Origin of the sequence: Acinetobacter sp. Tol 5, from assembly GCF_019702905.1 — a bacterium.
In the GTDB taxonomy this organism is placed as follows: Bacteria; Pseudomonadota; Gammaproteobacteria; order Pseudomonadales; family Moraxellaceae; genus Acinetobacter; species Acinetobacter bereziniae.
On the sequence record NZ_AP024708.1, the window covers coordinates 3861372 to 4681789 of the forward strand.

Annotated in this window: 735 protein-coding genes, 17 tRNA genes, 9 rRNA genes, 12 pseudogenes, 2 riboswitches and 2 other annotated features (1 of these 777 only partly in view); of the genes and pseudogenes, 295 read left to right on the plus strand and 478 right to left on the minus strand. The window is 38.7% G+C overall.

The features are described from left to right. From TOL5_RS17885 to TOL5_RS17915, 7 genes and pseudogenes are all read left to right on the plus strand, one after another. Nucleotides 1–1100, plus strand: partial view of an MFS transporter gene (locus tag TOL5_RS17885; protein WP_228153663.1) — the 3' portion only. Its footprint begins 280 nt before the window's first position; the window shows 1100 of its 1380 coding nt (coding positions 281–1380); its start codon lies off the left edge, out of view; the stop codon is at nt 1098–1100. Between the two features lie 10 nt (nt 1101–1110). Continuing rightward, on the plus strand, nt 1111–1881 hold the full coding sequence (locus TOL5_RS17890) for an SDR family NAD(P)-dependent oxidoreductase (RefSeq protein WP_151780817.1): 771 nt from the start codon (nt 1111–1113) through the stop codon (nt 1879–1881). Nucleotides 1882–1967: 86 nt separating this feature from the next. After that, nucleotides 1968–2717 (plus strand): annotated as a pseudogene (locus tag TOL5_RS17895) (SDR family NAD(P)-dependent oxidoreductase). 19 nt (nt 2718–2736) lie between these two features. Then, nucleotides 2737–3033: a hypothetical protein gene (locus TOL5_RS17900; protein ID WP_151780815.1), complete on the plus strand. Its 297-nt coding sequence runs from the start codon at nt 2737–2739 to the stop codon at nt 3031–3033. Between the two features lie 2 nt (nt 3034–3035). Continuing rightward, nucleotides 3036–4004 (plus strand): CobW family GTP-binding protein, encoded by a 969-nt coding sequence (locus TOL5_RS17905; RefSeq protein WP_151780814.1) that lies wholly within the window; start codon nt 3036–3038, stop codon nt 4002–4004. Nucleotides 4005–4270: 266 nt separating this feature from the next. Continuing rightward, nucleotides 4271–5500, plus strand: a complete 1230-nt coding sequence (locus TOL5_RS17910; protein WP_151780813.1) for a carbohydrate porin — start codon at nt 4271–4273, stop codon at nt 5498–5500. A 229-nt stretch (nt 5501–5729) separates the two neighbouring features. Continuing rightward, nucleotides 5730–6920: an ABC transporter substrate-binding protein gene (locus TOL5_RS17915; RefSeq protein ID WP_005030992.1), complete on the plus strand. Its 1191-nt coding sequence runs from the start codon at nt 5730–5732 to the stop codon at nt 6918–6920. 27 nt (nt 6921–6947) lie between these two features. Here the strand turns inward: TOL5_RS17915 and TOL5_RS17920 are convergent, their stop codons facing one another. From TOL5_RS17920 to TOL5_RS17960, 9 genes are all read right to left on the minus strand, one after another. After that, the gene (locus TOL5_RS17920; RefSeq protein WP_005030994.1) at nt 6948–7952 is read right to left on the minus strand and encodes a GntR family transcriptional regulator; all 1005 of its coding nucleotides are present in this window, start codon (nt 7950–7952) and stop codon (nt 6948–6950) included. Nucleotides 7953–8232: 280 nt separating this feature from the next. Next, nucleotides 8233–9549, minus strand: coding sequence for a carbohydrate porin (locus tag TOL5_RS17925; RefSeq protein WP_151780812.1), 1317 nt, complete (start codon nt 9547–9549; stop codon nt 8233–8235). A 90-nt stretch (nt 9550–9639) separates the two neighbouring features. Further along, a complete protein-coding gene (fucP, locus tag TOL5_RS17930) occupies nt 9640–10869 on the minus strand; it encodes an L-fucose:H+ symporter permease (RefSeq protein ID WP_121775385.1) in 1230 nt (409 codons plus the stop codon). 25 nt (nt 10870–10894) lie between these two features. After that, nucleotides 10895–11230, minus strand: a complete 336-nt coding sequence (locus tag TOL5_RS17935; RefSeq protein WP_151780811.1) for an L-rhamnose mutarotase — start codon at nt 11228–11230, stop codon at nt 10895–10897. Between the two features lie 29 nt (nt 11231–11259). Next, nucleotides 11260–12042: an SDR family oxidoreductase gene (locus TOL5_RS17940; protein WP_009585736.1), complete on the minus strand. Its 783-nt coding sequence runs from the start codon at nt 12040–12042 to the stop codon at nt 11260–11262. A 35-nt stretch (nt 12043–12077) separates the two neighbouring features. Continuing rightward, on the minus strand, nt 12078–12902 hold the full coding sequence (locus TOL5_RS17945) for an amidohydrolase family protein (protein WP_009585657.1): 825 nt from the start codon (nt 12900–12902) through the stop codon (nt 12078–12080). A 234-nt stretch (nt 12903–13136) separates the two neighbouring features. Then, nucleotides 13137–14414, minus strand: a complete 1278-nt coding sequence (locus TOL5_RS17950; protein WP_151780810.1) for an L-fuconate dehydratase — start codon at nt 14412–14414, stop codon at nt 13137–13139. 113 nt (nt 14415–14527) lie between these two features. Beyond that, complete coding sequence (locus tag TOL5_RS17955; RefSeq protein WP_121775382.1) at nt 14528–15370, minus strand: fumarylacetoacetate hydrolase family protein; 843 nt, start codon at nt 15368–15370, stop codon at nt 14528–14530. 26 nt (nt 15371–15396) lie between these two features. Continuing rightward, entirely contained in the window at nt 15397–16149 is a 753-nt protein-coding gene (locus TOL5_RS17960) for an SDR family oxidoreductase (protein WP_009585768.1), read from the minus strand. A 128-nt stretch (nt 16150–16277) separates the two neighbouring features. Between TOL5_RS17960 and TOL5_RS17965 the strand changes: the two genes are divergently transcribed. Continuing rightward, on the plus strand, nt 16278–17000 hold the full coding sequence (locus tag TOL5_RS17965) for a FadR/GntR family transcriptional regulator (RefSeq protein WP_004818986.1): 723 nt from the start codon (nt 16278–16280) through the stop codon (nt 16998–17000). Nucleotides 17001–17182: 182 nt separating this feature from the next. Here the strand turns inward: TOL5_RS17965 and TOL5_RS17970 are convergent, their stop codons facing one another. From TOL5_RS17970 to TOL5_RS17990, 5 genes are all read right to left on the minus strand, one after another. Continuing rightward, nucleotides 17183–18445, minus strand: a complete 1263-nt coding sequence (locus TOL5_RS17970) for a carbohydrate porin (protein WP_151780809.1) — start codon at nt 18443–18445, stop codon at nt 17183–17185. A gap of 158 nt (nt 18446–18603) precedes the next feature. After that, the gene (locus TOL5_RS17975) at nt 18604–19608 is read right to left on the minus strand and encodes a transketolase family protein (RefSeq protein ID WP_121775380.1); all 1005 of its coding nucleotides are present in this window, start codon (nt 19606–19608) and stop codon (nt 18604–18606) included. A gap of 13 nt (nt 19609–19621) precedes the next feature. Next, complete coding sequence (locus TOL5_RS17980) at nt 19622–20467, minus strand: transketolase (RefSeq protein ID WP_042089559.1); 846 nt, start codon at nt 20465–20467, stop codon at nt 19622–19624. 15 nt (nt 20468–20482) lie between these two features. Further along, complete coding sequence (locus tag TOL5_RS17985; protein WP_198114668.1) at nt 20483–21781, minus strand: MFS transporter; 1299 nt, start codon at nt 21779–21781, stop codon at nt 20483–20485. A gap of 83 nt (nt 21782–21864) precedes the next feature. Beyond that, on the minus strand, nt 21865–22614 hold the full coding sequence (locus TOL5_RS17990; protein ID WP_121775378.1) for an SDR family NAD(P)-dependent oxidoreductase: 750 nt from the start codon (nt 22612–22614) through the stop codon (nt 21865–21867). Between the two features lie 180 nt (nt 22615–22794). Here TOL5_RS17990 and TOL5_RS17995 point away from each other — a divergent pair, with 180 nt between their 5' ends. Beyond that, on the plus strand, nt 22795–23676 hold the full coding sequence (locus TOL5_RS17995; RefSeq protein ID WP_085947562.1) for a LysR substrate-binding domain-containing protein: 882 nt from the start codon (nt 22795–22797) through the stop codon (nt 23674–23676). Between the two features lie 238 nt (nt 23677–23914). Then, nucleotides 23915–24919 (plus strand): tRNA dihydrouridine(20/20a) synthase DusA, encoded by a 1005-nt coding sequence (gene dusA, locus TOL5_RS18000; RefSeq protein ID WP_151780807.1) that lies wholly within the window; start codon nt 23915–23917, stop codon nt 24917–24919. Between the two features lie 75 nt (nt 24920–24994). Here the strand turns inward: dusA and TOL5_RS18005 are convergent, their stop codons facing one another. Further along, nucleotides 24995–25885, minus strand: coding sequence for a LysR family transcriptional regulator (locus tag TOL5_RS18005; protein WP_005031057.1), 891 nt, complete (start codon nt 25883–25885; stop codon nt 24995–24997). A gap of 101 nt (nt 25886–25986) precedes the next feature. Here TOL5_RS18005 and TOL5_RS18010 point away from each other — a divergent pair, with 101 nt between their 5' ends. Continuing rightward, nucleotides 25987–26124, plus strand: a complete 138-nt coding sequence (locus TOL5_RS18010) for a hypothetical protein (protein WP_004827656.1) — start codon at nt 25987–25989, stop codon at nt 26122–26124. Nucleotides 26125–26301: 177 nt separating this feature from the next. On the opposite strand, the gene TOL5_RS18015 is transcribed toward TOL5_RS18010, so the two are convergent. The 22 genes from TOL5_RS18015 to pilG form a co-directional block, all read right to left on the minus strand. Continuing rightward, on the minus strand, nt 26302–26811 hold the full coding sequence (locus TOL5_RS18015; RefSeq protein WP_058967264.1) for a hypothetical protein: 510 nt from the start codon (nt 26809–26811) through the stop codon (nt 26302–26304). A 76-nt stretch (nt 26812–26887) separates the two neighbouring features. Continuing rightward, nucleotides 26888–27997, minus strand: coding sequence for a DUF695 domain-containing protein (locus tag TOL5_RS18020; RefSeq protein ID WP_121775101.1), 1110 nt, complete (start codon nt 27995–27997; stop codon nt 26888–26890). A 558-nt stretch (nt 27998–28555) separates the two neighbouring features. Continuing rightward, on the minus strand, nt 28556–29326 hold the full coding sequence (locus TOL5_RS18025) for a ThiF family adenylyltransferase (protein WP_046761446.1): 771 nt from the start codon (nt 29324–29326) through the stop codon (nt 28556–28558). A 133-nt stretch (nt 29327–29459) separates the two neighbouring features. Then, a complete protein-coding gene (acnA, locus tag TOL5_RS18030) occupies nt 29460–32216 on the minus strand; it encodes an aconitate hydratase AcnA (protein WP_151780806.1) in 2757 nt (918 codons plus the stop codon). 214 nt (nt 32217–32430) lie between these two features. Continuing rightward, nucleotides 32431–33255, minus strand: coding sequence for a TatD family hydrolase (locus TOL5_RS18035; protein ID WP_199995607.1), 825 nt, complete (start codon nt 33253–33255; stop codon nt 32431–32433). Continuing rightward, entirely contained in the window at nt 33255–34223 is a 969-nt protein-coding gene (locus TOL5_RS18040) for an RsiV family protein (RefSeq protein ID WP_005031063.1), read from the minus strand. The genes TOL5_RS18035 and TOL5_RS18040 overlap by 1 nt, the downstream gene beginning before the upstream one ends. A 263-nt stretch (nt 34224–34486) precedes the next feature. Next, entirely contained in the window at nt 34487–35245 is a 759-nt protein-coding gene (locus TOL5_RS18045; RefSeq protein WP_151780819.1) for a hypothetical protein, read from the minus strand. Nucleotides 35246–35394: 149 nt separating this feature from the next. Further along, nucleotides 35395–36984, minus strand: coding sequence for a peptide chain release factor 3 (locus tag TOL5_RS18050; RefSeq protein WP_004827642.1), 1590 nt, complete (start codon nt 36982–36984; stop codon nt 35395–35397). Nucleotides 36985–37302: 318 nt separating this feature from the next. Then, entirely contained in the window at nt 37303–37917 is a 615-nt protein-coding gene (locus TOL5_RS18055) for a MarC family protein (protein ID WP_004827639.1), read from the minus strand. 560 nt (nt 37918–38477) lie between these two features. Next, nucleotides 38478–39053, minus strand: a complete 576-nt coding sequence (locus TOL5_RS18060) for a fimbrial protein (protein ID WP_151781687.1) — start codon at nt 39051–39053, stop codon at nt 38478–38480. Nucleotides 39054–39062: 9 nt separating this feature from the next. Continuing rightward, nucleotides 39063–40088 carry a fimbrial protein gene (locus tag TOL5_RS18065; protein ID WP_151781686.1) on the minus strand — a complete coding sequence of 342 codons (1026 nt, stop codon included), beginning with the start codon at nt 40086–40088 and terminating at the stop codon, nt 39063–39065. Between the two features lie 13 nt (nt 40089–40101). Further along, nucleotides 40102–42714 carry a fimbria/pilus outer membrane usher protein gene (locus tag TOL5_RS18070; protein ID WP_151781685.1) on the minus strand — a complete coding sequence of 871 codons (2613 nt, stop codon included), beginning with the start codon at nt 42712–42714 and terminating at the stop codon, nt 40102–40104. A 28-nt stretch (nt 42715–42742) separates the two neighbouring features. After that, entirely contained in the window at nt 42743–43444 is a 702-nt protein-coding gene (locus tag TOL5_RS18075; protein ID WP_151781684.1) for a fimbria/pilus periplasmic chaperone, read from the minus strand. Nucleotides 43445–43463: 19 nt separating this feature from the next. Then, entirely contained in the window at nt 43464–43961 is a 498-nt protein-coding gene (locus TOL5_RS18080) for a hypothetical protein (protein WP_119386286.1), read from the minus strand. A 53-nt stretch (nt 43962–44014) separates the two neighbouring features. After that, complete coding sequence (fimA, locus tag TOL5_RS18085) at nt 44015–44551, minus strand: type 1 fimbrial major subunit FimA (protein WP_009585666.1); 537 nt, start codon at nt 44549–44551, stop codon at nt 44015–44017. A 397-nt stretch (nt 44552–44948) separates the two neighbouring features. After that, nucleotides 44949–47012, minus strand: a complete 2064-nt coding sequence (locus TOL5_RS18090) for an EAL domain-containing protein (RefSeq protein WP_042086134.1) — start codon at nt 47010–47012, stop codon at nt 44949–44951. A 954-nt stretch (nt 47013–47966) separates the two neighbouring features. Then, entirely contained in the window at nt 47967–48434 is a 468-nt protein-coding gene (locus tag TOL5_RS18095; protein ID WP_009586246.1) for a hypothetical protein, read from the minus strand. A gap of 8 nt (nt 48435–48442) precedes the next feature. Further along, nucleotides 48443–52936: an Hpt domain-containing protein gene (locus TOL5_RS18100; RefSeq protein ID WP_151781311.1), complete on the minus strand. Its 4494-nt coding sequence runs from the start codon at nt 52934–52936 to the stop codon at nt 48443–48445. Between the two features lie 144 nt (nt 52937–53080). Beyond that, nucleotides 53081–55150 carry a methyl-accepting chemotaxis protein gene (locus TOL5_RS18105; RefSeq protein ID WP_004827618.1) on the minus strand — a complete coding sequence of 690 codons (2070 nt, stop codon included), beginning with the start codon at nt 55148–55150 and terminating at the stop codon, nt 53081–53083. A gap of 42 nt (nt 55151–55192) precedes the next feature. Next, a complete protein-coding gene (locus TOL5_RS18110) occupies nt 55193–55729 on the minus strand; it encodes a chemotaxis protein CheW (RefSeq protein WP_004827616.1) in 537 nt (178 codons plus the stop codon). A 3-nt stretch (nt 55730–55732) separates the two neighbouring features. Beyond that, nucleotides 55733–56101, minus strand: a complete 369-nt coding sequence (locus TOL5_RS18115; RefSeq protein ID WP_004827615.1) for a response regulator — start codon at nt 56099–56101, stop codon at nt 55733–55735. Nucleotides 56102–56121: 20 nt separating this feature from the next. Continuing rightward, complete coding sequence (gene pilG, locus TOL5_RS18120) at nt 56122–56505, minus strand: twitching motility response regulator PilG (protein WP_004827613.1); 384 nt, start codon at nt 56503–56505, stop codon at nt 56122–56124. A 284-nt stretch (nt 56506–56789) separates the two neighbouring features. On the opposite strand from pilG, the gene TOL5_RS18125 reads away from it, so the two are divergent. Next, a complete protein-coding gene (locus TOL5_RS18125) occupies nt 56790–57431 on the plus strand; it encodes a hypothetical protein (protein ID WP_171496514.1) in 642 nt (213 codons plus the stop codon). A 248-nt stretch (nt 57432–57679) separates the two neighbouring features. Continuing rightward, nucleotides 57680–59410: a proline--tRNA ligase gene (locus TOL5_RS18130; RefSeq protein ID WP_151781310.1), complete on the plus strand. Its 1731-nt coding sequence runs from the start codon at nt 57680–57682 to the stop codon at nt 59408–59410. Between the two features lie 427 nt (nt 59411–59837). Here the strand turns inward: TOL5_RS18130 and TOL5_RS18135 are convergent, their stop codons facing one another. From TOL5_RS18135 to TOL5_RS18180, 10 genes are all read right to left on the minus strand, one after another. Next, nucleotides 59838–60797: a DUF6160 family protein gene (locus tag TOL5_RS18135; RefSeq protein WP_151779752.1), complete on the minus strand. Its 960-nt coding sequence runs from the start codon at nt 60795–60797 to the stop codon at nt 59838–59840. 95 nt (nt 60798–60892) lie between these two features. Then, complete coding sequence (locus TOL5_RS18140; RefSeq protein WP_151781309.1) at nt 60893–63355, minus strand: DUF6160 family protein; 2463 nt, start codon at nt 63353–63355, stop codon at nt 60893–60895. 25 nt (nt 63356–63380) lie between these two features. Beyond that, nucleotides 63381–64133: a DUF6160 family protein gene (locus tag TOL5_RS18145; RefSeq protein WP_046761320.1), complete on the minus strand. Its 753-nt coding sequence runs from the start codon at nt 64131–64133 to the stop codon at nt 63381–63383. A gap of 16 nt (nt 64134–64149) precedes the next feature. Continuing rightward, complete coding sequence (locus tag TOL5_RS18150) at nt 64150–65706, minus strand: hypothetical protein (RefSeq protein ID WP_121773912.1); 1557 nt, start codon at nt 65704–65706, stop codon at nt 64150–64152. A 252-nt stretch (nt 65707–65958) separates the two neighbouring features. Next, on the minus strand, nt 65959–67329 hold the full coding sequence (locus TOL5_RS18155; RefSeq protein ID WP_121773911.1) for a hypothetical protein: 1371 nt from the start codon (nt 67327–67329) through the stop codon (nt 65959–65961). 931 nt (nt 67330–68260) lie between these two features. Beyond that, entirely contained in the window at nt 68261–69715 is a 1455-nt protein-coding gene (locus tag TOL5_RS18160; protein ID WP_004827597.1) for a hypothetical protein, read from the minus strand. 575 nt (nt 69716–70290) lie between these two features. Then, the gene (locus TOL5_RS18165) at nt 70291–71754 is read right to left on the minus strand and encodes a hypothetical protein (RefSeq protein WP_151781307.1); all 1464 of its coding nucleotides are present in this window, start codon (nt 71752–71754) and stop codon (nt 70291–70293) included. 576 nt (nt 71755–72330) lie between these two features. Further along, nucleotides 72331–73677 (minus strand): hypothetical protein, encoded by a 1347-nt coding sequence (locus TOL5_RS18170; RefSeq protein ID WP_046761317.1) that lies wholly within the window; start codon nt 73675–73677, stop codon nt 72331–72333. Nucleotides 73678–74027: 350 nt separating this feature from the next. After that, nucleotides 74028–74597, minus strand: a complete 570-nt coding sequence (dcd, locus tag TOL5_RS18175) for a dCTP deaminase (RefSeq protein WP_004827590.1) — start codon at nt 74595–74597, stop codon at nt 74028–74030. A 134-nt stretch (nt 74598–74731) separates the two neighbouring features. Beyond that, the gene (locus TOL5_RS18180) at nt 74732–75325 is read right to left on the minus strand and encodes a LysE family translocator (RefSeq protein ID WP_004827589.1); all 594 of its coding nucleotides are present in this window, start codon (nt 75323–75325) and stop codon (nt 74732–74734) included. A gap of 455 nt (nt 75326–75780) precedes the next feature. Here TOL5_RS18180 and TOL5_RS18185 point away from each other — a divergent pair, with 455 nt between their 5' ends. After that, nucleotides 75781–76326: a DUF2062 domain-containing protein gene (locus TOL5_RS18185; protein ID WP_004827587.1), complete on the plus strand. Its 546-nt coding sequence runs from the start codon at nt 75781–75783 to the stop codon at nt 76324–76326. A 24-nt stretch (nt 76327–76350) separates the two neighbouring features. On the opposite strand, the gene TOL5_RS18190 is transcribed toward TOL5_RS18185, so the two are convergent. Together TOL5_RS18190 and apbC are read right to left on the minus strand one after the other, a co-directional pair. Continuing rightward, nucleotides 76351–77226 (minus strand): 5'-methylthioadenosine/S-adenosylhomocysteine nucleosidase, encoded by an 876-nt coding sequence (locus TOL5_RS18190; RefSeq protein WP_042086114.1) that lies wholly within the window; start codon nt 77224–77226, stop codon nt 76351–76353. Nucleotides 77227–78235: 1009 nt separating this feature from the next. After that, nucleotides 78236–79489, minus strand: a complete 1254-nt coding sequence (apbC, locus tag TOL5_RS18195) for an iron-sulfur cluster carrier protein ApbC (protein ID WP_139422559.1) — start codon at nt 79487–79489, stop codon at nt 78236–78238. Between the two features lie 306 nt (nt 79490–79795). Here apbC and TOL5_RS18200 point away from each other — a divergent pair, with 306 nt between their 5' ends. Continuing rightward, on the plus strand, nt 79796–80095 hold the full coding sequence (locus TOL5_RS18200; protein ID WP_151781697.1) for a hypothetical protein: 300 nt from the start codon (nt 79796–79798) through the stop codon (nt 80093–80095). A gap of 44 nt (nt 80096–80139) precedes the next feature. Here TOL5_RS18200 and TOL5_RS18205 read toward each other — a convergent pair whose 3' ends face one another. Then, nucleotides 80140–80337 (minus strand): hypothetical protein, encoded by a 198-nt coding sequence (locus TOL5_RS18205; RefSeq protein WP_004827580.1) that lies wholly within the window; start codon nt 80335–80337, stop codon nt 80140–80142. 195 nt (nt 80338–80532) lie between these two features. Between TOL5_RS18205 and TOL5_RS18210 the strand changes: the two genes are divergently transcribed. Then, nucleotides 80533–80748 carry a DUF6500 family protein gene (locus TOL5_RS18210; protein ID WP_151712882.1) on the plus strand — a complete coding sequence of 72 codons (216 nt, stop codon included), beginning with the start codon at nt 80533–80535 and terminating at the stop codon, nt 80746–80748. Between the two features lie 16 nt (nt 80749–80764). Here TOL5_RS18210 and TOL5_RS18215 read toward each other — a convergent pair whose 3' ends face one another. Next, nucleotides 80765–81061, minus strand: coding sequence for a putative quinol monooxygenase (locus TOL5_RS18215; RefSeq protein ID WP_004827576.1), 297 nt, complete (start codon nt 81059–81061; stop codon nt 80765–80767). Between the two features lie 62 nt (nt 81062–81123). Between TOL5_RS18215 and TOL5_RS18220 the strand changes: the two genes are divergently transcribed. Next, complete coding sequence (locus TOL5_RS18220; RefSeq protein ID WP_199980745.1) at nt 81124–81345, plus strand: hypothetical protein; 222 nt, start codon at nt 81124–81126, stop codon at nt 81343–81345. Between the two features lie 130 nt (nt 81346–81475). Here TOL5_RS18220 and TOL5_RS22545 read toward each other — a convergent pair whose 3' ends face one another. Both TOL5_RS22545 and TOL5_RS18230 read right to left on the minus strand, forming a co-directional pair. After that, nucleotides 81476–81715 carry a hypothetical protein gene (locus TOL5_RS22545; RefSeq protein WP_227560644.1) on the minus strand — a complete coding sequence of 80 codons (240 nt, stop codon included), beginning with the start codon at nt 81713–81715 and terminating at the stop codon, nt 81476–81478. A 102-nt stretch (nt 81716–81817) separates the two neighbouring features. Beyond that, nucleotides 81818–82618: a hypothetical protein gene (locus TOL5_RS18230; protein ID WP_121775821.1), complete on the minus strand. Its 801-nt coding sequence runs from the start codon at nt 82616–82618 to the stop codon at nt 81818–81820. Between the two features lie 179 nt (nt 82619–82797). Between TOL5_RS18230 and metG the strand changes: the two genes are divergently transcribed. The 3 genes from metG to TOL5_RS18245 all read left to right on the plus strand — a co-directional run bounded on the left by metG (nt 82798) and on the right by TOL5_RS18245 (nt 86540). Beyond that, on the plus strand, nt 82798–84855 hold the full coding sequence (metG, locus tag TOL5_RS18235) for a methionine--tRNA ligase (protein WP_121775816.1): 2058 nt from the start codon (nt 82798–82800) through the stop codon (nt 84853–84855). A 263-nt stretch (nt 84856–85118) separates the two neighbouring features. After that, a complete protein-coding gene (locus tag TOL5_RS22745) occupies nt 85119–85547 on the plus strand; it encodes a hypothetical protein (RefSeq protein ID WP_228740297.1) in 429 nt (142 codons plus the stop codon). A gap of 15 nt (nt 85548–85562) precedes the next feature. Beyond that, nucleotides 85563–86540: an MBL fold metallo-hydrolase gene (locus TOL5_RS18245; RefSeq protein ID WP_121775815.1), complete on the plus strand. Its 978-nt coding sequence runs from the start codon at nt 85563–85565 to the stop codon at nt 86538–86540. 144 nt (nt 86541–86684) lie between these two features. Here TOL5_RS18245 and rrf (TOL5_RS18250) read toward each other — a convergent pair. The 5 genes from rrf (TOL5_RS18250) to TOL5_RS18270 form a co-directional block, all read right to left on the minus strand. Further along, a 5S ribosomal RNA gene (gene rrf, locus TOL5_RS18250) occupies nt 86685–86799 on the minus strand. A 170-nt stretch (nt 86800–86969) separates the two neighbouring features. Beyond that, nucleotides 86970–89860, minus strand: a 23S ribosomal RNA gene (locus tag TOL5_RS18255). A gap of 414 nt (nt 89861–90274) precedes the next feature. Next, nucleotides 90275–90350 (minus strand) — tRNA-Ala (locus tag TOL5_RS18260). A gap of 44 nt (nt 90351–90394) precedes the next feature. After that, a tRNA-Ile gene (locus TOL5_RS18265) sits at nt 90395–90471 on the minus strand. Nucleotides 90472–90530: 59 nt separating this feature from the next. Beyond that, nucleotides 90531–92069 (minus strand): 16S ribosomal RNA (locus TOL5_RS18270). Together the 16S, 23S and 5S rRNA genes with 2 tRNA genes alongside form the textbook arrangement of a ribosomal RNA operon. A 541-nt stretch (nt 92070–92610) precedes the next feature. Here TOL5_RS18270 and TOL5_RS18275 point away from each other — a divergent pair. The 6 genes from TOL5_RS18275 to TOL5_RS18300 all read left to right on the plus strand — a co-directional run bounded on the left by TOL5_RS18275 (nt 92611) and on the right by TOL5_RS18300 (nt 97168). After that, nucleotides 92611–93549 (plus strand): VacJ family lipoprotein, encoded by a 939-nt coding sequence (locus TOL5_RS18275; protein WP_005033791.1) that lies wholly within the window; start codon nt 92611–92613, stop codon nt 93547–93549. A gap of 124 nt (nt 93550–93673) precedes the next feature. Continuing rightward, on the plus strand, nt 93674–94642 hold the full coding sequence (gene gigA, locus TOL5_RS18280) for an RsbU family protein phosphatase GigA (RefSeq protein WP_005033793.1): 969 nt from the start codon (nt 93674–93676) through the stop codon (nt 94640–94642). 113 nt (nt 94643–94755) lie between these two features. Next, nucleotides 94756–95280 carry an anti-anti-sigma factor GigB gene (gigB, locus tag TOL5_RS18285; RefSeq protein ID WP_009586265.1) on the plus strand — a complete coding sequence of 175 codons (525 nt, stop codon included), beginning with the start codon at nt 94756–94758 and terminating at the stop codon, nt 95278–95280. 33 nt (nt 95281–95313) lie between these two features. Beyond that, nucleotides 95314–96138, plus strand: coding sequence for a carbon-nitrogen hydrolase family protein (locus TOL5_RS18290; RefSeq protein WP_005033796.1), 825 nt, complete (start codon nt 95314–95316; stop codon nt 96136–96138). 79 nt (nt 96139–96217) lie between these two features. Beyond that, complete coding sequence (locus TOL5_RS18295) at nt 96218–96655, plus strand: MarR family winged helix-turn-helix transcriptional regulator (RefSeq protein WP_005033798.1); 438 nt, start codon at nt 96218–96220, stop codon at nt 96653–96655. A gap of 87 nt (nt 96656–96742) precedes the next feature. Continuing rightward, entirely contained in the window at nt 96743–97168 is a 426-nt protein-coding gene (locus tag TOL5_RS18300; protein WP_005033801.1) for an organic hydroperoxide resistance protein, read from the plus strand. 167 nt (nt 97169–97335) lie between these two features. Here TOL5_RS18300 and gspE read toward each other — a convergent pair whose 3' ends face one another. After that, the gene (gene gspE, locus TOL5_RS18305) at nt 97336–98823 is read right to left on the minus strand and encodes a type II secretion system ATPase GspE (RefSeq protein ID WP_046759937.1); all 1488 of its coding nucleotides are present in this window, start codon (nt 98821–98823) and stop codon (nt 97336–97338) included. 111 nt (nt 98824–98934) lie between these two features. Here gspE and TOL5_RS18310 point away from each other — a divergent pair, with 111 nt between their 5' ends. The 4 genes from TOL5_RS18310 to TOL5_RS18325 all read left to right on the plus strand — a co-directional run bounded on the left by TOL5_RS18310 (nt 98935) and on the right by TOL5_RS18325 (nt 102303). Next, nucleotides 98935–99756, plus strand: coding sequence for a hypothetical protein (locus TOL5_RS18310; RefSeq protein WP_004824948.1), 822 nt, complete (start codon nt 98935–98937; stop codon nt 99754–99756). 15 nt (nt 99757–99771) lie between these two features. Further along, on the plus strand, nt 99772–100707 hold the full coding sequence (locus TOL5_RS18315; protein WP_046759938.1) for a mechanosensitive ion channel family protein: 936 nt from the start codon (nt 99772–99774) through the stop codon (nt 100705–100707). Nucleotides 100708–100833: 126 nt separating this feature from the next. Further along, nucleotides 100834–101274, plus strand: a complete 441-nt coding sequence (locus TOL5_RS18320; RefSeq protein WP_004824950.1) for a VOC family protein — start codon at nt 100834–100836, stop codon at nt 101272–101274. 408 nt (nt 101275–101682) lie between these two features. After that, nucleotides 101683–102303 carry a rhomboid family intramembrane serine protease gene (locus TOL5_RS18325; protein ID WP_004824951.1) on the plus strand — a complete coding sequence of 207 codons (621 nt, stop codon included), beginning with the start codon at nt 101683–101685 and terminating at the stop codon, nt 102301–102303. A gap of 41 nt (nt 102304–102344) precedes the next feature. Here the strand turns inward: TOL5_RS18325 and TOL5_RS18330 are convergent, their stop codons facing one another. The 9 genes from TOL5_RS18330 to TOL5_RS18370 form a co-directional block, all read right to left on the minus strand. Continuing rightward, nucleotides 102345–102698, minus strand: coding sequence for a DMT family transporter (locus tag TOL5_RS18330; protein WP_004824952.1), 354 nt, complete (start codon nt 102696–102698; stop codon nt 102345–102347). A 126-nt stretch (nt 102699–102824) separates the two neighbouring features. Then, nucleotides 102825–103691: a 4,5-DOPA dioxygenase extradiol gene (gene ygiD, locus TOL5_RS18335; protein ID WP_046759939.1), complete on the minus strand. Its 867-nt coding sequence runs from the start codon at nt 103689–103691 to the stop codon at nt 102825–102827. A gap of 223 nt (nt 103692–103914) precedes the next feature. Next, a complete protein-coding gene (locus TOL5_RS18340) occupies nt 103915–104400 on the minus strand; it encodes a DUF934 domain-containing protein (protein WP_004824955.1) in 486 nt (161 codons plus the stop codon). Further along, nucleotides 104393–106036 carry a nitrite/sulfite reductase gene (locus tag TOL5_RS18345; RefSeq protein ID WP_004824956.1) on the minus strand — a complete coding sequence of 548 codons (1644 nt, stop codon included), beginning with the start codon at nt 106034–106036 and terminating at the stop codon, nt 104393–104395. The genes TOL5_RS18340 and TOL5_RS18345 overlap by 8 nt, the downstream gene beginning before the upstream one ends. Nucleotides 106037–106383: 347 nt before the next feature. Beyond that, the gene (locus TOL5_RS18350; protein WP_004824957.1) at nt 106384–106578 is read right to left on the minus strand and encodes a hypothetical protein; all 195 of its coding nucleotides are present in this window, start codon (nt 106576–106578) and stop codon (nt 106384–106386) included. Nucleotides 106579–106778: 200 nt separating this feature from the next. Further along, nucleotides 106779–107309: a DUF1543 domain-containing protein gene (locus TOL5_RS18355; RefSeq protein ID WP_004824958.1), complete on the minus strand. Its 531-nt coding sequence runs from the start codon at nt 107307–107309 to the stop codon at nt 106779–106781. A 17-nt stretch (nt 107310–107326) separates the two neighbouring features. After that, nucleotides 107327–108046 (minus strand): CPBP family intramembrane glutamic endopeptidase, encoded by a 720-nt coding sequence (locus TOL5_RS18360; RefSeq protein ID WP_151780503.1) that lies wholly within the window; start codon nt 108044–108046, stop codon nt 107327–107329. Nucleotides 108047–108180: 134 nt separating this feature from the next. After that, the gene (gene trpB / locus TOL5_RS18365; RefSeq protein WP_004824961.1) at nt 108181–109422 is read right to left on the minus strand and encodes a tryptophan synthase subunit beta; all 1242 of its coding nucleotides are present in this window, start codon (nt 109420–109422) and stop codon (nt 108181–108183) included. Next, on the minus strand, nt 109406–110056 hold the full coding sequence (locus TOL5_RS18370; protein ID WP_005033821.1) for a phosphoribosylanthranilate isomerase: 651 nt from the start codon (nt 110054–110056) through the stop codon (nt 109406–109408). Before TOL5_RS18370 ends, trpB begins: the two co-directional genes overlap by 17 nt. 142 nt (nt 110057–110198) lie before the next feature. After that, nucleotides 110199–110406, plus strand: a riboswitch (cobalamin riboswitch). Between the two features lie 35 nt (nt 110407–110441). Here TOL5_RS18370 and TOL5_RS18375 point away from each other — a divergent pair. The 8 genes from TOL5_RS18375 (at nt 110442) to TOL5_RS18410 (ending at nt 119023) form a co-directional block, all read left to right on the plus strand. Continuing rightward, nucleotides 110442–112322: a TonB-dependent receptor plug domain-containing protein gene (locus TOL5_RS18375; RefSeq protein ID WP_151780504.1), complete on the plus strand. Its 1881-nt coding sequence runs from the start codon at nt 110442–110444 to the stop codon at nt 112320–112322. A 107-nt stretch (nt 112323–112429) separates the two neighbouring features. Continuing rightward, complete coding sequence (locus tag TOL5_RS18380) at nt 112430–113008, plus strand: cob(I)yrinic acid a,c-diamide adenosyltransferase (RefSeq protein WP_042090351.1); 579 nt, start codon at nt 112430–112432, stop codon at nt 113006–113008. Between the two features lie 176 nt (nt 113009–113184). Continuing rightward, entirely contained in the window at nt 113185–113907 is a 723-nt protein-coding gene (locus TOL5_RS18385; RefSeq protein ID WP_151780505.1) for a glycerophosphodiester phosphodiesterase, read from the plus strand. An 821-nt stretch (nt 113908–114728) separates the two neighbouring features. Further along, nucleotides 114729–115892, plus strand: a complete 1164-nt coding sequence (locus TOL5_RS18390; RefSeq protein WP_004824966.1) for an acyl-CoA desaturase — start codon at nt 114729–114731, stop codon at nt 115890–115892. 109 nt (nt 115893–116001) lie between these two features. Next, nucleotides 116002–116331 carry a DHCW motif cupin fold protein gene (locus tag TOL5_RS18395; RefSeq protein ID WP_042090346.1) on the plus strand — a complete coding sequence of 110 codons (330 nt, stop codon included), beginning with the start codon at nt 116002–116004 and terminating at the stop codon, nt 116329–116331. 78 nt (nt 116332–116409) lie between these two features. After that, nucleotides 116410–117867 carry a protein adenylyltransferase SelO gene (locus TOL5_RS18400; RefSeq protein WP_151779327.1) on the plus strand — a complete coding sequence of 486 codons (1458 nt, stop codon included), beginning with the start codon at nt 116410–116412 and terminating at the stop codon, nt 117865–117867. 154 nt (nt 117868–118021) lie between these two features. Continuing rightward, the gene (locus tag TOL5_RS18405; protein WP_004824970.1) at nt 118022–118621 is read left to right on the plus strand and encodes a L,D-transpeptidase family protein; all 600 of its coding nucleotides are present in this window, start codon (nt 118022–118024) and stop codon (nt 118619–118621) included. Nucleotides 118622–118642: 21 nt separating this feature from the next. Continuing rightward, entirely contained in the window at nt 118643–119023 is a 381-nt protein-coding gene (locus TOL5_RS18410) for an MmcQ/YjbR family DNA-binding protein (RefSeq protein ID WP_151780506.1), read from the plus strand. 203 nt (nt 119024–119226) lie between these two features. Here TOL5_RS18410 and TOL5_RS18415 read toward each other — a convergent pair whose 3' ends face one another. Together TOL5_RS18415 and baeS are read right to left on the minus strand one after the other, a co-directional pair. After that, a complete protein-coding gene (locus TOL5_RS18415; protein ID WP_004824972.1) occupies nt 119227–119913 on the minus strand; it encodes a response regulator in 687 nt (228 codons plus the stop codon). 15 nt (nt 119914–119928) lie between these two features. Continuing rightward, on the minus strand, nt 119929–121662 hold the full coding sequence (gene baeS, locus TOL5_RS18420; protein WP_151780507.1) for a sensor histidine kinase efflux regulator BaeS: 1734 nt from the start codon (nt 121660–121662) through the stop codon (nt 119929–119931). A gap of 138 nt (nt 121663–121800) precedes the next feature. Here baeS and TOL5_RS18425 point away from each other — a divergent pair, with 138 nt between their 5' ends. Then, nucleotides 121801–122421, plus strand: a complete 621-nt coding sequence (locus TOL5_RS18425; RefSeq protein WP_151713245.1) for a hypothetical protein — start codon at nt 121801–121803, stop codon at nt 122419–122421. A 324-nt stretch (nt 122422–122745) separates the two neighbouring features. Here TOL5_RS18425 and yjgA read toward each other — a convergent pair whose 3' ends face one another. The 9 genes from yjgA to mazG all read right to left on the minus strand — a co-directional run bounded on the left by yjgA (nt 122746) and on the right by mazG (nt 129564). Further along, nucleotides 122746–123285, minus strand: coding sequence for a ribosome biogenesis factor YjgA (yjgA, locus tag TOL5_RS18430; protein ID WP_151780508.1), 540 nt, complete (start codon nt 123283–123285; stop codon nt 122746–122748). Between the two features lie 2 nt (nt 123286–123287). Next, nucleotides 123288–123557: an HPr family phosphocarrier protein gene (locus tag TOL5_RS18435; protein ID WP_004824976.1), complete on the minus strand. Its 270-nt coding sequence runs from the start codon at nt 123555–123557 to the stop codon at nt 123288–123290. Continuing rightward, a complete protein-coding gene (gene rapZ, locus TOL5_RS18440) occupies nt 123554–124405 on the minus strand; it encodes an RNase adapter RapZ (protein WP_009584383.1) in 852 nt (283 codons plus the stop codon). Before rapZ ends, TOL5_RS18435 begins: the two co-directional genes overlap by 4 nt. Nucleotides 124406–124430: 25 nt before the next feature. Further along, nucleotides 124431–125276 (minus strand): pantoate--beta-alanine ligase, encoded by an 846-nt coding sequence (gene panC / locus TOL5_RS18445; RefSeq protein ID WP_151780509.1) that lies wholly within the window; start codon nt 125274–125276, stop codon nt 124431–124433. 3 nt (nt 125277–125279) lie between these two features. Continuing rightward, the gene (panB, locus tag TOL5_RS18450; RefSeq protein WP_058971743.1) at nt 125280–126089 is read right to left on the minus strand and encodes a 3-methyl-2-oxobutanoate hydroxymethyltransferase; all 810 of its coding nucleotides are present in this window, start codon (nt 126087–126089) and stop codon (nt 125280–125282) included. Between the two features lie 45 nt (nt 126090–126134). Then, nucleotides 126135–126620 carry a 2-amino-4-hydroxy-6-hydroxymethyldihydropteridine diphosphokinase gene (folK, locus tag TOL5_RS18455; RefSeq protein ID WP_009584386.1) on the minus strand — a complete coding sequence of 162 codons (486 nt, stop codon included), beginning with the start codon at nt 126618–126620 and terminating at the stop codon, nt 126135–126137. Then, on the minus strand, nt 126617–128107 hold the full coding sequence (gene pcnB, locus TOL5_RS18460; protein ID WP_004824981.1) for a polynucleotide adenylyltransferase PcnB: 1491 nt from the start codon (nt 128105–128107) through the stop codon (nt 126617–126619). Before pcnB ends, folK begins: the two co-directional genes overlap by 4 nt. A 211-nt stretch (nt 128108–128318) precedes the next feature. Next, entirely contained in the window at nt 128319–128792 is a 474-nt protein-coding gene (locus TOL5_RS18465) for a ComEA family DNA-binding protein (protein ID WP_151780510.1), read from the minus strand. Between the two features lie 7 nt (nt 128793–128799). Continuing rightward, nucleotides 128800–129564 (minus strand): nucleoside triphosphate pyrophosphohydrolase, encoded by a 765-nt coding sequence (gene mazG / locus TOL5_RS18470; protein ID WP_221260560.1) that lies wholly within the window; start codon nt 129562–129564, stop codon nt 128800–128802. A gap of 106 nt (nt 129565–129670) precedes the next feature. Here mazG and TOL5_RS18475 point away from each other — a divergent pair, with 106 nt between their 5' ends. After that, nucleotides 129671–130444: an SDR family oxidoreductase gene (locus tag TOL5_RS18475; RefSeq protein WP_151780512.1), complete on the plus strand. Its 774-nt coding sequence runs from the start codon at nt 129671–129673 to the stop codon at nt 130442–130444. Between the two features lie 199 nt (nt 130445–130643). Next, nucleotides 130644–131018: a hypothetical protein gene (locus tag TOL5_RS18480; RefSeq protein ID WP_151780513.1), complete on the plus strand. Its 375-nt coding sequence runs from the start codon at nt 130644–130646 to the stop codon at nt 131016–131018. 88 nt (nt 131019–131106) lie between these two features. On the opposite strand, the gene TOL5_RS18485 is transcribed toward TOL5_RS18480, so the two are convergent. Genes TOL5_RS18485 through cysM form a run of 4 tightly spaced genes read right to left on the minus strand, consistent with a single transcriptional unit; the run spans nt 131107 to nt 136642 of the window. Further along, complete coding sequence (locus tag TOL5_RS18485) at nt 131107–133413, minus strand: RelA/SpoT family protein (RefSeq protein ID WP_004824987.1); 2307 nt, start codon at nt 133411–133413, stop codon at nt 131107–131109. Between the two features lie 27 nt (nt 133414–133440). Further along, nucleotides 133441–134835, minus strand: a complete 1395-nt coding sequence (gene rlmD, locus TOL5_RS18490; protein ID WP_121774712.1) for a 23S rRNA (uracil(1939)-C(5))-methyltransferase RlmD — start codon at nt 134833–134835, stop codon at nt 133441–133443. Nucleotides 134836–134843: 8 nt separating this feature from the next. Beyond that, on the minus strand, nt 134844–135665 hold the full coding sequence (locus TOL5_RS18495; protein ID WP_005033866.1) for a 3'-5' exonuclease: 822 nt from the start codon (nt 135663–135665) through the stop codon (nt 134844–134846). Nucleotides 135666–135721: 56 nt separating this feature from the next. Next, entirely contained in the window at nt 135722–136642 is a 921-nt protein-coding gene (gene cysM / locus TOL5_RS18500; RefSeq protein WP_221260562.1) for a cysteine synthase CysM, read from the minus strand. A gap of 314 nt (nt 136643–136956) precedes the next feature. Here cysM and TOL5_RS18505 point away from each other — a divergent pair, with 314 nt between their 5' ends. The 5 genes from TOL5_RS18505 (at nt 136957) to rsfS (ending at nt 143073) form a co-directional block, all read left to right on the plus strand. Continuing rightward, complete coding sequence (locus tag TOL5_RS18505) at nt 136957–139761, plus strand: ATP-binding protein (protein ID WP_151780514.1); 2805 nt, start codon at nt 136957–136959, stop codon at nt 139759–139761. A gap of 220 nt (nt 139762–139981) precedes the next feature. Further along, on the plus strand, nt 139982–140770 hold the full coding sequence (locus tag TOL5_RS18510) for a crotonase/enoyl-CoA hydratase family protein (RefSeq protein WP_005033870.1): 789 nt from the start codon (nt 139982–139984) through the stop codon (nt 140768–140770). Nucleotides 140771–140808: 38 nt separating this feature from the next. Beyond that, nucleotides 140809–141678, plus strand: coding sequence for an NAD(P)-dependent oxidoreductase (locus TOL5_RS18515; RefSeq protein WP_151780515.1), 870 nt, complete (start codon nt 140809–140811; stop codon nt 141676–141678). 97 nt (nt 141679–141775) lie between these two features. Continuing rightward, entirely contained in the window at nt 141776–142570 is a 795-nt protein-coding gene (locus tag TOL5_RS18520; protein WP_151780516.1) for a hydroxypyruvate isomerase family protein, read from the plus strand. Between the two features lie 101 nt (nt 142571–142671). Continuing rightward, nucleotides 142672–143073, plus strand: coding sequence for a ribosome silencing factor (gene rsfS / locus TOL5_RS18525; RefSeq protein ID WP_009584388.1), 402 nt, complete (start codon nt 142672–142674; stop codon nt 143071–143073). A 535-nt stretch (nt 143074–143608) separates the two neighbouring features. Here rsfS and TOL5_RS18530 read toward each other — a convergent pair. From TOL5_RS18530 to TOL5_RS18625, 20 genes are all read right to left on the minus strand, one after another. Then, nucleotides 143609–144832 carry an ammonium transporter gene (locus TOL5_RS18530; RefSeq protein ID WP_151780517.1) on the minus strand — a complete coding sequence of 408 codons (1224 nt, stop codon included), beginning with the start codon at nt 144830–144832 and terminating at the stop codon, nt 143609–143611. A 335-nt stretch (nt 144833–145167) separates the two neighbouring features. Next, a complete protein-coding gene (locus tag TOL5_RS18535) occupies nt 145168–145815 on the minus strand; it encodes a 4'-phosphopantetheinyl transferase family protein (RefSeq protein WP_046759951.1) in 648 nt (215 codons plus the stop codon). Between the two features lie 83 nt (nt 145816–145898). After that, nucleotides 145899–147308: a ribosome biogenesis GTPase Der gene (gene der, locus TOL5_RS18540; RefSeq protein ID WP_151780518.1), complete on the minus strand. Its 1410-nt coding sequence runs from the start codon at nt 147306–147308 to the stop codon at nt 145899–145901. A gap of 184 nt (nt 147309–147492) precedes the next feature. After that, nucleotides 147493–148641, minus strand: coding sequence for an outer membrane protein assembly factor BamB (bamB, locus tag TOL5_RS18545; RefSeq protein WP_100884483.1), 1149 nt, complete (start codon nt 148639–148641; stop codon nt 147493–147495). Continuing rightward, nucleotides 148641–149342 (minus strand): YfgM family protein, encoded by a 702-nt coding sequence (locus tag TOL5_RS18550; protein ID WP_004825005.1) that lies wholly within the window; start codon nt 149340–149342, stop codon nt 148641–148643. The genes bamB and TOL5_RS18550 overlap by 1 nt, the downstream gene beginning before the upstream one ends. Nucleotides 149343–149372: 30 nt before the next feature. Beyond that, the gene (gene hisS / locus TOL5_RS18555; RefSeq protein WP_042090326.1) at nt 149373–150668 is read right to left on the minus strand and encodes a histidine--tRNA ligase; all 1296 of its coding nucleotides are present in this window, start codon (nt 150666–150668) and stop codon (nt 149373–149375) included. After that, complete coding sequence (ispG, locus tag TOL5_RS18560; RefSeq protein WP_042090325.1) at nt 150665–151780, minus strand: flavodoxin-dependent (E)-4-hydroxy-3-methylbut-2-enyl-diphosphate synthase; 1116 nt, start codon at nt 151778–151780, stop codon at nt 150665–150667. Before ispG ends, hisS begins: the two co-directional genes overlap by 4 nt. Before the next feature lie 21 nt (nt 151781–151801). Continuing rightward, the gene (locus tag TOL5_RS18565) at nt 151802–152590 is read right to left on the minus strand and encodes a helix-turn-helix domain-containing protein (RefSeq protein ID WP_004825011.1); all 789 of its coding nucleotides are present in this window, start codon (nt 152588–152590) and stop codon (nt 151802–151804) included. Next, on the minus strand, nt 152581–153384 hold the full coding sequence (gene pilW / locus TOL5_RS18570; RefSeq protein ID WP_004825013.1) for a type IV pilus biogenesis/stability protein PilW: 804 nt from the start codon (nt 153382–153384) through the stop codon (nt 152581–152583). Before pilW ends, TOL5_RS18565 begins: the two co-directional genes overlap by 10 nt. Before the next feature lie 59 nt (nt 153385–153443). Beyond that, on the minus strand, nt 153444–154694 hold the full coding sequence (rlmN, locus tag TOL5_RS18575; RefSeq protein ID WP_151780519.1) for a 23S rRNA (adenine(2503)-C(2))-methyltransferase RlmN: 1251 nt from the start codon (nt 154692–154694) through the stop codon (nt 153444–153446). A 176-nt stretch (nt 154695–154870) separates the two neighbouring features. Then, nucleotides 154871–155302, minus strand: a complete 432-nt coding sequence (ndk, locus tag TOL5_RS18580; protein ID WP_004725878.1) for a nucleoside-diphosphate kinase — start codon at nt 155300–155302, stop codon at nt 154871–154873. Between the two features lie 142 nt (nt 155303–155444). Continuing rightward, nucleotides 155445–155645 (minus strand): Fe-S cluster assembly protein IscX, encoded by a 201-nt coding sequence (gene iscX, locus TOL5_RS18585; RefSeq protein WP_004725877.1) that lies wholly within the window; start codon nt 155643–155645, stop codon nt 155445–155447. 173 nt (nt 155646–155818) lie between these two features. Next, the gene (locus tag TOL5_RS18590; RefSeq protein WP_151780520.1) at nt 155819–156370 is read right to left on the minus strand and encodes a phosphatase PAP2 family protein; all 552 of its coding nucleotides are present in this window, start codon (nt 156368–156370) and stop codon (nt 155819–155821) included. Nucleotides 156371–156400: 30 nt separating this feature from the next. Next, on the minus strand, nt 156401–157687 hold the full coding sequence (locus TOL5_RS18595) for a glycosyltransferase family 4 protein (protein WP_151780521.1): 1287 nt from the start codon (nt 157685–157687) through the stop codon (nt 156401–156403). 86 nt (nt 157688–157773) lie between these two features. Continuing rightward, complete coding sequence (locus tag TOL5_RS18600) at nt 157774–158610, minus strand: XAC2610-related protein (RefSeq protein WP_151780522.1); 837 nt, start codon at nt 158608–158610, stop codon at nt 157774–157776. A 68-nt stretch (nt 158611–158678) separates the two neighbouring features. After that, nucleotides 158679–159602, minus strand: a complete 924-nt coding sequence (locus TOL5_RS18605; RefSeq protein ID WP_221260563.1) for a hypothetical protein — start codon at nt 159600–159602, stop codon at nt 158679–158681. A gap of 57 nt (nt 159603–159659) precedes the next feature. After that, nucleotides 159660–160676, minus strand: a complete 1017-nt coding sequence (ilvC, locus tag TOL5_RS18610; RefSeq protein WP_004825025.1) for a ketol-acid reductoisomerase — start codon at nt 160674–160676, stop codon at nt 159660–159662. Nucleotides 160677–160823: 147 nt separating this feature from the next. Then, nucleotides 160824–161315 (minus strand): acetolactate synthase small subunit, encoded by a 492-nt coding sequence (gene ilvN, locus TOL5_RS18615; protein WP_004825027.1) that lies wholly within the window; start codon nt 161313–161315, stop codon nt 160824–160826. Continuing rightward, on the minus strand, nt 161312–163039 hold the full coding sequence (locus TOL5_RS18620; protein ID WP_010591029.1) for an acetolactate synthase 3 large subunit: 1728 nt from the start codon (nt 163037–163039) through the stop codon (nt 161312–161314). Before TOL5_RS18620 ends, ilvN begins: the two co-directional genes overlap by 4 nt. Before the next feature lie 1132 nt (nt 163040–164171). Next, nucleotides 164172–164819 carry a TetR/AcrR family transcriptional regulator gene (locus TOL5_RS18625; RefSeq protein ID WP_121774439.1) on the minus strand — a complete coding sequence of 216 codons (648 nt, stop codon included), beginning with the start codon at nt 164817–164819 and terminating at the stop codon, nt 164172–164174. A gap of 51 nt (nt 164820–164870) precedes the next feature. Between TOL5_RS18625 and TOL5_RS18630 the strand changes: the two genes are divergently transcribed. From TOL5_RS18630 to TOL5_RS18665, 8 genes are all read left to right on the plus strand, one after another. Then, nucleotides 164871–165422, plus strand: coding sequence for a hypothetical protein (locus TOL5_RS18630; RefSeq protein WP_151780524.1), 552 nt, complete (start codon nt 164871–164873; stop codon nt 165420–165422). Between the two features lie 371 nt (nt 165423–165793). Beyond that, nucleotides 165794–166180 (plus strand): DUF4124 domain-containing protein, encoded by a 387-nt coding sequence (locus TOL5_RS18635; protein WP_005033900.1) that lies wholly within the window; start codon nt 165794–165796, stop codon nt 166178–166180. 121 nt (nt 166181–166301) lie between these two features. Next, entirely contained in the window at nt 166302–168938 is a 2637-nt protein-coding gene (gene leuS / locus TOL5_RS18640; protein WP_198114648.1) for a leucine--tRNA ligase, read from the plus strand. A gap of 212 nt (nt 168939–169150) precedes the next feature. After that, nucleotides 169151–169684 carry an LPS assembly lipoprotein LptE gene (gene lptE, locus TOL5_RS18645; protein ID WP_004825039.1) on the plus strand — a complete coding sequence of 178 codons (534 nt, stop codon included), beginning with the start codon at nt 169151–169153 and terminating at the stop codon, nt 169682–169684. A 4-nt stretch (nt 169685–169688) separates the two neighbouring features. Further along, nucleotides 169689–170681, plus strand: a complete 993-nt coding sequence (gene holA / locus TOL5_RS18650; RefSeq protein ID WP_151780526.1) for a DNA polymerase III subunit delta — start codon at nt 169689–169691, stop codon at nt 170679–170681. A 120-nt stretch (nt 170682–170801) separates the two neighbouring features. Further along, on the plus strand, nt 170802–172160 hold the full coding sequence (locus TOL5_RS18655) for a MacA family efflux pump subunit (protein WP_139420702.1): 1359 nt from the start codon (nt 170802–170804) through the stop codon (nt 172158–172160). Nucleotides 172161–172162: 2 nt separating this feature from the next. After that, nucleotides 172163–174151 (plus strand): MacB family efflux pump subunit, encoded by a 1989-nt coding sequence (locus TOL5_RS18660; RefSeq protein ID WP_009584406.1) that lies wholly within the window; start codon nt 172163–172165, stop codon nt 174149–174151. Nucleotides 174152–174173: 22 nt separating this feature from the next. Continuing rightward, a complete protein-coding gene (locus TOL5_RS18665; RefSeq protein WP_151780527.1) occupies nt 174174–175577 on the plus strand; it encodes an efflux transporter outer membrane subunit in 1404 nt (467 codons plus the stop codon). 36 nt (nt 175578–175613) lie between these two features. Here the strand turns inward: TOL5_RS18665 and TOL5_RS18670 are convergent, their stop codons facing one another. The 4 genes from TOL5_RS18670 to TOL5_RS18685 all read right to left on the minus strand — a co-directional run bounded on the left by TOL5_RS18670 (nt 175614) and on the right by TOL5_RS18685 (nt 179733). Continuing rightward, the gene (locus tag TOL5_RS18670) at nt 175614–176621 is read right to left on the minus strand and encodes a DUF6708 domain-containing protein (RefSeq protein ID WP_198114649.1); all 1008 of its coding nucleotides are present in this window, start codon (nt 176619–176621) and stop codon (nt 175614–175616) included. A 92-nt stretch (nt 176622–176713) separates the two neighbouring features. Continuing rightward, complete coding sequence (locus tag TOL5_RS18675; protein WP_151780591.1) at nt 176714–177703, minus strand: hypothetical protein; 990 nt, start codon at nt 177701–177703, stop codon at nt 176714–176716. A gap of 25 nt (nt 177704–177728) precedes the next feature. Then, nucleotides 177729–178673 carry a DUF6708 domain-containing protein gene (locus tag TOL5_RS18680; RefSeq protein WP_151780529.1) on the minus strand — a complete coding sequence of 315 codons (945 nt, stop codon included), beginning with the start codon at nt 178671–178673 and terminating at the stop codon, nt 177729–177731. 76 nt (nt 178674–178749) lie between these two features. Beyond that, entirely contained in the window at nt 178750–179733 is a 984-nt protein-coding gene (locus TOL5_RS18685; RefSeq protein ID WP_009584364.1) for a hypothetical protein, read from the minus strand. 164 nt (nt 179734–179897) lie between these two features. Between TOL5_RS18685 and TOL5_RS18690 the strand changes: the two genes are divergently transcribed. Next, nucleotides 179898–180857, plus strand: a complete 960-nt coding sequence (locus TOL5_RS18690) for an SUMF1/EgtB/PvdO family nonheme iron enzyme (RefSeq protein ID WP_221260730.1) — start codon at nt 179898–179900, stop codon at nt 180855–180857. A gap of 126 nt (nt 180858–180983) precedes the next feature. Beyond that, complete coding sequence (locus TOL5_RS18695; RefSeq protein ID WP_049044658.1) at nt 180984–181946, plus strand: formylglycine-generating enzyme family protein; 963 nt, start codon at nt 180984–180986, stop codon at nt 181944–181946. 127 nt (nt 181947–182073) lie between these two features. Here the strand turns inward: TOL5_RS18695 and TOL5_RS18700 are convergent, their stop codons facing one another. The 5 genes from TOL5_RS18700 to orn form a co-directional block, all read right to left on the minus strand. Beyond that, complete coding sequence (locus tag TOL5_RS18700) at nt 182074–185040, minus strand: hypothetical protein (RefSeq protein WP_151780530.1); 2967 nt, start codon at nt 185038–185040, stop codon at nt 182074–182076. A 3-nt stretch (nt 185041–185043) separates the two neighbouring features. Then, nucleotides 185044–187830, minus strand: a complete 2787-nt coding sequence (locus tag TOL5_RS18705) for a type VI secretion system Vgr family protein (protein ID WP_151780531.1) — start codon at nt 187828–187830, stop codon at nt 185044–185046. 173 nt (nt 187831–188003) lie between these two features. Next, complete coding sequence (locus TOL5_RS18710; RefSeq protein WP_005033929.1) at nt 188004–188807, minus strand: enoyl-ACP reductase FabI; 804 nt, start codon at nt 188805–188807, stop codon at nt 188004–188006. 158 nt (nt 188808–188965) lie between these two features. After that, a complete protein-coding gene (locus tag TOL5_RS18715; RefSeq protein ID WP_005033931.1) occupies nt 188966–189700 on the minus strand; it encodes a Bax inhibitor-1/YccA family membrane protein in 735 nt (244 codons plus the stop codon). A gap of 1024 nt (nt 189701–190724) precedes the next feature. Further along, nucleotides 190725–191282, minus strand: coding sequence for an oligoribonuclease (gene orn / locus TOL5_RS18720; protein ID WP_009586958.1), 558 nt, complete (start codon nt 191280–191282; stop codon nt 190725–190727). A 124-nt stretch (nt 191283–191406) separates the two neighbouring features. On the opposite strand from orn, the gene rsgA reads away from it, so the two are divergent. The 5 genes from rsgA (at nt 191407) to TOL5_RS18745 (ending at nt 194351) form a co-directional block, all read left to right on the plus strand. Continuing rightward, nucleotides 191407–192465 (plus strand): ribosome small subunit-dependent GTPase A, encoded by a 1059-nt coding sequence (gene rsgA, locus TOL5_RS18725; protein ID WP_151780532.1) that lies wholly within the window; start codon nt 191407–191409, stop codon nt 192463–192465. Between the two features lie 91 nt (nt 192466–192556). Next, nucleotides 192557–192967 carry a rhodanese-like domain-containing protein gene (locus TOL5_RS18730; RefSeq protein WP_004825084.1) on the plus strand — a complete coding sequence of 137 codons (411 nt, stop codon included), beginning with the start codon at nt 192557–192559 and terminating at the stop codon, nt 192965–192967. A gap of 16 nt (nt 192968–192983) precedes the next feature. Further along, on the plus strand, nt 192984–193241 hold the full coding sequence (grxC, locus tag TOL5_RS18735; RefSeq protein ID WP_004825086.1) for a glutaredoxin 3: 258 nt from the start codon (nt 192984–192986) through the stop codon (nt 193239–193241). Between the two features lie 32 nt (nt 193242–193273). Next, a complete protein-coding gene (gene secB / locus TOL5_RS18740; RefSeq protein WP_004825088.1) occupies nt 193274–193732 on the plus strand; it encodes a protein-export chaperone SecB in 459 nt (152 codons plus the stop codon). A gap of 145 nt (nt 193733–193877) precedes the next feature. Then, a complete protein-coding gene (locus TOL5_RS18745) occupies nt 193878–194351 on the plus strand; it encodes a DUF4184 family protein (RefSeq protein WP_200150091.1) in 474 nt (157 codons plus the stop codon). Nucleotides 194352–194363: 12 nt separating this feature from the next. On the opposite strand, the gene TOL5_RS18750 is transcribed toward TOL5_RS18745, so the two are convergent. The 6 genes from TOL5_RS18750 to coaBC form a co-directional block, all read right to left on the minus strand. Further along, nucleotides 194364–194981, minus strand: a complete 618-nt coding sequence (locus tag TOL5_RS18750) for an alpha-ketoglutarate-dependent dioxygenase AlkB family protein (RefSeq protein WP_151780533.1) — start codon at nt 194979–194981, stop codon at nt 194364–194366. Next, on the minus strand, nt 194968–195213 hold the full coding sequence (locus TOL5_RS18755; RefSeq protein ID WP_009586966.1) for an Ada metal-binding domain-containing protein: 246 nt from the start codon (nt 195211–195213) through the stop codon (nt 194968–194970). Before TOL5_RS18755 ends, TOL5_RS18750 begins: the two co-directional genes overlap by 14 nt. Before the next feature lie 3 nt (nt 195214–195216). Then, nucleotides 195217–195954, minus strand: coding sequence for a 2OG-Fe(II) oxygenase (locus TOL5_RS18760; RefSeq protein ID WP_151778946.1), 738 nt, complete (start codon nt 195952–195954; stop codon nt 195217–195219). Beyond that, a complete protein-coding gene (locus TOL5_RS18765; RefSeq protein ID WP_151780535.1) occupies nt 195941–196792 on the minus strand; it encodes a bifunctional transcriptional activator/DNA repair enzyme AdaA in 852 nt (283 codons plus the stop codon). Before TOL5_RS18765 ends, TOL5_RS18760 begins: the two co-directional genes overlap by 14 nt. Before the next feature lie 380 nt (nt 196793–197172). Beyond that, nucleotides 197173–197547 (minus strand): cytochrome b562, encoded by a 375-nt coding sequence (locus TOL5_RS18770; RefSeq protein ID WP_004825098.1) that lies wholly within the window; start codon nt 197545–197547, stop codon nt 197173–197175. 164 nt (nt 197548–197711) lie between these two features. Beyond that, nucleotides 197712–198977: a bifunctional phosphopantothenoylcysteine decarboxylase/phosphopantothenate--cysteine ligase CoaBC gene (gene coaBC, locus TOL5_RS18775; RefSeq protein ID WP_005033953.1), complete on the minus strand. Its 1266-nt coding sequence runs from the start codon at nt 198975–198977 to the stop codon at nt 197712–197714. Between the two features lie 102 nt (nt 198978–199079). Between coaBC and radC the strand changes: the two genes are divergently transcribed. The 4 genes from radC (at nt 199080) to TOL5_RS18795 (ending at nt 201736) form a co-directional block, all read left to right on the plus strand. Continuing rightward, nucleotides 199080–199814, plus strand: a complete 735-nt coding sequence (gene radC, locus TOL5_RS18780; protein WP_034707928.1) for a RadC family protein — start codon at nt 199080–199082, stop codon at nt 199812–199814. Nucleotides 199815–199852: 38 nt separating this feature from the next. Further along, nucleotides 199853–200764, plus strand: a complete 912-nt coding sequence (locus tag TOL5_RS18785) for a bestrophin family protein (RefSeq protein ID WP_004825105.1) — start codon at nt 199853–199855, stop codon at nt 200762–200764. A 98-nt stretch (nt 200765–200862) separates the two neighbouring features. Next, complete coding sequence (locus TOL5_RS18790) at nt 200863–201147, plus strand: antibiotic biosynthesis monooxygenase family protein (RefSeq protein ID WP_199935673.1); 285 nt, start codon at nt 200863–200865, stop codon at nt 201145–201147. Nucleotides 201148–201253: 106 nt separating this feature from the next. Then, complete coding sequence (locus TOL5_RS18795; RefSeq protein WP_174760887.1) at nt 201254–201736, plus strand: ankyrin repeat domain-containing protein; 483 nt, start codon at nt 201254–201256, stop codon at nt 201734–201736. A gap of 76 nt (nt 201737–201812) precedes the next feature. Here the strand turns inward: TOL5_RS18795 and TOL5_RS18800 are convergent, their stop codons facing one another. After that, complete coding sequence (locus tag TOL5_RS18800; protein ID WP_221260565.1) at nt 201813–202694, minus strand: energy transducer TonB; 882 nt, start codon at nt 202692–202694, stop codon at nt 201813–201815. Nucleotides 202695–202924: 230 nt separating this feature from the next. Between TOL5_RS18800 and TOL5_RS18805 the strand changes: the two genes are divergently transcribed. The 6 genes from TOL5_RS18805 to TOL5_RS18830 all read left to right on the plus strand — a co-directional run bounded on the left by TOL5_RS18805 (nt 202925) and on the right by TOL5_RS18830 (nt 207854). Next, on the plus strand, nt 202925–203611 hold the full coding sequence (locus tag TOL5_RS18805) for a hypothetical protein (protein ID WP_005033958.1): 687 nt from the start codon (nt 202925–202927) through the stop codon (nt 203609–203611). A 151-nt stretch (nt 203612–203762) separates the two neighbouring features. Then, entirely contained in the window at nt 203763–204470 is a 708-nt protein-coding gene (locus tag TOL5_RS18810; protein ID WP_009586948.1) for a DUF3108 domain-containing protein, read from the plus strand. A gap of 103 nt (nt 204471–204573) precedes the next feature. Further along, nucleotides 204574–205149, plus strand: a complete 576-nt coding sequence (locus TOL5_RS18815; protein WP_004825120.1) for a xanthine phosphoribosyltransferase — start codon at nt 204574–204576, stop codon at nt 205147–205149. Between the two features lie 151 nt (nt 205150–205300). Beyond that, on the plus strand, nt 205301–206164 hold the full coding sequence (locus TOL5_RS18820) for an acyl-CoA thioesterase (RefSeq protein WP_009586967.1): 864 nt from the start codon (nt 205301–205303) through the stop codon (nt 206162–206164). Between the two features lie 232 nt (nt 206165–206396). After that, nucleotides 206397–206759: a hypothetical protein gene (locus tag TOL5_RS18825; protein WP_042090293.1), complete on the plus strand. Its 363-nt coding sequence runs from the start codon at nt 206397–206399 to the stop codon at nt 206757–206759. A gap of 156 nt (nt 206760–206915) precedes the next feature. Next, nucleotides 206916–207854, plus strand: coding sequence for an NTF2 fold immunity protein (locus tag TOL5_RS18830; protein WP_009586964.1), 939 nt, complete (start codon nt 206916–206918; stop codon nt 207852–207854). A gap of 274 nt (nt 207855–208128) precedes the next feature. Here the strand turns inward: TOL5_RS18830 and wrbA are convergent, their stop codons facing one another. Further along, nucleotides 208129–208722 carry an NAD(P)H:quinone oxidoreductase gene (gene wrbA, locus TOL5_RS18835; protein WP_221260567.1) on the minus strand — a complete coding sequence of 198 codons (594 nt, stop codon included), beginning with the start codon at nt 208720–208722 and terminating at the stop codon, nt 208129–208131. A gap of 118 nt (nt 208723–208840) precedes the next feature. Between wrbA and TOL5_RS18840 the strand changes: the two genes are divergently transcribed. Then, entirely contained in the window at nt 208841–210085 is a 1245-nt protein-coding gene (locus TOL5_RS18840; protein WP_004825126.1) for a YihY family inner membrane protein, read from the plus strand. Nucleotides 210086–210175: 90 nt separating this feature from the next. Here the strand turns inward: TOL5_RS18840 and TOL5_RS18845 are convergent, their stop codons facing one another. Then, nucleotides 210176–211117, minus strand: a complete 942-nt coding sequence (locus TOL5_RS18845) for a DMT family transporter (RefSeq protein ID WP_151713278.1) — start codon at nt 211115–211117, stop codon at nt 210176–210178. Nucleotides 211118–211263: 146 nt separating this feature from the next. Here TOL5_RS18845 and TOL5_RS18850 point away from each other — a divergent pair, with 146 nt between their 5' ends. Continuing rightward, the gene (locus TOL5_RS18850) at nt 211264–212037 is read left to right on the plus strand and encodes an AraC family transcriptional regulator (RefSeq protein ID WP_100884458.1); all 774 of its coding nucleotides are present in this window, start codon (nt 211264–211266) and stop codon (nt 212035–212037) included. Nucleotides 212038–212141: 104 nt separating this feature from the next. On the opposite strand, the gene TOL5_RS18855 is transcribed toward TOL5_RS18850, so the two are convergent. The 6 genes from TOL5_RS18855 to TOL5_RS18880 form a co-directional block, all read right to left on the minus strand. Continuing rightward, nucleotides 212142–213242 carry a type VI immunity family protein gene (locus TOL5_RS18855; RefSeq protein WP_199995748.1) on the minus strand — a complete coding sequence of 367 codons (1101 nt, stop codon included), beginning with the start codon at nt 213240–213242 and terminating at the stop codon, nt 212142–212144. A 17-nt stretch (nt 213243–213259) separates the two neighbouring features. Next, a complete protein-coding gene (locus TOL5_RS18860; protein ID WP_199980086.1) occupies nt 213260–214360 on the minus strand; it encodes a type VI immunity family protein in 1101 nt (366 codons plus the stop codon). Between the two features lie 12 nt (nt 214361–214372). Then, on the minus strand, nt 214373–215110 hold the full coding sequence (locus tag TOL5_RS18865) for a VRR-NUC domain-containing protein (protein ID WP_139421529.1): 738 nt from the start codon (nt 215108–215110) through the stop codon (nt 214373–214375). Continuing rightward, nucleotides 215103–215636 carry a PAAR domain-containing protein gene (locus tag TOL5_RS18870; RefSeq protein WP_199995747.1) on the minus strand — a complete coding sequence of 178 codons (534 nt, stop codon included), beginning with the start codon at nt 215634–215636 and terminating at the stop codon, nt 215103–215105. The genes TOL5_RS18865 and TOL5_RS18870 overlap by 8 nt, the downstream gene beginning before the upstream one ends. A 240-nt stretch (nt 215637–215876) precedes the next feature. After that, nucleotides 215877–216515, minus strand: coding sequence for a fumarylacetoacetate hydrolase family protein (locus TOL5_RS18875; RefSeq protein ID WP_005033976.1), 639 nt, complete (start codon nt 216513–216515; stop codon nt 215877–215879). Between the two features lie 45 nt (nt 216516–216560). Further along, nucleotides 216561–217061, minus strand: coding sequence for a YcxB family protein (locus TOL5_RS18880; RefSeq protein WP_004825133.1), 501 nt, complete (start codon nt 217059–217061; stop codon nt 216561–216563). Nucleotides 217062–217249: 188 nt separating this feature from the next. On the opposite strand from TOL5_RS18880, the gene TOL5_RS18885 reads away from it, so the two are divergent. Next, nucleotides 217250–218539, plus strand: coding sequence for an SRPBCC family protein (locus TOL5_RS18885; RefSeq protein WP_221260568.1), 1290 nt, complete (start codon nt 217250–217252; stop codon nt 218537–218539). 23 nt (nt 218540–218562) lie between these two features. Here TOL5_RS18885 and TOL5_RS18890 read toward each other — a convergent pair whose 3' ends face one another. From TOL5_RS18890 to TOL5_RS18900, 3 genes are all read right to left on the minus strand, one after another. Further along, entirely contained in the window at nt 218563–219348 is a 786-nt protein-coding gene (locus TOL5_RS18890; RefSeq protein ID WP_221260569.1) for a hypothetical protein, read from the minus strand. A gap of 98 nt (nt 219349–219446) precedes the next feature. Beyond that, nucleotides 219447–219523: transfer RNA gene (locus tag TOL5_RS18895), tRNA-Arg, on the minus strand. Between the two features lie 122 nt (nt 219524–219645). Beyond that, on the minus strand, nt 219646–220914 hold the full coding sequence (locus TOL5_RS18900) for an MFS transporter (RefSeq protein ID WP_221260570.1): 1269 nt from the start codon (nt 220912–220914) through the stop codon (nt 219646–219648). 104 nt (nt 220915–221018) lie between these two features. On the opposite strand from TOL5_RS18900, the gene TOL5_RS18905 reads away from it, so the two are divergent. Then, complete coding sequence (locus TOL5_RS18905) at nt 221019–221456, plus strand: winged helix-turn-helix transcriptional regulator (protein ID WP_042086930.1); 438 nt, start codon at nt 221019–221021, stop codon at nt 221454–221456. Between the two features lie 65 nt (nt 221457–221521). Here the strand turns inward: TOL5_RS18905 and TOL5_RS18910 are convergent, their stop codons facing one another. The 10 genes from TOL5_RS18910 to TOL5_RS18955 all read right to left on the minus strand — a co-directional run bounded on the left by TOL5_RS18910 (nt 221522) and on the right by TOL5_RS18955 (nt 227472). After that, a complete protein-coding gene (locus TOL5_RS18910) occupies nt 221522–222388 on the minus strand; it encodes a cysteine ABC transporter substrate-binding protein (RefSeq protein WP_221260572.1) in 867 nt (288 codons plus the stop codon). 60 nt (nt 222389–222448) lie between these two features. Next, complete coding sequence (locus tag TOL5_RS18915) at nt 222449–223354, minus strand: cysteine ABC transporter substrate-binding protein (protein ID WP_221260573.1); 906 nt, start codon at nt 223352–223354, stop codon at nt 222449–222451. 31 nt (nt 223355–223385) lie between these two features. Beyond that, nucleotides 223386–224117 carry an amino acid ABC transporter ATP-binding protein gene (locus TOL5_RS18920; protein ID WP_151780546.1) on the minus strand — a complete coding sequence of 244 codons (732 nt, stop codon included), beginning with the start codon at nt 224115–224117 and terminating at the stop codon, nt 223386–223388. Then, the gene (locus TOL5_RS18925; protein ID WP_005033993.1) at nt 224114–224785 is read right to left on the minus strand and encodes an amino acid ABC transporter permease; all 672 of its coding nucleotides are present in this window, start codon (nt 224783–224785) and stop codon (nt 224114–224116) included. Before TOL5_RS18925 ends, TOL5_RS18920 begins: the two co-directional genes overlap by 4 nt. After that, nucleotides 224775–225434, minus strand: a complete 660-nt coding sequence (locus TOL5_RS18930; protein WP_151780547.1) for an amino acid ABC transporter permease — start codon at nt 225432–225434, stop codon at nt 224775–224777. The genes TOL5_RS18925 and TOL5_RS18930 overlap by 11 nt, the downstream gene beginning before the upstream one ends. 197 nt (nt 225435–225631) lie before the next feature. Then, on the minus strand, nt 225632–225829 hold the full coding sequence (locus TOL5_RS18935) for a hypothetical protein (protein WP_004825146.1): 198 nt from the start codon (nt 225827–225829) through the stop codon (nt 225632–225634). A gap of 778 nt (nt 225830–226607) precedes the next feature. Continuing rightward, on the minus strand, nt 226608–227069 hold the full coding sequence (locus TOL5_RS18940; RefSeq protein ID WP_005034002.1) for a hypothetical protein: 462 nt from the start codon (nt 227067–227069) through the stop codon (nt 226608–226610). 97 nt (nt 227070–227166) lie between these two features. Further along, a tRNA-Arg gene (locus TOL5_RS18945) sits at nt 227167–227243 on the minus strand. 47 nt (nt 227244–227290) lie between these two features. Further along, nucleotides 227291–227367, minus strand: a tRNA-Arg gene (locus TOL5_RS18950). A gap of 15 nt (nt 227368–227382) precedes the next feature. After that, nucleotides 227383–227472: transfer RNA gene (locus TOL5_RS18955), tRNA-Ser, on the minus strand. 264 nt (nt 227473–227736) lie between these two features. On the opposite strand from TOL5_RS18955, the gene rnr reads away from it, so the two are divergent. Further along, the gene (gene rnr, locus TOL5_RS18960) at nt 227737–230181 is read left to right on the plus strand and encodes a ribonuclease R (RefSeq protein ID WP_198114574.1); all 2445 of its coding nucleotides are present in this window, start codon (nt 227737–227739) and stop codon (nt 230179–230181) included. A 56-nt stretch (nt 230182–230237) separates the two neighbouring features. Here rnr and TOL5_RS18965 read toward each other — a convergent pair whose 3' ends face one another. Then, nucleotides 230238–231044 (minus strand): barstar family protein, encoded by an 807-nt coding sequence (locus TOL5_RS18965; RefSeq protein WP_004825151.1) that lies wholly within the window; start codon nt 231042–231044, stop codon nt 230238–230240. 59 nt (nt 231045–231103) lie between these two features. Here TOL5_RS18965 and TOL5_RS18970 point away from each other — a divergent pair, with 59 nt between their 5' ends. The 4 genes from TOL5_RS18970 to TOL5_RS18985 all read left to right on the plus strand — a co-directional run bounded on the left by TOL5_RS18970 (nt 231104) and on the right by TOL5_RS18985 (nt 234564). Then, the gene (locus tag TOL5_RS18970) at nt 231104–231730 is read left to right on the plus strand and encodes a hypothetical protein (RefSeq protein ID WP_042086944.1); all 627 of its coding nucleotides are present in this window, start codon (nt 231104–231106) and stop codon (nt 231728–231730) included. Between the two features lie 92 nt (nt 231731–231822). Next, nucleotides 231823–233850 (plus strand): M3 family metallopeptidase, encoded by a 2028-nt coding sequence (locus tag TOL5_RS18975; RefSeq protein WP_042086946.1) that lies wholly within the window; start codon nt 231823–231825, stop codon nt 233848–233850. Nucleotides 233851–233904: 54 nt separating this feature from the next. After that, nucleotides 233905–234114, plus strand: coding sequence for a YheV family putative zinc ribbon protein (locus TOL5_RS18980; RefSeq protein WP_171496526.1), 210 nt, complete (start codon nt 233905–233907; stop codon nt 234112–234114). Nucleotides 234115–234129: 15 nt separating this feature from the next. After that, nucleotides 234130–234564 carry a hypothetical protein gene (locus TOL5_RS18985; protein ID WP_009586049.1) on the plus strand — a complete coding sequence of 145 codons (435 nt, stop codon included), beginning with the start codon at nt 234130–234132 and terminating at the stop codon, nt 234562–234564. Between the two features lie 67 nt (nt 234565–234631). On the opposite strand, the gene TOL5_RS18990 is transcribed toward TOL5_RS18985, so the two are convergent. Then, nucleotides 234632–235552 (minus strand): DMT family transporter, encoded by a 921-nt coding sequence (locus TOL5_RS18990; RefSeq protein WP_139420091.1) that lies wholly within the window; start codon nt 235550–235552, stop codon nt 234632–234634. A gap of 162 nt (nt 235553–235714) precedes the next feature. On the opposite strand from TOL5_RS18990, the gene TOL5_RS18995 reads away from it, so the two are divergent. Continuing rightward, nucleotides 235715–236494 (plus strand): AraC family transcriptional regulator, encoded by a 780-nt coding sequence (locus TOL5_RS18995; RefSeq protein WP_151781602.1) that lies wholly within the window; start codon nt 235715–235717, stop codon nt 236492–236494. 168 nt (nt 236495–236662) lie between these two features. On the opposite strand, the gene TOL5_RS19000 is transcribed toward TOL5_RS18995, so the two are convergent. The 6 genes from TOL5_RS19000 to TOL5_RS19025 form a co-directional block, all read right to left on the minus strand. Further along, nucleotides 236663–238861: a TRAP transporter large permease subunit gene (locus TOL5_RS19000; RefSeq protein ID WP_004825161.1), complete on the minus strand. Its 2199-nt coding sequence runs from the start codon at nt 238859–238861 to the stop codon at nt 236663–236665. A 327-nt stretch (nt 238862–239188) separates the two neighbouring features. Next, nucleotides 239189–239767: a rhombosortase gene (gene rrtA, locus TOL5_RS19005; protein WP_151781603.1), complete on the minus strand. Its 579-nt coding sequence runs from the start codon at nt 239765–239767 to the stop codon at nt 239189–239191. 75 nt (nt 239768–239842) lie between these two features. Then, nucleotides 239843–240931 carry a hypothetical protein gene (locus TOL5_RS19010; RefSeq protein WP_151781604.1) on the minus strand — a complete coding sequence of 363 codons (1089 nt, stop codon included), beginning with the start codon at nt 240929–240931 and terminating at the stop codon, nt 239843–239845. Nucleotides 240932–241147: 216 nt separating this feature from the next. Further along, nucleotides 241148–241303 (minus strand): hypothetical protein, encoded by a 156-nt coding sequence (locus TOL5_RS19015; protein WP_004825168.1) that lies wholly within the window; start codon nt 241301–241303, stop codon nt 241148–241150. Nucleotides 241304–241505: 202 nt separating this feature from the next. Beyond that, nucleotides 241506–241904 (minus strand): hypothetical protein, encoded by a 399-nt coding sequence (locus TOL5_RS19020; protein ID WP_009586036.1) that lies wholly within the window; start codon nt 241902–241904, stop codon nt 241506–241508. Continuing rightward, nucleotides 241897–242154 (minus strand): succinate dehydrogenase assembly factor 2, encoded by a 258-nt coding sequence (locus TOL5_RS19025; RefSeq protein WP_151781202.1) that lies wholly within the window; start codon nt 242152–242154, stop codon nt 241897–241899. The genes TOL5_RS19020 and TOL5_RS19025 overlap by 8 nt, the downstream gene beginning before the upstream one ends. A 180-nt stretch (nt 242155–242334) precedes the next feature. Between TOL5_RS19025 and TOL5_RS19030 the strand changes: the two genes are divergently transcribed. Next, nucleotides 242335–243507 carry an acyl-CoA dehydrogenase family protein gene (locus TOL5_RS19030; protein WP_151781203.1) on the plus strand — a complete coding sequence of 391 codons (1173 nt, stop codon included), beginning with the start codon at nt 242335–242337 and terminating at the stop codon, nt 243505–243507. A 116-nt stretch (nt 243508–243623) separates the two neighbouring features. On the opposite strand, the gene TOL5_RS19035 is transcribed toward TOL5_RS19030, so the two are convergent. From TOL5_RS19035 to TOL5_RS19180, 30 genes and pseudogenes are all read right to left on the minus strand, one after another. Further along, nucleotides 243624–245117 carry a flavin-containing monooxygenase gene (locus TOL5_RS19035; protein WP_009586044.1) on the minus strand — a complete coding sequence of 498 codons (1494 nt, stop codon included), beginning with the start codon at nt 245115–245117 and terminating at the stop codon, nt 243624–243626. Between the two features lie 201 nt (nt 245118–245318). Continuing rightward, the gene (gene rplQ / locus TOL5_RS19040; RefSeq protein ID WP_004281488.1) at nt 245319–245684 is read right to left on the minus strand and encodes a 50S ribosomal protein L17; all 366 of its coding nucleotides are present in this window, start codon (nt 245682–245684) and stop codon (nt 245319–245321) included. 18 nt (nt 245685–245702) lie between these two features. Further along, nucleotides 245703–246710: a DNA-directed RNA polymerase subunit alpha gene (locus TOL5_RS19045; protein WP_004650465.1), complete on the minus strand. Its 1008-nt coding sequence runs from the start codon at nt 246708–246710 to the stop codon at nt 245703–245705. Nucleotides 246711–246727: 17 nt separating this feature from the next. Then, a complete protein-coding gene (gene rpsD, locus TOL5_RS19050) occupies nt 246728–247351 on the minus strand; it encodes a 30S ribosomal protein S4 (protein WP_004825175.1) in 624 nt (207 codons plus the stop codon). A 12-nt stretch (nt 247352–247363) separates the two neighbouring features. Then, on the minus strand, nt 247364–247750 hold the full coding sequence (gene rpsK / locus TOL5_RS19055; protein WP_001040166.1) for a 30S ribosomal protein S11: 387 nt from the start codon (nt 247748–247750) through the stop codon (nt 247364–247366). Between the two features lie 19 nt (nt 247751–247769). Then, the gene (rpsM, locus tag TOL5_RS19060; protein WP_004825176.1) at nt 247770–248126 is read right to left on the minus strand and encodes a 30S ribosomal protein S13; all 357 of its coding nucleotides are present in this window, start codon (nt 248124–248126) and stop codon (nt 247770–247772) included. 107 nt (nt 248127–248233) lie between these two features. Beyond that, complete coding sequence (rpmJ, locus tag TOL5_RS19065) at nt 248234–248350, minus strand: 50S ribosomal protein L36 (RefSeq protein ID WP_000867907.1); 117 nt, start codon at nt 248348–248350, stop codon at nt 248234–248236. Nucleotides 248351–248371: 21 nt separating this feature from the next. Further along, nucleotides 248372–249691, minus strand: a complete 1320-nt coding sequence (secY, locus tag TOL5_RS19070) for a preprotein translocase subunit SecY (protein WP_171064902.1) — start codon at nt 249689–249691, stop codon at nt 248372–248374. A gap of 45 nt (nt 249692–249736) precedes the next feature. Further along, on the minus strand, nt 249737–250177 hold the full coding sequence (gene rplO, locus TOL5_RS19075) for a 50S ribosomal protein L15 (RefSeq protein WP_004825179.1): 441 nt from the start codon (nt 250175–250177) through the stop codon (nt 249737–249739). A 3-nt stretch (nt 250178–250180) separates the two neighbouring features. Beyond that, entirely contained in the window at nt 250181–250357 is a 177-nt protein-coding gene (gene rpmD, locus TOL5_RS19080) for a 50S ribosomal protein L30 (protein ID WP_004825182.1), read from the minus strand. Between the two features lie 6 nt (nt 250358–250363). After that, a complete protein-coding gene (rpsE, locus tag TOL5_RS19085) occupies nt 250364–250861 on the minus strand; it encodes a 30S ribosomal protein S5 (protein WP_004825184.1) in 498 nt (165 codons plus the stop codon). 2 nt (nt 250862–250863) lie between these two features. After that, nucleotides 250864–251214 (minus strand): 50S ribosomal protein L18, encoded by a 351-nt coding sequence (gene rplR / locus TOL5_RS19090; protein WP_004725713.1) that lies wholly within the window; start codon nt 251212–251214, stop codon nt 250864–250866. Between the two features lie 14 nt (nt 251215–251228). After that, nucleotides 251229–251762 carry a 50S ribosomal protein L6 gene (rplF, locus tag TOL5_RS19095; protein WP_004725711.1) on the minus strand — a complete coding sequence of 178 codons (534 nt, stop codon included), beginning with the start codon at nt 251760–251762 and terminating at the stop codon, nt 251229–251231. Between the two features lie 13 nt (nt 251763–251775). Next, complete coding sequence (rpsH, locus tag TOL5_RS19100; RefSeq protein ID WP_004725709.1) at nt 251776–252171, minus strand: 30S ribosomal protein S8; 396 nt, start codon at nt 252169–252171, stop codon at nt 251776–251778. Nucleotides 252172–252184: 13 nt separating this feature from the next. After that, nucleotides 252185–252490, minus strand: coding sequence for a 30S ribosomal protein S14 (gene rpsN / locus TOL5_RS19105; RefSeq protein WP_004825185.1), 306 nt, complete (start codon nt 252488–252490; stop codon nt 252185–252187). Between the two features lie 9 nt (nt 252491–252499). Beyond that, on the minus strand, nt 252500–253036 hold the full coding sequence (rplE, locus tag TOL5_RS19110) for a 50S ribosomal protein L5 (protein ID WP_004825186.1): 537 nt from the start codon (nt 253034–253036) through the stop codon (nt 252500–252502). Nucleotides 253037–253052: 16 nt separating this feature from the next. Next, the gene (gene rplX / locus TOL5_RS19115) at nt 253053–253370 is read right to left on the minus strand and encodes a 50S ribosomal protein L24 (protein WP_004825187.1); all 318 of its coding nucleotides are present in this window, start codon (nt 253368–253370) and stop codon (nt 253053–253055) included. A gap of 11 nt (nt 253371–253381) precedes the next feature. Continuing rightward, nucleotides 253382–253750: a 50S ribosomal protein L14 gene (gene rplN / locus TOL5_RS19120; protein ID WP_004725701.1), complete on the minus strand. Its 369-nt coding sequence runs from the start codon at nt 253748–253750 to the stop codon at nt 253382–253384. Nucleotides 253751–253842: 92 nt separating this feature from the next. Continuing rightward, entirely contained in the window at nt 253843–254100 is a 258-nt protein-coding gene (rpsQ, locus tag TOL5_RS19125) for a 30S ribosomal protein S17 (RefSeq protein WP_004725698.1), read from the minus strand. Then, complete coding sequence (rpmC, locus tag TOL5_RS19130; RefSeq protein ID WP_004825188.1) at nt 254097–254294, minus strand: 50S ribosomal protein L29; 198 nt, start codon at nt 254292–254294, stop codon at nt 254097–254099. Before rpmC ends, rpsQ begins: the two co-directional genes overlap by 4 nt. Next, complete coding sequence (rplP, locus tag TOL5_RS19135; RefSeq protein ID WP_004825189.1) at nt 254294–254707, minus strand: 50S ribosomal protein L16; 414 nt, start codon at nt 254705–254707, stop codon at nt 254294–254296. The genes rpmC and rplP overlap by 1 nt, the downstream gene beginning before the upstream one ends. Next, nucleotides 254647–255463, minus strand: a pseudogene (rpsC, locus tag TOL5_RS19140) (30S ribosomal protein S3). Before rpsC ends, rplP begins: the two are co-directional and overlap by 61 nt. 1 nt (nt 255464) lies before the next feature. Continuing rightward, nucleotides 255465–255794: a 50S ribosomal protein L22 gene (gene rplV, locus TOL5_RS19145; RefSeq protein WP_001982638.1), complete on the minus strand. Its 330-nt coding sequence runs from the start codon at nt 255792–255794 to the stop codon at nt 255465–255467. Nucleotides 255795–255805: 11 nt separating this feature from the next. Then, nucleotides 255806–256081, minus strand: a complete 276-nt coding sequence (rpsS, locus tag TOL5_RS19150) for a 30S ribosomal protein S19 (RefSeq protein ID WP_004281508.1) — start codon at nt 256079–256081, stop codon at nt 255806–255808. 19 nt (nt 256082–256100) lie between these two features. Further along, entirely contained in the window at nt 256101–256925 is an 825-nt protein-coding gene (gene rplB / locus TOL5_RS19155; protein ID WP_004825191.1) for a 50S ribosomal protein L2, read from the minus strand. A gap of 11 nt (nt 256926–256936) precedes the next feature. Beyond that, a complete protein-coding gene (gene rplW / locus TOL5_RS19160) occupies nt 256937–257257 on the minus strand; it encodes a 50S ribosomal protein L23 (protein ID WP_004825192.1) in 321 nt (106 codons plus the stop codon). Further along, complete coding sequence (gene rplD, locus TOL5_RS19165) at nt 257254–257856, minus strand: 50S ribosomal protein L4 (protein ID WP_004816870.1); 603 nt, start codon at nt 257854–257856, stop codon at nt 257254–257256. The genes rplW and rplD overlap by 4 nt, the downstream gene beginning before the upstream one ends. Nucleotides 257857–257867: 11 nt before the next feature. After that, the gene (gene rplC, locus TOL5_RS19170; RefSeq protein ID WP_004825193.1) at nt 257868–258506 is read right to left on the minus strand and encodes a 50S ribosomal protein L3; all 639 of its coding nucleotides are present in this window, start codon (nt 258504–258506) and stop codon (nt 257868–257870) included. A gap of 59 nt (nt 258507–258565) precedes the next feature. Next, nucleotides 258566–258877, minus strand: coding sequence for a 30S ribosomal protein S10 (rpsJ, locus tag TOL5_RS19175; protein WP_004725677.1), 312 nt, complete (start codon nt 258875–258877; stop codon nt 258566–258568). 274 nt (nt 258878–259151) lie between these two features. Continuing rightward, a complete protein-coding gene (locus TOL5_RS19180; protein ID WP_004825194.1) occupies nt 259152–259877 on the minus strand; it encodes a type 1 glutamine amidotransferase in 726 nt (241 codons plus the stop codon). Nucleotides 259878–260057: 180 nt separating this feature from the next. On the opposite strand from TOL5_RS19180, the gene TOL5_RS19185 reads away from it, so the two are divergent. The 7 genes from TOL5_RS19185 to TOL5_RS19215 all read left to right on the plus strand — a co-directional run bounded on the left by TOL5_RS19185 (nt 260058) and on the right by TOL5_RS19215 (nt 267176). Beyond that, nucleotides 260058–261248, plus strand: coding sequence for a PLP-dependent transferase (locus TOL5_RS19185; RefSeq protein WP_151781204.1), 1191 nt, complete (start codon nt 260058–260060; stop codon nt 261246–261248). Between the two features lie 192 nt (nt 261249–261440). Beyond that, the gene (locus TOL5_RS19190) at nt 261441–263000 is read left to right on the plus strand and encodes a helicase HerA-like domain-containing protein (protein WP_221260575.1); all 1560 of its coding nucleotides are present in this window, start codon (nt 261441–261443) and stop codon (nt 262998–263000) included. 290 nt (nt 263001–263290) lie between these two features. Then, nucleotides 263291–264052, plus strand: a complete 762-nt coding sequence (locus TOL5_RS19195; protein WP_151781205.1) for a globin domain-containing protein — start codon at nt 263291–263293, stop codon at nt 264050–264052. Nucleotides 264053–264215: 163 nt separating this feature from the next. After that, a complete protein-coding gene (locus tag TOL5_RS19200) occupies nt 264216–264563 on the plus strand; it encodes a hypothetical protein (RefSeq protein ID WP_004825198.1) in 348 nt (115 codons plus the stop codon). Between the two features lie 73 nt (nt 264564–264636). Continuing rightward, nucleotides 264637–265077 (plus strand): RrF2 family transcriptional regulator, encoded by a 441-nt coding sequence (locus TOL5_RS19205; RefSeq protein ID WP_004825199.1) that lies wholly within the window; start codon nt 264637–264639, stop codon nt 265075–265077. 155 nt (nt 265078–265232) lie between these two features. Next, nucleotides 265233–266087: a ribosome biogenesis GTP-binding protein YihA/YsxC gene (gene yihA / locus TOL5_RS19210; RefSeq protein WP_004825201.1), complete on the plus strand. Its 855-nt coding sequence runs from the start codon at nt 265233–265235 to the stop codon at nt 266085–266087. Between the two features lie 141 nt (nt 266088–266228). Beyond that, on the plus strand, nt 266229–267176 hold the full coding sequence (locus tag TOL5_RS19215) for a metal-dependent hydrolase (RefSeq protein ID WP_004825204.1): 948 nt from the start codon (nt 266229–266231) through the stop codon (nt 267174–267176). Between the two features lie 112 nt (nt 267177–267288). Here TOL5_RS19215 and TOL5_RS19220 read toward each other — a convergent pair whose 3' ends face one another. Together TOL5_RS19220 and TOL5_RS19225 are read right to left on the minus strand one after the other, a co-directional pair. Then, nucleotides 267289–268527, minus strand: coding sequence for a dicarboxylate/amino acid:cation symporter (locus TOL5_RS19220; protein ID WP_010590770.1), 1239 nt, complete (start codon nt 268525–268527; stop codon nt 267289–267291). 156 nt (nt 268528–268683) lie between these two features. Continuing rightward, nucleotides 268684–269559 carry an acyl-CoA thioesterase gene (locus tag TOL5_RS19225; RefSeq protein ID WP_005034152.1) on the minus strand — a complete coding sequence of 292 codons (876 nt, stop codon included), beginning with the start codon at nt 269557–269559 and terminating at the stop codon, nt 268684–268686. 290 nt (nt 269560–269849) lie between these two features. Here TOL5_RS19225 and plsB point away from each other — a divergent pair, with 290 nt between their 5' ends. Next, nucleotides 269850–272435 (plus strand): glycerol-3-phosphate 1-O-acyltransferase PlsB, encoded by a 2586-nt coding sequence (gene plsB, locus TOL5_RS19230; protein ID WP_009586070.1) that lies wholly within the window; start codon nt 269850–269852, stop codon nt 272433–272435. A gap of 512 nt (nt 272436–272947) precedes the next feature. Here the strand turns inward: plsB and TOL5_RS19235 are convergent. Further along, nucleotides 272948–273724: an NAD(P)H-binding protein gene (locus TOL5_RS19235; RefSeq protein WP_151778930.1), complete on the minus strand. Its 777-nt coding sequence runs from the start codon at nt 273722–273724 to the stop codon at nt 272948–272950. 46 nt (nt 273725–273770) lie between these two features. On the opposite strand from TOL5_RS19235, the gene recG reads away from it, so the two are divergent. Both recG and TOL5_RS19245 read left to right on the plus strand, forming a co-directional pair. Next, nucleotides 273771–275816: an ATP-dependent DNA helicase RecG gene (gene recG, locus TOL5_RS19240; protein WP_151778929.1), complete on the plus strand. Its 2046-nt coding sequence runs from the start codon at nt 273771–273773 to the stop codon at nt 275814–275816. 175 nt (nt 275817–275991) lie between these two features. Continuing rightward, on the plus strand, nt 275992–276633 hold the full coding sequence (locus tag TOL5_RS19245; RefSeq protein ID WP_151781207.1) for a ComF family protein: 642 nt from the start codon (nt 275992–275994) through the stop codon (nt 276631–276633). Nucleotides 276634–276678: 45 nt separating this feature from the next. Here TOL5_RS19245 and TOL5_RS19250 read toward each other — a convergent pair whose 3' ends face one another. Then, nucleotides 276679–277074, minus strand: coding sequence for an NUDIX hydrolase (locus TOL5_RS19250; RefSeq protein WP_010590771.1), 396 nt, complete (start codon nt 277072–277074; stop codon nt 276679–276681). Between the two features lie 120 nt (nt 277075–277194). Next, on the minus strand, nt 277195–277791 hold the full coding sequence (locus TOL5_RS19255; RefSeq protein WP_009586053.1) for a TIGR00730 family Rossman fold protein: 597 nt from the start codon (nt 277789–277791) through the stop codon (nt 277195–277197). 158 nt (nt 277792–277949) lie between these two features. Here TOL5_RS19255 and TOL5_RS19260 point away from each other — a divergent pair, with 158 nt between their 5' ends. Next, entirely contained in the window at nt 277950–278963 is a 1014-nt protein-coding gene (locus TOL5_RS19260) for a magnesium and cobalt transport protein CorA (protein WP_004825220.1), read from the plus strand. Between the two features lie 119 nt (nt 278964–279082). Here TOL5_RS19260 and TOL5_RS19265 read toward each other — a convergent pair whose 3' ends face one another. The 8 genes from TOL5_RS19265 to dxs form a co-directional block, all read right to left on the minus strand. After that, nucleotides 279083–279370 (minus strand): hypothetical protein, encoded by a 288-nt coding sequence (locus TOL5_RS19265; protein WP_004825222.1) that lies wholly within the window; start codon nt 279368–279370, stop codon nt 279083–279085. A gap of 34 nt (nt 279371–279404) precedes the next feature. Beyond that, a complete protein-coding gene (locus tag TOL5_RS19270) occupies nt 279405–280028 on the minus strand; it encodes an MlaC/ttg2D family ABC transporter substrate-binding protein (RefSeq protein WP_005034162.1) in 624 nt (207 codons plus the stop codon). Nucleotides 280029–280048: 20 nt separating this feature from the next. Then, complete coding sequence (locus tag TOL5_RS19275; protein ID WP_004825227.1) at nt 280049–280726, minus strand: outer membrane lipid asymmetry maintenance protein MlaD; 678 nt, start codon at nt 280724–280726, stop codon at nt 280049–280051. Further along, complete coding sequence (gene mlaE, locus TOL5_RS19280) at nt 280726–281505, minus strand: lipid asymmetry maintenance ABC transporter permease subunit MlaE (protein ID WP_004725633.1); 780 nt, start codon at nt 281503–281505, stop codon at nt 280726–280728. The genes TOL5_RS19275 and mlaE overlap by 1 nt, the downstream gene beginning before the upstream one ends. After that, nucleotides 281502–282320: an ABC transporter ATP-binding protein gene (locus tag TOL5_RS19285; protein WP_004825229.1), complete on the minus strand. Its 819-nt coding sequence runs from the start codon at nt 282318–282320 to the stop codon at nt 281502–281504. Before TOL5_RS19285 ends, mlaE begins: the two co-directional genes overlap by 4 nt. A 428-nt stretch (nt 282321–282748) precedes the next feature. After that, nucleotides 282749–284617, minus strand: coding sequence for a DEAD/DEAH box helicase (locus TOL5_RS19290; protein WP_009586057.1), 1869 nt, complete (start codon nt 284615–284617; stop codon nt 282749–282751). 479 nt (nt 284618–285096) lie between these two features. Then, nucleotides 285097–285927: an inositol monophosphatase family protein gene (locus TOL5_RS19295; protein WP_004825232.1), complete on the minus strand. Its 831-nt coding sequence runs from the start codon at nt 285925–285927 to the stop codon at nt 285097–285099. Nucleotides 285928–286057: 130 nt separating this feature from the next. After that, nucleotides 286058–287962 (minus strand): 1-deoxy-D-xylulose-5-phosphate synthase, encoded by a 1905-nt coding sequence (gene dxs / locus TOL5_RS19300; RefSeq protein WP_005034172.1) that lies wholly within the window; start codon nt 287960–287962, stop codon nt 286058–286060. A gap of 317 nt (nt 287963–288279) precedes the next feature. Between dxs and ribA the strand changes: the two genes are divergently transcribed. Further along, nucleotides 288280–288882: a GTP cyclohydrolase II gene (gene ribA, locus TOL5_RS19305; protein ID WP_121774010.1), complete on the plus strand. Its 603-nt coding sequence runs from the start codon at nt 288280–288282 to the stop codon at nt 288880–288882. Between the two features lie 194 nt (nt 288883–289076). Here ribA and hemN read toward each other — a convergent pair whose 3' ends face one another. Further along, complete coding sequence (gene hemN, locus TOL5_RS19310) at nt 289077–290441, minus strand: oxygen-independent coproporphyrinogen III oxidase (RefSeq protein ID WP_042089465.1); 1365 nt, start codon at nt 290439–290441, stop codon at nt 289077–289079. Nucleotides 290442–290717: 276 nt separating this feature from the next. Between hemN and hemF the strand changes: the two genes are divergently transcribed. The 3 genes from hemF to aroE all read left to right on the plus strand — a co-directional run bounded on the left by hemF (nt 290718) and on the right by aroE (nt 293049). After that, a complete protein-coding gene (gene hemF, locus TOL5_RS19315) occupies nt 290718–291659 on the plus strand; it encodes an oxygen-dependent coproporphyrinogen oxidase (protein WP_121773993.1) in 942 nt (313 codons plus the stop codon). A 238-nt stretch (nt 291660–291897) separates the two neighbouring features. Then, on the plus strand, nt 291898–292104 hold the full coding sequence (locus TOL5_RS19320; RefSeq protein ID WP_004825243.1) for a hypothetical protein: 207 nt from the start codon (nt 291898–291900) through the stop codon (nt 292102–292104). Nucleotides 292105–292260: 156 nt separating this feature from the next. After that, a complete protein-coding gene (gene aroE, locus TOL5_RS19325) occupies nt 292261–293049 on the plus strand; it encodes a shikimate dehydrogenase (RefSeq protein ID WP_005034179.1) in 789 nt (262 codons plus the stop codon). Between the two features lie 105 nt (nt 293050–293154). Here the strand turns inward: aroE and TOL5_RS19330 are convergent, their stop codons facing one another. After that, complete coding sequence (locus tag TOL5_RS19330; RefSeq protein WP_151781100.1) at nt 293155–295536, minus strand: hypothetical protein; 2382 nt, start codon at nt 295534–295536, stop codon at nt 293155–293157. A 232-nt stretch (nt 295537–295768) separates the two neighbouring features. Here TOL5_RS19330 and TOL5_RS19335 point away from each other — a divergent pair, with 232 nt between their 5' ends. After that, nucleotides 295769–297592 (plus strand): acyl-CoA dehydrogenase C-terminal domain-containing protein, encoded by a 1824-nt coding sequence (locus TOL5_RS19335; protein ID WP_004825249.1) that lies wholly within the window; start codon nt 295769–295771, stop codon nt 297590–297592. Nucleotides 297593–298343: 751 nt separating this feature from the next. Here TOL5_RS19335 and TOL5_RS19340 read toward each other — a convergent pair. Both TOL5_RS19340 and hemW read right to left on the minus strand, forming a co-directional pair. Beyond that, a complete protein-coding gene (locus TOL5_RS19340) occupies nt 298344–298829 on the minus strand; it encodes a hypothetical protein (protein ID WP_139420406.1) in 486 nt (161 codons plus the stop codon). Nucleotides 298830–298917: 88 nt separating this feature from the next. Continuing rightward, nucleotides 298918–300114 carry a radical SAM family heme chaperone HemW gene (gene hemW, locus TOL5_RS19345; protein WP_005034189.1) on the minus strand — a complete coding sequence of 399 codons (1197 nt, stop codon included), beginning with the start codon at nt 300112–300114 and terminating at the stop codon, nt 298918–298920. Nucleotides 300115–300192: 78 nt separating this feature from the next. Here hemW and TOL5_RS19350 point away from each other — a divergent pair, with 78 nt between their 5' ends. After that, nucleotides 300193–300654, plus strand: a complete 462-nt coding sequence (locus TOL5_RS19350; RefSeq protein ID WP_005034196.1) for a DMT family transporter — start codon at nt 300193–300195, stop codon at nt 300652–300654. Between the two features lie 43 nt (nt 300655–300697). Continuing rightward, a complete protein-coding gene (locus tag TOL5_RS19355) occupies nt 300698–302053 on the plus strand; it encodes an MATE family efflux transporter (RefSeq protein ID WP_139420408.1) in 1356 nt (451 codons plus the stop codon). A 162-nt stretch (nt 302054–302215) separates the two neighbouring features. On the opposite strand, the gene TOL5_RS19360 is transcribed toward TOL5_RS19355, so the two are convergent. Next, nucleotides 302216–302431 (minus strand): DUF1737 domain-containing protein, encoded by a 216-nt coding sequence (locus TOL5_RS19360; protein WP_009584954.1) that lies wholly within the window; start codon nt 302429–302431, stop codon nt 302216–302218. A 199-nt stretch (nt 302432–302630) separates the two neighbouring features. On the opposite strand from TOL5_RS19360, the gene TOL5_RS19365 reads away from it, so the two are divergent. Next, nucleotides 302631–303929, plus strand: coding sequence for an ABC1 kinase family protein (locus TOL5_RS19365; RefSeq protein ID WP_139420410.1), 1299 nt, complete (start codon nt 302631–302633; stop codon nt 303927–303929). A gap of 299 nt (nt 303930–304228) precedes the next feature. Beyond that, nucleotides 304229–304477: a type B 50S ribosomal protein L31 gene (locus tag TOL5_RS19370; RefSeq protein WP_005034202.1), complete on the plus strand. Its 249-nt coding sequence runs from the start codon at nt 304229–304231 to the stop codon at nt 304475–304477. 93 nt (nt 304478–304570) lie between these two features. Here the strand turns inward: TOL5_RS19370 and crcB are convergent, their stop codons facing one another. After that, a complete protein-coding gene (gene crcB / locus TOL5_RS19375) occupies nt 304571–304951 on the minus strand; it encodes a fluoride efflux transporter CrcB (protein ID WP_005034204.1) in 381 nt (126 codons plus the stop codon). 118 nt (nt 304952–305069) lie between these two features. After that, nucleotides 305070–305909 (minus strand): DUF2071 domain-containing protein, encoded by an 840-nt coding sequence (locus TOL5_RS19380; RefSeq protein WP_151781102.1) that lies wholly within the window; start codon nt 305907–305909, stop codon nt 305070–305072. Nucleotides 305910–306076: 167 nt separating this feature from the next. Between TOL5_RS19380 and TOL5_RS19385 the strand changes: the two genes are divergently transcribed. Then, nucleotides 306077–306778 carry an IS1-like element ISPa14 family transposase gene (locus tag TOL5_RS19385; RefSeq protein WP_005157712.1) on the plus strand — a complete coding sequence of 234 codons (702 nt, stop codon included), beginning with the start codon at nt 306077–306079 and terminating at the stop codon, nt 306776–306778. 73 nt (nt 306779–306851) lie between these two features. Next, on the plus strand, nt 306852–307184 hold the full coding sequence (locus tag TOL5_RS19390) for a HopJ type III effector protein (RefSeq protein WP_151781103.1): 333 nt from the start codon (nt 306852–306854) through the stop codon (nt 307182–307184). A 94-nt stretch (nt 307185–307278) separates the two neighbouring features. Here TOL5_RS19390 and TOL5_RS19395 read toward each other — a convergent pair whose 3' ends face one another. From TOL5_RS19395 to TOL5_RS19405, 3 genes are all read right to left on the minus strand, one after another. After that, nucleotides 307279–307689 (minus strand): GFA family protein, encoded by a 411-nt coding sequence (locus tag TOL5_RS19395; protein WP_046760894.1) that lies wholly within the window; start codon nt 307687–307689, stop codon nt 307279–307281. Between the two features lie 87 nt (nt 307690–307776). Beyond that, nucleotides 307777–308985 (minus strand): TIGR03862 family flavoprotein, encoded by a 1209-nt coding sequence (locus TOL5_RS19400; RefSeq protein ID WP_058967628.1) that lies wholly within the window; start codon nt 308983–308985, stop codon nt 307777–307779. After that, nucleotides 308975–309637: an SAM-dependent methyltransferase gene (locus TOL5_RS19405; RefSeq protein WP_171064878.1), complete on the minus strand. Its 663-nt coding sequence runs from the start codon at nt 309635–309637 to the stop codon at nt 308975–308977. Before TOL5_RS19405 ends, TOL5_RS19400 begins: the two co-directional genes overlap by 11 nt. A 73-nt stretch (nt 309638–309710) precedes the next feature. Here TOL5_RS19405 and TOL5_RS19410 point away from each other — a divergent pair, with 73 nt between their 5' ends. Further along, nucleotides 309711–309902, plus strand: a complete 192-nt coding sequence (locus tag TOL5_RS19410) for a DNA gyrase inhibitor YacG (protein ID WP_042089482.1) — start codon at nt 309711–309713, stop codon at nt 309900–309902. Between the two features lie 4 nt (nt 309903–309906). On the opposite strand, the gene TOL5_RS19415 is transcribed toward TOL5_RS19410, so the two are convergent. From TOL5_RS19415 to pqqA, 6 genes are all read right to left on the minus strand, one after another. Beyond that, nucleotides 309907–310962 (minus strand): dipeptidase, encoded by a 1056-nt coding sequence (locus TOL5_RS19415; RefSeq protein ID WP_221260576.1) that lies wholly within the window; start codon nt 310960–310962, stop codon nt 309907–309909. Nucleotides 310963–310981: 19 nt separating this feature from the next. After that, complete coding sequence (gene pqqE, locus TOL5_RS19420) at nt 310982–312130, minus strand: pyrroloquinoline quinone biosynthesis protein PqqE (RefSeq protein WP_221260578.1); 1149 nt, start codon at nt 312128–312130, stop codon at nt 310982–310984. Beyond that, nucleotides 312127–312411 (minus strand): pyrroloquinoline quinone biosynthesis peptide chaperone PqqD, encoded by a 285-nt coding sequence (pqqD, locus tag TOL5_RS19425; RefSeq protein WP_005034218.1) that lies wholly within the window; start codon nt 312409–312411, stop codon nt 312127–312129. The genes pqqE and pqqD overlap by 4 nt, the downstream gene beginning before the upstream one ends. Continuing rightward, a complete protein-coding gene (pqqC, locus tag TOL5_RS19430) occupies nt 312408–313166 on the minus strand; it encodes a pyrroloquinoline-quinone synthase PqqC (RefSeq protein WP_005034221.1) in 759 nt (252 codons plus the stop codon). Before pqqC ends, pqqD begins: the two co-directional genes overlap by 4 nt. A gap of 11 nt (nt 313167–313177) precedes the next feature. Then, complete coding sequence (pqqB, locus tag TOL5_RS19435) at nt 313178–314089, minus strand: pyrroloquinoline quinone biosynthesis protein PqqB (RefSeq protein WP_009584942.1); 912 nt, start codon at nt 314087–314089, stop codon at nt 313178–313180. Nucleotides 314090–314168: 79 nt separating this feature from the next. Then, nucleotides 314169–314243, minus strand: coding sequence for a pyrroloquinoline quinone precursor peptide PqqA (pqqA, locus tag TOL5_RS19440; protein WP_009584944.1), 75 nt, complete (start codon nt 314241–314243; stop codon nt 314169–314171). 414 nt (nt 314244–314657) lie between these two features. Between pqqA and TOL5_RS19445 the strand changes: the two genes are divergently transcribed. Then, complete coding sequence (locus TOL5_RS19445) at nt 314658–314840, plus strand: hypothetical protein (protein ID WP_005034225.1); 183 nt, start codon at nt 314658–314660, stop codon at nt 314838–314840. A 106-nt stretch (nt 314841–314946) separates the two neighbouring features. Here TOL5_RS19445 and TOL5_RS19450 read toward each other — a convergent pair whose 3' ends face one another. The 5 genes from TOL5_RS19450 to TOL5_RS19470 all read right to left on the minus strand — a co-directional run bounded on the left by TOL5_RS19450 (nt 314947) and on the right by TOL5_RS19470 (nt 319407). After that, entirely contained in the window at nt 314947–315591 is a 645-nt protein-coding gene (locus tag TOL5_RS19450) for an MBL fold metallo-hydrolase (RefSeq protein ID WP_004825281.1), read from the minus strand. Nucleotides 315592–315637: 46 nt separating this feature from the next. Beyond that, nucleotides 315638–316648, minus strand: a complete 1011-nt coding sequence (gene hemH / locus TOL5_RS19455; RefSeq protein WP_100884419.1) for a ferrochelatase — start codon at nt 316646–316648, stop codon at nt 315638–315640. 98 nt (nt 316649–316746) lie between these two features. Continuing rightward, nucleotides 316747–317763 (minus strand): DUF4062 domain-containing protein, encoded by a 1017-nt coding sequence (locus tag TOL5_RS19460; protein ID WP_004825284.1) that lies wholly within the window; start codon nt 317761–317763, stop codon nt 316747–316749. 106 nt (nt 317764–317869) lie between these two features. Then, the gene (gene murI, locus TOL5_RS19465; RefSeq protein WP_151713316.1) at nt 317870–318748 is read right to left on the minus strand and encodes a glutamate racemase; all 879 of its coding nucleotides are present in this window, start codon (nt 318746–318748) and stop codon (nt 317870–317872) included. Nucleotides 318749–318795: 47 nt separating this feature from the next. Continuing rightward, nucleotides 318796–319407 carry a DUF1285 domain-containing protein gene (locus TOL5_RS19470; protein WP_009584945.1) on the minus strand — a complete coding sequence of 204 codons (612 nt, stop codon included), beginning with the start codon at nt 319405–319407 and terminating at the stop codon, nt 318796–318798. Between the two features lie 203 nt (nt 319408–319610). Here TOL5_RS19470 and TOL5_RS19475 point away from each other — a divergent pair, with 203 nt between their 5' ends. Beyond that, nucleotides 319611–321323: an electron transfer flavoprotein-ubiquinone oxidoreductase gene (locus TOL5_RS19475; RefSeq protein ID WP_005034233.1), complete on the plus strand. Its 1713-nt coding sequence runs from the start codon at nt 319611–319613 to the stop codon at nt 321321–321323. Nucleotides 321324–321433: 110 nt separating this feature from the next. On the opposite strand, the gene TOL5_RS19480 is transcribed toward TOL5_RS19475, so the two are convergent. From TOL5_RS19480 to tusA, 4 genes are all read right to left on the minus strand, one after another. Next, a complete protein-coding gene (locus tag TOL5_RS19480; RefSeq protein ID WP_121773984.1) occupies nt 321434–322336 on the minus strand; it encodes a hypothetical protein in 903 nt (300 codons plus the stop codon). 13 nt (nt 322337–322349) lie between these two features. Continuing rightward, complete coding sequence (locus tag TOL5_RS19485; protein ID WP_121773983.1) at nt 322350–323549, minus strand: DUF2515 family protein; 1200 nt, start codon at nt 323547–323549, stop codon at nt 322350–322352. Then, on the minus strand, nt 323546–326383 hold the full coding sequence (locus TOL5_RS19490; RefSeq protein ID WP_221260579.1) for a type VI secretion system Vgr family protein: 2838 nt from the start codon (nt 326381–326383) through the stop codon (nt 323546–323548). Before TOL5_RS19490 ends, TOL5_RS19485 begins: the two co-directional genes overlap by 4 nt. Nucleotides 326384–326784: 401 nt before the next feature. Further along, nucleotides 326785–327042: a sulfurtransferase TusA gene (tusA, locus tag TOL5_RS19495; protein WP_121775446.1), complete on the minus strand. Its 258-nt coding sequence runs from the start codon at nt 327040–327042 to the stop codon at nt 326785–326787. A 191-nt stretch (nt 327043–327233) separates the two neighbouring features. Here tusA and TOL5_RS19500 point away from each other — a divergent pair, with 191 nt between their 5' ends. Continuing rightward, the gene (locus TOL5_RS19500; RefSeq protein WP_004825299.1) at nt 327234–328073 is read left to right on the plus strand and encodes an HlyC/CorC family transporter; all 840 of its coding nucleotides are present in this window, start codon (nt 327234–327236) and stop codon (nt 328071–328073) included. Beyond that, the gene (gene lnt / locus TOL5_RS19505) at nt 328070–329629 is read left to right on the plus strand and encodes an apolipoprotein N-acyltransferase (RefSeq protein ID WP_121775447.1); all 1560 of its coding nucleotides are present in this window, start codon (nt 328070–328072) and stop codon (nt 329627–329629) included. The genes TOL5_RS19500 and lnt overlap by 4 nt, the downstream gene beginning before the upstream one ends. A gap of 77 nt (nt 329630–329706) precedes the next feature. On the opposite strand, the gene TOL5_RS19510 is transcribed toward lnt, so the two are convergent. Beyond that, entirely contained in the window at nt 329707–330045 is a 339-nt protein-coding gene (locus TOL5_RS19510) for a tRNA-binding protein (RefSeq protein ID WP_121775448.1), read from the minus strand. Between the two features lie 695 nt (nt 330046–330740). On the opposite strand from TOL5_RS19510, the gene TOL5_RS19515 reads away from it, so the two are divergent. Beyond that, nucleotides 330741–331004 (plus strand): DUF2798 domain-containing protein, encoded by a 264-nt coding sequence (locus TOL5_RS19515; protein WP_121775449.1) that lies wholly within the window; start codon nt 330741–330743, stop codon nt 331002–331004. Nucleotides 331005–331089: 85 nt separating this feature from the next. Here the strand turns inward: TOL5_RS19515 and TOL5_RS19520 are convergent, their stop codons facing one another. From TOL5_RS19520 to gspF, 3 genes are all read right to left on the minus strand, one after another. After that, nucleotides 331090–331425 carry a hypothetical protein gene (locus TOL5_RS19520; RefSeq protein WP_004825308.1) on the minus strand — a complete coding sequence of 112 codons (336 nt, stop codon included), beginning with the start codon at nt 331423–331425 and terminating at the stop codon, nt 331090–331092. A 281-nt stretch (nt 331426–331706) separates the two neighbouring features. Then, complete coding sequence (gene gspG, locus TOL5_RS19525; RefSeq protein WP_004825310.1) at nt 331707–332144, minus strand: type II secretion system major pseudopilin GspG; 438 nt, start codon at nt 332142–332144, stop codon at nt 331707–331709. A 35-nt stretch (nt 332145–332179) separates the two neighbouring features. Further along, nucleotides 332180–333385, minus strand: a complete 1206-nt coding sequence (gene gspF, locus TOL5_RS19530) for a type II secretion system inner membrane protein GspF (RefSeq protein ID WP_221260580.1) — start codon at nt 333383–333385, stop codon at nt 332180–332182. Between the two features lie 168 nt (nt 333386–333553). Between gspF and TOL5_RS19535 the strand changes: the two genes are divergently transcribed. The 7 genes from TOL5_RS19535 to TOL5_RS19565 all read left to right on the plus strand — a co-directional run bounded on the left by TOL5_RS19535 (nt 333554) and on the right by TOL5_RS19565 (nt 341714). After that, a complete protein-coding gene (locus tag TOL5_RS19535) occupies nt 333554–335779 on the plus strand; it encodes a primosomal protein N' (protein WP_151780662.1) in 2226 nt (741 codons plus the stop codon). 479 nt (nt 335780–336258) lie between these two features. Further along, complete coding sequence (locus tag TOL5_RS19540) at nt 336259–338154, plus strand: monovalent cation:proton antiporter-2 (CPA2) family protein (protein ID WP_221260582.1); 1896 nt, start codon at nt 336259–336261, stop codon at nt 338152–338154. An 83-nt stretch (nt 338155–338237) separates the two neighbouring features. After that, a complete protein-coding gene (locus TOL5_RS19545; protein WP_004825322.1) occupies nt 338238–339113 on the plus strand; it encodes an Hsp33 family molecular chaperone HslO in 876 nt (291 codons plus the stop codon). Nucleotides 339114–339238: 125 nt separating this feature from the next. Next, nucleotides 339239–339688, plus strand: coding sequence for a DUF2147 domain-containing protein (locus TOL5_RS19550; protein WP_058970997.1), 450 nt, complete (start codon nt 339239–339241; stop codon nt 339686–339688). Nucleotides 339689–339977: 289 nt separating this feature from the next. After that, complete coding sequence (locus TOL5_RS19555) at nt 339978–340946, plus strand: DnaJ C-terminal domain-containing protein (protein ID WP_004825326.1); 969 nt, start codon at nt 339978–339980, stop codon at nt 340944–340946. Between the two features lie 40 nt (nt 340947–340986). Further along, a complete protein-coding gene (locus tag TOL5_RS19560) occupies nt 340987–341325 on the plus strand; it encodes a chaperone modulator CbpM (protein ID WP_009587211.1) in 339 nt (112 codons plus the stop codon). Nucleotides 341326–341444: 119 nt separating this feature from the next. Continuing rightward, nucleotides 341445–341714 (plus strand): YdcH family protein, encoded by a 270-nt coding sequence (locus tag TOL5_RS19565; protein ID WP_004825328.1) that lies wholly within the window; start codon nt 341445–341447, stop codon nt 341712–341714. A gap of 7 nt (nt 341715–341721) precedes the next feature. Here TOL5_RS19565 and TOL5_RS19570 read toward each other — a convergent pair whose 3' ends face one another. The 3 genes from TOL5_RS19570 to rpsO form a co-directional block, all read right to left on the minus strand. After that, complete coding sequence (locus TOL5_RS19570) at nt 341722–342945, minus strand: magnesium transporter CorA family protein (protein ID WP_121775451.1); 1224 nt, start codon at nt 342943–342945, stop codon at nt 341722–341724. A 147-nt stretch (nt 342946–343092) separates the two neighbouring features. Continuing rightward, a complete protein-coding gene (gene pnp / locus TOL5_RS19575) occupies nt 343093–345180 on the minus strand; it encodes a polyribonucleotide nucleotidyltransferase (protein WP_171428672.1) in 2088 nt (695 codons plus the stop codon). Nucleotides 345181–345435: 255 nt separating this feature from the next. Next, nucleotides 345436–345705 carry a 30S ribosomal protein S15 gene (gene rpsO / locus TOL5_RS19580; RefSeq protein WP_004725514.1) on the minus strand — a complete coding sequence of 90 codons (270 nt, stop codon included), beginning with the start codon at nt 345703–345705 and terminating at the stop codon, nt 345436–345438. A gap of 282 nt (nt 345706–345987) precedes the next feature. On the opposite strand from rpsO, the gene TOL5_RS19585 reads away from it, so the two are divergent. Beyond that, nucleotides 345988–347286: a serine hydrolase domain-containing protein gene (locus TOL5_RS19585; RefSeq protein ID WP_100884402.1), complete on the plus strand. Its 1299-nt coding sequence runs from the start codon at nt 345988–345990 to the stop codon at nt 347284–347286. Nucleotides 347287–347953: 667 nt separating this feature from the next. On the opposite strand, the gene recD is transcribed toward TOL5_RS19585, so the two are convergent. From recD to TOL5_RS19600, 3 genes are all read right to left on the minus strand, one after another. Further along, nucleotides 347954–349699, minus strand: a complete 1746-nt coding sequence (gene recD, locus TOL5_RS19590) for an exodeoxyribonuclease V subunit alpha (RefSeq protein ID WP_199934825.1) — start codon at nt 349697–349699, stop codon at nt 347954–347956. A gap of 87 nt (nt 349700–349786) precedes the next feature. Continuing rightward, nucleotides 349787–353581, minus strand: coding sequence for a UvrD-helicase domain-containing protein (locus tag TOL5_RS19595; RefSeq protein WP_162987724.1), 3795 nt, complete (start codon nt 353579–353581; stop codon nt 349787–349789). Then, nucleotides 353581–357306 (minus strand): exodeoxyribonuclease V subunit gamma, encoded by a 3726-nt coding sequence (locus TOL5_RS19600; protein ID WP_121775455.1) that lies wholly within the window; start codon nt 357304–357306, stop codon nt 353581–353583. The genes TOL5_RS19595 and TOL5_RS19600 overlap by 1 nt, the downstream gene beginning before the upstream one ends. 184 nt (nt 357307–357490) lie before the next feature. Between TOL5_RS19600 and TOL5_RS19605 the strand changes: the two genes are divergently transcribed. Continuing rightward, nucleotides 357491–358003, plus strand: a complete 513-nt coding sequence (locus TOL5_RS19605; RefSeq protein ID WP_004825336.1) for a hypothetical protein — start codon at nt 357491–357493, stop codon at nt 358001–358003. A 351-nt stretch (nt 358004–358354) separates the two neighbouring features. Here the strand turns inward: TOL5_RS19605 and TOL5_RS19610 are convergent, their stop codons facing one another. Continuing rightward, the gene (locus TOL5_RS19610) at nt 358355–358699 is read right to left on the minus strand and encodes a hypothetical protein (RefSeq protein ID WP_009587189.1); all 345 of its coding nucleotides are present in this window, start codon (nt 358697–358699) and stop codon (nt 358355–358357) included. Nucleotides 358700–358721: 22 nt separating this feature from the next. Continuing rightward, entirely contained in the window at nt 358722–360140 is a 1419-nt protein-coding gene (locus TOL5_RS19615; RefSeq protein WP_005034278.1) for a polyphosphate--AMP phosphotransferase, read from the minus strand. Between the two features lie 201 nt (nt 360141–360341). Between TOL5_RS19615 and TOL5_RS19620 the strand changes: the two genes are divergently transcribed. The 7 genes from TOL5_RS19620 (at nt 360342) to hisIE (ending at nt 368705) form a co-directional block, all read left to right on the plus strand. Beyond that, nucleotides 360342–361049, plus strand: coding sequence for an FFLEELY motif protein (locus TOL5_RS19620; RefSeq protein WP_042089076.1), 708 nt, complete (start codon nt 360342–360344; stop codon nt 361047–361049). 153 nt (nt 361050–361202) lie between these two features. Next, a complete protein-coding gene (gene ubiE, locus TOL5_RS19625) occupies nt 361203–362147 on the plus strand; it encodes a bifunctional demethylmenaquinone methyltransferase/2-methoxy-6-polyprenyl-1,4-benzoquinol methylase UbiE (protein ID WP_005034279.1) in 945 nt (314 codons plus the stop codon). A gap of 31 nt (nt 362148–362178) precedes the next feature. Further along, the gene (locus TOL5_RS19630; RefSeq protein WP_121774355.1) at nt 362179–362850 is read left to right on the plus strand and encodes a ubiquinone biosynthesis accessory factor UbiJ; all 672 of its coding nucleotides are present in this window, start codon (nt 362179–362181) and stop codon (nt 362848–362850) included. Nucleotides 362851–362853: 3 nt separating this feature from the next. After that, nucleotides 362854–364473, plus strand: coding sequence for an ABC1 kinase family protein (locus TOL5_RS19635; RefSeq protein WP_121774354.1), 1620 nt, complete (start codon nt 362854–362856; stop codon nt 364471–364473). Between the two features lie 131 nt (nt 364474–364604). After that, nucleotides 364605–365687 carry a patatin-like phospholipase family protein gene (locus TOL5_RS19640; protein ID WP_221260583.1) on the plus strand — a complete coding sequence of 361 codons (1083 nt, stop codon included), beginning with the start codon at nt 364605–364607 and terminating at the stop codon, nt 365685–365687. A gap of 474 nt (nt 365688–366161) precedes the next feature. Further along, nucleotides 366162–367451 carry an FAD-dependent oxidoreductase gene (locus TOL5_RS19645; protein ID WP_121774358.1) on the plus strand — a complete coding sequence of 430 codons (1290 nt, stop codon included), beginning with the start codon at nt 366162–366164 and terminating at the stop codon, nt 367449–367451. A gap of 468 nt (nt 367452–367919) precedes the next feature. Beyond that, nucleotides 367920–368705: a bifunctional phosphoribosyl-AMP cyclohydrolase/phosphoribosyl-ATP diphosphatase HisIE gene (gene hisIE, locus TOL5_RS19650; protein ID WP_046760394.1), complete on the plus strand. Its 786-nt coding sequence runs from the start codon at nt 367920–367922 to the stop codon at nt 368703–368705. Nucleotides 368706–368850: 145 nt separating this feature from the next. Here hisIE and TOL5_RS19655 read toward each other — a convergent pair whose 3' ends face one another. Then, a complete protein-coding gene (locus tag TOL5_RS19655; RefSeq protein ID WP_046760393.1) occupies nt 368851–370839 on the minus strand; it encodes a PhoX family protein in 1989 nt (662 codons plus the stop codon). A gap of 282 nt (nt 370840–371121) precedes the next feature. Between TOL5_RS19655 and TOL5_RS19660 the strand changes: the two genes are divergently transcribed. The 9 genes from TOL5_RS19660 (at nt 371122) to TOL5_RS19700 (ending at nt 381606) form a co-directional block, all read left to right on the plus strand. Next, nucleotides 371122–372615, plus strand: coding sequence for a UvrD-helicase domain-containing protein (locus TOL5_RS19660; RefSeq protein WP_004825357.1), 1494 nt, complete (start codon nt 371122–371124; stop codon nt 372613–372615). 92 nt (nt 372616–372707) lie between these two features. Further along, complete coding sequence (locus TOL5_RS19665) at nt 372708–374081, plus strand: AAA family ATPase (RefSeq protein ID WP_121774353.1); 1374 nt, start codon at nt 372708–372710, stop codon at nt 374079–374081. A 449-nt stretch (nt 374082–374530) separates the two neighbouring features. Next, nucleotides 374531–377368 (plus strand): monovalent cation/H+ antiporter subunit A, encoded by a 2838-nt coding sequence (locus tag TOL5_RS19670; protein ID WP_121774352.1) that lies wholly within the window; start codon nt 374531–374533, stop codon nt 377366–377368. A gap of 3 nt (nt 377369–377371) precedes the next feature. Continuing rightward, the gene (locus TOL5_RS19675; RefSeq protein ID WP_004825361.1) at nt 377372–377737 is read left to right on the plus strand and encodes a Na+/H+ antiporter subunit C; all 366 of its coding nucleotides are present in this window, start codon (nt 377372–377374) and stop codon (nt 377735–377737) included. Then, nucleotides 377737–379536 (plus strand): monovalent cation/H+ antiporter subunit D, encoded by a 1800-nt coding sequence (locus TOL5_RS19680; RefSeq protein WP_004825363.1) that lies wholly within the window; start codon nt 377737–377739, stop codon nt 379534–379536. The genes TOL5_RS19675 and TOL5_RS19680 overlap by 1 nt, the downstream gene beginning before the upstream one ends. After that, nucleotides 379537–380058 (plus strand): Na+/H+ antiporter subunit E, encoded by a 522-nt coding sequence (locus TOL5_RS19685; RefSeq protein ID WP_005034327.1) that lies wholly within the window; start codon nt 379537–379539, stop codon nt 380056–380058. Continuing rightward, nucleotides 380055–380330, plus strand: a complete 276-nt coding sequence (locus TOL5_RS19690; RefSeq protein ID WP_121774351.1) for a monovalent cation/H+ antiporter subunit F — start codon at nt 380055–380057, stop codon at nt 380328–380330. The genes TOL5_RS19685 and TOL5_RS19690 overlap by 4 nt, the downstream gene beginning before the upstream one ends. A 23-nt stretch (nt 380331–380353) precedes the next feature. Continuing rightward, entirely contained in the window at nt 380354–380734 is a 381-nt protein-coding gene (locus TOL5_RS19695; RefSeq protein WP_121774357.1) for a Na+/H+ antiporter subunit G, read from the plus strand. Between the two features lie 245 nt (nt 380735–380979). Next, nucleotides 380980–381606, plus strand: a complete 627-nt coding sequence (locus TOL5_RS19700) for a riboflavin synthase (RefSeq protein WP_004825370.1) — start codon at nt 380980–380982, stop codon at nt 381604–381606. Between the two features lie 45 nt (nt 381607–381651). On the opposite strand, the gene TOL5_RS19705 is transcribed toward TOL5_RS19700, so the two are convergent. The 11 genes from TOL5_RS19705 to TOL5_RS19750 form a co-directional block, all read right to left on the minus strand. Beyond that, entirely contained in the window at nt 381652–382542 is an 891-nt protein-coding gene (locus TOL5_RS19705; RefSeq protein WP_004825372.1) for a metal-dependent hydrolase, read from the minus strand. Nucleotides 382543–382842: 300 nt separating this feature from the next. After that, nucleotides 382843–384264 (minus strand): FAD-dependent oxidoreductase, encoded by a 1422-nt coding sequence (locus tag TOL5_RS19710; protein WP_004825375.1) that lies wholly within the window; start codon nt 384262–384264, stop codon nt 382843–382845. Nucleotides 384265–384353: 89 nt separating this feature from the next. Next, nucleotides 384354–388829: a glutamate synthase large subunit gene (gene gltB / locus TOL5_RS19715; protein ID WP_009587183.1), complete on the minus strand. Its 4476-nt coding sequence runs from the start codon at nt 388827–388829 to the stop codon at nt 384354–384356. 424 nt (nt 388830–389253) lie between these two features. Beyond that, complete coding sequence (locus TOL5_RS19720; protein WP_121774350.1) at nt 389254–390123, minus strand: hypothetical protein; 870 nt, start codon at nt 390121–390123, stop codon at nt 389254–389256. Between the two features lie 18 nt (nt 390124–390141). Next, the gene (gene aroB, locus TOL5_RS19725; RefSeq protein ID WP_004825381.1) at nt 390142–391221 is read right to left on the minus strand and encodes a 3-dehydroquinate synthase; all 1080 of its coding nucleotides are present in this window, start codon (nt 391219–391221) and stop codon (nt 390142–390144) included. Nucleotides 391222–391257: 36 nt separating this feature from the next. Then, nucleotides 391258–391800 carry a shikimate kinase AroK gene (aroK, locus tag TOL5_RS22555; protein WP_004825383.1) on the minus strand — a complete coding sequence of 181 codons (543 nt, stop codon included), beginning with the start codon at nt 391798–391800 and terminating at the stop codon, nt 391258–391260. Nucleotides 391801–391836: 36 nt separating this feature from the next. After that, a complete protein-coding gene (gene pilQ / locus TOL5_RS19730) occupies nt 391837–394008 on the minus strand; it encodes a type IV pilus secretin PilQ (RefSeq protein WP_121774349.1) in 2172 nt (723 codons plus the stop codon). A 20-nt stretch (nt 394009–394028) separates the two neighbouring features. Further along, nucleotides 394029–394559 (minus strand): pilus assembly protein PilP, encoded by a 531-nt coding sequence (locus TOL5_RS19735; RefSeq protein ID WP_005034344.1) that lies wholly within the window; start codon nt 394557–394559, stop codon nt 394029–394031. Further along, on the minus strand, nt 394556–395308 hold the full coding sequence (locus TOL5_RS19740) for a type 4a pilus biogenesis protein PilO (RefSeq protein WP_121774348.1): 753 nt from the start codon (nt 395306–395308) through the stop codon (nt 394556–394558). The genes TOL5_RS19735 and TOL5_RS19740 overlap by 4 nt, the downstream gene beginning before the upstream one ends. Beyond that, the gene (locus TOL5_RS19745; protein ID WP_004825390.1) at nt 395305–395946 is read right to left on the minus strand and encodes a PilN domain-containing protein; all 642 of its coding nucleotides are present in this window, start codon (nt 395944–395946) and stop codon (nt 395305–395307) included. Before TOL5_RS19745 ends, TOL5_RS19740 begins: the two co-directional genes overlap by 4 nt. Continuing rightward, nucleotides 395946–397004, minus strand: coding sequence for a pilus assembly protein PilM (locus tag TOL5_RS19750; RefSeq protein WP_005034346.1), 1059 nt, complete (start codon nt 397002–397004; stop codon nt 395946–395948). Before TOL5_RS19750 ends, TOL5_RS19745 begins: the two co-directional genes overlap by 1 nt. Before the next feature lie 163 nt (nt 397005–397167). Here TOL5_RS19750 and ponA point away from each other — a divergent pair, with 163 nt between their 5' ends. Continuing rightward, entirely contained in the window at nt 397168–399708 is a 2541-nt protein-coding gene (gene ponA / locus TOL5_RS19755; protein ID WP_042089092.1) for a penicillin-binding protein PBP1a, read from the plus strand. 59 nt (nt 399709–399767) lie between these two features. On the opposite strand, the gene TOL5_RS19760 is transcribed toward ponA, so the two are convergent. The 10 genes from TOL5_RS19760 to TOL5_RS19805 all read right to left on the minus strand — a co-directional run bounded on the left by TOL5_RS19760 (nt 399768) and on the right by TOL5_RS19805 (nt 410879). After that, the gene (locus TOL5_RS19760) at nt 399768–400571 is read right to left on the minus strand and encodes a putative RNA methyltransferase (protein WP_221260585.1); all 804 of its coding nucleotides are present in this window, start codon (nt 400569–400571) and stop codon (nt 399768–399770) included. Nucleotides 400572–400644: 73 nt separating this feature from the next. Continuing rightward, a complete protein-coding gene (gene mraY, locus TOL5_RS19765; RefSeq protein WP_004825397.1) occupies nt 400645–401763 on the minus strand; it encodes a phospho-N-acetylmuramoyl-pentapeptide-transferase in 1119 nt (372 codons plus the stop codon). After that, nucleotides 401763–403172, minus strand: coding sequence for a UDP-N-acetylmuramoyl-tripeptide--D-alanyl-D-alanine ligase (locus TOL5_RS19770; protein ID WP_121774347.1), 1410 nt, complete (start codon nt 403170–403172; stop codon nt 401763–401765). Before TOL5_RS19770 ends, mraY begins: the two co-directional genes overlap by 1 nt. A 9-nt stretch (nt 403173–403181) precedes the next feature. After that, on the minus strand, nt 403182–404690 hold the full coding sequence (locus TOL5_RS19775; protein ID WP_121774346.1) for a UDP-N-acetylmuramoyl-L-alanyl-D-glutamate--2,6-diaminopimelate ligase: 1509 nt from the start codon (nt 404688–404690) through the stop codon (nt 403182–403184). Nucleotides 404691–404697: 7 nt separating this feature from the next. After that, nucleotides 404698–406533, minus strand: a complete 1836-nt coding sequence (gene ftsI / locus TOL5_RS19780; RefSeq protein WP_121774345.1) for a penicillin-binding protein PBP3 — start codon at nt 406531–406533, stop codon at nt 404698–404700. A 9-nt stretch (nt 406534–406542) separates the two neighbouring features. Further along, complete coding sequence (locus TOL5_RS19785; RefSeq protein ID WP_004825406.1) at nt 406543–406875, minus strand: cell division protein FtsL; 333 nt, start codon at nt 406873–406875, stop codon at nt 406543–406545. Then, the gene (rsmH, locus tag TOL5_RS19790; RefSeq protein WP_121774344.1) at nt 406875–407798 is read right to left on the minus strand and encodes a 16S rRNA (cytosine(1402)-N(4))-methyltransferase RsmH; all 924 of its coding nucleotides are present in this window, start codon (nt 407796–407798) and stop codon (nt 406875–406877) included. The genes TOL5_RS19785 and rsmH overlap by 1 nt, the downstream gene beginning before the upstream one ends. 170 nt (nt 407799–407968) lie before the next feature. Continuing rightward, nucleotides 407969–408406, minus strand: coding sequence for a GNAT family N-acetyltransferase (locus tag TOL5_RS19795; protein ID WP_121774343.1), 438 nt, complete (start codon nt 408404–408406; stop codon nt 407969–407971). Nucleotides 408407–408502: 96 nt separating this feature from the next. After that, nucleotides 408503–409519, minus strand: a complete 1017-nt coding sequence (locus tag TOL5_RS19800; protein ID WP_221260586.1) for a sulfate ABC transporter substrate-binding protein — start codon at nt 409517–409519, stop codon at nt 408503–408505. Nucleotides 409520–409886: 367 nt separating this feature from the next. Then, entirely contained in the window at nt 409887–410879 is a 993-nt protein-coding gene (locus TOL5_RS19805) for a sulfate ABC transporter substrate-binding protein (RefSeq protein ID WP_121774342.1), read from the minus strand. A gap of 376 nt (nt 410880–411255) precedes the next feature. Between TOL5_RS19805 and TOL5_RS19810 the strand changes: the two genes are divergently transcribed. From TOL5_RS19810 to TOL5_RS19825, 4 genes are all read left to right on the plus strand, one after another. Next, entirely contained in the window at nt 411256–411567 is a 312-nt protein-coding gene (locus TOL5_RS19810; protein WP_121774341.1) for a DUF4179 domain-containing protein, read from the plus strand. A gap of 138 nt (nt 411568–411705) precedes the next feature. Next, entirely contained in the window at nt 411706–413214 is a 1509-nt protein-coding gene (gene gltX, locus TOL5_RS19815; protein ID WP_042089107.1) for a glutamate--tRNA ligase, read from the plus strand. Nucleotides 413215–413272: 58 nt separating this feature from the next. Continuing rightward, nucleotides 413273–413348, plus strand: a tRNA-Ala gene (locus TOL5_RS19820). 26 nt (nt 413349–413374) lie between these two features. Beyond that, nucleotides 413375–413450 (plus strand) — tRNA-Glu (locus TOL5_RS19825). 159 nt (nt 413451–413609) lie between these two features. Here TOL5_RS19825 and TOL5_RS19830 read toward each other — a convergent pair. The 4 genes from TOL5_RS19830 to TOL5_RS19845 are packed head-to-tail and all read right to left on the minus strand — an operon-like array spanning nt 413610 to nt 417195. Further along, a complete protein-coding gene (locus TOL5_RS19830; RefSeq protein ID WP_121774340.1) occupies nt 413610–414692 on the minus strand; it encodes a type VI immunity family protein in 1083 nt (360 codons plus the stop codon). A gap of 27 nt (nt 414693–414719) precedes the next feature. Further along, nucleotides 414720–415802, minus strand: a complete 1083-nt coding sequence (locus tag TOL5_RS19835; RefSeq protein ID WP_121774339.1) for a type VI immunity family protein — start codon at nt 415800–415802, stop codon at nt 414720–414722. Between the two features lie 13 nt (nt 415803–415815). Then, complete coding sequence (locus tag TOL5_RS19840; RefSeq protein WP_198261029.1) at nt 415816–416790, minus strand: hypothetical protein; 975 nt, start codon at nt 416788–416790, stop codon at nt 415816–415818. Between the two features lie 9 nt (nt 416791–416799). Then, on the minus strand, nt 416800–417195 hold the full coding sequence (locus tag TOL5_RS19845; protein ID WP_121774337.1) for a hypothetical protein: 396 nt from the start codon (nt 417193–417195) through the stop codon (nt 416800–416802). 76 nt (nt 417196–417271) lie between these two features. On the opposite strand from TOL5_RS19845, the gene TOL5_RS19850 reads away from it, so the two are divergent. Next, nucleotides 417272–417967 (plus strand): hypothetical protein, encoded by a 696-nt coding sequence (locus TOL5_RS19850; RefSeq protein ID WP_005034370.1) that lies wholly within the window; start codon nt 417272–417274, stop codon nt 417965–417967. 294 nt (nt 417968–418261) lie between these two features. Then, entirely contained in the window at nt 418262–418603 is a 342-nt protein-coding gene (locus TOL5_RS19855) for a hypothetical protein (protein WP_004825419.1), read from the plus strand. A gap of 39 nt (nt 418604–418642) precedes the next feature. Here TOL5_RS19855 and TOL5_RS19860 read toward each other — a convergent pair whose 3' ends face one another. Continuing rightward, nucleotides 418643–419596, minus strand: coding sequence for a cation diffusion facilitator family transporter (locus TOL5_RS19860; protein WP_121774336.1), 954 nt, complete (start codon nt 419594–419596; stop codon nt 418643–418645). 149 nt (nt 419597–419745) lie between these two features. Between TOL5_RS19860 and TOL5_RS19865 the strand changes: the two genes are divergently transcribed. Further along, nucleotides 419746–420546 carry a DUF4198 domain-containing protein gene (locus tag TOL5_RS19865; RefSeq protein WP_121774335.1) on the plus strand — a complete coding sequence of 267 codons (801 nt, stop codon included), beginning with the start codon at nt 419746–419748 and terminating at the stop codon, nt 420544–420546. A 72-nt stretch (nt 420547–420618) separates the two neighbouring features. On the opposite strand, the gene TOL5_RS19870 is transcribed toward TOL5_RS19865, so the two are convergent. From TOL5_RS19870 to TOL5_RS19885, 4 genes are read right to left on the minus strand one after another with little or no spacing between them, the layout of a single operon-like run. After that, nucleotides 420619–423801 carry an efflux RND transporter permease subunit gene (locus TOL5_RS19870; RefSeq protein ID WP_058968307.1) on the minus strand — a complete coding sequence of 1061 codons (3183 nt, stop codon included), beginning with the start codon at nt 423799–423801 and terminating at the stop codon, nt 420619–420621. Beyond that, a complete protein-coding gene (locus TOL5_RS19875) occupies nt 423791–425068 on the minus strand; it encodes an efflux RND transporter periplasmic adaptor subunit (protein ID WP_004825432.1) in 1278 nt (425 codons plus the stop codon). The genes TOL5_RS19870 and TOL5_RS19875 overlap by 11 nt, the downstream gene beginning before the upstream one ends. Before the next feature lies 1 nt (nt 425069). Next, nucleotides 425070–426434: a TolC family protein gene (locus tag TOL5_RS19880; RefSeq protein WP_121774334.1), complete on the minus strand. Its 1365-nt coding sequence runs from the start codon at nt 426432–426434 to the stop codon at nt 425070–425072. Between the two features lie 57 nt (nt 426435–426491). Continuing rightward, on the minus strand, nt 426492–426920 hold the full coding sequence (locus TOL5_RS19885) for a cation transporter (protein WP_227543976.1): 429 nt from the start codon (nt 426918–426920) through the stop codon (nt 426492–426494). Nucleotides 426921–427227: 307 nt separating this feature from the next. On the opposite strand from TOL5_RS19885, the gene TOL5_RS19890 reads away from it, so the two are divergent. Beyond that, entirely contained in the window at nt 427228–427581 is a 354-nt protein-coding gene (locus TOL5_RS19890) for an SEL1-like repeat protein (protein ID WP_004825435.1), read from the plus strand. A gap of 359 nt (nt 427582–427940) precedes the next feature. Continuing rightward, entirely contained in the window at nt 427941–428828 is an 888-nt protein-coding gene (locus TOL5_RS19895) for an SDR family NAD(P)-dependent oxidoreductase (RefSeq protein ID WP_004825436.1), read from the plus strand. A gap of 2 nt (nt 428829–428830) precedes the next feature. Here the strand turns inward: TOL5_RS19895 and TOL5_RS19900 are convergent, their stop codons facing one another. Next, entirely contained in the window at nt 428831–429727 is an 897-nt protein-coding gene (locus TOL5_RS19900; RefSeq protein ID WP_121774332.1) for a LysR family transcriptional regulator, read from the minus strand. A 105-nt stretch (nt 429728–429832) separates the two neighbouring features. Here TOL5_RS19900 and TOL5_RS19905 point away from each other — a divergent pair, with 105 nt between their 5' ends. Beyond that, complete coding sequence (locus tag TOL5_RS19905) at nt 429833–430588, plus strand: SDR family oxidoreductase (RefSeq protein ID WP_058968299.1); 756 nt, start codon at nt 429833–429835, stop codon at nt 430586–430588. 46 nt (nt 430589–430634) lie between these two features. Here TOL5_RS19905 and TOL5_RS19910 read toward each other — a convergent pair whose 3' ends face one another. Beyond that, a complete protein-coding gene (locus tag TOL5_RS19910; RefSeq protein ID WP_058968296.1) occupies nt 430635–431726 on the minus strand; it encodes an SDR family oxidoreductase in 1092 nt (363 codons plus the stop codon). Nucleotides 431727–431824: 98 nt separating this feature from the next. On the opposite strand from TOL5_RS19910, the gene TOL5_RS19915 reads away from it, so the two are divergent. Further along, complete coding sequence (locus TOL5_RS19915) at nt 431825–432202, plus strand: MerR family transcriptional regulator (protein ID WP_005034381.1); 378 nt, start codon at nt 431825–431827, stop codon at nt 432200–432202. Between the two features lie 47 nt (nt 432203–432249). Here TOL5_RS19915 and TOL5_RS19920 read toward each other — a convergent pair whose 3' ends face one another. Together TOL5_RS19920 and TOL5_RS19925 are read right to left on the minus strand one after the other, a co-directional pair. Continuing rightward, nucleotides 432250–434622, minus strand: a complete 2373-nt coding sequence (locus TOL5_RS19920; RefSeq protein ID WP_009584348.1) for a Tex family protein — start codon at nt 434620–434622, stop codon at nt 432250–432252. 108 nt (nt 434623–434730) lie between these two features. Continuing rightward, nucleotides 434731–435177, minus strand: a complete 447-nt coding sequence (locus TOL5_RS19925; protein WP_058968292.1) for a carboxypeptidase-like regulatory domain-containing protein — start codon at nt 435175–435177, stop codon at nt 434731–434733. 156 nt (nt 435178–435333) lie between these two features. On the opposite strand from TOL5_RS19925, the gene ompR reads away from it, so the two are divergent. From ompR to TOL5_RS19940, 3 genes are all read left to right on the plus strand, one after another. Next, nucleotides 435334–436098 carry a two-component system response regulator OmpR gene (gene ompR / locus TOL5_RS19930; RefSeq protein ID WP_004825449.1) on the plus strand — a complete coding sequence of 255 codons (765 nt, stop codon included), beginning with the start codon at nt 435334–435336 and terminating at the stop codon, nt 436096–436098. 704 nt (nt 436099–436802) lie between these two features. Further along, complete coding sequence (locus tag TOL5_RS19935; protein WP_005034388.1) at nt 436803–438263, plus strand: ATP-binding protein; 1461 nt, start codon at nt 436803–436805, stop codon at nt 438261–438263. Between the two features lie 205 nt (nt 438264–438468). After that, nucleotides 438469–439989 carry an acetyl-CoA hydrolase/transferase family protein gene (locus TOL5_RS19940; protein ID WP_004825459.1) on the plus strand — a complete coding sequence of 507 codons (1521 nt, stop codon included), beginning with the start codon at nt 438469–438471 and terminating at the stop codon, nt 439987–439989. A 151-nt stretch (nt 439990–440140) separates the two neighbouring features. On the opposite strand, the gene TOL5_RS19945 is transcribed toward TOL5_RS19940, so the two are convergent. After that, nucleotides 440141–441775 carry a GMC family oxidoreductase gene (locus TOL5_RS19945; RefSeq protein WP_121774331.1) on the minus strand — a complete coding sequence of 545 codons (1635 nt, stop codon included), beginning with the start codon at nt 441773–441775 and terminating at the stop codon, nt 440141–440143. Nucleotides 441776–441987: 212 nt separating this feature from the next. On the opposite strand from TOL5_RS19945, the gene TOL5_RS19950 reads away from it, so the two are divergent. Beyond that, the gene (locus tag TOL5_RS19950; protein ID WP_004825465.1) at nt 441988–442407 is read left to right on the plus strand and encodes a GNAT family acetyltransferase; all 420 of its coding nucleotides are present in this window, start codon (nt 441988–441990) and stop codon (nt 442405–442407) included. Nucleotides 442408–442541: 134 nt separating this feature from the next. On the opposite strand, the gene TOL5_RS19955 is transcribed toward TOL5_RS19950, so the two are convergent. The 5 genes from TOL5_RS19955 to TOL5_RS19975 all read right to left on the minus strand — a co-directional run bounded on the left by TOL5_RS19955 (nt 442542) and on the right by TOL5_RS19975 (nt 445833). Beyond that, on the minus strand, nt 442542–443801 hold the full coding sequence (locus TOL5_RS19955) for an OmpP1/FadL family transporter (protein WP_121774330.1): 1260 nt from the start codon (nt 443799–443801) through the stop codon (nt 442542–442544). Between the two features lie 86 nt (nt 443802–443887). Beyond that, complete coding sequence (locus TOL5_RS19960) at nt 443888–444649, minus strand: class I SAM-dependent methyltransferase (protein ID WP_042089132.1); 762 nt, start codon at nt 444647–444649, stop codon at nt 443888–443890. A gap of 203 nt (nt 444650–444852) precedes the next feature. Then, nucleotides 444853–444928, minus strand: a tRNA-Phe gene (locus tag TOL5_RS19965). A 133-nt stretch (nt 444929–445061) separates the two neighbouring features. After that, nucleotides 445062–445137: transfer RNA gene (locus TOL5_RS19970), tRNA-Phe, on the minus strand. A gap of 318 nt (nt 445138–445455) precedes the next feature. Continuing rightward, nucleotides 445456–445833, minus strand: coding sequence for a GNAT family N-acetyltransferase (locus tag TOL5_RS19975; protein WP_005034402.1), 378 nt, complete (start codon nt 445831–445833; stop codon nt 445456–445458). A gap of 102 nt (nt 445834–445935) precedes the next feature. On the opposite strand from TOL5_RS19975, the gene hisB reads away from it, so the two are divergent. The 4 genes from hisB to TOL5_RS19995 all read left to right on the plus strand — a co-directional run bounded on the left by hisB (nt 445936) and on the right by TOL5_RS19995 (nt 448819). Beyond that, a complete protein-coding gene (gene hisB / locus TOL5_RS19980) occupies nt 445936–446529 on the plus strand; it encodes an imidazoleglycerol-phosphate dehydratase HisB (protein ID WP_004825477.1) in 594 nt (197 codons plus the stop codon). After that, nucleotides 446529–447146, plus strand: a complete 618-nt coding sequence (hisH, locus tag TOL5_RS19985; protein WP_004825479.1) for an imidazole glycerol phosphate synthase subunit HisH — start codon at nt 446529–446531, stop codon at nt 447144–447146. Before hisB ends, hisH begins: the two co-directional genes overlap by 1 nt. A 435-nt stretch (nt 447147–447581) precedes the next feature. Further along, nucleotides 447582–448133 carry a DUF805 domain-containing protein gene (locus TOL5_RS19990; protein WP_121774329.1) on the plus strand — a complete coding sequence of 184 codons (552 nt, stop codon included), beginning with the start codon at nt 447582–447584 and terminating at the stop codon, nt 448131–448133. 152 nt (nt 448134–448285) lie between these two features. Continuing rightward, on the plus strand, nt 448286–448819 hold the full coding sequence (locus TOL5_RS19995; protein WP_004825481.1) for a DUF805 domain-containing protein: 534 nt from the start codon (nt 448286–448288) through the stop codon (nt 448817–448819). On the opposite strand, the gene TOL5_RS20000 is transcribed toward TOL5_RS19995, so the two are convergent. After that, on the minus strand, nt 448816–449217 hold the full coding sequence (locus tag TOL5_RS20000; RefSeq protein WP_058968287.1) for a transcriptional regulator: 402 nt from the start codon (nt 449215–449217) through the stop codon (nt 448816–448818). The genes TOL5_RS19995 and TOL5_RS20000 overlap by 4 nt on opposite strands. Before the next feature lie 167 nt (nt 449218–449384). Between TOL5_RS20000 and TOL5_RS20005 the strand changes: the two genes are divergently transcribed. After that, on the plus strand, nt 449385–450047 hold the full coding sequence (locus TOL5_RS20005; protein ID WP_221260588.1) for a 3'-5' exonuclease: 663 nt from the start codon (nt 449385–449387) through the stop codon (nt 450045–450047). Between the two features lie 75 nt (nt 450048–450122). Next, nucleotides 450123–450854: a 1-(5-phosphoribosyl)-5-[(5-phosphoribosylamino)methylideneamino]imidazole-4-carboxamide isomerase gene (gene hisA / locus TOL5_RS20010; RefSeq protein ID WP_121774328.1), complete on the plus strand. Its 732-nt coding sequence runs from the start codon at nt 450123–450125 to the stop codon at nt 450852–450854. Between the two features lie 67 nt (nt 450855–450921). On the opposite strand, the gene TOL5_RS20015 is transcribed toward hisA, so the two are convergent. Further along, nucleotides 450922–451215: an antibiotic biosynthesis monooxygenase family protein gene (locus TOL5_RS20015; protein WP_004825489.1), complete on the minus strand. Its 294-nt coding sequence runs from the start codon at nt 451213–451215 to the stop codon at nt 450922–450924. Between the two features lie 155 nt (nt 451216–451370). On the opposite strand from TOL5_RS20015, the gene TOL5_RS20020 reads away from it, so the two are divergent. Beyond that, nucleotides 451371–452291 carry a DMT family transporter gene (locus tag TOL5_RS20020; RefSeq protein WP_121774327.1) on the plus strand — a complete coding sequence of 307 codons (921 nt, stop codon included), beginning with the start codon at nt 451371–451373 and terminating at the stop codon, nt 452289–452291. A gap of 66 nt (nt 452292–452357) precedes the next feature. Here the strand turns inward: TOL5_RS20020 and TOL5_RS20025 are convergent, their stop codons facing one another. Genes TOL5_RS20025 through TOL5_RS20035 form a run of 3 tightly spaced genes read right to left on the minus strand, consistent with a single transcriptional unit; the run spans nt 452358 to nt 454390 of the window. After that, the gene (locus TOL5_RS20025; protein ID WP_035299960.1) at nt 452358–452750 is read right to left on the minus strand and encodes a DUF4870 family protein; all 393 of its coding nucleotides are present in this window, start codon (nt 452748–452750) and stop codon (nt 452358–452360) included. 34 nt (nt 452751–452784) lie between these two features. Then, nucleotides 452785–453420, minus strand: coding sequence for a DUF1294 domain-containing protein (locus TOL5_RS20030; protein ID WP_121774326.1), 636 nt, complete (start codon nt 453418–453420; stop codon nt 452785–452787). Nucleotides 453421–453439: 19 nt separating this feature from the next. Next, nucleotides 453440–454390 (minus strand): homoserine kinase, encoded by a 951-nt coding sequence (locus TOL5_RS20035; RefSeq protein ID WP_121774325.1) that lies wholly within the window; start codon nt 454388–454390, stop codon nt 453440–453442. A gap of 114 nt (nt 454391–454504) precedes the next feature. Here TOL5_RS20035 and hisF point away from each other — a divergent pair, with 114 nt between their 5' ends. Further along, nucleotides 454505–455263 (plus strand): imidazole glycerol phosphate synthase subunit HisF, encoded by a 759-nt coding sequence (gene hisF / locus TOL5_RS20040; RefSeq protein WP_004825500.1) that lies wholly within the window; start codon nt 454505–454507, stop codon nt 455261–455263. Between the two features lie 567 nt (nt 455264–455830). Beyond that, on the plus strand, nt 455831–456190 hold the full coding sequence (locus tag TOL5_RS20045; RefSeq protein ID WP_121774324.1) for a tetratricopeptide repeat protein: 360 nt from the start codon (nt 455831–455833) through the stop codon (nt 456188–456190). A 42-nt stretch (nt 456191–456232) separates the two neighbouring features. Here TOL5_RS20045 and ettA read toward each other — a convergent pair whose 3' ends face one another. After that, the gene (gene ettA / locus TOL5_RS20050) at nt 456233–457894 is read right to left on the minus strand and encodes an energy-dependent translational throttle protein EttA (protein WP_004825504.1); all 1662 of its coding nucleotides are present in this window, start codon (nt 457892–457894) and stop codon (nt 456233–456235) included. A 588-nt stretch (nt 457895–458482) separates the two neighbouring features. Then, nucleotides 458483–460060 carry an esterase-like activity of phytase family protein gene (locus TOL5_RS20055; RefSeq protein ID WP_121774323.1) on the minus strand — a complete coding sequence of 526 codons (1578 nt, stop codon included), beginning with the start codon at nt 460058–460060 and terminating at the stop codon, nt 458483–458485. 236 nt (nt 460061–460296) lie between these two features. Here TOL5_RS20055 and TOL5_RS20060 point away from each other — a divergent pair, with 236 nt between their 5' ends. After that, nucleotides 460297–461574 (plus strand): O-acetylhomoserine aminocarboxypropyltransferase/cysteine synthase family protein, encoded by a 1278-nt coding sequence (locus TOL5_RS20060; protein ID WP_121774322.1) that lies wholly within the window; start codon nt 460297–460299, stop codon nt 461572–461574. 93 nt (nt 461575–461667) lie between these two features. Here TOL5_RS20060 and phoU read toward each other — a convergent pair whose 3' ends face one another. Next, nucleotides 461668–462390, minus strand: a complete 723-nt coding sequence (phoU, locus tag TOL5_RS20065) for a phosphate signaling complex protein PhoU (protein WP_009584000.1) — start codon at nt 462388–462390, stop codon at nt 461668–461670. Between the two features lie 387 nt (nt 462391–462777). Between phoU and TOL5_RS20070 the strand changes: the two genes are divergently transcribed. The 7 genes from TOL5_RS20070 (at nt 462778) to gluQRS (ending at nt 470371) form a co-directional block, all read left to right on the plus strand. Further along, entirely contained in the window at nt 462778–463857 is a 1080-nt protein-coding gene (locus tag TOL5_RS20070) for a hypothetical protein (protein ID WP_121774321.1), read from the plus strand. 66 nt (nt 463858–463923) lie between these two features. Beyond that, nucleotides 463924–464979, plus strand: a complete 1056-nt coding sequence (locus TOL5_RS20075) for a hypothetical protein (RefSeq protein WP_199934821.1) — start codon at nt 463924–463926, stop codon at nt 464977–464979. 53 nt (nt 464980–465032) lie between these two features. Then, nucleotides 465033–465166: riboswitch (TPP riboswitch) on the plus strand. A gap of 136 nt (nt 465167–465302) precedes the next feature. After that, entirely contained in the window at nt 465303–467198 is a 1896-nt protein-coding gene (gene thiC, locus TOL5_RS20080; RefSeq protein WP_004825518.1) for a phosphomethylpyrimidine synthase ThiC, read from the plus strand. Nucleotides 467199–467272: 74 nt separating this feature from the next. Continuing rightward, nucleotides 467273–467893, plus strand: coding sequence for an NUDIX domain-containing protein (locus TOL5_RS20085; protein ID WP_004825520.1), 621 nt, complete (start codon nt 467273–467275; stop codon nt 467891–467893). A 9-nt stretch (nt 467894–467902) separates the two neighbouring features. Next, entirely contained in the window at nt 467903–468712 is an 810-nt protein-coding gene (cpdA, locus tag TOL5_RS20090) for a 3',5'-cyclic-AMP phosphodiesterase (protein WP_121774319.1), read from the plus strand. Nucleotides 468713–468920: 208 nt separating this feature from the next. Beyond that, a complete protein-coding gene (gene dksA, locus TOL5_RS20095; RefSeq protein WP_004825526.1) occupies nt 468921–469448 on the plus strand; it encodes an RNA polymerase-binding protein DksA in 528 nt (175 codons plus the stop codon). 5 nt (nt 469449–469453) lie between these two features. Continuing rightward, entirely contained in the window at nt 469454–470371 is a 918-nt protein-coding gene (gene gluQRS, locus TOL5_RS20100; RefSeq protein WP_058968273.1) for a tRNA glutamyl-Q(34) synthetase GluQRS, read from the plus strand. A 107-nt stretch (nt 470372–470478) separates the two neighbouring features. Here the strand turns inward: gluQRS and ftsW are convergent, their stop codons facing one another. From ftsW to glnK, 9 genes are all read right to left on the minus strand, one after another. Further along, nucleotides 470479–471675 (minus strand): putative lipid II flippase FtsW, encoded by a 1197-nt coding sequence (ftsW, locus tag TOL5_RS20105; RefSeq protein WP_121774318.1) that lies wholly within the window; start codon nt 471673–471675, stop codon nt 470479–470481. A 23-nt stretch (nt 471676–471698) separates the two neighbouring features. After that, complete coding sequence (murD, locus tag TOL5_RS20110; protein ID WP_121774317.1) at nt 471699–473045, minus strand: UDP-N-acetylmuramoyl-L-alanine--D-glutamate ligase; 1347 nt, start codon at nt 473043–473045, stop codon at nt 471699–471701. 249 nt (nt 473046–473294) lie between these two features. After that, a complete protein-coding gene (locus TOL5_RS20115) occupies nt 473295–473840 on the minus strand; it encodes a VTT domain-containing protein (RefSeq protein ID WP_004825534.1) in 546 nt (181 codons plus the stop codon). Between the two features lie 110 nt (nt 473841–473950). Continuing rightward, complete coding sequence (locus tag TOL5_RS20120; RefSeq protein WP_005034441.1) at nt 473951–474610, minus strand: riboflavin synthase; 660 nt, start codon at nt 474608–474610, stop codon at nt 473951–473953. Between the two features lie 94 nt (nt 474611–474704). Then, nucleotides 474705–476009, minus strand: a complete 1305-nt coding sequence (locus TOL5_RS20125) for a DNA adenine methylase (RefSeq protein ID WP_004825539.1) — start codon at nt 476007–476009, stop codon at nt 474705–474707. Next, on the minus strand, nt 476006–477118 hold the full coding sequence (gene ribD / locus TOL5_RS20130; protein WP_058968272.1) for a bifunctional diaminohydroxyphosphoribosylaminopyrimidine deaminase/5-amino-6-(5-phosphoribosylamino)uracil reductase RibD: 1113 nt from the start codon (nt 477116–477118) through the stop codon (nt 476006–476008). The genes TOL5_RS20125 and ribD overlap by 4 nt, the downstream gene beginning before the upstream one ends. A 32-nt stretch (nt 477119–477150) precedes the next feature. Beyond that, nucleotides 477151–477615 (minus strand): transcriptional regulator NrdR, encoded by a 465-nt coding sequence (gene nrdR, locus TOL5_RS20135; RefSeq protein WP_004825545.1) that lies wholly within the window; start codon nt 477613–477615, stop codon nt 477151–477153. 160 nt (nt 477616–477775) lie between these two features. Continuing rightward, entirely contained in the window at nt 477776–479179 is a 1404-nt protein-coding gene (locus tag TOL5_RS20140) for an ammonium transporter (protein WP_046759775.1), read from the minus strand. Between the two features lie 67 nt (nt 479180–479246). Next, on the minus strand, nt 479247–479585 hold the full coding sequence (glnK, locus tag TOL5_RS20145; protein ID WP_004725283.1) for a P-II family nitrogen regulator: 339 nt from the start codon (nt 479583–479585) through the stop codon (nt 479247–479249). Nucleotides 479586–479876: 291 nt separating this feature from the next. Between glnK and TOL5_RS20150 the strand changes: the two genes are divergently transcribed. From TOL5_RS20150 to TOL5_RS20180, 7 genes and pseudogenes are all read left to right on the plus strand, one after another. Next, nucleotides 479877–480104: an accessory factor UbiK family protein gene (locus TOL5_RS20150; RefSeq protein ID WP_004825547.1), complete on the plus strand. Its 228-nt coding sequence runs from the start codon at nt 479877–479879 to the stop codon at nt 480102–480104. Between the two features lie 71 nt (nt 480105–480175). Next, nucleotides 480176–481075 (plus strand): annotated as a pseudogene (locus TOL5_RS20155) (YifB family Mg chelatase-like AAA ATPase); the annotation flags it as partial. 144 nt (nt 481076–481219) lie between these two features. Then, nucleotides 481220–483586: a hypothetical protein gene (locus TOL5_RS20160; protein ID WP_221260589.1), complete on the plus strand. Its 2367-nt coding sequence runs from the start codon at nt 481220–481222 to the stop codon at nt 483584–483586. After that, a complete protein-coding gene (locus TOL5_RS20165) occupies nt 483586–485886 on the plus strand; it encodes a hypothetical protein (protein ID WP_221260591.1) in 2301 nt (766 codons plus the stop codon). Before TOL5_RS20160 ends, TOL5_RS20165 begins: the two co-directional genes overlap by 1 nt. Nucleotide 485887: 1 nt before the next feature. Beyond that, nucleotides 485888–486373: a hypothetical protein gene (locus TOL5_RS20170; RefSeq protein ID WP_221260593.1), complete on the plus strand. Its 486-nt coding sequence runs from the start codon at nt 485888–485890 to the stop codon at nt 486371–486373. Next, entirely contained in the window at nt 486366–487739 is a 1374-nt protein-coding gene (locus TOL5_RS20175) for a tyrosine-type recombinase/integrase (protein ID WP_221260594.1), read from the plus strand. The genes TOL5_RS20170 and TOL5_RS20175 overlap by 8 nt, the downstream gene beginning before the upstream one ends. Nucleotides 487740–487794: 55 nt before the next feature. Next, a complete protein-coding gene (locus tag TOL5_RS20180; RefSeq protein ID WP_221260595.1) occupies nt 487795–488505 on the plus strand; it encodes a type I restriction enzyme HsdR N-terminal domain-containing protein in 711 nt (236 codons plus the stop codon). A 259-nt stretch (nt 488506–488764) separates the two neighbouring features. Here TOL5_RS20180 and TOL5_RS20185 read toward each other — a convergent pair whose 3' ends face one another. The 4 genes from TOL5_RS20185 to TOL5_RS20200 all read right to left on the minus strand — a co-directional run bounded on the left by TOL5_RS20185 (nt 488765) and on the right by TOL5_RS20200 (nt 496775). Then, on the minus strand, nt 488765–491017 hold the full coding sequence (locus TOL5_RS20185) for a DEAD/DEAH box helicase (RefSeq protein WP_228740299.1): 2253 nt from the start codon (nt 491015–491017) through the stop codon (nt 488765–488767). Beyond that, nucleotides 490989–492284, minus strand: a complete 1296-nt coding sequence (locus TOL5_RS20190; RefSeq protein ID WP_221260596.1) for an ATP-binding protein — start codon at nt 492282–492284, stop codon at nt 490989–490991. The genes TOL5_RS20185 and TOL5_RS20190 overlap by 29 nt, the downstream gene beginning before the upstream one ends. Further along, nucleotides 492281–495445, minus strand: a complete 3165-nt coding sequence (locus TOL5_RS20195) for a TerB N-terminal domain-containing protein (RefSeq protein WP_221260597.1) — start codon at nt 495443–495445, stop codon at nt 492281–492283. The genes TOL5_RS20190 and TOL5_RS20195 overlap by 4 nt, the downstream gene beginning before the upstream one ends. A 110-nt stretch (nt 495446–495555) precedes the next feature. Then, nucleotides 495556–496775 (minus strand): IS3 family transposase gene (locus TOL5_RS20200; protein ID WP_221260599.1). Its coding sequence is split into 2 segments (ribosomal slippage): nt 495556–496499 and nt 496499–496775, totalling 1221 coding nucleotides; the frame shifts between segments, so codons are not numbered across the junction. After that, nucleotides 496381–496500, minus strand: a sequence feature (AL1L pseudoknot). (Overlaps the previous gene by 120 nt.) Nucleotides 496776–496827: 52 nt before the next feature. Between TOL5_RS20200 and TOL5_RS20205 the strand changes: the two genes are divergently transcribed. From TOL5_RS20205 to TOL5_RS20225, 5 genes and pseudogenes are all read left to right on the plus strand, one after another. Further along, nucleotides 496828–498024 (plus strand): hypothetical protein, encoded by a 1197-nt coding sequence (locus TOL5_RS20205; protein ID WP_228740300.1) that lies wholly within the window; start codon nt 496828–496830, stop codon nt 498022–498024. Between the two features lie 13 nt (nt 498025–498037). Continuing rightward, nucleotides 498038–498709 (plus strand): gamma-mobile-trio protein GmtX, encoded by a 672-nt coding sequence (gene gmtX, locus TOL5_RS20210; protein ID WP_221260600.1) that lies wholly within the window; start codon nt 498038–498040, stop codon nt 498707–498709. Between the two features lie 128 nt (nt 498710–498837). Then, entirely contained in the window at nt 498838–500556 is a 1719-nt protein-coding gene (locus TOL5_RS20215; RefSeq protein WP_221260602.1) for a hypothetical protein, read from the plus strand. A gap of 389 nt (nt 500557–500945) precedes the next feature. Next, nucleotides 500946–501968: an adenosine deaminase gene (gene add, locus TOL5_RS20220; RefSeq protein ID WP_221260603.1), complete on the plus strand. Its 1023-nt coding sequence runs from the start codon at nt 500946–500948 to the stop codon at nt 501966–501968. Nucleotides 501969–502138: 170 nt separating this feature from the next. Continuing rightward, a pseudogene (locus tag TOL5_RS20225) lies at nt 502139–503418 on the plus strand (hypothetical protein); the annotation flags it as partial. Nucleotides 503419–503487: 69 nt separating this feature from the next. Here TOL5_RS20225 and TOL5_RS22560 read toward each other — a convergent pair. From TOL5_RS22560 to TOL5_RS20290, 14 genes and pseudogenes are all read right to left on the minus strand, one after another. Beyond that, nucleotides 503488–503618 (minus strand): annotated as a pseudogene (locus TOL5_RS22560) (IS5/IS1182 family transposase); the annotation flags it as partial. Between the two features lie 9 nt (nt 503619–503627). Then, nucleotides 503628–503714, minus strand: a pseudogene (locus TOL5_RS20230) (IS982 family transposase); the annotation flags it as partial. A gap of 353 nt (nt 503715–504067) precedes the next feature. Next, nucleotides 504068–504688, minus strand: coding sequence for a response regulator transcription factor (locus tag TOL5_RS20235; RefSeq protein WP_221260604.1), 621 nt, complete (start codon nt 504686–504688; stop codon nt 504068–504070). Next, on the minus strand, nt 504685–507624 hold the full coding sequence (locus TOL5_RS20240; RefSeq protein WP_221260606.1) for an ATP-binding protein: 2940 nt from the start codon (nt 507622–507624) through the stop codon (nt 504685–504687). Before TOL5_RS20240 ends, TOL5_RS20235 begins: the two co-directional genes overlap by 4 nt. Before the next feature lie 249 nt (nt 507625–507873). Continuing rightward, nucleotides 507874–508896 carry a 4-hydroxy-2-oxovalerate aldolase gene (dmpG, locus tag TOL5_RS20245; protein WP_221260608.1) on the minus strand — a complete coding sequence of 341 codons (1023 nt, stop codon included), beginning with the start codon at nt 508894–508896 and terminating at the stop codon, nt 507874–507876. 10 nt (nt 508897–508906) lie between these two features. After that, entirely contained in the window at nt 508907–509857 is a 951-nt protein-coding gene (locus TOL5_RS20250) for an acetaldehyde dehydrogenase (acetylating) (RefSeq protein ID WP_087013808.1), read from the minus strand. Between the two features lie 108 nt (nt 509858–509965). Next, entirely contained in the window at nt 509966–510757 is a 792-nt protein-coding gene (gene todJ / locus TOL5_RS20255; protein ID WP_221260610.1) for a toluene degradation hydratase TodJ, read from the minus strand. Between the two features lie 120 nt (nt 510758–510877). Next, a complete protein-coding gene (gene bphC / locus TOL5_RS20260; protein WP_221260611.1) occupies nt 510878–511753 on the minus strand; it encodes a biphenyl-2,3-diol 1,2-dioxygenase in 876 nt (291 codons plus the stop codon). Nucleotides 511754–511768: 15 nt separating this feature from the next. Beyond that, nucleotides 511769–512569 (minus strand): cis-2,3-dihydrobiphenyl-2,3-diol dehydrogenase, encoded by an 801-nt coding sequence (gene bphB, locus TOL5_RS20265; protein ID WP_267461062.1) that lies wholly within the window; start codon nt 512567–512569, stop codon nt 511769–511771. A gap of 23 nt (nt 512570–512592) precedes the next feature. Next, nucleotides 512593–513825 (minus strand): NAD(P)/FAD-dependent oxidoreductase, encoded by a 1233-nt coding sequence (locus tag TOL5_RS20270; RefSeq protein WP_221260613.1) that lies wholly within the window; start codon nt 513823–513825, stop codon nt 512593–512595. Next, nucleotides 513825–514148 (minus strand): non-heme iron oxygenase ferredoxin subunit, encoded by a 324-nt coding sequence (locus TOL5_RS20275; protein WP_221260614.1) that lies wholly within the window; start codon nt 514146–514148, stop codon nt 513825–513827. Before TOL5_RS20275 ends, TOL5_RS20270 begins: the two co-directional genes overlap by 1 nt. An 8-nt stretch (nt 514149–514156) precedes the next feature. Then, a complete protein-coding gene (locus TOL5_RS20280; RefSeq protein WP_221260615.1) occupies nt 514157–514720 on the minus strand; it encodes an aromatic-ring-hydroxylating dioxygenase subunit beta in 564 nt (187 codons plus the stop codon). 130 nt (nt 514721–514850) lie between these two features. Beyond that, nucleotides 514851–516203, minus strand: coding sequence for an aromatic ring-hydroxylating dioxygenase subunit alpha (locus TOL5_RS20285; RefSeq protein ID WP_221260616.1), 1353 nt, complete (start codon nt 516201–516203; stop codon nt 514851–514853). An 88-nt stretch (nt 516204–516291) separates the two neighbouring features. Further along, nucleotides 516292–517122 carry an alpha/beta fold hydrolase gene (locus tag TOL5_RS20290; protein ID WP_221260617.1) on the minus strand — a complete coding sequence of 277 codons (831 nt, stop codon included), beginning with the start codon at nt 517120–517122 and terminating at the stop codon, nt 516292–516294. A 609-nt stretch (nt 517123–517731) separates the two neighbouring features. Here TOL5_RS20290 and tnpC point away from each other — a divergent pair. Beyond that, nucleotides 517732–518475: pseudogene (gene tnpC, locus TOL5_RS20295) on the plus strand (IS66 family transposase); the annotation flags it as partial. A gap of 150 nt (nt 518476–518625) precedes the next feature. On the opposite strand, the gene TOL5_RS20300 reads toward tnpC, so the two are convergent. Beyond that, on the minus strand, nt 518626–519963 hold the full coding sequence (locus TOL5_RS20300) for an OmpP1/FadL family transporter (protein ID WP_228740301.1): 1338 nt from the start codon (nt 519961–519963) through the stop codon (nt 518626–518628). A gap of 956 nt (nt 519964–520919) precedes the next feature. Here TOL5_RS20300 and TOL5_RS20305 point away from each other — a divergent pair. Continuing rightward, nucleotides 520920–521577, plus strand: a pseudogene (locus tag TOL5_RS20305) (IS5-like element ISAba31 family transposase); the annotation flags it as partial. A gap of 274 nt (nt 521578–521851) precedes the next feature. Continuing rightward, nucleotides 521852–522175: a helix-turn-helix domain-containing protein gene (locus tag TOL5_RS20310; RefSeq protein WP_221260618.1), complete on the plus strand. Its 324-nt coding sequence runs from the start codon at nt 521852–521854 to the stop codon at nt 522173–522175. Nucleotides 522176–522383: 208 nt separating this feature from the next. On the opposite strand, the gene ltrA is transcribed toward TOL5_RS20310, so the two are convergent. From ltrA to TOL5_RS20375, 13 genes and pseudogenes are all read right to left on the minus strand, one after another. Then, the gene (ltrA, locus tag TOL5_RS20315; RefSeq protein ID WP_004826931.1) at nt 522384–523625 is read right to left on the minus strand and encodes a group II intron reverse transcriptase/maturase; all 1242 of its coding nucleotides are present in this window, start codon (nt 523623–523625) and stop codon (nt 522384–522386) included. Between the two features lie 504 nt (nt 523626–524129). Continuing rightward, a pseudogene (locus TOL5_RS20320) lies at nt 524130–524872 on the minus strand (IS3 family transposase); the annotation flags it as partial. Continuing rightward, nucleotides 524481–524597: a sequence feature (AL1L pseudoknot), on the minus strand. It overlaps the preceding pseudogene by 117 nt. A gap of 12 nt (nt 524873–524884) precedes the next feature. Next, on the minus strand, nt 524885–525328 hold the full coding sequence (locus TOL5_RS20325; protein ID WP_221260619.1) for a hypothetical protein: 444 nt from the start codon (nt 525326–525328) through the stop codon (nt 524885–524887). A 293-nt stretch (nt 525329–525621) separates the two neighbouring features. Next, nucleotides 525622–525975 (minus strand): annotated as a pseudogene (locus tag TOL5_RS20330) (transposase); the annotation flags it as partial. A gap of 44 nt (nt 525976–526019) precedes the next feature. Beyond that, nucleotides 526020–526760, minus strand: a complete 741-nt coding sequence (locus tag TOL5_RS20335; protein WP_221260620.1) for a M48 family metallopeptidase — start codon at nt 526758–526760, stop codon at nt 526020–526022. A gap of 1 nt (nt 526761) precedes the next feature. Continuing rightward, entirely contained in the window at nt 526762–530043 is a 3282-nt protein-coding gene (locus tag TOL5_RS20340; RefSeq protein ID WP_221260621.1) for a type I restriction endonuclease subunit R, read from the minus strand. A 39-nt stretch (nt 530044–530082) separates the two neighbouring features. Next, nucleotides 530083–531438 (minus strand): anti-phage deoxyguanosine triphosphatase, encoded by a 1356-nt coding sequence (locus TOL5_RS20345; protein ID WP_221260622.1) that lies wholly within the window; start codon nt 531436–531438, stop codon nt 530083–530085. Between the two features lie 60 nt (nt 531439–531498). Beyond that, nucleotides 531499–532443: an endonuclease NucS domain-containing protein gene (locus TOL5_RS20350; protein ID WP_221260623.1), complete on the minus strand. Its 945-nt coding sequence runs from the start codon at nt 532441–532443 to the stop codon at nt 531499–531501. Continuing rightward, the gene (locus tag TOL5_RS20355; protein ID WP_221260624.1) at nt 532443–533660 is read right to left on the minus strand and encodes a restriction endonuclease subunit S; all 1218 of its coding nucleotides are present in this window, start codon (nt 533658–533660) and stop codon (nt 532443–532445) included. Before TOL5_RS20355 ends, TOL5_RS20350 begins: the two co-directional genes overlap by 1 nt. Next, nucleotides 533650–535173, minus strand: coding sequence for a type I restriction-modification system subunit M (locus TOL5_RS20360; RefSeq protein WP_221260625.1), 1524 nt, complete (start codon nt 535171–535173; stop codon nt 533650–533652). The genes TOL5_RS20355 and TOL5_RS20360 overlap by 11 nt, the downstream gene beginning before the upstream one ends. After that, nucleotides 535173–535793, minus strand: coding sequence for a restriction endonuclease subunit S (locus TOL5_RS20365; RefSeq protein ID WP_221260626.1), 621 nt, complete (start codon nt 535791–535793; stop codon nt 535173–535175). Before TOL5_RS20365 ends, TOL5_RS20360 begins: the two co-directional genes overlap by 1 nt. Nucleotides 535794–535839: 46 nt before the next feature. Next, nucleotides 535840–536127: a hypothetical protein gene (locus tag TOL5_RS20370; RefSeq protein WP_221260627.1), complete on the minus strand. Its 288-nt coding sequence runs from the start codon at nt 536125–536127 to the stop codon at nt 535840–535842. Nucleotides 536128–536392: 265 nt separating this feature from the next. Next, nucleotides 536393–536599 carry a helix-turn-helix domain-containing protein gene (locus TOL5_RS20375; RefSeq protein ID WP_168542752.1) on the minus strand — a complete coding sequence of 69 codons (207 nt, stop codon included), beginning with the start codon at nt 536597–536599 and terminating at the stop codon, nt 536393–536395. A 96-nt stretch (nt 536600–536695) separates the two neighbouring features. Here TOL5_RS20375 and TOL5_RS22565 point away from each other — a divergent pair, with 96 nt between their 5' ends. After that, nucleotides 536696–537007, plus strand: a complete 312-nt coding sequence (locus tag TOL5_RS22565; protein WP_228740302.1) for a hypothetical protein — start codon at nt 536696–536698, stop codon at nt 537005–537007. Between the two features lie 498 nt (nt 537008–537505). Here TOL5_RS22565 and TOL5_RS20385 read toward each other — a convergent pair whose 3' ends face one another. Then, nucleotides 537506–538012 (minus strand): hypothetical protein, encoded by a 507-nt coding sequence (locus TOL5_RS20385; protein ID WP_178905429.1) that lies wholly within the window; start codon nt 538010–538012, stop codon nt 537506–537508. Between the two features lie 252 nt (nt 538013–538264). Here TOL5_RS20385 and TOL5_RS20390 point away from each other — a divergent pair, with 252 nt between their 5' ends. From TOL5_RS20390 to TOL5_RS20400, 3 genes are all read left to right on the plus strand, one after another. After that, complete coding sequence (locus TOL5_RS20390; protein WP_176538074.1) at nt 538265–538585, plus strand: helix-turn-helix domain-containing protein; 321 nt, start codon at nt 538265–538267, stop codon at nt 538583–538585. 370 nt (nt 538586–538955) lie between these two features. Next, complete coding sequence (locus tag TOL5_RS20395; protein ID WP_221260618.1) at nt 538956–539279, plus strand: helix-turn-helix domain-containing protein; 324 nt, start codon at nt 538956–538958, stop codon at nt 539277–539279. Between the two features lie 41 nt (nt 539280–539320). Continuing rightward, nucleotides 539321–539710 carry a transposase family protein gene (locus TOL5_RS20400; RefSeq protein WP_079270576.1) on the plus strand — a complete coding sequence of 130 codons (390 nt, stop codon included), beginning with the start codon at nt 539321–539323 and terminating at the stop codon, nt 539708–539710. Between the two features lie 12 nt (nt 539711–539722). Here the strand turns inward: TOL5_RS20400 and TOL5_RS20405 are convergent, their stop codons facing one another. After that, the gene (locus TOL5_RS20405; protein WP_228740303.1) at nt 539723–540271 is read right to left on the minus strand and encodes an Eco57I restriction-modification methylase domain-containing protein; all 549 of its coding nucleotides are present in this window, start codon (nt 540269–540271) and stop codon (nt 539723–539725) included. A 192-nt stretch (nt 540272–540463) separates the two neighbouring features. On the opposite strand from TOL5_RS20405, the gene TOL5_RS20410 reads away from it, so the two are divergent. Further along, nucleotides 540464–541608, plus strand: a protein-coding gene (locus TOL5_RS20410) for an IS3 family transposase (protein ID WP_085944219.1) whose coding sequence is annotated in 2 segments (ribosomal slippage) — nt 540464–540728 and nt 540728–541608 — 1146 coding nt in all. Because the reading frame shifts where the segments join, the coding sequence is not laid out codon by codon here. 343 nt (nt 541609–541951) lie between these two features. Next, nucleotides 541952–542542, plus strand: a pseudogene (locus tag TOL5_RS20415) (ATP-binding protein); the annotation flags it as partial. A gap of 37 nt (nt 542543–542579) precedes the next feature. Here the strand turns inward: TOL5_RS20415 and TOL5_RS20420 are convergent. The 5 genes from TOL5_RS20420 to TOL5_RS22630 are packed head-to-tail and all read right to left on the minus strand — an operon-like array spanning nt 542580 to nt 545328. Continuing rightward, complete coding sequence (locus tag TOL5_RS20420) at nt 542580–543446, minus strand: hypothetical protein (protein ID WP_046759773.1); 867 nt, start codon at nt 543444–543446, stop codon at nt 542580–542582. Between the two features lie 9 nt (nt 543447–543455). Continuing rightward, nucleotides 543456–544274, minus strand: coding sequence for a Tox-REase-5 domain-containing protein (locus TOL5_RS20425; protein WP_121774405.1), 819 nt, complete (start codon nt 544272–544274; stop codon nt 543456–543458). Continuing rightward, the gene (locus tag TOL5_RS20430; protein ID WP_058968269.1) at nt 544274–544660 is read right to left on the minus strand and encodes a hypothetical protein; all 387 of its coding nucleotides are present in this window, start codon (nt 544658–544660) and stop codon (nt 544274–544276) included. Before TOL5_RS20430 ends, TOL5_RS20425 begins: the two co-directional genes overlap by 1 nt. Continuing rightward, nucleotides 544653–545117 (minus strand): DUF4123 domain-containing protein, encoded by a 465-nt coding sequence (locus tag TOL5_RS20435; protein WP_221260628.1) that lies wholly within the window; start codon nt 545115–545117, stop codon nt 544653–544655. The genes TOL5_RS20430 and TOL5_RS20435 overlap by 8 nt, the downstream gene beginning before the upstream one ends. Nucleotides 545118–545121: 4 nt before the next feature. Beyond that, nucleotides 545122–545328: a hypothetical protein gene (locus TOL5_RS22630; RefSeq protein ID WP_046759769.1), complete on the minus strand. Its 207-nt coding sequence runs from the start codon at nt 545326–545328 to the stop codon at nt 545122–545124. A 72-nt stretch (nt 545329–545400) separates the two neighbouring features. On the opposite strand from TOL5_RS22630, the gene TOL5_RS20445 reads away from it, so the two are divergent. Then, complete coding sequence (locus tag TOL5_RS20445; protein ID WP_046759768.1) at nt 545401–546039, plus strand: hypothetical protein; 639 nt, start codon at nt 545401–545403, stop codon at nt 546037–546039. A gap of 125 nt (nt 546040–546164) precedes the next feature. Continuing rightward, nucleotides 546165–546674, plus strand: coding sequence for a GNAT family N-acetyltransferase (locus TOL5_RS20450; RefSeq protein WP_046759778.1), 510 nt, complete (start codon nt 546165–546167; stop codon nt 546672–546674). A 63-nt stretch (nt 546675–546737) separates the two neighbouring features. On the opposite strand, the gene TOL5_RS20455 is transcribed toward TOL5_RS20450, so the two are convergent. Further along, entirely contained in the window at nt 546738–547508 is a 771-nt protein-coding gene (locus TOL5_RS20455; protein ID WP_046759767.1) for a TorF family putative porin, read from the minus strand. A gap of 498 nt (nt 547509–548006) precedes the next feature. Further along, a complete protein-coding gene (locus TOL5_RS20460; RefSeq protein ID WP_121775863.1) occupies nt 548007–548777 on the minus strand; it encodes a TorF family putative porin in 771 nt (256 codons plus the stop codon). Nucleotides 548778–549086: 309 nt separating this feature from the next. Between TOL5_RS20460 and TOL5_RS20465 the strand changes: the two genes are divergently transcribed. Next, nucleotides 549087–550388, plus strand: coding sequence for an OprD family outer membrane porin (locus tag TOL5_RS20465; protein WP_058968262.1), 1302 nt, complete (start codon nt 549087–549089; stop codon nt 550386–550388). A 100-nt stretch (nt 550389–550488) separates the two neighbouring features. On the opposite strand, the gene ppa is transcribed toward TOL5_RS20465, so the two are convergent. After that, nucleotides 550489–551013, minus strand: coding sequence for an inorganic diphosphatase (gene ppa, locus TOL5_RS20470; RefSeq protein ID WP_004825594.1), 525 nt, complete (start codon nt 551011–551013; stop codon nt 550489–550491). A 121-nt stretch (nt 551014–551134) separates the two neighbouring features. After that, nucleotides 551135–551533 carry an MAPEG family protein gene (locus TOL5_RS20475; protein WP_004825596.1) on the minus strand — a complete coding sequence of 133 codons (399 nt, stop codon included), beginning with the start codon at nt 551531–551533 and terminating at the stop codon, nt 551135–551137. 67 nt (nt 551534–551600) lie between these two features. On the opposite strand from TOL5_RS20475, the gene TOL5_RS20480 reads away from it, so the two are divergent. Continuing rightward, nucleotides 551601–552029 (plus strand): hypothetical protein, encoded by a 429-nt coding sequence (locus tag TOL5_RS20480; RefSeq protein ID WP_227543966.1) that lies wholly within the window; start codon nt 551601–551603, stop codon nt 552027–552029. Nucleotides 552030–552105: 76 nt separating this feature from the next. Here the strand turns inward: TOL5_RS20480 and TOL5_RS20485 are convergent, their stop codons facing one another. The 8 genes and pseudogenes from TOL5_RS20485 to TOL5_RS20515 form a co-directional block, all read right to left on the minus strand. Next, complete coding sequence (locus TOL5_RS20485) at nt 552106–553779, minus strand: long-chain-fatty-acid--CoA ligase (protein ID WP_005034492.1); 1674 nt, start codon at nt 553777–553779, stop codon at nt 552106–552108. Nucleotides 553780–553928: 149 nt separating this feature from the next. Continuing rightward, on the minus strand, nt 553929–556148 hold the full coding sequence (gene parC, locus TOL5_RS20490; RefSeq protein ID WP_009584021.1) for a DNA topoisomerase IV subunit A: 2220 nt from the start codon (nt 556146–556148) through the stop codon (nt 553929–553931). Between the two features lie 247 nt (nt 556149–556395). Further along, a complete protein-coding gene (locus TOL5_RS20495; protein ID WP_227543967.1) occupies nt 556396–556614 on the minus strand; it encodes a hypothetical protein in 219 nt (72 codons plus the stop codon). A gap of 265 nt (nt 556615–556879) precedes the next feature. After that, nucleotides 556880–558199, minus strand: a complete 1320-nt coding sequence (locus TOL5_RS20500; protein ID WP_121774161.1) for an MFS transporter — start codon at nt 558197–558199, stop codon at nt 556880–556882. 48 nt (nt 558200–558247) lie between these two features. Continuing rightward, a pseudogene (locus TOL5_RS22575) lies at nt 558248–558406 on the minus strand (N-acetyltransferase); the annotation flags it as partial. A 155-nt stretch (nt 558407–558561) separates the two neighbouring features. Continuing rightward, entirely contained in the window at nt 558562–559206 is a 645-nt protein-coding gene (locus TOL5_RS20505; RefSeq protein WP_009583997.1) for a trimeric intracellular cation channel family protein, read from the minus strand. Nucleotides 559207–559267: 61 nt separating this feature from the next. Continuing rightward, nucleotides 559268–559735 carry a YchJ family protein gene (locus TOL5_RS20510; protein ID WP_009583990.1) on the minus strand — a complete coding sequence of 156 codons (468 nt, stop codon included), beginning with the start codon at nt 559733–559735 and terminating at the stop codon, nt 559268–559270. 392 nt (nt 559736–560127) lie between these two features. Next, nucleotides 560128–561708, minus strand: coding sequence for a TerC family protein (locus TOL5_RS20515; RefSeq protein WP_004825615.1), 1581 nt, complete (start codon nt 561706–561708; stop codon nt 560128–560130). Between the two features lie 437 nt (nt 561709–562145). Between TOL5_RS20515 and TOL5_RS20520 the strand changes: the two genes are divergently transcribed. Continuing rightward, nucleotides 562146–562781, plus strand: coding sequence for a TIGR00730 family Rossman fold protein (locus TOL5_RS20520; protein ID WP_004825617.1), 636 nt, complete (start codon nt 562146–562148; stop codon nt 562779–562781). Between the two features lie 163 nt (nt 562782–562944). Here TOL5_RS20520 and TOL5_RS20525 read toward each other — a convergent pair whose 3' ends face one another. Together TOL5_RS20525 and TOL5_RS20530 are read right to left on the minus strand one after the other, a co-directional pair. Next, nucleotides 562945–563286, minus strand: a complete 342-nt coding sequence (locus TOL5_RS20525) for a GlpM family protein (RefSeq protein ID WP_005034503.1) — start codon at nt 563284–563286, stop codon at nt 562945–562947. Nucleotides 563287–563395: 109 nt separating this feature from the next. Continuing rightward, a complete protein-coding gene (locus TOL5_RS20530; protein ID WP_058968248.1) occupies nt 563396–564163 on the minus strand; it encodes a hypothetical protein in 768 nt (255 codons plus the stop codon). 455 nt (nt 564164–564618) lie between these two features. Here TOL5_RS20530 and uvrA point away from each other — a divergent pair, with 455 nt between their 5' ends. Together uvrA and TOL5_RS20540 are read left to right on the plus strand one after the other, a co-directional pair. Next, nucleotides 564619–567450, plus strand: a complete 2832-nt coding sequence (gene uvrA, locus TOL5_RS20535) for an excinuclease ABC subunit UvrA (RefSeq protein ID WP_009584019.1) — start codon at nt 564619–564621, stop codon at nt 567448–567450. 301 nt (nt 567451–567751) lie between these two features. After that, nucleotides 567752–568327: a hypothetical protein gene (locus TOL5_RS20540; RefSeq protein WP_121774163.1), complete on the plus strand. Its 576-nt coding sequence runs from the start codon at nt 567752–567754 to the stop codon at nt 568325–568327. A gap of 15 nt (nt 568328–568342) precedes the next feature. On the opposite strand, the gene TOL5_RS20545 is transcribed toward TOL5_RS20540, so the two are convergent. Both TOL5_RS20545 and blaOXA read right to left on the minus strand, forming a co-directional pair. After that, nucleotides 568343–570058 carry a GGDEF domain-containing protein gene (locus TOL5_RS20545; RefSeq protein ID WP_121774164.1) on the minus strand — a complete coding sequence of 572 codons (1716 nt, stop codon included), beginning with the start codon at nt 570056–570058 and terminating at the stop codon, nt 568343–568345. Nucleotides 570059–570339: 281 nt separating this feature from the next. Beyond that, a complete protein-coding gene (gene blaOXA / locus TOL5_RS20550; protein ID WP_227543968.1) occupies nt 570340–571158 on the minus strand; it encodes an OXA-229 family carbapenem-hydrolyzing class D beta-lactamase in 819 nt (272 codons plus the stop codon). A 904-nt stretch (nt 571159–572062) separates the two neighbouring features. Here blaOXA and omp33-36 point away from each other — a divergent pair. Then, a complete protein-coding gene (omp33-36, locus tag TOL5_RS20555; protein WP_121774166.1) occupies nt 572063–572947 on the plus strand; it encodes a porin Omp33-36 in 885 nt (294 codons plus the stop codon). Nucleotides 572948–573016: 69 nt separating this feature from the next. On the opposite strand, the gene TOL5_RS20560 is transcribed toward omp33-36, so the two are convergent. The 4 genes from TOL5_RS20560 to TOL5_RS20575 form a co-directional block, all read right to left on the minus strand. Further along, entirely contained in the window at nt 573017–574984 is a 1968-nt protein-coding gene (locus tag TOL5_RS20560) for a BCCT family transporter (RefSeq protein ID WP_004825635.1), read from the minus strand. Nucleotides 574985–575153: 169 nt separating this feature from the next. Continuing rightward, the gene (locus TOL5_RS20565) at nt 575154–575831 is read right to left on the minus strand and encodes an ion channel (RefSeq protein ID WP_004825636.1); all 678 of its coding nucleotides are present in this window, start codon (nt 575829–575831) and stop codon (nt 575154–575156) included. Nucleotides 575832–576101: 270 nt separating this feature from the next. After that, complete coding sequence (locus TOL5_RS20570; RefSeq protein ID WP_004825638.1) at nt 576102–577817, minus strand: cation acetate symporter; 1716 nt, start codon at nt 577815–577817, stop codon at nt 576102–576104. A 1-nt stretch (nt 577818) separates the two neighbouring features. Continuing rightward, a complete protein-coding gene (locus TOL5_RS20575) occupies nt 577819–578151 on the minus strand; it encodes a DUF485 domain-containing protein (protein ID WP_004825640.1) in 333 nt (110 codons plus the stop codon). 186 nt (nt 578152–578337) lie between these two features. Between TOL5_RS20575 and TOL5_RS20580 the strand changes: the two genes are divergently transcribed. Together TOL5_RS20580 and TOL5_RS20585 are read left to right on the plus strand one after the other, a co-directional pair. Continuing rightward, entirely contained in the window at nt 578338–581829 is a 3492-nt protein-coding gene (locus tag TOL5_RS20580) for a PAS domain-containing hybrid sensor histidine kinase/response regulator (protein WP_121774167.1), read from the plus strand. A gap of 417 nt (nt 581830–582246) precedes the next feature. Beyond that, entirely contained in the window at nt 582247–583014 is a 768-nt protein-coding gene (locus tag TOL5_RS20585; protein ID WP_005034522.1) for a hypothetical protein, read from the plus strand. 98 nt (nt 583015–583112) lie between these two features. Here the strand turns inward: TOL5_RS20585 and TOL5_RS20590 are convergent, their stop codons facing one another. The 9 genes from TOL5_RS20590 to TOL5_RS20630 form a co-directional block, all read right to left on the minus strand. Continuing rightward, the gene (locus TOL5_RS20590; protein WP_121774168.1) at nt 583113–584357 is read right to left on the minus strand and encodes an esterase-like activity of phytase family protein; all 1245 of its coding nucleotides are present in this window, start codon (nt 584355–584357) and stop codon (nt 583113–583115) included. 104 nt (nt 584358–584461) lie between these two features. Next, nucleotides 584462–584857: a tautomerase family protein gene (locus tag TOL5_RS20595; protein WP_004825647.1), complete on the minus strand. Its 396-nt coding sequence runs from the start codon at nt 584855–584857 to the stop codon at nt 584462–584464. A gap of 170 nt (nt 584858–585027) precedes the next feature. Further along, nucleotides 585028–586191, minus strand: coding sequence for a PQQ-dependent sugar dehydrogenase (locus TOL5_RS20600; protein WP_121774169.1), 1164 nt, complete (start codon nt 586189–586191; stop codon nt 585028–585030). Between the two features lie 449 nt (nt 586192–586640). Then, nucleotides 586641–587459 carry a hypothetical protein gene (locus TOL5_RS20605; protein ID WP_058968238.1) on the minus strand — a complete coding sequence of 273 codons (819 nt, stop codon included), beginning with the start codon at nt 587457–587459 and terminating at the stop codon, nt 586641–586643. Nucleotides 587460–587655: 196 nt separating this feature from the next. Beyond that, a 5S ribosomal RNA gene (rrf, locus tag TOL5_RS20610) occupies nt 587656–587770 on the minus strand. A gap of 170 nt (nt 587771–587940) precedes the next feature. Then, nucleotides 587941–590831 (minus strand): 23S ribosomal RNA (locus tag TOL5_RS20615). Between the two features lie 357 nt (nt 590832–591188). Further along, nucleotides 591189–591264, minus strand: a tRNA-Ala gene (locus TOL5_RS20620). 44 nt (nt 591265–591308) lie between these two features. Beyond that, a tRNA-Ile gene (locus TOL5_RS20625) sits at nt 591309–591385 on the minus strand. 59 nt (nt 591386–591444) lie between these two features. Next, nucleotides 591445–592983: ribosomal RNA gene (locus TOL5_RS20630) — 16S ribosomal RNA — on the minus strand. A gap of 167 nt (nt 592984–593150) precedes the next feature. On the opposite strand from TOL5_RS20630, the gene TOL5_RS20635 reads away from it, so the two are divergent. Beyond that, entirely contained in the window at nt 593151–593477 is a 327-nt protein-coding gene (locus TOL5_RS20635) for a hypothetical protein (protein WP_005034533.1), read from the plus strand. Between the two features lie 235 nt (nt 593478–593712). Here TOL5_RS20635 and TOL5_RS20640 read toward each other — a convergent pair whose 3' ends face one another. Then, nucleotides 593713–594339, minus strand: coding sequence for a TetR/AcrR family transcriptional regulator (locus tag TOL5_RS20640; protein WP_046759674.1), 627 nt, complete (start codon nt 594337–594339; stop codon nt 593713–593715). A gap of 86 nt (nt 594340–594425) precedes the next feature. On the opposite strand from TOL5_RS20640, the gene TOL5_RS20645 reads away from it, so the two are divergent. After that, nucleotides 594426–595637, plus strand: coding sequence for an oxygenase MpaB family protein (locus TOL5_RS20645; protein WP_046759675.1), 1212 nt, complete (start codon nt 594426–594428; stop codon nt 595635–595637). Between the two features lie 24 nt (nt 595638–595661). Here the strand turns inward: TOL5_RS20645 and TOL5_RS20650 are convergent, their stop codons facing one another. The 5 genes from TOL5_RS20650 to def form a co-directional block, all read right to left on the minus strand. Then, nucleotides 595662–596831 (minus strand): hypothetical protein, encoded by a 1170-nt coding sequence (locus TOL5_RS20650; protein WP_121775801.1) that lies wholly within the window; start codon nt 596829–596831, stop codon nt 595662–595664. 94 nt (nt 596832–596925) lie between these two features. Beyond that, on the minus strand, nt 596926–597168 hold the full coding sequence (locus TOL5_RS20655; protein ID WP_121775802.1) for a DUF4199 domain-containing protein: 243 nt from the start codon (nt 597166–597168) through the stop codon (nt 596926–596928). A gap of 25 nt (nt 597169–597193) precedes the next feature. Continuing rightward, nucleotides 597194–599272 (minus strand): TonB-dependent copper receptor, encoded by a 2079-nt coding sequence (locus tag TOL5_RS20660; protein WP_121775803.1) that lies wholly within the window; start codon nt 599270–599272, stop codon nt 597194–597196. An 82-nt stretch (nt 599273–599354) separates the two neighbouring features. Further along, nucleotides 599355–599858, minus strand: coding sequence for a DUF2946 family protein (locus tag TOL5_RS20665; RefSeq protein WP_370469256.1), 504 nt, complete (start codon nt 599856–599858; stop codon nt 599355–599357). A gap of 68 nt (nt 599859–599926) precedes the next feature. Then, nucleotides 599927–600457 carry a peptide deformylase gene (gene def / locus TOL5_RS20670; protein ID WP_004831951.1) on the minus strand — a complete coding sequence of 177 codons (531 nt, stop codon included), beginning with the start codon at nt 600455–600457 and terminating at the stop codon, nt 599927–599929. Between the two features lie 122 nt (nt 600458–600579). Here def and TOL5_RS20675 point away from each other — a divergent pair, with 122 nt between their 5' ends. The 3 genes from TOL5_RS20675 to TOL5_RS20685 are packed head-to-tail and all read left to right on the plus strand — an operon-like array spanning nt 600580 to nt 603499. Then, complete coding sequence (locus tag TOL5_RS20675; RefSeq protein WP_004831953.1) at nt 600580–601731, plus strand: LysM peptidoglycan-binding domain-containing protein; 1152 nt, start codon at nt 600580–600582, stop codon at nt 601729–601731. Nucleotides 601732–601754: 23 nt separating this feature from the next. Continuing rightward, on the plus strand, nt 601755–602882 hold the full coding sequence (gene dprA / locus TOL5_RS20680) for a DNA-processing protein DprA (protein WP_058968562.1): 1128 nt from the start codon (nt 601755–601757) through the stop codon (nt 602880–602882). Between the two features lie 47 nt (nt 602883–602929). After that, on the plus strand, nt 602930–603499 hold the full coding sequence (locus TOL5_RS20685; RefSeq protein WP_058968564.1) for an L-threonylcarbamoyladenylate synthase: 570 nt from the start codon (nt 602930–602932) through the stop codon (nt 603497–603499). 430 nt (nt 603500–603929) lie between these two features. On the opposite strand, the gene TOL5_RS20690 is transcribed toward TOL5_RS20685, so the two are convergent. Both TOL5_RS20690 and TOL5_RS20695 read right to left on the minus strand, forming a co-directional pair. After that, a complete protein-coding gene (locus tag TOL5_RS20690; RefSeq protein ID WP_004831959.1) occupies nt 603930–604829 on the minus strand; it encodes a DMT family transporter in 900 nt (299 codons plus the stop codon). Between the two features lie 156 nt (nt 604830–604985). After that, entirely contained in the window at nt 604986–605630 is a 645-nt protein-coding gene (locus TOL5_RS20695) for a TetR/AcrR family transcriptional regulator (protein ID WP_121775804.1), read from the minus strand. 140 nt (nt 605631–605770) lie between these two features. Here TOL5_RS20695 and TOL5_RS20700 point away from each other — a divergent pair, with 140 nt between their 5' ends. From TOL5_RS20700 to TOL5_RS20720, 5 genes are all read left to right on the plus strand, one after another. Continuing rightward, nucleotides 605771–607015, plus strand: coding sequence for an MFS transporter (locus TOL5_RS20700; protein ID WP_121775805.1), 1245 nt, complete (start codon nt 605771–605773; stop codon nt 607013–607015). Between the two features lie 11 nt (nt 607016–607026). Beyond that, nucleotides 607027–607773: a helix-turn-helix domain-containing protein gene (locus tag TOL5_RS20705; RefSeq protein ID WP_005034555.1), complete on the plus strand. Its 747-nt coding sequence runs from the start codon at nt 607027–607029 to the stop codon at nt 607771–607773. Between the two features lie 183 nt (nt 607774–607956). Then, nucleotides 607957–608481: a hypothetical protein gene (locus tag TOL5_RS20710; protein WP_004831968.1), complete on the plus strand. Its 525-nt coding sequence runs from the start codon at nt 607957–607959 to the stop codon at nt 608479–608481. Nucleotides 608482–608634: 153 nt separating this feature from the next. Next, on the plus strand, nt 608635–609180 hold the full coding sequence (locus TOL5_RS20715) for a glutathione peroxidase (RefSeq protein ID WP_042086255.1): 546 nt from the start codon (nt 608635–608637) through the stop codon (nt 609178–609180). 277 nt (nt 609181–609457) lie between these two features. After that, nucleotides 609458–610066, plus strand: a complete 609-nt coding sequence (locus TOL5_RS20720; RefSeq protein WP_121774076.1) for a hypothetical protein — start codon at nt 609458–609460, stop codon at nt 610064–610066. Between the two features lie 21 nt (nt 610067–610087). On the opposite strand, the gene TOL5_RS20725 is transcribed toward TOL5_RS20720, so the two are convergent. Beyond that, nucleotides 610088–610552, minus strand: coding sequence for a hypothetical protein (locus TOL5_RS20725; RefSeq protein WP_004831975.1), 465 nt, complete (start codon nt 610550–610552; stop codon nt 610088–610090). Between the two features lie 94 nt (nt 610553–610646). Here TOL5_RS20725 and TOL5_RS20730 point away from each other — a divergent pair, with 94 nt between their 5' ends. Beyond that, nucleotides 610647–611090 (plus strand): ATP-binding protein, encoded by a 444-nt coding sequence (locus tag TOL5_RS20730; RefSeq protein WP_121774075.1) that lies wholly within the window; start codon nt 610647–610649, stop codon nt 611088–611090. Between the two features lie 4 nt (nt 611091–611094). Here TOL5_RS20730 and TOL5_RS20735 read toward each other — a convergent pair whose 3' ends face one another. Beyond that, nucleotides 611095–611394 (minus strand): hypothetical protein, encoded by a 300-nt coding sequence (locus TOL5_RS20735; protein ID WP_121774081.1) that lies wholly within the window; start codon nt 611392–611394, stop codon nt 611095–611097. A 96-nt stretch (nt 611395–611490) separates the two neighbouring features. Here TOL5_RS20735 and TOL5_RS20740 point away from each other — a divergent pair, with 96 nt between their 5' ends. After that, complete coding sequence (locus TOL5_RS20740; RefSeq protein WP_042086250.1) at nt 611491–612267, plus strand: tRNA(His) guanylyltransferase Thg1 family protein; 777 nt, start codon at nt 611491–611493, stop codon at nt 612265–612267. Nucleotides 612268–612457: 190 nt separating this feature from the next. Here the strand turns inward: TOL5_RS20740 and TOL5_RS20745 are convergent, their stop codons facing one another. The 10 genes from TOL5_RS20745 to TOL5_RS20790 all read right to left on the minus strand — a co-directional run bounded on the left by TOL5_RS20745 (nt 612458) and on the right by TOL5_RS20790 (nt 620665). After that, nucleotides 612458–612877, minus strand: coding sequence for a F0F1 ATP synthase subunit epsilon (locus tag TOL5_RS20745; protein ID WP_004831982.1), 420 nt, complete (start codon nt 612875–612877; stop codon nt 612458–612460). Nucleotides 612878–612904: 27 nt separating this feature from the next. Beyond that, entirely contained in the window at nt 612905–614299 is a 1395-nt protein-coding gene (atpD, locus tag TOL5_RS20750) for a F0F1 ATP synthase subunit beta (RefSeq protein WP_004831984.1), read from the minus strand. A 26-nt stretch (nt 614300–614325) separates the two neighbouring features. Continuing rightward, entirely contained in the window at nt 614326–615195 is an 870-nt protein-coding gene (gene atpG, locus TOL5_RS20755; protein ID WP_004831987.1) for a F0F1 ATP synthase subunit gamma, read from the minus strand. Nucleotides 615196–615283: 88 nt separating this feature from the next. Continuing rightward, nucleotides 615284–616828 (minus strand): F0F1 ATP synthase subunit alpha, encoded by a 1545-nt coding sequence (gene atpA, locus TOL5_RS20760; RefSeq protein ID WP_004831988.1) that lies wholly within the window; start codon nt 616826–616828, stop codon nt 615284–615286. A gap of 58 nt (nt 616829–616886) precedes the next feature. Beyond that, nucleotides 616887–617423, minus strand: coding sequence for a F0F1 ATP synthase subunit delta (locus tag TOL5_RS20765; protein ID WP_004831989.1), 537 nt, complete (start codon nt 617421–617423; stop codon nt 616887–616889). An 11-nt stretch (nt 617424–617434) separates the two neighbouring features. Next, entirely contained in the window at nt 617435–617905 is a 471-nt protein-coding gene (locus tag TOL5_RS20770; protein ID WP_004831990.1) for a F0F1 ATP synthase subunit B, read from the minus strand. 39 nt (nt 617906–617944) lie between these two features. Continuing rightward, a complete protein-coding gene (gene atpE / locus TOL5_RS20775) occupies nt 617945–618190 on the minus strand; it encodes a F0F1 ATP synthase subunit C (RefSeq protein ID WP_000424060.1) in 246 nt (81 codons plus the stop codon). Nucleotides 618191–618273: 83 nt separating this feature from the next. Then, nucleotides 618274–619149: a F0F1 ATP synthase subunit A gene (atpB, locus tag TOL5_RS20780; RefSeq protein WP_004831991.1), complete on the minus strand. Its 876-nt coding sequence runs from the start codon at nt 619147–619149 to the stop codon at nt 618274–618276. A gap of 103 nt (nt 619150–619252) precedes the next feature. Continuing rightward, nucleotides 619253–619651: an ATP synthase subunit I gene (locus tag TOL5_RS20785; protein WP_005034576.1), complete on the minus strand. Its 399-nt coding sequence runs from the start codon at nt 619649–619651 to the stop codon at nt 619253–619255. A gap of 171 nt (nt 619652–619822) precedes the next feature. Further along, nucleotides 619823–620665, minus strand: a complete 843-nt coding sequence (locus tag TOL5_RS20790; RefSeq protein WP_004831993.1) for a metal ABC transporter substrate-binding protein — start codon at nt 620663–620665, stop codon at nt 619823–619825. Nucleotides 620666–620802: 137 nt separating this feature from the next. Here TOL5_RS20790 and TOL5_RS20795 point away from each other — a divergent pair, with 137 nt between their 5' ends. Genes TOL5_RS20795 through znuB form a run of 3 tightly spaced genes read left to right on the plus strand, consistent with a single transcriptional unit; the run spans nt 620803 to nt 622874 of the window. Next, nucleotides 620803–621300: a transcriptional repressor gene (locus tag TOL5_RS20795; RefSeq protein ID WP_004831994.1), complete on the plus strand. Its 498-nt coding sequence runs from the start codon at nt 620803–620805 to the stop codon at nt 621298–621300. Then, nucleotides 621273–622073, plus strand: a complete 801-nt coding sequence (znuC, locus tag TOL5_RS20800) for a zinc ABC transporter ATP-binding protein ZnuC (RefSeq protein ID WP_121774074.1) — start codon at nt 621273–621275, stop codon at nt 622071–622073. Before TOL5_RS20795 ends, znuC begins: the two co-directional genes overlap by 28 nt. 3 nt (nt 622074–622076) lie before the next feature. Further along, nucleotides 622077–622874: a zinc ABC transporter permease subunit ZnuB gene (znuB, locus tag TOL5_RS20805; protein ID WP_005034582.1), complete on the plus strand. Its 798-nt coding sequence runs from the start codon at nt 622077–622079 to the stop codon at nt 622872–622874. Nucleotides 622875–622924: 50 nt separating this feature from the next. On the opposite strand, the gene TOL5_RS20810 is transcribed toward znuB, so the two are convergent. Both TOL5_RS20810 and TOL5_RS20815 read right to left on the minus strand, forming a co-directional pair. After that, nucleotides 622925–623545, minus strand: a complete 621-nt coding sequence (locus tag TOL5_RS20810) for a LysE family translocator (RefSeq protein ID WP_005034584.1) — start codon at nt 623543–623545, stop codon at nt 622925–622927. A gap of 71 nt (nt 623546–623616) precedes the next feature. Beyond that, complete coding sequence (locus TOL5_RS20815; protein ID WP_121774073.1) at nt 623617–624237, minus strand: LysE family transporter; 621 nt, start codon at nt 624235–624237, stop codon at nt 623617–623619. A gap of 161 nt (nt 624238–624398) precedes the next feature. Here TOL5_RS20815 and TOL5_RS20820 point away from each other — a divergent pair, with 161 nt between their 5' ends. Next, on the plus strand, nt 624399–625319 hold the full coding sequence (locus tag TOL5_RS20820) for a Dyp-type peroxidase (RefSeq protein ID WP_005034588.1): 921 nt from the start codon (nt 624399–624401) through the stop codon (nt 625317–625319). Nucleotides 625320–625393: 74 nt separating this feature from the next. Here the strand turns inward: TOL5_RS20820 and TOL5_RS20825 are convergent, their stop codons facing one another. The 7 genes from TOL5_RS20825 to TOL5_RS20860 form a co-directional block, all read right to left on the minus strand. Then, entirely contained in the window at nt 625394–625768 is a 375-nt protein-coding gene (locus tag TOL5_RS20825; RefSeq protein WP_121774071.1) for a lysozyme inhibitor LprI family protein, read from the minus strand. Between the two features lie 144 nt (nt 625769–625912). Further along, entirely contained in the window at nt 625913–626794 is an 882-nt protein-coding gene (locus TOL5_RS22580; protein ID WP_227543962.1) for a hypothetical protein, read from the minus strand. A gap of 431 nt (nt 626795–627225) precedes the next feature. After that, a complete protein-coding gene (locus TOL5_RS20840; protein WP_121774070.1) occupies nt 627226–627864 on the minus strand; it encodes a hypothetical protein in 639 nt (212 codons plus the stop codon). Between the two features lie 9 nt (nt 627865–627873). Beyond that, a complete protein-coding gene (locus TOL5_RS20845) occupies nt 627874–630258 on the minus strand; it encodes a hypothetical protein (RefSeq protein WP_005034600.1) in 2385 nt (794 codons plus the stop codon). Then, a complete protein-coding gene (locus TOL5_RS20850) occupies nt 630255–630740 on the minus strand; it encodes a hypothetical protein (protein WP_121774069.1) in 486 nt (161 codons plus the stop codon). The genes TOL5_RS20845 and TOL5_RS20850 overlap by 4 nt, the downstream gene beginning before the upstream one ends. 9 nt (nt 630741–630749) lie before the next feature. Continuing rightward, nucleotides 630750–634139, minus strand: a complete 3390-nt coding sequence (locus TOL5_RS20855; RefSeq protein ID WP_121774068.1) for a type VI secretion system Vgr family protein — start codon at nt 634137–634139, stop codon at nt 630750–630752. A 226-nt stretch (nt 634140–634365) separates the two neighbouring features. Next, a complete protein-coding gene (locus tag TOL5_RS20860; RefSeq protein WP_005034606.1) occupies nt 634366–636063 on the minus strand; it encodes an NAD-dependent malic enzyme in 1698 nt (565 codons plus the stop codon). A 325-nt stretch (nt 636064–636388) separates the two neighbouring features. On the opposite strand from TOL5_RS20860, the gene TOL5_RS20865 reads away from it, so the two are divergent. Then, nucleotides 636389–636982, plus strand: coding sequence for a hypothetical protein (locus TOL5_RS20865; RefSeq protein WP_004832007.1), 594 nt, complete (start codon nt 636389–636391; stop codon nt 636980–636982). Between the two features lie 13 nt (nt 636983–636995). Here TOL5_RS20865 and TOL5_RS20870 read toward each other — a convergent pair whose 3' ends face one another. Next, nucleotides 636996–637265 (minus strand): DUF2798 domain-containing protein, encoded by a 270-nt coding sequence (locus tag TOL5_RS20870; RefSeq protein ID WP_121774067.1) that lies wholly within the window; start codon nt 637263–637265, stop codon nt 636996–636998. A gap of 57 nt (nt 637266–637322) precedes the next feature. Beyond that, nucleotides 637323–637745 carry a hypothetical protein gene (locus tag TOL5_RS20875; protein ID WP_227543961.1) on the minus strand — a complete coding sequence of 141 codons (423 nt, stop codon included), beginning with the start codon at nt 637743–637745 and terminating at the stop codon, nt 637323–637325. A gap of 698 nt (nt 637746–638443) precedes the next feature. Here TOL5_RS20875 and argS point away from each other — a divergent pair. The 7 genes from argS (at nt 638444) to TOL5_RS20910 (ending at nt 646061) form a co-directional block, all read left to right on the plus strand. Continuing rightward, on the plus strand, nt 638444–640234 hold the full coding sequence (gene argS / locus TOL5_RS20880; protein WP_005034609.1) for an arginine--tRNA ligase: 1791 nt from the start codon (nt 638444–638446) through the stop codon (nt 640232–640234). 88 nt (nt 640235–640322) lie between these two features. Then, the gene (locus tag TOL5_RS20885) at nt 640323–640922 is read left to right on the plus strand and encodes an SPOR domain-containing protein (protein WP_046759693.1); all 600 of its coding nucleotides are present in this window, start codon (nt 640323–640325) and stop codon (nt 640920–640922) included. 720 nt (nt 640923–641642) lie between these two features. After that, nucleotides 641643–642362, plus strand: coding sequence for a two-component system response regulator CreB (creB, locus tag TOL5_RS20890; RefSeq protein ID WP_121774065.1), 720 nt, complete (start codon nt 641643–641645; stop codon nt 642360–642362). A 3-nt stretch (nt 642363–642365) separates the two neighbouring features. Further along, the gene (gene creC / locus TOL5_RS20895; protein ID WP_121774064.1) at nt 642366–643826 is read left to right on the plus strand and encodes a two-component system sensor histidine kinase CreC; all 1461 of its coding nucleotides are present in this window, start codon (nt 642366–642368) and stop codon (nt 643824–643826) included. Between the two features lie 116 nt (nt 643827–643942). Next, entirely contained in the window at nt 643943–645355 is a 1413-nt protein-coding gene (creD, locus tag TOL5_RS20900) for a cell envelope integrity protein CreD (RefSeq protein WP_221260629.1), read from the plus strand. Nucleotides 645356–645420: 65 nt separating this feature from the next. Next, complete coding sequence (locus TOL5_RS20905; protein ID WP_004832020.1) at nt 645421–645630, plus strand: hypothetical protein; 210 nt, start codon at nt 645421–645423, stop codon at nt 645628–645630. Between the two features lie 68 nt (nt 645631–645698). Next, on the plus strand, nt 645699–646061 hold the full coding sequence (locus tag TOL5_RS20910; protein WP_121774062.1) for a RidA family protein: 363 nt from the start codon (nt 645699–645701) through the stop codon (nt 646059–646061). A gap of 48 nt (nt 646062–646109) precedes the next feature. On the opposite strand, the gene TOL5_RS20915 is transcribed toward TOL5_RS20910, so the two are convergent. The 4 genes from TOL5_RS20915 to TOL5_RS20930 form a co-directional block, all read right to left on the minus strand. After that, nucleotides 646110–646634, minus strand: coding sequence for a DUF2726 domain-containing protein (locus TOL5_RS20915; protein ID WP_004832023.1), 525 nt, complete (start codon nt 646632–646634; stop codon nt 646110–646112). Nucleotides 646635–647054: 420 nt separating this feature from the next. Then, nucleotides 647055–649454, minus strand: coding sequence for a YgiQ family radical SAM protein (locus TOL5_RS20920; RefSeq protein ID WP_121774079.1), 2400 nt, complete (start codon nt 649452–649454; stop codon nt 647055–647057). Between the two features lie 216 nt (nt 649455–649670). Continuing rightward, on the minus strand, nt 649671–650909 hold the full coding sequence (locus TOL5_RS20925; protein WP_005034625.1) for an MFS transporter: 1239 nt from the start codon (nt 650907–650909) through the stop codon (nt 649671–649673). Nucleotides 650910–651144: 235 nt separating this feature from the next. Beyond that, nucleotides 651145–651798: a response regulator gene (locus TOL5_RS20930; protein ID WP_004832028.1), complete on the minus strand. Its 654-nt coding sequence runs from the start codon at nt 651796–651798 to the stop codon at nt 651145–651147. A 377-nt stretch (nt 651799–652175) separates the two neighbouring features. On the opposite strand from TOL5_RS20930, the gene msuE reads away from it, so the two are divergent. From msuE to ampC, 3 genes are all read left to right on the plus strand, one after another. Then, complete coding sequence (gene msuE, locus TOL5_RS20935) at nt 652176–652913, plus strand: FMN reductase (RefSeq protein ID WP_004832030.1); 738 nt, start codon at nt 652176–652178, stop codon at nt 652911–652913. Nucleotides 652914–652958: 45 nt separating this feature from the next. Continuing rightward, complete coding sequence (sfnG, locus tag TOL5_RS20940) at nt 652959–654077, plus strand: dimethylsulfone monooxygenase SfnG (RefSeq protein WP_009585143.1); 1119 nt, start codon at nt 652959–652961, stop codon at nt 654075–654077. Nucleotides 654078–654386: 309 nt separating this feature from the next. After that, a complete protein-coding gene (gene ampC, locus TOL5_RS20945) occupies nt 654387–655559 on the plus strand; it encodes a class C beta-lactamase (protein ID WP_121774061.1) in 1173 nt (390 codons plus the stop codon). A gap of 526 nt (nt 655560–656085) precedes the next feature. On the opposite strand, the gene TOL5_RS20950 is transcribed toward ampC, so the two are convergent. Then, a complete protein-coding gene (locus tag TOL5_RS20950; RefSeq protein WP_121774060.1) occupies nt 656086–657270 on the minus strand; it encodes an acyl-CoA dehydrogenase family protein in 1185 nt (394 codons plus the stop codon). 169 nt (nt 657271–657439) lie between these two features. Then, a complete protein-coding gene (gene acs / locus TOL5_RS20955; protein ID WP_009585117.1) occupies nt 657440–659383 on the minus strand; it encodes an acetate--CoA ligase in 1944 nt (647 codons plus the stop codon). A gap of 293 nt (nt 659384–659676) precedes the next feature. Between acs and TOL5_RS20960 the strand changes: the two genes are divergently transcribed. Together TOL5_RS20960 and TOL5_RS20965 are read left to right on the plus strand one after the other, a co-directional pair. Next, on the plus strand, nt 659677–660258 hold the full coding sequence (locus TOL5_RS20960; protein ID WP_121774078.1) for a DUF805 domain-containing protein: 582 nt from the start codon (nt 659677–659679) through the stop codon (nt 660256–660258). Between the two features lie 123 nt (nt 660259–660381). Beyond that, nucleotides 660382–661386 (plus strand): mechanosensitive ion channel family protein, encoded by a 1005-nt coding sequence (locus TOL5_RS20965; RefSeq protein ID WP_004832039.1) that lies wholly within the window; start codon nt 660382–660384, stop codon nt 661384–661386. Here TOL5_RS20965 and TOL5_RS20970 read toward each other — a convergent pair. The 5 genes from TOL5_RS20970 to prfB all read right to left on the minus strand — a co-directional run bounded on the left by TOL5_RS20970 (nt 661369) and on the right by prfB (nt 666414). Then, nucleotides 661369–662082, minus strand: coding sequence for a 16S rRNA (uracil(1498)-N(3))-methyltransferase (locus tag TOL5_RS20970; protein WP_121774059.1), 714 nt, complete (start codon nt 662080–662082; stop codon nt 661369–661371). The genes TOL5_RS20965 and TOL5_RS20970 overlap by 18 nt on opposite strands. A gap of 71 nt (nt 662083–662153) precedes the next feature. Further along, a complete protein-coding gene (locus TOL5_RS20975; protein WP_162987664.1) occupies nt 662154–663434 on the minus strand; it encodes a 3-deoxy-D-manno-octulosonic acid transferase in 1281 nt (426 codons plus the stop codon). 349 nt (nt 663435–663783) lie between these two features. Next, nucleotides 663784–664842 carry an alkene reductase gene (locus TOL5_RS20980; RefSeq protein ID WP_121774057.1) on the minus strand — a complete coding sequence of 353 codons (1059 nt, stop codon included), beginning with the start codon at nt 664840–664842 and terminating at the stop codon, nt 663784–663786. A 36-nt stretch (nt 664843–664878) separates the two neighbouring features. Further along, nucleotides 664879–665178, minus strand: a complete 300-nt coding sequence (locus TOL5_RS20985; protein WP_009585144.1) for an ArsR/SmtB family transcription factor — start codon at nt 665176–665178, stop codon at nt 664879–664881. A gap of 140 nt (nt 665179–665318) precedes the next feature. Then, a protein-coding gene (gene prfB, locus TOL5_RS20990; protein WP_100250478.1) for a peptide chain release factor 2 occupies nt 665319–666414 on the minus strand; the annotation gives its coding sequence in 2 pieces (ribosomal slippage) (nt 665319–666341 and nt 666343–666414; 1095 coding nt in all). A gap of 484 nt (nt 666415–666898) precedes the next feature. Between prfB and TOL5_RS20995 the strand changes: the two genes are divergently transcribed. Continuing rightward, nucleotides 666899–667666, plus strand: a complete 768-nt coding sequence (locus TOL5_RS20995; RefSeq protein ID WP_009585116.1) for a putative porin — start codon at nt 666899–666901, stop codon at nt 667664–667666. Nucleotides 667667–667749: 83 nt separating this feature from the next. On the opposite strand, the gene TOL5_RS21000 is transcribed toward TOL5_RS20995, so the two are convergent. From TOL5_RS21000 to TOL5_RS21015, 4 genes are all read right to left on the minus strand, one after another. Further along, nucleotides 667750–668670: a restriction endonuclease gene (locus TOL5_RS21000; protein WP_046760499.1), complete on the minus strand. Its 921-nt coding sequence runs from the start codon at nt 668668–668670 to the stop codon at nt 667750–667752. A 393-nt stretch (nt 668671–669063) separates the two neighbouring features. After that, entirely contained in the window at nt 669064–670632 is a 1569-nt protein-coding gene (gene guaA, locus TOL5_RS21005; protein WP_004832057.1) for a glutamine-hydrolyzing GMP synthase, read from the minus strand. A 120-nt stretch (nt 670633–670752) separates the two neighbouring features. Then, nucleotides 670753–671379, minus strand: a complete 627-nt coding sequence (locus TOL5_RS21010) for a hypothetical protein (RefSeq protein ID WP_121774056.1) — start codon at nt 671377–671379, stop codon at nt 670753–670755. Between the two features lie 116 nt (nt 671380–671495). Continuing rightward, on the minus strand, nt 671496–671912 hold the full coding sequence (locus tag TOL5_RS21015; protein ID WP_009585111.1) for a DoxX family protein: 417 nt from the start codon (nt 671910–671912) through the stop codon (nt 671496–671498). A gap of 196 nt (nt 671913–672108) precedes the next feature. Here TOL5_RS21015 and TOL5_RS21020 point away from each other — a divergent pair, with 196 nt between their 5' ends. Next, on the plus strand, nt 672109–672759 hold the full coding sequence (locus tag TOL5_RS21020; protein WP_004832063.1) for a DedA family protein: 651 nt from the start codon (nt 672109–672111) through the stop codon (nt 672757–672759). A gap of 73 nt (nt 672760–672832) precedes the next feature. Here the strand turns inward: TOL5_RS21020 and TOL5_RS21025 are convergent, their stop codons facing one another. From TOL5_RS21025 to TOL5_RS21040, 4 genes are all read right to left on the minus strand, one after another. Continuing rightward, nucleotides 672833–673246: a hypothetical protein gene (locus TOL5_RS21025; protein WP_121774055.1), complete on the minus strand. Its 414-nt coding sequence runs from the start codon at nt 673244–673246 to the stop codon at nt 672833–672835. A 13-nt stretch (nt 673247–673259) separates the two neighbouring features. Further along, nucleotides 673260–674096, minus strand: a complete 837-nt coding sequence (locus TOL5_RS21030; RefSeq protein ID WP_005034655.1) for a ParA family protein — start codon at nt 674094–674096, stop codon at nt 673260–673262. A gap of 84 nt (nt 674097–674180) precedes the next feature. After that, the gene (locus tag TOL5_RS21035; protein WP_121774054.1) at nt 674181–674573 is read right to left on the minus strand and encodes a SirB2 family protein; all 393 of its coding nucleotides are present in this window, start codon (nt 674571–674573) and stop codon (nt 674181–674183) included. Nucleotides 674574–674591: 18 nt separating this feature from the next. Continuing rightward, a complete protein-coding gene (locus TOL5_RS21040; RefSeq protein WP_004832071.1) occupies nt 674592–674900 on the minus strand; it encodes a BolA family protein in 309 nt (102 codons plus the stop codon). A gap of 217 nt (nt 674901–675117) precedes the next feature. On the opposite strand from TOL5_RS21040, the gene TOL5_RS21045 reads away from it, so the two are divergent. The 11 genes from TOL5_RS21045 (at nt 675118) to TOL5_RS21095 (ending at nt 686677) form a co-directional block, all read left to right on the plus strand. Continuing rightward, nucleotides 675118–675190, plus strand: a tRNA-Gly gene (locus tag TOL5_RS21045). Between the two features lie 47 nt (nt 675191–675237). Continuing rightward, nucleotides 675238–675313 (plus strand) — tRNA-Gly (locus tag TOL5_RS21050). Nucleotides 675314–675359: 46 nt separating this feature from the next. Continuing rightward, a tRNA-Gly gene (locus TOL5_RS21055) sits at nt 675360–675435 on the plus strand. 892 nt (nt 675436–676327) lie between these two features. After that, nucleotides 676328–677080 carry a class II aldolase/adducin family protein gene (locus TOL5_RS21060; protein WP_005034660.1) on the plus strand — a complete coding sequence of 251 codons (753 nt, stop codon included), beginning with the start codon at nt 676328–676330 and terminating at the stop codon, nt 677078–677080. A 6-nt stretch (nt 677081–677086) separates the two neighbouring features. Continuing rightward, nucleotides 677087–677998: a C-terminal binding protein gene (locus TOL5_RS21065; RefSeq protein ID WP_009585126.1), complete on the plus strand. Its 912-nt coding sequence runs from the start codon at nt 677087–677089 to the stop codon at nt 677996–677998. Between the two features lie 21 nt (nt 677999–678019). Next, entirely contained in the window at nt 678020–679531 is a 1512-nt protein-coding gene (locus TOL5_RS21070) for a sodium:solute symporter (protein ID WP_121774053.1), read from the plus strand. Nucleotides 679532–679572: 41 nt separating this feature from the next. Then, nucleotides 679573–680535 carry an agmatinase gene (gene speB, locus TOL5_RS21075; RefSeq protein ID WP_139420649.1) on the plus strand — a complete coding sequence of 321 codons (963 nt, stop codon included), beginning with the start codon at nt 679573–679575 and terminating at the stop codon, nt 680533–680535. Between the two features lie 720 nt (nt 680536–681255). After that, nucleotides 681256–682410: an iron-containing alcohol dehydrogenase gene (locus TOL5_RS21080; protein ID WP_046760490.1), complete on the plus strand. Its 1155-nt coding sequence runs from the start codon at nt 681256–681258 to the stop codon at nt 682408–682410. A 2-nt stretch (nt 682411–682412) separates the two neighbouring features. Further along, a complete protein-coding gene (locus TOL5_RS21085; protein ID WP_227543960.1) occupies nt 682413–683849 on the plus strand; it encodes a sigma-54 interaction domain-containing protein in 1437 nt (478 codons plus the stop codon). A gap of 6 nt (nt 683850–683855) precedes the next feature. After that, complete coding sequence (locus TOL5_RS21090) at nt 683856–685313, plus strand: NAD-dependent succinate-semialdehyde dehydrogenase (protein ID WP_058968618.1); 1458 nt, start codon at nt 683856–683858, stop codon at nt 685311–685313. 26 nt (nt 685314–685339) lie between these two features. Next, entirely contained in the window at nt 685340–686677 is a 1338-nt protein-coding gene (locus tag TOL5_RS21095; RefSeq protein ID WP_005034674.1) for an MFS transporter, read from the plus strand. A gap of 207 nt (nt 686678–686884) precedes the next feature. On the opposite strand, the gene TOL5_RS21100 is transcribed toward TOL5_RS21095, so the two are convergent. The 3 genes from TOL5_RS21100 to TOL5_RS21110 are packed head-to-tail and all read right to left on the minus strand — an operon-like array spanning nt 686885 to nt 691829. Continuing rightward, on the minus strand, nt 686885–688147 hold the full coding sequence (locus TOL5_RS21100; protein WP_227544151.1) for an HlyD family type I secretion periplasmic adaptor subunit: 1263 nt from the start codon (nt 688145–688147) through the stop codon (nt 686885–686887). Next, nucleotides 688144–690279 carry a type I secretion system permease/ATPase gene (locus tag TOL5_RS21105; protein WP_005033558.1) on the minus strand — a complete coding sequence of 712 codons (2136 nt, stop codon included), beginning with the start codon at nt 690277–690279 and terminating at the stop codon, nt 688144–688146. Before TOL5_RS21105 ends, TOL5_RS21100 begins: the two co-directional genes overlap by 4 nt. Then, nucleotides 690276–691829, minus strand: coding sequence for a TolC family protein (locus TOL5_RS21110; RefSeq protein WP_221260630.1), 1554 nt, complete (start codon nt 691827–691829; stop codon nt 690276–690278). Before TOL5_RS21110 ends, TOL5_RS21105 begins: the two co-directional genes overlap by 4 nt. Before the next feature lie 414 nt (nt 691830–692243). On the opposite strand from TOL5_RS21110, the gene TOL5_RS21115 reads away from it, so the two are divergent. Further along, nucleotides 692244–693614, plus strand: a complete 1371-nt coding sequence (locus TOL5_RS21115; RefSeq protein ID WP_121775786.1) for a phosphomannomutase CpsG — start codon at nt 692244–692246, stop codon at nt 693612–693614. 53 nt (nt 693615–693667) lie between these two features. Here the strand turns inward: TOL5_RS21115 and galE are convergent, their stop codons facing one another. The 15 genes from galE to rfbB are packed head-to-tail and all read right to left on the minus strand — an operon-like array spanning nt 693668 to nt 709319. Next, nucleotides 693668–694687 (minus strand): UDP-glucose 4-epimerase GalE, encoded by a 1020-nt coding sequence (galE, locus tag TOL5_RS21120; protein WP_121775785.1) that lies wholly within the window; start codon nt 694685–694687, stop codon nt 693668–693670. A 10-nt stretch (nt 694688–694697) separates the two neighbouring features. Beyond that, the gene (pgi, locus tag TOL5_RS21125) at nt 694698–696308 is read right to left on the minus strand and encodes a glucose-6-phosphate isomerase (protein ID WP_392390147.1); all 1611 of its coding nucleotides are present in this window, start codon (nt 696306–696308) and stop codon (nt 694698–694700) included. Nucleotides 696309–696325: 17 nt separating this feature from the next. After that, nucleotides 696326–697585, minus strand: a complete 1260-nt coding sequence (locus TOL5_RS21130; protein ID WP_042089251.1) for a UDP binding domain-containing protein — start codon at nt 697583–697585, stop codon at nt 696326–696328. A 15-nt stretch (nt 697586–697600) separates the two neighbouring features. Then, nucleotides 697601–698476, minus strand: a complete 876-nt coding sequence (gene galU / locus TOL5_RS21135; protein WP_121775784.1) for a UTP--glucose-1-phosphate uridylyltransferase GalU — start codon at nt 698474–698476, stop codon at nt 697601–697603. Between the two features lie 24 nt (nt 698477–698500). Then, nucleotides 698501–699121, minus strand: coding sequence for a sugar transferase (locus TOL5_RS21140; protein WP_046760484.1), 621 nt, complete (start codon nt 699119–699121; stop codon nt 698501–698503). Beyond that, complete coding sequence (locus TOL5_RS21145) at nt 699105–700268, minus strand: glycosyltransferase family 4 protein (protein WP_227544188.1); 1164 nt, start codon at nt 700266–700268, stop codon at nt 699105–699107. Before TOL5_RS21145 ends, TOL5_RS21140 begins: the two co-directional genes overlap by 17 nt. A 14-nt stretch (nt 700269–700282) precedes the next feature. After that, nucleotides 700283–701353, minus strand: coding sequence for an EpsG family protein (locus tag TOL5_RS21150; RefSeq protein WP_199935042.1), 1071 nt, complete (start codon nt 701351–701353; stop codon nt 700283–700285). A 9-nt stretch (nt 701354–701362) separates the two neighbouring features. Then, nucleotides 701363–702241 carry a glycosyl transferase gene (locus TOL5_RS21155; protein ID WP_121773931.1) on the minus strand — a complete coding sequence of 293 codons (879 nt, stop codon included), beginning with the start codon at nt 702239–702241 and terminating at the stop codon, nt 701363–701365. A 1-nt stretch (nt 702242) separates the two neighbouring features. Then, nucleotides 702243–703115, minus strand: a complete 873-nt coding sequence (locus TOL5_RS21160; RefSeq protein WP_121773932.1) for a glycosyltransferase family 2 protein — start codon at nt 703113–703115, stop codon at nt 702243–702245. Then, nucleotides 703112–704374 (minus strand): O-antigen translocase, encoded by a 1263-nt coding sequence (locus tag TOL5_RS21165; RefSeq protein ID WP_121773933.1) that lies wholly within the window; start codon nt 704372–704374, stop codon nt 703112–703114. The genes TOL5_RS21160 and TOL5_RS21165 overlap by 4 nt, the downstream gene beginning before the upstream one ends. Then, on the minus strand, nt 704375–705490 hold the full coding sequence (locus tag TOL5_RS21170) for a DegT/DnrJ/EryC1/StrS family aminotransferase (RefSeq protein ID WP_121773934.1): 1116 nt from the start codon (nt 705488–705490) through the stop codon (nt 704375–704377). Next, nucleotides 705487–706530, minus strand: coding sequence for an acyltransferase family protein (locus TOL5_RS21175; protein WP_121773935.1), 1044 nt, complete (start codon nt 706528–706530; stop codon nt 705487–705489). The genes TOL5_RS21170 and TOL5_RS21175 overlap by 4 nt, the downstream gene beginning before the upstream one ends. After that, entirely contained in the window at nt 706523–707386 is an 864-nt protein-coding gene (locus tag TOL5_RS21180) for a WxcM-like domain-containing protein (protein WP_121773936.1), read from the minus strand. The genes TOL5_RS21175 and TOL5_RS21180 overlap by 8 nt, the downstream gene beginning before the upstream one ends. Nucleotides 707387–707388: 2 nt before the next feature. Beyond that, nucleotides 707389–708261, minus strand: coding sequence for a glucose-1-phosphate thymidylyltransferase RfbA (rfbA, locus tag TOL5_RS21185; protein WP_121773937.1), 873 nt, complete (start codon nt 708259–708261; stop codon nt 707389–707391). Beyond that, nucleotides 708261–709319, minus strand: a complete 1059-nt coding sequence (gene rfbB / locus TOL5_RS21190; RefSeq protein WP_121773938.1) for a dTDP-glucose 4,6-dehydratase — start codon at nt 709317–709319, stop codon at nt 708261–708263. Before rfbB ends, rfbA begins: the two co-directional genes overlap by 1 nt. Nucleotides 709320–709706: 387 nt before the next feature. On the opposite strand from rfbB, the gene TOL5_RS21195 reads away from it, so the two are divergent. The 5 genes from TOL5_RS21195 (at nt 709707) to TOL5_RS21215 (ending at nt 715097) form a co-directional block, all read left to right on the plus strand. After that, entirely contained in the window at nt 709707–710810 is a 1104-nt protein-coding gene (locus TOL5_RS21195; protein WP_121773939.1) for a polysaccharide biosynthesis/export family protein, read from the plus strand. Between the two features lie 4 nt (nt 710811–710814). After that, nucleotides 710815–711243, plus strand: coding sequence for a low molecular weight protein-tyrosine-phosphatase (locus tag TOL5_RS21200; RefSeq protein ID WP_121773940.1), 429 nt, complete (start codon nt 710815–710817; stop codon nt 711241–711243). Between the two features lie 21 nt (nt 711244–711264). Further along, on the plus strand, nt 711265–713460 hold the full coding sequence (locus TOL5_RS21205; protein ID WP_121773941.1) for a polysaccharide biosynthesis tyrosine autokinase: 2196 nt from the start codon (nt 711265–711267) through the stop codon (nt 713458–713460). Nucleotides 713461–713649: 189 nt separating this feature from the next. Next, nucleotides 713650–714360, plus strand: coding sequence for an FKBP-type peptidyl-prolyl cis-trans isomerase (locus TOL5_RS21210; RefSeq protein WP_009584312.1), 711 nt, complete (start codon nt 713650–713652; stop codon nt 714358–714360). A gap of 47 nt (nt 714361–714407) precedes the next feature. Then, nucleotides 714408–715097: an FKBP-type peptidyl-prolyl cis-trans isomerase gene (locus TOL5_RS21215; RefSeq protein WP_004832160.1), complete on the plus strand. Its 690-nt coding sequence runs from the start codon at nt 714408–714410 to the stop codon at nt 715095–715097. Between the two features lie 74 nt (nt 715098–715171). Here the strand turns inward: TOL5_RS21215 and murJ are convergent, their stop codons facing one another. Both murJ and ampD read right to left on the minus strand, forming a co-directional pair. Beyond that, nucleotides 715172–716722, minus strand: coding sequence for a murein biosynthesis integral membrane protein MurJ (murJ, locus tag TOL5_RS21220; RefSeq protein ID WP_171428626.1), 1551 nt, complete (start codon nt 716720–716722; stop codon nt 715172–715174). A gap of 81 nt (nt 716723–716803) precedes the next feature. Next, nucleotides 716804–717385, minus strand: coding sequence for a 1,6-anhydro-N-acetylmuramyl-L-alanine amidase AmpD (gene ampD, locus TOL5_RS21225; protein WP_121773943.1), 582 nt, complete (start codon nt 717383–717385; stop codon nt 716804–716806). A gap of 153 nt (nt 717386–717538) precedes the next feature. Between ampD and nadC the strand changes: the two genes are divergently transcribed. The 3 genes from nadC to TOL5_RS21240 all read left to right on the plus strand — a co-directional run bounded on the left by nadC (nt 717539) and on the right by TOL5_RS21240 (nt 721743). Further along, nucleotides 717539–718384 carry a carboxylating nicotinate-nucleotide diphosphorylase gene (gene nadC, locus TOL5_RS21230; protein ID WP_046760466.1) on the plus strand — a complete coding sequence of 282 codons (846 nt, stop codon included), beginning with the start codon at nt 717539–717541 and terminating at the stop codon, nt 718382–718384. Between the two features lie 148 nt (nt 718385–718532). Continuing rightward, nucleotides 718533–719696: a tetratricopeptide repeat protein gene (locus TOL5_RS21235; RefSeq protein WP_121773944.1), complete on the plus strand. Its 1164-nt coding sequence runs from the start codon at nt 718533–718535 to the stop codon at nt 719694–719696. A gap of 172 nt (nt 719697–719868) precedes the next feature. Continuing rightward, a complete protein-coding gene (locus TOL5_RS21240; RefSeq protein WP_121773945.1) occupies nt 719869–721743 on the plus strand; it encodes an LTA synthase family protein in 1875 nt (624 codons plus the stop codon). 8 nt (nt 721744–721751) lie between these two features. Here TOL5_RS21240 and TOL5_RS21245 read toward each other — a convergent pair whose 3' ends face one another. The 5 genes from TOL5_RS21245 to TOL5_RS21260 form a co-directional block, all read right to left on the minus strand. After that, nucleotides 721752–721913: a hypothetical protein gene (locus TOL5_RS21245; protein ID WP_162987657.1), complete on the minus strand. Its 162-nt coding sequence runs from the start codon at nt 721911–721913 to the stop codon at nt 721752–721754. Nucleotides 721914–722151: 238 nt separating this feature from the next. Beyond that, nucleotides 722152–724332, minus strand: coding sequence for a phosphocholine-specific phospholipase C (locus TOL5_RS21250; RefSeq protein ID WP_121773946.1), 2181 nt, complete (start codon nt 724330–724332; stop codon nt 722152–722154). A 21-nt stretch (nt 724333–724353) separates the two neighbouring features. Next, nucleotides 724354–724482, minus strand: a complete 129-nt coding sequence (locus TOL5_RS22635; protein WP_257790579.1) for a hypothetical protein — start codon at nt 724480–724482, stop codon at nt 724354–724356. 168 nt (nt 724483–724650) lie between these two features. Further along, nucleotides 724651–725367, minus strand: coding sequence for a ribonuclease PH (rph, locus tag TOL5_RS21255; protein ID WP_005034744.1), 717 nt, complete (start codon nt 725365–725367; stop codon nt 724651–724653). 184 nt (nt 725368–725551) lie between these two features. Beyond that, a complete protein-coding gene (locus TOL5_RS21260; RefSeq protein WP_121773947.1) occupies nt 725552–726688 on the minus strand; it encodes a Bcr/CflA family efflux MFS transporter in 1137 nt (378 codons plus the stop codon). 103 nt (nt 726689–726791) lie between these two features. On the opposite strand from TOL5_RS21260, the gene TOL5_RS21265 reads away from it, so the two are divergent. Continuing rightward, entirely contained in the window at nt 726792–727562 is a 771-nt protein-coding gene (locus tag TOL5_RS21265; RefSeq protein WP_121773948.1) for an AraC family transcriptional regulator, read from the plus strand. 119 nt (nt 727563–727681) lie between these two features. On the opposite strand, the gene TOL5_RS21270 is transcribed toward TOL5_RS21265, so the two are convergent. Both TOL5_RS21270 and TOL5_RS21275 read right to left on the minus strand, forming a co-directional pair. After that, nucleotides 727682–728821 (minus strand): fatty acid desaturase family protein, encoded by a 1140-nt coding sequence (locus tag TOL5_RS21270; protein WP_121773949.1) that lies wholly within the window; start codon nt 728819–728821, stop codon nt 727682–727684. A gap of 119 nt (nt 728822–728940) precedes the next feature. After that, a complete protein-coding gene (locus TOL5_RS21275; RefSeq protein WP_121773950.1) occupies nt 728941–729963 on the minus strand; it encodes a flavin reductase family protein in 1023 nt (340 codons plus the stop codon). Between the two features lie 174 nt (nt 729964–730137). On the opposite strand from TOL5_RS21275, the gene TOL5_RS21280 reads away from it, so the two are divergent. The 3 genes from TOL5_RS21280 to TOL5_RS21290 all read left to right on the plus strand — a co-directional run bounded on the left by TOL5_RS21280 (nt 730138) and on the right by TOL5_RS21290 (nt 732923). Beyond that, nucleotides 730138–730782 carry a TetR family transcriptional regulator gene (locus tag TOL5_RS21280; RefSeq protein ID WP_004832185.1) on the plus strand — a complete coding sequence of 215 codons (645 nt, stop codon included), beginning with the start codon at nt 730138–730140 and terminating at the stop codon, nt 730780–730782. An 89-nt stretch (nt 730783–730871) separates the two neighbouring features. Next, a complete protein-coding gene (locus TOL5_RS21285; protein ID WP_121773951.1) occupies nt 730872–731453 on the plus strand; it encodes a TetR/AcrR family transcriptional regulator in 582 nt (193 codons plus the stop codon). A 258-nt stretch (nt 731454–731711) separates the two neighbouring features. After that, complete coding sequence (locus TOL5_RS21290; RefSeq protein ID WP_221260631.1) at nt 731712–732923, plus strand: MFS transporter; 1212 nt, start codon at nt 731712–731714, stop codon at nt 732921–732923. Nucleotides 732924–732990: 67 nt separating this feature from the next. Here the strand turns inward: TOL5_RS21290 and TOL5_RS21295 are convergent, their stop codons facing one another. Then, entirely contained in the window at nt 732991–733608 is a 618-nt protein-coding gene (locus TOL5_RS21295; protein WP_009584327.1) for a thiol:disulfide interchange protein DsbA/DsbL, read from the minus strand. Between the two features lie 448 nt (nt 733609–734056). Between TOL5_RS21295 and ubiG the strand changes: the two genes are divergently transcribed. The 14 genes from ubiG to TOL5_RS21365 all read left to right on the plus strand — a co-directional run bounded on the left by ubiG (nt 734057) and on the right by TOL5_RS21365 (nt 746577). Beyond that, nucleotides 734057–734770 (plus strand): bifunctional 2-polyprenyl-6-hydroxyphenol methylase/3-demethylubiquinol 3-O-methyltransferase UbiG, encoded by a 714-nt coding sequence (gene ubiG, locus TOL5_RS21300; protein ID WP_046760456.1) that lies wholly within the window; start codon nt 734057–734059, stop codon nt 734768–734770. Further along, a complete protein-coding gene (locus TOL5_RS21305) occupies nt 734767–735441 on the plus strand; it encodes an HAD family hydrolase (protein WP_162987658.1) in 675 nt (224 codons plus the stop codon). Before ubiG ends, TOL5_RS21305 begins: the two co-directional genes overlap by 4 nt. 127 nt (nt 735442–735568) lie before the next feature. Continuing rightward, nucleotides 735569–736315: a YciK family oxidoreductase gene (locus TOL5_RS21310; RefSeq protein WP_004832201.1), complete on the plus strand. Its 747-nt coding sequence runs from the start codon at nt 735569–735571 to the stop codon at nt 736313–736315. A gap of 204 nt (nt 736316–736519) precedes the next feature. After that, a complete protein-coding gene (locus TOL5_RS21315) occupies nt 736520–736675 on the plus strand; it encodes a hypothetical protein (protein WP_004832203.1) in 156 nt (51 codons plus the stop codon). Between the two features lie 279 nt (nt 736676–736954). Further along, entirely contained in the window at nt 736955–737350 is a 396-nt protein-coding gene (locus tag TOL5_RS21320; RefSeq protein WP_004832208.1) for an RcnB family protein, read from the plus strand. 218 nt (nt 737351–737568) lie between these two features. Then, nucleotides 737569–737865 (plus strand): RcnB family protein, encoded by a 297-nt coding sequence (locus TOL5_RS21325; protein ID WP_005034756.1) that lies wholly within the window; start codon nt 737569–737571, stop codon nt 737863–737865. A 365-nt stretch (nt 737866–738230) separates the two neighbouring features. Further along, the gene (locus tag TOL5_RS21330) at nt 738231–738593 is read left to right on the plus strand and encodes an RcnB family protein (protein WP_121773954.1); all 363 of its coding nucleotides are present in this window, start codon (nt 738231–738233) and stop codon (nt 738591–738593) included. A gap of 376 nt (nt 738594–738969) precedes the next feature. After that, the gene (argA, locus tag TOL5_RS21335) at nt 738970–740325 is read left to right on the plus strand and encodes an amino-acid N-acetyltransferase (protein WP_121773955.1); all 1356 of its coding nucleotides are present in this window, start codon (nt 738970–738972) and stop codon (nt 740323–740325) included. Between the two features lie 329 nt (nt 740326–740654). After that, the gene (locus TOL5_RS21340; protein WP_005034761.1) at nt 740655–741614 is read left to right on the plus strand and encodes a sulfonate ABC transporter substrate-binding protein; all 960 of its coding nucleotides are present in this window, start codon (nt 740655–740657) and stop codon (nt 741612–741614) included. Between the two features lie 93 nt (nt 741615–741707). Then, a complete protein-coding gene (locus tag TOL5_RS21345) occupies nt 741708–742640 on the plus strand; it encodes a sulfonate ABC transporter substrate-binding protein (protein ID WP_227543953.1) in 933 nt (310 codons plus the stop codon). 28 nt (nt 742641–742668) lie between these two features. Next, entirely contained in the window at nt 742669–743838 is a 1170-nt protein-coding gene (gene ssuD / locus TOL5_RS21350; RefSeq protein ID WP_005034766.1) for an FMNH2-dependent alkanesulfonate monooxygenase, read from the plus strand. Next, nucleotides 743835–744656, plus strand: a complete 822-nt coding sequence (gene ssuC / locus TOL5_RS21355; RefSeq protein WP_121773958.1) for an aliphatic sulfonate ABC transporter permease SsuC — start codon at nt 743835–743837, stop codon at nt 744654–744656. Before ssuD ends, ssuC begins: the two co-directional genes overlap by 4 nt. Before the next feature lie 9 nt (nt 744657–744665). Continuing rightward, nucleotides 744666–745463 (plus strand): ATP-binding cassette domain-containing protein, encoded by a 798-nt coding sequence (locus TOL5_RS21360; protein WP_004832226.1) that lies wholly within the window; start codon nt 744666–744668, stop codon nt 745461–745463. 499 nt (nt 745464–745962) lie between these two features. After that, nucleotides 745963–746577 (plus strand): TetR/AcrR family transcriptional regulator, encoded by a 615-nt coding sequence (locus tag TOL5_RS21365; protein WP_004832227.1) that lies wholly within the window; start codon nt 745963–745965, stop codon nt 746575–746577. 103 nt (nt 746578–746680) lie between these two features. Here the strand turns inward: TOL5_RS21365 and TOL5_RS21370 are convergent, their stop codons facing one another. After that, the gene (locus tag TOL5_RS21370) at nt 746681–747247 is read right to left on the minus strand and encodes a 5'-nucleosidase (protein ID WP_005034771.1); all 567 of its coding nucleotides are present in this window, start codon (nt 747245–747247) and stop codon (nt 746681–746683) included. A 177-nt stretch (nt 747248–747424) separates the two neighbouring features. Here TOL5_RS21370 and TOL5_RS21375 point away from each other — a divergent pair, with 177 nt between their 5' ends. Further along, nucleotides 747425–747967 carry an NADPH-dependent FMN reductase gene (locus TOL5_RS21375; RefSeq protein WP_009584269.1) on the plus strand — a complete coding sequence of 181 codons (543 nt, stop codon included), beginning with the start codon at nt 747425–747427 and terminating at the stop codon, nt 747965–747967. A gap of 228 nt (nt 747968–748195) precedes the next feature. On the opposite strand, the gene TOL5_RS21380 is transcribed toward TOL5_RS21375, so the two are convergent. The 12 genes from TOL5_RS21380 to TOL5_RS21435 form a co-directional block, all read right to left on the minus strand. Further along, a complete protein-coding gene (locus TOL5_RS21380) occupies nt 748196–748462 on the minus strand; it encodes a PAAR domain-containing protein (RefSeq protein WP_004832234.1) in 267 nt (88 codons plus the stop codon). A 39-nt stretch (nt 748463–748501) separates the two neighbouring features. Continuing rightward, on the minus strand, nt 748502–749266 hold the full coding sequence (locus tag TOL5_RS21385) for an OmpA family protein (RefSeq protein ID WP_009584266.1): 765 nt from the start codon (nt 749264–749266) through the stop codon (nt 748502–748504). A gap of 4 nt (nt 749267–749270) precedes the next feature. Further along, a complete protein-coding gene (tagF, locus tag TOL5_RS21390; RefSeq protein ID WP_004832239.1) occupies nt 749271–750230 on the minus strand; it encodes a type VI secretion system-associated protein TagF in 960 nt (319 codons plus the stop codon). A 34-nt stretch (nt 750231–750264) separates the two neighbouring features. After that, a complete protein-coding gene (gene tssM / locus TOL5_RS21395; protein WP_009584318.1) occupies nt 750265–754134 on the minus strand; it encodes a type VI secretion system membrane subunit TssM in 3870 nt (1289 codons plus the stop codon). Nucleotides 754135–754168: 34 nt separating this feature from the next. Continuing rightward, entirely contained in the window at nt 754169–755554 is a 1386-nt protein-coding gene (locus TOL5_RS21400) for a hypothetical protein (RefSeq protein WP_121773960.1), read from the minus strand. Next, nucleotides 755555–756547, minus strand: a complete 993-nt coding sequence (gene tssG, locus TOL5_RS21405) for a type VI secretion system baseplate subunit TssG (protein WP_004832247.1) — start codon at nt 756545–756547, stop codon at nt 755555–755557. It abuts the gene before it with no gap. Then, nucleotides 756511–758319, minus strand: coding sequence for a type VI secretion system baseplate subunit TssF (gene tssF, locus TOL5_RS21410; protein ID WP_121773961.1), 1809 nt, complete (start codon nt 758317–758319; stop codon nt 756511–756513). Before tssF ends, tssG begins: the two co-directional genes overlap by 37 nt. A 15-nt stretch (nt 758320–758334) precedes the next feature. Next, the gene (gene tssE / locus TOL5_RS21415) at nt 758335–758808 is read right to left on the minus strand and encodes a type VI secretion system baseplate subunit TssE (protein WP_004832251.1); all 474 of its coding nucleotides are present in this window, start codon (nt 758806–758808) and stop codon (nt 758335–758337) included. Nucleotides 758809–758873: 65 nt separating this feature from the next. Further along, nucleotides 758874–759377 carry an Hcp family type VI secretion system effector gene (locus tag TOL5_RS21420; RefSeq protein WP_004723558.1) on the minus strand — a complete coding sequence of 168 codons (504 nt, stop codon included), beginning with the start codon at nt 759375–759377 and terminating at the stop codon, nt 758874–758876. 47 nt (nt 759378–759424) lie between these two features. Continuing rightward, nucleotides 759425–760906: a type VI secretion system contractile sheath large subunit gene (gene tssC / locus TOL5_RS21425; RefSeq protein WP_004832253.1), complete on the minus strand. Its 1482-nt coding sequence runs from the start codon at nt 760904–760906 to the stop codon at nt 759425–759427. After that, a complete protein-coding gene (gene tssB / locus TOL5_RS21430) occupies nt 760899–761408 on the minus strand; it encodes a type VI secretion system contractile sheath small subunit (RefSeq protein ID WP_004832255.1) in 510 nt (169 codons plus the stop codon). The genes tssC and tssB overlap by 8 nt, the downstream gene beginning before the upstream one ends. Before the next feature lie 30 nt (nt 761409–761438). Next, nucleotides 761439–761981 (minus strand): hypothetical protein, encoded by a 543-nt coding sequence (locus TOL5_RS21435; RefSeq protein WP_227543952.1) that lies wholly within the window; start codon nt 761979–761981, stop codon nt 761439–761441. A 475-nt stretch (nt 761982–762456) separates the two neighbouring features. Between TOL5_RS21435 and tssH the strand changes: the two genes are divergently transcribed. The 6 genes from tssH to TOL5_RS21465 are packed head-to-tail and all read left to right on the plus strand — an operon-like array spanning nt 762457 to nt 770018. Then, entirely contained in the window at nt 762457–765135 is a 2679-nt protein-coding gene (gene tssH, locus TOL5_RS21440; RefSeq protein ID WP_121775834.1) for a type VI secretion system ATPase TssH, read from the plus strand. Between the two features lie 17 nt (nt 765136–765152). After that, entirely contained in the window at nt 765153–766262 is a 1110-nt protein-coding gene (tssA, locus tag TOL5_RS21445; protein ID WP_004832260.1) for a type VI secretion system protein TssA, read from the plus strand. A 6-nt stretch (nt 766263–766268) separates the two neighbouring features. Next, nucleotides 766269–767633: a type VI secretion system baseplate subunit TssK gene (gene tssK / locus TOL5_RS21450; protein ID WP_004832262.1), complete on the plus strand. Its 1365-nt coding sequence runs from the start codon at nt 766269–766271 to the stop codon at nt 767631–767633. 12 nt (nt 767634–767645) lie between these two features. Then, a complete protein-coding gene (gene icmH, locus TOL5_RS21455; protein WP_004832265.1) occupies nt 767646–768449 on the plus strand; it encodes a type IVB secretion system protein IcmH/DotU in 804 nt (267 codons plus the stop codon). Nucleotides 768450–768459: 10 nt separating this feature from the next. Next, nucleotides 768460–769038 (plus strand): hypothetical protein, encoded by a 579-nt coding sequence (locus TOL5_RS21460; protein WP_009584306.1) that lies wholly within the window; start codon nt 768460–768462, stop codon nt 769036–769038. Further along, nucleotides 769035–770018 (plus strand): M15 family metallopeptidase, encoded by a 984-nt coding sequence (locus TOL5_RS21465; RefSeq protein WP_004832269.1) that lies wholly within the window; start codon nt 769035–769037, stop codon nt 770016–770018. The genes TOL5_RS21460 and TOL5_RS21465 overlap by 4 nt, the downstream gene beginning before the upstream one ends. Before the next feature lie 247 nt (nt 770019–770265). On the opposite strand, the gene TOL5_RS21470 is transcribed toward TOL5_RS21465, so the two are convergent. The 12 genes from TOL5_RS21470 to tauA form a co-directional block, all read right to left on the minus strand. Continuing rightward, nucleotides 770266–770577 carry an ankyrin repeat domain-containing protein gene (locus TOL5_RS21470; RefSeq protein ID WP_058971885.1) on the minus strand — a complete coding sequence of 104 codons (312 nt, stop codon included), beginning with the start codon at nt 770575–770577 and terminating at the stop codon, nt 770266–770268. 351 nt (nt 770578–770928) lie between these two features. After that, nucleotides 770929–771043 (minus strand): 5S ribosomal RNA (rrf, locus tag TOL5_RS21475). Nucleotides 771044–771210: 167 nt separating this feature from the next. Further along, nucleotides 771211–774101, minus strand: a 23S ribosomal RNA gene (locus TOL5_RS21480). Between the two features lie 414 nt (nt 774102–774515). Then, nucleotides 774516–774591: transfer RNA gene (locus TOL5_RS21485), tRNA-Ala, on the minus strand. Nucleotides 774592–774635: 44 nt separating this feature from the next. After that, nucleotides 774636–774712: transfer RNA gene (locus TOL5_RS21490), tRNA-Ile, on the minus strand. A 59-nt stretch (nt 774713–774771) separates the two neighbouring features. Beyond that, nucleotides 774772–776310: ribosomal RNA gene (locus tag TOL5_RS21495) — 16S ribosomal RNA — on the minus strand. A gap of 561 nt (nt 776311–776871) precedes the next feature. Continuing rightward, nucleotides 776872–778995 carry an AAA family ATPase gene (locus tag TOL5_RS21500; RefSeq protein ID WP_121774966.1) on the minus strand — a complete coding sequence of 708 codons (2124 nt, stop codon included), beginning with the start codon at nt 778993–778995 and terminating at the stop codon, nt 776872–776874. A 615-nt stretch (nt 778996–779610) separates the two neighbouring features. Next, a complete protein-coding gene (locus TOL5_RS21505; RefSeq protein WP_042088872.1) occupies nt 779611–781512 on the minus strand; it encodes a 5'-nucleotidase C-terminal domain-containing protein in 1902 nt (633 codons plus the stop codon). 305 nt (nt 781513–781817) lie between these two features. Next, nucleotides 781818–782681, minus strand: a complete 864-nt coding sequence (gene tauD / locus TOL5_RS21510) for a taurine dioxygenase (protein ID WP_042088918.1) — start codon at nt 782679–782681, stop codon at nt 781818–781820. 134 nt (nt 782682–782815) lie between these two features. After that, a complete protein-coding gene (gene tauC / locus TOL5_RS21515; RefSeq protein ID WP_009584743.1) occupies nt 782816–783655 on the minus strand; it encodes a taurine ABC transporter permease TauC in 840 nt (279 codons plus the stop codon). Nucleotides 783656–783657: 2 nt separating this feature from the next. Then, on the minus strand, nt 783658–784479 hold the full coding sequence (tauB, locus tag TOL5_RS21520; protein ID WP_042088874.1) for a taurine ABC transporter ATP-binding subunit: 822 nt from the start codon (nt 784477–784479) through the stop codon (nt 783658–783660). A gap of 18 nt (nt 784480–784497) precedes the next feature. Further along, nucleotides 784498–785487, minus strand: a complete 990-nt coding sequence (tauA, locus tag TOL5_RS21525; RefSeq protein WP_121774967.1) for a taurine ABC transporter substrate-binding protein — start codon at nt 785485–785487, stop codon at nt 784498–784500. 358 nt (nt 785488–785845) lie between these two features. Here tauA and TOL5_RS21530 point away from each other — a divergent pair, with 358 nt between their 5' ends. Further along, the gene (locus TOL5_RS21530; protein ID WP_005034890.1) at nt 785846–786853 is read left to right on the plus strand and encodes a putative solute-binding protein; all 1008 of its coding nucleotides are present in this window, start codon (nt 785846–785848) and stop codon (nt 786851–786853) included. A gap of 79 nt (nt 786854–786932) precedes the next feature. Here TOL5_RS21530 and TOL5_RS21535 read toward each other — a convergent pair whose 3' ends face one another. After that, nucleotides 786933–787199: a hypothetical protein gene (locus tag TOL5_RS21535; protein WP_005034888.1), complete on the minus strand. Its 267-nt coding sequence runs from the start codon at nt 787197–787199 to the stop codon at nt 786933–786935. A gap of 825 nt (nt 787200–788024) precedes the next feature. On the opposite strand from TOL5_RS21535, the gene grpE reads away from it, so the two are divergent. The 6 genes from grpE (at nt 788025) to TOL5_RS21565 (ending at nt 792637) form a co-directional block, all read left to right on the plus strand. Continuing rightward, nucleotides 788025–788564, plus strand: a complete 540-nt coding sequence (gene grpE, locus TOL5_RS21540; RefSeq protein WP_005034886.1) for a nucleotide exchange factor GrpE — start codon at nt 788025–788027, stop codon at nt 788562–788564. A 166-nt stretch (nt 788565–788730) separates the two neighbouring features. Next, the gene (gene dnaK, locus TOL5_RS21545) at nt 788731–790674 is read left to right on the plus strand and encodes a molecular chaperone DnaK (protein ID WP_005034883.1); all 1944 of its coding nucleotides are present in this window, start codon (nt 788731–788733) and stop codon (nt 790672–790674) included. Between the two features lie 209 nt (nt 790675–790883). Beyond that, nucleotides 790884–791255, plus strand: a complete 372-nt coding sequence (locus TOL5_RS21550; protein WP_228134813.1) for a MerR family transcriptional regulator — start codon at nt 790884–790886, stop codon at nt 791253–791255. 50 nt (nt 791256–791305) lie between these two features. After that, nucleotides 791306–791602: a putative quinol monooxygenase gene (locus TOL5_RS21555; protein ID WP_009584737.1), complete on the plus strand. Its 297-nt coding sequence runs from the start codon at nt 791306–791308 to the stop codon at nt 791600–791602. Between the two features lie 103 nt (nt 791603–791705). Then, a complete protein-coding gene (locus tag TOL5_RS21560) occupies nt 791706–792122 on the plus strand; it encodes a hypothetical protein (protein WP_009584741.1) in 417 nt (138 codons plus the stop codon). 2 nt (nt 792123–792124) lie between these two features. Beyond that, nucleotides 792125–792637 carry a hypothetical protein gene (locus TOL5_RS21565; RefSeq protein WP_121774968.1) on the plus strand — a complete coding sequence of 171 codons (513 nt, stop codon included), beginning with the start codon at nt 792125–792127 and terminating at the stop codon, nt 792635–792637. A 10-nt stretch (nt 792638–792647) separates the two neighbouring features. Here TOL5_RS21565 and TOL5_RS21570 read toward each other — a convergent pair whose 3' ends face one another. Continuing rightward, complete coding sequence (locus TOL5_RS21570; RefSeq protein WP_227544029.1) at nt 792648–793133, minus strand: hypothetical protein; 486 nt, start codon at nt 793131–793133, stop codon at nt 792648–792650. Between the two features lie 177 nt (nt 793134–793310). Between TOL5_RS21570 and TOL5_RS21575 the strand changes: the two genes are divergently transcribed. Both TOL5_RS21575 and TOL5_RS21580 read left to right on the plus strand, forming a co-directional pair. After that, on the plus strand, nt 793311–794231 hold the full coding sequence (locus tag TOL5_RS21575; RefSeq protein WP_121774970.1) for a matrixin family metalloprotease: 921 nt from the start codon (nt 793311–793313) through the stop codon (nt 794229–794231). 111 nt (nt 794232–794342) lie between these two features. After that, on the plus strand, nt 794343–794726 hold the full coding sequence (locus tag TOL5_RS21580; protein WP_010590990.1) for a hypothetical protein: 384 nt from the start codon (nt 794343–794345) through the stop codon (nt 794724–794726). A 71-nt stretch (nt 794727–794797) separates the two neighbouring features. On the opposite strand, the gene TOL5_RS21585 is transcribed toward TOL5_RS21580, so the two are convergent. The 5 genes from TOL5_RS21585 to TOL5_RS21605 form a co-directional block, all read right to left on the minus strand. Next, entirely contained in the window at nt 794798–796087 is a 1290-nt protein-coding gene (locus tag TOL5_RS21585; protein WP_121774971.1) for a lytic murein transglycosylase, read from the minus strand. Between the two features lie 627 nt (nt 796088–796714). Next, on the minus strand, nt 796715–797836 hold the full coding sequence (locus TOL5_RS21590) for a 5-(carboxyamino)imidazole ribonucleotide synthase (protein ID WP_009584727.1): 1122 nt from the start codon (nt 797834–797836) through the stop codon (nt 796715–796717). A 15-nt stretch (nt 797837–797851) separates the two neighbouring features. After that, a complete protein-coding gene (gene purE, locus TOL5_RS21595; RefSeq protein ID WP_004718991.1) occupies nt 797852–798364 on the minus strand; it encodes a 5-(carboxyamino)imidazole ribonucleotide mutase in 513 nt (170 codons plus the stop codon). A 291-nt stretch (nt 798365–798655) separates the two neighbouring features. Beyond that, the gene (locus tag TOL5_RS21600) at nt 798656–799000 is read right to left on the minus strand and encodes a DMT family protein (RefSeq protein WP_004824031.1); all 345 of its coding nucleotides are present in this window, start codon (nt 798998–799000) and stop codon (nt 798656–798658) included. A gap of 65 nt (nt 799001–799065) precedes the next feature. Next, entirely contained in the window at nt 799066–799635 is a 570-nt protein-coding gene (locus TOL5_RS21605) for a hypothetical protein (RefSeq protein ID WP_121774972.1), read from the minus strand. A gap of 205 nt (nt 799636–799840) precedes the next feature. Between TOL5_RS21605 and mpl the strand changes: the two genes are divergently transcribed. Beyond that, nucleotides 799841–801208, plus strand: a complete 1368-nt coding sequence (gene mpl / locus TOL5_RS21610) for a UDP-N-acetylmuramate:L-alanyl-gamma-D-glutamyl-meso-diaminopimelate ligase (RefSeq protein ID WP_005034862.1) — start codon at nt 799841–799843, stop codon at nt 801206–801208. A gap of 44 nt (nt 801209–801252) precedes the next feature. Here mpl and TOL5_RS21615 read toward each other — a convergent pair whose 3' ends face one another. The 3 genes from TOL5_RS21615 to TOL5_RS21625 all read right to left on the minus strand — a co-directional run bounded on the left by TOL5_RS21615 (nt 801253) and on the right by TOL5_RS21625 (nt 802319). Further along, nucleotides 801253–801627, minus strand: coding sequence for a hypothetical protein (locus TOL5_RS21615; protein ID WP_058971384.1), 375 nt, complete (start codon nt 801625–801627; stop codon nt 801253–801255). A gap of 66 nt (nt 801628–801693) precedes the next feature. Continuing rightward, on the minus strand, nt 801694–801978 hold the full coding sequence (locus TOL5_RS21620; protein ID WP_121774973.1) for a GNAT family N-acetyltransferase: 285 nt from the start codon (nt 801976–801978) through the stop codon (nt 801694–801696). Nucleotides 801979–802031: 53 nt separating this feature from the next. Next, nucleotides 802032–802319 (minus strand): GNAT family N-acetyltransferase, encoded by a 288-nt coding sequence (locus TOL5_RS21625; protein ID WP_004824024.1) that lies wholly within the window; start codon nt 802317–802319, stop codon nt 802032–802034. A gap of 174 nt (nt 802320–802493) precedes the next feature. On the opposite strand from TOL5_RS21625, the gene TOL5_RS21630 reads away from it, so the two are divergent. After that, nucleotides 802494–803702 carry a sugar transporter gene (locus TOL5_RS21630; RefSeq protein WP_121774974.1) on the plus strand — a complete coding sequence of 403 codons (1209 nt, stop codon included), beginning with the start codon at nt 802494–802496 and terminating at the stop codon, nt 803700–803702. 106 nt (nt 803703–803808) lie between these two features. Here TOL5_RS21630 and TOL5_RS22640 read toward each other — a convergent pair whose 3' ends face one another. Beyond that, nucleotides 803809–803934 (minus strand): hypothetical protein, encoded by a 126-nt coding sequence (locus TOL5_RS22640; RefSeq protein ID WP_009584758.1) that lies wholly within the window; start codon nt 803932–803934, stop codon nt 803809–803811. On the opposite strand from TOL5_RS22640, the gene TOL5_RS21635 reads away from it, so the two are divergent. Both TOL5_RS21635 and TOL5_RS21640 read left to right on the plus strand, forming a co-directional pair. After that, the gene (locus TOL5_RS21635; RefSeq protein WP_042088891.1) at nt 803933–804472 is read left to right on the plus strand and encodes a cysteine hydrolase family protein; all 540 of its coding nucleotides are present in this window, start codon (nt 803933–803935) and stop codon (nt 804470–804472) included. The two genes, TOL5_RS22640 and TOL5_RS21635, sit on opposite strands and share 2 nt — an antisense overlap. 289 nt (nt 804473–804761) lie before the next feature. Next, entirely contained in the window at nt 804762–805727 is a 966-nt protein-coding gene (locus TOL5_RS21640) for a TerC family protein (RefSeq protein ID WP_004824018.1), read from the plus strand. 120 nt (nt 805728–805847) lie between these two features. Here TOL5_RS21640 and TOL5_RS21645 read toward each other — a convergent pair whose 3' ends face one another. Then, nucleotides 805848–806432, minus strand: a complete 585-nt coding sequence (locus tag TOL5_RS21645; protein WP_121774975.1) for a nucleotidyltransferase family protein — start codon at nt 806430–806432, stop codon at nt 805848–805850. Nucleotides 806433–806648: 216 nt separating this feature from the next. Here TOL5_RS21645 and TOL5_RS21650 point away from each other — a divergent pair, with 216 nt between their 5' ends. Then, nucleotides 806649–807029 carry a hypothetical protein gene (locus TOL5_RS21650; RefSeq protein WP_004824014.1) on the plus strand — a complete coding sequence of 127 codons (381 nt, stop codon included), beginning with the start codon at nt 806649–806651 and terminating at the stop codon, nt 807027–807029. Between the two features lie 34 nt (nt 807030–807063). After that, complete coding sequence (locus tag TOL5_RS21655) at nt 807064–808224, plus strand: glutathionylspermidine synthase family protein (protein ID WP_042088893.1); 1161 nt, start codon at nt 807064–807066, stop codon at nt 808222–808224. A gap of 140 nt (nt 808225–808364) precedes the next feature. On the opposite strand, the gene TOL5_RS21660 is transcribed toward TOL5_RS21655, so the two are convergent. Then, a complete protein-coding gene (locus TOL5_RS21660) occupies nt 808365–808838 on the minus strand; it encodes a hypothetical protein (RefSeq protein ID WP_004824006.1) in 474 nt (157 codons plus the stop codon). 221 nt (nt 808839–809059) lie between these two features. Here TOL5_RS21660 and guaD point away from each other — a divergent pair, with 221 nt between their 5' ends. From guaD to TOL5_RS21675, 3 genes are all read left to right on the plus strand, one after another. Further along, nucleotides 809060–810376 (plus strand): guanine deaminase, encoded by a 1317-nt coding sequence (gene guaD / locus TOL5_RS21665; protein WP_042088895.1) that lies wholly within the window; start codon nt 809060–809062, stop codon nt 810374–810376. A 252-nt stretch (nt 810377–810628) separates the two neighbouring features. After that, nucleotides 810629–811156 carry a hypoxanthine phosphoribosyltransferase gene (gene hpt, locus TOL5_RS21670; RefSeq protein ID WP_005034840.1) on the plus strand — a complete coding sequence of 176 codons (528 nt, stop codon included), beginning with the start codon at nt 810629–810631 and terminating at the stop codon, nt 811154–811156. Nucleotides 811157–811357: 201 nt separating this feature from the next. Then, nucleotides 811358–811609 carry a GlsB/YeaQ/YmgE family stress response membrane protein gene (locus tag TOL5_RS21675; RefSeq protein ID WP_004824000.1) on the plus strand — a complete coding sequence of 84 codons (252 nt, stop codon included), beginning with the start codon at nt 811358–811360 and terminating at the stop codon, nt 811607–811609. Nucleotides 811610–811675: 66 nt separating this feature from the next. Here the strand turns inward: TOL5_RS21675 and TOL5_RS21680 are convergent, their stop codons facing one another. Then, nucleotides 811676–812377 carry a DsbC family protein gene (locus tag TOL5_RS21680; protein WP_004823998.1) on the minus strand — a complete coding sequence of 234 codons (702 nt, stop codon included), beginning with the start codon at nt 812375–812377 and terminating at the stop codon, nt 811676–811678. Between the two features lie 138 nt (nt 812378–812515). After that, nucleotides 812516–813511 carry a CDF family Co(II)/Ni(II) efflux transporter DmeF gene (gene dmeF, locus TOL5_RS21685; RefSeq protein WP_221260632.1) on the minus strand — a complete coding sequence of 332 codons (996 nt, stop codon included), beginning with the start codon at nt 813509–813511 and terminating at the stop codon, nt 812516–812518. A gap of 87 nt (nt 813512–813598) precedes the next feature. Here dmeF and TOL5_RS21690 point away from each other — a divergent pair, with 87 nt between their 5' ends. Together TOL5_RS21690 and TOL5_RS21695 are read left to right on the plus strand one after the other, a co-directional pair. Further along, nucleotides 813599–813865 carry a metal/formaldehyde-sensitive transcriptional repressor gene (locus TOL5_RS21690; RefSeq protein ID WP_004823994.1) on the plus strand — a complete coding sequence of 89 codons (267 nt, stop codon included), beginning with the start codon at nt 813599–813601 and terminating at the stop codon, nt 813863–813865. A gap of 163 nt (nt 813866–814028) precedes the next feature. Beyond that, nucleotides 814029–815216, plus strand: coding sequence for an MFS transporter (locus TOL5_RS21695; protein WP_121774977.1), 1188 nt, complete (start codon nt 814029–814031; stop codon nt 815214–815216). 18 nt (nt 815217–815234) lie between these two features. Here the strand turns inward: TOL5_RS21695 and TOL5_RS21700 are convergent, their stop codons facing one another. The 6 genes from TOL5_RS21700 to rpmH form a co-directional block, all read right to left on the minus strand. After that, nucleotides 815235–815597: a NirD/YgiW/YdeI family stress tolerance protein gene (locus TOL5_RS21700; RefSeq protein WP_042088900.1), complete on the minus strand. Its 363-nt coding sequence runs from the start codon at nt 815595–815597 to the stop codon at nt 815235–815237. Nucleotides 815598–815731: 134 nt separating this feature from the next. Then, a complete protein-coding gene (gene mnmE, locus TOL5_RS21705; RefSeq protein ID WP_046759640.1) occupies nt 815732–817096 on the minus strand; it encodes a tRNA uridine-5-carboxymethylaminomethyl(34) synthesis GTPase MnmE in 1365 nt (454 codons plus the stop codon). 89 nt (nt 817097–817185) lie between these two features. Beyond that, nucleotides 817186–818922 carry a membrane protein insertase YidC gene (gene yidC / locus TOL5_RS21710; protein WP_004823987.1) on the minus strand — a complete coding sequence of 579 codons (1737 nt, stop codon included), beginning with the start codon at nt 818920–818922 and terminating at the stop codon, nt 817186–817188. 5 nt (nt 818923–818927) lie between these two features. Beyond that, the gene (yidD, locus tag TOL5_RS21715; protein ID WP_005034824.1) at nt 818928–819248 is read right to left on the minus strand and encodes a membrane protein insertion efficiency factor YidD; all 321 of its coding nucleotides are present in this window, start codon (nt 819246–819248) and stop codon (nt 818928–818930) included. Nucleotides 819249–819257: 9 nt separating this feature from the next. Continuing rightward, complete coding sequence (rnpA, locus tag TOL5_RS21720) at nt 819258–819650, minus strand: ribonuclease P protein component (protein ID WP_004823984.1); 393 nt, start codon at nt 819648–819650, stop codon at nt 819258–819260. Nucleotides 819651–819683: 33 nt separating this feature from the next. Then, nucleotides 819684–819818 (minus strand): 50S ribosomal protein L34, encoded by a 135-nt coding sequence (gene rpmH / locus TOL5_RS21725; RefSeq protein WP_000831329.1) that lies wholly within the window; start codon nt 819816–819818, stop codon nt 819684–819686. Nucleotides 819819–820418 lie beyond the last annotated feature (600 nt).

An 820418-nucleotide genomic window follows, 5' to 3' on the forward strand; every position in this document is an offset into this window, starting at 1 on the left:
GACCAATTGTAGATCGTATTGGTCGGCGTAAAGGGATTATTTTCACCATGACAGGTACAGCAATCGCTACAGCGATGACCGCCATGGCAGGAGTTGGAAAAAGCTCACTAGTTGCCATTCGTTCTGTTGCTGGTCTGGGTTATGCCGAAGAAGGGGTAAATGCAACTTATCTCACCGAAATGTATGCCACTTCAAAAGATGAAAAGTTTCAAAAACGTAAAGGCTTTATCTACTCTTTGGTGCAAAGTGGCTGGCCTGTAGGGGCATTACTTGCAGCAGCATTGACTGCAATTTTACTTCCTTATGTGGGTTGGCAAGGTTGTTTTATTTTTGCTGCTATTCCAGCATTTATCATTGCTTTTCTAGCCAGAAATTTAAAAGAAAGTCCCCAGTTTCAAGTTGTGCAAAAAATTAATCAACTGAAACAGTCTGGCGAAAATGAACAAGCAGATCAATTGGCTCGTCAGTACCATTTAGATGACCCAGAACAACAAAAAGTGGGCGTGATGGCTGCTTTTAAAGGTTCGGCATTACGCCCAACATTAGTACTAAGTTTAGCGATTTTGCTGAACTGGTCTGCCATCCAAGTCTTTAGTGTATTGGGAACATCTGTGTTGGTGAATGTTCACAACTTGTCTTTTCAAAACTCCTTAATCATTTTGATTCTCTCGAATCTGATCGGTTTTGTTGGCTATTTGGTTCACGGTTGGTTAGGAGATCGTATTGGTCGTCGTAATACTGTTGCCATGGGTTGGATGTGTGGTGGTGTGGCGTTCTATGCCATGATCGTTGCTTCTCATGACCTTGTCACAGTGGTCGCCCTTTATAGTGTTGGTTTATTTTTCTTAACAGGTCCTTACTCTGCAATGTTGTTTTTTATGGGGGAATCTTTTCCAACACGCATACGCGCAACGGGTGGCGCAATTGTGCATGCGATGGGACCGATCGGTGCAATTTTAGCTGGTGCAGGTATCACCAGTATTCTCACTGGTGGTGGAGCTTGGGCAAGTGCGGCAATTTGGTTTGGTGCCCTACCTTGCTTCTTGTCTGGTTTGGTCATGCTTATGGCACGCCATGTAAAACCTGAAGATGTGAAATAAGGAAATGAGCATGACTTTAAACAATACTCCCGTAGCATTTATTACTGGAGCTGCCAGTGGGATTGGACAAGCTTTGGCTGTTGCATATGCAAAACAGAATATTCGAGTTGTTGGCGGTTATTTTGAGAAAGATCCACATGCCCCAAACATCACCGAACAACTGGTCAAAGAAGTAGGCGGACAATGTGTCATGGTTGCAGTAGATGTGACCGATACTGAGTCTGTACAAAGCGCAGTACAAAGTGCAATAACACATTTTGGGCGCTTAGATTATGCGATTGCCAATGCAGGTTTGTTACGTCAAAGCCCAATCATTGACATGACAGATCAAGCATGGAATGAAATGTTAAATGTTGATTTAACTGGTGTAATGCGTACCTTCCGTGCAGCAAGTCTATACATGCAAAGTTCAGGTGCAATGGTTGCCATTTCCTCTATCGCAGGGGGTGTTTATGGTTGGCAAGCACATAGCCATTATGCTGCTGCCAAAGCAGGTATCCCTGGCTTATGTAGATCTTTGGCTGTTGAATTGGCACCTAGAGGAATTCGTTGTAATGCGGTTATTCCCGGTTTGATTGAAACCCCACAATCCTTAGATGCGCAAAATTCTCTTGGTCCTGAAGGTTTAAAACTTGCTGGACAGAAAATTCCCTTAGGACGTGTCGGTCGTGCCGATGAAGTTGCCAAACTGGTTCGCTTCTTAACCAGTGATGATGCCAGCTATATCACAGGACAAAGCATTATTGTTGATGGTGGGCTAACCATTCGTTGGCCTGATTAATCAACAATCCCCTACTCATATGTTGAACAAGCTTGATTTTGAAATTTATTGATGAGGTCAAGCTGTTCTTTTTATTGGAAGAATACATGAAACCATTAAATGAATGTCGTGTTGTGGTGACGGGAGCCGCCAGTGGTATTGGTGCTGCGATTGCACAAGCATTTGCTAAGCAAAATAGCCGTTTGGTGTTATGCGATTTAAATGCTGAAGGTCTAGAACAAATTGCCCAGCGCTGCCGCCAATTTGATACGTAAGTGACCACCATTATCGCAGATCTGGGCACTGAACAAGGTGCGCATCAAACTGTGGATTGCTGTGTAAAAACCTATGGTGGAATAGATGTTTTAGTCAATAACGCAGGCATTTTAACCCAAGCCCCGTGTACAGAACTCAGCAAGAAAATGTGGGACGACATGCTTCGTATTGACTTAACCAGTGTGTTTTTAACCAGTCAACGGGCATTACCTCATATGATCAAGCAAAAATGGGGGCGTATTATTAATATTTCCTCCCAACTTGGAATTAAAGGCGGGATTGAACTGGCACATTATTGCGCAGCCAAAGCCGGTGTAATCGGTTTTACCAAATCTTTAGCACAGGAAGTCGCTAAAGATAATGTATTGGTCAATGCAATAGCACCGGGTCCAATCGCCACACCACTGGTCGATGGTATTAGCCAAAGCTGGAAAGATGAAAAAGCCAGACAATTACCTTTGGGGCGTTTTGGAACAGCTGAAGAAATTACGCCAACCGTAATTTTATTGGCGTCGGATCCTGGCGGTAATTTGTACGTGGGTCAGACACTCGGACCAAACAGTGGCGATGTGATGCCTTAATCAATGGAGTAATGGTGCAATGTGTGGATTATGTGGATTGATAGGTGAACAACAGGATTGGACAGACAGCCTAAGATCTGATCTGCCTAGACGGCGAGAGCGTTTACGTAAAATTAAAATGCTTAATCACATTACTGCACCCTATCGCTTATCAATTGCTGACTTTCAGGGCGTGAATTATCTAATTCAGACACCTACCGGCAAACAAAGTATTGCCAATGGGCTTGATCAATTATGGAACGGAATCCAGCAATTAACGGGGCAAAAAATAGATGTTCTTGATCCTCGACTGTTATCACATTTAGAGGCTTTATAAATATGACGATACCTGTGCATATTGTGACTGGTTTTTTAGGCAGTGGAAAAACCACGTTGATAAAAAAACTACTGACACAAACACAAAATGATAGCACGATCGTTTTAATTAATGAATTGGGTGAAGTCGGTATTGATCATCTGTTGGTACAAACAGTCGCTGAGAATACCTATTTGCTCACCAATGGTTGTATGTGTTGCAGTGTTTTAACCGATTTAAAAGATAGCTTGTTAAAACTCTTACAACAACGTAAACAGGGAGAGATTTCAGATTTTAAGCGTGTCATTATTGAAACCACAGGTTTAGCTAATCCAGCAGCGATTTTAAATACAATTCATCATGATACACATATTAAAAATCAGTTTTATGTACATGGCTTAAGTACGGTTGTTGATGCCGAGTTAGGTCATTTACAGGCTAGGTTGCATCCAGAATGGTTAACCCAAGTCGTTGCTGCACATCAGATTATTTTGAGTAAGACTGATCGGGTTGACCTTTCAACACAACAGCTTTTATCTGAGAAAATCCAACAGCTTCACCCTGAAGTGAATATTCAATCCATCAATCAAATTGATTGCGTTGATGACATTTTTTCTCAAGATTTAGCGCAGCAACAACATCTTTCACGACCGCAATTTTTTCTAAAAACTCAACAAGACCAGCATGCAATGACTCAAAGTTGCGTGCTGGAATGGACAACAAAACTGGATTGGATGGTATTCGGACTATGGATAAATCTATTACTTAAACAATATGGTGAAAATATTCTACGGATAAAAGGGATTTTAAACTTAACTGAATTTGACCAACCTGTTTTGATTCACGGCGTACAACACTGTTTATACCCACCAGAGCATTTAGCCCAATGGCCGTGGGAAGATCGCTATTCGCGTATTGTCATGATCGTGAGGCATGTTGATCTTGAACAGATAAAAAAGTCATTTCAAATTTTTATGGAAAAGCTGAACTAAGTTAATTACGAAAACCGTCAAACTTCTGTGTTTTTAAAACATGGAACAGGATTTCTATGCCTAGATTTAACTAAAAATATTTTCTCAGACTTCAATTTTTAAATTTTTTATGAGGATTTATCACAACTTGCAAAGATAAATACAGCAATGATCAAGGAGTCATCATGGACTAAAACAATTCATAAAGTAGGGATACTGAACGTTTAAATCTTCTGTTTTTTTTATCGAGAAAAGAACATGAGTTACTCAAAAATAAGGTGCAAAAAATGAAAAAAATCGTATGGGCAATTACATTCGCAGGATTATCATCAACATCATCAATTTATGCAAAAAATGCTTTTGCAAGTGACAGCCCATGGATGTTGGGCGATGGACAAGGTCAACGTACAGCTTTAATTGAAAAAGGCTATGATTTTGGCATAAGTTATACGGGTCAAGGTGCAACCGTACTTGATACCCAAATCAGTAGTGAAAAAGACTCGGCTTATGCAGATCAATGGAGCTTTTTGGGAAATTTTGACTTAAATAAAATTTTGGATTGGAACGATACTGAAGCGTTGATCAATATTACTTATCGCTCAGGTCAGCAAGTTGAAAATAAGTCACAGGTGTTGTCTCCACATATCAGTCAAGTTCAAGAAGTGTATGGTCGAGGACAAACATGGCGTTTAACGGACTTATGGATTAAAAAGAAATTCTTCGACCAGAAGTTAGACGTAAAAATCGGACGATTTGGTGAAGGAGAAGACTTTGCCAGTTTTGATTGTGAATTTCAAAATCTTGCTCTATGTGCAGGTCAAATTGGACATTGGTCAGGAGATCAATGGTATAACGGTCCTGTAAGCCAATGGGCAACTCGTGTTAAATGGAATATCTCTCCAAATTTATCAGCGCAAGTTGGTGTCTATGAATACAATCCTCAAAATCTAAAAAGAAGCAAAGGCTTTAACCTGAGTACAGATGGTTCCAAGGGCGCACTGCTTCCAATAGAGCTGATTTGGAAACCTGAAAATTTAATTCAAAACTTGGCTGGTGAATATCGTTTAGGTTATTACTACAGCACAGCTGATGTAACAAACGTGCAAATCCAAAACGATCGTAAAGAACATAAGAACGGGACTTGGATTTCAGCCAAGCAACAGTTAACAAGCCATGCTGGCGATGTAAACCGAGGTTTAACATTGATGGGACAAGTTGCTGTTTATGACAATAAAACCAGTATTTTTAATGATGCAGAAACACTTGCTGTGACTTATAAAGGTCTATTTGATCAGCGTAAACAAGATGAAATTGGGCTAGGTATATCACGAATTGCTGTCGACAGTCGGCAAAATCCCCATTTGAATAACGAGATCAATGCTGAATTGTATTATAGTCTGCTCGCAACACCGTGGCTTAAAGTGCGCCCCAACCTGCAATATATTGACCGTATTGGCGCAAATAAAAATCAGGGTGATGCCTGGGTAGCTGGGTTAAAGTTTAATCTAAACTTTTAACATGGCTTCAACAGCACTCCACCAAGTTAAAACGTAGTGACTTGTATACACTACGTTTTAACTTAAAGCTAAGTTATAGTCAGCAAAAGCCTGTCATTTACAAAAAAGTAAAATCAGCATATACAATACTTAAGCTTGATCATGATGATCAGTTCTAAGGGTTTTAAATCATAATTTTGGTTTAAAGACAACGTTTGTAATGGTCGTTTGTCCCTAAAAAAGCAGGATAATGCATACTTTGAAAACATCATCTAAACCGACTTTAAGGGTCTTAGGTACTTCAGTCACCCTAATTGAAGCAATAAGAAAACAAGCTGAAATAGATCTTGGTTTTGATATTGAATATCAAATTCACGACCCTCAAACCGCACAACGTATTGCAGTATTAAATCCAGATCAATATGACCTTTATGATCAATGGTTCCATAATATTGATTTTGTTTGGCCAGTCAGGTCCATTCAGCCCATAGAAATTAAGAAAATTCACCGCTGGGATGAAGTCAATGATTTAGCAAAGAAAGGAACTTTACTTGCTGATCAACCGTTGGCAAAAGGTGGCGTTCCAAGTCAACGATTATATGTACAAAAAGATGGTACGTTGAGTAGTCAGGAATCTGAATATATCAGCATGCTTCCCCTTACCCACAATGTAGACAGTTTTATTTATTTTCCAAAATTTTTACCTAAAAACTTACATGATCAACCCGAAAGTTGGGCATGGCTATTAGAGCAAAATTGGAATGGTTGTGTCACGGTACAAAACGATGCTGCGATTGGTGCACTCGATTTAGCAATGGCAGTACAGGGTTCGGGTCAATTGCAGTTTAAAGATATAGGTAATTTATCTTTATCTGAAATTGATCAATTGACTTCAATCTTACTTGAGCTTAAACAGCAACAACATTTCAAAGATTTTTGGGCTGATGATGCACATGCTTATAATTTAATTGTCGATCAAAATATTCATATCGGCAGTTTATGGTACCCCGCACTGATCAAATTACTAAAAGCAAAACGAGATTTTAAAATTGCAAAACCTGTAGAAGGATACCGTGCTTGGTTTGGCGGATTGGCATTATCTCGAAATTTGCAGGGGCAAATGAAAGATCATGCTTATGCGTATCTCAACTGGTGGCTTGATGGTTGGGCAGGTGCCATGATGGCAAGACAAGGCATGTATATTTCCAATCCACTGCGAGCACGAGAATATTTAAGCTCGGCTGAATGGGATTTTTGGTATATGGGTAAACCTGCTGCAGAAGCGTTAATGGGAATTGATCAACAACCTTTAATTAAAAAAGGCATGCTACGCCAAGGCGGTTCCTATATAGAAAGAATGGGGCATATCGGAGTCTGGAATTCTGTCATGGATGAACACAACTACTTAGTCAGAAAATGGAAAAACTTGATGCAACACTAGGCTAGGATTGCTATTCCATTTAAATGATTAGGAAATTCTTTCTAGATACGGAGGAATATTCGGTTCAGGAATAATTGAAAAGACTTTTAAATATTCAACCGAACGCTTTTTTGCATTAATCAAATGCTTTTCTAAATATTCCAAGCCTTGATCTATCGAGCCACACAACAAGGCTTCTAGAATTGCGTTATGTTCTTCTAACATCAACTCATAATTGCTCAGATGAATCGCATCATGGATCACTCGGCTAATCAAAATAGAGCTCTGCGCATTGTATAAAATATTTGCCATTTTCTGATTATGCCACTTGATATTGCACAAGGTTTGATGCAGATCAGCTTCAATCTGTTGGATCAATGAGGCATTCACATCCTGTTTATGGGTTTGTGCATAGCGAATACGATTTAACATCTGCTGAATATCGTCATAAGAAATATGATGAATATTGGCTTTTAGCGCCAATGGTTCAAGAATTAAGCGCAGTTCATAGTTTTCGATTACGCTTTGTGCAGTTAATGGACCAGCAAGCCAATCTCCGTATGCCTCTTTTTCGACTAAGCCTTGTAAATGTAGACTTTTTAATGCCTCACGTACAACATTGCGCCCCACATTAAAATGCTCAGCAATGCGCTGTTCATCAAGTCGATAGTGTCCATGTAAAATAATATAAGATATGCATTGATACAGCTCATCATAGACTTTATCGCTTAATAAACGGGTATCAATAATGTCCTCATCAGATGCCAGCCCCAATAATTCTCGAGTGATCTCCAGTCTAATCGGTTCAATATCATTTGATTGTTCTGGGTTGACCAAATAACCTCGACCTTCAAAACGTGAAATTAATTGTTGATCAAATAAAAGTTGTAATGCCTTACGAACAGGAACACGGCTGGTATTAAAAATATTCGAGAGCGGTCCTTCTAACAGAACAACGCCAGTAGAAAGCGTATGACTGCGAATCACATTTTGCAAAGTCTCAAAAATACTTTGATAGCGTGAATTTGCCTGAGAAAATGTTTGAGCCGTCATAACAGGATATACAATTTAAAATGGACTGGAATCTAGTAAATCATAATTTACACCAATAATGATCAAGCTAGACAATGTGATCAAAACAATTTTAGAAAACAATGACTCAGATTCAATTGGCTTTCATGTTATATCTTAAAAAGGTCAATATAGCCAAATATAAAAATTCATATGGCGTAACAAAAGAAAAAGTTACCTATTTTAATCACAACCCGACAACGCTATGATTCAAGGTAACTTTTCTATTTTCAATAACAACAAAATTTAAAGTAGTGCAGCATTAGAAATTCATATTAAATTTCACGCCACCTACCCATGCATCACCATAGGCTTTATTGGCACCAATATTTTTGACATATTGAATATTTGGACGCACTGTTAACCAAGGAGCGGCTTTTAAGCCATAATAAATTTCTGCATCCAACTCATCATCAAACTTTTCATTGTTGACTTTGCCTTTAAACTTTATTGCATCTGTATTTACACCAATCCTCGCTAAACCAATTCCAATTTCATCGCTTGGGCGAGCATCAAATAATCCCTTGTAGACCACTGCAATATTTTGCGCATCACTATAGGCACTGGTTTTATCATCATAAAATGTCGCTTGTCCCATCAAGGTCAAACCACGAGATTCATCGCCATGGTGACGAGTCAATTGCTGCTTTGCTGAAAGCCAAGCCGCCCATTTATGATTATCAGCATCAAACTTTTGGGAAATTCCCGGAACTGAATAATCCACCTGTACATTCTGTGTGTCCACAGTACTGGTAAAGTAACCAAGTCGGTATTCTCCCGGTAAACTTAAATTTGCACTGGTTTTTTTCGGTTGCCAGACAATTTCCAATGGAATCACAGCACCATCTGAACCATCAGTACTTAAATTAAAACCATCACTTGCCGTAGTCGCATTGGCGTTAACAGTATTGCGTTCATATATTCCCATTTGAACGGCTAATTCTGGATGAATATTGTATTTAACTCGCCCTGCCCATTGGCTCACAGGACCGTTGTACCATTGATCTCCAGCCCAGTTTGCAACCTGACCACCACATAAAGCAAGGTTTTGAAATTCACAATCAAATCCAGCAAAGTCTTCACCAATACCAAAGCGTCCCAACTTGATATCCAAACGCTGATCAACAAATTTCTTTTTAAGCCATAGGTCTGTTAAACGCCAAGTTTGACCTCGACCATATACTTCTTGCGTCTGGTTAAATTGTGGCGCCATGACATCGGCTTCGGTATTGAGTGCTTTTCCACCACGATGGGTGATGACAATTTTTGCTTCTGTATCACGCCACCCCAATATCTTATTTAAATCAAAGTTTGCACCAAAAGCCCATTGATCTGCATAAGCATTGCCCTTGCCATCACGATCAGCATTCATAACACCTGCAAACTCACCTGTATACCCCACATTAAAGTCATAGCCTTGATCTTTTAACTGGGTTCTTTTACCGTTCCAATCTCCAAACATCCATGGGCTATCTACACGAAAAGCATCTGCTGCGATTGCAGCGTTCATCGTTAACCCACTTGATAATGCAATGATTGTGAGTTGTACTTTTCTACGACTTCCATTTTGAATTTTCATGATATTGTCCTTAATGATCTTATCTTCGCCCTTATGATTAAATGGCGGTTTTCTCTTATTTATCGCGTTCAATGCGATAAAATTCGGTTATTAATTGACTTGTGCCAGTGTGATTTTTTGGTAGCTTTTCGCATAAAAAATTACGATTAGGAAGCAGATCAATGGCAATACATAGGCAATGTGTGTTCCATAGTGATCAGCCAATTTCCCCATGAAAAAAGGCATAATCGCACCGCCCACAATCGCCATGATCATAAATGAGCTGCCGATTTTTGTTTTAGAACCGAGATTCTTAACACCCATCGCAAAAATGGTCGGGAACATAATCGACATAAAGAAGAAGATGCCAATCGCTGCAATCACTGAAATATATTCAGCGCCAGATAAAATCACGACACACAGCACACTGTTAATTACGGCATAAATCAACAACAAATGATTCGCGGAGATTTTCGACATGATGCCAGTACTGACAAATCGCCCGATCAAAAAAGCCAGCATGGCAATAGATAAGAAATATGCGCCTTGTTGGCTTGAGCTCTGTGGCCAAGTTTCGACCACCAAGTTAATAAAAAATGCACCCACGCCAACCTGTGCTGCGACATAGAAAAACAGCGTAATAACACCAAATTTAAATTCTGAATGTGACCACATCGATGCACTATTATTTTGAAGATTGGCTGCATCCAATTTCGCTTCGTTTTCACGTAGATCAGGTAGTTTTGCTTTAGCAAAAAATACAATCAAAACAATAACAATTGCAGCAATACCGACATAGGTATAGGTCACAGCATCAAAACTTGCAGCACTGTTACCTTCTACCGAATTAAAGAAAAATAAACCTCCAATCAACGGACCAAAAAATTGTCCCAAGCCATTAAAAGACTGAGATAAATTAAGCCGCTGTTCAGCAGTCGACGGATCCCCCAATGCAGATGAATAAGGGTTTGCAGCCGTTTCCAAACATCCTAATCCTAGAGCCAGTACAAATAATGCAAATAAGAAAAAGCTAAATGTCATCATATTAGCCGCAGGAACAAAGAGCAGCGCCCCGATTGCATAAAGGGAAAGACCGAGAATAATCCCTGCTTTATAGCCTCTTTTTTCAATAAATAAACCTGCAGGTAGAGCAATCACAAAATAGGCACCAAAATAAGCAGCCTGAATCAGCCCCGATTGTGCTTTAGAAATATGCAAAGCTTCCTGAAAATGTTTATTTAAAACATCGACCAAACCATACGACAATCCCCACATAAAGAAGAGTGTCGTGACCAATATCAACCCCATCCTAAATTGGGGTTCTGTAATTTTTGCCTTCATGGCTGAATTCCTTATATCATTCGGATTATTGTTTTAGATCAAATATTTTTTCCATTTCGATCCATTTTTCACCAGGTTTTGCACTTGGCAGTACTTGCTGGTACTGCGACATCAAAGTTTCCCACTCAAGATTTTTCGGTTCTGAATCCGCAACACTTTGTGCTAGGTCAGCGTCATAATCGTCAGTGGTGTCCATAATCATAAAAAGGCGATTTTCGACTTGCCAAATCTGCATATCCAGCACACCACGATTGCGAATATTGGTGATGATTTCTGGCCATACTTTTTGATGATACTGTTGATATTGCTGGATCTTTTCAGCATCGTTCACAAGGTCTAAAGCCAAACAATAGCGTTTCATCTTTCGCTCCAGTTTTCGGCATATCTGTCTTAATCTTGATCTAAGGCACGATCTAAATGGGTATAACCGCCATCAACATATAAAAGTTGTCCAGTTGTATGCGATGAACGATCAGACAGTAAAAATACCGTGGTATTTGCAATTTCATGGGTCGTCGTCATACGATGACCAAACGGAATATTTTGGGTAATTTGTGCTAATTTCTGGGTCGGGTTATCAAAGCTATCCACCCAACGTTGATACAGTGGTGTCATGACTTCAGCAGGTAAAACCGCATTGACCCTCACCCCATCATCTTTAAATTGCGCAGCCCACTCTCGTGTCAAAGCCAATCGACCACCATTTGCTGCTGCATAACCACTGGTATGTCCCTGCCCTGTGACTGCAACTTTAGAGCCTATATTGACGATGCTGCCTTTGCTTTGTTTGAGATGCGGTATGCAAAAGTGCGCCATTGTAAAATAATGAATCAGGTTTTTATCTAAGGACTGTCTAAACGCATCAATACTGTCTTCAAGTCCGACATTGTCATTTATTCCAGCATTGTTGACTAAGCCATCTAGACGTCCATATAAATCAATAACCTTCTGAACGTTTTCTTGGCAGGCTTTTTCGTCGGTCAAGTCCAGTTGATGAAAGGAGTAATTTGCCTGCGTTTCCTGTAAAGATGCTTCGAATTCTGAACTCAGAGCTGAACGACCAAAAATGGCAACCGTTGCACCCTCTTGTGCCAGTAATAATGAAATTGCCCCACCAATTCCGGCACCACCACCTGTAACGATAAAGACTTTATTTTTGAGGTGTAAATCCATCTTTCTGATCTCCTATATTTAAAATCTTTTAAATTTCATAGCTTATATAAACGTTTAGGTGTATCTGTTTCGACCTGTTTACGTTCTGAGTCACTCCAGTTGCGTGTCCATTCATCCCAAAATGCCAACAATGTGTCATAGCGATGGGTCGCAAAAGACACAGGCCAATCTGATCCCCAAAGCAAGCGTTCAGGACCAAAGAGTTCTAAGGCAATATCAAGGTGGGCTTGAAAATCTTGTGCTTTGCAGTGTGCACCCGCCTCTGTCACCAAACCTGAAATTTTGCAGTTCACATGTTTTAATGCGGCTAATTCTTTCATGTTCTTTTTCCACACAGTAAAACCATCACTGGAATAGATCTGTGGCTTGGCTAAATGATCAATCACCAACGCATATTGATCATGTCGTTGGGAAAATTTTACGGCTGCATCCAAATCTTTCTGATGAATCAAAACACCATAAAGCAACTCAGCTTGCTGAATTTTTTCTACGCCCAGATTAAATTGGTGGTTGTTCAACATATAGGCTGTAGGATCAGGCTCATCTTGAAGCATGTGACGAAAGCCTTTTATCCGCTTATTTTGTTTGAATTTTTCCAACTGCATTTCAGCGTCTTTTTTAAAATCAAACCATGCCACAATGCCTTTGATAATCGAATGTTGCTCTGCCAGTCCATTCAGATATTCATTTTCCTCCCAAGACGGTCTTGCCTGAACAGCGATCAAACCTTCTATTCTGGCAGGCAATTGCACGAACAAATCTTCAGGAGACATGTCTTTTGCAATGGCGCTTAAGTCATCCGTCATCCAAGGGAATTCAACTGGATTGTATTTCCAAAAATGAATATGGCTATCAATCACTTATATACTCCTTGTGGCTTTATGCAGTTTCATTCTTTTCTCAATGGATGAACTGTAAAATCATCCTTAAAAACTCATCCACGATAAAACCACAAATCAGCGCGTTTTACTTTGTGAATCATGTCCTGTGATACTAGAGTCTAACTCTCGTGTATCAGGCTGGCTGATCTCACCGTATTTGCATGCTACATTTCTTTAGCATGAATCACTTTTGTCACTGAAAAATTCAGCCTATCAGCCCTTAAATCTATATTTCTCAATAGATGCTGGTTTCATTTCAATTGAGAAGCCTGCGAGAGTTGGAGGCATATAAGCTGCATTTTGAATCACACAAGGATCGATAAAGTGCTCATGCAAATGGTCCACGTATTCTGTGACACGACCTTCTTTGGAGGTTGAGAACCATAAATAATCAATCATAGAAAGATGCTGAACATATTCACACAGCCCTACACCACCTGCATGCGGACAAACTTTGAGTTTGTACTTTGCTGCAATGAGTAATACTGCTAGCACTTCATTGATTCCACCCATGCGACAAGCATCAATTTGAACAATATCAATCGCTTCACGCATAATAAATTGTTTAAACATGATGCGATTCTGGCACATTTCACCTGTCGCCACTTGAATCGGCTGAATCGCAAATCGGATTGCACGATGCGCTTCGACATCATCGGGTGAAGTCGGTTCCTCAATAAACCATGGATTGGAAAATGCCAGTTGCTTCACCCACTCAATAGCTTGCTCACGTTCCCAAATCTGATTGGCATCAATCATTAAGTGACGATCAGGACCAATGATCTCACGTGCAATTTTGACCCGACGTTTATCTTCCTCAACATCGCGACCTACTTTTAATTTGATATAGTTAAAGCCTTCATCCACAGCCTCTTGGCAAAGTCGCGCAAGTTTTTCATCGCTATACCCCAACCATCCTGCTGAAGTCGTATAACAAGGATAACCTTCTTCAAGTAAAGTTTTCTCACGTTGCGCTTTACCAATTTCATTCGACTTTAATAAGTCCAAAGCTTCATCAGGCGTGATACAGTCGGTTAAATAACGAAAATCAATACAGTTTACTAATTGTTCAGGAGTCATATCTGCAACCAGTTTCCAAACCGGTTTAGCTTCAGTTTTTGCCCATAAATCCCAAATCGCATTTACCACTGCGCCAGTCGCTAGATGCATCGCCCCCTTGTCTGGTCCAATCCAACGGAGTTGACTATCTGAAGTTAAATGTCGCCACATCAAGGCAGGATTTTTCTTAATCTCATCAATATCTAGACCAACCACAAGATGGCGCATCGCTTCAATTGCTGCACAGCAGATTTCATTACCACGACCAATGGTAAATGTGAGACCGTGTCCTGTCAGCGCTGGACGATCCGTTTTTAAGATGACATAGGCAGCTGAATAATCTGGATCTGGATTCATCGCATCTGAACCATCCAACTGCTGTGAAGTGGGGAAACGAATATCCAATACTTCTAAATCCGTTATCTTTAACATTCCTATTCCTTTTTAAATGCTGAGCTTTTTTAAAGACAAGTCTTCCTAAGGCATCGAATTTAAATGCCTTGTTTGTGTTACTTAAAAATTAAATCTATTCAGATAAATCTGGCTTATTCAGCATTCACAACTTTCTGTCGTTGTTCGCCTAATCCCTCAATACCCAATCGCATCACTTGCCCTGCTTTTAAATACACAGGTGGCTTTTGCCCAAGCCCTACACCAGGTGGCGTACCCGTAGAGATCACATCACCGGCCTGTAAACTCATAAACTGGCTTAAATAACTCACAATGGTGGGTATATCAAAAATCATGGTATTGGTATTGCCATCTTGATAACGATGACCATCCACCTCTAACCAAATTTTTAACTGATGTGGATTTTCGATCTCATCCTTGGTCACGAGCCATGGACCTGTTGGACCAAAAGTGTCGCAACCTTTGCCTTTGTCCCAAGTCCCTGTACCTTCAAGCTGAAATGCGCGCTCTGAAACGTCATTAATCACACAATAACCTGCAACATAGTCCATTGCCTGTTCTTTACTGATATAACGACCGTCTTTAGCAATAACGACACCCAACTCAACTTCCCAATCGGTTTTGAATGAATGCTTTGGAATTTCCACATCATCATTTGGTCCAACCACTGCACTGGTCCATTTATTGAAAACCACTGGTTCAGCAGGAACTTCTGCACCTGTTTCCGCAGCATGATCAGAATAATTCAAACCAATACAGATAAATTTACCAATATTACCCACACATGCACCAAGGCGCACATTCTCGGCAACCAAAGGCAGGCTCGATAGATCCAAATTTCGAATCTTATCTAACTCGGTGGCGAGCACCTGACCATTGATGTCTTGAACCACTGAAGACAAATCCCGAATTTGTCCCTGTGGGTCTAAGATTCCTGGCTTTTCTTGTCCTTTTACACCATATCTTAATAATTTCATTGTTCTATCCTAGATCTGTTTGAAAATTAATTTGACCAACCACCATCAATCATATTGATGGTTCCGGTTGTGAATGAGGATTCATCACTTGCCAAATAAAGCGCTAATGCAGCTATTTCTTCCGCTTTACCAACTCTTCCCATCGGTTGGCGAGCAACAAACTGAGCATAGACTTCATCAATGGTTTTATTTTGCTCTTTGGCTTGGGTTTCAATACGATCATGTAGTGATGGAGAGTCTACAGTTCCCGGACAGATCGCATTGCAACGAATCCCTTGACCGATAAAATCTGCTGCGATCGATTTGGTCATACCAATAACTGCAGCTTTAGTGACACTATAAGAAAAGCGATTCGGTACACCTTTAATACTTGATGCCGCAGATGACATATTGATGATTGAGGCATTGGCACTTTTTAACATTGTGGGTAAAAAAGCCTGAATCATGTGGTACATCGAATCGACATTCATCGTAAAAGCACGCTGCCATTGTGTTTCATCACATTCTAAGATTGAACCTGCAGGAACCCAACCAGCACAATTGAACAACACATCAACTTGCTGATATTTTTTTGAAAATTCAATAATTTGCTGACGATTAGTAATATCTAAATATTCCACTTGAATATTGTCAGAATGGCTTTTGAGTTCTTCAAGCAGTTCTAAATTAATGTCCGTAGCAATGACCTTTGCGCCTTCTTTTGCAAAGCTTAATGCAGTGGCTCTACCAATTCCCTGAGCAGCTGCTGTAATCACACACGTTTTATTTATCAATCTCATTCCTTCGTCCCTGCTTTTTACTTTATACTATGGTAAATGCTAAATTGACTAGACCAATTAATTGGTCTAGTCAATTTAATTGATCAAAAGTGTTTTGGCAAGACCAATTTTTATAAAAGTTGAAATTTATGACTCAAACTCGTCTCTATCAAAATATCTTTAATAAGATTCAAGATGATATAAAGAATGGAATTTATCAGTTAGGTTCAAAGTTACCGCCTGAACGAGATCTTGCGCAGCAGTTAGGTGTAAGTCGTACCTCAGTACGTGAAGCAATCATTGCGCTTGAAGTGAATGGAATTGTTGAAGTAAAACTGGGGAGTGGTGTCTATGTCATTAAAGATCAACAAGATCAGGATTTAGAACAAACGGGTTTTAATACCAATATACATCCTTTGCTGATTCCTCATTTAAAAGAAGATTCCGCAGTTACGCCATTTGAAGTCTTAGAAGCCCGTTTGCAGATTGAGCCCTATCTTGCAGAACTGGCAGCAAAGCATCGTACGGATGAACAATTAGAAGAGATTAAAGAAGCATTTTTTATGAATGTTCGAGATAATCTGGAACATTCTAGCGAGCATATTGGTGATCGTTTATTTCATATTCGTATTGCTGAAGCGAGTCAAAATAGCGCTTTTTCTTTTTTTCTGAAATATTTGCTCGGGAAACAATATACCGAGCTGTTCAGTCGTATGCGTAGTTTATATACCCCTGAAGATATGCCATTAAGATCTCAGCATGAACATCAAGAAATCATGGCAGCAATTCAGAGCCAAGATGGAGCAGCGGCATATAAAGCCATGCAAAAACATTTGCAGAATGTCATCAATATCTTTTCAAGGAAGGTTTAGGTTAAATATACTGATACTTGCGTAAGGCTATGTTACATAAAGCCTTTAAAGATAAAGTTTTTCCTAAGTTAATTAAATTTAAAATCACTAAAGACCTCATTAATTTAATTCTCCAAACGATTTAATACGCTGCTGTTCTTAGCAAAACCTAAAAACAGCTTTTTAAATGGGTGAAGGTATTTTTAAAAAATAATTTTCGAGCTTAAGCCCAGCACTAAAGCATTATCAACATAATTCGTTGCTCCAGGATTGATTACATATTGAATATTAGGTCTAAGCATCAACCACTTCATTGGGAAATATGAATAGTTCAACTCAATATTATATTCAGCATCTTTATTAATGCCTTGGCGTGTTTGACTGTAACGATCACTAACATCAACTCTATTTACAGCAAAACCAACAATATCATTAGGATGATTATTTAAAAGTCCAACATATTTCAAACCAATTTGTTGCATATTTTCAACTTTGTTAGTGGTTTGATCATGAAAACTGAAGTTCATAAAAGTATACAGCCCTTGCTGAATTGAGTTTTTTGAGGTTAATTGTTGTTCTACAACACCCCACATCCCATATGTGTGAGATTCAGGCTCTCCTGTTACGATGTCTTTTTGGTTTTTGAGATCGTCAGCTGTATTATAAAATGCACCTATACGATAAATTCCAGCTAAGTTATTAATCATCTGTTTAGGCTGCCAGACAAGCTCAATAGGCATATTGACACCATCGACATCTTTTGTATCCAAATTCCACCCTTCACTTTCTTCCAAGTTTTTTGGGTTATATTCGAATACACCAAATTGTATAAAGACCTCAGGGTTAAAACTATATTTAGACATTACAGCCCATTGGCTTACAGGTGCATTAATCCATTTACTGCCTTGCCATTTCCCCATTTGTGCACCGCAAAAGGAATTATTTTGAAAGTCGCAAGACATCACATTGAAATAGGTTCCCATGGCAAAACGCCCAACTCGAATACTAGTAGCTGCGTTACTGAATTTTTTTTCGATCGAGAGTTCTGCAAGCCTTGTACCCGAATTACCTCGACCATAATTTGCCTGTACATTGGCCAATTGTGATGCTTGCGGATCAGAAATCTGTTCTACTGATACGCTCTGCCCTTGTCTTGCCATAATTAATGCTCGAACACTTACCCCCTCCAAATTTATCAATTTTTCTAAATCCAAAGTTGAACCGAGTGAAAATTGACTAACATAAGTCGGGGCTTGTCTTGGTTTATATCCACCATCAGCTAAATAAGCAATGTCGAGATTTAAGCCACTATCAAATTTAATCCCTTCATTCTCTAGCTGGGTTCTTGAACCATTCCAATCCCCAGTCAAATTTGTTCGATTCACATCGAATAAGTTCTCAGCAAAACAAGCTGTATTTGTTCCAATAAATACACCAAGGAGACATAAAAAATTACTTTTGTTCATTGCACAATCCCTGCAAATTTTGAATATAAGTTTTCCTAAACAGCTAATTAAATAAGCTATTTTGAACAGTTAAATGGCTTAAAAGTGGTAGGATAAAATTAGGGCATGGCTAGACTCCTGTCGTACACCATGCTCAATTCACTAACAGTTGGACTCTCTTAGGTTAAGTGATTTTTGATTTTTGCTTTAACTGCTTCTGTAGAAATACCATAACGATCATGTAGTGTGGGTAATGCGCCTGCCTCTAAAAATGCATCAGGTAAACCAATCATATCAAAACGTGGATGTTGCCCATTTCTTAATAGTAAGGTTCCAACTGCTTCACCTAACCCCCCAACTACAGAATGATTTTCAGCAGTAAGTACAGACCGTCCTCCTTTTGCAACTTCTGCTAAAATCGTTTCTTCATCAAGAGGCTTGATGGTTGGAACATGTAGAACTGAAACCTCAATTCCCTCTTTTTCAAGCTCTTCAGCGGCCTCAAGCGCACGCATAGTCAGTAATCCAGTAGAGATAATCAAGAGATCTTTACCTGGCTTAATGACTTGGGCCTTACATAATTTAAATTGGTAGTTATATTTATCCAATACCAATGGAACTTGACCACGTAACAAGCGCATATAAACAGGACCTTGATGAGCAGCAATCTGTGGAATAGCCTGCTCAATTTCCAAGGCATCACATGGATCAATGATCATTAGATTTGGCATTCCACGGAAAATGGCAATATCTTCTGTTGCTTGGTGACTTGGTCCATATCCTGTAGTTAAACCAGGAAGGGCTGCTACAATTTTCACATTCAGATTATCTTCGGCAATCGCCATACAAATAAAATCGTAAGCTCGACGTGAAGCAAATACAGCATAAGTCGTGGCAAAAGGAACAAAGCCTTCTCGAGCTAATCCAGCAGCAGCACTCATCAGGAGTTGTTCTGCCATTCCCATTTGAAAGAACTTGTGTGGATTTTGATTCGCGAAAATATGTAGATCTGTATATTTAGATAGGTCTGCTGATAATCCAACAATATCATCACGCTCTTTCGCTAGCGCATTTAAAGCATGTCCAAATGGTGCAGGCTTGGTTGGTTGCCCTTCTACAGCAATCGAAGCAATCATGGCAGACGTTTTTAATTTTTTCTTAGGAGAGTTCGCTAATTGGCTCATGGATCTAAACTCCTTATTTGCCGTAATGAGTTAATATATTTAAAGCTTCATCCCATTCGCGTTCATCTACCCGAATAAAATGTGTTTTTTCTCGGCTTTCCAAAAAGGAAACACCTTTACCCATTTTGGTATCGCAAATGATGACTCTCGGGCTTATACCTTTATAATTTCTTGCATTATCAAAAGCTTCGAGTAAAGCTTTCATGTCATTACCATCTACGCGCTGTGTATACCAACCAAAAGACTGCCAACGATCTACAATCGGTTCAAAAGCTAGAATTTCACTTGAATGCCCATCGGCTTGCTGATTATTCACATCAATAATTGCAATTAGATTATCTAATTTCCAATGTGAAGCCGACATGACAGCTTCCCATGTAGAGCCCTCATTGAGCTCACCGTCTGAGAGGAAGTTATAAACAAAAGATTCTGATTTCTTTTGCTTTAATCCGAGGCAAGCGCCTACCGCAATGCCTAAACCATGACCCAATGAACCACCTGTGATTTCCATACCAGGGGTATACGTTGCCATGCCTGACATAGGTAAACGACTGTCATCAGAACCATACGTTTCTAGTTCTTCTAATGGAATAACTTTTGCTTCGATCAAAGCAGCATATAAAGCAATGGCATAATGACCTATTGAAAGATAAAAGCGGTCTCGTCCTTCCCACTCAGGATTCTCAGGCTGATATTTCATTGCATGAAAATAAGAAACTGCAAGTAGATCAGCTGCACCTAAGGCCTGTCCAACATAACCTTGGCCCTGTACTTGTCCCATACGTAATGCATGTTGACGAATGTTATATGCTCGTTGCTGTAGTTCAGCAATACGAGCTTTTTTATTAATATTTGACATAATTAACTTCTCTTATTAACGATTAACCAGTTTTGCTGGAACGCGCAGTACTAGGCTAGCTCCGACAACTAAGACTGCTGTAATTAAGAACATACCTATGGCATTCGAACCTGTATTAGTGGTAATCCATCCGATGAGAAACGGAGAACAAAATCCAGCGAGATTGGCAAAACTATTGATTCCAGCAATACCAGCAGCAGCTGAAACACCACCTAAAAAGTTTGTTGGCAACATCCAAAATAAAGAAGATGCGGTGAGTACTCCTGATGCCGCAATACATAAACAAATCAACGATAAAATTAGATTTGAAGCAAACAATGTTGCAAATGTCAGTGCAACGGCACCAGTACACATTGGAATAATTAAATGCCAGCGACGCTCTCTAAAGTGATCTCCGCTACGACCTGCTAACAGCATTACAACTATGGCACACATATAAGGTAGACTGGTCAACAAGCCAATATGCCAGTTGTCACTAATACCCGAGTTACGAATTAATGTCGGCAACCAGAAAGTAATTGCATATTGTCCCATTACGACACAAAAGTAGATTCCAGCTAGTAACCACAAGCGTTTATCACTAATGAAGTCTTTAATACTGCTATGCCCTTCTTTCTGTTGATTATCTTGAGCAATTTCTTGTTGGACTAAATTCTTTTCAGCACTCGTTAACCAATGTGCATCTTGAACAGAATCTTTTAGAACTGCGAGGACTAACAAACCAACAACCACTGTAGGTATAGCTTCAAGCACAAACATCCATTGCCAGCCATGCCATCCTTGCACATTGTTCATTTGATCCATGATTAAGCCAGACAAAGGGCCGCCAATCATTCCAGAAATGGGAATTGCAATAAACCACAGCACAGTCATACGGGCCCGACGATAAGATGGGAACCAATATGTAAGATAAAGTAATAAACCTGGTGCTAATCCAGCTTCAGCAACACCAAGTAAGAAGCGTAAGGTATAGAATTGCCACTCTGTTTCAACAAATGCAAAACAGCCTGACAAAATACCCCATGTAATCATGATTCGGGCAATCCAATGTCGAGCACCAACTTTATGCAGCACAATATTGCTAGGTACTTCACATAAGAAATATCCTATAAAGAAAATACCTGCGCCAAGTCCATAAACAGCTTCACTAAACTGTAAATCACTCATCATTTGAAGTTTGGCAAAACCAACATTTACACGATCTAAGTAAGCACAAAAATAACAAAGCATTAAAAATGGCATCAGCCGAAATGCAATTTTTCGATATGCAGATTTACGAATAGCATCTGTATCAGATGAAAATACGGTATCCATCATGCGAGTCCCTTTACATTTGACCACAATATCCTCTCGTGACCATGTCTCTATTTTAAATTTTCTAATACTAATACTGAGTTTTAGTGAATCAGCATTCCGCCATTTACGTCTAGAGTTACACCTGTTAAATAGGCTGATAGATCACTAGCTAAAAATAACGCTGCATTAGCAACATCTTGTGCTTTACCTAAGCGACCCAGTGGAATGCCTGTAAGAATGTCATGAAGACGATCATCATTCATTAAACCACCCGTAATGTCTGTTTGAATAAGACCTGGTGTAAGTGAGTTGACACGAATATTATCTGCACCAAACTCGCGAGCCATCGCTTTAGCTAAACCTAAAACCCCTGCTTTGGCAGCGCTGTAGTGTGGACCACCAAAAATACCACCACCTCGTTGTGCCGAAACGGATGATAAGCACACGATACTTCCTCCACCGTTTTCTTTCATTGCGGGAATTACAGCCTGAGACATAATAAGCGTTCCACGCAGACTGACATCCAAAATACGGTCATAATCATTACGTTTGATATCTAATGTCTTTACAGGTTGGGTAATGCCTGCATTATTGACCAAAATATCAATTTTTCCGTAGTATTGAAGAGCTTGTTCCACAGCAGCGTGTGCTTGTTCTTCATTTGCAACATTTGCTGCTAGACCTAAATGACCTTCGCCCAATGCTTTAGCTGCATGCTGGCTTTGCGCAATATCTAGATCAACAATAATGACTTTGGCTCCTTGCTGTGCAAAGATTTCTGCTGTTGCACGACCAATACCACGTTCAGATGCTGCACCTGTGATTAACGCTACTTTTCCTTGTAGTAACATGTATATTCCTCTTTTCTTCAACATATTCATTCATCGCTAGATTCTCTTTTTTCACAGTGAGCAGCAATAAGGTTAAACTCAACTAGGCATGAATTTTATTCATGCCTATGATATTTTTAGTTGAGATATGAAAGAAAAATGGAATTTTAAATGAATAATACTGAAAAAAATTACAATCAAATGCCTGCAATAAAAACTTTACAAGCATTTGAGCAAACTGCTCGCTTAGGGAATGTGGCAAAGGCAGCAGAGATCCTGAACCTTACGCCCTCTGCTATCAGTCATCAAATCGCAAAACTAGAAGAAATGATTGGTCAAAGCTTATTTATAAGAGGTGCACGAGGAGTGACTTTAACGCCTTCTGGTGAGCGTTATTATCAAGATGTAACCGCTATCTTGCATAATCTGATGTTAGCGACTGAACAAGCATCGGATAACAGTCCAAAAGATAGTTTATACATCCATTCTTCACCAAGCTTTGGACTTCTGTGGTTACTGCCAAGATTGGAATCATTTAAAGAACTATATCCTCTCATTCAGGTGAATTTATCTTGCTCTTATGAAAACCTTCATTTCACACGAGATAAAATTGATATTGATATTCGTCATGGTATTCCGAATTGGACAGGAGTCGAAATTAGAACAGTTCGAAGTGAAAAATTAGAAGTTCTTGCCTCCCCCAAATTACTTGAGCGCAGCCCAGTTTCTAAGCCTAAAGAGTTACTAAAAAAAGAATTAATTTTATCGAAGTCCACTCTCGTTACATGGCCCCAATGGTTTGCACATCAAGGGTTAAGCATTCCTGAATTTCCTTATACTTTTAGTTTTGATCGCTCATACATGTCACTTGAAGCTGCAACTCATGGGCTTGGATTCGTCCTAGAAAGCAATTTACTTACCCAAAATTATCTAGATTCAGGAAAACTTGTCAAAGTCTTTCCTGATGACTTCTCCGTACCAATATCTGCCCACCATTTAGTTTATCCACGTACCCATGAGAACATTCTCAAAGTGAACCATTTTTTAAACTGGATTGGTGACGAAATCATTAAAGATAAGTAATAAGCAGAGAATCTACTCTAGATAGATAATAATCAAATAACCATCTATCACTAGAGAACTTCGATTCGTACCCTTTAATAAATCCCCATAGAACCTACTTTGTCACGCCTAAAAATCACTATCAGAATCAAAATTTTAATTAGATTTACAAATGCTATCTTTTGAATATGACTATAGATTTTAAAATAAAGCACGTATAATCCGCACTCTGCTTTTTTCATCTTTTCAGGTTTACTTTATGTCTGAGCTCCAATCTCTAACTCCCCGTATTTCGGTCGCTCCGATGATGGATTGGACAACTCGTGACTATCGTTTTTTTGCACGTTTGTTTAATCCAAACATCATTCTGTATACAGAAATGGTCACCACAGGTGCCATTATCTATGGTGGGGCAAATCGTCATTTGGACTATAACCATGAAGAACATCCAATTGTTCTACAACTCGGTGGCTCAAACCCAAAAGAACTTGCTACCTGTAGCAAAATGGCGCAAGACTGGGGCTATGATGAAATCAATTTAAATGTGGGCTGTCCAAGCGACCGTGTACAAAATAACAAAATTGGCGCCTGCCTGATGGCTGAACCAGATTTAGTCGCTGAGTGTATCGCTGAAATGCGTAATGCAGTTGATATACCCGTCACGGTAAAACATCGAATCGGGATTGATGACATGCAATCTTATGAGGAAATGCTAAATTTTGTCGATACTGTAGCAAAAACTGGATGCAATAACTTTATTGTGCATGCACGTATTGCATTACTTCAAGGCTTGTCACCAAAAGAAAATCGAGACATTCCCCCACTCCGTTATGAAGATGTATATCGCTTAAAACAAGATCGTCCTGAGTTGCTGATCGAAATCAATGGTGGGGTTAAAACCTTTGCTGAAACTCAAGAACATTTAAAACATGTCGATGGGGTCATGATTGGTCGTGAGGCTTATCATAATCCATATCTATTGGCAGAGTTGGGACAGCTTTGGAATTTAGATTTACCTGATCGCTTTGAAATTATGGATCAAATGTTGCCTTATATTGCCAAACGGATGCAAGAAGGTGCACCGCTGTCAATTATTACCCGTCACATTCTCGGGTTATTTCAAAACCTGCCAGGTGCTCGTAAATGGCGTCAAGCCCTAAGTGGTGGAAATGCCAAAACATTTGCTGATGTTGAACATGCCATTGTCAATATTAAAGAAGCAATGAAACGGACTGAAGACTATATTCGAGAGCAATCCGTATAATTCAACTGATCACAATCATCAAAAATTAAGTCCATATTAAACGATGTGCTGTTCAAGTACATCGTTTATCAATGCTCACTGTTGAAAGCATTTGACTAATTCTTTGGCGCATTTCACCACTGCATCATCAGCATGACTGTTCCATGCCATAAAAACATCAGAGGAAGCCTGTTCAATATCCAAAGCAATCAACCTGACTTGCTCAGGCACTATATTTTTGAATTCAGCAGGAACGATACAAATCCCTATATTTGCAGCAACCAATTGCAATTGCGAAACTTTTCGAGATTGAACTCGGGCTTTTTTAGGTGCAAAACCAGCACTTAAACAAATATTAGACACCAAATAACTCAGCCCACCACGTTCTGCATGAGGTGTTGACACAAAGTCTTCATCTTCTAATTGTTGAATTTTGACCGTAGTTGCTTTTGCTAAATGATGATCTTGATGAACAGCAACATATAGAGGTTCATCATATAATTGAACAGCGCTTAATCCATCCATACTATTTAGAATCGGTGGGCGAAAAAACCCAATATCAATATTGCCTTTCAATAATTCAAGGACCTGATCCTCAGAAGATAAATTATTGATTTCAAAATTAATACTTTGTTGTTTAGCGACTTGATCAAATAACTGAACTTTTTCTAAACTCATGCTGATGGTGCTTGAGTGTGCGACTTTAATTAAACGGTGTAGACCACTTGAGATTTCTCTTGCATTTTCAATAATATGATTGAGGTTTAACAAATTGTTTTTCACTTGCAGATAGAAAAACTGCCCAGCTTTGGTCAATTTTATTTTCTTGTCACTGCGATCAAAAATTTCAAATCCAATTTCCTCTTCTAATAGTTTGATCTGCCGACTTAATGCTGACTGAGCAATAAATAATTTTTCAGCTGCCGCAATAAACCCGCCTTCTTCAACGATTCTAATCAAATAATTAAATTGCTTGAGTGTGGTCATATTCATCTCAAAATTAGATCAATCATGCTTTTTTCTATATTAGATTAGATTTAAAAACATCACTAGACTGAATTTAAGTAAAGTATCTAGGCAGAAAAACGATGAGTATTTCTAAGCAAATCCTGATTTTTATCAGTATCGTTGGCATTTTTCTTTTATTGAGTTGCTTTGATCGTTTTATCTCTGCACAAACAGGGCAAGCAGTCGAACCATCAGCGTTTATTTATTTACAAGACTAAACTGACCATCGTTATTAAAGTAGCAACTTAAGTGCTTATCGTTTGTGAATACTGATAAATCCTTATTCAAATTCAACCATCGATGAGTAGACCATCCATCAGAACAGACATGATTTGATTTAGATTTACAAACAACTTTTATATGTATTCATATCAATATGTACTGGGCATGTTATCCTATAAACGTGTACAGGATTTCACTAAAGAATACTTTTCTATATCAGTCAAACATTCTGTTTTATTATTTTTTAGATCATATTGATAGGCAATATACTTGCCAGCAAGGTGTTCACTCACAAAATGATCATTTTTAAAATAGGCTTTGATCATACATGTGTGTAAATCATTCATTGCATACACTTTTATATGCTCAACATATTGTGTTTGCTGCACAATATTTAGATTCCAATTGAGTAGTTGATTCATTCTCTTTAATTCATCTTGCTTGATCACATGTTGTATATTGTTAAAATTACATGTTTTTACCACAGCATTCGGCTGCTGCTTGACTGACCAAATCAGCACTAGCCTGATATCATCCATTGCTTTACGCGCTTCATTCAACTGGCTGGCTGCTTGAAAGTGGAGAACAGTTGCATAACAACCGTACCCTATACCCACGATCACCAAGATGAACAGTATGATCTGACCAAGATTAAATTGTAAATGATTTACCCATCTAAACATGGTTATTCAACATCCATATTTTATAGATTAACCCCGAAACCGCTGTCATCAGTATTTCACGGCATAAATATTTAATTTATCGACCAAATTTATTCAGACTACGCCAATACTTATCTTTAAAAATACTCACATCGATGTCGAAGTCTTTGTGATACTTTTCAATAATTTGATCAATCACTTTGGACGGTTTTCTAAAATCCTTACAAGCGAAATACATGCTTCTTAAATGATCACCTGTTTCACGACCAATATTTAAATAACCATCGACATCTTTTAGCTCAGCCAATAGTGCTTGTTCTATATTTTCAAGTTGCTCATAGACTTGGGCTGGTGGCATACCATTCGAATTTTGACCATCATAAGGTACCTCTACGATCATCATCCACGGATGAGAAGCTTTTTGTTCCCATGTTAATAAAGTACGGTTTAAAATCGCAATGAGTGGTAGACCTTGGTTATTTTCCCCCTCCAAACTGATGTATTCATCCTCATCTGTATTGGAACGTGTGACTTTATCTAAACGCGAGATTTCACTGTTTTTTAAAATTAAAATATTTTTTAAATTGCCGATAGGCATCAATTCTTTTTCAGCATCTTGTTTCGACTGGACAGACACCTGATCCAGTTTGGTGATTGCATCGTATTCACCCAAATAATTATCTAAGAAAATATAAACTGCTTGTAAAAATTCACCTTTTTGCGCTTCATTATATTGATCATGCACAACGACTAAATCAATTTCATCTGGATATTCTGCAAGATCTCTTAAATAAAAAGATAAGGTGTCTTGACTAAATTCATGTCCATGCATCGCAATACTGGTTTGATGAATGTCACTTGCGGGTTTCAATGCGGTAAATTTCCAGCCCGCAATTTCTGGTGCAGCAGCCACCAGTTCCTCAACAAATATAATATTAGCAATCACTCCATCTGGCGTCAGTATCAACTCAGCAGTTTCTGGATCAGACATTCCGGTAAGAAAAAAAATCCCAGCATGTACTTTGGCTAATTCAGGCGATAATCGATCAAAAAAATCTTGTTCAATCGTGTCTCGATTCATCTCATCGACAATTCGATGAAAATGCTGTTGATGTTGCTGAAACCATTGCCAAAATTCAACATAACGGTTTTGATTATTTTGTATCGCTTGTTGTTTATTGCCAAATAGTTTCTTAAAAATGCTCATTTTGATTATTCTCTATTATTGCTTATGAATCAGGTTAATTTAACTCAATTCATCTCGTTTTTAAATGTGCTCAAGCAATAATGAAGCAAAATTAACAATTAACCTGAGTTCGATGCAATCAAATCTTCAAACAATTGAAAAATCATAAATATCTGCGGAGTCTTGCTGAGTTTTCATGCAATTTTAGGATGAGGAGCGGAGCTCCGCAAGCGCAACTATCAATAGCATTTCATTTCTCTTGATCAATAAAATGAAAGCAATCAATAGATTGTTTGATGATCTACAGCTTGCACTGCCACGCTTTACTTCTAAAGTTTAAATTCTTTTGCGTAGGCAATGCCTCACTTTTCAGAGATGAAAAGTGACAAAAATCTTTCGTTGGGTGAGAGGTACGTCCTGAACCTCCACCCAACGGCGACATCCATGTCGCCTCTCGATAGCAAGACCATCGATGATTCAAAAGGGCGAAATAAATGAATCATCGAAATCACTTGTATGAATAATCAGCCAGTTTAACGATATAATCTTTCATCAAGAATTTTTATCAAACTCACGTAATTACTTTATTGGTCGAATACGATCCAATTTTTTTAATACTTCTGCAACAGCAACCATCGCAAAACTAGAAGTTACCACTACAGCCGAGCCATAACCACCACAGCGCAAACCTGCACTTGCACATACATCTGCACTGGAAAATGGATTATCTATCGAATAAACACATGTAATACCGAACTTTTCTTTTGGCTTTTTACAAATACCTTTGGCACGTAACTGACTACGTAATTTTGCAAGCATAGGATCTTGTTCTGTTTTAGATAAGTCAGCAACACGGATTTTTAAAGGGTCTAACTTACCACCTGCCCCACCTGAAACAATCAGGGGAATTTTATTAAAACGACAATGCAACATCAGCGCAAATTTTGCTTTTACATCATCGATGCAGTCTAAAATAATATCAGGAGTCTTTTCTAAAATTTCTTTGACATTTTCAGGGCTGAGATAATCATCTATCAAATTGATCTTGATTCGTGGATTGATCGAACGGCAACGTTCAGCCATGACTTCAATCTTTTCCATCCCTAAAGTTGAACTCATCGCGGGCAATTGGCGGTTGATATTTGAAGCAGCGACTGAATCCATATCGACCAGTGTTAGCTCTCCAACACCCGTTCTGGCTAAGGCTTCCACAGCCCATGAACCAACCCCACCTATGCCAATCACCATCACATGACTTTTTTCATAATGACTAAACGCATCGTCTCCATAAATCTTGGCAACACCAGCAAAACGGCGTTCATATTCATCATCAGTAGAATGGTCAGTCATGTTCAGCATCAACTCAAAAATACCGCATTATTTTACTCATTTCTCGACAATGTGTCTTGCCTAGATGCAATAAAAAAAGCCCTGTACCGTATACAGGGCTTGGAGAACTGAAAAATTATGTGGAAGCGTTCAACTAGGAAGCAATTAAGTTTCGTAATACATAATGCAAGATACCACCTGCTTTAAAGTATTCCACTTCATTCAAGGTATCAATACGGCATAACACTTTGAAACGATCTTGTGAACCATCTGCACGTTTAACTTCCACATCTAAGCTTTGATGCGGTTGTATATCATCCGATAAGCCATAAATCGACAGTTGCTCATGACCTGTTAAATTTAACGACTGACGGGTTTGCCCATCCACAAACTGTAAAGGAAGTACCCCCATACCGACTAAATTTGAACGATGAATCCGTTCAAAACTCTCGGTAATTACCGCTTTCACCCCCAAAAGGTTGGTTCCTTTGGCTGCCCAGTCTCGTGAAGAACCTGTACCATATTCCTTACCTGCAATAATCACCAAAGGTGTCGAATCCTGTTGATATTTCATTGCAGCATCATAGATCGCCAATTTTTCACCTGTTGGGATATACAGTGTGTTGCCACCTTCCTCACCATTCAACATTTCATTTTTAATACGAATATTGGCGAATGTTCCACGCATCATAACTTCATGATTACCACGACGTGAGCCATATGAATTGAAGTCTTTTTGATCCACACCTTGCGCTTCTAGGTAACGCCCCGCTGGGCTGTCTTTCTTGATATTCCCCGCAGGAGAAATATGGTCTGTAGTGACTGAGTCACCAAGAACGGCCAAGATATTGGCATTGAGAATATCTTGAATTGGCTTCGTGGGTTGATCAATGCCTTCAAAGAATGGAGGATGACGAATATAAGTCGATTGTTCATCCCATTCATAGGTTTCAGAATCAGGGATTTGAATTGCTTGCCATTTTTCATCACCATCAAAAACTGCCGCATATTCTTTATGGAACATCTGCGTATTCACTTTTTGCAACACAGCATCAATTTCAATCTGAGTCGGCCAAATATCTTTTAGATAAATTGGTTTGCCTTGTGGGTCAACGCCTAATGCTGTGGTGGTAATATCACTGCGTATCGTGCCCAATAGCCCAAACGCCACAACCAATGGTGGGGAAGCCAACCAGTTGGTTTTCACCAATGGATGCACACGTCCTTCAAAGTTTCGGTTTCCTGAAAGCACGGATGCCACATTGAGGTCATAACATTGAATTGCATCTTCAATCGGCTGAGGCAAAGGTCCAGAGTTACCAATACAGGTTGTACAACCGTAACCCACAAGGTTATAGCCCAACTGGTCTAAATATGACAGCAATCCTGCCGCCTCTAAATAATCCGTCACGACTTTAGAGCCCGGTGCTAAAGAACTTTTAACCCACGGCTTACGTTGCAAGCCTTTCTCTATAGCCTTTTTGGCTAATAAGCCTGCTGCTAACATTACACTTGGGTTAGATGTATTGGTACATGACGTAATTGCAGAAATCACCACATCACCATCGGTCAATGGATAACGTTTACCATCAATGACACAATGCGGCTCTTCATTTTGTAATGCAGATTGTTTTGAATCGATGGCTGTGCCAGCACCACCCTCATTCACCAAGCGTTCTTTCTCAATTTTGGCAGGTTTAAGGTCTAATTCCATCAATGCACTAAAGGTTTTTGGAATATCAGGTAATACGACACGATCCTGCGGACGTTTTGGTCCTGCAACACTGGCTTCAACTGTATTCATGTCCAATGCCAAAGTATCGGTAAATACAGGTTCATCTCCAGTATTACGCCACAATCCTTGTTCTTTACAGTAAGCTTCTACCAGTGCAATCCGATCATCTTGTCGGCCTGTTAATCTTAAATAGCCAAGTGTGATTTCATCAATGGGGAAAAAGCCACAAGTTGCTCCATATTCAGGTGCCATATTGGCAATGGTTGCTCGATCAGCAAGCGGTAGATCTGCAAGACCGTCACCGTAAAATTCGACAAATTTACCAACCACGCCTTTTTTGCGTAGCATTTGAGTAATGGTTAATACCAAATCGGTTGCTGTGATTCCCTCTCTTAACTTGCCTGTTAATTTAAAACCAATCACTTCAGGAATCAGCATCGAAATCGGTTGCCCCAACATTGCTGCTTCAGCTTCGATGCCTCCAACACCCCAGCCCAATACACCTAAACCATTGATCATGGTGGTATGTGAGTCAGTCCCGACCAAAGTGTCTGGAAAAGCATAGCTTTCACCATCACTGTCACCTAACCAAACAGCCTGCGCCAAATACTCTAGATTAACTTGATGGCAGATCCCAGTGCCCGGTGGAACAACACTAAAATTATCAAAGGATGACTGCCCCCAACGTAAAAATTGATAACGCTCACCATTACGTTGCATTTCAATTTCAACATTCTCATCAAAGGCTTGGTCTGTTCCAAAATGATCCACCATTACCGAATGGTCAATCACCAAATCTACAGGAGATAAAGGATTAATTATATTTGGATCTTTATGCGCCGCCTGAACAGCAGCACGCATTGCAGCTAAATCGACAACAGCAGGAACACCAGTGAAATCCTGCATTAATACCCGTGCTGGTCGATACTGAATTTCTTGATCTGATGTTTTCGCTTTCTGCCAATCTACAATTGCCTGAATATCACTTCGCTTTACGGTGAGATCATCTTCAAATCTCAGTAAATTTTCCAACAGTACTTTGAGTGATTTCGGTAGTTTTGAAAGATCACCTAATTCAGATTGGGCTTGTTTCAAACTAAAAATTTTATATGTTGAATTCCCGACATTTAAGTTCTGTAGCGAATTCAAACTATTTATACGACCATACTTTGCCATTGAGTGAACCTCCAGCTTGGCGTTAATTTCTTATTGAGCTACTTGGAGTACTTCTTTCAATCTAAGACAAATATTTATTTTAGGTGTTGTGAATTGGTTATTTTTATTCAATTTATGCGATCAAATGCAACAACGATTGACCAGTGATCTCTCCCCATCTACTCAAGATATTTTGAGTGGATATAGACCGAGCCTTGGCAAATTTAACTTATGATCAAACCTTTTCCATCCTCAAGCATGTCAAAGTGTTGTTCCACAAAATATCTGCCAATGGTCCAGGCTCTATCGCTAAAGACTCAGCTAAGCCTGCCAAAACATAGGGTAAATTGACGGGTGTATTGCGGGTTCGATGCTCTGTAGATGTCTGACAACACAAAGGCGTCATATCTGGACAGTCTGTTTCTAAAACAAGGTGCTCAGCTCCTACTGCCTGTACCACAGCATGGAGCTTTTTGGCATTTGGCTGAGTAATTTGCCCTGTAACCCCAATTTTAAATCCTAATTTGATCAATGCCTTGGCCTCTTCTACGCCGCCACTGAAAGCATGAGCAATTCCGCCATTTTGAAACTGGTGTTGCTTCAACATCGTAAGTACATCCGCATGTGATTTACGAATATGTAAAAGAATCGGCAAATCAAATTGTTGGGCCAGTTCAATCTGTGCTGAAAAGAATGCTTTTTGCTTGTCCAAAATTTCAGGCTGTTTATGTTGTTTGAGAAAGGTATCTAAACCAATCTCTCCAACAGCAATACACTGTTCTGTTTGAAGAATCTGTTCGAGTGCATTGAGATGAGTTAAATCATGTTGCTCAATATAAAAAGGATGCAACCCGGGCGCTAGATGGCTACGGGGTGTATTCTTTAACTGGTTTAGCGCATGTTGAGTTTGGATCAAATCTTGAAAACGAGACTGTAAAAAACCAATTAAAACCAGATGTTCAACCCCAGCCAGTTTTGCTTGGTACGCCAACGCCTCTCGATCCTGATCAAAATCAGGAACATCGAAATGGGTATGGGTATCAAACAGTCTCAAAGACATTATGATTTCGTTTTGTTGTCTGCCACTGGCGCAGAACTGTTCGGTTGATCGACTTGCATTTCTGCAGGGAAATATTGCGGTTTTAAAATTCCTTTTAATTGATCATAAGGAATGGTTAAGCGTGGCAAGCCCACCACATATGGTCCAATGTCATATTCACCATATTGCAAAATTAGACCTTGTTTACCTAGATAGAAATTATCAGATAATTGAAATTTCCACGCTTGTTCATACTCATTCACATTATCAGCAAGTTTTGAATCGATAACCCAAACTTTAAAAGCATCATGAGCGAGTTTTTCAAATTTTGCTTTTTGATTTGCTTCTATGATTTGATTCAAGTTGACTTGCTTTTTACTGACCAAATCAAAATTAAAATAAGTTTGTGCAGATGATCCATGCGCACCACCTAAGTAGCTACTGCTATTTAATACAACAGTGGCTAAAGGCTTGTCAGAATTTAATATTTTAGGGCTTAAACTAATTGTGATCTGACCACTTGCACCCAATGTCTTAAGTTCTTTATCCAATGCCAAGAATGAATTTGTATAAGGTTGAACACGATCCTGTAATTGTTGCGTTGGAGTCTTGTCTGTGTTGACTTCACTGGCTGAAGCTTGTGAACTGGCTTGCTGTTGATCCGCAACTTTTTTACTCAACTGTGCAATATCCAACATTTTATCCAGATTGTCCAAAATCGCTTGATCAATCACTTTATCTACAAAGGGCTGGTTACTTTGCAATCGTTCAATTGAAAATTCAGGGCATGTATTTCCATCACACTCAGGTAAGTTTAATTTTAATTTGGCTCGATCGCCTTGCAATAACAGTGACGTATCTGGAACTTGAGACGCAGCAGTTTGATCGACAGCTGACTCTACTTTTTTAGAGTCTGGTTTTTGACACGCTGTTAATCCCAAGGTGATTAACAAAATTGAAAGTGCTAAGGTATTTTTTTGATTCAACATTTCACAAACCTATCCAACGATCCAAGCCAAGATTTTTTCAATCTTTATAGAAGATAGCCTATTCTTCTCTGGCTCAATCCTCAATCAAAATTTGTATCAAAATTGAAGCGTTATTATCATGATCAGCTTGCTGATTGAATGTTTAAACCTCATCATCAATGCAGCATACAATCTCGACGTATCGTTCCTCTTAAAGAATATTCAATCTCAACAAATAGTCTGTAGAATCCTATTGTTGATGATCAGCATGGACTACATCGATATTAAAACATACGTTGAAATACTTCAGCTTTCAGTATTTTTTGGGTTTGTTCTTTGCTTAAATAAATATCTAACTGAGTGCCATCTTCTACAATCTCATTGGCGCGATAATGTAAGCCCACGCCTTCTCCATCAAAGAACCAATCTGCCTGCCCCCAATACAGCTTTTTCGGCGCATGTTTTTTCACATCTGTATTTTGCTTTTCTAACCATGCTGCATATTTTTCTTGCACCCAACGATTCAGTTGATTTTGTTGATCTGCTTGAATGACATCTAAAATACTTAAACTTTTTTTCAACTTACGGTCTGCAACGAAAAAGTATTGACGTTCTTGAATACTAACATCCGCTTGTAGTGAATTGACTGCAACTTGCAGTAAAACATATTGATTACGTTGTGATGCCATTCGGGTCTGCATATGTAATTCAAACGCTTTGTTTTTCGGAAACTCTTCTTGCCATGCATCTGATTTTTTGACAAAAGCATTGATCGCTTGCTGTAAAGTCATGTTCTGCTTTAAATCAATTTGTGCTTGAATCACAGTCGCCTGATTATTGCTAATCCATTGGTTTAACCAAGCATCTTGAGTTTTAATCGTTTGAATGTCGATTTCGATGCAATTCTTTTTCTCACAAAACGGCAAAGCATAATCTGCTTTGGTTTCTTGAATATTTAAATACGGTAAAACTTCTGCGGCTTCTTGTTTGGGTTGTAATATTGAACCGTCTTTATCTTGATCTTTTTTTGAATCACATGCCATCAAAACCAAAGTACTTAAACAAAATACCGTGATTATTTTTTTTGAATATTGCACCGCATAAATCCCTTTGGACAAAAAGCATTGTATTTTGATACAAAAACAGCTTCACTAGGAAGCTGTTTTTACATTTTGCAATAAGTTAGCTGAACTTAATGTTCACGCGTTGCACGGAACTGAATATCAGGATAACGCTCTTGCATCAGCTGTAGATTCACACGACTAGGTGCAAGATAAGTTAAGTGACCACCGCCATCAACTGAAAGCTGGTCATGTGCTTTTTTCTTAAATTCATTGAATTTCTTTTCATCATCACATGAAACCCAACGCACGGTATTGATATTCACAGGTTCATAAATACAATCCACTTTGTATTCTTCTTTCAATCGATATGCAACCACATCAAACTGAAGCACTCCCACAGCACCTACAATCAAATCATTATTGATTTGGGGCATAAACACTTGTGTTGCGCCCTCTTCAGAAAGTTCTTTCAAACCTTTTTGAAGCTGTTTAGATTTTAATGGATCTTTTAAACGTACACGGCGGAACATTTCTGGTGCAAAGTGCGGAATACCCGTAAAATGAAGGTTTTCGCCTGAGGTAAAGGTATCACCGATTTGAATCGTACCGTGGTTATGCAGACCAATGATATCTCCCGGCCATGCCTCTTCAAGTTGCTCACGCTCACCGGCAAGAAAGGTTAAAGCATCACTGATACGTACATCTTTACCAATACGCACATGATTCATTTTCAAACCTTTCTCATATTTTCCTGAGCAGATTCGCATAAATGCAATTCGGTCACGATGCTTCGGATCCATATTGGCTTGAATTTTAAAAACAAAACCACTGAAGCCTTCCTCTGTTGCTTCAACAGTACGTTCATGTGTTGGATGTGCTTTCGGTTCGGGTGCCCATTGAATAAATGCATCAAGCACATGATCAACGGCAAAGTTTCCTAAAGCTGTACCAAACAATACAGGGGTTTGTCGTCCTGCCAAAAACTCTGCTGGATCAAGCGGATCATTCGCCATTTTGACCAGTTCTAAAGACTCTTCAAAAGAAGCAAAAGCAAGATCACCCACTTTGTCACGAATATCTGGATAGTCATAGCCATCACGAATTTCAATATCTGTAATGGTTGAACCAAAGCCAGCTTTATAAAGATAAAGCTTATCTTCGAGAATATTGTAGACACCCGCAAAATCACGCCCCATACCCAAAGGCCAAGTGATTGGCACACAACGGATTTTGAGAACATTTTCAATTTCATCAAGTAGTTCTAATGGTTCACGAATTTCACGGTCCATTTTGTTGACGAATGAAATAATCGGTGTGTCGCGCATACGACACACTTCCATTAATTTAATGGTACGTTCTTCGACACCTTTTGCACCGTCAATCACCATCAATGCAGAGTCAACCGCAGTTAAAGTACGGTATGTATCTTCCGAGAAGTCTTCATGCCCTGGGGTATCCAGCAAGTTAATGACATGCTTTTTATAAGGAAACTGCATCACAGACGTGGTAATCGAAATCCCACGTTCTTTTTCCATTTCCATCCAGTCCGATGTCGCAGCACGGTCTGATTTACGGCTTTTTACCATTCCTGCAACCTGAATTGCTTTACCCCATAACAACAGTTTTTCTGTCATTGTGGTTTTACCAGCATCGGGGTGGGAAATAATCGCGAAAGTCCTACGCGCTGCTACTTCTGTAGCCAACTGTTCTTTAAACATAAAAAATCTACAATAGGTGCACAGTTACGTACACATTGAGAAATATGTACCTGAACTGAAAAATGAGAAATCAAAAATTGGCAATATTGTATCAGATTTCATTGCTATTTTAACGCTTGTTAATCAGGCTTAATTTATCTGTACATAGCCGTTAAAAAGTTGTATCAAGATTAAAATAAGAATGTGGAGGATATTTGAAAAACAGTCAACTTTGCACAGCATACTCAAAAACCAATCTGCGGTTAAAACTGCTTTAGTCTCTTTTCATCAAGAGAATCTGATCCGTGTATAAAATAGATTGAATAGAAGATTTTTTAACTAATATTTATTCATCAATCCAATGATTCCATTGGCAATCATATCAATTGCAATAGTGCCTATTAAAAGTGCAGATAAACGTCCAACAATATCAAAATAACGATCAATATATTTGGCATGACTATAGCGCAGATGATCATGACCAAATTTCATAATCATTAAAATGCCACAGCTGATAAATAAAGTGAATGCAATCAAGAGAGCTGATTCAACGAAAGACATACTGACACCAGTGACTACAGCCGCACTAATTGTACCTGGACCAATCATGAAAGGCATCGCCATCGTACTTGCCAAATGTGCTGGCGTTCCTCTCATCTCTCCAATCGTATCCGCACCTTGGAAAACAAAACGATAACCGATCACCAAGAAAATCAGTCCACCAAAAATCTGAAAGGATTCAAAACGAACATTTAAATAAGAACTAAAAATTGCTTCGCCACCCCATGCGAACAGTAAAAAAACTACATAAGCAATCAATGCCCCTTGGGCTAAGCTTTTATTAAACACCTTCGTTTCAGTATGTCGAATCATCCCAATCATATAGATGCTCATTAGAAAAGGATTGAGCAAGGAGAAAAATAAAGCAAAAGAATGGATATAGTTTGAAAACATAAGAACTTTCCATTAAATAATTCAAAAAATATAGGGTTAAATAAAGTGTAATGCCCGATCTTCATAAATTTTGTCGGACTCATTATTTAAAATTGTAAACTTATCTAGGATTCATTCACTTATAAAACATAAAAAGATAAAAAATTGTAACTATACAGGTACTGGTTTCAGTCATCAGATTGGTTTTCGTTTAGCATGATCAAAACCGACAATTCAAAACGAACCATGTAGCGCTGAGATGCCTTACCTTTAAAAAATTTCAATATTATGATTTTATTTATTTTTTAAGCGTGGTTATACTAAATATTAAACTCATCAAAATTACAATAACGTCTAATCTCACAACTTTTAGAATTTAGTTATCGATCAAAACTTTCTCTCATAGCCTATCAGCAAGATCATCAATCTAGGTGTAAATATTTATAGCAAAAGATCAACTTATTTTGAATGAGCAAGTTGATCCAAATCAGTTATCTGAGTGAGTAAAAGATTTGATGACTATGCTGTTTTATTGCGCCCTATAAAAACATTGAAGAATCAAATATTTTACTGTGCTTTTTTTATTGATAGTCTATCCAAAATTCAGCATAGGCATTGGCAAAACCTGGTGTTGCAGGCGCATCCGTTGCAATATAATTGGCATAAAATACTACTGAGGCATTGCCATTCGCATCCACTAAAAAAGGACGACTTTTACTAGAAATGTCATTTGGAAATCTATTTGTTTTTGTAATTGGAACGCGATTACGATTAGAATCTGTTAACTCGATCGCAACATGCTGTGCAGTTGATGTTGCATTAGGATTACTTAAAGCCAAAAGTTGATTATTCACAGGGTTCTGTTCACCCATAAACGTAAACCTGACTTCTGCTCCCGCAGGGCATTGAACCAAATTAAATGGAATCGCGACACGTGGACCTTTATCTCCAGGTGTTTTGAGTTGACGTGTAGAATTTAATCCCATATCGACTATTTTATGCGCCTGACTCTCCTCAACACCACAGGTTGAATTTGTCGCATTACCTTTTAAAGTAAAGTTATAGGTTCCCAAATCAGCGTGTGCATAACTGTACAGACCAATATTCACCATAATCAGACAAGCCGTACGATAAAGATTTTGCTTTAATATATTCATCATCAGCCCCTAGTCAAAATCTATTCGGAAATAGCCACGTGCCTGAAAAGGTCCAGCTGCAGGTTGATTTCCAGTGACACTGACTGGCCATGCTTTCACCACGATATTGGCAGGATTGGTATTGTTGAAATGAATTTTACTGTTGATATTATTAGGAATCAGTACATTGTCATTTTGGTCTGACATTTTAAAACCAATATCAGGATTATTAGACACAATAATATCATTGGCAGGTCCACCAACTCTGTCCGTTTGGACTCGTACAGTTAATGGTGCATTATCACTAATAAAATTATTGCACTTCACTGACAAAGGCATATTGGCTTTCGGGATACCATTAATTTTGTTGCCTATACCTGCATTTTTAAAGCTATAGGTTGGAATATTTCCAAAATCAACAATTGATTCAACATCATCATTAATAATACAGTTTTGAGGGACAATCACTCGCCCTCTTAGATGTAAAGTTTGTTTTGCACCATTGATGAGTGCAGAACCATACGGAGCAGCATTATCGCCGACATAGAAGTCAGCCAATGGAATGTCAATATCCGTAAATCCAACAAAGGGCTTGGAAATTCTCATGGTTACTGTAAATTGTGTATTTCCAGTATGTGTAGCAGTGCCACAGCGTTCAGATGGAAAACCAAAGCGTGAATTTTGAGCGGGTACATTAATATTGGTCCCATTATAGGTATATCGAACAGAGGCTTGTAAATAATCATTCACTTGCATATAGCTTTTTCCGCCAATGATGACTCGAGGTCCTGTGTAGTAGGCAGTCATATAAATAGGAATAGAAGCACCTGTGAGCGTGGTACCGTTATCACAATGGGTCGTCCAAGGATCACCATTTACACTGACTGTCAGAACTGAATCAAATGTCATCCCTGTTGAATTATTTGCAGGATCGGTAAACGTATAGGTACCAAAGTCCGCATATAAATTTTTGTTGTGTTCTTCACGCCACCAGCCTGCTGAAACATCCATCGCAGTCAGAATTAATAGAGTTGAAGCAAGTAATTGGTTTTTCATCAATATTCTCCTGTTACTTACATTCAACATCAAACTGTTGTACTGCAAGGCTTAAGTCAGCAGTGCTAATATCATAATCTGCAACACATTTTTGTTCGTTTGCGTCGCCCCAAGTTACTTCAAGCACACCTTTAAGCGGTAAGCCAGTCATATAAACTTGCCCTGACTCTGCCGCCATACCTACGGTTTTGCTCGCAGTGACCGTCACATTACTGGCATAAGGGATCGGTTGCCCTTGATATTTGATATCAACTAAAGCACGCACACCAATACTGGTATCAAATGTTGCGCGGCTGATTGCACCACGAATTGGCACAACATTATTAACATTGCTGTTGATTTCTAAATTTGAATCAAAACTGTTTGAATCCAATGCCACACGATTTAAACGATATTCAGAGGCATACGGCAAGATTGCATAACCACGCCAATCGGTTTTAACCCCATTATAGTTTTCAACTTTGACCCCTTTAGCACCAGGAGCTTTGACTAAAATACTGGTATCACCAAGAATCTGACCAAAGGTCAATCCATCTTTATGCAGCAACATGCCACCACTTGCACTATAGCTAAAGCGATTATTGTTTCCATCATAGCTATAACCTGCACCTACATTGCCATAAGTTCCGTTATAGCCCACATTAATGGCGCCTGCTGAACCTTGTTCAGTGACATAACCTTGGCGAATGCTATAACTCAAATTGCGGTCTTTCAATAAAGTGCCGCTAATTCCAGTCTGATAAGAATTATTGCCATCTGAATTTTGTGTGGTCGATACTGTTGCATAGGTATTCGCCCAAGGGTTATCACGGAAATTCGCTTTAGAACGCAGACGACCGAGCGGAAAAGATGCATTAGCGGTATAAAGTGTATTTACTTTGTCCAGTTGTGAAAACATGTTGCGGCTGACACCGAGCGAATAGCTTATGCCATTCCATGCACCATTGTAGCCAGCCTGTATCCATTCATCTTTTTTGGCAGTTCCCCAATAACTTTGCTGGTTTGCTGCAAAGTAAAGTGAACCATAACGCCCCATTGAGTGCGAAATGTTGGCTTGCAAACGACCTTTTTTAGCATGGTTCAGATCATAGCCATTGGCAATGATACCTACATTTGCCAAATTGCCGTCCTGAGTTTCAGCCTCACTATAGTTTTCACTCATTTGCCCGTAAAAGACATCATTGAGTGTATAGAAGCCACGCGTTGAATAGCGATAACCCAAAAGCTGAAAACTTGTTCCTGAGCGCAGTAAAGATTTAGAGTAGAGGAAACGCATCGATTGACCACGGTGCTTGGAACCATCGACCAACTCACTGTTTGCATGCGTTAAATCGAAAGAAAAAGCGCCAAACTGTCCCATGTTACTGCCAAAGCCGAGTAAAGTGCTTTGATAGTTCGAGGACAGTTGAGTCCCGCCATAAATCGAAAGCCCCTTTGGTAATCCATGTACAACAGTCGCTTGCACAACATTTTCATTTTCTCTGTTGTTACGAGAACCATTGCGGAATTCACCCGCTAAAACACTATAACGTGTACGCCCTTCGCGTTGTAAAATCGGTAGACTTGAATATGGCACAAGATAAGTTTGGATCGAACCATCACTTTCTTCAATGGATACCTGTAAGTCACCACTACCAAAAGCAGGGTTCAAGTCCTGAATTAAGAAAGGACCAGGAGCGACATTGATTTGGTAAACAATATTATTATTTTGTCGAATCACCACTTTGGCATTGGTTTTAGCAACCCCACGCACATTCGGTGCATAACCCTGTTGGCTATCAGGATACATGGCATCGGCAGTAGATAACTCGGCTCCACGATAACTGAAGCTATCAAAAATACTGCCTTCGCTCGCACCATCACCAATTCTAAGTTGGCTTTTGATTGGAATCAGTGTTTTTTGCACATAAGTATTGAGATTGGTCCACTCATGCGTACTCAAGTTATTATTAGAACTGTAATTAAAACTGCCAGAATGACGTAATTGCCATGAACCTAAATTCATGCCACTGTCTACACTGATATATAGACCATTTCCTGCGGTAACTGAACCAGAGTTGTTATATCCTGACATCCGGTAATTTAAAAACATCGCATTGATGCCTTCATCCCATTGTTCTGGTGGAATATATCCGCGCACCTGATTTTTTAACGAGATTTGTGGTAAATCAATATAGAGTTTTTGCTTACTAAACTGAAAGCGACTATTTGCACCATTGATCAATTGACTGATGTCTAAACATTGTGGATTTGACGATGCCAATAGCTCAGGATAAGCCGCCATATTTACCCCAAAACTTTCTAATAGTTTAAGGTCTAAACAAGGCATTAACCCTGTTGCATCTGCAGTATTTTGTTTTTCCACAAACTGAATATCACGAGTAACCACATATTCATCATTGGCATAAATCTCAACCCGATAAACGCCTGGTAATTGTTGTGGTGAACTTTGTAATTTGGTCAAGTCTGCAATTTGCGCATTCGACAAACCATCAGTTAAAAAGGCAGTATTAAATACTTGCTCTGCATGCGCGTTTTCTACGCATGCAGCACTGACCGCCATCGCCGATGCAATACACATTGGCAATACTTTCATTTTTGCATACATCGGTTTATTCGGCATCATCACTCAAGTACCTATACAACACATATTATTAATTTAGGTTTATTTCTACTTTTGGTGTCACACCACCATAGTCATTCACAGTTTGATAACTCAGCTTGTTTCCTGAGGTTTTTGAAATTTTTGTTTTTTCAAATGGTGCAGCCATCACGCTATCTAACTTGGTCTCATTCAGCACCAAATTGACAAATGAGATGTGATAAGGAGATTGGTTATCCACCTCGACCCCATCTGCAGTTTTTACAAATTTGACTTTTGTAAGCGCGTCTTCAGGCGCGATCTTTAATTTTTCTGGACGAACAAACAGCTTGATTCGTGACAGTACAGCAAGCTGTAAAATGTTCTTTTCCGCAAGAACTTCTTTGTCTACAGATGGAATTGATTTTACATTTAACCAAAAAACTGACTCACGATCTTGTGGCAAATCTTTTACTAAGTTTACAATTCTCAAAGTATTTTCTGTTGCTGGCTCTGCCACAAATAAAGGTGGCGTCACCAAAAAGTTTTTAACTTTTTCTTCTTTTTTATTTTCAACCCATGAGTTAATCAGATAGCGATCTTTTTTACTGTGGTTGATCACAGATAGAGAAACTTGCTTGGCTTCCATCGGATAAATCACACGTGTTGCACCTAAAGATACCCCACCAATCGCCTTACCTTCAGCATATGAAAAGGAAGCTAGGCATGATAAAGCCACACCCAATACACCGTTTTTAAACATGCTTAAATTCATATCAATATTCCAAAACAACTTATGGATAAAAAACAGAAATCAAAATATTTTTACTATTTTCAGTCGACTGACCATTGAGCTTCGATAAAGGCAATACAACTATTTCATCAATATTTGTTAGTTCAGGCTCTTGAGTCATATTTGTGACTTCGTGAGCGACCTGAGACAATGTTGATCGTTGATATACATTTGAATGATGCAAATTCATGCCAGGCATCAAATAAAATGTTTGTTCAGGCAACGCCAATGAGTCAGAGATAAGATGACTGTTGTTGGCATCTTTCAAAGCAATGGCGAGGTTGTAATAAACCGTTGAAGAGCAATTTGAAACATTCAATTCTAAATGAGACTCAGTTTCACGATTTTCACCAAACTTGAAGTTGCTTTTCTGGGCAAATAAACAGCTTGGATTTACTAAGGAACCACTAAAATGGGCTCTTCCACCAAATACATAACTGTCTGCAAAAGCACTTTGAAATAAAAACATCCCAACCAGTACAGTTAAATATTTGTTCATATGAAATCAGCCCATTCAGTGTGATTTATTCAAATCAAGATTTGAATGAATACTTAGTTATAGTTCACAACAAAAGTTGCATCAGCATTTGCTTTACCTGGTGTAGATGCACCAGTCGCTACATAACGTGCTGTAAATGGGAAAGTGTTTGTACCATCAATAATTGCTTTTTCTGTAGAGAAATCAGAACCATCTACAGCCAAAATTTTAGATGCATAATCTGTGATTTCGATACCAACATTTGTTGCAGCAGGTGCGTTACCGCCACCACCGTTTACAGCCAATAATTTATTGTTTGTGCTTACAGTTTGACCATTGAATGCAAAAGAAACACCGTTAGTTACAAGAGAAGCATCACAGTCAACCAATTGAATGTTGAATGGAACTGGACCTGATTTGTCACCAGCTACAGCTAAACGTGCAGTACGGTGTTGACCCAAATCTACAGTTTGATCCGCTGTATCTGTGCTTACTGCACATGCAGCATTCACTAATTCACCAACAAAATGAACTGTTCCACCGCTTACAGGTGCAGCGAATGAAGCTGATGAAGCAATTAAAGTAGCAGCAAGAAGACCTAATTTTTTCATGAAATAACCCTTTCAAAAGAGAAAACAAATTATGTTTAAGGTTTATTGTGATTACTGATACATATTCTTTTAACTTCAATCATCTAGCTTTGATTAAAATTTCATTTATTTTATCTAAACAAATTGAGATATATCTTGTTTTAATAAAATTATGAGACAGTCATCACATAAACTAAGCAGATTGTAGACGTTGAGTTACTATTAAGAAAAATGATTTTTACTCAAGATGATTGCTGAGTTTTTTGCATAGATATATAAAAAGTTATTTTTTTCAATATATTACATTTGTTATTTTTTGATCAAAAATACTTAACTTTATCAATTTAAATATTTAATTTGATTTTTTGCGAAATAAAATGGTGATGTGAATAACGCAGAAACAACCACTGTTGGCTATTTATGGAGAGTGATAATTGGCTTCTAAACGATCGACAGGCAATGGCATTCCTAAAAGATAGCCTTGTAATTGTTGACAACCTAGACGTTTAAGAATTTGCGCTTGTTGTTCAGTTTCGACACCTTCTGCGGTGACGACCAAGCCTAAACGAATTGCCAGATGAATAATACTTTCTAAAATAATTTGTTCTTTTGATCCTTCACACAGATTTCGAATAAACTCACGATCTATTTTTAATTCATCTACAGGTAAATCTTTTAAATATAAAAAACTGGAATGCCCTGTTCCAAAGTCATCAATCGCCAGTTTAATCCCTAAATTTCTAAGTTTTTCAAAAGTTTGAATACTATCATCGATATGATGCATCGCTGTAGACTCAGTAATTTCGATAATTAAATTTCCATGTTTGACATGATATTTCTGTATTAACTTTTCTAAATTTCCAATCAGATGCTTATGTTCAAATTGCACCGCGGATAAATTAACAGCAACAGGACAAAAGGCATAATTCTTTTGTTCCCACTGTTGAATCTGCATACAGGCTTGTTCTAAAGCCCAATAGCCCATACGAATAATCAAGCCTGTCTGTTCAGCGCCACCAATAAACATACTGGGTGCTAATAATCCTAAACTTGGATGTTTCCAACGAATCAGTGCTTCAACACCACAAATACGATAATCAGCGGTAAACTTTGGTTGATAAAATAGGATAAATTGTTGTTCTTCAACTGCTTTGTATAAATCATTAATCAATTTAGATTGACTTCGATTGTGATGCTGCTGGTCCAAAGAGCAGCTATACACACTATAGGTATTTCGCCCCTGTTCTTTGGATTGCATCATTGCGGAATCCGCATTAATCAATAAATCTTGTAAATTTTGTCCGTGATCTGGAAAAAAGACGATGCCTATGCTTGCTGAAATATTGATTTCTTTACCCGAAATTTGAAAACTATCCTGGATTTTTTGTAAGAATAATTCAGCAATATGCTCGGCTTGAATACGGCTTGAATCTTCAAGAATCAGGATAAATTCATCACCACCAATACGAATCAGCTTTTGTCCTTCAGTCAATAATGGATATAAACGTTGAGCGAACTTCACCAGCAGTTCATCACCAATATGATGACCAAAGGCATCATTCACAGACTTAAAACGATCAAGATCAATAAAAACAAAGGCTATTTTTGTTGCTGTTTCCTTATAATCTAGAAATAATGCATCCGTATATTCAACTAAAAAAAGACGATTAGGTAACTTCGTGAGATTATCTTGAAGTGCCAATCCTTCAAGCTCTTTATTGGCTTGTATTAATTGTAAACTGCGTTCTTCTAATCTTCGTTCTAAAATTGCCACACAAAAGGCAGAAACAAGAATCAAACTTGCCACAAAAATAATAGTGAACAACAAAACACCTTGCCCTTCGTTCAACTGATTTTCAAAATGATTGACATGCGTTGACGAAAACGTTGCCGCCGCCATACCCGTATAGTGCATCCCTACAATGCTCAGTGCAATCATGATGGATACGGCGGCTTTATACAACAGCTTATGACTAAAGGTATTTTTATACTTAAATGCCAGCCAAAACGATAATCCCGAACCACTGATTGCAATCGTCACAGAGAGTATGACTAAAATTGGATGATAATAAATTTGCTGGTTTGGAATTTCCAACCCCATCATGCCGACATAATGCATGCCGGCAATCCCCAATCCCATCAGTAAAGCGCCTAAAATTAAACGCGGAAGGGGTAATGTGTCCTGTGTTGTTAACCAAACTGCAAATATTGAAGCCAATGTTGCAATAATATAAGAGATTACAGTGAGTGTTAGATCAAAAGTGTGATTTTCTGGTAAATGGCAAGCCAACATTCCGACAAAATGCATCGCCCAAATGGCAAATCCAAGTGCCATACCACTTAAACAGATAATTACTTTTTGAATACGCGCCGCATGAGGTGTAAAAATGAGTTGTTCTAATGAAATAGCAATGTAACAGATAATCACTGCAATGCACGCAGAACCTATTACGAGACTACTATCATAACTCATATAACTCATAAATTTTTTCTTCCAGTAGTCAACCTATTATTGTTATAAGAAACCCCAATGTTTTACGACGTATAATGGCAAAAAGGTTCACTTTTTAAGAACTCTAATATTTCTTAAAATATCACTATCCTATTGAAGGTCAAGTTATTTTTCTTAAAATTATCAAGCTAATTTTGAAATAGTTGATTAAGTTAGAGCTTATTTTGTGGAATTAAAGAAAGATCAAAGAATTAAAACAGTTTAGTGTGATTAGCATCCCTTTTTTAAACGAAAAAAATAGAGTAACGATGAAAAAACCTCTTAAAATTCACAAATCAGGTCAATGGATCGTAAAACCTGTATATATTGAATTGTTATTGTCCAGATTTAAATTTGACTTGCGCTAATATAACCTGAGTTCGATAAAAATCCTTGATGAAAGATTATATCGTTAAACTGGCTGATTATTCATACAAGTGATTTCGATGATTCATTTATTTCGCCCTTTTGAATCATCGATGGTCTTGCTATCGAGAGGCGACATGGATGTCGCCATGTTGAGCGGGGGTATGAGGATGTACCCCTCGCTCAACGAAAGATTTTTGTCACTTTTCATCTCTGAAAAGTGAAGCATCGCCTACGCAAAACAATTTAAACTTTAGAAGTAAAGCGTGGCAGTGCAAGCTTTAGATCATCAAACAATCTATTGATCGCTTTCATTTTATTGATCAAGAGAAATGAAACGCTATTGTTAGTTGCGCTTGCGGAGCTCCGCTCCTCATCCCAAAATTGGATAAAAAAGCAGCAAAACCCCATAGAGATTTATTATTTTTCAATGAGTTGAAGATTTAATTACCTCAAACTCAGGTTAATACAGTCAAATCTGTTGAAAAATAAATATATAAAAAGAGAAAACCGAGCAACACATATCGCTCGGTTTTAAATGAAATAGCGTTAACTTTTAGCATGCAACATTTCAGTAAGTCACTCAGCTTTTTTTAACCCAACCTCTAGCTGAATTTGATCTAAGTCTGGAACATGGTAACGAACATTACCTATTTTGACATATTGAAAAATGGTTTTGTCTTCAACAGCGTCTTCAACATCCACCACCTCAGAAATACGTAAACGAATAGAGTTCGGCATTTCATTGCACATTAAAGCAAAACGATCATCCGCCTCTTCACCCTCAATAATCAAGGCAACTCCCAAAGCCTTTCGGGGATCACTGACACTAAAGGTGGGTAATTTCTTTTCATGCCATTCCACTACAGGCACGTGAATTGGACTGTTCTGCGCAGACAGCACCACATTCTGTGGCAACAACATCGGGTCTTTGCCATAACAATTAATAATATAAGCATCAATAAACCCTGTAGACACCGTAATCAGATGTTGCAGTTCCTGCGTACTGATTTTATCAAGCGCAGATTTTTCGATATTTCCTGCCATGAGCGCTCCTATTTAACCGTCAACAAAGCATCAATATTGGCTAATAAATCAGCCTCTTGGAATGGTTTACCCATATAGTTTGTCACACCCAAGCTGAATGCACGTTCGCGATGTTTTTCACCTGTTCGTGAGGTAATCATAATAATTGGCAAGTCACGATGAATTTCATGATGGCGAACCAAATTGGTCACCTCAAATCCATCCATTCGTGGCATTTCAATATCGAGCAACATCAGATCTGGTTTGACATTTTCAAGTTGCTCAATCGCATCAACACCGTCTTTAGCCGTAATCACATCAAAACCTTGACGTTCCAATAAACGTGACGTTACTTTACGCACTGTCACCGAGTCATCCACAATCATAATCAGACGACGTTGATCGCGATGACGTTGTTTATCTTGTTGTAAATATTCTGCACCACCACGACTTGAACCCTGAACTTGTCGCGCAATATTTTGCCCATCAAGAATCAAACAAACTTGACCATCACCGAGAATCGTTGCACCTGCAATCGCATTAATTGCCGCAAATTGCTTCCCAATCGGTTTTACCACAATTTGAGAACGCGAACCAATTAACTGATCAACCAGAATCGCGACAGATTGACCTAAGCTCCCTTTAATCAATAACACAGGTAATGAATGTGCAAAGCCATGTAAACGTGGCGTCACCTGATTGGCTGTAAACTCACCAAGATAACGCAATTTATAACTTTGGTAATCTATATCGAAATAGTCATTTTGAGTTTCGAAATACTCTTCCAGAGCGGCTGGGGAAATTCGCACAATACGATCAATTTGCGATAATGGCACAGCAAACTGTTGATCACCGACTTTCACCATCAATGCATCACTCACAGCAACTGTTGTTGGCACACGGATGGTAAAAGTAGAGCCATGCCCCAGTTCAGAACTTACACTGACCTGTCCACCTAACGATTTAATTTCACTTTGAACCACATCCAGTCCAACACCGCGTCCAGAAATCTGGGTGACTTGTTGTGCTGTGCTAAAACCAGGATGGAAAATAAATTGTAAAATTTCTTCTGGTTCTAAATGCTGATCTGATTTAATCAAGCCTTTTTCAATGGCTTTATCACGGATAATTGCAGGATCGATTCCTTTACCATCATCTTTAAAGGACACCAAAACATCGGTACCTTGGCGACTAATATTCAAGTCGATTCGACCAGTCAATGGCTTGCCAGCTTTTTGTCGCTGCTCTGTATCTTCGATCCCGTGGTCGATGGCATTACGCAACATATGCTCTAATGGAGATACTAATTTCTCCAAAATATTACGATCTAATTCACCTTCCGTATTATTCACCAACAGTTCGGTAGGCTTATTGACCGTCGAGGCTGTTTGGCGTACCAAACGCTGTAATCGTGGTAATAAACGAGAGAAAGGAACAAGTCGGGTACGCATCAGGCTTTCTTGAATTTCAGCTTGAATACGTGACTGTTGCAATAATAAGCCTTCAGTATCACGAATTTTCTCTGCTAAGGTGGTTTTAAAGTCCACCAAGTCGGATGCAGATTCAGCAAGCGATTTAGACAATTGATTCAAGGATGAATATTGGTCCATTTCCAATGGGTCAAAGTCCGCATAGCGCGCACTTAAATCCCCATGTTTAGCAATAATTTGACTTTCCAACTCGCCTTCCATTCGACGAAGCTGATCTGCCAAACGTTGAATCGCAAGCTCCATATCGGTCAATGTATTTCCCAATTGACCCAAATCCATTTCAATACGCGAACGGTTGATGGCATTTTCACCAGAAAGATCGATCATCTTCTCAACCAAATCCGCAGAGATACGAATCATCTCATTATTGGTTTCAGTTTTTTCAGAAAGATCCCATTCACCCAACATAGATGGTGGTTCAGTTCCATCTCCTTGAACAAACTCATTATTGGTCTGTTCAAAAATCAAATTGGTTCGAGATAATTTTTCTGGAAGCTGAGCAGAAACATCGACATATTGCATACGGTTTAAATTTAACTTCAAACCATCAAAATTATCGTAACTCTGTTTGAAAATTGCTGCATCTAACCAGTGAAAAGCACTTTCCAATAAACCGTCATAGACATTGGAATTAAAGTTGTGCTGACCAAATTGTTCAAATGCATTTTCAAGCTCATAAGCAATATCCGCAACACCTTCCAATTTCACCATTTTTGCACCGCCTTTTAAGCTGTGTGCAATACGTTGCAATTGAAGTAGTAAACTACGGTTACTTCGTTGATCAAACCATTGATTCAAGATATTTAACCCATCATCAATCAGCTCACGAGCTTCCTCAATGAAGGTTTCTTGAGCAACACGTTCGGCGTCATCCAAGTCATGTACTTGAATCTGTTCAACGAATGGCTCAGCTTGTTCAAGCGTTGCTTGCTGCTGATCTGCAGAAATAACATCAAATTCTGGAGTAACAGACTCGTCAACTAAAACAATCTCATCTTGGGCTTTTTCAGCTATCTCAACATTCGTATCATGCAAGAATTGCTGTTGATCAATATGCTGTAAAACCTCAAGAATGTGTGTTGCAGGATAATCAATAGATTTTTCACGAATCAACTGAATACGATCTGCGACATCATCTTGAATCAAACGAATAGATTGAATAACTTGTGGTCCAGCTTTGAGCTGACCTTTAATCACGCGCTCATAAATTGTTTCGAGTTCATGAGCAATTAAACCAATATGCGTCGCCTGAACCATATTTGCGCCACCTTTTAAAGTGTGCAAATAGCGCATTAAATTATTGAGTGCAGTGGTATCATCTGGATGACTTGACCATGTATTTAGGTCATGATCCATACCTACCAACAGCTCATCTGCCTCCTCAATAAAAATATCAAGAACGTCAGCATCAAACTCACGCTGACTTTGCGCAGAATCTATATTTTGCTTATCGAGATTAATTTGAGTTAAGACATAATGATTACCTGTCTCAACAGCGTTAATATCAGATACAGCTACTACCGCATGTTGAACTGCTGGCTCAATGCTTGGTTCAGCAATTTGAATCTGGTCTACATCAATTTCTTGATGTACATAATCATGAAGCTCATCCAAAATCGCCTGAGTTGCACCACTCAAGCTGACACGCTGACCAGATGCCAAGGTATCAAATAAATGAATGAATTCTTGATGTGCTTTAGAGAATATTTCGAAAGCATAATCCGTATTCAACAAATCAGGCTTGGCAATAATCTGTGTATATCCGTCTTTGAGTGCAAGACTGAAATCATGAATACCTTGTGACGCACGATTGTCGGTATGATCGACGAGGATCTGAGCCTGTTGAATCAGTTGTTGGAAATATTCTGGATATTCAACTTGAGCGCGTTTATCAAACTCGAATTCAGCATCCAACAATAGATCAATTTCCAAATCGACCAATTGAGTCACTAAACCTGCTTGTGACTGATGATCTTGTTGATATTGATGTTGGAAATCATAACGCTCCCAAGCATCATTAAATTTTTGATAAATCTGGGCTAATTGCGTATCTTGATCACCGGTTTGCTTGAGTACATGCAAATAATCACTGACGAATTCAGCATAATAAGTCAATAGGGCGTTTTCATTTTTAGAAGACTCCGTATCTTCTTGGACCAACACTTTAAACAAATGCTCAACTTTACCACTTGCTTCAAATACATCCTGAATATGCGCCATAGAAGAACTTCCGCGCAAAGTATGTAATGCCCGAATCAAGCGATTATATTGTTCCGGTGTATGTTGCTCTAAATGCAAAAAGTCTTTGATCGTTGCCAGATGTTCTTCCGACTCTTCAACAAAAATCGTCAGGGTTTCAGAGATTAAACTTTCATCCGAAGTCGGCGTTGTTTCCACAGCAGATTCATCAATTTGAATCAGGTCTGCCACTGCATGCTCTTCGGCATTTTCGTGGTTTGCCATAGCTGCTACTGTTTCTATATGCTCTACAAGTGGCTCGCTATCAGCAATTTCTAAACCCGTCAGCACATTCTCATGATTGAGGGTATGCGCAAGTGACAGTAGATCCGCCAAAGCAGGTTCTAAACTCTGTTTCTGCTGTAATTGTTGCCCCAAATACACCAATGGTGCCAAATCTAAATGATGTGGTTGTTTATTTAAAAACTCAGCATACAATTTGAACTTATACACATTAAATACAGCACTGACATATTGTTGAATTTCAGTACTTAATTCCAAGTTTTTTGCAATTACACGATTTAATGTATCTTCAACAGTCCAAGCCAACTCACCTGAACGCTTTGCCCCCACCATACGTCCAGAGCCTTTAAGGGTATGGAAATAGCGACGTACATTCACCAATTCCTTATCTTTGGACTCATCATTTAGCCATTGATCAAGAGAAGCTTGCAACTGTTCAAAAATTTCTTCAAGTTCTTCTACAAAAATTTCTAAAATCTCATCATCCTGATCAAGATAAGCATCTTCAGGTAAAGTGACGTGTTCAACTAAATGTTTTAATATTTCTTTCATAGCTCAGGCTTCTATGTTAGTTCCCGATTTTGGGACTAAAACCTTTCAAAATACAGTCAAGCTGAATGGCTTTAGAAGGCTTTTCACTGTGCGCAATCACTACCGTTTTAGTGTAGAAATTGCGCATATCAAGTCTCAATCGTTTTAGTCTGGTAATTTAAAGTCAGAAACTGATTGACGTAATGAATCCGCCATACTTGCCAATTCAGATACCGAACGTGCTGTATCAAACGTTGCACCCGTAGTTTGCGAAGTAATTTCTTGTACAACATTCATCGTATTGGCAATATGACCTGCTGATGCAGACTGCAATTTCGCTGATTCAGAAATACTTTCAATTAAACCTGCCAAGTTACTCGATACTGTTTGAATTTCACCCAAGGCAACACCCGCATCTTTTGCAAGGTTCGCACCACGCACAACCTCAGAAGTGGTTTGTTCCATTGAAATTACGGCTTCGTTGGTATCGGTCTGAATGGTTTTTACCAATGTTTCAATCTGCTTGGTCGCTGATGCTGAACGTTCTGCAAGACGTTGTACCTCATCCGCTACCACGGCGAAACCACGACCTGCTTCACCTGCCATAGATGCCTGAATTGCAGCGTTTAATGCCAAGATGTTGGTTTGGTCAGCAATATCGTTAATCAGCGAGACAATGTTACCAATCTCTTGAGAGGATTCACCCAAACGTTTGATACGCTTTGATGTTTCTTGAATCTGCTCACGAATCGTATCCATCCCCTCAATTGAACGGTTTACAACATCTGCACCATTTGACGCGATTTGTACTGAACGTTGTGCTACCTCTGCTGATTCGGCAGCATTGGCAGATACGTGGTCAATTGATTGTGCAATTTCATTAATCGCTGTAGATGCACCCGCAATCTCTTGCGCCTGATGCTCAGATGCCTCAGCCAACTGGTTGGTAATTTGTTGAGTATTCTGGGTATATTGTGCAACTTCTTGAGAAGTCTCATTGATTCGCGATACAAGATCACGTAATTGGTCAATCGCAAAGTTAATCGAATCAGCAATTGCACCTGTAAAGTCTTCAGATACCGTTGCATACGAACTCAAGTCACCATCTGCCAAATCGGCAATTTCATCCAATAAACGTAAAATCGCATTTTGGTTACGGTCATATTCGTCTTGTAAACGCATTACACGTACTTTATCTGACTCACTACGTAAACCAATCAATTTAAATACAGCAAATAAGAATGCGCCTAAAGCAAACAATAAGATTAAGGCGGGTAAAATTGTACCTACACCTGTATTTACTGAAAGTCGATCTAAGCCTTTTAATAAATTATCAGATTCTGCAAAGATATTTGATGAAGCTTGGCGAACTTTAAAAATTTGATCAGAGTTCTTCAATACTGAAGTCGATGCCAATTGCACAATTTCATTATAATCTGATTTGATACTTTCTAAAGATTCACGCAATTCAGGCTTGTCAATACGAGTTACACCCAAATCTGCATTACCATTTAATTGCGCATTTAAGTATGTTCCGAAAGTTTCAGTATCGGCATTAAAGTCTTCTGCAGAAGCACGCGTATTATCTGACCCGCCGAGTACTGAACCAATTGAACGTAAAATACGTTCTGCAAGGAATACTTGGTTTTTCGCGATTACAACCTGTGTACTTGGCATGTTATCACGTGCCATTTGGTCAACCATTAAGTTATATTCAGCCTGCATGCCAGGAATCACATCTGCAACGGCGATATTGGTGTCATATAACTGGTTAATGATTTTTTGATGGGTCGCAATCATATCAATATCAGCAGAAACCTGATTCCAGGTTTTTTCAACCCCTTCAACTGCTTTTGAAGATGCATGAATATCTTTCACAATATCCAAGTTTTCTTTAAATTTCTTTTGTGATGCCACTAAAGCATTGATCGATTCTTTTGACCCTGAAGCTGTTGCTTCTGTTGCTTGACGCGATAATGTTTGAGATAAAAGTTTTAATTCACCCAAACTACGAGTTAAGTCGTTATTTCGAGGAACTGTATAGAATAAAACCAAAAGTAAAATAATCGCAACGATGATGCTGACAATCGCCATTTGAATAAATGGTTTTGATTTGTCACTTTCCCCAAATAACTTTGCAAACTCATCAATTTTCGATTTGGTTTTTGTTAATACGCCCGGACTACTTTTTTGAGCAGTATCCCCTGTATTTTTCTTTTTTAGTTTAAAGCCCATTCAGCTTCTCCCGATTCGCTTAACTCTAATTAGGCGTCAAAGCTAGTTTATAAATTTTTCTGATGCGTTCATGTATTGAGGATCATTCAACAAACGACTGAATAAGAATATGTTCCAAGCTTGGTTGTGCTGTTGGAAATATCCTTGACAATAAGTTTGAAGCTTTTCTTCCAGTTGATTATTTTTAGAAAAAAAGCTTTTTTTATTAAAATGTTGAATCCCCAAAACCTGATCTACGACCAGACCAACATAATGGTCATTATGACTAATACATAAGACTTTTTGAGTAGGTAGAAATTGGCTTCTTTGCCCCGTTAAATAAAAAGCCAAATCGGAAACCGACAATAACCGTCCGCGAATATTCGCTAAACCTTTTACCCAGCCCTGAACATTGGGAACTGGTGTATATTTTGGCGGATAAATAACTTCCGAAACTTCCCCCAATGGAGCAACAAAATATTGCCCCATCATTTCAAATGCAATGCCTGACCATCGGTTTACTTCACTTTCATTGTCAGCGTAATTTTTATTTCCTCGCTTAGACAATCGAAGTAATTCGATAAATCCATTTGCTGCCATACATTATCCTGCTTGCAGATGCTGCTTGATTGTGCTGATCAGCTGATTTTCATCAATTGGTTTTGTTAGATAATCACAAGCACCCTGACGTTTGCCCCACACACGGTCAGTTTCTTGATCTTTGGTACTTACAATCACAATTGGAATATGCTTCGTTGTTGCACCACGAGCAATTTGACGAGTTGCTTGGAAGCCATTGACCCCAGGCATGACCACATCCATCAATACAAGATCTGGTAACTCGGCTTGTGCGATGGTTATCCCATCTGCACCGTTGGTTGCTTCAATCACCTCAAATCCATGTTTAGCCAAGATTTCTTTAAATCTAAACATTTCAGTTGGTGAATCATCAACGATTAAAATTTTTGTCATTCTTTCCCCCAAATTAACCGTTATGCACTCACATGGTTGCGAATTGCATTCAATAATTCATCTTTACTAAATGGTTTGGTTAAATATTCATCAGAACCGACAACTCGACCCTTTGCTTGATCAAATAAGCCATCTTTGCTTGATAGCATAATGACTGGAATATTTTGATAATTTTGAGAATTTTTAATCAATGCACAGGTTTGATAACCATCCAAACGAGGCATCATAATATCAACAAAAACGATATCTGGATTAGCTTCAGCAATCTTAGACAAGGCTTCAAAACCATCTACCGCAGTAACTACTTCACAACCTTCTCTTTGTAATAATGTTTCAGCAGTACGACGAATGGTTTTAGAATCATCGATCACCATGACTTTAAGATTTTGAAATTTATCGTCCATTTAATGCCCCTTTCCGTAAGCTTGGAATGAATTGTGCTGTACAGATTTATTTTTACAATTAATCATGGTTTTTTAACATATATTAACTCACTTTATCAATGAACATTTCTTGTCATAAATCTCACTTCAAATAAAAAAACACAGTAAAGCTCACATAAAAAAAAATATTCTGTATTTTTTTAGAACTTAATTGTTTATTAAAATTTTGTAACCACATAAAATGATCAAAGATCGTTTTTAAAATCATATAACTGACTTTATTTTTTGGGGATGGCAGACTTCGAATGGATAGAATAATCTATTACCAAAATACAGACTCAAAAACAAAAAAAATACGCTGTTTGACCTTGGCAATGAGTTTGATCACCTGTAGTGCGTTGGCATATGCAGATGTATCGCAACCTAGAGCGGCTTGGTATCGATATTATGATAAAAATGGGGTCGCAAATATTAGTACCTCTGTCACGCCTGCACACATCAAAAATGGCTATGAAGCACTTGATCGCAATATGCAGGTGATTAGACGCAATCAAGCCTACAACGTTGAAAAGGATCTGCAACAGTCGACCTTACGTGCCTCTGAAGTGCGTAAATTAGAACAAGATGCTCGTCTTAAACGTGCTTATGGAAACTCATCCGTTGCCATCAATAAACGCAATGAGCTTCTCAACAACTTAAAACAGCAAATAGCATTACAAAATCAAAATCTTAAGCAATTACAAAGTGATCGAATCATATTAAAAAGACAGGAAATGGAATATTATAGAAAAGGTAATACCGTACCGTCTACGCTTAAAGATCGAATCAAATACAATGCAGAAAATATAGATAAAACAAAAGGCTACATTGAAAATTTACAAAATAATTATCGCAGTACACAAAGCAAGTATGACGATGTTATTAATCGGCTCAAAAAATTTGAATAATCAACTTTTAAATCAAAAAAAATTCATGTTCTCTATTGAAAAAATCTCAACAAAGACCAAAGCTATTTATATTTTCACTCAACTTTTTAAGTTTGAACCTCATACAATAACCATGAATAACACATCGCATATCATCTGGTCTTTGTATTTCAGCCCAATCGGACATTAAAAATCTTCAGCTAATTTTTTATCGTATTATTTTATCGTATAATCTTCCCTTTAAATCTAAAAATTTTAGGACAGTTTCCATGCGCGCGAGTCGCTTTTTGTTTGCTACGTTGAGAGAAACCCCAAACGATGCTGAGGTCATTTCACATCAGTTGATGTTACGTGCGGGGATGATTCGTAAGTTGGCTTCAGGTTTATACACTTGGTTGCCGATGGGTGTACGTGTACTCAATAAAGTTGAAGCAATTGTACGTGAGGAAATGAATCGCGCAGGCTCATTGGAAACGCTCATGCCCGTAACACAACCTGCTTCACTTTGGGAAGAATCAGGTCGATATGTGCAATATGGTCCTGAACTTTTACGGTTTAAAGATCGTCATACCAACGATTTTGTGCTCGGTCCAACTCATGAAGAAGTGATTACTGATTTAGCACGCAATGAGCTAAAAAGTTATAAGCAACTTCCGATGAATTTCTACCAAATTCAAACCAAATTCCGTGATGAGATTCGCCCTCGTTTTGGTGTGATGCGTTCACGTGAATTTATTATGAAAGATGCATATTCTTTTCATGTCGACCAAGCGTCACTACAAGAAACATATGATGTCATGTATGACACATACTGCCGAATCTTTACACGCTTGGGTTTAAATTTCCGTCCTGTTCAAGCGGATACTGGCTCGATTGGTGGTTCTGGCTCACATGAGTTCCATGTACTTGCATCAAGTGGTGAGGATGATATCGCATTCTCTACCGAATCAGATTTCGCAGCTAATGTTGAAATGGCTGAAGCAATCTTGGTCGGTGAACGTGCTGCACCAAAACAACAATTTACGATTGTCGATACGCCGAATCAAAAAACCATTGCAGATGTTTCTGCCTTTTTAAATACAGATCCAGCCCATTCTGTTAAAGCTTTATTGGTACAAGGCGTTGCAGATGAAAAAGGTCATGTTCCAGTAGTTGCATTGTTCTTACGTGGCGATCATGAGCTCAATGAAATCAAAGCTGAAAAGCACCCTCTGATTGCTGCACCATTGACTTTTGCGACTGACGAACAATTAAAAGTATTGGATTTGACAGCTGGATTCTGCGGTCCTCAAGGATTGGTGGAAAAAGGCATAGCAGTCATTGTTGATCGTGCCGCTTCAGTGCTTTCTGACTTTGTTGCTGGTGCAAACGAAGTTGATAAACATGCTATTGGTGTAAACTGGGAACGTGATGCTCAGTTTACTGAAGTGTTTGACTTACGCAATGTTGTAGAAGGTGATCCTTCTCCAGATGGTCATGGCACCATCATGATCAAACGTGGTATTGAAGTTGGTCATATTTTCCAATTAGGCAAAAAATATTCTGAAGCTTTGGGCTGTAAAGTTCTCGGTGATGATGGCAAATCATTAGTGGTGACTATGGGATGTTATGGTATTGGCGTAACACGTGTAGTTGCCTCTGCAATAGAGCAAAACTTTGATGACAAAGGGATCATTTGGCCTACGGCGATCGCACCTTTTGAAGTTGCTATTGTTCCAATGAATGCTCAAAAATCACCACGTACACTTGAAGCTGCTGAAGCACTGTATAATGAATTGCAAACAGCAGGTTATGATGTATTGCTTGATGATCGCAATGAACGCCCTGGTGTTAAATTCTCTGATTTAGAGTTGACTGGTATCCCTCATCGTATCGTAATTGGTGAGAAAGGTTTGGATGCTGGTACTTTCGAATATAAAGGTCGTAGAGATGCAGAATCTGTTGATTTAAGCAAAGCAGACCTGTTGGCTAAATTAGCGAAATATAGCCAAAGCGCCTGATTATTCATACAAGTGATTTTGATGTTAATCATTGATGTCAAATGAGATTTATGATTTTCAGATGATTCATTTATTTTGTCCTCTTGAATCATCGATGGTCTTGCTATCGTGAAGCGACATGGATGTCGCTATGTTGAGCGGGGGTATAGGATGTACCCCTCGCTCAACAGAAGATTTTTGTCACTTTTCATCTCTGAAAAGTGAGTTAATGCCTACGCAAAACAATTTAAACTTTAGAGATAAAGCGTGGCCTTGCAAGCTTTAGATCATTAAACAATATATTTATCGCATTCATTTTATTGATCAAGAGAAATGATATTCTACTGTATGAATTTTTCGACAGGTTGGCTATAGTTTTGCCACACCATGAAAAAACCCGCAGATTAATTTGTGCGGGTTTTTTATTTAATCATGTTTTAACTCATCGCTATAAGCCATTAATTTTCACTTTTAAATCTGTAACAGATGTCCCAATCGCACCAAAGTTCCCCATCGAACCATTCTGAAGACCATTAAAAACAGTCGCTGCACTTGCACCGCTCGTTCCCATGATCATCTGATTGATTCCAAGATCAAATTTACTCGACTCACCCGTATTGCCAAACACAAAGCCACTTGACTCCACACCCGCATAGAAACCATTTAACGAGAAACCATTGGTTTTATCTGTGCCTGTCAGTTGAAAATTAAAATTTGCGCCTACATCACTATCATCCGATAAAAGTGCAATGGCACAACCAGTTCCTGTACCACAAATCGACTGAATTGCTCCACCAAAAGCAATCATACGACCTTGAGGCGCATTGCCGAGCTGTAAATTCATCGTTGGTTTTGATGCTGCAAAGTTAATGTCAATGCCGTTGTCCATTTTTAATATTTTAATGACATCGCTCTTTTCTGAAGTACCTGTGAAAATAGATTGATAGCCTGCTGGACCCGAAGATGAATTTGCACCTGCCAAGTAAAGCGCAAAAGGGGAAACCTTTATCCCTGTAATATTACTTCCAAAACTGAGACCAATATTGGCAAAAGGCTTACCTGTTGAACCACTGATCGCCCCTCCATCAGTATCCATCACAACATTCATCGTTGACGAATTAGAAGCACCTAAGAAGCTTACATTCATGCTCTGATCTGCAAGTGTTCCAGCACTTTTACCTGCAACAACAAGCGATGCTTTATTTGTATCATTCACAGTTGAACCTAAGCCATCACGATCAATAATAGACAGTTGATTTACTTGGACTTTGCTAATATTTATACCAACATCAATCCCTGCCTGACCCGTTGTTTGAGAAAGACCTTGATCATCCAGTGGCTGCATTGCCATTGCAACTGGACTCAATACCAATAATGATATACACCCTAGCTTGTTGTTTTTCTTCATTATCCTAATCCTTAGGAAACTTTATATATTGCCGACCACATCACAGTTTAGTTTGAAATTTTTGGTGATGGAAGAACAACCCGACCAATAACCGATCAATTTCGAGGAATAATATTCAGCTCACTACTTAATCGACCACCTGTTAAGGCGATTTCACCTAAACGTGCGCCAGAAACCAAGGCACCTGAAGCTGCTGGAGGATAAAAGTTTAAATCTCTTGCTCTAAATACACCATTTACAGACTGTGTTGGATTAAATTGTAGACTGGCATTGAATCCAACCTGCCCTGTTCCAGTATTTGAATTCTTACTGATCACAATCGCATTGTTAAAACGAATATCTCCTGTCAAATTATCTAAGCCCAATGAAGAACCGTTGACAGGATCACTGATCTGAATAGTATTATTGGTATTGGCTAACTTCAAATCACCCACTACATTCAGACGGTTCCCAGTACCATCATCTTTGATTTCACTATTCGGAATCAAAGATAAATCCATATCTCCACCAAAGCGAAGTTTCAAACCGAAGAGCACATCATCGCTTTTCGCAAAATTATTGGTATCTGAAGCACTTTTATTACCACATGCAACCGAGGTTGTTGCTAAACCTAGTGCGCATGATTTATATGTAGTTCCAGGCAAATATCCACCAGCAACTTCTGCTGCCATCACCACCAGCATATTTTTTAAGCTTAGGTTTAAACTTCCATTTTCTACACCAACGCTACCATTCCCTTTGAGCAGCATGTCGATATTTCGTAACCCCATATAATAATCAGTAGGTTGACCATTTCTCAGTCCACCATCAATGACCAATATTGAAGTGGTATTGTTACCGATCTTATTCGCTCCATTTTTATCTACACCTTCCGTTGTTAACCCTAATGAAAAACCAAGCCGAGCAGTTTGACCAGAACCTGCTATTTTATTTTGTGTACCATCAACTGAATAAGAATAAACTTTATCTGCATCCACAGTAGTGCCATACATCGCTAAGTTTGCATTTAGATTATAAAATGGTAGTGCCAATCCCCATTGGTTATTCAGCCCATTGTCTGTAAATAAATTATTTGCCGCTACACCAGCACTTGTAGTAAATCGCCCTCTTCTAGAAAAAGATTGAAATGCCGCATTTCGAATTGAGGTCATCACGCTATAAGGACGATTCCCAGCAGTTAATGTTGTATAAACATCTTGCTTATAGTCATTCAAGCTGGTTAATGACTGACCGTTACCAAAACTTGAAGATTGGAATGTAGAGTTAACGGGCAAAGTGACTTGTTTAGAATCCATAAGATTTAAAAATACACTTCCAGTGTCAAAAGATGCACGACTTCCTTTTTGTAAACCAGTTAGATTTCCAAATTCAAATCCATAGCTATTTAGTCCAGCACCACCTATTTCTAAAGTTGTCGCATCAGCACCACCTGAAAGCATGCTATCACCATCTTTAGTGAAATCAGTTTTCATACGAAATGCAATACCAGAACCGCCAACAATATCTTTTCCAGTATCTATACCTGATGAATTCACAGCAGAGCCTATTAAGCTGCTTGCATTTTGTACACCACGGAACTGAAGTGAACTGTTAACCATCCGCCCACTGGCACCAACACGAATTAAACCTTTTGCACCTGAGGGAGTATTATACTGATCCACTGCATAAACAGATGTTGCTGAAGGGTTGGCTCCCTTATTATTCAACATAATCTCAAGATTTAGACCTGCATTGGATGTTGTTGTACCATTTCCATATGAACCTGTATTCATAAATCCCGACTTAGTCGAAGCAGGATCAACAACGCGACCTAAATCGGCATAACCATAAGTTGCATCTGGTGTTTGAGTACTTCCAGCAATGTTTGATCCCGAATTGGTTTGTAATTTAAAGCCTTCAGCAGCATCAATAAACATAAAACCATTTGCATTAAAATTAAAATTAAAATTCTTTAAAATTAGCTGATTTAATTGATTTATTGCACTGGTTTGACCCAAATAGATATTGGCATTTTGCAAACCTAAAGCCAGCGTACCTTGGTCATTTTTACCAAGCAATCCATTGGTTGTTTTTAATCCAATACTGGTATTCGATGCTGTTTGAACAGCTAATGTACCAATCTTTGCACTACAGCGTGCTCCACTTGGATCACTATCACACACTCGGAAAGAGTCTACTGTTAATAACATAGGTGAAAGTGATACATCTAGATTCACGCCTGTTTTACCACTCACTGTGCCCATATTGAGTTTTACATTGGCTTTTAATGGGTCTGTAGAAGTATTACTTTGCTGAATCTTAACCGTATCTGCGGTTGCTGTAAGGGCTTGACTTGTCGCATCTGTTTCAGCTCGCCCAGCCTGATCTGTCCAATATAGTGTTTGAATGTTGGCTTCTTTTAATGTGGCTTCTATATTCACACCATCTTGACCATTCACATTTCGCAGATCACCATCATCCAAAGCTTGAAGTGCATAAGCAGGTACATGCATTGCCAATAAGCTGAATGCCAATGTATTTAAAATAAATCCTTTTCGCTGTTCTTGTTTTATTTTCATCCCTAAACCCTCAGACTTATTTCACTTAGCAACGCTTGTTCATACTTGAATCACAGCTAAACATCATTAACTTTCCCTGAAGTGCAAGATTGCCATTCATCTGCATACCCATAAACCCAGTTTCACGCCCTGTATCATAATTGTTCGCAGTAGAACCATTTGGACCTGTTGTTTGGGCTTTAGCAGCATATTTATTCAGTTTTAGATAACCATATTGAGCTGCGGTTGCACCCAATGAGTTTTCAGTAACTGTTCCATCTGGATTGGTTATACTGGTAAATGCATCCTTTTCTATGGAAAGTGAATTAAATCCAAAATTACGAATTTGAATGGGTTTATCTGCATCAAAAGATAATTGAAACGCAGGTTTTATCATTTGTTGGTTTGCAATATTCTTATAGACCAAATCCGCACCATCTAAACCTAACTTCTGGATATTAATCGTTCCTTGAATACCCTTAAATACCACCCAAAGTTTATTTCCACTGACACTATTTGCAGCACCACCTGAATCTACATAACGGTTATTGACTGAAAGTGCTAAACGACAAAACTCTAAATTTGCACAAATTCCACCAACACCATTATCAAACTTATAGGCATTATTTGTTTGATAATATGAATCGTTGGCATTGATCTGATTCAGTACTAACTTGAGTGATAAGTCTGCCCCAGCCTGACCTTCAACGTGTTGCAAGTCTGAATCAGATAAAGGTTCCATTGCCACAGCATAAACACTCAACATACTGGTTAAAATAAGAAGTACACTTTTCTTCATCATATTTCTCCTTATTTTATAAGCCCTTGGTTGTTATTTTCATATGTTGAATCAGCATACCATCAATGACTGCGGAACCTAAATTATTTTGGGCATTTGAAGTTGATGCATTACTCAATTGATTAAATGAAATTCCGACAGCACCCGCACTTTTGTCAGCAAGCAAAGTTTTTCCAGCATCTGGGCTATAGACCGTACCAATACTGATACTGCTATGTGTCGCTGAACTTCCTTGATAACCCGAAATTGAGCTTGAACCACAATTATAAACATTACATGTAGAGCCTTTATAGGACGAATCAGCGCCTGTATAGTCTGTATATATTTGTTTATAAATTGATTCTTTATTTGGGATTCGAGCTAGCTCTAAACTAAAGTTTGTACCATCAGAACCAAGAATTAAAGGCTGATATAATGAACCCAATACTAAATTCGTATTCAGGTTATAAATATAAATACCTTCCTTATCTGAGAAAGTTGGAGCCAGTCCACCATTGATCGCTGGAGTCGATAAAATATCTTGGGCTGTACCTGTGGTACAACCATTCAAATTTCCAACGCCACACTCTTGCGTGCTTAATCTCAAAACTCGATTCATCAAATTCGCAGGCATTGCCCAAGAATTTGCTGCAGATGTTCCTAACAATTTAGAACCATCCCCGCTATTTAAGCGTATAACTCCAGCCAACCCTAAGGTATTGTTATAGAAGGCACTCATTCCCCCTGTATTGGTTGCACCACCGAGTGTCTGGAATAATTGAATTTTACTTCCATTCAGTCCAAAACCGTTAAATACACCTTGTAATCGAATACGATTTGCCCGACCTGTGGTTGTTGAACTAAACCCTTCACCTAAGTTAAATTGGTTCGCATCTTGATCTGGTTTACTTTGATCACGTACAAAAGCATCTGCCCATAAAGCAAGTTTAAGATTATATGCATCTTCTCCACCTGCATCATTTACAAAAGGCTTCGTCGTTACGGTTTTGTTATCCGAAGCAAATGTATATAAATTTTCATACAACGGTGCTTCAAAATTTAAATAGGTTACAGAGCCACTACTGGTACCAAAATCAGGAATATTTGAATCTGTTTTTACGTTGAATATCCATGGGTTTGTTGCCGTTCCCCAACTTCGAATCGCTGCATTTGCCACACCATTGGTTTGTCCTGAATCTAAGCGAAGGTTGGCATTATTGGTTGCATTTCTAGACAATGCTAAACCATATAAATATAAATCAGCCTTACCCACAGAGTGATCACTTGAGTTCACAGTACCATCTTTATTTGTATCTTGCACAAGAGATGACAATGGACCTACTGGCACATAATAGATATAACCAGTATCCAGACTACGATTGGTCAGAATTGTATCTTGTGACTGGTTTGCTCCAGCTCCCTGAAACACCATATAAGCATTTGTAGGTAATAAAGCGATGCCTTCACCAGTCGTATCACTTAATTTTTCATCAGACATTGCTTCCAAAGCGAAGCTAGATTGGGCGATGACTAAGCCAATAAAAGCTGCCAAAACAGTTTTATGAAATTTTGCCGTATAATTGAGTGTAGTCATCTATGACCTTCCTGTGTTATACGATGCTCCGCACCATATTTTATTTTATTTCTGTAATCCCTACGTCACTGTATAAAATAGTCTTTCCTTGCCTATACAGTTTTGTTATCTATATCACACTTTATCTTATGCAATATTTTTTATTATGCCAAAGACTTTTATGTAAAATATATGACTTTCCGATAAACGTTTAAAATAAAAAAGCAACAGTAAACTTCCATACTGTTGCTTTTAATCAGCTAAATAATTTAACTAACAGAATTTTAAAGAGCCATAGCAATTCGAAACGATATTCTGAGTTGCTAATGGTAAATCTTTTAAACTAATCGACACACTACTTCCATTTAAATTAATAGGAGTCAATGTTTTTTCAATCCCAGTACCAAATAGCGCTTTAATCCCATCTCCACTATTCACATAAATTTTATATTCAGGCTCTTGAAGTTTTAGCCCAAGAATAGTTGCAAATTGTGGATATACTGAAGAAATATCAATATTTTCTTTGGGCGATATATCGCCCAAATTGATTGGATCTTGCATAGAGAGCCACCATCCCTTGGAAGCCTGTTCTTTTGCACCAGGCCATTGTATTGTTTTCTGCTGCAAGGCTAAATACACTGGACTATTAATTGGTAAATTATGTATATACCCTAACCCTTCACTAAAATTAATATTTGCTGTTAAACCTGATAAAGTTGTATTTAATTTAATAAATGTATCTCTCACGCAAACAAGAAAAATCACACAAACAGAATTATTTAAACTCACACCCAATTGTCCAGAATTTGATGTAATCGGTATATCTGGTATATTGGCTTTAGCCATAACATCCGCAGACTTCAAGCGATTGCCTTGTACAACAGCACCATTTACAGTAAAGGGAGCAACCATTGATGGAATCTTCAAACCAGTATTTGAACCCGATGTACCTTTTCCATAACCTGCTTGTAAACCCACATTAGGTCCACATCCAGAAGTACATAATATAGATAAGATATCAACATTTGCAGTGGTAGATACCGTTTCTCCTGATTTCAATCCAAAGACACCATCTTTTGTAGTTGCATTCCCATATCCATTTACAACCATGTAACCAGATAATGTATTGATTCCGTTTGGCACATCATTATTTGTTCCCACCGTCAATAGACCCAAAGCCTTTTCAGCACTTAGGCGCAACCCAATTATTTCTCTTTGCGATGCTGATTGAGGGTTTTTTATAGCAAACTCTAAAAAAGGATTCGTAAGTTTTGCAGAGGATGATACTCTTTCGTTATTCGTATTACCAAAGCCACTTAAACTTAAATTATCTATATCAATATCACAATCATTTGCACCATTTACACCACCACAACCCAACTGCAATTTACGGATATTTGCATTTATTTCTAATTCTGCTTCTAAGCCTAATTTATAAAAGCCTATGTTAGTATCACCATTGACGCGTTTCGCTTCAAGATTAGTTGCATCAGTGGGTGCAATATAAGACAAGCTCATCAATGCTTGACCAGTAGTTTCAGAAAGCTGTTCATCTGACATACTTTGCAAATGAGTAAAATCAGCATGAGTGACCGCCATACCGAGAGACAGAAATGTCAAACATAAGATTTTTATTTTAAACATGAACATCTCCTTATCCTTAGATTATGCTCAGAATTGTCATACTCTATTTTTTAATTAGCCAAGTTTTATTTAAGAAAAACTTTATAAATTTAAATCCCTTAGCACATTAAAAAGTTTTTTTAGTTTTCAATTGAAAATCACATTTTGTGTAAATTATCACAATTATTTAAAATTAAGCTATATTTCCGACAAAATGCTAATACTTTTAAAATAAGCTTCCCACATGTAAACAACAATTAAAACCAAGAATAAAATTATTTTTATCAAAATAAATCAACAGTTTAAAGTTAAAACCTTAAATAAAATAATTTAATCTATACCTTAAACACCCTAAAGAATTATGACTTACTCAAATTTTTAGCAAAATACATGATTTATTATATTATCTTTACAATAATATTTGTAAAAAGTCCTCTATTAAATTAGCATTTAGTCTTAAAATTCACCTCACTCTAGCAACATGAAGGGTAAGAAAGAACTTTTTCAATTTCACTATGATTCAATTTTCACTTTTTATTGATTTTCAAAAATTCAAATAAAAACGTAATACTTATAAGAATATTTAACCAAGGCATGCACCTACCTACTCTGTATTTTATTCATATCAACATAAGCTATTAAACATTGGAAGATTTGATAAAGCCAAAATTAGAAATTTAATAATCAAAAATAGTTTTTCTTATTATGGATAAATACAGGAATATTAGATCAAAAATATCAAATAAAATTCTTAGTTTTTAAAATCACAACATACTTTTATATTTGATATACCACCTATAAAATGATAAAAATCAATGACAAAAATTTAAAGATCAAAATATGTTTTGACCTGTTCAATTATCTAAACTCAATTCATAGAAGAAAGTTAAATAACAGGATAAAGAAATAGGGATCTACTCAATTATCTTTACAAATGCGTATCCAGAGAAGCTTAGCAAAATTTTAGTGAACCATAGCAATTTGGTACAAAATCTTGCCCCTTTAGCCTTAAATTTGAAAGATTCATCTGTAAAGGAGAAACTCCAGACAAATTTACATTTCCTAGATTCGCACTGATTCCATTACCAATTAAAACACCTAATAGATCAGAGGTCGTTGCAGGGTTTGATTGTAAGTAGCTCCCTGCCTTTTGCGCAAATTGCCCTAGAAGTGGCTCAATGGATAATCTATCTGTAGGCTCTACCACACCAATTGAAACTGGATCTTGCAATGCTAACCACCAACCGCGCTCAGCCAAGTTTGCACTTTCAGAACCTGGCCATAGTATTTTTATTTGTTGCAAACTCAATGAAACAGGCGAATCAATTTTTAGATTATGTATAAAACCTAAGCTTTCAGAAAAGTTAACTTTAGCCTTAGCACCGCTCACAGTTCCAGACATACGAATATTTGAAAATTGACGCCCATTCCATGCGATTATACAGGTCGGAAGGAATGTTAAATTTTGACAACCTGTTACAGCAGCATTTACTGGTGAACCAGCGGTATAAACAGCTGTTGTTGTACCAAAGATATTACTTTCTACCCTACCTGCTGGTGGAAAATTTGCACCAGTTCCTAAATTAATTGTTGGGATACTCACTTCTGCTGAAAGTTCTGCCGATGTTTTACGATTCCCCACAACTATTAATTGTTGAGTTTCAAAAGGTAATTTATTCATTTCTGGTATACTAAATCCTCCCCCATTTGTAATAAAACTAGCATTAGCTAATCCTAACGCTACAAGATTTCCTTTTATTTGATATTTGGATAAATCCATGTATTGTGCTGCTGTATTTGCATATCCTTTGACTTTACTTTGTTCAGCCACTGAATCACCTATTCCCGACTGAACTTTCATATAACCACTTAAACTATTTATTCCATTTGCTTGATTAGAATTTTCCAGCCCAGCTGTTAATAACCCAACAGCCCTTTCAGCACTTAAACGTAAACCAACAATTTCTCTTTGTGATGCAGATTGTGGATTTTTTATAGCAAACTCAATAAACGGGTTAGTTAATTTAGCACTTGAAGAAGTTCTACCTATCCGAGTATCGGCTATACCACTCAAACTTAGGTTATCAATATCAATATCGCATCCACCTGCACCATTTACGCCACCACAACCCAATTGGAGTTTTTTAATGTTTGCATTAAGCTCTAGTTCAGCCTCTAAACCTAATTTATAAAATCCAATATTTTTATCTCCGCCTAGCCTTTTTGATTCAAGATTAGTGACATCAGTAGGTCCTATATAAGATAAACTCATGAGTGCTTGTCCTGTTGTTTCAGCCAATTGTGCATCAGACATATGCTGCAGCGTCGTAGACTCTGCATATACAGCAGGCATGCTAAAAACACTTAAAGAAAAAAACGTGATGTACAAAGGCTTAAACGTGAACATTTCTTCATCCTTAAACTATGTTCAAAATTTCTTGAGCCCTATTTTTTTATTTAAAGCAAAAACCTAATCTTAAAAATTAATAAAATTAAGCTTTTAGCTTAGAAATGTATATATAGAGCTATATTGTTTATTAGCATTATTATAACAATTATTTAATTAATCTTAACTTAATAACAAAAATGTAATTTAAAAATGGGGAAATAATTTAAATTTAATTGATCTTAAAAAGCGCATAATCCCATCAATCATGAGAAAATTAAATTAAAAATCAATAACAAATATAAAGCACTTAAACTTAACAGTAATCCTTTCAAATTACACTCATTTTAAAATTATTTTATATATTTACTTAACTTTAAAAGAGTTAAAACTGGTAAAGCACTTCCAAACACCCTGGATACGGTGTATTTCTAAACAGCTTTATTGCACAAAATATAAGTCGTTAATTTTAGTTATTTTACGCCCATCGCGAATTAAATATTCTTTTAAAATTATATACTTAAAAGATACAACAAAACCAAATCATCACCTTAAAGTTATAACATAACAGTTAAGCTATTATTGCTAAAATTAATTTAACAAAATTTTAATGAACCATAGCAATTGGGTGTCAAATTTTGATTTACTAACTGTAGATTGGCTAAGGTCAGTTTTACTGGATTAGCAAGCGTTGCATCATTCAAGTCAACCACGATTGGTTTAGGCGTTGTCAATGTTAGACCAATAATTGCACCAATAGCAGCACCTGCAGGAACCTTTACCCTATTTTCTTCTTTTAATAATTCTGTAGTCATTAAACCAGCTACCTGCGGTAACACATTTGTAATATCTACTTCTTGAGTTGCTTTTAAATAACCTAATTGCACTGGTTCTGCGAAAGACATCCACCATCCTTTTTTTGCAACATCACTGTTAAGCATCTCTGCAATTGTTTTACCAGTCATATCATTTGAATCTACATAATTTCCAGGCCAAAGTAAGGCTTGCTGTTGTAAACTTAGATATCCACCAGAACCTGTGAGCGGTATATTATGAAACATGCTTAATGCTTGATTAAAAGTAATATCCATATTTAAATTTTGTACAGCCGATCCATTTGCCAATTTAATTTTAGACTGTGAAGCACAAAATATAAAAACACATATCGAAGGGAAATTAACTTTGAGTTGATTCAGTGGACCACTATCCAATGCGATTGAATCAATTTTTGTTGAAATTCCCTTAACACTTGCATTATCCAATCGACTTCCATTAACCTGAAACTCAGGTATTGAAAATGCTGCTTTCAATGAAGGGAGAGTAATGCCCTGAGTATCTGGGCTATTGGGTTGCGAAGTAAATGTTCTGTTACTTCCCAATGCACTGAGCAAACCTTGAATCTGATGATTTGCCTGATTCCCGAACACAGTTGCTTTTGTCGAAGCTTCACCTGAAGTTGCTGCAATACGCATAAAACCACTCAGTGACTGAATCCCATCTGTGGAAGTTGGAGTAATTCCATTGATTAAACCTGCAGTCAGAAGTCCTGTAATTTTTTCAGCACTAAAACGTAAACCAACTATTTCACGAGTCGATGCTGAATTTGAGTTTTTTACAGCAAACTCCATAAATGGATTAGTCAATTGAGCACTTGTAGATGCCCGACCTGCTGCCCCAAAATCTGGAGGGTTGCCACTTGATGGATTATAATTTGCTGGTAATCCGCTGAGTGAAAGATTCTTTATATCTATATCGCATTGTCCTGCGCCATTTATTCCACCACAACCGAGTTGCAAATTTCTGATATTTGCATTTAAATCCATATCAACTTCAAGCCCAAGCTTGTAAAACCCAATATTGGAACCACTACTATATTTATTCATCAGATTGGTTGAGTCGTTTGGTGCTATATAAGACAAACTCATCAATGCCTGCCCCGTTGTCTCACCCAACTGCTCATCAGTCAAACGGTGTAAAGTCAAAGATTCAGCATATAAAATAGATGTACTAAAAACACTGAAAGAAAAAAGAGTAAAGTACAAAGGCTTAAATGTGAACATTTTTTCTATCCTTAGATGATGTCCAAAATTATTCAGCTCTAACTTTTAACAATTCAGTATCATTTTAAATAAAATCAATATTTCGATCTCATTAAAATTGATTTAACTCAGAGCTCTGCTAATTAATTTAAGCTATCATATTTTTATTTAGTAAATATTAAGAATTAAAAAAATGTAATTTTTTTGAAAGCCTATAGACATTGATTGTTTAAGATATAAATTCTTATCGTAAAACAAAGAACTTTTTTAAATTATTAACAATTAAATCTAATAAAAACAGCATTTATTTTATTTATTATTTTCATAAAAATATCACTAAACAGTATCAAAAAAAACTCTAAATTCATATCTTAGTGATTTACTATAATAAAAAATATTTATTATTTTTTCTAAACACTACAGTCATCATACTGAACAAAACTCTCTTAAAAATGACAATAAAAAACGCTATAAATTTAGTCAATTCAAATTTTATTATCTGGATGATGCTAAAGACATCAGTAGAAGTTTAATTTTTTAAACTTTCTAAAAATTAGAAAAATACACTCCCCTAAACAAATTTAGAAGAGCCTGCTGTTAACAGAATGTCATATTTCCATAACAATTACGATATGGCTGTTCCAATAATGTAATATTCCCATCTCTCGCATTTGAACTAGACGCAATATTACTGACGAGACTACTTACTTTATCTGAAATATTGAGTGTAAAAGCATCCTGAAGATACATACTCCAACCTTTACTCACAGCCGCAGCATAATCTGGATATTGTAAATTCTGTCCAGATAGGGCTATACCAAAAGTATTAGAATTCACATCTATTTGATGCACATTACTTAAGTTATAAGGCATTTGATAAGTACTTAGACCAGAAACTGTGGTACCTAAACCTGTCGCCAACTGTTGTTTAATGTAGTCAGAGATCCCTCCTCTTAATACCGGTAAAAGTGCATTACCAATATTAGCACCAAAAGATCCAGAGCAAATACCAATAATCCTTACACAGGAGTTGCTTGTATTTAATTCAAGTGCAGAAGTTGTTGAAGTACCATTCATGATATCATCGACCACTGCACTTAAATCTAAACCTTGTATTTTCGCCTGAGTTACACGATTTCCAATAACAGAAACCGCTAGACCATTTCGACTCACAGTTGAATAGTTTGCAGTAATTTCACTATATTTTACTGAAGCCAAACCTATATTTAATATTGTTGCATCATCCAATCCTAAAAAGGCACTCGGTGTCGATATTGCATTTGTATTCCATGTATTTGATCTTACAGGTGAAACATTCGTTTCACCTTGCATTGTGAGATTTGCTTTTCCAGTAAAATAACCACTAAATGTGTTTAGACTACCAATCGATAACGGTCCTTCAGCCTTTTCAGCGCCAATACGAATGCCAACCACTTCTCGTGTTGAGGCACTGTTGGGATTTTTAATTGCAAATTGAAAATATGGATTTGTTAAAACAAAATCCTTCATATTTACCTGATTACTGATCGAGTTATTACTATCAAGACCAGCGGGTTGCTTAGGATTTGTTGTTGCAGTTGTAATACAATAGCCTGATGCCCCTACAATACAACCAAAAGAGACATTATCTAAATCCAAGTCACAAGAACCACTTCCGTTGCTGCCTCCACATCCTAATTGAAGCTTTTTTATGTTCGCATTTAATTCAACTGTTGCTTCAAGACCTAATTTATAAAAGCCAACACTACTATCACCTCCAGCACGACGAGCCTCTAAATTTGTTGTATCTGTAGGTGCTAAATAACTCAGACTCATCAACGCCTGACCGGTCGTTTCTGACAATTGTTGATCTGAAAGTGGCTGTAGAGTTGCAGCATAACTTGAAGCCATAGTTAAGCCACTGAATACAAGTAATGCAACATTGAGATATTTAAACTGGGACATAGCGCTTCCATCCTGAGCAAAGCTTGACCTTATTTGTTATTACTACGCTAAATAATCATTCAAATCCGATATGAATAACACAATATAAATCACATTATATTTAGCATATATTTAATGATTTCATTTGTAGCACAGATCAAAGTTTATACCGAGAAAATATTTGTATATTCCGATAAAAATCATTACTTTAAAATAATTTAATAGACATTTAAATTATTCTTAACTTTATATTTTAATTATTAAAAATCGAAGATTTAAATAAAATTATATATCACATTACATTTCTTATATTGATCATTTTAAACATAAAAAAAGCAAGTATTTCACTTGCTTTTTAAACTGATTCTCTTTTAGGTCTTAGGTAAAGTGACCCCTGTTTGACCTTGGTATTTACCACCACGGTCTTTATAAGATGTTTCACAAACTTCATCCGATTCGAAGAATAACATCTGAGCAACACCTTCACCTGCATAAATACGAGCTGGTAAATTGGTTGTATTGGAAAATTCTAATGTCACATGACCTTCCCACTCAGGTTCAAGAGGTGTGACGTTGACAATAATCCCACAGCGAGCGTAAGTTGATTTTCCTAAACAAACAGTTAAAACATTGCGAGGAATTCGGAAATATTCGACTGTACGTGCTAAAGCAAAAGAGTTTGGTGGAATAATACAAACATCAGATTCAATATCGATAAAACTACGATCATCGAAATTTTTAGGGTCTACAATTGCAGAATGTACATTTGTAAAGACTTTAAATTCACGTGCACAGCGGACATCATAACCATAGCTTGAAACACCATAAGAAATTAGCTTCTCACCCTGTTCATCATAACGAACTTGGTTTTCTGCATACGGTTCAATCATACCGTGTTTTTCGCTCATTTCGCGAATCCAACGATCAGACTTAATGGCCATTTATTTCTATCCCAAAACTGTGCTGTTTACTGCGCTGTACTTTAACTGAAATTGCTTTTGAAAGGAATGTTTCTTGCGAAATAGCTTTGCTTCAGTCTGTAAGCAAAATCCACAGCCTTTCACGAGGAACTACCTTATAAACTTAAAAGAGCAGAATAACTGAGTGGTACGGTGAAGCTGACTAAAACCAAAGAAGCTGTTCTTTGCATATTACGTTGATTTAACCAAGTGACTTTATTACTACAGATCACTGAACCGATAAATGTCCAAAAGAATGCAATCGGGATAATCAACAATAAAAATACCAGCATATGAGAGGTATAAGCTGAAGTGTTCTGCCAGACATAAGTTGGAAAAATTGCTGAAGCAAAAAGCAAGGCTTTAGGATTTAACAGCGTTGCTACAAATAGCTCCCGCGCACGAATTGTTGCTTGACTAAAGTCTTCGTCTTGATTCGCTGTACGCCATAACTTTAAAGCTAGAAATAAGATATAACCAGCACTGAATAATTTCAGAATAACGGGCACACTTGGGAACTGCTTAGATACAGTTCCAATGATTAATCCCCAAACAGAAATGGAGATAAAATATCCTAGCGCTTCTGCTGGAATTAAAGGGAGAGATTTTCGAATTCCAACTTGGATTCCAGAAGATGCTAAAAGCGTATTGGTTGGTCCTGGGGTTAAAAGAATCGTCACCACCAGACCGATAAAAAACCATGAAATCATTAAATGACCTCATCTATCAATTGACCGCAGATTAAATCTTTTGATTCAGATTGGCAAAAAAAGAATTGTAAGAGAACATATGAATATGGATAGCAAAATACAAAAATAGTTTTTATTTTCAGTACATTATAATATTATATCACCAAAAGACTGTTAAGTCATTTCATCATTAGTTGTTCCTTTAATAATCATATTTTCATTATTATATTCCAAATATTATCTTTTAAATCAGTATGTTCTATAAAATAAAGTGAACCGGTTCACAAAATAACTTATTAAAATGGAGCGCAGTGAATGTGTTGACCGAATATGACTGATTTTAAGCAAATTTTCAGCTTTAATGTCTATTATTCAATCAAAACCTCCCTTCACTATTTTAGGTATTTTGTCCGAAAGGTTGTTGTTTTTCTCTACATTGATGCACAATAGTAGCCTTTCTTTCATTTTTTAATTTTATGGCAAAGCATTTTTTTCAGTCTTGGCTTCCCTCCCCCGAGCGGGTCAATAATTTGAAATTTATGAAGATTTTTGGTGATAAAGCCTTAAGTCCTCAGCTTTGGTACGTCAATCGAAAGTCAATTTCTAAGGCAATGTTTATTGGTACATTCTGGGGAATTTTACCCATTCCGTTTCATACATTGTTGATCATTTTTTCTGTGTTATTGTTTGAAGCCAATCTTCCAATTGGTTTAATTTTGGCTTGGATTATGAATCCAATCACTATTGTTCCCATTTTGATTTTTGCATTTTGGATTGGCTCTAAAATTTATCATGTGCATATGATCAACAAAGAGATGCTACTGGGCGTTTTCCATCAAATCATCCATTGGATTAAAAACTTTGGGCATGGTCATATTGATTTTAGTTTGGCAAAAATTTTAGCCACAGGGCTTTTTATTGAGGCACTGGTCTGTGCATCTTTGCTTTTTATTGTGACACGTATTTACTGGCGTTGGAGTGTGGTTAAAAAATGGAATGATCGTAAGAATCACCCACTTTAAAACCGCTTCCGACAGGATTGATTGTTATTTCAAAGCCGCTTGTTTTGCTTTCATATATTCAACCACGACATCTAAAACATAGTGCTGGCATGCTTCACCTGTGCCTGCATCGTATGCGCCACCATTGGTAATGTTATTTGATAGCACTCGAATACCCAAAAAAGGGACTTTAAATTGACTGGCAATTTGTGCAACAGAGGCAGCTTCCATTTCTTCAACCGATGTAGCATAGTTTTTATGGAAAAATGCAATTCGATCTAATTCATTATTCCACACATCAGCTGAACCGATGGTACCTTCAACAACATTACCCTGTGTATAATTATTCTGAGCACGATGAGCTGCTGTTAAAAGCTCAGCATCCGCTTCGAACTTCCGAATCGCAATCGGCTCTGGATCAGATTCATCATCAGGTAGTACATCAAAGGCTTCGTTCCATTCTAAAGCGTTTGAACCTTCTCCCAACGCTTTTTTAGGGGTCCTGAAAGCACCAATATTTGTTGTATATCGTCCCAAAACAATATCATAAACTTTGAGCTCTGGATCATGCCCGCCCGATGTCCCTTGGTTAATAATCGCAATAGGCTTATACCGCTCAATTGCGATTGCAGTTGCAGCTGCCGCATTACTCATTCCCATTCGGGTTTTAGAGATAATCACGGGATAGCCCTGATAAGTCCCTTTCCAAAACTTCCATCCCCCCACAGTTTCAACAGTCGCATTGGTCAATTTTGCTGCCATTTGCTCAGACTCAACAGGTAATGCGCCTTGAATTACAATGGGTTGTAAAGCTTTCTGAGTATCGCTATTTTGACTTATATTGTGTGAATCATTATTACACGCTGCCAATAGCAGGGAACCGCACATGCCAATAGCATGGATTATTTTTTTGAATTGCATCATTTGCTCAACAGCTTAAATAAGAACTGGATATTTAAGCAATGAATATACCAATTCCACAAATTTCATTTTTTATATCAAAATTAAAGTATATATGATTTGAATATGTTGGCTATGATTGAAATTAATTCAGCACGATTTTAATCAATTCAGAATGACCTGAAGATAAATCAGCATTTCCCCCTTACCAATCGTCAATTAATTTAATGACATCTTTATCTAACAATTCAATTTTGGTTTTACATTGCCAAAATCTAAGTTCACCAGTGATAGTGAAATGTTAATTAACCTGAGTTCGATAAAAATCCTTGATGAAAGATGATATAGCCAAACCGCCTGATTATTCATACAAGTGATTTGGATGATTCATTTATTTTGTACTTTTGAATCATAGATGGTCTTGCTATCGTGAGGCGACATGGATGTCGCCATGTTGAGCGGGGGTATGAGGATGTACCCCTCGCTCAACGAAAGATTTTTGTCACTTTTCATCTCTGAAAAGTGAAGCATCGCCTACGCAAAACAATTTAAACTTTAGAAGTAAAGAGTGGCAGTGCAAGCTTTAGATCATCAAACAATCTATTGTTCGCTTTCATTTTATTGATCAAGAGAAATGAAACGCTATTGATGGTTGCGCTTGCGGAGCTCCGCTCCTCATCCTAAAATTTGATGAAAACGCAGCAAGACTCCATAGAGATTTATTATTTTTCAATGAGTTGAAGATTTAATTACATCGAACTCAGGTTAATTACAGATTCAAAATCTGAAAGTATCTTTCCAGCATCTTGCTAATTTGTACCACTCTCCCCCCCATCCTTGGCAGTAATCACCTAATCTTTTTTGGCAATAATAAAAACGAGTAGCACTATTAACATCACCATTGGCAGTATTGGCGAGACTAATAAAAACCTTATTATCGAGTAAGTTAAAATATTTCATTGACTTGTCCTCATTCGCCTTTCTTGAATTAAATGGTAAATATCAAGAAAGGCGATCGTATAGAATAAATTTAGAAAATTCGATGTGGATCTTTTTCTACTCGAGGCAAAGCCTTGGCAATTTTTTCCGCAATCAACATATAACTCTCTGCTGCTGCATCTCCCGCAATAACAGAAGGATGACCAGCATCGGCATTTTCTCGAATTTGTACATTTAAAGGTAATCGACCAAGCAATGGAATAGCATATTGCTCAGACAAACGATCACCACCACCCGTACCAAAAATTTGCTCTTCATGACCACAATTCGAACAAATGTGTGTCGACATATTTTCAATCACACCCATCACAGGGATTTGAACTTTATTAAAGAGTTCAATGCCCTTTACTGCATCCATTAAAGCTACATTTTGTGGTGTTGTTACAATCACCGCACCTGTCACAGGAATACGCTGTGCAAGGGTCAATTGGATATCACCTGTACCAGGTGGCATATCAATCACAAGTACATCAAGGTCAGGCCATAAGGCTTGATTAAAAAGTTGCATCAATGCCCCTGTAGCTTTCGCACCACGCCATGCAACGGGGGTATTTTCCTTACCAATTAAATGCCCGATTGAAAGAACTGCCATCCCGTGCGCTTCAAGTGGAACGAAGTTTTCACCTTCAATTTTGGGTGTTTGTCCAGCATTGCCCAACATCGTTGGAATACTTGGACCATAAATATCAGCATCTAAAACACCCACTTTTAATCCTAATTTGTTGAGTGCGAGCGCAATATTTACAGTAGTTGTCGATTTTCCTACGCCACCTTTACCCGATGAGATCAAAATGACATTTTGTATACGTGGATGTTTAGGAATGTCCCGTTGTTGTGGTGCAGCTTTCTGAATCGGTGGATTATTAGGATCAACTTCTGCTGGGGCAGGCTTTGATGAAGCATCAACAACAGGCGGTAATGTATGACTTTCTGCTTTGGGTTGGCTAGAACAACTATGCCCTGCTTTTCCATGTTGTTCGCTTGAGCAGCTTGAGTCATGCTGAATTTTTTGCTGAATCACATGCATGTTTAATTCTTGAATACCACATTTTTCTAAAGCATCGGCAAGATCATCATGGATTTTTTGCAAGTCATCCGCTTCATTGGGATATGTATTGATCGTAAGCTGTAATACTCGTCCAACAACATTCACTTGAGTAATACGATCCTTTAAAGCGTTGTTCGAGTTTGGCAACATATAATTTTGCAAAACGGATTGGACTTCTTCCTCTTTCACCTCCTGCGCGGGAGAAAAAACTGATTTAAGTGAAGAAAGCCAAGACATAGATTTGCTCCAAGTTTGCAAATACAACAAATACTGAAACTATAGTTTAACTGTAAATTGAGCTGAGGGTAAGCAAAGTTCTATTCAGCTTTTTGAATGTCTTTATTAATCCTACTGATTTAGTCGGAATTTATTGGTAAAACTTCATTTCTAACCTATATTCAGTACTTTTATAATCTTTAATGGTCAGTGCAATCTCATCAATCTAAATTGGTAACGTTTTTAATAGATCATTTTCATACAAAATGCGTAAAAAAACGGCTATAGTGATGCTTCTGATCTTAATAATAACAAGGCTTACCGTTAATGAAACTTCGCCATGCTTTGATGCTATCTTTATTTATTTCTAGTTCTGTGATTGCGGGAACATCTACCAATACTGTAAGAACCATTTCTGGGCAACTCATTTCTATAGGTGATAGTTATGCAGATATGAGCACACGGATTGCTCAGTCTCCAATCTCAATGCACACCTACGAAAAGAAAGAAGGGAAAACGACCGTCACTGTCTCAAATTATATTTATGAAATTGATCAGATTTATTATACATTTACAGTTATTGAAAATCACATTCGCCATATTGAATGGACACGTAAAGACCTATAATAGGAAAAGCCTCTGAAGAAAACTTTCCTCAAAGGCTTTTTTACTTAACTCTTATCACTCTCGTCATCTTTTTTATGTTTTAAATCATTGACCTTTTGCTCACCTTTCAATAAGGTTTCTTTGGCTTTATGTTTTAAATCATCAGCGACCTTTTCCGCACCCAATTTTGCTTCTTTTGCCTTTAACTTTACATCATCAATTACTTCAGAAGCTTTATTCTTTAAATCGTCTAAGTTAGTCATCTGTCGTTCCTATTTTGATTAAGTTACTTAACAGTTATAGCAACAGAATCGAGATAAAACGTCAAAAACTGCATTTCAGAAACAATTCACCCACAGAATGTAGCGATGTATCTTTTTGTTTCAAAATGAATAAAATAGTCACAACAGCTAAATCCATATAAAGAATTCAATCTAATGGATACATCGAGATTATTTATGCAACAAGCCATCAAAGAAAAAATTATTCGAATATGTAATGAAAAAATTGCCAAAAAGGGTGATCAAGTCGGGCTATCCTTTTATGCTTTTTTCGCGAATAAAAATGATGATCCAGAAACATTAATGCAAGTCGCAGAATGGTGGATTAAAACCCATCAGCTTGATCACTTTGAAAAAGCGAGCAAAATTAAACAAATGATAGAAAACGAATAATAGGTGCTTTAGCATTTTAAAATAGTTCTTGGTAATGCTGCATATGCGTAAAAATACCTTCTTGTCTTGCATATTGGTCAATCAAAGGCACTAATCTCTGAAAATGTGCTGATTGGACATGAGCATCTAATGCAGCTCGATCTACCCATTCTTCAATAAAAACAAAATGACCTGTATTACGTAAATCATGGTACAAGTCATAAGCAATACAGCCCTGTTCTTGTTTCGTCTTGTCAATTAATTCTTGATATAAAGGCAAAACAAGATCAATTTTATCTATTTGAATAAAGTCTTCAGCAATGAGTTTAAGCATCAATCAGTTCTAAATGACAATAATGACTTGCAACATAGCATAGAAAACAAACTGAATGGACAATGATGATTGACCATCTTTCTAATTTTATAAAAAAACATTTAAAAAAATTCAACAACATGAATAATAAAGATCAAAAAAAATTATTTTTTAGCACAGATATTTCTTCAAATGATTTTATCTTGATTAAGCATTACCTTTTTAGATATATTCTAGACAAATATAAATATAATGTATTTCCAGCCATTAAGCCTATAAAAATAGGAATTAACAACAAGGCATAAGCAATACATAAATATGCCAACATTTCGAGAAAACGATATAGAGTTCCCTCTAAACATAAAATCAAAAAGAGACAACTTAAAATGAGCAGGAAAATAAATATAGTCACTTTAAACATTTGAGCAGTTTCAATCACTGCTTAGGCTTTTTTAGAATGTTAAAAATCAGAAGGTAGCTAAAGAATGCCAATAAAAATAGCAATGGTGTGAGATACAAAAGCACTTCCATACCACGACTTGGGTTTCGCTCAGAAGCGATACCAAAAAAATCGCCCTGATAGAAATATAATGACATGCTGAATGGAACAACCAAACTTAAAACAGCGCTAAGACTGGCAGCCGCGGAAACCATATATAAAGACCAAGACCGCATCCTGTTCTCCTTTTCCGATCTTGGCATCAGTGTCTAAAACATAAATGTAAAATATTTGATTCTTCGGTGAAATTTAAGTGAAGTTTTTGATATTTTCCTTGCTTAGGATTTTAATGAGCTCATAAAACTTACAGCGCTAAATAACCAAATAAACAATACAAAGCTACGCCCCTGATTAAAATGGCTCAACTCTGTACCATGCAAAATATTGTGACGTGTCATACTCACGGTTGAACTATTGTCCATTTTGTATGCCGCAAGCTCTAAAAAATAATGATTCAATTCATTGGCAATTTTGACCTTATGCCATAAACTCTTGATCTCATGACCTTTTAAACCTGGCACAATTTTATAAACATCAATAAATTTAGTGTCCTGTTGTTTTAAATACCCATTTTGAAGTAAAACTGCTGTCAGTAAACCTTCTAATTGTGCATATAGCAAAGGTATACATCCTGCATAAAGTTCTAATTCATAGAGTTTAAAACTTTGTGCTAATACAGCTTTGTATTGAGCTTTTGACTCACCAATATCTAATAGCTCAAAAGCATCTAGCAAGCTGCTTTGAAAAAACTCAGTATTGATCACATCCAAAAGATTAAATTCTGAAATCTCTTTAGCCTCATGAATGAGTTGCCAAAAATATAAAAGGTTTAATGCATCATTAGCAACCTTCGCATCCACAGGTTGATCTAATTGATCTGCAAGTACATCGAAATATTTTTCTTCTTGCGCCATATCTCTGAGCGTCTGAATTAAAAACTGATGCTCATCCTCAGAAATATCGTCTAGATACTGTTGTGCTTGTTTTAAAATATTTTTTTCAAACTGTGCTTTGGTTTTTTGATTTTGTGCAATACGAATTACAGGTTGATCATCATCAAAATCATCTTCATCAATCATTACTTTATTACTCATGAGCATGCTTCAATCGTTGATTCTATAATAATAAATCGTTGGGTATATGAATATGATTAAAAATCCACATTTCAAAAGAATTCACCTATTCAGTTGTGCATCTTGATAGCAATTACGTTAAAATCAACACCCTTGCCTTAACTTTGAGAAAGAGAGTTATATCCGTGCGAAATATCTTAGTCACTAACGCCCTTCCATACGCAAATGGTCCTATTCATATGGGTCATCTACTCGGCTACATCCAAGCAGATATCTGGGTTCGTGCCATGCGTGCAATGGGTCATGATGTGACTTATGTATGTGCGGATGATGCTCATGGTACAGCCATTATGCTTCGCGCTGAGGCGAATGGAATTACCCCTGAAGAACAAATTGCCAATGTTCAGAAAGAACATATTCGTGATTTCGATGGTTTTGGTGTGCATTTTGATCACTATGATTCAACCAATAGTGATGAAAATAAGGCTCGCTCTGAAGAAATTTATATCAAAAACCGTGAAGCAGGAAATATCGCGATTCGTCCTGTAACACAATTATTTGATCCTGAAAAAAGCATGTTTCTTTCAGATCGATTTATTAAAGGCACATGCCCAAAATGTAAAGCTGAAGATCAGTATGGCGACTCATGTGAAGTCTGTGGAACCACATACAATGCAACAGAATTGTTGAATCCACGCTCAACTTTAAGTGGTGCGACACCTGTTGAAAAATCATCTGATCATTACTTTTTCAAACTGCCTAATTTTGCAGAATATTTACAAAAATGGACGCGTGACGAAGGTCGTCTACCTGTATCTATCGCAAATAAATTAGATGAATGGTTTGATAATGGTTTAAACGACTGGGATATTTCTCGTGACGCTCCATATTTCGGTTTTGAAATACCCGATGCACCTAATAAATACTTCTATGTATGGGTTGATGCACCCATTGGCTATATGTCGAGTTTTGAAAATTACATCAAAACCAAGCGACCAGAATTAAATTTTGATGCATTTTGGAAAAAAGATTCTAAAAATGAGGTGTATCACTTCATTGGTAAAGATATTGTTTATTTCCATGCGCTGTTCTGGCCTGCAATGCTTGAAGGTGCAAATTACCGCACTCCTACAGGTCTATTCGTAAATGGTTTCTTAACTGTGAATGGTCAGAAGATGTCAAAGTCTCGCGGTACCTTCATCAAAGCTGAAACCTATTTACAGCATTTGAATCCAGAATATTTACGTTATTACTTTGCTTCCAAACTGTCTGATAAGGTTGAAGATTCTGACTTAAATCTTGATGATTTCGTACAGAAAGTGAACTCAGATTTGGTCGGTAAAGTAGTCAATATTGCCAGTCGTTGTGCAAAATTCATTAACACCAAATTTGACAATACCTTATCAAAGACCTGTACAGAGACTGCTTTAATTCAAGGCTTTATCGATGCTGGTGATTCAATTGCCAAAGCTTATGAAGCACGTGAATTTTCTACTGCCATTCGTGAAATCATGGCACTTGCTGATCGTGCAAATCAGTATATTGATGAGAAAAAACCTTGGGCTTTGGCAAAAATCGAAGGTGAAGAACAACAAGTTCATGATGTCTGTTCAGTGGGTATTAACCTGTTCCGCCAATTAGCTGTTTATCTCGCACCTGTTTTGCCAACGCTTGCCCAACAAGTCCAAGATTTCTTAAAACTGGATCGTTTTGATTTTGCTTCACGTCAAAATATCTTAACAGCACATGAAATTTCACAATTCCAACCATTGATGCAACGTGTAGACCCTAAAGCGGTAGCTGCTATGGTTGATGCATCTAAAGACTCTTTGACTTCTGCGGCTGAACCAGCAAAAGTTGAAAAGAAAAAAGAGAAGAAAGTTGAGAAAAAGCCTGAACCTAAAGTGGGTGAAGCTGAAATTATTGGTATTGAAGACTTTATCAAAGTTGATCTCCGTGTCGCAGAAGTTGTAGACGCTGCCCATGTTGAAGGATCAGATAAATTACTCCAACTGACCTTAAATGTTGGCGAAGCAGAACCACGTAATGTATTCAGTGGAATCCGTGAATTCTATGCACCAGAAGATTTAAAAGGGAAATTGGTCGTGATGGTTGCTAACCTCGCTCCACGTAAAATGCGCTTTGGTATTTCCAATGGAATGGTGCTTGCTGCTGGAAATGGTGAAGGTGTTTGGGTCATTTCACCTGAATCTGGTGCAAAAGCTGGTGACAAAGTCTCATAATTAGCAATCCAATGATTTTTGAAAGGCTTCTTCGGAAGCCTTTTTTATGTTATGTTCAAGAATAAAATCAAGATAAAGCTCATAATATGGCAATTACAAAAACCAGCCTTTCACAAAAAGCTAAATGGCAAAGTTCAGCATTTGTCATTTGGGGACCATTTATTGGAACTTTGATTATTGCAATCACATTTCATAGCCATATTATGTTCGGTGATCCAATACGATTTTTAAAAGGTCTCATTACGCCCTCGATCATATTTCCAATGATTGGAGGACTATTCTTAATTACACCGTTTGGTTATTTACTTGGCATTATTCCTGCAATAATCATTCAATTATTATTCCAACATTTCTTTGCCAGAAAGCTCGCTCAAATCCCCTTAATGCGATGCATAATCTATGGCGCAATGTTAGGATTAATGCTTTCACCCTTTATCCTTATTCTTTCCATACTCACTCCATCACCTATATTCACATTTAGTTATCTGCAATTTATTCTCATCCTTCCCACAACCTTAATTTGTACTATTATTGAATGGAAAAGAATCCAAAAAAAAGGCAAATCAACTGAAGCACTCACACCAACACTTTTGAGAATCATAAAAAATTCGCTTACAAAAGCAGAATTTTTTTCATCAATAAAAAGCTCAGCGACAGATCAATCCATGCTACAAAATAATTCATTAAATTAATATTGAACATACCCAATGAAAAATATTGTCCAATCTTTGTCAGTACTCTGCGTTTGTTTATTTCCACTTGCATCAAAGGCAGATGTTCAAAAAACTTTACCGATTATTGAGCAACAGCCGCAAGTTTCTGGTTTTTACCAACACCAAGTTGGTGATACACAAATTACAGCCTTACTAGATGGCACAAATTTTATGTCGCCTACACTCTTTAAAGATATTTCATCAGACAAAGTTCAAGAAATTTTAAAAAAGTACCACGCTGATCAAGCAAAAGGTGTACAAACCTCAGTCAATGCTTTTCTGGTTAATACTGGAAAGTCTTTAGTTTTAGTTGATAGTGGTACTGCGGATTGTTTTGGTACTCACTTAGGCTCTGTACTGAAAAATCTGAAAGCTTCAGGCTATCAACCAGAACAAGTTAATACCATTTTACTCACGCATTTACATCCTGATCATTCCTGTGGTGTCAGTAAAAATGGTATCGCTAATTTCCCCAATGCCACCATTTATGTCTCAGAAAGAGAAGCGAGTTATTGGCTAAATCCAAAACAAGCTGAAAAAATAGCGCAAAATAAGCGCCAAAATTATGTTGCTACTGTAGAGAAAATTAAAGCTGCTCTTGCACCTTATCAAGCGAAACAGCAATTTAAAACCTTTAAACTCGGTGACAAAATCAATGGCTTTGAAGTGATCAACACTGCTGGTCATACACCAGGCCATTTCAGCTATAAACTCAAAACTACAGATGAAGATGTTATCTTTATTGGTGATATTGTGCATTCTCACACTGTTCAATTTGATAGACCAGAAACAGCGATCGAATATGATATTGATCCTAAAATGGCTGTACAAACACGTTTAAAACAATTTACAGACTATGCTAAAAATGGACAAACTATAGCAGCACCTCACTTACCTTTTCCAGGCATTGGTCATATCTACTCAGCAGATGGGAAAAGCTATCAATGGATTCCAATCCACTTTAAAGACTGACTTATTTTTGCTTTAACGGCAATTGATATAAGCTCTACCACAAGGTAGTGCTTTTATTTCTCTTCTTAATTTTTTCTCATTTCTATCTTTTCTTTACACATAAAAAAACACCCTCAACTTAGTTGAGGGTGTTTTAGAATTAAAAGCTGGCGATGACTTACTCTCACATGGGTAACCCCACACTACCATCAGCGCTAAGAGGTTTCACTTCTGAGTTCGGGAAGGGATCAGGTGGTTCACTCTTGCTATTGTCGCCAGCAAACTGTTATGGACTTTTTCGGGTCTTATGGGTATGCCTTACTTTGTTCCAAATGAGTTTAACAGAAGAACATTTGAGTTGGTTATTTTAACTAGCTTTACAACTAAATCAAGTTTCTTTGATCTTTTATGAATCAAATGATGCTTCATATACAACTGCTTGGGTGTTGTATAGTCAAGCCTCACGAGCAATTAGTATTGGTCAGCTTCATGCGTCACCGCACTTCCACATCCAACCTATCAACGTCGTAGTCTTCAACGGCTCTTTAGAGGACATAAAGTCCTAGGGAAATCTTATCTTGAGGTAGGCTTCCCGCTTAGATGCTTTCAGCGGTTATCCCTTCCGAACATAGCTACCCGGCGATGCGACTGGCGTCACAACCGGTACACCAGAGGTTCGTCCACTCTGGTCCTCTCGTACTAGGAGCAGATCCTCTCAAATTTCCAACGCCCACGGTAGATAGGGACCGAACTGTCTCACGACGTTCTAAACCCAGCTCGCGTACCTCTTTAAATGGCGAACAGCCATACCCTTGGGACCTGCTTCAGCCCCAGGATGAGATGAGCCGACATCGAGGTGCCAAACACCGCCGTCGATATGAACTCTTGGGCGGTATCAGCCTGTTATCCCCAGAGTACCTTTTATCCGTTGAGCGATGGCCCTTCCATACAGAACCACCGGATCACTAAGACCTACTTTCGTACCTGCTCGACTTGTGGGTCTCGCAGTTAAGCGCGCTTTTGCCTTTATACTCTACGCGTGATTTCCGACCACGCTGAGCGCACCTTCGTACTCCTCCGTTACTCTTTAGGAGGAGACCGCCCCAGTCAAACTACCCACCAGACATGGTCCTCGTCCCGGATAACGGGACAGAGTTAGAACCTCAATATTACCAGGGTGGTATTTCAAGGATGGCTCCATAGCAACTGGCGTCGCTACTTCTAAGCCTCCCACCTATCCTACACAAGTAAGATCAAAGTTCAATGTCAAGCTGCAGTAAAGGTTCACGGGGTCTTTCCGTCTAGCCGCGGGTACACCGCATCTTCACGGCGATTTCGATTTCACTGAGCCTCTGCTGGAGACAGCGCCCCCATCATTATGCCATTCGTGCAGGTCGGAACTTACCCGACAAGGAATTTCGCTACCTTAGGACCGTTATAGTTACGGCCGCCGTTTACTGGGGCTTCGATCAAGAGCTTCGCTTACGCTAACCCCATCAATTAACCTTCCAGCACCGGGCAGGCATCACACCCTATACGTCCACTTTCGTGTTTGCAGAGTGCTATGTTTTTAATAAACAGTTGCAGGGGCCTGGTTTCTGTGGCTGCCAATAGCTCAAGGAGCAAGTCCTATCACCGTCAGCAGCGTACCTTCTCCCGAAGTTACGGTACCATTTTGCCTAGTTCCTTCAGCAGAGTTCTCTCAAGCGCTTTGGTCTACTCGACCTGACCACCTGTGTCGGTTTCGGGTACGATTCCTGTGTAACTGAAGCTTAGAGACTTTTCCTGGAAGCATAGTATCAGCCACTTCACGAGTAAACTCGCTTGCTATCAGTTCTCAGCATAGAGCACCCCGGATTTGCCTAAGATGCATGCCTACAACCTTTCACCTGGACAACCAACGCCAGGCTGACTTAACTTTCTCCGTCCTCTCATCGCATTACACAGAAGTATTGGAATATTAACCAATTTCCCATCGACTACGCCTCTCGGCCTCGCCTTAGGGGTCGACTCACCCAGCCCCGATTAACGTTGGACTGGAACCCTTGGTCTTTCAGCGAACGGGTTTTTCACCCGTTTTGTCGTTACTCACGTCAGCATTCGCACTTCTGATACCTCCAGCATGCTTCTCAACACACCTTCATCGGCTTACAGAACGCTCCCCTACCACGTATACAATGTATACATCCGCAGCTTCGGCATATAGTTTTAGCCCCGTTACATCTTCCGCGCAGGCCGACTCGACTAGTGAGCTATTACGCTTTCTTTAAAGGGTGGCTGCTTCTAAGCCAACCTCCTAGCTGTCTATGCCTTCCCACATCGTTTCCCACTTAACTATAATTTTGGGGCCTTAGCTGGCGGTCTGGATTGTTTTCCTCTTGACTACGGACGTTAGCACCCGCAGTCTGTCTCCCGGATAGTACTCATAGGTATTCGGAGTTTGCATCGGTTTGGTAAGTCGGGATGACCCCCTAGCCGAAACAGTGCTCTACCCCCTATGGTATTCGTCCGAGGCGCTACCTAAATAGCTTTCGGGGAGAACCAGCTATCACCGAGTTTGATTAGCCTTTCACCCCTATCCACAAGTCATCCCCTGGCTTTTCAACGACAGTGGGTTCGGTCCTCCAGTTAGTGTTACCCAACCTTCAACCTGCTCATGGATAGATCACCCGGTTTCGGGTCTATACCCAGCAACTAAACGCCCTATTAAGACTCGATTTCTCTACGGCTCCCCTATACGGTTAACCTTGCTACTGAATATAAGTCGCTGACCCATTATACAAAAGGTACGCAGTCACCAAACAAGTTGGCTCCCACTGCTTGTATGCATGCGGTTTCAGGATCTATTTCACTCCCCTCACAGGGGTTCTTTTCGCCTTTCCCTCACGGTACTGGTTCACTATCGGTCAGTCAGGAGTATTTAGCCTTGGAGGATGGTCCCCCCATATTCAGACAAGGTTTCACGTGCCTCGCCCTACTCGTCATCATTATATGTGCACTTTCGTGTACGGGACTATCACCCTCTACGGTAGCACTTCCCAGAGCTTTCCGCTAATACACATATAACTTAATGGGCTGATCCCCGTTCGCTCGCCGCTACTGAGGGAATCTCAATTGATTTCTTTTCCTAAGGGTACTGAGATGTTTCACTTCCCCTCGTTCGCCTCGCATGACTATGTATTCATCATGCGATACCTACCTTATGGTAAGTGGGTTTCCCCATTCAGAAATCTCCGGATCACAGGATATTTGCCGCCTCCCCGAAGCTTATCGCAGGCTATTACGTCTTTCTTCGCCTCTGACTGCCAAGGCATCCACCACATGCACTTAATTACTTGACTATACAACCCCAAACAGTCGTTAATCCCTACAAGGAGGATCAACAATGTGGATTTAACCACTTCTATTTGTTGCTTGTGAACTTAATCACTGTACAGCTTCAATTTAATTCATATACCAAAACGCTTGATTCAGTTTTATCGCTAGTTCTCATTTCACTCCACATTAACAATTGCTTGTTAAGCTTCATAAAACGAGTTAAACAATTATTTCAACTCAAATATATTCTGTTAATGATTCTCTACCGCCTCGTCAGCAAGTAGTTCACTGTGATAAATCACAGAAGTTAATAAACTCTATAAACTTCAGTTCATTAATTTCTATAATCAATTTCATCTTTCAAATGGATGCCTGCGCGAAGCACAGCTTCTTGCTTAAATTTTCGGACAAAGCGTTGCTTTGTTTTCCCTCAAATTTGGTGGAGACTAGGAGAGTCGAACTCCTGACCTCCTGCGTGCAAAGCAGGCGCTCTACCAACTAAGCTAAGTCCCCAGCTTAAGATCTTAATATATCTGCTCTTCTGTGTTCAGTAGACTTGGTGGGTCTGACAAGACTTGAACTTGTGACCCCACGCTTATCAAGCGTGTGCTCTAACCAACTGAGCTACAGACCCTCAGATACATCAATGAAGAACAACTTGTTGTGGATTCTTACCAATCGTCAATCTTTCGTTAAGGAGGTGATCCAGCCGCAGGTTCCCCTACGGCTACCTTGTTACGACTTCACCCCAGTCATCGGCCACACCGTGGTAAGCGTCCTCCTTACGGTTAGACTACCTACTTCTGGTGCAACAAACTCCCATGGTGTGACGGGCGGTGTGTACAAGGCCCGGGAACGTATTCACCGCGGCATTCTGATCCGCGATTACTAGCGATTCCGACTTCATGGAGTCGAGTTGCAGACTCCAATCCGGACTACGATCGGCTTTTTGAGATTAGCATCCTATCGCTAGGTAGCAACCCTTTGTACCGACCATTGTAGCACGTGTGTAGCCCTGGTCGTAAGGGCCATGATGACTTGACGTCGTCCCCGCCTTCCTCCAGTTTGTCACTGGCAGTATCCTTAAAGTTCCCATCCGAAATGCTGGCAAGTAAGGAAAAGGGTTGCGCTCGTTGCGGGACTTAACCCAACATCTCACGACACGAGCTGACGACAGCCATGCAGCACCTGTATGTAAGTTCCCGAAGGCACCAATCCATCTCTGGAAAGTTCTTACTATGTCAAGACCAGGTAAGGTTCTTCGCGTTGCATCGAATTAAACCACATGCTCCACCGCTTGTGCGGGCCCCCGTCAATTCATTTGAGTTTTAGTCTTGCGACCGTACTCCCCAGGCGGTCTACTTATCGCGTTAGCTGCGCCACTAAAGTCTCAAAGACCCCAACGGCTAGTAGACATCGTTTACGGCATGGACTACCAGGGTATCTAATCCTGTTTGCTCCCCATGCTTTCGTACCTCAGCGTCAGTATTAGGCCAGATGGCTGCCTTCGCCATCGGTATTCCTCCAGATCTCTACGCATTTCACCGCTACACCTGGAATTCTACCATCCTCTCCCATACTCTAGCTTCCCAGTATCGAATGCAATTCCCAAGTTAAGCTCGGGGATTTCACATCCGACTTAAAAAGCCGCCTACGCACGCTTTACGCCCAGTAAATCCGATTAACGCTCGCACCCTCTGTATTACCGCGGCTGCTGGCACAGAGTTAGCCGGTGCTTATTCTGCGAGTAACGTCCACTCATCTTGGGTATTAACCAAAAGAGCCTCCTCCTCGCTTAAAGTGCTTTACAACCATAAGGCCTTCTTCACACACGCGGCATGGCTGGATCAGGGTTCCCCCCATTGTCCAATATTCCCCACTGCTGCCTCCCGTAGGAGTCTGGGCCGTGTCTCAGTCCCAGTGTGGCGGATCATCCTCTCAGACCCGCTACAGATCGTCGCCTTGGTAGGCCTTTACCCCACCAACTAGCTAATCCGACTTAGGCTCATCTATTAACGCAAGGTCACAAGTGATCCCCTGCTTTCCCCCGTAGGGCGTATGCGGTATTAGCATCCCTTTCGAGATGTTGTCCCCCATTAATAGGCAGATTCCTAAGTATTACTCACCCGTCCGCCGCTAGGTCAGTTACCGAAGCAACTTCCCCCGCTCGACTTGCATGTGTTAAGCCTGCCGCCAGCGTTCAATCTGAGCCATGATCAAACTCTTCAGTTAAAATCATTAGTGACTTAAGGTCACAATTCTGGCTCATCAATGTACTGACAAATTCTCTCAAATAAACTTCGAGTAATTTAAACCAATCAATCAATGATAATATTTCGATCAATCAATCAGTAAAAATCCACACAAGTTGTTCTTCATATTCTCTTAATGATCTTCTTCATGCTTCGTCAGCATCAAGCTAGGTCGGCTATATTACTCTCTATCTCTAGAAAGTCAACTGGGATTTCAAATTATTTTTTAAACTTCCTTTCTAAAACTCAACTTAATCAATTCAACCAAGTCATTGTTTTATCAGAAGTTTTAATCTTCATCACCGCCGATGGATGTGCATTCTACAGCATTCCTAACCTAACACAACCCCCTTTTTTAATTATTTCATTTGTTTGTACAAATATTATCCATTAATCAAATTTATTCACACTTTTTAATCAAATTTGCTTTAATACATATGCAACAACTACTGTTAGAATACGAAAGTGTCTTTAATAATATTATCGACCATTTTTACTATAAGCATATTTCAAGGAATTCTATGCGTCCTTATCACGTACTTTGGGCTTGTTTACTCAGCATTGGTCTGACGAGCCATGTATTTGCTCAAGAAGAATTATCTACCCAAGAAAATTCTGACAATGCTGTTGACTCTGTTTCAGCTGATAAGTTGTCTCAAGAGAATTCTTCTGATCCAGCAATGTCTAAGCACCCAAGAATTGAAGCACTTAAAGAGCTCAAAAACATTACAAAAAATGATTTAAAAGTAAATGCAAATGCTGCTCAACCAGATGCTGTAAAAGATCCCCTACAACCGTTAAACCGCGAAATTTATGCATTTAACGATATGATTGACCGTAATGTCGCTCGACCAGTCGCCATTCAATATAAGCAAAAAGTTCCTGAAGATGTACGCTCTTCATATAGTCTGTTTCGTAAAAATTTAAGCGAGCCGTGGAATGCGGTTAATCAGCTTGCTCAAGGTCGTTTTAAGCGTGCAGCTAAATCATTGGGTCGTTTTACACTGAATACTGTTACTTCTTTAGGTCTAGCAGATCCTGCAACTCGTTTAGGTTTATCGACTGAAGAAGAAAGTCTAGGCATTACACTTGGCTATTATGGTGTACCGAGTGGTCCTTATCTCATGTTACCTGTCTTAGGACCAAGTACACTTCGCCACTCTGTGGATTACGTTGCTGAAAGCTATGCAAACCCGATTAGCTATCCAATGGATGATAACAATCAAACAGGTTTAATTTGGGGAAATCGTGTTTTAGGCGGGATCAATACACGCTCAAAACTATTAGATGTGGAAAATGTATTGCAAGGTGATCGCTATTCAGCAATCCGTGATATTTATTTACAGCGCCTTGCTTTCCAAATCGCAGAGAAAAAAGGCGGTGGTGCAGAAGCTGTTTCTTTTGTTGATGATGACGATGATGATACTGATGATTCATCTGATACAGGCACAAACAAATAATCACAATATTTTGTTAAACTTATTTGCTAGTAATCTCTTTAGTTTTACTAGCAATGTGGTGTTATCTATAGTAAATCTAGTGGGTATCGCTTTTTATATTGATTAAGGATCATTCATTTCTTCTATGTATTTCATTCAACCCAGTCGCCAGATTTCAAGTTTAGAGCACGTATTAAATACGCTTCCAAGCTTGCAGATGATTACCATTGAAGAGATTCATCTTTATGATCCAACCAGAATCGCGATTGCAGATGTACATGATTTTTTAGAATATCAATGGGCACTGCCAACGATTGTCATTGCACAAGAGAATGAAGGTGCTGAGCTTTCCCTAGCATGGGAACTTGGTGCGCTTGCTGGTTGGATATGGACCAAGCTTCCTAGCAACCTTGAAGGTTCGCTCTTTAAGATAGATGCCCAATATAAACGAAACCAAGATAGTCGCGATCTACCCTCTGCTGCAGAATTACAAAAAAAACTCCTCCCCAATCCAATAGACCTGCAAAACTATAAAGTTGAAACCCTTTTTCAGCCTTCAGCTTACTTGTCTGGTGACTGGTATGATTACTGGAAAATCAGTGATAAAGAAATCATGTTCTATTTGGCGGATGTCTCCGGTCATGGCGTAACCAGCTCTTTGTTGACTTCATGGATGGCAGCTTTTCACGGGCGTTCAAAAACACCAAGAGAGTTAATTAAGAAACTGAATGGAATGCTTGTACAAGAGAATATTGAAAAACACATCACTATGCTGGCAGGAATTCTCAACATTGAGACACATACATTAAAGTGGTCAAGTGCGGGGCACTATCCTCCCCCTATTATTTTTGAACCCAATCAAGCTCCTCGTGTTTTAAATACCAGTAGCTTTCCTTTAGGACTTACAGAAGACTTAGAGGTTGAAGAATTTGAATGTACTTTAAATAAGCATGCGCGGTTCATTATTTGTTCTGATGGTGCACTTGAACCTTTTTCTGGTGGTTTGAATGAACAATTCGCTCAATTGGTCTATCATTTGCAAAATCAATCATTCCGCGCGCCAGATCACGTCGCAGATGACATTGCCATCCTCAGTCTTCGCAGAATGAATTAACATTATAATCAAATACATATAACTAATTAGACTATTAACTGATATGCAAACGCTTGAGTATAGACTTGCGCTATGTGATAATTTTCCTATCCTTCTCTGCAAATGGCATTTATATGTCAACAGGTCATGTTGAATATGCAAGCTTGAATGGAACGCATATTTTCAAACTTATTGGTGAAGTGCGAGCCCAATCTTGTATTAGTTTAGACAAACTTTTGGCAAGGATTGAACAACAGAAAAACGTCATTGGCGCAATTGTTGATTTAACCCAAACCACATTTATTGATAGTACTGTTCTTGGAATACTTGCGAAACTTGGTTTAAAGTTAAAACAAGTACACCACATCCAAGCAGTCATGCTATCCACAAATCCAGACATTACCACTCTAGCCAATAGCATGGGCTTAGGGCAGGTGTTTGTCATTTTAAATTATTGTGGTGACCCTAAAGTATGTACTAATGCTTTGATTGACGACAATGTGAATCACAGCACCATGTTGTGTACCGTTCTCGATGCACACAAAACGTTAATGAAGCTCAACGAAAACAATCAAAATATGTTCGAGCCATTAGTGAAACAACTTGAAAAGCAGCAAGATACTATGGAATGTGTATCTTCAGATCAGCAAAACGCTTAATCTTTTCAAAATTGTTATGATTAGGGATAGCACATGACTTTACTTTCTGTTGTTCAAATGAATTCTCAAAATGACATTGAAGCTAACTTCAGTGTGATTGAGTCATTGGTGCAACAAAGTAAAGCTGATGGTGCATCTTTGATTGTTTTCCCAGAAAACTTTGTCTGTTTCGCGGCTGGAAAACAACGAGAAACTGCGACACGCTTTGAAGATATTCAAAAGCGTTTAGAGCATTTAGCACATCGTTATCAAATATGGATAGTTGCCGGTACATTACCGTGCCCGTTCCGTCCAGATGGCTCTATCATTGAAGATGGTCGTGTACGTACAGTAAGCTTATGTATTAGCCCTGAACGTACTGAGGCGCGTTATGACAAAATTCACTTGTTTGATGTGCAAGTGGGCGATGCTGTTGGTGGCTATCAAGAATCAAAATTCTTTGAACCAGGCAATGATGTTGTGGTTGCAAAAACACCTTTTGGCAATATCGGCTTGATGGTGTGCTATGACCTACGCTTTCCTGAACTTGCACTGATACTTCGCTCCGAAGGTGCAAATCTTTTAACAGCGCCTGCTGCATTTACTTATACCACAGGTCAAATGCATTGGCAGTTATTACTGCAAGCTCGTGCGATGGACAGTCAATGTCAAGTTTTAGGTGCTGCTCAACAAGGTTGGCACGGTGAGAAACGCCAAACTTGGGGCCATGCTGGGGCAACCAATAGCCGAGGTCAAATTTTGGCAATGTCAAATCAGGAAGGCGCTCAACTGCTGACTGTACCTTTTGATTTAGCTGAACAAGATGCTGTTCGTGCATCAATGCCACTGATACAACATCGCCGATTGATTACTCTCTAATATTTTCCCAAATGACTTTATTTTATGAATATGACAAACAGCGTTATACTCAGTATGAGTCATATCTTTTGAGACAAGCATGCAACAAGACTATTCACATTTAAATCTTGATCATCAAGTTTGCTTTCTTGTTTATTCTACGAACTTGGCACTCAATCAACTGTACCGAAAAATACTTGCACCATTGGGCTTAACTTACCCACAATACTTAGTCATGCTCGTGCTTTGGGAAAAAGATGGTGTAACTGTCTCTGAAATAGGTGAAAAGCTGTTTTTAGAATCCTCTACGCTAACCCCTTTGCTTAAAAAATTACAAAGTCATGGTTTACTTAATAGGGAACGTTCGACCCTTGATGAACGTCAAGTGATCATTAGCCTAACTGAAGAAGGACAGCAATTAAAATTAAAAGCCGTTGATATCCCACTTCAAATCGCTCAAGCCAGTGAATGTAATTTAGACACATTGACCGAGCTTAAAGAGCTCCTTTCAACTTTACGCGACAACATTTCAAAATAATTTTTTATTAAATTTTACACAAACACTACTTGTTTAAATATTTATATCGTATACGATATATTTGAACACAATCAAAGGAAGCATCCAATGTCTTTAGAAAAAGTGGTTTATACAGCACATGCAAAAGCAACAGGTGGTCGTGATGGTCGTGCAACATCATCAGATGGAATTTTAGATGTTAAACTCGCTGTTCCAAAAGAAATGGGCGGTGCTGGTGGTGGAACCAATCCAGAACAACTTTTTGCAGCAGGTTATTCAGCTTGTTTTTTAGGTGCGATGAAATTTGTTGCGAATCGTGATCATTTAAAAATTACCCCAGATGTATATATCGAAGGTGATGTCGGTATTGGTCCTATTCCTACTGGCTTTGGTATTCAAGTGACGTTAAACATTCATTTAGAAGGTTTAGAGCAAGAAGAAGCACAGAAATTAGTCGATGCTGCTCATATTGTTTGCCCATATTCAAATGCGACTCGTGGCAATATTGATGTGACATTGAATGTGATTGTTTAATGTTATGCCCCCTACTTAATTAAAAGTGGAATTTTTTTTTTTTAAGTAGGGGCGCACTGTTTTATTTCTCGTTGAACTTTATGAACGAGATAGAATTAATTGCTACTCCAGCCACACACTCAGTAAAGCGAAAAAAAATTCCAATTATACAACCAAGTCAACTCTAACTATTCAGCTGCCTCATTGGTCACACGTAATACTTCTTCCATGGTCGTTTTACCCGCCAATACTTTACGTAAACCATCATCACGAATTGAACCCGCATCTCTACGTGCATATTCTTCAAGTTCGTACTCAGCTGCATTGCCATGAATTAAACGACGCATTTGCTCATCAATCGGTACAATTTCATAAATTGCAGTACGTCCTGTAAAACCCGTATGTGAACAATAATCACAACCGTTTGGCACAGGTAGTTTCAGATCCGATTCTAAACTCACAGGTTTAAATACATCTTTTTCAAAATCATCTGCTTCACGCCATGTATGGCAATGAGAACATAAAGTCCGTACCAAGCGTTGTGCAATCACACCAATTAATGAACTGGATAATAAGAAGGGTTCAATTCCCATATCTTTCAAACGTGTTACCGCACCAATTGCAGTGTTGGTATGGAGTGTAGATAAAACCAAATGACCTGTTAAAGAGGCTTGAACTGCAATTTCTGCGGTTTCTAAGTCACGAATTTCCCCCACCATCACAACATCAGGATCTTGGCGAAGCATCGCTTTCAGCGCACGCGCAAAAGTCATATCCACTTTGGTGTTAACTTGGGTTTGTCCAATACCTTCAAGTTGATATTCGATTGGATCTTCAGCGGTCAGAATATTTTTTGAACCATCATTTAAGTCAGAAAGTGCGGCATATAAAGTTGTTGTTTTACCAGAACCTGTTGGTCCCGTAACCAAAATAATGCCGTGTGGACGGTGAACCAATTGAGTCAAGCGATCATAGTCGTTTTTCATCAGTCCCAAATGCGTCATGTTTAAACGTCCAGCCTGCTTATCCAGCAAACGCATCACCACACGCTCACCATGAGATGATGGCAGTGTGGATACACGAACATCCACCTCACGCCCAGCAAGACGTAAAGAAATACGACCATCTTGCGGAATACGCTTCTCAGCAATGTCCAGTTTTGCCATCACCTTGATACGTGATACCAACAACGGTGCAAGCTCTCGACGTGGTTGTACAATCTCACGCAACTGACCATCAACACGTAATCGCACAGATAATTTCTTTTCAAATGCTTCAATATGAATATCAGATGCGCCCACACGAATGGCTTCTGACAATAAGGCATTGATGAGTCGGACAATAGGTGCATCATCCTCCTGATCCATCAAATCTTCCATTTCAGGGACTTGATCGGCAAGGCTTAATAAGTCGGGATGATCTTCCAAGCCAGCTGCGACTTGTTGTGACTCACCTGTTTCACCTGCATAGCTTGAACTGAGCATTTGATTAAATTCAGTTTCATTGCATAATTGATGTTGTGCAACGCGACCAAGATAACGACGTGCTTCCTGAATCGCAATTTGTGCGGTATCCTGACGACGAACAATAAAAACTTGATCACCTTCATAACGCAACAGCACTCCATGCCGTTTTGCAAAACTATATGGTATTTGTAATTGTTTAAGAACTTGCATTACAACTTATATTAATCATTTAAATTGCTTTGAGTGTACTCTATGCACATGACAGCGTGAAGTCTGTTTGTTAAAGATTTGATGATGATTTTATGAATAGGATGAACACTTTTGTCTAAAAAGAAAGACCATCTTGAACCAGAACTCCCTGACTTAAAATGGTGGGGAGAACAAAATTTTGAATTGAACCAATCCAAAGCATGGCAATTTGGTTCAATGATGATGCGCATTACACGTGGTTTACAAGAATGGCGTTTAGAATACTATCGCCCACACTTCCAGTACGACTATGAACAGCAATGGCATAAAATTCATGATGTGAATTTTGGTTTTCCTGAACCCGTGCATGTTGAGCGCTACATGTTTAGAGAAACCCACAAAACATTTCAGCTAATGCCCCGATTGGCTGACCGTTCTGTAGTTATTCGTCCTGTCGATCCTATTTATATTCCAGCAGGACAACGTGGTACGCTTTATATCAGTACCCCCTTATGGATTTCAGGCTTTGTTCAGGCACAGAAAGAGCCACTATTTGATATTCCTGTGATTTTGCCTAAGGATACATGGTTTGGCCCAGATCACCGTACAGGTGAAATGTGTTATGCGACCTCAGTCGATGGTCGTACAGAATTGAATTTATTGCGCCCCCGTGCTTTTCGTGCTGTTACCCCGATTGATTTTCACAATGTCAGCAGTCATCAATTACGCTTTGATCGGATGAATGTGCCTGTTCCTGCATTGCCTTTATTTTATAGTGAAAGTACAGGTCGTCTATGGACCTCACAAATTAAGGTCATTTATGAAGGCAATGATCGCCCAGCTCGCGTTAGAATTGAAAATCGTACCCCACCACTGGCTGGAGAAGTGATTTATGTTCATCCACCACGTTCACCGGGTGGCGCATTATTTAACATGTTTGATTCATTTTTCTAAGGGATGAGGTAAACAATGGCTCAATCCAATATTCCCAAAGATATCGCGGACAGCTTAAAAGGCATTTTCACCAATGTAAATTTAGATCGTTTAAGTGAAATTGCCGTTGCACTGATTCTCTGCTTTGTTGGCTTTGTACTGGCGCGTGTTATTTCCAATACTTTTATTCGAACTATAGGTGCACGTTTTAATGCACATCAACGTTTGGTGTGGCGTAGAGGTATTTTTTATTTTATTTTCTTGCTGTTTGTAATTGCCAGTTTAAAAGAAGCAGGATTTAAACTCAGTGTATTTTTAGGTGCAGCAGGGATTTTGACCGTAGCACTGGGTTTCGCCTCACAAACCTCAGCATCTAACTTGATCAGTGGATTATTTTTAATCGGTGAAGGTTCTTTTGAAGTCGGTGATACAATCCAAATCACCCTCATTCGTGGGCATACGATTGAAGGTGAAGTGATTTCGATTGACCTTTTGTCTGTGAAACTTTTAACCATGGACAATGTTTATGTACGCCTACCCAATGAGCAACTGATTCGGGCACCAGTCCATAATCTATCAAAATTCCCGATACGACGATTGTCGATCACGGTAGCAATTAATTTTAATGAAAATATTAACAAAGTCCGTGAAGTATTGATTGAGGTCGCCAACGATTACCCATTGGTTTTGGCAGATCCTAAACCACGTGTAACTGTATCCGCGTTTGGTGAATCATCCATTGAAATTTTATTTGCACTTTGGTGTATGCAAGCCAACTATCTACAAGTTAAAGATGAAATTCATGAGCTGATCCGTAATCGTTTTGTCGAAAATCAAATTGAGATTCCTGTGCCTAAAATTGGTTTTGTGGATCGTCCAAATCCAAATGAACCACTGCAAGATGCAGACATTGATGGATATGCCAATCAACAAGATTTAAAGTTAGAGCAAAAACAAGATAAACAGCTTTAAAGCTCAATGGACAGATGAATCCTTGGTATCAAGCATTCATCTGTCCAATTACAAAACCTTCATCAATTTTTAAACAATGAGCTGATAAATTAGTCACTTCAAAACAACAAAATGGACACAAGCACAATGCAACTCAATCATTATTTAAATTTTGAAGGTCAAACAGAAGCCGCTTTTAACTTTTATAAGTCGGTTTTTGGTGGAGATTTCTCTTTTTTAAAGCGCTATTCAGAATTGCCTGATGTCCAAGTCCCTGAACAAGAGAAAAATTATATTTTGCACGTTTCTTTGCCCATTAATGACTTTACTGTATTGATGGGCTCGGATACAACTGAACAGTTCTGTGCACCAAATAGTGCTCCATTCAGCAAAGGAACTAATCATTATATTTCGATTAATTTAGAAGCACATGAAGCGGATGAAGCTCAACGATTATTTACAGCACTCTCTGCCAATGGTCAGATTGAAATGGCTTTGGATAAAACGTTTTGGGGTGCTCTATATGGCGCTTTCACAGATCAGTTTGGTATTCGATGGATGGTAAACTGCCAACTCAATGAAGTTTAGGGGCTGTGGACATTTCATAAATGGCTTGCGTTGTAAGTTAAAATTGAGCAGGCATGAGGAGTATACTCCGCAAGGAAATGAAGAGAATAGCGAGACTATTTTTAAGTTTCATAACGTAGCCTGAGATAATTTTAACCACAACCCTGAGCAAGAACAAAGCACTGCTTTGTTTGCAGCGCAAGGCGCAGCAGGGACTAGCGTGTTTTTTGTCGCTTCGTCGTTACGAACTACACATTTAGAATGACTAAATTTCGTATTTCGCGCCTAGAATCGCCTAAAAAACACACCTAGTCGCAAACATAGACGAATTGCCCACAGCCCCTAATCATCTCATTAAAATATAGCCTATTGATTCGACATGATATAGGCTATAGTTCACTCAAGAAAACGACATCATTTATAACAAATATGATCACAGGGCTTACCCATACACTTCTGATTATTCTCATCACGATTGCAATTTCTATCATTGCTTGGCAACAACGCCATGTCATGAATCGTTTGATTTTCAATATTTCAGCAATTAAGCATGGTCAATATGATCGCTTTTTAACACATGGTTTCATCCACAATGATGGTATGCATTTATTCTTTAATATGTTTACCTTGTATTTCTTTGGACGAAATATTGAATGGTTTTTCCGTGGTTATTTAAGTGGTATGGGCTTTGTCTTATTTTATTGTAGCGCCATCATTATTGCTGCTATTCCAAGCTATTTGCATCATCGGAATTTAAACTCTTATCGAAGTTTAGGCGCCTCAGGTGCTGTCAATGCAGTACTGTTTAGTTCGATCTTATTTAATCCTTGGGGCATGATCTATATCTATATTTTACCTGTTCCCGCAATTATTTTTGGAACAATATATTTGTGCTATAGCATGTATGCGATTCGTTCTGGGCATTCACCACTGATTGACCATCGTGCTCATATTACTGGTGCAATCTATGGTTTCTTATTCCCATTACTTTTAGAACCTTCTCTGGGCACAGCATTTTTTTATAAGTTTATTAATTCACCACTTTTTTAAATTTTGCATTCACCCACTGATGTCTAAGCTATGGTTAAGCTTTAGACATCAATATTGGAAAATTGCGCAATAATTGTGAGACCAACAGTAATAAAAGCAATCCCGACCCAGCCAGCAAAATCAATATTTTGACCTAAAAATGTCTTGGCTAATAACGCAGTGGCAATCACCCCAAGCCCAGACCATAAAACATATAGAATTCCAGCTTGCATAAATTTCAACGCATAAGCCGCACATGCAAAAGAAATGATATACAAAACTAGAGCGATGCCTTGATCAAATTTATTGACCAAACCATTGCCTTTAGCAGAATAAAATGTGGATAGAACATCAGTCGCAATTGCGATTAACAACCAAAATACCCCAGGATTAATTTTTGCAAGTAAGAAAGACATTGTCGTTTTAGTTCAAATCATCATCGGCAAATTTTATCTTGAGTAAACCTCAACAACCAGTAGAATCTTTGAATAAATAAAAAGGTGAATCCCTCGATTCACCTTTTTTGGTTTGAATTTTAAAAACTATGCTTGATCCAACCTAAATGATGTCATGGTCAAAGAACCTGCTACGGCTTGATCATTAAAAATACTCAGCTGATCATTTTCTTCCTGTAAACCTAAAGCATATAACATTGGATAATAGTGATCGGGTGTTGGAATCGACAATAAAAATTCAGGACCCTGCTTTTGCCAATCAATCAATGCTTGATGATTATGACTTAACAAAAAATTCTTCATTTTTGCATCTGCTTCTAAAGCCCAATCATAACCAAAGTGACCATCAAATTTGTCAAAAGCAACTTTTCTAAGGTTATGGACCAAATTACCACTCGCAACAATCAAAACACCTTTACGGCGCAATTGAGCTAATTCTTTTGCCAAATCATAATGATATTGTGCATCCTGACTGTAGTCGATACTCAACTGTACGACGGGAATATTGGCTTGTGGAAATACATGACATAACACCGCCCATGTTCCATGATCCAAGCCCCACGTATGATCATGATGAACTTCAACACGATGAATCGCAGCAGTTGTTTCTTCAATCAGTGCCTTATTTCCAGAAGCAGGATATTGCATATCAAATAGTGCCTGAGGAAAGCCACCAAAATCATGAATCGTTTTTGGTTGTTGCATGGCAGTAACTGCTGTAACACCCTGTGTAAGCCAATGTGCAGAAATACATAAAATTGCTGTCGGTTGTGTCTCCATTTCAGCACCAATACGATTCCACGAACGTGTAAAATCATTGGTTTGAATGGCATTCATTGGAGAACCATGCCCAAGAAACAATACAGGCATGACTTCAGTATTCGGTAAAGTTGCATTCCAACCTTTGAGTAACGATAAATCACCTGTTGTTTGATTGAGCATTTTATTCACCATAATAAATCTTTATTTCATTATGTGATCTTTCAATTCGGTAAAACAGCGACTTTTACAGCATACAACATTGCAAAAATGCAACGATCAATTTAAATTCCTGATTTAACTTTGAACATAGTTTTAGTCGGCATGAAAGCATTCATGTTTAATAATTCGACCAATCATCCAGAAAAAAGCCGAACATATGTTCGGCTTTCTAATTCAAAATCAATGCTTAAAATAATCAAGCGCCGGTTTGATAATGCGCTTTCGGTACTGCTGTAGAGGCTTGATAAGGGTGAGTAAAATCACCTAAACCAGCAGCAGCTTCTTGAATATCTTTACCTTCTTTAATTACAAAGGTATCAAAACCTGAACGCTTCATATAATTCAAAACGTCTTTAAATACATCACCAGTTGCACGAAGCTCACCTTGGTAACCTTGGCGACGCAATAATGCTGCAAAGGAATAACCACGACCATCATTAAACCCTGCAAAATCAATAAAGATTGCATCTAACTGATCAAGCGGAAACTGGTTAGTTTCTGGCGAAGCATCCACAGTGATCAATAGCGCTTTTTTACCTGTTACATTGGCAAGCTGATCCAACTGTTCAACAGTCAACAATACATCACCTTGAGGTAACACACCATCCTCACCAATAATTTGATAAGTATTGTCTGCAATAGAGCCATCTTTAGAGAGGACTTGAAGTGCGGTATTAAGCATATGCACGCTCCTTAAATGGTTTAATGCCGACACGGCGGTAAGTTTCAATAAATGCTTCACCTTCATTACGAAGATCAAGGTAAGTATTTAAAATTTCATCAATAATATCAGGTACAGCTTCCGCAGCAAATGATGGTCCTAAAATGTCACCAATTGAAGCATCGTGGTCTGCGTTTCCGCCCAAAGTAATTTGATAGAATTCCGCACCTTTTTTATCTACACCTAAAATACCGATATTACCGACATGGTGGTGACCACAAGCATTCATACAACCTGAAATATTCAAGTCAATATGACCTAAATTATAAACTGTATCTAAATCATCAAAACGGCGTGTAATCGCTTCAGAAATTGGAATTGATTTCGCATTCGCCAAAGAACAGAAGTCACCACCCGGACAGCAAATAATATCGGTAATAAAGCCAATATGTGCACGAGCCAAATTGTTCTTTTCAAGAACTTGCCACAATTCAAATAAATCTTTTTGCGGAACATCCACCAATGAAATATTTTGTTCGTGCGTAGTACGCAACTCGCCAAAAGTATATTTGTCTGCAAGATCTGCAATCAAATTCATTTCTTCAACAGTCATATCACCCGGTGCAATACCTGCACGTTTGAGTGAAATGGTGACAATACGATAACCAGCCACTTTATGTGCATTGGTATTGATATTGAACCAATGCTTGAATTTTGGATATTCAGCAAATAAGGCACTAAAGTCTTCATCCGCATAATCTTGATAATCAAACGGCATGAATTCTTGATCTAATTTTTCTAAGATCTCGGGTTGTACTTTCAATGTTTTGATGGTTTCTGCAAACTCAGCTTCCACTTTTTCAGCAAACACTTCAGGTGTTAATGCTTTCACCAAAATTTTAATACGTGCTTTGTATTTATTGTCACGGCGTCCATGTAAGTTATATACACGAAGTACTGCTTCCAAATATGCAATTAAATCTTCACGTGGTAACCATTCACGAATCATCGAACCAATGATCGGCGTACGTCCTAAACCGCCACCAACTTTGATTTTATAACCCAATTCACCCGCTTCATTGCGAGTTAAATACACACCGATATCATGGAATGAAGTTGCAGCACGATCAATTTCTTCAAGTGCAGACACTGCAATTTTGAATTTACGTGGTAAGAATGCAAATTCAGGATGGAATGTCGACCATTGACGAATCAATTCACAAGTTGGGCGTGGGTCGGCAATTTCTCCAGCCACAACGCCAGCATATTGATCTGTAGTTGTATTACGAATACAGTTTCCTGAGGTTTGAATGGCATGCATTTGAACAGAAGCAAGACCTTCAAGCATATCAGGAACGTTTTCCAGTGCAGGCCAGTTAAACTGAATATTCTGACGTGTTGAAACATGCGCATAGCCACGGTCGTATTCTTTAGCAAGTTCAGCAACTTTGCGCAATTGTTTAGAATTCATTAAACCGTAAGGTACAGCGATACGTAGCATTGGCGCATAACGCTGCACGTATAAACCATTTTGTAAGCGTAAAGGACGATACTCATCTTCAGTGAGTTTTCCAGCTAAATAACGTTCCGTTTGATCACGGAATTGTGCAACACGTTCGTTGATCAGTTGCTGATCAAAATCAGTATATAAATACATGGCGTACAGCTAGTAGTTTCATTATAACGATGGACAATATAACGAGTATTGATCTATCAAAGAAATGCTTTTTTTCCATATTTTATAGCGGTTTTATTGATAAGCATCCTCCAGGGATTGAATTGGCAAGACTTCGCTTAATATCCTCAGCGTTATAATGCATTTGATGTTTTTCTTCATTACTTATCTTTATTTAAGATAATAAAAAAAGAGCATAGATGCTATGCCCTTTTTAACTGATTGAAGACTTATTAAAAGAGGATTAACCATGAAGCAATTTAAATACTTGAGTTAAACACATGATCATCTCTTGGATTCACTCGTAGATAAAGATTTAAAGAGCTAATTTAGGATTGGTCATCCGAGCTTTGCTGTTCAGTATCATTTTCCAGTTTATTTTCAGCAATTTTTGCAGCTTCATATCCTGCAAATGCACCTGCCGCTTTTTCTAAAAATCCAGCATCAGGATCTAATTTATCAACACCTTGCTCAGCAATTACAGCACCTGCAATTTTACCCAATTCATCTAATAATCCGCTCATTGCATACACTCCACAGTGTTTTGTTTGAGTTCTCATTGTATTCAGTCTCATGTTCAACATTGCGGAGACTATGTTGTATAAGCAACAGGCTTATGCGTAAGTACTGCAAAGAATTATATTGTTTATTGCTAATTAAGCCACTGTTAATCTTCTAAGGCTGAAATACTGCGCCATTTCGATGAATCAAATCGCGTTTATTGTTAAATCGTCAAGTAGGTATTTTCCCACGTACTTTCACAGAATTGACTTAAATCTGTTTTCGTATCTACTTCAATCAATTCAACATAGCGACCATGTACATGATCAATGGCAATACAATCATCGATATCTAAAACTCGATCTGTGTGCTGCTTTTGCCAATGGTTGGCAAAATGCTGTTTGCCCTTGCTTTTTGCTTCACTGGCATCTTGGGCGACAACAAGAACATAACGATGCAACTCGCCAAACTCATTTACATCGTAGCCACCTAGGTTAATTAACCACAACTTAGCGTCTAATAGATTCGGTTGAGCATCACTAAAACGGATCTGATATGTCTTATTTTCAAACTCAATGACTTGTAGCTTTTGCCAAGCATCAATATGCAAACCTTGTTGTTCACCAAACCACGCATTTTTTAATTGAGGATAAATTTCTTCAAGTGTGTCTCCAACAGCCAAAACGACATCATGGACTTCCGTATTGGCACGTGCATGGCGACCACCCAACATAACGATAAATAAACTAGACATATGCAACAACTAAATAACTAAGTGAATGTTTGAATAAGTTTTAATAGTAAAATCCCACCCACAGATAATACCGCATTATTGAGAAAATGAATGAGCAACACATGCCATATATTTCTTGTGCATAAGTAGATCAAGTTTAAAAATAATCCTGCACTCATAAAGCTGATTGTTGCGACTAGGTTCCCATCAAAATTATGAAAATGAATCAAACCAAATAAAATCGAATTCAGCATGATCAAAATCATGCGCCATAACCACGGCTGAATAAATAGTTTTTGTAATAAGGTATAGCGGAATACGATATCTTCTAAAAGTGCAGTAAATAAAGGTCCAAAGCTGATGAGTAGCAAACTCAGAAAAGCAATTTGTTCAGGATCAATAAATGGTCTTTGTTCGTGACTTTCATACAAAGGAAGAAATTGACGTGTGAGTGAGATAATCACTTGTAAGCATATTGCGCCCACCACAACCAATATACTTGAATGCCAAAAAGCCTGTTGATATTTTTTCCAATGCCTAAACAACATATCCTTATATAAGCAGCACACTAAAATAAACAGTACGCCTCTTAAAATAGTATCGCCCAAACTGACAGCTATCGAGATTCCAAATATTTTTTCTAAAATAAGACCATTTATAACAATCAATGGGAGAATAGAAACGGCAAAAGTGTCTTTCCATCCCCAGATAATTTTTTCAGGGAAGTTTTCAGCCCGAATTTTTTGTAAAAAATGCATAACCAACATGATCTTTTATTTTTAGTAGATTTTGCGCAAAAGAGCGCAAATTCCAAATACTGTGTATAGGGTGCTTACCATCAAGATATAAAAAAGCCCCTTATAAAAGAGGCTTTCCAAATAAAAATGATGAATTACATTTCCACCATTTCCACACCATCAATACGCGCCACAGTCATTAAATCTTTATCACCACGACCTGATACAGTTGCGATAATAATTTGATCTTTTGACATCGTTGGTGCCAGCTTAGTGACATAAGCCATCGCATGTGAACTTTCCAATGCAGGAATAATTCCTTCAATATGGGTCAAATCACGGAAACCTTGTAAAGCTTCTGTATCGTTAATTGGCACATAATTTACACGATGCATATCTTTCAAGAAACTATGTTCAGGTCCTACACCTGGATAGTCCAAACCAGCTGAAATTGAATGTGTTTCAATAATTTGACCTTGTTCATCGGACATTAAGTAAGTTCGGTTACCATGTAGAACGCCAACGTGACCTGCATTAAGTGGTGCTGAATGTTTACCTGTTTCTACACCTAGACCTGCAGCTTCAACGCCATACATTTTCACATCTGGATCATTTAAGAATGGGTAGAACAAGCCCATCGCATTTGAACCACCACCCACACATGCAACCAAGGCATCAGGTAAACGACCTGCCTGCTGTTGAATTTGTTGACGTGCTTCACGACCTATAATCGACTGAAAATCACGTACCAATTGTGGATACGGATGCGGACCTGCAACTGTACCAATGACATAATAAGTTGAGTCAACATTGGTGACCCAATCTCGCATTGCTTCGTTCATGGCATCTTTTAATGTTTTAGAGCCACTTTCTACAGGAACAACAGTTGCTCCGAGCAAACGCATACGATAGACATTCATCGCCTGACGTTTAACATCTTCAGCACCCATAAAGACAACGCATTCGAGACCTAAACGTGCTGCGATGGTTGCTGTTGCAACACCATGTTGCCCCGCACCTGTTTCTGCAATAATACGTTTCTTTCCAGAAAGCTTCGCCAATAATGCCTGACCGATGGTATTGTTGACCTTGTGCGAGCCTGTATGATTCAAGTCTTCACGTTTAAGATAAATCTGCGCACCACCCAACTCTTTCGACCATCGTTCAGCATAATACAAAGGACTAGGGCGTCCTACATAATAAGCGAGATCACGGTCGAATTCTGCCAAAAACTGAGCATCATCTTTCATACGGAAATAGAGCTTCTCTAAATCCTCTAAAGCTGCCATTAAAGTTTCTGACACAAAACGTCCGCCATGGATACCAAAATGCCCGTTTTGATCTGGGAATTGGGTATAGTCAATCACACTATTTTGTTGATTACTTTGCTGATCCACGTTGGACTCCTTGCATAAATCGTTCTACGAGTTGTTGGTCTTTAATACCTTTTGCGGACTCTACGCCTCCGCTCACATCGACTGCATAGGCTTGAGTCGTTTGTATGGCGTTTTCAACATTTTCAGGCTTTAAACCACCTGCCAAAATCAAAGGAATATCAAGTTTAGGGAATTGCGACCAATCAAAACTGTGCCCTGTTCCCCCTTTCAATTCAGGATGCCATGCATCTAAAAGCATAGCACTCGCGCCTGCCTGTTGGTATGGTCGAATTGTCGTAATAATTGCTGAATTGTCTGCGTCAGGTTTGATCTGAATTGCTTTATACCAACGACGCTTATTATATTGGGCAATCTGTTGGCATTGTTGTGCAGTTTCATCCCCATGAAATTGAATAATATCTAAAGGGACAGATGCTAAGACTAGTGCAATATCTTCTGCACTAGCATTCACAAACAAGCCCACAATACTGATATAGGGTGGAATGAGTTGCGCGAGTTGTTGTGCTTGTTCAATTGTCACGTAACGTGGGCTGGGTTCATAAAACACAAAACCAATCGCATCCACACCTGCATTTACGGCAGCATGAATATCCTGTGGTCGTGTAATTCCACAAATTTTGGCACGGGTACGCATAGTTTTGAACTCGAATTTGTTTAGATCAAACTGATTTTTTCAATATTTTGGACAAATCATTGTAAAGCAAATTCCTTCACTTGCGTTAAAGTTATATAGGATTATCTGTTTTACATTGTTTATACACTTAACAAACTTTATACTGCACACAAATGCAACAAGTCTAGCTTTAGGCTTTGGGAAGTTGGTGAAAATCCAACACTGCCCCCGCAACGGTAAAATGAAAATATTATTCTTTATAAGTCTCATGGCTTACACCACTGCAATGTTTTGTGGGAAGGTGGAATAATCTGAATTGTTTTAGATTCTATATTTAAGTCCGGATACCAGCTTGTTGTGCCCTTTAACTCAATCATTCACGGGGAGTGGATGTATGGAGCATATCATGTCTGTTATTTTTAAACCTACTGCACTTGTAGGTGCTGTCGCTATTGCGATGGGGCTATCTTCTACTGTATTTGCTGAAACGTCGTCAAATTCAGAAGCGAATTCTAAGCTGAATACAATTGTTGTCACTGCTACACGCTCAGAAGAAAAGATTGAAAATGTACCTGCCCGTATTTCAATTATAGAACCACAGATACTTGAACAATCTCCAATTGCAGAACTACCGCATTTACTCATGAGTGATGCTTCTATTGATATGATGCAATATGGTGGTTATGGTCAAGCTGCGTCTATCTTTACACGTGGTACAAATTCGACTCATACATTAGTACTGCGTGATGGTGTTCGTTTAAATACAGGTTCTGCCGGTTCTGCTTCATTGGCTTTTATTGATACAACAGATATTAAACAAATTGAAGTATTAAAAGGACCAGCATCAGTTTTATATGGAACTGATGCAATTGGTGGTGTTGTACAACTGATTTCAAAAACGCCTGAAAAAACTGGTGCTTTCATCACTGGTGAAATAGGCGAACAAAATACTTATAAATCTGTGGTTGGTGCAGATCTGGCTGAAAACGGCTTTTATGCACAAATTCGTGGGCAACGTTTAGAATCTGATGGCACTCAAGTTACAGATTTTAAAAATACCAATGTAAAAACAGGCTCATATGATCAAAAAGGCTTAAGTGCAAAATTTGGTGTTGAAAAAGAACAGTATGCTGCTTCAGTCGACTATTCACAAAACCAAGGTACAGCAACTTATATTGATGGTATTAATGATGCGAATTGGAATTTAATTGGTTTAAAAAATCTCTCTCAAGATTTTAAAAATGAAATCATCAACATTAAAGGTCGTGTGAACGTTAATGATAGTGTATCTGTTAATGCGCGTTTGTCTCAATTTAAAGATGATTTAGAGCAAAATGAATCACATGATGCTATCTATAACACAACCAAAGAAGCTGAACTTTATAGTAAGTGGCAATTTACACCAAGTCAGAATATTTTAGCTGGCGTAGCCACTAAAAATATAAAATCTGATGTCCTTTCAGGTAGTGGTGCTTACGGAGTTGATTATAATAAAAATGTTGACAGTACTGGCTATTTTGTACAGCATCAATATCAATCAAATAAATTACACACTCAATTAGGTTTACGTGTAGAAGATCACGAAACATTTGGCACACATACAGTTGGGCAAGCAGCAGCTCGCTACCAAATTTTACCTGCAACAAGTATTTATACCAATATTGGTACAGCATTTCGTGCTCCAACGAACAATGATCTCTATGCACTCAGTTGGGGTGGAAACCCTAATTTGAAACCTGAAGAAAGTGTATCCTATGAGATTGGTTTAGATCAAAAAATTACCGATCAATTAAGTTTAGGACTATCTGCATATCGTAATGAAGTTGATGATTTGATCACTTATGTTACAGATCCAGTTACATATGAAGGCAGATTATACAATGTCAAAAAAGCAACTTTTACGGGTGGTGAATTCAATCTAGATTGGGCAAATGATGAATTATTTACTCATCTTTCTTATGCTTATGTACAACCAAAAGACAAAGAGACAGATCAAGATTTGAGTCGTCGTTCGCGTCAAAGTCTAACACTAACAGCTGGTTTACAAAACGAGGTGTATGGGATAAGTACATCGCTTTCTGCTAAATCTAGACCTAAAAACAGTACAATTTCAGGCTATGCTACTGTCGATGTAAATGCCTTTTGGAATGTGAATCCCAATATAAAACTATTTACAAACATCCAAAATATTGGCGACGTCCAATACAAAACCACTTCATATAGTAATGGTTATTACTATATCAACGGTGGTCGTCTTGCATCAGCAGGGGTAACTTTCCGTTACTAAAAGCTAGACTCAAAAAAATATCTAAAACAGCGCAGTTTATGGATAATGTTTTGACCGACATTATCCTTTTTTATTCTTTAGCTTTTCATTTTATCTAGGACAAAATCATGGGACATCGCTTAAGTAAAATTTACACCCGTACAGGTGATTCGGGAACCACTGGATTAGGAGATGGCTCTCGTGTACCTAAAGATGACTTACGTATTACCGCTTTAGGTGATGTGGATGAACTCAATTCGATCGTAGGTGTATTACGTTCACAAATCTCAATCAGTGATATTACGGATAAAGCCCATTGGGACAAATCGCTCAGTTTAGTTCAACACTGGCTGTTTGATTTGGGGGGTGAAGTCTGTATTCCCAACTACAACTTGCTGCAACCTGTTTGTGTGGAATTTCTTGAAAATGAAATTGATAAAATGAATGAAGATTTGCCGATGCTAAAAGAGTTTATTCTCCCTTCAGGCACCTTGGCATGTAGTTATGCTCATCAAGCACGTGCAGTATGTCGTCGTGCTGAACGTAGCCTCATGACTGTACACAGTCGTGATCAAAATATTCAAGCCACAGCCTTACAATTACTCAATCGTTTGTCCGATTGGCTCTTTGTTGCCTCACGTACATTACAACGTGCAGAAGGTGGTAGTGAAGTACTTTGGCAAAAGAACATCAACGATACAATTTAACTATCTTTGACCATTCATCTATGATTTTTTGACAGTATGATCATGTTTAGTCCTACTGAAAGAATAGGACTAAACACAAATTTCCAGTTAAAGATTAAAGTTTCATCATCAGTCAAAATAATCTAATGGTTAGGCTTCTATGATGAGATCGATGATCTGAATATCGAGTTTATTCTATGAGAATTATCGGACATCGTGGTGCACGTGGCGAAGCACCTGAAAACACCTTGGGTGGCTTTCAATATATTCATGACTTAGGTATCCGTGCGGTTGAGTTTGATGTGCGACAATTAAAAGATGATGAACTCATTATCATGCATGACGATAATTTCTTAAGAACCACAGGAATTGATCAACCACTTTACCCTTTAGACAGCGCACAACTCGCATCGTTTAACCAAGCCAATATCTGGATGGATTGGGAAAAACAAATGACACCGACTTTGAGGCAAAGTTTAAATATCATGCATGATTTTGAACATATTGAAGTTGAAGTAAAGGCTGTTGAAACCGTACAAGATGCTGAAAAGCTCACTGTTGAATTACAGAAACAGCTCAAAGATTTTAAACATACGGCGGTCATTACCAGTTTTGACTTAAAAATACACCACGCTTTACAGCAACAAAAATCAGAATTTAAACGTGGTTTACTCATTGAAGAGGACATTCAGGAACAAGCCATTGAACAGGCATTAGAACTGGGTTGTTGCCAAATTGGCTGGATGAATCAGTTGGCAAGCGATGCAATAGTTCAAGCGACTCAAGCAGCAGGTTTGAATATCAGCGTTTGGACAGTGAATGATATTCAACGTGCTCAACATTTACGTGATTTAGGCATCCAAGGGTTAATTACTGATTTTCCAAAACTGATGCAAAATGGATTAAGTCAATTGCAATAATTTAAAATAACCTGAGTTCGATAAAAATCCTTGATAAAAGATGATACAGCCAAACCGCCTGATTATTCATACAAGTGATTTGGATGATTCATTTATTTTGTACTTTTGATTCATAGATGGTCTTGCTATCGTGAAGCGACATGGATGTCGCCATGTTGAGCGGGGGTATGAGGATGTACCCCTCGCTCAACGAAAGATTTTTGTCACTTTTCATCTCTGAAAAGTGAGGCATCGCCGACGCAAAACAATTTAAACTTTAGCACTAAAGTGTGGCAGTGCAAGCTTTAGATCATCAAACAATCTATTGATCGCTTTCATTTTATTGATCAAGATAAATGAAACGCTATTGATGATTGCGCTTGCGGAGCTCCGCTCCTCATCCTAAAATTTGATGAAAACGCAGCAAGCCCCCATAAAGATTTATTATTTTTCAATGAGTTGAAGATTTAATTACATCGAACTCAGGTTAAAATAAATTGAGTCGCATAAAATCGGATTTTCTTTACAGTGTTGGAAGTGATTTAACTCAAAACTTTTGTGCATTCAATCACGACCAAGTATGAAGTTGTGGCACTTATTCTGGGTAAAATTTTTTACGCACTTTTGACAATCAAGTACGACTTTTTAATCATTCATTTTTTTCGATCAAATCGCTAAAATCTGTGTTTTATTCTGTTACTGTTTTATACAATACAGATGTACACTAATACTAGTGAACATCTGTTCGCTCATGATACTATTCGTGAAAGTATAGCCTAGAAAAATGCTGAAGCTATGCGTTTAACTTTACCTAATGAAGGTTCTTAGGAGTGCTGTTGGAGATGAATGCTCCCCTACCCAAAGCCCCAATAAATTGGATCGGTGTTTTTGCTCTGGTATTTTTACCACTTGTGGCATTAATTGCGATTCCATTGTATGCCTACCATCATGATTTTAGTATGGCAGCTTGGATTAGTTTATTCGTTTTACTCGGTCTCAGTAGTTTAGGCATTACTGCGGGTTATCATCGCTTGTGGGCACACCGTGCTTATGAAGCGACTCTACCTCTTAAAATTATTCTGATGATTATGGGAACATTTGCTGTTCAAAACAGTATTTTGTTCTGGGCTTCAGGTCACCGTACTCATCACCGTCATGTCGATGATGTTGATCAAGATCCATATTCAATTAACAATGGCTTTTGGTATGCACACATTGGCTGGATGTTACGTAACTATCCTGCTGCTGAATCAAACTATAAAAATGCACCAGATTTGTTAAATGATAAAGTGGTGATGTTCCAAGACAAATATTACATTCCATTGGTCATTGCAGTTCACGCAGCTATTCTCCTTCCATTGGGTTGGGCTGTAGGTGACATGTGGGGCGTATTGCTCTTAGGTGGTTTACTCCGCTTAATCATCAGCCACCATGTAACCTTCTTTATTAACTCTTTATGTCATATGTGGGGCAAACGTCCTTATACAGATGAAAATACTGCACGTGATAACTTCCTGCTTGCCATTGCGACATGGGGTGAGGGTTATCATAACTACCACCATATTTTCCAATACGATTATCGTAATGGCGTGAAATGGTGGCAATATGACCCGACGAAATGGTTGATTTGGTCATGCTCTAAAATTGGTTTAGCAAAAAATCTTCGTCGTATTCCGAGCTTTAATATTAAAAAAGCAGAATTAGCAATGAAGTTTAAATATGCTGAACAGGACTTAGCAATTTACGGTCACAATGTAAATGCTGACATTTTAGCAATGAAACAAAAAGTCTCTCAAGAATATGAAGCTTTCACCCATACATTAAACGATTGGGCAGCTTTAAAAGAGCAAGAGTTACAAGCTAAAAAAGCCTCGGTTGCGGAAAAAATTCACCAAATGGATGTCAAACTTAAAGTTGATTTTCAGTTGGTTGAGCAAAAATTGGCTTTCCACCGTGAGCGTTTAGAAACATTGATGCGCGGTATTAAAAAGAACGTTGTTTCTTAATCTATCGATCATCAAATCAGTAAAAATCCACATAAATAGAAAAGCTCCAACTGGAGCTTTTCTTTTGCCTAATTTTTATAACCATCTAAATCTAAACCGAGCAACTGACATGCAGATCAATAATATCCCTTTTGGCATCACCAACTGGACAGAGATTCCGACCACCCGTCACCAAGGTGAACAAGGTTTTGCACTTTGGCGAACTCAACAATTTGATCAAATTCGTGTTCGAATGGTCGAGTACTCAGCAGGATATTTAGCAGATCACTGGTGCTTGAAAGGTCATATCCTTTTTTGTTTAGAGGGTGAGTTATATACAGAACTTGAAGATGGACGTACATTTACTTTAACCGCTGGTATGAGTTATCAAGTTGCAGATCAAGCGGAAGCACATCGTTCTTCAACCACATCAGGCGCAAAGTTATTTATTGTCGACTAAATTAGTCAACATTCTCCCACAGCATTAAAATTTTGCTATATTGATCAAGTCATGATTTATCCAGTGCGATCAACTGTTATGTACTTCAATCCTCGTTATCCCACGTTGAATTCAAAACTATACCATGAGCAAATGCCCAACCCGCTCAAAGGTGCAAAAGCAGGACATTTTAATCTTGCACTCGCTGATGAATTACAATGGTCGGATGAAGAAAAAGCACAGTGGGTGGAGATTTGCAGTGGACAAAAAACATTCCCAGAATTCCATCCTTTAGCGATGGTCTATGCAGGACATCAGTTTGGTCAATGGGCTGGACAATTGGGGGATGGGCGAGGTTTGTTGATTGCACAAATTCTCAATCGTCATCATCAAACCATTGATCTGCATTTAAAAGGCGCAGGCTCTACGCCCTACTCTCGCATGGGCGATGGACGAGCTGTACTTCGCTCAGTCATTCGTGAGTATTTGGCAGGTCATGCCTTAAATTCGCTTGGTGTCCCATCAAGTAATGCGGTAGGTTTTACCTCATCAACTCAAGGTGTTCAGCGAGAGAAGCTTGAACTTGGTGCAATGATGTTACGTACATCAGATTGTCACATTCGTTTAGGGCATTTTGAATGGATCAACCAATACCAACCTGACCTATTGCCAGAATTCACCCAAAAATGTATCGAATGGCATTATCCTGAGTGTTTGGAGCTTCAGCAAGCTGGCACTGAAAATCATATCTTGGCTTTTGCACGCAAAGTGATTCAAAATACAGCCATCATGATTGCCAAGTGGCAACTAGTTGGCTTTGCGCATGGGGTGATGAATACTGATAATTTAAATATTACAGGTTCAACTCTCGATTTTGGTCCTTATGGTTTTATGGAACGATTCCGTCCAAACTGGATCAATAACCACAGTGATTACAATGGACGTTACACTTATCAAAACCAACCCAGTATCGCACATTGGAACTTATGGAATTGGTTAAATCATTTAATTCCACTTGCTCAACCTGAAACAAAAGAAAAATTTAAACAGGATTTGGTCGAATGCTTAGAAGATTTTGAACCTACCTTTCTTAAGCACTATACAGATGGGCTATGTCAAAAACTTGGACTTCCAAACTTTCACAAAGACAGCTTTGACTGCGGTATGAGCTTTTTAAAAATTTTACAAAGCGAACAGCTTGACTATACCGATAGCTTTATACGTTTACAAAATAAGCAGTATGAAGCCATTCAAGATGATTGCCTAGATCGCCGTCAATTTGAATTATTTTTGACTCAATATGAAAGTATTCGTGAACATCAAGATTTAGATGCATTGGATGCTAATATGAAACTTGCCAATCCAGTTTATATCTTAAGAAATCATATGGCTCAAAAAGCCATTGAACTAGCTGAGCGTGATGATTTTTCTGAAGTTGATCGTTTATTTAAGTTACTCAGCCAACCTTTTACACGTCAAACTGATTTAGAAACCGCTGCAGATTTGGCTCCTTTAGCAAGTGATTTACCTGAAGTTATGGTGAGTTGCTCATCTTAGATATGTTTAGAGTGTCATACTTACCCACAATTTCTGTGGATAACCATGTGTTTATCCACAGGATAAATCCACAATCACAATTCAACTACAGCTTCCCAGTTTAACTTGGGTAAAATTTGGACAATACATTGCTTTACAACATCCGTAATTTAAAATGAATAAAAAATATCTCTTTTCAATTTTTGCTATTTTCATTGTGATGATCGCTGGTGGATGGTTCTATCAAAAATATAATCAATTTATTCCAACAGCAAATGCTGCCATACATGTCAAAAATTTATCACAGCAAGACATCACCCTTATTCGTCAAAACACTCCGATTACAGAGGTTAAAGTTTATAAGTCTGCTCGCATTGTCCAATTGATGCACCATGATCAAAAAATTCAAAGCTATCCAATGCGCTTAGGTTTTACCCCCCAAGGTCATAAAGTACAAGAAGGTGATGGAAAAACACCTGAGGGACAATATATTTTAGATTGGCGCAATCCGAATAGTGCCTTTTATAAATCTCTGCATGTGTCTTATCCAAACCAGCAAGATCTCGCACAAGCCAAACAGCTGGGTGTTTCCGCGGGTGGTGATATTATGATTCACGGTTCTGCAACCACTTCACAAATCGAGAAAATGCCGAGTTTAATGAACTATTTACCTCGAAATGACTGGACATGGGGCTGTATTGCCGTTAGAAATGTTGATATGGATGAAATCTGGAAACTGGTGGATGATGGAACCATGATTCGCATTTACCCATAATTGAATTAAAAAGAGAACATAATGACTAGTGAAGAAATCCGAACTTTAGCATTTAAGATTGCGTCACATTTGCCTAAATCCGAACTTGACTATCCTTTTGGTGAGGATGTTCCTGTTTTTAAAGTGATGGGAAAAATGTTTATGTTAGGCTCTGAACTGCATGGCAAAAAACTGATTAATTTAAAAGTTGAACCTGATCATAGCGAAATGTTGAGAGATCTCTACCCCTCGATTCAGGTGGGCTACCATATGAATAAACGTCATTGGATTTCAGTCTATGAAGGCGAACAGATCAGTGCTGATCTGATTCAAGACTTGGTTGAAGGCTCTTATGAGCTTGTGAGCAAGAGCCTGACCAAAGCCCAAAAGCAGGTATTGGCGGTTTATCAACACATTAAATAATTAGCGGGCTTTGGATCGCACATTAGATCAACAGAGCTAACCTCTATCTATTCACGATTCAGTCAAAATTAGAATGTATCAATAAATATAAAGTTATATGTTTATTTTTCAAACATAACTTTTTACATTTATAAACATTTACCCACAATATCTGTGGATAAACCTGTGTTTATCCACAACGATGAACTTAAAATGTCGAAAACTTAATCTTCTGGATATTCAAAACGATAGCCTACACCATAAACAGCTTGTACCCATTCATGACGATTTCCAGTTTCCGCTGCTTCAGATATTTTACGACGTAAGTTCTTGATATGACTATCAATAACACGGTCGGCAACATCAAAACTATCTGGGTTAATATGGTCTAAAAGTTGCGCTCTAGAATAGACTTGCCCCAAATGTTCGAGGAAAAGCTCTAAAAGACGAAACTCAGTTGGTGTTAAATTCAACGATTTTTGTTGATACCAGATGCGTTGTTGTGCTTTATCAATCCGGAATAAATCATTGGCTTCAGGTTCAGCTTTACGTTCTAAACGACGTAACACAGCTTGTACACGTGCAACCAATTCCTTAGGGCTAAATGGCTTACAAACGTAGTCATCAGCACCCATATTTAAGCCCAACACACGGTCAATTTCTTCAGTACGTGCTGTGACCATAATGATCGGCAGATCGGTTTGTTCACGAACTTTACGACAGATCGTGAGACCATCCATACGAGGAACCATCAAGTCCAAAACCATGAGGCTTGGCTTACGTTGTTGAAAGCTTTCATAGGCTTCTTGACCATCATGAAACATACTGACTTCAAAGCCTGCCGCTTCTAGATAATCCCGCACCAATTGCGCAAGTTCAACTTCATCTTCTACCAGCATGATATGTTTCATGTTGTGCTATTCCTTTTAAACTTTCGTATGTTTTGAAAATGTCAATTTGCAACGCAAACCGCCTAAAGGTGAATGATCAAAAGTTAATTGTCCACCCAGTGCTTGCGCAATTTTACCAGATAAAGCCAAGCCTAATCCTGTGCCACCTGTACTACGCGTACGTGAATCATCAACACGATAGAATCGCTCTCCTAAACGTGCAATCTGTTCATCACTCAAACCAAGCGGGCTGTCATCCACAATCACACTCCAAGATTCAGCGTCATGTTCAGTATGTACCTGAACTTCACCACCCGCTTCAGTATAACGAATACTATTCCCCAGTAAGTTGACCATAATTTGCTTAAAACGATCTATATCTAATTGTAATTTCGCCCCCTCACCTGTTGCTGAGACATTGAGATTGGCTTGTTCAAACTTTGGTTTAAAATTATCAATCTCTTGCAAAACCACAGACCACGGATCAACTTCTGCAAAATAACATTTTAATTGCTGTGCTTCTGCCTGTGCTAAATCAGCCAAATCTTGAGTGAGTTTTTTCAAACTCGTCACCTGACGCAACATCGCAGCAAAATGTTCAGGTGTAGGTTTACGAATACCATCCTGCATGGCTTCAATTTGTGCTTGTAATACAGCCAATGGTGTTTTTAATTCGTGTGAAGTATCTGCAACCCATTGTCGACGAGAGGTTTCATGCTGATCTAGAATCACTGCCAATTGATTTAATTCTGTAGATAAATCACCAAGCTCATCATTTCGTTTAATTGCAACTTGATGCTGGAAATTACCTTTGGTGAGTTCACGCGTGCCATTAAGTAAGCGTTGAATTGGCGTTTTAAAATAGGTCGCTAAAAGTAATGCTGCAACCAAACTCGACAAAAATGTAAAAATATAGATCAGCACCAAATAGCGTTTTTGGCTACTAAAGAAATTGATGCTCGAAGCATCATCTTCATCCAAAACAGGTTTAAGTCCTAAGTAACCTACCACTTGTTCATTGACGATAATTGGGCGATAAGAGACTTGATCATCTGAAGGCTCACCCAATACAAACTGATGTTTGGCATCATATAAAGAAAGACGTGAACTCAATCCTAAACGGTCTGGCATGGATACAAACATCTTCTTGCCATTTTTTGGACTAACCATACGCATTGGATCACGCATAGACGATTCTTTTCCTTCAGCAGGAGGGTTTTCGTGACCTCCCGCGATATGTCCTTTGTCCATCGGGGGCTTAGCTTTGCGATCAGAAGGTTTAAATAAGTTTTGATTTGAACTGAGCGGAAATTTCAAACCTTCAAAAGGTTGATAGGCTGAAGGCAAGTTTTCTTCAAGAATTTTTATTTCTTCTTTGTCTAATTGGGATTTTGGCGTAGCACCTTCGGTCTGCCCCAAAGTTGCCATCATCGTATGTTCTTTAAAATAACGTTGCTGCAAAGCAATATCGTACTGACGACGTAACCACCACCGCGATAACTTGTCGTAATCATCTGGTGCAGCATCACCTTCGATTTGTAAAATTTGCGCCTGAACTGCATTGCCCCAGTCTTGATATACACCATAAACATCTGCCAAATTCTCAATCAAATGATCAAGTTTTTGCATTTCGACATCAGCAACATATCTGGCAAAGTTTTTCTGCATGGTCCAATGCAATACACTCAAACTCACTGTCGTGATGACTAATGTCGTCAACAACACAGTGAGAAATAAACGTAAAGCGATGGGGACTCGGCGGATTTTCAAAACTGATCTCTCGTTTTTCTTCTCATTTCAACATTGTACCCAACACTTGCTTAAAATACTCTCCATTGTTTCTACATCATTATTATTTAATCTTTACTGTATCCACAAATATACAGAACATTCATTGGAGTAGTAACAATGAAAATGATCACAAAAATCACATTATTGTCAGCAAGTATTCTAAGTATGGGGGCTTTAACTGCCTGTCAATCTAATCCAGGTCCCAAAGACGGTCCAGAAGGTCGTCCAATGATGCATGGCGGACATCATAAAATGTCACCTGAGCAACGTGAAGAAATGAAAAAAATGCGTGCGCAACATAAAGAGATGCGCCAGCAAATGCAAAAAGCCTGTGACGGTAAAGCGATTGGTCAAACTGTTCAGGTCAAAGCTGGTGAACAAAGTATTGATGGAACATGTAATATTGTATTCAAAGCTGATCGTAAAGCGATGAAAGAAATGAAACATGATTTCCGTCGTGATGGAGAAGATCGTGGACGTATGATGCGTCACGATGGACCACGTATGAAAGATATGACAGAAGAACAGCGTGCTCAAATTCAGCAGGAATTTGCGCAAAAACGCGCAGAGCGTAAAGCACAATGGGATGCAATCCAAAAATCTTGTGCTGGACAGACTAATGGAAAAGCCATTCAAGTGAAAATCGGTGATAAAACTTTAGCTGGTCAATGCGTTGTGAAATTTCAACCCGATTTTAAAGCAGACCGTGCAATGCCGACCATGCCACCTAAAGTATAAAAGATATGTGGGATAAGACGGCATAACTTGTTGATTATCCCGATCATAAAACCTGAATCTCAGCACTGAGATTCAGGTTTTGTTTTATAGACAAAGCGAAAACGCCTGATTTTTCATACAAGTGATTTGATTTCAATCATTCAACAATATATTCATCACATTAATTTTATTGATCAAGAGAAATTGTTTTTACGGTATGAGCTTTTCATCAGATTGGCTATATAAATACCCCCTAATGGATTTTTCCTCGAAGCATCAGTCATATTTCATCTCTCATAAAAAAAACGATCCTTTCGGATCGTTTGTTCTATTTTAGCGATTCAATTACTTTGAATTGTCTGAAATCAATGCCACTTGTTGAGCGTAATTTAACAACTTCAGTTTTGAAGCTGCTAATTCTTCAGCAGAAGCCTGACGCGTAATATCACGGTGAATGCGTAATACATGCTGACGTAAGGAATGCCCTTCTGCCGCATTATAAGACTTACAAAACTCTTTAATTGCAGCGTCACGTTGTTCAATCATACGTTCAACCCAACGATCAAGCTGTGCGAGCTTTTTAACGCCTTGTTTTGGCGTTAAATACGATAAAATTACAGCTTCATCTTCATTACGCAAAAGCTTTCCAATGCGTTGAAATTGACGACGACGGGCTTCAAAAGATGTAATCAACTGCACATCCAATAAAGCCTCAATTAAGCGCTCTTCAACAGGTAAAGATTGAATTTGTTTTTTTGACAACTCAGCGAGTTGCTCACCTAAAGCAGCCATACGTTGTACAGCTTTTTTCTGTTCGGTTTTACTTGCACGCCCTTCTAAAGACTCAAAATCATCTTCAGTAAAACGTTGCGGACGACGTGCCACGATTATTCTGCCTCGTAAAATTTATCTGCAAAAAGTGCTTGAACTTCAGACAAAGCTTTTTCTTCATCTACACCGTCAATCACTAAACGCAAGGTTGTTCCTTTACCAGCTCCCAGCATAAGTAAAGAAAGGATATTCTTGGCATCAACCAACTTGTCACCTTTCCCAATTTGAATAGAACATTTAAATTTGGTAGTGACTTCGATGAGTTTTCCAGATGCACGCGCATGTAACCCTAATTTATTAATTACGTCAACAGTTGTGTCAATCATGACCAGTGCTTCATTTCTCTATGTAATACTTGAATGGTCCATTTCGACTCAAGAGCCTTTTTCAACCGATCCACAATATAAACCGAACGATGTTGACCGCCCGTACAGCCAATTGACACTGTAATATAGTGACGATGACCTTCCGCAAAAGCAGGCAACCACTTATTTAAAAACTGATAGATGTCTTGATACATCTCATTTGCTTGCTCGCTGGCTTCTAAAAAATTACGCACAGGTTCATCCAAACCCGAATATTTACGCAACTCTAAATCCCAATGTGGATTAGGCAAATGCCTTACATCAAAAACAAAATCTGCATCTAATGGAATACCATGTTTATATCCAAAAGATTGCAAAATTAAAATTAGTTTATCGGACTGTCCCAGTTTGGACAATAAGGTATCTTTTAAATCATGTACACTTTTGTCAGTGGTATCAATATGTACTGTTGCCCGCAGTTGAATCGGCAACAATAGATTTTTTTCTTCTTGGATACATTCATTTAAACTTTGAAAACGATTTGAAAGCGGATGAGGACGTCGAGATGCACTAAAACGTGAAATTAACTCCTGATCACGGGTCGTTAAATAAATAACATCTACACTGCCATGTTTTTGTATTTGTTGAAAAACATCATCAAAACCTTGTAAATCTTCTTTTGCACTACGAACATCTACACCTAGCGCTAATAATTCTAAATTATTTTCTCGGTCAAGTTTTTCAACAATTTCAGGAAGCAATGCCAGAGGCAAATTATCAATACAGTAATAACCCAAATCTTCCAGTACCTGCAAAGCAGAGGATTTACCTGAACCAGATTGTCCTGTCACGATAAGTATACGCTTCATGGCATAGCGATCCTAAAAGCAAAGTTTATGCAGAATATTTCACTTGTAAATTGTCAATCAGACGGGTTTTGCCTAATTTCGCTGCAACAAACAATACAACATCTTGGTCGAACTGTTCAACTTTTTGTAAGGTTGGGCTACGTGCTTCAACATAATCCACCACTAATCCTGCATCAGTCAGACTTTGACGAATCTGTTGAAGCACGTTTACAAGTGTTTTACCCGCATGTAGATCATCTGCAGCAGTTGTTAAAGAATTAAAGATAACAGGAGCTGTTTGGCGTTCCTGCTCAGATAAATATCCATTACGAGAACTTAAAGCTAAACCATCTTCAGCACGAGCAATCGGTACACCAATCACTTCAATCGGCATATTCAAATCACGAACCAACTGTTTAATCACAGCCAATTGTTGATAATCTTTTTGCCCAAAGAATGCAAAATTGGGTTGTACAATATTGAATAGCTTGGTGACCACAACAGCAACGCCATCAAAATGACCTGGACGTTGTAAACCACATAAATCATCTGAAATTTCACCAACACTAATATTGGTCAATCGTGGATATTTACCATACATTTGCTCAACAGATGGCGCAAAAACAATATCGCATCCCACTTCAGCCAATAAGTGGCTGTCATGCTCTAATGTGCGAGGATAGTTATCAAAGTCTTCATTTGGTCCGAATTGGATCGGATTGACAAAAATACTAACTACCACCACATCACACAACTTACGTGCTTCACGAACCAGATTTAAATGACCTTCATGTAAATTCCCCATCGTTGGTACAAAACCAATGATTTTACGCGCTGATCGAGCAGGATTCAGTGATGCTGATAATCCTTGAATGGTCGTTTCTGTTTTCATCTTTTACAGCTCTACTTGGAAAGTATGTTCTTTCGAAGGGAAAGATTTGTCTTGCACAGCAAGATGATATGCTTTGAATGCATCTACAATTGCTGTTTCACCTGTTTGCTCTGTCATAAAGTTGCGTACAAAACGTGCCACTTTTCCAAAAGTCAAACCCAACATATCTTGCACAACCAATACCTGACCATCTGTATCAGCACCAGCACCAATACCAATTACAGGGACATGTGGGAATAATTCAGCAATTTCTTTACCCATTTGTGCCGGAACACATTCGAGCAGTAATATTGCCGCACCAGCTTCAACCACAGCTTTACAGTCTGCAATCAATTGATCTGCAGCTTCACGTGTTTTTGCCTGAAGTTTATAACCACCGAAAACATGTACCGATTGAGGTGTTAAACCTAAGTGTACACATACCGGAATACCATTTCGTGTCAGCACTTGTACAGTTTCTGAAAGCCAAGCACCACCCTCAATTTTAACCATTTGCGCGCCTGCTTGCATGACAGTTTTAGCATTCACTAAAGCATCATTGAGCGTTGCATAACTCATAAATGGGAGGTCACATAAAATAAAGGCATGCTGATTCGCACGACGTACAGCGGCAGTATGATATGCCATATCCGCGACCGTAACAGGCAAGGTTGAATCATGCCCTTGAATGGTCATCCCTAAAGAATCGCCAATTAAAATAGTATCAATTTCGGCAACTTCCATACCTTTTGCCATACTTGCATCGTAGCAAGTCAAGCATGAAAATTTACGACCCTGAGTTTTAAATTGTCTTAAATCACTTAGACTGATCATGACGATATCCTCTATCAATGAGAGTTCTTTAGCACATCCAACAGTTCAGCCTGCCCAACCTTGATCAGCCAAAACAGTCAATGTTGAATGTTGCACAAGTTCTAGGTTTTGTAATGATTGTCCGTTTACCTTTAACTCAGTATCCAAGTCTAATAAAGGAATCACCACAAAATCACGCTGCAAAATACCAACATGTGGTACTGTGAGTCGCTCATTTATAATGTTTTTTTCAGCATAAAGCAAAAGATCTAAATCCAAAGTCCGCTCACCCCAATGGCGTAAACGCACTCGACCTGATTCATTTTCAATCCGTTGCAACTCATTTAATAAATCTAATGGCGCTAAATGGGTTAACAATTGGGCAACTGCATTGTGGTAATGCGGTTGATCTTGTGGACCCATGGGTGGGCTGTGGTAAAGCTTGGAAACCTTCACCTCACCCAATTGTTTTAACTGCTCAACAGCTTCACGCAAAATCTGTTCTGAATCACCCAAATTACTGCCTAAACCAATATAGGTTTTATTCATCATTGCGTTGGTCCAAAGATCACTTTGCTCAAATCACGTTGTACACGTCTACGCTTGGTGATCGGGTGATCCGCTGTAATTTCACCTTTGTTGACTGCTGCTCTGCTGTCATTTCTGCTTTTAAAATCATGTGATGCTGCAGATGGTGTATGGCTAGCATTGGCTTTTTGACGAGAACGGCGACTACGTGACTCTTGTTCTTTGACTAGCGGTTCAATCTCGGTTGAAACAGTTTTCACTTCTTCAACAACAGGAGATTCAGCTAACTTTTTACGGCTTTTAGCTCGTTGGCGATTATAACTACTGATTGCACGCTCTTTTTCATCACTAGACATGGTTTGGTAAGCTTCCCACCAAGCCCCCATACCGTTGGTCGTCGAATCACCAGACTTTTCTCTTAACAGTAAAAAGTCAAATCCAGCACGGAAACGCGCATGCCCTGACAGCGCTTCAATTTGTTGCGGTTTTGGATTTAACAGACGTGTCTGCATTTCCCAAACCTCACGGATAAACGTCTCCGCAAATCGAGGGATAATGGTCCGCGTCGCTTGTCGTTTTAAAACATCCAAACCTGCTTGTGCACGGGCTTCTGCCGCAACTACACCTTTAGCCTGATAAAAATCACAACGTGCTAAAAAATTGTTCCAAAGTAACACGGCATAGAAAAAAGCAGGATTGATGGTTTTGCCAATTTGAATTCGCTGGTCAGTATTTTTTGCTGCACGCTCCATAAATTGAGTAATTTCAGGGCTAATATCAGCAAATAATTGTTTCCAAATACCAAACTCGATCAACATTGGCATGACACGATGTAAATGTCCCATCGTGAATAGTTTTTGTGATTCATCGTATAAACGGTGTGGAGAAACATCACGCAAGAGCTGAGTCATCTCTTGGGTAAAAATTTTTAAAATTTTAGGATCGATACTGAAATTTAATTTTGCCGCAAAACGCAATGTACGCAACATACGTACAGGATCTTCTTCAAAACGTAGAGTCGGATCACCCAATAATCTTAAAGTTTTGGTTTTTATATCATCAATGGCATTACAAAAATCAAGCACTTCACCCTTACGTGGCTGATAATACATCGCATTGATAGAAAAATCGCGACGTGCAAAATCTTGCTCGATGGTTCCCCAGTTATTATCACGCAGAATCATGCCTTGAGCCGAAGTGATCGCTTTCTTGGGTGGGGCACGAAATGTTGCGACTTCAATCAATTCACGACCAGAATAGACATGTGCCAATTCAAAACGTCGACCGATAATTCGACAACGACGACCGAAAACTTCTTTGACTTGCGATGGCGTTGCATTGGTCACAGCATCGAAGTCTTTCGGATTTAAGCCGAGCATTAAATCACGCACACCTCCACCGACTATATAAGCCTCATAGCCAGCTTTGGTTAAAGAATCAATAACATCTAAAATGGAAGAAGGTAATTGAGCGGTGGATAATCCACACTTTGACGCACGCAAAGTTTGCAAAAGACACTGTCTCCTACGTCAGGACGTAAAAATCATAATTGTGCTAATCATATCGCTTACACAGCTAAAGGGCAATTTGATTCTCGCAATCTTGCATTGAAATTGTGATCCTTAAATGATTGATCTCAATTTTAAGCTTGCATGTTTTTTAACAATACTTTGTGTCAGATCAATGACGCTTTGATCCACGTTAGGAATTCAGTTCTACGCATCATAATCCAAGTTGGCTTCGATTTTTCTCATAAAGTGAAGGACCAATCCCTTTGACATTCTTTAGCTCTTCCACATTTTTAAACTTTCCGTACTGATTTCGATAATCAATAATGGCTTGTGCTTTCTTTGCACCAACCCCACTTAACTGCTGTAATTGCATGACATTGGCACTGTTCAAATTTATTTTTGGACTGGAAGCGGATGGAACCTGTGCTGAAGAAGCCTGTCCTTTTCTTCCCAAATGAGTTTGGGAAGGCTGGATATTGGGGCGTGAAAGATAGTAATTGTCATCTACTTTTTTTAACTGAGCATCTTGTGCTTGTTGCTCAGCTTTCCATTTTAAATAAGCCTGATCAAATTTCTGTGCATGCGACATCACGGTCATACCCAATAAAACTAAGTATAACCCACTCAAAAACACAGATTTATTTAATTTAACTATACAATTTATCACATATTTAAAACGACTCATGATGTTCCTAATGTTGTAATTTTTGCTTTGCTTCATCCCATAATTGATCCATTTCAGTCAAAGTCACTTCTTCTATTTTTTTGTTTTTAGAATTGATTTGTTCTTCAATATAAGCAAAGCGTGATTTAAATTTAAAAATGGTAGTTAAAAGTGCCATTTCGCTCGAGATATTCAGTTTACGCCCAACATTGATTAAATAAAATAAACAATCACCAAATTCTTCGATAATTTTTTCAGACTCTCCCGCTTGCACGGCTTCTTCAAACTCAGCCAACTCCTCTCTGACCTTGTCATAAGCTTGCGCAACATCGGGGAAATCGAACCCCACTTTTGCCACATTTTTTTGAATATTTTCTGCCTGAGTCAACGCTGGTCCATGTTTTACCGTATCTAATCGGGATTGAACTTTACCCTGCTTTTCCTGTTTTTTTATTTCTTGCCATAATGACGATACTTGTTCTGGGGTTAAATTTTCAAATTTTTGCTTTTGGAATACATGTGGATGACGTCTAATTAATTTCTGACAAATTGCATCAACCACGTCGTTAAAATCAAATGCACCTTGTTCACTGTACATTTGTGACTGAAAAACGACTTGGAGTAATAAATCCCCCAATTCATTTTTAATCTCATCAATATTTCCAGAACGCACAGCCTCTTCGACTTCATAAGCTTCTTCAATCGCAAATTGAGTTAGGCTTTCTGGGGTTTGTTCACGATCCCAAGGACACTCTGTACGTAACTGTTTCATGATGGCTAATAACTGTTCCATTTTATGTCCTTTAAGATCAATAACAAATGACGGTACAACGCTTGTTGTTGCGAATATTTTATGTTCAACTCTTTGCAATTAAAAAATAAAATTGAAGGATGTTGTAATGAGCCAAAGTATATTCATTAGTGGAGCAGCACAAGGCATTGGGGCTGCAATCGCACGTCTATTCTACCAACAAGGTTACCAAGTTGGTATTTATGATATCAATGAAGTACAGGCTCAGGCATTAGCAGATCAATTGGGTCATAACGCCAAAGCTGGAAAATTGGATGTTCGTGATTATGCACAATGGCAAAAAGCATTAGCTGAATTTTCTGAGTGGGCTCAAGGCTTAAATATTTTAGTCAATAATGCGGGCATTCTTTATTCAGGTGATTTTGAAAAAACAGACATTCAAGCACATCAGAGAACGATTGATATCAATGTGAATGGCGTACTCAATGGTTGCCATGCTGCATTTCCCTACCTTAAAGAAGCTAAATTTGCTCGTGTCATCAACCTTTCTTCAGCATCAGCCATCTATGGTCAGGCTGATTTAGTTTCTTATTCTGCCAGTAAATTTGCGGTACGTGGCATTACAGAAGGTTTAGATATCGAATGGCAAAAATATGGCATTCGTGTACTTGATGTCATGCCACTCTTTGTTCAGACGGCGATGGTCAAGGATATGGATGCTGGTGCGATTCAAAATATTGGTGTTAGTCTTTCTCCGCAAGATGTTGCAGAACAGGTATTTGCTCAAGTGAAAGCCAAAGGTACACTTTTCACAGCAACACATCGCCCAGTGGGATTAAAGACCAAGGTCATGTTTACACTTTCTGCGATTAGCCCTCAAATTGTGAATCGATTTGCCAATTTATTATTAAGTAAAAAGTGAATTATTTATTTTACTGAATAACAATTTCATAGCCCTAAAACAAGAGTACCTCCACCAAAAGGAATAAAATAATCTTTTAAAAAATAATAACATATTCACATTAAAAGTTTTGTGTTTTAAGGTTCATGACGGCTTTGTAATCATTTTTTTGATGAATTTGATTTATAGTTTTATTTCCAATGTATATATGGAATAAACAATGAAAAAAATATTGCTAACAATGATTATACTTATTGTACCTTCTTTCACAATGGCTGCTCTAATCAGCACGTCTGAGCTTAAAAATATGGATTGTGATGCACTTGCTGTCGAAAAAGCCAATGCAAATCGTGTATTAACCTCTTCAAATAGTAATGCAGCAACGAAAACGATTAGTAAATGGGCGAGTCTTGCAAGTAGTGCTTTAAGTTCTTTTGGTGGGGATTCTGAAGTTGCAACAAAGGCGGGAGGTTTTGCCAATAAGGTGGCAAATCAATCAGAAGCTGAACAAAAAGATGCACAACTTTTTGCAGATGCTCAAGCCAATGTTGAAAATATCTCAATTTACCAAAAATCAAAAAAATGTAATCTTTAAGTATATGAGGTATTTTAAATAAAAAAACTCGCATTTTAGCGAGTTTTTTTATGGCTTCAATGAGTGAGTCTAATCAATGCAATCCTGTTTAGTTCCCTTGAACCAAACGGCGTGCACTGATAATACCTGGTTGTTGCTCCAAACGAGCGAGCAAGCGAGACAATTGCGCCAAGCCTTTGACCTCAATCAATAATTTCATATTCGCAATACCATCTGCTTCTGAAATCGTATTGACTTGGCGAATATTGATTTGGTCAGAGAAGATCACTTGAGTCAAATCTTTGAGTAAACCACGACGATCATAGGCTTCTACAACGATTTGAACACTTTGCCCACGCGTTGGTTGCATTTCCCAATCCGCTTCGACTGCACGGTCAGGTTCTAACTTGATCATCCGCATATAATCAGGGCAAGCAACTTTATGAATACTTACACCACGATTTAAGGTGATATAACCTGCAATCGACTCACCATGAACAGGTTGGCAACATTGCGCAATGTGCAATTCAACATTATCCAAACCATCAATTAAAATACCATGTGCAGACAACGTATGGCTTGCGCGTGGATTTAATGTAGGTTTCAGTACAAGTTCTGGTTCATCCTGATCCAAATGCATATGGCGGTTGACTTGATTAATCAACGCATGAAGACTGATATCACCACTGACCAGTGAAACCAAAATATCATCACCAGATTTCACATTGAAGTGATTGCAGTAATCACTCAGATCAATACTTTTTGGATGAATCGCTAAACGTGAAAGCTCTTTATTTAACAACTCACGTCCAACTTCCAAGTTCTTACTACGATCTTGTTGTCTAAACCAATGACGAAGTTTATCTCGTGCACGAGCAGTCTTGATATAGCCCAATGAATTGACCAACCAATCACGGTTTGGCTCACGGTCTTTTTTGGTTAAAATCTCAACCTGTTCGCCCGTTTTCAAGGTATAAGTCAATGGTACATAACGTTGATTTACCCGTGCTGCATAGCACTTGTTCCCGACTTCTGTATGTACATGATAGGCAAAATCAAGCACTGTAGAGCCACGGGGTAACTCTTTAATGTCTCCATCACGGCTGAAGACATAGATCTTTTCAAAACCCTCAAAATCTTGGATTTGTTCAAAATCTTCAGTTTCATCTTCATTTGGATGTGCACTGGTTTCAGTCCGTTCCTGATAATGTTCCAATACCGCACGTAAAGAATGTAGACGATGATTAAATGAATAATCTGTCGTTTTAGAACCTTCTTTATAATTGAAATGTGAACATACCCCAAGTTCCGCTTCTTCATGCATTTCTTTGGTACGAATTTGAATTTCCAAAGATTTGTTTTCAGCAATTACCGCCGTATGCAATGAGCGATAACCATTGGCTTTCGGATTGGTAATATAGTCATCAAATTGATGTGGGATATGACGCCAAATTTGATGAACGATGCCCAAGGCGTGATAACACTCAGCAACCGATTTGACCAACACCCGTAAAGCACGAATATCATAGAGCTGATCAAAGCTTAGATTTTTACTCTTCATCTTCCGATAAATTGAGTAAATATGTTTCACCCGCCCTGATATTTCAGCTTCAATATCATGGTCAGCCAGTTCACTTTTAAGTTTTTCCACCACGAATTGAATATATTGCTCTCGTTCTAAACGCTTTTCATTCAGTAATGAGGCAATTTCTTTATAGCGTTCAGGTGCCAGATAACGGAAAGCGAGATCTTCCAACTCCCACTTTAACTGAGCAATCCCCAGACGATGCGCCAATGGAGAGTAGATGGTTAAAATCTCTCGTGCAACACGCTCTTGGCGTTCTTTAGAAGAATGTGCCAATTCACGAAGTGCAAAAGTACGTTCAGCCAATTTAATCAACACCACACGCACATCTTCTGTGACAGAAATCAGCATCTTATAAATGCCTGTCAAATGCTCACGTTGATTGTTATTAAAATGGTCTTCTAAACGTTTATTTTTTTCAATCAGTTCAGACAGTTTACCCATTGCCAAAGTGCCTTTGACAAGATTGTAAACCTGTTCCCCACACTGCTGCTGAATTTCCTCTAAAGTGGTGAGATCTTCACGTACACTACGATAGAGTACTGCTGCTGCCAGTGTGTCTTCATCTACATGCAAGTGTGCAAGAATATCTGCCATTCCAATACCCGTAGCAAAGGTATTGGTTCGTGAATTTACTGTGGTCGCCAATTCTTTTTGTAATACTAATTGTGCAACTTCTTCTAACTGTTTTAGTTCAGCACCGTCTAAAATTCCACGCACCCGATCTAGCCAAGTTGCTAGAGCTTGTTGCGCTTCATCGGCATGCTCTACAGTCGCTTCCTCTGATAGCTCATTGAGCTGATCAGGAAGTTGCTCACGTACTGTGACCATACCCTACTCCTCTAACTCTATATTTCATTATAAATCGTTTATCTCTAGTTTCTTTTCAAATAAAGCGATGGATTCAACATGTCCAGTATGTGTAAACATGTCCATTACACCTGCCTTTTTTAGCTGATAACCGTGTTGCACCAAAATCCCTGCATCCCTCGCTAAAGTCGCTGGATTACACGATACATAAACGATTCTTTTCGCACCAAATTTAGGGAGATAATGCATAACCTGCTCAGCTCCCGCACGAGGTGGGTCAATCAATAATGCATCAAATCCTTGATTTGCCCAAGAATAATGCGAAAAGTCTTTTGTTAAATCTTGTGAATAGAATTTAACATTGCTGATACGATTATTCAGTGCGTTTTCTGTACCACGCGTCACCATCGCCTCACTTCCCTCCACCGCAACCACTTTGCCTGTGTCACCCACACATTTTGCAAGCGGAAGAGAAAAATTACCTAATCCACAAAAAAGATCTAAAACTTTTTCACCTTGCTTTAACTCAAGCAAATCACATGCCAGTTTGACCATTTGCGGATTTACTGTCGGATTGACTTGGGTAAAATCGGTAGGATTAAACGCAAAATCAACATCAAAATCATTTAAGCGATAATGTAAATACATCGCTGCATCAACATCATCGACCCGATGGACACTTTCAACCCCTGCTGGTTGCAAATACAACTGCCATTGCTTCTGTAACGCATATTGTTGCAATAGGTTGACATCATGCTGTTTTAATTTTTCAGTATGGCGAACCAGTAAAGAAATTTCACAATCCCCTTTGGCTAATTCTATATGACCGATACTGCTTTTGCCTTTTAGACTTTGGAGTAATGCCTTAATTTCAGGTAAGGCTTGATCCAGTTGAAGGTCTAAGATTTTACAGGTCTGGATTTCAGTGAGATGGTTGCTTTGAGCTTCCCGAAAGCCCATCAATAATTTATTTTGTTTGGGCAAAAACCGTACACCAATCCGTGCTTTATGACGATAATCGACACGTGTAGAGCGCAGTGGTGACAACCATTGCGCTGGCTCTAAACCTGCAAAATGACTGAGATGGGATTTTAACACATCCTGTTTTAAGCGAATTTGCTCATCAGGATGAATGTGTTGCATATTACATCCACCACAAGTCCCGAAATGCGGGCAAATGGGTTCAATACGATAAGGGTTTGGCTTACCCAATAATTCAATACTGTCAGCTTCTTCAAGTTTTGAAACCTGACGTGTGATTTGAGCTTTAACGGTTTCACCAGGCAATGCGTAGCGAATAAAAACTTTTTTACCTTGTTTTTCCGTTGGGTGGGAAAACTCTGCCCCGTAATGTGCAATCCCTCGCCCCTCATGTGACAATCGTTCAACTTTAAAAACATATTGAGGAAGTTGAGATGGTCGAGGTTTGGCTCTATGCTTCAAAAGAATACCTAATTGGGTGTGGAGGAAAAATCTGCCTGAGTAAATTCAGTAAGTTGTGACATTTCACGCCAAACATTTAAAAACTCATGTTGCTGAGGTTGTCCTTGTAAATAATGAATCGAAGCTTGAACCCACAAACGGTGATCTTGCAAAGTGATCTGTCCTTTTAACAAGGACCAACGCAAATAAATCAACCAGGTATTTAAAACATCACCCTCGCAATAACTGGTCAATTTTAGCCATTGCTGGGTCTTCACATATTCAGGGACAAAATAACCTGAGATACCACGTTTGCCGGGATAACCTAGCAAATGCGCAACATCATCCAATTTCTGAAAATGACGCCCATTAAACATCGCCATCACATCCATTAAATCAACATGACGGTTGTGGTATCGATTCTGGTAGTTATTATACCTTTTTTGCGTGTCAATCTCACCTTGATCGAACAAACTTGGTGCAGATAATCCGTGATACATCGAACGGAATAAAATCACAGGTAAATCAAACTGTGAGCCATTCCAACTCACCAAAGTCGGATGACGCTTATCAAAAATAGATAAAAATTTTTGTAAAATTTCGGCTTCGGTATAATGTTCTCGGCTAAATGAAAAGAGCTTCATCGCCCCATTTTCATCAATCCATAAACCTGAAATGCAGACAATTTCATGCAAAGCCAAACGTTGAAAATCCATACCAGATTCTTGACGGCGTAACTTGGCAAGTGCTTGCTCTAAATCATCTTCAGCTAAGTCCAATCCATACAAATGCGCCCCAGATTTGAGATCTGTTAGGGTTTCAATATCAAAAACTAAAACAGGAAGACGCATATAACTTACTCAATTACTCTCTAGTGATCATGAAATCATGGATCGACTTAAAACCATTATTCATCATCTTCAACAGAGAATAAACCTGTAGATAAATAACGATCACCACGATCACACACGATACATACAATCACCGCATCTGGATTTTCTTCTGCAATTTTTACTGAAGCCCACACTGCCCCACCAGAAGATGTTCCTGCGCTAATACCTTCCTGACGTGCTAAACGGCGAGCCGTTTTTTCCGCTTCAATTTGCGGAATATCCATAATTTGATCAACACGCTTTGGATCAAAAATCGTCGGTAAATATTCTTGAGGCCAACGACGAATCCCTGCAATATTTGAACCTTCAGAAGGCTGCAAACCAATAATTTGAATCTCTGGATTTTGTTCTTTTAAATATTTTGAAATACCCATAATCGTGCCTGTAGTTCCCATAGAACTCACGAAATGGGTAATTTTGCCACCTGTTTGTTGCCAAATTTCGGGACCGGTGGTCAGATAATGCGCTTCGACATTATCAGGATTACCAAATTGATTGAGAACCAAACCCAAACCTTCAGTTTGCATTTGTAGAGCCATATCTCGTGCAGCTTCCATATTCGGTGCTTCAATCAATTCTGCACCATAAGCACGCATTGCGTCCTTACGTTCCTGACTTGAATTCCCCGGCATGATTAACTTCATTATATAACCACGCATGGCAGCCACCATTGCCAATGCAATCCCTGTATTTCCGCTTGTCGCTTCGATCAACGTATCGCCTGGTTTGATTTGACCACGTTGTTCAGCTTTCATAATCATGTTATATGCTGGGCGATCTTTTACCGAACCTGCAGGGTTATTCCCTTCCAGTTTAGCCAATACTGTTGCTTGAGTATGACTTGCCAAACGCTGTAGACGTACTAATGGTGTTTTCCCAACATAGTGATCTAACAAAAATTCGTCGGCTAAGAAATCAGGTTGTGTGTTACTCATGGACTGCACCTATATTGAGGTGGGCATATTGTATGAAAAAATAAATGTCACTGCACATCTTTCCATTTGATTTTTACGAGAATGATCAAACAAACCCCATTCTAAACAATTCAGTTAAAACCAAGAAAAAATTTGTTTATCTAATAAAATTAGATAGATATAAAAAAAACATCAAGACTTAGAATTAGAAGTGATAAGGTTATCTCTAAAACAGCATAGCTGGAACGTAATTTGCAAGATTTTTAATCATATTGTCATGCAGGATCATTAAAGCATGTTAATATCTTGCGCATGGTCAATGAGTTGCTGGAACCATGTCGAATTTCAATAAAAAGCTCTTTAAACGTTTAAAACTCAATCACGCTTATGGTCAACTCATCGCGTTAATTTTCGTGCCGATCATGATTTTGGCATGTGTCGGAACAGCGCTTGTACTTTCCGAAACATCTGCAGCTGCAAAGTCTAAACAACGCTTTCAAGCCATTGCAATATTGAGCCGTTATCAATACACCGCGGAACAACTCACCGCAGTGATGGAGAAAAGTCCACTACAGCACACCAAAGCTGAAAATATTCTACAAAAAATATTTAATGAAAAACATTTGCTCAGTGCGGCGATCTTAGATGGAAACAATGTCAATCATTTAAGTGTCGGTTATCAAAATCAGCGTGAATGGCCCAAAATACCTAAAACAGGAACATTTTTTGGACCTATTCATAATAAGTACAACAATATTTATGGAATCAAACTCAATCCAATCAATAATGCGCAAAATATGTGGTTAGTGATTGAATTAGATAATCAACCTTTAGAAATCTCACATTATCGCGTCATGATTGTTTTGATTACGACTGCGCTACTGACATTGCTTTTGCTTTTATTGTGTTTGAATTTTTATTCACGTCGCTGGATCGCCCCGATGTACGAAATTCGGATGCAATTACAACGTTTAAATGCCGATACTCTTGATCAACACATGGTGATTAACAGTACAGGTGAGTTACGTTTGTTACAACGTGACATTGCCAATGTGGTTAAACGACTGCATTTCAGCTTTTTAGAACTTAAAGAACATACCGAACAAACAGAAGATGATTTAAGACGTACTTTAGACACCTTAGAAGTTCAAAACATCACCTATAAACAAGCACGCGATCAGGCAATTTCTTCAAATCAGGCAAAATCCGTATTTCTTGCAAACATCAGCCATGAATTAAGAACACCATTGAACAGTATTGACGGTTTCATTCATCTGATGCTACGTCAGGATAATCTGAGCAATGATCAAAGTTTGTATTTACAAACCATTCGAAAATCTTCTGCACATTTATTGGCATTGATTAATGATGTGCTCGATTTTTCTAAAATTGATGCGGGTAAATTAGAGTTAGAAACAGCACCATTCGATCTTGAAGAAGCGATTTTCGATGTGATGGATATGTTGTCGCCATTAGCCGCGCAAAAACATATTGAAATGGCATTCTATTTTGCCGATAACGTGCCAAAACATGTGATTGGTGATGCTTTACGCTTTAAGCAAGTCCTGACCAATTTAATTTCCAATGCGATTAAATTTACTCCTGATGGTGAAATTATTGTTCGTGCGCGTATGGAACATGATGATATTGGGCAATGCTTATTACATTTCAGCGTACAAGACAGTGGTATTGGGCTGAGTGGTACAGACCGTAAAAAACTATTTGAATCATTCTCGCAAGGTGATGCATCTGTTACTCGTCAATTTGGTGGTACAGGTTTAGGGTTGGCAATTTCTAAACAATTGGTTCACTTGATGCATGGTCAGATTGGTTTTGAAGATAATCAAGAGCGTGCGCCTACAGAAAAAGGCTCAACATTCTGGTTTACCGCGATGTTGACGACCAATGAAAATGAAGAGATAGTCCATCCATCATTTAAAGATTTAAATGTGGTGTCCTTCTTGGCACATCCAGCCACAGCCAATGTTTTACGACACTATTTAGAAAATTATCAAGTTCAGCACACTGAGGCACAATCAATTTTAGATTTGTTCAGCCGTCTAAATAGCTTAGAAAAAAATATTGAAAATACGTGGTTAATCGTTGATCACAGTGGCGATACTGAAGCATTATTGAAAGAGATTCGTGGTCGTTATCAAGGACATCTGGCTGTTTATGGTTATCAGATGTCGCTCGACCCGAATATGCTAAATGAATATATGGCGCGTCCATTATACCAACCACTTAGCCGTAGCTCAGTGATTCAACTACTCAGTAACAAACCAATCTTTGAACAAGAACAACATAAAGACTTTAAAGGTCAAGACTTACATATCTTGGCGGTTGATGATCATTTACCGAACTTAATTGTACTGGAAGCACTCCTCGGTGAATTGAATGTAAAAACCACCAAGGCGCAAAGTGGTCAAGAAGCGCTCACCATTATTCAGCAAGCTGTTGAACAAGGCTCAAAACCATTCGATTTAATCTTTATGGACATTCAAATGCCTGTTATGTCAGGCATTGATACCACACGAGCGATTCGATCATTAGAATCGACTTTAGATGGCATGCGTATGCCAATTATTGCCTTAACTGCTCATGCATTAGCAGATGAAAAACAGAAATTACTTAAAGTTGGCATGGATGACTATGTCACCAAACCGATTCAAATCGAACAAATTATTCAAATCTTAACCAATTGGACATCGGATAAATTTATCCAACATCAAACACCTGTTGAAAATACAATTTATATTGAGGCTTTTGATACAGACATTCTCGATTGGAAACAAAGTCTTGCCCTCGCAGCCAACAAAGAGGATCTTGCACAAGATCTTTTAAAAATGCTGGTCGACAGTTTCCCAACTGAACTGGATGAAATTTCACAGCTGATCGAGCTTGAGGACTTCCCTCAGCTTGAACATGTATTACACCGTTTATATGGTGCGACCCGTTATGTTGGCACACCAAAATTGCAGAGAGTTACAGGTGATTTTGAACAATTTATCTCAACCTTACGCAAAGAACGTCGCAAGGCAGATGAGGCATTCATTCAGGATGTGATGCAACGTTTGGATGATTTGCAATTGGTGATTCATGAAGTCGAAACTGCGGCGCAGCAAATCTTAGTAAATTAATTTCTATATCAGTCGCCCATGATTACCAAGTAGCTATAAATCATCTGCTATCGAATTTCTAATGCCGAATAAATGTAGAGATATATCGTTCATCTAAATGATGCTTAATCAAGCTTAGAATTCAGCATTGACTTCCGCTTTAACTTTCTGTGACTGTACTGTCATGTAACTCTTCCATCCACATGCTATGCTGATGACCAAGGAAAAATGAGTCAAGATCATGGCACTATTACATATAGAAAAAAACAATGGTATCGCAACAGTTACATTAAATCGCCCAGATAAACGCAACGCCATGAGCTTTGCTTTACTGCGTGAACTCGTCAAAGTCGCAGAGAAAATTAAAAAAGATCGCAGCATTCGAGTAGTGATTTTGACAGGCGCAGCCAATGTATTTAGTGCAGGGATTGATTTAGCTGATTTAAATAGTCCTAAAAATACTGCATTTGCAGCTTGGGAATTGATTAAACCGGGGCAAAGCCTGTTCCAAAAAGCATTCCTAATTTGGCAAGAATTGCCTGTTCCTGTCATCGCCGCCATTGAAGGATTTTGCTTTGGTGCGGGAATGCAACTGGCTTTAGCTGCTGATATTCGTATTGCGCATCCAGAGACTAAAATGTCAATCATGGAAAGTCGTTGGGGGCTTGTACCAGATATGGGGCTTACACGTTCTATCAAAGGCGTAATCGGCATCGATTTAGCCAAAGAGCTTACACTGACTGCACGTATTTTTGATGGACATTATGCCAAAGAAATTGGTTTGGTTACGCATCTAAGCACCTCACCCTTAGAAAAAGCCCAAGCCATTGCTGAAGAAATGTTACAACGCTCTCCTGATGCTTTGATGGCTGCCAAACGTGTTTTAGATGCCATGGAGCACCAGCCTAAAAAAGCGCTACGTTTAGAAAAGATTTGGCAGTTAAAATTACTTCTAGGAAAAAACAGTCAAATTGCGCGTAAAAAAGACAAGAATCCTGAAGTACAATTCTTACCACGCCAATATAAATAGTTTAAAAACATTTCTGTACAAGGCTTGGGAACAATAAGATGAATTTTGATCGTAACAGTAAAATTGCATTTCTTGGTATGGGCTTGATGGGAAGTCGCATGGCAGCTCGATTAATTCAGGCTGGATTTGATGTGGCAGTATGGAATCGCACAGCAACAGCATGTGAACCCCTGATTGATATGGGTGCGCATACTCTAGAGTTCGGTCAAATTGCAGACTACCCCATTATTTTGACCTGCCTCGCGGATGACCAAGCCGTTCAACAGGTTTACCAACACATTGAACCTTACTTACGCGCTCAACAAGTTATTGTGGATTTTTCAAGTTTATCTGTGGTAGTCACCAAACAACTTGCAAGTCAGGCAGCAAACAAACAGGTGATTTGGATTGACTCACCTGTTTCGGGTGGTACGGCAGGTGCAGAAAATGGTACGTTGGTGATTTTCGCAGGGGGGCATCGCGAAACCATCCAAGACTTGAGTTTGGTTTATAACGTTCTTTCGCAAAGAGTGACTTGCATGGGGGAAACGGGCACAGGACAAGCAACCAAAATATGTAATCAATTGATCGTTGCTGCAAACAGTACACTGATTGCGGAAGCCGTTGCACTTGCTGGTCAGGCGGATGTTGATACTACTCTGCTTGCACCTGCATTAGCTGGTGGATTTGCAGACTCTAAACCCTTTCAAATTCTTGCGCCACGTATGGCGAGTCATACCTTTGAACCCGTACAATGGAAAGTGCAAACCTTATCCAAAGATCTCAATAATGCCGTTCAATTAGCCCAACAATTTGGTTTAGACATTCCTGTTGCTCAACGCGCCTTAGACCAGTTGCACAGCCACCAAAGCCGGGGTTTTGCAGAAGCAGATCTTGCTACAGTCATTCACCAAGTCGAGAAAATTTAGGCATATAGGCGCTTTACTTCATACAGAAATAAGTTGAAAAATAATCTATTGCCGTCTACATTGAAGATAAAAGCCAAGAAGAGCACGGAAGATTGCCATGACTAAACTCGCAGTAAACCTATCGATGATTTTTACTGAAGTTCCACTCATTGAACGCTTTGCTTTGGCACATTGCCACGGCTTTCAACATGTAGAAATTCAATTTCCCTATGAATTGAGTATTGAAGAAATTCAAGCACAATTGGAACAATATGATTTGCATATCTGTCTCATCAACGCACCTGCCGGAGATTTGATGCAAGGCGGTAATGGACTTGCAGGCGTACCCGGTAAAGAACTTGAGTTTCACCAAGCTTTAGAACAAGCACTCGAATATGCCGATGCACTGAATGTTCCAAACATCAATATATTGGCAGGTAAACAACCTGAAGATGCAGATTTACTGCCATGTTTAAACACTTTAGCAAACAACCTCAAACTGGCATGCCATATGTTGTCTGAATACGATATTCAACCAGTTTTTGAAATGATCAATGGAACAGACATGCCTCGCTTTCTGGTACAGAATATTGCCCAAGCCCAAGAAATGCTTGAGGCAGTGCAACACCCTGCTTTAAAAATGCAGTTTGACTGCTACCATATGGCGATGATGGGCGAAGATGTTCTTTCTGCTTTGCAAGAAAATATTGACTGGATTGGGCATATTCAATTTGCAGATTGCCCAGGGCGACATGAACCAGACACTGCACAGATTGATTATTCATCCATTTTTTCATGGTTAAAACAAAGTCATTACACAGGTTTTATTGCGGCAGAATACAAGCCACAATCTCATTCGAATCAATCTTTTGCATGGAAAGAAAAATACTTTTCAAACAATCATAGCTATTAATTGAACAATATCTTGCATCATTATTGGCACTGAATAATTGTATTTTTTAGCCAAAAGCGCTATATTAGAAGATGAGATATTTTCTGGAAAATATACCTTATATGAATTTAGAACCATCGCCCAGCGCTTCTAATTCTCACGAACTTGCAATGAACACTCAAAATCAAGACGTACAGACCTGTTTAAATGTCGTACAAGAAGCTCTACTTGATGTAAAAGCCAAAGATATTATTCAACTTGATGTAAGCAAAATCAGTAATGTAGCAGATGCTATTGTTATTGCGAGCGGAACATCAACTCGTCATGTTAAAGCCCTTGCTGATAATGTTGCTGATGAAGCACGTAAAGCAGGTTTTCGCCCAATTGGTGTTGAGGGTGAAAGAGATGCTGAATGGATCCTTATTGATCTCGGTGTTGTGGTTGTGCATGTAATGCTTCCAACAGCACGTAAATTTTACGATTTAGAAAGTTTATGGCGTGCAACACCTGAAAGTGTAGCCTAAACTTTTTCTGAACTTGTAAAAATAGAAAAAGCGACTTTATGTCGCTTTTTTTGCATCTATAACCTTCATTAATAAGCGCTAGTCGATGTATTAAACCCCATAAGATACTATAAATTTTTTCTTGATCTCTCACATCAGTGCAATGAATCTATTATCAAATGATCTAAAGCGTTCATTGTCACACTTTAGCTCTAAAGTTTAAATAAATTTGCTTAGGCAATATCTTACTTTGCTTCACCCATTTTTTGCTTTACTCTTTTTTGGCTTTACTCATTTTTTAACCACATTGTTGAGCAGCAAACACAATTAAGCTTTGCTTTTGTTCATATACTTTGCTTTATGTTCATATACTCAGTTTGACGTTACAACATCTATGTCGCCTCACCATAGAAAGATTATCAATGATTTAAAAGTACGCAATAAATGAATCACTTATGATTTTAGCAATCTTTACAAAAGTATAAAGCCGATTGAATATGAATGATTGAAATCAAATCATGCATATCAATCATCAGGCAGTTTGAGCATAAGGGTCTTAAATCTGAGCTTTAAATCTTGAATTGATGCTACAAATCAGCTTAAAAACTAGGAATGCAACGCCAAAGCTCCAAATAAAATTCACACCAATTCCCATAATTTGATCCAGTACGCTGGCTCTATGAGTGAGTTGAATGTTTGGATTGTTACTCAATGATACTGCCAAAGTTCCCCAAATGCCGCATATTCCATGTACCACGACAACTTCGCGAATATGTTTTGAAGCGATCCAACGGGTCAACAAATGAGGTAGATAGTTTGTCAATGCACCTGAAACCAAACCAATAATCAATGCTGATGAAAAGCCCACCAAACCACAACTGGCGGTAATTGCAACCAAACCACCTAATGCAGCTTTGATCAATTCAGCCCATGAAATGATTTTATTATTCATCAACAAAGTTAAAGCCCAAGAAGCCAGCATTGCACCAAATAAAGCGGCAAAAGCATTGACGACAATCAAACCAATATCAATACGGTATGTCGAAATATAAACAATATTTAAGCCCGACCACGCTAACCAAAGAATAAAACCCGCCAAAGCCAAGGATAAAATTTTGTAATCTTCAAAGATTAAGTCTTTCTTAGAAATTTCCTGCTTATCATTTGATTTGGAGGTGAAATATCCCGCCAAGACAATCCATGCCGCAGTTGAATGTACTACAGTTGAGCCAGCAAAATCGATAAAACCTAAGGCTTTTAGCCAACCACCACCAAAAGCAATATTTCCCCAAACCCAACTACTGAAAAATGGAAAAATAACCCCTGCGATCATAAAGCCGACAATCCAGTTGACCCATAAAGAAGTTCTATTTGGAATAACTCTTCCAACGACAGTGGTTATCGTGGTTGCCATCAGCATATAGAAAAATAAAAGATTCCAATGCCACCCCCGTAACATGGCACTAAGATAATTGACTGAATCCACCACATCAACATGAAATATTTTGGAACACACCAAACTAAAAAACAGTGTGCCTAAAATCGCTGAAATATAATTCACAATCAGTGCATAAACGGATTTTTGGGTATTTTCATAACCACCTTCAACAACAGCAAAACCTGCTTGCATCAAGATGACAAATACACCGCCAAGGAATAGAAGTTTATAATTTGTAATAAGATTAAAAGCAGCAATGTCACTTTCTATCGCGGAAGCAAATGCAAAATTTGGGCAAACAAATATGAGAAAAATTAAACTGAGGAGATATTTTAATTGCACACATTGACCCTAATGTATTGATCATTTATTACTCTAAATTCACAATAATTAATATTTCAGAGACTTGCTTTTGATTTAATTTATCAAGTATAGAGAATTTCCAGAATAAATAAACTCTTTTTTAAGAAATTATCACGACTTATCGGCTTGAGGATCTTTATATATTTTAGATGATATTGATAATATTCAATTTGCTTGGTGATTTGCAAAAACCAGTCCTTGACTCACACAAACAAACATCAAAATTTCTGTCTATAATGCAGTGTATATTCAAGAAAATAGATGTATTCCTCTTATTCAACCATTCAATTGAGTCAGTGCTTTTGAGTCGTATTTTAATCATGCTGAATAATTTCAATTTGTGGAAAAGCAAAACCTTTGCAGGATAATTCTGAACGCCACGCAACCGTAAGCATGACCCGACTGAGATTAAAATTCTGATAGGCAAAACTGCCTAATAATGGATGAGTACATAATCCCCCATCATTTATACGATGCACATGCGTATTAAGCTCATTTAAACTTAAACGAATCCCCAAGCCCGAAGCTTTTAAAATCGCTTCTTTGGTTGTCCAGACTTTAAACCAAAATACTGGATCAAAATCTAACGACTGCCAAGTCTGATATTCTTCAGGATGAAAAGCATGTTTTGCCAGTGCTTCAAAACGCACTTTACGATCTAAATCTTCGACATCCACCCCTAAATCATGCATGTGTTGGCTACTTGCCAATGCATAATGTTGCTGGCTGTGCGAATGATTCACGTGAAACTTTGGATAATCAATTAAGTATGGTTTGCCAAATTCAGTCTGAGCAAAACTGGGGTTTGTGATTTCTTTGCATAACAAATCAGAGATCAATTGATTACGGTATGCATAAATAGCATGTTTGAGTTCTTGAATTTGGCTTTTACGATCAGGTGATTGAAAAGTGGGAAGAATATTTTGAATAGAATTAAGGTCAAGCCGAATAGTACGATTCACAATATATTCCAAAGATTTTTTCTTAGTTTAAATCAAAAAAACCCAAAGATCACTTTGGGTTTTTATCAACATAGAGGACTGTATTAACGGCTAAATTTTTTCTCAGCCTTTTTAAACTTTTGAATATAACGACGGCGACGTGCTGCTGTACGTTCATCCACTTGGGTTTTACGCCCTTCGAATGGGTTTTCTGAAGTTTTAAAGTCAATACGAACAGGTGTTCCTTCAAGCTTATAGACTTTACGGAAAACATTTTCAAGATAACGGCGATAATCTGCTGGTGTCTTATCCACTTTGTTACCGTGAATCACAATCGTTGGTGGATTTTGCCCACCCATATGCGCATAACGCATTTTAATGCGTTTACCACTAATCATTGGTGGTTGATGTGCATCAGTCGCATCATTCAAAATTTGAGTCAATTTTGCAGGTGAGACTTTCAAATGAGAAGAATCATAAGCACGATGGATAGATGGATAAAGCTCCCCCACACCTGTGCCATGCAAAGCAGAAATTAAATGGATTTTTGCCCAAGGAATAAAATCAAAACGACGTTCAACATCTAATTTACATTGTTTCCGGTCATATTCGGTCATGTTATCCCATTTATTAATGGCAATTACCATCGCACGACCAGCTTCAAGTGCATAACCAATTAAATGCAAATCTTGTTCAACAATCCCTTCACGCGCATCAACCACCACCACAACAACATGTGCATCTTTCATGGCTTGTAGCGTTTTCACAACTGAGAATTTCTCAATCATTTCATCTACTTTACCTTTACGGCGCACCCCTGCCGTATCAATCAAGGTATATTTGCGCCCATCACGTTCAAAAGGAATATAGATTGAATCTCGCGTTGTACCTGGTTGGTCAAAAGCCACCACACGCTCTTCACCCAATAAACGGTTGACCAGTGTTGATTTACCCACATTTGGGCGACCAATAATTGCTAAGCGTAAACCTGTGGCTTGATCATGCTCACCTTCATTTTCATCTTCAGGAATATCCGTTAGGACGTCTTCAAGCATTTGTTGAACACCACGCCCATGACTTGCAGCCACTTGCAAAGGCTCGCCCATGCCCAACTTATAGAATTCAACTAAAGCAGCTTCCGCATGGACACCATCGACTTTATTGGCAACCAAATACACTTTTTTGCCAAGCGTACGTAACTCGCGTGCAATCTGCTCATCTGAAGCCAATAAACCTGCGCGCGCATCCACGACAAAAATAATAATATCCGCTTCATTTATCGCAGTTTTTGATTGTTCTGCCATATATGAATCGATACCGCCTTCATTTTCACCAATACCCCCAGTATCGACAACAATGAAAGATTTATTTTGATACGTTGCATCACCATATTTGCGGTCACGGGTTAGACCTGCAAAGTCAGCAACAAGTGCATCACGGCTCTTGGTAATCTGGTTGAATAACGTTGATTTGCCGACGTTTGGACGACCAATGAGCGCAATTACGGGTTTCATAAAATAACCTTTATTCAAGATCAGCCAGTATGACTGGTCTGAACATCAGAAATGTATAGGAAGAAAAGTAGGAAAAACCTAAAATAAAAACACGGGGTATTGATTTGCAATCACCCCGTGCATGAAATTCTTACGGATGGCTCTATTTTAGCACAAGACTAAAAAAATAGAGAATCCTAATCAGTTAACGACTTTGCCAAATACTTAAAGCACCTTTACGTGTCGAAACATAGAGCTGATTATCAATCACTCTTAAGGTACGGACTTCACCACTGGTTTTAGCGCGTCCCAGTGTAGTTCCACTGTTGAGATCAATTTGATGCAAATAACCATCCAAATCACCAACGACAAGATTTGAGCCGAGTAGCACAGGATTACTCAGGTTACGATTTAGCAATTGCTCATTTTTCCAGATTTCTTGCCCAGTAATCAAATCATACGCAATAATTTGACCGTCTGTTTGTGACACGATGACTTTACCATCTGTCACTTCTGGACGATTGATACTGCTTGAATTTTCACTCCACAAAATACGTTGTGTCGCTAAATCAAGCACAGTAACTTGCCCTTGAAAACTTGTTGTTACGACATACTGCCCAGAAACCACAGGTTCACTATCAACATCAATTAAACGTTGAATATCCGAACGCCCTTCTGAAACGGCAACGCGACGTTGTAAGCGAGGCACACCTGCAAGACTATCAATTGCGAAAAGGTAGCCTGTAGATGTTCCTATAAGCACTGTACGCGGATCCAAACTTACTGGGGCAGCTTGACCACGTAAGCTCAACGAAGCATTTGGTAATTTGTAGGTCCAGACTTGTTGACCTGACTCAACATCTAACGCATAGACAGTGCCATCATTTGCAACCACGATTACTCGACCAGATTGGATCAATGCTGAACTAATGATTGCGCCCGATAACTGTGTAGACCATTTGGTTGCACCCGTAGCTTGATCTAAAGCAAAGATGCGCCCTTTTTGATTGCCCACAATCACCACACCGTCAGCAGCTTCAACACCTGAGCTTAGACCTTCTTTGGTCACTTTAGCTTCCCATAGGCGTTGTTTGCCTTTATAGGCTGACACCTCACCTTTTGGATCTAAAGCAAATACGACACCATTGTCCGTATCCAAACGAAGACGCAGTGCATCTTCACTGCTGGTCGACGAAACACTGGTCGAAAAAACTTGAACCAAGCTTGATGCTTGTGCAACTTTAGGGAGTGGATTCGGCTTAATCTTAACTTCTTTCGTCTTATTGCTTGAACAGCCGATTAAAGCGATTGATAAGATTGCTAAAGCAAAAGGTATTTTAAAGTTTCTATCCATTAAGACTCATCCACTTGTGTTGCTAAAATTGGGCGCTCAAGATCAGGATCTTCTACTAATACGCCAACACTTTCGAGTTTAATTTGTAAAATTTGTCGTTCTTGCTTACGCTCAACAACTGCATTCCATGCTGCTTGATACGATTTTTTGGCATTTTCAGTATCATTTTTTGCTACATAAATGTCGCCTTTCATCTCATCAGCACTGGCTTGAAATGCAGGATCATTCACAGCTGACAAGGTTTTTAAAGCATCATCAAACTTTTTTTGCGCCAATTGCGCATCAGCCAATTTGATTTTTACAACTTGTAACAAACCAGCATCTTTAATTTTGGAATTTTCGACTTTTTTCAACTCACGCTCAGCCAAGGCATAATCATTTTTATCATAAGCAAGTTTTGCCATGATAATTTGAGCCTGAATCGCCTGCACTGAATCTGGATTGTCTTTCACAATTTTATCTGCGGATGACACCAATGCAGCCGTAACTTTGGCATCACCATTGGCTGCTCTTGCCTCATCCATCAATTGTTGAATTTTAGCTGTTTGGTTTTGATTTTCAGCCAAAGTTTTCTTTTGCCAATATTCCCAACCGAAAAAGGCAATCAATGCAATGAGCACACCAGTGACCATAGCCGAGCCATATTTTTTAAAGAATGACTTCACACTATCCAGTTGTTCTTCATCAGTCATTGCGCTCATTTGACTCCCCTTTTCCTTATGATTATCGGCTTATTTTGACGAAAGTTTTTCAATGAAAAACGGTACTATTTCAGACACCTGAATTTCATGTTGTTCAGCTGTAGCAAGTTCTTTAACTAAAACTTGCTGTGCTTCAGCTTCACGTTCACCAAAGATCAATGCATAGATCGCACCAGACTGGTCTGCTTTCTTCATTTGACTCTTCATAGAACCTTGTGAACCTGTTTTTAAACGGATTGCACTGTTTGCCGTTTCGATTTGATCTCGCATTTGCTCAGCCAGAACCAGAGCCTGCCCTTGTGTCGCCGGGTCAGAAAGCAAAAACAGCTCACACTCACGCGTTGGAGTATTGTCTTCAACTTGCTCAAGCAACAACAATAAACGTTCCATCCCCATGGCGAAACCCACAGCTGGCACAGATTGATCCGGCTTACCTTTAAGCTGCCCAACCAAACCATCGTAACGACCACCTGCGCAGACAGTTCCTTGAGAACCCAAATGCGTTGTGGTCCACTCAAATACTGTTTTATTGTAATAATCTAAACCACGTACCAGTTTTTGATTGATTACAAAACTAATTCCAGCATCCGTTAAATACTGTTGTAACTGGGCAAAATGATTCAAACTGTCTTCTTTCAAGAAATCATGCAACTTTGGCGCATTTTCAAGAATTTGTTGGGTACGCGCATCTTTTGAATCTAAGATACGTAAAGGATTAGTGGTCAAACGGCGTTGTGAATCTTCATCCAAGTCTGCTTGATGAGCTGTCAAAAACTCAACCAATGCTGCACGATACTCGGCACGCTCATCAGATTCACCCAAAGTATTCAACTCAAGTTGAACTTTATCTGCAACCCCCATGCGCTTCCACAAACGTGCAGTCATGAGAATCAGTTCAGCATCTTGATCTGGCGTTGCCACACCAAAAGTTTCAACACCAAATTGGTGGAATTGGCGATAGCGTCCTTTTTGAGGTTTCTCATAACGGAACATTGGACCCACATACCAAACACGTGGATTCGCACCACGCAACAAGTTATGCTCCAACATCGCACGCACACAACCCGCAGTCCCTTCTGGACGCAATGTTAAAGATTCAGGTGGATTACCTTTATCCAGAAATGTATACATTTCCTTTTCAACGATGTCAGTTGCATCACCAATTGAACGTTTAAACAAATGGGTATGTTCAACGATCGGCAAACGGATTTGCTGATAACCATAAGCATCCATAAGTGATGCTAAATGTTGCTCAAGACGTCTCCATGCAGCAGTTTGCGTTGGAAGAACATCGTTAAAACCTTTAATTGCGACAATTGAACTCATGATGAACTACGGATAATCTCTTTAGCTTTAGCTTTTTCAAGCTCTTGAACACGTTGACGAACCATCGTTTCGATTTCATCAACCAACTGATTTGTATCTATTAAATGACTCTTTTCGCCATTACGATACACGAGTGAACGAGGACTTGCACCGACAATACCAATATCAGCTTCTTTGGCTTCACCCGGACCATTGACTTTACACCCAATGACAGATACATCCATCGGAGTACGAATATCTTCCAAACGTTCTTCAAGAGTCTGCATGACCTTAATCACGTTAAATTCTTGACGTGAACAACTTGGACAGGCAATAAAATTGATCCCATTTGAACGAAGACTCAATGATTTTAAAATATCAAAACCAATTTTAACTTCTTCTTCAGGCTCTGCTGCCAATGAAATACGCATGGTGTCACCAATGCCTTCCATCAACAAACCACCTAAGGCAATCGCAGATTTCACAGAACCTGTACGATATACCCCTGCTTCAGTCACACCCAAATGCAGTGGGTTATCAATCTGTGCAGATAATAAACGATAAGCATCCATTGTCAAAAATACATTTGACGCTTTTACCGACACTTTAAATTCTTGAAAATCCAAACGATCCAAGATATCAATATGACGCATCGCAGACTCAAGCAAAGCTTGTCCTGTTGGCTCACCATATTTCTTTTGAATATCTTTCTCTAAAGATCCAGCATTGACCCCAATACGCATCGAAATATCATGATGACGTGCCGCAGCCACAACCTCACGAATTTTGGCTTCAGAACCAATATTGCCAGGGTTGATACGCAAACAATCTGCACCCATATCAGCGACTTTCAAAGCAATCTTGTAATCGAAATGAATGTCCGCCACCAAAGGAACGGTAACACGCTTACGAATTTCACCAAAAGCTTCGGCAGCTTCCATCGTCGGTACTGAAACACGCATGATATCAGCGCCCACATCTGCACAGCGTTGAATCTGCGCAACCGTTGCATCAACATCACATGTTTCAGTATTGGTCATACTTTGAATACTGATCGGGGCATCACCACCGACATACACCGAACCCACACGTATTTTACGTGTTGGACGACGCTTGATTGGATTCTCAATCATGATCTTATCTACTCTTGCCCATTAACGTGACAAACGGAATTCTGCTTTTCCGTTCACTGTATATGGAGACAATGAAATCTGTTCATTATTAAGGCTTAATGACACAGCAGTTGCATCATCGAGTCGAATTTGGAATGGTGACTGACCACTCAGTGTTAATGTCGCAGATTGACGACCAGTTGCCAAAACTTTCCCTGTGCTGTCCACAATATGCACAGAAGTTGGATGGCTAAAATTCAACACCATTTGGTCACCAGAAGTCGCAGTTGCATTGTTTAAGTTCAATACCTCTACTTCAGACTCTTGTGGTTTAGCATCAGTGTCATTGCTTTTACTTGATGTAAACTTTTGAATTCCTGCGATCAAAGCCCAAATCACTGCAATCGCAACAATGGCAATCAAAGCACGCTTCAACCATTTTTTATTACGATCGCTGTTTGAACCCGGAAGCTTACCCATGATCTTGATCGGAGAATTGTTCAATGCATGGTTCGGCAAAAGCCCTGTATCATTTTGATAAATTTCATCAAAACGTTGAATGATGACAGTTGCATCAACACCCAAAAACTTCGCATATGAACGATAATAGCCTTTAATAAAAGTCGCTTCTGGCAAAGATTTATATTCATCTTGCTCTAATGCTTGTAAGGTTTTTACAGGCATTTTCAGCTCTTTTGCAACATCTTGAATGTCTAGGTTCTTCGAGACTCGAATTTGACGCAAGTACTCACCTGGACGTTGAACATTTCCTAAGCCATTAGATGCTACGTTTGAACCTGTAGGTTGCTGTGAATTAGGATTTACTTCCATACGGCCTCAGTACTGTACTGTAATTGCAGATAACGTTGATATTCTTTACTGTCAGGGAATAATGCCCGCAACTGGTTCACCAGTACTTGCATTCCCATCTGGTCATTATTGGCACGTGCAATACGTAAACCAATCCAGAGTGCTCTTGCGCCCTGTTTGTCCTGACCTACTAAACGAACATATTGTTCATAGAGTTGACTTGCTTGCGCATTTTTTTGTTGCAAATAGAAAATCTCAGACAACTCTACCAAAGAAATGATCGAATCGCGATTGACTTGTAGGGCATTTTTGAATGCTTTTTCGGCATTTGCTGTATCACCAACTTTTAAATATACCCGCCCCAAATTTTCTAAAGCCTTATAACGCTGGTCGTATCCAAGAGATGCGCCTGCAATACTCAATTGCTCAATCGCATCATTATAACGCTCGCTAACAAATAAATATGTTCCATAATTATTACGAGCCTGCGCATTTTTCGAATCACTGGAAATCGCACGCTTAAAATAGCCATCCGCTTTTTCCATGCTGATCTTACTACCTTCTTGTTGTAGTAAAACCCCCATCATCATATTGGCAGCTGAATCTCGTGAATCTGTTTCAAGGGCTTGATCAAGTGCACGTTTGGCTGCATCCAGATCGCCTGATCGAATATACTCCGCAGCTAACTGGGTACGAACTTTGACGGCTTTCTCAGGATCTTTTTTTATAATTGTGTCTGAGTTTGTCGTTTGACAACCCTGTACCACCAATGCAGATAAACCAATTGCCAATATTACAACTGCTTTTTGATACATCGATTTTCTCAAAGTCAGCCCCTGATTCATTGTTGATATAAATCTATGTCTACAGATCTTTAACCTTGTGAACGTATAATTTCACCACGTTCAGCCACTTTCTTTTTCCACTGTTCAGCACGACGTGTACGGTCTGCAACCTGCCCCACCAATTGTCCACAAGCCGCATCAATATCATCTCCACGTGTCTGACGAATCGTACACACAAAACCTGCATCAGACAAAGTTTTTTGGAAAGAAATAATTCGATTTCGGCTTGAACGCCCATAAGGCGCATGTGGAAATGGGTTAAATGGTATTAAATTAATTTTGCTTGGTAAGTTTTTCAGCAATTTAATCATTTGTTGTGCATGTTCAGGTTGATCGTTCACACCATCCAACATCACATATTCAATCGTCACATGCTTGCGTGAACTTTCATTACCATCTTTGGCAATATAACGCTGACATGCAGCAATCAATTGCGCCAAAGGATATTTCTTATTGATTGGTACCAATTCATTACGCAATTCATCATTCGGTGCGTGTAAGGAAATTGCCAAAGCAACATCAATATCTTGTGCCAATTGGTCAATTTTCGGAACAACACCTGATGTCGATAATGTGACACGGCGTTTTGACATTCCGTAAGCAAAATCATCCAGCATGATATTCATCGAACTCAAAACTGCATCATAGTTCAACAGTGGTTCGCCCATTCCCATCATAACCACATTGGTCACAGAACGTTCGCGCTCTGCGACTGGTACATCTTCCATATAAGAATAGTTCGCCATCCACAATTGCCCAATGATTTCATCTGGCAATAAATCACGCTGAAAACCCTGCTTACCTGTTGAACAGAATGAACAGTCAAGCGCACAGCCGACTTGTGAAGAAATACATAAGGTTTTACGTGACCCCGTCTTATCCTCAGCAGGAATCAACACGGTTTCTACCAGTGAACCTGCACCATCGCCCACACGGAAAACCCATTTACGTGTGCCGTCTTTTGAATAGTTGCGATGAACAACCTCTGGTGCCTTAATTTCGCAAATTCGTTCTAATTTTTCTCGAAGTTTGCCTGAAATATTGGTCATTTCAGCAAAATCAGTGACAAAAAACTGATGAATCCATTTCATTACTTGCCCAGCACGGAATTTTTTCTCCCCCATTTCTTCGAAGAATTTTTCCAATTGCGGACGTGACATGCCAAGTAAATTCACTTTCTGTGCATGTACAGACTGAACACGGTCAGCCTGTACTGTATGTGACGATGCAGGCTGCTGTTCATCTAAATTTAACGATGAAGCGACAACTTCAGAACTCATGGGGATTACCTAAATCATGCCGTATAATGAAAAATATTGATCAGCATTTAATCAATAAAAACAACAAAAATAAAAAAACCAGACAAGCAGTATATCACCTATCTGGTTTCGGGTCTGTTATCAATTCATAAATCGAAGATTTATTGGATAAGAAAATAGACCCTAAATACGTCGAATTAACGAGTACGTGGACAAACTTCAGTTTGAGCGAAGAAGTAGTTTACTTCACGATCAGCAGATGCAACTGAGTCAGAACCGTGAGCAGCATTTTCATCGATGCTTACAGCGAAATCAGCACGGATTGTACCAGGAGCAGCTTCTTTAGGGTTTGTTGCACCAAGAATTTCACGGTGAGCAAGAACAGCGTTTTCACCTTCAAGAACAGATACAACTACTGGACCAGAAGTCATGAATGCAACTAAATCACCAAAGAAACCACGTTCTTTATGCTCAGCATAGAAACCTTCAGCTTCAGCTTTAGAAAGGTGTTTCATTTTAGTCGCAACGATTTTAAGACCAGCTTTTTCGAAACGAGCAAAGATGTCACCGATGTGGTTTTTAGCAACTGCATCTGGTTTTACGATAGATAAAGTACGTTCAATAGCCATGATTGGCTCCTTAAGTCAATTTGACACGAAATTTTTGGCGCATTATACCGAATAATGAATAATTTTCCGCTTTTAATCTGTAAAAAAATTGGATTTTTCGATGTGTAGTGAGATTCCACCATTGAATTACATCGAGAAGCGATTAATTTGCTTCATCAATCCATGCCATTTGAATAGCTTCCAACAAACCTTCTGTCGATTTTGTTGGATCATCACTAAACTCTGGCAAAGCACAAATCCAAGCATGCATATCGGTAAAACGCACCCATTGTGGATCCACATCTGGGTGCGCTTCACTGAGTTCAATTGCGATGTCAATCGTGTCTGTCCAACGTAAGCCCATGCTCATGTTCCTTTGCTTTATTTAATCCTGCTACTTTACCAAATCTTAGGGGCTGTGGACAATTCGTCTATATTTGCGACTAGGTGTAGACCATCATTCAAAATTAAAACCTTGATGATCAAAATCATCTGATTCTTTAAAAATCAAGTTACACACCACCAATAAATAAACCATCATAGAATAACTCCTAAATAAGGCGCAGTTAAAACAATCAAGCTTGCGACACTTGCACCAATCAGTGCCCCAACAATCACATCACTTGGATAATGCAAGCCCAAAACCATTCGTGACAGCGCAATCAACACAGTGAAAGGTGTCATGATAAATAACATCAGGGGTTGGATATAGCCAAAAACAATCGTTGCCATCACAGCATGTAGTGTATGACCTGATGGAAAACTAAAATGATCCAAAGGGCGCTCACCTAAAATAATCACCTGATGGACTTGATAAGGTCGCGGGCGAACTGTTTTATGTTTTAGAAATTTATAAATCCCCGTTCCTAACAGACCAGCAACCACGACATAGAGCAATTGCAGTCCATACATCCAGCCTTTTTGCAACAATACCAGCATTAACATTGCGCACCAAAAAGCACCATCACCTAGACGACTAATGGTTTTAAAAAACGTTGCAACACTTTGCGTATGCGATAAGTTATTGAGATATAAGCAACCTCTAAGATCGAGATCGAGCATTTTTATTTTGGTATTTTTAAAATTCATTTTCACTCTCCTCTCATTATTTGAGATGAACTAGGTCAGCCGTTTTGCATACTGCGTAACCTGATATAGTGCTTCTTCGAATTGATGAACTGGATGTTGCCATCCGATGCTTTGAACATCTTGCATGGCTTGTTGCCCCATGCGTTTCAGCATGTTGTTATCTGGAATTTGCAACACATGTTGTGTTAACTGTTGAATATCGCCAATTGAACATAACCAACCTGTTTGAGTGTGTTTGCCATGAAGTTGGGCACAGGCATAATCATAGGCAATAATCGGTAAGCCACTTGCCATCGCCTCAATGACCACATTACCAAATGTTTCGACTTGGCTGGCAAATACAAAAACATTGGCACTTGCATAAGCTTCAGCAAGTTGCGTGCCACTTAGGCTACCCATGAAAATCACATGTTCTGCACCTGGCATTTTTTCTAATCGGCTACGATCAGGACCATCTCCCACCAACACCAATTTGACTTGACGCTGTGATTGCTTACGTAACGCCGAATAAGCATCAATTACCACATTAACTTCTTTTTCCGAAGATAAACGCCCAACATAAATCAACACCGTAGTGTTTTCATCTGCGCCCCACTGCTGTCTAAGCTGTGCTGAATAACGTTGTGAAGAAAACCGATCTGTATCAATCCCCCTGCCTACGACGACCAATGGGCAGGTCACACCAAATTCACGTAAAGCGATTTCAGTGTCACGGCTGGGAACACAGGTCAGTTGTGTTGCATTATGAAACCATCTCAAATAACTTTGAATCGGCTTGACCAAGAATGCCAAATCAAAGAAACGACTAAACTCTTGGAATTGTGAATGAAAGCCACTTGAAACGGGGATACGTCGTGTTTTTGCAGCGTGTAATGCTGTAAATCCTAATGGTCCTTCAGTCACGATATGCACGACATCGGGTGTAAATGCTGAAATCGCTTGAGAAACTTTGAGGAATTGTGGCCAACCGAACTTCATATCTGGATATTTTGGAATTGACTGCCCATTCACCAAGCATTCTTTATTGGGAACGAAATCATAGCATTGCGCTTTTTGCTCAGGACGAATAAGCAGAATTTTATGCCCTTGATTTTGCAACCCCCTACACAGTTGCATCAAAGATAAAGCAACACCATTAATTTCTGGTGGCCATGTTTCAGTCACGATTGCAATTTTGAGACGAGGTCGAGATAAATCACGAATAAGGTCATCATTATTCGTTGTCGTTTTCTTGTTGTTTGGGTTGAAATAATACTGAATATTATCGGGAAAATCTTGTTGTTTAAATTGCAAGGTGTTCGCGAACGGTTTATTCATACGATACCTAATCTGTTCATTTTTTTAACAGATTAGGTTATTTTCTTGACAATTTAATGATTATTTTATGACAGTTTTTTGACCAATTACTGATCGCCTTTCACGCGAATGAGTAGACCGTTTTCCACTTGGTAAACTTGTCGATTGCCAAAGTCAATCTGTTGCTTTTCACCATGCAGGTTCGGAAAGCCTGCAATCTTTTCCAGTTGTGGAGAACGCTGAAACTGTTGAGTTTTTGGATTATACATCCAATAAATATAGCGTTTATCCTCTACTGTGCGCCCTTGAGATAAGTCAGAAACAATCACATCATAATAACCATCAAAATTGATATCCATATAACCGACACTGTTTGGATAGCCTGTAAACCCAGTAAGGCTTTGCACGACAGTATTGTTGTTTTTATTCAATACATCTACACGTTTTAAAGTTTTGCCAAATGGGCTATTGGCATCGTCCTGACCATAGAATTTAAAGATAAAAACTGGTTTATTCACGACCTTAAAAGCAGGTTCAAATTGTATGGATTGCCTAGCTGTTTTGCCTGCTTCTAAAAGTGTAGCTTTAAACAATCCGCTATTTGCATTCAGCACACCTGTCAGTTGATACTTGCCAACAGTCGTGTTATCTGCTTCTGAAGCCAGTGATTTTAGATCTAACTGATCGCCTTTTTGAGTTCCTTTAAAGTCTATCGTTGTACCATTCATTAAATCAGTAAGTACACCATGCGGATGTGCAATCCCTGCATAAAGGTTCATATAATAACGACCTTCACCTGATTTAAGCATACGCTGCATCGACACACGCACACCACTCAATGGCTTTAAACTGGTATTTGCCTGTACAGAAGTAGACTGAGTTTCAGCATAACTAAAACATGAAATAGACAAAGTCATCATAGTGAGAAAAAGTTTAAATTTCATGATTCAAAACCATATTCAACGATAATCAATAATGTGCAATCTATCACAAAAAATTAAAAGAATTAGCACTATTTTATTAGTTTTTTTATTTTTCTAACTCTCTTATTCATTCGATAATCACTCCAAATTTTATAATTAAGCCAGCATAAAATACCAAGACTTGCCAAAGATAATATAATCCCCGTATACTTATCTACAACTTTTTCTTTATTATATACACTAGGCTTCATTTTATAAAAACCTTCGACATTCTCTATTTCCTTCTTTGTATTTTTGTTTATTATTATTACCTTAGAGTCTTTCACATCTAAATCTAACAATTCATTTTTATCATTATAAAAATTATAAATATATCCCCCTCTTATTCCATCACAATACATAGCTATACCAATTCCCATATATACTAAAAGAAATATGTTTGAAATTATTGCAATTAAAAATTTTTTCTTACCTCTTTTCCCTTCAGAATTATTCGGCAAGTTATTTTTTCTATCTACTTTATAAAAATTATGAATTCTAGTTTTAATTTCAATTTCATCAAAAATTTTATCTTTTAAATCATCACCACCTTTAATCGAAATTAGTGCATCAAAATAAAACCCTTCTTCTTTTTTCCAAAGCCCTAAGTTCAACAACAATTTATTTCTTTCAAAAGTATACCCCACTTCCATATCTTCTGTTTTTGCACGAATATTAAAAGCATGCCATAGCCCATTATCAGGTAAAGATAATATTATTGGCTTTTCAAAATCTGTTTTATTAATATCATTATTACCTGAGTTTATTAAAAAACCAGTTACCAAGATAAGATCGTTCGAAACATCATCATTTTTGTAAAAAACAATTAGTTCTGATGATGCTTTACTTAAATTAGCCAACAGAGTAGAGCTTTCTGTAATTAATTGAATTTTTGTTCTAAAAATAGCTTTCCAAGCCAAAAAGATACTTATCACACCAAATATTATTGTTAATATTAAACTTATTAAGTCCATAAAAAACCCTCGCTTACGCAAGGGTTTTTTATAGCACAAAATCAGCTAATTAAGAAATTAGTTCTTTTCTTTATCAACGATTTTGTTCGCTTGAATCCAAGGCATCATTGCACGTAACTTAGAACCTGTTACTTCGATACCGTGCGCTGCATTTTGACGACGGCGAGCAGTCATTGATGGATAGTTCAACGCACCTTCTTGAATGAACATCTTCGCATATTCACCAGATTGGATACGTTTAAGCGCATTACGCATCGCTTCACGTGATTGCTCGTTGATCACTTCAACACCAGTCACATATTCACCATATTCAGCATTGTTTGATACTGAATAGTTCATGTCTGCGATACCGCCTTCGAACATCAAATCAACGATTAATTTAAGTTCGTGTAAGCATTCGAAATAAGCCATTTCTGGTGCATAACCCGCTTCAACAAGCGTTTCATAACCCATTTTAACCAATTCAACCGCACCACCACAAAGAACTGCTTGCTCACCGAATAAGTCAGTTTCAGTTTCTTCACGGAATGAAGTTTCGATGATTCCTGTACGACCACCACCTACGCCAGAAGCATAAGAAAGTGCAACATTACGTGCATTACCAGAAGCATCTTGATGGATAGCGATCAAATCAGGAACACCTGAACCACGTTGGAACTCTGAACGTACAGTGTGACCAGGCGCTTTTGGTGCAACCATGATTACATCTAAATCTTTACGCGGAACAACTTGGTTATAAAGAACAGAGAAACCATGAGCAAATGCCAAAGTTGCGCCTTCTTTGATGTTTGGTTCAATCACATCACGATAAAGTTGTGATTGGAACTCATCCGGCGTCAAAATCATGACTAAATCAGCTTGAGCAACAGCAGCTGGAACTTCAGCAACTTTAAGACCTGCATTCTCAGCTTTTTTCCAAGAAGTTGAACCAGCACGTAAACCAACAGTAACGTCTACACCTGAATCTTTAAGGTTAAGCGCATGTGCGTGACCTTGTGAACCGTAGCCAATGATCGCTACTTTTTTACCTTGGATGATAGATAAGTCGCAGTCTTTATCATAAAAAATTTGCATTGCTGTCTCCGCTATAATGCTGTGTTTCCTCTTCTTATCCTGAAGATTTTTGTTTGGAATCTTCTAGTCTAAGTCCCTCTTCTATTCCGAGAAGAGGTTATACATGAGGGAATAAAAAATCAAATAATTAATTAAGGGTTGAATAAATTACAGTGAAAGAACTTTTTCACCGCGAGCAATACCTGATACGCCAGAACGAACCACTTCTAAAATTGTGTTCTCTGCAAGCGCATCAATAAAGCCGTCAATTTTTTCTGTTGTACCCGCAATCTGAATGGTATAAGTCGTTGGTGTTACATCGACAATTTGCGCACGGAAAATATCCGCAGTGCGTTTGATCTCAGCACGTGCAGAACCTAATGCTTTGACTTTAATCAGCATCAGTTCACGCTCAATGTGCGCACCCTCAGACAGATCAACAACCTTAACCACCTCAACCAATTTGTTGAGTTGCTTGGTAATCTGCTCGATCTTGTGATCATCACCATAAGTCGTCAATGTCAAACGCGACATGGTTGGATCTTCAGTTGGTGCTACATTTAAAGTTTCGATGTTGTAGTTACGTTGAGAAAACAACCCCACCAAACGAGAAAGCGCACCAGCTTCGTTTTCAACGAGTACAGAAATAATATGTCTCATTCAGTACGCTCCCCTTTAGACAACCACATATCTTTCATTGACTGACCTGCAATCAGCATTGGATATACATGCTCTGTACGGTCAACCATGACATTGATAAACACACATTTATCGTCGATCGCCATTGCTTCCTGAAGCTTAGATTCAAGCTCATCTGCATGGTCAATCTGGATACCAACATGTCCGTATGCTTCCATAAGTTTTGGAAAATCAGGTAATGATTCAACATAAGAACTTGAATGACGACCTTCATAGTTCATATCTTGCCACTGCTTAACCATTCCTAAAGCACGGTTATTTAAGCAAAGAATTTTCACATTTAAGCCGTATTGCTTACATGTAGAAAGCTCTTGGATACACATCTGAATAGATGCTTCACCTGTAATACACACCACCTGTTGATCTGGGAATGCCAATTTTGCCGCCATTGCATAAGGCAAACCTACACCCATTGTCCCCAAACCACCTGAGTTAATCCATTGGCGTGGACGTGTGTACTTATAATACAAGGCACCAAACATTTGATGCTGACCGACGTCAGAGGTAATGATCGCTTGACTATTGGTAATCTTATCCAATGCTTCAACCACTTGTTGTGGCTTCATCACACCATCTTGACCTGCTTCATACTTCAAACCATGAACTTTGCGCCATTCATTGATTTGTGTCCACCAATCTGCAATCGCTTCTGGATTTGGCTTTGAAACATTCATTTGCTTCAACTGAACCAACATCTCTTGAAGTACAGGCTCTACCGCACCCACGATTGGAATATGCGCCATAATTGTTTTCGAAATGGTCGCAGGGTCAATATCAATATGAATGACTTTAGCATTTGGACAGAATTTAGCAGGATTGTTGGTTACACGGTCATCAAAACGTGCGCCGATTGCTAAAATAACGTCCGCATTTGCCATGGTCATATTGGCTTCGTAAGTACCATGCATTCCGAGCATGCCTACGAATTGCGGATCATTTCCAGAAAAAGCACCTAACCCCATCAAGGTATTGGTCACTGGATAATTTAATAAATGCGCCAATTCCGTGAGTAATTCAGAAGCATTTCCCTGAACCACACCACCACCCGTATAAATCACTGGGCGCTTTGCATTCACCAATTCATCAATTGCTTTACGAATTTGACCTGAATGACCTCGATGCGGAGGCTGGTAAGAACGCATTTTTACTTTTTCAGGATATTCATACGCAAATTTTTCTGCAGGATTGGTCGCATCCTTTGGAATATCAACAACAACAGGACCCGGACGTCCAGAAGAAGCGATATAAAATGCTTTTTTAATTATTGCAGGAATTTCACTTGCATGACGCACTTGGAAACTATGTTTTACGATTGGACGAGAAATCCCCACCATATCTGTTTCTTGGAATGCGTCTTCACCAATCAGATGGCTTGCAACCTGTCCAGACAAAATCACCATTGGGATTGAGTCCATATAAGCTGTGGCGATTGGTGTTACGGTATTGGTTGCGCCAGGTCCAGAAGTGACCAGTACGACACCTGTTTTACCTGTCACGCGTGAGTATGCATCTGCCATGTGACCAGCAGCTTGCTCATGACGCACGAGGTAATGATTAATTTTATCTTGTTTAAATAGCGCATCATAAATATGTAATACTGCGCCGCCTGGGTATCCAAAAACATGTTCAACGCCTTCGTCCGCCAATGCACGAACAAGCATTTCACCACCAGATAAAAGTTCCAACGTATTCACCCTAATCTTTTTTCCACAGCACTATGGGAGACATAGACTGTGTTTCATTCATTGATTGTGCGCTCTGTTATAGCACACATATTGACTCGTTTTTGCAGCAATAAAAAAATAAATCGTCACGCAACCGTGTGGGCTGTATGAATCACTGAAATATGTTGGGATAAACATGTTTCGGTATTGGTCATTTTCTCGGCTTAGAGAAAATGTTATTGCTTGCTTTGATACTTTTATTCGAAGGGTGATCGAAAAAAACATCTGAAACTTGAGCAAGCATTTTTGTAGTTTTAGCGAACAAAGTCAAGGTTTCTCATAAGGTTTTTATTGATTATTTACCAACCGTTTATTTTTAAAACTATTCCTTTTTTTTAAGTGTATTATAAATAAAATTTCAATCACTTATAACTCAATAAAATTGCAAAAGAATTATTTTAAAACTTATATTTTTGTATGGAAAATACCCTATCACCAAATAACGATGGTTTTGTAAAATTGATATAAAAATTCATTCAGGTACACTATTTTTTTCTAGCCAAAATGATAATGATCAAAATACTGTAAAACTTCACTTAAAGTATTTATTACATTCCGATCAATAACGTTTTTGATATATCGCTAAATAATATGATTAACCTGAGTTCGATAAAAATCCTTGATGAAAGATGATACAGTCAAACCGCCTGATTATTCATACAAGTGATTTGGATGATTCATTTATTTTGTACTTTTTGAATCATCGATGGTCTTGCTATCGTGAGGCGACATGGATGTCGCCATGTTGAGCGGGGGTATGAGGATATACCCCTCGCTCAACGAAAGATTTTTGTCACTTTTCATCTCTGAAAAGTGAGGCATCGCCTACGCAAAAGAATTTAAACTTTAGCACTAAAGCGTGGCAGTGCAAGCTTTAGATTATCAAACAATCTATTGATCGCCTTCATTTTATTGATCAAGAGAAATGAAACTATATTGATGGTTGCGCTTACGGAGCTTCGCTCCTCATGCCAAAACAAGTATGGCGAGCCGCAGGCTGATCCAAAATCGGATAAAAATCCAGCAAAACCCCACATAGATTTATTATTTTTCAATAAGTTGAAGATTTAATTGCATCAAATTCACGTTATGATTACATTTCAGACAAATGTTTGACAAAAAAATCTAATATTTCCTCCACTGTCTGTTCTGTTGTTTGTTGTGCTATCCCCCATTCTGGGAAATGACCATCCACCATCATTCTTGCTAAACCATACACCAATGCACGAGCTGTTATGATTGCCAATGCCTGATTATGTTCATCCATCTGCTCACCAAACGCATCTCTTAACAATTGTTGCATCAAATGACGAATGTTCGTATTGCTGGATATTAACTTGTCGGAACTCTCATAATCGATGAGTGAACGATCACTGATAATACGAAAGTGTACAGGGTAAGTTGCCGCCCACTTTAGATAGCTCCGACCAATAGTGGCGAAACGTACCAATGGCGGTTGCTCCTCTACTGCGTGCATCATTTGTTGCACTTCTAGCTCTAAGCGCTCTGTTGCCTGTTCAGCTACAGCTGTAAGTAATGCAGTACGAGTTGCAAAATGACGAAAAGGTGCAGCTGGAGACACACCTGCACGTTTAGCGGTCTCACGTACACTCAGTTTCTCCACCCCTTGTTCATCAATCAATTGTACTGCAGCTTCAATTAAAGCTTCACGTAAGTGACCATGATGATAAGTAGTACGTGTATTTGATACAGCTGACTTATCTGAAGACGATTGAGTCATAACTCTCCTCTATTGCAATTCGTTGCGGTTATACGATATGCTATTTTCACAATGTATGCACCGATTACATTAAAATTCCAACTCAACAAAAACAACGGTAAGCCTATGTATTTTTTTAAAACATTACTCTCTACGTCCACTCTTTTTTATTCACTCGCACTATACGTTGGGTCAATCAATCCAGCAATGGCGCAACCCAAACCAACAACACCTCAAGTTGAATCTGCCAAATTACAGATTGTATGGCCTATTCCTCACTCAGTAATCCCTTTAGGCAATGACTCTGAGCGTGCGATCGGAGTCATCGTAAGTAGTAATTTCAAATTGTTACCTGCGGGGCAGTGTGGCAATGATTCACATTGTGGTCATATTCATATGAAGATTGATCCGAAAGGTGATAGCTGTAATTTACCCAACCGTTCGTATAACAGTATGAACAGTGATTTTGGAGGTCCACTTATCAAAGCCAACTTTGGCGCCTGCACTGAACCTGCTGGAGAACATACAATAGGTGTATTGCTCGCCAATGATCAACACCAACCTGTTCTGATAGACGGAAAACCAGTAATAGCAACGGTCCAAGTTAAAACAACTCTGCCATGAATAGAAATTAAAAGATGACGATAGCAAAATATAGTTTCAGTCAAGATCACATTTATTGAATATCAAGATGATATACAATGATTTTAATGATAAAAAACCATGGCTTTTATTCAAAAGAGAAATAAAAATTTAGTGTTGGGTGAGGACGATATTCTATGGCACCCAACACTAAACCTCGTGTTTCCGTATAAGAGAACACAGATATAACCCAATAAAATTGCAAAAGAATTATTTTAAAACTTATATTTTTGTATAAAATAAATACAATTTAAAAAATATCCAGATCAAGCTAAAACAATCCATTGTATATTAGACGCTATAACTATTTCTAGCTTTAGTCTGCATAAAAATTGACGCAAAGGTTCTGCACCATGAAACAACACCAACGCTTTACACACACAGTTTTTGTATCGACCATTTTTGCTTTGTTGTCTGTGACTGCTGCAACCAGTCATGCAAAACAGTATTATAAGTGGGTCGACAGTAACGGCTCTACCCATTACACCACGACGCCACCACCTAAAAATGCACGCAATAAAACTAAAGTCGACACTTATGGTTATCGTGGAACGCCTTCACCGACCAACCAACCTACAGCCCAACAGACAGCCCCACAAAACAATCCATCCAATACGCAGCAAAATGCTCCTCAAAATGGACAACCTGTAAATAATGTTCCTGTCGTGAATCCACCACAGCTACAACAACCTACAGTGATTCCACAAAATAATACCAATAGCGATTCAACGCTTCGCTAGTTCAATTAAGAACAAAATTGCAAGTTTTTCATATTTAAAAACGCGCAAAATTCACTTTTAGGTGTATTTTGCGCTATGCTGTGCAACACAGTTTTTTAACCATTGTTCTCAAAATACGTTTATGACTACTCATATTGATCCTGAATATCAAGCTAGTGCGATTGAACCTCAAGTCCAGAAAGACTGGGAAGATCGTAAATCGTTTAAAGTTGCCGACACTGTAGAAGGTCCACGTCGTTATATCCTCTCGATGTTCCCTTATCCAAGTGGCAAACTGCATATGGGTCATGTGCGGAACTATACGATTGGCGATGTGATTAGTCGTTTTCACCGTCTCAAGGGTGAAACTGTCCTGCAACCTATGGGTTGGGATGCTTTTGGTTTGCCTGCTGAAAATGCAGCAATTGCACATCAAGTTGCGCCTGCAAAATGGACGTTTGAAAACATCGCATATATGCGCGACCAATTGAAAAAACTTGGTTTGTCTGTTGATTGGGACCGTGAATTTGCAACATGTACACCAGAATATTATCACTGGGAACAATGGTTATTTGTCCAACTGTATAAAAAAGGACTGATTTATCGCAAACTCTCTACAGTAAACTGGGATCCAGTTGACCAGACTGTTCTTGCCAATGAGCAAGTTGAAAACGGTCGTGGCTGGCGCTCAGGTGCATTGGTAGAAAAGCGTGATATTCCAATGTACTACTTCCGCATCACAGACTATGCGCAAGAACTCTTAGATGATCTCGACACACTAAAAGACGGTTGGCCACAACAAGTATTGACCATGCAGCGTAACTGGATTGGTCGTTCAACGGGTATGGACATCACCTTCCCGTCTGCGAACCCAGAAGTTTATGCCGATGGTTTGACGGTTTATACCACACGTGCTGACACGCTCATGGGTGTAACCTATGTTGCAGTTGCAGCTGAACATCCAATGGCGTTGAAAGCTGCCGCGATCCAATCAGAAGCTGGACAGCCTGAACTTGCTGCATTTATTGAAGAATGTCGCATGGGTTCAGTGGCAGAAGCAGACTTGGCAACCGCTGAAAAGAAAGGCATGGCAACAGGCTTATCGGTGAAGCATCCTGTGACTGGTGAAGAAATTCCAGTCTGGATTGCCAACTATGTATTGATGTCCTACGGCTCAGGTGCAGTCATGGCTGTTCCTGCGCACGATGAACGTGACTTTGAGTTTGCCAATAAATTTAATTTGCCAATTAAACAAGTCATCGATGCCAAAGGTGCAGATGATGCCGAATATTCTGCATCAGCGTGGCAAGAGTGGTACGGTTCTAAAGAAGGTAAATTGGTTAATTCTGGCGAATTTGATGGCTTAACATTCCAAGCCGCTTTTGACGCTTTCCTTACAAAATTAGAACCACAATCATTGGCAAGTTCTAAAGTTCAATTCCGTTTACGTGATTGGGGTGTTTCTCGTCAACGTTACTGGGGTTGCCCAATTCCAATGATTAACTGTGACAAGTGTGGTCAAGTCACTGTTCCTGAAGACCAACTCCCTGTTGTTCTTCCGACAGATGTGGTACCAGATGGTTCAGGTAATCCCTTAAATAAAATGCCTGAATTCTATCAAACAAAATGTCCAAGCTGTGGTGGTGATGCCCGTCGTGAAACGGATACTTTGGATACATTCGTTGAATCCTCTTGGTACTATGCGCGTTATGCTTCTCCTGATTTTACTGGTGGTATGGTAAAACCTGAAGCTGCACAGTCATGGTTGCCAGTGAACCAGTATATTGGCGGTGTAGAACATGCCATTCTTCATCTTCTTTATGCACGTTTCTTCCATAAGTTAATGCGTGATGAAGGTGTGGTTCAAGGCAACGAACCATTCACCAACTTACTCACTCAAGGCATGGTCTTGGCGGACACATTCTACCGTGAAGCTGAAAGTGGTAAAAAAACCTGGTTCAACCCTGCGGATATTGAGTTAGAAAAAGACGAAAAAGGTCGCATACTTTCTGCTAAATATAATGGCGATGGACAAGAAGTTGTCATTGGTGGGCAAGAAAAAATGTCGAAGTCAAAAAATAACGGCATCGATCCACAAGCAATTATTGACCAATACGGCGCAGATACTGCCCGCGTATTTATGATGTTTGCTGCGCCACCTGATCAATCATTGGAATGGTCGGATGCAGGTGTTGAAGGGGCAAACCGTTTCTTAAAACGTGTTTGGCGTTTGGTAGCTGGGTTCCTTGAAAAAGGCAATACTGCAACTGCGATTGATGCAGCTAAACTTTCAACAGAAGCACAAGATTTACGTCGTAAAACTCACGAAACCATTCAAAAGGTAGGTGATGATATTGAACGTCGTCATGCATTCAATACAGCCATTGCAGCATTGATGGAATTACTCAATGCCAGCAATAAGTTTGAAGCAAAAGATGACAATGATGTCGCTGTTGAACGTGAAGCGATTATTACCCTATTGACCTTGCTTGCACCTTTTGCACCACACTTAAGTCAAACTTTATTGGCTGAGTTTAATGTTGACTTGACTTCGGTCTTGTTCCCGACTGTGGATGAGTCAGCACTCACTCGTAATACACAAACTATTGTGGTTCAGGTAAATGGTAAGCTTCGTGGTAAGTTAGAAGTGTCTGTAGATGCATCAAAAGATGAGTTATTGACCTTAGCGAAAGCACTTCCAGAAGTTCAACAGTTCTTGACGGGTCCAACCAAGAAAGAAATTGTTGTGCCGAATAAATTAGTGAATTTGGTGGTTTAAAAAGCTTTTAAGCCTCCCTTTCTAAAAGAGAGGTTTGGAGGGATTTTATGAAAAAATCTCCCCTAACCCCTCTTTAAAAAGAGGGGGACTTAATGCGATAAACAAAACCCAAACAAAGCCCGTTGTCATTCAACGGGCTTTGATTCTAAAATGTGGTCAATTTATCAAGATTAAATATTTCATATTTTAATGAAATATCATGAGGACAAAGCATGCATTTGGTTCAACGTGTTGCAGCAGTTGTATTAACTTTGGGTCTGAGTGCGGGCTTAGTCGGTTGTGGCTTTCATTTAAAGGGAACCAATACTCAAGCAACGCCTTTGGTTTATACCAAATTACAGTTGGTTCTACCTGAAAATACAGAAGATCTTGAGAAAAAACTCAGTGTTTATTTGACTGCAACGGGTGTCCAACTCAGTAATGCGAATGATGCCTATGTGTTACGTGTACTCAGTTACAAACCTGTACGCCATGAGCTCAATGGTAAATTGGTTGAAACCTTACTGCGTCTCACTGTAACTTTCCAGATTGAGGACAAACAAGGAAATCCAATTACAGAACCTCGTACATTGACTGCCTCTCGTAGTTATCAATATGATGTTGCGACAGTCAATACCGATGACCAACAATATAAATATTTAAGCCAAATTTTGATTGATGACATCGCTCAACAAATGTCTCGTCAAATTGCAGCCAACCGCTTACCGAAAGCTAGAAATATTACCACCCAACCAGTAGCACAATAAACTTATGAAACTTGACTATTTACAAGCCCTTAAACGTGTTGATGAAGCGCGCGGTGTTTGGATTTTACATGGTCAAGAGCCACTGTTAGAGCAAAATTTGCTTGATGCATTAAGAAAAAGCTGGGCAAAGCATGAAATTGAAAGACAGCGTCATGATTTAAATAGTGTTTCAGACTGGAAAAATGTTTTTAATGCTTTAAACAGCCTGTCTTTATTTTCACAACATCTCGCACTTGAAGTGCATGGCAATATCAAGCCAGATGCCAATGGATTAAAACAACTCAAACAATATATTCAACATAACGAACACAATTTACTTGTAATCGTGATGCCAAAGCAGGATTCAAGTAGTTTAAAATCTGCTTTCTTCCAAACGGTTGAAGCCAACGGTGTAGTTGTTGCATTGACGGCGAATTACCCACAAGACCGTCAGCGCATCTTGGTAATTGAAGCAGAACAACTTGGTATTCAACTCAATCAAGATGCATGGGTATGGCTTGAACAACATCATGAACACAATTTATTGGCTGCTAAAAACAGTTTAATGCGTGTTGCAGATACATTCCCCGATCAAAAACAGATTGAAATCGACCATTTACAACAATGCTTACAAGATCAATCCCGCTACAGCACTTTTGATTTAAGCGATGCATTGATCGCTGGAAATTTAGCTTTAGCCATTAAGATTTTCCAATATCTTTTGGAGTCTGGAGAACCTGATAGTTTAATTTTATGGACCATTAGTAAAGAAATGCGTCTTTTGATGCAATTGTATGAACAGCCACAAAATGCTTTACAACTTGGCATTTGGAAAACAAAAATTTCTTTGTACCAACAAGCACTTAGACGTTTAAATCCACAATCGTTTTTAACATGGTCGACACTTTTATTACGCATTGATGCGGCAATTAAAGGGCTTAGTCAAGAAAAACCCGAACATATCATTCAACAATGTATTGCAGAGTTGTGTGGAAAGTCTTTATTTATCAATGCTTAATTTTTAAGCATAAAGATCAACTAGAATAATTCTCATTTCTATTTATTATAAAAAATTCACGCTTTATCCTTAATTCATCATTATAATTTGATCAATTTTTCTCTCAGTCTCATTATTGCTATGCCAAAAATAAAACCAGCCAAAGCCATTTTTATAGCGGCCTGTGTAGCGATCGTCGCAGCAATCGCATGGTACACATTAAAACCAAAAAATACACAGCCTCAGTATATTACTGCTGAAGTAACCCGTGGAGATATTGAAGATTCTGTACTTGCAACAGGCGACTTGGAAGCAACCAAAATGGTCAGTGTGGGTGCACAGGTTTCTGGTCAGGTCAAAAAAATGTATGTAAAGCTGGGAGATCAAGTCAAACAAGGACAATTGATCGCACAAATTGATTCTGTACGACAAACCAACGATTTAAAAACAGCAGAAGCAAGTATTAAAAACCAACAGGCACAATTGACCACAAAACAAGCCACTTTAGCCAAGGCTGAAGCTGAATATAATCGTCAGAAGAATATGTATGCACAAGATGCGACATCTAAGGCTGATTACGACAGTGCGTTGGCTGCGTTTAAGACAGCACAAGCCGATATTGCATCGATGAATGCGCAAATTGAACAATCTAAACTGACACTGGCAACCTCACAAGAAAACTTAGGCTATACCCGTATTGTTGCGCCGATGGATGGTACTGTGGTTGCAATTGTGACTGAAGAAGGTCAAACCGTTAACGCGAATCAAAGCGCTCCAACGATTGTGAAGCTTGCTAAACTTGACACCATGACCATCAAAGCCCAAGTATCAGAAGCTGATGTCATGAAAGTTCAGGAAGGTCAAAAAGTTTATTTCACAACACTGGGAGACAGTGAGAAAAAACGTTATGCAACACTACGTCAAGTAGAGCCTGCACCTGAATCAATCAATACAGAAACAACCAGCAATTCTTCATCATCGTCATCAAGCACTGCGATTTATTATAATGCGCTCTTCGATGTGCCAAATGATGATGGCAAGTTGCGTATTGATATGACAGCTCAGGTTTATATTATTTTAGCGGAAGCTAAAAATGCTTTGACTGTTCCTGCAGCTGCACTTCAAGCTTCAAATCGCCCACAACGCGCCAATAAATCAAATGGTCAATCTGCTGCAAATTCAAATCGCCCTGCTTCTTCTGCTCAAGGTCAAACCCATAAAGAGGGACAAAATGCAGCTGATCGCCCAGAGCGTCTTGAGTTAACCGCAGATGAGAAAGCTTTGCTAGATCAAGGTAAAGCATCCGTTGCAATCGTTCGTGTTTTACAGGCTGATGGCAGTGCCAAACGTAAACAAGTATTAATTGGTTTAAATAACCGTGTTACAGCAGAAGTGTTACGTGGCTTAAATGAAGGTGATCAAGTGATTCTCGCCGATGGTTCAGACACGTCGAATGATTCTGCAAAACGTAGCAACAGAAATGGCCCAATGAGACTCTAAGCATGGATCAGAACAATCATCAGATCAAACCTCTACTCGAGGTTAGTAATCTGATACGTGAGTTCCCTGCGGGTGAATCCACTATTCAGATTTTAAAAAGTATTAATTTAAAGATTTATCCGGGTGAGTTGGTTGCCATCGTTGGTCAGTCTGGTTCTGGTAAATCGACCTTGATGAATATTTTGGGTTGTCTGGATCAGCCAACATCGGGAAGCTATCAGGTAAATGGGCGTGAAACCCGTAAACTTGAACCTGATGAGCTGGCTCAGTTACGTCGTGAGTATTTTGGCTTTATCTTCCAGCGCTATCACTTATTGGGTGATTTGAATGCTGCTGGAAACGTCGAAGTCCCTGCAATTTATGCAGGTATGGACCCCACCGTTCGTCAAAAGCGCTCGCATGAAATCCTGACTGATCTTGGACTTGGTGAAAAAACTGAAAACCGTCCAAATCAACTTTCAGGCGGTCAGCAACAGCGTGTTTCGATTGCCCGTGCCTTGATGAATGGTGGTGATGTTATTCTTGCCGATGAGCCAACAGGCGCATTGGATAAAAATAGCGGTATTGAAGTGATGCGCATCTTGCGCGAGCTAAATGCCAAAGGTCATACCATCATTTTGGTTACACATGATATGAATGTCGCAAAAAATGCGACACGTATTATTGAAATCAGTGACGGGAATATTATTGCAGATAAGCCTAATGTTCCAGAACATGACGATGTGATTGAGGTTGTTGCAGATGCAGAGCCCAAATCCAGTCGAAAAAAATCATCTCGTTGGCGTTCAGCACTAGATCGTTTTGCCGAAGCTTTCCGTATGGCTTTGCTCGCAATGAATGCACATCGTATGCGTACTTTCCTGACCATGTTGGGGATCATTATCGGGATTGCATCCGTGGTGTCTGTCGTTGCACTCGGAAATGGCTCACAAAAACAAATTTTGGAAAACATCAGCAGTTTAGGTACCAATACTATTACGGTCTTTCAGGGTCGAGGCTTTGGTGACAACTCAAAGACAGCTCAATTTAAAACCCTTGTGCCCGCAGATGCTGATGCACTATCTGAACAGCCCTATGTAGAAGCAGTTAGCCCAACAGTGAACAGTAGCGTTACAGCGCGATTTAAAGATACCGAAGCAGCAGCCACCGTAAATGGTGTAAGTGCAGACTTCTTCACTGTAAGAGGTTTAGAGTTTGTCGCAGGTCAACCTTTTGACAAACAAAGTGTGACTCAACGTGCGCAGGATGTCGTGATTGACTCGAACACCAAAAAGACATTCTTTGCTGATGGCACTGACCCGTTAGGACAAGTGATTTTATTGGGCAGTGTTCCGAGTCGAATCATCGGAGTCATTGATGCACAACAAGGCTTTATGAGTTCTGATAGCCTAAATGTCTATCTCCCTTACTCAACCGTGATGAGTCGCATGTTAGGGCAGTCTAATGTACGTAGCATCATTGTTCGTGTCAAAGACACCTACCCGACCGCTGTGGCTGAAAATGCCATTTTAAGCTTGTTAGAACAGCGCCACGGTGCACAAGATGTCTTTACACAAAACTCTGACAGTATCCGTCAAACTATTGAACAAACCACCCAAACCATGACCTTATTGGTGTCTGCAATTGCAGTGATTTCGCTTGTGGTGGGTGGAATCGGCGTAATGAATATTATGCTGGTTTCCGTGACTGAACGTACTCAGGAAATTGGGGTCCGTATGGCGGTGGGTGCACGACAAAGCGATATTCTACAACAGTTTCTGATTGAAGCGATTTTGGTGTGTATTTTAGGCGGAATATTAGGTGTCTTACTTTCATTAGGTATTGGACAGTTGATCGGACATATTGCCAAAGGCAGTTTCCAAATGGCGTATTCAAGTACTTCGATCATCGCAGCATTTGTATGTTCAACTTTGATTGGTGTGGTGTTTGGATTTATCCCAGCACGAAATGCCGCGCAGTTGAATCCTGTCGATGCACTTTCACGTGAATAACCGAAGAATAAGGAAAATATTAATGCAAATGAATTTAAGCAAACTTGCAACAGCCTTGATTCTTGGAAGCTCACTGGTGGGATGTGCTGCTGTGGTAAAAACCCCGTATGAAGCACCTGCGGTACAAATCCCCAATGGTTTTGCTTATGGCAAAGCAAAATCTCAACAAGTTCAAGCTGATCTTTATGCAGACCAATGGTGGACTTTATTTGGCGATAAGCAACTTAATCAATTGGTCAATCAAGTGATTGAACGAAATGCTGATTTGGCTGTCGCAGGGATTAATTTACAAACTGCACGATTAAGAGCTGGGTTAGCACGTGATCAACAAGGACCACGTGTCAATTCAAATGTTTCAACTGGACATAGCTTTGATCTCAACTCGGGCGATGATGCTGCCAAAGGTCTATCACTCAGTGCTGGCGTAAGTTATGAAGTCGATTTATTTGGTAAATTGGCGCGTCAGACTGAAGCCTCTAAATGGGAGTCTTTAGCCACTGAACAAGACTTGCAAGCGACTGGGCAAACCTTAATTGGTACAACTGCAAACTTATACTGGCAATTGGGTTACTTAAATGAACGCTATAGCTCTGCACAACAAAGCTTAGCCTCTACCCAAAAAACCTATGAATTGGTGCGCACCCAATACCGTGCAGGTGCTGTTTCAGGGCTGGATTTAACCCAAGCTGAGCAGTCTGTACAAAGCCAAAAAGCAAGTTTAAGTCAGATTGAACAACAGCGTGTTGAAGCACGTACTGCTTTGGCTGTGTTATTGCAGATTCCAGTACAACAGTTGAATATTCAAGAACCTCAACAGTTGCCACGGATTCGTTTACCTGAAATTGCGGCAGGCTTGCCCGCAGATATTTTGTCACGTCGTCCAGATTTGAGGGCTGCTGAATTACGTTTACGTGAGTCTTTAGCCACCAAAGATGCGACCAAAGCAAGTTATTATCCATCTATTAGCTTGACTGGAAATCTAGGTTCGACCAGCACCTCTCTGACCAATTTACTGAAAAATCCTGCGCTTACTTTAGGTGCAAGTCTAAGCTTACCGTTTTTACAATATAACGATATGCAAAAGAATTTAAAAATCAGTGAATTGGACTATGAAAAAGCCATCGTTCAATACCGCAATACCCTATATCAAGCTTTTGCAGACACGGAAAATGCGTTATCGAATCGAACTGAATTAGATAAACAAGTTGCACTACAACAAAAGAATCTTGAACTTGCGGAAAAAACTGAACGTTTGACTGATATTCGTTATCGTAATGGTGCGATTGCTTTAAAAAATCTTTTGGATGCCCAGGAAACAACACGTAGCGCTCGTTTGGCTTTGGTACAAACCAAACAAAGCCAGTACAACGCTTATGTGACGTTGATGCAAGCTTTAGGTGGTAGTCCGATTCAGCAGATGCCATAAAAACTTATTGAGATAAGAAAGTCCTTCGGGGCTTTTTTATTTGATTATTTTTCCAAAAGTATCGAGTTGGTATGTTGTCGAAGCATCAACAACATAGGGGTCTTTAGCATCAACCTGACATTCATTTTCAACTTGTTGAGACCATTTCGGTTGTTTATCAGCACGAATAAATTTATTGCGCGTTGCACCTAAAATTTTAATCATTGCCCTTGAGTAGAATGATCGAATTTCACTTTGATAATCTAATGCAACAATTTCCTTACTGGCTTCTAAAGACTCAGGCTGTGCTTCAATATTTAAACAATAGCTTAATTTCTCAGGTACTAAACGAGGACTCGTTTCTACTGTATGTTTATTAAAATAAAGCTTTTCAGGTCCGTTATTCATATACTCTTTAATAAACTGCCATATTTCTAGCGTTTCTTGCTTTTTATGCTTACTCAGTGCAAAAGCAAAGGTGTAAGTAATCAAGCCATTGTTATCCTTGATAAACCCCTTGATCTCCCAAAAAGTGCCCTCGTAGCCTCCCAGTCGATGATTTAAAATAAAGTCAATCTTCTCCCAATTCTCTGAAAAGATTTGACCACTGACATCATAAACATAGACTTTTTGATTTTTTCTATTGAAGCGGATTGGATAATAGTTATAGCCTAATTTTTCATACTTTTTAAAATTTTGATAACCTTTGTAAAAAACATAAAAAATAAAAGAAAATAAAATATGCATTGGAGAAAAAACGACGATGAAGCCGAGTAAACTTTCAGCATCACGAATTACTGTTATATAAAAAAATATGAGCCAAACAATCAAAATAACTGGAACTGCTATAAAAAGAACTCCAAGCAAATTAAAATAGGAATTACCTTTTAAAAAGAAGCTGTTATTTACACATTCCATATAGGTAGAGTTCATTTTTACAAAGTGATAGCCATGAAACACACTTGATTTATAAGCTATTTTCTTCGAAAGAATATTTTGCTTTTCTTTAGGTGTTAGGTACCTAGCATTGTTATACACTGGATATTGTAATGTACCATTAAGCATATTTGACCTATTCAATATGGTTTAAGATAAAATCACCTTCTCGTGCTTTATCTGCTATCTTTAGTTTTAAACTGAATATGTATAAAGCTTCATTATTCATGCTGCTTCTCTTTCACACTAAAAAAACCAAATTTCAAATTGTCTTTTGCTGTCACACTATAGGGATCATTTTCATCTACAACATGCTCCTTTTTCAGCGTTTCACTCCAATAAAATGGCTTAGAAAAAACAACTGTAATTCGTCGCCCAAAGAAACGTAAAAATTCAGGTACAGCAAAAATAAGTGCATAGAGTGGTGTCTGAAAATGATTGATAAACACGGTTTGCCAACTTTGCTTCAAGGATTCTTTTTTCTCTTGAATATCATAACAATAGGTTAATTTACTTTTATAATCTTGCTCAGGGTCGTCTATCCCCTTTCTGTAGTACAACGGTTCAGGTCCCTGTTCTACATAAGTTTTGATAAATAATAAAAAGCCTTCTATATAGTCTTTATGAATATTCGGTGTACCCAGCTGTATATCATGTTTTATCACTTCACCGTCAAGGATATAGGCATGTAACTCATACAATGGTAGCCCAACGACACCTTGTGATTGAACAATATCAAAATACAAATCATCTAATAAAAACTGAGTAGCGTTGTTCTCATCGGAACATATGGTCATGGTCTTTTTTTGTCTATTGATTAAGACAGGAAAATAAAGGGGCTTTAAAAAATCGAATTTAAAAAAAGAAAGGAACATCGTAATAAATATATAAAGAGCACTGAATATTACAATTATTGCACTGGTGTATATGACAAATACCTCATCCTCTACACCATCTTTTAAAAAAAATATGCTGAGATAAATAGTTAAAGTTAAAATAGGAAGTGCGACAAGGAGAAAAATTGTTACGATCTTTCCCTTCCAAGCATAATTTTTATTAGTGAATTCAATAAAGTTAGAGTTCATCTGAACAACTGAAAAATTATGATTGATCACTCGTTTCAGTTCAAAAGTATCAAGTTTAAAAAGCTGATACTTCTTTACACGTTTTCCAACTTGTGTACGAGGATCGAAATACCATGGATTTTTCAACAAAAAGACCACTCCCCAATAAAATTCATTTATCCTTTATTTCAAATTCTTTAAACTCATAATTATCACGATAAGTGATTTCTTCTTCTCGAATTTTATCCATTTCATTGGCTTTAACCACATCTGAATGCCACACTGGTAGAGGTTTAATTCTTAAGAAAATTCGTCTTGCAATCAAATTACAAAGGTCAAATGGAAATGCAAAATAGCTCGGTAATGGATTATTGAAATACACACATCTAAAAGATCTCCATGTATCTTGAATACTTTCTTTTGAACCCACCATACGTTGACAAAAGGTTAATTGTTTCAAAGGATCAATTGTTCCATACATAGGATGTGGATGCGGTTTTAGTTCGTCCATACCATGTTGCATATAATGACAAATAAAGCTCCATAACCCCAGTGATGCACCATTGCCTATTTTAGGAAAACCGATCAAGAATGTATCTTTTAAAATACCATCTTCAATGATATGCGCTCGAAGTTCATAAATTGGCATTCCTCCTAAGCCTTGCGATGTTCCTAAAGCATAAGTTACATCTAACCAATGCTTTTCTAAATATTCTTGTCCATTGATATAGAAATACACTTTTTGAGTGTTGCGATTAAAAATAATTGGTCGGCAAATGGGTCTTCCTTTATCATATTTAAAAATTGGATAAAAACAAAAAAAAACAATTACGAAAATCAAGAAAGAAATATAAAAAACATCAATATAAAGAATTGAGAATAATAAAAATATGATAGGAGAAAAAATAAAAAAAATACTGAAACTTTTCCCTAATCTTGCATAATATTGGTCAATCAATTCAATATAATCATGATTCATTCTTAAAAAAGACCAGTTATGATTTAAATCATGTCGATCTTGCAACGTTAAAACGTTTTCTATATCCGCTACATCTATAGGAATATTTTTCTTAAATTCATCATAACCAAAATAGTAGTTTTTTTCTTTTATATTCATTTTTATAGCGTCAGCCGAGACTTAGGCTGCCTCCCCATCTCCAGTAAACGTTAAACACAATGTGTATGAAGTCTGATTATTCATGTTGCTTCTCTTTCACACTAAAAAAACCAAACTTTAAATTGTCTTTTGCTGTCACACTATAGGGATCATTTTCATCTACAACATGCTCCTTTTTTAGTGCTTCACTCCAATAAAATGGCTTTGAAAAAACAACGGTGATTCGTCGTCCAAAGAACCTTACAAATTCAGGTACAGCAAAAATAAGCGCATAGAGTGGTGTCTGAAAATGATTGATAAACACGGTTTGCCAACTTTGCTTCAAGGATTCTTTTTTCTCTTGAATATCATAGCAATAGGTTAATTTACTTTTATAATCTTGCTCAGGGTCGTCTATCCCTTCTCTGTAGTACAAGGGTTCAGGTCCCTGCTCTACATAAGTTTTGATAAATAATAAAAAGCCTTCTATATAGTCTTTATGGATATTCGGTATGCCTAACTGTATATCATGTTTTATCACTTCACCATCAAGTATATAGGCATGTAACTCATACAAAGGTAGTCCAACGATACCTTGTGATTGAACAATATCAAAATAAAGATCACTTAATTGTAATCGCAGAAATTCGTTATTTTCATGAAAAGTTACTACTTTGTTCTTCCTATTTAGCATTATCGAATTGTATAAAGGCTTAAAAAGTTCCTTACTTATCAGGGGGTGAAGCATCGTTATAAGAATGTATAAGCTTGCAATAAAAATAGATATTGCCCCAAACCACATAATGTAATCTATTTCACCATAATCAAAAAAAATCATATATATGAAGAAAATACTCATTACAAGCACAGGAATGCCGATTAGAAAAGAATAGATAAATGACTTCCCAATCCAAATATATTCTTTATTAATAAACTCTATAAATGAAGAATTCATCTGCACAACCGAAAAATTATGATTGATCACTCGTTTCAGTTCAAAAGTATCAATTTTAAAAAGCTGATATTTCTTTACACGCTCTCCAACTTTTGTACGAGGAACGAAATACCATGGATTTTTCATTTTAAACCTATTTATTTAGTACAATCCAAGTTACTCAACAACGCTAATATCATTAAAATATAAGCATTTAAAGACTCAATTCAGTTTTTAATAAGTCTTCTTTATAACATGCCAATTATCAGTTAGGATAAAAACTAAAATATTGATAGTCTTATTTAAAAATGATGAAACACAATATAATTGCTATTTTACTCTCCACTTTAGCCTTATCTGCTTGTGCAAAAACCACCAATGAGACGCATAGCAATTCAACAGCTCAAAAGACCAATGAAAAAAACGATCTTGAGTTACAACAAAGAATTAAAACATTGGTGGAGAAAACCAAAAAGAATATGATTTTTGTACAAGGTGGTACGTTTATGATGGGTGACTTCGGTGAACTCGTCAATAAAGGAAAATTACCTTTTGATGGCGATGCTCATAGTAAACCTTTACATAAAGTCACTTTAGATAGTTATAGCCTAAATGCCTATAAGTCCAGTTATGAAGACTTAGACACTTATAGTGCAGCAACAGGACAGCCTAAAGTTATGGATGATCCAGATATCATTGATAAGAGATATAAAGATGCTGCCGCTGGACTCAATTGGTATCAAGCCCGTGATTACTGCCAATGGTTAGGCAAACAATTAAATGTACCTATGGACTTACCAACTGAAGCACAATGGGAATATGCTGCTCGTAACCGCGGTCAACAAGTGGTCTATCCCACCGATAATGGTAAACTAGAATATGGTAAAAACTTTAATAGTTATCAACAACAAAAAGATTTCTCGCGTAAGGTTTCAGGGGATGCCATCATTTTAGTTTCTCAATTAGGTGCGTACCAACCTACTCCATTAGGTTTTTACGACTTAATCAATGAAAACTTAGAATGGGTTGCTGACTGGTATGCACCTGATTATTATTCTAAATCATCAGAAAAAAATCCTAAGGGACCTGAAACAGGTACAGCTAAAGTCCTTAGAAGTACCAATACCAGGGATGAATATATGATTCGAACTGCTTTTGGCTTTACTTTTTCAAGAATGTTTAAAGAACCCGATTTAAAAGGTCATGACTTTGAAGATTATTATAGGACCTCAGTGAGATGTGTTGCTAATAGTCCTAAACCTTTATTTTAATTAATTATTATTATACAAACGCCAAACCCCTTTAACCTTTATATTTTTTAACAGAATCAAACTTTATATTGTACAGATTATCAGTTAGGATAAAAACTAAAATATTGATAGTCTTATTTAAAAATGATGAAACACAATATAATTGCTATTTTACTCTCCACTTTAGCCTTATCTGCTTGTGCAAAAACCACCAATGAGACGCATAGCAACTCAACAGCTCAAAAGACCAATGAAAAAAACGATCTTGAGTTACAACAAAGAATTAAAAAATTGGTGGAGAAAACCAAAAAGAATATGATTTTTGTACAAGGTGGTACGTTTATGATGGGTGACTTCGGTGAACTCGTCAATAAAGGAAAATTACCTTTTGATGGTGATGCTCATAGTAAACCTTTACATAAAGTCACTTTAGATAGTTATAGCCTAAATGCCTATAAGTCCAGTTATGAAGACTTAGATACTTATAGTGCAGCAACAGGGAAGCCTAAAGTTATGAATGATCCAGATTTGCAAGATTTACGATATAAAGATGCTGCCGCTGGACTCAATTGGTATCAAGCGCGTGATTACTGCCAATGGTTAGGCAAACAATTAAATGTACCTATGGACTTACCAACCGAAGCGCAGTGGGAATATGCTGCTCGTAACCGCGGCCAACAAGTGGTTTATCCCACCGATAATGGTAAAGTAGAATATGGTAAAAACTTTAATAGTTATGAACAACAACAAGCATTCACAGAAACTGTTGCAGAGAACTCGATAATACTCATCACTCAACTTGGCGCTCATCAGCCTACTCCATTAGGTTTTTACGACTTAATCAATGAAAACTTAGAATGGGTCGCTGACTGGTATGCACCTGACTATTATTCTAAATCACCTGAAAAAAATCCCAAAGGACCTGAAACAGGTACGGCTAAGGTCCTTAGAAGTACAAATGCAAAAGATGAATATATGATTCGGACTGCTTTTGGCTTTACTTTTTCAAGAATGTTTAAAGAACCTGGCTTAAAAGGAAAGGATTTTTCTCGCTATTACACTACTTCAGTCCGATGTGCTGCCAATAGTCCAACGCCTATACAAAAATAGAATACCTATGACCCCATTAGTTTAAAGTCTAAGCTCATATTTTTTATTCAGTGAAATTTTAAATTTCATTTTTAACCATAAAACGGATCTTAGGAAATATTTATTATGCCCTAAGATCCTTAATATTTTACGTTAAATATGTATCGTTATCAGGTTCTGAGAATAATGGTTTATCGTTAGCACTCGCCAAATATAGAATTTCATTATTTTCATCATATCCCTGCATAATTTTGACTTGTTTAAAAATACTGTCATCCTGATTATAAGCAATTTGTGGTAAAGGCCATGTCTTAATTCCTTCCAAACTTGTTCTTGCTTCTATAAAGTCTTTAATCCATTTATTGGTAGGTCCTGTATATTTGGTATTGTTATTTAGAGCCAAAACAATATTTTCTATTTGAAACCGCACCAAGTTTAAACCACTGGCTAAAAAATTAATAATATGTCTTTCAAGGTTTTTTGTATTTCCAGTACTTTTTTTACCTTGCTGATTGACTCTTTCTATAATATTTCGCCATTCATTTACATGCAGTGTTGATTTAAAAATATTAACAATAGCTGTTTTTCGTTGATCCAAATAATGAATCCCATCCCAATCTATAGCTGGGAAATCATCATAATGTGCCCAACGAGTATTCCAATGACATAGAGAATATACCAAGATCCCTTTGGAGTTGGGTGTTAAACCGATCAATGACTGTAAATTATTATTTATATTTTGAGCGCATGCCAATTTGGCTTCTTCAGATTTAATTGTTGCTGTCCATTTTCTAAAGTCTTGGCTTACATCACCGAGAAAATCTGATATATTATTTAACTGGGTAGAATATTTTTTTAAAATTGTATAATCATTATTTGCGGCAAGCATCGCAAAAAGTTGTGATAATTGCTCAAATAAATCAGTAGCAATATAAGCCAAATGCATAAAGCCCATTTTCAGTAAATTCTTTTTGATAAACAGCATTAAAGATACTAAATCTTTAGGATTTACCTCCAAATCAACCGCGCCTTTTGCCCCAATCCCATAACACAAATGGGCAGCCAACTTGATCCTGATCGAACCATTCGTGTGAATGTACATATAAAAATTAAATTCTGCTCCTGCACCACCACTCACGCCAGCAGTAACGGCTGCTTTTGCTAATGTTTCAAACTTAGGCTCTCCACTTGATTCACGAGGGTTTCCATTCGCATTAAACCACTGCAATTCAACTTTTGGAGTAAGCGCTAATTGGGCGCCAGCAAAGGCTTTTACTTCTACTTGAGCTTTATTTAGCACATCAGGAGGTATATCTTCATTACTTTTGACTTCTACTTTTAAGCCTTTTACTGCATCCACTGCATCTTTCATCGACTTTTTAGGATCATGTGAAATTGCTTGTAGTTTTTGATAGCCTGCAACGTTACCAATCGCGACACTCGTTTGACCTGCAATTGCTAGATTTGCACCTGCAAATCCTTGTAATGCGGCACCAGCAACAACTCGAATTGTCGCAATGGGATCGCCACCATCAAAAACAATACTCCAACCGTATTTAGATGGCCAAAAAAAGTCCCAATTTGCTCGTCCCTCAAATAATACAAATTTTGCAGCCGCCTTTGCTTCAGCTTTACCATGTAAATGTTCCTTAGACAAGTTAAGCGTAGCCTCTGTACCATTTGTACCTACAAATCTCATCCACTGCGCATCTACTGTGAGTTCATCATTTTCACTCATCATATTGTATTGGTTAGAATACTCTCCTCCCACACGTCCCAACACTGGTAAATACAAATCTCGAATGCTTTTTTCATCCGCTGATTTTGATTTGTAACTTGCTAATTCAACACCTACACCATTTATAAATTTTTTTAAACTATCATTAAACTCTCGAGGATTCGATGTGTTTATTTCCTCTGTCCCTTCTCTAGCATTTGTACTTGTATCACTGGTTATCTTGATTTTAGTTGTGCTTTTATTTATTCGTTGAGTTCTTAATTCTTCGATTCTACGTTTATTGGCATATCTTCTTAAGATATTTGGATTACCATTTGAGTTTCCACTTGCTTCAATCACAAGTACTTCTTGGATTTCTGCACTGTTTTTAAACTCTCCATTAATTTTGTCTAGGGCGTCCTTTTTTGCGATACCCAGTCTTTCTTCAATTTTTTTTATGTCAGTTGGATTTCTTGCTTCAAGTTGTAACTCTAAATCTTTTTTATTTTTATAAATTGAAGATATAGATTTCTCAAAATCTTTAGTTAACTTATCGAACGGCTTAAAAACATCCATCGGTAAAATATAAATTTCATTGGTTTTTGGTACAATAATTATCGGTAATGTTGTTTTAGCACCTAAACTCGCTGTATAAGTTTCTTTAGGATTTGTAGTCGTGCTACTTAGCTTAATTTCAAAAGGATGAAAATTCCCTTTAGTTGAAGTCACTAGTGGTACCATTAATGGAGATTTAAATTTAATTCCATTCAAATCAAATTCAATATAAGTTTTATGATCCGTATATAACAGATTTGATATTGATTTTTCATTCAATACACTGGATTTAATTTGTTTTGATGAGGCATCCAATCTTTCATTTTTTTCATTAAATATTCGATAACCACCTTTAGGAAAATACTTTATTTGCCCTCCTACTCTCATAAAAACCTGATACAAAATAAAAGCTTTCTGTAAAACATCAATTCGTTTTTCTACAACAATCGTCTCTTTCTTGTTTACTTTTAAATCACCAGATTTATTAAAAACTGGTCTCGTACTGATATAACTATAACTTTCCGATTTTATTCTATAAACACCATTTTTATCATCTTTAGTTATGGGCTTCTTACTATCAAGCCAAATAGTAACTTCCGCAGTCAAATAAGCATCAAAATATACTGCTCTCGTTTCTCCTTTGCTATTGGTTGAAAAGGAGTCCTGTAGTAGTACATTTGGACCAATTGTACTTAAATTTTTAACTATTAATTTATAGTTTATTCCAGAAAGCACATTACCTACATTATCTTTTACAACCAAAATGAGTTTATTATTTTTTGGCTGTATATTTGCTTTAAAAATATCGCCATTTTGATTATTTTTTAATAAAAAATTTTCCACAATCTATTCCTTTATTTTTAAATTATAGCTATTAATATTTTCATCTTCTATATAAATAGAGATATTTTCAGGAGATGGTGTTGTTACTTTTTGTGTTTTACCCTGACTATCCGTAACACCCTGAATAACATCACCATTCTGCAGTATCATTAAATACTTTTTATTCGCTAATGGATTTCCAAGTAAGTCTTTAGCTTCATAGGTTAAATAACAAGGCGTTTCTTTGAATTCACGAGATTTCATTTCAACCTTTGCACCACTAGTAAACTTCTGCTGCCCAGATTTCACTTCAAATAATCCACCAGTCGTTGCAAATACACCTGAACCATTGAGCTTCACTTCCGAGCCATCACCAATCAGCTTGATTTCTTTCGGACTGATAATATAAATCGTATCTTCTGTGGAAATGATTTGAATGCCTTTGCGTGCAATCAAATCAGCACCATCACCCTGTGCTTGAATCTCTACTTTCCCCTTGCCAGCATAAAGTCTTGCACCTTCCTGTGCTGCAAATAGGCTGATCTTTGAACTGGCATGTCCCACCAAGGATTTTTGTGTGCTTAGATTAATGCTTCCGCCTGCACTATGACTGATTTGCCCATCCGCAGAGAGGTGGATGTCTTCATTGCTTGATAGTGCAATTGAATTTGGTGAAGCCAGCATCATTACTGCGGACTTAAATGCATCCGCTTTTTTCGGATCTTGTTGAGCCAGTGTATTGATAAACCCTTTGATTCGTTCTAAGACCTCTAAAGGATCAGTCTGTTGGTTCTTGGCAACTTCACTTAAGGCTTTGGCATTGTTCAGGCTACTTTCTAGCTGACTTTTGGCTTCGGTTGTATCTAGATGATTACCTGATGCGCCATCTTGTGCATGGGTACTCAGCAGTAAGCCTTGACCTGCACGTACCGCACCCCATTGATCCGTTCTTAGCTCAAAGCCTTCTCCTCGCCCTTCGCTGCTATCTGTCTCTTTTGGATGACTGAGGTTTCCAAGATTGAGTTGAGTTGCACCATGACTGCTGTGTAACTGACTGCTGATCTGGTTGGTGGTATCGTCAAATCTCAGTTGGTTATAGCCACTACCCTGATATTCCTTACTTTTGATCCCTGCCAATTTCTTGGTATCGGGCAACTTGCCTTTGTCATCAAACTTGCTCGGGCTGCGTTGCGCTTCATGAATTCGACCCACCACAAATGGTCTGTCAATGTTGCCATCAAAGAAGTCGATGACAACAATCTCCCCAATCCTCGGTAGGAAGCGAGCTCCATAACCTTCGCCTGCCCATGGGGTCAAGACATCAACCCAAGCTGAGTCAGTATCATTGTTATTCGCGCCTGCGCCACCATCATGACTGTGGTCTTCATTGCGGGTAAAGAGGAAGCGAACCTTGATGCGTCCCCATTCATCCACATGGATTTCTTCTCCACTTGGACCAACCACTCTCGCTCGCATTGGATGGACTGCGGGTCTTTGAGTTAAGGGATTATATTCAGGAACAACCGTAATATTACGTCGTTGTAGCACCAACTGATTCGCTTGGCGTTCTTCGTTGTTGTTTACGGTGAGATGGGGGCGTTGCCAATCACTTTGTTTTAACAAAGTTTCGACTTGATGGCTCAAGTCTTTGGGTAAATTATTTTGGTTATAAAAGTTTTTGGAGATGATCAAGAACTGCTGATCGGCAGAATCTTTTAGCTCTAGACTTGGATGTTGGTCAAGCTCAAAGTGATAACCAACCTGCGCATCTCGTACCGTCGATATTGCCGTGAATTGTTTGGCTTGGGCATCGTAGTAGTTGCTGAGGTTTTGGTTAAAGCGTTCGATCTGACTGTTGCCCGATGGCGTTGCACCATCTTCCCCATTCAGATCAGGAATCCATGCAGGGCTAAAGTGCCATACTTGTTCTAAGCCAAGACTGGCGTTATCGTACTGGTCACTGTGCTGATATTTGCTTTGTACATTGCCTGCACCTTCTTCGGTTTCAAGAATATCGGCTTGCCAACGGTGGATATGTACCGATGTCGGTTGAAGGGAGCGTTGTCCTGTAAAATTGATAATCGAATCGCTAGTCTCTATAGCCGAACTTCGATGAAAGCGGATCGTGCGTCGTTCTAAACTTTCGTATTGAGTATTGTCATCAATCAATCGAAGCTTTTGAGGCTGGATGGGTTCATTAAAATGAGAGACTTTAAGCTGTGCTTCATCAATTAAACTCGTCACACCTTCCGATGCTAGAAGCCTTTGAATAAGATCTATATCTCGTTCATTATTCTGCATAATGAGTGGTCGAATATCATAGTCTTTGGTCAGCCCAGTTTTATCTAAACTCAAACTAGCAGCAAACAGCGGACTTCTTTGTTGCCATTCTTTATGAAGTATTTCAACAACTTGAATCACCGACTTATTCAGAAAAACTCTACTATTACGGCGTTTATGCCACAGTGACGTTGCATCCTCAAGTTTGAGCTTATAGACCGTCAGTGCGCCATCACTTTGTCCTTGTGCAGCTTCGGTAATGATGCCTGTGGTACGGAACAATTGTCCTCGGTCGGTGACTTGGTCGATTGCAGCTTGGCAACCGATAAATTGTTTGAGTGGAATATTTGCAGATGTTGCAAGACAGATCAGTTCCACAGACACGCCTTGATTGATGGCATGTTGTCCATCAATGCGTTGCAAGAACACTTGGGCAGTCAAATCAGGATTGCTAAACTGAATGTGCAAAGCTCTTTTTTGAGCGGTTAATCCAAGTTGTTCTAAAGCCGAAAATATATTGGCAAAATTCATTTTCTTATCTAACTTAAAATAATATTAATATTTATCTATATTTAATCAAAAAAAACGATTGAATCCTAGTTTATTGATCGGTTAATTTTTAAGAAATTGTAAAAAAACCTCAATATTCATATTTTAATATTGAGGTTTATGTTTTGAATTCAGTCAGTTAAATATACTTAACTTTATTCGCTATCCATCATGGATTGGCTCATACCCACAGTATTGAAACCTGCATCGACATACAAGATTTCACCTGTAATACCATTTGCCCAAGGTGAACATAAGAACAATGCCGCATTACCAACATCTTCAATTGTCACATTGCGTTTCAGTGGTGCTATTTTTTCATTGGCATCTAACATCTTACGGAAAGACTTAATCCCTGATGCCGCTAGAGTACGGATTGGACCTGCTGAAATCGCATTTACACGAATTCCTTCTGCACCTAGACTCGAAGCCAAGTAACGTACACCTGCTTCTAAAGATGCTTTTGCCATACCCATCACGTTGTAGTTTGGCATCACAGACTCAGAACCTTGGTAGGTCAAAGTCAGTAAACATCCTTGGCGAGCAAGCAATAAAGGTTTCGCAGCACGTGCCATTGCCACAAAGCTATAAGCACTGATGTCATGTGCAATTTTAAAGCCTTCGCGGTCAGTTACGTCCGTAAAATCACCATCCAGCGTATGCGCAGGTGCAAAGCCGATAGAGTGGACAACACCATCCAAACCATCCCAATGTTTTGCCAGTTCAGCAAAAGCATGGTCAATTTCTGCATCTACAGCAACATCACAAGGAAAAACCAGCGTTGAACCAAATTGTTCTGCAAACTCATCCACACGTTTTTTTAATTTATCATTTGGGTAAGTAAATGCGAGTTCTGCACCTTCACGGTGTAATGCCTGAGCAATACCAAATGCAATGGATAATTTACTTGCAATACCCGCGATTAAAAAGCGTTTACCTGCCAATAGTCCTTGTGCCATGAAATTCTCACTTGATTAATTTTGTAAGCATAATGCCAAGTCTTGGCTCAGAACTAAATTGCATAATGCATCTTTTTTTAAAAGTTTAGTAAAAATATAAAAAAACGCACTGTAAAAAGTGCGTCTTTATCAAATCTATTTTGCTCGATCAGTAATGATTAATCATCACCTTGCAATAAGCTCAATAAACGTAGGAATGAATAGTACATCCAAACCAAAGTTGCCAATAAAGCAATACCACATAACCATTCATATGATTTAGGCGCACGTTGTGCAGCAGCAGATTCAATCAAATCAAAGTCAAGGATCAAATTAAGTGAAGCAATCACTGCAACAAATGCAGCAAAACCAATACCTAACAGGTTACTTTCAAATAAGAACGGAATGCTTGAACCAAATGCCAAACGCATGATGAATTGCACCACAAACACCAAACCAATGGCGATGGACGCTGAAATCACAACCGATTTAAATTTTTCAGTTGCACGGATAATTTGGAATTTATATAAACCAAACATCACCAAAGTTGTGACAAAAGTTGCCAAAAGCGCTTGTAAAGGAATACCTGGGAACTTCAATTGGAAGATGACGGAAACACCACCTAAAAATGCACCTTCAAAGAATGCATAAGGAATCGCCAACACACGTGCTGTATTCGGTTTAAATGTCGCAATTAAACCTAAAATCAAACCACCAATTGCACCAACCATTGTAGCAGCGTATGCAATTCCTACATTCATGGTGCTAAAGCTATAAAAGAAAATTCCAACACCTAATACCGCAGCAATCACAGTCAATAAAATAGACTTTTGAATTGCGCCTTGTATGGTCATTGGCTGTTCATAATCCGCATACGTTTCCGCACGCGTTAAAATTGGGTTATTACTTTGCATAGTCAATCTCTTTGTAATAATTCAAATATAAAAGGATATTAAAACGTTTTTTATGCAAACAATTTGAACTGCTTGCTCTTTTTTGTAACGAGTTGTCAGAAGACATCGATTTCAGTATAGCTTAAAAAATTAAAATTCATAGTAAAAAAGAGATTAAAAATTCCCTTGTTTCAATCTGATATATACCTATATATCAGTTTATATCTAACAATTGAAAGATGAATAAACTTGTTATAAATAAATGATTAGATGAGTTTAAACTCGATAAAGCCCAATCCATGATGTGACTGAACGTATTTTAGTAAAGCCATGTGATCTCCTCACATATTGCAGATAACCTTTCCGAGTCTCATGTTTTATCAAGATTTTTAGATCAAACTCAGCTTATTTAAACTTTAACAATAAAGCGGGGGCATTAAAAGCTTTATATTATTCAACAAAATGTTCGTAGCATTGATTTTATTGATCTATTGAAATTATATTTTACTGTATAATTTTTCAACAGATTGACTGTAACTTACACGAGCGATCTTGAGATTGAAATTTTATATCAACGATGTAGGTATAACTTGACTGAATAAACCAAGCCAATATAGTCAGACGATGTCGCTATCGCGGTTGGCGGCATGGATGCCGCCGTCGGTCAAGGGCGATATGGAAATCCCCTTTGACCGAAAAAAGATTTTTGCTATCTTTTCGTCTCTGAAAAGTAAAACATCGCCTACGCAAATCTATTTAAACTTTAACAATAAAGCGGGGGCATTAAAAGCTTTATATTATTCAACAAAATGTTCGTAGCATTGATTTTATTGATCTATTGAAATTATATCTTACTGTATAAGTTTTCAACAGATTGACTGTAACTTACACGAGCGATGTCGAGATTGAAATTTTATATTATCCAAGTAGGCATAGAATAGAGCCAATATAAATATAGTCAGATGATGATGCTCTTTGAATACCAAAGAGCAACAGCAACAAACTTAGGGGGAGTACCCTAGCCGATCATCTCACTCAAACTGGCTTAATCTTTATTCTCAATAAAGAAATATTGACGGTAGTATTTTAATTCTGCGATTGAGTCGCGAATATCATCCATCGCCAAATGTGATGCATTTTTCTTAAGACCACTCATAATTTCTGGTCTCCAGCGTTTTGCCAACTCTTTAACAGACGATACATCCAAATTACGATAATGGAAAAATTGCTCAAGCTCTGGCATTAAACGATGCATAAAGCGACGATCTTGGCAGATTGAATTACCACACATCGGTGATGATTTCGGACTGACCCATTTCTTTAAAAATTCTAAGGTTTGTTGTTCCGCATCTTGCGCTGTGAGTTTACTGCGACGTACACGTTCGATCAAACCTGACTGACCATGTTGTTTGGTATTCCACTCATCCATTGCATTGAGAATAATATCTGATTGATGCACTGCAAGTACCGGACCTTCCGCCAAAATATTTAAATGGTCATCTGTCACAATGGTTGCGATTTCAATGATCTTGTCATTATCAGTATCTAGACCTGTCATCTCGAGGTCAATCCAAATTAAGCGGGTATCCAGTGTACTGCTCATAGAGTCAATCTTATTAGGTCAATAAAAAAATGAATAGTAGCAAATTTCTTACTTCTGCGCTGTAATTCATTCGCTCATCATGGTATTTTTGCCTTCTCATTTTCAAGGTTTTTTTAGGACATGAATGGCTTTAATTCGTAAACGTCGTTTGACTGAACAGCAGCAACGCCGCATTCAGAAACAACATAAAACACGTCAAGAAGAAATCGACACTTCCAACGACCTAGAAGGTCTGGTTGTTCAGCATTATGGACGACAACTCGAAGTACAAGCCCTTTCTACACCCGCTCAACATCCACAAAAACCTATTGTTCAAGCAGGCGAACCTGAACCCTTTTGGAAACCAATTGAAATCGGCAGTGTCTGGCGTTGTCATACCCGTACCAATCTTGAATTGTTGGTCACAGGGGATAAAGTTAAATGGCAGGCAGACCCCAATACCGGTTTAGGTATTATCACAGCTATTCACCCGAGAACATCACTGTTAACTCGCCCAGACCGTTACCACAAGGTCAAACCTGTGGCAGCCAATATCAGCTTGATCGTGATTGTTTTTGCGCCTTTACCAGAACCTGCACCTACCTTAATTGATCGTTATTTGGTGGCTTGTGCAGATGCCAATATTCCTGTGCTGTTGGTTTTGAACAAATCCGACTTACTCAAAGACAGTGACCCAATTTTAGATCTCATCAAAGAGTATCAAGACTTGGGCTATGAAGTGTTGATCACACAGTCTGAAGGTGATATTAGCGAACCGAAGCAACGTTTAGACAATGAAACCGTCGCTTTTGTAGGTCAATCGGGTGTAGGCAAAAGTACATTGATTAATGTTATTGTTCCCGATGCAGAACAGAAAACCAACATCATTTCTGAAAACTCAGCACTTGGACAACACACGACAACATCAACACGTTTAATTCGCTTTGGTGAAAATGGTGCATTGATTGACTCACCAGGAATCCGTGAGTTTGGACTGTGGCATCTAAGCCTCGAAAAAATTGATGCTGGTTTTCCCGAAATCTCCAACTTGATTGGACATTGTCAATATCGTAATTGCACGCATACCCATGAAAAGCAATGTGCGGTTAAAAAAGCAGTGGATGATGGTCAAATTCTAGCCAGACGTCTGGAAAGTTATTTGCGCTTAATTGAAGAAATCACTGATGCGCAACAAAAAAATTAAATTTCTTCTGCGATAACCTTGAAGCGGTGATTTTGATCACCATATATATACGCTATACTCGACGCAGTTTTTGATTGTAATTAGGTGACTTGTGGAACGTTGGTTTGAGTTTATGGGGAATCACCCCTTCTTATTTGGTATTTTAGGGGCACTCATTGTCTTGTTCTTTATTTTTGAAGGACAACGTAGTGGTCGTAAAATTTCACCACAATCCCTTGGTATTTTGGTGAAAGCCAAAAATGCAATGCTGATTGATTTACGTGATGCGAAAGATTTTCGCGAAGGTCATGTCAGTGGTAGCCGCAATATTCCCTACAGCCAAATTGCCAGTCATATTGAAGAATTGAAAACTGCAGATCGCCCTTTAGTCTTTATCTGTAACTTAGGTCAAGTGGCAGGTAGTGCCTTGCAACAAGTCGGTCATGCAGACAGTTATCGTCTAGATGGTGGTATTAGTAACTGGAAAGCCCAAGGCTTGCCATTAGTTAAAGCTAAAAAATAAGCTTAAGGAGCTCAACATGTCTGCTGAAGTAAAAGTTTATTCAACAACTTTCTGCCCATACTGTGTACGTGCAAAATCTCTGCTTGAGCGTAAAGGTGTTGCTTTTACCGAAATTAATCTCGATCAAGAAGCACCTGAGGTTAAGACTGAGCTAATCCAGCAAACCAAGCACCGTACTGTGCCACAGATTTTTATTAATAATGAATTCATCGGTGGTTTCGACCAGCTTTATGCTTTAGAAAAAGCGGGCAAACTCGATGAATTACTTGCGTAATTAATCACTTCTTAAAATTTAAGGAATAAAGAATGAGTGAAGAACAACAAGCTCAACCACAACTAGCTTTAGAACGTATTTATACAAAAGACATTTCTTTTGAAGTGCCTGGCGCTCAAGTTTTTACGAAAGAATGGCAACCTGAATTAAACATCAACTTGTCTTCTGCTGCTGAAAAAGTTGATGCAACACACTTTGAAGTATCGTTAAAAGTCGTGGTTCAAGCAAACAATGCAGGTGATACAGCATTTATCGTGGATGTTACACAATCAGGTATTTTCTTGATTGATGGTATCGAAGAAGATCGTCTTCCTTACATCTTAGGTGCATACTGCCCGAACATTTTATTCCCATTCTTACGTGAAGCTGTGAACGATCTTGTGACTAAAGGTAGCTTCCCACAATTACTTCTTACGCCAATCAATTTTGATGCTGAGTTCGAAGCAAATATGGAGCGCGCTCAAGCCGCTGCTGCTGAAGGTCAAGCTTAATTTCTTAGATTTTAAGTTTGAAAAGACCGCTTTGTGCGGTCTTTTTTATTGCCGAATCAGTAAAATAAAGTTCACTCAAATTTCACAAAATTTGATCATGGCATTTTTTATACTTTAAAAATCAAAATACGACGACAAATCACCTATGCCCATTACCCCCTTACATTTAGGTTTAGGTACAACGTGTAAAGGAATCGGAAATCATCGCTTTAGCTTACTGATTTTTTCGGGTATTCAAGTCCTGATGGATATCGAACCCTTGCTTGGTATGATTTTGGGCTGGAATACTTTACATCTTTATACCCACAATTTAATCGGTGCCTTATTGATTGCTTTAATCGCAATTCCCATAGGCAAAGTGATGAGTGAGTTTGTCTTGCGCAGACTACTCAAACAAAAAAATTGGCAAATCACATGGCGAGTGGCAACTCTCAGTGCACTGACAGGCAGTTTTAGTCACATTCTTTTAGATGGTTTGATGCATGCAGACATGTACCCTTTTTATCCCTTCAGTCAAACTCAATTTCTGCTAAATTTAATTCCCTACCCTTTTATTTTTTATGGTTGTTTTATTGGCTTTATCTTTGGCGGCATCCTGTTTCTGCTGCATGAAAAATAACAACAAAAATTTTTATACACCCGTCTCAACAATCGTTCTAAAGGTCAAATTAATCCGAGCAGTGTGGACTTTTTTGGTCGGTGGCAAGCGATGCAACCAATGGGTTTGTGTGGTGTCTTTCATGATCAGTAAACTGCCATTTTCGAGAAAAATCTCAACTTTTTCTTGGCTATTTTTATGTTTAAAGGCAAATTTTCGGACTGCTCCAAAGCTTAAAGATGCGATCGTACCATTCCTTTTTAGATCTGTTTCACCATCACTGTGCCAAGCCATTCCCTCTTTGCCTGTGTGGTAAAGATTAAGCAGACAGGAATTAAATGTTTCACCTGTAATCCGTTCAATCTGCTGTTTAAGTTCCAGTAATTGCTTTGTCCACGGCAAGGCGTACTTTGATGTGTTGGAATAGGTATATTCATAAGGCTGATTGCCATACCATGCCACTTTACGTTTGGTGATGATCTTTTTGCCAAAAATAATCGCTTGATCATTTTTCCATTCAATCGTCTTTAACAGTTGCTCAAAATAAGCGTGCGCCACAGGTTCTTGCATAATGGTTCCAAAATAATGAACCACGCCATCATATGGAAGCAAGTTTTGATTTTGCTCAGGTTTAAATTCAAATTGTTGCATTTTTCCACTTCAAATAGGCTGATTTCATACAGTGTCCACATGGTCGATATTGCAATGCTAAAGCTTCCGCTTCACTACTAAAGAATACTCGATTGTTTTTTAACATCCGTTTACCAGAGGCGCAGTCTAGACGTCCATAAATTCTTAGTTTTTGGTTGCCCGCAAATAAAATTTCAGCATTTTTAAGCTTGCTATATAACGCTAATCTCTCTATTTCACTATGCTGAATCATGCTTTAACTCACTGCATCATGAAAAATAATACCTAAACTAAAACGCTCTCCTTCAGTTAACTGACTTACACCATGCTTCATATTGACCCGATAGTAACCATGCGTACCTTTCTTGGGTCTAAAGTGTGTGGTCAAAAGTAAAACGTCTCCCTTGTTCGGTTGTATCACCATTGCTTTGGACTGTGCACGAGGAATTTGCTCTGTCAGTACCAGCTCACCGCCCTTAAAATCAGCATTGGCTTGATTGAGACAAATCACCATTTGAATCGGAAAATAAACCTCACCATAGAGATCTTGATGTAAGGTATTAAAACCATGTTGTTGATAATGCAAAATCAATACAGTCGCTTTGTTTTGACCCGCTTGCTGACATTGCTGTAAAAATGCTTCATGTGATGTTGGATATTGCCGATTGATGTTTAAATTCGCAAACCAAGCATTGGCGAGCGGAACGAGGTGGGAGTAAAACTGTGTACGCAGCAATTGCAATAAATTGGGTAAAGGGTGACGAAAATATTTATATTCACCCTCGCCAAAACGATAGCGTTGCATATTGACAGTTTTACGGTATAAATCTTCATGGTGATAATGTGCTTTGATTAATTCACAAAGCTCATCGGATAAAAAATTCTCAATGTGTGAATAACCTTGCTGATTGAGTTGCTCATGGATTATCGTCCAGTCCAAATGCTTAATTTTCTCGCTCAGGACTTGAGCCTGTTGAATATTAAATGTCGACATGTGTTTGAACACCTTCCCAACCAATCATCGCCATTTTTCGACTTTTACCCCAATGATATTCACCGAGTACGCCTGTGGCTTGAATGACTCGATGACAGGGGATTAAGAATGCCACGGGGTTGTGCCCCACTGCCGTACCCACTGCACGAGAGGCTTTAGGATTTCCCACTTGTTCAGCTAAATCACCATAGGTGGTTAATTGTCCCATTGGAATTTTAAGTAAACTTTCCCAGACTTTTAGCTGAAAATCAGTCCCTTTTAAATGAAGTTTAATTTGTCCTAATGGCTGATTCTCAGATGAAAAATCAGATGAAAAAATTGCCAAAGCATGCTCATGGAGTACATCTGCTTGTTGATAAAATTGAGCATTGGGGAATTTTTCGAGCATTGCAGCAAAACTTTCCTGCTCGTTGTCCACAAAGGACATAAAGCAAATGCCTTTCGCTGTAGATGCCACCAAAACAGTTCCAAATGGACTTTCAGCATATTGATAATGGATCGTTAAATCTTCACCACCACGCTTATATTCAGCCGGCGTCATCCCTTCTATTTGTATAAATAAGTCATGCAAACGACTGGTACTGGAAAGCCCAGTATCATAAGCCGCATCAAATACCGAATGATCTTGCTTTAATAATGTTTTGGCATGTTCCAAGCTAATATATTGCAAGAATTTTTTAGGGCTGGTTCCCGCCCATTCAGTAAATAAGCGTTGAAAATGAGCAGGGCTTAAATGAATATGTGCCGCCACTTCATCAAGATTGGGCTGTGCTTTAAAGTTGTGCTGAATATAGGTTATGGCTTTTGCAATACGTGCAAAGTGATTTTGCTGTTGCATCACATGTCTCCTGATCTTCTCGTTATAACTTAACAAAGATAAAGTGATGAACAAATCCGAATCATGCTGAGTTTAGTGATTCAATATCGTTTAAAAATCACCATACAATAAAAAACCGTTAGTCATTAAACTAGCGGCTTTTTAAATGGATAAATCTATTCTTCGAAATTGCGTTAGTCAAAAAAACAAGTCGTTTATACACAAGCGATATAAATTTACCTGATTCTCTGTCGTGATGAGCTATCACTACACGTAAATTATAAAGTGTGGCATTGCAAGCTTTATAACCATATGGATCACGTTAATGAACGTATATAAATATATGATCTATAATTTTGACTTATTTATAAATCATCTAAATGCATAGTTCCGCAGTAAGACTATTGATAGATCTTATGACCTTGATCACGAATTTCAGCAATTTTTTTGCCTTCCATTTTGGCATGATCTAAATGTCCACCTTTGACTAAGGCTTGCGTTTTATCAATCTGTGCAATCAATTGATCATAAAGTTGTGTTGAGCTTGGCGCACTGGCATCACCACGACCTTTCAGTTTAACTTTTTTTGCATCTGTTGCAGCCGCACGCATGTTGTCTAGTGCTTTATTGGCTTCTGCTGGATTTGTGGTTTGATTAAATGCTTTATAGTTTTTACCCAATGCCTGCATATTCTGTTGCAGAGTTGCTGCAAAACTCATTGAACTCAAACTCAAAGCAGACATCATCATTACGGTGGCTAAAGTTTTTTTGATCATTGTGATCTTCCTTAAAACTGTGGCTATTGTGAATTATCAACGGGAATGAAAGTACAGCTATTATCCATATTCAACATTAAACATAGTTTAAAACCACAAAAAATAGCAAATAAAAAATGCAACGAAATCGTTGCATTTTTATATTTAAAACCGACCAAGAAAATCTATACAGGCTCAATTTTGTGATTTAAAGCATCGTGAATCGCTTCAACCAACTGTTGAGCAATTTCTTGTTTAGATGCTTTTTCCAAGTCTCGCTTTTCCATTTGATATTGCTCAGCAAAAAACACCGTCATTGCATTTTGATCTGAAGCAAAACCAATATCTGCACGTGAAACATCATTACATGCAATCATATCGAGTTTTTTTGCTACTAGCTTTCCTGCTGCATACTCTTCAACATTGCGTGTTTCAGCAGCAAAACCCACCATAAATGGACGCTTGGACTGTTGTGCAATCGTCGCCACAATATCAGGATTTTTAACTAGAGAAACATTGAGTTCATCACCTGCTTTCTTGATCTTATGCTCAGCAACTTCAGCCACACGATAGTCCGCAACAGCAGCAGTTGCGATGAAAACATCACAACCTTCTTCGAGTTGATGCATGCTCTCATCCAGCATCTTGATTGCTGAAGAGACATTGATACGACGCACACCATTCGGGGTATCTAAACTAACTGGTCCTGCCAATAAGGTGACTTTTGCTCCTGCTGAATAACATGCAGCTGCAATTGCAAAACCCATTTTTCCTGTACTGTGGTTGGAAATATAACGGACGGGGTCAATTGCTTCACGTGTTGGTCCTGCGGTAATCACCACACGCTTTCCTGCCAATAAGCCAAATTTTTCCGCAATCGCACGTTGTGCCTGATGGAAATAATTTTTAACCTGTTCTGCGAGATCTTCTGGTTCAGGCATACGCCCTAAGCCAACATCACCACAAGCTTGAGAGCCTGCTTCTGGCATGATCACATGCACACCATCTTCAACCAATGTATTTAAATTACGTTGAGTAGGTTTGGCAGCCCACATCTGTTGGTTCATTGCAGGGGCAACCCAAACAGGTGCTTTTGTTGCCAGATAAAGCGTACTGAGTAAATCATCTGCCAATCCCGCAGCAAATTTTGCAATCGTGTCACAACTGGCTGGCGCAACCAAAACCAGATCTGCCCAACGTGCTAATTCAATATGTCCCATCCCTGCTTCTGCTTCAGGATCTAATAATTCTGTATGAACGGGGTTACCTGACAATGCCTGAAAAGTCAGCGGTGTAATAAATGCTTGTGCACCATGCGTCATCACCACACGGACATTAAAACCGTAATCCTTTAAACGGCGTACAAGGATGGCACTTTTATAGGCAGCAATACCGCCAGTGACAGCAAGAATAATATTTTTATTAGAAAACACACTGAGATCGAAACTCACGATCAGGCTACCTTTCTGTTGCAGTGGCGCTCACAATAGCATTAAATAGTCTATCTCCCAAGCAGTTATCGGGAGAAAAATGAAAAGTACAATAAATTAAAAATGTGGAAAACCATGAACCATTCAATCAAACAATGGCCCGAACAAGAACGCCCACGTGAAAGATTACTCTTGCAAGGGGCACACAGTTTATCCGATGCCGAACTTTTGGCAATCTTCCTTCGTTCAGGCTCTAAACAGCACTCTGCGGTCGAATTATCACGCATATTGATTCAGCATTTTGGACATTTAAATGCAGTCTTTGATGCCTCTTTAGAAGAGCTTCGTCAGTTCCATGGGATTGCAGAAACTAAATATTCGCAACTGATGGCAGTTAAAGAATTAGGTCGTCGCTATCTTAAACATCAACTCCAACAAGGTATGGACTTAAGTCGTTCTGATTTAATTCGAGATTATTTACGTTATGAATTGATTGGAGAACAACAAGAAGTCTTTGCTGTGCTTTGTTTAGATAGCCAATTACGCAAGTTAAGCTTTAAAAAGTTATTTTTTGGTTCTATCAATTACTGCAACATTTCGATCAATCAATTATTACGCCATGCCATACAAAAACAGGCGACGTTTATTGTCATTGCCCATAATCATCCTAAAGGTTTAGCAAAACCTTCACGTGAAGATTACGATCTAACTCAGCAAATATTCAAAGCCTGTCAACTGCTTGAAATAGAATTATTAGATCATATGATCATCGCCGCTGAACAAAGCTATTCCTTTACTGAACATGGACTCATCAAATCTAAAACTTTCCCTGCAAATAAGATTGACAAGTATCCTTGAAGCGGTGAAGATCACTAAAAAATTATAGACTTAAAAACATGATTGTCCGCGATCAAAACGATACTCTTAAATTACTCCTGTCTTGGCGTGGTACGATTCTGCCAAAAGTGTTACCACCGCTAGGTTTTGTGATGCTCATCTCTGCCATCGTAGGTGGAATTGAATATACTGATTTATATCGTTTTCCTGAGCTTCCTCTGGTCGGTTTTACCCTTATCGGGGTTGTCCTGTCTATTTTTTTAGGCTTTAAAAACACAGCATGTTATGACCGTTGGTGGGAAGCCCGTAAGCTTTGGGGAATGTTGATTGCAAATGCGCGTCACTTTGACCGTGACTGTCGTATTTTTCCGCAAGGTCGTCGCGAAAGAATTATTCAACATGTCATTGTTTTTGCAAACTTATTGAGAGATCGCTTACGACATCAAACTGCCAATCCCGATGCTCTGGTCGAAACTAGTGGTATGAGTCCTCAAGCATTAACCCAACTCTACCAACAGACCAATGCACCGCAATACACCCTGAGTCTAATTCAATGGGAACTGATGCAAGCTTTGAAAGAAGGTGAGATTTCAGACATCATCTACACCCAGCTCAATGAGCATGTTAATGAACTCAGTTTGGTACAAACAGGTTGTGATCGTATTGCTACGACACCTTTACCATTTGCCTATTCAGTTTTATTAAATCGAACTGTCTATTTTTTCTGCTTTATGCTTCCATTTAGCTTAGGTTCATTATTGGGTTTAGCCACACCGTTATTGGTGGGCATTTTGGCGTATACATTTCTCGGCTTAGATGCTTTAAGTACTGAGATTGAAGAACCTTTTGGTACTCAAAGCAATGATTTACCACTCGACTCGATGGTTCGTATGATTGAAATTGAACTGCTCGGAACCCTAGGTAAACCTACCCCGCCACCAATTCAAGCACAGGATCATAATTTACTTTAATGCAGAATCGCTTGAGAACTGATCTTAAGTAACTCAAGCATGCTTCCAAGCGGATTCAACATCGAATGATGTCCGTGATATAGAGCTAGGGATAAAATATGAAATATGTGGTTATTTTTAAAGCTCAGGTCAATGTACTTGATCAGACCTATATTCAAACCGCACAGCATTTACGAGAAAAAGCGCTGAATCAATTTAACTGTCAAAAATTTGAATCAATTTGCGAAAATGACTTTGAAATTGCGCTTTCCTATTGGAACTCACTTGAAGATATCCAAGCGTGGCATAAAGATGCAGAACATCAAGCAGCTCAAAGGATTGGCAAGCTGCAGTGGTATAAAAACTTTCGTGTCGAAATTTGTGAAATCACAAGATCGTATTAACATCTGTTGACACTTCACAGATGCTTGCGACAGCTGAAATATCGACAATCTCTTCATAAAACGCTTAAAATTGGCAGACCAAATATAATTATAAAAGGACTTTGCTATGTCAGAATTATTCCAACTGATTTTACACGGCGAAAGCAATGCTGCTTTAGGAAAACTCACCCCTGAAACCCTCAATCAACAGCTTGATGGTTCATCATTGCTGATGTATGCCTTGCAACATCAACAAGATGACATTGCGCTCAAACTAATTGAGCTTGGCATTGATGTAAATTTGCAAAATAATCAAGGACAAACAGCATTACATTTGATAGCTGTTTATAAAAATAATATCGGTATTGCTCGCGCAATCATCGAACATGGCGCAGACTTGTCACTGCAAGATCATTCAGGAAATATTTCGCTTTGGACTGCTATTTTTAATGCTCAACAACACTATGATCTGGTCAAGCTATTACTGGAAAATGGTGCTGATTTAAACAGCAAAAATCGCTCTGCGAAAAGCCCTTATGATTTGGCATTGTTGATGAAATTTCCAGAAGGTATCAGCTTGGTGCAACAGTACCAAATTCATTCTTTGTAGTCAGTCGACTTCAGCAGATTTTTAAGCTGCGAGCGCATTGATTGAACTAGGCAAGATCAAGGTTTTGCTAAGCGCTCTAATGGACTTCAAATTCTGACTCAGCGGGATCGAAACGCCACGTTCTGACAATTCGTAGCTCAGAAATATCTTTCATTTTTGCATCAAAACGACCAAATGGAGCACCCTTACGTACTGAATTTTTAGCGGCTTCATCTAAAATGGCATGACCTGAACTTTCGATCAAACGAATTGCGCGTATTCCCCCTTCATTATTCAGAATCACCATTAAACGAACTTCACCTGAAAGGCGCTGTTGCTTAGCAAGATCAGGATAATAGCGGTTGCCATACATTTCGACTTTTTGACGGAATTTATCCAAATAACCAGCCGATGCATCTTGTTTCGCTTGAATGCCATCTAAGGTTTTAATTTTTTGTTGTTTACTAAAATTTTGCTGCTTCTGTAAATATTGTGCTTCTAAGCTCGCCACCATCGCAGCTTTGGCTTGCATTTGGCTTTGTAATTCTTCCATTGCCTTTTTTCGATCGTTTTGTTCAGCTTGCTTTTGCCAACTTAAAACGGTCATCAGCACTTTTTCTTCAAATTTTAATTCACGTTTTTGCTGTATTTGCTCTAAAGCTTCAAGCTGTTGATCTCCTGCACTTTTATCTTCAGCCTGTGCTGGCATATCAGAGGACATCCGATGTTCTTTACGAAAGGTTCCAGAACCTTGTTGATCTGCTTGTGCAAGGAAATCAGCATCTTTGACTTTATCTTCACTTGGGCGAATACTGACAGCAATTTCTTTTGTCGCAGTATTATTTTCTTGCGGCATACCAAATTGCACAGATAAAAATAACCCGTGGACAATTACAGCAATTGAAACTGCCCCGACAAATAATGCATCTTGCCACCAGTACCCAGTATGTTGCGTATTGGCAAATAATTTTTTTATCATGACATTAATCCGACAAAATTCCCCAATTGCCAAATTTAAAATTTATTAAAATAAGTTTAGTCTTACATTATTCACAAACTTTGTGACTGACTTAATGAAAGTAAAAACGTAATTTTAAAACACTCAAAATGGTGCAATGTTTTTTGCTAAACTGCAATCTTTAGACTTGATTTTTTTTAATCATCGACAAGTTTATCGCCTAAAAGTGATGATGATTTGGGACCATACTTATGCCGACGCTACTTTCTAACATTGTTAAACGTATTCGACAAGTATACCAAAAAGCCGAAGGTTTTATAGAAGAAGAACGCGAATTTCCACTCTCTCAAGTATTTTTAAATGCAACGTTTAAACGTTATGTGACTGACAATGTCAAAATTCTTGAAGATTTACATGCCGACTTGCATGATGATTGGTTAAGACTTTATGCAACACTGAATGTTAAAGGCATGCATTTGGTATTGTCTGTCGATCTTAAATTAGTTCAAATGGAAATGAACAAAGATATGCAACTGATTGTTTTTGAACAAATCAGCAACACCCAAGTCATCGAAGCAAAGTATCCTAATATTTGGTACAAAATGGGCGTAAATTGTGCATTGTTCTTCTATCAAAAGGTACTAAAAAAAGATCCTTTGGGCATGATCTTAGAAAAATTTGATGTCATTCGCGTGAAGGATGAATTATTACATTTAGACCTTAACCGATGGTTAGGTAAAAACCGCTCTATTATGGACACTTTAAATAAAGTTCATGTTAATCATGCCGAACTTCGTGAAACAGAGTTGGTGGTGATTGGGAATGTCAATCTCACAGCCATATTCAGTAATTTTAGAGAAGATGATGACCGCATGGTTGACTTAGAAGAAGAGGATTATATCGACGATAAGGTCACCCCCATCGAGCAAAAAAGCTAAATCGTTCATTTTGGGTCAAATTTCAAGTCAAACCGAGCAAAACCAATACATAAATTCACAGGATTTGAAATAAAGTGAATATTTTCTCCCCAATTACATTGCATAATAGATGCTATAACTCACAGATACTTTTAAATGCATAGGACATTTAATGATGGCAAAAACGTTATTTAAAACATTCAGCACAGCAGCCGGTATTTCTACTGCAATGTTATTGGTTGGATTTTCAAGCAATGCTCTTGCCATGAGTCCATTCCAAGCCAGCTATCAATTTGCTTATAATGGCAAAAATCTAGGCTCTGCTACCCGTACTTTAAGTCAAAATGGCAACAATTGGACTTATGTATTTGCTGCCAAAGCGGCTGCAATTGCATCAGCAAGCGAAACCAGTCGTTTTACTTTTAGCAATGGTCAAATTAATTCCAATAGTTTTAGTCGTACCAGTAAAGTGTTGGTACATAACGACACGATGACCATTAACTTCAATCCAAGTAATAAGACCATCAATACCAAGAAAAAAGATCAAGCACGATCTTTCCCTTGGAAAGCGGGTGCTTTGGATGAACTCAATGCTGAATTACAAGTACGTGAAGACTTAAAAGGTTCTGGTTTAAAATCGAGCTATCTGATCGCTGATGCTAAGGGGCTTGACGCTCGTCGTTTTGTAAAACAAGGTACTGAGTCAATTAAAACCCCAGCGGGAACGTACAATACCATCAAAGTGGTACTCACTCATGATAATGGGGAAAAAAGCTCAATCTTCTGGTTAGCACCACAATTGGACTATTTACCTGTAAAAATGTCGCATGTAGATGGTAAGACCTCTTATAACTTAACCCTGACCAGTTACAAAAAGTAAGAGATTTTTCACCTTTTGGTCAATTTGAGCTTGCATTTTTTTTGGTGCTTTTTAAAATACGCCTTTGCTTTAAAAAGCACCTTGCCTCTAGAGGATTCTCCCTGTGCACGCACTAGAACAGAAAATCTTAGCTGAAGGTATCGTTCTATCTGATCAAGTTCTGAAAGTCGATTCTTTCTTAAACCACCAAATTGACCCTGCCATGATGCAACTGATTGGTCAGGAATTTGCTCGCCTCTTTAAAGATGCGGGTATTACCAAAATCATTACAATTGAAGCGTCAGGTATTGCTCCTGCTGTAATGGCTGGTTTGGAGCTTGGTGTACCTGTTATTTTTGCACGCAAATATCAATCTTTAACCCTTAAAGATGATTTATATCGTTCAAAAGTATTCTCTTTTACAAAACAAATTGAAAGTACCATTGCGATTTCTAAAAAGCATATTACTAAAGGCGATAAAGCTTTAGTCATTGATGATTTCTTAGCCAATGGTCAAGCTGCTTTAGGTCTTGCTGACTTAATTCATCAGGCTGAAGCAGAGGTGGTTGGCATCGGGATCGTGATTGAGAAATCATTCCAACCCGGTCGTCAACTGTTGCTAGATAAAGGTTACCGTGTTGAATCTTTGGCACGTGTTGAATCTTTGGCAAATGGTACTGTTACTTTTGTAAAAGACTAAGACTGTTAGCTTAAGCTTTTATCTTAAAATTGAGCGCTCTATGCGCTCTTTTTTATCGCTTATAAAAAAGTGCTCAGGTCTTTTTAACCATTCTTTTCCTTGTTTTTTTATTCTATATTCTTCAAATAATGATACGCTCAGGCAATTATAGATGAGATCACTCACCCAAGAATTCATTGATCTATTGAATGTAAAACAACTGGATAGCTACTTATTTCAAGGACAAAATACACAACTCTTTGGTTCACACTTGATGGGAGGACAATTGGTTGCACAGGCTTTGATTGCTGCATCAAAAACCACTGATCGTCCTGCACACTCCTTACATGCATATTTTATTCGTAGTGGTCGTACAGATTTACCCATTTTATTTAAAGTGGAAAATTTACGAGATGGCAAAAGCTTTGCCACTCGACAAGTGAATGCATGGCAAGCTGGTCATATTATATTTTCAGCGATGATTTCATTTGCACTGATTGAAACTGGTTTAAATAATCACATTGAAGCACCAAATTATCCTCTACCCGATCATCTTTTATCAGAACAACAGCATAAGCAGTTGATCTATAAGGATGTGCCTAAAGCTGCTCAGGATATGTTTATGCGTCAGTTTTTCGTTAAAGTACATCCAGTACAACCCTTTAATCCATTTAAACCCGTCAAATCAGAAACCCGCTATGCCGAATATATGCAAACTTTTCACAGAATCCCTGCAGAGTTCGATCTTCCCATGATTCATCAAGCAATTGTTGCTTATTATTCCGACTATAATCTGTTGACCACATCACTCAGACCGCATGGTGTAAGTTATGCAAATGGCGGAGTTCGCAGTGCAAGTCTAGATCACAGTATTTATTTTCATTCAGCGTTTAGGGTTGATGAATGGTTGTTGTATGACATGGATGCGACTGTTTCCAGTCAATCTAGAGGGCTGAATTTTGGGCGAATCTGGCAAGCTGGAAAATTAGTCTGCAGCGTCACCCAAGAGAGTTTAATGCGTGTTAAATCACGATAAAAAATCACATAGCATCATGTAAGCTTTTGATTTAATCGCTTAAACTTATATTCATATTTAAACTTTTCTCTCCAACGTCTTCACATAAAATATAAAGAATCTACATTATATTCAGATACAATCGAATCAAGTCTCATGATCAGCATCGCAAAACAGCTGTCGTGAAAATGAGTGAAATATTAACTATAACTTAGCGAAGACAAATGGACTTTGTTGAGTGAGTAAACAATCAATGACTGATGAACAAACAGTAACTTGCCCAAAATGTGGCTCGACAGACTTAACACGACGTGATCATGAACAGCTTTTAGGCAAAGCAGGAAGTGTCTTGCTAACCTCTGCAGGTGCAGCAGCAGGTACGGTAGGCGGAGCAGCGTCAGGGGCTTCTATTGGTGCTGCAATCGGCACGGTCGCTGGACCTTTGGGTGTGATTGTTGGCGGAACTGTAGGTACATTTGTGGGGGCAATCAGTGTAGGTATTACTGGTGGATTTTTAGGAAATCGCTTTGGTAAAAAAGCTGGTGTGATTGTCGATCAAAATATTTTCTTTGATTATCAATGCCAAAAATGCAAATATCGTTTTAACGTGAATTAATACGATTTTAGATATTCATATAAAAAATAACGCTCTTTTCAATGATGGTTTTCATCACATAGAGCGTTATTTGCTTAACATTTCAAATTATCATATTTACACATAATTAAAATTTCGGAATCTTTGTGTTCTAGATTCAGAGGAAAGTTATAAAAAATGCACATTAAAATTGAGCAACTTAAGCCATCCTCAACAACATTGGCATTCGAAAATCATCAGTTTTCAGATGAGGAAATTGAATATATTTTACAATGTAAACGCTTGTTGGGACTGTCTTTTAAACAATGTATTCTTTCAGAACATCATTTCGAAAAAATTGCACAACTTCCGAAATTGGTTAATCTAAATTTTGAAAATACCCAAGTTTCTGATGCCTCCCTAACCCACATCTCACAAATTCAAAGTTTAAATTACTTATTTATTGTGAACTCAAAATTGACTGGGGAAGGTTTTAAATCTTTTGCAAATCATAAAAAGCTGGATTGCATTTGGGCTTGCAATACTCAGGTGAATGATCAAACCTTACAATACTTTCTTAATATCCCAAAACTTTCGACATTATTATTACATGATACTCGAGTGAGTTTTGATGGTTTAATGACTTTAGCACAACATCCTAAATTACGGGTGTTTGCTAATTTGTTTAGTACCGCACAAATTGCCGAATTCGAACAAACCCAGCGTGATTTACAAAAGACAAATAAGCAATATTTTAGTCATACTCAAGTTGAAGAGGCTAAAGCTAAACTGATCAGTTTCTTTGACATGATGAATCAATGGGAAGCTTATGCTGAAAAAATTGGTTTTTGCGATGAACTTCAACAAAAGTGTCGGCAGATTTTTCAGCAATATTGTACAGATAAGCCCCGTTTTGGCTATCGTCCTGATGGCTTACACTATTCACATGCACCTAATTTCAGTTATACCGATGAAATCATGATAGATGTTGATCATGCGAGTAAAAAGAAGCTCTATATTTTTACTCATGACCGATTAAAAGGGCAAAATCGCTATACCTTAATTCTCATCGATGGAGAATGGCGTATTGACGAAAAACATCATTTTTCAGGTGGTTGGAAAAAATATGGACTGTAATCTATAAGTTATTTTTCGCTCCAATTTTCAATAATCAACAAAAATACCAAAGGCTTGAGTCATGATTGATATCACTAATCCAGTGTTTAAAAATTGAATCTTCCAAGATGCTATAGGCATCTCAACACACAAAATCACTTTAAATATTTTTGGCGGGAAATGTATTGGAAACATTCTGTCGATCTTGACCTGTATAAATGAACAATACACACCAACAAGATGGTTTAGGTACGATGGAAGTTTTTCACCTCCATCGTATCTATCCACCTGCAACTTATATACTTAGTTTTTTTACTACTTCCCCTAAACGCTTGCCCTGCTCAGTACATAATAATTTTTCATCTGTACTCAAACTTTGGTCATGGCGTGGTCCACTGACATGACTCACCCCATAAGGTGTACCACCAGATTTGGTATTTGATAATGCGGGATGAGCATTGGTCAATCCCATAATCATCATTCCGTGATGAAATAACGGCGGTAACATGGTCAGTAATGTACTTTCCTGTCCACCGTGCATTGAACCTGATGAGGTAAAGACACAAGCAGGTTTATTGTGCAAAGCACCGTTTAACCAGAGACTGGTAGTTTGGTCCCAAAAATATTTCATTTCAGAAGCCATATTTCCAAAGCGTGTTGGAGAGCCAAGCGCCAAGCCTGCACAGTTTTGTAAATCTTCCAAACTACAATAAATATCGCCTTTTTCTGGAATACTCGGTTGTGCTTGTTGAACCACCGTTGAAAGATGAGGAACTGTGCGAATTTTTACCGCCGTTCCGGTTGCTTCGATACCATTGGCAATCAAGTGTGCCATTTCTTTGGTAGATCCATATTTGCTATAGTAAAGTACGAGAACATAGGCTTGCATAAGTGTGGGTTGATAATAGCTAAGACAATAAAACTATACGGTATTTTTCGGCTTTTTTGGGTAAGCTTAATAAATGAAACTGAAAGATATGCCGAAAAATAATTGAGATCAGAGATATATGTTTGAATTAATTAAAAAATTACCCTTCTATCAAAAAACTTGGTTTCAATTCATTCTTTTTGTAATACGTCGTTTTGAAGCAGATCGTTGTCGTGATCAAGCAGGATCACTGACCTATACCACTTTATTTGCGGTTGTCCCCATGTTGACAGTGTTCTTGGTCATCATTTCGTCGATTAAGGCGCTAGAACCTGCCAGACAACAACTCCAGCAGATGATTTACAGTAATTTTCTACCTAAAACCAGTATTGCTTTTGATAAAGCCTTTAATGTGTTTACAGAGAATTCAAGCAATTTAACCGTAATCGGGGTATTGTTTTTATTCATCACAACCGTGCTGATGCTGACCAGTATTGAAAGTGTGTTCAACCGTATTTGGCGCGTCAAAGAAACACGTAATGGCATCATAGGCTTTATGCGCTATTGGACGATTATTTCCTTAGGACCAATTTTGTTGGGCAGTGCCTTTGTGATTTCGTCTACATTGGCGTCAATGAATGTACTCAGTAATAACTTTGCGGGCTATGAAGTAGATGGTACAGCCTTATTTGCAGTGATCTCTTTTGCACTCACCACTTTAGGATTTTTTATTTTATATTGGACGATTCCCAATCGTAGCGTTCCAATCAAGGCAGCTGCTATCGCTGGAGTATTTGGCGCTGTTGCTTTTGAATTACTAAAAAATCTATTTGGTTTTGTGATGACCAATTTCACCAGCTATACCTTAGTCTACGGGGCATTTGCTGCTGTACCAATTTTCCTGTTATGGATATTTTTATCTTGGAATATCGTCTTATTGGGTGTGGAAATTAGTTATGCCTTAACTGCTTTTCATACAGGCAAGATTCAGACGCGCCACCCTGTACTGATGATGTTGGACATCTTGGAATTATTCTATAAAAAGCAAAAAACAGGACAAGTGGTCACGGATACTGAAGCTCTCGATATTTTAGGTCGTGGTGAAATTGGACGCTGGCCTCTTTACGTGCAGCTTTTAGAAAAGCAGAATTTGGTTAAACGCACAGATAACAACGAGTATGTATTGGTCAGAAATTTAGATGAAATCGATTTTTGGTCTTTCTATACTTCACTGCCTTATACTTTGCCGCGTCGTAAAGACGTCGAACATGTTCATGATGATGATGTGTGGATGAAACATATTGGTCCAACACTGATTGAGTCTGATGAATATTTGGCAGCCAAATTATCTATTCCACTTTCAACGATTTTAGATGATAAATAATTGAAATAAGTCACTGGCGCTAAGCATTTTCCATTCACTGATCAGTCGGTGGCAATAAAAAATGCTTAGCCTTTTGCGATTGAAATACTGTTATTCAGACCACTCATTGGTCTTTACTTGAGAATAGAATTTCTTTTCAATCCAATGATGTAAGCTGACAATCATTACGCCCAACATGACCATTGCCGCACCAAAAAGAAAATTTAATTCAATCTGTTCATTCAGAAAAAGTACACCAAATAACATTCCAAAAATCGGAGTAAGAAAAGAAAATACCCCCAAGCGATTAGCCAAGTAATTTCGAAGTAGCCAAAACCACAACATAAAACTGATAAACGACACCACAATGGTATGGAAAATCAGACTCCCAATAGCTAAACCTGTCCAATGAATTTCAGCTTGCCCCATCAGAAAAGCCAAAGGCAATAGCAATACACAGCCACCAACCAATTGATAGAATAAAGTTTGTATCGGATGCGCATCCGATAACTGAGTCAAACGCAAAGAAATCGTGGTCAGAGCCCAAAGTAAGCCCGCAAGCAAAGCGAGAAAATCACCAAACAAAGTATTAGAAATCATCGCTTGTGTAGCAGTGCTGTGTACTTCTTCCCGACCTAAAAAGGTCACCACGATACCTAAAAATGCAATAAAAATTCCCACCCATTGCAACATGGAGAGTCGCTCTGCAGGAAGTTTCCAATGTAAACCCAATGCTACAAAGATAGGTGCGGTATAGAGTAAAACTACGGTATGAGATGCAGAAGTATACCTAAGTGCTTCTGCTACGAGGAAAAACTCCGCTGAAAATAAAAATGCAACCCACATGCCTGGAAATAAATATTGTTTAGACCATAGCGTTGTCCCTTTTTGTCGCTGTATTAAGGGATAGACTAAAATTGCAGAAAGTCCTGAGCGAATGGCAATTTGCATCATGGGTGAAATATCTGCTGCTGCCAATTTAAGTACGACTTGTTGTAGACCCCAAATCATACATAATCCAACCATCAAAGCAGATGCTTTGCGATCCAGCATTTTGCGCGTATCCACGATATTGCACTCGAACTCAAGAGAATAGTTACACTATATTCCTGTCTGTTTTATAGAATATAATTCAAAGTAGACAAAGCATCATCTAATTCAGGCAATTTATCGTGGTCATAAGAAAAACAGCCCATGCAATGCATTTTACTCAACTCACGACCAATGATGAGATTATTGCCCCGCTTTGGCTTATTTTTCGACATGATCCTGCACAATCTATTTATCCTCAACACGGGCATGCTTGGGGAGAATTTATTTATGCATTCAATGGTGTTATGGAAGTGAATATTCATCAGATGAATTATATTACTCCACCACCTTATGGGGTTTGGTTACCTCCAAATACCCAACATAGTGGATTAAACAGGACCTCTGTTTCACATGCCACCTTATATATACATGAGTCACTTTGTCATGCCCTACCGCAACAAGCAGGGATTCTTTTAACCTCTCCGCTTGTTTCCGCCATTTTACAGCATCTCAAACAGCATTCACTTCAAGAGACAGAACCTGAATATTTAAGATTATTACAAGTCTTATTGGATCAACTTCAACATGCAGAACTCATTGGCAGCTATTTACCACACACAGACCATCATGCGCTTAAGCAAATTTTAGATTTCTTACATGCCCATCCCGCTGATCAAAGCACCTTGGAAAGCTTGGCTAAACGAATCAATATGACTGAGCGGACTTTAGCGCGACTCAGTCAAAAGGAACTTGCAATGTCTTTGAATGAATGGCGACAACGCCTCAAAGTCATGAAAGCCATGTCTTTGCTGAATGAAGGTCGAACTGTAGAAAGTATTGCTTTAGATCTAGGTTATGCCAATGCCTCTGCATTTATTAATATGTTTAAACGTTGGATGATGCTCACACCAGATCAGTTTAGAAAATTATTTGATCATTAGACCGTTTTAGTAATAAATTGAAATGGTCAATCTACTGAATATAATGATCAGTTAATTGAAAATAAAAACGTTTTAATAAATTAAAAAATTTCGACATATGCTAATCAACTCCAATCCACTCGCCTATCTAAAAAGGCATATTTAGAAATCAATTTAGCTTCTTGTTGCAATTTCCCAAAATAATCCAACTTTTCTGCTTCTTCGATATCAAAGCGTTTCATCCATGCTTCTGCGCGATAGCCAGTAATCAAAGGATTTTCATCATTATTATGATTTCCCCGATGTAAACTTCCAATTTTTTCAACACGTAACGGTTTTAGAACTCGATTTAACAATACATAGGGAGCAGGTAATGGGTCTTCTTCAACAAAGCCATTTAGAGCTAAATTTCCTGCCTGAATAACGATCCCTGTGCCATAGTCATAACCAATAAACCAATTCATGGGCAATTCACTATTGAGCGCTTGTTCTTCCTTGATCGGATTAAACCATTCATAATTAATTGCTGTTAACCAACTCACGGTTTTTATTCCATTCAGTAGATTGTCTGACTCAAGATAAGGATTACCCACATCCATTGCCCACCATTTTCGAGATAAGTAGGCTTCCGTTGGTTCATTTTTATCATCTCGAATTCGTGAAATGATACATGCGTAACCAGCATAACCATGCTTGGCTTTTAGGCGATTTGCAAATTTAATAAATAACTCAATAAAAATTTTCGTGTTTTCTTCTACCCATTCAATGGGCATAGAAAATGTTAAGGTACTTTGATAAGTACCATTTATGATTTGCCATTTACTCGCACCACTTGCATTAAACTCCCATGGTCCAGTTGCAAATTTCTCTTTACCACTGATATATATAAAATTAAAAGCTTTCATTGGACTATAGTTTTTTAAGCTCTCCCGAATAGGCTTGGCATCACTAAAAGCAATATTCTCTCTTTCCCCTTTTGGCGGTTCATCCTGCCATAACCATGTTAAATGATCTTTGGCATAAGCTTGATAATCATCAAAACATTGGGCAATCGCTTCTCGCATGTCATCACTAAAGCCCTCTTTAAAATATAAAACTGCACGAATTGCAGGTATTGCACCCACATAATCTTCAGGACCACCTTTGGCAAAAAGCCCTCCACCAATCGCACCTTGTTCTTGTTGCTCAGCCCACAGTTTATATTCTTCTTCAGTTTTAAAATACATATGATAAACAGATTATCCTACCAATCTACTCGCCTATCTAAAAAGGCATATTTAGAAATCAATTTAGCTTCTTGTTGCAATTTCCCAAAATAATCCAACTTTTCTGCTTCTTCGATATCAAAGCGTTTCATCCATGCTTCTGCGCGATAACCAGTAATCAAAGGATTTTCTTCATTATTATGATTCCCATAGTGTATTGCTCGAATCTTTTCAACACGTAACGGTTTTAGAACTCGATTTAACAATACATAGGGAGCAGGTAATGGGTCTTCTTCAACAAAGCCATTTAGAGCTAAATTTCCTGCCTGAATGACGATCCCTGTGCCATAGTCATAGCCAATAAACCAACTCATGGGCAATTCACTATTGAGTGCTTGTTCTTCCTTGATCGGGTTAAACCATTCATAATTAATTGCTGTTAACCAACTCACAGTTTTAATTCCATTTAATAGATAATTAGATGTGATAATGGGGTCACCCACATCCATTGCCCACCATTTTCGAGATAAGTAGGCTTCCGTTGGTTCATTTTTATCATCTCGAATTTGAGAGAGAATACAGGCATAGCCAGCATAACCATGCTTGGCTTTTAAGCGATTTGCAAATTTAATAAATAACTCAATAAAAATTTTCGTGTTTTCTTCTACCCATTCTATAGGCATAGAAAATGTTAAGGTACTTTGATAAGTACCATTTATGATTTGCCATTTACTCTTACCACTAAAACGAAACTCCCATGGTCCAGTTGCGAATTTCTCTTTACCACTGGTATATAAGAAACCCAGTGATTTCATTGGACTATAAAATTTAAAAATCTCACGTATGGGTTTTACATTTTTAAATTCTGTGCTATCAGAACCTGCTCCTTTGGGTGGTTCATCCAACCACAGCCATGTTAAATGGTCTTTGGCATAAGTTTGATAATCATCAAAGCATTGGGCAATCGCTTCTCGCATATCATCACTAAAGCCCTCTTTAAAATATAAAACTGCACGAATTGCAGGTATTGCACCCACATAATCTTCAGGACCACCTTTGGCAAAAAGCCCTCCGCCAATTGCACCTTGTTGTTGTTGCTCAGCCCACAGTTTATATTCTTCTTCAGTTTTTAAATACATTGCATTCTCCGTTTACCAAGCAGGCTGAGGTGAAGGTTTAGGTGATGGAAATCGAGGAAGTTTTGGAAGTTTGCCTTTTCTTAATTGAATTGCAGCAGCAATCAGTCCAGCAGCCCAAGTTACAAACTCGACAACCGTTGAGGTTTTACCATTCTCATCATCATTCCCGCAGTCACATTCATCTGGATCTAACTTTTTTAGTTTATTAGGATCACCAGCTACTTTGATATAATCTTCTCTTTGATCCTTGCTATAAGTATCTTTAAATTTTATTTCAACAACATGTTTGATATTGTCTTGGGTCGGGGGAAGATTAGGATCTTTCACAATCACCACATCAGGACGACGCACCATACCCTGCCCCTTTTCAAAAGAATAACCTTTTTCAACTTCCCAATACTTTTTAATCCAACCTGGAAGATAAGGGTGTACTTTGGTGATTATTCCTTTTTCCATAATTGGTGCGGGCGGATTCCGATGCATATCATAATTCACTTCTGCTTTGTAAGGGCTTTGATAATTTAAAAATTTATCCAGCTCTCCTAAACGTTCTGATACGCAAGCTTGGTATTGATTGGTTTCTTTCTTTTTTCCTTTGTTGGGATTGACTTCACAATAACAAATCGCCTTACAAATCACTTTTTTATCTTGAAGATCTAAGGCATCGCTGATAATAGCAACGACTTTAATCGTCGGATTTTGAGAGGGTCCTGTCGTTAAAATCCCTTGCGGTTTTCCTTGATCAGCCATTGTCTAATTCATCCACTAAATTAAGATGAATTTCCTCTTCGGAAGGCGTATAGATCCAATCGGTAAAACCTCGGTCATCACTTGCATAAATCGTCGTTGTACCATCTCCCATCGTCACACGAACTCGACGATTCGCTATAGGTTCACCAGTGTTTTGATCAACCAATTGAAAACGCCCTTGATGGTCTTGTGGTGGTGGGACTGTTTCCTCACCCTCATCATTTGGATTGCCCATTAACTGAGAACCAAAGGGTGAACTGGGCTCAACAACCACCTGAAATGAGCTTGGCAGTAATTTTGCGCCACAGGCAGTTTTCATTCCAACTAAAGCAACTTGAGTATCATCAGGAAGAATAAAATTAGGTGCACCTTCGGCTATTGGAAAAATGCCTTTACACTTAGGACAAGCGACCATATAACCTTTGCCTGCCATCCCTATACCATTTATTGATATTGTTGGATGACCATGCAAAACAACGCCACCATGATCAGTTTTACAGCCTTGGACAATAATCGGCTTATTCATAACTCTGCTCTTATAATTTAATTTTATTAAAATGATTTATATTTAAATATAAACAATAGTAGTCAATATACTGAATATTGAATCAAAAAAATAGGGCTTTTGTAATTTTCAACAAACCAAAACAAGAAATTTATCTTAAAAATTCAAGTATTTAAAAGAGACAAATAAGAATCACATTCAACAAAAAACCCATTGTTTAGTCAGGTATAAACAATGGGTTTAATGTTGGTGATTGCTTTTTTATTTTACAAAGGTTTTCCAAACAAAATCTTGACTTTGACCATGTAATGTCATCGAAAGTTGATCCCCTGAAGCCAAGGCAGCGACCCCTGCTGGCGTTCCTGTCATGATGACATCACCCGGTTCTAAACAGAACACTTGATTAATATCTGCAAGTAAATAAGCAATATCAAAAATCAACAGTGAGGTATCTCCCTTTTGTCGAACTTGATCATTTACAGCAAATTCAAACTTTACTGCCGACCAGTCTTTGACTTCATCTACACTAACCCAATCCGCCAACACACATGAACCATCAAATGCTTTAGCGCGCTCCCACGGTTGACCTTTTTTCTTTAAATCATCCTGTAAATCACGCAACGTCAGATCCAAACCTAAAGTCACAGCACCAATTGCATCTAAAACTTTGTCTAGATTGGTCTCAGCTTTGAGGGGTTGATCTATACGTAAAGCCAGTTCACACTCATGATGGCAATTTCCCCATGCTTCATTCCACGAAATACCCTCTTGTAATGAAATCAGACTACTAGGTGGTTTGATAAATAAGACTGGACGGTCTGGAATTGCATTTCCTAATTCTGCTGCATGTGCTGCATAACTACGACCTACACACACAATTTTAGATGGACGTGTACTCATATTGTTCCCTTCTTATTGATCACCGTTAAAAACTGTTCAGTCTAATTACTTTTTGAATGTATTAATAAAAATGCTTTGATCTGTGGGTGTTGCAAAAGCACGTTTTGGTACAATCACCACAGTACGATTTTTTAATTCAATCATATAAGTGAGTTTGCCTTCTGCAAATTTCTGTACATCTGAATAATGATGCACTTGTTTCGGTCGCCCACTACTGAATAATTCCATATAATCTTGGAACAGTTCAATGCCTTGCTCACTCTTACCAAATTGGTACTTTACAAACTGGCGTTTAAACATCATCGGTAAAAACCAATAGCGCATCAACATCTGTAAAATTAAGAAAAAAGCACCCAAGCAAACGTAATATTTACCCACACCATCCAAACCAAGATAAATACCCCATACAATGATCCCAATACTGACCAAAGGGGTAAGCAATTGGCTGATTTGTTTTTTTCCAAATGTCGCCAGTTTAAAACCATCTTGAGATTCTTCTAGATTAAGATAATAACGTGCAGATAATGCAGGCTGAGTGTCTGACATAGTTGCTTCAATATAAATATTTTAGGATGCCAAGATATTACACCAGATTAGAGCCTGATAGACCGATTTTCGTCACGTTTTACACAACAGTTCTACTTTTCTCAGCCAAACCCTTTTTAATAACCATAAGACAAAGATCGTCTAAATTGGATGAAGATCACCAAAATAAAGTTTGCAAAGGAACCGCAATGAAGCATGTTTATGTGAATATCAGTTTGATTATTTTGCTTGGAATAAACCAAAATAGTGTTGCAAAATTAGTAGCATGGACAGAAAACATTCCAAGTGCATTAAAACCTTTTGACCAAAATGCACAACAAATTGCTGCAATTGCACAAGATAATATTTTAATTTATCCCCATCCTGCCATTAAAACGGCGTTACCAACCTTGACCAAAAATCAACAACCGATTGCTCATTTTTCTACAGCGGCAATCGTTGTTCCTGTAAGCAGTCAAGACGTTGCAAAAACGTTAAGCAATTACAGCCAATATGTCGGATTATTTCCTACTTTAAAATCAGCAAAAGTCATGGAAACCGTAGGTCAAGTCAGTCAACTGAAATATCGTATTTCAATCCCTACACCGATCCCTGTTTTAAATTTTAACGAAGATGTTATCTTACAACATCAACTCGGAACAAACAGTGTTTCAACACTGGTGATTGATGGTCCTATTCCTTATGCAGCAGGGAAATTTGAATGGTTTAGTTTAGGCGAGAATAAAACCTTAATTACCCTAACACAGTGGGGAGATTTAAATCGGCCGCAAGGATTTTTATTTAAGAAGATTTTAAATGCATTTCCTGAAGTCAAACTTGCCATTCCGAATGGTTCAAGTGCATTTGTCTTGGAGGCATTAAAAAATAAGTTTTCAACGAAAAAGATAACCGCATTAAACGCAGGTCAACTGCCTAGTCCTCAATTGAGCACAGCTCAAATCAATAAAATTGTTCAAGTGAGTGCCAATGCTCAACAACCTGTGAGCCTGATATTAAATCCTGTCACAGTTCCTTATACGCATGGTCGTGAAGTTCTACGCTTTACCACCACTTACCAATATATCAATGCAACACCACAACAGTTACAGCGTTGGACTCAACCGATGTCTTATAAAGAAATTTTTCCAAGACAAATCACAAATATAAAAACAACACCTAGTACTCAACAAGGTCAAGATGCGGAATTTAAAGTCAGTGTAGGTTTAGGTGTGATCAGTATTCCTTTTGATTTTAAGATGCATTTTAGCTACCCCAAAGCGACTGAAAATAACTTCTACGCCAATGGAGGAGATTTGCGTTATCTCAAAGGTCAAATTCAGTTCTTACCTCAAGGCAATGACACTTTATTAAAGATGACCACAACCATCAAAATCGATGAAAAAGCACCATTTTTACTCAAAGCAGCACGTAGCTTACCCTATCATGAAATGTTACCTGCATTAGGGGCAAATGCTATTTTTGCTCAGAAAGTGAAATAATCGGTGTTGCTTGCTATCCCTCATCAATGGGCAATATTTTTAATGGTCGATCCGATATTGAAAAGCAAATAAAGCGGGATTGCCACAATATCCCCGACTAAGGTCACAGGAGTGAGTGCAATCTTCTGTAAAAGGGTTTTCCCATGTAGAGAATAATGTGTTTTACCACTTGTATAGATCTCAATCGGATAATTATGGCTAAAGTGCTGAAATTTCATTTTGTTCATTTCAGCATTTAGACCCACAATATGCCCCACCAATCCAATTTTTCTACGATAGAACTCAGTGTTTTCTTGACCATATTCATATTGACTCAAATTCAACCGAGATAATTGCTGCTGCTCATTTTGGGTTAAATTGTTTTTAGCATAATACAGTTCAATATCAGCACTGAATTTAACCTGTTGTAAATGCTTATCGTCATCGATTTGAGGTAGTAAAGATAATCCAAAATATTCTTCATTTGAACGAACAGGTCTAATTCGCCAATATTTTGGGTCTAAATCAGATTGAATGGTCTCTAAAATTTCCTGATTCCCAATATCAATCATATAAGCATATTTTTGCCCAATCACAATTAAAGATGTGTCCAGATTTTTTATATCAACATTGGTTTTTGAAGAGGAACTTTCTTTTAAGTAGGCAAAGCCAACAATTTGATCCTGATCTACAGTGACTCTATCTGCATGACTAGAAACTACTTTACCTGTGGCTAGCGTTCCAGAATCACTATTATTCCATAAAATTGCTGTACATCCACTCAACAGCGTAACAACAACCATCAGCAAAAATAAAGATTTTTTATACATCAAAACACTGACCTTATTTTTTGTTATCCTTGTCATTGTGACATTTTTTAGGCACAAAAAAACCGCAATGAAGCGGTTTTTTCAATATTTTATCAAGTTGGTGCGCTCAGAGAGATTCGAACTCCCGACCCCTTAGTTCGTAGCCAAGTGCTCTATCCAGCTGAGCTATGAGCGCGACGTCTTGATGGGACGCATTATACGCCTTTTCAGTTTTTTGTTAAGTGCTATTTATCCCGTTATGATCTAAGTGTCTAGTATTTGGGCTATTGCTTTCTAAGTAGCTAAAAAGCAGTCGCTTTAAGTTTTAGCAATCGACCGAAGCATACTTTTTTGCCATTCAACAACGATCCCTCGGGTTAAATACCAAAATAAATATCCAACTAAACTCAATATTCCGCCAGCCAAACACACGGCTGACCATCCCCAATAACTATATAAAGTTGTTGCTAAGATTGAACCGATAGAACTGCCCAATGCATAAAACAACATATACGCCCCCACCAAACGCCCATGTAACTGAATGTCTGCTTGAAAGATTAAACTTTGGTTAATCACATGTACGGCTTGAATGGCAACATCCAACAAGACAATACCCAAAATAAATATCCAAATTGAAAAATACAAACTGCTCAACACCCACCACGAAATGATCATGAGTAAAAATGCAAATTGGGTGACCTGTTGTGCATAACCGCGGTCTGCCAATCCCCCTACACGAATCGCCATTACTGCTCCGATCGCACCAATCGCACCCAACCAGCCGATTAAACGATGTGAATATTCAAACGGCGGGATAGATAAAGGAAAAACTAAAGCATTCCAAAAAAGATTTAAATTGATAAAAATAATCAAAGCCAATAGACCACGAATTTGTAAAACACGATGACGATATAGTTGTTCAAATACTGAAAATATAATCTGTAAGTAACTGGGCTTTTTAGATGATGCAATACCTTGAAAAGTCATCGGTAGAAATTTCCATAACAGCATACAGGTCATGCTCATACAGATGAGTGAAAATACATAAGTTCCTTGCCACCCGAACCAGTCGGCTAAAGTTCCAGCCACAACTCTGGATAACAGTATACCCAACAACACGCCAGCTTGAACCATACCCACTACTTTTCCACGTGCTTCAGCAGGTGCTAATACTGATGCGTATACAATTAGCCCTTGAGTCATTGCTGTTCCCAGCATTCCCACAAGCAAAATACTCGCAAATAGAGCAACAATATGCGTTGAAACAATCAATAAAACCAGTGACACACACAAGCTCAGTATTTGCAACAATATCAATCGCTTTGGTTGTAATAAATCACCTAAAGGCACAATAAAAATCAACGCAATGATTGAGCCTATTTGAGTCAATGAAACAATGAGACCTGCCCATGAGTAAGACAATTTAAAATCTTGAGCAAACAAATCCAGTAAAGGCTGGGCATAATAAACATTTGCCACACTCAACCCAGCAGCACATGCCAATAAAATCACCAAAGCCTGTGGCAGTGTTGAGAAATTTTCTTGATGGGCTTTTATTTGTTGCGCTTGGATCGTCTTATTTTTCATTTCATATCAACCTGGTTTTAATTTACAACCAGATTAAAAATACTTAAACTTGTTTTAAATTGCAACTGGTTTTATAGTCTTAGTTTTGATGACGTGTAAATAAAATGAATCAAGAAAAATACCAAGCCTGCCCTGTGGCTCGTTCAGTACAGTTGATTGGAGATCGTTGGGTCTTACTGATTATTAGAGACGCTTTTGATGGTCTTAAGCGTTTTAGCGATTTTCAAAAAAATTTAAATGTTGCCAAAAACATTTTGTCCGATCGTTTGACCAAATTAGTTGATGCGCAAATTCTTAAAACTCAACCTGCTTCAGATGGCTCTGCTTATTTAGAATATGCATTAACAGAACAAGGCATTGCCTTATTTCCAATTGTGGTTGCATTCAGACAATGGGGCGAACAATTTTTATTTGATCACAATCAACCCCACTCTATTTTGATAGATCAACATACTGGAGAGGAGTTGGCACTTATGCAACCCATGACAAAACAAGGAAAGCAGATTCTTGCACAAGATACTTTGGTCAAAAAAATCTCTTAGTTGCAAAATGCTTCCCTTGTACTCAACGTGCTAAGCTTTTTCAGTCGTAGAACCTGATGATGGCATTACTCCACCAGCAAATCTTTTGGATTGATGCTGTCGCTATAGACAGGTTTGAGTGTTTTCTCATAGGCTTGTTGGATTACACCTGCCTTAGATAATTTTTCGAGGTCTTGATTTAACCAATCTAAAAGTGCTTTGTCGCCCTTTTTCACAGCAGGTGCAATTAAATCATGCTGACCTAAGCTGGTAATACCTACTGTATAATTTGGGTTCTCTTTTGCCCAAGCCAAAACCAATAAATTATCATGAGCCAGTGCAACACCTCGACCATCTTTCAACGCGTCAAAAGTTTCTGTATTTTGCTCATATTTCTGTAATTTAATTTCAGGATGGGATTTAGAGAAAAATGAATCTGCTGTAGTGCCTTTATTGACCAACAAGGTTTGCCCTTTTAATTGAGCCAGATCTGTAATCGGCTTGGCTTTAGGTGAGACCACTCCCAAAGAAACCTTTAAATAAGGTTTAGCAAAATCGACCACTTCCTGACGCTCAGGTGTCACAGTGAAATTGGCAAAAATAATATCCACTTTATTGGCTTTTAAATATTCAACACGATTGGCTGCCTCAGTTAAAACAAACTGAACTTTATTTTCATCCCCCAATAAGTCTTTGGCAACATGCTTGGCAATTTCCACGTCGAAGCCTTGATTTTTACCTTGTGCATCGAGATAACCAAAAGGTGGTTTATCACTAAATACACCTATACGAACCACCCCATTTTTCTTAATCTGTTCAATACTGTTTGTCGCTGTTTGCTCAGGTTCAGCCGTTTTTTCAGTGCTTGCGGTATTTTTATTACACGCCACCAAACCCAAGCTCAATACGGATGCCGCCAGTAAATGAGTGAACTGTTTAAGTGATATATTCATTTCATTATCCTCTGTTCTATTTTGATATTTAAGCGATCGTTATTGTGATGTTTCGTTCAACTATGATTTCGGTGTGACATCCAAAAAGACTTTGGAATCTACGGTTGTGCCATAAACGGGTTGTAAGGTTTGATCGTAAATTTTCTGAATTTCGCCCGTTTTTTGTAAGCTTAAAATTTCATGATTCAACCAAGCTAAAAGTTGCGTATCACCTTTTTTTACGGCTGGTGCAATAAAATCTTGGTTTCCAATTTGTTGAATCCCCGCAGTAAATGTTGGGTTTTCCGATGCCCATGCCAAGGCATAAGTGCTGTCTTGCGAAATAGCATCACCACGACCATCTTTTAGGGCATTAAATGCATCGGTATTTTGCTCAAACTTCAATAATTTAATTTTTGGATAGTTCTTGGTGAAATAAATATCAGAAGTTGAACCTTTATTGACGATCAAGGTTTTACCATCGAGCTGGTGAATATCTGTAATCAGCTTAGCTTTAGGCGATACGATACCCAAAGCTGCTTTTAAATAAGGCTGAGCAAAGTCGACCACTTGTTTACGCTCAGGTGTGACTGAAAAACTCGCAAATACGGCATCCACTTTACCTGATTTTAAGAATTCCACACGGTTTGCAGCCTCAGTCACCACAAGTTCAATTTTATTTTCATCCCCAAGCAGATCTTTGGTCACTCTTTTTGCTAAAGCGATATCAAAACCTTGTGGTTTACCCGTACTGTCCACATAACCAAATGGTGGATTATCGGCAAAAACGGCAACTCGAAAAAATCCTTTCTGCTTGATCTTTTCTAAAGATTGATCCTTTTGTTGATCCTGCGTGATCGATTGCTGTGATTCTGATGAGGGACTACAAGCAGTCATTATTCCCACACATAGTGCGATACCCAATGTTCGAACAGCCGTGGAAATTTTTAAAAAATTCGGAGATTGTGTTAAATAAGATAAAGCCATACTTCCTCGTTATTATTTCTAAATCGATTTGCTAATAATTCAACATATTTAAAAATGCTTTCGCACGTTCAGTTTGTGGCTGCTGAAAAAACTGTTCAGGTGTGGCTTGTTCTATAATTTTACCTTTGTCCATGAAGATAATACGATCTGCGACTTTTCGAGCAAACGACATTTCATGTGTCACGATCAACATGGTCATTCCCTCATGGGCAAGTTTCAGTACCACATCTAAAACCTCTCGCACCATTTCTGGATCTAAAGCCGCTGTAATCTCATCCAGTAAAATCACTTGGGGTTGCATGACTAAAGAGCGCACTATTGCTATACGTTGTTTTTGACCACCCGAAAGTTGTCGTGGATAATCCTGCTTGCGATCATATAATCCGACCCGCTTTAATAATTCATCCGCAACCTTTTCTGCTTCTATACGAAGACGTTTCTGAACTTTTAAGGGTCCTAACAGAATGTTATCAATCACATTCATATGTCCAAAAAGTTCGTAGTTTTGAAACACCATGCCAATTTTTTGACGTACATCAACCCATGGTATATCCTGCCCTAACACCCCCGAACCCTCTAAATAGATCTGACCGCCTTGGATTTTTTCCAAGCCATTAATACAGCGCAACAAAGTGCTTTTTCCACATCCTGAAGGACCCAGAACCACCACAACTTCACCTTGTTTTACGTCCAAATCTATGCCTTGTAAAATATGACTTTCTGCAAATGATTTCTGTAATTGTTGTATAGATAACAAAGTCATCGTGACTCCCAAACTTTTTCTAAATGTGTTGCCAAACGAGATAAGGGATAGCAAATCAGGAAATATAAAAAGAAGATCAAACCATAGATCCACAGCGAGGCATTGGGTACAACCAACAGCGAGTTTTCAATAATTTGTTGACCCACTTTGATCACTTCCACCACCCCGATCAGGACAGCCAAGGAGCTGGTTTTGATCATACGGGTAAACAAATTGATTGCACCAGGCGTAACACGTTTAAGGCTCAATGGAAAAACCACAAAACTCAAAGTTTGTATTGGGCTCAAACCCAGTGCATAGGCAGCATCCTTTTGATGCTGATCAATAGAGGTGATTGCCGCTCGGACCAAATCACCCATTTCAGCAGTTCCCCACAAAACAAAAACAACAATGCAAACCAACACTGCTGACCATTGCCAGTTAAACCATGTTGCAAAACCAAAGTAGAAAACAAACAGTAAAACCAGAATCGGGATAATGCGTATCGCCTCTAAGTACAGACGACAAATTGCTTTAATCAGAATATTTTTTGAGGTCATGATCACCCCCAAAACAGTGCCAAAAATTGCCGAGAAAAATACAGAAATGAAGGCGATTTTGGCAGTAACCCATAGCCCTTCAAACAACCGAACAAGGTGGCTTGTTTGAAAGAGATAATCAAACTCCATGGCTTGCCCTCCGACTACGGTATTCCAGATAACTGGTAAGAATAGAGACAGGCAATAAAATAATCAGATAGGACATGATCAGCAGAAACAATGCTTCTGTGGTCTTATAGTCCATACCAATCAAGTCTTTGGTGACAAATAGTAATTCAACCACGGCGATTGCACTGACGACCGAACTTTCTTTAATCAGAAATAAACAGTTTGCCCCAATTGCAGGAATCGAAACGGATAGGGCTTGGGGGAAAACAACATATTGAAAGACTTGCACTCGATTCAGACCAATACTTTCACCTGAATCAATTTGCCCTTGGACAACTGATTGCAATCCTGCCCGAAACGCTTCCGCCATATAGCTTCCACCTAAGAAGGTCAAACCGATCACACCACAGGTAAATCCATCGATTTTGATTCCTAATTTGGGTAAACCGTAATAAAGGAAAAAAAGCTGAATTAATAAGGGGGTATTGCGAGATAGCTCAATATAGACTTTGGCTATTTTGTCGAATACACGTACTTGATAAGTCATCAAAATACTGCATATTAAACCCACCAAGATGGCGAGAATAATGCTGATGATTGAGATTTTAAGTGTCGTCAGGGTTGCCGAAACAAACTGAGGCATCACACTATAGATATATTGCCAATTCAAAGAAATCGTCCAGAATAATTATTTTATGCAATGTGCTAAAGCAGAAAAAATGATTTTGAACCATCTTACAGCGATATTTTTTTCTAAATAAATATGATTATCAGATAAGCTTTTCGATAAATATAATGGTCCTTCGTTGATTTTTTATAGAGAATATCGGGGACAATGAGAACAATAAAGCACAAGATTCGAAGTGATTAATCCACGTTCACCAACTCCAATTGCTCCATACATGCGGTACAAAAAATCACAGACTCATTGTCCAAGCTTTGAATTTGCAGTTCATAGACAAAGCCTGTCAAGGTTCGATTACAGCCATCACATTGCTGTAAATTAAAATGGCAAATGAAATCCACATGCTCATAGATATAGTATCCGTCTGTATATGCTGTCATGTGATCCCTTCAAAGCCAATATTCTGGTTGTTATTTTAAAGTTTTTAGCTCGGAAATTGGGCTTAGACAACTTGCTTCGCGACAAGAATAGACGTGTAGATTTAAATGCAATTAGAGGTGTACACTTTACTTAACTTTTATAGTTTTATTAATTAAATAACTCTTAGCCACTATATTAAAAATGAGCTGTTGTATTACTTTGTATTTTTCAAATAGTCCTTCTCCTAAATGTGATTTCAATAATGTTAGTGCGCTTGGCTTTGCATCAAAAATTTAATTCCTTTATTTTGGTTAGCACTCTTTTCTAAAGAAAATATCCATCTTTACGAATCTCAAATAGAGGGTAAATATTCATATTATTAACTATAAAACAACTACTTGTATACTATTTATAATTTTCAGAAATATTTTGGGACAGGGATCCACTTTAGTTATGAAGCACTACAGCTTTCCCAATTATTTCTAGATTTCTTAAAAAGTCAAAGTCAAGAATATGTAATTCTTGACTTGATGATTTATTTGCGATGGTGGAAGAATCAGATACTCAAAATGTGTACTCGATTTTAATCAAAATGTTAAATTTTTATCCTCAACTCCTAAAAAATCCTAACCTAAAAAAGGTTAAAGCTTACTCTCACTTAGCGCTTTCTGTTGAACTATATTTAGAAGAGAATATGCGAAATGATTTAGATGCTGATGTGGTCCAATTTGTTAACATTGAATCATAAAAGATAAATCAAAAACCTAAAAACAAACTCAAAGAATTTCTTTTAATAAACTATAAAAAATTATTAAAATCATAATCATATTCTTCTATTTCTTCCATTGTCCAAATATGACCATCTAATTTATCCACACTGATCCCTGCACCCGCTTTTTCCTCAAATAAATGAGACAACGGAAATCGCCAAACAACAGGAGAATCCATTCCCATAAAACTCGTTTTAGTTATGTGATAATTTTCCAAATCTATTGCTTTTAATGCATATTCAAATGCTTGATCTATTGATAAATTTGCCTGATCTCGATACTGAATTGGAACATTATAAATTTGCATTTTCCGTTTTCGGAATTCTGTAATAAAATTTACTAGTGTTATACGGCGAACATTAACATTCAAATATCCTTGATAACTTTTCTCTGGGTCATATGTAAAATGTGGTTCCAAGATATGTAAATATTCTAGAGGTGAATAATCATCCAAAATATGAGGAATATATAAGTCACAAATTTTCTGCATAGATAATTTTCTTAAGTTATTTTTTTTAGTTTATCAAATTACAGACACAAAAAAACCGCAATGAAGCGGTTGATTTACCATCCGAAGATGTTCAAGTTGGTGCGCTCAGAGAGATTCGAACTCCCGACCCCTTAGTTCGTAGCCAAGTGCTCTATCCAGCTGAGCTATGAGCGCAATACTTGTGTTGCCTAAAGGCATTCGTTACATGTTGATTAACTTATTGGTGCGCTCAGAGAGATTCGAACTCCCGACCCCTTAGTTCGTAGCCAAGTGCTCTATCCAGCTGAGCTATGAGCGCGTCATAAGTAATCGTTGGCGGTGAGAGAGGGATTCGAACCCTCGATACAGTTACCCGTATGCATCCTTAGCAGGGATGTGGTTTCAGCCACTCACCCATCTCACCGTAACGAGCCGCCATAATACAAAGTTAAACCCGATTCGGCAAGTGATGATATTAAAAAAAATAGAGAAATTTACTCAATTAAATACTTTTTAAGCGTTTTTCATCATTTTGTTGTTTTTTTATGCTGCAAAATATTCATCATCTTAAAAAACATGCCCAATTTCTAAAAAAACCAAATTAAAAACACAATATTGCAATCAATTACGTGCAGTATTGCACGGTATGTCTTATGCTAATCCTATCTTCTGACTAGAAACCAAATACATCATGAAAAATTGGGTCGATCCTGAAGCCAAAGCTGAAGCTGAGCGTTACGACAATCCCATTCCAAGTCGTACACTGATCTTAGAAATCATTGAGCAAAAACAAGAAGCATTATCACATGCCGATCTTGTAGAACTGTTTGAAATTGTCGATCAAAAAAGTATAGATGCTTTAAGCCATCGTTTAAGTGCAATGGTACGTGATGGTCAGTTGATGAAAGATGGTTTTAAGTATCAACTCATGGCAGATCAACCGACCCTTGATGCCACAGTTTATGTCAATGCAAAAGGCTTAGGGGTTGCCAGTCTGGATGGTAAAAAAGATGAATACCTGCTACCTGAGCGTGAATTACGCCAAGTCTTTCATGGTGACCGAGTAAAAGTTCAGCAAACCTCTGTAGACCGTAAAGGTAAAGCTTGGGGATATATCACCGAAGTGACTCAACGCCGAGTGAAGCAATTGATTGGTAAAGTTGCAGAATTTGATGGTGAGTACTTTATACAACCTGCCAATCCTAATGCACACCAACCCATTACCTTAGAAAAAGAACTCATTGAGCATGCCAAAGCCAAAGTGGGTGATGCTTTACGTGTAGAAATTGATGACTATCCTACTCGGGACGAATTTGCGACAGGTCATGTGATTCAGTCCATGGCGGATAAAGCAGATACTGAAATTATCATCCCACAAACCATTTTAGAATATGGTTTACCTTATGAATTCCCAGAAGAAGTCATCAAAGAGGCTGAAGCTTATAAAGAACCTTCAGCAAAAGATCGACAAGGACGTATAGATTTACGTGATTTACCTTTAGTCACCATTGATGGTGAAGATGCTCGCGATTTTGATGATGCCGTTTATGCTGAAAAGCGTGCAGGTGGTGGTTATCGTGTAGTCGTGGCTATTGCCGATGTCAGCCATTATGTGCGAATCGGTCAACCTTTAGATGATGAAGCACAAGAGCGTGGTACATCCGTATATTTCCCTCACTATGTATTGCCGATGTTGCCTGAAGCGTTATCAAATGGGTTATGTTCTTTAAATCCACACGTTGATCGTTTATGTATGGTCTGTGATTTAAATCTCAGCCGTGCAGGTCGGGTAACTAAATTTGAATTCTACCCATCGGTGATGCATTCAAAAGCAAGATTGACATACACTCAAGTTGCACAATACTTAGATGGCGACAGCAATGCGATTCCTGAAGATCGTGATGTGCGTAAATCTGTCAATACACTTTACCAATTATATGAAACATTAAAAGGTTTACGTGCACAGCGTCATGCAATGGAATTTGAAACCGTTGAAACGTATATGACCTTTGATGAATTAGGTGGAATTAAAGAGATTTTACCGCGCACTCGAAATGTTGCACATAAATTGATTGAAGAATGTATGTTGCTCGCCAACGTTGCAGCAGCAGAATATTGTTTAAAAAATGAAGTCCCTATGCTGTACCGTGTGCATGAAGCACCAGAGTTTTCACGCATTCAAAAAGTCAAAGACTTTGTCAAATTACTTGGTCTTAAATTCCCTGATCAGCCGACACAGGCGGACTATCAAGCTGTTATTGAAGCGACCAAAGATCGTATTGATGCGCCAAGTATCCATGCAGTGTTGTTACGTTCAATGATGCAAGCTTATTATGGACCAAAAAATGTAGGTCACTATGGTTTGGCTTATGAAGCATATACTCATTTTACCTCACCAATTCGTCGCTACCCTGACCTACTCCTTCATCGTGCCATTAAAGCCAGTTTAACCAATAAAAAGTATCCACTTTCAGGTGCAGCGTTAGAAGATGCAGGTGAACATTTCTCTGCAACTGAACGTCGTGCAGATGAAGCTTCTCGTTCTGTTACTTCATGGTTGAAATGTCACTATATGCAACAGCATTTGGGTGAAGAGTTTGTTGGTGTAATCAGCGCAACGGCTGAGTTTGGATTATTCATCACCTTAAAAGACTTGTATGTCGATGGTATGGTGCATGTGAGTCAGTTAGGCGATGACTATTTTGTTTACGATCAAATGAGTCAAACTTTAATTGGACAGAACCGTGGACAAGTTTTTGGTCTAGGTGATGAAGTGAAGATTAAGGTTGCTGGCGTCAATCTGGATGAGCGCAAGATTGATTTTGAGTTGTTGCAACAACTGTCTCATGCAGGTCGTGCAATTCGCAGTCGTGCTCCACGTGTGGCAAAACCAACAGCAAAAGAAGAGGTTTTCTCTGAGCGTCCAAACAAGGCTAAATCTGAATCTGATCGTTCAAATGTCAGTGAAGATGGAGAACGCCCCATTCGAAAGAAAAAAGCCAAAGGAAAACCCAGCTCTTACAGTAAAAAATCTGGAAAAAGTACTTCAACAAAGTCTGAAGCAAAGACTAAAGATAAAGTGAAGAAAAAGGTAAAAAAGAAAAAGTCGAATGCGAAAGCAAAGTCTGAGTAATTTTGACTTACTGTAAAATCAGAGAGCTTCGGCTCTCTTTTTTTATAATTAGAGTTTTAAATTTGAATTTTTAAAATGGCATCCTCTTTGAGTAGCTCAACCAAATAATTTAAATCATCAAGGCAATTAAAATTCAGCTCGGAACTTTTAAAATTCTTCCAAGTAATATTTAATGGTCTACAAATAGGTCTTAAATTTTCTTCTGTTAAACAATCACTTAAAGCTGATGTGCTATATCCCATATAACCCAAAATACCACAAACTTGTTCCCCAATATAACAATAAAGATCACTTTCCGAATGTATGTAGTTTCCATCTAAAATAATATGGCTAACTTTTGAAATGTTTTCATTTATGTGTTGATTGCAATTAACTTTATAAGCAACTTTTAACCAACAATCTTTTTCAAACTCATTCAACCGAAACCATTGTTTTATAAATACTTTATTTTCAGCATATTTTTTTAAAAATTGATTTTGTTTTAAGAAAAATGCAGTTTTTTCATTTAATGATGGCTCCTCGTATTCTTCATCCCCATCATGAGTAAAGTCATAAACGATCAGGTCAGAATTCGTATAATTAAACTCATAAGAAAATTGTAAATCGTTAGAAAATTCTTTATCACCCACACTCAATTCATACATCAAAACAAAGGAAAGATGGTCTATTTTTCTACGTCTTTTCAGTAAATGCAGCTCATCCATTTCAACTAACATTTTAGAATTTATGCAATTTTTAAAAATAATTTTATTTCCTGTTAATTCAAATTCATAAACCTCTATCAAATAAATGTGTTGCTCTTCTGGCTCTTGGTCTGGATCAAAACTTACTACTTTTAATAAATACTTTTCTTGTACCATCATGGATTTTCCTTGTTTTATAATCTATCCATAGCAACTCAAATAACTCTAGTAATAACACTATGAAAATTAAAAATATACTGTTCCTATCAATACAATTGCTCAGCTGTGTAGCTTCTGCTGAAACCATCACCTTTAAAACTCAAACGATTCCTTCAAAATACACAAACTTTTCAGGAACTATTCCTTTTATCCAAGGCAAAGACTTTGAAAAAATCAATCAACAGATCCAGCAAGAACTTTTAGCAGATGAAACGTCTCGAATTGATTTTAATTCAGAGCAGGTTTATCAAGATCACGATTATTTAAGTATTCATATCCATTTAGAGATTGAAGGTGGTCGAAGTTATTATCGTGAAAAATACTATGTGATCGATTTAAAAAAGAAACAATTCGTGACTTTGCCACAAATACTCAAAAAATATCAATTGTCCGCAAGTCAAATTTCAAGCGAAATTGCCAAACAACTTGATCCATGTATTGAGCAACAAAAATCAGCAATCGCTGAGAATTGTGACAGCGCAGATCTGCAATATCTATATCGAGACTATGCAGAAGATCGAAAGATCATTGATCTAAAAAAAGCAGATGGTTTTTATCTGAACAAAGATATTTTAGGCATTAGTTTCGATGCTGGACCGTTTTCTGTACCTTTTGAATACAACATCAAAACCAAACAGTTAGACTAAGCACTGTGTTAATTTTATTGTTATACCTTGATTTCGCCACTTAAAAGCCCTACATCTATCTATAACTTTAGAATTGATATGGCATAAAGCATATGACATTAGAAAAGGCAACTTTGCCTATCCCCCAATTTGATCAAATCACCTTAGATCAACTTCAACACAATATTGAACAAGCCATTCAAAATGGTCAAAACTTTTTAAATGAATTGACTCAAGTTCCTGAAACGATTCAGCAACAACTTAAAGTGATTGAAACGGTAGATACACTTGAAAACAACATGAGTGAATCTTGGGGAATTTTGTCACACCTCAATGCGGTCATGAACAATGCCGAAACACGCGAAGTGTATCAAGCCTTATTACCAAGCCTCAGCGAATACTACACTCAGCTTGGTCAACATGTTGCTTTGTTCCAGACCTATCAAAATGTCTATGACAATAGTATTTTTGCTGACTTATCAGCAGCTCAACAGAGTGCAATTAAACTCGCGCTTCGAGACTTTAAGCTTTCAGGTGTCGCTTTAGAAGGTCAAGCCAAAAAACGCTATGCTGAAATTTCAGCACGTCTATCACAACTCTCGTCAGACTTTTCAAATCATGTTTTAGACTCGACCCAAGCATATAGTAAAGTTTTAACGACAGAACAGTTAAAAGGTTTACCGCAAAGTAGCATCGAATTGCTCAAACAATATGGACAGCAACGTGAGTTAGACCAACCTGTTGCTACTTTAGATATTCCATCCTATTTGGCGATCATGACCTATGCTGATGATCGGGCTTTGCGTGAAGAGCTTTACCATGCCTACGTAACACGTGCATCTGATCAAGCAATTGACACACAGTTTGACAATGCGCCGGTCATGGTTGAAATCCTGAGCTTACGTCAGGAGATGGCAAAGCTTTTAGGTTTTGACAATTATGCTGAATATTCACTTGCATCAAAAATGGCACCCGATGTTGCCACTGTAGATCAATTTCTTGTGGATTTAGCAGAACATGCGCGCACTCCAGCATTAAAAGAAGTTGATGAACTCAAAGCCATCGCCCAACAAGATGGTATCGATGAACTGAAAGCCTGGGACAGTACCTATTATTCTGAGAAACTTAAAGTTCAACAGTTCAATCTTTCTCAAGAAGATTTAAAACCTTACTTTCCTGCACCTAAAGTCATTCAAGGCTTATTCAATATTGTAAAACGCTTGTATGGTATCCAAGTGATTGAGCGTGAAGCTCCACTTTGGCATAAAGATGCACACTACTATGAGCTAGAAGATCAAGGGACTGTAATAGGTGGATTCTATTTTGACCTTTATGCCCGCAATGGTAAACGTGGTGGTGCATGGATGAGTGGCTTCCGGTCACGTATGCAAACCGAAACAGGTTTACAAAAACCAATTTGCTATATGGTTGGAAATTTCACCCCTCCTGTAGGTAATCAACCTGCGTTATTAACACATGATGAAGTGAATACCTTATTCCATGAGTTTGGTCATGGCTTACATCACATGTTAACCGAAGTGGATAATATCGCAGTTGCAGGAACACACGGTGTGGCTTGGGATGCAGTTGAATTACCAAGTCAATTTATGGAGTTTTGGACTTGGGACCGTGAAAGTTTAGCTTTAATCAGTGAACATATCGAATCTAAAGATACACTGCCCGATCACCTGCTTAAAGCATTGTTGGATGCACGTTTCTTCCAATCAGGTATGCAAACGTTACGTCAAATCGAATTTGCTTTATTTGACTTAACCATTCACAAGCTCACTCCTGCACTGAATGCAGAACAGATCCAAGCGACTTTAGATGATATTCGACATAAATATGCAGTGTTAGCGACTGCACCTTATAACCGTTTCCAAAATGGGTTCAGTCATATTTTTGCAGGAGGTTATGCTGCAGGCTATTATTCCTACAAATGGGCTGAAGTTTTAGCCAGTGATGCTTTTGACCGTTTTGAAAATGAAGGTGTTTTTAACACCCAGACTGGACAAGAATTTCGTAAGGCAATTCTTGCAGTTGGCGGAAAAGATACAGCACTTGACGCATTTATCAATTTCCGTGGTCGTGAGCCAAAAATAGATGCATTATTGCGTCATCAAGGTTGGACGAATAGCTAAAAAAACGCTTAAACTAACGGTCAAAATTGTTTAAAGTGTGGTGGGTGTATGAATATTAAACGTCGTTTCATTGCTGGTGCAAAATGTCCGAAATGTGAAGCGATGGATCGTATTGTAATGCTCACCCAAGGCGATGCTGAATGGATTGAATGTATCGAGTGTCGTTACTCTGAAAATCGCCCTACTCATGTAGATGCGCCTGAAGAGCCAACCATACCTGATGAAATTGGGGTGATTCAATTCAAGCCTCGCTCTTCAAAATAAATTGGATCTTATAAAATGTATGTAGAAGAAAGAAATAATTCAAAATTAATGTGGATCATTGCAGGTGGCTTAATAGCGGTTATTTTATTAATTGCAGGTTTTTTCTGGTTGAATCATTCATCTGAAACGGCACAAAATAATGAGCAAATTCATCAAACTGCACCTGCCAAAAAAGTACCAGAAACTGCTCCAGTTACCGCACAGCCCGCTGAGCAAAGCACTTCTGCAACCAATGTGGAATTAGTCAACGAAACGATTTTAAAAGATAAAGTCCCAGAGAATGCCAGTTTGGCAAAAGAGGAAGTTGCCAAGTTAGAAGACATTCAAAAACAATTGGATGATCAACAGCAGAACCTCACCTCTCAACATGCGGATGCAGATCAATTGATTAAGTTGAAAGAAGAGCAAATTAAAATATTAGAACAACAACTTGCTGCTCAAAAACAATAAAGTGGTGGATTCATAAAAGCCTAAACAAACACACTGTTTAGGCTTTTTTATGGTCAATAAAATACATTTAAAGTGAGTCGAGTGACTGTTTATTTCGTTTGCCCCATTGAATCGGTTTTTGCATCATTTGTGCCAATAAAATTCCACACAATGTCAGACCACCACCAACCAAATGGAAAACTTGTAGCTGTTCTCCGAGCAACGCCACTGCAATTAAAGCAGTAAAAATCGGCAATAAATTCATAAAAATACTATTCTTATTCGGTCCTAAATGCCTTACCCCCTCAATCCATAAATAAGACAACAAAATAGACGAGAAAATGCTGGCATATAAAATTAAAGGAATGGTGTGTTGATTCAACTGCATTTGAGAAGCAGGTAAAAAAATGAAAAAAGGTAAAACATATAGGATTGCAAAAGTAGACATCACAAAATTTGCTTGCCACGCAGGGATCGGCATTTTCCAACGCTTTAACAGAACGCCATATAGCGCATAACCGATTGATGCAATAAGCATTAATGCATCACCAAGATGCATACCTTGAGTAAACACCTGAGCAATATGTCCATGACTCAATAAGTACAAAATACCATAAAAAGACAATAAGCCCCCAATCACCAAACCATAACTCACCTGATCTTTTAAAATCCAAGTACTTAAAATAATTGTCAATAAGGGAATCAGCGCTGTGACAATCGACATATTGGTTGCGGTCGTGGTAGCAGCAGCCTGATAAGATAAAAACTGAAATAATGAGACTGATAGAAAACCACCTAAAGCCAAGTGCTTCCAATATTGAGCAATGACTTTACGATTTTTCCATGTCGGAATCAGAACAAAAGTACTCATCACAGCCAATGCAAAGACCAAACGATAAAATGTAATCGCTATCGGTGAAATTGCATGGCTCGCCATTTTGGACACAATGACATTTCCAGCCCAAAACAAAATGGCAAACAAGGGATAGAAATATGCTTTTTGGAACATAAGCTTCTGCCTATACAGAAAGAAGCAATCATGTTAAAAAATATTGATTTCGAGTTTGTACGACAAAATGACAAAAATTATCGAGAAAAGGACATTTTATTTATGATAGGCACAGGGTCATGTTGAAAATAAAACCAAACATTCAAATATGGAGGTAGGTCGTTGGGCAATAATTACGATCATGGATTTTTAGATTATCCTGTATATGCATTTACTGAAAACTATAGTCACGGTCATGTAGAAGATTGGCACAGCCATGATCGAGTTCAGCTCATTCATACGCTTACGGGTGTAATTCGAGTACAAACCACAGAGGGAACTTGGGTTACACCTCCTGGACGTGGTGTATGGATTCCTGCCTATCAGCTTCATGCCTTGCACATCAGTGGTGATGTACAAGCCTATGGCGTATTTATCGAGCCTGATGCACGTGATCAATTGGTGAATCATTGTCGTGTCGTGAGTATTTCTCCCCTGCTCAAAGAGTTGATTCGTCATGCCATGCAGATTCAAAGCCCAATTCAGCCACACACTCGAGAGCAGCGATTACTTGAGTTGATTTTAGATGAAGTGGCTCTACTAAATGTACTGCCTTTTAACTTACCCGAACCGCAAAATATTAAACTGCAAAAACTCTGCGTTGCTATTAAAAATGATCTGGCTCAGGATTGGAGCTTAGCGCATGCCGCAGCACTTTTGCATATCAGCCCCAAAACCCTTACACGACATTTTCAAAAAGAAACCCAAATGCATTTTAGTCATTGGGTTCGCCAAGCCCGCTTGATGCAAGCAATGATTGATCTCGCAATGAATAAGTCAATTTTCAATGTTGCTTTAGATTTAGGTTATGACAGTGCAAGTGCTTTTAGTGCCATGTTTAAACGAGAGACCAGTTTAACGCCCAGTGAATATATTCAACAATTTCAGTCTGACTCACTCTAAACACGGTCATCAAGTTTTAGCACAATCATCGACATATCAACTACAGCTATTTATAAATGTTCGCTTTAACTTTTTTGCTCAAATATATCAACACTTAAAAGCTGTAATTTCTCCACATAAAACATACCATCAAAAAAAGCGCCCTAAGGCGCTTTTTAATTGTGGTCATTACTTCGCACTATACCAATCAAATAGATTAAATAAGTAAGGTGCATAGGTCACGATCATTAAGGCAGAGAACAAGACCACGATTGGTAAGATCCAACGCTCATAACGATAGTAGAAGCTGGTATATTTTGCTTTCGCTTCAGCGTCAGCGGCGGCGACTTCAGCATCGCCCACAGAGAGCCTCGTCAGCAAATGATTCAGTGCAACTGGTGGCGTCACATAACCGAACTCGAATGCAACCAATACAATCATCCAGAAGTGGATTGGATGGATACCATTATCAAATGCAACTGGCGCAATCGTTGCAGCAACCAGAATCACCGCACCGAATGGATCTGTTGTCATCCCGATCATTGCAAGCAATAACGCCATAAAGCCAAGCGTTACCAAGATACTGCCCAGATGCGTTGGAACCATGGTCACGATTTCGCTACGCTCAATCAAACCACCCACACTCGCAGACAATGCCATCAGGATAATCAGCGCACCAATATGTCCTACACTCTCAGAAGTCGCAAAACGAATCGCACTGCGGAAACCACGCTTAGTTTCTGCGGTATCTCCATGCTCACGTAAGTACTCTGAATTCTTTTCATGTTCCAGCGCAAGTGCTTTATTCGGATTTTCTGGAATTGGTAATTTATTGCCAAATAATTTATCAAACAAGATAAATGCCAACAGCATGATTGGAAGAATAACAGGTGCAGTAAACTCATCCATTTGCGTGTCTAAACCGAACTTATAGAAGCCGATCACAACTGCAACAATCAAAATATATGGGATCACAGGTAAAAATGCGCGCAACATACCTGGAACTGCAACTTTTGGTGAGTTAATGCGGAATTTATTCTCTGCAAGGAACAATGACACCCCAAGGAAAATAAATGCAGTTAACCAGAATACATAGATACCGTGATCAAATAACTCATCAGAAGTGACATGGCGGCTATCAAGCATCGAAATTAAAATCACCAACAGACATGGACGTAATACCACACCCAATGAACCTGACATTGCTGAAACAGCCAATGCATATTGACGGCGTGCACCAGAATTCCATACTTCTTTATAGATGATCGCACCCGCGGCAACAACGAAGATACCCGATGCGCCAGTATAGGCTGTAGGAATTGCAGCACCAATCAAAATGATCCAAGTCAATGTTTCTGGCGCCAAGTTCCAAGGGCGTAAAATCGCCAAGAACAAGTCCATGACTCGGGTTTGAGTCAGTAACATCCCCGCCCAAATGAACAGCGCTAAGTTCAGGAAGATATTAGAGAACTCAGTCAATAAGCCAAGGTAAATCCCTTGTCCCATTGGATAGTCCATAAAGAATGTAAAGGCAATACCCGTTACAATCGCCATGAAGGCATATAAAGGAATGCTGAGCAGTGCTAGTCCAAAATTCCCACCTTCTTCGGCTGTTTCAGGTGTGCGGAATAATTTATACAGGCTAATCACGGTGAGGACGGTAAATAGAATCATCCACAACCAGTAGACACCGATGGTTTCCAGTGTAGATTCTACACCTGAGTTTTGTACGGAACGATACTGGCTAATTACCGAGAAACTGAGCAATGCATTACCAAGCACCATTGCAACGTTATAAACTTTAAAATCAAGTTTGGTTCGTGCAGGGCGTAAACCAATATGATGCATTTTTAATGATGCTGTGATTGCAGCAATCACTACCATCAAAATTAAAATCAGGACGCGATGTTCAGAGCCCCATTTCAATATCCAGAAAAAGCCCGTTTCCATTGAACGATAAGTACGAATGGATGGATGATCTTCCATATGCTTCATTGACTTATCATAGAACGCATATTTTTGTTCACAATCAGTCTGGGCTGAAACAAATGACGCTCGGACATCCGCCTCAGGTGTTAACCCGAAAAACGCAGCATCAGGATCACTGGCTTCCTGTTGCATTTTTTCTTTTACCAGCTTATCGATGTCTAGATTGCGATCACATGAAGGTTGTTTTGGTTCGGCACGTAAAAAGGAATATTGCATTCCTATTTTTTCGTCTCCATACAGGCGTTCGCCTAAACGGAGCATTTGCCCATGGATCATATCCCCTGTCCCAATAATCAAGGTCAGCAGGAGTAGAATAAGGATGGAAAAGGTTGAGAACCACTCATTCCAGAGATAACTGAGTAGACCTAATCCCGATCTATTATTTACAGGTTCTTGCATTGTTATTCCAGTTTTAAAACCACTATGCAATTGCTTGCATAACTTATCTTTATTATTAGGTCAGAGGTAAAATCCTTTACCAATACCCATTCCTATCGGTACATCTTAAATTTGCCGTAATTTTCCTAGAAAAAACATGACAAAGATTAATTTTTTTGGCGACCTTTTTGTCAACTCACCTCTAAATTTATAATTTAATATGAGAAAAAATCAGTGTTTATCTATTATTCTTACTAAAATACGCTGAATGCCTGAAGAATCAAGAACAAAAGCAGATCAAAATTAATCAATTGTAAGAAGTTAATATTTTTGTCTCCCCTTACAATATTACTTATTCTTTAAAACATTAAAATGAAAAACCAAAGTTAAAATTGAACAAATACAGCCAAAAATGACACCTAGTAAATGAGCCTGCGTCAATACAGGATGACCAATCAATTGTTCTGTTTGTAGAGCGCCAAAGTGATATTCCCAAGCTATTTTTCCAAGGATGAGTAAGAGTAGTAATACAGCAAATTTACGTTCCTGTGGTTGTTGCAAACTCACAATTGCACAAAAAATAAATAAACCATGCAAAACACCCGACAAGCCTGCATAAGCGAAAATCTGAGGATAAAATAGATAGAAACAAAGACTGAGTAAAGGTGATAAAACCAGCAATAATAAAATTAAGACTTTTTGTTGAATGTTGGGAAATAGCAAAGGGAGACATGCCAAAGCCAACACATTTAAGCCATAATGAATCCATCCCACATGTACCCAATGCCCTGTCCACCAACGCCAAGGTTGAGTCAGAAATAAGTCTGATTGATAAATCAAGGCATTTTGAAAAAGCTGAAGAACTGCAAAAAAAGTGATGTTTAAACCAATAAACCAAAAATTCTCATTATGCTTCTGTTGGACCATACGACACCATAAAAAAGAAGAGCTATTGCTCTTCTTTGATTCTAACCAATCTATTCATTAGAAAGAAAATGAATGTTATGGATTATTTGCGGGTTCTTCTGTAGATGGAGCAGGATCTTCTGTTGGCGCAGGTAAGTCATTGAATAACTCGTCATCACCAGAGGAAGCTTGTTCATCCCAGAAAGTAGACATACCATCATCTGGCGCACGTACACCTGTATTTTCAGTCCAGTAACGATCTGCGATACCTTGGATCATCTGACCAGCCATACCATCTAACAATCTAAATTCAGGGTTAACAGGCTTATCATCAGCACGAGATGCAGCATAAGCTTTTAACGCAGATCGCAATTTTGTGTCATCACCGCTGGCTTGTGCAGCCACAGCATTCATTGCAAATGCCAAACGAACGCCTTTTTGTTCTGCAATTTGCATAGATTGTTGTAAGGTTTGTGTCGGATCTGGCTTACCATCTCCTGCACCTGGTAACAAGATCCAAATTACAGCACGGGTCGCCATTGGCGCACCCCAGAATTTGTTATTGTCTAAACATGTCATACCACGTTCAACAATTGCAGCAATATCTTTAGGCACATTCACTGCACCGCCAGAGTTAATATCATTGGTCATAGCCTGCAAGCCACTCAGTAAACCAATGAGATAGATGGTTTGATCTAAGTCCTTACGCATGGTTGGACAAGAGTCACCCAAGGTATATTTATATTTGGCTTGCCAACGTTCTGCAAATAACTGATAACCCGTGTATTGGCGTTCTGCTGCCAATGCTGCCCAGCGCTTTTGTTCTACACGCGCATCTTGCGCTTCTGTGACTTTACCGTCTTTGGAAGCACGTAAATATCTGAGTTCAGCATCCAAGGCGCGATTTTCTGCACACATTCCCGCAGCGGAATAGAGTAATACTGCCATACGGGTTGGATCTGCCCCCATATCTTTAGTTGCCATGATTGCTGGAGTTAATGCATTGCCAGAGTTACACGCCATATCAGTATCATTTCCCGCCAAAATTGGTGGAACGATATGCTTTTCACTAAATCCAAGTGCAACATTGGCACCTGATTTAACGACATATGAGCATCCTGATAATACAGACGAAGCAATCACAGCGGTCAGCATCAATTGACCAAATTTACGGGCCTTAGACATACTCCTGTCCTCTATATAATTGTGTTTATATCCTTTTTAAATAACAATATCAGATGCATTCTCTGAATAAAAGAGTAATTGCTCTAATTCTATCTGAACAATTTGACAGACTTCCTTGTGTATTCAATTGACCTGATCTTTTTTTTATAGAAATTTTAGGCAAAAAAAAGTAGCATTGCGACGGTTCAGCACATGCTACTTATTAAAAGGTAAACTCTATTGAGAGAGCTTATTGGTTTTAAACTTACTCGCGTTAACTTTGTTATCGTGAGCCTTTTCAATCTGTTCCCTCAGCATAGTTCCTAGTCTTCCAAATATAATTGCAAGCATGATTGCAACCACTAAGAACCAAAACGTATGAATTTCACCCATTTGGAAATTCCTCCTCGCTGTTGGTATTTTTAATTTACAGGTAGAAGTATGTTTTTGAAGAGATAATTGTCAGACAATTGCTGAATTGCACAATTTTTTATCCTTTTGGTCTAACAATGTGAACTAGATTGCCATTTTTTTAATTAAGAAATTGTTTTATCAGGATTAAATTTAACTTTAAAAATTTATATTTGTTAGACAATTATTGAAGTTTGACCCGAGATTTCAAAGATTTCCACGCCAAAATACTCATTTGATCCTGCCAAATAATCAAATTTGCATGTTTTTTTTCATTAAAATACACCACAACATAAAAACTATGATCAATCATGTGTTTGATCTGCACATGCTGTGCTTGTTGTAAATCCGTATATTGAATCACCCATTCAGCTAAATCCAATTGTGCCAAACTTTTTACCTGCCGATGTTTTCTCAACCATTTTAAACTGAGTAATCCCAACAACAGTAACAACAAACACAACCAAATATTCAAAATTTTCAGCCACAGAATAAACATCAATGCTAGGCATAAAAGCTGAAAACCCAGTGCAATCCGACTGGGTCTTAATTCATATCGCTGATGTTGACTTGATTCAGCCATGAACATAATGTTTTAACTTATTGATCAATACTCTTAACTCTGAACGTGGTGGTTCAGAAACCTCCATAAACCAATCGAGTAGGTCTGGATCTTCTTGATCAACCAATTCTTTAAATAAGGCTTTTTCTTGTGCATCCGCTTGTAAGTAATATTGTTTTACATAAGGGTCAAAATAAACATCAATCTCTTTTAGACCACGACGTGCGCGATAAATCACCTTACGCTCTTCTAAACTCATTTCTTCTGACATTTTTTACCCCAATGATTCAGTTCTGGCTTAGTTTACCTTATTCAACATTAATTTCGCGCTAAATTCTTTGAAATGACCAAATTCATCATTTAAAAATAAGTTTTGAGCATTCATCTCATTGCGGCAATTCGACATTTCACCTAATTTCAACTCACTAAAACTCATATGGATATTATAAAAATGCAATCAGGTGCAATTCGACCTCTAAGCAATATGTTGCCACGCCAATTATTTAATTCAGATCACGAGGCTTTTCGTGAAACTGTACGAAAATTTTATGAAAAAGAAGTTGTACCGAATATTGCAAAGTATGAGCAACAACAACATGTCGACCGTGACTTGTGGAATAAGGCTGGTGAACTGGGTTTACTTTGTGCAACCATGCCTGAAGAATATGGTGGTTATGGAGTTGATCGCCTATACAGCATGATCTTAATTGAAGAACAAGCCTATGCGATGGATTCTTCAACTGGCTTTTCTCTACATTCAGATATCGTTGCCAACTATATCAATAATTTTGGTAATGAAGCGCAAAAGAAACATTGGTTGCCTAAAATGGCATCTGGTGAAACCGTCACTGCAATTGCAATGACTGAACCGGGTACTGGATCTGACTTGCAAGGTGTTCGCACTACAGCCGTTCTGGATGGTGATGAATATGTCATCAATGGTTCTAAGATCTTTATTACCAATGGTTATCTTTGTGATATGGCAATTGTGGTCTGTAAAACAGGCAATTCTGATAAAGGTTCGGCAAACCTATCCTTAATTATCGTTGAAGCAGACCGTGCTGGATTTACCAAAGGCAAACCCCTCAATAAAATTGGGATGAAAGGTCAAGACACTTGTGAATTGTTCTTTGAAGATGTGCGAGTCCCGAAAAAAAACCTTTTGGGTATGGAAGGTATGGGCTTCATCATGCTCATGAAAGAGTTGGCTTGGGAACGTATGTTGGTGGCAATTATTTGTCAGGCGGGTGCAGAAGCCGCACTGGCGCATACCGTTCAATATACCAAAGACCGTAAAGCCTTTGGTAAACCGATTGGTGCATTTCAGAATACCCGTTTCAAACTTGCAGAAATGCGCACAGAAATTGATTTCTGCCGTGCTTATCTTGATCGTTGTATGGAATTACAACTTCAAGGAAGCTTAGGGGTCGATGCTGCAGCAGCGGCAAAATATAAAATTTCTGAACTATTTTCAAATGTTGTCGATGAATGTCTACAATTGCATGGTGGCTATGGTTATATGATGGAATATCCAATTGCTCGTGCATATATTGATAATCGTGCAAATCGGATTTATGCAGGAACCAATGAAATTATGAAAGAACTCATTTCACGCTCCTTATAATTGAAATGTTCTAATCAAGGAGCTTCGGCTCCTTTTTCTATAGCCAAGCTTTTTATAATTAAATTTTATCATCACATAAAAAAGGAGCTTACGCTCCTTTTTATTTCCAAATTAAATTAGGAAACCAGTTTAGGCTTTTTTGCTGCTTGCGCTTCCCGTTTGTGAAACTTTAAAACCCCATCATCAAACTTGGCATTTTTAAGCTCTTTACGATCTGCAAGATAATTATTGGTCACTTTCCAAGGCGCATGTTTACCTTGTTTTGGCATAACATCCGCAGCACGTGCGATATAGCCCGAGCTTAAGCTACCCATCACAGTATCTTCCATTAACTCTGTTGCATCACCTTGAGGAATCACTTCATCATAGCCTTTCTTGTCCATATAATTGACCAGACGACAGATATATTCTGCTGCAATATCAACTTTCAATGTCCATGATGCGTTGATATAACCAATAATCATCGCCATGTTTGGCACATCGCTGACCATCACACCCTGATACAACATATGTTGAGAAGTATTCATTGGCTTATTATCAATAGTAGCTTTAATACCACCTAAAATTTGAATTTCTAAACCTGTTGCTGAAACAATGATGTCTGCATCTAAATGCTTACCAGACTTGAGCTGAATACCTGTTTCAGTGATTCTTTCTATATGATCGGTTTCCACACTGGCTTTACCCGAACGTAAGGTTTTAAATAAATCACTGTCTGGAACAACACATAGACGTTGATCCCAAGGATTATAACTAGGTGTAAAATGCTTAATATCTGTTGTTGAGCCTTTTAACTGACGTTCAATTCGATTCAGTAAAAAACTTCTAACAATTTTTGGTTGGCTCTGTGCCAAAGCATATAAACCACGTTGAATGCCAATGTTACGTGCGCGAGTCAATTTATAGGCAATATCTTCTGGTAAAACTTTACGCATCTTGTCATAAACAAAATCAATTGATGGAATAGACGCAACATAAGTCGGTGAGCGTTGTAACATGGTCACATGACCTGCTCCACCTTTAGCCATTGCAGGAACTAAAGTAATGGCAGTTGCCCCACTACCAATAATCACTACTTTTTTACCTGTGTAATCTAAGTTTTCTGGCCAAAATTGTGGATTAACGAATTCACCTTTAAAATCATTTTTACCTGGATAGTCGGGTTGATACCCTTGATCGTAATTATAATAACCTGTACAGCCAACTACGAAGTTTGCGACCCAAGTTTGTAATTTTTGATTTTCATCTTCAATTTCTACAATCCATTTTTTAATTGAAGAATCATAATTTGCAGTACGCACACGATGATTAAAATGAATTTTATCTTTTAACTTAAACTCTTCAACAACTTCTGCAACATAACCTTTGATTGATGCGCCATCAGCTAATACATTGGCTTTTTGCCATGGTTTAAAATTAAAACCAAATGTAGACATATCTGAGTCAGAGCGAATACCAGGATATTTAAATAAATCCCACGTACCACCGAAGCTTGCACGACGTTCAATAATTTCAAATGAACGTTGTGGCGAGTTTTTAGAAAGATGTGCAGCAACACCGATACCAGAGATACCTGCGCCAACGATAAGAATATCAACTTGCTTTTCCATGTTCTTTTTATAACCTTTTTAAGAGTACATTTTTATTAAAGCATAAATTTGACAATACGCAATGTCAAGTTTGAATTTTTCTGACGAAATTTATGTCAATTGAGGACAAATTTAAAAAATTGTCTAACAATACAGGCACAAAAAAAGGTCGGTGAGACACCGACCTTTTTCGAACAACCGATTGTTCTATGACGTAAGTAATTAGTTTACTTCACGATCCACAAGCTCTACATAAGCCATCGGCGCAGCATCACCTGCACGGAAACCAGCTTTAAGAACACGTAGATAACCGCCGTTACGTTCTTTGTAACGAGGGCCAAGAACGGTAAATAATTTACCAACTGTTGCTGCTGAACGAGTACGAGCAAACGCTAAACGACGGTTTGCTACAGTATCGTTTTTAGCTAAAGTGATTAAAGGCTCAGCTACACGACGTAACTCTTTTGCTTTAGGCACAGTCGTTTTGATTAACTCGTGCTCAAACAAAGAATTCGCCATGTTTTGGAACATCGCTTTACGATGGCTGCTGGTACGGCCTAATTTCACACCACTATTACGATGACGCATGGTGATAGTCCTACTTAATTAACGGCTACGATAGGCGAAACGATCGTCCATACGGAGACTAGCTGGTGGCCAGTTCTCTAAACGCATGCCGAGCTGTAAGCCCTTAGAAGCCAGAACATCTTTGATCTCAGTAAGCGATTTCTTACCAAGGTTAGGAGTTTTAAGCAACTCAACCTCAGTACGCTGTACTAGATCACCAATGTAGTAAATATTTTCTGCTTTCAAACAGTTAGCAGAACGAACAGTAAGCTCTAGATCATCAACTGGACGAAGCAAGATTGGATCAACTTCTTCACGTGGCTCTTGAGCAACTGGAGCTTGATCTTTCTGAAGATCAACAAAAATTGCAATTTGTTGTTGCAAGATTGTTGCCGCTTTGCGGATCGCTTCTTCAGGATCTACTGTTCCATTTGTTTCAAGATCAATGATCAGCTTATCAAGGTCAGTACGTTGTTCCACACGAGCGTTTTCAACTGTGTAAGACACACGTTTGATTGGGCTATAAGAAGCATCTAACTGTAGACGACCTACAGGACGCGTTTCACCTTCAGGGAAACGTGAGTCAGAAGTTTCATAACCACGACCTTGAGAAACTTTCAAGCGCATTTTTAATGAGCCTGAAGCACTTAAAGTACCGATCAAATGTTCAGGGTTAACCACTTCAACATTATGCGGTAAGCGAAGATCAGCAGCAGTTACATCGCCAGGACCTTGCTTTTCCAATGTTAAATATGCTTCGTTTTGATCGAACAGCTTAATAGACAATCCTTTTAGGTTCAGCAAGAGCTCGACGATGTCCTGCTGCAAGCCTTCTAAAGTACTGTACTCGTGCTCGACACCCTCTATTTCAACTTCTACCACAGCAGCGCCAGGTAAAGAAGACAATAGGATGCGACGTAAAGCATTACCAAGAGTATGACCGAAGCCACGCTCTAATGGTTCAAGAATCACTTTTGCCGAGGTCCCGCTTGCCGCTTCGACCTTGATCGCTTGCGGAGTTAGAAACTCGTTTGCAGTACGCGTCATTATTGCTACCTCAAGGATTATTTAGAATACAATTCTACAATCAAGCTTTCGTTGATTTCAGCAGGTAAATCAGAACGATCAGGTGCAGCTTTAAATGTACCTTCAAGTTTTGAATGATCTACGTCAATCCAAGCAGCTGTGCCACGTTGAGCAGCTAATTCAATTGCGTTTTTGATACGTAATTGTTGTTTAGCGCTTTCGTGAACTGCAATCACGTCACCCGCTTTAACTTGGATAGACGCGATGTTAACACGACGACCATTTAAAGTGATTGAACGGTGAGATACCAGCTGACGAGCTTCTGCACGTGTAGAACCAAAACCCATGCGATAAACAACGTTATCGAGGCGGCTTTCAAGCAATTTCAACAAGTTTTCACCAGTTGCGCCTTTAACACGAGCAGCTTCTTTGTAGTAATTACTAAATTGACGCTCTAAAACACCGTACATACGACGTACTTTTTGTTTTTCACGTAATTGTAGTGAATACTCAGATTGTTTAGCACGGCTTTGGCCATGTTGACCAGGAGCTTTAGCAGATTTTTTTGTTTTGACGTCAAAAGGTTTAACGCCAGATTTTAATTGCAGGTCTGTCCCTTCGCGGCGAGAGAGTTTGCATTTTGGACCAATATAACGAGCCATGAATGTTTCTCCTTACACGCGACGTTTTTTAGGTGGACGGCAACCGTTGTGCGGAATCGGAGTCACATCGGTAATGCTGTTAATTTTATAACCCACTGCACCTAATGCACGAACCGCAGATTCACGACCTGGACCAGGACCTTTAACAAGGACGTCCAAGTTTTTCAAACCGTAATCTAAAGCAGCTTTACCAGCAACTTCAGCAGCTACCTGAGCAGCAAACGGAGTTGATTTACGTGATCCACGGAAGCCTTGTCCACCTGAAGTAGCCCAAGCCAATGCATTACCTTGACGATCAGTAATCGTAACAATGGTGTTATTAAAAGAAGCGTGAATGTGTGCAACACCTTCAGAGACGGTACGGGTGACCTTCTTGCGTGTGCGAGTATCTTTAGCCATCTTTTAGCTTCCAGAAATCTTATTTCTTAATAGGTTTGCGCGGACCTTTACGGGTACGTGCGTTAGTTTTGGTGCGTTGTCCACGAACAGGCAAGCTGCGACGATGACGAAGACCGCGGTAGCAGCCTAAATCCATTAAACGTTTAATGTTCATGGAAATTTCGCGACGTAAGTCACCTTCGGTAGGAACCTTAGCAACTTCAGCACGAATCGCATCAAGCTGAGCGTCATCTAATTCACGGATTTTAGTCGTAGTTGCAATACCAGCAGCAGCTAAGATGCTCTTAGCAGTGTGGCGACCAATACCAAAAATATACGTGAGAGAGATAACAGCATGCTTGTTATCCGGAATGTTTACACCGGCAATACGAGCCATTCAAATTTCTCCAAAAAGGCAGTAGAGATAATCAACCGCCCCACAAAAATCTTGAGGGGCGGATAATAACCTAATTAGCCTACTGAAATCAACAGGTCTTAATTAAATTAACCTTGACGCTGCTTATGACGAGGTTCTGCGCTGCAAATTACGCGAATAACCCCATTACGACGGATAACTTTACAGCTACCACAAATTTTCTTTACAGAAGCTTGTACTTTCATGATGAAACCTTCTAAGTGCGCTTATCCCTTAGGATGAGCAGTCGTTTTTCTCATTAACGATTGATTGTCATATTGATGCGAAGTGAGATGGGCTTGAAGCTGAGCCATAAAGTCCATCACAACCACAACCACGATAAGCAATGAGGTACCACCCAAATGGAATGGAATACCGAAAGAGCTTTGTAAAATCATCGGCATTAAACAGATGACCGTGATATAGATTGCACCAATAAACGTCAAACGATTAAGAATATGATCTAAGTAACGAGCAGTTTGCTCACCTGGGCGAATACCAGGTACGTAAGCTCCACTGCGTTTCAAGTTCTCTGATACTTCTTTCGGGCTAAATACAAGCGCCGTATAGAAATAACAGAAAAAGATAATTAACGCACCGAAGAGCACTAAATACAACGGTTGTCCAGGCGATAATACCAATGCCAAATCTTGTAGGCTACGTTTTACAATTCCTGCATTTGGATCAGCACTGCCTAACCATTGTCCTAAACTTGCAGGGAACAACAATAACGAACTTGCGAAAATTGCTGGAATTACCCCTGCCATGTTGATTTTCAATGGCAAATGCGTTTGCTGTGCAGTAAATACACGACGACCTTGCTGTTTTTGTGCATAGTTTACAGGTATGCGACGTTGAGCTTTCTCAATAAACACAATTGCGGCTAAAACAGCAACTGATAGCAATCCAAATACAGCCAAACCAATAAGACTGGATTGACCATTATCTACCGAAGTAAATGCTTGAATCACTAAGTTCGGTAAACCAGCAACAATACCTGCAAAGATAATCATTGAGATACCGTTACCGACACCACGTTCAGTAATCTGCTCACCTAACCACATCAGGAACATAGTACCTGCAACCAACGATGTTAGTGCTGGAACGTAAAAAGCCAGTCCAGAAGTCAAAGTAATCCCTTGACTAATCAGACCAGCACACATCCCGATACCTTGAACCAATGCAAGCAATAGAGTGCCGTAACGCGTATATTGATTGATCTTACGCTTACCTTGCTCGCCTTCTTTCTTCAATGCTTCTAACGAAGGAACCACTGTAGACATTAACTGCACAATAATGGATGCAGAAATGTATGGCATGATCCCTAACGCAAGAATGGACATTCGTTCTAATGCTCCACCCGAGAACATATTAAACAAACCTAAGAAAGTACCTTCATTAGCTTTGAAAAAACGTTCTAGAGCAACATTATCAATACCTGGCAGCGGAATATGCGCTCCTAGTCGAAAGACCACCAATGCGCCAATCAAGAACATTAATCGGCGAATAATTTCACGGTATTTCACGTGAAATGGCTGACCTTTCATCATGTTAACATGACCTGTAGAACTAGGAGACATAGTCACTCGCGATTACTCCTCGACTTTACCGCCAGCAGCTTCAACAGCAGCTTTAGCGCCTTTAGTCAATGCAACACCTTGAACAGTGAATGCACGAGTGATTTCACCAGAAAGAACGACACGAGCACGTATCATATCTTTACGTACTACATTCGCAGCTTTCAAAGTTTCAAGTGAAACGATATCACCTTCAACTTTAGCAAGTTCAGACAAACGTACTTCAGCAGTTTTCAAAGCCAATTGGCTTGTGAAACCGAATTTAGGTAAACGACGATATAACGCAGTTTGACCACCTTCAAAGCCTGGACGAACGCCACCGCTTTTACGTGATTTTTGACCTTTGACACCACGGCCACCAGTCTTACCAACGCCAGAACCGATACCACGGCCTAAACGACGGTTTTCACGTTTTGCACCTTCAGCAGGTGCAAGCTCATTTAAACGCAGAGTCATGGCTTATTCCTCTACACTAACCATATAGTAGACTTTGTTGATCATACCACGGTTAGAAGGAGTATCTACCACTTCTACTGTATGACCAATACGACGCAGACCTAAACCTTGTAGGCAAAGTTTGTGATTTTTCAAACGATGCGAAGAAGATTTAGTCTGGGTAACTTTAATCGTTTTCATGATTGATTACCCTAAAATTTGTTCTACTGAAAGACCACGTTTCGCAGCAACTTTCTCAGGAGAAGTCATATCACGCAAACCGTTAAAAGTCGCGTTTACAACGTTAGCTGCGTTAGTAGAACCATAGCACTTCGTCAATACGTTACGTACACCAGCAGCTTCTAAAACCGCACGCATAGAACCACCAGCGATTACGCCAGTACCTTCTGATGCAGGTTGCATGTAAACACGGCTAGCGCCATGACGAGCATTAATAGGATGTTGTACAGTACCATCAACAAGATCAACAGTGATCATGTTGCGGCGTGCAGCTTCAAGTGCTTTAGAAATAGCAGCTGGAACTTCACGCGCTTTACCGCGACCAAAACCTACACGACCATTACCATCACCCACAACAGTTAATGCTGTGAAAGAGAAGATACGACCACCCTTAACAACTTTGGCTACACGATCAACGGCAACCAGCTTTTCAACAAGACCTTCGTTTTGTTCAACTTTAGCCATGATTAGAACTCCAAGCCGTTTTCACGAGCAGCATCAGCCAAGGCTTTGATACGACCATGATATTTAAAACCAGAACGGTCAAATGCAACTTTAGTTACACCAGCAGCTTTTGCACGTTCTGCGATTAAAGCACCTACTTTAGTAGCTGAATCTACATTACCAGTAGTTCCGCTACGTAAAGATGCATCCAAAGTAGAAGCTTGCGCTAATACTTTGCCACCATCTGCAGAAATAACTTGAGCATAGATGTGACGCGGCGTGCGGTTTACACACAAACGAGTCGCACCCAATGCACGAATGTGCAAGCGTGTGCTTTTCGCACGACGCAAACGGGATTGTTTCTTTTCGTTCATAAGAACCTCGCGCCTTATTTCTTCTTAGCTTCTTTACGAAGTACAACTTCGTCAGAATAACGAACACCTTTACCTTTATAAGGCTCTGGCGGACGATAACCACGGATTTCTGCAGCAACTTGACCTAACAATTGCTTGTTAGCTGATTTCAAAATGATTTCAGTAGCAGTCGGAGTTTCAGCAGTTACACCTTCTGGAAGAGCGTAATCGATTGGATGAGAATAACCAAGGTTAAGGTTTACAACAGTACCTTTAACCGCAGCTTTATAACCAACACCGATCAGTTGTAACTTACGTTCGAAGCCTTCGTTAACACCTTTAACAAGGTTATTAAGAACAGCGCGAGCAGTACCAGCTTGCATCCAAGAATCACGAGATTCTTTAACTGGAGCAATATGAAGTTGACCTTCTTCCTGTTTAAGCTCGACCAGCGCATGCAGGTTGAAAGACAACGTACCTTTGCTGCCTTTCACTTCGACCTGCCGGCCGTTCTGAGTAACTGCTACACCGTTAGGTACAGTTACTGGGGCTTTAGCCACACGAGACATGAGGAATCACCTATTAAGAAACAAAAGCAATAACTTCACCACCAACGCCCGCAGCACGTGCAGCGCGATCAGTCATGATGCCTTTGCTTGTAGAAACAATTGCAATACCTAAACCTTGCTTAACGCTCGGAAGTGCATCTTTACCGCGATACTGACGTAGACCTGGACGGCTTACGCGCTTCACAGTTTCGATAACTGGTTTGCCTTCAAAATATTTTAAAGTAATTGTCAAAGTAGCTTTGCCTTCAAGATCAGCAACTTCTACATTTGAAATGTAACCTTCTTGTTGAAGTACGTTTGCAATTGCAACTTTCAACTTAGAATTAGGCATAGAAACAGTTTGTTTCTTTGCCATTTGTGCGTTACGAACACGAGTTAACATGTCGGCAACGGTATCTTGCATACTCATTTATAGTCGCTCCTTACCAGCTTGCCTTAACAACGCCCGGTACATCACCTTGCATTACTGTGTCACGTAATTTGTTACGGCTTAAACCGAACTTACGGAAGTAACCATGAGGACGACCAGTTAAACCACAACGGTTACGAAGACGTACTGGAGACGCATTACGTGGTAATGCTTGTAACTTCATCATCGCTTCGAAACGTTCTTCATCAGAAGCATTTACGTTTGCAATTGTTGCTTTTAATTCAGCACGTTTTGCAGCGTATTTAGCAACTGTAGCTTCGCGTTTCAATTCGCGATTAATCATACCTTTCTTAGCCATATCGACCTCTTATTTGAACGGGAAGCCGAATGCACGGATTAGCGCACGGCCTTCGTCATCGGTGCGAGCAGTCGTAGTGATAGTAATATCCATACCACGAATACGATCGATCTTATCAAAATCGATTTCAGGGAACATGATTTGTTCCTTGAGACCCATTGAGTAGTTACCACGACCATCGAATGATTTCGCAGAAAAACCGCGGAAGTCACGAATACGAGGAATCGCAATAGAGATCAAACGATCTAAGAATTCGTACATTTGTTCGCCGCGTAAAGTTACTTTACAACCAATCGGCCAACCATCACGGATTTTAAAACCAGCGATTGATTTACGCGCTAATGTAAGAACTGGTTTTTGACCAGCAATAGCTTGCATATCCGCCAAAGCGCCATCTAACAATTTCTTGTCAGCTGAAGCCGCACCAACACCCATGTTGATGGTGATTTTAGTGATGCGAGGAATCTCCATCACATTAGCCAAACCAAGTTCTTCTTTTAACTTAGCTCGGATTTCGTCGTTATAACGTGTTTTAAGTCTGGCCATAGCCTATTTCAACCTATTACTTCGCTACCGCCACTGATTCACCATTTGATTTGTAAACGCGAGTTTTCACGCCTTCAATCACTTGGTAACCAACACGGTCAGCCTTTTGGGTTGTAGCATTTAAAATTGCCACGTTTGAAATATGAAGCGAAGCTTCTTGTGTAACGATAGCGCCTTCAGCACCTGTTGCACGGTTCGGCTTTTGATGCTTCTTAACTAAATTAAGGCCTTCAACCTTAACTTGGTCATTTGAAACAGACAAAACAGTACCCTGTTTGCCTTTTTCTTTACCTGCGATCACAATTACTTGATCGCCTTTTCTAATCTTAGCCATGATTGCCTCTATTATAGAACTTCAGGAGCCAATGAAATGATTTTCATGAACTGTTCAGTACGAAGTTCACGAGTCACTGGTCCGAAAATACGAGTGGCAATCGGAGCCTTGTTGTTGTTCAAGATAACTGCAGCATTATCATCGAAACGGATCACAGAACCGTCTGGACGACGAATACCGAATTTAGTACGAACTACAACTGCATTCATCACGTCGCCTTTTTTAACACGGCCACGCGGAATTGCTTCTTTTACAGTAACTTTAATAATGTCGCCAACAGAAGCATAACGACGATGTGAACCACCAAGTACTTTAATACATTGTACGCGGCGAGCACCACTGTTGTCTGCTACGTCTAGCATACTTTCGGTCTGAATCATTGCCCTACTCCAAAACCGAGCATCACCGGTCGCAATTTCGAAAGGCTCAAAGAGTACTCGAAATTGACCGATGATGCAACAAGAACGTCTAATTACTCAGCAGCTGCTTCAATAACTTCCACTAAAGTCCAAGCTTTAGTTTTTGAAATTGGGCGGCTTTCTTTAATGGTTACAACATCACCAGTTTTAGCAGTGTTGTTCTCATCATGAGCGTGTAATTTTGTTGAACGGCGGATTGATTTGCCATACAACGGGTGTTGAACGCGGCGTTCGATAAGTACAACAATAGACTTGTCCATTTTGTCGCTTACTACTTTGCCTGTTAACGTGCGAACTGTTTGCTCACTCATTGTGCGTTCCCCTGTTTTTCGGTAAGGAGGGTCTTGATACGAGCAATAGTCTTACGAGTTAACGCAACTTCATGCGATTTACCCAATTGACCTGTTGCTTTCGCCATACGAAGACGGAATTGGTTCAACTGTTGCTCATCAAGCAAAGCTGTCAACTCTTCTACCGACTTTTCACGTAGATCTTTAGTTTTCATTACATCACCGTCTTAGTAACGATAGTGGTTTTAAATGGAAGCTTAGCAGCTGCAAGCGTAAACGCTTCGCGTGCCAATTCTTCACTAACACCATCCATTTCGTACAAGATCTTACCTGGTTTGATTTGGCAAACCCAGTATTCCACAGAACCTTTACCTTTACCCATACGAACTTCTAATGGCTTTTCAGTAATTGGTTTGTCTGGGAAAACACGGATAAAGATCTTACCACCACGTTTAACACGACGGCTAATTGTACGACGCGCAGCTTCAATTTGACGCGCAGTCATTTGACCACGTTCAATAGATTTAAGTGCGATTGTACCGAAAGATACTGTGCTACCACGATGCGCTAGACCAGTGTTACGGCCTTTTTGCACCTTACGGAATTTAGTACGTTTAGGTTGCAACATGGATTATTCTCCTTTTTCAGCAGAACGATCATTGCGACGACCACGACGCTCTTGACCTTCACCACGACCGCGACCGCGTTTAGCTGGACGTTCTTCAGCAGGAGCAGGGTTCATGACTTGTTTCATGCCACCTAAGATCTCACCACGGAAAATCCAAACTTTAACACCAATCGTACCGTAAGTAGTTTCAGCACGCATAGTTGCATAGTCGATATCAGCACGAAGTGTATGCAAAGGTACACGACCTTCACGATACCATTCAGTACGTGCAATCTCTGCACCGCCTAAACGACCAGAAACTTCAACTTTGATACCTTTAGCACCAGCACGCATCGTATTTTGAACCGCACGCTTCATAGCACGACGGAACATTACACGTTTCTCTAATTGAGAAGCGATTGCTTCAGCAACTAAACGAGCGTCTAAATCTGGGCGATCGATTTCGTTGATGCTTACTTGCGCTGGAACACCCATAATAGTGGTGAGTTCACGCTGTAATTTTTCAATGTCTTCGCCTTTTTTACCGATCACGATACCTGGACGAGCAGTGCTAATTGTTACTTTAGCAGCGCCTGTAGGACGTTCGATAAGAATATTGCTGATCATCGCGCTTTTAAGTTTTTTAGTTAAAAACTCACGAACTTGAAGATCTTTAAGCAAATATTCAGCGTATTGTTTCGGACTCGCATACCAGTTGGCGTTATGACGTTTTACAACACCAAGGCGGATACCGATTGGATGAACCTTCTGACCCATATCAAACCCCTACCTTAACGGTAATGTGACAAGTACGCTTAGTAATACGATCTGCACGGCCTTTAGCACGTGGCATAATACGTTTAAGGCTCATGCCTTCATCAACGTAAATCGTAGATACTTTAAGATCGTCAACATCTAAACTGTTATTGTGTTCAGCGTTTGCAATCGCAGATTCCAAAGCTTTTTTAACTAAAACTGCAGCTTTTTTGTTGCTGAAGTTCAAGATATTTAAAGCATGCGCAACAGATTTGCCGCGAATTAGGTCTGCAACCAAACGTGCTTTTTGTGCCGAGATAGCGGCACCGCGTAATTTAGCAGTTACTTCCATCATAGCACCTATTAACGTTTAGACTTCTTGTCAACACCGTGACCACGATAGGTACGAGTTGGCGCGAATTCACCTAATTTATGACCAACCATATGTTCAGATACGATCACTGGAACATGGTTACGGCCATTGTGTACAGAAATTGTTAAACCAACAAAATCCGGGAGGATCATCGAACGACGCGACCAAGTTTTGATCGGCTTACGGTTATTAGCCGCGATTGCCGCTTCAACCTTAGCGAACAAGTGCGCATCGACGAATGGGCCTTTTTTCAGAGAACGAGGCATTGTCAGATTCCTTTACTTGTTACTTAACGCGACGGTCGCGAATGATCATCTTAGTCGTACGCTTATTGGTACGAGTCTTGTACCCTTTAGCTTTTTGACCCCATGGGCTTACAGGTTGAATACCTTTGTTACGCCCTTCACCACCACCATGTGGATGGTCTACTGGGTTCATCGCCATACCACGAACGGTAGGACGAACGCCACGCCAGCGTGCAGCACCTGCTTTACCAAGTGAACGAAGGTTGCTTTCTGAGTTAGATACTTCACCTAACACAGCACGACATTCAACGTGTACTTTACGCATTTCGCCTGAACGAAGACGAATGATTGCGTAAGAACCGTCACGACCTAACAACTGAGCAGAAGTACCAGCTGAACGCACTAATTGTGCACCTTTACCGATTTTAAGCTCGATGTTATGTAGTGTAGAACCGATAGGCATGTTACGAAGTGGTAAGCAGTTACCTGGACGAATTGGAGCATCGTTACCAGACTGTACTTTATCACCAGCACGTAAACCTTTAGCAGCGATAATATAACGACGCTCACCGTCAGCATATTTCAATAAAGCAATATGAGATGTACGGTTAGGATCGTATTCAATACGCTCAACTACAGCAGGAATGCCATCTTTGTTACGTTTAAAGTCAACGATACGGTAGTGTTGTTTATGACCACCACCAACGTGACGAGTAGTAATGTGACCGTTGTTATTACGACCACCAGTACGTTTTTTAGCTTCAACCAACGGTGCATAAGGCGCGCCTTTGTGAAGGTGATCATGAACCACTTTCTCTACAAAGCGACGTCCTGGAGACGTTGGCTTACATTTTTGAATCGGCATAATTTTCGTCCTTATTCCGCTGCGCTTTCAGCGGTATCGCCCAAGTCAGCCATTTCAACATCTTGGCCAGCTTTCAGGGTGACGTATGCTTTCTTAACATCAGAACGACGTCCTAATGTACGACCAAAGCGCTTAGTCTTACCTTTAGTGATAGTCGTGTTAACTTTAACAACTTCTACACCAAATAATTGTTCTACTGCTTTTTTGATTTCAAGCTTGTTTGCATCAAGTGCAACTTTAAATACTTGAACACCAGCAGTTTCACCTAAAACTTGTGCTTTTTCTGAGAATACAGGTCCTTTTAGGACTTGATAGATACGTTCGTTGTTCATCCGAGTTCTACCTCAATTTTCTTAGCAGCAGCAACAGACATAACAACTTTATCGAACGCAATCAAACCAACAGGATCGATCCCAGCAGCATCAACCACATCAACGTGTGGAAGGTTACGTGCAGCTAAGTATAGATTTTCATCTACAGCTTCAGTAACGATTAATGCGCGAGTAGCGTTCAAGCCGTTTAGTTTTGCAAGCAATTCTTTAGTTTTTGGAGCTTCAACTGCAAACTCTTCAACCAATACAAGACGATCTTGGCGAACAAGTTCAGCTAAGATACATTGCATTGCACCGCGGTACATTTTACGGTTAACTTTTTGAGACCAATCTTGTGGACGAGCAGCAAAAGTTTTACCACCACCAACCCAGATTGGGCTACGAATAGAACCAGCACGAGCGCGACCAGTACCTTTTTGACGGAATGGTTTTTTACCACCGCCAGAAACGTCTGCGCGTGACTTCTGAGCTTTAGAACCTTGACGACCACCAGCTAAATAAGCTGTAACAACTTGGTGTACAAGAGCTTCATTAAATTCACGTCCGAAAGCAACTTCAGACAATTCAACAGCAGAGCCGGAAACAGTTTTTAAATTCACGTTATTTCCCCTCAGGCCTTGATCGTAGGACGAACGATAACGTCGCCACCAGTAGCACCAGGAATCGCACCTTTAACAACAAGAACTGAACGTTCTGCGTCAATAGATACAATCTCAAGACCTTGTACAGTTACGCGATCATCACCTAAGTGACCAGGCATTTTTTTACCTTTGAACACGCGACCAGGAGTCTGGTTTTGACCTGTAGAACCGATTACACGGTGAGATACAGAGTTACCATGTGTAGCATCTTGCGTACGGAAGTTCCAACGCTTAACACCACCTTGGAAACCTTTACCTTTTGATTGACCAGTAACATCAACAACTTGACCTACTGTGAACAAATCAACACCGATAGTTCCACCAACTTCACGACCTTCAAGATCAGCTTCTGCAACGCGGAATTCTTTAACCAAACGACCAGCAGCAACACCAGCTTTCGCAAAGTGACCTTTTTGAGCGTTAGTTACGCGAGATTCGCGACGTTCACCAGTAGTGATTTGAATCGCTTGATAACCATCAGTTTCAAGCGTTTTGATTTGAGTGATACGGTTAGGATCAACCTCAATCACTGTTACAGGCACAGAAACACCAGCATCTGTAAAGATACGTGTCATACCGCACTTGCGACCGACTAAACCAATAGCCATGTGCATAAACCTCTAAAAAAGCGGCTTAATTAACTTAGAGCGTTAATTAACCGAAAGCCTTAACCCAATGCGATCTGAACATCAACACCAGCTGCAAGATCCAACTTCATCAATGCATCTACAGTTTTGTCTGTAGGTTGAACGATGTCGATCAAACGTTTATATGTGCGGATTTCATATTGGTCACGCGCATCTTTGTTCACGTGTGGTGATGTCAAAACGTTAAAACGTTCGATGCGAGTAGGCATCGGAATTGGACCACAAACTTGTGCGCCAGTACGTTTTGCTGTTTCTACGATCTCTTGAGAAGATTGATCAATTAAACGATGATCAAAAGACTTAAGACGGATACGAATTCTCTGGTTAGACATACCAGTTAACTCCAAGCCAAATATATAAAGAATCACCCTTGACGCATCTCACCCCACTAAATAAGGCAAGTGTCAAAGGCAGTGAAAATCACTAAGGTCGTGATCGATGCCACGACTGTAACGATCTGAATGACTTTCTTCGCCATTCATCCCTTCATATCGAAGGGTCGCCCATTATAACGATTGTTTAACGCTTAAGCAAATAAATTTAGATTTTTTTCGCAGTATTCCAATATTGGTAAAGAAATAAAATGTTTAAGATTTAAACAAAGGTTTAAACCCTTAAAACATAGTCAATTGCATGATTCAGCAACTGGTTTCCAATGACATAATCTGCGTTTGGCGTTTTTTTCAAATTGGAGAGTGACTGATTATGTATATCGCTAAATACCATGCCTTCCTCTTCATGCTCGATAAATATGTTTAAGCTATGCGGTGTAATTTCTGGATGAAACTGGAAACCCAAAACATTTTTACCAATTTGATAGAGTTGATTTGGACATGCTTGATTTTCTGCCAAACGAATCGCACCTTTAGGAATATCAAAAGTCTCACTATGCCACTGCATGACACTGATTTGCTCAGGAAGTTGAAAGTATTCTGCTGGCACATGATCACTTTTGTTGACAAAAGTCCAGCCTAACTCTTGCACATTATTACGGCGCACATTTGCACCAAGTGCATTAGCAATTAACTGCCCACCCAAGCACAAGCCAATTGCCGGTTTCTCAGATGCCAAATAACGTCTAATCCAGCGTTTTTCCACTTTTAACCAAGGAAAGTTTGCTTCATCATTTACACTCATTTCCCCACCCATAATAATGAGCAAATCCACATCATTGACATGAGGTAATGCATCTATATCTAATGCTGAATCTGTCGGTAAAGCAAAAAACTCTGTTGCAGTAATTTCGGCACCCATTGCCTTTAAATATTCATAGCAACTACCAAAGCCTTCACCTGCAATATGTTGAAAATAATGCACTTTAAGTTTTTTCATGTTATCACCTATTCTTGTTGTATCGACTACGCTACAAATCAAAAAACACAGTTCAACAAATGCAAAAATGAAGCCAATATCAGTTTTATTTATTATTTTTCACAAATTATTGCTTTTCGTCACCGAGTGATTATGTTTTCCTTATTTTAGTCCTGATATTTACAAAATTTGAGTATTCTTGTGAAACTAAAACCACAAACAGCTTTAATTCATTCTCCAAGACAAGCGCCACAGTACATCCATACAGTTCAACCTCCCTTATTTCGTGCATCGACAATCATATTCGAAAATACCGATGCACTATTTAATCGCCATTGGACTGATGATTATGACTATAGTTATGGTACCCACGGCACTCCAACAACTTTCACGCTGGGTGACAACATTGCAAAAATAGAAGGTGGTCAATATTGCTTGCTTACTCCAAGTGGGTTATCAGCCATCAACCTTGTGAACTCATGTTTTTTAAGCCATGGTGATGAAGTTTGGGTTGCAGACAATATCTATGGTCCAAATATGGAACATTTGCGCAATCTTGAACAACGCTATGGGATCATCGTCAAAGTTTATGACTCTATTTGTGCTGACTCATTTCAACCGTCTGAACAAGCAAAATTAATCTGGCTCGAAGCAGCAGGTTCAGTCACGCTTGAATTTCCAGATTTGATTAATTTAGTGAAAAAAGCAAAAGCCAAAAATATACTGGTCGCTTTGGATAATACTTGGGGCGCAGGACTGGCATTTAATGCTTTTGATTTTAGCCAAGAACATTTAGCCGTTGATATCAGCATACATGCGCTCACCAAATACCCTAGTGGTGGGGGCGATATTTTGATGGGTTCTGTGGTTACACAAGATCGGGCTTTACATCATCAGTTGTATCGTATGCATGCAATACAAGGAATCTCCATATCAGGTGATGATGCTGCCCAAGTACAACGCAGCCTAGCATCAATGCAATTGCGTTATCAGCATCAATCTCAAAGTACCTTAAAAATTCTAAACTGGTTAAAACAACAAGCGGTATTTGCACAAGTTTTACATCCAGCAGACCCAGCCAATGTGAGTCATGCTTATTGGAAAGAAAGCTGCGAAACTCAACAAAGTGCTGGTCTCGTCAGCGTGATCTTCAAACCCGAATTCGATCTCGCGGCAGTTCGTAAATTTTGCGATCAGCTTCAACTATTTAAGCTCGGATTTAGCTGGGGCGGTCCAGTAAGCCTTGTGATGTTGTATCAACTTGACCAGATGCGTCAGCTAGCACATCCACATTTACAACAAGGAATCTTGGTGCGTTTTTGTATTGGATTAGAGGATCCAGAAGATTTAATCTATGATATTCAAACAGCTCTTCAAGCGATTTCAATTTAATTTATATCTGATATTTTTTTTAAAATAGCGCTTTAATGACTTCACGTATCGCTTTTGATACGTGAAAACTTTTTATCACTGAACACAGATTTACAACATCATCATTTTATGCAATTTTGTATAACAATAAGCATATAAATACCGAGTCAAATGAATAAGATTCGAACTTAGATCAAAGCTATAGGAATAACAATGGGCACACCAATCGTCATTGCAAAAAAGACCTCAGATTCCACTCAAGATATTGTTCTACACTCACAATTTGCCAATCGTCACGGACTCATTGCAGGTGCGACAGGTACTGGTAAAACCGTAACCCTAAAAGTGCTCGCTGAAAGTTTTTCCAGAATTGGTGTTCCAGTATTTCTTGCTGATGCCAAAGGTGATGTATCAAGTATTGCCAAAGCTGGCTCAAGCAATCCTAAATTCGATGAACGCATTAAAAGCTTAGGTATAGACAGTATTCCTTTTGCCGCATCACCAACCATTTTTTGGGATTTATTTGGCGAACAAGGACATCCTATTCGCACCACCATTTCAGAAATTGGTCCCTTATTGTTGGCTCAAATGTTGAATTTAAATGATACCCAAGAAGGTGTGCTTTCAGCTGTGTTCCGTGTTGCAGACGATCAAGGTTTATTATTGATTGATTTTAAAGATTTAAAAGCCATGTTGACTTATGTCAGCGAAAATGCTGCTGACTTAAAAGCTGAATATGGCAATCTCTCTCCTGCCAGCTTAGGTGCAATCCAACGTAATTTATTGGCTTTAGGGGATCAAGGCGGACAGCGTTTTTTTGGTGAACCAAGCCTAGACATTATGGATTTTATTCAAACTGATTCAAATGGGCATGGCTACATCAACCTATTGGCTGCGGATAAGCTGATGAATACGCCAAAGCTTTATGCAACCTTTTTGCTGTGGATGCTTTCAGAGTTATTTGAAAAGTTGCCTGAAGTCGGTGATTTAGACAAACCTAAATTGGTATTCTTTTTCGATGAAGCTCATTTATTGTTCAATAATGCCAGTCCAACATTGCAAGAAAAAATCCAACAAGTGGTTCGTCTGATTCGTTCCAAAGGCGTGGGTATTTATTTCATCACTCAAAGCCCACTAGATATTCCTGAAAATGTATTAGGGCAATTGGGAAATCGGGTACAACATGCATTACGTGCATTCACCCCCAAGGACCAAAAAGCAGTAAAAACAGCTGCAGATACTTTCCGTGCCAACCCTGAATTCAAAGTTGATCAAGCCATTACAGAACTGGCAGTTGGTGAGGCACTCATTAGTTTTCTGGATGAGCAAGGCACCCCCCAAATTGTAGAGCGTGGTATGGTTATGCCACCCTACTCCTCTTTTAGCCCAATCACACCTGAAGAACGTAAAGCTCTGATGACACAAAGTATTGTGGCGGGTGTTTATGATAATGAAGTGGATCGTGACAGTGCCTATGAAATGCTTCAACGTAAAGTGACCGACAACACACAGCAACAAGTTGCCTTTGAAGCTGCTGCACAACAAGCCAAACAATTGGAAGAACTCGCAAAACAGCAACAAGTCCTAGACAAACAACAAGCCAAAGAGCAAGAACGTTTACAAAAAGAGGAAGCCAAAGCCGCTGCTGCTCGTGCCAAACTGACGCAGGATGTCATTGGTACTTTTGCCAAGAGTGCAGCCAGAACACTTGGCGGTCCAACAGGACAAAAACTGGTACGTGGCTTATTAGGTTCGTTATTTGGTGGACATTAATTCTTTTAAACACATCTATGAGGAGCGTTAACGCTCCTTTTTATTTCCCATGCTTTAACCACATATATTACTTATTTTGATATTTGCTTTTTTCTTATCATTTGCTCCGAACTTATATAAGAACTTTCATGAAAATCTAAAAATAAATTCATTTATTTCAAGCAATAAGGGTTAATCTTAAAATAAACCATAATTATTTTATGTCTTTTTCAAATAGATGTATTGCAAATATTTTTAATAAGATGTATTTTAAATACATCTTATAAAGCCAGATAAAAAAGGTCTAGCCAATGACTCCACAGCATATTGAACTTGTAAAATCTACAGTCCCTGTACTTCGTGAAAATGGTGTTGCATTAACCAGCTATTTTTATAAAAGAATGTTGGGTAATAATCCTGAGCTGAACAATATTTTCAACTTAGATAGTCAAAACTCAGGTCGCCAACCTCGTGCACTTGCAGCAGCAGTTTTGGCTTATGCTGAGAATATTGAAAATCCTGCTGTTTTAGCAAAAGCAGTTCAACACATTACGACCAAGCATGTTAGCTTAGATATTCAACCTGATCAGTATTCAATTGTCGGTGAAAATCTACTGCATTCTATTAGTGAAGTTTTAGATGTGCCGATGGACTCTGAATTGATTGCTGCATGGAAAGTGGCTTATCTACAATTGGCAGATATTTTGATTGGTGTTGAAAAGCAAAAATATGAAAACCTAGTTGCTCAAAATGGCGGTTGGGCAGGTTGGAGAGCTTTTAAAATTATCGCGATTGAAGTATCTGAAAACGGTAAAACATTTACAGTAGAAGCAGTAGATCAACAGACAGTTGCCCAGATTCATGGAGGCGAATTCATTTCAGTGAAAGTAAAAGTACCGCAAAAAGATATTGAGCAACCACATCAATACACTGTCCTTCAGGCGACTGAAAACACTTATCAATTTGCTGTAAAGCCAGAAGAAAATCATACTGAATATTCGGTATCCAATATATTATTGAATCACTATCAAGTGGGTGATCAAGTCAAATTGACTGCACCACAGGTAAAATAATACTCAATGATATTCTCCGTAATGTATGGTGCCTGATTAATCCATACATTACGATGCTTTGAATAGCTCAAAATCTCTACACTATCGTTGATCTTTTTGCGCTTTAACTTTTAAATCAATATTTATACACTGATACTTATATTGATGAACCAGAGTTCAGATCATGCAACGTATCATATTGATTCTCAGTCTAAGCATTAGTTTGTTATCTTTTTCAGTGGCTAGCCATGCAGCTGAAATAAAATCTTCTACGCAATGTAAAGATCAAGCAATCAAACAAGCTGCCAAACTTTTAGAGTTTCATTTTGGTCCAGATGATCGTATTGAAATTCAACCAGAGGTCAAAGCGCTTCCATCTATTGTCAACCCACGTAATAAAAAGCAAAGATTCGATGTATTAGAAGTCTGGGGCTACATATATAAAGGTCAGTATCGTATGCGCTTTGAGTATTACAGCCAAAGTGGTTGCATACTCATGGGACAAGAGATCCTCGAATATGCCAATTTGTAGACAACATATCTTTCATTGTCTATTCACGCTAAGATAAACATGCAATCTGTTCATGCCCAATTAATTTAAATCTATGCAACTTAATAAATTTACCGACTATGCCTTACGTATTTTGATGTACATCTCTCTTCCAAGAGATACACCTTATACGATTGCCGAAATTGCACAAGACTTGAATGTTTCACAGAATCATTTGGTTAAAATTGTGCATTTTATGGGAAAACAGGACTGGTTAATTACCACGCGTGGTAAAGGTGGAGGTTTACGCTTAAACCCTGTAATCCTTGAGTTTCGATTGGGGCATATCGTGCGCATCCTGCAAGGTGATGCACAAATCGTAGAATGCAATACCCCACCATGCGTCCTTCGCCCTCGTTGCGGTTTAAAAGGTATTCTAGATCAGGCAGTTGAACAGTTTTATCAGAGTTTAGACCAATATACGGTTGCCGATGTTTTAAATGCCCCACCACAAACTACCATTGTTAACTCTCCTATTCCAAACTTGAATGTTTAAGCATTTGGATCTCAATTGAACTGTTTTAAAATTATTTTAATGTCTTCATTTAAATAAGCGCCTCAATCCCGTTTGAATTATCTGTGTCAAAATTCGCTTGAATCTTCGACTTCCTTTATAATGTCCCTTGTTTATCCATTTATTGAAGTTGAAGTATGCATCGCAGCAGTGGAAAGTCTAAAAATAGTAAGGCATCACATGCCCCTAAACAGAAAATCAGTTATGAAAAAAAGGCTGATCCTGCGATTTCGGAATATTCAACCTCATCTTTAAACTGGTTACGTAAAGCTGAATTCTTGATGAGTGCGCCAAAACTAAATCTTTGTGTAGAAGATACAGGTTATGAAATCGCCTTTGCGGGTCGCTCAAATGCAGGGAAATCCAGCGCCATCAATGCACTAACCAATCAAAAACAATTGGCACGCGCATCTAAGAAACCTGGTCGCACCCAAATGATTAACTTCTTTAGCTTGGGAAATCCAGACCAACGTTTAGTCGACTTACCTGGTTATGGTTATGCCGCTGTCCCTGAAGCAATGAAAATCGTTTGGCAAAAAGAACTTGAAAATTATTTGATTCATCGGAAAAGTTTACAAGGCTTAGTTTTATTGATGGATATTCGCCATCCTCTACAACATTTTGATGTGATGATGTTGGAATGGGCATATTCTCGTCATTTGTTTGTACACGTTCTACTCACTAAAGCAGATAAGCTCAATCGTGGTCCTGCCAATAAAGCATTGTTAGAAGTACAGCAACAACTCAAAAAGATGAAGCTGAACTTTTCGATTCAACTGTTCTCATCACTGAATAAACAAGGTTTGGAAGAACTCGCTTCTGTGATGGCAGGTCGTCTAAATTACACCTTAGATAAAACTTTAGGCTTTGATCTCGATGCGATTCCAGAACTCAGTGCTGACGACATCGAAGATGAGTTTATCGATCAAGATGCTGAAGCAGACCTTGATGTTGAAAATATTGATGGAAATATAAATGAAAAACCAGAGTAACAACTAAAAATCGTCTTGTCTGACAAAATTCATCACATATTGATACTTCAATGTCCTAAATTGCTAATAACTATTTAGGACATTTTTTTATACTTGAATAAATAAAGTGTGAAATCACCAAAGAAAAATTAGGACACTGTGATGAAGTTACTCGCTAAATTTAAAAACAGTCGGATTGGATCGTCTATTCAGTACCACATCAAACCACGTAAAGTGAAGTTTGAATGGCAAGACACACCAGTCGATTGGATTCCAAATCAGCCTTTTGTCAGCTACTTTATCAACGAGATCAACAATATTCTTCCTGCGGGTGAGTTTTGGTTCTGCCGTTTATACAACCGCGTTTTACCCAAAGTCACAGATGAAAAACTTGCAGAAGATGTTCGTGCTTTTATCCGCCAAGAAGCCATGCATGCACAAGCACATGTGTCAGCAAATAAAGAATACTTAACCGTTCGCCATATTGATATTCAAAGAAATCTTGAAATTATGGATTTCTTGTTTGGAAAGTTACTGGCAGATCAACCACTTGGTTTCAAAGTTCCTAAAGTTCTTGATCATCAATGGGATTTGTTCCGTTTAGGTATTGTGGCAACAGTTGAGCATATGACCTGTGTATTGGGTAAATATGCACTTTATAATAAAAAATGGGCTGAATTAGGCGCAGATCCAAACATGCTCGATTTGGTCAAATGGCATGGTGCAGAAGAGATTGAACATCGCACAGTTGCATTTGATTTATATCGTCACTTAGGTGGTGGTTATATTTCACGTTATTATCAAAGTGTGATCGTGATTGCTGCCGTATTAGGTTTATGGGTAGATGGTGCTGCACACATCATGGGACAAGACCCACGTTTTGCAGACAAAAAGCCAGCATTCTATAAACCTTGGATTTGGCGTGAATGGGCAAGTATTGCACAATCTGACAATCGTTTAATGCCACACCCGCTTTGGTTGGTTTCACAGCAGTTGGGCTACTTAATGCCATGGTACGACCCTGTACATGAAGCCAAAACTGAAGATGCAATTGCGTATTTAGATCAATCGCCTGCTGCAAAACGCGCTTTGCCTAGAGTTGCAGCATAGGGACTGCTCAAGCCTAAATAGTACTGAAATCAAAAAAGCAGGATTTAAAGTCCTGCTTTTTTATACTTAACACTTTAAAATAAGTGCATAACGCTTCTGTCTACACCCTGTACTAAGATGAACTTTCCATATCTCGAGTATGTCGATCAACCACAACACTGATCATCATATCCCCTTGCACATTCACTACAGTACGCACCGTATCGAGAATTCGATCAATTGGTAATAAAATCGCAATCGCCTCAGCAGGCAAGCCCACAGACTGTAAGACCATAATCATGGTGACCATACCTGCGCTTGGGATTCCTGGGGCACCTAATGATGCAATCATCGCTGTCAAACACACAATAATTTGTTGGGTAATCGATAACTCCAACCCCATGAGGTTCGCAATAAACAGTGCAGCAGCAGCTTCATAAAGTGCGGTCCCATCCATGTTTAACTGCGAACCGAATGGAACGACAAAACCTGCAATTTGTGGACGTACCCCTAAATTTTCTTGGGTACATTTCAGACTTAAAGGCATTGTTGCTGAACTTGAACTGGTCGCAAAAGCCGTGATTAATGCCGCACGCGTTCCTTTGAAAAAAGTGATGGGATCCATTTTCCCAAAAATCCATAACAACAGCGGTAGAACCACCACGCCATGAAATATGGTTGTCCCAGTAACCACAATCGCAAACTCAGCAAGACGGCTCAAAATAGAAATGTCTTCTGTTGCAATCAGCTTTGCCATTAAGGCAAAAATACCAATTGGCGCAACTTTCATTACCCAACCAACCAACATCATCATAATGTCAAAAAATTGACGTGCCAGTTGTTTGATTGAATTAAAACGTTCTCCGCCCTGCACCAATGCTAAACCCAATAACAATGCAAACAGCACAACCGCCAAAACATTGCCATCGCTAAAAGCTTTAAAAGGGTTAATTAAGGTATTTTGAATAAAATTGGTCAGAAATGAACTAGGCGTTAATGAATCAGGGCTTTTATGCTGACTCATAGCATCTTTAAACAAGTCAATATCCACACCCTGCCCGACATGGAAAAAGTGAGTGGAGGCCAAACCAAGAATCAGTGCCAAAGTGGTTGTAGTTACACAGCAAGCTAAGGTAATTTTCCAGACACGGCTTAACTGGCTACCTGCTTCTAAATTAGAAACCCCAACTAAAATTGAACTGAAAATTAGCGGTACCAACAGCATTTTGAGTAAACCAATAAAAATACTGCTGGCGATACTCAAAGTATAAATACTGCCGTCTAAAAACTGAGTATCAGGGAATTGGTTTAACAGAAATCCAAATGCCACACCAAGAATGGCGGCAATTAAAATTTGGGTATTTAAGCTCATCGTCATTGACTGTTATATATTTTCACATTTTAAACTATGCCATTGAAGTTATTTAGAATCGAGCATTTTTTTGTCACAAGCTCTGCTAAAAAGTAGAAAAGCCATCAATGGTGATGGCTTAATTCTTTATGGTTTAATCCTGAATGGTTTATTCGTTTATTGTGTTTCGATTTCACGTACACGCATCAGACCTTCCTGAACAGTACTACACACCAATTCACCATTTTGCCACATCCGCCCAAAGTTTAGACCGCGTGAATTTGCGCTGACCGTTGCATCCATGTCATATAGCATCCAATCATCTGCTTTGACAGGCTTATGAAAGTAGATCGCATGATCAATACTCGCACATTGCAAACTTGGTGAAAGATAGTTTAAACCGTGTGGACGCAATGCAGTCATCATCAAGGTATAATCTGAATAGAAGGCAACAATCGCCTGATTTAATGAAATATCATCTACCAATTCCGCGGCTAATGGCTCATGTGTACGCAAATAATGCGCATAGGATGGCGCTTCTGGCTGCGGTTGAAAAGGATTGGTCACATTAATCGGACGAATTTCTACCTGACGTGGACGCATAAATGCAGCACGAATGTTTTCAGGAATAAAACTGATTAAGTTTTCTTTTAATTCCTGTTCAGATTTTAATGATTCTGGATCTGGATATTCAGGTTCAGCAATTTGATAATTCAGCCCCTCTTCAGGTGTTGCAAATGAAACCATTGCTGAAAAAATAGTACGCCCATGTTGAATGGCACGCACTTGACGACTTAAAAAGCTTTTACCATCACGCAAACGATCCACTTCATAAATAATCGGGGCATTAATATCCCCACCATATAAGAAGTAGGCATGCAATGAATGTACAGGACGGTCCGCAGTATAGGATGCTGCTCGTAGCGCTTGCCCTAAAACCTGTCCACCAAAAACACGTTTACCCACTAAGTTTCGGCTTTGACCACGGAAAATATGTTCTTCAAGTTTTTCTAGCGTTAAAAGCTCTACAAGCTCTTGGGTTAAAGCATTCATAAGTGACCTATCTATATACTGACTTTATTCAAATGGATAGAATAAAGTATTCATATTTTAGAGATTTAACTCTATTTTGCCATAAATCCAGAGTGATAAACTAAACTTTCATAAACTATGCTGTCACTTCTCTTGTCTAGCTGGATTGTTTAAAATACGATTTTTAACGATAAAATCTGACAAGAAATAGTGAATTTGTCAGAAAATGACATCCTGTTCTGTGCTTCAATTACAGAAACTTTTATTTTTATACGCTGTATTGCGTGATTCACCATTGGCTAGGAGTATTTATGTCCAAGAGTGGCTTTGGTCAAATGTATCGTCGACTTTCGAGTAAAATACTTGACCTTGTGGTAACCCCACATGTTCTTGGAGAGGTTCCTACAGAAACTCCAACGCTAGACCAGTCAACAGATCGCCCTGAAAATAATACATCAACACCTCAGAAAGTAGTGTGTTATGTATTACAGAATTACTCTAGAAGTAATGCTTTGGTCGTTGATGGTGAAACACGTCGTTTACAACTTGCGCCAGCCCTTGATCCACTAGTGATTGGTGCGAACCGTGAAAAAGCGGCGATTCTGTTTTTACAACATCAGGATGAAAATAATTATTTTAACCCTCCTGAGCATGCATTTCCGCCACGTTTACTCAGATTGATTGAGTCTCTGGATCAAGATTCGAACTTAGACATTGAGCTGATTCCTGTGACAGTATTATGGGGGCGTTCACCTGATAAAGAAGATTCTTGGTTTAAACTTTTGTTTACCGACACTTGGGCGACACCAAGTAAAGTCAAACAATTGATGAATATCGGCTTACATGGTCGTCAGTCCTTCTTAGAGTTTCATGAAGCACAATCACTGCGTGGCTTAGTTGAACATGCAAAAATCCATCATCCCAACATTTCTCCAGCAACCTATATTGTCAATCAACTCAATGACTTTCTAGATCGCCAGCGAGAAGTTATCCTTGGACCAGATTTATCTGATCGCCGTAATGTGATGCAATCTTTGATCAAAGCACCAGATGTCCAAGATGCGATTCGCAAAGAAAGTGTTCGCTCTAAAATCAGTATGATTGATGCTGAACGTCGTGCCATCGGTTTTGTCAACGAAATTGCATCGGATTATTCCGCTTCGGCTGTACGCTTTGCCGATATGGCATTAACCCGTCTATGGACGCAACTTTACGATGGTGTTGAAGTACATAACTTCAATACAGTACGTGAATTGGTCAAAGACTATGAAGTGATTTATACCCCATGTCATCGCAGTCATATTGACTACTTGCTGTTGTCTTATGTGATTTATAAACGTGGTTTGATGGTGCCGTATATTGCCGCTGGTGATAACCTGAATATGCCATTTGTGGGGCAATTGCTTCGTGGTGGTGGTGCATTCTTTATTCGTCGCTCTTTCCGTGGTAATGCTTTATATACATCAGTGTTTAAAGAATATTTATTCAGCATTCTTTCTCGTAATACGCCACTTGAATACTTTATTGAAGGTGGGCGCTCTCGCACAGGACGCTTATTACCTCCTAAAACAGGGATGTTGGCAATGACGGTACATGGTCACTTACGTGGTCGTGCCAAACCGATTGTTTTCATTCCAACCTATGTGGGATATGAACGCTTGATGGAAGGCGCAACCTATGTGGGCGAAATGAATGGTAAACCCAAAGAGGCTGAATCCATTTGGGGGATTGTACAAACCCTGAAAAAAATTGAGCGTATTTTTGGTAAAGTACATGTTAACTTCGGCGAACCTGTGTTTTTAGACGACTTATTGAAACAGCATGGTGCAGATCAAATCCGCATTGAACACAATGATGCGCCGATCCCTCAAGAAGTATCCAATGCAGTCAACAGTTCTGCCAATGCCATTTTAGAAAATATTAACCGCGCTGTAGTGATCAATCCTGTTTCGCTGTTATCACTTATTTTATTGGCGACACCAAAACACACTTTGGATGAAGAAATCTGCATCAAACAACTGGATACTTATCGTAAGTTATTGACGGCAATTCCTTATGATCAACGCACTCAGGTGACACCACTTTCAGGTAAAGAAATCATTGCTTATGGCATGAAACTGAAATTGATTAAACGGGTTCAGCATGTACTGGGTGATATTATTGCGATTGAAGATAATCAAGCTATTTTACTGACCTACTTCCGCAATAATATTTTACATGCCTTTGTACTTCCATCATTGATTGCTGCTTTGGTCGAGCATAATGGAAAAATCAGCCAGACCGATCTGCTCAATGTGATTCGCACACTATACCCATTCTTAAAAGCTGAATTGTTTTTAAAATGGAAAGATCATGAAATCAAAGCTCAAGTGACTGAATATGTCGATGCTTTGGCACAAGCAAATTTAATTTTTGTCGATGATGAAGGCTTTATCTTTAGCCCTGCACCAAACTCTGAAGACCACAATCAACTTGCTGTTTTAGCTGCACCTGTTCGTCAAAGTCTTGAACGTTATTACATGACGCTTGCGCTTATTACTCAGCGTGGCTCTGGAAATATCTCAATTCGCCAAGTTGAAGAATTAAGTCATTTGGTTGGACAACGTTTATCCGTATTGTATGAGTTCAATTCACCTGAGTTCTTTGATAAAGCTTTATTCCAAAGTTTTATGAAAGTGTTAATTGAACAAGGTTATATTAAAACCAACGAAGATCATGCAATCGTTTTTGATGAGCAGTTCAGAAATGTTGCGCAATATGCCAATTTGGTACTGGATGATGTGACCTTACAAATGCTTCACCACATTACCTCGTTTACCGATGAGGAGCTAAAAGAGGCGTTAGATGCTTTAGCCGCACAACAAGCCAAGAAGCGTTTAAAGCGCAAGAAAAAATAAATGTCAAACACCCTTCTCCCTTTGGGGGAAGGGTGAGATGATTACCTCGCCCTAGCCCTCTACGATCAATAAAGAAAACTTCTCAAAATTTGAATATTTCCATCAAAGAATCTCTCTTTGTTCGGGTTACATTTATATTCATCACCTGCTGATCATTTTTATTCTTAGGCTTTATCGCTATAGTCAAACCGCCTGATTATTCATACAAGTGATTTGGATGATTCATTTATTTTGTACTTTTGAATCATAAACAGTCTTGCTATCACGAGGCGACATGGATGTTGCCATGTTGAGCGGGGGTATTAGGATGTACCCCTCGCTCAACGGAAGATTTTTGTTACTTTTCATCTCTGAAAAGTAGAGTATCGCCTACGCAAAACAATTTAAACTTTAGAGCTAAAGCGTGGCAGTGCAAGCTTTATATCATCAAACAATCTATTGATCGCTTTAATTTTATTGATCAAGAGAAATGATATTCTACTGTATGAATTTTTCAACAGATTGACTATATCTTAATGCATTAATTTAAATCCACTTGCCAACACCCTCTCCGCAAAAATTTTCTTTCCCGACTCCCGATCACTTTCTAAAGCCAACTCGGATAAATTCAATTCGCGCTGAAGATTTAAAATTTTTTCATGCAAAGGTTGCGGCTTATTGTTTGTACAAATATATGATTTTTCAGGATGTTCCACGTGAAGCAAATACGCTAAGAAATTAGCAAGATCATCAATATGGATTCGATTTGACCAATGAATATTTGGATAACTCCGAGTCGTTTCTGCAAGTTTTACCATTCTCATTGTAGACATGCCATAAATTCCTGTCGGTCGAACAATCACACATTCAACAGGGTAAGCCTGTCTCCACAATTGTTCCATTTCTAGCAGTAAATGACCTTGTTCATCACTCGGAATAATTACAGAATCATCGGTGATTACTTCACCCTGATTTTCTCCATACACTCGTGTAGATGACACCACGATGATACGTTTCACTGGATGATTTCTCAGTGCCTTGACGATGGGTTGCACAGAATCTACATAGGTGTGCTGATACATGTCTAGGGCATTGAGCGAAGTATTTCGAGAAGGTGCGAGTGCGACATAGACCACATCCACAGCTTGAATATGTGACAAGTCGAGTGCATGAATATCCTGCATCAAGTGCTGAGCAAAATCATCCGCTTTCGGGCTACGGCTAACTGTGGTAATTTGGTGATCTTGCTGAAATAATTGTTTAGCAACACGTTGTGATGTTTTACCATAACCTACAAATAGAATATGCATGACACGACCTATTCTTCAAAATCAATCAAACTTAAGCTGAGGGGACATGGCAGCAGTTCATCAATTACAAGGGGTTGGCAATGCTGCAGCTGCCTTACTTGAAAAACTGAATATTTTTACAACAGATGACTTGCTGTTTCATTTGCCACGGGATTATGAGGATCGTAGCACGATCATTGCCATGAACCAATTACAGGTAGGTCGGAGTTACTTGTTAGAAGGTGTTGTTAAATCTATCGACATGCCACCTGGTAAACGTAAATCCATGGCGATTTTATTACAAGATGACTTTGGTAAAGTCACGCTACGCTTTTACCATGTTTATAAAGCTTTAACTGATCGAGCGAAAGCAGGCAATCGCTTAAGAATATTTGGTGAAGTGCGAGTCGGTGCTCGTGGCTTAGAACTTTATCACCCAGAAATACAACTGATTACCGAACATACACCGCTTCCTAAAACACAATTAACGGCAATCTATCCCGCTACAGAAGGTTTAACCCAGCCAAAATTACGTGAATATGTCAAACAGGCACTGAATCAACATGCAGATGAGCTTCCTGAATTATTGCCAGAAAAATTCACCAATGGTTTTGCGCTCAAAGAAGCACTGAAATATATTCATCACCCTCCCGTCAATGCCAACATGCTACAGCTTGCGCAAGGTGCTCATCCTGCTCAACAACGTCTGATTTTTGAAGAACTGGTTGCACACCAAATTAGTTTGCTCACTCGACGGGCATATATTCAACAAATTGCGGCCCCATCTTTTTCGCCAAGCAAAAAATTTGCCAAAGCCCTGTTGGCAAGTTTGCCCTTTGAAATGACCGATGCGCAAAAACGTGTATCGAATGAAATCGCCAAAGACCTGAAACAAAATAAACCGATGTTACGCCTTGTACAAGGTGATGTGGGTGCAGGTAAAACATTGGTTGCAGGTGTTGCTGCTTGTCATGCTTTGGAAGAAGGTTGGCAAGTTGCACTGATGGCACCGACTGAAATCCTAGCAGAACAGCATTATTTAAACTTTAAAAAGTGGTTTGAACCTTTAGGCTTAAATGTTTCTTGGCTCTCAGGCAAACAAAAAGGTAAAGCACGTACAGCAGCTGAGCAGACCATTAAGGATGGAACAGCCAATGTTATTGTAGGTACCCATGCTTTATTTCAGGACAATGTTGAATTTGCCAAATTAGGGTTAGTGATTATTGATGAGCAACATCGTTTTGGTGTAGATCAACGTCTGGCGCTACGCAATAAGGGCGTGGATAACACCACTCCTCATCAACTGGTCATGACAGCCACCCCGATCCCTCGCACACTGGCAATGTCTGCCTATGGTGATTTAGATACCTCTGTCATTGATGAACTTCCACCAGGACGAACACCGATTCAGACCGTCACGATTCCACTTGATCGACGTGAAGAAGTATTAACAAGAATTGCGACCAATTGTGCTGAGGGTAAACAGGCGTACTGGGTGTGTACACTGGTTGAACAATCTGAAACCTTGGATGCACAAGCAGCAGAAGCAACTTATCAAGAAATTAAACAACGCTTTCCAAACCTCAATATCGGTTTAGTGCATGGAAAAATGAAAGCTGACGACAAACAAACTGTAATGCAGCAATTCAAAGACAATGAATTACAACTTTTAATTGCCACTACAGTGATTGAAGTGGGTGTCGATGTGCCCAATGCATCGATTATGGTGATTGAAAATGCTGAACGACTTGGGCTTTCACAACTCCATCAATTACGTGGACGTGTAGGACGTGGTGCAACAGCAAGTTTCTGTGCACTGCTTTATAAAAACCCACTGTCTCAAAATGGACAAGAACGGTTAAGAATTATGCGTGAAACCAATGATGGATTCATCATTGCTGAAAAAGATTTAGAAATTAGAGGTCCTGGAGAATTACTGGGAACAAAACAGACTGGAGATATGGGATTTAGGGTTGCCAAACTTGAACGAGATGACCATTTGCTCAATCAAGCGCATTATGTGGCCGCTCAAGTACTTAAAGATTTTCCAGAAAGCGCAGAAGCATTACTCAAACGTTGGCTCCCTGAAGCACCGCGATATGCTTATGTTTAACATAACGAAAATAGAATGATTTAGGCTTTCGACTACACTAGGATTTTGCAATACAATTTTCACAATCGTGATGATTTATCGTCTTCATGGATGTCGTCGAATGAAAAGTTTTCATTTGAAATTCCTGATATGAATGGATCATCGCTGAAGCTTGATCAAATAAAGATTAGAAAATATGCTCCAATTTATCCATCAACTGCTCCATAAAGGTGTTCAATATATTTCTCCATGCTTACTGTGCGGCATTGACCAACAACAAGCTCACTCCTTATGTCAGGACTGTTGGAATCAACTCCCTTGGTACAAACAATCCATAGAGCGACATGAACAACAAATACTTTGCGCACATCACTATGATTTCCCAATTGATCGCATCATTCAAACTTATAAATATGAGCAACAATTACAATATCAAAACGTGCTTGCACATAGTTTATTGAACTTAAGATTTTCCAGAGTTCAAGCGATTGTTCCCATGCCCATTTCAACCGAGCGCCTTAAAGAACGGGGTTACAACCAAATGTTGATTGTGGCTAAAATTATGGCAAAACAATTAAAAATTCCTGTTTGGCAACCCGTGGTTCGACAAGCTCAACATTCACAAAAAGGCTTAAGTCGAGTTGAACGACTGGAAAATATTGAGCATCAATTTCGAACCATTCAATCCGAAAAGAGAAAATATAAAAAAGTATTGATTGTGGATGATGTGGTCACAACGGGAAGTTCAATTCATGCCCTCACCCAAGCTTTACAACGTTTGGGCTGTCAGCAGATTTCTAGTCTTTGTATTGCAGCAGCACATCCATCTATGAAATGATCATTGCAATAATTTAAAGAATAATGCTTGTTAAATTCATTTGACTTAGCTTAAAAAATTTTCCTTACACCAAGGGATCACCACTTCTCTTGTTAAGGGTGCCAATAACGTCTGTTGATCGTCTAAATCAATCCACTTCATTTCAGCAATTTCTGCATCAATTTTGGGTGCATCAGGTAAATTAACTTGATAGACATAACTCACCAACTGATGCCCTGCCTCATTCGCAGCTGAAGTTTCAAATCGACCAATATAGTGTTTAATCTCAGCTTGAACACCTATTTCCTCTGCGATTTCACGTAACATGGTCTGTTCAGGTGCTTCATTTGGTTCCAACTTCCCACCAACTTGCATAAAAAACTGTGTATTCTTTTTTCGTACCAGTAATAATTGATTTTGATTATTTAAAATCACAGCGGCAGCTACAGTAATTACATTCATCATTCTAAGGAACATTAAAAAACACAATATATTGTGACATTAATAAAATTAAAAACAATATATTGTGTTTTAAAAATTAGCGAAACAATCTGAATAAAGCACTAATTAGTAAATTAAGTTTTAATCTAATTTTACCAATTCTTCGCGCTCTTTAACGCCCCACTTTGGTTCTGGTGCTTGATAGGCTTTAAACTGAGCCAAAATATCCTCAATTGATGCAGAATGAATCAATTGGTTTGTAAATCTCGCCTTAGAAAATCCTTTGTCTGTGGTCAACTGTATAAATTTCAACAAATCATCATAAAACCCTTCAACATTTAAAAATGCACATGGTTTTAAATGAATGCCGAGTTGCGCCCAAGTCCATTGTTCAAAAATTTCCTCAATCGTCCCAGCACCGCCTGGTAATGCAATAAAGCCATCAGACAATTCAGACATTTTTGTTTTACGTTCATGCATATTTTTCACAATATGAAGTTCAGTGAGCCCGGGATGTGCCAGCTCACGATCCACAAGACCTTGAGGAATCACACCAATTACCTGACCACCTGCCGCCAATGCGCTGTCAGCGACGATCCCCATTAAGCCTGAACGCCCACCACCATAAACTAATGTTTGACCATGCTTGGCGATAGTTTCACCAGTCAGTTGTGCAACATCAGCAAAAATCTGATCTGTACCTAAAGATGAACCACAAAAAATAGCAATAGAATTCATAAATTTAACCTAATTTTAATTTAGTCATGCTAAAAATATAGACGAACAATAAAGATTTTTTTTACAAAAGAGCGTTGTAAGCAGTGTTTTTCCTAAAATCCTTGTCTAAAATACACACATCAAATTGACACCACACTGCGCAAGGGAGAAAAGACACAATGCTTGAAGCCTTTTACGCCACTGAGCGCGGTAGCTTAGAAGATGCAACCATTAATGGTGGATTCGACCTACATCCTGAATTGGTTTGGGTTGATCTTATTGCACCTTCACAAGAAGAACAAGAATGGGTTTTAGATGCCTATGAGCAAAACTTACCAACCCTCAAATCTTTAGAAGACATTTCATCTTCTGCACGATTTTACCGTGATGATGATGGTATTCTACATATCAGTACGTATTTTTTAACAAAAAATAAAAATTACCAAGTTGAGGGTGATCCAGAAGACACCTCGAATATGCTGGCGAATGTACAAACCGTTGCTTTTATCTTGCATAAAGAGCGTTTATTTACTTTGCGCGGAGAGAAACTGGTTGCCTTTCGCGCCTTCCGTGCACGTGCTCGACGTAATGATTATGAAATCGACTATAAAGATCCAACTTGGATTCTTCTCGGTTTACTCGAAGCGAAACTTGATGAGCTTGCGGATATCTTGGAAGATATCCACAGAGATTTAGAACTATACTCTACTGAAGTCCTCAACGTACGTCATCGTGAGATGATTCTCGACCTTGATGACATGATTACACGTCTTGCACAAAAAGAGGACATGCTTGGAAAGGCACAACTCTGTTTAATTGATTTACGCCGTGTTCTCACCTTCTTATCGCGTCCTCGTGCATTGGGTAGTCATATTTATGATGCTGATATCCGAGAGTTAAGCGAAGACGTACGTTCTCTTGTTGAACATGATGCCTTCCTGTTTCAAAAAGTCCGCTTCTTACTCGACACGACTTCTGGATTCATTAACACAGAACAGAACGATACGATTCGTCGATTCTCGATTTTACCCAGCATGCTTGCACCACCCATGTTGATCGCCAGCATCTATGGAATGAACACTGAAATTCTTCCTTTTGCGCATGGGCATTGGAGTTTCTACGTTGTTATTTCATTGTTGATCGCATTTTTTGTTGGTCCATTGGCTTACTTTAGATGGAAAAAATGGATCTAAAACTAGTGGGTTATATGACTTTTTCAGCATAAGCGATGAATTTTTTAATCAGTATTTTAGGACACAAAGTTCAATTCAATAAAAAAGCACCTGATGGTGCTTTTTTATTGAGAAGTGATTTAAATCAATTTCAAATCATCTTGCAAATGACAAGCCTGAATGATTTTCATCATTTTTTCTGGCACTGCTTTAAATTGTAACCCTTGTAAATCAGGGGTTTGACGCAGCCATTGTACAAAGACAGACAGTGCAAGCGTACTACCATGTTCAAGCTGAGACAGATTTACCGTCAATGGAAAGTTTTTCTCACTTTGAATAACTTTCAAGCCATTTAAATAATAACTTTCCGCATTTTCATAAGCAATTTTACCACTGACATATAATTCCTGATTCTTAAATTCAATCACTTGCTTACACCTATCTTAGCTCAATGAGATACGCTTATTTTTTTACAGCAGCATCTGCATCTGGTTTAAATGTCGCAATGGCTTTATCGATATTACCGCCATTACGTTGCACATTTGCCGCAAATTGATTACGGAATTGCAAACCTAGATCAATACCAGACACATTTAAATTACGCACTTTCCATTGGCTACCTGCATCAGATAATTGGAAAGAAACTGGAATTTTTTCACCGTTGTTATTGAAATCAATCGTCACAACAGGGAATTTGCTATTGGTCGCTTTATAAGGACGCATTGTATAGGTCTGGTTTGAATACTTCGCAAAAGCACTACCATAGTTTTCAATCAAGGTATTACGGAAGTTTTGTTCAAATTGAGCACGTTGCGCTGGCGTACTGTTATTGGCATAAGTCCCCATCACGATACGTGTAAAAGCTTGACCATCTACAAACGGATCAAGATTCTGACGGACAATCGCTTTCACCGCAGCTGGATTATTTTGTAATTTACCATGCTCTGCTTTTAGGCGTGAAATCAAACCATCAGCAACACGTTTAACAAAGGCAGGCGGTGCTTCCGCTGGCGCAGCTTGAACAGCTGTAGCGACCATCGTAGCCAAAACACTTGCAGTCAAAGTTTGTTTTAATAACATATTCATTTCAATAACTCCTCTAATGCTTATTCAACGAATGAAGTTTGAGCATCAGTTGTTTCAGTGGATGCAGATGTGTCTTTAGCATCTGATGCGCCAGTCGATGTCTTTCCAGCACCACCCGTAATAAATTTGGTAATCAAATCTTCTAGATCCATCGTACCTTGTGTATTGGCAATACTTTCACCGCGTTTAATATAGTTTATGCCGCCACCAGGAACGATTTTCAAATATTTTTCGCCTAAAAGACCATTGGTTGCGACCATTATGTAAGCATCTTCATCAATATTTGTGATGGATTTCATGTTACTTAAAAGTTGCGTTTCCATTTCTTTTTGTTTCTCAGGCGTAGCTGCCTGATAATCTGCACTGTAATGCAAATCACCTAAAGCATTTTCTTTGACTTTTTTCAGCTGCTCAGCATTAAACGTCGTCAATGAACCATCTAAATCAAATTTAACTGTCGCTTGACGGGTCACTGGATCAAGTGTAATTGCATCAACTTGACCAATTTTAACACCACTCATTGTAACTTTTGCACGTGGTTTTAAACCATTCACATTGTCAAATGTTGCAGTCATTTCATAACTGTCTTTTAAGTTTGTGCCGACCAAGCCACTCACTTTCATTGCTAAAAAGAATAGAGCGATACCAAAGATGATGACAAAAACACCTACGGTCAACTCACTAGTACGTGATTTCATTAAACACCTCCGAACATGACCGCAGTCAACACGAAATCAAAACCTAAAACACATAGTGATGAATACACAACAGTACGTGTTGTAGATGTTGCGATTCCCTCAGATGTTGGTTCACAGGCATAGCCTTGATACACCGCAATCCAAGTACAAATTAAAGCAAAGACTAAACTTTTGATGATGGTGCCGTTAAAGACATCTTTCATAAACTGGGTGCTGCTTAAAATGCCACTCCAATACGAACCTTCGTCTGCACCTAGAAAATCCACACCAACCATTTTCCCGCCCATAATGCCGATTGCGGCGAAAATGACAGAAAGCATTGGTAAACTCACAATACCTGCCCATAAACGTGGTGAAATTACACGTTTCAAAGGATCAACACCGATCATTTCCATACTGGATAATTGTTCTGTAGCTTTCATCAAGCCTATTTCAGCAGTCAAAGCAGAACCTGCACGACCTGCAAAAAGTAAGGCAGCGACCACGGGTGCAAGCTCACGCAACAACGTCAAAGCTACAGCAGCGCCTAACATCGCCTCACTACCAAAAGTCACCAAAATGTTATACATCTGTAGACCTAGAACTGCACCGATAAATAAACCAGATACAGCAATAATCAACAAAGATAAAACACCGACACGATACATTTGATAAATGAACAGCTTTACGCCCAGTATTGTGGGAAGCGAAAATAAGATTCGCAACAACATCAGCATTGCTACACCAATGCCTTGAACACGTTCTAGAACGCGTCTACCTAATAAGGCAATAGCATTCATGAACTCACCTCATTGCTTAAATAAGCTTGATGGCTAAATTGATAATCCACAGGTCCTTCAACAGATCCTGTTAAAAATTGCTGCACAAATGGAGAAGCATGTTGTTTTAATTGCTCAGGCGTGCCTTCACCTTGTACTTTGCCTTCTGCCACCACATAAATATAGTCAGCGATAGACAATGTTTCATCCACATCATGTGAAACAATAATCGTGGTGAGATCTAGTGCTTCTCGTAATGAACGAATTAAACGCGTTAAAACGCCCATCACAATCGGATCTTGTCCGGCAAAAGGTTCATCATACATGATCAAATCTGGATCAAGCGCAATGGCGCGTGCCAGAGCAACACGTCGATTCATCCCACCTGAAAGCTCAGCAGGCATAAGTTTTTCAGCACCACGCAAACCGACTGACTCTAGTTTAAGCGCGACTAATTCTGCAATTAAATTTTCGGGTAAATGTGTATGTGCGCGAATTGGAAATGCGACATTTTCATAGACCGTCATATCTGTAAATAATGCACCACTTTGGAAAAGCATCCCCATACGTGCGCGAGCAGAAAAAAGCTCACTACGTGACATTGACGCAATGTTTTTTCCATCAAGTAATACTTGCCCCTCATCAGGGCTTAGCTGACCACCAATCAAACGCAATAAGGTCGTCTTACCCGTACCTGATGGACCCATGATTGCAGTAATTTGCCCACGACGAATTTTTAAATCCACGTTGTCGTAAATTACACGCTCACCACGGTTAAAACTTAAATTTTTGACTTCAATTAAAGCTTCAGCTTCGGAATGGCTTTGCTTATTCATAGCTGAACATTTTCCTGCATTTACCAGCTCACATACTATACTCTGAAATATCTGTATTTTTTGTAATTAAAAGATAAAACTACGGCTTTAAACTCATATGTATTGTTTAAATAATATCATTTAAATCAAATGCATTGTTTTTTTACTTTTAAATTGCAGTGTTTTAATTGTACAACGCCAGCTTATTTGAAAATGAAGCTATAAAAGAAATAGCCTACATTAGAAATCAATAAAGCTGAAAACATGTATAACATAATTGCCTCAAAAAAACTCATCGCCTTCATTTCAGACTCAATATCTCACAGAATAGAACAACCTAACTGTTTTATTAAATAAATTGAACTGAATCACACTTTATTTTACCAAATACTTTTCAACTTGCAATAAAAAACCAGCCGAATGGCTGGTTTTTTATTGCAAAGGCTTAATTAGTCATTGAATTTACGACGTGGACGGTCTGAGTTAAATTCACGCTTTGGACGATCTTCACCGCCAAAAGAACGTTTAGGACGGTCTGAATTAAACTCACGTTTTGGACGATCCTCACCACCAAAAGAACGTTTAGGACGGTCTTCAAAACCACCTTCACGGCGTGGACGATCTGAATTAAATTCACGACGTGGACGATCTTCACCAAAAGAACGTTTAGGACGGTCACCGAAGCTACCTTCACGACGTGGTTTATAATCTACGCTGTTGCCACGGTTGTCATCATTGAAACGCGGTTTATCATTAAAACCACCTTCACGACGTGGACGATCTCCGAAGCCACCTTCACGGCGTGGACGATCTGAATTAAATTCGCGACGTGGACGATCTTCACCACCGAAAGAACGCTTAGGACGGTCTTCAAAACCACCTTCACGACGTGGGCGATCCGAATTAAATTCGCGACGTGGACGGTCTTCACCACCGAAAGAACGCTTAGGACGATCTTCGCCATAAGATGGACGATCACCACGAGGTTTGTCATCGAAGCTACGACGTGGACGATCATCACCGCCTTCACGACGTTTGAAGTTTGATTCACCTTCAAAACGACGTCCGCCACCGAAACCACCACGACCGCCATCACGACGACCACCGCCGTTACGACCACGACCACCATCACGACCACCACGTGCAGGAGGTGGAGATGGCTCTAAACCTTCAATTTCAGAAACACTTAAACGCGCTTCCAAATAATCTTCTAAAGCACGAATTTTTCCGCGCTCACGGTAAGTCGCTAAAGTGATTGCTTTACCAGTACGACCTGCACGACCTGTACGACCGATACGGTGTACATAATCTTCGTTCTTCATTGGAAGACCAAAGTTAATTACGTGTGAGATTGTTGGTACGTCAAGACCACGTGCTGCTACATCTGTAGCAACAAGGATTTTTGCACGACCTTCACGGATACTGCGTAAACGACGGTTACGTACAGTTTGTGGCATAGCACCATGAAGCGCAACAACAGAAAGACCCGCTTCTGCAAGCTCTTCAGCCAACATATCTGTATCTTCTTGAGTTGATGCGAATACAACTGCTTGATCGACGTCTTCTTCATTTAACCAATGGGTAAGCAATTTTTTCTTATGCTCAAAACCATCAGTCCAATGTAAGGTTTGGGTAATGTCGGTATTGGTAGAATGACCTGTTTCAATTGCAATACGTTCTGGATCATTCATCATGCGTTCAGCAAGGTTAATGATACGTGGTGCAAATGTTGCAGAGAACATTAATGTTTGTTTGCGATTTAAAGCCAAATCACTAATTGCTTCTAGGTCTTCAGAGAAACCTAAATCAAGCATACGGTCAGCTTCATCTACAATCAAAGCATCAACTGAATCAAGTTTGATTTGACGACGGTTCACAAGGTCAAGTAAACGACCTGGAGTTGCAACAACAACTTGTGCACCTTTTAATTGTTGGATTTGCTTACCAAAAGGCATACCACCCATAATCGCAGCAACACGTACACCTTTCATATGACGTACAAATGCAATCGCATCTTGACATACTTGTTGTGCAAGTTCGCGAGTAGGTGAAATCACCAAAATATTCGGTTGAGTGACTGCTTTCATACGTTCTTTAAACGGTACAAATGTATCTTGACCAGCTAAAGCATTTAACGTTGGGAGTAAGAATGCAGCAGTTTTACCAGAACCAGTTTGGCTTGATACTAAAAGGTCTTTGCCTTCTAAAGCCGCTGGGATAGATAATTCTTGAACAGGAGTCGGTGTAGTAAAACCAAGACTCTCGAGTGCTTTCTGTAGCGACTCGTCTAATGAAAATTCAGCAAAAGTTTTGCTCATAGAGATATTCACCCTAATGTGGGTGCTCCATTAATATATGGTCTGATGGACATCGGCAAAAAGCGGCACAGCAATAATCGCTGAAAATATAGAATCAGCGGCGATCCGAGAACGACGATGCGTATAACGCACATTTGATAACAGCCGCAACCTGAAGGAATCGCTTAAGCGATTGGGTGGGGCGCGAAATATTGTCCTCTCTTTGGACCGGACGCGCATACACAATATAGAAGAGAATGTTCAGGTAATGAACGAAATTTAGTGCGTGCGCGGAGTATAGCAGAATTTATAATAATGTCACGAAGTTTTATTGTTTTTTCCTGTATCATTCACTTATTGTTGCCTTATTAGAATGAAATCAAAAAAACTATTTTACTTGCATTGTTCTAAATGAGCATTTTTTATTAAGTTAACATCATAAAAAAGCCTTCATTCACATGAAGGCTTTTTAAAACTCAATCTACACAAATAATTAAAAATTATTTCGCAGCTTCGCCCCATGCTGGAACAACTTGTTGCATCAATGGTTTTAACAACTTCATAGAACAAGCGATAACTTGACCATTTTCCATTGATTCTGAACCACCACGAGCATCAACAACTGTACCGCCCGCTTCTTTCACAATCAATTCACCTGCCGCAATATCCCAAGGCTTTAAACCAAGTTCAAAATAAGCATCTAAACGACCAGCAGCAACATAAGCCAAGTCTAATGCAGCAGAACCTGCACGACGATATTGTGCGCCAGCTTCAGTCACATTTAACAAAGATTCAAAGTGATTTTTTGCATAAGAAACAATTTCACCGTTACGTTTTGCACGATAAGCATGTCCTACACCAACAAAAGTATTTTCAAGGCTGTCTTTAACATTTACGCGAATACGGCGTTGATTCAACATAGCACCGCGACCACGGCTTGCTGAGAATAACTCATCTTTTACAGGGTCATAAATAACACCGTGTTGAGTTACACCTTTATGTTGAACTGCAATAGATACACAGAAATGTGGAAAACCATTGATAAAGTTTAAAGTGCCATCAAGTGGATCGATCACCCAACACCAATCGGCATCGTGACCTTTACCTTCTTGTAGACCAAATTCTTCACCAAGGAAGCTGTGATTTTTATAACTTTTACGAAGTGTATCAATGGTAAGTTGCTCAATGTAACGGTCTACACGAGTCACTGGACCATCAATCCCTTTTTCTTCGACTTGTAGATCGAGTTTATGACGATTTTGATGCGCTTTTAAAAGCTCTTGACCAACTAATTGAGCCGCACGCGCAGCCATCACCACCATAGGTTCCATTGAACACCCACTACAAATTTGAAGATACTGATAAAGAATAATGCATAAAAGCGCAGGCATTTTAACAAATATCTGCGCTTTTTGGGAAATTTTGTTTCTAAAATTTTACATATTGAGTTTTTACAGTCATTTAAACATGTTGAACAAGTTTCAACCATGTCTGCTGAATTGAGTTTTTGATGCCATCCGCATCTAGACCACAGTCTTGAAGCATTTCAGTATGAGTTGCTTGAGCCAGAAACTCATCAGGTAAACCTAAGTTTAAAATCGGTTTTATGATTTGAGCATGTGCTAAAAATTCATTCACCGCACTTCCTGCACCTGCCATGACAGCGTGTTCTTCCACGGTAACAAATAAACTGGTTTTATCCACCAAATCACGAATGATCTGCTCATCTAGTGGTTTAACAAAACGCATATTCACCACACGAACGGCAATATCCAGTTGTTGAGCAAGCTGTTTAGCTGCCTCCAAGGCAGGCTGGACACGACTACCAAATGCTAAAATACTCATACCTTCATCATGTTCAGTATTGAGTTCTAATAATAATTCGGCTTGACCAATTTCAAGCTCAGTCAGTTGTTGCTGAATTTCAACCCCTAAACCATTTCCTCGTGGATAACGCACAGCCGTAGGGCCTGGATATAAATAGGCAGTGTGCAACATCTGACGACATTCGTTTTCGTCTTTTGGCGCCATGATCACCATATTCGGTACTGTACGCATATAAGCATAATCATAAGCGCCAGCATGAGTCGGTCCATCTTCTCCAACCAATCCCGCACGATCAATACCAAAGGTTACATCGAGATTTTGCAAAGCAACATCATGTATCAATTGATCATAACCACGTTGCAAGAAGGTCGAATAAATTGCAACAACAGGTTTTAAGCCTTCACAAGCCATACCTGCTGCTAAAGTGACTGCATGTTGCTCTGCAATCGCGACATCAAAGTAGCGTTCTGGGAATTGTTTGGCAAACTGCACCATCCCGGAACCTTCACACATCGCTGGTGTGATCGCTAACAATCGTTGATCTTGTTTGGCTTCATCACATAACCATTGCCCAAATACATCTGAATATTTCGGCGCTGAATTTTTAGCAGGCGAAGCATGCGTTTTACCGATCGCATGATATTTGATTTGATCAGCTTCGGCAGGTGCAAAACCTTTACCTTTTACCGTATATACATGGATTAAACGTGGACCTTTACGTTTTTTCAATGCATTGAATACTTGTACCAACTGCTCAACATCGTGACCATCAAATGGACCAAAATAATCAAAGCCAATTGCTTTAAATAAATTATCGGCTGCATCTGTTGCTGACTGGTGTAAACGAGAATTGTAGTCCCACTCTGGACAGTCTTGAACAAAAGCTTGCCCCTCTTCATCAATATTGATGAATTGCCCTTGTTCCCAAATTGCAGCCAAATGCTTTGCAAAACCGCCTGTGCTACACGAAATAGACATATCATTGTCATTCAGTACCACAATCAAATCAGCATTGTGTGCAACAGCATCATTCATGGCTTCAAAAGCCATACCTGCCGTCATCGCACCATCCCCCACAATCGCCACGACTTCACAAGGATCTTTTTGATAACGACGTGCTAACGCCATACCTAAGCCCGCTGAAATCGCGGTTGAAGAGTGACCAACACCAAAAGTGTCAAACTCGGATTCTTCTCGTGCAGGGAAAGCAGCCAAACCATTTTTGGAACGAATCGTGGTTAATTGTTCACGACGACCAGTCAATGCCTTGTGTGGGTAAGCTTGATGCCCCACATCCCAAACTAGACGATCTTTAGGTGTTTCAAAGCAATAATGTAAAGCGACAGTGAGTTCAATAACGCCGAGGTTTGCCCCAAAATGCCCGCCACTTTGTCCAGCAGCATACAAAATGAATTGACGCAATTCGTCTGCGACCTGCACCAATTGGCTTTGCTCAAGCTGACGTAATTGTTGAGGATGGTCTACTTCATCCAACAATGGCGTAACAGGACGTTGATTAGGTATTTCGGTATACAACATATGTGGCAAAGCCTTCTAAAGCCTGGCAAATCTAAGCTAGGTACACGGGTTAGCATGATTGTGAAAACAAATCATATCACATTCGATCAGCCACATTTATAATGATGCGTCATTGGAGACTTCCAAGTCAGCAAGTGTGCTCTTGGTGTCAATTATCATGAATAATCTATCTATATATCAACTATTATCGTGCGCTTTATACAAAAAAGAATTTTTTATCGCAAAGTTATCTATAAAAACATGCTTTTCAATTCTACCAATGTCCAAGCATTACGCTATACTTTAGCTAATTTCTAAACAAATAGATGGAAGATTCTGTGTCAATAGAGTTTGTTGCCACTTCAAAATTACCCACCGCTTATGGTGATTTTAAAATTTCTGTATTTCAAGATCCGTTGACAGGTGAAGAGCATGTTGCTCTTTCTAAGGGTTTAGAAATCGCTCCCAAAAATCCTGTTTTAGTTCGCATTCATTCCGAATGCTTAACTGGTGATGCATTTGGCTCATTGAAATGTGACTGTGGTCCACAGTTACATAACACCATGAAAATGATGAATGAGGCAGGTCAAGGTGTAATTTTATATTTACGCCAAGAAGGTCGCGGAATTGGTTTAACCAATAAGATTCGTGCATATGCTTTACAAGACCAAGGTCATGATACTGTAGATGCCAATTTATTGTTAAACCTCCCTGCTGATGCTCGCCAATATGACATGTGTAGCATCATGTTGGATCATTTACAGGTTAAACAAGTCAAGTTAATCACCAATAATCCGTTAAAACTAAAAGCGCTAACAGATTTGGGTATAGACGTTGTTGATCGTGTTCCTTTAACTGTTGGCTTAAATAAATTCAATGAAGATTATTTAAAAACCAAACACGATCGTATGTCTCATATGTATGAGAAAGATGATTTTTAATCACTGATTCGTTGCAAGTATGTTTTTGAGAAATTGCTAAACGCAGTGATAAAAACAATCGTCTGCTTGATAGTCGGAGGTATGCACTATACCTCCTCTAACGTTTAAAGCCGTTTTAACTCAGGATGTTTTAGCTCAGAATAGCGCCTTCATAAAGATTGAGAATGATTAAAAACAACGGCATGAAGTTTTCATCAAATTGTCATTGAGAAAATCTGTGTTTCAGGCTTTCTTCGTTTTAAATGCAAATCAAAAGCCATACAAATATTACGAACAAAAGGCTTGCCTTGTTCAGTAATCACAATTCGATCTGTTTCAATTGTCAACAAACCATCCTGTTGCATCTCGATAAGTTGCTCGATAACCTGAGCTCGTTCTGTGAAATCCATAGACGGCTCAGCCCATGATGTTTGGAAAGTACACATTAAATTTAAAATATGCTGACGAATTTTCAAGTCTTCAGCACTCAGTACATGACCTTTCACGACAGGAATTTCATCACGGTCTAGACACGCATAGTATGCTTCCAGGTCTTTTTCATTCTGAGCAAAGCTATACCAGCTATCACTGATCGAAGATATCCCAAGACCAATCATGAGTTGTGTTTTTGACGATGTATAGCCCATAAAGTTGCGATGCAGTGTACCCGCCTGAAAAGATTGATACATACCATCTTGTGCTAAGGCAAAATGATCCATGCCAATTTCATGATAACCATGCGCTAAGAGTTGCTTTTTACCCGCTTCATACAAGGTTCGCTTCACATCATCTTTTGGAACATCTTGATCTTTAAAACCACGCTGTCCATTTCCCTTAATCCATGGAACATGCGCATAACTATAAAAAGCCAAACGATCAGGCATAAGACTGTTGGTTAAATCAATTGTTTTCAAAACATCATTTAGATTTTGAAAAGGCAAACCAAAAACCAGATCATGTGAAATTGAGCTATAACCGATCTCTCGCGCCCACTGTGTGACATTGGCAACCTGCTCAAAAGGTTGAATACGATGAATGGCTTTTTGAACAGTATCGTTATAGTCTTGCACACCATAGCTTACGCGGCGGAATCCGAGATCATACAATGCTTGCAAATGCGCACGTGTTGTATTATTTGGATGTCCCTCAAAACTAAATTCATAGTCTTTCGCAATATCAGCTTTGGCTAAGACACCTTGAATAAGCTGTTGTAAATGCTCTATTGAAAAAAAAGTCGGTGTACCACCACCCAAATGAATTTCTTTAATGATGGGTTTTTCTTGAAGTAATTGACAATACAAATCCCACTCTTTTAAAACGGCTTGGATATAAGGTTGCTCCATTTCATGCCGTTTGGTCACTTTCTTATGACATCCACAGAAAGTACATAAACTCTCACAAAACGGTAAATGGATATATAAGCTAATGCCCTCACTTTGATTAGACTCGTCAAAAGAACGCTTTAGGGTCTGTTTCCATTGTTGCAATGAAAAAGAACTTTCATCCCAATACGGAACTGTTGGATAACTGGTATAACGTGGACCAGCCACATTATATTTCTGAATTAAAGAACAACTCATATTTACTGCTCAGTACCATATTAAGATTTACAAACCGATAAATGCACACGAGTGCCTCTATCCTCAATCCATTGTGCTGAGCTTAAACATAGATTTCAACCTAGCGAATTGCTCGGGATTTTTTGTAAAAGACTTGAAACAGTCAATAATATTCTTATGCATTGAATCCAGTAGCAAAAGTATTCAAAAAAACATCTTCTTTTTTCAATGGTTTTCTTTTTTAATGGTTTTATGCTTTGATGTATAAAATCATTTTGTGCGCCTTTGAGGATCGTCATGCAAAACCCAACCTCTGAAGATATTCAACGTGTTCGTACGTTTCTTGTCGATTTACAAGCGCGAATTTGTTCAGCTTTGGAACAACAAGAACAATTAGGTCAAGGGACTGCAAAATTTGAAGTAGATGACTGGCAACGACCTGAGGGTGGCGGTGGTCGTTCCCGCGTTTTACAAAACGGCACAGTGATTGAAAAAGGTGGTGTGATGTTCTCGCACATCAATATTTCAAAACTACCTGCTTCTGCGACGGAGCGACATCCCGCTATAGCAGGAGCCAAAGCTCAAGCATTAGGCGTATCATTGGTGATTCATCCAAAAAATCCAAATGTGCCGACCTCTCATGCCAATGTTCGCTTATTCGTCGCTGAACCCGAAGGTCAAGAGCCAATTTGGTGGTTTGGGGGTGGTTTCGATCTGACACCATTTTATCCCAATCAAGAAGACGTATTGAGTTGGCATCAAAGTGCATTTGATTTATGCAAACCCTTTGGAGAAGAAGTCTATGCAGAACATAAACAATGGTGTGATGATTATTTCTATTTAAAACATCGAGATGAACAACGTGGTGTTGGTGGCTTGTTTTTTGATGATTTAAATCAGTGGGATTTTGAAAAATGCTTTGAATATATGCAAGCTGTGGGTAACGGTTATTTAAAAGCCATCTTGCCTATTTTTCAACGCAATCAAGATAAACCCTATACCGAAGCCCAACGAGATTTCCAGTTGTATCGTCGTGGTCGTTATGTTGAGTACAACCTCGTCTATGACCGAGGCACTTTATTTGGTTTACAAACGGGGGGGCGCATTGAATCTATTTTGGTCAGTATGCCACCGCTTGCAGCATGGTGTTATCGTCCTGAATGGGACGAACAGAGCCCAGAAAAACAATTAACCGAATATTATTTAAAACCTCATGATTGGTTATCTATACTCAAATGACCTAAAATAATAAAAAAAAAGCTACCCAGTCACATGAGGTAGCTTTTTTATGTTTCATCAAAATAAGTTTTGAAAGATTTACTCACAATTAAGATGAGAATTATTCACAATAACGCAGCTTTTTAATTTAAATTAACCTTAAACTCGGCTACTATAGCAGACTTAAAATTTCCTTAATTTTTTCGATAAATTTATATTGAATATCAGAAGATTATAGCAGTTAACGCGAGAGGTTGATATGAGGAATTTATTAGAAAATCATAAACTTACACTTTCAGTAGGCATTCTGTTTTTACTGGTGTGTTCTGTTTCAACCACAATCATCTCTACCAATGATTTATCGGATAGCATTTCAATTACTTCCAGTGTTGTTTTATCGATTGGTTTTGTTGTCGTTTTTGCGATGATTTTTCTCGATTTTCTAGAATCTGTATGTAATCCATAATTCAAAAATAATTTCTCTTTTTTTTAAATCTTAACAATCAAAATATAACGATTTAATCCCAAAGTACGCCAAGATACTTTTTGTTGTCTTCAACGTTTTCCCGTATATTGTTGCCATGCCTTAAAAATCAATATTATCAATACTTGGACATTGGACATGAGCAAACAATTCGCAGTCATTGGCAATCCGATTGAACATTCTCGTTCTCCTGAGTTACATCATGCTTTTGCAAAGAAAACAGGTATTGATCTGAATTACAGCAGACGTCTAGCCCCACTAGATGGTTTTGAAAGCAGTGTGCATGAGTTTTTCTCTCAAAATGGCGTAGGAATCAATGTCACAGTTCCTTTTAAAGAACAAGCTTTTGCCATGTGTACGCAACTTACTGAACGCGCAAAAATTGCCAAAGCTGTAAACACGCTATGGATGGAAAATGGTGAGCTACACGGAGACAATACAGATGGTCAAGGTCTGGTCGATGCCATTAAAGCTTTGGATTGGGACTTAAAGGATGCAGACTTGCTGATTATTGGTGCAGGTGGTGCAACTCGGGGTGTCATCTATCCGTTGGTAAAAGCAGGGGTAAAAAAAATCGTGATCGCCAACCGTACACTTGCTCGTGCTGAACAATTGGTTGCAGACTTAGCAGACAGCGTGCCTGAAGCACAGCTGATGGCTTGTAGCTTAACAGCATTACAGGGACAATTTGATCTTGTTATCAATGCGACCTCAGCAAGCCTAAGTGGTGACGCCCTTATACTCCCTGAAACATTAACATTTAATCATGCATATGAAATGGCATATGGCAAAGCATCAAGTTTTATTGAACAAGCCAAAGCACGTCAAGTTCCAAGCTCGGAAGGTTTTGGTATGTTGGTTGGGCAAGCAATAGAGGCATTTTATATCTGGAATGGTGTCCGTCCAAATCTAAAAGATTTTCTCTGAATGTATACTGATGTATAAGCTGTGTAGAATGCTTATCTAGGACAGAATAAGCATCAAAAAAAGAACCTCTATTGAGGTTCTTTTTTATCAATCGCTACAAGACAATTACTTTAACTTGGCATCACTCAATGCCTGATAAGCTTGCTTGAATAAGTCATAATCAATAAATTCATTAGAATCAACATTCAATGTCGATACGACTTGATCATTAAACTTATTATTTTTAAATGCAACATAAGATTTTGCTAAAACTTTTGCTGTTTTTATAAACTCTCCACGCTGAGACTTTTCAATCTCATTTTCTGCTTCAAACTTCTGCATGTAATATTGTGCAAACACAGCTTCGGTTGTTTTATATTTTTTAACTAAACTCTGCACCTCTAAAGTACTTTGTTTAGCTTTCCAGATTTTAGCAACAATCTCATCTACATCATTTCCAAGTTCATCATCGTACTGATGATCATCTTCTAAATGATGCTTTTTCTGTAGGGCTTGAATTTGTTTCAAAGCCTGCCCTTTTGGATTGTAGATTGCTTCATCTGAGTAAGAATAAGCATAAATTGCTGCGATTTCTTGTAAATCTTGAGCAGAATATTGTTTGATCAATTCAGGCTTTTGTGCAGTCAATTTTGCGATAAACACTGCTTTATAGGTTTTTTCATAAGAGCCAGTTTGTGCAAATACTTGTTCTGCCAGTTGCTCTAAACGTTCATCTAAACTTAAGTATTTTTGCTCATCACTACGTTCTGAACCCGATATTCCACCCACCGCTTGTTCCATAATGCTGCCTTTAAAGATCTCTTTAAAAGGCTTCGCCTGTTTGAGAACATTTTGATCAATCTTGCTTGCATTGCCATAATTAAGGAATTGCATGTCCATTTTAATGTTTAACTTACGATTTAAGGTATCTAAATCTAAGCCCATATCATAATCTGCTTTAACTGCTCGTCCTTTATTGTCCAATGACAAATCAACGATCAGTGGATTACGTTTGTCTGGAGCTGGCAAACTGCTTTCAATCTCAGTGAGATGTTGATTCCACAATTGTTTAAATTGTTGCGCATCGACCAACTGATCTTTCGCATAGCCATTAAATGTGCTGACCAATGCAGTCTTATTTTTCTCTCTCAACGCAGTATCTGATGAGGATTCTTTTTGTTGCTCACCTTTTAAGACGTCTATTTCGTAATGATATTGACAATACTCCACATCACCAAAACGAGGATTTACTTTAGCTTTGGTCAAATCTTCACATTGTTGCTCAGTTAAGATTTTTGTCGTATTGCCGTCTGCTGCGGCTTCAACAGCCTCATCGTCAGAATCACGCTCTTGATCTTGATCAGCAGTCGCATCGTCTTCGTCATCTTCTACAGCAGCACGTGCTTGTGCTGCATCCCCTGCTTCAACTTCTTCCTCTAAATCTTCATGAGACTTACGATTGACGGCATTGTAAAGTTCATACATTGCGCTTGATGCATCATTGGCACTATCATCACTCGATGTGATGCCTGCTAGCGCTTCATCTGCAGCTTTCATCGCTTCCTGAGCAGCTTCATAAGCCGCATCACTTGCCTGACTGTCGCTACTCGGTCCTAGGATTTTTGCAATATTAGATTGATTCAATCCAAACACTGAATTCATCAAATATTGACGATTCACTGTAGAGTATAATTGCCCTTGTAAGAACATTTCTTCTACTGACGTATTTAAGCGAATTTTTTCAACGATTCCTGCTTGCTTGTCCGCAGAACTCACTGCAAGATTTTGAATTTGATGAGGCGCGGCAATTAAATATGAAGTTGCACCCGACTGTTTAAGCAACTCGATCAAGGCTTTGCCATTCACCTTGTTAATATCATCTTTATATTTTGAAAAATCATAATACGCATATTTGTCTTGATCTTGAGAATTTGCCAAATAAGGCATGATCGAAAAAATATGGGTATAGAATTTATAATTATTCATATCCAAAACTGTAGGAATACGCATTTCCACAGATAAATTTGGCTTTTTGTATTGTGTTTCTAAATTAAACGATGCCATTTTTTGGCGATAATTCACTGTTCCGTCGTATCGAATTTGCAAATCATTGACAATATTTTGAACAACATCTGCTCCCATGCCGACAAAACGACTGATATAGTTTGAATCCTGTTTCGCAATCGCTTGATAAAGTTCTTTTTTCTGTATATCTGTCAGTTTAATTTTTTGATCTTTTAAATACTGATTGACCTTTTTTTCAATGGCAGGATCTAGTTGCTTTGAATCCGTAGACTTTAGATTTTGATCTTTCTGTGGGCGATCTAAATGAACTTGAAATTGCCCACGATAATCAAAATTAGGATATTCATACAGCGCATTAAACCCTTGAATTGCACGTTGAGGAGCGTCTTGATCTGCATTTAAAGCATTACTTTTAATCACATGTGTTGAACATGCCGACAAACTCAAACCTAAAAGACATAATGTTAATTTTTTTAAATGCATGAGAGATTGACTCACTTCAATATTATAAAGATACTAAAAATAGCAATGAAACTACAAAAACAAACTGTTCAATACTATCAAAAAACCAACAGATTCGCATGTACTTTTTCTACCAAATTCGCATTTCTGACAATTCTTTTAGAGAGTCTTATCAATGTATTTCTCATATGATTATGAATAATGAAACTATCGATTGAATATCCAAAACTATTTCTAAATTAGGATTAAATACATGCCAGCATATAAAGCGCCGCTCCGTGATATTCGTTTTTTAATCAACGAAGTTTTTGACTATTCTGGGCACTATAAAACATTATCAATTGGCGAAAATGCCGATGCTGATACGATTGATATGATTTTAGAAGGTGCAGCAGATTTTTGTGAAAATGTGCTTTCTCCTTTGAATCAGTCTGGCGATGAAGAAGGTTGCCATTTTAAAGAAGGTGAAGTCACTACACCAAAAGGATTTAAAGAAGCTTACGATCAATTCGTTCAAGGTGGTTGGCAAGGTTTGTCGTACCCAGAAGAGTTTGGTGGTCAGGGCTTACCAATGTCTTTAAATCTGATTAAATCAGAAATGATGGGAACTGCAAACTGGTCATTCACGATGTACCCAGGTTTAAGCATGGGCTGTATGAACACCATCATGCAATTTGGTACAGATGAGCAAAAAGCAACCTACATGCCACATCTTACTGCTGGTACTTGGTCAGGTACGATGTGTTTGACTGAACCACAATGTGGTACAGACTTAGGACAAGTTAAAACCAAAGCAGAGCCAAAAGAAGATGGAACTTATGCCATCACTGGTACAAAAATCTTTATCTCTGCGGGTGAACATGATCTGACTGAAAATATCATTCATATCGTACTTGCGCGCTTACCAGATGCACCTGCTGGCACAAAAGGGATTTCATTATTTATCGTACCAAAATTTATCCCAACGGTAGATGGCGGTATTGGTGAACGCAACCCAGTGACTTGTGGTTCAATCGAACACAAAATGGGGATTCGTGCGTCAGCAACTGCGGTATTGAACTTTGATGCTGCAACAGGTTACTTGATCGGTGAAGTAAACAGAGGCTTACATGCCATGTTTACCTTCATGAACACTGCACGTATTGGTACTGCAGTTCAAGGTCTTGCACATGCTGAGTTAGCATTCCAAGGTGCGCTGCCTTATGCAAAAGATCGTATGTCTATGCGTGCACTTTCAGGTAAAAAAGATCCAGAGAAAGTTGCCGATGCAATTATTCACCATGCTGATGTTCGTCGCATGTTATTGACCCAAAAGGCAATTGCTGAAGGTGGTCGTTCAATGATTTATCATGCTGCTCAATTGGCTGATAAGATGACTGATGCTTTGGCGCAAGGTGATCAAGCAAAATTTGATGAATATGACGATAAACTTGGTTTTTATACGCCAATTCTCAAGGGCTTCTTAACAGAAATGGGCTTAGAGGCTGCAAATCACGGGATGCAAGTCTTTGGTGGTCATGGTTATATTAAAGAACATGGCATGGAACAAATTGCACGTGATGCACGTATTTCAACCTTGTATGAAGGTACAACTGGCGTACAGGCACTTGATTTGATCGGGCGTAAAGTATTGCTTTCTTCTAAAGGTAAAGTGGTTCGTGAATACACCGCTGAAATCTTGAAGTTCTGTGGTCAACATGCACGTAACAAGTATATGCGTCGCTTTGCATGGGATTTAACTAAAATCTGTGCGCAATGGAATGCTTTAACTGTTCGTATCATGCTTGCAGCACGTAAAGACCGTGACATCGTTTCTTCTGCTTCTGTAGATTTCTTGATGTTCTCTGGTTATGCAATGATGGCTTATTACTGGGCACAACAAGCAGCCGTGGCTTCTGAAAAATTGGCGTCAGGAAATGGTGCTGAAGTTCCTGAGTTCTATAAAGCAAAAATCAAAGTTGCTGATTTCTACTTTGAGCAATTGTTACCGCGTGCACAAGGGCATGCTGAGTCGATGGTCAACCCATCTAAGACCATGATGTCACTTGAAGCTGAACATTTTAGTTTTGACTACTAATATGTAGGTTTTCGCTAAGAAAAATAGAAAGAGCGCTTCGGCGCTCTTTTGTATTTTTAAGGAAAGTTAATTGAAATTCTGCTGGAATATGCGATAACTCATCCTCTTTTCTACTCGTTTATAACAATAGAAAGCTGATTTTTCCGCATTTTTAGTCACCCACCATGCACTAAAACATACTAAATAACGTGAATTCGATGCAATCAAATCTTCAACTCATTGAAAAATAATAAATCTATGTGGGTTTTTGCTGGATTTTCATCCGATTTTGGATGAGGAGCGGAGCTCCGCAAGAGCTCGCCATACTTGTTTTGGCATGAGGAGCGAAGTTCCGTAAGCGCCACCATCAATATAGTTTCATTGCTCTGATCAATAAAATGAAGGCGATCAATAGATTGTTTGATGATCTAAAGCTTGCACTGCCACGCTTTAGTGCTAAAGTTTAAATTGTTTTGCGTAGGCGATGCCTCACTTTTCAGAGATGAAAAGTGACAAAAATCTTTCGTTGAGCGAGGGGTACATCCTTTACCCCCGCTCAACATGGCGACATCCATGTCGCCTCAAGATCGCAAGACCATCAATGATTCAAAAAGTACAAAATAAATGAATCATCCAAATCACTTGTATGAATAATCAGGCGGTTTGGCTGTATCATCTTTCATCAAGGATTTTTATCGAACTCAGGTTAAATAAATGCTAAGTTTTTAAAAATTTATGTGCATAAATCCAAAAAATCATCTCTTGTTTTGCCTTATTTTTGATTTTTTGACACAGGTTCAACGATGGTTTTAAGCAATTTAAAGCCGTTTTTTTCAAGCACATAAAAACGTGTAGTCACTTGTTCCACGTCATAGTTTTGATCCATATGCTGGTCTTTGGTCACCAATAAACGACTATTTGCACGAGTTTCAACCACATCTGGGCGCGTCTCACCACCAAAACCATCAGCTAACAGCTGCCCTGTACGTTTATTGACAAAAGAATACATTCTACAACTTGCACCACAACCCCACATGGTCTTGACATATTCCCCCGCAAAATCTGGTTTTTCCTTTAATGCTGCTCTCAGTCGAGTACGAAACATATTGGCACTTGGATCAGAAATATCCAGTTTGGCGGTCTTACCCGTATATACCGATTTCACAGGATAATCACGAAACTGGGGAACTGCACTTTTCGCGTGAGCAATTGAGATTGCTGTTAGGGCAAAAAACAGACTGATGAGATATTTATTCATTGTTATAACCTAAAGATTTAAAATATTTATTTTCAGTCACAGCATAACAAAACTGGATATCTCCTGCTGTTTATTTTGAGCAATATATTTATAAAAATGCCTCTAAAACAGAGTTTAAAAATATATGCCCTTGCGCCGTACAGGACAAGCGTGTTGCATCATTGACCATTAAATGACGCTGTTTTAATGGGCTGATTCGCTCATTTAAATCCTCAAGATTCAAACCTGTACGTTCAGTATAGAGTTCAGCAACGACACCATCATTTAAACGCAAAGCATTCATCATAAATTCAAACGGCATCTCAACATCTTCGATACGTTTAAACTGCAAATGTTCAGCAGGCACTTTGGCTAAATAGTCTTTAGGCAAACGGGTCTTTTGATAGCGGTAAACACCATCCGTTTGAGTAACTTTGCCATGTGCTCCTGCACCAATTGCCAGATAATCACCAAATTGCCAGTAATTCAAATTATGCGCTGATGGTTGCTCTTTACGCCAAGCAGATACCTCATAATTGATAAAACCACTGGCTTTTAGATATTGCTCACCTTGTTCCTGTATCGCCTCTAAAACATCATCGACTGGCAAAATCGGTTGTGTACGGAAAAAAACTGTATTGGGTTCAATGGTTAATTGATACCAGGAAATATGTGTCGCACCATTTTCAACAGCCAGTTTTAAGTCGTATAACGCCTGTTCCAAGGTCTGTTCTGGTAATCCATGCATCAAGTCAACATTCACTCGTTGAAAACCTGCTTCTCGAGCATTTCGAATCGCTGAAACAGCATCATCATTGGAATGAATACGCCCTAATTTCTTTAAATGTTCGGTATTAAAACTTTGCACGCCTATGGATAATCGATTAATACCTGCAGCTAAATAACTTGCAAAAGGATCATGTTCAACTGTTCCCGGATTGGCTTCTAAAGTAATTTCACAATCCTGCTCAAAAGGCAGTAAGGCTTTTAATTGAGAAAATAACCATTGATAACCTTGAGCTGAAATAAGTGACGGCGTTCCTCCACCAATAAACACACTATGAATTTCTCGCCCTTGGGCAAATTCAATTTGCGTTTTAAAGTCTTCAACCAATGCCTGTAGATATTCCTGTTCCAAATCTAAAGACAATTTTCCGTCGGGTACAGCATGCGAATTAAAATCACAATATGGACACTTACGCACACACCACGGCATATGGATATAAAGCGATAATGGAATATTTTGAGGGATTAAAGCAGTCAAAGAAAAGCTCAAAGCAACTAACAGAATAATTAATTTTAACATGACTTCTAGCTTCTGATTAGAACAACTCATCAAATTGCTTTAGACTGGATATGCGCAATAAAAAGTAGATGAACAAGAATGATGAAATTATCCAGTCAATTGTTATTTCTTTTACCACTCACCATGGGCATTGGTATTGCTATGGCGTTTCAAACAGCCATCAATACGCAACTGCGTGAATATCTTTACTCCCCTTTACAAGCCGCGCTTTTATCTTTTTTGGTGGGTACACTATTGCTCGTAGTTTTGGTAATCTTCCAGTCTGAACAAAAACCAACACTACACAGTTTCGCTGTGATTCCTTGGTATCTCTGGCTAGGGGGTTGTCTTGGGGTTTATGCCATTAGTATTAGTATTTATACTGCCCCTAAACTTGGTTTCTTAACCCTTTCAGGGTTGATTATCTTCGGGCAGATCGCCACATCAATGATCATTGATCACTTTGGTGTATTGGGTACAGATAAAGTGCCAGTCAACTGGCAACGTCTTATAGGTGGCGTGGTGATTTTTATAGGTGTGCTTCTCACTCTACAACGCTAACCAGTTTATTTTTTCTTAAGCACATTTAAAACGAGTATTATCTGTGTCTGTATCAGTAAAAGCCACGACTACCCGCTTTGAATTAAAGCAACTTTTTCATTTGATGCTGCCGATTTTGATCACTCAATTTGCTGCCGCAGGCTTTGGATTGATTGATACCATCATGGCTGGGCATATGTCTGCCGAAGATCTCGCCGCAATTGCTGTTGGGGTTGGATTATGGATTCCAGTGATGTTGCTGTTCAGCGGTATCATGATTGCCACAACACCTTTGGTTGCTGAAGCCAACGGCGCTCGTACGCCTGAAAAAATACCATCCATCGTACGTCAATCGTTATGGGTTGCTTTCTTACTTGGCTTGATTGGAATGATGGTTCTACAAATCATTCCATTATTATTGCCGCTTGTTGGTGTGCCTGAGTCCCTACTTCCGAAAGCCAGTTTGTTTTTACATGCGATTGCATTTGGTATGCCTGCATTTACCATGTATTCAACTTTACGAGGTTATTCTGAAGCCTTGGGCTATCCACGTCCTGTTACAGTGATCAGCCTCGTGGCACTGGTGGTGCAAATTCCACTCAACTTTATTTTTATGTATGGTATTGGACCGATTCCACATCTAGGTAGCGCGGGGTGCGGTTTCGCCACAGCATTATTGCAATGGCTCATGTTCATTACAATCAGTACTTATATTTTCAGAGCAAAGCGTTATCAGTCGACTCAACCCTTGAGTAAATTTGAGAAAATGGACAGTGCACTCATCAAGCGTATTCTTAAACTGGGTTTACCGATTGGCTTAGCGATTTTCTTTGAAGTGAGTATTTTTAGTACGGGTGCAATTGTGCTCAGTCCATTAGGGGAGATTACGGTTGCCGCACATCAAATTGCCTTATCCGTCACCTCTCAGCTGTTTATGATCCCAATGTCACTCGCTTTGGCGCTGACGATTCGTACAGGAACCTATTTTGGTGAAAAAAATTGGTTCGCCATGCGTAAAGTGCAAAAAGTTGGATTAATGACCAGTACCTTATTTGCCTGTACCACCATGTTATTACTGTTGCTATTACGTCCAGAAATCGTTTCTGTTTATACGCGTGATTATGATGTATCTCAAGCTGCCATTTATTTGATTCTATTTGCAATTGGCTATCAGCTCATGGATGCTTGGCAAGTGAGTGCTGCTGGTTGTTTACGTGGAATGCAGGATACCAAAGGACCCATGTGGATCACGATGCTGGCTTATTGGATCATCGCCTTTCCAATTGGAATCTATTTGGCACGTTATACTGATATGGGTGCGGCGGGTGTCTGGACAGGTTTAATTATTGGATTAACGGTTGCTTGCGTCTTATTGCTTATGCGCTTATATAACAATAACAAACGCTTAGCACAAAACTAATAATTAAAATTTTAAATAATGCTGTTTTATGAGCAGCATTATTTTTTCTAAATCAAGTCAACCAAACTGAGTTATATCACCTAAACAATACATCATCTGTCTAAATCCTCAGGTGACTTGACCAGATCATATAAAGTTCATGATGAACTTAAATTTTTCCATCTATTCAGATTGAAGTTGATAGGCATGTTGAAATTTCTCAGACATTTCCGATACATCTTCAACCTCTTTGATGATTGCTTGCCCAACAATCACATCCGTACCATTAAACGTCATGGTTGGCGCGCCGTATAACGCATAACCTTCGTTAAGCGCTTTGCTCACCCTTGCACAAAAGTGAACATCATCTTTGCCCGTTAAATAACGATAAACTTTCATCCAACTACAACTATATGAATATGTGAAAACATTTTAATCCAAAATACACAAAAACAGGCTTATACTGTCCAACGAGTTTAAATATCAAAAATAGCCAAGCAGAAACAAACGCTTAACAAATTAGAGTAGGCAGTTTAACAATAGTCGCCTATGATCAAAATAAATGAAACATCTAATCTAAACTGAAGGATGATTACGAATGTCGAAAAGTACCAGTACACCCGGTCGCCGCTTTATGAAACTTGCCAGTATGACTGCAAGTATTGCGACAAAAACGGTATCAAATTCAATTCGTAACTTCAATGCAGATGAAGAGCAGAAAAATGAAGCGCGCAGCAAGCTGTTTCAAGATATTGGCGTACAAATCGCAGACACCTTAGGTGAAATGAAAGGTGCTGTAATGAAAGTTGGGCAAATCGCCTCTCAGTACAAAGATATTTTTCCGCCAGAAGTTGCTCGTGCCATTGCCAAATTACAACGCCAAGCACCTGCAATGCCCTTTATTGAAATTAAGCAGCAAGTCGAACGAGAGCTTGGCAAACCCATTGATCAAGCCTTTTTATATTTTGATGAGCAACCTTTTGCCGCAGCCTCAATTGGTCAGGTACATAAAGCAACTTTGAAAAATGGCACGGAAGTGGTGGTTAAAGTTCAGTACCCAGGTGTGGATGAGGCTTGTGAAAGTGATTTAAAACAAGTTCGCCTAGCATTACGTCTTATGGGGGTACTTAAAGTTGATAAAAAGCTACAAGACCGTTTATTTAAAGAAATCCAAGACAGTTTGCATGAAGAGTTAAATTACGAAATTGAAGCGCAAAATCTGCAAGTTTTTCGAACTTTCCATCAGGCTTTGGATAGCAAAATTATTATTCCTAAAGTTTTTACTGAATACTCAAGTCGTCGAATCCTGACATTAAGCCTTGAAAAAGGTGAAAGTATTGAAACTGCAAGCACTTGGGACTTAGATATTCGCAATGAGATTGGTCGTCGTTTGATTCTAGCACTGGGTCAGCAGATCTTTTTCTTAAAGCGCTTCCATTGCGATCCACACCCAGGCAATTTTGCTTTCCGTGAAGATGGCAGTGTAATTATTTATGATTTTGGTGGAGTAAAAACCTTATCCAATGAAATCATTACCCATTTTAAGGCTTTAGTCAGAGCTGCGAGAAAACAAGATATTGCTAGCATTGAAGAGCATTTAACCGCATTGGATGCATTGGCTGAAAAAGGCGAGTTCCCTGAGGAGCTTTATCAAGTATGGCTCGAAGTTTTATTACGCCCACTGACGACACATTATGATTTTGCTGAAAACTCAGCCCATCACGATGGTATTAAATTGGTGAAAAAATCTCTGAAATATTGGGATGTGTTCAAACCATCTCCAGATACTTTAATGGTAAATCGTACCATTTCAGGGCAATACTGGAATCTGATTCAACTGAAAGTTCATGATAATTTGAATGACCTTTTCGAAGAACTGGTTCCACTGCAAGATTAAGAAAAGGTTGATAACTAAGGTCATTTTACAGTGAGTGAATCAGGGGATGTATCGTTAAAACTCGAATTGAGTAATCATTCTCTCTCACGATAGTGATTAATTTTATTTTAAGTTAAGCATCTTAAATTAAAACCATATTTGAAACCTAAGCACCCTCCTCCTGCTTAGGTTTCTTTTTTATTTTCAGCAATATGAAATCATTTTTATCTGACAGATTTTACTCAAATTTAAATAGGCTTTACAAATTTAATGTTATGTTATAATATTTCACTAAGTCAAAATAATGAGAGGATCAAATCATGCGTCCAGGTATCCATCCAGAGTATCGTGAAGTGTTGTTCCATGACACCAATGCAAATGCATTCTTCGTAATTGGTAGCACGATCAAGACTGCAAATACCAAAGAACATGAAGGTAAAATATATCCTTATGTAACATTAGATATATCGAGTGCTTCTCATCCTTTCTATACGGGTGAAATCCGTCAAGCAAGCAATGAAGGTCGTATTGCCAACTTTAATAAACGTTTTGCACGTTTTAAACGTTAAGTTTAAAACTGTTGTTCAAGCCTAAGTTACCCCTCTAAACTTAGGCTTTTTTTTATTCTTAGATTCTCTGATGAAGTGCAACAGAGATTTATATTATTTTGTTGATAAAATCATTTGCACAATATAAAAACCAATCGCTAAAAAGACGACACCGACAATAACACTGGAAACTGTATAGGCCAGCGCAATAGGAAAGTGTCCTTGGCGAATGAGTTGAAAGGTTTCTAAGCCAAAACTGGAAAAAGTCGTAAATCCACCGAGGATTCCCACCATGAAAAACAAGCGTGTTTCTTGTTGTAGAATTGGATAACGTAGGGTAAAAGCAAAGAAAATTCCTGCCAGAAAACACCCTAAAATATTAATTGACCATGTTGCCCAAGGAAAAAGGCTGAGAGGTTTAGAAATCAAAAAACCAGCCCCATAACGTAAGCTTGCACCAATTGCTCCACCACATGCGACCAATAGCCAATTCATGTTCTAACGTCCTTCAATCTTCTTTAAATCAATTCTTTTAACACTAACGACGCAATGCCACTTTGTTTGTGTATAACCCAATAGTTATCCACAATTTTACACAACAATAGTAAGCAATCTAATCGAGTGGTGTCTCATTCTTTACATAAAAGTTCAATGCAGGAACCACAAATGCAAAGACATCTTGTTCCCGAACTTCCCACTGTTGTAGTAATGGACAATCAATATTTAGCACCTGTGCTGCTTGAATTTGATTAAAATCAAAAGGCATTTCAATATCACCTTGTGACAAACGTTCAGGCTGATCAACCCATTCCACCCAAGCATGATCTTGATCCACAAGATAGGCAATAGCGTGTTTCCATGAAGGAAACAAAGGGTGCCAAGCTTGAGGGAGTTGCTGATCTGTTTTGACCTTAACTGCGCTGGAAAGTCGATAAAGTGCATCTAGCTCAATCTGTGTCTGAATAATATCATCTTGTCTTTCATGAACAAATTGCAAAGCATATTGTGCAGGCATCGCATCACTTGTTAAACGCCCACTAAGTACATACAGTTTCTGATCAATCATGACCTGTTCAAAAATCACCGTTTTGTCTTGTTGCTCAGGTGTAATATAAAAACGCCAATTGCTTTGTCGAGGTGATGGCATTAATAGACGTAAACGACCTAAAAAAGAAAAGCCAAAATGCTGGTGTTGGTAAGTCAAAATACTAAAAATCGTTTTACCTTGTTTTTCCCACAATTGAACATGACTCGGATAGCGTGAACGGACTTTTTCTATATCCACCAACCACGACAAATAAACAATATTTTTTACCTGACTTTGTAACTGCAAAAAGGGAATAAAACGCATCAAGATACGGCGTAAACGAAGTAAAAATGGGCATTGCACAAAAAATGCAATGAGTTTTAAAGTAACACCTGCAGTTTGTTTTTTAAGACGATGTCGGTTCATAAGGCACGATGACTGTTCCCTTCAAGCATTTGATTCTAACAAATAGCTTTAAAAAATAATTTATCTGGCAAAACACTTAAGAACATTACTGATTTATAAACGATAGGTGGTGGTGTTTCAAAAAGTATGCTGAAACAAAGCAGGTTGAATTTTGATAAAATAGAGAAATGCGAATAACTCTAGAAATCAAATGTCCAACCTGCCTCGGTGACAGTATAAAGAAAAATGGCATCAAAGTAGATGGGAAACAAAACTATCAGTGCAAAGACTGTAAACGTCAGTTTATTGGTGACCATGCTCTGAGCTATCTAGGATGTAATTCAGGCATTACTCGAAAAATATTACAGTTGATGGTCAGAGGTAGTGGTATACGAGATATCGCTGAAGTTGAGCGAATCAGTATCGGTAAAGTTTTACGTACTTTAACCGAATCGACCTACCAAATTCAGCCTAAACAAAGTCATTATGAGTCTCTTGAAGTTGATGAGTTTTGGACTTTTGTGGGAAATAAAAATAATAAACAATGGCTTATTTACGCCTACCATCGAGAAACAGGTGAGATTGTTGCTTATGTTTGGGGTAAAAGAGACTTAGCTACAGTTCAACGATTGAAGACAAAGCTTAAACAATTAGGTATTCACTACACCCGAATTGCAAGTGATCATTGGGACAGTTTCATAACTGCTTTTAAAAACTGCAAGCAAAGTATTGGTAAATTTTTTACTGTAGGTATTGAAGGTAATAATTGCAAAATAAGGCATCGAATTAGGCGTGGTTTTAGAAGGAGTTGTAATTTTTCAAAAAAGATTGAAAACCATTTTAAAGCTTTCGACTTAACCTTTTTTTACATCAATAATGGCTTCATTTAATGTCAGCATACTTTTTGAAACACCACCCGATAGGTTATGCTATGTGCACGACTGAATATGGAATTCTCAAATCATGGTTCAAGATTTATTGAAACAACTTCAAGCTGGCGAAGCAAAATTTGCCGATGTTATTCAACATATTGAAGCGCGTTATACACATACCCCAACCGCATTTCAAAATGGTCAACAACATAATGCAGCAACAGAAAACCAAGGCAGTGCTAAAGTTTTTTCTTTTGCTCAGCTAAATCACCTCGACCAACAGCAAACCTTGAACTTGTTCGCAGAACACTATGCTTCTGTTTTGGCGACTCCAGATGCGTCAGATCATCAAAATATTCGTCAATTTATGCAAAATGGTTGGGATGGCATTCAATTTGAGGGTGTAGCTTTAACTGCGAAATAAGATCTATCATCATTGTAAACATCAATGAATTGGCTCAAGCTACATATCGCAATTAAAACAATAAAGGGATCAAATTGATCCCTTTATTCTGCGCTTATGGTCGCTCATCATATTGTGGCAAACCATCACAAATATGATCCCACTCTGCTTTATAGGCTGCATAAATATGCATGGTGGGTTGATGTTCCAATGCCGTGTCGAGTGTTCCAATTCTTAAACGATAGGTCTCTGGAGCTTCAGCTTTGATGCTGATAATCGGCGAGCCACACTCTTGACAAAAACATCGCGTGGTAGTCTCGGTTGATGCAAACTGTTTTAGCAACGACTCACCCTTTACGATTTTAAAGTCTGCTTTTTGAATGGGTGCATTGGTCGCAAATGCCGTACCATTTGCTTTTCGGCAACGTTTACAATGACATTGGATGACTGGACCTATTTCACCATGAACCTCATAATGAATCCCTCCACACAAACAACTTCCTGTATATAATTTTTCAGCAGACATTTTTGAAAATCTCACCATGTGCAAAATGATTAGTTACTCCATCAAGTTAGCACAAAATATCTACTTTTAGCGGAAATAAATCCTTTTTTATAACAGGTCAGAAAGATATTGATGCACGCCTTCACCTGCCGCTCGACCAGTAGCAAAACAAGCCGTCAATAAATATCCACCTGTCGGTGCATCCCAATCCAGCATTTCACCACAACAAAACACAGAAAGATGAGATTTGAGTTGTAAATCCTGAGTCAATGCTTGTTCTTTGACACCACCTGCACAACTAATCGCCTCTTCGATAGGGCGGAATCCCTGTAATTCGATTTTGAGGTGTTTAATCTGTTGCGCCAACTGTTCTGGATCATTCCAAAGCGCTTTATCAACCAATTCACGTAGCAAACTTGATTTTGCTGTGTCTAAGCCTGCTTTACGCCAAATATTGGCAGTCGACTGCTTTTTAGATGGCTGTAATTTTTGTACCAATTGCTGAATAGATTGATCGGGTAACAAATCCAGATACATGACGAGTGGTTGACTTTGTTGAATCAGTTGACGCAATGAGCGTCCTTGCTTATAGATGAGCCCACTTTCCAAGCCATAATGGGTAATAACGATATCACCTTGAGTTTTAACCGAAGGCTCAACCCAAGCATCTACTCGCTTTAAAGGCTGACCAAAAACAGACTGCATATAGTCTGACCATGGATAAACTACGCCCGCATTACTGGGTTGAAAAGTTTCAATTTCAGATGAGGACAACCATTTTTGCCATGCGCCATCACTGCCTAAACGAGACCATGACACAGCACCACATGCCAAAATAATCGCATCAAATTTCTGCTCATTGATTTGATTACTTTTTAAATCAATCATCTTGAGTTGCTGATGTTTCAGGTCAGTAACTTGATGACGATAATGAAACTTAACCTGTTGCCCAACTAAATGCTTCAACCATGCTCTTAACAGTGGTGCAGCTTTCATTTCTACAGGAAAAATCCGCCCAGAACTGCCTACATAAGATTCAATGCCTAAACTTTGCATCCACTTTTGAATCCAAGCAGCATCCCACTTTTCAATCCAAGGTCTCAACCATTCCACTTGATCATAACGTTGAATAAATTGCTCAAACGTTTCAGCATGTGAGATATTCAGTCCCGTTTTTCCCGCCATCAAAAACTTACGTGCTGCCGATGGCTTTTGTTCAAAAACATGAATCTCATAATTTTTATATTGGCTTAAAACATCTGCCGCCATTAAACCTGCAGGACCTGCACCAACAATTGCAACTCTCTTAATCGACATGTGCTTGCTCGGATGATGTCTCGGCTGCCTGCCCATGACGAGGTTGCATATCATCAAAACGAGTTAAATAATGCTCAGGCTTACGAATAATCAATTGCTGACACAACTCACCACGTTCTAAGTATTTAATTTCAAAATGTGTTCGTGCTGAATCTGATGCAATAATTTGTTTCTCGTAAGGAAGTTTCCAAACGTCTTGTAACTGTTGCTCTGCTTCCGCGATATATTCGGGAATATTACTGGCCAATGTAATGCTGCCATTTGGCTGTAGCCTAGAAATCAAAAACTCAAAAAAAGGCATATTTAACCAGCGTTGTGCTGGATTATGCGGTTCAGGATTCGGATAGAGAATAAACAACTGTTGCACCTGTGCTGGGTACAATGCATGTACAACCCATGGCAATGCATCGGCATGAATTGGTGTTAAATTGGTTTGCCCTTCTAATTGATGCTGTTTTTGCATCGCCACAAATTTTTCACGTGTACGCTCGATTGCAATCAGGCTCAAGTCTGGATGTTGTCCTGAAAACAACAATGCATGTTTGCCTTTCCCCGCCCCAATTTCCACACAAATAGGAGTATTTTCAATACATTGAAAATCACGGGGAGCATGCATACGCTGTGCTTGAAATTGACGAATCGGCATAATCAGATCAAACTAAGAAAAATCGCTGCAAGTTTAACAATTCTTTGCAGGTTTTGCTTTTCTAAATGAGAGTTTCTGTATGGCTAAAACATTTCCTTGTCCACGATGTGGTGTACCTTCAACATGGGAAGCAAATGAATTTCGCCCATTTTGTTCTGACCGATGCAAATTGATTGACCTCGGTGCCTGGGCGAATGATGAATATAAACTTCCTACTCAAGATGCGCCTCAAATGGATCAAAAACGACATGAAGATGATTATGAGGATTAATCAATCATGTGACTGCCCAAATTCGTTTAAGTACCTTAAGCCAATTTTTAAAGCATATTTGTTCAATCAATTGATCTGAATAACTGCGTTGTCGCATTGCACTGATGAGTTTCGAAACTCCCATAATATCTTTGAGTTCATTACTAATCAGTGCACCATCAAAATCAGAACCAAAGCCTACATGTTCTTCACCTAAGTAGCGCATCATATATTCCAAATGATCTAAAATAATATTGATGGTCGTATCGGCATTGCGCTGTCCGTCTGGGCGTAAAAATGCCACATCAAAATTTACTCCAACCATACCTTGACTATCGCGTATCGCTTTTAATTGAGTATCCGTTAAATTTCGTGCTTGTGGACACAATCCATAAGCATTGGAGTGAGTTGCAACAATCGGTTGCGCTAAAATCTCTGCTGTATCCCAAAAAGCACGCTCATTCATATGTGAGACATCAACGAGCATCTTTTTATCCGCACAACGTGCAATTAAAGCTTTACCCTCAACTGTAAGACCGGGACCTGTATTTGGAGAATGAGGAAATTTAGCATTTAAACCATGTCCAAACTGACTTGGTCTATTCCATAGTGGTCCTATACTACGCAGCCCTGCATCATATAAGACATCCAATAGTTTAGGATCTTGTTGTAAAGCTTCTGCCCCCTCCATATGAAGGACAATACTCAACTTTTTTTCAGTGATACAAAATTCAATGTCTTCAACAGATGTACAGATTTGAATATTGTGCGAACGTCTAGTCAACTGTTGAGCTAAATCAAGCTGCTGCAAACAAATCTGTTCAATCTGTTGTTGGGTAAACTCATCAATGCTTTGATCGAATAGTTTATTCGGATGATGTTGCTTTACATAATCAAATGGCGGTAGAAAAATAGCAAAAAACCCACCTGCAAAACCTGCTTTCTGACAGCGTTTGAAATCAAGATGCCCAGGCAATCCTTGATGGATAAAAGCATCGACAGGATCATGATCATCAGATAACCACAGCCTTGTTAAAACATCATTATGACCATCGAAAATTGGAATAACATCGTGGCGCATACTGCACATCTCGCTAAAATTATCCATTTGAAATGTTTAGAACAGAAATGTGATTATTCATTCGTTTAGAATTTTTACTATTGCGAAAAATTAAATTACTGAGGGAAACATCTTGTTCAGTTTCTGCTCGTGCTTGTTCAATCAAATGATGATATGGCGATTTAGCACAGACTGGATCAGCATTAGATGCATTGCCCGTTAACATATAAGCTTGGCAGCGACAGCCACCAAAGTCACGGTCTTTATCAGGACATGTACGACAACCTTCAGGCATCCAAGCATCTCCACGATATTGGTTAAAAGCCTTAGATTCATACCAAATTTTTGCTAAAGATTGTTGACGGACATTCGGAAAAGTCATCGGTAATTGACGAGCCGCATGACATGGCAGTGCCACGCCATCAGGCGCTATCGTTAAGAATATTTTCCCCCAACTATTCATACATGCCTTTGGACGCTCTTCATAATAGTCAGGTACCACAAAAATAAGCTTACAAGGACGCTTTTGCAGACGTAATTTTTCTCGATAAGCATTGGTAATGCGCTCAGCACGTATTAACTGCGTTTGAGTAGGTAATAAATACTGACGATTTAAAAAAGCCCATCCATAAAACTGACAAATTGCTAACTCGACAGTGTCCGCATTCAATTCAAGACAAAGCTCAATGATCTGTTCAATCTGATCAATATTATGTCGATGAATGACAAAATTAAGCACCATTGGATATTCATATTTTTTAATAATACGGCACATATTGTATTTTTGTTCAAAGGCATATTTCGAACCCGCCAATGCATCATTTACCAACGGATCGCTTGCCTGAAAACTCACTTGTATATGATCAAGACCTGCTTGTTTTAAACAGCTTACTCTTTGTTCCGTCAACCCCATACCCGAAGTGATAAGATTGGTATAAAAACCTTGTTGATGTGCATGTGCAACTAACTGCTCTAAATCTCGACGAACCAAAGGCTCTCCACCAGAAAAGCCTAACTGCACAGCACCAAGCTGGCGAGCTTGATCAAAAACATCACACCACTGTTGGGTCGTTAACTCATTTTTATGTTGTGTATAGTCTAAAGGATTGGAACAATATGGACATTGTAATGGACAACGATAGGTTAACTCTGCAAGTAACCATAACGGTAGTCCAATATCGGTTGTCATTTAAAATCAATCCAATATTGTTGTTGAGCAACCAACATGTAATCAAAAACATCATTGTCTATTTCAGCAATATCTCCAAATTGTTGTTTTAAATAAGTAATAATATCTAAAATACTATTTATCCCATCAATACATTGCCCAATCGCACCAGCGCTTTCATTTAACTTGATCATGCCTTCAGGATATAAAATAACAAAACTATTTTGCGCAGGTTCAAACTGAAAACGGTAGCCAGGTCGCCAAATAGGAATAAGATTTTGATCAAGTGCTTTATTGTTCATCTAAATAATCCTTTATGCCAAACTCGTTGTTTAGTCACAGTATGATAAGGCGCTTCATGATGTATATAAGCCAAAGTTAAAGCATCTAAAATGCTCCATAAAACATCAAGTTTAAACTGTAGTATTTCTAACATTCGTTGCTGTTGCTCATAACTGGTGAAGGAATCCAGTGTAATCGTCAAACCATGCTCAACATCTCGTCGAGCTTGACTTAATCGAGAGCGAAAATATTGATACCCCTGATCATCAATCCAGGGATAATGTTTGGGCCATGAGTCTAATCGCGATTGGTGGATTTTAGGTGCAAATAATTCAGTTAATGAACTACTTGCAGCTTCACGCCATGACGCTCTGCGTGCAAAGTTGACATAAGCATCTACAGCAAAACGTACCCCTGGGAGGACGAGCTCTTCAGAAATTACCTGTTCACGTCGAAGACCTACAGCTTCTGCCAAACATAACCAAGCCTCTCGCCCCCCACCATCGGGATACGTACCATCTTGATCAATCATTCGTTGAATCCACTCCTGACGTACCCGTTGATCTGGACAATTTGCCATGATCGCAGCATCTTTAAGTGGAATATTAATTTGATAATAGAAACGATTTGCAACCCACGCCTGAATTTGCTGTTGGCTGGCCTTTCCTTCCGACATCATGACATGAAACGGATGATAAATATGGTAATACTGTCCTTTGTCTATAATCGCTTGTTTAAATTCTTCTAGTGTCAACGCTTTCGGTATTTGATTCATAGGGCATCTTATTAAAGTTCAATGTGCATTCCGTCGTAAGCAACCTCTACCCCATTTGCTTGAAGTTCAGCAAATTGGATGGAGTTCTCATTTAAAATTGGATTGGTATTATTAATATGAATCAGTATTTTTTTTACGTCTGAGAGCTGATTCAAATAAGACAATGATCCACCTTCACCACTAATGTATAGATGTCCCATTTCTCTTCCAGTTTTTACGCCTACACCACATTTTTGCATCTCATCATCTGTCCATAGTGTCCCATCAATCATCACACAATCTGAGTTCCTCATCGTCGCCATAATCATGTCATCAACTTTTCCAAGACCAGGCGCATAAAACAACTGCTTTTGTGTTTTTTGGTCTTTAATAATTAAAGCAATATTGTCACCCTCATGCGGATCATGGCGATGAGGTGAATATGGCGGAGCCGCACTTTGAATCAGCAAAGGAATGAATTCCAAATGCTTAAAACCATCTATTCGAAAAGCATGATTTGGGTCAATCTGGCGATATTGCAGTCCACCATTCCAGTGCTTCAATATATTAAATACAGGAAAACCTGTACTGAGGTCTTGATAGACCATTTCAGTACACCATACAGAGATTGGACATCCTTCGCGTAAACTAAGAAGCCCTGAGGTATGGTCAAGTTGACTGTCCATCAGAATGACATTCGTAATGCCAGTATCACGTAATTTACGCGCTGGTTGAGCTGCCCTAAAATCAAACAACTGTTGGCGAATATCTGGCGAAGCGTTTAACAAAATCCAGTCCGTGCCATTTTCAGAAATGGCAATCGAGGACTGTGTTCGAGCTGTAGCTTGGATCGTGCCTTTACGGATACCATCACAATTAACACAATTGCAATTCCATTGTGGAAATCCACCACCTGCGGCTGAACCCAATACATAAATATACATAGCAGTAAGATCTGATGATGATAAAGATCTAAGCCCCAGATCAAGGCTAGGGCTTATTTGGGTTTGAAAGTAAAAATAATTAACGGGCTTCGAAGTACATGGTAACTTCAAAACCAATTCGTAAGTCAGTAAAAGCTGGTTTTATCCATTGCATAAAATTTTTCTCCAAATTCAATTCTTATTTAAAAAATTAACACCTAATCAGTACCACAACAGTGTTCAAATTTTATTCTAAATAAAAATACTATCCTTGTAGACCCTGTTTAGTTAATATTTTGTTCGATAGTCGTTATCGTTAAAAATGAGTAAAAATTATTCGCCATGTCCGACGAGATAGATCAAAATCCAAAATTAAGACAATTTTTGTTCCATATTTTAATTCAGTGTAACTTTCTTACTCTGATTAAACAGTTTTTTTATAATTTAAACACAATAGACATATATATTTCACAATAAACGCCTATTTTTTAACACACGCTTAGCTATATGATCATTGCGTGCTAAATGTCACACTTTTCCATATAAAAAATTAAAAAAAGTTTCATTGAAACTAAATTGGAGTATCAAAATGTATATAGGTTTAAAAGTTTTTACTGCTATTTTAGCCATTTTATGTGTATTTTTTACCACGATAGGCATTTATGCACTTGATGCATCACTGATTATTATTGGTATTCTCTTTGCAGCTTCAATTCTCTTGATTGTTTTAGAGGCGCAAAATCGATCAACCAATCCGTTTATAAAACGCTAACACTACCATCGAATAAATAATTGAGAATGAACGATCATTAGCTCACTCATTGCATTATCCAACACTGACTGAGCTGTATTTTATTAGATGGCAAGTTTCAAAAAAATTACCCTGCTTTACTTGCCACGAATGGATTATGCTGTTTCTCAAACCCAATCGTACTCATAGGACCATGCCCTGAAATAAATTGGGTTTCATCAGGCAAGCTAAAACATTCACGCTGAATAGAATCGAGTAATTGTTGATGATTGCCTTTTGGAAAATCTGTGCGCCCAATTGAACCTTTAAACAATACATCACCCGTCCACAGCACAGCGTATTTAGCATTGTAAAAGATGACATGACCAGGGGTATGTCCAGGCGCAAAACGAACTTCAAATTCCTCCTGCCCTAATTTCAAAGTTTCACCACCTTCAAGCCATTGATCAACTTTAACTGGCTCGGGAATAGGAAAGCCATAACGAGCAGACACTTCTTGAATCATATCTAACCAAAATTGGTCTTCTTTATGTGGACCAATCACAGGTACATTCCATGCTTTAACCAATGCACCCACAGCACCAGCATGATCCAAATGCCCATGCGTTAACCATAACGCTTTTACCGTTAAGCCAAGCGCTTCAACTTCTTGTTTTAATTTTTCAGGCTCACCACCTGCATCAATCAGTACCGCTTCTTTAGTTTCCGAGTCCCAAACAATCGAACAGTTTTGAGCAAACGCCGTTACGGGTACAATTTTGACTTGTAACATAATAATTTTCCTAAAAGAATAGCGTCTGTTGACATTGCAAAAAACGCTAAGCCTGTAACTGTGACTTGAGTGCCTCTAATTGAGTCTGTAACAGCAGTCCCAATAGATCAATGTGGTCGTCTCGATCATTCAATGCAGGGATATAAGCATAATCTTTACCCCCTGCTTTCAAAAATAATTCAGCATTCTGAATTGCCAACTCTTCTAAAGTTTCTAAACAATCTGCTGAAAATGCAGGACTCAGGATTTGCACAGATGCTACACCTTGTTCTGCCCATGCTTGCAATAATTGATCCGTATAAGGCTTGACCCATTCCTGTTTCCCAAAACGTGACTGGAAACTTATCGCCCATTGGTCATCACTTAACTGTAGTGCCTGAGCAACCTTTTGCGCAGTCACACGACAACGATCTGCGTACGGATCACCCTTATCTGCATAAGGTTGCGGAATACCATGAAAAGACATTAATAACTTTTCCGCTTGACCGTGCTGTTGTTGATAATCACGGACACTATTGGCTAAAGCCTGTATATATAACGGGTGTTGATAATAATCACGAATGAAGCTTAGACCTGGAATATTTCGTTGTTTCAGCAGCCATTTTGCTACTGCATCATATAAGGGTGCGGTAGATGTTGCCGAGTACTGAGGAAATAGCGGAAAAAGAATAATGTGATCATAAAGCTGTGATTCAGCTTCATCTAACACACGATCAATACCTGGTCGACCATAGGTCATTGCAGGAACAATGGTTAAATCAAAATCAGTATTGAATACGCTCAATTTCTTTTGAAGTTGTTGAACCTGTTTAAATAAAATTTCTCGCATTGGAGAGTCATTCGACCATACCTGCGCATAGGCTTCCGCTACACGCTTAGGTCGGAACGGCAGAACAAAAGCATTTAAAATAATTGCCCACAAAATTTTGGGAATTTCAATAACCCGCTGATCCGATAAAAACTGCTTTAAAAAAGCCCGAACCGCTGGAGCTGTTGGTGCGTCTGGTGTGCCAAGATTGGCAATAATAATCAGGACTTTAGGTTTGGATAAAGACATTTTTACTCTGTTTGCACAATATCATGATCTCTAAATATCAGCTTAACAGAGTCAATCTATAAACAGAATTTTTATCTGTATATTCACACTGTATACCCTTAAAAAATAGAGGAACGATGACTGATACGTTGTGAATTTTCCAGCAATTTGACACATTTATCGGTCATTTGCCATAACATACGCTGACGATCATCACGCCCAACAGGGACAATCCATTCATTTTGACGAACTTGTTGTTTAATCGTATGTAAAGAACGTATATTGATCTGTGCTCTAGATACAGCATGCGCACGAGGCATGACTACTTGTGCATCTGTCAGACCTGTATTATTTAAATAGTCATTCAGCACTTTAGAGAAAAAATCCTCAGGTGTTGGTTTCCTGAATTCAACAGACAATATTTTTAATAACTCTGCCCAAGTCATTTCACGTGCTGGAGAAAGCTCCCTAAAATTACCATCTTGATAAGCATGCATACGGTAATCGAAGTTAAATACTTCATGCAGTGAAACTTTTGGTAAGGTTAAAAATGGATCTGCTTCTTTACGCCCTTGTTCAACTGAGACCTGTGCTAATTTTGCTTTTAAACGATCAATTTCGTCTTGCAAGACCTGAATATTTTGTGGTCTTACCCAACCAACAACAGGATAACGCTCAAGCATTTGTGGCATGTAAGAGCGTACTGCGAGCTCTAAATCTCGCAAGGTGCGATAGGTTACAACCTGCTCAACTTCTTTTTGTAGCTGATGACGAAATTCATTGAATTTGCCTTTTAATATCGCGCTTTCTTCTTTTAAATGTGGCTCACGAGAATCTGGATTTTCATGCATAAACACAATAATTGGCTTTTGTTTGGTCACTGCATAAATATATTCAAGATGTAAATAACTCACTCCTGAAACAGACTGCTCACCATATTGGCTCCCCAACAGCAATAACACATAATCACAATCATCAATCTGACGACGTGCAAAAGCGGTACTTAACGGTGTACGCTGTTCTAATCCCCAAGAAAAGAACCCCATCCCAATCAATGTTTGAGACACAACCATACGTTCTGGCTGCATTTCTTTGCCAGATGTTGTAATAAAAACTTGATAACGTTTATCGAGCATAGGTTAACCCATTCTTGTCATACTCAACTTAAATCCATCCTTGAGCTTTAAGTAGAATATGCCCTACACTTATTAAAAATATTAAATCTTTCCAATATTGAAAGAATTAGCCGAGTTTTTCAACAATATTTTCGATAGACCATGTAATTTCAGGTTGTATGAGATGCTTGAGGACGCTTTCTAATTCTTTTGCATTTTGCCCGCTCACAAAACATCGCAACCGCACGCCACTCTCTTGCAAATCAGTCGATATTAACTCATTTTTCAATAATATACGCGCCGTTTGTCGTGCAACTGCCAGACCTGAATCGATTAAGCTCAATTTAGCACCATAAAGCTCTTGAATACTTTGCTTTAAATACGGGTAATGTGTACATCCCAGAACCAAGTAATCTGCACCTTTTTCAACAGCAGGATCCAAAACCTTCTGCAAACTTTGTTTACACTCCAGCGTGTTATAGCGTCCAGATTCGACCAGCGGAACTAGGTCTAAATTGGTAATGGTGAGTACTTCGACTTGGGCTGGCTCTGCAAAGCGTTGGATAACATCTTTAATCAGTTGCCCACGGAAAGTTGCAGGTGTTGCCAACACTGAAACCACTTTAGACTGGCTTTGTAAAACCGCAGGTTTTAATGCAGGAACCAAACCGACAATAGGAAAGTTTTCACCATAATGCTCACGCAAATAATCCAGACTAAAAGCAGATGCCGTATTACAAGCGACAACAGCAATCTTACAGCCTTGGCGATACAGCCACTCAATCGCTTGTGCTGTTAATTCTCGAATATTCTGATCTGTTCGTGGACCGTATGGAACATGTGCGGTATCTGCATAATAAACAATACGTTCATTTGGCAAATAATGGGCAATTTCTTGTGCAATTGAAAGCCCGCCAATTCCTGAATCAAAAATCCCAATAGGTGCATTTGCCAAAGCTTTTGGCATAGGATTTTCTAAAGGATACAGGGGAAGAATAGCGCTCATTTGATCCACTATGGATAGGTATTGAAAATAATTAACTAGCTTAAACCTCAAGTGCCTAATTGCAAGTGCAAATCACCACTTTGTAAAGACAAAATGGTATCTCCTTGCTCATTTTCAAGTAAGCTTCCGTATTCAATTAAATGAAAAAAAGCATTGCGTTGAATTAACGCATTTATCCCAAAACGGATATGCACGTATGGTCTTAACTCACCTTGATATTCGCGCATAAAAATAGCATGTTCTTTATCCACCAAACAGATGTCTTGATTGGTGGTAGTGACCTGTAAATAAGTCTGTCCGTCGATCTCGACTTGATCAACCTGATTAACCAATAAAGGCTCATCTTCAACCTCAATTTCAATCTGCTCAACAGGCGTTTTTAAGTAGAATTTCCCTTGTTCCTTCCAAAGCACTTTTGTAAACAGGTCCAACAGCGCTTGACGCTTAATCAATTGACCTTCGTGCCACCATTCTCCATTGGCTTTTACCTTCAAATCCATTTTGCCACAATGCTTTGGTTGCCACTGCTCTAAAGGAGGTATTGACCTTTTGTGACCCGCCTGTACACCTTTTAAGTATTGTGCAATAGACATTAAGTTTTTATTATCAGAATCAGGCTGATTTTGAGCCGCTGATGTTGAATTATTTTGATTTACCATGGTTTATGCCTTGCTGACTAAAAAATAATACGACTCAGCCAATTGGCTAGATTAAGGTTTATAACTATACTAGCGCAAAATATATTATTGGTACGAGCGTTAATTCGTATCTCGGAATTTTTAGAACACTCATGGCAGCACCGATTTATTAATTCCCAATAAATGCTCACGGTTGCCACCCTTAGAAATATGAGGAGTCCTACATGGAACACATCGAACGCGAATCGATGGAGTTTGACGTAGTGATCGTAGGCGCAGGTCCTGCGGGTCTTTCTGCTGCGATTAAAATTCGTCAATTGGCTATTGAAAACAACCTTTCAGACCTTTCTGTCTGTGTGGTTGAAAAAGGCTCTGAAGTTGGTGCGCATATCCTTTCTGGTGCTGTACTTGAACCTCGTGCAATCAATGAACTTTTCCCTGACTGGAAAGAACAAGGTGCACCTTTAAATGTGCCTGTGACTGAGGACAAGACTTATTTCCTCATGTCTGCTGAAAAGTCTCAAGAAGCACCGCATTGGATGGTTCCTAAAACCATGCACAACGATGGCAACTATGTCATTTCATTGGGTAATGTTGTTCGTTGGTTGGGTCAAAAGGCTGAGGAATTAGAAGTTTCTATTTTCCCGGGTTTTGCTGCTTCAGAAATTCTTTATCATGAAGATGGTTCTGTAAAAGGGATTCAAACTGGTGATATGGGCGTTGGTAAAGATGGTGAACCAACGCATAACTTCACGCCTGGTTATGAACTTCATGCCAAATATACGATTTTTGCAGAAGGTTGCCGCGGACATCTCGGTAAGCGTTTAATTGCAAAATACAACTTAGATCAAGATGCCGATCCGCAACATTATGGTATCGGGATTAAAGAGCTTTGGGAAATCGACCCTGCAAAACATAAACCAGGTTTGGTGATGCATGGTTCAGGTTGGCCACTTGCTGAAACTGGTTCTTCAGGTGGTTGGTGGTTATATCACGCTGAAAACAACCAAGTGACTTTGGGTATGATTGTCGATTTATCTTATGAAAATCCACATATGTATCCATTTGCTGAAATGCAACGTTGGAAAACACACCCACTGATCAAGCAATATCTTGAGGGTGGTAAACGTATTTCTTATGGCGCACGTGCTGTTGTAAAAGGTGGTCTAAACTCACTGCCAAAATTGACTTTCCCGGGTGGATGCCTGATTGGTGATGATGCGGGTTTCTTAAACTTTGCTAAAATCAAAGGCTCTCATACCGCAATGAAATCAGGTATGTTGTGTGGTGAGGCTGTATTTGAAGCAATCCAAGCAGGTCATGCAAAAGGTGGTGATTTAGCCATTGCTCGTGTGACTGAGGGTGAAGACTTCTTTGCGAAAGAGTTGACGGCATATACAGACAAATTCAACAACAGCTGGTTAAAAGAAGAGTTACATCGTTCTCGTAACTTTGGCCCTGCAATGCATAAATTTGGTTTATGGATGGGTGGCGCATTTAACTTTATCGACCAAAATATCTTTAAAGTTCCATTTACTTTACATGATCTTGTGCCTGACTTTAGTGCATTGAAAACTGTAGATGCGTCTACCTTTAAACCGAACTATCCAAAGCCAGATGGTAAATTGACTTTTGACCGTTTGTCTTCTGTATTCGTTTCTAATACGGTACATGAAGAGAATCAGCCAGCACATTTAAAACTGACTGACCCAACGATTCCTGTGAATGTCAACTTACCAAAATGGGATGAGCCTGCTCAGCGTTACTGCCCTGCTGGTGTATATGAAATCATGGAAAATGATGATGGTTCTAAGCGCTTCCAGATTAATGCAGCAAACTGCGTTCACTGTAAGACGTGTGATATTAAAGATCCTTCACAAAACATCACATGGGTAACACCTGAGGGTGGTGGTGGTCCTAACTATCCAAATATGTAAATCAATAAACCCGCTTCGGCGGGTTTATTATTTCATATTATTTATAGATCAACATTTAATGTATCGTAAGAATCAATTAATTAAAAGCATGATATAAACAAGAAATATAACTAATGAACATTCAAAAATTTAAAAACGTTAGGATTTTGATAATCTTTGTTGATGCTGTAACCAAGCTTTTGCATTTTATTCTCAGATCTATCTCTTTCAATCTTCCATTTATTTAAATCATTAGACAGTAATGTGTTCCAATCTTTATCTCTAATTTTCTCATCATATTGGTAAAAATAATGAGAAAAGAAAGTAACGAAATCCAAATGAATTTTCACATCATCAATAGATTCACGAAAATTTATCGTTAAGATGACATTGTTTTTATAAAATCTAAGAGGTTGACGTTTTAAATCACTCGAATACTTCTCCCATTTTTCTTCACTATCTAAATAAAAACCATCCAAACTCCCGAGATAGTTAGGTATTTTATTATTCGCTTCAAATGATTGCTTTCCAAATATTCTTGGCTCAGACTCGAAGTAAAAAACTTTCCAACCATTTTTATTCAATTGCTTTACAATTCCCTCATAAGCAAGATAACTACTTTTTTCATTAATTTTTTTGGACTCTATATTACTCATATCAAAACCTATATCTGTAATTCCTTGCTTTGGATAGTTAGCATCTGATACAAAAACTAAATTTTCTAAATGATTGAAAACTAAAACTGTATGGTCATATTCATCTTTTAAATTTAACTTAAGCTTTCTTTCTTGGTTAGTATCTAAATTTGGTCTTATAAAACCTACACTTGCACCTGAACTATATTGTGAAAAAAATTTAGCATTATTACTAATTAAATTTTCTCTAGAATCTCCAACAACAACACTAATAATATAATCAGATTCATTCATTTTCTTTTCTTCCTGTTTACTCATTGTCTCTGAGGATGAATTACATGCTGCCAAACTGAATATTAGTGCAATTACCAAGATTTGAATGATTTGATTTGAATTCATTATGATTCTCGACTTAAATTATTGGCAATTTTTCAGTTATATCACCTTCAGCTAATCTGGCTAAACAATTTTCCATATAACCAGGATATTTTTTCATAACATAATGAAAATCTTCAGCAATGCGTGTAATAAATTTCATTCTTTCTTTAACTATATATAGCCTTTCGTTTTTTAGCATATCTTCAAAAAACTTATCTTTATCAGATAATCCATTTAATCCTATTGGCAATGTACATGAATTTGTAAATACTGCCTGCCTATTTTGAACGTCTGCAATTAAAGCTCCAAATTGTGTATAGTATGGATGATTACTTTCAAGCTTAGACTGTTTATCAAAGATATCTTTTAATCTCTGATCAGGTTGTCCATTCGGAGAATAAAAACTTTTTTCTAAAACAATATGTTGTTCATGAACAGCAATTGTCATTAAATTATTAAACTGAGCATCTTGTTTCTTTTGGATTATTTTTTCAGTTTCAAAAATTTTTACATATTGAAAAGCTTCTTTCAAATTATTCAAAATATTATCTGAGTATTTAAATTTTTCCAATTTATTATATGCTTCATTATATGGAATTTTATGCATATCATTTGCTACTTTAGTATCATAAGTGTTACCATCTCTTTTTGATAAACAGTCATTAAATGTATTAGAAAATCTACAATAATACTCATGATAAGGATATATATCTAAATAAAGCCAAAGATTACCCTTTAACATACAATATCTCATATAATCAAAATCTGATTTTGTGATCCCACCAGTCGCTATAAAACGTCTATCACTTATATCTATTTTATCTAAAACTTTATTGGCTCCATCAAGAATAACACCACCTCCAATTTTTGAAACAAAATCATCTAATGCTAAAATTCCACAATAAACTTGTTTTGCTGCAATCGCTCCTAAAGCCATCCAATAAAATCGCCCTTTATACTTAACATTACCTATTTTAGTTTTTTCTAAATACATTTTCGCATATTGACTAGAAATTAATTTTACTCTTTTTTGATCATCACTTCCTTTATATAAAAATTCTCTCTTAACCTCTCCCCCATGAACAACTTTCTTTATAACTTCTAAGCTTTTATAACTTGTTAAAGCCATATATGATGAGTATTGAACTAATGACCACATATTTTTACAATCAACTTTAGTAATACAATTACTATTACATATTTCATTTGTATCTGTTTCTTGCAATATCGTCATTTTTGTTCCTCTTTATCTTCTATTTCATTAACTATTAAATCTTCGTAATTAAATTCAATCTTTAATTTTTGACTTGATACTGTACCCAATCTTTTAGTGAAACCATTTTTATCACTTTTCCCTAAAAATTGCTCATTAGAGGTAGTATTCGTTATTTTGTAATCTAAATCTGCAAGTTTTTTTCCTTGTGGATCTAATAATTGAAATTTATCATCAAAAATAGAACTTATTGGTAACTTATCAAAACCCACAGCAATTTCTTGTGGTCCCAAAAACTTATGTTGTCCAGCCTTAACTTCAAACAGACCTGGTGTGGTTGGCAAAACACCTGCATCACTAATCTCAATTTGAGTAGTATCAGCAATTAACACAATTTTCTTACTGGCTTTAATCTCAATACGATCTTCAGTCGAAATGATTTGAATACCTTTACGAGCAATCAAATCTGCACCATCCCCTTGGGCTTGAATCTCCACTTTACCTTTTGCTGCATAAAGCCTTGCACCTTCTTGTGCTGCAAACAAACTAATCTTATTTTGTGCATGCACCAAGAAATTCTTTTGTGTACTCAGATTGATACTATCCCCTGCACTATGACTAATTTGTTTATCCGCAGAGACATGAATGTCTTCATTGCTCGACAAGCCAATTGAATTCGGCGAGGCTAAAACCATCAAGGCTTGTTTAAATGCATCGGCTTGATTCTTGGATTCATCAGACTGATCTTTTTCCAAATCCGAAATAAATGATTTCAAATAATCTAGATTTTCTAAAGGATCAGTCTGTTGATTCTTGGCAACTTCACTTAAGGCTTTGGCATTGTTCAGGCTACTTTCTAGCTGACTTTTGGCTGCGGTTGTATCTAGATGATTACCTGATGCCCCATCTTGTGCATGGCTACTCAGCAGTAAGCCTTGACCTGCGCGTACCGCACCCCATTGATCCGTTCTTAGCTCAAAGCCTTCTCCTCGACCTTCACTGCTATCTGTCTCTTTTGGATGACTGAGATTACCAAGATTGAGTTGCGTTGCACCATGACTGCTGTGTAACTGACTGCTGATCTGGTTGGTGGTATCATCAAATTTCAGTTGGTTATAGCCACTACCCTGATATTCCTTGCTTTTAATCCCTGCCAATTTCTTGGTATCGGGTAACTTGCCTTTGTCATCAAACTTGCTCGGGCTGCGTTGCGCTTCATGGATTCGACCTACTACAAATGGTCTGTCAATGTTGCCATCAAAGAAGTCGATAACAACAATCTCTCCGATCCTTGGTAGGAAGCGAGCTCCATAAGCTTCGCCTGCCCATGGTGTCAAGACATCAACCCAAGCTGAGTCGGTATCATTGTCATTCGAGCCTGCACCACCATCATGGCTGTGGTCTTCATTGCGGGTAAAGAGGAAGCGAACCTTGATGCGTCCCCATTCATCTACATGGATTTCTTCTCCACTCGGACCAACCACTTTGGCGCGTTGTGGATACGCCACTGGACGGTGTTTGAGTGGGTTGTATTCTGGCGCTGTACTGATGTTTCTGCGTTGTAAAATCAGCTGATTGGCTTGGCGTTCTTCACTGTTGTTTGTGGTGATACTGTTGCTTGTGGGGATACTGGTGAGCTGCCAATGGCTGTGTTCAACTAAACGATTGATTTGTTCGTTGAGGTCTTTGGGTAAATTATTTTGGTTATAAAAGGTTTTGGAGATGATCAAAAACTGCTGATCGGCAGAATCTTTTTGATCGATTTGGGAATGCCCTTTTAGCTCAAGGTAATAGCCGACCTGTGCATCTCGTACCGTCGATATTGCCGTGAATTGTTTAGCTTGGGCATCGTAGTAGTTGCTAAGGTTTTGGTTAAAGCGTTCGATCTGACTGTTGCCTGATGCCGTTGCACCATCTTCCCCATTCAGGTCAGGTATCCATGCAGGGCTAAAGTGCCATACTTGTTCTAAGCCTAGACTGGCATTGTCGTACTGGTCACTGTGCTGATGTTTGCTTTGTACATTGCCTGCACCTTCTTCGGTTTCAAGAATATCGGCTTGCCAACGGTGAATATGTACTGAAGTCGGTTGGAGTGAACGTATTCCTGTAAATGATGTAATCGTGTCTTGCTGTTCTACCGCGGAGCTGCGGTGAAAGCGGATGCTTCTGCGTTCTAGCGCAGTGTATTGGCTGTTGTCATCAATTAAACGTAGTTTTTGGGCTTGGATCGGTGCTGAGATGTTGGCAACATTGAGTTCGGCTTCATCAATCAACCAGCTTAAATTTTCACTTCTCATCAAACGAGTAAGTAGATCGTGGTCGCTTTCGTTCATCTGTATAATCAATGGACGAACATCGTAGTCTTTGCTTAGACCAGTTTTATCTAAACTCAGACTAGCAGCAAACAGCGGACTTCTTTGTTGCCATTCTTTATGCAATATTTCAATGACTTGTATCACTGACTTATTCATAAACACTCTACTATTACGGCGTTTATGCCACAGTGACGTCGCATCCTCAAGTTTGAGCTTATAGACCGTCAGTGCGCCATCACTTTGTCCCTGCGCAGCTTCGGTGATAATGCCTGTGGTGCGGAACAGTTGTCCTCGGTCGGTGACTTGGTCGATTGCAGCTTGGCAACCGATAAATTGTTTGAGTGGAATATTTGCAGATGTTGCAAGACAGATCAGTTCCACAGACACACCTTGGTTGATGGCATGTTGTCCATCAATGCGTTGCAAGAACACTTGGGCAGTCAAATCAGGATTGCTAAACTGAATATGCAAAGCTCTTTTTTGAGCGGTTAATCCTAACTGATCCAATACTTTATAAATACTATTGACTAAACTATTCATTAGAATGATTTAATTATTATTAACAAATGTGTTTAGATTATACTCAAAAGTCAAAAAACTGTCATTGAAAATTTGTAAAATTTAATATTTTCTTATATTTATCAAAAATATAAAATAACTAAAAACAAGTATGAAGATTATCCAACTTTCTAGACACTCTTATTTGCAATTGATTTTAGGAAGAATCTATTCAAAATCTGTATCACAATTATCAATTATTTTTAAAAGCTTTATCTCTCATTTTTGTATTCAACTTTATATAGATGTTTACTTGTTAATTGGCTTTTAAACATTGATGAGCTGTTGAATATCGCTAGCCAGATGCACTTGATAAAAACAATAAAATTATGCTTATGCATCTGCCTCAACGAATGTTCTATGATTTTACTATTGTTTAAGAATTAACCTTTTTTGACGAGATAATGAAATTCTTTATTGCCCGCATCATCCAAAATTTCTTCTTGTAAAACGAGTTCATGTCCCAAATGCAAACAAAACTTAGGAATATCCCAAGAGGTTGAATTATCGGTCGCGAAAACCTCTACCACATCGCCAGATTTAGATTTCCGAATTGCTTGATGCAACATCATTACAGGCTCAGGACAACGCAAGCCACGTGTATTTAATTGAATGTTTGCTATAGGCAATGCTTCAGACATATCTCATCTCAAAAAAGCTAAATCAGTCCAAGATTTTAACACAAACTCAAATAATCAATAAGGCTTGTTATCTCTGTGTAAAAATGACGCATGCATTCATCTATTTACCTTATTTAATAGATAGACATCTGTATTTTCTTCGGTATGATAAAAAAACATTTACTAGATATTAAGAGTCTTTAGGAAAGATCATGCACGAGGAATCAGGCCCGTCGTGGGGAATGCGTGGCTTACGCAAATGGTTAGGTACAGCACCAGAAACCCGCGATGAACTGCTAAAATTAGTACAAGATTCACGTCGTTTTTTAGAACCCGATACTGTGGCAATGTTAGAGGGCGTGTTAGACCTTCCTGCCACAAAAATTCGTGAAGTGATGACCCCTCGCACAGCGATGGTGAGCTTGCAAGAAGACGATCAACTTCTTGATATTTTAGATGTGCTGATTGAGTCTGCACATTCACGTTTTCCAGTTTTCTCATCTGACCAACCTGAAAACGTGGTTGGGATTTTATTGGCTAAAGATCTATTGCCATTTTTAACCAATCGTAGCTCTGGTGTAGATGTTCATGCATTAATGCGCCAGCCTTTATTTGTCCCTGAAAGTGCGCGATCAGATCAAGTTTTGAGAATGTTAAAAAATACCCAGACTCATATTGCCGTTGTTATTGATGAATATGGTTCAACTGCTGGTTTGGTGACTTTGGAAGATATTCTTGAAGAAATTGTTGGCGAAATTGAAGATGAGCATGACAATGCCGATGAAGAAGCTCAATTTATCATTCCTGATACCACCCATAACATAGCCAATGCATGGATTGTGCAAGCACTTACACCAATTGAACATTTTAACAATGTTTTAGATGCTGAATTTTCCGATGATGAAGTAGAAACTATGGGCGGATTACTGCTTCAGGAAATTGGTTTAGTCAGTGATCTTCAAGGTCAAGTGGTTGAACTGGAAGATTGGCAATTTACCATTGTTGAAGCAGATGCCCGCACTATTCATCTGATTCGAGCTGTACGTAAATGAGAGCCTATTTTGACAAGCTGTTAAATTCATCACAACAACAAAAACAATTGCCCCTCATTTTCCCTTTAATCATCGCATTAATCTCAGGTGCAGTGTTTAGTTTAGCGCTCGCACCTTATTATTGGTGGTGGCTGGCAATCTTATCACCAGCCTTACTTTATGCTTGCTTAAAAGGTCGTAGTCCTCGTCAAGCCTTTGCCATAGGTCTTAGCTATGGCTTTGGACTGTGGTTTGTTGGGGCATTTTGGCTTTATACCTCCATCCACGTTTATGGTGATACCAATGCAGTCCTCAGCGTATTGATGATTGCAGTTATGGCATTTGTGATGGGGCTATTTACGGCAGTCCAGACATGGGTTTATCGTCGTTTTTTCCCTGAAACACCATTGACGTTTACACCGCTTTGGATCATCTTTGAATGGTCTAAAACATGGGTGTTCACCGGTTTTCCGTGGTTGTTTGCAGGATATGCGTTCACTGAACGACTCTTAGATAGTTATGCGCCTTTATTTGGTGTATTTGCGGTGTCATTTGCCGTTATTCTTCTTGCCTGTGCCGTGGTGGAAATCCTGAATAGGAAAGTGTTTTGGGTTGTTCCTGCGCTTGTTGTTTTGCTTGGCGCCTGGGGAGCTTCTTTTATCACTTTTGTGCAACCGAAAGCTGAAAAACCGCTCTCTGTATCGCTCATTCAAGGTAATATTCCTCAAGATTTAAAATGGTTAACCGAATACCAAGTCAAGACTTTAGAAATTTATGTCAACTTAAGTCGTACTGAATGGGGTAGAGATCTTATTGTTTGGCCTGAATCATCCATTCCCCTATTTCAAACAGATATTGAACAATTTTTGGATATGATGGATCAGCAAGCCAAAAGCTCGGGTACAGCATGGGTGACAGGCATTCCTTATTGGGATTTAAAAGAATCAAAAAAGAATGGCTATCCAATGTATTACAACAGCATGATGGCTTCTGGTGCAGATTCTTCAGGTTTGTATAAAAAACAACGTTTAGTCCCTTTTGGTGAATACATTCCACTTTCTGGATTGTTATCTTGGGTCTTACCCGCTTTGCAAAATGATCCATCGATGAGTGGCTTTTCTCAAGGTGCATCGAATCAAAAGCCTTTTAATATTAAAGGACATGATTTAGCTGCTGCGATTTGCTATGAAGTTGCTTATCCAAATCTTACCCGACGCAATGCGATCAACAGTGATTTTTTAGTGACTGTTTCGAATGATGCATGGTTTACGGGAACTGCAGGTCCATTACAACATTTGCAAATGGTTCAAATGCGTGCCAAAGAGAATGGGCGTTGGTTTATCCGTGCTACCAACACAGGCGTAACTGCTTTTATTGACCACAATGGACATATCGTAAAACAAGCGCCTGTAGATCAGAAAGCGGTTCTGCGTGGGGATTTACCCGCAATGCAAGGTGAGACGTGGTATACCCGCTTTAGCGATTATCCGATTTTAATTTTATCGATTTTATTGTTAATTTTAGGTTGGTTTTATCGCCCTAAAACAGTCGACATCAGTTTTAAAGCACGACGCTAAAACAGTCCCCAATCGCATCAAAAGCACCTTCTCTATGCATCATAAAGGAGGTGTTTTTGATACGGATATATCAAACGTTAAAGTAACTTGGTCCCCAAAGGCACATCCAAATCAGGGACACACAAGGCAACATGCCCGTCTTGATTATGAAAGCCTGTTACTAAACACTCAGATTGAATAGGACCAATTTGTTTCTTTGGGAAATTAATCACAGCAACGACCAACTTTCCAATTAAGTTTTCAGGCTGATAGAGTTGGGTAATCTGCGCACTGGATTTTTTAATACCAATCTCTTCTCCAAAATCGACATGTAAAATATAGGCAGGATTACGCGCCTTCTCAAATACTTCAGCTTGAATAATTTTTCCTACACGTAATTCCACTTTAAAAAAGTCATTCCATTCAATTTGTTGCATTTGGTTTCCCTCTTTCTATTGATCACCATAAATATCTAGGATCTGCTGACAATTCACCTATGTTTGCGACTATGTGTGTTTTTAGCCGACACTAGGCAAAAAATACGAAATTTAGCCACTCTAAATGATGAGAAACACTGTTTTACAGGGGAACGACGAAGCGATACAAAACACACGAGTCCCCCCGCTGCAACTTGCGCTACAAACAAAGTCATGCTTTTTTTGCTCAGGGTGGTGGTTCAAATTATCTCAGCCGGTGTTATGAAACTTGAAAATAGTCTCGCTATTCTCTTCCTTTCCTTGCGGAGTATATTCCTCATGCCTGCTCAATTTTAACCTACAGCGCAAGCCATTTATGAAATGTCAACAGCCCTAACATCTTAAATAAATTTAGCCCCATCGACCTTATATGAAATGGACAATGAATCATTTAAAAAGGACATTTATTCAACATATCAAATTTTTAAAAGACGAATCTAATTCAATTATATGTCGCTATACTTTATCTACCATTCACTGTTTTTTTCTTTCAATTATTTCTCGCTTTATGCTACGTTAGCTGTGCTGATCATAAAGCCGTAAACGTTTACGTCAATCAACGTGCCAACATATCTCCAACAAGGCTTGGAGCTATTTTTTTCAAAATTTGAATATTTTGATGTGGCACTGGCGTTTGTTGGTTTACGGAGTAAAAAATGCAAAGATCTCAATCTTCTTCTTTATATTTAAGAAAAATTCCAAATCGTTATGCTGCAATTGTAATGCCTTTCTTTTTATCAATTATTATGACCTTTATTGTGTCATGCATTAGTACGTTAAAAAGTATGGGTTTCGACAATTTTTCCGTCAATACGTGGATTTCAGCATGGGGAATTTCATGGCTGATCGCATTTCCAGTATTGCTTCTGGTTTTACCGATTGTGCGTAAAATAACGATGCTTATTGTTCAACCAAGTTAATTGGATTAAATTTCAGTTTTTAATCAAAATAGTTAAAACACAGAAACGAAAAACCGAGGACATTTCCTCGGTTTTAACGCGCCAATTAAATTTGAGTCACTAAATATGACAACATGCCTGCTAGAAACAGCATAGGAACATAACGGTATGAACGTACTAAATATTGTTCTAATAATGATGAGAATTCAGTTTTTAACTGAATCACCGTTAAATTTAAAGCATTATAAAAACTGATAATAGATAATGCACTAAATACGCTAATCGCCATAAACCCAATTACGATTTGACTACTGGCATCGGCATTTTGCCAAAGGTTTAAAAAAAACTGGCTAATCGGCAATAAGCTCAAAATTAAAAGAACAGATTTGAGCATCGTCCAATGAAATTGACTAATTTCATCTGATAATAATAATGCTTTCATCTCATCCTCCAAGCAATTTAAATTGCCTTGAGAACTATTATGCAAGCTTTTTAATAAATAAAAAGTCTATTTTTATTCACAATTTAACATTCTTGTAACTATCAAATATGGGAATAATTCTTATTATAACTCTCAAACATTAATTATTTAATATAGTTGCTAAATTTCAATGACTTACAATATATTTATCAAATAAGAAATATTATCACTTCACTCCACATTTATTATCTCGATAAAGTGAAGTGATTAATTCCATAAAGTACTGCAAAAAATACTTTTAATTATGGCTGGTAATAAATATCAGCATCGTTTCCTTCGCCGCCCTGTTTACCATCGGCACCAAAAGAATATAAATCAAACTTACGACCTTCTGAACCCGGAATGACATATTGGATATCATTTTCCCAACTGTCTTTTGGATAGCCACCTTTAACATAACCACCTGGTAACCAGTTTTTCGCTGTTGCAGGTTGGTTGACCAACGCATCTAAACCACCTTCTTGGCTATTTGGATAATGACCATTGTCCAACTTATATTGATCAAGTGCACCTGCAACACCTTTTAAAGTAATCTTTGTGGTATCAACTTTGGCTTTTTCTCCACGTCCCATCACATTCGGCACGATCAAAGCGGCAAGTACACCTAAAATCACAATCACAACCATCACTTCAATTAAGGTAAAACCTGACTGACGAGTCCTATTCATCTTACGTAGCATCTACTTACTCTCTATTCTTTATAAAAATAATTGGCTTAAATCATATTGTTCATATTGACGATTGGCAACATGACAGCAATCACAATCACTAAAACAATACCCGCCATAAATACCAACATTAATGGTTCCAACAAGGCCAATAAAGTTGAAATAAATGAAGATACTTCTCGATCCTGCATATCTGATGCACGACTTAGCATTCGATCTAACTCACCAGAAGCTTCACCGCTTTTAATCATTTGTACCATCATTGGTGGGAAATAACCACAGCGCTCCAATTGCGTTGCCAAATTCCCACCTTCTGTCACTTTTTCTGCAGCAACATTGACTGCATCACGAATGACCCAATTACTACTCACGGCTGCGCCAATTTTTAAAGCATCGACCAAAGGCACACCTGATTGAGTGAGAATGGACAAGGTACTGGCAAAACGTGCAGCATTTATACCACGAGATAATTTACCGATTAATGGCAGTTTGAGCGTTAAACGATCAAAAGCATAATGCCCTGCCGACGTTCGTAAAAAACGAATCAGTAAGAAGATTCCCACCACACTGGTCACCAAAATAAATGGCCAAGCTTGCCGAATAATTTCACTGGCTTTCATCAAAGCCACCGTAATCCAAGGTAAAGCCTGTTTGCTTTGGTCAAACGTTTTGACGATGTCTGGAACAACATAAGTCATCAAGCCCATAACGATTGCAAAAGACATAAACATGAGAATAATCGGATAGATCATTGCACCTTGAATTTTCTTTTGCATCGCAAAACGGTTTTCCGTGTAGTCTGCAAGTTGGTCTAAAATTAAGTCTAAATGTCCAGAACGTTCACCCGCAGCAATTGTCGCAATATATAAATCAGGGAAACGCCCTATTTGTTGCATCGCTTGTGCTAGAGAATGCCCTTCTAAAACTTTGGAACGTACAGAAAGTAAAAGATTTTGCACATAAACTTTTTCACTTTGTTTGGCAACGGCACGTAAAGCCTCCTCAAGTGGAATTGCAGCAGCAAACAAAACGGAAAGCTGACGTGTCATGAGTGCCAAATCATAGGCTGAAAATTTACGTTGAAACAAACCCGAACTTTTATTTTTGTCTTTTTGTTCAACAGCATCTACGCTTACAGGAATCCATTCTTTATCCCGTAATTGTTGACGAATCTGGCGTGCTGAATCACCTTCTAACACGCCTTTGTGCTGCTTTCCTGAAGCATCAAGCGCAGTAAATTGATATGCTGGCATTGTTATGCTCTAATTTTCCCAAATTTTTTGATTACGCTGTTGCGTCATACCCTATAAATCATTCATATTCATGTCTATCAATGACGGTTACACTCTAACACAAGCCGAATATGGACATGAAACAATTTCATCACAGCCTCACTAAATTAATGAGCCACTGAATTTAAAATGCCGAATACCATTGTTACACCACAAACTATTTATCGTGTTCAAGTTGCTGTTCCAGTGTATTTGAATGACTGTTTTGACTATCAAGTGAGTGCTGAACAGTACGCACAGGCAGAAATCGGTGCACGTGTTGCTGTGTCTTTCGGACGACAAAATCTTGTTGGGGTGATTGTAAAAAAAATTCCGATTGATGAACCTATAGACTCTCATTTTAAACTCAAAGCAATTACTAAACTATTAGATGATCACGCTATTCTAGACAGTAAAGTTTTAAATTTATTGACATGGTCATCGCAATATTACCAATTCCCAATTGGTGAGGTGATTCAAACTGCCCTTCCTACATTACTCCGCCAAGGTAAACCTTATGATTTATTGGCTCGTGTTTGGAAAGTGATAGATTTACATGCTGAAGACAAAGTAAAGCGTTCTGAAAAACAACAAGATGCTTATAAAATTCTAAAATTACATCCAAAAGGAACGCAGGAAAATATCCTAAATCTGAGTGGTATTGAAACAGCAACACTAAAAGTGCTTGAGAAAAAAGCAATTATCCAATTTGCACTTGAACCTCAAAATACTCAACCTGAACCAGTTCAATTGGCTCAGTTGCCACTCACTCCCAATGAAGATCAAAAGAAAGCCATCCAAACGATTTTAAAGGCACTAAAGAAATATCAAGCATTTTTGTTAGATGGTCTAACGGGAAGTGGTAAAACTGAGGTTTATTTACAAGTGATGCATGAGGTACTGAAACAAGGCAAACAAGTGCTTGTTTTAGTCCCTGAAATTGGCTTAACACCACAAACCATCAGCCGTTTTCAGTCACGCTTTCATTGCAATATTGCATTGCTTCACTCTGGTTTAAATGACAGCAAACGTTTACAAGCATGGCAACATGCACAAACAGGTAAAGCCTCTATTATTTTAGGGACTCGCTCTGCAATTTATACACCTTTACCTAATCTCGGTTTAATTATTCTGGATGAAGAGCATGATCTTTCATTTAAACAACAAGAAGGTTTCCGTTATCATGCCCGTGATGTTGCGTTATACCGTGCACATTTAGAAAATTGTCCAATTATCTTAGGTTCTGCCACACCAAGTATTGAAAGCTATTATTTGGCTCGTCAAGAAAAGCTGACACGTATTGAATTAAATCAACGTGCAGGCGTCGCGTTGATGCCGAAAATGCATTTGATTGATTTAAAAGTTGCTAAGAAGCAACATGGCTTAAGCGATGTCTTAATCGGGGAAATTAAAAAGCGTCTAGATAAAAAAGAACAGGTCTTAATTTTTTTAAATCGTCGCGGTTATGCACCTGTATTAATTTGTGAAAGTTGTGGATGGCAAGCCAACTGCCCAAATTGTGATGCACACTTTACCTTACACTTAAAACCTTATCAGCATTTACACTGCCATCATTGTGGGACGATTAATCGTTTGCCTGATGCCTGCCCACAATGCAATCAACAACAATTAAAACCAATCGGCATGGGAACTGCAAAGGTTGAAGAAACATTAACTGAATTATTCCCCAACTTTCCTGTACTTCGCGTCGATCGAGACTCAACTAGCCGTGTCGGCAGTTGGCAGAAAATCTATGATCAGATTCAAAAAAGTGAACCCACGATTTTGCTTGGGACGCAAATGCTCGCCAAAGGGCATCATTTCCCATATGTCACTTTGGTTGCAATCTTAGATATAGATGCAGGTTTACTCAGTGTCGACTTTCGAGCAACAGAGCGTACAGCCCAATTGATTATTCAAGTTGCAGGTCGGGCAGGTCGTGGAGAGAACAAAGGTGAAGTCTATTTGCAAACACTTCGACCTGATCATCCTTTATTAAATACTTTGATTCACAATGACTATCGAACCTTTGCCAAGCAAACCTTAAAAGATCGTCAAGCCGCTTTGCTTCCCCCTTTTCGCTATGCCAGTTTGATACGCTGTGAATCTAAACATCAGGAAGAAAATCTAAAGTTTTTGACTGAAATGACACAATTACTTCGTCAAATGTCGGAATCACACTTAATTGATATTTGGGGACCTATTCCAGCTCCAATGGAGCGTAAAGCAGGTCGTTACCAAGCACATGTGGTATTGCTTTCACAAGATCGAGCAAAAATGCACTTTTATGTCCATCAATGGTGGGCTCAATTACTACAGCAAAAACCCTCTACAATGAAAGTAACGATTGATGTTGATCCACAAGAGTTGAGTTGAGTCTTAATGTGTATTGAGTTTAGATCTATATCTACAATCCATGATATAGATCTATACTTTTTTGATGTATTGACGCACATCACAATATAAATCTTAAGCTGGGCTGTAACGAATCACCATAAGGATTCGACCATAGATCTGTGGATAGCACCCAATTTCAGAATTACACAAAAAAAAGTTACTCAATCCATAACAATGGAAAATAAGTGATATTTACTAAAACCAATCCTAGCAAACCAATGATAAAAGTTGATAACTCAGATGCTAGCGGGATGAGCGCTATAGTCAACTAAACCTTTTATTTCACAAGACTACTGATCAATGCCAAGCATTAAAAAATCTATTATTTTAAGACTTTAAATTTAAAGAAATTATTCACTTTTATTCTACTCACAAGCAATTTCTCAATAAATATCTCCAAGTCAGTCACAAAATCAAGCTACAATTTCCTGAGAAAGAAAAGAATGTAAGGCACGTGAATGTCATTGTTACTCCAAATCACCATTTTTCTTGGTGCAGCTTTAATCCTTGTTCCCCTCGGGAAAAAACTGGGCATTGCGACTGTGCTCGGTTATCTATTTACAGGAATATTGCTCGGTCCAAGTGCGCTCAATATTGCCAATGACCCGGAAGAAATTATGCATCTCGCTGAGTTTGGCGTGATTCTGTTAATGTTTCTGATTGGCTTGGAACTTCGCCCACAACGTTTGTGGGAAATGCGTCAGTCGATTTTTGTCATGGGAAGTTTACAAGTCGTTGTGACCGGCGTGGTACTAATGGGTACACTCTTTTTACTGTTTCAACAATCACTGCCCGCAAGCTTTGTCATCGGCTTTGCTTTAGCATTGTCATCAACTGCTTTCGTTTTACAACTCTTAGAAGAAAAACAACAACTCAACACCACACATGGTCAACAGTCTTTTTCTATTTTACTTTTTCAAGATATTGCCGCAATTCCCTTACTGGCAATTATTCCGCTTTTAGCAGGCAGTGAATCTAGCCATCACGGCGTAGCTTACTTTGCTGCAATTGTCGCAACATTTACAGGTTTATTTCTTTTTAGTCGTTACGTCATGCGCCCCTTTTTCCGCTTTGTGGCAAAAAGTGGTGCTACAGAACTCATCACCGCAGTGGGATTATTTATCGTTCTAGGTGTGGTTTTATTGATGGATACACTGGGCATCAGCACGACATTAGGTGCATTTTTAACAGGTGTATTGCTAGCAGACTCAGAGTTTCGTCATGAACTAGAAGCCAGCATTGCGCCATTTAAAGGATTATTACTCGGTCTCTTCTTTATGACTGTGGGTATGACCACACAAATCTCATTAGTCATAGACATGCCGCTCCTGATCGTTGGTGGAGCGATTGGTTTAGTCCTGATTAAACTGCTGACCATACTAGCGATTGCACGCTATAAAAAAATGACTTGGACCAACAGCTTGATGGTTGCAAGCTGTTTGGCTCAAGGTGGTGAATTTGCATTTGTGGTTTTGAATGTCGCCAAGAGTGAAAAAGTGTTGACTGAAGCAATTTTGGAACCGATCACCTTGATTGTGACCTTGTCCATGATCTTCACCCCTGTTGTATTTTGGTTGGTCAGCAGTTGGCTTTTACCCTTAATCAATAAAAATACAGCACCTAAATACGATGACATTCCCAATGAACATCCTGCTTTAATTATTGCTGGATTTGGTCGTGTCGGACAAATCGTTGCACGTTTAGCACGTATTCGCCATTTTCCATTTACTGCAATTGACAACAATCTGCAGCAAATTGACTTTGTTCGCCGTTATGGCGGTACTTTATATTATGGTGATGTCACACAACCCGATTTATTACGTTCAGCAGGAATAGAACAAGCCAAAGTTTTTGTTTTGGCGATTGACGATGTTGAGGACTCCATGAATGTTTCTCGCCATATTTTACTTAATTACCCCAACCTGACATTATTGGTACGTGCTCGTGATCGCTATCATATGCATTTACTGCGTGATGTGGGGGTAAAACATATATGGCGCGAAACCTACTTAACCTCATTGGGTATGGGTTATCGAACACTCTGTGAACTGGGCATGAGCAAAGAAGAAGCTTATAAAAGTGTTGAGTTGTTTAGAAACTATGATGAAGAACTGTTAGCACGCCAACAGCGCATTTATACGGATGAGCAAAAAGTTTTTGAAAGTTACCGTGATTTTATTTCTGAACTTGAGCATCTATTTGAAAGTGATGCCCAAGTAGAACATCAAAATCTGGAGAAATACAAAGATATGCCAGATCTGGATGAATCAGGTCTAGAACGTCCTACACCTCAATCCAAAAATGCATCAACCCAATATGATCGTATCAATATTGCCCGTGATGACGAAAATTAACTTTAAGTAGCACAGTTTTTAGGGTGAAATGAACTTGTGATTTATAATATCGTCACCATCTAAACAGGGATTTGGAGAATTTTATGTCTGATTTACGTCAACGTTTTTATATTGAAGATAGCCCTGTGCGTGGTGAGATTGTGCATTTAGATACGGCACTACAAACTATTTTGTCACAACGTAATTATGCGCCTGCTGTGCGTATCTTACTTGGTGAAATGTTGAGTGCTACCGCATTATTGGCAAGTACATTAAAAATAAAAGGACGTATTAGCTTACAAATTCAAGCCCAAGGTACATTTAAGTGGGCGATGGCTGAGTGCAATCATTTAGGTGATGTACGTGCGCTTGCAGATTATGAAGAAGATCCACACTTTATGTTGAGTGAAGACAGCAGCACCGTACTCAGCACACTACAGCAACCTGTTTTATTTATTAACATTGAACCTGAAATGGGTGAGCGTTATCAAGGAATTGTACCACTTGATCAACCTACCCTTGCGGGTTGCTTAATGCAGTACTATGACCTTTCTGCACAAATTCCAACACGCATTGTTTTAGCGAGCACCCACCACAATGCGGGGGGACTACTGATTCAGTTATTACCACGTAATAATGAAGAAGAACAACAGCGTGTAGATGAAGATTTGTGGCCACGTTTGATTATGCTGACCCAAACTCTCAAACCTGAAGAGTTAACCGACTTGACTGCGCAAGAAATTCTGTATCGTTTATACAACGAAGAAGAAGTTCGCTTGCCTGATGTTGAACAACTTCAATTTAACTGCACTTGTTCACGTGATAAATGTAAAAATGCATTGATTCAAATTGGCTTAGATGCAGTGAAGGAAACTTTGGAAATCCAAAATCCAATCGAAATGGATTGCCAATTCTGCAATAAGAAATACCAGTTCACAGCAAAAGAAGCATTAAATCTCTTTGGCGAACATTTAAGTTAATTGATCGACATTTTAGTGATTTATATTTAAGTTTCCAACCCTTTAACATATTGATTTTAATTTAAAAAAGAGCAAACTAATTTGCTCTTTTTTTATTCTATTTCAATTCATCACAAGGATGTCCAATGAAAATAAAAGCACTTGTTATGTTCAGTTGCCTGTTGTTTACAGGCTTGACACAAGCAGCAGATCTTGCAGGTAAATGGAAGGCGATTGATGACAAAACTGGCTATTCCAGAGCAGATGTTGAAATCAGTAAAAATCCAAATGGGACTTATAGCGGTAAAATTTATAATACCCGCCCCCTGCCCAATAGCCCTTTAGTGGGATATTGCCATAAATGCAAAGGCAATCTAAAAGACGCCCCAATCGTTGGCTTGAAAATTATTGATGACTTTAAACAAAGTCCAGATAATCCTAGTGAATATGTTGCAGGACATGTTTTAGACCCATTATCTGGCAATGTCTATTCGGGTAAAATTAAAATTAATCCTAAAGGCACCCGATTAACACTCCGTGGATATATTGGAATTTCCTTATTGGGTCGATCTCAAACTTGGGTCAGAATTGAATAATTGTGGTTAATTATAAAAAAAGCGCTTCGGCGCTTTTTTTATAATATTTTTGATGTGAGTTCACAGGATTCATCTTTTTGGATACATTTATTTTTCAATGAATATTACATGATACAAAGCCGTCATCATGGCTTATACCCTTTTTTATCTTAATGCATTTTGACTCACGATGATGCCAATATGACTCAAAAATAAGTTTTGAAACAATAACCACACTAAGTTACTCTTCCATCTGCCTAAAAAAAGGCATAAAAATAGAATAAAGTTAAACAAAATAATGACCTGAACTATGGCAAAAAACTATTACGAAGATTTAGGTGTTTCTCGAACTGCGACACCAGATGAGATAAAAAAGGCATATCGAAAATTAGCGCGCAAATACCACCCTGACGTGAGTAAAGAGGCAGATGCCGAAGCCAAAATGCAAGCAATCAATGTGGCTTACGACACATTAAGCAATGAAGAAAAGAAAAAACAATATGATTTTGAGTTAGACAATCCTTACGCAAATGCAAGTGGCTTCGGTGGGCAATCTTCAGGGCAAGGTGGTTTTGATGGTAGTCAGTTCCATCGCAGTTATAGTCAAGGTGGTGGCGAAGACTTTAGTGGCTTTGAAGACCTATTTGGTCGCTTTGGCAGTGGTTTTGGTGGTGGGCGCTCACAAGATTTTGGACAAAGAGGCTCTCAACAGCAACGTAGTTATCGAGGTGAGGATCAACATGCCAGTATTCAAATTCCTGTAAATATTGGTTATGAAGGTGCAACACAAAGCATTACCTTGCAAATTCCAACTTACAATGCTTATGGTGAGCCTGAAGTACAGCGAAAAACCTTGCAAGTTAAAATCCCAAAAGGCATGAAAGAAGGACAGCAAATTCGTCTGTCCAAACAAGGTCAAGCGGGTATCAATGGGGGTGAAAATGGTGATCTGTATATTGAAATTCAATATCAAGACACTGACCGCATTCGCGTTGAAGGCGCTGACGTTTACTACACAGTTGATGTCACACCTTGGGAAGCAGCGCTTGGTCAAAGTATTGAAATCGACACCCCTGCTGGTAAAGTCAAAGTCACTGTTCCAAAAAATGCCAAAAATGATCAACAGTTACGCCTAAAAGACAAAGGCATACCCAATAAGACACCCGGGCATCTTTATTTGGTGATCAATATTGTTTATCCCAAAGTCACCACAGACCAACAGCAAAAAGCATATCAAGATTTTGCAGATGCTTTTAATGACTTTCACCCACGTTCATAATTTTTATAGATGCATATAACGATGCTAAAGGAGAGCAATCATGACAACCATTCAATATCGTGAAATTGTCTATGACGGTTTCCATGATGCGGAAATCGTAGATGAAAACATAAATTTAGATCTCAAACATTTTGCTGAAGCATGCGGTCAAAGCCCTGAATGGATTTTGCAATTATTGGAATATGAGATTTTACCTGCACGCCCAGAAAATCGTATCCATCAATTTTTTGGAGAAGATATTTCACGAGCACGTCGAGCCTACCGCTTGCAACGTGACTTTGAAGCCAGTCTATCTGCTGTCGCGATGATGATGGATTTACTTGACGAGGTTCAACAATTACGCAAACAAGTCAAACACCTTCACCTCCATGCTCATTAATTCATTTCAAAATGTTAATGCCTAGTGACAGGTTAATATTTAACCTGTCATGATGCAGAACTTGTCTTTCCGTTTTTGTTTGATTGTTAGAATTTTTATGCAAGAGGTTATAGGCGCTAATGAATTCGAAAGTAATGAATAAAAAGTTGAAACACATGTTCCCAGAATATCGTGATCTCATGTGTATGCTAAAACAAGAAGATCCACATTTTGCCAAGCTTTTAATTGATCATGATGAACTGGATCGTGAAATCAGTCATCTTGAACTTGATCCCCTCAATCATATTCATGAAAATATTGAGCAACTTAAACGTAAAAAATTGAGATTAAAAGATCAACTCTATTTGATTTTACAAAAAACAGCTCATATCAATCCTCAACCAGAATAATATTTAATTATTTCAGTTTTGTGATTTTTTCAACTTCTTTCATGGTTTGTTTGATCGGCTCATAATCCAAAAACCAGAATAAATTCACGTGCTGATTTTTATGTTGTTGTGCCAACATATCAATCACACTTCTTTCACCACGTCCAACCAAATGACGGCGGTAAAAGTAGATTAATAAGCCGATCGTACATGCCAGCATCACCCCAAGCATAATCCAGAATCCCATTGGACTACGCAAACCGGGAATAAATTCAAAATTCATTCCATAAACACCCGTTAATAAGGTGAGTGGTGCAAATACCGCAGTAATAATGGCAAGTATTCGCATGTTTTCATTGGTTTGATTGGCGATCGCTGAAAAATGTAAATCAATTGCTGTTTGGATGGCTGTGCTCAATCTCACCGTATACTTTTGGATACGTTCGACATGGCTCACCAAATCATCGACTCGAACCAAAATAATATCTTGCTTTTCACTATGCTTTTTACCTTTTAAATGGGCATAGTTTTCAACAATTTCATCTCGAAGTTCCTGTAAAGAATCAATTTGTTCTTCACATAGGTTTTCAATTTGCTGAAAAACCATATTCTCTTGAAATAGCTGATGCCATTTTGAAAAGCGACGATTGCCTTGCAAAAGTTCTTGTTGCCAAAACTCGACACGGCGTGAAAGCGGATTGCGCAAATCTAGATAGCCATCAATCATGCTATTTAATAAACGTAACGCTAAATCTAAGGGTGTTCTCGGGAGTTTGCGTGGTTTGTTTTGCTCTTCTAAATCCTTATTCATGATATTCAGGATACGAGCTAAATAGCTTTCAAAGGCATGATTGCCCTGCTCACGTACGGTGATTAAAGCTTGAGGGGTAATAATAAAACTGACTGGAGATGTCGCTAAACCAAAAACACGATCATGTTGTTCTAATGCCGTGTCACCACTACTGATCTGATCATCTGGGGTAATCAGTTTCCGAAAAATTAATAAATCATAATCTTCCATCGTATCAAAGGCACATGGGTGTTCGATGTTTAAAATATCTCGAATATGATATTCATTGAGATGAACGTCCGTATCATTATGAATTTCTTTTTGCCATTGCTCCGCACGATTAACTACATCTTCACGCGTACAATCCACCCAAACGAACTGTTGTTCTGCATCGAGCACAGGTTGTTTCTGAATACAAGTATAAGGTTCATCAGGATGCTGAAAAAAATAGAAACTTTGCATATTCACAGTAATTATTGATCTTTCTTGCTATGCATCATGCCATAAAAAAAGCCCTGAGCAAGCCAAAGTTGTTACTTTGGCAAAACTCAAGGCGGGCTTTTTTTATTAGACTTTAAACAAACTAAAAAGGTCTAAAGCCTTGCAAGCTTATGCTTGGTCTACATCTTTCATCGTTAATTTAATACGACCACGGTTGTCTACATCAGCAACTTGAACTTTAACATCTTGACCTTCAGCCAAAATATCTGTCACGTTTGCAACACGTTCATTTGAAATTTGTGAGATGTGAAGTAAACCATCTGTACCCGGCATAATGTTTACAAATGCACCGAATTCAACAATACGAATCACTTTACCTGGGTAGATTTTACCTGGTTCAACTTCTGCTGTAAGTGCTTGGATTTTTGCAACCGCTGCTTGAGCTGCTGCTTTAGTTTCACCAAATACACGTACTGTACCGTTGTCTTCGATATCAATTGCCGCTTTAGTTTCTTCAGTGATTTGACGAATTGTCGCACCACCTTTACCAATCACATCACGGATCTTATCAGGATTGATGTTGATCACTTGGAATGTTGGCGCATGCATTGAAATTTCAGGGCGAGCACGTGAAATCACTTGGTTCATTGCGTTAAGAATATGCATACGACCTGCATATGCTTGATTCAACGCAACTTCCATAATTTCTTCTGTGATTCCTTCGATTTTGATGTCCATTTGAAGTGCAGTAATACCGTTTGCAGAACCTGCGACTTTAAAGTCCATATCACCTAAGTGGTCTTCATCACCTAAGATGTCAGAAAGCACAGCAAAGCGCTCACCTTCTTTTACGAGACCCATTGCAATACCAGCAACTGGCGCTTTAAGTGGAACACCTGCATCCATAAGTGACAATGATGCACCACATACAGAAGCCATTGAAGATGAACCATTTGATTCAGTAATGTCAGACACGATACGAATCACATACGGGAAGCGATCAGCGGGTGGAAGTACCGCTTGAACACCACGGCGAGCCAAACGACCATGACCAATTTCACGGCGTTTAGGACCAGATTCACGACCTGTCTCACCCACAGAGTATGCAGGGAAGTTATAGTGCAACATGAAGTTGTCAGTTTTTGTACCCGCTAAAGTATCAACCATCAATGCATCACGTGTATTACCTAAAGTCGTTGTAACCAACGCCTGAGTTTCACCACGCGTAAACAATGCTGAACCATGAGCACGATCCAATACACCTACTTGTACGTCTAATGCGCGAACAGTTTTGGTATCACGACCGTCAATACGTGGTTTACCTGAAAGGATATTGTCACGCACTGTACGGTATTTTAAATCTTCAAAGAGTTCATTTAAGTCGTCAGCGATACCATCAACATCTTCTTCTGGAACAAACTGCGCAACAGCCTCAGCTTGTAAAGCATCTAATGCAGCATAACGGTCATGCTTAACCGCAATGGTATATGCTTCAGAGATTTTCGCTTCAAATGCATCTTTTAATTTTGCACGAAGGTCTTCGTTTTTAACTGGAGCAGTCCAAGTTGACTCTGTTGCACCTGCAGCTGCTGCAAATTCTTTAATCGCTTGGATCGCAATTTGCATTTCATCATGACCGAAAAGCACAGCACCCAACATTTGGTCTTCTGAAAGCTCTTTCGCTTCAGACTCAACCATCAATACCGCAGACTCTGTACCTGCAACAACAAGATCAAGATCAGATTGAGCAAGCTGTTCTAAATTTGGGTTAAGAACATATTCACCGTTGATTAAACCAACACGCGCACCACCGATTGGACCACGGAAAGGTGTGCCAGCGATAGCTAAAGCTGCTGAAGTACCCAACATTGCAGCGATATCGGCTTCCATTGTTTTATCAGAAGAAACAACTGTAGCAGTCACTTGGATTTCGTTATAGTAACCTTCAGGGAACAATGGACGAATTGGACGGTCAATAAGACGAGAAATTAAAGTTTCTGACTCTGAAGCACGACCTTCACGCTTACCATATCCACCTGGGATACGACCTGCAGCATATTGTTTTTCTTGATAGTTTACTGTAAGTGGGAAAAAGTCTTGTCCTGCTTTAGCAGTAGGTTGTGCAACGACAGCTACAAGAACAGTTACACCACCCATAGTGATCAATACAGTGTTTGCTTGACGAGCAACGCGACCTGTTTCTAATACAACTTGATGTTGACCATATTGAAATTCTTTACGAATAACATTAAACATTGACATGTATTTTTGTTTCCTAATTTTATTCTAGTGGAGACCCCTAAGGTTTGGCATTCATATCTGTTACATAAATGACAAAGCTTAGAAGCCGACCTCACTAGACAATAAATCTTTATTTAGACTAATTTTAAACACGAAGAAGGAGCGAATATTCGCCCCTTCCCTTTTATCCAGTAAATACTGGATAGACTTTAGTTTTCATCAATACAGCATTCAGCATGCAATAATCCGAAAATAAAAGTTTAAATCGAATTAACGACGTAAACCTAAAGCAGCAATCAAATCGCTATAACGAGTAGCATCTTTACCTTTAAGGTAGTCAAGAAGCTTACGACGTTGGTTAACCATACGGATCAAACCACGACGGCTATGATGGTCGTGTTTGTGTTCTTTGAAGTGACCTTGCAAATCATTGATTTGAGCAGTCAATAAAGCAACTTGTACTTCTGGTGAACCAGTGTCATTTTCAGCACGAGCGAATTTTGCAACGATCTCTGCGCGATCTGCGTTTGTTAAAGCCATTCGATTTCTCCGAGATGCTTAATTTAAATACTTGATACAAATCAAATTGATTCTTCAAAACCAATTTAACTGCCGTGCATCACTACAGCAGGGACTTATTTTAAAGGAAGTATGTTGAGATTGCAAAAATATTGTACATCTCAGTTCTAGCAAGTTTCACTTGATGATAAAAGCACATCAATATTGCACTTTTTTTACACAGTGCATGGCAATTCGGACACAGACATTTATCTCGACTCAGTTCACACTTGTTCTGAATAAAAATAAGCATGGACAACGATTGTGAAGTTATTTTCGACCAACACCTGTTTTGTACCCAAGGATTTGGGCAGCATCACCAGTAGTAAAAATGAAGTTCATCCTGAACTCGGGGGAATGACATTAAAACAAGTAGATAAAATCTGGCAGAGTATTGAGCACCTTTATCAAACAGGTAATCACCCCCTGATCAGTGTGTGTTTAAGACGTAATGGTCAAATCATATTGAACCGCAGTTTGGGGCACACCTCAGGAAACTCTGCGGATGGTTTAGCCAAAAATGCTGTGATTGCAAGTCCAGATACCCCCATTTGCTTATTTTCAGCATCCAAAATGATTACCGCCATCTTGATTCACATGTTAGATGAAACAGGTGAAATCAACTTATTGGACCCGATCAGTCATTACATTCCTGAATATGCACAAAATGGCAAACGCCGTGCCACAATCTTTCATTTACTGTCGCATCGTGGTGGCATTCCACGTATAGAAATGGAAGTCACCCCAGAGCTCTTATTTGATAAAGATCAAATTTTACAATATCTCTATGCTGCACAGCCGATTTCCCCTGCAGGCTCACATTTAGCTTACCATGCAGTCACAGCAGGTTATATTCTCGGTGAATTGATCGAGCGCGTGACTGGGCAAGATCTCCGTCAATTCCTCCATGAAAAAATTGAAAAACCCATGAATATGCCGTTTTTCAATTATGGTTTAAAACCTGAATATCGCGATCAAGTCGCGCTGAATTATCCGACTGGTGTGCATCCAAAACTTGGAACTGATTTATATTTAAATCATGTTTTAGGTGGGGGATTACAACTTGCGGTAGATGTAACCAATGATCCACGCTTTATGGATACTGTCTGCCCTGCTGGCAACATCTATACCAGTGCAGAACAAGCCAACCGTTTTTTTGAAATGTTGTTGAATGGCGGAGAATATCAGGGCAAACGGATCATGAGCCCAGAAACGGTTTTCCGTGCAACGCTACCAACATCCACCACCAATATTGATCGAACACTACTTGCCCCTATGCGCTATGCATTAGGTCCAATGTTAGGCAGCAATCCTTTGGGTATTTTTGGTCCAATGACAGGACAAGCGTTTGGTCATCTTGGATTTTCCAATATCTTATGCTGGGCTGATCCTCAACGCGATATTAGTGTCAGTATTTTAAATACAGGAAAAGCCGTCATGGGTACACATATTCCTGCTTTGGCACAAACACTTTATCAAATTTCCAATAACTGCCCTAAAATCCCGAAAGCACAACGTCGTGCTGTATTTGGTACAGATCGTACTGAAACAGAATTGGTTTAAATCAGAAAGTAAGATATGAAAAAGCCCTAAGATTACTCTTAGGGCTTTTCCGTTGCGCTGTAGTTTCTTGTTTAGTTATTGTCGGTATCTTATTTATTATCTTTATTGTGCTCTCGACACTTATTGTTTTATCACTGACATTCATTTTCACAACCATGTGACCAATTATGTCCATATATGACTTATTATGCATGTCAAATATGTAAGACAAAAGTCGTATTTAACTCATCTTTATGTGAGAAATTGCGTACAGAAAAATGACCGTGGTGAGTTTCATAAAAAGCCTTTTAAAATGTGATAGATGACATAATAAATGTAGATTTCAAGTATAATTTTTAATCTAAACTAACAAAAATAAAAGATGAACCTATCATAATTTGAAAACTAGAGTGGCAATCCCTTGGCAATAAAAAAGCCCTGTAGTCTCTCCCAAAACTACAAGGCTTAGCGGCTGTAAGTTTCCTCTTTTATTACTTACTTTCTTGTAAGTTCGCAGTCTCACGACTTCAAGTTGTTCTTATTTTGCGATTTTACTCAACGATCCTTGCCGAGCTCTTTATGGCTTCATCATCTCAAAAACTAACATGAAGCTCTATGCGCAAATCTCTCGAATTCATGTAAGCAATTTCGTACAATGTTCAAATTATCAATTTAAACTTCAAAATAATTATACCGCATTAACCATCCTAACCAATCCACTAGTACGTGTGGTTGCTATATTCAGAGATTGTACAAATGCGCTTTGATCCACCAAGAGACTGACCACAGATTTGGCTCGTGTAATTGCGGTATAAATCAACTCTTGACTTAATAGCCGAGTTGCTGCCGAATCTAAAACCACTGCAGTATGAGTAAATTCTGAGCCTTGTGATTTATGAATCGTCAGTGCAAAAGCCGTCTGCATTGCTTTAGGCAAACGAGTTGCAGGAAACCATTTATCCAAGCTAGGGAAATAGACTTCGAATTGTCCCTGCTGTTTACGGTGTTTCAGACAAATCCCAATATCTCCGTTAGAGAGTCCTAATTGGTAATCATTGTAGGTCATCATCACAGGACGCCCCACATACCAATCACCTCGTTTGGATAGGGTCGGAATATATTCAAATAAAGCTTTTTCCATTTCTGTATTTAAACTGTTTAAACCCATTACCCCATGACGTATCGCGGTGAGAATCCGGTAACTGTCAAACGCGTGTACAACCATCTTGGCTTGATCATGTTCTGTGTCGGTATTCAAATAAACCTGAAGGCTTTCAAAATAAGTATGGAAACCTAAACTTAATTTCTTGTAGTAGCCCGCTAAATCAGCTTGCGCAATTTTTTCAGGAAGATACTCAAGTTGAATGACATCTTGCATGTCTGGTAATAAATCGACTGGTTTAAGTTCTCCTGCAACAACCACCTCTTGTTCAAAGTGTGCTAAAAGTTGCGATGGAGCAGTATCCAGCGTTTTTTGCATTTGAATAAACTTTGCCATTTTCCCAATCAATGCACCTTCTTTAAAGCGTTGACTGGTCATTAAATTGACCCGATGATCAGACAAAGTTTCCATCTGTTGTAGATCAGCAAGGACTGCACCGACATCCACTGAAGCCAATTGATTTGCATCGCCCAACAGGATTAAACGTCCATGTTCAGGAATCGCCTCAAACAGCATGGTTGCTAAATTTAAATCCAGCATTGAAGCTTCATCTACAACCACAACGTCATAAGGCAGTGGTTGGCGTTGGTTAAAGCTCGGGGTCTGTTGATGACCTAATCCCAACAAACGATGCAAGGTCATCGGATTAAATAGATTTTGACTTAAACCAAAATGTTGTAATTTAGGATCAGACAAGGACTTCTGCAAAGCTTCCCCCATACGTTGTGCAGCTTTTCCTGTAGGTGCTGCCATCGCGATCCGAATATCTGGAGTTGCTTGATACAATACGGCAATGATTCTTGCCAAAGTATAGGTTTTACCTGTACCCGGTCCCCCCGTAATCATACTCAAAGCCGATTTCGCGACCATAGCCAAAGCCGCTTTTTGATAAGCATCAGTCAATAGTTCATCAAATTCCGAAACATCCACCTGAGCAGTAGATTGCACACTCAGACGTTTAATTTGTTGTGCCAAGCGTCTCTCAAGTTGCCAATAACGATAGAGATAAAGATATTCATGATCTTGTACAAACGGCGCAACTGCACTTTCTGGATTGTCTGCGTGAATCATCAAGGACTTTAACCCTGTTGTATTTTTATCCTTTGCGGGAATACAACTATCACCCTGAGTACTTGCCAAAAGTATTTCTTGTGCCAGTTCAAGTGCATGTTCATCTAATTTAGGGCTTGTGGAATACTGTGTTAAAACATATTTACTCCATGTCTCAATCCATTGTGGGACTTGGCTTTCTAAATCCTGTTGATTTTCCACACAGTTATCCTCAGAGTTATCTACAAGGTTTTCAACATAGTTATCCACACGATAACCTATTGTTTATACAGTTTTTCAAACAACTATTCACACAATTTCACTAGATTTATCCTCAACAAAATAGCCCAGTATCGCATCTAATCTCAAAATAAACTCTGTGGTGGGGCGCCAGAAATAATAGCCTTGACCGACTTGAGCATTCATACCACGTAAATACAAATAAGTTGCACCACCTAAATCCCGTTCAATTTGGTAGTCTTCAAGTTGGATTTTTAAATAGCGATGTAAAGCCACCAAATATAACGCTGCCTGCAACCAATAACTGGCATGTGACATACTCTCTTGAACGGCTTCAGAGGTATAGTTGTTTTGATCCGCACCCAGAAAATTACTTTTATAATCGGCAATATGATATTGCTGCCCATCAAAGAAAACCAAATCAATTGAGCCGTTGAGATAACGGGCTGAACGAGCATCATTAAACTCAGGCATTTTTATTCCGTACTCATCAAATAACTGATAAATCCGTTGAATTGCCAAAACTCGATCTGAAAGCGATAAATAGAATGGGAACTCAGCCAAATGTTGATGAGGTTCAAGCTGTTTTAATTGGAAATTTTTGAGAATTGGTGTGGATAAGACCTCAGCCAGCCACTCAGCAACCCAAGTCAGCAAAGTTTCTTCAGCATTGGATTGAGCTAAAGCATTCTCCTCGACAGTTTGGTTTAAAAAAGCCAGTCGGTATTTTTCAAGCAATTCTGTCCACAAACTGGAGTAGTCATTTTTAAAACGTCGACGAATTTCAAGATGCCAATATCGTGTATCCTGAAAATCAATATGTTCGAAGATTTCATGCAAGAAATTTCCTGCAATGGTGCCCATTGGAAAATTGGCTTTGATCCATGCAATCGGTTGCTCAGGCTGTGTTTGCTGAATAATTTCAATCATCGGCTGTTGAATTTCATCTTCTGCACGGTCTTGCTTTTGTTCAGAAACTGCCAAGGCATCTTGAATTTGTTGTCGTGTTAAATGTTGGGCCAAAGCACTAAAACTGGTTTTTCCCCGCGGATAAAAACGCTGTGTTGGAAATGCTTGCGCAATTAATGGTAAAGGATCTTCAGAGTTAGGTTTTTCCAGTGCTTTAGGACGCTCAGTCAGTAAGTCTTCCATACAGCTACCGATATGCTGAAAAACATCAGCACCTTGACCCCGCCAAAATGCCAAGCCTGTTGTCGACTTTTCTTTGGTATCACTCAACATGGCATAAACACGATAACTGGCACGGGTCAACGCCACATACCACAAACGATGATGTTCTGCTAAAGCACGCTCATTATGTTGTTCGATATCTTTTTTATCCAGTAAATTACTGTCATTAATAGCCACCACACGCTGTTGTTCAGTCTGCCCTGTCTGGCTATTTAATTGGACTGCTGTCGAAAAGTTCAAGGTCTTATTGATTTCTTTAAAGTCTTTGTCTGCACCCAGTAAAAAAACAAATTTAAACTCTAAACCCTTCGATTGGTGAATGGTCATCAACTGGACCCCTGCCTCATTGGACAGTTTACGCTCCATTTCCCACTCTCGTTCCATTGGTGCAGTCAGCTGTTTTAAATACCAATGATAAAGATTTTGCGCACCTTGATATGTTTCACTGTGTTGGCTGAGCAGTTCAGTTAAATGACGTAAATTCACCACCACACGCTCATTATCACGACTACGCTTTTCCACCAGTTTTTTCCAGACCGCACACTGATTGAGTAGATATTGCCAAGCAGTTAAGAAACCTTGATTCAGCCATATTTCACGGACCTGATCAAACAACTCGATGTATTCACTTAAGCCATCTGCATGCTGTTCTAAGGCAATCAAATCTTTTAAGCTCAAACCGATCATACGACTTAATACGGCACGTTTTACTTTCGCTTCATGGTAAGGGTGCAAAATTGCAGTCAGTACAGCCCCAACATCATGGGCAATCTGACTTTCAAAAACACTTTTCTTTGAAGGTCGATTGGTGCGAATCCCCAGAAATTCTAACGCAGCTTGTGCCTTATCCAGCCCATCGTGGTTTTTCGATAAAATAGCAATGTCATTTTCATCTAGCGGACGCTGCGCGGATTTCTCCTTAAACAATAAACTGCCTTGAATACCTTGATTGAGCAAATCACGGATTTTCCATGCCACTTGTTCTGCTTCAAGCTGTTTATCTGCTAACTTGAGCCATCTTAAAGGTTGAGGATTTATCTGTCCCTGATCCAACATATCTGGATGGGGGCGACTGCCTGCTTGCACAGGGGTATAGATCACCTGCTCGCCAAAATCCATTTGTCTTTGAAATAAGGCATCGACCACCTCAACCAAGGGTTTTACTGAACGATGGTTATAGATCAAGTTATATTCATTGCCATCTTTACCAAACACATCCTGATGTGCTTTTAAAAAAGTCAGCATGTCCCCACCACGGAAACCATAAATCGCTTGTTTACGATCACCCACCATGATCATACAGCCATTCTTAACTCGACTTGGATGACGCCAAATTTGCGCTAACATATCGTCTTGATCTTGGTTGGTATCCTGAAACTCATCAACCAAAATTAAGGGATAACGTGCATGGACAAAAGTAGCAAACCGTTGTCCTTGTTCACCTTGTAAAGCTTCCGCAAGCGTTCGAATTTGCTGGGCAAAGGTTGTTTCACCCTTTTGCTGTAATAATTGTGGCAAGCGCTGCTTCACTTCTTGCGCCAAATAATATTTAAGAAAAGTATTGGTTCCGAGCAACTGATTTTCAAATACTTCGATTTGCGCATAGATACTCAACAGCTGTTGAATAATCGGATGTTGATAAAATCCCAGCTGTACATGTTCAGGGGCTGCTTTCTTAAATATCTGTTGTTCACGAAGCACTTTGATCAAAGTGGAAAAATCAGACTTTTCCACTGCCAACCCGGAACTCAAATAATGTTTATAGCCCTGTTGTTGGGTGGTTTGAATAATTTGTGGCAGACTCTTGGTAAAAATACGATGAAAACGATCACTCCTAAATTTTGTCCCATTACAAAACTTATAATAATCACCGTCCAATAAATAATAAGCTTCAAGTGTTTGTAACTGTTGCAATTGAATTTGCGACAGTTGTTCTATTGCCTGTTGAAATGATTGAGCATCCACAGTAGAAAATTGTGGCTCAACAAATTTTGCCGATGCGAAATTTAAACTTTGCTCAACTGTCGATGCATAGTAGTCGACACCATGTAACTCTCCTGCAAACATCAAACTATCGACAATATCTTGCGGTTGTTTTTGAATCCATGCCCTTAAAACATCGTGAATTAATTGATAAGTATAGCTTTTTGCATCATCAGTAATTTCTGCACGTTCAATCTTGCCACTTTCAAAAGCAAATTCACGTAATAGTTTTTGACTAAAGCTATCTAAGGTCCCCACAAACAATTCATCAAGTTGATCAATCACCAGTTTTAGACGTTCACAGGCATAAGCCACTTGCGATGCAAATGTTTTCAACAACTTAGAAAATAAAGGATCGGTTTCCTGCTGGGCTTTGTTTAAAACCTGTGATTCAGTCAGCTCTCGACAGGATTCAAAATAGTGAAACGTATCTTGTAAACGTGAACGAATCCGACTTTTCAACTCGGCAGCAGCTTTTCGAGTAAATGTGGTTGCAATCACTTGGCTTGGTAAGTATTTTTCTAAAAAAATCCGCACCATCAAACTGGACAAGGTATAGGTTTTACCTGTACCTGCAGAAGCTTCGATCCAATGTAAACCTGCAAAGTGCATATCTTCAATCGGTTGAATCGAAACCTGCTTTTTTTTGCTACTGGCTGTGTTACTAAGCGATAAATTTACGGAAGTCATCATGATTCCTCCGCAACAGTTTGATATTGATAAATGGGTTGATACAGATCATACGCAAATTGATCACAAGCATGCTTGAGCAGTGCAGTCGCATCTTGTTCTTGCAAAATAAATTGCCAATCCCGATGCTTTTTACTCCACTCCATTTCCGTCAAATCATAAGGCAAAAATGCATCACTTTTATTCCACTCATTGAGTATTACTGTGAAATCCTCAATCACTAAACGACCAGAGTCTTCAGCTATCCAAGTCAATGTTTTATTATTTTCAGTGAGCTTCAACAACAATGCAGCGGGCAATACCAAAGGTTCAGACTGCCCATAAGCAAAGGCTTTAAACCATGCCAGTAGATACTGTTTTGCTTGTGCTGAACTTAATCCTGTATTGATGATCGTCACATCACTAAATACCGCAATCCGTTGTAAACCTTTCGACTGTTCGGCATCCAGATTTAAATAACTCAGCCACAACAAATACTCTAACCAAACTTTAGTACGACGTTTAGCACGACCACTTGAGGCATCTAAACTGACCCAATCTGTGCGCTGCTGTTGAGGCAAGGTAATGTTCATAACCAAACCAGATTCAATCCGCCACTGACGCTGTGTGGTCAATGTCACTTCAGGCGCATAATGCTTTAAGCGTGCTTTTAAACTGTCTTGTTCAGCCAAGCCGATTTGCCAAGCACTGAGCTGGACCTTGCCTATTGGAAGTTGATTCTGCAATAACCGCATATCATTTACCGTCGCGTCATCTACAGAATGAACCGTCGCCTTTTGTAAAAAATCTCGGATTTGATAACGTGCCAAGCCATCCAAAATCAAAGGTTCATTCAATGCTGGCATATCATCTGCGCTTAGATTTTCAACCCCCAAGGTTTTTAAATATAATCGTGCAGGGAAGGTCATATCTTGAATCCACTGCCCTGCATCCAATACCATAATATCGTCTTGAGCTGATGGATAAGGTGTATTCACCCAAGCATCACGTTGAGCCAATGCCTCTGTTTGACGAATCTGTTGTGCGACTTGGAACCATTGGTCCTGATAACGGATGGACTGTTGGGATTCAAAACCAGAAGGCTCAAAGGGCTGTAAAGTATGGACATGGTATAAAGTTTGAATCTGTTCTGGCACTTCAATTCCATCTAAGGACACGGTTTGTGCTACAGCAGTCAAATTCTCAGGTGTTGTATTTGCTAGAGATACTGATTGCAAATGATCGGCTTGACTAATAAAGGCAATATGATTGATCAACTCTTGTAAGACACTCGATGGATCTCGAACTTCACCATCACTGACATCAAAGCCATTGTAAAATAACCATAGATTTTCTTGTGCCAACAGTAAAGCATCTAAAAATGCACCTTGATCATCATCCAAACGTGAACGATCACCCAACTGTGGTTTAAGGATTTGCATTAAGTCGAAAGGGACATGAACATCACGATCTGGGAATTTACCGCCATCCAAATTTAACAGTACGATCAGCTTATAAGGCAGCGGGCGAATTTGTCCGATCTGACTAAACGTAATCTGCCCTGTCGGTAAAGCCTGATCAATTTGCCCCTCTAATAAGTTTTGAATTTCATTGAGTAAATATACCAAAGGCAAATCAATATCTTGGAGAATAGACTGTTCTTGCTCGTCATAGAAACTCGCCAAAGTCAGCATACGTTCTTGTTTTTTTACGATCTCACGTACCGTTTTTAAAGATTCGACACCTGCTTGTTCAAATTCAACAATATCCTGCATCAGCAATTTTAACCACGCTTCCACATTACATTTTAATGTGGTTTGCTTGCCGAGCTCATGTGCAATCATCCAATCTCTACGATGATCAAAATCTTGGTAAATCTGTACCAAGGTCGTGATCAGCTCAAAATCAGCTGTAAAGACTTGTGCATAACTCAATACATTTTCAAATAATCGGTGTTCTGGAATTGCAATGCCCAATACCAAACGATCCAATGCAAATTTAAAACTAAAACGAAAATCATCGTCATCTTGACTCAACGAACGTTTTAAGTGTTGCGCATCTAAACCACGTTTAAATCCAGCATTGATCAGCAATTCAATCATGCGTTCTGTATTAGCAATATCTAAATCATAACGTAATTGAGTCGCAGTTAAACTTAACCAATCTGCAAAATCCTCAATGCTAAAACGACTTTCAATCAATTGAATACGTCCTAACACAGCGCGCCAAGCATTATGAGCATCCAATGCCGTCACTCCTGCAATTTTCACAGGCAAATAAACACTGTCCTGATTCGGTGTATGTGGGAATACACTGCGAATCAGTGGCTCAATTTGTTTTAAGTCTGGCACTAAAACTAAAATATCATTTGGACGACGAGGCTGATCTAACGAGCTTTTGGCTAACCAAGCAATCAATTGATCTCTCAGTACTTCAAGTTGTCTTAATGCAGAATGACATACATGAATCTGAATCGAATCATCCTCTTTTGCGATTGGATAAGCATGTGCCTCTGGCTCAACTAAATAAAGAATATCGGACTGGAGTTTAGTCAATAAATTAATCGGTTGTTCATCGACAAAAGCATCTACCCACTGTCCTTCTTCTCCAGAAGAAAGGTTGGAAAGAATCGAAAAATGATCACGCGCTTGTTTGCCAAAACGTGTCAATAAAGGATGACGAGATTCTCGAATTTCAGCATTAAAATTTAAGGTAAATTCATCGAAAAATTTTTGAATATCCGCATCTGTTGCATTGGGATTTTTGCCAATAAAGCGTTCTTTAACCCTTAAATCGTATTGTTTTTTCCAATTTGGATCGACACTGTCTGCCCAGTATTCTTGTGATGGATTGTAATGTAAAATCACCACATCCAGATATTGTCCAAGTCGTCTCAAAAACTGTAATTGACTGGGTGGCAAATCCAACAAGGTAAAGACAATCAGTTGACTTGGTAATTTTTTTAAAGCCTGTAGTCGTTGTTGAACATCCTCCATCACATGCCAAAAATCAGCATCAATACTCTGCATTTCAATAAAATCATCATGAAATGTATGTTGCCATAACCAACGTTGCCAGTTTTCCAGTTCTTGTGCCTGATTCAGCGTAAATGCTGAAATCTGCTGATTGGTCTTAAAAAATTGCTGTTCTAAATTCAGTGCTTCTCCACGCCCCCATTGCGCCAACCAATTACTTGGGCACTGACAAGCTTGATTCTGCGGACAACCACGTACACAATCAGCACGGTACAACATATAGTGACTAAACAGTTTTGAAACCTGCTCAGACACCCAATACAACATACTTTGCTTTTTCAGTTGTTTATCTAAACCTTGTTGTAACTGTGAAGCGGCGTCATAGATCCGTTGAATAATAGAATGCAACGGATGGTCTTCAGCCAGACTATTTTCCTCATGTTCAATAAAGCTTTTTAAAGTCTGATAAATCCGCCACTTCATAATCAGACGTGGAATATTGGCTTTACGTACTTTGTCTTTATCATCAAGTACTTGTTGATAAGCAAACCATTGAAATCCACGGATACGCTGATGAAATTGGCTATTGGCGCTAATGCCCTGTTGTTCTGCGATACGTTGACTTAACCACTCCTGCACCGCAGGACTGGGTACAATAAAATGTTGCGTTTGCAAAACTGCAAAAGGATTTTTGGATGGCCGAATGGTATTTTGCAAAAGCCCTTGCACCAAGACATCAATGCGTTGGCTTTGAATCACATGTATTGCCATAATTCCTCAACTTTCAATATTCTATTGTCTATGTTCATGCACAAAACATAAACATTCGCCACTATACAACAACAATATACTATGGCATTTTTAAAACATTATTTGGAAATAACTTCACAATTTCAAGCTCAAACATGAGTTTCCAGAAATATGACAAAAAGCTTGAAACATAGGTATTTGATTTATGAAAATTGATAAAATTCCAGACTCGATTGATCCCACCTTGAATCTAGAACAGATTCGTGAAGAATGCTTAGAACTTGTCAAAAAGCGTTCCTATGTCTCCGCAGGTGCAGCTGTTGTACCAGTGCCATTTTTTGATGTGGTCATTGATGTCGGTATGTTGTCTTTCCTGATTCCTGAAATCAATGCTCGCTTTGGTTTAGCACCAGATCAAATCAGTGTTTATGATCCTGCCACCAAGAAAATCCACTGGAATGAACTGCGCAAACGTGGTTTCGAATTTTCAGGTTTAGTGGTGGCACGTACTGCTGTTAAAGCATCCTTTAACAATATGGCTGCAAAAATCATCACCAAACAAGTGACCAAATTCATTCCGCTTGGTGGTTCAATTATTGCTGCAAGTTTAGGCTATATTGTCATGAAAAAAGTGGCTGAAACGCATGTAGATGAATGTTATAAGCTTGCCAAAGGCATTCAGCAAAAACAACAAGCCAGCGTTGTTAAATATTCATAATCTCTATTTATACACTCATAAAGCGCGACTTAGTCCGCTTTATGAGACAAATCAACATAAAAAAATGAACATAGAAAAAGAAAATTTGTCATTCAAGCACAAAGCGATTTTTGATCCACGCCTCAACTTTTTTACGTTGAATTATATAGGCAAACCGCCTGATTATTCATACAAGTGATTTAGATGATTCATTTATTTCGCCCTTTTGAATCTATAGATGGTCTTGCTATCGTGAAGCGACATGGATGTCGCCATGTTGAGCGGGGGTATATAGGATGTACCCCTCGCTCAACGAAAGATTTTTGTCACTTTTCATCTCTGAAAAGTGAGGCATCGCCTACGCAAAACAATTTAAACTTTAGCACTAAAGCGTGGCAGTGCAAGCTTTAGATCATCAAAATATTGAATGACCTCAGGATTTTTCGAGAAACTCAATACAACCCAGACCGCTCTTAAACTGCCGATATCATGATTGCTTAAATCATAGAGCTCATTGCACAGTTGATATTTAGCCAAACAATTGAGCAAAAAATTATCGACCTCATTCGTAGAAAGCAGGTGCAATTTCTGTGCATTTTTACGATCAGGTAAGTATGAATCATTATCTAGTTTTCGAAGCAACTGCTGAATTAATTTTTCACTCGGCAGAGTTAAATGCTGTTTATGATCAAGCAAAATCTTTTGTAATGTTCTCATACCTACCAACGCCTAAGAATTTTCAATCTGCTTTTAGCTGTTTGAGAATGGCTTTCAACACTTGAATACGCGCTGAATATTTGTCGTTGGTTGCCACTATATGCCAAGGCGCGTATTCAGTATTGGTTCGTTCAAACATATCCGCCGCTGCATTTAAATACTCATCCCAATGTCCACGATTACGCCAATCTTCAGGTGTAATCTTAAAGCGTTTATGCGGTGTTTGTTCACGGGCTTTAAAACGGGCTTCTTGCTCTTCTTTACTGATCGCTAACCAGAATTTAACCAATACCGTTTGGTTGTCTACCAAGTCCTTTTCAAAACGATTGATTTCATCATAAGCACGTTGCCACTCAGCAGGTTTGGCAAAGCCTTCTATACGTTCAACCAAGACCCGTCCATACCAAGTTCGATCAAAAATACTGATTTTTTCCTCTGGTTGAATCTTAGTCCAAAAACGCCATAAATAAGGTCGACGCAACTCATATTGTTCAGGTGCTGCGATGGTATAAATTTCGTATTCGCGAGGGTCAAGATTTTTGACAATACGTTTGATTGCTCCACCTTTGCCTGCCGCATCCATACCTTCAAATGTCACCACAACATTTCGAGAATCGTTTCGCAACGCTTCTGAAACTTTTTTAGTGAGCTTTTTTAATTCATCCTTATACTGATCTTTATCTAATTCATCCGTCGCTGGTTGTAATAATGCTTCTGGAACAGCCGTTTGTTTCCATTTAGTTCTGACCGTGGTTTTATGCTTGGGTAACTTTTTCAATGCTTGTAAAATATACTGCGCAAATTGCTGATCTCTTGAAATACAATCATCACAGTCAATCACATACCAATCATCAGTAAAACGTTGTCGCAACTTTTGTACGGTGTCGTATTGTTTCTTATTGCGCCAATCCAGCCCCATGAGCTTATGCCAACGTTGTTCAGATGAATCCATTGAATCTAAACGTTTTTGCAAACTTTTCCATGGTAAGTCAAACCACACTTTAATTACATCGACATGGTTATTTTTAAGGTCTTGTTCAAAAGCACGCATGTTTTCGATATAAGCATCGAACATGGTTTCATCTAAGGGCTTAGAAACATGCATGGCGGTTGACAACAAATCACTGTACCAATTCCCAAAAAAAATCTGAATTTGACCTTCAGATGGGATATGCCGTGCATAAGGCTGCCAAAAACTTTGTTTGTTGCTAAATAAGCTCGGTGGATCTGCTTTAACACGTAAATAACGTGGATCAACCCATTCACGTAACTGTTTAACAGCTTCCCCTTTACCTGCCAGCTCAATTCCACTGACTAAAATGACTAAACTTTTGGCATTGTTTTTGTCTTTGGAATTCTTTAACGCATATTGCGCCTCAATCAAATCAACGGATAATTCTTCTTCATCACGCAACGCAAACGGTAATTGTTCTTCAATCATCTGCTTCTCTACTTATCTGAAGGTTTTATCGAGTATACCCATTCGCAAAAAACAGAGTTATATATTTTCTGTACAAAAAAATGCATTTTTGCCGATTTAAAAATCCACTGACCATATTTCTCTATTGTTTTTTCACTTTTGTCATAGTGCTATCCCTAAACTAGCTTTATCCTGTAAATAAACGAAATTCAGAGTTTTTGTATGTCAAAACTTGCTGCGCTTGATCAGCTTTTAGAACAATACCAACAATTCAGCTATCACACTGACCCGGTTTTAAAACAACGTCTGCATGAAGCACAGGATTGGTTAAAAGCCCGTATCCAAAACACTCATCATGATTTGTTTAATCAAAAAGAGAATCAATTGATGGCGAAGTATTTCATCAATCGTTTATACGGTGGACCTGAATTTGATGATTTGGCGATACAGATTGAACGTTTGCTGAAATATGCTCATAAGGCTGAAAAAATCATTCCTGAAAATGCCATCAAAACCGGACTAAAATCTGTTGGTTTGGCTGTACTTGCCATGCAGCTGGATGAGCAAGTCGCAGCTCAATTACTCAAAGACTATCCTGCACATCAAATCATTGATGATGAAATGATGCGACTGACTTTGTTAAAACTCGATCAAGCTGAAGCTCGCCAACAACAGTTGAGCTTACTGGATGATTTAGGGAGTGCACTCGATAAGTATATGCGTTCATTTATTATGCATACCGCTTTTAAAATGTGTAAAGGTACGGCAACAAAATATAAATTTGAATTGATGTATGACTTTATTGGTGAAGGCTTTGTTGCCATGAAACCCATGAAATCTGCTGCTCAATTTATCCATGAATTTACGCTCAAAGAACGAGAGATTGTTGAAAAAGTCCATCGTGGCGATCCCAATCCTTTTCAAATTTAATCTATTCCACCATGCCCTCAGACCGATCTTTAGGATCGGTTTTTTGTATATTATTCATAACAATTGCATCATGAGCACTGCAAAATTTTGCAGAATCTGTCATTATGCAGTGCAATATAAAATTTCCTATTTTTGTGTTCAGGAGTGACTCAAATGTCGAATGAAAACCAAAAGCCAACAGCATCAGCTGAAACGGCAACAAATACAGACAAAGTGAGTCCATTTCTAAGTGAACCATTACCGCAAGGTGCGCCTCAGGGGCAACAGCAATCATTACAACAGCAGATGACGGATACACCTGTGTCAGGTCAAGTGCCTAAATATAATCTGCCACGTGGTGCAAATACAGGCAATGTCGGTGCAACAACCCACTTCGGTTATTCCACTGTAAACAGTGAAGAAAAGGCACAAAAAGTTGCCGAAGTATTTCATTCTGTGGCAAGCAAATATGACATCATGAACGACCTGATGTCATTTGGTATTCATCGTTTATGGAAACGCTTTGCAATTAACATGTCTGGCGTGCGCCGTGGGCAACATGTACTTGATATTGCAGGTGGAACGGGTGACTTAGCCAAAGTTTTCAGTCGTGAGGTCGGTCCTACGGGTCATGTGGTCTTGTCAGATATTAATGAGTCAATGTTGAATGTTGGTCGTGATCGTTTGATCGATGCTGGCTGTACCAATGTTGACTTTGTTTTGGCAAATGCTGAAACATTGGAACCTTTTGCTGACAACAGTTTTGACTTGCTTACCATCAGCTTTGGCTTACGTAATGTCACCGATAAAGATGCTGCATTACAAGCTATGTATCGTGTTTTAAAACCAGGTGGTCGCTTACTGATCCTTGAGTTTTCTAAACCTGTGTTTGAACCATTTTCAAAACTATACGACCTCTATTCATTTACCGCATTGCCGATCATGGGTAAAATTGTGGCGAATGATTCTGAAAGCTATAAATATTTAGCAGAATCAATCCGTATGCATCCAGATCAACGTACATTAAAAGGTATGATGGAAAATGCGGGCTTCCAAAACTGTGATTATCACAATTTAACGGGTGGTATCGTTGCGGTACACCGTGGTTTCAAACTGTAATTTTCCAAGATAGCACAAGCAAGGTTGGGTTATGTGGTCAATTCTGGCACTCGGTGCAGTTGAACGGTTCATCAATCATGGGATTAATTTGGATGCGATTACTCGCATTCAATTCAATCAGTTACAAGGTAAACTGTTACGTGTCGTGATGGATGCGCCTCAGCTTTCTGTCGATGTTTTTTTTGATGAACATAAAGTTCGTCTTGAACCGACCGTAACGGGCAAAAGTGAAACGCCTTCTGTTTTTGAACAGCGTCCTTTTGATCAAAACCGTACTATTTCAGAAGCGACGGCAACATTACACGTTAAAAATGTGGTTGAACTGGTCAAGTTATTTATTGCCGATGAGATTGGCAATATTCCTTTACAGGGCGATTATCATCTTTTGCAGGATATTCAAAAGATTATCCAACAGGCTGAACCTGATTTAGCATCACAATTAAGCCCATGGATTGGTCCTGCACTTGCCCATGAAATTGCAAAGATTCAATTTGCGCCTCAACATCTAAAGCGCTCTTTACAAAGCCATTTATTTTTTGCTGAAGATTTTTTAAAAGAAGACAGTGGCATTTTTGCTCCACGTTGGCAAATGGATGATCTGCAACACGATACGCGTCTGCTTAATCAAAATATTGATCGCATTGAAGCAAAAATCCAACAACTCCAAGCTTTACTTAATTCCCACCAAGATCAGGTAATTTAATTTATGATTCCGCATATTGCCCGTTTATTCGAACTTTGGCGTATCGCAGCGCACTATAGACTCGACACACTGGTTCCTGCGGAAGAGCTACCTGAAAAAGCCCGTCATGCACTGTCTTTAATTCGCTTACACCCTGCTGCATGGTCAAGTAAAGAACGTAAAAATCAACTTAAGCTCAAAGAAGCTTTAGAGGAAATGGGACCGCTTGCAATTAAATTGGGACAGTTGTTGTCAACTCGACGGGATTTAATTCCACCTGAAATATTGCAGCAATTGGTTTTATTACAAGACCGGGTAAAACCATTTGGCTCGGATGTGGCTAAGACACGTATTGAGCAATCGCTGAAAGCCAATATTTCAAGCATTTTTGCACGTTTTGATGAACAGCCATTAGCTGCGGCTTCAATTGCACAAGTCCATACGGCTGCTTTACATGATGGTCGTGAAGTCGTGGTAAAAGTGGCTCGTCCAGATATTCGCAGTCAGATTTTACAAGACTTTGAGATTTTACAATGGCTCGGTGCAAGCTTGGAAAAACGCCTTGAAGCGGCACGGGCAGTACATTTATCTGAAATTATTCAAAATTATCGTCAAGTCATCTTAAACGAGCTCGATCTGACACTCGAAGCAGACAACACTCGCCGTATGCGCCATTACTTCACAGGCTCAAGCATGATGTACGTGCCTGAAGTCTATATGGACAGCAAAGATGTTATGGTGGCTGAACGCATCACTGGTGTTCCGATTTCAGATATAGAAACATTTGAACGCTTGGGTATGGATCGTAAGGATCTTGCCGAAAAAGGTTTAACCATCTTTTTTACTCAGGTGTTTCGAGATAATTTTTTCCATGCAGATATGCATCCTGGAAATGTCTTTGTTGAGACCTTAAACCCAAGTCATCCTCGCTATATCGCGCTGGATTGTGCAATTATGGGCGAGTTATCTAAGCAAGATCAGATGACTGTTGCCCGTATGTTACTGGCGGTCATGAACAGCGACTTCATGCAGTTAATTCAAATTATGCATCAAGCGGGTTGGATTCCACCGGGCACAGATCAAGATGCGTTGGCTCGAGAAATGCGTCGCACTGTTGGACCGATGGTGTCCAAACCGATGCATGAATTAGACTTTGCCGGGATTTTAATTCAGGTCATGGATATTGCTCGCCGTTTCCATTTAGAAATTCCTCCCCAATTGATGTTGTTATTGAAAACCTTGGTACATGTTGAAGGTTTAGGGACGGACTTATATCCTGAGTTAGATATTTGGAAATTGGCGAAGCCTATTCTGACTGAATGGGTTAAAGCGCAAATGAATCCGCAGAAAAACTTAAAGGAGTTGGGACAAAAAATTCCTGATTTACTTTTAGGTGCTCAGGATTTTCCAACATTAATGGTGGATAGTTTAAATGGTTTAAAAAACCAATCTGCTTGGCACGCCAAACAACTACATGAATTGCAAATGATGCGCTTAGAAGTCGAGCATCAACAAAAACGAAGTTGGATTTTTGGCAGCCTCATGGCGATTTTGCTATCAATAGCCATCATTGCGCCTTGGTATATTTCGATTATTTTAATTATTTTGACCAGTATCTTAGCCATTTGGCGGATTGCCAAATAATATGAATAAGCCTATTCAATGAATAGGCTTTTTTATTTGAATGACTGCAAAGTCATCTACTGACACCTCTCGCCATTGTTGAAAATGCCACTCAACTTAAAATGAAAAAATCCGTTTGAGTGAGTATCGCAATGATTCAGATTTTACAGAAACGCCCTTCTGCTTTAACCCTTCGTGCAGGCTCACTCGCCAAACAACTCATCGCAAAAGAAGGATTGCAGTCACAACACGTGGATATGATCCCCGGTGCAGCAGGAGGTCCAAAAGGCATTGGGCTGATGGGGCTTGATCAAGCGATTTTTGGTGATTTTCTACAACGTGCCAAGCAACGCCGCTTTCTCATCGGTTCATCCGTTGGTGCATGGCGTTTTGCAGGAATTTTAGCACAGGGAGAACAACTCGGACCTGAGCGCTTGGCTGAGTTATATATCCATTTACCTTTTCATAAAAAGATGAAGATCGCAGAGATTGAAAAAATATCTCGGGAGATGTTGTACAGTATTTTAGACCACCAAACCCAAAAACTGGTCGAGCATCCTGATTATCACCTCACCATTATTTCAGCCAAAGCAGAACATTTATTTCAAAGTGATCAGAAGCTTGCACTTTATGGTTCTTTATTGGGCATTATCGGCAGTAATGCTGTTTCTAGACAACATCTCAGTAAGTTTATGCAACGCGTAATTTGTCAGCCAGCACAATTTCCACAATTTAAAATTCAAGATGACGCTTTTAAAACACATTATTTAAATTTTGACCAAGACAATGTGGCAGATTGGCTCATGGCTTCAGGTTCAATTCCAGCAGTTACGCCAGCAGTCAAAAATATCACCAATGCACCTCAGGGTGCGTACCGTGATGGTGGTTTGATTGACTATCACATCGACTTGCCTTTTGAAAGTAACGGCATTGTTTTATACCCACATTTTACCGACCGAATTATTCCAGGTTGGTTTGATAAAATGTTTAAATCTCGAACTGCAAATCCTCAAAACCAAGCGAGAACATTACTGATCTCGCCCTCTCAAGCCTATTTAGAATCATTAGCTCTAGGGCGTTTACATGACCGTAAAGATTTTGTGATGAAAGGTTTAGATGATCAAAAACGGATTACACTGTGGAAACAATCCGTCGCAGAAAGCCAGCGACTGGGAGATGAGTTTTTAGAATTGATCGAAAAGCAGAACTGGGCTGAACATATACAGGACTTATAGCCACTGATTTTTATTTAATGCCATTCAAGAGAACTCGCATAATATAGCCAATCTGTTAAAAACGCATACAGTAAATAAAATCAAGGTGATAGATATATTTTTGGATGATATAAAGCTTGCAATGCCACACTTTACCTCTAAAGTTTAAATAGATTTGCGTAGGTGATACCTTACTTTTCAGAGATGAAAAAATAACAAAAATCTTTCGTTTAACAGGGATCTTGCGCTGCAAACAAAGCAGTGCTTTGTTTTTGCTCATATCGCCCTTGACCGACGGCGGCATCCATGCCGCCAACTGCGATAGCGACATTAGGTAAAATTCGCTGATGAAAAAAGCGAAGACTATTTCATTTTATCCAGTTAATAATATTGATTGATATAAAGTCAAAACAACAAGGATGTTGCACAAAATAAAGTGTGTTGATCACTGTTTTTTTTGCTAAATTTAAACCATTCAAAATACTTACGCCAATAATGAATCAAAATAACATCCCAAAATTTGCCATCGTTGGGGCAGGAACAGCTGGGCTTGCCGCTGCAATTTTACTTGCACAACAACATATTCATGTCACCCTATTTGAAAAAGCGGCTGCACTTGAACCTGTTGGTGCGGGTTTATTACTACAACCTTCTGGTTTGGCTGTTTTTGAACATTTAGGTGTTTTAGAAGATGCCTTGAAACTGGGTGCATTGGTGACAGGTTTAGAAGGTCAACTCGCCAATGGATTTAAGTTGGTCGACAGTCATTACGTACAAGCCCACCCAGATTTTTATGGTCTAGGAATCCATCGAGCGACCTTATGCCATGTATTAGAAAAAAAATGTCATGAATATGCTGAATTGATCACATGGCACATGAATACTGATATTGAAAGACTTGATGAATCCTCACATGAAATCCGAGTCATCGGTACACAACATCAAGAATATTTTGAAGACGTATTTGATCATGTGATTATTGCCAATGGTGCACGAAGTCAGCTGAGACCTCGTCAATGGGTTAAAGTTGATCAAGCTTACCCATGGGGAGCCAAATGGACCATAGTGCCTGAATGTTTAACACTGGATACGCAGATCCTGCATCAATTTTATGACCGCGCTAAAATAATGATGGGAATTCTACCCACAGGTGCTATTCCAAACCAACCACAACAACGACTTTCTAGTATTTTTTGGAGCCTTCCCGGCAACCAACTAGGAGGTTTTTTACCCGATCAGCACGCGCGTTCCGAATGGCTCAAAGAAATTTCTCAACGTTGGAAGCCTGCAGCAGATTGGTTAGAGCAGGTCATCGCCAATCCAGAGGAAAAACAACAATGGCTTTCAGCCAATTATCGTGATGTGGTGCTCTCCAAATTTGGTGAAGGGCGTATTGGAATTATAGGTGATGCTGCACATGCAATGAGCCCGCAACTTGGTCAAGGTGCAAATATGGCGTTGTTAGATGCCTGGGCTTTAGGTCAAGCTGTTCGACATGCAAGAGACAATCAAACTATTGATCGTGTAAAGCTTTGGCAACATTACCATCAGCACCGAAAAAGCTCGACTGATTTTTATCAATTTTTAAGTCGCTTGCTTACCCCTCTTTATCAATCTGATCTATGGTGGGCAGGTACTTTGCGAGATTTTAGCTTTTCTTGGATGTATCGAATACCCTATTTTAGAAAGGAGATGGCAATCACCGTGACAGGTTTAAAATCAGGTATGTTAAGCCAAATGAAGTATCAGGACATTGCACACTCGTCACTGAACCAAAAAAAATGATGCTCACAGTAATATAAAACAGTGCAATAGTGCTGTAACTCATCTTGTTTGATAAAATTGTGCTCGATGAAATTATGCTCATTAAAACCACGCTCGTTAAAAATATACCCTTTAAAATCGTGCATTATGGTCTGATAACTTTCTTCGACGCCCAATCGTTCTTCTGCTCACCAAAAGCTAAAATTGAGAGTCTTTGTTTTTGCTTCGCTTAATGGCAATCGTTGATTCATCTGCACAAAATAAATGAGCCCCAATAAACCCACACCCTGCTGTTTTAATTTAAATACTTGCTGAATCAATGTCTTCATCTTCGGCTTTAAATGTTCGAGCAAGATTTTTGATCTCAACGAAATCCATGATCAATATTTTCCTAAAATGTTGGAAATAACGTACACTATACAAGCGCTACGCTATCTATCACGTGCGTTTAAAGTAATTATCTTATATTGATTAATCTGGTGAAATCCTATGAACAATCTGCAATGGCTCGATGAAGTAAAATTTAACGAACAAGGACTTATTCCTGCTATTGCACAACATCATCAAACTGGGCGTATTTTGATGGTGGCATGGATGAACCGTGAAGCACTGCAACTGACCGCTGAAAAAATGCGTGGTGTGTACTTCTCACGCTCACGCAATAAATTGTGGTTCAAAGGCGAGGAATCAGGGCATTTCCAAACTGTTTATGAAATTCGTTTAGACTGTGATGCTGACGTCATTGTTTTACAAATCGAACAGCATGGTGGTATTGCCTGCCATACAGGTCGTGAGTCTTGTTTTTATCGCAAATTGACAGCACATGGCTGGGAAATTGTTGACGCACAACTCAAAGATCCACAAGCAATTTATGGTGAAAATACTTCAGCGAATGCACATACAATTGCGATGAATGCATCGAATGCCCAAGCTGAACAAGTTGAAGTCTTAGATTATCTAGGCAAAATGATGGCTGAGCGTAAAGCGACTGATCCTGAATCATCTTATGTTGCCAAGCTTTATCATAAAGGTTTAAATAAAATCTTAGAAAAAATCGGTGAAGAAAGCATTGAAACCATCATTGCGGCAAAAGACTTTAAAGCCGAAGCCAATGAAAATCATAAAAATGATTTAATCTATGAAGTTGCAGACCTATGGTTCCATACCATTGTGATGCTGGGTTATTTTGATTTGGATGTACAACTGGTCTTAAACGAGCTTGCACGTCGTCAAGGGCTTTCGGGTTTAGTTGAAAAAGCCAACCGTGAGCATTAATTGGCAGATGTAATATTGGCATTTTAACTCAGAAAAACGCGCAATTTTAAGCGCGTTTTTGATGTCTGTGTTTCAATCTTGCTGCAATAAAATTGAGTCATAAAAAAGCAGCGAGTATTCGCTGCTTTTTTATTCAAATCTTAAATTAAGAAGATTTCTTCTCAACAGAAGGCGCGATTGGATCAGCAGTCAAATAACCCACCGCAGCCGCGTAACGATCTTTATAGTTACTACGAATCAATGGATCTAAAGTTGCTTGAACTTTACTGTGCAAAGAGCCCCAGTCTCCAGCATGCTGGAAGTTGCTCATGATGTAGGTCCAGCCATTAATTGAGTCTACGGCATGCAAACCTGTGGACTCTGCGCCTGCTGGGCATGAAAGAATGCGGTCTAATTTCTTTGTATCCACATTATATGCCCATAAGTAGTTATTCACATGGTTACCACTGTCTTCACCGATGAATAATGTACGTAACGCTTCAGAGAATTTTAAGTTATCCGCACTTGCAATCGTATTTGGATCAGAAGTATTGCCGATATTTAACGGATCAGCAGAAGCATCAATATCTTTTCCAATTAAAAGCATGTGTGATTGGTAAGGTACCCAGTCACTTTGAATAGCTTTTCCAGATTTATCGCTCTTAGAGCCTGCCATATCATGTGCAACAATACCACCAGCAGAAATCTTTTTCGCAAATGCTACATTATGTGACTCTAACCAAGCAGCATTGCCTTTAATCATTGAATCTTGAATATTGGCAAGGGCTGAATAAGCTACTTTGTCTTTAGCATTGACTGTTGTTCCTTCCATTTTGGTAAACGCCATACTACCGCCCATCAACGCTGCGTAGCGATGCGTTTCCAAGAATGCAGCTGCTTTTTCCATACCTGGTTTAACTTTTACCCAAACTGTTTTCTTTTGCAGAATGATCTTGGTATAGCTTGCATCTTGTGGATCTTTATCTAAGCTTTCCATGATTTGACTTGGTTGAATATTTTGAACATTCACCAAATCTTCAATTTCTTGACTGGTTGCATGACCCAAGTTAATCCACTGGATTTGTGCAGTTGAGGTTTCATTCAACTCATTTAAATACTTCGCCACATATAATGTTCCAGCAGATAAATCTTTCTCTTTATCCGCAACGAACATAAACAAACCGCCATTGGTATAATCATCACCCATCAATGCAGTGCGATTATCAGGCATCACTTGAATCAACTCATGTGAGATACGACCCAAGCAATAGTGTTTTTTCACTGTGCCTGTACCATCTTTATTTACAGTGACTTCAGGTAAGTGACCGTAGTTATAAGGTTTTGCAGAGGTTTCATCACCATAGACATTTTTACTATAAGCTTTCATGGTGGTCATATCTGTACCTAAGCCTTGACCAAATGCATCTGGCTCATACTCTTCACTTGAAAGATGTGTTCCCCATGGTGACAAACTTGCACCACAAGTAATCCATAAGCCATGCGCTTTTGACATATCTACATTGTGATATTTCACAAAAGACAAATGACCCGTTTTCGGATCTTGGTCAAGTGAAATCACCCCAATTGGCGATGGCAACTTGCCATACATGTCATTACCCGCCAAATCACGTGTGGTATATTCAAATTGCACCACAGCAAATACAGGATTGCCTTTTACACCATCAATCTTGGCATCTTTAACAGTCAACAAAGATGTTCCATCTGGACAATCTGAGAAGAATTGACGTGGTGAACCAGTAGAGTTGTCCATGATTGGCTTATTGTTAATATCGTAATAGCCACCCGCCAAGATTTTGCCACCCTTTCCATCACTGACCAAATCACCTGTTTGGAAGAAGGTTTTATAAGCAAGTTTGTAGTCCGTTTTAGTATTGTCATCCCATGTTACGGCTAGGCTAGAAGCAACTGTTGTTGTCGCCATCGCTGCTGGGTTTGCCAACGTTGGTGCATCCATTGGTGTAAATGTTGCAGTTTTTAATTTAGCTGGGTTGATGGGTTGAACTGTATCTTTGTCATCATCATTACAACCTGCAAGAGTAGCAGAAGTTGCCATTGCCCCAAGTGGAAGAAACGGAATGCTGGCTAACCATGTAAGCACTTCACGACGTGTGTGTTGGTTGGCTGAATTTGTCATAACTTTATCCGAATATGTTATAGAATTTTCCCGAGCCCAGTTTAAGAATCAGTTATGACAATCTAGTTTCACTTTTAAGTCATTTTAAAGACAAACATATATAAAAATTCGTATGATGATAAAAATGATCAGGTTTGTTGTTTTGAGTTTTTTTATATCTATCTTCATTCTTCTGTTCATCCTCATTGAACAACAAGACAATAGATTTCACCCTAGCCCGGATTATTCTTTGCTATACTCAATGCATACTGAATTTCAACCCAATAAGATTTCATAACGACTGTGCCTTATTCTTTTAGCCCAACCTCCGAGCAAAGTTTTGCAATTGCAGAAGCAAGAAAAGGACAATCCTTTAAAGTGATTGCCTATGCTGGCACAGGTAAAACCACCACTTTACAGTTAATCAGCGATGCGATGACTGATCGACGTGGGATGTATTTGGCGTTTAATAAAGCCATCGCAACTGAAGCACAAAATAAATTTCATCAAAATGTAGACTGCCGAACCTTCCATTCACTTGCATTTCGTAGTGTACCTCGTGGAGTAACCGATAAATTACGTCTACCTCGCCTAAGTCCAAGTTTTATTGCAAAAGAATATCGACTTGAGCCGATTACATTGAGACGCTTGATGGGTGGTCGTTATGAAAAATATGTGTTGATGCCGAGCCGTTTAGCCAGTCTGGTTGCCAACGCAGTCAGTTATTTCTGCTCAACAAGTTCTCAATATCCTGCACCACGTCATATACAAGCACCCAGCTGGTTACATCCCGATGATGTTGAATCTTTACAAACCCACCTCTATAAAGCCGTAGAGCGTCGTTGGTTAGAGTCTATTGATCCAAACCATCAAGCAGGGATTGGTCATGATATTTATCTCAAACTCTGGGCACTGTCAGATCCATTTATTCCCGCAGATTATGTGCTATTTGATGAGGCACAAGATGCTGACCCCTTGATGCTGGGCATCCTGTTGCGCCAACGCAACACCCAAGTTATATATGTGGGTGATGCACATCAACAAATTTACGCTTGGCGTGGTGCCGTTAATGCCATGCAACAAATGCCACTTCCTGAATCTCGTTTAACCACTTCGTTTCGTTTTGGTGATGCAATCGCAGATGTCGCAAATCATCTGCTTGGTGCCTTGGACGAAACGGTCCCTCTCTTGGGGAATTCAGAAATGAAATCCGCTGTGGTCAATAAACCACATACCAAAATGCGTGATGCAATTTTATGCCGTACTAACGCGCGTGCAATGGAATTACTTCTTTCAGGCTTGGTTCAGGGAGATAAAGTCAGCTTACAAGCCGATCATGCCAAACTAAACCGTTTTGTCGATGCCGCAAGTTTATTAAAACAAGGCAAACGTGTGATCGATGTTCCTGAATTGGCATGGTTTAATTCTTGGCATGATGTACATGAATATTGTGAAACCAATGATGGCAGCGATATCAAGCCTTTAGTTAAATTGGTTGATGATCATGGTACAGACCCACTCAAAAAAGCACTTGCTAAAATTACCCCAATAGAGCAAGCTGATTATGTGATTTCTACCGCACATAAAGCCAAGGGACTTGAGTGGAATCGCGTTCATATCGAAGATGATTACCAATTTAAAATAAACGGTTTGGAACATAAAATCAGTGATGAAGAACTGAGACTTTTATATGTCGCTTGTACCCGAGCAAAAGTCAGTTTAAATATTCATCACATTTATGATCTGGTTCAACAACTGAAAGTAAAAACTCCATTTAAAAATAAGGCGACAGCATAAGGTTTTGGTCCTTTCATCAAGATGTAAAATCATATAGTCAAAAGATGAATCGTCATAGATTTTCACGCTGCCCGTTAAATGTCAGGTATCTTATGAAACTAGAATCAATTCATTTTCGGCATACATACCATTTTGCTGATTTAAAAATAAATTTTAATGATAAAAATAATAAATCGACTACGCTCATTGTAGGCGATCAAGCCAGCGGTAAAACCGCCATTATTAAGAATATTTATCAAGCGCTGAGCTGGTTTCCCGCTCGCCTGAAAGATTTAAGAACACCTGGGATCGTGATGCTTGATCAGGATATTATGCAAGATCGTGTTCAATCTAAAATCGATGTGAATATCCACTTTCCAGCCGAAATGGGACAATTGGCAGAAAGTAGTGCAACGACTGAAAATGCCCCTCAAAGTTGTCGTTGGCAACTTTATAAAACTATAAATAGCGCAGGGATAGGCATTAGCAAAGTTGATTTACAGCAACTCGAACAGTTGGTCGAACGTTATAACCAAGTCATTAAAAATGATCCCGTACAAGGATTACCCATGCTTGCGTATTACCCTGCTGAACGTTTTGTCAATGAAGTTAATATTCTCAATAAAAACAATCCAATCGTTTTACAGCCACATAACGCCTATGAACTGGTGCCAATTCCTTACACCACATTTGCGCGTTTTTTCGAATGGTTCAGGGAAATGAGCGATATTGAAAATGCTCAACTCGCACAATTATTTCAAAATATTTTAGAAAAAAAACAGCCTGCTGATCACTCTGATCAAGACTTTCAACATCTTTTATTTCAAGCGCATTCACAGTTACACGCGCCTAGCTTACAGGCATTAAAAAAGAGCCTAAATACGATTATTCCGGAGATCACCGATATCTATCTTGAGTACCAACCAAAACTACAACTTATGGTCACCTATAAAGACCAGAATTTTAGTTATCAGCAATTATCCAATACCGTTAAAAATTGGCTGGCGTTGGTGGGTGATATTGTACGTCGACTGTGTTTACTTAACCCACTGAGCCTTTATCCATGTGAAGAAGGCGAAGGAATCTTGCTGATCGATCAAATTGATGTTGACTTAGATCAACTCGGATTACAGTTCATTCTGGATCGCTTAAATATGGCATTTCCACGCCTCCAAATTATTGCAACCGCAAGTCATGAAGCCTTGTTAGAGCAAGCGGATGAATATCAGTGCTTTAAGCTTGAAAACAAACAACTTCATGAAATTAAAAGCAATGATGTATGGGATGAATATCAACACATCTATGAAAATTTATTAAAAGAAATTCCCAAAGATACCGAACAACCTTTACTTGAACCCAGTATGCAGAGCCTAAATGCTCAACAATTGTTTCAACAATTTCAACAACTCAATGAACAACAACAAGCTGAATTGAAACGTTTAATCCAATCAGGTGATGATCAATCTTCACATAAATCATTGCTCTAAACTGGGTTTGATCTGAGCGTTAACTTACAGACATGAATGAATGTTGAGAAATTTTCAATCTCTATTTTTTTCATCATTCTCAAATCATGACGTTCTTTACTTTTAACTGATTTTTTAGCAAGGACGATAAAACCTATAGATTGTGACGCATGGCTTAAAGATTAGACAGCCAAATGCAATCATAAGCGTATAATTACAAATGTTTGCGCAAAAACTGACAAAATAAATTGATGTTATTCTGCGCATGTAATACTATGAAAAAATCAATTCAAATTAGATTTTTCAATCTTAATTGATTTTCTAATCGTTTTCTCATGTTGCGCAACACAACTGATTTTTACTCATTAATTTAACTCGGCTTTCAAGATTTAAGTTATTGGACTGTTCCTTGCATTCCTCAAATCCTTGAAAGATAAGATTCACATAGGTTTCACGACCTATTCACGATAATGGATACGCGTGTGCTTCCGATTATTATTCTATTACCGTTAATACTTGGCACGACCCTTGTCCTATGGCTGAAGCAATTCTCTCGAGGGGTAACAGCTTTAGGGGCAATCGGGGTCAGTTTAAGCAGTTTCGTACTGCTACTGACTCAGGCAAAAACAGTATTGAGTGGCAATGCCATTTTAGAACAATGGCAATGGTTACCCCAAATTGGGATTGATTTTAGCTTTCGTTTAGATGCATTAAGTTTAATTTTTTCATTGCTGATCACGGGTATTGGCACCCTGATTTATATCTATGCTTACTATTATTTAAATCCTAAAAACTCTCTCAGCAAACTTTATTCATTATTGATGCTATTCATGGCAGCGATGCTGGGTATTTCTCTATCAAACAACCTCATCATATTATTGGTGTTCTGGGAGCTGACCAGTATTTCATCATTCTTGCTTGTGGGTTATTGGAATAATTACGAAGCAGCGCAACGTGGCGCACGTATGGCAATGACCATCACCGGGATGGGTGGCTTAGCCATGCTGGGTGGTTTTATTTTAATTGGTCATATTGCAGGAACCTATCAAATTGACCAACTCACCACAATGACAACAACAATTCAAAATAGTGGTTTATTTGTTCCTGCCTTATTATTGATTTTATTGGGTGCATTTACCAAAAGTGCACAATTTCCGTTTCACTTTTGGCTTCCAAATGCAATGGCAGCCCCAACGCCTGTATCGGCGTATTTACATTCAGCAACTATGGTCAAAGCAGGGATCTTCCTTGTTGCTCGCTTGCTTCCAATTTTTGTGGGTTCAGCGTTGTTTCATAATCTCGTGACCACTATTGGATTATTTACCTTATGTATGGCAGCATTTTTTGCCATTTTTAAAGAAGATTTAAAAGGGTTACTGGCCTACTCAACGATTAGTCATTTAGGTCTGATCATGTGCCTATTGGGCATTGGCTCACCATTAGCTGTTGCAGCTGCAATTTTCCATATTATTAACCATGCAACGTTTAAAGCTGCTTTGTTCATGATTGCAGGCATCATTGATCATGAATCAGGTACACGTGACTTAAGAAAGCTCAGTGGACTGTGGCAACTGCTTCCTTTTACTGCAACATTGACCATGATTACTGCTGCCAGTATGGCAGGTGTACCACTCACCAATGGTTTTATTTCTAAAGAAATGTTCTTTACAGAATTATTGGCGAACTTATCTGGTGGCTATGTTGTTTTAGCTGCAATCGTTGCAACATTGGCAGGTCTCTTTGCAGTAGCCTATTCGGTACGTCTTGTACATGGTGTATTTTTTGATGGTGATGTAGGACGTGATGTGCCCAACAAAAATGCGCATGAACCTCCGCTTGGCATGCGCTTACCGGCAATTATCTTGGCAACGTTATGTATTCTTGTCGGTATTCTTCCTGCACTTTTGGTGGAAAATATCGTCAATGCAGGAACACGTGCCTCTACAAAGCTGTCAAACTTTGAAGGTGTTCATTTAGCCATTTGGCATGGTTTTAATCTGCCTTTACTGATGAGTGCGATTGCCCTCATCGGTGGTGTGATTTTCTACTTTGCTTTAGCCAAAGGTGGACGAATTCGTGAAATTGACCTTGACCCAAGTTTAGGGCGTTTACAAGGGAAATTATTATTTGAAGACTTCCTGAAAAATCTGTTATCGCTATCCCGCAAAGTAAAGAAAAATACTGAAACAGGTTCATTACAAAATTATTTGTTGCTGATTCTAGCCTTAAGTATTGCTTTAGTTGCTGCCCCGCTACTCAACCAAAACCTCACTACAGGAACACGGGAACTGACACATGCACCATTCACAGCAATCGTCCTTTGGTTGTTGCTGTTCTCTGCATGTTGGATGATGTTGTGGTTCCATCATGAACGGATCAAGGCAGTTTTAATTAGTGGTGCAATTGGTCTGGTCGTCACCATGATTTTTGTGACACTCTCAGCACCTGATCTTGCACTGACACAAATTACTGTAGATGTGGTCACCACCGTACTGTTGTTGATGAGTTTGTCCCTTCTTCCTCAATTGACACCTTATGAATCAAGCCGTACACGTCGTTGGCGTGATGCTGTGCTTGCCATTGGTGGAGGTATTGGAATCGGTTGGATCGCATGGTTGATCATGACACGTGATCACAATTCAATTTCATGGTTCTTTGTACAACAGTCGCTTCCATTGGGTGGTGGTTCAAATATCGTCAATGTCATTTTGGTCGATTTCCGTGGTTTCGATACCTTTGGAGAAATTGCCGTATTAGGTATCGCAGCGATTGGTGCACTCTGCATGATGGATGGGATGCGTACACACGGTACAACCATGACAAAAGGATTAAGCTATCGTTTTAACCCGTCACCTTTAATGTTCCGTATGACCGCTTCATGGGTACTTCCTGTTGCATTGGTGGTCAGTTTGTATATTTTTCTACGTGGACATAATTATCCAGGGGGTGGCTTTATTGCGGGTTTAATTACCTCAATGGCACTGGTGATTCAATACATTGCACTCGGACAAGACCAAGCGGAGAAAATGCTGCGAGCAAAATCTGGTCGACTTTATGAAGTCTGGATTGGATTAGGATTATTGATTGCAGGGCTGTCAGGCATTGCTTCATGGTTATGGGCTCGTCCTTTCCTCACCAGCGCACATGTCTATGTTGAATCAAGCCTATTTGGTACATTCCACCTTGCTTCTGCAGCCGCATTCGATCTTGGTGTATATGGCACTGTGGTTGGTGCAACAATGTTACTCATTTCTGTTTTAGGCGATTCTAGACATTCCAGTATGTCTGGTCCAGTACCCAAGGAGTAATGCATGATCAGTTTAGAATTTTTAATTGCATCTGCGATTGGATTATTGGTTGCCTCTGGTATTTACCTTATTCTTCGAGCTCGTACCTTTCCTGTTGTACTTGGATTGGCAATGATTGGCTATGCCGTGAATATTTTTCTATTCGCAATGGGAAGAATACAAATCAGCTCACCTGCCATTCTCATTCAGGCAACAAAAGTCACTGATCCTTTACCACAAGCGTTGGTACTCACAGCAATTGTGATTGGCTTTGCGACCACAGCTTTTATTGTGCAATTGGCATTGCGTAGCCGATATGAATCGGGTACTGACCATGTCGATGCAAAAGAGGAACCAAGTAGTTTTGACCCACGTGAGGATGAGCCGTAATGAGCAGCTTTTTAGATTTTTGGTATGCTCACTCTCCGATTATGAGTGTGTTGATTCCAGCATTTACTGGTTTCTTACTCATTTTACTGGGCAATCCTGGTTCTGGGGCTTTAAAACATGATTGGCGGCAGCCTTGGCGTCGTGGTCTGAGTTTAGTTTCTATTGTTCTCGGACTTGCGACTGCTATTGCTTATCTGCTTCAAGCCAATACTGGAAAAATATTTGTTTATCAATTGGCTGAATGGTCCGCACCATTTGGTATTGTCTTGGTGCTTGATCGTTTATCCGCATTAATGTTGGTGCTTACCTACGCGCTTGCAACCCCAATTTTATGGTTTGCCAGTAAGGAATGGGATGAGCGTGGTCGCTACTTCCATGCCATGTTCCATCTATTGCTGATGGGATTAAGTGGTGCATTTTTAACAGGTGATTTATTCAACCTCTTCGTGTTCTTTGAAATATTGTTAATGGCGTCTTATGTATTGCTATTACATGGTCAAGGCAAAGCACGTTTTCAACTTGGTATACATTACGTCACGATTAACCTACTTGCTTCTGCCCTGTTCTTGATTGGATTAGGGATGATTTATGGCAGTGTGGGCAGTTTAAATATGGCAGATGTAGGACGATTGTTACCGACTTTAGACAACGATCAACATCGACTAGCCGTAGCGGGTGGTTTACTGCTGTTCGTGGTCTTTGGAATTAAGGCAGCCATGTTACCTGTCGGTTTTTGGCTACCAAAAACTTATGCTGTCGCAACAACACCTGTTGCTGCCATTTTTACGATTATGACCAAAGTCGGTGTGTATGCGATTTTACGCGTTAATGGCACAGTATTTAATGATGCTTTAGCTGCACATTTTCTTCAAACATGGTTACTGCCGATTGGTTTACTGACTTCACTTTATGGGGTCATTGGAGCGCTGGCTGCAGAGCGTTTGCGTCGTTTCGTCGGCTTTATGATACTGTCTTCGATTGGCACAATCTTAGTTGCTATTGCAATGCTGAATACACAAGCATGGTCGGCAGGTTTATATTATCTTGTACATAGTACTGTGATTGCAGCATCGTTCTACTTAGTGTGTGGCTGGATTACTTCACAACGTGGTGCAATGAAAGATCACCTCAAAGTTGCACCTAAAATGAAGCAAGACAAAGTATTGGCAATGACATTCTTTGTGATTGCATTGATGATGGCTGGCTTACCGCCATTTAGTGGCTTTTTAGGCAAGGTTTTGATTTTGCAAGCCACTGCAAATATGGCAGCGCAAGGCTGGATTATTGCGGTGATTTTAATCGTCAGCCTATTGAGTATTATTGCTTTTACCCGCGTCGGATTCATTCTGTTTTGGCGTGCAACTGCACCTGAAAATAATCCTAAAGAAGAGGCTTATGCTGCTTATCAAGCTTTGCCAAATCAAGCACCGCCACGCAACGATAAAACGATTTATCTGCTATTGGCAGGTTTAATTGCCTATGTCGTCTGTGCCGCACCGATTTTAAATTATGTTGAAAAAACAGCAGCACAAATTACTGATGCCTCTTTGTATCAACATGGTATTTTAAAAACTGATGAACAAGGACAAACCATTAGTGTCCAACCGTTCGATCCAAACTATGTTCCTGAAACCAAATACAATGGTGAAATGGTCGATCCAAACGCGCATTATATTCCTTATATTATTAGCCCAGATACGCTACAAGGTGAACATATCTCCGAGTATAAGCAACGTCAAATCAAAGGACAGGAACAGCAGCATACGGAAAATAATCAACTGAAGCCAATGGAGCAATAAATGCAAAATCAATCATTATTGACCCGTATAGTGCCACATCCCTTTGTATCGGTGATTGTGGCAATGAGTTGGCTGATGCTGAATCATAGCGCTGAAAGTTTTGACATTGTGGTTGCAATCGCTCTAGGCTTGATTATTCCCAAATTGATCCAACCCTTTATTGTTTGCACCCCGAATATTCATTGGAAAAGTGCAATTCAATTATTCTTTGTAGTGCTATGGGACATTATCATCAGTAATATTAAAGTCGCAAAACAGGTTTTGGGACCCACAAAAAATCTCCAACCGAAGTGGTTTCGGATTCCTTTAGACACTGATCATGAACACGTCAATACCCTGTTGGCAATGATTATTACCACCACCCCCGGAACTGTCAGTGCGGGGATAGATCAAGAGCGTGGTGACATTTTGGTTCATGCCTTAAGTTGTGATGATGTGGATGCTGAAATCCAAGCGATTAAAGCACGCTATGAAGTCCCGTTAATCGAGATATTTGACCTTCAACAAGGAGAACGCTCATGAGTATCCTGCCTTATGCGTTAGGCATCTGCCTCGTTGCTGTCACGCTCTCTATGTTGCTGTGTTTAATCCGTTTGGTGATGGGACCTTCGATTGTAGATCGCTTATTGGCACTAGATACCTTGTTTTTAAATGCGACCTGCTTAATCGTTATTTTGGGGATTTACTGGGCCAGCACCTCGATGTTTGAAGGTGCACTTTTGGTCTCCATGCTTGGCTTTGTTTCAACTGCAGCTCTGGCTCGCTATTTTACAACGGGTCATGTTATTGATTAAGGAGGACGATCATGGAAAATAATATGCAACTCATCATGGAAATTATCGTTTCATTCTTCCTCATCATTGGTGCATTTTTTACTTTGGTGGGTGGTATCGGGATAGTCAAACTGCCTGACTTATTTATGCGACTTCATGCACCCACAAAATCCAGTACTTTAGGTTTAGGCAGCTTTCTGCTTGCAGGTATGATTTATGCCGCATTCAATAGTCGTTTAGGTTTTGCAGAACTGCTCATTACCTTATTGGCTTTTATTACAGCACCTGTATCTGCAAACTTAATTGCGCAAGCCGCAATCCATTTACGACTCCGTTCTACCTCTGGCGATGTTCCTGAAGCAATCAATCGCCCTTTACCTTGGCAACGTCAGAAAATCATCAAACAATTTAAGGAGGATATTTAATCCACCTTGAGCTTAAAAGCAGTGTTAAAGATTCAGTTTTAACACTGCCTCATACCGCGCCTTAACACAAGAACTCTCAGTAAATGAAGTCACATTTCAAGATAATTGACTTAATATTAACAAGGCAATACTAAGTCTTCTAAAATAAGAAATTAGAACACTACTCCACATAAATTTAAAATTCAACGCTATGCCAATGCAGTGAAACATGTACAATAAAATCAGCTTAATAAATGAGATTGAGTATGTATACTGGCATTGTTCAAGGCTTAGAAAAAGTGGTCAATATCCGACATAGCGATCACTTTACAACCCTTTATATTTCCAATGAAAATCACTTTTTCGACGATATATTTATTGGAGCAAGTGTTGCAATTGATGGAACATGCTTAACCGCAACAGGTTATGATACCGTGTTACATACGGTGTCATTTGATGTCTCAGCACTCACCACATCGCTGACCACACTACAATTTTTAAACATTGGCGATCAAGTCAATATCGAAAGGTCGATTAAAGCTGGAATGGAAAATGGTGGACACAATCTTTATGGACATATTGAAGGTATGGCAACCATTAAAGATGTTATCCATACAGGTGAGACTGTACATATTGATCTTGTCATCCCTGATGAAAATATCAAATACTTCTTTAAAAAAGGTTTTATTGGGCTGCAAGGTTGTAGCCTAACCGTCAATCGAGTTGATCGACAAAGCAATGAAATATCCGTGGATTTAATTCCAGAAACCTTAAGATTGACCACCTTTAAACATGTCCAAATCGGTGGAAAACTCAATTATGAAATCGACCAAATGACCCGTACTATGGTGGATACTTTAGAAAGTATCCATCAACGTCTCAATGAAAAATAAAAAAAGCCAATATAGATCATTGGCTTTTCAAGTGCTAATCAATCTTTAACTATACAATGGTGGATGAACTTCTTCTTGGAAACTTTCCATTCCATAATCATCCGCCAACTTTTCCTTCCAATAAGCAACAATCTTTGAATAATCAATTTCATCTGGATGAAAATCAGCTTTGTAATAAGACAAATATTCTGGAATCAATGAAATCAGCATCTTAGAAATCATATAAATTCCAAAAATATTTTGTGGTACTTTCGGCAAACTTTTTTTCCAGTCTTGCATAAACAAACGTGTTGCAGAATAGAACGTTAAACTTGCAAAACCTGTGGTTACATTGCGCATGACTGTACGACGAGTACGGTCATCCTTATAAATCGCCTGATATACATCAAAAGCCACTGAACGATGCTCGATTTCCTCAATGGCATGCCATACCCAAAGTTTGACCGCATCATCATCCAATGTACTTAAAACTTCAGGATGCCGCAAAATATAGCCTCCCAACAAGGCAGTAAAGTGTTCAAAAGCAGCAGTGACTGCAAGCTGTAATTTTGGATGTACACTTTTTATAAATGCATCGCGGCGCGCTAACCATGCTTGAAAACTATCGAGGTTATAATCATCACGACGCCATGCATCATTGAATTCTGTATGCGCTTTGGAATGCATCGCTTCTTGCCCAATGAATGCAGCGATTTGTGCCTGTAATTTTTCATCTGTAATTTTGTCACGCACATTGCGGACACTATGCACAAAGAATTGCTCACCAATTGGAAAAGTCGAAGATAATGCCGTGAGTAAGTGTGACATCACGGGTGAATTCGCAAAAAAATGTCTACGAATGGCTTTAGGGTTAAAGCTTGGTTTACGGACTTTAATACCAATAGCTTTAGGACGATTTAGATATGATTTTTCTGCCGTCACTTGAACTGTTGACATCGGTCTAATCCTACATTTATCTGAATTTAACCTATATTGGCACAATCTCAATATTTGTATATTGCAGAATCATTCATCAAGTAGCAAAAATGCTCACTATGTCAAAAAAGCCAGATAAACATTGATAAAAACCTTTTTGAAATATGGGATAAAAATTTAAAAATCAATAAATTAGGATAAAAATAAAGCTTTTATAATGATTTATATTTTGTCACTAAAACCTACAAAGTTCCGACAAAAACAAAGCCTGCGATGACGCAGGCTTTGGAAATGGGTCTTTGAATGTTGAGCGTTTAAAAATCAAACATCAAGGTAATCCAAAATACCTTCCGCTGCTTCACGACCTTCCCAGATTGCGGTCACAACCAAGTCAGAACCACGAACCATATCACCGCCTGCAAAGATTTTTGGGTTAGAGGTTTGGAATTTAAATTCTTGCTTTTCAGCAGCAAGTACTCGACCAGAACCATCTAAATCTATGTTTGCGCCTGCAAACCAATCCGCTGGAGAAGTACGGAAACCAAAAGCAAGCAATACAGCATCTGCTGGTAAAACTTCTTCAGAACCCGGAATCGGTTCAGGGCTACGACGACCACGGCTATCTGGCTGGCTGAGTTGAGTCGTTACAAATTTAACACCTGTCACTTTACCATTTTCGCCTACGATTTCAATCGGTTGACGATTGAATTGGAATTCCACACCTTCCTCACGCGCATTCTTCACTTCACGGCGAGAACCTGGCATGTTTTCTTCATCACGACGGTAAGCACAAGTGACCGTTTCAGCACCTTGACGGATTGAAGTACGGTTACAGTCCATCGCAGTATCACCACCGCCAAGAACGATGACTTTTTTGCCCTGAACGCTGATGTATTCAGATGGATCTTTTTCCCAGCCTTGTGTACGATTTACATTGGCGATCAAGAAATCCAGCGCATCATAAACGCCATCAAAATCTTCACCTGCAAAGCCGCCTTTCATGTAGGTATATGTTCCCATACCCATGAATACAGCGTCATAGTCTGCAAGTAATTGGTCAATGGTGATGTCTGTACCAATTTCAGTATTCAAGCGGAATTCAACGCCCATACCTGTGAAGATCTCACGGCGGCGTTTCATTACATCCTTTTCCATTTTGAATTCTGGAATACCAAATGTAAGTAAACCACCGATTTCAGGACGTTTATCAAAAACAACAGGTTTTACCCCATTACGTACCAAAATATCTGCACAACCTAAACCGGCTGGACCTGCACCAATAATTGCAACTTTTTTGTCGGTCCATTTTACTGAGGACATATCTGGACGCCAGCCTAAAGCAAAAGCCGTATCGTTGATATATTTTTCCGCATTACCAATGGTTACAGCACCAAAACCATCGTTTAAGGTACAAGCACCCTCACATAAACGATCTTGTGGGCAAACACGACCACAGACTTCAGGCAATGTATTGGTTTGATGGCAAAGCTCTGCAGCTTGGAAAATACGCCCTTCTGCAATCAGCTTTAACCAGTTTGGAATATAGTTATGTACAGGACATTTCCATTCACAATACGGGTTACCACAGCCTAAACAACGGTGGGTTTGGTTTGCTGCCACTTCCGCTGTAAAAGGTTTATAAATTTCCACAAACTCTGCTTTGCGGACATTAATATCTTTTTTCTCTGGATCTTGGCGTGCTACATCCAGAAATTGAAAGTCATTATTTAGGCGCTCTGCCATGTCTCTCTCCGTGGGTGAGCGTGGATAACTTTTTCACTTGTGTATATCTGTGAAGTTATCCACACCTACCTAAAATATGAGTAGTGGAATTATTGTGGATCTGCTTGAGTTGTCTTCAAAAGCGTTTGCAAATTAGCAGCTTTTGGTTTCACTAGCCAGAATTTACGGCTATAGAAATCAAACTCGTTGCGGATCTTGTACGCCCAAGCACTACCTGTTTCAGCAATATGTTCATCTAAGATGCGAAGTAAGAATTCTTGATGTTCTTCCATCGCTTCTGTAGAAATACGGTTTAACTCAATTAATTCGTGGTTGTAGTAATCGACGAAGTCATTGTCCAAGTCAAGTACATAAGCAAAACCACCAGTCATACCTGCGCCAAAGTTGTGACCAACTTTGCCGAGCACAGTCACGATACCGCCAGTCATATATTCACAGCAATGGTCGCCAGCGCCTTCGATAACAGCAAATGCGCCAGAGTTACGTACAGCGAAACGCTCACCTGCTGTACCTGCTGCAAATAATTTACCGCCTGTCGCACCATACAAACATGTATTACCAATAATCGCTGTTTCTTGGGTTTGGAATGGTGAACCTTTTGGTGGGAAGATCGAAACTCGACCACCTGCCATACCTTTACCAACATAATCGTTTGCATCACCTTCAAGGCTAATATGCAAACCACCCGCATTCCAAACACCCAATGATTGTCCTGCTGTACCGGTTAAATTCACTTTAACTGGGTGTGCTTCCATACCCAAGTTGCCATAACGTTTTGCGATTTCACCAGACAAACGCGCACCAATCGAACGGTCACAATTACCCACAGTGAAATGGAACGCACCACCAGTACTTGCTTCAATTGCAGGTAACATTTCAGCCACCATTTTCTCAGCAAGGATACCTTTATCAAACGGCTCGTTGCCTTGCACTTGGCAATATTGTGCTTTCCCTTCCGCAGATGGATGCGATTCTAACAATGCACTCAGGTCTAAGTGCGCATGTTTTTCTGTTTCACCTGGCAACATTTCCAACAGATCAGTACGACCAATCAAGTCTTTTAATGATGCTACACCGAGTGCTGCCAACCATTCACGAGTTTCTTCCGCAATAAAGTGGAAGAAATTAATCAGCATTTCTGGCTCGCCAATATAATGCTCTTGACGTAAATGATCTTGTTGCGTTGCAACACCTGTTGCACAGTTGTTCAAATGACAAATACGCAGGTATTTACAACCTAAAGCGATCATTGGTGTTGAACCGAAACCGAAGCTTTCCGCACCTAAAATTGCTGCTTTTACAACATCTAGCCCCGTTTTCAAACCGCCATCTGTTTGTACACGAACTTTGCCACGTAAATCATTGACACGAAGTGCTTGATGCGCTTCAGAAAGACCCAATTCCCATGGTGAACCTGCATGATGAATTGAAGATAATGGCGAAGCAGCTGTACCACCGTCATAACCCGAAATAGTAATGAAGTCAGCATATGCCTTAGCAACACCAGCAGCAATTGTACCTACGCCAGGCTCTGAAACCAGTTTCACCGAAACCATCGCTTGAGGATTGACTTGTTTTAAGTCAAAAATCAATTGTGATAAATCTTCGATTGAATAAATATCATGGTGTGGTGGTGGAGAAATCAAGGTCACACCAGGCACTGAGTAACGTAAACGAGCAATTAGACCATTCACTTTACCGCCAGGTAACTGACCACCTTCGCCCGGTTTCGCACCTTGGGCTACTTTAATCTGCAAAACTTCAGCCGATGTTAAATATGCAGGTGTTACACCAAAACGACCAGAAGCAATCTGCTTAATTTTAGAGTTACGGATCGTGCCATAACGTGCAGGATCTTCACCGCCCTCGCCAGAGTTTGAACGACCGCCAATAGTGTTCATTGCAATTGCAATCGCTTCATGCGCTTCAGGAGATAAAGCACCTAAAGACATACCTGCTGAGTCAAATCGCGGTAAAATTTCTTCAACCGATTCAACTGCTTCTAATGGAATAGAATGCTCAGTTTTCAGTTTTAATAAGTCGCGAATTGTAGCAATTGGACGTGTATTCACTAACTCAGCATATTCTTTAAAGTCAGCATAGTTTCCAGAACGTACTGCTTTATGCAAAGCATTGATTACGTCTGGATTGAATGCGTGATATTCTTTATCAAATACAAATTTGAGTAAGCCACCTTGGTCAATCGGTTTACGCGATTTCCAAGCTGTTTCCGCTAATTTTTTCTGATCATTTTCAAGATCAGTGAATGTTGCACCTTTAATACGGCTTGGTACACCTGTGAAACACTTATTCACGACTTCATCAGACAAACCAACGGCTTCAAACAACTGACCACCACGGTAAGATGCAACTGTAGAAATCCCCATCTTAGACAAAACTTTGAGTAAGCCTTTCTCAATGCCTTTACGGAAATTTGCCTGTGCATGGATTGGATCGCCCAATAACTCACCTTTTGCAATCAAGTCATTGATTACATCATATGCAAGATATGGGTAGATCGCCGTAGCACCGAAACCTAAGATCACCGCAAACTGATGTGGATCGCGTGCTAAAGCAGTTTCAACAATAATGTTGGCATCGGTACGCAAACCTGCATTAATCAGGAAATGATGGATTGCACCTGTTACCATAGCAGAATTGGCAGGCAGATAACCCTGACGGATTTTCTTGTCTGAAATTACCAATAAAGTTTTGCCATCACGAATCGCCTGTGCAGATTCTTCACAGATTCTGCTGATCGCAGCTTCAAGACCTTCCGTTTCAGGATAGTTCAAATCAATATCTGCAATTTCATAACCTTTACGACCCAAGGTACGAATCTGATGCATTTTAGAGTTTGACAAGACAGGGCTTGAAATAATCAAGCGATCTGCATGTTCAGGACCTTGTTCAAATACATTTTGCTCACGCCCCATACATGTTTCTAACGACATCACGATAGATTCACGCAGTGGGTCAATAGGTGGATTGGTGACTTGGGCAAATTGCTGACGGAAGTAATCCGTGACATGGCGAACCTGACGTGACAACACAGCCATAGGAGTGTCATCTCCCATAGAACCCACAGCTTCCTGACCGCTTTCCGCAATTGGACGTAATAGTTGGTCACGCTCTTCAAAGGTCACCATAAACATTTTTTGCGCTGCTTTTAGGTCATCGCCTTTTAAGCCTTGATCGCATAAATATTCTTCAAGTTCTGGGCTACCTTGCACACGAACTGAGTTTTCACGCAACCATTCACGATATGGACGCATTTTTTTCAGATGATTACTGACATCTTTAGTATCCAGCATTTTGCCTGTGAATGTATCAATCACAAGAATTTGCCCCGGACCTACACGACCTTTGGATACCACATCTTCAGGTTCATAGCCCCATACACCAATTTCTGATGCCAATGTAATATAGCCATTTTTAGTGATCACCCAACGCGCAGGACGTAATCCATTACGGTCAAGCATACAAATCGCATGGCGACCATCTTGAATCACTAGACCTGCAGGGCCATCCCATGCTTCCATATGCTTTGAGTTGAACTCATAAAATGCACGTAAATCCGCATCTAAAGTTTCAACGTTTTGCCAAGCAGGTGGTACCAACATGCGCAATGCACGGAATAAGTCCATACCACCGCCAACAAGAAGCTCAAGCATGTTGTCCATACTTGACGAATCTGAGCCTGTCCGATTTACAATCGGATTAAGCTCTGTGATCCCTGGCAATAAAGGATTTTCGAACTTTGGTGTACGTGCTACAGCCCAGTTACGGTTTGCTGTAATGGTATTGATTTCACCATTATGTGCCAAATAACGGAAAGGCTGTGCCAATGGCCAACGAGGCAAAGTATTGGTAGAGAAACGTTGATGGAAAACAACGATATGTGAATCCAAACGTTCATCAGCAAGATCTGTGTAGAATTCTGCAATATATGCAGGCATCATCAAACCTTTATAGCTGATTACAGTAGAGCACAATGTAGTGACATAGAAATACGGGTCAGCAGTCAGCTGTTGTTCAGCACGACGACGTGCCATAAGTAACTTACGGTTAAACTCAACCTCAGTTACGCCCATTGGGCAGTTGACAAAAATTTGTTCGAACGCAGGCAAAGACTGCATTGCAATTGAACCCAATGCATCATTATTTGTGGGAATAACACGCCAGCCAATCACACGACAACCTTCATCCTCAATTTCTTTAGTGAGAATCTTTTTCGCATGCGCTGCAAGAGCAGGATCTAAGTTTAAGAATACTGTACCGACTGCAAATACTTCACTCAGTGTAATGTCACTAATTTTCTTTGCTTCTTCACGAAAAAATGCTTTCGGCATAGCCAAGAGTAAACCACAACCATCACCGGTCTTACCATCTGCGGCAATACCACCTCGGTGTGTCATACAACTTAGACTATGAATCGCGGTCTTGACTAAATCATGACTCGCATCACCCTGCATATGGGCAATCAAGCCGAAACCACAGTTATCTTTAAACTCATCCGGTTGGTATAAACCTTGAGCGGGAGCTACAGTATTAGGCGATGGCATGTGCATAGCGTACCCTTCTTTCTACATAGGCCCATGAGGGCGAAAAACATTCAAACACTCAATTACGATTTTTAAGTATTTTCGTATACCAAGTAAACACTTAGTCTAAATCGAATACCAGTCCGTTTTTTACTTTAATTGCAAAATTGTTTTACAGCTTTCGCACTGAAATAAAGCACCAATCATGACTTAAAATCGCACACCAACTAAATCATTTCGCTCCAAAATAGGGACAATCAACTCAATTAGCGCAACAATAAAGCAAAACATATGCCAGTTTTTATTTTTTGTTCACCAAATCGCTAAAATACAGTGAAATAAAGATATTGATTAAAATTAGCTGTTTCTTATAAATACATTTTTAGCACCATTTTTGTGCAAATTATAAATCTCACGATCTATTTTGCTTCATTTTAGCGCTCATTTAATTAAATGGATCACTCACTTCATGCTCTATAGGTTTCTTTTCAGTTGCAGCGCCACTCGATTCTTTTATCCCTGAGGATGTTTGAGTGGTTGAATTTGATTTTTGCACATCAACAACCTTGCCCGAGGCATCACGACGAGTAATTGTCGTCTTGGTCGTTTCATTGTTTGCACCAGAAGAATTGGTCAATGATGATAAAGCTGATTTGGCTTGAGCCAATACAGTTTCATCGACCACTGGCAACGGGGCTGACTTCAATTTAACTTCATAAAGTTTATTGGCGCTTGCCATTTCATCTGCGCCTAAATCATTCACCAAAGCGCTATACTTCTCAAATTGAATTGATTGAGGATGTATCGATGCAGGCAATTTGAGGTTTAACTGTTGTAATTGCGCTTTCGCCTGATCATCCGTTTTAAATAATCCATAAGCTAAAACATACTGTTCTGTTTGATTTTCGCCACTTAAACGGAAATAGATAAAATTTTTACGATCGGCTTGTTTTTGTAAAAAACTTTGAATGACATCTTCATTTGAAGCTTTGAACAATTCGATTGTCCAAGCTTTTTTATTCTCTTGAAAAAACTTTGTTCCACGAAATTCAGCATCGTGATTACCTGCAGTCACCACACGAGTGGTCATTTCAAGTGGACGCACCTCATCCATTAAAGCGCCCAAATGTGCAGTAGCCGCCACTTTTTCTGGTTGAATCTGGACTTGGGTCTCTTCAATCGGATTTTCTACAGTGACCAATTCTTTAGTATCTGTAACTGCCCAAAAAATCACGGCAATCACCAGACACAGCAATCCACCAACCAACCAAATATATTGTCGAATATTTTGCCAATTTGTACGAATTGCTGCCATTTGAACACGAACCTTTTTCTATATTTGATTTGCTAAAATCGCTTGTTTCATCAACTCAACGTCAAAATCATTGGTAATGACAGCTTGCCCGAGTTGTTTCATCAATATTAGACGAAGTTGACCATTTAACACTTTCTTATCATGCGACATATAAGCCAAAAATTCATCTAATGGAATTTGTGGACATGCTACAGGTAATTGCGCACGTTGTATGATTTTTTTTGTACGCACTAAATCATCAAATGAAATCCAGCCCATACGATGAGATAAATCCGCAGCCATCACCATGCCCGTTGCAACCGCTTCTCCATGCAACCACACCCCATAACCGAGATAAGACTCAATGGCATGACCAAAAGTATGCCCTAAATTTAACAGCGCACGCTCACCTTGTTCTTTTTCATCATTGGCCACAATGCGGGCTTTATGTGCACAAGAACGATAGACGGCTTCTGCCAATAACTCAGGATCTTGAGCAACTAAACCATCCATATGTGCTTCTAGCCAAGTGAGGAATTCCACATCTCCCAACAACGCATACTTAATGACTTCTGCCAAGCCAGCTGAAAGCTCCCGTGCAGGTAAGGTTTTCAATTGTGCCATATCCGCTAAAACCACTTGAGGCTGCTGAAATGCACCAATCATATTTTTACCGAGTGGGTGGTTAATTCCTGTTTTTCCACCGACACTTGAATCCACTTGGGACAACAGTGTGGTTGGCACTTGAATAAAATAAACACCGCGTTGAAAACAGGCTGAGGCAAAACCAGCCATATCCCCAATCACACCGCCACCCAAAGCCAAAACCGTACAATCACGGTTAAAACCAGCCTCAAGTAAAGCATCAAAAATCAAGTTGAGATGTTCAATATTCTTATATTTTTCACCATCTGGTAGGACACATGTTGCAACTTGCTTACCCAATTGTTGAATCGCTTCAACATAATGCGATAAATATAAAGGCTGAACAGTACTATTGGTCACCACCATCACTTGACGACCTTTAATATAAGGTTCAAGTAACTCTTGAGGATTTAAATGACTTCCAATAAAAATTGGATAGCGACGTTCACCCAGTTCAACATGTAAAGTTTGCATGATCCTGCCAAATAACAATGAATAAAGATTTACCGATTAAACAATTTCTTTTGAAACAATCAACTGCAATATTTTCAGCGCCAAGTCTCGTGCAGCCCCCTGATTGGTTTCAATAATATAATGTGCAACATCTCGATACAATGGATCACGAATTTTAAGCAGATCTCTTAATTTTTTTTCAGGATTTTCCACTTGCAACAAGGGACGATTTTTATCTCGATGTGTACGCAATAATTGAATTTCTACAGGTGTATATAAATAAATCACAATACCCCGATGCTTGAGATATTCACGATTCATGGCTTGCGTGACAGCCCCGCCTCCTGTCGCAACAACTAAATTCTTTTTGGAGGTTAAATCATCAATGACGATGGTTTCTCTAGTACGGAAACCTTGTTCACCCTCTTTTTCAAAAATCCAAGGAATGGATGCACCTGTTTTTCTTTCTATTTCATGATCGCTATCTAAAAAATCACGACCTAACAGTTCCGCAAGATGCCGACCGACTGTTGTTTTTCCCGCTCCCATGGGCCCTACCAAATAAATATTTGGCAGGGTTTCAAACTCTTTGCTTGGCAAGGAGTCACCTATCGAATTGCTTTCATTGAAACTATATTAATGATTTCTCGTACGACTGTCATTAACAATTCTTGGTGTCACAAAGATTAGCAGTTCACGTTTATTATCAGATTTTAGATCTTTACGGAATAAACGCCCAAGATAAGGTATATCTCCTAAGAATGGTACTTTAGTTTGGCTGCTTTTAGTTTCTTGCTCAAAAATCCCACCCAAAACTACAGTTTCACCATTATCCACCAAGACATTGGTATTAACCTCATTCTTATTCAGAATAATTTCTCCATTAGGTGCTGTGCCTGCTGGTGAGTCGCTGGTAATATTAAGCTGCATTTGCACTTTACCATCAGGGGTAATGCTAGGTGTTACATCCAGACTTAATAATGCATCTTTAAATGATGTGGTTGCTGTTGCTGCACCACCAGCAGTTTGTGTTGTTTGATAAGGAATTTGTTGACCTGATGAAACTTTGGCTTTTTGTTTATCAGCAGTCATCACTTTAGGTGTTGAAATGACTTCACCATACCCATCAGATTGCAAAGCAGATAACTCCAAGTCCAACATAAAATCAGACATACTGATTAAACCAAAAGCTATTTTACTCGCACCCGTTGTTGTAACACCAAGGTCTACATTCAAGTTATCAGGTCGTGTAATGGTATATTTACCATCATCATCTGGCGTTCTTAAATCCCATAGGGTTTGATCACTCCCTCCCACCAAAAGGTCATTATTTTTGGTGATGCCTTGAGATAAAATACCCCATTTCACGCCCATTTCTTTGGTAAAATCTGTTGTAGCACGTACAATTCGCGCTTCAACCATGACTTGCTTAATAGAAACATCAAGCAAGTCAATCATCTTACGAATTTTATCAATATTATTCGCAGTATCATTGATGATTAAAGTATTTGTTCGTGTATCAGCTACTGCACTGCCTCTTAAACTTAAAAGACTTTCCAATGCTAAAGATTCTGTATTGGTGGTTCGATTTGCTTCTGCCCCTTTCGGATTTCGAGAGTCTTCCAGTAATTTCAAAACATCTGCCACTTTGGTGTAATTCAGCTGAATATATTCAGTTTGAATAGGTGCTAATTTTACACTTTGTGCTAATGCCTTTGCTTCATCCTCTTCCGCTTTAATTAACTCAGTTACAGGCGCAATCCAAATCACACTCCCATTACGGCGTTTATCCAAATTCTTTGTTTTTAGGATAATGTCTAAAGCTTGATCCCAAGGCACATCTTTCAAACGCAGGGTGATATTGCCTTGTACCGAATCAGCAGCCACCATATTGATGCCAGTAAAGTCTGCCAATAACTGCAACACTCGACGGACTTCAATATCTTGGAAATCTAGCGATATTTTCTTGCCTGTATAAGATTGGCTTGAACTTGGGCGAGCCACCTTATTTTCTGCAGGTCGTTTCAAGCTGACTGTTAATTTATTTTCAGCTTGGAAAGCCATATATTCATAGCTACCCGATGATTGAATGGTGATGACACCATTGGAACCCTCGTTATAAGCGTCTACGCTAGAGACAGGTGTTGCAAAATCATTGACATTTAAACGACGCAATAAATGTGTAGGAATTTTATTTCCCAATGTTCGAATAACGACCTTACTACCTTGCTGCTGAACATCCACCGGGGTATTTGCACCCGAAAGACTCACAATTACTTGTCCTTCGCCAGTATTTCCACGTTGGAAGCCAATATCAGCAATCCCTTGATTTTGCTTATTGACCGTCGGAGATACATAACTTGGTAAGCTCGGTGCTTGATTGGCATTATTAATTTTTAAAATAAAAGTATTGCCTTCTACACGTGTTGTAAAAGCGCCACTATTTTTTAAATTTACTGTTAACCGAGAACGTTGATCATCTGCAGCGACATCAACTGTTGAAGCTTCCTCACTCGCTACGGGAATAGATGCTTGGCTAATATTTTGTTTAACATTGTCAAAGTCCAATACTAAACGAGATGGATTATCCAATTGATAGGCTTGTGGCTGCGGAGGAAGACCATTAAACATGACACGAATTTCTGTACCTTGCCCCGGTATTTTCATCGAAACAATGTTGGTCATCGTGGTTTGTGCTGCTGCAACTTGTGTAATTGCAATTGCGACCGTCGCCATAGTAAATTGACGAAGTTGACTATTCATAAACTTACCATCCCCAATCAAGATATTTTTCAAACTCTTTTTCATTTTTATTCCTTTATTCCGTTTTAATCCACTGGACCAATTAGAACTAGACTGCGTGGTCTTTCGATATAACCGTCTCGACCATCTGGAACAATTTCCAATAAATCAATACGGGTCGGTGTAATTTCAATAATTCGACCCTGATTCATCCCCATGTAATTGCCCAGTTGAACACGTTCAATTTCACCATCTGGTGTTTGGATTAAGCCTACCGTTTGTCCTGCATTGCCCTTCATGCTTCCTTTCAGTGTTAACGACTCTAAAGGATAACTTTCAAGTGGCTGCGGTTGTCTAGAGAAATTCGGATACACTCGTTTTCCTGACATCACCTTTAATTCATTTGCCAACGAACTTGGTAAGAATGGACTACGCAATTGTTGTGCAGAATAATTAAAACTTGGCACAGGATTAAATACAGGTGCTGGTTCAATCGGCAAAGGTGTTTGACTACGAATATTTGCCATTTCCTGATTGACGGCATCAATCCTAGAGTCACAACCAACCAACAACAAAGTGAATGAGATTCCACAGATTATTTTATTGTGTTTTTTCATTGTGGTGTCCCTCCTTGCTGTGGTGTCGATGGTGCAGCTGGATTTGTCTGATTCACAGTTTTTTGAGCTTTCTGTTCATCAGCACCAATATAGCGATAGGTTTTTGCCTTAATGGTATAGTCAATCACAGGAACATCAGATTTTTTATCCTCACTGGCAGTTCCTGTAATGGTGAAATCATGCAAAGTAACAATACGTGGTAAAGCAGCGACGCTACTGACGAAAGTACCAAATGAGTGATAATCCCCTGTCGCATCAATGGAAATAGGTTGTTCAATAAAGAACTCTTGCTTCACTTCAGGTTCAAGTCTGATATTTTTAAATTTTAGCCCTGAACTCACCCCAGTCACGTTAATATCTTCAACCAAACTCGGAATTTCAGTTTCTTTTGGCAACTGTTCCAATTGTTGATTGAAATTGGCTTCCATTTGTTGTAACTGGGCTTGATATTGTTGCAAATTTCGTAACTTAGAGTCTTTTTCTTTAAATTCATTCAGTAGATTCTGTTCAACTGTGCGTGCCTGATCAATTGCATCCAGCTTCGGTCTCACCGCAAGAAAATAGCCAATTGCACAAACCACAAAGAACAAAAATATCCAACAAGTAATTTTTACCGATAGCGGCCAACTACCATAGTTGTTCATATCCAAAGTATTGAACTGTTGAAAAAATTTCTCAACTGTCATTTTATTCTTTTTTGGAGCATCATTTACCGATGAATCTAATTGCTCAAAATCTTCACGACTCATTTCGCACCCCCAGCAGCTGGAACTTGTTCAGCCTTTGTTGCACTATCATCTGCTACAGAAGCGATTTCCCCTAAATCTACAGTGACCACAAAGCTTCCATAAGACTCTTCTACTCGAGGAATCACGGATGTTTGAGCTTGATTTTTATTTTCTTCTGCAGCTAGGAATGAATTCATAAAAGCATTTCTATACCATTCAGAAGCTTCCAAACCACGCAATAATTCAGCAACGGTATTCGGACTTTCAGCTTTACCTTCGATGGTAAATTTATCCCCAACACGACTGAATTTCGTGATGTACATTTGTGCTGGAACGACACGAACCAATTCATCAACCAAGCGAACAATCACAGGACGTTGTCCTTGTAAACCTTGAATCAACTTCATTCGCTCAATAATGGCATTACGACGCTCTTGCAATCCATCTAAAGTTTTTAATTGCATATCTAAGTTTTGATTGGTACTAGTAACCAACTGATTGGCCTGCTCTTGATCTTCAAGCTTATGATCAAAATAAAACCATGCCAATAACACAGTTGCCAATCCAATCAATGCAACACCCACACAGATTGCCACAAATTGTTTCTTTTTCTGTTCTCTTAGCTCGTCACGCCAAGGGAGTAAGTTAATCTTTGCCATTAATCAAAACTCCTCAACGCTAAGCCACATGCAACCATGAGTGATGGTGCATCATTTTCTATTTTTCTTAAGTCAATTTGGGGTGAAAAACCCATTTGTAAAAATGGATTTGCAACAGTGACTCGATAGCCTAATTTTTGTTGTAATAATTTTGCCAAACCTGGGATATTTGCATTTCCACCTGCCAGCAAAATATGATCAATCTCATTAAATTGTGAGGAGGAGAAGAAGAATTGTAATGAACGCGCTGCTTGCTGAACCACAGCTTCTAAAAACGGCATTAACACTTCAGTTTCAAAATCATCGGGTAAGGTGCGGTCTTTCTTGGCACGACCGGCTTCCTCATAAGATAAACCATAACGATTTTGCACATCTTGTGTCAGTTGTTTGCCCCCAAACACCTGCTCACGCGTGTAAATAATCTTACCTTTTTGCATCACAGACAATGTGGTCATGGTGTGACCAATATCTAAGATCCCAACAAGATTAACCCCGATAGGTAAAGTATCTGAAAAGACATCGAATGCACGTTCTATGGCATAGCTTTCTACATCTGCAATTTTAGGAGATAAGCCTGCAATTTCCAGAACTTCAACACGAGACTCAATATTTTCAGCACGTGTCGCCACCAAAAGTACATTCACTCGATTCGGATTGGCTAACTTATCATTCAATACTTCAAAATCTAAGCTCACTTCATCCAAAGGAAAAGGAATATATTGTTCAGCATCCATTCGAATCTGAACTTCTCTTTCCTCATCGGACATATCTGCATCCATTTCTATGATTTTATGAATCACCATAGAAGTAGGTACAGCAACAGCTACATTTTGCGATTGAGGGTTAGCAAGATTGACTGCTCGCTCTAATGCATCTGCAACTGCTTCTGGATTGAGAATGTTTTTTTCAACCACACTCCCATCAATCAGCGGACTTAATCCATAACTTTCAACCCAGTAACGACCGTTCTTAACAGAGAGCTCTAAAATTTTTACAGTAGTAGAACTAATATCTACTCCTACCAACCCCTTATTTTGCTTACGATATAGTCTAAGCACGATACATTTCCTATTATTTTTTTATCCCCAACAAATAACACAAACTAGCTGTATTTGGTCTTAATTTTTTACAGATACAATATCCCATCTAACAATCCATCACATGAGAAGCTATACTGACCACAATTAGTTTGCCATTAGCTATTATTAAAACTTACTTGTTATGAAAAAGCTATCTTGTTCAGGTCATATTCATCCCTTTTTTTTGCTGATTATTATTATCTTAGTCGCAATTCCGATGGGCTTTTATGGAATGTACCTATATATTGCCCCATCTCTGCCAGAAATGAGCTCTTTAAAAAAAGCGCCATTATTAAAACCTTTACAAGTTTACTCGGCAGATAATCAATTAATTGCTGAATATGGTGGCAAGCTTTCTGTGCCTGTGGAATACGATCAGATTCCGCCGCATTTCATTCATGCTTTCCTTGCTGCCGAAGATTCATCTTTCTTTGAACATAGCGGAATCAGCTTTAAGGGCTTAGGTCGTGCATTGAGTGAAAGTGTGACTGGATCAAATGTACAGACAGGTGGTTCGACCATCACCATGCAGGTTGCCAAGAACTATTATCTATCACCTGAACGTACTTTGAAGCGTAAATTGACTGAAGTATTTTTAGCCCGAAAAATAGAACAAAACTTATCCAAAGAAGAAATCTTATCTTTATATGTCAATAAAATTTTCTTAGGTAAAAATGCCTATGGTATTGCTGCTGCAGCAAAAATTTACTATGACAGAAGCTTAGATCAGCTCAGTATTGCACAAATGGCGATGATTGCTGGTTTGCCTAAAGCGCCTTCTAAATATAATCCTGTTGTAAACCCTGAACGTGCACTTGAGCGTCGTAACTGGATTTTGGGACGTATGCTTCAGCTAGGCTATTTGAAACAGGCTGAATATGAAAAAGCGGTTGCTGAACCGATAAACTTAAGCATGCCAGATCGCGGTTTAAGCAATAAATTTCCTTATGTCGGTGAAATGGTTCGCGCTGAATTGGTGGAAAAGTTTGGTGAACAAGCGATTGACTCAGGTTATAAAGTTTATACAACTGTTAATAGTCAGCGTCAGCAATATGCTGAAGATGCTGTACAAAAAGGTTTAGAAGATTACGACCGTCGTCATGGTTGGCGTGGTGCTGAGGCACATGACAAGCCACTCAAAGATTTTATTCCTTATGCCAATACATACCCTGCCGAAGTGATTAAAGTGGGCAGCAATACCTTTGAAGCCAAAATGCAAGATGGTTCAACGGTAACCGTCCCTTGGTCAGGAATGTCTTGGGCAAGAAAATACATCAATGCCAACGCTGTGGGTGGTGCACCCAGTCGTGCCTCACAAATTGTTTCAGTGAAAGATATCATCCGTTTACGTCCCAATGACAATAAAACGGCTTGGTCATTGGTGCAAACCCCGAAAGTCCAAGGTCAACTTATTGCCATCAATCCAAATGATGGTTCGATTGAAGCAGTCGTCGGGGGGTACAACTTCTATCAATCGAAATTTAACCGTGCATTACAAGGTTGGCGCCAACCAGGCTCCACCATTAAACCCTTTGTTTACGCACTTGCCCTTGAACGTGGTATGACGCCTTATACTATGGTCAATGATAGCCCAATTACGATTGGTCGTTGGTCTCCAAGAAACTCCGATGGTCGTTATTTGGGCATGATCCCATTACGTCGTGCCTTATATTTGTCTCGTAATACAGTATCTGTACGCTTACTACAAAGTGTTGGTGTCGAACGTGCACGACAATTACTGATGGACTTTGGGTTACAAGAAGATCAGATTCCGCGGAACTTCACCATTGCCTTAGGTACACCACAAGTACTTCCTGTACAAATGGCAACAGGCTATGCAGCTATTGCCAATGGGGGATATCGCATTCAACCGCATTTTATCAGTCGTATTGAAGACGCTTTTGGTAAAACCATCTATGAAGCAAACCCTGAATATGCATGTATTCCATGTATTAACCAAAAAAATCAGACAGTTGATGCCGAAGTCACCCCAGATGATGAAGTGATTGAAGGTGCCAATCTCAGTGTTGATGATGCAGCAACACCTTTAACTAAAGAAGAGCAAAGTAAATATCGTCAAGCCCAACGTATTTTAAAATCACAGTCGGCCTTCGACATGGCAAATATTCTTCGTGATGTAATTGTACATGGTACAGGTCGTGCTGCACTTAAAATTGGTCGTGATGATATCGGTGGTAAAACAGGAACAACGAATGATGCTAAAGATGCTTGGTTTGCAGGCTTTAATGGTAAATTGGTTGCCATTGCTTGGGTAGGCTTTGACCAACCATCTACATTAGGTCGACGCGAATTTGGTGGTATTGCTGCACTTCCAGTTTGGACCAGCTTTATGGATAAAGCTTTAAAAGGCACGCCATCGGCTTGGGTACACTTTGACAAAGATGCTAAAGCACCAATTTCGCGTGAACAACGTCATCAAACTCAAATTGATGACCAAACTCAAAACGAAAGCTATGGTTCATCTCCACCTTTAGCCCGTCCAATCTTTAGACCAGCTCCAGTTGCTCCAACACGTAACGCGTCCAATGATTTTGATGATTTACCTGATGAGGGTAATGATCAGCCGTTAAAGCCGAATAAAGCAACACCGCCTGCGATGAATCAAGGTGCTGCAAAACGGGAACAAGACTCGCTTGAAAATTTAATTAACGAAGTTCAATAGTCAAATTTCATCATAAAAAATGCCATCAATAGATGGCATTTTTTATGTCGATTAACTGGCTATTTTTTTTGAAAAATATACATCTGAAATGCGGCTTTTAATTCAGTTTGCGCTTTTTGCTCTAAAGCCATACGCTTTTCAGGTTTTGCTTTATATGCATAAGGTGTCATAGCAATCAGATTTTTTAATTGTGCTTGATTTAACTCAAAAGTCGTTTCCACAATCGGTTGCTCAATCAAATCAAAATGCGCTTGTAATTGCTCAACAAACTTATGCGGATCATGCATTTTTACTTCATCAAATAAACCTTCACGCATTGCATACAAATGCTCAGGCGCAGGTGTAACCACGATGAGATAAGCCTGAGGCTTAAGGACTCGCAGGATTTCCTCAATAGGGATTGGGCTAAACAAACTGGTACATAGATCTATGGATTGATCTAAAACTGGTAATGTCGCTCCTGTTCCCACAATCCAAGTCACTTTTTTATTGAGCTTTGCAGCCACCTGAACTGCATTTTTCGCAATATCCACCCCAACACATTGCATCACCTCATGTTGCATTGCATCAGTATAGTAGCCTTCACCGCAACCGATATCCAACAGATTTTCAATACGTAAATCTCGAATTTTTTTTACGATTGCTTGTTGTAATGGTGCATAAAATCCATCACTGAGAAAAGCCCGTCGCGCTTGTACAGATTCAACAGTATCCCCTGGATTTTTACTGTGTTTGTGTTGTACCACATGTAAATTGACATAACCTTGCTTTGCGACATCATAACTATGATGATTTACACAGCGCCAAGTTCGACCTGATAGGCTTAACCCCTCACGGCATACAGGGCACATCAATAAATTCATCGTATTCTCCACAAAATATAGTAAAAGCCAATAAAAAAGCCGGCAAATGCCGACTTCTTCAACTGACTTTGGCTTATCGTAATTTTAATGTCATTAGACCTAAAACTACCAGCATAATTGTAATAATCCAGAAACGGATCACCACTTGAGTCTCACGCCAGCCTTTCTTTTCATAATGATGATGTAAGGGTGCCATCAGAAAAACACGTTTATTACGCATACGTAGCGATCCGATTTGCAAGAACACGGAAATCGCTTCAACAACAAATACCCCACCCATGATCGCGAATACTATTTCTTGACGAACCATCACTGCGATTGTACCCAACATCGCACCTAGGGATAATGCCCCTACATCGCCCATAAAGACTTGTGCAGGGTGTGCGTTATACCATAAGAATGCTAAACCAGCGCCAATCATCGCAGCACAGATAATCACCAATTCAGATGTATATTTCACATAAGGAATATGTAAATAATTGGCAAAGCGAACATCACCTGCCAAATAAGCAAAAACACCTAAACCAGCCGCAACCAAGACAATTGGCATGATCGCCAAACCATCCAAGCCATCAGTTAAGTTCACCGCATTTGAACCGCCATTAATGACCAAATAGGTGAAAATAATAAACCCAATCCCCAATGGAATTGCAGACAATGGAATACTCAAATTCTTAAAGAATGGAATCAACAAATCCAACATATTGGCTGTATGTATTGGGTTATCCTGCTGAGTTGCAATTACATACAATGCAATACCCGCTCCCAGTGAACCGATAGATGTCCAAAAGAATTTTTTCTTGGCAGGCAAACCAGCATTGTCTTTATAACGAACTTTAATCCAGTCATCTGCCCAGCCTACCGCACCAAAGATCACCATAACCATTAAAACAATCCACACATAGGGATTGGATAAGTCTGCCCAAAGCAAAGTACTAATCCCAATGGAGAGTAAGATTAAAATCCCGCCCATGGTTGGTGTACCCATTTTCTTGGCATGATTTTCAGGTGCAAACGAACTGACTGCTTGACCATATTTGAGTGCTTGTAGTTTACGAATCATCACTGGGCCCAAAGCCCAACCAATCGCAAGTGCAGTCAATACACTGAGCAATGCGCGTAACGATAAGTATCGAACAACTTGGAACGCATTTTCATAACCCGCCAAGTGTTGAAATAACCAAAACAGCATTAAACTTTCTCCATCAAATCAGCCATCAACGTTTCCATATGGGTATAACGAGAACCTTTAAATAAGAAACTCATGGACTGGGGTTGATGTGTTTTTATTAAACTTAATAATAAAGGCAAAGCTTGTTCTTGATTCAGAAAAGCTTGTAATTTTTTACCATATTGAGTGCTTCGAGCACCTTCTTGTGTTGCAGGAGCAAACTCGCCTACAGCGACAACAAAATCAATACCACTCACTGAAACGAGATCACGACCTAGCATGTAATGCTGTTGAGCCGCAGTATCTCCCAGCTCTCCAATATCCCCGATGACCATGACTTTAATTCCTTGCTGTTGTGCAAGCACCTCAGCTGCGGCACGCATGGACGTTGGATTGGCGTTGTAGGTATCATCAATCAATAAATGATTATTTTTTTGAATAAAGTTTAGACGCCCTTTAGCCCCTTGTGCCGACTCTAAACCAGCAACAATATCCTCTAAAGCGATACCGATTGCTAAGGCGAATGCTGTTGCAGCCTCTGCATTATGTACATTGTGTACACCTGCAAAAGGCAAATTAACCAATTTGGAGCCTTGTGGTGTATTGATGGTAAATATTGCTGATTGTGCAAGCAAATGAATATCTGTTGCAAAAACCTCACCACCATCCCCAAAACTCAAACAATGTTCTGTCTGTATAGCTTGGCGAATCGTATCAGTGAAATCATCAGCCGCAGGAATAATAGATGTTCCTGTTTGATCAATATGGCGATAAATTTCAGATTTAGCACGACAAATTCCATCGCGACCGCCAAACTCACCTAAATGTGCAGTGCCGATATTGAGAATACCCGCCACCTGAGGTTGTACCAAGTTTGAGGTATAGTCAATTTCACCTTGATGGCTTGCACCCAGCTCCATGACTGCATATTGATGTTCTGAACGCAGTTCCAAGAGCATCATTGGCACACCAAGATCATTATTTAAATTACCACGAGTAATCAAAGTCGGAGCTAAACGTGTAAGGATACTACCCAACATTTCTTTGGTGGTGGTTTTACCACTACTGCCAGTCAGTGCAATCACTTTTAATTGAGGATGCTGAGCGCGACGATACGCACCTAAATGTCCCAATGCCAAACGGGTATCTTCAACAACCAACTGACAAATATTGGCTTCAACAGGATGGCTGACAATCGCAATTTGGCAGCCATTTTCAGCCACTTGCACAACAAAATCGTGTGCATCAAAACGTTCACCTTTAAGTGCTAAAAACACATCACCCCATTCAGCATGGCGTGAATCAGTTAAAATACGTTTAATTTCACCTTGTGGTACTTGATCTAAATACCAATATCCTTGAGTTGCTTCAGCAAGTTCTGTTGCTGACCATGGCTCTAAAGGTACAGTACTCGTCGTCGAGGTATGCATCGTTTATTCCTACTGAGCTGGATAGGCTGAATTGGTTTTATGGTGTTGCGCATCTATAGCAGATTGCACTTCAACAACATCATCAAACCAATGACGCACCCCATCTATTTCTTGATAGTTTTCATGTCCTTTGCCAGCAATCACCACAATATCGCCTGCTTGTGCATGCTTGACTGCATATTTAATCGCTTCACGACGATCACGAATCTCATGCACCTCGTGCTGGCTAAAATCGATATCTTGTTTCATGTCGGCAAAAATTTGTTCAGGATTTTCAGTGCGCGGATTATCTGATGTCATCACCACAGGGGTGGCTTGTTCCAATGCTGCTTTGGTCATCAAAGGACGTTTACCACGATCACGATCGCCTCCACAACCAAATACCGCCCAAAGTTGATTTTCAACATGGCGCTTTAAAGTTTTTAATACTTGGGTTAATGCATCTGGCGTGTGGGCATAGTCGACAACAAATAATCGATCCTGATCACGAATGACTTGCATTCGTCCTGGTGCGCCTTTTAACTTTGGTACTTGTTCAATCAACTGTTTTAAATCAAAGCCTGCTTGCTCAGCGACAATTAAACTTGCCACAAGGTTTTCAATATTAAAATGCCCAAGCAATGGGCTATGTACAGTAAATTCGCCTTTGGCTGTTTTTAAGTGAAAAACTGCACCATCCAAGCTGTATTTAATTCCAAAGACCTGATAATCAGCAGCTTTAGAAGTCGAATAAGTCAATACTTTAGGGTGCGACAGATTACTGCTCGCAGCATTCATCATCAAATCAGCATGCGCATCATCAATATTAATAACTGCGACTTTTAACGAAGACCATTTAAACAATAAAGATTTTGCTTCAGCATAGGCTTCAAGTGTCCCATGATAATCCAAATGATCACGGCTTAAATTGCTATAGGCAGCAATTTCGATATCACAACCATTCAAGCGCCCTTGCTCCAAGCCATGAGAACTCGCTTCGATTGAAGCAAATTCAGCACCTTGTAAGGCAAAATCATGCATTAGATTTTGTAAATGCAAAGCATCTAAAGTGGTATGCGAGGACGCTTCCAAGTGCGGTAAAATACCATTACCTGTTGTCCCCATAACCGCACATTTTTTATTTTGCAATGTCAACAACTCAGCAACCAAACGCGAAATCGTTGTTTTACCATTGGTTCCAGTGACAGCCAAAACGCGTACCGCTTGTACAGGTGTTGTTGCTTGTAAATATTGTTTTTGCCATTGTCCCATCAATCTGCGAACTTGAGGACAAACCAATGCTGGTGCAATCCCTAAGTCCGTTTCACTAATCACTGCCAATGCACCTTTATCCAAAGCCGCCTGAGCAAACTGCCGTGTTTTTTCAGGTTGAGAATAACTGGTTAATGCAATAAAAATCTGTCCGTGCTGAACATAACGACTATCTAGAGAGAAACCCTTAAATGGCTCAGACATCCAACTTTGTGTATGGTCTTGATCACGACCATTGTGATAAATGTCTTGAAAATTAATCATCATGATTTACCTATCGCGTCGCCTTTGCCGTTTCAAGCGGCTTGTCCAAAGGCACATTCATTAAACGTAAAGACTCTTGCATAATTCGAGCAAAAACTGGTGCTGCAACCAGACCACCATAATATTGACCACGAGGATTTTCCACCACCACAATAATCGCTAATCGAGGATCGCTAATCGGCGCGACACCTGCAAATAATGCACGATATTCTGTATTTGAATAACCACGATGATCAGGACGCAGCTTATGTGCCGTTCCTGTTTTACCACCAACACGATAACCTGGAATATTGGCTTGTTTTGCGGTTCCGCCTGGCATAGTCACTTGCTCTAACATCAATAAAACTGAATCAGCAATTTTAGGATCTAAGACCTGTCTGCCTTTGGGCTGGTCATTGAGTTTATAGAGACTTAATGGATATTCCACACCATGATTGGCTAACATGGCATAGCCTTGTGCCAACTGCAAAATCGTCGCATTTAGACCATAACCATAAGCCATTGTGCCGATTTGCGATGAATTCAATTTCTCAGGAGGAAGCACCAAACCACTACTTTCACCTGGGAATTTCACCGCTGAACGCTGACCAAAACCGACCTTTCTAAAGAAGCTAGGTAACGTTTCTTTCGGCAAAGACAAGGCAATTTTTGCAGAGCCCACGTTAGATGACTTGATAATCACACCAGTAACAGTCAGTGAACCATAGTTATGCGTATCACGAATGGTATGAGAACCTAAACGCATTGAACCCGGGCTGGTATTAACTACAGTATTTGGCGTATATTGACCACTTTCCAACCCAGCAGCAATCGTAAAAGGCTTCATGGTCGAACCGGGTTCAAACATGTCGATTGCCCCTCGGTTACGCATGGCATCTTTATTATTTAAACCATTCTTATCGTTGGGGTTATAAGATGGCCAACTTGCCATTGCCAAAATTTCGCCCGTTTTAACATCTACAGCGATTGAAGATGCAGAGCGCGCATTGTTTGCCACACCTACAGCAGTCAACTCACGATACATAATATATTGCAAACGTGAATCTATACTTAAAGTGATATTTTCGCCTGCTTTAACCTCTTTGACCACTTCTGGCGTGCTAATACGGTTACCATGCTTATCCCGTGAGATTTTCTGCTCACCATCCTCACCTGCAAGACGTGAGTTTAATTGCATCTCCAAGCCTTCAATCCCGGTTCCCTCACTATTGGTTAAACCAATAATCTGAGCATTAGGTTGAGGTTGTGGATAATAACGTTTATAGGTTTTCTCAGCATACACCCCTGCAAATTTATGCTGGGTAATGAAATCTGCCTGAGGCGGTGGAACTTCTTTTTTTAACACCAAATAGCGTGAGCGAGGACGTTCATTCAAACGTTTCTTTAAATCTGCACGATCAATGCCTACCGCATCTGCCAATTCATCTAAATTTAAATTTTCATCCGGTAACTGACGTTTCAATTTTCGACTATTTGGCGTTTTTTGTAATTCAGCTGTGATGGTGTCAAATTGCTTTTTGGTCTCAAAATACTCTCGTGGATCAATCACCACTTTCATGATCGGAGAGCTAATCGCCAAAGGCACACCATGGCGATCACTAATCACACCACGCATGGCTTTCAACGTTTCTGTACGCAAAATATTGGCATTGGCTTTATTTTGCAAAAAGTCTTTATTAATCACTTGCACATAAAATGCACGACCAACCAGACCTACAAAGCAGAGAAGAACCACGCCCCACATAAGATAAAAACGCCACATATCGATAGATGCGGTACTTTTCTGGGTAATGGACGGCTGCTTTTTACGCGGTTGCCGAGTCTGTTTAGTTTGCTTATCTACCATACAGATGCCTTACTTCTTCTGCTCTGATTCACTTGGTAATGAAATGACAACTGTTTGTGCAGCTGGCGGTGAATACATTCGGAGTTGCGTTACTGCACGCGTACCAATTTGTGCTGTCGCACCAAATGTCTGTTGTTCAATGAGCAAACGCCCCCACTCTGCATTAATATCTTCGCGCTCACGCATATAACTATTTAAATCACGAAAATCATGACGATAAGCAAAAACTTGTAACACCACCATAAAAGCGCTGATCAGTACTGCGGCAACCATAAGACCATAAACAATTGCTTTTTTGACAGCCAGTTTACGACTTGATTCTTCTATAATTTCTTGTTTCATTATGCGCCTTTTTGTTCTAATCGCTCTGCAACCCGGAGCCAAGCACTACGTGAGCGAGGATTCATCTTGACTTCTTGCTCACTGGCACGAATTCGGTCTATTTTTTTCAGTCGACGAGTATCTTGTACTTTTTGCGGTAATCCCCAACCATTATCTTCTGCTAAAGTTGATTCTTTTTGAATAAATTGCTTAATAATTCGGTCTTCAAGTGAATGAAAACTTATCACGGCTAAACGTGCATTTGATTTTAACAAATCTACGGCTTGAGGTAAAAAGGTATGTACATCATCCAGCTCTTTGTTAATTTCTATACGAATGGCTTGGAAAGTTCGTGTTGCCGCATGCTTATTCTTTTCCCACTTTGGATGCGCAACTTTAACAATTTCTGCTAATTTTCCTGTGGTTTCAATATAACCGGCTTGTTTAATCGCTTTGGCAATACGACGGCTATAACGTTCTTCACCATATTGAAAGATGATATTCGCCAAATGTTCTTCTTCAACATCCAGCAACCACTCAGCAGCGGTTTGCCCTTGAGAATTATCCATACGCATATCAAGTGGTCCATCATGCATAAAACTAAAACCACGTTCAGCTTGATCTAACTGAGGTGATGACACCCCTAAATCTGCCATAATTCCATCAACTTGATAAATATCCAATTGATTCAATTCTTGTTGTAAATCTGCAAAACTTGCATGAATAATTTTAAATCGAGGATCTTCTTTTTCAAGCTGATATGCCACTTCGAGTGCTTGAGGATCTTTATCAAAAGCATATACTTTGGAGTTTTCATCCAACTTAGAGAGCAATAAACGGGTGTGACCGCCACGCCCAAACGTCCCATCCACGTAAATTCCTGTATTGCGCCCTGCAAGTAAAGCATCGACAGTTTCATGTAGTAATACAGAAATATGAGACATAATTAGAGTTTCAGTTTAAGCAAAAAAAGTAACTGCACATTATTACCTTGTTTTGTTAAAGCTCCAAACGACTTTTTGTAGGGAAATATTACTTTTTATAGAGAAAACCGTTTTTCCTGTGTTTGAAACAAAAAATAGGGCGAAAAAACAACAAAAGCAGTGCTACAAAGTTACCGTGCTTGCTTCGTCATTTTCACGTCATGATTTTCAAAATGTTCAACGACTCGCCAACCATGTTGAGCATAAAACGTACAAGCACGGCTTCTTGCATCAGTTTCCAAGCAAATTTCTTGAAAATATTGAAATAAAAAATCTTCCGCTTTTTTAAGTAATACTGTGCCAATGCCCTTTGCTTCAAAATCGGGATAAACAAACATTGCAAAAATACTTCCTTCATCTTGATCTGCTATTGCAAATCCACATACCTGATCATTCAATTCAGCAACCCAAACACAAGAACAACTGTGAATTAACTCAGATATGGTTGCTGTCGTAATACCTAACTCAGTCAATTCTGTTCGTGATAAATGATTCTCTTTGACTGAGGTTCGAATATCAAAAATTGTTTCAATGTCATTGGCTACCGCCAGTCTGATTTGGATGCACATAATTTCAATTTATTGTTCAATTTGAACTGAGTCTAACCTATTCATTGATGAATAAAAAACCTCCTTAAGGAGGTTCTTCATCAAATCAATTACCGCTTAACGTTTGGTATTATAAATCTGATCGAAAACACCGCCATTTGCAAAATGTGTTTGCTGCGCTTTCGCCCAACCACCAAATACTTCATCAATGGTGAAAGTTTTTAATTCAGGAAATTGTTTCGCATATTTTGCTAAAACCTTTGCATTACGTGGACGATAAAAATGACGTGCTGCCATATCCTGACCAATCGGGGAATATAAATAATTGATATAGCCTGTTGCCAACCACTTATTGCCATTCTTCTCAACAGTCTTATCTACAATCGCAACAGAAGGCTCAGTCAGAATCGACATAGACGGATAGACGATATCAAACTTATTGCCTGTGGCTTTTTTACTGACCATGGCTTCATTTTCCCAAGTCAATAAAACATCACCAATACCACGTTCAGCAAAGGTGGTCATGGATGCACGTGCAGCAGGATCCATCACTTTCACGTTATGATACATCTTGGAAACAAACTCACGCGCTTTCGCATCATCACCACCTGGTTGTTTCAATGCATAACCCCAAGCTGAAAGATAAATCCATCTTGGCAAGCCACCCGTTTTCGGATTCGGTGTAATGATTTGCACACCCGGCTTGGTTAAATCTGTCCAGTCTTTGATACCTTTAGAATTACCCTTACGCACTAAAAATACAACCGTTGAAGTATAAGGTGCTGAGTTGTTTGGAAACTCTTTTTCCCAACCCGGGTTAATTTGACCCGACTTTACAATTTCATTGATGTCGTTGGCTAGAGCCAGAGTCACTACATCACCTTTTAAACCATCCACCACGGCACGTGCTTGCTTTCCAGAACCGCCATGGGATTGTTTAAAATCCACAGTTTTTCCTGTACGCGCTTTCCAATATGCACCAAATGATTTATTAAACTCATCATAAAACTCACGAGTTGCATCATAAGACACATTTAAAAACTCACGATCAGCCGCATGAGTGACTTGAGTTGCCCCTGTAAATCCAGTTGCAATAATCACAGCACTTAAAAGTGCTTTAAAATTCTTTTTCATATGAGCGCCGCAGCAAATTTAAAATTATTCTAAATATATGAAATAAGCCAATAAACATCAATCAAAAGCATAAAGATACAAGATCGAATGAGGAGCAAAAATAAATGATGATTGATATTGATGAGTTTTTTCAATTCATTGAGGTTTGAAATTGCCAGTTTAATTTTATTTTGATCATATTAGATAAAAGATAGAAAACCAAAAAACAGTCATGCTCAAACAGGACCACCTTTCATAAAAATATTAATCAATAAGGTACACATCAAGGCTATCGCAATAATATAAGGATAAGTGATTTAAAGTAAAAACTGAAAAAAGTACAAAAAAGCAAAGCCTGATCAGATCAAAAGGCTTTGCTTTCAAAGCATTACTTTTCAGCTGTAAATTGATCGTATACCCCACCATTGGCAAAATGCACCTTCTGTGCTTTCGCCCAACCACCAAAAACTTGATCAATTGTGAACAATTTGATTTTAGGGAATTTAGCAGCATATTTAGCAGCCGCTTTTGTATCACGAGGACGGAAATTATATTTTGCTGCAAGATCTTGCCCTACAGGAGAATACAGATAATTTAGATAACCTTTGGCTAGGTTTCGATTACCATCTTTATCGACAACTTTGTCGACAATGGCAACTGAAGGTTCAGCAAGAATGGAAATCGACGGATAAACAATCTGATATTTGTCTTTATCTGGACCAGAGGTTGCTAAAATTGCTTCATTTTCCCAAGACAGCAATACATCACCAATACCACGATCAGCAAAAGTAGTGAGAGAGCCTCGAGCACCAGAGTCTAAAACTTTGACATTTTTATAAATTTTTTTCACCAACTCACGTGCTTTAGCATCATTACCACCAGGCTGTTTTAAGGCATAACCCCAAGCGGATAAATAAATCCAACGCGGTGCACCACCCGTTTTAGGGTTCGGTGTAATAATTTCAACACCGGGTTTTACCAGATCATTCCAATCTTTGATTCCTTTTGGGTTGCCCTTTCGGACCAGAAACACCACTGTTGAGGTATATGGTGCAGAGTTATTAGGAAACTCCTTTTGCCAACCTTTTTCAATCAGTCCCGCATTGACAATTTCATCAATATCATTCGCCAATGCCAACGTTACCACATCCGCTTGTAAACCATCGACCACGGATCTTGCTTGTTTTCCTGAACCACCATGAGATTGTTTAAACTCAACATCTTGTCCTGTTTTCGATTTCCAAAACTGTCCAAAACTTTTGTTATATTCTTGATAAAATTCTCGTGTGGGATCATACGATACATTTAAAAATTCTTTTGCAGCATATGTATTCCCTATCGCAATCAGACTGATTGCACTTAAAAGCAGTTGTTTTTTCATTTGTTTCTCAGTTTTTAGTACTTAGTATGCACTATATTTTCATTGTTTTAATTTAACAATCAATTACTTATAAAAATAAACTCTATTCTTTTCATATTTTAAGATATTCAAATATATGCAATAAACAGCTTAATAATTTCGAATATTTTCTAAACAACTTAATGTAGACTTGAATTCTTCACGATTCATCCATATTTATATGATATTAATTTAATTATTACATTTCGTTTCAATGGTTGTTTTTTAGACATTTTTTGTGTAGTATTATTAAAAAATGTGACGTAGTTAAGCTTTTTGTAACTTATTTTGCTACAATAACCATGTTAAACACACCTTGTTAAAGAAAAAAAATCGACCATCCGGGGGAGTAGATGGAATGAAGTATCCATATTTAAAATTTTTAGGTATCAGTATAGGACTAACAATCATGGCGCAAACAGGTCATAGTGCTGTCATTAAAGATACTACTCGACCAATACAATCTATGATTGTGGTATCCGACAAACAATCACCGATTGAAAAAGCGCTGAATCAGCAAAAACGTGGTGAAAGTAAATTGATTTCAGACAAAGATCAAATCAAAGTTTTAACTTCACTTAAAACTACACCATCGCAAAATTTTTTAGCTGAACAACATCAAAAGTTTTCGCGTTTTGTACAAGCAATTTTCCAACCACATACCTCATAGTTGCTTGATTTGAGAAAATAAATTCTTTACTCCTCAAAAGAATTTAGAAGCCCAGTCCTTTATTGGTGAATTAACCCTTAAGCGATTGGGCTTTTTCGTTATAATAGTTTCAATTTACATTCTGAATAATATTTGGTTATGAAAGTCCGTACTCGTATTGCACCCTCTCCAACAGGTTTCCCACATGTAGGGACTGCCTATATTGCTTTGTTTAACTTATGTTTTGCCAAACAACATGGTGGTGAATTTATTCTTCGTATTGAAGATACAGACCAACTTCGCTCTACACCTGAATCTGAACAAATGATTTTAGACTCATTGCGTTGGTTAGGGTTAAATTGGTCAGAAGGTCCAGATGTCGGTGGTCCACACGCACCTTATCGCCAATCTGAACGTATGGGAATTTATAAACAATATGCTTTAGAACTGGTTGAAAAAGGGCATGCCTTCTATTGTTTTGCGACGGCTGAAGAGCTTGATCAAATGCGTGCCGAGCAACAGGCTCGTGGTGAAACACCACGTTATGATGGGCGTGGTTTAAAACTTTCTCAAGAAGAAGTACAACAACGTCTTGCTGCTGGTGAAGCGCATGTGATTCGTATGAAAGTACCAGAACAAGGGATTTGCCAATTCAACGACTTATTGCGTGGTGAAGTTGAGATTCCATGGGCACAGGTAGACATGCAAATTTTGCTGAAAACTGATGGCTTACCAACTTATCATCTGGCCAATGTGGTCGATGATCATTTAATGGATATTACCCACGTAATCCGTGGTGAAGAATGGATACCATCTGCGCCAAAACACCAGTTACTCTACCAATATTTTGGTTGGGAAATGCCAACATTATGTCACATGCCATTGTTGCGTAATCCTGATAAATCAAAATTGTCGAAGCGTAAAAACCCAACCTCGATCAATTATTACAAAGATATCGGCGTACTTCCTGAAGCATTACTCAATTATTTAGGTCGTATGGGATGGTCAATGCCAGATGAAAGCGAAAAGTTTACTTTAGCTGAAATGATTGAGCATTTTGACATTCAACGTGTCTCTTTAGGCGGTCCAATTTTCGATGTTGAAAAACTCAATTGGTTAAATGGTCAGTGGATTAAAGCGCTTACACCTGCTGAGTTGCTCAATACTTTGCTTGCTTGGAAAGCAGACCGTAAAACCCTTGAAGACATTGCTGCAGCCATTCAGCCACGTATTAATTTACTTTCTGAAGCTGTTAACTGGGCAGGTTTCTATTTCAATCAATTCCCTACCTTGTCAAAAGAACAGTTCGAAAGTAAAAAACTCAGTGAAGAACAAGTTCGTCAAAGTTTGCAGTTTGCCATCTGGCGTTTAGAAAGCTTATTTACTTGGAACAACGATACCGTGAGCCAAACGCTCATGGATTTGGCGAATCAAATGGAAATCAAACTCCGTGATTTCATGCCTGCATTCTTTATCGCGATTGCGGGTTCAACTTCATCGACCCCTGTTATGCAATCAATGGTGACGATTGGTCCAGACTTAACGTTTGCACGTTTACGCCATGCACTTGAAATTGTGGGTGGTCCGAGTAAAAAAGAAGCAAAAGTTTGGGAAAAACTAAACGAAAGCATCAAATTGCCGAAAAATGATGCAATCGAAGAAGCTTAATTCATTTTTCTGTTGACGTGAAGGCGCAATATCCCTAATATTGCGCTCACACAGACTGGGGGTCATAGCTCAGTTGGTAGAGCGCTACAATGGCATTGTAGAGGTCAGGAGTTCGATCCTCCTTGACTCCACCAAAAGTTTTACCTGTGTTGCCTCATCTGTCCCTATCGTCTAGAGGCCTAGGACATCGCCCTTTCACGGCGGTAACCGGGGTTCGAATCCCCGTAGGGACGCCATATTCAAGATGGCGACATCTTTGTAAAAAACCCAAGCATAATGACTTGGGTTTTTTATTATCTAAATTTTGATTCATTCAATGTGACTTCAACCTAGTGATATAGACAAGCTGTTGAAAAACTCATAGACTAAAATATCACTTCATTTGATCAATAAATCTAATCCTGTGGCTTTAAGTTTTCAGGAATAGGATATTTTTTTAATAACTCAGCATCATCTTCTCGATCCCAACGTTCAAGCCACCAATCACATTGTTCAGGCTGAAAAAATACAGGTTCCCACTCTGCCAATGAATCGGCATATTGCGTTAACGGAAGCATTTTCTCTCGAATTGGTTTAAGAATATTGTTTAACGCTTGATAACCTTGTGGGCGTGGCAAACCTATTCTTGCCAATTGTGGTGATTCATCTGCTCTAAAAAACACTCCACCATTGATCGGCTCTAAACGTAATGGCGTATTCGGGTCTTGTTGTTGAATGGCTTGTACTTCATCGAGTTTTTCTAGCCACGGCTGACCGAGATATACCAACCAAGCTGTTGAACGTACACCTTTTTCTAAAGAGGGTTCATCATTGGTCACATGGCTACGTTGAACCATATTCTTATCAATATCCAAGCCTAAAAAACGATAATTGGCTGCGGTTTCAAAAGCCTGCCACGGTACAGCTTGAGTAAAATCTAAGGGTTGTCCGACGCGATAACCACAATAGGCTTGTTCTATTTTAATTTCACGAATAATTGATTTAAAAAATTCAATACACTTTAATCGTTGATCAATATGATTTGTAAAATCAAATGGAAAAATAAAATTGACTGTTGAGTAGCGTTCATTATTTGCCATTTCTGAGCTAAAGGCTACATCAACACCATATTTAGGTGCAAAATTCATTTTAGATTGATCTGAAAAATAATAATTAAGTGGATCATCTAATTTTTTATTTTTAATATCACTAACCCAGTTTTCGGGAAAACCCTCTTTACGAAATTTACGTTCTCTTTGTTTATTGACCGATGCTTCTCGAACAAATTCAATTCCAGTTAATTTGATATATTCGAGAATTTTATGAAAGAAATACTCTCGAACATATAATTGATCACCATCATAAAACCAAAAAGACATCATTAGATTTAAGCGCACGGGTTCTGTTTTGGATTCAACGTCCACATAAGGCAAAGTATAATTTTGTGTCTGTTCAATCTGATCTAACCAAGCTTTTGCTTGTTGAAATAACTCACCCATTATTTATCAACATCCCATAAATCAAATCTAATCCTGCGGCTTTAAGTTTTCAGGAACAGGATATTTTTTTAATAACTCAGCATCATCTTCTCGATCCCAACGTTCAAGCCACCAATCACATTGTTCAGGCTGAAAAAATACAGGTTCCCAATCTGCCAATGAATCGGCATATTGCGTTAACGGAAGCATTTTCTCTCGAATTGGTTTAAGAATATTATTTAACGCTTGATAACCTTGTGGGCGTGGTAAACCTATTCTTGCCAATTGTGGTGATTCATCTGCTCTAAAAAACATTCCACCATTGATCGGTTCTAAACGTAATGGCGTATTCGAATCTTGCTGTTGAATCGCTTGTACTTCATCGAGTTTTTCTAGCCACGGTTGACCGAGATACACCAACCAAGCTGTTGAACGTACACCTTTTTCTAAAGAGGGTTCATCATTGGTTACAGCACTACTTTGCGTCATATTCTTTTCAATATCTAGACCTAAGAAGCGATAATTGGCTGCGGTTTCAAAAGCTTGCCACGGTACAGCTTGGGTAAAATCTAGGGGCTGTCCGACGCGATAACCACAATAAGCTTGTTCTATTTTAATTTCACGAATAATTGATTTAAAAAATTCAATACACTTTAATCGTTGATCAATATGATTTGTAAAATCAAATGGAAAAATAAAATTCACAGTTGAATACCATTCTCCATCCCCTAATTCAGAACTACAACTTACATCCAATCCAAACTTAGGCGCAAAGTCCATCCTGGGTTGATCTGAAAAGTAATAAATCAAAGAACTCCAAACATCAGCTTTTCTAATGTCATTTAACCAATTTTGAGGAAATTCTTCTTTTCGGAAGTTCCGTTCACGTTGATTTTTAATCGAAGCTTCACGTTGAAATTCAATACCAGTAAGTTTGATATAATCTAAAACTTTATTGAAAACCTGTTCTCGGATTTCTAAAGTTTCACCTTTATAAAACCAAAAAGACATCATTAGATTTAAACGGACGGGTTCTGTTTTGGATTCAACATCCACATAAGGCAATGTATAATCTTGTGTTTGTTCAATCTGATCTAACCACGCTTCCGCTTGTTGAAATAACTCACCCATCATCTATTCCTTCTTATTTCCAAAGATTTTCTGCATTGCTGACCACAATGTCCCACACTTCACGCATTTGATTGACTTTACTGGTCTTTTTGCCTTGCGGGGTACTATTTGGCTTTTGTGTGTTTTGCGGTACTGCCTTTGCCTTACAACCACAATCACTATCTTGGGGATTTGCCGATACCCGAATCATTGCCAATTTACTATTACCCTTCAAAAATTTTGAATAATCATCCATTTGCTTTCTATTCGGTGGATCTTTACTGTCTAAAAATTTTATTTCCACCCAATGTAAAATATTATCTAATGTCGGCGCTTTCATCATATTTTTCACTATAAGAATATCCGCCCCTATTCGATGATCTCCCCCAGGGGTTTCCATAAACTTATGTCGAGGTGGGTTTGTCCCAGCAACCATCAACGGTTGTTTGGTTTTTTTGTCATAAATCACTTCGGCTTTAATCGGACATTTGTGTTCCATCACAATATCTACGAGTGCAAAAATGACTTGCACGGCTTTTTGTCTAAGGTGGCGTAATCCGCCCCATAAATTAATCACTTTATCAGCAATCGTTTCTTTTTTAGACGCTTTCCCTGTTGCACCACCAATTTGATTACTAAAACAGCAAACTTTACAAATCACCGATTTAAATAAAATTGGTTTCTTGGTGTAAACCTCATACCAAGCGCCAACTCTTGAAGCTTGCGACGGTGCGGTTGGTTTTGTTGAACCGCTTGGTTTGGGTGTCGTAGAAGCTCTTTGTTCTCGCTTAATATCAGTCGCAACTTCAGTTGCAAAAGAAAATATAAACTCAATCAACTCTTGAGCAATCGTTGCGCCAATATCTTTTAAAAAAGGTGCAAGATACTTTTTGACCAATTCAGTGGTCACTTTTGCTGCCTGATTGAGGAGTTTTTTGAGTACGTGAAGTAATACTCTCAACAAAAATGCAATGACCACATATGCAGCTGCAACAATTGGAGCAACCATAATTTCCTCTTATTCTTCTAAATGATCAATATCATCTAATTCATCTTCTGGATCTTCCACATAAAACAAGGCTTCATATGTTTTTTTGAGAAGCGGAGATTCGCCTGAATTTTGTTGGAGATTATTTGGTAAATCTGCAATATACAAATCGACTTTTTCCCGCTGATCAGTTTGAATCGGTTGAGTTTTTCCAAACTCATCCGTGATTCCCGAAACTTCAAGCCCATTTTCAGCAATCAGTCGATAGTTATAATTCGCCATCGGTTGTTTGGCATCATCAAGAAAAGTCACAGCAGCTGAATAAGGTTGATCAATCATCACAGGAAGTGCTGGAAAGACTGTTTGTATTTTTGCCCCACTCTCAAACTTATGCTGACCAGCTCTAACAACAAATTCCCTACCCATTTTCACCTCATTGTTTATCATAATTTAATTATTTGTTAAATTATAACTCACAATCTTTTAATAGTCCTGATTTTTTATGTCATTAGTCATCGCCTTCAACTTAGATCGTTACGCAATACTTGCTACAGATAGACGTGGAGTCATAAAATACAGCGATACAAAAAAACATATCACTCTGAATATCAATGATCATTATCAAAAAATTAGAAAAGTACCCTTTGGTTTTTTTGCAGCAGCTGGTGATTATTTTATAACAACGTGTTTTTATGCTGAATGTATGCGAAAAATGCCAAAAAAAAGAAATTTAGAAGAACTCCTTCAAGATACTTATCATAGATATTGCAATATGAAAGGAATTCTGCACTTTTCAGGAATCACAACAATATTGCTGATTGCGAATCACCGTACAGCAGGTAAAAATTGTGAGAAAGATGCTATTTTAGAAATCAACATCAGTTATGAAAATATTGAAATTCAAGAAATTGAAACGATGAATTTAGTCGCATTGATGGCAAACATGAACCCAGATATTCATTTCTGGGATAGTGTCAGTGAGTTATTACGTCCATCCAATCATTTTTTAGGAATAGATCAATTTTTGAGTTATCACCTAAATCTAATTCACTACATTTGGCAAGAACAGCTCAAATTTGACCACTTAATTTCCCATCATATTGATTTTTATTTTCATGATCGGATGACAAGCAAAGGAATATTTATTCCCTATGAAAAGTTTACAAATATCTCCGAGGATTTGGTTAAAAAACTATAGAATGGGACTTCGACTTAAACATATCTTTAACTTTTAAAAAACATCGTGAAGAGTTGATACGCACGTGCATAGCTCACTTTTAGTAATTTCACAGTTGACCGTAAAACTTATTAGAGAACTGCAAAAACACTCAATCACGAGTAAAACAACAATTATAAATAGAATCCCGCCTAAAATAATTGCGGACAATATCTTCGAGTATCATCTTAGATCATGAGTTTAGTCATCCAGTCTTTTTTGCATTCTGAATGAGAACGATTAGAATAATAGCAAGATGATTAATATGGAGTCACCATGCAATACCAATGTCCAAAGTGTCAAAGCCGGAAAATTCTCCCAGTTGCAAATGGCAACACACCTGCAGCTCGCCCAGTTGTACCTAAAAGCTTGGTATTCTTGATTCCACTACTCTTTATTTTATTGCTTTTGGTTGTCATCAGTATAGTGATGTGGATTTTCAGTAACGGTGCAGGTCAAACATTGCAGATTGCAACAGTGGTGGTTTTTATTGCAACAGTGATTGCTGGCGTGCTTTTTTGGCGTGATCTTCCTGATTTTAAAATTTCCATGCAATCTTTTATGCAAGCCAATAAAAATTGGAAGTGTCGCGACTGTAATCATGAATGGCAAATCTAAAACCATTACTTAACAGATTTAAAAATCAAACCATTCACATTAATGTGAATGGTTTTTTTCTTGAGCTATAGGTGAATCTTGAACATGGTTCTGTGTTGTATGTGAATCTACCATATCTGCATCATCCTCGATTTGTAGAGTCATTTCGGTGATCCCATGCTGATGACTCAGCATTTCCATGGCTTGTTGATACAGCTGGTTGCGATCTGCTTCAGGCGCATACAAATGGACAGTTAAATGAACATTTTTGGAAGTAATTGCCCAGACTTTGAGTTGGTGAATACTTTCCACGCCTTTGATTGATAACAGGTCATTCCGTAACTTCTCAATATCAATTTCCTCAGGTACACCCTCTAAGAGAATATTGATACTTTGTTTAAGTAGAATCCATGTTCTTGGCAAGACCCAAAACCCGATAAGCACAGCAATGACTGTATCAACCCACATCCAACCCGTGAAATAAATAATTGCTCCACCGACGATAACACCAACTGAACCAAGCGCATCACTCAAGACTTCCAAATAAGCTCCCTTGATATTTAAACTTTCTTGGGAACTTGAAAATAAAATCTTCATCGAAATCAGATTAATCACCAAACCAATAACGGCGACAATCATCATGCCTACACTTTGAATTTCAGGAGGTTGGCTAAAGCGTTGATAAGCTTCATAAAAAATATAAATCGCCACCACAAACAACATCAGCGCATTAAACAATGCCGCCAAAATTTCAAAACGCTGATAACCAAAGGTACGCTTATTATCCGCGGGTAATTTTCCAATTTTTATCGCGACCAATGCAATTGCGAGTGCAGCTGCATCGGTAAACATATGCGCAGCATCAGACAATAACGCTAAACTCTGTGTAATGAACCCAGCCACCACTTCAACAATCAAAAAAGTACCAGTCAATAGCAATGCAAAGCTTAGTTTTTTAACATTGCCCTCGGTGACCATGGCGTGACTATGATCATGCCCTTGTTGTTCACTCATTTCGCACCTCTCTTTATTTTATGTATTCGCAATTCATTTCTTTTTCAATTATTGATAATAATAATTATTATCAATAATACTTTTTCTCTATATAATGCCTGCACAACATTTTTAGATTTGACAATACCCCTTCTAACAGGATGTCTACAATGAAAAAATATCTTTGCCTTGCTTTACTATTTTGCTCTTATAGCCATGCACATGAACCCTATGTTGCTCCGTTGAGTTACCTCACTGCAAATACACAAATTCCTGTCATTGCTGGTTATGCAGAAGAAGCGCTCAATGCTGAACATGCACTTAAACAAACAACTTTAACGGTCATTCAACCTGATCAAAGCCAATTACAAGTTCAACCTGCCAGCACTTTAAAATCTGCGACTGTTTTTGACTTAGCTTTACCACAATCAGGCACTTATCAACTGGGTACTAAAGTTTCTTTCCCGCTCAAATATGTACAACATAATAAAGAATGGAAAATGCTTTTTGATGTTGCTGCAGATAAAGCAGGAAATATTTCTGAACGTGACTATGTCGTCCCGTCTGATTTCAAAAAAGCCCCTGTACCCGTCAGTATTCAGCGTGAATGGTCAATCCAAAGCTATATTTCAAAAGATAAATCCTCTGCTTTTCAAAACAAAACTGATGCAGTCATACAGGTTGAGTTTAAAACCCATCCCAATGACATCACTGCACAACAACCTGTACAAATTCTAATTAAAAAATCAGGGCAAGCACTCAAAAATGCGGAGTTACTGATTCGAGCTCAAGGTCAAACCGATAAGCAAGCGTTAAAAGTTCCTGTCGCTACGGATGGCTCTGCCACACTTACTTTCCCATATTCTGGACAATATCTTGTTGAAGTCAGTGAACCTTTCAATTCAACCGCAAAACCAGTCAATCAAAACTACACCATTATTAGCTTAGGCGTATTACCTGCTGGCAAATAATACAACCTTAAAAATATAGAGACCCTCTTCTTGTTTTACTCAAAAAGAGGGCTTTGTTTTTTAGACAAGCAATTAGTTACTTCGCTCTTTACGCTCATTCATCCAACGATAGATCACAGGCAAAATCACCAAGGTCAACAACGTAGATGACATAATTCCACCGATGACCACTGTTGCCAATGGACGCTGTACTTCTGCACCTGTCCCAGTTGCCAATGCCATCGGCACAAAACCTAAAGAGGCAACACAGGCTGTCATCAGAACAGGTCTTAAACGTAAAATTGCACCTTGCCAAGTCGCATGATAAACATCAAGTTGCTGACGCAATTCCTTAATGAATGTCAACATGACCAGACCATTCAGCACCGCCACACCAGAGAGCGCGATAAAACCAACACCAGCAGACATAGATAATGGTATTCCTCGCAACCACAATGCAATCAAACCGCCACATAGGGCAAATGGAACACCAGTGAAGACCAGTAGGCTTTCTTTAAAGTTATGGAAAACAGCCATCAACAAGATAAAGATCGTAATCAATGCCAATGGAACCACCAATTGCATTCTAGCTTTGGCTGAAGTGAGGTTTTCAAACTGCCCTCCATAACTCAACCAATACCCTGCAGGCATTTCCTGTTTAGCCAAAGTAGATTGCAGTTCTGCAACAAAAGAACCTAAATCACGCCCTTCTACATTTGTAGTGACAACAACCCGACGCTTACCATTTTCACGGCTGACCTGATTGATACCTAAAATATTTTCTACTTTAGCGACATCTTGTAACTGAATTAAGCCACCATTTGGTGTTTGAATCGGCAGCACAGCCAAGTGTTCTGGGGTACGTTGCGCATCATCCAGACGGATCACAAAGTCAAAACGACGATCTCCTTGTAAAATCTGCCCAACATTTTGTCCACCTACACTTGTTGCAACCAAATCCTGAATAGCTCTTACAGATAATCCGTATTGCGCTGCTGCTGCTTTATTCACTTCAACATTGAGCAAAGGTAAACCCGATGTCTGCTCGATCTTAACTGCGGATGCGCCTGAAATACTTTGAACTTGTTGGGCAATTTTACTCGCCTGTTGGTTCAATACATCCATGTCATCGCCAAATATTTTGATCCCAACATCACTACGCACACCTGAAATCAATTCATTAAAGCGTAGTTCAATCGGTTGTGAAAACTCACTGTTATTACCGGGTAGTGTTGCCAGAAATGCAATCATGCGTTGACGTAATTCATCTATGCTTTCTTTCGGGTTTCTCCATTCCTTCTGCGGTTTTAACAAGATCACTGCATCTGAAATATTCGGTGGCATTACATCTGTTGCCACTTCTGCAGTACCTGTACGGGCAAATATGGCTTTAATTTCTGGAAACTCTTTCAGCAACAATTTTTCCGTATTTTCTTGCATTCTTAAAGATTGTTCCAAGCTGGTACTTGGGGAACGCATTTGCTGTACTGCAAAATCTCCTTCACTCAATGTTGGTGCAAACTCACTTCCAATCTGTGTTGCAAGTAGACCTGTCAAAAATAAAATACACAGCGCAAGCGTGATGACCAATACTTTAAAATGATAGGCTAAGTTGAGCACTGCTTCATATTTACGCTTTAACCAAAGCATCCAGCGACTTTCTGTCTCCTTCACCTCACCATTTACAAACAGCGCCACCGCTGCTGGAATAAATGTCACAGAAAGGATAATCGCGCCGAGAAGAGCCAATACAACCGTCATTGCCATTGGATGGAAGAGTTTAGCTTCAACTCCTGACAAAGCAAAAATAGGTAAGTAAACTACTAGAATAATTAATTGACCAAAAATCAATGGGCGACGTGCCTGTTTTGCTGCAAGGAAAACTTCTTTAAAGCGTTCTGATCGTGACAACAAACGCCCTTTAGCATGTTGAGCTTCTGCTAAGCGACGAATACAGTTTTCCACAATCACTACTGCGCCATCGACAATAATCCCGAAATCTAATGCACCAAGACTCATCAAGTTAGCACTGATTTTTTGTTCCACCATACCTGCTAAAGTGAATAACATGGACAATGGAATTACACAGGCAGTAATTAAAGCCGCTCTGAAATTACCTAGGAATAAAAACAAAATAACAATGACCAGAATTGCCCCTTCAACAAGGTTTTTCTGTACAGTTTTAATCGCTCGTTCAACCAGATCAGTACGGTCATAAACTGTTTCAATGACAATGCCTTTCGGTAAAGACTGCTGGACTTCTTTGACTTTGGCATCCACAGCACGTGCAACTGTACGGCTATTTTCTCCCATCATCATCATGGCAATACCCAGTACAGTTTCTTGACTGTTATAAGTCGCACCACCAGTTCGAAGATCATGCCCTATCGCTACGGTCGCAACATCAGCAACACGGATCGGAAAACCATTTTTATTGCCAATGCTGACATTTTGAATATCTTCAATACTGCTGAGCATTCCCGGAACACGTACAGTCAATTGCTGACCATTGGTTTCAATAAAACCAGCACCACGGTTCTCATTGTTTAAAGTCAAAGCATTTTGCAAATCACTGAGAGGGATTTGCAATTGTTGTAAACGATTGAGATCTGGAGTGACTACATATGTTTTATTAAAGCCACCAATCGAGTTTACCTCAGCAACACCAGGTACTCGTTGTAATTGCGGTCTTACAATCCAATCCTGAATTTCACGCAAGTCCATGGCGGTATAAGGTGTACCATCAGGTTTCTTGGCATTGGGTTCAGCTTTGACCACCCACTGATAAATTTCTCCCAGCCCTGTCGATACGGGTGACATCGTAGGTGAAATATCATCAGGTAGTGCTGCTTGAGCTTCTTGGATACGCTGATTAATTTGTTGACGTGCCCAATAAATGTCTGTGCCATCTTTAAAAATAATAGTGACTTGTGATAAGCCATAACGAGAAATTGAGCGGGTCATCTCAAGTTTAGGTAGACCTGCCATCGCAGTTTCAATGGGATAGGTGATTCGTTGCTCGACTTCCAATGCAGTAAACCCAGCTGCCTGTGTGTTCACTTGTACTTGGACATTGGTAATATCAGGTACCGCATCAATCGGTAATTTTTGATAGCTATAAACACCTACACCAATCCAAGCCACGATAAATAGTATCACCCATATCGCATTTTTGATTGAGAATTGAATGAGTCGATCAAACAAACCCTCTGCCTGAGGCAATTCCTGATCTTTGTCTAAATCTAATTGAGAATCTGGAGAATCCTTAATGGTCATGGCTCGCTTCTCCCTTTTCTAGTTCAGATTTGAGTAAGAAACTGCCTTGCCCCGCGTATTGCTGCCCTTGCTTCAGACCTGACTGAATTTCAATCCACTGTCCATCACTGGATACCTGCCCCAAGACGACAGGCTGTGCTTTAAATTCAAGCTTTTTATCATGTTCATTGGCAACAAATACAACATCTTTATCCTCTATTTTTTGTACTGCACTTTTCAATACACGTAACGCTTGAGCAGAACCCGGCTGTTGAAGCTGAACATTGACCATTAAGTTTGGACGTAATTCAGCAGCATTGGACAATACTTTGGCACGCACTTGTAAACGTCCAGTCTGAGCATCAGCTTCAGTATTTAAACTTTGAATCTGAGCCTTGAAAGTATTACCTGTTTGTAACGACTTAAACTCAATCTGTTGATTCGGTGCAATAGATGAAAACTCGGAACTTGGGACAATAAATTCAAGCCACAATTGATCTAACTGATCAATCACGAACAATTGACTGGCAAGCTGAACATTCTCCCCCATGACTAAATCTTTTTTGCTAATAATTCCCGCAATCGGTGCTGTCATGACATAACGTCCCTGACTACCAGAAGAAGCCCCTAAAGCAGACAGACGAGATTTGGTTGCTTGTACCTGTATTTGAGCCTGTTTATAGGCATTGTATGCACGCTGATAATCCTGCTTGGCAGAGATGCCTTGTGACCATAATTGACGCTCACGTTCATAATCTTGATGCGCCAACTCCATTGCAGCTTGCGCAATCTGTAAATTCGCTTGTTGGTCAACCAAATCTGGAACAACGAGCGTTGCCAATGCCTGACCTTTTTGCACACGTTGCCCTAGCTCCACATTTACCGCTATCACTTGTCCACTAAAAGCAGGAGATACATGCGCCTGTCGATCGGTATTGACCATGATTTTTGCAGGATAAGAAGCTGACTTTAAAACAGCTCCCATTTCCGCTTTGGCGAGTTGTATGCCTTGCTCAGTAATTTGCTGTGCAGTCAGGCTAATGGTTTCTTTTTCCTCCTCTTCACTATGCCCACCTTCATTTGCACCTCCCTCAGCTGATTCTGCTGCACCTTCTTCACCATGCGCATGTCCTTCCTCACCATGCCCTTCTTCTTTTGATGTGCTTTTTTTCGATGAAAAAAGTAAAGCTGTTGCAATAAGTGCTGTCACGACAATAGCAACAATGATCAGTAGGCGTTGAGAAATTTTGCCCTGCTGATGCTGAAACGATTTAAATTGATTTAGCATATTAATTTCTCCCACCAATCACTGGTAGTGCTTGAGTCTCTTGCCATAAGTTTTGATTAATTTGTGCGATTGCATCTTTCGCCATGATTTGACTTGGTTCAACGCCTAGACTCAAACTTTCTGCTTCAATGGCACGTTGCCATCCATCTTTGAGTAATTGCACCTTGCGTAAACGTACATCCTGCAATTGTAAAGTCGCTTGCTGTACATCCGTTACAGCAAACTTACCTACTGTAAAACCCATTAAAGTTTTACGTTGTACCTGAGCGGCAAGTGGAATTTGCGACTGATCCACAGCATTAAATTGCACTTCTAATCCTTGCAGTTCAGTCAATAATGTACCGACCTGCAAAGCATTTTGACGAAGATAGAATTCTTGCTGTTTGTTCAATAAATCTTCTTTCGCACGCGCAATTTGCACACCATATTGTTGGCGGTTAAAAATATTCAATGGAATCGACACCCCCACCACAAGTGCATTATCCGTTTGTGCTTGAGGTGATCGTGTGCGGTTTACCCCAAAATTCACAGTAGGATTTGGGCGTGCTGAGGCTTTGAGCTGATCTACGGTCGCTTTTGCCTGCAACACTTGTAAACGGCGTGATTTTTCAAACAAATTATCCGATAAATATTCTTGCACTTGTTGATGAGAAGAAGATGGCCACAATGATTGTGGACTCAGATTGATACTGATCGATTTATCTGAATCTCCCCATAAATTTGATAATTGCTGTCTAGCAACCTGAACTTGTAGATCCGCTTGGCGATACAGACGCGCATTTTCGGCATGACTTAATCGCACCCGATCCACATCGACTTGGGCAACACCACCTGCTTGATAACGCTTCTGGATGGCATTCAAATTTTCTTCACTGACTTTAAGCTGCTCTTGAACCACACTACGTTCGAGTTCAAAAATTGCCAGTTGTGACCATAGATATTTAACAGCAAGCTCAAGTTGGGCTTGATAAATTCGCTGATTTAAATCGCTTTGATCTTTAGAAAGTTGCGCCAATTTTTGAACAGATTTTCGCTCACCAAAAAGATCTAAGCGCTGAGAAACACCTATCGCAAGCTCTTTATCCTCATTTGAACCAAAGCCTGTTTGCTGTATGGATATCTCTGGATTTGTCCACAGTTTTGCTTGTTTTATATTCGCATCCGCAATCTGTTGTTGAGTCTGCCACACATTTTGTGTTTGTTGGTACTGCTCTGTTTTTACGATTGCCTGTTGCAAGGTTAATGACTGTTTTGAATCATTCGCCCAAGCGCTAGATGTAATGATACTCACCATGAGCGCGCCAAGAAGAGACGATCTAAAGCTCAATCTAGACTTTTGTACGGTTTTACATGTTTTTTTAGGCATAGAAATGCTCCACTAAATTCAAATATTAGCGGTGAGTGATTTTTCGGCTACCCCACCTTATAGCGGGGATAAGAGGGGCGGTGGGTTAGGAAAATATAGATCAGGCGACTGGTATAAGTTGTTCCAGCCAACAAATGGCGCTTCTCGGTAACCTATAAATTTAGGCTGTTCAGCATGTTGCTGATCATCCACGACAATAAAATGGACTAAAGAAGGCAAATGATCACTATGATCATCATTGAAATGATTTAGAAAATCGTTAGCACGTAAATCATGCTGATGGGTTGCTTTCTGTGAAGAAGCCCCATGATCTGTTTGAGCCTCGGATACATAGCTCCCCAATAATTGAGGATGTAATAACTGATCTTGCGTACAATCAGGTGCGCTATGATGACCAAAATGCTGAATGACTGATTTCTGAGCTGCTCCAGCGCTTTTTTCATGATCACAAAAAGCCGCTGCCACATTCCAAAGGCTCTGGAACATGAACAAACTTAGCAAGACTGTGATGAAAACAGCTGAACGTTTCACAAATTGAGACTCGAAATCAAAATACATGATGAATATAGCAACTTTATTGAGCTATTCAAATTACAGAAAGGTAATTTTTAAAAATTCTAAATCTTTTATTAACTAGGACTAACATAAACAAAAGTATATAAAAAGCAATTGACAAATTACATAAAATTATTTGCAAAGTTTACAAAATCAGCTAGATTTACTGATATCTAATCAATTTTTTATGATTAGCAATCTCTTTTACTTTGTTAATGGATTAGCAAGGAGGTTTTATATGTTGGTGCATATTTTTAACCGTTTTTTAGGAGATTCCACATCTCGCCAAGCATTTGAACAAAATGCATCTGAAGCCACGCTCGAAAAAGCGCAAGCACATGATTTTGAAGATCAACATTTAAGTTCAGATGAAATCGCAAATCGCAATGCAATGTGGTGTTATCTCAGAGCCGCTTTACGCGGAGATCAGGAAGCCCAATATAAAATGGGGCTGAGTTATCTCAATGGGCAACTGGGTTTAGACCGTAGTTATAGTCATGCTGAAAAATGGCTTGAACAAGCGGCGCATCAAGGTCATCTTCATGCAAAAGAACAGTTAAAGAAAGCCTATGACGAACTTGCATTTTCATAAATTACGTTAATTGTATTGTATATATCGCGCGATAAACAGAGCTAAAACTGGCTCTGTTTATTGATCAATTATACTGGGTTATCCACCTGAATTCATTTGTTTATTTTTCACGCAAACATTGATTGTTTTTACTTTAAAAATTGATTTCAATATGGTAAAAATCACCAAATAAATAAAAAAACTATAGAGTATTTACTCTAAAATATTTTTTAAATTCAGAGGCTTACTACTAGTAATTTTATTTTTTTTGTATATTATTGCCCCCAATAAAACTGACTATCTTTTATACAAGGATAGCTTCACCCAGAAACTAAAAATACAGCTCATATATTCATTTTAGCAAAATCAGGAAAATAGCTATGAATCAGAAATTGGAGCAACTTTTTCAAGAAAAGGTTCAAGGTAAAATTGCATTAATCACTGGTGCATCTAGTGGTATTGGTTTAACGGTTGCAAAAAAACTTGCTGCGGCAGGAGCACATGTACTTTTGGTGTCTCGTACAGAAGAAACACTCAAAGAAGTTCAAGCGGAAATCCAGGCAGAAGGTGGTCAAGCGGACATTTTTCCGTGCGACTTAAATGATATGGATGCAATTGATAGGGTCTCTAAGCAAATCATTGCTTCAGTTGATCATATTGATATATTAATTAATAACGCAGGACGTTCGATTCGCCGTGCTGTACATGAGTCTGTCGACCGTTTCCATGACTTTGAACGTACCATGCAGCTGAATTATTTTGGTGCTGTACGCTTGGTATTGAACATCTTACCGCAAATGATGACACGCAAAGATGGTCATATCATCAATATCAGCTCGATTGGTGTATTGGCAAACGCAACCCGTTTCTCTGCTTATGTTGCTTCAAAAGCGGCTTTAGATGCCTTTAGCCGTTGCTTGTCTGCCGAAGTCCACTCACATAAAATTGCGATCACATCGGTGTATATGCCTTTAGTGCGTACGCCCATGATTGCACCAACCAAAATCTATAAGTACGTTCCGACGCTCTCTCCAGAACAAGCTGCTGATTTGGTGGCTTATGCGATTGTTAAACGTCCGAAAAAAGTTGCAACCAACTTAGGACGTTTAGCTTCAATTACCTATTCAATCGCACCAGGAATCAACAATAAATTAATGTCGATTGGTTTTAATTTATTCCCAAGCTCAACTGCTTCTGTGGGCGAACCACAGAAACTTAATCTAGTACAACGTGCCTATGCGCGTTTATTCCCTGGCGAACATTGGTAAGTTTAAGATATCTTAGAAAGCTTATTTTTAAGTAAGCTTTCTAGCCACTCAATAAAAAATTGAAAATAGGCAGGTCTATATTTTCTTTCTAAAAATAAAAAATTAACAGGAATCTTGAGACAAGGTTCATCTTCAAAAATTCGAATTAATTTATTTTGTGCAATAAAAGGCACTGCATCGAACGCTGGAATCTGAATGATCCCCAATCCTTGTAAAGCAGCATGTAGATAGCTTTCTGTGTCTTCTACACACAGTTTGTAGGGAAGATTGACCTGAATATTTTTAAAATACAGGCGCTCAAAATCAGTATCTAAATTTTTGATTTGATACCCGATCAGAAAATGCTCTTGTAAATGCGTCAAGCGCAATGGCTGTTGCAACCTATTTAGATAATCAGGAGAAGCCAAGGTATATAAATCAACATTGGCAATCGGTCTTACAATTAAATTTTCATCCTCCACCCTACCCACACGAACGACACAATCTAAACGCTGTTCGATTAAATCTGAATAATGATCATGACTATAAATTGAAATTTTAACATTTGGATATTTTTCATAAAACTCATTGAGATAAGGAATAAGGTATTGTGTTGCTATACGCAACGGCAAACCAATTTTAATTTTTCCTATATGCTCACGATTTTTTAATTTGAAATGATCTAATGTTTCAGACTGTAGAATTAAGTGTTTAACCTCTAGAAAAAATTGCATTCCGTCATTGGTTAAATTGACTTTTCGAGTAGTTCGATTAAACAGCAAAATTTCATATTCTTTTTCTAAAGCTTGTATGGCATAGGTAATGGTGGAACGTGGTAAGTCTAACTCTTTTGCTACTTGTGCAAATGAGTGTTTTTCTGCAACAAGACAAAAAATTTTAAACCGCTCTATTTTATCCATCTATTATTCAAATTTTTCAAACAATCCATTCGATTCTATCCACTATGTAGAATAAAAAATAGCACCTAGAATTTCAACATCACTGGTTAACATTGGAAAATAAAAATGAGCTCACATGACTTAAAAGATAAAACCGTTATTATTACGGGTGGCGCAAAAAATTTAGGTGGTTTGATCTCTCGTAAATTTGCAGAACAAGGCGCAAATTTGGTCATTCACTATAACAGCCCAGAAACCCGAAAGGGTGCTGAAGAAACACTTAAAGCTGTTGAACAATTGGGTGCTCATGCAACACTGATACAAGCAGATCTTTCTAATATTGAGAATATTGAAACCTTGTTCATCAAAGCCAAAGAAACTTTTGGTGGTATCGATATTGCAATTAATACAGTCGGTCGAGTATTAAAAAAACCATTGATTGAAACCACAGAACAAGAGTTTGATTCAATGAATGACATTAATAATAAAATTGCTTATTTCTTCATTCAATCTGCGGGAAAACATCTCAACAATGGTGGAAAAATTTGCTCAATCGTGACCAGTCTTTTGGCAGCCTATACCGGTTTGTATTCCACCTATGAAGGCTTAAAAGCACCGGTTGAGCACTATACTCGCGCGGCATCAAAGGAATACGGAGCGCGTGGTATTTCCGTTACAGCCGTTGCACCAGGTCCAATGGATACCCCATTTTTCTATGGTCAAGAAGCACCTGAAGCTGTGGCGTACCATAAATCTGCCTCAGCACTGGGGGGCTTAACCAAAATTGAAGATATTGAACCTTTGGTACGTTTCTTAGTCACAGAAGGCTGGTGGATTACAGGACAGACTATTTTTGCCAATGGTGGTTATACAACACGATAATGCTGCTCGAGAAAAGTGCCCATTTTATTCAATGGGCACTTTTTCCTTAGTCGTCATAATTTTGCTTGACCCATTCAGCCGTCCGTTCAATGGTTTGCTTGAGATTGGTTTCGGGTATTTTCCAGTTTTGATTCAATTTTAAAAATGCATCAATATTCAATTGCTCTGTACGAATGAAATTTAACATTTCCGCAGATAACTCCAACTTTTGAGCAAGCCATTTCCATTTTAAAATTAATTTTAATATTTTGAGAGAAACAAAATAGTGTGGTGCCTTAAGATTTAAGCGATCTGCCGCATGTTGAATCAATACCTGTAAAGAAATCTGGGTGGGATTAACAATCAGTATCTCTTGATCTACTGCCAATTGATCCTGTGAGGCTTTACATATCGCATGAACCAACATGGTCACTGAAACTAAAGGCAAATAATGCTGAGGGGTGGCAGGAATTGCAGCCAACTTGCGTTGTATCAATTGGGTAATGAGATGTTCAATCGGCTGATATTTTGCGATTTCTCCAGAATTTTCATCTCCTATGACAGTTGCAGGGTGTATCACAGTCCAATCAATTTTCAACGCTTGTGCAGATTTGATCCAAGCAAAATGCGCTTCAATTTTGGAAGCTTCATAAGCACCTAGTTTTTGATAGACAGACTGCCAATCTGTTTTTTCTATATTTTTCAGATCAACTCCAGTATTTTCCAAATGCTGAGTAAGTGTCAACATATAGCCAGAAAGATGGATTGCCCGTTTCAAGTGACAGTGAGCATTCACAGTTTGAAGTAAGTTGATGACTCCTCGAACATTCACTTCATGTGCCTGTTGCATCGACAGATTCCATGCAAATAACGCACTGGTGTTGAACAAATGTGTCACTGTTGCAAGCCGTTTCCAGTCTCCAGTTGAAATACCCAAGTCTGGTAAGGTGATATCACCTTGTATACATTGCAATTTTTGATGATTTATTCCTTGCTTTTCTAGCCAAGCTTTCAATCTAGGTTCTTGCTGCTCACGATTTCGACACAGCGCAAAAACCTGATTATTGTCTTGAAGTAATTGTGCCACCAGAAATTTACCAATAAATCCTGTTGCACCTGCGACCAAGGTAATTTTTTCTGTACTTTGATTATTTTGCATCACTTGCTACGCTCCTTATGTTCACACTTAATCTAAAGGATGGAGTACACTCCACAGTCAAGTGTTTCTTGCAAGTACATTCAAATTTGGAGCCAGTGATGTTAATCAGTGAGTTATCAAAACACCTCAATCTCAGTCGGGATACGATTCGTTTTTATGAAAAGCTGGATCTTATTCATCCTTTGATACGCAATAATGGATACAAAGATTATTCAGAACAGGATGTACAACAATTACAGTTGATCCAAGTTGCTAAAAATTTAGGTTTTACTTTGGCTGAAATTAAACAAATTTTAGATTTGGTCAATGTGAATGAAATTCCAGCGGAACAATTCCATGAGATTTTAACCGACAAGCTTAATCTCATTCGTGAAAAAATCCATCAACTACAAAACATTCAGCATCTGCTTGAAAATCTTGTGATTGGCGAAGCATGCCCCTTTAAAAAAGATTGTGATATTTCTGCGATTGTCTAGTCCATAAAAAACCGCCTTACGGCGGTTTCATTTTGAGAAATTAAGGCTTATTTAGATCCTTTAATCCCTGCTTGTAATAATAATGCGCCTAAACCACCAATTTTATTTTCTTGAGGTTTTGCTGCCTGAGGCTTTTTGTCATGACGAGGTGCTTTGTCCTTATTGTCATGATTTGGACGACCTTGCGGTGGACGCTTACCTTGTGGCTTACGTTCAGCACGTTGTTCATTGTTATTAAACTCACGCTTTTGACGAGGTGCTTTAGCAGGTGCTTCAGAACCTTCAGGGCGCATCGACAAATTCACACGATTACGTTCAGCATCTACTGTCAACACGCGCACTTGTACAATTTGTCCTGGTTTAACAACTTTATGAGGATCTGCAACAAATTCATTAGCAAGTTCAGAAATATGGACTAAACCGTCTTGATGTACACCAACATCAACAAATGCACCGAAGTTGGTCACATTGGTAATTACACCTTCGAGCTGCATGCCCTCAGTTAACTGACTCACTTCAGTAATATCTTCACGGAATTTAGCTGTACGGAATTCTGGACGTGGATCACGACCTGGTTTTTCAAGTTCACTTAACACATCTTGAATAGTCGGTAAACCAAATTGATCATCCACAAAATCTTCCGCTTTGACCTGACGGATAATTTCAGTATTACCAATAATATCTTTCACTGTAGTCGCTTTGGCTTCAACAATCTTATTGACCAAGCCATAAGACTCAGGATGAACAGATGATGCATCCAAAGGCTCAGAACCGTCTTGAATACGCAAGAAACCTGCAGCTTGTTCAAAGGTACGTTCACCCAAACGAGGGACATTCTTTAATGCTTGACGATTATCAAAACGACCATTTTCTTTACGGTAATCGACAATTTGTTGCGCAATCGCCTTATTCAAACCAGCGATATAACCCAAGATTGCAGGAGAAGCAGTATTGACATCCACACCTACAGCATTCACACAGTCTTCTACCACTGCATCCAGTGTTTTTGCCAAATTGGTTTGATTCACGTCATGCTGATATTGACCTACGCCAATTGATTTCGGATCAATTTTAACCAACTCAGCTAAAGGATCTTGTAAACGACGCGCAATAGACACCGCACCACGAATCGCTACATCAAGTTCAGGAAGTTCAGCAGAAGCCAACTCTGAAGCAGAATATACTGATGCACCTGCTTCACTGACTGAAACACGGGTTAAGTTAAGATCAGTATTCTCAGCCATCATTTCAGCGACAACTGCTTCAGTTTCACGGCTTGCTGTTCCATTACCAATGGCGATTAAATCTACATTGAATTCACGGCACAGTCTTGCCAGTTCTGCAATTGAACCCGCCTTATCTTCTTTAGGTGCAAAAGGATAAATGGTGCTGTGTGCCAAAACATCGCCTGAATTTGAAACTACAGCAAGTTTCACACCTGTACGGATACCAGGGTCAACACCCAGTGTGGTACGAGAACCAGCAGGTGCAGAAAGTAACAAATGACGTAAGTTTTCAGCAAACACATTCATTGCTTCTGATTCAGCAGCAAGGCGTTTTTCAGTCAATAATGAATGCTCGATGGTCGGACGCACTTTGCCTAACCAAAACAGTTTTGCTGTTTGTTTTAAAAAGTCTTGACGAGATTGTGGTTGAACTGTCTCAAGATTATATTCGGTTTCAATACGTGAAAGTGGTGCATGATCTTCACCATCAACTTTAAGACCAAGCACATTTTCTTGACGACCACGCAGCATCGCCAATAAACGATGTGAAGGTACTTTGTTGAGGTTTTCAGAGAAATCAAAGTAATCACGGAATTTCTTACCGACTTCTTTTTTCTCTTCAGATGCAACTAAACTCTTCAACACAGCGGTTTTTGCAAAAGTCGTTTTCAACTCTGTTGTCAAAGGAATATTTTGTGCCCAATCATCAATAATGATGTGTTGAATCGCATCTAATTGACTTTCAACATCTGGATATTCTTCATGGCTAAAACCAGCCAAAGCTTCTGTAGGATCAACTTGCTCTGCAATAATTTTTTCTGCGATAACACCAAGACCCGCTTCTTTTGCTTTAAAAGATTTACTGGTACGTTTTGGACGATACGGTGCGTAAAGCTCTTCTAAGGCATTTTTTGTTTCAGCGGCATTTACACGAGCGAGCAAATCATCTGAAAGTTTATTTTGTTCTTTTAAAGATTCGATTACTTTTTCACGGCGTTCAAATAAATCACGTAAATAAACAAGGCGCGTATCGAGTTGGCGTAATTGTATATCGTCTAAACCCTGTGTTACTTCTTTACGGTAACGTGCAATAAATGGAACACTAGAGCCTTCATCAATCAGTTTAATGGCAGCTTCTACTTGGTTTGGACGTACGGCAAGTTCACTTGCCAACTGCTGAACTAAGTCAGTCATCGTGTTTAATTCCACAAGGATAAGGACTAAAAGTTAGTGATTATAAAGACCGAGACCATAAAATCCACAATTGTTTTGCAAATTAGTAATGAAAAAAGTGATAAAAGTTCATTTTTCTTGAGTTTTTATCATGCAATCGGGTATTTCACTCTGACCTTGTGCGTTCAAATTGCTTTGTAAAATAATTTTTCCAAGCTGCCATTTCCCCCCTTTTCTCTGACCGCCACCAAAACGGTTGAAATATTGTAAAGAACACGATTGATAACCCGGTTTAGTGACTGTCTCTTGAACAAACACTGGTGGTGCTTCCATATACATGATTTCTTTCAACAAAAAAGCAGAATAGCGCTGCTCTTTTAACTGAAAATCGCCATTTTGATTGGTTTGAGTTTCTCCCACTTGAACATATGCAATCGGTTGTCCACGACCATCAATCACTTGTCCAGAGATCTCTGGTCGAGATAATCGGCTAATACATGCAGTTAAACAAAAGCTTATTGCTAAAATACATAAAAGTTTCATTTGCAAATAGTATGTTTTTTTATTTATAAACATAGAACGATCTCAAATATTTGTAGATGTTGTCTTTTGGTTTCAAAACAGCCGGAAAATTGTATTTTTGAGCAATTTGATACATAGTCTTAACAAGCGCTTAGGCATTATACTGAGATTGATGAATATTTATAATTTACAACATTAAGGGAGTACATCATGAGTTTGGTTGTACCTGCTGAAAATACAGATGTCGTACAAAACGAAACTGACCGTGTCGAACGCATCTTAGTGGTCGATGATGATGTGCGTTTACGTACCCTTTTACAGCGTTTCCTTGAAGATAAAGGCTTTGTTGTTAAGACAGCCCACGATGCAACACAAATGGACCGTCTATTACAACGTGAGTTATTTTCACTCATCGTTTTAGACTTCATGCTTCCTGTAGAAGATGGTTTAAGCATTTGCAGACGATTACGCGCATCCAATATTGATACACCTGTCATCATGCTCACAGCACGTGGCAGTGACTCTGACCGTATTGCTGGTTTAGAGGCTGGTGCGGATGACTATTTGCCAAAACCGTTTAATCCAAATGAATTATTGGCACGTATCCGTGCTGTTTTACGTCGCCAAGTTCGTGAGGTTCCAGGTGCACCAAGCCAAAATGTAGAAGTGGTTTCGTTTGGTCCATGGTCTTTAGATCTTTCAACGCGTACTTTGACACGTGAAGGGCAAGTAGTCACCTTGACTACAGGTGAATTTGCCGTGTTGAAAGCGCTGGTACAACATCCACGCGAACCATTGACCCGTGATAAATTGATGAATTTGGCGCGTGGTCGTGAATGGGGCGCAATGGAACGTTCAATTGATGTTCAAGTTTCACGTTTGCGTCGATTAATCGAAGAGAATCCAGCACGTGCACGTTATATCCAAACTGTATGGGGCGTAGGTTATGTCTTTGTTCCAGATGGTGCGGAATAATAAAGCAATATATGGTATCTCTATTTGCTGAACGCATGAGATATTGACTTATGGGTGACATTTTTGAATAAGGAATGTCACCTATTTTATTGCACAGAATAATGCTTTTATGAATTAAGCTTTTAGATGACTTCTAAATGGGCTTAATCTTATCAGCCATGAAACCTCTGCCATTACACAGAAATAATTGTATGAAGATCAAGTTTGCAATGCATCACTTTACATTTAAAGTTTAAATCGCTTTGCGTAGGCGCTATCTCACTTTTCAGAGATGAAAAGATGACAAAAAACTTCTGTTTAACAGGGGTCTTGCGCTGCAAACAAAGCAATACTTTGTTTTTTGCTCATACACCCCCACCCAAGATGGCGACATCCATGTCGCCTCACGATAGAAAGACCATCTATGTTTCAGAAGCATTTAAAATGTATGTAAACATTCAATGCGCATTTTTCGACCATCTCAAGATGGTCTAATTGGCTACTAAAAATAATAAAAGAAGCAAATCATCATAAAAATTAGGCTTTCTTATTCAATCAAACAATCTATTTTGACTAGATTAAATTTTATGAGTTTATTTTTATTCAAATCACAAGTGCTAGATCAAGCATAGATAAAATCACATTTTTATTATTGCTATAAATTCATCATTGATTAAACTAAAATCATTGCATCACACGATATTATCGAGTAACAGGATCAATCTGTGAAATTAGAACCCATAGACCCACAAGAATTTACTGACTTTGTCGCTTACAAAGAACGCAAACGTACACCTTGGGAACGCTTTCTCGATAAAATCAAACCACGTTCAGCAGCAATGCGAACTACGGTTCTGGTCATATTTGTGGTTTTTTTTAGCCTATTTATGTCTCTTTGGTTTTTCTGGAAAACACTCTATCTCCCAGAAATTCAACAACATGCACGTTTTCTGGCAGTTGAGCTTGAGATGGTCAACAATCCTCGCTTGCAGATCTACCACGACGATATTCAGTTAGATATTGATGAGTGGTTAAAACAGCGTGTTGGTGTGGAATATGTTACAGATTCTAAAGACTATCCAAATGTTAAAGATAAAATTATTGCTGATTTCTTTACCAATCGCATTGAAAAGCAATTGGCAGAAGAATTAAAAATTAAGGACGTAACGGTTTACTTCCAGTTTAAACCTAGTCCACGTATCTGGGTACAAACGCCTGAAATGAATGGGAATTGGGTTCGTGAACCGTTAAATACCTATGCGAATTATAGTCCAGAACTTATTTTAGCTTGGTTATTGGGGATTCCTTTAATTGCTGCAGCCATTATTTTGACATTGGTTCGACAGTTGAATCGCCCATTACGTCGCTTACAACATGCTGCAAATAATTACAGTAAAACAGGTAAAGCGCCTTATCTTGAAACCAACCATGGACCACAAGAAATTCGTGAAGTTAACCAAGCTTTTAACCATATGATTTATACGCTTGAACAAACTGAACGAGATCGTCAAATCATGTTGGCTGGAATTTCACATGATTTAAGAACACCGTTGACTCGGATTCGTTTAAGTGCAGAAATGATGTCTGATGATGACTTCTTAAAAGAAGGACTGATTTATGATGTCGATGATATGGATGCCATTTTGAGCCAATTTATCTCTTATATGCGTGATGGTTCAGATGAAGAGCTACAAGACACCAATATCAACAGCTTACTACAAGAACTAGTGATTCAGTTTAAGCCTTTGGATATTCGCTTTACACCTCAAGAGTTGCCAATCATCACCGCACGTTCGCTCTCCCTCAAACGCTTGATTGGTAATTTGATCAACAATTCTAAGCGCTATGGCGCAGAACCCATTGAATTGAGTGCACTGGTTGAAAATGAACATATCAAAATCTGTGTTGCGGACAATGGTGAAGGTATCCCTGAAGATCAGATTGAAGACTTAATGCAACCCTTTGTACGCGGAAATGCTGCACGTACAGTTCAAGGCAGTGGTTTAGGGCTGGCAATTGTGAAGCGAATTGTCGATATTCATCAAGGTGAACTGTCTATTTCCAACCGCCCTGAAGGTGGTTTACAAGCCATCGTCTCCCTACCACTTTCGATAAAAGTTGAGGAAGAACCGACACCTACAAACCCGATTCAAAAAATTAAGCAAAGTTTGAGTGATCATTTTTAATGATCGCTCAATAATCAAACAAACAGTTTTGTTTATTTATCAAACAGACAACATTATTTCATTAATAAATAACAACTTAAAAACCATCACTAGAATTTATACCCGCATTTATTGAAAAAATTAGACCTTAGCATTAGAGGCATGCACAATTTAGTTTGAGGGCGGTACAATCCGTCTAGTTTTGAACAAGAATTGAGCGTAAACCATGTCTTTAGATCGTATCCGTTTAGCATCTCTCCATGACAAAGTCATGAGCGCAGAACAAGCTGCAACTTTTATCCAAGATGGTATGACTGTGGGGATGAGCGGCTTTACTCGTGCAGGCGAAGCAAAAGCTGTACCTTTAGCACTTGTAAAACAAGCCAAGGTAAATCCTCTCAAGATTACATTGATCACTGGTGCGAGTTTAGGTAATGATCTAGACAAACAATTGACTGAAGCAGGTGTACTTGCTCGTCGTTTACCGTTCCAAGTCGATAACACATTACGTAAAGCCATCAACAAAGGCGAAGTGATGTTTATCGATCAGCATTTGTCAGAAACTGTTGAGCAAATGCGTAATCTTCAATTGAAAAAACCTGATGTTGCTGTGATTGAAGCCATTGCAATCACTGAAGATGGCGGCATCATTCCAACCACTTCTGTAGGTAACTCTGCAAGCTTTGCAATTTTTGCTGAAAAGGTGATTGTTGAAATCAACACTAATTTAAGCCCTGCTTTTGAAGGCTTACACGATATTTATATCCCAACCTATCGCCCTACTCGTCAACCCATCCCATTGACACATGTTGATCAACGTATTGGTACACCTGCAATCAATATCGATCCTGCAAAAATTGTCGGTATCGTGATTAACAGCGAATTCCATGACTCTCCATCAACAGTGACTTTACCGGATGATGAAACGCAATCGATTGCAAACCATTTGATCGCATTCTTTGAGAAAGAAGTTGAAGAAGGTCGTTTGCCTGCGAACCTTGGTCCATTACAAGCAGGAATTGGATCTATTGCCAATGCAGTATTAACAGGTCTGAAAGAATCAAACTTTGAAGACTTAGTGATGTACTCAGAAGTACTTCAAGACTGTACTTTTGAATTGATTGATGCGGGTAAAATGAAATTTGCTTCAGGTTCATCAATTACGCTTTCTGCTAAATATGGCGAAAAAGTATTTAACAATCTTGAACAATACAAAGATAAATTGGTTTTACGTCCACAAGAAATTTCAAACCATCCTGAGTTAGTTCGTCGTTTAGGTATCATTGGTATCAACACTGCACTTGAATTCGATATTTACGGCAACGTCAACTCAACTCACGTTTGTGGTACCAAGATGATGAATGGTATCGGTGGTTCAGGCGACTTCGCGCGTAATGCACATTTGGCTATTTTCGTAACCAAATCAATTGCAAAAGGCGGTGACATTTCTTCTGTTGTACCATTTGCCTCACATATTGATCATGCTGAACATGATGTTGATATTCTGGTTACTGAACAAGGTCTTGCAGACTTACGTGGTTTAGCACCACGTGAACGTGCACGCGCTGTAATCGATCACTGTGCTCACCCAATGTATCGTGATGCCTTAAATGATTACTTTGATCGTGCATGTGAAAAAGGCGGTCAAACACCTCATATTCTTCGTGAAGCGCTTTCTTGGCACTGCAACTTTGAAGAAACAGGTCATATGTTAACCACACAAGATCAAGCTAAAAAATCTGCATAATCTTTTAGCTCAATAAAAAACGCCCAAAGGGCGTTTTTTATTGTCTGTTGCTTTAACAGGTTGATATGTTCGTTGCAAAAAATGGCAATCAAATAAAATAGCTCTGCGAGCTATACATATCCACTTGATCACAAAGCTTAAATGATCTTGCCTAGACGACCATCTTTTCCTCGATAAATGCTACACCTGACTGATCCTGATTAATCATATCTACGGCTTTTTCAGCAATCATAATGGCAGGTGCATTGGTGTTTCCATTGACCACTTTAGGCATGATGGACGCATCCACCACACGTAAGTTCTGAATACCATAAACACGCAATCGTGGATCAACCACAGCCATTTCATCCACGCCCATTTTACAACTTCCTACTGGATGATAAACCGTGTCAGAGCGATCTCGTAAAACCTGCCGAATCTCCTCATCCGTGTGTACATTTGCAGTAAACAAATCTTCTTTGATTATGCTTTTAAACGCTTCAGACTGCATTAAAGTTTGCGTGAGCTTAAAACCTTTGACCATTTCTTCTAAATCAGACTCTTCTCCATAAAAATTTGGATCAATCAATATTGGATCGTCGATACTTGGACCACTGATCTTGATCGTGCCACGACTTTTTGGGTTCAGTAAGCATACATGACAAGAAATGCCATGACCTGTATGTAAAGTCCGAGCATGGTTATCAACCAATGCAATCACAAAGTGTAATTGTAAATTCGGTACTTTTTGCTCTGCTGAGCTTTTAATAAAACCGCCACATTCAGCAAAATTAGTTGTAAGCAAACCACGCCGCTCTTTTCGATAACGTCCTATTTGCTTGATTAAATCAATAGACCCGGGGATGGATAGCCCAAAAGTTCCCTGTATTTCACGTACTTTATAGCCAAAGATAAAATCAGGATGATCATGAAAATTCTTGCCCACGCCGGGTAAGTGTTTTTTCACCTCAATCCCATGTTCCATTAGCTCATGCTGGTCACCGATGCCAGATAACATCAAGATTTGAGGTGACTGCATTGCACCAGCACTGAGTAGCACTTCACGTCGCGCGTGGATCTGTTTCAATTGACCATTCTGCTTATACTCCACACCCACAGCCACACCGTTTTCGATTAAAATTCGCTGGGTTTGCGCCGAGGTCTCAACTGTTAAATTTTTTCGTTTAAGATGTGGAAAGAGATAAGCCCGAGCTGAACTACAGCGCTCACCATTAATATGAGTGACTTGATAAATGCCTAAGCCTTCCTGCTCTTCGCCATTAAAGTCATCCAAAATTCGATAGCCCTGTTGTTTCGCAGCTGCAAGATATTTTTGTTGAAGTGGATTGTCACTGTGTAAATCAATCACAGACAATGGACCATCATTACCATGATATTGATTTTTAATTCTTTGATTATTCTCTGATTTAATGAAATAAGGTAAAACCTCATCATATGACCAGCCTGTATTCCCTAAAGCCGACCAATCATCATAATCTTGTCGATGTCCTCGGATATAGACCATTGCATTGATTGCAGATGATCCACCCAGACACTTACCACGTGGTTGGTAGCCTTTGCGACCGTTCAAACCTTTCTGGGGAACAGTTTCAAATGCCCAGTTATTAATTTTTGTAGGAATGCTAATGACCGCTGCGCAGGGAACCTCGACTTTCCAGCCATCTCCAGTACCACCTGCTTCAAGCAAACAAACAGAAACCTGTGGATTTTCAGATAAACGACCAGCCAAAACACAACCTGAGCTTCCACCACCAACAATAATATAATCAAATTCCTGTTTATTCATATGAAATTCCATTTTTGTTTTAAATTATTCCTCAATCATTATGCATATTTTCAAGCAATAAAAAATAATCATTCGTAACCGCACCATTCCACTCCAAATTTAGAATGTCTATCAAACATTTACGCATTGTCTAAAAATCAACTTATCAAGATGCACTTTTTATATTAATCTGATGCAAACATTCTTTTAAAAACAAGAGATAAAAGAAAGCTATGTTTATCATTAGGCAGTTTCAGGAAACCGACTTAGATGATGTCATTGCACTTTGGGAGACATGTGATTTAACACGTCCATGGAATAGCCCAGAGATTGATATCTTCCGAAAAGTCGCTCAAAAAGATGGATTATTTTTATTGGCGGTCAAAGATGAACAGCTCATTGCTACCGTGATGGGCGGTTATGACGGACATCGTGGCTGGGTAAATTATCTTGCCGTGCATCCACATGATCAACGTAATGGCGTGGCAACAGCCCTCTTACAACAGCTTGAAAAGCGCTTGGTTGCATTGGGCTGTCCAAAGTTGCAACTGTTGATCCGTAAAGACAATATTGATGTACAAAGTTTTTATGAGCAATTGGGCTATGAAGAGATTGAGGTGGTTTGCTTAGGTAAGCGGCTGATTCAGGATTAAGAACAGCCTCATCAAATTAACCTCATCATGGGTCTAATGCTATCGGTTAAAAGTGAGGCATCATCTACACCGCGTTAAAAGTATTTATTGCAATGCTGTCGAAGTTTCAGAGCTGTACGTAGAGCTATATATACTTAAAACCTATAACCATAAGCAATTCCCAAAATATCCTGACTCATTTTAATTTTAGCCTCACCACCACCAAATGCAGGAGAAATCGGTCCTTTCACCTCATTTTCCAAGGCATGTGTATAGGCAATACTGAGTTCTTGATGAGGATCAATATTCCATGTTGCACCAACACTGAGATGGTCTTGAATGACACCAGGTGCAAGAATATTTAAAAAGACCTCTTGCGCTGGAATGGGCTGATCATTATGGCTATAGCCTGCCCTTAAAAGCAGTCGAGGGTGTGCTTGATAAGATACTCCCAATTTATAGACATTGATGTCTTTCCAACCAAATCCAGGACCCTGTGGAGAACCAAAAAGCTGCCCCTGCTGTAGCTGCCCAACATCAAATGAATGTCCAACAGATTTCACATCTGAATAGTTAATCCGTTGTACATCTGCTGCAATGGTGAATTGAGGGCTTACTTTTAATGCTGCACCCACTGCATAGTTTTCAGGAACATCAAAATCTCCATGTTCAGCAAATAATCCTCGATATTGATCAAAACGATCAGCATTGATTTTTGAAGCATAACTCGCACCTAAAGTTAAGCGATCATTGAAGAATATGCCTGACCAGCCCACTCGTGCTCCTAGACCTGTAGCACTCTGCTTTCCTCGATTACTGAGGTTTGAAGCATCTGAAGAAAATCCAGCAAAACCCTGAATTCCCCTTGCCTCAAAACGTTGATATAAAATATTCGTTGCAACACCCACAGATTGATTTGCAGCATATTTCCAAGATACCGCAGGAGAGACAAAAACTTGCGTTAAATCGACCCCAGCCGTGCCCCTATTGCCAAATGCAGCAAACGGATTATCCTGATAGCCTGTATTCATGCCACCATTGCCATACACTGCTAAACCTAATACCACTTGGTCATTGATTTGATGATTTAAAGCAATTTCTGGCAATACAAAATACGCTCGTCCATTGCCATCATATGAGCCATTCGCATTCGGCAGTTGATTTGCAGTGATGTTTGCAGAACGATCAGGTGAAAAAATACTCGCCCCAATGTCAATACGGTTTCCAACCCAACTTAAACCTGCTGGGTTATTAGCGATGCTGAGTGCATCCTGAAATTGAGCGATCGATACACCTGCATTACCCTGGGCTTTTACACCATAGGCATGCATAAAATAGCCTGTTGTCGCAGAAGAATTCGAGCTAAATAAAACCCCAGCAATTGCCAGCCCCGTAACTTGAGATATAAATTTCATTGAATCATCTTATCTTTAAATAATATATAACCAAGTATATTGTTAGCCATATATCTTGTAATCCAAGATAAAATGAGATCATTATTCTATTTTTTCATAAAACACTTTTTCTTGACTTGTTTCACTCGACCTAGGCGCAAGAATACAGGAAATTCTATTTTTAAATCTTCATATTCACTGCTTAGTTGTTCAGCCAGTTCAAGTAGGGGATGATCTTGATTTTTTTCACAATAATGTTTAATTGCCGACCATGTCGATAAATATTTTAACAGTTGTGCTGCTGACCATTGATACTGCATTTTAAAACTGGCAACGGTTATTTCTTCAAATGGGAATGGAATCGTCTGATATTCTTCGTCAATATAACGGCGCTCAGCATCCCAATAACCGTTTAATTTTTTAAAATATACATCCTGAATCATGGAATGAACGACTTTATTCTCAACTTGAATTAAACCATATCCGATGACAGCAAGGATTCCCTGCGGTTTAAGTGTTCTTTGAACCTCTTTATAAAACCCGTCAAAATCAAACCAATGAATTGCCTGCGCTACAGAAATTAAATCAAAACTGTGAGCTGCAAATGAGGTGTGTTCAGCCGATTGAACCTGATAGCTAACATTATCAAAATAAGGTGCAAGCTGTAGTTGTTTTTCGCTCAAATCGGTGGCAACAATATGATCAAAATAAGGAGTCAGTAGTTGAGTGAATTGTCCTGAACCTGCACCACAATCCCATGCAAAGCTACGCTCAGGAACATGATTTAATATTTCCTGAACCACATCCTGTGGATAACTGGGTCGTGCTTGTTGATAAAGCGCACTGCCTGATGAAAATAAATCTTTCATTGTTTTTTATAACAATCTATTCGTTTTATAAAAATTTATTCTACGTCATTTCCACATCAGCTCAAGGCATTTTGTAAGACAATTAAAAATCATTCCTCTGCACCGTATTTTAATCGGTTTATTTTCTAGAACGCTCACAATGACATTGAACGCTAAAAATAGGCAATAAAAAACCCCAAACAATGTTTGGGGTTTTTCAAATATGGTGGCGAGACCCAGGATCGAACTGGGGACACACGGATTTTCAATCCGTTGCTCTACCTACTGAGCTATCACGCCGATGCGGTGTATTAAGCCGTATCTGTATTCAATAGTCAATAAAAATCATGACTTTTTTATTCAAGCGAATATTTTTTACCCAAAAAAAATCCCTGATGGGATCAGGGATTGAAATCTTAAAGATTTTTAAATATGGTGGCGAGACCCAGGATCGAACTGGGGACACACGGATTTTCAATCCGTTGCTCTACCTACTGAGCTATCACGCCGATGGGGCGTATTAAACAATTTAATCCATAAGCCGTCAAGTATAGAAAGCATTAAAATCATTCAACAGTCTATTTTTACAACAAAATCAGCCTATTTACGCGCTAATGGATGCTTTTTCACACATATTTGAGTCATACATTGTTTGAATGATCTCGATTAGCATAACCAATTTGCGCATATTCCGTTTTTGAATCTGTTCAAAATGCACTTAAAACTAACCATTTCACCATCCCTTGTTCTTGAGCAACTTGTTTTTGAGCAAAGCAAGCAAAAGCAATGACTCAAGCTACTTTAGGCATTCAGAAAACTCAAATCGCTTAGATTTTACCGAGATGCGCTAAACAACGATGTATTGCACCGCAACCTGGCTCAAAGTTCTTTACACCCTTTTCTTCTTCAATTCGGCAAACTTCTTCAACCAAACGTTCAGCAACCCCTCGCCCTCGATTGGCTGGATGTACCACAATATTTTCTAAAGTTCTGCTTTCACCTTGTCCAGTACACCATAATGCCCCAATAATCTTTGTATTAAATTCTGCGACATAAAGTAGGGTATAATGAGCCAAGTTTTGCTCAAGTTGTTCTATGGCGTCATGACCATCCCCAAATTCGGGACTGGTGTCATATAATCGCTCAAGCTGATCGCGAACTTCTTCATTTTCTAGTGAAGTTTTAGCATGTACGGTAATAGGCATTGATTAACCCTCCTGAGCAATCTAATATGCTGTCACTTTCGTCACAGCGAAACATCTTTACATCAAACTTTTAATTTTTGACGTTTTTTGAGGAACGTGTCTATGGCGCAACGTATCAGTGAAGTGGTAAGAAACACCAACGAAACTAAAATTCGAGTTCGTGTGAATCTTGACGGTACTGGTCAAGGCACGCTCAATACAGGTGTTCCCTTTTTAGACCATATGATTGATCAAATCAAGCGTCATGGTTTATTTGATATTGATATTCATTGTGATGGCGACTTGGAAATCGATGATCACCACACCGTAGAAGATTGTGGGATTACGCTAGGACAAGCTTTTGCACAAGCGCTTGGCGATAAAAAAGGCTTAAAACGTTATGGTCATTTTTATGCACCACTTGATGAGTCTTTAAGCCGTGTCGTTGTTGATCTATCAGGTCGCCCAGGATTGTGGATGGATATTCCATTTACTCGTGCGCGAATTGGTAGCTTCGATGTCGATTTATTCTCAGAATTTTTCCAAGGCTTTGTTAATCATGCCTTAATGACCCTGCATATCGACAACTTAAAAGGTAAAAATAGCCATCACCAGATCGAAAGTGTGTTCAAAGCGTTTGCTCGCGCACTACGTATGGCATGTGAAGTTGATCCTCGCGCTGAAAATACTGTTGCTTCTACCAAAGGAACCTTGTAATGACCCGTATTGCCCTTCTTGATTATGGCATGGGAAACCTTCATTCAGCAGCTAAAGCACTCGAACACGTCGGTGCAACTGTAGATGTGACCAATGATCCAAAGCTGATTGCTCAAGCAGATAAAATTGTATTTCCAGGTGTGGGAGCAATGCGTGACTGCATTCAAGGCATGCATGAAGCAGGAATCGATGAAGTTGTACGTCAAGCTGCCTTCAATAAACCTGTGCTGGCAATATGTGTCGGTATGCAGGCTTTACTTGAGTCATCTGAAGAAAATGGTGGCACTCAAGCGCTGGGTATTTTTGATGGCATGGTCAAACATTTTCCAGATATGGAGGGATTAAAAGTTCCTCACATGGGCTGGAACCAAGTCCACCAAGCTGATCCTAGCCATCCAATGTGGAAAAATATCGAACAAGATGCACGCTTCTATTTCGTGCATAGCTATTATGTTGAACCTAAAGATTCAACACTGATTGCAGCAACATGTGATTATGGTTTGCAGTTCTGTACCGCAATTCATAAAGAAAATCTATTTGCTACACAATTCCATCCAGAAAAGAGCCATACAGCAGGTTTGCAATTGCTGAAAAACTTTGTGGAATGGAATATTTAATTTATTTAAATTAACGTGAGTTCGATGCAATCATACATTTAACTTACTAAAAAAAATAAAACTCTGCGGAGTCTTGCTGAGTTTTCACCCAATTACAGGATCAGCCTGCGGCTAGCCCTACTTTTCTTTCGGGAAAAGTAGGCAAAACCATTGTCACCCGCAAAACTCGTCAGCTACCAGCAACATATTTAAGCAGTCGCAGAAACAATACATTATAGAAGTAATCCTGCCTCAAACAGTTGCGGATGACGTTTCCGAGTATCATGTTTTATCAAGATTTTTATATCGATCTCAGCTTAAATTACACTGTTTTTTTACTCATACTTTATTTTTTCTTATCAATTCATTATGCTTCATCAAAATTGAATAAAAAATCATCAATTCTTTTTTTTAAACAGTTTTTTAAAAATATCATAATTTATATAGGAATATAAAATGTCTTCTAATTTCCAAAGCCATGATTCAGGTTTAAATGCAAATGGTCGCTTCGGACGATTATCATATTTAGGTTGGAATATGTTAACCTTTCTAATCACTATAATTGCTGCTGTTTTATTTAGTATTATATGTGCTATTGTAGCGCCAAATTTCTTATCAACAGCAACTATTAATGGAAATTTATCCATTTCATTATTATTTATTGTTGGAATTTTTTATATTGTATTAATTTACTTTTCATTTATATTTTCGATACGCCGCTTACATGATCGTAATCATAGTGGTTGGCTATCTTTACTTATTCTCGTACCCTTTCTAAATCTCTTTTTTATACTTTATTTAATTTTCGCCCCAGGTAATCCAGGCTCAAACAATTATGGTGCTCCACACATCACTAAAACTTGGGAAAAAGTATTGGGTTGGATGTATTTCCTTATTTTTCCACTAGGAATTTTAGCAGCAATTGCTATTCCCGCTTATCAAAACTATGTTGATCGTGCTCAACATCAACAAATTGAACTACATAGTCAGCACACTCAATCTGAATAAAAGATTTCTGTAATAGTTATCATCTTGGATTCACCATATTAAACTATGATGATTCCAAGACTTGTTGTGAGCAATAAACTTTACGTTTCTTTTTTTAAATCACTCAAATTTAAAAATAAAACTTTAACACTTATTGATTCAATGGCTTATAGATGAAAAACAACACGCTCATCAATGATGCACTACTTCATCCCAATGGACGTTTTGGGCGTTTATCACTCATTGCATGGTTAACCATTCTCACCCTTATTTTATGCTCCCTAAATCTTTATATCTCATTACAGATGTTGAATACCGACGAAGATTTTAAGCAAATTGAACCTTTGGCTTTGTTTTTATGGGCGACCTTACACATCTCATGTATCTATACATTTTTTATACTCATCATTCGTAGACTGCATGATCTTAATCGTTCTGGTTGGTGGAGTGTGTTGATTTTGATCCCGATTGTACAGGTGCTTTTTTTGTTTTTAATCTTTGTCACACCTGGCTCTTTTCATGATAATCAATACGGTAGCAGTAGATTAACACCTATTTGGGAAAAAACCGTTGCACTGATCTCAATCATTTTCACCCCCATCTTAACCATCGTGGTCATCTATATTTTGGCGATCTCTCCCCCACCGAAAACTGATCCGCAAATCGAATTTGAAGGATCTCATCACGTGATGCAACCATCACGTTAATCTTTGGTAACAAAGCCACCTTCTAACGGTTCAACATTGATTTTAATCTCTGCTTTTAAGTTTAAAGCGGCATAACGATCTTTAATCTCATTGATTAACTGCTCCATGGTGACATGGCTTAAATCCAGTTCAGATTCAGCATATGCCTTACTCACAAGTTCCGTTTTGTCTTGCTGTTTAGCTTCCATATTCCAACGTTCAGTCATACCCACTAAACGTGCCAATTCAATTAAACTTTGTGCGCTTGAAGGTGTTGAATTATGTAGCCATTTACTCATTGTGCCTTTTGACGTTTCCAGTACATTGACAATATCACTGGCCTTTATATTTTTATCTTGAATCAATTGCTTTAAACGTTTTGCACCTTCGATAAAAAGATCATCCTCTTTTTCTACCATCTGCTTGATTCCTGTAATTTCATCTCACAAAACTATCATCTTTTATTCAAAGTTTGTTATAACACAATATCGTTAAATTTTTTTATGCCTTACCTGCTCAATTTTAGTCGACAAAGCAAGTAATTTATGAAATTTCAGCTACCCCTGAAAACTGAGAGCTAAAATTTGTGAATGATCAAAGCCAACAACTCCCAAGCAAGGAACAAATTCTAAGCTTTCCACGTTTTGAAAATTTGCCTTTAAATAAAATTGTGGTGATTAATACGCTGGAACAGTGTCATGAAATTTCAGAAGAATTAGCAAAAGCGACTTTACTCGGCTTTGATACAGAGTCAAAGCCAACTTTTACAAAAGGTGAAGTTCAGACAGGACCTCATTTGATTCAACTTGCCACTGCGGAGAAAGCTTATTTATTTCAGGTTTCGCCTGAAATTCTAAACTTTTTAAAACCCTTTTTAGAAAACACAAATCAACTCAAAGTGGGCTTTGGTCTAAAAAATGACTTACATTTATTTCGTAAAAAAGGGGTAGAACTACATCGTGTGATTGAGCTTTCCAAACTTTTCTCAAGCTTCGGAATGACCAGTCCATTAGGCATTAAAAATGCGATGGCGCTCCTATTTCAGGTTCATTTTCCTAAAAGTAAATCAATAAGTACCTCGAACTGGGCGAAAAAAAATCTGACCATTCCTCAAATTCAGTACGCCGCAGCAGATGCTTATGCGCCAGTTCTTATTTTTAAGGCACTTCTCGATTTAAATTTAATTCCAGTTAATATCATCAAAATCACGACTGAATTGGGGATCAATGAAAATAAAAGCCCCAACTGACACTTAGAAATTGATCAAGTTTTTGCTAAGATGAACGCCAATGAATTTCTATGAGAATAGGCAAGGAGCGAAAGCATGCTGATCATCCCTGCAATAGACCTGAAAGATGGTAAATGTGTACGTTTAAAACAAGGTCGTATGGAAGACGATACTGTATTTTCTGATGATCCAGTTGCAACGGCACAACATTGGGTAAATGAAGGTGCACGCCGTTTACATCTGGTTGATTTAAATGGTGCTTTCGCTGGTACACCAATCCATAAACCTGTGGTTGAAGCAATTGCCAAAGCGCAACCTGAACTACCGATTCAAATTGGTGGTGGTATCCGCTCTTTAGAGACGATTGAGCATTACCTAGATGCAGGTGTGTCTTTTGTGATCATTGGAACCAAAGCCGTTCAAAACCCTGAATTTGTCGAAGAAGCATGTCAAAAATTTGCAGGTCATATCATCGTCGGTATTGATGCAATGAACGGTATGGTTGCTACAGATGGCTGGGCAAATGTGACTAATGTAAAAGCGACTGATCTTGCAAAACGTTTTGCTGATGCAGGTGTATCAAGCATTGTTTATACAGACATCGCACGTGATGGCATGATGCAAGGTGTCAATGTTGAGCAGACTGTTAATCTTGCACAATATTCAGGTCTTCCTGTCATCGCATCAGGTGGTGTTACTAACTTAGATGATGTACGCAACTTAAAAGGTCAACCAGGTATTTTAGGTGCAATTACTGGACGAGCAATCTATGAAGGCACGCTCAATCTACGTGAAGCTCAATTATTGTTGGATGACCAAGCATTCTAACTTCAGTTAATTTGTAGAAAGAGAACCGTAAGGTTCTCTTTTTTATTCCTTCAATCACAACAAAAATCTAAACTAATGTATTTTCAAAATGCTGCATTTCTATTTTTTGTGCCAAAAAGGGTTTTAAAGCCTTAAACCAATGTTTAAATTCTTCTGTTTTCATAAAAACATCTGTGTGTGCTTTTAAATCAGTCCAGTGAATTTGTAGAATATATTGTTGATTATTCTCTATTCCACGAATCAATTTAAATTTTTCACACCCTTGTGCATTTCTAAAAATGTCGGATAATTCATAAAATTTCTTTTCGAAAGCCGATTGCTGACCCTCAATAATATGAAATAAAGCTTGTTCAATGACCATGGCTTATTTCTCTTTAGCATATTTTAATAGTTAAAGTATAACGCTTTCAGGTGACAATTTAATGATCGCCTCTCATTTATTACCAAACTTAACATCAGCATAATTCTGTGCTTTCGCGTAAAATAGCGATGCTTTCTTTTGCCCTCTTGTTCTTTATGTCATCCTCTCCCTTTGCTTTATTTTTAAAATCGAAAATACCTCAGATTGCCCTGATCATCATGACTATGATTTGGGGAGGTACTTTTGTCGTTGTGCATCATGCCTTGAATTATAGTTCTCCAATGTTCTTCGTAGGTTGCCGATTTGCAGCGGCAAGCATCGCTGTCGGATTATTGTCATATAAATATCTCAGAGGCATTCATCTAAAAGAAATTATTGCTGGGGCACTGATTGGCAGCATGATTGCTGGAGGTTATGGCTCACAAACCGTAGGAATGCAAACCATCAGTAGTAGTGAGTCTGCATTTTTAACGGCGTTGTATGTCCCTTTGGTACCCATCTTAATTTGGCTGATTTTTCGTAAAAGACCTCACGTGATGACATGGTTAGGTTTTTTGCTAGCATTTATCGGGTTAATTTTCTTAACAGGCAATGGCTTCAACCAAATCAATCTCAATACAGGGCAAATTGTAACCCTACTCGGTTCTTTTGCGATTGCAATGGAAATTATTTTGATTGGTTACTTTGCAGGGAAAGTGAACATTCAGCGAGTGACTGTCATTCAGTTGGCTTTTGCCTCAGTGTTATCTTTTGCATCAATGCCCTTTGTTGGAGAACATCATATCCCCGCCTTTTCGTGGGAACTCCTTATACTGGCAGTAGGATTAGGCTTGACCAGTTCTATATTGCAACTGACCATGAACTGGGCACAACGTTCAGTTGATCCATCTCAAGCAGCAGTGATCTATGCTGGCGAACCTGTATGGGCAGCATTATTTGGCAGAATTGCAGGTGAACGCCTTCCCTTAGTTGCACTTTTTGGTGGATTACTTGTGGTTTTGGGCGTTATCGTCAGCGAATGGAGACCTCGATTTTTAAACAGAAAACAACATCAAAAAAGTACTCACACCATATAAAAAAAACAGCGTTTCAGGGTAAGCGCTGCTTTTTACTTCAGTCATTCTTTCAATTTTTAGTCAGGTTTATAGCGGTAAAGCTTGATCATCATTCAAAACGATAATCCCTCGAATCGCTCGATAAACAATCCATATCCAAGAAAGAAATAAAGTCACACCACAAAACACTGTAGCGCTGAGTGCTACACCTGCAAATGCGTTGACATTATCCATAGTGAAAAAGAGAAAAAGAAATGGAATAAATGCAACGATGGTCCAGATCAAGTACCACCAAAATGTTCTGATTTGCCACTTAAAATGGCTTTCAAAAATCGTACCTCGAACAGAATCTAATTTTACGTAATTAATAATCAATGCAACAATTGCTAGAATTCCAGCGGAGAAAATCGCAATAATGTAAAGAATGTATAAGATTAAGGTGAGAGATTTACTATTGTTTGAATCGACATAATTACTCATCGCAAGCCCTTTTTTAAAACTTGGCGAATTCACATCAAATGTGGAATACATTTAAAGGTGAAATTAACCATAAAATCAATAAAATATTAAAGACTATGGTACAGAAATAGATCTTTCGAAAAGGTTGTTTTTGTGTTTTATGTCGTAAGCGTTGTTGTGCCAACCATGCAGCGGGCCAGCCGCCTAAAAAGGCTAAAATATGTAAGGTATTTTCAGGCACCCGACGCTGATTGATTTGTGCAGCTTCTTTGTCCTGTGCATAGAACCAATAAGTCATGACATTGATAATACTGACAAAAAGCAGAATCATACCATTTAATAAACCACTTATACTTAAGATTGCCAAAGCCACTATATAAACGATACATATGATTTGCATCGGCTGTAATGAGGAGGCTTTTTGGGCATTCAGTTTATTCTGACTGGTTCGATTTGTTTTGGCATGAACAGTTTGAGTTGCTTTCAAATAAGTCACTTGCTTGGCTTTATAACGTCCTTGTCCATCTAACTGCACCACATATTCAAGTGCACAGCCCACTATCGGACGTGGACCTTTTTGCGCAAAGTCTTTGATATGCAGGAATACACGCTCTTTTAGTCTATCATTGGGTTGAATAAAGCCATAGCCTTTGTCATCAAACCACTCAACTAACCGACCTTGATCACGCATTTTTTATCCCACACATTTATTAAGCTGTTACAAATTTCAATCTTTCAATCAACATATTACGCATTTCTTGTGGATTTTTCTGCAAGATATCATCCCCTGTTCGAGCTGATTCAGCATTGATTTGAGCAATCTGCAAACGCATCATCCAAAAGCGTCCTGCCGCCATTGCCAAATATAATTCTAGACATGCCTTTTCATCTTCAGTCAGTGGACGAACTGAACTATAAGCATTTAAAAATGCCATTGCCTTGGCTTCATTTAAAGTAACTTCAGGATATTCTGTACAAAAATCATTTAATGTAATGGCAATATCAAACAACAATTCATCTTGATTCATTTCATAAAAATCAAGGATTCCTTTGAGGTTGTCCCCTTCAAACAGCGTATTGTCGCGAAACAAGTCAGCATGAATCCAACCTTTAGGTCTATTTGGATACATCTGTGTTAATGCTTGATACAATCCCAAGAGATTATCAAGTAGCGCTTTATCGGCTGGACTTAAAGTCGGTTTGATTTGTTTCGCCACATTGTACCAATAGTCATGATCGCGGGCGATTTTGCGCTGTAGTGGAAAATCTTTTAATGCGATATGCATCTTTGCCTGAGCCATCGCAATCTGCTCAACTTGAGCAATGCTTGATGGCATAGGATGTTTGCCGATCATACGTGGTGCAATCTGCGCAGGTTTATCCTTCAACGTATGAATATATTGACCTTCATATTTGAGAGGTACAGGGACAGCCAGCCCATATTCGCCTAAATGCTCTAACACAGGAATTAACTCACCTGCCGCTTGCGCATCCATATTTTCAAATAAGGTTAAAACAAACTGTGTTCCATCACGACAAATGATAAAATAGTTGGTATTTTGGATACCGCCTTGAATTGGGTTCAGCTCAACCACCTCTAATCCATAAGGTGCTGCAAAGACCTGAACTTCTTGTAAACTCAAAGTGGTATAAACCGACATAGAAAACCTGCGAAAAAACTTACATAAGTTTGATAGAATAACCGCTTCGGCTATTGTGGTGCTATAGCTAAGTCACGAAGTTTCATCATCGACTGTTATTTTTTGGAAAAAATTATGCTCGCTAAACGTATTATTCCTTGCCTAGACGTAGATAATGGTCGTGTGGTGAAAGGTGTTCAATTTCTTGATATTCGTGACGCAGGTGATCCTGTAGAAGTAGCTCGACGATATAATGAACAAGGTGCCGATGAAATTACTTTTTTAGACATCACTGCAACCTCCAATGGTCGTGATACGACTTATCGCACTGTAGAACGTATGGCGGAAAGTGTATTTGTCCCTTTAACTGTCGGTGGCGGTGTGCGTAAAGTTGAAGATATTCGCCTATTGTTAAATGCAGGCGCTGATAAAGTCAGTATTAACTCCGCTGCCGTGTTTAACCCTGAGTTTGTACAAGAAGCGTCTCAGCGCTTTGGCGCACAATGCATTGTCGTTGCGATTGATGCCAAAAAAACTGCAGAAAATAAGTGGGAAATTTTCACTCATGGTGGACGTAAACCTACAGGGATTGATGCCATTGAATGGGCAGTAAAAATGGCGGAATACGGTGCAGGTGAACTATTGGTTACGTCTATGGATGCTGATGGAACCAAAGCCGGTTATGACATTGGTCTCATGCGCCAAATCAATGATCGTGTCACCATTCCAACGATTGCTTCTGGTGGCGTAGGTAATTTACAACACCTAGCAGATGGTATTTTAAAAGGTGGAGCAGATGCGGTATTGGCAGCTTCAATCTTCCATTTTGGTCAATATACGATTCCTGAAGCAAAACAATATCTCGCAGAACAAGGGATTGAAATGCGTCTTTGATGAATAACGTTTTATCTAGATTAAAAACTATATAAATAATCTCATACTTCAATCAACATACTGCATCATGCTGAAAACGCCTTCTTCCACTGGGAGAAGGTTGTATTGAGCGCTTATTTTATTTCGAATGCTCTATTGAATAAGAAAATGAAAGCATTCTAAAGTGATGAGTTATTCATGGTTTTATATCACCATTATTAAGTCTAAATTAAAACAACATAAAGAAATCAATTAATAATATTTATTTTCAAATAAAATTTTACAATTTATTTGTCATGATTTTTAAATACAGAATTCACACAGTAATGATAAAATAAATGAAAACTATCACATTTCCATTTTTAATATCAGCGTCTTAAAATAAGCCCATCCTTCAATATAAATCAGGGAATTAACCCTATTTACTAAAACTCCTATATTTTTCCAGTATTTTTACTATGAAAAAAAATCATGAACCTAAGGTATTTCATATTCTTTTTATTTCATTTAATCTTGATTGAAATAAGCCTTAAATTTTGTAGTTGATGATGGAGTTAATAAAAATAAATAAGGAGGATTAATCAGCTCATGACTTATTCATACGATTATACACATCGGCATGTCTTATTTGGGATGTCTGAGTCAATGCATATTTATCATCGTGCAACCAGTTATGAACATCTCGCCCTGAATAATCACTATAGCGTGCATTATGATTTACATCGTCATGACCGCGTTTATACCTATCAGCGCAATGCGATTTGGTATTTTTTACATGCCGCATTGAAAGGTTATAGTAAAGCACAATATAAACTCGGAATGATTTATCTACAGGGTCAACTGGGACTGTCTCCTGATCAATATAAAGCCAGAAAATGGTTGTTACTTGCAGCCAATCAAGGGCATATCGAAGCGCAAAATCAACTTCACCATGCTTACCTGCAATAAAAAACCAGCTCGAAAGCTGGTTTTTTACAGTAAAATCAGTGTTTAGCCACCAATTTTTTTGTATTTAGTACGCTTCTGCACAGCTGCATCACCTAAGCGAGCCAAGCGATACGCTTCGTATTCGGCATAGTTACCTTCGTAGAACTCTGGCTGTTCATTTTCAAATGACAAGATATGCGTTGCAATACGGTCGAGGAACCAACGGTCATGCGATACCACCATCACTGTACCTGGGAAGACTAAAATCGCATCTTCTAGCGCACGTAAAGTCTCGATATCCAAATCGTTTGATGGCTCATCCAGTAAGATCACGTTTGCGCCCATTTGAAGAATCTTAGCAAGTTGTAAACGGTTACGTTCACCACCAGATAATTCTCCAACACGTTTTTGCTGATCTTGACCTTTAAAGTTAAAGCGACCGATATAGGCACGAGAAGCAATCTCATATTCACCGATTCTTAAGATATCTAAACCGCCAGAAACTTCTTCCCAAACTGTTTTATTGTTGTCTAAGGTGTCACGAATCTGACCAACATAGGCGACTTTAACAGACTCACCCAGTGTCACAGTACCTGTATCAGGTTGCTGCTCACCTGTCATCATACGGAATAAGGTGGTTTTACCTGCCCCGTTTGGACCCACAATACCCACAATCGCTGTAGGCGGCACAGTAAAGGTTAGATTTTCGTACAATAAACGACCATCAAAAGATTTACTGATGCCTTCAACTTCAACCACTTTATTCCCTAGACGTGGACCAGGTGGAATATAAATCTCTGAAGTTTCATTACGTTGTTGGAACTCACGCGAGTTAAGCTCTTCAAAACGCTCCATACGTGCTTTATTTTTCTTTTGTTGACCTTTGGCATTTGAACGAACCCATTCAAGTTCTTTTTTCAATGCTTTAGCAAAAGATTCTTCTTGCTTCTGTTCTTGCTCTAAACGGGCATTTTTTTGCTCTAACCAAGACGAATAGTTACCTTGGTATGGAATACCATGCCCACGGTCAAGCTCAAGAATCCACTCTGCCACGTTATCCAAGAAATAACGGTCATGGGTAATCGCCACGATTGTACCAGCAAAGTCTTTCAAGAAACGCTCTAACCAAGATACAGACTCTGCATCCAAGTGGTTCGTCGGTTCGTCCAGCAATAACATATCTGGCTTAGACAGCAATAAACGGCATAGTGCAACACGACGACGCTCACCACCTGAAAGCAAAGTTACATCTGCATCCCAAGCAGGAAGATTTAATGCAGCGGCTGCCTGATCCATTTGATTGGTCAGGTTATGGGCATCCCAAGAATGAATGATTGCTTCTAATTTCTCTTGCTCTTTTGCAAGTGCGTCAAAATCGGCATCTTCTGCTGCGTATTCAGCAAAAACCTCATCTAAGCGTGCCAAGGCATCCAATGGCTCACGTAAACCATCTTCAACGTTACCACGGACATCTTTATTTGGATCTAATGGTGGTTCTTGCTCTAGATAACCGATTTTAATACCTGGTTGTGCACGAGCTTCACCTGAGAAATCTTTATCTACGCCAGCCATAATACGGAGCAAAGTAGATTTACCAGCACCGTTTAAACCAAGCACACCAATTTTGGCACCTGGGAAAAATGATAAAGAGATGTCTTTTAAGATTTCGCGTTTAGGCGGAACCATCTTCGACACACGGTTCATCGTGTAAATATATTGGGCCACGTAGGACTCCTCTATAATGAATAAAAATTCGCAAAATGCGAATAGGCTTTACTCGAATGTCATCTGTAGCGACTTGATCAACAAAAACATGGTTTTGTTTATATCCACTTGCAACTCAAATTCACTCAGTCTGCGCGATAAAACTCAAAAACATGTTTACGGTTTTCTTCGTTTCACAGCATTCATTGTTTGTTTTAACTTACAAGGCAACCCACAGATGAAATGCGGACAAATCCTTAAATAAATGCTGTTAATTATACGCTGAATTTATCTATTTTTGTTCAGATTTGTCCAATTAGATGGAGATATTTTCAAACACGCTTTTTCAGATTCGTTCTTCAAAAGAGTTCGACCTAGAATTTTATTCAATCGAGATATGAAATCAAAGTTCGCCTGATATTGCGATATAAACTGTAGATGCAGTCTGGATGTGTTAGTTGGATGACAACCAAATTAAGGCTTGCACAGGACTAAAACTGGTGGCTATACATTGCATCAAGGTATGAGTATCGTTTTTATTTTAATGCTTACTGTTATTCAACACATAAGATTGAAAGAGCCGTCAATTTGACGGCTCTTTCAAAGTGCTTATTGCCCTTTCAAATTCAATTTATCCATGATGTATAAGGTATTGATATCGACTCTTGTTCGCGCTGTATCCAGATATTTTTGCTCCATTCCTTTTGCATTACTCCACAATCCTAAATCATCATCGTTTAATACACCTAAAGTGGTGTTATTAATCAACCATATGCCTTCTATTTTGTCATGTGGATATTTCACCGCTTTGCCCATATCGAGTACCAATGTTTTGGGTGCTGGAACAATATTCAATGCTTTTAAACCATCCCAGCCTTTTTCCAACTGGAATTCTTCCAGTGTTTTACCCGCGATCGTTAAACCGATCTTGTCATCCTGTTTGAAATCCTTTTGATCTTTAATATCTTCTAAATTGGTGGCTTGAGTTAAATCAATACGATAAACATTTTTAATTACCTTTGTGGTGTCTTTATAAAAAAGACCGTCCCGTTCCAGCACTAAAAATTGTGTTGCACTTAATGCAATAATCCCGGAGTTGGAGTTCTCAGGAAGTTCTTGCTGATAGAGATATTGTGCAACCTTACCTGTCTCAAGGTTAATGGTCACTATACGAGTCAATGTTGATTTATTGACACTTTTATTCGGCAAACTCATGGTCGACTGCATAATGCCCACCAAAGTTTTTTGATCTGGTGTAATGGTGAGCCCTTCCATTCCTCGATTGGCACGGCGATAACTAAATTCATTAGGTAGCGTCCATTGATTACGTTGATCTGCCTTGAATGGATTAATTCGCCCGATTTCCTTGCCATTGGCATCAAAATGTACAATATGTGGACCGTATTCATCACTGACCCAAAACGTGCCATCTTGAAGTGCAACTAGCCCTTCACTATCTAAGCCATAATCATCCAATTTGATGGGATTGTTCACTGCATCAAACGGTTTGGTTGGATCTACAGTAATCACTTTACCATTCACATCATAAGGAGTTTCTCCAGTCCCCCCAAAAGCTGAGGTATTGGGTAAACCTGAAATATCTTTACCATTACGGTCTTTCAAATTAATGGTTTTGATTAGTTTAACGGTGCCATTGTCCTGAATTTCAAACAAACCAATTTTGGGAACATAGTTAGGAATCGCAAACACTTTACCTGCACCATACAGCTTGTCAGTAAAGTCAGCATTCGGTCCTCGATCTGTCAAAGCATAGAATTGCTTTTTATTTGTCGGGTGAGCAGTGGCATCAGAACCAAAACCACCTTGACGAATATCAAAGCTACTATCAATGGTCGTGCCATTTGCATCATGTCGTGCGAGTACAGTAAATGGTAATGCGACGCCTTGAGCAAATAAATTCGGTTTACAACTGTCCTCATTTTTTGTGACTTCACTGGCTTCCAGTTGACCATTTCCATTCCTATCTACCCCGCTTTGAACACGTGTTCCTCCCATCACACAAGCCTCATCGCCAAAGGCTAAACTTATACTTTGAGTAAGTGTTTTGCTGTTGGTTGAGTCTTTATTATCATCATCTGAACATGCTGTTAAGCCGAATAAACTACATAAAACTAAAGTTAAAGTGGTTTTACGAATTGTCAGTTTACTTATCTGTGCTTTATTCATTGTACTTAGTGCCTGATTTAATGGAAATTCCAATACTAATTTCGGCAAGTGACATCAACATGACAGTGACTCAATTAAGCGATATTCGGTATTTACATATTCAATTCTGTGTAAACGGCACATTGCTAAGACTTTGTCTTTATCTTTTTTTATGATTTTAAAATATAGAAACCCTTGTTTACTTCATATATTTATTTGTTACACTCTATTGAATTTTAATAAAAAGTTGACGGAATATGACTTATAAAGACGAAACACTTGCCATTCACGCAGGCTATGAACCGGAAGCAACAACCAAAGCCGTTGCTGTTCCAATTTATCAAACGACATCCTATGCCTTTGATAATACCCAGCATGGTGCAGATCTATTTGATCTCAAAGTTCAAGGCAATATTTATACCCGTATCATGAATCCAACCACAGCTGTGCTTGAACAACGTCTGGCTGCACTTGAAGGTGGAATCGGTGCTTTAGCATTGGCTTCGGGCATGTCAGCAATCACCTATTCGATTCAAACCATTGCTGAAGCTGGCGATAATATTGCATCTGTATCGACGCTATATGGTGGAACATACAATTTATTTGCACATACTTTGCCGAAACAAGGCATTGAAGTACGTTTTTTTGATTATCAAAATCCTGAAGCACTGCGCAACCTGATTGATGAAAAAACCAAACTGGTCTTTATTGAATCAATCGGCAACCCATTGGGCAATATTATCGATCTTGAGGCGATTGCCAAAATCGCGCACGAATACGGCGTTCCTGTCATTGTTGATAATACTGTTGCTACCCCTGCCTTACTCAAGCCTTTTGAACATGGTGCTGATATTGTCGTACATTCTTTGACGAAATACATTGGTGGTCATGGCAACTCCATTGGCGGCGCCATTGTAGACAGTGGGAAATTCCCTTGGGGTAAATATCCTGAACGTTTTAAAGTCTTAAATACACCTGATCCAAGTTATCATGGTGTCAATTATGTAGAAGCCTTAGGTGAAGCCGCATATATAGCGCGAGCGCGTGTTGTGCCTTTACGTAACACTGGTGCTGCGATTAGCCCACTCAGTGTATTCCTTATTTTACAGGGCTTAGAAACGCTCAGTTTACGTATGGAACGTCATACTGAGAATGCACAAAAAGTTGCAGAATACTTGCAAGCACATCCTAAAGTGCAATGGGTCAACTATGCCGGTTTAAAAGACCATCCACAACATGCCTTAGCTCAAAAATATGTCAAAGGTAAACCATCTGCCATCTTATCTTTTGGAGTACAAGATGGTCGTGAAGGTGGAACTCGTTTTATTGATGCCCTACAACTCTTTACTCGTTTAGTCAACATTGGTGATGCCAAAAGCTTGGCATGTCATCCAGCAACCACGACTCATCGCCAACTCAATGAAGAAGAATTAAAAGCGGCTGGGGTCAGTATTGATATGGTTCGCTTATCTGTAGGCATTGAACATATTGATGATTTGATTGCAGATTTAGAGCAAGCCTTGGCACAAGTTTAATTCGTTGAGTTGATGTTTTTTCAAAACCGATGCCCCAACAAAAAGACCTGAATAATTCAGGTCTTTTTGTTTAAGTCTTTAGGCTACGTTAAATTATTTTCCTTGAACTTTTTGTTCAATTTCTTCAATGTTGGTATGACGCACATCAAAACCTTTCGCCATATAAATGACTTGTTCTGAAATATTACGTGCATGATCACCAATACGTTCCAATGAGCGCAATACCCACATCACATTAATAACACGACTAATATGTCGAGGATCTTCAATCATATACGTCATGAGTGTACGTGTTGCCGACTGATACTCACGGTCAATATCTGCATCTGCCAACAAAACTTTTAATGCTTGTTCAGCATCGACACGGGCAAAAGCATCCAAAGCATCATGAATCATGACACGAACTTGATTGCCAATATGGCGTGTTTCCATATAGCCACGAGGTGACTCACCTTCTTCGCACAATGTCTGTGCAATACGGGCGATTTTTGCGGCTTCATCACCAATCCGTTCTAAATCCGTGTTTGCCTTACTCATCGCAATCACCATGCGCAAATCAATTGCCGCGGGATGACGACGTGCCAAAATCAAGGTCAGTGCTTCATCGATTTCACGTTCATAACGGTTGACGGTATTGTCTTGAAACTGCACATCTATTGCCATATTGGCATTGGTATCTAACAAAGCATGCACCGCATTTGCCACTTGTTGCTCTACTAAACCACCCATGGTCATAAATTTGGTATTTACATCCTGTAGATCTTCATTGAATTGTGAAGAAATGTGATGGTTTAATACAGGATTACTTGGGCTCAAAGTTTGATACTCCACAGGCAACAAATGCGACTTTTTAGACTTAATATTAAACCATAGCAATGATGAACATTTTATGACAAGTATTTTTCTTTTAGATGAACTTTCATTGAAGCAATGTTGATTTTTCATCTTCAAGATTTAGCTCAAATCATAGCACTCACTTTATATAATTTATATATACTGACATTTAATTTAAGATAAACCGCAGGCTTATTTTTAGGCAAATTATTCAATAAATGAACGCTGCATAGCCATAAAAAAATTTGCCATTTCCGTTAAAATCGTAACGTTTCATTATCACAAAACTACAAAATATTTCATTTATTTAGCTTTGATTCAGCGACAATAGCAAAGTACCACATTGAGCTTCCTTGTTATATCGGTCTAATGAAATTTCCGCGCAACCCTATTCATTATCTCATTTCGAGCATACTCGTAGTTTTGAGTGGCTTGGTGGTGGTCGCGTGTCAAAAACCAACAACGGATATCGTACAAGAGTCAAAGGAAGCACCAAAAACAGAAAATCCTGTTCCTGATCTGACGCAAATTTGTCAAAATCTAAAAAATGAAATGTTGGCAATTAATCCGCAAAGAACAACTTTAGCGATTGAACAGGTGAATCAAGACATTCGCATGTGCTTACCTTTGTTAAAATCTACAGAACAAATGGAACTCATGCATCAATCCAAAAAGATGTACCAACAATTTCTACAAATAGATCGAACATCAGAACAACAGCAAGCATTTGAAAACTATGTGTTAGATCAGGCAGCATATCCCACCATTCAGCAGAATAAATTTGAACAACTCAATTTGCGCGATCAATATTTATTGCGCCATAAAGGACAGGCTTATATTGAGTTAACAGACCAGACTGAGGATGCAATCAACTATCGCCGAAGCCCGCAGTATTTGGCAAAAGTTTTTGCACCTTATCTGCAAGCACCTGAACAAGTATTTATCGAAAATCTGGCAGAGCAAAATGCGCAACCGCTTTTCAAAAATAATAAATTGAACCTTGAGCCTGATGAAATTGCCAAGCGCGCTAAATTTTGGCAAGAATATCTTGTGACGTATCCAAATACCATTTTTCTTCATGACGCGCGCTTTTTAAAAAATGCTTACAGTAGCTTGTTATTTTTAGGTACAGAAGGCTCGCCCATTTCGATGAATTTTGAAAATCAAAATGATATAGATGCCTCAAGTTGGTTGGTCATCGAACATTTGTCTAAAACAAATGAAGGGGAGCTTTCAGCCCAAGCCAAGAAATTTATACAATTCGTACAAATGACGCCTGAACAACGCCAACAAAAAATTCAAATCAGTGAAAAAGAACGCTTAAAATTAGAAAATCGCCCTCAATTATTGGCACTTTCTCAACTCAATCAATATTTAAATTTAAGTCCAATTGATTTTAAACATGTCAAAAAAGACTGCTTTAGTGATGCAATTTGTTCTAATACATAGATTTCTTTTCAGCTCAATTTTTATTATCCTTTCACTATTCAAAAAACTCACAACAATTGTCATACCATGAACTTTCTACAAAAAAGTGTTCCATTTACTGCTATTTTTATTTTCACCTTGCTCAGTGCTTGTCAAAAACATGAAAATAATCAAAAAACTGAAGCAGTTAAAACTTCTACATCTGAGATTGATGCCACTCAAGCCTCTCGTCCTAAAGGACCTGCTCAAGATTGTAGCCAGATCGATTCAAGTATTCAAAAGTTAGAAAAAACAGTGGTTGCTGAGGATTTGCATGATCTCAATCAATGGTTTAGAAACTGTTTATCAACTGTACCCTTAAAAACTCGTTATCAATGGCAAGCAAAATCTGAAGACATTTATCAGAAACTTGTGATGGATGCTTCACCTCAAGTATTCCAATATTTGACTGATTCTCTTGCAGAAGGTCAGTCTATGACAGCAAAGCAAAAACAAGAACTATATAAAAAGTTAAAACCGAGTGAGAAATACTTGGTAGATCATGCAAAAGACTTATATGTAGAAAAATTTTATGTGGGTGAAGGTGAATATACGTTTACCCGAAATCCACAATATGATCTCGATATTTTTGCACCCTCTTTAGAAAAATCAGATCAAGTTTATTTTAAACAAATCCGTAAAGAGTATACAGGAGCAAACTATATACTGGATGCTGGATTGGCAATTAGTTTTGATGAAGTCGCCAACCGCTTATTATTTTGGGAAAAATTCAATAAAGACTACCCTAAAAACCATTATAAACCTCAAGTTTCAGAAAACATTGAACAATATCGTCGTGCTCTTTTTCAAGGCGATGACAATACCCGTACCCTATGGTTTGATGATGACAAAATTGCAGATGAAGAAGCCATGAAAGCTATTGAGAAAGTTGCCAAAAGCCAAACGGCAAGCCGTCAGACTGCACAAAGCTTCCTAAATTTGATCAATAAGAGCGAAACGCTTTGGCAACAAATGCCAAAGCCATCTAGAGAAAATACTCAAGATGAAACCCCTGAACAACAAAGCATTCAAGAGCAACGTACAGCATTTGAACAAAAAATAAGAAAGCAGGTTGAAGAGATTCTTGCTCAAAAAAATAATTAAATTTGATAGGAGCATGTCATCACATTCCCGATGAAAACATGCTAATATTTAAACATCGCTTGACGGAGCGCGAGTAATTCCTCGCTGAGATTTAGTCAGTTTTGCACCTCCTTGCCAAAACTTAAACTAAAGTACCGTTGAACCTGATCAGGTTAAGACCTGCGTAGGAATCAAGCATCTAAAAACTGACAGCCCAAAGTTTATCTATTTTTGTAGAAATACAGCGCCATGCTTATGGTCATTGTGTTCCATCAAATAGACTAAATTTGCCACCGTTTTTGGTCGTGCTTGATTCGTTGATGTCATTCATAAGGATCATTGTAATGAACCAATTAACGAATCTATCCCCTGCTGATCAATTGGCTCAACATGAGCAAGAAGCCAAAGATCTCACTCGAATTTTACCCGCATCTAAAAAAGTCTATATTCAAGGTTCACGCCCTGACATTCAGGTTCCGATGCGTGAAATTGAACTCACCGATACCCCTACAGGTTTAGGTGGGGAAAAAAATCCACCAGTGATGGTTTATGACACATCAGGGGTTTATACCGACCCGAATGTCAAGATCGACCTCAATCAAGGTTTGCCCAATGTTCGTGAAACATGGATTGCTGAACGTAACGACACTGAACGCTTAAATACCCTAACGTCTAAGTTCGGACAAGAGCGCCTCAAAGATATTCGTACAGCTGAAATCCGTTTTGCGCATATTCAAAAGCCTCGTCGCGCCAAAGCAGGACATAATGTCAGCCAAATGCATTATGCCAAGCAAGGAATCATTACCCCTGAAATGGAATATATTGCGATTCGTGAAAATCAACGTCAGCGTGAAGGCGTCGATATGCGTCAACATGCAGGACAAAATTTTGGTGCACATAATCTGATGGAAATCACGCCTGAATTTGTGCGCAAAGAAGTTGCTGAAGGTCGCGCCATCATTCCTGCAAATATTAACCATCCAGAATGTGAACCGATGATTATCGGACGTAATTTCTTGGTTAAGATCAATGCCAATATTGGTAACTCTGCACTGGGTTCATCGATTGATGAAGAAGTTGCAAAAATGACATGGGCAACGCGTTGGGGCGCAGATACCATTATGGATCTGTCGACGGGTAAAAATATTCATGAAACACGTGAATGGATTATTCGCAACTCTCCTGTGCCAATTGGTACTGTTCCGATTTATCAAGCACTTGAGAAAGTCGATGGTGTTGCAGAAGACCTGACATGGGAAATCTTTAAAGACACTTTGATCGAACAAGCAGAACAAGGCGTGGACTACTTTACTATTCATGCAGGTGTGTTATTGCGCTATGTTCCATTAACCGCAAATCGTTTGACGGGGATTGTGTCACGTGGTGGCTCAATTATGGCGCAATGGTGTTTGGCGCATCATGAAGAAAATTTCCTTTATACGCATTTCGATGAAATCTGTGAAATCATGAAAGCCTATGATGTCTCGTTCAGTCTAGGTGATGGTTTACGTCCAGGCTGTATCCAAGATGCCAATGATGAAGCACAATTTTCAGAATTACGCACCTTGGGTGAACTCACCCATCGTGCATGGCAACATGATGTTCAAGTGATGATTGAAGGTCCAGGGCATGTTCCAATGCATATGGTCAAAGAAAATATGGACTTGCAACTTGAAGTTTGTCAGGAAGCACCTTTCTATACACTTGGACCACTGACAACGGATATTGCACCTGGTTATGACCACATTACCTCTGCGATAGGCGCGGCAATGATTGGTTGGTATGGTACAGCAATGCTGTGTTATGTCACACCAAAAGAGCATTTGGGATTACCCAACAAAAAAGATGTTAAAGACGGCATCATCACGTACAAAATCGCCGCACATGCAGCAGATTTAGCTAAAGGTCATCCAGGCGCACAGGTACGCGACAATGCGCTCTCTAAAGCACGTTTTGAATTCCGCTGGGAGGATCAATTCAATCTGAGTTTGGACCCTGATACCGCTCGCTCTATGCATGATGAAACCATGCCGAAAGAAGCACATAAATCAGCGCATTTCTGCTCCATGTGCGGACCGAAGTTTTGTTCGATGAAAATCACCCAAAATGTTCGTGACTACGCACAAAATCAGCAACATGCTGAGCAAGCGACTTCAAGCCAAACGGTGATAGAGGATGGTCTTAAAACCATGAAATCTGTCTATCATGAGCAAGGACAAAAGTTGTACCACAAAGTGTAAAGTTAAAAAAAACTTTTGCCTTTGCCTATTTCTCAGTTAGGATGAAGTGAATATGTTTCATCCTAACTACACACATGAACATCATTCAGCAAGCAACTTACACCCATAACGATGTAAAAATTCAATCTCGAGAATATGCTTTTCAGGGCTTTGTTCAAGTCGAAAAAGTCAGCTTGCAGCACCGATTATTTAACCAAACCGAATATACATCAAACATCCAACGTGAGTTAGTTCGTCGCAAAGAAGCCGCGGGTGTTTTGATTTATAATGATCAACAACAAAAATTCGCACTGATTGAACAATTTCGCGTTGGTGCAATTGATGACCCGATCTCACCTTGGCAATTAGAAATTATTGCAGGGGTATTGGATGGTGATGAATCTCCAGAAACCTGTATTCGAAGAGAAAGTCTTGAAGAATCTGGCTGTGAGCTTGAACATATTCAAGCTCTTTTTAGTTTCTATCCATCGGCTGGCGCATGTGATGAAATTTTTCATCTTTATACTGCTCAAGCGGAGTTGCCTGCCGAAGGCGGTATTTTTGGAATGCCCGATGAAGGTGAAAATATTCAACTTCATATCATCGACTATGCAGATCTTAGTATATTATTACAAAGTAATCGTTTAAAAAATGCACCAGTGATAATGGCTTTACAATGGCTACAACAGCACTTGCGTACACTTGAAAATGTCTAGGGGAAAGACATGCAATCAAAGATATTGCAGCAAACCGATAAAGATAAAGTGATCATACAGATCACAGATACACACTTAATGGATAAGCCTGATGCAAAGTTTGTCGGGATCAACCCTGAGGAAAGCTTTCATGCCGTTATGGAAGATGTTCAGCAGCGCTTTCCAAATGCTGATTTGATTCTACATACTGGGGATTTGGCCCAAGCAGCTTATCCGGAAACCTATGCACGCTATTTAAATTATATGCGGGGCTTTGGTATTGATTTTTATCATATCCCAGGAAATCATGACAATCTGAGCTTTTTCCCCTTTCATGTACCTGAACCAGAACCCACAGTGATTGAGCTTGATCAATGGTGCATTATTCTGCTTAACAGTACAGTGAGTGGGCGTACAGATGGAAAGATTCAACCTGAACAATTGGTTCGCCTAAAAAAACGCTTAGAGCAACTTCGAGACAAATTTGTGATTGTTGCCTGTCATCACAATCCTTTTGAAATGCACTCAAAATGGCTAGATCAACACAAATTAAAAAATGCCGATGAATTAAAAGCAGTGCTCGAACCATTTAACAATATCAAGCTATTATTACATGGGCATGTACATCAAGAGTCTTATAACGAGTGGAATGGCATACAGTTTATTTCTACACCAGCCACCTGTGTCCAATTTAAACCGCTTAGCCAAGAGTTTTCATTTGACCCAATTGCACCTGGTTACCGTTGCTTACATTTAAAAGCCAATGGTGAGTTTGAGACCTTTGTACATCGACTTGACCACTTCAATGTTACAATTAATGAAGAAATTTCAGGTTACTAGCTTTTCATTTTGTTTTTTTTCCATTAAGTTATTCGTCCAACAAGATATGCAGAAAGTCGAAGTCAGGGCGAGATGACTTTCATCTTTGTAAAAAAATCTATATGATGACGCCCCCGATAGATTCATTCTGTTGGTAGTGATAAAAATACTTGCATATCACCATATTTTTTGCGTATAGATAGTACGTATATGATGAGGAATGCCCTTTATGGCGAATGACAACCAAAATCAAGTCTTGGATGAGCAAACAGCATTGACGGATGACAAGTCTGCAAAGCGTGTACGCAAAGCCAAGCCAAAGACCAATGAAAACGGTACTACAGCAAGTCTATTCGGTATCGAGCCTTATCAGCCAAAGAAAAATGAAGAATATATGTCTGAGGGGCAGCTCGAACATTTCCGTCAAATTTTGCTGGCTTGGAAGGCAGAGTTAATGTCGGAAGTGGATCGCACTTTAAACACGATGCAAGACGAATCTTCTTCTTTACCTGATGTAAACGATCGTGCAACACAGGAAGAAGAGTTTGCAATTGAATTACGTACTCGTGATCGTGAACGTAAATTGATTCGCAAAATCGAACAGTCTATCGAAGCCATTAAAAATGATGACTATGGTTTCTGTGAAACGTGTGGTATCGAAATCGGTTTACGTCGTTTAGAAGCACGTCCTACTGCAACTTTATGTATCGACTGTAAAACACTTGCAGAGATCAAAGAGAAGCAAAACAACGGTTAAACACTGTGTCTGCACATTCCTCCCCGACCCTTCCTGATGTTAAGGAAGGGGGGAAGCATGACCAATATAAAGGACGATTTGCACCTTCGCCCACAGGTCCTCTACACTTCGGTTCATTAATTACTGCTGTTGCCAGTTATTGCGATGCAAAAGCACATACAGGGCAATGGATCGTCCGTATAGAAGATACGGATATTCCTCGCATCTATCCCGATAGCGAACAACACATCTTACAATGTTTAGATGCTTTTGGATTTGAATCTGATGTTGAAATCATTTATCAAAGACAACGCATTGCAATTTATGAATCTGTTATCGACCAGCTCAAACAACACAATTGGGTATATGCTTGTGCGTGTACTCGAAAGATTCTCGGTTCAAACCATATCTATACAGGCACATGTCGAGATAAACAGCTTGAGTTTAAAGATCAAGCCATTCGTGTAAAAGTCACAGATCAAAACATTTGCTTCCATGATCGTTTGCAAGGGCTACATTGCTCTAACTTACAACATGATCTTGGTGACTTTGTCCTTAAGCGCCGTGACGGCATCATCAACTATCAATTGGCAGTCGTTGTAGATGACTATTTACAAGGAATTAACCATATCGTACGTGGTTCAGACTTATTGGATAATACTGAACGTCAAATATGGCTAGGGCAACTTCTTGGCTATCCAGCAATTGAGTATATGCACCTTCCGCTCGCCATGAATGAACAAGGTCAAAAGCTCTCAAAGCAAAATCTTGCTCATGCACTAAATATTGAAAATGCAGCGCCGCTACTTTCACAGGCAATTCTCGCATTGGGTCAGGCACCTGTAGACTTAGATCAGCCTGCACACATGTTGGCTCAAGCTGTGCAACAATGGGATATTTCACGTATCCCCCAAGGCATCCATTTAACCGGCATTTATCAATAATTACAGTGCTTATATCAACAATAAAAATGCTATAAGTTCACAGCACATCTCACAAAAAAGCCATTTGATCACAAATGGCTTTTGAAGTATTCAAGCTAAGGAAAATTCTAGAAACTCGATTCTTCCCTTGCTGGGTTGGCTTCTTTGGTTGTTGCATCAATTTTTAAAATCAAACTGATCATGACAGCGCACATAATCAAAGATGACCCCCCATAACTAATAAATGGAAGGGTCAAACCTTTGGTTGGCAACATGCCCATATTCATGCCTGCATTGACCAGAATTTGCAGTAAGAAAATAATACTAATTCCGTAAGCCAAATAGCCAGCACGTAAATACTGATGATTTAAAGCGCGCTGACCAATTCGAATACAACAAATCAGCATCACAAATGAAAGCAACAACACCGTCGCAATCCCAAAGAAACCAAACTCTTCACCCAAGATCGCCAACATAAAGTCTGTATGCGCCTCAGGTAAATAAGACATCTTTTGAATACTGTGCCCTAAACCGACTCCAAACCACTCACCTCGCCCAAATGCCATCAAGGCATTGGACAATTGATAACCCGAACCTAAAGGGTCAGCCCATGGGTTAGAGAATGACATCAAACGCTCATAACGGTAAGGTTCGAATACAATCAAGGAAACAAACGCAACCAGAATGGCACCAAAAGCGAAACCAAACTGAATCATCGGCGCACCAGCAAGGAAAAACACCCCTAACATCGATACCGCAATCACCACTGTTGCCCCGAGATCAGGCTCTGCAATAATTAATCCTACCGTCAGTAACATTACGACACCGAGTCGAACCAAGCCTTTAATATTGTTTCGAACCTCTTCAGCACGACGAACCACATAATCAGCAGTAAAAATTGCCATCATCACCTTGGCAACTTCTGTCGCCTGCAAGGTGAAGCCGCCGACACGAATCCAACGTGTAGAACCGTTTACCTCTGTTCCCACCACTAAAACTGCAAGTAACAGTAGAATAGTGATCAACCACAAAGGAAAGGTGTTTTTAAACCACAGATTCAGCGAAATCCTATAGGTCACTACAGCGGCTAGAAAAGCCACCACAATTGAAATCGCATGACGAATGACATAATGGAATTCGTTTTCATGCATCCGCTCCGCATACGGCATTGACGCTGAAGCAACCATCACGGTACCGATACACAATAGTGAGATGACACAAAACAGCAATACATTACGTGGGGTAATTTCTGCGGGCAATTTTGGCATCCAACGTTCATACACTTGATGAAGTTTACTTATTGTCGTCTGAGCTAACCCAGCCATACTTTATTTTCCTTATGATTCTTTTAGTTTAGCGCATTTACATATTCAACAAAGCGATGACCGCGTTGCGGATAACCTGTAAACATATCAAAACTTGCACATGCTGGTGATAATAACACCACATCCTGTGCTTGCGTATGTTGCTGACACAGCGCCACAGCTTCCTGTAGCGTTTCAGCATGCAATAGCTCAGTTGTGCCTTGAATTGCTTTTTCGATCACAGGTCGATCTTCACCGATCAGTACCGCCAGTTTGGCATATTTTTCTAAGGACTGGCGTAAAGCAGTAAAATCTTGCCCTTTGCCTTGACCACCTAGAATAATCGCCACTTTGCCTCCTTGCGCTTCAATTGCAGCACCTAAACCATCTAAAGCAGCCAAAGTTGCTCCAATATTGGTCCCTTTAGAATCATTATAATAGCGAACACCCGCCACTTCTTTAACGAATTCACAACGATGCTCTAAACCCTTGAAGGTCTTGAGTGTTTCCAACATCTTGTCTATCGGTAGACCAATCGCTTCACCTAAAGCCAAACATGCCAAAGCATTCGCAACATTATGCGTACCTTGGATGTACATCTCCGAACTTTTCAGCAATCGTTCACGACCACGCGCTAACCAGATCGTACCATTGTCTTCTCTGAGAATACCGTATTGTTTTAAATCAGGTGCATTGAGACCAAAGCTTTGCATTGGGGTTACATCTGGAACCAACGGACGAGTGAGTGAGTCATCACGGTTAAACACCACTTTTTTCACACCTTGGAAAATACGATGTTTCGCCGTATGATAACCCGCCATATCACCATGACGATCCAAATGGTCTTCACTCATATTTAACACCACAGCAACTTCAGCATTTAAATTTGAAGTGGTTTCAAGCTGGAAGCTCGACAGTTCAAGAATATAGACATCAGGATCATCACGCGTTAGATCCAAGGCTGGGCGTCCAAGATTGCCTCCAACAGCAACTTTAACACCTGCATCCTGCGCCATTAAACCTATCAAGGTCGTTACTGTACTCTTGGCATTTGAGCCAGTAATCGCAACAATTGGTTTATCTGTTGCACGACGCAAAATCTGAATCTCGCTAACGACTGGAATCCCTTTGGCGATCGCCGCTTGAATCTCTGGCAGTTTAATATCCAATCCCGGGCTAATGACAATTTCTTCCGCTTGCAACAGCAAATCTTGGTCCAATTTACCAAAACTGGTTTGCACTGTTGCTGGAATTTGATCGTGTCCTGGTGGGAGTTGACGTGAATCAGTGACTGCAACACGGTAGCCATTTTCATGCAGAAAATTTACAGCTGAAACGCCTGAAATTCCAAGCCCAGCCACAACTTTTAAACCACCACGTTGTATCAACATTTTTGCCCACCAGCATTAAGATTTTAAAACTTGCAAAATGTTAGCACTTTGGCGATTTGAAAGCTTTTTATGTTTGCAGTTTCTGAAGTTTTTTTTGTGTCAGTGCGTAAAAATATCGTCATATTATTCTGATTTATTGCGATGGCTTTTTTAAATTTCTTCGATGATAACCTGCGATCATATGATAGATACCAATCAGCCGAATGTTGTACCCAACATTCGGCTGATTGGTATCTATTCTCAATGTGTTTAGAATGAATCGATCAAGAGCGATAGTAGATTACCTGCCCCATAACCTGCACCCAACAATAGCGCAATCCAAATCCAGCCACCCAACACGTTATACAGCATGAATACAGGCATTTTCATATGTCCTGCACCTGCTGCGAATGGAGCGAACGAACGAACAAAAGGTACAAAACGTGCAACAAGAATCGTTTTACCCCCATGACGCTCAAAATAATGATTGGTCTTTTTAATATATTCAGGCTTAAACCAACGTGAATGCGCATGAAAATACTTAAAGCCTAAAGCTCGCCCTGTATAGTAGTTGACGATATAACCTAAAATAGAAGCAATGATCAGCAACACCCCCATATAATGAAGATGAACCGATTCAGCAGTCGAGCATAGGGCACCAACAGCGATCAACAAGCTATCACCTGGGAGAAAAAACATAAAGATTGAGCCAGTTTCTGCAAAAATAATCAAAAACAAAATGGCATAAATCCATAGCCCATAATTTTCTAAGAAAGTGGGCAATAATTGTTCTAAATGCAATAAAAAATCAAGCAATACTCAACTCTCTTCAAAGAAGTATCCACAATATATTAGTCTAATTTAATCATGTAAATATTAAAAAGCCTAAATTAATTAGGCTTTTTCGATCTTAGCATCTATTTGAGTTATTTTAAAAAACCATTCTTAGCGAGAAATTCCATGCTCAGTTTTGATTCAGCTTTAACCTCAGCGGCTTTATCACCGAGCAGTAAACGCTCGATATAACGTGCCAATACATCAACTTCCAAGTTCACCTTGGCGCCCACTTTCCATGTTCCAATATTGGTACGTTCAGCAGTATGTGGAATCAAATTGAGACTAAGAATATTGCCACGTAAATGGTTGATGGTTAAGCTAATTCCATCTACAGTGATCGAGCCTTTTTCAGCCAAATATTTAGCGATTTCAACAGGTGCAGTTACCTCAAAATATAGCGAACGTGCATCTGAACGAACTACGGTAATTTCACCCACTGCATCGACATGCCCACTGACAATATGACCGCCAAAGCGTGTGGTTGGCAACATTGCTTTTTCAACATTCACCACTTGTCCAACGTTCCAACTTGCCAAAGTTGAACGATTCAGACTTTCACGAGAAACATCGGCAGCATACCAATTGTCTCCCCAGTCAATCACCGTTAAGCAAATGCCATTGGTAGCAATAGAATCACCCAAATGTACATCAGACATATCTAGGTCAGTCTGAATACGCAAGCGCACATCACCACCTACGCTTTGTAAGCTGTCAACTTTACCTAAACTTTCAACAATGCCTGTGAACATACTACGACCTACTGCCTCAATCTGAGGGCTGATGAATATCTATTGTGTTGATTACCATATCCCCAGCTTTAATTTAAAGATGAAGATAACAAGATTACCATAAAGCCAGTTGTGTACTCACACCCGATGTATCCACACCACCCAACTCAGCAAAATGGTAAAGTTGCCCCAAAAGCTGACGCAAAGGTGGTCCAGACTTGGCATGCGTATCGGTAATGACAATAAACTCAAGTACACGAGCACGCTCTGACTGACGTTGTTTACTGACGCGATAACGCGGAACATCCTGTGTCAACAAGGTAACTTTGCCACGTTTTAGATTTGCCGCCAATAAATCTTTGGCTTCAATATTTCCATCAGTGGAGTAACTGGTGAGAATATAACGTGCATTAATGGTTTCCAACAGGCTCTCATAAGCTTCTTGTGCATGCTTGGACGAGTTATATGGGCTTGGACGCTCTTTTCGCCATGCGCGATCAATTCCACTTTTAAAACCTTTGGTGTCTGGTGTAGGTAGATCGACTTGATCCCAAAGGGTTAATGAATTGAGTACATGATAATTACTGCTGTAAGCATGTTGGTTATAAGGAGGATCTAAATACGCCACATCCACTTCAAAACCGCTCATCTGGTTTGCCAAATGCTGTGCATCCACGCACCACATTTCCGCCATTGGCGTTTTTTGCTTATTGTCACCCACCTCACTAAACCGGCTTGGTGTTAACCACAACAGTGATTCAATTCGTTCTAATGCCGTTTGAGTCTTTCCGCCCCAGCCATGATGAAAACTTTTAAATACACCACTGGTATTACTGACAAAACTGGCTGAGTAAAGCAAAGGGGCAAGTAAGGCACTCATTTCAACATCATCAATAGCGCCTTGTGCCTGCCATGTCGCAATCTGTTGGCGAATTGCATCGATACGCATACCATTACGACGCTTAAAGAACAAACGATCGCGCGCCGGGTCATAAATCTCATCATTACGTGGGCATAAATTATGCGTCACCCAACCTTTGACTTCAGGTAAACGATTTAAATAATCAATGGCTTTTTGATAGCCACCCAATTCTTTAAATGCAGGCGCATCGGTGCAAGCAAGAATGGCATGGTTCAGGGCATGACTATAAGGCTCCCAATCATTGGCAATCACACGATAGCCATTTTGACGAGCCAAACGTGAAACGACTCCGCTACCTGCAAAAAAATCTGCAAAAATAGGCGCACGTTTACCTTTAGGATTCAATGTTCCAGTAATTTCGAGCGCTTCAAGAATCAGATGCAACAAACGCCGCTTGTTTCCCAAATAAGGAACCAACTGATGAAAAAGATATTCATCTGTTGTACGCGCAGCATGGCGACGTTTATGATAAACCGATGATGTTAACTCTGAATTCATACTGACTCTTGCGCAGGGAGAAGTCTTAAACGAATATCATCACCAAATTGATGAACATCTTTAAGCATAAAACGTAATTGTTGTGCCATGGTTTCAAATTCTGCATTAAACATTGGTCGTGCTGATTGCCCTAAAAAAGTCGGAGCAACATAACTGATTAACTCATCAACCAGTTTTTCCTGTAAAAATGCAGTCGATAAGGTTGCACCAGCTTCAACCAACACATCATAAATTTGAAAATCTTTTAAAGTGCCTAATAAATCTTTCAATGACTGGACGTCTAATTGCACCACGCCAAGTTCAGCCAATTCCCGACGAAATGGTCCCATTACCATCACTGTTTCAGGATGCTTAAGCACTTGAGCGGTCAACGGTAGGCGACCTTTCCGATCTAAGATAACACGTTTCGGCTGTACGACTTTTTCCAGTTCCACATTGGCTAAACTTCGAACATTGAGCTGAGGATCATCCGCCAGAATGGTCTCAATCCCAGTAATCACTGCACCAGAAATAGCACGCCAATGTTGTACATCTTGACGAGACGCAGTACCAGTAATCCACTTGGATTCACCTGATGCCATAGCGGTACGTCCATCTAGACTCGAAGCGACTTTTAAACGCACATAAGGTAAACCCGTTGCCATTGCTTTTAGGAAACCTAAGTTGAGTTGGGTGGCTTGTTGTTCACAAACACCTGTTTCAACAACAATTCCAGCCTGACGTAAAATCTCTACACCTTTACCTGCCACAAGTGGATTTGGGTCTGCACATGCAACGATAACTTTTGCCACACCTGCTTCAACCAAACCTTTTGCACAAGGTGGTGTACGACCATAATGTGCACAAGGCTCCAAAGTCACATAAGCCGTTGCGCCTTTTGCAGACGCTCCAGCTTGACGCATTGCAAACACTTCTGCATGAGGTTGTCCGGCTTGGGGATGAAAACCCTCTCCAATGAGGACTCCATCTTTGACAATAACGCAACCAACATTTGGATTTGGTCGTGTGGAATACTGTCCAAGCTTGGCGAGCTCAATCGCTTTCTGCATCCAAACCTGATCGATATTGACAGCATCTTCAGACTTAGAGTTTGAATCCAACTCAGACATAAAATTCCTAATTTAATCCTATGAAAAATAAATCAGTGGTCTTGACCACGTGCTTGCATTTGCTCAATTTGATGGCGAAAAGCATCAATATCTTGGAAATCCTGATAAACCGAAGCAAAACGCACATATGCCACATGATCAAGTGCAAACAAAGATTTCATGACAATTTCGCCAATGGTACGTGAACGCACATCACGTTCACCTAAACGACGAATTTGCAATTGAATATCACTAATGACTGTTTCAATTTGCTCTTGAGTCACAGGTCTTTTTTGCAAAGCATGCATCAAAGAACGACGCAATTTTGCTTCATCAAATGGTTCATTTTTACCATCAGACTTGGTTACACGTGGCATCACCACTTCATAACTTTCAAAAGTGGTAAAACGTTCGCCACAACTGATACATTCACGGCGACGACGAATCTGACTACCTTCAGCAGCCAAACGGGAATCGATCACTTTACTATCTGCAGCGTTACAAAATGGACAATGCATAGTGGTTTAATTAAGCAAAATTCATAATTTCAGCTAGTGTAGCAAAAAAACAGGTTTTTGTTGAGGGTTTCGCAAGATATGGAAAAAAAACAGCCCTCACGGGCTGTTTAATACTATATATAGTTATTATTCTAAAAAGCTATTGTTCTCATCATTTTAATTATTCGATGCGTTCACCATGTTGGCTTAAATCCAAGCCCATACGTTCATCATCATTTTCAACACGGATTCCAATCACCACATCGATAATTTTAAGAAGAATGAATGTCACCACTGCCGAGTAAGCAATCGTTGCCAATACACCCTCTACTTGAACCCATAATTGATGCATCATGTTGGTTGGCGCTTTGTCACCCATAATGAATGAGCTTGCAAAAACTGCTGTTAAAATCGCACCCACGATACCGCCCACACCATGTAGACCAAAGGCATCTAAAGAGTCATCTGCTTTCAAGATACGTTTAAGACCAGAGATTCCCCAGAAACATACCACACCACCAATCAAGCCCATGATCAATGCACCACTGACGGTTACAAAACCCGCAGCTGGCGTAATCACCACAAGACCTGCAACCGCACCTGATGCTGCACCCAATACAGAACCTTTGCCACGAACAATCTTCTCAACCACTAACCAAGCGATTGCGGCTGCAGCTGCTGCAACTTGAGTTGTCACCAAAGCATATGCTGCTGAACCATTAGCACCTAAAGCTGAACCACCATTGAAACCAAACCAACCTACCCATACCAAACTCGCACCCAATACAGTTAAAGTTAAGTTATGTGGCGCCATAGACTCTTTGCCTAAGCCCATACGTTTACCGAGTAGATATGCAGCAACTAATCCAGCAACACCTGAGTTGATATGAACCACTGTACCACCTGCAAAATCAAGTGCACCGTCATTCATTAACCAACCACCACCCCACACCCAATGTGCAATCGGAGCATAAACAACAATCACCCAAATGGTAATAAAGCTGATCCAAGCGCTGAATTTCATACGATCAGCCACAGAACCACTAATAATGGCAACTGTAATAATCGCAAAAGTCATTTGGAAAATAACAAATAGAATTTCAGGGATACTTCCGCTCAGCGCATCTGTGGTGATGCCAGACAGCATGGCTTTATCTAACCCACCGATAAAAGCATTGCCAGATCCAAAGGCTAGTGAGTACCCCACAACCACCCATACAATACTTACAATTGCTGCAGCAGTGAAACTTTGAGCCATTGTTGCCAGTACGTTTTTCTTACGAACCATACCACCGTAAAACAATGCCAAACCTGGAATCGTCATCAGCAAGACCAATGCTGTAGACACTAAAATCCACGCAGTATCGCCTGTGTTGAGTGTTGGTTTCTCTGCTTCTGGTGCAGGTGCAACTGTTGCAGTTGCCTCAGGGGCAACGCTTGCTGTGGTATCTGTTGTCGCTGTGCTGACATCACTTGCTGATGCAACAGCGCTAGACGCAGGCTCAGTTACGCTTTCTTCTGCCCACGCAACTGATCCGCCAAGAAGTGCGCCAGACAGGCTGAGCGCTAATAGCATTTTTTTCATTCGTATCCCCCAACCTAATTTTGTGAGTTATGTCTTCATCAACATAACCAGCAATCTTCGTGCCAAATTAAACAGCGTCTGGACCTGTTTCACCTGTACGAATACGAATCACTTGCTCTAAATTCGTCACGAAAATTTTTCCGTCACCAATTTTCCCAGTGCTCGCAACACGTGTAATAGATTCAATCACTGAATCTACCATGTCATCACTGATCGCGATTTCAATTTTCACTTTTGGGAGAAAATCCACGACATATTCAGCACCACGGTAAAGTTCTGTATGCCCTTTTTGACGACCAAAACCTTTAACCTCAGTTACGGTAATCCCTTGAACGCCTATATCAGACAAGGCTTCACGCACGTCATCTAATTTAAACGGTTTTACAATTGCAGTTACGAGCTTCATATTGTTTTCCTTCGGCTTATTTCACCAGTAAGGTTTTATGTTCAATTTTCGTGCCAATCTTATTAACGGTTGGGGTGGCTAATTTAATCAACACGTATTGCCTTTATAACCTATTGTATATCCTTAGGTGAAGTTTCAACTTGAAAAAACTCACAATAATGATCAATTTTTTTAAAATTCACTCACGATTTTCTTATCTTTGATGCCTTGATAAACCAATAAAAATTACTCAAGTAAAAATCCATACACGATGTTACACTAGGCAAAGAATATCAACATTTTGGATTCCTCATGATTGAAACATTACTACAAGCAATTTTGGAACAAGTCGATCAACCTAAAAAAGATATCGAACATAACCTACGTGCCTTATTGAACGAAGCTATTAGCAAAATGGACATTGTCTCTAAAGATGAAATCGAGCGTCAAAAAACTGCACTAAATAATGCCAATTTAAGATTGACTGAATTACAAGCGCAAGTAAAAGCACTTGAGGTGCTTATTCAGCATAAAAAATAAACTAAATTTGCACAAAAGTGGTGCAAAAATTATAATAATGATTAAAAATAAAGCAAACTTGGAAAATAACAATGTCTTTAGCCAAAATTTATACACGAGGCTTACTTGGATTGCATGCACCTTTAATTGAAGTAGAGGTCCATGTTAGTGCAGGACTACCTTCTTTAACGATTGTTGGTTTGGCAGAAGCAGCCGTTCGTGAAAGTAAGGATCGTGTCCGCTCTGCAATCATCAATAGTGGTTTTCAATTTCCAACCAAACGCTTGACCATCAATCTGGCACCTGCAGACCTTCCTAAAGATGGCTCTCGCTTAGATCTTCCGATTGCATTAGGAATTCTGATTGCGACAGGTCAACTCCCTGAGAATGTCACAGACGATTTCGAGTTTATTGGTGAGTTAGCACTGGATGGTCATTTAAGACCTGTTACAGGCACATTAACGATTGCAATGGCTTGTCAATTGGCAAAACACCAATTGATGCTTCCTCAAGAAAATGCTGATGAAGCCGCACAATTACCCGAATTCAAGGTATTTGCTGCACATCATTTAAAACAAGTCTGTGATCATTTTTTAAATACACAAAAAATTGAAGTAACCTCCACACAAAAATCTACTTTGGACAAACAATATAAATTTGATTTGGCTGATGTAAAAGGTCAGTTACGCCCTCGAAGAGCTCTAGAAATTGCCGCTGCAGGTGGACACTCGCTTTTATTTAAAGGACCACCAGGAACAGGTAAAACACTTTTAGCTTCACGTTTACCTAGTATTTTGCCTGCATTGAATCCACAAGAAAATCTCGAAGTCGCCAGTATTTATTCCATTGCCAACACTCAACATCACTTTGGGCAGCGACCTTTTCGAGCACCTCATCATACTGCTTCTGCAATTGCCTTGGTGGGAGGTGGATCGAACCCGAAACCCGGAGAAATTACACTTGCGCATTTAGGGGTACTTTTCTTGGATGAATCTCAAGTTTCCCTAAATTAGAATTATCATCAAAATATAAAAAAGCTATTTTAATGAAAAACTTAATTACATATCTACACTTTTAATTGAATAAGATATGATCAAAAATAGCAATATGTAAAGATCAATTCGTTGAGGGTAAGAATGTTAAGTCTTAAATTTGATCATTACTCCTTGGAGCATGTCTTATCTGATGAGATAAAACAGATAATTGATCTTAGTTTAGGTACAACATATAAAAGAAAAACATATTACTTTTCAGACCTATTAGCTATTTTTATAGAAATTAAGTATAAAAAGCCTATTAAGGATTTTAACTTTAAGCCATTGAATAATGAAAATTTAGAAAATCACTATAAATCATTTATCTGTTTTATTTATAAAGAATTAGACACGAGTATTCGGGTTAAATACCTATATTCTTTTTTAGCCTATAAATTTTTCTCTAAACTAGCTGAATTGAAAAAACTTGAGCTTAGTAAAGTCAAAGTTAGCAATGATTCGATAAGTTCAGATGTACAAGATCTAATAAAATCCTATTTAGCATATGATCCTAACGAAAGACTCTTATTCTATTCAGGTTGGCCTATTAGAAGTAGTGACCAGGAAATCATCTATTTAAACTTAGCAAACTGCTACACACTTTATGGCGAAGAATTCACAAGAAAAATTCATAATGCCATGATTAATATAGGGTTGAGAAAAAATAAAGTCACTTTAGAAAGGGATGTAGGTAATTTAACATTATTATTAAATAGGCTAACTCTAGCATTCAAAAATTTAGAAGAATTAATGTATTACATGAATAGCCAAAATGCTTTCGAAACCATGTATAGGATATTAAATATATGTATTTTAGAAATTCAACAGAAAAGACTATCACATCAATCCTTTTTAAAAAGATGGAGTGCTGTTGTATGCTTATATAACGATCTAATTGAAGAAAAAATATTTCCTCCTACCTATTACCCAATACTAGCCCCAGTATTTAAAAAATCGAATCTTAGAGACTATACACACTTAAAAAATGAAGCAGAAGAAGTCTTTACTGACAAACTTATTACAAGAGTACCTATTTCTTATTCCACAAAAGAAGCTAAAGAAAAAATTTTCGAAGAAATTGTTAAAGATATTCAGCATGTTGTCTCTTGTTGTGAACAACATATTAAACAAATTATGGATATATATAAAAATTTTAATGAGTTTGCTGACAAAGGAAGAATTAAAAAACCAGAAGAAACAGTAGTTTTAAGAGGTAGAGGAAGTAAAAATCCTACATCAGTTGGACTAAATAATATAGAAAATGTTTGCGCTACTTATAGGGAATACCCTTTTACCTATCCTAATGTATCTCATTATCAGTCATTTTTAGGATTAATTAGAAAAACAAAATTGATAAGAAATTATATACCTGAAATTGATTTTAAAACAATTTATCCATTTTTAATTTTGTTGATTTATGAACATCCTGCAATAACAGAAGCATGGTTAACAGAATGGAAACTTTATGAAAATGGAGTCAGAACAGGATATGAAGAGATCAACGGGCAATGGTGTATTACATCTTATAAAAGCAGAAAAGGTTATAAAAATGCAAGGCAGACTATTATTTTAAATGAGAAATCAAAATATATAGTGGAATGCTTGATTAAAATAACCAAGATAGGGAGAGAGCACTTAAAACAAAACGATGATAAAAATTATGAATATATGCTTTTAACTTCTAGTAGTGTTTTTACTCCACCCTCACGAAGCAAAAAAATTCCAAATCCTACAACCAAACCCAATGGAGAGTATTATAAAGAAATATTTATCAAAAATTCTTATGACCAAGAAAATAATCTTATAAGAAATGAAATACAAGCAAAGAATATTTTAGACAATCTTTCATTGACCCGTTTTAGAGCATCGAATGCTGTAAAAATCTATATCGAAACTGCATCAATATATGCAATGAGCACTGCCTTGGGTCATGAATATTGCCAGCCTAGGCTAATAAAAAAATATCTTCCCCAACCCTTATGGAACTATTTTAGTAATAGGTGGATAAGAATTTTTCAAAATGCAATTGTATATGAAGCCATGAAAACAAGTGAGCATTTATATAAAGCGGTAGATTTTACACCAGAAGAATTAGATTTATTCCTGAAAAATCATAGCTTAGAAAGTATTCCACAATTTTTAGAAAAAGGAAAAATTCGACCATATAGTAAAAATAATATTGATAAAGAAAATACTATTGGTGTTTTTCCCCTCTCTGTTGGCTTACTCCAATGGTTAATAGCAATCATTAATTTCTTTGATAAAAAAGAAAATATAGTTGAGTTAAATACAATAATAAGTAAATGGCATCAAAGTGCACACTTCATAATTTCACAGTTAGAATTTGCTTTAAAAAACAGGAATCAAGCCTTATATATAGATGATGATGTTTTAGCCATTTATCAAGAGGCTAAGAAAAGCCCTCTGCCAGAAAGAACAGTATTTAAGGCAATAGAAGGAGTTAAGTAATGGATGCTAAAACACTTAATTTAATAGACAAAATTGAAAAAAATAAAAAAGATTTAACAAACTTAAACAATGAAGAAATTAATGTTTTAAAAAAAATCATATTGGATAAAGAGCAATATAATCACAAAGTCGAAAAAGCTATTGAAAAAGCATTATCTCCACTGATAAATGCTTATAAATTTAGCCATGAAAAGCCTTATTGGTTTTCAGAAGAGACAACCTATACTGATAATATTTGGATATTAAACCTAACAAAACAACCACAAGTAATTAATTTTGAGAAAATTATAATAAATGATGAATCAAAATTAATTGACCATAAAAATTTATTAAATTTTTTCAAAGACTGGATTATATATTGTGGTAACCCAAAATACTACAATGGCAATAATCCAAGCAAGGTAACAATCAATAGAGCCATAAGACAAGTATATATATTAATTGATAGCATAATATTAAATTCAGAAAAAATTAAGTTAAAACAAAGACAATTAAATGCATTAGATAAACCTTTTTTCATAGACATTTTAGTAAAATTAGGAAAATATGGATGTGAAGAAGGCATATATGAATACTCTAAAAGAGTACAAAACTTTCTTCTAGATAAAATTGAGCATATAGATCTAGTAGAATATAGGGATTTTTTAGAAAAGTATCCTTATTCAGAGCCAGAAAATCAAAATATACATTTAAATCTAGATGAAGATCAAATTAACAAGTGTCGATTTTGGTTATATAAAAATAATGCTTATAAAAAGCATCCTCATAGAAAGGGAATAAGTTTAAGAACAAATTACTTTGATTTTTTATATAAGAACTGTATTTCTATATATGAAATTAAATTTCCAATTATTGAAGAATTTAACCTTGTCGAAGATTGTTGTGATAGCAAGGAATATAAAGCAGTACCAGTAAGAAATGAGGAGTCTGAATCTTTAAGTTTTAAAGCTATGTCTTTTTACCTTAGCAAGATTGCACTAGCCTCACAAATAATAAATAAAAAAAATTATTTAACTAGCTGCAATATAGTATCAAATATAGGAGAAATTAATTTAAAGGATATTAACAATCAAGTTGAACTTACCCCTTTAGGAAGATTCGTAACATTGCCTTCTGATATAGTTTTTGTATCTATAAAGCATGCCTTTGAATTCCTTATTGAGTATATGGATGAAATCCTAACATCAATAGAAAGAGTTTTTATATATATTAAAAATCAAAAATTAATTCAAAGAAATGAAATTAAAAATATTAATATTGATTTATTTTTAACTACTAAATTACGAAATATTGGTGTACAGCAATGGAATATTAAGCCCGAGGCAGAAAATAGAATTAATAAAATCAGGAATAATGAAGGTCTTTTTAACTTATTTGATGTTCTAATTTCGAGCTTACAAGTTCTAATAGGAGCAACAATGGCTCGAAGACAAGCAGAAATCATTGAAATGAAAAATGAATATTGTTTACTACCTAAAAATTTAGATCCACTGGAGAATAATGACATTGATTTTGATATCTTATTTGAAAATAGAAAAAGTGGATTCTCTTTCGAAGATAGGTATAGAGAAATATTATCCAAACCAATTTTAAGATCAATAGCGGGTTTTATATACAAACTTCAAAAATTTAATAATTTTTTAATTAAAAATAATTTTTGTAGCAATGACACTTCCCTCTTAATAGGTATAAGTCCAAAAGATTTAAAAATTTCTAATTTAAATATAGCCAAATATAATAAAAATTTAGATCTTTTCTGTGATTATTTCTCTTCAAAAGTGATTGAGTATAAAAAGAACGACTTTAGAAGATTTTATATTAGACAACATCAATTAAGGCGATTTTTTGCAATGTTGTTTTTTTGGTCTAAAAGTTATGAAGGTTTAGATGCATTAAGGGACTTCTTAGGTCATACCGATACTGAACATTTATATCACTATATTACTGAAAATATTAATGGAGAAACTTTAGCTGGAATAAAAGCAAGATCAATTATAGAAGAATTTCAAAATATTGACAGGGAAAAGCATATAGAAAATATTGAAAAACTATTCCCTTTACTTTTAGAACATTATCAAGTAAGTGAGTTTTCTTTTCTATCAGAAGTAGAAACATTTGAACAATACAAACATATGGAATGTGTTTATTATTTAAAAGATGTAATTGATGCCGAGAATAAAATATCACAACTCATTGAAACTAATATAATTGACTTAAAGCCTGAGTTTTTTACAAAACTAACAGAGGATGGTAGAAAGATTAGAGATTTCAAACTAATTTTAACCATTACTGGTGAATAACATGTTTAATTCTGAAATTTTAAAAAAATCTTTTGAAAATGAAATTTCGCTATTAAAAGATATTATCGAAAATCCAAATAAATATAATAATGGACATTATAGAAATATCCTTAGGTCAAAAATCAATTTTGCAAAATTTGAAGATCAAAATTTAAATATAGTTTCTCTATCTGTTAACACCCATGTAAATAAAGCTAACAAACTAATTAATGGAGGTTATTTAGAGTTAAATAATTATAGACTTAATGCGAAGAGATCAATTGAAAATATCAAAAAAAATAATAATTCTAGAAAAAATGAGCAAACAGTTATTTATAATCTGCAAGTTAAAAACTTACAACTTTCCGAATTAGTAATAATACTAATGTCTAAACTTCATGATTATGCTTACAAAAGTGGAAATTCTGAACTAATTGAAGATTTTAAAATCAAAAATAAAGAAATTGAAATCTTACTTGGTTACACCCAAGGAGATCCGCATGAATAACTCAATACAACTGATTGATAATTTTATACTTTTTAATTATTACTCTATAATTGATGAGGAGCTTAAGTTCTTTAAAAAAGGCTCTATTCCTATGATTTACTATCCTAATGGGATACCTTGTTTTGAGGCTAATTGCTACATGCTCGAACAAGTTAAATTAAGTAAATCGCAAAAGCATCGTGGAGGATCATTAAGAACATATGCTAACAATATATATCATTTAGTTAAATTCTGCTTCTATAATAAAAAGACTATACCTTCTTTCTCTAGCCTTAATGATAATCTATTTAAAGAATTTATTAATTCTTTAATTATTGAAGTTGATCCTAAAACCAATCAAAGAAAGCGGGAAAATAATCAAGTTATAAAGATTGGGAGAGAATGTATAAAATTCCTTTTTTTTATACAAAAAATATATAAACTCCAATACTTTATAGGTACAGATAGCTTTAATGCTATATATGTTTTTGAAAAAAAATCAAATTATGCTAATTTAAGAACTAAACATAAGAACAAGACTTATGACCACCTATCTTTTCCTTATAAAAGTCCCCTAAAGAGAAGATTTCCTATCTCCGATTCAAAAATAGAAACATTAAAAGAATTTATTGGAAATCATAATGATAAAGCATTAAGAATTCGTAACTTATGTTTAATTGAAACCTTAGAACAAACTGGAGCACGCAGATCAGAAGTACTACTATTAAAAGTCAGTGACGTAAAAAATGCTTTAAAAAGCACGGATATCTCACCAGGTCTTAAAATCTTTAATTTGAAGAAGCTATTTGATAATACTTATCGTTATATTCCTGTTCCTAGAATTTTTCTATTAAATTTAAATTCATATATAAGAAAATATAGAACATCTATAATAAAAAAATTAAATATAGAAGATCATGATTATGTTTTCATTAATCATAAAAATGGCAAGCCATTATCACCTGATACATTAACAACTTATATTAATTCCTGGAAAAAAAATTCAGGAGTTACTGGAGATGCTATGGCTCATATGTTTAGACATAGATTTATTACTGAGCAGCTAAAATGCATACTAAATGATTATTCTAATAAAAATCCAGAAGTCCTTAATGAACTACTAACTAATACTGAACTTCTTACTCTAGAACTATTAGAATGGACTGGACATTCATCTATTGAATCAGTTAAACCTTATGTTCATTTAGCCCTTTCAGACTTTATTCGTAAGCATAATATTTCTGACTTATTTACCAAAAAAGCTTCTATAAAGTTAATTATTGAAAAACTAAAAGCTTTAAGTAAAGAGTCTTCACAACCAGATATTTCGAATGAATTAAATTTAATTATTGATTTAATTAAAATTTATGAAAATTTAAATGATTAAGCTAATTAATTTTATAGTATATTTACTCGATATTTAGTACCTCTAAGAGTTAAAAGTGATCAACTTAGCAGAAAGAAAAAAGCAGATTCAAGATCTTGTTAATAAATTTGATGCCAATAAAAATTATTATTTATCAAGTAAATATAATGAAAGTCAGCTTAGAACAGATTTTTTAGATGAATTCTTTACTATCTTGGGTTGGGACATAACTAATAGAAAAGTAGCTTCTACCCATGAACGAGAAGTTTTAGTTGAGGAAGGTCTCAAAAGTAATAGCAATGAGAATACAAAGAAACCAGACTACACTTTTAGACTATTTTCAGAACGTAAATTTTTTGTTGAAGCCAAAAAACCAAGTGTTGACATTAGCATACTAGAGGAACCTAGTAAGCAGATTCGACGATATGGTTTTACTGCTAAATTAAAGATCTCCGTATTATCGAATTTCGAATATACAGCAATTTATGACTGCTCTACTCCTGTTAGTCCTAATGACCAAGTCCAACACTCAAGAATTAGACTTTACCATTATACAGAACTAGTCGATTGCTTAGAGGAATTAGAAGCTCGTATTGGTAGAGAGAGCGTATATAATGGATCTTTTGATGAAGTATGGTCATCAATTGAAGATCAACTCTCAAAATCTAGTATTGATGATCTATTTTTAAAACAAATTAATGACTGGCGATTATTACTAGCTACAGAGTTTATTAAAATTAAACCCGAGCTTGATGAGCTTACACTTAATGATCTAGTTCAATCATAGGCTTTGTTGCACAAAGATTTCATAACTATATGATTTTAAAAGTTTTGATTATTTTTTGATCTAAAATTAAATTTATTTAAATCAGATGCTTACATATTTATGCAACAAAGCCCTTATAGGTGTTGTTCAAATTTACGGAGCCATCTCTATACAATATAAAAGGAGTTGCTAACTTATAAATAAATCATTATAAAATTTGACCAAGAGAACCCTTAGCTAAATAACTACCCAAATTCTAAATATAGATAGCTATAGAAATTTAATTGCATACTTTATTAATATTAGTTTCCTCTAAAACTTTTACTAGAAAATCCATAGCCAACTCAATTTCCAAAGCAACCGAGGCATAAGATTTATCAAGAACAGTCTTCGGAAGTGCCCAATCCCACTTTTCGCTTTCAAGGTTTTTAACCTCTTTCAATAATTGAGCAGGCGTTATAATCCCGTTAGAAAGTAATTTCTTGACAGTAGCATGTAGCATAGATTTTTTTGAATTTGAAATGCAGATATGTACACCTTCATTTGAAGCATCTAGCCCTAATGATCCTAGCATCAATACTAGCGTATTATTCACCCTATCCCCTTGCCATGTAAACAGAAGAGTACTTCCACCCATTTCCCTTATAAAGGTATTCTCTAAATTAGATACTCGAAAATATTCCCTAGCTTCTGCCAGCATTTTTTGTGCTGTGGCATCCAAAAATGGAATCTCTTGACTATGTAAGAGTATTTCTTTCATCCTTTGTCGAATTCTACTATGTACCATAGCTGTACCAGTGTTTTCAAAATAAGGAATAGCTCCCCCTTTGTCCGGCATCACCATTATTATTTTGGCTTCTGAATTAATTTCTAGTACACGCCACCTACGTCCTGCAAAAATTAACCCCATATTAGGAGTCAACGGATTTTTAAGTGAAATCGAACCAAGGGACTTTCCGTTGGACTCTATTCGATATTCTTCATTGGAAATAAAAGCACTGTAAAACTCATAGTGATTTACTAACTTTTCTCCTAATTCACCATGCAACAATAGTCCAGAGCTTTCTTGAGTGATCAGCTTTTTTTGACCTAAATATCGAAGCAATATTATAAAATCATGCTTTTCTATATTTGAGAAGGGTCCAGTTTCAACCAAAATACTCCATAAATCATTAGCACTCGCACCACCCTTTTCAGCGATGACTGACAGTATTTGCTGAACTAGTGTTGAAGCGTGAAGCCCTTTAGCTTGAGGAGGCTCAAACCAATTTTCTATCAAAAGAACAATCATCGCTATAGTTTGTAATAACCCTTCATGAATACAATCAGAAAAACCAGACTTATCTGTAATTTCAGGCTCAATACAATAATTTCTTAATATAGCAGCTTCACCTTTTCTTCTACCCGAGCGACCTAGCCGCTGACGAAGACTCGCAACTGAAGGTGGAGAGCCAATTTGAGCAATGCTTTGGACTGCACCAATATCAATACCCAACTCAAGAGTGGTAGTGCAAATCGCTGTTGCTGGACGTGACTTGTCTTTTAAAGCTTTTTCGGTTTCCTCTCTTATTTCCTTTGATAAATTGCCGTGATGAGGCCAAAAAACATTCGGAGTTTTATCTAATTCACACAAATGACGAAGATAATCAGAGTATTTTTCTACTTCTTGACGTGAGTTTGGGAAAATCAAATTACTTGTATTTCTTAATGAGGCATAAAGATGTTTAGCGATAGCTTGTGTAGAACCTATTTGAAATGATGCATCTATTGAGGATTTAGAATCATCTTTTTCATTTACAGACACGGTATTGATATAACCTTTGACAAGAACTTTGAGTGTCTGACCCTGATTTCTTGATACAATAATTTTGACTCTTTCAGGGTTCTTATTCCTAAGAAATTCAGCCGCCAAACTCATGTCACCGAGAGTTGCTGACAACCCTACTCGTGACACAACTTTCTGTGAAGCTAATTCAGCTCTGTGCATTAATGCTTGAAGTTGCTTTCCCCTTTCCACACCTATGAAGGCATGCAATTCATCTACTACTATATATTTTAGATTAGTAAAAAGACCTGCAACAGAAGTTCCACGATTAACAAATAAGGCCTCTAGAGATTCAGGAGTGATCAATAATATTCCATGGGGTTTTTTCAAAAATTTTTGCTTCTTGGATTGCGCGATGTCTCCATGCCAGCCAATAACTGGTATATCCAATGTTTCACAAAGGTCTGAAAGGCGATCCCATTGATCATTAATAAGAGCTTTCAATGGACTGATATACAGTACCACTCCTTTATTATTATCTTCATTCAACAAGTGCGTTAAAATTGGAAAGAAAGCAGCCTCTGTTTTACCAGAGGCTGTAGCAGCAGCAATAATCACATCCTGATTAGCACTAATCAATGCTGGAATTGCTTGGTTTTGAGCATCTCTTAGACTTGACCAACCTTCTGACCAAATCCATTGTTGGATACGTCTATCAAGTAATTCAAATCCAGATTGTTCATAGTTGGAAGCTGGCAAATTCATCATCACCCTCTACAGCATGTTCAAAAACTCCGCCATGGTCTACCTCAATTTGTAACTCACCTATAAGCTCTTTCCAATCAATTCCGGGGTTTTGCTCAAGAACAGACAACAAGTTAATAAAGGCAGTAATGGTTGTCCGAGGAGTGCGGAAATAAGCATCTCCTAGACGAGTGGCACAATGAGCCATAAATGCAGGAATAGCTTCGTCTGGTAAACCATATTTTTGTTGATCACCCAATGCATATACATGACGAATCTTTTGCATCAGCACATATAAATCTTCAGGAGTAAGACTGGATAACCTTAAAACTGGTCCAGAATAATCAACTAAGCCTGAACGTACAAAGGAGTTTTCTGCAAGACGAGATTGCAAAGCAGCATAACTGTAAAGCCCACGACGTGTATCTAATAGGAATTCTGGGGTTCCACCTAAAATAAAGCCTAACCCCTCTACAGTACCTTGTAATGAATCATTGAGGATTCGTAAGATCTGCTCATAATTCGCATTACGTGCCTGTGTATTTGAAAGCTTGTACAAATTAACCAACTCATCAAGACAAACTAGTAAACCACTGTATCCAGCTAAGCGAACAAAACGGGAAAGTAATTTAATTTGATCATATATTGATGCATCATCAACAATTGTTCGTACGCCTAATGCTGCTCTAGCATCAGTTTTAGTGGAAAACTCTCCACGCAACCAACGTATTGCATCAGCTTTGAGTTGTTCATTTCCCTCGTCAAAACCTTTGCAATATGCTGCAATTACTTCTGCAAAATCATAACCATTAACCATTTCTGTTAATTCAACAAGATGTGCATGAATAACTTCTTCATTAGTCCTTCCGGAAGACTTAGCTTCTGATTTAGCCTGAGCAATAAACTTCTCAACAATCCCTTGCAATGCTCCACCATCAGGTTTTGTTCGTGTGGACATATTCTTAGTTAGTTCAGCATATAAAGAGCGTGCTTGACCTCCTGAAGCATAAAGCCTTCTGTCTGGATTTAAATCTGCATGCATAGTGACTAACTTTTTTTCCATGCCTATTGCTCGAATAAGATTTAGAAAAAAGGTTTTACCCGCACCATATTCACCAATAACAACCTTAAATGTCGCTCCACCCTCAGCAATACGATCAATGTTTTGAATAAGAGCTTCAATTTCCTTCACACGACCAACTTGAATAAGATGTTGCCCTATCCGAGGTACAACTCCTGCACGTAGTGATTGGATAACAGCATCTCTATCTTTTGCTTTTATCGTACTCATATTTCTATTTTCTCTAATAAACTCTGGTTAACTTCTAAAGGATCATCCCCCTCAATAATCTGTTCACCCAGATTATCAAGCGCTGACTCATTAATATTTTCAAGGGCTCCATCTAACATCAAATCAAAATCAGCTGCTAAATTTAATAATTCATCTCGACTCCACTGAGGACGGGTGATCAATCGATGTAGGAATGCTGAATGATCAATATCTAATCCTAATAAACTATGATTATTCTGTTGTTCATCAACTTCTGACTCAATTGCTATCTCTGTCTCTGCTTGTATTGCTTCATCTACAAAAACATTTGCCAACAAATTAGAAACAAGTGCAGTTTCTTTTTGTAGACTAGCAATACGTTCAACATCCAATTTGAATTTGGTTGCATTATCAGATGTAGTAAAAACATTTCTCGTTGGCTGAAGTTGTATGTTCGTAGATGAAACATGCAAATCTTTATAAACTTGTTGTTTCTCTAATTGTAGAACCACATAGATTCGCTCCAAAAGTTTCACTTCAGCAGGTTCAACCACCCCATCCACTTGAGCCAATTGAACCAGAATTTGAGCTATAGATCTTCTATTTTCACCTGATAATAATTCTAATTTTTTCTTTAAACTCATCAAAGAACTAGGTTGTTTAATCTTAAGTTGTAAAAATGCTTTTAAACGCTCGTGTTGCTCAGGACTTAAATGCACCCAAGATTCTATTTTACGCTTTAGTAATTCAAGCTCTATTTCAGAGATCTTTCCATCGGCTAAAGCCACAGCACTTGCCAAGTCCAAAGTTACATTCGCCACATGATAAGCTGGTTCTGTCCTAAAATTAACATTGGTATTTCTTATTTTAAACAATACTATCAACTCATCGGGCTTTAGTACTTTTGACCCAATAAATATATCGGGCTCAATCCCTAATCCTATATTTTCTAGGTTACGTACCAGTTCAACAAATTGATTACGAGATAACAGCACATTACAGCCCAACTTCATCAAAAAGGTTTTCAACTCAATAGCTAATGGATTCTGCGAGGTTTTTTCCTTAAACTCTTCAATCACAGCTATTAACTTTTCAGGCCAAAGATTTATTGGTAAAAACAAAATAACATCAGATGTACTCACAGAATCTGGATTTCGCCCAAGATAACGACTATAAGGTTCTAACTGTTCTGTAGTCTGATCAACTAATGCCTGTAACTTTTTAATATGCTTTGATACTGCAGATACATCAGGAAGATCATCGATATTTTTTGATAAGTTTCTTGAAATAGCAGATGATGCGGGGAAATAGGTAAGCTTAAGCTTAGTGCGATTGGGAGAAAGTACAAAACCATTACCATAAGTAGCCTGATAGTTTTGTTTGAATAAAGCTGCAAAATAATCAGCACAACGTGTTACTGGTGTTCGTTTACTAATATTACGGTCTATTAAAACCCAAGCAAGTGCCCAATCTACCGGTAATGGATATTTATCAACTACCAGTTGTCCTAATGCTATACGATAACTTAATGGAAGTTCATATGGAGTATTCAATATTTCAGAAGGTTGTTTCAAATAGCTTTGTGCAACAACCGTATCAAAAGACACATAATCTATAAATCTTAAAGCATAACCTTTAAATGAACCATTACTTCCATAGATGGATAATAACCTGGTTACTTCCTTAATAATATCGGGTATTTCTTGTTTAGCTTGTAAATCTGTTTGTGCATCTACTAGAGCACGTCGTTCTAACCCATAAAAAAATAGAAAAACATAACCAATATCAGCTATTGGATTAGATCGTCCACCTGCCAACCAATCCAAATATGCACGCCTTGCTTTAGGAGAGATATGAGTATAACTAGGCCAATATCCTATTAAACGTTCGGCTATATCTACTTTACGACTTGAAATTGATAATGATACATCAATAAAAGAAGGTTCAGTGTTGAAAGAAATGTATTGCCTTTTAGTTCCTAGATAAAACATTCCACCATGTATAGTGAATCCATTTATTTCGACATTCTTGTCTGAAGAAACCCATACTGGATCTATTTGCTGATATATCTCTGGTGCAGATGGTATGATTTTTTCATTTATATGATTTTCAGATTCTAATTGGAATGTCACAAAATTTTCTTCATCTCCAATCTGATTTAATTCTGGCTGGCTTACGCTAGCATTTGACTCTAAATTCTTTGAAGATTGCTCAGGCTCATGGGAAGAAAGAATCGAATGAGATACTTTGGGAATAAGTGAGATGATTGTTTCATTGAAATCATTTTTAGGTTCTAATTGGAATGTCACAAAATTTTCTTCATCTCCAATCTGACTTGAGTCTGGCTGGCTTACGCTAGTATTTGACTCTAAATTCTTTGAAGATTGCTCAGGCTCATGGGAAGAAAGAGACGAATAAGATACTTTGGGAATAAGTGAGAGGATTTTTTCATTAAAATCATTCTTAGGTTCTAGTTGATATATAGCAAAATTTTCTGCATCTCCAATCTGACTTGAGTCTGACTGTGAGATATTTTGTTCTGATTCGAAGTTCTTTTGATATGATTCAACCTCCAAAGAAGCTTTGTGTTCCTTAAGTAAATCTTGAACTGGGGTATTAGTCTGTATTAATTGCAATCTTTGCGTTGCTTCAAATGCTCTCTGCTGTGTTAAACATAATAAAGCTAACTTCAATGTAGAGATTAAACTTTGTTTTTCTTCAAATAATTTCTGCTGTTTTAACAATAACAAATCTATTTTCAATGTAGAGATTAATCTTTGTCTTTCTTCAAATACTTTCCGTTGTTTTAATAATAAAACCGTCTTCAGTGCAGAGATTAATCTTTGTTTTTCTTCAAATAATTTCTGCTGTTTTAACAATAACAAATCTATTTTCAATGTAGAGATTAATCTTTGTCTTTCTTCAAATAATTTCTGCTGTTTTAACAATAACAAATCTATTTTCAATGTAGAGATTAATCTTTGTCTTTCTTCAAATACTTTCCGTTGTTTTAATAATAAAACCGTCTTCAGTGCAGAGATTAATCTTTGTCTTTCTTCAAATGTTTCTCTTTTTTTTAACACTTCCTCTTGTTTAGAGCCCCCTTGGACAGAAGACTCCAACTGTTTTTGTTGAGTAATAAAGATATGTTCATAATCAACAACTTCAGATGTAGAAGACACAATTTTCCATTCGGATTGATTAGCTGTCTGAGCTAGAAGTACTGATGTAGACTCTGTTTCAATAGGAATATTGAACCGTACCGGGTTTGTCGGAGAGTTTTTTATTTAAGTTAGGCCACCTGACCTAACGGGTTAATCTTATCATAGTACATTGCTTCAAAATCAAAAGGTGATACATAACCTAGTGCACTATGTACACGCTCTTTATTGAACCAATCTACCCAATTTAGTGTCGCAAGTTGTACATCTGCTAAACCTTGCCAATCTGCTTTTAGATATTCAATCACCTCTGTTTTGTATAAGCCATTCACCGTTTCAGCCAAAGCATTATCGTATGAATCACCAGTCGTACCGACTGATGCTCGTAAATTTGCTGCTTCTAAACGATTGGTATAGCGAATGGAAAGATATTGCACACCTCTGTCGGAATGATGAATCACATTCTTTGGCATGCCTCGATCATGCAATGCTTGCTCTAATGCATCGAGCACCATATCTGTATTCATTCGTGTAGATACTTTCCATCCAACAATTGCTCGTGAGAACACATCAATAATAAATGCAGTATAAACCCAGCCTGAATTTGTTTGAATATACGTAAAGTCACTCACCCACAGTTGGTCAGGATGATCAGCAGTAAAATTACGTTTCACTAAATCATCTGCTCGTTTTTGGTCATCTCGGCTACGGGTGGTTTGTTTGTTCTTACCACGCCAAACACCTTGTATACCTAGCTTTTGCATCAATCGAGCAACTGTACAACGTGCAATAACATAACCCTCACGTTTCAATTTTTGCCAAACTTTACGTACACCATATCGACCTGAACTTTCTTTCCAAATACGTTTGATTTGCTCTGCATGATGCAAATCATGCAGAGCACGTTTCGCTCGATGTTCTGGGTTATCAACGAGATCTAAAGCCCGATAATAGGTCGAAGCTGCAATCGGTAAAATTCTACAAATCGCCTCGACTCCGTACAGCTCTTTATTATTATGGATAAAATCCACCATTATTTGTGTGGGCGGTCGAGCTCCGCCTGGGCGAAAAAAGCGGCTGCTTTGCGTAGAATCTCATTGGCGCGTTGCAGTTCTTTATTTTCGCGTTCGAGTTGTTTGATACGTTCTTGGTCTGAAAGCTGCTGTACTTTGATTGGATTCTGTTGATTCAAATACTTCTGATGCCAGGAACGTAGTGTTTCAGGAGTACAGCCAATCTTAGGTGCAATTGCTGTGATTGCAGCCCAATTCGATGGATAATCTTTTTCAGATTCAATCAATAATTGAATCGCTCTTTCTCTGATTTCAGGGGTATATTTTGGTTTTGTCATTGGGACATTCTCTCAAGAAAGTTGGTCTCCGACAAACCCGGTACGGTTCATCATGGATGCAAAGTTGCCTCTACCTGTAGTTTCAAAACTTTTAGCTGGTCATTCACGAATCCTAATGACTGTCTATTATACAAAACTAACCCCCGCTGTCATGAAAGAAAAGATGATTGAAGCTGAAAGTTTACTTGATGCCAAGTCACAAGAAAGTATTCAGACTTTTCTTAAAGATGCAGAATTGCGTCAAATCCAATCAAAAATGGCCTATAACGATCAACAAGCCATTGAAGACATAATAGTTAACCGCAACCCATTAGGATGGGAAAATCGTCATCATGGATTATGTTTGGCTGGAGGAAATACTGTTCGTTCAGATGAAAGTTATGCGCTAGCAGGTTGTTGGAATGGCGGAGAACTAGTTGTTACAAGAGGAAGTGCAAATAGTATCTATAGCCCTGTACCTCATGGCTTAGAAAACTGTGTACGTTGTCGTTGGTTTATCACGGATGCTCGATACTTGCCTGCTCTTAATGCTCACCTTAACTTTATGAGCTACAAAGCACATGAATCTGCCCAATTAGCTGTAAAATTAGAAACTGAAATAGAAAAACTAGAGGAATTTAAATATGAAGCAGAGATAAATAATAAACCATTCATCAAACATAATGAATTACAGTCACTTCAACGTAGATATGAAAAACAATTAGTTGAAGCCGATGAATATGTAAAAGATTGGATAGCAACTTTCAATATAATTCGTCGGTTAATTGAAATTGAGCAGAATCGCTGTGAAACTGATTTTAAAAATAAGCTCATTGCTGTTGGTTCTGAAAATGATATTAAAATTGGTTTTATGGATACAACTTCAGACTTATTACATCTCTCCTTATTATGTGAGGATGCGGAAATATATCCTGACTTACTTGATGAAGTGAAAAAAACCTCCGTTATTCAACAAAGAACTCAACATCTTTGTCAAATTATGATGCGTAAAGGATATTCTCCATATCTCTTAATGTTAGATCAAGATCATCAACTTATTGCAGCAAATGCAATGATGCGCCAAATGGCTCTTCAAGCAAATCCGAGCGATAAACTAGAGGGATTCAAAAAAGTAACAAGTTACCTAGAACTAGGTCAATTTATGCAAAATAGTAAGTTACTTGATGTCGGTCTAAAAGCATTAGAACATCAAATAGATATGCCAAGCAAAGGTATCCCCATTAAGTCTTTAACTAGCAATACGAAATAAGGTGAATTCTAAAATGCAAATTGACATTAATACGATTTTAGAAGACTTGAAAAGAGATAAAAGCGAACGTACGCAAATATCTTTAGATAAGCTTAATGCTCTTTTAGAAAAGAGGTTTAATACAGAAAATAAGGATTTCTCAATAGCAACGATAGGTCGTGCTTCTAAAGCAGAGGGTGGTGTTGGCGAAGTAAGTATACGGAATAAATCAGGCGAACATTTTCGCCTTCTTATCGATGCTTGGGCAACTAAAGCTAAAACCACAATGAAAAAGCCACCTTTAGCCCATTCAAGAAAAAATGAAACGCCTTCAGATATGGAACTTTTAAAAAGGTTAGATGATCCTGCATTACGTGCAGTATTTGGTCAAATAATTGCTGAAAGAAATAAATATAAAACTGAAAATAGCATACTCAAACAAAATAAAGAAGTCACTATTGATATGCGACCAAACTCTATAGCTAGCGCCCCAAATGCACAAACAGCAATAGAATTATTACCTGCCTTAGATGGCATATTGGTTAACAGTGAAATCGAAGCATTAAAGGATGCTATCAATGAGAGTAAGATAGCTAGTAAAGGCTGGACTGTTACAAGTCATGGTGCGGTGAAAGATGAAAATGGACGCTTAATATTTAAGACTGGTTTTTTATTAGCCGTTAAGAAAGTATTGTCTCAATTGTAAATATAAAGTTTTTGAAAATAATTCTATTTGTAGTTATTCAAAAATGAGTTTTTTCTAAATAGTGCTATTGATCTATTTTTCTACATATCTGAATATTGAATGAGTTAACTCATAATTAGGATTATTCAATGTTACAAATATGTTCAGGGAAGTTGTTTAAGAATGGGATAGGTCTAAGGAATAATTTAAGAGGTGTAATTTACACCAATTTAAGGTTTAGTCGTGATCAAAAAATAGAAACTCCAGCAGGTTCACTTTTATCAATTTCAAACTTTCCTGAAACTAATGCTGCTATTTATGAAATTGAAGAGTTAATGGAAGACTTCGGAGATGGACCTGGGGTATTAGTTTCACATGGTATATCTTTTTTTATACTAGATTTTTCATCTATTCTATCTTTTACTTTAAATTGTACAGCTTCCCCTAGTTACCACCTCACTGACAGATTACTTGGCGATCAACTTGGTGTTACTACTCATTCAACGCCAAGGGAAGTAGTAAAACAAGTATTTGATAAAAATATTTACTGCCAACCTGAAGATGAAAACTTCTTAGTTAAATTCACTAAACAGTTAATAGGATTGGATAGAAAAACCTATTTAGGTGTCATGAGTTCAATCAGAACCTACGTAACTGGCATGCAACGTATTGCAGATGATTTTGAATTAGCCTATACGCTACTTGTTGCATCTATTGAATCACTGGCACAAAATTTTGATGGACATCAATCCACATGGTCAGATTATGATTCCAAGAAAAAGAAGCCCCTAGATAGAGCTTTGAATGGTGTTGACGAAATTATAGCAGATAGAGTTAGAAATGCGATCCTGTTAAATGAACACACGGCTCTAAGCAAACGATTTATAGAATTTTCAATTAAGCATATTAATTCAGCATACTATAGAGAAGAAACCGAAAATATAATTAATCCCATATCTCGTTTTGATCTCCCAACTGCCCTAAAAAATGCGTATCAAGCTAGATCAAAATACATACACAACTTACACAAACTTCCAAAACCATTAGATAGGCCAACTAGGTATACAGAAACCTGTAGAATAGAAAATAAAACATGGCTCACTTTACAAGGCTTATCGAGACTAGCAAGACATGTTTTGATTGAGTTTGTTATGCGACAAACCACAATTGAGAAAGAACAGTATGACTATCATCTTGAAAGATCCAACATCATGCAAGTTGAATTAGCACCTGAATATTGGATTTGGCAACTTGATTTTAGTCGTGGCTCTGGTAGCCAAAAACTAAAAGGCTTTCTTTCTCAACTAGCTAGCTGTATGGAGCATGTGCCAAATTCATCGGTAACAGAATTAACTGAAGTACTAGATGAAGTCGAGAGAAAAATAGATTCCTTTCAAAAAGAGGATAAACGTGCATACATAGCTCTTTATATCGCTTATTATCACTTTTTTTCAGATCCTAACAAAAGAGAAAAACACCTAGAATTTATAAAATGTTATGAAAAAGAAATATTAATATCTTGCACAGAAGGTTTAATAATAATTCATTTATTAAATCTTACTCCTAGCTGGGATCTACAGTCCCATTATGATTGTATAACTCGATACTTTAAAGAAAGAGATCATAAAGGTAAAATTCGTTTTCCAAAGATATTTGAAGTGGGCATGATACTTCAATTAGCAGAGCGCTATCGTCTAAATGATGATGAGGCTAAGGTAATTGAATTGATTGGAATGGCTGTTGAAAGCTATCCTGAGCATGCTGCACTTCGACAATTTGAGAAAGATTATAAGTTAGAGTCACGTACAATTGCTTGGGGAAAAATCCTCTCTCCTCCAAAAGACCCTGAAACCAATAAAACTGAATAAAAGAAAAAACTGGCTAGTTAATTTTATTAGTCAGTTTTTGTATATTTATCTTATATATATAAAATTATAATTAAATATAAATAATTTAAAAAACATGATCTTATATGGGTTTTATTGTTTTTTATATATTATTAACTAGATATATACTTAAGGACGGTGATTCCTACTGCTAGATCATGCCCAAGCACAAGTATGTTCTTAGCACTGTTCAGGTCCATCAGCGGGGATAGAACAATACTCCATAACCCATTCAATAAAGGCTTATCTCTTTTAAAATATCGCCTTCACTACGGCATATATGATTATGCAGTAGCCGAATGAATCCACTTGCGATTATGCTGCGAGCACATCACGCTTTTCTGACTAGATAAACCCTTAGGTGAATAATAATGATTGATAAAAATATCCCGCTCACCGATTTACACCGCCACCTCGATGGCAATATCCGTCCGCAAACCATTTTAGAACTGGGGCAGCAATTCCAGATTCAACTGCCTGCCAACACCCTGCCCAAACTACTACCGCATGTTCAGGTCATGGATAATCAGCCAGACCTGCTGAGCTTCCTAAACAAACTGGACTGGGGCGTGAAAGTCTTGGGTGATTTGGAAGCCTGCCGTCGTGTCGCATGGGAAAATATGCAAGATGCAGCACAACAAGGTTTGGACTATGTCGAACTGCGCTTTTCACCCTTTTATATGGCGATGAGCCATCAACTTCCACTGGCTGGGGTAGTCGAAGCCGTGATTGATGGCGTTCAGCAAGGCAGCCGTTACTTGGATCTTCCTGCTAAGCTCATCGGTATTATGAGTCGTACCTTTGGGCAGGCTCGCTGTCAGCAAGAACTGGATGCCTTACTGACTCATCGTGACCAGATTACCGCACTAGATTTGGCAGGTGATGAACTGGGCTTTCCAGGGGAACTGTTTATTGATCATTTCAAGCGAGCTCGTGATGCAGGCTGGCACATCAGCGTCCATGCAGGTGAAGCCGCTGGTGCAAGCAGTATTTGGCAAGCGATTCAAACCCTCGGTGCAACCCGTATCGGGCATGGGGTGAAAGCTGTGGAAGATGCAAAATTACTAGATTATTTAGTTAAATATCAGATCGGGATTGAGTCCTGCATTACCTCAAATCTGCAAACCAGTACCGTTGCCGATATTGCTCAACATCCGCTTAAAACCTTTCTTGAACATGGCATTTTAGCCACGATTAATAGTGACGATCCTGCGGTTGAAGGCATTGATATTCAACATGAATATTTACACGCAGCACCACAGGCAGGCTTATCCGAAGCACAAATCCGACAAGCGCAGCAAAACGGTTTGAGCATCGCCTTTTTATCCGCTCAGGAAAAACAGCAACTTCAAGAGAAAGTATCGCAGCGTAACGCCTTTTCAGGAATCAATTAACCACTTGCTCTACTATCAGCCTATTTTTTTTATACGAACCATAAACTAGAAACTGCTGTTCTTAGTTTAAAAAAAATTTATCACCTGCAAGAAATTATTGAAGCTGCTCAACGTGAGTAACTAGGACGACAAATGGTTTGTAATCTTTTAGATATTGCTCAGTTAACTGATTAATCGCTTTCACGAAAAAAGTTAAGATTAGCAATTTACCGATCACTTCATATATCAATTCAATTGCGCAATTATCTGAATCGCAGACGCATGCAAAAAATTGGAATATTCTAGTTTTAAAAGCGGCCATTTATTTAATTGCTCTTCCTGAGCTCAAGCCAGATCTTTTTAAACAAGCACACACAGAACACTTCAATACCGTAAAGCGCTTATTTCAGCGTTTTAGAACTGCAAATAAAAACTTAGATACTGAAAAAAATATCATAATACAGAAGAGTATCAACGTCTCTGGAGTACCTATCTTCAAGATCCAACACAGAGCTTAGAACAATTTATTCAACATCTGATCACATTAGATACGGATGAATTGCCTGAGTTTGATCGCAATCTACTCAATGATATTCGCATTACTTTTAACTACGTTTTAAAAAACAAAGCGAAGATTGCACGTGCAAGTATCGATACACAGCTTCAACATCAGTTTCTTGATGAAGAACAATTCATTGAAGAAAGTATCGAAATCAAAAAAGGGGCTAAATCTAAAGCACTAAATATAGAAACCTTAATTGATGAGCCGATTAATCGGCAAATTGTTATCAATCCAACTGACGTCACACCACTCGCAGCACACTCAGAAACGAGTCAAAGCTATGTTCTACCGCTTGTTGCAAAACATATTCAACGCAAAGAACATTTACTCACGTCAAGTAGTTTTTTCCCGAATCCATCTAGCGTGAACCATCTACTGAAAAGACTTCATGTGGACTACTCTGAACATCAAAATAAAAGTGCTTTGATCCTAATGCTCGCATTTTTAACAGGCAACAGTGTGAATGAGTGGCTATATATACAAAGCAAGCGAGCTAAAAACTTAAATAACCGGCAAAAATTGATCCATAAAAATGATCAGTTCTTCTTAAGCAGTAAATTTAATGTATTTGAGAACCGTGATTTTGAGTATTCATACAGCTTGCTCAATCAGACAATCTATTTAGATATTCCAATCCCTGATTTATTCATTGAGGATCTCCGCAAAATGGATTCGGTTAGTATCGATGATATACAGCAATATTTACGAAAATTAAGACAAAAATTATTGATTCCAAAACTGTCTGTCATAAAGGTGAGTTCTCTACTGCATCACACGGTTCTTGCAAAAACAGGGAATAAACAACTTGCAGACCTAGTTACAGGGATTGATGCAAATCAGTAATCATCTGTTTCTTATTGTCATCAGAATATCCCTCGTTTACATGCACAATATATTGATTTTTATAAAATTTATTAATTAGCAAAGACTTAGAAGTTATTAAATTAGATAAAAAACAGCACTAACTAGGGTGTGTCCTCATTTGGCTTTGCACCAAATAAATATGCAGGCTATATGGATCATAGATTTATAATTGCGTGCTAGTTTATCAAATCGAGTGCAATAGCACGGAAATGTTTTAATCTCGCAAAAGCATTTTCAACTAAATATCAATGACGGCTTTGTTTGAGAAATTTCCAATAAGTTGCTTCAAATTTCAGAAAGAAATCATCAATTACGCAGAATAATTCGGTACTATTGAACATCAGGACTAGGGCTTTAGGTTTTGTGTGGTAACTCAACTGATGGCTCTAGTCCTCTTATTTTTCAAGTCATTTTCTTATCCGCGATTCGGGTTATATTTAATGTAATTTATGTTGGTGAACATTGCCAAGACATTTAATTGCAGGAATTACTGGAAGCGGAAGTTCATACTAAATATGTTGTGGTTCTGACTAAAATATCGATGGCAGTCTAGCTGTAAATTTTGCTGAATAGGTATTAAACCTCCCAGAGCAGCAATAAAATTATTGACCTGAATGGCACTGGTTGCCAAACTGAAACTGTGAGGTAACGGAAAAATCTGAGGTTCCAGCGTAGAACCCACTATGAAGAATTACTACTTAAGACTATTCTTAAACCGCTCGGTTACTCGAACTAGATCTTGGACTGAGGAGACTTTCATTTTTCTCATTATATTATAACGGTGTACTTTTACAGTAGCTTCCGATATACCAAGTTCTAATGCTGTCTGTTTATTTAGGTATCCTTGTAAGACAAACTTAAGTACCTGTTGCTCGCGTTTGCTGAGACTTTCATAATTTTCTTTAAGCTCGCTAATTTGGGGAGCATTTGATCTCTGCTGAAGCGCTAACTTGAGGGCAGTACGAATAGCACCGAGCAGTTCCTCTTCTCGAAATGGTTTAGTGAAGAAGTCTACCGCACCCGCTTTGATCGCCTTAACTGCCATTGGAATATCACCATGGCCGCTAATGAAAATAATAGGGATCTGCTCACCAAGCTCTGCTAGTTTTCGTTGCACATCTAAGCCACTCATCTCGGGCATACGAACATCCAGAATCAAACAGCCACAGGTAGACCAATTGACATCGTTAAAAAATGCGCTAGCAGATGAAAAACACTCAACACTCATGCCAACCGAGCGTACCAAGCTGCTGAGGGCTTCCAGTACTGCATTATCATCATCGAGAATATAAATTAAAAATCCGTGATTATTCATGTATCTGATTCCTTTCTAGCAGGGATGCTTACCATAAAACAAGCACCTCCCTCAAATGGGCACTCCACCCATATTTTTCCATTATGTACTTCAGTGATTGTAAGACAAATTGCTAACCCCATTCCAAATCCTTCTGTTTTGGTTGTGTAAAATGCATCAAATAACTGCGACACCTTACCAGCTGAAATACCTGGACCTGAGTCCTTCACAGAGATAATAAGTGCATCACCTGTATCGTTACCAGAGAATGATAGCGTTAGCTGCCTAATTTCACAGTCTCCTTGGTTGATCGCTTCTATAGCGTTCATAGCCAGATTTAATACTAACTGTTGAATCTGTACAGCATCTCCCCATATTTCAGGAAGTACTTCATCGGCCAATACATTTAAATTTACACTATTACTCTGACTAGGCGCCTTAAGTATCAGATTTGTATCTGCTACCATTGCTTTTAGATCAATCCGTTTGATCGCTGCCTCTTGTCGCTTTAGAAAGGATCGTATCATACGGATAATTTCCGCTGCACGGTCGGAATCTCTGGTAATGCGAGCGAATGCCTCTTTAGCCTCTGAGATGTTATATGACTCTTTACCTAACCAGCGTGTACCAGCATTAGCATTAGTCATGATCGCCGAGAGTGGTTGGTTTATCTCGTGTGCAATATAGGCTGAAAACTCCCCCATCGTAGCCGATCGGGAAACGTGGACAAGTTGTTGCTGCAATTGATTGAGAGCTTCCTGTGCTTGCTTCCTTTCAGTAATATCATCGATGATCTGCAGAATAACTTGAGGCTCACCGGAACGTGGAGGCATCAGCGAAACACGGGAATTAACCCATATCGTAGAACCATTTTTGCATAGATAAGAGCGTTCCACATTGTATTCCTCTCCTCCACCCTGAAGCAAATTAGCAATACGCTGTTTCATCTGTGCACTTTCCCCAGGTGGCGTCAATTGCTCCATAGAAAGTTTCGCCAAATCTTTTTCCTCATATCCTGTCATGCGTTGGAATGCAGGATTGGCATTGAGTATTCGGTTTTCCGGATCGGTCAGTACAATGCCAGCTGCAGAGTTTTCATAAACTGCTTTCCAACGTGCTTCCGAGGCAGATAATGCAATATTACTCTGCTGAAGGCGGTGGCGACTTCTAATCAGGCGGTGAGTAAGTACCGCGATATCATCTCCCTGATCGGATAGCTCCCCACGCAGTGCATCGCCTGCCACCTTCATAGATACCAGGTTGCTTACACGTGCTCGTAGCTCATGAGCGGAGAATGGCTTAAGAAGAAAGTCCTGTACAGACTCAGAAAGCAATTTCACACGCAATTCTTCATCTGACTTGGCCGACAACACCATGATCGGAATATGTGAAAGTTCATCTTTTTTACGTACTTGATTAATCATCATATCGCCACTCATAACAGGCATCATCAAGTCTGTAATCAACAGGTCTGGCGGCATGCTGGACATCAACTCCAGCGCCTTTGCTCCATCAGCTGCAACATACACTTGATAGTCGCTGCTTAGGCAGTCCTTTATAAAACCACGCATATCTGGATTATCATCAACGATTAGCACCCGAGGCTGGTCGGATTGAAACGGAAGCACCTCAGCCTCATCTACCGCATTTGACATCAGCAAAAGGTACTCATCAAAATCCACGACCTGTGGATTATCTTTTCGCTGTAAGGTGTTATTCGCAACATAAGCATCTTCAGGTGCATTCAGTGGTAGCTTTACCTGAAAAAGTGCTCCTCCGCCAGGGGCATCACTTACAGAAATTGTTCCTCGGTGTAACTCAACGAACTCTTTCACAATAGAAAGACCTAAGCCTGTACCCTGCGTGGCTTGTTGACCTTCCTGATTTAACTGGTGGAAACGTTCAAATATCTCTTTACGCAGTTTAGGAGGAATACCAGGTCCACTATCAGACACAGTAATCAAAGCATAATTGGGTAGATTAAAACTAAGACAGCAGCGGATAAGCCCCCCATCAGGAGTAAATTTAAAAGCATTAGAAAGTAAGTTAAGGATAATACGTTCGTATTTCTCACCATCCACTTCAGCAATCATCATCTGCGCGGGCAGTTTAGTATCAAACGTTATTGATTTTTGCTGGGCTATTCCTTCAAAATTCGAGCCGATAGTACGGGTCAGCTGACTGAGATCAACTCTCCGATAGGAAAGCCCCATCTGCTGGGCATCTATTTTCGCCAAGTCAAGCAATGTATTAACCTGTTTCAACAGGGTTCTTGCGTTACGTTGAATGACCTCAAACTGTTTCCAATAAGGTGATTCTCCTCCAGCCTCTGCTGCCATAACAGCTTCCAGTGGTCCTAGAATTAAAGACAGTGGCGTACGCAACTCATGGCTTACCTTGGCAAAAAAATCACTCTTCTGCTTATCTAGCTTTCGAATATATTCAACTGATTGCTCTAGCTCCTGATTCTTTAACGCCAGCATAGCTTCGGCTTTCTTTTTATCGGTAATATTACGCCCTTCAGCAAGAAGGTAAATAATTTCACCTTCTTCATTTCGAATTGGCAACAATGAAAAATCGACCGCTATTATTTCTTTACCATCTGCCTTGCCAAGAATCTCAACATCACATCGAACAAATTCACCGGATGATGCAGTTTCAATAAGTCTCTTTTGGGTGGCCATTGTTTTTTTTGAAAGTTGCCACCAAGGTGTCTTCCAGAACGGTTTACCTTGAATATCTTCTAGAGTAATACCTGCCCCTTCCAATGCGACTTGGTTGACTTCAAGCACATTTCCCTTGGCATCAAGAAGGCCAACGAATTCGTAGAGCCCATCAAATATAATGCGTGTATATTGTTCTTGCATCAACTCAGCAGATCCTTTTTCCTTGAGGCTGATATTATAATGATTATTTTTTAATTTATTTTGAGGCTTTCTTCTGTCCCAAAAGCTCATCCTTGATAATTCACATAATTCCGACTGTTTCAGTCTAGATCATACCCCCCATCTCTCATCCTGAGAATACTTTTTTAGCGTTTAAACAATAATCATCTCAAAAATATTCAACTCATTCCTCAGAACAGTAAAGGGGAAATAGAGAAACCAACGTAACTTCATTACATTGGTTTCAAGTTCATCTAAACAATGACGAAGTAATACCCCATTCCGTAAGTATTTGCTGAATACTTATTAGTCAGAATGAATTCATGCTTGTTCCTGCTGCTTGAGCAAATCAAGCGCTACATCAACGATCATGTCTTCTTGACCACCAACCATCCGACGGTGCCCAAGTTCGACTAAAATATCTACAGTTTTAAGCCCGTATTTATGAGCAGCCAACTCGCTATGACGCAGGAAACTACTATAAACACCAGCATACCCTAGAGCTAAAGTCTCGCGATCAACACGTACAGGACGATCTTGTAATGGGCGAACCAAGTCATCGGCTGCATCCATCAACTTATAAAGATCAGTACCGTGATTCCAACCCATCCGTTCCGCAGCAGCAATAAACACTTCTAGTGGCGCATTTCCAGCACCAGCACCCATGCCAGCTAAGCTTGCATCTACACGGTCGCAACCATTTTCTACAGCAATAATGCTATTGGCTACCCCTAGACTCAAATTATGATGTGCATGTATTCCAGTCTGTGTCTCGGGTTTTAGCGTGTCCTTGAAGGCACGGAAGCGATCCCGTACACCATTCATGCTCAGTGCACCACCAGAATCAACTACATAACATACTGTCGCACCATAACTTTCCATTAACTTGGCTTGCTGCGCCAAGTTTTGCGGTGTAGTCATGTGACTCATCATCAAGAAGCCAACAGCCTCCATACCTAAGTGACGCGCATACTCGATGTGCTGTCTGGAAATGTCAGCCTCCGTGCAGTGCGTAGCAACGCGTACCACACGCACACCCGCTTCATAGGCAGCCTTAAGATCATGTACAGTAGCAATGCCTGGCAAGAGTAATGTTGTAATCTTGGCATGCTTGACCACACTAGCCACGGCTTCAATCCATTCTAAATCCGTATGAGCACCAAAGCCGTAATTGAAACTACTTCCCTGTAAACCATCACCATGGGCAACTTCGATAGAATCGACCTTGGCATCATCCAGAGCTTGTGCAATCTGCTTAACTTGATCCACTGTATACTGGTGGCGGATCGCGTGACTACCATCACGCAGTGTCACATCAGAGATGTAAATTTTCTGTTGAGTCATGGTGATATCCTTATTCAACCTGAGAATCGAGCATACGCACAGCCATTTTCTCTGCGGTACGTAATGCAGCGCTGGTCATGATGTCCAAGTTACCTGCATAAGCTGGCAGATAGTTTGCGGCACCCTCTACTTCTAAGAAAATTGAAGTCTTGAGCCCACTCATACGTTCTCCAACACCAGGAATATTAAACGGGCGATCGGCCTCAATGCGGTCGAACTGTACGTGTTGCTTTAATCGATAACCTGGGACATATGCCTGTACTGCATCCACCATTGATTGCACTGACTCTTTAATTTGCTCGATGTCAGCGAAATCACTAAGTGTATAGATAGTGTCTCGCATCATCAGTGGCGGTTCAGCTGGATTTAGAATGATGATTGCCTTGCCTTTAGCAGCTCCACCTACCGCCTCAATCGCCTGTGAGGTAGTTTCTGTAAACTCGTCAATATTGGCACGAGTACCAGGTCCAGCACTTTTACTTGAGATACTAGCGATAATCTCTGCGTAATGTACCTTAGCCACACGTGATACCGCGGCAACCATGGGAATAGTAGCCTGCCCTCCACACGTGACCATATTAACGTTGGTTGCATCTAAGTGATCATCACCATTGACCACTGGTATACAGTAGGGTCCAATGGCGGCAGGTGTCAGATCGATCATGCGTAATTGAGGCTTACGCTCACGTAACAAAGCCTCATTTTTCACATGTGCGTTGGCACTTGTAGCATCGAATACAATATCGATTTCATTGAATATCGGCAAACGCGTCAACCCTTCTACACCTTCGTGAGTGATTGTTACCCCCATGCGCTGGGCGCGTGCGAGTCCGTCCGATGCAGGATCGATGCCAACCATCGCTCCCATTTCAATGTTTTTCCCCTGCCTAAGTATCTTGATCATCAGATCAGTGCCGATATTGCCACTACCAATAATAGCGGCCTTGACTTTACGGGTCATAATGAAACTCCTTTAATCCTTAAGCCATCGCATCCGGTCGCATAACGTATAATTATTTACGCAAATTCCGGAAATTTTATGATTGAAGATGGGCTAACTTGCATGCTTCTATCCCTTTGCAAAATTAGCGGTCACCGACCCAAGCCCTTCTATCCGTACATTAAATATATCGCCTGCTGCGACGGGCACCATCGGACCGAGCGCACCTGAAAGAACTGTGTCACCAGCACGCAATGGACGACCCAGCTTAGCCATGACTTTAGCCAACCAAAGAACTGCATTGAGCGGTGATCCTAGGCAAGCAGCTCCAACTCCAGAGGATACCAATAATCCTTGTCGCTCCATCACCATCCCTGCATGGCGTGAATCAAAATCGCACAGCCGCTTTGGCATGGAACCCAATACGTACAGACCCGATGAAGCATTGTCAGCTATGGTATCCGTGATACGAATATCCCAATTCGCTATACGTGAACCCACGATTTCAATCGCTGGTACAGCATATTCAATAGCACGAAAAAGGTCAGCTACCGTTAAATGCTCATCGTCAATATCTCGTCCAAAAACAAAAGCAATCTCAGCTTCGACTTTAGGTTGAAGTACCTCATTAAGAGAGATGTCCTCTCCTTCTGTACGGGCCATATCCGCGAATAACATGCCATAGTCTGGCTGTTCCACTCCGAGTTGTTTTTGTACTGCGACAGAGGTCAGCCCGATCTTTCGCCCAACTAGTCTTCGCCCCGCATTCAACGCTCGTTGTGTATTGACCTCTTGCACAGCATAAGCCGCTTCTAAATCCATCTCACCTATTAGATTGCGCACTGGTGCAATAGCTGTGCCTGACAGTGCGGCCTCATGCAGAAAATCAGCGACTTTGTGTACGTTATCTGGTTCATTCATGCTTATATCTCTCCTTGATTAACACTATCTAGAACTCTTATTTATGTGATTAAGCCGTCCAAAATGTTCAGCTTAATAACAAGTAGATAAAAGCAGGACTAAAACTGCTAGACTGAGCAATCATGCAGGTGCCTGAAATTTGTGTCCCCAGATACTGATACGCTCATAACGCACGACAGACCAGTCACGGGCTACTTCACGTGCACCCCAGCCATACTCAACTGCGAAACCCGATGGTGTCGCACCATAGAACGAAATCATGTGATCATTGGTATGTCGTCCAATCGTCATCACCACTGCACGGTCTTCATAAAATTTATCGTATGCCAAGCCCATATCATCTATATCATTAAGTTGCAGCATAAAGTGATGAAGACGTTTTGATCCCGGGAGCTTTGCAAATGCAAATGAATGATGACGACCATTGCAATACAAGAAATAAAGCTTAGCAGTCAATCCATCACCAAGTGTCCAGTCAATGATGTCAGCAAGTTGAAAACCCAATGCTTTGGTATAAAAGGCTAGAGCCGCATCTGCATCTGACACATTCAGAACATAATGACCTAGTCCCTGACTTCCAGTTTGGAATCCAGAAACACCAGTAGGTGAAATAAACGGCTGTTCGAACACCTCAGTTGGACCGTAATACACCTCAACTCGATTACCGAACGGGTCGTTACACGAAATCAACCCAAGCACACTACGTTTTGCAATTAGATCCTGTCCTTCAACAGTAACTGAAATACCGTGGGCTTCTAAGCTTTGCTTAACCTCCTGTAATCCCTGCTCACTCTCCACCTCGTAGCCAGCAAAAAGATAGTCATCAGCAGATCCTTGACTAACTGACACTCTCCAAGAACGCGAATCGATTCGAAATTTCACCTCTGTTTCATTAGCTAAAGTTTGCATCATCCCTAACTTAGTAGTGGCAAAAGTACTCCATTTTGGTATATCTACGACTTCAAAGCCCAAATAACCCAAACTTTTAATACCCATGATACTTCTCCTGTCTCAACCGAAGTGCTTGTCAAGTTGTGCACCAAGACTAGCTTCAAACAAACCTCGCACGCCCATACCACCATCGCAGTTCAAAACACTTCCAGTAAGTGGCACGGTATCTCCACGTGTCGCAAAAAATACATATGCTCCCGCATAGTCTTCTGCAGTGGCAGCCTGCCCAGTTGGAAGAACTGATTTCAGCATTTCATCTAATGGGAAAGTTGAAATACTTTTATCTTGTAAATCGAGGCTTTTTAGACCACGCAAATCACTACCTAAAATACCACCTGGGGCTATACCATTAACTCGGATACGAGGTCCCCATTCATGTGCAAGCTGCTTGATCAAACCGATGACTGCATGCTTACCAGCGGTATACAAAACACCACCTCCGCCTGAATAAAAACCAGCATTTGACACAGTGAAAATCGCGCTACCTTTGCTCTGATAAAGAGCAGGTAGTGCAGCTTTGGCCGCTAAAATGTAGCCCTTGACATTCACCTCGAACATTTCCTCGAATGCCTCCGAGATGACATCGTCAGGAATATCCACCAGTTGAGTCAGATAATCCCAAACACCAGCATTACCGACTAAACAGTCGAGCTTGCCAAATTTTTCAACGCAACGAGCCACAGCCTCATGATGGCTGTCGAGTAAACGTACATCTCCTTCAATCCCTACGATTGAATCTCCATGGCGCTCCTTTAACGCTTCCAGACCTGCCGGAGACTTATCTAGTACTGCAACACGTGCACCTTCTGCAACATAACGATCAACGATGGCTCTTCCCAAGCCTGCGCCACCACCTGTCACCAAAATTACTTCATCTTTAAGTTTCATTTTTGATTCCCTTCATTCGCACGAACAATATCGCGCATATTATTTGACACATCTGCCAGCTTTTCTGGCTCAATTATGACTTGAGCTTCCACTAATCGATTTGCGAGTGCGAAATCACGAGGTGCATCAACGGCTACAACCGCTTGAATCCGTCCATCTAGCAGACGGAACAATAAAGCAGAGCCACTGCCCAAGGTTCCGCGCAAAACATATTCACCCGGTCCTTCGATATCACCAGCCATTTGCATTCGATGTCCCGCAATCTCCGTCCATGACACTGGCAATTGCGGTGCTGATACTTCTTTTCCTAGAATGGCTTTGGCAACTGCTGTGGCTTGGCGCTGAGCATTCATATAGGTTTCAAGCGAGCGCTTTCCGCCTGAATGAAGTGGCCAAGTGGCTACATCCCCGACCGCGAATATGCCTTTAGCAGGTGTCGCACCTCTATGATCAACAACGACACCACGATCACATTCCAAACCGGCTTGACGTGCGAGTTGATCTGCAGGATCTGCCCCTACGCAGATAAGTGCGTTATCAGCAATAAAGCTACGCCCATCATTCACCATCACTTTTTCAAGCTGACCTTCGCCTGAAAAACCTGAAACTCCAGTTTTTAGTTCTACCTGCACACCCTGTTCAGTTAACAAACCACGTAGCCAAGCACCGATACGTCGTCCAAGAACACGAACCAACAGTTCATCACCAGCTTCAAGGATCGTGACAGAAAGACCAAGCTTGCGAGCCGTTGTTGCTACCTCACAACCAATCAACCCACCGCCTACAATGAGCAACCGAGTATTGGGTGTCCAGCTATCACGTAATAACTGCACATCACCATAAGTGCGTAATGTCACGACACCAGGCAATTGACTGCCGGGTAAAGACAACATCCGTGCTCGACTTCCAGTTGCAATAACGATAGCATCAGCAGAAATCGTGCTGCCATCATTCAAACTGATCATTTTTTTCTGTGTATCTAGGTCAGTAACTTCTGAGCCAGTCAGCATCTCGATGCTGGCTTCACTGTACCAATCTGCCTCGGCCAGTCTAGGTGGCTGCTCAAAGCTTCCATCAAGGACGGCCTTAGACAAGGATGGTCGGTCATAGGGAAGATGCTGTTCTTCCCCAATCAGTGAGATTCGTCCTTCATAACCTTCGGCACGAAGGGCTTGCGCGGTGGTGAACCCAGCTACGCCATTACCGATGATTACAACATGATTAGCCATCACTTTAGCTCCCCATTGTCAAGATCAACGTGTACCTCATCACCTTCTATCTTGAGAGGGTATACTTTGATAGGTTTACAAGCAGGCAACGCTTTCACTTTCCCAGTTCGCACACAGAACTTCCCAAAATGCAACGTACATTCAACGACATCACCATCAAGGTATCCATCTGATAATGCCCAGTCTCCATGCGTGCAGGTATCCTGAACTGCGAAAAACTCACCATCGACGTTACAGATCATCACTGGTTCTGATCCACCTTCATAGCGTTGCATTTCACCAGGTGGCAAATCACTTTGCCGCAGTATATATGTCCAAGTCATGACATCTCCTAGAAGAAGAAACTGAGGTTATTGGCTAGGATGGTGCTTTGGTCGATCAGGATTGTCCGATTGACTATCTCGAATCCAGCTTCACCCTTGTTACGACGCAATCTGTCGCGACGCTCTCCAGCAAAGATATCAAGTTGTCTTTCCAAGCGATTGCGGTACACGATGAAGGTACTGGAGATTTCGTATTCTCCTTCTACTTCTGTGGGAATGATCATCACATTGCTCACAATATGTCGTGTTCTTGAGGCAGGATTCTCGGACCAACTTACGTCAGAAGTAATCTTACGCAAACGCCCTTTCATCATTGTGGCGTCATCATCAAAATGCGCATAGTCTCGCAAGCCCGAATATTCAAGGTGTGAATCACGCATGATTCGTGTGGTGCGGATAGGCATGAAGTAGTGAATGTCTTTGGCAAGTAGTGCGAACCATTCATCAAAGCGGCGATCATTGAGAAGCTTAGCTTCCCAATAGTAGAACTGCTCAATTTCATTTTGCAGTTCAAGTGCTACCGGTGCAGGTTTGCGAAGAAAGAGGTCAGCTCTGTTGACTGAATCAATCATGGTCACTCCTTTTTGGAATCGTAATCATTCCTTGTAGATTTCAAATGGATAGTCCACCGCATCCAATTTGGTTATGAATCAAATGCGGCTTCTAACTGGCACCACGATGTGGCGCTAGCTGTCGTTAGGTTTAACGCGTCGCCTTTAATGCTTCCCAGTCTGGTGAGGTCATCATTTTCAGCCAATGTGCATATAGTCCACGAGCAGCTTCTTCGCTATACACGTTGTTACATATACGACCAGGGTAAATTGGATCGTTATCAACGGTTTGCCCCATACTCATCTCAGCATTGAATGGACGGCTACGTGCCTTATGACCTCGCAGAATATGCTGGATTTCAACCCAGTTCTCGCCGTCATCCTGCTCGAATACACCACCGGCAGAGAAGGTACGTAGTGTCTGACGACGAAACTCTTCCTTAATATCATCTGGAGCATCAGCATCGACGACTGTAAATGCCCACACTTCAACCTCGTTCGGCCCGCGTGGATGCCATGTTCGGATCGTATTGACACCTGGGAGGAAGGAACACGTAGGAAAGACAGTCATGTGCTCAACCATGATTTTCGTGCCGCGCTCTATACTACCCAGACGCTCGGCCGCCTTTTCCGCCGCGGGGCCTTCGGTCAAGTAGCTGGTGACCTTCGGCCCCATGATGGCAAGCATCAGGTTGGGGTCGCCAATATAGAAGCCACTGCCATGCCCACCCCATGATGCACGGTACTGCTTGCCAAATTTCGGCGGTGCAAGATCAGCCAACTCAAGATCTTCTGGCAGACCAGCAATGATTCCAGATAAATGTGCTGTAGTCCCGGCATGGTACATGTCACTACAAAACTGCTCTGCTGCGAATTTCCAGTTACAGGGAATAACCCACTTCTGTATACCTGGAATCACCTCAGTGCCTGCCTCAGTACGGTCGAGCATGTGGTCCATGTAGAACTTCGCCTCGCCGAGATATGTATCAAGGTCTATGGCGTTTTCATCCCAGTTGGCAAAAATCAGACCTTTGTAGGTTTCCACTCGAGCCTTCAGTGGACTCCATTCCTTCTTGTCTAAGCAGGCGAAGGATTCGGCCTCGTAAGGCACATTAATAAGATTGCCAGCAGTATCGTAAGCCCACCCATGGTAACTACAAGTAAATGCCTTCGCGTTTCCAGCATCCGAACGACAGATACGCATACCACGATGGCGGCACTGGTTCAGGAACACAGCGATACTGGCATCCTTCTGTCTTACGACCACGACAGGATCTTCACCCATATAGGTCGTGAAATAATCACCTGGTTTACGAATGTGAGTTTCATGCCCCAATAGGAGCCATGACCGAGCAAATACACGTTCTAGTTCGAGTTGGTACAGATCCTCATCGGTATAAATGCGCGGATCGATACGTCCAGCTTGCTCATCAAAGAGCGTTTCTATCTCACTGGTCTTCCAATTTTTGCGCACTCTAATAGGTGTTGTTTCTGTCTGATTCATTGTCTTCTCACTTTTTAAAGTAGTGGATAGCGGGTAATTACAGGTGATGCATTTTTCAGAATGGATGATCATTCACATTTTTTTGAAATCAATCATTAGCGGTGAGAAAATCATTGACCAAGCGGATAAAATTCTTGTTTTGCTCGATCTGCACCCAATGGCCACATTTACCGAAAACGTGTAATTGCGAGCTTTCGATCAGTTGGTTCAGCCGCAACGATGTTTCAAGAGGAATCACACGATCGTCGCGACCGTGTAAGATTAGTGTTTCATGCTGGATAGCTTGAATGTCCTGATCGGAACTAGCTAATGCATCTACCCAGCGCTGCCGCGGAGCAGGGAACATGGAGGCAAAAGCCTCTTGAAAGCCGGGTCTAATACTCGCCTTGTAGCGTAGCTCCGCCAGCTCATCAGAAATGAGACTTCGGTCGTAGGCGAAATAGTCCATGACTTTGCGCATATTTGGCACGGAGGGCTCATAACCCCAGACTGCATCGAGTCCATCCGTAAGCTCGAATCTCACACCAGCGGACCCCATCAGCACCAACCGACGAACCCGATGTGGAAATCGGATAGCAAAGGCCAATGATAAGGCACCACCGAATGAATTTCCGACAAGATCGACACGGTCTAGTTCCAGCGCATCAAGGATTCCAATCAAATGAGCAACCCAAGACTCGATTCCGTAGTGAATTCCTTGTGGTCGTTGCGTAAAGCCGAAACCCACCATGTCCGGTGCAATGACGCGGCGGTGCTTGGACAACTCAGGCATGACCGTCCTCCAGTTCGCCCAAGCGGTCACACCCGGGCCTGAACCATGAACAAGCACGACAGGCTCACCAGTACCAACATCATGGAGATTGGTTTCAATTCCACCAGCTAAGACCATGCGGCCAAGCTCTTCGTTTACATTCGTCATCAATTACGCTCCTTGTCCTTGGAGTTTAAAAATTTTGTTATGGGAAATGCAGTATTTATTTGACTATGCTTTTGCCGTAAAATCTCTATTACAGCCAAGTACAGATAGATGCATCTGCACGTGTGTGCTCAGATCAAAAGAAATCGTTAAATTGATCTAAAATCCTTGTCAAAGTCATACTCACTACTGAATAAGTAAGCAAACACCACCTAACTGCATGTACGATATTACAATCATGACCTAGCGGAATATTGTTTTTTGGCTTATAGGTTTATAGAGCGATCGCAACTTTTATAAACGATGGTTTATACATCTCCTGATGAATATGCACCTTGGCCTAAGCACTTTGCTGTTTTCGAACAGACTGGCCGGAAATGGATGTCAGAGAAATATGCAAATCAGATAAGTGATCTACACTGGAACACCAAATTTCCGCCAGCACTTTCATAGCTTTTTTTCAAAAATTAAGAATTAAATGCGGATTGACTAAACCAGGTAATTTATTATTGTTTTGCAATATTATTGTGCATACCAAGGACTAGATAACTTTGGTTATCAAGCTTATTTGACTAAATGTTCTAAATACAATGGATGCCCCATGTCTAGGTCTATGCCACCACCCAGGACAATCCAGTTCAGGCAGTGATCTATGACTTTCAGGATAGCCGTTCTGGTCAACATGCTAAAGATTTCCTGAAAGGCTGGCAGGGTTATTTGGTCTGTCTGTGATGATTACAGTGGTTATAAAGCACGCTTTAAATCAGGTAAGATCATTGAGGTGGGCTGCATGGCCCATGCACGTCGTAAATTTAATGAACTACATGTGACCGGGAAAAGTCAAATCGCTGAACAGGCATTACTGTTGATTCAGAAACTGTATGCGATAGAAGCAGAACTCAGGAAAAAGACAGATACTACAACAGAGCAACGAAGCAAATACCGGCAACAGCATAGCCAACCAGTAATGCAATATGTACGAATGGCTCAACCAACATCATCTGACGGTGCCCTCAAGTTCAGCCACTGCTAAAGCCATCAATTACAGTCTGAAGCGCTGGCAAGCCCTCTGCCTATATTTGGATGATGGTAATCTACCCATTGATATGAGCAGCATTGCTGCGCAAGGGATAGAAAACCAAATGAGCTGGGCCTTGGGACGTAAAAACTGGCTGTTTGTTGGCTCACTGCGCAGTGGTCAGCGAGCTGCCAACATCATGACCCTGATTCAGTCAGCAAAACTGAATAGGCTGGATCCATATGCCTATTTAAGTGATGTGCTGAAGGCTGCCAACACATAAAGTAACCCACATAGAAGAATTACTGCCACACTGCTGGAAACCTGAACCTAATTAAAAATAGGCACGGGGTTCAGCGGGCACTTACTATAATCATTTCAAAAGGTTATGTTTTTTGTCTTGCTTGAAAAAACTTTTGTTCTAACTCTTTGATTCTTTGTTTGGGTTTGGGGAATAAAAGTTCCAAGTCTAAGAATGAAACTTATGTTTAAAACTTAGTAGTGAATATTAATGCGCCAGCAAGCTGTGCATGTGAGACCTCAATTGGCTTATCTGTATTAGGTTGAGCATTATTCAATGCTTTTTTCTTAAACCCATACGCCAATGAAAAATCCACAACACTTCTTGGGGTTACAGAATAACTTAGCCCACCTGTCAAATTAGTAGTAGGTGTCGAAGGAATAATCGATAGTATGCCCTCCTTGGAATTTGCCATTTGGGCATAATGTAGCCCTGTACGGAATGTCCACTTTGGATTAGCTGCATACTGCATACCCAATGAATACACATTAGAGTCGCGATAATTAAGTGGCAAATTAATATCCAGATTATCTTTGCTGTCATTTTGTTCAAAATGAACTTTCAGATTATCCATCACGTCATTCCAGAATACACGTTTGTAATCAAATGAAATCATGGTCTCTGAATTGATTTGCTGATTTATACCAATAGTCAATGCAGCTGGCATTTCAAAATCACGCAACTTAGCCTTGCCAGCAAGCGAAATTGGACCTAATGATCTACTGACTGCTGTTAAGTCTGCATCACCAGATAAATCACCAACATTGGTTTTAAAGTTATATGCAATACCTACTGTGGTTTTCGATATAGGTTTATAAGTAAGTCCTACACGCCCACCTAATCCCCAGCCATCTACCCCTCCACCCACTGTATTTCCATTATTGATATCTAAATAACCTGCTGACAACTCAGGAATACTCAATAAATTTGGCACCAATGAACCAGAAATATTTTTCTGTACTGCCAAGGTTTCAATTTGAGATGTATCTAAAAGAAAACCTAAATTAACTGCCGTCCAAACGGCATCAAGAGAACCACCAACGGATAACTTTTCATTGACTTCATAAGCAAATGAAACGGGTATACGAAGTACAAGCAAACGTGAAAAACTATCTAGGCCTGTATTAATACTATTTGTTGTAGTTCTTGATAGAAAACTTTCCCTACCAAACTGAGTTCCGACTCCATCTGATGCATATGCACCTATTCCTAGCGCATAGTCATCATTTCGCCAAACAAATGAGAGTTCTGGTCCAATATAAGGACCATTGTTTCGACCGTGGGAATGTGATTGTGCCGTTTCTCCTGTCGCTATATTTTTGATTTTCAAATCTGCAGTAATAATATCCAGACCAATACTCGCATATCTTCCGGTTTCAAATGCTGATAATGTTGCTGGATTAATCAGCATGGCTCCAGGGCCTATATTATACGCAACTCCCGTTCCTCCCATACCCTGAGATATAGGACCTGTGCCTACAAGATTAAAAGCATCTGTAGCCCATGTTTGGCTAGTTAAAGCCATAAATAAGCCACTAAAAATACTTATTTTGTATAATCTTTTTTTCATACGTCTTTCCTTGACTTCTTGTTTTGTGGAGAAGTTAAAATTAATTTTTTCCATCTGTGAATTTATTGACAAAAAATGTTCAAATACAGCACCATTGTGAGTAAGCTCCACAATTGCGGCACCAATTAATGGTAGAAAGCAATACATATAAGCTTCAACTTCATCATTAATTACGCTCCGCGTCCTTGGAATTTAAAATTTTTGCTATAGGAAACTACTACATTTATTTAACGAGGGCTTGCCACAACATCTCTGTACCTGCCAAGTACGATGGCATCTTCACGAGCTCTCAAGCCAAAAGAAATTGCCAAATTAATCCAGGAATCCTTGTCAAAATCATATTCATAAGAAAAGTGGGCTAAAATCACCTTACTGCATATACCTTATTTCAATCGCAACCTAGGGGACATTATTTTTTGGCTTATAGGTTTATAGAGTGAGTGCAACTTTAATAAACAATGGTTTATACATTTCCTGATGAATATGCACCTAACTAGGCCTAAGCACTTCGCTATTTTCGAATAAACTGGCCGGAAATATGAGTCTGAACCGTACCGGATTTGTCGGCGACCACTTTTCCTGAGAGGTTTATGCAACAAAGCCCCTCTTAACTGAAGAATAAAGACCGATCACTCATCACTGCTTGCCAAATTCAGGATTCCACAGCTAAATAATTTTTATCAAATAGTCAAAAATAAAAATAATAAAAACAGAAGCATATTTTATGTTGGTTATTATTGTTGAATTTTAATGCATATTAAAGTGACTAACTTCTTATTACCCTGCCCTACTTTAAATTACACTACCAAATATTAAAGCAATAAGTATATGTTTTACATATATTTAATATAATACAATTTAAATATATTTAATATCATTTATGTCGGTGAATATGCCTGAGGTCATGATTTCTCTATAGAATTAGAACAGGCTGTCCGTGGCGAGATATTCCTTCTTGTTTTGGTCATTCAAACTCTATTTTCAAACGTTTTAATCGTTGGTCAAGCAGCGGTAAGTTAATTAGATTATTCAAATTGCTAGCCTCATGCCCCGATATGGAGTGGATTTTTATTGATGGCTCTCATGTACGTGCTCATCGACATTCTGCTGGCATAGCGAATCAATCTATTTCTAAAAGTGTAGGAGGAAACTCCTCAAAAATACATTTGATTGTTGATGCACATGGCAATCCTATTGATTTCATAATTACCGATGGAACCACACATGATGTTAAAGTTGCACCTGATTTAATATCAACATTAGATTTAAAAGAGACAAAAGTGGTATGCGCAGATAAAGGCTATGATTCAGAACCACTGCGTGAACAGATCAGGAAAACAGGGACTAAAGCGAATATACCAAAGAAAACGAATAGCCAATCTAACAATGACCATATGGACTGGTATTTATATAAAATCAGGCATTTAGTTGAAAATATGTTTTGTAGATTAAAGCAATTTAGAGGAATAGCTACTCGATATGACAAGCTCAAAAGAAATTATCAAAGTTCTGTTGCTTTAGCCTGTATATTTTTATGGCTACCTTTATAGGGTTAATTATGAACAGTAAGTGTCAACAGACCCTAATTAATTATTTTTAAAAATGACAAAAATGTAATTTTGAGATCTTCTCGAAATATATAGTCTATGCTGAGATGACAAAAATTTTATTTAATAGACTTCCGGCATAAATCAAAAAACGTACAATTTATTTGATCTTAAATTAATCAGCAAAATTATTTAATTCAAGAGATAATCCTTGGATGAAATTCAAAGATATTCAAAAATTATCAGACGTTAAGTTTCGTAGGCTTACCGGTGTTAGTTGGGCTACATTTAACCTCATGTTGGCCGAGCTAAATAAGCATTTACCTCGTCATATTGGTAAAGGACGACCGCATAAATTACCGTTGGAAGATCGTTTGCTCTTATGTATAGAATATTGGAGAGAATATCGAACATTTTTCCATCTTGGTATGAGTTACGGTGTATCTGAAACGAGTGCAATTCGTATCACACGTGTTATTGAAGATACCTTAATCCGTTCTGGAAAATTTAACTTGTCAAAACAACTTCCTAATCGAGATGAAGTGGATTGGGAAGTTGTTGTGATTGATGCAACTGAAATATTAGTTCAACGTCCAAAAAAAACAGAAGAAATGGTATAGCGGTAAAAAAAAGCGACATACCTTTAAATTTCAGCTATCTATGCACTATACAACAGGTGAAATACTGGCTCGTGAGAACACATCAATAATAAAGGCGGTATAGACCCAGCCTGAATGAGTTTGAATATAGGGGTGAGTAGACCAAGGGAATTTCACCCTTAGCCCCTCGCAGAACCGGACATGAACCTCTCAGCTCATCCGGCTCCCATTATCCAACCGATGGTAAACATCCCATTTTCCAGTGCACAAAGGCATTTGGAAAATCACGCGCAAGTCGCCCTAAGGCATATCTAGCCCGTCTTTTATGACGGGCCAAGTTTTTATACTTACGCCTCATCCAGCGTATAAGATAAGCATTCATGTGTTGCCAGATCGCTGACATTGCTGAACCATGGAAGCGACCATAGTATTGCTGCCAACCTTGAAGAATTGGATTGAATATTGCAGATAAATCACTTAATTCGCGATTACACATCAGATGTAGATGCCATTTCCGAATAGTCTGTCGCATTGCTTTAAGTGCATCACGACTGACTGCAGGAGAGAAATTTACATAAACTCTTTTATACTTGTCCACAGCCTTACGGGGCCTAAACGTGTACCCGAGAAAAGTAAATTGAACATCGGGATATGCTTTACGACGATTAATATCTTGGCAATAAACAATCTTTGTCTTGTCTGGATGCAATTCGAGACCACATTCACGAAATCGTGCATCGATCTTTTGTAAAACAAGTTTGGCTTGAGATAAACTCCGACAATGAATTACGCCATCATCTGCATAACGGCAGAACCGTACACTTTGAAGATGTTTCGTAATCCACATATCAAAAGCATAATGCATAAATAAATTCGCCAATAAAGGACTCACAACACCACCTTGTGGTGTGCCGCGATTCCTTTCTAAAAGATGGCCATTTATGTGTTGCATTGGTGCTTTTAACCAACGTTGCACATATAAAAGAATCCATGGAATTTCACAGTGTTTCTTGAGTGCACGCATGAGTAAATCATGGTCGATGTTATCAAAGAGACCTTTGATATCAAATTCCACAACCCAATCATAATCCCAACTTCGTCTCCTCACTATCGCAATTGCATCATGGGCAGAACGCCCCGGACGATATCCATATGAGTTTGGATGAAATAATGGATCAATTTTCGGCTCTAATAAGAGCTTAACTGCTGTTTGCGCGACTCGATCTGCAACTGTTGGAATACCTAGTATACGCACGCCACCTGACTTCTTTGGAATCGGAACAGCCTTAACTGGCGGTGGAAAATAACTGCCAGAACAAAGTCGATTCCATAGTTTGTATAGGTTGTTCTTTAAATGCTTTTCGAATTGCTCAATAGATTCATGATCAACGCCTGGAGCGCCACCATTCTCTTTGACTTTTTTAAATGCCTCCCAGATTAACGCTTTAGGAATGTTAAATGGTTTGGTCATAAAGTTTTGCTCCTCCTGCTTGCACAGTTGACAAATCCGTAGACCTGGATAATGCAACCCCTTCGCTCCATTACCATTACAGTAACTTCAACACTACTACGAGTTGCTCCGCCCCTTGGTGACGCATTGCTATTATCAGCCTTGCCTTTTGAGCTTGTGCCTTTCGCTTGACATCGCCACCGAAGGTTCCCGCAGTTCAACGTAAGAGCCTGAATTAGGATCGCGCTGCCTCTACGCCGGACACAGAATGGCCCGTAAGCAGGTAACGGCCAAACTAATCGCGGGGTAACTTCCATCCCCGGTTTTGATGTCATTTGAGTACTTTCGACACTTGAACGGCAGTTCACTGTTGTTCGCCTTCCTAATTCTTACCTGACATCTCTACGATGCCTTTTCCATAACGCTCACGACCGGGACTTTTGATCCAAGCCGCTTATGGTGGTTTGCTACCTGCTCCTGCAAGCCGATAGCGAGGGGCCATACCCTCATCTCTTACGCCGCTTGCTGCGGCACACTAAAGTCACTCACCCACAGTTGGTCAGGATGATCAGCAGTAAAATTACGTTTCACTAAATCATCTGCTCGTTTTTGGTCATCTCGGCTATGGGTGGTTTGTTTGTTCTTACCACGCCAAACACCTTGTATACCTAGCTTTTGCATCAATCGAGCAACAGTACAGCGCGCAATAATATAGCCTTCACGTTTCAGTTGTTGCCAGACCTTACGCACACCATACCGACCTGAACTTTCCTTCCAAATTCGTTTAATTTGTTCAGCATGATGAAGGTCATGCAGATCCCGTTTCGCTCGATGTTCTGGATTGTCCGCGAGATCTAAAGTCCGGTAATAGGTTGAAGCAGCGATCGGTAAAATTCTACAAATCGCCTCAACACCATATAACGCCTTATTGTTATGGATAAAATCCACCATTATTTGTGTGGGCGGTCGAGCTCCGCCTGGGCGAAAAAAGCGGCTGCTTTACGTAGAATTTCATTGGCACGCTTTAATTCTTTAATTTCACGTTCCATTTGCTTCATTTTTTCTTGATCAGATATCTGTTGTACTTTAATAGGATTTTGCTGATCTAAATGCTTTTGATGCCAGGCACGAAGTGTTTCAGGAGTACAACCAATCTTAGGCGCAATTGCTGTGATTGCAGCCCAAGTAGAAGGATAATCTTTTTCAGATTCAATCAATAATTGAACCGCTCTTTCTCTGATTTCAGGGGTATATTTTAATTTTGTCATCGGGATAGTCTCTCAGAATATTGACTCTCCGACAAACCCGGTACGGTTCATATCGTTTGGAGAAGTAAGCTTTGTGAATTGTTCTTCACTTCTATTTATTGAACATGGTTCTGAAAGGCTAGATGGATAGATTACTGGTAAGTTTGGCGGTACAATCTTTCTTATAACTTTTATATTATTTTTTTCTTTAGAACTATAAATACATAATAAGATTTGAATTGTCATTCCTAAAAAAAAACCTAATAGGCTGGAACTTGAATCACCTTCTGATTGGAACATGCCTATTAATACAAGCAGTGCAAATAGATAAAGAATCCAATAACCAATAATCTGCAGTCGACCAACTGATTGTCTCTTGAGAGTAAACATGAAGGTAGCTGGTTTGATCAGATAAAAAATTATACTAAAAAAAGCTATTATGAACATCCCCATCACTAAGCTAGCAATAAATACCATCCTCAAATACTCCTTAGTAATTTAACTATCTAAAAAAACCATTTTTCTTATCTAACACAATACCTTAAAAAATATTTAAGTGTATAATTTGATGAAATGAAATCGCTACATTAGTTAAAGTCAACTGGTGGCAGTCCACATTTTAATGCTTCTAATTATGTTCGGCTTTGTATGCGGCTTCTCTACCGGTATTCATAATTCATGCAACCTATTTGACAGAAAGTAATATAGTTCCGTTACTTAGACCACTCAATTCAGTTTTATAAGTGATAAATCCGCTATAAATATTTAAATTATGCTGCCATTACTTTTAGTAAATGTTGATCATAAAATTCATTTGGTGTTGCCTTATTCAAACTTGAATGAAGACGTATCATGTTATAAAAATCCCAATATTCAGCAATTGATTGTTTCGCTTGTTTAACCGTATCGTAAGCCTTTAAATAAACTTCCTCATGCTTCACGCTGCGCCATAACCGCTCAATCATCACATTATCTCTCCACCGTCCTTTCCCATCCATACTGATACGGATATTTCGCAATTTTAACTCATTCAAAAATGCCTCGCTTGTGAATTGACTGCCTTGGTCTGTATTAAACACCTCTGGACAACCATATTTCACAATTGCTTCTTGCAACGCATCTAATCGTTTATGAAAATGACAACTGATGTGTCGTTCAACGCAAAAGTCTATTCAAAAAACTTCACAGCCATGTTATCTAATCTCTCTTTCACCACCTCCCAATCAGGCATCACTTGAGTCAAAAGTTGGTAGAAACGCTCACTATGGTTATGCTCAACTAAATGGCATAACTCATGCAGAATCACATAATCAATACAGATTGTAGGCGCTTTAACTAGATGAGGATTGAGCGTAAGTAGACCTGATGGGGAGCAATTTCCCCACTGTGTACGCATGGTCATCAAACGAATATCAGGCTGAGTTTCAACCCATAAGGCCTGTTCTAGAATACGTTGCAAACGTATTTCAAATATGACTTTTGCTCGCGATCTATACCATTCATTTAAGTGAGATTTAATACTTTCAATATCCGTATCTAAGGTGTTTACCTCCAATCTTCCCCTCAGAAGTTTTACACCTTTTGGCTTGGTATCATCATGAATCACTTTTAATTGATACTGTTTACCCAAATAAAAGTGGCTTTCACCACTTTTATATTGGCGAGGCGTGATAAATCTGCTTTGCTCACGGAACTCTCGTAATTGTTTATAGATCCAACGACTACGCTGCTTTACAGCTTCAATGATTGTTTTGTCATCTGCATTTAACGGTGCCGATACAACTACCCGACAATCAGCATAGACTTTAATCAGTATCTTTTCAGTACGGCTAGGACTTTCAAGCACCTCAAAATCCACAACTTCACCACCATAAATGATGCTTAACTTTTTCTCATCTAGCATATTCATCCTAGAGCCCATTTAAACCGACCCGAGTAATTTGTACGATCATTTCCACAATTTTTTTGGCTTGATCCATACCACTCCCAATGGATTTACATTCACGGAACATCTGCGGTAATAGTTTTTTACGGATATCTGCTTCAATATTTTGTGGATTAATTGAGTTTTCAGCTACAGAACTCATCACAGAACGATCAACCTCAAAAGCGAGTTGAATCCACTTATCTTGATTCTGTTGATCTGTTATCGAGAATGCTTCAGGTAATAGTTTCTTAAATACACCATAATAAGCTTGAGCATGCTTATTATCACTGAACACATCAGGGATTTCATCTAAACGACGTGCCTCAACTTGTTCTTCAAACTCTCTAAACAGCATGTGTTGCTTCAATGGATGATCAAACTCTTTCTCTGCTTCTTCAATGACTTGACGTAACAGCTTAGAGAAAGCCTCCTGAGCATAGGGATCATCACGCAATTGCTGTTCAATCATCTTCGTTACACGAGTTTTGATGATATCCGTTTCGTTACGTGTTTTCTCTTCACTCCAATCTTCAGGTTGCGCCACTTTGCCCATCTTGCCGACTTCATAGACTCCATCAGGGTCTTTTACCTCAATACCCACAACATGTTTATCAAGAAGTTTTTTGACTTGCTCAGCATACTGATCATAGTCAATAGTCTCTCCAGCATCTCGTTTCACAATCTGACGCAAGCTTGTAAATAGTTTGACTGTTTCTTTGTAGTGCTGACGATCTGCATCAGAAAAGCTTTTATCTTCAAAGAAGGTTGCTGACTGCAATGCAACTTTTAAACAACTGGCAAATTCTGTAAGTGCTTCATAAAAATCATCACGAACTTTTAAGTGAATATCGACTAACTCACCCTCACGTTCTTCAATGCGTGGGACTAAAACTTGGCGCAACTGCTCTGGATCATTTTTATTTTTTACACCATCAAAAATCGCCCATAGCGCTTTATACAAACGAGGTAAACGTTTGTATTCAGAGCTCATTTGCGTATACAAGCCTGTAAGATCATTGATATCATAGCCACCTTGGGTACGAGCAGCGAGATCTTGGTAATCAAGAATTGTGGAATCTAATTCTTTTAAAATACCTCGATAGTCAATCAATAAACCAAACTTTTTCATTGGATGAAGTCGGTTTACACGCGCAATTGCTTGGATCAGATTGTGCTGTTTTAAATTTTTATCAATATAAAGAACAGCATTTTTAGGTTCATCAAAACCTGTTAAGAGCTTATCCACCACTATCAGCAATTTAAGCGAATCATCTTTTTCAAAACGCTCAATTACTTGTTTGGTATAAGTTTGCTCATCCTGAGTGCCGACATTGTCTTTCCACCATTGGGTCACTTCAGGGGTAGTCGATTCATCAACATCAGTATTTCCTTCACGACTATCAGGTGGACTCATCACCACAGCAGACTCAAACAAGCCTGCTTCATCCAAGTACTTTTTATACTTAATCGCTGAAGCCTTGCTATCGCAAGCAAGCTGTCCTTTTAAACCATCATCAATATTTTTCACAAAGTGATTGGCAATATCTAACGCAATCAGGCGAATACGATCATCCGCAGTATAAATTTCACCTTTTCTCGCAAATTTACGTTTTAAATCTGCTTTTTGCTGATCATTTAAACCTTCTGTTATCCGTTCAAACCACGTATCAATCGCTCGTTCATTGACATCTAAATCAGGAATTCGTTCTTCATAGAGCAAAGGCGTTACGGTTTTATCTTCTACCGCTCTTTGCATCGTATACGCATGAACAATAGGACCAAACTTGTTAACGGTCTTTTCATCTTTAAGCAATGGTGTACCTGTAAATGCCACGAATGCCGCATTTGGAAGTGCGAGTTTCATACGCACATGGTTTTCACCACCTTGGCTTCGATGCCCTTCATCAATCAAGACAATGAAGTCTGAACTTGTATTGACACATTCAGGAAGTTTGGTTGCTGAGTTAAATTTCTGAATCAAAGAAAACATGATTCGCTCTGTGCCTTTGCCAATTTGTTCAGCCAAGCGTTTACCTGAAGTCGCCATGGCGTTTTGTTTGTCTCTTTTCCCTGTCAGTTCGCCACCAGAAACAAAGGTTTTACTGAGTTGATCTTCTAAATCAACACGGTCAGTAACAACCAAGATACGGCATTGTTTTAAAGCCTCATGCAAGATCAAAGCTTTACTAAGAAAGACCATGGTAAAAGATTTACCTGAGCCCGTAGTATGCCAAATCACACCACCTTCACGACCACCCTTGCTGTTCTTCGTACTAATACGCTCAATGAGTCGTTTGATACCAAAAATTTGCTGATAACGAGCAACAATTTTTCCTGCTTTCTTATCGAAAAGCGTATATAGGCGAACCATTTCGAGTAGTCGTTCAGGCTTTAATAGACTAATCAGCAGTTGATCTTGACCTGTAACAGCTAAGTCTCCACCTGCATTTAGGTTTTCATACCAATTTAAGTCATCGACTGGACGATAAGAAAATAGGCTCTGTTTTTGTGAAGCAGTTAATTTATTATTTTTAAGCGCATACATCTCTGCATCAGAAATATCTTCTTCTCGCCACGCTGCCCAAAACTTAGCAGGGGTATTACATGTGCCGTAACGCCCTTCATGTCCATTTATAGAAAGTAGTAGTTGGCTATATGCAAACAGATGTGGAATTTCATCAGGTCGCTGATTACGAAGCGTCTGAGAAATGCCTTCATTAATCGTTGGACCTTTCTTAGCCTGACTATCAGGGCGTTTTGCTTCAATTACCCCTAAAGGAATACCATTTACAAAGCAAATGATATCGGGTCTTCGTGTATCTACACCACCTGAGCGTGTGACAGCAAATTCTTCAGTATATGAAAAGTCGTTGTTATGAATGTTATGCCAATCAATCAATGGAATCGTAGGGCTAACTTTTTTCCCGTTTACAAATTCAGTTACAGGAATGCCGTAGAACAAATGGTTATACATTTTTTCGTTGGCAGTCAGTAGCCCCTCATTCAAAGCTGGGCTACAGATTTCAGCAATTAAGTTGTCTACCGACTTTGCTGAAAGTGGATATTCTTGACCCGCAAATGGAAAAGTACGTTTAGAGAGCTCTTGACGTAAAATTTGGCGTAATACCACTTGGTCTTGTTTACCATCACGAGCAGCGAGTGCCTGTGATGGCGGTAAAAATGACCATCCTAAGTTAGTCAACAAGGTTAAAGCCGGAAGTTTTGCACTATATTCTTCTTGAAACTTCGGTAAAAAATTGGTCATTTAATATTTACTCATTACCTTAAATGTTAATTAATCGGATTAAAGTCGATCAAAAATAGAACCCCGATGAGGGTAATAAATTTTTTCGTACAATCTAGTTGCATATTCATCAGTCATACCCGAAATGTAATCACAAATTACCTGTTGTTTATGTGTTTCCGTTTCAGCTTTTTGATATCTAACTATCGTAGTAGTAGGCAATAGTCTTGTTGGATCTGAAGCCAATGCTTCAAATAGTTCAATAACTAGTTTTTGCCCTTTGAACTCAAGCTGTTGAACATTAGGACTTTTGATTACTTTATCTTTGACCAAATCAAAAATATGTTCTAGTAATTGCTCATGCTGTTTATCAAGAACAGCATTCCACTTAATCAAATCAGATGAAGCAGATAAAATGCCCGTTGGTTTCACTTCAGCATTGGTTATGAATTGATTTACCAAATCCCCGATTTGATTTTTGCGCTGATAGCTTTCATTTGAAAACAACTTCTCAGCAATCTTATTGCTATCCAACCCACAAGCTTTGAATCTATTCTCTTTAGAATCAGCATTATCCTCTTCGTTAGCCTGATTATGATTTTCCCAATCTGAACGAGTTATCATTCCTAATGAAATAGCATCTTCTAAATCATGCAAACTATATGAAATATCATCAGCGAGTTCCATAATCGATGTATCTAAAGCTTTATACATAGGCTTTAGATGCCCTGATTTATGTGGTTTCGATTTAACAAACTCAGCTTTTTCATCATTATTCAAAGCCTCCAGTATCCAATTAACCACATCATTTTCACTATTCAAATAACATTTAGGTGGTTTTTGCTTTTCAGCCTCTGATAACCAACGTGGATATTTAATTTCCCCATAAGCATTATCTTGAACTGTTGAAATATAAGAAGCGGGATATTTCAGCACACCTAGTAGTAATCGACGGGTAGGATTCATACCATAACCATCCGTGTATTTATCTAGGCGTGACAAAATTCTCAGCGTTTGGCCATTACCTTCAAAACCGCCATGTTCACGCATACAAATATTTAGTGCTACTTCACCACCGTGACCAAAAGGTGGATGACCAATATCATGCGCTAAGCAAATGGCATTCATTAATGCAACATCAGGCAAAGCTTGATAAATTTCTATATTTAGATGTTCATATTTATGTTTTAAACAGCGTAAAATTCCAGTGCCAATTTGAGCAACTTCCATAGAGTGTGTTAATCGCGTACGATAAAAATCACTCTCTCCCAATCCAAGAACTTGAGTTTTTGATTGCAAACGCCTAAAGGCTGCTGAATGAATTAAACGAGCATGATCTCTCTCCCACTCATTACGCACATCATTAATGCGTTTGGTGTCTTCCTTTCGACGTTTTTCCCATTTATTTTCAGACATAATCCCTCTCTAAATTTAATAATTAAGATTTTCTATTGTGTTATTTTTCAAGTTTGAAAGTTATTTAAAAACTTTATTCAACTTAAAACTCAACTGATAACGATAAAACTCAATATTCTGAGCCACACTCAAAGCACGACGAATTCTTAGGTCATCTTCTAGTGCAATGATGACACCTTTCACTTGCTGATCAGCCTCAGCCAATTCATCTTTGACATAGCCCATATAACGCTGAATTTGCCCCACAACACGATCACTTGCACGACCACGTTTTAACTCAACAACAAGCAATGTCTTTTTATCCTTACTGATTGCCAAAATGTCGATAGGACCTGTATCCGATGGATACTGCTGACCAACCAATTGTCCCTCTTCAGTATAGATGTCGTATGTTGCACCCAACTCAGTTTTAGGCCAATTCTCTACCAAGAAATGTTCTAAATGCTTTTCTAAAGCAAAAGCGGCGGGGTCTTCGACTACTTCATCAGGCTCGAGATGCTCAACCGTTTCTTTACCATTAATGAGCGATTTAAGCTCTTCTGCATACTTGGTCAGATTACAAACTGTACCCACTGATCCCGATGAGTTTTTTAGCTCTTGAGACATCATTTCTCTAGGCAAAGTCTGCTCAAACCATTCAACTTTTCTGCGATGGCTTAACTCACCAGAAGGTACGTAGTAATAGTCTGAAATGACTTTACCTACTAAGTAATGACCATCCCCACGAGGGGTAAGAATGATGTCACCTTGTTTAATTCCTTTTGAAAGGGTATGTAACATGCCACATGCTAAGCCTGCCGAAATCTTAGTTTTGTCAGGCAAAGCATTGAGATAAACAGGTATAAAACGATGATTAAACTCACGCCAATCATCAGGCAAATCATGTGTTAAGTCTTGATCAATGTTCCAATTGGCAGCAATAAAGCCACCTTCTAGAAACTCTTGAGCAAATACAGACTTCGCACCCGCCATAATGCGATAATAGCTAGGCATCATTTGCATCATTAAGCAGCCACCTTGACACGTTTTTTACCTGTCAAAAGTTGTTGCATGAGTGCTTTTTTCTCTTGCTTTAAACAATCAAGTTTTTTCTGCAAGGTCTCAATTTCTTGATCTGCTAAATAAAGTACTCTACCAATCTTTTTTTGCTCTTCCAAAGTAGGAACTAATAACTTCAAGGACTTTATATCATCGCTATTTATCGATTCAAATGTACTACCTTGAGAAAAATTAGCCCACTTTGGCTCTTTCCATATCATTAAGTGATACAAGAAACTTTGAGAAACGTTTAATTTTGCACGAATTGCAGCAATACCTCGCCCTATGCAAGCATGGTGTTTAGATCGAGCCACTGTTCCTACAGGTGCTCTAACACTCAAGAGAACATCTTCATTTATACATTCTTTCGTTATTTCTGAAGTATAAATTCTTGGATTAGAATATCGATTTTTAATATCTGCATTACCCTGAATAAGTGGTAACCCATGACCTAAATCATTATAAAATTCTGATTTAGGAGATGATCCCATTATTATTTGAGCTATATCTTTGAGTTCACAGATATCCCATGGCTTAATGAACTTCACCCCATTCTCATCAAGCAAACGCTTTTTACCCGTCAGCAACTCTTGCATCAATGCTTTTTTCTGCTGTTGGCTATTTTCAAGCAGTTTTTCAGTAGCCGAAATCGCTTGATCCCACGTTGAAAGAATTTGGGCAATTTTTTCCTGTTCTTGATAGGGTGGCAAAGCTATTTTTAACTTTTTAAAGTACGGCAATCCGATCGTTTTAATCGTAGAGCCAACAGCCTGACGCTCAAACTCCGTTTTATTTAACTGTAACCAATTATATAAAAACCAACTATTTATTTTATGAGAATTATCACATTTCCATGCAATAAAATGCTGACTAACAGCCATAGGCTCATACATAACTGCACTTTTACCAATGCCAGCATCACGAGATAAAACAACCGTTTCAGCAGGTAAAAGTACAGCCGAACTATTTTTAACACCATCTTCTGAAATTTCTTTAGACGTGTTAAAAATGTAGCCATTATCTAAACGGTTACTATCTGCTAGAGAAATCCATTTGATTCCTCCATTCCAATATTCAGGAAAAGACTGGCTAGGAGTATGTCCACTACAACGTATTGCAAATTTATCTAGCAAATCATACTTCCATTCTTTTGGAATAGAAGCGGAATCAATTTTACGCGCCATAACCCAACTCCTCTAAATACTTCGCCATTTGCACTTCAAGCTCAGCAAGTTGAGTCTTTAATTGCTCACGCTCAGCACGTACAGCAACCAAATCAATTTCAGCTTCCTCTTCAAAGGTATCCACATAACGAGGGATATTTAGGTTGTAATCGTTATCTTTGATTTCCTGCAAAGTCGCTAAATATGCATATTTATCTACACTTGCACGCGCACGATAGGTTGCAATAATCTTGGCAATATTGTCTTCAGTTAAGTTGTTTTGGTTTTTACCTGACTTAAACTCACGGCTTGCATCAATAAACAAAACCGAATCATCAGACTTTTGCTTTTTGAAAATTAAAATGGCAGCAGGAATCCCCGTACCATAGAACAGCTTTTCAGGTAAACCAAGCACCGCATCTAATAAGTTTTCGTTAATCAACTTCTCACGAATCTTCCCTTCAGATGAGCCACGGAATAACACACCATGTGGAACCACAACACCCATACGACCCGTAACAGGTTTAAGTGTCTCAATCATGTGTAAGATAAAGGCATAATCACCTTTGGTTTTTGGTGGTAAACCACGACGGAAACGGTCAAACTTATCATTTTCAGCTTGCTCATAACCCCATTTATCCAGTGAGAATGGTGGGTTTGCAGTCACAATATCAAACAGCATCAAGTCGCCATTCTTATCCAATAATTTTGGATTGCGAATCGTATCGCCCCACTCAATTTTGTGGTTGTCTTCGCCATGCAAAAACATGTTCATCTTGGCTAATGACCACGTTGAACCAATCGCTTCTTGCCCATAAAGCGCATATTCTTTGCTGTTGTGGTTGCTGACAACCTTACGACCACACTTCATCAACAGTGAGCCAGAACCACATGCAGGGTCACAAATACTGTCGCCTTTCTGTGGATCAAGTAACTCAGCAATTAAGTCCGATACTTCAGGTGGCGTATAAAATTCACCGGCCTTTTGACCACCACTTGCAGCAAAGTTTTTAATCAAAAACTCATACCCGTTGCCAATCACATCAAGTGAACCTACACGGCTTGGCTTTAGATCCAATTCAGGAACAGCAAAAACTTCAAGAAGGTCTTTTAAAATGGTGTTTTTTTGCTTTTCTTCGCCCAATTTATCCGTGTTAAAAGAAATATCTTGGAAAACGCTTTTACCTACATCTTTCAGCTTTGTCCCATTGGCTTCTTCAAGTGCATGTAAAGCCATATCAATACGTTCACCATTACCGGGCTCAAAGCGACGCTCATGCAAAGTATAGAAATTTGATTCACGAGGCAGTACAAAACGCTCGTTTTTCATTAACTCTTCAATGAGCTCAGGCTCATCACCATACTCATTTTTATAATTGTCGTAGTGGTCTTGCCATACATCAGAGATGTACTTTAAGAACAGCATTGTCAAAATATAGTCTTTATAGGTATCTGCACTCACTGTGCCACGGAATACATCACATGCCGACCAAAGGGCTTTATTGACGGTATCTTGATTAATTTGAGTAACCATTATTTGTTTCCTTGGAGCAGTTGTTTAAACATGCCCATCATCATTTGTTCACGATTTTTAAGTAATTGTTGGGTCAAGATCTGCTCTTGCTCCCAAATACGGTTTAATTCAATTATGCGTTGCTGAATATCCAAACTTGGCACTTCTACCTCAAATTGGCTTACCGTTGATACGCTTAGCATTGGCATCTTAGAGCCCTGACTTTCTTGGCGTAACTCATGTTGCACAGTAGGTTGATTCAAGTACCAACATAGGTATTCAGGTAGTACATTTTGATTTGGCATCAAAATCAAAAATTGACTACTCACAATGAGTGGTAATGCTTTTGATTGATCTTGATGGCCTACAAAATAATGTGCTTTGAGATACTCTCCACGACAGGGCAACAATACAGAGTCAGGCGATACGATGGCATTATCTTTACCTTGCCAATCAATTTGCGGTAAATCATCAGCAAAAAGCGTATAACCACAGGTATCCGTTGCAATGTGACGAATATCTTTGATCTGTAATACGTGCGCATTACCAGAATCAACTTCTTCAACCTTTTCACGGAATGTAAAACCTGTGCGAATCTCTGCGAGGTCACTCAGTTTTACGAATCTATTTAACTTTGACATAAATATTTACTCTGAAAGAAAGTGAGTCATCCTTGGCTCAATCCCATTAAGATGCATTACCAATATATTTCTTTAGCCAGTCCGTTGTAGCCTTATCTTTAACATCATCTAATTTTCGCCAAGCCGCTTCTGGATTCAGCCTAGTTACTAACAGACCATCATCATGGTCCATGACTTGGCTCAAGTCATCCCGAATCTGTGCTGCCGTTGCAGAAACAATTAGCCAGCAAGATTTTAAAGGTCTTCGCCAAGTTCCATAAGCTTTAATTTTTTTATAAAGCTCTTCATAGTTACGTTGCTTACGCAGGTCATAATTGATCTGATATACTTTCATTTGTTCTTAACTCCTAATGTTTAGTCACGTTATCGGTTTTGAATTCGATGACAGGCGGCCACCTGTCACCACAAATTAAATACAGTAGGTAGACTATGCAACACCTGTTACATCAGGATAATGGGGCGTTTTTTACTCAATGTCAATTGTTTTTTTGCAGTAGAACACCTACTAAAATTAAAAACCCCTAAACAAATACTACCATTTTCATTGCAAAATATTGTTTTTAAACATAATTTTTATTAAAACCAAGCTAAATATATTTCTATTCAAAAAAATTAATGATTTGAATATCTAAAGCTTTTGATATTTCATAAAGCTTGAGCACAGTAATGTTAACCTCACCTCTCTCTATCCGCCCCATATAACTACGATCTAAACCACACATAAGGGCTAACTTTTCTTGAGAAAGGCCTTTTTCTTTTCTAGCCTTACGTATTTTTTGACCTAGTAAACTTGCTAATTCTGTCATTTGATTTAAATGCTCAAAAAACAGAACTATCATCATTTACGGATTAAACATCCACGGACTATAATCCTCTTTTTAATAAGTGAAAATTGTTCAGTTATGGCAAGAAATACTCATTTACCACTGTATGATGATTTTTTAGATTTATTCATAAATCACGAAGTCAATAATTGGCAAGCTAAAGATTTTTGGGAGAAAATGCTGACATCTAGACCAAACATGCCAAAAACTGCTAAAAGACGTATGTACTCAGGCCTAAAAATCCTTTTAAATTTTGAATATTTGGAAGTGAATCCCACTACATCTTCAAAAAAATCCTTTCGTTATAAAGAAACACCTAGACTGAATGATTTAAGAAATCATTATAAAAAACAGAAGCTTCAAGATATTTTTATGTCAAAAAAAAAGTGATTTATTGATAGAATTGGAGGAAAAAGAGAATAATATCGAATTCTTAAATACTTTATTATCTAATGATGCGACGCTAGAAAAATATTTCATTACCCATAAACATGAGATTGAGAAAAATATATAAAAAATAAATTCTAATATCAAATGGCTTTGTTGCATAAATATGTAAGCATCTGATTTAAATAAATTTAATTTTAGATCAAAAAATAATCAAAACTTTTAAAATCATATAGTTATGAAATCTTTGTGCAACAAAGCCATATCAAATTAATGGAAGATATATTAAGTTAGATAAAAAATTGATCATAAAATCGTCATTTCAATAAAAATAAAAAATGAAGTGACATTACAATAAACGCATAACTATTATTTACACCCTCCACCCTCCAGATCAGCCTAATCTCTTGTGGGTTGCTGACTTCACATATATTCAAACCAATTCTGGTTGGGTTTATGCAGCAGTGAATCACACAATTTATAACTTGTAGTTCTCCCTCTTTAGAATGATTCAAGTTGATCATTTTCAATATCATTGAAAATATTCACTATAAAACTATTCTTGTCTTCTAATTCCTTTAACTCTTTAGATATAACATTTTCATATTTGTCAAAAAAACTTTGTAGATCTGGGTTTTTAGTAATGATATTTTCAATGAAAACTTTCTCGGTTTTACGTCGTTCGAGTACATTTTCCAAACTCTTTTTTTCCTCAATTAATGCATCTTTGACCTTTTTTACTTTCTCAACATTTCGATAGGATTTTAAATAAGAGGTTTCGCTGTATCTAAAAATATTACGGTTATCCTCGTCTCTCACTGTTAAAAGAAAATTGCATTTTACTAGTATATTTAATCCTCTATAAATACTTTGCTTTTCAGAGGGTTTAACAAATTGTCTATCATTAAAAATAGCCTTTATAAAGTCATTCGCTCGCCATTCGATGATTTCATGATTCAGTAAAATGTGAAAAAAATCACTATAAAAAGGTAGAGTATATTTTGACATGGATAAGCACAATTAAAGCAAAAGAGAGTTGATGACCTTAGTGTTGAACTGTATATAGAATCATAACTGTAACAATTGGTAGAGGATCAAAAATAGGCGCTTGAGATCAATGCAGATCTGGCAAGCTTGTTCAAAAGTTACCATCGAGCAATGCAAGGTAGACTTCTTGATTTCACAATACTAAGGAATCCTTAGTAATAACTCAAGTTGAAACTAAGAAAATCTTAGTTTTAAGGTGGGTGCTTATGTTTAATGCCAACACATAATTTAAATGTTTTTGCCTTACGTCTTCGTATAGCGCGCAAAGCAAAAAAACTTTCACAAGAGCGCTTAGGGATCTTGGCTGGAATTGATGAATCTTCTGCTAGTGCACGTATGAATCAGTATGAACGTGGAAAACATGTTCCTGATTTTTTAATGGCTTCCAAGATTGCAGAAATTTTAGATTTACCAACAGCATATTTTTATGTAGAAAACGATTTATTGGCAGAAATAATACAAGTTAGTCATACTTTAAGTAATGAGCAGAGGTTAGAAGTTCTACGATTTATTAAAGACTTACAAAAGTTTTGAATCTTATATCTTTCTTCTTGGATAAGACGAGTATAGTTCATGATCTAACTTTGACTTCGGTCTGGCGGAGGCAAAATGCTAGCTCATCTTGCCTGCTTCCTACGATTTAATCTCTGTTGTACTTTATTTTTAGATTTAAGTAATCAAAAAAGCAGAATAATATTACTTTAATTTGTTAGCTAAATGGATAACTTCATATATTAGACTTCCGTCATAAATCAAAAAACGTACAATTTATTTGATCTTAAATTAATCAGCAAAATTATTTAATTCAAGAGATAATCCTTGGATGAAATTCAAAGATATTCAAAAATTATCAGACGTTAAGTTTCGTAGGCTTACCGGTGTTAGTTGGACTACATTTAACCTCATGTTGGCCGAGCTAAATAAGCATTTACCTCGTCATATTGGTAAAGGACGACCGCATAAATTACCGTTGGAAGATCGTTTGCTCTTATGTATAGAATATTGGAGAGAATATCGAACATTTTTCCATCTTGGTATGAGTTACGGTGTATCTGAAACGAGTGCAATTCGTATCACACGTGTTATTGAAGATACCTTAATCCGTTCTGGAAAATTTAACTTGTCAAAACAACTTCCTAATCGAGATGAAGTGGATTGGGAAGTTGTTGTGATTGATGCAACTGAAATATTAGTTCAACGTCCAAAAAAAACAGAAGAAATGGTATAGCGGTAAAAAAAAAGCGACATACCTTTAAATTTCAGCTATCTATGCACTATACAACAGGTGAAATACTGAGTGTATGTGGAAGTCATGGAAGCATGCATGATTTTAAAATATTTAAAAAAAGTATGAGGAAATTAAAATTTAAGCCCTTTTTTATCGTTGATAAGGGGTATTTAGGGATAAAAAAATTGGGTTTTGGATGCCTCATGCCATCTAAAGCAAAGAAAACTGAAAAATTAGATTCTGAATTAAAAAAGTTAAATAGAGAGATTGGTCGTAGACGAATTCAAGTAGAGCATGTATTTGGAAGGATGAAATGTTTTAAGATTTTATCTTGTGTATATAGAAATCGTCGTAAAAGATTAAACCTGCGGTTTAATTTACTTGCTGGCATATACAATTTAGATTGGGTGAAAGATAAACAATTAAATTGATTGAAAAATGATTTATGAAGGAAGTCTATTGATTATTTCTGATGGAATAACCATTCCTAACCGCCCACCATCTTTGAGTAAGGAAAGTGAAGCTAGAATAAAAGGCACCCAGGCATTAGTATGTTTAGTAAATTTTAAACCTAATGTTTTAAATACGGTTTCTGTCTCAGCTTGAAAGCTTTTTTCCAAGAATTGATATCGTATAAAAGGAGGATTTCCTACGACTCCGTCAAAAATCGTTTTATTCTCTGCAAGCTGCTTATTTGCCCATACTAAAAAGTCACCCTCAGTCACATTACAGTTAGCATATCCTAATTTTTTGGCTAAGCTTTGAGCCTTTTCCACTTCAGTATCCAGAAGCTCAAAACAGGACATTTGAAGACTATTTACCGCATTATTATTCGCAATTGCTTGTATAAAAACACCATCACCGCAGCTTGGTTCTAATACACTTTGGGGATTAATTGAAAGAACCCATTTAGCCACATAATCTGCTAAATGTTGAGGTGTGTAGTAACCACCTCTTAATTTTTGCGTTGTCTGGTCTGCTTTAAACTTCATCGTCTGCCTTTAAAAAACTTTTTAATAACTCAACTTTTTTCTCGCTGATATGTGATTCTGCGCGGAGAATAAACCATTCTTTCAGCGTTTGCTGTTCCATTGCTAAAACTGCATAGAGAGGTGGATCAGGAAATTTGAACAACACTTATAAGTGATATTTTGCTCCCCAAATGATGTTATAAACATCAATATATGGAGTATTTTATGGCACGTAGACCAAGAAGAAATCATTCAAATGATTTTAAAGCTAAGGTAGCACTTGCTGCGATTAAAGCAGAAAAAACACTTGCTGAATTGAGTGCTGAATTTGATGTTCATCAAAACCAAATTATCGACTGGAAAAATCAACTGATTTCAGCTTCCTCGCAAGCTTTCGATCAATCAAAAGCTCCAACAGAACCACCCATCGATCTAAAAAAACTACATGCAAAAATCGGTGAGCAGGCATTAGAAATTGATTTTTTAGAAGGTGTGTTGAAGAAACTGGGCCGCTTCAACCACAAAAGTTAATCGATGACTCACTTCAGATTTCAGTATCTAAGCAAGCTCAGCTGCTGAAAGTCTCCCGTGGTTGTTATTACTATCGCCCAAAACCTGTGAGTGCATCAGATCTGAAGCTGATGCGGTGTATGGATGAGTTACATATGCAATACCCTTTTGCAGGTAGCCGTATGATGCGTGATTTGTTGAATCGTCAAGGACATCATATAGGACGACGTCATACACGTACTTTAATGAAGAAAATGGGCATTAATGCGTTATATTGCAAACCAAATTTAAGCCAGGCTAATCAAGCTCACCGCAAATATCCATATCTGCTCAAAGGATTGGCTATTCAGCGCAGTAATCAAGTGTGGTCTACGGATATAACGTATATCCCTATGGCAAAAGGCTTTGTTTATTTATGTGCTGTGATTGATTGGCATAGCCGCAAGGTACTTGCGCATAGAGTATCGATTAGTATGGAGGTTACATTTTGCATAGAAACATTAAATGAAGCTATTGAAAAATATGGTCGACCTGAAATATTTAATACAGACCAAGGCAGTCAGTTTACCAGTGATGCATTTATTGATGTATTGAAATCAAATGACATCCAAATCAGCATGGATGGTAAAGGTCGATGGGTTGATAATGTGATGGTTGAACGATTATGGCGGAGCGTTAAATATGAAGAGGTGTATCTCAAAGCCTACAGCAATGTTTTGGATGCGAAGAAGCAATTAAACGCATATTTTGAATTTTATAATTTGAAACGACCTCATTCGAGTCTGGACAAAATGACTCCAGATGAGTTTTACTATGACCAGCTACCACAACAAAATAAGGTAGCTTAACTAGAGCAGAGTATCACTTATAAATAAGCTTTTAGTTGTTCAAACATGTGGGACCACCTCTTAGAGTCTATTTTTTAATTTGGGATCAATCTCTAAAACAATTCTTCCTGAATCACCTTTTGCCATACTTCATCCTGCCAAAGCACATATGTAATATTAATAACTTATATTACATATGTCTTATTTAATTTAAAAGTTAATTGGGAGGAAATTTCAAGAAATTATATTTTATGCAGTAGCTTCACAATATTTATCTTGAAAGTTTTGGAAATTCTATGAAGTTCGAAGAGATTTCTTATGAAAACTTATTTGATCTTTTTGATTACATAATTATCAATTTAGGGAAATACCCGAGTTTGATAAGAAAGTCTTAGAAGTTTTAAGGCAACCCCTTGAGTCTAAAGAAATCATCATTTCAAGAGCATCAAGACAAATTACCTTTCCAGCAAATTTTCAACTCATCGCAGCAATGAATCCATGTCCTTGTGGTTATGCTTTTAATCAAGATAGCCGTTGCCAGTGCTCAGCTGAATCAATCAAACGTTATCAAAGTCGAATCTCAGGTCCTTTATTGGATCGTATTGATCTACATATCGATGTACCACCCTTAAAAGCTCAAGAATTACAAGATACAACTCCTGTTGAAGATTCAGCAACAGTGCGAGAACGCGTACTTCAAGCTTTTCATTTTCAAATTCAACGCCAAGGCGGATTAAATCACGCTTTATCTCCAAAACAGTTGGAAAAATATGTAGTTTTGGATGAAACATCCCAAAAGATGATTGAGATGGCACAACAACGTTTAAATTTATCTGCACGGGCATATCACCGTATTTTACGTGTTTCAAGGACCATTGCAGATTTAGCACAAAGTGAACAAATTCAAAGTACACATTTGACAGAAGCTTTGTCTTATCGGGGAACGCACAATTAATATAAACTGAATATTTATTCAATTAATAAACATCAATTTAATTTTTGATAATTGTTCTGTATGGCAATACTCCCAATTCATTTAATTTAATCTCTAATAAATTAGCTTTATAAATATGCTCTGAATTATATGAAGAAAAATATTCATGGTCATCAAGTGTAGAAATTAAAGTGTAACCTCGCATAAAGTTTTCCACTTTACTAGCTTGAGGAATATCTCGCTTTGTAAAATTTCCTTTTACAACACACTTCCACACACATTGTAAACGATGGGGATAAACTTGATATGTATCTTCATAATAATTTTCACGTTCATTAGGTGACTGTCTACTTGAAAAATCATTATCAAACAGGCTAACAAACTGAAAGTTAAACTTATGCTTTCTACAATTCTCAGTCATACTTTTCATTATTATTTCGATTGTCTCTATAGACATATGAGGTTGAATACTTTGATATTCTTCAACATAACAAAAAGACAAATTATCATATGAGTTTAAAAAATTATCATCACTAAAATAATGATCATATTTTAAAATACACTGTTTAACCTCTTCCAAATTACGAATACTATAATCCATTGTCATGGGAATTGAAAATCCATAGTCAATATCATTTTCCTTGTGGTACTTTTGCAAAAAGCTATTTAAAACATCATTATTTTTTTCCAAAAAAATAGGTATATTCTCTCTTGAACTATAGAGATACCATTCACTTGATGAAAAATAGTCACTTTTTCTGGCAAGTAATTCCAAAAAATCAATAAAATAATCTTGCAAATTATTAGGTTTAAATTCTCTTTTTGTTAGATTATGATCAGTGAATAACTGAATATAATACTTATGAAATGGAGATATGAAATCTACAATAGGTTGAGAAATAAATTTCGGTTTTGTTTCCATCATTAATATATCCTACGTTCCATATCCTCGTTTAACATTTTCATCAAATTCTTTCTTTCGTTGATTATCTAATTTATCAAGTTTTTCTTTATTTAAAAATTCCGTATGTTTCACTTTTAATCCTGATTTCATAAGGTTGTTTATTGTGTTGTCACTTACAACGATTTTCTTCGTATTCAATTCAGAGAAATGCCACTCTAACTCAACTTTTTTTTGCTTGGCATTAGTAGTTTTCCAAGATGGTTGAACAGCTTTAAGCTGTTTATTCATTTGCCTAGCCCACTTTTCCAATTGCTCTGTACTATTGAACCAAAGATATTTAAACATATGTTCATATCGATCTTTAGCTTCAACAACCACACACTTATTTGGCCACATACCATCAAAGTCATTCACTGAACTATAAGCCCATTCTGTTACTTTATAGGATTTCCCTGATTCCGCTATACCTAAATTAGAGAAAACTAATGGGGCAGAATACAGATTTGCAATATAAAGTTGATATTGAATACCATTATCATTTCTAGATTGGATACTTGGTTTGCCATGACACAAATGAGATGCTGGGCATTTACAATCTTTTTTTCGATCATTGTTACCACCGCCATAACCCACTTGTTCAACAGGTATTGCGCCAGGTTTATCAAGAGTCATTCCATTTCTTGCGTCTTTTTCTAATTGTGATTCCGAAGTAATAGGAAGAGGATCATCTAATCGAATAGGTACACCAGTTATAGGATCAATACCTAGTGTTGGTCTAGGAGTAACACGAGGGACTGTTCTGGTTGAACCACCTAAAGCACCCCCAAACCAAGGAGCAACTATTGCCATCAGTCAACTCCTAGAACTTGTTTATTAAACAAGTTCTTCATACGCACAACCCAATCAGCTAATGCCGATTGATCTTGGATTCCTATCTTGATCGTTTCAGATTTTCCTATAGCTTCTCTAAGCTCAGGATTTTGCATAGGCGTTTCATTGCGATTAACCGCATATAATGCGTATCGTATTAAAAGCTCATCATCATCTAAAAAATCATATTCATTAGCATCTGCTATTACTTGATCAAGTAAAGTAGACAAATCTTTATTATTTTCAAGATTAGGTTTTAATAACGGAAATTTAAGGTTAGCAAGATCGAGTAAGACTCGATATAACCACCGCTTATCATCCTCATCATCCATATATCGTTCTTGAAAACTATCAACTTCAAACATTATTTATATGCTCCTCAATATAATAATTTTTGTTGATGTCATCCCATCCACGTATGAAGAAAATATCTTTCCAAAAATTTTGCTTCTGCTTCAGCTTCAGCATGTTATTGAAATTCCGAAACGCTCTAGGGTCGTATAATCTGATAATGCCAGTACGCCCATCAGGTGTTTTAAATTCCATATAATTTTGGAGGCGTTGAGATAATCTACTTAATGAAAGTGAACTCTGTAAAAATAAAATTGACTCGCGTTTATTATCTAAAAATTCCGAAATAAATATTTCATCATGTTTATCCACTTGACATAAAATTGGACTTATATCTTTTAAATAATATTCAGAAAGTGTAGAAAATAAACTGTCAGAATTTTGAAAAACACTTTGATTATGTTGATATAAAATTAGTAGTTTTTCATTTTCTGTGTGATGTATTAGATCAATAATATAATAATTTTTCATCTATTCATCTCAGCATATAACTTGAGCCTGAAACAGCAGCAGCTCTTAAACAATCTTCACAAATAGGTTCTATCGGATTGAAATTTGGCAAAACTACTTTCACCTTTTCACCAGACTTAAACAAGTGTTGACCTGCTTTCGATTCAAACTTTGATGGAGTAATAAATGTAATTCCATTTTTATTAATTATTATTTGTGAGCCACCAGCCATATATTGCTCCTTGTAAAATTTTATAACAGACCTTAATATTAATTTAATCTAATAATACTTTTAAGAAATAATATGACTTTTTTACTCTCAATTCAACTAAAAGATAGTATAATTATTGCCGCTGACAAAAGATCAGTAAAAATTCAAGCATGTGGAGAATTTTTATTTAATCACGATCAAACGAATAAACTTCATTTGTGGAAAAATGGAGTGATTACTGGAACAGGTGAATTAGCTGTCATTCAATGGGCTATTTCTTTTTTAGATGAACTCGCAAACAATAATATTGATCAATTAGCAAATTGTTTGACATTATCACGTTTAATTAGAAAGTTTGAATTTGAACATCCACAAATAAATCAAACCAAGCTGATTTATTCAGAATATACAGAATATGGGGCACAGCTATATGCGATCGAACTCAATAATCGTGATGATTATTTTGTTAGGAAGCTCGAAGAAAATGAAATTACTATATGGATGTATAATCCTGATATTACAGACATAATTGCTAAAGTAAAGAATTTATATGATGATTTAAAACCTTTAAATGAATTCGATGATATTTTAGATGGATTAAATTTCTATTTCACACATATTTCAAAAATTTTCGCCTTACAATCCAAACAAGATGAAATGATGAGTTCAGATTTTGATATATATTTTCAAACACATAAAAACTACTATATTGGAACTTTCAAAAACAAATAAACATCCAACTATTTACCAGTATAAATGGTAACGTTCAATGAAAAATTCTAAGAATGGATTATTATTACATTAATAGTATGATTGTAATCATATAATCCCATCTACAGCTCGTGAAAATCAATAAAATGCTTAACTTAACTTTACGCAACGAACAAGCAGATGATATTGAAAGTATTTTCAATATCACACAACAAGCTTTTGAACATGCAGCACATACAGATCACACCGAACACTTCATCGTGAATGCACTCAGGGAAGCAAATCAATTAAGTATTTCGATTGTTGCTGAATTTGAAGGCAAGATCATCGGGCATGTTGCGATTTCACCTGTGGTGATTTCCTCTGGCGAGCCAAACTGGTATGGCTTAGGTCCAGTTTCTGTTGTTCCAGCGTACCAACAACAAGGCGTGGGTAAGGCGTTAATACAACAGTCCTTACAACAACTCAAACAACTTGGCGCTGCGGGATGTGTAGTCCTTGGCGATCCTGCTTACTACTCAAAATTTGGCTTTAAACCTTATGCCCATTTGATCCTTGAAGGTGTCCCTGCTGAATACTTTCAAGCCCTTACCTTTACCCAAGATATTCCACAGGGGAAAGTCAACTATCATGCTGCATTTGGAGCAACAGCTTAACTTGGCTAACTGGATACAAAAAAGGTGACTTAATAAAGTCACCTTTTTTCATTTTAATCGTACTTAGAATGCTTTGGTTAGCGTAAACACAGCACCTGTTTCAACAGCACGTTTCCCTGAATTAGTAAAACCATCCGTATCAATATTCGTCCCTACAGCAGCAAGTTCCGCAGTAACACCGGGAATTGATTTAACACTGTAGTTAACCCCAACTTTCCAGTCTACATAGTTGTCTTTACCGTCTGGTAATGCTTTTTCATCCATTGTGGTATAACCCACATTGGCAACACCACCAAAACCAGTATCGCCGAATGGTGCAGAATAACCTAGGTTAAAATTCCAGCTATTTCCACCGACCGCAGCCCAGTCATTGGTATAGTTCACGTTTGTTAATAAGCTTCCACCTTTCACAAACACATCTGCAAATATTAATTTTGCGTAAAATTCAGTCCAGTTAAAGCCACTGCTTGCACTTGGGTAATTATATTCAACCACACCAACATCTAAAGTTGGCTTAAACGTTGGTGAAAGTTCGAGTGGTGTTGTAAAACCGATCGATGGGTCTAATTCTAAATGAGGATCTGACTCCCCAAAGTTCACATTGGACCCCCATAGACCAACATATAGACCTGAAGTATGCGATAAAGTGAAACCTGCTTGCACGGCTGGATCACTCGCTGTTTGTGTCATACCACGAAAACGATAGTCATTCGTTACGGCAGCACTTCCTGAGAAACTTAAACCTAATTTTGACAGTGCGTTATCTTCCGCCATTGCCATAGTTGCTGTAGACGATAAAACTGCCAATGCTAGTGCTTTAGTTGAGAATTTCATCTTGAGTGCTCCCCCATCATACGATGTTTATTTGTTATGCTAAAATTTGATGAACTCCCTAAGCATTTAGCAATTGCCATGCCAAGAATATTTTTTAATTTTTTATAATTTTGATTAAAACACCCCAAACTATTGATCATAAATAAAATTATTAATTTTTTTTGTTGGATAAAATTTCTTTTTCTGAGTTGTGTACGGATCATTAGATCATTGAACACGAAATGACGATGCTTCATATTTACCTACTTTCAGCATGATTTTGACTGCTGATGAGTATGTAAAACCGTCGCATAAATTTTCTATCATTGATGTGATTCGTGACATAAAAATCTCATAAATATTTTTCAAAGCTTAAATGTCACAACACTGCAACAAAATGTACTATTTTTGATCAAAAAACAGATTTTAACTTAAAAATGCTTAAAAAAAGTGCATGCCCAATCTTAGGTCATGCACTGTGTTAAATTTTTGAGCATAAAAATGGGGCTTGGGTATCAGCTAAAAATTGTAGATCAAGCCAAGTACCATGTGATCATCATAATCTTCTCCAATACGACTCTTGCCACCTACGACGTAATCAAAAGATGCCAACAGCCCAGTATTTGCAATTGACTTACTGACACCTATACGCGCTTCATTGAAGGTAAAATTCTTTTTCGATTGCACAATCTGATTATCGTGCTGAGTATTGTAGAAAGAGCCGCCAAAAGATGTATTGAACACAAATTCATGCGCTAATGGATAACTATAAGCGGCACTTAAGTAGACATCACCCGCATTGGCATAAGATGAATCAGCGAGCATTACTGCCGCACCCACTGTTAAATTCTTATAAACAATCTCAGCTAAAATGTCTAAATCATCAGTTTTACGATGATCCCCCTGCTCAGCGTAAACCGTTCCACCATGATGGTACACATAGGCTGTGGTTTTAAAGTTGTAGCGCCAATTTTGATCAATTTCCTGTCCATATGACACATAGAAATTATGTTCAAAGCCATGATCTTGTCTGTCATCTGATGGATCATAGCCTAAAGTCGAACCCCAATAGCCTAATGTTATGCCACTTTGATGCGCATAGGCTAAACCGCCTTGCATTGCAAGATCTTGATTTTCTTCACCACCGCGATAGATATACTTAGATACCACCCCTATATTTCCAGAAAATATACTATTTTCAGCAGAATGATCTGTCTGATCGGCAAATACAGAACACGATACAACACAGATAGGCAAAGCCCATAAAATTTGGGAAAAAATTGAATTCATGAAATTAAATAAGTAAGAGGAAAAATTTGCTGAAATTTTACTGTTTTTTTGAATTTTTGGTAAAAATAGTGGCTACAGAACAACCAAATCCATTAAAATAATGGAAATTTCAAACAATTTAATCATATTTAAGCAACTTTAGAATTTTTTTTCATAAAGAAATAAATTAATATTGAGTAGAAAATTACAAAAATGTAATATTTTTAATCAAAGGTCATTCCCTTTTTATAGATTAAATATACAATTCATCCATTATCTGCTCTGAATTCAATCAGTCAGTACCATTTATTCTCGTTCACGAGGCAATTCATGTTGAATGCTCCAAAACTTACTTTAGCTATATTAATTAATGCTGCTTTAATTACACCTACATTTGCTAGCGAACAAAGTGATGCAAAAGGTTTCGTTGAAGATGCCAAAGGTTCTGTATTGTTTCGTACTGGTTACATCCTTCGCGATAAAAAACATGGCATCGAAGACCAAAGTTCATTTGCACAAACTGCAATTGTTGACTTAGATTCAGGTTTCACACAAGGCGTTGTTGGTTTTGGTGTGGGTGTTGTGGGTGACGGTTCTTTTAAAATTGGTGACAACCAACATTCAGGCAACAACATGATCCCTCGTGATGATCAAGGTAATCCTTACCATCACTGGGCTCGTGGTGGTGCAAACGTGAAAGCACGTTTCTCAAACACCACTGTGCGTTATGGTACTCAAGTTTTAGATTTACCTGTATTGGCAAGTAATACCACACGTCTTGTTCCTGAATACTTTACAGGGACTTTATTGACCAGCCGTGAAATTAAGAACTTAGAACTTGTTGCTGGTAAATTTACCAAAGACCAAATGTCTGATCATATCAATACAGACAGTAATCATCTGGATGATGCTATTGTTTGGGGTGCTAAGTACAAGTTTGATGACCAACTCAGTGCATCTTATTATGGTTTAGACTCTAAAAATGCTTTAGAGCGTCATTATATCAATGCAAATTATAAATATCCTCTAGCAAATCAAAGCTCTTTGACGTTTGACTTCAGTGGTTATCACACTAAGTTTGATAAAAATGCCAATACTTACTCGGCAACGGGTCCAGTTGATGCTGACTATGCAGAAACAGGTAAAGCAGGCGTAGAAAAGACCAATAATATTTGGGCGTTGTCTTCAACCTATAATCAAGGTCCACACAGTGTGATGTTAGCTTACCAACAAAACACGGGTGATGTTGGTTATGACTATGGTCAAAATGCCGATGGTTTCCAAAGTATTTATTTACCAAACTCGTACTTGTCTGACTTTATTGGTAACCATGAAAAATCTGCTCAAGTTCAATATAACTTAGACTTTGGTGGTTATGGTGTTCCTGGATTAAACTGGACGACTGCATTTGTTTATGGTTGGGATATTAAAGTTCGCAATGTGACCGACAATGCTCAAGAACGCGAATTCTTCAACCAAGTGAAATACACTATGCAAAGCGGTTTTGCAAAAGATGCAAGCTTACGTGTTCGCCACTCTTACTACCGTGCAAGCGACGCGTATAACCCTGTTTATATCGGTGATACCAACGAATGGCGTATTTTCCTTGATATTCCTGTGAAATTTTTCTAATTTAAAATAGAAAAACGACCAAAAAAAACCTGCATTTAATCATGCAGGTTTTTTATTGGTTTGAACATTATTTAATCTTCAAACCGCATTTCTATCTGGCTTATTTGGCTGCTTCGATTGCTTTTAATACTTCAGCTTTAGCAACTTCAGAACCTTCCCAACCTGTCAATTTAACCCATTTCCCAGGCTCTAAATCTTTGTAATGTGCAAAGAAGTGTTCAATTTGATTCAACAACAAAGCTGGAAGATCTGAATATTCTTTCACATCTTTATAAAGCGGTGTTAATTTGTCGTGTGGTACAGCGATAAGTTTCGCATCGATACCACCGTCATCTTCCATGTTTAATTTACCCACTGGACGACAACGAATCACTGAACCATGTACCAATGGATGTGGTGTAACGACCAATACGTCTAATGGATCACCATCTTCAGACAAGGTATTTGGAACATAACCGTAGTTCGCTGGGTAGAACATTGCAGTACCCATGAAACGGTCAACAAATAAAGCATCTGAATCTTTATCTACTTCATATTTAATTGGTGCAGCATTGGCTGGGATTTCGATGATTACATAGATGTCATTAGGTGCATCTTTACCAGCAGGAATATTGCTATAGCTCATAGGATACTCTTTGAAGTGAGGTCTTATAAAAAATCTTGACGATTATAACGCTAAAATACGCGAACAGCTGCGGATTATACATTTTGCATCATCAAAATGAATGGATTTCGTCTAAATCCACTCAGACAATTCGAATAATCAATAATAATAAAATGATTGGACAAGCCATCGATAGAAACCAAATGATTGAGCGTAATGCTGAAATATTGGCTAGATAACAAATCCCATAGATAATGCGCAGTACAATATAAGCAATCCCCAACATCATGATCAAATGTTGTGAGACCACCATATACTCAGCCATAAGCACAGCGGCAATAAATAAAGGTAAGCTTTCAAAACTATTTTGTTGTACCGCATTGGCGCGTGCCGACAAGCCTGTGCTTTTGGCTAAAAAGTCACGAGGATTCTGGTTATCTGCGAGTTTAAATCCCCCAGATACTTTCGCAATAATGGTAAAAACATAAGGAAGTAAACAGGCAATTAGAATTAAATATATGATGCCATCTATCCCAGACATGATTTTTTCTCATGAAGTGTTAATGCAGGTTATCATAGCATGGCAATAACAGAATATTTTTTGTTTAATGCAGAGTTTTGCAAAATTGTGTAGTGAGGACAATGTCGTGCAGCCCGACCAAAATGAATTGTTTGAAGTTTTAGAGAAACAACGCCAGCAACATGCCGAGATTGATCGTATTCTTAAAATTGTGCTGCCTATTTTGGCATTTTTATTATGTGTGATTTGTGCCAATTATAACTGGCAGTCAACATTAGGCACGCTTATCATTTTAATTGTGGCTTTTTTTGCGGTTGCGATCAAACGAATGAATCTATATTTGTGGCTTGCGATCATTATCATCTATTGTTTGATTGATATTTATATGAGTTACGGCAGTATTGTTCCTGCTGCTTTAGGTCGTCAAATGGGAACAATGTTGACCTTTACTGCGATTGTAGGTTTAAGCCGTCCCTATATTGATGGTTGGTATAGTCGCTCAAAGCAAAATTTCTGATTCTATCCATCGTTGCACTGTTCTATGTTACAAAAAAAAGCGCCAATCTTGGCGCTTTTTTAATTTGAGTTTTTGCTTATTTACGCAAATCTTTACGTAAGATTTTACCTACATTCGATTTTGGTAAATCATCCATAAACTCCACATAACGTGGGCGTTTATAGCCAGTTAAGTTTTGTTTTGCAAATTCAAGAACTTCTTCAGTTGTTAATGAAGGATCTTTTTTCACAACAAACAGTTTTGGCACTTCACCAGATTTTTCATCAGGTACACCAATCGCTGCAACTTCAAGCACTTTTGGATGCTGCGCAATGACTTCTTCAATTTCAGATGGATAGACATTGAAACCAGACACCAAGATCATATCTTTCTTACGATCTACGATTTTAAAGTAACCACGGGCATCCATGACACCGATATCACCAGTACGGAAATAACCATCAGCTGTCATCACTTTCGCAGTTTCATCAGGACGGTTCCAATAACCTTTCATGACTTGTGGTCCACGAATCGAGATTTCACCTTGTTCACCTTGTGGTAGGTGGTTGCCATCATCATCAAGGATCGCCACATCAGTCAATGGTAATGGAACACCGATTGTACCGCTGAATTCAGTCGTTGCAGGTGGATTAGCTGTTGCAACAGGCGAAGTTTCAGATAGACCATAACCTTCAATAATAATGGTACCCGTCACTTTTTTCCACTCTTCCGCAGTTGAAGGCAATACAGCCATACCACCGCCCATCGCCATTTTTAAATTGCTGAAATCGAGCTGTCTAAATTCTTCGTTATGTACCAATGCATTGAATAATGTATTAACCGCTGGGAAAAAGCCTGGCTGATATTTACGTAATTCTTTAATCACTGCAGGTAAGTCACGTGGGTTAGGAATCAGAATATTTGCTTGACCTTTGTACATACCATAAAGTGCACACACCATAAATGCAAAGATGTGGTAAAGCGGCAATGCACAGAAGATACGGTCATCTTTTGCACCGTCACCCTGACCAAACTTACTTTGGAAAATACCATCACATTGCATTAAGTTTGCAACTAAATTGCGATGAGTCAGTTCAGCACCTTTTGAAACACCTGTAGTACCACCTGTATATTGCAACACAGCAGTATCACTCAACGTCATGTTAGGGCGTTTGTAGTTGCTTGGACTTACTTTTGCCAATGCAGCATTAAATTTGATATGTCCAGGAATGTTCCAATCTGGAATTTGCTTACGTACTTTACGTAATACAAAATTCACTAGAGTACCTTTTAAAGTACCTAGCATGTCACCAACAGAGGCAACAACCACATGTTTTACTGGCGTTTTTCCGATAATTGCTTGGTAAACAGTGGCAAAGTTTTCAACAATAACCAATGCTTCTGCACCTGAGTCATTTAACTGATGCTCTAGTTCACGTGCAGTATAAAGTGGGTTGACATTGACGAGCACTAAACCTGCACGGAATACCGCCAAAGCAACAATAGGATATTGAAGGACATTAGGCATCATTACTGCGACACGTGCGCCTTTTGCCAAACCCAAACTTTGTAAATAAGTTGCAAATTTACGGCTTGCCAATTCAAGATCACTGAATGACATCACCTTATCCATGAAGATAAAGGCATCACGCGAACCAAACTTTTGGAAATTACGCTCAAAAATATCAATAAGAGAAGTATTTTCCTGGGGCAATTCTACAGTCTCTGGAATCCCAGTCTTTTGGTATTCAGCGAACCAAATCTTTTCCATAATGCCATAATCTCCAATCAGTAATCCTTAGTTTTAAACTGTTTTTCTCAATATCGAGCATAATTTTTTGGCTTCTTTGTGCTCAATATTGCATCCATTTCCACGAACACATTGCATATATAACGTATTTCGATCCAAGGATGCTAGTTTTATCTTTGAATCAACAGTTTATTTGCTTTTTGATATCCACGGGGTAAGAGTTGACCTTTCGATGCTCGTTTACCAATATACTTCTGTAAATCATCACCTTTTAGTTTTAATTGTTGCTGTCCTGCAAGCACTTGAATTACATCATCTAAATTCAACGTTAGCATAAACTGAATATATTCATCAGCCTCAAGTTGTATCAACTTGTTTCCCTTTCCTTTATTCAGCGTTGGCAATTCTGACAAATCAATCAAAAGTAAACGTCCTACTGAACTGAGTATAGCCAAATGAGTCTGATTTTCAACGACCTCTATCGGCATAGCTTTCGCATCATCCGCTACAGTCAAGAATGTTTTACCCGCTTTAGCATTTGTATCCAATTGTTTCGCTTGAGATTTAAAACCATAACCTTTTGAACTTACAGCAATAATTTCTTTATCTTCATCCTCTACCAGTACTTGAATAAAGCTCACACCGTTAGCAGGTGACAGTTTTGAACTCAACGGTTCTCCCAAACCACGTGCAGAAGGCAAACTATTTATTGACAAGGCATAACTTCGACCGGTCTCATCCAAAATATACACTTTTTGATTCGACTTACCTTGTGCAGAACTCAAGTACTGATCGCCTGCACGGAAATTCAATTTCTCAACATCAATTTCATGACCTTTGGCTGAACGAATCCAACCTGCTTCTGAAAGAATTACTGTGACAGCTTCAGCAGGCATCAAGTCTTGCTCGCTCATTGCCTGTGATTCTTCACGTTGCACAATTGGTGAACGGCGATCATCACCAAATTTTTTCGCATCATCTTTAAGCTCTTCAATAATCAAAGATTTTAAAGATTCTGGATTTGCCAACTGCTCACGAATCACCGCCGCTCTTGCCTCAAGTTCTTCCTGCTCACGACGCATTTCCATTTCTTCAAGTTTTGCCAAATGACGTAACTTGAGTTCTAAAATCGCTTCAGCCTGTATTTCATCAATATTGAAACGCATCATTAACACAGGTTTTGGCTGATCTTCTTCACGAATGATTTTGATCACTTCATCAATGTTTAAATAAGCAATGATCAAACCACCTAAGATATGCAGGCGCTTTTCAATCTTGTTGAGATGATATTGCAATCGACGTGTGACAGTATGTTTACGAATTTCAATCCATTCTAATAATATTCTGCGGATTGATTTGACTTGTGGACGACCATCAGCTCCGATCATGTTCATATTGACACGATAACTGGATTCTAAGTCTGTAGTCGCAAACAAATGACTCATTACCGCTTCTGCATCAATACGATTTGAGCGTAGTACAATCACTAAACGTGTTGGATTTTTATGATCTGACTCATCACGTAAATCACTCACCAAAGGTAATTTTTTGGCTTGCATCTGATCTGCAATTTGCGTAATAACCTTAGAGCCTGAAACTTGGTAAGGCAGTTCAGTTATGACAATTTCATTTTTTTCAATATGATAAATTGCACGTGTTCGGTAACTTCCACGCCCTGTGGTTTGGAGCTTAAGTAATTCTTCACGTGAGGTAATAATTTCTGCTTTGGTCGGCAAATCAGGTGCAGGAATATATTCTGCAACTTTTTCATCGGTTAAATTAGGATTACGAATTAATGCAATTGTGCCTTTGACCACTTCACGTAAGTTGTGCGGTGGAATATCGGTCGCCATCCCAACAGCAATACCTGTTGTACCATTCAGCAAAATATTTGGTACACGCGCAGGTAAACTCACTGGCTCTTTCATTGAACCATCAAAGTTATCTTGCCAATCACAAGTACCTTGACCTAACTCTGATAATAATAAATCGCTATAAGTTGAAAGTTTAGCTTCGGTATAACGCATTGCTGCGAAAGACTTAGGATCATCAGGTGAACCCCAGTTGCCCTGACCTTCAATGAATGGATAACGATAACTAAATGGCTGAGCCATCAGCACCATAGCTTCATAACATGCAGAGTCACCATGAGGATGATATTTACCCAGTACGTCACCGACTGTACGTGCAGATTTCTTTGGCTTACCACTTGGCTTTAATCCCAACTCGCTCATCGCATAGACGATACGGCGCTGTACAGGTTTTAAACCATCACTGATATGAGGCAGTGCACGATCCATGATCACGTACATGGCATAGTTCAGGTAAGCTTGTTCAGTAAATTCTGCTACGGAACGGTTTTCTGTCGCATGATGCGCAAGGCTTGTCATAACAACCTTTTATCCTAATTAAATTCGTTCTAAATAAATGCTGATGTATCTACATTCTTATGCTAAGTCGCAGTGCCTGACGACACAAGCACAAGTGTACGCCACAACGACAAATTGCGTCTTTCGGTGTTTCTAATGACGTAAAATTATCCACTTTTTGGAAAATGAGCAACTTTTATTTAAATGGTTATTTTAAAATTCGAATATACACTTTATTTCAAACGAAATTTATAAATGCTGAAACTTATTAGAGTGGTCCAATTCGTGCGTTTATAAAATGGATGCTCAAACTCAGCAACCATCCGATCCCATATAAAAACAGCAAAGTAACAGGAACCACTAAGCTATACGCTTCCATCCAAGACAACCGATCCAATAAAGGACCTAACCCTATTACATTAAATGCTGACACTTGAAAACCTATGGGTAATTGTAAGAAAACAAAATTTCCTTTGTTATCAGTCATTGGATCTAATGCAATATAAAGACAAAATGCACTAAGCAAAAGATAAATAATACAGAAGCTTAATCCTATTTTACTTTTCATTATTTCGCCCTCAATTCTTGTTTGATCTAATCCATAATATAGCGATAAATTGTTTGTTTTTTTAATTCAATATACGAAAAATTAAAACGGCTGATCGCTAAGATTAACCCGATATCAGCCATTCTACACTTATTATTTGTTATCGTTTTTTCGGTGCTTTACTTTTAATACTTCTAATCAACGACTATAACCCAATCTCTTCTAAAGTCTTGCCCTTGGTTTCTTCACCCAAGACCAGTACAACAGCTGCTACTGCTAAAAGTACGGCTGTAAACATCATAAAGACTGAACTAAAACCATTGCTTGCTACCATCATATGAGTGACGACCAGTGGTGCAACGATTCCTCCAATACGCCCAATCGCAGATGCCCAACCTGAGCCAAAGGCACGAATATTGGTAGGATACTGTTCAGGCGTATAGGTATATAAAACACCCCATGCACCCAAATTGAAGAAAGACATTAAACAACCCCAAAACATGATCATATTGACTGAGATGGCTTGTCCAAAGAAATACGCAGATACCGCACACATCGCAATAAAGCCTGCCAGCGTAGCTTTACGCCCCAGCTTTTCAACCAGCCAAGCAGCAGCAACATAACCCGGCAGCTGCGCCAAAATCATGCCCAAGACGTATTCAAAGGACTGTACGATGGTATAACCTTGTTTGACCAACAAACTGGGTAACCATGTGAAAATGCCATAATAAGAATAGACGATACCAAACCAAATCAACCACAACATCAAGGTCCGGCGGGCAAAAGCACTCGACCACAGTTGAGTGAAGGAAAGATTTGGCTTGGCGGCAACAGGTTTGACTTCAATCGTAGTGATCACGTCTACACCACATTGTCGTTCAAGTTTTTGTACCAGCGCATGAGCTTCGTCAATGCGACCACGATTAATTAGATAAGGAACAGATTCAGGCACTTTTTTCAAAATCATGAAAACATAAATGGCAGGTAATCCACCAATCAAAAATGCGATATGCCAACCATAATCAGGGATCACAAAGTATGAAATCAAAGCTGCAACTAACCAGCCTAACCCCCAAAAACTTTCAAGCAAAACAATAAACCGACCTCGAACCTGAGCAGGGATATATTCACTGACCAGCGTCACAGCAACAGGCAATTGCCCACCCAGCCCTAATCCGACAATAAAACGGAAAATCAACAGCCATGTCAGATTCGGCGCAAAAGCACATAACGCGGTTGCAACGCTATAGGTCACCAAAGTAATCGCAAAGACTGTTCTTCGACCGATTCGATCAGCCAAGCCACCTGAAAATACAGCACCGATTGCCATTCCGACAAAGCCAATCGAGACCACCCAGCCTTTTTCCGTAGGTGTCATCTGCCATTCTTCTGCCATTTTGGTCAAAATAAATGAAATCAGACCTGTATCCATGGCATCGAACATCCAGCCCAGTCCGATCACCCACAGCAAAGTATAGTGAAACTTCCCAATGGGTAGACGTTGTACACGTGATACTAAATCCATAAGACACTCAACAAATAGGTAAATTGATCGACAAGCGTGGCATACACTTTATTTTTGAAGAATTAAGTTCAGAATTTCTCCCGACAATCCGTCAAAATCTTTAAATTCTTGAGAATGAAAACCATTGTTGATCAAAATTTTTCGAGATGGAATATTTACAGGATCAATAATGGCGATTAAACCCTTTAACTGAGACTGTTTTTTTGCATGACATCAACTTTTCTGACGAGTTGAAAATTTGCTCTAAAATCTAAGGTTGTAAATTTTCCAAGTTTAATCTTTGGGCTGCCTCTATATGACATATACAACCTCAAATTCGGCGATAAATCTTCAAAATACTCTTCTAAATAGCATCACTATATTCAGCTTTCATCTTTAGAGGATGCCGACTGCTCATCATCATCTTTATAAATAAATTTCGGCATTTCTAAACCAAAATAAATGGCAATACAGCGTAGCGCAAAACCAAACACCAATGTCGAAATTACAGTGATTTCTAGAGATAAGCCAAAGTCTATACAGAACCAGTAGAAAATAACAGCAACAAAGGAAATTGATGCATACAACTCTCGACGGAATACCAACGGAACATCATTACACAAAATGTCTCGTAAAATACCGCCTGACACACCTGTCAAAACACCAGCAACTGCTGAAACAACAAAACCATGCCCCATCTGTAACGCAATCTGACAACCAATAATGGTAAAACCAATTAAACCCAAGGCATCTAACAATAAGAAAATGGAATGTAAATGCTTCATCCATTTAGCGATGAGAATTGTGACAAAAGCCGCGCAGCATGTCAGTACAAGATATTCAGGATGTTTCACCCAAGTGAGCGGATAATGTCCCAACAAGACATCACGGACCGAACCACCGCCGAGTGCGGTTACACAGGCAATCAACACTACACCAAACCAGTCCATACTACGTCGTCCTGCTGACAACGCTCCCGTCATGGCTTCTGCTGTAATTGCAATAATATAAATAATGGTCAGTAACATTGCCCTTCATCCACTGATGGGTAAAAGATGCGCGCTATTTTAAGTCAAAACGAGCTAAAAGCTACAAGAATTGCGCACAACATTGCTTAAATTTTTTTGTTGATCCACAAATACAAGGCTGTTTCATTGTAACTTGCTGATCTGTAGTTGGATCTAAAAAATACCACTGATCTACATGATAGACAAAATGTGAAACTTCATGATGAATCTGCGTTTGCTGACCATCATGAAAATGTGCTTTAAACTCAACCTGAGCGTGATTTTTATCCAGCTTTTCTTTGGCTTGAACTACCTCTAATTTGAGCCACTGATTAGACGTACTCCATGCTGCAATCGCCTGTACATCCAATGCTTGCTGCTGCCCCAATGCAGTTGTTGCCACAATATATGCAATCTCTTGTTTGGCAAATGCGCTATAGCGAGATTTCATTAATTGCTCAGCTGTCTGGGCTTTTTTTTGCCCCGAATGTAGTGGCTGACAACATTGACTATATTGCGCCGAACCACAGGGACAGGATAGATTGGACATAGTAAACTCAAAATCTGAATAGGCTTAAATGATAATGCAACCCTACTTAAAATCGAAACTTTTCACAAAAATATAGCGTGATAAAAACAGCTGATTTAAATGATGCAAGTTTTCAAGAATACTCAAGTCATACCACCAGATTATTCATATAAGTCATTTACTTTGAATGATTTATTCCAACTCGACTTTAAACCTTTTATACGAATTTTTAGTGACTGTTTGATGCTTTATTTGTTTTGCTCTTTTAATAAACCGTGGAAGATCTCTCTATCCTAAAGCAACATGAATGTCGCCATTGGCTACGCTACAGCTTATACCGATCATCTGAACAAAAAAATAAGCCAGTTTTTCAACTGGCTTGTTTTCAATATCCTTGCTTTCAATATTAAGGTTTATTCTGAGTCTTTAGATGGCGACAATGCCACAATATGAACTTTTTCAATCTTATGCCCATCCATCGTGACCACTTCAAACTCATAACCATCTGCTTGTAACTTCTGACCATTTTCAGGTAAGCGACCAAGATGGAACAAGATATAACCCGAAAGTGTTGAATATTGCTCTGACTCATCTACCAAGTCTCGACCTAACAGCAATGAAACATGGCGAATATCGGTTGAACCTTCCAACATCAATGAACCATCTTCCAAGCTTTCAGCAGCAGCCTCCAACTCATCTTCATCAGGGAATTCACCTGCAATCGCCTCAAGTACATCAATAGGCGTGGCAATCCCCTCGATTGAACCATATTCATTGAGGACAATCGCCATTTGCAAAGGTGCTTGACGTAGTTGCTCCATCACCATCAACACTTGTGCATTTTCATGAACAATGACAGGTTCACGTAAGTGTTTGTCAAAATTCAAAATACCCGTTTCAATATAATCATTGAGCACTTTATGCGTGAGCACAATACCTGCGATATTGTCTAATTCACCATGCGCTAAGATCAGTCTTGAGTGAGACATTGCCATTAAATTTTCTTTGATGGTGGCTTCGTCTTCATCCAAGTCCAACCATTCTAATTCTGGTCGTGGCGTCATAACTGATTTCACTGGGCGCTCAGATAAACCCAATACACCTTGTACCATGACACTATGGTATGCCCCATTTTCATCATCAAAGATTTCATCGGCTAAAGCTTGTGTTGCAATCACATCATCGGCTTTACCATTTTGACTTTCTGCATTTTTGCCCCCTAACATTTTCAACACTGCTGAAGCCGTACGGAAACGCAAATCTGTGGTTGTGACCATCTTTTCTTGGTTCTTACGCATGGTTTGGTTCATGAACTCAATCAATACCGAGAAACCAATGGCAGCATATAAATAACCTTTCGGAATATGGTATCCAAAGCCCTCAACAATCAATGAAAAACCAATCATCATCAAGAAGCCTAGACATAAAATCACGACAGTCGGATGTTTGTTAACAAAGTCCATTAAAGGTTTAGATGCCCACAGCATAATCCCGACGGCGATCACCACAGCAATCATCATCACTGAAAGCTCTTTCACCATGCCTACCGCAGTAATCACACTGTCTAGTGAGAATACAGCATCAAGAATGACAATCTGAACAATCACCATCCAAAAAGCCGCATGGACTGGATTTTCTTCTTTTAAATCCTGTCCACCTTCAAGGCGTTCATGCAGTTCCATTGTACCTTTAAAAAGCAGGAATACCCCACCAAACAACAGGATAAGGTCACGACCAGAGAAAGGATGGTCGAAAATATGAAATAAAGGTGCGGTGAGCGTAACCACCCAAGCAATGGATGCCAGTAAAACCATACGCATACACAGCGCAAGCAACAAGCCTAAAATCCGTGCTTTATTACGTTGCTCTGGAGGAAGTTTTTCTGCCAAAATTGCAATAAAAACAAGGTTATCAATACCTAGAACTATTTCCAAAACAACCAAAGTCGCCAGACCAACCCACGCCGAAGGATCGGACATCCATTCAAGTATCATTGATCTTGCTCCATTGCAGTTGCGCAATTGATATTTTCAGCATTTGAGAACTGTAAATTTCGAAACAGAGAAGAAAACTTTAGTTTATTTTGAAATATTTTTTTGTCTAAAGATTGTGCATTTTCGGAGCGACTACAACCACTACCCATGATGATTCATTTGTTGATAAACAGGCTTTAATTATAGGCAGTTTTGATAAAAATTTCATCTTATTTGTATGGGATTTTATTTGCTTAGCGCATAAATCGTAACTCACTATATTGTCGTAACGCCAGAGATCGCTCATTTCCATGATTTGCTCACTCTCACCTCAACAGCAACTCTTTAACGATACAAATCATTGCAAAAGTGCCTATAACGCAACATGTTTTTGTCATATTTCTTGCTTAAGGTAGTCGAAATACATAAGAACATGATAAGTTAAGGTGAAAAAATAAATGATGAATAGTGTATTGCCTGTAATGATAAATGAATCGTTAGAATTAGATCAGCAAACTCCTAAAGCAACTCAATGTTTAATTGCACTGTATTGTGGCTCCCGACCTGGAAATAATCCGACTTATAGAGAAAAAGCAATTCAATTGGCTCAAGGCATAGCCGAACATGGTTTTGGTATTGTCTATGGTGGTGCCAGTATTGGTTTGATGGGACAAGTTGCAGATACCGTGACTGAACATGGTGGTGATGTGGTAGGCGTGATCCCTGAATTTATGCTGGATTATGAAATTGCACATAATCAACTGACTGAACTACACATTGTACAAAGTATGCATGAACGAAAAGCCATGATGGCAGATCGTGCCAGTGCCTTTGTTGCTCTTCCAGGTGGTTTTGGAACCTTTGAAGAAATCTTAGAAGTCGCCACATGGGGACAACTCAATCAACATCAAAAACCCATGATGTTATATAACGTGAATGGATTTTATGACCATTTGATTGCCCAGTTAGATCATGCTGTTGTTGAAGGCTTTTTACCACCACAACATCGTGCCAAACTGATTGTGTGTAACCATGCTGATCAAATCTATAATGCAATTAAAAACTTAGAAGCGCCTAAACAATTCGTCGTCTAAGCTTTATATCGTCAATCGATGGAATGAAAATGAATAAGATGAATTTTCAAAAACTCATCTTATTCAGTCTGATAGGGTTCAACTTTTGATCAATCTATTCAAATTAGATCAATAACATTGAATACAGATGCAATTACTTCAAAGCAGGACTAAAACGACTATATCATTGGTGGAATATTTGCCATCCATAAATTAAACCTGCAGCAGCTACAATCCAACACAATGTCGCAACGCCAAAACAAGACCACATTGAAAGTTTTGTTGCCAATAAATAAACCACCAACAAATAAATAAAATAAGGAACGAGTGACCATATTCCGAATAAAGCGGTTTGTTTTAACGCTTCTGCACCTTTTTCTTGAGCTACGATTACATGTGCGATCAGTGCAAAGGTCGGAAACAGTGGAACCAAGCCCGCAATATAAAATGTCTTACTTTTTGAAAGAATTGAAATCAGTAAAACTACTGCTGCACCGATACTGCATTTCAAAAATAAAGACAACATTAAATACCACTCAAACAAACATCAGATCTGAGCAAGAGTTTACGCCAACATTATCCTTTTGAAATCTAAAAAATCAGCTTATTTCATCCAAAATCAACACAATGTTGAATTAGAATGCACGTTTCAATTTGCCACGATGAATAAAGGCAAAAAAAGCCATTGCCGCTAACGCACCGAGGAAAAAAATGAATTTAATTTCACTTCGGCTTAAATGGTATTCAGATTTGTTGGTTTCTGTTTGGCTAAAATCTGCTTGTACAGGTGGGATACTTGTCGTCAGATAAGAGGGTTTGATATTTTTAAAGTTTAATTCAGTCAGCGCAGCTGGTTTTTCACCTTTGCCTACTAAAACATAGGCAGCAACAACATCAAAATCCACTGCATTTTGAATGCCAAATTTAACCTTTATCGGTTCATAAGTATTGTATTCAGGAATCCAATCATTCAGCTGGCTGTAGATACGAATGGTGTCGGTCTTTTCTAATTTGGGGTCTTGAATAAGTTGAACAGCGTTTTCATCCAACAAAGCGGTTAACGCTTTAAATTGATGAAATGAATACTGATTGGTTTGTGTAAGTTGCTCTGCAATCAAGGTTTGCTGTGTGGAATGTTCGCTTGGCTTCGCTTTATTTAATAAGCCTTGATTTTCAAGTATAAAATCTGCTTTTGACGTCAATCCAGGGAAGTTTTGACGTCCGACTAAATATACAGCTGTCCAAATCTGATCACCAGGTTGAACATCTTCTAATTCCACTTCATACAATTGATTTGGTTTAAGCTGTAAAACTTGGTCAAACAGGACTGGCGTAGCATCTTCTGCAAAAACATTGCACGAAAATACCAAACAAAGAACACATATAAGTTTGTGTATATTCATTTTTAAGCCCCCTGTAAATGCGATGCACATCACATATGTTACAGTAAAAATAATAACCAATCGCAGAATAGTTGTCTTACAATCAGTTTTTCTAGATAAATGGTTTTTCCTCTCATTCAGTAGTCATAACCAAACACTCAAAACAAACCAACCCGTTGGGTAAAAAAATACAGACTCAACTTTTGAAATATGAAACTGGTTATTTCATAAGCATTTCATTTTAAATAAATTATATTGTCATATTGAACGTATAAAAATTAGACCAATAAAATAAATCACAATCAGTCTAATGCTATGAATCTTATTATTTTATGTAAAACATTGATTGTGGTAGCTTTTAAAAAATGGTCATTTAGATGACACAATTTGTCGCTTAAAAACTATTTTTTACAGCTTGAACAAAATTAAATCGCTATCATATAGCACTTTAATTCGCATAATTTCGAGAAAGTTTTATGAGTCAAAGTCATATCCGTATTCGAGGCGCACGTACCCATAATTTAAAAAATGTGTCACTCGATATTCCACGTGACAAGTTTGTGGTGATCACGGGACTTTCAGGCTCAGGAAAATCATCACTGGCTTTTGATACTTTATATGCTGAAGGTCAACGTCGTTATGTTGAATCCCTCTCTGCCTATGCACGTCAATTCCTTTCACAAATGGAAAAGCCAGAAGTCGATTCAATTGAAGGTTTAAGCCCTGCGATTGCCATCGAACAAAAGTCGACCAGCCATAACCCTCGTTCAACAGTCGGAACCATCACTGAGATTTACGATTATTTACGTCTACTCTATGCACGTGTAGGCACGCCATATTGCCCTGAACATGACTTACCCATGGTTGCCCAAACTGTTTCTGAAATGGTGGACGCAGTTAAAGCTCTGGAAGAAGGTACAGCGTTAATGCTACTTGCGCCTGTGGTTCGTGAGCGTAAAGGTGAATATACCAATCTGTTTGAACAATTACAGAGTCAAGGTTTTGTCCGTGCGCGTGTTGATGGTGAAGTCATTGATATCGATACTCCGCCAGAGCTGGATAAAAAGAAAAAACATACCATCGAAGTGGTTGTTGATCGCTTTAAAGTACGTGACGATCTAGGGAACCGTATTGCAGAAAGCTTTGAAACTGCACTACGTCTAGGTGGAGATATTGCAGTTCTATCGTGGATGAGCGGTGAGCAGCCTGATCGTGTATTTTCTGCAAAGCACTCATGCCCTGAATGTGATCGTGCGGTAGCTGAACTTGAACCCCGTCTGTTTTCGTTCAACAATCCTTTCGGTGCCTGCCCTGTCTGTGATGGTTTAGGTACGCGAAGCCACTTTAGCGCTGAAAAATTAATCCCTAGCCCTGATGTATCTATTAGCCAAGGGGCGATACGTGGTTGGGACAGACAACGCCCTTACTACTACAGCATGATTCAAAAAGTTGCAGATCATTTCGGTTTTTCATTAGATACACCATGGAATGAGCTGGATGCAGAAACCAAAAAGAAATTTCTGTATGGAACAGGCAAGGAAAAAGTTGATTTAAGCTATATCGATGAACGTGGTCGTAAGCACAATCGAGTACAACCTTTCGAAGGTATTTTGCCCCATTTAGAACGCCGCTATCGTGAAACTGAATCGAATTATGTTCGCGATGATTTGGCACAATATTTATCAAATGCCGCTTGTGATGCTTGTGGTGGCTCACGCTTAAATGAAATTTCCCGTCATGTTCGGGTAAAAGATAAAACCATTGCTCAAATAACTAAAATGTCGATTGGTGATGCTGAAAGCTACTATCAAGATTTAAATCTTGAAGGTGCCAAAGGTGAAATTGCCGATAAGATTTTTAAAGAAATTCGTGAGCGTTTGCATTTCCTTGTTTCCGTGGGTTTAAATTATTTAAGTCTTTCACGTTCGGCTGAAACCCTTTCAGGAGGTGAAGCACAGCGTATTCGCCTTGCTTCGCAAATCGGTGCAGGCTTAATGGGCGTGATGTATGTTTTAGATGAACCATCTATCGGTTTACATCAACGTGATAATGACCGTTTACTTGAAACATTGGTACGCTTGCGTGATCTTGGCAATACGGTATTGGTGGTTGAACATGATGAAGATGCCATTCGTGCCGCTGACCATATTATTGATATTGGTCCTGGCGCTGGTATCCATGGTGGTCATGTCATTGCAGAAGGTACCTATGAAGAATTGGCAAACAATGAAGATTCTTTAACTGGTAAATACTTATCTGGAAAATTAAAAATCGCAGTGCCTAAACAGCGTGTAACACCGCCAAAACCTGATGAGCAAATTAAACTGATGGGTGCAGCAGGTCATAACCTTAAAAATGTTGATCTGAGCATACCTTTGGGTGTGATGACCTGTGTGACAGGGGTTTCTGGTTCAGGAAAATCAACACTGATCAACCGTACGCTATTGCCTTTGGCTGCAACTCAACTCAATGGTGCAACCACCTTAACGGCGGAAAAGTTCGACTCGATTGATGGCTTGCAATTCCTTGATAAAGTGGTCGATATTGATCAAAGCCCGATTGGACGTACACCACGCTCCAATCCTGCAACCTATACAGGTTTATTCACCCCGATTCGTGAATTATTTGCTCAAACACCTGAGGCAAAAGCACGTGGTTATGCCGCAGGTCGTTTCTCTTTCAACGTCAAAGGTGGTCGTTGCGAAGCCTGTGAAGGTGATGGCATGATCAAAGTGGCGATGCATTTCTTGCCTGATATGTACGTGCCTTGTGATGCCTGCCATGGTCAACGTTATAACCGTGAAACTTTGGAAGTCGGCTATAAAGGTAAAAATATTTCTGATGTGTTGGAAATGACGGTTGAAGATGCCATGCATTTCTTTGATGCAATTCCTGTCATTCACCGTCGATTAGAAACCTTAAACCAAGTGGGTTTAGGCTATATTCGTTTAGGTCAGTCTGCAACCACTTTGTCTGGTGGTGAAGCACAACGTGTTAAATTGGCACGTGAATTGGCAAAGCGAGATACAGGCAAAACCTTATATGTCCTTGATGAACCAACGACGGGCTTACACTTCCACGATATTGCCAAGCTTTTAGACATCCTGCATGAGCTTCGCAATAAGGGCAATACGATTGTGGTGATTGAGCATAATCTGGATGTGATTAAAACTGCGGACTGGGTAATTGACTTAGGTCCTGAAGGGGGTTCAGGTGGTGGTCAAATTATTGCTGAAGGCACACCAGAAGATGTGGTTAAATCGAAAGTTTCACATACAGCGAAATTCTTAAAACCGTTGTTGAAGTAAGGCGATTTATTGCATTTCTGCCCTCTCTTGTTTTAGAGAGGGCTCGCGCCTCTACGCTCGTCGATAAAGGGGTATAGAGGGCTCTAAGTTTTTATAATTAAAATAAAAATTGACATATATAACTGATATTTTTTATCCACTTTGATATTTGTCTTTTACCCATCTATCCGTCAATTATTAGCTTATTTGTCAGGTTTTCTGATCTATATCTTGGCTCATTACTCTGTCTTTTAACTGTAAAAATTTTGCATTTCCAATTCATACAAGGCAAGATCAATCCATAGCACAGGATATTCATCATATGAAGTTTCTTTACCCATGCTTTTTGATCCCCAGTATTGCTTTACTCAACGGCTGTATCGGCAATATGAATCCAGCTGGTGGAAATGGTCGCCCCAACTATCCATATTTCGTCACTGCACAACCCATGATCATTAAAAAAATAAATGTACCAGCAGGGACTATATTGACCTATGAGAAACAAAGTTTTAAGACAGGCAAACAAAATCAACTCATGAATGAAAATAAACTGCAATCCATTTTGATGCCAAGTGGACAAAACATCATATGGGGTGGCGTACCTGTCAGTATGATCGAGAAATTTTTCAATTCACAAATGCGCGGTTATAGTGTTCATGCAGAATTCGAAAAGTTATCACCGAGTCAAAGCACGAGATTTTCAAAATTATGGAAAAGTTGTAATGACCATCTTGGAATTACAATTAAAAATAATAACGATTGGTCATTTAATCTGAATAATATAGCTGATGTAGAAAATTGTAGTGTGCTTTATCAACGCTACTTTAAACATGATGCTGAACAACAGCAATTTTTGGATCAGTTATATCGGGAATTAAAAAAAGTGAATCTCAAATAACCGTGTTTGAATGAACTATCCCACGACTTTATTGCGACCTTGTGCCTTTGCTTTAAATAAAGATGCATCCGCTTGAGCGAACAAATCTTCCCAATTCTTTGCCCCTGTTGCTACGCCAATACTTACGGAAACATTCAAGTGATCTGTTGAAGGTGCATGATTAAATTTCAACTGGGAAACATCTGCCAAAATACTTTCAGCAATTTGCAACGCCCAATCCCACTCGACTTGATCAATTAAAATCAAAAACTCATCACCACCAAAACGTACAATCAAATTTGACTGTGCAATATTGGCTTTTAGACACTGAGCAATTTCCACAATGACAGAATCGCCTAGGATATGCCCAAATTGATCATTCACATATTTAAAATTATCAATATCCACCATGATTAGTGTGAGTTTTTCAAAACGTTCTGTTTGAGTGGCAATATTTTTTAAATAATCTTCTAATGCCAAACGATTCGAAACTCCGGTTAAAATGTCCGTATTGGCACTGTTCTGTAATTGAAATTCAAAAGCATCACGCTGTTTTAACATTTCTTTTAATTTATCAATGGCATCTTTCAATGTGTGCACTTCTTTACTAGGAGCGGTAGAAACAGCGCCCATATAATCACGCTCTTGAACTTGTGATAACTCTAAAATCATATTTCTGGCATAAATCAAAGGCTCAAAGAGTTTTTTCCTAGTATATAACATGGTAAAAATCGCCACAGCCAATGACAAAAGCGAGATAAATAATGTGATCAAAAACTGACGTTGCTCCGACTCCATTTGTGCTTGAGCACTCAACGCATGTGTTTCCAATAAATACTTTTGTAAGTCGATCACTGAATTGAATTTCCCAACCAAAACATCAGTCAACTGATTAGCTGTTAAAAAATAAGCTTGCTGGTGTGAGCTTTCCTCAATTAAACGATTAACAGTCGGTAATCCCTGATCAATAAATTGGCTTTTTACTTGAGCGTATAAATGTAGATATGCTGGCGTTTTTAAATTTTCCATTTGTATGGTATCCATCAAACGCCATAAGTATTTTACTTGCTCTTGAGTTTGTAGTGAGCGCGCTTTGTTATATTCAGGAATAGGCTCTGAAAAACTCAGTGGTGCCATAATATTGGAAGCCACACGCCCCGATTGATCTCGTAAATCCGCCAAGATCAATACGATAGATGCATAGTCCGTCACATCACTATTTATTTTTTTTGAGTCATTGATTAAGCGCTGTAACATGGCTCTACAGCTATCCCATGCAGCAAACATCCCCTGAATTGCTTGATCCATTTGAACAGAAGTACGTTCTTTTGCAGGCAATGCCAAATAAGCATCGACCTTCCCCCGTGCGACAGCTAAATCATGTCTTAACTGTACATCCACCTGATCCGCTAAAGCATTGAAGCCTGTCTGCCTTAAAGATTCGACGGTTAGATCAATTTGCCGATCCACCCCCTTACGATAATCTTGCAAGGCTTTCATATTTTCAGACAAATCTTGGGTTGAGCTCGACATTGCCTTATTCGTTGGTGCCCTTTCTCGTGATATTTTATTTGATGTTTCTGCAAAAATTTGTAAGGTTTGAATATCGACTAAAATTCTCTTTGAACGAACATATTCTTGATAATTACTGATAATTTGAGGAACAGCGATCAATAAAACGGACAAAATAATGACTGACATAAGGATAAGCAAACGGGTGCTTATTTGTTCTGATCGGAGTTCCTGCACCATCGTCATGACCCTATGGGAAGTAATGTCGAATGAATCTAAAAAATTTGGCTATATTATAGGGTATCTGAATCAATTCTACCCAAGTATTTAAACTTCAGTCTGTTTATTGCATTCACTATACTATCGCTTTTACAGATAAGTGATATTGAAAATTAACATTTTACATATAAATAGAATATTCTTAAAATATAAAAATCAAATGAATTATCACATTTTGAAAATATACCCTTTTCAATGCCCAGTTACCCCCAATAAACTGGGCATTTTTTTAACTCATGCATTTATCTTAAATAAAAAAATAGACCCAATTTGTCCAAAATACTTAAGGTTAATTGTTTACGTTCAGCTAGATCATCACCTGCTTGCATTTTCATATTTAACGCAAATGCAGTCACCTTGCCATTGGGTTGTTCAACCCATCCCGTATACCAACCCACTTGAGGTTCAACATCCATTCCCCAACCACTTTTAGCATACAGTTTACTGTCACCACGTCTCTCGATATAAAGCATATCTTTGACTTGTTGCTGTACATTTCGATCAAAAGGTAATTGCTTCATCGCCAGTTGATAGGCAAATTGAACTTCTTGTTCAGGGGAGATTTTTAAAGGACCCACCAACCAAAAATTATCGACTTGCTGACCAATCTCCGCATTGCCAAAACCTACACGCTTCACTTCTTCACGCATCAATTCCAAGCCAATACGTCGAGCAAGCTCCTGATATACGGGAACAGCTGAAGCCTGCATCGCTTCTGCCAAAGTCATATCTTTTTCCCATGCTGAAAAAGCGCGCTTTTCACCATTCCAATGAAATACTTCAGTATTGGTTGCTTTTGCATTTTGCAAGCCAATTAAAGCATTCAACATCTTAAATGTAGATGCAGGAATATATTCAGTCTTTGCTCGGCTTAGATCATTACCATAACTTTTTAGATGAATCCCATCATAAGTAACAAACACAGCTTGAGTCTGTGCTTGATTAAATAATAAAGGAATCTCAGTTTCTCGCTCTGATATGACTGGGCGTTGTAGTTTTGAATCATAAACACAACCTGAAAATGCCAAACTACTGAGGATGACATAAAATAAACCTTTCATTTTAAACTTCATGATATTGGTGACCTTAAATACCACTCTAACATGCTGAAAAATTGAAAACGTAGCGATCATGGAAAAATATATTGTGCCAAGAATGTAAGAAAATATTTACATGTGCAATATATTGGTGCATAATGCACCTCATTAGGGCAATAATTAGGTTTTCCTCAGCAGAAACTTTAGCTTTGCTCCAGATTTTGGCGAAAAATCCCAGTTTTCTTTGAAAATTGGGATTTTCTTTGGCAAAAATCATGCCAACCCTATCTTTGATAGGTTAAGTTTAGCACTATATTGGTGCAAAATTTACTTCCTACCTGATTTGATGAAAATTTATTGATTTTTAAACAAAAAAAAGCCCAACCTTGGGGAAAGCTGGGCATATAAACTGCGAATTTAAAAAAACTCATTGATAAGCAATGAACTTTATAGACTTATTATCTAAAATCCATCACACTTTGTAAAACCTATTAAATTGATCGGATATAGAAATATTATCGTTTTTACTAATAATTGCGCCACGACTAACACTTTATTAAATAAAATGAATATTAAATCACATATTTTATGCCAGCTAAGCAGATTTTAATGACATTTTCTTGACATTGATTGCAAAAAAACCATCGAAAATACAAATTAACAACAGAATACAATAGAAAAAACAAATCAATAAAATTCGTATTTTGCCATCCTTTTTTTAATAAATATTACTGCTCTTTAGTTTTATTTACTTGTTCTGATTAAACTTTTTCTAAGGTTGACTTGAAGTTAAACAAATGTTCGTTTTTTAAACAGTGTTTTTTTCATGTATCTGCTTTGTAAACATACGTCTTAAACATCATTGACTTAATATCTTGTTACAATACAATGCCGTGTGTTTCACCAATTTCTCCTATTGGAAAAGATTATGAAAAAACTCGGTTTAGCCACTGCTCTATTATTAGCCATGACCGGCGCACAAGCATACCAATTTGAAGTTCAAGGTCAATCAGAGTATATCGATACAACTGAAAATGACAAAGACTTCACTGGTGGTCTTCAAGGTACTTTCTACTTCAAAAATGTTGACTCTTCTAAAGGTCCTTTGGCTGAAGCAGCGTTCTTAAACCAAGCTTCTAACGTATCTTTAGCGTACAACTATGGCGAATTAGATGCTGGCGTAACTGCACACAACTATGGCGCTAAAGCTGAAGCTTATGTTCCAACACCATATGTTCCTGCTTATGCAAGCGTATCTTATAGCCACACAATTCTTGATGGCAAACACGGCTTATCTAACGATCAAGGCGACCGTTTTGCTTTAGAATTAGGTGCTTTACCTACTCAAAACTTCTTGGTTGCTGTTGGTTATACCAACGTTGCTGACCAAGTTGCTTTAGATGCATTCAATGTAATGGGTAACGGTGTTGCTAAAGCAACTGCTGAAGCTGCAACAATTGGTGAAGATCAAGATGCAATCACTGCACGTGCTAAATACGTTGGCGGTATTGACGGTACGAACATGTCTTTAGCATTTGAATCAGGCATTATCTATGGTGATGCAACTGCATACCAATTCAAAACTGACTTCTATTTGAACCCACAATTAAGCGTTGGTGCTTCTTACGCAGCATCTAGCTACGAAGGGACTCCAGATTCAGCTTGGGGCGCGAACGTAAACTACTTCATCACTCCTGCGATTGCAGTTGGTGCAAGCTATGTAAATGCAAACTACGAAGCGAAGAAAGAACAAGCTATCTCTTACTTTGGTGATACGCAAACTGTTGGCTTAAACGCTAAATTCCGTTTCTAATAACTTAGAAATCGAATCTGTAAAAAAGGACTCTCATGAGTCCTTTTTTATTGCTTGAAGATAAATAACTTAGCTTCTCAGCACATTTAAAAAATGCAAGTGACGTTCATATTGATCAATGATGTCTTGAATCAAGTCTTCCTGTGTCCACTCCATCACATCATAGTTCTGACCGCCCTCTCTTAAAAATACTTCAGCTTGATAAAAGTCATCTGTTTGTTGATGCTGTTCATTCATCATAAAGCTGGGTGCAACCATTTCCCGCACCATTACTTTATAAATAAAGTTTAGTTCGTCATGATGATCTACACTCAACTGAACACCATCTTCCAATTCTTTGATGACGACATTCAAATGACGGCGTTTGAATTCAAAACGAATACTTTCAAAAGCTTTAATCACATGAGATTGGATATATTCATGCACCTCAGCTTGTGTATGCGGATAATGCATAATTAAGCCTAGACGTTGTTGCCAACTTCGTGGGTTTTGTACAGCTCTCGGAGTAATTCTTGCGACTTGTAAAGCTTGCATTTTGGTCACATCCACACGAAGTGCTTTCACTAAGCCCCAACATAACAACAGCATAATAAATGTAAATGGCAATGCACTCATCATTGTCGCAGATTGTAATGCACTAAGCCCACCCACCATTAATAGAATAATCGAAAGTACTGCCATTAAAATGGTCCAAAACAAACGTTGCCAAGTCGGTGAATTATCAGACTTTGCTGTGAGATAGTCGGTAACCAATGCACCAGAATCTGCTGAGGTGACAAAAAATAGAACCACAAGTACCGTCGCGATTAGACTTGAGATTCCTGCGAAAGGTAAATGAGCGAGGAATTCAAACAATGCCACTGAAGAATCTTTTTGCACAGCAGCCATCAAACTGTCTTGCCCCTGTTGCAAAATACTGAATAATGCAGCATTACCAATAAAGCCCATCCAGATCAGGGTAAAACCTGTCGGAATCAGCAAAACGCCAACAATAAACTCTCGAATGGTACGCCCTTTCGAAACACGGGCAATAAACATCCCCACAAATGGTGACCATGAAATCCACCATGCCCAATACACAATGGTCCACCCACCGATCCAACCATTGGATTGATAGGCATATAAATTAAAGGTCATGGTGAATAAATTAGAGATGTATTGTCCAGCATTTTGAATTGTGGCTTGTAAAATATAAACACTTGAACTGGCGAGAAAAATAAAAACAAGAAGTAGCAAAGCCAAGACCAGATTCAGCTCAGAAAGTCTTTTAATTCCTTTATCTAAGCCTAAAAATACGGACAGTGACGCAAGTGTACTGACGATGATGATCAATATAATTTGCGTTGTAATATTACTTTCCCAGCCGAATAAATAGCTCAAGCCAGAGTTAATTTGTGTTACACCGAAACCTAAAGTCGTGGCAACACCAAATACCGTACCAATGGTCGCAAAGGTATCCACAGCATCGCCAATAGGTCCATAGATCCTACGTCCAATAATTGGATATAGGCCCGAACGGACTTTTAGTGGTAAATGATAACGGAAAGCAAAATAAGCCAGTGTTAGACCAACCACAGCATAGATCGCCCAAGCGTGTAAACCCCAATGGAAAAAGGTAATTCTCATCGCTTGTTGCGCAGAGTCAATACTTTGGGGATCTCCAGTAGGCGGATTGACATAGTGCATGACTGGTTCGGCAACACTAAAGAACATCAAACCGATCCCCATACCAGCGGTAAACAGCATGGCAAACCATGACCCATTGCTATATTCAGGCTGACTGTGGTCTGGACCAAGTTTAATTTTGCCCATCTCAGAAAAGGCAATAAAAATAAGCAAAATTAAAAAAATTGCGACGGACAAAACATAGAACCAGCTAAATGAATCCGTGATCCATTTATTCATTTGCGTGGTCATCAGTTCAAAGGCATTAGGTGCAAAGATAACCACCGCTAAAAACAGCGCAATTATTCCAACAGTGCTCAAGAAAACATTTGGATTGATATTGTCAAACCAAGTGATTTTTTTGGAAGGCATATTTCCCCCAGGTTTTTATATTAAAAGGACAGACGTATTAAAGTCAAAAAAGGCATTCACAATAGTGAAAAAAGACGAATCCCGTAGAACAGCGATTAGATTCAGCACACATTATAATTTAAATTAATATTTTCAACAATTTAGCAAATGTAACAAGATAGTTTTCACGTTATTTTGGTTTATTTTCAATATATTGCAGCGCAATCATACGTGAAACGATCAGCGCAAAATACATCACACCACAAAACATTTGCAACATCGAAATCACACGTGCTGCGGGTGCAACAGGGATCAAATCCGACAATCCAGTTGCAGATTGCAAACTAAAACTAATAAACAATAAATCCAGCCAAGACTGATAATCTGCAACATGATTGGGGTTTTGAAAACTTTGTGGAACCAATAATTGGCAAATACTGTATAAAAAGGCAAAGCCCCAAGCAATCAGGGTAAAAACTGCCCCAGCAGCAAATAACTCATCTTTGGTAAGGTAACGGTCTGCAAACATATAACGAATCAGTCCATAAGCAGCACAAAAATATGCTGCTGCTTCAAAAGCATGGGCGATAATTTGCAAAGTAACGGAATGAAAACCGATCAGCATCAAAAAAGATAACGAAAAAGCCCCCAACACAAAGCTTAACCCAAGCACGGTAAATGTTGGTGTTTGTCGTATTACCTTGGCAATGATCAACAATGCAGACACCCCAAGCAGCCATGTAAGAATTTGATAGCTTCTACTGGCATTGGTGTACACAGACAAAACCAAAATCAGCAATTGCACCAATAATAGCCATGCCGAAGGCAATTGCTTGAATCCTTTCCAAAATTCGACGATTGATTGCATAAATAATTTCTGGTTATTGTTTTAAAACTTCAAATTAACATATTCATTCAATTTGATAAATTGTTTAAATTTTACCTTATTGTTCAATCTATAAATTGAGATAATTCATCTTATTTATAACATGCTAAATCGTGCGCTTTTCAAGCTTTATTTCTACTCTAAATTATTCAAGCACTTAATCCTGTTATAAAAGGGACATGAAGGCTTTCAAATTGAAAACCCATAAAAAAACACCTTCGAAAAGGTGTTTTTGAGTTGATTCGAAATCAATTAGTGGTCTGAAGCACCTGAGATGCCAATACCAGTTTGTGAGCGTACAAACTGTGCATCAAATGCTTTGCGTTCTGCTTGCGCACGTGCTGATTTATCAGTCACAGAGAACAACCAGCAGCAAATGAAGGCTAACGGCATAGCGAAGATTGCAGGACCATTGAATGAGTTGATTGGTGTATCAGAGATTTTTAAAGTATCTACCCAAACAGCTTTCGATAAGATAATTAAAGTCACTGCTGTTACTAGACCAACAACACCACCAATAACTGCACCACGTGTCGTTAAGCCTTTCCAGAACATTGAAAGTACCAACACTGGGAAGTTTGCACATGCAGCTACGGAGAATGCCAAACCAACCATGAAAGCAACGTTTTGTTTTTCGAACAAAATACCTAAGATCATCGCGAAAATTGCTAGACCTAAAGTTGCGATCTTAGACATACGTAATTCAGATTCAGGTGTAGTTTGACCTTTTTTGATTACGTTTGCATATAAGTCATGTGAAATTGCAGAAGCACCTGAAAGTGTCAAACCTGCAACAACTGCAAGAATAGTTGCGAACGCCACTGCTGAAATGAAGCCCATGAACAGATCGCCACCCACTGCATCAGCAAGGTGTACCGCTGCCATGTTGTTACCGCCAACTAATTCTAGTTTGCCAGTTACAGCCATTTTTGCGACATCAATGAATTGTGGGTTGTTTGATACGAACAGAATCGCACCGAAGCCGATAATGAATGTTAATAAGTAGAAGTAACCAATGAAACCTGTTGCCACAACAACTGATTTACGCGCTTCTTTTGCGTCTTTAACAGTAAAGAAACGCATTAAGATATGTGGTAAACCTGCGGTACCAAACATTAATGCTAAACCAAGCGATAAAGCATCTAATGGGTTTTTCGCCAAGCTACCTGGACCCATGATCTTAGTTGCATCTTCGATGCTTACATCATGCACTTTTGCAAATACATCGATAGATTGTTTAAACATTTCAGAGAAGCTATAGCCTACAGAATGCATCACCATGAACGCCATGAATGTTGCACCTGAAAGCAACATCACCGCTTTAATGATCTGCACCCATGTAGTCGCCAACATGCCACCAAAGATCACATAAGCCATCATCAGAAGACCAACGATCACCACTGCAATGTTATAGTTCAACCCAAAAAGAAGTTTGATTAGCTGTCCTGCACCCACCATTTGTGCAATCAAATAGAATGCAACAACAACCAAAGAACTGATCGCAGCAAGTGTACGTACCGGCTTTTCTTCTAAGCGGAATGAAACCACATCAGAAAGGTTGTATTTACCCAAGTTACGCAGACGTTCAGCAACCAAGAACAGTACAACTGGCCAACCAACCATGAAACCTAGTGAATAAAGCAGGCCATCAAAACCTGAGCTAAACACCATTGCAGAAATACCCAAGAACGATGCAGCTGACATGTAGTCACCGGCAATCGCCAAACCATTTTGGAAACCTGAGATACCACCGCCAGCTGTATAGAAGTCTGCTGTATTGGTGGTTTGTTTTGCAGCCCATTTAGTGATGAACAAGGTAAGACCAACGAAAATTGCGAACATGATAATCGCATGCCAGTTGGTCGCTTGTTGCTGAGCTTCACCTAAATCTGGACCAGCTTGTGCAACAGTAGAAAGCAGTGCAGTAGATGCAAGTGCTGCTTTAGTCTTTAAAGAGTTCCATTTCATCTTAGTGAAGTCCTTTTTCATGAGCAATTGCTTCTACTTCTCTCATTGCATCTTCATTCAATTGATCCAATTTATTGTTGGCAATATATGAATACACACCACACAAAATGAAAGATAAAACAATAATGCCTAGACCTAAAGGAATACCCCAAGTGGTGACTCCACCACTAAATGAAGTCATCAAAAATTCTTTGTTATAGCCAACTAAAAGCATAAATCCAACATAAACGAACAACATAATTGCAGTTAATGTCCAGCTCAATCTACTTTTTTTAGCAACCATTTCTTTGAATTTTGGATTTTGTAGAATCGCCTCTACTTGTCTCTCATCCATAACCATGCTCCTTGATAAGCGACCAGAACCCTGGTTGCTTTTTTTAATCTTTTTTTACATGGTCAAAATTAACAATATTGTGGGGTTCTCGTAACTTAGACTTTGGTCGTTAAATTTTGAGCAAAGTGCGCGAGTCAATTCATGGATGCGGTATGATAGGGGGTAGATTTTTATACTGTAGTCCTTATGAACAGTTGGTTAATTATAGGGGTTTTAGCCCTTTACATCTTCATTCTCTTCGTTTGTGCCTTCTTTGGGGAGAAGCATGCCAGCCGATTAAGCACTCGCGGCAGAATGCTTCTCTTTAGTCTAACATTGGGCGTTTATTGTTCATCTTGGACTTTTTATGGTGCAACTGGTGCAGCAGTAAGAGAAGGGATTATTTTCCTACCGATTTATTTAGGACCTTTATTATTCGTTTGGCTAGGTTATGACATTTGGCGTCGTTTAGGTCGTGTACGCCAGCATCATGCCATTTCATCGATTGCCGACTTTGTTGCTGCTCGTTATGGTAAAAGCGGAACACTTGCCTCTTTGGTCACCATCTTAGCAGTTATTGCAATTATTCCTTATTTGGCTTTGCAGTTACGTGCGATTGCACTCAGTGCATCGGTCATGCTCGATCATAATACCCAAGTTGTTTCAACCACAACCAATGGTGTACTTGGACTCACTGCGGTGCTTGCAATCTTAGCGATGATGTTTGGAACGCGACAAATCGCCAATACCGAACAGCATGGCGGACTCATGCTTGCGGTAGCATTTGAATCTTTTGTCAAACTGTTTGCACTACTCTGTGTTGCCTTCTTTTTTATTTTTGACCACCCTCAAAATATTGTACAAATTTCACATGATGTACAAAAAACCTTTCATGAAGTGCAACTGTTTGGTGTTCCTGAAACATTTTGGATTCAAACCTTATTGGCATCTTTAGCGATTATTTGTTTGCCCCGTCAGTTCCACGTTGCTGTGGTGGAGTTACGCGATGAAAAGCATATTCGAGGTGCTAGACGCTGGTTTGCTGCTTATTTAATCCTTACCATTATTGCCATTATTCCAATTGCCAGTTGGGCACTGCATGCAGCACCGAAATATTTAACCATTCCAGATGTTGCGGTACTTTCTTTACCGATTAGTTATAACCAAGACTGGTTATCTTTACTGGCATTTTTAGGGGGGTTTTCTGCATCTACAGGGATGCTTTTGGTCTCTTCTGTCGCACTGTCTATCATGCTGAGTAATGACTTGATCATGCCTGCTTTATGGAAATTTGGCATTCTTTCCCGTCATGATAAACGCTTACCGCAAGTGCTCAAATTTACACGTCGTGTGTGTATTTTAGCGGTGATGCTACTTGGTTTTCTATTCTTCCATTTCTTTAATGATATTGACCAACTCTCAACTTTTGGTCTTTTGGCATTCAGTGCTGTTGCACAGTTCTCACCAGCATTGATTGGTGGTTTATATTGGCGAGGAGGTAGCCGCCAAGGGGTCTATTCTGGTTTAGTGGTCGGTTTTATCCTGTGGTCATATACCTTGTTGCTTCCAACAATTTTGCGAAGCTTACCTGTTGAGTATAGTGAGTTCGCACAACAGTTTTTAATGTTTGGTCCTTTAAATATCGAATGGTTAAGACCAGAAGCATTATTTGGTTTTGAATCATTCGCACCATTAACACATGGTGTTATTTGGGCACTCGGATTAAACATTACCTTATATATCTGGGTATCTCGAATTTATCGCCCAAGTATTGCTGAACAAATACAGGCCGAAAGCTTTTTCTATTACGAAACCAAACCTTTACCTGCGCAAAATACTTCGACTGATATTAACTATTTGCACCACGATGTCGCCAAGCTCAAAGTTGGCGATTTAATCGCACTGGCTAAACGTATCACTGGTGAAGGACCTGCAACACACGCATTTCAGCAATTCTGTGCTATGAACAATGTGGTTTTAAATGAAAATAGCAGTGCAAATGGAATGTGGTGGCGTTTTACCGAACAGTATCTTGCTGGAACAATTGGGGCAGCATCTGCGCGTACCTTGTTAACCACAGCAATGGTGAATAACGGCTTAGCCTTGGGGCAAGTTGCCAACATTCTTGACCAAGCCTCACAATGGCAACGCTTTAACCAAAATCTCATCATGACCATGATTGACCATATGACGCAAGGGGTCAGTGTGGTGGATGAAAATATGTGTCTGGTGGCATGGAACAATCAATACCTCAAACTTTTTGATTATCCTAAAGATCTCGTTTATGTCGGTTGTCCAATTGCAGACTTGATTCGTTATAACGCTGAACGTGGTGAATGTGGTCCTGGCTCGGTAGAAGAACATGTACGCAAGCGAATTCACTGGATGAAAGTTGGAAGTGCGCATGAGTTTGAACGAATTCGTAAAGATGGTCGTGTGATTCAAATGCGTGGAAATCCAATTGAAGGTGGAGGTTTCGTTACCACTTTTGCTGATATTACTGCATTCCGTGAAAATGAAGCTGTACTTGAAGCCCGTGTCTCTGATCGTACCCAACAGTTGGCTGATGCACTTGAAGAACAACAACTTGCACGCGAACAAGCCGATAAAGCTAACATGTCAAAAAGTCGCTTTATTGCCGCCGCCAGCCATGACTTACTTCAGCCCATGCATGCCGCACGTCTATTTAGTACAGCCTTAGAACAAAGCGTTCAGTCTGATGAAGACCGTAAAACCTTACAACAGCTTGACCGTGCTTTGCATGGCGCAGAAAGCATGTTATCTGCTCTTTTAGATATTGCACGCTTGGAAGGTGGCTCAATTCAACCGAAACGCCAAGCCTATCCATTACATGATTTACTCAGTGATTTGGAACTGCAATTTAAATCCATTGCTGCGCAACGCAATATCCAATTACATGTACATGATGCTCAATTCTGGATTGACACCGATCCGCAATGGATTCGTCGTATCATCCAAAACTTTGTTAGTAATGCCTTACGTTATACAGCGCGTGGGCGTGTCGTGGTGGGTGTACTGCGTGCTTCAGATCTTCCACAACATATCCGCATTGGTGTTTGGGATACAGGTCCTGGGATTGCAGAAGAACAACGCATTAAACTGTTTCAGGAGTTTGAGCGTTGTGGACATACTTCACCTTGGGGGGAACAAGGTTTAGGGCTTGGTCTTGCGATCGTTCAACGAATGACCAGCTTATTGGATTATCCTGTACATGTCTATTCAGAGCTTGGTAAAGGCTCATGCTTCATGATTGATGTCCCCGTGGTAGAAGCACCTAAAATTGTTGCTACACCAGTGCAAGCTGTTCCTTTAAAAGCAAAAGCATATAAGATTTTATGTTTAGATAATGACGATACAATTTTGGAAGGCATGACCACTCTGCTGACCAAATGGGGTTATCAAGTCTTTAAGGCCACAGAACCTGAACAGGCTTTGGACATTATTCAAAGAGAAAATATTCAAGTCTGGTTGGTGGATCAGCATCTAAACAATAGCAAAATTGGTTTGGATTTCATTATTGAAAATCGTCAGGAAAATGTTCCTGCGGCACTGATCACCGCAGACTCCGATCCTGAATTACCACAACGTGTCAAAGATTTAAATGTTGTGCTTTTAAAGAAACCACTTAAACCAGCCTCACTACGCGCATGGTTATCTGGATTGAAAATTTCAAAATAGTGTTGCCTATTGGAATCCCCTTCTTTAATGTTTTGAAACATTTACACGCGCTAGAGCTTCGTGCTCTAGCGCGTGTGTTACACATTTTTTTAAGATAAATAGCAATTTTTTTTAAGGATTGTGCAAAAGCATTCAAAAAGCTGCCAAAGACTGCCTTGTTTATTGGCGAAAGATTCCAAAGCTTTATTTTCTATGGCAAATAACATCAAAATAGTAAATATACACTTGTATAGTTAGTTACAATTTTATATTTATTTGATTCTAAATAATAAAAAACCAATTTTCACCCTATATACAACTTTAGTCGTATTCCTATTGCATCTCAGATAAATCAAAAATTAATTCAAGACAAAATCACGCTCATGTTTAGGGAAACAAAAACAGCGTTTGAATTCAATTTTAAATAGGATTTTAGCTATGAATATTTCAGAAACTGTTCCACATGGGCTACACCAAGCTCAACAATTCCATCGTCAATATGGTGCTAATTCAATTCTGCCTGAAATCGATTGGCAAGCTATTTTTAAACATAGTAAGTTGCAAGACACTCAAATCCAAGCGCTGAATACCATCTATCAAGCAACAGTACCTTTAGCACTGCAAGTTTTTGATGAATTAAAATTTGATGTATTTGCACCTGTTGCATTTCATCCACAAGGTCTAGGTTTATTTGATAAATTAGCCCAACAAGAAGAAAAGTTAGTTCAACGCTTAGAAGATGAATGCGAATGCTTAAATGATGAGGTTCGTCATCAAGTCTGGAGCATGTTACTTCGTGGTGGTGCTGTATTGGTATTTAAAGCATGGTTAGGTAAAGTTAAAACTGGGGAAAATAGTTTAGACATGACCCAGTTTGATGAACTATCAGACTTGCTATTCATTAAAACTTCACCGACAACGCTCGCAATGCGTCTAAAAGTAGATGCTCATGCAGACTATGACCATGTATTCTTGATGTATGGCAATGATGTCTTCCTTGATCGCTTCAATAGTTTAGAAACAGCAGCATTATTTGTTGATTTAGGCGTATATGATGCAGCATTTTTAAGTTTACGTGATGATCGAGTTGCGGATTACCTCAAATCTAAAGGTTATGTAACTCATGAGCAGATCGAAGATTTAAAATGCGCTTTAAATCCTCTGGGTTGCCCAGATCAAGTCTCTAAACAAGATTGTTTAGCCTAATTGCCTTATTTAGGAAGTACAAAAAGCCAGTCAAATGACTGGCTTTTTACTCAGATCAAATATCCACATACGATTCTTTGAATAGTTGCGACTCAGTATTAATACAACGCCTTAGGCAACTTGATCTGAATAATTTCATTGTCATCAGCACGCTTTGCATTTCGTCCAGAAGATCCGGGAAAATTATTGTCGTTCATCACAGTTAAAGTATTTTTATTTTCAATAATGACATCTTCAATCGTTTCAAATGGAAAGGCGAATGTAGTGCCTGTACCGATATCACCATCACGTGGCGCACCATATAAATTATTTGGATTAGCAACGTTCATTAAATCGACCAAATCTGAACGTTTAACCGCTTTACCAACATCGCCAAGCTCAATTTGAATCAGCTTTTTATAACCATCGAGCTTATTATGACTCGCATCACGTTCGATAATAATGCCAGATTTGTCATCGTACATTTGGAAGTCACCAATATTGGTCGCTTTGGTATTTAAAGTGAAATAATAATAACGTCCTGTATAGGCTTTTTTCTTTACATCAAATTGAGAAATCAGTAATTGTTGATTGGTCTCGCCTTTTAATGGTTTCTCTAGCAAAGGGTATAAATATTGCCCATCTTTAGACAATGCCATACCTTCGAAACCGCCACTTTGCTGAACCAATGGTTCAACATAATTTATATTCGCTTTGTTGAACTGGTTTTGTGGTGAGCGCAATTCAGCGCCTACTTTCAATGGATTTGGTAATGGAATTGGCGCATCCAACAAGATTCCATCTTTATCAAAATGCAGTAAATAAGGTCCAAACTCATCCCCAATCCAATACGTACCATCCGCAGTACGTTGAATCGATTCAGGATCAAAATCAGCGCCAGTGAGCAAACGATCAGCGGTATTTTGATTGACGATATTAAACGGAATTAATTTATTTGGGTCACGAAGTTGGACAAAGCTCATCACTTGAACTTTCGCTGTTCCAGATGACTTGGTTCGAAAGTCAGGTTTGATCTGATACAAACGCAACAGAAAATCTGATGAATTATCTTGTGTACCAAAACCATTATCAGCCATGACCATATAGGTACCATCATTATTTTTTAATGCACCTGAAAAACCTTGTACTGGCTGTCCTTTAAATGGCGGAAATATACCATTTGCGCCTTTGACGAAAGCACCTGAATTTGGACCAGCAGCATAAGTTTCAACATCAAGCTTGGCAAATGATAGCAATGTAGGCACGCTAACCGATGATTCGAACGAAAAGTCGTTTTCATCATCATTACAAGCGGTTAAACCCAATATACTGAAAGCTAAAAGTGAGTAGGCTAATTTTTTCATAAAGGTCTTTTTATTGATTTAAATGAGCCTTATTTAAACCAATCAGGATGACAATTTTAAGTCATTTCAATGACAATACTGAGTCAAGTAAGTTTGAGTTTGGATCAAATTTGAATATCAAATCCCAAATCAATATCACAAGCTGCTTGACCACCACGTACTCCCCAATTTTCCGTTGGGATCTCTCTTAATATAATTTTTATATGATCTTTTGGAATTCCAAATGCAGAAAGGTTATTTACAATTTTAAGATACAAACTTCGTTTTGTGTCCAATGTACGCCCAACAAAGCAATCGATAGTGATACGAGTAAACTTTTCGGGATTACGCTTATTTGGAGGGCATAAAAAGCGATGCGGATCATGTACGATTAAACAAATATCACGATCATCATCAGGAATTTTAAATACACTAACTAAAGCATTTTGAACTGCTCCAATTAAATCCACTTCTTGTTCAACAGAATATTGATATCGAACATCAATTGTAGTTGCAGGCATTATTTGTTCTCATTTTATGTTATTTTAAAATCAAAAGGATAGCATGATTAATATACTACCGTATCAATTAACCTCATATTGATTAAATTGTTTCAACATTTTCTCATCATAAAAGTTTGATGTATCATCTATCCTTAAGATATAACAATATATTGAATTAAATAAGTTTTCTATTTAGGTAATAGTCTTAATAGCCCAGCATTTTTTCCATCTTCCAGTACCCAAATCGAACCATCATGCGCTGGATAAATATCTCGAATCCGCTGTTTCATGTTCAAACGCTGTATTTCACGAACTGGCTTTGATTCAGTATCGACTATAATAATTGCTTCTGAAGACAATCCTCCAATAAGCGCCTTATTCGTCCATTGAGGGAACAATTGTTTTTGATAAAACACCAAATTCGATGGAGAAATTACTGGTGTCCAACTGATCTCAGGTGCTTTAAATTCAGGACGGGTGGCATGATCAGGAATCTCTTTTCCTGAATAATGATCCCCATTGGAAACAATGGGATAACCATAATTCTCACCTTTATGAATTAGATTTAATTCATCACCGCCCTTAGGACCCATTTCTACAACCCACAATTGGTCTTTATGATCAAAAGCGATGCCTAAGGGATTGCGATGCCCTAAAGACCAGACTTGTTTTCCGATTTCACCTTGTTGAGTGAATGGGTTATCTGCAACAACACTACCATCATCATTCAGTCTAATGACTTTACCCAAATTCGACTTCATATCTTGTGCAGGATCAAATTTCTGACGTTCTCCAGAACTGATCCAAAGCTTTCCATCTTTCCCAAATAACATACGATGCGCATAATGCCCTTGTCCTGAGACCTTTGGAACTTGTTCCCATATTCTTTTTATATTGCGGATTCGAGGATTTTTTTCTTGTAGATTTAATTCACCACGAACTACAACTGCGCCATAACCACCATTGCCTTTTTCAGCATAACTCAAATAGATTTGATGATTATTTTTATAGTCAGGGTGCAAAGCAATATCACCCAATCCACCTTGCCCACCATAAGCGACTGGCGGAACACCTAAAATATCAATGCCTTGTGATGAAGAAGGATCATAGAGCTTTAATTTTCCTCTTCTCTCTGTAATCAATAATCGCCCATCCCCCAATTCAGTCATTGCCCAGGGTTCATCAAATGTCGCGACTTTTTCAACACGATAGCTTTGATCAATCATCGCAGTTGTGCTTTCTGTCGCTTGTTTTACTTCAGATGATGAATTGCTTTGAGCATTGCATGCACTGAGTAATGTACAGCCCATGAGTAGAGGTAAATAAAAAAATTTCTGTCGTAACGCTTCCATTTCTTGTTCCTCAATACTTTGATGTTTTATTTATTGTAAAGAAAAGACAGTATTGAACTATTTTATATTGTTAACAGCAATTTTCTAATCCATTCGATGTAAGCATTTACCTACAACTCCTGCCGAATTTAGCGAATATACGGCTGCTGTAAATTCACCTATTCTATCGTTATTGGGAACAGGAAGTTTCCCAGACAAAACAACAATAACAAAACGTCTGAGCATCAGGAACGTGAGATTCGACAGGAGTCAGATCTAACACACCAATACGAAGAAAACCCCATCAGGATGATGGGGTTTTCTTTTTTGTACTTGAATAGTTTTTCAAATCTAAAGTACTCTAAATCAATAGTAATTCTCACCTCAATATCAACAAACCATCTCATTACAATATTTTTAAAAAATTTATTTTTAATATAAATCTATTAATTACTCAGATAAATTGATCTTTATTTTAGATTTTTAATACGAATTTTAGGTTTTGGTAAGCTATAAAAAAATAAAAGCTGATTTATAAAAATTCTTGATCGTCTTTTACTTACAGCCCTTTCTTTATCTAGTTTATCTCCCAATAAAACAAATATTTCAAATATAATTAGAAGTACTAATTTTAAAATCATAATTGCAAACATGATAAAAATTGAAAATATAAGATCTAGAGCCAGTAGCGACCAAAAAGAATTATTTCTAAAAAAATCGAAAATATTATAAATATTAGTGCCTGTAGCTATTGTTAGCCCTATTATTGCTGCACATATACCCATAAACATTGCCAATAATCTATTTTTTGATTCTGGATGAAATATCCATAAACCAAATTGTTTCGCATCCAATGAAAAATTGGATTTATATTTATCTTTCATATTCAGAACTTTATCAATTTTTTCTGCTATTTCTAAGTATTTTGTAGAGTCTGAATCAACACAGATTGAAAACCACAATTTTCTTAAGTCGTATAATTTGGTTTGTTTAGATTGTAAAATTTCTTGCAATTCTTTAATTATTAATTTTTCTCTTTGCTTTAGTAAAAGAAACCAAATAAATAATACTAAAATTTCGATTAAAATAGGAAAAATCAATCTCCATCCATTTGATACTTTCGAAAAATATGGAAAAGCATCTTTATTCACATACCAATAAAATGAATACACAAATATAGAAAGAGATAATAGCAAAAGCCATATCAGCTTATTTTTTATGTATAAAATTTTTTTGAATGATTCGAATAAATCATAATAAACATTAATAAGTCTAAATAAATTTCCCATATTCCGTTTCCATTTCTTTCTTATATTTATAGATTTTGTCTGATAATTTAAAGATTATGAATATATATTTTTTTTAAAACGCCATAAGTTGACGCCTAGTATATTATTTATCCACAATTTCTTATCATTTCTATCTTTTCTTTACACATAAAAAAACACCCTCAACATTTTAGTTGAGGGTGTTTTAAGAATTAAAAGCTGGCGATGACTTACTCTCACATGGGTAACCCCACACTACCATCAGCGCTAAGAGGTTTCACTTCTGAGTTCGGGAAGGGATCAGGTGGTTCACTCTTGCTATTGTCGCCAGCAAACTGTTATGGACTTTTTCGGGTCTTATGGGTATGCCTTACTTTGTTCCAAATGAGTTTAACAGAAGAACATTTGAGTTGGTTATTGTAACTAGCTTTACAACTAAATCAAGTATCTTTGATCTTTTATGAATCAAATGATGCTTCATATACAACTGCTTGGGTGTTGTATAGTCAAGCCTCACGAGCAATTAGTATTGGTCAGCTTCATGCGTCACCGCACTTCCACATCCAACCTATCAACGTCGTAGTCTTCAACGGCTCTTTAGAGGACATAAAGTCCTAGGGAAATCTTATCTTGAGGTAGGCTTCCCGCTTAGATGCTTTCAGCGGTTATCCCTTCCGAACATAGCTACCCGGCGATGCGACTGGCGTCACAACCGGTACACCAGAGGTTCGTCCACTCTGGTCCTCTCGTACTAGGAGCAGATCCTCTCAAATTTCCAACGCCCACGGTAGATAGGGACCGAACTGTCTCACGACGTTCTAAACCCAGCTCGCGTACCTCTTTAAATGGCGAACAGCCATACCCTTGGGACCTGCTTCAGCCCCAGGATGAGATGAGCCGACATCGAGGTGCCAAACACCGCCGTCGATATGAACTCTTGGGCGGTATCAGCCTGTTATCCCCAGAGTACCTTTTATCCGTTGAGCGATGGCCCTTCCATACAGAACCACCGGATCACTAAGACCTACTTTCGTACCTGCTCGACTTGTGGGTCTCGCAGTTAAGCGCGCTTTTGCCTTTATACTCTACGCGTGATTTCCGACCACGCTGAGCGCACCTTCGTACTCCTCCGTTACTCTTTAGGAGGAGACCGCCCCAGTCAAACTACCCACCAGACATGGTCCTCGTCCCGGATAACGGGACAGAGTTAGAACCTCAATATTACCAGGGTGGTATTTCAAGGATGGCTCCATAGCAACTGGCGTCGCTACTTCTAAGCCTCCCACCTATCCTACACAAGTAAGATCAAAGTTCAATGTCAAGCTGCAGTAAAGGTTCACGGGGTCTTTCCGTCTAGCCGCGGGTACACCGCATCTTCACGGCGATTTCGATTTCACTGAGCCTCTGCTGGAGACAGCGCCCCCATCATTATGCCATTCGTGCAGGTCGGAACTTACCCGACAAGGAATTTCGCTACCTTAGGACCGTTATAGTTACGGCCGCCGTTTACTGGGGCTTCGATCAAGAGCTTCGCTTACGCTAACCCCATCAATTAACCTTCCAGCACCGGGCAGGCATCACACCCTATACGTCCACTTTCGTGTTTGCAGAGTGCTATGTTTTTAATAAACAGTTGCAGGGGCCTGGTTTCTGTGGCTGCCAATAGCTCAAGGAGCAAGTCCTATCACCGTCAGCAGCGTACCTTCTCCCGAAGTTACGGTACCATTTTGCCTAGTTCCTTCAGCAGAGTTCTCTCAAGCGCTTTGGTCTACTCGACCTGACCACCTGTGTCGGTTTCGGGTACGATTCCTGTGTAACTGAAGCTTAGAGACTTTTCCTGGAAGCATAGTATCAGCCACTTCACGAGTAAACTCGCTTGCTATCAGTTCTCAGCATAGAGCACCCCGGATTTGCCTAAGATGCATGCCTACAACCTTTCACCTGGACAACCAACGCCAGGCTGACTTAACTTTCTCCGTCCTCTCATCGCATTACACAGAAGTATTGGAATATTAACCAATTTCCCATCGACTACGCCTCTCGGCCTCGCCTTAGGGGTCGACTCACCCAGCCCCGATTAACGTTGGACTGGAACCCTTGGTCTTTCAGCGAACGGGTTTTTCACCCGTTTTGTCGTTACTCACGTCAGCATTCGCACTTCTGATACCTCCAGCATGCTTCTCAACACACCTTCATCGGCTTACAGAACGCTCCCCTACCACGTATACAATGTATACATCCGCAGCTTCGGCATATAGTTTTAGCCCCGTTACATCTTCCGCGCAGGCCGACTCGACTAGTGAGCTATTACGCTTTCTTTAAAGGGTGGCTGCTTCTAAGCCAACCTCCTAGCTGTCTATGCCTTCCCACATCGTTTCCCACTTAACTATAATTTTGGGGCCTTAGCTGGCGGTCTGGATTGTTTTCCTCTTGACTACGGACGTTAGCACCCGCAGTCTGTCTCCCGGATAGTACTCATAGGTATTCGGAGTTTGCATCGGTTTGGTAAGTCGGGATGACCCCCTAGCCGAAACAGTGCTCTACCCCCTATGGTATTCGTCCGAGGCGCTACCTAAATAGCTTTCGGGGAGAACCAGCTATCACCGAGTTTGATTAGCCTTTCACCCCTATCCACAAGTCATCCCCTGGCTTTTCAACGACAGTGGGTTCGGTCCTCCAGTTAGTGTTACCCAACCTTCAACCTGCTCATGGATAGATCACCCGGTTTCGGGTCTATACCCAGCAACTAAACGCCCTATTAAGACTCGATTTCTCTACGGCTCCCCTATACGGTTAACCTTGCTACTGAATATAAGTCGCTGACCCATTATACAAAAGGTACGCAGTCACCAAACAAGTTGGCTCCCACTGCTTGTATGCATGCGGTTTCAGGATCTATTTCACTCCCCTCACAGGGGTTCTTTTCGCCTTTCCCTCACGGTACTGGTTCACTATCGGTCAGTCAGGAGTATTTAGCCTTGGAGGATGGTCCCCCCATATTCAGACAAGGTTTCACGTGCCTCGCCCTACTCGTCATCATTATATGTGCACTTTCGTGTACGGGACTATCACCCTCTACGGTAGCACTTCCCAGAGCTTTCCGCTAATACACATATAACTTAATGGGCTGATCCCCGTTCGCTCGCCGCTACTGAGGGAATCTCAATTGATTTCTTTTCCTAAGGGTACTGAGATGTTTCACTTCCCCTCGTTCGCCTCGCATGACTATGTATTCATCATGCGATACCTACCTTATGGTAAGTGGGTTTCCCCATTCAGAAATCTCCGGATCACAGGATATTTGCCGCCTCCCCGAAGCTTATCGCAGGCTATTACGTCTTTCTTCGCCTCTGACTGCCAAGGCATCCACCACATGCACTTAATTACTTGACTATACAACCCCAAACAGTCGTTAATCCCTACAAGGAGGATCAACAATGTGGATTTAACCACTTCTATTTGTTGCTTGTGAACTTAATCACTGTACAGCTTCAATTTAATTCATATACCAAAACGCTTGATTCAGTTTTATCGCTAGTTCTCATTTCACTCCACATTAACAATTGCTTGTTAAGCTTCATAAAACGAGTTAAACAATTATTTCAACTCAAATATATTCTGTTAATGATTCTCTACCGCCTCGTCAGCAAGTAGTTCACTGTGATAAATCACAGAAGTTAATAAACTCTATAAACTTCAGTTCATTAATTTCTATAATCAATCTTTTTTTATCAGGTAACTGCGTAGTAGTGGTGGAGACTAGGAGAGTCGAACTCCTGACCTCCTGCGTGCAAAGCAGGCGCTCTACCAACTAAGCTAAGTCCCCAGCTTAAGATCTTAATATATCTGCTCTTCTGTGTTCAGTAGACTTGGTGGGTCTGACAAGACTTGAACTTGTGACCCCACGCTTATCAAGCGTGTGCTCTAACCAACTGAGCTACAGACCCTCAGATACATCAATGAAGAACAACTTGTTGTGGATTCTTACCAATCGTCAATCTTTCGTTAAGGAGGTGATCCAGCCGCAGGTTCCCCTACGGCTACCTTGTTACGACTTCACCCCAGTCATCGGCCACACCGTGGTAAGCGTCCTCCTTACGGTTAGACTACCTACTTCTGGTGCAACAAACTCCCATGGTGTGACGGGCGGTGTGTACAAGGCCCGGGAACGTATTCACCGCGGCATTCTGATCCGCGATTACTAGCGATTCCGACTTCATGGAGTCGAGTTGCAGACTCCAATCCGGACTACGATCGGCTTTTTGAGATTAGCATCCTATCGCTAGGTAGCAACCCTTTGTACCGACCATTGTAGCACGTGTGTAGCCCTGGTCGTAAGGGCCATGATGACTTGACGTCGTCCCCGCCTTCCTCCAGTTTGTCACTGGCAGTATCCTTAAAGTTCCCATCCGAAATGCTGGCAAGTAAGGAAAAGGGTTGCGCTCGTTGCGGGACTTAACCCAACATCTCACGACACGAGCTGACGACAGCCATGCAGCACCTGTATGTAAGTTCCCGAAGGCACCAATCCATCTCTGGAAAGTTCTTACTATGTCAAGACCAGGTAAGGTTCTTCGCGTTGCATCGAATTAAACCACATGCTCCACCGCTTGTGCGGGCCCCCGTCAATTCATTTGAGTTTTAGTCTTGCGACCGTACTCCCCAGGCGGTCTACTTATCGCGTTAGCTGCGCCACTAAAGTCTCAAAGACCCCAACGGCTAGTAGACATCGTTTACGGCATGGACTACCAGGGTATCTAATCCTGTTTGCTCCCCATGCTTTCGTACCTCAGCGTCAGTATTAGGCCAGATGGCTGCCTTCGCCATCGGTATTCCTCCAGATCTCTACGCATTTCACCGCTACACCTGGAATTCTACCATCCTCTCCCATACTCTAGCTTCCCAGTATCGAATGCAATTCCCAAGTTAAGCTCGGGGATTTCACATCCGACTTAAAAAGCCGCCTACGCACGCTTTACGCCCAGTAAATCCGATTAACGCTCGCACCCTCTGTATTACCGCGGCTGCTGGCACAGAGTTAGCCGGTGCTTATTCTGCGAGTAACGTCCACTCATCTTGGGTATTAACCAAAAGAGCCTCCTCCTCGCTTAAAGTGCTTTACAACCATAAGGCCTTCTTCACACACGCGGCATGGCTGGATCAGGGTTCCCCCCATTGTCCAATATTCCCCACTGCTGCCTCCCGTAGGAGTCTGGGCCGTGTCTCAGTCCCAGTGTGGCGGATCATCCTCTCAGACCCGCTACAGATCGTCGCCTTGGTAGGCCTTTACCCCACCAACTAGCTAATCCGACTTAGGCTCATCTATTAACGCAAGGTCACAAGTGATCCCCTGCTTTCCCCCGTAGGGCGTATGCGGTATTAGCATCCCTTTCGAGATGTTGTCCCCCATTAATAGGCAGATTCCTAAGTATTACTCACCCGTCCGCCGCTAGGTCAATTACCGAAGCAACTTCCCCCGCTCGACTTGCATGTGTTAAGCCTGCCGCCAGCGTTCAATCTGAGCCATGATCAAACTCTTCAGTTAAAATCATTAGTGACTTAAGGTCACAATTCTGGCTCATCAATTACTGACAAATTCTCTCAAATAAACTTCGAGTAATTTAAACCAATCAATCAATGATAATATTTCGATCAATCAATCAGTAAAAATCCACACAAGTTGTTCTTCATATTCTCTTAATGATCTTCTTCATGCTTCGTCAGCATCAAGCTAGGTCGGCTATATTACTCTCTATCTCTAGAAAGTCAACTGTGATTTCAAATTATTTTTTAAACTTCCTTTCTAAAACCCAACTTAATCAATTCAACCAAGTCATTGTTTTATCAGAAGTTTTAATCTTCATCACCGCCGATGGATGTGCATTCTACAGCATTCCTAACCTAACACAACCCCCTTTTTTAATTATTTTCTTAATTTCGCTTTGTTTGCCTATTTATTCCCCTAAATCTGGCTTTTTTATTAAAAAAATGCATTTTTGGTTTAAAAAACACACAGTGAATATGATTTTAATTCGTTAGTCTCCTTGAGCACTCCTCTTCAGTTCAACAGCATCACTCGAATTTTCATCTCGATCATTATTATTTCTTGTTCTATACCTACCTATGAATCAAAATCACAATAATCTGCTGAATGACTATCTCTACTTACTCTACTTACATATGAGGACACGTGTGGAGATGGTGATAACCAAACAATCCGTTCTTTCACATATCTATTGACATTTTGGACTGACGTTTTGGTTCGCCTTTTATTTTAGGCTTGGCTTTGAGATTGCACGATGTTGGTGTCTTGTTCCAAATAAGCCAAGATCATTAAGGTCAGTTCTTTTTTAAGCTGTTGCTCTGAAATTAGAAAGTTATTATGGCTTACATAGCGCATCATGGTAAAAAGCGTACTGTTAATAATGACGAAAGACTTATTCTTAAGCACTTCAAAACTCCAATCCTTAAAAAAGCGACTGAATACATATAAGCCGACTTCATAGAAGTGCTTTTCTAAAACTTTTGCAGCTTCTGAATTGTTATAACCATGCCAATGTTTCAACACCTCTATAAAGAAACCACCATCAGCTTTCATCATGTCAAAACCGAATTGAATACTAAGCGGTATGATTTCATTTAAACTTAAACCTTCTTGGCTGATGGCAATTTGTTTAAGTGCAAGTCCGAGCTGCTCGCTTTTACGGCGCAGCAACTCCTGAACGATTTCTTCTTTATTGCCAAAATACTGATATATCGATCCGACACTGACACCTGATTTTTCAGAAATTTTAGGTGTGGTGACATTTAGCAAACCGTGTTCAGCAATACACAATTGTGTTGCTTCTAAAATGCTATCTACAACATTTCGAGCACGTTGTTGTTGGGGTTGTTTTCTCATTGGCATATTCATCCCGAAATGCGAATTGAATACGAATAATTATTCATATTAGAGTTTGACTAAACAATAATCAGGTCAAACGAAAAATGCAAACCTTAGTTAAGCCACAACGACTTGCACCCTATGAAAAAATGTCACGAACTAATCTCAAGACTAGAATTTTTCATTATTTTACAGAACAACCGCTACAGCCAAGTTATGCAGAGTATTTATCTTTAAACGATGCGCTACAAACGGGTGATAATGCAATGGATCAAGTTATGGATTGGGTCATGACCAACCCTAGACAAAATCGCAAGCTTTTTGAAACGGCGTTGTATCAAGGTTTAGATAAACTTCCTCATGATATTCCAGTGCTCACTGATTTTTTTAAAATTGTCGAGCATGCACCGAGTTGGCTGGATTCAGCCAAAATTGAAACAGCAATCAAATTCACGCATCGTTTAGGTTCCAATGGAACTTTTATCCTACGTGATCTCGCTTTAATGACAGGTTATCAATATCCTGGCTTTAACCAACCACTTATTCAGACTGGGGCTTTGCATAAATATGCAGGAAAACGTTTAGCAGAAACGCATAAGTGGTGGTTAGATGTCAATCAACTGAATAGCTTCTCACGTTTTAACGATGGCTTTACCTCGACGATTTATGTTCGGTTCATTCATTCTCTTGTACGTTATCAGTTGAATAAGTCAAAAGATTGGGATCACGAGATTTGGGGCACACCCATCAATCAATATGATCAAGCCATGACCAATATTGCCTTTAGTGCGGTACTTCTGATCGGTGTGAGAGCCATTGGTATTTTTCCAAGCAAAGCTGAGTGCGATGCCTTGATGCATTTTTGGAAGTACGCGGGTTGGTTAATGGGAATAGATGAAAAATGGTTAGTCAATAAAGAGTCTGAAGCGTGGAAATTATTACAGTGGATGAATTATGCGCATCCCAAAGTTGATGAAAGCAGCAAAGCTTTAGCCGTCAGTTTATCCAAAGAACCTTTTGAGCGGCACTATAAATATTTCAATAGATTTTTACAAAGAAAGGCTTATCAAAACCATTTAGACATTACTCAGTTTTTTATTGGGCAACGTAAAATGAAAAATCTAGGACTGAAACCGCGTACGCTGGCATGGTATCCATTGTATTTAATTGCTAAAAATACATTGGTTTATCGTGGCGCAAAACATATCCCTAAACTTGATCAATATTTGCAAGAAAGTGGTCGTGCCAAACAAGAATATGCCCTAAGCCTCTATCAAAATGCAGGAAAACAACTCGCGAGTATGCATCAGTCATGATTTGAAAAGTTAAGGTGTTCAGCCTTAACTTTGTTTTTCCAAGCGGTGTTTATAGATATTAAGTACAACATCACTAAATTCATTCAGCACATAGCGTGTCCATAAATCCGCATACCAATTCACTTCAGTTGATAAACGATAGTCGATCGTTAATACCATTTTCGTTTGCTGTGGGCTAATGGCTTCCAGTTGATAGTCTGTTGTTAACAAATTGAAATATGCTCCACCAATTTTCAAATGATCATCTAAAGATCCTTTGGGAAAGGATTCCTGATTAAAAACATAAGTCCAAGCCAACTGCGTTGGTGCATGAGACTGAGTGATTTTTTCTTGGAAATGAATACCGCGTTGCCAATAAATTTGACGAATCAAACCATTATCTGTTTGCTCAGTCATTCCAGAAATTGGTTTTGGAAAACCCATTAAAAAAATTGGACTAAATTTTATTTCGCTGGACTGAATCTGCTGGATATTATTAATCGATGCAAAAACATCTTGAATAGGTGCATTAACAATAATTTCTTGACGTGTTACACCATTATGATACTGAGAGAAATCAGGTAATAGTAACAAGCCTAGCAAAGGTAAAAGTACAATAGAGTAAACTTTATTATATGGCTTCCATAAACGTCGACATAAAAAATGCATGCATGTCGCACCTAAAGTCGAACAGAGTAAAAATATCGGCGCTGCCATGATCAGACAAATGCCACCCTCTCTTAAAATGACTACACCAACAACAATGATCCCGAATAAAATATAAATTTGCTGAAGAAATGTTTGTTTTAACGAATTTGGAGATTTTAAAGATTTCACATACTCCATGATCGCACCCAGACTAAAAGGTAAGAATAGTAGAAATGCCACTGTCAACATTTTTTCTGAACTTAAAGCAATCAGTGAGATGATTAAAAAATAACAAAGCACAATACAAAGCAAAGGTAACCAACGAATAAATGCTGTTCTTGCAGGATATTCCTGAAGAATTTTCATACTGGGTTGATGAAATACTCTACAAATTAATTTTCGATCAGGTTGTACAATGGTCTGATAAATACGAATTTCGTCAATTCCTTCAATTTTTAGTCGTTCTCTAAATATTTGTTCAAACGCTGTTGTCCACTCTTCCTCCGCGATGGAAACTTCGCCATATTGTTTAAAAATATCAAGATAAGCTTCTATTTTTTCATTCATTTCTAATTATCTTTACTGTTTGACCCTATTTTAAGTATCTGTAATTAAAAAGGAAGTCCTCAGACCTCCTTTTTATTTTAAGATTTTCACATCATCAATGATTATGCATTGGCTCTGAAGCTGAATGCTGCATATTTTGTATATCTTCATGACTCATCTTAGACATGTCGTGCTGTTCAGCCGTTTTCTGTTTTTGACTTGGCATATAGTCAGGTTCATTGGTAATCGCCAAATAGAAGATTCCCATGAAAATGCAGCTTAAAATAATTGCGATGACTAGCAACTTCCATCCCCAAAATGACTTTTCTGGCGATAATTTATTACTGTCGTTACTCATATGACATCCTCATATTTCGGTAAAATTAAAATTTCATGCTCACGCGCGCCCAATAGTTACGCCCAGTATTATTAAATTGCTGTGTGCCGACTTGACCATCAGCGCCAACACCTAACTTATTCAAATGTTCGGTATAGGTTTTATCGAATACATTATCGACACCAACAGACAAATTCAGATTTTTTTGAATGTTGTAAGAAGCATTTAGAGCCAAAGTCGTAAAGCCTTTGCTTTCACCTGTGTCATAACCCACAATATTACCTTGGTTTAGGCTAATACGATCTTGTTTTGCCACAGCACGCCATAACAATCCAAAAGAATATTGATCTTGTACATAACGTAAGTTTAAACGCCCTTCTAAAGGTGCAATTTGTGGTAATGCTTGATGTGTATCGGTATTTTCACCCCATGCATACATTGCACTAAGATCAGCTTGAATGGCATCAGTAAATTGGTAACCTACCCCAGCTTCTGCACCTGCAATGGTTGCATCGACATTTTTTGCACCCGCACTAAATGATGAACCATGACTATGCCCATCCATTCCAGCTTTCGGATGATTATGATAACTCAATAAAATAAAGTCATTAATCAACCCTGCATATGCTGATGTCCATGCGCTCAATGGACCATGTTGGTATTGATAACCAAGATCAAGCTGCAATGTTTTTTCCGTCTTGAGATCATTAAAAGTCGGTTTAGTCATGCCTGTATTGCCATGTGCTGTGCTAAATAATTCCCAATAATCTGGAACACGCTCAACATAACCTAAACCAATATAAGACTTGGCATTATGATCAGGATATTGGCTTTCTAAACGTATAAAGGCACTTGGCAATGTTTCTTTGCGTTGATCATTCAGTTTAAGTGCATCAATTTTAACTTGATCGACACGAGCACCTGTCACTAACTTATAAGCATCATTAAATTGATAGCCTAACTCGCCAAATGCACCATAAGATTGAAAACGCATATCTTCTTTAAATGCAACATTCATTGATGGCATCGTTGGCGATGACATACTGCCGCCATGTTTATTTAACTGAGAATCTATCCCAGTCATTAAACTCAGCTTATCCCATTCACTGGTCATGGCTAAACGACTATTTAGGGTACGGCGTGTGACTTGCATCGCCATTGGATTTGGCATTAGCATTTTCATACCACCATGTGTCATTTCAGCAAGTGGTGGAGTACGTAAAGTATAGTTATCCATAATATGGTCGTTATAACTATAATTAACCTGCCCTTCGAGTTTTTTAATCACAGGGCTCAGATTTTTTTTCTCAAAACGTAGACCAAGGCTTTCACGAGCAAACTGCGAGCCATCCATGGTTCGACCGGCATATTCAGCCTCACCATCTGCTTTACCGCCTGTTAGTTCAACCCAAGTATCCTCATTGGGTGTCCATCCCAGAGCCAAGTCCGTATTCCAGCGCTCCCAAGAAGATGGAACTTTATGACCATCACCATCTTCATAGCTATTGGATTCAGAACGGTTGGCATTGACACGTAAATATTTTTTACTGTCGCCAACAGCAGCTTCAATGTTGTGGTCCAAACGCCCAAAAGATCCGACCAAAACACTGGCTTGACCGAGATAGTTTTTCTCATCAGTCAATGTTGGTTTCTGACGCTCAAAAATGACAGTTGCTGCTGAACCTGTATTGGCATATTGAACGGTTTGTGGTCCTTTCACGACTGAAATTCGATCAAAGCTTTCAGGTTGAATATATGATGTTGGTGCATCCATTCGTGCAGGGCATGCGCCTAAGTTTTCTGTACCATCTGTCAATATTTTGATTCGTGTACCAAACATGCCACGGAACGTAACATCACCATTGGTTCCACCACTTTTAATGGCGTTAAAACCCGCGATACTTTGTAGATAGTCCGCACCATCTGTTGCAGGTACAGGCTGAATTGGCTGTTTAGGATCAGCATGAACAATCAATCCGTTGGCGTCATTATTGAGCTGAGCTGTCACAACAATCGGTGTGAGTTGAGCAGTTTCCTGCTGATCTTGAGCAAAAGCGGTTACTGAATAACAAGCGATAGAAATCGCAGCCGCTAAGGGCTGTAAAAAAAATTGAGGTTGAGCCATTTTCTTTCTCTTAAATCATAAATATGAGCTGCGACAAAGCAGCATCAGGACCTCGACAAAAAGATCCTAAAAAAGTTTTGATTTAAGCGAAAACGGGCGGAGCGCGTCCTTGAGGAAGTAAAAATAAGCGTTGCAGGACAAAATAAACATGTCGAAATGCTTTTTGAAATGCAACCAGACGTACTTGGATACGATCTAAGATTTCTTTGACTTCAAGTTCTGGAGGTAAAACCAGATTGCCATAGACTGTACAGTATTGGCATTGGTGACCTGCATCATGATGATGGCTTGTCTGTTCTTGTACAGCAGGCTCATGATGTGCCATCAGATGCTGATGACCCGAAGCCTCCTGCGTCAAAGAAGCCGAATGATGTTGATGATGAGTACTTTGTTGATGTTTCTCATAAAAGTGACTTTGCACTAAAGCTTGAGTAATAGTTTCACAGACCGGCGCAATTTGATATTGCTTCGGTAGCAAAGGCTGTAAAAATACAGCAATCTGTAAAAAAACTGCGGTGAAACCCAGCAGTAAACCTATTCTCAACAAAACGTTCGTCTCAACATTTTTCGAGCCAGAGTATAACAAAGCCCAAACAAAATTGGGCTTTGTATTGAAGAAAAATTCAAGAAACTTTTAACTTTCAATTCTCTATATCAACGTTTTGCAGGAACTTTCTGCTTTTCACGTTGACGCACGACTTTTTCAACTTTTTCACGTGCACGTTGACGCTTCAACGGAGATAAATAATCAACAAATAACTTACCGTTTAAGTGGTCCATTTCATGTTGAATACACACAGCCAATAATTCATCCGCTTCAAGCTCAAAAGCTTTACCATCAAGGTCAATTGCTTCGATTTTAACTCGTGACGGACGCTCAACTTTATCGTATATTTGGGGAACAGAAAGACATCCCTCTTCATAAGAGAATGTTTCTTCTGTAAGTGGTGTTATTTTGGGGTTAATGAACACCATAGGTTGGTCTTTATTTTCAGACAAATCCATGACGATAAGTTGAATATGTTGATCGACCTGTGTAGCAGCCAGACCAATACCTGGCGCTTCATACATGGTTTCAAACATGTCAGCTGCTAATTGACGAATTTCATCAGTTACAGCATCGACAGGTTTTGCAATGGTACGTAAACGGGGATCAGGAAAACTTAAAATTGGTAATAAGGCCATACTGTATCCTCTGTTGCTATGCCATTGATCTTAAAACTAAATGAAGAAATGCTTCATTAAAAAAATGTGTGTAATATGCGTATTATAACGCATATAGAGACATAATTTTAGGAATTATGATAATGAAAAAGGTTTTAACTGGCATAACAGGTTTTCATGCCAAGGGGTTCAAGAAACAGTTACTTGCTGTGACACTATGTTTAAGTGCAGGATTCACTTACATGGAAATGACACATGCAAGCCCAAATGTTAATCCACCTGCACTCAAATCCAGTGCACCCAATGTTTATGTGGTGAAACGTGGTGATACCTTATGGGATATCGCAGGGAAATTTTTAAGTAAGCCGTGGCGTTGGCCTGAAATCTGGGCAAGCAATAAACATGTTAAAAATCCACACTGGATTTATCCTGGCGATAAATTACTGTTATGTACTTTAGATGGTCGTCCATTAATCGGCGTGGATGAAGGTGATGGTTGTGATGGTATTATTCGTCGTCATCAAGGTGGAACATCTTTACGCCCTCAAGTACGTGTAGAGTCATTAAATAGTGCAATTTCGGTGATTCCTCTATCTGATATTCAACCGTGGCTAGAACACAGCATTGTCATCAGTCCTGAGTCTTTACAAAATATTCCTTATACCATTGGTGCTGCTGATAATCGTGTGATTACGGGCGCTGGTCAAACCGTATATGCACGCGGAAATGGCTTAGTGGTAGGTCAGCGTTATGGCATTTACCGCGAAGGTAAACCTTATATGTTCCTCAATGCGGAAGGTAAAAAGTTTAATGCGGGACTGGAGTTATCTGAAGTTGCTTCAGCAATCGCAACGGCAGGTGAAAATGATGTCACTACACTTGAATTGACCAAGAGCTACAATGCAGAAGTTCGTAAAGGTGATTATGTTCTTCCTAGCTATGATGCAGAACTACCGAGCTTGTTCTATCCAACCACCACTAATGAAGTGAGTACTGGTGGTAAAGTGGTGCGTGTCCAAGGTTCGATTGGTACAGCAGCACAACACAGTGTAGTCACTATTGATCGCGGTAACTTACAAGGTGCGAAACCTGGACAAGTATTTAGTATTTATCAACAAGGTGAAGTTGTTCGTGATCCAAAAACCAAGGAATCGGTAAAATTACCAAGTCAGCAAATTGGTACACTGATGATTTTTAAAAGCTTTGATCATCTGAGTTATGCTTATATTTTAGAAAGCAACTTACCGATTAAAATAGGTGCTGAGATCAAACCACCTGCGATTACAGATCAGTGATTTTTCAGTAGTGTAATGTAAATATGTTGAATCAAATACCCGATCATCAATTGAATGCCATTCAACTTTGGTATTTGGTTCAACACTCAACCAGCGCCTTCCGTAAGCTAGAGAGTTATTTTGGTTCTATTGCAAAAGCGGTAGCTCCAGAAAGCTTACCCCGTTGGTCTGAACTTAAAATTCATAAAAATCATATCGAGCGAGCCAATGTCTTTGTAACAGCACAAGGACAATCCCAATTTAAAATATGCTTAGATAAAATCCAACAACATAGTGATTTTATTCTGTTAGATACCGATTCAAATTACCCACAACAACTGCTTCCTTATCAAAACCATCCTCCAATTTTATTTGGAAAAGGGTCTTCACAAAACTTGAGTCAACCTCAGATTGCAATTGTCGGTAGTCGAAAAGCCAGTCCGCATGGAAAACAAGTGGCATATGATTTTGCTTATTATTTAAGTGAAAAAGGCTTTTTTATTACCAGCGGGTTAGCGCAAGGAATTGATGAAGCTGCACATATGGGTGGTCTCAAAAACCAGCGAACCATTGCTGTGATTGGTACAGGGTTAGATTTAGTTTATCCAAGCCAAAATCGAAAGTTACAAGAGCAAATTTTACAAAATTCTGGAAGCATCATCAGTGAGTATCTTCCAGAGACTCAGCCTATTTCACGTAATTTTCCTTATCGAAATCGTATTGTGAGCGGTTTAAGTCTAGGTGTTCTTGTCGCAGAAGCACAATTGGGTAGCGGCTCATTAATTACCGCTCAAACGGCGGCTGAGCAAGGTAAAATTATTTTTGCCATTCCTGGGCATATCTATGGAGAACACCACCAAGGTTGCCATCAACTCATTCGTGAGGGTGCAATCCTTGTTGACCATCCTGAACAAATTGTGGAAGATTTAGCTCTACCCACCCAATGGCAATGTACACAGCAAGCTGAAACCAACTCACAGCACCCTGAAATTCCTGAACATTTATTCCAACTCTACCAATTACTAGATTGGATTGGGCAAGACCTAGATACATTGGCTCAAAAATCCAAACTCAACACCGCACAATTAACCAGTTATTTGATGGAATTAGAACTGTTGGGACTGTGCATTCAACAATCTGGACTATACTTACGTTGCCGAGTCAGCTATTAAGGTTCACAATAGCCTTCTATTTTTTCGAACTGACAAGGTGAACATCAATGATTACAACCTCAGTTGCTGAAGCTGCACAAATTCTTCAACAAGGTAAAGTATTGGCTTATCCAACAGAGGCGGTATGGGGTCTAGGTTGCGACCCATTTAATGAACACGCATTTTTAGAAATTCTTAGGCTCAAGCAACGCCCTATTGAAAAAGGGGTCATCTTACTGGCAGGTCAGCTTTCGCAAGTTGAACATCTACTAACAAATGTAGACTCAAGTATTCGTGAACAAATTATACAATCTTGGACTCAACGTTCTCACACGGAACGAGCGACAACATGGTTACTTCCAGCAGACGAACGGATTCCACAATGGATCAAAGGTCAACATACACAAGTCGCTGTTCGAGTCACCAATCACCCATTATGTACAGCTTTGTGCAATGCATTTAATGGTTTTATTGTTTCAACCAGCGCCAATCCTGCAAGTTTAACACCAGCTCGCTCACTACAAGAAGCCAGTCACTATTTTGGCTCAGAATTGAATTATTTAAATGGTGATTTAGGTTTAAGCCGAGAGCCAAGCAAAATTATTGATGCCTCAACTGGGCAAATCATTCGTGATTAATCAGAAATATCTCAATCAAAAAGTCATCTTTTGTGAAAATTGACATTAAAAAAAGCAAAAAAAAACTCAGCCATATATAGGGTTGGCTGAGTATAAAAAAGGATGCGGTTAATCACATCCAGAGGGTATGATGAATTTGATAAATACAGTGTAAGCCAGTTTCATTAAGAAATTCTTAATTGGCTCGATGAAAAATATTATCCTATAAATATTTTTCGAATACAAACATATTATTCCGCCTATTTTTTAATCATACTTTATAATCACCAATTGACTACAAACTCGCAATATATTTAAGTAGTTAAATTTATTTTATTATTTAAGATTTTAAACGCTAAATTCTTAATTAAAAATAATTTTTGAGTGAATTTAATACTGAATCAGAACACAAAATAGTTGATTAATCGTATAAATTTCACTCGTTTTAAATTTAAGACGCAGAAATAGATTTACTTTTTTTGACACTATGTGACTTTTTTTGTGCCAAAGCAATACCGACTAAAATGATGATCCCACCAATTGTATGATAAATCGTCCAATCTTCATGTAACCAAAAATAAGCAATAATGGCGGTAAATACAGGCATTAAGTTCATAAAAATACTGGTTCGATTTGGACCCAAATATTGAACCGCCATCATCCAAAGTAAAGGTGCGATCAGGGATGGGAATGCACCTGCATACAGCACACTGGCAACATTACTCGCATTTATCGTATCGATCCCTAAATAAAATACAAAAGGTAAGTGATAAATCAAAGTAAATGCGATTTGTACATATAGACTCAGGAGTAAGGGCACTTTTAATTGCCATTTCTTTAAAAATACGCCATAAAAGGCATAAAAGAACACAGCTAAGACCATGATCAGATCACCAGAATGACCTGCCAATTGAGTCAAATTAGCAAAATCTCCACGCCCGATCACATACACTAATCCTGCAAAAGACAATATGCTCCCGATCACTGCATAGCGATTTGGAATTTCACGCAACAACATCATCGATACCAGTATCGTAAATACTGGAATAAAGGCATTGATAATCCCCATATTCGTTGCAGTGGTGTAATGCGCCGCACTATATGCCAAACCTTGGTACAAGAACATCCCAAAAGCACTCAGTACGGCAAATTGAACAAAGTGTTGACGGATTAAATCCCGTTGCTGCCAGACCTTAGACAACATAAAAGGAGTCAAAAGGATAAATGCCACCAACCAGCGATAAAAACTAATACTGACAGGTGAAATATAATCTGTGACATAACGTGTCACTGCAATATTGAGTGACCAGATCAAGACAGCGATAATGGGTAAACTGACTGCCCACCACATGGGTTTCGTGTTGGTGTACATAACTTCCACTATTCATGAGAACTTGCAAGAATTATCAATGAAGTCTGAATCAATTTAAATATGGCATTTCAGACATCTATAGGGTTTTTCAGACAAATCACTGTGAGATATTGATATTACTGAAAATTCTCAAACCTAAAATAAGTCCCAAGTCTTTATTGCCAGTGCCACCACATTTTGCAACTGTTTTAACCCCACACCATCACGAGCTTGCATGGTTAAACCTTGGATCACCGTAGAATAATAATCTGCCATCGCTTGTAAATCAGCTTGTGGATTTAGATCACCCTCTTTTATCCCTTGCTCTAAGCGTTGATAAATTCTTTCTTTGACTTGCTGTCTTTTGAGTAATAAATCATGTTGAATTGGCGCATGTTCTTGAGAACAATTGATGGTTGCTGTCACCAACATACAGCCTGTTGGTTTATTCTGTTGAACAAGTTTTTTAAGATTTTCATGCAGATAAAGTTCAATCGCAATTTTTGCCGTCTTGGCTTGTTGAAAAATAATATCTAGTGAACAAGCCTCATGTTTTAAGTAATAGGCTAAACAGGCATAAAAAAACTGTGATTTATCACCAAAACTACTGTAAATACTCGGTGCAGTAAGATTGAGTGCTTTGGTTAAATCACTCATCGATGTCGCCTCATAGCCAAATTCCCAGAACAACAACATCGCTTTGTGCAATGCCTGTTGCTCATCAAAACATTTGGGGCGACCACGTCCGCGTTTAATCACCTGTTTTTCCGCGACTAAATCATGCTCTTCAGAATCCGCCATAATCTTCACACATATTTTTATAACAAACATTATTAAATTAATTGACAGCTAAGAATTAATCAAATATTTTATTTTTATAACGATCGCTAATCAATTAAAACTCCCTATCACATTCTCATGCTTTCATCAGGACTATATTCATGAACATGATGCAATCAGAAATTTCGCAACAACCTTCATCAGAGGTTGCCCCCAGTAATCAAGGCAGTTGGCTAGCACTGCTCACCGTTGCTATCACTGCTTTCGCTTTGGTCACCAGCGAATTCCTTCCTATTGGTGTTCTGAATAGTATTTCTACAGATTTGCATGTCTCTGTGGGTACAGCAGGGTTAATGATTACATTACCAGGCATCATGGCAGCCTTAGCGGCTCCATTGTTACCCGTACTGGTAAAAAATTTAGATCGACGTTATTTGCTACTCGCCCTTGCTGCAACCATGGTTATTGCCAATGCCATTACTGCAATTGCACCGAATTTTGAAATTTTATTAATCAGCCGCTTTATTCTTGGTTTTGCCATTGGTGGCTTCTGGGCCACTGCCATTGCTTTAAGTGGTCGTTTAGCTCCGAGACACCTGCCTATTGCCAAAGCAACAGCGACGGTTATGGCTGGTGTAACTTTAGCGACTGTACTTGGTGTACCAATTGGCACATGGCTCAGTGATGCTTATGGTTGGCGTACATCATTTGCCATTACTGCTGTCATTGGATTTATTGTGTTGTTGCTGGGTGTCAAATTTATCCCGAGTCTAAAGCCAGAATCAGCCATCCATTTTAAAGACTTACCTGCTCTATTAAGAATCAATAAAGCCAGACAAGGTTTAATTATTATCTTATTGATTGGTTTAGCTCACTTTTCTTCATTTAGTTATCTCACACCATTTTTCAAAAATTCAGCAGGTTTTGATAATGCAACCATCAGTTCACTCTTGTTACTATTTGGTGTAGCTGGCGTATTTGGGAATGCGTTTGCGGGTTACAGTGGTAACTTAAATGTTCGCTATACTTTTGCCTTTGTCGCAATTTGTTTTGGAATTGTGTTCTTCGGCTTCCCACTCTTGGCAATTCAACCGATTGGTGCATTTATTCTGACTGTGCTGTGGGGTTTTGCATTTGGTGCGTTTCCAACAACAGCCAATATATGGATGTTTTTACATGCGCCTCATGCAGTTGAAAAAGGCATGCCTTTATTTGTTGGTTTTTTCCAAGTGATGATTGCAACAGGTGCTTTGATCGGCGGCTATATTGTTGATCATTTTAATGCCAACATTTTATTGTATAGTGTACTTAGCTTTATTCTTTTAGCCTTTATTTCAATTTTCACTTTGAGTCGAGGCTTAAATAATCCAAAAACTGAAACCAATGCTATGCAATGTGAGAGTTAAAACTTTTAACCATGTATTCCAATCTGATTTCCGTAGAAGAATTTTTCTATCAGAAACATGATGTCGTCACCCCTCATTGTAATTTATGGGGTGACTTCAATTTAAGCCTAAATGGTACTTTAGAGCTGACAGTTGCAGATCAAACTTATTTATCACCGCCCAGTTATGGTTTATGGATTCCCCCGCAAACTGAACATTGCTGTACAGCGGTCGATGATTTATTAACACATTATATTTGTATCCGTCTTCATCCGCAGCTTTGCCAACAGTTGTCAAGCAACACACAAACATTAAGTATTCGACCATTTTTGCGCCATACCATTGAAGAAATTTTGGATCAGCAAAAGCAAGGGATTCCTTCTCCAACATATCATCAACACCTATTACAACTGTTGGTTGATCAAATTCAAAATAGCCCCTGTTATGAACACTATTTACCGCAAACAAATCATCCCATTTTAAAGCCAATTCTTGAACAGCTTTCAGATACCCAGCAATTTAACCGCGGTTTACAGGAAATCTTAGATAGCTTTCAGATTACTGAACGACACGCACTTCGACTCAGCCAAGATTCACTAAAACTGTCTCTGTCTGAATGGCGCAATCGTGCCAAAATCATTCATGCTATTTCACTGATTCAACAAGGTTTTTCAGTGAAAAAAATCAGCCTAGAATTGGGATACCAACACACTTCTAGCTTTATTGAATTTTTTAAACGTTATACACAGCAGACACCTGCCCAGATGCGAAATATTTAGATTAGGACCTCTTTTGAGTGACAATTTTCACTTTATTGCTAAGCTTATGTACAAAAATACTATAGAAAATTGCCTTAAAATTGTGCATTTTGCATCTTATGCTCAAAATTAAGCATATAACTTTATGAATATGTAGACTTAGGGTCAGGTTCTTAAGAATTTTAAATAATGAAGGGTTTTATAATGAAAAAATTACTACTTGCTACGCTATGTGCTTCAGCATTGGCTTTAACTGCGTGTGACAAAAAACCAGCAGATGCTGCGTCTGGCACAGACAGCAAACCAGCTGCTGCGGCTGTTTCACTCAGCACCAACAATGCAGCGGATATCAAAAGTGACTTAACTGCACTTCAAACAATGTCTACAGCGAAAGCAAAAGAAGCATTAAACTTCCAAACTGAAGTTATGCAAGCTGCTCAAAAAGGTGATAAAGATGCGCTGAAAGGCGTTGTTGATAAAATGAAAACTTATGTTGATGGCTTCAACAAAGACCTTGATGGTTTAGCACTTAAGAGTACTGAAGTTGCATCAGTACGTGACAAAATGAAAGAATCAAACAACCTAGGCGTTGAAATGTCTGAAGCTGGTTTAGCAAGTTCACCAGATCCACAAAAAATTATGGAACTTCAAAAGAAAGGTACTGAGTTACAGCAAAGCCTGTTAACTGAAATGCAAGCGCTTCAAACGAAAGCCAATGCTGCACCATAATCAATTCAATTTGATTCATGCTAAAAGCAGGTCTCTTGATCTGCTTTTTTTATTTGCACTTAGATACAAATGCAACTTGCCGAAATCATGCAATATCGTTAAAACATTAAACATATTTTTCTACTTGAAGACTTAATGTTTAAGGATAAAGCCATGAGCAATTCTGTATACGATATTCCAGTCAATACCATCAAAGGTGAGCCAGTTACCTTGAATCAATATCAAGGTAAAGTCCTGTTAATTGTCAATGTTGCTTCTAAATGTGGGCTAACGCCACAATATGAGGGGCTTGAAAAACTTTATACCGAAAAAAAAGAGCAAGGATTTGAAGTTTTAGGCTTTCCTGCAAATAACTTTCTTGCTCAAGAACCCGGTAGCAATGATGAGATCGAGCAATTTTGTTCATTGACCTACAATGTCGACTTCCCACTTTTTGCAAAAATTTCTGTGGCTGGCGATGACAAGCACCCGCTCTATGATACTTTAATTCATTCAATTCCAGAGCGAATTGGTGAAGGTCCATGGTGGAAAGATTTAGTCGATTACGGTTTAACGCCAAATCCTAAACCAGAAGTGCTTTGGAACTTTGAGAAGTTCTTAATTGGAAAAAATGGTGAAATTGTGGCACGTTTTGCACCAGATATTACTGCTGATGACCCACGCATCACTTCAGCAATCGAAGCTGAATTGGCTAAATAACAACACAACTTTAAATAACTGCGCAACTTGATACTAAACATCGTAAATTGATGCTCTAAAGACTTTAGCCTCATTTTATAGAACATTCGATACTCACGATTAAATAAGCGTACGAGTGCAACCATTGCACTCGTATTTGACTCTTTTAAAGAATTGAATGGTTCACGTTACAGTCTGTATGCCCTTTGCAACAATCCTCAATCTCTACATTTTTGCATCCTATATTCACTACATAGCCCATCAAATGAATTGCCCATCAAATGAATTTTGGATTTCAATGAAAAAGTTACTACAAGGTGCTGTTTTACCATTTATTATTTTTACTTCAGGCATTTTACTTTTGGGCTGTAATCAACCCGCTGAACAATCACGTCAACAACAAGACACTCAACAGACTGAATCAACTCAAGCATCTGATTCAGCACTTGAGCAAAAATCAGAAGTGACCCATAAAAGCGCTGAGGATTTAAAATCGGGTAACCTGTTTTATATCGCTCGCGATGTCGCCGATGTTCAATTAAAAACGGGTGATTATATTGAGAAACTGCAACAGACTCAGTCTGATTTGCAACAAGCTGTTCAATCTAAAGATCATGTTGTCTTACAACAAACTGTAAAAGATCTGAGTCGAGAGCTACAGGGCTTTAACACTGCTTTAATTTCCCTAGATCTAAAAAGTCAGGAAATTGATGGCTTACGCCAGCAAGTTTTACAGAGTAATCAGCAACTTCTTAACTCTGCACTTTTAAATGGCGACTTGGATATTTCAAAAGTTGATTTCAAGAAAATTGAACAGCAAATGAATAATATTCAGATGGATATGCTTAAACTTGCCAGTATGATGATTCCCAACTCAAAAGATACAGCTTCTTCTGAACAAAGTTGATCCGACATCTGATTGATTAATTTAGATAGGCTTTGCAACATTACATGACGGATCTTGTCCTAATGCTCGTTTTGCATCAAGTTTAAAACGTGCTTGAGCAGATTTATAACCTACTGGTAAGAATAGTGTTAGTCGGGTTCTATTCTTACCAATAGATTCCACCAGAGTTTTTGATAAATAGGCTCCACCCTCTGTACGTGCGAATAAAGTCCCCATTTCCAGATCTTGTTCTAATTTATTGTCAGTAAATACAAACTCATGTTCACCAGTAAAAGCAACACATTGACCATATGCCATTTTTAAATTTTTAAAGGCAATAATATAATCAATATTCAACTCCGTTTCCAAACCATTATTGACTGAATTTGCCACCAAATTGGCTTCAGTGGGTAGGTTCGGTGTGGTGACAAACTGACTTTGACATGCACTCAGACTGCCGAAAATAAATACGGAAAATATAGAGCGAAATTGAATATATTTTTTCATTTTAGATTTATAAGCGTTCTCAACATTGAATCAATTGTAGCAAAATTCATAAACATGGTTTAATACGGAATTCATCGTATTTTTGTAGTGTTTCATGCAACTGATTCTATTCACAGGTGTACAAGCTTCTGGTAAATCAACATTTTATCAACACTATTTTTACCATACGCATTTACGTATCAATTTAGATATGCTGAAAACAAGGCATCGTGAGAATATGATCTTTGAAGCAGCGTTGGCTTCAAAAACCAAAATTGTGATCGACAATACCAACATGCGCCAGATAGATCGCGCCCGTTATATTCAACGTGCCAAAGCTGTAGGTTTTCAAGTTATTTCTTATTATTTTGAAACAGACCTCGACAGTACTTTACAGCGTAATGCTCAACGCTCAGGTAAAGCCAATATTCCCGAAAAGGGAGTAAAAGCGACCTTTTATAAACTTGAAATTCCCAAAATTTCTGAAGGCTTTGATACGTTATTTAAAGTAAAACTCATTCCAAACGATGGTTTTGCAATTCAGCCTGTTGATCTATAAAAATTTAGTCTTGCGCTGTTTTCCATACTTTAAATGCCATTTGCATTTGTTGTTGAATTTGTACAGGGACTTTATTGCGTTCTAAATTGGAAAAATCACCACGATAGGTTTCTGCCACAATTGAATTTGCCAAATCTTCGATTGCAATTCGTCCTTTGTGCTGATATTGCGCAATATCAGCTTCAGTGAGTGCAATATCCCAACAAGATACAACTGAGCTCATATCGACAGCAATACTGAGATAGTATTGGTCTTGGGCTTGGTAGAGTTCCCAAAAGTGTGCTTGTTGCTCAATAAGTTGCATCATTGAATAAAATTCCATTTTTATTGTTCAGATTATGCTAAAACTAGTTCATCTTGAAATATAACTTTAGCATGATGAATAATTAGTAGTATCGCCATGAGATTTGATGATTTAGATCGCACATTACGAGTGTTTGAAACAGCTTACGACTTTTGTGTTCCACCTGAACAGTATATTGTGGTCCGCTTGGATGGGCGTGGCTTTACTAAGCTCACTAAAGAAGTTTGGCAATTTGAAGCGCCTTTTGACATCCGCTTTCGAGACCTGATGGTCGAAACAACAGCCCATTTAATGCAGTGTGGTTTCAACATCATTTATGGTTATACACAAAGCGATGAAATCTCCTTATTGTTTCATTTCAAAGATGACAGCTTTAATCGTAAAACACGGAAAATCATTTCTATCCTCGCCGCAGAAGCCAGTGCAAAGTTCAGCGTCTTACATAGTGAGATGGCAACTTTTGACGCTCGAATTTGTATACTACCCAATGCAAAAATGACTGAAGATTATTTTCGTTGGCGCCATGAAGATGCTCATCGCAACGCACTCAATGCACATTGCTATTGGATGTTACGTAAAGAAGGTGAAACTGTAAAAAATGCAACCAATGAAGTTAAGGGCTTAAATCGTCAAGAAAAACATGATTTACTTTTTAGCCGTGAAATTAACTTCAATGAATTACCATCATGGCAGAAGCGTGGCACAGGTTTATATTGGACAGACATTGAAAAAACTGGTTTTAATCCAAAAACAAAACAACCGACAGTCTCAACACGTCGGCAAATTTTTAAAGATTATGAATTACCTTTAGGTGATGATTATAGTCAATTTATACAACAGCAATTTTTATTGAATCAAAAACAAACGTTTTAGAATATATTTATTTATTCGAGTAAGCTTCATATAGCCCCTTGTTTATATCACTCATGTGTAAATAAATTAGATAATGTTAAACTCAATGCGTATTCAATTCTAAAACCTAAGTTTTCGTTATAACCCATTTGTTAAGTAACAGCATAAAAAAACCACCCTCTCGGGTGGTTTTTCAATCGCCAACTGCGTCTTATTGAGCGCGGTTTTTGATTTTGCGGATGGTTTCCAACTGAGCAGCAGTTTCTGCAAGCGCAGCCAAAGCAGCAGCAGCGTCCAAATCGCTTTTTTGATTTGCAAGCAACTGTTCAGCATTTTTACGTGCTTCAAGAATTGCAGCTTCATCTAAGTTGTCAGCACGAACTGCAGTATCTGCAAGAACCGTAACGACATGCGGTTGAACTTCTAGAACACCACCAGATACATAGATTAACTCTTCTGTACCGTTTTCAAGCAGAACGCGAATCGCGCCCGGCTTGAGCAAAGTGACTAACGGCGCGTGACCAGGCATAATACCCAATTCACCGCCAGCACCTTTTGCGATAAGCATTGTCACAGTGCCTGAGTACAAAGACTCTTTAACACTTACAACATCACATTGCATAGTCGACATGTGAATCTCCTAAATGAGAGTTGCTAATTAAAGCTTCTCGGCTTTAGCGATCACTTCGTCAATACCACCAACCATATAGAACGCTTGTTCTGGGATGTGATCGTATTCACCAGCTAGAAGACCTTTAAAGCCACGAATTGTTTCTTTAAGTGGTACAAGTTTACCAGGAGCACCAGTAAACACTTCAGCTACGTGGAACGGTTGAGAGAAGAAACGTTGGATCTTACGTGCACGGTACACAGTAAGTTTGTCTTCTTCAGCTAACTCGTCCATACCCAAGATCGCAATGATGTCTTTAAGCTCTTTATAACGTTGCAATACGTTCTGTACAGAACGTGCAATTTCATAATGCTCAGCACCAACAACCAATGGATCTAACTGGCGTGAAGTAGAGTCAAGTGGATCGATCGCTGGATAAATACCAGAAGATGCGATGTCACGGCTCAATACTACAGTTGCATCTAAGTGAGCAAATGTAGTTGCAGGCGATGGATCTGTTAAGTCATCGGCAGGTACATATACCGCTTGGATAGATGTAATCGAACCAGACTTAGTCGATGTAATACGTTCTTGAAGAACACCCATCTCTTCTGCAAGCGTCGGTTGGTAACCTACTGCAGATGGCATACGACCTAAAAGAGCAGATACTTCAGTACCAGCCAATGTGTAACGGTAAATGTTGTCAACGAACAACAATACGTCACGGCCTTTACCGTTTTCATCTTTCTCATCACGGAAGTATTCCGCCATCGTCAAACCAGTTAACGCTACGCGTAAACGGTTACCTGGTGGCTCATTCATCTGACCGTAGACCATTGCTACTTTGTCAAGAACGTTAGAATCTTTCATCTCGTGATAGAAGTCGTTACCTTCACGAGTACGCTCACCAACACCAGCAAACACAGATAAACCTGAGTGTGCTTTCGCGATGTTGTTGATCAATTCCATCATGTTTACAGTTTTACCAACACCGGCACCACCGAATAAACCAACTTTACCACCTTTTGCAAACGGGCAAAGTAAGTCAATGACTTTAATACCTGTTTCTAAAAGGTCAGTAGAAGCTGCTTGTTCAGCATAAGAAGGTGCTTGACGGTGAATCGGTAAACGCTCTTCAGTCGCTACAGGACCAGCTTCGTCGATTGGGCGACCAAGAACGTCCATGATACGACCTAAACATGCAGTACCTACTGGTACAGAAATTGGCGCACCAGTATTAGACACGTTTAGACCACGTTTAAGACCTTCAGTAGATCCCATTGCGATGGTACGAACTACACCATCACCAAGTTGTTGCTGAACTTCTAAAGTAGTTTCAGTACCGTCAACTTGGAGAGCGTCATAGATCTTAGGAACGCTGTTGCGTTCAAACTCGACGTCGATAACCGCGCCGATGATCTGAATGATACGACCGCTACTCATTGCTGTCTCCTCAATTCAAAATAATGTTAAACGGCAGCGGCACCACCAACGATCTCAGAAATTTCCTGAGTAATCGCGGCTTGACGCAGCTTGTTATAAATGAGTTGTAGGCTCTTGATAAGCTCACCTGCGTTATCAGTTGCAGCTTTCATTGCAACCATACGTGCAGATTGCTCACATGCGATGTTTTCAATCACACCTTGATAAACCATAGACTCAATGTAACGAACCAATAAACCATTTAAAAGCTCTTCAGCTTCTGGTTCATATAAGTAATCCCAACCATATTGACGGTTAAGATCTTCGTTCGTATCAGCCGCAGCCAAAGGAACGAGTTGTTCGATTTTTTGGTTTTGAGTCATGGCATTGACAAAGCCGTTTGACACAAGATAAATACGATCTAATTCGCCTTTATCGAATGCATCTAACATCACCTGTACAGAACCAGTTAACTGTTCAAGACTTGGTGCATCACCTACGTTTGTAGTTGCTCCAAGTACTTTACCGCCGTAGTTTTTAAAAAACGAAACCGCTTTTTGACCAATCAAAGCAAATTGAACTTCAATTGACTGCTCTTGTTGCTGTTGGACGTGTTTAACCACTTTTTTGAACAAGTTAATGTTCAAACCACCAGCAAGACCACGATCTGAAGAAACAATGATATAGCCAACGCGTTTTACTGGGCGTTCAACCATATAACGATGTTTGTATTCAGGATTCGCTTGTACCAAATGAGCAATTACACGGTGCATATTTTCGGCATACGGACGGCCCTGAGCCATGCGCTCTTGCGCACGACGCATCTTAGAAGCTGCTACCATCTGCATCGCGCGAGTAATTTTCTGCGTGCTTTTGATACTAGCTACTTTGGCGCGAATTTCTTTTAAATTTGCCATACGCTTAACCTAGTATTCGAAAGCCCTTTCGAGCTTCCGAAGGTTGATCCGTGAACCAAACCTTAACTAGATTCAACATCGTTGAATCTTAGTAAGTTTGAGTCGCTTTAAAGCTTTCAATACCTGCTTTAATTGCAGCTTCGATGTCTTTGTCGTAGTTACCAGTTGCATCGATGTTTTGCATTAACGCAGCATGCTCTGAACGGAAGTAAGAGATCAACGCAGTATCAAAGTCTACGATTTTCTTCACTTCAACGTCAGCCATATAGCCTTCGTTAGATGCATAAATTGAAACTGCTTGGTCAGCAATTGAATATGGAGCATATTGTTTTTGCTTCATTAATTCAGTTACACGTTGACCATGTTCAAGTTGCTTACGAGTTGCTTCGTCAAGGTCTGAAGCGAACTGAGCAAACGCAGCCAATTCACGGTATTGTGCAAGAGCGGTACGGATACCACCTGACAATTTTTTGATGATCTTAGTTTGAGCAGAACCACCAACACGTGATACAGAGATACCCGCGTTCACAGCAGGACGAATACCTGCGTTGAATAATGATGTTTCTAAGAAGATCTGACCGTCAGTAATCGAAATTACGTTTGTTGGTACGAATGCAGATACGTCACCCGCTTGAGTTTCAATAATTGGCAATGCAGTTAGTGAACCAGTTTGGCCTTTAACTTCACCATTCGTGAATTTCTCAACATAGTCAGCAGATACACGAGAAGCACGCTCAAGTAGACGTGAATGAAGATAGAACACGTCACCTGGATAAGCTTCACGACCTGGTGGACGACGAAGAAGCAATGAAATTTGACGGTAAGCAACAGCTTGTTTAGACAAGTCATCATAAATGATAAGCGCGTCTTCACCGCGGTCACGGAAGTACTCACCCATTGTACAACCAGCATAAGGTGCTAGATACTGCATCGCTGCAGGATCAGCAGCAGCTGCTGCTACAACAGTCGTGTACGCCATAGCGCCAGTTTCTTCAAGCTTACGTACTACGTTCGCAATTGTTGATTGTTTTTGACCAATCGCAACGTATACACATTTAATGCCTGACTGCTTTTGAGCAATGATCGCATCGATCGCCATTGCTGTTTTACCAGTTTGACGGTCACCGATGATCAACTCACGCTGACCACGACCAACAGGGATCATTGTATCTACTGATTTATAACCAGTTTGTACAGGTTGATCCACTGATTGACGCCAAATAACACCTGGTGCTACTTTTTCAACAGCATCAGTAAGTTTTGCATCAATAGGGCCTTTACCATCAATTGGGTTACCCAAAGCATCTACTACACGGCCTAAAAGTTCTGGACCAACCGGAACTTCTAATACACGACCTGTGCAACGAGCTTTTTGACCTTCTTGAAGGCTTAAGTAGTTACCTAAGACAACGGCACCCACTGAATCCTGTTCTAGGTTCAGTGCCATACCAAATAAGCCGCCGTCGAATTCGATCATTTCACCGTACATTGCATCAGCAAGGCCGTGAATACGCACAATACCGTCGGAAACCATAACAATGGTCCCTTCGTTCTTAGCGGTCGCGCTGGTGTCCAGATCGCCGATACGCTGTTTAATGAGCGCACTGATCTCGGATGGATTCAGTTGTTGCATTGCGCTATACCTCAATCTTTTTAAAGTTCAGTCTTCTGTTCGCAGTTATTTTTAACAATTACGCTAGAAGACGAGTCCGCATTTTTTCAAGCTTGCTAAGCGCAGAATCATCTATCACTTGGTCGCCTGCACGAATAACAACACCAGCAATCAATGCTGGGTTTACTTCAACTGTAATTTTCACAGCGCTGTTCAAACGTTTTTCTAACGCATGAGCCAACTTCTGTTCTTGCACTGAGTCCAGCGGGAAAGCTGACTCAATCACAACATCTACAGTGTTGTTATTTTGCGATTTGAGTTGTTCAAATTCTGTGTCGATTTCAGGTAACAATGCTAAACGGCCATTGTCTGCAAGAAGTGTCAAAAAGTTTGACACAGCTTCAGTTTGTTCATTACCTAAAACTTTCGCAAAAAGACCAACCTGCTCAGCAGGTGTCAACTCAGGGCGATTTAAATAAGCGGAAAATGCTTCATCTTGCACCGCAGCACTGAGCAGTTGTAATGCATTTGACCAAGCGTCAGTTGCATTTTGCTCAGATGCATAAGCAAATGCTGCTTTAGCGTATGGGCGTGCCAACGTCAAGAGTTCAGCCATATTCGCCTCTCTTAAAGTTTAGCAGCCAGCTGATTCAGCATGGCATTATGAGCTTCTGCGTCAACTTGTTGGTTCAGAATTTTCTCTGCACCAGCAACTGCAAGAGCAGCAACTTGTTGACGTAATTCTTCACGAGCAGAATTGATGTCTTGGTCAACAGCATCTTTCGCTTGTTGACGAATACGCTCACCTTCAGCAGATGCTTGAGTACGCGCTTCTTCGATCAATTGTGCCGCACGACGGTTCGCTTGTTCGATCAATTGAGCCGCTTGTGCTTTCGCCGCATCAATTTCTTGCTTAACTTGTGCTTGTGCATCAGCAAGATCAGCTTTCGCTTTCTCCGCAGCGTTTAAGCCATCAGCGATTTTACGCTGACGCTCACTAATCGCATTGATTAGTGGTGGCCATACAAACTTCATGCAGAATGCGACAAATATCGCAAATGCAATCGCTTGGCCAAACAATGTGAGGTTGATATTCATTGCAAATTCCTCAAATAGTGAATTTCGGAATTAAGCTGATTAACCTACAAATGGATTAGCGAAGATGAAGAACAAGCCAATACCAACACCGATCATAGGCACAGCATCAAGAAGACCCGCGATTAAGAACATACGAGTTTGAAGTTGTGGAGCCAATTCTGGTTGACGAGCTACAGCTTCAAGGAAGCGACCGCCTAAAAGACCAAAACCAATCGCAGTACCTAAAGCACCAAAAGCGATCAAGATAGCAGATGCAATTGCAACTAGACCTAAAGTGAGTTCCATGATAATTCCTCAGAGGTTAGGTTTATACCAAATTAAATTAAAAAAATTATACCTAACCACCTGATGACAGTTAGGCAATACCATTAATGTTTTTCGCTTGCCATGCTCAAGTATACGATTGTTAGCATCATGAAAATGAAGGCTTGCAACGTAATAACAAGAATGTGGAAGATAGCCCAAGGCACAGACAACGCCCATTGGATCCAGAAAGGTAACAACGCGATCAAGATGAAGATCAACTCACCCGCATACATGTTACCGAATAGTCGGAGCGCCAATGAAATTGGACGTGCAAGGAATGTTACCAATTCTAGAATCAAGTTCACTGGAATCAATAACGCTTTTGCAACTGGGTTACTTGGATTAAATGGGTTAAGTGCTAATTCACCAACGAAACCGCCGATGCCTTTTTCACGGATACTATAGAACAAGATCAACGCAAATACAGACAATGACATACCAAGGGTAATGTTAGGATCTGTAGATGGAACAACCTTGAAGTAAACGTGGTGAGGGTCCATGCCAAATACACTTGCACCAATTTGTTGTGCTAGATAAGGAATCCAGTCAACAGGAATTAAGTCCATCGCATTCATGAGGAAAATCCACACAAAAATGGTCAAGGCTAAAGGTGCAATTAAACGTGATTTACCATGAAACGTATCACGAACACTTGAGTCAACAAACTCGATAATCATTTCGATTGCAGACTGGAACTTGGTAGGAACACCAGAGTTTGCAGCTTTCGCCACACACCAGAATATCAAACAGAAAATCAAACCAAGGCCAATTGACCAACCCATTGAATCCAAGTGAATAGCAGTGAACCCCATCTGTTGAGCTTCTGCACCATTCTCAGCCAATTTCCAAGTACCATCTGGCATTTTGCCATAGGTCATATTGGTCAAGTGATGCTTGATATACTCGGTCGAAGTCAGGGCATGTTCTTCAGCAGCCATAAATCACACCTGGTCAATGTCAAATAATAAATAGGGTTAACGAATATCGCGTGCTGCATGATATCTCGTTAATCCCCAAAAAAATTTTCAATTTCTGCTGCGCTTATACTCGTTTTTGTTGCCGTGCTACCCAAAATGGAGCAACCCACGACATCGCCTGCACGAGAATAAAACCACAAAACAATGCTACCGGGGATAACGGTTTAACATTGCTTAAAATTAAAATGAAACCAACGATCACAATTGCAAATTTGCCCATCAAGCCTCGATACATGTTCGAAAGAACCTGTTTTGAAGCACGTGCACCAGCGGCTCGAAACGACTGCCAAGAAAAATAACAACTGGCAAGCCAACATAACAGTGCACCTAATGCTGCACTTAAAGCCGCAGTCGAGTCTTTCAAGACCCACGCTACCAAGGCTGAAACAGGTATCATTAATGCTTGTAAATAGACCAAAGCTTTTGCTAATCGTCGGTCAATCAAGCGACTAGTTTGGCTCATTTTTTATCCACTCACAGCATAAATGCTTGACAAGTTTAGCTGATGATCGTTTTTAATCGCAGGCATTATAGAGTTACACCCCTGAACATGCAATCTTTTCCCGACCTTAGTCGTGTTTTTTTCGATATACAGGTTGCTTTTCATATGAGCATTTGTTGATTAATTTTTGCATCATTTTCGTGCATTAAGTACGCAGGCTTGTGTCTGTTGTGCCAAAGCTTGCCATGCAACCACAAAATCTTGTTGTTTTGCTAAAGTCTCATCAACGGATTGAAAAGAAATTTCTCCCAATTTTCGATATTGACTTGGACTTGCACTGGCTTCTGCAAGCAAACACATTTTTTTGTAAGGACGCGTATCATTTAAAAACTTGATTTGTGTAACAGTCGGTGCCACATGTGGATCATCCGTCATTGCACCTGCAAATTTTAAATTGAGAGAACGTTCAAGATATTGGTAAGCATCGTGATATGCCCAATAAGGACGTGCGGCACCCGCTGTGGTAATTTTTTGTGAAGCGAGCAACATTTCATTGGCAAATTTTTTCGCGTTATTCCAATAAGCAGTTTTATTTTCAGGATGCTGTTGTGATCTCAAGGCAGCAATAAAGAAGCCTATGCGTACTGCATTGTTTGGATCTAACCAAACATGAGTATCTATCGTGTCTTTAAGTGCAATGCCTTTCGGATTTCTAAGTGGAAGCGCCTGAATAATACCTGAGTCAAGAATCGAGATAGCTTTAGCATTGTCTCCAAGAACTTTTTCTAAAGGTGCTTCGTGTGCTTTACCCAACCAAACCACCAATGAAGCATCCATAATCGTCTTTCGATTATCTGGTGTTAACTGTACATCATGCCCTGTCTGATTCCCTAACAGCAAAACAGGTTCTTCTACTCCTTGGGTGATTTCTTTTGCAATCAGATAAATAGGATGAGTAGAGACCACCAAAGGCGCTTGAGCCCAAGTGACACTAGCAAATAATGCACATAAGCAAAAAGCGATCATGCGATTCATGGGAGTGTATTACCAAAAAAAATTTATGTTATAGTATAACAAAAGTTAAAAAATACCTACGCCATTCGTAAGTTGATAGAGCTTCATGTTAATATTTATGATTCTCTTCATTCAAATAAGAAGTTTTGAGGTCTGATATGAGCTTATGTTCACACGAACACCATGATACTTTGCATGGTGTACACGATCATCTCAATGTACAAGAGCGTTTATCAGAAGCAGAAAACCTTTGTGCAACCTCAGGCGCGCGTCTTACTCCCTTACGTAAAGAAGTACTGGAGTTGATTTTGAATGCATCAGGACCCGTTGGTGCATATGACCTTTTAGCCAAGATGAAAGGTGCTGCGGAACGACCAGCAGCCCCTCCAACGGTATATAGAACACTCGACTTCCTTTTAGAAAAAGGATTTATTCATCGTTTAACCTCTATTAATGCCTATATCCCTTGCTGTCATCCACGTGAAGGACATCAAGCTGCTTTTTTGATCTGTACTGAATGCCATACAGTGAAAGAAGCTTCAGCAATAGGTTTGATTCAACAATTGAATCATTTGGCAGAGTCCGACCAGTTCAAAGCACATCATAGTATTATTGAGATTTCAGGAATATGTCAGCAGTGCTCAAGCAAAGCGTGAACCCCCCCCTTGTTCAGCTAAAGCAGATCAATGTCCAGATTGATAATCGTGACATTTTAAAAAATGTAGATTTTTCGCTACAAAAACAAGAAATTGTCACGCTTATTGGTCCCAATGGTGCGGGTAAATCCACATTGATCAAAGTACTGTTGGGTATTTTAAAACCCAATTCAGGGAGTATTGTCAGTTCATCAAAACTGAAACTCGCCTATGTACCTCAAAAATTCAACCCCTCTCATAGCCTTCCATTAAGAGTTAAAGATCTTCTTGATCTGGAAAAATGTGATAAAGCCATTAAAGCAGAAATCATTCGCGATACAGGCATAGCCAAACTCGAAAACTCTAAAGTACAACAACTTTCTGGTGGCGAACGTCAACGCGTTTTATTAGCACGGGCATTATTACGCCAACCTGATATTTTAGTCTTAGATGAGCCTATGCAAGGTTTAGATATCCAGTCTGAGGCAGAGTTATATGGCTATGTTCGAAGTTTACCTGAACGTTATGGTTGTGCCATCTTGATTGTCTCTCATGATTTACAATGGGTGATGCAAGGAACACAACGTGTTGTATGTTTAAACAAGCATATATGTTGCAGCGGCTTACCAGACAGCATTCAACAACATCCTGAGTATCAGGCTTTATTTGGTGACACTTTTGGCAAGCAACATGCCTTTTACCAACATCACCATGATCATTGCGCGCATGGTGATTCTGCTAAGACCTGTGAACATGGTCCACATCCTCACATTCACCCTGAACCGGAAGCTTAAACCATGATGGAATGGTTAGAATTACTCTTACCTGCTTGGATCATGGGCACACTGTTGGTGTTTCTAACTGCACCACTGGGCTGTTTGATGTTATGGCGCAGAATGTCTTTCTTTGCAGATACCATGGCTCATGGTACTTTGCTGGGTGTGGCTTTGGCAGCAGTATTAAGTTTGCCGCTCTGGGTCGGTGTTACTTTTACCGCAGTACTTTTGGTTGCTGTGCTGTGGGTTCTACACGACCCTCGCCTGCCAAATGATGCTTTACTTGCTTTATGCGCAGCCACCCTACTCTGCTCAGGTTTATTGCTGATCCAGCACTTACCTGCTTTACGCCCAGAACTATTGAGCTATTTATTCGGTGACTTACTAACGATTGAATGGTCTGACTTAGCTGTTTTCGCGGCTGTTATTATTGGCGCTTTGGCAATTTTGTATTCTCACTGGCAGGCGCAAATTCAAATTGCGATTGATCCTGATATTGCAGTCAGTGAAGGTGTCAATGCCAAATGGCAACGTTTAATTTTTATGTTGTTATTGGCATTGTTCACGGTACTGGCTTTACGTGCGGTCGGCTCGTTGCTGATGGGTGCTCTTCTGGTTATTCCTGCTTTAGCTGCACGTTTGATTTCGCACTCACCTAAACAAATGGTGATCGGTGCTTTTGTGATTGCACAAATTGGTGTCACTGTAGGCTTATGGTCAAGTGCAGCATTAAATATTTCAACAGGTCTAAGCATTGTTTTGACCATGTCTTTATTGTTTACACTGATCTTCTGCACGATGAAAATTAAAAAAGGATGATTTCAATTAAACCCTAGCATTGCTTATAGGGTTCATTGAACATCCAATACTTAAAATAGACTTTGAGCTGAAATATATAAGCCATAAAGCGCGATTGTGACTAAAATTAAACCGCAAAGCCCTAATATTTTGGGATAAATTCGACTTTTAGACAACTGATTAAAAGACAAATAAACTATAGATAAGGTGAGGAAATCCAAGATAATCCATGTGATCACAAGGATAACTAAACTTACATTCAGATCTGAATGAACATGGATAAATTGTGGAAAAAACGAAGAGAAAAAAATAATATCTTTAGGGTTTGAAATACCGACCAGAAAACCTTTCGTTAAACCACCCTCTACTGGCGAAAGTACAGTAGTCAACGGCTGGTCTTGCTGAAACCACACCTCTTTGAGAATGCCATAACCTAAATAAGCAATATAAAGACATCCAAGGATTTTGATGATCAGGAAAAGTGTTTCATTAACACTCAACATTCCCTTTAAAATTAAAATGGAAATTGCAATCAGTACCAAAGATGCGAGATTTGTTCCGACGATGGTTTGTAATGATTTGCGATAACCGCCTTTTAAGCCTGCACTTGCCACCAAAATCATGACTGGTCCTGGTGTTGCAATCATGATAATTACACTGATGGCATACAGATAAAATTCTAAATAATTCAAATGACCCTCGGCTTAACAGATATTCTATTGGATTTATTTTTAATTGTTCAATAACTCAAACCATGAGACTTTTACTGATGTACTAAACTCAACAAACCAGCAGCACAACTAAATAACACTGCGAAAGTACGATTCATATACTTTTGTTGCTTGGGGGATTTAAGCAATCTCAAGACTTTTGCAGCCAACCCTGTGTAGCCAGCCATCACAATTAAATCGATCGTAATCATCGTGATCGCCATAATCACATATTGAATCCATTGTGGTTTAGACAGATCTAAAAATTGCGGCAATACTGCAAGTAAGAATACGATCGCTTTTGGATTACTGATATTCACCACAAAGCCGTATAGAATCAACTTGGGAATGGATTTAGTCGGTTGTTCAGTTGGGATATCTATAGACTGTGTTTTAGCTGTCCATTGCACATAGGCTAAGTAGAGTAAATAGCAAACTCCAAACCATTTCACAGCAAGAAAAGCCATCGGTGTAGTGGCAAATAATACCCCTACTCCAGCAGCAACAATTATAATTTGCACCAGTAAAGCCAGCTGTAAACCAATAGCATTCCAGTAACCACGGCGAAAACCATAATTTAGACCACTCGACATTGACGCAATAGCGCCAGCACCAGGTGATATACTAATCACCCAACACGCCAACATATATGCAAACCAAACTTGATAGGACATAACAAAAAATAAAATATTTTGAACAAAGCATTATAGCGGTTTTAAAACGACACATTTCGATTAATTTAATTGGTAAAAAGTATAAGACTTTACTACCCAGCTGTTGCCAGTTCATGCACAATAGCTAGATTGATAAATAAAAATTGAGGAGCCATCTCGATATGACAGCCCAATCTGTAATTTTACCTTTACCCTCTGACCATGCTCGCTTCATCGTTTTAAATTTAAAAAATCTGTCTATTGATGGCTTAAAAAAGCGTCTCAATGCCTTATTGAGCACTCGTGATCGCCTGATCACGCAACACCCCGAAGCTGAGATTAAAACTGCAATCGCTTTCGGTCCTGAACTATGGTCAAAGCTTTATCATACTTCGCCTGAAGGGTTTAAGCAGTTAGAACCGATTCAAGGTGCCTTTCAAATGCCCGTTGTTCCTGCGGATGTTCTGATTCACATTGCTTCTGCACGCACGGACATTTGTTTTGCACTAAGCCAATCCTTTTTTGATGGTATTCAAGATCAAGTTGAAGTTTTAGATGAACGTGTATGTTTCCGTTATCTCGATGGTCGTGACCTAACGGGATTTATTGATGGTACCGAAAACCCTCAATTTCCAGATGATCGTGCGGAGACTGCTTTATTGGGTGAAGATTCAGGTATTTTCGAAGATGGATCTTTTATTTTTGCGCAGCGTTATGTCCATGAGCTTGAAAAATGGAAACGTTTAAAAGTAGATGCACAGGAAAATGTGATTGGTCGTTCTAAATTAGAAAGTATTGAGATGGACGATGAACACAAACCTGAAAATGCACATATTGCTCGTGTTGTTATCGAAGACAATGAAGGTGAGGAATTAGAAATTCTGCGTCACTCTCTCCCTTATGGCGATGGACAAGGTGAGCAAGGCTTATTTTTTATTGCTTATACCAAAGATTTAACCCGTATTGATCGGATGTTGGTCAATATGTTTGGTACCCAAGGTGATGGAATTCATGACCGCTTATTGCACTTTGTAACCCCTGTCGATGGTGCGTACTTCTTTGCACCGAATGAAGAAGTGTTGGAAGAGATTTTAGAAGATTGAAATAGCTAAGGAATAGTTAAATATGACTATTCCTTAAATTAATTTATGCAATTTAAATACCTTGTAAAGCTTAATTATTGAGCTGAATAAACTTTATTTAATCGTTTAAGTTCATCTAGTCTTGCTTTATCAATATCGAGCAAACATGATTCAATTATTATGGTTGCACCATCGCCTTGAGCATTGGTTGCTTCTTCACCCATAAAATCTTTACAGTATGCATTTTTATAAGCTAACCACTTCAATTGAGATATTTGAAATTTTTGCAGATTATCAGTCGATTCCTCAATATTAAGAATCACTTTTTTCATTTCATTAGTGACAGCCTTTGAACTGCTTCTAATACATATAAGGCTTTCATCATCATTTTTACAGGAAGTGTTAGGTTGAGCAAATGCAAGACCACCCATACTGAATAACAGTAAGAATATTAAGATTAATTTTTTCATAGACACTCATTATAGCAATTAAAGGTAGAAAGCCTTCAGCTTAAATTTTATATGATCGAAATCGAAAGTTTCTCCATATTTTAAATGAAAAAGCAACTTTATGAAGCTGCTTTTCATCCAGAAATTAACTATAAACATTATAGATTAATTTAATTTTATATTTTTATTATTCCCCGCAGAATCTTTATAGCTTAAGTTATATTTACCATCAATAGCATAGCTTTCTCCAAGATTATAAACTTCTATCTTTGGCTTTATTTTAATCAAATAGAATAAAGTCGTCGATCCATTATCTGTATCATGATATTTTTCACCAATTACAAACTGTGAACCTCCTATATCTGGCATAAATTTAACTCCATCTAAATTTAAATGATTAATTTTATTCTGGCTTAAGATCGTATAAATTTCTGGCGACATATTTTTCACATCATTCAAACTATATACATGATTTTCCAAATCACTTAGCTTCTCACATTTACTTTCAGAGTTGCTTTTTAAACACTTCAAGAAGTAATTTGAGGCATTAGGAATTAATATCTTTTTTAAATTGCTTTCTTTATTAATTTTGGGTAAATTTTCAGAAATATTTGTTTTTACAAAACTTCCATTTATCACCTTAAAACACAACTTTGAATGACTGTAATCATCTCTATATGCATAAAAATCGCCTGTAACACACAAGCTATCATTATTCACCGAATAATCAAATTTAGACTTATAATCTATTTGATATTTTAGAGGGTAGACCTTTAAATCCTTCTGATTAAGTGCGACTATTCGATAATACTTTCCATCATTGATTTTAATTATCGTATAATTCTTATTAAAATTCGCTTTATTTCCAACATTCTTGCTATATAAATCTAATTTATCTGCTTTGCAATAGTAATTCTCTATATCATAATCGAAACTACAAGGTTCAACTTTTAATTTTAATACCGTATCTTTTTCAACCGACTTTGCATTACAGCCTGTAATAACAAATAAACTTAAAAATATTAATATACCAAACTGTTTTTTCACTTGCCATCTCACCTTTTTGCTGTTGATTATATCGATAGATTTTTTCTAGAATTTGGATTTGAATGATTAGGAGTACTTTCTAAAAATAATTTTGTAACCATGATAATAGAATCTACGCACGATGCTTATTTTTGTTTAAAAAATGAAGTTTAATAAATATAAGGAATAGTTAAATATGACTATTCCTTATATTTATTCAATATTTTAAATCCAAAGAAAGATCTATTAATTTATTCAGTTTAAATACCTTGTAAAGCTTAATTATTGAGCTAAATAAGTTTCATCTAAGTGTTTAATTTCATCCAATCTAGCTTTATCAATAACGAACAGACATGATTTAAACTTGATTAAAAGAGTAATTTTGTCAATAATATTTACTCTCTATCAACCCTTAGATACGATGAAATATCTACAGCCAATAAAACACAGCTTTAAAACTCATCATACCCAGGTCGATTAATATTTAATCTAAAATTCTTTTTTTCTATACTTGGTTCATTTCCCACACATTTCATTTCTTCATTTTTACTAAAATCATCATTAATAAAAAAAGATTGGATGCAATAATTTTTCAATTTATTTTCATTTATATCATCAAATCTTTTGACTTGGTGATCCAAGATTGGAAACTTACCTCCCATCGTTATAAACAAAGTATTTTTATAATTATTCTTGTTGTTTTCACCACCTGATAAAAATATTACTTGTGCAGGTCCGGAACCTTCGTAATTATTAAAATTTACAGCAATCAAACCTAATAAATATTCTTTGCTTCCAATTTTTTTAACTGCAGTCATCAAAATTCGAGCTTGATCCTCTCCAGAATAAAATAGTTTTAAATCCTTTTGATTAACTGGATATTTATCTAATTGGATGAATTTATCATTGATCATTAACGCTTTAGAATCTAATGGTAATTTAACTTGTTTGTATTCATTAGTTAAAAGGTCACTATTGACTTTCGATTCACTCATCTTTGGTGAATCTGAGTTTAACATCTTATTTTCTGCCTTTTGACAGGCTACAAGTGAAAATAAAATCAACAATGGGATAAATTTTTTAATGTACATAAGATGCCTTTATATATCCTGAATATTCGGTTGATAACCCTGTAAATGTAAATGGTTATCGTGATCACCATTTGTAAAAGTGACATGGGGCAAAGTTCTGTTTGGCTGACCTTTTCTCTTCATCACTTGCGATCCAAATGATTTATAACCAAAAAGATATAGTGCATTTACAAATCTTACATTCGCATCCCAGTCAAATCTATCGACGTGGCTCACAAGAACCGGACCATCTTTATGGCAACCATTAATTCCTAGATAGCGAAAATCTCCATTAATCCCGTTGAAGTGTGAATCACTACCTACCGATCGACCATCTCGAGCACTAAATCCAGAACCATGATAATAACCGTATCCTAAAGAGCACATAGCACCAATAACTGCTGCAAACGCATCTCCCTTAAGATAATATCTTGATCGACCTGGTAAATAAATATCCCACAAATATCCGACTTTACCATCCGGACTCTTGTAGGATTTGAGCGTCCTTTGGTCTACCAAATAAACATTTCCACCTACGACCCCGTTACCTTTTTTACGTTTAGGCGCAACGATAAATTCAGTTTTGCCAATATGATGTGATTGTCCATTTTTATCATAATAAATATATTCAGCAAAACCTGTTGCAGCCGCATTCTCTCTTTTGATTTTACCATCAGAGTAAATATGATAACGCGTCGTATCACTTGTCGCGGGTGTTTGATTAGAAACAGTTGTTAAAGGTTTACCCCCATTCTCTGTATGAGTATTTTGTTGGGACACTTTGGGGGGCTCTTGTTTAACTTCGGGTACTTTAGCAGGAGCTGGTGGATTAGGCTTACTTTGGGACGGCGCATTAGTAACAGGGTTTTGTTGTGGAACTTTTTGCCCTGATTCTAATCGTCTCGATTCCTTGATAAAACCTTCATTTATTCTAAATATCCTATACGGACTTCCATTAATTACCCGAGCTTTTACCAATGAATTTGAACCAACACCAAAACCATATACAAAACCAACTAACATTTTTAAGTTAATTACACCTGCAGCATTGGTTTTTTTTGAAATTTGCCGCCCTCGATAAAAAATAGTTACAGCGGTATTTGGAACAACTTGATCATCTTTTTTGACAATCATCTGAAAGCTATGAACAGGAAGTCTCACTTTTATTGTCTGATTAGAGAGTGATTCTTCAACCTTGAAGTGATGAATCTTTTGGTATTTTCCATCCCCTGAAACAGAAACCTCTATATCTTGACCGACTTCTGCTGAAATATTATGTTTTATGCCACTCCCATCTGCAGAATGCTTTTTAATATTATTTTTATAGGTAAGAAAAAAGCCCATATTTGAGATTGGTTTTCCAGTATCAGCTTCAACAATCTGTATATTGAAGTTCACATCTTTCGTTTCAACTGCTTTAGATTCTTCTGAAATACTTGGAGCTTGCTCATTTCTAACTTCTTGAGGCGTTTTATTCGCCTGTGGTTTTGGTTGAGGAGCACTATTCTGTTCTAAAACAACGGGTACTGATATTTGTTTGGTTAATTTGATTGTATAACTTTCCTTCTTATCTTTTTGCTGCGTAATTTCAAGTGCTTTTCCATCAACAATTATTTTTATTTTAGTACCAGGATGCCTAACAATTACAGGAATTTTTCCTTCTTCACTTGTTTTATAATCATTAGAAATCTTTCCAATTTTGCTATAATATTTTCCTTCTTTGTACTCGGACTCTACTATAATTTTTTTACCTGAAACAGCATTCCCTTGTTCGTCCACAACATTGATATAAATCTTACGATTACAACAGCTTTCTAAATCATAATGAGCAAATAATGATATATATTCACCCACTTTTGTTCCAAAAGCATCAGCTTGGTTACCTAAACCCTGTACAAACTCTAAAACATATTTAGGACCTTTTAAGTGTGCTCCTGCAATGCATCCTGACTCTGTAATTTCAACCCCATTAATACGAACGCCATAAAATTCATTTACATTTCGATTGTTCAGCCGAGTGCAGAGTGTATTGATCCATTTATTAAATGCTTTTATTTGAACCGTTCGATCTTTGAGAAAAACACTTTTCGAAGTTACATCATCTAAGCCCGTCCAACTTCCACTCCAGTCATTCACCGAAAATGATTTCTGAAAAAGGCTATTAGGATCATTACTAAAAGTATATGGTGGCTTAAAATACCCCAAATCATAAAGTGCACTTTCGCCAAATTGAAAATAACCAATAAATCCATAACCTGCGGTTTTACCATTATGTACTTTTCTAGCAGTCAAATTAGGATCGACAAGGTCAGATAAACTCAAATCTGATGAAGACTCTCGACGAGATACTGCATATATATATGCTTGCCTATCCTCACCAAATGACTTTCCGTTTACTGGAGAAACAAAACTCATAATGCCCCCTTAGATTCTTGATCAATTTGTTTAAATAAAATTAGAACTTTATTTTTTGTTTTATCACTCATATTTTTAGAAAATTTCATTTTATTTTTATCAAAATTGAAACTCAGATCTTCATTTAGGTTGAGCATTACATCACCTAAACTCTTACCGTCATCAATAATATAAAATTTCTGAGGTTTATTTTTATTTGTTAATGAGATAAGTAAAATATTTTGATCTGAACTTTTGATATTCCAACACTCATCAGGAATATGTAACCAATGACCTGTATTTAGATCTATCTTATTTTGCTTTAAAAGCTTAGAGACAGGCTCTTTAATATCTTTACGCTGAAAGCTACATTTATCAGACTCTATATAATTAAAGCTTACGACTTCATTATCAATGTTCCGTTTTGGAAATTCCTTGATAACTTCTGCATTACACCAAGTCACAAATAATAAAATGAATAAGAAAGAAAATATTGTTTTCATGATCAAGCCTTACTTTCCAAAATTACAAAAATCTGCTTCTAAATCTTCACTACAAGATTCATTTTGATCTTCTATTGCATCATGATCATCTGCAGCGCCACAACAGCCCTCACCCTCACAACTACTATGATCTGAAGTGTCATCAATATCGTTCTTTATAACTATTAATTCTTTTAAATCTTCACTATCATGCCCAAGAATAATTGCTTCGACATCGTCAGCACTATCACTGAAAAACCGTTGTGTGCGTCCAAGTTCATCCAAAACACCAATAAATTCAGTTTTTCGTGAATGATTTACGAACTTAAATCTGACCTGCTGTTTTAATTCATCTTTACTAAAAATATTACTAAAATCAAAACGTCGGCTAAAAATTCCACTCTCAGGCATTTTCGGCAACTGCGCATTCACTGTTGCCCCACTGGTAAACAACTGTTGTCCAGATTTCACCTCAAACTTCCCGCCCGTCTTGATAAAGACACCACTACCATTAACCACCAGCTGAGTACCACCCGCTTTTAGATCAATCTCTTTAGAGCTGGTTAACTCAATCTTATCTTCAGTTGCAATCAACTTAATGACTTTCTTCGCAATGATTTCAATCAAATCATCCTGAGCCTGTACTTTGATCGGTCCTTTTGCAGCAAAAGCACTTAAACCTTTCTGTGCGGCAAACAAACTAATTTTATCTTGTGCATGACCCACAATATTCTTCTGAGCGCTCATGTTAATCGAACCATTTGCACTTTCAGCTATATCTTGAGAAGCTTGAAGAATAATGTCTTCTGGTGTGGTTAATGCAATCCCATTTGGCGAAGCCAATAACATCAATGCTTGACGGAAAATTTTACCTTGTTCTTGTTTGGCGTTGTCGCTGCTATCTTCCAGACCTTGTGTATAACCCTCCATAAAGCCCTGCAAACTACTCAAAGCCTCCAACGGTTTAATTTCAAGTTTGTTCCCCTTATTGAATGTTCCACAAGTACTCATGATGTCAAAATCTTTGATTTCGACATTGGATAAAACCTTACCCACATTACTAATGGATTCAAAAGGATTAGATTTAATATTATCTTTTAAGCTTGCCAGCTTGCCTTTAATAATATCTGTACCGTGTTCTTCAACATTTTCAATAAACGCTTTTAAGTTTTCAACCGCTTCTTTTGCATCAGAAAAATATTCATTAAATTCATCTACAATGCCTTTTGCATTGCCACCTAAAGCACCAATGTCTTTAATAAATCCACCACAATCTTTTAAAGCATTCAAAGGATCACTACTCACCCCTTCTTTAAATAGATTCAAAGTTGTGTTGAGCGCCTGCCCTGCACTTTTTAACTCAAGTGATTGAATGAACTTAGGCAAACGATTGATGACATTCAATGCATCGGTTTGTTGCTTTACAGCAATCTCACTTAGCACTTTCATACTTTCAGCCCCTTGATTCAACAAGGACTGTGCTTGGGCTGCTTCTAAATGATCTGCAATCGCATTTTCTTGGGCATAGGTTGTGATAAGCATGCCTTTTCCTGCACGTACCGCCCCATAAGCATCTGTTCTTAATTCAAAACCTTCACCACGCCCATTGCTGGTTTCTTTATCTTTCGGATGACTTAAATTTCCCAAGTTAAGTTGAGTGGCTGCGTGACTACTTTGCAGTTGGGCACTGATTTGCCCAGTCGTGTCATCAAAACGGAGTTGGTTAAAGCCTGAACCACCGACTTCAGATGAGCGGATACCACTGAGTTTCTTGGTATCAGGAAGCTGACCTTTGACATCAAACATGGTTTGATGACGTTCTGCTTCATGTAAACGCCCCATCACAAACGGACGATCTACATTACCATCAAAGAAATCAATCACCACGATTTCACCAATCCGCGGATGAAAACGTGTACCGTAACCTTCTCCTGCCCATGAGGTTAATACATCCACCCATGCTGAGTCGGTATCGTTGTCATTGGAACCTGCACCACCGTCATGGCTATTATCATCGGTACGGGTAAACAAGAAACGAACTTTAATGCGTCCCCATTGGTCCACATAAATTGTTTCGCCTTGCGGACCTACCACTTTAGCGCGTTGCGGGAATGCAGAAGGTCTGTGTGTTAATGGATTGTATTCTGGAACGACTGGAATTCTACGTCGTACCAATGACAGCTCATTGGCTTGACGCTGATCTTTAATTAAATGATTCCAATAGTTTAAATTAAGCAGTTTAGAAAGTTGATCTTGCAGTTCTTTCGGTAAGTTATTCTGATTGTAGAAGGTTTTACCGAGAATCAAAAACTCGCGATCTGAACCTTCATGCTGATCAATTTCCGGATGCTCTCTCAACTCAAACCAATAACCAACTTGTGCATCACGAACTGAACTGATTGCGGTAAAATATTTGGCTTGTAGTTCTTGGTATTGTGAAAGTTGAGTATTGAGTTTATCCACTTGAGCTGAGCTAGAAGCTGTGGTTTGATCTTCACCCTTGAGATCACTGGTCCACGCTGGGCTAATGGTCCAAGCCTGTTCTAAACTCAACGTTTCATTGTCTTGTTGTTCGCTATGCTGATGATTGCTGAGTTGGCTATCACCCTGATCTTGTGCGAGATTGTCAGCTTGCCAGCGTTGCACTTGTACAGCTGTGGATTGGATTGATCGTTGTGCAATTAAGCTGGTAATGGTATCAAATCGTTCTGTTGCATGACTACGATGGAAGCGTATACTGCGCCTAGGCATTGCTTCATATTGACTATTGTCATCAATCAATCTTAATTTCTGGGTTTGAATTTGTGCAGCAGAAACTGGAACTATGCGTTCAGATTCATCAACCAACCAGTTAATTCCCTCACTGCGCCATAATCTTGTTAAAAATTCGTAATCTGTTTCATTTGACTGCATCACAAAAGGACGCACATCATATTGTTTTTTTAAACCACGACTATCCAAACTCAAACTAGATGCAAATAATGCACTTTTGGTTTGCCATTCCTTGAATAAAACTTCAGATATTTCCAAAATACTTTTATTCATGAAAACGCGACTATTACGGCGTTTATGCCAAAGACTGGTCGCATCTTCAAGCGTGAGCTTGTAAATACTTAATGCACCGTCACTTTGTCCTTGACTTGCACCAGTAATGATTCCTGTGGTTCGATAGAGTTCCCCAAAGTCAGTGACTTGGTCAACAGCGACCTGACAACCTATAAATTGTTTTAAAGCAATATGTGCATTGGTTGAAAGGCAAAGTAATTCTGCCTTCAATCCTTGATTAATATATTGTTGTCCCTGAATGCACTGTAGAAATACACTGCCATTTAAGGCTTGATTTGAGAATTGGACATGGACAGCCCTTGTCTGCAACCCTAACCCAAAACTTTCAAGTAAAGTATTAATATTTTTCAACATTTTAGTTATTGATATTCAATGACATGTTGGCTTATTGTAAATAAAAACTCACAGAAAGACATACAGAAATTGTTAAAATTTTTATTTTTGTAACTGACATACTCAAAATTGATCTTATTTTTATGAGAAAAATACAGATATTTAAATCAATCTAAATCTCCAATTTTACCCGTTTATCCTATTACAAAAGGGGCAATTTGCCCCTTCTATAAAAAATTAAAAACACTTAAAAAGGAACGCGCTTATAATCACGATAAGTTGGTTTCCAAAAGTTCTGTTCAATACTTTCGAGTAATTGCTCATCACTCATTACCGTCGCAACACCATCTTGCATTGCTGCTTGAGCAACTTTAAATGCAATAATTTTAGAAACTTTCTGCAATTCGTTTAAATCAGGTAATAAGTCCGCATGGATATCGTTTAACTTCGGTGAGCAATCTGCCAAAGCGGAACTTGATGCCATCAGCATATTGTCTGTCACACGCGTTGCTTGAACAGCCACAACACCTAAACCAATACCCGGGAAAATATAAGAGTTATTGCATTGTGAAATATTAAAGGTTTCTCCATGATAATTCACTGGCGCAAACGGGCTACCTGTTGCAATTAATGCTTTACCTTCTGTCCATTGGATAATATCAGCAGGCACAGCTTCTACACGTGAAGTTGGGTTCGATAAAGGCAACACAATTGGATATTCACAATTTTCAGCCATGGTTTTAATGATTTCTTCTGTAAATAAGCCCGGTTGACCCGATACACCAATCAATACTGTTGGTTTGGCATTTTTAACGACATCCAGTAGAGAAATAATTTCTTCTGGATTGCCCCAATGTGCAACATCATCAGGCTTTTGTGCAAGCTTACGCTGGAAGTCAAGTAGGTTTGGCTGATTTTCTGTGATGAGACCAAAACGATCAACCATAAATACTTGTGCACGCGCTTCAGCATCAGTTAAACCTTCCGCCACCATTTGCGCAATGATCTGTTCTGCAATACCACAGCCTGCTGAACCTGCACCCAAGAAAGTCACTTTTTGATCTTTCAATTGTTTACCTGCCGCACGGCTTGCCGCAATCAGTGTTCCTACACATACTGCTGCTGTACCTTGAATATCGTCATTAAAGCAACAAATCTTATCACGATATTTTTCTAATAAAGGCATGGCATTTTTTTGTGCAAAATCTTCAAACTGAATCAAAGCTTTTGGCCAACGACGTTTTACCGCAGCAATGACTTCATCGACAAACTCATAGTATTCGTCACCACTGACACGTGGTTGTGACCATCCCATATAGATTGGATCATTGAGTAATTGTTGATTATTGGTTCCCACATCTATTGTAATTGGCAAAGTATATGCAGGGCTAATACCACCACAAGCGGTATAAAGTGATAATTTTCCGATTGGAATCCCCATACCGCCAATACCTTGGTCACCTAAACCAAGAATACGTTCACCATCTGTTATCACAATCACTTTAACATTCTTACGATTAACGTTATGGATGATCTCATCAATATATTTACGATCAGGGTATGAAATAAATACGCCACGATGACGTCGATAAATATCCGAAAAACGCTGACATGCCTCACCCACTGTTGGGGTATAAATAATCGGCATCATTTCACTTAAATGATTTTCAATCAGGTGGTAAAAAAGTGTTTCGTTGGTGTCTTGGATATTTCGTAAATAAATATGCTTATTGATTGCTTCACTGAAAGAACAATACTGCTGATAAGAACGTTGACTTTGTTCCTCGATACTTTCAATCACATGAGGAATCAAACCATGTAAGTTAAACTGGGTTCTTTCTTCCTCTGTGAAAGCTGAACCTTTGTTGAGTAATGGCAGTTCTAGTAAGGCATTGCCTGCGTAATGAATATATAGAGGATATTTTTTCAAGGTTTCCGTTGGCATTTCCATTCTCATTGAAGCAGTCATTCTGCTTCTATCTTTTGCTAAGCTACGACTTTGGTCGCATACAAGCTTAAGCCTATTTTTCGCTAAATGGGTATTTAGATACGTGATAGTGATATTCAAAGTATTTTACAGAATGATAAATTATTCTCATTTTTTACAAATTCTTTAAATATTTAATACAATCTATTGTTTTTTATATCAATAACAAAGAAGTAATCCAAATTTTAAAATTTATCGATTTCCAATGTCATTGAGCTACGATTGATTTTTTTCGTATTTCAATTTATTTTGTCCTTAATTGAATGAAGCAAAACCAATAACAATGAACACAAATATTTTTATACTTCTACTAAGCACTGCAGTCATCTGCACAGGTTGTCAAACAGCCAAAAAAGTATCTTCTGGTGTTTCCAAAACCACTGAAAAAGTGAAAAGCTTGGTTGGTCTAGGCGAAGCAAAAGTTCCAGAAGTCGATAAACAAGGCGTAGTCGATGTCAGTAAAGCAACCTTAGAAAAGCTTGAACAAATGAAACTCAATATGCCCACTGGACAATGGGTCTATATTGAAAACGATTTACAAGGAATTTATACCCTACAAAATAAATCTGCTGACGGCAATATTTTATATTTACGTCTAAACTGCAAAATTCCTTCGCAAAAATCTGGATTTAGTATTGAAGATAAAGATGCTAAGGAATTACTTAAAGCACATGATCCCCAAGCAGGACAAGTTCAGTTTTTAATCGACAATAAAAATTATGGCAATCCTTTTGATCTGGTCAATGCGAAAAAAATGCCAAGTTTCCAAGCTGCGCTCAGTAAGGCTAAAGTGATTAAGATTTTTAATAATTCTAAACTTTACACCTTTAACAATGGTCATGCTGAATTGCTCAGCAAACCTGTTAGTTGCATGTAAGCATCCGACTAAATTATTTAGGCATATCCACAAAAACAGCTGTGAGTCGACGCACTAACGGCAAAACAACCAATACCACTGGATATGCCACGGCCCACGAAACCATCCATGCCGAAAACCATTTTGTCAAAAAACCATCCACTAGACCCACATTAATGAACATATTGATCAATGACACCATGCCACTCATTAAACAGGATAAGAAAAAAGGCATGATCCATGCAGAGAATTTTGCAGGGAGTTTTGGAATATTTCCGATAATCGTGGGAGGAATATTTGACATGAGAACTCAAAATTGAATAAGCACGGCAATTTTATGCTTTTCAGCTGAGTGAAACAATCAATCATTCCACATCACATCCAACACATTTTGCCACTTAGTGTCATTAGGTAAGCGCATTGGTTCATCGTAGAACATGGCTATGCTATTTAAAGCAAGCTCCAGTGAAATGATTGCATTTAAAGGCAGCCAAGTATCGTCGCCAATATCAAAAAATTTCGAATTCATTTGTTCATTACAAGTTAACCAAGATTCGCCTTGTTGTGCGGTAGGGATATTTTTGTCGTAGCCCAAGATCAAGTGTTTGCTGTCAACAAACCAAAATAACAGAATGATTTGTCCTTGATTAGGAATATCCAGTACAAAATAGCCTGAGTTTGAAAATTCAAGATCTTGCGCTTGAACTTGACTAAACAACCGAATAATTTGTTCTTTTTTCATTTCATGATGATCAAATTGATCCAAAAAGCTCACCAACATCATTTGTTATCCTTTTTTGAAAGAATATCTATCTAACGTGAATTCGATGCAATTAAATCTTCAACTCATTGAAAGATAATAAATCTATGTGGATTATTTCTGGATTTTCATCCGATTTTGGATGAGGAGCGGAGCTCCGCAAGGGCTCGCCATACTTGTTTTGGCATGAGGAGCGAAGCTTCGTAAGCGCAACCATCAATATAGTTTCATTTCTCTGATCAATAAAATGAAGGCAATCAATAGATTGTTTGATGATCTAAAGCTTGCACTGCCACGCTTTAGTGCTAAAGTTTAAATTCTTTTGCGTAAGCGATGCCTCACTTTTCAGAGATGAAAAGTGACAAAAATCTTTCGTTGAGCGAGGGGTACATCCTTTACCCCCGCTCAACATGGCGACATCCATGTCGCCTGAAGATAGCAAGACCATCAATAATTCAAAAAGTACAAAATAAATGAATCATCCAAATCACTTGTATGAATAATCAGGCGGTTTGACTGTATCTTCTTTCATCAAGGATTTTTATCGAACTCAGGTTATCTGGGCTGTCAGTTGATCATATAAAGGGCGAGAATAGATCAAATCTCTCAGACTACGATCTTTCTGATTGAATAAGTTTTATTCTATACAAATGCATTCACCTAAAAGGCTCAAAATTTGCTATATTTAGCGTTTTTCTGCGACATTTATTTCTCTATAGATTATGAATACGGCCATACAAGCAGCTCTTGATCATGCAGTGCAATCCCTACAAGCTGAAGGGACTCTTCCATCTGACTGGAAAAACACAAGTGTTTTAACGCGAACCAAGGACCGAAGCCACGGTGATTTCGCATCAAACATTGCCATGATGGGTGCAAAAGTTGCGGGTATGAAACCACGTGATCTTGCTGAGAAAATTTTAGCAAACCTCCCAGAAGTGGTTGATATTGCAAAAGCTGAAATTGCTGGACCTGGTTTTATTAACTTCTTTCTCAATGCAGATCAACGCTTTGCTGTACTTGATCAAATTCAAGCACAAAAAGATCTGTTTGGTAAAACCCAAGCCAATGCAGCTAAAAAGATTCAAGTTGAATTCGTTTCTGCCAACCCAACCTCTAGCCTGCATGTCGGTCATGGTCGTGGTGCAGCTTACGGGATGACTGTTGCTACATTACTCGAAGCAACAGGTGCTAAAGTTGATCGTGAATATTATGTCAACGATGCAGGACGTCAAATGGACATCCTTGCGACCTCTACTTATTTACGTTACTTAGAATTGACTGGGCAAACTTTAGTTTTCCCAAAAAATGCCTACCAAGGTGATTACGTTAAAGAAATTGCTCAAAGCATTATCGATAAAGATGGTGATGCTTATGTGCGTGCTGTTGCTGATATCTATAAAGATGTTCCAGAAGACGTTCAATACGCTGAGGAATTGGATGCAGATGGCAATAAAGTTGTGCTTTCAGGCGATAAAGAAAAGCATATCGATGGCTTGATTCAAAATTCACAAACATTGGTTGGTGAAGGCTATCGTGTGTTCCATCAAGCTGCATTACATGCCATTTTAGATGATATTAAAGATGACCTTGGTGAGTTCGGTGTTACTTTCAATCAGTGGTTTAGTGAAGCATCGTTGACTGATAAAATTGACGAAGCCCTACAAACTTTAGATCAACGTGGCTATCTTTATGAAAAAGATGGCAACATCTGGTTTAAATCGACTGAATTTGGTGATGAAAAAGATCGTGTTGTAAAACGTCGTAATGGGCAAACCACGTATTTTGCTTCTGACATTGCTTACCATTTGAATAAGTTACAACGTGGTTATACTGATCTAATTGATATTTGGGGCTCAGACCACCACGGTTACATTTCACGTGTAAAAGCAGCCATTGATGCAATGGGTTATGACTCATCAAAACTCACCGTGTTATTGGTCCAGTTTGTAAGCTTATGGCGCGGTGGTGAGATGGTACAAATGTCATCTCGCTCTGGTCAATTTGTGACTTTACGAGATCTTCGTAAAGAAGTTGGAAATGATGCAGCACGTTTCTATTATGTTATGCGCAAATCTGAACAACACATTGATTTTGATTTAGATTTAGCTGTATCACAAAGCAAAGACAATGCGGTGTATTATATTCAATATGCGCATGCACGTATTTGCCGTATGTTAGAAAAAGCGGCAACAACAAATATTCAATTTGATCCTGAAAGTGCGCGTCAATTTGCTGCAAAATTAGAACTTGAAGCAGAGGCTGAGATTTTAGCGAAACTTGCGGCATACCCTGAAGTGATTATTCGTGCAGCAAACAATTATGAACCGCATCAAGTGGGTAACTACTTGAAAGAACTTGCAGCTTTATTCCATGGTTGGTACAACGAGAATAAAGTTTTAGGTGATGATGCTGAATTGACGCAAGCACGTTTATTGCTTTCTGCCAATGTTCAGCAAGTTCTTCGTAATGGTTTAGAACTGCTTGGTGTTTCTGCACCTGAAAGCATGTAAGTCAGCAATAAATCATTACTTTACATCGCGCTCAAGCGAAACTATGCTTGAACGCGATGTTAAACAATAAATAATAAGAGGATTTCTCGTGTTTGGAAAAACGCAACGCGGTGTGTCTGAAAGACCAACCAAACCTAAACAACCATTGATTCCTAAATGGTTAGGGATGCTTGTGGTCATTTTAATCGTGTTAAGTTTTGGTGTCGCTCTGATGCTCTGGAAACCGTGGGCGCCTGTTCAACCTCGAAATGAAATTACGTCTGAACATTATCAAGAAGATACCAACAAAGACTATCGCTTTTATGATTTGTTGCCACAACAACAAGTGACGCCGATTCCTGAACAAGCGGTTCCAGAGAATAAAAATCAGCAGCAACCCGTTATTGTTGAAGCACCTTCTCAAACTCAAACTGACAATGTTGATGTCGGTGTCAATGCTGAACGAACAGCACCTGCTCAACCTGAATACATCTTACAAGTTCGTAGTTATGATGATCCCGATGCCGCAGATGCTCGACGTGCCGAAATCATTTTAAATGGTTTATCTGCTGATGTTGTACAAAGTACTGAGGGTGGCAAAACTTGGTATCGTGTGATTTCTGGTCCATATGAATCACAGAATGCCGCAGTCATCGCTCAGCAAACCTTACAACATAGTGGAATAGATTCGATTGTGGTTAAACGTTAATTGTTTTCTCTATCATTGAACTAAGCTATTTATTAAAAACAGGATGCATTGACATTCTGTTTTTAAATTCAAATTTTATCTATTCAATCTGTTTAAATTATTCGTCTATTTTTTACTCAAAAAAATATAATTCGACTAAATATTTACCCAAGTTGATCAAAATTAGAGTAATCTACCTCCCGCAATACATTACCCATGTATCCGCAGAGAGATCAAAAGTCACCAATACTTTTGATTTGCTGTCCTGTAGTTGGCGTGACGATCAAATCCGAATATTACAGGGCGCTCAGAGCTTGGTATGGGTAAATGTTTATTTTTCTCATGAACTTATCTAACGATCATCATTCCTCTCTTTCCATAAAAAATCTTCATCTTAGGGTCTGTTTACATTTCATAAATGGCTTGCGTTGTAGGTTAAAATTGAGCAGGCAAGGCATGAAACGAAGAGAATAGCGAGTCTATTTTCAAGTTTCATAACGAAGCCTGAGATAATTTCAGCCACAACCCTTCGGGACTAGTGTGTTTTTTGTCGCTTCTTCGTTCCGAACTACTCATTTAGAATGACTAAATTTCGTATTTCGCGCCTAGAATCGCCTAAAAAACATACGTAGTCGCAAGCATAGACGAATTGTTAACAGACCCTAACTTCACTTAAAATTCATTCGCCTAAATATTTCAATTTCAGTACACTCAACACGAGATGATAAATATTTAATTGCAATGAATCATAAAAAGCAGATTTTATGCGTTGAAGATGATGCGGCGATACTTATGCCATTACGCTATGCACTTGAGCGTGAAAAGTGGCAAGTCACTTGGGCAAACTCTGGTCTCCAAGCTATTGATTATATTCAACAACAAGCCTTCGACTTTATTATTTTAGATATTGGTTTACCAGATTTAAATGGCTTTGATGTGTGTAAAAGAATTCGCCATTTCAACCACACACCGCTGTTATTTTTGACAGCACGTGATGACGAAATTGATCGAATTATTGGTTTAGAGATTGGCGCAGATGACTATTGCACTAAACCGTTTAGCTCAAGAGAAATTGTCTCCAGAATTAAAGCCATTTGGCGCAGAATGGAGATTCAAAATCAGCTCCAACAAAATACCCCAATAACGCCACATTTAATATCTAAACATTCCCAAACATGGCAATGCAATGATGAGTCTTTCCAGATTCAATACTTAGGCACCCTGCTGCAATTAACACGTTATGAATATCGTTTACTCAAACTGTTGATTCAACATCCTGAACAAGTATTTAGCCGACAACAATTGATGGATCAAGTTTGGGAACATCCTGAGCATAGCTTAGATCGAACTGTTGACACTCATATCAAGAGTATACGCAATAAACTCAAACAAATATCTGCTGAACAAGATCCAATTGAAACTCACCGTGGCTTCGGCTATAGCCTGAAAAGGCTGGACTAAAGCATGTCGATATTTATCCGTATTTGGTTCTTCTTCGGGTTAATTATCTTGCTCGGTTTATGGTTTATGTCTTATACCTTTAATCAGCAAGTAAAGCCCAATGTACGACAGGTTGTCGAAGATACACTTGCGGAAAATGCCAATATTATTGCCATGCTGGTTGCAGAAGATGTCTATGAAAATAAGGTTGGAACTGCCCAGTTTGATGAGAAAATTCAAAATGCGCTCAATCGAAAAATCAACGCCAATATTTGGCAACATAATAAGAATGAAATCAATCAACAAATTTATATCACTGATCAAAAAGGCATAGTGATTTATGATTCACAAGGCATTGCAACAGGACAGGACTATTCAAAATGGAATGATGTCTACCTGACATTAAGAGGCAAATATGGTGTTCGTTCAACCCGAAGTTATGAGGAAGATAGTAACAGTAGCACCATGTTTATTGCTGCACCTATCTATTATCAAATTGATCAACAACAAAAGTTGATTGGAGTGGTCAGCATCGGAAAGCCCAATATATCCGTACAACCTTACATCCAACGTGCTGAAAATCAACTGATCCGCCAAGCCATATGGATTACGTTGTTGAGTTTATTTTTAGCCAGCCTAGTGGCTTATTGGCTTAAACATAGTATTGATCGTGTGCGTAAGTATGCTCAAGCGCTGGCACCTGTCAACCAAACTCCGCATTTTCGCTCCGCCAAAGAACTCAATCAAGTTGCTCAAGCCGTGGAAGATATGCGAGAAAAACTGGAAGATCGCGCTTATGTCGAGCACTACGTCAACACCCTGACACATGAGCTAAAAAGCCCTTTAACTGCGATCCAAGCCAGTGCTGAGTTGCTTAAAGAAGATTTGCCTTTAACTGATCAACAAAATTTTGCCACACATATTCATGAACAAAGCCAGCGTTTGCAGAGCTTGATTGACCGTATGCTGTTACTAACTCGCTTGGAAAAATCCAGGCATCAAATTGATATTCAAAATTTTAATTTGTCTGAATTAATCCATCAGACTTTAGAGCGGCACGCCAGTCAAATGCAGGCTAAAAAAATTCAATGTTTATTAGATATTGAAGCCGATTGTATGATTCATGCAGATCGTTTTTGGCTTCAACAAACGCTTGGCAATATTTTAGACAATGCTTTGGATTTTTCTCAGGATTCGGCAAAGATTCTGATTCAGCTACATCGGCAAGCACATCAACATATTGAATTAAATATATTTAATGAAGGTGTATGGATTCCTGATTATGCGCTTACACAAGTTTTTGATACATACTTTTCACTTCCTCGACCAATCAGCCAACAACGTAGTTCAGGTATTGGACTCAGTATTGTTCAGCAAGTCATTGAACAACATCATGGTCAGATTAACATTTTAAATATCGAGGAAAATCAGATTCCAATTCTGCAATCTCATCAACAAGGCGTATTGGTCAAGATTTTGCTTTAACCACAAAGATTTGAATATTCACCTAAACTTCACATAAAAAACAAAGTCAGCTCAAACAAAACACATTTCGGCTTCGCATACTGAACCTAATAAAAACAACGGCTCAGGAACACCGTATGCGATCCAATTTTCTCACCTTTAAAATTATTGCAATTGCCATTTTGATTGCGCTGTTTTGGATAGGTCTACTCTTCATTAGCACTTTGGTGTCAGAACGACAAGGATACCAACAAGCTTTTCTCAGAGAAATCTCACAAAACAACATCAGCCCGCAAACTGTTATTTCACCTTATATTCGTGTGCCCTATACCGAAATCAAAACCTGTTTGGACGACAAAAAAGTCGCATATTCCTGTACAGAAGAACAATGGATATACATCAGTGCAGACAGCACACAATGGACTGCTGATTTTAAGGTTTCTGATGATGCCTATAAACGCACCATCTACCGAGCAATTAGCTATACTGCAAATTTAACCGCTAAAGGGATTTTTCAAAAGCCGACACTGGAGAATAAAGACTATCAATGGAATCGTGCTGAGATCATGTTTCCTGTGCATGATCCACGAGGTTTAGACACTCAACCCACATTAAAAATACTCAATAAGAATTATACTTTTGAAATGAGTCCCAAAGGCAGTGATGCTTCTGGTTTTGACTTTATGCGTATTTCTACAAAAAATTATCCTGAATTAATCAATGCGATTCAAAATGGTTTTTCTTTTGATTTAGCCACCAATATCACAGGTCTTGGCAAGTTTAGCTTGGTTCCCACCAGCCGTAGTGTCAGTTATCAAGCCAAAGGCAACTGGGCGGACATCAAGTATTCAGGACAAAATTTACCCTTTGCTAAAACCAGTACCCATCAACAATTTACAGCACAATGGAAAAACATTGCACTGGGTCAGCAAAACATTAGCAAACTGATTGAATGTGACGCCAGTGATTGCATTCGCCAATTCAGTCAAGGCTATTACACTCAAGAAAATGCCTATGACGTTGAGCAAAGTCAACGAATTGGCTTATCAACCGAATTTTTAGAATCCGTCAATGTTTATACTCAAACAGATCGAGCAATTAAATATGGTGTCGTGATTATCATCATTACCTTTGGTTGTTTCTTCTTATTTGAGGTGCTTAAAAGCCTTCGTATTCATCCAATTCAATATTCTTTGGTGGCAATCGCACAAGGTCTTTTCTTTGTACTACTGCTTTCTATCAGTGAATACTATGCTTTTGCATGGGCTTACTTTGTCGCAGGAGTTGCCTGTGTTGGTCTCATGACATGGTATTTGTTCTATGTGATGAAAGGTTTTAAAGCTGCTGCCTTATTCGGTGTGATCCTCAGTTCACTCTACGCTGTGATGTATCTGTTATTGCAGTCCTCAGGCAAGACCTTCTTGATCGGTTCGATCATTTCATTTGTATTACTCGCGGTCGTCATGTTCCTTACACGTCACATCGATTGGTATCAAATCAACAATAAGCCTGAGCGAGCGCTTAAATCCTACACCCCTCCTCAATCTTAATTGCCATGCAGTGAATGTCTGTTCATTCACTGCTTAATCATTGTTTTAAATTCATCGAGATGGTCATGAATCTTTTTATTAAACAAAAAGCGCCAGAACAACTACAGCAACTTTGCCCTTTACAATCCTCAGTTGCGTTTTGCTTAAATCAATTACGCATCGCAAAAATTCAGTTTTTGAACTTAGGTAGCCTGATCATTTGCCCTGAATACGATTGTTTTATCGTTTTTAAACATAAAACTTTAATTCGCATAGATGCATTTACGCACTCATAACAAAGTTGGTTTGCAGATGTATCTTGATCACGTAAAATTTAGCCCATAAACAAGATTTGAGAGTGATCATGACTGTACAACGTTTGCATGTAGAAAAGCGCTTTTCTGAAATTGCGATTTCAGGCAATTTAGTCCATTTGGCAGGTCAATTGGCAACAGATTTAACCTTAGATATTAAAGGACAGACTCAGCAAACTTTAGATATGATTGACCGTTTTCTTGCAGATGCAGGAACAGACAAAAGCCACATCATGTCTGTGATGATCTTTTTAAAAGATATTGAAAATGATTATGCAGCAATGAATGAAGTTTGGGATGTTTGGTGTTCTGATATTGAAGCACTTCCAAGAACTTGTGTGGAAGCAAAACTTTATCGACCTGATGTTTTGGTGGAGATGACGGTAGTTGCGGTAAAACCTGAATCATTGTAGAAATTAATTTGAACATTTAAAAATGCATGCTGAGACATGCATTTTTTATTAACCATATACACGATTAGAATAAAGATCAAACTTCCCCAACAGTTGTTCCTCTAGCACGTGTGAATGACTCATTTCAGCGAACTCACTTAAAAAATCTTCACGCAAATCCTGATATTCAGGAATACCGAGATAACGAATCACTCTGTAGCCCGCAGATTGTAACAATGCATCTTTATAGGTATTTTGGTGAGCACGTTTAATTGCATTGATATCTTCTAAAGCAATCACAGCCAAAACTTTACAGTCTTTGTCCAATACAACAAAATCTGCAAACATTTGCTGATATTTACGACGTGTGTGTAAATATTTTGTTGTTAACAATGCATCAAAAGACACATGAGCCAAAATATTGGCTTCAGGTAAAATTTCTTTTAGTCGAGTAAAAGTAATCTGTTCATGTGAATTAAATACTGCTCTTCTACGCAGAGCACTATCAACTTGCTGCTTATTTTTCAATCCTTTATAAGCAATCGCAATCACAGCGGCAAATAGTATCAAACTCGCAACAATCAATATGTCCATATTTCATTTCCTAATTCTTTATTATAATTTGGTCAAATAAGACCAGTTCTTGCGTATCTAAAGATACTTTTTTACTGTCAGTTCAACGTCACATATGAGATATAAATTTGCTTAATTTAAAAAATAACAACTCATATCACATTTTTAAAATATTTATTGAACTATTATTTATTTTCCTCATTTATTCTTACAAACAAATGAATTGATTTATGGCTTTTATACCTTGTATCTATTACGAATACAACTAAATCCGATAAAACTTTAGTTTGATTGTAGGACAATTAAAACTAGAATTTGTGTACTTTTCGTACACAAAATTTTTCAACAGTTTAAGCAAAGTTATCCACAGTTTTGTATTTTAATTATTCAATTCGAATTTAAAGAGGGTGCTTTCGCACCCTCTTAAACTCTCACTAAAACTTAGGCTCTACTTTTCGGCTTAGATTTTCCTTTACTGTTTCCACCAAACGGTTTTTTACGATCCCCTGTTTCACGCGGTGGCAAACCTGTATGTTGTGTCAACACTTGCCCTTTTTGTGGACGATTTGGCTGATTGGCATGTCGTGACTGAGTACGTGCAGTATTTTCACCGGTACGCTTTTGTGAATCACCTGCCAATGTTGAGTTCTTCTTACGTGCAGATTGATACTGACCATCCGTACCTTGCGGTTGATAGGTTGGGATCAAATGCTGTTTAGAGTTACCAATCAAATCAGCACGCCCCATTTCACGTAAGGCATCACGTAATAAAGGCCAGTTATTTGGATCATGATAGCGTAAGAATGCTTTATGTAAACGACGACGCTTTTCACCTTTGACAATATCGACATTTTCAGTATAACGCGCCACCTTCGCCAAAGGATTTTTGTTGGTATGGTACATGGTCGTCGCTGTTGCCATTGGTGATGGATAGAAGGTCTGAACCTGATCAGCACGGAAACCATTTTTCTTGAGCCAGATCGCCAGATTCATCATGTCATAATCTGTAGTTCCTGGATGTGCGGCGATAAAGTAAGGAATGAGGTACTGTTCTTTGCCAGCTTCCTTACTAAAACGATCAAACATCTGTTTAAAGCGGTCATACGTTCCGATTCCGGGTTTCATCATCTTCGACAATGGACCTTTTTCGGTATGCTCAGGGGCAATTTTCAAATACCCGCCCACATGATGTTGAACCAGCTCTTTGACATATTCAGGATTTAATACAGCAAGATCATAGCGCAAGCCGGAACCAATCAGAATTTTTTTAATGCCTTTGATTGCACGGGCTTTGCGATATAACTGTGTTAGAGGCGCATGATCAGTATGTAAATTTTGACATACACCTGGATAAACACAGGAAGGTTTACGGCAATTTTTTTCAATTTCTGGATCTTTACAATGCAAACGGTACATATTCGCCGTTGGACCACCGAGATCAGAAATAATGCCTGTGAAGCCAGGTGCTGTATCACGAATCTTTTCGACTTCACGCAAAATAGATTCTTCTGAACGGTTTTGAATAATTCGCCCTTCATGCTCAGTAATTGAACAGAAAGTACAACCGCCAAAACAGCCACGCATAATATTCACGGAGAATTTAATCATGTCGAAGGCTGGGAAGCGTGCATTGCCATAAGCAGGATGTGGTAGACGTGCATAAGGCAAATCAAACACATAGTCCATTTCTTCAGTGGTCAGAGGAATCGGTGGCGCATTCAGCCAAACATCACGTTCACCATGTTTTTGCACCAATGCTCGCGCATTTCCCGGATTGGTTTCCAAGTGTAGAATACGGTTTGCGTGTGCATACAACACAGGATCGTCTGCCACTTCTTCAAAAGCAGGTAAACGAATTACCGCCAGCTCGCGCGGTGGTAATTTATGTTTAATCGCCTTTGAAGCAGGCTGTAAACGTACAATTTGAGTATTTTCATCCAGATGATCGCCTTCACGTACCACAGGATTGGCAACCAATTCTTTTTGGAAATTTTGATATTGGCTTAAAGAATTGCCTTTATTCTGCTCAATCTCACATCCATCCAAATCTTCGGTCATCACATACGGATTAATGATCGGATCAACTCGCCCAATTGAATCCACATCATTGGATGCAATTTCAACAAATTTGGCTTTTGAAGCACGATTGCTCTTATTGACGATGAATGCTGTGCCACGAACATCGGTAATTTCATGAATTTTTTGACCTTTGGCAAGGCGATGCATCACTTCAACAATTGAGCGCTCACCATTACCATACATCAATAAATCCGCTTTGGAGTCCATCAACACTGAACGACGGACTTTATCTGACCAATAATCATAATGGGCGATACGGCGTAAAGACGCTTCGATGCCGCCCAACAATACTGGTACATCCGGAAATGCTTCACGACAACGTTGGCAATACACCGTTGCAGCACGATCGGGACGTTTATTCGGCACATTGTCTGGAGAATAAGCATCATCTGAACGAATCTTACGATCTGCTGTATAGCGATTGATCATCGAGTCCATATTGCCTGCTGTAACACCCCAAGCAATATTTGGTTTACCTAGAACTTTAAAGGCTTCGGCAGATGTCCAATCGGGTTGAGCAATAATGCCAACACGGAAACCTTGCGCTTCAAGTGTTCGACCAATAATCCCTGAGCAGAATGAAGGATGGTCAATATATGCATCCCCACACACTAAAATAAAGTCACAACTGTCCCAACCGAGTTGATCCATTTCTTCGCGAGACATAGGCAAAAAAGGTGCTGGTTCAAAGCACGATGCCCAATATTTGTCATAATCAAACAACGCAACAGGCGCTGTCTGAGCAGTATAAGCGGTCGACATGGTAAGTTTTCTCGATTGGCGGTTGGCGATCGGGAGAGATCTAAGATGAAAGCCAATCATTTTACCATGAATTTTGCTCATGTTGCTTGATTAAAAAGTAAACATTTTATTTTTAGTAGTGATTTCTCTATTTTCATTTCATTCAAATGTCGAAATGAAATGAATAAACTGTTTTAAATGAGGATCGTGAATCAATCAATAAAAGCTCAGGGCAATTTAGTTCGATTCAAGCTTTGTCGAATCTGAGTCAGTTTGCTTCTGCATTTGATTTAATTTTAGCGCGACCAATAACCCAATACCCAGTACAACAGTTATGCTTACGGTTAAACCCGACCAGCCATATTTTTCCCAAATCAAGCCACTACCACTGCCCAACAGGCTTGAACCGAGATAGTAGCAGAACAAATACAGCGAAGAACCGACTGCACGATATTGTAAAGACTGTATAGATACCCAACTGCTTGAGGTGGAATGTGCCGCAAAAAATGAAAAGGTGAAAATAAATAACCCAATTAACACAGTCCATAAAGATGGAATGAACATTATCCACAAACCTAGCGCCATACTACAAAACATCGCAATCAAGACTTTTGCACGTCCAAATCGACGACTCCAGCCAGCTGCACGTGGTGAGCTATAAATACCTGATAAATAGGCGATCGAAATCAAGCCAATCCACGTCTGAGACAACTCAAAAGGTTTTTCTAAAAGATGATAGCTCATGTAATTAAACACAGTGACAAAGCAACCCATCAAAATAAAACCTTCGATGAATAGGAATCTTAATTTTGCATCAGAGAGGTTTTTCTTGAACGATTCGATAAAGCGAGAGAATTGAATCGGATAAGATTTAAAGTGTTTGGACACAGGGAGTGCAACATAGAAAGTGATGGCGATCAATAAATTGAGTATGCCAATAATCATAGTAGCTGTTTGCCATGAAATATAATCCAGTAAAACGCCTGCGATTAAGCGCCCACTCATACCGCCAATCGCAGTACCTGAAATATACAAACCCATTGCAAAGCCAACATCTTTTTGTGCGATTTCTTCGCCAATATAGGTCATCGCTACTGATGCAACTCCACTCACCGCCAGACCAATCAGCATTCGTGTGGCAAGGAAGATTTCCCAATAGGGTAGTAATGAGCTAATTAATAATAAAGTGGCTGTTGAAAACAAAGAAATCGTCATGATCTGTTTACGACCATAACGATCTGAGATTAACCCTGCAAACAAAAGCCCCAAAGCCAATGTAATGGTGGAAAATGAAAGTGGGAAACTGCTATGTGTAGGGGTCACATGAAAGAATTTTGCCAGAAAAGGCATCATCGGCTGAACACAATACAATGATGAAAATACCGCAAACCCTGCTAGAAATAGTGACAGCAAAATCGCCAGAAAGGGACGAGTACCATACTCAATATACGCTGTAGATTCAGATGCATCAGACATAGTTTTTCCTCATGTCTGATCAGTATACGCCTATTTTGAATAATTGATAAAAGTGAAAAAATTATCGGAGATTCATTCCTTGCTTAGCAAAGAATAAAATACCGATAACAAACTAAATTTTATAAAAATAAAACTTAAAAATGAATTTTAAAATATAAAAAAGAGCATATTTTTAATACACTCTTCTCATAATTTTAGAGACTTTTCTAATGTTCACTGAATCATCAGAACAACCTTAAACTTTTTTCTCTTCGATGTTCAGTGCATTGATTGCCAAGACAGCTTGAGTACGATTTTGTACACCCAACTTACGGAATATTGCAGTCACATGCGCTTTAATCGTCGCTTCAGAAACATCCAGTTCATATGCGATTTGTTTATTCAGCAAACCTTCGGCAACCATCATTAAGACACGGAATTGCTGTGGCGTTAGAGATTGGATACGCTCTGCCAAAGCTGTTTCATCTGCAGCACGAGGGTCAAAATTCATATTCGCAGTCGGTAAATTTGGCGGCAACCAAATTTCGCCTTCTAATACTTGGCGAATTGCTTCCCCAATATGGCTTGGATGCGCAGACTTCGGAATATAACCCATTGCACCGTGCGCAATCGCACGCTGAATAATCGATGCTTCTTCGTGGGCTGATACCACAATAATTGGAATCGCTGGATACTGTGCACGAACATGGACCAATGCAGAGAAACCCGATGCGCCAGGTAAATTTAAATCCAATAAGACTAAATCTGGTTCAGGACCATTTTCCAAACGCTCGTAGAACTCATTAACAGCCGCAGTTTCACTGATTTGAGCTTGTGGCAAACTATAACGAACCGCCTGAATTAACGCATGGCGAAACAGTGGATGATCATCAACGATTAAAATATTCATAAGCGAAGTGAGAGATCTCTAGCACAGTTCTTTTATTCTAACCGCACTATTGCTATTTAAGATACGTTAATATTAACGAATTTTTGAATTATTTGTGTGCTTTAATGAGAATTCCCTACTCTTTTTCGGTTATTTCTCAAAATACAGATTTAAATATCACTTTTAAATATAAAATAAACATCTAAAAATGAATTGCTTATCCAAATAAATAATATCAAATAAGTTCAGCAATTTAGACTATATCTTCTCCTTAAAATGAAGCATTTTCCTGTATATCTCAAAAACTGATAACCAATCTGTTTTTCATTATTTTACCAATCTCACTGAATATAGATAAATGAATGGCATTCCGAGATTCAATTTATTAGGTTGCCAACATGTCTATTTATACTCAACAAAAACCCTTAAATATTGTTGCTGTATCAGGGGGCTTAAATAACCCTTCAAAAACAGAAAGTTTAGTTCAAGCCATTTTAGATGAGCTCGGTCAAGCAACTCCGATCAATGTGCATTTTATTAAATTCAGTGAAATTGGTCATTTACTGGGTGGTGCAATTTACCGTAATCAGCTTCCACAACGTGTACAAGATGATTTAGCAGCAGTCGAAGCAGCAGATGCCTTGATCGTGGGTACGCCTGTATACCGTGCGTCATTCACAGGTTTATTTAAACATTTCTTTGACTTTGTTGAACAAACAGCACTGGTGGATGTGCCGGTATTACTGGCTGCTTCAGGCGGAAGCGATCGCCATGCATTGGTATTGGAACATCAGCTTCGTCCATTATTTAGCTTTTTTCAAGCTCAAACCCTACCGATTGGTGTCTATGCAACCGATCGTGATTTCACACCTGAATACACCATAAAAAGTGAACATATTCAAGATCGTATTACTTTGGCTGTTGCACGCGCATTGCCAATTTTGGAATGGGCTCCTGCAAAAGGGCAACGTGCTGAGGTTGTCAAAGCTAAGACGGAACAAGCCAATCAAAACTTAGGGATTAACAAACAAATCGAGCAAGATGAGGTACTACCTTCAGCTGCAATCCCAAACTTGGATGCAGCAGAAAACCGTCTTCATGCAAAATCCAAATCACCACAATCACAGGTTGCTTAATTGCAACCTTGTTGCCGCAGATAATAAAAAATAGAGGGTCATGTTATGTCACAGTTTTCATCAAACCATACTCCAGCCATTAAGTTTGCATATTGGGTGCCCAATGTCAGCGGTGGTTTAGTGGTCAGTAATATTGAACAACGTACCGACTGGAGCTATGACTATAATGTCCGCTTAGCACAAGCGGCTGAAAAAAGTGGTTTCGAATATGCCCTCACCCAAATTCGTTTCACCGCAGGCTATGGCGCTGAAAATCAACATGAGTCTGTAAGTTTTAGCCATGCTTTATTGGCGAAGACGGACAAATTAAAAGTGATTGCTGCAATCCTACCTGGTCCATGGAAACCTGTTTTAGCGGCCAAACAATTGGCAACGATCGACTATCTGACTAATGGTCGTATTGCCATTAATGTGGTGAGCGGTTGGTTTCGTGGTGAGTTTGATGCCATCGGTGAACCATGGCCTGAACATGATGAGCGCTATGTCCGTTCTGAAGAATTTATTCGAACTTTAAAAGGAATATGGACTACAGATAACTATAGTTTCGATGGTAAATATTATCAGTTTAAAGACTACACCTTAAAACCAAAACCTTTGCAAAAACCGCATATTGAAGTGTTTCAGGGAGGAAGTTCTCGTGCAGCACGTGATATGGCATCTCGTGTATCTGATTGGTATTTTACCAATGGCAATACTCCTGAAGAATTAAAAAAGCAAATTGATGATATTCGAGAAAAAGCCAAGCTGAATGGTCATTCAGTAAAAATTGGGGTCAATGCTTTTATTATTGCCCGTGATACAGAGCAAGAAGCCAAAGCAGTATTACAAGAAATTATTGATCAAGCCAATGTTGAAGCAGTCAATGCTTTTGGTGATGCAACCCGTGAAGCAGGTGCCGCCTCTAAAGAGGGCGAAGGTAACTGGGCAAAATCAACTTTTGAAGACTTGGTGCAATATAACGATGGCTTTAAGACCAATTTGATTGGCACACCGCAACAGATTGCTGAACGAATCGTTGAGTTAAAAAGTGTGGGCGTCGACCTCGTTCTTTCGGGCTTCTTACATTTTATTGAGGAAGTTGAATATTTTGGAGAAAAAGTGCTGCCTTTGGTACGTCAACTTGAAGAAACTCAAAAAGCGCAAATTACTGCGAAATCAGCCTGATCATTTCTAGCGCCAGAGTTTGTGCCGTAGAAAACAACAATAAACAACTAAAACAAAATTTGCAGCTTATCCCTCATGACTCGGCTTGAGGGATTTTTTTTTGACATCGCTAAAGTTTCATGGTCGTTCAGTATGAACAGCCCTATCAGCTATAAAATATCGTTCTTCACCGATTGATTTGTTTTAATCATCTATTTTGCTTCAAGTATTTATCTCGACATACATATACTCAACAAGCTTGATCTTGGAAAATCTCTAATCCACATTAAAATAATTTCTTTTTGCCTGTATAGATTGGAATAAATGGTTATGGCTCTTTTAAAGAAAACAAAAACGATCTTTTACGTCCTGATCAGTAGCATGGGACTGACGACTTATGTAAATGCCAATCAGCAAATAACCACAGCAAAGGTTGAAAATGCAATGACTCAGGCATTTCAGCCCTTAATGCAAAAATATGCAGTACCCGGGATGGCAATTGGAGTACTGTACCAAGGCAAAAGTTATGAAAAATACTATGGTGTACAATCACTTGCTGACAAGAAATCAGTCAATAAAAGTACCCTGTTTGAATTAGGCTCTGTGAGTAAACTGTTTACTGCAACGGCGGGCAGTTATGCGCAAAGTTTATCTAAACTATCACTTCAAGACCATCCAGGAAAATATTTACCTGCATTAAAAAATTCAGAAATTAATCAAGTCACACTTTTGCAGTTGGCAACCTACACCACGGGTAATCTGCCATTACAATTTCCTGATCAAATCAAAACCGATGCACAAACGCTTAAATACTTTCAAGATTGGAAGGTCAATCAACCCGTTGGTCAATTTAGACAATATTCAAACCCTAGTATCGGGTTATTTGGTGAAGCTACTGCAAAAGCCATGAACATGCCGTTTAGCACATTATTAGAGCGAGTTATCTTTCCTCAACTTCAGCTCCAACATAGTTATGTCAACGTCCCAAAAGCACAACAAGCCCAGTATGCTTTTGGCTATGATCAAAACAATCGCCCAATTCGAGTTAATCCGGGACCTTTCGATGCTCAAGCCTATGGAGTGAAATCAAACCTTCCTGATCTACTACAGTTCTTAAAATTGAACTTAAATCCAGATCAAGCGAAGGCATCCATTCGACCTGCAATCGAAGGAACGCATATCGGTTACTTTAAAATGGGAGGGATGACCCAAGCACTTGGATGGGAAACTTTCGACTATCCAGCAAGCTTAGAAACATTATTAGAAAGCAACTCTGACCGTGTGGTGATGCAATCAAACCCAGTTGAAAAAACACTGGTCAAATCAGGGGCAAGAGTATTCCATAAAACAGGATCAACAAATGGTTTTGGAACCTATCTGATTTATATTCCTGCGGAAAAATTTGGCTTGGTCATGCTGATGAATAAAAGAATTGCAAATGCCGAACGTATTCAAGCCGCTTATGAAGTATTGAATACCTTGAAACAGACATCTCATCCTTAACCTTTCTTGATTGTCGAAGTGAGGTACGCCATGTACCTCTCAGCGATTCAAAGCTTGTGCGCAGTCTCAACTTCTTACCTGTAGTCAATTTTTTGAAAAAAAATACAGTAAATATAATTTTTAGACCAATAAATTCAATATGATAAATATATTGTTTGATAATCTAAAGCTTGCAATACCACACTTTAGATCTATAGTTTAAATCGGTTTGCGTAGGCAATGCTTCACTTTTCAGAGATGAAAAGATAACAAAAATCTTTCGTTTAAAAGGGTTCTTGCACTGCAAACAAAGCAGTGCTTTGTTTTTGCTCATATACCCCCGCCCAACATGGCGACATCCATGTCGCCTCACGATAGCAAGACTGTCTGTGAATCAAAAAAATACAAAAAACTGTTTATGCAAAACTTTCAAAAATCCATATAAAAAGCATATGCTTGTTTGAAGATAAATCACTTGTATGAATAATCAGGTGGTTTGACTATATCTAAGTTTGGTTACATAGACAAATGGAATGGCTGAACTTAGTCAAGAATAAAAACTTGGATCAGGAACTTTTCCTGTCAACACCCACTCCCCAACCTCTTGATATTTATAGTCGATTGGATCATGTAAAGTTTGTGTGCGTACATTTCGCCAAAAACGGTCTAAATTCAATTGTGCTGTGGTTGCACGCGCACCCAAAACTTGAAAAATATTTTGGGTCACGAATAGTGAGCTATTCGTAGCAGCAATTTTTGCAGTCGCAATTGCGATTGACACCTGACCCCGTTGCTGTTCAGTTAAATCTTCACCAATATTCCAAGCCGCTTGCAATGCTTCAACTGCCTGCTCTGTCAGTAAGCGTACGCTTTGTAGCTGGACATAAAAATCAGCAAAATGCGTTTGGATATACGGATCATGTATCGCTTGCTCAGCCAAAGATTTTGACCATGCTTTTTGTGTTTGTATCGATTGTCGAGCGACTTCAAATGCACCCTCTGCGACACCTAGGAAAAGATGCACAAAAATCAATTGAGCAATCAGTGGACGTAAACTTGAATACGGCGTACTTAATGGTCCAGGATTTAAAAGCAACTCATTTTTATATACTTTCACTTGTTCAAAATGGCTAGTTCCACTGTCTGTCTGACGTTGTCCCATATTGTTCCAATCCCCTAAAAAGCTTACTCCTTCTCGTTGGGTTGGAATCACAGCAATCAGCAACTGATCTGCATCATTAAAACCAGAACACAGTAAAATATCTGAGTCTATGGAACCTGAACAGAAACTTTTATCACCATGAAAAATAAATTCATTTTCAGACACTTGCTGAACAGTAGTTCGTTTATCTAAAGGGTTGAGCGTATTACCCCAAAATAAATGTTGTTGCACAGTTTGCTCAAACCATTGCTGATACTGCTCAGGTTGAGCAAAGAGCTGAACGGTGGCGATCAATAAATGATGAAAAGCATAGACATGTGCTAAGGAACTATCCACTTGAGCAATGGTTTGAACTGTCTGAAAAATTGTCTTCCAATCTGCGCCTTGCCCACCATATTGTTGTGGAATAGCCAGGCTCAATAAACCACTTTTGCGGATCAAATCACGTTCAAACTTCGGATTGCCTCCTGCTTTGTCTCGCTCAGCTGCTGTTTGTGCAAATTGCTTTGCCAGTTCTTTTGCAATATTCAAAGCCGAAAGATTTAAAACAGATTGTGGTGCATTCATCATTTTAACTCTTATATCCAATTTATTGAGCTTAGCAGATCAAGCAAGATGACCTTATCACAATGCTTGCGTTACTTATTCGATCCTTTGAAAATAGCACTTAAAAAATACCGCCAGTATTGAGCTGACGGTATCAAACTTTAGCCTAACCAAAAGCTACTCGCGAGCTTGATCAAGTGTGAGCTTTGACTTCTGTAATCAATTGATCCACTACACTTGGATCCGCCAAAGTCGAGGTATCGCCTAAACTGTCTAATTCATTGGCAGCAATTTTTCTTAGAATCCGACGCATAATCTTACCTGAACGGGTCTTTGGTAAAGCCGGTGCCCAATAAATGGCATCTGGTGTTGCGACAGGTCCCAATACTTTACGAACCCAATTGACCAGTTCTTTACGCAATTCTTCTGTTTCAGCCTCGCCCGCTTGTAAGGTTACATAAGCTGCAATTCCTTGCCCCTTGATCTCATGAGGCATACCCACTACGGCAGATTCAGCAACTTTTTCATGCGCTACCAACGCACTTTCAATTTCAGCCGTACCTAAACGATGACCTGAAACATTCAATACATCATCGACGCGCCCAGTAATCCAGTAATAACCATCTTTATCCCGTCGTGCACCATCACCTGTGAAATAACTTCCAGGATAGGTTGAGAAATAGGCTTCAATAAATCGCTCAGGATCTCCCCAAATGGTGCGCATTTGCCCCGGCCAAGAATCTTTGATAATCAAGTTCCCTTCAGCTTCTCCTTGCAGTTCCTGACCTTCTGCATCAACCAGCGCAGGTTGTATTCCAAATAAAGGACGTGTTGCAGAACCTGGTTTTAGTGCAGTTGCGCCTGGCAATGGTGAAATTAAAATTCCGCCTGTTTCGGTTTGCCACCATGTATCGACAATCGGACAACGGCTTTCACCCACTACGGTATAATACCAATTCCAAGCTTCAGGATTTATTGGTTCGCCTACTGAGCCCAATAAACGCAAACTACTGCGGTCACTCTCACGAACGAATGCATCACCCTCACGCATCATGGCGCGAATTGCTGTCGGTGCTGTATAAAGAATCGTAATATTATGCTTATCGACAATATGTCCAGTACGTGCCCAAGTTGGATATTGTGGAATCCCTTCAGACATTACTGTGGTAGTACCGTTAGAGAGTGGTCCATAAAGCACATAAGAATGCCCTGTAATCCATCCAACATCAGCAGTGCACCAAAACACATCATCTTGCTTAATATCAAATACTTCTCTAAAGGTTGAGTTCACATAAGTCAGGTAACCTCCTGTAGTATGTAAAACACCTTTCGGTTTTCCTGTGGAACCTGAAGTATATAAGATAAATAAAGGATCTTCGGCGTTCATGGCTTCTGGCGGGCAGATGTCTGTCACCGTCATAATTTCCATGTGATACCACAAATCGCGTCCCTCTTTCATCTGAATAGGGTGCCCAGTACGATGGACGACAATCATTTTTTCAACAGAACTGGTCCCCGCAAAAGTCAAGGCAGCATCCACATTTTCTTTCAATGGGATAGTTTTTCCGCCACGCATCCCCTGATCAGCGGTAATGACTAATTTAGCTTGACTGTCATCAATTCGGCTGGCCAAAGAGTCAGGAGAGAATCCTCCAAAAACCACACAATGCACCGCCCCTATACGTGCACATGCCAACATCGCGATTGCAGCTTCGGGAATCATCGGCATATACAAAATGACCCGATCACCTTTGGTTATCCCGTTTTTTTTCAATACATTGGCAAAACGACAGACTTCATCATGCAGCTCTTCAAAAGAAATAATTTTATGTCGTGATGGATGATCACCTTCCCAGATGATTGCAGGTTTAAGTGGATGCTCTTTGAGATGACGATCTAAACAGTTGGCACTGACATTCAACTCACCATCCGCAAACCATTCAATCTTAAAATGATCTTTGTCAAAACTGGTATTTTTAACTTGAGTAAATGGTTTGATCCAATCCAGTTTTTTTGCTGCTTCTGCCCAAAACTCGTCTGGATGCTCCACTGACTGTTGATAACGTTCAAAATACTCTTGTTCATTGGTTCTTGCGGTTTTTACAAATTGTTCTGGAACTGGATATATTTCGTTCATATTCTGCTTCCTTGATCTGTCATCTCATCACGAGATGTATGCCTACGTTATTGATTTTATTTGCTGCATGTGTTCAGTATTACGATAGCGCAATTTGATTAACAATTGTGCTTTGGTCGTAGACACGGGGGTCACTTTAACCATCGGAAAATGTTAAGTCATTTGCCAAAACATTCGAATTTTCAATATCTATGTCGCTTTTTTGATCTTATAATTTGTGGTGATAAGTGCATATGGTTTTTTTCAGAAAAAAACATTTCCTTACTGAATTTCTTCAACTGGACACAATCATCATGCAAACACAAGAATCCTCTTCATTTTTCTCAAAACAGGTCATTCCACAAACTGATCATCCACTATCGATACACGGTCGTTTTAATCGTTTGAGTTATATTGCTTGGTTCGGGATCTTACAGCTGTTTTTTACTTTTGCACTGTTGAGTCTAAGTGTGATGCTGGGAATTTTGAATTTGGATTCAATGCATTTCAGCCAACATGCCATCCATTCTCTTTCTACACTCAGTCAAATGAGTTATATCTTATTGAGCTGCACATATTTATATTTCATGTTCGTGGTAGTGATTCGTCGACTTCATGATCGCAATAAATCAGGTTGGTGGATAGTGCTGTGTTTGATTCCAATCATACAGTTTTTTATGGCATTTTATTTGCTCTTTGCACGTGGTTGCAGCAAAGCCAACCGTTTCGGTCATCCCCGCCCATCTGCATTCATTGAAAAATTACTCGCTTGGTTGATGATCATTAGTTTTGTGATTGGATTATTTGCATCCACCAGTATTGTGTCTTTTATGGTAGGTACAGGAGAAATTGGCAGTCCCACTACGATCATTCAAAAGAGTACTGAATATTTTTAAAGCGGATTGACTTTGCAATCAACTTTATCAATGCTGGTAAAATTCTCATCAATATTATTTTATTTTTCGGTTATACGAAAAACTGTAATCAAGGCTTAACTTCTTTAAAATTTCAGGCAAAATATGCCAATTATTTTATTGGACATCATTGTGGCTGAAGATGCAAATGCATTGAGTACCGTTGCGCAAGACACGACTCAATTGATTAGTTCTGCAGGTGAAAAAACTGCGCAAACGGTAATTCAACATACCGAAAAATATAAAGATGCATACACAACCATTGATAAATTTGTAGATGGTTTTTGGGAGCGTATGCCTTATTTATGCATTGCGTTGATTGTCATCACCATTTTTTGGTTATTGTCAAAGCTGTTTAAATTTTTTGTTCGTCGAACACTCGAAAATCGCACCTACACACGCCAAAATTTAGTTTTAGTATTGAACCGTGTAGGCAGTACAGCAATTATATTTTTTGGTTTTTTAATTGCCATGGTCATCGCAATTCCTGGTTTTACACCCGGTCAATTGATGAGTGCCTTGGGGATTGGTTCGGTTGCGATTGGTTTTGCCTTTAAAGATATTTTCCAAAATCTACTTTCAGGTATTTTAATTCTTTTAGGTGAACCATTCAAAATTGGCGATGACATCATCGTGAATAACATGGAAGGTACGGTTGAAGATATTCAAATCCGTGCAACCTTCTTACGTTCACCAGATGGTCGCCGTATTGTGATTCCCAATGCGACAGTCTATACCAGCGCAGTCACGGTCAATACGGCTTATCAGCGTCGTCGCTGTGAATTTGTGGTCGGTATTGGCTATGAAGATGATGTACAAAAAGCCAAAGATATTATTCTTAAATTACTGGATAAAGATCAACGTATTTTGAGCCAACCGGGCTTTACTGTAAACGTAACTGCTTTAGCTGATTTCTCAGTCAATTTAACAGTTCGTTGGTGGGTAGACACCACTCAAGTTGTCACTGCTGCATCGATCAGTCAAATTCAAGAAAATGTACTTGAAGCCTTTGCAGAAAATAATATTTCTATCCCTTACCCAGTTCAGGAAGTCAAAGTATATCGTGGTGATCCATCTAGCGACGATCTTGAATCAGCTCGTGCTAAATAAGCGTCCAATGACATAAGGAATCGCAGTTTCAGTGCGTAGAATACGGTTGCCTAAGCTGACAGCTTGGCAGCCGTTTTTAATGAGCAAATCAATTTCATAGGGAATAAAACCGCCCTCTGGACCAATAATTACAGTACATGCATGGTCAATCGCAAAAGGCATCTGTTGTTCGATATAAGGATGTGCCACATAAGCTGGGCTGTGTGCGTGAATCAACTGTGGTAAAACATCTTCCACAAAGGGCTTAAAGCGTTTATATAATTCTATTTTTGGGGCAATGGTATCCCCAGCTTGCTCCAACCCCAACGTTATGTAGTGTTCAATTTGTTGTAAAAAAGGCGTTTGCCAATAGCTTTTATCGACACGATAACTATGTATAAGTATAATCTGCTGCACGCCCATTGTGACTGCATCCATGATCAAACGCCGCAATACTTTCGGACGTGGTAGAGCGACAATCAAAGTCATGGGTAGTTTTGCAGGAATGGCTTCTTTTTGAATCGGTCTAATTAAAATCTCTTGTTCAGAAACAGCAATGATTTCCGTTAAATAGCGATCTCCATCTCGGACACCTACTTTCAATGTATCGCCAACCTTGACCGCGAGATGACGATGTAAATGTTCAAGTTGTCGATTGGAACTGATTTTCCAAATATCGGACTGCGTTTGACGAGGGTCGAGAAGAACAATATTCATAATAAAGTCTGGTTCATTTGGCTTGATGCATTGCAATTTTTTACAACAACGGATTTCACAACAATACCGAATTATAGATAGCGATCAATCACGGCAATATGCTTCTGTAAAGAACCTTTATTACGATTCAATACTTCAACTGCATGCTGACTCAAATGGTGGGAAAAATCCTGATCTTCCAAGCAGCGAACCAATAGCGCAACAACCTCATCGACTGTTTGTCCAACTTTCACAGCATCTGCCTGTAAGAATTCATCTACGATTGCTTGGAAATTAAAATAACGTGGTCCAATCACAGTAGGAACATCTAAAACCATTGGTTCCAAAATATTATGACCACCCCCCGGTTCATTTAATGAGCCACCAACAAAACACGCTCGGCTCAAGGCATACCACAACCACATTTCGCCCATGCTATCGGCCAAATAAACTTGAGTATCCGTTTGGATTGTCTGTTCTAAACTACGACGATGGGTGATTAAATCTAAGCTTTGCGCTGTCGAAAAAACATTATCAAAGCGTGCAGGATGACGGGGTACAACAATCAATACCCAGCCTGGATAACGTTCTAAGTATGGCTTAAATGCCATCAGTAGTTTTTCTTCTTCAGGCGCATGCGTACTGGCAATGGTTATAATTTTTCGATTACTCAAATGCCAATCATGTTGAAGCTGTTCAGCCTGTTGTAAAAATTGCACTGGTGCAGAAATATCGAATTTAATACTTCCAACCACTTCTGTTTTAACTTGCTGAATACCTAAATCAACAAAACGCTGCTGTGTCGCTTGATCCTGTGCCAATAAAAAATCCATTTTTTGTAGCATCGGTAAAGTCAGACTTGGTGCTTTGGCATAACCTTTGGCTGACTTTTCTGAAAGTCTGGCATTGACCAAAATACACGGCACTTTAAATTGTTGGCTTTGATCAATCAGATTAGGCCAAAGTTCTGTTTCAACTAAAATCAGCAGTTTTGGCTGGTTTTTTTGATAAAAATCAGCAATCAGATGCTTCTGATCCGCAGGTAAATATACCGCTTGAAAAAGCGACTGATACGGTGCTTTTAAAAATAATGACTTTGAGCGCGCTTGTCCTGTTTTTGTTGTATTGGTCACTAAAACAGCATGACCTGCCTTTAGATAATGCTCAATTAACGGTTGTGCTGCATTGGTTTCACCTACAGAGACACAGTGAAACCAAATTGCATGTTGATTTTTTACTGATTGAAATGGACCAAAACGTTCGAGACATTCTTGTTGGTATTCCGCCATATTTTGTGCACGTTTTTTAATTCGCCAACGATACAAAGGTTTGACGATTGCAAGTGCTGCGTTATACCAGAAAGGAGTAGCCAAACAGAATGCCTCTATACAAATCAATGGGCAAATATAACAGAGCATTATTCAGTTGTTAATGAATAATATTTAACGATTTGTTGTCACGGCACTGAAAAACTTTTTGCTAAAGCCAAGACATCTAATCCATTAGTACAAAAGCATGCTTTGTTTAGCTAATCAGAAATGAAATCTGATCGGAATTTTATGGGTTGAAGCATAGATATTTATACTACAACCCAATCTGATCTTTTGCGATTGCGATATGAACGAGATCCTATGATGCAAAGCTTTGCATATTTTAGCTACATGAAGTCAGCTACATACGCTCTAGTAAAAAATCGTTTTAGCTTATAAAACAACAATGCGATTAAGCTAAAGCTGGATAATCAATATAGCCTTCTGCTGTTTGCGAACCAATCATATTTTCAAGCACCAATTCATTCAAAGGTGCATCTTGAACCAAGCGCTCAAACAAATCAGGGTTGGCAATATACGCCTTACCAAATGACACAGCATCTGCCTGACCGGATGCTAGTAATTGAATCGCATCTTCACGACTTAAACGCATATTGGCAATATACGGTACGCCACCTGAACGCTGCTTCATATATTGACTGATACTGTCTTCAGCCAAATACTCACGGGTAAAGAAAAATGCAATTTTACGCTGACCAAGTTGCTCAAGTGCATAACCAAAAGTTTCACGTGGATCAGCGTCACCCATATCATGTTCATCGCCACGCGGTGCGAGATGCACACCAACACGACCTGCGCCCCATACTTCGATTAAAGCATCTACTACTTCGAGTAAAAAACGGACGCGATTTTCTACCGAACCACCATATTCATCCTCACGATGATTGGTTGAACTTTGTAAGAATTGATCGATCAAATAACCATTGGCTGCATGTAATTCCACACCATCAAAACCTGCTTGTTTGGCTTTGATTGCAGCTTGTTTATATTGTTCCGTAATGCTGTGAATTTCAGAAATTTCTAAAGTACGTGGAATCACATAGTCACGTTTAGGACGTAGTAGACTGACCTGACCTGCTTGCTGAATCGAACTCGCAGATACAGGGGTTTCACCATTAAGTAAATCTGGATGTGAAACACGACCAACATGCCATAACTGCGCCACAATTAACCCACCTCGATCATGCACTGCTTGAGTCACAGGTTTCCATCCTGCTACCTGTGCTTCAGTAAATAATCCAGGGGTATTGAGATAGCCATTGGCTTCTTCTGAAATGACAGTAGCTTCAGAAATGATTAAACCTGCACTAGCACGTTGTGCATAGTATTCAACCATCATTGCTGTAGGTACACGATCAGCGGTGGCACGGCTACGCGTTAATGGAGCCATCACCACACGATTTTTGAGATGTAAATCGCCAAGTACAAGGGGAGAATTGAGTTCAGCCATATTTGCCTCATCACTCGCTGTCCCGAATTTGAGACCTTAAAGCGAGTTTTGTAGATAATCAATATATTGCTGAATGAGCGCTTCATTGCGTGAAAAGTATGACCACTGACCATATTTTTCTGCCTGAATTAATCCTGACTGTTGTAAAACAGACAAATGATTTGACATAGTAGATTGAGAGACATTACCGAGTCTTTCGATATTCCCTGCACACACACCACGCCCAAAGCCACCGCACTGCTCTTCAGACAAATATTGTTGTGGGTTTTTAAGCCACTCCAAAATCTGACGTCGAGTCGGATTCGCCAATGCTTTAGAAATTAAATCAATATCCATCTTAGACACATTCAATTCAGAGCAAAGCTCCATTCAGCATCTTTGCATTTAATATATCGCATTTTTTCGATTTTAATATCGATTTTTTTAGATATATTGCAAAAATACAGATAAAGCTTTGCTTTTGTTAAAATTTTAAATTAAAGACCTTGTTTTAAACTGGCTTCAATAAATTTATCCAGATCACCATCCAATACTGCACCGGTATTTGAGTTTTCTACGCCTGTACGTAAGTCTTTAATACGAGAGTCATCCAATACATATGAACGAATCTGACTTCCCCAACCGATATCCGATTTGGAATCTTCAAGTGCTTGAGCTGCCTCATTACGTTTACTCATTTCCAATTCGTATAATTTGGCACGTAATTGTTTCCAAGCATGGTCACGGTTGGCATGTTGTGAACGTTGGTTCTGACAAGCCACCACAATTCCTGTTGGTGCATGAGTTAAACGGACGGCTGAGTCTGTTTTGTTAATGTGCTGACCACCCGCACCTGATGCACGGTAGGTATCTGTACGCACGTCAGCAGGATTAATATCAATTTCAATATTATCGTCAACTTCAGGTGAAACAAATACCGCTGAGAATGAGGTGTGACGGCGGTTACCAGAGTCAAATGGTGACTTACGGACTAAACGGTGCACACCTGATTCGGTACGTAACCAACCATATGCATACTCACCTTCTACACGAATTGTTGCAGATTTGATACCCGCAACATCACCATCAGATTCTTCCATCAACTCTGCTTTAAAGCCATGACGTTCAATCCAACGCATATACATACGTAACAGCATAGAAGCCCAATCTTGCGCTTCGGTACCACCAGAACCTGCTTGGATTTCTACATAGCAAGGATTCGGATCCATTGGATTACTAAACATACGACGGAATTCAAGTTTTGCCAACTCTTCTTCAGCCGAGCTCAATTCAGCTTGTACATCAGCCAATAAGCTTTCATCATCTGCTTCAACTGCTAGATCAAGCATAGCTTGGGCGTCATCTAACTGCGTTGCCAAACCTTCTAACACATTGATGACGTTTTCAAGCTCGCCTTTTTCTTTCGCCATAGCTTGTGCACGGCTTTGATCATTCCAGATCGCAGGATCTTCTAACTCGCGGAGAACCTCTTCTAAACGCTCTTTCTTTAGATCGTAGTCAAAGATACCCCCGTAGTGTTAGACCACGGTCATTTAAGTCTTTTAGCTGAACTAGATAAGGATTAATTTCCACGAGTTTTAATCTCACATTTGACGTCTTTTAATTCGCAGGCATTCTACCACAGAGTACAAAAAGTTGAGATATGGCTTTTTATAGTTCCATATAAAGCTCAGTAATGCTCTTCAAACATGAGGGAAATAAATTAATCTTCACAATCTCTTTAATCACTTTGTAACCGTCGATTATGGTGTTCAAAAATGATACTACTGATAAATTAATTAAGAGCTCGTTAATGCCTACATACTTTTTTATTACAAAGTATGTCCATCACTTACCCAAAGCCTACCAATATCCACATTATCTACACAGTTTTAATAAAACAAAACACAATATTTAAGTCATATTTATCATATATTTAATATTAATTATTTACATATACTCACTATTGTTACAGTCTCGTTACCATCACATGGTTGACGATTTTTGAATTTAACCTAGACTCAAAATTGTAACTAAACATGTATAAATCAATTCTTCTTCATAGGGGGCAAATTCCATGAAAAAATTAGCAATTGCATCTGCAATCTTTTCCGTAGCCGCTTTAACTGGCACTGCACATGCTTACCAAGCAGAAGTAGGTGGTTCTTATACTTATAATGATTGGGACAACTCTGATGCTACTCATAACTTCGGTGTAGATGGTACTTATTACTTTAAACCAGTACAAACACGTAACTCACCGTTGAATGAAGCTGCATTCTTAGATCGTGCAAGTAATGTAAAAGCCAATGTAGAATATGCAAAAAACAGCGGTGTAAAAGACAGCCAATACGGTGCTGGTCTTGAATACTTCGTACCAAACTCTGACTTCTATGTAAGTGGTCGTATTGGTCGTGACGAACATGAAGTCGATCGTACAGACATCGACAATAAAGTAACAACTTACGGTGCTGAAGTGGGTTATTTACCTGCACCAGGTTTATTACTTGCTTTGGGTGTAACGGGTTATGACGTTAAAAACGGTGATGACGGCGCAGACCCAACTGTACGTGCTAAATATGTAACTAAAGTGGGTCAATATGATGCTAACTTTGAAGCATTTGGCGCATTCGGTGATTTAGACGAATATAAAGTACGTGGTGACTTATATTTAGATAAAACTTTAAGTGTTGGTGCTGATTACTATAACAATGATCTTACGAAACGTGATGAATGGGGTATTTCTGCGAAGAAATTCTTCAATCAAAACGTAAGCTTAGAAGGTCGTGTTGGTTTCGGTGATGACTACAACACTTATGGCGTTCGTGCGGGATACCGTTTCTAAGTTAAAATCCAAGATGACATTAAAAGCCAGTCACTTGACTGGCTTTTTTGTGTTTGTTTAATACTGTTAATTATATTTAGTACTTAAAAGTTGTCTTCATCAAAACGATCTTGATCTATCTTATAAATATAAAAACTTCTTTCAATCTGAACACCTAAACCGAATTCAATCATTAATGATGTCAATTTATCACCATCAATTAAAACAATTCCGGATTTCTTTGCAGACTCAATAGCCTCTCGGCTAAAACTTGATGTAGTAATAAATACCCCCTTTTTGGCAACTTGATCTGCTAAAGCGCCTTTGAATTGTTGAATATCTGGTCGCCCAACAGTATTCTCCCAACGTTTGGCTTGAACATAAATTTTGTCTAGACCTAAGCGGTCCTCGCTTATAATCCCGTCAATCCCTCCATCACTTGTTTTACCAATTGCTTGAGCCGCATCTTGATGTGAACCGCCATATCCCATTGCAACAAGTAAATCGACAACTAATCTTTCAAAAAATTGAGGTGAGTTATTTTTAACCAAAGTAAGTAGATCTATTTTTAAATCATTCTTTAATAGGTTAGATTGTTGAGTGATTATTTCTGGCGGAGTCAACTCGTCCGAACTTAAATTTATTTCCTCAACATTCTCTTTTCTTAGTTCTTTTTGAGCTTTTAAATTTACTTTTCTAAACTCATTAAATGAATCAAATTGAGATAGATATTTACGATCTAGTTTTTTAAGATTTTTAAGATCTATGCCTCTACCGAGATTAGACAACTTAAAATGCGCTCTTTGTGGATAATCAATAAATCCTGCTTTTTTTAAATATGTCTTTGCCCATTGTAATCTATAAAAAATAACATTCCGCCCATCTTCCATTGTTTCATTTATTTCTTCTTCTGAACAATGTAATTCAAGAATGAGTGCGTCATATGCTTCTTTTAAGCTATAAGTCACATCATTTAGCTGCATAACTTTAAGTAATGGCAACATCAAATCGTAGTGGGTATACATAATTACTCTAATACATTTTTCATTTTTTTAATTATATTAAAAAAAGCGCCTAAGCGCTCTTTTTAAAAGTCATTTCTCGAACCCACTAAAAGCATAGCCCTTGGCATAAAATCAACAAGAAGCTTTGCTTTTAGAAAGCTCCTGCTGCCGCGAGCACAGCTCTTGGCGTAATTCAGGCAAGAAGCTTCGCTTTTAGAAAGCCCCTGCTGCCGCGGGCACAGCCCTTAGCGTAATTCAGGCAAGAAGCGTTGCTTTTAGAAAGCCCCTGCTGCCGCGGGCACAGCCCTTGGCGTAATTCAGGCAAGAAGCGTTAATTTTAAAAAGTCCCTGCTGCCGCGAGCACAGCTCTTGGCGTAAAATCAGCAAGAAGCGTTGCTTCTTGAAACCCTGATTTTACTCCCATTCAATTGTTGCTGGTGGCTTAGAGGATACGTCATAAACAACACGAGAAACATCTTTAATTTCATTCATGATACGTGTCGAGATTTTATCCACCAACTCATACGGCAAGTGAGCAAAACGAGCAGTCATAAAGTCAACAGTTTCAACCGCACGCAGCGCAATGACCCAAGCATAACGACGACCATCACCCACCACACCCACTGATTTTACAGGTTGGAATACAGCGAAAGCTTGCGCAGTTTTGTCATACCAACCACTTGCACGAAGCTCTTGCATAAAGATGTCATCTGCAAGGCGAAGAATATCAGCATATTCTTTCTTCACTTCACCCAAAATACGAACACCTAAACCTGGACCTGGGAATGGGTGACGATACAGCATTTCATGTGGTAAGCCTAAAGTTGTGCCTAAACGACGCACTTCATCTTTAAACAAATCACGAATTGGCTCAACCAACTCGAATGCCAAATCTTCTGGCAAACCACCTACATTATGGTGTGATTTAATCACATGCGCCTTACCATTTTTAGTTGCCGCAGACTCAATCACGTCAGGATAAATCGTACCTTGCGCAAGGAAGTTTACACCATCAAGTTTACGTGCTTCTTCTGCAAATACTTCGATGAATTCACGACCAATAATTTTACGTTTTTTCTCTGGATCAACTTCACCTGCAAGCGCAGATAAGAAGCGATTTTCAGCATCCGCACGAATCACACGAATACCCATGTTTTTCGCGAACATATCCATCACTTGCTGACCTTCATTTAAACGAAGTAAACCGTTGTCAACAAATACACATGTCAATTGATCACCAATTGCTTTATGAAGCAATGCAGCAACAACTGAAGAATCCACACCACCAGAAAGACCTAAAAGAACTTTTTGATCACCAATTTGCTCACGTAATTGTTCAACACGTAAGTCGATGATATTTTCAGAGTTCCAAAGATTACGGCAACCACAGATTCCATGTACGAAGTTAGACAATAACTCTGCACCTTTAGCTGTATGAGTAACTTCTGGGTGGAATTGCACACCATAAAAACGACGAGTTTCATCACTCACTGCTGCAAACGGGCAACTTGGTGTACTTGCAGTCACTTTAAAGCCTTCAGGGATTGCTGAAACTTTATCGCCATGGCTCATCCAAACATTGAGTTTGTCTTCGCCATCGTTTAAATCGCCAAGCAGTTGGTCACGAACCAAGACATCAACGGCAGCATAACCAAACTCATGTACTGTACCTGGTTCTACTTTACCGCCAAGCTGTTCAGACATGGTTTGTAAACCATAGCAAATACCCAATACTGGTACGCCTAATTCGAATACACATTTTGGCGCACGTGGACTACCTTCCTCATGCACACTCTCTGGACCACCCGACAAGATGATACCATTTGGATTAAAGGCACGAATGTCTTCTTCAGACATATCAAAAGCATACATTTCAGAATATACACCAGCTTCACGTACACGGCGTGCAATAAGCTGGCTATATTGAGAACCGAAATCCAAGATAAGGATACGATCTTCAGTAATTTGAGTATTGGTAGTCATGAGTCAACAACTATGCAGGCAAACGAATATAAGCGCCATATTCTATCATTTTTATAAGCTGTACGCACTCCATTCAAGCAAGTTCACAATCTTTCTAAAAAATCATTTTAAATAATCAACTTATAGATTCATTTTCCGTTTAATGATTTCGATCAATTCGGTTGGTGTCATACATCGATTTAAAAAACTTTCTAAACAACCTTCATTCGTCACTTCTCTAAAAAAAACCTCATGATCTGTGCCGAATAGGGTGGGATTTTCAGGACAGGGATCTGAGGCACAAATATATAAATGATCAGGAAAACCATAACGGTAAAAGAGTTGTAAAAGCTCAGGTTTTGGATTTTGAGTCAGTTGGATGATTGCGTTGAGATCAATATCATCGTCTAAAAAGTCATCATTCCATTCTTTAAAATCAGCCGTGCCTTCTTTATAGGGAGTAAAGAGTATGGGTTGCCAAAAGCTTTGCCCTCGTCCTTCTTCAGTCAGTTGATAATATTCTTGAATCAGTTGAGTGAAAAAGGCATCAGGATTTTTATCGAGTTCGGCTTGATGTTGATCGATATATTCACCTAGACCATAAATAGGTTCTTGATCATCCGCTGTTGCCCAAGGCGTATCTTGAGGTCGTTCATATAAAACGCTATTGAAACGAATAGCGCATAAGTCATCTATCCACGATACTCCTTTGATCTGGTCAATATTACCACCAAGCGCTTGTATTCTTTCTAAGATTTCTTTTTTCATTGTGCAAGCTTAAATAAGGTCTTTGACATAGCATAAACCGATTCATCTGTTTGAATAAACCAAAATCAAAACACAAAAAAGCCAGAGGTTGATCTGGCTTGTTTGCATGTTCAGTTTTATTTTTCAATGGCATGATCAATACTGAAACGCCCTGCTCCATGAAGCATTAAGAAAAATAGACCACCCGCCATTGCAAAGTTTTTCATAAAGTTAATTGCATCTGTTTCACCACCGTGGAATAAGAAAGCCGTAATCAAACTAAAAACACCTAAACCAAATGCAGCAAATCGTGCTTGAAAACCAAATAACAACGCTAAACCACCACCAAACTCAACCAAAATTGTTAAAGGCAACATTGCACCCGGTACACCCATAGATTCCATATAACCGACTGTTGCACTATATGCTGTGATTTTTCCCCAACCTGCCACAAGGAAAATATAAGCCATTAAGATTCGAGCAACCAATGCAATGAATGCATTCGTACTCGGCTGATTTACAATATTTTTAACTACAACATTTGGATTAAACATGAGAACACCTAAATTTGTATTTCGTTTTGAAGATGGATATATATTAGTCAGTAAAAATTTTCAGATCGATACCTAAATTTTAAACTTATCGTTTCAAATTAAGAACAATGATAAATTTAAATATTTACTTTTTAATACTGACTTTCATAACTCACACTGCTAGGATTTGTGCACCAATTCGCATAGTTTTTGCCTTATGGATCTGATTGATTTTATTTTGCATATAGATGAGCACCTTTTTGAATTTATTAAAAATTACGGTGTTTGGGTATATGGAATCTTATTCCTGATTATTTTCGTTGAAACAGGTCTAGTGGTCATGCCCTTTTTACCTGGGGACAGCTTACTCTTTGCAGCGGGTGCTTTAGCTGCATCTACAGGTGCAATGGATCCAACCGTTTTAATTGTACTGTTATTTATTGCCGCCGTTCTTGGTGATACTTTAAATTACCATATTGGCAAGTATATTGGTCCACGTGTTTTCGAAATTGATTCAAAATTTATCAATAAAGAACATTTGCTTAAAACCTCACAGTTTTTTGAAAAGCATGGTGGAAAAACGATTATTTTTGCTCGTTTTATTCCTTTTGCCCGTACATTTGCGCCCTTTGTGGCAGGTGCAGGAAGTATGAATTATAAATACTTTCTCACTTATAATGCGGTAGGTGGAATTTGCTGGGTGGGTTCTTTTATTATTTTAGGTTATTTATTTGGTAATATGCCAATCGTAAAAGATAATTTCACCCATTTAGTATTTGGTATTATTATTTTAAGCGTACTCCCTGGCATCATTGGCTATATCCGTCATAAGTTTTTTAACAAACATAAACTGCCAGACAATGAATAAATGACTCGCAAAAGATTCATATAACAACACAGCCGATTTTAAAATCGGCTGTGTTGTTTCTGTTTAAAAGTGTTTATTTTTTTACTTGCTGACGTTTAGGTACATAAGGACAGTTTTTAAATTGAGCTGCTTGTGAAAGCGCATCTTGCTCACCATAGAGGCGAGATAGTTCAGTGTTCTTAGTGTTTGAAGATTGTCCTAAATTCACCGAGATACTTGGACCAATTCCCCAACCCCAGCCACCGCTGCCCCAACCACCACCAACACCTAAACCAACTCCAACACCTGTGCGTTTTGCTGGTTGAACGCCATTATTGATATATTGTTGAATGCGGTTAAATTCTGTTGCCAGTTGCATACAGTTCATGGATTGATACTGCGTTGGTGACACATAGGTCGGCTTCACCGTCGTCGCACATGCAGATATAAGTACCGTCGTTAAGGTAACAACAGCTAATTTAGCAGAAGTCATTTTCAATGATTTCATTACAATCTCGAAATTATTTTTTATCAATCTCATTGAACAATGATTGATAGGCTTGAGTCAATTTATGATCTGTAGCCAAATGAATTAATGGTAGATTTTTATGATGTGACTCTTTCATTAATACGGATGGTGGCAACATATTTTCTAAAACAGGCAAGCCTTCATCTTTGAGTTGCTGGACCACTTCACGCGGTAATTTGGCTTGTGCCTGATATTGATTCACCACAATACCTTCAATTTCAAGGCGATCATTATGGTCATCTTGTGTTTCAATAACATTTTCAATCAAAGTTTGTAATGCTCGTTTTGAGAACACATCACAATCAAATGGAATCAATACGCGATCTGCCGAAATCAACGCAGACAAGGTAAAGAAGTTAAATGCTGGAGGTGTATCAATATAAATACGCTCATATTGATCAGACAAAGTTTGAATAGCATCACGCAGTTTATAAATCTTATGCTTAGATTCTAAAGCATGCTCTAATTCGCCCAAACTCGGACTCGCTGGCAATACATCTAAATCTTTAAATGGTGAGCGATGGATATATTGTTCAAAGCCCTTATTCTTTGTTTTGAGAAGCGTGCCCAGTGCATTACCAATCAGACCTTTTTGCTGATTATTCCCTAGCACATCATTAAAGAAGTTTTCAATATTGGGTTCTAAAGCTGTCTTTTCCGCAGAATAGGTTGCATCATCGCCTAACAAATATTGGCTTGAGTTCGCTTGAGGATCTAAGTCGATCACCAGTGTTTTAAAACCTTGATAGGCACTAATGGCTGCGAGATTTACGGTAATACTTGATTTCCCTACACCGCCCTTTTGGTTAAACACCACACGAGTCAACATATCAATCCCCAATATCTCATTATTTTTAAACGTGTATACAGTTTAACCTAGACCTTATCCAAGTGTGAAATTCATGTCTGACAATCAACTAAAAACTGGTTTAATCATCACCAAGCTTAAGGTTGCAATCAACGCTACTGCTCCAATCACCATACCTGCACGGCGTTGAACCAAAAGCACCGAATCATCTTTTTTATAGGCTTTAATTTGTGAGGAAAGAAAGACAATAAACAGCATGACTTTGGCATAGAACCACGGCTGTACTTTGAAATCATTGATGATTAATAAAGAGATACCCGTGAGCACAATGATTGTCAATGAAAGATGCTGAAAGGCAACCAAGGCAACACGTCCTTTTGGACTTGGCTGTTGACCTTTCGTACCCACAAATAAAGTCACTGCACGTAAAATAAAAACCAGTATGAGTAAGACCACACTGCTCATATGAATAATTTTAACGAATAGATGTATATCCATCTTAAATCGTCCTAAGTGTTATGACTTAGGTGCATGTGCACATTCAGGGCTTGCAGGTGCTTGACCTTGCCATTCACTTGGGATGTAGGCATGAATCGCCAAAGCATGAATTTTTCCAGGGCTAAGGAGTTCTTGAGCGACTGCATAGACCTTTTGATGTCGCTGTACCAAACGTAATCCAGCAAATTGCTCACTGACGATCACCACTTTAAAGTGTGATTCTTTACCCGGAAAATATCCACCATGACCTGAAGACTCATTGATCACTTCTAAATGAGATGGCTCAAGTTGATTTAACTGTTCAATCAATTGCTGTTCTAAACTCATGCGCTTTCCTTTTAGAGATGCCAACGGGTAGATTCCATATTATAACGGATTCTTGATACTTCTCCGTGACTAAAGCTCGACTTTTACAACCAGATTAGAATGTTTTAAATTGAATTTTGAATTTTTTTCATAAAAATGTCTTTATTTTATGCAATTAACCGTGAACCTTGCAGAAAAATCTTGACCCTATCATTTGTTGATGTATTATACACCGCATGCGGGAATAGCTCAGTTGGTAGAGCATAACCTTGCCAAGGTTGGGGTCGGGAGTTCGAGTCTCCTTTCCCGCTCAAATTTTTTTTATTCAGTTTTTTATTTAAAAAATTGGACAGACTCCGCGGGAATAGCTCAGTTGGTAGAGCATAACCTTGCCAAGGTTGGGGTCGGGAGTTCGAGTCTCCTTTCCCGCTCCAAAATTTTTTTTATTCAGTTTTTTATTTAAAAAATTGGACAGACTCCGCGGGAATAGCTCAGTTGGTAGAGCATAACCTTGCCAAGGTTGGGGTCGGGAGTTCGAGTCTCCTTTCCCGCTCCAAATTCAAAAAGCCCTGATCGAAAGATCGGGGCTTTTTTATTGATTCTATTCAAGGTTTATAAAGTTATATCGTCAAAACGTTTAATTTCTCATAAAGCGATGAAAGAATATTTGAAATAAGCAAACCATAGAATCTACTAATATTCCCAACGCTTACGTTTAACCCTTATCTACGATTCTCTATTGGATTAAATCAAGACTATCTCAATTAAAGCTCGATCATGAATTTTTGGGGGTCTACGAGGACATGTACGTTTTTAATTCCAATACGTTTTCTCCAGCTTAAAATAGTATTTTTTATGAATTTCAAATTAAGCAACAACGACTCGAATAGAAAAACGTCCATCACACTTGGCTAAAACTGTCCATCTAAAATGTTCTGAATAACCTATAAAATCTAAGGTCTTAGATTTTATCTGTTTGACTACATTTCATTGTCAAAGTTGATTGGTTTCCAAGTCTCAATCAACCAGATAGATGTTGAGATGACATCTTTGCAGTCACCTGCATCAACAATGTTAGTCTTATTTTTCAAGCTCTATTTTTTTCTTTAAATACTGTCATATGCAGACTAAGCAAGCCAATAATTATTTTTCAGCAAGTGATTTGATTGGCTCCTTTGAGTTTTATCAAATTGGCTCTCGTTTGTCATTCATCTACGCGACATAGTAGAAACAGGAAATTCGTGTAGAGCGCGAGCTGGATTTAATATAACCAGCACAGTAGTTATTACATTAGAGGTGATATTTATATTAGACCTCTTGCATTGGTTAAAATTTGAGCACGGATAAGCTTGGATTTATAAGGTATTGCATAAAGCCTGAATGACCACAAAACTACTTTCAAAAGCGCTCTAGTGTTCGAAAAATAAAGACAAATTGAAGGAATAAAAATGATCAGTGACCCAGCTAAAATCATTGATGATGAAAGCACGTTACGGCGTGATTTGGCTGCTGCCTATCGTTTGGCTGCCATGTTTGGTTGGGAGGACACTTTATATACTCATTTTTCAGCCCGCCTCCCTGGTGAAGGGGAACCACGCTTTCTGATTAATCCATTTGGTCTAATGTTTGATGAGGTGTGTGCCAGTGATCTGATTGTGGTTGATTTACAAGGTAAAGTCATATCAGGACACTCTCCATATAATCCAGCAGGATTTACTATTCATAGTGCCGTACACATGGCAAGAGAAGATGCACATTGTGTTATCCATACGCATACATTAGCAGGTATGGCGGTGGCTGCCAGTGAACAGGGGTTGTTGCCACTCAATCAGATCAGTCTTGAATATTACAATCGGGTTGGTTATCACGATTATGAAGGCGTCGCTTTTAATCTAGATGAGCGTAGTCGCCTCCAGACATCACTAGGCAATAATAGTGCCTTGATTCTACGTAGTCACGGTTTGTTATCAGTTGGAGCAACCGTTGCTGATGCTTTTCAGATCATGTACTACCTGAACCGTGCTTGTGAAATACAATTGGCCGCAAGTCAATTGGCAATACTTGGGCAGGTGCGACAGGTCGAACCTGCTTTATGTCAACATGTGAGTCAGCAATTTCAAGGTGTAGAACATGAGCGTCAAATTGTTTGGCAGGCGTGGTTACGTAAACTAGATCGTATAGATCCGTCATATAAGGATTAATCGAACATGGCAAGAATTGCTATTACCGATACAGGGGGACTTGACTTTACCCCAGGTATTGCTGTGTTGGATGCGGCTGGACATGACACGATTTTGCTTCATGAAGGAGAAGGTTTGCTTACACACTTGGCTGATTTGGAAGGGCTGATTGTCAGTTTTTGCCGTATTGATGCAAGTGTAATTGCAGCAGCCCCATTGTTGAAAGTAATTGTGACCACCACGACAGGGCTAGACCAGATTGACATGCATGCTGCAAAAGCAGCGGGCATTGCTGTTTTTTCACTGCCTAGTCCAGCCACTGAGGAGGTCGCAACACATGCATTGGCAGGCATACTGACGTTGTTGAGAGAAATTCCTGCTGCACGTGAGGCATCAAAGTGTTGGGATTTTAAAAAAATTCCAGCACCTCCACGAATCAGTGAACTCACACTTGCTGTTTACGGTATGGGGCGTATTGCTAGAGAATTGGTCACACTTGCCCTGCCATTATTTGGACGTGTTGTTGCCTATGATCCATATATACCCACTGAGGCATGGCCTATAACGGTTGGACGTGTTGATTCACTCAATGATCTTTTTCAGATTGCAGATGTGCTGACCTTACATGCGCCAGCTACATTGGAGAATCATCATATTGTGAATACGCGCACGATTGAGTTAATGCCTCATGGTGCGTCGATCATTAATGTTGCACGTGGTGAATTGGTGGATACACAAGCACTCATTGCAGCTGTTCAGTCTGGAAGACTGCGTGGCGCATTTCTTGATGTCGTTGATCCAGAGCCTCCTGAAGCAGATGACCCTGTACTGCATGAACCAAGGATTGTGGTAACACCTCATTCAGCTTTTTTTAGTAAAGAAACTGAACTGGCTTATGTCATGCTTGCTGTTGAAAATCTACAGCAAATATTTGAATAAAAAAAGAAAAGGAAAATTTCTATGGGTATTGATATTGCGATTGTTGTTTTTTATCTTGTTGTAATGCTGATATTTGGCTTTTTAGGAAAAGCAAGGACCAAGAACAGTAGTGATTTTTTGGTCGCAGGTCGTCGTCTTGGTTTTGGGCTATATACAGGTACTATGGCGGCGGTCGTACTTGGTGGTGCATCCACCGTGGGTGGAGTTGGTCTTGGTTACAAGTTTGGTATTTCTGGTATGTGGCTCGTGGTCGCGATTGCTATTGGCATAATTTTGCTCAGCCTGTTTTTTGCCAGCCCAATCCAACGATTGCGCGTGTTTACGGTTGCCCAGATGCTACAATTAAGATATGGCATTAATGGGACTGCGGCATCTGGTATTGTGATGGTGTTATACACACTAATGCTGACAGTCACCTCAACAATTGCATATGCAACCATCTTTAATGTGCTATTCGGTACACCACAGTGGATTTCTGTGATGATCGGTGCTGTTATTGTCATGCTTTACTCTTCGATTGGCGGGATGTGGTCAATCACGTTAACTGACATGGTGCAGTTCGTGCTTAAGACGATTGGCATATTTGTTTTATTGCTGCCATTTGCTTGGACTCAGGCTGGGGGTTACGATGGTATTATGGCAAAGCTAGGTCCAACAGCTGGTGCGGCACATTTTGATATGGGTACCATAGGTATCGACACAATCATCACTTATTTTGTGATTTATTCGTTTGGTATGTTAATTGGTCAGGATATTTGGCAACGTGTGTTCACAGCCCAGTCACCTAAAGTCGCTCGTTGGGGTGGTACTGTAGCGGGGATTTATTGCTTGTTGTATGGGGTTGCTGGGGCTTTGATCGGGGTTGCAGCTTCTGTTTTGTTGCCAGATATTTCCGCGAAGAGCGATGTTTTTGCAGCTGTTGCTGAGAAGGTATTGCCTGTAGGGTTATCGGGAATTGTACTCGCTGCAGCTCTCGCTGCGATGATGTCTACAGCTTCTGGCGCCTTAATTGCCTGTGCCACTGTATCCAGAGCTGATGTGATGCCATTTTTTGGTCATTTGATGGGTCGAAAAAGTGAGTCTGGCGAGATTAATCCTGAACATGATATACGTGCCAATCGATTATATATCATTGGACTGGGCATGATTGCGACTATTATTTCAATGATGGTAAGTGATGTGGTGACTGCATTGACTATTGCCTATGATATTCTTGTGGGTGGTTTGCTCGTTGCAATTCTTGGTGGGTTTATATGGCAAAGAGCGACTGGGATTGGCGCCTTGGCTTCTATGACTGTAGGTACGGTAGTGACACTTGCGACAATGATCTTTACCAATATATTGGCCAATGAACCCATCTATTTTGGTCTGCTGTCGAGTTTGGTGACCTATGTTGTAGTGAGCCTGATGAGCAAGCCTACCCCTGCTGAGGTGCTGAATACATGGCAAGACCGATTATCAGGTCGAGAGATTGCTATTTCAGATGATCTAATGAATGCAACAGAATCAATAAAAGTAGAACAAAAGTATTGAGCCTTGCCCACCATATTAAAAATCATCATTGGAGTATAAAAATGAGCAATAAACCATTTAATCAGCCCTTAAGTGGCAATGAAATGCCGCGTTGTGGTGGGATAGCCACAATGATGCGTTTGCCTACGCAAATGAATGGTGAAGGGCTAGATGTGGCTTTCGTCGGTATTCCGCTTGATATAGGCACCTCTAATCGTCCTGGCTCCCGTCTGGGACCACGACAAATTCGTGATGAATCACGAATGTTGCGCCCTTATAACGTTAATACCTTTGCTGCTCCTTTTGAAAGTTTACAAGTGGCAGATATTGGTGATGTGCCAATTAATACGTTTAACCTACTGAAAAGCATAGATATCATTGAGTCATTTTATCAAGAAAACATTCTAAAATACGATTGTAAACCAATCACCTTGGGTGGTGATCATACCATTGTATTGCCTATCTTGCGTGCTATTAGCAAAAAGTATGGACCAGTGGCAGTTGTACATATCGATGCACATGCTGATGTGAATGACGAAATGTTTGGTGAAAAAATTGCACATGGCACACCATTTAGGCGCGCCGTGGAAGAAGGCTTGTTAATCAACGACAAAGTATTTCAGATTGGATTACGTGGCACTGGCTATAGCGCTGATGAATTCAAGTGGTCTATTGATCAAGGCTTTACCGTTATTCCAGCTGATCAATGCTGGTATAAATCATTAGCACCAGTAATGGATAAGATTCGTGCCAAAATTGGTGATAGTCCATTGTATTTAAGCTTCGATATAGATGGTATTGATCCTGCATATGCCCCAGGTACAGGAACTGTTGAAATTGCAGGACTAACCGTTCCACAATCATTGGAAATTATTCGTGGTTTGAAAGGTTGCCAGCTGGTTGGAGCTGATTTAGTGGAAGTCTCTCCTCCTTATGATCCATTTGGTTCAACGGCAGTATTGGCAGCTAATTTGGCATTTGAGATGCTGTGTGTATTTCCTGGTGTCAAATATGATGGATTGTAGGCTAAGCCGATTCACTTGAGTTCGGCATATTTACCATAGAGCTGTACTGTGAATGTTCAATCTGATGCAAGTTTTTAATTGATCATTCACTGTTTCAATCAAATCTCTTTTGCTCAGCAATTATTTTTTGTTCTATGTGAGTTTGAATCTTTTTTATATTTCTCCCTGCGGTAGTTAATAGTTTTAGCCCTCTTGCTGCCAAAACTTTTGTTTTAAGTGTACTCAAATAATCTTAATCTCGCCATCAATTTTACCGACCTAATTTTGGTCACACCAAACACTTGACAATAGTTCACTCAGTCAACGATGTCCTTTCTTTTATACAAAAAACCGAGAATTACTTTTAGCTCAAAGGAGAGAGCCAATTGCGCAGTTTGCTCGTAGAGCATGTATTGTTACAGTTACAGCAAGAAACAAGGGGCGCATTACAGCAACTGTATGACAAGCGTCGACTTATTTAGTCAAACTAATTCAGCGTTATTTGAGTAAATTTTTTCTTCTGAATTCGATGGAGACCCTGGTCTACATCTGGCGATGCAATTACCCAACAAATGCGATGACAAAAAAATTGATCATCAATTTATGATATTTTTCATAAATAATGAAAAATATCATATAAAATCTTTTACAAAAAATTTAAGATATTGATTTATATAATTAAAAATAATTGGTACAGCAATTGCTTAAAACACAAAAATTGTACTTCTTAATGGAATAAAGATGCCGATTCATACATTCAAGTCTGCACATAAATTAGTGACTGGCTTTAATGCATCCAAACAGTTAGCCAAATACTGCCATGATTTAAATATGTCTAAAGTTTTAATACTGACTGATCATGGCATCTTAAATTCAGGTTCATTAACACCCATTACCAATCTTTTACAACAACAGCATATTGAATTTTCGATTTATGCGGACATTACGCCTGAGCCTGAAATTGAAGTGGTTTTGCAATCCAAAAAATTCTTTGAGCAAGATCAATATAATGGCGTGATCGCAATTGGCGGTGGAAGTGTTATTGATACCGCAAAATGTATTGCAATTTATGGCAACAATCATGAGCCTTTGGAAAGCTTTTTTGGCGAAAACAAAGTCAGTCAAAAAGGTCTTCCTCTGATTGTATTGCCGACTACCGCAGGAACAGGTTCAGAAGTCACGAATATTGCCATTCTTTCTGACTCTAAAAACCAAATTAAAAAAGGCATCGTGAGTGACTTTTTACTCCCAGATGTTGCAATTGTCGCACCTGAAATGACGTTAAGCTGTCCAGCACATATTACGGCTGCCAGTGGTGTGGATGCATTGGTTCATGCAATTGAATCGTTTATTTCTGTCAATGCTTCACCGTTAACAGATGCTTTAGCGATTCAGGCAATGAAATTAATTATCAATGCCTTACCCAAAGCCTATGCCAATCCAGATGACTTACAAGCCCATGAAGATATGGCAAATGCCAGCTTAATGGCAGGTTTGTCCTTTGGTAATGCTGGCGTTGGTGCAGTGCATGCACTCGCATATCCTTTAGGTGGGCGTTTCCATATGGCACATGGTGTCAGTAATGCCTTATTGTTGCCTTTCGTCATGGAATACAACCGCATCGCCTGTTTGGACAAATTTAAAGTGATTGCTGAATGCTTTAATGAACCGACAACAGGGCTGAATGATCTTCAAATTGCCGATCGTGTGATTAGCCGTTTACATAATATTTGTGAGATGGTCAATATTCCAAAAGGGCTTCGAAATTTCAATATTCCTGAGTCAGTGATTCCAGAACTGGCTGCGGAAGCGATTAAAGTCGAAAGATTACTCCGCAATAATCCTCGACGTTTAACACAGCAAGAAATCGAAAACATTTATTATGAAGCTTATTAATAATGAATGAGTTTCTTGCCATGACTTGGGTCAATCTTCTTGCAAACAATTCTAAAGATGCGGATATTTCTTATCAAATATTAACATCGATCATGAATGCCTTAGATGACGGTGTATATATCACCGATCATCTGGGCACAACTTTATTTGTTAATGATGCCTATTTAAAGCTGACGCATTTAAATCGAGAAGATTTAATCGATCATCCGATCCAAGACTTGGTCAATCAAGGTGTTTTTTCACGTTCAGTCTCTATGGACGTGATTCAAACTCATCAAAAAACCACCATTTTACAGTCCTTACAAAATCATACTGAACTGCTGGTCACAGGGCATCCTGTATTTGATCAGGAAAATCAACTCATTGCAGTCATCACATCGGTTCGTGATATTACTGTTCTACTTCAAGCACAAAAAGATCAAAAAGAACTCGAAGATATTCGCAATACACAAAAGAAATATTCAACACGCAAGCTGAATGACAACTATCTGACCAACTTAAGCGACAGTACCAATAAGACCTTCAATCGAGCGAAACGTATCGCACATTCAGATATTAAAATTCTCATTCAGGGCAACACAGGTACAGGGAAAACTGTACTGGCACGTTTTATTCATAAAAACAGCCCACGAAAAGATCAGCCCTTCTTAGAAATTAACTGTGCCACCATGCCAGATGGTTTACTGGAATCTGAATTATTTGGCTATGTGCCTGGTGCTTTTACAGGTGCCTTGCAAAAAGGTAAAAAAGGTTTATTTGAAGTCGTCAACGGCGGTACTTTATTTTTGGATGAAGTTGGCGACTTACCTTTGGCACTGCAAGCAAAATTACTCAAAGTTATTGAAGATAATCGTTTTATTCCAGTCGGTGGTTTTGAATATGTCTACACTGATGTTCGTATTATCTCTGCAACGCATCACGATTTATTAAAACTGGTTGAGCAAGGCAAATTTAGACGAGATCTTTATTACCGCCTTTGTGTCACCTCATTAAAATTAGAAGATTTAAAAAATCGTATCTCTGAAATTGAACCATTGTTAGAACTGTATTTGGCAAATTTCAATAAGAAATATCACACCAACAAACGCTACTCGGCAGAAGTGATCGAATTGGTAAAAGCCTATTCATGGCCAGGGAACATTCGAGAGCTGACTAATTTTGTTGAGCAAACTGTTGTGCTGAGCGAGTCATCCACCATTTTGCCCGAAGATATTCCTGAAGATATACAGTGTGCTTTACGTGGTGAAACCCAGTTCAATACACCCCTTTCGAACTCATCAGAAACCCTTAAAAAACAAGTGGATGATTTTGAGTTCAAGATTATTTCTCACGCCCTTGCCGTGTTTAAAACCACACAAAAGGCAGCCCAAGCTTTAGGTATTGACCAATCAACATTGGTTAAAAAACGACAGCGTTATCAGCAACTTTATCAAGAGTAAACCAATATGGATATTGCTTCTTTATCAACCTTTAAACAACAGGCCTATGTCAATGGTGATTGGATCAACTCAACTGATCAACGTCATATCGATGTACAAAATCCAGCGACAGGTCAGGTGATTGCACAAATTCCTGCGCTTACTGTGGCACAGGTTGAGCAAACGATTATTTTTGCTCAAGAAGCATATCTGGATTGGAAAAAACAGTCCGTCAAATACCGTTCTGATCTCTTAAAAAAATGGTTTGCACTCATCATTGAACACAAACAAGAACTTGCCAGCATCATGACGCTTGAGCAAGGTAAGCCGCTCAAAGAAGCTGAAGGCGAGATTGTTTATGCTGCGAGTTTTATTGAATGGTTTGCTGAAGAAGGTCGTCGTATGTATGGCGAAACGATTCCTGCACCTAGTCAAGACAAGCGTTTACTCACTTTCCGTGAACCTGTGGGGGTATGTGTCGCCATTACACCATGGAACTTCCCTGCTGCCATGATCACACGTAAAGTAGCACCGGCATTGGCTGCGGGTTGCAGTATCATTGTCAAACCTGCTCAAGAAACACCTTTAACTGCACTTGCGCTCGCTTATCTTGCTGAGCAAGCTGGTATTCCCAAAGGTGTTTTAAATGTTGTGACAGGTCATTCAAAAGAAATTGTTGCCCCATTGACACAGAGTCCAATTGTACAAAAATTAAGTTTTACAGGATCTACTCCTGTCGGTGCTTTATTGATGGAACAATGCGCACCAACCATTAAAAAACTCTCGCTGGAATTAGGTGGCAATGCACCTCTCATCGTCTTTGCAGATGCAGATTTAGACAATGCCGTACAAGGAACTATTGACAGTAAATTTCGAAATGCAGGGCAAACGTGTGTTTGTAGTAATCGCATCTTTGTACATAGCAGTATTTACGATCAATTTATTCTCAAACTCAAAGATAAAGTCTCTCAGTTAAAACTTGGTAATGGGTTAGATTCTGATACAGATCTAGGACCACTCATCAATCAAAAAGCGGTAGAAAAAATTCAACAACATATTGAAGATGCAATCAGCTTAGGTGGTGAACTGGTTTATGGCGGTCAAGTTTCCGCATTAGGGGCGCAATACTTTGAGCCAACCATTATCGCCAATGCGCAAGACAACATGCTGTGTTTTAGGGAAGAGACTTTTGCCCCTCTCGCTCCAATTTTTAAATTTGAAAATGAACAAGACGTAATTCAGCGTGCCAATAACACTGAATTTGGTCTGGCTGCCTATATTTTTACTGAAAATCTTCAACGCACATTTAGCGTTGCCGAAGCGCTGCAATATGGCATGGTTGGAATTAATACTGGTTTAATTTCTACCACAGAAGCCCCTTTTGGAGGAGTTAAAGCTTCTGGGCTTGGACGCGAAGGCTCGAAACATGGTTTGGATGAATATACCGAATTGAAATATTTATGCTTGGGTAATTTTAAAGCTTAACTTTAATTAAATAAGGACATGATGGAATGGAACAAGTATCAGGAAATACTTCTACACCGCTTGCAAGTGACAGCGCTCCACCGAATATTAAAAAGGTGGTCGGTGCCTCCATGGCAGGGACTGTCGCTGAATGGTATGAATTTTATATTTATGGTATTGCCAGTACTTTAGTGTTTGGTCATTTATTTTTCCCAAATGCAGGAACCACGCTAGATGGAATTATTGCTGCCTTTGCAACCTATGCGATTGGTTTTATTGCACGTCCTTTAGGTGGTCTGGTATTTGGTCATTTTGGTGATAAATATGGACGTAAAAAGCTGTTACAACTGAGTCTATTTTTAGTGGGTGCTTCCACATTTTTGATGGGATGCTTACCCGGTTATAACAGCATTGGCTATATGGCACCTGTGTTATTGATTGTCCTGCGTTTTATCCAAGGTTTTGCAGTCGGTGGAGAATGGGGCGGTGCAATCTTATTGGTGGGTGAACATAGTCCAAATCATCAACGTGGATTTTGGGCAAGCTTCCCACAGTCTGCCGTAAGCGCTGGAAATATTTTAGCAAGCTTGGTGATTTTGGCACTGTCGATGATTCTCTCCAATGAGGATTTCTTGAGCTGGGGATGGCGTGTCGCGTTTTGGCTTTCAACCATTATTATTTTTATTGGTTATTGGATTCGTCGTAGTGTGGAAGATGCCCCTATTTTCCAAGAAGCACTGAAACAAGCTGAGGAAAAACAAGATAATTCTTCTAATTTTAAAGAATTGGTCACCACTTATCCAAAACGTTTAGCGTCTGGATTATTACTCCGTTTAGGTGAAAATACCTCTTACTATATGATCGTGGTATTCACCATCACTTTCCTCACCCTGAAAGTTGGTATTGAATACAAAACAGTGCTGATGATTTTGCTGGCAGCCAATGTTTTCCACTTCTTCACCATGCTTTTCAGTGGATATTTATCTGACAAAATTGGACGTAAGCCAACCATGATGGCTGGAAATATCGGGTTAATCATCTGGGTATTCTTCTATTTCTCAGCAATTAGCACAGGCAATTACGGCACGATTTTTGTGATGATGTGTATTGGTCTATTGTTCCAAGCGATGGCTTACGCACCTGAATCTGCAACATTGGCGGAATTATTCCCAACCAAAATGCGCTATTTAGGTGTATCTTTTTCTTATCAATTTGCATCAATCTTAGCAGGTTCAATGGCACCGATTATTTGTGCATATTTATTTAAGACTTATGATGCAACATTGCCTATCGAAATTTATATCGCGATCGTTTCATTCATTTCAGTACTTGCTGTAGCAAGCCTAAAAGAATCGAAAGGCATTGATTTAAAAGATGTGAAATAGTTTAAAGCATGGCTCAAACACATTAAATTTTCCAACAAGGAAAGTTTAATGTGGTAAAGGAATATACCTAATTTTATTTGTTTCAACTTTCTGAAATCGACGCTATTCAGCACCAATGCCTAATATAGACACCAATAAAAAACCAATCTGTAGATTGGTTTTTTATTTCCATTGATGTATTTCAATCCATGCTTGATGATCTAAAAATTAACGCTCTCTTAATGCTTCTTTGGCTTTATTGAATGGTTTCAACAAGTATTCAATAATGGTTTTCTGACCTGTGCGAATATCAACAGTAGCCACCATACCCGGCGTAATCGAAAAAGATTTACCCGCTTTATTCACCAGTTTATCTTTATTGGTTCGAATATAGACGCGATAGTAAAACTGATCTTGTTTCACCTCATCACGGATAGTATCCGGTGAAATCACCGTCACTTTACCTTCCAAACCACCATAAATAGAGTAGTCATAGGCCGTGATTTTCACTAAAGCCGGCTGCCCCGGATGAATAAACGCAATATCTCGTGGGGAAATACGTGCTTCAATCAATAACTGCTCATCAATCGGAACAATGGTCATTAACTTGCCATTTTGCGGTACCACCCCACCAATCGTGGTCACGGCAATTTCTTTGACCACACCACGGACAGGCGCTTTAAAGGTGGAACGTTTGACTGAGTCATTTCGACCTGCCACGATTTGCTGTAACGATTGAATATCTGCATTGGCTTTCGCCAACTCTTCACGTGACTTTACATAGTAGTCATTACGCTTGTCATTGATCTGATTTTCAAAGTTATTGATATCTCGTTTTAGACGTAACACTTCAACTTCGGATGCCGCACCTTTCGCCACCAAAGGTTGAGTCATTTGCAATTCATTTTGCACCAAAGCCAAGGCATGTTTTAACCCCGTGATGGACTCATCCAAATTGGCACGACGAGAGGTATACAGTGCCGTTTCCTCTCGAACCAAGGCTGATACTGCCAATACATCTTTAGGGAAGCGTAGCGGTGTACCATTTACTTCCGCCTCTAAACGTGCAGCAGTGGCTTGGGTTGCCAGTAATTTAGTCTGGCTTTCTCCGACTTGTGACTCAAAACGGGTGGGGTCAATCTGAGCAAGGGTTTGTCCTTTTTGTACAATATCACCTTCTTTGACATCCAAACTGGTGAGCACCCCACCATCTAAGGATTGAATGATTTGCTCTTTGGACGAAGGAATTACTTTGCCTGTGCCCGTTGAAACTTCTTCCAATTTAAAAACGCATGCCCAAATCAAGAATGCCAATAAGCCCACTGCCACGATCCAAATAATAAAACTGGATTTAGGCAAGGGCGGTTCTGAAAACTTGAGTGCTGAGGGATTGCTGGGACGCTTGAGCAGATCGCTCGTCTCACGATCATCGGAGTCAGCAGCTGTCGTGCTTTGCAGTTCAATCTTTTGCGGATTTTGTTCTTGGCTCATGCTGAAGCACCTCCCGCATTCGGTTGATGTTGAGGATTTAAAATGGCATCTCGTGGTCCATCTTTAATAATTTTACCTTCATGTACCACAATAATCCGATCCACCAGTTGTAATACTGCAGGGCGATGGGTGGCCACCACCAAAGTGCGATGACCCAGCCATTGTTTAAGATGTTGAATCAATACTTTTTCAGACACATCATCAATCGAGGCGGTAGGTTCATCCAACAACACAATATTCGGGTTTCTCAACAGCAACCGGGTCAGCAATAGCGCTTGTTTTTGTCCACCTGAAAAGCCCACACCTCCCTCAAGAATGGTATGGTCCAAGCCTTCTTTTTTCTGCTCTACGATTTCCAATGCATTGGTGATTTGCAAGGCACGCACAATTTCTTCATCGGTTGCCAAGGGCGCACCCAAGGTTAAGTTTTCTCGGATGGTCCCAAAGAATAAATGGGCATTTTGATTGAGCAGTGCCATATCTCGGCGAATATCATCAGGATCAAGCAAGGATTGATCGACACCATCCAGACTAATTTTACCTTGGACAGGCAGTTGCATCCCGGCAAGTAATTGTAAAAGGCTCGATTTTCCTGCACCATTGCGTCCCAGAATCGCCACCTTTTCTCCGACCGCAATTTTGAGTTGCGGTATCACCAAGGTCGGACGTGGATCGTCTTCGGTATATTTAAACACCACCCCTTTAAAATCATAATCCCCTAACAGCACTTTACGCTGAATCAATTGAGCACGCTCAGGGCGGTCAACCGGTTTTTGCATTAACTCATCTAAACCATTCTTTGCCACTTTGGCTTGTTGCCAACGCCCAAGCACACCCGTCACTTGAGAAATAGGTGCCAACATCCGTGAAGAGAGAATCGAACACGCCACCAAGGCACCTGTAGTCATGTCACCTTTCATCACTGCAAAACAACCGACCAAGACTACGATTGCATAGGTCAAGCCTTGAATCTTCTGTGTCCATGCATTTAACCAACCGACAATTTTTCGTTGACGCATGCTGACATCTGCTGAGACTTCATTCATGTGATTCCATTGATTTTGGAATCGGGCTTCAGCACGCAGTAGTTTGATATCTTCAATGCCTTGCACCGCTTCAACCAAAATCGCATTACGAATTGCCGATTCACGCATACCTTCAGTTGCCAATTGTGCCAATTTCTTTTGTACCAAAAAGCCCGGAACAATCATCAGCGGCACCACCAGCAACATCACCCAGAAAATGTTGCCTCCAATCATCCAAAAAATCACCAAGAACAGGAAGAAAAAAGGAAGGTCGGCAATTGCACTGATGGTGGTTGAGGTGACCAATTCACGGACCCCTTCTAGTTCGCGAATCTGCGAAATAAAAGAGCCTGTTGAACGTGCTCGGTCTTTATTGCGAATGCGCAGTGCATGACCAAATACCCGATCTGAAATCTTTAAGTCGGCACGTTTACCGATAATATCGGATAAATAGACCCGTGCAATTCGCAGAACAAATTCAAAGATTGCAGCGATCAGTACGCCACCTGCAAGCACCCACAAGGTCGGAATGGATTGAGACGGCACCACACGGTCGTAAACTTGCATGGAGAAGATAATGGTCGCCAATGCCAAAATATTGGCAATCATTGAAGCTACCATGATGTCGGTATAGCGTTTCCAGTCTTTTAAAACAATGTCCCAGAACCAGCTTTTTTCATAAGGCTTAATGTATTCATCAACACGCGCATCCGGTACAGAGGTTTCAGGTCTAAATATATAGACGCGCTTGGCATGGGCTTGTAGTTGCTGCACACTGAAGCTTTGTGACAGCCCTTGATCACCACTGAGTTGTAGGCTGACATTTCCAGCAGCATCTACTTTCTCAATCACCGCCACCTGACCATCATTCAGCTCAACTACCACCGGCAAGCGCCATGGATTGAGAACATCCGTGCTAAAGTCAGCTTGACGTATATTTAAGCCAACTTGACGGGTAATCAGTGCCAGCATGTCATCAAGATTGTGATATTTATTCCAATCCAGTTGCAGACGAATTTGTTCTTCTGAGGGTTGAATACGATAATGTTGTGCAACCGCGATAATGGCTTGTAACCAGGGTTGATAATTTAATCTATTATTATTCATGGCTGAACTTCAAACCCCTGAATTTGAATATTATTTAAATGATAAGCATGTCTACTCTTTCCGGTTACATTGATAAATAATGCAATCGTGTCATAGATATCAAATCGTGCTGCTTCTCTTTCAATCCTTGAACTTTGGTACGATTGTTCTGAACTGAGTAAATCTAAAATCGAACGTTTGCCGAGTTTGTATTGTTCTTCATACAGCTCTCGGGTTTTGGCAGTTGAACGTTCTCGGTCCATCAATACCCAAATTTGTTTATCGGTGTTTTCAATACTTTCACGGGCAATCTGGGCTTGATCCATAATATTGAGATAGGTGGCATTCAGCTTGGCACGGGCGGCTTGTTCAGCATAATTTGCTGCTTTAACCTGTGAACCCACTGCACCGCCTTGATAGAAATTACTCGACATCTGTACCCCAATCGAACTGTCGGTATCATTCTCAATCCCTGTATTGGGATTTTGCCCATTCAATGCTTTGGTCACCGCACCCACCAAAGAAATGGTCGGATAGACACTGAGTTGAGTTTGTTTCTTTTGGCTTTGTGCCACATCAATTTCAGCCTTTGCGGCAATCATACTGGGGATGGTATTGACTTCGGGGTCGTCATATAGCCCTGATTGCTTGACGAATTCATCAGGAATATTGAACTCAATTTGACTGACATCAAAACCCAATAAGGTACGTAACTTTTGTTCTTGCTGTTTAAGAAAATTCTGCTGGGTAATCAGGTAGGAACGAGAATATTCAACATAACTTTGCGCTTGCACAGGGTCTGCATGACTGCTGATGCCTGCTTCGGCTCTTAAACGTGCAATCTCATGTAAGCGACTGACCCCATTAAATTGATCTTGGGCGATTTTTATAATATTACGATATCTCAATAAACCTAAAATATCTCGAGCCGTCTGGGTAGAGATTTCATCAATACTGATCAAGACATTGGCTTGTTCAACCGCCAATTTATTTTGTTGTGTGGTGACACTGCTTTTGACTTTACCAAAATCATAGAGCAATTGATTGGCTTCAACAGAATATAACTGCCGCCCTTTATCATTTGAGGTGAAATCACCAGTATTCATGCCAGCTTTTAATTGTGGATAGTATTGTGCCTTGGCGACATCAATATTGGCATTTTGGGAAGCCAGAGTAGAAATCGTTTGGGCAATATTGGGATTGCGTTTGACAGAGATTTGCACGGCTTCTTCAAGGCTTAAGGTCCGTGTGGGTACTGCATATTGCTGGGCAGTTGGTGGATTTTCCAGATAAAGATTATTTAAAGATGCCTTTTGCCCCAGATAGGGTTTGACCACTGGCAAAGGGCTCGCAGTGCTTTGCTCAGGTTGGTATTCAAAGTCAGAAAGCTGTTTAAGTTGCACGGTACGAAAGGAGGAGTCATCTTTGGGTTTGATTAAACTCGATACACTTTCCTGGATGCCTTTTAAATAGCGGGTGTCTTGTGCATGGCTATTGTTCTGAATCAGAACACATAGACTGATTGCACCCAATCTTTTTAAAAAAATTATGGGTTTGTGAGTGATTAACATTCCTGAATGGCACCTAATCATGCTTGTAATTATCGGCATTGAATTATTTTGAATTATTTCCTTACTCGATTGCTATTCTACACATTCTAAAATTCAAGCAAATATATATTTCATTTTTTATTGGCTAACTTTGTTAAGAAAAGAGTTTAAATTTCAAAAAGTAAGTCCAATAATTGTGATCTTTATCACATGAATTATCAATTTAATAAATATTAACTTTTTTATCCATCAAAAATCATGAATCAAAAAATAAACAACCATACTTAAAATATTTTTAAAATGAACAAGAAAAACATAAAAATTTCAATTTTATAAATCAACCTAAAATTACATCTTCTCATCTCATTTTTTACTTACTTTAAGGTTAAAATGGTGTTTCACTTAAACCCAAGCTTATACAATAGAAAGATGGACATGAATAAACTGACTTGTTTTAAAGCCTATGACATCCGAGGCAAACTTGGTACAGAACTCAATGAAGAAATCGCTTATAAAGTCGGTCGTGCTTATGGGCAAATCTATCAACCAAAAACTGTCGTCGTGGGTTGTGATGTTCGCTTAACGAGCGAAGATTTAAAACAAGCGACGATTCGTGGTTTAAACGATGCAGGTGTAGATGTACTTGATTTGGGGATGACGGGAACTGAAGAAGTTTATTTTGGTGCTTTTCATCTCGATGTACAGGGTGGAATTGAAGTCACGGCCAGCCATAATCCTATGGACTATAATGGGATGAAACTTGTTCGGGAAAATGCCCGCCCGATTAGTGCAGATACTGGCTTAAAAGATATTCAAGCCTTGGCTGAATCCGAACAATTCATTGAAGTTGAGAAAAAAGGTTCAACGCAAAAATACAATATTCTGCCTGAATTTATTGAACACTTACTCACCTATATTGACCCAGCAAAAATTCGCCCACTCAAATTGGTGATGAATGCAGGCAATGGCGCTGCTGGGCATGTAGTTGATGCCATTGAAGAGAAATTCAAAGCATTAAACATCCCTGTTGAATTTATCAAAATCCATAATCATCCAGATGGTACATTCCCAAATGGTATTCCTAATCCAATTTTGGTCGAAAATCGTGACAGCACTCGTAATGCGGTTTTAATCCACCATGCGGATATGGGGATTGCATGGGATGGCGACTTTGATCGTTGCTTCTTATTTGATGAAAAAGGTCAGTTTATCGAAGGTTACTATATCGTCGGTCTATTGGCACAAGCGTTCTTACTAAAACAATCAGGCGAAAAAATTGTCCACGACCCTCGTCTGGTTTGGAATACTTTAGATATCGTCAATCAGTATCAAGGAACACCTGTCCAATCCAAATCTGGACATGCATTCATTAAAGATGTCATGCGTGAGCATAATGCGGTCTATGGTGGAGAAATGAGTGCACATCACTATTTCCGTGACTTTGCTTACTGCGACAGCGGAATGATTCCATGGTTATTGGCGATTTCAGTGCTGTCTGATACACAGCAATCACTTTCTAGTCTTGTAGAAAATATGATTGCCAAATTCCCATGTAGTGGTGAAATCAACTTTAAAGTGGTCGATACTCAAGAAACCATTCAAAAGATTTTTGATCATTTTGCTGATTTGAATCCTGCCATTGATCAAACAGATGGGGTGAGTCTTGATTTTGGTGCATGGCGTTTAAATGTACGTGCATCAAACACTGAACCATTATTACGCTTAAATATTGAAAGTCGTGCAGATCGTAATCCTAAACCAATGCAAGATTATATAGATGAATTGACCCAATTAATTCAGGCTTAGTTTTTTCATCATAAAAAATAGGCGCTCAATGCGCCTATTTTCCTTTTACAAGCTTATGATTGGTAACCTGTTGGATTTTGTTTTTGCCAGTTCCAACTGTCTGCTAACATATCTTCAAGGGTATATTTTGCTGTCCAACCGAGTTCTGTAACAGCTCGTGCATTGTTGGCGAATGATGTTGCTACATCTCCCGAACGGCGCGGTGCAATTTCATAAGCCACAGCGACACCATTCACTTTTTCGAAAGTATTTTTTACTTCAAGCACAGAACAACCGTTGCCTGTGCCGATGTTCCAAGCACGACAGCCTTTGGCATTTAAACGATTATTTAACGCACATAAATGGGCATTGGCTAAATCAACTACATGGATATAGTCGCGAACCCCTGTCCCATCGATCGTGTCATAGTCATCACCATAGATCGACAGTTTTTCACGACGTCCCACAGCAACCTGAGTGACATAAGGCATTAAATTATTTGGAATCCCTTGCGGATCTTCTCCAATACGGCCACTTTTATGTGCACCCACAGGATTAAAATAACGTAACAAAGCAATCGACCAACGTGAGTCTGCAATGGCTAATTTCTGCAACAATTGCTCAACAATCAGTTTGGTGTAGCCATAGTTATTTGAAGGCATACCTGTTGGCATAGTTTCATCTAAAGGAGATATATTGGCTTCATCATAAACTGTTGCAGATGAGCTAAAAACGAGATTAAAAACCCCTGCTCTTTCCATGGCTTGCGCCAACTGTATTGATCCTGCAATGTTATGGTCAAAATAGCTCAGTGGAATTTGTTGACTTTCTCCCACGGCTTTTAAGCCTGCAAAATGAATCACAGCATCTATTTTATGTGAAGCAAATGCTTGGTCTAAATCATGTGAATCACGAATATCGCCTTGTATAAACTCCAAACGTTTGCCAGTAAGTTCTTGCACCCGCTTGAGTGATTCTTCTGAACTATTCGACAAATTATCAAGCACAACCACATTATGTCCTGCTTCTAGAAGTTCCAAGCAAGTATGTGAGCCTATATAACCTGCCCCACCTGTGACTAAAATATTCGCCATACGTTTTTCTCTATTCTTTACCTAGTAATATCTTGATTAAGCCTTGTGTGGAAGCATCTAGTTGAGAAAAGTCTTTTTCTTTCCCACTGAGAATAGGAAGCAATTGATTGGCAATTTCTTTCCCTTTTTCAACGCCCCACTGATCAAATGGATTGATATTCCACATAACCGACTGTACAAAGACTTTATGTTCGTACAAAGCAATCAACATTCCAAGACTATAAGGACTGAGTTCTTGTAATAAAAGTGTAGAGCTGGGTTGATTGCCTTCATATTGTTTATATTCAGGTAAACTCTCCAACTCATCTGCATTTAAAGCCTGATTACCAAAAGCCAATAAACGTGATTGAGCTAAACAATTAGATAAAGCCAAATGATGTTGTTCAATCAATGCTTCAGCATTTTCAGCATAGGTAAATTGGTTAGCATTGTAGCGCTGTACAGGTGCGATGAAATCACAACTCACCGCATGCGTTCCTTGATGGAGCAACTGATAAAATGCATGTTGCGCATTGGGTCCAACTTCACCCCATACGATCGGACATGTTTTTAGCTCAACTTTTTGATTGTTGCGTTGAATGGATTTACCATTCGACTCCATTTCGAGCTGTTGTAAATAGGATGCAAAATATTTCAATCGCCCATCATAGGGCAATACCGCATGGGTTTGGATATCCAGAAAATTATTGTTCCAAACACCCAACAGAGCCATTAGGACTGGAATATTGTGTTGAAATGGTGTCTTTTGAAAATGTTGGTCAATCGCATAAGCACCAGCCAAAAGCTGTTTAAAACCTTCGACACCAACTTGCAAGGCTATCGGTAAACCGATACATGACCACAATGAATAACGTCCACCGACCCAATCCCAAAGCAGGAATTGGTTTTCTGCTGCAATGCCCCATTCAGTCATTTTTTCAGGTTTGGTTGAAACCCCAATAAAATGATGCTGCACCACACTTTTTTGATGACCTAATGCTTTTTCTAACCATTGGCGCACAGTCTGTGCATTGGATAAGGTATCAATGGTCCCAAAAGATTTTGAAGAAATAATAAATAAAGTCGTTTCAGGGCGCAGTTGATGCAACAGTTCAGAAAGCTGACTTCCATCCATCGTCGAGACGAAATGGACTTTTAATGGTTTAGCTGTAGTAACTTTATAATCGGATAAGGCATGGCTGACCATAAGTGGTCCAAGGTCTGATCCACCCACACCGATGTTGACAATATCTTGAATCACTTCACCCGTTGAACCACGACATTGCCCTGCATGCACTTTTTCAACAAGCTGAAACATGCGATCAAGTTGTTGATGCACAGCTTGAGCTAATTTAGGGTAATCTTGATCATGTTTAGGTAAACGCAATGCCCAATGCATTGCCGCCCGACCTTCAGTGTAATTAATCTGCTCTTCTGTAAATAAGCGCTTAATCCATGCACTCAGTTGCTTCGAATCTGCAAATTTAATTAAAGCTTCAAATGCCGCTTGATCAATACGATGCTTACTATAATCAAAACTGAGTTGATCAAAATGAACCGAAAATTTTTCAAAACGCTGTGGATCTTGCTGAAATAAATCGGTTAAACGTAATTGTTGAACGCTTAGCTGACTTTGATCCATCTCTAATATCGACGTTATCATACGCGCCCCACACCTTGATAAGCAAAACCTTGTCCTTTGACAAATTCTGGATCCCAGATATTACGTCCATCTAGAATAAATGGATGCGTCATTTTCTGCACAAGTTGAGTGTAATCTGGACTCCAATATTGCTTCCAAGCGGTTAATAAGCATAAGGCATGTGCATTTTCGATGGCTTGATATTGATCATGGCACAAGATTAAATCGGTGCGCTCGCCATACAGAGCAGATACTCGCTCTAATGCTTGTGGGTCATGGAGTTGAACAATTGCACCTTGCGCCCAAAGTGCAGCAAGCATGGCATGAATTGGAGAGTTTTCGATACTTGAGGTATTTTCTTTAAATGATGCACCCCAAATCGCAACAATTTTACCTGTTAGTTGCCCTTGATAATAATTCCACAGCTTGCGAAACAAAATTTCCTTTTGCTGTTCATTGATATTCCAAACCTGATCAAGTAATTGGCTCTTTATCCCAGAACCAGCAACCGTGCCTGTGAGGGTTAAAATATCATGAGAAAAATTCTCACCACCAAAACCTACACCAGAAGAGAGATAGCTCGCACCAATTCGATTATCCGCAGCTAAACCTTGTTTTACATTTTGAATATCAATATTGAGTTTTTCTGCCACTTGCGCCATATCATTCATATAGCTGATACGTGTTGCTAACATGCCCGAAATACTCAGTTTGGTAAATTCAGCATCTAAAAATGGCATAAAGAGGTATTGATGTTTTAATTGGAAAAATGGTCTTAACAACTCTTTAACAATTGGTTGGGTCGCCACATGATCGACACCAATGATCACTTGTTTTAGTCCAGTAAAACTTTGAATTGCATTACCTTCTTGAATCGTATCTGGCAAATACGCCCAATGATCGGCAACCAAAATTTCTTTCAGTGTTTCTGTCCCTTCCAAACCAAATGTTGAACCATTAATCATTAACTTTGGATGTATGATGGGACTTCGCTTGAGCTCTTCAGCTAATTTTTTGGCTTGATCAAATTCAGACGGGTTAAAACTAAATAAAAAAACTTCACTGTGTAGTTGGAGTTGTTTTACGCCTACCAATTCAATGGCATGATTCTTAATTTGTTTTTGGATCAGCTGATTTAAATCTTCATCTTGATAGTGAACTGAGGACTGTTTTTCAACACCTACTTGAGGGCACCAATACACATGATGCCCATATTCAGCAAACAAGCCAGCGAGGACGCCAGCTTGAAGTGTTGTGCCAAATACACAAATATTCATATCATACCCAATATTTTATAATTTCAGTTCTTTGATGAGTTGTTTGAATTCTTCACCGAGTTTTGGATGTTCTACACCATAGTGCAATACAGCTTTTAAATAACCGATTTTACTACCACAATCAAAAGTTTGGCCTTTCATACGATAAGCTTCTACACTTTCTAGTTTTTGTAATGCTGCGATTGCATCGGTCAGTTGGATTTCGTTTCCTGCACCTTTAGGCGTTTGTTCAAGTAACTGCATAATTTTAGCAGGCAGTACATAACGTCCCACAACCGATAAGTTTGAAGGTGCTGAACCAACAGCAGGCTTCTCTACAATACCTTGCATCACAACACTTTCACCTTCTTCAGGTGAGGCTTCAACATCTACAATACCATATTGATCTACCAAATGATCAGGCACAGCTTCAACCATAATTTGTGATGCTTTCGATGAGTTAAAGCGTTGAATCATACGTGCAAGATCATTTTCAGCGCTATTTTCTTTGACTAACACATCTGGTAATAACACAGCAAAATCTTCATCACCCACTACAGATTTTGCACATAACACAGCGTGACCTAAACCCAATGGTTGAGGCTGTCTGACGCTAACCACGCTGACATTGCTCGGTAAAATTTCAGTAATTTCTTTGAGTAAATCTATTTTTTTCTTGTTTTCTAATGTTGTTTCAAGCTCAAAATTACGATCAAAATAATTTTCTATAGATGCTTTTGAAGAATGCGTCACCAAAATAATTTGTTCAATACCTGCTGCCACTGCTTCTTTGACTACATATTCAATCGCAGGGCGATCAACCACAGTCACCATTTCTTTAGGAATAGATTTGCTTGCAGGTAAAAAACGTGTTCCTAAACCAGCAACAGGGAGAATGGCTTTTTTGATCATAACTTAAAACTTCAATATATTAACTTAAGACTTTACTTCATCATTTTTTGCTTCTGTTTCATTCCCTTTAAAAAGAGAAGGACCAACATGACCAGGGGCATTAATCCCCTCACGATTGGTCATAACAGAAACGGTTTTAAACATAATTTTAAAATCGACTAATAAGCTTTGGTTGTCGACATACCAAACATCACATTTAAACCGCTCTTCATAGTCTAATTCATTACGACCGCTAATTTGAGCAAGCCCTGTCATACCAGGACGAACTTCTAAACGACGTGCTTGTTCAGGTGAGTAAAGTTCAACAAACTCTTTCAGCATTGGTCTAGGACCAACGACGCTCATATCCCCTTTGAGCACATTAATCAGTTGAGGCATTTCATCTAAACTGGTTGAGCGTAGTTTTTGTCCAAAAGGCGTGATACGTTGCTCATCAGGTAATGGGTTACCATGAGCATCATTTGCATCTTTCATCGAACGAAACTTCATCATTTTAAAAAGTTTACCGTTCTTACCTGGGCGTTCTTGATAGAAAAAGATCGGAGAGCCTAGGTTTTTGCGCACTTTGTAGGCAACAAATAAAAAAATAGGCGAAAGTAAAATCAGCGCTATAGAAGCAATAAAAATATCAACTAGTCTTTTCATTTAGATCTTTTAAACCCATGATCTCTATAAGTTTGGAATTCACTTTTTCAGCATCAAATTTTTCTTGAGCTATTTTATAACTCTCTAACCCCATAATATTTACTTGCTCAGGGTTTTCAATAAAATAACACATTTTATCTGCTAAAGCTTCTGGATTCCACTTTGGAACAAGAAATCCATTTACACCATCAACCACCGTTTCACGACAACCAGGAACATCTGTTGTAATCACTGGACGACCTATTGCCATTGCCTCTTGCGTACTACGTGGTACACCTTCACGATAATAAGATGGTAAAACAAAAACTGCATTATCTTGTATACGCTTTGCAACATCGGTTACAAAACCAGGATAATCAATCAATCCTGAAGCAATTAGTTCATCTAATTGGGTTCTGGACAAACCAAATGGATTTTCAGTATCTAAGCCACCAATAATTGTAAATTTAATATTTTCATATTTTTTTCTAACTATTTTTGCCGCCTCAACAAAATCAAAAATTCCTTTTTCAGCTATTAATCGAGCTATAAAAATAAATGAAATATTTGAAGATTCATCCCACCTTTTGTACTTATAATCATTTAAATTAAGACCAATCGGCCCTAGTACATTAATTGAATTACTTTTATGTCTAATTTTATTTGTATATATCAAATCACGAGGGTCATCATTATTTAAGAAAATAATTTTATCAATAAATGGAAAAACCATACGATAAAGAGTGATTTGAAAAAATTTAATCAATTTAACTTTTAGTGACTGGCCATTTTGATGTTCAGTAAATGGGGTACCTAAACCTTCTATCATACCGATTATTTTTGGTGTCTTACATAATTTTGATGCTAAAGAACCATAAACGACTGGTTTAGTAAAGTATGAGAGTACTAAGTCTGGATTAATTTTGTCAATTTCTGATTTTAAATTAAGTAATGACTGTATATCAGAGAATGGATTCAGTCCGCCTCGACTCATCTTATAAGTTATGGGCTTTGCACCTAATATAGAAATTTCATTTAATTGAATATCATTATACTCACAGGTAAAAGCAAAAACCTCATATCCATAAAACACCAATTGTTTTATTAAGTCAGATCTAAAACCTGTGATACTATCAGCGGTGGTACCAATTAAGACTATCTTGTTCAAAAGAACCTCAACTATCAAAAAACATTTGACAAATAATTAACAATATAATTTTGATACGGTATCCATCCATAATCTGCCCATTCTCCAAACTCAAACCAAATATAAAAAGTAATAGAAAAGAATGAAAACAAATAGAAAAACAATATATTTCTACCAAATAAAGATAATTTTTCACACAATTTAGTATATACTATAATATCAAAAAACATTAGATAAAGATTAAAACGATCAGATAATGTAGAAAAAACAAACGACAAAGCAATACAATACAATACCAACAACATCATATAATCCAATATTAACAATGATTTATGATACTCGTTTTTAAAAAAATCTCTAAAGTATAAGTATAAAAAAACCGGAAAAACATGAAACATAGATCTAAATATTGCACCGCTTGACGAAATTTCACCTTGTGAAACATATATATTAGCTTCAGAAGCTGAAGCTATATACAATATTGAAGTAATAAATATAAATGACAATAAAACATAAATACCATAATAAACTTTAGGAAATCCAAACTTACCAAAATAGTAAAGGGGATAAAAAACAATAAAAACAATAGCTGTTTTATGAAATAAAGCAGCTAAAATTAAACATAAAATAAATTTAATATTATTATTATTAATTAAGAAAAGTATTCCCATCATTACTAATGAAATACTTACAGATTGCCGAGTATAATTCATTGATACAACTACAATAAAGTAAGTATAACCTACTAGCAAAGGCACAACGAAGTACTTAAACCTAATCGAAAGCTTATAAAAACTAAAAAAAACAATTGAAGCACAAATAACATTTACAAATATTAAATCTTTAAAATTCAGTTTTTGACTTATATAATTTAACAAACCATAACCTAAGTCTGTATACGTTAGAGACTCTTTAAATGACAAACCACCTATATATTGATATAATTTAAGATAATCATCTCTATCCACTCCCACTTCAAACCGAAATCCAACAAATAAAAATAGAATAAAAAATAGAATAAAAAATAAAATCCTTGATATATTTTTATTATCAGTTAAAAAAGTGAATAAACTTATATAAAACCAAAAAAACCAATATACAAGCATGAATATATCCTATTTATTATTTAATACATCTACAAGAAATTCATTAAAATTGCATTCACTTAATATATTATCCCATTTATACTTTTCCATATCTGGTATAGAGTTATTACTAAAACATAAACTACTATCTTCTAATAAGTCATTTAACCAAATTGGTTTGTAACCTATTTCATTTGTAAAAGATTCTATCCAATAATATTTGTTGCTTATAACCCCTAGACCTGAAGCTAAATATTCTAAAGTTTTAGTACTAGTTTGATAGTTAAATGGAAAAATGTTAGGCGTGTAATTTAAACCATAGCGAGCAGATGCATATAAACTAGGTAAAGCTTGTCGATCAACTTTTCCAGCCATAGAAATTCTATTTTTATTAAAAATCAACTTTAATTCTTCCTCCACCTCACCAATAACTAATATTTTATATTTAGCAGAAAGTTTTATCAAAGTTTCCACCAAACCAACTCGGCCTTTAATCGAACCAGAATAAACTATATCAAAAATCGGATTTTCATTTGGTTTCTGAAATAAGCCAATATCAACACCCATATCTCTGCAAATATAAGGTATTTTATCTCTAAAATTCATTTGATCAAAAACAAATGAATTCAGAAATATTCTTCCATCAGGTTTTTTATTAATAATTCTTTTCAATGAATCTTTAATATTTGAAAAAGGTGGAATAGATAAACTTTGATATTCATGAATTTCCACTGCTCTACCAGCCCCCCCCCTCCTAACACCCATAAAAAATATGTTTATATCATTATTGCAATCTAATTCGCTAGCAAAATTTAAATCAATTTTATGACCAAAACTCTCTAGATATTTTTTATAAGCATAAGCTTCAGGAGTGTATGCATGTGGTTTTAATGTAATACCAATATTCATTTTAAGATTTCACTATAAAGTATGAAATAATCTTTTTTAAAGCAATGTAGCTAAACATTACTTTAAAATCTAAATAGATTTTTAAAACATTATAAAAATCTTTCCTTTCGAAAGAGTTAATAATATCAACCATCTTAAAAGCTTGAAAGTAAAGCTCATTATCTCTAAATTCATTTATTACATCAAAACGACCTTTCTGCATTAAGTTTATATTCTTTGAAATATTAGTATCATGATATCTATAGTCTACAACAATTTCTTGTACATTGACTATAGGACCTATCTGAGAAAGCTTTAGCCACATATACCAATCTTCAATTTTTAAATATTTTGGATATGGATTTTCACCTAATAATTTTAATGAAGACATTCGTATTAATTGTGTTGGAGCAAGAATTGTATAATTCGATAAAAAAATATTTTTAAAAGATAAATTTCTTAAAGATGGTACAATTTCTTTTATTTTATTCGATTCTTCATCGATTAGATTAACTCCACCAAATAAAGCAACATATTTAATATTTTCCTCCAAAAAACAAACTTGATTAAAAATTTTATTTGGTAATAATTTATCATCCGATGCTATTGTTGAATAATATTCCCCATTGCAATAATGTAGAGCTTCATTTAGTGTTTCACATAACCCTTTATTTGATCTAGACATAAATTCAAACCGAGTAAAACGAGCCTTGCATTTGGCTATCATTTCTTGAATTTTAATAACAGAACTGTCTTTTGAACCATCATCAATAATAATAAGCTCAATATTCTCATAGGTCTGATCTATTACACTTTGGATACAATCTTGTACAAATCTTTCATGATTATAACAAGGTATAACAACAGAAACTAATGGACCATATCCTTCACTCATACTACGGGTACCTTATCTTTTAAAACTTTGAATACAAAAAAGCTCATCACAATCCAATACATTCCATAATTAATTAAATGCGCGATTGAAACACCTTCAAATCCAAATAACTGAGTACATATATATGTAAATATAATCGAAGTTATTGCAAAAATAATTTCAGTTGTTATAAATAGCTTTGTCATTGCTTTACTTAACATTAGATATGCAAGTATCCAACTACCAATCTTTAGCGTATCACCAATTACTTGCCAAAAGAATAAATCTCGCATAGGTAAAAAAGATTTTGTAAATAATATAGCAATAACCCAATCTCTTAATAAATAAACTATAATTGCACCAGCCACTGCTAATGGAAATATAAACTTATAACCGAGATAAACTTCTAATTTAATTTCCGAAACTTTTGAGAGTTCTGAAAGTCTAGGCAGATAATAGACCCCTAAAGTAGTAGTAACAAGCATTAGATAAGCTGCACTCAGCCGAATCATTGCCTCCCAATAACCAGCATATGCTAAACCAAATTCATAAGTTAAATAACTTCGAATAACTATTTGTGAAAGAGGAACACAAATGGCGCTCACTAAAGCCATTAATGCAAAAGCCGCAAATTTCTTTGCCACACTTTTATCTACTTTACCTATCAAATAACTCAGTTTAAACCATTCAGCTTTATAGCATATAAATAAAGTCACAAAAAAAGATAAAGATTGATAAATCGAAAGTGCAACCAATGCACCATATAAATGATATTTCACTGCTAAAATAGAAGTCACAACTAAAGAAAAGATACTTCCAAGTATATTTGCTATAACCAGTCTTAAAACTTCTTTCTTCCCATTGAGAATAGCTAGAAATAATGCATTAAAAGTAAAAAAGACTAGGAATAAAGCAAACCAAACAAAAATAGATTGAAATTCTTCAGAGTGAAAAATATAAATAGAAATTTGCTTCTGAAAAACCAATAAGACTAATGAAAAAAATAAGCTAAATATTAAAACAATACTTCCCGCAGTTCTCCAAATGGATTGTTGCTTATGCTCATCCTCATAATATTCCGCTGTGTACTTAATCACTGCTGTATTTATTGCATTTCCAGCAAATGTTGTTACCATTTGTATAAAATTTTGAAACTGCCCAATAGTGGCATAACCTGCTGGACCAACATAAACAGCCAGAATTTTATTCAATATAAACATTGTAGCTGTCTTTATTAAAACAGCCACGCCATTTAGGACACTGGTTTTAAGTAAATTCATTTATATTGTGAAAGTATTACAAAGTTTAACAACTTTTTTAGCATCATCTAAGCTCAAAGTAGGCCCAATAGGTAAGCTTAGTACTTCTCCATGAATCTGTTCAGATATTGGGTAACTTAAATGATTCCATTCTTTATAAGCCTGTTGCTTATGTGGTGGAATCGGATAATGAATTAAAGTTTGCACACCATCATCAGCAAGATATTTCTGTAAAGCTTCACGATGTTCAGTTCGAATCACAAATAAATGCCAAACATGCTGTTGAAACTCTTCAGCATTGATATCATTTAATGGCAGTTTTATTAAAGGATTTCTGAGTTCTGTTAAGTACAAGTTTGCTATTTTACGTCTATGTTGAGTTTCTCTATCTAAAAATTTCAATTTTACATCAAGCATAGCAGCTTGAATTTCATCAAGACGACTATTTACACCAGGTACTAAATTTTTATATTTTTCATGTGAACCATAATTACGCAATGCTCGTAACATTTGAGCAAGCTTTTCATCATTCGTTGTTATGACACCTGCATCACCAAGCGCACCTAGATTCTTACCAGGATAAAAACTAAAACCTGAGGCATCCCCCCAATTACCAGCTCTTTTCCCATCTATTTCAGCCCCATGTGATTGAGCTGAATCCTCTAAAACAAGCAAATTATGTTCTTTTGCTATTTCCATAATTTGTGGCATAGCAGCCAATTGACCATATAAGTGCACGGGTAAAATGACTTTTGTTCGAGAAGTAATTGCCTCTTTAATTTTTTCAGGATCAATATTATAAGTCGTAATATCAGGCTCAACTAAAACAGCGGTCAAATTATTTGCTGTGATTGCTAAAATACTTGCGATATAAGTATTTGATGGAACGATAACCTCATCACCATCATTTAACTTACCAAGTTCTTTCCAAGCACGAAGTGTTAAAATTAATGCATCTAAACCATTTGCAACACCAATTGCAAATTTTGTTCCACTATAATCTGAAAAATTCTTTTCAAATTGTTCTAACTCTTTTCCGCCAATATACCAACCAGAGTCAATTACTCGGATACAAGCTTCAATAAGTTCTGCTCTATACTGATTGTTAATATTTTTCAAATCTAAAAAAGGTATCACAATAAATACTCCTTGACCTTTTTATTGAGAGGTTTCTCAATAAACTTATAGGCTATGGCACTTGCTATAAGTGTAAAAATAAAAATCGAAAATAATAATAAGTCAATACTAAGAGACAATTTTACTCGTATATAATTCATGACTTGTATAACAAGCAAATGTATTAAATAAAAACAAAAACTAATTTCACCAAGCCAAACTAAATACTTATTAGAAAGAATATTACTAACAGAGTTTTGGCTATATAAAACCTTGGAAAGAGAAAAGATCAATATAATTAATGACATTGGAATCCAGTAGTATACTGAATACCTATATCCCAAATCAATTTTGTCATGGAATATAAAGAAAACTATAAATAGAAAGATAGCAAATAGTTCAAAAATCAAAGGAGATTCTTTTTTCGCATATATTTTCTTCACCCTTTCAAATATATCAAACAAAAGAATACCTAATAAAAAATCTGAAAATCTTATTATTGGAGAAATGTATAACCAATAATGTTTCAAATTATCACTTAACTTATAATTCAATATGAATATCAAAAATATAAAAAAAATGAATAATAGGATCTTATAACTTTTATTTAGAAATATTACAAATGGAAAAAGAAGATAAAAGAACATTTCATCAGAAATGCTCCACGACGGGGAATTTAATGAAAAATATATATCTTGATCTGAGAAAAAGCTTTGTATTAAAAAAATATGCTCTAATATATATTTCACATTATCTGATGATGAAATCAATCCTAAAATCAATGCAACAAGCATTGTAAAAAAATGTATAGGATAGATTCTCGCTAATCTTGATACATAAAAAGTCTTTTTTGAAATTTTTCCTAACAAAAATTTTTCTTTGTAATTATAAGCTAGAATAAATCCACTTAAAATAAAGAAAAAACTAACCCCTAAAAATCCCTCATTAAATATAGAATAAAATAATTTTGCATATTGTTCGTCATTTTTTAAAAATGATAAGTGACTAAGAAACACAAATAATGCAAAAAAAATACGCAATGATGTCAATGGGTTAATCATTCGAAATAAACTCTTTTATATTCGCAGGATTTCCAATAACAATTGCATTTGCTGGAACATCTTTGGTTACTACTGCACCTGCTCCAACAATTGCATTTTCACCTATTCTGATACCTGGTAATATTGTTGCATTTGCACCAATACTGGCACCTTTTTCTATAATTGTTTTGGGAAACTTATCTGGATATTGTTTTGATCGCGGTTTTTTGTCATTGGTAAAGACAACACATGGTCCAATAAACACATTATCTTCTAATACTATTCCATCCCAAATATAAACACCTGATTTAATAGTAACATTATTGCCAATCTGCACATCATTTTCAATCAAAGTATGGGCACAGATATTACAATTTTCACCAATGACAGCATTTTGAAAAATTACACTAAATTGCCATATTTTTGTTTTTTGACCAATTTTTTTAGATTTCACATCCGATAAAGGATGAATAAATGGACGATTTATAAATTCAGTAAATTCGTCATATTTCCGAATATAATCACTTTCATCATAATAATCGCTTGCAAGTACCAACATGATACAATCATCTGAAAAATCGTGCATTTCATGCCAAATTAAAGGAGGAATTAACAATCCCTTATTAGATTGCTCAATCCATACTTCCTGTTTTTCCACACCATTATCCATCAACATTTTACATTTCCCCTTTATGCAAAATGCGATTTGATTTAATTCTCTATGTGCATGGAACCCACGAGGTACTTCAGGTTTAGCATCCAAAATATAATAAAGTCGCTTTATATCAAAAGGAATATTTTTATTTGACTCAAAAACAACCAATGATCCTCTATGATCACCCAAATTCGGTATTTCAATCCATTCAATAAAGTTCATTCTCAATCACTCACCAAAGAAATCAAATATTGACCATAGTCATTTTTACTCATACTTTGGCCAATTTCCAAAACTTGTGCTTTAGTGAGCCAACCATTATTTAAAGCGATTTCCTCTAAACAAGCAACTTTGTAGCCTTGGCGCTTTTCAATGGTTTCTACGAACTGAGCCGCTTCGAGTAAACTCTCATGCGTTCCAGTATCCAACCAAGCAAAACCTCGACCTAACAATTCAACGTTTAAGTCGCCTCGCTCTAGATATATTTGGTTAACAGTGGTAATTTCCAACTCACCACGATCTGAAGGCTTCACTTTTTTAGCAATTTGAATAACATCATTGTCGTAAAAGTACAAACCAGTGACTGCAAAATTTGATTTAGGATGTTTTGGTTTTTCTTCTAAAGAAACAGCGCGTTTTTGATCATCAAACTCAACCACACCAAAACGCTCGGGATCTTTAACCTGATAACCAAAAACCGTTGCACCTTTTTGGCGTGCCACTGCTTGACGTAGCATTGGTGTAAAACCTTGACCATAAAAAATATTATCGCCAAGCACCAAACAAACATTACTGTCACCGATAAAATCTTCACCAATAATAAAAGCTTGTGCTAGACCATCTGGACTTGGTTGTATAGCATAACTCAGTTCCACACCAAACTGTGAACCATCACCTAACAACCGTTTAAAACCATCAATATCATCAGGTGTACTGATGATCAATACTTCTCGAATACCTGCAAGCATGAGTACAGATAAAGGATAATAAACCATAGGCTTATCGTAAATGGGTAATAGTTGCTTAGATACACCCTTAGTAATGGGATATAAACGAGTTCCAGATCCACCCGCTAAAATAATACCTTTTGTTGTCATTATGCGCTTACACCTAATCGTTCACGTTGATAGCTACCATCTTGTACTCGACGGCACCATTCTAAATTATTCAAATACCATTCAACTGTTTTATGAATGCCTGTTTCAAAACTTTCCTCAGGAATCCAACCCAAATCTTGCTTAATCTTGCTTGCATCAATTGCATAACGTAAGTCGTGCCCAGGACGATCTTTCACAAAAGTAATTAATGTTTCGTATGGTTGATGATTGGTCCGCGGTTGTAACTCATCCAAAATTTTACAAATGGTTTTTACTACTTCAATATTTTGCTTTTCATTGTGTCCACCAATATTATAGGTCTCACCCACTGTACCTTCTGTCACAACTTTATAGAGTGCGCGTGCATGATCTTCAACAAATAACCAATCACGAATTTGATCACCCTTGCCATAAATCGGTAGAGGCTTACCGTCTAAAGCATTTAAAATCACTAAAGGAATTAATTTTTCAGGAAAATGAAAAGGACCATAATTATTTGAGCAATTGGTGACAATCGTAGGTAAGCCATAAGTTCTTTGCCATGCTCGGACTAAATGATCCGAACTGGCTTTACTTGCAGAATATGGAGAACTTGGTGCATATGGTGTGGTTTCAAGAAATAGGTCCTCAGTACCTTCTAAATCACCATACACTTCATCCGTAGAAATATGATGAAAGCGAAAGTTCTGCTTTTGTTCTTCAGACAACGTTAACCAATATTTACGAGCTACCTCTAAAATTGTATAGGTTCCTACGATATTCGTACTAATAAACTCAGCAGGCCCATCGATTGAGCGATCAACATGGGATTCGGCTGCTAAATGCATGACCACATCTGGCTTAAACTCATCAAAAGCTTGAGTTAATTTCTCTATATCACAAATATCAATTTGTTGAAACTGATAACGACGATCTGACTCTATTTCTTTTAATGATTCCAAATTACCTGCGTAGGTTAATTTATCAATATTGAGCACTTCACTTTGGGTATTTTTTATAATATATCGCACCACTGCTGATCCAATAAAACCCGCACCACCAGTCACCAAAACCTTCATACTTCACCCTGCAAATCATTTTAATAAATATATCGTTAAAATATTTCAATACCGTTGATTAAAACATGTCTATTATCGTTACAAAGCATGCTTTCACTCACATTTTCATCACAAAGATTATATCGAAGCTTGCTAGAAAATCATATATGAAAAGCTTCTAACCAATGCAATGTTGTCAATATTTCCAACACCATTTATTAGTTCGGCACACTTTATTCCTTAAATACTCAAAAATCATTGTATAGATACAACTCAACACAGTTCTTTTTCGGTTTTAATACAATTACAGCGATATAAGAAGATACCCAACCTGTGTTTTTTAGCTTACAATCCATCTTCAAGATTAAATTCTAAAGTAACAACGCAGTATAAAATAAGGGTTTGAATGTGAAGTCTCCGTACACATCACTGTTAACAATATTAGCTATTTCAATTTCATTTTCTGGTTGTGCGATCACTTCAGGACTTCAAACCTACGATTTACCAGAGCAAGGTACTTTTAAAACTGATCAAGGTGCTGAAATTGCAGTTATACAGCTCAACCAGAATAACATTCCTAACACTAATTCTACTGATCAATTTAACTCTAATAATCTTGTATCGCTATTCAACAATCAGCAAAATATTTACCGTTTAAGCCCTGGTGACGTACTCTCCTTACAACTGTGGGCATATCCTGAGCTAACAACATCAAATGGTGATAGCAATAATATTAAAAGTAGTGGTTATCCCATTGATCAAATGGGGAATGTTCAGCTACCACTGGTTGGTTCAGCACCTATCGCAGGTAAAACCCTAGCTGAAGCCAATCGCTTTTTGCACAATCAATTCGCAAAGTATTTAAAACATCCAGATGTTGTTGTACGAGTATTGTCTTATGAAGGACGTCGCTATTTCGTCAATGGGCAGGTGATGAAAAGTGGCCAATATACTTTAAATGACCAACCGATTAGTCTTTATACAGCATTAAGTCAAGCTGGTGGTATCAACACTCAAACTGGCGATACTTCAAATATACAACTTATTCGCCATGGTCAAACGTATAAGCTAAATACCATTCAGTTAGAGAAACAGGGGTTATCTTTACATCAGTTGTTAATTCAACCGAATGACACTATTTTTGTGAATACTAAACAAGAGCAAAAACTCTATGTGATGGGTGAATCAAATAAGAGTCAGGCTCTTGTATTACGTGATCAAGGCATGACTTTAAGCGATGTACTTGGTGATAGTGAAGGGATTAATCCATATTCAGCAAGTGCCGCACGAATTTATGTCATGCGTACCGACTTAAATACCAAGCAATCAACTATTTATCAATTAAACTTAAATAGCATTGGAAACTTTGCTTTAGCCAATCAATTTGCCATGCAAAAAAATGATATCGTCTATATTGATGCAACAGGTTTAACTCGCTGGCAGCGTGTTATTGGACAAATTGTACCTTTTGCCAGCGCTATTTACTCTTTCCAATTATTAGGAAACAACTAATATTATGGATATTAATAATATTCTTGTAGTTTGCGTGGGGAATATTTGCCGTAGTCCTATGGCAGAATTTTTTTTAAAGCAAGGTCATCCCAATTTAAACATTGAATCAGCAGGCCTTTCCGCAATGGTCGGTCATGGTGCAGATGATAAAGCCATTGCTTGTATGGATGCTTTAAGTATTGATATGCGTTCACATATTGCACGACAAATTAGTGCTGATTTAATTAAAAAAGCAGATCTTATTCTAGTAATGAGTAAAAATCAGTCTCAACATATTGAACAGAAATGGCCTTTTGCCAAAGGTAAAGTGTTTCGTCTAGGACATTGGCAAGGTCAAAATGTGCCTGATCCTTACCAACATAATCAAGCTTTTTTTGATGAAACATGTAAAAATATCCAAGCTTATGCCAAAGACTGGCAATCACATCTATAAATTTTAATTAGTTGTTTACTTATGAACCAAAATTCAAAAACTAATGATGATACGATTGATTTAAAAGAGTTGTTTTTCTCTTTAATCGCCCAATGGAAAGTGATTGTACTTTGCGTCATTTTAAGTTTGATCTGTGCCCTACTGTATTTACGTGTTACCTCGCCTGTCTACTCAACTGATGCTATGGTTCAAGTTGAAGATGGTAAAAGCGCCGCCTCAGCTGCCTTATTGGGTGAACTTAAAGATGTAGCAGGTGGTTTAGGTCAGAAATCTCCAGCTGATGCAGAAATCGAAATCTTAAATTCTCGACTTGTGCTCGGAAAAGTCATTCATGATCTGAATTTAAATATCCAAATTCAAGATAGTGAAAATACTTTCTTACATAGATTAATCTCTAAAGATACTACTCAACTTAGTTATAGTGCTAAAGCTATTGATTTTCAAAAAAATCAATCTCGCTTTTCTATTTTAAAATTTGATATCCCTGAATATTATTATGATAAAAAGCTGACCTTACATTTTCTAAATAAGAAGCAGTTTAGTTTAAATTATCAAGACCAAATTGTATTTAAAGGTGTACTTAACCAATTTAATCAAGCTCAAGACGGTAAGGGTTTGTGGTCAGTTCAAATCAATAGCTCCACTCCGTTTCAACAAGACTTTACAATCACTAAACTTGCACTTCCCACTGCAGTAAAATTCTTGCAAGAAAACTATTCTGTTGCCGAGAAAGGTAAAATGACGGGAGTGATTGGACTTAATTATAATGGAACTGATCAGCAACATATTACTCAAGTGTTGAATCATATTTTAGAGGTTTACCATCAACAAAATATTGAACGTAAAACCTTAGAATCTAAACAGACCTTAAGTTTTCTGGATCAACAGTTGCCCGAGCTTAAACAACAACTTGAAGCATCTGAGATTAAATTTAATAGATTTCGTGAACAATACAATACTGTGGATGTCACTCAAGAATCAGAGTTGATGTTAAAACAAAATGTTGAATTGGAAAAAATGCGGATTGAGTTAAAGCAAAAACAGGCGGAATACTCTGCCAAATACACCCCTGATCATCCACTGATGACCGAGATCAATGCGCAACTTGCTGCAATTCAGAAAAAAATAACTGAACTTAATCAAGCAATTAAACGTTTACCTGAAACGCAACGTTTATATTTACAACTGTATCGTGATGTTAAAGTCAATACCGAGCTTTACACTTCATTATTAAACAGTTACCAACAATTAAAAATTGTAAAAGCTGGTGAAATTGGTAATGTTCGTATTATTGATACTGCTGTTGAACCTGTAAAACCAATTAAGCCTCAAAAATTGATTGTATTGTTTCTTTCAATTTTTGTGGGTGGATTTATTGGGGTTTTAATTGCATTAATACGTAATGTGTTCTCATCTGGTATTAAAGATGCAAGCCGTATTGAAAATGAGCTCGACTTGCCTGTCTATGCAACTGTTCCTCGTTCTCCAATTCAAGAAAGCCGAGTACAATTGCTGAAAAAGAAAAAATCGATTCCTATCCTTGCAGTTAAAAATGGCGAAGACATTGCAATTGAAAGTTTACGCAGTATTCGTACAACCATCCATTTTGCATTGAACAATGCCAAAAATAATATTATTGCGATTTCGGGACCTGCACCAGAAATTGGTAAATCCTTTATTTCAACCAACCTCGCCGCAATTTTTGCGCAGGGTAATAAAAAAGTCCTTTTGATTGATGCCGATATTCGTCGTGGTTATTTACATAAATACTTTGACCATGATACAGCGCCAGGTTTAACTGAATATTTAACCAATCAAAGTTCGTTAGAACAATGTATTGTGCATTCAAATAGTGTAAGTCATTTAGATTTCCTGCCTCGTGGTAAAAATCAAGGCAATGCCGCTGAAATGCTGAGTTCTCCACGTTTTAGTGAACTGCTCGCTCAACTGTCTCAGCAATATGATCATATTATTATTGATACACCACCAATCTTGGCGGTGACAGACGGCATCATCATTTCACAATTCGCAGGTGTTAACTTGGTGGTTGCGCGCTATGCCAAAACTCAGATGAAAGAGTTAGAGCTGACTGTGAATCGCTTTGAACAGGCTGGAAGTAAAGTGAACGGGATTATTCTCAACGATGTTCAAGCCACAGCTGGCGGTAATTATGGCTATAATTACGCTTATGCTTATACATCGACTAAAGATGATTAATTTTAAATAAGACAAAAATGCCAGATTCATTCTGGCTTTTTTGTCTTGGGTCAATGGACAATATAACTGTATATTTTTAGTTGTTCAGCTCAGATAACTATATCGTTTAGACTAAAGAAGTTATATGCTTGAGCAGTTTCTGTTCATCCGCAAATGAACTTGTTAAAAGATTAAAATTTGGAAATTTTTATGAGTAAAGCCTTACCCATCGCAATCGCTGTAATCTTAGGTGGTGCTGCACTTGTTCCTGTTTATTATGCATCTCAACACCCTGCTGATGTAAACAGTAGTCATTCAATGTCAAAAGACGCAAAACCTGTAGAAAAAATCAGTTATGCGCTTGGTTATGAAGTTGCCAGCCAAACTCCTCCAGAAGTTGATGTCAATACATTTATTAACGGTATTCGTGATGGTCATGCGAAAAAGCAACGTGCCTATACCGATGAAGAACTACAAAAGGCTTATGTTGAGTTCCAAAAAGAAATGCAACAAAAGCAATTGCAACAAACAAAACAGTCTAATGCTTCCAGTGATGCTTTCTTAGCAGAAAATGCAAAGAAAGATGGTGTTAAAACAACTGCTTCAGGATTGCAATATAAAATCACCAAAGAAGGCACAGGCAAACAGCCGTCTGCGACTTCACAAGTGACCGTACATTACAAAGGTCAACTTTTAGACGGTAAAGTGTTTGATAGCTCTTATGACCGTGGTCAACCCGTTGAGTTTCCTTTAAACCAAGTGATTCCAGGGTGGACTGAAGGTTTACAACTAATGAAAGAAGGTGGTAAAGCCACCTTGTATATTCCTGCAAAATTGGCATATGGTGAGCAAGGTGTGCCTGGAACGATTCCTCCAAACAGTACACTCATTTTTGATGTTGAACTGATTCAAGTGAAATAACGTTTAAAAAAAGGAGAGGTTTACTCTCCTTTTTTGGATTTTTAATTATGAAAAAGACACTGATTGCACTCAGTATGGGTTTACTAAGTAGCGTTGCTTTTGCTGCACCCATTAACAATAAAAGCGCTCAGCAAGATCAACTTGGCTACAGCTATGGTTATGTCATGGGGCGTAGCAATGCTGATACACTTAAACAGATCAATTTAGATGCCTTTATTCAAGGGATTAAAGAAGGATCTACAGGTCAAAAAGCTGCATTGACCGATGAAGAAATGGCCAAAGCATTGGCGCAATATAAGCAACAGACTGAAGCTAAACAGTTGCTAGAATTTAAAAAAGCGGCTGATGAAAATGCACAACTCGGTGAAAAATTTCTTGCTGAAAATGCAAAAAAAGCAGGTGTGATTACACGCCCAAGTGGTTTACAGTACAGTATCTTGCAACAAGGAACTGGAAAATCACCTTCAGCAAAGTCTAAAGTATCTGTCAATTATGAAGGTCGCTTACTAGATGGCACTGTATTTGATAGTTCGTTTGCACGCAATGAAGCTGTTGAATTCCAAGTCAGCCAAGTCATTCAAGGCTGGACTGAGGGGTTACAATTGATGAAAGAAGGTGCTAAATATCGCTTCTTTATTCCAGCAAAACTAGCCTATGGAGACATGGGTGCAGGTGATGCGATTGGACCAGACAGTACCTTAATCTTTGATGTAGAATTGTTGAAAGTGTTACCTTAGTTTCAGCATAAATATTAAAAAAACATCGCTTAATCTGCGATGTTTTTTTATTTCTAATAAGCATCAATCTTATGTTAATGCTTTAAATGTCTTGGTCTAAATCCCGATGCAAGTAAAGCAACAGCATAAGCAATCACACCGACTAGACATAAGCCGACTACCTCAAGAATCCGAATCCATTGAGAAACGCTACCATCATACCAAGTTAAAGCACACCATAACGCTGCGATCATGGCGATATTGGCAATCGCAAACTGAATGAAAAGTTTTTTCCAATGTGCACCAAAACGGAAAATGTCTTTTTTATGCAAATAAAAATACAACATCCCGGCATTCACCAAAGCTGAACCAGATGATGCAATCGCTAAAGCCATATGCTCTGCTTGCCAATTAATTAATTTAAAAATACCAATAAAGATAATATTTAAAATAGCGTTAGCAGCAACAGCCATTAATCCAACACGTACAGGGGTTTTGGTATCCTGAATCGCATAGAAACCTGGTGCAAAGACTTTAATCAGCATAAATGCCAGTACACCACCACTCATACATTGCAAAGCCAATGCGGTCATTTGTGTATCTCGTGCATCAAAAGCACCATGCTGGAAAAGCGCTTGAATAATTGGGGTAGACAACATGAATAATGCAATACTGGCAGGAACACCAACCAAAACAATTATACGCGCAGCCCAATCTAACATTCTACGGAACTTGGCTTGATCTTGTTCAGCTTTACTCACCGAAAGCGAAGGAAGAATCACTGTACCAATCGCCACACCGATCAGCCCTAGAGGCAATTCAGTCATACGCTCTGCACTATATAACCAAGATACAGAACCATCTTGCATAAACGATGCCCAGATTGTATTCAGTAACAAGTTAATCTGCGTCACCGACACCCCAAATAAAGCAGGTAACATCAGCTTTAAGATTCGGTCCACACCCTCATGTTTAAAATCAACTTTAGGTGGAATCAGTAATTTTTTCTTCCAAAGTTCAGGAATTTGTATCGCAAGTTGTAAAACCCCTGCTGCAACCACAGCCCAACCTAAGGCCATAATCGGCTCTGCCATATAAGGGGTTAACCACCAAGCCCCTGCAATCATCGCAACGTTGAGCAATACAGGCGAGAATGCAGGTGAAGCAAAAGAACCGTAACTGTTCAAAATACTGCTGGCAAAAGCGGTCAATGACATAAACATCAGATATGGAATCGTCAAACGAAACATATCGACAGCAAGGTTAAATTTAGCAGGGTCACTGTGGAAGCCAGGCGCATAAACATACAAAATGACAGGTGCAATAATCATGCTGATTAGCGTTAATAATGACATCACCATTAACAAACAACCAAACACCCGACTAATCAAAATTTGCACTTCAGCATGCAGTTTTGTAGTTTTATATTCAGTGAGGACCGGAATAAATGCTTGAGAAAAAGCCCCTTCAGCAAATAATCGCCTGAAAAAATTGGGAATACGAAAGGCAACAACGAATGTGTCAAAATCTTTACCTGCACCAAAGACATTGAGCAGGACCATGTCTCGTACCAAACCCAAGACTCGAGACAGCATGGTCATTGCACTAACAATAAAGGTGGATCGCCACAGCGCCATCGTATTCACCTAGTTAAAATAAAGTCGCTATTGTAATTAAATATTCTCAAAATTGCGTTGTTAAATCATAAACAGAAATCTATTTTAGCCCTATTTTTCAATACTGAATTTTTTCTGTGTCAAATCTTCCCGAAAACGTTGCCATTCAAAGTGTGTTCCTGGATCAGTTTTTCGAACTGGGGCAATATCTGAATGCCCTGCTAAATGATGATCAGTTTTAGGATAAGCTTGTTGCAAAGCAGCAACCACATCAACGAGTTGTTGATATTGCACTTCTTCAAAGTCGAGATCGTCACTGCCTTCCAATTCAATGCCAATGGAATAGTCATTACACTCCACTTTCCCCAAATATGATGAACGTCCTGCATGCCAAGCACGATCATTAAAATTAACAAACTGGATAATCTCGCCTGTTCTTAATATCAATAAGTGGGTAGAAACTTGCATCCCTTGAATGGTTTGAAAATAAGGATGAATTGACCAATCTAATTGATTTTGAAAAAATTGTTCGATATATCCACCACCGAACTGTGATGGCGGCAAACTGATATTATGAATGACAATCAGCTGAATCTCAGTATTTTCGGGACGTTGATTATAATTTGGAGATGGAACTTGTCTTGCGCCAATCAATTGACCATTTACGACCTGAAACCTTGATGCCGATTGCATATCTTATTCCTACAGGGCTTGTTTATTTTCAACAAAGCGAATTTCAATATTTTAGTGTACTCTCATCCATATAAAATAAAAACTTCTTCAAACTTGCAATGACAATGCTAATATATCGCTCAGTTTTTAAGGGCGACAACAATAGGGATATCCATGAGCATACCTGAAGCTTTGCTTGAACAATCGATTCAAATTAATATTCAACAAGCACTCCAAGAAGATATTGGCGATGCGGATATCACCGCCCTACTCACGCCAGAAGATGAGCAAGCAACAGCAACGATTATTTCACGTGAAGACATGGTTCTTGCTGGGCAACCTTGGGTGAATGCCTTGATTAAAGCCTACGATCCAACAGTAAAAATCACTTGGTTGAAAAATGATGGCGATGTCGTCAAAGCCAATGAAACGATCTATCAATTGGCAGGTTCTGCACGTAGTTTACTGACAGTGGAACGCCCAGCATTGAATTTTGTTCAGACTTTATCTGCTGTCGCAACCAAAACTGCAGCATATGTAAAATATCTGGAAGGTACGCCAACCAAACTGTTGGATACACGCAAAACCCTACCCGGTTTACGCATTGCACAAAAATATGCGGTGGGTGTAGGTGGCGGGCAAAATCATCGTTTGGGTTTATTTGATGCATTCTTAATTAAAGAAAATCATATCATGGCAGCAGGTGGAATTGCACAGGCGATCGCCAAAGCACGTCAAATCGCGCCGAACAAGCCCGTTGAAGTAGAAGTTGAAACATGGGATGAACTGAATCAAGCCCTTGAAGCTCAAGCTGACATTGTGATGTTAGATAACTTTAGCCAACAGCAAATGATCGATGCAGTTAAGCATGTTGCGGGACGTTGTAAATTAGAGGCTTCAGGCAATATCACCTTAGAGACTTTAACTGAAGTGGCGCAAACAGGTGTGGATTATATTTCGATGGGTGTCTTAACCAAAGATGTCAAAGCTATTGATTTATCAATGCGTTTTAATGGCTAAACACTTGGAATATCTCTTGATCAAGCAGTATCACGGTACTGCTTTTTTTATTACAAAATATAACGATCAGTGAATAAATAATCAGCTACTTTTATTCTCATAATATTTCAAATAATCATTAATCATCTGTAAAGATAAGAGATAAACAATGAAAAAACATATTCTATCTTCATCACTCCTCGCTTTAGCGATTCCGATTTTTAGCCATGCAGACACCGTCAATGTTCATGTGTTAAGTGCAACCGTCAAAGATCAAAATATTGCCAATGCCGAAGTGATTTTACAAAAGAACGGTGAACACTCTGCCTCGAGCTCTACCAATGCCGATGGACGAAGTACAGTCAATAGCAATGGTGCAGACGGCGCTGATAATTTACTGATTATCAAAAAATCAGGTTATTCAACACTTGTGGCAAAATGCCCATGTGATGGTATGACCTATGCACTCAGCCCTGTGCTTAAAGATTTAAAAAGTATGCGTATTGTCCTGAACTGGGGCAAAAATCCTTTGGATCTTGATTCACATTTAAGTTATAAAAATCAGCATGTTTACTGGGACAGTAAACAAGGCTTATCAGCAAATTTAGATGTTGATGATACCGACTCTTATGGTCCAGAAACCGTCACCATTGATCAACGTCTTGAAGGTCAATATTACGTTTATTCAGTGCATGATTTTTCAGATCGTGAGCAACCCAACACAAACAATTTATCCAATAGCCAAGCCAAAGTCATGGTCTATGCAGGAGAGTCGCTGATTCGTTCCTATTATATCCCGACAGGTCAAACTGGGAATTTATGGACTGTCTTCCGAATTAGCCCAGAAGGTGAAATTCAAGACATCAACCGTATTTCTGGAACCACCGTAAATGCCAGTCAAGTTGGTTCAAGTGTCTCAAATTATCAGAATCAAACTACCCGAGTGAATCTTGTGCCTGTTTCTGCGGATGCACAGAAGCGAGCTAAAACACTCAACCTAAATGCAGATAAAGCCTATAAAAATAATCAGATTGAACAAGCAGCCATGCTCTATCAACAATCAATTGACTATAATCCGAATGTTGGTCAAACCTATAGTAATCTTGCCGTGGCTTATCAAAAACTCAATCGTGCCTCAGAAGCATTATGGGCAAATCAAAAAGCGATTGCTTTGGCGACCAATGACAATACCAAAGCGTATTCTCATTATAATATGGGTAAAATCTATGAAAATAACCAAGATTTTGCCCAAGCCGAACATCATTATCAATTGGCAAATCAATACAAGCCAAGTGAGACTTATAATGAAGCAATACAACGAGTAAGCCGTTAAATCTTAAGCCCAAAAAATGAGTCATTTCTTTGGGCTTTTATCTTGGTTAACTCAGTCAAAATTTTAGTTAAAAAGTTTAATTTGCTTACAAAATAGACAGTTTTTACATAGAATAATTGCCTGAATCAGCCTATAATTTTTGGCTCTCCAAGACTTTGCTAAAATTAGACCGATGAAGACGTTGAAACAACAAGTTTTGTTTTTACTTGTCGCTTTTTTATCAGTATTTGCTTTTTTCTTATACCAAGAAGATATCACGCGTTTCTTTCAATTACGTGACATCTATCTAAAGCCACGCCTGTATAGATATGCTTTTTCTATCTTACTGAATTATGCTTTCATCAGCTTATTCTATTTAATTTTAAGAAAAACCTTTGCAACGATTTTACTGAGCCAATTTATTATTTTTTTACTCAGTTTTATCAATATTAAAAAAGAGCAATATCTTTCAGCCAGCTTAGTGCCTAGTGATTTTTTATTATTTAAAGAAACCTTTATTGCCTCACCCATCTTATTAAAATTTGCTGTTTTTGCTGCTATCGCGGTGTTTATTGCATTGTTTGTATTTTTATACCGCAAAGAAAAGTTAGGTAGTAAACCCTTACTCTTAACCAATAGCATTCTATCTTTTGCGATTCTTGGATTTTTTATTACTGCTAATTTTAAAAATAATTTTAGTGAATCCTGCGCCAATGCTGCAAAAAATTCGATTTGTCAGTATGCACAATACTTACCCAATACACGTGGTGATTGGATTGGTGATCATTTGACTATTCGATATTTGGGATTTCCAACATTCTTCTTTTCTAAGACTGTGGACGGCTTAAACAATAAAATCTTCCAAACTGAAGTGATTCCTGAAGAAAAAGTGGCGACGCTTTATCAACCGATGATAGATGAAAACCAACAAGCGACAACATCGAATCTAGAATCCGAGGATCAGCCAGAACAACAACTGCCCAATATTATTTTTGTCATGAGTGAGTCGCATTGGGATGCCACAAAATTAGACAAGAGCATTCCTCGAAATATCACCCCAACAATCAATAAAAATCAGGTCTCTACTGTACTTTCCCCAAGCTTTGGGGGCGGTACTGCCAATGTTGAATTTGAAGTATTGACCAGTTTAAATACCTATTTGAATCACAATGAATTGGCTTATGTATCAAAACTCAAACGCCCAACCTACTCATTGCCGATGTATTTAAATAGCTTAGGTTATGAAACAACAGCTATGCATAACAATGGTAAATATTTTTATAACCGTAGCGCTGTTTATCAAAATCTAGGTTTCAACCGTTTTACCTCGATTGAAAATATGATCAACATGGCTGACCGTGCCAAATATATCAATGCTGCAGGTTGGGCAACAGATGATTTGATTTATAGCAGTATTGAAAATCAACTGAAGAATACAGATAAACCGCAATTTATCTATGCGATCAGTGTTGAAAACCATCCGATGTATAGTGATGATCGTTTTGGTAAAGACCATTTTAAAATCACCAAAGACGGCATCAGCGATAACAGTAAACGTGCACTGAATACCTATTTAACAGGGATGCAGCGTGCAGATGATAAATTGAAAATGCTGATTGAAAATGTCAAACAACTTGAGCGTCCTACGATTGTCATATTCTTTGGTGATCATTTGCCAAATTTACAAAAAGTATATGATGAATATGGCTTTTTTAAATCTGAACAAGAAAAAGCTGAAAAGAAAGATGTGCGTTTCTTTGAAACACCACTTGCTGTATGGGCAAACTTTCCTATTGACCGAAAGCAATTTAAAGGACCTTTTGTTGCTGCACACTTCCTTGCACCTAAAGTGCTTGAAGCAGCACATGTTCCCCTTTCACCCTATTATCGCTTTGTGAACAATGTCAGCTCTTGTTATCGCACTGTTCATCAAACAGGTATACAGACACAAAAATCTTGTGAATTTAATCAAGCTGAGATTTTACAGCAGTACAAAGACATGAATATGGATGTCTTGAATGGCAAGAACTTTACTTACCAGATTTTAAAATCGAAAGCTGAAAGCTAATGGTTGGTTCAGGAAGATTCTGTTGAATCTTTCTGATCAACTTTTTGTTCAATCTGTTGTTGATCATTGTTTTTGACTTCAAATTCTTTGCTTTCAAAATCCTCCCGGCGAGGATCTCCTGCCATCAACATAAAAGTAATCACTGCAAATAGAAAAATCAGAATTTTCATAAAATGCCCCAACAACTCAATAAAATTTCACCTATTCTAAAAAGACTTGTTTCAAAACCCTTGAAGACTCTGTAGATAAAACATAGGACATTGTGCTGATTTATGTATCTATTGAAGTAAATAGATGATTGGAAGCTTAAACATGTAATTTTACGCAAATGATGCGGTCTTTGATCAACTCAAAAAATAAGGTGCAAAACGCACCTTATTTCAAGCTGAACAATCAAATACTGAAAGATTAAGACTCAATAAATCCCATATATGGATCAGAGAAAGAGTCTTTACCCGTTTCAATACGTCCAGCAAAACGGCGTTTAAAGGAACTGTCGCCCTCGATCGTGACAGTAAAATCATACCAACCACCAAAATCAGACATATTCCAATTCAATTCCTTTTCCGTTGATGCTGTTTCAATATTCCACGTTTTATTCGGCAGATAGGCATTGGCTTTTACCATCAGTTTTGCAGGTTTACTTGCATCATGACGAACTTTTAGATAGATCTTTGGATCACACTCTTCAACACACACCCGCACTTCTGCCAACGACTCAACCTGTGCAGATTTAGTCAAATCTCCAGCAAAACCACGGTGAAAACCGTTAGGTCCCAATACCCACAAATCATATTTTCCAGTGCTGGTGTTCCATACATCATCCAACTGCTTTCCTGCTTCAACCATATAACGGCGAGGGATTGCTTCAAGATTCAACTGATCATAAACATGAAATACTGCTGCGTGTGTTCCCGTATTAGAAAATATTAATTTGACTGTTTTTGCCGCCAAATCGACTTTCGCACTGCTATGTAAAATGTAAGGTAATGCACGGGATAAACGTGTTCCGATCTCTTGAACTGGGTAAACCTGACTCAAAGGGCGTGAAACTTGAGGCAATAAGGCCTGTGCATTGCGAATTGCATCCGCTTCACTTTTGGTTTTCTTACCCATCAATTCTTCAATCGCAAGTGTATTTGGATTCTTAAAATCAAATGCTGTTGTCAAATCTCCACATACTGCCCTGCGATATGGACTAATATTGGGTTCTTCTACCCCAAAACGCTGTTCCAAGAATCGGATCACCGAAGAGTGATCAAAAACCTGTGAATTCACCCATCCTCCTCGGCTCCATGGTGATATGACATACATCGGCACACGAATTCCCGGACCATATACCCCTATACCATTACTGACTTTTGGGTCAGTAAAGTTTGGTTGCCCAGCTGAAGCTTTTGCATGTGTTGCATATTCATAAGAAATTTGTTCATCGGTCAATGTGGTTTTACCTTGCATTTGACCTGAACTGTCCTTAGATGGCGCACTTGGTGAAGGAACATGATCAAAGAAACCATCATTTTCATCAAAATTTACCAATAAAACGGTTTGACTCCAAATTGCAGGATTTTCGGTCAACGCATTCAGCACTTCTTGAATATACCAAGCACCTTGAACAGGGCTTGATGGTCCGGGATGTTCACTGTAGGTTGCAGGAGCGACCATCCAACTCACTTGTGGCAATTGACCTTTGGCAATATCTTCTTTAAAGGAACCCAGAAATCCACCATCAGGCATGGTGTTGGCAATCCCTTTATACAAAGGCTGTGTTGCATCAATTGCAGGATCGTAGGCTGGACAAACGGTACTATTATTGACGGGTTTACCTGACAATTCATTGGCTCGACGATATTGCTTAAATCCAGCCAAAGGATTGTCGGTAAAGTTATCTGGCATATTTTGATAAACTTTCCAAGTTATACCTGCTTGTTGTAAACGCTCAGGATAGGTCGTCCAATCATAGCCCGTGGTTGATGGACCAATACTATCCAAATCATTCACCACACTTGCCACACCCGCAGCTTTAGGACCATTCGAGCCCGTCCATAAGAACATACGGTTAGAGTTCGTACCTGTATGCATGGCGCAATGGTATGCATCACATAAGGTAAAGGCATTGGCAAGTGAAAACTGAAATTCAACTTCTTTCTGTTTGTAATATCCCATTGATTGAGGCTGTTTATATTGCACCCAGTTGCCCATACGCCCATGGTTCCAAGCAAACTGACCATCAGTCCATGAGTGTGGTGTACCACTGACACGTTGTGCATTGCCACGAGTACTGTCTAAATGGTAAGGAAAAATTTTATTTTTATCTTTGTCGTATTGTTCCCACACTTTGCGGTTGTCTGATAGTGGAATCGTAAAACGATCACCAAAGCCTCGAACGCCTTTGAATGTTCCAAAATAATTATCAAATGAGCGGTTTTCTTGAGTCAAAATGATGACATGCTTTACATCTTTAATTGTGCCTGTTTCGACTTTGGCATCAATCGCTAAGGCTTTTTGAATGCTGGCTGGAAAGCTGGCTAAAGCGGCTGTACCAAAGATTGTTTTTGTAGAATTGATTAAAAAATCACGACGTTTCATGTCTATTTCCTTATATTTTTATTATGGTGCGCAATGTACTTTACAAGTGGGTGCTGGCGGATTCGTCGTTGATGTTTCGTTGTTATCATCATTACAAGCACTGAGCAGTACACTCAGACTCGTCACTGCAATCAAGAGGAAATTTCGCATTGTCCTATCCATGAAATAAATGTAGCCATAGTCAATATGATCCCAATGACAATAGGGTGAAGTTTTAATGGCAATTTCATGACGATCAAAATACACCACTATATTTTTCACATAAAAAAACGCATCCGAAGATGCGTTAGATTTATAGCAATTTAGATGATGAAAAAATTACCAACCCAAGGCTTCTTGCTGTTTTTTGACCAACTCTTGGATTCCTTTTTCAGCCATTTCTAACATTGCATTGGATTGAGCACGGGTAAAAGGTTTATCTTCTGCTGTACCTTGAATTTCAATAAATTCACCCGCTTGAGTCATCACTACATTCAAGTCAGTTTGACAGTTAGAATCTTCTTCATAACAAAGATCAAGTAACACTTCATCTTGATAAATCCCGACTGAAATTGCAGCGACCAAGCCTTTTAGTGGGTCTTGTTTGATTTTTTTCTTTTCTAACAACACATTCATCGCATCAATCAATGCAACCGCAGCACCAGTAATTGAAGCAGTACGTGTCCCACCATCCGCTTGAATCACATCACAGTCAATTGTAATCGTATTCTCACCCAACTTTTTCAAGTCAACCATTGCACGTAAGCTACGACCAATCAAACGTTGAATTTCTTGAGTACGCCCTGATTGCTTTCCACGAGCCGCTTCACGATCACTACGGGTATGGGTAGAACGTGGCAACATGCCATATTCAGCAGTTACCCAACCTTGTCCTTGTCCTTTTAAGAAACGAGGTACTGAATTGTCAATACTTGCAGTACACAGCACTTTTGTATGACCAAATTCAACCAATACAGAACCTTCCGCATAACGTGTGTAGTTACGAGTAATTTTAACTTCACGTAATTGATCTAATGCACGTTGGTCGATACGCATAGTGTGTCCTTAATGGATTCAGAAATAATGCGGCTAAGTATAACAGATACTCTAGTGTTGGTTTTGTTACAAGATGGTGGTTTTTGAAATTGCTGAGTATACGTCGCTGACTGACAGATTGGTCCAAACCACTTGCATGCGACGGAGCATCATCTTAAAAATAATTGGATCAATGTGAAAGTTTTCATACATCACGATGCCGAAATAAATTTATGCATAAAGTCGCCACACTACAAATCAATAATACTGCTGCCAAATTTTGTCCCCAACCTGCCAAAACTAATCCCCCACCTAATAATAAATAATACATCAAGCCCAACAGTGCGCCTGCTGTACCTAAACATTCGGCATAGTGTTTAAGTGCTGTCGCAAGAAGATTAGGGATGGCAAGCCCATATGCGACCATGATCAACAGTACCGGAAAAATAAATAACCAACTCTTGATGGCTAGAGTGATACAGATCAAAACACTCCCCAAAATCGCAATCAATGCCGCAATGGACACCAAAGTATGGGGATTTACGTTTTTATTAAGCAAAGATTTATTCAGTAATGCACCAAAAATGGCGCCTAAGGTCAAACACAGACCGCTCAATCCAAACACCCATGATGAGGCTTCTAATATTTGAAAATAGAAAGGAGACAACTGATAGTAAGCAAAAAGATTGATATTAAAAAGTGCAACCAAAAATGCGGTTTTCCAAATCTCATTATCTTTAAGCATGGTAATAAAAATATGAAGAATAGGAACTTTTTTATTGTTTTTAATAAGCGTCTCAGGGAGCTCAAATACACACCAACACATAAGCAGGATTGAAAATAGCGCTAAACCTAGAAATACACCTTGATATCCCCACCATGTTGTGATGAATGCGCCAAATACCATACCTAGAGCTGGGCTAAGCGCAAGCAGAATACCAATGATGGAAAAAATCTTGACCAGCTCCTTGCCTTTGAAAGTATCTCGAATAATGGTTTGTGTTCCGATGGAACCCACAGCTGCACCAAATGCCGAGAACATTCTGGCGATGATTAAATCATCAAAAGTACGACATAAAATCGCAGCAATCGAGGCAATCGCATAAATCAATAATCCACCCAATATCGATTTTCGTCTTCCTAAAATGTCACACATCTGCCCCCAAAAGACGATACCCAGCGCAAAGGCAATGAAATATAAAGAGATCGTTTGACTCGCCTTTTCAGAACTTATATGGAATCCATGTGCAATATGAGGCAGTGCTGGGCTGTAGATCGTCTCAACAACTTGAGGAAACATCATCAAAACAGCCAGTAAATAAAATATAGATTTCTTTAACATTTTCTTTTGAATACGTTGAATTGAACCATCGAGAAAAATAACAAAATCAAATTTTGAGAGATATAATCATAAAAGACATATTATTTATAAAATCGGACAAACAATGGCATGGTTAGCAGCGGATGCTGATTTTAATCCCGATCAACTCGGATTAAATGTGATCGGTATTGCTTCGGAAATTGCTCGACATGATTCGGGAGAACATGCCCACAAAATGGGACAACTGCTATTTACCAACAGTGGCAGTATTAGAATTACCTTATCTGGTCAGCTATGTATCCTGCCCCCTGCACATATCGCATGGATTCCACCAGACACAACTCATCGTGCTGAAATGAGCCAAGTGACTGGCTATCGCTCGGTATATATTAATACCGTTCAATACCCAGTACTTCCTAAAGAAGTCAAAGTCTTGCAAGTTAGTGCTTTATTAAAAGAAATATTGGAGAGAATCGCTTTCGCTGATTTTGATACGGACTGGAGCAAACGACCTTTTTTGGATTTATTTAATGTTGGATTGAATGAAATTGAAACTGCACCATCAGTATCGGTTATTCTACAATTTCCAACTGATCGTCGATTAAGAAAATTTTTAGGTACTGAGCTATTACCGCATTTAAATGTATTTGCAGATCTGGTTGGACTCAGTGAAAAAACCATTGGCAGAATTTTTTTACGCGAAACAGGTTTGAATTATCAGCAATGGCGACAACAATGGCGTTTTCTGAAAGCGATAGAATTATTATCTAAAAATGAAAAAATATCCGTGATCAGCCATCACTTAGGTTTTTCCTGTGAGAGTGCCTTTATCTCCTTTTTTAAAAGAATGTCGGGGAAATCACCAAGGATGCTGATTAAAAAAGATCAATCATGATTGGACCCAAACCTGAATTTTAAAGTTGAGTTTTTATATTTTAAACAAAAGAACCTTGTCGCTCTCAACAAGGTTCTTTTGGACTTTCGCCACCACAAAAGGGCTTTGTAAAATAAAATCTAAGCAAAAATCCCTTTCACTTTCTGCACTGATTGAGTAATGCTTGTGGTCCAGTGATTAGGTAAAGAACATTTCGCTAAACGTACCCACACACTACCAAACTGTTTAAAGAAATTCGCTTCATTATAATTGATGTCATATTCTGCACATAACGCCTTAATTTTAGGAGCAACTTCCGCATAACGGTTCGCAGGCATATCTGGAAATAGATGATGTTCAATCTGATGACTTAAATTACCACTTAAAATATGCAACCAATCGGTTCCAGTAAAATTGCTCGAACCACGAATCTGGCGTAAATACCATTCTGCACGTGTTTCATTTTCAACATTATCCGCTTCAAAGGTTTCGGCATCCTCAGTGAAATGACCATTGAAGATCACTGCTGAAGACCATAGGCTACGAATCACATTGGCAATCGTATTCCCTGCCAAAACAGGTAAAGCATTTGGTCCTGCGATCAATGGAAAAAACACGTAATCTTTTAAAATCTGACGGCGCGCTTTTTTACGAAATTTTGTAGCATCTGCCCAAACTTGTTTCCACGTTTTGGTTTTGTAAACCAAAGCATCTTCTAAATGCAGATTCTGTACACCGACATACCATTCAAAAAATACCATCAATTGAATCGCCAATGGGATATTGAATAAAAAGCGCGGTTCCCACTTTTGTGACTCACTGACTCGGAGTAACCCATAGCCAACATCATGGTCTTTCCCGACAATATTGGTATAGGTATGATGCACATAATTATGGGTATATTTCCAATCATCACCTGTTGCCATGGTATCCCAGTCATAGTTTGCCCCATTCAAACTTGGATCATTTAACCAGTCGAATTGTCCGTGCATGACATTATGTCCAAGTTCCATGTTTTCAACGATCTTGGAAATACCCAACAACCCTGTGCCAATGACCCAAACTGGTGGAATCCAACCCCCAAACATCAACATTCCACGGGATGCTATTTCACTATAACGCACAAAATTTCGGATTTTATAAATATACTTGGCATCTTGTTCCCCCAAGCTTTCCATCACTTCACGGCGGATTTCATCCACCCGACGACCAAACTCTGCTGTTTGTTCAGGGTTTAAATGTTTCGATTTACTGTTTGGAAAATTGACTGACATATTCATTGTTTTACTCCTCAGCGCTTCATTTTTAGAAGCTTTCGCTGAATTTTGGTTACAACTTCCTACGTCTAGCTTCAACAGAGCAAGAAGTTGCTTAAATTTATTTAAATGATTACTTTAATTTACAGATTAATGACCACAGGACTAACGGCCTGACTGATACACAATTTAATTTGAGTGTTGCTGTCATGGTCAATTTCACCCGTGAGTATATTCTTGGTTGAACCACTCACTTTAGTACATGTACAGGTATTGCAAATCCCCATACGGCAACCATGTGTTGGTTTCAACCCGGCATGTTCAGCACTCTCAAGAAGATTAGAACGCGCTTCAAACTCTTGTTGTGAGCGTAAAAAAACGATTGGTTGTGCTTCTAGGCTTTCGTCTACTGCAATCTGGAAATATTCCTGTTTTAAATGCGCTGTAATGTTCAAATCCTGATAAATTTGATTGATGTTTTGCATCATGGCGTTCGCACCGCAGGCATAAGTTTGACGTTGCTGAAAATCAGTAACTAAACTTTCCAATAGCTTGATGTTTAAATGCTGTTTCTGCTGAACTGTATTGATGTAATGATAATTAAACTGTGGGTGTTGCTGAAAAAGCTGTTCTAGATCTGCATGAAATGCCTCATCACGGCTAAAATAAATCAGATCTACAGGACGATTTGAATCAGTCAATGCTTCAAGCAACAGCGAGTAAATTGCGGTGATTCCACTCCCAGAAGCCACCAATAATAATGGGGTATGATCTTGGTCTAAAACAAAATCACCTTGAGATTGAGACAGTTCAACCACACGTCCAAAAGCCAACTGGCTTAATGCAGTAGAAACCTTACCTTGTTGCTTAACCGCGATAATAATGTCGCCATTATTCAAAAATTTCACGACAGAATAACTGCGTTGTTGGCGTACACCTGCAATTTCTACAGTGACCAAAACACTTTGACCTGCTTTAAATTGCTGATGTTTAAAATTACGATTTGGTCGTAATTGAATTTGATAAAAGTCAGTGCTCAACGCACGTATTTTAACTACTGTGGCTTTAACCTTTTTCCAAGCCCAAATAGGATTGATTTTTTCTGCGATAAAATCGACAAAATCCTCACGAACCCATTCTGGCTGATACTGCATATAGCTACTCATGTGACGTTCCTCTTTGTGCTTGCTATTTATTGAGTGAACAAACGTTCTTTTAGTGAACATATGTACACTATAATCATTTTTTTAATTCAGTCAACACCTGTACACTGACATTCGTCGTTTAATTTGTTTTTATTTTTGATAGACTCATCACAACAAAAATCTTTGGATATCCAAATGTCGATACGCGATGAACGTAAACAACAGAGCCGTCAGGCTTTACTTGATGCTGCTTTAACCTTAAGCACATCGGGTCGTTCATTTTCGAGTATCAGTTTAAGAGAAGTTGCCCGTGAAGTAGGTTTGGTACCAACAGCGTTTTACCGCCATTTTCAAGATATGGATGAGTTAGGTAAAGAGTTGGTCGATCAAGTGTCCTTATACCTTAAAAACGTGTTGCATCAATTGGGCAAAGGACTTGCTCATCCAGAAGCCAAGACCAAAACCAGTATGGAATTATTCTTTGAAGCTGTAGACAGTAGTCCCCAACAGTGGATTTTTATGATTTCGGAACGTTGGGGTGGTTCAGAAATTGTTCGTCGTGCCATTTCACGCGAAATCGATTTTTTGAATGATGATCTCGCCAGTGATTTAAAAAAATTTGAAGTGATTGATAATTTTCGAGATGAGAGTGACTTAAAAGTCATCACCAACATTCTGATTAATCTATCTTTTACTTGGGCAATGTCTTGGATTAGCCTGTCTCGCCAGTATTCAGGTATCGAACTTGAATTACAGAAAATGGTGTTAAAAAAGCAAGCTGTGACTCAAATTCACTTAATTTTCAAAGGAATTGAAAATTGGGAAGTCAAAGCATCTTAAACACCCTCACTTAAATTTCTAGAGAAGGTTGACACTGGCTTAAGTTAGTGCAAAACTTACTGGAACAATCGTTCCAATAAAAACATTCTATGCGTAACAAAGAATTTGAACCAGATGAAATTGCCGATGCTGCCATGCAAGTCTTTTGGCAAAAAGGCTATGCTGCAACTTCTGTACAAGACCTTGTAGATGGTACAGGGCTTTCACGCAGCAGCTTATATAATACTTTTGAAAATAAACACAAGCTCTATCAGGAAGCATTAAAACGTTATCAGGCAATCACTACTGCAAATATTCAAAAACTGACTGGGGATATGTCTGTTCAAGAACGCATACATCAATTATTGCTTTCAATTCTTGAGGATGAATTAAAAGATCCACAACAGAAAGGCTGTTTGGTTGCCAATGCTGCTTTAGAACTTGCTGCACATGACTCAGATGTTGCTCAGCAAGTACAACATAATTTTCAACGTCTTCAGCAAGCTTTAGCACAGATCATTGTTGATGGGCAACATAGCGGTGAGATTTCAATTGATAAAAATCCAGAAGCATTGGCTTATTTTTTGGTCAATACCATTCAGGGAATGCGAATACTGGGTAAAGGTAGTGATTTAGCAGAAAGACAAAAAATTTTACAGCATGTTATCGAAACCACGATGTCATGTCTCTAATACACTAAGCCAAAATTCAAGCAAGGTTTTGGCTTTTTATTTCAACCATTTTGGAACAATCATTCCAATAAGAACACAACAACACAGTGATCTTGCTATAACAAGGATTAAATATGATGAAAATTTTCACACCCAACCATATGAATAAATTTAATTTATCAATATCTATTGATCATGCAAGGGAGATCACAACAAACCCATTACAAGCTCAATGGACTAGACAGGCATGCCACCTTATCACAGCACAGGAAATCCCCCATGTCTGATCATCAAAAATCTCAAAAGCAGCCATCACCCAAAAATACTGTTGAAAAGTTACCTGTATTGCAATTGCTTGCTTTTACCTTAGCAGGCTTTCTCGCCATCATGACAGAAACCTTACCTGCTGGATTACTTCCACAAATCAGTCAGGGGCTAGCAATCACCGAAGCTCAAGCGGGTCAGTTCATTACGCTTTATGCCTTAGGTTCTGTGATTGCCGCAATCCCTGTCATCACCTTGACACGAGACTGGAACAGGCGCCCTTTATTTTTATATGCAATTATCGGCTTACTGATCTTTAACAGTCTCACTGCAATTTCGACACATTATTATTTTATCTTGGTGGCACGCTTTTTTGCAGGTATGTCAGCAGGTGTGATTTGGGGACTACTGGCAGGTTATGCACGGCGCTTAGTTCCTTTTCATCTACAAGGTAAAGCATTGGCGATTGCCAGTGTCGGTCAGCCTTTAGCGCTTTCTCTGGGTGTACCCTTAGCAACATGGTTTGGTCATTTGTTTGGCTGGAATCAGGTCTTTTGGGCAATGTCTGTACTCGCACTGATCCTAATCATTTGGGTACGTGCCATGATTCCAGACTTTCAAAGTCAGCCCCAGAAACACAATAAGTCTATTACACGGGTAGTTTCGAGCGCTGGCATTTTACCGATTCTGGCTGTCTTACTATTTTGGATCTTGGCCCACAATATGCTCTATACCTATATTGCACCTTATTTAACTCATGTTGAATTAGGTCAGCATCTTGATCTTGTGCTGATGTTGTTTGGTTTCTCCTCCATTCTTGGTATTTGGCTTGTGGGTTTGTGGGTAGATCGTTATCTAAGAATACTCACCTTAATCAGCCTAATTATTTTTGCATTGAGTTGCGTATTACTGATTTTTATCCATAACGATCTGATCGTTCTTGCCTGTATCGCAATTTGGGGAATGATCTTTGGTGGAGCGCCTACCCTCTTACAGACAGCACTTGCCGATGCTGCTCAGGAAGATGCCGATGTTGCACAATCGATGTTGGTCACTGTTTTTAATTTAGCAGTCGCAGCTGGTGGATGGCTCGGTGGCATGATCTTGAATCACACAGGGGCTTCAAGCTTTCCACATTATATGTTGGGTTTGCTTATTATCGCGCTGTTGATTGTGAGTTTGAGTCATCAACATGCTTTTAAAAGTGGTCAACGAAAACTGGCTTAAACATCGTCTAAACACTTTAGATATAAAAAAACCCGCAAACATTTGCGGGTTTCTGAACGGATCAGGTTTATTTTCCTGTACGTTCTTTATTTACAAGATAGTCAACAACTTGTGTCACTTTAGCATCTTCACCTTGAACTACATATTTACCGTTGACCACAACTGCTGGTACACCAGAAAGTTGATATTGCTGTGCCAACTGGTTTGATTCAGCAATTTTTGCTGTGATCGCAAATGAACTGTACATGCTGTTGAATTTTGCTTCAGGTACGCCATATTGCGTAAAGAATTTAGCAAAGGCATCTTTTTGAAGAACTTGTTGATTGCCTGAAAAGTTAGTATGGAACAAAGGCAGATGTGTACGTTTGCGTACACCTAGTGCTTCACTGACATAGTATGCACGCGCACCTTGTTCCCATAATGGATTCATCGCAGCAGGTGTACGGATAAAGTTAACATCCTTAGGAATCTTCTTTAACCACGTTTGCATATGTGGTTCTAATTTGAAGCAATGTGGGCATCCGTACCAAAAAAATTCACGTACTTCAATTTTACCTGGTACTGCAACCTTTCCAGGATTTTGAACAACGGTATAATCTTTGCCTGCAACAAAATCAGCGGCCATGGTGTTTGCAGAAAATGCCATCACCATTGCGGTCATGCCACCTAAAATAAATTTTTTCATTGACTTTATTGTCCTCTAAGTCGTCTTGTATAGCTTATGCATTCACTATAAAACAAATATGAGAAAATCGTTTTCCTTCTGTGAAGTTTTTTACACGATTCATCGCTTTTTTCGGATTTATGGTTACACTAGGGTCTGTCGAGAATGAATCTATGGTTTCAACAATCGGTATTTTTAGTCATACAAGGCATTCGTAATGAAATTTAGCCATGCTAAATAAATTATTCATCACCAAGTCGTGTCAAAACATACCATTGTTCCCAAGGCTTTTGGCAAAGATCACCCAAACCTCGCTATGGAACTTGGTAAGGGAATAGCCCTTAACTCGGTTACATATCTGTTTGAATAAATTTTAGCCTACAGTACAACCAAGGTATCAAATCTCAACAGACCCTAACATAACTGAACTTAATTTTTGATTAAAACAATTTACTTAGAGGTGACGAACATGTCGCAACTTAATGTTGATCCACAGGAAATTGCTAAATTTGAAGCATTAGCTGCTTTATGGTGGGATCAGCACTCTGAGTTCAGACCCTTACATCAAATCAATCCATTACGTTTAAATTGGATTGACGAACATGCCAATGGTCTTACTGGCAAGAAGATCCTTGATGTTGGTTGTGGTGGCGGCATTTTGGCTGAAAGCATGGCTCGTCGTGGTGCAGATGTTTTGGGTATCGATATGGGTGCAGCGCCACTCAATGTGGCACGTTTACATGCAGAACAGGAAAATGTTCATAATATTGAATATCGACAAATCCCTGTAGAACAACTGGCTGAAGAGCAAGCAGGTCAGTACGATATTGTGACCTGTATGGAAATGCTGGAGCATGTGCCTGATCCTGCTTCAATTATCCAAGCTTGTCAGAAGTTAGTAAAACCAAATGGTCATGTGTTTTTCTCAACCATTAACCGTAATCCAAAATCCTATCTGTTTGCGATTATTGGTGCTGAGTATGTATTGCGTCTATTGAAAAAAGGCACACATGACTATCACAAATTCATTAAGCCTTCAGAACTGGCTCATGACATTCGTCAATCTGGCTTAACACTTAAAGATATGACAGGTTTACATTACAACCCGCTCACCAAACACTATTGGCTCGCAGCAAATGTAGACGTGAACTATATGGTATATACCGTGAATGAAGGTGTCTGATGCAAGCTGTTCTTTTTGATTTAGACGGCACCTTGATTGATACTGCCGCAGATTTTATTCGTATCATCCAAGACATGTGCAGAAATGAAGGGCGTGCTGTTGTCGATGCAGATTTGATCCGTACCCAAGTCTCCGAAGGCGCGCGTGCGATGGTCAAGCTGGTTTATCCAGAACTTGAAGTTGATGACCCGGTTTTTCTCACTCATCGCCAACATTTTTTGGATTTATATGGTGCAGACATTGCCGTTGATACAGATCTCTTTGCAGGGATGTATTCGCTTTTAGCGGAGTTGGAAAGCAATGAGATTCCTTGGGGTATTGTGACCAATAAGCCTCGTTGGCTTAGTGAGTCGTTACTTCAAGCACTCAATTTAACTGAGCGTTGTGCTGTACTGGTTTGCCCAGAAGACGTGAAACAGACTAAACCTGACCCTGAGCCAATGTATTTAGCTGCAAAACAGATTGATATTGCCCCAGAACAATGCATTTATGTAGGCGATCATCCTCGTGATATTGATGCTGGACGAAATGCGCAGATGTATACCATCCTTGCTGCATATGGTTATTTACCATTACAGTACAAAGACGATTTATCTACTTGGCAAGCAGATTGTATTGTGGATAATGTTGATGAATTACATCAAGTTATCAAGAAGCTGGTCAAAATCTAAAATCCCAGAAGATTATTTAACTGGTCTAATAAGTTAATAAAAAGACACTGAAACATCTTGAATATGATGTTTCAATGTTTTTATATTGAAACTCAAATCACATCATAACAACTATAGGAGGTCTCCCATGAAATATTCAGAATATCAACCTCGCCCAGATTTATTGAAGGATAAAATTATCCTGATTACGGGTGCGGGAGACGGTATTGGGCGTGCAGCAGCACTCAGCTATGCCTTACACGGTGCCACTGTCGTTTTACATGGTCGTACGCTCAATAAACTTGAAGTCATTTATGATGAAATTGAATCATTAGGTGCACCGCAGCCGGCGATTTTACCTTTACAACTCTCAACTGCTTCCGCTCGAGATTACGAACTTTTGGTTGATACGCTTGAACAGCAATTTGGACGTTTAGACGGTATTTTACATAATGCGGGTATCTTAGGCGAACGTGTGGAACTGGCAAACTATCCCGAAGAAGTTTGGGATGATGTGATGGCAGTGAATTTACGTGCTCCTTTTGTTTTGACCCAAGAACTCCTGCCTTTATTGCAAAAATCTGAACATGCCTCGGTGGTCTTTGCAAGCTCAGGTGTTGGACGAGAAGCACGCGCACAATGGGGTGCTTATTCGGTATCAAAAATAGCGATTGAAGCGGTGAGTAAAATTTTTGCCAAAGAAAATACTTATCCGAATATTCGCTATAACTGTATTAATCCCGGTGGTACACGTACGGCAATGCGTGCCAAAGCCTATCCTGATGAAGATCCAAAAGTGCTACCGTCACCAGAATCAATTATGCCAGCATATCTTTACTTAATGGGTGATGACAGTCTTTCATTAAATGGCGAAAGTATCGACGCACAAGACTGATTGATTTTCCCCTCACCGCGGTTGTGATCAGTGAGGGGAAAATATTGTTGAGTGAATTTTTTATAAACATCATCAAAGTTTAGATTTAGAAAGTCACTTAAATCGATTTATTCAATTAAAAATATAATTATATCCAGTTTTTCAAATTACATAAGGTCCTTTATAGTTTTCCTCAACAAAACCAGATCTGGAGAGGAATGAATCATGACTGATTTAAAATATAAAGTAGAGATCATCCGTTCAATCGAACAATTACAACTGCCAAATGATTTTATTCAAGCACTGGATGATGCTTATCAAGCAGAAAATATTATCAAAGCGATCAATTGTCTCAAGGATATGAATGACCAATGGTACTAGACCGTTTGATCAAAGCTGAGTTAGCGCTACGCTTCAACTCAGCTAAAAACAATATTTATAAATATTTACATTTTTTTAATCATAAAATGTGCACTAAAGAAAAGTACATGAGCGTTTGTGGTTCAAAGCATTACGATAACCCTTTTCACTTTTTCAGAAATATGTTTTGATTATGTCTGTATTTTTTAATGAAAAACTGAATTTTCTTCACAGTTTCTCTGCAATTTAGCAGTACAGTAGTGAGGTCAAAATAAACACACTGGATAAGCGAGGATGATTATGAAAAAGATTTTAGCGATCATCGCAGTCTCTCTATCAACACTGCTGACGACTCAAATTACCATTGCAGGTCCTCATTTTGACAATGACCATGGTTATGACCAAGGTAAGCGTGATCGCGGTGAGCGTGGGCGTAATTTTCGTGGGAATGACGATGATAATATTCAAGAGCAACGTCGGGAGCGAGAAGAACGTGGTGTAAAACGTTTACAGCAACATAAATGGCAAATGGGTTATGTAATGCCACAACATTACAGAGGAAACAGCTATAAAGTTGATTATAAGGATGAGAATCTACCAAAACCCTCACGTAATCAACAGTGGTATAAAATTAATAATGACTATATCCTAGTTGATTCTGATAACAATAATATTGTGAGTATCCGTGGCATGTAGTCTGTGTAACACTGATCAATATTTCAATTTCATAAGCTCAAACACCTTTTTCGTTTGAGCTTTTTTTTGCTCAATTTCTGCTTTTACAAGCGATAAGAATAATTTATAGAACTTGCATGTAAATTCACAATTCAATGATATTTCTCCATTTTTTATCTCAAATTCGGGAGTAATTTTGAATCATCGGATAGATCATCCGTTTTATAAGGTCAATTCAAATGAAAAAAGTTATCAGCGCAATCACGCTCTCTCTCAGTGCCTTAATCGCAACCTCAGCAATGGCAGATTGGGATCATGGTCGTGATCATCGCCCTATGGCTAGTCATGAAAAATTTGAATGGCGAGAAGGTGTAATTTTACCTGAACGCTACCATGACAATCATTACTATGTGAATGATTATCGTGTTTATAAAAACCTTCACAAACCAGCCAAATTTGAGCGTTGGTATAAAGTTGATGGACGTTATGTACTTGTGAACGAACGTACCCACCATATTATTCGAGTCATCCGTTAATATTAAAATGATCAAAAGCACAGTCCCTATTCTGTTGCTTTATCTATCCGTTAAAACTCAACGCCTTCCTCACCCTCCTTTCCTCAAGGAGGGTTTTTTATTAAAATTAACTTCAGATTGTTCGTTTTATTTTCAAGCTCATTGAGCAATTGATTGTTTTGCGTATCAAACCTCTCATTTTGTCGATTTCCACAGCAGAGATACGACTTTGAGATTTCTAAGGATCGAGAAAAATAAGTATATTGGTTGCCTTCATCAAATCTTCATACATTTCACAATTCAACTAAATCATCCTCACCATTTATCTCTAATTTTTGCGTAATTTGAAAGCATCAAAGGACACAAGTTAAATTCAGGTGAATCAAATGAAAAGCATTTTAACCACGATCACACTTTCGATGGCGGCACTGATAACCACTTCAGCTATGGCAGCCCCACATGTAGACCATCGAGATCAACAGCACCGTTATGAACAACAGCGTTGGGATCATCGAAATGAACATCGTTGGAACAACAACAAGCATTATGGCAATACCGTTATTCCAAGCCGTCATTGGCGTTCAGGTCAGTATTTACCTTCTCAATTTGGCTCTTCTCGTTATCACGTCAACTATAAAAACTATCGTCATTTATCCAAACCAGGAAAGTATCAACAGTGGTATAGAATCAATGGCGACTATGTATTGGTAAACCAAAAAAATCACCGCATTATTCGTGTCATCGGCTGATATTTTTAACATAAACTAAAACCCAACTGTGCTTGGGTTTTTTAATATTTTTGAGAAATACATGACAATTCTATTGAATTAACAATGCTTTCAACTACATATTTTCATGGATATCTTCATTATTTCTCTATATTTCAGGATTAAGTTTATCCATAGATCGAAAGGAAATGTGTTGATACCAAAGCTTCAAATGCAATGTTAATCACTCCCTTTTTAATATGTGAAATTTCATCTTATATTCAAGTTTTAATTGTGAAATGAATAACCCTTTTGCACTCGTCCTCCCACGTTCGAGTGCTTTTTTTATTTTGACTATTATTTCTCAGTTATTTTTGTTTAGAATCATCATATAGCAATCAACAATACTGAGATAGGTATGCAAACTGACAATCCAGAAACAACGCAAAGCACAGCGCAAGAATACGTGCATTGGTTTCGTCATTCTGCACCCTATATCAATGCCCATCGAGGCAAGACCTTTGTATTGATGTTTGGTGGTGAAGCCGTTGAACATCCAAATTTTCAGCATATTATTCATGATATTGCACTATTGCATTCACTAGGTATCCGACTCATTTTGGTCCACGGCGCGCGCCCGCAAATCAATGCAAATTTGCTCCAAAATAAAATTCAGAGTCCGATTCATATCAATCGTCGCATTACCACACGTGCTTCTTTACCCTGTGTGATGAGTGCTGTAGGTTCGATTCGACTACAAATTGAAGCCTTATTGTCTATGGGGCTCGCCAACTCACCAATGTTTGGTGCTCGCATTGATGTTGTATCGGGTAACTTCGTGACGGCAAAACCTTACGGTATTCGAGATGGTATCGATTTTCAGCTCACTGGTGAGGTTCGAACCATTGATACTGAGGCGATTCAACGTCATCTAGACAATCAAAATATTGTGCTATTAGGTCCAACAGGCTATTCAACCACTGGTGAAGTGTTTAATTTACTCGCAGAAGAAGTGGCAACAAAAACCGCCATTCACATGCAAGCGGATAAGTTGATTTTCTTGGGTAGTCAACAAGGCTTGATGGATGAGTACGGTCAATTAAAACGTGAAATTACCCCACACCAACTTGATAGACACATTGAAAAATATCAAGATTCAAATTTTGAAATTGCACTGCATTTACACAATGCCAAACAAGCATCCTTAAAAGGGGTCAATCGCGTGCACCTCCTTTCATATGCATATGATGGCGCTTTAATTGAAGAACTCTTTACCCGAGATGGGCATGGCACCATGATCACAGATGCACATTATGAAGAAGTGCGTATGGCAAATATCGGTGACGTAGGTGGTTTAATCAATTTATTACGCCCATTAGAAGAAGAAGGGATTTTGGTCTATCGTTCACGCGAACGACTGGAAACTGAAATTGATAAATTTGCTGTCATCGAGCGAGACGGTACAATTTTAGCGTGTGCCGCACTCTACCCAATTCCTGCTTCAAATGATGAAGTAAGCTCCGCTGAAATCGCCTGTGTGGCTGTCCATCCTGGCTATCGTAAATCGAATCGAGGTAGTCAAATTCTTCATTTCCTAGAAGAACATGCACGCCAGCAAGGCATTCAACAACTGTTTGTTCTCACTACACGAACAGCACACTGGTTCTTAGAGCATGGTTTTGACTTGGCGAATGTGGATGACTTACCAGAAGCGCGGCAAGCCCTATATAACTATCAACGTAATTCAATGGTATTTAAAAAACGGATTGCCTGATCTTCAAAGCAAGCTGAGTTCTATGAATTATCACATTTACATCTAAACTTATCTAAATAGATTCCATGACTGAGATTTTTTGCTTATGCATGATCATGGAATCTATATTCCTAATCTAAATAAAAACAATAAATTTATACTTTTCATATTCTTATAACTTTCTATTTTTATAGAATATTAATTTTATATTTCTAATTTAACGATAACTTTAGCATTTAATCATTTATCTTTTTTTTTCATTAGCAATCATCAAAAACTTATTTTTTTGAAAATACAAAGCCTTTTAAGCTGATGCTCATTCTTTTTACATTACACAGGCATCGTGACTCATGGCGCACTTATTTCAACCTTCATGGAAAAAAATCTCCTTTCTAAGTGCAAGCCTTGCCACCATCATGATGCTGACTGGATGTTCTAAACCACAAGAAAGCACGACTTTAAATATTGGTTTTCAAAAATATGGTGTATTGCCGATTATCAAAGCTCGTGGTGACCTAGATAAAGCACTTAAAGAAAAAGGGGTCAATGTCAAATGGGTTGAGTTTCCTGCTGGTCCACAATTGCTGGAAGGTTTAAATGTGGGGAGCGTATCTTTTGGCGAATCAGGTGAAGCACCTCCTATTTTTGCTCAAGCGGCAAATTCCAATCTGGTCTACGTTGCCAATCAGCCTGCTGCACCTTTGGCTGAGGCACTGATTGTCCCTAAAGATTCACCTATTCAATCGGTACAAGACCTCAAAGGTAAACGTGTGGTCCTGAACAAAGGCTCTAACGTACATTACCTTTTACTCAAAGTATTGGAGGCAAATCACTTAAAACTGGATGATATCCAAGTGGTCTACTTACCGCCTGCCGATGCACGTGCTGCTTTTGAAAAAGGTGCAGTCGATGCGTGGGTTATTTGGGATCCGTTCTTTGCTGCTGCTGAAAAACAGCTCAATGCAAAAGTGATTGCTACTGGTCAAAATGTGGTGAATAACCATCAATTTTATTTGGCTGATCGTAAATTTGCAGAACAACACCCCGATGTTTTAAAGGTCGTGGTGAATGAATTGAACACCACCACACAATGGGTATCTCAACATCAAACTGATGCAGCAAAACTTTTAGAAAAACCAACAGGCTTACCGCTTGATGTACTCAATACATCCATTTCACGGATGGGTTTTGGGGTAAGTCCGATTTCTAATGATGTGGTGAAAAAGCAACAAGATGTCGCTGATGCTTTTTATCAACAAAAACTTATTCCAAACAAAATCAATATTCAAGCGGCTGTATTAGCCCACTAATTTCGCACAATGCGATGTAATGAGGACATCAAAATGACCCAACACTTTGTACAACACAAAACATCATCATGGTTCAATGCTCCTACACATGCAATGACAACAATGTTGATCTGTAGTGCAATGCTTGGGTCAACTTCGGTGTGGGCAATCGACCCAACAGTGAAAGAATTGCGTATTGGTTTTCAAAAAAGTTCGATTAACTTTGCAATTGCCAAACAACAGAAACTCTATGAAAAGGAATTTCCCAATGCCAAGATTTCTTGGAGTGAATTTCCAGCAGGACCACAGATTCTTGAAGCTCTTGCCGTTGGTTCACTGGATGTAGGTGTCACAGGAGATACGCCACCAGTCTACGCACAAGCAGCCAATAAGCCTTTGTATTATATTGCCTATGAAGCGGCCAAACCGTTGGCTTCGGCAATTTTAGTACCGAAAAGCTCAAAAATAACCAAACTCGGCGAATTAAAAGGTAAGCGTATTGCACTACAAAAAGGTTCGAGCGCTCACTATTTACTGGTTCAAGCTGTACGTAAAGCTGGCTTGCAATGGTCGGATATTCAACCCATTTGGCTCACTCCTGCTGATGCACGCGCCGCTTTCCAAAAAGGAGCCGTCGATGCTTGGGCGATTTGGGACCCATTCTTTGCTTCTGCGCAGATTGAAGATCAAGCCCGTGTACTTGCTTCAGGGCAAGGTTTAAGTCCGAATTATACTTTTTACTTGGCGTCACCTGAATTTTTAAAAAAATATCCTCAAGCAGTCAAAGGCATTATCCAACAAATTAATGTTGCAGATAAATGGGTGCAGGCCAACCGTGTTGCCACAGCACAATCAATTGGTCAAAGCACGGGCTTAAAACCACAAGTCAGTCAGACTTTTATTGATCGACGCCCTCGTCCCTCAGGTGCTGCTCCACTTTCAGCCAAAGTGATTTCAGACCAACAACAACTCGCAAATCGCTTTAGCGAACTCAAAATTATTCCAAATAGCATAGAGATTAAACAAGCTGTTTGGACTGCGAAATAGTATTTGAACTTTTTTAAGGATGCATGATATGAAAATCTTCTGGTTTATTCCCACTCACGGTGACAGTCGTTATTTAGGAACCAGCAAAGGCGCACGACAAGTCGATCATGCCTATATGAAACAAATTGCTGTTGCAGTCGATAATTTGGGTTATGAAGGTGTACTTATTCCAACAGGTCGTTCATGTGAAGATCCGTGGATCACGGCAGCAAGCTTAATTGATGCCACTAAAAATTTAAAATTCTTGGTTGCTTTGCGCCCAGGTGTAACCACACCTGCCCTCGCAGCACGTATGGCGGCTACTTTTGACCGTTTATCCAATGGTCGTGTTCTACTTAACCTCGTTACAGGTGGTGATGAACAAGAATTAAAAGGTGATGGTTTATATGAAGATCATGCTACACGCTATAAAACAGCAGCGGAGTACACCACCATTTGGCGTGAAATTTTAAAGCGTTCACATACGGGTGAATCTTTTACATTTCATGGTGAACGCCTGAATGTTGATGATGCCAAACTGCTTTATCCTCCTATTCAAGCCCCTTACCCACCGCTTTGGTTTGGTGGCTCTTCTGAAGACGCCATCGAATTGGCAGCTGAGCAAGTCGATACTTATTTAACTTGGGGTGAACCACCTGCTGCGGTAAAAGAAAAAATTGCAGTGGTTAAAGCACGTGCTGAAGCCAAAGGACGCCAGTTAAGTTATGGTATCCGTTTACATGTGATTGTTCGTGAAACCAATGAACAAGCATGGCAAGCAGCCAATGAACTGATTCAGTATGTCGATGATGCAACCATCGCAGCTGCTCAAAAGAAATTTAAACAAATGGATTCTGTCGGTCAGCGTCGCATGGCAGAACTACACAATGGTGATCGTAGCAAACTTGAAGTTTCTCCAAACCTTTGGGCAGGTGTTGGATTGGTTCGTGGTGGTGCAGGTACAGCATTGGTGGGCGATCCACAAACAGTTGCAGACCGTATTCAAGAATATGCAGACTTGGGTATCAACACATTTATCTTTTCTGGCTACCCGCATTTGGAAGAATCCATTCGTTTTGCTGAGTTGGTATTCCCATTGCTTCCATTGGAAACACGTAAAAAACTCACCCAACCAAATTTAACTGGACCATTTGGGGAAATTGTTGCCAACAACTACACACCTGAGGAAAATAAAAAGCCCTTAAAGGAGCTCGCATGAATGCCATAGTCAAGCGAAACCCTAACAAGGAAAGTCTTATCGTTTCACGTGGAACAAAGCAATTTGGGCAGCGCTTGCTGCCTTGGATTGTTCCAATTTTACTTATTGTCATTTGGCAAATCGCCTCGAAAACTGGCTTACTTGAAAGTCGTGTTCTTCCAGCACCTACAGCTGTTGTATCGGCATTTTGGACCTTATTGGTCAGCGGTGAACTTTGGCAACATGTCAAAGTGAGTGCAGGACGTGCCTTACTCGGGCTATTGGTTGGGGGTGGCTTAGGTCTGATTTTAGGCTTACTCAATGGCTCTTCGAAAGTTGCATCCAATCTACTTGATACGACCTTGCAAATGATTCGAAATATTCCTGCTTTAGCACTCATACCGCTTGTGATTTTATGGTTCGGTATTGATGAATCTGCAAAATTATTTCTAGTGGCTGTTGGTGTATTTTTCCCTATTTATATCAATACCTATCATGGCATTCGCTCAGTCGATCCCCAGTTAATTGAGATGGGGAAAAGCTATGGTTTAAATCACTGGCAATTGTATAAAGAAATTATTTTACCAGGCGCAATGCCATCCATTTTGGTTGGTTTACGCTTTTCATTGGGCTTAGTTTGGGTATTACTTATTGTTGCAGAAACTATTTCTGCTCAATCTGGAATTGGTTATATGACCATGAATGCCCGTGAGTTTCTACAAACAGACATCGTCCTTGTCGGTATTTTACTGTATGCCCTTCTCGGCAAGCTTGCCGATGTATTCGCACAATTCTTAGAAAAATATCTATTGCGTTGGCACGCAGGTTATCAGAAATAGGAGCTTAAAATGACCGATTTAAGTATAAGTCAATATGCCAATGATCTTCTTCCAAACCCAGACATTATTGAACAAGATCAGGCAAAAATTGGCGCAGAAATTTCGATTGAACAGCTGCATAAGTACTATGGTGAAGTTAAAGTTCTTGAAGATTTAGACTTACATATTGAAGCAGGAGAGTTTGTTGCGATCGTAGGGCGCAGTGGCTGTGGTAAAAGTACACTCTTGCGTTTAATTGCTGATTTAGAACAACCGAGTTACGGTGAAATTAAATTTAAGTCGTTGTTGAATTTCCGTGAAGGTATTATTGCAGATGATATCCGGGTGATGTTTCAAGACCCGCGTCTTTTACCTTGGAAAAACATTTTAAAAAATGTGCAATTGGGTCTCACCAAAGATCAATTTCCCAAAGCTGAGCAATTATTAGAAAAAGTCGGATTAAAAGAAAAGTCTGGATTATGGCCTTCTCAACTTTCAGGTGGACAACGTCAACGAACAGCACTTGCACGTGCCTTGTCGCACACACCACGAGTATTGCTTCTTGATGAACCTTTGGGAGCTTTGGATGCATTAACACGCCTAGAAATGCAAAGCCTGATCGAAAAACTGTGGTTAGAACAAGGATTTACTACTATTCTGGTCACCCATGATGTCAGTGAGGCTGTGCAATTGGCAGACCGTATTATTCTTTTGGATAAAGGGCATATCGCACAACAGTTTCAAGTTGATTTAGCCCGCCCACGTCAAAAAGGAGTTGCCTTTGCTGAGCTTGAACAACAAGTGCTTGCTGCGGTGCTTGCGACTTAAAAATAGCGTGCTGAAAATTTATCTATAAAATATAAGGGCATAAAAGTTCGTGCCCTTATTCCAGATTGAATCCTATATTTTTATCAATATACCGAAGTTTTATCCATTTTTATCGGCGAAAACTTCATTATTAAATAAATAAAATCATCCGTAGAGATTTTTCATTCAAATATAATCGAGTGCTTTTAAATCAAAATGACTTTCTTAAATTAAAATTAAATAACAGCATTCATGGTTCATTATTTTGTAAGTGACTCAAAAAATAGCCTTATACTAAAAAATGTCACAAAATTTAAATAATAAGCCATAACTGACATAATTTTTATATTAATTTTGCTCTAGTTTAGTGCAATTTTAGATAATAGTGAATTACGATTGATTTAATAATAAAACTTCATAATTATTTATCAGAAATATACCAAAATAATGTTGCTTTCTGTGCACAAATCAAACATTTTACCGTACAATTTAATAATCATTTATTTGATTTAAAGATGCGATGGAACAAAAAAAGAGTGCTCAAAAACGGCAGCAGTTACTTAGTGCTGCACTTGATGTGTTTTCTGTCTATGGTTTCAACGGTGCAAGCCTAGACGAAATTGCGCAGTTAGCAGATATGCATAAGTCGAATATTTTCTATTACTATGAAAATAAAGAAGCTTTATACGTTGAAGTCCTGACTACCGTGATGCAGAAATGGTTAGCACCATTACAATCGCTTGAATCGGAATTGGAACCAGCTGAGGCTTTGTCACATTACATTATGACAAAGATCGAAATCTCAAGAACTCAGCCCAAAGCCTCTAAGCTTTTTGCCTTAGAAGTAATTCAAGGTGCGCCACATATTTTATCCATCCTCAAAGGTCCGCTTAAAAAGTTATTTAAACGCAAAGCGAAGGTCATTTTGAATTGGCAAACTCAAGGTAAAATCTCAGATCAGATTGATGCTGAATTACTGATTATCAATATTTGGGCATTGACTCAAAACTATGCTGATTTCAGTACTCAAATCGAAATGGTTACAGGTAAAACTTTACGCAATAAAAGTATGTGTCAACGTGCAATCGAACATACGATTCACATGACTTTATATGGTGTTTTACCGCGTAATTAATCATCCAATATAACAATATTGGTTATTTTGGCAAACGACCATAGTTCCCTATGGTCGCCTGAACTTAAATTGAAATTCTAAAGATATTCAATTTGTTGTTTTTCTAATCTAAAGACTGATAAAGTTTTAATAATTTCTGTGCGCCTAATAATAAATTTTCTTCCCAATCTAAATGCGCAGTATCGTTGGCACCATCGGTAATATACTTCACGGAAATTAATCGCACGTTGAGCTTTTTACATACTTTCGCCAATGCATAACCTTCCATATCAACTAAATTACAATTGACCTTTGGCTGCCCTGTTTCAAAACTATCCCCTGTACCACAAATGCCTTTTGATAAATGAGGAAAATAACAGTCTAAATGAATTTCTTGAGGAAAATGCTGATCCATTGGCGTCACACCCACTTCAAAGCCGAGTGGAGAAACATCCATATCTCGCTGTACAAAGGTTTTTACTTCGATCAATTCATGGGCATTAAAAGTTGAGCTTCCTGCACTTCCGAGGTTCAATATGGTTTTACAACCTGTTTTTTGAATGACATCATAAGCTGTGAATGCTGCATTGATTTTGCCAATTCCACTATAGTGAATGGGAATTCCTGCTTGTTCAAACAAACCTTTAGATTCATTGGGTAAAGCCATGATTAATGCTAAATTATCTTTCATCACTGTTCAAAATTAAAATTTTACTTATTAAAATTGAAATTTTATTCTAGATCAATTTAATTCTTTTTTAAAACAATCTGCCCACCACATTCAATTTAAAATCATATACAAATCACTACGATACTCTACATTTTGATTGTTCATAATGATGAAATACATAAATAGAGATGACAATAAATGAATATCCAAATCATTGTGGGCAGTATTCGAGAAGGTCGTGTTGCAATCAAAGTTGCAGAATGGCTACACAAAGAAATTAACAAACTTGAATTTAATACTTTAAATGTTGAAATCGTAGATTTAAAAGAATGGGATTTGCCTTTCTTTGCAGGGAAAAACTCACCTGCATCTGGTATTTATGACCAACCTAAGCAGCAGGAATGGGCAAAAAAAGTCGCTTCGGGAGATGCCTTCATTTTCATTACCCCAGAATATAATCATGGATACAGCCCTGTACTGAAAAATGCAATTGACTATGTATATAAGGAATGGCAAAGCAAACCTGCAGCGTTTGTGAGTTATGGTGGAACCAACGGCTCTCGTTCTATTGATCAAATTAAACAGGTATGTGCCTTTATTGGTATGGTCGACTCCAATGCTGTCATCGAAATTCGTGATATTGGTCAACGTGGTAAAGCTGAAATTTTTGAAGGTAATGAATTTGATCAGAAAGCTGTAAAATCTGTAGTCAATAAATTGATTCAATATGCCAATGTTTAAAGTGATTAATGTACGCTTTAGCTTACAATGATTGTTTGATTTTACGACTTGGACGATCTAAAGAATTTATCTATTCTAGAGTCATAGGGAACAGGAAGTTTCCCAGACACAAAACAACAATAATCGGTCTGAGCATCAGGAAGTGAGGTAGAACAGGAGTTTACCTAACGAACCAATACGAAAAAGCCCCGTCAGGATGATGGGGCTTTTTTTATCCCTGAAGAATCGTTAATTCTGCCCAACTGTTAATGATTGATCACCAATACATTTACAACCACATGATAAAGGTGAATTGTGTTGTGCCGCAGCCTTGCCCATCACCAGCATATGATTATCACCTGCCACAATCGTAGCTACACACTTATGCTTAGGGCATGTTGCTTTGTCTCCGACACAGGCAATTGCCTTTCCATCAATCAAAAAAGATGATTGGGCAGAAATGATTTTTCCACCACCTGTGGTTGGAGATCCTAATGTAATATATGGAAGTGCCATAATTTTTACCTTTTATTGTTTTGTTATTCAGAAAGCATTTTATAAAACATCAAACTCAATACGGCGGTTCTTTCTACGCCCCTCATCCGTTGCATTGTCAGCAACAGGTTTAGTCGAACCTAATCCTGCAGTACTTAGGCGAGTTGGTGCAATACCTTTAGTGGTTAAATATTGTTTTACAGCTTCAGCACGTTGCAAGCTTAATGCTTGGTTTTTTTGTGGATCACCCTGACTATCAGTATGCCCAACAATCTTAACATTCTTACCCTGAACCTTATTTAATGCAACCACCATCTCGTCTAAGATTTGTGTACCTGCTGGAGTCAAAACTGCTTTACCAGATTCAAATTCAATAATTCGATTTTTTAAGGCATTATCAATAACCGATTGCTCCGCAGCATTCACGGTAATTTGTGCATTGAGTCGGTAAGGCGGTTGAACCAATGACTGAAATAATGTGGTGGTAGGTTGAATATCAGTTTGAACACCCATTTTCCCCATCAGTTCAACTTGCGTACCTCGTACCGAAAGCTTACCTTGGCTAATTTTTTTTAGATCCGGCGTGATGACTCGGGTCACTGAATCGCTCCAGCCATTCGGCGCGGATACAGGACGGATTTGAATTTTATCAACCACCTGATCATTACCATATACCGCTTTTAACTTGGCTAAAATCGCTTGTTTGGTCATATCATTGGGTACAACACCCTCAACCACGATCGGTGCAGCAAATACCTGTAGTGAATAAAATAAGCTCGAAATAATCGCAAATTTTTTCAATATTTTTACTTTTTGATTCTTCATATCATTATTCATCTATAAAGGTTTGCCGAAAAATTTTCATACCTTGCGTTAAACTTAATTGACGCTGGCAGAGCGATTGCTCAAGCGCTGCAAGACCTGCATTCTGTTCAAGATAAGCATCAATCCATAATGGTTGTACCAAAGACACCCAATGATCATTTTGCATATTTTGAGTAAAAATATTACTTAATGCAGTAATGTCAGCACCTTGGAATCCAAACAATAAAATCGGTGACTCTTGGTGCAAAATACCGATCAAAATCTCTGTATTGTTTTTTTCCAAGAAACGTCCAATTAAATTGACCCAAAATGCAGCAATTTCATAGCAATAACTTTGGTTATTGATGGGTAAAATTAATACTTTTGATAATTTACTGGTACCATGTTTCAGTACAGGTTGCAGCAATAAACCCAAGCCCAGCATACTTTGCGCCAATTCATAAGGCGTGATCTTCATCATTTGCGCAAATGAATGCATTGTATGATGTTCGAAGAAGTCTTGTGTTTTTAGCTCAGACAGTACCTGAACCTCGCGATCAATCAAACCGAGTTTATTCACCAATAACTCAGGATCAGTTATGGTTCTAAACATGCGATTCTTTTGAAAAAGATCAATCAGTACAGGTTTATATTTAAACGGCGCATACAATAAGTTTTGAAAAGGATTTTCAATTTCCAATAATTGGCTCAAAACCATTGGAAACTGGCGCCCTGAACTGTCTTCACTGGTCACCATATTGGCGGCAAGAAACATTTTTTCTTTCGGATTGGCAATAAAGAAATCTAATGGTGCTAAAGATTGATAGGCTTCATTAAAATTTTCTTCCCGCATCGCCATTTCTAATGCTTCAGTAATCCATTGATCAATCACTTGGATCAATGCATATTGTCCTTTGGTTTTTAAAAAGTCACCGCGCGCAGGGCATTTTCCATAATACAATGGTGTAGACTTTAATGTTTGCATACTTTCATCCCTCGCACTAAATCGTTCCCTATGATCATTGAGCTCCCCCATTTGTTGCAGGCTGCGGTGCTGCAGGCGCCTGCGGTTTAGGCGCTGCTGCCGATGATGCTGCGCCACCACCAAATGGCGATGAAGCTTGTGGATTAGACGCTGTTGCAGGTGCTTGCTGTGCTGCAACCACCAATGCCGCTTTAGGGCTAGTGACTCGATCTACCAGTTTTAAGCCCACATAACCACGATTTGAACCAATTGGGTTAGAAGCATTACCACTAATCAAACGGAACTGAAGTTTCACAAACAAATCACTGTTTTGTTTGCTTGTCCATGTCATTTCAAAACTACCATTGAGTGGCTTACGTTGTGCACTGTCAATTAATTTGTTGATACCATACTCGCCTGGTTCCTCAAAGATCGTATGAGTTTGACCATCTAAATCAATTGCTGTGATGCGCGCACCCGGAATTGCTCCAGGATTTGGCCACATAAAGTTCACCCATTGTTGAATACCATTTTCATAAACTAAACGCTGTCCATCAATATCAATGCTATAAGACAACAATTTGTTATTTGGAATTGGATAGAACTGGAAGTTTGATTGGTTGGCTGCTGGGGCACCACCGCCTGCCGCACCAGCTGATGCACCATTGATCGGTGTAGTATATTGCTCAAAATTCATCACAAATTCTGGGTTCAGCCCCACACCCATATTCTTCCAAGTTTTTGAAGATAAGGTATAACCACGACGAATCACGAATGGGTCTAGCGTCTCTTTAACAAACTTGGAAATACTTCCGTTGTCACCAAAAATTTGGCTAATTTCATTACTGGTCGCTTGAATTGTTCCTGATGAATTAAACGGAACTTTTTGCGAAAGTGTTTGACTAAATGGTTGGTACGCTTGTAAGGTCCAAAGTTTGTTGATCTCATCTTGTGCTGGGGTCAATAAGCTATCGAACGATTGTGTCAGTGGGCTAACCAAAAGCTTTTGAACCATTTGCTGATCTAGCTCGCCCAAGCCTACTGTGAGTTTTTCATCGACAACTTTTTGGGTCGCATTAAAGACTGAACTTTGATCATTGATTGTTTGTTTCGCTAAAGCCAAAGCACTTGGACCAAAATCACCCGCGCTACGAAGGTCATTCAGTTTACTTCTCACTTGAGCCATGTTCTGTAAATAGTCGTCGAGCAATGATTTGTCTTGTAAATCATCACGCTTACGTACCAATTGATAGAACACTTGGAACTGTTGAGAAATTTGTCCTTGTGCCTGATTAGACGCGCGTTGGATCTCATCCGATTTACCCTGACCGAGTACTTTACGTTTGAACCAAGCAACAAAACCTGTTTGTGGTGCGGCAAGCTCTGCTTGAACCACAGGGTTATCCCAGCTGGTTTCTTTCGCGACACGATCAATATAAGTTCGGATTGGAGAGTTTTGTGGTTCACCCAACACATCCATGATCTTCGCTTGCTGAACAAAATCAGGACCTTTTGCATAATGGGTAGCGTTAATAAACTTTTTCCATTCTGCAATATATTCTTGTTTATACAGTTGCGTCAGCTGTTTACGAATTTGATCTGGACTACCACTAAATGTTAAATCGTCAGACTGCGTACTATTCAATACCCAATCTTTGGTATCTGTTGGTTTGTTTGCAGCGTCTTCAATGGCTTTGTCAACATATTCATCCCAAGCTTTCTGGGTGAATATTCCTGGTAAAGCATAACCACCCAACATCACGTTACGATTGGTTTCACCCACAATTTGTGCCACAGTGACAGCAGGGTAACGTACGGCTGCACGCATTTTGATTTCGTTATAAACACGATCACGTGCTGGCATTCCTCGAACCACTGAGAGCAATACTTGACGAGTTTGATCGACGAGCTGAGCATCTGACTCTAAAACTGGGAACTTTTTATCATTGGCTAATGTCATTGAATAGCTCAAGATTTTTTCAGCTTTTTGAATCATTTCTCCACGCGGCATTTGTCCACGGTTGGCATCTAACCATGAACGCCAGAAACGGGTAACTTGATCACTTAAATGACTTGCATCCATATATTGTGGATTACTCATCATAAGATAAGCTTTCAATGCATTATAAGCATCTTGCGGATTTGTGTCTGAAGGCTCTGATGCAATCTGTGTAGAAGAGGTTTGTTTAATTTCCACATTAACATGATTTTGCTTGAGTGTTTGCTCATTGCCTTTAACACGTTGCAAATACTGCGCAATGTTTTGCTGACTCGGCGCTAAGACAATCTGTCTCACCCCTTTTAAATACTCCGCTTTTAATTTTTCTTTTAACTCATTGCCTTGATATAAACCAAACGAGAATTTTAAAGGACGATGCTGATCAAAGTCATCTAGCTGCTCTAACCGTTGTTGCAAAATCAGTAAAGCATCAATCTGGGTTGAAAGCTCTTGACCTGTGGTTTGTTCCATTTGAACAACTTTATTGAGATCTGCTTGTACATCTGCAATTAATTGCTGGTTATTACGATAAGACCAAACCCATAAGCCTAAAATAATCGACACACCCAATAATGATGCGATAAATGCCAAGTAGCGCTTACGTTTTGTGTTTGGATTAATATGTTGTTTAACTAAATTCTTATCTTTCAGAATAACTTCTGAGAATAAACCCTTTAAGAAATAACCATGATTCTGAGAGATTGAATTTTGTGGAATACCATGTTCACTGTTGGGGATCTTAGTCAGTTGAAAATCATCAACGATTTGTTCTGTCATTGGACTTTCAATCACACCTTCTTGTAAAGCACTGGTGAAATAGAAACCACGGAATACAGGTTTAAACTGGTATGGATTTTCTTCAAACAATGTCCCGATAAAAGTTTTTAATACGGGTTTTAAAGTCTTAAATTCAAGCGGGAAAGTCATCACACTTGGAGAAATATTTTGTGCATGACGGCGACTTAAATGGGTTGTACTTACACCTTTTAAGCCATCATATAAAATGTTGTAATGTTTCTCGAAGTGTTCAGCTGCATTTTGTGATGATTCTGGATCATAAGGTAAAGTTGCACCCCAGACTTGATCAAATTCTGCTGCTTCATAGCATTCAAAGAACTCGGTGAAACCTGCGATCAAATCCATTTTAGAGAAAACCAGATACACTGGCGCAAAGATCTCTAAGCGTTCAGTTAAGTCTTGGATACGCGCTCTTAAACTTTTCGCTAATTTAATTGATTTTTCAGGGCTTTGACTGACCAATTCAGCTACACTTACAATCACAATCAATCCATTGATCGGTGCTTTTGAGCGATTCTTTTTCAGAATATTTAAAAAACCTAACCATTCTGAATGATCTTCTGAATATACAGAATAGCGCCCTGCGGTATCGAGCAACACACCTTCTGTAGAGAAGAACCAATCACAGTTTCGCGTACCACTGAGCCCTGAAGACACCACTTTTTGATGGGTTTCTTCGAATGGGAATTTCAAACCAGAATGATAAATTGCTGAACTTTTTCCCGCCGCAGGGTTACCAATCACCATATACCACGGTAATTCATAAAGGGCAGCGTTTCCGCTTTTGTCACCCAATTTAGATTTACGAATCAATTGGATCGATTCTTTCATCTGTTGGTTGATCAGGTTTAATTCTTCTTTGTCTTTTTGTTTTCCGTATTCAGCTGTGTTGTCTTGCTCAATGGCTTCAGCCAAAGCTTCACCTTGTTCAGCATGCTTACGGCGTTGAATCAACCAGTAAATTCCGTAAATCACCAACCCAAGGATATAGGCAGCGAGCATCATAAAGAAATACTGACGTGGTACCACACTGTACGAAGAAATTATCGCAACAAGGATTGAAAGCGCAATCACAAGCTTTGGATTTGTGATGTATTGCCATGCATAGCTTAAAATTGTTTGTATCATTTTCTCGATTTCTTTCTAAATTTGTCTGTAATCTCTATGCAAACTCAGTCCCAACAATTACTTGGGTTTGCTGATGTTCAGCACTATAAACATAGCCATACAACTCATCTTTAAGGTGCAGACTCAACATAAAACCAAAAACTTTGGCTAATGATTGGGTATGACCTAAACTACTTTTACAATAAAGATAGTGATGTGCTTCAATCGGTGTTTCTGCAAAATTCTGTTCTAATCTTTTTAACAGCTTGACCTCTTTAGGATCATCTAAAACCAAAACAAAAGGTTGCTCTTGTTCAAATTGTTCTATTTGAACCAAATTCAACTCTTTTAAGGACCTAGATGCCTGATCAGAATTTAGTGCAATTCGAATATACTTTGTTGGCTGTAAATTTTGCAATTCAACCTTTTCATTGGTCATACAACAGGTACTGATATATTCAGAAGGAATATATTTTTCTGTCATCCATGTTCGATCATCAATGGTTTCTTGATCAATTTCAGAATCAACCACAATAAATAACGAAACTTCTGCATCTAATGATTGTGTTCTTTTCAGCAATTTCATCCAATCATGATATGCCGTTGTTTCCCCCCAGTAATGATATTCAGTATGAAACTGCTGATCAAGGATGCCAAGCTCTGTAAAATACTGTTGAATCAATTCTGCACCTGAGTTTTCATCCCATGTGTGAAATAAATTTTCAGGCAAAATAAGATGAATATTGAGGCGATTCAATTGTGGTACAGCTTCTGCAACCTGTTGTTCTACAGGTTCATCTTCATATTCTTGATGCGGGTTAATCCACGCAGGATGCATACGATATTCATGTGCAAGTTTAGCATCATAGAACAGTGCTGAATTCTTTAAATGCTCCGCAATTTGGTGAAGCATGTCGGTATTCTGTTCAAGCTGTTGCTGAATTAAGGCTGTGATCCGTTTCTGACGACCCGATAAACTTGATGAATCTTCTTCTTGTTCTTCAAGTGTTTGTATACGCAATGACAAGATGGGTAAACCATAACTATTGATGAGTGCTTGATCAAGTTGGGGGCTGACCACATCTTGCAGCTGCTCAATATGAACTTCATTTTCACCCATTGCACTTAAACTGGTTGTTGAATAGACCTTTAAATTTACCCATTCAATTTCTGCATCTGGCGTTTCAACGATATTTTGCTGTTCTGAGCGTTGTTCTTGTTCAAGTTTTTGCTGCTCTTTCTTGTCTTGACGACTTTGATAGAACTTCTTCAGCAACATCGGTGTCACAAGCAACAATGTAATTGCAGCAGGGATTAGTCCAAAGAAAATGACAAAATCCTGTCCACTTGGATTGTATTTAATATCACGCCAATAAAATACGACAATTGCTGAGACCAGTAAAATGACACTGATCAATGTTGCTAAAATTATTTTAATCATTTATGAAGCTCCAATCAGCGCATAACAGGTTTCATCATTATCACTTTGCATCTTCGGCATCACAAAAGCACCTTGTGCCAAACCGACTTGTGCTGTTGAACTCAACTGCAAAGGCTGAACTTCTTCTTTAGCAAGCACCAACCGCAAATCAACCAATAAGGTTGGACTACACCAACTCTGAAGTATTTTTTTTAATTTTTTACTTAACTTTTTCTTCGGTAAAAACTCTAAATATTGAGCATGAGTTAATGGACCAATTTGAATTTCTATTTTTCCATCTATTTGTCGAATAGTTTCCCCACAAAAAGTATTTACCCCCAAAAGAAAGGGTTGTTTGCCCCCTAATTTGGTTCTCTGCTCATCGCCTAGCTTAAACTTCTCAGTAATATATTCTTTGACTTCAACAGGATGATTAAAGACACAGGTCAACATCGTTTTCAACGCATGTGCAGTATTGTTTTGTCCCTGCATCAATCCTGAAAACTCAGCAAAATAATCGTCTAAATCATCTTGCTGATGCTGTGTTCGAATATATCCATTTAACGCATGTAAAATTTCTAAGTAATTATTTTCTTTTTCAATTTCATAACGTACAGGCAGGTTATAACTCAGACTTGCATCGACAAATTGGGCTGTAAGTTTATGGTTAAATAGCCCTAAGAACTTTTGTACCTCGACACGTTGTTTACGAGGTGCTTGCTTGACTTTATTGGTATAGGTATAGGGCATTGCACCCTGCATACCCGTTAAACCTACCACCAAATTGGTCATGTGGATCTTATCCTCAACTTGTTCTAAGGATTCAATCTCATGCTTGGGGAAATTTAGATTTAGTGAACTTTCAAAAAGAAAATCATCTGACCAACTTTTTAAAGTGGTGATGGTGGGTGCATGTCTAAATAATCGGGTTGACTGCACAAATTCAAAAGCTGTAGGGGTTTTGAAAAGCTCGTCAACTACAGAAGCTTCTTGCCACCAACGTTCTGTACGCATTGGTATAACTCCTGTTTTGTATTTAAATCTCTCACAAAAACATCAACAAAGCTGTTCATTTGTACTTTTAAATTGAAAATATGACTAATCAATTCACTGAAAATATAGAGACTATGTCCACGGAAAACTTGAACATCCACATCCATCAATACCTTAACGCCACGTACAAACATCGGGAAAGGTTTTGCTTCAACAAGTTTATGGGTAATTTCAAATTCGATCTGTTTAATCGCATCAATAATCAAATGATTTTCTTTCGATTTTGGTAAGTTATAAAGTTCAAGTAACTCTTTGATATGACTGACCGCATCCCCTTTCATTAACGCCAGCGTATTTAAAGAAAGATGTGAAATAATCCGCCATTGTTCATTTTTATTCATTTCAAATTGATAAGGCTCAGTTGGTCTTTTTAATATCAAAGCACGGCGAGCAACTGTACTGTCATTCAAATTCAAAACATTATTCGATTGACCTAAAGCTTCATACGGCAATTCACGGTTTGAACAAAGTAATCTGCAACTGACAAAATCCGACTTAATACTCTGAGGCTCGAGTTGTTTTGAAATAATTGAATACCCTGTTTCCACATATTGATTTTGTAAAACAGTCGGATTTAAGGCATAAAAAAACTGAATATCCTCACCATGATAATGACTCATTGCGAAGAAAGGTAAAATTGGATAAACCACTTGATCCTGATTACTTTTTTCACGAATCAAATTCATTTCAAGTATTGAATACACTTGATAAAATTCAGGATGGTGTGCATCTGTGATGAGAGGGTATTCTAAGTTTTTATGATTGATTTTTTGCGGTTCAGCCTGTTTTTCAAATAGGTTGACCACTGGGCTGGTAAATAATTTAAAATTCACCACATTCAATTCTGAATAATTTCGAATAATGGCTTGATCGTTTAAATTCAGCTTCAAATGAATTTGAATTTCAAAAGTTAAATTTTCATCTTTTAATAATTTTAAAAAATCTAAATTTAAATTCAGATAACTAAATTTTTCTGGAAAACAAAAGTATTCGATCAACAAACGATAGGCATGATGAGTATGTTGATCTATAGGTAATAGACTTTCATCTTCACGGAATCCCATCACTTCAAAAGGATTATTTATTGCTGTAACTTTTTTATTGATACGCAGACTAAAGCTGGTATCCTGATGAAAAATATGATCTAAAACTTGCAATGGAAAGTTAGAAATCGCATCTAAATAAATAGGAAGCTTTTCATTTTTCAACCAATTTTTACATGGATTTAATAACTCAAATTTTAAACTAAGTGTCGCATTTTGATTCAAATGAATATGCGCACTTGGCGTGGTTTGAAAACTTAAACTTTCCAGCTGAATGGGAAGTAGTTTCACTTCAGTGCTGGTATTAAATTCGCACTGGACCCCCTTAAAACTTCTTGATTTTAAAGTTGTTCCTTTAGGAATAATATGAACATCTGTTAATTGTTTTTGTTTATTTAAATCTTCAAAGCTCACCACGGAACAGGCAGGAAAATGTCGCAAATACTGCGGAAACATCACTTCAAATAATGAGCGGGTAAATATGTCATAGCTATCGGCTAATTTTTTATCAATACGTGCTGCAATTAAAGAAAAAGCCTGAATCAGGCGCTCAATATGAGGATCATCAATTTGTTCTTGGTTTAAAGATAATCTTTGCGCAATTTTAGGATATTTATCTGCAAATGCACGTGACTGCTGACCAAATTCTTGTAGTTGCTTTTCATAATACGGTAAAAGTTCTTCTATCACGACATACCTACATTTTTAAGATCTGGCAGAGATTACATATTGCTGTGTTGTTGGCTTGAGTAAGGCATCAAAAATTACTGGTTCATAAAGCGGATGAATATTTAAATAGGCTTGAATGCTTAAGCATAAAGAACCAACATTCTGATCATCTAGCTGCATTTCTACTTTAATCTGTTTTAATCGTGGTTCATGTGCAGCGATCGACTGCTCAATGGACTGGCAAATAACATCTCGATCTGTGGGATTTGCAGTTGAAAGCCCGACAAAATCAATAATTCCAAACTGTACAATCGATTTTTTGGCTAAAGCATAATCATCAATATCCACATCTAGTTTAGCGATTCGGGTATTTAACAAATCTTCCAAATCATGAGCAACAGACTCTCTTAGCTCATGTATGGAAAGCCCTTTTACATAATCATCTTCAACAATCAAACGATCAAAGAGTGTAGACCGAAACCCATAGGGATAAAGTTGATCTAAGTTCATAACTGATATTCTAATGATATGAAACAGATAGGGACTGTGCAGTCCCTATCTGTCTCGACCAACAATTAAGCAGCGTAAGATGCTGTATTGTTAGAAAGAGACCATTTCTTAGTAACGGCACCTTTAGCAGAACCGTTAATATCTTGTTGATTATAAGTCCACTCAACTGCAGCATATTTCAAACCAAATGCTTCAGTTGGAACACCTTCTTCATTTACAGTAGGTGTTACACTTGAAACAAGAACATGCTTCAATTTGATTTGGAGGTACTTGATACGTTTGTCACCGTTTGCACGGTAAAAATCAATTTGAACTTCGTCAAAAGTATAACCAGCAGAACAAGCTTCCCAAAGTTTTGGACTAGTCGCATCCAAATCTTTAACGAAAAGCATGTCTGAATGTTCTACACGTTCAGCAGTATGACCACCAACGCTTGAAGAAGTAGCAGATTTTGGTTGACGGATGTTGTGAGACCAAGAATTAACTTCTAGCCAGTTCTTGTGCTCAGAATCACGTGACTCACCATCAACTTTGTACTTGCCTTGAAATTGAACGTATATGTCTTTCATTGGATTTACCCTTATTTTTTAAAGTTATTATTTAGCCACGCTCTATTTTAATTCGAGGACTGAGGTAACTCAGTGACAAGTCGCAGAGAAACTGACAACTCATCTAGCTGGAAATGCGGTCTTAAAAAGACCACAGACTTGTAGTGCCCTGGCTCTGCAGGATTCTCTACAACTTTTACAGAAGCTTCACGCAGTGGATACTGTGCTTTTGCTTCTTGAGACGCGCCATCATCAAGCAATACATATTGTGATAGCCATTCATTTAAAAATGCTTCTACGTTTCCAGCCGATGCAAAACTTCCGACTTTATCTCGCATCATTGCTTTTAGATAATGTGCAATTCGAGAAACTGCCATGATGTATTGGATTTGGCTAGAAAGTGATGAGTTTGCATTCGCAGTATCACTGTCATATTTTTTCGGCTTCTGCGTAGACTGTGCACCAAAGAATGCTGCATAGTCTGTATTCTTACAATGCACCAGTGGAATAAAGCCCAAATCACTTAATTCTTTTTCACGACGATCAGTGATAGCAATTTCTGTTGGGCATTTAAATACCACTTCACCATCATTGGTTTTAAAGGTATGCACTGGTAAGCCTTCGACCATACCACCACCTTCTACACCACGAATAGCCGCACACCAACCATGCAAGTCAAAGGCATTGGTCAAACGTGTACCGAACGCATAAGCTGCATTCATCCATAAATATTCATCGTGATTTTGACCTGAAACCTCTTCAACGAAGTTAAAGCCTTCAGTTGCCCATCCCTCTTTAGGATCATAAGGCAAGCGTCCTAAAACACGTGGCATAGTCAATGCAACATAACGCGCATCATCGCTTTCACGGAACGAACGCCATTGCACATATTCAGCTGTTTCAAACACTTTTGAAACATCACGCGGACGATCAATATCAGTGAATGATTCAAGACCTAACATATTGCTGCTTGCAGCAGAAATGAATGGTGCATGTGATGCTGCTGCAACATGTGAAATTTGTTCTAACAGATACATATCTGATGGTGTACGATCGAACTCAAAGTCACCAATCAAAGTAGCATAAGGAGCGCCACCAAATGAACCATATTCTTCTTCATACACTTTTTTAAACAATGTACTTTGATCGAAATCTGTTGCACCTTGGAAGTCTTTGATCAACTCTTTTTTCGTCGTGTTTAACATACGAATTTTGATCAACGGATTAGACGGTGACTCTTGGCAAAAATAGTACAAACCACGCCAAGTCGATTCAATTTTTTGAAACTGCTCGTTGTGCATGATTTTGCTAAGTTGTGTCGAAATAAGTGCATCAATTTCAGCAATACGCTTATCAATAGACAAAGACATGTTTTCAGAAACAGTAATTGTTCCTGCCATGACTTCTTTCGCCAATTCGCTAATTAAGCTTTTCGCACGATCATGTTCTTCATCATTACGTGCAATTCGGCTACGCTCCACAATAGAATCAAGTAAACTTACTTCTTCTACAGCTGTATCTTGTACAGTATTGGTTTGTAAATTACTCATTTTCTGGACCCGCCTCAGCACTTAATTTACGAATCTGATCCGTATTTTGTAAAACCTCATCAAGCAAGTCTTCCAAACGCTCACTATTAGAAATCTTATTTCTCAAGTCTGTTAAACGCTCACGCGCTTCAACCAACTTTTTAAGTGGTTCAACTTGCTGTACAACTTGTTCAGGGCGGAAATCTTCCATTGACTTAAATGTTAAATCAACTGACATGCGACCACCTTCTTCAGTCAAAGTATTTTCAACTTGGAAGGCTGCACGTGGAGATAATGATTCCATCACTTCATCAATGTTTTCTAAGTCAACATTGATAAATTTCTTGTCTTTTAACTTGGTTCTTTCTAACTCAGAAGCAGCAGAGAAATCGCCGAGCACACCAACAACAAATGGTAATTCTTTAACTTCCTTGCCATCACCCACTTCAACATCATAAGTCAGCTGAACACGTGGTGGTCTGATTCGCTGTAATTTTTTCTGTACACTTTCACGTTTTGACATTTTTTTTATCCATTAATTTGAGCAAATAAATTATGTTGGGAAATTCGGTCTAGCTGCTGGTGTCGGCTTCGGTTTTGCTGGAGTAGCAGCGGGTTTAGATGATGCAGGCTTAGATGAAGAAGGTGCAGAACGTGTCGGCGAAGTACGGTTCACTTTCTGAGGACGGCTCACTTTCTGAGGGCGAGAACTACGCTCTACGCTCGGCGCAGTTTCCTGATTTTTTTCAACCAAAACTGCTGCAGGCATTGCTTGTCGAACAGCGTCAGTAAAACTTTTCGCAACTGGATAAGTTTTGGCTTCTGTTAAGTAACGCATTTCACTGGTACGCATCTTATTTAGCGCATCTGAAGCCAAACCAAGACCGGCAAGGAACTTAACATCAGTCAACTCATTGCTTTGAATATTCAATGTTTCTAAATAACTGACGATTTGAAGCGCTTTTTCATTTTTCCCAAGCTGTTGGAATTTCTCCGCAGCTGAGACCAACAGTTTGTTTTTATAGTCTTTGTTCTTCTTATCACACAATTGCGCATAAATCCCCAGAAGCTCAGGATTCGTCTCGCCTTCAACCATTGGATAGTCTTTGATACATGATCTTTTTAGTTTGATCTCATCGTTTGCGCTAACAAATGTGCTCGCAAATGATGCTCCAAGAACTAAAATGTACGGGATATAATTCTTCAAAATCTAACCTCAATTCACTTGATTCAGTTATTCAATAGATTTACTTTTGATGTTTTATAAATATATATAATTAAAGCAACTTCGTTTAAAATCTTAGAAATAAAACTAAAAAAAACACTTTTAGTCAAGTGAAATTTCGTATCAACATTTTAAACGATTGATAAAAAAAGTTTTTTAAAGCGTTTGGATAATATCAATAATATCTTATCTTCACAAAAGTTTTTTTTTCTGTAAAATATTTCTTGAGATTTTTAAAAAAATATTAAACATTTGATTTTAATATACTAATTTAAATGCCAAATTGATAGGCTAGAAAATTAAAAACTGACTTTGTGCCAAAGTAAAGTTTTTGAGAGAGACAAAAATGACCGATTTAAAAGTTTTGATTAAAAAGTTATCTGCATCTTCACGTACAGCTTTAGAACAATCCGCCAATCTATGTGTAAATCATCAAAATTTTGAAATTGAAATTGAACATTTTTTTGTCAAATTACTTGAACAGCATGGCAATGATCTTGAAATATTACTAAACAAATGCAAAATTTCAAAAGATGCATTGTTAAGTGATTTGTTAGAATGCATTTCTCAACTTCCGAAAGGCAATACCCGAACGCCAATCTTTTCAAAATCAATTGTTCGACTTCTGGAACAAGCATGGTTGCTTGCTTCAGCTGAACAAGATTCAGTTATTCGCAGTGGACACTTACTTGTTGCGTTACTTACTGCCTCGGACCTCTATCAAATTGCCATTCGAGCTTCAAGCTTATTTGATCTTTTCCCGATTGATATGATGAAGCATAAATTCTTGGAAATTTGCGTGAACAGTAACGAAAATGTTCCCGTGAATACCACAGAAAAAGAAGCCAAATCTGAAATAGATTCAGGTGATCATTCAGCCTCACTTAAAAAAACGCCGGCACTGGATCAGTTCACTATTAACCTCACTGAAAAGGCTCAAAAAGGTGGAATAGACCCTGTTATTGGTCGTGAATACGAAATCCGTTTGATGCTGGATATTTTGATGCGCCGTCGTCAAAACAATCCCATCTTAACAGGTGAGCCTGGTGTCGGTAAAACTGCTGTAGTTGAAGGTCTAGCACTTAAAATTTCACAAAACCAAGTTCCCGATGCGCTTAAAAATGTTCAACTGCATTCTTTAGATATGGGCTTGTTACAAGCTGGTGCAAGCGTCAAAGGTGAGTTTGAAAACCGATTAAAACAAGTCATCCAAGAAGTGCAACAATCAGCTCACCCAATTATCCTGTTTATTGATGAAGCTCACACCATGATTGGTGCTGGTGGTCAAGCAGGTCAAAATGATGCAGCAAACTTGTTAAAACCTGCATTGGCGCGTGGTGAATTAAGAACAATTGCAGCAACAACATGGGCGGAATATAAGCAGTATTTTGAAAAAGATGCCGCTTTGAGTCGTCGCTTCCAAGTGGTTAAAGTTGAAGAACCAACCGAAGAAGTGGCTATCGATATGTTACGTGCCATGATTCCTGTGATGGCAAATCACTTTAACTTACGTATTGATGATGAAGCCATTGTTACGGCTGTACATTCATCACACCGTTATATCAGTGGGCGCCAACTCCCAGATAAAGCCATTAGCGTATTAGATACAGCGGCTGCACGTGTTGCACTCACACAAAATGCCCAACCTGTGAAATTGGATCAACTCAAAGCTCAACAACATAATTTAAATTTAGAATTCAATATCATTGAAAATGAGCATAAGCATGAGTCAATTCATGAAGAACGCTTAGCACAACTTAAACAATCTTTAGATACACTTGAGCAAGAAATTCAAGAAACAGAACAACAATGGCAAGCTGAATTGGATTTAATTCAGCAAATCAAAGTATTAGAAAGCGGTACCGATACGGAACAAGCATCACATAAAGATGAAATCCTAAAACTTCGTAATAACTTAGCTGAACTGCAAGGTCAAGAACCTCTGGTTTTTGAACGTGTAAATGCACAAATCATCAATGAAATTATTTCAGATTGGACCGGTATTCCTGTTGGGAAAATGGTCAATGATGAAATTAAACAAATTCTCAGCTTGGAAGAAAAACTTGAACAACGGGTAATGGGACAAGATTATGCATTACATCAGCTGGTTCAAGGGATTAAAACATCGAAAGCACGCTTAGAAGATCCGAATAAACCACAAGGTGTCTTCATGCTAGTCGGTCCAAGTGGTGTCGGTAAAACGGAAACCGCCTTAGCACTTGCAAATGAGCTCTATGGTGGTGAATCGCATTTAATCACCATCAATATGTCTGAATACCAAGAAGCACATACTGTTTCCTCTCTCAAAGGTGCACCTCCAGGGTATGTAGGTTATGGTCAAGGTGGTGTATTAACAGAAGCTGTTAGACGTAATCCTTATAGCGTTGTTTTACTGGACGAGATTGAAAAAGCGCATAGCGATGTTCAAGAATTGTTCTACCAAGTTTTCGACAAAGGAACACTTGAAGACGGTGAAGGTCGAGTTATTGATTTTAAAAATACCACGATTTTGTTGACTTCCAATACAGGTTCAAACGCCATTATGCAGGCATGTTTAAATCAGCCTGTCGAAGAGTGGCCAAGCGCTGAAGAGCTTACCGAGCAACTTAAACCAAGTTTATATAAACAATTTAAACCTGCATTTTTGGGTCGTATGCGGATTGTGCCGTATTTCCCATTACATGATGATCTTCTGGTCAGAATTATTGAACATAAAATTGGCAAAATTACTGCACGACTCGAAAAACAATACGAAACCAAAGTGACATATAGCGACGATTTGATCGAGTTAATTCTCAGTCGTTGCACAGAGGTGGATAGTGGTGCGCGTAATGTTGACAATATTTTAAATGCTTCTGTCTTACCTGCATTAGCAACAGAAATGCTGGTTGCGCTAGCAGAACAAAAAATTCCTAAATTGATTCATATCGACACCAAAGATGATGAAATTATTTACCTTTTAGATCCACAAGCCAAATCTGCAAAGAAGAAATCGAGTAAGAAGCCAAAGGTTGTGGAAGCTTAAATTCACGAGTATAGAGAATGGATATTAATTTAGATACCTTACTAAAGCCTATTTCAGATGATCATCCATGTGGAGAAGATTTATCTTTTTCCAATGAGTTTCATGAAATAAAAAAAGCACGAACACATGATGATCCACTATTAGATCAGGGGGATTGGATCTCTGAACCTAAGCAAGCGGATTGGTCATTTGTTGCTGAAAAATCTGTTCAATTATTAACAGATAAAACTAAGGATATCCGTTTACTGACTTGGCTGACCGAAGCTTGGACAAATCTATATGGTTTTGAAGGTTTAATTAAAGGACTAGAGCTGAGCCATCGCGTCTTAGAGCAATTCTGGTTAAAGCTCCATCCTGAAATTGAAGATGATGATTTAGATCAACGTCTCGGGTTGCTACAAGGCTTCACAACACAATTACCCGGCTTGATCAAGAATGTTCCACTCATCAACATTCAACCATTCTACTCACTTGCCCAATACGAAAAATTTTTACATTTACAAAATGTGCGTCGTAAGCAAGCTGAAGATTCTGACAGTGTGGAAGCATCGCTAGAATTAGACCAATTCAACCAAGCTTTATTCAATACATCTCGGACATTTCAATATCAAAATTATCAGCAATTTCAGGAAATTTTGCAGCATTGGAATATCATTAAACAAGTGCTCGATTCTTTGATGGAGTTGGAAGCGCCAAGTTTTGCCAATGTAGATTCTCAACTTGAAAATATTCAAATGAATCTAAAGAAAATCTATAAAGCAGAATCTTTTGGCAGCAACACCAATACAGCGCCTATGGAAAATACAGATACTCAAGTTCAAACACCCATTGCAACAGCTACAGAGTCCTATGCAGCTCCAGTTGTTCAAACACAAAGTTTTCAGCCACAACCACAAAGTCACTTACAGAACCGTGAACAGGCAATGCGTGTTTTACAAGATATTGCTGATTATTTTCAAACCAATGAACCACATAGCCCTGTAAGTTATATGCTGCAAAAAACCATTAAATGGAGTCAAATGCCTTTACACGAATGGTTAACTCAAGTCATTAAAAATGATAATCCCCTTGATTCTATTCAAGAATTACTGGGCGTCAACCAAAATAATGAATCTTCTGAGTGGTAATCCAATATGTTTAAAGCTGAAAAAGTTCTTTGGGGTGAAGGTTTATTTTTAAGACCACAGCATTTCCAACTACAAGATACCTATCAAGAACAACGTTTAAATCATACCGTTCGTTCTACTATTCCCTATCCTTATGGGATTAAAAATCTTCGTTTTGACGAAACTCAATTGGGTACACATGTACTGGCTTTAGAACACATTGATATGATTTGGCAGGATGGCGAGATATATCAAGCACCTGCTAAAGATCTTTTGCCACAACCAATCTTGTTGGATGAATTGAATTTGCGCGGTGAAATGCTCATTTATTTAGCATTGCCGATCTTACAACCCAATAAGAAAAACATTTCAGATGATCAGGATAAGCAACCTGCGCGCTATCATTCTTATTTGAATGAAACACATGATCTGTTTACAGATGCAACACCTGCTGAAATTACTTTTCTGAGACGTCGTACTGAATTCAAACTTTTTGATATTCAAGCTGATCCGAATCAGGATTTAGATGGCTTTTTGTATTTAGCGATTGGAAAAATCAAACGTCATAGTTCAGGTAATTTTGAAATTGATTCAAAATATATTCCGCCAATTTTACATATTCAGTCGAATGAAACCCTGTTGGCGAATTTGAAACGAACTTTAAATGTTGTTCGTGCCAAAATCAAAATGATTCAAACCAATAACCGTGAAAACGAACAGAAACTGATCGAATTTAGATCGGGAGATATTGTGTCTTTCTGGTTGGTGAATGCGCTCAATACTGCTCATGCAACATTAAACCATCTTTTGCAAAATCCTCAGATTCATCCTGAGAAATTGTTCTTTGAGTTGTTACGTTTAACAGGTTCATTGCTCACCTTCTCTACCGCATATGAAGTTGAGCATTTACCACAATATCAACATCACAACTTGCAAGATAGTTTTACTCAATTAGATAAAATCTTACGTGAACTGTTAGATACGATTATTTCAAGTCGTTATATCAGTATCGCATTGAAAGAAATTCGTCCTTCGTATTGGGTCGGTAGCTTAGAAACCGATAAAATCACTAAAGAATCAAGACTTTATATCGCAGTCTCAAGTGGTATGATGCAGACACACGAATTGATTCAAATCGTACCTTTACGTTTCAAAGTTGGTAATACGGTAGATGTAGAACAACGTGTTGTTGCAGCACTTCCTGCAATTCCAATTCATCATTTGGTACAAATTCCAACGGCCATTCCAGTACGATCAGGGGTGAGCTATTTTGAAATTGAGCCACACCACGAGATGTATCAGCGTATGCTTGATTCTGAAACCATTTGTATTTATGTACCAGCAGGTTTCCAAGATATCAGTATTGAGCTGATCGCAGTGATGAACGGTTAAGAGGATGAGCAAATGAGTCAGAACAATAATATCGCCCCTTCACTGTTTGATGATGGACAAATTGGGGCAGGTTCTTTACCTCAACCGACTAAAAATACACAAGCAACCAATTTGGTTGATCTTTTGCACGACGGTTTTTATATCGTCTTTTTATTAAGAAATCAGTACGTTCCTGAAAATGCTGATCGCTTTAAAGAGAAGATTTTAGATTTACTCAATCGCTTCGAACATCAAGCCAAGAAACTACAGTTTTCAGCAGAAGATATTCAAGACGCAAAGTATGCCTATTGCGCTTTACTTGATGAAACGATTGTTACCCAACAAGATCCTTCTTTTTTCAATCTACAAAATCATTGGTTAATCAGCCCATTACAGTTGACCCTGTTCGGTTCACAACTGGCGGGTTATCGTTTTTTTGAGTTTTTAGAGCTGATTCGTGCCCGTGGTAAAGAAAGACTCGCGTCACTCGAAGTTTATCATTATTGCTTATTGCTCGGTTTTCAAGGTAAGTATCGTATTGAATCTATTGAGAGTTTAAATCACTTAGTCGCACGAGTCGGTGATGAAATTGATTACTTAAAAGGTAAAAAAGCTGCTTTTTCACCTTTTGCTGCGCTACCTGATCAGATCAAAAATATTATTCATCGAGAATTACCTTTTGTTTGGATTCTAATTTTCCTGTTGTTATTTGCAGTGCTTGCTTTTGCAGGATTAAAAATTATGTTGAATAAGAATGAAGATGCTTCGCTTGCAAAATTTAATAATGTAATTGCAGCGCCAGCAGAACAAGCGCATATCACGATTCTATTGCCTTGACGGTAAAATTATGACACAAGAAAAGCAAACATCTATTCGTATATTACAAAGTAAGCCTGTTAAAAAAACTTGGGGAAAATCATCAATCTTTTTACTTGGCTTATTAACCGGGATCATCCTTTCAGCGATCTTTTTCTTTATTTTTATCAATTTTAACCAGCCTGAAACTGTAACTGACTCAGTTGAAACAACATCCGCTGTACAAGAACAAGATGTACAAGCGCATACTGAAGAAGCTACAAACAATCAACATGATGAAAGCGCTGGTGCTTATAAACAACATATTAATGAGAAAGACTTTAATCAAATTTTCAAACATGAAAATAAGCCTGCACCTCAACCAGTTCCAAAGAGCGGCTCACCATTTGAACAAATGCTCAAACCAGAAGTGAAGCCTGCTCCTGCAGTAGCATCTAAACCACCAGTTGTACCTGCAAAACCTGTAGCCGCTGCAACAGCCAAACCGAAAGTTGAGGCAAAAGCAGCTGAAAAAGAAGCTCCAGCGAAAAAGGAAGAAGTTCAAGAGATCTCTCCTGAAGCGACTGTCAAAATGACCATAGAAAGAAAAGAGATAGAAAACAAACCATGATTTTGTTTGTTGTTATTTGTTTTCTCTTTTTGGTGATTGGTCTTACTTTTTTAATGTCTTATGAGATCAGAAACAAAACTTTAGACTATTTAAAAGCACTGCTACCACAGGGTAAGAAAAAACTAGCCTCTGCAAAACATTTCGCAGAGCAAATGAACCAAGCAGCTTCTGCACATCAAACTCAGACCCATTGGCATTTACAACAATGGTGGATTTTGATTGCAGGTTTTTTTCTGCTTTCCAGTATTTTAGTTTTTGCCTTTACTCGACCCATTGACCCGACAAAAGTAGAAGCAGAATACTTAAGACAGACAGATCCACAAATCTATGCATTGCTTAATGGTGAGGTCTTAAGCCCTCCGCCTGCTGTTGATGACAGCTTAATTGATGCCGCAATTGTGCAAGCTCAAATCCTAGAGAGAGAAAATCCACTTCCAAATCATCAATTCCCAAGTGTGAATCCATCAGCGATTGATAACGAAGGAGTTGGGGATCAGAGAAGCAGTTTTGATACGGCAATGGTTGACCGTAAATGGGACAAAATGCATCCAAGTTATAAGCAACGTTTGCTGATGGTCTTTAAAATCATGAAAGAACGTCACGGTTATGAAATGGTTCTTTTAGAAGGTTATCGTAGCCCTGAACGTCAAACACGTTTATCGGGCAATACAGCAACCACTTTAGCCAAAGCCTATCAAAGTTATCATCAATTTGGTTTAGCTGCTGATGTCGCCTTTAAACGTGATGGCAAAGTAGTGATTTCTGAACGTGATCCATGGGCTTGGAAAGGTTATCAACTGTATGGTGTTGTCGCTGAATCCGTAGGTTTAACCTGGGGTGGTCGCTGGACAAGAATTCATGACTATGGTCATACTGAATTCCGAATGCCTGGGCTACGTAAAAACCGTGAATCTGCTGAACGCTTAATTGCAGAAGCACAAGGTAAAGGTCTCATGGCAAATAATATTGAGGTCAATTAATGAAAATTTTATTGTTATAGGAAATTGCTTACAACAATCACAGCGATTGTCATCTATACGATTAGTGATCAATTTTATATTCTATGGTCAGAGGGAACAGGAAGTTTCCCAGACAAAACAACAATAACCAAGTGTCTGAGCATCAGGAACGTGAGATTCGACAGGAGTCAGATCTAACACACCAATACGAAGAAAACCCCATCAGGATTATGGGGTTTTCTTTTTATAGCCATACCATTTTTTTGATTTATAGTTTCTTTAAATATTCGACTATTTCTTTATTATTCGCCATTTCTGCCAGTTCCAAGGCTGTAAATTGTGCTTTATAGTGGACATCTGCACCCTGACTCACTAATAACTTTACAATTTCTAAATGATCATTTTCAGCAGCAGCGTGTAATGCACTATAACCTTCTTCATCCATTTGATTGGCATCAATCCCTTGTGATAAAAGCTGTTCGACTTGTTCAATATCGCCAAGTGAAGCAGCAAACACCAGTTCAGGAAGATAAAGTTCTTCATCATCATTAGGAATGGGAGAGAATGAGTTCAGTTTCATAGGATCACCTGATACTTTGTATTCGGCTATTGTAATCAAACTATTTGCATTAGATGTTAATTTTCTGTGCTATAGGAAGTAAACCTTCACAGACTTATCATTTTCATCCTATATTAACCTGAGTTCGATATAAAAATCTTGATAAAACATGATACTCGGAAACGTCATCTGCAACTGTTTGAGGCAGGACTACTTCTATAAGGCTCTGCAGAGCTTTATTATTTTCAATAAGTTAAAGATATGATTACATTGAACTCAAGTTATATTATTCTTTTATGGGACTTTTTCACTTTTCTTTACACATAAAAAAACACCCTCAACATTTTAGTTGAGGGTGTTTTAAGAATTAAAAGCTGGCGATGACTTACTCTCACATGGGTAACCCCACACTACCATCAGCGCTAAGAGGTTTCACTTCTGAGTTCGGGAAGGGATCAGGTGGTTCACTCTTGCTATTGTCGCCAGCAAACTGTTATGGACTTTTTCGGGTCTTATGGGGATGCCTTACTTTGTTCCAAATGAGTTTAACAGAACATTTGAGTTGGTTATTGTAACTAGCTTTACAACTAAATCAAGTTTCTTTGATCTTTTATGAATCAAATGATGTTTCATATACAACTGCTTGGGTGTTGTATAGTCAAGCCTCACGAGCAATTAGTATTGGTCAGCTTCATGCGTCACCGCACTTCCACATCCAACCTATCAACGTCGTAGTCTTCAACGGCTCTTTAGAGGACATAAAGTCCTAGGGAAATCTTATCTTGAGGTAGGCTTCCCGCTTAGATGCTTTCAGCGGTTATCCCTTCCGAACATAGCTACCCGGCGATGCGACTGGCGTCACAACCGGTACACCAGAGGTTCGTCCACTCTGGTCCTCTCGTACTAGGAGCAGATCCTCTCAAATTTCCAACGCCCACGGTAGATAGGGACCGAACTGTCTCACGACGTTCTAAACCCAGCTCGCGTACCTCTTTAAATGGCGAACAGCCATACCCTTGGGACCTGCTTCAGCCCCAGGATGAGATGAGCCGACATCGAGGTGCCAAACACCGCCGTCGATATGAACTCTTGGGCGGTATCAGCCTGTTATCCCCAGAGTACCTTTTATCCGTTGAGCGATGGCCCTTCCATACAGAACCACCGGATCACTAAGACCTACTTTCGTACCTGCTCGACTTGTGGGTCTCGCAGTTAAGCGCGCTTTTGCCTTTATACTCTACGCGTGATTTCCGACCACGCTGAGCGCACCTTCGTACTCCTCCGTTACTCTTTAGGAGGAGACCGCCCCAGTCAAACTACCCACCAGACATGGTCCTCGTCCCGGATAACGGGACAGAGTTAGAACCTCAATATTACCAGGGTGGTATTTCAAGGATGGCTCCATAGCAACTGGCGTCGCTACTTCTAAGCCTCCCACCTATCCTACACAAGTAAGATCAAAGTTCAATGTCAAGCTGCAGTAAAGGTTCACGGGGTCTTTCCGTCTAGCCGCGGGTACACCGCATCTTCACGGCGATTTCGATTTCACTGAGCCTCTGCTGGAGACAGCGCCCCCATCATTATGCCATTCGTGCAGGTCGGAACTTACCCGACAAGGAATTTCGCTACCTTAGGACCGTTATAGTTACGGCCGCCGTTTACTGGGGCTTCGATCAAGAGCTTCGCTTACGCTAACCCCATCAATTAACCTTCCAGCACCGGGCAGGCATCACACCCTATACGTCCACTTTCGTGTTTGCAGAGTGCTATGTTTTTAATAAACAGTTGCAGGGGCCTGGTTTCTGTGGCTGCCAATAGCTCAAGGAGCAAGTCCTATCACCGTCAGCAGCGTACCTTCTCCCGAAGTTACGGTACCATTTTGCCTAGTTCCTTCAGCAGAGTTCTCTCAAGCGCTTTGGTCTACTCGACCTGACCACCTGTGTCGGTTTCGGGTACGATTCCTGTGTAACTGAAGCTTAGAGACTTTTCCTGGAAGCATAGTATCAGCCACTTCACGAGTAAACTCGCTTGCTATCAGTTCTCAGCATAGAGCACCCCGGATTTGCCTAAGATGCATGCCTACAACCTTTCACCTGGACAACCAACGCCAGGCTGACTTAACTTTCTCCGTCCTCTCATCGCATTACACAGAAGTATTGGAATATTAACCAATTTCCCATCGACTACGCCTCTCGGCCTCGCCTTAGGGGTCGACTCACCCAGCCCCGATTAACGTTGGACTGGAACCCTTGGTCTTTCAGCGAACGGGTTTTTCACCCGTTTTGTCGTTACTCACGTCAGCATTCGCACTTCTGATACCTCCAGCATGCTTCTCAACACACCTTCATCGGCTTACAGAACGCTCCCCTACCACGTATACAATGTATACATCCGCAGCTTCGGCATATAGTTTTAGCCCCGTTACATCTTCCGCGCAGGCCGACTCGACTAGTGAGCTATTACGCTTTCTTTAAAGGGTGGCTGCTTCTAAGCCAACCTCCTAGCTGTCTATGCCTTCCCACATCGTTTCCCACTTAACTATAATTTTGGGGCCTTAGCTGGCGGTCTGGATTGTTTTCCTCTTGACTACGGACGTTAGCACCCGCAGTCTGTCTCCCGGATAGTACTCATAGGTATTCGGAGTTTGCATCGGTTTGGTAAGTCGGGATGACCCCCTAGCCGAAACAGTGCTCTACCCCCTATGGTATTCGTCCGAGGCGCTACCTAAATAGCTTTCGGGGAGAACCAGCTATCACCGAGTTTGATTAGCCTTTCACCCCTATCCACAAGTCATCCCCTGGCTTTTCAACGACAGTGGGTTCGGTCCTCCAGTTAGTGTTACCCAACCTTCAACCTGCTCATGGATAGATCACCCGGTTTCGGGTCTATACCCAGCAACTAAACGCCCTATTAAGACTCGATTTCTCTACGGCTCCCCTATACGGTTAACCTTGCTACTGAATATAAGTCGCTGACCCATTATACAAAAGGTACGCAGTCACCAAACAAGTTGGCTCCCACTGCTTGTATGCATGCGGTTTCAGGATCTATTTCACTCCCCTCACAGGGGTTCTTTTCGCCTTTCCCTCACGGTACTGGTTCACTATCGGTCAGTCAGGAGTATTTAGCCTTGGAGGATGGTCCCCCCATATTCAGACAAGGTTTCACGTGCCTCGCCCTACTCGTCATCATTATATGTGCACTTTCGTGTACGGGACTATCACCCTCTACGGTAGCACTTCCCAGAGCTTTCCGCTAATACACATATAACTTAATGGGCTGATCCCCGTTCGCTCGCCGCTACTGAGGGAATCTCAATTGATTTCTTTTCCTAAGGGTACTGAGATGTTTCACTTCCCCTCGTTCGCCTCGCATGACTATGTATTCATCATGCGATACCTACCTTATGGTAAGTGGGTTTCCCCATTCAGAAATCTCCGGATCACAGGATATTTGCCGCCTCCCCGAAGCTTATCGCAGGCTATTACGTCTTTCTTCGCCTCTGACTGCCAAGGCATCCACCACATGCACTTAATTACTTGACTATACAACCCCAAACAGTCGTTAATCCCTACAAGGAGGATCAACAATGTGGATTTAACCACTTCTATTTGTTGCTTGTGAACTTAATCACTGTACAGCTTCAATTTAATTCATATACCAAAACGCTTGATTCAGTTTTATCGCTAGTTCTCATTTCACTCCACATTAACAATTGCTTGTTAAGCTTCATAAAACGAGTTAAACAATTATTTCAACTCAAATATATTCTGTTAATGATTCTCTACCGCCTCGTCAGCAAGTAGTTCACTGTGATAAATCACAGAAGTTAATAAACTCTATAAACTTCAGTTCATTAATTTCTATAATCAATTTCATCTTTCAAATGGATGCCTGCGCGAAGCACAGCTTCTTGCTTAAATTTTCGGACAAAGCGTTGCTTTGTTTTCCCTCAAATTTGGTGGAGACTAGGAGAGTCGAACTCCTGACCTCCTGCGTGCAAAGCAGGCGCTCTACCAACTAAGCTAAGTCCCCAGCTTAAGATCTTAATATATCTGCTCTTCTGTGTTCAGTAGACTTGGTGGGTCTGACAAGACTTGAACTTGTGACCCCACGCTTATCAAGCGTGTGCTCTAACCAACTGAGCTACAGACCCTCAGATACATCAATGAAGAACAACTTGTTGTGGATTCTTACCAATCGTCAATCTTTCGTTAAGGAGGTGATCCAGCCGCAGGTTCCCCTACGGCTACCTTGTTACGACTTCACCCCAGTCATCGGCCACACCGTGGTAAGCGTCCTCCTTACGGTTAGACTACCTACTTCTGGTGCAACAAACTCCCATGGTGTGACGGGCGGTGTGTACAAGGCCCGGGAACGTATTCACCGCGGCATTCTGATCCGCGATTACTAGCGATTCCGACTTCATGGAGTCGAGTTGCAGACTCCAATCCGGACTACGATCGGCTTTTTGAGATTAGCATCCTATCGCTAGGTAGCAACCCTTTGTACCGACCATTGTAGCACGTGTGTAGCCCTGGTCGTAAGGGCCATGATGACTTGACGTCGTCCCCGCCTTCCTCCAGTTTGTCACTGGCAGTATCCTTAAAGTTCCCATCCGAAATGCTGGCAAGTAAGGAAAAGGGTTGCGCTCGTTGCGGGACTTAACCCAACATCTCACGACACGAGCTGACGACAGCCATGCAGCACCTGTATGTAAGTTCCCGAAGGCACCAATCCATCTCTGGAAAGTTCTTACTATGTCAAGACCAGGTAAGGTTCTTCGCGTTGCATCGAATTAAACCACATGCTCCACCGCTTGTGCGGGCCCCCGTCAATTCATTTGAGTTTTAGTCTTGCGACCGTACTCCCCAGGCGGTCTACTTATCGCGTTAGCTGCGCCACTAAAGTCTCAAAGACCCCAACGGCTAGTAGACATCGTTTACGGCATGGACTACCAGGGTATCTAATCCTGTTTGCTCCCCATGCTTTCGTACCTCAGCGTCAGTATTAGGCCAGATGGCTGCCTTCGCCATCGGTATTCCTCCAGATCTCTACGCATTTCACCGCTACACCTGGAATTCTACCATCCTCTCCCATACTCTAGCTTCCCAGTATCGAATGCAATTCCCAAGTTAAGCTCGGGGATTTCACATCCGACTTAAAAAGCCGCCTACGCACGCTTTACGCCCAGTAAATCCGATTAACGCTCGCACCCTCTGTATTACCGCGGCTGCTGGCACAGAGTTAGCCGGTGCTTATTCTGCGAGTAACGTCCACTCATCTTGGGTATTAACCAAAAGAGCCTCCTCCTCGCTTAAAGTGCTTTACAACCATAAGGCCTTCTTCACACACGCGGCATGGCTGGATCAGGGTTCCCCCCATTGTCCAATATTCCCCACTGCTGCCTCCCGTAGGAGTCTGGGCCGTGTCTCAGTCCCAGTGTGGCGGATCATCCTCTCAGACCCGCTACAGATCGTCGCCTTGGTAGGCCTTTACCCCACCAACTAGCTAATCCGACTTAGGCTCATCTATTAACGCAAGGTCACAAGTGATCCCCTGCTTTCCCCCGTAGGGCGTATGCGGTATTAGCATCCCTTTCGAGATGTTGTCCCCCATTAATAGGCAGATTCCTAAGTATTACTCACCCGTCCGCCGCTAGGTCAGTTACCGAAGCAACATCCCCCGCTCGACTTGCATGTGTTAAGCCTGCCGCCAGCGTTCAATCTGAGCCATGATCAAACTCTTCAGTTAAAATCATTAGTGACTTAAGGTCACAATTCTGGCTCATCAATGTACTGACAAATTCTCTCAAATAAACTTCGAGTAATTTAAACCAATCAATCAATGATAATATTTCGATCAATCAATCAGTAAAAATCCACACAAGTTGTTCTTCATATTCTCTTAATGATCTTCTTCATGCTTCGTCAGCATCAAGCTAGGTCGGCTATATTACTCTCTATCTCTAGAAAGTCAACTGGGATTTCAAATTATTTTTTAAACTTCTTTTCTAAAACCCAACTTAATCAATTCAACCAAGTCATTGTTTTATCAGAAGTTTTAATCTTCATCACCGCCGATGGATGTGCATTCTACAGCATTCCTAACCTAACACAACCCCCTTTTTTAATCTTTCTGTTCGGATGGATGTTTTTTCCTCAAATTCACCCTTTTTTTTGCTTCTTTATCTATTTTTTGAGCATTTTCATCTATTTTTTTCATATTAAATCTATTTTGGAGCTGTGTTTTTCATACGAAAGTCAGAAAATCTCGGCTTATTTCTGGTTATCGCATTTTAAAAAGAAAACCGCATCAACTTGATGCGGTAAATCCAATACTTTGTGAGCTTTTATATTTGGTAGCCATTTCATCGGCAAGGTGCTGCACAATTGCATCTACACTTTCAAAAGGATGAAAACAAGACTGACGTACAATCACCGCAAAGTCTCCAGCACTTAAACGATCTAGAGCATTTAACTTCGCCTTGATCTTTGGCTCATCTACAACAAGCTTCAGTTGTGCACAGACATTTTCCAATAAAGCCAAGCGTTGAGCATAATTTAAGAAATCAAAATGCATCTTAAAGTCAAAACGGCGCATTGCTGCCTGATCCAACTCATCAAAACGATTGGTTGTTGCAACCATAACGCCATTGAAGCTTTCCATTTGGACCAAAAACTCATTTACTTGAGAAACTTCCCAAGAGCGTGTTGCTTGACGACGGTCTTGTAACAAACCATCTACTTCATCCAAGAGTAAAACAGCTTGCATCTCTTCCGCTTCCTGAAAAGCTTTTGCAAGATTTTTTTCTGTTTCCCCCACCCAAGCTGAAATCAAATCTGAGCCACGCTTAATCAGTAATGGTCGATTGATACGTTCAGAAAGCCATCTTGCAAATGCGGTCTTACCCGTTCCAGATGCACCATATAGACATAAACGTCCGAAACCATGTTGCTGAATCCCTGTTGTGATTTCAGCAAGATTTGACTTACAGTTGATATAAGCCAAGTCATAGAATTTGGGTAATGCATTGCTATCTTGCAACCGAATCGCTTGATACCCTTGTGCTTTCAGTGTATTGGAAACCAATTGAGTCATGCTTTCCTGTACCACTAAACCTTCATTTTCCATCTGTGCCACTTTCGCAACACGATAACTGCGACGTAAAATGGCAGGGGAAAGTTGTTCAACATTGGCAAACGCTTGTTGATACAACATATTGAGATCATCACCACAATGCTGTTGTATAAAGCTACTCCGTTGCTGTTTAGGGGGGACTTTTATTTCTAACACCATGTCAAAACGGCGTATAAACGCAGGATCAAGCTGATCAGAGTTTGAAACCCAAATCGTAGGTGTTCGATTTTTTTCTAATATCCGGTTGACCCAAGCCTTACGACTTTGCGCTGTGCTTTTCATGCCGACACCATTTTCAGTGTCATTAAACACATCTTCCACTTCATCAAACATCAATAATGCAGATTGGCTATCGAAAATACATTGTGCCGCACGATAAGCACATAAACGCCCTGTCGCAGAAATCGCATCACCATCTTCATCTTCACAGGAGATTTCAAAAAGCTGTACGTCCATTTCTTGTGCCAATGTTTTACAGAGTTGTGTTTTGCCTGTACCAGAACTGCCATACAGAAAAATATTCACACCTTCTTGCTTATTCTGTTTCACTTGCTTTAGATAAGCCATCAACAAGGTCAATTCAGAGGCTAAATGAGGATAGTCCCTAAGCGTCAATTCAGCAGGATGACTTTTATTGATCGTGCCAACAAAAAGATCCATAACATCATTGGTTTTCACCAATAATTTATCCGCCAATTGATTAGAGACCAGATTCAGTTTTCCTCGTAAATAGTTACGATAGTGTTGCTGCACACTGATCAAACCACTACGATGTAAACGCCCTTGTACAGACAGCGCTTGACGGATCTCGTCATAAGGTAAATCCAAAACCACAGCCAAAGCACGAATCGTTTTAGAAGCCGTGAGCTCACCAATCGTGTCAGCGACATCATCTAAAAGTTGCTCACTGTTGAGCATCACTACAAAACCTAAAATCGTTGTTTCGACAGCGTTTAAATCCAGCAATTGTTGGATTAATTTCAAGTTATATTGCAACTCATCATTAAATTGAAAGGCATTCAATAAATTTTGTTGCTGAATGCTTTTATGCAATTGATTGAGTTCTTGATAAGCTGCTTGCTCATTAAATTGATCCGCAAGTAATGCTTCTGAAAAACCAAGTTTCTTAGCAATCCATTGATGGCTAAAACAATGATCAGAAATAAATTCTTTTGCGCCTCCCAGCTCCAGCAAAAATCGAAAAGCCCAGAGTTTTACAATCGGAGAAATTTCAGCAAAATCCGCAACCTCAACATGTTGCACCGTATGTGCAAAAGGTTGATTTATATATTCGTTCATATATTCACTTTTTTCTTTTCATGTCCGAGTTTGGCTTTAGCTAATCTGTATTTTTTACAAGCAAAGCGATCCCGAAGAACATGTATATTCTTTAAAATAAGGTTTTTGTTCGTTTAATTTAAACGATTAAAATGTATGGGGGTCTATTGAAAGCCCAAAATAAGAAATACGCTAAACAACATGATTGTTCTCCCGAATATTGAATTTAAATGTAGATTCAAATTACATTTCAAACAGGTGTCTAAAATGTGCTGGGTTTAATCAAGATATTATGGTTATCCTGCAACCAGTCAGTGGTCGTCTATAATCTTGTCAAATGGCAACGTTACAAGATCAAATAAGGCAAGTGAAAGAAAAAAATACGGTCATCATTGTGATTATTTAAGCCATCGTGGCTAAATTTTGGCTCATTTTAATGTGAAGCATCTATTTTTGCAATTCTTTATTAGATTTTTAGCCTTCATTATTCTTTTAAAGCAATCCATTTTCTTCGTCTAAGGAAATTTAAACGTTTTGAAATTCCTATGCGCTATCAACCTCAAGACTATCAAGGTATTACCCAAACAGAAAAAATAAAAAATCCCGCCTAAGCGAGATTTTTTATTGTCTTTCAGATTATTTCGCTTTATCTATAAAAAGCTGAGTACTATATTCAGTCGTTGCTAATTTATTAATTTTCTTTTGCCCTTCTTGACCAGTCAAAGCTTGGGCATATTTAAGAAAAGCCTCGGCATAATCTAAGCCAACATCTAAACGACGCTCACCAGTGATGGTCTTTAAAGTCGTATAGTAATCTCCGCCATTGGCAAGAAAATCGATGGTGATCACTTTATAGGTTTTATTCAGATCAATATTTTCATATTGTCCTGCTGCATTACGTACTTGTATTTGACTGAGGCGCTGACCTTTATCTTTTGTGAAATCAACATTCCAACGTAAACCACCCGTGTATGGATAACTTCCCGTGTTATTCTGGGTAATCACTCCGTCGATCGCATCTTCGAGTGTTGCTTTAACTTCAGCACCGGTCAAATCTAAACGCAACAACGTATTTTTAAAAGGTAATACATTATAAATTTTACCGACCGTGACATCGCCCAAAGCAACATCTTCACGGACACCACCGCCATTTTGGAAGGAAATATCTGCACCAAAAAACACTTTACCTTGTTGTAAAAATGCTTCGGCAATAATTTGCTGAATATCACCACCATGTTGATCGACATGAGTATTTTTATTACACACATCTCCTAATGTAGAACGGTTTACATCACGTAATGTTCCTGGTACTCGGCGCGAGCATAGATTATCTGTCGCCTGCCCTACAATTTTTTGAGCAAAGCTTTTCTTTTGATCCTGATAGGGTTTTAAAACATCTAAAGTCTTTTGTAATGGTGTGACCACAGTAAACGGTGCATTGTCTGTTTTAAATTGAGCCAGAATAGCTTGTTTTTCTGTTTCGGTGACTGCTTTTGCATCTTTCGCTGTACGGGTAAAATTATTTCCAATTAAAACATGCGGCGTACCACTACAGCTTTCGACATTACCATTTTTGTCGAACTTAACATTGAGATCTCCCACAATATAACTATATTGCCAAGCTTGAGCCACACAGACCAATTGACCATCTTTATTGCGTAGTTGAGTCGGATAAGCACCTTCAGGCGTCATTCCATATTTTTTTAAGCCATCTGGACCCAATAAAGTATGTGAATCACCACCAATGATCACATCGACATCTGTAAGTGATTTTGCCAACTGTTGATCGAGGTCATATCCCACATGGGTTTGTAGAATAATATTTTTGATGCCTTGTGCTTTGTATTGATTAATTTCTTGTTGTGCGGTTTCGATTTCATCAGCAAATAATGTATCAGCATTCGGCTGAGAAGAGTTTTTGGTTTTTTTCGCCACAGTTAAACCAATAATTGCGAGTTTAACACCATCTTTCTCAAAGACTTTTGACTTTAAAATACGGTTGGTTTTATATAATGGCGAAGATGCCCCGAAGCTTACGTTGGCAGTCAGGACTTGAGTCTTTTCTTTACAAGTACCTTGGTCTAGGAAACCAATAAATTTCTTTAAACCATCATCCTTAGCATCGAATTCATGATTTCCAGGGGTAAATGTATCAAAACAAACGGTATTCATCGCATCAGCATCTGCTTTACCGTCCGTAAGGTTATAGTACAAATCACCAGTGGTCGCATCACCTGCATGGATTTTAAAAGCGTTTTTCTTTTCTGCTGCAAGTTGATTAATTAAGCTGGCTACACGCGCAAAACCACCACTTGTAACACTGAATTCTTCTTCCCCTGTCCCCACATTGGTTTTAAATTTAATACTTTCTTCATCTAAATGTGAATGGTGGTCATTTATATGTAGGATGTTTAACTCTAATGGTTTTGCTTCTACAGGTTGATCAACATTTGAATGATCATTATCATCATTACATGCCACCAGCAACGTAGAAAGCATACTCAGCAAAAAGATTTGATTTTTCTTATTAATCAACATGATATTTCCAACAAGCAATAAATTATTCTTGTTTAGTATGTTGATCATTTATTTAATTTTGATGAATAATTAAACATTTTTCACATAAAAAACCTACATTGAAATCTTGAATTTCCAAATAGTTTAATACTTTTAATCACAAAAACCTTGTACCAATCTGAATGTACCGTCTTAGTTTTTAAACAGCTTCCTTATATTTATCACCATAATAATTATGTAAATTTATGATTTTTATTGATTTTAAATTTAATACATTCAAACGTAAAAAAACCAATCGAATCTGATTGGTTTTTAACGGTGGAAACTTAATCTGCTTGATAAAATGGTCGATCACCCATCAATGTTGCTCGATTCATAACCCGGTGCTGTGGGCGATAATCATCAACTGCATAGTGGAAAGTACAACGATTGTCCCAAAATGCAACATCATTGGCTTGCCAAGACCAACGCACCACAAACTCAGGTTTTTGAATATGCTCAAACAACATTTTCAAAACAGCATCACTTTCTTTGGCTTCTAATTCATTGATTCGTGTTGTAAACCCCTCACTCACAAATAAGGCTTTACGACCTGTAATGGGATGAGTACGAATCACAGGATGGCTAATCGGTGGATGCTTTTTCTTGGCTGCTTCTAACTTTTCCAACTCTGCTGGGTCACCACCAAAGCGATCTATCGGAAATGAACGTGCAATATCATGTGTTGCGGTTAAACCCGATAACATCTCTTGCATCGGTTGAGATAATGCTTCAAAAGCTGCTGTACCACTTGACCAGAGTGTATCGCCACCCCATGCTGGAACTTTCTTTGCACTCAAAATTGCACCCATTGCAGGTTCTTCAAGGAAAGTGACATCGGTATGCCACAGTGCATTATCACGCAAATCATTTAATTCGGTATCCAAAACCATAATTTCTGGTTGTTCTGGAATATTTGGATAAATGGGATGAATATGTAACTGTCCAAACTGTCGAGCGAAAGTAGCATGTTGTTGAGCTGTCATCGGCTGATTTCTAAAAAAAATAACCTGATGTTTTAGCAATGCTGTTTCAATCAATGTCTTTTCTTCAGGCGTCAAAGCTTGATTAAAATTAATCCCTTCAATCACAGCACCAATGGTAGGATTCAATGGTGTAATTTTAAAAGTATTTGATACAACAGCGTTCATTTCTTCCTCGATCATCTCACGATGTTTTAAAGGCAAATCATTATTAAAACTTTAAAAATACAATAATCAATTTGAGGGCGATTGCGTTTTTATCAATCTTGCCAACATGCCCACAAAGATTTAAATCAAAGCGCTTAGTGAGCTTGCTTATCCCAAGGGACCAATTTCTTTTGCAAACGGCGTAATCCAATTTCCAGTGCAAAAGCAATCACAGCAATAATCAAAATACCCACAATCACCACATCTGTTGCCAAAAGTTGTGACGATGATTGCACCATAAAGCCTAAACCTTCTGAAGCACCAACCAACTCAGCAGCAACCAATGTTGACCAACCCACGCCAAGTCCAATACGAATACCTGTTAAAATGCCAGGTAAAGCACTCGGTAAAACCACATGTTGAATAATTTGCAATGGCGTTGCACCCAAAGACTGTGCAGCGCGAATTTTTGCTTGGTCGACCGAACGTACGCCTGTTGCCGTTGCGATAACAATCGGGGCAAAAATCGCAAGATAAATCAATAAAACTTTGGATAACTCACCAATACCACACCAAATTACGATCAAAGGCAAATAAGCCAAAGGGGGAATAGGACGGTAAAATTCGATGATTGGATCGACAACACCACGTATCACTTTATTTCGACCAATCGCAATTCCCACAGGAATAGCCGTAATTACAGCAGCAACCAAAGCCGTGCCAATACGACCTAAGCTTGCGCCAATATGGCTCCATAAGCTGATGCTCATATAGCCATTGGTCATCAAATCTTGCAAGCGATCTAATACTGCAACTGGTGATGGCAAAAACAAAGCATCAATCCAGCCTACAGCAGTGACAAACCACCAAATTGCAAGCAATACCACAATTGTCATGCTACTGATCAAGGTAATATTTACTTCACGTGGAACATTATTTTTTTGGGGCTGAGGTTGAACTGAAGCCATTAATTTTGGGTCTAATTGTGCTGTCATCATTACACCTTTTGCCCTTGAGCTGACGTTTGTTGAGATGAGTGAGATTGCTCTTGATGATTTTGAATAAATACTCGACTCAACACATGCTCACGCATTTCAATAAATTTTGGATCAGATTTGATGCTTCGTGCAGACTCACCATTGGCATATCTTTTTGCAAAGTCCAGTGTTAATCGCTCAACAATTCGTCCTGGATTGGGCGCTAAAATAATCAGATCTGTCGCAAGGAAAACCGCTTCTTCAATATCATGAGTGATTAAGAAAGTTGGTTTTGCCGTACTTTTCCATACATCCAACAACAAACACTGCATTTGTTCGCGTATAAAAGCATCTAAAGCACCGAACGGTTCATCCATCAGTAGAATTTTAGGATCTGAAGCCAAAGCGCGCGCTAATCCAACTCGTTGCCGTTGACCGCCTGACAGCTCCCAAATATGACGCTGTCCAAAACCGTCTAAATTGACCAGTTTCAATAATTCATGCGCTCGCATTTGACGTGTTTTTTTATCAATACCTGCCAGTTCTAAACCAAAAGCAATATTATCCTCAACATTCTGCCAAGGCAGCAAAACATCATCTTGGAACACCACACCACGATCACGACTTGGTGCAACAATGCTTTCGCCATCAAGCTTGATATTTCCTGCTTGGGGATGGGTAAAACCTGCAATCAAGTTTAATAATGTGGTCTTACCACTTCCCGACGCCCCCAAAGCAACCATGAGTTGTTCGGAGCCCAATTGAAATGACACATCTTGAAGTACCGGTTGCTCAGCACCTGGGTACTGTGCTTGTACGTGTTCTACAGTCAATACAGCCATGATGAATAGTCCCGATTTCTATTTTGACGCGTTGATAAAACGAGTGTTAATAAATTGTTGATAATTTGGTGAGACCTTTTTAACCAAGCCCTGTGCTTTCAAAAAGTTAACCGCATTAGCAATATTTTGTGTAGTTCGCCCACCTAAATACTGTGGGCTTAGTTGTGCTTGACGATCAGGATATTCTGCCCCTGCAAGAAGCGTTGGAACATCTTGCGCATCAACTCCGGTAATTTTGGCAATTTTTTGTACTTCGGCTGAGTTTGCAGTCCAATGGCGCTTATTACGGTTGTAAGCATCATAGTAATTCAAAGTCACCGAGGAAAATTTACTGAGTACTTCAGGATGCTTTTGCGCAAAATCCTTACGTGCGACCCAAACTTCAAATGTAGGTGAACCCCATTGTCCAACCTGCCCTGCATCCGTCATTACCTTGCCTGTTTTTTTGATATTGGCAAGTGCTGGAGACCATACAAAAGCGGCATCAATATCTCCTCGACGCCATGCCGCATTAATTTCAGCAGGCTTGAGGTTCAACAACCGAATCTGATTGGGTTTAATATTCCAGTGTTGCAATGCGCCCAATAAACTGTAGTGCGAAGTCGAAGCAAATGGCGTAGCCACTTTTTTCCCAATCAAATCTTGCGGATGATGGATACCAGAACCATTTCTGACCACCAAGGCTTCTGCACTTTTTAAATCTGTTGAAATCAAAAACACATCAATTGGCAAGTTATTGGCAACAGCAGCACCTAAAGGACTAGATCCAATCAAAGCAATATCTACAGAGCCTGAAGCCAAAGCAGTTAAAACTTCAGCACCACTGTTAAATAAGCGCCAATCCAGTTTTTCTCCAATCACTTTGTCATATACACCATCAGCCTGTGCAACTTTGGCAGGCTCTATATTGGTTTGATAACCAATCACAATTGGACGTGCATTTACCCAACCACTATAGCTAAACATAGCTAAAGACGAGCAAATTAAAATAAGCTGCTGAAATTTCATGATGGATATAAGCTGACAATCAATGGAAAAAGAAGAGAATCTGCTTTATGGTAAGGTTTTTGTATATTATTAAAAATATGTTTTTTAGATTTACTTATTCACTTTTTTCATTAATAAAATTGATCTTTTCACTGTGAATAGATATCTAGATCAAAACTAGAGAGTTTTTATTTAATCACAGCAATACATGAAAAATACAAAACACATCTCACTAAAGCAATAAAGTGAAAATTAAATCACATTAAGCAACACTTTCAATGGTTTATTCATCGGAAATAGAGCAAAAGCTCTATTTTTATCTAAATAAAATTACTATATTGATTATAAATAAAGCACTTTTTAGCTATAAGGATATAACATGAAAAAGGGATTTATTGCTTTTACATCACTCGCATTATTAGGATTATCAAGCGCTTCTCAAGCTAAACAGGATGTCTGTGTATTTGACTTATTAGGAAAAGCTGGTGAATCTTATAAAATGATGGAGGAATGGGCACTCGCTGCAAAAGCGTGGAATACCGATATACAGCTGATTGCTTATCAAAATGAAGAAATGGCAGAACGAGACTTCCAAAGTGGTAAATGTGATGCTGTCTTTTTAACAGCAATGCGAGCACGCCAATTTAATAAATTTGCTGGTTCTATTGATGCACTTGGTGGCGTTCCAAACAATGCCATCGCCTTAAAAGCCATTAATTTCGTTTTAGATAAAAGAAACACGCAACGACTGAAATCAACAATCAACGGTGTGGAGTATGAAGTGGGCGGTATCGCTCAAATCGGTCCTGCTTATATTTTTGTGAATGATAGATCGATTAACACCATTGAAAAAGGACGCGGAAAGAAATTCGCCGTATTGTCCTATGATAAAGCCCAGATCGCCGCAGTAAAACGTGTCGGCGCAATCCCTGTTTTATCTGATATTTCAGATTTTATTGTGAAGTTTAATCAGGGCAAAGTAGATATGGTGGGTGCGCCAGCTTATGCCTTTAAACCTTTAGAACTTTCAAAAGGCTTAGGTAGCAATGGGGCAATGTTTAACTTCCCTGTACTCAATGTCACTGCCGATTTGATTTTTAATACCAGTAAATTTTCTCCAGGTTTTGGCAACCTATCTCGAGAATGGTTCCTTAAAAAAATGCCAAAGCAGTTTGAAATGGTCAGAAAACAAGAGGAAAGCATTCCAAATAAATATCGTCTGAATTTAAGTAAAGAGGACAAAGAGCGTTATCAAAAACTACTTCGGGATACGCGCTTAGAATTGACCAAACAAGGGGTCTATGACCCAACCATGATGTCAGTGCTTAAGCGAGCACGTTGTACTGTAGATCGGACCAACTTTGAATGTTCACTTTCAGGTGAATAAATACTAATCAGATCCTATTGATCATTAGAAATCAGGCGATGGAGGCATCCATATAATCGCCTGATTTTTTTTTCAGAACTTACTGAGCTGAAGGTTGTTCACCCAAAGTTGGATCTTGAGTGGCTTGAGCTGGTTGCGATTGTTGAATCGTAGCATCACCTTCTACCGCAGTGCCTTGCTGAGCAGGATCAACTGTTGCTGTTTGTGCAGATTGGTGCTGATCTGCTGAACTCATTGGCGCTGATTGTGTTGTTTCAGGTGCTTGTGTGGTTTCACTTGAAGTACATGCTGTACTCATCACCGCAACACCTGCCAATAACATAAAAATAAGACCTGATTTTTTCATCATCAATTCCTTTATCATCACTCGATTAAAAAACGACAATACAATCCGCATCATCGTGCTGACTATGATTGCCATTTTTTCAGCTAAGTTCGTTGCAGCTTGGTAAGACTTTTAACGTGTTGCCGTATAAGTTCTGCAAAGTTTATTAAATCAATTACTTATTTTGACCAAATAAAATATCAACGTTAAATCATTCATTTGTCTGAGTTTTTTAATATGCGCTGAGTTGACACAAGAAGAAAGCTCATGTTGAAAAATATATTTTTACCGTAAAAGTCTCGTATTAGTTACATTGTTAAAATTTTTAATGAAGCAAAAAAAAAAGCTTATCCAAGAAGATTGGATAAGCTATGAAAAACATATTCAAATAAAAAGAAACTACAGCCATAGAATCTTAGGAGCATCATAATGAAACTCTATGTTTTTCGCAAAGCCTTATTTTCAATAAGTTTAATCGGTTTTATATATTAATTTATAATTTTTATCTATTCATTCAATTTTAATTTATGAATTTAATGGTCATTTTTCACAATTTAAGAATAAGAAAAAAACAATTTCTCATTTTATTTGTGGAAAAAAATCTATGTATTTGCTGAATATTCACACAATAAATTAAGATTTATATGTTATTCAGTTACGCTTCTGAGTTTTTTTGCGGAATTTCATTAAATAATATTCAATCTTGCTTGAATTTTAGTAGCTCGCCCACATTTCATATTCATTGACGAATTAAACGACCATGGCAGTTCAAAAATGAACACAGTGCAAAACTGCTGCCGATAAGGACTGTACATGTTTAAGAACCCATTTAAACGGAGTAAATCAATGGCAACTGAGCAAAATCAAGAAGCCCAAGATCTTCAAAACGAGCAAGCAGAACAGCAAACTCAGACTGAAAATGAACAGGTTGAAGTTACCGTTGAAGCTTTACAAGCTCAAATCAGCAATTTAGAAGAGAGTTTAAAACTGGAAAAAGCCCGTACGGCAAATGCAGTATATGAAGCACAAAAAAGCGTTGAGCGTATTCAACGCGATGCTGAAAAACATAAAGATACGGTATTGGAGAAGTTTGCAAAAGAATTATTAGATTCTGTAGACAATCTTGAACGTGCGATTCAGGCAGGTGGCGATGAAGAAACGCCTGTACTTGAAGGTGTAAAACTCACGTTAAAATCTCTTCTTACCACTTTAGAAAAATTTGGTGTTGTTGAAGCAGATACCACAAATGGCTTCAATGCTGACTTACACCAAGCCGTAGGGATCGACCCAAATGCAGCTGCCAACCAAATTGGTACCGTTTTGCAAAAAGGTTATACCTTAAATGGTCGACTACTTCGCCCTGCAATGGTCATGGTGGGTCAATAAGCTTAATAAATGAGGGCTTTTTGAAAATATTTTCATGAATTTTCTCAAATAATGACTTGAAAATTTTTGAATGGCTCTCATATCGGATAACAAGAAAATCCTTTTAACGCTTCCTTTCTCAAGGGAGAAATAAAAGGGATTCAAAAGAATTTAGAGGAATAGATTTATGGCTAAAATTATTGGTATTGACTTAGGTACAACAAACTCATGTGTTGCTGTACTTGAAGGCGATAAAGTTAAAGTAATTGAAAATGCTGAAGGCGCGCGTACAACACCTTCTATCGTTGCATATAAAGATGGCGAAATTCTTGTAGGTCAATCTGCTAAACGTCAAGCAGTGACTAACCCTAAAAATACATTATTCGCGATCAAACGTTTGATCGGTCGTAAATACGAAGATCAAGCTGTACAAAAAGATATCGGTATTGCACCATTCAAAATCATCAAAGCAGACAATGGCGATGCTTGGGTGGAAGTGAATGATAAAAAACTTGCACCTCAACAAATCTCAGCAGAAATTTTGAAAAAAATGAAAAAAACTGCGGAAGATTATTTAGGTGAAACAGTAACTGAAGCAGTTATTACTGTACCTGCTTACTTCAATGACGCTCAACGTCAAGCAACGAAAGATGCTGGTCGTATTGCAGGTCTAGAAGTTAAACGTATCATTAACGAACCGACTGCTGCTGCACTTGCGTTCGGTATGGACAAAAAAGAAGGCGACCGTAAAGTTGCGGTATATGACTTAGGTGGTGGTACATTTGACGTATCAATCATTGAAATCGCAGACTTAGATGGCGACCAACAAATCGAAGTATTGTCTACCAATGGTGATACATTCCTTGGTGGTGAAGACTTTGATAATGCATTGATCGACTATTTGGTTGAAGAGTTCAAAAAAGAACAAAACTTCAACTTGAAACAAGATCCTCTTGCATTGCAACGTTTAAAAGAAGCTGCTGAAAAAGCCAAAATTGAGCTTTCTTCATCAAATTCTACTGAAATTAATTTGCCATACATCACTGCGGATGCAACAGGTCCTAAACACTTAGTGATGAATGTAACACGTGCGAAATTAGAAGGTTTAGTTGCTGACTTAGTTGCTCGTACGATTGAGCCTTGTAAAATTGCGCTTAAAGATGCAGGTCTTTCGACTTCTGATATCTCTGACGTGATTTTGGTTGGTGGTCAATCACGTATGCCAATGGTTCAACAGAAAGTACAAGAGTTCTTCGGTAAAGAACCTCGTAAAGATGTGAACCCAGATGAAGCTGTTGCAATCGGTGCGGCAATTCAAGGTGCAGTATTGTCTGGTGACAAAACTGACGTACTTTTACTTGACGTAACACCGTTAACACTAGGTATTGAAACCATGGGTGGCGTGTTAACTGCAATTATTGAGAAAAACACGACGATTCCTGCGAAGAAATCTCAAGTATTCTCTACAGCAGCAGACAACCAACCAGCAGTAGACATTTCAGTTTACCAAGGTGAACGTAAAATGGCTCAACAAAACAAATTGTTGGGTAACTTCCAATTAGGCGATATCCCACCTGCTCCACGTGGTGTGCCACAAATTGAAGTATCATTTGACATTAATGCTGATGGTATCTTGAAAGTATCTGCTAAAGATAAGAGCACTGGTAAAGAGCAATCAATCCAGATTAAAGCAAACTCAGGTTTGTCTGATGCTGAAATCGAAGCAATGATCAAAGATGCTGAAGCAAATGCTGAAGAAGATCGTAAGTTTGAAGAACTTGCAAAAGCACGTAACGAAGCTGATGCTTTAGTTGCTTCTGCAAATAAAGCAGTTAAAGATCTTGGCGAGCAAGTCACTGCTGATGAAAAAACTGCAATTGAAACAGCAGTTTCTGAATTAGAAGTAACTGCGAAAGAAAATGATGTTGAAGCAATCAAAGCGAAAACTGAAGCTTTACAAAACATCATTATGCCGATCACTCAACGCGCTTATGAAGCTACTCAAGGTCAAGGTGGAGCACAAGGCTTTGACCCGAACCAATTCGGTGGTGATGCAGGTCAACAACAGCAAAAAGCTGATGATGGCGTAGTCGATGCTGAATTCACAGAAGTAAAAGATGACAAAAAATAATTTGTCGCTTTAATCGAAAACCGCTCAAGAGATTGAGCGGTTTTTTTATACTGGCAAATCATCTTTATACAAGTCTATTTAAACTTTAGATCTAAAGCATGGCAATGAAAGTTTTATATCATTCAACACTATTTTCATCGCATTGATTTTATGGGTCCAGAGAAATTATATTTTACTGTTTGCATTTTTCAACAGATTGACTATATGGAGTGTGTGCTTTGCTAATCTCTGACATTTCTAAAAAAACAGGTTTATCCATCCATACACTACGTTACTATGAACAAATTGGGTTGCTGAAAAACATCCATCGTAACCTGTCAGGACAACGTGTATATACTTCACTTGATTTAGAATGGCTTGAATGGATCAAACGTTTAAAATCAACAGGAATGCCTTTAGAAAAAATTCAAGATTTTGCCGAATTTCGTTTACAGGGAGAACACACTTTAAAACAAAGACAGCAGCTTCTGATTGAGCATTCTGCTCAATTAAAACTGGAAATTCAAAGACTTCAACAAGAGCAGAGTATTGTTGACTATAAAATTAAAATTTATGCTGAAAAAATGCTTGAGCTAGAGTGAACTCGAGCAGTTAAGCTTTTTACTTCCTACTTTAAATCGGAGTAAAAAACATGTTTCATTCAGGCTTTTACATCACCGCAGAATTAAGAATACTAGATGAAAATAAAATCTTAGAAACCCGTGAAGCCTTGCAAACATTATGCACAATGACCCTTCAACACGAATCAGGATGTAGCATGTTCCAACTGCATCAATGTCAACAAGAGCCAACACGTTTACTGCTCTGGGAACGCTTTGATTCAGAACAAGCGTATCAGGCTCATTTTAAGCAGGTTTATACCCAAGAATATTTGGCGCGGAATTTAACTGAAGTGGTACAGCATTTCGTTAGCGATTGCGTGTTATAACACCTCATGCATAGCTAAGCCCATTGTGATTTTTCAAGATGATGAATTGCTAATCCGCATTAAATCTTTTATCTTAATTATCACAATAATAATGGATCAAACGATGAAAAACTCCCCTGCTGTTTCACCCGCTGTTTATTATAGTTTGATCCTTGCTCAGTTTTTTTTGCCCGTTATTGCGGCAATCATAGACATATACTGCACTGAACCTGAGTTAATACTACTTGATAAAACCCTCTATCAAGACCCACAGACTTGGGAGTTGGCAGTGATGTCTGTTGCAGGCTTAATTATACTCATCATCACTTTTGGCTTATGCTTGAAAAAAGAATGGGCAAGAAAAGCCTATCTTTATAGTTTTTTTCCAACATTTTTACTTTATTTCATGCCGTATATGCACTGGATTTACATGACCAGTTATGCTGCGATTTTTAACGATCTTGCCTTTGTCTGTTCAGGTATTTTATTGATGATTTTAGTGACACCCTCACTGTATCAACCTATTTTTGAACACGATTAATCATGTATAAAGTCCTCAGCATAAGCCTTGCTTTATACGTCTTTCTAGAAATTCTATGTCATGTATTTGCTCTTGTTGCGCGCAAGATTGTCAGTCGCTCAGATACGCAAAAACTCAACCACCCTTTGCATCTTCAATTTATCCAACAAAGTTTTTATCGCACGATGTTACTGGTCAGCATCGTACTGATGAGCCATTTTTATACTGAATTAGCTTTTTTTGAGCAGAATGATTGGATTCGATTAGGGTTGAGTATCTTGATTATTTTAATGATTTTACTGGTATTTTGGTGGATAAATGCTTTTATTGTGTGGCAAGTTGTTCTAAAACAACAATACGCTGTCACCGCAGTGTTTAAACAGAAAATCAGTTATATCATGCGACATCCCTTACAATTTAAATCCCTGTATATCACCACTGAATACTTAAGCATATCCGTTTGGATGAACAGATTCCTAAGTGCACTGGCATTTATCCTGCTGTTTATTGATATTCATATCCTGTTTAGCCCATAAATAAAATTGATCAGATCGCGCCTTCCATCCTAATTCCTAAACTGAGCTGTAATAGGGTAAACAATCCTTTCATGAATAAAAATAATCCTGCAAATATACATATCAACATAATTAGTTGTTGTTTTTTGCTGAGGCTTTGTTTTATTTGTAGGTTGTATTGCTGATCAAGGACTTTATTTATTGGTAAATGATCAATCACTTTCTGGGAAATTTGTTTTTCTAACTGATTTAATGATGAGCCTTCAACAATCGTTAAGTTGTAATTTCCAACCTCCAACTCACAATAAAACATTAAATTTGAACCTCGTGTAAAACTATTTTTATGTGGTCGTCCTAGACTTGAGGTCAATTTAACCTCCTCTTGTGAATCGAGATTGACGATTTTAGGGTGAATAAAAGCCAGAGGTGCGAGTTTAAATAATGGTCCTTCCTGCCAAATTGAATAGCCACCTTTATGAGTAACGCTAAAATTTTTAGATTTTTGCACCAAAGGCATTTCTAGCACTAACTTTGCTCGAAAGAGCTGTACCAAGCAATATATGACATTCACCCAACAGCAAATGCCCGCAATTAAAAAAATCCAGCCTAAAATCAACATTCCATTCATCAGTCTTTGCGATTGTGTAATTTTCAGATAAATTATCGATAACAAAAATTATTTTTTTAAGCAAGCATGCGTTTCTGGATTATTGTTAGCGTCATTATTTTTACGGCATATTTTGCGATTCAACGCATGATGTATCCGCAACTCAACCATAATTCAGCGATTGATCGCATTACACATCCTTTAGATACTCGATTGCGTTATCGCATTGGTGAAGTTGATCCTCGCTTCCATCTGAGCAAAGCACAGGTAAAAAATTTAGCGCAAGAAGCGGCTGACATATGGCACTTAGGTACAATGCAAAGTTTATTTGTTTATGACGATCAGGCAAAGCTGACGATTAATTTGATTTATGATGAGCGCCAAGCTGAGTCCAGTGCCAGAACTCAAGCCTTACGCACCCTAGAAAATACCCAACAATATTCTCAAAGTGAAAAGCAAAAAATTCAACAACTGCATCTTGAATTAAATCAAGCCAATCGAGAACTAGACTTTCAAAAGCGTAGTTATCAACATAAAGTTGAACAATATAATCAACTGATCAATGCACTTAATCAATCAAGGCAAAATTTAGATGCATCTGTAAGATTCGAATTAGATCAACAAAAAAATCAATTGATCATTGAACAGAGTCAATTGAAACAACAATTAGATATTTATAACCAAAAAGTGGATACATTAAACCGTCAAGTTGAACAGCTTAATTCAGTGAACCATCAATATAATCAATCTGTTGATCAGTTTAATATGCGTTTTCAGCCACGCCAATTTGACAAAGGTGTCTTTGATGGTAAAACCATTAATATTTATGAATTTGAGTCCGATGCAGATCTAAGAGTCACCATTGCACATGAACTGGGTCATACTTTAGGTCTTGCACATAATAATGATCCTAAAGCACTCATGTATCCGATGATGAAAGAACAAGATTTGAAAAATTTTAGATTAACTCAAGCTGATTTAGCCATGCTAAACTCAAGACAACGATAAGAAAATTTAATAATGAACCATCAGCATTTAAATCCATAATTTTCTTATGTATTTAAATTATTTTTTTCAAATTCATGTTATTGTGAACTGAAGACGCAATGAATTGAGGAGATGACTGTGAGCTATTATCATATTATTCTGGAAGTAAATGATCATATCAGCACGATTGAGCAAACTCGTGATATTGAAATTTATGATATTACTGAACTTCAGCCATACCTTCATTCTATTTTATTGCCTTACTTCAATGAGCAAATTATTGAGCTGGAAGATGAAAATATTGAGTTTACAGATATTTTACATCTTGAAATCAAACAAACATTACTTCCAATCCAGCATTTGATCGAAGAAGAACAGAAGCAATTGCCTAGTGATACCGATGTGACTATTACTGCACATGAAATCTTTAATGATCGAGATCACACTCAGGATGTTACTGCGGTCATTTTAGATGTATTAGAAGCCGTTAAAATCGATCAATCTGCGATTGAATAAATCCAATCATTAAAAAGGTCTGCAATTGCAGACCTTTTTATTGTATTCATTGCCCTGAATACAACATATCTTTACTGCATCATACTTTTTGCAGCCTCATTTCTAAATGCTTTTAAAATCTGCTGCCCCGCGCGACCTGTTGGACTTAATCCTAATTTGACCTGTTCTTGTTGAATAGCTTGGCGAGTTTTATCACCAATCAGACCATCAGCATCACCAATCGCATAGCCTTTCTTCAATAAATAGTTTTGAATTTCACGGCGTTCTGCACGAGATGTTCCAGCATCTTCTGTTGGCCAAGCCGTTTGGAACCCTCCTTTACCCTGTAAACGATCTGATAAATGTGCAATTGCAAGTGCATAACTTTCAGCAGCATTATAGGAATAGATTGCATCAAAGTTTTTAAACACCAAGAATGCTGGACCATTTGCACCAGCAGGCATCATTAGACCAGCTTGAGAGCCTTCAGATAAGTTTCCTTGAATGATTGGTGTGCCATCGACACGTGTAAAACCACGATTGACCCAAGAACTGAGTGATTTTTTATTGCGGCGACTTTCTACAGACACTGATGCACCCGCAGGAATTTTTACCTCAAAGCCCCAAGGCATTCCTGTTTGCCATCCACGCTTTTTCAAAAAATTAGCGGTTGAAGCTAAAGCATCAGAAGTACTTGAAACCAGATCACGACGTCCATCACCATCAAAGTCCACAGCCAATTCTTCATAGGTAGAAGGCATGAATTGAGTATGACCGAATGCACCAGCCCATGAGCCTTTCAGTTGATCTTCGCGTAAATCTCCACGTTGTAAAATACGCATTGTGGCAAAGAACTCACCTCTAAAATAGCTTTGGCGACGCCCTTCACAGCTTAATGTCCCTAAGGCTTGTAATAATGGATATTTTCCAGAAATATCTCCAAAATTACTTTCTACACCCCAAACGGCAACCACTGTTTCTGCAGGAACACCATAAGCAGCCGCAACACGGTTAAGAACATCCCGATGCTGGCTCAGCATTTGACGCCCTTTTTCAACACGTTCTTCATCGACTAAACCTGAAAGATAGTCCCAAATCGGCGTAGAAAACTCTGGTTGATAGTCTAATTTACTAATGACGGAATAATCAGGCGTTAAATTTTGTGTATAACGATCATAGGTTGAACCGCTTACACCAGAGCTCACAGCTTGTGAACGTAAATTTGCAATACAGCTTTGAAAATTAGAATTAGGTGTATAAGTTGTATCTTTAGTTGTTGTCACTGGTGAGCTAGACACCGCCTGACCATTAATAATTAATTCAGCATTGGCATGTGATGCCGCGAATAAAACAGATCCACAAATCAAAGTTAAATGGCGCATAATATCCACAAAAATAGTTTTAAATTTAAATTATCTGAATACCATAACAGCCTGTGAATAAAATGACAGATGTAAAAACGTAAATTTTGAATTCATTTTCCAATTTTAAATTCAAAACTCTCAACATCGTAACTTTGAATTTAAAATAAAGTTATCCACACAAGCCCCCCAACATACAGTTTTAAATTCATTTATGAATTCAAATTAATTCTTATTTTTCTGCACATTTTTAAATTCAAATTGTTCTAGTTTTTATCCACAACACACTCCCAAAATTTAACAATGCAAGTTATCCACAAGATTGATTTTAAATTCAAATCTCCATCAGCTTTAAATTTAAAGTTTTAAATTCAAAAATATTTAACTTTATGTCTTAGATTTTTTGTGGATAATTCTAGAATGATACAATTGAGTTGGCAGCATGAATGGTTTTGAATTCAAAAAATTATCGATTTTTTGAGATTTAAAATACTTATTTTTAAAGCTCGTTGTTATTTTTATATGTCATTTTTCGATGTAAATTGAGATCAAAATACCCAAAAAATAAAGGAATGCCATCATACAGAACATCGAAAAAGAAAAAAGCAGCCAACACCTTGACTGCTTTTTTTACACACAATAGTGAGTTTAGATGCTCATATCTTCACTTAATGACAGTGGATTTGGCAGAATTTTTGCTAACTGACGGCATAGCGTCGTTAATTCCTTAGAATCATTTGGCATCAACGTGATATGTCCAATTTTACGACCTTCACGCTCAGTCTTGTTATAAAGATGCACATGAGCACCTTCTAATGCCAAAACCTCTTCCAATGGTGGATATTGACCAATGATATTGACCATCACCGTTGGACGTACAACTTCTGTTGAACCTAAAGGTAACCCAGCAACCGCTCGGACATGATTTTCAAATTGCGAGCATACAGCACCTTCAATTGACCAGTGCCCCGAGTTATGCACACGTGGCGCCATCTCATTGGCATACAAGCCTTTTTCAGTGACAAACAGCTCCAAAGTCAACACACCCACATAATTCAAATGATTTAAAAGGCGAGTGATATAGTCTTGTGCAACAGGTTGCAAATCTGAACTATTTGGAGCAGGAACGATCGAATGTGAAAGGATACCATTGTGATGATGATTTTCAGCCAATGGCCAAGTTTTTACATCTCCATCAATACCACGTACTGCGATAATTGAAACTTCACGAGAGAAAATAACGAAGCTTTCAGCAATTAACGAACCTGCTGGACCAAGCTCTGTCCAAGCTTGGTCAATTTGATCTTCTGAACGTAATACAAACTGACCTTTACCATCATAACCACCAGTCGCGGTTTTCAGGACAATCGGCAGTCCTAATTCAGCAACTGCAAGCTTGAGGCTATCCAGAGAATCTACCGCTTTATATGGCGCAACTGGAATCTCTAACGCATCAAACAACGCTTTTTCTGAAAGGCGATGTTGTGCAATGGCTAAAGCTTGGCGTGGTGGATGTAAGTCCTTATGTTTGGTCAATACATCTACATCAATCAATGGCGTATTTTCAAATTCCAAACTAAATACATCGGCACTTGCAATAAAGTCTTGCAAGCCATTTTCAGCTTTTGTTGAAAATACTTGCCCTAATATCGCAGATGGACAATCTGTATTGGCTTCAAGAAAAGTACATTGAATATTTAACGGTAGCGCAGCTTGCGCCATCATACGGCCGAGTTGACCACCACCAAAAATACCGATGGTTTTATTCATAACCTGTGTCCCGTTTTAAGCTTGACCCGGAATGTTTTTACTAGCCACTTTATCAGTTTGTGCCGCACGGAAATCTGCAACATTTTTTGCGATCTCTGGACGGGTTAAACCTAAAATCTGTGCTGCCATAATCGCGGCATTGGTTGCACCAGCAGGACCTATCGCCAATGTACCTACGGCAATACCAGCAGGCATCTGCACGATAGACAATAACGAATCAACACCATTTAAAATCGAAGACTTCACTGGCACACCAAGCACCGGTAGATCTGTTTTTGCTGCACACATCCCTGGTAGATGCGCTGCGCCACCTGCACCAGCAATAATCACTTGAATACCACGTTCACGTGCTGTTTCAGCATACTCAAATAAGCGATCTGGCGTACGATGCGCAGAAACAACTTCAGCTTCAAAAGGAACACCAAGCTGTTTAAGCATATTGGCAGTGTTTTCGAGAGTTGCCCAATCTGATTGAGAACCCATGATAATTCCAACTAGAGGAGCGTCTTGTACAGCGGCCGCATTCATTGCATATATTCCGTAAACGAATGTAAGGAAGTTTAAATACTGGTGATCAGTGTTTAAATGAATATCAAGAAGCTCGCTATTATAGACTGATTTTTCATCTCACGAAAATTTAACAGACGTAGCAATGCAATATTTTTTAATTTAACCACCTTAAATGCTTGAGTCGAAGGGCAATATCAGGCTGGAGTCCCTAAACAACATAAAAATCGAAAAAGCCAGCCAACTCATCAGGTCAAAAAATCATGATGGACGCTTCTAAAATCATCATGATTTTAACTCAGTCTATTGATCTTACTGACTTCTAAAGACAAAAAATACGCATCCCAACAAGCACAATCCTGCCCACAGATAGTCCAATTTAAAAGGCTGTTTAAATAAAAAAATCATAAAAGGAACAAATACCAAAAGTGTGACCACTTCTTGAGTAATTTTCATTTGTCCCAATGACCAACCATGTTGAGCCAAAAGGCGAGTCGCAGGAATCATAAAGCTGTATTCAAGTAGGGCAATCACCCAACCAAATAAGATGGCTTGCCACAAAGGTGCTTCATGGAGGAACTTTAAATGACCATACCAAGCCAAAGTCATAAAACAATTGGAGATAATCAGCAATAAAAGCGGTAGAGATAAAGCCATTTTTAGCTCAACAATGATGTATGCCTCAATAGATTACACTGCATTTTTTTAAAAGTGAAAAACCTTCAATCTCGATCATGCTGCCGCGCGTACCAATACACATGATGAGCAAAGAATCTAGATTTGGCATGAAAAGGAGAAAACTCAAGCTCACTTTGAGCTGTTTTTAAAAATTTAAGTAATACTAGACGCTTTTCTTCATCAACGATATTTCTATAAGAAGAATCATTTAAAAATATTTTTTGACCCTGATCAAGATAAAAATGAATGGAAACTTTTGAATTGAATAATAAAGGTGATTTGGTTGAATAATCATAGCTGTAAAAACCTAAAATTTCCTGTTTGGCATATTTTTGTGGCGCTTTTTGATTGAATTGAATATACATATACTGATCATCAAACCAAATGGTGACATCTTTAGAAAATAGTCGGATTATCCTTGTCGTTGTAGCAAAATAAAGCAAAAACGTTAAGCTTACTGGACCTAAATAAAAACCGTCACCCAACAAAGAATAATAGGCAATGCCATAAATCAACATCATTGGCAAAGCAATCAATAAACTACTGATCGAAGAATAAGGATAAACCTGATTTAAGACGAATTTTTTTGCTGTTCTTTTCCGAGATTTTGACATGTTTGGCAATAATAAAATTTATGCGAGCACCTCTATTCAACTGCAAATATGCAGGATTTTATCCGCAAAAGCTATGCTTTAAAATCGTAACAAGAAAAACTATCTTTTCGCTTTAAGCCTTGCTATCGTTGCTCTCAAATCAAATGAATCGGCTACACCACAAGCAAAAAGTGATGAGTCTATAAAAGCACTGGAGTTAAAACGAATGCATCTGCATATTTTGGGTATTTGCGGCACCTTTATGGGCTCATTGGCATTATTGGCACGCGATTTAGGTCATAAGGTTACAGGTTCAGATGCAAATGTTTATCCGCCGATGTCAACCCAGCTTGAAAATGCAGGTATCACCTTGATGCAAGGCTATGACCGTAGCCATTTACAGCCCCACCCAGACCTTGTGATTGTTGGTAATGCCATGAAACGTGGTATTGATGCTGTTGAATATATGTTGAATGAAGGTTTGCCCTATATTTCAGGACCACAATTTCTTGCTGACCATGTATTACAAGGTAAACATGTCTTAGGTGTTGCAGGCACACATGGTAAAACCACCACCACAACCATGTTGGCATGGGTGTTGGATCAGGCAGGATTAAATCCAGGCTTTTTAATTGGTGGTGTACCTTTAGGTTTTAGTGAAAGTGCACGTTTAGGCGGTGGAAAATACTTCTGTGTCGAAGCAGATGAATATGATTCTGCATTCTTCGATAAACGTTCTAAATTCGTACACTATCATCCAAAAACTGCGATTTTAAATAATCTTGAATTTGACCATGCCGATATTTTTGATGACTTGGCTGCGATTCAAAAACAATTCCATCATTTAGTCCGCACCATTCCCAGCGAAGGTCGCATTATTGCACCGATCACTGAAACCAATATTGATGAAGTTTTGCAAATGGGGTGTTGGACACCAGTGGTTCGGACTTCATTAGATGCCAACGACAGTGCTGAAGTCTATGCGGAGCAACTTTCTGCGGATGGTTCACATTTTAAAGTCTTACAACACGGCATAGTCAAAGGCGAAGTTCAATGGAATATGACAGGGCAGCATAGTGTTGCCAATGCCTTAGCAACGATTGCTGCTGCGGAGCACGTAGGTGTCGACATTGCAACGGCTTGTAAAGCCTTATCGAATTTTGGCGGGGTGAAACGCCGTATGGAATTGCTCGATACTGTAAATGGTATTGAGGTATACGATGATTTTGCCCATCATCCAACAGCGATTGATACAACCTTAGAAGGTGCACGCAAACGTTTAGGCGAGCGTAAACTATGGGCAGTCATTGAACCACGTTCAAATACCATGCGTATGGGTAGCCATAAAGATGGGTTGGCGTATTCTGCACGTTTGGCAGATGAAGTCATTTGGTATCAACCTGAAGGCTTGGATTGGGATTTACAGCCCGTGATTGATGCAGCCACAAATAATGCTGTTGTGGCTCGTACCTTAGATGAGATTATCAATACCATTCGCACTGAGGCAGGCGAGGGCGATGCCGTAGTGATCATGTCGAACGGCGGTTTTGGTGGATTACACCAAAAACTAATTACTGCATTAAAAGCAAAATAAGTTTTCTAGAAACGAAAAAAACCACAAAATGTGGTTTTTTTCGTTTAATCTGGGGTCGCTGTTTTCTGCAAAGCTTTAAAGTCTTTAAGTTTGACCCATCCTTCAACCAAGTCATCTTCTATATGTTGATTTGGATCATTAAATACCACATAGACCCACGCTTGTTTTGCCCGATCTTTATACACTGAATATGCTGTAACATTATCATTTTGAATAACAAAAGTATCATTCATTTTACAAAAGTTTTTAGGCGCTGAATAAAAATATATACGATGTTTCGATTGAGCCACTAATTCCCAACGTGGGTTGATCTCTTGCTCTTTTTGATAAGCGCGTAAGTTTAATTCAAAACAACTTTCTGCATAACTCAGTATAGGGCTGATCAATAATGATAAAGCGATCAGAATTTTTTTTAACATGTTGAAGTATCTAACTCAATTTTAACAGTCCAATCCAGGTAGGACATTAAATGTATGTATATCTATCTATGCTTTGACATCTGCAAAGCTTTTTTCACGTTTAAACATCACGTCCACATATGCACATGTTGGCACAATTTTTAGTTGTTTTTCACGCGCAAATTCAACCAAAGTATCTAATAATTGGCGGGCGATACCCTGACCGCGTAGGGAATCATCAACCCAAGTGTGGTTGGCAATAATCTGCTGTTCACCACTCCAAACATAGCTGATTTCAGCAATACGCTGTCCTTGAGGATTATCTAAGAAAAACTCACCCTTATGTTGATTATCGATATGTTGGAATTGCATCTATTATTTCTCATTGATGATTTATGACACAATTCCACTTTAACAAAGCAAACTTAAGATTTCAAAACATCATGTATCGATTGATCTTTATCAAATACAGATTTTGAAAAAGGGCATAGAGGGATAATTTTCACATTTTTTGAACGTGCCATATCCACCACTTGATCCAATAACTTACGTCCCACACTTTGACCACGCAACTCATCTTCTACAAGTGTGTGATCAATAATCAACATATTTTCACCTGCCCATGTATATGCCATTTCAGCCAAATGGTGACCGTCTTCACCAATATAAAACTCACCTTTTTTTCCATCATCTTTGTGTCTAATTTCTAACATTTTATTTACTCTTTATATACATACAAACTTAAAAGCACATTCAAAATGCCATAAGTTTATTGGGTTTATTGTTAAGTTTTGTCCGACAATCCTAATTTTTATGTATCAAAACTTAAGCTTAACTTTATGCAAAAATCAGCCTAAAATTTAGTGCTAATCTTTGAAAATATGATCATGTCCAGTTCCTCTTCCCAAACGCCCACACCCCAATCTGCCCCCAGTGAAACGCAGCAATGGGTCAGTGTAATCAGCCTTGCCTTTGCTGCTTTCATTTTTAATACCACAGAATTTGTACCCGTAGCTTTACTCAGCGATATTGGTAAAAGTTTTAGTATGCAAGCAACGGATGTCGGCATCATGATTACTCTATATGCATGGGTAGTTGCGCCGATTTCTTTGCCTATTATGCTCCTCACCAAAAATATCGAAAGACGCTTTTTGCTGATTGGCTTATTCATGGTTTTCGTTGCCAGTCATGCCTTGTCTTATTTTGCATGGAGTTTTGATGTACTGCTTGCCAGCCGAATTGGTATCGCATTTTCGCATGCGCTATTTTGGTCGATCACTGCCTCGCTAGCCGTTCGTGTCGCACCCAAAGGTAAGGAGTTTCAAGCTTTAGGTCTATTGGCCACAGGTACAGCGCTGGCGATGGTCTTAGGTATTCCTTTTGGCAGAATGGTGGGAGAATCTTATGGTTGGCGTAATACTTTTGGCTTGATCGCCATTGGCGCAGCTGTTGTCTGTTTAATTTTAGCCAAAACATTACCACGCTTACCGAGTGTCAACTCTGGTTCTTTAAGCAGCTTAAAAGTATTTCTAAAACGCCCTAGTTTAATGATGGTCTTTGCACTCACTGTGATTGTGATTACAGCACAGTTTACGGCTTATAGTTATATCGAACCGTTTGCCTTAAATATTGCACATTTTAGCTCAACACAAACCACAACCTTATTACTCATCTATGGCGCAGCAGGCTTTTTTGGCTCCTATTTATTTGGAAAATTTGCTAAAAAATATCCCAAATTGCCGATCCCACTCAGCAGTCTGATACTGGCGATTTCTATGCTGTTATTGACCACATTAAGCATCGATTTTGTCAGTTTCAGTGTGTTGAGTTTGTTCTGGGGAATGGCAATTATTTGCTTTAGTTTAGCTCAACAAGCCAAAGCATTAAATTTAGCTTCTGATGCAACAGATGTGGCGATGGCCATTTATTCTGGGCTTTACAATGTCGGTATCGGCGGTGGGGCACTTCTTGGAGGTTTAGTTACTGCCAGTTATGGGCTAAATCATATTGGTGTGGTTGGCGGTATCATTGCTGTATTGGGCACACTGCTTGCCTTAGTGCTGGTACAACGTAAAGATTTTATTCAAAAAGCGTAAATTTACAAATTTTAAAGTGACATCTCAACTCAATAAGTTTAATTTAATCAAAGTTATCTAGTCATTATATGATGATCCATGCAAACTTTCTTTTTCATTAGATTATTTACCACCACACTGCATCGGCAGTGTGGTTTTTTGCATTTAAAATAAATTGTAAAGCTAACCCTGCCAAATGTGCGGGGTTATTTTTTGGCTCCGTGATTGGGCACATCGTTACGGAGAAACTCATGTCAGACCCTCAAAACAAACAAGCCTTAATTGTTGTTGATATGCAAAATGGTTTGTTTTATGCATCGCAACCTCCATTTGAAGCTGATCGATTATTAAAAAATATCAATCAACTCATTGCATACGCTCATTTAAAACACATTCCTGTATTTGCAATTCGTCATGTGGGTGCTGCCAATACTGCTATGGCACCTCATAGTCCAATGACTCAATTGATTGCAGAATTAAACATTGATCATGATCTTGATCAGGTGTTGGAAAAAACTCGCCCAAATTGTTTTTTTCAAACTGATTTAGAACAACGATTGAAGTCATTGAATATACAAGAGCTGATTGTTTGCGGTTTAAAAACTGAATTTTGCATAGATAGCACTTGTCGTGCAGCAAAAGATTTAGGATTTAAGGTGCAATTGATTTCAGATGCACACAGTACTGTTGATTCAGCCGTACTCAATGCGCAGTTGATTATTCAACACCATCATCAAACACTCAGTCAGGCTTTTGCACAGCTAAAAACCTGCGCTGAATTTTGTATATAATTTGAGCTACATAAAAATACATTCAATATTTGCACATTTCAAATAAATGTGCGATTCTCTGCGCATATAAAGAAATTTTTATTTCTTACACAGTTTATTGAACAAGGGGAGTAGCCTCCTCCAATCAGAATATCGTCATTACGCTTTGAAAAGCCGGTATCTGAGCATTTTAGTCATGTTATAAACGCTAAAATGTAGGCAAGACCTTGATCATGTTGATACAGATGTTTAATCATCTGGCAACAGGTCAAGGTTTTTTTATGCCTGATTGCCAGATTCGGAGAATTTTATGGAATCTATAGGCAATCCATGGCTGTATTTAGCGTTCTTCGCTATCGTCATCGTGATGTTACTGATTGACTTTTTAGGCTTTAAGCAAAAAGAAGGTCAAGACGTTAAAATTAAAACTGCTGCCTACTGGAGTATTGCGTGGGTCAGTGTCGCTGCTTTATTTGGTGGCGGTTTATGGCTATATTTACAGCAAACTGCGGGTGTTGCCATAGCCAATACGAAAACCATGGAATACTTTGCAGGCTATCTCTTAGAAAAATCCTTAGCAATTGACAATGTTTTTGTTTGGTTGATGATTTTTGCTGCATTTGCAATTCCCCAAGGCTTACAGCGTAAAATTTTACTCTATGGTGTATTAGGCGCAATTATTTTACGTACTCTATTTATCTTTATAGGTGCGTGGTTCGTTCAAGAGTTCTCTTGGGTCCTCTATATCTTTGGTGCTTTCCTCGTTTATACAGGATTCAAATTCCTGAAAGGTCAAGATGAGGAAGAAACCAATATCGAAGATATGGCGATTCTAAAATGGCTACGTAAACACATGCGCATTACACCTAAACTGGAAGGCGCTAAATTCTTTGTCCGTCAAAATGGTGTACTTTGGGCAACGCCGTTATTTCTAGTATTAATTTTAGTTGAAGCATCTGATGTGATCTTTGCTGTCGATTCAATTCCAGCTATTTTTGCGGTCACCAGTGATCCTTTTATTGTACTCACGGCGAACTTAATGGCAATTTTAGGCTTGCGTGCGATGTTCTTCCTATTGTCTGGTGCTGCATCTAAGATGCACTATTTACCTTACGGTTTAGGAATTATCTTACTGTTCATTGGTTTTAAAATGTTAATGTTGGATGTATTCCATATGCCAATTTGGATTTCTTTAGGGTTCATTGTTATTGTATTGACCATTACCGCTTGGCTGTCGATCCGCCATAACAAAAAGCATCAGGAAACCCGTTTATAAAACTAAACCAAGCCTTCCACTCGGAGGGCTTTTTTATCAGGACATCCTAAGCAAGGAATGCGTTTTAAATACCACTTGATCATGGGATGTTTTGGAATATTGAATTCATTCTTTACCGAGCTATTCCTGATCTCTAAATGGTTGATCGACAATCACCAATTTATCCCATCTCTGCAAAAAACGCTTAGACTCGATTCGTTGTACAAAGGTGGCATAACTGACTAAACGAGCATTCCATCTTAACTTTAACTCAAATAAATCATTGAGCCCAAAAGGCGCAATCCATTCTAATTGACCAGACTGTTGTAGACGAACAGCTATTGCAGTTGAGGTTTCAACCCAAACAGATAAAGCATCAAATAATGAAGAATATTGACTAATCGCATTCCCATCATCGGTTTTGTACCATAGATGAACATAGGCTTGATTGACCACATCCCAATCATTGCTTGGGAATTTTTGTTTTAATTCTTGACTTAAACGCCGTTGTTGTCTCCCAGTATGATCCTTTAGATCATAAAAAATCACATCAATCTCGGTGTTATCAAGACAATAAACCTGATCGTGTAAATTAGACCATACCATATTGCGAATGACCCCTGCACTCAAATAGGCATCTGCATGTAGTTCTCGCAAATACTGTAACCTCATCATCAGTTGAGGGGAGCTATAAATCATCTGTTCAAGCTGTTTTGTATAGTTCATGGCTCTTTTTATTCAACGCTATTTGGTAATCATTCAATGTCTAAATGGTTTGAATATCGATTTATTTTCAGACGATTATCCAGATAAAAAACAATTTTATAAATCCCAGACTGTACATTCAACATACATCCTCATATCATACAGCGCATAAAACAATTTCTTTTTATCATGTTATAAAGCAAATAGATAAAAATACTCGATGATCTAAGGCTAATCATGCGTTCAAAAAAAATCAGTCTGGTTGTAGTCCCTCTTTTAATTACAGCATGCAGTAGCAATAACAAACCTCTTGTTCAAGATGTTTATAATAGCCAATATGACTGTTCATATGACTGGAACACTGATCTCTGTGAAGAGGAAACAGCAACAAGTTCTTCTGGCAGTCATTCTTCTGGTGGATACTATGCTGGCTCTCGCTTTATTGGTCCACAATATTATGAAGGCAATCGCAAAGTAAATTATTTAGGACGTAAAGTTGAACCTTCGACAAATCTAAGTGTTGGACAACCGCAGGTTTCTCAAGTCACCAAAAGTAATAGCAAATCTTCGCCTGTGCGTGGAGGCTTTGGGCGCAGTGGGTTCTCTTTTGGTGGTTAGACATCTTATACGCAATCTTATGATTTAGAATATTATGAAAAGAAAATGCTTCCAAGCTCGTCCCAACTGGCAACAAGAACACGAAAAAATTGGTTTTGATTATTACAACTTACCTTCTCTGGATGGCTCCATTTACTGGTCTGAAGGAGTTGCTTATGAATTTACCCTAAAGCAAATTGAGCAGCTTGAAGATGCCTCGAATGAATTACACCAGATGTGCATGCAAGTGGCAGGAGAAATCATTCAAAAAGGTGATTATCCTGATTATTTTCAAATTCCACAGGCTGCAATCCCACTCATTGAACATTCATGGCACAACCATGCACCCATGCTCTATGGTCGATTTGACTTTGCCTATGATGGTCGTCAAATCAAAATGCTGGAATACAATGCAGACACACCCACGGGGTTACTCGAAGCCTCAGTTGCTCAGTGGCATTGGATTGAACAAGTGGAAAATATTCCGCATCGTGATCAATTCAACAGTATTCACGAAGATCTGATTAATCGCTGGAAAACGATTTTTCCACGAGGTTCGCATATTCATTTCGCTGCTTGCCAAGAAGCCGGACGTGAAGATTGGGGAAATCTCGAATATTTAATGGATACGGCGTTCCAAGCAGGGCATCGTGTGTCCGAACTTTCGATGGAAAATATCGGATGGGATGGACAAAACTTTGTAGATCTGAATGATCAATCGATTGATCAGCTATTTAAACTGTACCCTTGGGAATGGGTCTGGGAAGAAAACTTTTCTCAATATTTAAAACCCTCCACCCAATGGGTCGAGCCATGTTGGAAAATGTTGCTGTCAAATAAAGCAATTTTGGTAGAACTTTGGAAAAAGTTTCCAAACCATCCTTATTTACTTGAATCCCATGCCTTCGATACCAATGTTTCGTTACAAGGCAAATGGGTGAAAAAGCCTATTCTCGCCCGAGAAGGCGCAAATATCCGTGTAGTAGAAGATAATATTGATCAGGGTGCTGCTTCAGGAAGCTTCTACTTTGATGATTATGATAAATACGGTTATATTGCACAAAAATGGGTCAATACCCCACTGTATGACGGTAAACTTCCAACACTGGGTTTATGGATGGTTGGACATACTTGTGCAGGTATGTCGATTCGAGAAGATGAATTTGACATTATTGGGAATGATGCACATTTTGCAGCCCATTATTTTATAGAGTAATTTTAAACAGACCAATATTCAGTACAACACTGTCATTATTTTGGCGATTAAACATTTAAAAATCTCTAAATATCATATCCACTATTTAAACTAAGGGATTTATCCAGTGAGATAAATCCCTTTTATGACTCTGCTTATTGTTAAATTGTATGATCCGCAACACGTTTCATGTATTGATTTAAGCGGGTAAAAAACACAATCTGCAAAAAAATCGTAAAGGCAGAAACACACCACTCATACCACATTTCAAAAGCAGTATTTTCAAGATTAAAAAATTGATAAATGCCGAGCAGAATCAAACCAAAAGCAATTCCCGCAACAGTGGTCTGCAACAAAATAGGGAATGAGAGTGCAGTGACACGATTCATAAAATGCACGCCCTCATCACCACCGTTTGCAGCATAGCAACGTTGAATGCCAACAAACATAATGATCAGCGTCAATATGCCTTCTAAACCAATCACACGAGCATCATAATAAGGCGAAAACATACCATAATAATAAACCGCACTGACCACTAAAGCAGCGATCAAATAATAATTCTTATAATGGCGTTTTTCTAAAGTATCTTCTGCTAGTTCATGCGCCAAAGCTTTGGTATTCCAAAAATACATAAATATTATTTTCTCTTATTTCCATCATTTGCCGACACTGTACCTATTCTTAGATTAAAGATAAAGTCACAAACTCAAATATTCGTCTAATGCTTTTGATTTTTTCACAATCTTCAACATCAATTACATTTTTGAACACACAAGAAAATAAAACTGCTTACAGCAGCTTAAATAAATTTCAGGTACAATCAATCGAAAAAAGGATAAATTGCAGGTTTTACATGTCTTCTGTTGTGCAGAAAACGGCGATTCGCGGACGTTTTCTTGATATTCAAAATACCATTTCCCAAGCCACTCAAATTTTAGATCAAACGCGTTATATTGAAGATGGGTTATTAATTACTGAACAAGGTAAAATTATCTGGTTTGGTGATTGGGAAGCAGGGCAGTCGCAATTAAGTAATGATATGAGCGTTGATCATTATCCTGAACAGTTGATTGTACCTGGTTTTATCGACACTCATATTCATTTCCCACAAACAGAAATGGTGGGTGCCTATGGTGAACAATTATTAGAATGGCTCAATACCTATACCTTTCCAACAGAAATTCAATTTGCAGATAAAAACTACGCAGATAAAATCGCACAGTTTTTTGTTCATGAATTACTAAAAAATGGCACAACAACAGCACTGGTTTTCTGTACAGTACATCCGCAATCTGTGAATGCTTTATTTGAAGCTGCAGAACGTCATCAAATGCGCTTAATTGCGGGTAAGGTGATGATGGATCGTCATGCACCAGAAGAGCTGACCGATACTGCTGAAAGTGCTTATATCGACTCAAAAGCACTGATTGAAAAATGGCATGGCAAAGGTCGTAATCTTTATGCCATTACGCCACGCTTTGCACCAACCTCTACACCAGAACAGTTGGCAAAAGCAGGGCAATTAAAAGCAGAATATCCTGATGTTTATGTCCATACGCATTTAAGTGAAAATAAAAACGAAATTGCTTGGGTCAAAGAATTATTTCCAGAACAACAGGGATATTTAGATGTTTATCATCATTATGGGTTAACAGGGGAGCGTTCTGTTTTCGCCCATTGTGTTCATTTAGAAGAACACGAATGGGATTGTATGCATGCAACTGATTCTGCGATCGCATTCTGTCCAACCTCCAACTTATTCTTGGGCAGTGGTTTATTTCCATTAAAAAAATCTTGGGAAAAACAAGTCAAAGTTGGTCTTGGAACTGATATTGGCGCAGGCACCGCATTTTGCCACTTACAAACACTTAACGAAGCCTACAAAGTTCAGCAACTACAAGGCGATAAACTTTCAGCCATGGAATCGCTTTATCATGCAACGCTTGGTGGTGCTAAAGCGCTGCATTTAGATGATCGATTGGGCAATTTCAATGTAGGCAAAGAAGCAGACTTTGTCGTGCTGAATTTAAAAGCAACCGCATTACAACAACTGCGTCAAGAGCGAGCAAAAAATATTGAAGATGCATTATTTGCCTTATTCACCATGGGGGATGACCGCAATATTCAAGCCACCTATATTTATGGACAAAAAGCCTATGCACAAGTCTGAAAAAAATCCTAAATCATCACCCTCCAAGAAAAAACTTCTTTTGATAGGGGGTGTTTTTATCATATGTGCGCTGTTGTTAAAACAAGATGCGCACTAGACATTTAGCTTCAAATTTCGGCATTTACATTTTCAAATCGTAAAAAGGATGCATCTGAACCTGATATGTTTTAAAATTATGCCATCTTTTAGGGTGTTGCTAGTCAACACCTTTTTTAATTTTAGAATTTGATGTTTAAGTTTTAGGTATTTCCCATGACTGTTGAAATGAAAGTAATGATTTCTGCTGAAGAAATTCATGCAAAAGTTCAAGAACTTGGTAAAAAAATTGATGCGCATTATGCCAGTAGTGATAAAGAATTGGTTTTAATTGGCTTATTGCGTGGTTCAGTGATTTTTATGGCAGATTTATGCCGTGCCATTACTAAAACTCACGAGCTCGATTTTATGACGGTTTCAAGCTATGGTGGCAATACAACATCCTCTCGTGATGTCAGAATCCTAAAAGATCTAGACGGAGAAATTCGCGGAAAAGATATCTTGGTGGTAGAAGATATTATTGATTCAGGCAATACCTTGAGCAAAGTTTTAGAAATATTAAGTACCCGTCAACCGAATTCAATTGAACTGTGTACTTTAGTCAGCAAACCTTCTCGCCGTGAAATCGACTTAGACGTGAAATTTCTAGGCTTTGAAGTAGAAGATAAGTTCATTGTGGGTTATGGCTTAGATTATGATCAAAAATATCGCCATATTCCATTTATTGGAGAAATTGGTCTATAAGATCATCTTCCGTAAACCCATTTTACCTAAACTGATTTAAGCGACCACGGTCGCTTTTTTTATGGCCTCCCCCAGTAACCGTCGAACAAAAATGCAACAACTTGTAGCAAATCCAACCTTTTACTTCCTATAAAAATATTTGAATATTAAATTAATTCGATGCAGTAACTCACGACAAAATAAAGAAAAAGGAGAAAGATTATGATGTCATTGATTAGTGCAATTGTGATTGGTTTTATTGCAGGTCTTATTGCTCGAGCAATCCATCCAGGTGATGATAAAGCAGGTTTTATTGTAACCACAGCGCTGGGGATCGTAGGTTCATTGGTTGCAACCTATGGTGGTCAATTATTAGGACTTTACCCTAAAGGTGCATCTGCCGGTTTTATTGCCTCTGTGGTGGGTGCAATTATTGTGTTATTTATTTACAACATGATTGCCAAACGAAGTTAAAATTTTGCATTTAGAAAAGCACCCATTCACGGTGCTTTTTTTCTAAGTGCTTATGAAATTATCGTTTTATAATCCAAATTTGTTCCATAACTTCTCAATTTCTTCAGCAGGGTAGGCACCCATTGCTTTATAGCCATTTGAGAAAATAATTGCTGGTGTACCGTGTAGCGCTAATTTTTTACCTAATTCTAAATTACGCTCAATCGGTGTTGGACAATTTGCTGGTGCAGTGGGTTTTACCCCATTTTGAATCAAATTTTTCCATGCATATTCACGATTTGCCGAACACCATACTTGCTTTGCAGGCAAAATAGATTGTGCTTTGATCGGATAGATAAAAGTATAAATCGTCACATCATTGAGTTTAGCTAGATTCCCTTCAAGCGTTTTGCAATATGGGCAATTTGGGTCAGAAAAGATGGCTAGCTGGCGTTTTCCATTCCCCCTGACTGTTTTTACTGCATCATTGAAAGGAAGACTTTTAAAATCAACCGTATTTTTTTCAACAACGAGATCTTTGGTTAAATTATGTTGATCTTTTAAACGAATCATAGAACCAACAAATATATGTTGAGCATCTTCATTGATATACACGATTTGATTATCTAACGTACCACTATACAGACCTTGCATTTCAGTCGTCTGTAAATGCTCAATTTTGACATTGGGATAGTTTTTGCTGAGTTTTGCTTTCACAGTTTCAATACTGGCAAAACTACTCCCACAAAAAGCAAAACTTAAACTCAACGCAATGATGTGCTTTAACATAAATCAAAAATTCAGAATATATTGTCAGTTATTAAAACACAGTTGCCTTGTGAGCTTGTTTGAAAACTGTGATTAAACCAACTTGAGTAAAATATGCTCGACTCAAATCCAGAGTTATAATAAAGGAATAAATTTAAATTATGGTGATGAAGTTTCACGTGGAACCCAGTCAAAAATCGCAGTTTGATTAATTTCAACGGAAATATGAACCAATTCGTTGTGGATTGATAAGGCTTTACGAATTTGATCTGCATTTAAATTTTGATCAGTTGTTTCAAGTGCCAAAATGACTGAAAACTTGGCTTTGCCCACCTTCCAGACATGGAGATCAGTTATTTTGGCATTTACTTTAAGACCTGTAATGACTTCACGGATTTCATCCACTACAACATGATCCATTTCAGCATCCAGTAAAGTTTTGCCTGTTTCTTTAATAAGACCAAATGACCAACGTCCAACTAAAATTCCGCCCACAATACCCAAAGTCGCATCCAAAAAATCCCAACCAAAATATTTACCTGCAAATAATGCAATAATTGCCAAAACAGAGGTCAGTGCATCTGCTACTACATGAAGAAAAGCCGCTTTTTGATTTAAATCATGTCCATGATGTTCATCATGATCATGTGAATGATGGTGATGGTGATGGTGATGGTGATGGTGATGGTGATGGTGATGGTGATGGTCATCATGCAGTAACCATGCACAGATTAAATTGACCAATAAACCTAAAATAGCAATTAGAATCGCTTCATTATAATGAATCTGAACAGGATGAAATAAACGTTCAATCGATTGAAAAGCCATAAATAAAGCGACAACCATCAGTAAAATTGCACTGCTATAACCTGCTAAAATCTCTATTTTCCATGTACCAAAACTAAAACGAAAATCCTGCGCATAATAGCGCGCGGCTCGATAAGCAGCATAAGCCAAACCGAGCGCCAACATATGTGAACTCATATGCCAACCATCAGCAAGCAATGCCATCGAATTAAAAATCCAGCCTCCCAGAATTTCAAACAGCATCATCAAACCTGTCAAAATGGTTGCCCATAAAATTTTCTTTTGTGCCAATGGATTACCTTCATCAAACTGATGAGTGTGTTCACGTTGTATAGTTTTAAATTGCATGTGGGCATGATCCTATATACTCCCCATGAGTATATTATTTTATTTTTAAATATACTATAAGGGAGTATATTTTTAGCGGATCATTTTATGAGTCATGTCCATCAAGATAAAAAAGTCCTTAACCGTGTCAAACGTTTAAAAGGACAGCTGAATGCCATTGAAGAGGCATTGAACGATCAAAGTACTTCATGTATTTCGGTTCTCCAACAAGTCGCAGCAGTGAAAGGAGCCGTCAATGGTTTAATGAATGAATTAATTGAGCAACATCTCACTGAACATGTGATTCAAGACCCTGAAGCTGTTGATGCAAATGAGTTACAAGAATTTTTAAAATTGCTTAAACGTTATTCATAAAATAAGCTCAATACAGGTGATTAGATAAAGTCTTAAAGTTTTAATTGACCCCCTACTGATTAAGTTCTAAGCTTTTCGGTATATACGATTTCTTCGTTGCCGATCTTAATACTTATCTTCGGCATTTATCCGCAAGATTATTTGCACTTTAAGTCCTAGATCTATGAATCAGCAATCATGGCGTCCATTTCTCATGGTCAGTCTTGCCTTATGTATTGGCACCATCGGTACTGCACTTGCGAGTCCGTTATATCCAATCTATCAACAGCTTTGGCACCTGCTCCCGAGCCAAATCACTTATATCTTTGTTGCATATATGTTTGGTTGTTTAACTACATTGCTGTTTTTAGGGCGTATGAGCAATAGCTTTGGCTTTATTCGTACCTTACAGATCGGCTTATTCTTCGCTATTATTGGTCTGAGCCTCTCAGTTTTTGCCTCGAATCGTTATTATCTGGGTTTAGGTCGTTTCATTATCGGAATCGCATCTGGCTTAATCAGCACCTCGGCAATGCTAGGATTAATCTATACTATCCCAGATTCACACAAACAAAGTGCAGCACAATTAAGTTCAATTATTACCGTGATTGGTTTTGGGTTGGGACCTTTTATTGGTGGTGCAATTGCTCAATTTTCAGATTACCCCCTAATCACACCTTATTTACCTGTCATTGTCGCAGCGCTGCTGAGTTTATTCAGTTTATTTCGCATTAAAACCGTTCAATTTGAAAAACAATCTTTTTCCATTGCACCTCATTTACAATTACCAGAAACACAATTTAAAGGCTTATTTTATATCACCAGTTTTAGTGCGTTTTGTGCTTTCGGATCATTCAGTTTATTTGCATCTTTAGCGCCCTCATTTATACGTGATGTTATTCCGTGGCATGGTCCTTTGGTCAGTGGTGCAACCATTGCCAGTATTTTAATGGTTTCCGCGATTGCTCAATTCGCTGCCAAATCAATGAATATGCACAGAGCACTAAATATAGGACTGATTTTATTAATCAGTAGTTATTTGATTTTGTCTGTCTGTATGCTGATGCATTGGAGTTTTTTATTCTTTATCAGTGTGATTTTGGTTGGCATGGGACATGGGCTCAGTTTATTGAGTGCTTTTGCATTGATTCATCAAATGACCCAAATCGAAAATCGTGCCGCTGTGGTTTCAACATATTTGTTTATTGCTTATTTTGGTACGATTGTGCCAATTATTTCCGCAGGATACTTATCCGATCATTTTGGTTTAATGATCGGTGTTTTAGGCTTTTGTGCAGGAGTCGGCACATTATGCTGTTACTTATTGATTCAGCATTTAAAAAACAAATACCGCTTAAAAATAGGCGCTTAGCACCTATTTTTAAATCAGTTATGGAACAATATCTATTTTAACCACTTCAATATCTGTTGGTTTGTAGCGATGCGTGTCGACTTCACCCACGATTTTTACTTTGGTGCCAGGGTTTAATTTTTTTAAATCAATCAGATCATCATCCACTTCGATTCCAATGGTTCCTGTACTGTCTTTTAATTCATAATGTTCATGCTTAATTTGACGCACAATCGAACCGGTTAAAGTTACCGCAGTTTCGTCACTGGCACGTAATGCTTGTTCAATGGTGATATTATTTTTCGCTGCTTCTTGAATAATCACATGATCTGCCTTACCCGCCCAGACATTTGAAGTGATCACGAATACTGCGAGGGAAAGCAATAAAGGAGACTTTTTCATAATACACCCTTTTGAATATGTTATTGATCTTACAGTAAACAATTCAAACTCAGATGTAAAATCAGCTTACAAAAGCACAACTTTTCATCAAAAAAGCTGACACTTGGTCAGCGTTCATGTTCACTATTTTAAGCTTATTTACCAATACAGAACGATCCAAAGATAACTCCCAAGAGATCATCAGCACTAAAATCACCTGTGATTTCACCCAAAGCGTTTTGGGCAAGTCGTAGTGATTCCGCAACCAACTCTCCTGCATGATAAACCACAAGTTGCTCATGTGCCTCTGCCAAATAGCGCTGTGTGCGCTTCATTGCGTCTAAATGGCGTGTTCGTGCAATAAAGGTATCTTCCTCAGGCTGAAAGCCTGCATGCGCTGTAATCGCATCTATGAGTACTTGCACGCCCACATCCTGTTTGGCTGAAACGGTGATATGGCGAAAACCTTGCAAATCATTTAATTCAGCAGATTGATCAGTGAGATCACACTTATTTCCAATCAGTATTAAACGCTTGTAATCTAAGTGGTTTTCAAAGTAATTTTGTGCAAGTTCTAAAGGATTTTCACCTTGGCTCAAGTCATAAACCAAGAGCAATAAATCGGCTTGCTCAATCTCTTTAATTGCACGACGAATGCCTTCTTTCTCGACCACATCGCCTGTTTCACGTAAACCTGCAGTGTCGGTTAAAGTGATCGGTAAGCCATTTAAACTAATTTTCTCATGCAACACATCACGTGTAGTTCCAGCAATATCCGTCACAATAGCACGATCATTTCCCGCTAAGGCATTAAGTAATGAAGATTTACCTGCATTAGGTTTCCCAGCAATCACCACTTGCAGACCTTCACGTAGTAATTGACCTTGACGAGCCGATTGTTGTACCGCAGCAACCGAAGTTTGAACCTCTTCTAACAAACTCAGTATTTTCCCATCCGCCAAAAAGTCAATTTCTTCCTCTGGAAAATCAATCGCAGCTTCAACATGCAAGCGTAGATGGATCAGTTTCTCCAACACGGTATTTACTTTATTGGAAAATACACCTTGTAGGGAACGTACCGCAGAACGTGCTGCAGCTTGTGAGGTTGCATCAATCAAGTCAGCAATCGCTTCAGCTTGTACCAAATCCATTTTGCCATTTTCAAAGGCACGCATGGAAAACTCACCAGCTTTGGCTGCAGTGGCACCAAGCTCCAATAAACGTGTCAGTAGCGCATTTTGAATCACTGGTCCGCCATGTCCCTGTAACTCAACCACATCTTCACCCGTAAAGGAATTTGGATTGGGAAAACAAATGGCTAAGCCTTCATCTAAGACTTCACCTTGATCGTCAAAAAATTGACGAAAACCAGCAAAACGTGCTTTGGGAAGATCTTTTTGTGTCAAAGCTTGCGCAATACTGTAAGCCTTTGGTCCAGAAAGACGAATCACACCTACACCACCACGTCCTGGTGGCGTCGCAATTGCGGCAATTGTGGTTTGGTTTACAGTGTTCGTCATCTAAATTTACTCAAACTTTGACAATAAAAAATCCGCCTAAGATTACCATCTTAAGCGGATTTTTTCAGCTATTGCTTAATCGTTAAAGATTAAACAACTTCATTTTCAACTTTGGCTTTTGCAACATTTTTATTGATAAACCACTGTTGCAGAATCGTGATCGAGTTGTTCACAATCCAGTATAAAACCAAGCCAGCAGGGAAGAACAGCATAAATACTGTAAACATGATTGGCATGATTTTGAAAACTTTCGCCTGCATAGGGTCAGTCGGTTGTGGATTCAATGATTGTTGAACAAACATCGTAACACCCATGATCAATGGAAGGATAAACCAAGGATCCATTGCAGACAAATCTTGAATCCACAGCATCCACGGTGCATGGCGAAGTTCTACAGACTCCATCAATACCCAATACAATGCTAAGAATATTGGCATTTGTAAAAGTAATGGTAAACAACCCGCCAATGGATTGACTTGTTCGCGTTTGTAAAGTGCCATCATTTCTTGAGAGAAACGCATACGGTCTTCACCAAACTCTTCTTTCATGCGTTGCATTTCTGGTGCAATCACACGCATTTTCGCCATAGAACGATAGCTCTTAGACGACAACGGCCAAAGAATAAGTTTAACCAATACAGTCAATAGAATGATTGACCAACCCCAGTTACCCACAAGGTTATGGAAGAACTGTAAACCTGCAAATAATAATTTGGCAATTGGCCATAACCAACCATAGTCTACAGTTTGGTTTAAACCTACCGCTAAATCTTTCAATTCAGACTGGATTTTTGGACCAGAGTAGAAAGTTGCATCAATGCTCATCGCTTTACCTGCTGGAACATTAATGGTTGGTGAAGTAAATCCAATGATGTTCATACCATCAGCAGATTTACGTGATTCCAATTTTGCCGTGTATTGCTGACCACCAAAGTGACCTGGCATCCAAGCACTTACGAAATAATGCTGAACGATCGCAACCCAGCCACCTTTTGCTTCAGTGTTGAGTTTTTCATCGGTAAAATTCGCAAATTTTAGCTTGTTATAATGCTCATCTGGTGTACCCCAAGCGCCACCCAAATAGGTTCCAAGTGTGAAAATACCTTGAGAGGTTTTTCCTGGATCATCTGAGTTATCACGCTTAATTTGACCAAACATTTGTCCTTGCCAATTTTGCGTACTACGGTTTACAACCTGATAGCTGACATCAATTGGGTATTGACCTTGTTTGAAACTAAACGTTTTGATGATTTCAACACCATCCGCTGTTTTAAATACCATCGGAACAGTTAAGACTTGAGAAGATTTACCTTCTTTGTCTTGTGCGGTTTTAGCATCAGCAAGGGTATAAGCACTTTTTTCAAACGCATAGCTTGGACGATCTGGTTTACTGTCTGGACCGTTCAATCCAATTAAACCAGATTGCGCAACATAGGTACGTTTTGCATCACTTTCAAGCATAACAAAAGGCTGATCACTGTCTTTGCTCTTGTCATGATTCAGTAATTCAATACGAACAATATCACCACCTTTTGGACTAATCCAAAGATGATAAAGATCAGTTTGTACTGAAATCAATTGTTGATTTGCTGTGGCTGGCGCAGCTGTATTTTGTTGTGCAGCAGCTATATTTGCTTGTGGAACATCGCTAGAAGCCGCAGTTGCTTGACCTTTTGGCAAATCGGCAGAGACATCATGCGCGACAACAGCCTGCGGAGTCGCAGCTTTTGTTGCATCATGACCATAGTCTTTTTGCCAAGCCAAAATGAGCAAATATGCGGTGACTAACATGGCCCCAAGGATTGCAAACCTGGCCCATTGTTGCATATCTATTACCCCAAGTGGTTAGAGTGATTTTGGTTCAATAAACGTTCACGCAAGGGTACAGGAACATGAAGCGTTTGAGAATCTATTTGCTGAAACGAAATAAAACGAATTGTTTTTTTTGGCACGGGATCATAACCATACCCGCCCCAAGGATGACAACGGCACACGCGTTTTGCAGCTAACCAGCTACCTTTCATTGCGCCGTGCGTATGGATTGCTTCTAACGAATATTGAGAACAAGTCGGAATATAACGACAACGAGGTCCAATGAGAGGACTAATCGCAATTTGATAGAAACGAATCAACCAATGCAATAAACGAATCATTGGTTTCCTCTATTTTTGAGGGGAAGATTGAGCTATTTTATGGTGCTTTTTAACGATGCGTTGCAATTTTAACCAAGCAAATTGTAACTGCTGAAAAAGTTCAGCATTGGGTACGGCTTCTATGCCGACTTTAGGCATCACCACAATATCCAACAGATCAATATTTTGCTGGTTTAAGCGAAAACTTTCACGCGTTAAACGTTTTATTCGATTTCTTTCGTGCGCACGGCGCACTTTTTTCTTAGCAACAACAATACCCAAACGGCTTTTAGGCTGTTCGGTCACTTTTGCTAAGAATATAAAATGGGGTTGATGCACTTTAAAAAGCGCACCATCAAATACACCTTTGTAATCTGCAGCGCAGTGGATTCTCACCGCTGGGCTGAAACTATAAAGAGACATAACACCCAAGTCGTGTATTAACTGTTTAACGAATTAAACAGTTAAGCTGTGACGACCTTTTGCACGACGGCGAGCTAATACTTGACGACCAGCCTTAGTAGCCATACGAGCACGGAAACCATGAACGCGCTTACGCTTTAATTCAGATGGTTGGAATGTACGTTTCATATCGAAACTCCAAAATTGATCTTTCTAAAGGTTCGCGATTGTATTGTGCATTCTTTATGCTGTCAATGAATATACACATATCTCTTCTATATTCGATCATATTTGTTGCATTTTTACCCACATGAAATTTTAACTGTCTTTTGAGCTATAAAAACAACAAAAAAAGTATTCACAACATAACTTATTATTTTATAGTATAAATAAGAGTTACCAACATATATATCCTCAAAGTTATCCATAACCTCATCTAGATTTAAATTCGTTTCCATGCTTTTAAATTTAAAAACCTGCTAATTTTGAATTTAAATTCATAACTTGGAGGTTATCCACAAAAAACTCGGTTCTTATAAATAAATTCAAATTTAAAATTTAAATTTATTATTGTTAGTGTCGGTTATTTCTGTGGAAAACAGTTTTTTTACATTAAATAATAAAGATTTAAGCTGTGGGTATCTGTGTTTTTATTAATTTGATGGATTGTGGATAAGTTTATGTGGTAATTTATCCACAGCATGTGGAAAACCTTATCCACAAGTGCTTTGAATTTAAATTTATTTACAGAAAGTTGCTTTTTTGAGCGAATTTACTTTAATTGTTCAT

Excerpts from the sequence above, each read along its gene's own strand:
- TOL5_RS17890 (WP_151780817.1), top strand. The coding sequence starts at position 1,111 with ATGACTTTAAACAATACTCCCGTAGCATTTATTACTGGAGCTGCCAGT.
- TOL5_RS20785 (WP_005034576.1), bottom strand. The coding sequence starts at position 619,651 with ATGAGCCAAACTAGTCGCTTGATTGACCGACGATTAGCAAAAGCTTTG.
- dprA (WP_058968562.1), top strand. The coding sequence starts at position 601,755 with ATGTTGAATCAAATACCCGATCATCAATTGAATGCCATTCAACTTTGG.
- TOL5_RS20075 (WP_199934821.1), top strand. The coding sequence starts at position 463,924 with ATGAACTTTCTACAAAAAAGTGTTCCATTTACTGCTATTTTTATTTTC.
- TOL5_RS20340 (WP_221260621.1), bottom strand. The coding sequence starts at position 530,043 with ATGACCAATTTTTTACCGAAGTTTCAAGAAGAATATAGTGCAAAACTT.
- TOL5_RS20685 (WP_058968564.1), top strand. The coding sequence starts at position 602,930 with ATGATTACAACCTCAGTTGCTGAAGCTGCACAAATTCTTCAACAAGGT.
- ispG (WP_042090325.1), bottom strand. The coding sequence starts at position 151,780 with ATGATTGAGAATCCAATCAAGCGTCGTCCAACACGTAAAATACGTGTG.
- gmtX (WP_221260600.1), top strand. The coding sequence starts at position 498,038 with ATGCAAATTGACATTAATACGATTTTAGAAGACTTGAAAAGAGATAAA.
- hisF (WP_004825500.1), top strand. The coding sequence starts at position 454,505 with ATGCTCGCTAAACGTATTATTCCTTGCCTAGACGTAGATAATGGTCGT.
- TOL5_RS19275 (WP_004825227.1), bottom strand. The coding sequence starts at position 280,726 with ATGAAATCACGTACTAGTGAGTTGACCGTAGGTGTTTTTGTCATCATC.
- pilW (WP_004825013.1), bottom strand. The coding sequence starts at position 153,384 with ATGTATCAAAAAGCAGTTGTAATATTGGCAATTGGTTTATCTGCATTG.
- TOL5_RS18970 (WP_042086944.1), top strand. The coding sequence starts at position 231,104 with ATGAAAATTAAAAATATACTGTTCCTATCAATACAATTGCTCAGCTGT.
- TOL5_RS19445 (WP_005034225.1), top strand. The coding sequence starts at position 314,658 with ATGTATATAGGTTTAAAAGTTTTTACTGCTATTTTAGCCATTTTATGT.
- gltX (WP_042089107.1), top strand. The coding sequence starts at position 411,706 with ATGAAAGTCCGTACTCGTATTGCACCCTCTCCAACAGGTTTCCCACAT.
- TOL5_RS20790 (WP_004831993.1), bottom strand. The coding sequence starts at position 620,665 with ATGAATCGCATGATCGCTTTTTGCTTATGTGCATTATTTGCTAGTGTC.
- pqqE (WP_221260578.1), bottom strand. The coding sequence starts at position 312,130 with ATGACAACCGATATTGGACTACCGTTATGGTTACTTGCAGAGTTAACC.
- TOL5_RS17900 (WP_151780815.1), top strand. The coding sequence starts at position 2,737 with ATGTGTGGATTATGTGGATTGATAGGTGAACAACAGGATTGGACAGAC.
- TOL5_RS21320 (WP_004832208.1), top strand. The coding sequence starts at position 736,955 with ATGAAAAAGATTTTAGCGATCATCGCAGTCTCTCTATCAACACTGCTG.
- TOL5_RS18800 (WP_221260565.1), bottom strand. The coding sequence starts at position 202,694 with ATGATAAAAAAATTATTTGCCAATACGCAACATACTGGGTACTGGTGG.
- ubiG (WP_046760456.1), top strand. The coding sequence starts at position 734,057 with ATGTCGCAACTTAATGTTGATCCACAGGAAATTGCTAAATTTGAAGCA.
- TOL5_RS18050 (WP_004827642.1), bottom strand. The coding sequence starts at position 36,984 with ATGTTTAAAGAACAGTTGGCTACAGAAGTAGCAGCGCGTAGGACTTTC.
- TOL5_RS19635 (WP_121774354.1), top strand. The coding sequence starts at position 362,854 with ATGATTCCGCATATTGCCCGTTTATTCGAACTTTGGCGTATCGCAGCG.
- TOL5_RS18370 (WP_005033821.1), bottom strand. The coding sequence starts at position 110,056 with ATGCGTACCCGTGCCAAAATTTGTGGAATTACACGACCACAGGATATT.
- TOL5_RS18190 (WP_042086114.1), bottom strand. The coding sequence starts at position 77,226 with ATGCAATTCAAAAAAATAATCCATGCTATTGGCATGTGCGGTTCCCTG.
- TOL5_RS21625 (WP_004824024.1), bottom strand. The coding sequence starts at position 802,319 with ATGTTAGAAATTAGACACAAAGATGATGGAAAAAAAGGTGAGTTTTAT.
- TOL5_RS18110 (WP_004827616.1), bottom strand. The coding sequence starts at position 55,729 with ATGGCAGCAAATGGATTTATCGAATTACTTCGATTGTCTAAGCGAGGA.
- murI (WP_151713316.1), bottom strand. The coding sequence starts at position 318,748 with ATGAGCGCTATTCTTCCCCTGTATCCTTTAGAAAATCCTATGCCAAAA.
- TOL5_RS18495 (WP_005033866.1), bottom strand. The coding sequence starts at position 135,665 with ATGCGTCTTCCTGTTTTAGTTTTTGATATTGAAACCCTAACAGATCTC.
- TOL5_RS19260 (WP_004825220.1), top strand. The coding sequence starts at position 277,950 with ATGCTTGAAGCCTTTTACGCCACTGAGCGCGGTAGCTTAGAAGATGCA.
- TOL5_RS21400 (WP_121773960.1), bottom strand. The coding sequence starts at position 755,554 with ATGATTAAAATAATTTTAGCAACATTGATCAGTGTCATTTTACTGGTC.
- ssuD (WP_005034766.1), top strand. The coding sequence starts at position 742,669 with ATGAAAATCTTCTGGTTTATTCCCACTCACGGTGACAGTCGTTATTTA.
- TOL5_RS19025 (WP_151781202.1), bottom strand. The coding sequence starts at position 242,154 with ATGTCAGAAGAAATGAGTTTAGAAGAGCGTAAGGTGATTTATCGCGCA.
- gigA (WP_005033793.1), top strand. The coding sequence starts at position 93,674 with ATGTATTTCATTCAACCCAGTCGCCAGATTTCAAGTTTAGAGCACGTA.
- TOL5_RS20860 (WP_005034606.1), bottom strand. The coding sequence starts at position 636,063 with ATGCCAACGGAAACCTTGAAAAAATATCCTCTATATATTCATTACGCA.
- leuS (WP_198114648.1), top strand. The coding sequence starts at position 166,302 with ATGACTACTCATATTGATCCTGAATATCAAGCTAGTGCGATTGAACCT.
- uvrA (WP_009584019.1), top strand. The coding sequence starts at position 564,619 with ATGAGTCAAAGTCATATCCGTATTCGAGGCGCACGTACCCATAATTTA.
- TOL5_RS18985 (WP_009586049.1), top strand. The coding sequence starts at position 234,130 with ATGTATGTAGAAGAAAGAAATAATTCAAAATTAATGTGGATCATTGCA.
- TOL5_RS18840 (WP_004825126.1), top strand. The coding sequence starts at position 208,841 with ATGTTTGAATTAATTAAAAAATTACCCTTCTATCAAAAAACTTGGTTT.
- TOL5_RS19500 (WP_004825299.1), top strand. The coding sequence starts at position 327,234 with ATGCACGAGGAATCAGGCCCGTCGTGGGGAATGCGTGGCTTACGCAAA.
- TOL5_RS21250 (WP_121773946.1), bottom strand. The coding sequence starts at position 724,332 with ATGAAACGTCGTGATTTTTTAATCAATTCTACAAAAACAATCTTTGGT.
- TOL5_RS18485 (WP_004824987.1), bottom strand. The coding sequence starts at position 133,413 with ATGGTCACAGTACGTGAGCAACTTCCTGATCAGCTCAATGAGCTATCA.
- TOL5_RS20565 (WP_004825636.1), bottom strand. The coding sequence starts at position 575,831 with ATGCAATCAATCGTCGAATTTTGGAAAGGATTCAAGCAATTGCCTTCG.
- rpmD (WP_004825182.1), bottom strand. The coding sequence starts at position 250,357 with ATGAAAACGATTAAAGTTACCCAGACTAAATCTTCTTCGCATCGTTTG.
- TOL5_RS18605 (WP_221260563.1), bottom strand. The coding sequence starts at position 159,602 with ATGGACTTAATAAGTTTAATATTAACAATAATATTTGGTGTGATAAGT.
- pgi (WP_392390147.1), bottom strand. The coding sequence starts at position 696,308 with ATGGATCAAAGTCAGCTAAGCGTTCAACAATTACGTTTAACCGATTTA.
- TOL5_RS18475 (WP_151780512.1), top strand. The coding sequence starts at position 129,671 with ATGAGCCAAAGTATATTCATTAGTGGAGCAGCACAAGGCATTGGGGCT.
- nadC (WP_046760466.1), top strand. The coding sequence starts at position 717,539 with ATGAGCATACCTGAAGCTTTGCTTGAACAATCGATTCAAATTAATATT.
- TOL5_RS20960 (WP_121774078.1), top strand. The coding sequence starts at position 659,677 with ATGCAAACACAAGAATCCTCTTCATTTTTCTCAAAACAGGTCATTCCA.
- TOL5_RS21370 (WP_005034771.1), bottom strand. The coding sequence starts at position 747,247 with ATGAAAGATAATTTAGCATTAATCATGGCTTTACCCAATGAATCTAAA.
- TOL5_RS19830 (WP_121774340.1), bottom strand. The coding sequence starts at position 414,692 with ATGGGTGAGTTATTTCAACAAGCAAAAGCTTGGTTAGATCAGATTGAA.
- TOL5_RS17920 (WP_005030994.1), bottom strand. The coding sequence starts at position 7,952 with ATGACGGCTCAAACATTTTCTCAGGCAAATTCACGCTATCAAAGTATT.
- TOL5_RS19865 (WP_121774335.1), top strand. The coding sequence starts at position 419,746 with ATGAAAAAATATCTTTGCCTTGCTTTACTATTTTGCTCTTATAGCCAT.
- TOL5_RS20360 (WP_221260625.1), bottom strand. The coding sequence starts at position 535,173 with ATGGTTACTCAAATTAATCAAGATACCGTCAATAAAGCCCTTTGGTCG.
- TOL5_RS21600 (WP_004824031.1), bottom strand. The coding sequence starts at position 799,000 with ATGGCTTTATCTCTACCGCTTTTATTGCTGATTATCTCCAATTGTTTT.
- TOL5_RS19545 (WP_004825322.1), top strand. The coding sequence starts at position 338,238 with ATGTCTGATTTACGTCAACGTTTTTATATTGAAGATAGCCCTGTGCGT.
- TOL5_RS18215 (WP_004827576.1), bottom strand. The coding sequence starts at position 81,061 with ATGCTTAAACTCATTGCTGAAGACTTTATTCAAATAGATAAAATTGAT.
- ftsW (WP_121774318.1), bottom strand. The coding sequence starts at position 471,675 with ATGGCTGGGTTAGCTCAGACGACAATAAGTAAACTTCATCAAGTGTAT.
- mpl (WP_005034862.1), top strand. The coding sequence starts at position 799,841 with ATGCATCTGCATATTTTGGGTATTTGCGGCACCTTTATGGGCTCATTG.
- TOL5_RS18320 (WP_004824950.1), top strand. The coding sequence starts at position 100,834 with ATGCAACTCAATCATTATTTAAATTTTGAAGGTCAAACAGAAGCCGCT.
- TOL5_RS17905 (WP_151780814.1), top strand. The coding sequence starts at position 3,036 with ATGACGATACCTGTGCATATTGTGACTGGTTTTTTAGGCAGTGGAAAA.
- TOL5_RS18290 (WP_005033796.1), top strand. The coding sequence starts at position 95,314 with ATGACTTTACTTTCTGTTGTTCAAATGAATTCTCAAAATGACATTGAA.
- TOL5_RS21555 (WP_009584737.1), top strand. The coding sequence starts at position 791,306 with ATGTTTCATTCAGGCTTTTACATCACCGCAGAATTAAGAATACTAGAT.
- atpA (WP_004831988.1), bottom strand. The coding sequence starts at position 616,828 with ATGCAACAACTGAATCCATCCGAGATCAGTGCGCTCATTAAACAGCGT.
- TOL5_RS21470 (WP_058971885.1), bottom strand. The coding sequence starts at position 770,577 with ATGAAACTGAACTCATTCTCTCCCATTCCTAATGATGATGAAGAACTT.
- TOL5_RS18275 (WP_005033791.1), top strand. The coding sequence starts at position 92,611 with ATGCGTCCTTATCACGTACTTTGGGCTTGTTTACTCAGCATTGGTCTG.
- TOL5_RS21010 (WP_121774056.1), bottom strand. The coding sequence starts at position 671,379 with ATGAAAAAAGAAATCTTAGAAAGAATACAAGCGCTTGGTGGTAATATT.
- TOL5_RS18210 (WP_151712882.1), top strand. The coding sequence starts at position 80,533 with ATGCAACAAGCCATCAAAGAAAAAATTATTCGAATATGTAATGAAAAA.
- plsB (WP_009586070.1), top strand. The coding sequence starts at position 269,850 with ATGTCCAAGAGTGGCTTTGGTCAAATGTATCGTCGACTTTCGAGTAAA.
- rsgA (WP_151780532.1), top strand. The coding sequence starts at position 191,407 with ATGGCTTTAATTCGTAAACGTCGTTTGACTGAACAGCAGCAACGCCGC.
- iscX (WP_004725877.1), bottom strand. The coding sequence starts at position 155,645 with ATGGGCTTACGTTGGACAGACACGATTGACATCGCAATTGAACTCAGT.
- TOL5_RS19415 (WP_221260576.1), bottom strand. The coding sequence starts at position 310,962 with ATGCGCCACGATGTTATTCCAATTTTCGATGGTCATAATGATGTTTTA.
- TOL5_RS21040 (WP_004832071.1), bottom strand. The coding sequence starts at position 674,900 with ATGAGTTTAGAACAGCAATTGATTGAACAGTTAAATCAACTTGAGCCA.
- TOL5_RS20405 (WP_228740303.1), bottom strand. The coding sequence starts at position 540,271 with ATGAAGTTTAAAGCAGACCAGACAACGCAAAAATTAAGAGGTGGTTAC.
- msuE (WP_004832030.1), top strand. The coding sequence starts at position 652,176 with ATGTCTATTTATACTCAACAAAAACCCTTAAATATTGTTGCTGTATCA.
- TOL5_RS18695 (WP_049044658.1), top strand. The coding sequence starts at position 180,984 with ATGAAACACAATATAATTGCTATTTTACTCTCCACTTTAGCCTTATCT.
- TOL5_RS18820 (WP_009586967.1), top strand. The coding sequence starts at position 205,301 with ATGAGATCACTCACCCAAGAATTCATTGATCTATTGAATGTAAAACAA.
- TOL5_RS18925 (WP_005033993.1), bottom strand. The coding sequence starts at position 224,785 with ATGGAGTTTGATTATCTCTTTCAAACAAGCCACCTTGTTCGGTTGTTT.
- TOL5_RS18750 (WP_151780533.1), bottom strand. The coding sequence starts at position 194,981 with ATGCAACAATTTGAATTTAAACCTGAGCAAAATCAAAACTTGCTTCCA.
- TOL5_RS20165 (WP_221260591.1), top strand. The coding sequence starts at position 483,586 with ATGGATGCTAAAACACTTAATTTAATAGACAAAATTGAAAAAAATAAA.
- panC (WP_151780509.1), bottom strand. The coding sequence starts at position 125,276 with ATGAAAACAGAAACGACCATTCAAGGATTATCAGCATCACTGAATCCT.
- TOL5_RS19570 (WP_121775451.1), bottom strand. The coding sequence starts at position 342,945 with ATGCAAAGTTTCTATTTTTTTCAGCATCCTGATGAACCTTATACTTGT.
- TOL5_RS20705 (WP_005034555.1), top strand. The coding sequence starts at position 607,027 with ATGTATTCCAATCTGATTTCCGTAGAAGAATTTTTCTATCAGAAACAT.
- TOL5_RS21090 (WP_058968618.1), top strand. The coding sequence starts at position 683,856 with ATGGATATTGCTTCTTTATCAACCTTTAAACAACAGGCCTATGTCAAT.
- TOL5_RS20715 (WP_042086255.1), top strand. The coding sequence starts at position 608,635 with ATGAGCAATTCTGTATACGATATTCCAGTCAATACCATCAAAGGTGAG.
- TOL5_RS19710 (WP_004825375.1), bottom strand. The coding sequence starts at position 384,264 with ATGGCAGAGCGCCTAAATAATGACTTTCAATTTCTGGATGTAGCACGC.
- znuC (WP_121774074.1), top strand. The coding sequence starts at position 621,273 with ATGTCAGCAGTGCTCAAGCAAAGCGTGAACCCCCCCCTTGTTCAGCTA.
- TOL5_RS18745 (WP_200150091.1), top strand. The coding sequence starts at position 193,878 with ATGCCCATTACCCCCTTACATTTAGGTTTAGGTACAACGTGTAAAGGA.
- TOL5_RS19740 (WP_121774348.1), bottom strand. The coding sequence starts at position 395,308 with ATGAGTCGTGAAGATTTTGAGCAATTAGATTCATCGGTAAATGATGCT.
- tauA (WP_121774967.1), bottom strand. The coding sequence starts at position 785,487 with ATGAAATTTCAGCAGCTTATTTTAATTTGCTCGTCTTTAGCTATGTTT.
- gspG (WP_004825310.1), bottom strand. The coding sequence starts at position 332,144 with ATGCTACGTAAGATGAATAGGACTCGTCAGTCAGGTTTTACCTTAATT.
- TOL5_RS21325 (WP_005034756.1), top strand. The coding sequence starts at position 737,569 with ATGAAAAAAGTTATCAGCGCAATCACGCTCTCTCTCAGTGCCTTAATC.
- argS (WP_005034609.1), top strand. The coding sequence starts at position 638,444 with ATGAATACGGCCATACAAGCAGCTCTTGATCATGCAGTGCAATCCCTA.
- TOL5_RS19045 (WP_004650465.1), bottom strand. The coding sequence starts at position 246,710 with ATGACGCGTACTGCAAACGAGTTTCTAACTCCGCAAGCGATCAAGGTC.
- TOL5_RS19370 (WP_005034202.1), top strand. The coding sequence starts at position 304,229 with ATGCGTCCAGGTATCCATCCAGAGTATCGTGAAGTGTTGTTCCATGAC.
- sfnG (WP_009585143.1), top strand. The coding sequence starts at position 652,959 with ATGTCACAGTTTTCATCAAACCATACTCCAGCCATTAAGTTTGCATAT.
- TOL5_RS20980 (WP_121774057.1), bottom strand. The coding sequence starts at position 664,842 with ATGGCTGAACTCAATTCTCCCCTTGTACTTGGCGATTTACATCTCAAA.
- TOL5_RS20055 (WP_121774323.1), bottom strand. The coding sequence starts at position 460,060 with ATGAATAAAGCACAGATAAGTAAACTGACAATTCGTAAAACCACTTTA.
- TOL5_RS17950 (WP_151780810.1), bottom strand. The coding sequence starts at position 14,414 with ATGTTAAAGATAACGGATTTAGAAGTATTGGATATTCGTTTCCCCACT.
- TOL5_RS18035 (WP_199995607.1), bottom strand. The coding sequence starts at position 33,255 with ATGTCTTTGAGACTGTTTGATACCCATACCCATTTCGATGTTCCTGAT.
- hpt (WP_005034840.1), top strand. The coding sequence starts at position 810,629 with ATGACTGTTGAAATGAAAGTAATGATTTCTGCTGAAGAAATTCATGCA.
- TOL5_RS20450 (WP_046759778.1), top strand. The coding sequence starts at position 546,165 with ATGCTTAACTTAACTTTACGCAACGAACAAGCAGATGATATTGAAAGT.
- add (WP_221260603.1), top strand. The coding sequence starts at position 500,946 with ATGATTGATAAAAATATCCCGCTCACCGATTTACACCGCCACCTCGAT.
- atpD (WP_004831984.1), bottom strand. The coding sequence starts at position 614,299 with ATGAGTAGCGGTCGTATCATTCAGATCATCGGCGCGGTTATCGACGTC.
- TOL5_RS21275 (WP_121773950.1), bottom strand. The coding sequence starts at position 729,963 with ATGAGTAGCTATATGCAGTATCAGCCAGAATGGGTTCGTGAGGATTTT.
- TOL5_RS19975 (WP_005034402.1), bottom strand. The coding sequence starts at position 445,833 with ATGCCTATTACCGTACATGCTAAAACTTCACTAGAAAATGAAGAAGTT.
- TOL5_RS21180 (WP_121773936.1), bottom strand. The coding sequence starts at position 707,386 with ATGAACTTTATTGAATGGATTGAAATACCGAATTTGGGTGATCATAGA.
- TOL5_RS20285 (WP_221260616.1), bottom strand. The coding sequence starts at position 516,203 with ATGAATCAGACAGAAACAACACCTATTAGAGTGCGCAAAAATTGGAAG.
- dcd (WP_004827590.1), bottom strand. The coding sequence starts at position 74,597 with ATGGCCATTAAGTCTGATCGTTGGATTCGCGAAATGAGCGAAAAACAC.
- hemH (WP_100884419.1), bottom strand. The coding sequence starts at position 316,648 with ATGTCTTTATCCAAACCTAAAGTCCTGATTATTATTGCCAATCTTGGC.
- TOL5_RS21530 (WP_005034890.1), top strand. The coding sequence starts at position 785,846 with ATGAAAAAGGGATTTATTGCTTTTACATCACTCGCATTATTAGGATTA.
- TOL5_RS20635 (WP_005034533.1), top strand. The coding sequence starts at position 593,151 with ATGCTTCGTCAGCATCAAGCTAGGTCGGCTATATTACTCTCTATCTCT.
- TOL5_RS19510 (WP_121775448.1), bottom strand. The coding sequence starts at position 330,045 with ATGCAACAAATTGAATGGAATGACTTTTTTAAAGTGGAATTACGTGTA.
- recG (WP_151778929.1), top strand. The coding sequence starts at position 273,771 with ATGGCAGCAGTTCATCAATTACAAGGGGTTGGCAATGCTGCAGCTGCC.
- rpsM (WP_004825176.1), bottom strand. The coding sequence starts at position 248,126 with ATGGCTCGTATTGCCGGTGTAAACATTCCGGATAACAAGCATGCTGTT.
- TOL5_RS18040 (WP_005031063.1), bottom strand. The coding sequence starts at position 34,223 with ATGTTGAATCAAAAAAATACCTTAGCACTTTCAATTTTGTTAATCACC.
- TOL5_RS18625 (WP_121774439.1), bottom strand. The coding sequence starts at position 164,819 with ATGACTCAATCGTCTTCAGATAAGTCAGCTGTATCAAATACACGTACT.
- TOL5_RS18690 (WP_221260730.1), top strand. The coding sequence starts at position 179,898 with ATGAAACACAATATAATTGCTATTTTACTCTCCACTTTAGCCTTATCT.
- gspE (WP_046759937.1), bottom strand. The coding sequence starts at position 98,823 with ATGCAAGTTCTTAAACAATTACAAATACCATATAGTTTTGCAAAACGG.
- cpdA (WP_121774319.1), top strand. The coding sequence starts at position 467,903 with ATGCAATCAAAGATATTGCAGCAAACCGATAAAGATAAAGTGATCATA.
- TOL5_RS21695 (WP_121774977.1), top strand. The coding sequence starts at position 814,029 with ATGAATCAGCAATCATGGCGTCCATTTCTCATGGTCAGTCTTGCCTTA.
- fimA (WP_009585666.1), bottom strand. The coding sequence starts at position 44,551 with ATGAAAAAATTAGGTCTTCTTGCTGCTACTTTAATTGCTTCATCAGCT.
- rsmH (WP_121774344.1), bottom strand. The coding sequence starts at position 407,798 with ATGTCTCATATTTCTGTATTACTACATGAAACTGTCGATGCTTTACTT.
- TOL5_RS18795 (WP_174760887.1), top strand. The coding sequence starts at position 201,254 with ATGTCAGAATTATTCCAACTGATTTTACACGGCGAAAGCAATGCTGCT.
- TOL5_RS17980 (WP_042089559.1), bottom strand. The coding sequence starts at position 20,467 with ATGTCAAATATTAATAAAAAAGCTCGTATTGCTGAACTACAGCAACGA.
- pqqC (WP_005034221.1), bottom strand. The coding sequence starts at position 313,166 with ATGAATCAAATACCGAAAGCGTTGACACTAGAAGAATTTAAACAAGCG.
- TOL5_RS18360 (WP_151780503.1), bottom strand. The coding sequence starts at position 108,046 with ATGCATTTTTTACAAAAAATTCGGGCTGAAAACTTCCCTGAAAAAATT.
- TOL5_RS19255 (WP_009586053.1), bottom strand. The coding sequence starts at position 277,791 with ATGAATTCTATTGCTATTTTTTGTGGTTCATCTTTAGGTACAGATCAG.
- TOL5_RS21535 (WP_005034888.1), bottom strand. The coding sequence starts at position 787,199 with ATGAAAAAATCAGGTCTTATTTTTATGTTATTGGCAGGTGTTGCGGTG.
- TOL5_RS18425 (WP_151713245.1), top strand. The coding sequence starts at position 121,801 with ATGAAAATGATCACAAAAATCACATTATTGTCAGCAAGTATTCTAAGT.
- argA (WP_121773955.1), top strand. The coding sequence starts at position 738,970 with ATGCAAACTGACAATCCAGAAACAACGCAAAGCACAGCGCAAGAATAC.
- TOL5_RS18405 (WP_004824970.1), top strand. The coding sequence starts at position 118,022 with ATGAATAAAAAATATCTCTTTTCAATTTTTGCTATTTTCATTGTGATG.
- TOL5_RS19235 (WP_151778930.1), bottom strand. The coding sequence starts at position 273,724 with ATGCATATTCTATTTGTAGGTTATGGTAAAACATCACAACGTGTTGCT.
- TOL5_RS20870 (WP_121774067.1), bottom strand. The coding sequence starts at position 637,265 with ATGTCAAATATTCCTCCCACGATTATCGGAAATATTCCAAAACTCCCT.
- TOL5_RS19390 (WP_151781103.1), top strand. The coding sequence starts at position 306,852 with ATGGTTCAAGATTTATTGAAACAACTTCAAGCTGGCGAAGCAAAATTT.
- TOL5_RS21025 (WP_121774055.1), bottom strand. The coding sequence starts at position 673,246 with ATGAAATCATTGAAAATGACTTCTGCTAAATTAGCTGTTGTTACCTTA.
- TOL5_RS19615 (WP_005034278.1), bottom strand. The coding sequence starts at position 360,140 with ATGATTGAAGAACAATTACCGTTTGCGTTGCGTGATGAAGAAGAATTA.
- TOL5_RS18965 (WP_004825151.1), bottom strand. The coding sequence starts at position 231,044 with ATGATGGTACAAGAAAAGTATTTATTAAAAGTAGTAAGTTTTGATCCA.
- mraY (WP_004825397.1), bottom strand. The coding sequence starts at position 401,763 with ATGCTGTTTTGGTTATTTCAACACTTGGCGGGTTATGAAAATGCGTTC.
- TOL5_RS19335 (WP_004825249.1), top strand. The coding sequence starts at position 295,769 with ATGCCAGCATATAAAGCGCCGCTCCGTGATATTCGTTTTTTAATCAAC.
- TOL5_RS20355 (WP_221260624.1), bottom strand. The coding sequence starts at position 533,660 with ATGGCGCGTAAAATTGATTCCGCTTCTATTCCAAAAGAATGGAAGTAT.
- TOL5_RS18890 (WP_221260569.1), bottom strand. The coding sequence starts at position 219,348 with ATGTATAAAAAATCTTTATTTTTGCTGATGGTTGTTGTTACGCTGTTG.
- TOL5_RS21165 (WP_121773933.1), bottom strand. The coding sequence starts at position 704,374 with ATGAATTTACTTAAAACCAGTGTCCTAAATGGCGTGGCTGTTTTAATA.
- TOL5_RS20840 (WP_121774070.1), bottom strand. The coding sequence starts at position 627,864 with ATGTACATTAAAAAATTTATCCCATTGTTGATTTTATTTTCACTTGTA.
- TOL5_RS19385 (WP_005157712.1), top strand. The coding sequence starts at position 306,077 with ATGCGAATAACTCTAGAAATCAAATGTCCAACCTGCCTCGGTGACAGT.
- TOL5_RS20695 (WP_121775804.1), bottom strand. The coding sequence starts at position 605,630 with ATGGCGGATTCTGAAGAGCATGATTTAGTCGCGGAAAAACAGGTGATT.
- TOL5_RS20995 (WP_009585116.1), top strand. The coding sequence starts at position 666,899 with ATGAAAAAATTAGCAATTGCATCTGCAATCTTTTCCGTAGCCGCTTTA.
- TOL5_RS19250 (WP_010590771.1), bottom strand. The coding sequence starts at position 277,074 with ATGAATGTAATTACTGTAGCTGCCGCTGTGATTTTAAATAATCAAAAT.
- TOL5_RS20930 (WP_004832028.1), bottom strand. The coding sequence starts at position 651,798 with ATGAATATTTTAATCGTTGATGATCATCCACTGTTTCGCCATGCGTTA.
- TOL5_RS19215 (WP_004825204.1), top strand. The coding sequence starts at position 266,229 with ATGAAGTTACTCGCTAAATTTAAAAACAGTCGGATTGGATCGTCTATT.
- TOL5_RS18160 (WP_004827597.1), bottom strand. The coding sequence starts at position 69,715 with ATGTTCACGTTTAAGCCTTTGTACATCACGTTTTTTTCTTTAAGTGTT.
- TOL5_RS21655 (WP_042088893.1), top strand. The coding sequence starts at position 807,064 with ATGAAAAGAAAATGCTTCCAAGCTCGTCCCAACTGGCAACAAGAACAC.
- TOL5_RS18060 (WP_151781687.1), bottom strand. The coding sequence starts at position 39,053 with ATGAATATATTAAAGCAAAATCTTTATCGTACGGCTTGTCTGATTATG.
- TOL5_RS18395 (WP_042090346.1), top strand. The coding sequence starts at position 116,002 with ATGCAGATCAATAATATCCCTTTTGGCATCACCAACTGGACAGAGATT.
- dnaK (WP_005034883.1), top strand. The coding sequence starts at position 788,731 with ATGGCTAAAATTATTGGTATTGACTTAGGTACAACAAACTCATGTGTT.
- TOL5_RS18990 (WP_139420091.1), bottom strand. The coding sequence starts at position 235,552 with ATGTTCCAAAAAGCATATTTCTATCCCTTGTTTGCCATTTTGTTTTGG.
- TOL5_RS19645 (WP_121774358.1), top strand. The coding sequence starts at position 366,162 with ATGAATCAAAATAACATCCCAAAATTTGCCATCGTTGGGGCAGGAACA.
- TOL5_RS21265 (WP_121773948.1), top strand. The coding sequence starts at position 726,792 with ATGGCATGGTTAGCAGCGGATGCTGATTTTAATCCCGATCAACTCGGA.
- TOL5_RS19875 (WP_004825432.1), bottom strand. The coding sequence starts at position 425,068 with ATGCTAAATCAATTTAAATCGTTTCAGCATCAGCAGGGCAAAATTTCT.
- TOL5_RS19675 (WP_004825361.1), top strand. The coding sequence starts at position 377,372 with ATGATCAGTTTAGAATTTTTAATTGCATCTGCGATTGGATTATTGGTT.
- TOL5_RS19295 (WP_004825232.1), bottom strand. The coding sequence starts at position 285,927 with ATGGAACCTATGGTGGTGATGGCTGCGCGTGCGGCTCAATTAGTTGGT.
- tssB (WP_004832255.1), bottom strand. The coding sequence starts at position 761,408 with ATGTCAAAACGTGAAAGTGTACAGAAAAAATTACAGCGAATCAGACCA.
- TOL5_RS19520 (WP_004825308.1), bottom strand. The coding sequence starts at position 331,425 with ATGAAAGCATTATTATTATCAGATGAAATTAGTCAATTTCATTGGACG.
- TOL5_RS20495 (WP_227543967.1), bottom strand. The coding sequence starts at position 556,614 with ATGACTGATAACAAAGGAAATTTTGTTTTCTTACAATTACCCATAGGT.
- wrbA (WP_221260567.1), bottom strand. The coding sequence starts at position 208,722 with ATGCAAGCCTATGTTCTCGTACTTTACTATAGCAAATATGGATCTACC.
- TOL5_RS20085 (WP_004825520.1), top strand. The coding sequence starts at position 467,273 with ATGAACATCATTCAGCAAGCAACTTACACCCATAACGATGTAAAAATT.
- TOL5_RS21620 (WP_121774973.1), bottom strand. The coding sequence starts at position 801,978 with ATGCAATTCCAACATATCGATAATCAACATAAGGGTGAGTTTTTCTTA.
- gigB (WP_009586265.1), top strand. The coding sequence starts at position 94,756 with ATGTCAACAGGTCATGTTGAATATGCAAGCTTGAATGGAACGCATATT.
- rph (WP_005034744.1), bottom strand. The coding sequence starts at position 725,367 with ATGCGTATCGACCAACGTGCATTAGATCAATTACGTGAAGTTAAAATT.
- TOL5_RS20465 (WP_058968262.1), top strand. The coding sequence starts at position 549,087 with ATGTTGAATGCTCCAAAACTTACTTTAGCTATATTAATTAATGCTGCT.
- rpsD (WP_004825175.1), bottom strand. The coding sequence starts at position 247,351 with ATGGCTCGTTATATTGGTCCAAAATGCAAACTCTCTCGCCGCGAAGGG.
- TOL5_RS20700 (WP_121775805.1), top strand. The coding sequence starts at position 605,771 with ATGAACATGATGCAATCAGAAATTTCGCAACAACCTTCATCAGAGGTT.
- TOL5_RS18075 (WP_151781684.1), bottom strand. The coding sequence starts at position 43,444 with ATGAATTTAAGCATGTTTAAAAACGGTGTATTGGGTGTGGCTTTATCA.
- mlaE (WP_004725633.1), bottom strand. The coding sequence starts at position 281,505 with ATGAATGCTATTGCCTTATTAGGTAGACGCGTTCTAGAACGTGTTCAA.
- TOL5_RS21035 (WP_121774054.1), bottom strand. The coding sequence starts at position 674,573 with ATGGATATACATCTATTCGTTAAAATTATTCATATGAGCAGTGTGGTC.
- TOL5_RS19855 (WP_004825419.1), top strand. The coding sequence starts at position 418,262 with ATGCAATACCAATGTCCAAAGTGTCAAAGCCGGAAAATTCTCCCAGTT.
- TOL5_RS19540 (WP_221260582.1), top strand. The coding sequence starts at position 336,259 with ATGTCATTGTTACTCCAAATCACCATTTTTCTTGGTGCAGCTTTAATC.
- TOL5_RS20965 (WP_004832039.1), top strand. The coding sequence starts at position 660,382 with ATGCCAATTATTTTATTGGACATCATTGTGGCTGAAGATGCAAATGCA.
- TOL5_RS18180 (WP_004827589.1), bottom strand. The coding sequence starts at position 75,325 with ATGATTTCATGGTTTTTTATCGGTCTGGTGGTGACGATTCTTTTAACC.
- TOL5_RS18400 (WP_151779327.1), top strand. The coding sequence starts at position 116,410 with ATGTACTTCAATCCTCGTTATCCCACGTTGAATTCAAAACTATACCAT.
- TOL5_RS21605 (WP_121774972.1), bottom strand. The coding sequence starts at position 799,635 with ATGTCAAAATCTCGGAAAAGAACAGCAAAAAAATTCGTCTTAAATCAG.
- ilvN (WP_004825027.1), bottom strand. The coding sequence starts at position 161,315 with ATGAGACATATTATTTCTGTACTCGTTGAAAACGAAGCTGGTGCGCTT.
- TOL5_RS18095 (WP_009586246.1), bottom strand. The coding sequence starts at position 48,434 with ATGGCAGGAAATATCGAAAAATCTGCGCTTGATAAAATCAGTACGCAG.
- TOL5_RS19735 (WP_005034344.1), bottom strand. The coding sequence starts at position 394,559 with ATGAAAAAACACAATAAAATAATCTGTGGAATCTCATTCACTTTGTTG.
- TOL5_RS20925 (WP_005034625.1), bottom strand. The coding sequence starts at position 650,909 with ATGTCTGATGCATCTGAATCTACAGCGTATATTGAGTATGGTACTCGT.
- TOL5_RS19690 (WP_121774351.1), top strand. The coding sequence starts at position 380,055 with ATGAGTATCCTGCCTTATGCGTTAGGCATCTGCCTCGTTGCTGTCACG.
- TOL5_RS19350 (WP_005034196.1), top strand. The coding sequence starts at position 300,193 with ATGATGAAATTATCCAGTCAATTGTTATTTCTTTTACCACTCACCATG.
- TOL5_RS21435 (WP_227543952.1), bottom strand. The coding sequence starts at position 761,981 with ATGGTTGAAGGCGAGACGAATCCTGAGCTTCTGGGGATTTATGCGCAA.
- TOL5_RS19365 (WP_139420410.1), top strand. The coding sequence starts at position 302,631 with ATGTCGAAAAGTACCAGTACACCCGGTCGCCGCTTTATGAAACTTGCC.
- TOL5_RS18390 (WP_004824966.1), top strand. The coding sequence starts at position 114,729 with ATGAATGCTCCCCTACCCAAAGCCCCAATAAATTGGATCGGTGTTTTT.
- TOL5_RS20595 (WP_004825647.1), bottom strand. The coding sequence starts at position 584,857 with ATGCCTGCAACTACAATTGATGTTCGATATCAATATTCTGTTGAACAA.
- ribD (WP_058968272.1), bottom strand. The coding sequence starts at position 477,118 with ATGTCTGAGTTGGATTCAAACTCTAAGTCTGAAGATGCTGTCAATATC.
- TOL5_RS19245 (WP_151781207.1), top strand. The coding sequence starts at position 275,992 with ATGCTCCAATTTATCCATCAACTGCTCCATAAAGGTGTTCAATATATT.
- gspF (WP_221260580.1), bottom strand. The coding sequence starts at position 333,385 with ATGCCAGCATATCAATTTACTGCGCTTGATGCTTCAGGAAAGCAGCAC.
- rplW (WP_004825192.1), bottom strand. The coding sequence starts at position 257,257 with ATGAACAACGAACGTATCTATCAAGTCCTAAAAGGACCTGTATTCTCA.
- TOL5_RS20920 (WP_121774079.1), bottom strand. The coding sequence starts at position 649,454 with ATGTCGACCGCTTATACTGCTCAGACAGCGCCTGTTGCGTTGTTTGAT.
- TOL5_RS19205 (WP_004825199.1), top strand. The coding sequence starts at position 264,637 with ATGCAACTTAATAAATTTACCGACTATGCCTTACGTATTTTGATGTAC.
- acs (WP_009585117.1), bottom strand. The coding sequence starts at position 659,383 with ATGAACGAAATATATCCAGTTCCAGAACAATTTGTAAAAACCGCAAGA.
- hemF (WP_121773993.1), top strand. The coding sequence starts at position 290,718 with ATGCAAAACCCAACCTCTGAAGATATTCAACGTGTTCGTACGTTTCTT.
- TOL5_RS21150 (WP_199935042.1), bottom strand. The coding sequence starts at position 701,353 with ATGCTTGTATATTGGTTTTTTTGGTTTTATATAAGTTTATTCACTTTT.
- holA (WP_151780526.1), top strand. The coding sequence starts at position 169,689 with ATGAAACTTGACTATTTACAAGCCCTTAAACGTGTTGATGAAGCGCGC.
- yidC (WP_004823987.1), bottom strand. The coding sequence starts at position 818,922 with ATGCAACAATGGGCCAGGTTTGCAATCCTTGGGGCCATGTTAGTCACC.
- glnK (WP_004725283.1), bottom strand. The coding sequence starts at position 479,585 with ATGAAGCTCGTAACTGCAATTGTAAAACCGTTTAAATTAGATGACGTG.
- TOL5_RS19900 (WP_121774332.1), bottom strand. The coding sequence starts at position 429,727 with ATGGATAAAATAGAGCGGTTTAAAATTTTTTGTCTTGTTGCAGAAAAA.
- TOL5_RS19290 (WP_009586057.1), bottom strand. The coding sequence starts at position 284,617 with ATGAGCAAAACTTTTGCTGAATTTTCATTAGACGAGTCGCTACAGAAA.
- TOL5_RS20375 (WP_168542752.1), bottom strand. The coding sequence starts at position 536,599 with ATGACAGAATTAGCAAGTTTACTAGGTCAAAAAATACGTAAGGCTAGA.
- TOL5_RS20660 (WP_121775803.1), bottom strand. The coding sequence starts at position 599,272 with ATGGCTCAACCTCAATTTTTTTTACAGCCCTTAGCGGCTGCGATTTCT.
- TOL5_RS20795 (WP_004831994.1), top strand. The coding sequence starts at position 620,803 with ATGAGCTTATGTTCACACGAACACCATGATACTTTGCATGGTGTACAC.
- TOL5_RS18480 (WP_151780513.1), top strand. The coding sequence starts at position 130,644 with ATGAAAAAAATATTGCTAACAATGATTATACTTATTGTACCTTCTTTC.
- TOL5_RS18510 (WP_005033870.1), top strand. The coding sequence starts at position 139,982 with ATGGCACTATTACATATAGAAAAAAACAATGGTATCGCAACAGTTACA.
- TOL5_RS20310 (WP_221260618.1), top strand. The coding sequence starts at position 521,852 with ATGTTGGCCGAGCTAAATAAGCATTTACCTCGTCATATTGGTAAAGGA.
- todJ (WP_221260610.1), bottom strand. The coding sequence starts at position 510,757 with ATGAATGAACCAGATAACGTACACAAAGTCGCTGATTTTCTGCATGAG.
- TOL5_RS21465 (WP_004832269.1), top strand. The coding sequence starts at position 769,035 with ATGATTTTGTTTGTTGTTATTTGTTTTCTCTTTTTGGTGATTGGTCTT.
- grpE (WP_005034886.1), top strand. The coding sequence starts at position 788,025 with ATGGCAACTGAGCAAAATCAAGAAGCCCAAGATCTTCAAAACGAGCAA.
- TOL5_RS19700 (WP_004825370.1), top strand. The coding sequence starts at position 380,980 with ATGTATACTGGCATTGTTCAAGGCTTAGAAAAAGTGGTCAATATCCGA.
- TOL5_RS18435 (WP_004824976.1), bottom strand. The coding sequence starts at position 123,557 with ATGATTGACACAACTGTTGACGTAATTAATAAATTAGGGTTACATGCG.
- tauD (WP_042088918.1), bottom strand. The coding sequence starts at position 782,681 with ATGAACGCTGTTGTATCAAATACTTTTAAAATTACACCATTGAATCCT.
- TOL5_RS20825 (WP_121774071.1), bottom strand. The coding sequence starts at position 625,768 with ATGAAAAAATTAATCTTAATATTCTTACTGTTATTCAGTATGGGTGGT.
- TOL5_RS17925 (WP_151780812.1), bottom strand. The coding sequence starts at position 9,549 with ATGAAAATTCAAAATGGAAGTCGTAGAAAAGTACAACTCACAATCATT.
- TOL5_RS18330 (WP_004824952.1), bottom strand. The coding sequence starts at position 102,698 with ATGTCTTTCTTACTTGCAAAAATTAATCCTGGGGTATTTTGGTTGTTA.
- rplQ (WP_004281488.1), bottom strand. The coding sequence starts at position 245,684 with ATGCGTCATCGTAATAGTGGTGTGAAATTAGGCCGTACCAGCAGCCAT.
- hisB (WP_004825477.1), top strand. The coding sequence starts at position 445,936 with ATGGCGCAACGTATCAGTGAAGTGGTAAGAAACACCAACGAAACTAAA.
- TOL5_RS20215 (WP_221260602.1), top strand. The coding sequence starts at position 498,838 with ATGTTACAAATATGTTCAGGGAAGTTGTTTAAGAATGGGATAGGTCTA.
- TOL5_RS19905 (WP_058968299.1), top strand. The coding sequence starts at position 429,833 with ATGAGCTCACATGACTTAAAAGATAAAACCGTTATTATTACGGGTGGC.
- TOL5_RS20905 (WP_004832020.1), top strand. The coding sequence starts at position 645,421 with ATGAATCTTTTTATTAAACAAAAAGCGCCAGAACAACTACAGCAACTT.
- TOL5_RS19340 (WP_139420406.1), bottom strand. The coding sequence starts at position 298,829 with ATGAATAAATATCTCATCAGTCTGTTTTTTGCCCTAACAGCAATCTCA.
- TOL5_RS18630 (WP_151780524.1), top strand. The coding sequence starts at position 164,871 with ATGTATGCACCGATTACATTAAAATTCCAACTCAACAAAAACAACGGT.
- TOL5_RS18885 (WP_221260568.1), top strand. The coding sequence starts at position 217,250 with ATGAAGCATGTTTATGTGAATATCAGTTTGATTATTTTGCTTGGAATA.
- rplP (WP_004825189.1), bottom strand. The coding sequence starts at position 254,707 with ATGTTGCAACCTAAACGTACTAAATTCCGTAAGGTGCAAAAAGGCCGT.
- nrdR (WP_004825545.1), bottom strand. The coding sequence starts at position 477,615 with ATGCATTGTCCATTTTGTAACGCTGCAGATAGTAAAGTGATCGATTCC.
- TOL5_RS19200 (WP_004825198.1), top strand. The coding sequence starts at position 264,216 with ATGCAACGTATCATATTGATTCTCAGTCTAAGCATTAGTTTGTTATCT.
- TOL5_RS19475 (WP_005034233.1), top strand. The coding sequence starts at position 319,611 with ATGGAACACATCGAACGCGAATCGATGGAGTTTGACGTAGTGATCGTA.
- TOL5_RS20655 (WP_121775802.1), bottom strand. The coding sequence starts at position 597,168 with ATGAGTAACGACAGTAATAAATTATCGCCAGAAAAGTCATTTTGGGGA.
- atpG (WP_004831987.1), bottom strand. The coding sequence starts at position 615,195 with ATGGCAAATTTAAAAGAAATTCGCGCCAAAGTAGCTAGTATCAAAAGC.
- pilG (WP_004827613.1), bottom strand. The coding sequence starts at position 56,505 with ATGGACGATAAATTTCAAAATCTTAAAGTCATGGTGATCGATGATTCT.
- TOL5_RS18785 (WP_004825105.1), top strand. The coding sequence starts at position 199,853 with ATGATTGTCCGCGATCAAAACGATACTCTTAAATTACTCCTGTCTTGG.
- TOL5_RS20545 (WP_121774164.1), bottom strand. The coding sequence starts at position 570,058 with ATGGTGCAGGAACTCCGATCAGAACAAATAAGCACCCGTTTGCTTATC.
- TOL5_RS21270 (WP_121773949.1), bottom strand. The coding sequence starts at position 728,821 with ATGAATATGTCAGTCAATTTTCCAAACAGTAAATCGAAACATTTAAAC.
- lnt (WP_121775447.1), top strand. The coding sequence starts at position 328,070 with ATGAGAGCCTATTTTGACAAGCTGTTAAATTCATCACAACAACAAAAA.
- creB (WP_121774065.1), top strand. The coding sequence starts at position 641,643 with ATGAATCATAAAAAGCAGATTTTATGCGTTGAAGATGATGCGGCGATA.
- TOL5_RS21330 (WP_121773954.1), top strand. The coding sequence starts at position 738,231 with ATGAAAAGCATTTTAACCACGATCACACTTTCGATGGCGGCACTGATA.
- TOL5_RS20275 (WP_221260614.1), bottom strand. The coding sequence starts at position 514,148 with ATGACTTGGACATATATACTGCGGCAAAGTGATTTGCCACCTGGTGAA.
- TOL5_RS19410 (WP_042089482.1), top strand. The coding sequence starts at position 309,711 with ATGGCTAAAACATTTCCTTGTCCACGATGTGGTGTACCTTCAACATGG.
- apbC (WP_139422559.1), bottom strand. The coding sequence starts at position 79,489 with ATGTCTTGGCTTTCTTCACTTAAATCAGTTTTTTCTCCCGCGCAGGAG.
- rpsO (WP_004725514.1), bottom strand. The coding sequence starts at position 345,705 with ATGGCTTTAACAAACGCAGATCGCGCAGAGATCGTTGCAAAATTCGCT.
- TOL5_RS20970 (WP_121774059.1), bottom strand. The coding sequence starts at position 662,082 with ATGAATATTGTTCTTCTCGACCCTCGTCAAACGCAGTCCGATATTTGG.
- TOL5_RS19665 (WP_121774353.1), top strand. The coding sequence starts at position 372,708 with ATGAAACTAGAATCAATTCATTTTCGGCATACATACCATTTTGCTGAT.
- TOL5_RS19760 (WP_221260585.1), bottom strand. The coding sequence starts at position 400,571 with ATGAATTTATTGATGTGCCCTGTATGCCGTGAGGGGTTAAGCCTATCA.
- ygiD (WP_046759939.1), bottom strand. The coding sequence starts at position 103,691 with ATGGTGAATAAAATGCTCAATCAAACAACAGGTGATTTATCGTTACTC.
- TOL5_RS18350 (WP_004824957.1), bottom strand. The coding sequence starts at position 106,578 with ATGAGCGGATTATTAGATGAATTGGGTAAAATTGCAGGTGCTGTAATT.
- TOL5_RS17975 (WP_121775380.1), bottom strand. The coding sequence starts at position 19,608 with ATGAGCCAATTAGCGAACTCTCCTAAGAAAAAATTAAAAACGTCTGCC.
- TOL5_RS19800 (WP_221260586.1), bottom strand. The coding sequence starts at position 409,519 with ATGAAAAAGAATTTTAAAGCACTTTTAAGTGCTGTGATTATTGCAACT.
- TOL5_RS19485 (WP_121773983.1), bottom strand. The coding sequence starts at position 323,549 with ATGACGATATTGCAAGAAACAGATACAAATGAAATATGTAATAGTAAT.
- TOL5_RS18055 (WP_004827639.1), bottom strand. The coding sequence starts at position 37,917 with ATGTTTTCAAACTATATCCATTCTTTTGCTTTATTTTTCTCCTTGCTC.
- TOL5_RS21575 (WP_121774970.1), top strand. The coding sequence starts at position 793,311 with ATGCGTTTCTGGATTATTGTTAGCGTCATTATTTTTACGGCATATTTT.
- TOL5_RS21345 (WP_227543953.1), top strand. The coding sequence starts at position 741,708 with ATGACAACAATGTTGATCTGTAGTGCAATGCTTGGGTCAACTTCGGTG.
- acnA (WP_151780806.1), bottom strand. The coding sequence starts at position 32,216 with ATGGCAAAGTATGGTCGTATAAATAGTTTGAATTCGCTACAGAACTTA.
- TOL5_RS21700 (WP_042088900.1), bottom strand. The coding sequence starts at position 815,597 with ATGAAAAAGTCTCCTTTATTGCTTTCCCTCGCAGTATTCGTGATCACT.
- TOL5_RS18070 (WP_151781685.1), bottom strand. The coding sequence starts at position 42,714 with ATGATGCCGAATAAACCGATGTATGCAAAAATGAAAGTATTGCCAATG.
- crcB (WP_005034204.1), bottom strand. The coding sequence starts at position 304,951 with ATGAATTGGCTATTGGTCGCATGTGGTGGAGCAATTGGTGCAAGCTTA.
- TOL5_RS18590 (WP_151780520.1), bottom strand. The coding sequence starts at position 156,370 with ATGAATTTTAAAAATACCAAAATAAAAATGCTCGATCTCGATCTTAGA.
- TOL5_RS20710 (WP_004831968.1), top strand. The coding sequence starts at position 607,957 with ATGAAAAAATTACTACTTGCTACGCTATGTGCTTCAGCATTGGCTTTA.
- rsfS (WP_009584388.1), top strand. The coding sequence starts at position 142,672 with ATGAATTTAGAACCATCGCCCAGCGCTTCTAATTCTCACGAACTTGCA.
- TOL5_RS20865 (WP_004832007.1), top strand. The coding sequence starts at position 636,389 with ATGAACACAAATATTTTTATACTTCTACTAAGCACTGCAGTCATCTGC.
- TOL5_RS18870 (WP_199995747.1), bottom strand. The coding sequence starts at position 215,636 with ATGAATAAGCCGATTATTGTCCAAGGCTGTAAAACTGATCATGGTGGC.
- TOL5_RS21295 (WP_009584327.1), bottom strand. The coding sequence starts at position 733,608 with ATGAAAAAATTTATTTTAGGTGGCATGACCGCAATGGTGATGGCATTT.
- TOL5_RS20510 (WP_009583990.1), bottom strand. The coding sequence starts at position 559,735 with ATGTCCAATCTATCCTGTCCCTGTGGTTCGGCGCAATATAGTCAATGT.
- TOL5_RS19225 (WP_005034152.1), bottom strand. The coding sequence starts at position 269,559 with ATGAATGCTTTAACCCAAGAGCTTGTAGAGCTTTTAACGCTAGAAAAA.
- TOL5_RS17915 (WP_005030992.1), top strand. The coding sequence starts at position 5,730 with ATGCATACTTTGAAAACATCATCTAAACCGACTTTAAGGGTCTTAGGT.
- TOL5_RS18910 (WP_221260572.1), bottom strand. The coding sequence starts at position 222,388 with ATGAATATATCACTTAAACAGTTCACTCATTTACTGGCGGCATCCGTA.
- fucP (WP_121775385.1), bottom strand. The coding sequence starts at position 10,869 with ATGAAGGCAAAAATTACAGAACCCCAATTTAGGATGGGGTTGATATTG.
- TOL5_RS21235 (WP_121773944.1), top strand. The coding sequence starts at position 718,533 with ATGAAAAAACATATTCTATCTTCATCACTCCTCGCTTTAGCGATTCCG.
- TOL5_RS20190 (WP_221260596.1), bottom strand. The coding sequence starts at position 492,284 with ATGAGTACGATAAAAGCAAAAGATAGAGATGCTGTTATCCAATCACTA.
- hisIE (WP_046760394.1), top strand. The coding sequence starts at position 367,920 with ATGAACAATCTGCAATGGCTCGATGAAGTAAAATTTAACGAACAAGGA.
- TOL5_RS21260 (WP_121773947.1), bottom strand. The coding sequence starts at position 726,688 with ATGTTAAAGAAATCTATATTTTATTTACTGGCTGTTTTGATGATGTTT.
- tssC (WP_004832253.1), bottom strand. The coding sequence starts at position 760,906 with ATGAGTAATTTACAAACCAATACTGTACAAGATACAGCTGTAGAAGAA.
- TOL5_RS18130 (WP_151781310.1), top strand. The coding sequence starts at position 57,680 with ATGCGCGCGAGTCGCTTTTTGTTTGCTACGTTGAGAGAAACCCCAAAC.
- TOL5_RS21505 (WP_042088872.1), bottom strand. The coding sequence starts at position 781,512 with ATGTTGATTAATAAGAAAAATCAAATCTTTTTGCTGAGTATGCTTTCT.
- TOL5_RS21115 (WP_121775786.1), top strand. The coding sequence starts at position 692,244 with ATGAATAAACTGACTTGTTTTAAAGCCTATGACATCCGAGGCAAACTT.
- TOL5_RS19880 (WP_121774334.1), bottom strand. The coding sequence starts at position 426,434 with ATGCCTAAAAAAACATGTAAAACCGTACAAAAGTCTAGATTGAGCTTT.
- TOL5_RS18845 (WP_151713278.1), bottom strand. The coding sequence starts at position 211,117 with ATGCTGGATCGCAAAGCATCTGCTTTGATGGTTGGATTATGTATGATT.
- TOL5_RS18685 (WP_009584364.1), bottom strand. The coding sequence starts at position 179,733 with ATGAAAAATCCATGGTATTTCGTTCCTCGTACAAAAGTTGGAGAGCGT.
- TOL5_RS18295 (WP_005033798.1), top strand. The coding sequence starts at position 96,218 with ATGCAACAAGACTATTCACATTTAAATCTTGATCATCAAGTTTGCTTT.
- TOL5_RS18065 (WP_151781686.1), bottom strand. The coding sequence starts at position 40,088 with ATGAAAAACCAATTACTTGCTTCAACTCTATTAATTCTGACTGCGATG.
- bamB (WP_100884483.1), bottom strand. The coding sequence starts at position 148,641 with ATGGATAGAAACTTTAAAATACCTTTTGCTTTAGCAATCTTATCAATC.
- TOL5_RS17935 (WP_151780811.1), bottom strand. The coding sequence starts at position 11,230 with ATGAAACGCTATTGTTTGGCTTTAGACCTTGTGAACGATGCTGAAAAG.
- TOL5_RS20845 (WP_005034600.1), bottom strand. The coding sequence starts at position 630,258 with ATGAGTTTTGTTTCTCCAGTAAACGGAAAGTCATTTGGTGAGGATAGG.
- TOL5_RS20850 (WP_121774069.1), bottom strand. The coding sequence starts at position 630,740 with ATGAAAACAATATTTTCTTTCTTATTCATTTTATTATTTGTGACTTGG.
- TOL5_RS19460 (WP_004825284.1), bottom strand. The coding sequence starts at position 317,763 with ATGCTCGATAAACGTTATCAAGTTTTTATTACAACATCTGGCAAAGAA.
- TOL5_RS21590 (WP_009584727.1), bottom strand. The coding sequence starts at position 797,836 with ATGAATAAAACCATCGGTATTTTTGGTGGTGGTCAACTCGGCCGTATG.
- TOL5_RS21635 (WP_042088891.1), top strand. The coding sequence starts at position 803,933 with ATGTCAGACCCTCAAAACAAACAAGCCTTAATTGTTGTTGATATGCAA.
- pqqB (WP_009584942.1), bottom strand. The coding sequence starts at position 314,089 with ATGTATATTTATGTATTGGGTTCAGCCGCAGGTGGTGGATTTCCACAA.
- aroB (WP_004825381.1), bottom strand. The coding sequence starts at position 391,221 with ATGCAAACTTTACATGTTGAACTGGGTGAACGTCGCTATCCAATTTTT.
- grxC (WP_004825086.1), top strand. The coding sequence starts at position 192,984 with ATGTCTGCTGAAGTAAAAGTTTATTCAACAACTTTCTGCCCATACTGT.
- TOL5_RS19620 (WP_042089076.1), top strand. The coding sequence starts at position 360,342 with ATGTCAAAACTTGCTGCGCTTGATCAGCTTTTAGAACAATACCAACAA.
- TOL5_RS19400 (WP_058967628.1), bottom strand. The coding sequence starts at position 308,985 with ATGTCGATTAAGAGAGTTGCAATTGTTGGTGCAGGTCCTGCAGGTTTA.
- TOL5_RS21065 (WP_009585126.1), top strand. The coding sequence starts at position 677,087 with ATGGCAAGAATTGCTATTACCGATACAGGGGGACTTGACTTTACCCCA.
- tagF (WP_004832239.1), bottom strand. The coding sequence starts at position 750,230 with ATGCAAACATTAAAGTCTACACCATTGTATTATGGAAAATGCCCTGCG.
- TOL5_RS21580 (WP_010590990.1), top strand. The coding sequence starts at position 794,343 with ATGACTGTGAGCTATTATCATATTATTCTGGAAGTAAATGATCATATC.
- TOL5_RS21560 (WP_009584741.1), top strand. The coding sequence starts at position 791,706 with ATGAAAAACTCCCCTGCTGTTTCACCCGCTGTTTATTATAGTTTGATC.
- TOL5_RS19890 (WP_004825435.1), top strand. The coding sequence starts at position 427,228 with ATGTTGGTGCATATTTTTAACCGTTTTTTAGGAGATTCCACATCTCGC.
- TOL5_RS20445 (WP_046759768.1), top strand. The coding sequence starts at position 545,401 with ATGACTTTTTTACTCTCAATTCAACTAAAAGATAGTATAATTATTGCC.
- TOL5_RS18655 (WP_139420702.1), top strand. The coding sequence starts at position 170,802 with ATGCCAAAAATAAAACCAGCCAAAGCCATTTTTATAGCGGCCTGTGTA.
- hemN (WP_042089465.1), bottom strand. The coding sequence starts at position 290,441 with ATGAGTTGTTCTTTAATTCAGAAATATAATGTGGCTGGTCCACGTTAT.
- TOL5_RS19835 (WP_121774339.1), bottom strand. The coding sequence starts at position 415,802 with ATGGGTGAGTTATTTCAACAAGCGGAAGCGTGGTTAGATCAGATTGAA.
- TOL5_RS20035 (WP_121774325.1), bottom strand. The coding sequence starts at position 454,390 with ATGTCGGTTTATACCACTTTGAGTTTACAAGAAGTTCAGGTCTTTGCA.
- TOL5_RS17940 (WP_009585736.1), bottom strand. The coding sequence starts at position 12,042 with ATGGATTTACACCTCAAAAATAAAGTCTTTATCGTTACAGGTGGTGGT.
- TOL5_RS20585 (WP_005034522.1), top strand. The coding sequence starts at position 582,247 with ATGAATATTTCAGAAACTGTTCCACATGGGCTACACCAAGCTCAACAA.
- TOL5_RS19450 (WP_004825281.1), bottom strand. The coding sequence starts at position 315,591 with ATGTTACAAGTCAAAATTGTACCCGTAACGGCGTTTGCTCAAAACTGT.
- TOL5_RS18505 (WP_151780514.1), top strand. The coding sequence starts at position 136,957 with ATGTCGAATTTCAATAAAAAGCTCTTTAAACGTTTAAAACTCAATCAC.
- TOL5_RS18665 (WP_151780527.1), top strand. The coding sequence starts at position 174,174 with ATGCAAATGAATTTAAGCAAACTTGCAACAGCCTTGATTCTTGGAAGC.
- TOL5_RS19360 (WP_009584954.1), bottom strand. The coding sequence starts at position 302,431 with ATGAAAGTTTATCGTTATTTAACGGGCAAAGATGATGTTCACTTTTGT.
- TOL5_RS20730 (WP_121774075.1), top strand. The coding sequence starts at position 610,647 with ATGCAACTGATTCTATTCACAGGTGTACAAGCTTCTGGTAAATCAACA.
- yidD (WP_005034824.1), bottom strand. The coding sequence starts at position 819,248 with ATGATTCGTTTATTGCATTGGTTGATTCGTTTCTATCAAATTGCGATT.
- rplC (WP_004825193.1), bottom strand. The coding sequence starts at position 258,506 with ATGGCTATTGGTTTAGTCGGTCGCAAGTGCGGTATGACACGTATCTTT.
- TOL5_RS20170 (WP_221260593.1), top strand. The coding sequence starts at position 485,888 with ATGTTTAATTCTGAAATTTTAAAAAAATCTTTTGAAAATGAAATTTCG.
- TOL5_RS21015 (WP_009585111.1), bottom strand. The coding sequence starts at position 671,912 with ATGTTTAATCCAAATGTTGTAGTTAAAAATATTGTAAATCAGCCGAGT.
- TOL5_RS18660 (WP_009584406.1), top strand. The coding sequence starts at position 172,163 with ATGGATCAGAACAATCATCAGATCAAACCTCTACTCGAGGTTAGTAAT.
- TOL5_RS18145 (WP_046761320.1), bottom strand. The coding sequence starts at position 64,133 with ATGAAGAAAAGTGTACTTCTTATTTTAACCAGTATGTTGAGTGTTTAT.
- TOL5_RS18550 (WP_004825005.1), bottom strand. The coding sequence starts at position 149,342 with ATGAGCGCAATGACTGATGAAGAACAACTGGATAGTGTGAAGTCATTC.
- TOL5_RS22545 (WP_227560644.1), bottom strand. The coding sequence starts at position 81,715 with ATGCGGTCTTGGTCTTTATATATGGTTTCCGCGGCTGCCAGTCTTAGC.
- TOL5_RS18875 (WP_005033976.1), bottom strand. The coding sequence starts at position 216,515 with ATGAGTACACGTCCATCTAAAATTGTGTGTGTAGGTCGTAGTTATGCA.
- galU (WP_121775784.1), bottom strand. The coding sequence starts at position 698,476 with ATGATCAAAAAAGCCATTCTCCCTGTTGCTGGTTTAGGAACACGTTTT.
- TOL5_RS19770 (WP_121774347.1), bottom strand. The coding sequence starts at position 403,172 with ATGCATACCTCGACGACGAGTACTGTACCTTTAGAGCCATGGTCAGCA.
- TOL5_RS20325 (WP_221260619.1), bottom strand. The coding sequence starts at position 525,328 with ATGGTATTTATTGCTAGCTTAGTGATGGGGATGTTCATAATAGCTTTT.
- TOL5_RS19610 (WP_009587189.1), bottom strand. The coding sequence starts at position 358,699 with ATGAGAACATTACAAAAGATTTTGCTTGATCATAAACAGCATTTAACT.
- TOL5_RS19550 (WP_058970997.1), top strand. The coding sequence starts at position 339,239 with ATGAAAATAAAAGCACTTGTTATGTTCAGTTGCCTGTTGTTTACAGGC.
- TOL5_RS19220 (WP_010590770.1), bottom strand. The coding sequence starts at position 268,527 with ATGAGCTTAAATACCCAAATTTTAATTGCCGCCATTCTTGGTGTGGCA.
- TOL5_RS18115 (WP_004827615.1), bottom strand. The coding sequence starts at position 56,101 with ATGACAAAAATTTTAATCGTTGATGATTCACCAACTGAAATGTTTAGA.
- TOL5_RS18230 (WP_121775821.1), bottom strand. The coding sequence starts at position 82,618 with ATGATTGATGAAGATGATTTTGATGATGATCAACCTGTAATTCGTATT.
- blaOXA (WP_227543968.1), bottom strand. The coding sequence starts at position 571,158 with ATGAAAGGTTTATTTTATGTCATCCTCAGTAGTTTGGCATTTTCAGGT.
- rlmN (WP_151780519.1), bottom strand. The coding sequence starts at position 154,694 with ATGAGTTCTGAAGTTGTCGCTTCATCGTTAAATTTAGATGAACAGCAG.
- TOL5_RS21205 (WP_121773941.1), top strand. The coding sequence starts at position 711,265 with ATGAACCAAAATTCAAAAACTAATGATGATACGATTGATTTAAAAGAG.
- TOL5_RS20185 (WP_228740299.1), bottom strand. The coding sequence starts at position 491,017 with ATGATGAATTTGCCAGCTTCCAACTATGAACAATCTGGATTTGAATTA.
- TOL5_RS20485 (WP_005034492.1), bottom strand. The coding sequence starts at position 553,779 with ATGGAAAAGATTTGGTTCGCTGAATACCAAAAGACTGGGATTCCAGAG.
- TOL5_RS21585 (WP_121774971.1), bottom strand. The coding sequence starts at position 796,087 with ATGCGCCATTTAACTTTGATTTGTGGATCTGTTTTATTCGCGGCATCA.
- TOL5_RS18245 (WP_121775815.1), top strand. The coding sequence starts at position 85,563 with ATGAAAAATATTGTCCAATCTTTGTCAGTACTCTGCGTTTGTTTATTT.
- TOL5_RS19925 (WP_058968292.1), bottom strand. The coding sequence starts at position 435,177 with ATGTTTATAAATAAAAAAACATACTATTTGCAAATGAAACTTTTATGT.
- TOL5_RS21675 (WP_004824000.1), top strand. The coding sequence starts at position 811,358 with ATGATGTCATTGATTAGTGCAATTGTGATTGGTTTTATTGCAGGTCTT.
- rpsE (WP_004825184.1), bottom strand. The coding sequence starts at position 250,861 with ATGGCTAAAGTTGAACAAAACGAAGGTCTTGTTGAAAAGCTGGTTGCC.
- speB (WP_139420649.1), top strand. The coding sequence starts at position 679,573 with ATGAGCAATAAACCATTTAATCAGCCCTTAAGTGGCAATGAAATGCCG.
- TOL5_RS19680 (WP_004825363.1), top strand. The coding sequence starts at position 377,737 with ATGAGCAGCTTTTTAGATTTTTGGTATGCTCACTCTCCGATTATGAGT.
- TOL5_RS17955 (WP_121775382.1), bottom strand. The coding sequence starts at position 15,370 with ATGAAATTATTAAGATATGGTGTAAAAGGACAAGAAAAGCCAGGAATC.
- TOL5_RS21085 (WP_227543960.1), top strand. The coding sequence starts at position 682,413 with ATGAATGAGTTTCTTGCCATGACTTGGGTCAATCTTCTTGCAAACAAT.
- rapZ (WP_009584383.1), bottom strand. The coding sequence starts at position 124,405 with ATGAAGCGTATACTTATCGTGACAGGACAATCTGGTTCAGGTAAATCC.
- TOL5_RS20015 (WP_004825489.1), bottom strand. The coding sequence starts at position 451,215 with ATGGTCATTGAACAAGCTTTATTTCATATTATTGAGGGTCAGCAATCG.
- znuB (WP_005034582.1), top strand. The coding sequence starts at position 622,077 with ATGATGGAATGGTTAGAATTACTCTTACCTGCTTGGATCATGGGCACA.
- TOL5_RS20690 (WP_004831959.1), bottom strand. The coding sequence starts at position 604,829 with ATGTGGTGGGCAGTCAGTTTACCCATTATCGCTGTCTTGATCTGGTCA.
- TOL5_RS21175 (WP_121773935.1), bottom strand. The coding sequence starts at position 706,530 with ATGATTAACCCATTGACATCATTGCGTATTTTTTTTGCATTATTTGTG.
- TOL5_RS19805 (WP_121774342.1), bottom strand. The coding sequence starts at position 410,879 with ATGAAAAAACAACTGCTTTTAAGTGCAATCAGTCTGATTGCGATAGGG.
- galE (WP_121775785.1), bottom strand. The coding sequence starts at position 694,687 with ATGGCGAATATTTTAGTCACAGGTGGGGCAGGTTATATAGGCTCACAT.
- folK (WP_009584386.1), bottom strand. The coding sequence starts at position 126,620 with ATGATGAATAAAACCTATATTGGTTTAGGCAGTAATTTGGGTGATTCA.
- guaA (WP_004832057.1), bottom strand. The coding sequence starts at position 670,632 with ATGACTACCAATACTCAAATTACTGAAGATCGTATCCTTATCTTGGAT.
- TOL5_RS20350 (WP_221260623.1), bottom strand. The coding sequence starts at position 532,443 with ATGATGCAAATGATGCCTAGCTATTATCGCATTATGGCGGGTGCGAAG.
- TOL5_RS21140 (WP_046760484.1), bottom strand. The coding sequence starts at position 699,121 with ATGAAAAGACTAGTTGATATTTTTATTGCTTCTATAGCGCTGATTTTA.
- rnpA (WP_004823984.1), bottom strand. The coding sequence starts at position 819,650 with ATGTCTCTTTATAGTTTCAGCCCAGCGGTGAGAATCCACTGCGCTGCA.
- TOL5_RS18920 (WP_151780546.1), bottom strand. The coding sequence starts at position 224,117 with ATGACTTTGTTATCTATACAACAATTACAGAAATCATTTGCAGAAAGT.
- TOL5_RS18185 (WP_004827587.1), top strand. The coding sequence starts at position 75,781 with ATGGCAAAGCATTTTTTTCAGTCTTGGCTTCCCTCCCCCGAGCGGGTC.
- icmH (WP_004832265.1), top strand. The coding sequence starts at position 767,646 with ATGAGTCAGAACAATAATATCGCCCCTTCACTGTTTGATGATGGACAA.
- TOL5_RS19860 (WP_121774336.1), bottom strand. The coding sequence starts at position 419,596 with ATGAGTGAACAACAAGGGCATGATCATAGTCACGCCATGGTCACCGAG.
- TOL5_RS18670 (WP_198114649.1), bottom strand. The coding sequence starts at position 176,621 with ATGCTTAATGGTACATTACAATATCCAGTGTATAACAATGCTAGGTAC.
- TOL5_RS19630 (WP_121774355.1), top strand. The coding sequence starts at position 362,179 with ATGTGGTCAATTCTGGCACTCGGTGCAGTTGAACGGTTCATCAATCAT.
- TOL5_RS20240 (WP_221260606.1), bottom strand. The coding sequence starts at position 507,624 with ATGAGCTTTTGGGACAGAAGAAAGCCTCAAAATAAATTAAAAAATAAT.
- TOL5_RS20345 (WP_221260622.1), bottom strand. The coding sequence starts at position 531,438 with ATGTCTGAAAATAAATGGGAAAAACGTCGAAAGGAAGACACCAAACGC.
- TOL5_RS18935 (WP_004825146.1), bottom strand. The coding sequence starts at position 225,829 with ATGACAGCATATACAGACGGATACTATATCTATGAGCATGTGGATTTC.
- TOL5_RS20280 (WP_221260615.1), bottom strand. The coding sequence starts at position 514,720 with ATGATTGATTCAGTCAACAGAGCTGACCTCTTTCTTCGCAAACCTGCA.
- TOL5_RS20815 (WP_121774073.1), bottom strand. The coding sequence starts at position 624,237 with ATGTCCTATCAAGTTTGGTTTGCATATATGTTGGCGTGTTGGGTGATT.
- TOL5_RS18105 (WP_004827618.1), bottom strand. The coding sequence starts at position 55,150 with ATGGGCTTTAAACTAAAAAAGAAAAATACAGGGGATACTGCTCAAAAA.
- TOL5_RS20740 (WP_042086250.1), top strand. The coding sequence starts at position 611,491 with ATGAGATTTGATGATTTAGATCGCACATTACGAGTGTTTGAAACAGCT.
- TOL5_RS20140 (WP_046759775.1), bottom strand. The coding sequence starts at position 479,179 with ATGAAAAAAATGCTATTAGCGCTCAGCCTGTCTGGCGCACTTCTTGGC.
- TOL5_RS18325 (WP_004824951.1), top strand. The coding sequence starts at position 101,683 with ATGATCACAGGGCTTACCCATACACTTCTGATTATTCTCATCACGATT.
- TOL5_RS20020 (WP_121774327.1), top strand. The coding sequence starts at position 451,371 with ATGTCATCCTCTCCCTTTGCTTTATTTTTAAAATCGAAAATACCTCAG.
- TOL5_RS19870 (WP_058968307.1), bottom strand. The coding sequence starts at position 423,801 with ATGACCATTAAGGATTCTCCAGATTCTCAATTAGATTTAGACAAAGAT.
- TOL5_RS20370 (WP_221260627.1), bottom strand. The coding sequence starts at position 536,127 with ATGAAAGTATATCAGATCAATTATGACCTGCGTAAGCAACGTAACTAT.
- TOL5_RS18015 (WP_058967264.1), bottom strand. The coding sequence starts at position 26,811 with ATGTTTAGATGGGTAAATCATTTACAATTTAATCTTGGTCAGATCATA.
- rpsK (WP_001040166.1), bottom strand. The coding sequence starts at position 247,750 with ATGGCTAAAGATACTCGCACACGCAAGAAGGTCACCCGTACCGTCTCT.
- TOL5_RS18155 (WP_121773911.1), bottom strand. The coding sequence starts at position 67,329 with ATGTTTAAAATAAAAATCTTATGTTTGACATTTCTGTCTCTCGGTATG.
- TOL5_RS18410 (WP_151780506.1), top strand. The coding sequence starts at position 118,643 with ATGACTAGTGAAGAAATCCGAACTTTAGCATTTAAGATTGCGTCACAT.
- omp33-36 (WP_121774166.1), top strand. The coding sequence starts at position 572,063 with ATGAAAAAACTCGGTTTAGCCACTGCTCTATTATTAGCCATGACCGGC.
- TOL5_RS21565 (WP_121774968.1), top strand. The coding sequence starts at position 792,125 with ATGTATAAAGTCCTCAGCATAAGCCTTGCTTTATACGTCTTTCTAGAA.
- TOL5_RS19565 (WP_004825328.1), top strand. The coding sequence starts at position 341,445 with ATGAATTCGAAAGTAATGAATAAAAAGTTGAAACACATGTTCCCAGAA.
- TOL5_RS21690 (WP_004823994.1), top strand. The coding sequence starts at position 813,599 with ATGAGTCATGTCCATCAAGATAAAAAAGTCCTTAACCGTGTCAAACGT.
- hisS (WP_042090326.1), bottom strand. The coding sequence starts at position 150,668 with ATGAGTTCAATTGTCGCAATTAAAGGTTTTAACGATGTTCTTCCAACG.
- TOL5_RS18135 (WP_151779752.1), bottom strand. The coding sequence starts at position 60,797 with ATGAAGAAAAACAACAAGCTAGGGTGTATATCATTATTGGTATTGAGT.
- TOL5_RS20435 (WP_221260628.1), bottom strand. The coding sequence starts at position 545,117 with ATGAAAAATTATTATATTATTGATCTAATACATCACACAGAAAATGAA.
- TOL5_RS20365 (WP_221260626.1), bottom strand. The coding sequence starts at position 535,793 with ATGTCAAAGTTAAATAGATTCGTAAAACTGAGTGACCTCGCAGAGATT.
- TOL5_RS19685 (WP_005034327.1), top strand. The coding sequence starts at position 379,537 with ATGCAAAATCAATCATTATTGACCCGTATAGTGCCACATCCCTTTGTA.
- TOL5_RS21280 (WP_004832185.1), top strand. The coding sequence starts at position 730,138 with ATGTCGATACGCGATGAACGTAAACAACAGAGCCGTCAGGCTTTACTT.
- creD (WP_221260629.1), top strand. The coding sequence starts at position 643,943 with ATGCGATCCAATTTTCTCACCTTTAAAATTATTGCAATTGCCATTTTG.
- tusA (WP_121775446.1), bottom strand. The coding sequence starts at position 327,042 with ATGTCTGAAGCATTGCCTATAGCAAACATTCAATTAAATACACGTGGC.
- TOL5_RS20205 (WP_228740300.1), top strand. The coding sequence starts at position 496,828 with ATGGATGCAAAGTTGCCTCTACCTGTAGTTTCAAAACTTTTAGCTGGT.
- ubiE (WP_005034279.1), top strand. The coding sequence starts at position 361,203 with ATGTCGAATGAAAACCAAAAGCCAACAGCATCAGCTGAAACGGCAACA.
- TOL5_RS19915 (WP_005034381.1), top strand. The coding sequence starts at position 431,825 with ATGTTAATCAGTGAGTTATCAAAACACCTCAATCTCAGTCGGGATACG.
- TOL5_RS19515 (WP_121775449.1), top strand. The coding sequence starts at position 330,741 with ATGCAAAGATCTCAATCTTCTTCTTTATATTTAAGAAAAATTCCAAAT.
- TOL5_RS20480 (WP_227543966.1), top strand. The coding sequence starts at position 551,601 with ATGCAGAGTTTTGCAAAATTGTGTAGTGAGGACAATGTCGTGCAGCCC.
- rplR (WP_004725713.1), bottom strand. The coding sequence starts at position 251,214 with ATGAACGAAAAGAAACAATCCCGTTTGCGTCGTGCGAAAAGCACACGC.
- TOL5_RS20650 (WP_121775801.1), bottom strand. The coding sequence starts at position 596,831 with ATGAATGAAAAAATAGAAGCTTATCTTGATATTTTTAAACAATATGGC.
- TOL5_RS21245 (WP_162987657.1), bottom strand. The coding sequence starts at position 721,913 with ATGAAAATTCTGATTTTTCTATTTGCAGTGATTACTTTTATGTTGATG.
- TOL5_RS20765 (WP_004831989.1), bottom strand. The coding sequence starts at position 617,423 with ATGGCTGAACTCTTGACGTTGGCACGCCCATACGCTAAAGCAGCATTT.
- TOL5_RS19695 (WP_121774357.1), top strand. The coding sequence starts at position 380,354 with ATGCAACTCATCATGGAAATTATCGTTTCATTCTTCCTCATCATTGGT.
- TOL5_RS20590 (WP_121774168.1), bottom strand. The coding sequence starts at position 584,357 with ATGAAAAAATTAGCCTACTCACTTTTAGCTTTCAGTATATTGGGTTTA.
- TOL5_RS19605 (WP_004825336.1), top strand. The coding sequence starts at position 357,491 with ATGAAAATTGATAAAATTCCAGACTCGATTGATCCCACCTTGAATCTA.
- TOL5_RS20455 (WP_046759767.1), bottom strand. The coding sequence starts at position 547,508 with ATGAAATTCTCAACTAAAGCACTAGCATTGGCAGTTTTATCGTCTACA.
- TOL5_RS19560 (WP_009587211.1), top strand. The coding sequence starts at position 340,987 with ATGACAACCATTCAATATCGTGAAATTGTCTATGACGGTTTCCATGAT.
- TOL5_RS21285 (WP_121773951.1), top strand. The coding sequence starts at position 730,872 with ATGCGTAACAAAGAATTTGAACCAGATGAAATTGCCGATGCTGCCATG.
- gltB (WP_009587183.1), bottom strand. The coding sequence starts at position 388,829 with ATGCCATCGCCTAATACTGTAGCTCCCGCTCAAGGTTTATACCAACCG.
- TOL5_RS20500 (WP_121774161.1), bottom strand. The coding sequence starts at position 558,199 with ATGGATTTAGTATCACGTGTACAACGTCTACCCATTGGGAAGTTTCAC.
- TOL5_RS21210 (WP_009584312.1), top strand. The coding sequence starts at position 713,650 with ATGAGTAAAGCCTTACCCATCGCAATCGCTGTAATCTTAGGTGGTGCT.
- TOL5_RS20915 (WP_004832023.1), bottom strand. The coding sequence starts at position 646,634 with ATGGACATATTGATTGTTGCGAGTTTGATACTATTTGCCGCTGTGATT.
- TOL5_RS20570 (WP_004825638.1), bottom strand. The coding sequence starts at position 577,817 with ATGAAATGGAACTCTTTAAAGACTAAAGCAGCACTTGCATCTACTGCA.
- tssG (WP_004832247.1), bottom strand. The coding sequence starts at position 756,547 with ATGCGTACAGAACGTTGGTGGCAAGAAGCTTCTGTAGTTGACGAGCTT.
- TOL5_RS21290 (WP_221260631.1), top strand. The coding sequence starts at position 731,712 with ATGTCTGATCATCAAAAATCTCAAAAGCAGCCATCACCCAAAAATACT.
- TOL5_RS20530 (WP_058968248.1), bottom strand. The coding sequence starts at position 564,163 with ATGAATATACACAAACTTATATGTGTTCTTTGTTTGGTATTTTCGTGC.
- TOL5_RS20425 (WP_121774405.1), bottom strand. The coding sequence starts at position 544,274 with ATGGCAATAGTTGCTCCTTGGTTTGGGGGTGCTTTAGGTGGTTCAACC.
- TOL5_RS21420 (WP_004723558.1), bottom strand. The coding sequence starts at position 759,377 with ATGAAAGACATATACGTTCAATTTCAAGGCAAGTACAAAGTTGATGGT.
- TOL5_RS20390 (WP_176538074.1), top strand. The coding sequence starts at position 538,265 with ATGCCAACACATAATTTAAATGTTTTTGCCTTACGTCTTCGTATAGCG.
- TOL5_RS18600 (WP_151780522.1), bottom strand. The coding sequence starts at position 158,610 with ATGAAATTTAAACTTTTTCTCACTATGATGACTTTGTCTATTTCATGT.
- murD (WP_121774317.1), bottom strand. The coding sequence starts at position 473,045 with ATGTTGATACAACGTGGTGGTTTAAAAGTTGTGGCTGGGCTTGGAATT.
- rpmC (WP_004825188.1), bottom strand. The coding sequence starts at position 254,294 with ATGAAAACTAAAGATCTACGTGAAAAGTCGGTAGAAGAGTTGACAGCT.
- tssE (WP_004832251.1), bottom strand. The coding sequence starts at position 758,808 with ATGAACTTAGATCAACTTTATCCCTATGGGTTTCGGTCTACACTCTTT.
- TOL5_RS18005 (WP_005031057.1), bottom strand. The coding sequence starts at position 25,885 with ATGACCACACTCAAGCAATTTAATTATTTGATTAGAATCGTTGAAGAA.
- radC (WP_034707928.1), top strand. The coding sequence starts at position 199,080 with ATGTGGAAAACCATGAACCATTCAATCAAACAATGGCCCGAACAAGAA.
- dxs (WP_005034172.1), bottom strand. The coding sequence starts at position 287,962 with ATGTTGTATACCGAAATACCTAATCAACGTCCTGTTACGCCATTGTTG.
- TOL5_RS21060 (WP_005034660.1), top strand. The coding sequence starts at position 676,328 with ATGATCAGTGACCCAGCTAAAATCATTGATGATGAAAGCACGTTACGG.
- TOL5_RS21240 (WP_121773945.1), top strand. The coding sequence starts at position 719,869 with ATGAAGACGTTGAAACAACAAGTTTTGTTTTTACTTGTCGCTTTTTTA.
- pqqD (WP_005034218.1), bottom strand. The coding sequence starts at position 312,411 with ATGAACAATAAAGCACTTGATCAAAATCTTATTCCTATTTGGCGACCT.
- TOL5_RS19015 (WP_004825168.1), bottom strand. The coding sequence starts at position 241,303 with ATGGGTGAAATTCATACGTTTTGGTTCTTAGTGGTTGCAATCATGCTT.
- TOL5_RS19010 (WP_151781604.1), bottom strand. The coding sequence starts at position 240,931 with ATGTCTAAGGCCCGTAAATTTGGTCAATTGATGCTGACCGCTGTGATT.
- TOL5_RS20745 (WP_004831982.1), bottom strand. The coding sequence starts at position 612,877 with ATGTCGACTATGCAATGTGATGTTGTAAGTGTTAAAGAGTCTTTGTAC.
- TOL5_RS21000 (WP_046760499.1), bottom strand. The coding sequence starts at position 668,670 with ATGTATACCCACTACGATTTGATGTTGCCATTACTTAAAGTTATGCAG.
- TOL5_RS21385 (WP_009584266.1), bottom strand. The coding sequence starts at position 749,266 with ATGAAGAATCAAAAAGTAAAAATATTGAAAAAATTTGCGATTATTTCG.
- TOL5_RS20335 (WP_221260620.1), bottom strand. The coding sequence starts at position 526,760 with ATGAATATGCTAGATGAGAAAAAGTTAAGCATCATTTATGGTGGTGAA.
- rpmH (WP_000831329.1), bottom strand. The coding sequence starts at position 819,818 with ATGAAACGTACATTCCAACCATCTGAATTAAAGCGTAAGCGCGTTCAT.
- TOL5_RS20025 (WP_035299960.1), bottom strand. The coding sequence starts at position 452,750 with ATGAGTAATTATGTCGATTCAAACAATAGTAAATCTCTCACCTTAATC.
- TOL5_RS18025 (WP_046761446.1), bottom strand. The coding sequence starts at position 29,326 with ATGACTGACCATTCTACTGATGATGAATATGAACGCCGTTTTGCTGGT.
- purE (WP_004718991.1), bottom strand. The coding sequence starts at position 798,364 with ATGAATGCGGCCGCTGTACAAGACGCTCCTCTAGTTGGAATTATCATG.
- TOL5_RS21030 (WP_005034655.1), bottom strand. The coding sequence starts at position 674,096 with ATGTTGACTCGTGTGGTGTTTAACCAAAAGGGCGGTGTAGGGAAATCA.
- rpsN (WP_004825185.1), bottom strand. The coding sequence starts at position 252,490 with ATGGCTAAGAAAGGTATGATTAATCGCGAATTGAAACGCGAAGCTACA.
- TOL5_RS18635 (WP_005033900.1), top strand. The coding sequence starts at position 165,794 with ATGAAACAACACCAACGCTTTACACACACAGTTTTTGTATCGACCATT.
- TOL5_RS21640 (WP_004824018.1), top strand. The coding sequence starts at position 804,762 with ATGGAATCTATAGGCAATCCATGGCTGTATTTAGCGTTCTTCGCTATC.
- ppa (WP_004825594.1), bottom strand. The coding sequence starts at position 551,013 with ATGAGCTATAGCAATATTCCTGCTGGTAAAGATGCACCTAATGACATC.
- TOL5_RS19020 (WP_009586036.1), bottom strand. The coding sequence starts at position 241,904 with ATGGCTGAATCAAGTCAACATCAGCGATATGAATTAAGACCCAGTCGG.
- TOL5_RS19940 (WP_004825459.1), top strand. The coding sequence starts at position 438,469 with ATGTCTTTAGATCGTATCCGTTTAGCATCTCTCCATGACAAAGTCATG.
- TOL5_RS20515 (WP_004825615.1), bottom strand. The coding sequence starts at position 561,708 with ATGATACTTGAATGGATGTCCGATCCTTCGGCGTGGGTTGGTCTGGCG.
- TOL5_RS18855 (WP_199995748.1), bottom strand. The coding sequence starts at position 213,242 with ATGTATTTTAAAACTGAAGAAGAATATAAACTGTGGGCTGAGCAACAA.
- TOL5_RS20395 (WP_221260618.1), top strand. The coding sequence starts at position 538,956 with ATGTTGGCCGAGCTAAATAAGCATTTACCTCGTCATATTGGTAAAGGA.
- TOL5_RS22640 (WP_009584758.1), bottom strand. The coding sequence starts at position 803,934 with ATGAGTTTCTCCGTAACGATGTGCCCAATCACGGAGCCAAAAAATAAC.
- TOL5_RS21340 (WP_005034761.1), top strand. The coding sequence starts at position 740,655 with ATGGCGCACTTATTTCAACCTTCATGGAAAAAAATCTCCTTTCTAAGT.
- TOL5_RS20560 (WP_004825635.1), bottom strand. The coding sequence starts at position 574,984 with ATGCCTTCCAAAAAAATCACTTGGTTTGACAATATCAATCCAAATGTT.
- TOL5_RS18915 (WP_221260573.1), bottom strand. The coding sequence starts at position 223,354 with ATGGCTTTATCTTATTTAACACAATCTCCGAATTTTTTAAAAATTTCC.
- TOL5_RS20475 (WP_004825596.1), bottom strand. The coding sequence starts at position 551,533 with ATGTCTGGGATAGATGGCATCATATATTTAATTCTAATTGCCTGTTTA.
- ompR (WP_004825449.1), top strand. The coding sequence starts at position 435,334 with ATGAGTTTGGTTGTACCTGCTGAAAATACAGATGTCGTACAAAACGAA.
- def (WP_004831951.1), bottom strand. The coding sequence starts at position 600,457 with ATGGCCTTATTACCAATTTTAAGTTTTCCTGATCCCCGTTTACGTACC.
- TOL5_RS18080 (WP_119386286.1), bottom strand. The coding sequence starts at position 43,961 with ATGAACAAATATTTAACTGTACTGGTTGGGATGTTTTTATTTCAAAGT.
- TOL5_RS20770 (WP_004831990.1), bottom strand. The coding sequence starts at position 617,905 with ATGAATATCAACCTCACATTGTTTGGCCAAGCGATTGCATTTGCGATA.
- TOL5_RS20160 (WP_221260589.1), top strand. The coding sequence starts at position 481,220 with ATGTTAAGTCTTAAATTTGATCATTACTCCTTGGAGCATGTCTTATCT.
- TOL5_RS18595 (WP_151780521.1), bottom strand. The coding sequence starts at position 157,687 with ATGAATAAACCGTTCGCGAACACCTTGCAATTTAAACAACAAGATTTT.
- TOL5_RS21615 (WP_058971384.1), bottom strand. The coding sequence starts at position 801,627 with ATGTTAAAAAAAATTCTGATCGCTTTATCATTATTGATCAGCCCTATA.
- TOL5_RS18765 (WP_151780535.1), bottom strand. The coding sequence starts at position 196,792 with ATGCAACAGCAAAATCACTTTGCACGTATTGCAAAAGCCATAACCTAT.
- TOL5_RS17960 (WP_009585768.1), bottom strand. The coding sequence starts at position 16,149 with ATGAGATTGATAAATAAAACGTGTGTGATTACAGCAGCTGCTCAGGGA.
- ampC (WP_121774061.1), top strand. The coding sequence starts at position 654,387 with ATGGCTCTTTTAAAGAAAACAAAAACGATCTTTTACGTCCTGATCAGT.
- TOL5_RS18865 (WP_139421529.1), bottom strand. The coding sequence starts at position 215,110 with ATGGCTGATCAAGGAAAACCGCAAGGGATTTTAACGACAGGACCCTCT.
- TOL5_RS21630 (WP_121774974.1), top strand. The coding sequence starts at position 802,494 with ATGTCCAGTTCCTCTTCCCAAACGCCCACACCCCAATCTGCCCCCAGT.
- secB (WP_004825088.1), top strand. The coding sequence starts at position 193,274 with ATGAGTGAAGAACAACAAGCTCAACCACAACTAGCTTTAGAACGTATT.
- TOL5_RS18790 (WP_199935673.1), top strand. The coding sequence starts at position 200,863 with ATGAAATATGTGGTTATTTTTAAAGCTCAGGTCAATGTACTTGATCAG.
- TOL5_RS20460 (WP_121775863.1), bottom strand. The coding sequence starts at position 548,777 with ATGAATTCAATTTTTTCCCAAATTTTATGGGCTTTGCCTATCTGTGTT.
- TOL5_RS20385 (WP_178905429.1), bottom strand. The coding sequence starts at position 538,012 with ATGTCAAAATATACTCTACCTTTTTATAGTGATTTTTTTCACATTTTA.
- dmeF (WP_221260632.1), bottom strand. The coding sequence starts at position 813,511 with ATGCAATTTAAAACTATACAACGTGAACACACTCATCAGTTTGATGAA.
- tauB (WP_042088874.1), bottom strand. The coding sequence starts at position 784,479 with ATGGCTGTATTGACTGTAGAACACGTACAAGCACAGTACCCAGGTGCT.
- TOL5_RS20060 (WP_121774322.1), top strand. The coding sequence starts at position 460,297 with ATGACTTATAAAGACGAAACACTTGCCATTCACGCAGGCTATGAACCG.
- TOL5_RS21380 (WP_004832234.1), bottom strand. The coding sequence starts at position 748,462 with ATGGCACTTCCATATATTACATTAGGATCTCCAACCACAGGTGGTGGA.
- TOL5_RS19850 (WP_005034370.1), top strand. The coding sequence starts at position 417,272 with ATGTCATTAGTCATCGCCTTCAACTTAGATCGTTACGCAATACTTGCT.
- TOL5_RS20430 (WP_058968269.1), bottom strand. The coding sequence starts at position 544,660 with ATGTTTGAAGTTGATAGTTTTCAAGAACGATATATGGATGATGAGGAT.
- creC (WP_121774064.1), top strand. The coding sequence starts at position 642,366 with ATGTCGATATTTATCCGTATTTGGTTCTTCTTCGGGTTAATTATCTTG.
- TOL5_RS20120 (WP_005034441.1), bottom strand. The coding sequence starts at position 474,610 with ATGTTCACAGGCATTGTTGAAAGTTTAGGTAAAGTTGACAGCTTACAA.
- tssA (WP_004832260.1), top strand. The coding sequence starts at position 765,153 with ATGGATATTAATTTAGATACCTTACTAAAGCCTATTTCAGATGATCAT.
- TOL5_RS18810 (WP_009586948.1), top strand. The coding sequence starts at position 203,763 with ATGATGGCAAAAACGTTATTTAAAACATTCAGCACAGCAGCCGGTATT.
- TOL5_RS20300 (WP_228740301.1), bottom strand. The coding sequence starts at position 519,963 with ATGGCTTTAACTAGCCAAACATGGGCTACAGATGCTTTTAATCTTGTA.
- secY (WP_171064902.1), bottom strand. The coding sequence starts at position 249,691 with ATGAAAGGTCAGCCATTTCACGTGAAATACCGTGAAATTATTCGCCGA.
- TOL5_RS18200 (WP_151781697.1), top strand. The coding sequence starts at position 79,796 with ATGAAACTTCGCCATGCTTTGATGCTATCTTTATTTATTTCTAGTTCT.
- TOL5_RS19030 (WP_151781203.1), top strand. The coding sequence starts at position 242,335 with ATGCAATCAGGTGCAATTCGACCTCTAAGCAATATGTTGCCACGCCAA.
- aroE (WP_005034179.1), top strand. The coding sequence starts at position 292,261 with ATGAGCAAACAATTCGCAGTCATTGGCAATCCGATTGAACATTCTCGT.
- TOL5_RS19775 (WP_121774346.1), bottom strand. The coding sequence starts at position 404,690 with ATGATGATTAATTTTCAAGACATTTATCACAATGGTCGTGATCAAGAC.
- TOL5_RS20290 (WP_221260617.1), bottom strand. The coding sequence starts at position 517,122 with ATGACGAATGTAAACGAAGAGCTTGGCCGCATGGTCTTAGCTGGTGGA.
- TOL5_RS19785 (WP_004825406.1), bottom strand. The coding sequence starts at position 406,875 with ATGAAACAAGAAATTATAGAAGAATCAAGTCGTAAACTGGCTGTCAAA.
- TOL5_RS19480 (WP_121773984.1), bottom strand. The coding sequence starts at position 322,336 with ATGAATTCAAATCAAATCATTCAAATCTTGGTAATTGCACTAATATTC.
- TOL5_RS22745 (WP_228740297.1), top strand. The coding sequence starts at position 85,119 with ATGATTGGAGGACTATTCTTAATTACACCGTTTGGTTATTTACTTGGC.
- TOL5_RS19955 (WP_121774330.1), bottom strand. The coding sequence starts at position 443,801 with ATGAAATTTATATCTCAAGTTACGGGGCTGGCAATTGCTGGGGTTTTA.
- TOL5_RS19285 (WP_004825229.1), bottom strand. The coding sequence starts at position 282,320 with ATGAATAAGCAAAGCCATTCCGAAGCTGAAGCTTTAATTGAAGTCAAA.
- TOL5_RS21680 (WP_004823998.1), bottom strand. The coding sequence starts at position 812,377 with ATGTTAAAGCACATCATTGCGTTGAGTTTAAGTTTTGCTTTTTGTGGG.
- bphC (WP_221260611.1), bottom strand. The coding sequence starts at position 511,753 with ATGGGTATTAAAAGTTTGGGTTATTTGGGCTTTGAAGTCGTAGATATA.
- TOL5_RS20720 (WP_121774076.1), top strand. The coding sequence starts at position 609,458 with ATGAAAAAGTTACTACAAGGTGCTGTTTTACCATTTATTATTTTTACT.
- rplX (WP_004825187.1), bottom strand. The coding sequence starts at position 253,370 with ATGGCTAAGATTAGAAAAGGCGATCAAGTAATTGTGATCGCAGGTAAA.
- TOL5_RS20540 (WP_121774163.1), top strand. The coding sequence starts at position 567,752 with ATGAAGTTTCTTTACCCATGCTTTTTGATCCCCAGTATTGCTTTACTC.
- TOL5_RS20270 (WP_221260613.1), bottom strand. The coding sequence starts at position 513,825 with ATGGCTAATCATGTTGTAATCATCGGTAATGGCGTAGCTGGGTTCACC.
- TOL5_RS18755 (WP_009586966.1), bottom strand. The coding sequence starts at position 195,213 with ATGATTCAGCATAGTGAAATAGAGAGATTAGCGTTATATAGCAAGCTT.
- TOL5_RS19330 (WP_151781100.1), bottom strand. The coding sequence starts at position 295,536 with ATGCATTTAAAAAAATTAACATTATGTCTTTTAGGTTTGAGTTTGTCG.
- rplB (WP_004825191.1), bottom strand. The coding sequence starts at position 256,925 with ATGCCGATTCAAAAATGTAAGCCAACGTCTCCAGGACGTCGCTTTGTA.
- hisA (WP_121774328.1), top strand. The coding sequence starts at position 450,123 with ATGCTGATCATCCCTGCAATAGACCTGAAAGATGGTAAATGTGTACGT.
- pnp (WP_171428672.1), bottom strand. The coding sequence starts at position 345,180 with ATGTTTAATGTTATTCGTAAAGAATTTCAATATGGTCAACATCAAGTT.
- TOL5_RS21160 (WP_121773932.1), bottom strand. The coding sequence starts at position 703,115 with ATGAGTGAAGGATATGGTCCATTAGTTTCTGTTGTTATACCTTGTTAT.
- TOL5_RS20575 (WP_004825640.1), bottom strand. The coding sequence starts at position 578,151 with ATGGATGAGAGACAAGTAGAGGCGATTCTACAAAATCCAAAATTCAAA.
- rplV (WP_001982638.1), bottom strand. The coding sequence starts at position 255,794 with ATGGAAGTAACTGCTAAATTACGCGGTGCCGCTATCTCGGCACAAAAA.
- TOL5_RS21020 (WP_004832063.1), top strand. The coding sequence starts at position 672,109 with ATGGATCTGATTGATTTTATTTTGCATATAGATGAGCACCTTTTTGAA.
- TOL5_RS18940 (WP_005034002.1), bottom strand. The coding sequence starts at position 227,069 with ATGCAGAAAATTTGTGACTTATATATTCCTCATATTTTGGATGATTAT.
- rfbB (WP_121773938.1), bottom strand. The coding sequence starts at position 709,319 with ATGAAGGTTTTGGTGACTGGTGGTGCGGGTTTTATTGGATCAGCAGTG.
- TOL5_RS19995 (WP_004825481.1), top strand. The coding sequence starts at position 448,286 with ATGAAAAACAACACGCTCATCAATGATGCACTACTTCATCCCAATGGA.
- rpsQ (WP_004725698.1), bottom strand. The coding sequence starts at position 254,100 with ATGAGTGAGCAAACAGTTCGCACGTTAACAGGCAAAGTAGTAAGCGAC.
- TOL5_RS18975 (WP_042086946.1), top strand. The coding sequence starts at position 231,823 with ATGACATTAGAAAAGGCAACTTTGCCTATCCCCCAATTTGATCAAATC.
- TOL5_RS20605 (WP_058968238.1), bottom strand. The coding sequence starts at position 587,459 with ATGGGAAATTTATTTAGACTTATTAATGTTTATTATGATTTATTCGAA.
- rfbA (WP_121773937.1), bottom strand. The coding sequence starts at position 708,261 with ATGACAACAAAAGGTATTATTTTAGCGGGTGGATCTGGAACTCGTTTA.
- ftsI (WP_121774345.1), bottom strand. The coding sequence starts at position 406,533 with ATGGTAGATAAGCAAACTAAACAGACTCGGCAACCGCGTAAAAAGCAG.
- TOL5_RS18850 (WP_100884458.1), top strand. The coding sequence starts at position 211,264 with ATGCATTTTACTCAACTCACGACCAATGATGAGATTATTGCCCCGCTT.
- rplF (WP_004725711.1), bottom strand. The coding sequence starts at position 251,762 with ATGTCTCGTGTGGCTAAAGCCCCAGTAACTGTACCTAACGGTGTAGCA.
- TOL5_RS19655 (WP_046760393.1), bottom strand. The coding sequence starts at position 370,839 with ATGACAAATTCAGCCAACCAACACACACGTCGTGAAGTGCTTACATGG.
- TOL5_RS18880 (WP_004825133.1), bottom strand. The coding sequence starts at position 217,061 with ATGTCAGACACTCAGCCTGCATTATCTGCACGTTATTATCTTAATCTA.
- ssuC (WP_121773958.1), top strand. The coding sequence starts at position 743,835 with ATGAATGCCATAGTCAAGCGAAACCCTAACAAGGAAAGTCTTATCGTT.
- rplN (WP_004725701.1), bottom strand. The coding sequence starts at position 253,750 with ATGATTCAGACCGAAAGTATGCTAGACGTAGCAGACAACAGTGGTGCT.
- TOL5_RS21375 (WP_009584269.1), top strand. The coding sequence starts at position 747,425 with ATGAATATCCAAATCATTGTGGGCAGTATTCGAGAAGGTCGTGTTGCA.
- TOL5_RS18465 (WP_151780510.1), bottom strand. The coding sequence starts at position 128,792 with ATGAGTCGTTTTAAATATGTGATAAATTGTATAGTTAAATTAAATAAA.
- yihA (WP_004825201.1), top strand. The coding sequence starts at position 265,233 with ATGCATCGCAGCAGTGGAAAGTCTAAAAATAGTAAGGCATCACATGCC.
- TOL5_RS21650 (WP_004824014.1), top strand. The coding sequence starts at position 806,649 with ATGCGTTCAAAAAAAATCAGTCTGGTTGTAGTCCCTCTTTTAATTACA.
- TOL5_RS18170 (WP_046761317.1), bottom strand. The coding sequence starts at position 73,677 with ATGTCCCAGTTTAAATATCTCAATGTTGCATTACTTGTATTCAGTGGC.
- TOL5_RS21645 (WP_121774975.1), bottom strand. The coding sequence starts at position 806,432 with ATGAACTATACAAAACAGCTTGAACAGATGATTTATAGCTCCCCTCAA.
- ampD (WP_121773943.1), bottom strand. The coding sequence starts at position 717,385 with ATGCAATCGGCATCAAGGTTTCAGGTCGTAAATGGTCAATTGATTGGC.
- TOL5_RS21215 (WP_004832160.1), top strand. The coding sequence starts at position 714,408 with ATGAAAAAGACACTGATTGCACTCAGTATGGGTTTACTAAGTAGCGTT.
- TOL5_RS18150 (WP_121773912.1), bottom strand. The coding sequence starts at position 65,706 with ATGACTACACTCAATTATACGGCAAAATTTCATAAAACTGTTTTGGCA.
- TOL5_RS21500 (WP_121774966.1), bottom strand. The coding sequence starts at position 778,995 with ATGAACGAATATATAAATCAACCTTTTGCACATACGGTGCAACATGTT.
- rpsJ (WP_004725677.1), bottom strand. The coding sequence starts at position 258,877 with ATGTCTAACCAGAGAATTCGTATCCGTCTTAAGTCTTTTGATCATCGT.
- mazG (WP_221260560.1), bottom strand. The coding sequence starts at position 129,564 with ATGGAACAGTTATTAGCCATCATGAAACAGTTACGTACAGAGTGTCCT.
- atpE (WP_000424060.1), bottom strand. The coding sequence starts at position 618,190 with ATGGAACTCACTTTAGGTCTAGTTGCAATTGCATCTGCTATCTTGATC.
- TOL5_RS21095 (WP_005034674.1), top strand. The coding sequence starts at position 685,340 with ATGGAACAAGTATCAGGAAATACTTCTACACCGCTTGCAAGTGACAGC.
- mnmE (WP_046759640.1), bottom strand. The coding sequence starts at position 817,096 with ATGACGAACACTGTAAACCAAACCACAATTGCCGCAATTGCGACGCCA.
- TOL5_RS19490 (WP_221260579.1), bottom strand. The coding sequence starts at position 326,383 with ATGAATAGTTTAGTCAATAGTATTTATAAAGTATTGGATCAGTTAGGA.
- tauC (WP_009584743.1), bottom strand. The coding sequence starts at position 783,655 with ATGACAGCACAATTAGACCCAAAATTAATGGCTTCAGTTCAACCTCAG.
- TOL5_RS20235 (WP_221260604.1), bottom strand. The coding sequence starts at position 504,688 with ATGAATAATCACGGATTTTTAATTTATATTCTCGATGATGATAATGCA.
- TOL5_RS19470 (WP_009584945.1), bottom strand. The coding sequence starts at position 319,407 with ATGGTAAATCAAAATAATTCAACATCAGCGGCTCAAAATCAGCCTGAT.
- TOL5_RS21200 (WP_121773940.1), top strand. The coding sequence starts at position 710,815 with ATGGATATTAATAATATTCTTGTAGTTTGCGTGGGGAATATTTGCCGT.
- orn (WP_009586958.1), bottom strand. The coding sequence starts at position 191,282 with ATGAGCAGTACACTGGATACCCGCTTAATTTGGATTGACCTCGAGATG.
- TOL5_RS18125 (WP_171496514.1), top strand. The coding sequence starts at position 56,790 with ATGGATAGAATAATCTATTACCAAAATACAGACTCAAAAACAAAAAAA.
- cysM (WP_221260562.1), bottom strand. The coding sequence starts at position 136,642 with ATGAGTAACACACAACCTGATTTCTTAGCCGACGAATTTTTGTTAGAT.
- TOL5_RS18710 (WP_005033929.1), bottom strand. The coding sequence starts at position 188,807 with ATGGCACAAGGACTATTGGCAGGTAAACGCTTTTTAATCGCGGGTATT.
- lptE (WP_004825039.1), top strand. The coding sequence starts at position 169,151 with ATGCATTTGGTTCAACGTGTTGCAGCAGTTGTATTAACTTTGGGTCTG.
- TOL5_RS18220 (WP_199980745.1), top strand. The coding sequence starts at position 81,124 with ATGATGATTGACCATCTTTCTAATTTTATAAAAAAACATTTAAAAAAA.
- TOL5_RS20250 (WP_087013808.1), bottom strand. The coding sequence starts at position 509,857 with ATGACCCGTAAAGTCAAGGCCGCTATTATTGGTAGTGGCAATATCGGC.
- TOL5_RS20950 (WP_121774060.1), bottom strand. The coding sequence starts at position 657,270 with ATGATGAATGCACCACAATCTGTTTTAAATCTTTCGGCTTTGAATATT.
- TOL5_RS20725 (WP_004831975.1), bottom strand. The coding sequence starts at position 610,552 with ATGAAAAAATATATTCAATTTCGCTCTATATTTTCCGTATTTATTTTC.
- TOL5_RS19035 (WP_009586044.1), bottom strand. The coding sequence starts at position 245,117 with ATGGAAAAGCAAGTTGATATTCTTATCGTTGGCGCAGGTATCTCTGGT.
- TOL5_RS20675 (WP_004831953.1), top strand. The coding sequence starts at position 600,580 with ATGAAAAAGGTTTTAACTGGCATAACAGGTTTTCATGCCAAGGGGTTC.
- TOL5_RS18860 (WP_199980086.1), bottom strand. The coding sequence starts at position 214,360 with ATGTATTTAAAAACTGAAGAAGAATATAAACTGTGGGCTGAGCAACAA.
- TOL5_RS20505 (WP_009583997.1), bottom strand. The coding sequence starts at position 559,206 with ATGTTACTGACCATTATTTATATTATTGCAATTACAGCAGAAGCCATG.
- TOL5_RS20985 (WP_009585144.1), bottom strand. The coding sequence starts at position 665,178 with ATGGATATTGATTTAATTTCTAAAGCATTGGCGAATCCGACTCGACGT.
- TOL5_RS21105 (WP_005033558.1), bottom strand. The coding sequence starts at position 690,279 with ATGAATAATAATAGATTAAATTATCAACCCTGGTTACAAGCCATTATC.
- TOL5_RS18760 (WP_151778946.1), bottom strand. The coding sequence starts at position 195,954 with ATGTCGACATTTAATATTCAACAGGCTCAAGTCCTGAGCGAGAAAATT.
- TOL5_RS19840 (WP_198261029.1), bottom strand. The coding sequence starts at position 416,790 with ATGGTTGCTCCAATTGTTGCAGCTGCATATGTGGTCATTGCATTTTTG.
- guaD (WP_042088895.1), top strand. The coding sequence starts at position 809,060 with ATGTCTTCTGTTGTGCAGAAAACGGCGATTCGCGGACGTTTTCTTGAT.
- TOL5_RS19720 (WP_121774350.1), bottom strand. The coding sequence starts at position 390,123 with ATGGCAGCAATTCGTACAAATTGGCAAAATATTCGACAATATATTTGG.
- TOL5_RS18100 (WP_151781311.1), bottom strand. The coding sequence starts at position 52,936 with ATGAAAGAAATATTAAAACATTTAGTTGAACACGTCACTTTACCTGAA.
- TOL5_RS22630 (WP_046759769.1), bottom strand. The coding sequence starts at position 545,328 with ATGGCTGGTGGCTCACAAATAATAATTAATAAAAATGGAATTACATTT.
- TOL5_RS18205 (WP_004827580.1), bottom strand. The coding sequence starts at position 80,337 with ATGACTAACTTAGACGATTTAAAGAATAAAGCTTCTGAAGTAATTGAT.
- dusA (WP_151780807.1), top strand. The coding sequence starts at position 23,915 with ATGTCTGAGCTCCAATCTCTAACTCCCCGTATTTCGGTCGCTCCGATG.
- TOL5_RS20000 (WP_058968287.1), bottom strand. The coding sequence starts at position 449,217 with ATGGTAGAAAAAGAGGATGATCTTTTTATCGAAGGTGCAAAACGTTTA.
- TOL5_RS19795 (WP_121774343.1), bottom strand. The coding sequence starts at position 408,406 with ATGTGCATCCAAATCAGACTGGCGGTAGCCAATGACATTGAAACAATT.
- TOL5_RS19810 (WP_121774341.1), top strand. The coding sequence starts at position 411,256 with ATGAAGTATCCATATTTAAAATTTTTAGGTATCAGTATAGGACTAACA.
- TOL5_RS21365 (WP_004832227.1), top strand. The coding sequence starts at position 745,963 with ATGGAACAAAAAAAGAGTGCTCAAAAACGGCAGCAGTTACTTAGTGCT.
- TOL5_RS22635 (WP_257790579.1), bottom strand. The coding sequence starts at position 724,482 with ATGCGAAATTTCCTCTTGATTGCAGTGACGAGTCTGAGTGTACTGCTC.
- TOL5_RS20640 (WP_046759674.1), bottom strand. The coding sequence starts at position 594,339 with ATGAGAAAACAACCCCAACAACAACGTGCTCGAAATGTTGTAGATAGC.
- TOL5_RS18905 (WP_042086930.1), top strand. The coding sequence starts at position 221,019 with ATGAATCAAGAAAAATACCAAGCCTGCCCTGTGGCTCGTTCAGTACAG.
- TOL5_RS19195 (WP_151781205.1), top strand. The coding sequence starts at position 263,291 with ATGACTCCACAGCATATTGAACTTGTAAAATCTACAGTCCCTGTACTT.
- panB (WP_058971743.1), bottom strand. The coding sequence starts at position 126,089 with ATGATCAGTCTAAGTGATTTAAGACAATTTAAAACTCAGGGTCGTAAA.
- TOL5_RS18090 (WP_042086134.1), bottom strand. The coding sequence starts at position 47,012 with ATGAGTTATATGAGTTATGATAGTAGTCTCGTAATAGGTTCTGCGTGC.
- TOL5_RS18375 (WP_151780504.1), top strand. The coding sequence starts at position 110,442 with ATGTCTGTTATTTTTAAACCTACTGCACTTGTAGGTGCTGTCGCTATT.
- TOL5_RS18300 (WP_005033801.1), top strand. The coding sequence starts at position 96,743 with ATGTCTTTAGAAAAAGTGGTTTATACAGCACATGCAAAAGCAACAGGT.
- TOL5_RS17985 (WP_198114668.1), bottom strand. The coding sequence starts at position 21,781 with ATGGATACCGTATTTTCATCTGATACAGATGCTATTCGTAAATCTGCA.
- TOL5_RS18515 (WP_151780515.1), top strand. The coding sequence starts at position 140,809 with ATGAATTTTGATCGTAACAGTAAAATTGCATTTCTTGGTATGGGCTTG.
- TOL5_RS20125 (WP_004825539.1), bottom strand. The coding sequence starts at position 476,009 with ATGAATTCAGAGTTAACATCATCGGTTTATCATAAACGTCGCCATGCT.
- TOL5_RS21360 (WP_004832226.1), top strand. The coding sequence starts at position 744,666 with ATGACCGATTTAAGTATAAGTCAATATGCCAATGATCTTCTTCCAAAC.
- parC (WP_009584021.1), bottom strand. The coding sequence starts at position 556,148 with ATGACAAGCCTTGCGCATCATGCGACAGAAAACCGTTCCGTAGCAGAA.
- TOL5_RS17965 (WP_004818986.1), top strand. The coding sequence starts at position 16,278 with ATGACTCAAACTCGTCTCTATCAAAATATCTTTAATAAGATTCAAGAT.
- TOL5_RS20600 (WP_121774169.1), bottom strand. The coding sequence starts at position 586,191 with ATGGAAGCGTTACGACAGAAATTTTTTTATTTACCTCTACTCATGGGC.
- TOL5_RS19885 (WP_227543976.1), bottom strand. The coding sequence starts at position 426,920 with ATGTTCCAGAGCCTTTGGAATGTGGCAGCGGCTTTTTGTGATCATGAA.
- TOL5_RS21315 (WP_004832203.1), top strand. The coding sequence starts at position 736,520 with ATGACTGATTTAAAATATAAAGTAGAGATCATCCGTTCAATCGAACAA.
- ltrA (WP_004826931.1), bottom strand. The coding sequence starts at position 523,625 with ATGACCAAACCATTTAACATTCCTAAAGCGTTAATCTGGGAGGCATTT.
- TOL5_RS19945 (WP_121774331.1), bottom strand. The coding sequence starts at position 441,775 with ATGAATAAACAGGAATTTGATTATATTATTGTTGGTGGTGGAAGCTCA.
- tssM (WP_009584318.1), bottom strand. The coding sequence starts at position 754,134 with ATGATACAAACAATTTTAAGCTATGCATGGCAATACATCACAAATCCA.
- TOL5_RS20400 (WP_079270576.1), top strand. The coding sequence starts at position 539,321 with ATGCACTATACAACAGGTGAAATACTGAGTGTATGTGGAAGTCATGGA.
- TOL5_RS19600 (WP_121775455.1), bottom strand. The coding sequence starts at position 357,306 with ATGGCAATACATGTGATTCAAAGCCAACGCATTGATGTCTTGGTGCAA.
- dksA (WP_004825526.1), top strand. The coding sequence starts at position 468,921 with ATGGCGAATGACAACCAAAATCAAGTCTTGGATGAGCAAACAGCATTG.
- TOL5_RS20580 (WP_121774167.1), top strand. The coding sequence starts at position 578,338 with ATGAACAGTTGGTTAATTATAGGGGTTTTAGCCCTTTACATCTTCATT.
- TOL5_RS21310 (WP_004832201.1), top strand. The coding sequence starts at position 735,569 with ATGAAATATTCAGAATATCAACCTCGCCCAGATTTATTGAAGGATAAA.
- rpmJ (WP_000867907.1), bottom strand. The coding sequence starts at position 248,350 with ATGAAAGTACAAGCTTCTGTAAAGAAAATTTGTGGTAGCTGTAAAGTT.
- hisH (WP_004825479.1), top strand. The coding sequence starts at position 446,529 with ATGACCCGTATTGCCCTTCTTGATTATGGCATGGGAAACCTTCATTCA.
- TOL5_RS19535 (WP_151780662.1), top strand. The coding sequence starts at position 333,554 with ATGCCGAATACCATTGTTACACCACAAACTATTTATCGTGTTCAAGTT.
- TOL5_RS21130 (WP_042089251.1), bottom strand. The coding sequence starts at position 697,585 with ATGAATATTTGTGTATTTGGCACAACACTTCAAGCTGGCGTCCTCGCT.
- TOL5_RS20735 (WP_121774081.1), bottom strand. The coding sequence starts at position 611,394 with ATGCAACTTATTGAGCAACAAGCACACTTTTGGGAACTCTACCAAGCC.
- TOL5_RS19845 (WP_121774337.1), bottom strand. The coding sequence starts at position 417,195 with ATGGGTAGGGAATTTGTTGTTAGAGCTGGTCAGCATAAGTTTGAGAGT.
- TOL5_RS20175 (WP_221260594.1), top strand. The coding sequence starts at position 486,366 with ATGAATAACTCAATACAACTGATTGATAATTTTATACTTTTTAATTAT.
- rplO (WP_004825179.1), bottom strand. The coding sequence starts at position 250,177 with ATGACTCTGCGTTTAAATGAGCTTGCACCTGCTGAAGGTGCAAAACGT.
- TOL5_RS19000 (WP_004825161.1), bottom strand. The coding sequence starts at position 238,861 with ATGCAAGAACCTGTAAATAATAGATCGGGATTAGGTCTACTCAGTTAT.
- rrtA (WP_151781603.1), bottom strand. The coding sequence starts at position 239,767 with ATGGTCCAACAGAAGCATAATGAGAATTTTTGGTTTATTGGTTTAAAC.
- TOL5_RS19380 (WP_151781102.1), bottom strand. The coding sequence starts at position 305,909 with ATGAACCGACATCGTCTTAAAAAACAAACTGCAGGTGTTACTTTAAAA.
- TOL5_RS19180 (WP_004825194.1), bottom strand. The coding sequence starts at position 259,877 with ATGAAAAAACTTAAAGTGCATTATTTTCAACATATTGCAGGTGAAGGC.
- TOL5_RS17970 (WP_151780809.1), bottom strand. The coding sequence starts at position 18,445 with ATGAACAAAAGTAATTTTTTATGTCTCCTTGGTGTATTTATTGGAACA.
- TOL5_RS18680 (WP_151780529.1), bottom strand. The coding sequence starts at position 178,673 with ATGAATATAAAAGAAAAAAACTACTATTTTGGTTATGATGAATTTAAG.
- TOL5_RS19990 (WP_121774329.1), top strand. The coding sequence starts at position 447,582 with ATGTCTTCTAATTTCCAAAGCCATGATTCAGGTTTAAATGCAAATGGT.
- TOL5_RS19705 (WP_004825372.1), bottom strand. The coding sequence starts at position 382,542 with ATGTCAACAGTTCAAGTGACGGCAGAAAAATCATATCTAAATCGTCCT.
- TOL5_RS19190 (WP_221260575.1), top strand. The coding sequence starts at position 261,441 with ATGGGCACACCAATCGTCATTGCAAAAAAGACCTCAGATTCCACTCAA.
- TOL5_RS18165 (WP_151781307.1), bottom strand. The coding sequence starts at position 71,754 with ATGTTCACATTTAAGCCTTTGTACTTTACTCTTTTTTCTTTCAGTGTT.
- pilQ (WP_121774349.1), bottom strand. The coding sequence starts at position 394,008 with ATGAAAAAGAGTTTGAAAAATATCTTGATTGGGGATGGTAAGTTTATG.
- TOL5_RS19555 (WP_004825326.1), top strand. The coding sequence starts at position 339,978 with ATGGCAAAAAACTATTACGAAGATTTAGGTGTTTCTCGAACTGCGACA.
- TOL5_RS18140 (WP_151781309.1), bottom strand. The coding sequence starts at position 63,355 with ATGAAAATAAAACAAGAACAGCGAAAAGGATTTATTTTAAATACATTG.
- TOL5_RS18010 (WP_004827656.1), top strand. The coding sequence starts at position 25,987 with ATGAGTATTTCTAAGCAAATCCTGATTTTTATCAGTATCGTTGGCATT.
- TOL5_RS20525 (WP_005034503.1), bottom strand. The coding sequence starts at position 563,286 with ATGTTGTCTTTATTTTTGAAATGCAGTATCGGTGCAGCAGTAGTTTTA.
- TOL5_RS19395 (WP_046760894.1), bottom strand. The coding sequence starts at position 307,689 with ATGTCTGCTGAAAAATTATATACAGGAAGTTGTTTGTGTGGAGGGATT.
- TOL5_RS20150 (WP_004825547.1), top strand. The coding sequence starts at position 479,877 with ATGATTGAAACATTACTACAAGCAATTTTGGAACAAGTCGATCAACCT.
- TOL5_RS19640 (WP_221260583.1), top strand. The coding sequence starts at position 364,605 with ATGATTCAGATTTTACAGAAACGCCCTTCTGCTTTAACCCTTCGTGCA.
- TOL5_RS19270 (WP_005034162.1), bottom strand. The coding sequence starts at position 280,028 with ATGAATATGTTATTAAAACAAACTTTGACTGCAAGTGTTTTGGCTACG.
- TOL5_RS18565 (WP_004825011.1), bottom strand. The coding sequence starts at position 152,590 with ATGGAAGTAAATCCTAATTCACAGCAACCTACAGGTTCAAACGTAGCA.
- TOL5_RS21100 (WP_227544151.1), bottom strand. The coding sequence starts at position 688,147 with ATGAGCCAAGAACAAAATCCGCAAAAGATTGAACTGCAAAGCACGACA.
- TOL5_RS21070 (WP_121774053.1), top strand. The coding sequence starts at position 678,020 with ATGGGTATTGATATTGCGATTGTTGTTTTTTATCTTGTTGTAATGCTG.
- TOL5_RS18045 (WP_151780819.1), bottom strand. The coding sequence starts at position 35,245 with ATGGCATGTGATTCAAAAAAAGATCAAGATAAAGACGGTTCAATATTA.
- TOL5_RS20420 (WP_046759773.1), bottom strand. The coding sequence starts at position 543,446 with ATGATGGAAACAAAACCGAAATTTATTTCTCAACCTATTGTAGATTTC.
- TOL5_RS21110 (WP_221260630.1), bottom strand. The coding sequence starts at position 691,829 with ATGTTAATCACTCACAAACCCATAATTTTTTTAAAAAGATTGGGTGCA.
- TOL5_RS21460 (WP_009584306.1), top strand. The coding sequence starts at position 768,460 with ATGACACAAGAAAAGCAAACATCTATTCGTATATTACAAAGTAAGCCT.
- TOL5_RS20875 (WP_227543961.1), bottom strand. The coding sequence starts at position 637,745 with ATGATGTTGGTGAGCTTTTTGGATCAATTTGATCATCATGAAATGAAA.
- TOL5_RS19670 (WP_121774352.1), top strand. The coding sequence starts at position 374,531 with ATGGATACGCGTGTGCTTCCGATTATTATTCTATTACCGTTAATACTT.
- rpsS (WP_004281508.1), bottom strand. The coding sequence starts at position 256,081 with ATGCCTCGTTCTCTGAAAAAAGGCCCATTCGTCGATGCGCACTTGTTC.
- der (WP_151780518.1), bottom strand. The coding sequence starts at position 147,308 with ATGAAACCCGTAATTGCGCTCATTGGTCGTCCAAACGTCGGCAAATCA.
- TOL5_RS18020 (WP_121775101.1), bottom strand. The coding sequence starts at position 27,997 with ATGAGCATTTTTAAGAAACTATTTGGCAATAAACAACAAGCGATACAA.
- TOL5_RS21660 (WP_004824006.1), bottom strand. The coding sequence starts at position 808,838 with ATGTATTTTTGGAATACCAAAGCTTTGGCGCATGAACTAGCAGAAGAT.
- TOL5_RS20910 (WP_121774062.1), top strand. The coding sequence starts at position 645,699 with ATGACTGTACAACGTTTGCATGTAGAAAAGCGCTTTTCTGAAATTGCG.
- rplE (WP_004825186.1), bottom strand. The coding sequence starts at position 253,036 with ATGGCCAGACTTAAAACACGTTATAACGACGAAATCCGAGCTAAGTTA.
- TOL5_RS18715 (WP_005033931.1), bottom strand. The coding sequence starts at position 189,700 with ATGCAAAGTAATAACCCAATTTTAACGCGTGCGGAAACGTATGCGGAT.
- TOL5_RS19910 (WP_058968296.1), bottom strand. The coding sequence starts at position 431,726 with ATGCAAAATAATCAAAGTACAGAAAAAATTACCTTGGTCGCAGGTGCA.
- ndk (WP_004725878.1), bottom strand. The coding sequence starts at position 155,302 with ATGGCTATTGAACGTACTTTATCTATCGTAAAACCAGATGCAGTTGCT.
- ilvC (WP_004825025.1), bottom strand. The coding sequence starts at position 160,676 with ATGCAAATTTTTTATGATAAAGACTGCGACTTATCTATCATCCAAGGT.
- TOL5_RS18385 (WP_151780505.1), top strand. The coding sequence starts at position 113,185 with ATGAGAATTATCGGACATCGTGGTGCACGTGGCGAAGCACCTGAAAAC.
- dmpG (WP_221260608.1), bottom strand. The coding sequence starts at position 508,896 with ATGACTCAACAGAAAATTTACATCTCTGATGTGACACTGCGTGATGGT.
- TOL5_RS19745 (WP_004825390.1), bottom strand. The coding sequence starts at position 395,946 with ATGGCAAAGATTAACTTACTCCCTTGGCGTGACGAGCTAAGAGAACAG.
- TOL5_RS20520 (WP_004825617.1), top strand. The coding sequence starts at position 562,146 with ATGATGAATAGTGTATTGCCTGTAATGATAAATGAATCGTTAGAATTA.
- TOL5_RS21570 (WP_227544029.1), bottom strand. The coding sequence starts at position 793,133 with ATGCCTTTGGTGCAAAAATCTAAAAATTTTAGCGTTACTCATAAAGGT.
- TOL5_RS20030 (WP_121774326.1), bottom strand. The coding sequence starts at position 453,420 with ATGCGTGATCAAGGTCGGTTAGTTGAGTGGTTTGATGACAAAGGCTAT.
- TOL5_RS20645 (WP_046759675.1), top strand. The coding sequence starts at position 594,426 with ATGCAAACCTTAGTTAAGCCACAACGACTTGCACCCTATGAAAAAATG.
- tssK (WP_004832262.1), top strand. The coding sequence starts at position 766,269 with ATGTTTAAAGCTGAAAAAGTTCTTTGGGGTGAAGGTTTATTTTTAAGA.
- TOL5_RS19320 (WP_004825243.1), top strand. The coding sequence starts at position 291,898 with ATGAGGAATTTATTAGAAAATCATAAACTTACACTTTCAGTAGGCATT.
- TOL5_RS19960 (WP_042089132.1), bottom strand. The coding sequence starts at position 444,649 with ATGAAAGATTTATTTTCATCAGGCAGTGCGCTTTATCAACAAGCACGA.
- TOL5_RS19950 (WP_004825465.1), top strand. The coding sequence starts at position 441,988 with ATGTTTATCATTAGGCAGTTTCAGGAAACCGACTTAGATGATGTCATT.
- TOL5_RS18705 (WP_151780531.1), bottom strand. The coding sequence starts at position 187,830 with ATGAATTTTGCCAATATATTTTCGGCTTTAGAACAACTTGGATTAACC.
- TOL5_RS18415 (WP_004824972.1), bottom strand. The coding sequence starts at position 119,913 with ATGAAACATATCATGCTGGTAGAAGATGAAGTTGAACTTGCGCAATTG.
- TOL5_RS17995 (WP_085947562.1), top strand. The coding sequence starts at position 22,795 with ATGCCTGCAATAAAAACTTTACAAGCATTTGAGCAAACTGCTCGCTTA.
- TOL5_RS18825 (WP_042090293.1), top strand. The coding sequence starts at position 206,397 with ATGACTGATGAACAAACAGTAACTTGCCCAAAATGTGGCTCGACAGAC.
- TOL5_RS20820 (WP_005034588.1), top strand. The coding sequence starts at position 624,399 with ATGACAGCCCAATCTGTAATTTTACCTTTACCCTCTGACCATGCTCGC.
- TOL5_RS19895 (WP_004825436.1), top strand. The coding sequence starts at position 427,941 with ATGAATCAGAAATTGGAGCAACTTTTTCAAGAAAAGGTTCAAGGTAAA.
- tssH (WP_121775834.1), top strand. The coding sequence starts at position 762,457 with ATGACCGATTTAAAAGTTTTGATTAAAAAGTTATCTGCATCTTCACGT.
- TOL5_RS18805 (WP_005033958.1), top strand. The coding sequence starts at position 202,925 with ATGCCGACGCTACTTTCTAACATTGTTAAACGTATTCGACAAGTATAC.
- thiC (WP_004825518.1), top strand. The coding sequence starts at position 465,303 with ATGAACCAATTAACGAATCTATCCCCTGCTGATCAATTGGCTCAACAT.
- TOL5_RS19920 (WP_009584348.1), bottom strand. The coding sequence starts at position 434,622 with ATGACTGACTTAGTTCAGCAGTTGGCAAGTGAACTTGCCGTACGTCCA.
- TOL5_RS20070 (WP_121774321.1), top strand. The coding sequence starts at position 462,778 with ATGAAATTTCCGCGCAACCCTATTCATTATCTCATTTCGAGCATACTC.
- TOL5_RS18315 (WP_046759938.1), top strand. The coding sequence starts at position 99,772 with ATGGCTCAATCCAATATTCCCAAAGATATCGCGGACAGCTTAAAAGGC.
- TOL5_RS18355 (WP_004824958.1), bottom strand. The coding sequence starts at position 107,309 with ATGTCTAGTTTATTTATCGTTATGTTGGGTGGTCGCCATGCACGTGCC.
- TOL5_RS18830 (WP_009586964.1), top strand. The coding sequence starts at position 206,916 with ATGCACATTAAAATTGAGCAACTTAAGCCATCCTCAACAACATTGGCA.
- TOL5_RS18900 (WP_221260570.1), bottom strand. The coding sequence starts at position 220,914 with ATGAAAAATAAGACGATCCAAGCGCAACAAATAAAAGCCCATCAAGAA.
- TOL5_RS18345 (WP_004824956.1), bottom strand. The coding sequence starts at position 106,036 with ATGTATTTATATACTGATTTTGATCAGCAACTGATCAACGAACGTGTT.
- TOL5_RS22565 (WP_228740302.1), top strand. The coding sequence starts at position 536,696 with ATGGCAAGAAATACTCATTTACCACTGTATGATGATTTTTTAGATTTA.
- TOL5_RS18340 (WP_004824955.1), bottom strand. The coding sequence starts at position 104,400 with ATGCTTAATACCGCACTTCAAGTCCTCTCTAAAGATGGCTCTATTGCA.
- TOL5_RS20855 (WP_121774068.1), bottom strand. The coding sequence starts at position 634,139 with ATGTTGAAAAATATTAATACTTTACTTGAAAGTTTTGGGTTAGGGTTG.
- TOL5_RS21155 (WP_121773931.1), bottom strand. The coding sequence starts at position 702,241 with ATGAATATTGGTATTACATTAAAACCACATGCATACACTCCTGAAGCT.
- TOL5_RS17910 (WP_151780813.1), top strand. The coding sequence starts at position 4,271 with ATGAAAAAAATCGTATGGGCAATTACATTCGCAGGATTATCATCAACA.
- TOL5_RS20045 (WP_121774324.1), top strand. The coding sequence starts at position 455,831 with ATGACTTATTCATACGATTATACACATCGGCATGTCTTATTTGGGATG.
- TOL5_RS18380 (WP_042090351.1), top strand. The coding sequence starts at position 112,430 with ATGGGACATCGCTTAAGTAAAATTTACACCCGTACAGGTGATTCGGGA.
- ponA (WP_042089092.1), top strand. The coding sequence starts at position 397,168 with ATGAAAAAGCTATCTTGTTCAGGTCATATTCATCCCTTTTTTTTGCTG.
- rpsH (WP_004725709.1), bottom strand. The coding sequence starts at position 252,171 with ATGAGTATGCAAGATACCGTTGCCGACATGTTAACTCGTGTTCGTAAC.
- TOL5_RS17990 (WP_121775378.1), bottom strand. The coding sequence starts at position 22,614 with ATGTTACTACAAGGAAAAGTAGCGTTAATCACAGGTGCAGCATCTGAA.
- atpB (WP_004831991.1), bottom strand. The coding sequence starts at position 619,149 with ATGGCTGCTGAAGAACATGCCCTGACTTCGACCGAGTATATCAAGCAT.
- hemW (WP_005034189.1), bottom strand. The coding sequence starts at position 300,114 with ATGTTAAAATTAATTATTCTGTTAGTTGCTTTGAGCTTTTCTTTGACT.
- TOL5_RS21080 (WP_046760490.1), top strand. The coding sequence starts at position 681,256 with ATGCCGATTCATACATTCAAGTCTGCACATAAATTAGTGACTGGCTTT.
- TOL5_RS19595 (WP_162987724.1), bottom strand. The coding sequence starts at position 353,581 with ATGACTTCCGTAAATTTATCGCTTAGTAACACAGCCAGTAGCAAAAAA.
- TOL5_RS18520 (WP_151780516.1), top strand. The coding sequence starts at position 141,776 with ATGACTAAACTCGCAGTAAACCTATCGATGATTTTTACTGAAGTTCCA.
- TOL5_RS18770 (WP_004825098.1), bottom strand. The coding sequence starts at position 197,547 with ATGATCAAAAAAACTTTAGCCACCGTAATGATGATGTCTGCTTTGAGT.